Source organism: Cupriavidus taiwanensis (assembly GCF_900250075.1).
In the GTDB taxonomy this organism is placed as follows: domain Bacteria; phylum Pseudomonadota; class Gammaproteobacteria; order Burkholderiales; family Burkholderiaceae; genus Cupriavidus; species Cupriavidus taiwanensis_C.
Genome location: NZ_LT977070.1, coordinates 724839 through 1623470 on the forward strand (window position 1 = coordinate 724839; position 898632 = coordinate 1623470).

General features: G+C 67.7%; 824 protein-coding genes, 12 tRNA genes, 2 other RNA genes, 3 pseudogenes and 1 riboswitch (2 of these 842 running past the window's edge). Of the genes and pseudogenes, 473 read left to right on the forward strand and 368 right to left on the reverse strand.

The window, feature by feature from the left end; genetic code table 11:
- The 15 genes from CBM2588_RS03395 to CBM2588_RS03465 all read left to right on the forward strand — a co-directional run.
- Window positions 1–153, forward strand: partial view of an HIT family protein gene (locus CBM2588_RS03395; RefSeq protein ID WP_115679354.1) — the 3' portion only. Its footprint begins 285 nt before the window's first position; 153 of the gene's 438 nt are visible here — the last part of the coding sequence; its start codon lies off the left edge, out of view; it ends in the stop codon at window positions 151–153.
- 121 nt (window positions 154–274) lie between these two features.
- Complete coding sequence (locus CBM2588_RS03400) at window positions 275–2140, forward strand: ABC transporter ATP-binding protein/permease (RefSeq protein ID WP_115679355.1); 1866 nt, start codon at window positions 275–277, stop codon at window positions 2138–2140.
- 88 nt (window positions 2141–2228) lie between these two features.
- The gene (locus tag CBM2588_RS03405) at window positions 2229–2645 is read left to right on the forward strand and encodes a gamma-butyrobetaine hydroxylase-like domain-containing protein (protein WP_115679356.1); all 417 of its coding nucleotides are present in this window, start codon (window positions 2229–2231) and stop codon (window positions 2643–2645) included.
- Window positions 2646–2676: 31 nt separating this feature from the next.
- Complete coding sequence (gene ubiE, locus CBM2588_RS03410) at window positions 2677–3408, forward strand: bifunctional demethylmenaquinone methyltransferase/2-methoxy-6-polyprenyl-1,4-benzoquinol methylase UbiE (RefSeq protein ID WP_115679357.1); 732 nt, start codon at window positions 2677–2679, stop codon at window positions 3406–3408.
- 73 nt (window positions 3409–3481) lie between these two features.
- Window positions 3482–4465 (forward strand): Tim44 domain-containing protein, encoded by a 984-nt coding sequence (locus tag CBM2588_RS03415; RefSeq protein ID WP_115679358.1) that lies wholly within the window; start codon window positions 3482–3484, stop codon window positions 4463–4465.
- Window positions 4466–4592: 127 nt separating this feature from the next.
- Complete coding sequence (locus CBM2588_RS03420; protein ID WP_115679359.1) at window positions 4593–5282, forward strand: ubiquinone biosynthesis accessory factor UbiJ; 690 nt, start codon at window positions 4593–4595, stop codon at window positions 5280–5282.
- Between the two features lie 67 nt (window positions 5283–5349).
- Window positions 5350–6927 carry a ubiquinone biosynthesis regulatory protein kinase UbiB gene (gene ubiB / locus CBM2588_RS03425; RefSeq protein WP_115679360.1) on the forward strand — a complete coding sequence of 526 codons (1578 nt, stop codon included), beginning with the start codon at window positions 5350–5352 and terminating at the stop codon, window positions 6925–6927.
- Window positions 6928–6964: 37 nt separating this feature from the next.
- Complete coding sequence (locus CBM2588_RS03430) at window positions 6965–7585, forward strand: methyltransferase domain-containing protein (protein WP_115679361.1); 621 nt, start codon at window positions 6965–6967, stop codon at window positions 7583–7585.
- Between the two features lie 292 nt (window positions 7586–7877).
- The gene (locus CBM2588_RS03435; protein ID WP_115679362.1) at window positions 7878–9314 is read left to right on the forward strand and encodes a sodium:solute symporter family protein; all 1437 of its coding nucleotides are present in this window, start codon (window positions 7878–7880) and stop codon (window positions 9312–9314) included.
- 166 nt (window positions 9315–9480) lie between these two features.
- Window positions 9481–9819: an FmdB family zinc ribbon protein gene (locus CBM2588_RS03440; RefSeq protein ID WP_115679363.1), complete on the forward strand. Its 339-nt coding sequence runs from the start codon at window positions 9481–9483 to the stop codon at window positions 9817–9819.
- A 13-nt stretch (window positions 9820–9832) separates the two neighbouring features.
- Window positions 9833–10543: a DUF502 domain-containing protein gene (locus CBM2588_RS03445; RefSeq protein WP_115679364.1), complete on the forward strand. Its 711-nt coding sequence runs from the start codon at window positions 9833–9835 to the stop codon at window positions 10541–10543.
- 65 nt (window positions 10544–10608) lie between these two features.
- Entirely contained in the window at window positions 10609–12417 is a 1809-nt protein-coding gene (gene aspS / locus CBM2588_RS03450; RefSeq protein WP_115679365.1) for an aspartate--tRNA ligase, read from the forward strand.
- Window positions 12418–12626: 209 nt separating this feature from the next.
- Entirely contained in the window at window positions 12627–13538 is a 912-nt protein-coding gene (locus tag CBM2588_RS03455) for a hypothetical protein (RefSeq protein WP_115681378.1), read from the forward strand.
- Between the two features lie 103 nt (window positions 13539–13641).
- Window positions 13642–14151 (forward strand): dihydroneopterin triphosphate diphosphatase, encoded by a 510-nt coding sequence (gene nudB, locus CBM2588_RS03460; protein WP_115679366.1) that lies wholly within the window; start codon window positions 13642–13644, stop codon window positions 14149–14151.
- Window positions 14148–14930 carry an endonuclease/exonuclease/phosphatase family protein gene (locus CBM2588_RS03465; RefSeq protein WP_115679367.1) on the forward strand — a complete coding sequence of 261 codons (783 nt, stop codon included), beginning with the start codon at window positions 14148–14150 and terminating at the stop codon, window positions 14928–14930. The genes nudB and CBM2588_RS03465 overlap by 4 nt, the downstream gene beginning before the upstream one ends.
- 12 nt (window positions 14931–14942) lie before the next feature.
- On the opposite strand, the gene mobB is transcribed toward CBM2588_RS03465, so the two are convergent.
- Window positions 14943–15473 (reverse strand): molybdopterin-guanine dinucleotide biosynthesis protein B, encoded by a 531-nt coding sequence (gene mobB, locus CBM2588_RS03470; protein WP_115681379.1) that lies wholly within the window; start codon window positions 15471–15473, stop codon window positions 14943–14945.
- A gap of 92 nt (window positions 15474–15565) precedes the next feature.
- Between mobB and clsB the strand changes: the two genes are divergently transcribed.
- From clsB to CBM2588_RS03505, 7 genes are all read left to right on the forward strand, one after another.
- Window positions 15566–16912: a cardiolipin synthase ClsB gene (gene clsB, locus CBM2588_RS03475; RefSeq protein WP_115679368.1), complete on the forward strand. Its 1347-nt coding sequence runs from the start codon at window positions 15566–15568 to the stop codon at window positions 16910–16912.
- Between the two features lie 348 nt (window positions 16913–17260).
- Window positions 17261–17851, forward strand: a complete 591-nt coding sequence (locus tag CBM2588_RS03480) for a TetR/AcrR family transcriptional regulator (RefSeq protein ID WP_025583452.1) — start codon at window positions 17261–17263, stop codon at window positions 17849–17851.
- A 75-nt stretch (window positions 17852–17926) separates the two neighbouring features.
- Window positions 17927–19714 (forward strand): acyl-CoA dehydrogenase C-terminal domain-containing protein, encoded by a 1788-nt coding sequence (locus CBM2588_RS03485; RefSeq protein ID WP_115679369.1) that lies wholly within the window; start codon window positions 17927–17929, stop codon window positions 19712–19714.
- A 123-nt stretch (window positions 19715–19837) separates the two neighbouring features.
- On the forward strand, window positions 19838–22294 hold the full coding sequence (locus CBM2588_RS03490; RefSeq protein WP_115679370.1) for a 3-hydroxyacyl-CoA dehydrogenase/enoyl-CoA hydratase family protein: 2457 nt from the start codon (window positions 19838–19840) through the stop codon (window positions 22292–22294).
- A gap of 21 nt (window positions 22295–22315) precedes the next feature.
- Complete coding sequence (locus tag CBM2588_RS03495; protein ID WP_115679371.1) at window positions 22316–23515, forward strand: acetyl-CoA C-acyltransferase; 1200 nt, start codon at window positions 22316–22318, stop codon at window positions 23513–23515.
- Window positions 23516–23629: 114 nt separating this feature from the next.
- On the forward strand, window positions 23630–24586 hold the full coding sequence (locus CBM2588_RS03500) for a DegV family protein (RefSeq protein WP_115679372.1): 957 nt from the start codon (window positions 23630–23632) through the stop codon (window positions 24584–24586).
- A gap of 20 nt (window positions 24587–24606) precedes the next feature.
- Window positions 24607–25383 (forward strand): enoyl-CoA hydratase, encoded by a 777-nt coding sequence (locus tag CBM2588_RS03505; RefSeq protein ID WP_115679373.1) that lies wholly within the window; start codon window positions 24607–24609, stop codon window positions 25381–25383.
- A gap of 129 nt (window positions 25384–25512) precedes the next feature.
- Here CBM2588_RS03505 and CBM2588_RS03510 read toward each other — a convergent pair whose 3' ends face one another.
- Entirely contained in the window at window positions 25513–25917 is a 405-nt protein-coding gene (locus tag CBM2588_RS03510; protein ID WP_062796782.1) for an acyl-CoA thioesterase, read from the reverse strand.
- 116 nt (window positions 25918–26033) lie between these two features.
- Here CBM2588_RS03510 and CBM2588_RS03515 point away from each other — a divergent pair, with 116 nt between their 5' ends.
- The 10 genes from CBM2588_RS03515 to CBM2588_RS03560 all read left to right on the forward strand — a co-directional run bounded on the left by CBM2588_RS03515 (window position 26034) and on the right by CBM2588_RS03560 (window position 36704).
- The gene (locus CBM2588_RS03515) at window positions 26034–27932 is read left to right on the forward strand and encodes an ABCB family ABC transporter ATP-binding protein/permease (protein ID WP_115679374.1); all 1899 of its coding nucleotides are present in this window, start codon (window positions 26034–26036) and stop codon (window positions 27930–27932) included.
- A 200-nt stretch (window positions 27933–28132) separates the two neighbouring features.
- The gene (locus CBM2588_RS03520) at window positions 28133–29263 is read left to right on the forward strand and encodes an ABC transporter substrate-binding protein (protein ID WP_172583556.1); all 1131 of its coding nucleotides are present in this window, start codon (window positions 28133–28135) and stop codon (window positions 29261–29263) included.
- Entirely contained in the window at window positions 29260–30120 is an 861-nt protein-coding gene (locus tag CBM2588_RS03525; RefSeq protein ID WP_439897422.1) for an ABC transporter ATP-binding protein, read from the forward strand. Before CBM2588_RS03520 ends, CBM2588_RS03525 begins: the two co-directional genes overlap by 4 nt.
- A gap of 12 nt (window positions 30121–30132) precedes the next feature.
- On the forward strand, window positions 30133–30906 hold the full coding sequence (locus CBM2588_RS03530) for an ABC transporter permease (RefSeq protein ID WP_172583603.1): 774 nt from the start codon (window positions 30133–30135) through the stop codon (window positions 30904–30906).
- 45 nt (window positions 30907–30951) lie between these two features.
- On the forward strand, window positions 30952–31896 hold the full coding sequence (locus tag CBM2588_RS03535; RefSeq protein WP_115679376.1) for a LysR family transcriptional regulator: 945 nt from the start codon (window positions 30952–30954) through the stop codon (window positions 31894–31896).
- A gap of 117 nt (window positions 31897–32013) precedes the next feature.
- Entirely contained in the window at window positions 32014–33321 is a 1308-nt protein-coding gene (locus CBM2588_RS03540; RefSeq protein WP_115679377.1) for a Glu/Leu/Phe/Val family dehydrogenase, read from the forward strand.
- Window positions 33322–33588: 267 nt separating this feature from the next.
- On the forward strand, window positions 33589–34488 hold the full coding sequence (locus CBM2588_RS03545) for a glutamate/aspartate ABC transporter substrate-binding protein (RefSeq protein WP_115679378.1): 900 nt from the start codon (window positions 33589–33591) through the stop codon (window positions 34486–34488).
- 63 nt (window positions 34489–34551) lie between these two features.
- Window positions 34552–35280: an amino acid ABC transporter permease gene (locus tag CBM2588_RS03550; protein WP_115679379.1), complete on the forward strand. Its 729-nt coding sequence runs from the start codon at window positions 34552–34554 to the stop codon at window positions 35278–35280.
- 9 nt (window positions 35281–35289) lie between these two features.
- Window positions 35290–35973, forward strand: coding sequence for a glutamate/aspartate ABC transporter permease GltK (gltK, locus tag CBM2588_RS03555; RefSeq protein WP_115679380.1), 684 nt, complete (start codon window positions 35290–35292; stop codon window positions 35971–35973).
- Window positions 35970–36704, forward strand: a complete 735-nt coding sequence (locus CBM2588_RS03560) for an amino acid ABC transporter ATP-binding protein (protein ID WP_115663026.1) — start codon at window positions 35970–35972, stop codon at window positions 36702–36704. The genes gltK and CBM2588_RS03560 overlap by 4 nt, the downstream gene beginning before the upstream one ends.
- A gap of 64 nt (window positions 36705–36768) precedes the next feature.
- On the opposite strand, the gene CBM2588_RS03565 is transcribed toward CBM2588_RS03560, so the two are convergent.
- Window positions 36769–37599 carry a class II glutamine amidotransferase gene (locus tag CBM2588_RS03565; RefSeq protein WP_115679381.1) on the reverse strand — a complete coding sequence of 277 codons (831 nt, stop codon included), beginning with the start codon at window positions 37597–37599 and terminating at the stop codon, window positions 36769–36771.
- A 157-nt stretch (window positions 37600–37756) separates the two neighbouring features.
- On the opposite strand from CBM2588_RS03565, the gene CBM2588_RS03570 reads away from it, so the two are divergent.
- The 5 genes from CBM2588_RS03570 (at window position 37757) to rnpB (ending at window position 42427) form a co-directional block, all read left to right on the forward strand.
- The gene (locus tag CBM2588_RS03570; RefSeq protein WP_115679382.1) at window positions 37757–38830 is read left to right on the forward strand and encodes a tartrate dehydrogenase; all 1074 of its coding nucleotides are present in this window, start codon (window positions 37757–37759) and stop codon (window positions 38828–38830) included.
- On the forward strand, window positions 38827–40131 hold the full coding sequence (locus CBM2588_RS03575; protein WP_115679383.1) for a glycerate kinase type-2 family protein: 1305 nt from the start codon (window positions 38827–38829) through the stop codon (window positions 40129–40131). The genes CBM2588_RS03570 and CBM2588_RS03575 overlap by 4 nt, the downstream gene beginning before the upstream one ends.
- 46 nt (window positions 40132–40177) lie before the next feature.
- Window positions 40178–41212, forward strand: coding sequence for a dihydroorotase (pyrC, locus tag CBM2588_RS03580; RefSeq protein WP_115679384.1), 1035 nt, complete (start codon window positions 40178–40180; stop codon window positions 41210–41212).
- Between the two features lie 5 nt (window positions 41213–41217).
- On the forward strand, window positions 41218–42063 hold the full coding sequence (locus CBM2588_RS03585) for a DUF3025 domain-containing protein (RefSeq protein ID WP_439897423.1): 846 nt from the start codon (window positions 41218–41220) through the stop codon (window positions 42061–42063).
- Window positions 42064–42086: 23 nt separating this feature from the next.
- Window positions 42087–42427: RNase P RNA component class A (gene rnpB / locus CBM2588_RS03590), an RNA gene on the forward strand.
- Between the two features lie 55 nt (window positions 42428–42482).
- On the opposite strand, the gene CBM2588_RS03595 is transcribed toward rnpB, so the two are convergent.
- Window positions 42483–42905, reverse strand: a complete 423-nt coding sequence (locus tag CBM2588_RS03595) for an OsmC family protein (RefSeq protein ID WP_115679386.1) — start codon at window positions 42903–42905, stop codon at window positions 42483–42485.
- A 716-nt stretch (window positions 42906–43621) separates the two neighbouring features.
- Here CBM2588_RS03595 and rplM point away from each other — a divergent pair.
- From rplM to erpA, 4 genes are all read left to right on the forward strand, one after another.
- Window positions 43622–44050, forward strand: a complete 429-nt coding sequence (rplM, locus tag CBM2588_RS03600; protein ID WP_010813907.1) for a 50S ribosomal protein L13 — start codon at window positions 43622–43624, stop codon at window positions 44048–44050.
- Between the two features lie 12 nt (window positions 44051–44062).
- Window positions 44063–44455, forward strand: coding sequence for a 30S ribosomal protein S9 (gene rpsI, locus CBM2588_RS03605; RefSeq protein WP_012351769.1), 393 nt, complete (start codon window positions 44063–44065; stop codon window positions 44453–44455).
- A 259-nt stretch (window positions 44456–44714) separates the two neighbouring features.
- A complete protein-coding gene (locus CBM2588_RS03610) occupies window positions 44715–45191 on the forward strand; it encodes a bactofilin family protein (RefSeq protein ID WP_115679387.1) in 477 nt (158 codons plus the stop codon).
- Window positions 45192–45291: 100 nt separating this feature from the next.
- Window positions 45292–45660, forward strand: coding sequence for an iron-sulfur cluster insertion protein ErpA (gene erpA / locus CBM2588_RS03615; protein ID WP_010813904.1), 369 nt, complete (start codon window positions 45292–45294; stop codon window positions 45658–45660).
- 60 nt (window positions 45661–45720) lie between these two features.
- On the opposite strand, the gene CBM2588_RS03620 is transcribed toward erpA, so the two are convergent.
- Window positions 45721–46518, reverse strand: a complete 798-nt coding sequence (locus CBM2588_RS03620) for a phytanoyl-CoA dioxygenase family protein (RefSeq protein ID WP_115679388.1) — start codon at window positions 46516–46518, stop codon at window positions 45721–45723.
- Window positions 46519–46607: 89 nt separating this feature from the next.
- Here CBM2588_RS03620 and CBM2588_RS03625 point away from each other — a divergent pair, with 89 nt between their 5' ends.
- Entirely contained in the window at window positions 46608–47522 is a 915-nt protein-coding gene (locus tag CBM2588_RS03625; protein ID WP_115679389.1) for a LysR family transcriptional regulator, read from the forward strand.
- Here the strand turns inward: CBM2588_RS03625 and CBM2588_RS03630 are convergent.
- Together CBM2588_RS03630 and CBM2588_RS03635 are read right to left on the reverse strand one after the other, a co-directional pair.
- Window positions 47510–48598 carry an anhydro-N-acetylmuramic acid kinase gene (locus tag CBM2588_RS03630; protein WP_231942156.1) on the reverse strand — a complete coding sequence of 363 codons (1089 nt, stop codon included), beginning with the start codon at window positions 48596–48598 and terminating at the stop codon, window positions 47510–47512. The genes CBM2588_RS03625 and CBM2588_RS03630 overlap by 13 nt on opposite strands.
- A 49-nt stretch (window positions 48599–48647) precedes the next feature.
- Window positions 48648–50039, reverse strand: coding sequence for a M23 family metallopeptidase (locus CBM2588_RS03635; RefSeq protein WP_115679391.1), 1392 nt, complete (start codon window positions 50037–50039; stop codon window positions 48648–48650).
- A 262-nt stretch (window positions 50040–50301) separates the two neighbouring features.
- On the opposite strand from CBM2588_RS03635, the gene tyrS reads away from it, so the two are divergent.
- The 4 genes from tyrS to CBM2588_RS03655 all read left to right on the forward strand — a co-directional run bounded on the left by tyrS (window position 50302) and on the right by CBM2588_RS03655 (window position 53482).
- Entirely contained in the window at window positions 50302–51543 is a 1242-nt protein-coding gene (tyrS, locus tag CBM2588_RS03640; RefSeq protein ID WP_115679392.1) for a tyrosine--tRNA ligase, read from the forward strand.
- Between the two features lie 7 nt (window positions 51544–51550).
- Complete coding sequence (gene dtd / locus CBM2588_RS03645) at window positions 51551–52012, forward strand: D-aminoacyl-tRNA deacylase (protein WP_115679393.1); 462 nt, start codon at window positions 51551–51553, stop codon at window positions 52010–52012.
- Window positions 52013–52064: 52 nt separating this feature from the next.
- Entirely contained in the window at window positions 52065–52724 is a 660-nt protein-coding gene (locus CBM2588_RS03650) for a YbhB/YbcL family Raf kinase inhibitor-like protein (protein WP_115679394.1), read from the forward strand.
- Between the two features lie 83 nt (window positions 52725–52807).
- Window positions 52808–53482 carry a histidine phosphatase family protein gene (locus CBM2588_RS03655; protein ID WP_115679395.1) on the forward strand — a complete coding sequence of 225 codons (675 nt, stop codon included), beginning with the start codon at window positions 52808–52810 and terminating at the stop codon, window positions 53480–53482.
- A 7-nt stretch (window positions 53483–53489) separates the two neighbouring features.
- Here CBM2588_RS03655 and CBM2588_RS03660 read toward each other — a convergent pair whose 3' ends face one another.
- From CBM2588_RS03660 to CBM2588_RS03740, 17 genes are all read right to left on the reverse strand, one after another.
- Window positions 53490–54215 carry a queuosine precursor transporter gene (locus tag CBM2588_RS03660; protein ID WP_115679396.1) on the reverse strand — a complete coding sequence of 242 codons (726 nt, stop codon included), beginning with the start codon at window positions 54213–54215 and terminating at the stop codon, window positions 53490–53492.
- A gap of 188 nt (window positions 54216–54403) precedes the next feature.
- Window positions 54404–54988 (reverse strand): BPSL1445 family SYLF domain-containing lipoprotein, encoded by a 585-nt coding sequence (locus CBM2588_RS03665; RefSeq protein WP_115679397.1) that lies wholly within the window; start codon window positions 54986–54988, stop codon window positions 54404–54406.
- 44 nt (window positions 54989–55032) lie between these two features.
- Entirely contained in the window at window positions 55033–55626 is a 594-nt protein-coding gene (locus tag CBM2588_RS03670) for a hypothetical protein (RefSeq protein ID WP_115679398.1), read from the reverse strand.
- A 199-nt stretch (window positions 55627–55825) separates the two neighbouring features.
- Window positions 55826–56890 carry a Holliday junction branch migration DNA helicase RuvB gene (ruvB, locus tag CBM2588_RS03675; protein ID WP_115679399.1) on the reverse strand — a complete coding sequence of 355 codons (1065 nt, stop codon included), beginning with the start codon at window positions 56888–56890 and terminating at the stop codon, window positions 55826–55828.
- A 58-nt stretch (window positions 56891–56948) separates the two neighbouring features.
- Window positions 56949–57530 carry a Holliday junction branch migration protein RuvA gene (ruvA, locus tag CBM2588_RS03680; protein ID WP_018008807.1) on the reverse strand — a complete coding sequence of 194 codons (582 nt, stop codon included), beginning with the start codon at window positions 57528–57530 and terminating at the stop codon, window positions 56949–56951.
- Window positions 57531–57599: 69 nt separating this feature from the next.
- On the reverse strand, window positions 57600–58844 hold the full coding sequence (locus CBM2588_RS03685) for a glycerophosphodiester phosphodiesterase (RefSeq protein WP_115679400.1): 1245 nt from the start codon (window positions 58842–58844) through the stop codon (window positions 57600–57602).
- Window positions 58845–58930: 86 nt separating this feature from the next.
- Window positions 58931–59476: a crossover junction endodeoxyribonuclease RuvC gene (gene ruvC / locus CBM2588_RS03690; RefSeq protein WP_115663009.1), complete on the reverse strand. Its 546-nt coding sequence runs from the start codon at window positions 59474–59476 to the stop codon at window positions 58931–58933.
- 258 nt (window positions 59477–59734) lie between these two features.
- The gene (purH, locus tag CBM2588_RS03695) at window positions 59735–61309 is read right to left on the reverse strand and encodes a bifunctional phosphoribosylaminoimidazolecarboxamide formyltransferase/IMP cyclohydrolase (protein WP_115679402.1); all 1575 of its coding nucleotides are present in this window, start codon (window positions 61307–61309) and stop codon (window positions 59735–59737) included.
- Between the two features lie 22 nt (window positions 61310–61331).
- Window positions 61332–61565 carry a Fis family transcriptional regulator gene (locus CBM2588_RS03700; RefSeq protein ID WP_010813887.1) on the reverse strand — a complete coding sequence of 78 codons (234 nt, stop codon included), beginning with the start codon at window positions 61563–61565 and terminating at the stop codon, window positions 61332–61334.
- The gene (gene dusB, locus CBM2588_RS03705) at window positions 61562–62623 is read right to left on the reverse strand and encodes a tRNA dihydrouridine synthase DusB (protein WP_115681382.1); all 1062 of its coding nucleotides are present in this window, start codon (window positions 62621–62623) and stop codon (window positions 61562–61564) included. Before dusB ends, CBM2588_RS03700 begins: the two co-directional genes overlap by 4 nt.
- A 322-nt stretch (window positions 62624–62945) precedes the next feature.
- On the reverse strand, window positions 62946–64184 hold the full coding sequence (locus CBM2588_RS03710; RefSeq protein ID WP_115679403.1) for a UbiH/UbiF/VisC/COQ6 family ubiquinone biosynthesis hydroxylase: 1239 nt from the start codon (window positions 64182–64184) through the stop codon (window positions 62946–62948).
- Complete coding sequence (locus tag CBM2588_RS03715; RefSeq protein ID WP_115679404.1) at window positions 64165–64644, reverse strand: hypothetical protein; 480 nt, start codon at window positions 64642–64644, stop codon at window positions 64165–64167. The genes CBM2588_RS03710 and CBM2588_RS03715 overlap by 20 nt, the downstream gene beginning before the upstream one ends.
- A complete protein-coding gene (locus CBM2588_RS03720) occupies window positions 64641–66053 on the reverse strand; it encodes an aminopeptidase P N-terminal domain-containing protein (RefSeq protein ID WP_115679405.1) in 1413 nt (470 codons plus the stop codon). Before CBM2588_RS03720 ends, CBM2588_RS03715 begins: the two co-directional genes overlap by 4 nt.
- 83 nt (window positions 66054–66136) lie before the next feature.
- A complete protein-coding gene (gene murU / locus CBM2588_RS03725) occupies window positions 66137–66862 on the reverse strand; it encodes an N-acetylmuramate alpha-1-phosphate uridylyltransferase MurU (protein WP_115679406.1) in 726 nt (241 codons plus the stop codon).
- The gene (locus CBM2588_RS03730; RefSeq protein ID WP_012351792.1) at window positions 66859–67185 is read right to left on the reverse strand and encodes an AzlD domain-containing protein; all 327 of its coding nucleotides are present in this window, start codon (window positions 67183–67185) and stop codon (window positions 66859–66861) included. The genes murU and CBM2588_RS03730 overlap by 4 nt, the downstream gene beginning before the upstream one ends.
- On the reverse strand, window positions 67182–67985 hold the full coding sequence (locus tag CBM2588_RS03735; protein WP_115679407.1) for an AzlC family ABC transporter permease: 804 nt from the start codon (window positions 67983–67985) through the stop codon (window positions 67182–67184). Before CBM2588_RS03735 ends, CBM2588_RS03730 begins: the two co-directional genes overlap by 4 nt.
- Before the next feature lie 4 nt (window positions 67986–67989).
- Window positions 67990–69024, reverse strand: a complete 1035-nt coding sequence (locus CBM2588_RS03740) for an aminoglycoside phosphotransferase family protein (protein ID WP_115679408.1) — start codon at window positions 69022–69024, stop codon at window positions 67990–67992.
- Between the two features lie 249 nt (window positions 69025–69273).
- On the opposite strand from CBM2588_RS03740, the gene CBM2588_RS03745 reads away from it, so the two are divergent.
- The 5 genes from CBM2588_RS03745 to trpS all read left to right on the forward strand — a co-directional run bounded on the left by CBM2588_RS03745 (window position 69274) and on the right by trpS (window position 76305).
- Window positions 69274–71715, forward strand: a complete 2442-nt coding sequence (locus tag CBM2588_RS03745; protein WP_115679409.1) for an LPS-assembly protein LptD — start codon at window positions 69274–69276, stop codon at window positions 71713–71715.
- A 9-nt stretch (window positions 71716–71724) separates the two neighbouring features.
- Complete coding sequence (locus tag CBM2588_RS03750; RefSeq protein ID WP_115679410.1) at window positions 71725–73197, forward strand: peptidylprolyl isomerase; 1473 nt, start codon at window positions 71725–71727, stop codon at window positions 73195–73197.
- A 57-nt stretch (window positions 73198–73254) separates the two neighbouring features.
- Window positions 73255–74343 (forward strand): 4-hydroxythreonine-4-phosphate dehydrogenase PdxA, encoded by a 1089-nt coding sequence (pdxA, locus tag CBM2588_RS03755; protein ID WP_115679411.1) that lies wholly within the window; start codon window positions 73255–73257, stop codon window positions 74341–74343.
- 17 nt (window positions 74344–74360) lie between these two features.
- On the forward strand, window positions 74361–75194 hold the full coding sequence (gene rsmA, locus CBM2588_RS03760; protein ID WP_115679412.1) for a 16S rRNA (adenine(1518)-N(6)/adenine(1519)-N(6))-dimethyltransferase RsmA: 834 nt from the start codon (window positions 74361–74363) through the stop codon (window positions 75192–75194).
- 73 nt (window positions 75195–75267) lie between these two features.
- Window positions 75268–76305 carry a tryptophan--tRNA ligase gene (gene trpS / locus CBM2588_RS03765; RefSeq protein WP_115679413.1) on the forward strand — a complete coding sequence of 346 codons (1038 nt, stop codon included), beginning with the start codon at window positions 75268–75270 and terminating at the stop codon, window positions 76303–76305.
- Window positions 76306–76360: 55 nt separating this feature from the next.
- On the opposite strand, the gene CBM2588_RS03770 is transcribed toward trpS, so the two are convergent.
- From CBM2588_RS03770 to glyQ, 8 genes are all read right to left on the reverse strand, one after another.
- Entirely contained in the window at window positions 76361–77212 is an 852-nt protein-coding gene (locus CBM2588_RS03770) for a DMT family transporter (RefSeq protein ID WP_439897439.1), read from the reverse strand.
- Between the two features lie 65 nt (window positions 77213–77277).
- Window positions 77278–77685, reverse strand: a complete 408-nt coding sequence (gene gloA / locus CBM2588_RS03775) for a lactoylglutathione lyase (RefSeq protein WP_018008824.1) — start codon at window positions 77683–77685, stop codon at window positions 77278–77280.
- A 95-nt stretch (window positions 77686–77780) separates the two neighbouring features.
- Complete coding sequence (locus tag CBM2588_RS03780; RefSeq protein WP_115679415.1) at window positions 77781–78650, reverse strand: M48 family metallopeptidase; 870 nt, start codon at window positions 78648–78650, stop codon at window positions 77781–77783.
- On the reverse strand, window positions 78647–79411 hold the full coding sequence (locus CBM2588_RS03785; RefSeq protein ID WP_115679416.1) for a lysophospholipid acyltransferase family protein: 765 nt from the start codon (window positions 79409–79411) through the stop codon (window positions 78647–78649). The genes CBM2588_RS03780 and CBM2588_RS03785 overlap by 4 nt, the downstream gene beginning before the upstream one ends.
- 51 nt (window positions 79412–79462) lie before the next feature.
- On the reverse strand, window positions 79463–80107 hold the full coding sequence (gene gmhB, locus CBM2588_RS03790; protein ID WP_115679417.1) for a D-glycero-beta-D-manno-heptose 1,7-bisphosphate 7-phosphatase: 645 nt from the start codon (window positions 80105–80107) through the stop codon (window positions 79463–79465).
- Window positions 80108–80150: 43 nt separating this feature from the next.
- Entirely contained in the window at window positions 80151–82274 is a 2124-nt protein-coding gene (gene glyS, locus CBM2588_RS03795; protein WP_115679418.1) for a glycine--tRNA ligase subunit beta, read from the reverse strand.
- A gap of 38 nt (window positions 82275–82312) precedes the next feature.
- Entirely contained in the window at window positions 82313–82951 is a 639-nt protein-coding gene (locus CBM2588_RS03800; RefSeq protein ID WP_115679419.1) for a hypothetical protein, read from the reverse strand.
- Window positions 82948–83898 carry a glycine--tRNA ligase subunit alpha gene (gene glyQ, locus CBM2588_RS03805; RefSeq protein WP_115679420.1) on the reverse strand — a complete coding sequence of 317 codons (951 nt, stop codon included), beginning with the start codon at window positions 83896–83898 and terminating at the stop codon, window positions 82948–82950. Before glyQ ends, CBM2588_RS03800 begins: the two co-directional genes overlap by 4 nt.
- Window positions 83899–84184: 286 nt before the next feature.
- Between glyQ and CBM2588_RS03810 the strand changes: the two genes are divergently transcribed.
- Window positions 84185–84373, forward strand: a complete 189-nt coding sequence (locus CBM2588_RS03810) for a hypothetical protein (RefSeq protein WP_147298393.1) — start codon at window positions 84185–84187, stop codon at window positions 84371–84373.
- A gap of 82 nt (window positions 84374–84455) precedes the next feature.
- Here the strand turns inward: CBM2588_RS03810 and lnt are convergent, their stop codons facing one another.
- The 7 genes from lnt to CBM2588_RS03845 all read right to left on the reverse strand — a co-directional run bounded on the left by lnt (window position 84456) and on the right by CBM2588_RS03845 (window position 92542).
- Window positions 84456–86063 (reverse strand): apolipoprotein N-acyltransferase, encoded by a 1608-nt coding sequence (gene lnt, locus CBM2588_RS03815; protein WP_115679421.1) that lies wholly within the window; start codon window positions 86061–86063, stop codon window positions 84456–84458.
- A complete protein-coding gene (locus CBM2588_RS03820; protein WP_115679422.1) occupies window positions 86060–86947 on the reverse strand; it encodes an HlyC/CorC family transporter in 888 nt (295 codons plus the stop codon). The genes lnt and CBM2588_RS03820 overlap by 4 nt, the downstream gene beginning before the upstream one ends.
- A 132-nt stretch (window positions 86948–87079) precedes the next feature.
- Entirely contained in the window at window positions 87080–87835 is a 756-nt protein-coding gene (gene ybeY / locus CBM2588_RS03825; RefSeq protein ID WP_115679423.1) for an rRNA maturation RNase YbeY, read from the reverse strand.
- Window positions 87836–88843, reverse strand: coding sequence for a PhoH family protein (locus tag CBM2588_RS03830; RefSeq protein WP_115679424.1), 1008 nt, complete (start codon window positions 88841–88843; stop codon window positions 87836–87838).
- A 49-nt stretch (window positions 88844–88892) separates the two neighbouring features.
- The gene (gene miaB / locus CBM2588_RS03835) at window positions 88893–90245 is read right to left on the reverse strand and encodes a tRNA (N6-isopentenyl adenosine(37)-C2)-methylthiotransferase MiaB (RefSeq protein ID WP_115679425.1); all 1353 of its coding nucleotides are present in this window, start codon (window positions 90243–90245) and stop codon (window positions 88893–88895) included.
- 90 nt (window positions 90246–90335) lie between these two features.
- Window positions 90336–90731 (reverse strand): hypothetical protein, encoded by a 396-nt coding sequence (locus CBM2588_RS03840; protein ID WP_115679426.1) that lies wholly within the window; start codon window positions 90729–90731, stop codon window positions 90336–90338.
- Between the two features lie 131 nt (window positions 90732–90862).
- A complete protein-coding gene (locus CBM2588_RS03845) occupies window positions 90863–92542 on the reverse strand; it encodes a ClcB-like voltage-gated chloride channel protein (protein ID WP_115679427.1) in 1680 nt (559 codons plus the stop codon).
- 298 nt (window positions 92543–92840) lie between these two features.
- Here CBM2588_RS03845 and CBM2588_RS03850 point away from each other — a divergent pair, with 298 nt between their 5' ends.
- Together CBM2588_RS03850 and CBM2588_RS03855 are read left to right on the forward strand one after the other, a co-directional pair.
- Window positions 92841–94400: a DEAD/DEAH box helicase gene (locus CBM2588_RS03850; RefSeq protein WP_115679428.1), complete on the forward strand. Its 1560-nt coding sequence runs from the start codon at window positions 92841–92843 to the stop codon at window positions 94398–94400.
- Window positions 94401–94420: 20 nt separating this feature from the next.
- Window positions 94421–95467: a serine/threonine protein kinase gene (locus CBM2588_RS03855; protein ID WP_115679429.1), complete on the forward strand. Its 1047-nt coding sequence runs from the start codon at window positions 94421–94423 to the stop codon at window positions 95465–95467.
- 50 nt (window positions 95468–95517) lie between these two features.
- Here the strand turns inward: CBM2588_RS03855 and CBM2588_RS03860 are convergent, their stop codons facing one another.
- Window positions 95518–95958 (reverse strand): universal stress protein, encoded by a 441-nt coding sequence (locus CBM2588_RS03860; RefSeq protein ID WP_115679430.1) that lies wholly within the window; start codon window positions 95956–95958, stop codon window positions 95518–95520.
- Window positions 95959–96307: 349 nt separating this feature from the next.
- Between CBM2588_RS03860 and CBM2588_RS03865 the strand changes: the two genes are divergently transcribed.
- The 4 genes from CBM2588_RS03865 (at window position 96308) to CBM2588_RS03880 (ending at window position 100528) form a co-directional block, all read left to right on the forward strand.
- Window positions 96308–97375: a CaiB/BaiF CoA transferase family protein gene (locus CBM2588_RS03865; RefSeq protein ID WP_115679431.1), complete on the forward strand. Its 1068-nt coding sequence runs from the start codon at window positions 96308–96310 to the stop codon at window positions 97373–97375.
- A gap of 190 nt (window positions 97376–97565) precedes the next feature.
- Window positions 97566–98192: a response regulator transcription factor gene (locus CBM2588_RS03870; protein ID WP_062796919.1), complete on the forward strand. Its 627-nt coding sequence runs from the start codon at window positions 97566–97568 to the stop codon at window positions 98190–98192.
- A 113-nt stretch (window positions 98193–98305) separates the two neighbouring features.
- Window positions 98306–99895 carry a L,D-transpeptidase family protein gene (locus CBM2588_RS03875; RefSeq protein ID WP_115679432.1) on the forward strand — a complete coding sequence of 530 codons (1590 nt, stop codon included), beginning with the start codon at window positions 98306–98308 and terminating at the stop codon, window positions 99893–99895.
- 33 nt (window positions 99896–99928) lie between these two features.
- Entirely contained in the window at window positions 99929–100528 is a 600-nt protein-coding gene (locus CBM2588_RS03880; RefSeq protein WP_115679433.1) for a YcbK family protein, read from the forward strand.
- A 119-nt stretch (window positions 100529–100647) separates the two neighbouring features.
- On the opposite strand, the gene CBM2588_RS03885 is transcribed toward CBM2588_RS03880, so the two are convergent.
- The 5 genes from CBM2588_RS03885 to CBM2588_RS03905 all read right to left on the reverse strand — a co-directional run bounded on the left by CBM2588_RS03885 (window position 100648) and on the right by CBM2588_RS03905 (window position 105414).
- Window positions 100648–100724, reverse strand: a tRNA-Met gene (locus CBM2588_RS03885).
- Between the two features lie 133 nt (window positions 100725–100857).
- Window positions 100858–102555, reverse strand: coding sequence for an MFS transporter (locus CBM2588_RS03890; RefSeq protein ID WP_115679434.1), 1698 nt, complete (start codon window positions 102553–102555; stop codon window positions 100858–100860).
- A 247-nt stretch (window positions 102556–102802) separates the two neighbouring features.
- Window positions 102803–103135 carry a DUF4212 domain-containing protein gene (locus tag CBM2588_RS03895; protein WP_115679435.1) on the reverse strand — a complete coding sequence of 111 codons (333 nt, stop codon included), beginning with the start codon at window positions 103133–103135 and terminating at the stop codon, window positions 102803–102805.
- Window positions 103132–104676 carry a sensor histidine kinase gene (locus CBM2588_RS03900; RefSeq protein WP_115679436.1) on the reverse strand — a complete coding sequence of 515 codons (1545 nt, stop codon included), beginning with the start codon at window positions 104674–104676 and terminating at the stop codon, window positions 103132–103134. Before CBM2588_RS03900 ends, CBM2588_RS03895 begins: the two co-directional genes overlap by 4 nt.
- A 48-nt stretch (window positions 104677–104724) precedes the next feature.
- Window positions 104725–105414 carry a response regulator gene (locus CBM2588_RS03905; RefSeq protein ID WP_115679437.1) on the reverse strand — a complete coding sequence of 230 codons (690 nt, stop codon included), beginning with the start codon at window positions 105412–105414 and terminating at the stop codon, window positions 104725–104727.
- 236 nt (window positions 105415–105650) lie between these two features.
- Here CBM2588_RS03905 and recA point away from each other — a divergent pair, with 236 nt between their 5' ends.
- The 9 genes from recA to CBM2588_RS03950 all read left to right on the forward strand — a co-directional run bounded on the left by recA (window position 105651) and on the right by CBM2588_RS03950 (window position 114558).
- Window positions 105651–106715, forward strand: a complete 1065-nt coding sequence (gene recA / locus CBM2588_RS03910; RefSeq protein ID WP_115679438.1) for a recombinase RecA — start codon at window positions 105651–105653, stop codon at window positions 106713–106715.
- Window positions 106716–106829: 114 nt separating this feature from the next.
- Window positions 106830–107297 carry a recombination regulator RecX gene (recX, locus tag CBM2588_RS03915; protein ID WP_115679439.1) on the forward strand — a complete coding sequence of 156 codons (468 nt, stop codon included), beginning with the start codon at window positions 106830–106832 and terminating at the stop codon, window positions 107295–107297.
- A gap of 336 nt (window positions 107298–107633) precedes the next feature.
- On the forward strand, window positions 107634–108341 hold the full coding sequence (locus CBM2588_RS03920) for a DUF2889 domain-containing protein (RefSeq protein ID WP_115679440.1): 708 nt from the start codon (window positions 107634–107636) through the stop codon (window positions 108339–108341).
- Between the two features lie 89 nt (window positions 108342–108430).
- Complete coding sequence (gene sucC, locus CBM2588_RS03925; RefSeq protein WP_115679441.1) at window positions 108431–109597, forward strand: ADP-forming succinate--CoA ligase subunit beta; 1167 nt, start codon at window positions 108431–108433, stop codon at window positions 109595–109597.
- Window positions 109598–109660: 63 nt separating this feature from the next.
- The gene (locus CBM2588_RS03930) at window positions 109661–109954 is read left to right on the forward strand and encodes a GIY-YIG nuclease family protein (RefSeq protein WP_115679442.1); all 294 of its coding nucleotides are present in this window, start codon (window positions 109661–109663) and stop codon (window positions 109952–109954) included.
- Between the two features lie 48 nt (window positions 109955–110002).
- Window positions 110003–110884 (forward strand): succinate--CoA ligase subunit alpha, encoded by an 882-nt coding sequence (gene sucD / locus CBM2588_RS03935; RefSeq protein ID WP_115679443.1) that lies wholly within the window; start codon window positions 110003–110005, stop codon window positions 110882–110884.
- Window positions 110885–111120: 236 nt separating this feature from the next.
- On the forward strand, window positions 111121–111816 hold the full coding sequence (locus CBM2588_RS03940) for a TerC family protein (protein ID WP_115679444.1): 696 nt from the start codon (window positions 111121–111123) through the stop codon (window positions 111814–111816).
- A 317-nt stretch (window positions 111817–112133) separates the two neighbouring features.
- Window positions 112134–112649, forward strand: a complete 516-nt coding sequence (locus tag CBM2588_RS03945; protein ID WP_115679445.1) for a pilin — start codon at window positions 112134–112136, stop codon at window positions 112647–112649.
- A gap of 94 nt (window positions 112650–112743) precedes the next feature.
- Window positions 112744–114558: a PglL family O-oligosaccharyltransferase gene (locus CBM2588_RS03950; RefSeq protein WP_115679446.1), complete on the forward strand. Its 1815-nt coding sequence runs from the start codon at window positions 112744–112746 to the stop codon at window positions 114556–114558.
- A 1-nt stretch (window position 114559) separates the two neighbouring features.
- On the opposite strand, the gene CBM2588_RS03955 is transcribed toward CBM2588_RS03950, so the two are convergent.
- The 3 genes from CBM2588_RS03955 to moaC all read right to left on the reverse strand — a co-directional run bounded on the left by CBM2588_RS03955 (window position 114560) and on the right by moaC (window position 116237).
- Window positions 114560–115075 carry a hypothetical protein gene (locus CBM2588_RS03955; protein ID WP_115679447.1) on the reverse strand — a complete coding sequence of 172 codons (516 nt, stop codon included), beginning with the start codon at window positions 115073–115075 and terminating at the stop codon, window positions 114560–114562.
- Between the two features lie 14 nt (window positions 115076–115089).
- Window positions 115090–115524, reverse strand: coding sequence for a hypothetical protein (locus CBM2588_RS03960; RefSeq protein WP_115679448.1), 435 nt, complete (start codon window positions 115522–115524; stop codon window positions 115090–115092).
- 233 nt (window positions 115525–115757) lie between these two features.
- The gene (moaC, locus tag CBM2588_RS03965; protein WP_035816150.1) at window positions 115758–116237 is read right to left on the reverse strand and encodes a cyclic pyranopterin monophosphate synthase MoaC; all 480 of its coding nucleotides are present in this window, start codon (window positions 116235–116237) and stop codon (window positions 115758–115760) included.
- 118 nt (window positions 116238–116355) lie between these two features.
- On the opposite strand from moaC, the gene CBM2588_RS03970 reads away from it, so the two are divergent.
- Complete coding sequence (locus tag CBM2588_RS03970; protein WP_115679449.1) at window positions 116356–118179, forward strand: beta-barrel assembly-enhancing protease; 1824 nt, start codon at window positions 116356–116358, stop codon at window positions 118177–118179.
- A gap of 10 nt (window positions 118180–118189) precedes the next feature.
- Here the strand turns inward: CBM2588_RS03970 and CBM2588_RS03975 are convergent, their stop codons facing one another.
- The 6 genes from CBM2588_RS03975 to CBM2588_RS04000 form a co-directional block, all read right to left on the reverse strand.
- On the reverse strand, window positions 118190–118780 hold the full coding sequence (locus CBM2588_RS03975; RefSeq protein WP_115679450.1) for a DUF2946 family protein: 591 nt from the start codon (window positions 118778–118780) through the stop codon (window positions 118190–118192).
- A gap of 39 nt (window positions 118781–118819) precedes the next feature.
- On the reverse strand, window positions 118820–119899 hold the full coding sequence (locus CBM2588_RS03980; RefSeq protein WP_115679451.1) for a YheT family hydrolase: 1080 nt from the start codon (window positions 119897–119899) through the stop codon (window positions 118820–118822).
- A gap of 40 nt (window positions 119900–119939) precedes the next feature.
- Complete coding sequence (locus tag CBM2588_RS03985) at window positions 119940–120380, reverse strand: YybH family protein (RefSeq protein ID WP_012351840.1); 441 nt, start codon at window positions 120378–120380, stop codon at window positions 119940–119942.
- A gap of 31 nt (window positions 120381–120411) precedes the next feature.
- Window positions 120412–121434 (reverse strand): lipopolysaccharide heptosyltransferase II, encoded by a 1023-nt coding sequence (gene waaF, locus CBM2588_RS03990; protein WP_115679452.1) that lies wholly within the window; start codon window positions 121432–121434, stop codon window positions 120412–120414.
- 118 nt (window positions 121435–121552) lie between these two features.
- Window positions 121553–121747 (reverse strand): zinc-finger domain-containing protein, encoded by a 195-nt coding sequence (locus CBM2588_RS03995; RefSeq protein WP_010812205.1) that lies wholly within the window; start codon window positions 121745–121747, stop codon window positions 121553–121555.
- Between the two features lie 95 nt (window positions 121748–121842).
- A complete protein-coding gene (locus CBM2588_RS04000; protein ID WP_111518487.1) occupies window positions 121843–122763 on the reverse strand; it encodes a branched-chain amino acid transaminase in 921 nt (306 codons plus the stop codon).
- Between the two features lie 245 nt (window positions 122764–123008).
- Between CBM2588_RS04000 and CBM2588_RS04005 the strand changes: the two genes are divergently transcribed.
- Window positions 123009–126005, forward strand: a complete 2997-nt coding sequence (locus tag CBM2588_RS04005) for a DEAD/DEAH box helicase (protein WP_439897440.1) — start codon at window positions 123009–123011, stop codon at window positions 126003–126005.
- 184 nt (window positions 126006–126189) lie between these two features.
- Window positions 126190–127206, forward strand: a complete 1017-nt coding sequence (locus CBM2588_RS04010) for a Bug family tripartite tricarboxylate transporter substrate binding protein (protein ID WP_115679454.1) — start codon at window positions 126190–126192, stop codon at window positions 127204–127206.
- 28 nt (window positions 127207–127234) lie between these two features.
- Here the strand turns inward: CBM2588_RS04010 and CBM2588_RS04015 are convergent, their stop codons facing one another.
- Together CBM2588_RS04015 and CBM2588_RS04020 are read right to left on the reverse strand one after the other, a co-directional pair.
- A complete protein-coding gene (locus CBM2588_RS04015; protein WP_115679455.1) occupies window positions 127235–128371 on the reverse strand; it encodes a helix-turn-helix transcriptional regulator in 1137 nt (378 codons plus the stop codon).
- A gap of 101 nt (window positions 128372–128472) precedes the next feature.
- A complete protein-coding gene (locus CBM2588_RS04020) occupies window positions 128473–129576 on the reverse strand; it encodes a helix-turn-helix transcriptional regulator (RefSeq protein WP_115679456.1) in 1104 nt (367 codons plus the stop codon).
- 416 nt (window positions 129577–129992) lie between these two features.
- Between CBM2588_RS04020 and CBM2588_RS04025 the strand changes: the two genes are divergently transcribed.
- The 7 genes from CBM2588_RS04025 to CBM2588_RS04055 all read left to right on the forward strand — a co-directional run bounded on the left by CBM2588_RS04025 (window position 129993) and on the right by CBM2588_RS04055 (window position 137836).
- Entirely contained in the window at window positions 129993–131189 is a 1197-nt protein-coding gene (locus CBM2588_RS04025; protein WP_115679457.1) for a phosphoglycerate kinase, read from the forward strand.
- A gap of 91 nt (window positions 131190–131280) precedes the next feature.
- Entirely contained in the window at window positions 131281–132717 is a 1437-nt protein-coding gene (pyk, locus tag CBM2588_RS04030) for a pyruvate kinase (protein WP_115679458.1), read from the forward strand.
- Window positions 132718–132767: 50 nt separating this feature from the next.
- Window positions 132768–133832 (forward strand): class II fructose-bisphosphate aldolase, encoded by a 1065-nt coding sequence (gene fba, locus CBM2588_RS04035; protein ID WP_018008879.1) that lies wholly within the window; start codon window positions 132768–132770, stop codon window positions 133830–133832.
- Between the two features lie 163 nt (window positions 133833–133995).
- On the forward strand, window positions 133996–134904 hold the full coding sequence (locus CBM2588_RS04040) for a phosphoribosylaminoimidazolesuccinocarboxamide synthase (RefSeq protein WP_115679459.1): 909 nt from the start codon (window positions 133996–133998) through the stop codon (window positions 134902–134904).
- 118 nt (window positions 134905–135022) lie between these two features.
- Window positions 135023–135520 carry a 5-(carboxyamino)imidazole ribonucleotide mutase gene (purE, locus tag CBM2588_RS04045; protein ID WP_115679460.1) on the forward strand — a complete coding sequence of 166 codons (498 nt, stop codon included), beginning with the start codon at window positions 135023–135025 and terminating at the stop codon, window positions 135518–135520.
- 42 nt (window positions 135521–135562) lie between these two features.
- The gene (locus CBM2588_RS04050; protein ID WP_092307845.1) at window positions 135563–136807 is read left to right on the forward strand and encodes a 5-(carboxyamino)imidazole ribonucleotide synthase; all 1245 of its coding nucleotides are present in this window, start codon (window positions 135563–135565) and stop codon (window positions 136805–136807) included.
- Between the two features lie 39 nt (window positions 136808–136846).
- A complete protein-coding gene (locus CBM2588_RS04055; protein WP_115679461.1) occupies window positions 136847–137836 on the forward strand; it encodes an L-threonylcarbamoyladenylate synthase in 990 nt (329 codons plus the stop codon).
- A 48-nt stretch (window positions 137837–137884) separates the two neighbouring features.
- On the opposite strand, the gene CBM2588_RS04060 is transcribed toward CBM2588_RS04055, so the two are convergent.
- The 7 genes from CBM2588_RS04060 to CBM2588_RS04090 form a co-directional block, all read right to left on the reverse strand.
- Window positions 137885–138211, reverse strand: a complete 327-nt coding sequence (locus CBM2588_RS04060) for an AzlD domain-containing protein (protein ID WP_115679462.1) — start codon at window positions 138209–138211, stop codon at window positions 137885–137887.
- Window positions 138208–139056 carry an AzlC family ABC transporter permease gene (locus CBM2588_RS04065; protein WP_115679463.1) on the reverse strand — a complete coding sequence of 283 codons (849 nt, stop codon included), beginning with the start codon at window positions 139054–139056 and terminating at the stop codon, window positions 138208–138210. Before CBM2588_RS04065 ends, CBM2588_RS04060 begins: the two co-directional genes overlap by 4 nt.
- Before the next feature lie 186 nt (window positions 139057–139242).
- Window positions 139243–140868, reverse strand: coding sequence for a D-alanyl-D-alanine carboxypeptidase/D-alanyl-D-alanine endopeptidase (gene dacB, locus CBM2588_RS04070; protein WP_115679464.1), 1626 nt, complete (start codon window positions 140866–140868; stop codon window positions 139243–139245).
- 51 nt (window positions 140869–140919) lie between these two features.
- Window positions 140920–141507 (reverse strand): MarR family winged helix-turn-helix transcriptional regulator, encoded by a 588-nt coding sequence (locus CBM2588_RS04075; protein ID WP_115679465.1) that lies wholly within the window; start codon window positions 141505–141507, stop codon window positions 140920–140922.
- Window positions 141504–142655: an ABC transporter substrate-binding protein gene (locus CBM2588_RS04080; protein ID WP_115679466.1), complete on the reverse strand. Its 1152-nt coding sequence runs from the start codon at window positions 142653–142655 to the stop codon at window positions 141504–141506. Before CBM2588_RS04080 ends, CBM2588_RS04075 begins: the two co-directional genes overlap by 4 nt.
- 111 nt (window positions 142656–142766) lie before the next feature.
- The gene (locus CBM2588_RS04085; protein WP_115679467.1) at window positions 142767–144020 is read right to left on the reverse strand and encodes a flavin-dependent oxidoreductase; all 1254 of its coding nucleotides are present in this window, start codon (window positions 144018–144020) and stop codon (window positions 142767–142769) included.
- A gap of 278 nt (window positions 144021–144298) precedes the next feature.
- Window positions 144299–144763, reverse strand: a complete 465-nt coding sequence (locus CBM2588_RS04090) for a PACE efflux transporter (RefSeq protein ID WP_115679468.1) — start codon at window positions 144761–144763, stop codon at window positions 144299–144301.
- A gap of 108 nt (window positions 144764–144871) precedes the next feature.
- Here CBM2588_RS04090 and CBM2588_RS04095 point away from each other — a divergent pair, with 108 nt between their 5' ends.
- The gene (locus CBM2588_RS04095) at window positions 144872–145774 is read left to right on the forward strand and encodes a LysR family transcriptional regulator (RefSeq protein ID WP_115679469.1); all 903 of its coding nucleotides are present in this window, start codon (window positions 144872–144874) and stop codon (window positions 145772–145774) included.
- On the opposite strand, the gene CBM2588_RS04100 is transcribed toward CBM2588_RS04095, so the two are convergent.
- The 4 genes from CBM2588_RS04100 to CBM2588_RS04115 are packed head-to-tail and all read right to left on the reverse strand — an operon-like array spanning window position 145771 to window position 155197.
- Complete coding sequence (locus CBM2588_RS04100; RefSeq protein ID WP_115679470.1) at window positions 145771–147282, reverse strand: efflux transporter outer membrane subunit; 1512 nt, start codon at window positions 147280–147282, stop codon at window positions 145771–145773. The two genes, CBM2588_RS04095 and CBM2588_RS04100, sit on opposite strands and share 4 nt — an antisense overlap.
- Window positions 147283–147299: 17 nt before the next feature.
- Complete coding sequence (locus CBM2588_RS04105; RefSeq protein WP_115679471.1) at window positions 147300–150596, reverse strand: efflux RND transporter permease subunit; 3297 nt, start codon at window positions 150594–150596, stop codon at window positions 147300–147302.
- Between the two features lie 2 nt (window positions 150597–150598).
- Complete coding sequence (locus CBM2588_RS04110; protein WP_115679472.1) at window positions 150599–153721, reverse strand: MdtB/MuxB family multidrug efflux RND transporter permease subunit; 3123 nt, start codon at window positions 153719–153721, stop codon at window positions 150599–150601.
- A 9-nt stretch (window positions 153722–153730) separates the two neighbouring features.
- A complete protein-coding gene (locus tag CBM2588_RS04115; protein ID WP_115679473.1) occupies window positions 153731–155197 on the reverse strand; it encodes an MdtA/MuxA family multidrug efflux RND transporter periplasmic adaptor subunit in 1467 nt (488 codons plus the stop codon).
- 335 nt (window positions 155198–155532) lie between these two features.
- Between CBM2588_RS04115 and CBM2588_RS04120 the strand changes: the two genes are divergently transcribed.
- Window positions 155533–156276: a response regulator gene (locus tag CBM2588_RS04120; RefSeq protein ID WP_115679474.1), complete on the forward strand. Its 744-nt coding sequence runs from the start codon at window positions 155533–155535 to the stop codon at window positions 156274–156276.
- A 33-nt stretch (window positions 156277–156309) separates the two neighbouring features.
- Window positions 156310–157581 (forward strand): ATP-binding protein, encoded by a 1272-nt coding sequence (locus CBM2588_RS04125; RefSeq protein ID WP_115679475.1) that lies wholly within the window; start codon window positions 156310–156312, stop codon window positions 157579–157581.
- Between the two features lie 193 nt (window positions 157582–157774).
- On the opposite strand, the gene plsY is transcribed toward CBM2588_RS04125, so the two are convergent.
- From plsY to CBM2588_RS04155, 6 genes are all read right to left on the reverse strand, one after another.
- Window positions 157775–158383 (reverse strand): glycerol-3-phosphate 1-O-acyltransferase PlsY, encoded by a 609-nt coding sequence (plsY, locus tag CBM2588_RS04130; RefSeq protein ID WP_115679476.1) that lies wholly within the window; start codon window positions 158381–158383, stop codon window positions 157775–157777.
- A gap of 124 nt (window positions 158384–158507) precedes the next feature.
- Entirely contained in the window at window positions 158508–158999 is a 492-nt protein-coding gene (locus CBM2588_RS04135) for an aminoacyl-tRNA deacylase (RefSeq protein WP_115679477.1), read from the reverse strand.
- A 19-nt stretch (window positions 159000–159018) separates the two neighbouring features.
- Window positions 159019–159957, reverse strand: a complete 939-nt coding sequence (xerD, locus tag CBM2588_RS04140; RefSeq protein WP_115679478.1) for a site-specific tyrosine recombinase XerD — start codon at window positions 159955–159957, stop codon at window positions 159019–159021.
- Complete coding sequence (locus CBM2588_RS04145; RefSeq protein ID WP_115679479.1) at window positions 159954–160433, reverse strand: methylated-DNA--[protein]-cysteine S-methyltransferase; 480 nt, start codon at window positions 160431–160433, stop codon at window positions 159954–159956. The genes xerD and CBM2588_RS04145 overlap by 4 nt, the downstream gene beginning before the upstream one ends.
- Window positions 160434–160539: 106 nt before the next feature.
- The gene (locus CBM2588_RS04150) at window positions 160540–161508 is read right to left on the reverse strand and encodes a tripartite tricarboxylate transporter substrate binding protein BugE (RefSeq protein WP_115662932.1); all 969 of its coding nucleotides are present in this window, start codon (window positions 161506–161508) and stop codon (window positions 160540–160542) included.
- A gap of 103 nt (window positions 161509–161611) precedes the next feature.
- On the reverse strand, window positions 161612–162283 hold the full coding sequence (locus CBM2588_RS04155) for a chalcone isomerase family protein (protein ID WP_231942095.1): 672 nt from the start codon (window positions 162281–162283) through the stop codon (window positions 161612–161614).
- Between the two features lie 178 nt (window positions 162284–162461).
- Between CBM2588_RS04155 and CBM2588_RS04160 the strand changes: the two genes are divergently transcribed.
- Window positions 162462–163355: an AEC family transporter gene (locus CBM2588_RS04160; protein ID WP_115679481.1), complete on the forward strand. Its 894-nt coding sequence runs from the start codon at window positions 162462–162464 to the stop codon at window positions 163353–163355.
- Between the two features lie 21 nt (window positions 163356–163376).
- On the opposite strand, the gene queG is transcribed toward CBM2588_RS04160, so the two are convergent.
- Window positions 163377–164591, reverse strand: coding sequence for a tRNA epoxyqueuosine(34) reductase QueG (gene queG / locus CBM2588_RS04165; protein WP_115679482.1), 1215 nt, complete (start codon window positions 164589–164591; stop codon window positions 163377–163379).
- 16 nt (window positions 164592–164607) lie between these two features.
- Between queG and tsaE the strand changes: the two genes are divergently transcribed.
- The gene (tsaE, locus tag CBM2588_RS04170; protein ID WP_115679483.1) at window positions 164608–165120 is read left to right on the forward strand and encodes a tRNA (adenosine(37)-N6)-threonylcarbamoyltransferase complex ATPase subunit type 1 TsaE; all 513 of its coding nucleotides are present in this window, start codon (window positions 164608–164610) and stop codon (window positions 165118–165120) included.
- Window positions 165114–166634, forward strand: coding sequence for an N-acetylmuramoyl-L-alanine amidase (locus CBM2588_RS04175; RefSeq protein ID WP_115679484.1), 1521 nt, complete (start codon window positions 165114–165116; stop codon window positions 166632–166634). The genes tsaE and CBM2588_RS04175 overlap by 7 nt, the downstream gene beginning before the upstream one ends.
- A 78-nt stretch (window positions 166635–166712) precedes the next feature.
- Here the strand turns inward: CBM2588_RS04175 and CBM2588_RS04180 are convergent, their stop codons facing one another.
- A complete protein-coding gene (locus CBM2588_RS04180) occupies window positions 166713–167738 on the reverse strand; it encodes a bile acid:sodium symporter family protein (protein ID WP_115679485.1) in 1026 nt (341 codons plus the stop codon).
- 103 nt (window positions 167739–167841) lie between these two features.
- Here CBM2588_RS04180 and CBM2588_RS04185 point away from each other — a divergent pair, with 103 nt between their 5' ends.
- Complete coding sequence (locus CBM2588_RS04185) at window positions 167842–168759, forward strand: LysR family transcriptional regulator (protein WP_115679486.1); 918 nt, start codon at window positions 167842–167844, stop codon at window positions 168757–168759.
- A gap of 15 nt (window positions 168760–168774) precedes the next feature.
- Here the strand turns inward: CBM2588_RS04185 and CBM2588_RS04190 are convergent, their stop codons facing one another.
- Window positions 168775–169554, reverse strand: coding sequence for a class I SAM-dependent methyltransferase (locus tag CBM2588_RS04190; protein WP_115679487.1), 780 nt, complete (start codon window positions 169552–169554; stop codon window positions 168775–168777).
- Between the two features lie 159 nt (window positions 169555–169713).
- Here CBM2588_RS04190 and CBM2588_RS04195 point away from each other — a divergent pair, with 159 nt between their 5' ends.
- Window positions 169714–170523 (forward strand): helix-turn-helix transcriptional regulator, encoded by an 810-nt coding sequence (locus CBM2588_RS04195; protein WP_115679488.1) that lies wholly within the window; start codon window positions 169714–169716, stop codon window positions 170521–170523.
- An 18-nt stretch (window positions 170524–170541) separates the two neighbouring features.
- Here CBM2588_RS04195 and CBM2588_RS04200 read toward each other — a convergent pair whose 3' ends face one another.
- The 7 genes from CBM2588_RS04200 to CBM2588_RS04230 all read right to left on the reverse strand — a co-directional run bounded on the left by CBM2588_RS04200 (window position 170542) and on the right by CBM2588_RS04230 (window position 175894).
- Entirely contained in the window at window positions 170542–171300 is a 759-nt protein-coding gene (locus tag CBM2588_RS04200) for a 3-hydroxyacyl-CoA dehydrogenase (protein WP_115679489.1), read from the reverse strand.
- 209 nt (window positions 171301–171509) lie between these two features.
- Window positions 171510–172175 (reverse strand): adenylate kinase, encoded by a 666-nt coding sequence (gene adk, locus CBM2588_RS04205; RefSeq protein ID WP_115679490.1) that lies wholly within the window; start codon window positions 172173–172175, stop codon window positions 171510–171512.
- A 390-nt stretch (window positions 172176–172565) separates the two neighbouring features.
- Window positions 172566–173375: a 3-deoxy-manno-octulosonate cytidylyltransferase gene (gene kdsB, locus CBM2588_RS04210; protein ID WP_115679491.1), complete on the reverse strand. Its 810-nt coding sequence runs from the start codon at window positions 173373–173375 to the stop codon at window positions 172566–172568.
- Between the two features lie 11 nt (window positions 173376–173386).
- Window positions 173387–173590, reverse strand: a complete 204-nt coding sequence (locus tag CBM2588_RS04215; protein WP_012351886.1) for a Trm112 family protein — start codon at window positions 173588–173590, stop codon at window positions 173387–173389.
- Entirely contained in the window at window positions 173571–174674 is a 1104-nt protein-coding gene (gene lpxK / locus CBM2588_RS04220) for a tetraacyldisaccharide 4'-kinase (RefSeq protein ID WP_115679492.1), read from the reverse strand. Before lpxK ends, CBM2588_RS04215 begins: the two co-directional genes overlap by 20 nt.
- A gap of 149 nt (window positions 174675–174823) precedes the next feature.
- Entirely contained in the window at window positions 174824–175249 is a 426-nt protein-coding gene (locus CBM2588_RS04225) for an ExbD/TolR family protein (protein ID WP_115679493.1), read from the reverse strand.
- Window positions 175250–175273: 24 nt separating this feature from the next.
- Entirely contained in the window at window positions 175274–175894 is a 621-nt protein-coding gene (locus tag CBM2588_RS04230) for a MotA/TolQ/ExbB proton channel family protein (protein WP_026164567.1), read from the reverse strand.
- 1072 nt (window positions 175895–176966) lie between these two features.
- On the opposite strand from CBM2588_RS04230, the gene xseA reads away from it, so the two are divergent.
- The 5 genes from xseA (at window position 176967) to CBM2588_RS04255 (ending at window position 183496) form a co-directional block, all read left to right on the forward strand.
- On the forward strand, window positions 176967–178352 hold the full coding sequence (gene xseA / locus CBM2588_RS04235) for an exodeoxyribonuclease VII large subunit (RefSeq protein ID WP_115679494.1): 1386 nt from the start codon (window positions 176967–176969) through the stop codon (window positions 178350–178352).
- A 200-nt stretch (window positions 178353–178552) separates the two neighbouring features.
- Window positions 178553–179134 (forward strand): superoxide dismutase [Fe], encoded by a 582-nt coding sequence (gene sodB / locus CBM2588_RS04240; RefSeq protein WP_115679495.1) that lies wholly within the window; start codon window positions 178553–178555, stop codon window positions 179132–179134.
- 451 nt (window positions 179135–179585) lie between these two features.
- Window positions 179586–180680, forward strand: a complete 1095-nt coding sequence (locus tag CBM2588_RS04245; RefSeq protein WP_115679496.1) for a porin — start codon at window positions 179586–179588, stop codon at window positions 180678–180680.
- Between the two features lie 53 nt (window positions 180681–180733).
- The gene (locus CBM2588_RS04250; RefSeq protein ID WP_115679497.1) at window positions 180734–181714 is read left to right on the forward strand and encodes a tripartite tricarboxylate transporter substrate binding protein; all 981 of its coding nucleotides are present in this window, start codon (window positions 180734–180736) and stop codon (window positions 181712–181714) included.
- Window positions 181715–181780: 66 nt separating this feature from the next.
- Window positions 181781–183496 carry an amidohydrolase gene (locus CBM2588_RS04255; RefSeq protein ID WP_115679498.1) on the forward strand — a complete coding sequence of 572 codons (1716 nt, stop codon included), beginning with the start codon at window positions 181781–181783 and terminating at the stop codon, window positions 183494–183496.
- A gap of 42 nt (window positions 183497–183538) precedes the next feature.
- Here CBM2588_RS04255 and CBM2588_RS04260 read toward each other — a convergent pair whose 3' ends face one another.
- Both CBM2588_RS04260 and CBM2588_RS04265 read right to left on the reverse strand, forming a co-directional pair.
- Complete coding sequence (locus CBM2588_RS04260) at window positions 183539–184483, reverse strand: LysR family transcriptional regulator (protein WP_115679499.1); 945 nt, start codon at window positions 184481–184483, stop codon at window positions 183539–183541.
- Window positions 184484–184562: 79 nt separating this feature from the next.
- Window positions 184563–185576: a LacI family DNA-binding transcriptional regulator gene (locus tag CBM2588_RS04265; RefSeq protein WP_115679500.1), complete on the reverse strand. Its 1014-nt coding sequence runs from the start codon at window positions 185574–185576 to the stop codon at window positions 184563–184565.
- Window positions 185577–185788: 212 nt separating this feature from the next.
- Between CBM2588_RS04265 and CBM2588_RS04270 the strand changes: the two genes are divergently transcribed.
- Complete coding sequence (locus tag CBM2588_RS04270; protein WP_115679501.1) at window positions 185789–186730, forward strand: zinc-binding dehydrogenase; 942 nt, start codon at window positions 185789–185791, stop codon at window positions 186728–186730.
- 6 nt (window positions 186731–186736) lie between these two features.
- Here the strand turns inward: CBM2588_RS04270 and CBM2588_RS04275 are convergent, their stop codons facing one another.
- Window positions 186737–187120: a hypothetical protein gene (locus tag CBM2588_RS04275; protein ID WP_115679502.1), complete on the reverse strand. Its 384-nt coding sequence runs from the start codon at window positions 187118–187120 to the stop codon at window positions 186737–186739.
- A gap of 280 nt (window positions 187121–187400) precedes the next feature.
- Here CBM2588_RS04275 and CBM2588_RS04280 point away from each other — a divergent pair, with 280 nt between their 5' ends.
- Entirely contained in the window at window positions 187401–187682 is a 282-nt protein-coding gene (locus CBM2588_RS04280; RefSeq protein WP_115679503.1) for a hypothetical protein, read from the forward strand.
- A gap of 5 nt (window positions 187683–187687) precedes the next feature.
- On the opposite strand, the gene CBM2588_RS04285 is transcribed toward CBM2588_RS04280, so the two are convergent.
- Complete coding sequence (locus CBM2588_RS04285; protein WP_115708341.1) at window positions 187688–188296, reverse strand: UdgX family uracil-DNA binding protein; 609 nt, start codon at window positions 188294–188296, stop codon at window positions 187688–187690.
- 171 nt (window positions 188297–188467) lie between these two features.
- Here CBM2588_RS04285 and CBM2588_RS04290 point away from each other — a divergent pair, with 171 nt between their 5' ends.
- On the forward strand, window positions 188468–191170 hold the full coding sequence (locus tag CBM2588_RS04290; RefSeq protein ID WP_115681385.1) for an ABC transporter transmembrane domain-containing protein: 2703 nt from the start codon (window positions 188468–188470) through the stop codon (window positions 191168–191170).
- Between the two features lie 30 nt (window positions 191171–191200).
- Here CBM2588_RS04290 and CBM2588_RS04295 read toward each other — a convergent pair whose 3' ends face one another.
- From CBM2588_RS04295 to CBM2588_RS04310, 4 genes are read right to left on the reverse strand one after another with little or no spacing between them, the layout of a single operon-like run.
- Window positions 191201–192109 (reverse strand): glycosyltransferase family 2 protein, encoded by a 909-nt coding sequence (locus CBM2588_RS04295; protein ID WP_115679504.1) that lies wholly within the window; start codon window positions 192107–192109, stop codon window positions 191201–191203.
- Between the two features lie 37 nt (window positions 192110–192146).
- Window positions 192147–192905: a PIG-L deacetylase family protein gene (locus tag CBM2588_RS04300; protein WP_115679505.1), complete on the reverse strand. Its 759-nt coding sequence runs from the start codon at window positions 192903–192905 to the stop codon at window positions 192147–192149.
- A gap of 29 nt (window positions 192906–192934) precedes the next feature.
- Window positions 192935–193963 carry a UDP-glucuronic acid decarboxylase family protein gene (locus CBM2588_RS04305; protein WP_115679506.1) on the reverse strand — a complete coding sequence of 343 codons (1029 nt, stop codon included), beginning with the start codon at window positions 193961–193963 and terminating at the stop codon, window positions 192935–192937.
- Window positions 193964–194011: 48 nt separating this feature from the next.
- On the reverse strand, window positions 194012–195283 hold the full coding sequence (locus CBM2588_RS04310) for a glycosyltransferase (RefSeq protein ID WP_115679507.1): 1272 nt from the start codon (window positions 195281–195283) through the stop codon (window positions 194012–194014).
- A gap of 387 nt (window positions 195284–195670) precedes the next feature.
- Between CBM2588_RS04310 and CBM2588_RS04315 the strand changes: the two genes are divergently transcribed.
- From CBM2588_RS04315 to CBM2588_RS04350, 8 genes are all read left to right on the forward strand, one after another.
- The gene (locus tag CBM2588_RS04315; protein ID WP_115679508.1) at window positions 195671–196189 is read left to right on the forward strand and encodes a hypothetical protein; all 519 of its coding nucleotides are present in this window, start codon (window positions 195671–195673) and stop codon (window positions 196187–196189) included.
- A 198-nt stretch (window positions 196190–196387) separates the two neighbouring features.
- Window positions 196388–197158, forward strand: coding sequence for an SDR family oxidoreductase (locus tag CBM2588_RS04320; RefSeq protein WP_439897424.1), 771 nt, complete (start codon window positions 196388–196390; stop codon window positions 197156–197158).
- Window positions 197155–197796, forward strand: a complete 642-nt coding sequence (locus tag CBM2588_RS04325) for a D-glycero-alpha-D-manno-heptose-1,7-bisphosphate 7-phosphatase (RefSeq protein WP_115679510.1) — start codon at window positions 197155–197157, stop codon at window positions 197794–197796. Before CBM2588_RS04320 ends, CBM2588_RS04325 begins: the two co-directional genes overlap by 4 nt.
- Window positions 197793–199034, forward strand: coding sequence for a glycosyltransferase family 9 protein (locus tag CBM2588_RS04330; protein ID WP_115679511.1), 1242 nt, complete (start codon window positions 197793–197795; stop codon window positions 199032–199034). Before CBM2588_RS04325 ends, CBM2588_RS04330 begins: the two co-directional genes overlap by 4 nt.
- A complete protein-coding gene (locus CBM2588_RS04335) occupies window positions 199015–200772 on the forward strand; it encodes a carbamoyltransferase family protein (RefSeq protein WP_115679512.1) in 1758 nt (585 codons plus the stop codon). The genes CBM2588_RS04330 and CBM2588_RS04335 overlap by 20 nt, the downstream gene beginning before the upstream one ends.
- On the forward strand, window positions 200747–201745 hold the full coding sequence (locus CBM2588_RS04340; protein ID WP_172583604.1) for a glycosyltransferase family 2 protein: 999 nt from the start codon (window positions 200747–200749) through the stop codon (window positions 201743–201745). The genes CBM2588_RS04335 and CBM2588_RS04340 overlap by 26 nt, the downstream gene beginning before the upstream one ends.
- On the forward strand, window positions 201742–202872 hold the full coding sequence (locus tag CBM2588_RS04345; RefSeq protein WP_172583557.1) for a glycosyltransferase family 9 protein: 1131 nt from the start codon (window positions 201742–201744) through the stop codon (window positions 202870–202872). Before CBM2588_RS04340 ends, CBM2588_RS04345 begins: the two co-directional genes overlap by 4 nt.
- Complete coding sequence (locus CBM2588_RS04350; protein WP_115679514.1) at window positions 202865–203812, forward strand: glycosyltransferase family 4 protein; 948 nt, start codon at window positions 202865–202867, stop codon at window positions 203810–203812. The genes CBM2588_RS04345 and CBM2588_RS04350 overlap by 8 nt, the downstream gene beginning before the upstream one ends.
- Window positions 203813–203827: 15 nt before the next feature.
- Here the strand turns inward: CBM2588_RS04350 and CBM2588_RS04355 are convergent, their stop codons facing one another.
- Together CBM2588_RS04355 and CBM2588_RS04360 are read right to left on the reverse strand one after the other, a co-directional pair.
- Entirely contained in the window at window positions 203828–204241 is a 414-nt protein-coding gene (locus tag CBM2588_RS04355) for a hypothetical protein (protein WP_115681387.1), read from the reverse strand.
- 85 nt (window positions 204242–204326) lie between these two features.
- Complete coding sequence (locus CBM2588_RS04360; RefSeq protein ID WP_115679515.1) at window positions 204327–204974, reverse strand: recombinase family protein; 648 nt, start codon at window positions 204972–204974, stop codon at window positions 204327–204329.
- Window positions 204975–205334: 360 nt separating this feature from the next.
- Here CBM2588_RS04360 and CBM2588_RS04365 point away from each other — a divergent pair, with 360 nt between their 5' ends.
- Both CBM2588_RS04365 and fdxA read left to right on the forward strand, forming a co-directional pair.
- Window positions 205335–205802: a hemerythrin domain-containing protein gene (locus CBM2588_RS04365; RefSeq protein ID WP_115679516.1), complete on the forward strand. Its 468-nt coding sequence runs from the start codon at window positions 205335–205337 to the stop codon at window positions 205800–205802.
- Between the two features lie 135 nt (window positions 205803–205937).
- Entirely contained in the window at window positions 205938–206267 is a 330-nt protein-coding gene (gene fdxA, locus CBM2588_RS04370) for a ferredoxin FdxA (RefSeq protein WP_115679517.1), read from the forward strand.
- Here fdxA and CBM2588_RS04375 read toward each other — a convergent pair.
- The gene (locus tag CBM2588_RS04375; RefSeq protein WP_115679518.1) at window positions 206264–207364 is read right to left on the reverse strand and encodes a substrate-binding domain-containing protein; all 1101 of its coding nucleotides are present in this window, start codon (window positions 207362–207364) and stop codon (window positions 206264–206266) included. The two genes, fdxA and CBM2588_RS04375, sit on opposite strands and share 4 nt — an antisense overlap.
- 160 nt (window positions 207365–207524) lie before the next feature.
- Here CBM2588_RS04375 and CBM2588_RS04380 point away from each other — a divergent pair, with 160 nt between their 5' ends.
- Genes CBM2588_RS04380 through CBM2588_RS04400 form a run of 5 tightly spaced genes read left to right on the forward strand, consistent with a single transcriptional unit; the run spans window position 207525 to window position 213641 of the window.
- Window positions 207525–208064, forward strand: coding sequence for a formate dehydrogenase subunit gamma (locus CBM2588_RS04380; RefSeq protein WP_115679519.1), 540 nt, complete (start codon window positions 207525–207527; stop codon window positions 208062–208064).
- Window positions 208061–209623 (forward strand): formate dehydrogenase beta subunit, encoded by a 1563-nt coding sequence (locus CBM2588_RS04385; RefSeq protein WP_115679520.1) that lies wholly within the window; start codon window positions 208061–208063, stop codon window positions 209621–209623. Before CBM2588_RS04380 ends, CBM2588_RS04385 begins: the two co-directional genes overlap by 4 nt.
- A gap of 35 nt (window positions 209624–209658) precedes the next feature.
- Window positions 209659–212538: a formate dehydrogenase subunit alpha gene (gene fdhF / locus CBM2588_RS04390; RefSeq protein ID WP_115679521.1), complete on the forward strand. Its 2880-nt coding sequence runs from the start codon at window positions 209659–209661 to the stop codon at window positions 212536–212538.
- A 15-nt stretch (window positions 212539–212553) separates the two neighbouring features.
- Window positions 212554–213420 (forward strand): formate dehydrogenase accessory sulfurtransferase FdhD, encoded by an 867-nt coding sequence (fdhD, locus tag CBM2588_RS04395; protein ID WP_115679522.1) that lies wholly within the window; start codon window positions 212554–212556, stop codon window positions 213418–213420.
- Window positions 213417–213641 carry a formate dehydrogenase subunit delta gene (locus tag CBM2588_RS04400; RefSeq protein WP_115679523.1) on the forward strand — a complete coding sequence of 75 codons (225 nt, stop codon included), beginning with the start codon at window positions 213417–213419 and terminating at the stop codon, window positions 213639–213641. Before fdhD ends, CBM2588_RS04400 begins: the two co-directional genes overlap by 4 nt.
- Window positions 213642–213657: 16 nt before the next feature.
- On the opposite strand, the gene CBM2588_RS04405 is transcribed toward CBM2588_RS04400, so the two are convergent.
- From CBM2588_RS04405 to CBM2588_RS04425, 5 genes are all read right to left on the reverse strand, one after another.
- A complete protein-coding gene (locus tag CBM2588_RS04405) occupies window positions 213658–214728 on the reverse strand; it encodes an ImpA family type VI secretion system protein (protein ID WP_231942096.1) in 1071 nt (356 codons plus the stop codon).
- Window positions 214725–215720, reverse strand: coding sequence for a type VI secretion system baseplate subunit TssG (gene tssG, locus CBM2588_RS04410; protein ID WP_231942158.1), 996 nt, complete (start codon window positions 215718–215720; stop codon window positions 214725–214727). The genes CBM2588_RS04405 and tssG overlap by 4 nt, the downstream gene beginning before the upstream one ends.
- 44 nt (window positions 215721–215764) lie before the next feature.
- On the reverse strand, window positions 215765–217645 hold the full coding sequence (gene tssF, locus CBM2588_RS04415) for a type VI secretion system baseplate subunit TssF (RefSeq protein WP_115679526.1): 1881 nt from the start codon (window positions 217643–217645) through the stop codon (window positions 215765–215767).
- A 4-nt stretch (window positions 217646–217649) separates the two neighbouring features.
- Complete coding sequence (tssE, locus tag CBM2588_RS04420; protein WP_115679527.1) at window positions 217650–218171, reverse strand: type VI secretion system baseplate subunit TssE; 522 nt, start codon at window positions 218169–218171, stop codon at window positions 217650–217652.
- A gap of 89 nt (window positions 218172–218260) precedes the next feature.
- Window positions 218261–218869 carry a TagK domain-containing protein gene (locus CBM2588_RS04425; protein ID WP_115679528.1) on the reverse strand — a complete coding sequence of 203 codons (609 nt, stop codon included), beginning with the start codon at window positions 218867–218869 and terminating at the stop codon, window positions 218261–218263.
- Between the two features lie 457 nt (window positions 218870–219326).
- Between CBM2588_RS04425 and tssH the strand changes: the two genes are divergently transcribed.
- The 14 genes from tssH (at window position 219327) to CBM2588_RS04495 (ending at window position 239975) form a co-directional block, all read left to right on the forward strand.
- Window positions 219327–222041, forward strand: coding sequence for a type VI secretion system ATPase TssH (gene tssH, locus CBM2588_RS04430; RefSeq protein WP_115679529.1), 2715 nt, complete (start codon window positions 219327–219329; stop codon window positions 222039–222041).
- Window positions 222042–222080: 39 nt separating this feature from the next.
- Window positions 222081–222614 (forward strand): type VI secretion system contractile sheath small subunit, encoded by a 534-nt coding sequence (gene tssB / locus CBM2588_RS04435; protein WP_115679530.1) that lies wholly within the window; start codon window positions 222081–222083, stop codon window positions 222612–222614.
- 49 nt (window positions 222615–222663) lie between these two features.
- Window positions 222664–224157, forward strand: coding sequence for a type VI secretion system contractile sheath large subunit (tssC, locus tag CBM2588_RS04440; protein WP_115679531.1), 1494 nt, complete (start codon window positions 222664–222666; stop codon window positions 224155–224157).
- Window positions 224158–224283: 126 nt separating this feature from the next.
- Entirely contained in the window at window positions 224284–224769 is a 486-nt protein-coding gene (locus CBM2588_RS04445; protein WP_115679532.1) for an Hcp family type VI secretion system effector, read from the forward strand.
- A 130-nt stretch (window positions 224770–224899) separates the two neighbouring features.
- On the forward strand, window positions 224900–227506 hold the full coding sequence (locus CBM2588_RS04450; protein ID WP_115679533.1) for a type VI secretion system Vgr family protein: 2607 nt from the start codon (window positions 224900–224902) through the stop codon (window positions 227504–227506).
- Between the two features lie 33 nt (window positions 227507–227539).
- Window positions 227540–229882, forward strand: coding sequence for a T6SS effector phospholipase Tle3 domain-containing protein (locus CBM2588_RS04455; protein ID WP_115679534.1), 2343 nt, complete (start codon window positions 227540–227542; stop codon window positions 229880–229882).
- 91 nt (window positions 229883–229973) lie between these two features.
- Window positions 229974–231431 carry a hypothetical protein gene (locus tag CBM2588_RS04460; RefSeq protein ID WP_115679535.1) on the forward strand — a complete coding sequence of 486 codons (1458 nt, stop codon included), beginning with the start codon at window positions 229974–229976 and terminating at the stop codon, window positions 231429–231431.
- Window positions 231432–231435: 4 nt separating this feature from the next.
- Window positions 231436–231921: a hypothetical protein gene (locus CBM2588_RS04465; protein ID WP_147298394.1), complete on the forward strand. Its 486-nt coding sequence runs from the start codon at window positions 231436–231438 to the stop codon at window positions 231919–231921.
- Between the two features lie 70 nt (window positions 231922–231991).
- Window positions 231992–232252: a PAAR domain-containing protein gene (locus CBM2588_RS04470; RefSeq protein WP_115679537.1), complete on the forward strand. Its 261-nt coding sequence runs from the start codon at window positions 231992–231994 to the stop codon at window positions 232250–232252.
- Window positions 232249–232788, forward strand: coding sequence for a type VI secretion system lipoprotein TssJ (tssJ, locus tag CBM2588_RS04475; protein WP_115679538.1), 540 nt, complete (start codon window positions 232249–232251; stop codon window positions 232786–232788). Before CBM2588_RS04470 ends, tssJ begins: the two co-directional genes overlap by 4 nt.
- 4 nt (window positions 232789–232792) lie before the next feature.
- Window positions 232793–234136 carry a type VI secretion system baseplate subunit TssK gene (tssK, locus tag CBM2588_RS04480; protein WP_115679539.1) on the forward strand — a complete coding sequence of 448 codons (1344 nt, stop codon included), beginning with the start codon at window positions 232793–232795 and terminating at the stop codon, window positions 234134–234136.
- Window positions 234133–235410: a type VI secretion system protein TssL, long form gene (gene tssL, locus CBM2588_RS04485; protein WP_115679540.1), complete on the forward strand. Its 1278-nt coding sequence runs from the start codon at window positions 234133–234135 to the stop codon at window positions 235408–235410. Before tssK ends, tssL begins: the two co-directional genes overlap by 4 nt.
- A gap of 12 nt (window positions 235411–235422) precedes the next feature.
- The gene (gene tssM / locus CBM2588_RS04490; RefSeq protein WP_115679541.1) at window positions 235423–239247 is read left to right on the forward strand and encodes a type VI secretion system membrane subunit TssM; all 3825 of its coding nucleotides are present in this window, start codon (window positions 235423–235425) and stop codon (window positions 239245–239247) included.
- Window positions 239226–239975 (forward strand): TagF domain-containing protein, encoded by a 750-nt coding sequence (locus tag CBM2588_RS04495; RefSeq protein ID WP_115679542.1) that lies wholly within the window; start codon window positions 239226–239228, stop codon window positions 239973–239975. Before tssM ends, CBM2588_RS04495 begins: the two co-directional genes overlap by 22 nt.
- Window positions 239976–240022: 47 nt before the next feature.
- Here the strand turns inward: CBM2588_RS04495 and CBM2588_RS04500 are convergent, their stop codons facing one another.
- Together CBM2588_RS04500 and CBM2588_RS04505 are read right to left on the reverse strand one after the other, a co-directional pair.
- A complete protein-coding gene (locus CBM2588_RS04500; RefSeq protein ID WP_115679543.1) occupies window positions 240023–240718 on the reverse strand; it encodes a transglycosylase domain-containing protein in 696 nt (231 codons plus the stop codon).
- Window positions 240719–240777: 59 nt separating this feature from the next.
- Window positions 240778–242319 carry a DASS family sodium-coupled anion symporter gene (locus CBM2588_RS04505; RefSeq protein WP_115679544.1) on the reverse strand — a complete coding sequence of 514 codons (1542 nt, stop codon included), beginning with the start codon at window positions 242317–242319 and terminating at the stop codon, window positions 240778–240780.
- A 265-nt stretch (window positions 242320–242584) separates the two neighbouring features.
- Here CBM2588_RS04505 and CBM2588_RS04510 point away from each other — a divergent pair, with 265 nt between their 5' ends.
- The 5 genes from CBM2588_RS04510 (at window position 242585) to CBM2588_RS04530 (ending at window position 245813) form a co-directional block, all read left to right on the forward strand.
- Window positions 242585–242830 (forward strand): RNA-binding protein, encoded by a 246-nt coding sequence (locus CBM2588_RS04510; RefSeq protein WP_115679545.1) that lies wholly within the window; start codon window positions 242585–242587, stop codon window positions 242828–242830.
- Window positions 242831–242881: 51 nt separating this feature from the next.
- A complete protein-coding gene (locus tag CBM2588_RS04515; protein WP_115679546.1) occupies window positions 242882–243715 on the forward strand; it encodes a tyrosine-protein phosphatase in 834 nt (277 codons plus the stop codon).
- Between the two features lie 96 nt (window positions 243716–243811).
- Window positions 243812–244606: a TOBE domain-containing protein gene (locus tag CBM2588_RS04520; protein WP_115679547.1), complete on the forward strand. Its 795-nt coding sequence runs from the start codon at window positions 243812–243814 to the stop codon at window positions 244604–244606.
- Window positions 244607–244658: 52 nt separating this feature from the next.
- A complete protein-coding gene (locus CBM2588_RS04525) occupies window positions 244659–245258 on the forward strand; it encodes a LysE/ArgO family amino acid transporter (protein WP_115679548.1) in 600 nt (199 codons plus the stop codon).
- 15 nt (window positions 245259–245273) lie between these two features.
- On the forward strand, window positions 245274–245813 hold the full coding sequence (locus CBM2588_RS04530) for a class IV adenylate cyclase (protein ID WP_115679549.1): 540 nt from the start codon (window positions 245274–245276) through the stop codon (window positions 245811–245813).
- Here CBM2588_RS04530 and CBM2588_RS04535 read toward each other — a convergent pair.
- The 5 genes from CBM2588_RS04535 to CBM2588_RS04555 all read right to left on the reverse strand — a co-directional run bounded on the left by CBM2588_RS04535 (window position 245783) and on the right by CBM2588_RS04555 (window position 249469).
- Window positions 245783–246505, reverse strand: a complete 723-nt coding sequence (locus tag CBM2588_RS04535; RefSeq protein ID WP_115679550.1) for a sulfate/molybdate ABC transporter ATP-binding protein — start codon at window positions 246503–246505, stop codon at window positions 245783–245785. The two genes, CBM2588_RS04530 and CBM2588_RS04535, sit on opposite strands and share 31 nt — an antisense overlap.
- Before the next feature lie 22 nt (window positions 246506–246527).
- Entirely contained in the window at window positions 246528–247238 is a 711-nt protein-coding gene (gene modB, locus CBM2588_RS04540; RefSeq protein WP_115679551.1) for a molybdate ABC transporter permease subunit, read from the reverse strand.
- A gap of 18 nt (window positions 247239–247256) precedes the next feature.
- Window positions 247257–248027: a molybdate ABC transporter substrate-binding protein gene (gene modA, locus CBM2588_RS04545; RefSeq protein ID WP_115679552.1), complete on the reverse strand. Its 771-nt coding sequence runs from the start codon at window positions 248025–248027 to the stop codon at window positions 247257–247259.
- Window positions 248028–248252: 225 nt separating this feature from the next.
- On the reverse strand, window positions 248253–248447 hold the full coding sequence (locus CBM2588_RS04550) for a DUF1059 domain-containing protein (protein WP_115679553.1): 195 nt from the start codon (window positions 248445–248447) through the stop codon (window positions 248253–248255).
- Window positions 248448–248527: 80 nt separating this feature from the next.
- Window positions 248528–249469 (reverse strand): 2-hydroxyacid dehydrogenase, encoded by a 942-nt coding sequence (locus tag CBM2588_RS04555; RefSeq protein WP_115679554.1) that lies wholly within the window; start codon window positions 249467–249469, stop codon window positions 248528–248530.
- Between the two features lie 161 nt (window positions 249470–249630).
- Between CBM2588_RS04555 and CBM2588_RS04560 the strand changes: the two genes are divergently transcribed.
- Window positions 249631–250161, forward strand: coding sequence for a nucleoside 2-deoxyribosyltransferase (locus CBM2588_RS04560; protein ID WP_115681388.1), 531 nt, complete (start codon window positions 249631–249633; stop codon window positions 250159–250161).
- Here the strand turns inward: CBM2588_RS04560 and CBM2588_RS04565 are convergent.
- From CBM2588_RS04565 to CBM2588_RS04595, 7 genes are all read right to left on the reverse strand, one after another.
- The gene (locus CBM2588_RS04565; RefSeq protein WP_115679555.1) at window positions 250158–250775 is read right to left on the reverse strand and encodes a PqiC family protein; all 618 of its coding nucleotides are present in this window, start codon (window positions 250773–250775) and stop codon (window positions 250158–250160) included. The genes CBM2588_RS04560 and CBM2588_RS04565 overlap by 4 nt on opposite strands.
- The gene (locus tag CBM2588_RS04570) at window positions 250772–252445 is read right to left on the reverse strand and encodes a PqiB family protein (RefSeq protein WP_115679556.1); all 1674 of its coding nucleotides are present in this window, start codon (window positions 252443–252445) and stop codon (window positions 250772–250774) included. Before CBM2588_RS04570 ends, CBM2588_RS04565 begins: the two co-directional genes overlap by 4 nt.
- Window positions 252432–253169, reverse strand: coding sequence for a paraquat-inducible protein A (locus tag CBM2588_RS04575; RefSeq protein ID WP_115679557.1), 738 nt, complete (start codon window positions 253167–253169; stop codon window positions 252432–252434). The genes CBM2588_RS04570 and CBM2588_RS04575 overlap by 14 nt, the downstream gene beginning before the upstream one ends.
- Entirely contained in the window at window positions 253166–253864 is a 699-nt protein-coding gene (locus CBM2588_RS04580) for a paraquat-inducible protein A (RefSeq protein ID WP_115679559.1), read from the reverse strand. Before CBM2588_RS04580 ends, CBM2588_RS04575 begins: the two co-directional genes overlap by 4 nt.
- Window positions 253864–255048, reverse strand: coding sequence for an AI-2E family transporter (locus tag CBM2588_RS04585; protein WP_115679560.1), 1185 nt, complete (start codon window positions 255046–255048; stop codon window positions 253864–253866). The genes CBM2588_RS04580 and CBM2588_RS04585 overlap by 1 nt, the downstream gene beginning before the upstream one ends.
- Before the next feature lie 865 nt (window positions 255049–255913).
- Entirely contained in the window at window positions 255914–257050 is a 1137-nt protein-coding gene (locus CBM2588_RS04590) for an HPP family protein (RefSeq protein ID WP_115679561.1), read from the reverse strand.
- 159 nt (window positions 257051–257209) lie between these two features.
- The gene (locus CBM2588_RS04595; RefSeq protein WP_115679562.1) at window positions 257210–257629 is read right to left on the reverse strand and encodes an Lrp/AsnC family transcriptional regulator; all 420 of its coding nucleotides are present in this window, start codon (window positions 257627–257629) and stop codon (window positions 257210–257212) included.
- A gap of 176 nt (window positions 257630–257805) precedes the next feature.
- Here CBM2588_RS04595 and CBM2588_RS04600 point away from each other — a divergent pair, with 176 nt between their 5' ends.
- Window positions 257806–258684, forward strand: a complete 879-nt coding sequence (locus CBM2588_RS04600; RefSeq protein WP_115679563.1) for a dimethylarginine dimethylaminohydrolase family protein — start codon at window positions 257806–257808, stop codon at window positions 258682–258684.
- 16 nt (window positions 258685–258700) lie between these two features.
- On the forward strand, window positions 258701–259786 hold the full coding sequence (locus tag CBM2588_RS04605) for an ornithine cyclodeaminase (RefSeq protein WP_115679565.1): 1086 nt from the start codon (window positions 258701–258703) through the stop codon (window positions 259784–259786).
- Window positions 259787–259826: 40 nt separating this feature from the next.
- Here the strand turns inward: CBM2588_RS04605 and CBM2588_RS04610 are convergent, their stop codons facing one another.
- From CBM2588_RS04610 to CBM2588_RS04650, 9 genes are all read right to left on the reverse strand, one after another.
- Window positions 259827–260423, reverse strand: coding sequence for a helix-turn-helix domain-containing protein (locus CBM2588_RS04610; protein WP_115679566.1), 597 nt, complete (start codon window positions 260421–260423; stop codon window positions 259827–259829).
- A 415-nt stretch (window positions 260424–260838) separates the two neighbouring features.
- Window positions 260839–262158, reverse strand: coding sequence for a sigma-54-dependent transcriptional regulator (locus tag CBM2588_RS04615; RefSeq protein WP_115681389.1), 1320 nt, complete (start codon window positions 262156–262158; stop codon window positions 260839–260841).
- Window positions 262148–264121 carry a sensor histidine kinase gene (locus CBM2588_RS04620; RefSeq protein WP_115679567.1) on the reverse strand — a complete coding sequence of 658 codons (1974 nt, stop codon included), beginning with the start codon at window positions 264119–264121 and terminating at the stop codon, window positions 262148–262150. The genes CBM2588_RS04615 and CBM2588_RS04620 overlap by 11 nt, the downstream gene beginning before the upstream one ends.
- A gap of 166 nt (window positions 264122–264287) precedes the next feature.
- On the reverse strand, window positions 264288–265598 hold the full coding sequence (locus CBM2588_RS04625; protein ID WP_115679569.1) for a dicarboxylate/amino acid:cation symporter: 1311 nt from the start codon (window positions 265596–265598) through the stop codon (window positions 264288–264290).
- A 556-nt stretch (window positions 265599–266154) separates the two neighbouring features.
- The gene (hutG, locus tag CBM2588_RS04630; protein WP_115679570.1) at window positions 266155–267138 is read right to left on the reverse strand and encodes a formimidoylglutamase; all 984 of its coding nucleotides are present in this window, start codon (window positions 267136–267138) and stop codon (window positions 266155–266157) included.
- A complete protein-coding gene (locus CBM2588_RS04635; protein WP_115679571.1) occupies window positions 267135–268433 on the reverse strand; it encodes an MFS transporter in 1299 nt (432 codons plus the stop codon). The genes hutG and CBM2588_RS04635 overlap by 4 nt, the downstream gene beginning before the upstream one ends.
- Before the next feature lie 87 nt (window positions 268434–268520).
- Window positions 268521–270206, reverse strand: coding sequence for a urocanate hydratase (gene hutU / locus CBM2588_RS04640; protein WP_115679572.1), 1686 nt, complete (start codon window positions 270204–270206; stop codon window positions 268521–268523).
- 273 nt (window positions 270207–270479) lie between these two features.
- Window positions 270480–271181, reverse strand: a complete 702-nt coding sequence (hutC, locus tag CBM2588_RS04645; RefSeq protein ID WP_172583605.1) for a histidine utilization repressor — start codon at window positions 271179–271181, stop codon at window positions 270480–270482.
- 111 nt (window positions 271182–271292) lie between these two features.
- Window positions 271293–274679 carry a diguanylate cyclase gene (locus CBM2588_RS04650; protein ID WP_115681390.1) on the reverse strand — a complete coding sequence of 1129 codons (3387 nt, stop codon included), beginning with the start codon at window positions 274677–274679 and terminating at the stop codon, window positions 271293–271295.
- Between the two features lie 376 nt (window positions 274680–275055).
- On the opposite strand from CBM2588_RS04650, the gene CBM2588_RS04655 reads away from it, so the two are divergent.
- Both CBM2588_RS04655 and CBM2588_RS04660 read left to right on the forward strand, forming a co-directional pair.
- Window positions 275056–275484, forward strand: coding sequence for a nuclear transport factor 2 family protein (locus CBM2588_RS04655; protein WP_115679574.1), 429 nt, complete (start codon window positions 275056–275058; stop codon window positions 275482–275484).
- Between the two features lie 98 nt (window positions 275485–275582).
- Window positions 275583–276470: a c-type cytochrome gene (locus CBM2588_RS04660; RefSeq protein ID WP_115679575.1), complete on the forward strand. Its 888-nt coding sequence runs from the start codon at window positions 275583–275585 to the stop codon at window positions 276468–276470.
- Here CBM2588_RS04660 and CBM2588_RS04665 read toward each other — a convergent pair.
- Complete coding sequence (locus tag CBM2588_RS04665; RefSeq protein ID WP_115679576.1) at window positions 276467–277570, reverse strand: acyltransferase family protein; 1104 nt, start codon at window positions 277568–277570, stop codon at window positions 276467–276469. The genes CBM2588_RS04660 and CBM2588_RS04665 overlap by 4 nt on opposite strands.
- A 320-nt stretch (window positions 277571–277890) precedes the next feature.
- On the opposite strand from CBM2588_RS04665, the gene CBM2588_RS04670 reads away from it, so the two are divergent.
- The 3 genes from CBM2588_RS04670 to CBM2588_RS04680 all read left to right on the forward strand — a co-directional run bounded on the left by CBM2588_RS04670 (window position 277891) and on the right by CBM2588_RS04680 (window position 281117).
- Window positions 277891–278355, forward strand: a complete 465-nt coding sequence (locus CBM2588_RS04670; RefSeq protein WP_115679577.1) for a (2Fe-2S)-binding protein — start codon at window positions 277891–277893, stop codon at window positions 278353–278355.
- Between the two features lie 15 nt (window positions 278356–278370).
- Window positions 278371–280629, forward strand: a complete 2259-nt coding sequence (locus CBM2588_RS04675) for a xanthine dehydrogenase family protein molybdopterin-binding subunit (protein ID WP_115679578.1) — start codon at window positions 278371–278373, stop codon at window positions 280627–280629.
- A gap of 206 nt (window positions 280630–280835) precedes the next feature.
- On the forward strand, window positions 280836–281117 hold the full coding sequence (locus tag CBM2588_RS04680; RefSeq protein WP_115681392.1) for an ArsR family transcriptional regulator: 282 nt from the start codon (window positions 280836–280838) through the stop codon (window positions 281115–281117).
- A gap of 66 nt (window positions 281118–281183) precedes the next feature.
- Here CBM2588_RS04680 and CBM2588_RS04685 read toward each other — a convergent pair whose 3' ends face one another.
- On the reverse strand, window positions 281184–281615 hold the full coding sequence (locus CBM2588_RS04685; RefSeq protein ID WP_115679579.1) for a hypothetical protein: 432 nt from the start codon (window positions 281613–281615) through the stop codon (window positions 281184–281186).
- 408 nt (window positions 281616–282023) lie between these two features.
- On the opposite strand from CBM2588_RS04685, the gene CBM2588_RS04690 reads away from it, so the two are divergent.
- Window positions 282024–282983 carry a hypothetical protein gene (locus CBM2588_RS04690; RefSeq protein WP_439897425.1) on the forward strand — a complete coding sequence of 320 codons (960 nt, stop codon included), beginning with the start codon at window positions 282024–282026 and terminating at the stop codon, window positions 282981–282983.
- Here the strand turns inward: CBM2588_RS04690 and CBM2588_RS04695 are convergent.
- Window positions 282980–283699 (reverse strand): TetR/AcrR family transcriptional regulator, encoded by a 720-nt coding sequence (locus CBM2588_RS04695; RefSeq protein WP_115679580.1) that lies wholly within the window; start codon window positions 283697–283699, stop codon window positions 282980–282982. The two genes, CBM2588_RS04690 and CBM2588_RS04695, sit on opposite strands and share 4 nt — an antisense overlap.
- Before the next feature lie 185 nt (window positions 283700–283884).
- On the opposite strand from CBM2588_RS04695, the gene CBM2588_RS04700 reads away from it, so the two are divergent.
- From CBM2588_RS04700 to CBM2588_RS04715, 4 genes are all read left to right on the forward strand, one after another.
- Window positions 283885–284238 carry a hypothetical protein gene (locus CBM2588_RS04700; protein ID WP_306437236.1) on the forward strand — a complete coding sequence of 118 codons (354 nt, stop codon included), beginning with the start codon at window positions 283885–283887 and terminating at the stop codon, window positions 284236–284238.
- A gap of 151 nt (window positions 284239–284389) precedes the next feature.
- Window positions 284390–285187 (forward strand): citryl-CoA lyase, encoded by a 798-nt coding sequence (locus CBM2588_RS04705; protein WP_115679581.1) that lies wholly within the window; start codon window positions 284390–284392, stop codon window positions 285185–285187.
- Window positions 285184–286830: a class I adenylate-forming enzyme family protein gene (locus CBM2588_RS04710; RefSeq protein WP_115679582.1), complete on the forward strand. Its 1647-nt coding sequence runs from the start codon at window positions 285184–285186 to the stop codon at window positions 286828–286830. Before CBM2588_RS04705 ends, CBM2588_RS04710 begins: the two co-directional genes overlap by 4 nt.
- A 21-nt stretch (window positions 286831–286851) precedes the next feature.
- On the forward strand, window positions 286852–287700 hold the full coding sequence (locus CBM2588_RS04715; RefSeq protein WP_115679583.1) for a dioxygenase family protein: 849 nt from the start codon (window positions 286852–286854) through the stop codon (window positions 287698–287700).
- Window positions 287701–287712: 12 nt separating this feature from the next.
- Here CBM2588_RS04715 and CBM2588_RS04720 read toward each other — a convergent pair whose 3' ends face one another.
- The gene (locus tag CBM2588_RS04720) at window positions 287713–288567 is read right to left on the reverse strand and encodes an IclR family transcriptional regulator domain-containing protein (RefSeq protein ID WP_115679584.1); all 855 of its coding nucleotides are present in this window, start codon (window positions 288565–288567) and stop codon (window positions 287713–287715) included.
- Between the two features lie 88 nt (window positions 288568–288655).
- Between CBM2588_RS04720 and leuC the strand changes: the two genes are divergently transcribed.
- The 6 genes from leuC to CBM2588_RS04750 all read left to right on the forward strand — a co-directional run bounded on the left by leuC (window position 288656) and on the right by CBM2588_RS04750 (window position 293690).
- On the forward strand, window positions 288656–290071 hold the full coding sequence (leuC, locus tag CBM2588_RS04725; RefSeq protein ID WP_115679585.1) for a 3-isopropylmalate dehydratase large subunit: 1416 nt from the start codon (window positions 288656–288658) through the stop codon (window positions 290069–290071).
- Window positions 290072–290090: 19 nt separating this feature from the next.
- Window positions 290091–290729 (forward strand): 3-isopropylmalate dehydratase small subunit, encoded by a 639-nt coding sequence (leuD, locus tag CBM2588_RS04730; RefSeq protein ID WP_115679586.1) that lies wholly within the window; start codon window positions 290091–290093, stop codon window positions 290727–290729.
- Window positions 290730–290783: 54 nt separating this feature from the next.
- Window positions 290784–291776, forward strand: coding sequence for a Bug family tripartite tricarboxylate transporter substrate binding protein (locus CBM2588_RS04735; protein ID WP_231942098.1), 993 nt, complete (start codon window positions 290784–290786; stop codon window positions 291774–291776).
- A 145-nt stretch (window positions 291777–291921) separates the two neighbouring features.
- Complete coding sequence (gene ycaC, locus CBM2588_RS04740; protein WP_115679588.1) at window positions 291922–292548, forward strand: isochorismate family cysteine hydrolase YcaC; 627 nt, start codon at window positions 291922–291924, stop codon at window positions 292546–292548.
- A gap of 428 nt (window positions 292549–292976) precedes the next feature.
- A complete protein-coding gene (locus CBM2588_RS04745) occupies window positions 292977–293225 on the forward strand; it encodes a hypothetical protein (RefSeq protein WP_147298395.1) in 249 nt (82 codons plus the stop codon).
- Between the two features lie 156 nt (window positions 293226–293381).
- A complete protein-coding gene (locus CBM2588_RS04750; RefSeq protein WP_115679590.1) occupies window positions 293382–293690 on the forward strand; it encodes a hypothetical protein in 309 nt (102 codons plus the stop codon).
- 51 nt (window positions 293691–293741) lie between these two features.
- Here CBM2588_RS04750 and CBM2588_RS04755 read toward each other — a convergent pair whose 3' ends face one another.
- From CBM2588_RS04755 to CBM2588_RS04785, 8 genes and pseudogenes are all read right to left on the reverse strand, one after another.
- Window positions 293742–295745 (reverse strand): phage integrase family protein, encoded by a 2004-nt coding sequence (locus CBM2588_RS04755; protein ID WP_115679591.1) that lies wholly within the window; start codon window positions 295743–295745, stop codon window positions 293742–293744.
- A 51-nt stretch (window positions 295746–295796) separates the two neighbouring features.
- Window positions 295797–296363: a hypothetical protein gene (locus CBM2588_RS31000; RefSeq protein WP_231942099.1), complete on the reverse strand. Its 567-nt coding sequence runs from the start codon at window positions 296361–296363 to the stop codon at window positions 295797–295799.
- A gap of 144 nt (window positions 296364–296507) precedes the next feature.
- Window positions 296508–296909: pseudogene (locus tag CBM2588_RS31525) on the reverse strand (TniQ family protein); the annotation flags it as partial.
- On the reverse strand, window positions 296887–297861 hold the full coding sequence (locus tag CBM2588_RS04765; protein WP_115679593.1) for a TniQ family protein: 975 nt from the start codon (window positions 297859–297861) through the stop codon (window positions 296887–296889). The gene CBM2588_RS04765 and the pseudogene CBM2588_RS31525, both read right to left, overlap by 23 nt.
- A 14-nt stretch (window positions 297862–297875) precedes the next feature.
- A complete protein-coding gene (locus CBM2588_RS04770; protein ID WP_115679594.1) occupies window positions 297876–298736 on the reverse strand; it encodes a TniB family NTP-binding protein in 861 nt (286 codons plus the stop codon).
- Window positions 298733–300562: a Mu transposase C-terminal domain-containing protein gene (locus CBM2588_RS04775; RefSeq protein WP_231942100.1), complete on the reverse strand. Its 1830-nt coding sequence runs from the start codon at window positions 300560–300562 to the stop codon at window positions 298733–298735. The genes CBM2588_RS04770 and CBM2588_RS04775 overlap by 4 nt, the downstream gene beginning before the upstream one ends.
- A 106-nt stretch (window positions 300563–300668) precedes the next feature.
- On the reverse strand, window positions 300669–301301 hold the full coding sequence (locus CBM2588_RS04780) for a TnsA endonuclease N-terminal domain-containing protein (protein WP_147298396.1): 633 nt from the start codon (window positions 301299–301301) through the stop codon (window positions 300669–300671).
- A 161-nt stretch (window positions 301302–301462) separates the two neighbouring features.
- Window positions 301463–301879: a helix-turn-helix domain-containing protein gene (locus tag CBM2588_RS04785; protein ID WP_115679597.1), complete on the reverse strand. Its 417-nt coding sequence runs from the start codon at window positions 301877–301879 to the stop codon at window positions 301463–301465.
- A 1239-nt stretch (window positions 301880–303118) separates the two neighbouring features.
- Between CBM2588_RS04785 and CBM2588_RS04790 the strand changes: the two genes are divergently transcribed.
- Window positions 303119–304270: a CaiB/BaiF CoA transferase family protein gene (locus CBM2588_RS04790; protein WP_115679598.1), complete on the forward strand. Its 1152-nt coding sequence runs from the start codon at window positions 303119–303121 to the stop codon at window positions 304268–304270.
- 306 nt (window positions 304271–304576) lie between these two features.
- Here CBM2588_RS04790 and CBM2588_RS04795 read toward each other — a convergent pair whose 3' ends face one another.
- Together CBM2588_RS04795 and CBM2588_RS04800 are read right to left on the reverse strand one after the other, a co-directional pair.
- Entirely contained in the window at window positions 304577–305239 is a 663-nt protein-coding gene (locus CBM2588_RS04795; RefSeq protein WP_115679599.1) for a DUF2889 domain-containing protein, read from the reverse strand.
- A 29-nt stretch (window positions 305240–305268) separates the two neighbouring features.
- The gene (locus tag CBM2588_RS04800) at window positions 305269–305748 is read right to left on the reverse strand and encodes a YybH family protein (RefSeq protein ID WP_231942101.1); all 480 of its coding nucleotides are present in this window, start codon (window positions 305746–305748) and stop codon (window positions 305269–305271) included.
- A 385-nt stretch (window positions 305749–306133) separates the two neighbouring features.
- On the opposite strand from CBM2588_RS04800, the pseudogene CBM2588_RS04805 reads away from it, so the two are divergent.
- A pseudogene (locus tag CBM2588_RS04805) lies at window positions 306134–306413 on the forward strand (2-isopropylmalate synthase); the annotation flags it as partial.
- 69 nt (window positions 306414–306482) lie between these two features.
- Window positions 306483–306578, forward strand: coding sequence for a hypothetical protein (locus tag CBM2588_RS31340; protein WP_231942160.1), 96 nt, complete (start codon window positions 306483–306485; stop codon window positions 306576–306578).
- A 64-nt stretch (window positions 306579–306642) separates the two neighbouring features.
- Here CBM2588_RS31340 and CBM2588_RS04810 read toward each other — a convergent pair whose 3' ends face one another.
- Complete coding sequence (locus tag CBM2588_RS04810; protein WP_115679600.1) at window positions 306643–308070, reverse strand: MmgE/PrpD family protein; 1428 nt, start codon at window positions 308068–308070, stop codon at window positions 306643–306645.
- 87 nt (window positions 308071–308157) lie between these two features.
- Window positions 308158–309129, reverse strand: coding sequence for a Bug family tripartite tricarboxylate transporter substrate binding protein (locus CBM2588_RS04815; protein ID WP_115679601.1), 972 nt, complete (start codon window positions 309127–309129; stop codon window positions 308158–308160).
- Window positions 309130–309566: 437 nt separating this feature from the next.
- Here CBM2588_RS04815 and CBM2588_RS04820 point away from each other — a divergent pair, with 437 nt between their 5' ends.
- The 9 genes from CBM2588_RS04820 to CBM2588_RS04860 all read left to right on the forward strand — a co-directional run bounded on the left by CBM2588_RS04820 (window position 309567) and on the right by CBM2588_RS04860 (window position 318402).
- Window positions 309567–310313, forward strand: a complete 747-nt coding sequence (locus CBM2588_RS04820; protein WP_306437237.1) for an IclR family transcriptional regulator — start codon at window positions 309567–309569, stop codon at window positions 310311–310313.
- Between the two features lie 42 nt (window positions 310314–310355).
- The gene (locus CBM2588_RS04825; RefSeq protein WP_115681396.1) at window positions 310356–311297 is read left to right on the forward strand and encodes a LysR family transcriptional regulator; all 942 of its coding nucleotides are present in this window, start codon (window positions 310356–310358) and stop codon (window positions 311295–311297) included.
- 199 nt (window positions 311298–311496) lie between these two features.
- The gene (locus CBM2588_RS04830) at window positions 311497–312645 is read left to right on the forward strand and encodes an acyl-CoA dehydrogenase family protein (protein ID WP_231942102.1); all 1149 of its coding nucleotides are present in this window, start codon (window positions 311497–311499) and stop codon (window positions 312643–312645) included.
- Between the two features lie 29 nt (window positions 312646–312674).
- Complete coding sequence (locus CBM2588_RS04835; protein ID WP_115679603.1) at window positions 312675–313190, forward strand: MaoC family dehydratase; 516 nt, start codon at window positions 312675–312677, stop codon at window positions 313188–313190.
- Between the two features lie 12 nt (window positions 313191–313202).
- The gene (locus CBM2588_RS04840; RefSeq protein ID WP_115679604.1) at window positions 313203–314414 is read left to right on the forward strand and encodes a thiolase family protein; all 1212 of its coding nucleotides are present in this window, start codon (window positions 313203–313205) and stop codon (window positions 314412–314414) included.
- A gap of 18 nt (window positions 314415–314432) precedes the next feature.
- The gene (locus CBM2588_RS04845) at window positions 314433–314840 is read left to right on the forward strand and encodes a Zn-ribbon domain-containing OB-fold protein (RefSeq protein ID WP_115679605.1); all 408 of its coding nucleotides are present in this window, start codon (window positions 314433–314435) and stop codon (window positions 314838–314840) included.
- A gap of 166 nt (window positions 314841–315006) precedes the next feature.
- The gene (locus tag CBM2588_RS04850; RefSeq protein WP_231942103.1) at window positions 315007–315894 is read left to right on the forward strand and encodes a tripartite tricarboxylate transporter substrate binding protein; all 888 of its coding nucleotides are present in this window, start codon (window positions 315007–315009) and stop codon (window positions 315892–315894) included.
- Between the two features lie 2 nt (window positions 315895–315896).
- Complete coding sequence (locus CBM2588_RS04855) at window positions 315897–317123, forward strand: CaiB/BaiF CoA transferase family protein (RefSeq protein ID WP_115679607.1); 1227 nt, start codon at window positions 315897–315899, stop codon at window positions 317121–317123.
- A gap of 121 nt (window positions 317124–317244) precedes the next feature.
- Window positions 317245–318402 carry a CaiB/BaiF CoA transferase family protein gene (locus CBM2588_RS04860; protein ID WP_115679608.1) on the forward strand — a complete coding sequence of 386 codons (1158 nt, stop codon included), beginning with the start codon at window positions 317245–317247 and terminating at the stop codon, window positions 318400–318402.
- A gap of 173 nt (window positions 318403–318575) precedes the next feature.
- Here CBM2588_RS04860 and CBM2588_RS04865 read toward each other — a convergent pair whose 3' ends face one another.
- The gene (locus CBM2588_RS04865) at window positions 318576–319649 is read right to left on the reverse strand and encodes a porin (protein ID WP_115679609.1); all 1074 of its coding nucleotides are present in this window, start codon (window positions 319647–319649) and stop codon (window positions 318576–318578) included.
- A 234-nt stretch (window positions 319650–319883) separates the two neighbouring features.
- Here CBM2588_RS04865 and CBM2588_RS04870 point away from each other — a divergent pair, with 234 nt between their 5' ends.
- From CBM2588_RS04870 to CBM2588_RS04905, 8 genes are all read left to right on the forward strand, one after another.
- Complete coding sequence (locus CBM2588_RS04870) at window positions 319884–320663, forward strand: IclR family transcriptional regulator (protein WP_115679610.1); 780 nt, start codon at window positions 319884–319886, stop codon at window positions 320661–320663.
- A 295-nt stretch (window positions 320664–320958) separates the two neighbouring features.
- Window positions 320959–322899: an AMP-binding protein gene (locus CBM2588_RS04875; protein ID WP_115679611.1), complete on the forward strand. Its 1941-nt coding sequence runs from the start codon at window positions 320959–320961 to the stop codon at window positions 322897–322899.
- 87 nt (window positions 322900–322986) lie between these two features.
- Window positions 322987–323817, forward strand: a complete 831-nt coding sequence (locus CBM2588_RS04880; protein WP_115679612.1) for an enoyl-CoA hydratase/isomerase family protein — start codon at window positions 322987–322989, stop codon at window positions 323815–323817.
- A 463-nt stretch (window positions 323818–324280) separates the two neighbouring features.
- Entirely contained in the window at window positions 324281–325780 is a 1500-nt protein-coding gene (locus CBM2588_RS04885; protein ID WP_115679613.1) for an aldehyde dehydrogenase family protein, read from the forward strand.
- 83 nt (window positions 325781–325863) lie between these two features.
- Window positions 325864–327513 (forward strand): GMC family oxidoreductase, encoded by a 1650-nt coding sequence (locus tag CBM2588_RS04890; RefSeq protein ID WP_115679614.1) that lies wholly within the window; start codon window positions 325864–325866, stop codon window positions 327511–327513.
- 304 nt (window positions 327514–327817) lie between these two features.
- The gene (locus CBM2588_RS04895; protein ID WP_115679615.1) at window positions 327818–329002 is read left to right on the forward strand and encodes a CaiB/BaiF CoA transferase family protein; all 1185 of its coding nucleotides are present in this window, start codon (window positions 327818–327820) and stop codon (window positions 329000–329002) included.
- Between the two features lie 197 nt (window positions 329003–329199).
- Complete coding sequence (locus CBM2588_RS04900) at window positions 329200–330444, forward strand: CaiB/BaiF CoA transferase family protein (protein ID WP_231942104.1); 1245 nt, start codon at window positions 329200–329202, stop codon at window positions 330442–330444.
- A gap of 97 nt (window positions 330445–330541) precedes the next feature.
- Window positions 330542–331507, forward strand: coding sequence for a tripartite tricarboxylate transporter substrate binding protein (locus tag CBM2588_RS04905; protein WP_115679617.1), 966 nt, complete (start codon window positions 330542–330544; stop codon window positions 331505–331507).
- A 90-nt stretch (window positions 331508–331597) separates the two neighbouring features.
- On the opposite strand, the gene CBM2588_RS04910 is transcribed toward CBM2588_RS04905, so the two are convergent.
- The gene (locus tag CBM2588_RS04910; protein WP_115679618.1) at window positions 331598–332242 is read right to left on the reverse strand and encodes a TetR/AcrR family transcriptional regulator; all 645 of its coding nucleotides are present in this window, start codon (window positions 332240–332242) and stop codon (window positions 331598–331600) included.
- Window positions 332243–332489: 247 nt separating this feature from the next.
- Between CBM2588_RS04910 and CBM2588_RS04915 the strand changes: the two genes are divergently transcribed.
- Window positions 332490–333392 carry a LysR family transcriptional regulator gene (locus CBM2588_RS04915; RefSeq protein WP_115679619.1) on the forward strand — a complete coding sequence of 301 codons (903 nt, stop codon included), beginning with the start codon at window positions 332490–332492 and terminating at the stop codon, window positions 333390–333392.
- Between the two features lie 159 nt (window positions 333393–333551).
- On the opposite strand, the gene CBM2588_RS04920 is transcribed toward CBM2588_RS04915, so the two are convergent.
- Together CBM2588_RS04920 and CBM2588_RS04925 are read right to left on the reverse strand one after the other, a co-directional pair.
- A complete protein-coding gene (locus CBM2588_RS04920; RefSeq protein WP_115679620.1) occupies window positions 333552–333752 on the reverse strand; it encodes a hypothetical protein in 201 nt (66 codons plus the stop codon).
- A gap of 146 nt (window positions 333753–333898) precedes the next feature.
- Window positions 333899–334870, reverse strand: coding sequence for a Bug family tripartite tricarboxylate transporter substrate binding protein (locus tag CBM2588_RS04925; protein ID WP_172583559.1), 972 nt, complete (start codon window positions 334868–334870; stop codon window positions 333899–333901).
- Window positions 334871–335165: 295 nt separating this feature from the next.
- Here CBM2588_RS04925 and CBM2588_RS04930 point away from each other — a divergent pair, with 295 nt between their 5' ends.
- Entirely contained in the window at window positions 335166–336323 is a 1158-nt protein-coding gene (locus CBM2588_RS04930) for a CaiB/BaiF CoA transferase family protein (RefSeq protein WP_115679621.1), read from the forward strand.
- A complete protein-coding gene (locus CBM2588_RS04935; protein WP_115679622.1) occupies window positions 336320–337303 on the forward strand; it encodes a Bug family tripartite tricarboxylate transporter substrate binding protein in 984 nt (327 codons plus the stop codon). The genes CBM2588_RS04930 and CBM2588_RS04935 overlap by 4 nt, the downstream gene beginning before the upstream one ends.
- Before the next feature lie 70 nt (window positions 337304–337373).
- On the opposite strand, the gene CBM2588_RS04940 is transcribed toward CBM2588_RS04935, so the two are convergent.
- Window positions 337374–338849 carry an MmgE/PrpD family protein gene (locus CBM2588_RS04940; RefSeq protein ID WP_115679623.1) on the reverse strand — a complete coding sequence of 492 codons (1476 nt, stop codon included), beginning with the start codon at window positions 338847–338849 and terminating at the stop codon, window positions 337374–337376.
- Between the two features lie 224 nt (window positions 338850–339073).
- Here CBM2588_RS04940 and CBM2588_RS04945 point away from each other — a divergent pair, with 224 nt between their 5' ends.
- The 6 genes from CBM2588_RS04945 (at window position 339074) to CBM2588_RS04970 (ending at window position 344249) form a co-directional block, all read left to right on the forward strand.
- Window positions 339074–340009, forward strand: coding sequence for a LysR family transcriptional regulator (locus CBM2588_RS04945; protein ID WP_115679624.1), 936 nt, complete (start codon window positions 339074–339076; stop codon window positions 340007–340009).
- A 157-nt stretch (window positions 340010–340166) separates the two neighbouring features.
- On the forward strand, window positions 340167–340637 hold the full coding sequence (locus tag CBM2588_RS04950) for a MaoC family dehydratase (RefSeq protein ID WP_115679625.1): 471 nt from the start codon (window positions 340167–340169) through the stop codon (window positions 340635–340637).
- 181 nt (window positions 340638–340818) lie between these two features.
- Window positions 340819–341694, forward strand: a complete 876-nt coding sequence (locus CBM2588_RS04955) for an HpcH/HpaI aldolase/citrate lyase family protein (RefSeq protein WP_115679626.1) — start codon at window positions 340819–340821, stop codon at window positions 341692–341694.
- 26 nt (window positions 341695–341720) lie between these two features.
- Window positions 341721–342182 carry a MaoC family dehydratase gene (locus CBM2588_RS04960; protein WP_115679627.1) on the forward strand — a complete coding sequence of 154 codons (462 nt, stop codon included), beginning with the start codon at window positions 341721–341723 and terminating at the stop codon, window positions 342180–342182.
- Between the two features lie 24 nt (window positions 342183–342206).
- Window positions 342207–343373, forward strand: coding sequence for an acyl-CoA dehydrogenase family protein (locus CBM2588_RS04965; protein WP_115679628.1), 1167 nt, complete (start codon window positions 342207–342209; stop codon window positions 343371–343373).
- Between the two features lie 72 nt (window positions 343374–343445).
- Window positions 343446–344249 carry an IclR family transcriptional regulator gene (locus tag CBM2588_RS04970; RefSeq protein WP_231942105.1) on the forward strand — a complete coding sequence of 268 codons (804 nt, stop codon included), beginning with the start codon at window positions 343446–343448 and terminating at the stop codon, window positions 344247–344249.
- A gap of 39 nt (window positions 344250–344288) precedes the next feature.
- Here the strand turns inward: CBM2588_RS04970 and CBM2588_RS04975 are convergent, their stop codons facing one another.
- From CBM2588_RS04975 to CBM2588_RS05010, 8 genes are all read right to left on the reverse strand, one after another.
- Window positions 344289–345236, reverse strand: coding sequence for an IclR family transcriptional regulator (locus CBM2588_RS04975; RefSeq protein ID WP_439897426.1), 948 nt, complete (start codon window positions 345234–345236; stop codon window positions 344289–344291).
- 157 nt (window positions 345237–345393) lie between these two features.
- Complete coding sequence (locus CBM2588_RS04980) at window positions 345394–345633, reverse strand: hypothetical protein (protein WP_197717957.1); 240 nt, start codon at window positions 345631–345633, stop codon at window positions 345394–345396.
- Window positions 345634–346049: 416 nt separating this feature from the next.
- On the reverse strand, window positions 346050–347528 hold the full coding sequence (locus CBM2588_RS04985) for an aldehyde dehydrogenase (protein ID WP_115679630.1): 1479 nt from the start codon (window positions 347526–347528) through the stop codon (window positions 346050–346052).
- A gap of 26 nt (window positions 347529–347554) precedes the next feature.
- Window positions 347555–349177: a GMC family oxidoreductase gene (locus CBM2588_RS04990; protein WP_115679631.1), complete on the reverse strand. Its 1623-nt coding sequence runs from the start codon at window positions 349175–349177 to the stop codon at window positions 347555–347557.
- 13 nt (window positions 349178–349190) lie between these two features.
- A complete protein-coding gene (locus CBM2588_RS04995; protein ID WP_115679632.1) occupies window positions 349191–350477 on the reverse strand; it encodes an MFS transporter in 1287 nt (428 codons plus the stop codon).
- 161 nt (window positions 350478–350638) lie between these two features.
- Complete coding sequence (locus CBM2588_RS05000; RefSeq protein ID WP_115679633.1) at window positions 350639–350851, reverse strand: hypothetical protein; 213 nt, start codon at window positions 350849–350851, stop codon at window positions 350639–350641.
- Window positions 350852–350871: 20 nt separating this feature from the next.
- Entirely contained in the window at window positions 350872–352308 is a 1437-nt protein-coding gene (locus CBM2588_RS05005; protein ID WP_172583561.1) for an amidase, read from the reverse strand.
- A gap of 189 nt (window positions 352309–352497) precedes the next feature.
- A complete protein-coding gene (locus tag CBM2588_RS05010) occupies window positions 352498–353382 on the reverse strand; it encodes a LysR family transcriptional regulator (RefSeq protein ID WP_115679635.1) in 885 nt (294 codons plus the stop codon).
- Window positions 353383–353490: 108 nt separating this feature from the next.
- Between CBM2588_RS05010 and CBM2588_RS05015 the strand changes: the two genes are divergently transcribed.
- Window positions 353491–354414 (forward strand): alpha/beta hydrolase, encoded by a 924-nt coding sequence (locus CBM2588_RS05015; protein WP_115679636.1) that lies wholly within the window; start codon window positions 353491–353493, stop codon window positions 354412–354414.
- Window positions 354415–355468: 1054 nt separating this feature from the next.
- Here CBM2588_RS05015 and CBM2588_RS05020 read toward each other — a convergent pair.
- Complete coding sequence (locus CBM2588_RS05020) at window positions 355469–355903, reverse strand: transcriptional regulator (RefSeq protein ID WP_115681400.1); 435 nt, start codon at window positions 355901–355903, stop codon at window positions 355469–355471.
- Window positions 355890–358070 (reverse strand): GNAT family N-acetyltransferase, encoded by a 2181-nt coding sequence (locus CBM2588_RS05025; protein WP_115679637.1) that lies wholly within the window; start codon window positions 358068–358070, stop codon window positions 355890–355892. The genes CBM2588_RS05020 and CBM2588_RS05025 overlap by 14 nt, the downstream gene beginning before the upstream one ends.
- 545 nt (window positions 358071–358615) lie before the next feature.
- Between CBM2588_RS05025 and groES the strand changes: the two genes are divergently transcribed.
- Together groES and groL are read left to right on the forward strand one after the other, a co-directional pair.
- Complete coding sequence (gene groES, locus CBM2588_RS05030) at window positions 358616–358906, forward strand: co-chaperone GroES (protein WP_008644494.1); 291 nt, start codon at window positions 358616–358618, stop codon at window positions 358904–358906.
- 47 nt (window positions 358907–358953) lie between these two features.
- On the forward strand, window positions 358954–360597 hold the full coding sequence (groL, locus tag CBM2588_RS05035) for a chaperonin GroEL (RefSeq protein ID WP_115679638.1): 1644 nt from the start codon (window positions 358954–358956) through the stop codon (window positions 360595–360597).
- A gap of 85 nt (window positions 360598–360682) precedes the next feature.
- Here the strand turns inward: groL and CBM2588_RS05040 are convergent, their stop codons facing one another.
- The 18 genes from CBM2588_RS05040 to CBM2588_RS05125 form a co-directional block, all read right to left on the reverse strand.
- Entirely contained in the window at window positions 360683–360892 is a 210-nt protein-coding gene (locus tag CBM2588_RS05040; protein WP_115679639.1) for a hypothetical protein, read from the reverse strand.
- Window positions 360893–360918: 26 nt separating this feature from the next.
- The gene (locus CBM2588_RS05045) at window positions 360919–363162 is read right to left on the reverse strand and encodes a TonB-dependent receptor (protein ID WP_231942106.1); all 2244 of its coding nucleotides are present in this window, start codon (window positions 363160–363162) and stop codon (window positions 360919–360921) included.
- A gap of 218 nt (window positions 363163–363380) precedes the next feature.
- Window positions 363381–364154, reverse strand: coding sequence for a metallophosphoesterase (locus CBM2588_RS05050; protein ID WP_115679641.1), 774 nt, complete (start codon window positions 364152–364154; stop codon window positions 363381–363383).
- Between the two features lie 211 nt (window positions 364155–364365).
- Window positions 364366–365340, reverse strand: coding sequence for a type II secretion system F family protein (locus tag CBM2588_RS05055; RefSeq protein ID WP_115679642.1), 975 nt, complete (start codon window positions 365338–365340; stop codon window positions 364366–364368).
- A 76-nt stretch (window positions 365341–365416) separates the two neighbouring features.
- Window positions 365417–366394: a type II secretion system F family protein gene (locus CBM2588_RS05060; RefSeq protein WP_115679643.1), complete on the reverse strand. Its 978-nt coding sequence runs from the start codon at window positions 366392–366394 to the stop codon at window positions 365417–365419.
- Window positions 366395–366437: 43 nt separating this feature from the next.
- The gene (locus CBM2588_RS05065; protein WP_115679644.1) at window positions 366438–367808 is read right to left on the reverse strand and encodes a CpaF family protein; all 1371 of its coding nucleotides are present in this window, start codon (window positions 367806–367808) and stop codon (window positions 366438–366440) included.
- A 59-nt stretch (window positions 367809–367867) separates the two neighbouring features.
- A complete protein-coding gene (locus CBM2588_RS05070) occupies window positions 367868–369061 on the reverse strand; it encodes an AAA family ATPase (protein ID WP_115681401.1) in 1194 nt (397 codons plus the stop codon).
- 21 nt (window positions 369062–369082) lie between these two features.
- Window positions 369083–369541 carry a TadE/TadG family type IV pilus assembly protein gene (locus CBM2588_RS05075; protein ID WP_115679645.1) on the reverse strand — a complete coding sequence of 153 codons (459 nt, stop codon included), beginning with the start codon at window positions 369539–369541 and terminating at the stop codon, window positions 369083–369085.
- Window positions 369538–370047, reverse strand: coding sequence for a TadE/TadG family type IV pilus assembly protein (locus tag CBM2588_RS05080; protein ID WP_115679646.1), 510 nt, complete (start codon window positions 370045–370047; stop codon window positions 369538–369540). The genes CBM2588_RS05075 and CBM2588_RS05080 overlap by 4 nt, the downstream gene beginning before the upstream one ends.
- Window positions 370048–370056: 9 nt before the next feature.
- Window positions 370057–371313 (reverse strand): pilus assembly protein TadG-related protein, encoded by a 1257-nt coding sequence (locus tag CBM2588_RS05085; RefSeq protein WP_115679647.1) that lies wholly within the window; start codon window positions 371311–371313, stop codon window positions 370057–370059.
- 23 nt (window positions 371314–371336) lie between these two features.
- Window positions 371337–371672, reverse strand: a complete 336-nt coding sequence (locus CBM2588_RS05090) for a hypothetical protein (protein ID WP_115679648.1) — start codon at window positions 371670–371672, stop codon at window positions 371337–371339.
- A 34-nt stretch (window positions 371673–371706) separates the two neighbouring features.
- A complete protein-coding gene (locus CBM2588_RS05095; protein ID WP_115679649.1) occupies window positions 371707–373596 on the reverse strand; it encodes a type II and III secretion system protein family protein in 1890 nt (629 codons plus the stop codon).
- 66 nt (window positions 373597–373662) lie between these two features.
- Window positions 373663–374502, reverse strand: coding sequence for a Flp pilus assembly protein CpaB (gene cpaB, locus CBM2588_RS05100; RefSeq protein WP_115679650.1), 840 nt, complete (start codon window positions 374500–374502; stop codon window positions 373663–373665).
- Window positions 374503–374546: 44 nt separating this feature from the next.
- Window positions 374547–375968, reverse strand: a complete 1422-nt coding sequence (locus CBM2588_RS05105) for an ATP-binding protein (RefSeq protein ID WP_115679651.1) — start codon at window positions 375966–375968, stop codon at window positions 374547–374549.
- A 77-nt stretch (window positions 375969–376045) separates the two neighbouring features.
- Complete coding sequence (locus CBM2588_RS05110) at window positions 376046–376579, reverse strand: A24 family peptidase (protein ID WP_115679652.1); 534 nt, start codon at window positions 376577–376579, stop codon at window positions 376046–376048.
- A 58-nt stretch (window positions 376580–376637) separates the two neighbouring features.
- Window positions 376638–376811 carry a Flp family type IVb pilin gene (locus CBM2588_RS05115; protein WP_111518798.1) on the reverse strand — a complete coding sequence of 58 codons (174 nt, stop codon included), beginning with the start codon at window positions 376809–376811 and terminating at the stop codon, window positions 376638–376640.
- 93 nt (window positions 376812–376904) lie between these two features.
- Complete coding sequence (locus CBM2588_RS05120; RefSeq protein WP_111518802.1) at window positions 376905–377093, reverse strand: Flp family type IVb pilin; 189 nt, start codon at window positions 377091–377093, stop codon at window positions 376905–376907.
- 1378 nt (window positions 377094–378471) lie between these two features.
- Entirely contained in the window at window positions 378472–379941 is a 1470-nt protein-coding gene (locus tag CBM2588_RS05125) for a hypothetical protein (protein WP_115679653.1), read from the reverse strand.
- Window positions 379942–380707: 766 nt separating this feature from the next.
- On the opposite strand from CBM2588_RS05125, the gene CBM2588_RS05130 reads away from it, so the two are divergent.
- Window positions 380708–381730 carry a glycosyltransferase family 2 protein gene (locus tag CBM2588_RS05130; RefSeq protein ID WP_115679654.1) on the forward strand — a complete coding sequence of 341 codons (1023 nt, stop codon included), beginning with the start codon at window positions 380708–380710 and terminating at the stop codon, window positions 381728–381730.
- Window positions 381731–381759: 29 nt separating this feature from the next.
- On the opposite strand, the gene CBM2588_RS05135 is transcribed toward CBM2588_RS05130, so the two are convergent.
- The 4 genes from CBM2588_RS05135 to CBM2588_RS05150 form a co-directional block, all read right to left on the reverse strand.
- The gene (locus CBM2588_RS05135; RefSeq protein WP_115679655.1) at window positions 381760–382149 is read right to left on the reverse strand and encodes a GtrA family protein; all 390 of its coding nucleotides are present in this window, start codon (window positions 382147–382149) and stop codon (window positions 381760–381762) included.
- Window positions 382146–382880, reverse strand: a complete 735-nt coding sequence (locus tag CBM2588_RS05140) for a class I SAM-dependent methyltransferase (protein WP_115679656.1) — start codon at window positions 382878–382880, stop codon at window positions 382146–382148. Before CBM2588_RS05140 ends, CBM2588_RS05135 begins: the two co-directional genes overlap by 4 nt.
- 32 nt (window positions 382881–382912) lie before the next feature.
- Window positions 382913–384289, reverse strand: a complete 1377-nt coding sequence (locus tag CBM2588_RS05145; protein ID WP_115679657.1) for a sigma-54 dependent transcriptional regulator — start codon at window positions 384287–384289, stop codon at window positions 382913–382915.
- A gap of 1132 nt (window positions 384290–385421) precedes the next feature.
- On the reverse strand, window positions 385422–386402 hold the full coding sequence (locus tag CBM2588_RS05150; protein WP_115679658.1) for a LysR substrate-binding domain-containing protein: 981 nt from the start codon (window positions 386400–386402) through the stop codon (window positions 385422–385424).
- An 81-nt stretch (window positions 386403–386483) separates the two neighbouring features.
- Between CBM2588_RS05150 and CBM2588_RS05155 the strand changes: the two genes are divergently transcribed.
- Complete coding sequence (locus CBM2588_RS05155) at window positions 386484–387782, forward strand: MFS transporter (RefSeq protein ID WP_115681402.1); 1299 nt, start codon at window positions 386484–386486, stop codon at window positions 387780–387782.
- 24 nt (window positions 387783–387806) lie between these two features.
- Here the strand turns inward: CBM2588_RS05155 and CBM2588_RS05160 are convergent, their stop codons facing one another.
- From CBM2588_RS05160 to hemL, 4 genes are all read right to left on the reverse strand, one after another.
- On the reverse strand, window positions 387807–388310 hold the full coding sequence (locus CBM2588_RS05160) for a TPM domain-containing protein (RefSeq protein ID WP_115679659.1): 504 nt from the start codon (window positions 388308–388310) through the stop codon (window positions 387807–387809).
- 20 nt (window positions 388311–388330) lie between these two features.
- On the reverse strand, window positions 388331–389206 hold the full coding sequence (locus CBM2588_RS05165; protein WP_115681403.1) for a TPM domain-containing protein: 876 nt from the start codon (window positions 389204–389206) through the stop codon (window positions 388331–388333).
- Between the two features lie 13 nt (window positions 389207–389219).
- Window positions 389220–389846 (reverse strand): LemA family protein, encoded by a 627-nt coding sequence (locus CBM2588_RS05170; protein ID WP_115679660.1) that lies wholly within the window; start codon window positions 389844–389846, stop codon window positions 389220–389222.
- Window positions 389847–389947: 101 nt separating this feature from the next.
- On the reverse strand, window positions 389948–391240 hold the full coding sequence (gene hemL / locus CBM2588_RS05175) for a glutamate-1-semialdehyde 2,1-aminomutase (RefSeq protein ID WP_115679661.1): 1293 nt from the start codon (window positions 391238–391240) through the stop codon (window positions 389948–389950).
- A gap of 242 nt (window positions 391241–391482) precedes the next feature.
- Between hemL and CBM2588_RS05180 the strand changes: the two genes are divergently transcribed.
- From CBM2588_RS05180 to CBM2588_RS05205, 6 genes are all read left to right on the forward strand, one after another.
- Window positions 391483–391653 (forward strand): rubredoxin, encoded by a 171-nt coding sequence (locus tag CBM2588_RS05180; RefSeq protein ID WP_010813017.1) that lies wholly within the window; start codon window positions 391483–391485, stop codon window positions 391651–391653.
- 339 nt (window positions 391654–391992) lie between these two features.
- Window positions 391993–392520 (forward strand): response regulator, encoded by a 528-nt coding sequence (locus CBM2588_RS05185; protein WP_115679662.1) that lies wholly within the window; start codon window positions 391993–391995, stop codon window positions 392518–392520.
- Window positions 392521–392558: 38 nt separating this feature from the next.
- Window positions 392559–392930, forward strand: a complete 372-nt coding sequence (locus CBM2588_RS05190) for a response regulator (protein WP_012352035.1) — start codon at window positions 392559–392561, stop codon at window positions 392928–392930.
- Window positions 392931–393001: 71 nt separating this feature from the next.
- Window positions 393002–393565, forward strand: a complete 564-nt coding sequence (locus tag CBM2588_RS05195) for a chemotaxis protein CheW (protein ID WP_115679663.1) — start codon at window positions 393002–393004, stop codon at window positions 393563–393565.
- Window positions 393566–393674: 109 nt separating this feature from the next.
- Window positions 393675–395924 carry a methyl-accepting chemotaxis protein gene (locus tag CBM2588_RS05200; RefSeq protein WP_115679664.1) on the forward strand — a complete coding sequence of 750 codons (2250 nt, stop codon included), beginning with the start codon at window positions 393675–393677 and terminating at the stop codon, window positions 395922–395924.
- 127 nt (window positions 395925–396051) lie between these two features.
- The gene (locus tag CBM2588_RS05205) at window positions 396052–401988 is read left to right on the forward strand and encodes a hybrid sensor histidine kinase/response regulator (RefSeq protein ID WP_115679665.1); all 5937 of its coding nucleotides are present in this window, start codon (window positions 396052–396054) and stop codon (window positions 401986–401988) included.
- A 78-nt stretch (window positions 401989–402066) separates the two neighbouring features.
- Here the strand turns inward: CBM2588_RS05205 and CBM2588_RS05210 are convergent, their stop codons facing one another.
- The 5 genes from CBM2588_RS05210 to CBM2588_RS05230 all read right to left on the reverse strand — a co-directional run bounded on the left by CBM2588_RS05210 (window position 402067) and on the right by CBM2588_RS05230 (window position 406948).
- Window positions 402067–402903 (reverse strand): hypothetical protein, encoded by an 837-nt coding sequence (locus CBM2588_RS05210; protein WP_115679666.1) that lies wholly within the window; start codon window positions 402901–402903, stop codon window positions 402067–402069.
- Between the two features lie 172 nt (window positions 402904–403075).
- Window positions 403076–404383, reverse strand: coding sequence for an MFS transporter (locus CBM2588_RS05215; protein WP_115679667.1), 1308 nt, complete (start codon window positions 404381–404383; stop codon window positions 403076–403078).
- Between the two features lie 89 nt (window positions 404384–404472).
- Window positions 404473–405231, reverse strand: a complete 759-nt coding sequence (locus CBM2588_RS05220; protein WP_115679668.1) for an SDR family oxidoreductase — start codon at window positions 405229–405231, stop codon at window positions 404473–404475.
- Window positions 405232–405276: 45 nt separating this feature from the next.
- The gene (locus CBM2588_RS05225) at window positions 405277–405519 is read right to left on the reverse strand and encodes a hypothetical protein (RefSeq protein ID WP_010813008.1); all 243 of its coding nucleotides are present in this window, start codon (window positions 405517–405519) and stop codon (window positions 405277–405279) included.
- On the reverse strand, window positions 405512–406948 hold the full coding sequence (locus CBM2588_RS05230) for an aldehyde dehydrogenase family protein (RefSeq protein ID WP_115679669.1): 1437 nt from the start codon (window positions 406946–406948) through the stop codon (window positions 405512–405514). The genes CBM2588_RS05225 and CBM2588_RS05230 overlap by 8 nt, the downstream gene beginning before the upstream one ends.
- 225 nt (window positions 406949–407173) lie before the next feature.
- On the opposite strand from CBM2588_RS05230, the gene ppa reads away from it, so the two are divergent.
- Window positions 407174–407701, forward strand: coding sequence for an inorganic diphosphatase (gene ppa / locus CBM2588_RS05235; protein ID WP_012352043.1), 528 nt, complete (start codon window positions 407174–407176; stop codon window positions 407699–407701).
- A 124-nt stretch (window positions 407702–407825) separates the two neighbouring features.
- Window positions 407826–408398, forward strand: a complete 573-nt coding sequence (locus CBM2588_RS05240) for a cytochrome b (RefSeq protein WP_115679670.1) — start codon at window positions 407826–407828, stop codon at window positions 408396–408398.
- Window positions 408399–408410: 12 nt separating this feature from the next.
- On the opposite strand, the gene CBM2588_RS05245 is transcribed toward CBM2588_RS05240, so the two are convergent.
- On the reverse strand, window positions 408411–409652 hold the full coding sequence (locus tag CBM2588_RS05245) for a GNAT family N-acetyltransferase (protein WP_115679671.1): 1242 nt from the start codon (window positions 409650–409652) through the stop codon (window positions 408411–408413).
- A 182-nt stretch (window positions 409653–409834) separates the two neighbouring features.
- Between CBM2588_RS05245 and CBM2588_RS05250 the strand changes: the two genes are divergently transcribed.
- Complete coding sequence (locus CBM2588_RS05250) at window positions 409835–411883, forward strand: NAD(+) synthase (protein WP_115679672.1); 2049 nt, start codon at window positions 409835–409837, stop codon at window positions 411881–411883.
- Window positions 411884–412129: 246 nt separating this feature from the next.
- Window positions 412130–412468: a P-II family nitrogen regulator gene (gene glnK / locus CBM2588_RS05255; RefSeq protein ID WP_006162803.1), complete on the forward strand. Its 339-nt coding sequence runs from the start codon at window positions 412130–412132 to the stop codon at window positions 412466–412468.
- Between the two features lie 82 nt (window positions 412469–412550).
- Here the strand turns inward: glnK and CBM2588_RS05260 are convergent, their stop codons facing one another.
- From CBM2588_RS05260 to trxB, 3 genes are all read right to left on the reverse strand, one after another.
- Window positions 412551–413192 carry a trimeric intracellular cation channel family protein gene (locus CBM2588_RS05260; protein WP_115679673.1) on the reverse strand — a complete coding sequence of 214 codons (642 nt, stop codon included), beginning with the start codon at window positions 413190–413192 and terminating at the stop codon, window positions 412551–412553.
- 12 nt (window positions 413193–413204) lie between these two features.
- The gene (locus tag CBM2588_RS05265; RefSeq protein ID WP_115679674.1) at window positions 413205–413879 is read right to left on the reverse strand and encodes a Smr/MutS family protein; all 675 of its coding nucleotides are present in this window, start codon (window positions 413877–413879) and stop codon (window positions 413205–413207) included.
- 113 nt (window positions 413880–413992) lie between these two features.
- On the reverse strand, window positions 413993–414958 hold the full coding sequence (gene trxB / locus CBM2588_RS05270) for a thioredoxin-disulfide reductase (RefSeq protein ID WP_115681404.1): 966 nt from the start codon (window positions 414956–414958) through the stop codon (window positions 413993–413995).
- A gap of 234 nt (window positions 414959–415192) precedes the next feature.
- On the opposite strand from trxB, the gene CBM2588_RS05275 reads away from it, so the two are divergent.
- On the forward strand, window positions 415193–417529 hold the full coding sequence (locus CBM2588_RS05275) for a DNA translocase FtsK (RefSeq protein WP_115679675.1): 2337 nt from the start codon (window positions 415193–415195) through the stop codon (window positions 417527–417529).
- 49 nt (window positions 417530–417578) lie between these two features.
- On the opposite strand, the gene CBM2588_RS05280 is transcribed toward CBM2588_RS05275, so the two are convergent.
- On the reverse strand, window positions 417579–418088 hold the full coding sequence (locus CBM2588_RS05280) for a hypothetical protein (RefSeq protein ID WP_115679676.1): 510 nt from the start codon (window positions 418086–418088) through the stop codon (window positions 417579–417581).
- Window positions 418089–418426: 338 nt separating this feature from the next.
- Between CBM2588_RS05280 and lolA the strand changes: the two genes are divergently transcribed.
- The 4 genes from lolA (at window position 418427) to CBM2588_RS05300 (ending at window position 421175) form a co-directional block, all read left to right on the forward strand.
- Complete coding sequence (lolA, locus tag CBM2588_RS05285) at window positions 418427–419062, forward strand: outer membrane lipoprotein chaperone LolA (RefSeq protein ID WP_012352052.1); 636 nt, start codon at window positions 418427–418429, stop codon at window positions 419060–419062.
- Window positions 419063–419130: 68 nt separating this feature from the next.
- Window positions 419131–419508 (forward strand): hypothetical protein, encoded by a 378-nt coding sequence (locus CBM2588_RS05290; protein ID WP_231942162.1) that lies wholly within the window; start codon window positions 419131–419133, stop codon window positions 419506–419508.
- A gap of 91 nt (window positions 419509–419599) precedes the next feature.
- Window positions 419600–419953 (forward strand): hypothetical protein, encoded by a 354-nt coding sequence (locus CBM2588_RS05295; protein ID WP_115679678.1) that lies wholly within the window; start codon window positions 419600–419602, stop codon window positions 419951–419953.
- Window positions 419954–420137: 184 nt separating this feature from the next.
- Complete coding sequence (locus CBM2588_RS05300) at window positions 420138–421175, forward strand: Fe(3+) ABC transporter substrate-binding protein (protein WP_115679679.1); 1038 nt, start codon at window positions 420138–420140, stop codon at window positions 421173–421175.
- Between the two features lie 96 nt (window positions 421176–421271).
- Here CBM2588_RS05300 and CBM2588_RS05305 read toward each other — a convergent pair whose 3' ends face one another.
- On the reverse strand, window positions 421272–421943 hold the full coding sequence (locus CBM2588_RS05305) for a hypothetical protein (RefSeq protein WP_115679680.1): 672 nt from the start codon (window positions 421941–421943) through the stop codon (window positions 421272–421274).
- Window positions 421944–422048: 105 nt separating this feature from the next.
- On the reverse strand, window positions 422049–423692 hold the full coding sequence (locus tag CBM2588_RS05310; RefSeq protein ID WP_115679681.1) for an ABC transporter permease: 1644 nt from the start codon (window positions 423690–423692) through the stop codon (window positions 422049–422051).
- A 153-nt stretch (window positions 423693–423845) separates the two neighbouring features.
- Between CBM2588_RS05310 and CBM2588_RS05315 the strand changes: the two genes are divergently transcribed.
- From CBM2588_RS05315 to CBM2588_RS05340, 6 genes are all read left to right on the forward strand, one after another.
- Window positions 423846–424979, forward strand: a complete 1134-nt coding sequence (locus CBM2588_RS05315; RefSeq protein ID WP_115679682.1) for an ABC transporter ATP-binding protein — start codon at window positions 423846–423848, stop codon at window positions 424977–424979.
- A 79-nt stretch (window positions 424980–425058) separates the two neighbouring features.
- Window positions 425059–426423 carry a replication-associated recombination protein A gene (locus CBM2588_RS05320; protein WP_115679683.1) on the forward strand — a complete coding sequence of 455 codons (1365 nt, stop codon included), beginning with the start codon at window positions 425059–425061 and terminating at the stop codon, window positions 426421–426423.
- Between the two features lie 100 nt (window positions 426424–426523).
- Window positions 426524–427828, forward strand: a complete 1305-nt coding sequence (gene serS, locus CBM2588_RS05325; protein ID WP_115679684.1) for a serine--tRNA ligase — start codon at window positions 426524–426526, stop codon at window positions 427826–427828.
- A 101-nt stretch (window positions 427829–427929) separates the two neighbouring features.
- Window positions 427930–428019 (forward strand) — tRNA-Ser (locus tag CBM2588_RS05330).
- Between the two features lie 167 nt (window positions 428020–428186).
- On the forward strand, window positions 428187–429143 hold the full coding sequence (locus CBM2588_RS05335; protein WP_115679685.1) for a DUF1653 domain-containing protein: 957 nt from the start codon (window positions 428187–428189) through the stop codon (window positions 429141–429143).
- Window positions 429136–430266 (forward strand): phosphatase PAP2 family protein, encoded by a 1131-nt coding sequence (locus CBM2588_RS05340; protein WP_115679686.1) that lies wholly within the window; start codon window positions 429136–429138, stop codon window positions 430264–430266. Before CBM2588_RS05335 ends, CBM2588_RS05340 begins: the two co-directional genes overlap by 8 nt.
- On the opposite strand, the gene CBM2588_RS05345 is transcribed toward CBM2588_RS05340, so the two are convergent.
- Entirely contained in the window at window positions 430148–431467 is a 1320-nt protein-coding gene (locus CBM2588_RS05345) for a hemolysin family protein (RefSeq protein WP_115679687.1), read from the reverse strand. The genes CBM2588_RS05340 and CBM2588_RS05345 overlap by 119 nt on opposite strands.
- Window positions 431468–431550: 83 nt before the next feature.
- Window positions 431551–432516, reverse strand: a complete 966-nt coding sequence (locus tag CBM2588_RS05350) for a LysR family transcriptional regulator (protein ID WP_115679688.1) — start codon at window positions 432514–432516, stop codon at window positions 431551–431553.
- 142 nt (window positions 432517–432658) lie between these two features.
- Here CBM2588_RS05350 and CBM2588_RS05355 point away from each other — a divergent pair, with 142 nt between their 5' ends.
- From CBM2588_RS05355 to CBM2588_RS05370, 4 genes are all read left to right on the forward strand, one after another.
- Window positions 432659–433942 (forward strand): D-amino acid dehydrogenase, encoded by a 1284-nt coding sequence (locus tag CBM2588_RS05355; RefSeq protein ID WP_115679689.1) that lies wholly within the window; start codon window positions 432659–432661, stop codon window positions 433940–433942.
- Between the two features lie 105 nt (window positions 433943–434047).
- The gene (locus CBM2588_RS05360) at window positions 434048–434959 is read left to right on the forward strand and encodes a glutamate/aspartate ABC transporter substrate-binding protein (RefSeq protein WP_115681405.1); all 912 of its coding nucleotides are present in this window, start codon (window positions 434048–434050) and stop codon (window positions 434957–434959) included.
- Window positions 434960–435153: 194 nt separating this feature from the next.
- Window positions 435154–435975 carry a transporter substrate-binding domain-containing protein gene (locus CBM2588_RS05365; protein WP_115679690.1) on the forward strand — a complete coding sequence of 274 codons (822 nt, stop codon included), beginning with the start codon at window positions 435154–435156 and terminating at the stop codon, window positions 435973–435975.
- 107 nt (window positions 435976–436082) lie between these two features.
- The gene (locus CBM2588_RS05370; RefSeq protein WP_115679691.1) at window positions 436083–436742 is read left to right on the forward strand and encodes an amino acid ABC transporter permease; all 660 of its coding nucleotides are present in this window, start codon (window positions 436083–436085) and stop codon (window positions 436740–436742) included.
- A gap of 61 nt (window positions 436743–436803) precedes the next feature.
- Here CBM2588_RS05370 and cphA (CBM2588_RS05375) read toward each other — a convergent pair whose 3' ends face one another.
- Complete coding sequence (gene cphA, locus CBM2588_RS05375; RefSeq protein WP_115679692.1) at window positions 436804–439374, reverse strand: cyanophycin synthetase; 2571 nt, start codon at window positions 439372–439374, stop codon at window positions 436804–436806.
- Between the two features lie 43 nt (window positions 439375–439417).
- Complete coding sequence (gene cphA / locus CBM2588_RS05380; RefSeq protein WP_115679693.1) at window positions 439418–442051, reverse strand: cyanophycin synthetase; 2634 nt, start codon at window positions 442049–442051, stop codon at window positions 439418–439420.
- A 238-nt stretch (window positions 442052–442289) separates the two neighbouring features.
- On the opposite strand from cphA (CBM2588_RS05380), the gene CBM2588_RS05385 reads away from it, so the two are divergent.
- Window positions 442290–444584 (forward strand): cyanophycin metabolism-associated ABC transporter, encoded by a 2295-nt coding sequence (locus CBM2588_RS05385; RefSeq protein WP_115679694.1) that lies wholly within the window; start codon window positions 442290–442292, stop codon window positions 444582–444584.
- Window positions 444574–445068 (forward strand): cyanophycin metabolism-associated DUF1854 family protein, encoded by a 495-nt coding sequence (locus CBM2588_RS05390; protein WP_115679695.1) that lies wholly within the window; start codon window positions 444574–444576, stop codon window positions 445066–445068. Before CBM2588_RS05385 ends, CBM2588_RS05390 begins: the two co-directional genes overlap by 11 nt.
- Before the next feature lie 15 nt (window positions 445069–445083).
- On the opposite strand, the gene CBM2588_RS05395 is transcribed toward CBM2588_RS05390, so the two are convergent.
- From CBM2588_RS05395 to ompA, 6 genes are all read right to left on the reverse strand, one after another.
- Complete coding sequence (locus CBM2588_RS05395; protein WP_115681406.1) at window positions 445084–445485, reverse strand: hypothetical protein; 402 nt, start codon at window positions 445483–445485, stop codon at window positions 445084–445086.
- Window positions 445486–445584: 99 nt separating this feature from the next.
- Window positions 445585–446607 (reverse strand): fimbrial protein, encoded by a 1023-nt coding sequence (locus CBM2588_RS05400; RefSeq protein ID WP_231942107.1) that lies wholly within the window; start codon window positions 446605–446607, stop codon window positions 445585–445587.
- A 409-nt stretch (window positions 446608–447016) separates the two neighbouring features.
- Window positions 447017–447375: a transfer-messenger RNA gene (gene ssrA / locus CBM2588_RS05405) on the reverse strand.
- Between the two features lie 85 nt (window positions 447376–447460).
- The gene (gph, locus tag CBM2588_RS05410) at window positions 447461–448135 is read right to left on the reverse strand and encodes a phosphoglycolate phosphatase (protein ID WP_115679696.1); all 675 of its coding nucleotides are present in this window, start codon (window positions 448133–448135) and stop codon (window positions 447461–447463) included.
- On the reverse strand, window positions 448132–448890 hold the full coding sequence (gene ubiG / locus CBM2588_RS05415; RefSeq protein ID WP_115679697.1) for a bifunctional 2-polyprenyl-6-hydroxyphenol methylase/3-demethylubiquinol 3-O-methyltransferase UbiG: 759 nt from the start codon (window positions 448888–448890) through the stop codon (window positions 448132–448134). The genes gph and ubiG overlap by 4 nt, the downstream gene beginning before the upstream one ends.
- A gap of 116 nt (window positions 448891–449006) precedes the next feature.
- Window positions 449007–449660: an outer membrane protein OmpA gene (gene ompA, locus CBM2588_RS05420; RefSeq protein ID WP_012352078.1), complete on the reverse strand. Its 654-nt coding sequence runs from the start codon at window positions 449658–449660 to the stop codon at window positions 449007–449009.
- A 433-nt stretch (window positions 449661–450093) separates the two neighbouring features.
- Between ompA and gyrA the strand changes: the two genes are divergently transcribed.
- The 7 genes from gyrA to aroA all read left to right on the forward strand — a co-directional run bounded on the left by gyrA (window position 450094) and on the right by aroA (window position 459523).
- Complete coding sequence (gene gyrA / locus CBM2588_RS05425; protein WP_115679698.1) at window positions 450094–452781, forward strand: DNA gyrase subunit A; 2688 nt, start codon at window positions 450094–450096, stop codon at window positions 452779–452781.
- A gap of 94 nt (window positions 452782–452875) precedes the next feature.
- Window positions 452876–453439: a DUF2059 domain-containing protein gene (locus CBM2588_RS05430; RefSeq protein ID WP_092308167.1), complete on the forward strand. Its 564-nt coding sequence runs from the start codon at window positions 452876–452878 to the stop codon at window positions 453437–453439.
- Between the two features lie 159 nt (window positions 453440–453598).
- Window positions 453599–454756 (forward strand): 3-phosphoserine/phosphohydroxythreonine transaminase, encoded by a 1158-nt coding sequence (serC, locus tag CBM2588_RS05435; protein ID WP_115679699.1) that lies wholly within the window; start codon window positions 453599–453601, stop codon window positions 454754–454756.
- Between the two features lie 104 nt (window positions 454757–454860).
- Window positions 454861–456024 (forward strand): prephenate dehydratase, encoded by a 1164-nt coding sequence (gene pheA, locus CBM2588_RS05440; protein WP_115679700.1) that lies wholly within the window; start codon window positions 454861–454863, stop codon window positions 456022–456024.
- Between the two features lie 27 nt (window positions 456025–456051).
- Window positions 456052–457182: a histidinol-phosphate transaminase gene (hisC, locus tag CBM2588_RS05445; protein ID WP_115679701.1), complete on the forward strand. Its 1131-nt coding sequence runs from the start codon at window positions 456052–456054 to the stop codon at window positions 457180–457182.
- Window positions 457183–457269: 87 nt separating this feature from the next.
- Entirely contained in the window at window positions 457270–458169 is a 900-nt protein-coding gene (locus tag CBM2588_RS05450; RefSeq protein ID WP_115681408.1) for a prephenate dehydrogenase, read from the forward strand.
- Window positions 458170–458218: 49 nt separating this feature from the next.
- On the forward strand, window positions 458219–459523 hold the full coding sequence (gene aroA / locus CBM2588_RS05455; protein WP_115679702.1) for a 3-phosphoshikimate 1-carboxyvinyltransferase: 1305 nt from the start codon (window positions 458219–458221) through the stop codon (window positions 459521–459523).
- Here the strand turns inward: aroA and CBM2588_RS05460 are convergent.
- Window positions 459513–459758 (reverse strand): DUF2061 domain-containing protein, encoded by a 246-nt coding sequence (locus CBM2588_RS05460; protein ID WP_115679703.1) that lies wholly within the window; start codon window positions 459756–459758, stop codon window positions 459513–459515. The genes aroA and CBM2588_RS05460 overlap by 11 nt on opposite strands.
- A gap of 125 nt (window positions 459759–459883) precedes the next feature.
- Here CBM2588_RS05460 and cmk point away from each other — a divergent pair, with 125 nt between their 5' ends.
- The 11 genes from cmk to cysM all read left to right on the forward strand — a co-directional run bounded on the left by cmk (window position 459884) and on the right by cysM (window position 471330).
- The gene (gene cmk, locus CBM2588_RS05465; RefSeq protein WP_111518904.1) at window positions 459884–460552 is read left to right on the forward strand and encodes a (d)CMP kinase; all 669 of its coding nucleotides are present in this window, start codon (window positions 459884–459886) and stop codon (window positions 460550–460552) included.
- 165 nt (window positions 460553–460717) lie between these two features.
- Window positions 460718–462412, forward strand: coding sequence for a 30S ribosomal protein S1 (gene rpsA, locus CBM2588_RS05470; protein ID WP_012352088.1), 1695 nt, complete (start codon window positions 460718–460720; stop codon window positions 462410–462412).
- A 30-nt stretch (window positions 462413–462442) separates the two neighbouring features.
- Window positions 462443–462862 (forward strand): integration host factor subunit beta, encoded by a 420-nt coding sequence (locus tag CBM2588_RS05475; protein WP_115681409.1) that lies wholly within the window; start codon window positions 462443–462445, stop codon window positions 462860–462862.
- Between the two features lie 284 nt (window positions 462863–463146).
- Window positions 463147–463488, forward strand: coding sequence for a lipopolysaccharide assembly protein LapA domain-containing protein (locus CBM2588_RS05480; protein WP_115679704.1), 342 nt, complete (start codon window positions 463147–463149; stop codon window positions 463486–463488).
- Window positions 463489–463491: 3 nt separating this feature from the next.
- Window positions 463492–464721 carry a lipopolysaccharide assembly protein LapB gene (gene lapB / locus CBM2588_RS05485; RefSeq protein ID WP_115679705.1) on the forward strand — a complete coding sequence of 410 codons (1230 nt, stop codon included), beginning with the start codon at window positions 463492–463494 and terminating at the stop codon, window positions 464719–464721.
- Between the two features lie 36 nt (window positions 464722–464757).
- Window positions 464758–466149, forward strand: coding sequence for a UDP-glucose dehydrogenase family protein (locus tag CBM2588_RS05490; RefSeq protein WP_115679706.1), 1392 nt, complete (start codon window positions 464758–464760; stop codon window positions 466147–466149).
- Window positions 466150–466229: 80 nt separating this feature from the next.
- Window positions 466230–467177, forward strand: a complete 948-nt coding sequence (rfaE1, locus tag CBM2588_RS05495; protein WP_062797352.1) for a D-glycero-beta-D-manno-heptose-7-phosphate kinase — start codon at window positions 466230–466232, stop codon at window positions 467175–467177.
- A 26-nt stretch (window positions 467178–467203) separates the two neighbouring features.
- Window positions 467204–468199: an ADP-glyceromanno-heptose 6-epimerase gene (gene rfaD, locus CBM2588_RS05500; protein ID WP_115679707.1), complete on the forward strand. Its 996-nt coding sequence runs from the start codon at window positions 467204–467206 to the stop codon at window positions 468197–468199.
- Window positions 468200–468364: 165 nt separating this feature from the next.
- Entirely contained in the window at window positions 468365–468760 is a 396-nt protein-coding gene (locus tag CBM2588_RS05505) for a ComEA family DNA-binding protein (RefSeq protein WP_115679708.1), read from the forward strand.
- Window positions 468761–468997: 237 nt separating this feature from the next.
- Window positions 468998–470299 (forward strand): solute carrier family 23 protein, encoded by a 1302-nt coding sequence (locus CBM2588_RS05510; RefSeq protein ID WP_115679709.1) that lies wholly within the window; start codon window positions 468998–469000, stop codon window positions 470297–470299.
- A gap of 128 nt (window positions 470300–470427) precedes the next feature.
- Entirely contained in the window at window positions 470428–471330 is a 903-nt protein-coding gene (gene cysM / locus CBM2588_RS05515) for a cysteine synthase CysM (RefSeq protein ID WP_115679710.1), read from the forward strand.
- 67 nt (window positions 471331–471397) lie between these two features.
- Here the strand turns inward: cysM and mltB are convergent, their stop codons facing one another.
- Window positions 471398–472504, reverse strand: coding sequence for a lytic murein transglycosylase B (gene mltB / locus CBM2588_RS05520; RefSeq protein ID WP_115679711.1), 1107 nt, complete (start codon window positions 472502–472504; stop codon window positions 471398–471400).
- Between the two features lie 169 nt (window positions 472505–472673).
- Between mltB and CBM2588_RS05525 the strand changes: the two genes are divergently transcribed.
- From CBM2588_RS05525 to CBM2588_RS05560, 8 genes are all read left to right on the forward strand, one after another.
- On the forward strand, window positions 472674–473597 hold the full coding sequence (locus tag CBM2588_RS05525; RefSeq protein WP_115679712.1) for a histone deacetylase family protein: 924 nt from the start codon (window positions 472674–472676) through the stop codon (window positions 473595–473597).
- Window positions 473598–473609: 12 nt separating this feature from the next.
- Window positions 473610–474413: an enoyl-CoA hydratase gene (locus tag CBM2588_RS05530; RefSeq protein WP_115679713.1), complete on the forward strand. Its 804-nt coding sequence runs from the start codon at window positions 473610–473612 to the stop codon at window positions 474411–474413.
- 165 nt (window positions 474414–474578) lie between these two features.
- Window positions 474579–475613: a methionine ABC transporter ATP-binding protein gene (locus tag CBM2588_RS05535; RefSeq protein ID WP_115681410.1), complete on the forward strand. Its 1035-nt coding sequence runs from the start codon at window positions 474579–474581 to the stop codon at window positions 475611–475613.
- Complete coding sequence (locus CBM2588_RS05540) at window positions 475603–476256, forward strand: methionine ABC transporter permease (RefSeq protein WP_115679714.1); 654 nt, start codon at window positions 475603–475605, stop codon at window positions 476254–476256. The genes CBM2588_RS05535 and CBM2588_RS05540 overlap by 11 nt, the downstream gene beginning before the upstream one ends.
- A gap of 32 nt (window positions 476257–476288) precedes the next feature.
- Window positions 476289–477086: a MetQ/NlpA family ABC transporter substrate-binding protein gene (locus CBM2588_RS05545; protein ID WP_115679715.1), complete on the forward strand. Its 798-nt coding sequence runs from the start codon at window positions 476289–476291 to the stop codon at window positions 477084–477086.
- Between the two features lie 231 nt (window positions 477087–477317).
- A complete protein-coding gene (locus CBM2588_RS05550; RefSeq protein ID WP_115679716.1) occupies window positions 477318–478067 on the forward strand; it encodes an electron transfer flavoprotein subunit beta/FixA family protein in 750 nt (249 codons plus the stop codon).
- 18 nt (window positions 478068–478085) lie between these two features.
- On the forward strand, window positions 478086–479021 hold the full coding sequence (locus CBM2588_RS05555) for an electron transfer flavoprotein subunit alpha/FixB family protein (RefSeq protein ID WP_018007045.1): 936 nt from the start codon (window positions 478086–478088) through the stop codon (window positions 479019–479021).
- Window positions 479022–479139: 118 nt separating this feature from the next.
- Window positions 479140–480924: an acyl-CoA dehydrogenase gene (locus tag CBM2588_RS05560; RefSeq protein ID WP_115679717.1), complete on the forward strand. Its 1785-nt coding sequence runs from the start codon at window positions 479140–479142 to the stop codon at window positions 480922–480924.
- Between the two features lie 77 nt (window positions 480925–481001).
- On the opposite strand, the gene CBM2588_RS05565 is transcribed toward CBM2588_RS05560, so the two are convergent.
- Entirely contained in the window at window positions 481002–482306 is a 1305-nt protein-coding gene (locus CBM2588_RS05565) for a D-amino acid dehydrogenase (RefSeq protein WP_115679718.1), read from the reverse strand.
- Window positions 482307–482413: 107 nt separating this feature from the next.
- Here CBM2588_RS05565 and CBM2588_RS05570 point away from each other — a divergent pair, with 107 nt between their 5' ends.
- The gene (locus CBM2588_RS05570; RefSeq protein ID WP_115679719.1) at window positions 482414–482917 is read left to right on the forward strand and encodes an Lrp/AsnC ligand binding domain-containing protein; all 504 of its coding nucleotides are present in this window, start codon (window positions 482414–482416) and stop codon (window positions 482915–482917) included.
- Window positions 482918–482928: 11 nt separating this feature from the next.
- Window positions 482929–484152, forward strand: a complete 1224-nt coding sequence (locus CBM2588_RS05575) for a PA0069 family radical SAM protein (protein WP_231942108.1) — start codon at window positions 482929–482931, stop codon at window positions 484150–484152.
- A gap of 317 nt (window positions 484153–484469) precedes the next feature.
- Here the strand turns inward: CBM2588_RS05575 and CBM2588_RS05580 are convergent, their stop codons facing one another.
- The 4 genes from CBM2588_RS05580 to CBM2588_RS05595 all read right to left on the reverse strand — a co-directional run bounded on the left by CBM2588_RS05580 (window position 484470) and on the right by CBM2588_RS05595 (window position 487213).
- Entirely contained in the window at window positions 484470–484961 is a 492-nt protein-coding gene (locus tag CBM2588_RS05580) for an NINE protein (protein ID WP_115679721.1), read from the reverse strand.
- A 143-nt stretch (window positions 484962–485104) separates the two neighbouring features.
- Entirely contained in the window at window positions 485105–485263 is a 159-nt protein-coding gene (locus tag CBM2588_RS05585) for a hypothetical protein (RefSeq protein WP_018007039.1), read from the reverse strand.
- Window positions 485264–485539: 276 nt separating this feature from the next.
- The gene (locus CBM2588_RS05590) at window positions 485540–485935 is read right to left on the reverse strand and encodes a hypothetical protein (RefSeq protein ID WP_115679722.1); all 396 of its coding nucleotides are present in this window, start codon (window positions 485933–485935) and stop codon (window positions 485540–485542) included.
- 153 nt (window positions 485936–486088) lie between these two features.
- Window positions 486089–487213, reverse strand: a complete 1125-nt coding sequence (locus CBM2588_RS05595; protein WP_115679723.1) for a PQQ-dependent sugar dehydrogenase — start codon at window positions 487211–487213, stop codon at window positions 486089–486091.
- Between the two features lie 152 nt (window positions 487214–487365).
- Between CBM2588_RS05595 and rpsP the strand changes: the two genes are divergently transcribed.
- From rpsP to CBM2588_RS05620, 5 genes are all read left to right on the forward strand, one after another.
- On the forward strand, window positions 487366–487617 hold the full coding sequence (gene rpsP, locus CBM2588_RS05600; RefSeq protein ID WP_115679724.1) for a 30S ribosomal protein S16: 252 nt from the start codon (window positions 487366–487368) through the stop codon (window positions 487615–487617).
- Between the two features lie 122 nt (window positions 487618–487739).
- Window positions 487740–488363: a ribosome maturation factor RimM gene (gene rimM / locus CBM2588_RS05605; RefSeq protein WP_172583562.1), complete on the forward strand. Its 624-nt coding sequence runs from the start codon at window positions 487740–487742 to the stop codon at window positions 488361–488363.
- 42 nt (window positions 488364–488405) lie between these two features.
- Entirely contained in the window at window positions 488406–489188 is a 783-nt protein-coding gene (gene trmD / locus CBM2588_RS05610) for a tRNA (guanosine(37)-N1)-methyltransferase TrmD (protein ID WP_115679726.1), read from the forward strand.
- A 74-nt stretch (window positions 489189–489262) separates the two neighbouring features.
- Window positions 489263–489655 (forward strand): 50S ribosomal protein L19, encoded by a 393-nt coding sequence (gene rplS / locus CBM2588_RS05615; RefSeq protein ID WP_012352117.1) that lies wholly within the window; start codon window positions 489263–489265, stop codon window positions 489653–489655.
- Between the two features lie 143 nt (window positions 489656–489798).
- Window positions 489799–490479 carry a CoA pyrophosphatase gene (locus CBM2588_RS05620; protein WP_115679727.1) on the forward strand — a complete coding sequence of 227 codons (681 nt, stop codon included), beginning with the start codon at window positions 489799–489801 and terminating at the stop codon, window positions 490477–490479.
- 20 nt (window positions 490480–490499) lie between these two features.
- Here CBM2588_RS05620 and CBM2588_RS05625 read toward each other — a convergent pair whose 3' ends face one another.
- Window positions 490500–491348 (reverse strand): sulfurtransferase, encoded by an 849-nt coding sequence (locus tag CBM2588_RS05625; RefSeq protein WP_115679728.1) that lies wholly within the window; start codon window positions 491346–491348, stop codon window positions 490500–490502.
- Window positions 491349–491555: 207 nt separating this feature from the next.
- Here CBM2588_RS05625 and dnaE point away from each other — a divergent pair, with 207 nt between their 5' ends.
- Window positions 491556–495068, forward strand: a complete 3513-nt coding sequence (gene dnaE / locus CBM2588_RS05630) for a DNA polymerase III subunit alpha (protein ID WP_115679729.1) — start codon at window positions 491556–491558, stop codon at window positions 495066–495068.
- A gap of 30 nt (window positions 495069–495098) precedes the next feature.
- Here dnaE and CBM2588_RS05635 read toward each other — a convergent pair whose 3' ends face one another.
- Both CBM2588_RS05635 and CBM2588_RS05640 read right to left on the reverse strand, forming a co-directional pair.
- Window positions 495099–496172: a glycosyltransferase family 4 protein gene (locus CBM2588_RS05635; protein WP_115679730.1), complete on the reverse strand. Its 1074-nt coding sequence runs from the start codon at window positions 496170–496172 to the stop codon at window positions 495099–495101.
- A 47-nt stretch (window positions 496173–496219) separates the two neighbouring features.
- Window positions 496220–496984 carry a glycosyltransferase family 2 protein gene (locus CBM2588_RS05640; RefSeq protein ID WP_115679731.1) on the reverse strand — a complete coding sequence of 255 codons (765 nt, stop codon included), beginning with the start codon at window positions 496982–496984 and terminating at the stop codon, window positions 496220–496222.
- Between the two features lie 314 nt (window positions 496985–497298).
- Here CBM2588_RS05640 and CBM2588_RS05645 point away from each other — a divergent pair, with 314 nt between their 5' ends.
- Together CBM2588_RS05645 and msbA are read left to right on the forward strand one after the other, a co-directional pair.
- Entirely contained in the window at window positions 497299–498072 is a 774-nt protein-coding gene (locus CBM2588_RS05645; RefSeq protein ID WP_115681412.1) for a glycosyltransferase family 25 protein, read from the forward strand.
- Window positions 498073–498171: 99 nt separating this feature from the next.
- On the forward strand, window positions 498172–499896 hold the full coding sequence (gene msbA / locus CBM2588_RS05650) for a lipid A export permease/ATP-binding protein MsbA (protein WP_172583607.1): 1725 nt from the start codon (window positions 498172–498174) through the stop codon (window positions 499894–499896).
- A gap of 72 nt (window positions 499897–499968) precedes the next feature.
- Here the strand turns inward: msbA and waaC are convergent, their stop codons facing one another.
- On the reverse strand, window positions 499969–500946 hold the full coding sequence (gene waaC / locus CBM2588_RS05655) for a lipopolysaccharide heptosyltransferase I (RefSeq protein WP_115679733.1): 978 nt from the start codon (window positions 500944–500946) through the stop codon (window positions 499969–499971).
- Between the two features lie 179 nt (window positions 500947–501125).
- Between waaC and CBM2588_RS05660 the strand changes: the two genes are divergently transcribed.
- Window positions 501126–501716 (forward strand): peroxidase-related enzyme, encoded by a 591-nt coding sequence (locus CBM2588_RS05660; protein ID WP_115679734.1) that lies wholly within the window; start codon window positions 501126–501128, stop codon window positions 501714–501716.
- 44 nt (window positions 501717–501760) lie between these two features.
- Here the strand turns inward: CBM2588_RS05660 and CBM2588_RS05665 are convergent, their stop codons facing one another.
- On the reverse strand, window positions 501761–502270 hold the full coding sequence (locus CBM2588_RS05665; protein ID WP_115679735.1) for a hypothetical protein: 510 nt from the start codon (window positions 502268–502270) through the stop codon (window positions 501761–501763).
- 303 nt (window positions 502271–502573) lie between these two features.
- Here CBM2588_RS05665 and CBM2588_RS05670 point away from each other — a divergent pair, with 303 nt between their 5' ends.
- Window positions 502574–502903 carry a hypothetical protein gene (locus CBM2588_RS05670; protein ID WP_115679736.1) on the forward strand — a complete coding sequence of 110 codons (330 nt, stop codon included), beginning with the start codon at window positions 502574–502576 and terminating at the stop codon, window positions 502901–502903.
- Between the two features lie 60 nt (window positions 502904–502963).
- Here the strand turns inward: CBM2588_RS05670 and rng are convergent, their stop codons facing one another.
- The 8 genes from rng to CBM2588_RS05710 all read right to left on the reverse strand — a co-directional run bounded on the left by rng (window position 502964) and on the right by CBM2588_RS05710 (window position 510419).
- The gene (gene rng, locus CBM2588_RS05675) at window positions 502964–504430 is read right to left on the reverse strand and encodes a ribonuclease G (protein WP_115679737.1); all 1467 of its coding nucleotides are present in this window, start codon (window positions 504428–504430) and stop codon (window positions 502964–502966) included.
- An 86-nt stretch (window positions 504431–504516) separates the two neighbouring features.
- A complete protein-coding gene (locus tag CBM2588_RS05680; protein ID WP_115679738.1) occupies window positions 504517–505131 on the reverse strand; it encodes a Maf family protein in 615 nt (204 codons plus the stop codon).
- Between the two features lie 41 nt (window positions 505132–505172).
- Window positions 505173–505652, reverse strand: a complete 480-nt coding sequence (gene rlmH / locus CBM2588_RS05685; protein WP_115679739.1) for a 23S rRNA (pseudouridine(1915)-N(3))-methyltransferase RlmH — start codon at window positions 505650–505652, stop codon at window positions 505173–505175.
- A 61-nt stretch (window positions 505653–505713) separates the two neighbouring features.
- Window positions 505714–506472: a ribosome silencing factor gene (gene rsfS / locus CBM2588_RS05690; protein ID WP_115679740.1), complete on the reverse strand. Its 759-nt coding sequence runs from the start codon at window positions 506470–506472 to the stop codon at window positions 505714–505716.
- A gap of 63 nt (window positions 506473–506535) precedes the next feature.
- Window positions 506536–507273 carry a nicotinate-nucleotide adenylyltransferase gene (locus CBM2588_RS05695; protein ID WP_115679741.1) on the reverse strand — a complete coding sequence of 246 codons (738 nt, stop codon included), beginning with the start codon at window positions 507271–507273 and terminating at the stop codon, window positions 506536–506538.
- Between the two features lie 10 nt (window positions 507274–507283).
- Complete coding sequence (hemF, locus tag CBM2588_RS05700; RefSeq protein WP_115679742.1) at window positions 507284–508195, reverse strand: oxygen-dependent coproporphyrinogen oxidase; 912 nt, start codon at window positions 508193–508195, stop codon at window positions 507284–507286.
- 140 nt (window positions 508196–508335) lie between these two features.
- Entirely contained in the window at window positions 508336–509604 is a 1269-nt protein-coding gene (gene purD / locus CBM2588_RS05705; RefSeq protein WP_026164314.1) for a phosphoribosylamine--glycine ligase, read from the reverse strand.
- 89 nt (window positions 509605–509693) lie between these two features.
- A complete protein-coding gene (locus CBM2588_RS05710; protein ID WP_115679743.1) occupies window positions 509694–510419 on the reverse strand; it encodes a YebC/PmpR family DNA-binding transcriptional regulator in 726 nt (241 codons plus the stop codon).
- A 208-nt stretch (window positions 510420–510627) separates the two neighbouring features.
- On the opposite strand from CBM2588_RS05710, the gene CBM2588_RS05715 reads away from it, so the two are divergent.
- Window positions 510628–512151, forward strand: a complete 1524-nt coding sequence (locus tag CBM2588_RS05715) for a helicase HerA-like C-terminal domain-containing protein (RefSeq protein WP_115679744.1) — start codon at window positions 510628–510630, stop codon at window positions 512149–512151.
- Between the two features lie 70 nt (window positions 512152–512221).
- On the opposite strand, the gene CBM2588_RS05720 is transcribed toward CBM2588_RS05715, so the two are convergent.
- From CBM2588_RS05720 to CBM2588_RS05745, 6 genes are all read right to left on the reverse strand, one after another.
- The gene (locus CBM2588_RS05720; protein ID WP_115679745.1) at window positions 512222–512386 is read right to left on the reverse strand and encodes a DUF3149 domain-containing protein; all 165 of its coding nucleotides are present in this window, start codon (window positions 512384–512386) and stop codon (window positions 512222–512224) included.
- Window positions 512387–512523: 137 nt separating this feature from the next.
- Complete coding sequence (upp, locus tag CBM2588_RS05725; protein ID WP_012352165.1) at window positions 512524–513174, reverse strand: uracil phosphoribosyltransferase; 651 nt, start codon at window positions 513172–513174, stop codon at window positions 512524–512526.
- Window positions 513175–513344: 170 nt separating this feature from the next.
- Window positions 513345–514745 (reverse strand): MFS transporter, encoded by a 1401-nt coding sequence (locus CBM2588_RS05730; RefSeq protein ID WP_231942109.1) that lies wholly within the window; start codon window positions 514743–514745, stop codon window positions 513345–513347.
- A 552-nt stretch (window positions 514746–515297) separates the two neighbouring features.
- A complete protein-coding gene (locus CBM2588_RS05735; RefSeq protein ID WP_115679746.1) occupies window positions 515298–518249 on the reverse strand; it encodes a c-type cytochrome in 2952 nt (983 codons plus the stop codon).
- Complete coding sequence (locus CBM2588_RS05740; protein WP_115679747.1) at window positions 518246–518743, reverse strand: (2Fe-2S)-binding protein; 498 nt, start codon at window positions 518741–518743, stop codon at window positions 518246–518248. Before CBM2588_RS05740 ends, CBM2588_RS05735 begins: the two co-directional genes overlap by 4 nt.
- An 87-nt stretch (window positions 518744–518830) precedes the next feature.
- Complete coding sequence (locus CBM2588_RS05745) at window positions 518831–519991, reverse strand: FAD-dependent monooxygenase (protein WP_115679748.1); 1161 nt, start codon at window positions 519989–519991, stop codon at window positions 518831–518833.
- A 375-nt stretch (window positions 519992–520366) separates the two neighbouring features.
- Here CBM2588_RS05745 and CBM2588_RS05750 point away from each other — a divergent pair, with 375 nt between their 5' ends.
- The 4 genes from CBM2588_RS05750 to CBM2588_RS05765 are packed head-to-tail and all read left to right on the forward strand — an operon-like array spanning window position 520367 to window position 523697.
- Window positions 520367–521119: a maleate cis-trans isomerase family protein gene (locus CBM2588_RS05750; RefSeq protein WP_010812897.1), complete on the forward strand. Its 753-nt coding sequence runs from the start codon at window positions 520367–520369 to the stop codon at window positions 521117–521119.
- An 11-nt stretch (window positions 521120–521130) separates the two neighbouring features.
- Window positions 521131–521961: an alpha/beta fold hydrolase gene (locus tag CBM2588_RS05755; protein ID WP_115679749.1), complete on the forward strand. Its 831-nt coding sequence runs from the start codon at window positions 521131–521133 to the stop codon at window positions 521959–521961.
- Window positions 521962–521989: 28 nt separating this feature from the next.
- Window positions 521990–523069 (forward strand): 2,5-dihydroxypyridine 5,6-dioxygenase, encoded by a 1080-nt coding sequence (locus tag CBM2588_RS05760; RefSeq protein ID WP_115679750.1) that lies wholly within the window; start codon window positions 521990–521992, stop codon window positions 523067–523069.
- Entirely contained in the window at window positions 523062–523697 is a 636-nt protein-coding gene (locus CBM2588_RS05765) for an N-carbamoylsarcosine amidohydrolase (RefSeq protein ID WP_115679751.1), read from the forward strand. The genes CBM2588_RS05760 and CBM2588_RS05765 overlap by 8 nt, the downstream gene beginning before the upstream one ends.
- Before the next feature lie 27 nt (window positions 523698–523724).
- On the opposite strand, the gene CBM2588_RS05770 is transcribed toward CBM2588_RS05765, so the two are convergent.
- Complete coding sequence (locus tag CBM2588_RS05770; RefSeq protein WP_115679752.1) at window positions 523725–524480, reverse strand: TetR/AcrR family transcriptional regulator; 756 nt, start codon at window positions 524478–524480, stop codon at window positions 523725–523727.
- Between the two features lie 95 nt (window positions 524481–524575).
- Between CBM2588_RS05770 and CBM2588_RS05775 the strand changes: the two genes are divergently transcribed.
- Window positions 524576–526855 carry a xanthine dehydrogenase family protein molybdopterin-binding subunit gene (locus CBM2588_RS05775; RefSeq protein ID WP_115679753.1) on the forward strand — a complete coding sequence of 760 codons (2280 nt, stop codon included), beginning with the start codon at window positions 524576–524578 and terminating at the stop codon, window positions 526853–526855.
- A 71-nt stretch (window positions 526856–526926) separates the two neighbouring features.
- On the opposite strand, the gene CBM2588_RS05780 is transcribed toward CBM2588_RS05775, so the two are convergent.
- Entirely contained in the window at window positions 526927–527403 is a 477-nt protein-coding gene (locus tag CBM2588_RS05780; RefSeq protein WP_018007004.1) for a MarR family winged helix-turn-helix transcriptional regulator, read from the reverse strand.
- Window positions 527404–527608: 205 nt separating this feature from the next.
- On the opposite strand from CBM2588_RS05780, the gene CBM2588_RS05785 reads away from it, so the two are divergent.
- From CBM2588_RS05785 to CBM2588_RS05800, 4 genes are read left to right on the forward strand one after another with little or no spacing between them, the layout of a single operon-like run.
- Window positions 527609–528496, forward strand: coding sequence for a DMT family transporter (locus tag CBM2588_RS05785; RefSeq protein ID WP_115681414.1), 888 nt, complete (start codon window positions 527609–527611; stop codon window positions 528494–528496).
- Window positions 528497–528553: 57 nt separating this feature from the next.
- Entirely contained in the window at window positions 528554–529342 is a 789-nt protein-coding gene (locus CBM2588_RS05790; protein WP_115679754.1) for an SDR family oxidoreductase, read from the forward strand.
- Window positions 529343–529383: 41 nt separating this feature from the next.
- Complete coding sequence (locus tag CBM2588_RS05795) at window positions 529384–529785, forward strand: methylglyoxal synthase (RefSeq protein WP_172581773.1); 402 nt, start codon at window positions 529384–529386, stop codon at window positions 529783–529785.
- A 50-nt stretch (window positions 529786–529835) separates the two neighbouring features.
- Window positions 529836–530813, forward strand: coding sequence for a quinone oxidoreductase family protein (locus CBM2588_RS05800; protein WP_115679755.1), 978 nt, complete (start codon window positions 529836–529838; stop codon window positions 530811–530813).
- 69 nt (window positions 530814–530882) lie between these two features.
- On the opposite strand, the gene CBM2588_RS05805 is transcribed toward CBM2588_RS05800, so the two are convergent.
- The 6 genes from CBM2588_RS05805 to CBM2588_RS05830 form a co-directional block, all read right to left on the reverse strand.
- On the reverse strand, window positions 530883–531176 hold the full coding sequence (locus CBM2588_RS05805; protein WP_012352181.1) for a YkvA family protein: 294 nt from the start codon (window positions 531174–531176) through the stop codon (window positions 530883–530885).
- A 100-nt stretch (window positions 531177–531276) separates the two neighbouring features.
- On the reverse strand, window positions 531277–532422 hold the full coding sequence (locus CBM2588_RS05810; RefSeq protein WP_115679756.1) for a BMP family ABC transporter substrate-binding protein: 1146 nt from the start codon (window positions 532420–532422) through the stop codon (window positions 531277–531279).
- 54 nt (window positions 532423–532476) lie between these two features.
- Window positions 532477–533397: an ABC transporter permease gene (locus tag CBM2588_RS05815; RefSeq protein WP_115679757.1), complete on the reverse strand. Its 921-nt coding sequence runs from the start codon at window positions 533395–533397 to the stop codon at window positions 532477–532479.
- An 18-nt stretch (window positions 533398–533415) separates the two neighbouring features.
- Complete coding sequence (locus CBM2588_RS05820; protein WP_115679758.1) at window positions 533416–534525, reverse strand: ABC transporter permease; 1110 nt, start codon at window positions 534523–534525, stop codon at window positions 533416–533418.
- Window positions 534518–536080: an ABC transporter ATP-binding protein gene (locus CBM2588_RS05825; RefSeq protein ID WP_115679759.1), complete on the reverse strand. Its 1563-nt coding sequence runs from the start codon at window positions 536078–536080 to the stop codon at window positions 534518–534520. Before CBM2588_RS05825 ends, CBM2588_RS05820 begins: the two co-directional genes overlap by 8 nt.
- Window positions 536081–536377: 297 nt before the next feature.
- Complete coding sequence (locus tag CBM2588_RS05830; RefSeq protein WP_115679760.1) at window positions 536378–537295, reverse strand: pirin family protein; 918 nt, start codon at window positions 537293–537295, stop codon at window positions 536378–536380.
- Window positions 537296–537964: 669 nt separating this feature from the next.
- Here CBM2588_RS05830 and CBM2588_RS05835 point away from each other — a divergent pair.
- From CBM2588_RS05835 to CBM2588_RS05855, 5 genes are read left to right on the forward strand one after another with little or no spacing between them, the layout of a single operon-like run.
- Window positions 537965–538681, forward strand: a complete 717-nt coding sequence (locus tag CBM2588_RS05835; protein ID WP_115679761.1) for an ABC transporter permease — start codon at window positions 537965–537967, stop codon at window positions 538679–538681.
- A 27-nt stretch (window positions 538682–538708) separates the two neighbouring features.
- Window positions 538709–539644, forward strand: coding sequence for a glycine betaine ABC transporter substrate-binding protein (locus tag CBM2588_RS05840; RefSeq protein WP_115681415.1), 936 nt, complete (start codon window positions 538709–538711; stop codon window positions 539642–539644).
- Between the two features lie 10 nt (window positions 539645–539654).
- A complete protein-coding gene (locus CBM2588_RS05845; RefSeq protein ID WP_012352190.1) occupies window positions 539655–540305 on the forward strand; it encodes an ABC transporter permease in 651 nt (216 codons plus the stop codon).
- Entirely contained in the window at window positions 540302–541468 is a 1167-nt protein-coding gene (locus CBM2588_RS05850; RefSeq protein WP_115679762.1) for an osmoprotectant ABC transporter ATP-binding protein OsmV, read from the forward strand. Before CBM2588_RS05845 ends, CBM2588_RS05850 begins: the two co-directional genes overlap by 4 nt.
- 51 nt (window positions 541469–541519) lie before the next feature.
- The gene (locus CBM2588_RS05855) at window positions 541520–541894 is read left to right on the forward strand and encodes a hypothetical protein (protein WP_115679763.1); all 375 of its coding nucleotides are present in this window, start codon (window positions 541520–541522) and stop codon (window positions 541892–541894) included.
- A gap of 43 nt (window positions 541895–541937) precedes the next feature.
- Here the strand turns inward: CBM2588_RS05855 and CBM2588_RS05860 are convergent.
- Window positions 541938–542027 (reverse strand) — tRNA-Ser (locus CBM2588_RS05860).
- Between the two features lie 287 nt (window positions 542028–542314).
- Here CBM2588_RS05860 and CBM2588_RS05865 point away from each other — a divergent pair.
- Window positions 542315–542824 (forward strand): glycine zipper 2TM domain-containing protein, encoded by a 510-nt coding sequence (locus tag CBM2588_RS05865; RefSeq protein ID WP_115679764.1) that lies wholly within the window; start codon window positions 542315–542317, stop codon window positions 542822–542824.
- 81 nt (window positions 542825–542905) lie between these two features.
- On the opposite strand, the gene hemW is transcribed toward CBM2588_RS05865, so the two are convergent.
- The 5 genes from hemW to CBM2588_RS05890 form a co-directional block, all read right to left on the reverse strand.
- The gene (hemW, locus tag CBM2588_RS05870) at window positions 542906–544138 is read right to left on the reverse strand and encodes a radical SAM family heme chaperone HemW (RefSeq protein ID WP_115679765.1); all 1233 of its coding nucleotides are present in this window, start codon (window positions 544136–544138) and stop codon (window positions 542906–542908) included.
- Window positions 544135–544752, reverse strand: a complete 618-nt coding sequence (rdgB, locus tag CBM2588_RS05875) for an RdgB/HAM1 family non-canonical purine NTP pyrophosphatase (RefSeq protein ID WP_115679766.1) — start codon at window positions 544750–544752, stop codon at window positions 544135–544137. The genes hemW and rdgB overlap by 4 nt, the downstream gene beginning before the upstream one ends.
- Before the next feature lie 15 nt (window positions 544753–544767).
- Window positions 544768–545487: a ribonuclease PH gene (gene rph, locus CBM2588_RS05880; RefSeq protein ID WP_115679767.1), complete on the reverse strand. Its 720-nt coding sequence runs from the start codon at window positions 545485–545487 to the stop codon at window positions 544768–544770.
- Between the two features lie 103 nt (window positions 545488–545590).
- Window positions 545591–546505, reverse strand: coding sequence for a PP2C family protein-serine/threonine phosphatase (locus tag CBM2588_RS05885; RefSeq protein WP_115679768.1), 915 nt, complete (start codon window positions 546503–546505; stop codon window positions 545591–545593).
- Window positions 546506–546578: 73 nt separating this feature from the next.
- Window positions 546579–547631, reverse strand: a complete 1053-nt coding sequence (locus CBM2588_RS05890) for a serine/threonine protein kinase (protein ID WP_115679769.1) — start codon at window positions 547629–547631, stop codon at window positions 546579–546581.
- A gap of 213 nt (window positions 547632–547844) precedes the next feature.
- On the opposite strand from CBM2588_RS05890, the gene CBM2588_RS05895 reads away from it, so the two are divergent.
- The 4 genes from CBM2588_RS05895 (at window position 547845) to CBM2588_RS05910 (ending at window position 552402) form a co-directional block, all read left to right on the forward strand.
- Complete coding sequence (locus CBM2588_RS05895; protein ID WP_062797481.1) at window positions 547845–548780, forward strand: YicC/YloC family endoribonuclease; 936 nt, start codon at window positions 547845–547847, stop codon at window positions 548778–548780.
- 96 nt (window positions 548781–548876) lie between these two features.
- Window positions 548877–549473, forward strand: a complete 597-nt coding sequence (gmk, locus tag CBM2588_RS05900) for a guanylate kinase (protein ID WP_373429534.1) — start codon at window positions 548877–548879, stop codon at window positions 549471–549473.
- A 105-nt stretch (window positions 549474–549578) separates the two neighbouring features.
- Window positions 549579–549782 carry a DNA-directed RNA polymerase subunit omega gene (gene rpoZ, locus CBM2588_RS05905; RefSeq protein WP_006578656.1) on the forward strand — a complete coding sequence of 68 codons (204 nt, stop codon included), beginning with the start codon at window positions 549579–549581 and terminating at the stop codon, window positions 549780–549782.
- Between the two features lie 205 nt (window positions 549783–549987).
- The gene (locus CBM2588_RS05910; protein WP_115681416.1) at window positions 549988–552402 is read left to right on the forward strand and encodes a RelA/SpoT family protein; all 2415 of its coding nucleotides are present in this window, start codon (window positions 549988–549990) and stop codon (window positions 552400–552402) included.
- A 15-nt stretch (window positions 552403–552417) separates the two neighbouring features.
- Here the strand turns inward: CBM2588_RS05910 and greB are convergent, their stop codons facing one another.
- Window positions 552418–552981: a transcription elongation factor GreB gene (greB, locus tag CBM2588_RS05915; protein WP_115679771.1), complete on the reverse strand. Its 564-nt coding sequence runs from the start codon at window positions 552979–552981 to the stop codon at window positions 552418–552420.
- A 160-nt stretch (window positions 552982–553141) separates the two neighbouring features.
- Between greB and CBM2588_RS05920 the strand changes: the two genes are divergently transcribed.
- The 3 genes from CBM2588_RS05920 (at window position 553142) to CBM2588_RS05930 (ending at window position 553854) form a co-directional block, all read left to right on the forward strand.
- Window positions 553142–553218: transfer RNA gene (locus tag CBM2588_RS05920), tRNA-Arg, on the forward strand.
- A 158-nt stretch (window positions 553219–553376) separates the two neighbouring features.
- Complete coding sequence (locus tag CBM2588_RS05925) at window positions 553377–553637, forward strand: hypothetical protein (protein WP_115679772.1); 261 nt, start codon at window positions 553377–553379, stop codon at window positions 553635–553637.
- Window positions 553638–553778: 141 nt separating this feature from the next.
- A tRNA-Met gene (locus CBM2588_RS05930) sits at window positions 553779–553854 on the forward strand.
- Window positions 553855–553992: 138 nt separating this feature from the next.
- On the opposite strand, the gene CBM2588_RS05935 is transcribed toward CBM2588_RS05930, so the two are convergent.
- On the reverse strand, window positions 553993–554274 hold the full coding sequence (locus CBM2588_RS05935) for a hypothetical protein (RefSeq protein ID WP_115679773.1): 282 nt from the start codon (window positions 554272–554274) through the stop codon (window positions 553993–553995).
- A gap of 148 nt (window positions 554275–554422) precedes the next feature.
- Here CBM2588_RS05935 and CBM2588_RS05940 point away from each other — a divergent pair, with 148 nt between their 5' ends.
- On the forward strand, window positions 554423–555106 hold the full coding sequence (locus tag CBM2588_RS05940; RefSeq protein ID WP_115681417.1) for a Fe2+-dependent dioxygenase: 684 nt from the start codon (window positions 554423–554425) through the stop codon (window positions 555104–555106).
- Window positions 555107–555166: 60 nt separating this feature from the next.
- On the opposite strand, the gene CBM2588_RS05945 is transcribed toward CBM2588_RS05940, so the two are convergent.
- Window positions 555167–555475: a hypothetical protein gene (locus CBM2588_RS05945; RefSeq protein ID WP_018006974.1), complete on the reverse strand. Its 309-nt coding sequence runs from the start codon at window positions 555473–555475 to the stop codon at window positions 555167–555169.
- Between the two features lie 154 nt (window positions 555476–555629).
- The gene (locus CBM2588_RS05950; RefSeq protein ID WP_115679774.1) at window positions 555630–557078 is read right to left on the reverse strand and encodes a PLP-dependent aminotransferase family protein; all 1449 of its coding nucleotides are present in this window, start codon (window positions 557076–557078) and stop codon (window positions 555630–555632) included.
- A 152-nt stretch (window positions 557079–557230) separates the two neighbouring features.
- On the opposite strand from CBM2588_RS05950, the gene CBM2588_RS05955 reads away from it, so the two are divergent.
- The 4 genes from CBM2588_RS05955 to CBM2588_RS05970 all read left to right on the forward strand — a co-directional run bounded on the left by CBM2588_RS05955 (window position 557231) and on the right by CBM2588_RS05970 (window position 559474).
- Window positions 557231–557674 carry a carboxymuconolactone decarboxylase family protein gene (locus CBM2588_RS05955; RefSeq protein ID WP_115679775.1) on the forward strand — a complete coding sequence of 148 codons (444 nt, stop codon included), beginning with the start codon at window positions 557231–557233 and terminating at the stop codon, window positions 557672–557674.
- Window positions 557675–557787: 113 nt separating this feature from the next.
- Window positions 557788–558099, forward strand: coding sequence for a hypothetical protein (locus CBM2588_RS05960; RefSeq protein WP_111519011.1), 312 nt, complete (start codon window positions 557788–557790; stop codon window positions 558097–558099).
- A 145-nt stretch (window positions 558100–558244) separates the two neighbouring features.
- A complete protein-coding gene (lpxO, locus tag CBM2588_RS05965; RefSeq protein WP_092308330.1) occupies window positions 558245–559147 on the forward strand; it encodes a lipid A hydroxylase LpxO in 903 nt (300 codons plus the stop codon).
- Between the two features lie 69 nt (window positions 559148–559216).
- Window positions 559217–559474: a putative hemolysin gene (locus CBM2588_RS05970; protein WP_115679776.1), complete on the forward strand. Its 258-nt coding sequence runs from the start codon at window positions 559217–559219 to the stop codon at window positions 559472–559474.
- A 25-nt stretch (window positions 559475–559499) separates the two neighbouring features.
- On the opposite strand, the gene CBM2588_RS05975 is transcribed toward CBM2588_RS05970, so the two are convergent.
- Window positions 559500–561005 carry a sensor domain-containing diguanylate cyclase gene (locus tag CBM2588_RS05975; protein WP_115681418.1) on the reverse strand — a complete coding sequence of 502 codons (1506 nt, stop codon included), beginning with the start codon at window positions 561003–561005 and terminating at the stop codon, window positions 559500–559502.
- Window positions 561006–561186: 181 nt separating this feature from the next.
- Window positions 561187–562623, reverse strand: coding sequence for a PLP-dependent aminotransferase family protein (locus CBM2588_RS05980; protein WP_115679777.1), 1437 nt, complete (start codon window positions 562621–562623; stop codon window positions 561187–561189).
- A 175-nt stretch (window positions 562624–562798) separates the two neighbouring features.
- Here CBM2588_RS05980 and CBM2588_RS05985 point away from each other — a divergent pair, with 175 nt between their 5' ends.
- From CBM2588_RS05985 to CBM2588_RS06000, 4 genes are all read left to right on the forward strand, one after another.
- A complete protein-coding gene (locus CBM2588_RS05985) occupies window positions 562799–563158 on the forward strand; it encodes a hypothetical protein (RefSeq protein ID WP_115679778.1) in 360 nt (119 codons plus the stop codon).
- A gap of 67 nt (window positions 563159–563225) precedes the next feature.
- Window positions 563226–564860, forward strand: coding sequence for an NAD(P)/FAD-dependent oxidoreductase (locus CBM2588_RS05990; protein ID WP_115679779.1), 1635 nt, complete (start codon window positions 563226–563228; stop codon window positions 564858–564860).
- A gap of 358 nt (window positions 564861–565218) precedes the next feature.
- Window positions 565219–565695 (forward strand): hypothetical protein, encoded by a 477-nt coding sequence (locus CBM2588_RS05995; RefSeq protein WP_197717958.1) that lies wholly within the window; start codon window positions 565219–565221, stop codon window positions 565693–565695.
- Window positions 565696–565743: 48 nt separating this feature from the next.
- Window positions 565744–567072 (forward strand): S1 family peptidase, encoded by a 1329-nt coding sequence (locus CBM2588_RS06000; RefSeq protein ID WP_147298398.1) that lies wholly within the window; start codon window positions 565744–565746, stop codon window positions 567070–567072.
- Between the two features lie 85 nt (window positions 567073–567157).
- Here CBM2588_RS06000 and CBM2588_RS06005 read toward each other — a convergent pair whose 3' ends face one another.
- Window positions 567158–568438: a TIGR03862 family flavoprotein gene (locus CBM2588_RS06005; protein WP_115679781.1), complete on the reverse strand. Its 1281-nt coding sequence runs from the start codon at window positions 568436–568438 to the stop codon at window positions 567158–567160.
- A 102-nt stretch (window positions 568439–568540) separates the two neighbouring features.
- Here CBM2588_RS06005 and CBM2588_RS06010 point away from each other — a divergent pair, with 102 nt between their 5' ends.
- Complete coding sequence (locus CBM2588_RS06010; RefSeq protein ID WP_439897441.1) at window positions 568541–569140, forward strand: DUF1415 domain-containing protein; 600 nt, start codon at window positions 568541–568543, stop codon at window positions 569138–569140.
- Here the strand turns inward: CBM2588_RS06010 and CBM2588_RS06015 are convergent, their stop codons facing one another.
- Window positions 569141–569983, reverse strand: a complete 843-nt coding sequence (locus CBM2588_RS06015) for a class I SAM-dependent methyltransferase (protein WP_115679782.1) — start codon at window positions 569981–569983, stop codon at window positions 569141–569143.
- Between the two features lie 189 nt (window positions 569984–570172).
- On the opposite strand from CBM2588_RS06015, the gene CBM2588_RS06020 reads away from it, so the two are divergent.
- On the forward strand, window positions 570173–571786 hold the full coding sequence (locus CBM2588_RS06020; protein WP_115679783.1) for a DUF342 domain-containing protein: 1614 nt from the start codon (window positions 570173–570175) through the stop codon (window positions 571784–571786).
- A gap of 270 nt (window positions 571787–572056) precedes the next feature.
- Here CBM2588_RS06020 and CBM2588_RS06025 read toward each other — a convergent pair whose 3' ends face one another.
- Window positions 572057–573169 carry a CapA family protein gene (locus tag CBM2588_RS06025; protein ID WP_231942110.1) on the reverse strand — a complete coding sequence of 371 codons (1113 nt, stop codon included), beginning with the start codon at window positions 573167–573169 and terminating at the stop codon, window positions 572057–572059.
- A gap of 225 nt (window positions 573170–573394) precedes the next feature.
- Between CBM2588_RS06025 and CBM2588_RS06030 the strand changes: the two genes are divergently transcribed.
- The 3 genes from CBM2588_RS06030 (at window position 573395) to CBM2588_RS06040 (ending at window position 576158) form a co-directional block, all read left to right on the forward strand.
- A complete protein-coding gene (locus CBM2588_RS06030; RefSeq protein WP_115681420.1) occupies window positions 573395–574783 on the forward strand; it encodes an FAD-binding oxidoreductase in 1389 nt (462 codons plus the stop codon).
- 132 nt (window positions 574784–574915) lie between these two features.
- On the forward strand, window positions 574916–575833 hold the full coding sequence (gene ppk2, locus CBM2588_RS06035; RefSeq protein ID WP_115679785.1) for a polyphosphate kinase 2: 918 nt from the start codon (window positions 574916–574918) through the stop codon (window positions 575831–575833).
- 67 nt (window positions 575834–575900) lie between these two features.
- Window positions 575901–576158, forward strand: a complete 258-nt coding sequence (locus CBM2588_RS06040) for a hypothetical protein (RefSeq protein WP_115679786.1) — start codon at window positions 575901–575903, stop codon at window positions 576156–576158.
- A gap of 41 nt (window positions 576159–576199) precedes the next feature.
- On the opposite strand, the gene CBM2588_RS06045 is transcribed toward CBM2588_RS06040, so the two are convergent.
- The 3 genes from CBM2588_RS06045 to pepN all read right to left on the reverse strand — a co-directional run bounded on the left by CBM2588_RS06045 (window position 576200) and on the right by pepN (window position 580247).
- A tRNA-Thr gene (locus tag CBM2588_RS06045) sits at window positions 576200–576275 on the reverse strand.
- Between the two features lie 144 nt (window positions 576276–576419).
- On the reverse strand, window positions 576420–577436 hold the full coding sequence (locus CBM2588_RS06050; RefSeq protein WP_115679787.1) for a class 1 fructose-bisphosphatase: 1017 nt from the start codon (window positions 577434–577436) through the stop codon (window positions 576420–576422).
- A gap of 99 nt (window positions 577437–577535) precedes the next feature.
- Complete coding sequence (gene pepN / locus CBM2588_RS06055; protein ID WP_115679788.1) at window positions 577536–580247, reverse strand: aminopeptidase N; 2712 nt, start codon at window positions 580245–580247, stop codon at window positions 577536–577538.
- Window positions 580248–580521: 274 nt separating this feature from the next.
- Here pepN and CBM2588_RS06060 point away from each other — a divergent pair, with 274 nt between their 5' ends.
- Window positions 580522–581166, forward strand: a complete 645-nt coding sequence (locus CBM2588_RS06060; RefSeq protein ID WP_172583608.1) for a DUF4136 domain-containing protein — start codon at window positions 580522–580524, stop codon at window positions 581164–581166.
- Window positions 581167–581501: 335 nt separating this feature from the next.
- Window positions 581502–583823, forward strand: a complete 2322-nt coding sequence (locus tag CBM2588_RS06065; RefSeq protein ID WP_115679789.1) for an NADP-dependent malic enzyme — start codon at window positions 581502–581504, stop codon at window positions 583821–583823.
- A gap of 103 nt (window positions 583824–583926) precedes the next feature.
- Here the strand turns inward: CBM2588_RS06065 and CBM2588_RS06070 are convergent, their stop codons facing one another.
- From CBM2588_RS06070 to CBM2588_RS06100, 7 genes and pseudogenes are all read right to left on the reverse strand, one after another.
- Window positions 583927–584172: a hypothetical protein gene (locus CBM2588_RS06070; protein WP_012352285.1), complete on the reverse strand. Its 246-nt coding sequence runs from the start codon at window positions 584170–584172 to the stop codon at window positions 583927–583929.
- A 228-nt stretch (window positions 584173–584400) separates the two neighbouring features.
- Window positions 584401–584793, reverse strand: a pseudogene (locus CBM2588_RS06075) (porin); the annotation flags it as partial.
- Window positions 584794–584976: 183 nt separating this feature from the next.
- Window positions 584977–586044, reverse strand: coding sequence for a porin (locus tag CBM2588_RS06080; RefSeq protein ID WP_115679790.1), 1068 nt, complete (start codon window positions 586042–586044; stop codon window positions 584977–584979).
- A 179-nt stretch (window positions 586045–586223) separates the two neighbouring features.
- Window positions 586224–586742: a 2-oxo-4-hydroxy-4-carboxy-5-ureidoimidazoline decarboxylase gene (uraD, locus tag CBM2588_RS06085; protein ID WP_092308361.1), complete on the reverse strand. Its 519-nt coding sequence runs from the start codon at window positions 586740–586742 to the stop codon at window positions 586224–586226.
- Window positions 586739–587689, reverse strand: coding sequence for an allantoinase PuuE (gene puuE, locus CBM2588_RS06090; protein WP_115679791.1), 951 nt, complete (start codon window positions 587687–587689; stop codon window positions 586739–586741). The genes uraD and puuE overlap by 4 nt, the downstream gene beginning before the upstream one ends.
- Before the next feature lie 155 nt (window positions 587690–587844).
- Window positions 587845–589251, reverse strand: coding sequence for a nucleobase:cation symporter-2 family protein (locus CBM2588_RS06095; protein WP_115679792.1), 1407 nt, complete (start codon window positions 589249–589251; stop codon window positions 587845–587847).
- Between the two features lie 170 nt (window positions 589252–589421).
- Window positions 589422–590198, reverse strand: coding sequence for a GntR family transcriptional regulator (locus CBM2588_RS06100; RefSeq protein WP_115679793.1), 777 nt, complete (start codon window positions 590196–590198; stop codon window positions 589422–589424).
- Between the two features lie 299 nt (window positions 590199–590497).
- On the opposite strand from CBM2588_RS06100, the gene uraH reads away from it, so the two are divergent.
- Together uraH and CBM2588_RS06110 are read left to right on the forward strand one after the other, a co-directional pair.
- A complete protein-coding gene (gene uraH, locus CBM2588_RS06105; protein WP_012352291.1) occupies window positions 590498–590851 on the forward strand; it encodes a hydroxyisourate hydrolase in 354 nt (117 codons plus the stop codon).
- Between the two features lie 31 nt (window positions 590852–590882).
- A complete protein-coding gene (locus tag CBM2588_RS06110) occupies window positions 590883–592088 on the forward strand; it encodes a urate hydroxylase PuuD (protein ID WP_111519529.1) in 1206 nt (401 codons plus the stop codon).
- Window positions 592089–592258: 170 nt separating this feature from the next.
- On the opposite strand, the gene CBM2588_RS06115 is transcribed toward CBM2588_RS06110, so the two are convergent.
- From CBM2588_RS06115 to xdhA, 7 genes are all read right to left on the reverse strand, one after another.
- Complete coding sequence (locus tag CBM2588_RS06115) at window positions 592259–592834, reverse strand: TMEM165/GDT1 family protein (protein WP_115679794.1); 576 nt, start codon at window positions 592832–592834, stop codon at window positions 592259–592261.
- A 27-nt stretch (window positions 592835–592861) separates the two neighbouring features.
- A riboswitch (yybP-ykoY riboswitch) is annotated at window positions 592862–593098 on the reverse strand.
- A gap of 49 nt (window positions 593099–593147) precedes the next feature.
- A complete protein-coding gene (locus tag CBM2588_RS06120) occupies window positions 593148–594320 on the reverse strand; it encodes a fatty acid desaturase (RefSeq protein ID WP_115679795.1) in 1173 nt (390 codons plus the stop codon).
- Between the two features lie 189 nt (window positions 594321–594509).
- Window positions 594510–595832, reverse strand: a complete 1323-nt coding sequence (guaD, locus tag CBM2588_RS06125; protein WP_115679796.1) for a guanine deaminase — start codon at window positions 595830–595832, stop codon at window positions 594510–594512.
- A gap of 76 nt (window positions 595833–595908) precedes the next feature.
- A complete protein-coding gene (locus CBM2588_RS06130) occupies window positions 595909–596964 on the reverse strand; it encodes an adenosine deaminase (RefSeq protein WP_115679797.1) in 1056 nt (351 codons plus the stop codon).
- Between the two features lie 55 nt (window positions 596965–597019).
- On the reverse strand, window positions 597020–598009 hold the full coding sequence (xdhC, locus tag CBM2588_RS06135) for a xanthine dehydrogenase accessory protein XdhC (protein WP_115679798.1): 990 nt from the start codon (window positions 598007–598009) through the stop codon (window positions 597020–597022).
- 155 nt (window positions 598010–598164) lie between these two features.
- Window positions 598165–600537: a xanthine dehydrogenase molybdopterin binding subunit gene (gene xdhB, locus CBM2588_RS06140; protein ID WP_115679799.1), complete on the reverse strand. Its 2373-nt coding sequence runs from the start codon at window positions 600535–600537 to the stop codon at window positions 598165–598167.
- 27 nt (window positions 600538–600564) lie between these two features.
- On the reverse strand, window positions 600565–602067 hold the full coding sequence (xdhA, locus tag CBM2588_RS06145; RefSeq protein WP_115679800.1) for a xanthine dehydrogenase small subunit: 1503 nt from the start codon (window positions 602065–602067) through the stop codon (window positions 600565–600567).
- A 231-nt stretch (window positions 602068–602298) separates the two neighbouring features.
- On the opposite strand from xdhA, the gene CBM2588_RS06150 reads away from it, so the two are divergent.
- Window positions 602299–603246 (forward strand): LysR substrate-binding domain-containing protein, encoded by a 948-nt coding sequence (locus CBM2588_RS06150; RefSeq protein WP_010809162.1) that lies wholly within the window; start codon window positions 602299–602301, stop codon window positions 603244–603246.
- 3 nt (window positions 603247–603249) lie between these two features.
- Window positions 603250–603771 carry a GrpB family protein gene (locus CBM2588_RS06155; RefSeq protein ID WP_115679801.1) on the forward strand — a complete coding sequence of 174 codons (522 nt, stop codon included), beginning with the start codon at window positions 603250–603252 and terminating at the stop codon, window positions 603769–603771.
- A gap of 5 nt (window positions 603772–603776) precedes the next feature.
- Here CBM2588_RS06155 and CBM2588_RS06160 read toward each other — a convergent pair whose 3' ends face one another.
- Window positions 603777–604610, reverse strand: coding sequence for a substrate-binding domain-containing protein (locus tag CBM2588_RS06160; RefSeq protein WP_115679802.1), 834 nt, complete (start codon window positions 604608–604610; stop codon window positions 603777–603779).
- A 143-nt stretch (window positions 604611–604753) separates the two neighbouring features.
- On the opposite strand from CBM2588_RS06160, the gene CBM2588_RS06165 reads away from it, so the two are divergent.
- The 5 genes from CBM2588_RS06165 to CBM2588_RS06185 all read left to right on the forward strand — a co-directional run bounded on the left by CBM2588_RS06165 (window position 604754) and on the right by CBM2588_RS06185 (window position 610364).
- Entirely contained in the window at window positions 604754–605851 is a 1098-nt protein-coding gene (locus tag CBM2588_RS06165; RefSeq protein ID WP_115679803.1) for a substrate-binding domain-containing protein, read from the forward strand.
- Window positions 605852–605968: 117 nt separating this feature from the next.
- On the forward strand, window positions 605969–606568 hold the full coding sequence (locus CBM2588_RS06170) for a DUF4126 domain-containing protein (protein WP_115679804.1): 600 nt from the start codon (window positions 605969–605971) through the stop codon (window positions 606566–606568).
- An 87-nt stretch (window positions 606569–606655) separates the two neighbouring features.
- Entirely contained in the window at window positions 606656–609271 is a 2616-nt protein-coding gene (locus tag CBM2588_RS06175) for an ABC transporter permease (RefSeq protein WP_115679805.1), read from the forward strand.
- Window positions 609272–609306: 35 nt separating this feature from the next.
- Window positions 609307–609723 carry a group II truncated hemoglobin gene (locus tag CBM2588_RS06180; protein ID WP_115679806.1) on the forward strand — a complete coding sequence of 139 codons (417 nt, stop codon included), beginning with the start codon at window positions 609307–609309 and terminating at the stop codon, window positions 609721–609723.
- Between the two features lie 44 nt (window positions 609724–609767).
- Window positions 609768–610364, forward strand: coding sequence for a DUF924 family protein (locus tag CBM2588_RS06185; protein ID WP_115679807.1), 597 nt, complete (start codon window positions 609768–609770; stop codon window positions 610362–610364).
- 34 nt (window positions 610365–610398) lie between these two features.
- Here CBM2588_RS06185 and CBM2588_RS06190 read toward each other — a convergent pair whose 3' ends face one another.
- The 10 genes from CBM2588_RS06190 to CBM2588_RS06235 form a co-directional block, all read right to left on the reverse strand.
- On the reverse strand, window positions 610399–610983 hold the full coding sequence (locus CBM2588_RS06190) for a TIGR00730 family Rossman fold protein (RefSeq protein WP_115679808.1): 585 nt from the start codon (window positions 610981–610983) through the stop codon (window positions 610399–610401).
- Window positions 610980–611681, reverse strand: coding sequence for a TetR/AcrR family transcriptional regulator (locus tag CBM2588_RS06195; protein ID WP_012352307.1), 702 nt, complete (start codon window positions 611679–611681; stop codon window positions 610980–610982). The genes CBM2588_RS06190 and CBM2588_RS06195 overlap by 4 nt, the downstream gene beginning before the upstream one ends.
- Window positions 611682–611788: 107 nt before the next feature.
- Entirely contained in the window at window positions 611789–612274 is a 486-nt protein-coding gene (locus tag CBM2588_RS06200; protein ID WP_115679809.1) for a diacylglycerol kinase, read from the reverse strand.
- On the reverse strand, window positions 612201–613340 hold the full coding sequence (locus CBM2588_RS06205; protein ID WP_115679810.1) for a glycosyltransferase family 4 protein: 1140 nt from the start codon (window positions 613338–613340) through the stop codon (window positions 612201–612203). The genes CBM2588_RS06200 and CBM2588_RS06205 overlap by 74 nt, the downstream gene beginning before the upstream one ends.
- 83 nt (window positions 613341–613423) lie before the next feature.
- Window positions 613424–614401: a UDP-2,3-diacylglucosamine diphosphatase gene (locus tag CBM2588_RS06210; protein WP_115679811.1), complete on the reverse strand. Its 978-nt coding sequence runs from the start codon at window positions 614399–614401 to the stop codon at window positions 613424–613426.
- Window positions 614402–614530: 129 nt separating this feature from the next.
- Entirely contained in the window at window positions 614531–615511 is a 981-nt protein-coding gene (locus tag CBM2588_RS06215; protein WP_115679812.1) for an esterase/lipase family protein, read from the reverse strand.
- Window positions 615508–616041 carry an RDD family protein gene (locus CBM2588_RS06220; RefSeq protein ID WP_115681422.1) on the reverse strand — a complete coding sequence of 178 codons (534 nt, stop codon included), beginning with the start codon at window positions 616039–616041 and terminating at the stop codon, window positions 615508–615510. Before CBM2588_RS06220 ends, CBM2588_RS06215 begins: the two co-directional genes overlap by 4 nt.
- A gap of 119 nt (window positions 616042–616160) precedes the next feature.
- Window positions 616161–616958, reverse strand: a complete 798-nt coding sequence (locus CBM2588_RS06225; protein ID WP_115679813.1) for a DUF3106 domain-containing protein — start codon at window positions 616956–616958, stop codon at window positions 616161–616163.
- A 1-nt stretch (window position 616959) separates the two neighbouring features.
- Window positions 616960–617391 (reverse strand): DUF3619 family protein, encoded by a 432-nt coding sequence (locus CBM2588_RS06230; protein WP_115679814.1) that lies wholly within the window; start codon window positions 617389–617391, stop codon window positions 616960–616962.
- Window positions 617388–617957, reverse strand: a complete 570-nt coding sequence (locus tag CBM2588_RS06235; RefSeq protein WP_115679815.1) for an RNA polymerase sigma factor — start codon at window positions 617955–617957, stop codon at window positions 617388–617390. Before CBM2588_RS06235 ends, CBM2588_RS06230 begins: the two co-directional genes overlap by 4 nt.
- A 379-nt stretch (window positions 617958–618336) precedes the next feature.
- Between CBM2588_RS06235 and CBM2588_RS06240 the strand changes: the two genes are divergently transcribed.
- The 7 genes from CBM2588_RS06240 (at window position 618337) to CBM2588_RS06270 (ending at window position 626023) form a co-directional block, all read left to right on the forward strand.
- Window positions 618337–620100 carry an acetolactate synthase 3 catalytic subunit gene (locus CBM2588_RS06240; protein WP_111519551.1) on the forward strand — a complete coding sequence of 588 codons (1764 nt, stop codon included), beginning with the start codon at window positions 618337–618339 and terminating at the stop codon, window positions 620098–620100.
- Window positions 620101–620592 carry an acetolactate synthase small subunit gene (gene ilvN, locus CBM2588_RS06245; protein WP_012352317.1) on the forward strand — a complete coding sequence of 164 codons (492 nt, stop codon included), beginning with the start codon at window positions 620101–620103 and terminating at the stop codon, window positions 620590–620592.
- Window positions 620593–620709: 117 nt separating this feature from the next.
- Entirely contained in the window at window positions 620710–621726 is a 1017-nt protein-coding gene (gene ilvC, locus CBM2588_RS06250; RefSeq protein WP_012352318.1) for a ketol-acid reductoisomerase, read from the forward strand.
- Window positions 621727–621974: 248 nt separating this feature from the next.
- A complete protein-coding gene (locus CBM2588_RS06255; protein ID WP_092314072.1) occupies window positions 621975–622625 on the forward strand; it encodes a phosphatidylserine decarboxylase in 651 nt (216 codons plus the stop codon).
- Between the two features lie 25 nt (window positions 622626–622650).
- On the forward strand, window positions 622651–623532 hold the full coding sequence (gene pssA / locus CBM2588_RS06260) for a CDP-diacylglycerol--serine O-phosphatidyltransferase (protein ID WP_115679816.1): 882 nt from the start codon (window positions 622651–622653) through the stop codon (window positions 623530–623532).
- Window positions 623533–623650: 118 nt separating this feature from the next.
- On the forward strand, window positions 623651–624154 hold the full coding sequence (lysM, locus tag CBM2588_RS06265) for a peptidoglycan-binding protein LysM (protein WP_062797740.1): 504 nt from the start codon (window positions 623651–623653) through the stop codon (window positions 624152–624154).
- A gap of 327 nt (window positions 624155–624481) precedes the next feature.
- Window positions 624482–626023, forward strand: coding sequence for a 2-isopropylmalate synthase (locus tag CBM2588_RS06270; RefSeq protein WP_115679817.1), 1542 nt, complete (start codon window positions 624482–624484; stop codon window positions 626021–626023).
- A gap of 124 nt (window positions 626024–626147) precedes the next feature.
- On the opposite strand, the gene CBM2588_RS06275 is transcribed toward CBM2588_RS06270, so the two are convergent.
- A complete protein-coding gene (locus CBM2588_RS06275) occupies window positions 626148–626678 on the reverse strand; it encodes a hypothetical protein (RefSeq protein ID WP_115679818.1) in 531 nt (176 codons plus the stop codon).
- Window positions 626679–626884: 206 nt separating this feature from the next.
- On the opposite strand from CBM2588_RS06275, the gene CBM2588_RS06280 reads away from it, so the two are divergent.
- The 32 genes from CBM2588_RS06280 to cyoD all read left to right on the forward strand — a co-directional run bounded on the left by CBM2588_RS06280 (window position 626885) and on the right by cyoD (window position 658714).
- A complete protein-coding gene (locus CBM2588_RS06280; protein WP_115679819.1) occupies window positions 626885–628141 on the forward strand; it encodes a branched-chain amino acid ABC transporter substrate-binding protein in 1257 nt (418 codons plus the stop codon).
- Window positions 628142–628300: 159 nt separating this feature from the next.
- On the forward strand, window positions 628301–628570 hold the full coding sequence (gene rpsO, locus CBM2588_RS06285) for a 30S ribosomal protein S15 (protein WP_010809136.1): 270 nt from the start codon (window positions 628301–628303) through the stop codon (window positions 628568–628570).
- Window positions 628571–629009: 439 nt separating this feature from the next.
- Complete coding sequence (pnp, locus tag CBM2588_RS06290) at window positions 629010–631184, forward strand: polyribonucleotide nucleotidyltransferase (protein WP_115679820.1); 2175 nt, start codon at window positions 629010–629012, stop codon at window positions 631182–631184.
- A gap of 145 nt (window positions 631185–631329) precedes the next feature.
- Window positions 631330–632334, forward strand: coding sequence for an NAD(P)H-quinone oxidoreductase (locus CBM2588_RS06295; RefSeq protein ID WP_115679821.1), 1005 nt, complete (start codon window positions 631330–631332; stop codon window positions 632332–632334).
- 81 nt (window positions 632335–632415) lie between these two features.
- A complete protein-coding gene (tpiA, locus tag CBM2588_RS06300) occupies window positions 632416–633159 on the forward strand; it encodes a triose-phosphate isomerase (RefSeq protein ID WP_115679822.1) in 744 nt (247 codons plus the stop codon).
- Window positions 633160–633210: 51 nt separating this feature from the next.
- Complete coding sequence (secG, locus tag CBM2588_RS06305) at window positions 633211–633585, forward strand: preprotein translocase subunit SecG (RefSeq protein WP_111519561.1); 375 nt, start codon at window positions 633211–633213, stop codon at window positions 633583–633585.
- A 187-nt stretch (window positions 633586–633772) separates the two neighbouring features.
- Window positions 633773–633857: transfer RNA gene (locus tag CBM2588_RS06310), tRNA-Leu, on the forward strand.
- Window positions 633858–634023: 166 nt separating this feature from the next.
- On the forward strand, window positions 634024–634383 hold the full coding sequence (locus tag CBM2588_RS06315; RefSeq protein WP_010809131.1) for an NADH-quinone oxidoreductase subunit A: 360 nt from the start codon (window positions 634024–634026) through the stop codon (window positions 634381–634383).
- Between the two features lie 6 nt (window positions 634384–634389).
- Window positions 634390–634872, forward strand: a complete 483-nt coding sequence (locus tag CBM2588_RS06320; protein ID WP_011297145.1) for a NuoB/complex I 20 kDa subunit family protein — start codon at window positions 634390–634392, stop codon at window positions 634870–634872.
- A 1-nt stretch (window position 634873) separates the two neighbouring features.
- Entirely contained in the window at window positions 634874–635473 is a 600-nt protein-coding gene (locus CBM2588_RS06325) for an NADH-quinone oxidoreductase subunit C (protein ID WP_115679823.1), read from the forward strand.
- A 9-nt stretch (window positions 635474–635482) separates the two neighbouring features.
- Window positions 635483–636736 (forward strand): NADH-quinone oxidoreductase subunit D, encoded by a 1254-nt coding sequence (locus CBM2588_RS06330; RefSeq protein ID WP_115679824.1) that lies wholly within the window; start codon window positions 635483–635485, stop codon window positions 636734–636736.
- Between the two features lie 184 nt (window positions 636737–636920).
- Complete coding sequence (gene nuoE, locus CBM2588_RS06335; protein ID WP_115681423.1) at window positions 636921–637418, forward strand: NADH-quinone oxidoreductase subunit NuoE; 498 nt, start codon at window positions 636921–636923, stop codon at window positions 637416–637418.
- 1 nt (window position 637419) lies between these two features.
- A complete protein-coding gene (nuoF, locus tag CBM2588_RS06340) occupies window positions 637420–638715 on the forward strand; it encodes an NADH-quinone oxidoreductase subunit NuoF (protein WP_115679825.1) in 1296 nt (431 codons plus the stop codon).
- A 12-nt stretch (window positions 638716–638727) separates the two neighbouring features.
- Window positions 638728–641094, forward strand: coding sequence for an NADH-quinone oxidoreductase subunit NuoG (gene nuoG, locus CBM2588_RS06345; RefSeq protein ID WP_115679826.1), 2367 nt, complete (start codon window positions 638728–638730; stop codon window positions 641092–641094).
- A 21-nt stretch (window positions 641095–641115) separates the two neighbouring features.
- Window positions 641116–642180 (forward strand): NADH-quinone oxidoreductase subunit NuoH, encoded by a 1065-nt coding sequence (gene nuoH / locus CBM2588_RS06350; RefSeq protein ID WP_115679827.1) that lies wholly within the window; start codon window positions 641116–641118, stop codon window positions 642178–642180.
- 71 nt (window positions 642181–642251) lie between these two features.
- Complete coding sequence (gene nuoI, locus CBM2588_RS06355; RefSeq protein ID WP_022534067.1) at window positions 642252–642743, forward strand: NADH-quinone oxidoreductase subunit NuoI; 492 nt, start codon at window positions 642252–642254, stop codon at window positions 642741–642743.
- 175 nt (window positions 642744–642918) lie between these two features.
- Window positions 642919–643563 (forward strand): NADH-quinone oxidoreductase subunit J, encoded by a 645-nt coding sequence (locus CBM2588_RS06360; RefSeq protein ID WP_115679828.1) that lies wholly within the window; start codon window positions 642919–642921, stop codon window positions 643561–643563.
- 16 nt (window positions 643564–643579) lie between these two features.
- Window positions 643580–643885 (forward strand): NADH-quinone oxidoreductase subunit NuoK, encoded by a 306-nt coding sequence (nuoK, locus tag CBM2588_RS06365; protein ID WP_029044763.1) that lies wholly within the window; start codon window positions 643580–643582, stop codon window positions 643883–643885.
- A 58-nt stretch (window positions 643886–643943) separates the two neighbouring features.
- Complete coding sequence (nuoL, locus tag CBM2588_RS06370; RefSeq protein WP_115679829.1) at window positions 643944–646031, forward strand: NADH-quinone oxidoreductase subunit L; 2088 nt, start codon at window positions 643944–643946, stop codon at window positions 646029–646031.
- Window positions 646032–646058: 27 nt separating this feature from the next.
- Window positions 646059–647525, forward strand: coding sequence for an NADH-quinone oxidoreductase subunit M (locus CBM2588_RS06375; RefSeq protein ID WP_115679830.1), 1467 nt, complete (start codon window positions 646059–646061; stop codon window positions 647523–647525).
- Between the two features lie 18 nt (window positions 647526–647543).
- Window positions 647544–649019 (forward strand): NADH-quinone oxidoreductase subunit NuoN, encoded by a 1476-nt coding sequence (gene nuoN, locus CBM2588_RS06380; protein WP_018005453.1) that lies wholly within the window; start codon window positions 647544–647546, stop codon window positions 649017–649019.
- 13 nt (window positions 649020–649032) lie between these two features.
- A complete protein-coding gene (locus CBM2588_RS06385) occupies window positions 649033–649341 on the forward strand; it encodes a DUF2818 family protein (protein WP_062797778.1) in 309 nt (102 codons plus the stop codon).
- Window positions 649342–649385: 44 nt separating this feature from the next.
- Window positions 649386–650039 (forward strand): NUDIX domain-containing protein, encoded by a 654-nt coding sequence (locus tag CBM2588_RS06390; RefSeq protein WP_115679831.1) that lies wholly within the window; start codon window positions 649386–649388, stop codon window positions 650037–650039.
- Between the two features lie 117 nt (window positions 650040–650156).
- The gene (locus tag CBM2588_RS06395) at window positions 650157–650603 is read left to right on the forward strand and encodes a DUF1178 family protein (protein WP_115679832.1); all 447 of its coding nucleotides are present in this window, start codon (window positions 650157–650159) and stop codon (window positions 650601–650603) included.
- Between the two features lie 93 nt (window positions 650604–650696).
- Window positions 650697–651899 carry an acyl-CoA dehydrogenase family protein gene (locus CBM2588_RS06400; protein WP_092314032.1) on the forward strand — a complete coding sequence of 401 codons (1203 nt, stop codon included), beginning with the start codon at window positions 650697–650699 and terminating at the stop codon, window positions 651897–651899.
- Between the two features lie 13 nt (window positions 651900–651912).
- Window positions 651913–653031, forward strand: a complete 1119-nt coding sequence (locus CBM2588_RS06405) for an acyl-CoA dehydrogenase family protein (protein WP_115679833.1) — start codon at window positions 651913–651915, stop codon at window positions 653029–653031.
- A gap of 156 nt (window positions 653032–653187) precedes the next feature.
- A complete protein-coding gene (locus CBM2588_RS06410; RefSeq protein WP_012352347.1) occupies window positions 653188–653631 on the forward strand; it encodes a MaoC family dehydratase in 444 nt (147 codons plus the stop codon).
- A 32-nt stretch (window positions 653632–653663) separates the two neighbouring features.
- Window positions 653664–654140 carry a MaoC family dehydratase gene (locus CBM2588_RS06415; RefSeq protein WP_115679834.1) on the forward strand — a complete coding sequence of 159 codons (477 nt, stop codon included), beginning with the start codon at window positions 653664–653666 and terminating at the stop codon, window positions 654138–654140.
- Window positions 654141–654745: 605 nt separating this feature from the next.
- The gene (cyoA, locus tag CBM2588_RS06420) at window positions 654746–655708 is read left to right on the forward strand and encodes a ubiquinol oxidase subunit II (RefSeq protein WP_025582408.1); all 963 of its coding nucleotides are present in this window, start codon (window positions 654746–654748) and stop codon (window positions 655706–655708) included.
- Between the two features lie 14 nt (window positions 655709–655722).
- The gene (gene cyoB, locus CBM2588_RS06425; protein WP_012352350.1) at window positions 655723–657696 is read left to right on the forward strand and encodes a cytochrome o ubiquinol oxidase subunit I; all 1974 of its coding nucleotides are present in this window, start codon (window positions 655723–655725) and stop codon (window positions 657694–657696) included.
- 5 nt (window positions 657697–657701) lie between these two features.
- Window positions 657702–658346, forward strand: a complete 645-nt coding sequence (cyoC, locus tag CBM2588_RS06430) for a cytochrome o ubiquinol oxidase subunit III (protein ID WP_115679835.1) — start codon at window positions 657702–657704, stop codon at window positions 658344–658346.
- Complete coding sequence (gene cyoD, locus CBM2588_RS06435; RefSeq protein WP_012352352.1) at window positions 658346–658714, forward strand: cytochrome o ubiquinol oxidase subunit IV; 369 nt, start codon at window positions 658346–658348, stop codon at window positions 658712–658714. Before cyoC ends, cyoD begins: the two co-directional genes overlap by 1 nt.
- A 66-nt stretch (window positions 658715–658780) precedes the next feature.
- On the opposite strand, the gene CBM2588_RS06440 is transcribed toward cyoD, so the two are convergent.
- Complete coding sequence (locus tag CBM2588_RS06440) at window positions 658781–660838, reverse strand: gamma-glutamyltransferase family protein (RefSeq protein WP_115679836.1); 2058 nt, start codon at window positions 660836–660838, stop codon at window positions 658781–658783.
- A 453-nt stretch (window positions 660839–661291) separates the two neighbouring features.
- Between CBM2588_RS06440 and urtA the strand changes: the two genes are divergently transcribed.
- From urtA to ureG, 13 genes are all read left to right on the forward strand, one after another.
- Window positions 661292–662548 (forward strand): urea ABC transporter substrate-binding protein, encoded by a 1257-nt coding sequence (urtA, locus tag CBM2588_RS06445; RefSeq protein WP_115679837.1) that lies wholly within the window; start codon window positions 661292–661294, stop codon window positions 662546–662548.
- 94 nt (window positions 662549–662642) lie between these two features.
- On the forward strand, window positions 662643–664286 hold the full coding sequence (urtB, locus tag CBM2588_RS06450; RefSeq protein WP_115679838.1) for an urea ABC transporter permease subunit UrtB: 1644 nt from the start codon (window positions 662643–662645) through the stop codon (window positions 664284–664286).
- Window positions 664286–665494, forward strand: coding sequence for an urea ABC transporter permease subunit UrtC (gene urtC, locus CBM2588_RS06455; RefSeq protein WP_115679839.1), 1209 nt, complete (start codon window positions 664286–664288; stop codon window positions 665492–665494). The genes urtB and urtC overlap by 1 nt, the downstream gene beginning before the upstream one ends.
- Window positions 665491–666339 carry an urea ABC transporter ATP-binding protein UrtD gene (gene urtD / locus CBM2588_RS06460; RefSeq protein WP_115679840.1) on the forward strand — a complete coding sequence of 283 codons (849 nt, stop codon included), beginning with the start codon at window positions 665491–665493 and terminating at the stop codon, window positions 666337–666339. Before urtC ends, urtD begins: the two co-directional genes overlap by 4 nt.
- Window positions 666340–666341: 2 nt before the next feature.
- Window positions 666342–667034, forward strand: a complete 693-nt coding sequence (gene urtE, locus CBM2588_RS06465; RefSeq protein WP_115679841.1) for an urea ABC transporter ATP-binding subunit UrtE — start codon at window positions 666342–666344, stop codon at window positions 667032–667034.
- A 34-nt stretch (window positions 667035–667068) separates the two neighbouring features.
- Window positions 667069–667938 (forward strand): urease accessory protein UreD, encoded by an 870-nt coding sequence (locus CBM2588_RS06470; protein ID WP_115679842.1) that lies wholly within the window; start codon window positions 667069–667071, stop codon window positions 667936–667938.
- Between the two features lie 39 nt (window positions 667939–667977).
- Window positions 667978–668280, forward strand: coding sequence for an urease subunit gamma (locus tag CBM2588_RS06475; protein ID WP_018005472.1), 303 nt, complete (start codon window positions 667978–667980; stop codon window positions 668278–668280).
- A gap of 50 nt (window positions 668281–668330) precedes the next feature.
- Complete coding sequence (locus CBM2588_RS06480; RefSeq protein WP_115679843.1) at window positions 668331–668942, forward strand: HupE/UreJ family protein; 612 nt, start codon at window positions 668331–668333, stop codon at window positions 668940–668942.
- Window positions 668943–668953: 11 nt separating this feature from the next.
- Window positions 668954–669259, forward strand: coding sequence for an urease subunit beta (locus CBM2588_RS06485; protein ID WP_062797820.1), 306 nt, complete (start codon window positions 668954–668956; stop codon window positions 669257–669259).
- Window positions 669259–670974, forward strand: coding sequence for an urease subunit alpha (gene ureC, locus CBM2588_RS06490; RefSeq protein ID WP_115679844.1), 1716 nt, complete (start codon window positions 669259–669261; stop codon window positions 670972–670974). The genes CBM2588_RS06485 and ureC overlap by 1 nt, the downstream gene beginning before the upstream one ends.
- 30 nt (window positions 670975–671004) lie before the next feature.
- Entirely contained in the window at window positions 671005–671622 is a 618-nt protein-coding gene (ureE, locus tag CBM2588_RS06495) for an urease accessory protein UreE (protein WP_115679845.1), read from the forward strand.
- Entirely contained in the window at window positions 671622–672314 is a 693-nt protein-coding gene (locus CBM2588_RS06500; RefSeq protein WP_115679846.1) for an urease accessory protein UreF, read from the forward strand. Before ureE ends, CBM2588_RS06500 begins: the two co-directional genes overlap by 1 nt.
- Window positions 672315–672328: 14 nt before the next feature.
- Window positions 672329–672958, forward strand: a complete 630-nt coding sequence (gene ureG / locus CBM2588_RS06505; protein WP_115679847.1) for an urease accessory protein UreG — start codon at window positions 672329–672331, stop codon at window positions 672956–672958.
- On the opposite strand, the gene CBM2588_RS06510 is transcribed toward ureG, so the two are convergent.
- Window positions 672955–673374 (reverse strand): helix-turn-helix domain-containing protein, encoded by a 420-nt coding sequence (locus tag CBM2588_RS06510; protein WP_231942112.1) that lies wholly within the window; start codon window positions 673372–673374, stop codon window positions 672955–672957. The two genes, ureG and CBM2588_RS06510, sit on opposite strands and share 4 nt — an antisense overlap.
- Before the next feature lie 296 nt (window positions 673375–673670).
- Between CBM2588_RS06510 and CBM2588_RS06515 the strand changes: the two genes are divergently transcribed.
- Complete coding sequence (locus tag CBM2588_RS06515) at window positions 673671–674516, forward strand: hypothetical protein (RefSeq protein ID WP_115679849.1); 846 nt, start codon at window positions 673671–673673, stop codon at window positions 674514–674516.
- 35 nt (window positions 674517–674551) lie between these two features.
- Here the strand turns inward: CBM2588_RS06515 and CBM2588_RS06520 are convergent, their stop codons facing one another.
- Window positions 674552–675244, reverse strand: coding sequence for a glutathione binding-like protein (locus CBM2588_RS06520; protein ID WP_115679850.1), 693 nt, complete (start codon window positions 675242–675244; stop codon window positions 674552–674554).
- Between the two features lie 166 nt (window positions 675245–675410).
- Complete coding sequence (locus CBM2588_RS06525; protein WP_115679851.1) at window positions 675411–676673, reverse strand: acyl-CoA dehydrogenase family protein; 1263 nt, start codon at window positions 676671–676673, stop codon at window positions 675411–675413.
- A 178-nt stretch (window positions 676674–676851) separates the two neighbouring features.
- On the opposite strand from CBM2588_RS06525, the gene CBM2588_RS06530 reads away from it, so the two are divergent.
- Both CBM2588_RS06530 and CBM2588_RS06535 read left to right on the forward strand, forming a co-directional pair.
- Window positions 676852–677820 (forward strand): LysR family transcriptional regulator, encoded by a 969-nt coding sequence (locus CBM2588_RS06530; protein WP_115679852.1) that lies wholly within the window; start codon window positions 676852–676854, stop codon window positions 677818–677820.
- 224 nt (window positions 677821–678044) lie between these two features.
- Entirely contained in the window at window positions 678045–679253 is a 1209-nt protein-coding gene (locus tag CBM2588_RS06535) for a CAP domain-containing protein (RefSeq protein WP_115679853.1), read from the forward strand.
- 19 nt (window positions 679254–679272) lie between these two features.
- On the opposite strand, the gene CBM2588_RS06540 is transcribed toward CBM2588_RS06535, so the two are convergent.
- From CBM2588_RS06540 to CBM2588_RS06550, 3 genes are all read right to left on the reverse strand, one after another.
- Window positions 679273–680469, reverse strand: coding sequence for a hypothetical protein (locus CBM2588_RS06540; RefSeq protein ID WP_115679854.1), 1197 nt, complete (start codon window positions 680467–680469; stop codon window positions 679273–679275).
- Window positions 680466–681026 (reverse strand): sigma-70 family RNA polymerase sigma factor, encoded by a 561-nt coding sequence (locus tag CBM2588_RS06545; RefSeq protein ID WP_231942114.1) that lies wholly within the window; start codon window positions 681024–681026, stop codon window positions 680466–680468. The genes CBM2588_RS06540 and CBM2588_RS06545 overlap by 4 nt, the downstream gene beginning before the upstream one ends.
- A gap of 130 nt (window positions 681027–681156) precedes the next feature.
- Window positions 681157–682881, reverse strand: coding sequence for a vWA domain-containing protein (locus tag CBM2588_RS06550; protein ID WP_115679856.1), 1725 nt, complete (start codon window positions 682879–682881; stop codon window positions 681157–681159).
- A 206-nt stretch (window positions 682882–683087) separates the two neighbouring features.
- Here CBM2588_RS06550 and ggt point away from each other — a divergent pair, with 206 nt between their 5' ends.
- A complete protein-coding gene (gene ggt / locus CBM2588_RS06555) occupies window positions 683088–684968 on the forward strand; it encodes a gamma-glutamyltransferase (RefSeq protein WP_115679857.1) in 1881 nt (626 codons plus the stop codon).
- Window positions 684969–685194: 226 nt separating this feature from the next.
- On the opposite strand, the gene CBM2588_RS06560 is transcribed toward ggt, so the two are convergent.
- The 4 genes from CBM2588_RS06560 to CBM2588_RS06575 form a co-directional block, all read right to left on the reverse strand.
- Window positions 685195–686271, reverse strand: a complete 1077-nt coding sequence (locus CBM2588_RS06560) for a phosphotransferase (protein ID WP_115679858.1) — start codon at window positions 686269–686271, stop codon at window positions 685195–685197.
- A 60-nt stretch (window positions 686272–686331) separates the two neighbouring features.
- Complete coding sequence (locus tag CBM2588_RS06565) at window positions 686332–687060, reverse strand: histidine phosphatase family protein (protein WP_115679859.1); 729 nt, start codon at window positions 687058–687060, stop codon at window positions 686332–686334.
- 73 nt (window positions 687061–687133) lie between these two features.
- Window positions 687134–687913 (reverse strand): oxepin-CoA hydrolase, alternative type, encoded by a 780-nt coding sequence (locus CBM2588_RS06570; protein ID WP_115679860.1) that lies wholly within the window; start codon window positions 687911–687913, stop codon window positions 687134–687136.
- A 42-nt stretch (window positions 687914–687955) separates the two neighbouring features.
- Window positions 687956–689479 (reverse strand): 3-hydroxyacyl-CoA dehydrogenase, encoded by a 1524-nt coding sequence (locus tag CBM2588_RS06575; RefSeq protein ID WP_115679861.1) that lies wholly within the window; start codon window positions 689477–689479, stop codon window positions 687956–687958.
- A 187-nt stretch (window positions 689480–689666) separates the two neighbouring features.
- Here CBM2588_RS06575 and CBM2588_RS06580 point away from each other — a divergent pair, with 187 nt between their 5' ends.
- A complete protein-coding gene (locus CBM2588_RS06580; protein WP_115679862.1) occupies window positions 689667–690308 on the forward strand; it encodes a glutathione S-transferase in 642 nt (213 codons plus the stop codon).
- A gap of 109 nt (window positions 690309–690417) precedes the next feature.
- On the opposite strand, the gene CBM2588_RS06585 is transcribed toward CBM2588_RS06580, so the two are convergent.
- Entirely contained in the window at window positions 690418–691590 is a 1173-nt protein-coding gene (locus CBM2588_RS06585) for a pyridoxal phosphate-dependent aminotransferase (RefSeq protein WP_115679863.1), read from the reverse strand.
- Window positions 691591–691665: 75 nt separating this feature from the next.
- Window positions 691666–692214: a PIN domain-containing protein gene (locus CBM2588_RS06590; RefSeq protein ID WP_115679864.1), complete on the reverse strand. Its 549-nt coding sequence runs from the start codon at window positions 692212–692214 to the stop codon at window positions 691666–691668.
- A 49-nt stretch (window positions 692215–692263) separates the two neighbouring features.
- On the opposite strand from CBM2588_RS06590, the gene yaaA reads away from it, so the two are divergent.
- Together yaaA and CBM2588_RS06600 are read left to right on the forward strand one after the other, a co-directional pair.
- Window positions 692264–693049 (forward strand): peroxide stress protein YaaA, encoded by a 786-nt coding sequence (gene yaaA, locus CBM2588_RS06595; protein WP_115681424.1) that lies wholly within the window; start codon window positions 692264–692266, stop codon window positions 693047–693049.
- Between the two features lie 38 nt (window positions 693050–693087).
- On the forward strand, window positions 693088–694221 hold the full coding sequence (locus CBM2588_RS06600; protein WP_115679865.1) for a M14 family metallopeptidase: 1134 nt from the start codon (window positions 693088–693090) through the stop codon (window positions 694219–694221).
- Between the two features lie 82 nt (window positions 694222–694303).
- Here the strand turns inward: CBM2588_RS06600 and CBM2588_RS06605 are convergent, their stop codons facing one another.
- The 3 genes from CBM2588_RS06605 to CBM2588_RS06615 form a co-directional block, all read right to left on the reverse strand.
- Window positions 694304–695101: a BspC domain-containing protein gene (locus CBM2588_RS06605; RefSeq protein ID WP_439897427.1), complete on the reverse strand. Its 798-nt coding sequence runs from the start codon at window positions 695099–695101 to the stop codon at window positions 694304–694306.
- A 233-nt stretch (window positions 695102–695334) separates the two neighbouring features.
- Window positions 695335–696222, reverse strand: a complete 888-nt coding sequence (locus CBM2588_RS06610; protein WP_115679866.1) for an N-formylglutamate amidohydrolase — start codon at window positions 696220–696222, stop codon at window positions 695335–695337.
- A 14-nt stretch (window positions 696223–696236) separates the two neighbouring features.
- Window positions 696237–697223 (reverse strand): tripartite tricarboxylate transporter substrate binding protein BugE, encoded by a 987-nt coding sequence (locus tag CBM2588_RS06615; protein WP_115679867.1) that lies wholly within the window; start codon window positions 697221–697223, stop codon window positions 696237–696239.
- 130 nt (window positions 697224–697353) lie between these two features.
- Between CBM2588_RS06615 and CBM2588_RS06620 the strand changes: the two genes are divergently transcribed.
- The gene (locus CBM2588_RS06620; protein ID WP_115679868.1) at window positions 697354–698262 is read left to right on the forward strand and encodes a LysR substrate-binding domain-containing protein; all 909 of its coding nucleotides are present in this window, start codon (window positions 697354–697356) and stop codon (window positions 698260–698262) included.
- A gap of 62 nt (window positions 698263–698324) precedes the next feature.
- Here the strand turns inward: CBM2588_RS06620 and CBM2588_RS06625 are convergent, their stop codons facing one another.
- Genes CBM2588_RS06625 through CBM2588_RS06635 form a run of 3 tightly spaced genes read right to left on the reverse strand, consistent with a single transcriptional unit; the run spans window position 698325 to window position 701037 of the window.
- Window positions 698325–699500: a vWA domain-containing protein gene (locus tag CBM2588_RS06625; RefSeq protein WP_115679869.1), complete on the reverse strand. Its 1176-nt coding sequence runs from the start codon at window positions 699498–699500 to the stop codon at window positions 698325–698327.
- Window positions 699501–699529: 29 nt separating this feature from the next.
- Entirely contained in the window at window positions 699530–700132 is a 603-nt protein-coding gene (locus tag CBM2588_RS06630; RefSeq protein WP_115679870.1) for a GNAT family N-acetyltransferase, read from the reverse strand.
- Between the two features lie 17 nt (window positions 700133–700149).
- Complete coding sequence (locus CBM2588_RS06635) at window positions 700150–701037, reverse strand: AAA family ATPase (protein WP_012352393.1); 888 nt, start codon at window positions 701035–701037, stop codon at window positions 700150–700152.
- Between the two features lie 543 nt (window positions 701038–701580).
- Here CBM2588_RS06635 and CBM2588_RS06640 point away from each other — a divergent pair.
- Window positions 701581–701928 (forward strand): c-type cytochrome, encoded by a 348-nt coding sequence (locus CBM2588_RS06640; protein ID WP_115679871.1) that lies wholly within the window; start codon window positions 701581–701583, stop codon window positions 701926–701928.
- A gap of 10 nt (window positions 701929–701938) precedes the next feature.
- A complete protein-coding gene (locus tag CBM2588_RS06645) occupies window positions 701939–702337 on the forward strand; it encodes a c-type cytochrome (RefSeq protein ID WP_018005503.1) in 399 nt (132 codons plus the stop codon).
- Window positions 702338–702412: 75 nt separating this feature from the next.
- On the opposite strand, the gene CBM2588_RS06650 is transcribed toward CBM2588_RS06645, so the two are convergent.
- A complete protein-coding gene (locus CBM2588_RS06650) occupies window positions 702413–703363 on the reverse strand; it encodes an FAD:protein FMN transferase (RefSeq protein WP_231942164.1) in 951 nt (316 codons plus the stop codon).
- A 369-nt stretch (window positions 703364–703732) separates the two neighbouring features.
- Between CBM2588_RS06650 and nosZ the strand changes: the two genes are divergently transcribed.
- From nosZ to CBM2588_RS06680, 6 genes are read left to right on the forward strand one after another with little or no spacing between them, the layout of a single operon-like run.
- Entirely contained in the window at window positions 703733–705673 is a 1941-nt protein-coding gene (gene nosZ, locus CBM2588_RS06655; RefSeq protein ID WP_115679873.1) for a TAT-dependent nitrous-oxide reductase, read from the forward strand.
- Between the two features lie 29 nt (window positions 705674–705702).
- Window positions 705703–708309: a 4Fe-4S binding protein gene (locus tag CBM2588_RS06660; RefSeq protein ID WP_115681426.1), complete on the forward strand. Its 2607-nt coding sequence runs from the start codon at window positions 705703–705705 to the stop codon at window positions 708307–708309.
- Window positions 708306–709592, forward strand: coding sequence for a nitrous oxide reductase family maturation protein NosD (locus tag CBM2588_RS06665; RefSeq protein WP_115679874.1), 1287 nt, complete (start codon window positions 708306–708308; stop codon window positions 709590–709592). The genes CBM2588_RS06660 and CBM2588_RS06665 overlap by 4 nt, the downstream gene beginning before the upstream one ends.
- Complete coding sequence (locus CBM2588_RS06670; protein WP_115679875.1) at window positions 709567–710514, forward strand: ABC transporter ATP-binding protein; 948 nt, start codon at window positions 709567–709569, stop codon at window positions 710512–710514. The genes CBM2588_RS06665 and CBM2588_RS06670 overlap by 26 nt, the downstream gene beginning before the upstream one ends.
- A complete protein-coding gene (locus CBM2588_RS06675; protein WP_115679876.1) occupies window positions 710511–711347 on the forward strand; it encodes an ABC transporter permease in 837 nt (278 codons plus the stop codon). The genes CBM2588_RS06670 and CBM2588_RS06675 overlap by 4 nt, the downstream gene beginning before the upstream one ends.
- Window positions 711347–711892, forward strand: a complete 546-nt coding sequence (locus CBM2588_RS06680; RefSeq protein WP_115679877.1) for a nitrous oxide reductase accessory protein NosL — start codon at window positions 711347–711349, stop codon at window positions 711890–711892. The genes CBM2588_RS06675 and CBM2588_RS06680 overlap by 1 nt, the downstream gene beginning before the upstream one ends.
- A 54-nt stretch (window positions 711893–711946) precedes the next feature.
- Here the strand turns inward: CBM2588_RS06680 and aroG are convergent, their stop codons facing one another.
- The gene (gene aroG / locus CBM2588_RS06685) at window positions 711947–713026 is read right to left on the reverse strand and encodes a 3-deoxy-7-phosphoheptulonate synthase AroG (RefSeq protein WP_092313941.1); all 1080 of its coding nucleotides are present in this window, start codon (window positions 713024–713026) and stop codon (window positions 711947–711949) included.
- Window positions 713027–713190: 164 nt separating this feature from the next.
- On the reverse strand, window positions 713191–713352 hold the full coding sequence (locus CBM2588_RS06690; RefSeq protein WP_172583563.1) for a hypothetical protein: 162 nt from the start codon (window positions 713350–713352) through the stop codon (window positions 713191–713193).
- 185 nt (window positions 713353–713537) lie between these two features.
- Here CBM2588_RS06690 and CBM2588_RS06695 point away from each other — a divergent pair, with 185 nt between their 5' ends.
- Window positions 713538–714593: a class I SAM-dependent methyltransferase gene (locus tag CBM2588_RS06695; protein WP_115679878.1), complete on the forward strand. Its 1056-nt coding sequence runs from the start codon at window positions 713538–713540 to the stop codon at window positions 714591–714593.
- 68 nt (window positions 714594–714661) lie between these two features.
- Here CBM2588_RS06695 and tldD read toward each other — a convergent pair whose 3' ends face one another.
- From tldD to CBM2588_RS06710, 3 genes are all read right to left on the reverse strand, one after another.
- Window positions 714662–716122, reverse strand: coding sequence for a metalloprotease TldD (tldD, locus tag CBM2588_RS06700; RefSeq protein ID WP_018006948.1), 1461 nt, complete (start codon window positions 716120–716122; stop codon window positions 714662–714664).
- A gap of 96 nt (window positions 716123–716218) precedes the next feature.
- A complete protein-coding gene (locus tag CBM2588_RS06705) occupies window positions 716219–717055 on the reverse strand; it encodes a carbon-nitrogen hydrolase family protein (protein ID WP_115679879.1) in 837 nt (278 codons plus the stop codon).
- Window positions 717056–717072: 17 nt separating this feature from the next.
- On the reverse strand, window positions 717073–721395 hold the full coding sequence (locus tag CBM2588_RS06710) for a YhdP family protein (protein WP_172583564.1): 4323 nt from the start codon (window positions 721393–721395) through the stop codon (window positions 717073–717075).
- A 140-nt stretch (window positions 721396–721535) separates the two neighbouring features.
- Between CBM2588_RS06710 and glnE the strand changes: the two genes are divergently transcribed.
- The gene (glnE, locus tag CBM2588_RS06715; protein ID WP_115679880.1) at window positions 721536–724526 is read left to right on the forward strand and encodes a bifunctional [glutamate--ammonia ligase]-adenylyl-L-tyrosine phosphorylase/[glutamate--ammonia-ligase] adenylyltransferase; all 2991 of its coding nucleotides are present in this window, start codon (window positions 721536–721538) and stop codon (window positions 724524–724526) included.
- Window positions 724516–725160 carry a rhombosortase gene (rrtA, locus tag CBM2588_RS06720; RefSeq protein ID WP_115679881.1) on the forward strand — a complete coding sequence of 215 codons (645 nt, stop codon included), beginning with the start codon at window positions 724516–724518 and terminating at the stop codon, window positions 725158–725160. Before glnE ends, rrtA begins: the two co-directional genes overlap by 11 nt.
- A 15-nt stretch (window positions 725161–725175) precedes the next feature.
- Here the strand turns inward: rrtA and mprA are convergent, their stop codons facing one another.
- The 4 genes from mprA to CBM2588_RS06740 form a co-directional block, all read right to left on the reverse strand.
- On the reverse strand, window positions 725176–726816 hold the full coding sequence (gene mprA, locus CBM2588_RS06725; protein ID WP_115679882.1) for an MprA protease, GlyGly-CTERM protein-sorting domain-containing form: 1641 nt from the start codon (window positions 726814–726816) through the stop codon (window positions 725176–725178).
- 150 nt (window positions 726817–726966) lie between these two features.
- Window positions 726967–727413 (reverse strand): hypothetical protein, encoded by a 447-nt coding sequence (locus CBM2588_RS06730; protein WP_115679883.1) that lies wholly within the window; start codon window positions 727411–727413, stop codon window positions 726967–726969.
- A gap of 67 nt (window positions 727414–727480) precedes the next feature.
- Entirely contained in the window at window positions 727481–729232 is a 1752-nt protein-coding gene (gene recN, locus CBM2588_RS06735; protein WP_115679884.1) for a DNA repair protein RecN, read from the reverse strand.
- Between the two features lie 67 nt (window positions 729233–729299).
- Window positions 729300–730217: an NAD kinase gene (locus CBM2588_RS06740; protein WP_115681429.1), complete on the reverse strand. Its 918-nt coding sequence runs from the start codon at window positions 730215–730217 to the stop codon at window positions 729300–729302.
- A gap of 114 nt (window positions 730218–730331) precedes the next feature.
- On the opposite strand from CBM2588_RS06740, the gene hrcA reads away from it, so the two are divergent.
- From hrcA to CBM2588_RS06755, 3 genes are all read left to right on the forward strand, one after another.
- Window positions 730332–731366: a heat-inducible transcriptional repressor HrcA gene (gene hrcA / locus CBM2588_RS06745; protein WP_018006939.1), complete on the forward strand. Its 1035-nt coding sequence runs from the start codon at window positions 730332–730334 to the stop codon at window positions 731364–731366.
- Window positions 731367–731475: 109 nt separating this feature from the next.
- Window positions 731476–732591 (forward strand): ferrochelatase, encoded by a 1116-nt coding sequence (hemH, locus tag CBM2588_RS06750; protein WP_115679885.1) that lies wholly within the window; start codon window positions 731476–731478, stop codon window positions 732589–732591.
- A complete protein-coding gene (locus CBM2588_RS06755) occupies window positions 732588–732983 on the forward strand; it encodes an RNA-binding S4 domain-containing protein (protein ID WP_018006937.1) in 396 nt (131 codons plus the stop codon). The genes hemH and CBM2588_RS06755 overlap by 4 nt, the downstream gene beginning before the upstream one ends.
- 63 nt (window positions 732984–733046) lie before the next feature.
- On the opposite strand, the gene CBM2588_RS06760 is transcribed toward CBM2588_RS06755, so the two are convergent.
- The gene (locus CBM2588_RS06760) at window positions 733047–733220 is read right to left on the reverse strand and encodes a hypothetical protein (protein WP_172583565.1); all 174 of its coding nucleotides are present in this window, start codon (window positions 733218–733220) and stop codon (window positions 733047–733049) included.
- A gap of 275 nt (window positions 733221–733495) precedes the next feature.
- Here CBM2588_RS06760 and grpE point away from each other — a divergent pair, with 275 nt between their 5' ends.
- Both grpE and CBM2588_RS06770 read left to right on the forward strand, forming a co-directional pair.
- Window positions 733496–734071 (forward strand): nucleotide exchange factor GrpE, encoded by a 576-nt coding sequence (gene grpE, locus CBM2588_RS06765; protein ID WP_115679887.1) that lies wholly within the window; start codon window positions 733496–733498, stop codon window positions 734069–734071.
- Between the two features lie 109 nt (window positions 734072–734180).
- Complete coding sequence (locus CBM2588_RS06770; RefSeq protein WP_115679888.1) at window positions 734181–734612, forward strand: thioredoxin family protein; 432 nt, start codon at window positions 734181–734183, stop codon at window positions 734610–734612.
- 13 nt (window positions 734613–734625) lie between these two features.
- Here CBM2588_RS06770 and CBM2588_RS06775 read toward each other — a convergent pair whose 3' ends face one another.
- Together CBM2588_RS06775 and CBM2588_RS06780 are read right to left on the reverse strand one after the other, a co-directional pair.
- Window positions 734626–735924: a phospholipase A gene (locus tag CBM2588_RS06775; protein ID WP_115679889.1), complete on the reverse strand. Its 1299-nt coding sequence runs from the start codon at window positions 735922–735924 to the stop codon at window positions 734626–734628.
- Between the two features lie 132 nt (window positions 735925–736056).
- Entirely contained in the window at window positions 736057–736488 is a 432-nt protein-coding gene (locus CBM2588_RS06780) for a DUF1841 family protein (protein WP_115679890.1), read from the reverse strand.
- A gap of 112 nt (window positions 736489–736600) precedes the next feature.
- Here CBM2588_RS06780 and CBM2588_RS06785 point away from each other — a divergent pair, with 112 nt between their 5' ends.
- Window positions 736601–737548 carry a DMT family transporter gene (locus CBM2588_RS06785; RefSeq protein ID WP_115679891.1) on the forward strand — a complete coding sequence of 316 codons (948 nt, stop codon included), beginning with the start codon at window positions 736601–736603 and terminating at the stop codon, window positions 737546–737548.
- A gap of 87 nt (window positions 737549–737635) precedes the next feature.
- Window positions 737636–738223: a malonic semialdehyde reductase gene (locus CBM2588_RS06790; protein WP_092313907.1), complete on the forward strand. Its 588-nt coding sequence runs from the start codon at window positions 737636–737638 to the stop codon at window positions 738221–738223.
- Between the two features lie 210 nt (window positions 738224–738433).
- Here the strand turns inward: CBM2588_RS06790 and CBM2588_RS06795 are convergent, their stop codons facing one another.
- Genes CBM2588_RS06795 through CBM2588_RS06805 form a run of 3 tightly spaced genes read right to left on the reverse strand, consistent with a single transcriptional unit; the run spans window position 738434 to window position 741709 of the window.
- Complete coding sequence (locus tag CBM2588_RS06795) at window positions 738434–739159, reverse strand: Coq4 family protein (protein ID WP_115679892.1); 726 nt, start codon at window positions 739157–739159, stop codon at window positions 738434–738436.
- Window positions 739160–739175: 16 nt separating this feature from the next.
- On the reverse strand, window positions 739176–740159 hold the full coding sequence (locus CBM2588_RS06800; protein ID WP_115679893.1) for an alpha/beta fold hydrolase: 984 nt from the start codon (window positions 740157–740159) through the stop codon (window positions 739176–739178).
- A complete protein-coding gene (locus tag CBM2588_RS06805; RefSeq protein ID WP_115679894.1) occupies window positions 740156–741709 on the reverse strand; it encodes a flavin-containing monooxygenase in 1554 nt (517 codons plus the stop codon). The genes CBM2588_RS06800 and CBM2588_RS06805 overlap by 4 nt, the downstream gene beginning before the upstream one ends.
- Before the next feature lie 85 nt (window positions 741710–741794).
- Between CBM2588_RS06805 and CBM2588_RS06810 the strand changes: the two genes are divergently transcribed.
- Entirely contained in the window at window positions 741795–742472 is a 678-nt protein-coding gene (locus CBM2588_RS06810; RefSeq protein ID WP_115679895.1) for a TetR/AcrR family transcriptional regulator, read from the forward strand.
- On the opposite strand, the gene nth is transcribed toward CBM2588_RS06810, so the two are convergent.
- Together nth and rsxB are read right to left on the reverse strand one after the other, a co-directional pair.
- Window positions 742441–743085 carry an endonuclease III gene (gene nth / locus CBM2588_RS06815; RefSeq protein ID WP_115679896.1) on the reverse strand — a complete coding sequence of 215 codons (645 nt, stop codon included), beginning with the start codon at window positions 743083–743085 and terminating at the stop codon, window positions 742441–742443. The two genes, CBM2588_RS06810 and nth, sit on opposite strands and share 32 nt — an antisense overlap.
- Entirely contained in the window at window positions 743082–743903 is an 822-nt protein-coding gene (rsxB, locus tag CBM2588_RS06820) for an electron transport complex subunit RsxB (protein WP_115679897.1), read from the reverse strand. The genes nth and rsxB overlap by 4 nt, the downstream gene beginning before the upstream one ends.
- Before the next feature lie 328 nt (window positions 743904–744231).
- Here rsxB and CBM2588_RS06825 point away from each other — a divergent pair, with 328 nt between their 5' ends.
- Entirely contained in the window at window positions 744232–744867 is a 636-nt protein-coding gene (locus tag CBM2588_RS06825) for a TetR family transcriptional regulator (RefSeq protein ID WP_018006923.1), read from the forward strand.
- A gap of 46 nt (window positions 744868–744913) precedes the next feature.
- Here the strand turns inward: CBM2588_RS06825 and CBM2588_RS06830 are convergent, their stop codons facing one another.
- Both CBM2588_RS06830 and CBM2588_RS06835 read right to left on the reverse strand, forming a co-directional pair.
- Window positions 744914–746182, reverse strand: coding sequence for a polyhydroxyalkanoate depolymerase (locus CBM2588_RS06830; protein WP_115679898.1), 1269 nt, complete (start codon window positions 746180–746182; stop codon window positions 744914–744916).
- Between the two features lie 309 nt (window positions 746183–746491).
- Window positions 746492–747688 carry an amino acid aminotransferase gene (locus CBM2588_RS06835; RefSeq protein WP_115679899.1) on the reverse strand — a complete coding sequence of 399 codons (1197 nt, stop codon included), beginning with the start codon at window positions 747686–747688 and terminating at the stop codon, window positions 746492–746494.
- Window positions 747689–747860: 172 nt separating this feature from the next.
- On the opposite strand from CBM2588_RS06835, the gene uvrB reads away from it, so the two are divergent.
- The 14 genes from uvrB to iscX all read left to right on the forward strand — a co-directional run bounded on the left by uvrB (window position 747861) and on the right by iscX (window position 759497).
- A complete protein-coding gene (gene uvrB, locus CBM2588_RS06840; RefSeq protein ID WP_018006920.1) occupies window positions 747861–749945 on the forward strand; it encodes an excinuclease ABC subunit UvrB in 2085 nt (694 codons plus the stop codon).
- A gap of 92 nt (window positions 749946–750037) precedes the next feature.
- Window positions 750038–750259: a hypothetical protein gene (locus CBM2588_RS06845; protein WP_115679900.1), complete on the forward strand. Its 222-nt coding sequence runs from the start codon at window positions 750038–750040 to the stop codon at window positions 750257–750259.
- Between the two features lie 40 nt (window positions 750260–750299).
- Window positions 750300–750542: a hypothetical protein gene (locus CBM2588_RS06850; protein WP_062797958.1), complete on the forward strand. Its 243-nt coding sequence runs from the start codon at window positions 750300–750302 to the stop codon at window positions 750540–750542.
- A gap of 95 nt (window positions 750543–750637) precedes the next feature.
- Window positions 750638–751123: a low molecular weight protein-tyrosine-phosphatase gene (locus CBM2588_RS06855; protein ID WP_115679901.1), complete on the forward strand. Its 486-nt coding sequence runs from the start codon at window positions 750638–750640 to the stop codon at window positions 751121–751123.
- An 81-nt stretch (window positions 751124–751204) separates the two neighbouring features.
- Window positions 751205–753301: a site-specific recombinase gene (locus CBM2588_RS06860; protein ID WP_115679902.1), complete on the forward strand. Its 2097-nt coding sequence runs from the start codon at window positions 751205–751207 to the stop codon at window positions 753299–753301.
- Window positions 753302–753420: 119 nt separating this feature from the next.
- Window positions 753421–753972, forward strand: a complete 552-nt coding sequence (gene iscR, locus CBM2588_RS06865) for a Fe-S cluster assembly transcriptional regulator IscR (protein WP_012352431.1) — start codon at window positions 753421–753423, stop codon at window positions 753970–753972.
- Between the two features lie 52 nt (window positions 753973–754024).
- Complete coding sequence (locus tag CBM2588_RS06870) at window positions 754025–755248, forward strand: IscS subfamily cysteine desulfurase (protein WP_269462417.1); 1224 nt, start codon at window positions 754025–754027, stop codon at window positions 755246–755248.
- Between the two features lie 74 nt (window positions 755249–755322).
- A complete protein-coding gene (iscU, locus tag CBM2588_RS06875; RefSeq protein ID WP_010809025.1) occupies window positions 755323–755721 on the forward strand; it encodes a Fe-S cluster assembly scaffold IscU in 399 nt (132 codons plus the stop codon).
- Between the two features lie 40 nt (window positions 755722–755761).
- Window positions 755762–756082, forward strand: a complete 321-nt coding sequence (gene iscA / locus CBM2588_RS06880) for an iron-sulfur cluster assembly protein IscA (RefSeq protein ID WP_012352433.1) — start codon at window positions 755762–755764, stop codon at window positions 756080–756082.
- 34 nt (window positions 756083–756116) lie between these two features.
- The gene (locus CBM2588_RS06885) at window positions 756117–756341 is read left to right on the forward strand and encodes a DUF3565 domain-containing protein (RefSeq protein WP_115679904.1); all 225 of its coding nucleotides are present in this window, start codon (window positions 756117–756119) and stop codon (window positions 756339–756341) included.
- Window positions 756342–756396: 55 nt separating this feature from the next.
- Window positions 756397–756915 (forward strand): Fe-S protein assembly co-chaperone HscB, encoded by a 519-nt coding sequence (hscB, locus tag CBM2588_RS06890; RefSeq protein ID WP_115679905.1) that lies wholly within the window; start codon window positions 756397–756399, stop codon window positions 756913–756915.
- Between the two features lie 108 nt (window positions 756916–757023).
- Window positions 757024–758889 (forward strand): Fe-S protein assembly chaperone HscA, encoded by a 1866-nt coding sequence (gene hscA, locus CBM2588_RS06895; protein WP_115679906.1) that lies wholly within the window; start codon window positions 757024–757026, stop codon window positions 758887–758889.
- 40 nt (window positions 758890–758929) lie between these two features.
- Complete coding sequence (gene fdx / locus CBM2588_RS06900) at window positions 758930–759268, forward strand: ISC system 2Fe-2S type ferredoxin (RefSeq protein WP_115679907.1); 339 nt, start codon at window positions 758930–758932, stop codon at window positions 759266–759268.
- 34 nt (window positions 759269–759302) lie between these two features.
- A complete protein-coding gene (gene iscX, locus CBM2588_RS06905; protein WP_018006908.1) occupies window positions 759303–759497 on the forward strand; it encodes a Fe-S cluster assembly protein IscX in 195 nt (64 codons plus the stop codon).
- A 238-nt stretch (window positions 759498–759735) separates the two neighbouring features.
- On the opposite strand, the gene lysS is transcribed toward iscX, so the two are convergent.
- The 3 genes from lysS to prfB form a co-directional block, all read right to left on the reverse strand.
- Window positions 759736–761292 carry a lysine--tRNA ligase gene (gene lysS, locus CBM2588_RS06910; RefSeq protein WP_115679908.1) on the reverse strand — a complete coding sequence of 519 codons (1557 nt, stop codon included), beginning with the start codon at window positions 761290–761292 and terminating at the stop codon, window positions 759736–759738.
- A gap of 48 nt (window positions 761293–761340) precedes the next feature.
- The gene (locus CBM2588_RS06915; protein ID WP_115679909.1) at window positions 761341–762099 is read right to left on the reverse strand and encodes an SDR family oxidoreductase; all 759 of its coding nucleotides are present in this window, start codon (window positions 762097–762099) and stop codon (window positions 761341–761343) included.
- 100 nt (window positions 762100–762199) lie between these two features.
- Window positions 762200–763304, reverse strand: a protein-coding gene (gene prfB / locus CBM2588_RS06920; RefSeq protein WP_111519652.1) for a peptide chain release factor 2 whose coding sequence is annotated in 2 segments (ribosomal slippage) — window positions 762200–763222 and window positions 763224–763304 — 1104 coding nt in all. Because the reading frame shifts where the segments join, the coding sequence is not laid out codon by codon here.
- 191 nt (window positions 763305–763495) lie between these two features.
- Between prfB and CBM2588_RS06925 the strand changes: the two genes are divergently transcribed.
- The gene (locus CBM2588_RS06925) at window positions 763496–764221 is read left to right on the forward strand and encodes a peptidoglycan DD-metalloendopeptidase family protein (RefSeq protein WP_115679910.1); all 726 of its coding nucleotides are present in this window, start codon (window positions 763496–763498) and stop codon (window positions 764219–764221) included.
- A 26-nt stretch (window positions 764222–764247) separates the two neighbouring features.
- Here CBM2588_RS06925 and recJ read toward each other — a convergent pair whose 3' ends face one another.
- Window positions 764248–765951: a single-stranded-DNA-specific exonuclease RecJ gene (gene recJ, locus CBM2588_RS06930; RefSeq protein WP_115679911.1), complete on the reverse strand. Its 1704-nt coding sequence runs from the start codon at window positions 765949–765951 to the stop codon at window positions 764248–764250.
- Between the two features lie 36 nt (window positions 765952–765987).
- Entirely contained in the window at window positions 765988–767118 is a 1131-nt protein-coding gene (locus CBM2588_RS06935) for a hypothetical protein (RefSeq protein ID WP_115679912.1), read from the reverse strand.
- A 160-nt stretch (window positions 767119–767278) separates the two neighbouring features.
- On the opposite strand from CBM2588_RS06935, the gene CBM2588_RS06940 reads away from it, so the two are divergent.
- The 4 genes from CBM2588_RS06940 (at window position 767279) to CBM2588_RS06955 (ending at window position 772631) form a co-directional block, all read left to right on the forward strand.
- Complete coding sequence (locus tag CBM2588_RS06940) at window positions 767279–768529, forward strand: lipoprotein-releasing ABC transporter permease subunit (RefSeq protein WP_115679913.1); 1251 nt, start codon at window positions 767279–767281, stop codon at window positions 768527–768529.
- Window positions 768522–769262 (forward strand): lipoprotein-releasing ABC transporter ATP-binding protein LolD, encoded by a 741-nt coding sequence (lolD, locus tag CBM2588_RS06945; RefSeq protein ID WP_012352446.1) that lies wholly within the window; start codon window positions 768522–768524, stop codon window positions 769260–769262. Before CBM2588_RS06940 ends, lolD begins: the two co-directional genes overlap by 8 nt.
- Before the next feature lie 13 nt (window positions 769263–769275).
- Entirely contained in the window at window positions 769276–770136 is an 861-nt protein-coding gene (locus CBM2588_RS06950; protein ID WP_115679914.1) for a TatD family hydrolase, read from the forward strand.
- A 71-nt stretch (window positions 770137–770207) separates the two neighbouring features.
- Window positions 770208–772631, forward strand: a complete 2424-nt coding sequence (locus tag CBM2588_RS06955) for a DNA internalization-related competence protein ComEC/Rec2 (RefSeq protein WP_115679915.1) — start codon at window positions 770208–770210, stop codon at window positions 772629–772631.
- Between the two features lie 22 nt (window positions 772632–772653).
- Here the strand turns inward: CBM2588_RS06955 and CBM2588_RS06960 are convergent, their stop codons facing one another.
- Window positions 772654–773607: a MurR/RpiR family transcriptional regulator gene (locus CBM2588_RS06960; RefSeq protein WP_115679916.1), complete on the reverse strand. Its 954-nt coding sequence runs from the start codon at window positions 773605–773607 to the stop codon at window positions 772654–772656.
- Window positions 773608–773862: 255 nt separating this feature from the next.
- On the opposite strand from CBM2588_RS06960, the gene edd reads away from it, so the two are divergent.
- The 12 genes from edd (at window position 773863) to ftsB (ending at window position 786805) form a co-directional block, all read left to right on the forward strand.
- Window positions 773863–775755 carry a phosphogluconate dehydratase gene (edd, locus tag CBM2588_RS06965; RefSeq protein ID WP_115679917.1) on the forward strand — a complete coding sequence of 631 codons (1893 nt, stop codon included), beginning with the start codon at window positions 773863–773865 and terminating at the stop codon, window positions 775753–775755.
- Window positions 775756–775825: 70 nt separating this feature from the next.
- Complete coding sequence (locus CBM2588_RS06970; RefSeq protein ID WP_115679918.1) at window positions 775826–776332, forward strand: gluconokinase; 507 nt, start codon at window positions 775826–775828, stop codon at window positions 776330–776332.
- 340 nt (window positions 776333–776672) lie between these two features.
- Complete coding sequence (locus CBM2588_RS06975; RefSeq protein ID WP_115679919.1) at window positions 776673–778148, forward strand: circularly permuted type 2 ATP-grasp protein; 1476 nt, start codon at window positions 776673–776675, stop codon at window positions 778146–778148.
- A 55-nt stretch (window positions 778149–778203) separates the two neighbouring features.
- Window positions 778204–779169, forward strand: coding sequence for an alpha-E domain-containing protein (locus CBM2588_RS06980; protein WP_439897442.1), 966 nt, complete (start codon window positions 778204–778206; stop codon window positions 779167–779169).
- A gap of 43 nt (window positions 779170–779212) precedes the next feature.
- Window positions 779213–780052, forward strand: a complete 840-nt coding sequence (locus CBM2588_RS06985) for a transglutaminase family protein (RefSeq protein ID WP_172583566.1) — start codon at window positions 779213–779215, stop codon at window positions 780050–780052.
- A 114-nt stretch (window positions 780053–780166) separates the two neighbouring features.
- Window positions 780167–780988, forward strand: a complete 822-nt coding sequence (locus CBM2588_RS06990; RefSeq protein ID WP_018006891.1) for a hypothetical protein — start codon at window positions 780167–780169, stop codon at window positions 780986–780988.
- Window positions 780989–780999: 11 nt separating this feature from the next.
- Complete coding sequence (locus CBM2588_RS06995; protein WP_115679922.1) at window positions 781000–781806, forward strand: alpha/beta fold hydrolase; 807 nt, start codon at window positions 781000–781002, stop codon at window positions 781804–781806.
- A 150-nt stretch (window positions 781807–781956) separates the two neighbouring features.
- Window positions 781957–783609 (forward strand): CTP synthase, encoded by a 1653-nt coding sequence (locus CBM2588_RS07000; RefSeq protein ID WP_115679923.1) that lies wholly within the window; start codon window positions 781957–781959, stop codon window positions 783607–783609.
- A gap of 27 nt (window positions 783610–783636) precedes the next feature.
- The gene (kdsA, locus tag CBM2588_RS07005) at window positions 783637–784506 is read left to right on the forward strand and encodes a 3-deoxy-8-phosphooctulonate synthase (RefSeq protein WP_111519668.1); all 870 of its coding nucleotides are present in this window, start codon (window positions 783637–783639) and stop codon (window positions 784504–784506) included.
- Window positions 784507–784597: 91 nt separating this feature from the next.
- On the forward strand, window positions 784598–784891 hold the full coding sequence (locus CBM2588_RS07010; RefSeq protein ID WP_111519669.1) for a DUF1330 domain-containing protein: 294 nt from the start codon (window positions 784598–784600) through the stop codon (window positions 784889–784891).
- A gap of 115 nt (window positions 784892–785006) precedes the next feature.
- Window positions 785007–786296 (forward strand): phosphopyruvate hydratase, encoded by a 1290-nt coding sequence (gene eno, locus CBM2588_RS07015; RefSeq protein WP_115679924.1) that lies wholly within the window; start codon window positions 785007–785009, stop codon window positions 786294–786296.
- Window positions 786297–786463: 167 nt separating this feature from the next.
- Entirely contained in the window at window positions 786464–786805 is a 342-nt protein-coding gene (ftsB, locus tag CBM2588_RS07020) for a cell division protein FtsB (RefSeq protein ID WP_018006885.1), read from the forward strand.
- Between the two features lie 60 nt (window positions 786806–786865).
- Here the strand turns inward: ftsB and CBM2588_RS07025 are convergent, their stop codons facing one another.
- The 3 genes from CBM2588_RS07025 to CBM2588_RS07035 form a co-directional block, all read right to left on the reverse strand.
- Window positions 786866–787288, reverse strand: a complete 423-nt coding sequence (locus CBM2588_RS07025; RefSeq protein WP_115679925.1) for a hypothetical protein — start codon at window positions 787286–787288, stop codon at window positions 786866–786868.
- A 155-nt stretch (window positions 787289–787443) separates the two neighbouring features.
- On the reverse strand, window positions 787444–788445 hold the full coding sequence (locus tag CBM2588_RS07030) for an Hsp33 family molecular chaperone HslO (protein WP_115679926.1): 1002 nt from the start codon (window positions 788443–788445) through the stop codon (window positions 787444–787446).
- Window positions 788446–788482: 37 nt separating this feature from the next.
- Window positions 788483–789007 (reverse strand): gamma carbonic anhydrase family protein, encoded by a 525-nt coding sequence (locus CBM2588_RS07035; protein ID WP_115679927.1) that lies wholly within the window; start codon window positions 789005–789007, stop codon window positions 788483–788485.
- Between the two features lie 160 nt (window positions 789008–789167).
- Here CBM2588_RS07035 and CBM2588_RS07040 point away from each other — a divergent pair, with 160 nt between their 5' ends.
- On the forward strand, window positions 789168–790022 hold the full coding sequence (locus CBM2588_RS07040; RefSeq protein ID WP_172583567.1) for a ferritin-like domain-containing protein: 855 nt from the start codon (window positions 789168–789170) through the stop codon (window positions 790020–790022).
- 17 nt (window positions 790023–790039) lie between these two features.
- Here CBM2588_RS07040 and CBM2588_RS07045 read toward each other — a convergent pair whose 3' ends face one another.
- Entirely contained in the window at window positions 790040–791245 is a 1206-nt protein-coding gene (locus CBM2588_RS07045) for an MFS transporter (protein WP_115681430.1), read from the reverse strand.
- Between the two features lie 205 nt (window positions 791246–791450).
- On the opposite strand from CBM2588_RS07045, the gene CBM2588_RS07050 reads away from it, so the two are divergent.
- Window positions 791451–792353: a LysR family transcriptional regulator gene (locus CBM2588_RS07050; protein WP_115679929.1), complete on the forward strand. Its 903-nt coding sequence runs from the start codon at window positions 791451–791453 to the stop codon at window positions 792351–792353.
- A 3-nt stretch (window positions 792354–792356) separates the two neighbouring features.
- On the opposite strand, the gene CBM2588_RS07055 is transcribed toward CBM2588_RS07050, so the two are convergent.
- A complete protein-coding gene (locus CBM2588_RS07055; protein WP_115679930.1) occupies window positions 792357–794087 on the reverse strand; it encodes an acyl-CoA synthetase in 1731 nt (576 codons plus the stop codon).
- A gap of 156 nt (window positions 794088–794243) precedes the next feature.
- Here CBM2588_RS07055 and CBM2588_RS07060 point away from each other — a divergent pair, with 156 nt between their 5' ends.
- Window positions 794244–795143, forward strand: coding sequence for an alpha/beta fold hydrolase (locus CBM2588_RS07060; protein WP_115679931.1), 900 nt, complete (start codon window positions 794244–794246; stop codon window positions 795141–795143).
- A gap of 26 nt (window positions 795144–795169) precedes the next feature.
- Here CBM2588_RS07060 and CBM2588_RS07065 read toward each other — a convergent pair whose 3' ends face one another.
- Window positions 795170–796264: an NAD(P)/FAD-dependent oxidoreductase gene (locus CBM2588_RS07065; RefSeq protein ID WP_115679932.1), complete on the reverse strand. Its 1095-nt coding sequence runs from the start codon at window positions 796262–796264 to the stop codon at window positions 795170–795172.
- 169 nt (window positions 796265–796433) lie between these two features.
- Between CBM2588_RS07065 and CBM2588_RS07070 the strand changes: the two genes are divergently transcribed.
- From CBM2588_RS07070 to CBM2588_RS07100, 7 genes are all read left to right on the forward strand, one after another.
- Window positions 796434–797279 carry a 3',5'-nucleoside bisphosphate phosphatase gene (locus tag CBM2588_RS07070; protein ID WP_115679933.1) on the forward strand — a complete coding sequence of 282 codons (846 nt, stop codon included), beginning with the start codon at window positions 796434–796436 and terminating at the stop codon, window positions 797277–797279.
- A gap of 67 nt (window positions 797280–797346) precedes the next feature.
- Window positions 797347–797970 carry an L-threonylcarbamoyladenylate synthase gene (locus tag CBM2588_RS07075; protein WP_012352470.1) on the forward strand — a complete coding sequence of 208 codons (624 nt, stop codon included), beginning with the start codon at window positions 797347–797349 and terminating at the stop codon, window positions 797968–797970.
- A 76-nt stretch (window positions 797971–798046) separates the two neighbouring features.
- Window positions 798047–798712, forward strand: a complete 666-nt coding sequence (locus CBM2588_RS07080; protein WP_115679934.1) for a site-2 protease family protein — start codon at window positions 798047–798049, stop codon at window positions 798710–798712.
- A gap of 11 nt (window positions 798713–798723) precedes the next feature.
- Window positions 798724–799311 carry a class I SAM-dependent methyltransferase gene (locus CBM2588_RS07085; protein WP_115679935.1) on the forward strand — a complete coding sequence of 196 codons (588 nt, stop codon included), beginning with the start codon at window positions 798724–798726 and terminating at the stop codon, window positions 799309–799311.
- 137 nt (window positions 799312–799448) lie between these two features.
- On the forward strand, window positions 799449–800333 hold the full coding sequence (gene dapA, locus CBM2588_RS07090; protein WP_092313767.1) for a 4-hydroxy-tetrahydrodipicolinate synthase: 885 nt from the start codon (window positions 799449–799451) through the stop codon (window positions 800331–800333).
- Window positions 800334–800382: 49 nt separating this feature from the next.
- Window positions 800383–801621 (forward strand): outer membrane protein assembly factor BamC, encoded by a 1239-nt coding sequence (bamC, locus tag CBM2588_RS07095; protein WP_115679936.1) that lies wholly within the window; start codon window positions 800383–800385, stop codon window positions 801619–801621.
- Between the two features lie 67 nt (window positions 801622–801688).
- Entirely contained in the window at window positions 801689–802477 is a 789-nt protein-coding gene (locus CBM2588_RS07100; RefSeq protein ID WP_115679937.1) for an MBL fold metallo-hydrolase, read from the forward strand.
- A gap of 87 nt (window positions 802478–802564) precedes the next feature.
- Here CBM2588_RS07100 and CBM2588_RS31015 read toward each other — a convergent pair whose 3' ends face one another.
- Both CBM2588_RS31015 and CBM2588_RS07105 read right to left on the reverse strand, forming a co-directional pair.
- A complete protein-coding gene (locus tag CBM2588_RS31015; protein WP_092313758.1) occupies window positions 802565–802807 on the reverse strand; it encodes a hypothetical protein in 243 nt (80 codons plus the stop codon).
- Window positions 802808–803005: 198 nt separating this feature from the next.
- Entirely contained in the window at window positions 803006–804211 is a 1206-nt protein-coding gene (locus CBM2588_RS07105) for a cupin domain-containing protein (RefSeq protein WP_172583568.1), read from the reverse strand.
- Window positions 804212–804222: 11 nt separating this feature from the next.
- Here CBM2588_RS07105 and CBM2588_RS07110 point away from each other — a divergent pair, with 11 nt between their 5' ends.
- Complete coding sequence (locus tag CBM2588_RS07110; protein ID WP_025582242.1) at window positions 804223–804750, forward strand: FKBP-type peptidyl-prolyl cis-trans isomerase; 528 nt, start codon at window positions 804223–804225, stop codon at window positions 804748–804750.
- Window positions 804751–804830: 80 nt separating this feature from the next.
- On the opposite strand, the gene CBM2588_RS07115 is transcribed toward CBM2588_RS07110, so the two are convergent.
- The 6 genes from CBM2588_RS07115 to CBM2588_RS07140 form a co-directional block, all read right to left on the reverse strand.
- The gene (locus tag CBM2588_RS07115; RefSeq protein WP_115679939.1) at window positions 804831–805871 is read right to left on the reverse strand and encodes a hypothetical protein; all 1041 of its coding nucleotides are present in this window, start codon (window positions 805869–805871) and stop codon (window positions 804831–804833) included.
- Complete coding sequence (mutS, locus tag CBM2588_RS07120) at window positions 805868–808561, reverse strand: DNA mismatch repair protein MutS (RefSeq protein WP_115679940.1); 2694 nt, start codon at window positions 808559–808561, stop codon at window positions 805868–805870. Before mutS ends, CBM2588_RS07115 begins: the two co-directional genes overlap by 4 nt.
- A 216-nt stretch (window positions 808562–808777) precedes the next feature.
- Entirely contained in the window at window positions 808778–809212 is a 435-nt protein-coding gene (locus CBM2588_RS07125) for a universal stress protein (RefSeq protein WP_115679941.1), read from the reverse strand.
- 77 nt (window positions 809213–809289) lie between these two features.
- Entirely contained in the window at window positions 809290–810408 is a 1119-nt protein-coding gene (ppk2, locus tag CBM2588_RS07130) for a polyphosphate kinase 2 (protein ID WP_115679942.1), read from the reverse strand.
- Between the two features lie 14 nt (window positions 810409–810422).
- Window positions 810423–810638, reverse strand: coding sequence for a YdcH family protein (locus tag CBM2588_RS07135; protein WP_115679943.1), 216 nt, complete (start codon window positions 810636–810638; stop codon window positions 810423–810425).
- 216 nt (window positions 810639–810854) lie between these two features.
- Window positions 810855–811676 (reverse strand): inositol monophosphatase family protein, encoded by an 822-nt coding sequence (locus CBM2588_RS07140; protein ID WP_115679944.1) that lies wholly within the window; start codon window positions 811674–811676, stop codon window positions 810855–810857.
- Between the two features lie 203 nt (window positions 811677–811879).
- Between CBM2588_RS07140 and CBM2588_RS07145 the strand changes: the two genes are divergently transcribed.
- Window positions 811880–812698, forward strand: coding sequence for an RNA methyltransferase (locus CBM2588_RS07145; RefSeq protein ID WP_439897428.1), 819 nt, complete (start codon window positions 811880–811882; stop codon window positions 812696–812698).
- A gap of 303 nt (window positions 812699–813001) precedes the next feature.
- Entirely contained in the window at window positions 813002–813745 is a 744-nt protein-coding gene (gene cysE, locus CBM2588_RS07150) for a serine O-acetyltransferase (RefSeq protein ID WP_115681431.1), read from the forward strand.
- Window positions 813746–813787: 42 nt separating this feature from the next.
- Here cysE and CBM2588_RS07155 read toward each other — a convergent pair whose 3' ends face one another.
- The 4 genes from CBM2588_RS07155 to CBM2588_RS07170 all read right to left on the reverse strand — a co-directional run bounded on the left by CBM2588_RS07155 (window position 813788) and on the right by CBM2588_RS07170 (window position 816567).
- Window positions 813788–814585 (reverse strand): UDP-2,3-diacylglucosamine diphosphatase, encoded by a 798-nt coding sequence (locus tag CBM2588_RS07155; protein ID WP_115679946.1) that lies wholly within the window; start codon window positions 814583–814585, stop codon window positions 813788–813790.
- Window positions 814586–814663: 78 nt separating this feature from the next.
- A complete protein-coding gene (locus tag CBM2588_RS07160) occupies window positions 814664–815164 on the reverse strand; it encodes a peptidylprolyl isomerase (protein WP_012352488.1) in 501 nt (166 codons plus the stop codon).
- Window positions 815165–815186: 22 nt separating this feature from the next.
- A complete protein-coding gene (locus CBM2588_RS07165) occupies window positions 815187–815771 on the reverse strand; it encodes a peptidylprolyl isomerase (RefSeq protein WP_115679947.1) in 585 nt (194 codons plus the stop codon).
- Window positions 815772–815841: 70 nt separating this feature from the next.
- Window positions 815842–816567, reverse strand: coding sequence for a tetratricopeptide repeat protein (locus CBM2588_RS07170; RefSeq protein WP_115679948.1), 726 nt, complete (start codon window positions 816565–816567; stop codon window positions 815842–815844).
- A gap of 262 nt (window positions 816568–816829) precedes the next feature.
- Between CBM2588_RS07170 and cysS the strand changes: the two genes are divergently transcribed.
- The 10 genes from cysS to CBM2588_RS07220 all read left to right on the forward strand — a co-directional run bounded on the left by cysS (window position 816830) and on the right by CBM2588_RS07220 (window position 829982).
- The gene (cysS, locus tag CBM2588_RS07175; protein WP_115679949.1) at window positions 816830–818218 is read left to right on the forward strand and encodes a cysteine--tRNA ligase; all 1389 of its coding nucleotides are present in this window, start codon (window positions 816830–816832) and stop codon (window positions 818216–818218) included.
- Window positions 818215–819066, forward strand: a complete 852-nt coding sequence (locus tag CBM2588_RS07180) for a DNA-3-methyladenine glycosylase family protein (RefSeq protein ID WP_115679950.1) — start codon at window positions 818215–818217, stop codon at window positions 819064–819066. The genes cysS and CBM2588_RS07180 overlap by 4 nt, the downstream gene beginning before the upstream one ends.
- A gap of 115 nt (window positions 819067–819181) precedes the next feature.
- Window positions 819182–820153 carry an acetyl-CoA carboxylase carboxyltransferase subunit alpha gene (locus CBM2588_RS07185; RefSeq protein ID WP_025582220.1) on the forward strand — a complete coding sequence of 324 codons (972 nt, stop codon included), beginning with the start codon at window positions 819182–819184 and terminating at the stop codon, window positions 820151–820153.
- Window positions 820119–821573, forward strand: coding sequence for a tRNA lysidine(34) synthetase TilS (gene tilS / locus CBM2588_RS07190; protein ID WP_368666633.1), 1455 nt, complete (start codon window positions 820119–820121; stop codon window positions 821571–821573). The genes CBM2588_RS07185 and tilS overlap by 35 nt, the downstream gene beginning before the upstream one ends.
- A 144-nt stretch (window positions 821574–821717) precedes the next feature.
- Complete coding sequence (locus CBM2588_RS07195; protein ID WP_092313717.1) at window positions 821718–822971, forward strand: aspartate kinase; 1254 nt, start codon at window positions 821718–821720, stop codon at window positions 822969–822971.
- 129 nt (window positions 822972–823100) lie between these two features.
- Window positions 823101–823194: transfer RNA gene (locus CBM2588_RS07200), tRNA-Ser, on the forward strand.
- 282 nt (window positions 823195–823476) lie between these two features.
- Entirely contained in the window at window positions 823477–824406 is a 930-nt protein-coding gene (locus CBM2588_RS07205) for an adenylate/guanylate cyclase domain-containing protein (RefSeq protein WP_115679952.1), read from the forward strand.
- A 218-nt stretch (window positions 824407–824624) separates the two neighbouring features.
- Window positions 824625–828128 (forward strand): pyruvate carboxylase, encoded by a 3504-nt coding sequence (locus CBM2588_RS07210; protein ID WP_115679953.1) that lies wholly within the window; start codon window positions 824625–824627, stop codon window positions 828126–828128.
- A gap of 270 nt (window positions 828129–828398) precedes the next feature.
- A complete protein-coding gene (locus CBM2588_RS07215) occupies window positions 828399–828974 on the forward strand; it encodes an acyloxyacyl hydrolase (RefSeq protein WP_115679954.1) in 576 nt (191 codons plus the stop codon).
- A gap of 132 nt (window positions 828975–829106) precedes the next feature.
- Window positions 829107–829982: a pirin family protein gene (locus tag CBM2588_RS07220; RefSeq protein WP_115679955.1), complete on the forward strand. Its 876-nt coding sequence runs from the start codon at window positions 829107–829109 to the stop codon at window positions 829980–829982.
- Between the two features lie 63 nt (window positions 829983–830045).
- On the opposite strand, the gene CBM2588_RS07225 is transcribed toward CBM2588_RS07220, so the two are convergent.
- Both CBM2588_RS07225 and CBM2588_RS07230 read right to left on the reverse strand, forming a co-directional pair.
- Window positions 830046–830444: a Zn-ribbon domain-containing OB-fold protein gene (locus CBM2588_RS07225; protein ID WP_012352500.1), complete on the reverse strand. Its 399-nt coding sequence runs from the start codon at window positions 830442–830444 to the stop codon at window positions 830046–830048.
- Between the two features lie 17 nt (window positions 830445–830461).
- Window positions 830462–831628 (reverse strand): thiolase domain-containing protein, encoded by a 1167-nt coding sequence (locus CBM2588_RS07230; RefSeq protein ID WP_115679956.1) that lies wholly within the window; start codon window positions 831626–831628, stop codon window positions 830462–830464.
- Between the two features lie 243 nt (window positions 831629–831871).
- Here CBM2588_RS07230 and CBM2588_RS07235 point away from each other — a divergent pair, with 243 nt between their 5' ends.
- The 8 genes from CBM2588_RS07235 to CBM2588_RS07270 all read left to right on the forward strand — a co-directional run bounded on the left by CBM2588_RS07235 (window position 831872) and on the right by CBM2588_RS07270 (window position 840470).
- Complete coding sequence (locus CBM2588_RS07235) at window positions 831872–832630, forward strand: IclR family transcriptional regulator (RefSeq protein ID WP_115679957.1); 759 nt, start codon at window positions 831872–831874, stop codon at window positions 832628–832630.
- 186 nt (window positions 832631–832816) lie between these two features.
- A complete protein-coding gene (locus CBM2588_RS07240) occupies window positions 832817–834445 on the forward strand; it encodes an ABC transporter substrate-binding protein (RefSeq protein ID WP_115681432.1) in 1629 nt (542 codons plus the stop codon).
- Window positions 834446–834483: 38 nt separating this feature from the next.
- Complete coding sequence (locus CBM2588_RS07245; RefSeq protein ID WP_115679958.1) at window positions 834484–835455, forward strand: ABC transporter permease; 972 nt, start codon at window positions 834484–834486, stop codon at window positions 835453–835455.
- A 55-nt stretch (window positions 835456–835510) separates the two neighbouring features.
- Window positions 835511–836458 (forward strand): ABC transporter permease, encoded by a 948-nt coding sequence (locus tag CBM2588_RS07250; RefSeq protein ID WP_115679959.1) that lies wholly within the window; start codon window positions 835511–835513, stop codon window positions 836456–836458.
- A gap of 10 nt (window positions 836459–836468) precedes the next feature.
- Window positions 836469–837431 carry an ABC transporter ATP-binding protein gene (locus CBM2588_RS07255; RefSeq protein WP_115679960.1) on the forward strand — a complete coding sequence of 321 codons (963 nt, stop codon included), beginning with the start codon at window positions 836469–836471 and terminating at the stop codon, window positions 837429–837431.
- The gene (locus CBM2588_RS07260; protein WP_115679961.1) at window positions 837428–838387 is read left to right on the forward strand and encodes an ABC transporter ATP-binding protein; all 960 of its coding nucleotides are present in this window, start codon (window positions 837428–837430) and stop codon (window positions 838385–838387) included. Before CBM2588_RS07255 ends, CBM2588_RS07260 begins: the two co-directional genes overlap by 4 nt.
- Before the next feature lie 164 nt (window positions 838388–838551).
- Entirely contained in the window at window positions 838552–839589 is a 1038-nt protein-coding gene (locus tag CBM2588_RS07265; protein ID WP_115679962.1) for a porin, read from the forward strand.
- Window positions 839590–839591: 2 nt separating this feature from the next.
- Window positions 839592–840470, forward strand: coding sequence for an N-formylglutamate amidohydrolase (locus CBM2588_RS07270; protein ID WP_115679963.1), 879 nt, complete (start codon window positions 839592–839594; stop codon window positions 840468–840470).
- Window positions 840471–840482: 12 nt separating this feature from the next.
- On the opposite strand, the gene CBM2588_RS07275 is transcribed toward CBM2588_RS07270, so the two are convergent.
- Genes CBM2588_RS07275 through wrbA form a run of 3 tightly spaced genes read right to left on the reverse strand, consistent with a single transcriptional unit; the run spans window position 840483 to window position 842927 of the window.
- Window positions 840483–841895, reverse strand: a complete 1413-nt coding sequence (locus CBM2588_RS07275; protein ID WP_172583609.1) for an FAD-binding oxidoreductase — start codon at window positions 841893–841895, stop codon at window positions 840483–840485.
- Window positions 841896–841920: 25 nt separating this feature from the next.
- A complete protein-coding gene (locus CBM2588_RS07280; RefSeq protein ID WP_115679965.1) occupies window positions 841921–842328 on the reverse strand; it encodes a DUF2069 domain-containing protein in 408 nt (135 codons plus the stop codon).
- Complete coding sequence (wrbA, locus tag CBM2588_RS07285; protein WP_115679966.1) at window positions 842325–842927, reverse strand: NAD(P)H:quinone oxidoreductase; 603 nt, start codon at window positions 842925–842927, stop codon at window positions 842325–842327. The genes CBM2588_RS07280 and wrbA overlap by 4 nt, the downstream gene beginning before the upstream one ends.
- A gap of 185 nt (window positions 842928–843112) precedes the next feature.
- Between wrbA and CBM2588_RS07290 the strand changes: the two genes are divergently transcribed.
- Window positions 843113–844459, forward strand: a complete 1347-nt coding sequence (locus CBM2588_RS07290) for a YihY family inner membrane protein (RefSeq protein ID WP_115679967.1) — start codon at window positions 843113–843115, stop codon at window positions 844457–844459.
- A 95-nt stretch (window positions 844460–844554) separates the two neighbouring features.
- On the opposite strand, the gene CBM2588_RS07295 is transcribed toward CBM2588_RS07290, so the two are convergent.
- From CBM2588_RS07295 to CBM2588_RS07305, 3 genes are all read right to left on the reverse strand, one after another.
- Window positions 844555–844872 carry an Mpo1-like protein gene (locus CBM2588_RS07295; protein ID WP_115679968.1) on the reverse strand — a complete coding sequence of 106 codons (318 nt, stop codon included), beginning with the start codon at window positions 844870–844872 and terminating at the stop codon, window positions 844555–844557.
- A 98-nt stretch (window positions 844873–844970) separates the two neighbouring features.
- On the reverse strand, window positions 844971–845795 hold the full coding sequence (locus tag CBM2588_RS07300) for an alpha/beta fold hydrolase (RefSeq protein WP_115679969.1): 825 nt from the start codon (window positions 845793–845795) through the stop codon (window positions 844971–844973).
- Window positions 845795–847111 (reverse strand): O-acetylhomoserine aminocarboxypropyltransferase, encoded by a 1317-nt coding sequence (locus CBM2588_RS07305; protein ID WP_115679970.1) that lies wholly within the window; start codon window positions 847109–847111, stop codon window positions 845795–845797. Before CBM2588_RS07305 ends, CBM2588_RS07300 begins: the two co-directional genes overlap by 1 nt.
- 249 nt (window positions 847112–847360) lie before the next feature.
- Between CBM2588_RS07305 and CBM2588_RS07310 the strand changes: the two genes are divergently transcribed.
- From CBM2588_RS07310 to CBM2588_RS07330, 5 genes are all read left to right on the forward strand, one after another.
- Window positions 847361–847807 carry a CBS domain-containing protein gene (locus CBM2588_RS07310; RefSeq protein WP_012352517.1) on the forward strand — a complete coding sequence of 149 codons (447 nt, stop codon included), beginning with the start codon at window positions 847361–847363 and terminating at the stop codon, window positions 847805–847807.
- Window positions 847808–847957: 150 nt separating this feature from the next.
- Window positions 847958–849856 carry an MFS transporter gene (locus CBM2588_RS07315; RefSeq protein WP_115679971.1) on the forward strand — a complete coding sequence of 633 codons (1899 nt, stop codon included), beginning with the start codon at window positions 847958–847960 and terminating at the stop codon, window positions 849854–849856.
- Window positions 849857–849877: 21 nt separating this feature from the next.
- Window positions 849878–850612: a glutathione S-transferase C-terminal domain-containing protein gene (locus tag CBM2588_RS07320; protein ID WP_115679972.1), complete on the forward strand. Its 735-nt coding sequence runs from the start codon at window positions 849878–849880 to the stop codon at window positions 850610–850612.
- An 85-nt stretch (window positions 850613–850697) separates the two neighbouring features.
- Window positions 850698–851807, forward strand: a complete 1110-nt coding sequence (gene aroC, locus CBM2588_RS07325; RefSeq protein ID WP_115679973.1) for a chorismate synthase — start codon at window positions 850698–850700, stop codon at window positions 851805–851807.
- A gap of 1 nt (window position 851808) precedes the next feature.
- The gene (locus CBM2588_RS07330) at window positions 851809–853080 is read left to right on the forward strand and encodes an MFS transporter (RefSeq protein WP_115679974.1); all 1272 of its coding nucleotides are present in this window, start codon (window positions 851809–851811) and stop codon (window positions 853078–853080) included.
- Here CBM2588_RS07330 and CBM2588_RS07335 read toward each other — a convergent pair.
- Both CBM2588_RS07335 and CBM2588_RS07340 read right to left on the reverse strand, forming a co-directional pair.
- A complete protein-coding gene (locus tag CBM2588_RS07335; RefSeq protein ID WP_115679975.1) occupies window positions 853002–854108 on the reverse strand; it encodes an NAD(P)/FAD-dependent oxidoreductase in 1107 nt (368 codons plus the stop codon). The genes CBM2588_RS07330 and CBM2588_RS07335 overlap by 79 nt on opposite strands.
- A gap of 38 nt (window positions 854109–854146) precedes the next feature.
- Window positions 854147–854863, reverse strand: coding sequence for a FadR/GntR family transcriptional regulator (locus tag CBM2588_RS07340; protein ID WP_115679976.1), 717 nt, complete (start codon window positions 854861–854863; stop codon window positions 854147–854149).
- 243 nt (window positions 854864–855106) lie between these two features.
- Between CBM2588_RS07340 and CBM2588_RS07345 the strand changes: the two genes are divergently transcribed.
- From CBM2588_RS07345 to CBM2588_RS07355, 3 genes are all read left to right on the forward strand, one after another.
- Window positions 855107–855994: a flagellar brake protein gene (locus CBM2588_RS07345; RefSeq protein ID WP_115679977.1), complete on the forward strand. Its 888-nt coding sequence runs from the start codon at window positions 855107–855109 to the stop codon at window positions 855992–855994.
- Between the two features lie 89 nt (window positions 855995–856083).
- A complete protein-coding gene (locus CBM2588_RS07350) occupies window positions 856084–857205 on the forward strand; it encodes an esterase/lipase family protein (RefSeq protein ID WP_115679978.1) in 1122 nt (373 codons plus the stop codon).
- Window positions 857192–858238: a lipase secretion chaperone gene (locus CBM2588_RS07355; protein ID WP_231942115.1), complete on the forward strand. Its 1047-nt coding sequence runs from the start codon at window positions 857192–857194 to the stop codon at window positions 858236–858238. Before CBM2588_RS07350 ends, CBM2588_RS07355 begins: the two co-directional genes overlap by 14 nt.
- Before the next feature lie 82 nt (window positions 858239–858320).
- Here CBM2588_RS07355 and CBM2588_RS07360 read toward each other — a convergent pair whose 3' ends face one another.
- Window positions 858321–860009, reverse strand: a complete 1689-nt coding sequence (locus CBM2588_RS07360) for an electron transfer flavoprotein-ubiquinone oxidoreductase (RefSeq protein ID WP_115679980.1) — start codon at window positions 860007–860009, stop codon at window positions 858321–858323.
- Window positions 860010–860372: 363 nt separating this feature from the next.
- Between CBM2588_RS07360 and CBM2588_RS07365 the strand changes: the two genes are divergently transcribed.
- The 5 genes from CBM2588_RS07365 to CBM2588_RS07385 all read left to right on the forward strand — a co-directional run bounded on the left by CBM2588_RS07365 (window position 860373) and on the right by CBM2588_RS07385 (window position 864873).
- A complete protein-coding gene (locus CBM2588_RS07365; RefSeq protein WP_018006823.1) occupies window positions 860373–861158 on the forward strand; it encodes an SDR family oxidoreductase in 786 nt (261 codons plus the stop codon).
- Between the two features lie 264 nt (window positions 861159–861422).
- Window positions 861423–862025: a TRAP transporter small permease gene (locus CBM2588_RS07370; protein WP_115679981.1), complete on the forward strand. Its 603-nt coding sequence runs from the start codon at window positions 861423–861425 to the stop codon at window positions 862023–862025.
- Window positions 862022–863326, forward strand: a complete 1305-nt coding sequence (locus tag CBM2588_RS07375) for a TRAP transporter large permease (RefSeq protein ID WP_172581733.1) — start codon at window positions 862022–862024, stop codon at window positions 863324–863326. Before CBM2588_RS07370 ends, CBM2588_RS07375 begins: the two co-directional genes overlap by 4 nt.
- Before the next feature lie 64 nt (window positions 863327–863390).
- Complete coding sequence (locus tag CBM2588_RS07380) at window positions 863391–864419, forward strand: DctP family TRAP transporter solute-binding subunit (RefSeq protein WP_115679982.1); 1029 nt, start codon at window positions 863391–863393, stop codon at window positions 864417–864419.
- Window positions 864420–864471: 52 nt separating this feature from the next.
- A complete protein-coding gene (locus CBM2588_RS07385) occupies window positions 864472–864873 on the forward strand; it encodes an acyl-CoA thioesterase (protein WP_115679983.1) in 402 nt (133 codons plus the stop codon).
- A gap of 13 nt (window positions 864874–864886) precedes the next feature.
- Here the strand turns inward: CBM2588_RS07385 and CBM2588_RS07390 are convergent, their stop codons facing one another.
- Window positions 864887–865432 carry a PAS and helix-turn-helix domain-containing protein gene (locus CBM2588_RS07390; protein ID WP_018006818.1) on the reverse strand — a complete coding sequence of 182 codons (546 nt, stop codon included), beginning with the start codon at window positions 865430–865432 and terminating at the stop codon, window positions 864887–864889.
- A 181-nt stretch (window positions 865433–865613) separates the two neighbouring features.
- Between CBM2588_RS07390 and CBM2588_RS07395 the strand changes: the two genes are divergently transcribed.
- Window positions 865614–866315, forward strand: coding sequence for a CoA transferase subunit A (locus CBM2588_RS07395; protein ID WP_012352543.1), 702 nt, complete (start codon window positions 865614–865616; stop codon window positions 866313–866315).
- A gap of 11 nt (window positions 866316–866326) precedes the next feature.
- Window positions 866327–866965, forward strand: coding sequence for a CoA transferase subunit B (locus CBM2588_RS07400; RefSeq protein WP_018006816.1), 639 nt, complete (start codon window positions 866327–866329; stop codon window positions 866963–866965).
- A gap of 69 nt (window positions 866966–867034) precedes the next feature.
- On the opposite strand, the gene CBM2588_RS07405 is transcribed toward CBM2588_RS07400, so the two are convergent.
- Complete coding sequence (locus CBM2588_RS07405) at window positions 867035–867370, reverse strand: helix-turn-helix domain-containing protein (protein ID WP_115679984.1); 336 nt, start codon at window positions 867368–867370, stop codon at window positions 867035–867037.
- Window positions 867351–867728 carry a type II toxin-antitoxin system RelE/ParE family toxin gene (locus CBM2588_RS07410; RefSeq protein WP_115679985.1) on the reverse strand — a complete coding sequence of 126 codons (378 nt, stop codon included), beginning with the start codon at window positions 867726–867728 and terminating at the stop codon, window positions 867351–867353. Before CBM2588_RS07410 ends, CBM2588_RS07405 begins: the two co-directional genes overlap by 20 nt.
- 230 nt (window positions 867729–867958) lie before the next feature.
- On the opposite strand from CBM2588_RS07410, the gene CBM2588_RS07415 reads away from it, so the two are divergent.
- Window positions 867959–868339 carry a putative zinc-binding protein gene (locus tag CBM2588_RS07415; protein ID WP_115679986.1) on the forward strand — a complete coding sequence of 127 codons (381 nt, stop codon included), beginning with the start codon at window positions 867959–867961 and terminating at the stop codon, window positions 868337–868339.
- Window positions 868340–868381: 42 nt separating this feature from the next.
- Here the strand turns inward: CBM2588_RS07415 and CBM2588_RS07420 are convergent, their stop codons facing one another.
- Together CBM2588_RS07420 and CBM2588_RS07425 are read right to left on the reverse strand one after the other, a co-directional pair.
- Window positions 868382–868873: a DUF411 domain-containing protein gene (locus CBM2588_RS07420; RefSeq protein WP_115679987.1), complete on the reverse strand. Its 492-nt coding sequence runs from the start codon at window positions 868871–868873 to the stop codon at window positions 868382–868384.
- Between the two features lie 37 nt (window positions 868874–868910).
- Window positions 868911–869687, reverse strand: a complete 777-nt coding sequence (locus CBM2588_RS07425) for a 3-hydroxybutyrate dehydrogenase (RefSeq protein WP_115679988.1) — start codon at window positions 869685–869687, stop codon at window positions 868911–868913.
- A 204-nt stretch (window positions 869688–869891) separates the two neighbouring features.
- Between CBM2588_RS07425 and CBM2588_RS07430 the strand changes: the two genes are divergently transcribed.
- The 14 genes from CBM2588_RS07430 (at window position 869892) to CBM2588_RS07495 (ending at window position 882399) form a co-directional block, all read left to right on the forward strand.
- Window positions 869892–870773: an alpha/beta fold hydrolase gene (locus tag CBM2588_RS07430; RefSeq protein WP_115679989.1), complete on the forward strand. Its 882-nt coding sequence runs from the start codon at window positions 869892–869894 to the stop codon at window positions 870771–870773.
- 58 nt (window positions 870774–870831) lie between these two features.
- Window positions 870832–871194 carry a RidA family protein gene (locus tag CBM2588_RS07435; protein ID WP_012352549.1) on the forward strand — a complete coding sequence of 121 codons (363 nt, stop codon included), beginning with the start codon at window positions 870832–870834 and terminating at the stop codon, window positions 871192–871194.
- Window positions 871195–871209: 15 nt separating this feature from the next.
- A complete protein-coding gene (locus CBM2588_RS07440; RefSeq protein WP_115679990.1) occupies window positions 871210–873438 on the forward strand; it encodes a RelA/SpoT family protein in 2229 nt (742 codons plus the stop codon).
- 21 nt (window positions 873439–873459) lie between these two features.
- Window positions 873460–873536 (forward strand) — tRNA-Val (locus CBM2588_RS07445).
- A gap of 350 nt (window positions 873537–873886) precedes the next feature.
- Window positions 873887–875794: a threonine--tRNA ligase gene (gene thrS, locus CBM2588_RS07450; RefSeq protein ID WP_115679991.1), complete on the forward strand. Its 1908-nt coding sequence runs from the start codon at window positions 873887–873889 to the stop codon at window positions 875792–875794.
- 47 nt (window positions 875795–875841) lie between these two features.
- Entirely contained in the window at window positions 875842–876363 is a 522-nt protein-coding gene (gene infC, locus CBM2588_RS07455; protein ID WP_081479471.1) for a translation initiation factor IF-3, read from the forward strand.
- Window positions 876364–876530: 167 nt separating this feature from the next.
- Window positions 876531–876728 carry a 50S ribosomal protein L35 gene (gene rpmI / locus CBM2588_RS07460; protein ID WP_006575466.1) on the forward strand — a complete coding sequence of 66 codons (198 nt, stop codon included), beginning with the start codon at window positions 876531–876533 and terminating at the stop codon, window positions 876726–876728.
- Window positions 876729–876756: 28 nt separating this feature from the next.
- Window positions 876757–877113, forward strand: coding sequence for a 50S ribosomal protein L20 (rplT, locus tag CBM2588_RS07465; RefSeq protein WP_008650487.1), 357 nt, complete (start codon window positions 876757–876759; stop codon window positions 877111–877113).
- Window positions 877114–877363: 250 nt separating this feature from the next.
- The gene (gene pheS, locus CBM2588_RS07470) at window positions 877364–878395 is read left to right on the forward strand and encodes a phenylalanine--tRNA ligase subunit alpha (RefSeq protein WP_115679992.1); all 1032 of its coding nucleotides are present in this window, start codon (window positions 877364–877366) and stop codon (window positions 878393–878395) included.
- 59 nt (window positions 878396–878454) lie between these two features.
- Complete coding sequence (gene pheT / locus CBM2588_RS07475) at window positions 878455–880902, forward strand: phenylalanine--tRNA ligase subunit beta (RefSeq protein ID WP_115679993.1); 2448 nt, start codon at window positions 878455–878457, stop codon at window positions 880900–880902.
- Between the two features lie 88 nt (window positions 880903–880990).
- Window positions 880991–881395 (forward strand): integration host factor subunit alpha, encoded by a 405-nt coding sequence (locus CBM2588_RS07480; RefSeq protein WP_115679994.1) that lies wholly within the window; start codon window positions 880991–880993, stop codon window positions 881393–881395.
- 116 nt (window positions 881396–881511) lie between these two features.
- Entirely contained in the window at window positions 881512–881937 is a 426-nt protein-coding gene (locus CBM2588_RS07485) for a MerR family transcriptional regulator (RefSeq protein WP_115679995.1), read from the forward strand.
- Window positions 881938–881992: 55 nt separating this feature from the next.
- Window positions 881993–882069 (forward strand) — tRNA-Pro (locus CBM2588_RS07490).
- A gap of 189 nt (window positions 882070–882258) precedes the next feature.
- Window positions 882259–882399 carry a hypothetical protein gene (locus CBM2588_RS07495; RefSeq protein WP_154676077.1) on the forward strand — a complete coding sequence of 47 codons (141 nt, stop codon included), beginning with the start codon at window positions 882259–882261 and terminating at the stop codon, window positions 882397–882399.
- 15 nt (window positions 882400–882414) lie between these two features.
- Here the strand turns inward: CBM2588_RS07495 and CBM2588_RS07500 are convergent, their stop codons facing one another.
- The 3 genes from CBM2588_RS07500 to CBM2588_RS07510 form a co-directional block, all read right to left on the reverse strand.
- Window positions 882415–882639, reverse strand: a complete 225-nt coding sequence (locus CBM2588_RS07500; protein ID WP_092313567.1) for a DUF2188 domain-containing protein — start codon at window positions 882637–882639, stop codon at window positions 882415–882417.
- A gap of 268 nt (window positions 882640–882907) precedes the next feature.
- The gene (locus CBM2588_RS07505) at window positions 882908–883414 is read right to left on the reverse strand and encodes a cupin domain-containing protein (RefSeq protein ID WP_115679996.1); all 507 of its coding nucleotides are present in this window, start codon (window positions 883412–883414) and stop codon (window positions 882908–882910) included.
- Between the two features lie 44 nt (window positions 883415–883458).
- Window positions 883459–883719, reverse strand: a complete 261-nt coding sequence (locus tag CBM2588_RS07510; RefSeq protein WP_111519746.1) for a hypothetical protein — start codon at window positions 883717–883719, stop codon at window positions 883459–883461.
- Between the two features lie 184 nt (window positions 883720–883903).
- Here CBM2588_RS07510 and CBM2588_RS07515 point away from each other — a divergent pair, with 184 nt between their 5' ends.
- The 3 genes from CBM2588_RS07515 (at window position 883904) to CBM2588_RS07525 (ending at window position 885156) form a co-directional block, all read left to right on the forward strand.
- On the forward strand, window positions 883904–884299 hold the full coding sequence (locus tag CBM2588_RS07515) for a hypothetical protein (RefSeq protein WP_115679997.1): 396 nt from the start codon (window positions 883904–883906) through the stop codon (window positions 884297–884299).
- 121 nt (window positions 884300–884420) lie between these two features.
- Window positions 884421–884705, forward strand: a complete 285-nt coding sequence (locus CBM2588_RS07520) for a hypothetical protein (RefSeq protein WP_115679998.1) — start codon at window positions 884421–884423, stop codon at window positions 884703–884705.
- 97 nt (window positions 884706–884802) lie between these two features.
- Window positions 884803–885156 (forward strand): hypothetical protein, encoded by a 354-nt coding sequence (locus CBM2588_RS07525; RefSeq protein ID WP_115679999.1) that lies wholly within the window; start codon window positions 884803–884805, stop codon window positions 885154–885156.
- A gap of 21 nt (window positions 885157–885177) precedes the next feature.
- Here CBM2588_RS07525 and CBM2588_RS07530 read toward each other — a convergent pair whose 3' ends face one another.
- Window positions 885178–890031, reverse strand: a complete 4854-nt coding sequence (locus CBM2588_RS07530) for an NAD-glutamate dehydrogenase (RefSeq protein WP_115680000.1) — start codon at window positions 890029–890031, stop codon at window positions 885178–885180.
- A gap of 165 nt (window positions 890032–890196) precedes the next feature.
- A complete protein-coding gene (locus CBM2588_RS07535) occupies window positions 890197–890757 on the reverse strand; it encodes a MarR family transcriptional regulator (RefSeq protein ID WP_115680001.1) in 561 nt (186 codons plus the stop codon).
- Between the two features lie 388 nt (window positions 890758–891145).
- On the opposite strand from CBM2588_RS07535, the gene CBM2588_RS07540 reads away from it, so the two are divergent.
- The gene (locus CBM2588_RS07540) at window positions 891146–892663 is read left to right on the forward strand and encodes an acetyl-CoA hydrolase/transferase family protein (RefSeq protein ID WP_115680002.1); all 1518 of its coding nucleotides are present in this window, start codon (window positions 891146–891148) and stop codon (window positions 892661–892663) included.
- A 67-nt stretch (window positions 892664–892730) separates the two neighbouring features.
- Here the strand turns inward: CBM2588_RS07540 and CBM2588_RS07545 are convergent, their stop codons facing one another.
- The 3 genes from CBM2588_RS07545 to CBM2588_RS07555 all read right to left on the reverse strand — a co-directional run bounded on the left by CBM2588_RS07545 (window position 892731) and on the right by CBM2588_RS07555 (window position 894815).
- Complete coding sequence (locus CBM2588_RS07545; RefSeq protein ID WP_115680003.1) at window positions 892731–893081, reverse strand: hypothetical protein; 351 nt, start codon at window positions 893079–893081, stop codon at window positions 892731–892733.
- A 323-nt stretch (window positions 893082–893404) separates the two neighbouring features.
- On the reverse strand, window positions 893405–894385 hold the full coding sequence (locus CBM2588_RS07550; RefSeq protein ID WP_012352566.1) for a tripartite tricarboxylate transporter substrate binding protein BugE: 981 nt from the start codon (window positions 894383–894385) through the stop codon (window positions 893405–893407).
- A gap of 354 nt (window positions 894386–894739) precedes the next feature.
- Window positions 894740–894815, reverse strand: a tRNA-Lys gene (locus tag CBM2588_RS07555).
- Window positions 894816–894956: 141 nt separating this feature from the next.
- Here CBM2588_RS07555 and CBM2588_RS07560 point away from each other — a divergent pair.
- Both CBM2588_RS07560 and CBM2588_RS07565 read left to right on the forward strand, forming a co-directional pair.
- Window positions 894957–895865: a LysR substrate-binding domain-containing protein gene (locus CBM2588_RS07560; RefSeq protein WP_115680004.1), complete on the forward strand. Its 909-nt coding sequence runs from the start codon at window positions 894957–894959 to the stop codon at window positions 895863–895865.
- Window positions 895866–896005: 140 nt separating this feature from the next.
- The gene (locus CBM2588_RS07565) at window positions 896006–897394 is read left to right on the forward strand and encodes an 8-oxoguanine deaminase (RefSeq protein WP_115680005.1); all 1389 of its coding nucleotides are present in this window, start codon (window positions 896006–896008) and stop codon (window positions 897392–897394) included.
- 134 nt (window positions 897395–897528) lie between these two features.
- On the opposite strand, the gene CBM2588_RS07570 is transcribed toward CBM2588_RS07565, so the two are convergent.
- Window positions 897529–897604 (reverse strand) — tRNA-Lys (locus CBM2588_RS07570).
- Window positions 897605–897831: 227 nt separating this feature from the next.
- Between CBM2588_RS07570 and CBM2588_RS07575 the strand changes: the two genes are divergently transcribed.
- Complete coding sequence (locus tag CBM2588_RS07575; protein WP_018006788.1) at window positions 897832–898095, forward strand: DUF1488 domain-containing protein; 264 nt, start codon at window positions 897832–897834, stop codon at window positions 898093–898095.
- 179 nt (window positions 898096–898274) lie between these two features.
- Here the strand turns inward: CBM2588_RS07575 and CBM2588_RS07580 are convergent, their stop codons facing one another.
- Window positions 898275–898632, reverse strand: the final stretch of a protein-coding gene (locus tag CBM2588_RS07580; protein ID WP_172583569.1) for a SulP family inorganic anion transporter. Its footprint extends 1436 nt past the window's final position; 358 of the gene's 1794 nt are visible here — the last part of the coding sequence; its start codon lies off the right edge, out of view — the gene reads right to left on this strand; its stop codon occupies window positions 898275–898277.

Genomic DNA, 898632 nt, shown 5'->3' on the forward strand with positions numbered 1-898632 from the left:
ATCATTCCGCGCTACCGCTGGGACACGCATTTCCCCGAGGCCATCTGGGCCGCGCCGCAGCGCGCAGCGGATACCGTGCGCGTGCAGGAGCTGGCCAGCCGGCTGCCGGCGCTGCGCACGGCGCTTTCACTGCTCCAGGCCGACGACGCCTGAAGGGCGCGGAACCCGCGCGCGGCCCCGGCCGTCTGAATGCTGTTGACGCCGCGGCCCGTCGCCACGGTATCCAGAACAACAAGCCCGGCCGGCATCCGCTGGCGGGTCAAGCGCTGTCGCTATGTCCTCCACTCCGACCTCAGTCACCGTACCGGGCCCGGCCGTTCCTGCCAAGGCCCTCAAGATCCAGAGCCGGCTGCGCATGGCAGCGACCTGGGCGCTGATCAAGCCCTACTGGAAATCCGAAGACCGCGTGGCGGGCCTTGGCCTGCTTACCCTGGTGATCGCCCTGAACCTGGGCATCGTCTATATCAACGTGCTCCTCAACGAATGGAACCGCGTGTTCTACAACGCGCTGGAGCAGCGCGACTATGCCTCGTTCAAGGTGCTGCTGCTGCGCTTCTCGTGGATCGCGGCGTTCTTCATCGTCGCGGCGATTTCGCGCCAGTACTACACCATGATGCTGCAGATGCGCTGGCGTACCTGGATGACCGGCCGCTTCATGGGGCACTGGCTCGGGCACCAGGCCTACTACCGCATCGAACAGACCCACGCCACCGACAACCCCGACCAGCGGATTGCCGATGACCTGCGCCTGTTTACCGACGGCGCGCTGTCGCTGTCGCTGGGGCTGCTCAACTCGGTGGTGACGCTGCTGTCCTTCGTCGGCATCCTGTGGACCGTGTCCGGGCCGATCAGCTTCGCGCTGGGCGGCACCGAGTGGACCATCCCGGGCTATATGGTCTGGTTCGCGGCAGGCTATGCGGTGATCGGCTCGCTGGTGGCGCACGTGGTCGGCCGCCCGCTGATCGGGCTGAACTTCCAGCAGGAGCAATACGAAGCGGACTTCCGTTTCACGCTGGTGCGCCTGCGCGAGAACAGCGAGCCGGTGGCGCTGTACCGCGGCGAGCCGACCGAGCAGGCCGGCCTGCGCGCGCGCTTCGACCGCATCCGCGCCAACTGGAACCAGCTGATGCGCTATACGCGGCGGCTGACTTTCGTCAGTTCCGGCTATGCGCAGTTCGCCATCATCTTCCCGATCCTGGTCGCGGCGCCGCGCTACTTCGCCGGCAAGATGACGCTGGGCGGGCTGATGCAGACCAGTTCCGCGTTCGGCCAGGTGCAGGGCGCGCTGTCATGGTTTGTCGACAGCTATGCCACGCTGGTGGGCTGGAAGGCGGCGGCCAACCGCCTGATCGACTTCCACGAAGCCATCCGCGTGGCCGAGCGGCAGGACGCGTCGCAGGACGGCAGCCGCGATATCGAGGTGGCTTACCACGGCAAGCCGCAGGACGGCATCGCCATCGACAGCCTGGCGCTGGCCTTGCCGGTGCGTGCAGCGCGCGGCGCGGCGGTGGGCCAGCGGCCGCTGGTGGCGCCGTTCTCGCTGGCGGTGGCGCCGGGCGAGCGCTGGCTGGTCAGCGGCCCATCAGGCTGCGGCAAGAGCGTGCTGTTCCGCGCGCTCGCCGGAATCTGGCCGTACGGCAGCGGCACCGTGACCATGCCGGAGGGCGCGCGCCGGCTGTTCCTGCCACAGCGCAGCTACCTGCCGATCGGCACGCTGGCCGATGCGCTGGCCTACCCGGACGCGGGCACCGAGCACAGCAAGGAAGTCCTGCAGGCAGCCCTGCGCCAGACCCGCCTGGCCGCGCTGGCGGACCAGCTCGACGTGTTCGACAACTGGTCCCTGCGGCTGTCGCCGGGCGAGCAGCAGCGCCTGGCCTTTGCGCGCGCGCTGCTGCAGAAGCCCGATTACCTGTTCCTCGACGAAGCCACCAGCGCGCTGGACGAGGATACCGAGCGCGCCATGTACCAGCTGATGGTGGAGCAGTTGCCGCAAACGGCGATCGTCAGCATTGCGCACCGCAGCACCGTGGCGGCGTTCCACCAGCGCAGGCTGCGCTACGTGCCGCAGGACGCGGAAGCGGCCCGGGCTGCGCAAGCCGGCGAGCCTGGGGTAAGCTATCGGGTCGTATGCGAAGCGTGATGCGGGGCTGCCGCGGCAGCCGGCGCGGCCACGGCGGCATCATGCGGCAATCACCCTCACCGGCGCCCCTCAGCGGGCCGCGATCACCATGGCAGGCCTGGAAAAAGACACCCCCCATCCCACCGCGCTGACGGTGCACACGCAATCGCGCGTGCTCGAGATCGGCTTCGACAATGGCCGCAGCTTCCGGCTGCCGTTCGAGCTGCTGCGCGTGTATTCGCCCTCCGCCGAAGTCCAGGGCCATGGCCCGGGGCAGGAGGTGCTGCAGACCGGCAAGCGCGAGGTCGGCGTCGACGCGGTCGAGCCGGTCGGCAACTACGCCATCCAGATCCGCTTTTCCGACGGCCACGACACCGGCATCTATTCGTGGGACCTGCTGTACCGCCTGGGCGACAACCAGGACGCGTTGTGGCAGGACTACCTGCAGCGCCTGGCAGCGGCCGGGGCCGATCGCGACACCCCGATGCCCGCCGCCGGCGGCGGGCACGCCTGCGGCCATCACTGAGCCGCCCCCGACAATCCTGGAGTCTTGAAAGATGAGTGAAACCCACTTCGGGTTCGAAAAGGTCGACGAAACGGAAAAGGCCGGCAAGGTTGCCGGCGTGTTCCATTCGGTGGCCAGCAAGTACGACGTGATGAACGACCTGATGTCGGGCGGCATGCACCGGCTTTGGAAGATGTTCACCATCGCGCAGGCCGGGGTGCGCCCGGGTCACAAGGTGCTGGACATTGCCGGCGGCACCGGCGACCTGGCCAAGGCGTTCGCGAAGCAGGCCGGCCCGACCGGACAGGTCTGGCTGACCGACATCAACGAGTCGATGCTGCGCGTGGGCCGCGACCGGCTGCTCAACAAGGGCATCGTCACGCCGGTGGCACTGTGCGACGCGGAGAAGATTCCGTTCCCCGACAACTACTTCGACCTGGTCACGGTCGCCTTTGGCCTGCGCAACATGACGCACAAGGAAGCCGCCCTGGCCGAAATGCGCCGCGTGGTCAAGCCGGGCGGCAAGGTCATGGTGCTGGAGTTCTCCAAGGTCTGGAAGCCGCTGGAGAAGGCCTACGACGTCTATTCTTTCCAGGTGCTGCCGTGGCTGGGCCAGCGCGTGGCAGGGGATGCCCCCAGCTATCGCTATCTCGCGGAATCGATCAGAATGCATCCAGACCAGGTTTCGCTTGTACGCTTAATGGAACATGCAGGCCTGGAGAATGTCGAATACTTCAATCTGACGGCCGGAGTGGTGGCGCTCCACGTCGGGCGCAAGTATTGAGAACACTTGAAAGAACACTTGAAATCGCCATGCTCGCCCGTATATGGGTGAAACTGACAGGGGATAACAGCATATGTCGTCAATTCGTGGAAAATTCCTGGTGGGGTCGCTGGTCACGGCGCTGGCCGTCGGCATGGCGTTCGACGCCGAGGCCAAGCGCATGGGCGGCTCGCGCAGCATTGGCAAGCAGTCCGAGTCGGTGACCCAGCGCCAGCAGACCCAGCCCAGCTCGCCCACGCAGCAGGCGCAGCAACCCGCACAGCAGGCGGCACCGGCCACGGCTGGCGCAGCCGGCGCGGCCGCGGCCGCGGCGCCCAAGCGCAACTGGGGCGGCATCCTCGGCGGCATCGCCGCCGGCCTGGGCATCGGCTGGCTGCTGTCGCACTTCGGCCTGGGCGGCGCGGCGCTGACCTTCCTGTCCAACCTGATCTTGATCGCGCTGGTGGCCTTTGCCGCGATCTGGCTGATCCGCAAGTTCCGTGGCAGCAAGCGCACGGCTCAGCCGGCCTATGCCGGTGCCGGCGGCGCGCCGAACCTCGGCCGCAACGCGGAGCCGATGTTCCGCGGCGAGCCGACGCCGGTTTCGTCGGGCAATGTGTCGGGCAACGTGTCGGGCAGCCCGGTCCTGCCGGCATCCGCAGCGCCGGTCGCAGCGGGTGCCGTGGCGCAGCAGCCGTGGGGCGTGCCGGCCGACTTCGACGCCGAATCCTTCCTGCGCAATGCCAAGGTCCATTTCGTGCGCCTGCAGGCCGCCTGGGATGCCGGCAACCTGGACGATATCCGCGAGTTCACCACGCCGGAGATGTTCGCCGAGATCAAGATGGACCTGGCCGAGCGCGGCGCCGAGGTCAACAAGACCGACGTGGTCACGCTCGAAGCCCAGCTGCTCGGCATCGAGTCGTCGCCGGCCCAGCACCTGGCCAGCGTGCGTTTCTCGGGCATGATCCGCGAGAAGGCGGGCGAGGCGGCGCAGCCGTTCGGCGAGGTCTGGAACCTGTCCAAGCCGGTCTCCGGCAGCGGCGGCTGGCTGCTGGCCGGGATCCAGCAAGAGTCCTGATGCCGCACCCCGCGGCGATGATGCGCCGGGGGGAGTAGCTTAGAATGGAGGCCCACGCGAAAGCGTGGGCCTTTTTGTTTGCGACGCCGGTCCCGCGCGTCGCCGCCTGCCCGCCAACCGCGCTGTCATGAATACTCTGCCTTCCGCCCTGGCCACGCCTGCCGTTGCGGCACTGAACCACCTGCTCGAGCAGGAGCCGTGGGCCCGCAACCAGCTGGCGCCGTTTGCCGGACGCGTGATCCGTTTCGATGCCGCCGCCTTCGAGCTGTCGCTGAAGGTGACCGAGCACGGCTGCACGGAGCTGGCACCCGCGGCCGAGGCGCCCGCGGTGACGCTGCGCGTGCCGGTGCAGCAGTGGCCGCTGGTTGCCGCCGACGTGGCCGAAGGCGGCCAGGCCGCCGCCATGCGCCATGTGCGCATCGAGGGCGACGCCGAGCTGGCCAACACGGTGTCGACGCTGGCGCGCAACCTGCGCTGGGACGCCGCCGAGGACCTGTCGCGCGCGCTGCGCGGCATCCTGGGCGGGCCGGTCAGCGACAGCGTGGCGCAGCGCGTGGTCGACGGCGCGCGCCAGGTCCATGAGCAGGCCACGCGCGTGGGCCGGGCGCTGCTGGACAACGTCACCGACTACCTGCTCGACGAACAGCCGACCCTGGTGCGCCACGCCGCGCTGGATGACTTTGGCGCCGGCGTGGGCCAGGTGCGCGACCGCCTGGCGCGGCTGGAGAAGCGGCTGGAGCGCCTGGAGCGCGGCGGCACGCCGCCAGCGCCGGGCTCCTCCGGCCCGTCCGGCAAGCTGCCGTCGCCGCACCGCTGAGGCGGCCAAGCCGCGCTTCCCCCCGATCATCCACTGACTGCCTGCCCGGCCCCGTGAAGACTCCCGAATGACCCGCCTCCTGCGCCTTGGCAAGATCCTTTTCGTCATCCTCTACTACGGCCTGGACGAGCTGGTGCTCTCCGGCTTCAGCAGCCGCAGGATCCGTTTCCTGGTGCGGGTCATCACCATCGGCCGCAAGCTCGACATGCCGCGCGGCGTGCGGCTGCGGCTGGCGCTGACGCGGCTGGGCCCGATCTTCGTCAAGTTCGGCCAGGTGCTGTCGACCCGGCGCGACCTGATGCCGCCGGATATTGCCGACGAACTGGCCAAGCTGCAGGACCAGGTGCCGCCGTTCGATTCGGCGGTGGCGGTCAGGATCATCGAGCGCTCGCTCGGACGCCCGCTGGACCAGCTGTTCGAGACCTTCGAGCACCAACCGGTGGCCAGCGCCTCGATCGCGCAGGTCCACTTCGCCACGCTCAAGGGCGGCCCCTGCCATGGGCGCGAGGTCGCGGTGAAGGTGCTGCGCCCGGGCATGCTGCCGGTGATCGACAGCGACCTGGCGCTGATGCGCGACATGGCGACCTGGCTCGAGCGCTTCTGGGCCGACGGCAAGCGCCTGAAGCCGCGCGAGGTGGTGGCCGAGTTCGACAAGTACCTGCACGACGAGCTCGACCTGATGATCGAGGCGGCCAACGCCAGCCAGCTGCGCCGCAACTTTGCCGACACCAGCCTGCTGCTGGTGCCCGAGGTGTTCTGGGACTGGTGCAGCAGCACGGTGTTCGTGATGGAGCGCATGCACGGCATCCCGATCTCGCGCACCGAATCGCTCAAGGCCGCCGGCGTCGACATGCACCAGCTGGCGGAGGAGGGCGTCGAGATCTTCTTCACCCAGGTGTTCCGCGACGGCTTCTTCCATGCCGACATGCATCCGGGCAACATCCTGGTGTCGGTGCAGCCCGAGACCTTCGGCCGCTATATCGCGCTGGACTTCGGCATCGTCGGCGCGCTGTCGGAATTCGACAAGAACTACCTGGCGCAGAACTTCATCGCCTTCTTCCGCCGCGACTACCACCGCGTGGCGCTGCTGCACGTGGAATCCGGCTGGGTCCCGCCCGAGACCCGCGTCGAAGAACTGGAAAGCGCGGTGCGGGCCTGCTGCGAGCCCTACTTCGACAAGCCGCTGAAGGAAATCTCGCTGGGCATGGTGCTGATGCGGCTGTTCCAGACCTCGCGCCGCTTCAACGTCGAGATCCAGCCGCAGCTGGTGCTGCTGCAGAAGACCCTGCTCAATATCGAAGGGCTGGGCCGCCAGCTCGATCCGGACCTGGACCTGTGGAAGACCGCCAAGCCGTTCCTGGAGCGCTGGATGCACGAGCAGGTGGGCTGGCAGGGCGCCTGGGAGCGGATCAAGGTCGAGGCGCCGCTGTGGGCCAAGATGCTGCCCGACTTCCCGCGCCTGGCGCACCAGTTCCTGGAGCGGCGGGCGCTCACCACCAACGGCGAGCAGGACAAGCTGCTGGCGATGCTGGTGGTGGAGCAGCGCCGCACCAACCGGCTGCTCGGCACCGCGGTGCTGCTGGTGGGCGGCTTTGTCGCCGGCATCGTGCTGACCCACGTGCTGGGCTGGGCGGGCTACTGGTAGGCGCATGCCGCGATAACAACGGGACGGAGGCAGACCCATGGGCGATACCACCAGGCCGGTGCCCGGCTTTACCACGCGCAACGCCGGCGACCCGGCGTTCTGGGACGAGCGCTTCAAGGAAGGCTTCACGCCCTGGGACCTGGGCGGCGTGCCCGAGGAATTCCGCTGCTTTGTCGAAGGCCGCCAGCCGTGTCCCACGCTGGTGCCCGGCTGCGGCAACGGCTGGGAGGCGGCGTGGCTGTTCGAGCGCGGCTGGCCGGTGACGGCGATCGACTTCTCTGCGCAGGCGGTGGCGTCGGCGCGGCGCGCGCTAGGGCCGGCCGGGGCGGTGGTGCAGCAGGGCGATTTCTTCGCCTTCACGCCGCAGCCGGCGTGCGAGCTGATCTACGAGCGCGCCTTCCTGTGCGCGCTGCCGCCGGCGCTGCGCGCGGCCTATGGCGCTCGCGTGGCCGAGTTGCTGCCGCCGGGCGGGCTGCTGGCTGGCTACTTCTACCTGGGAGAGAACCGCGGCGGACCGCCGTTCGCGATGCCGGAAGCGGAGCTCGATGCGCTGCTCGGGCCGGCCTTCGAGCGCATCGAGGACCGCCCCTCGGCCGCGCCGCTGCCGGTGTTCCAGGGACAGGAGCGCTGGCAGGTATGGCGCCGGCGCGGCGGCTGAACCCGCCGCCGGGCATCCGGCTTGTGGCGCCGGCGGTGCCCCCGCGTGGCGCATTCGCGCCAGCGGGGAATTTTTTTCGCCCGCGCCGGTCTGCGTCGCTATAATCCGCGTTTTGATTCGGCTACGACCGCGGGCCCCCGCCGCGTTTCCCGCCTCGCCGGGACAGCGCCAGGCACCCCGATATGCGGCCCCGACCGATGAATTGGACTCCGGGCCCCGCGCGCGCACCCGCGCCCTGCCGCCCGGCATTCGGTTTTTCGCCACAAGGGCACCTTCTGCATAGGGCAGCGGCATGCTGATCTGGTTTGTCATCATCTACTGGGTAATCTCGGTCGGCATCGGCCTGTGGGCGGCGCTGCGCGTGCGCAACACCACCGATTTCGCCGTCGCCGGGCGCAGCCTGCCGTTCCATATCGTCACCGCCACCGTCTTCGCCACCTGGTTCGGCTCGGAGACGGTGCTGGGCATCCCCGCCGTGTTCCTGAAGGAAGGCCTGTCGGGCGTGGTGTCGGACCCGTTCGGGTCGTCGCTGTGCCTGATCCTGGTCGGACTGTTCTTTGCCCGGCCGCTGTACCGGATGAACCTGCTGACCATCGGCGACTACTACCACAACCGCTATGGCCGGCTGGCCGAGGTGCTTACCACGCTGTGCATCGTGGTCTCGTACCTGGGCTGGGTGGCGGCGCAGATCAAGGCGCTGGGGCTGGTGTTCTATACGGTGTCGGACGGTGCGCTGTCGCAGGAGGCCGGCATGATGATCGGCGCCGCCAGCGTGCTGGTCTATACGCTGTTCGGCGGCATGTGGTCGGTGGCGATCACCGACTTCATCCAGATGATCATCATCGTGATCGGCATGATGTATATCGGCTACGAGGTCAGTGGCCAGGCCGGCGGCGTCACGGCGGTGGTGTCGCACGCGGCCGCGGCGGGCAAGTTCGAGTTCCTGCCGGCACTGGATTTCGTGCAGATCATCGGCTTCGCCGCGGCGCTGTTCACCATGATGCTGGGCTCGATCCCGCAGCAGGACGTGTTCCAGCGCGTGACCTCGTCGCGCACCGAGCAGATCGCCGGGCGCGCCTCGGTGCTGGGCGGCGTGCTGTATTTCTGCTTCGCCTTTATCCCGATGTTCCTGGCGTATTCGGCCACGCTGATCGACCCGGGCATGGTGGCCAAGTACATCGACACCGACTCGCAGCTGATCCTGCCGCAGCTGATCCTGCAGCACGCGCCGATGTTCGCCCAGGTGATGTTCTTCGGCGCGCTGCTGTCGGCGATCAAGAGCTGCGCCTCGGCGACGCTGCTGGCGCCGTCGGTGACCTTTGCCGAGAACATCCTGCGCCCGTATTTCCGCCATCTCGACGACAAGCAGTTCCTGCGCGTGATGCAGACCGTGGTGCTGGTGTTCACCACGCTGGTGACGCTGTTCGCGCTGAACTCGCACCTGTCGATCTTCCATATGGTCGAAAATGCCTACAAGGTCACACTGGTGTCGTCGTTCGTGCCGCTGGCCTTCGGCATGTTCTGGAAGCACGCGACCCGCCAGGGCGGGCTGGCGGCGATCCTGCTGGGCCTGTCGTCGTGGCTGACCTGCGAGATCGCCTTTGCCGATGCCGTGGTGCCGCCGCAGATGGTGGGACTGCTGTTCTCGGTCAGCGGCATGGTGATCGGCTCGCTGCTGCCGCAGTGGATCGCAGATCACGCGCCGGTCAAGGAAGTCCATATCGCCTGACGGCGCGGGGGTGCCCACCCCCCTTATTTCCGCCGATCAGGCGGCCCCGGAACGGTTTATAATTCAAGGCTTTGCATCGCCGCGCGGGATGATTCCCGCGGCCGCCCCGGCTGGCGGCGATGCCCGTCCTGGTACCGATTCCCAAGTTTTCTCGCGAAATAACACCATGCCGATCTATGCCTACCGTTGCGACGCCTGCGGCCACGGGCGCGATGTGCTGCAGAAAATGAGCGATGCCCCGCTGACGGACTGCCCGTCCTGCGGCGCCGCCGGCGCGTTCAAGAAGCAGCTGACCGCTGCCGGCTTCCAGCTCAAGGGCTCGGGCTGGTACGTGACTGACTTCCGCGGCGGCAGCGGCGGCGCCAGCGCGCCCGCGGCCACCGGCGGCACTGCAGCGGCTGCGGCGAGCGCGCCGGCGGCGGCCGAATCGTCGTCGAGCGGCACGGCTGCAGCGAGCGCGGTGCCGGCTGCCGGCGGTTGCGGCAGCGCCTGCGCCTGCCACTGATCCGGATCGTCACGTGGTCGCCAAGAAGACTTCCGCCCTCAAGACCTGGTTCCTGACCGGGCTGCTGGTGCTGGTGCCGCTGGGCATCACGCTGTGGGTGCTCAGCCTGATCATCGGCACGATGGACCAGAGCCTGGCGCTGCTGCCGGAAGCCTGGCGTCCGGACCGGCTGATGTTCGGCAAGCGCGTGACCGGCCTGGGCGCGATCCTGACGCTGCTGTTCATCCTGCTGGTCGGGCTGCTCGCGCATAACTTCATCGGCCAGCGCCTGGTGCGCTGGTGGGAAGCGCTGCTGGGCCATATTCCGGTGGTCGGGCCGATCTACACCAGCGTCAAGCAGGTGTCCGACACGCTGCTGTCGTCGTCGGGCAACGCCTTCCGCAAGGCGCTGCTGGTGCAGTACCCGCGCGAGGGCTCGTGGACCATCGCCTTCCTGACCGGGCGCCCCGGCGGCGACGTGCAGAACCACCTGCAGGGCGAGTACGTCAGCGTCTACGTGCCGACCACCCCCAATCCGACCTCGGGCTTCTTCCTGATGATGCCCAAGGCCGACACCATCGAACTCGACATGACCGTCGACGCCGCGCTCAAGTACATCGTCTCGATGGGCGTGGTGGCACCGGCGGAATTGCCGCGCAAGAACGGCAGCGCGCCCCGGCCGGTATCCACGAGTCCGGCCGGCGGGTCCAGCAGCGAGGAACCGGTCCAGACTACCGATCCTTGAGCCTCCAAACTGATCACGGGCTGGCCGATGCTGTCGGGCAGCCGCGTTTTACCGGGAATCTCCTTATGTCCTCCATGCGTACTCACTACTGCGGTCTGGTGACCGAACAATTCTCGGGCCAGGAAGTGGCCCTGACCGGCTGGGTCCAGCGCCGCCGCGACCATGGCGGCGTGATCTTCATCGACCTGCGCGACCGCGAGGGCCTGGTGCAGGTGGTGTGCGACCCGGATCGCCCCGAGATGTTCAAGGCCGCGGAAGAGATCCGCAACGAGTTCTGCATCCGCGTCACTGGCAAGGTGCGCCCGCGCCCGGCCGGCACCGAGAACGCCAACCTGACCTCGGGCAAGATCGAGGTGCTGTGCCATGAGCTGACCGTGCTGAACCCGTCGGTCACGCCCCCGTTCCAGCTCGACGACGACAACCTGTCCGAAACCACGCGCCTGACGCACCGCGTGCTGGACCTGCGCCGCCCGCAGATGCAGTACAACCTGCGCCTGCGCTACAAGGTGGCGATGGAAGTGCGCAAGTACCTGGACGCGCAGGGCTTCATCGACATCGAGACGCCGATGCTGGGCAAGAGCACGCCCGAAGGCGCGCGCGACTACCTGGTGCCGTCGCGGGTGAACCCGGGCCACTTCTTCGCGCTGCCGCAATCGCCGCAGATCTTCAAGCAGATGCTGATGGTGTCGGGCTTCGACCGCTACTACCAGATCACCAAGTGCTTCCGCGACGAAGACCTGCGCGCCGACCGCCAGCCCGAATTCACGCAGATCGACTGCGAGACCTCGTTCCTGACCGAGCAGGAGATCCGCGACCTGTTCGAGGACATGATGCGCACGGTGTTCAAGAACGCCATCGACGTCGACCTGGACGCCAGGTTCCCTGTGATGGAGTTCCGCGAGGCCATGGCCCGCTTCGGCTCGGACAAGCCTGACCTGCGCGTCAAGCTGGAATTCACCGAGCTGACCGAGGTGATGAAGGACGTCGACTTCAAGGTGTTCTCGGGCCCGGCCAACAGCGACAACGGCCGCGTGGTCGGCCTGCGCGTGCCCGGCGGCGGCGCCATCTCGCGCGGCGAGATCGATGCCTACACCCAGTTCGTCGGCATCTATGGCGCCAAGGGCCTGGCCTGGATCAAGGTCAACGAAGTGGCCAAGGGCCGCGACGGCCTGCAGTCGCCGATCGTCAAGAACCTGCACGACGCCGCCATTGCCGAGATCCTGAAGCGCACCGGCGCGCAGGACGGCGACATCATCTTCTTCGGCGCCGACAAGGCCAAGGTGGTCAACGACTCGATCGGCGCGCTGCGCCTGAAGATCGGCCACTCGGACTTCGGCAAGGCCAATGGCCTGTTCGAGGACGCCTGGAAGCCGCTGTGGGTGGTGGACTTCCCGATGTTCGAGTACGACGAGGAAGACGCCCGCTGGGTGGCGATGCACCACCCGTTCACCAGCCCCAAGGACGAGCACCTGGAATACCTCGAGACCGATCCGGGCAAGTGCGTGGCCAAGGCCTACGACATGGTGCTGAACGGCTGGGAAATGGGCGGCGGCTCGGTCCGTATCTATCGCTCGGACATCCAGAGCAAGGTGTTCCGCGCGCTCAAGATCAACGACGAGGAAGCGCGTGCCAAGTTCGGCTACCTGCTCGACGCGCTGCAGTACGGCGCGCCCCCGCACGGCGGCCTGGCCTTCGGCCTGGACCGCATCGTCACGATGATGGCCGGCGCCGACTCGATCCGCGACGTGATCGCCTTCCCCAAGACCCAGCGCGCCCAGGACTTGCTTACGCAGGCGCCGAGCTCGGTCGACGAGAAGCAGCTGCGCGAGCTGCATATCCGCCTGCGCACCGCCGAACCGAAGCCCAACGCCTGACCGGCTCCGGATCGCATGATCTGCAAGAAAAGCCGCGCGATTGCGCGGCTTTTTTGCTTTTTGCGCAACATCGGCACCCGGCGCATTGGTTTCGATTTGTTACCGGTCGGAACGAAGCCGGCGGCGGGCCGGTCTCCTTCCTTTGACACGCAATTTGCCGAGGGGCCCTGTCATGAAGGTCCCCGGCACTCGGGAGGAAATTCGTGAACCTGAACCTGGATACCGAACTGATCCGCCAGTTCCTGCTGGCCCACCAGGAAACCATCCTGACCTGGCTGGCGGCCGGACTGATCATGATGCTGCTGGCCCGTTTCGAGCTGCGTCGCGCCCAGCGCCGCGCGGCGCAGGCCATGTCCGAATCGGTGGCGACCACGGTGGCCGCGTGCGTGCCCGATATCGCCCACGCGGTGCAGGCGGCGTCGCCCCAGGCGGCGGCCGAGCCGGTCGAGATGCAGCGCGCCGAAGCCCTGCGCCGGCTGGCACTGGACACCGTCGGCGTGGTGATGACGCGCGGACGCTGGCTGGACGAGCTGGGCAACCTGCGCGTGGCCGACGATGCGCTGCTTGCCGGACAGCGCGCCGATGGCGCCGATCCGCTGCTGGTGGTGGCGCCGCAACCGGTGGTGCAGGCCTACCTCGATGCGCAGCGCGTGTTCGAGGACGAGGCCGCGCAGGTGCAGGCGCTGCGCCGCGACGCCCAGCGCGTGCAGGAGGCGCTGCAGGCGCTGGATACCGAGGCCGCCCATATCGAACAGGAAACCGGCAGCATCGTGCTGCGCTTCGAGCAGGTCAACGCGCAGGCGGCGCAGGGCATGGATGGCGGCGATTACCAGCGCTTCCTGATCCAGAAGTACAACACGCTGGGCCAGCGCGAGAAGGAAATCGCGCAGGAACGGATGCGGCTGCAGGGCGAAGTGCGCCAGCGCGCCGACGCCCTGGCCACCCACGCGCATGCCGCCGCCAAGCGCTACCGCCAGGCGCTGGCGCCGCTGATGGAGCAGCTGCGCGCGGCCTGGGGCCACGGCGAATCGCCGCAGGTGTTCGACACCTGGCAGCGCCACGGCAGCTCCGAACCCTACCTGGCCCCGCACGGCATGCAGGGCGCGCGCAGCGCAGCCTGACACGGCCACAAGTTGCGGCGCCCGCGCACGGGCGCCGCAGCGCTTTCCCGTGGCAAGCGCGCGCGCCTGCGCTATCCTTGGGTTTGTCCTTTGGCCCAGACCCATGTCATACAAGATCCCGGAATCCGTGCTGGTGGTGATTTACACGCCAGATCTTCAAGTCTTGCTGCTGGAACGCGCCGATCGCCCGGGCTTCTGGCAGTCCGTCACCGGCAGCCTCGACACCCTGGACGAACCCCTGGCTCTGACCGCCGCGCGTGAAGTCGCCGAGGAAACCGGCATCATCGCCGGCGAACACCAGCTGACCGACTGGGGCCATGCCATCCAGTACGACATCTATCCGCAGTGGCGCCACCGCTACGCCGAAGGGGTGACGCGCAATACCGAGCACTGGTTCGGCCTGCGCGTGGCCGAGGCGCTGCCGGTGACGCTGGCGCCACGCGAACACCTGCAGTACAAGTGGCTGCCGTGGCAGCAGGCGGCGCAGCAGTGCTTTTCCAGCAGCAATGCCGATGCCATCCGCCAGCTGGGATGGCGCGCGGGCGGTGCCGGCGCGCCGGCCGCTGCGAGCGCCGATGCCAGCCGCGAGGCAGCCGTCGGAGGCCGGCCATGAAGCTGCGCGTGGTCACCTACAACATCCACAAAGGGGTGACCGGCCTGTCGCGGCGCCCGCGCATCCAGAACGTGCGGGCCGGCCTGCATGCCATGGATGCGGACATCGTCTTCCTGCAGGAAGTGCAGGACCGCAACGACCGCCTGGTGGCGGCGGCGCTGTTTGATCCCGACCATACCCAGCTCAACTACCTGGCAACCGATGCGTACCCGCATTCGGTCTACGGCCGCAATGCGGTCTACGACTACGGCCATCACGGCAACGCGATCCTGTCGCGCCATCCGATCCTGATGTCCGAAAACCTCGATATTTCCGACCACCGCTTCGAGCAGCGCGGGTTGCTGCACGCGGTGGCGGACGTGCACGGCGTCGAGACCCACCTGATCTGCGTGCATTTCGGCCTGTTCGCGCGCAGCCGTGCGCGCCAGGCCGAGGCCTTGGTGGAGCGCGTGCAGAACGTGGTGCCGGCGGGCGTGCCGCTGGTGATCGCCGGCGACTTCAACGACTGGAACCACCGGCTCGACGCGCAGATCTGCAATACGCTGGGCGCGGTCGAGGCCTCGCATGCGCGTGGGGCGCGGCTGCACACCTTTCCCAGCCATATGCCGTGGTGGCAGCTCGACCGCATCTATGTGCGCGGCTACGAGATCGAGCGCGCCCACGCGCTGACCGGGCGCGACTGGGCGCAACGCTCCGACCACGTGCCGCTGGTGGCGGAGCTGGGCCATCCGCTCGGCGGAATGGTGGAGCGGGACGCGCCCGCGGACAAGGCCGCCTGAGGCAGAGCCCGGTCAGCCCGCGCCGCCGTCGCGGCCGGGCAGGGGATAGTCGCGGATAAAGGCGAACACCGCGTGGGCATCGTTCAGGTCCAGCACTGGCAGCGTGGTCATGGCGGCGACGGCGGCGGGATCGTCGCTCGCGACCGCCACCACGCCCGGCACCTCGTCCCATAGCGGTGCACGGCCCAGCGCGGGGCGGAATACTTCGAGCTTGGGAAAATCGCTGCGCTTGTATCCTTCCACCAGCACCAGGTCGGTATCGGGCGGCAGCACCGCGAGCGCGTCGTCGAGCTCGGGCGACGGCACCGCCTCGGGGTAATGGCGCATCAGCGTCAGGTGGCGCGCGCCGACCAGCACGACGTTGGCGCAGCCGGCCGCGCGCATGCGCCACGAATCCTTGCCGGGCGTGTCGGGATCGAAGCCGTGGTGGGTGTGCTTGACGCCGGCCACGCGCAGGCCGGCGCCGACGAAGCAGGGGATGAGCTGGTCCAGCAGCGTGGTCTTGCCGCTGCCGGACGAACCGGTAATGCCGAATACCTTCACCATGGTTTCCGTAGGGGCGTCGGGAGTCTGCCTGGTCGCCGGTATCGGCGCGCAGCGCATCGGCATCGACGATAGCAGAGTTCGGCGCGCCAATGTGCAGGCGGCGCCTTGCCCACCGCAAACTGTCCGATAATCACGGCATGTCACGGATCTCACACTCCGCCCAGGCCGAGGACGCGCCGGTGCACGACACCGCCACCATTGTCGAGCCGACCTATCGCCACCACATGCTGCGCTGGGCGTGGCGCCGCGGCAAGCCCACCACCGGCAATACCGTGCGGCTGCTGCACGGCGGCCAGGACTTCTTTCCGGCGCTGATCGCCGCGATCGACCAGGCCGCGTTCCAGGTCATGCTGGAAACCTACATCTACGCCGACGACGAGGTCGGCCGCGCCGTCGCCGACGCGCTGATCCGGGCCGCCGCGCGCGGGGTGGCGGTGCGGGTGACGGTGGACGGTTTCGGCGCCGGCGACATGCCCGCCGAGCTGGCCGAGCGGCTGCGCGCGGGCGGCGTGCGCCTGCGCGTCTACCGCGCCTTGCGCGGCTTCCGCCTGGCGCGGCGCCACCTGCGCCGGCTGCATCGCAAAGTCGCCGTGATCGACCGCCATGTCGCCTTCGTCGGCGGCATCAACATCATCGACGACCACAACCACGGTCCCTTCGAAGGCGCCAACCTGGGGCCGCGCTATGACTTCGCGGTGCAGGTCAGCGGGCCGCTGGTGGACCGCATCGCGCTGTCGTCCGAGCGGCTGTGGTGGCGGCTGTCGCTGCGCGAGGCGCGCGGCAGCGAGCGCGCCGCGGCGGTCGCCGACTACCCGCTGGTGACCGACCTGCCGCCGCGCCCGGAAGCCACCGGCGGCATCCGCGCCACGCTGCTGCTGCGCGACAACCTGCGCAACCGCCGCACCATCGAGCGCGAATACCTGCGCGCGCTGGGCGCGGCGCGCCACGACGTGATCCTCGCCAACGCCTACTTCCTGCCCGGCCACAAGATGCGGCGCGCGCTGCTGGCCTGCCGCGAGCGCGGCGTGCGCGTGCGGCTGCTGCTGCAGGGCATGGTCGAATACCGGCTGCAGCACTACGCCACCCATGCGCTCTATGCCTCGTTGCTCGAGGCCGGGGTGGAGATCTACGAGTACGCCGAGAGCTTCCTGCATGCCAAGGTCGGGGTGGTCGACGAGGCCTGGGCCACGGTCGGGTCGAGCAACATGGACCCGTTCAGCCTGCTGCTCGCGCGCGAGGCCAACGTTGCCGTTTATGATGCGGCCTTCGCCGCTGAACTGCGCGAAGCGCTGGAGCGCGCCATTGCGCACCGCAGCGTGCGCGTGCTGCCCGACGTGCATGCGCGGCGCTCGCCGCTGCACCGGCTGGGCAACTGGGCGGCCTATATGCTGCTGCGACTGGGCGTGATCATCGCCGGCGTCACCGGCCGCTACTGAAACGGCGTGGCGGCCGGTGTGCGTTTGCTGCCATGCGGCAACGGCCGCGCTGAAACCGGTGGCAGCATCGCGGCTGGCGGACATGCTGCATTGCAGTCCGTTTAGAAACAGCGGTCTAATTAAAAGCTTGATGAGCAGGTGCCGCGCCAGAATAATCTGAACGACCGTTCTTTTTTGGCTTAGACTGCGTGCATTCGCGGTATGCACCGGCAAATCCGCCGGCCGCCCGCAAGCAATCAATGCAACGTCAGGGTCATACGCGGTGCCGCAGCAGGCGCCGCAGAACGGAGAAAAAACATGCGACACCAGTCAGCCCGTCTCGAATCCGCCGCCTCGTCGCCCTCTCCCATGCGCAAGGGCGAGATGACGCGCGTGGCGATTCTGGATGCCGCACTGGAATTGTCGTCCCGCGACGGGCTCGAAGGTCTGACCATCGGCCTGCTCGCGGAACGCATGCAGATGAGCAAGAGCGGCGTCTTCGCGCATTTCGGTTCGCGCGAGGACCTGCAGGTGGAGGTGGTGCGGGAGTATCACCGCCGGTTCGAGCAGGAGGTGTTCTATCCCTCGCTGCAGGAGCCGCGCGGCCTGCCCCGGCTGTGGTCGATGGTGCGGCGCTGGATGGAGAAGCGCATCCAGGAAGTGACGACGGGATGCATCTACATCAGCGGCGCGGTGGAGTACGACGACCGTGCCGGCAGCCTGGTGCGTGACGAGCTGGTCAAGAGCGTCACCATCTGGCGGGCAGCGCTGACCCGCGCCATCAACCAGGCCAAGGAAGAGGGGCATCTGCGCGCGGACTGCGATCCGCGCCTGATGCTGTTCGAGATGTACAGCCTTGAACTAGGCTTGCATCATGACGCCCGTTTCCTGCGCCTGCCTGACAGCGCCGAGCTTGCCATGGTCGCGCTCAACAAGCTGATTCAGTCTTACCGTACCTGAGGTCGCCCGGTCGGGCCGTCGCGCGCAAGCGGGACGGGCGGCGTGGCGGCATCGCACAACTCCAAGGAGTCTCTGATGGGCCAGTACACCGCACCGTTGCGCGACATGCAGTTCGTGCTCCATGAACTGCTCGGCGCCGAAGCCGAACTCAAGGCGATGCCGCCGCACGCGGACATCGACGCGGACACCATCAACCAGGTCATCGAGGAAGCCGGCAAGTTCTGCTCGGACGTGGTGTTCCCGCTCAACCAGGTGGGCGACCGCGAAGGCTGCACCTACGTCGGCGACGGCGTGGTCAAGGCGCCCACCGGCTTCAAGGAAGCCTACCAGCAGTATGTCGAGGCCGGCTGGCCGGCGCTGGCGTGCGATCCGGCCTTCGGCGGCCAGGGCCTGCCGATCGTGGTCAACAACATGGTCTACGAGATGCTCAACTCGGCCAACCAGGCCTGGACCATGTACCCGGGCCTGTCGCACGGGGCCTATGAGGCCCTGCATGCACACGGCACGCCCGAGCTGCAGCAGGCCTACCTGCCCAAGCTGGTGTCCGGCGTGTGGACCGGCACCATGTGCCTGACCGAGCCGCATTGCGGCACCGACCTGGGCATCCTGCGCAGCAAGGCCGAGCCCCAGGCCGACGGCTCCTACCTGATCACCGGCACCAAGATCTTCATCTCCGCCGGCGAGCACGACCTGGCCGAGAACATCATCCACCTGGTGCTGGCGCGCCTGCCTGACGCGCCGGGCGGCACCAAGGGCATCTCGCTGTTCGTGGTGCCCAAGTTCATCCCGGATGCCAGCGGCAACCCGGGCGAGCGCAACGGCATCCAGTGCGGCTCGATCGAGCACAAGATGGGCATCCACGGCAACGCCACCTGCGTGATGAACCTGGACGGCGCGCGCGGCTGGATGGTGGGCGAGCCGAACAAGGGCCTGAACGCCATGTTCGTGATGATGAACGCCGCGCGCCTGGGCGTGGGCGCGCAGGGCCTGGGCCTGACCGAGGTGGCGTACCAGAACTCGGTCGCCTACGCCAAGGACCGCCTGCAGATGCGATCGCTGACCGGCCCGAAGGCGCCCGAGAAGGCCGCCGATCCGATCATCGTGCACCCGGACGTGCGCCGCATGCTGCTGACCCAGCGCGCCTACGCCGAAGGCGGCCGCGCCTTCAGCTACTGGACCGCGCTGCAGATCGACCGCGAGCTGTCGCACCCGGACGAGGCCGTGCGCAAGCAGGCGGGCGACCTGGTCGCGCTGCTGACGCCGGTGATCAAGGCGTTCCTGACCGACAACGCCTTCACCGCCACCAACGAAGGCATGCAGGTGTTCGGCGGCCACGGCTACATCTCCGAATGGGGCATGGAGCAATACGTGCGCGACGCCCGCATCAACATGATCTACGAAGGCACCAACACCATCCAGGCGCTGGACCTGCTGGGCCGCAAGATCCTCGGCGACATGGGCGCGAAGATGAAGGCCTTCGGCAAGATCGTGCAGGAATTCGTCGAGGCCGAAGGCACCAATGAAGCCATGCAGGAGTTCGTCAACCCGCTGGCCGACCTGGGCGACAAGGTGCAGAAGCTGACCATGGAAATCGGCATGAAGGCGATGGGCAACGCCGACGAAGTGGGAGCCGCCGCGGTGCCGTACCTGCGCGTGGTGGGCCACCTGGTGTTCGCGTACTTCTGGGCGCGCATGGCCAGGATCGCGCTGGAGAAGCAGGGCAGCGGCGACAAGTTCTACACCGCCAAGCTGGCCACCGCGCGCTTCTACTTTGCCAAGCTGCTGCCGGAAACGGCGGCCGAGATCCGCAAGGCGCGCGCCGGTTCGGCGTCGCTGATGGCGCTGGACGCGGATCTGTTCTAAGTCCGTCGGTCCCGCGAAGGCGGGAACCCGGCGTCGTTTCAGGCGCTGACGGAACACCAAAGTCACTGGGTCCCCGCGTACGCGGGGACGACGATTTACAACGCTCATTGCTCAGGAGCGAGTATGTCCAATTTCATCGTCAAGAAAGTCGCCGTGCTGGGTGCCGGCGTCATGGGCGCGCAGATTGCCGCCCACCTGATCAACGCGCGCGTGCCAGTGGTGCTGTTCGACCTTCCCGCCAAGGACAAGGACGGGGGAGGGGCCCCGTCCGCTTCCCCGGTCGCGAAGAACGGCATCGCCCTGCGCGCCATCGACAACCTGAAGAAGCTGTCGCCCGCGCCGCTGGGCCTGAAGGACGAGGCCGGCCTGATCCAGGCGGCCAACTACGAGGACGATATCGCGCTGCTGAAAGAGTGCGACCTGGTGATCGAGGCGATCGCAGAGCGCATGGACTGGAAGCACGACCTGTACAAGAAGGTCGCGCCGCACCTGGCCGCGCACGCGATCTTCGCCACCAACACCTCGGGCCTGTCGATCACCGCGCTGTCCGACGGGTTTGAGGATGACCTGAAGTCGCGCTTCTGCGGCGTCCATTTCTTCAACCCGCCGCGCTACATGCACCTGGTCGAGCTGATCCCGACCGCGACCACGCAGCCGCAGATCCTCGACCAGCTGGAAGCCTTCCTGACCACCACGCTCGGCAAGGGTGTTGTGCGCGCCAAGGACACGCCCAACTTCATCGCCAACAGGGTCGGCATCTTCTCGATTCTGGCGGTGTTTGCCGAGGCCGAGAAGTTCGGCATCCCGTTCGACGTGGTCGACGACCTGACCGGCGCCAAGCTGGGCCGCGCCAAGTCCGCGACCTTCCGCACCGCGGACGTGGTCGGCCTGGACACCATGGCGCATGTGATCAAGACCATGCAGGACAACCTGCACGACGACCCGTTCGCGCCGGTGTACAAGACCCCGGCGGTGCTCAAGGGCCTGGTCGACGCGGGCGCGCTCGGGCAGAAGACCGGCGCCGGCTTCTACAAGAAGGAAGGCAAGGCCATCAAGGTGCTCGACGCCAAGACCGGCCAGTACGTCGAGTCGGGAAAGAAGGCCGACGAGATCGTGGTGCGCATGCTGAAGAAGGAGCCGGCCGAGCGCATCAGGCTGCTGCGCGAATCGACCAACCCGCAGGCGCAGTTCCTGTGGGCGGTGTTCCGCGACGTGTTCCACTACATCGCCGTGTACCTGGAGCAGATCGCCGGTTCCGCCGCCGATATCGACCTGGCGATCCGCTGGGGCTTCGGCTGGAACTCCGGTCCGTTCGAGGACTGGCAGTCGGCCGGCTGGAAGCAGGTGGCCGAGTGGGTGAAGGAAGATGTGGAAAGCGGCAAGGCGCTTTCGGCCGCGCCGCTGCCGGCCTGGGTCTTTGAAGGCCCCGTCGCCGAGCGGCAGGGCGTGCATGCCGCCGAAGGTTCGTGGTCGCCGGCGACGCAGTCGTTCGTCGCGCGCAGCACCTTGCCGGTGTACCAGCGCCAGGTGTTCCGTGCCGTGCTGAAGGGCAGCGAAGCGGTCGATCCGCGCAAGGCGGGCCGCACCGTCGAGGAAAACGACGCCGTGCGCATCTGGGTCAGCGAGGGCCAGGACGACGTGCTGGTGGTCTCGTTCAAGAGCAAGATGAACACCATCGGGCCGGACGTGATCGACGGCCTGACCCGCGCCATCGACCTGGCCGAGGCCGGCTACAAGGGCCTGGTGGTGTGGCAGCCGACCTCGCTGCAGCTCGGCGCGCCGGGCGGCCCGTTCTCGGCCGGCGCGAACCTGGAAGCGGCGATGCCGGCCTTCATGATGGGCGGCGCCAAGGGCATCGAGCCGTTCGTGAAGAAGTTCCAGGACGGCATGATGCGCGTGAAGTACGCCTCGGTGCCGGTGGTGTCGGCGGCGTCCGGCATTGCGCTGGGCGGCGGTTGCGAACTGATGCTGCATTCGGCGGCACGCGTGGCTGCGCTGGAAACATACGTGGGCCTGGTCGAAGTCGGCGTGGGCCTGGTGCCTGCCGGCGGTGGCCTGAAGGAAGCCGCGCTGGCCGCAGCACGCGCCGCGCAGGCAGCGGGCAGCACCAACACCCTGCAATTCGTGACCAGCCGCTTCCAGAGCGCGGCGATGGCCAAGGTCTCCGCATCGGCGCTGGAAGCGCGCCAGATGGGCTACCTGCAGCCGTCGGACAGGATCGTCTTCAACGTGCACGAGCTGCTCCACGTGGCGCAAAACGAAGTGCGCGCGCTGGCCGATGCCGGCTACCGCGCGCCGCTGCCGGCGCTGATCCCGGTGGCCGGCCGCTCGGGCATCGCCACCATCAAGGCGTCGCTGGTCAATATGCGCGACGGCGGCTTTATCTCCGCGCATGACTTCCTGATCGCCACCCGCATCGCCGAAGTGGTGTGCGGCGGCGACGTCGAGGCCGGCGCGCTGGTCAGCGAGGACTGGCTGCTGGCGCTGGAGCGCAAGGCCTTCGTCGACCTGCTGGGCACCGCCAAGACGCAGGAGCGCATCATGGGCATGCTGCAGACCGGCAAGCCGGTGCGTAACTAATCAGGCTAGCGAGGAACCGAGATCATGAAACAACTGCAAGACGCATACATCGTTGCGGCTACCCGCTCGCCGATCGGCAAGGCCCCCAAGGGCGCCTTCAAGCACACGCGCCCCGACGACCTGCTGGCCACTATCCTGAAGGCCGCGGTGGCCCAGGTGCCGAACCTGGACCCGAAGCTGATCGAGGACGCCATCGTCGGCTGCGCCATCCCGGAAGCCCAGCAGGGCCTGAACGTGGCCCGCATCGGCGCGCTGCTGTCGGGGCTGCCGAACACCGTCGGCGGCATCACCGTCAACCGCTTCTGTGCCTCCGGCCTGAGCGCGGTGGCGATGGCCGCCGACCGCATCCGCGTAGGCGAGTCCGACGTGATGATTGCCGCCGGCGTGGAATCGATGAGCATGGTGCCGATGATGGGCAACTCGCCGTCGATGTCGCCGGAGATCTTCGCCCGCGACGAGAACGTCGGCATTGCCTACGGCATGGGCCTGACCGCCGAGAAGGTGGCGCAGCAGTGGCAGGTCAGCCGCGAGGACCAGGACGCGTTCTCGCTGGCGTCGCACCAGAAGGCCATCGCCGCGCAACAGGCCGGCGAGTTCCGCGACGAGATCACGCCGGTCGAGACCGTCGAGCGCTTCCCCGATCTCGCCAGCGGCCAGGTCAGCGTGAAGACCCGCACCATCGCACTGGATGAAGGCCCGCGCCCGGATACCTCGCTCGAAGGCCTGGGCAAGCTGCGCCCGGTGTTTGCCAACAAGGGCAGCGTCACCGCCGGCAACAGCTCGCAGACCTCGGACGGCGCCGGCGCGCTGATCCTGGTCTCGGAGAAGATCCTGAAGCAGTTCAACCTGGTACCGCTGGCGCGCTTCGTCTCGTTCGCGGTGCGTGGCGTGCCGCCCGAGATCATGGGCATCGGCCCCAAGGAAGCGATCCCGGCGGCGCTGAAGGCGGCGGGCCTGACTCAGGACCAGCTCGACTGGATCGAGCTGAACGAAGCCTTCGCCGCGCAATCGCTGGCGGTGATGCGTGACCTGGACCTCGATCCCGCCCGGGTCAACCGCATGGGCGGCGCGATCGCGCTGGGCCACCCGCTGGGCGCCACTGGTGCGATCCGCTCGGCCACGGTGGTACATGCGCTGCGCCGCCACAACCTGAAGTACGGCATGGTCACCATGTGCGTCGGCACCGGCATGGGCGCCGCAGGTATCTTCGAGCGCGTATAAACGCGCCTGCGGGATGGCCCATGGCCATCCCGCCCTTCTGCATCAGGTGAAGAAAGCAGTACCGGGGGCTGCCGCCCGCGACGCGGGTCACCAGGTAGGGGAGGAGACAACAATATGCAGGAGACAGCCATCCTGGCCGATGCCGCGTGCGACTTGCCGCGCGACGTCATGGCCGCGCTGAAGGTCCACACCATTCCGTTCCGCATCCGCGCCGGCGAGCAGTTCGTCGCCGACACGCGCGATGAAGACGCATTGCCGCGGCTTTACCAGCAATACCTGGTCGGCCGCCAGGACCACTATGCCGAATCGGTGCCGATGGTCGAGCGCGAGCTGGAGGAACACCTGCTGCGCAACGTGGCGGCGCAGTGCGACCGCGCCATCCTGTTCACGATCGCCAGCACGCGCAGCAAGCTGTATGCGCATGCGAGCGGCGCGGTGATCGGCACGGTGGCGCGCAGCGTGCGGCTGCGCAAGCAAGCGGGACGCCCGGGGCTGTTCGACCTGACCGTGGTCGACACCGGGGCCATCGGCCCGGGCCAGGCGCTGATCGTGCGCGAAGCCGCGCGCATGGCGCTGGCCGGCGCCAGTCCGCAGGCCGTGCGCGAGGCCGTGGAAACACGGCTGCGCGATGCCGCCCACATGTTCCTGGTGCCCGACGAACTGCTCTACCTGTACACCCGCGCACGGCAGAAGGGCGAGGGCAGCATTACCTGGGGCCGCTACGTGATGGGGAGCGCGTTCAACCTCCGCCCCGTGGTGCATATGCACCGCGGCCAGACCGAAGCCATCGCCAGGGCGCGCGGCTCGGAAGAGGGCAGGCGCCGCGTGCTGCAGCATGCCGAGCAATGCCTGCGCGCCGGCAACCTGCTGGTGCCGGCGATCTCGGCCTGCTACGCAGGCCCGCTGGACGAAGTGCGCGCGATGCCGGCGTACCAGTCGCTGGCGAATACCGCACGCAGCCAGGGCGTCGAGCTGATGCTGGCGCCGATGAGCCTGACGGTGGCGCTGAATGTCGGCGCGCGGGCGTTCGGCCTGAGCTATCTTTCCGAGTCGCCGCCGCCTTTCGAATAACTCCCACAGACGAGGACACCATGAGCATCCGTACCAGCATCGAGCAGGGCATCCTGACGCTCGAATTCGACCGCATCGACAAGAAGAACGCCATCACCGCGGCGATGTACCAGGCGCTGGCCGACGCGCTGCGCGCGGCCGAAACCGACCACAATGTGCGCGTGATCCTGCTGCGCGGCAAGCCCGAGATTTTTACCGCCGGCAATGACCTGGAAGATTTCATGCAACGCCCGCCGACCGCAGGCGAGGGCGCGGAACAGGCGCCGGTGTTCCAGTTCCTGTACCAGATCAGCCATGCCAGCAAGCCCATCGTCGCGGCGGTCAGCGGTGCGGCGGTTGGCGTGGGCACCACCATGCTGCTGCATTGCGACTTCGTCTATGCGTCGGAGACAGCCAGGCTGTCGCTGCCGTTCGTGCAGCTCGGGCTGTGCCCCGAGGCAGCCTCCAGCCTGCTGCTGCCGCGCCTGGTCGGCTACCAGCGCGCGGCCGAGAAGCTGCTGCTGGGCGAGGCCTTCAGCGCGCAGGAAGCGCTGGAGATCGGGCTGGTGACACGGGTGCTGCCGGTGGCCGAGCTGCATGACTTTGCCCTGGCGCAGGCGCGCAAGCTGGCGGCCCTGCCGGCGTCTTCGCTGCGCGAGACCAAGCGCCTGATGAAGGCCGGCGCGATGGCCGAAGTGGAGAAGCAGATGGCCGACGAGGGCGCGGTGTTCCGGCGCATGCTGGTGGCGCCGGAGGCGAAGGAGGCGTTCAGCGCGTTCTTTGAAAAGCGGAAGCCGGATTTTACGAAGTTTGAATGAGGGAGTGCTCCGCGGGGCCAACGGTTTTTTCCAGCGCGATAGCTTTGGCCAGCGCCCGCCCTCACCCCAACCCTCTCCCGCAAGCGGGAGAGGGAGCACACCGACCGATGGGCAGGAGCCTTTTAGCCCTCAAGCCGTGGGCAACACCCGCGGCTGCCGCGACTCATCCGTCGCCACATACGTCAACGTCGCCTCGGTCACCTTGACGATCTCATTGCTGTGCCGCATGCGCTGCGCATAGACCTCGACCTCGACCGTGATCGAGGTGCGCCCGGTCTTGACGATGTCGGCATAGAAGCTGACCAGGTCGCCCACGAACACCGGGTGCTTGAACAGGAAGGAATTGACCGCGACGGTGGCCACGCGCCCCTGTGCGCGCTCGACCGCCGGGATCGAGCCGGCGATATCCACCTGCGACATGATCCAGCCGCCGAACACATCGCCGTGCACGTTGGCGTCGGCGGGCATCGGCACCACGCGCAGCGCGGGGTTCTTGCCGGCAGGCAGGGCGGGGACGGTGTGGGGAGCGTTCATGGCGGTATGCGGGTGGACTGCTGAGGAATGGGGATGGGGCGTGGCAGCGAAAGACCCTTCGCCAGCCGCGCAACGCGATCTCTGCGACAATCGCGCATTGGCCCGGATTCTAACGTATGCGCCGCTACTCCACGACCGCCGAGCAGGCCCCCGACACGGCCTCGGTGAAGCTCTTTCCCGGCCAGCGCGCCCCCCGCAGCGACTGGCAGACCGTGCGCAACCTGCTGCCCTATGTCTGGCACTACAAGTGGCGCGTGATGCTGGCGCTGGCCTGCCTGGTGGCGGCCAAGGTCGCCAACCTGGGCGTGCCGGTGCTGATGAAGCGGCTGATCGACAGCATGAACATCACCGCCGGCGACCCGCGCGCGCTGCTGGCGGTGCCGGTCGGGCTGATCGTCGCCTACGGCATGCTGCGCCTGTCCGCGACGCTGTTCACCGAGTTGCGGGAGATCCTCTTTTCCAAGGTCACGCAGAGCGCCGTGCGCGAAATCGCACTGCAGGTGTTCCGGCACCTGCATGCACTGTCGCTGCGCTTCCACCTGGACCGCCAGACCGGCGGCATGAGCCGGGACATCGAGCGCGGCACGCGCGGCATCCAGTCGCTGATCTCGTATTCGCTGTACAGCATCCTGCCCACGCTGGTGGAGATGGCGCTGGTGATCGGCTTCTTCGTCCTGCACTACGACATCTGGTTCGCCGCCATCACCGGCTGCGCGCTGGTGGGCTATATCGTCTTCACCATCGTGGTGACGGAATGGCGCACGCACTTCCGCCGCCGCATGAACGAGCTGGATTCGCGCGCCAACCAGAAGGCGATCGATTCGCTGCTGAACTTCGAGACCGTCAAGTACTTCGGCAATGAAGCCTACGAGGCGCAACGCTATGACGAGAACCTGCGCAAGTACCGCACCGCGGCAATCCGCTCGCAGAACTCGCTGTCGTTCCTCAACTTCGGCCAGCAGGCCATCATCGCCATCGGCCTGATCCTGATCCTGTGGCGCGCCACCGTGGGCGTGGTCGACGGCAAGCTGACGCTGGGCGACCTGGTGCTAGTCAATACGCTGATGATCCAACTCTATATCCCGCTGAACTTCCTCGGCGTGATCTACCGCGAGATCAAGCAGGCCACCACCGACATGGACCGCATGTTCGTGCTGCTGGGCACGCACCAGGAGGTGGCCGACGCGCCGGGCGCGCCGCCGCTGCGAGTCGGCGGGGCGCAGGTGCGCTTCCGCGACGTGCGTTTCGGCTACGAGCCGGACCGCACCATCCTGGACGGGGTCGACTTCACCATCGCCGCCGGCACCACCACCGCGGTGGTGGGCCACAGCGGCTCGGGCAAGTCGACGCTGGCGCGGCTGCTGTTCCGCTTCTACGACGTGGGCGGCGGCGCGATCGAGATCGACGGCCAGGACATCCGCGCCATCACCCAGGACAGCCTGCGCCGCGCCATCGGCATCGTGCCGCAGGACACCGTGCTGTTCAACGACAGCATCTACTACAACATCGCCTACGGCCGCCCGGACGCGACCCGCGACGAAGTCATCGCCGCGGCGCAGGCGGCGCAGATCGATGCCTTTATCCGCGAACTGCCGCAAGGCTACGACACGCCCGTGGGCGAGCGCGGCCTGAAGCTGTCCGGCGGCGAGAAGCAGCGCGTGGCGATCGCGCGCACGCTGCTGAAGAACCCGCCGGTGCTGGTGTTCGACGAGGCGACTTCCGCGCTGGATTCGCGCACCGAGCAGGCGATCCAGGCCGAGCTGATGCGCCTGGCGCAGAACCGCACCACGCTGCTGATCGCGCACCGGCTCTCCACCGTGGTTCATGCCGACCAGATCCTGGTGATGGACCACGGCCGCATCGTCGAGCGCGGCACCCATGCGCAGCTGATGCGCGCGGGCGGGCGCTATGCCGAGATGTGGGACATCCAGGCGCGCGCCGCCGCCAGGGGCGGCGATGCCATCGGCGCGGACGCGCTCGCGCTCGACGTGGGCGACGCCACCCAGGACGCCTGATCCGCTATCCGCTGCGCCGGCTTGCACCAGCGCGCGGCGCGGATTGTCGGCAATCGCTGCCGACGATGCTACTACGGCAATCGCCGCGCCCATTTCTGGTTCGACAATCACGCGCGGGCACGCCCTGAAACGGGGCCCGCAAGGCTGGCATGTCCCTTGCGGACGGATCCCTCCGAAATCACTATCCACGGAGAGATGCCATGGCCCCATCCCGCGCTGCGCAAGTGTCGTCCGCAGTTTTCACGGCCGTCAGCAAGAACGCCGGTAAGCCCGCTACACGTCCGGCACGCCGCCGGCTGCTGAAGCTGGGCGCCATGCTCGGCACCAGCCTGGTGCTGTCGACACAATTCGCCGGCGCCGCCCATGCGCAGGCCGCGGCCACCAAGGTCAGATTCCAGCTCGACTGGCGCTTCGAAGGGCCGGCGGCACTGTTCCTGCTCGGCGAGCAGAAGGGCTACTACAAGGCCGAAAAGCTCGAGGTCTCGATCGATGCGGGCAACGGCTCGGGCAACGTGGTCAACCGCGTGGCCTCGGGCACCTATGACATGGGCTTCGCCGACATGTCGTCGGTGATGGAGTTCTACGGCAACAATCCCGACGCGAAGAACAAGCCGGTGGCGGTGATGATGGTCTACAACAACACGCCCGCGGCCATCCTGGCGCTGAAGAAGTCGGGCATCCGCGCGCCGAAGGACCTGGCTGGCAAGCGTCTGGGCGCGCCGGTATTCGACGCCGGCCGGCGCGCCTTCCCGATCTTCGCCCGGGCCAACGGCCTGCAGGCATCGTCGTTCAACTGGCAGGCGATGGACCCGACGCTGCGCGAGACCATGCTGGTGCGCGGCGACCTCGACGCCATCACTGGCTTTTCGTTCACGTCGATCCTGAACCTGAATGCGCGCGGCGTGAAGGACGAGGACATCGTGGTGCTGCCATACCCGCAGTTCGGCGTGAAGCTGTACGGCAACGCCGTGATCGCTTCCGAGGAATTCATCAGGAAGAACCCGGAGGCGGTGAAGGCGTTCCTGCGCGCCTTCAGCAAGTCGGCGCGCGAAGTGATCGCCCGTCCGGAAGAGGGCATCCGGGCGCTCAAGGCGCGCGACGGCATCATCGACGAGAAGCTTGAAACGCGCCGCCTGAAGCTGGCGCTGGACAGCGTGGTCCAGTCGCCCGACGCCAGGGCCGAAGGCTTTGGCCGCATCAGCAAGCCGCGCCTGTCGCTGATGGCCTCGCAGGTGGCCGATGCCTTCGGCACCAAGGGCCGTATCAACCCCGATGCGCTGTGGACCGACGCGTACCTGCCGAGCGCGGCCGAACTGGATGTGCTGCGATGATGGCGCGCCTGGCTGAATCCATGCCGGCCCCCGCGACTGCCGCGGCGGCGGCGTCCGCGCCCGTCGAGCCCTTCGTCGATTTCAATCGGGTCTGGCTGGCCTATGACGACGCGCTCGCGCGCCAGGGCGAGTTCGCGGTGGAAGACCTGTCGCTGCAGGCCGCGCCGGGCGAGTTCATCGCCATCGTCGGCCCGTCCGGCTGCGGCAAGTCCACCTTCATGAAGCTGGCGACCGGACTGAGGCCAGCCACGCGCGGCACAGTCAGGATTGCCGGGGAGAAAGTGAGCGGGCCGCTCAAGCAGGTGGGCATGGCCTTCCAGGCGCCGACGCTGCTGCCATGGCGCACCACGCTCGACAACGTGATGCTGCCGCTGGAGATCGTCGAGCCCTACCGTTCGACCCTGCGTGCCAGGCGCGACGAATACGTCGACCGCGCCCGCCGGCTGCTGCATACCGTGGGCCTGGGCGGCTACGAGGACAAGTACCCGTGGCAGCTGTCCGGCGGCATGCAGCAGCGCGCCTCGATCTGCCGCGCGCTGGTCCACCAGCCGCGCATGCTGCTGCTCGACGAGCCCTTCGGCGCGCTCGATGCCTTCACCCGCGAAGAACTATGGTGCGTGCTGCGCGACCTGTGGCAGGCGCAGCGCTTCAACGTGATCCTGGTCACGCACGACCTGCGCGAAGCCGTGTTCCTCGCCGACACGGTCTACGTGATGAGCCAGCGCCCCGGCCGCATCGTGCTGCGCAAGGAGATCAGCCTGCCGCGCCCGCGCGATCTCGAGCTGACCTATACCGAGCCCTTCGCCGAACTGGTGCACACGCTGCGCGAGAAAATAGGCCATGTGCGCCAACACTGAGACCCGACGATGATGATGACTTTGACTTCCGCGCAAGAGCGCCGCGTGCAACGCGTGGCGCCGTGGCTGCTGCTGGCCGCGGTGCTGCTGCTATGGCAGGGCGCGTGCATGGCCTTCGATGTCTCCGACTTCATCCTGCCGACGCCGACCGCGATCGCGACCGCGCTGGTCGACTACGCGGACGTAATCGCTGGCCATGCGTGGCGCACCTTCTGGACCACCATGGCGGGTTTTGCCGTGGCCATAGGCGTGGGCGTGTTGCTCGGGCTGGCGATGGGCTCGTCGCGGCTGCTTTATGCCGCCAGCTACCCGCTGATGACCGCCTTCAACGCGCTGCCCAAGGCCGCCTTCGTGCCGATCCTGGTGGTGTGGTTCGGGCTGGGCGCCGGCCCGGCGATCCTGACCGCGTTCCTGATCTCGTTCTTCCCGATCATGGTCAATATCGCCACCGGCCTGGCCACGCTCGAGCCGGAACTGGAAGACGTGCTGCGCGTGCTGGGCGCCAAGCGGCGCGACGTGCTGTTCAAGGTCGGCCTGCCGCGCGCGCTGCCGTACTTCTTCGCCTCGCTGAAGGTCGCGATCACGCTGGCCTTTGTCGGCACCACGGTGTCGGAGATGAATGCCGCCAACGAGGGCATCGGCTACCTGCTGGTGTCGGCCGGCTCCGCCATGAAGATGCCGCTGGCCTTTGCCGGGCTGGTGGTGATCGCGGTGATGGCGATGGCGATGTACGAGCTGTTCGCGGTGGTGGAGAAGCGCATGACCGGCTGGGCCCACCGGGGTTGAGGCGGCGGCTGGCGAAGCGCCGCGCGCCGGTGGATAATCCGCGTCATGGAAATCAAATGGCTTGAAGACTTCGTCAGCCTGGCCGAGACGCACAGCTTCTCGCGCTCGGCCGAACTACGCCACGTCACGCAACCGGCGTTCTCACGCCGGATCCAGTCGCTGGAGGCGTGGGTCGGCACCGAGCTGATCGACCGCTCGAGCTATCCCACCAGCCTGACCCCGGCCGGCAAGGTGTTCTACGAGCAGGCGCTGGCGATGCTGGCGCAGGTCAGCGAAACCCGAGCGCTGATGCGCGGCCAGCGCTCGGCCAATGCGCAGGTGCTGGAATTCGCGGTGCCGCACACGCTGTCGCTGACCTTCTTCCCGGAATGGCTCAAGGCGCTGGAGCGCAAGCTCGGCACGCTGCCGTGCCGGCTGCGCGCGCTCAATGTCCATGACGCGGTGCTGATGCTGGTCGAGGGCGGCTGCGACCTGGTGATGGTCTACCACCACGCGCGCCAGGCCATCCAGCTGGATCCGGCGCGGTACGACATGCTGGTGCTCGGGACCGAACGGCTATCGCCCTACAGCGTTCCGGACCCCGCCGGCAAGCCCCTGTTCCGGCTGCCGGGCACCGACAAGAAGCCGGTGCCGTTCCTCAGCTATACGCCCAACGCCTTCCTCGGCCGCATGGTCGACCTGCTGCTGGCTGAAACCGCCGAGGCGCTCAAGCTGGACAAATGCTACGAGACCGATATGGCCGAGGCGCTCAAGGTGATGGCGCTGTCCGGCCACGGCATGGCCTTCCTGCCCGAAAGCGCGGTGCGCGACGACGTCGCGGCGGGCCGGCTGGTGCGGGCCGAGTCGGCGCGCGGCCTGCCGCTGTCGATCGACATGGAAATCCGCTTGTATCGGGAGAAGCCGGGCGAGAACGGCGGCGAGCGGCGCGCCGGGGCGCGGCGCAAGCGGCAGCTGGTGGACCAGGTGTGGGGGACCCTGACCTCGGCGTAGCGACGGTTTGCTCCAAGGTTATGCGCGTCCTGCATAACCCGATGAGCAAACGGCATTGGATTCGGGGCCGCCGCCAAGCCTAAGCTTGCGCCCATCTTCCACCCCGGAACCCACCCGATGTCTTCCGCAGCACCGACCAACACTGCTGGCCAAAAGCACGCACTCCCGTCCTACCTCAACGCCGACAACCTCGGCCCCTGGGGCATCTACCTGCAGCAAGTCGACCGCGTCACGCCCTACCTGGGTTCGCTGGCGCGCTGGGTCGAGACCCTCAAGCGTCCCAAGCGCGCCCTGATCGTCGATGTTCCGATCGAGCTCGACAACGGCACCATCGCCCATTTCGAGGGCTACCGGGTGCAGCACAACCTGTCGCGCGGCCCGGGCAAGGGCGGCGTGCGCTTCCACCAGGACGTGACGCTGTCCGAGGTGATGGCGCTGTCGGCCTGGATGTCGGTGAAGAACGCGGCGGTCAACGTGCCGTACGGCGGTGCCAAGGGCGGCATCCGCGTCGACCCGCGCACGCTGTCGCACGCGGAGCTGGAACGCCTGACGCGCCGCTACACCAGTGAAATAAACATCATCATCGGGCCGAGCAAGGACATCCCGGCGCCCGACGTCAACACCAACGCACAGGTGATGGCGTGGATGATGGACACCTATTCGATGAATTCGGGCAGCACCTCGACCGGCGTCGTGACCGGCAAGCCGATCTCGCTGGGCGGCTCGCTGGGCCGCCACGAGGCCACCGGCCGGGGCGTGTTCGTGGTCGGCTCCGAGGCCGCGCGCAATATCGGCCTCGAGGTCAAGGGCGCGCGCGTGGCGGTGCAGGGCTTCGGCAACGTCGGCGCGGTCGCCGCCAAGCTGTTCCATGAGGCCGGCGCCAAGGTGGTGGCGGTGCAGGACCACCGCACCACGCTGTTCGACCCGGCCGGCCTGGACGTGCCGGCGATGATGGAATACGCGTCGCACAGCGGCACCATCGACGGCTTCCGCGGCGAAGTCCTGCGGACCGAGCAGTTCTGGGAAGTCGACTGCGACATCCTGATCCCGGCCGCGCTGGAAGGCCAGATCACCGCCGAAAACGCGCCGAAGATCACGGCAAAGCTGGTGATCGAGGGCGCCAACGGCCCGACCACGCCGCAGGCCGATGACATCCTGCGCGAGCGCAATATCCTGGTCTGCCCGGACGTTATCGCCAACGCCGGCGGCGTGACCGTGTCCTACTTCGAATGGGTGCAGGATTTCTCCAGCTTCTTCTGGACCGAGGAAGAGATCAACCAGCGCCTGGTACGGATCATGCAAGAAGCCTTCCGGGCAATCTGGCAAGTGGCACAGGAAAACAAGGTGACGCTGCGCACGGCGGCGTTCATCGTGGCCTGTACGCGGATCCTGCAGGCGCGTGAGATGCGCGGCCTGTACCCCTGATCGGGGCAGGCAGGCCCGGGGCGAGGCACTCGCATGGTGCAGTGCAATAATCGTCCCCGGACCCCGGCTTCATGACCGCCAGACGCGGTCTCCGGCAAGCGCCGGAGGCCGCGTTGTCGTATCCGGACGCGCTGCGCACGGATTGCCCCGAAGTGAGGTTCTAGGAGAAAACCCAGTTGTATTGCGCCGGATGCTGCGCAATACTGTTTCACCAGTGGGGGTTTTATTCTTAGAATCCCGCTTTCTCTTCATGGTCAAGGAGATGTTATGAATTTCGCCAAGTTGGCTGCCCTGATGATTGCCGGGGGCGTAATGTGCGGGACGGCACAGGCAGCCGAACAACTGACGGGCACGCTGAAGAAAATCAAGGACACCAGCGTCATCACGCTCGGCGTGCGCGAATCGTCGATTCCGTTCAACTACAACCTGGGCGGCGTGCGCCAGGTCGGCTATTCCTACGATATCAACATGAAGATCGTGGAAGCCATCAAGGACCAGCTGAAGCTGCCGACCCTGCAGGTCAAGGAAATCCCGATCACCTCGCAGAACCGCATCACGCTGCTGCAGAACGGCACCATCGATATCGAGTGCGGCTCGACCACCAATAACCTGGAACGCCAGAAGCAGGTCGCCTTCACCAATTCCATCTTCATCATCGGCACACGCATCATGGTGAAGAAGGATGCCGGCATCAAGGACTGGGCCGACCTGAAGGGCAAGAACGTCGTCACCACCGCCGGCACCACGTCGGAGCGCCTGCTGCGCAAGATGAACGACGACCAGAAGCTGGGCGTCAACATCATCAGCACCAAGGACCACGGCCAGTCGTTCCTGACGCTGGAATCGGGCCGCGCGGTCGCCTTCATGATGGACGACGCGCTGCTGTACGGCGAACGCGCCAAGGCCAAGAACCCGGCCGACTGGATCGTCGTCGGCAAGCCGCAATCGCGCGAGTCCTATGGCTGCATGATCCGCAAGGACGACCCGCAGTTCAAGAAGCTGGCCGACAACGTCATCTCCGGCATGATGAAGGACGGCTCGATCAACACGCTGTACACCAAGTGGTTCATGCAACCGGTTCCGCCCAAGGGCCTGAACCTGGACTTCCCGCTGTCCGAAGACATGAAGACGCTGATCAAGGCGCCTAACGACAAGGCGCTGGACTGACCTGCCGTTGACAGCACTGCGAAACGGAAGGCTCGTCCTTCCGTTTCTTTTTGAGGACGCAACATGAACTACAACTGGCATTGGGGAGTTTTCCTCGAACAGGCCGCCCAGAACGAGACCTACCTGGACTGGATGATCTCAGGTCTCAAGGTCACGCTCGCGCTGGGGCTTTCGTCCTGGGTCATTGCCCTGGTCATCGGTTCGGTGCTCGGCGTGCTGCGCACGGTGCCGAACAAATGGCTGGCCGGCATTGCCGCCACCTATGTCGAGATTTTCCGCAACATCCCGCTGCTGGTGCAGCTGTTCATCTGGTACTTTGTCGCGCCCGAGCTGCTGCCCGGCGGCGAGGCGATCAAGCAGATGAACCCGTTCGCGCAGCAGTTCCTGGCCGCCATGCTGTGCCTGGGGACGTTTACCGCCGCGCGGGTGTGCGAGCAGGTGCGCTCGGGCATCAACTCGCTGGCGCGCGGTCAGAAGAACGCCGGCCTGGCGATGGGCTTCACGCTGCCGCAGACGTACCGCCACGTGCTGCTGCCGATGGCATTCCGCGTGATCGTGCCGCCGCTGACCTCCGAGTTCCTGAACATCTTCAAGAACTCGGCGGTGGCGTCGACCATCGGCCTGCTCGAGCTGGCCGCGCAGGGGCGCCAGCTGGTGGACTACACCGCGCGCCCGTATGAGTCGTTCATCGCGGTCACGCTGATGTACGCGCTGATCAACATCACGGTGATGCTGCTGATGCGCTGGGTCGAGGCCCGCACGCGCGTGCCCGGCTTCATCGGCGGCAAGTAAGGGGGCGCCATGGCTTATTCCTTCGATTTCACCTCGATCAACCCGGCCACGCTGCATGTGCTGGGCGAGGGCATGATGGTCTCGCTGAAGATCACCGTCACCGCGGTGGTGGTAGGCATCATCTGGGGCACCATCCTGGCGATGATGCGGCTGTCGTCGTTCCGGCTGCTGAACTGGTTCGCCCAGGGGTACGTGACCATCTTCCGCTCGATCCCGCTGGTGATGGTGCTGTTGTGGTTCTTCCTGATCATCCCGCAGGTGCTGCAGGGCCTCTTCAACCTGTCGCCGGCGACCGACCTGCGCATGACCTCGGCGCTGGTGGCGTTCGCGCTGTTCGAGGCGGCGTACTACTCCGAGATCATCCGCGCGGGGATCCAGAGCGTGTCGCGCGGGCAGATGTTCGCGGCGCAGGCGCTGGGCATGACCTACGGGCAGTCGATGCGGCTGGTGATCCTGCCGCAGGCGTTCCGCAACATGGTGCCGCTGCTGCTGACGCAGGGCATCATCCTGTTCCAGGATACGTCGCTGGTGTACGTGAGCGCGCTGGCGGACTTCTTCGGCCAGGCCTACGGCATCGGCGAGCGCGACGGCCGTATCGTCGAGATGCTGCTGTTCGCCGGCCTGGTGTACTTCATCATTTGTTTCTCCGCTTCGCTGCTGGTCAAGCGTTATCAGAAAAAGGTGGCCGTATGATCGAGATTAATAACGTTTCCAAGTGGTACGGCTCCTTCCAGGTGCTGACCGACTGCACCACCAAGGTTGCCAAGGGTGAAGTGGTGGTGGTGTGCGGCCCGTCGGGCTCGGGCAAATCGACGCTGATCAAGACCGTCAACGCGCTGGAGCCGTTCCAGAAGGGCGACATCCTGGTCGACGGCACCTCGGTGGGCAATCCCAAGACCAACCTGCCCAAGCTGCGCTCGCGCGTCGGCATGGTGTTCCAGAACTTCGAGCTGTTCCCGCACCTGTCGATCACCGAGAACCTGACCATCGCGCAGATGAAGGTGCTGGGCCGCTCCAAGGACGAGGCCATGGCCAAGGGCCTGAAGTACCTCGAGCGCGTGGGCCTGAAGAGCCAGGCGGAGAAGTACCCCGGCCAGCTGTCGGGCGGCCAGCAGCAGCGCGTGGCGATCGCGCGCGCGCTGTCGATGGACCCGATCTGCATGCTGTTCGACGAGCCCACCTCGGCGCTGGACCCGGAGATGGTCAACGAAGTGCTGGACGTGATGGTGCAGCTGGCGCAGGAAGGCATGACCATGATGTGCGTGACCCACGAGATGGGCTTCGCGCGCAAGGTGGCCAACCGCGTGATCTTCATGGACCAGGGCAAGATCGTCGAGGACGCCGACAAGGAAGAGTTCTTCGGCAATATCGACGCCCGTTCCGAGCGCGCGCGCCAGTTCCTGTCGAAGATCCTGCATCACTGAACGGCCTGCCAGCCTGATGAAAAAGGGACGCCTCGGCGTCCCTTTTTCCCTTGTGCCGGATGGCTCAGGTACAAGCCGTATTGGCGGCGTTCTTGGCCTGGACTTCGGGCGGGATCGGCACGGTCAGCGTCATGGTCGGGCGCCCGTCCTCAAACATGATCAGCTCGCCCGGGGCGAACTGGGTCCAGGTCTCGTTGTCGGTCAGCGGCGCGGTGGCGATCACGGCGACACGGTCGTCCGGCGTGGTGACCTGCGCGAAGTCGATCGACAGGTCGGCGTCGATCAGGTGCGCGGTCGAGAACGGCCATTGCCGCACGATGTAGTAGAGGCGGGTCGAGCAGTGCGCGAACAGCGCCTGCCCGTTGCACAGCAGGTAGTTGAACACGCCGTGCAGCGTGATGTCGCGGGTGATGTCGGCCAGCGCGTGGCCCAGTTCGTTCAGCGGCGGCTGCGAGCCCGGGAAGCGCTTGCGCAGGCCCTGCATCAGCGTGCAGAAGGCCAGTTCGCTGTCGGTGTCTCCCACCGGCTGGTAGACGCCGGACAGGAACGGGGTGAAGCCGTGCAGGTCGCCGTTGTGGGCGAAGATCCAGTGCCGGCCCCACAGCTCGCGCATGAAGGGGTGGCAGTTTTCCAGCAGCACGGTGCCCTGCGTGGCCTTGCGGATATGCGAGATGACGTTCTTGGACTTGATCGGATAGCGCTTGATCAGGTCCGCCACCGGCGAGGTGCCGGCGGACTGGTTGTCGATGAACAGGCGGCAGGCCTTGTCTTCGAAGAAGGCGACACCGAAGCCGTCGGCGTGGTGGTCGGTCAGGCCTCCGCGCGCGGCAAAGCCGGTGAAGGAGAACGTCACGTCGGTCGGCGTGGCGCAGTTCATGCCTAGCAGCTGGCACATGTCGGGGCACCGGACGGCAGGGGGCTGCCGCTTTGCAATAGAATGCAGGCATTATCCCGCGCGCCCGCGCCGCTGCCAAGCAACCGCGGACGCTCCCCCCGCGGTGCCAATGTCGCCAGCCATGGCGCCGACATACCTGCTAGCAATCCCGAGAACGATGAGCCAATACAAGATTGCCGTGATTCCCGGAGACGGAATCGGCACGGAAGTCATGCCCGAGGGCATCCGCGTGATGGACGCCGCGGCGCGCCGCTTCGGCATCGACTTCCAGTGGGATCACTTCGATTTTTCCAGCTGCGACTACTACGCCCGCCACGGCAAGATGCTGCCGGACGACTGGTTCGACACGCTGGTCAAGTACGACGCCATCTATTTCGGCGCGGTCGGCTGGCCGGACACGGTGCCCGACCATGTTTCGCTGTGGGGTTCGCTGCTGCAGTTCCGCCGTTCGTTCGACCAGTACGTGAACCTGCGCCCGGTGCGGCTGATGCCGGGCATCCGCAGCCCGCTGGCCGGCCGACAGCCCGGCGACATCGATTTCTACGTGGTGCGCGAGAACACCGAGGGCGAATACTCCAGCATTGGCGGCCGCATGTTCCCCGGCACCGAGCGCGAGATCGTGGTGCAGGAAACGGTGATGAGCCGCACCGGGGTCGACCGCATCCTGAAGTTCGCCTTTGAACTGGCCCAGAAGCGCCCCAAGAAGCACCTGACGTCGGCGACCAAGTCCAACGGCATTTCGATCACGATGCCGTACTGGGACGAGCGGGTCGAGGCGATGGCGGCGAACTACCCCGGCCTGAAGGTCGACAAGTACCACATCGACATCCTGACCGCGCATTTCGTCCAGCATCCGGACTGGTTCGACGTGGTGGTCGCCAGCAACCTGTTCGGCGACATCCTGTCCGATCTCGGCCCGGCCTGCACCGGCACCATCGGCATTGCGCCGTCGGGCAATATCAATCCGGACCGCACCTTCCCCAGCCTGTTCGAGCCGGTGCACGGCTCGGCCCCGGACATCGCCGGGCGTGGCGTGGCCAACCCGATCGGCCAGATCTGGTGCGGCGCCATGATGCTGGAGCACCTTGGCCATGACGAGGCCGGCGCCGCGGTGCTGGGCGCGATCGAGCGGGTGCTGGCGGCCGGGCCGGAGCACGCGCCGCTGACGCGCGACATCGGCGGCAAAGCCGGTACCGCCGACCTGGGCCGCGCCATCGCGGAGGCGCTGTGAGCGCCGCGTTCGCGGGGGACGCCCGCGCACTGCTGCTCGAAACCTTCCAGGCCGCGGTGGCGGCGGCCGATCCGCTGCGGATCGTCGCGCAGCACCTGCCGCCGCCGCACGCCGGTGGCCGCACGCTGGTGGTGGGCGCGGGCAAGGCCGCCGCCTCGATGGCCGCGGCGGTCGAGCGCGCCTACGCCGGCAAGGCCACGCTGGAGGGGCTGGTGGTCACGCGCTACGCGCATGGCATGCCGACCGACCATATCCGCGTGATCGAGGCCGGCCATCCGGTGCCCGACGAGTCGGGCGAGCAGGCCGCGGCCGAAATTCTTGCGGCGGTGCAATCGCTGACGCCGCAGGACCGGCTGCTGGTGCTGGTCTCGGGCGGCGGTTCGAGCCTGCTGTCGCTGCCGGCCGAGGGCATCCCGATGGCCGACCTGAAGGCGACCACCCGGGAATTGCTGCGCTGTGGCGCGCCGATCACCGACATGAACATCGTGCGCAAGCATATCTCGCGCATCCAGGGCGGCCGGCTGGCGCAGGCGAGCCAGGCGCCGGTGACCACGCTGATCGTCTCGGACGTGGCTGGCGACGATCCCAGCGCGATCGCGTCGGGCCCGACCGTGGCCGACCCCAGCACGTTCGATGACGCGCTGCAGATCCTGCGCCGCTATGGCGCGCAGGTGCCGGCCAGCGTGCAGTCGCACCTGGAACGCGGCGCGCGTGGCGAGGTGGCGGAGACGCCCAAGCCCGGCGACCCCTTGTTCGATCGGGTCGACAACATCATGATCGCCACCGCGCATGGCAGCCTCGAGGCTGCCGCCGCGCTGTTCCGCCAGCGCGGCATCAAGCCGGTGGTGCTGGGCGATACCGTGACCGGCGAGGCGCGCGAAGTGGCGCGGGTCTACGCGGCGCTGGTGCGCGAGATTCGCGCGTACAATGCGCCGTTCGCCCCGCCCGTGGCGCTGATTTCCGGAGGTGAGTGCACGGTCACTTTGCCGGCCGGCAGCGCCGGCAAGGCGCGCGGGGGGCGCTGCTCGGAGTTCCTGCTGTCGCTGGCGGTCGAACTGGCAGGCATGCCCGATGTGCACGCGATCGCCGCCGACACCGACGGCATCGACGGCTCGGAAGACAACGCCGGCGCGCTGGCCGACCCGACCACGCTGGCGCGTGCCGAGGCCGCCGGCCTGCCGGGCCAGCGCCAGTTGGACGCGCACGACGCCTGGGGCCTGTTCGATGCCATCGGCGACCTGGTGGTCACCGGCCCCACGCGCACCAACGTCAACGACTACCGCGCCATCCTGATTCTCTGATTTCGACGAACGCCGGCCGCCGCCCGCGGCCAGCCCCAAGCTAGCCATGACCCAGAAGCTCACCATCACCCGCCCGGACGACTGGCACCTGCACCTGCGCGACGGCGCGGCGCTGGCCGCCGTGCTGCCCGACACCGCCCGCCAGTTCGCCCGCGCCATCATCATGCCCAACCTGAAGCCGCCGGTAACCACGGTGGCGCAGGCGCAGGCGTATCGCGCCCGCATCCTGGCGGCGCTGCCGGCCGGCATGCAGTTCGAGCCGCTGATGACGCTGTACCTGACCGACAACACCAGCCCCGAGGAAATCGCGGCGGCCAAAGCCAGCGGCTTCGTGCACGGCGTCAAGCTGTACCCGGCGGGCGCCACCACCAACAGCGACGCCGGCGTGACCGATATCCGCCGCTGCTATCCGGCGCTGGAAGCGATGCAGCGCGAAGGCCTGCCGCTGCTGGTGCACGGCGAAGTGACCGACCCGGCCATCGATATCTTCGACCGCGAGGCCGTGTTCATCGATCGGGTGATGACGCCGCTGCGCCGTGACATGCCAGAACTGAAGGTGGTGTTCGAGCACATCACCACCAGGGATGCGGCACAGTACGTGCGCGACGCGAGCGGCCCGGTTGGCGCCACCATCACCGCGCACCACCTGCTCTACAACCGCAATGCCATCTTCACCGGCGGCATCCGCCCGCACTACTACTGCCTGCCGGTGCTCAAGCGCGAAATCCATCGCGAGGCGCTGGTGGCGGCCGCCACCTCGGGCAGCGAGCGCTTCTTCCTGGGTACCGACAGCGCGCCGCACGCGCGTGGCCTGAAGGAACATGCCTGCGGCTGCGCCGGCTGCTATACCGCGCTGCACGCGATGGAGCTGTATGCCGAAGCCTTCGACGCCGCCGGCGCACTGGACAAGCTGGAAGCCTTCGCCAGCTTCAACGGCCCGGCCTTCTACGGCCTGCCGCGCAACGCCGGCACGCTGACGCTGGAGCGGGAAGACTGGCAGCTGCCGGCCGAGCTGCCCTATGGCGACACCACCCTGGTGCCGCTGCGCGGCGGCGAGACGCTGCGCTGGAAGGCGCGCTGATCGACTTGACGTTGCAAGACGGGACGACCGCGGCGAGCGAATCCTTCGCCGCCGCACTGGCCGGGGTGGAGTGGTCCCGGCCATGGTTCCAGCCCTTTGCCCCGCGCGGCGCAGCCCTTGCCGCGGCAGTGCAGGGCGGGGCCGACCTGCGCGGACTGCTCGATGCCGAGTCCGTAGCGCTGGGCCTGCACAACGCGCGCGGCCTCCCGCTGCGCTTTGTCCCGCAACTGGCCCTGCCCGAGGGCCGCGCCTACGAAGCGCATATCGACGCCACGGGCGAGGTCCCGACGCGCGACAATCTCCATGATTTCTTCAACGCCCTGGTCTGGCTGCATTTCCCCCAGGCCAAGCGCGTGCTCAACCAGATCCAGGCCACGGTGATCGCGCGCGAAGGCGTGCGGACTGCGCGCGGCGGTGTACGCGACGCGGCCACGCTGTTCGACGAGAACGCGGTACTGTTCCTGAGCGAAGACGACGAACCTGCCCAAGCGCTGCGCGGGTTTGCCTGGCAGCGGCTCTTTGTCGGGCGCCGGCACGCGTGGGGCACCACCTGCAGGGTGGTGCCGTTCGGCCATGCTCTGCTGGAAAAGCTGGTGCGGCCGTACAAGGCCGTGACCGCACATGCGTGGACGCTGCCGCTGGTGGCGCAGGGCGAGCTGGACAAGGCGGTGGCGTTGTCGCTGCAAGAATCGGCGGCAGCCGGCAGGCTGCGCGGCGGCCGTTGCTTTGCGCCGCTGCCGCTCATGGGGATCCCGGGATGGTGTGGCGACAACGCATCCCCCGACTTCTATGCCGACACCGCGGTGTTCCGGCCCGGGCGCATGCGGGATTTACACCGGCAACCCGATTGAATCGGTGTTAGACTGCGGCCCGCAAAGCAGGCCAGGCAACCGCTGCCTGCACCGCAAGGTGCAGGGGGAGGAAAGTCCGGACTCCACAGGGCAGGGTGTTGGCTAACAGCCATCCACGGCAACGTGCGGAATAGGGCCACAGAGACGAGTCTTGCCGCCGGGTTCGCCCGGCGGGAAGGGTGAAACGCGGTAACCTCCACCTGGAGCAATCCCAAATAGGCAGGCGATGAAGCGGCCCGCTGAGTCTGCGGGTAGGGAGCTGGAGCCGGCTGGTAACAGCCGGCCTAGAGGAATGGTTGTCACGCGCCGCGCGCCGCAAGGCGGGCGGTGTGCACAGAATCCGGCTTATCGGCCTGCTTTGCTTCAGTCATCGGCACGACCCGGCGCCCGCGCGGCGCACCGGGCCGGCCAAACCTCCATCAGCCTTCGACGATTTCCAGCGTGTGCGTGATCTCGGCCGTCTTGGCCAGCATGATCGACGCCGAGCAGTACTTCTCGTGCGACAGCTTGATGGCGCGCTCGACCGTGGCGGGGTTGAGATTCTTGCCGGTCACCACAAAATGGAAGTTGATGCGGGTGAATACCTTGGGGTCTTCGCCGGCGCGCTCCGCCTGCAGCTGCACGCTGCAGCCGGTAACGTCCTGGCGGCCGCGCTTGAGGATCAGCACCACGTCATAGGCGGTGCAGCCGCCGGTGCCGAGCAGCACCATTTCCATGGGCCGCGGAGCCAGGTTATGGCCGCCACCTTCGGGGGCGCCGTCCATCGCAACGATGTGGCCGCTGCCGGTCTGGGCGACGAAGCTCATACCGTCGGTGCCCATCCATGTTACTTTGCATTCCATTTTGTTCGTTCCTGTGTTTTATCTTGTCGGTTTCCGATCACAAGCGCGTGATCTCGAATCTTGCTTTCCCAGTATATGGCAAGGTCAAGTTCGGGGCATCGATGCCGATAACCTTAGAAAACCTGAGGGTTTCCTCTAGTGTGTCGTTGCGATGACACCTTCCTTTGTTTGTTAAGTTATTGATTTTTAAGGTTTAGATTCCAGATGGGCAGGGCCTGGCAGCTTTTCGTAATACGAAATCACGTTTCGCACTGCAAATTTCCCTTGCATCCGGGCAAACCCTAGGTATAATTCCAATCATTGAACGACGGCGCAGACAGCGCGCCAGAGTGCGAAAGCGAAGCCCCCAGGCCAAGCCCGCCGCACCGCCCGCAGTCCCCTCCGTCGATCTCCAAGTGTCTCCTCCACCCTCCTCCTTTGGTGGATTCAAACCCAAGCTCAAAAGCTTGGGTTTTTTTTCGCCTGAACAAAGGCCGTTTGCACTCCAGGTGCATTGGGCGACCCAGAGCCACGGCGCTTGGCGTCGATCTTGACGAAAACTTCAGTCTTTGCTTGTGCGCTCGCGACGCGCGCCAGTATAATCGAAGGCTTTTCCGTCATGCCCGCGGAAGAACAGCAGCACCCGGTCACCCTCACAGGGGCCACAAGACTTGCAGGGGCGAGCACAAGCCTTCGCGAGTCGGATTACGGGCACGAACCAATAGTCAGGAAAAATCATGAAGACCTTTTCCGCCAAGCCTCATGAGGTAAAGCGCGACTGGTACGTGATTGACGCGACGGACAAAGTCCTCGGCCGTGTTGCCAGCGAAGTGGCACGCCGTCTGCGCGGCAAGCACAAGCCGGAATTCACTCCGCACGTCGACACCGGTGATTACATCATCATCGTCAACGCAGCCAAGCTGCGTGTCACGGGTACCAAGGAAACGGACAAGAAGTACTATCGCCATTCGGGCTACCCGGGCGGTATCTACGAAACGACGTTCGGCAAGATGCAGCAGCGTTTCCCGGGCCGTGCCCTGGAAAAGGCTGTGAAGGGCATGCTGCCGAAGGGTCCGCTGGGCTACGCGATGATCAAGAAGCTGAAGGTTTACGCCGAAGCCGAGCATCCGCACGAAGCGCAGCAGCCCAAGGCGCTGGAAATCTAAGGAGGCCAATCCATGATCGGTAACTGGAATTACGGTACTGGCCGCCGCAAGAGCGCTGTGGCACGTGTCTTCATCAAGTCGGGCAAGGGCGACATCGTCGTCAACGGCAAGCCCATCAAAGAGTATTTCGCTCGCGAAACCTCGCTGATGATCGTGCGCCAGCCGCTGGAACTGACCGCTCACGCTGAAACGTTCGACATCAAGGTCAACGTCACCGGCGGCGGCGAAACCGGCCAGGCCGGCGCAGTGCGCCACGGCATCACCCGCGCCCTGATCGACTACGACGCGACCCTGAAGTCGGCCCTGTCGAAGGCTGGCTATGTCACGCGCGATGCACGTGAAGTCGAGCGTAAGAAGGTCGGTTTCCACAAGGCGCGTCGTCGCAAGCAGTTCTCGAAGCGCTGATGCGTTGTCGCGGGTCCGGCGCTGCCGGATCTTGCGAGACCAGAAAAACCGCACGCTGGCCGTGCGGTTTTTTTTTCGCCCGCGGCCTACGGAACCGGCACGGTGTTGCCGTCATAGTGAGCAGGCCGCCATACTTTTGTGGGGTATGCGGCCGCACGCGGCTACAATCACGCCCTGTCGCCGAGGGCGAGTCCGGCTTCCCGGCGCGATGGCGCCACGGGGAGGCCAGCCTGGCACGAACGAGAGAGGAGCGAGAGTCATGCTGTTTTCCAAGAAGAAGGGCCTTTCGATCGATACGCTGATTGGCGAAGACACCGCCATCGATGGCGACCTGGTGTTTGCCGGCGGCCTGCGCCTGGACGGACGCGTGCGCGGGAACGTGACCGCGGCGCCGGGCAAGCCCAGCATGCTGGTGGTCAGCGAGAAGGGCATGGTCGAGGGCGAGATCAGCGTCGGCCACCTGGTGTTGAACGGCACCGTCAAGGGCCCGGTGCACGCCGGCGACCTGCTGGAGTTGCAGCCGCAGGCGCGGGTGCTGGGCGACGTGCGCTATGCCGCGCTCGAAATGCACCAGGGCGCGCTGGTCGAGGGCCGGCTGATGCCGCTGGTGCAGGCCGAGGTCAAGGCGTTGCCGAACCTGGTCGAGGCGGCGCCGGTGGCCGAAGTGACCGAAACGGCCGCTGCTGACGGCGAAACTCCGGCAGCCGAGGCCAGTCCCACTGAAAAGGCCGCGTAGCGGCGACGTCGATGCCGGGAACCCCTTGAAAACACAAGGTTTCGGCACGATTTCCCAGTAGCGCTTAGAATACAGGCGTATCTAAACAGGAGAACACCCCATGAACGCAGTCGCAGAGGCACCCGTTACCGAGGACGTGCCGGCACCGTTCGTCTTTACCGACAGCGCCGCCGACAAGGTCAAGCAGTTGATCGAGGAAGAGGGCAATGCCGAGCTGAAACTGCGCGTGTTCGTGCAGGGCGGCGGCTGCTCGGGCTTCCAGTACGGCTTCACCTTCGACGAGGAAGTCAACGAAGACGACACCACCATGGTCAAGAACGGCGTCACCCTGCTGATCGACTCGATGAGCTACCAGTACCTGGTCGGCGCCGAGATCGACTACAAGGAAGACATCAACGGCGCGCAGTTCGTGATCAAGAACCCGAATGCTTCGACCACCTGCGGTTGCGGCTCGTCGTTCTCGGTCTGAGCGATCCCGCTTGCACAAAAAAACGCACCTTCGGGTGCGTTTTTTCTTTGCCGTGCCGCCCTACTGCCGGGCGCGCCAGACCACCGGGAACCAGTCTTCGCGCAGGCGCTCGCCGGTCTGCTGGCCGATGCCGGGGAACGGCGGCGAGGTTCGCCCTGGGCGCTGCATGAAGCGCACGTCGTCGCCGAGGAAGCGGGCCGAGAACGCCCGCCGCCGCCCGGTGCCGGTGTTGCCCGCGGCACCGTGCACGGTGCGGAAGTCGAACACCACCGCATCGCCCGGCTCCAGTTCCGGCGCAAGCAGGGTGTGGCTGCCGTCCTCCACGTCCGGCATTTCCATGAAGGCATCGTCGCCGCCGTAGAAATTCTCGTTGCTGGCCCAGCGCTTGGGCCGCACCAGGCGTGGCCAGCGATGCGAGCCGGCCACCACGCGCAGCGTGTTGGCCTGGGTGACCGGGTCCAGCGGAATCCAGTAGCTCGCGGTCTGGGTGCCCTCGACGCAGTAGTAGGGCAGGTCCTGGTGCCATGGCGTGGGCTTGGCGGTGCCCGGCTCCTTGACCAGGATGTGCTCATGGAACACCTGCACCGCCTGCGACTGCATGATCCGCCCGGCGATGCCGGCCGCGGCCGACTCGCGGATAAACGCGGCGAACGGGGCGATGCGCTGCCAGTTGCAATAGTCCTCGAAGAAGCGGCCGCCCTCGCCGGCGCGCACGTTCTCGATGGCAAAGGGGCCGGGCTCGGCCAGGTTCTGCGCAAAGCCTTCGCGCAGGCGCTCCACCCAGTCGGTAAAGGCGCCGCGCAAGACCAGCACGCCGTCGCGCTGGTAGGTGTCGATCTGTTCGGGGGTGATGTCCATGGCGATAGGTGTGGGGGCGATGGACCCAGTATCACCAAGCGCGAGGGATAGGAAAAGCATATATTTCCTATGTTGCGATATAGGAAATCATGATCCCCTTCTCCTTCCGCCAGCTCGAGTACTTCGTCGCCGCCGCGGAGCACGGCAGCATCAGCGCCGCCGCGCGGGCGCGCCATGTGTCGCAGCCGTCGGTATCGACCGCGATCGCACAGCTGGAGGACACGCTGGGCGAGCCACTGTTCAGGCGGCAGGTCAGCCGCGGGCTGTCGCTGACCCCGGCCGGGCAGCGCCTGCTGGGCAAGGCGCGCGACGTGCTTGCGCTGGCCGCGGGGCTTGCCGCCGACGATGGCGCCGGCCGCGGCCTGAGCGGCCAGTTGTCGCTGACCTGCTTCCAGGACCTGGGCCCGTACTTCGTGCCGCGCCTGCTGGCGGGGCTGCGCGAGCGCCATCCCGGCATCTCGGTGACGCTGTTCGAGGCGGACCTCGCCACCGTCCACCGCACCTTGCAGGCCGGCAAGGCGGAGCTGGCGGTGACCTATGAACTGGGACTCGACGCCCGCACCGAGCGCCGCACGCTGGCGGAGCTGGCGCCCTACGCGCTGCTTCCGGCCGCGCATCCGCTGGCAGGCGGTGCCGATGTCAGCCTCGCCGACCTGGCCGCCGAGCGGTTGATCCTCGAGGACATCCCGCAGACCCGCGAATACTTCCTGTCATTGTTCTGGGCCCAAGGGCTGCGCCCGGCGCTGCACCAGTACACGCAGACCTTCGAGATGCAGCGCGGACTGGTGGCGCATGGCTATGGGGTGGCGCTGTCGTGCACCCGGCCCGCGGGCGATCACAGCTATGACGGCATGCCGATCGCCTGCCGGCCGCTGCGCGAGCCGGTGACGCCGCAGCGCGTGGTGCTGGCGCACTCGCCGGCCATGCGGGCGTCGCCGCTGGCGCAGGCGTTCATGGATTGGGTCGATGCAGGGGAGGGCGGCGCCGGGGTTCAGCGCGGGTAGATCGCGCCCAGCACGCGCGGCCCGGCGGCGCCGGTCACGGTGGGGACGTTGCCCGGCAGGCGCAACAGGCACTGGCGCGCCAGCCAGGCAAAGGCGATGGCTTCGACCTGCGACACCGGCACGCCGTAGTCGTCGGAGGTCTCGATCGCCACGCCCGGCAGGGCCTGCGCCAGCCGCGACATCACGAAGGCATTGCGGGCGCCGCCGCCGCAGACGATCAGCCGCCGTGCCGCGGGCGCGCTGGCGCGAACGTCGCGCGCGATGGCCTCGGCGGTCAGCGCCGCCAGGGTGGCCTGCACGTCGGCCGGCGCGAGCTGCGGGAATGCCGCCAGCCGCGTTTCAAGCCAGCCGGGATGGAACAGGTCGCGCCCGGTGCTCTTGGGCGGCGCCGCGCTGAAATAGGGCTCGGCCAGGCACTGCGCCAGCAGCGCGGCGTCGACCCGCCCGCTGGCGGCCCAGTCGCCGTTGTGGTCGAAGGCCAGGCCGCGGTGGCGGCCGATCCAGTAGTCGAGCAGCGCATTGCCCGGCCCGCAGTCGAAGCCGCTGATGGGGCCGCCTGCCGCCGTGAGGATGCTGATGTTGGAGATGCCGCCGATATTGCAGGCCACGCGGGTCTCGGCCTCGCTGCCGAACAGCGCGTGATGCAGCGCCGGCACCAGCGGCGCGCCCTGTCCGCCGGCGGCGAGGTCGCGGCTGCGGAAGTCCGCCACCACGTCGATGCCGGCCAGCTCCGCCAGCCGCGCCGGATGCTGGCTCTGGCGGGTATAGCCGATGCCGTCGTAGAGGCCGGGCCGGTGGCGGATGGTCTGCCCGTGTGCGCCGATGGCCGCGACCGAGGCGGCGTCGACGCGTGCCTCGCGCAGCAGCGCGCCGACGCAGTCCGCGTAGACCTGCGCCAGCGCGTTGGCGGCCAGGGCCTCGCGGTGGATCTCGTCCTCGCCCGGCTGCTGCAGGGCGCCGAACGCGGCGCGCAGCGTGTCGGGGAAGGGCTGGCTGGCGGCCGCCAGCACCGCCGGCCGCGCGCCGCTGAAATCGACCAGTACCGCATCGGCACCGTCCATGCTGGTGCCGGACATGATGCCGATATAGCGTTCGCTGCCGGGCGCGGGGATCACGATGGACGCGTCAGTTGGCGGCGGTCAGCACGTTATAGGTGCGCAGCGCGTTGATGCGGCTGAGCAGCCCGCTGGTGTAGGTCAGGAATTCCTGGCGCGACTTGCCGGTCAGCGGCGGCGATTCCATCAGCGTGACGGTCAGCGGGTTCTGCGGCACGTCGTTGAAGCGGAACTCGTAGTGCAGGTGCGGGCCGGTGGCCCAGCCGGTCGCGCCGACATAGCCGATCAGCTGGCCCTGGCGCACCACCTGCCCCTGGCGCATGCCGGCAAAGCCGGACAGGTGCGCGTAATAGGTGGAATAGCCGTTGGGGTGCGACAGGATGACGATGTTGCCGTAGCCGTTCTGCTGGCCGACGAACTCGACCACGCCGTCGCCGGTGGCCAGCACCTTGGTGCCGGTCGGGGCGGCGAAGTCCACGCCCTTGTGCTGGGCCCAGTCATGATGCAGCGGATGCTCGCGGCCGCCGAAGCCCGACGACACGCGCGAGAACTCCACCGGCGAACGCAGGAACGGCCGCTTCATGCTGCGCCCGTCGAAGGTGTAGTAGGCGCCGCCGTCCTTGCTGCCTTCGGGCGCGAACCACAGCGCCTGGTGCAGCTGGTTGCGGTTGATCAGCTCGAGCGCGACCACGCGGCCGTTGCGCACGAAGGTGCCGTCGCGGAAGCCCGCTTCATAGATGATGCGGAAGCGGTCGCCGGCGGCGATATCGTGGTGGAAGTCGATCACGCCGGAGAAGATCGACAGCATCTGCTGCACCACTTCGTCGGGCACGTTGGCCGCGTCCATGGCCTTGAAGAAGCCGCCGGAGGAAATCGCGCCCGAGGCCATCTCGTAGTGCACGTCGTTGTCGACGCGCTGCACCTTGGCCTTGTAGGCGGCGGCGCTGTCGCCGCTGGCGGCGCGCACGCGCTCGATCACCAGCTCGCGCGAGGCCGCGGCGTCGCCGCCGAGGTTGGCCTGCAGCGACACCAGCGTGTTGCTCTCGTCGATTTCCGCCTGCACCGCCTGGCCCGGGTTCAGGTTGAACAGGCCGCGCGCGGTGGGATTCTTGACGATGAACGCCTGCGCGTCGGCATCGTCCACGCCCAGGCGCTTGAGCAGGCTGGCAATGGTGTCGCCGCGCTGCATGCGCTCTTCGCGCACGTACACGGCCTGGCTGTCGGTGAGTTGTTCGAGCTGTTCGCGCACGTCGGGCATGCGCAGGGCCTGCTGGGTGCGAGGCGCGCGCGGATCGTCGTAGGCGCTGCGCGGCGCGACACCCATGGCCGCGGCCATGCCGAGCGTGAAGATCGCGCCGACCGAGGCCGTCAGTTGTTTGCGCCGCCGCGCATGCTGGGGGTTGGTCGGATCGACCAGCACCACCAGCTCACGCGCGAAAACTTCGCGGAGTCTGGACCACATCACGTAAAATTCAACCTTGGTCTGAGCCCGCTGCCGGGGACGATGTGTCTCGTCTGCCTTCCTCCCCCGAGGTGCGGCGCGTGCTGTCAGTATTCAGTAATTTTGGCCGCCTGCCTTGCTGTGCAAAAGTGCCGCGCAAAGTGACGGGTGGCGCACCGGAAAGGCTTCCGCTGGCGCCTGGAAACGCGGATTATACCAAAATCCGGCCCTGGCGGCTGTCGGCAGATTTCCTAAAATTTCAAGTATTTCAAAGACTTACGTGATGACTGAAGTTGCCTCGGCCGCACCGGCCAAATACCCCCTGACGCCCTCGGTGATGCAGGCCCTGGAGATCTCCAGGCGCGGCTGCGACGAGCTGCTGATCGAAGCGGAGTGGGCGCAGAAGCTGGCGCGCAGCGAGGCCACCGGCGTGCCGCTGCGCATCAAGCTGGGCCTGGACCCGACCGCGCCCGACATCCATATCGGCCACACCGTGGTGCTGAACAAGCTGCGCCAGCTGCAGGACCTCGGCCACCAGGTGATCTTCCTGATTGGCGACTTCACCTCGACCATCGGCGACCCGTCGGGCCGCAACAGCACGCGCCCGCCGCTCACGCGCGAGCAGATCGAGGCCAATGCCCAGACCTACTACCGCCAGGCCAGCCTGGTGCTCGACCCGGCCCGTACCGAGATCCGCTACAACAGCGAATGGTGCGATCCGCTCGGCGCGCGCGGCATGATCCAGCTGGCGGCCAAGTACACCGTGGCGCGCATGATGGAGCGTGACGACTTCACCAAGCGCTTCCGCTCCGGGATCCCGATTTCCGTGCACGAGTTCCTCTACCCGCTGATGCAGGGCTACGACTCGGTGGCGCTGAAGTCCGACCTGGAACTGGGCGGCACCGACCAGAAGTTCAACCTGCTGGTGGGGCGCGAGCTGCAGAAGGAATACGGCCAGGAGCCGCAATGCATCCTGACCATGCCGCTGCTGGTGGGCCTGGACGGGGTCGAGAAGATGTCCAAGTCCAAGGGCAACTACGTGGGCGTGACCGAGGCGCCCAACGAGATGTTCGGCAAGCTGATGAGCATCTCGGACGACCTGATGTGGCAGTACTTCGCGCTGCTGTCGTTCCGCCCGATGAGCGAGATCGACTTGATGAAGCAGGAGATCGCCGCGGGACGCAATCCGCGCGACTGCAAGGTGCTGCTGGCGCAGGAGATCGTGGCGCGCTTCCACAGCCAGGCCGATGCCGAGAAGGCGCTGGAAGACTTCAATCATCGCGCGCGGGGCGGCGTGCCGGACGATATCCCCGCGGTCAGCCTGGAAGGTGCGCCGCTGGGCATCGCGCAGCTGCTCAAGCAGGCCAACCTGGTGCCGTCGACCTCGGAGGCCAACCGCAATATCGAGCAGGGCGGCGTCAAGATCGACGGCGCCACGGTGAGCGACAAGGCTACCAAGGTGGCCGCGGGCACCTACGTCGTGCAGGTCGGCAAGCGCCGCTTCGCGCGCGTGACGCTGGCCTGAGGCGGCGATGATCGCGCTGATCCAGCGGGTGGCCCAGGCCCGCGTCACGGTTGCAGGCCGCACCACCGGCGAGATCGGCGCCGGCCTGCTGGCACTGGTCTGCGCCGAGCGTGGCGACACCGAGGCGCAGGCCGAGCGGCTGCTTGCCAAGATGTTGTCGTACCGGGTGTTTTCCGATGCGGACGGCAAGATGAACCTGCCGGTGCAGAACATGGACGGCAACGGCAATCCGGGCGGGCTGCTGGTGGTGTCGCAGTTCACGCTGGCGGCCGATACCAACAGCGGCACGCGGCCCAGCTTTACCCCCGCGGCCTCGCCCGAGGAGGGCCGGCGCCTGTACGAGCATTTCGTCGCGCGGGCGCGCGCTGCCCATCCGCAGGTGCAGACCGGCGAGTTCGGCGCGATGATGCAGGTCAGCCTGGTCAATGACGGTCCGGTCACGTTCTGGCTGCGCGTGGCGCCGGCCTGAACCGATTCGAAGCTGCCGCGTCCCCGGCGCGGCATCAAGACAGGAGAGACAAATGAAACTCTGGAGCAAGTCCTTCAACGACAACGCGCCGATCCCCGGCGAGTTCGCCTTCTGCGTGCCCGACGCCGCCGCCCACGTGGCCCTGTCGAACAACCGCAATCCCGACCTGCACTGGGAAGACGCGCCGGCCGAGACGCGCTCGTTCGTGCTGATCTGCCACGACCGCGACGTCCCCAGCAAGGGCGACGACGTCAACCAGGAAGGCCGTGAAGTGCCGGCCGCGCTGCCGCGCGTGGACTTCTTCCACTGGGTGCTGGTCGACATCCCCCCGGGGCTGACCTCGATCGCCGCGGGCTCGCACAGCGACGGCGTGATCGCGCGCGGCAAGCCGGGCCCGGAAGCCACCGGCGGCACCGCCGCCGCCGGCGGCCTGCGCCACGGCATCAACGACTACACCGGCTGGTTTGCCGGCGATGCCGACATGAAGGGCGACTACTACGGCTATGACGGCCCGTGCCCGCCGTGGAACGACGCGCTGCTGCACCACTACGTGTTCACGCTGTATGCGCTGGACCTCGACCGGCTGCCGCTGGAGGGCACCTTTACCGGCACCCAGGTGCGCGAAGCGATCCAGGGCCACGTGCTGGCGCAGGCCAGCCTTACCGGCACCTATACGCTGAACCCGAAGCTGGCCAAGTCATCGGCGGCCTGAAGCCGGACCGGTGCCGCGTCCCGCGCGGTGCCGGGCCCGCACGGCCCCAAGCAAGCACCCGCAGCAACCCCGAAGGAAACGGCATGTCGCAAAGCCCCGGGCCGCATTCGCTGGCCTTTACCCACCTGATCGTGATCCGCCATGGCGAAACGGCCTGGAACCGGGAGCGCCGGCTGCAGGGCCAGCTCGATATTCCGCTGAACGAGACCGGCCATGCCCAGGCCCGCGCGCTGGCCAATGCGCTGGCGGGCGAGCCGATCGATGCGGTGTATTCCAGCGACCTGTCGCGCGCGCTGGAAACCGCCGCGCCGCTGGCCGAGGCGCTGGGGCTGCAGGTGCGCGCCGATGCGCGCCTGCGCGAGCGCAGCTACGGCTCGCTGCAGGGCAAGACCTACGCCGAGGTGGCCGAGCACCTGCCGGAAGACTTTGCGCGCTGGCAGGCGCGCGTGCCCGATTACGCGCCGCCCGAGGGCGAGTCGCTGCTGGGTTTCCACGAACGCACCGTGGACGCGGTGCTGGCGCTGTCGCGCCGGCATCCGGGCGAGCGCATCGCGCTGGTCGCCCACGGCGGCGTGCTCGACTGCCTCTACCGCGAGGCCACCGGCATGACGCTGGAAGCGCCACGCCAGCACGAGCTGCTCAATGCCAGCGTCAACCGCCTGCGCAGCGACAGCACCCACCTGACGCTGGCCCAATGGGGCGACGTCAGCCACCTGGAAAACCTGGCGCTGGACGAGGTGGACCGGCGCGTGCCGTAGCGCGGCGCTAGACCCGGACGCGGAACGGCGTGAAGTTGGTATGCCGGTCGAAGTAGTCTTCGTTCTCGGCGCGCTTGAGGAAGCCCACCACCTTGTACGTGACCGGCGTCATCACCACTTCCCAGCCGGTCTTCAGCACGTACTGCGCCACCGCCACCTGGATCACCTGCTCCAGCGGCCAGATGCCGTAGAAGGCGATCACGTAGAACAGTGACGAGTCCACCAGCTCGCCCGCCAGCGTCGAGCCGATGGTGCGCGTCCACAGCCAGCGGCCAGCGGTCCACAGCTTCATCTTGGCCAGCACATAGCTGTTGGTAAAGCTGCCGCAGCAGAATGCGATCAGGGAACCGAGCGCGATGCGCCAGGTATTGCCGAACACGTCCTGCAGGCTCTGCTGGTAGTCCGCCATGAACGGCGCGACCGGCATGTTCAGCACCACCACGCTCATGAAGGTGGCGAAGGCCAGCGCGGCAAAACCCGCCCAGACCACGCGCCGGTCGCGGCCGTAGCCGTAGACCTCGGTCAGCACGTCGCCGAAGATGTATGAGATCGGGAAAAACAACACCCCCGCACCGAAAGTCACCGTGCCGATCAGTGGCAGCGTGACTTGCGCCGCCTTGGCCGCGCCGATCAGGTTCGAGCACAGCAGCACGGTGACGAAGGCCACCATGACGAAGTCGTAGTAGCGGTAGACGCGGCCGGCCTGGGGCGGGCTGGCGGTGGTGGCAGTCATTGGGGGCTCCCGGTCGCGTGCGCGCTGGCGCAGTGAGTTGGGCGCGATTATGCCAGCACGCGGCGCGTTCGCGCATGCAGCAAGGTCCGGCATGGCGCAGCCACGGGTGCCCAAAAAGCAAATTCCCGGCCTGGGCCGGGAACCGTGTCAGAGAGGGCGGCCGCTGCCGGAGCGGCATCGCCGTTAGGTCAGATATCCAGCTTGCTGATCTTGGACCCGTTCACCGAGACGTCGAACATCAGGCCGGCATTGGTCTGCACGAAGGCGATCACCGGCTGCTGGCTGGTGAGCGTGTCGAGCCTGCCGTCAGCGCCGATCTTGGCCACCGCCACGTTGGCGTCCGCGCCGGCGGTCCAGCCCTTGCTGGCCACGAACTTGTTGTAGGCCTCCGGCGTCATGAACATGATGATGACGGCCTTGGACTGCCCGCCGGCGGTCAGCCCGACCGAGGCCTGCGTCGTGCTGTAGTAGCCGACCGTCGCGCCCTTCGATCGCAACGCGCCTTCGCCGTATTCGGCGCCTACGATAAAGCCGCCTGCCAGTACGCGCGGGAACACCAGGATGCCCTGCGCGCGCTGGGCCAGCTCGCGGGAGCCGTTGGCCGAGGAGTACAGCCGGTTCAGCGCGCCATCGACTCCCGCATCGATCTCTTGCTTCTTGGCGACCGGGTCTTTGGACGCGCCGGTGCCGGTGGTGGTACAGCCCGCGGCCATCGCGGTCGCAACGAGCAGGCCCGATCCGGCAACCCGGGTAACAAAGTGGCGACGATTCATAGGTAACCTCCTGATGGGAAAAGTACCGCGCCTGATTCAGTGGCTCAGTTTGCTGCGGCTGCCGCTGGCGCCCTGACCGTAATGGCCACGACTTCACGGTAGACGATCTTGGCCATCTGGCCTTGCTTGATGCCATTCAGATCGATGGCGGGGTCCTGGACCTTGACCGTGCGCAGCGTCTCGCGCGGGCCGCGGAAGGTGAGCAGGCGCTTGGCCGGGTCGACCTTGGTGATCTGGGCGGTCACCGTGGTGGTGATCTCGCGCATGATGCCGGGCTTGCCGCCCTCGGCCGCGCGCGTGGTGCGGTCGACCGATTCGGCCAGTGCCGTCGCCTTGCTGTCGACCGGCTCCAGCGCCGCGACCAGCGCGGCGCCGCGCGCCACGGTCAGGATGTCGCCCTTGCGGATCTGGCCGAAATTGCGGACCTCGTCGCCGCCCACCAGCTCGACCACGTTGCCGCGCGGGCCCTGCACCAGCACCGCCTTGGTTTCTGGATCGATATCGACGATCTTGCCGCTGATGACCGCTTCTTCGGCCACGCCGACCGGCGCCGGCGGGCGCTGGGCGTTGGCACTGCCGGCGCTGAACGCGGCCACGGCGAGAAGTGCGGCTAGCAGGCTGGAACACTGGCGGATCATGGCTTTCCTTGACAGGTTTGCAAAGGCGCCGTGCCCCGGCGGACACAGCCGTCATGGCACCGGGCAGGGTGCCGATGAAGCCATTGTGGACAATCGGCCACCGGCCAGCAATCCACTTCGAAAAAATTTGGGGTGCGAATTTAAAACATTTAATTGAGCGCGACGTGTGCGCCATGGCACACGTCGCGTGGGCACCGGTTCAGGCGTCGCCGAACAGTTCGCCGCCTTCGCCGGCCATGCCTTGCGGGCTGGCCAGGCCGAAATGCCGGTAGGCGGCCGCGGTGGCGACGCGCCCGCGCGGGGTGCGCTGCAGGTAGCCCTGCTGGATCAGGTAGGGTTCGAGCACGTCCTCGATGGTGTCGCGCTCTTCGCCGATCGCGGCGGCGAGGTTGTCCACGCCGACCGGGCCGCCGCCGAACTTGTGCAGCACCGCCTCGAGCAGCTTGCGGTCCATCAGGTCGAAGCCGACGCGGTCGACGTCGAGCATGGCCAGTGCGGCATCCGCCATCTCGCGCGTGATGGTGCCGTCGCCCTTGACCTCGGCATAGTCGCGCACGCGGCGCAGCAGCCGGTTGGCGATGCGGGGCGTGCCGCGCGCGCGCCGGGCGATCTCCAGCGCGCCTTGCGGATCGATGCGGGCATGCAGCAGCTGGGCCGAGCGGCTGACGATGCGGGCCAGCTCCTCGGCGGTGTAGAACTCCAGCCGCGCGACGATGCCGAAGCGGTCGCGCAGCGGGTTGGTCAGCATGCCGGCGCGCGTGGTCGCGCCCACCAGCGTGAACGGCTGCAGGTCCAGCTTGACCGAGCGCGCCGCCGGGCCCTCGCCGATCATGATGTCGATCTGGTAGTCCTCGAGCGCCGGGTACAGGATTTCCTCGACCACCGGCGAGAGCCGGTGGATCTCGTCGATGAAGAGGACGTCGTTGGCTTCGAGGTTGGTCAGCAGCGCGGCGAGGTCGCCGGGTCGCTCCAGCACCGGACCGGAGGTCTGGCGCAGGTTGACCCCCATCTCGCGCGCGATGATGTGGGCCAGCGTGGTCTTGCCCAGCCCGGGCGGGCCGAACAGCAGCACGTGGTCGAGCGCCTCGCGGCGCTTGCGCGCCGCATGCATGAAGATGTCCAGCTGGCCGCGCACCTTTTCCTGGCCGACATACTCGTCCAGCAGCTTGGGCCGCAGCGCGCGCTCGAACGCCTCCTCCTGCGACGAGGCGGGGGTGGCGGCGATCACGCGGGAGGGAGCGGCAAGCTTGTCTGTTTCGATCATGGTGGTCAGGGGCCCGGACTGCGGCAACAAAGCGCCATTCTACGCGCCAATCCGAAGCTCAACCCTTAGACAGCGCCTTCAGCGCCAGCTTGATGCCCTCGGACACCCCGGTGCCGGCCGGAACCTGCTTGATCGCGGCAGCGGCTTCTTTTTCCGAGTAGCCCAGCGCCAGCAGCGCATTGAGCACGTCGACGGCACTGTCGGGCACCGCTGGCGCGCCGGGCGCGTGGCCCAGTTCCGCGCCCAGCTTGCCCTTGAGCTCCAGCAGCAGGCGCTCGGCGGTCTTCTTGCCGATGCCGGGGATGCGCGTCAGGCGCCCGGCTTCCTGCAGCGTGATCGCCTGCGCCAGCTCGGGCACGGACATGCCCGACAGCACCGCCAGCGCCATGCGCGCGCCGATGCCGGTGATCTTGATCAGCTCGCGAAAGGTGTTGCGCTCGGCCGCGCTGCCGAAGCCGTACAGCAGGTGCGCATCCTCGCGCACGATCAGCTGCGTCAGCAGGGTCACCGGCTGGCCCACCGCCGGCAGGTTGTAGAAGGTGCTCATCGGCACGTCGACCTCGTAGCCGACGCCGTGGCAGTCGACCAGCAGGTGCGGGGGATTCTTCTCGATAAGGGTGCCGGCGATGCGTCCGATCATGGTGCGGGAAAAAACAGGAGGTCAGGAAAGAGGCGGCCGCCAGTGTAGCGCGGCGGCCGCCCGGCCGGCTCAGCGTGCCGGTGTATCGACGGCGCGCCGGCCCAGCGCCGGGTCGTCGGTGAAGAAGCCATCGATGCCGGCCGCGACGAAGGCCTGCACCTCGCGCTCCATGCCGGCCGGGCTGCGCGTGGCCTCGTCGCCGCCGCTCTGCAGCGCCTTGGGCAGGAAGCTGTTTTCCGGGCGGAAGGTGTACGGATGCACGAACAGGCCGGCGGCATGGGCCTGCTGCACCACCGCGGTCGGCGCGCCCAGCGCACCCTGCGCATCGCGGGGCACCACGCTGCTTTTCTCGGGGCCGATGCCGTCGGCGTAGGCCGCGACTTCGCGCAGGCCGGTCGTACTCAGCATGTCGCCATAGGTGCGGCCGTCGCCGGCCAGCTTCCAGTCGGCCGGGCCCTTGCGCGGGTTGCCGATCAGCTGGACCAGCCTGACGTTGGGCAAGCCGTTGCCCAGCGTGCGCCGCAGCGTGCGCAGGCTGCCGCTCTCGAAACACTGGATGAACACCGGCGCATTGCGCAGGTACGGCTGCGCCCGCACCGCCGCGACGAGCTTGTCCTCGAGCGGCAGGCCGATGCCGCGGAAGTAGCTGGGGTGCTTCAGCTCGGCATAGATGCCGACGGGTTTGCCGGTGCGCAGCGCGGCCTGCTCGGCCAGGCGCACGATCTCGTCGAAGGTCGGTACCTCGAACTGGTCGTTCAGCCGTGCATTGGCCGGGCGCAGGCGCGGAATGCGCTCGCGCGCGCGCAGCGTCTTCAGCTCGGCCAGCGTGAAGTCCTCGGTGAACCAGCCGGTCAGGCGCTCGCCGTCGATCACCTTGGTGCGCTTGCGCTCGGCGAACTGCGGCAGTTCGGCGACGTTGGTGGTGCCGGTGATGTCGTTCTCGTGGCGCGCCACCAGCACGCCGTCGCGGGTCATGACAAGGTCCGGCTCGATCGCGTCGGCGCCGTCCTCGATCGCCTTGGCGTAGGCGGCCAGCGTATGTTCCGGGCGCAGCGCGCTGGCACCGCGGTGCGCGATCACCAGCGGCTTGGACGGCGGCGCCGCCACCGCGGCAGGAGCACTCGCGGCGGGCGCCGGCGCCGGCGCAGCCGGCGCTGCGGCGCGCTTGGGGCGCGGCGCGGTGGCGCAGCCTGCGGCCAGCACCGCGCACGTCGCGGCGGCAACGGTCGGCAACAGCCAGCGGCGGCAGGCGGCAACAACACGGGCAAGGCTGGCGCGCGGGCGCGGCGCGCGCAGTCGGGACTGGCTAGGCATGCAGCGTTCCTGAGGTGGGACCGAGCCCCGATTGTAAAAGACGCGCAAGCGTGAGGCGGCAGCGGCAAGCGCTGCGGCCGGCGTGTTCAGCCGACCAGGCGGCCGCGCCGCACGCGCATGCCCTTGCGCACCAGCTCGGGCGCCAGGCCGGCGAGCGTGCCCAGGGTATCGCCGCCATTGGCATGGCAGATCGCCACGCCCAGCGCATCGGCGGCGTCGCTGCCCGGCTGGCCGGGCAGCATCAGCAGCCGCGTCACCATTTCCTGCACCTGCGCCTTGTTGGCGCGGCCATAGCCGACCACCGCCACCTTGAGCTGCAGCGCGGTGTATTCGAACACCGGCAGGCCATAGCCGACCAGCCCGCAGATCGCTGCGCCGCGGGCCTGGCCGAGCAGCAGCGTGGACTGCGGGTTGACGTTGACGAAGACCTTCTCGATCGCCGCGCAGTCGGGCGCATAGGTGCGCGACACCTCGCTGATGCCGTCGTACAGCGTTTTCAGCCGTTCCGGCAGGGTCGAGTTGCCGTCGCTCTTGATCGTGCCCGAGGCCACGTAGGCAAGCTTGTTGCCGTGCTTCTCGATCACGCCGAAGCCGGTGGTGCGCAGGCCGGGGTCGATGCCTAGGATTCGCATTGGGTGGGTAGGGTGGATGCCGGTGCTAGTGTATTGCTTTTTGCGCGGGTGTTCGCGCTGTGGCCTGGGGAAAGGCCAGCGATGGCATGCAAGACCGCTTGTGTGCTCCCTCTCCCGCTTGCGGGAGAGGGTTGGGGAGAGGGCCGGAGCTTCAGCGAAGTGACGCGCGTCAGTATTGCCAGCGCCTGCCCTCTCCCCCGGCCCCTCTCCCGCAAGCGGGAGAGGGGAGCAAACAAGCGCGAGAGAGATTCATCTTGCTTAGTGGCGGAAGTGGCGCGTGCCGGTCAGCACCATGGCAATGCCGCGCTCGTCGGCGGCGGCGATCACTTCGTCGTCGCGCACCGAGCCGCCCGGCTGGATCACGCAGGTCGCGCCCGCGTCGACCACCACGTCGAGGCCGTCGCGGAACGGGAAGAACGCGTCCGATGCCACCGCCGAGCCGGCCAGGGTCAGGCCGGCGTTCTGCGCCTTGATACTGGCGATGCGGGCCGAATCGACGCGGCTCATCTGGCCGGCGCCCACGCCCAGCGTCATGCCGCCGCCGCAGAACACGATGGCGTTGGACTTGACGAACTTGGCCACGCGCCAGGCGAACATCAGGTCGTCCATTTCCTTCGGCGTCGGGTGGCGGCGCGTCACCACGCGCAGTTCGGACGGCTGCACGTTCTTGGCGTCCGGGCTCTGCACCAGCAGGCCGCCGCCGACGCGCTTGAAGTCGAACTGGTTGATGCCCTTGCCCAGCGGGATCTCGAGCAGGCGCACGTTCTGCTTGGCCGCGAACACCGCGCGCGCGGCGGCGCTGAACGACGGCGCGATCAGCACCTCGACGAACTGCCTGGCCACCGCCTGCGCGGCGGCTTCGTCCAGTTCCACGTTGAAGGCGATGATGCCGCCGAAGGCCGAGGTCGAGTCGGTCTTGAAGGCCTTGTCATACGCTTCCAGCGCGCTGGCGCCCAGCGCCACGCCGCACGGGTTGGCGTGCTTGATGATGACGCAGGCGGCGCCCGCGGCAGCGTCGAACGACTTTACGCACTCCCACGCGGCATCGGCGTCGGCGATGTTGTTGTACGACAGTTCCTTGCCCTGCAGCTGCACATAGTTGGCGAGCGCGCCGTCGACCGCCTTCAGGTCGCGGTAGAACGCCGCCGACTGGTGCGGGTTCTCGCCGTAGCGCATTTCCTGCACCTTGTCGAAGGCCAGGTTCAGGGTTTGCGGGTAGGCGCTGCGGCCCTGGTGCGACTTGTCGGCGCCGAGGCTGGTCAGGTAGTTGGTGATGGCGCCGTCGTATTGCGCGGTGTGCGCGAACACCTTGGTGGCCAGGCGGAAGTTGGTGTCGTAGCCGACGCTGTTGCCGTTGGCGCGCATTTCACCGAGCACCACGGCGTAGTCGGCCGGGTCGACGATCACGGTCACGTCGCGGTGGTTCTTGGCCGCCGAGCGCAGCATGGTCGGGCCGCCGATGTCGATGTTCTCTATCGCGTCCGGCAGCGTGCAGTCATCCTTGGCCACGGTCTGCTGGAACGGGTACAGGTTCACCACGAGCAGGTCGATGGTGGGGATGTTGTGCTCGGCCAGCGCGGCCATGTGCTCGGGCAGGTCACGGCGCGCCAGGATGCCGCCGTGGACCTTCGGGTGCAGCGTCTTGACGCGGCCGTCGAGCATTTCCGGGAAGCCGGTGTAGTCGGCCACCTCCGTCACGGGCAGGCCGCTGTCGGCCAGCAGCTTGGCGGTGCCGCCGGTGGAAAGCAGCGTGACGCCGAGCGCGTTCAGTTCGCGCGCGAATTCGACGATGCCGGTCTTGTCGGAAACGGAGAGTAGGGCTTGCTTGATCATGGCAGTGGGAAACGCTTCAAATTCAAAGTAAACCGTGCTGCTGCAGCTTCTTGCGCAGCGTATTGCGATTGATGCCCAGGTAGGCGGCCGCCAGCGACTGGTTGCGCTCGGCGCGCACCATCACGGCTTCCAGCAGCGGCCGTTCGACCGCCTCGAGCACCATGTTGTACATGTTCGACGGCTCTTCGCCGTCCAGGTCGCGAAAGTACGTATCCAGGCTTTCCCGGATGCACTGGTCGATAGCGTTGCGGCTCATGCGGCAAGCAACTCCCCGTTTTTGTTGTTGTTCGCTTCGTCTTTGTCTTGCGCCGCGTCGTCGACGTACACCAGCCGGTCCGAGAACTGCGCCTGCTCGTCGAAGAACGCATTGACCGCCGCCAGCTGCTCGGTGGTGGATTCCAGCGTGTTCATGCGATGGCGGAACAGGTTGGCGCCGCGCAGCCCGCGCGTGTACCAGGCAATGTGCTTGCGCGCGGTGCGCACGCCGGTGAACTCGCCGTAGAAGGCGTAGTGGTCTTCCAGGTGGGCGTTCATGATGGCGCGGATCTCGGCCACTTCCGGCGACGGCAGCATCTCGCCGGTCTTCAGGAAGTGCTCGATCTCGCGGAACAGCCAGGGCCGGCCCTGCGCCGCGCGGCCGATCATGAGCGCGTCGGCGCCGGTCAGCGCCAGCACCTGCCTGGCCTTCTGCGGCGTGGTGATGTCGCCGTTGGCGACCACCGGGATCGACAGCTCCGCCTTGACCGCGGCAATGGTCTCGTACTCGGCGTCGCCGTGGTACAGGTCGGCGCGGGTGCGGCCGTGGATGGTCAGCATGCTGATGCCGGCGTCCTCGACCATGCGCGCGATGCGCAGCGCATTGCGGTTCTCGCGGTTCCAGCCGGTTCGGATCTTCAGCGTCACCGGCACGCGCTCGCCGACCGCGGCGACCACCGCCTCGACGATGCGCACCACCAGCGGCTCGTTCTGCAGCAGGGCCGAGCCGGCGGCGACGTTGCACACCTTCTTGGCCGGGCAGCCCATGTTGATGTCGATGATCTGCGCGCCGCGGTCGACGTTGTAGCGCGCCGCCTCGGCCATCATCGACGGCTCGGCGCCGGCGATCTGCACGGCGATCGGCTCGACCTCGCCGGCGTGGTTGGCGCGGCGCATGGTCTTCTCGCTCTTCCACAGCTGCGCGTTGGAGGCGACCATTTCCGACACCGCGTAGCCCGCGCCCAGCTGCTTGCACAGCTGGCGGAAGGGCCGGTCCGTCACGCCCGCCATCGGGGCGACAAACAGGTTGTTGCGGAGTTGGTGAGGTCCGATCTGCACGGCGGTGGTGGCGGTTATGGCGGTGAAGCGGCGATTCTGGTGGCCCGTCCCGGTGGCCCCGGCGTCGCCGCACGACATGCGCCGCGACGGATCGGGACAGTCTGTGCGGGGCGGGAAGGAAACAGAGACGAAACGGAAAAACATGCCCCTGCCGAAACTGCTGCCGGCGGTGGATCGGGACATGTGCGAGGGCAGGATTCTACCGCCAATCGGTCGCGGTTGCCCAAGATTTGAGCATCCGCGGCGCAGCGCGGCGGGGGCCGTGGCGCCATGCCACATCGCCAGTGGCGCAAGCGCCACTGGCAGCGTCCGGCCAACCCTTTTAACGGCGCATGCCGAACATCATGTGGCGCGCCAGCGCGTGCCGCAGCGGCGGCAGGCATGCCAGCGCCGCCAGCGACGCGCCGCGGGCATGGGCCGCGAGCGGGTAGGCCACGCCGAACACGCGCGGCAGCAGGTCGGTCACGCCGATGGTGACGGCGCGGTCAAGGCGGTGGCGGGCGGCAAACGCCTGCAGCGCTTGCGGGCTGCAGGCGCCGCGCAGCGAGTCGGCCAGCGCAAACGCATCGCGCAGGCCCAGGTTCAGCCCCTGTCCGGCCACCGGATGGAGCGTCTGCGCGGCATTGCCGACCGCGACCACGCGCCCGTTGACCGTGACCGGCGCGGCGTTCAGCCCCAGCGGGAAGGCATGGCGCTTGCCCGCGAGCGTGAACTGGCCCATGCGGTCGCCGAAGGCCTGGCCCAGCTCCGCGGCAAACTGCGCCTCCGGCAGCGCGATGCGGCGCGCGGCCTGTTCCGGCGGGCAGCACCACACCAGCGCGTAGCCGGGGGTGCCGTGTTCCTCGTGCGGCAGCAGCGCCAGCGGGCCTTCCTCGGTGAAGCGCTCCCAGGCCCAGCCAGGCTGCGGGCGCGAGCAGGCCACATGGGCGATCACCGCGGTCTGGCGGTAGTCGCGCGTGCGTGCGCCGCGGCCCTGGTGCGCGGCCTGTTCATGGAACAGCCCGCCCTCGGCCTGGACCGCCAAGCGCGCGGCAAACCGTGCCGCCTGGCCGTCGTGGCCCGTTCCTTCCAGATGCACGATGCCGGCGTCCGCCACGTCGGCGGCGCGCGGCACCGGATCCTGCTCGATCCGCTCGATGCGGGTTTCGAAGACCCGCCGCAGCTGGCCTTCGCCGGCCGCCTGCGATGCCTGCGCCAGCGCCCGCTCCAGCACGTTGCACAGCTCGCCGTAGCGCACCACGTAGCCGAGCGCGGGCACGCCATAGTCGTCATGGTGCAGGCGGACATGACCGAAGCGGCCGCGCTGCGACACATGGATATGCTCGATCGGGCTGCCCGGCACCGGCCATGCGCCGATCTGCTCGAGCAGCTGGCGGCTGCCGTGCGACAGCGCGATCGCGCGCGGGTCGCGCGCCGCGCGCGCCGGCGTGGCGGCGTCGGCCAGCACGAGGCGCCAGCCGGTAGTGCGCAACAGCTGGCAGGCCAGCGCCAGCCCGACCGGGCCGCCGCCGACGATGGCGATATCGGCCGGGCCGTCGAAATCAGGCTGCGGGGCCGCCATGGTCGCTGTCTCCTGCCTGGTCTGCGCCGGTTCCGGGCTGGGCTTCGGCGCCGCGCTTCCAGCAGATTGCGTCCGAGCGCGACTTGCCGGCCGCGGCGTCGCGCAGCGCGTTGTCGAGCTTTTGCTGGTTGAAGCCCGGCAGCGCGCGCAGCTGCTCCAGCAGCGCGGCATGGTTGGCGGCATCGAACGGCACCACGCAGCCCTGGCCCGAGTCCGGCGCGCCGATCAGGATCAGCCAGGCCCGGCCGGCCCACGGCGCGCGCTCGGACACCCGCACCACCACGCGTTCGAGCACGTTCCAGGCGAGCTCCTCGCGCTGGCCGTCGGGGCGGTGCACCACCACGCGGTCGTCGTACAGGTTGACGATGAACGGTTCGGATGGATCGGGTCGCCGGGCACTGCCGGCCTGGTCGCGGGCGCCGCCCTGGCCCGGCAGGATCCTGCGCAGCCAGCTGATCATCGCTGGCCCCCGGCGCTGGCGCGGTCGCGCATCAGCGCTTCGATCTCGTCGGCCAGCACCGGCACGCCGCGCGTGATCAGCTCGCAGTCGCCCTCGGTGACCACGGCGTCATCCTCGATGCGGATGCCGATATGCCAGTAGCGCTCGGGCACGTCCTCGGCCGGGCGCACGTAGATGCCAGGCTCGATGGTCAGCACCATGCCGGGCTGCAGCGGCCGCCACGGCCGCTCGCCCTCGCCGCTGTGGCCGGTCACGCGGTACTCGCCCACGTCATGGACATCCATGCCGAGCCAGTGGCCGGTGCGGTGCATGTAGAAGCGGCGGTAGCTGCCGCTGGCCAGCACGTCGTCGAGCGTGCCTTCCTTGTTGCGGTCGAGCAGGCCGGTGTCGAGCATGCCCTGGGCCAGCACGCGCACGGCGGCGTCATGCGGCACGTTGTAGGGCACGCCGGCGCGGGTCTCGTCGATGGCGGCCTGCTGCGCGGCCACCACCAAGTCATACAGCTCGCGCTGCGCCGGCGAGAAGCGCCCCGAGACCGGGAAGGTGCGGGTGATGTCCGAGGCGTAGCCGTCGAGCTCGCAGCCGGCGTCGATCAGGCACAGGTCGCCGTCCTTCAGTTCGGCCGGGCCGGCGCGGTAGTGCAGCACGCAGGCGTTGGGGCCGGCGGCGACGATCGAGTTGTAGGCCACGCTCTGCGCGCCATGGCGGCGGAATTCATAGAGCAGCTCGGCCTCGAGGTGGTATTCGCGCAGGCCGGCGCGGGTGGCCTGCATCGCGCGCACATGGGCGCCGGCGGAAATCGCCGCGGCGCGGCGCATGATGGCGAGTTCGCCGGCATCCTTGAACAGCCGCATTTCGTCGAGCAGGGTGCGGATGTCGAGCGCCACCGACGGCGCGGCCACGCCGGCGCGGCCTTGCATGCGCACCGCGTCGAGCCAGCGGCGCATCTGCATGTCGGTGCGGATCGAATCGGCCAGCGGGTAGGCCACCTGCGCGCGGTTGGCCAGCAGCGACGGCAGCGTGGCGTCGATCTCTTCGACCGAATGCGCTTCGTCGAAGCCGAACGCGGCGCGCGCGCCTTCCGGGCCGAAGCGGAAGCCGTCCCAGATCTCGCGCTCTTCATGCTTGGGGCGGCAGAACAGGATGCTGCGATCGGCCTCGGCCGGCTCGCCGGGCGCGCCGGCCACCAGCACCAGCACCGCTTCGGGCTCGGTGAAGCCGCTCAGGTAATAGAAATAGCTGTCGTGCCGGTACGGATAGTCGCTGTCGCGGTTGCGCATGGCTTCCGGCGCCGTGGGCAGGATCGCCACGCCGCCGCCGCCGGCGCGCAGGTGCTGCAGCACTCGGGCGCGGCGTTCGCGGCAGGCGGCGAGGAGGGCGGCGAGGTGGGCGTGATCGGGTGCGGACATTGGTCTGGCCTGATAAGGAGGATCAGGCCGATTCTACCGCCGCTGGCGGCGCCGCTGCGCCAGTGGCGCCAAAGTCGCGCGCGCTAGCGCCCCGGTGCGGCCGACAGCATCGCGTCCAGCTCCGTCAGCTGCGCCGGCGTGCCGACGTTCTCCCAGCGACCGTCGAAGCGCTCGCCGGTGGCGGTGCCGGCGGCGATGCCGGCATGGTAGATCGGCGTCATCGCCAGCCGCGTGCCCGGCACGATATCGGTAAACAGCCGGGTGTCGTACAGCCCGATATTGCCGAAGGTGAGGCGCGCGCCGGTGGCCGGCTCGGCCTCGAGCGAGAGCCGGCCGTGGTCGTCCAGCGCGAAATCCCCGCGCGGATGGAACGGCGGGTTCGGCACCATCACCAGGTGCATGTGCGGCGCGGCCGCGCCCGCCAGCGCCTGCGCGCGCGGCAGCAGCGCGCGGAAATCGTAGTCGCAGAAGATGTCGCCGGACACCGCCAGGAAGATCTCGCCGCGGACCGGGTCGTGCGACAGCAGCGGCAGGGCCTTGGCGATGCCGCCGGCGGTTTCCAGCGCCTCGCCCTCAGCCGAATAGGCGATGCGCACGCCGAAGCGGCTGCCGTCGCCCAGCGCCGCTTCGATCTGCGCGCCCAGCCAGGCGTGGTTGATGACGATGTCGCGCAGCCCGGCGCGCGCCAGCGCTTCGATCTTCCAGACGATCAGCGGCTTGCCGCCCACCGCCAGCAGCGGCTTGGGGCAGGCATCGGTCAGCGGACGCATGCGGTCGCCGCGGCCGGCGGCAAAGATCATCACCTTCATCGGAACAGGGCCTCCAGGGCAAGCAGCGTGGCCATGCCGCCGGCAATGGTCCAGCCCACGCTGCGGGTACGTGCGGCAATCAGGATGGCGACCACGCCGGCCACCAGCCTGGCGTTGGTCGGGGTCAGGGCGAGCTCGCCCTGCTGCATCAGCAGGTCGGGTGCGATCAGCGCCGACAGCATCGCGGCCGGCACGAACTGCAGCGCGGTGCGAAACCACGACGGCAGCCGCACCCGGCCTTCGACGGCAATGAACGACAGGCGGATCAGGAAGGTGGCCAGGCCCGCGGCCAGGAACACCCACAGCAGCGTCAGCGCGCTCATGCGGCCTCCTTGCCGGCGGTGCCTGCGGTGCCGCCGTCGGCGGCGTGGCTGGCGGCACGGGGCCCGGGGCGGTTGCCGCGTCCCAGCACCAGCATGCCGACGGCGATGCCGCCCAGCGCCGCCACCATCAGCCCGAGCTTGTGCGGCAGGCTGTAGCAGGCCACCGCCAGCGCACTGGCCGCCAGCGCCGCGGCGACATGCGAGCGGTGCCTGAGGCCCGGCACGATGATGCCGATAAAGGTCAGCGGCAGGAAGAAATCCAGCGGCCAGTGGCGCGGCACCTGGGCGCCGACCAGCACCCCGGCCAGCGTCGACAGCTGCCAGCTGGCCCACAGCGCGAAGCCGCCGCCAAAGTAATACCAGTGGCGGTAGCGGGCGCGCGGGCCGGTGTCGCCCAGCCGGTGCGTCATCGCGGCAAAGGCCTCGTCGGTCAGCAGGTAGGCGATCAGCGCCTTCCAGCGCCGCGGCAGGTGGGCCAGCGTCGGCGCGATGGTGGCCGAGTACAGCGCGTGGCGCAGGTTGACCATGGCCACCGTCAGCGTGATCACCACCGCCGGGGTGCCGGCGGTCCACAGCTGGGTCAGGATCATCTGCGAGGCGCCGCCGAACACGATCGCGCTCATGGCGCAGGCGAGCCAGGCGGGCATGCCCGCGCCGACCGCCAGCACGCCGTAGATCAGCCCGAACGGCACCACGCCCAGCAGCATCGGCGCGAGCGCGCGCGCGCCGGCCAGCCATTCGCCGGCGGCGGTGATGGCGGGCGCGGCATTGTCGTCCGGACCGGTTGCGTCGGCGCGCATGGCGTCAGAACGTATAGCCGGCCGGGCTGGACACGCCTTCGAGCGCGTCCAGCAGGCGGATCAGCTTGCGCAATTCTGTATAGCGCCCGGCCACCTGGCGCGTGTACTTCATCACCAGCGGCAGGTTGGCGAGGTAGCCGTCCTTGCCGTCGCGGTGGTACAGGCGGGCAAAGATGCCCAGCACCTTGAGATGGCGCTGCAGCCCCATCCACTCGAAGTCGCGGTAGAACTCGCCGAAGTCGGGGTTGACCGGCAGCGCGGCCTTGCGCGCGCGCTCCCAGTAGCGGATCAGCCAGTCCAGCTGCTGCTCCTCATCCCATTCGATATAGGCATCGCGCCACAGCGACACCGCATCGTAGGTGATCGGGCCGGTCACCGCGTCCTGGAAGTCCAGCACGCCCGGGTTGGCGGTGCCCTCGAGCACCATCAGGTTGCGCGAGTGGAAATCGCGGTGCACGTACACCTGGGGCTGGGCGAGGTTATTGGCTAGCAGCGCTTCCGTCACTTCGTGCCAGTCGGCCTGCTGGGCCTCGGACAGCGTGGCGCCGAGGTGCCTGGCCACGTACCACTGCGGGAACAGGTCGAGTTCGCGCTGCAGCAGCGCGCGGTCGTAGGCGGGCAGCTCGCCGGGGCGCGTGGCGGCCTGGATGCGGACCAGCGCGGCGGCTGCGTCGGTGTAGAGGCCGTGCGCGGAGGAATCGTCCAGCTTCGACAGGTAGGTCTGGCTGCCAAGGTCGGCCAGCAGCAGGAAACCCTGTTCCAGATCCTGCGCCAGCACCGTCGGCACGGTCACGCCGGCGTCGCCGAACAGCCCGCACACGTGGATGAACGGGCGGCAGTCCTCGTGCGCCGGCGGGGCGTCCATCACGATCGCGGTGGGATGCGCGCGATGGCCGGTGCGGACGCGGAAATAGCGCCGGAAGCTGGCATCGGCCGAAGCCGGCACGCAGGAATCGGGATCGGCGGACCATGCCGGTCCGAGTCCGGCCACCCAGGCCTTGAGCTGGTCCAGGCGCGGGTCGTGGGAAAGAGCTGCCATACAGGTACTTGTCGGAGGCACGTGTGGGGATGGGGCGCGGGGCGGAACGAAAGTGAGAGCCCTCGATGACCGGAAATGAAACCGGAAGTAAGCGGCAAGAGCACCCCGGGTTGCCCCGTATAATACCCGACCAGACCGGGGCGCCGGTGGCCTCCGGCAGGGGCCGCGTTGCCCCGCAGCCTGCCCCGGCGGGGGCCTGGCGGCCTGCAGGCGAGCCGCTGCCCGTGCCGAGACTGACCACCCGTGCGAATGACCGAACCACAACGATCACCGAACAACAGGGCCTTGCCTTCGCCTGCTTTCCCCCGCGCCCCGGCCCGAGCCCGGCGCGGCGGCAGCCTGCACGCGGGCGCGCTGCGCCCGCTGGTGCTGGCCATGGCCGGCCTGTCGGCCGGCGCCCATGGGCAGATCACCGGCTCGGCGATCCCCGACCTCGACCAGGTCGAGCCGGTGTTCGAAGCCGCGCCGCCGGCGCCGCCGCTGCCGGTGGAGTCCGGCGAACTGGTGCCGCGCCTGGCCGAGCCCGCCGCCAGGGCCGAGTCCGATCCCGACGCCCCCACCTTCATCGAAGCCGACCGCATGACCGGCTACAGCGAGCGCGGCGTCGAACTCGAAGGCCATGCCGAACTGCGCCGCGACGGCGGCGTAATCAAGGGCGACAAGCTGACCTACGACCAGGACACCGACGAGGCCTTCGCGCAGGGCAATGTGCGCATGTCGCGCGGCGGCGCGCTGGCGGTGGGGCCGGAAGCGCGGCTCAAGGTCGAGGCCAACGAAGGCTACATGCTGTCGCCGGACTACTATTTCCAGCAGACCGGCGGCACCGGCAAGGCCGAGCGCATCGATTTCCTCGACCAGAACCGCAGCACGGCCCGGCAGGCGTCGTACACCACCTGCTCGCCCGACAATGCCGACTGGTATTTCAGCGCCAACCGGATCGACCTGGACAGCGACCGCCAGGTGGGCGTGGCCTACGGCGGCGTGCTGAACTTCTTCGGCGTGCCGATCGCGGCCGCGCCCGCGTTCAGCTTCCCGCTGAACGACGATCGCCGCAGCGGCTTCCTGCCGCCGCTGATGGGCTACAGCTCGAAGTCCGGTTTCGACGTCACCGCGCCGTACTACGTCAATATCGCGCCCAACCGCGACCTGACCATCTACCCACGGCTGATGACCGAGCGCGGGCTGCAGCTCGGCGGCGAATACCGCTATCTGAGCGAGACCTACTCCGGGCGCGTGCGCGCCGAGTTCCTGCCGGACGACAGGAAGACCAACTCGAACCGCTGGGCCTATTCGCTGCAGCATACCCAGCGGCTGGCGCCGGGACTGGCCGCGTACCTGAACCTGAACCGGGTGTCCGATGACCGCTACCCGGACGACTTCAACCGCAGCGTGTCGCAATCGACGCTGCGGCAGTACACGCAGGAGGGCGGCGTCACCTACAACTGGCAGGACTTCACCCTGCTGGCGCGGGTACAGAAGTTCCAGACGCTGCGCCCCAGCGAGCCCTCGTACGAGCGCGTGCCGCAGCTGAACGGCAAGTACATCCGCTATGACATGGGCGGCTTCGACGTGCAGATGGAAGCCGACTACACCCGCTTCCGCATCCCGCTGACGTCCACCGGCTTCCAGCAGCCGCAGGGCGAGCGCATGTATTTCCAGCCCAGCATCAGCTACCCAATCGTGCGCGCGGGCTGGTACGTCACGCCCAAGGTGTCGTTCAACGCCGCGCAGTACCAGATGGAAGCGGCCACCAACACGCCGACCGCGCAGAACAACCTGTCGCGCGCGATCCCGACCGTCAGCCTGGATTCGGGCATGACCTTCGAGCGCGACGCGCCGACCATCAGCCGCCTGTTCGGGGTCAACTACGTGCAGACGCTGGAGCCGCGCCTGTTCTACGTCTACACGCCGTTCCGCGACCAGAGCCAGTTCCCGCTGTTCGACACGGTGCAGTCCGACTTCGGCTACGGCCAGATCTTCAGCGAGAACCCGTTCACCGGCTACGACCGCATCGCCGACAACAACAAGCTGACCGGCGGCGTGACCACGCGCCTGATCGAGTCCGATACCGGCATCGAACGCTTCCGCGGCACCATTGCCCAGCGCTATGACTTCACCGGGCAGCGCGTGCAGCTCAACGGCACGCTGGCCGATCCCAAGTCGGGCTCGTCGGACCTGCTCGCCGCCACCACCATCCAGCTGTTCCGCGGCTACTATCTGGATGCGGGGGTGCAGTACAACCCCGATTCGGACCGGATCAGCTACGGCAATGTGGCGTTTACCTACCGCCCCGAGTCGCGCAAGGTGTTCAACGCCGGCTACCGCTACCGCCGGCCGACCTCGGTGACCGACAATACCGCGATCGACCAGTTCGAGCTGTCTAGCCAGTGGCCGATCACGCGCCGGGCCTACGGCATCGCGCGCTTCGCCTTCGACCTGACCGCCAGCCAGATGGTCGATGCGCTCGCCGGCGTCGAGTACGCCGCGGACTGCTGGGTCGGCCGCGTGGTCTACCAGCGTTTCCGCAACACCACCCAGGGCTACACCGGGCGGGTCTTCCTGCAGGTGGAGTTCCGTGGCCTTTCCAAGATCGGGTCCAACCCGTTGAACATCCTGCGCCTGAACGTGCCGGGCTACGAGCCGGTCTCGGCCAAGCCGGTGCCGACGACCCAGTTCGATCACTATGAATGACGGATTACGATGAAACGTCAAGAATTCGCCGTGTTTTCCTTTTTGCTGACGTCCTGGCACCGGCTGCTGTTGCCGGCCGTGCTGGCCGCGATGGCGATGCCCGCCGCCGCGCAACTGAAGGCGCCCGGGACGCCGCGCGCCAGCGGCATTTTCGTGCCGCAGGCGTCCGATGTCACCGCGCCGTCCAGCCAGCCCAAGCTGGGCGTGCCGCAGGCCGGCGGCCAGAAGCGCTCGCAGCTGATCGACGAAGTGGTGGCGGTGGTCAACAACAGCGTGATCACGCGGCGCGAACTGCTTGACCGCGCCGACGAGATCGAGAGCCAGCTGCGTGCCGGCGGCCGTCCGGTACCCGCGCGCGCCGACCTGCTGGGCGAGGTGCTCGAGCGCCTGGTGATGGAGCGCGTGCAGACCCAGGCCGCGCAGGACGCCGGCATCCGCGTCACCGACCAGGAAGTCGACCGCGCGATCGAATCGGTGGCCCAGCAGAACCAGATGAACGCGGCCGAGCTGCGCCGCCGGGTCGAGGGCAGCGGCATGACCTGGACCAAGTACCGCGACGAGCTGCGCAAGCAGGTGCAGGTGATCCGCCTGCGCGAGCGCGAGGTCGACTCCAAGGTGCAGGTCTACGACGGCGAGATCGACAACTACCTGGCGGCGCGCGGCGGCCAGGGCGCGGCCGGCGGCCCGACCGAATACAACATGGCGCAGATCCTCGTGCGCGTGCCCGAGAATGCCTCGGACGCGCAGAAGCAGGCGCTGCGCGCCAAGGCCGACGGGCTGCTCAAGCAGGCCCTGGAGGGCGCCGACTTCGCGCAGCTGGCGCAGGCCAGCTCCGAAGGGCCCGAAGCGGCCCAGGGCGGTGCCATGGGCTTCCGCGAAATCGGCCGCCTGCCGGCGCTGTTCGCCAATGCCGTGGTCGACCTGCAGCCGGGCGCGGTGGCGCCGCAGGTGGTCGAGAGCGCCGCCGGCTTCCACGTGATCAAGCTGGTGGCCAAGCGCGCGGCGCCGGCCTCGGGCCCGGCCGCGGCCGGCAAGATCACGCAGACCCAGGTGCGCCACATCCTGATCCGCACCGGCCCCAACATGCCCGAGGCCGAGGCGCGCCGCCAGCTCGGCACGCTGCGCGACCGCATCACCCATGGCGGCGACTTTGCCGATGCGGCCAGGCGCTTCTCGCAGGACGGCTCGGCGCAGAACGGCGGCGACCTGGGCTGGGTGTCGCCGGGCGAACTGGTGCCCGAGTTCGAGCAGGCCATGAGCCGGCTGCGCCCGAACGAGATCTCCGAGCCGGTGGTCACGCAGTTCGGCGTGCACCTGATCCAGGTGCTGAACCGCCGCGAGACCGAGCTGTCGCCGGAGAAGCAGCGCGACTTTGCCCGCGCCGAGGTCCGCGAGCAGAAGCTGCGCGCCGCCTATGATGACTGGGTGCGCCAGCTGCGTTCGCAGGCGTACGTGGAGTACCGGGTCAACCGGCAGCGCTGACGCGCCGGTGCCCGTCTGCCCGTCCGTCCATCAGCGCCGCCACCCGCGCCCACCGACATGCCCGACCCGCTAGCCCTGGCCATTTCCACCGGAGAACCCGCCGGCATCGGCCCCGATATCACTATCGGCGCGCTGCTGCAGCTGGCGGGCGCCAACCATGGCTTTGACGGCGCAGCCTACCGCTTCCATGTGCTGGGCGATGCCCGCCTGCTGGCCGAACGGGCCGAGGCGCTCGGCGTCACCCATGCCTGGGAGCGGCGCCTTGCCGACGGCGGCGTGGTGATCGAGGACATCGCGCTGGCGGTGGCGTGCGAGGCCGGACGGCTCGATGCGCGCAACGGCCGCTATGTGCTGAAGCTGCTCGATGCCGCCATCGACGGCTGCCGGCCGCACGGCGGCGCCGCGCCCCGGTATGCCGCGATGGTCACGGCGCCGGTGCAGAAGAGCACCATCAACGACGCCGGCGTGCCCTTCACCGGCCATACCGAATACCTTGCCGAAAGCGCCGGCGTGCCGCGCGTGGTGATGATGCTGGCCGGCCCGCAGCCGGCGCACGACGATGCCATGCTGCGCGTGGCGCTGGCCACCACCCACCTGCCGCTGCGCGCGGTGCCCGATGCGCTGTCGGTGGGGCTGCTGGTGCAGACGCTGGCGATCATCGATGCCGACCTGCGCCGCTGCTTCGGCATCGCGCGGCCGCGCATCCTGGTCACGGGTTTGAACCCGCACGCCGGCGAAAGCGGCCATATGGGCCGCGAAGAGATCGACATCATCGCGCCCGCGCTGGCGCAGGCCAAGGATGCCGGCATCGACGCGCGCGGGCCGTTCCCGGCCGACACGCTGTTCCAGCCGCGCCACCTGCGCGATGCCGACTGCGTGCTGGCGATGTACCATGACCAGGGGCTGGCGCCGCTCAAGTACGGCACCTTCGGCCACGGCGTGAACATCACGCTGGGGCTGCCCTTCATCCGCACGTCGGTGGACCACGGCACCGCGCTCGACCTCGCCGGCACCGGCCAGGCCGAGCACGGCAGCATGATCGAGGCCATTCGCACGGCGGTTATCATGTCTGGCCACGCCAACGGCCGACGGCCCGGCGGCGGTGCCCCGGGCCATATCCCTACCGGCACGCAGCCGCCATGCTGACGCCGGACTAATACATCATGCGTTCTAACGTGCACCAGGGCCATGTGGCCCGCAAACGATTCGGGCAGAACTTCCTGGTCGACGACACCATCATCCACGGCATCGTCAATGCCATCAGCCCGCAGGCCGGCGACGTGCTGGTCGAGATCGGGCCGGGGCTGGGCGCGCTGACCGACCCGCTGCTCGAGCGGATCGCGCAGATGCAGGTGGTCGAGCTGGACCGCGACCTGGTCGAGCGGCTGCGCCGCCGCTATGGCGAGCGCCTGCAGGTCCACGCCGGCGACGCGCTCGACTTCGACTTCGACAAGCTGGCCGTGCCCGGCCGACCGCTGCGCATCGTCGGCAACCTGCCGTACAACATTTCGAGCCCGCTGCTGTTCCACCTGATGGAGTTTGCCGACCACGTGCACGACCAGCACTTCATGCTGCAGAAGGAGGTGGTCGAGCGCATGGTCGCCGAGCCCGGCAGCAAGGCCTTCGGCCGGCTGTCGATCATGCTGCAGGTGCGCTACTACATGGAGCACGTGCTGGACGTGCCGCCGGGCGCCTTCAATCCGCCGCCCAAGGTCGACTCCGCCGTGGTCCGCATGATCCCGTGGCCGCGCCACGGCGATGGCCGGCTGCGTTCGCCGCATGCCGATTGCGACATCACCGTGCTCGGCGACGTGGTCACGGCGGCGTTCTCGCAGCGGCGCAAGGTGCTGCGCAACACGCTCTCGTTCCTGCGCGACCAGGTCGATTTCGATGCCATGGGCTTCGACCTGGGCCGGCGCGCCGAGGAAGTGCCGGTCGGCGAGTATGTCGAGCTGGCCCGGCGCCTGGGCGACAAGGCCTCGGGCCAGGCCGCCTGAGCGCGGCAGCCGAATTCCCGCATTCCCAAAGCATCCCGATTCTCCCGCGACTATTTCCGTGCAAGACCGTCCCATGACAGCCCAAACCAGCCCAACCAACCGGCGTCCCGTGATCCTGACCGGCGACCGTCCCACCGGCCCGCTGCACCTCGGCCACTTCGTCGGCTCGCTCAAGAGCCGCGTCGCGCTGCAGGATTCACACGAGCAATACCTGCTGCTGGCCGACACCCAGGCCATGACCGACAACGCGCACGATCCCGACAAGGTGCGCCGCAACGTGCTGGAGGTGGCGCTGGACTACCTGGCGGTCGGCATCGATCCGGCCAAGACCACCATCACGGTGCAGTCGCACCTGCCCGCGCTGGCCGAGCTGACGCTGATGTACCTGAATTTTGTCACGGTGGCGCGGCTGGAGCGCAACCCTACCATCAAGGAAGAGATCCAGGCACGCGGCTTTGGCCGGGACATCCCGGCCGGCTTCTTGTGCTACCCGGCCTCGCAGGCCGCCGACATCACCGGCTTCAAGGCCGAGGTGGTGCCGGTGGGCGAGGACCAGGCGCCGCTGATCGAGCAGACCAACGAAATCGTGCGCCGCATCAACCACCAGGTCGGCCGCGACGTGCTGCCCGAGTGCAAGGCGATGATTCCGCAGTTCGGCCGCCTGCCCGGCGTCGACGGCAAGGCCAAGATGAGCAAGTCGATGGGCAACGCGATCGCGCTGGGGGCCGCGCCCGAGCAGATCAAGGCCGCGGTGCACAGCATGTACACCGACCCGAACCACCTCAAGGTGTCGGATCCTGGCCAGGTCGAGGGCAACGTGGTGTTCACCTACCTCGATGCGTTCGACCCGAACACCGAGGAAGTCCAGGCCCTGAAGGAACACTACCAGCGCGGCGGTCTCGGCGACATGGTGCTAAAGCGCCGCATCGAGGGCGTGCTGCAGGACATGCTGGCCCCGATCCGCGAGCGCCGCGAAGCGCTGGCCAAGGATCCGGACTATGTCTTCGACATCCTGCGCCAGGGCACCGCGAAGGCGCGCGAACTGACCCAGCAGACGCTGGAGGAAGTGCGCGACGCGCTCGGCATGTTCTCGTTCGAGGCGCGCCGCTGAGCGCGCTGAGGGTTTGCTTCCTCTCCCGCGCGCGGGAGAGGAGAGCTCCAATCTCTCACCCCCGCCGGTTCACCAGCACGATCCCCGCCAGCACCAGCACCGCCGCCACCGCGAAGCGCGGGCCCACGGCGTCGTGCATCAGCACCACGCCGAAGGCGACCCCGAACAGCGGCGTCAGGAAGGAAAACACCGACAGCCGCGACGCCAGGTAGCGCTGCAGCAGCCAGAACCAGGCCAGGTAGCTGGCAAAGGCGATCAGCACCGACTGGTAGAACAGGCTCGCCAGCACCACGCCGTCGATCTGCACGGTGGCGGTCTGGCCGCCGGCGAGCGCCATGCCCAGCAGCATCACTGCGGACACCGCCAGCTGGTACAGCAGGGTCTTGCTGGCCGGTGCGCCCGCCAGCGGGCTGGCGCGCACCACCACGGTGGTGGCCGCCCACAGCGCGCCGGCCAGGATGCCGAGCGCATCGCCCAGCAGCGTGCTGCCCTGAGATGACGGCGCGGCGATGCCATCGGCAAAGGCCAGCGCCATGCCCGCGAACGCCAGCGCCACGCCCAGCCACTGGCCCGGATGCAGCCGTTCGCCGGGCACCACCAAATGCAGTCCCAGCGCGGTGAAGATCGGCGCGGTGTACAGGAACACCGCCATGCGCGAGGCCGTGGTGTGCCCGAGACCGACAAAGATGCAGAAGAACTCCGCCCCGAACAGCAGCCCGGCCAGCAGGCCGGCGTTGAGCGTGCCGTCGCGCCGCCACAGCGGGGTGCCGCGCCACGCCGCGAAGCCGAACACCAGCAGCGCCGCCACCGCCGAGCGCACCCCGGCCTGCAGCACCGCGCCCATCAGCGGCGCGGTCACCTTGATCACCACCTGCTGCAGTCCCCAGGCGGCGCACAGCACCACCATCAGGCCGATGGCGGTGGCGTCGAGCGGCTGGCGCGCGATACTCTGCGTGCTCACGGCGCAGGCCTTCAGGGACGGCTGGCGTCGCGGGTGGAATGGCGCTCGATCAGCTCGATCTTGTAGCCGTCCGGGTCTTCGACGAAGGCGATCACGGTGGTGCCGCCCTTGACCGGGCCGGCTTCGCGCGTGACCTTGCCGCCCGCGGCGCGGATGCGCTCGCAGGCCGCCGCGGCATCGTCGGTCTCCAGCGCGATGTGGCCGTAGGCGGTGCCGAGGTCGTAGCTGTCGACGCCGTAGTTGTAGGTCAGCTCCAGCACCGCGGTCTCGCTCTCGGGGCCGTAGCCGACGAAGGCGAGGCGGTACTTGTACTCGGGGTTGTCGCTCTGGCGCAGCAGCTGCATGCCGAGCACGCGGGTGTAGAAATCGATGGAGCGCTGCATGTCGCCGACGCGCAGCATGGTGTGGAGGAGTCGCATGGGAGGGCCTTCAACTGTTATCGGTATAGGAAGGCGCCATTTTAGTGCCTTTGGCCGAAACCCACCGGGCCCAGCCCCGGTAGCGGTAGCGGCCCTCAGAACGTCGGCAGCAGCTCGGGCGGGTGCGCGCGCAACTGCGCGCGGGCGTCGCGGAACTCGGGAAAGATCGACTCCACGGTTTCCCAGAAACGCGGGCCGTGGTTCATTTCCTTCAGGTGCGCGAGTTCGTGCGCGGCGACATAGTCGATCATCGACAGCGGGAAATGCATCAGGCGCCAGTTCAGCCGGATCTTGCCGTCGGCGGTGCAGCTGCCCCAGCGCGTCGCGGCCGAGGTCAGGGCGAAGCCGGTGTGGCGCACGCCCAGCCTGGCGGCATAGAGGTCCAGCCGCTCGGCCAGCAGGCGGCGTGCCTGCTGCTGCAGCCAGCCCTGCACGCGGTCCTTGATCTGCTGCTCGTCGGCATGGGCCGGCAGCGCCAGGTGCAGCACGCGGCGGTCGGCATCGAACAGCAGCGCGCCGATCGGCGACTCCAGCGCCAGCGTCAGCGGCTGGCCGAGGAAGGGCAGGGCGGCGCCTTCGCGCCATTGGACCGTCGGCAGCACGCGGCGCGCTTCGCGGTGGCGCCACTCGCCCAGCTTGTTGAAGATCCAGCGCTGTTTTTCCAGGATGGCCGCCTCGATATCGGCCAGCGTGACCCAGCGCGGCGCCGTGATCGACAGGCCGCGGTCGTCGATGGTGAAGCCGATGGTGCGGCGCGCGGAGCGCTTGAGGGTGTAGTGCAGCGGCCGCTCACCGATCTGCAGCAGGCGCGCATTGGGCTGCGGCACCGGCCACGCCGGTGCTTGCTGCGGATGCGGCGGCTCCGGTGCCAGCGGCGCCGCCGGCTGCGGCGCGTGGGCGGGTTCCGCCAGCGGCAGCTCCAGCTGCGCGCCGTCGGCGTCCGCGGCGGGGCGCAGCAGCTTCATGCGGTCGACTCGCTGCGCTGCGCAGCCTGGTAGCTTTCCGGGTCGATGCGGCGCATGTCGCGTTCGATCCAGTCGGCCACTTCCTGGTTGAGCTGGTCGGCGGTCTTGTTGGCCGATGCGATCGGCGGGCCGACCGAGATCGTCACCATGCCCGGATACTTCATGAACGAATTGCGCGGCCAGACCCGGCCCGAGTTGACCGCCATCGGCAGCACCCAGGCACCGGTTTCCACCGCCAGGCGCGCGCCGCCGCTCTTGTAGCGCGTCTTTACCAGGCCCGAAGGGGTGCGCGTGCCTTCCGGGAACATGATGATCCACGCGCCTTCGGCCAGCCGCTCGCGGCCCTGGCGCGCCGCCGAGGCAAACGCGCGCGTGCCTTCCTTGCGGTTGATATGGACCATCTTCAGCATGCCCAGCGCCCAGCCGAAGAACGGCACCAGCAGCAACTCGCGCTTGAACACGAAGCACAGCGGCTTGGGCATCAGCGCGACGTAGGCCACGGTTTCCCAGGCCGACTGGTGCTTGGACAGCAGCACCACCGGCTTGTCGAGCATGCCGTCCATGTGCTCTTGGCCTTCGATGCGGTACTGGATGCCGCAGATGAGGCGGGCGGCGCCGATCACCAGCCGCGGCCAGCCGCGCACGAAGCGGAAGCGCTGGTCGGCATTCATGAACGGGAACACCAGGAAGCAGGCGCAGGCGTAGGGCGGCGTCAGCACCAGCAGGTACAGCGCGAACAACAGGGAACGAAGGAACGTCATGCGGGGGGCGCAAAAAGGGAATGGGTGCGGACGCGTGGGCCGCAGGCTCGGTCAGCCGGCGGCGGCATGCCCGCCCTGGCCACTTGGGCCACTGGGGCCACTTGGGCCACTGGGGCCACCCTGGGCCGGCAGGCGCTGGCCGCCGTCGTTGCCGGTCAGCCAGCGGGCAAAGGCGCGCAGGTCGTCGTGCACCTGCGTGCCGGGCGGCAGCCCGCCCTTGTCGAGCGTCTTCAGGCCCTTGCCGCTGCGCACCAGGTGCGGCGCGCAGCCGACCGCCACGCCGGCTTCGAGGTCGCGCAGCGAATCGCCGACGATCGGCACGCCGCGCAGCTCGATGCCGAAGCGCTCGCTGATCTGCTCCAGCATGCCCGAGCGGGGCTTGCGGCATTCGCAGCCGTCCGCGGCGGTATGCGGGCAGAAGAACACCGCCTCGACGCGTCCGCCCAGCCGTGCCAGCGCCGTGTGCATCTTCTCGTGCATGGCGTTGAGCGCGCTCATCTCGAACAGCCCGCGGCCGATGCCGGACTGGTTGCTGGCGATGACCACGCGGTAGCCCGCCTGGTTGAGCGCGGCGATGGCTTCCAGGCTGCCGTCGATGGGCACCCATTCATCCGGGGTCTTGATGAACTGGTCGCTGTCGAGGTTGACCACCCCGTCGCGGTCCAGGATGACAAACTTGGGCGGTGTCTGCGGCATGTGCGGCTCCGGCGGTTGCTGGGGGCGTGGCTAAGGCAACCGCTCAGGCGGCCAGCTTGGAGATGTCGGCGACGCGGTTGGCCAGCGCATGCAGCGAGGCCAGCAGCGCCAGCCGGTTGGCGCGCAGCTGCGCGTCCTCGGCCATCACCATCACGTCGTTGAAGAACTGGTCGACGGCGTCGCGCAGCTGGGCCAGGTCGCGCAGCGCGGCGGTGAAGTCGCCGCTGGCGAAGGCGGCCTCGACGGCCGGGCGCACGCGCTCGATGGCGGCGTGCAGCGCGCCTTCGGCGCCTTCCTGGAACAGCCCCGCGTTCACCGCGCCGACCGGCTCGGTGTTCTTGCGCAGGATGTTGGTGATGCGCTTGTTGGCGGCGGCCAGGGCCTCGGCTTCGGGCAGCGCGGCGAAGGTGCGCACCGCTTCCATGCGGCCCAGGATGTCATGCAGCTGGTCCGGGCGCAGGCTGACCACGGCCTCGACTTCATTGGTGGTGTAGCCCTTGTCCTTCAGGTAGCCGCGCACGCGGTCGTACAGGAAGTCGAGGATGGCCTCGGGCGCCGGCTTGACCGCGGCGATGCCGGCGAAGGCCTGCTGCGTCAGCGCCAGCAGCGACGACAGCGACAGCGCCAGCGGCTTTTCGATCAGCATGCGCAGGATGCCCAGCGCATGGCGGCGCAGCGCGAACGGGTCCTTCTCGCCGGTGGGCTGCAGGCCGATGCCCCAGATCCCGACCAGGGTCTCGAGCTTGTCGGCCAGCGCCGCCGCGGTGCTGACCGCGCTTGCCGGCAACTCATCGCCGGCGAAGCGCGGGCGATAGTGTTCGGAGCAGGCCAGCGCCACGTCCTCGGCTTCATCGTCGTGGCGGGCGTAGTAGGTGCCCATGGTGCCTTGCAGCTCGGGGAACTCGCCCACCATGTCGGTCAGCAGGTCGGCCTTGGCCAGTTCCGCGCCGCGCATCGCCGCGGCCTTGTCGGTGGCCACGCCGGCGGCGTTGAGCGCATCGGCGACATGGCCGGCGATCTGCTGCAGGCGCTGCACGCGGTCCAGCTGCGTGCCGATCTTGTTGTGGTAGACCACGCTGGCCAGCTGCGGCACGCGCGAGGCCAGGGTCTTCTTGCGGTCCTGGTCGAAGAAGAACTTGGCGTCGGCCAGGCGCGGGCGCACCACGCGCTCGTTGCCGCTGATGATCGATTGCGGCGTCTCGGTGGCCAGGTTGGAGACGATCAGGAAGCGGTTGCGCAGGTGGCCGTCGGCATCGGTCAGCGCAAAGTACTTCTGGTTGGTCTGCATGGTCAGGATCAGGCATTCCTGCGGCACCGCCAGGAAGGCTTCCTCGAAATGGCAGGCGTACACCACCGGCCATTCCACCAGCGAGTTGACCTCATCGAGCAGCGCCTCGGGCATGATGACCTGGTCGGCGCCGGCCTCCTGCAGCAGCGCGCTGCGCATGCGCTCGCGGCGCTCGGCATAGCTCGCCACCACGCGGCCGGCGGACTCGAGCTGCTGCGCATAGTCGTTGGCATGGCGGATCTCGATCGCGCCATGCGACAGGAAGCGGTGGCCCTGGGTCAGGTTGCTGGCCTGCAGCCCCAGCAGCGTCACCGGCAGGATCTCGGCGCCGAACAGCGCGATCAGGCTGTGCGCCGGGCGCACGAAATGCACCGTGCTGCCGTCCGGGCGCTGGTAGCTCATCACCTTCGGGATCGGCAGCTTGGCCACGGTGTCTTCCAGCGTGGCCTGCAGCCCGGCGGCCAGCTCGGCGCCGCGCGCGGTATAGCGGTAGAAGAAGGCCTCGGCCTTGCCGTCGGAGGCGCGCTCCAGCGACTGCCAGTCGATCTCGGCAACGCCGATCGACTTGGCCAGCGCGGCCAGCTTCTTGGCCAGCGGGGCGGTCGGCTCGCCGTTGGCGTCCAGCGCCACCGACAGCGGCAGGACCTTCTCGCGCTGCTCGCGGTCCGGCGCGTTGCGGCGCACGCCGCTGACCAGCGCGGCCAGGCGGCGCGGGGTGGCGAACGGCGTCACGGTGGCGCCCGGCTCAAGCAGGTCGCGCTCGCCCAGGCCGGCGAACAGGCCCTGCGCGAAGGCGTCGCCCAGGCGCGCCAGCGCCTTGGGGGGCAGCTCTTCGGTGAACAGTTCGATCAGCAGCGAGTCGGTCATGGGTTGCGACATGAATCGTATCCAACAGGTTGTAGCGCGCGCAGCCTGGCTCAGCAGCGCGGCGAAAGATTAGGTTCGACTCCGGACAGCAGCCACAGGCCGTTCTGTTGCCGGAATTGCAGCGTGGTGTAGGCGCATTGCGCGGCTGCTGCTGCGGCGGCGGCGCTGGCGGCGCCATTGGTACCGCCGCGGCTGCCCGCCGCCGGGAAGCGCGCGTCGATGCGGCGCAGGCGCTTGTCGTAGCGGATCTCGTCGATGCGCCCGCCCACCCAGAAATCGATCTTCGGCGGCAGCTGCGAGGCCGAGTAGTAGGTCTTGACCTTGCGCCGGGTGCGGCCGTTGTGGGTCTCGGTTTCGACCCAGGTCAGCGGGTAGCGGATCGCGCTTTCATAGGCGCGCAGCGGCACCCGGTGCCAGCCCAGGTCGCGCTGGCCGGACAGGTCGCACGAGAACGAGCGCACCAGCTGCGTCCACTGGTCCAGCGCGTTCAGCGACGGCCGCCACTGGCGCGCCATCGCCAGCTGCAGCGCCTGCGCGTCGGCCTCGCACACATTGCTCAGTTCGGCCGGCAGCATCAGCACCTGCGCGCTGGGAGCGGCCTGCGCACGCGCGCCCGCGGCATTGCCCGCCGTGGCCAGCGTGGCGAGGGCCAGGGCGCAGCCCAGCGCGCTGCGCGCCAGCAGCCTCATGCCCGCGCTCCGTCGCGCTGGCCGCACATCGGGAAGCCGAGCGCCTCGCGCGAGTCGTAGTAGGCCTGCGCCACCTGGCGCGACAGGTTGCGGATGCGGCCGATATACGCCGCGCGCTCGGTGACCGAGATCGCGCCGCGCGCATCGAGCAGGTTGAAGGTGTGCGCGGCCTTGAGCACCTGTTCGTAGGCGGGCAGCGCCAGGCGCGTGCCGGTTTCCTGAGCGGCGTCGGCGCCGTCGCCATTGCCCATCAGCCGCTTGGCCTCGCTCTCGTGCTCGGCGAAATGACGGAACAGGATTTCGGTGTTGCTGTGCTCGAAGTTGTAGGTGGATTGCTCCACCTCGTTCTGGTGGTACACGTCGCCGTAGGTCAGGCGGCGGGTCTCGCCGTTCTCGACCCACTCGGTCCAGACCAGGTCGTAGACGTTCTCGACCTTCTGCAGGTACATCGCCAGGCGTTCGATGCCGTAGGTGATCTCGCCGGTGATGGGCTTGCAGTCGATACCGCCCACCTGCTGGAAGTAGGTGAACTGGGTCACCTCCATGCCGTTGAGCCAGACTTCCCAGCCCAGGCCCCAGGCGCCCAGCGTGGGGTTTTCCCAGTCGTCCTCGACGAAGCGGATGTCGTTCTGCTTCAGGTCCAGGCCGAGCGCCTCGAGCGAGCCCAGGTACAGCTCCAGGATGTTCTCCGGCGCGGGCTTGAGCACCACCTGGTATTGGTAGTAGTGCTGCAGCCGATTCGGGTTCTCGCCGTAGCGGCCGTCCTTGGGGCGCCGCGACGGCTGCACGTAGGCGGCACGCCACGGCTCGGGGCCGATCGCGCGCAGGAAGGTATGTACGTGGGAAGTGCCGGCGCCGACCTCCAGATCGATGGGTTGCAACAGCGCGCAGCCCTGCCGGTCCCAGTAGGCCTGCAGGGTCAGAATCATTTGTTGGAAGGTCAGCATAGGAAGACTAGGTAGAGGCAAGCGGAGGCAAGCCGAGGCCGCGCAGCGCGTGCCGGAGCCGCCGCATACGGATTTTGCCAAACCCTGAATTCTATCGGCTTTTTGGCGCGGCGCCCCGTTTGGCAGGGCCGCATGGGGCACGCATCGATGGCCGGACCGGTGCGCCGATGTCGGCCCAGCGCAACGCATCGGGAAAATACTGACGCCGATTTCAGGTTGCGGCGCTGCTTGCCGATAACGTTTTTGTATACAGTATGAGTAAGCAACCCGTTTCAGAGCGTTGCGATTGACAGTCCGTGCCGGTATGCAGGCACGGCGGCTGCCCGGTCTTGCCGCGGCAGCCGTATGTCAGGAACTGATTATTGATGGGGACATTCGGATCATGGCACTTCTTTCTCGCAAACCTTATCTGGTCGCAATCGCGGTCATGATCGCCGCGGCCACCGTGTCCGTGGTGACCGGGCTGCTGAACTGAACCTGCCCGCGCGCCGCTGACGCGCCTGCGGCACCGGGGCTGCGGCGGTGATCCGCCGCGCCCGGCGCCCAGCCTTGCGCCTTCAGCCGGTCGTGCGCGCCCTGCGCGCGCGCCAGGCCGCCATGCCCAGCACCAGCGCGATCAGCGCCAGCACCGGCGCGTTGCCCCAGCGGATATAGGGTGTCAGCCCCTGCATGCCCTGCACCTCGGCCGTCAGCGTGCCGACGGTGAAGGTCGGCAGGCGTTGCTGCACCGAGCCGTCCGGGCGCACCACCGCGGTCATGCCGGTATTGGTCGAGCGCAGCATCGGGCGGCGCGTTTCCAGCGCCCGCATGCGCGAGATCTGCAGGTGCTGGTCCAGCGCGATGGTGTCGCCGAACCACGCCAGGTTGGTCAGGTTGGCCAGCAGGTTGGCCGGCGCCGGCTGCTGGCGCAGCGTCTGCGCGATCTCTTCGCCAAACAAATCCTCGTAGCAGATGTTCGGCGCCACGCGCACGCCCCGCACCGGCAGCGAGGCCTGGTCCAGGCCACCCCTGCGGAAGTCGCCCAGCGGCATCTTCATCATGTCGACGAACCAGCGGAAGCCGAGCGGGATGAATTCGCCGAACGGCACCAGGTGGTGCTTGTTGTAGCGGTACAGGCGCTCGGTTTCAGGGCCCAGGCCGAACACGCTGTTGGTGAAATCGACCGGGGAATCGGCTCCGGCGGCGCCGAACAGCACCGTGGTGCCGCTTTCCAGCGCGAAGTCGCGCACGGTGACGGCGACGTCGACCGGCAGCTCCTGCAGGATCACCGGGAACGCGGTTTCGGGCGTCACCACCAGGTCGGCCGGCGCCGCGGTGATCATGTCGCGGTACAGCTCGATCGAGCGCTGGATGCCGGCGGGCTCGAACTTGATGTCCTGCGCCACGTTGCCTTGCAGCAGACGCACCGTCAGCGGCTTGCCCGCAGGCGTGGTCCACGCCAGCGGCGCCAGCGCCGCGCCGGCGGCGGGCACCAGCAGGGCCAGCGCCAGCGCGCCCAGCGCGCGGCGCCGTTCGCCCCGGCCGAGCCCGCGCACCGCGCCCGCCAGCAGCGCCGCCACCGCGGCGGCCAGCGCGCCGATGCCGTACACGCCCAGCACCGGCGCGAAACCCGCCAGCGGGCCGTCGGCGTGCGCATAACCGCCCGACAGCCACGGGAAGCCGGTGAACACCACGCCGCGCAGCCATTCGGTCAGGCCCCACGCCGCGCCGAACACCAGCGGCGCCAGCAGCGTGCCCGCGGGCAGGCGCGCCGTCAGCCGGTGCCAGAGCGCGCCGGCCAGCGCGGGGTAGAGCGACAGGAAGCCCGAGAACAGCACCACCGCCAGCGCGGCCATCCACGACGGCATCTCGCCGTACACGTGCATGCTGATATAGAGCCACCAGATGCCGGACAGGAACCAGCCCAGGCCGAAGGCATAGCCGATGGCGCCGGCCGCGCGCGTGCGCGGCGCCTCGGCGATCAGCGCGGCCAGGCCGGCCAGCGACAGGATCTGCAGCCACCACCAGTCATGCGGGGCGAAGGCCTGGGTATGGGCGATGCCCAGCACGCCGGCCAGCAGCAGGCGCGCCAGCACCGCGGCGCGCGATTGCGCGCGCGTGCCGGGCACGCCGGTGGCGCCGGCGTCGGCAGCGGCGCCGTTGGGGAGCGGGGCGGGCAGCTTCATGCGCTGGCCGCGCTGGCGCTGTCGGTGTTGGCTTCGCGGTGCACCTGCAGCAGGTGCACCTGGCGCGCGTCGGCGCGCAGCACCTCGAAGCGGATCGGCGGCAGCGTGATGACCTCGCCGCGATGGGGCACGTGGCCCACGTGGTTGGACAGCAGCCCGCCGACGGTGTCGACATCGTGGTCCGAGAAGCCCGTGCCGAAGGCCTCGTTGAACTGCGCGATCTCGGTCAGGCCGTGCACGCGCCAGCTGCCGTCGGGCATCGGCAGGATATTGTCCTGGTCTTCGTCCAGGTCGAATTCGTCCTCGATATCGCCAACGATCTGTTCCAGCACGTCCTCGATCGTCACCAGCCCGGCCACGCCGCCGTATTCGTCGACCACCATGGCGATATGGTTGCGGTTGATGCGGAACTCGCGCAGCAGGATGTTCAGGCGCTTGGATTCGGGAATGAACACCGCCGGACGCAGGGTCTCGCGCAGGTCGAAGGCGGGATCGGTGTAGTAGCGCAGCAGGTCCTTGGCCAGCAGGATGCCGATGATGTTGTCGCGGCTGCCTTCGTAGACCGGGAAGCGCGAGTGCGCGGTCTGCTGCATGAAGGGGATGAAGGTCTCCGGCGCGTCGGCGATATTGACCAGATCCATCTGCGCGCGCGGCACCATGATGTCGGCGGCGGTCAGTTCGGAAACCTGGAACACGCCCTCGATCATCGACAGGGAATCGGCATCGATCAGGCTGCGCTCATGCGCTTCCTGGAGCACTTCAAGCAATTCCGCGCGGGTGTCCGGCTCGGGGGAGATCAGGTCTGACAGGCGTTCGAGCAGCGATCTTGGCCGATCGGCCTGCTTCAGGTAAGCGGGCTTCGAACTGGGATAGGGGTCGTTCATTTCGCGGCGAGCGCGTGGTGGAGATCGTCTGAAGGATACACTAAAAGCCTGTCGGTCCCGTGACGGCGGGCCGCGGCCGTACTTCAGATGTGCCGCAGGAGACGCTCGTCGGCGCCGCCTGCGGCAGCCGCGTCACGCGGCCCGGTCGGCCTTCTCCGCCCGGTAGGGATCGGCATAGCCGAGCGCCTGCAGCGTCTCGGTCTCGATCGCTTCCATTTCCTCGGCCTCGGCGTCGTCCTCGTGCTCGTAGCCTTGCGCATGCAGCACGCCGTGCACCACCAGATGGGCGTAATGGGCCTCGAGCGGCTTGCGCTGCTCGCGCGCCTCGGCTTCCACCACCGGGCAGCACAGCACGATGTCGCCGGTGACCGGATCCTCCTCGCGCTCGGCATAGGCGAAGGTCAGGACATTGGTGGCGTAGTCCTTGCCGCGATAGGTGCGGTTCAGCGTGCGGCCTTCTTCCTCGCCCACGAAGCGGATGGTCAGCGCGGCGTCGGCGTACAGCGCCGACTTGACCCAGGTCTCGAGCTTGCGCCGCGCCGGCAGGCCGTTGCCCTTGGCGATGCCGTCGCCGTGCTGGACTTCCAGTTCCAGCGCCGGCGGCGTGGCGGGGGTGCCGGTGGTGGTGGTCAGCGGCGCGGCGGTCACCGCCACCGACAGCGCGTCATGGTTGTCCGGGCGCACCAGCAGGCCGGCCTGCTGGTTGGTATCGGTGTGCTCGGCCAGCAGCGCGACCACGCCATCGGCGGCCTGCGACAGGTCCAGCGTCAGGCTGCGGCCGTCGGGCAGCTGCACGCGCAGCGCATGCGCGGCGCTCTTGCGCGCGCGGCCTTCGTTATCGAACAGCGTCAGGCTGACGCCGGAAGACTTGGATTTCGGGGATTTCAATTACGCGTCCTTGTGCTGGGCGTGGTATTCGTCATAGGCATCGACGATGCGGGCCACCAGCGGATGGCGCACCACGTCGATGCTGGTAAAGCGGGTGCAGGCGATGCCGCGCACGTCGCGCAGCACGTGCTGCGCTTCCACCAGGCCGCTCTTCTGCCCCTTGGGCAGGTCGATCTGCGTGGTGTCGCCGGTGATCACCGCCTTGGAGCCGAAGCCGATGCGGGTCAGGAACATCTTCATCTGCTCGGGCGTGGTGTTCTGCGCCTCGTCCAGGATGATGAAGGCGTGGTTCAGCGTGCGCCCGCGCATATAAGCCAGCGGCGCGATCTCGATCATCTGGCGCTCGAACATCTTCTGCGTGCGGTCGAAGCCGAGCAGGTCGTACAGCGCGTCGTACAGCGGGCGCAGGTAGGGGTCGACCTTCTGCGCCAGGTCGCCGGGCAGGAAGCCCAGGCGCTCGCCGGCTTCTACCGCCGGGCGCGTCAGCACGATGCGCTTGACCGCGTCGCGCTCGAGCGCGTCGACCGCGCACGCCACCGCCAGGTAGGTCTTGCCAGTGCCGGCCGGGCCGATGCCCATGGTCAGGTCGTGCGACAGGATATTGCGCAGGTAGTCGCGCTGCGCCACGGTGCGGCCCTGCAGGCCGGTGCGGCGCGTATGCAGCACCGGCGATTCATCGCCTTCCTCGCGCTCGGCCTCGTCGTCATCGCCGTTGCCGTTGCCGGGCAGGTAGCTGCCATGCGCGCTGAGCTGGCGCGTCTCGACCAGGCCCAGCTGCACGTCGTCGATCGACAGCGGCGTGCGCGCCTGGTTGTAGAAGCGCTCGAGCGCCAGCGCGGCATCCTGCGCGTGGCCGCCGCGGATGGTCATGCGGTGGCCGCGGCGCTGGATGGTCACGTCCAGCGCTTGCTCGATCTGGCGCAGGTTCTCGTCGAGCGGGCCGCACAGGTTCTGCAGCCGGGTGTTGTCGTCCCGCGGGGCGACAAATTCTGCGGAAGGGACTTTCATCGGTGGGCGATGGCCTTGCTGGAAGCTGCTGGGTGGATGGGTCGGAGCGTTACTGCCGCACCACGATCTCGCCGCGCAGCGAGTGCGGGAATGCCTGCGTGATGCTGACATCGACCAGCTGGCCGACCAGCCGGTCGCGGCCCGCCTGCGGTACCCCCGGCAGGGCGAAGTTGACCACGCGATTGTTCTCGGTGCGGCCATGCAGCTCGGTCGGGTCCTTGCGCGCCGGGCCTTCGACCAGGATGCGCTGCACCGTGCCGACCATGTTCCGGCTGATGCGCTGCACGTTTTCCTCGATGGTGGCCTGCAGCCGCTGCAGGCGCTGCAGCTTGACCTCGCGCGGGGTGTCGTCGTGCAGGTTGGCAGCGGGCGTGCCCGGCCGCGGGCTGAAGATGAACGAGAACGAAGTGTCGTAGCCGATCTCCTCGATCATCGCCATCAGCTTGTCGAAATCGGCATCGGTCTCGCCGGGGAAGCCGACGATAAAGTCCGACGACATCGACATGTCCGGGCGCAGCACGCGCAGCTTGCGGATGATGCTCTTGTACTCCAGCACGCTGTAGCCGCGCTTCATCGCCATCAGGATGCGGTCGGATGCATGCTGCACCGGCAGGTGCAGGTGGTTGACCAGTTTGTCGCAGCGGCCGTACAGCTCGACCAGGCGCGAGGTGAATTCCTTGGGATGGCTGGTGGTGTAGCGGATGCGCTCGATGCCCGGGATCTCGGCCACGTATTCGATCAGCAGCGCGAAGTCGGCGATCTCGGCGGTATCGCCCATCTTGCCGCGGTAGGCGTTGACGTTCTGGCCCAGCAGCGTGACTTCGCGCACGCCCTGGTCGGCCAGGCCTGCGACCTCGGCCAGCACGTCCTCGAACGGGCGCGACACTTCCTCGCCGCGCGTGTACGGCACCACGCAATAGCTGCAGTACTTGGAGCAGCCTTCCATGATCGACACGAACGCGCTTGGCCCCTCGACGCGCGCGGGCGGCAGGTGGTCGAACTTCTCGATCTCGGGGAAGGAGATGTCCACCTGCGACTGGCCGGTGCGCTGCCGGCGCGCAATCAGGTCAGGCAGGCGGTGCAGCGTCTGCGGGCCGAACACCACGTCGACATAGGGCGCGCGCGAGACGATGCTGGCGCCTTCCTGGCTGGCCACGCAGCCGCCCACGCCGATCACCAGGTCGGGCTTGGCGGCCTTGAGCGCCTTCATCCGGCCCAGCTCCGAGAACACCTTCTCCTGCGCCTTCTCGCGCACCGAGCAGGTGTTGAACAGGATCACGTCGGCGTCTTCGACGTTGTCGGTGGCTTCCAGCCCCTGGCTGGCGTTGAGGACGTCGACCATCTTGTCCGAGTCGTACTCGTTCATCTGGCAGCCGTACGTCTTGACGAAAACTTTCTTCATATGCCGATCTCAGTGGTTGACCTGGGGGCATCAGGGTGTTGCAACAACACGGCCGGCGCGTGGGGCACGCCGGTCGCACTTCGGGGCTGGTTATTTCTTCAGCGCCTGCTGTTCGGCCTCGCTCAGCACCCATGCGGTCAGCAGCTGGCCGTAGAGGTCAAGCTTGTACCGCACCGGCAGCTTCTGGCCCGCCACCGCGGCGCTGGCCAGCAACTGGTTGTCGGTGCCGAACAGGCGCAGGCCCGGCGCCACGCCCACGCGCTTGCCGTCGAGCGTGGCAGTCTGCGGCGCGCCGGCCGACGGCGCGGCGATGACCAGCCTGGCCGCCACGGCATCGTCCGGAATCGCGCGCACCGGCTGGGCCGCCGCGACTGCCGCACCCAGCAGCAGCGCCGCGCCGCACGCCAGTCCTGCGCAATGCTTGCGCAGGCGGCTGGATGTCACGGACTCCGGCGCCTCGCGGCGCGTATCACGACCTGCTGGCATGGGGAACTCCGACAAATAGGGCAGTGCGGTGGGTGGATGACCCGCTGGCCGTGGCCGAAAGGCGGGCAACCGCGCATTTTACCTCGCCGGCGCCGGCTTGGTGTGGCAGGCAGCGTGGCAGGCAAGCGGCGTCAGAACAGGCAGGATGCCTCTTGCAGCACGCGTTGCTTGGAAACCGTCCCCATCAGTTCGCGCCCGGCCGGGTCGCGCACCAGCGGGATCCGGTTGATGCCGTGCTCGGCGAATACCGCGAGGGCGTCGCGCAGCCGCGAGTCCGGCGTCAGCGCCGGGAAGTCGCGCTCGGCCAGCGCCAGCACGTCGTCGGGCGCGCCTTCGCGCTGCGCGCGCTGCAAGGCATGGATCGACAGCGCGCCCAGCAGGCGGCCGTCGGGCTGCACCAGGTAAAGGTAGCGGGTGCCGGTCTCGGCGAACTTGTCGGCGGCCGCGGCCAGCGTGGCGTTGGGATCCAGCACGGTGTCGGTCGGGTCGCACAGGCCTGCCAGCGTCAGCGCGCGGGCATGCTCGGCGGCCGCCGACGCCTGCGCGCGCTCGGCGATCACGCTGTACAGCGACAGCGTCTGGCAACGCGACGCGGTGTAGTACGCCGCCACCGCGCCGATCATCGACGGCAGCAGCAGCGCCGGCGCCAGCGTCATCTCGAACACCATCAGCACCGACATCAGCGGCGCCTGGCTGGTGGCCGCCAGGAACGCGCTCATGCCCACCAGCGGCAGCAGCGGCGCCGCGCCCGGGCCCTGCATGCCGAGCGCCAGCAGCTGGCCCAGCGCCGCCCCCACGAATAGCGATGGCGTGAACACGCCGCCGACCGCGCCCGAGCCCATGCTGATCACCGTCGCCGCCAGCTTGGCCAGCAGCACGGCGGCCACCGGCACGCTCAGCGGCTGCTCCTGCAGCAGGGTCTGGATGGTGGAAAAGCCGTTGCCGACGACTTCCGGCACCGCCATCGCCAGCACGCCGACCAGCGCGCCGCCCAGCGTCAGCCGCGCCACCGGCCCGCCCGGCAGCGCCGCGAAGCGGCTGCGCGCGAAGCCGGCGGCGCGCAGGAACAGCGCGCCCGCGATGCCGGCGGCCACGCCCAGCGCCGCCGCCGCCAGCAGGATCTGCGGGCGCAGGTCCGGGGTGATATCGAGGCCGGGATAGAGCGGCTGCATGCCGCCGTGCCACTGGCTGACCATGGCGCCGGCGACCGAGGCCAGGAACAGCGGCATCAGGCGCTGCACCGCGAGCGCGCCGAACACGACTTCGGCGACAAAGACGGCGGCGGAAAAAGGGGTGTGGTAGACGGTGGCCAGGCCCGCCGCGGCGCCGCAGGCGGTCAGCATGCGGCGCATGTTGGAGCCGCCGCCGCGCTCGATCCGGGTCGACGGGAACAGCGACCCGCACAGCGCCGCCAGCTGGATCATCGCGCCTTCCTTGCCGACCGAGCTGCCGCTGACGATCGAGAAAAAGGAGGACAGCGCGCGCAGCAGCGTGATCCGCACCGGCAGCCGGCCGCTGCCGTTGGCGACCGCTTCCATATAGTCGGTGGCGCCGGGGTGGGTGCTGGCCAGCCGGTTGGCCAGCACCAGCAGGCCGCCCGCGAGCGCGCCGCCGACGGCCGGCACCACCACGCGCCATGCCAGCGCCAGCGTCGCGAACACCGTGACCACGTCGGCATGGCTGGAAAACAGCACGATGCCCGCGCCGTCCAGCGCCTCCTTGAACAGCGTGGTGGCAATGGCGGCGACGATCCCGACCGGGATGGCCGCGAGCAGTGTGACTTCCTGGTCTTCGAGGAAACGCAAGCGCATGGCGGCTTTCCGGGCAGGCGGGGCGACGTGCCGGCCCGTGGCGGCGGGGCGGACCGAGGCCGTCATGATAGCGCAGCGCCACCCGCGCGCAGCCCGTGTGCGCCGGCGCGCATGCGCGGCCGGATCCAGTGCAGAACCCGCCTGCGCCGGACTGGTACACTACCGCTCTTTCCTTCGCGGGCGGGCCGGTGCCCTGCCAGGCCGGCTTCCCGGCGTTCGCGTTCCGATCCGATCGATTACAAGGAGCCATCCGGCGTTTGGCGCACCGCGTGCGCAGCGATGGCCCAAGCAGCAATTCATGTCTTTTTCTGAACTCGGCTTGTCCGAAAAGATTGTGCGTGCCGTAGCCGAACAGGGCTACACCACCCCGACTCCCATCCAGGCCCAGGCAATTCCCGCCATCCTCAAGGGTGGCGACCTGCTCGCCGGCGCCCAGACCGGCACCGGCAAGACCGCCGGCTTTACCCTGCCGATGCTGCAGCTGCTGTCCGAAACCGCGGCTCGCCACGCCAGCGGTGCCCCGCGCGGCGCACGCGTGGCGGTGCGCGCGCTGGTGCTGACGCCCACGCGCGAGCTGGCGGCGCAGGTCGAGGAGAGCGTGCGCAACTACGGCAAGTACCTGCGCCTGCGCTCGATGGTGATGTTCGGCGGGGTCGGCATCAACCCGCAGATCGAGCAGCTCAAGCGCGGCGTGGAGATCGTCGTGGCCACGCCCGGCCGCCTGCTGGACCATGTGTCACAGCGCACCATCGACCTGTCGCAGGTGGAACTGCTGGTGCTCGATGAAGCCGACCGCATGCTCGACATGGGCTTCATCCACGATATCCGCAAGATCCTCAACGTGCTGCCGGCCAAGCGCCAGAACCTGCTGTTCTCGGCGACGTTCTCGGACGATATCCGCGCGCTGGCCGACCGCCTGCTGAACAATCCCGCGTCGATCGAAGTGGCGCGGCGCAACACCACCGCCGAGACCGTGGACCAGCGCGTCTACCCGGTCGACCGCGAACGCAAGCGCGAACTGCTGGCCCACCTGGTGCGCCAGCACGACTGGCACCAGGTGCTGGTGTTCACGCGCACCAAGCATGGCGCCAACCGGCTGGCCGAGCAGCTGACCAAGGACGGCCTGTCGGCGCTGGCGATCCACGGCAACAAGAGCCAGTCGGCGCGCACGCGCGCGCTGTCCGAGTTCAAGGCCGGCACGCTGCGGCTGCTGGTGGCGACCGATATCGCCGCGCGCGGCATCGACATCGACCAGCTGCCGCACGTGGTCAATTTCGACCTGCCCAACGTGCCCGAGGACTACGTCCACCGCATCGGCCGCACCGGCCGCGCCGGCGCCGAGGGCGAGGCGATCTCGCTGGTGTGCGTGGACGAGCTGGGCCTGCTGCGCGACATCGAACGCCTGATCAAGCGCAAGCTCGAACAGACCGTGCTGCCGGGCTTCGAAGTAGACCCGAGCATCGCCCCGGAGCCGATCCAGAAGGGCCGCCAGCAGCGCGGCGGTGGCGGCCAGGGCCAGGGCCAGGGCCGCGGACGCGCCGAGGCACGTCCGGCCGGCGACGGCGAAGGCGCGCAGCGCCAGCGTCCCGCGCGCCAGGGACAGGGCGCGCCGCGCCAGGGCCAGGGCCAGGGCCAGGCCCAGCGCGGCAACGGCGCCGCCAACGGCAACCGTGCCGCCCAGCCCGCCGGGGCGCGCACTCCCGCTCCGCGCCGCGACGGCCAGGACCCGGCACGCCCGCAACGCGCCGCGGCCCAGCCCGCGCGCCAGCCCAATGACGCCGCGCCGGCGCCGGCGCGCAACCGCCGTCCGGCGCCGCAGGCGGCGCTGCTGGGCGGCAACCGCAAGCCGGCGCGCTGACGCGGAGCCGGCCGGCAATCATGCACGCGTCCGACGCCCCCGCCGATTCCGGTGTTCCCTACGCCGGCCTGACGCCCGAACTGATGCTGGACGCGCTCGAGGGCGCCGGCCTGCGCCCCGACGGGCGCCTGCTGGCCCTCAACAGCTACGAGAACCGGGTCTGGCAGGCAGGCATCGAGGACGCCGCGCCGGTCATCGCCAAGTTCTATCGCCCGGGCCGCTGGACCGATGCGGCCATCCTGGAAGAACACGCCTTCGTGCAGCAGCTGGCCGACGCCGAGATTCCCGCCGTGCCGGCGATGGCGCTGGCGCCCGGCGAGGCCGGCACGCTGCTGCATCACGCGGGCTTCCGCTTTGCCGTCTTCCCCCGCTGCGGCGGGCGCGAACCGGCGCTGGACCGCGCCGATACGCTGACCTGGCTCGGCCGGTTCATCGGCCGCATCCATGCGCTGGGCGCGGCCCAGCCCTACCAGGCGCGTCCGGCGCTGGACCTGGACACCTTCGGCATTGCCCCGCGCGACTGGCTGCTCGCCAGCGGCTGCATTCCGGCCGATCTGCTGCCGGCCTGGCAGTCGGTGGCGCAGCTGGCGCTGGACGGCGTGCAGCGCTGCTATGAACGCGCCGGCGACGTGCGGCTGCTGCGCGTCCATGGCGACTGCCATCGCGGCAATGTGCTGTGGATCGACGAAGAAGATGCCCGCGGCGGCGCCCATGGCGAGCCGGGCCCGCACTTCGTCGACTTCGACGACAGCCGCATGGCCCCCGCGATCCAGGACATCTGGATGCTGCTCGAGGGCGACCGCGCGGCCATGCAAAGCCAGCTGGCGGACATCGTCGCAGGCTACGAGGATTTTGCGGAATTCCACACGCGCGAACTGTGGCTGGTCGAAGCGCTGCGCACGCTGCGGCTGCTGCACTACAGCGCCTGGCTGGCCAGCCGCTGGGCCGACCCGGCCTTTCCGGCCGCCTTCCCGTGGTTCGGCACCGCGCGCTACTGGCAGGACCGGATCCTGGAATTGCGCGAACAGGTCGCGCTGATGGACGAAGCGCCCCTGTGGGGCGCCTGAGGCCTGCCGCAAGGCGGCGCCATTTGCGGCACCGCCAGTCAGTTGGGGGCTCAGCCCTTCTTTTCCGGGGTCTTGACCAGCACCACCGGACACTCTGCCTGGGCCAGCACCCGGCCCGCCACCGAACCGATCACGGCATCGAAGAACGAGCCGCGCCCGTGCGTGCCCATCACGATGGCCGCCGCATCCACCGAGTTCGCATAGGCGACGATGCGTTCGGGCGCGAAGCCGTGCAACGGGTGCCGCTCGAACGGCACATTGGCCGCGGCGAGGATATCGCAGACCGCCGCCATCGCCTTGTCGCTGGCTTCCCTGTGCCAGTCGTCGATGGTTTCCTTGCTGACGAAGGCGCGCACCTGGCCGCTCACTTCGGGCGCGACATGGACGACATGCACGGTGAAGCCGTTCTGCAGCAGCTTGCCTTCGGCGATAAAGCGTGCCGCGGCGTCGCTGAAGGCCGAGCCGTCGGTGGCGAGGACGATATTGGTCATGGCGGGATCTCCTGGATGGGGGCTGTCGGAAGCGCCGCGGCCATGTGGCCGCAACGCCATCTGGAACCATCATGCCCCCTAGTGTCCCGCCAGGATGCGATTCAGATCAAGTCGGATCGGAATTGTCCGATTTCCTGGTGCGATAACCGGTCGGCCGGTCCGTTGATTTATTCCGTCATTCCGGCTGATGCATTTGGCCATTGCCCCGTCAACACGGCGGCGCGTAGCATGCTCCCGAGCCCCACGGCCTGCATGGCCCGCCCGTGCGGCAACGGGCAGACGATCCAACCACCAATACCAGCCGCCTCCCGCCACGGTGCGCGCAGGCGGCGAACCGGAGACAACCATCATGAGTGAGCGCGGCAACCTGCAGCCCCTGCGCGGTATCAAGGTCGTGGAATTCGAAGGCATCGGCCCCGGCCCGCTGTGCGGCGCCATGCTGGCCGGCCTCGGCGCCGAGGTTACGCTGGTGACCCGCCCGGTGGCTCCCGACGCGCGCCGCATCCTGCGCGGCCAGTCGGTTCCCGCCGAGATGGAGCTGGAGCACGGCAAGCGCGTGGTGCAGCTGAACCTGAAGGCGCCCGCGGACGTGGCCGCCGCACTCGACCTGGTCGCCGGCGCCGACGCGCTGATCGAGGGCCTGCGTCCCGGCGCGATGGAGCGCCTGGGGCTGGGCCCCAAGGCCTGCCATGCGCGCAATCCGCGCCTGGTCTACGGCCGCATGACCGGCTGGGGCCAGAGCGGCCCGCTGTCGCAGAGCGCCGGACATGACCTCAACTACATCGCGCTGACCGGCCTGCTGTCGATGGCCGCGCGCGAAGGCAGCCTGCCCATGGTGCCGCCGACCGTGATGGGCGATGCCACCGGCGCGCTCGGGCTGGCGTTCGGCATCACCAGCGCCATCCTCAGCGCGCGCGCCAGCGGCGAGGGCTGCGTGGTCGATGCCGCCATCACCGACATCGTTGCCATGCTCGGCTCGCTGGTGCAGGTGTCGCGCGCGGCCGGCACGCTGGGCGGCCCGCAACCGAGTCCGTTCCATGACTCGCCGTTCTATGATGTGTTCCCGTGCGCGGACGGGCGTGCCATCACCCTCGGCGCGCTCGAGCCACAGTTCTACCGCGAACTGCTCGAGCGACTGGAACTGACCGATATCGACCCGGCCGCGCAGTACGACCGCGCCCAGTGGCCGGCGGTCAAGGCACGCATCGCCGCGGCGATTGCCGCCAGGCCCAGCACGCATTGGGAGTCCGTGCTGGGCGGCACCGACGTGTGCTTCGCGCGCGTGCTGACGCTTGACGAGGCCGCACGCCATCCGCACAACCAGGCACGGGGCACGTATCGTCTCTATCAGCAGGGCGAGCGCGAGGTGCCGCGCTCCGCGCCCGCGCCGCGTTTCCTGCCGGCCGGGACGGAATGAGCGGGTCGGAATGGCCGGCGCTGCAGCCACTTGACGCCAGCCGCGTCATCGAAGGAAAAGCCTGACTCTTGTGCAGAATCTGCTGCGTCCGCGCAGTGAGGATTCGGCGCATCAAGGTTCCTCAGGGCCCTTAATCTTGGCATAGCCAGTTCCCTGGCCAATTCCCCGCCAGTTGTTAAGGAGCCCTGAATTGCCCCCAACGCTGATCGTCGACGAACCCTCGAGGTTCCGCACCTTGTTATGCGCCGAACTCGCCGCCGAGTTTGACACCGACGAGGTCCTGGAAACGGATGGAGTCCGCGAGGGCTACCGCCTCGCCCGCGAGCACCGGCCCGGCCTGGTGCTGGTCGACGTCGAACGCTTCGGCAATCCCGGCATCGACTTTGTCCGCAGGGTGGTCGCCACGCTGCCCGGCGTGCCGCTGCTGGTGCTGTCCGGCAACGACACCGCCCAGGCGCCGGTACGGGCACTGCGCGCCGGCGCGCACGGCTTCGTGGTCAAGCAGCGCGGCGTCGAGGAAGTGATGCAGGCCGTGCGCGGCGTGCTGAGCGGCTATCTGGTGTTTCCGCTGCAGACGCTGGAGACGGTGCGCCAGCTCGGCGAGCAGCAACAGGCGGGCCTGCCGCGCCTGAGCAACCGCGAGATCACCATCCTGCAATACCTGGCGCGCGGACATTCCAACAAGTCGATCGCCGCGCAGCTGCTGATCAGCAGCAAGACCGTCAGCACGCACAAGGCCAACATCATGGCCAAGCTGCACGTGGGCTCGCTGGTCGAGATGGTGGACTACGCGCGCCGGCACCAACTGGTGTGGTGAACGTTACCTGGCGGGTTTGCCCGCGGCATGCGCCTTCTGCCACGCCTTGCCGCGCCCATCCGCTATCGCGGGTAGACTGTTGGCATCTGTGACGAATCCGAGCTATCCGCCCGATGCCCCAGATCCTGAATGCTGCCGTGCGCCGCCTCGGCGCCGTCGCCATTGCCTGCGCCACGTGGCTCGCCGCTCCCGCCTTCGCCAACGAGCCGATGTGGTTCGTGCAGGGCCGGCCAGTGCCGGAGGCACGCCAGGCGGTGGACGCGCTGGCCGCCGTGGCCGCCGATGGCCTCGATCCGCGCGACTACGATGCCGAAGCCCTGCGCCAGGCCGTGACCCAGGCCACCCACGGCCCGGCGCTGCCCCCCGATGCCGCGGCCCGGCTCGATGCGGCGCTGAGCGCCGCCATGGAACGGATGCTGTCCGACCTGCACGGCGGCCGCATCAACCCGCGCGCGGTCCATGCCAATTTCGCGCCGCCGGCCGAACGGCCTTTCGATGCCGCCACCTGGCTGCGCGATGCCGTTGCCCAGCACCGCCTGCCCGATGCCATCCGCCAGGCGGCGCCGACGTTCCCGCTGTACGGTACGCTGCGCCAGGCCCTGGCCCGTTACCGCGACATCGGCCGGCAGCCGGTGTGGCAGCAGCCGCTGCCGCCGCTGCCGGCCAGCAAGCTGACGCCGGGCCAGCCGTGGGCCGGCACCGCCGCGCTGACCGCCCGCCTGGTGGCGCTGGGCGACCTGCCGGCCGGCACGCAGGCGCCGCCGCGCTACGAGGGCACGCTGGTCGAAGGCGTCAAGGCCTTCCAGTCGCGCCATGGGCTGCAGCCCGACGGCGTGATCGGCGCGGCCACGCTGGCGCAGCTGAACCTGCCCATCGCCGAGCGCGTGCGGCAGATCGAACTGACCATGGAGCGCCTGCGCTGGACCCCGCTGGACGGTCCGCGCATGATCGTGGTCAATGTGCCGGAGTTCATGCTGCGCGCCTATGAAATCCGCGACGGCAAGCTCGACATCAAGCTGGAGATGAAGGTGATCGTCGGCAAGGCGCTCGACACGCGCACGCCGCTGTTCGAGGAGGACATGCGCTATATCGAATTCAGCCCGTACTGGAACATCCCGCCGTCGATCGCGCGGCGCGAGACGGTGCCGCGGCTGCGGCGCGATCCGGGCTATTTCAACCGGCAGGGGCTGGAGTTCGTCGGCGGCGACGGCAAGGCCGTGACCAGCTTGTCCGAGGAGAACCTGGAGGCGGTGCTGAACGGCAGCCTGCGCATCCGCCAGCGGCCCGGCCCGCTCAACGCGCTGGGCGACATCAAGTTCGTGTTCCCCAACAACGAGAACATCTATTTGCACCACACGCCGTCGCCGCAGCTGTTCAAGCGCGACCGGCGCGACTTCAGCCACGGCTGCATCCGCGTGGAAGCCCCAGTAGCGCTGGCGCAATTCGTATTGCACGATATGCCGGACTGGAACGAGACCCGGATCCGCGAGGCGATGGCACGTGGCAAGTCGAACACGGTGCGCCTGCAGCAGCCGTTGCCGGTGGTGCTGGCTTACGGCACGGTCATCGCGCGCGCCGATGGTCGTGTATCCTTCCTGCCTGACATCTACGGTCACGACAAATTGCTGGACAAGGCGCTGCGGCAACGCAACGGTCGCCCCCAGCCGCGCGCTGTGGCAAGCGCCTCCGGCGTCATCCATTGAGGCGCCGCACCCCGCACATTCAGAGGAAGTACCATGACTGACGCGACGCGCAAGGCACGCCGCCGCTTTCTTCATACCACCGGAACCCTGGCGCTCGCCGCCGGACTGATGCCGCTGGCGCCGCGCCGCGCGCTGGCAAGCCTGCCCGCGAACCTGCCCGCCAACCAGGCGCTGGCCGGCCTGCCGGATGCCCGCACCCTGGCTTTCGATCACACCCACACCGGCGAGCGCGTGTCGCTGGTCTATGCCGTGGGCGACCGTTTCGTGCCCGACGCGCTGACCACGCTTAACGGTTTCCTGCGCGACCATTATTCCGGCAAGGTCGGCACCATCGATCCGCAACTGTTCGACATGTTGTTCCAGGTGCGTCGCGAACTCGGCACCGACAAGCCGTTCCAGGTCATTTCCGGCTACCGCAGCCCGGCCACCAATTCGCGCCTGCGCAACTCGCGCGGCGGCGGGGTGGCCAAGCACAGCCTGCATATGGACGGCAAGGCCATCGACATCCGGCTCGCCGGCGTGTCGCTGGCCGATGTGCGCGATGCCGCCAAGTCATTGCAGCGCGGCGGCGTCGGCTACTACGAGTCCGACCAGTTCGTGCATATCGACACCGGGCGCGTGCGCTACTGGTAAGCGATTGCCTGCTGGGCCGTCCGGCATGGGCGGCCTTATCTTGTTGCCACGAACGCCAGTCCTTGAGCACCAAAGCAAAAAGCCGCAAACCCTTGCGGGATCGCGGCTTTTCAAATAGATGGTGGCGAATCAGGGACTCGAACCCCGGACCTGCGGATTATGATTCCGTCGCTCTAACCGACTGAGCTAATTCGCCAACGAAGACTGAGATTATACCTGGGCTTTCTCGGCTGTCAACACCTTCCGGCGAAGATTTTGCACGGGGCTTCCGTGCATAAAAAAACGGCAGGCCCGTGGGCCTGCCGTTCTGCTTAATGCCGCACGACCGCTCAGTCGTTGGCGTAGATGTTCACGTCCTTGGTCTCGCGGATAAACAGCGCGCCGACCACGAAGGTGAGTGCGGCGATGATGATCGGGTACCAGAGGCCGTAGTAGATGTTGCCGTTCTGGGCCACCAGCGCGAACGAGATGGTGGGCAGCAGGCCGCCGAACCAGCCGTTGCCGATATGGTAGGGCAGCGACATCGAGGTGTAGCGGATGCGGGTCGGGAACAGCTCCACCAGCATGGCGGCGATCGGGCCGTACACCATGGTGACGTAGATCACCAGGATGACCAGGATCACCAGCACCATGATCGTGTTCATCTGCGCCGGGTCAGCCTTGGTCGGGTAACCGGCCGCGGCCATCGAGCTGCCCACCTCCTTCTTGAACGCCGCGATCTGCTGCTTGCTGGCGTCGTCGAAGCTGTGGCCGTTCACCAGCTTGGCATCGAAGGCCTTGATCTCCTTGTCGCCGATCTTGACGCTGGCCACGGTGCCGGCCGGTGCCTCGACCACTTCATAGCTGGCCGAAGCCTGCGCCAGGGTGCGCTTGACGATGTCGCACGAGCTGCGGAAGTCGATCTCGCGGGCGATCGGGCTGCCCTGGAACGAGCACTGCTTCGGATCCGCCGTCACCACGATCTGGGCGCTTTGCTGGGCGCGCTCCAGCGCCGGGTTGGCGTAGTGGGTCAGGGCCTTGAACAGCGGGAAGTAGGTCAGCACGGCCAGCGCGCAGCCCGCCATGATGATCCACTTGCGGCCGATCTTGTCCGACAGCGCGCCGAAGAAGATGAAGAACGGCGTGCCGATCACCAGTGCGCCGGCGATCAGCAGGTTGGCCGTCTTGGCATCGACCTTGAGCACCTGGGTCAGGAAGAACAGTGCGTAGAACTGGCCGGTGTACCAGACCACGGCCTGGCCGGCGGTCAGGCCCAGCAGCGCCAGGATCACGATCTTCAGGTTGCGCCACTGGCCGAACGATTCGGTCAGCGGTGCCTTGGAGGTCTTGCCCTCGGCCTTCATGCGCTGGAACGCCGGCGATTCGTTCATCGACAGCCGGATATAGACGGACACGCCCAGCAGCAGGATCGACAGCAGGAACGGGACGCGCCAGCCCCAGACCTCGAAGTTCGGACCGGTCGCCTCGCGGCACAGCAAGATCACGATCAGCGACAGGAACAGGCCGAGCGTGGCGGTGGTCTGGATCCACGAGGTGTACGCACCGCGCTTGCCGTGCGGGGCGTGTTCGGCCACGTAGGTGGCGGCGCCGCCGTACTCGCCGCCGAGCGCCAGGCCCTGCAGCATGCGCAGCGCGATCAGGATGATCGGCGCGGCCCAGCCGATGGTGGCGTAGCCGGGCAGCAGGCCGACGATGAAGGTCGACACGCCCATGATCAGGATCGTCACCAGGAAGGTGTACTTGCGCCCGATCATGTCGCCGAGCCGGCCGAACACCAGCGCGCCGAACGGCCGCACGATAAAGCCGGCGGCAAACGCGAGCAGCGCGAAGATGAAGGCCGAGGTCGGATCCAGCCCGGCAAAGAACTGCTTGGCGATGATCGCCGCCAGCGAGCCATACAGGTAAAAGTCGTACCACTCGAACACCGTGCCCAGCGACGAGGCAAAGATCACCTTGCGCTCTTCGGCAGTCATCGGTGCGTTCTGCGCGCCCCCTCCGGGCACCGCAACGTTTTGCACGTTTGCCATTTGTCTCCTCCGTCTGGAATGGATCCCGGGGCGGGCGTGGCGCGCGGAAAGCGCCGCGCGGCTGGCCGCTATGCCCAGAGTTGCAGAGGATTGTGGGTGGCGAAACTTACTGCGTTCTGACAGATTCCGGCGCGCCGCCAGCAAAAAACGTCGGGGTATACGCTAGGCGTGCACGGGGCTGTGGATGCTGCGCTGCGGGCCCTCGGCGCATGCGCTCCGCATGGTTATGCGCGTTGCGGGCGTGCGGCTATGCAGCATCCGCGCCCGCCCCGCGCGAGGCGCCTTGCGATGGCATTGCCGCCGGCGGCGGCTCGGCGCTGACGGCTTCGGCATCGTCATGGTTCATGCGCCAGGCATAGAGCGCGGCCATCAGCACATAGACCACCAGCGCGCCCTGTGCGCCGACCCAGAACGAGAACGGCCAGCCGAAGAAATCGAAGCGCAGGTCGCGTGCAAACCACGCCACCACGAAGGTGACCGTGAACCAGACCGCGAGCAGGCCGCAGATCCAGCGCAGGTTGCGATGCCAGGCAAGGCGATGGCGCGCGTCGGCGCCGCCGGGGGCAGGGGTGTCGTTCATGCGGACGGAAAGTTTTCGGGGCGGCGCAGCGTCACGCGGAAATGCGCGCCGGCCAGCCGTGGCGATTGCTGGTAGACGTGGTCCGAGATCTGGACGTCGCCGCCGTGCTGCTGCACGATCTCGCGGACGATCGCCAGGCCCAGGCCGCTGCCTTCGGTGTTGGTGCCGAGCACGCGGTAGAAGCGCTCCATCACGCGCTCGCGCTCCGACGGCGCAATGCCCGGGCCGGTGTCTTCCACGTCGAGGTAGGCGAACGGTTCGAAGGCGTCGGCGCTGACCCGCACCGTGGCGTGGCCGCCGCGCGGCGTGTAGCGGATGGCGTTGTCGAGCAGGTTGTTCAGCATCTCGGTCAGCATCAGGCGGTTGCCCTGGACCATCACCGGATGGTCGTCGGCATCGAGGCCCAGGTCGATGTCGCGCGCCCATGCCTGCGGCAGCCAGTCCTTGACCACCTCGCGCGCCAGCGCTGCCAGGTCCAGCGCGGCCATGCCGCCGGTGCCGGCCAGGTTTTCCATGCGCGCCAGCGACAGCAGCTGCGTGACCAGGTGCGCGGTGCGTTCCGAGCTGCCCGCGATCTGCGCCAGCGAGCGCCGCAGTTCTTCCGGCGACTGCTCGCGCTGCGCCAGCTCGGCCTGCATGCGCAGGCCCGCCAGCGGCGTCTTCATCTGGTGCGCGGCATCGGCGATAAAGCGCTTCTGGGTCTGCACCGACTGGTCCAGCCTCGCCAGCAGGTCGTTGAACGAGCCCACCAGCGGCGTGATCTCCTGCGGCGCGGCGCGTTCGTCGATGGGACTGGTATCGCCCGGATTGCGCGCGCGGATGCGCTGCTGGATCGCGGTCAGCGGCGCCAGTCCGCGCGACAGCCCGAACCACACCAGCACCACCGCCAGCGGCAGGATCACGAACTGCGGCAGGATCACGCCCTTGATGATCTCGTTGGCCAGCCGCGCGCGCTTGTCCAGGGTTTCGGCCACCTGCACCAGCACCGGCTGGGTGCCGCTGACCTGCTTCAGCTCGATATAGGTGTAGGCCACGCGCACGTCGTTGCCGGCGACGCGGTCATCGCGCAGCGACACCAGCCCGGCGTGGCCCTGGTCTTCCTCGGAAGGCAGCGGCAGGTCCTGGTCGCCGGCGATGTACTCGCCGCGCTTGCCGACCACCTGGTAGTAGATGTTGTCGGTCTCGTCGGCACGCAGGATCTCGCGCGCCGACAACGGCAGCTGCAGCGTGACCCGGCCATTGACCTCGCGCACCTGCTGCGACAGCACGATGGCGCTGGCTTCGAGCGCGCGGTCGAAGGGACCGTTGGCAATCGACTTGGCCACTAGGTAGGTCACCGCGATGCTCATCGGCCAGAGCAGCAGCAGCGGCGCCAGCATCCAGTCCAGGATCTCGCCGAACAGCGAGCGCGGCGCGGGATGGGCGGTGCTTTCCTCCAGGTGCGGCAGCGCGTCGGCCAGGTCCTGGTCGGTGGCGTCCGTGGCAGGAGGAGGGGGCGCGGCGCGCGGCACGCGCCGCCAGGGCAGTCGCAGCAGGCTCATGTGGGCGAGATTGCGCTCAGGTCGGTCACGCGGCCTGCGGTGATGGAATCAGTGCGGCGCGGCCACCGCCGGCTGGAATTTTTCCAGGCAGTAGCCCAGCCCGCGCACGGTGGCGATGCGGATGCCGCCGACCTCGATCTTCTTGCGCAGGCGGTGCACATAGACCTCGATGGCGTTGTTGCTGACTTCCTCGCCCCATTCGCACAGGTGGTCCACCAGCTGTTCCTTCGACACCAGGCGGCCGCTGCGCGTCAGCAGGATCTCCAGCAGGCCGATCTCGCGCGCGGACAGCTCCAGCATCTGGTCGTTGAGGTAGGCGATGCGCCCGACCTGGTCGTAGGCCAGCGGCCCGTGGCGCATCAGCGTGGCGCCGCCGCCGGCGCCGCGCCGAACCAGCGCGCGCACGCGCGCTTCCAGTTCGGACAGGGCGAAGGGCTTGGCCATGTAGTCGTCGGCGCCGAGGTCCAGGCCCTTGACGCGCTCGTCGACGCTGTCGGCGGCGGTCAGGATCAGCACCGGCAGCATCGCGCCGCGCGCGCGCAGCCGCTTGAGCACCTCCAGCCCGGACATGCGCGGCAGGCCCAGGTCGAGGATCAGCAGGTCGAAGGTCTGGGTCGACAGGGCCGAATCGGCTTCCAGGCCATTGGCGACATGGTCGACGGCGTAGCCAGAGTGGCGTAGCGAGCGTGTCAGGCCGTCGGCCAGCACGTCGTCGTCTTCGGCGATCAGAATGCGCATGGTTGTCTCCACCCTGGCCGGCATAGCCGGCACCGGTGCGCAACGGGCACGGGGGCGCGAAGGGGCTTGCCAAGCATACTGTTTTTTTATACAGTACCCGCACGTTCCGCTGGGGCCGCCCGGGGAGACCCCCTGGAGTGCAGCCGCGCAGACAGCCGGGCCGGCGCTGATGCCGGCAAATGCCGGTGCCGCGCCACATGCGGCCTATTTATACACCATTTGATTCAAGGACGACCATGGACGACAAGAAGGCAGGTGCCGGCGTGAGCGCCGAGAAGCAGAAGGCGCTTGCCGCCGCGCTCTCCCAGATCGAGAAGCAGTTCGGCAAGGGCTCGATCATGCGCCTGGGCGACGGCGAGGTCGAAAAGGACATCCAGGTGGTTTCCACCGGTTCGCTCGGCCTGGACATCGCACTTGGCGTCGGTGGCCTGCCGCGCGGCCGCGTGGTCGAGATCTACGGGCCGGAATCCTCGGGCAAGACCACGCTGACGCTGCAGGTCGTGGCCGAAATGCAGAAGCTGGGCGGCACCTGCGCCTTTATCGACGCCGAGCACGCGCTGGACGTCAACTACGCCTCCAAGCTCGGCGTCAATGTCGGCGACCTGCTGATCTCGCAGCCCGACACCGGCGAGCAGGCCCTGGAAATCACCGACGCGCTGGTGCGCTCGGGCTCGATCGACCTGATCATCATCGACTCGGTTGCCGCACTGGTGCCCAAGGCCGAAATCGAAGGCGAAATGGGCGATTCGCTGCCCGGCCTGCAGGCCCGCCTGATGAGCCAGGCGCTGCGCAAGCTGACCGGCACCATCAAGCGCACCAACTGCCTGGTGATCTTCATCAACCAGATCCGCATGAAGATCGGCGTGATGTTCGGCTCGCCCGAAACCACCACCGGCGGCAATGCGCTGAAGTTCTACGCCTCGGTGCGCCTGGACATCCGCCGCATCGGCTCGATCAAGAAGGGCGACGACGTGATCGGTAACGAGACCAAGGTCAAGGTGGTCAAGAACAAGGTATCGCCGCCGTTCCGCGAGGCCTTCTTCGACATCCTCTACGGCCAGGGCATCTCGCGCCAGGGCGAGATCATCGACCTGGGCGTGGATGCCAAGATCGTCGAAAAGTCCGGCGCCTGGTACAGCTACAACGGCGACAAGATCGGCCAGGGCAAGGACAACGCCCGCGAATACCTGCGCGAGAACCCCGACATTGCCGCCGAAATCGAAAACAAGGTGCGCGCGGCACTGGGCGTGGTGGCCATGAACCCCACCGCTGCAGCCGCCGCGGCAACGGTCGAAGACTGACCGCGGCCGGCGGTCGCTGCGCCATCCGGAAGGCCGGGGCATCGCCGATGCCCCGGCCTTTTTGCTTGGCCCGCGGCGCCCGTTCTTTCTGTTAACCGCTGATCCTGGTCACCCATGGCAACCCGTCCCCCGCTGTCGCTGAAGGCGCGCGCCGTCGGCTACCTGTCGCGCCGCGAGCACAGCCGCGCCGAGCTCGCGCGCAAGCTGGCGCCGCATGCCGAGTCGCCCGAGCAGCTGGAACAACTGCTGGACGCGCTGGAGCGCGAGAACTGGCTGTCGAACCAGCGCTTTGCCGACAGCCTGGTGCATCGCCGCGGCGCCCGCTACGGTACCGCGCGCGTGATGCAGGAAGCCAAGACCCACAAGCTCGGCAGCGAGCAGCTGGGCGAATTGCAGGAGCGTCTGCGCGCCACCGAGGTCGAGCGCGCGCGCGAGGTCTGGCGCAAGCGCTTCGGTACGCCGCCCGACACGCCCGAGGCGCGCGCCAAGCAGATCCGCTTCATGGTGGCACGCGGCTTTTCGCGCGCGGTGGTCGGCAAGATCATCCAGGGCGCGGACGAGGACTACGGCGACGCGGACTGAGCCGAGTGACGAGGCAGCCTCGGGAAGTACCTGCGCTGTCGTCATGTGTATTTCGCTGCGTTGCGTCATCGCGCCATGCCGGCCCCCCGTTCTTGTCGGGGCCGCGAGCCGGTGCCTGCTGGTGCATTGCGGCAAGGCCGCCGGCCCTGCCGCGGCGCCATGGTCGGCCGACAATCCGGGCGCGACAGTCGCCGCACAAGGATGTTCCCGGCCAACGCGGCATGGCATGTTAAACTCCCCGGGTTATTCGGTGCCGCGTCGGCACCGCGGCATCACGGTGCCCCAGCCCCCCGGATTCTCCGTAGCTTCCGTATCTTCCGTATTCCCAGCCTGGCCATGCCTCTGTCCCAGCCCGTCAACCGCTCCCTGCGCCACCGCCGTGCCATTGCGGCCGAGGCGTACCAGAGAGAGGACGGCCTGTGGGACATCGAGGTGCGCCTGACCGACACCAAGCCTCGCGACATCGAACTGGCCGGCGACCGCATCCGCCCGCAAGGCCAGCCGCTGCACGACCTGTGGCTGCGTATCACGATCGACGAGGAAATGACGGTGCTGGATGCCGAGGCCTGCTCGGACTGGGTGCCGTACCCGTCCCATTGCGACACGATCGGCCCGGCTTACCGCAAGCTGATCGGGCTGAACCTGCGCAAGGGCTTTCGCAAGGCGGTGCGCGAGCGCCTGGGCGGCATGCACGGCTGCTCGCACCTGACCGAAGCCGCCGGGGTGCTGCCGAGCACCGCGATCCAGGCCTTTGCCGGCGAGGTCATCAGTATCCGCGACAACGGCGAGGACGATCCGAATCCGGAGCCGCCCTATCAGTTGAACGGCTGCCACGCCCTGCGTTTCGACGGCGAGGTGGTTCGTCAGTTTTACCCGCGCTGGTATGGTCACCAGCCGACGCCCAAGGCAAGGGCCGAGGCCGCGCCTGCCGTCGCATCCGCGCCTCAGGCGCAGCAGGCCGCGGCCAATGGCGACCGCGGTGGTCACGCAATCGACGGCAACGACGCTGTCCCGGCCGACCGGCCGACCGGCACCTCCGGCTGATTCTCAGGATCGGCCAGCCCGACGAGAGAGTTCGTCTTCTTTCAGATTCTTCCCTTCTACCTTTTACGCCTACCCGAAAGGAAACACGCATGAATATCCATGAGTATCAAGGCAAGGAAATCCTGCGCAAATACAATGTGCCGGTTCCGCGCGGCATCCCCGCGTTCTCGGTTGACGAGGCCCTGAAGGCCGCAGAACAACTCGGCGGCCCGGTGTGGGTTGTCAAGGCGCAGATCCACGCGGGTGGCCGCGGCAAGGGCGGCGGCGTCAAGGTTGCCAAGAGCATGGACGAGGTCAAGACCTACGCGTCCAACATCCTGGGCATGCAGCTGGTCACGCACCAGACCGGTCCGGAAGGCAAGAAGGTCAACCGCCTGCTGATCGAAGAAGGCGCCGACATCAAGAAGGAACTGTACGTTTCGCTGGTGGTGGACCGCGTGTCGCAGAAGATCGCCCTGATGGCATCGAGCGAAGGCGGCATGGACATCGAGGAAGTCGCTGCCCACAGCCCGGAAAAGATCCACACCCTGATCGTCGAGCCGTCGACCGGCCTGACCGACGCCGACGCCGACGACATCGCCCGCAAGATCGGCGTGCCCGACGCGAGCGTGGCGCAAGCCCGCCAGGCCCTGCAAGGCCTGTACAAGGCGTTCTACGAAACCGACGCTTCGCTGGCCGAAATCAACCCGCTGATCCTGACCGGCGACGGCAAGGTGATCGCGCTCGACGCCAAGTTCAACTTCGACTCGAACGCGCTGTTCCGTCATCCGGAAATCGTCGCCTACCGCGACCTGGATGAAGAGGACGCCAACGAAATCGAAGCCTCGAAGTTCGACCTGGCCTATATCTCGCTGGACGGCAACATCGGCTGCCTGGTGAATGGCGCCGGCCTGGCCATGGCCACCATGGACACCATCAAGCTGTTCGGCGGCGAGCCGGCCAACTTCCTCGACGTGGGCGGCGGCGCCACCACCGAGAAGGTGACCGAAGCCTTCAAGCTGATGCTGAGCAACAAGAACGTGCAGGCCATCCTGGTCAACATCTTCGGCGGCATCATGCGTTGCGACGTGATCGCCGAAGGCGTGATCTCGGCCTCGAAGGCCGTGTCGCTGAACGTGCCGCTGGTCGTGCGCATGAAGGGCACCAACGAAGAGCTGGGCCGCAAGATGCTGGCTGACTCGGGCCTGCCGATCATCTCGGCCGACACGATGGAAGAAGCCGCCCAGAAGGTCGTGGCTGCCGCCGCCGGCAAGTAATAACGCTCGAAGGTAAGGAGATCGTCGTCCCCGCGCAAGCGGGGACCCAGCGTCTTAGACTCGATGACCCAACAATCCTACGTCTACATGTTGGCAAGCCAAAGAAATGGCACGCTTTACGTGGGCGTCACGTCAGACCTGTTGAGACGGGTATGGCAGCACAAGGAGGGGTTTGTCGAGGGGTTCACCAAGCAATATGGGGTGAAGCAATTGGTCTGGTATGAATCGCACGAATCGCTGGAAGCAGCAATCACGCGGGAAAAGCAGATCAAGAAGTGGAACCGGGCTTGGAAGATTGAACTAATTGAAGGCGCAAATCCTTACTGGAACGACTTGTACGCAGGCCTAACCGCCTAAAAGACACTGGGTCCCCGCGTACGCGGGGACGACGGAAAGGAAAAGCAAATGAGCATTCTGATCAACAAAGACACCAAAGTCATCACCCAGGGCATCACCGGCAAGACCGGCCAGTTCCACACCCGTGGCTGCCGTGACTACGCCAACGGCAAGAACGCGTTCGTCGCCGGCGTGAACCCGAAGAAGGCCGGCGAAGACTTCGAAGGCATTCCCATCTACGCCAGCGTCAAGGACGCCAAGGCCCAGACCGGCGCCACCGTTTCGGTCATCTACGTGCCGCCCGCAGGCGCCGCCGCCGCGATCTGGGAAGCCGTTGACGCCGACCTGGACCTGGTGGTCTGCATCACCGAAGGCATCCCCGTGCGCGACATGATGGAAGTCAAGGACCGCATGCGCCGCGAGAACAAGAAGACCCTGCTGCTGGGGCCGAATTGCCCGGGCCTGATCACGCCGGACGAAATCAAGATCGGCATCATGCCGGGCCACATCCACAAGAAGGGCCGCATCGGCGTGGTGTCGCGCTCGGGCACGCTGACGTACGAAGCCGTGGGCCAGCTGACCGCGCTGGGCCTGGGCCAGTCGTCGGCTGTCGGCATCGGTGGCGACCCCATCAACGGCCTGAAGCACATCGACGTGATGCAGATGTTCAACGACGATCCGGAAACGGACGCCGTGGTCATGATCGGTGAGATCGGCGGTCCGGACGAAGCCAATGCGGCCAACTGGATCAAGGACAACATGAAGAAGCCGGTGGTCGGCTTCATCGCTGGCGTGACCGCGCCTCCGGGCAAGCGCATGGGCCACGCCGGCGCGCTGATCTCGGGCGGTGCCGACACCGCCCAGGCCAAGCTGGAAATCATGGAAGCCTGCGGTATCAAGGTGACCAAGAACCCGTCGGAAATGGGCCGCCTGCTGAAGGCAATGCTGTAAGCCTGGCCGACTTTCCCGCGACAGCGGGATCGACCGTTCCCTCAATGCCCCCGCTTCGGCGGGGGCATTGTCTTTTCCGCGGACGTGATTCAGGCGCCTTGATGGCCCCGAACATTACAAGATTGAAATCTAATCGAAAGGTTGGTCGGGTAAACAGTCATGTCTGCGCCTTCAGACATCCGAAATCCCGTCAGATGACGAGGCGCGCCATCACATAGAACTCGAGGAGCCTCCCCGTGGAACTGCTGTCTTCCACCACTTTCTGGATTGCGTTGGGATCGATCATCCTGACCAATATCGTCCTGTCCGGCGACAACGCGGTGGTGATCGCGCTCGCCTCGCGCAACCTGCCGCCGGCCCAGCAGAAGAAGGCCATCTTCTGGGGCAGCGCCGCCGCCATCATCATGCGTGTGGTGCTGACCGTGGCCGCGGTCAAGCTGCTGAGCCTGCCGTACCTGAAGATCATCGGCGCCGTGCTGCTGGTCTATATCGGCGTGCAGCTGCTGACCGGCGAGGACGACGAAGACGGCCATGACGCCAAGGACAATATCTGGGCCGCGATCCGCACCATCCTGATCGCCGACCTGGTGATGTCGCTGGACAACGTGGTCGCCGTGGCCGCCGCCGCGCAAAAGGGCCCGGAAGGCAGCCAGCTGCTGCTGCTGATCGTCGGCCTGGGGCTGTCGATCCCGCTGATCGTGTTCGGCAGCACCATCCTGCTCAAGGTGATGGAGCGCTTCCCCGTCATCATCGTGCTGGGCGCCGCGCTGCTGGGGTACCTTGCCGGCGAAATGCTGGTCAGCGACCCGGTCGACGCCGCCTGGTTCGAAATCCACGTGCCGCACGCCCACCTGGTCTTCGGCGCCGCCGGCGCGATCCTTGTCGTGATCATCGGCAAGCTGCTGAGCCGCCGGTCGGCACAGGCGGCCTGACGGCAATCAGCGCATGTGCGAAGGGGCGGCCAGCTGGCCGCCCTTTTTCATTGGGGGCTGCGCCAGGTGTGTCGGTGCCCATGCCCACTAACTCATGTGAGTGATCGCACTTTTTGTCGCGCTTGCCTGTGGTAGCGGTCCCGGGTGACAATTTTTGGCGCAACCGGCAAGCATCACCCCGACGGGTGACGAAATTTGTCGTTTTTCACCCCCTACCGATGGGGGATGCGCCTGGCACACTTGCTGCTCAATCGTCCCCGCGTCACGAAACCGAAGACGTGCAACGCTTAACCAAAATCTCTTCGAGGGGTCAAATCATGCAACGGGTACAACAACTGAAGAAGCTGGGCCGCCGCGTCCAGAAGGGCTTTACGCTGATCGAACTGATGATCGTGGTGGCGATCATTGGTATCTTGGCGGCGATTGCGATTCCCGCTTACCAAGACTACGTGATTCGCGCTCGCGTTACCGAAGGTTTGACGCTGGCTGATTCAGCAAAGACTTCTGTTACCGAGAATGCCGCGAACGGTGTCGCACTTGCAAACGGTTGGGCTGCTCCTGCCGCCACGCAAAACGTTACGGGCATTGCAATTGCGGCGAACGGTCAAGTTACCATTACTTATGCTGCCCGTGCGGGCAACGGTACACTCGTACTGGTGCCGTCTTCCGGCGGCGCTGCGCTGGTAGCAGGTACTCCGCCGGCTGGCGGCTCTGTGGATTGGGAGTGCTTTTCGGCGGCAAAGGCGGCCTCTACTCTGCCCGCTCCTGGCCCGGCGCCCGCAGCAGCTGCGACTCTCCCGGGTAACGTCTCACCGGTTAGCTGCCGTACCTAATCGTCCTGCGAACGAATGAAAAAGCGCCTTTGGGCGCTTTTTCTTTGCCTGGCGCCCAAGCTATCATGCGCCTTTTCCCAACCCAGGCGCCGCAATGCCGCCTTCCCGGCCAAACTTCTCGTCGGCTGTTCTCGTCGCAGCAATCGTCATCCCGCTGCTGGTCTCCCGGCACACGCTGCCGCTTGCCACGTTCTATGGCGAATGGGCGGCCGCGCTGTGCGGCATGGTCGCGGTTGCTGCCGTCGTGGTTCAAGCGATTCGCCGGCTGGGGACCTCGACTGACGTTGCTTTCGCATCGCTGCCGCTCATCTCGCTGCTATTTCTCTGGCTTGTTGTCGTCAGCCTGATCTTTGCGATCCATGGCCACGCCGACGTTTCCGGCAGTCGCCTGATGACTGTCCTCACGTTGCTGCTCGGCGCCACTGTGGCATCTGCTGCATGGTGGTACCGCCGCACCCAAGGCAGCACGTCGGATTCTGCGGACGCCCTTGCGATTGCGGCGTTGATCGCCGGCCTGCTCGGGACCGTCACCCAATGGGTCCAGCTCTTCCACCTCGAACCCCGCTCCTTCGGCCTCGTCTCCACCTACTTCTACGACACCAACCGCCGCCTCTGGGGCAACCTGAACCAGCCCAACCACCAGGCCACCGTACACGGCCTGGCACTGGTCGCGTCAGTGTGGCTGGCCTCGCGCGGCCGCTTGCGTTTCCCGATGTGGCTGGCCGCGGTGGCCTTGCTGGAAAGCGGTATTGTGCTGTCCGGCTCGCGTACCGGCGTGCTGCATGTGGGCCTTGCCGCGTGCTACGCGTTGATTGCGGCATGGCTGGCGCGGGGCGAGCGACGCGGAGCGGATCCGATGCAGCGCCCGGTCGGGCTGGTCGTCGCCGCGGTTGCCATGGGGGCGATGCTTTTGATATTGCAACCCACGATCAAGGCGGCCGGGCAGGCCTTCGACTGGCGCCTGTTCGACACCGTCGCGCAGCTCGAAGCCGAAGACCAGATTTCAGCACGGGGCGCGCTGTGGGCGCATGCCATCGCCATGTTCCGCGCCCATCCGTGGTTCGGCGTCGGCTGGGGCGAGTTCGGCTGGGCGCAATTCCAGCAGCTCGATCAGGTTGGTGTGAAGGTCGAGATGTCCCTGCACGCCCACAACGCGATTCTCGATCTGCTGGCGAAGACCGGGATCGTTGGCACCGCCGGCGTGGGCGTGATCCTGCTGGCATGGCTGTGGCGGGTGGTGCGGGTGCGCTTGTGGCATGGCGATGCGGAAGAGCGCAGGCAGACGGTGCTGGTGCTGACCTGGCTGGCGATGCTGTGCGCGCATTCGATGCTGGAATACCCGCTGCATTACCTGTATTTCTTCCTGCCGTTCTGCTTCATGCTGGGGTGGCTGGAGCCGTCCGGCTTCGGGCGCTGGCGGGTGCCGTTGCCGGTGGCGCGGGGGCTGGCGCTGGCGTTTGTCGCGGTGGCCGCGGTGGTGCTGGGCACCATGTGGCAGGACTATCGCCGCGCAGAAGCGCGCGAGTATGCCAGCAATGAAGGCCGCCAGGCGCTGCCGATGCCGCGTTTCTGGTTCCGCCAGCATGCGCAGGCCGATGCGGCGGGGCAGGCCGCGATCACGCCGGAGAATGCCGCGTCACTGTTGCCTGCGCATGTCGCGGCGGTGCACCTGCTGCCGACCCCCACCATGATCGCGCGCACGGCATGGCTGCTGGCGCTGACGGGCGATGCCGCGCAAGGCCGGCAGTGGATGGAGCGCCTGCGCTGGTACTACCTTGGCGACGAGGCCGCGCAGTACGCGACGATCGCGCAGGCGTGCCGCGGCGTCAAGGCGGACCAGCGCCCGCAGGCGTTCTGCGGCTGGGTGCTCGACCGCTCGCGGCGGCTTGCGGAACTGGGCCGGGACTGACCTAGTAGTACGGGTACGGGCTGTAGTAGACCGGCGGCGGGGGCGGCGGATAGTAGTAGCGCGGGGCCGGCGCCGGGACGGCGGCCACGCGCCCCGGCACGGGCACGCGATTGCCGCTGGCGTACATGCACTGCACGTAGGCGGCGTCGTACTGCTGCTGCGTGCCATAGCCGGCGTATTGCGCATTGCCGGCGCCGACCGCGGCACCCGTGAGCAGGCCGAGGCCCGCGCCCACCGCCGCGCCCGATCCCCCGTCGAAGGCCGCCCCCGCAGCAGCGCCCAGCGCGGTGCCGACCACGGCGCTGCCGAGCGCGGCATTGTTGGCCGCCTGGGCCGAAGACACGCCGCCGACGCGCCCCAAGGCGAACTGCCGGCAGTTGTAGTCGTCGGCGCGGAACTGGTCGAAGTTCTTGCCGGTGCCGGGCAGTGCCATCACGCTGGGTCCGGAGGGCAGCACGGCGCAGGCGCCGAGGGCGAGGGTGGCCACGGCCAGCGTGGCGCGGGTCAGGGCATGCATGGTGTCACCCCGTGTCAGGAATTGGCGGGCGGCTGTGCCGGCACGCGTTGCCAGCCGCCCGGGCAGGATGCGACGTAAGGGTAGTAGCCTTCCGGCTGGGTGCAGTGGTACCACCAGCCCTGCTGCGGCATGACGCCGTCCGGGCCGGGGGCGGGCACCGGGCCGTGCGGGCCTTGCTCGATGTATTCTGGCGGCGCCGCGGGCACCGCGACCACGGCGGGCGGGTAGTAGTACGGCGCGGGGTAGCCGTAGGGATAACCGCCGTAGAACGCGCCGGGGCCGAGATAGATGCCCACGCCTACGCTGGTGCGCGTCTTCACCATGCCGTCGCGGAGATCGCCGCCATGCCAGGCGGCATCGTGGAGATCGGCCCGCCCGGCAAGGGCGGCGCCGCTGGCGGCCGTGGCCGCGAGTGCCAGGGCGATCTGGCAGAGCATGCGCCCGTTCATGGTGTCCACCTCATCCCCGCGCGCGTCGCGGACAGGGTCAGCCGGCCGCAATCCCTGGCGGCCCGCAATCATATTGAATACCAAATTGTCGCGCGCGGATGGTGGGGACGGCGCGTGTGGAAATGCGGCGTTACCTTTATTACCAGGGAAGGAATATGGCGTAAGACGAGGCAACGTCCGCCGTGGCCCGGCGTACTGCGCACGTCACGTAGGCTGTGTCGCGAGGATCGCGATCAACCTGCCGCCACCCAATCCCCGGACTTGCCGCCATGCTTTTCCAGCAGCTTCACGTTGCCGATCACCATGCCGCGATCCACCGCCTTGCACATGTCATAGATCGTCAGCAGCGCGACCTGCACGCCGGTCAGTGCCTCCATCTCCACGCCGGTCTGGCCGCGGGTCTCGGTGCGCACGGTGCAGGCGACGGTGGCGGTGGCCTCGTCCAGCGCGAACTCGACCGCCACCTTGGTCAGGCCGATCGGGTGGCATAGCGGGATCAGGTCGGCGGTGCGCTTGGTGGCCATGATCGCCGCCACGCGGGCGATGCCGATCACGTCCCCTTTCTTGGCGCTGCCGTCGCGCACCAGGGCGAAGGTGGCGGGCTGCATGGTGATGGTGCCGGTGGCCACCGCGACGCGATGGGTGCTGGCCTTGTCGCCGACGTCGACCATGTGGGCTTGTCCGGCGGTGTCGAAATGGGTGAGCTGGGTCATGATCGAAAGCTTCGGGCGAACTGCATGCATGGGGCCGCCGGTGCCGCCAGTGTCGCCCCGAAAGGTCCGACCGACGTGTCCGATGGGAACGGCCACGGGAGGCCGCTATCATAGCAACATGCCAAAACACCCATCGCTTCGCAGGTCTGCCGCATCTGGCCGTGGCGCCGTGGCGGATGCCGTTCCTGCCGGTTCCGCGTCACATCGCGAAGCCGGCCGCCGCCGCCGCGCCGGCGGCGCCTGGGCGCCATGGCGGCGGCCGCTGGCGGCGCTGCTGGCGCTGACGTTGGCGGCACCGGCCTGGCCACAGGGTACGCCGCGCCCGGCAGCGGCGCCAGCGACGCCGGTGGCTGCGCCCCGTGCGCCGGCGCCGGCCACCTCGGCCGAGGCGGCGGACCAGGTCTACGACAACCTGAACCGCAGCGTCAAGGCGGGCCAGAAGTCCGAGTTCGGCCTGCGCACCAACAATGCGGTGGTGGAGGCCGGCGGCGTGCAGCTGCCGGACCTCGGCGATCCGTCCACCGCGTCGCTGTCGCCCGACATGGAAAAACGCCTGGGCGACCGCATCATGCGCGATATCCGGCGCGATCCGCTGTACGTGCCCGATCCGCTGCTGTCCGACTACCTGAATGCGCTCGGCTACCGGCTGGTGCAGGCGGCGCGGCGCCAGAACATCTCCGGCTCGACCGGCGCCGGCACCTTTGCTACCGGCTTCGACCTGTTCGCCGTGCGCGACCGCAGCATCAACGCCTTTGCGCTGCCGGGCGGCTATATCGGCGTGCACACCGGGCTGCTGGTGCAGTCCGATACCGAGTCCGAGCTGGCCTCGGTGCTGGGCCATGAAATCGGTCACGTGATGCAGCGGCATATCGCGCGCGGCATCACCCAGCAGGACCAGTCGATGTGGATTGCGCTGGCGTCGATGGTGCTTGCCGGGCTGGCCGCGACGCGCAGCCCGGACGCGGCCGCGGCGCTGGCCATGGGCGGGCAGGGCGCTGCCATTGCCAACCAGCTGTCGTTCTCGCGCGGCGCGGAGCGCGAGGCCGACCGGGTCGGCTTCCAGATCCTGACCGCGGCGGGGTTCGATCCGCAGGGCATGCCCGATTTCTTCATGCGGCTGCAGCGCGCCGCGGGCACCGCCGAGAATTCGGTGCCGTCCTATGTGCGCACCCACCCGCTGACCTCCGAGCGCATCGCCGACATGCAGGACCGCGTCAGCCATGCCAGCCAGCGCAAGGTGCCCAACACACCCGAGTACGAATTCGCGCGCATGCGCGCCCGCGTGATCCAGGAAGCGTCGCCGAGCGAGCTGCAGAACCTGCGCGCGGCGCTGCGCACGCAACTGGCGGGTGCATCCGCACTGCGCGCGCCGGCGGTGCACTACGCGCTGGCGTTGGTCGAGCAGCGCCTGCGCCGCTATCCGGCGGCCGAACAGGAACTTGCCGAAGCCCGGCGCCTGTACGGCAACATCCCCGGCGCCAGCTCCGGCAGCCCGATGCTCGACGTGATGGCGGTGGAACTGGCGCGCGCGCAGGGCCGCGTGCCCGAGGCACTGTCGCAGGCCAGCGCTTCGATGAAGGCCTTCCCGCTGTCGCATGCGGTGGCGGTGGCCTACGCCGAGACCCTGATCGGCTCCGGCCGCCATGACGAAGCGGTGCGCTTCCTGCGCGAACGCACGCGCCAGGAGACCGGCCGCAGCGAATGGTGGGAGATGCTGGCGCGCGCGTACGCCGGCCAGGGCAAGCGGCTGCAGCAACATCAGGCACTGGCCGAGAAATATGCGATGGATGGCGCCTACCAGGCCGCCATCGAACAGTTGCAGATCGCGCGCAAGGCCGGCGACGGCGATTTCTATACGCTGTCGGAGGTCGATGCGCGCCTGCACCAGCTGGAGCGCCAGTACCGCGAGGACAAGCAGGACAACAAGGGCATGCCTAACTGATGCGGGCGGCTCAGCCGGCCGGCGCCGCCGGCTGACGCACGAACCCGAAGCGCTTCGGCACCTCGCTCTCGGCGATCGGCTCGATTGCCAGGTCGCGGCCATCGTGGTGGAACACGCCCAGGTCGGCGCCGCAGGCTTCGCCATGCCAGGTGCTGGCGCCGCTGAACTGCTCCAGGTCGTGGTCGTGCAGCAGCGCCGCCTGCAACGCCGGCGCGGTGCCCGGCGCCATGCCGGCGACGGTGCCTGCCAGCACCACGTTGCCGTGCTCGTCGGCAAAGCAGGCCTGCAGCGTGAAGGCCTGCCCCGTGGTGGTCTGCAGCGCGCCCTGGTGCAGCCGCACGATCCACGGCGCATAGCCCAGCGTCACGAACACCCGCTGCGGCCCGTTCTGGAAGTACCAGCAGCCGCGTTCGTCGCACTGGTAGTTGCGCTCGATAAAGCCGATCAGCGCTTCATGGCGGATCGGGTCGCCCGAAAGCCCGTGCTGCTGCGCATATTCATTGCGCAGGCGCCACTGCCCGCGGCGGTCCAGCGTGAGCCAGCCGTAGGCATTGGGCACGTTGGGCCAGCGTGCCATGGCCTGCCTGACGATGTCGTCCATCTCGGTCTCCCTGGCGGGCTGTCGGGACCGGTGCCCGCCTTACATCATGCTGTCGAAAAATCTCAGGATCCGTGCCGGCAGCCATTCGATATGACCGCCGAAGCGTCCGTCGGCCCGCAGCGGCAGGTGGCGGCGCCAGTCCGCGGGCGGGGTCATGAAGCCGACATGGCCGCCGTGCTCGGGCTGTTCCAGCCACACCTGCGGGCTGGCGTCGGCCGGGCCGGGCAGGTGCCGCGCGGGCAGGAAGGGATCGTTGCGCGCGTTGAGCACCAGCGTGGGCACGGCGATCTCGCGCAGCACGGGTTTGCTGGCGGCGCGGCGCCAGTAGTCGTCGGTATCGGCAAAGCCGTGCAGCGGCGCGGTGACGACATTGTCGAAGGCGTACAGGTCGCGGCTGGCCAGCATGGCGTCGCGGTCGAACAGGCCCGGGAACTGCTCCAGCTTGGCCAGCGACTTGCGCTTGAGCGTCTGCAGGAACATGCGCGTGTAGACCAGGTTGAAGCCGGCCGACAGCGCGGCGCCGCCGGCGGCCAGGTCCAGCGGCGCGGAAATCGCCGCGGCCGCATGCACGTGGCCGGCGGCGCTGCCGTCTTCGCCCAGCATGCGCAGCAAGGCGTTGCCGCCCAGCGAGATGCCCACCACCAGCAGCTTGCGGCCGCCGGCGCAGTGGTGCTGGCGCATGCGCTCCAGCACCCAGCGGATTTCGGCCGAATCGCCGGAGTGGTAGAAGCGCGGCGCCAGGTTGAGCTCGCCGGAACAGCCGCGGAAATGCGGGATCACGCCCTGCCAGCCGCGCAGCGACAGCGCATGCATCAGCGCCTGCGCGTAGTGGCTGCCGGAGTCGCCCTCGAGGCCGTGGAACATCACCACCAGCGGCGTGTCCGCCTGCACCGCATGTGTGGTCCAGTCGAGGTCGATGAAGTCCTGGTCGGGCGTGGCCCAGCGTTCGCGGCGAAAGCCCACGCGCGGCGGCCGGCGCGTGAAACGCGCAGGGATGATGGTCTGCGCGTGGCCGCCGCGCAGCCACCAGGGCATCGGTGTGCCATCGCCATAGCCATGCGCGCTGGCGGGATCTGCCTGGACCGCGTAGGGCAGTCGGTGGTGCGGAAGCTGCGTCATGCCGGCTTGTGTTGCAGCAGGCCGCTGCGCGGCCGCGGGTTCAGTGCAGCGCCTGGCCAGGCGTGGCGGCCACCGCGGCAACCTGCACCGCGTTGGCCGGGCTGCAGTGGATGTGGGCCAGGCGCCAGCCTTCGTGGTTCTGCATCAGCACGTAGGTGGTGTGCACGTACAGGTCGGCCTCGACGCGGTCGCTGCCGAAGCGCAGCGCCTCGGTCACGTCGAAGATCGACACGGCCATCGACGCATGGCTGCTGGTCTCGATGGCGTCGACCAGCACCGGTTGTTCTTCCAGCAGTTGGGAGAACGCCTGGCGCAGCTGTTCATGGCCGATCAGGCGCTGGCCGTCGGGCAGCACGCAGGTGATCGAGTCTTCGTCCAGCCACAGGCGCAGCGCGCCTTCGGCGTCGCGCAGCTTCAGCGCTTCGCGGAAAGCGTCGACGATGTCTTCGGCGGAATCGAACAGGCGGGCAAAGCGAGGCATGTTGGCAATGGACGTGGCTAGGGCGGGGAGGTCAGGGCCGGTGCAGCAGCTTGCGCAGCTCGACGAACACCATTTCCGGTTCGATCTCTTTCAGGCAGCGCAGGTGGCCCAGCGGGCACTCGCGCTTGAAGCACGGACTGCACTCCAGCTGCAGCCACATGATACTCGCTGCCTGTGACAGCGGCGGCGTGTGGCGCGGATCGCTCGAGCCGTACACCGCCACCTGGGGCCGGCCCAGCGCCGCGGTCACGTGCATCAGGCCCGAATCGTTGCAGACCGCGGCTTCGGACAGCGCCAGCAGGTCGACCGCGTCGTCGAGCGAGGTCTGGCCGCACAGGTTGCGCACGAACGGCGCCTCGCTGGTGATTTCGGCGGCGATCTCGGCATCCTTGGCCGAGCCCAGCGCGATCATCTGCGCGTACGGATACGAGCGCCGCAGCATCTGCGCCAGTTTGGCGAAATGGGCGGCGGGCCAGCGCTTGGCCGGGCCGAACTCGGCGCCCGGGCAGAACGCGATCACGCGCGTGTGCGGCGCCAGGCCGAAGCGCTCGGCGGTGGCGGCCACGCGCGCCGGGTCCACGCGCAGGCGCGGCTCGCTCAGGTTCTCGGGCAGGCGCGCCCCGGGCTTGAGCGCCAGGCGCGCGTAGTGCTCCACCATCGGCGGGCGGTGGTCGCGCGGCGGATTGGCGTGGCGCACGTTGAGCATGCCGAAGCGCGCTTCGCCGCGGTAGCCGATGCGTAGCGGAATGCCGGCCAGCCACGGGATCAGCGCCGACTTGAGCGAGTTCGGCAGCACGTAGGCGAGGTCATAGCCTTCGTTCTTCAGCTGCTGCGCGAACATCAGCCGCGCCGACAGCTGCAGCTTGCCGTGCGCGAGGTCCGACGGGAACACGCGGCCGATTTCCGGCATGCGCGCGAGCACCGGCGCGACCCACTTGGGCGCGAGGGCATCGATGACCAGGCGCGGATGGCGCGCCTTGAGCAGCGCGAACAGCGGCTGCGCCATCAGGGCGTCGCCGATCCAGTTGGGGGCGATGACGAGGGCTTTCTTCATGGAAGGGGCGCAAGGAGCCGGCACGGGCGCAGCGGCGCTGGCGCCGGCAACGCCAACGCTCCGGGGCGCCAGTGGGCGGCCCGGAGCGTCAGGGAGGTGCAATGGCAGGCGGCTCGGGTCAGTGGTGGCCCTTCAGCACGGTGCCCGGCTTGAGCTTGTACACGGTGCCGCAGTACGGGCACTTGGCTTCGCCGGTGTCGGCCACGTCGAGAAACACGCGCGGATGGTAGTTCCAGGCCGGGGTGTTGGCGGTCGGGCAGTGCAGCGGAATGTCTTCGGCGCCGATTTCGATGATGGTCGCGGTTTGCGTCATGGTGTTGCAGGGAATAAAACGTATTGTTTGTCAAAACAAGGCGCGTGCCGCGCCCGCGGGGGCGGGCGACTGGCACGCGGGCCGGCGGCCGGTGCTCACACCAGCGTCAGCCACTTCTTGTACTTTTCGTCGGTGCCGCCGACGGCGGCAAAGAAGGCGTCCTGGATCTGCTTGGTCACCGGGCCGCGGCGGCCTTCGCCGATGATGCGGTCGTCCAGCTCGCGGATCGGCGTGACTTCGGCGGCGGTGCCGGTGAAGAAGGCTTCGTCGGCGCAGTACATCTCGTCGCGGGTGATGCGCTTCTCGCGCACTTCGATGCCCAGGTCGCGCGCGATGGTCAGGGTGGCGTCGCGGGTGATGCCGTCCAGGCACGAGGCCAGGTCCGGGGTGTAGATCACGCCGTTGCGCACGATGAAGACGTTCTCGCCCGAGCCTTCGCTAACGTAGCCGTCGGTGTCGAGCAGCAGCGCTTCGTCGTAGCCCAGGCCGGTGGCTTCCTGGTTGGCCAGGATCGAGTTGATGTAGTAGCCGCTGGCCTTGGCGCGCACCAGCGACACGTTGACGTGGTGGCGGGTGAACGACGAGGTCTTCACGCGGATGCCGCGCTCCATGCCTTCCTCGCCCAGGTAGGCGCCCCACGGCCATGCGGCGATGGCGACGTGGATGGTGTTGCCCTTGGCCGAGACGCCCAGCTTTTCCGAGCCGATCCACACGATCGGGCGGATGTAGCAGGATTCCAGGTTGTTGGCGCGCACCACTTCGCGCGTGGCGGCTTCGAGCGTGGCCTCGTCGAACGGCATCGCCATCTGGAAGATCTTGGCGGAATTGAACAGGCGGCGGGTGTGCTCTTTCAGGCGGAAGATGGCAGTGCCGGCGGGGGTCTTGTAGGCGCGCACGCCCTCGAACACGCCCATGCCGTAGTGCAGCGTATGCGTCAGCACATGGATCTTGGCGTCGCGCCACTCGATCAGCTTGCCATCCATCCAAATCTTGCCGTCGCGATCCGCCATCGACATGTCCGTTCTCCCTGCGCCGTGGAAATAGCAAAAACGATATTGTAAGCCGCGGGGGCATGGGTCACAACGCGATGCCGGCGCTGCGGCGGTCTAGAATGCCTCTTTTTATGGCGATTCCGTTCAGTTAACCGCTCGTCGTTCCCGCGCAGGCGGGAACCCAGCGTCTTTATGAGTCACTGGATTCCCGCCTGCGCGGGAATGACGGTGGAGGTTGAATCCTCGTTCCATCGAATCATGCTGTGCCCCTGACTACACACGCCGCCTCCAAATCGCCGCCAGAGTCAGCAGCGTCCATTGAACCGCCGCTACCTGGCTGGCAGCAGGCGCTGGACGCGCTGCGCGCCCTTGCCGGCACCGATCCGGCCACCGCTCAAGGTGCGGCGGCACCGGCCCGGCGCCTGCTGTGGGCGCTGACGCTGGACGCCGACGGCGCGCCCGGCATGATCGAGCCGCTCGAGCAGGTGCGCGGCCCCAAGGGCTGGGGCAAGCCCCGGCCGGTGGCGCTGGCGCGCATCGCCGAGGACGACCGGCTCGAGCCCTGGGATGCGCGCGTGGCGCGCGCCATCCGCCGCGATGCCTCGCACAACCGCCGCTACGTGCTCGACCGCGCCGTGGCGCTGATGGCGCTGGCCGGGCATCCGGGCGTGGTGCTGGCCCACGCGCCCACGCAGACGCTGGACGTGGTCGAGGACGCGCCCGCGCTGGAGGCCGTGCGCAGCGCCGGCCGCTACGTGCTGCGCCTGTTCCCGCCGGTGCGCGAGGCACCGGCGCTGGAGGCACTGCTGCCCGCCGCCGCGCGGCAGGAGGCCGAGGCGCTGCGCCAGTTCACGCTGCTGCGCGACGGCCCGCACCGGCTGCGGCTGATCCGCTATACCCCGGCGCAGTTCGAGGCCGCGCGGCTGATCGGAGACGGCCTGGCGATTCCCGAGGAAGGCCACGCCCGGCTCGACCAGACCCTGCGCGCGCTGGCCGGCCAGTTCCAGATCCAGGCCGATGCCGCGGCGGGCTCGCGCGCGGTCGAGGCCGAGGCACGGCTGCGTGCCGAAGTGGCGCCGGTGGGGCGCGGCATCTCGCTGCGGCTGGTGGTGACGCCGCTGGGCCCGCTCGGGCCGCGGCTGGCGCCCGGTGCCGGACGCGCACGGCTGATGGCCACGGTGCGCGGCGAGACCCTGTCGACGCAGCGCAACCTCGACGTCGAGCTGGCCAGCGTGGCCGAAGTCTTCGCCGCCCTGCCGCAGCTGGTGGCGCTGTCGCCGCCGGGCGGCGAGTACACCTGGGCACTCGACGATCCCGAGGACGCACTCGCGGTGGTCGAGGCGCTGCCGAGGCTGCCCGCGGTGCAGGCGGTCGAATGGCCGCGCGGCAAGGAGCTGCGCGTACTGTCCGCCGACCTGCCGCAGCTGGGGGTGCAGGTCGAGAGCCGCGGCGCGTGGTACAAGTTGGCGGGCGAGCTGCGGGTGGCCGAGGGGCTGGTGCTGGAGCTGGGCAAGCTGATCGAGTGGACCGGCAGCCATGCCGGGCGCTTCGTGCCGATGGGGCAGGGGGTCTACGTGGCGCTGACGCAGGTGCTGCGCGGCCGGCTGCGCGACCTCGCCGGCGTGGCCGAACCCGTGCCCGACGGCATCCGCGTGCCGCAGATGGCCACGCCGTGGCTGGACGACGTGCTGGCCGGCGCCGGCGTCGATCCCGACGCGCATTTCCGCGCGCGCATCGCCCGGCTGCGCGCCGCGCGCGAGAGCGAGATCGCGCTGCCGGCCACGCTGGCGGCCGAGTTGCGCCCCTACCAGGAAGCCGGCTACCGCTGGGCCATGACGCTGGCCGCCTCCGGCCTGGGCGCCTGCCTGGCCGACGACATGGGCCTGGGCAAGACCCTGCAGGCGCTGGCCGTGCTGGTCGCGCGCGCCGGCGGCGGCGCGGCGCTGGTGATTGCGCCGACCTCGGTGTGCGGCAACTGGGCCGCCGAGGCGCGGCGCTTCGCGCCCACGCTCAACGTCCATGTCTATGCCGAGGGCGATCGCGACGCGTTGCTGGCGCAGGCGGGGCCGCATGACCTGGTGATCGCCTCGTACACGCTGCTGCAGCAGGCCGCCGGCGATTTCCGCGCGCGCGCCTGGCATACCGTGGTGGCCGACGAGGCCCAGGCCTTCAAGAACGCGGTCACGCGGCGGGCGCAGGCGATGTTCGCGCTGCCGTCGGACTTCCGCATGGCGCTGACCGGCACCCCGGTGGAGAACCGGCTGGCCGAGCTGTGGTCGGTGATGCGGTTTTGCAATCCGGGCCTGCTGGGCTCGCTGGCCCGCTTCAACGAGCATTTTGCCAACCCGATCGAACGCGCGGGCAGTCGCGAGGCGCGCCTGCGGCTGCGCCGCATGGTCGCGCCGTTCGTGCTGCGCCGGACCAAGGCGCAGGTGCTGGATGAGCTGCCGCCTCGGACTGAGCTGGTGATCCGGGTCGAGCCCGAGCCGGTCGAAGCCGCGCACTATGAGGCGCTGCGCCGCCAGGCCCAGACCGAAGCCGAGGCCGCGCTGGCACGCGTCGAAGCCGCGCGCAAGGCCTCCCGTGATGCGCCCGCCGGCGCCAGGGCACGGGCGCTGGCGCAGGCCCAGCACCAGGCGCAGGCGCGCCTGCACGTGCTGGCGCAGCTGATGCGGCTGCGCCGCGCCGCCTGCGATCCGCGCCTGGTCACGCCGGAAGTGAGCGGGCAACTGAGCCAAGGCGCCAAGGTGCGGGCCTTCGTCGAACTGGCCAGCGGGCTGGCCGCCAGCGGCCACAAGACCCTGGTGTTCAGCCAGTTCGTCGATTTCCTGCAGCTGCTGCGGCAGGGGCTGGAGCATGCCGGGCTGGCGCTGCAATACCTGGACGGCGCCACCCCCGCGGCCGAGCGCACGCGCCGCGTGGCCGCGTTCCAGGCGGGCGAGGGCGATGTCTTCCTGATCAGCCTGAAGGCCGGCGGCTTCGGCCTGAACCTGACCGCGGCCGATTACGTGATCATCGCCGACCCGTGGTGGAACCCCGCCGCCGAAGACCAGGCCATGGGCCGCGCGCACCGCATCGGACAGCAGCGCCCGGTCACGGTGTACCGGCTGATCAATGCGGGCACCATCGAGGAGCGCATCGTCGAGCTGCACCGCGACAAGCGCGCGCTCGCCGACGGCCTGCTGGAGGCCGACGACGACGGCGCCGCTGGCAGCGGCGCGCCGCTGCCGGATGTCGACGAACTGGTGGGGTTGCTGAGGCGCTGAAGCGCAGACCGCGCCGAGGTGGTTGCCATATGCCCGCACGGCATACCTTCAGGCAAACTCAGTCGTTTGGTTTTGGCAGGAACCTTGCTATCTTGTTGCGCTGGCCCGGGGCTCAGACCCCGGCCATCATGCAGGTCCGCCGCGCCGGGCCGCTTCCTTGTGACATTCACCCGACGGTGCCCCCATGCCCAACTCGTCCCGCCTGCTTCCGCGCTTGTCCTTCCGTTCCGCCTTCCGCGTGGCCGCGCTGTGCGCCGCCGTGGCCGGCACGGCCAGCCTGCCCGCCCACGCGCAGGGCGAATGGCCGACGCAGCCGGTAACGATCCTGATGGGCTTCACCGCGGGATCCGGCGTCGACATCGTCGGCCGTACGCTGCAGGAATCGCTGCAGAAGTCGCTGAAGACCACCATCGTCTATGACTACCGGCCGGGCGCCGGCGGCAACGTGGCCTCCGAGGTGGTGGCGCATGCCAAACCGGACGGCTACACGCTGCTGCTCGGCACCGCCGCGACGCACGGCATCAACCCGGCGCTGTACAAGACCCTGCCGTTCGATGCCGACGCCGATTTCACCCCGATCGCGCCGCTGGTCGAGGTCTCCAACGTGCTGACCGTCAACCCGGCGGTGCTCGACGTCAAGTCGGTCAAGGAGTTCATCGAGAAGGTCAAGGCCAATCCCGGCAAGTACAACTTTGCCTCCACCGGCAACGGCACCGGCACCCACCTGGCGTTTGCCGAGTTCAATGCGCGCGCCGGGCTGGACATGGTGCACGTGCCCTACAAGGGCGGCCCCGATGCGCTGCAGGCAGTGGTGAAGGGCGAGGTCTGCTGCATCTTCAACCAGGTGCAGAGCGTGCTGCCGCAGTTCCGCGCCGGCAAGGTGCGCCTGCTGGGCGTGACCACCAAACAGCGCGTGCAGGTGATCGGCGATGTGCCGACCATTGCCGAGAGCGGCCTGCCCGGCTTCAACAGCACCATCTGGTTCGGCCTGTTCGGGCCGAAGGGGCTGGACCCGAAGATTGCGCGCAAGGTCAATGACGCGGTCAAGGTGGCGCTGGAAACGCCGGCGATCCGCCAGAAGCTGGTCGACGCCGGCAACACGCCGCGGGTCGAGACCGTGGAGCAGTTCAAGGCCACGGTGAAGGCCGACCGCCAGAAGTGGGCGGGCGTGGTCAAGACCGTGGGCGCTTCGATCGACTGATGCGTCGCCGGCGGCAGCGCCCGCGGCGCTAGGGGCGCACGCCCAGCCGCGTGAGCAGGTGCGCCAGCTGCGCCTGCGTGCCGGTGCCGGTCTTGGTGAAGATCGCCTTGAGCTGGGTGCGCCCGGTCTCGCGCCGGATGCCGATCAGCTCGCAGGCCTCGGGCAGGCCGATGCCCGAAGACAATTGCAGCGCCAGCCGGATCTCCGCCGGCGTCAGGCCGTAGAGGTCGCGCAGCACGGTCGGCAGCGTCATCGGCGCGGCGCCCGGTTCGTGGATCGCCACCAGCACGCTGGGGCGCTGCCATTCCAGCGCGAGGTGATGTGCCGGGGGCAGCGGCATCAGGATTACCTGCGCCTGCCGCCCGGCGCCGTCGACGGCGCGCAGCGCCTGCGCCGGCTGCGCGCTGGCCGGGTTGCTCGCCGCGCGCAGCGCTTCCGCGAACGGGCGCGACAGGGTCCAGCCGCCATCCTCGCGCGCGGCCAGCGGCGCCGCGACGCTGGTCTCGATCGACACCGCCGGCAGCAGCCGGCGCACCCAGGCTTCGCCGATGCTGTTGGCCAGCAGCGCCTTGCCATCTTCGCGGAACACGATCACGCCGAACGGCAGCCGCTCCATCAACTGCGACGACGCATGCGCCAGCGCCGACACCTGGTGGGTGCGCTCGCGCAGCGCCATGGCCTGGCGCACGTGCGGGATGGCCCAGTCGAGCGCGCGCGCGTCCTCGGGCGAGTAATGGTCGTGGCCATGCGGGCGCTGCAGCGACAGGAACACGTCGTAATGCGGCTGGCGCTCGATCAGGCAGGCCATCACCGACGACTGTTCGATCGGCCGCAGGAACTCGCCGTAGAAGGGCGACTGCCGCATGACCTGCGGCCCCAGCTCGCGCGAATCGATATACCAGCTGCCCACCGCCATGCGCCGCGCGAACGGCAGCGCCGGGTCGATCGCGGCGAACTGGTCGCGATAGGCGGCGACGGCCTCCGGCATCGGGTTGACCTCCTGGTGTACCAGCACGCGCTGGTGCACGGTGTCGAGCACGAGCAGATGCGCGTGGCTGCTGCCGCTGGCCTGGCACAGCGCGCTCAGGCTGCGCTGCCAGGCATCGGCGTCGAAAATCCCCTCGTACAGCGCGCGAATGGTGTCGTGCATCTGTGTGTCGCTCATGGCTTCCCTTCTTTTTACTTCTTGTACTTTTGGGGTACTTTACCCGCGTGGCAGAGCGCGTGCCGCCGGCGCGGCGCCGGCCGGTGGCACGGCTTGCGGGTTCAGCCCTGTTCCAGCGCCGCGCCCAGGCGCGAGAGCAGGTGCGTGAGCTGGGCCTGGCTGTTGCAGCCGGTCTTGTGGAACACCGCCTTGAGCTGCGTGCGCGCGGTTTCATGACGGATGCCGAGCTGCTGGCTGGCTTCGGGCAGGCCCTGGCCGTGCGCCAGCTGCACGCTCAGCCGGGTCTCGGCTGGCGTCAGCCCGTAGAGGTCGCGCAGCACGGGACCGAGCAGCAGCGGGGCGCGGTCCTGCTCGTGCACGATCACCAGCGCGGCCGGTTCCTGCCACTGCGCGGCAAAGGCGTGCGACGGCGGCAGCGGCAGCACGATGACCTGCGCACTGGCGTCGCCGCTGGTGGCGCGCGCCGCCTGGGCGGCCACGGCGTGGCGCGGGTCGCAGGCGGCCTGGACCATGCCGGCGAACGGGCGCGACAGGGTCCAGTCCGACACCTTGCCCGCCGGGTCCAGGCGCCGCGCCCAGCGTTCGCCGGCGCGGTTGCACAACAGCACGTGGCGCTGCGGCGAAAACACCAGCAGGGCGAAATTGAGCCGCTCCACCAGCTGCGTCGACAGCCGCGCCAGCACCGTCAGCCCGAGGGTGCGGTCGCGCATCGCCATGGCGCTGCGCATATGCGGGATGATCCAGTCCAGGCCGCCGGTGTCGACGCTCGAGAACAGCGGCTGCCGGCGCGCGCGCTGCATCGAGAAATAGACTTCGTAATGGGGCTGCCGCTCGACCAGGCAGGCCACGTAGGAGCGCAGGCCATAGCGGTGGAAGAAATCGCGGTAGAACGGATGGCGCGCCATGGTGCCTTCGCCCAGCTCGCGCGCGTCGATATACCAGCCGCCCGGCTGCAGGGCCGGCGCGAACTGCTTGGCCGGGTCGATCGCCTGGTAATCCGATTCGTATTCGGTGAACAGCTCGACCACCGGATTGACGATCTCGTTGACGCTGATCTGGTCGCGCACCGTGTCCCAGACCATCATCGAGGCATGTGCCGCGCCCGCCAGCCCGGTCAGGGTGCGCAGGCTGTCCTGCCAGGCTCCCGGATCCAGAATGCCCTCGTACAAGCCGCGGATCGCTCCGTGAATGTCGGCTTCATTCATCTGACTTACCCCTTGCATTCGCGACAAAATAAATGCGCGGCGCCGGTGGTGCGTCCGCTTGCAACCCGGCATGCTTTGTTGTTCTGGCTGCTTGCGGCGGGCCGTATTGTCAGCCTCTTGTCGGTTGCCGCTTGTCCTGGCCGTTTGTAAACCGGCTCTGGCGTGATCGTGTGCCTGTTGTAGCAGACGTTGCGTACATTACCGCACTTGGGGGTCTCGCGGAAAACGCGCGCGCCCCTTCTTTGGTGGGGAGTCAGGGCGGCGGGGCGCGCGTCGGCACTGGCTGGTGGGTCGGTTTGTGCCTTGCGGGCCGCATCATGGCCGGCGCCAGTCCGGATTCGGCAAAGCCCCGATCGCGTTCAGGTAAAATGCCGGTTTCCCCGAGTCCGCAGCGAAATCTCGCGCCATCCACCGTCATGACCTCTGTCCTGCGTCTTTCCGATCTGATCTCCCAAGGCAAGCTTTCCGGCAAGCGTGTGTTCATCCGTGCCGACCTGAACGTGCCGCAGGATGACGCCGGCAACATCACCGAAGACACCCGCATCCGCGCCTCCGTGCCCGCCATCGAGGCCTGCCTGGGCGCCGGCGCCGCGGTGATGGTCACGTCCCACCTGGGCCGCCCCACCGAGGGCGAGTTCAAGCCCGAAGACTCGCTGGCGCCGATCGCCGCGCGCCTGTCCGAACTGCTTGGCAAGCCGGTCAAGCTGGTGCAGAACTGGGTCGACGGCGTCGAGGTGGCGCCTGGCCAGGTGGTGCTGCTGGAAAACTGCCGCGTCAACAAGGGCGAGAAGAAGAACAGCGACGAGCTGGCGCAGAAGATGGCCAAGCTCTGCGACGTCTACGTCAACGACGCCTTCGGCACCGCGCACCGCGCCGAAGCCACCACCCACGGCATCGCCAAATACGCGCCGATCGCCTGCGCCGGCCCGCTGCTGGCCGCCGAGATCGACGCGCTGGGCAAGGCCCTGGGCCAGCCGGCGCGCCCGCTGGTGGCGATCGTGGCCGGCTCCAAGGTCTCGACCAAGCTGACCATCCTGAAGTCGCTGGCCGACAAGGTCGACCAGTTGATCGTTGGCGGCGGCATCGCCAACACCTTCATGCTGGCCGCCGGCCTGAAGATCGGCAAATCGCTGGCCGAAGCCGACCTGGTCGGCGACGCCAAGGCCATCATCGACATCATGGCCAGGCGCGGCGCCTCGGTGCCCATCCCCGTCGACGTGGTCTGCGCCAAGGAATTCAGCGCCACCGCTACGGCCACCGTCAAGGACGTCAAGGACGTGGCCGACGACGACATGATCCTCGACATTGGCCCCAAGACCGCCGCGCTGCTGGCCGAGCAACTGAAGGCCGCCGGCACCATCGTCTGGAACGGCCCGGTGGGCGTGTTCGAGTTCGACCAGTTCGGCAACGGCACCAAGGTGCTGGCGCAGGCCATCGCCGAGTCGAAGGCGTTCTCGATCGCCGGCGGCGGCGACACGCTGGCCGCCATCGCCAAGTACGGCATTGCCGACCGCGTGGGCTATATCTCCACCGGCGGCGGCGCGTTCCTGGAATTCCTGGAAGGCAAGACGCTGCCCGCCTTCGAAGTGCTGGAGCAGCGCGCCGCAGGCTGACGCATCCGCCCCGCGCCCGGCGGAGCCGTGGGCCCGCCGGTCGCGCCAACCGGCCGTCGGGCCATCGAGCGCTGAAACCAGGAAACCCCGCATGACCCGTTCCACCAAGATCGTCGCCACCATCGGCCCCGCCTCCAGCTCGCTGGAAATCCTGACGCGCATGATCGCGGCTGGGGTCGACGTGGTGCGGCTGAACTTTTCGCACGGCACCGCCCAGGACCATCTCGACCGCGCCCGGCTGGTGCGCGAGGCGGCGCAGGCATGCGGGCGCGAGGTCGCCATCATGGCCGACCTGCAGGGTCCCAAGATCCGCGTGGGCAAGTTCGAGCACGGCAAGGTCCTGCTCAAGCCGGGCGAGCCCTTTATCCTCGATTCCAACTGCAAGCTCGGCAACGAAGAGCGCGCCGGCCTGGACTACCAGGACCTGCCGCGCGACGTCGGCCCGGGCGACCTGCTGCTGCTTAACGACGGCCTGATCGTGCTGGTGGTCGACCGCGTGTTGGGCAACGAGATCTTCACCACCGTGCGCGTCGGCGGCGAGCTGTCCAACAACAAGGGCATCAACCGCCAGGGCGGCGGGCTGTCGGCGCCGGCGCTGACCGCCAAGGACATGGAGGACATCAAGACCGCCATGGCGCTGGGCGCGGACTACCTCGCGGTGAGCTTTCCCAAGAACGCCACCGACATGGAAATGGCGCGCCAGCTGGCCGCCGTGGCCGGCCAGCCGCACGGCCACCGGGCCCGCATGATCGCCAAGATCGAGCGCGCCGAGGCCATCCATCCGGGCGTGCTGGAAGAAATCCTGCAGGCCTCCGACGGCATCATGGTGGCGCGCGGCGACCTTGCCGTGGAAGTCGGCAACGCCGCCGTGCCGGCGCTGCAGAAGCGCATGATCCGGCTGGCGCGCGAGGCCAACAAGCTCACCATCACCGCCACCCAGATGATGGAAAGCATGATCGTCAACCCGGTGCCGACGCGCGCCGAGGTCTCGGACGTGGCCAATGCCGTGCTGGACGGCACCGACGCCGTGATGCTGTCGGCTGAAACCGCCGCCGGCCGCTATCCGGTCGAGACCGTCGAGGCCATGGCCGCGGTCTGCATCGAGGCCGAGAAGTCCGAGGTGGTGCAGCTCGACACCGATTTCCTGAACCAGACCTTTTCGCGCATCGACCAGTCGGTGGCGATGGGGGCGCTGTTCACCGCCTATCATTTGCAGGTGAAGGCGATCGCGGCGCTGACCGATTCCGGCGCGACCGCGCTGTGGATGAGCCGGCACCGCATCCATGTACCGATTTACGCGATGACGCCCAACCTGGCGTCGCAGCGCAAGATGCAGCTGTACCGCAACGTGGTGCCGCTGCCGCTGCAGTCGAGCACCGACCGCGATACCGCGCTGGAGCAGGCCGAGGAGCTGCTGCTGGCGCAGGGCGTGGTGCAGCGGGGCGATTTCATCGTGCTGACCATCGGCGAGCCGATGGGACAGCCGGGCGGTACCAACACCCTGAAGATCGTCAGGGTGGGGCATTGAGCGCCGACAGAAGAATACCGAGACATCTCATTTTCATTTAGGAGTTAGACATGCCACTCGTTTCGATGCGCCAGCTGCTGGACCACGCAGCCGAGAACAGCTACGGCCTGCCGGCCTTCAACGTGAACAACCTCGAGCAAGTGCAGGCCATCATGCAGGCGGCCGACGAGGTCAACGCTCCGGTGATCATGCAAGCCTCGGCCGGCGCCCGCAAATATGCCGGCGAGCACTTCCTGCGCCACCTGATCGAAGCCGCGGTCGAAGCCTATCCCCATATCCCGGTGGTGATGCACCAGGACCACGGCCAGTCGCCGGCGATCTGCCAGGCCGCGATCGACCTGGGCTTCTCGTCGGTGATGATGGACGGCTCGCTGCGCGAAGACGGCAAGACCCCGGCCGACTACGAATACAACGTCGATGTGACCCGCAAGGTGGTGCAGCTGTCGCACGCCATCGGCGTGACCGTCGAGGGCGAGCTGGGCTGCCTGGGCTCGCTCGAAACCGGTGAAGCCGGCGAAGAAGACGGCATCGGCGCCGAAGGCAAGCTGGACCACTCGATGCTGCTGACCGACCCCGAACAGGCCGCCGACTTCGTCAAGGCCACCCAGCTCGACGCGCTGGCGATTGCCATCGGCACCTCGCACGGCGCCTACAAGTTCACCCGCAAGCCCACCGGCGACATCCTGGCGATCAACCGCATCAAGGAAATCCACGCCCGCATCCCCAACACCCACCTGGTGATGCACGGCTCGTCGTCGGTGCCGCAGGAACTGCTGGAAGAGATCCGCAAGTTCGGCGGCGACATGAAGGAAACCTACGGCGTACCGGTCGAGGAAATCCAGGAAGCGATCAAGTACGGCGTGCGCAAGATCAACATCGACACCGACATCCGCCTGGCCATGACCGGCGCGATCCGCCGCTTCTTCGTCGAGAACCCGAGCAAGTTCGACCCGCGTGAATACCTGAAGCCGGCCCGCGAAGCCGCCAAGCAGGTGTGCAAGGCGCGCTACCTCGCGTTCGGCTGCGAAGGCCAGGCCGGCAAGATCAAGCCGGTGGCGCTGAGCGAGATCGCGCAGCAGTACAAGTCGGGCAAGCTGGCGCAGGTCGTGCAGTAAGTTTCAATCGTCGTTCCCGCGCAGGCGGGAACCCAGCGTCTTTAACGCGGCGCTGACCAAAGGCAAAAGTCACTGGGTCCCCGCTTCCGCGGGGACGACGCATTTTTAAGCGTCAGTGTTTTTTGCAGACGCTGTGCTTTACCTCCGTTCGATCGGAACCATCATGACCAACGCTCTCTACCAGTCCTCCATCAACTCGCTGCCGCTGCTGGGCCACGGCAAGGTGCGCGACAACTACGCCGTCGGCAACGACAAGCTGCTGATCGTCACCACCGACCGCCTGTCGGCGTTCGACGTCATCATGGGCGAGCCGATCCCCGACAAGGGCCGCGTGCTGAACCAGATGGCGAACTTCTGGTTCCGCAAGCTCGCGCACATCGTGCCGAACCACGAGACCGGCATCGCACCCGAGACCGTGGTGGCCGCGGATGAAGTGGAGCAGGTCAGGGGCCGCGCGGTGGTGGTCAAGCGCCTGAAGCCGATCCTGGTCGAGGCCGTGGTGCGCGGCTACCTTGCCGGCAGCGGCTGGAAGGACTACCAGGCCACCGGCAAGGTGTGCGGCATCGAGCTGCCGCCGGGCCTGCAGAACGCGCAGAAGCTGCCCGAGCCGATCTTCACCCCGGCGGCCAAGGCCGAGATGGGCGAGCACGACGAGAACATCTCGTTCGCCGAGGTCGAGGGCCGCATCGGCATCGCGCTGGCGCGCCAGATGCGCGAGATCTCGATCCGCCTGTACAAGGAAGCGGCCGAGTTCGCCGCCACGCGCGGCATCATCATCGCCGATACCAAGTTCGAGTTCGGCCTGGACGACAACGGCGTGCTGACGCTGATGGATGAAGTGCTGACCGCCGACTCGTCGCGCTTCTGGCCGGCCGATTCGTACCAGGTCGGCACCAACCCGCCATCGTTCGACAAGCAGTTCGTGCGCGACTGGCTGGAAGCCGTGCGCATCGACGGCAAGCCCTGGCCCAAGACCGCGCCGGCGCCGCAGCTGCCGGACGACGTGATCCAGAAGACCGCGGCGAAGTACCGCGAGGCGCTGACGCGCCTGACGGGCGAAGAGTTGAAGTAAGACTACCTCGTCATTCCCGCGCAGGCGGGAATCCAGCGTCTTTTGCGAGCCTCGATGCATAACCTAAAGTCACTGGGTTCCCGCCTTCGCGGAAATGACAACCGAAGGAACAAAGAAAGTGAGCAAGCAAGATAAGCCATTGGTCGGCGTCGTCATGGGCAGCAGCTCGGACTGGGACGTGATGCAGCACGCCGTGGCGATGCTGAAGGATTTCGGCGTGCCGTTCGAAGCCCAGGTGGTGTCCGCGCACCGCATGGCCGACGACATGTTCCGCTATGCCGAGAGCGCGCGCAGCCGCGGCCTGCGCGCCATCATCGCCGGTGCCGGCGGGGCCGCGCACCTGCCCGGCATGATCGCCGCCAAGACCATCGTGCCGGTGTTCGGCGTGCCGGTGCCGTCGAAGTACCTGCGCGGCGAGGACTCGCTGCTGTCGATCGTGCAGATGCCCAAGGGCGTGCCGGTCGCCACCTTCGCCATCGGCGAGGCGGGTGCGGCCAACGCCGCGCTGCACGCCATCGCCACGCTGGCCACTACCGACGACGCGCTGGCCGCGGCGCTGGGAGCCTTCCGCGCCAAGCAGACCGAAGCCGCGCGCGCCATGACCTTGCCGCTGTAAATGCTGCCGCTGTAACCCTCCGGACCGACACGGAACCGAGCAATGCCTACCGATATCCATCCCCACCTCTCCGAAGCCCACACGCCGGAATCGCGCGCCGAGTTCGGCGTCGACCGTCCCGACGCGCCCATCCTGCCCGGCGCGTGGCTGGGCATGCTGGGCGGCGGCCAGCTCGGCCGCATGTTCACGCATGCGGCGCAGGCGATGGGCTATCGCGTATGCGTGCTCGACCCGGACCAGGACAGCCCGGCCGGCGTGGTCGCCGACAAGCATATCTGCGCGCAGTACACCGACGAGGCCGCGCTGGCCGAGATGGGCAAGCTGTGCCAGGCGGTCAGCACCGAGTTCGAGAACGTGCCGTCGCTGTCGCTGGACCGGCTCGAGCAGCTGGGCGCGTTCGTCGCGCCGCGCGGCTACTGCGTGTCGATCGCGCAGAACCGCATCGGCGAGAAGAAGTTCTTTGCCGCGTGCGCCGAGCGCACCGGCGTGCCGACGGCGCCGCACTGGGTGATCCAGCACGACGCCGACGTCGACCAGCTGCCCGACCACGTGCTGCCCGGCATCCTCAAGACCGCGCGCATGGGCTATGACGGCAAGGGCCAGGCGCGCGTGAAGACGCGCGACGACGTGCGCGCCGCGTGGAAGGCGATGCAGCATGTGCCGTGCGTGCTGGAGCAGATGCTGCCGCTGGCGTACGAGGTGTCGGTGCTGGCCGCGCGCGGCGCGGACGGCGCCACCGCCACCTGGCCGCTGGCCGAGAACGTGCACCGCGACGGCATCCTGTTTTCGACCGAGATGCCGTCGACCAGCGTCTCGCCCGAGATCGCCGAGCGCGCCCGCGCCGCCGCCGCCGCGATTGCCACCGAAATGGGCTATGTCGGCGTGCTGTGCATCGAGTTTTTCGTGCTGACCGATGGTTCGCTGGTCGCCAATGAAATGGCGCCGCGCCCGCACAATTCCGGCCATATCACCATGGACGCCTGCGAGACCAGCCAGTTCGAGCAGCAGGTGCGCGCCATGGCGCGGCTGCCGCTAGGCAGCACGCGCCAGCATTCGGCCGGCAAGATGCTGAACCTGCTGGGCGACGTGTGGTTCGAGTTCGGGCTGGAGCGCACCCCGGCCTGGGACGAGGTGGTGGCGCAACCCGGCGCCAAGCTGCACCTGTACGGCAAGAGCGATGCGCGCCCGTCGCGCAAGATGGGGCACGTCAACTGCATCGGCGAGCATGCCGAGGCCGCCGACGCCGCTTTCCAGGCGGCCGCGCAGGCGCTGCACATCCCGCTCTGAATTTCCGCCGACCGCCACGCCACCCTTTGAAGGAACACGATGTCGCCGCGCACGCCCACGGCCGCCGAACTGGATGAAGCCGTCCGCCTGCTCGAGGCCGGGCAACTGGTCGCCTTCCCGACCGAGACCGTCTACGGCCTTGGCGCCGACGCAGAAAACCCCGCGGCGGTCGGCCGCATCTTCGCGCTCAAGGGCCGGCCGTCGAACCATCCGGTGATCGTGCACGTAGTCGACGGTGCCGACATCGGCTACTGGACCGACGACGTGCCCGCGGCCGCGCAGCAGCTGATCGACGCCTTCTGGCCCGGCCCGCTGACGCTGATCCTGAAGCGCGCCGCGCATATCGATGCCGCCGTCGCCGGCGGGCAGGACAGCATCGGCCTGCGCTGCCCGTCGCATCCGGTGGCGCAGGCGCTGCTGTCGCGCTTCAAGCGCGGCCGCGGCGGCATTGCCGCGCCTTCCGCCAACAAGTTCGGCCAGGTCAGCCCGACCACCGCGCAGCATGTGCGCGAGGAATTCGGCGACGCGGTCTATGTGCTGGAAGGCGATGGCGTCGAGGTCGGCATTGAATCGACCATCGTCGACCTGTCGCGGCTGGACCAGGGCATCGGCCCGGTGCTGCTGCGCCCGGGCGCGGTCACGGTGGGGATGCTCGCGCAGGTGCTGGGCGAAGCCCCGCTGCCGCCGGACGCCGCCGCGCCGCGCGCGTCGGGAACCCTGAAGGCCCACTACGCCCCGCACACGCCGCTGCTGCTGGCCGATGCGCAGGCCGCCGCCGCGCGCCTGGAAGCGCTGCCGGCGGATGCCCGCGTGGCATGGGTCGGGCGCGCGCCGCTGGCGGACCAGCGCTGCACCTGGGTGCAGGCGCCTGCCGATGCCGCCGCCTATGCGCAGGAGCTGTACCGGCTGCTGCGCAAGCTCGACCGGCAGGGGTACACGCAGCTGGTGTTCGAGGTGTTGCCCGAAGGGCAGGACTGGGCCGGAGTGCGCGACCGGCTGGAGCGGGCGGCGGCGGCGTTTGGGGGCTAGGGCGGACAGGGGTTTGCCGCTGGCCTGACCTGGTCGATCCGCCGGCCCTTACCCCCCCAGCACCCGCAACGCCGTATAAACCGCCATCCCCACCACGATCATTCCCACCATCTTCCTGGTCAGCAGGTAGAACACCGTCGCGGCCACGCCCGCCATCAGCTTGTAGTTGGAAAACGCCACGGTGAAATGCCCCTGCCAGGTCATCAGGTCCGGCAGGATGATGGCGGCCAGCGCCGCCGCCGGCGCATAGCGCAGCGCGCGCTGGATGCGGTCGGGCACGGTGATGTGCTCGCCCGCCATCAGAAACAGCGCGCGCGTGACCACGGTGACGACCGCCATGCCGACCAGCGCGATCCAGACTTCGGTATGGCTCATGCGCGGTCTCCCGGTACGTCCGCCGGCTCGGGCGCTGGCTTGGAAGCGGGTTTGGAAGCGGGCTTCGACAGCGGTGCCTGCCTGCGCCGCTGGATGCCGCGCAGCGCGGCGCGCGCGGCCAGTTCGTCGCTGGCCATGCCGGCGGCGATCGCGCCCACCACGGCCACCACCAGCCCGAGCCGGTACGGCAGGTCGAAGCACAGCAGCGCCAGCACCGCGGAGATCACCACCGCCATCAGCGTCGAGCGCGAATTGATGGTGGCGATCATCACCGGGATCAGCGCCATGGTGCCGGCCAGCCCCAGGCCCCAGCTGTCCGGGAACAGGCTGGCCAGCACGATGCCGATGATCGACGACACCTGCCACATGCAGAAATTCGTCAGTGCCATGCCCCAGAAGTAGCCTTCCTTGCCGGGCTCGTAGCCCGGTGTGCTGTACTTCTGCAGGAAGTAGACGAAATGCAGGTCGCCGTTGAAGAAGCCCAGCACCGTGCGCCGCGCCAGCGTCAGGTAGCTGAAATGCGGCTGCATGCCGGCGCTGAAGATGACGAAGCGCAGGTTGACCATGGCCGCGGTCAGCCAGATGGTCCATAGCGGCAGCCCTGCTGCGAACAGCGGCAGCACCGCCAGCTGCGCCGAGCCGGCGTAGACCAGCAGCGACATGCCGATGGCCTCGGGCACGGTCAGCACGGATTTGCTCATGGCCACGCCCGTGACCAGGCCCCAGGAAAATACCGCGGGCAGCGACGGGGCAAAGCGGCGCGCGCCGTCGATAAAGCCGGCGCGTTCGGCGGGTGCGAAGCGATGCCAGAGGCGCAACCACACCGGGGGTTGTGGGGAAGTCATGTCAGAGGAAGCGGGGGCGATGCGGCCCGGGGCCGCAGGCCGGCCCGGAAGGCTGCCGCCGCAGGACGCGCCGGCACCCAGGCATTATAGGGTGGGATGGCGGGCTGGTAAGCGAGCGCTTAACAAAATGCCGCCGCGCGTTGGAGGCAGGCCACGGCCCCGCGCCCCAGCCCGCCCGGCGGGGCGTCAATGCGCCCCGCGGTACACCCACTGCAGCAGCGCGTCGTGCGCCTCCTGCGCCTGCGCGGCGTTGGCATGGTTGATCATGCTCACCACCACGTAGCGGCCGCCCTCGGCGGCATCGACGTAGCCGGCCAGCGCGCGCACATCGGCCAGCGTGCCGGTCTTCAGGTAGCCGCTGCCGGCCGCGCTGGCGCGGGTCAGGCGGTTGCGCAGCGTGCCGTCGACGCCCAGCACCGGCAGCGAGTCGATCAGCACCGGGCCGACCGGGCTGGCCGCGGCCTGCTGCAGCAGCCGCGCCATGTCATAGGCGCTGATTCGTTCCGCGCGCGACAGGCCCGAGCCGTTGTCAAGCACCAGGCCCGGCAGCTCCAGCCCCTGCCGCGCCAGCCAGCGCTGCACCACGCGGATCGAGCGGCCGGTGCTGGCGGGCCCGCCGCGGTCCATCTCGGCGCCGAGGGTCAGGAACAGCTGCCGCGCCATCACGTTGTTCGAGAACTTGTTGATGTCGCGCACGATGTCGGCCAGCGGCAGGCCGTAATGGCGCGCCAGCAGCACCGCGCCGCGCGGCACCTTGCCGCTGCGCAGCGCGGGCAGGCGGGCAAAGCGCCCGCCGGCGCGCTGCCACTCGGCGACAAAGCCGCCCCAGGTGAATTCCGCATGCGACAGCGTGGCGATATTGAGCACGTGCTCGCCGCAGTCGCTGGAATAGTCGCCCGAGAACGAGGCCAGCACGGTGCCGTCGGCCTGCGGCAGCACGGTCGGGCTGGCGCTGCTCTGCCAGTCGCCGCAGCGGCCGTTGGTCAGCGTGAGGCGGTTGTCCAGTTTCAGCTGCGCCAGCTCCGGCGTGACGCTGACCGCCACGGTCTGCGAGGCCGGGTCCGGCGTCAGCGTGAACGACAGCGTCTTGAAGGCGTACAGCAGCGCATCGGGGCCGACGTTGTAGGCGCGCTGCACCTCGCCGTCGATGGTGCCGTTGCTGTCGAGGCCATCGGCGAAGTAGCTGCGGTCCAGCACCAGGTCGCCGTTGATGGTGTTGGCGCCGGCGGCGCGCGCCCGCGCCACCAGCTTGGCCATTTCCTCGGGCACCAGCTTGGGATCGCCGTGGCCGCGCAGGTAGACGTTGCCGTTGACGGTGCCGTCGTTGCCCGGCTGCGCGTCGGCGTAGAGCGAGGTCTGCCAGCGATAGTCGGGCCCGAGCAGCTGCAGGCCGGCGAAGGTGGTGACCAGCTTCATGGTCGACGCCGGGTTCATCGGCAGCTGCGCGTTCCAGCTGGCGCGCGCGGTGCTGTCGCCCAGCCGCACCACATAGAAGCTGGCCGCTGCAGCCGGCACCCCGGCGCGGCGCAGCGCCGCGGCCACCGGCGCGGGCACGCCGGCGCTGACCAGCGCCGGATCGGTGGCGGCTTTGGTGGCCGCTTTGGCAGCGGCTTTGCCGGCTTTCGGCGCTTTGGCGGGCTTGGTCGCCTTGGCCGCCTTGGCGGGCGGCTTGGCGTAGGCCGGGGTCAGTGCCGGACCGCCGGCCAGCAGCACGGCGGCAAGGATGGACGAGAGCAATAGCGACAGGCGGCGCGGCAGCGCGCCGGGTCGCGCTGCGGTGGGCGCGGCGAGGGTTCTTGGCATGGCGGCCATGTTAACGCATGGCCGCCCGCAAGCGGATGACAGTTCCGCGGGGCCGGCGGTTCAGCCGGCGCGCGGCGGTGCCAGCCGTGCCAGCAGCGCTTTCAGCGTGGCCTGCTCGGCCTCGCTGAGCGCCGAGCTGACGTGGTCGTCGTGCGCCTGGACCGCCTGCGTGGCGGCTTCGAGCGTGCGGCGCCCGGCCGGGGTCAGCACCAGGCTGTAGGCGCGCCGGTCGCCCGCGGCGGGGCGGCGCGCCACCAGCTTCATGGCTTCGAGCGCATCCACCAGCAGCACCGCGCCCGACCGCGCGATGCCGAGGATCTGCGCCAGCTCGGTCAGCTTCAGGTGCGGGTTGCGCGAGATGATCACCAGCGCCGAGAAGCGCGGCGGGGTGATCTGCCATTGCGCCAGCGACTGCACGAAGTCTTCGTAGATGCGGATCTGCGCGCGGCGGATGGCGTAGCCGACCAGGTTGTCGAGCACGCCGTAGTCGATGTTCGGCACATGCGGGTCGAAGCCGCCATCGGCGCCGTCGCCGGCGGCCGGGTCGGGCGCCAGCGCATCGCGCGTCCTGCGCCGCGCGGGCGCTGCGGCGGTGCGGGCCCGCCGCGCGGGGGTGGCGGGCGGGGTGCCGGATGCGTCGGGAATCATTTGAGCAGTTTCCAGTTGCCGTTCTCTATTGTCACCATAACCCGACCACGCTGGTCAAAGCCATAGTGGTCTTGCGCACTGAAGTTCAGCACCCCGTGCGAGACCACGATGTCGCGCTCGGTTTCCAGTGCGTGGCGCAGCGCCTGGCGGAAGGCCGGCGTGCCGGGGCGGGCCTGCTTCAGCGCCACCGGCACGATGCGCTCGAGCACCAGCCCGGCATCGTAGGCATGGGCGCCGAACTGCGTGCGGGTCTCGGCCCCGTACTGCTTTTCATAGCGGGTGACGTAGTCCAGCCCTGGCTTGCGCACCGGATCGCCGGCGGGCAGCTGCTCCGGCACGATCACCGGGCCGGCGGGCAGGATCGCGCCGTTGACCAGGCGCCCGCCGATGCGGATCAGGTCCTTGGTGGCCGCGCCGTGGGTCTGGTAGAGGGTGCCGCCGTAGCCGCGCTCGCGCAGCGTGGTGTGCGGCAGCGCCGCGCCGGTGCCGGCGCCGGCGATCAGGATGGCGTCGGGCTTGGCGGCGATCAGCTTGAGCACCTGCGCGGTCACGCTGGTGTCGGCGCGGCCGTAGCGCTCGGTGGCGATCAGGCGGATGCCGTTGGCGGTGGCGGCGGCGGTGAAGTCCTTCAGCCAGGTTTCGCCGTAGGCATCGGCAAAGCCGATAAAGCCGATGGTCTTGACGCCCTGGTTCTTGGCGGTCGCCGCCACGGCATTGGCCATCAGCCGCACCGGCTGCGCCAGCCGGAAGGTCCATGCGCCGCGCCCGGGCTTGAGTTCGATCGGCGAGAACGCCAGCTGTACGGTCTGGGCTTCGTCGGCGACCTCGGCAATCGCGATCGACGGCGCCACCGCGGACGAGCCCAGGATGATGTCGACCTTGTCCTCGGCGACGAAGCGGCGCGCCGCCTTGGCGCCCTGGGTCGGATCGGAGGCATCGTCCAGCACGATGTAGCGCACCGGCTCGCCGCCGATCCGTTGCGGCAGGTAGGCCAGCGTATTTTTTTGCGGGATGCCGAGAGAAGCGGACGGGCCGGTGGTCGACAGGCTGACGCCGACGGTGATGTCGGCGAGGGCGGTGGTGGCGGTGAAGGCCAGCAGGGCGGCCAGCGCGAGGCGGGTGAGGTCGGTTGGGGTTCGGGGTGCCATGGTTGTCTCCTCGGTCTGAATGATCTTATGTGTTTTCCATCCCGCTGGATTGCTTCCCTCTCCCGCTTGCGGAAGAGGGAGTACACCCGCGGTAGTGATCAAGGCATCGCCTTACGCCTTGCCCTGCATCGACTGCCGGTCGAACCCCGCCAGCTGCTTGTACCGCAGCGAAATCGCTTCCAGCTCCGCGCGCGGAATCACCTGTTCGATATCGCTGAACCCCTGCGGCGCGCGCTCCTCGGCCAGCTGCATCACCTGCTCCGGCCCGTTCATGCGGTTGCGCAGCACGATGCCGGCGGTGCGCGGCAGGCGCTCGGCCTCGTATTCGCGCAGCGCGTAGCCAGTGTCGCGGGTGCCGAGCAGGCTGTCGACCAGGTAGCGCGCGTCGAGGATGGCCTGGGCGCTGCCGTTCGAGCCGATCGGATACATCGGGTGCGCGGCGTCGCCCAGCAGCGTGACGCGGTCGAAGGTCCAGCGCGGCAGCGGGTCCTTGTCGACCATCGGGAATTCGTAGATGGCCTCGGCGCCGTCGATCAGCGCGGGGATGTCGATCCAGTCCCACTGCCAGTTTGCAAACCGGGCGCGGAACACGGCCTTGTCGACCTGCTTGTTCCAGTCGCTGCGCGGCGGGGTGTCGGACACGCTGTCGGGCACGCGCAGCTCGGCAATCCAGTTGACCAGCGCGCGGCCCTGGCGGCGCAGCGGTTCGGAGATGGGGTAGGCGACGAACTTCTGGTCCTGGTGCCCGGCCATGAACATCGAGCGGCCGTCCAGGTAGGGCGGCGCCTCGGTGACCGCGCGCCACAGCAGCCGGCGCGAAAAGCGCGGCAGGTCGCCGGCGGGATAGAAATGGCGGCGCACCGCCGAATGGATGCCGTCGGCGCCGACCAGCACGTCGGCGCCGGACTCTACCACGGCGTTGTCGGCGCGGCGGCGCAGCACGAAGCGCGCCTGGCCGCGCGCGCCGGTATCCAGCACGGACTCGAAACTGTGGCCGGTATGGACCGCGCCGGCCCCCAGGCGCTCGACCACGGTGCGGTGCAGCAGCATCTGGAATTCGCCGCGATGGATCGAGAACTGCGGCCAGTCATAGCCGGCGGCCAGCCCGCGCGGCTCATGCCAGATGCGCTGGCCCAGCTTGTTGTAGTAAGACAGGGACGAGGTCTCGACCGCGATCGCGGCCAGCGCATCGCGCAGGCCCAGCTCGGACAGCACGCGCACGGCGTGCGGCAGCAGGTTGATGCCAACGCCCAGCGGGCGCAGCGTTTCGCTGGCTTCCCAGACCTCGGCCTCGATGCCGTGGCGGTGGCATAGCAGCGCCAGTGTCAGGCCGCCGATGCCGCCCCCGGCGATTGCGATTTTCATGGTGTCTCCCCGCGTGCAGGTCGCGCCGGGGCCGCGCACGCGGCGCCGCTCCCGGCGAATCGAATTTGTTATGGAGTATAACAATTCGGGCGAATCCCCTGCAGATAAGGAAAAACCCGCAGGAGCGGGTTTGATAGGAAGTACAGGTAGCGTGCCGATCACTACCGTCATTCCCGCGAAGGCGGGAATCCAGCGTCTTTCAAGTCCCCTTCGGGGATGAAGTCACTGGGTTCCCGCCTTCGCGGGAACGACGTGTCAGGGTAGTGAAAAACCCGCGCTCAGCCCAGCGCGGCGTTTTCCGGATTGGCCGGGGCCGCGGCCTGGGCCTTGAGCGCCGGCACCGGGAACACGATGTCGTACAGCCAGTTGTACACCAGCGCGTAGAGCATATAGAAGCCGGCCACGGCGATGTCCATGATGAGCGCGTCGAGCAGGCTGATGTCGAGGTACCACGCCAGCGACGGCAGGAACACCACCAGCAGGCCCAGTTCGAACAGCACCGCGTGCAGCACGCGCACCGGCACCGACTTGCGCAGCTGGCCGGTGAAACGCAGCATGCCCTTGTCGAACAGCACGTTGTAGAGGTAGTTCCAGCCTGTGGCGACCAGCGAGGCGACCGCGCCGATCAGCCCCATCTGGTGCAGTTCATAGCCGAAGGCCCAGCTCGCCAGCGGGGCGAAGATCAGCAGGCCGACCACCTCGAAGCCCACGGCATGGCGGATCCGGTCCCTGGTATTGCGCATGATTTCTCCTTGCGGGCAAATACGATGGTGCCTAGTCTATCTGCTGGGCAGGGATTGCCAAGTTGGATACTATCGCCAGAACAGATAGATGAAAGGGTTGGGTTACGTATGAGTCTCTCTCTGGAGCAATTGCAAGCCTTTGTCGCGGCGGCCGACACGGGCTCGTTCTCGGCCGCCGCGCGCCGGCTCGGCAAGGCCCAGTCGGTGGTCAGCGCGGCCGTGTCCAACCTCGAGATCGATGCCGGCAACGCGCTGTTCGACCGTACCGGCCGCTACCCGGTGCTGACCCCGGCAGGCGAACGGCTGCTGGCCGAGGCGCGCGTGATCCTGGAACGCTGCGAGCACTTCCGCGGCGTAGCCAAGAGCCTGGGCGAGGGTGTCGAGACGCGGCTGGTGCTGGCGGTCGACGAACTCTATCCGGAAGAAACGCTGGGCGCGCTGCTGGTGGAGTTTTCCGGGCGCTTCCCGGCGGTGGAGCTGGAACTGCTGTTCCCGCTGATGGAGGACGTCAGCCGGCTGGTGCTGGAGGGCGGCGCCGACCTCGGCATCATGTGGCGCCAGGAAGTGCTGCCGCCGGAGCTGGGCTTCCATGCGCTCGGCTGGATGCCGATGCAGATACTGTGCGCGCCCGACCACCCGCTGGCGTCGCAGCGGGTCGACTGGGAAGAGCTCAAGCGCTACCGCCAGCTGATGGTCGCGACCCGCACCGACAGCGAGGAAAAGATGCGCCTGCGCGTGGCCGCCGACGTGTGGTGGGTGGAAAGCCAGTGGGTGATCGTCGAGCTGGTCAAGCGCGGGCTGGGCTGGGCCTTCGTGCCGTGGCACGTGGTGGCCAATTCGCCGGCCGCGGCGCAGCTGGTGTCGCCGCCGCTGGCGTTCCAGCAGCAGGACTGGCCGGTGGCGATGGAGCTGGTGTGGCACAAGCAGCGGCCGCTGGGCAAGGCCGCCACCTGGCTGCGCGAGCGCATCTGCGCGCAGCCGCTGCCGAATGCCCCGCAGCGCGGAGCCTAGCGCTGGCCGACGGTGGCGGGAGCGGCGGCTGGCACGCTGGGACTCGCGCTGCCGCTACCACCCACCGGTTGCGCGTGCCAGCCGCCGCCCAGCGCCTTGATCAGCACCACCGCCGCGGTGTACTGGCGGCCGGCGATCGACAGCGCGGTGCGCTCGGCGGTGTAGGCGCTGGTCTGCGCCGTCAGCACATCCAGCAGGCCGGCGGTGCCGGCACGGTAGCGGTTGTTCACCAGGGCCAGCGCCTCGCGCGCCGAGCGCAGCGCGTCGTTCTGCACCACCGCCTCCTGTTCCAGCAGCCGCTGCGCGGCGAGGTTGTCCTCGACTTCCTGGAACGCCCCCAGCACGGTCTGGCGGTAGTTGGCCACGGTCTGGTCGTAGGCGGCCACCGCCTGTGCCTTGGCGGCGCGGCGCGCGCCGCCGTCGAACAGGGTGCCGGCCAGGCCGCCGCCGATCGACCAGATCCGGTCCGGCAGCGACATCCAGCGCGCCAGCGTGCTGGCGGTCAGCCCGCCGCTGGCCGACAGCGACAGGGTCGGGTAGTAGGCCGCCTGCGCCACGCCGATCTGCGCATTGGCCGACGCCATGCGCCGCTCGGCCGCGCCGATGTCGGGGCGGCGCTCCAGCAGCTGCGACGGCACCGCGGCCGGCACGCGCGGCGGCGCGGCGCGGAACTCGCCGGCGGCCAATGACAGCGCCGCAGGCGGCTTGCCCACCAGCACGGCGATGGCATGCTCCAGCTGCGCGCGCGTGATCTGGATGTCGATCTGCTGCGCCTGCGCGCTCTTGAGCTGGGTCTCGGACTGCAGCACGTCGGAGCGCTGCGCGGTGCCCGCCGCGTACTGGTTCTGCACCAGCTGCAGCGACTTCTGGTAGTCGGCCACGGTGCGGTCCAGCAGCGCCTTCTGCGCATCCGCCACGCGCAGCAGGAAGTAGCTCTGCGCCAGCGTGGCCTGCGTCGACAGCAGCGTCGACGCCAGGTCGGCCTCGCTCGCCTGCGCGCTGGCCTCGCTGCTTTCGACCTGGCGCCGCACGCGGCCCCAGACGTCGAGCTCCCAGGTCGCGCCCAGCGTGGCGCTCTGGCCGTTGAGCGTGTTGCCGGTGGCATTGCGCGCGCGTGAGGCGCCGGCCTGCGCATCGACCAGCGGGAAGAAGCCGGCGCGGGCCGCCTGCAGCGACGCCACCGCCTGGCGGTACTGGGCCTCGGCCGCCTTGATGTTCTGGTTCGAGATCTGCACCTCGGCCATCAGCGCATCGAGCTGCGCATCGCCGAATACGGTCCACCAGTCGGGGCGCGCCAGCGCATCCTGCGGCTCGGCGGGCTTCCAGGATGGCTTCCAATCGCCGGTCCACGCCGGGGTGGCAGTATCGGCCGCGGCTTCCTTGAACTCGGCCGACATCGGCGCATCGGGGCGCTGGTAGTCGGGGCCGACGGCGCAGCCGGCCAGCAGCAGCGCGCATGCCAGTGGTACCGGCAGGGCCTGGGACAGGAAACGGGTAAAAGCATTCATGTCGAGTCTTCGCAAATCTAGACGGCGGCCGGCTGGTCCGGCGTGCCGGCGCTGCGGCGGCGCTGGCGCCAGGCCTTCACCTTGAGGCGCCAGCGGTCCAGCGTCAGGTAGACCACCGGCGTGGTGTACAGCGTCAGCAGCTGGCTCACCACCAGCCCGCCGACAATGGAAATGCCCAGCGGCGCGCGCAGCTCGGCGCCGTCGCCGCGGCCCAGCGCCAGCGGCACCGCGCCCAGCAGCGCGGCCATGGTGGTCATCAGGATCGGGCGGAAGCGCAGCAGGCAGGCGCGGTAGATGGCGTCGCGCGGCGACAGCCCCTCGCGCCGCTCGGCGTCGATGGCGAAGTCGATCATCATGATCGCGTTCTTCTTGACGATGCCGATCAGCAGGATCACGCCGATCAGCGCGATGATGCTGAAGTCGGTCTTCGAGGCCAGCAGCGCCAGCAGCGCGCCCACGCCGGCCGACGGCAGCGTCGACAGGATCGTCAGCGGGTGGACATAGCTTTCATACAGCACGCCCAGCACGATGTAGATGGTGATCAACGCCGCCAGGATCAAAATGGGCTGGCTCTTGAGCGAGTCCTGGAACGCCTTGGCGCCGCCCTGGAAGTTGGCGCGCAGGGTCTCCGGAGCGCCGATGCGCGCCATCTCGCGGTTGATGGCGTCGGTCGCCTGCGACAGCGAAGTCCCTTCGGCCAGGTTGAACGAGATCGTCGAGGCCGCGAACTGGCCCTGGTGGTTCACGCCCAGCGGCGTGCTGCTCGGCGTCACGCGCGCGAATGCGGCCAGCGGCACGCGATTGCCGTTGCCGGTGACCACGTAGATATCCTTGAGCGCCTCGGGTCCCTGCAGGTATTCCTGGCTCAGCTCCATCACCACGCGGTACTGGTTCAGCGGATGGTAGATGGTCGACACCAGCCGCTGGCCGAAGGCATCGTTGAGCACCGCATCGACCTGCTGAGCGGTCACGCCCAGGCGCGAGGCCGCATCGCGGTCGATGATCACCGAGGTCTGCAGGCCCTTGTCGTTGGTGTCGGTGTCGATATCCTCCAGCCCCTTCAGGTTGGACAGCGCCGCGCGCACCTTGGGCTCCCACGCGCGCAGCACCTCCAGGTCGTCGGACTGCAGCGTGAACTGGTACTGCGAGCTGCTCTGGCGTCCGCCGACGCGGATGTCCTGCACCGATTGCAGGAAGAGCCTCGCGCCCGGCTCCTTGGCCAGCTTGTCGCGCAGCCGCGCAATGATGGTGTCGGCCGATTCGCGCTGCGCCAGTGGCTTGAGCGTGACAAACATCTGCCCGGTATTGCGCTGCGAGCCGCCGGTAAAGCCGGTCACGTTCTCCACCGCCGGGTCCGACTGCACGATCTTGATAAAGCTGTCGAGCTTGCCGCGCATGGCCTGGAACGAGGTGGCCTGGTCGGCGCGGATAAAGCCGATCAGCCGCCCGGTATCCTGCTGCGGGAAAAAGCCCTTGGGCACGATCACATACAGGTACACGTTGAGCGCGATGGTGGCGATCAGCACCAGCCACACCAGCGGGCTGAAGCGCAGCGCGGTGGACAGCGAGCGCGCATAGCCGTCATGCAGCCACTGGAACATGCGCTCGGTGGCGCGGAAGAAGCGTCCCTGTTTTTCCGGTTCCACCGGCCGCAGCATGCGCGCGCACATCATCGGCGTGGTGGTCAGCGATACCACCAGCGATACCAGGATCGCCACCGACAGCGTGATCGCGAATTCCTGGAACAGCCGGCCGACGATGCCGCCCATCATCAGCAGCGGGATGAACACCGCGATCAGCGACAGGCTCATCGACAGCACCGTGAAGCCGACTTCGCGCGCGCCGCGCAGCGCCGCTGCCAGCGGCTTCATGCCTTCCTCGATATGGCGCGAGATGTTCTCCAGCACCACGATGGCATCGTCGACGACGAAGCCGGTGGCGATGGTCAGCGCCATCAGCGACAGGTTGTTCAGCGAGAACCCGGCCAGGTACATCACCGAGAACGTGCCGATCAGCGACACCGGCACCGCCACGCTGGGAATCAGGGTGGCGCGCACGTTGCGCAGGAACACGAACACCACCATGATCACCAGCGCCACCGAGATCATCAGCGTGTGCTCGACCTCGCGCAGCGAGGCGCGGATGGTTGGCGTGCGGTCCATCATCACGTCCATCGAGATCGCCGCGGGGATCATCTTCTGCAGCTGCGGCAGCATCTCGTTGACGCGGTCGACGGTCTCGATGATGTTGGCGCCGGGCGAGCGGTTCAGCACCAGCAGCACCGACGGCTTGCCGTTGGCCGAGCCGGCGTTGCGGGTGTCCTGCACCGAATCGACCACGTTGGCGACGTCGCGCAGCCGCACCGGCACCGCGAACGAGTTGGGGCCGCTGGTGGCGCTGGTGCCGCCGGTGGCGCCGCTGGTGATGGTGGTGGTGCCGCTGCTGGTGGTCAGGGTGGTCACGGTGACGCCGTTGACCACCTTGGTGCTGACGCCGCCGCTGGCCGTCGCATTGGCGGTGCTGGCGATCAGCGCGCCAGCCGACGCCGAAGAGTACGTGCCCGGGGTGGCGTAGCGGATGATCAGCGGCAGGTAGTCTTCCGCCTTCATCGCCTGGTCGTTGGCGTAGACCTGCCAGTTGCTGGCGGCGTTCTCCAGCGTGCCCAGCGGCCGGTTGGCGTTGGTCGCGCTGATGGTGTTGCGCACATCCTCCAGCGAGATGCCGTAGTTGTTCAGCGCGGTCGGGTTCAGTTCGACCCGCACCGCCGGCAGCGAGGCGCCGCCGATGGTGACCTGGCCCACGCCCTCGACCTGCGACAGCTTCTGCGCCAGGATCGTCGAGGCCGCGTCGTAGAGCTGCCCGCGCGTCATGGTCGGCGAGGTCAGCGCGATGATCATGATCGGCGCGTCGGCGGGGTTGACCTTGCGGTAGGTCGGGTTGTTGGGCAGGCTGGTCGGCAGCGTCGCGCGCGAGGCGTTGATGGCGGCCTGCACGTCGCGCGCGGCGCCGTCGATATCGCGCGACAGGTCGAACTGCAGCGTCACGCGGGTCGAGCCGAGCGAGCTGCTGGAGGTGATTTCGGTCACGCCGGCGATGGTGCCGAGCGCGCGCTCCAGCGGCGTCGCCACGGTGGCGGCCATGGTTTCGGGGCTGGCGCCGGGCAGCGACGCCGACACCGAGATGGTCGGGAAGTCCACCTGCGGCAGCGGCGACACCGGCAGCAGCCGCAGCGCCGCGAGCCCCGCCAGCAAAATGCCGAGCGTGAGCAGCGCGGTCGCGACCGGGCGATGGATAAAGGCAGCCGAGAGATTCATGCTCAGACCGGCTCCTCGCCCGTGCCGCCTTCCTCCGGATCGCCGAAGCGGCGCTTGCGCCAGCCCTTCACGCGCGTCGCCACGCGGTCGAAGGCCAGGTAGATCACCGGCGTAGTGAACAGCGTCAGCACCTGGCTGAGCAGCAGGCCGCCGACCATGGTCACGCCCAGCGGGCGGCGCAGCTCGCTGCCGATGCCGGAGCCCAGCATCAGCGGCAGCGCCGCCAGCAGCGCCGCCATGGTGGTCATCAGGATCGGGCGGAAGCGCAGCAGGCAGGCCTGGAAGATCGCGTCGCGCGGCGACATGCCCTGCTCGCGCTCGGCCTCGAGCGCGAAGTCGATCATCATGATCGCGTTCTTCTTGACGATACCGATCAGCAGGATGATGCCGATGATGGCGATGATGCCCAGGTCCATCCCCGCCACCAGCAGCGCCAGCAGCGCGCCGACGCCGGCCGACGGCAGCGTCGACAGGATCGTGACCGGGTGGATGGTGCTTTCATACAGCACCCCCAGCACGATATACATCGTCACCACCGCGGCCAGGATCAGCCACAGCGTGTTCGACAGCGACGCGCGGAACGCCAGCGCCGCGCCCTGGAAGCTGGTCTGCATCGAGATCGGCAGCCCCAGCTCCTGCTCGACCCGGGTGATCTTGTCGACCGCCGCGCCCAGCGATGCGCCCGGCGCCAGGTTGAACGAGATCGTCGCCGCCGGGAACTGGCCCTGGTGGTTGATCACCAGCGGCCCGGTGCGCTCGGTGATGCGCGCGAACGCGCCCAGCGGCACCTGTCCGCCGGACGAGGAGGGCAGGCGCAGCTCGGCCAGCGATTGCGGGCTGGTGCGGAACTCCGGCATGGTCTCCAGCACCACGCGGTACTGGCTCGACTGCGTGAAGATGGTCGACACCAGCCGCTGGCCGAAGGCGCTGTACAGCGCGCTGTCGATCACCGCGGTGGTGATGCCGAAGCGCGCCGCGGCGTCGCGGTCGATATCGACATAGGCGCGCAGGCCGTTGTTCTGCTGGTCGCTGGTCACATCGCGCAGCTCCGGCTCCTGGCGCAGGCGCTCCACCAGCTTCGGCACCCACGTGGCCAGCGTCTGGGGATCGGGATCTTCGACCGTGAACTGGTACTGCGTGCGCGAGACCTTGTCCTCGATGGTCAGGTCCTGCACCGGCTGCGTGAACAGCGACACGCCGCCAAGGTCGTGCACCGCCTGCTGCAGCCGCTGCGTCACCACGCCGATCGGATCGCGCTCGTCCTTGGGCTTGAGGTTGATCAGCATGCGCCCGGCATTGAGCGTGGCGTTGGTGCCGTCCACGCCGATGAACGACGACAGGCTGGCCACCGCCGGATCCTGCATCACCACCTTGGCCACGGCTTCCTGCTTGCGCGCCATGGCGCCGAACGAGGTGGTCTGCGCGGCTTCGGTGATGCCCTGGATCACGCCGGTGTCCTGCACCGGGAAGAAGCCCTTGGGCACCAGCAGGTACAGCAGCACCGTCAGCGCCAGCGTGGCCACCGCGACCACCAGCGTTGCTTTCTGGCGATCGAGCACCCATTCCAGGCCGCGCCCGTAGCGCTCGATCACGTTGTCGAAGAAGCGGCCGGTGGCGCGGTGGAAGCGCGACAGCTTCTCTTCCGGCACATGATGCAGCAGCCGCGCGCACATCATCGGCGTGAGCGTCAGCGACACCACCGCCGAGATCAGGATCGACACCGCCAGCGTGATCGCGAACTCGCGGAACAGGCGCCCCACCACGTCGCCCATGAACAGCAGCGGGATCAGCACGGCCACCAGCGAGAAGGTCAGCGAGATGATGGTGAAGCCAATCTGCCTTGAGCCCTTCAGCGCCGCCTGCATCGGCGAATCGCCTTTCTCGATGTAGCGCATGATGTTCTCGATCATCACGATCGCATCGTCGACCACGAAGCCGGTGGCAATGGTCAGCGCCATCAGCGTCAGGTTGTTGATCGAGAACCCGGCCAGGTACATGACCCCGAACGTGCCCACCAGCGACAGCGGCACCGCCACGCCGGGGATGATGGTGGCGGGGATATTGCGCAGGAACAGGAAGATCACCAGCACCACCAGCGCGATCGCCAGCAGCAGCTCGAACTGCACGTCCTCGACCGAGGCGCGGATGGTGGTGGTGCGGTCGGTCAGCAGCTGCACGTGCACCGACGCCGGCAGCGCGTTCTGCAGCTGCGGCAGCAGCGCCTTGATGCGGTCGACCACCTCGATCACGTTGGCGCCGGGCTGGCGCTGGATATTCAGCACGATCGCGGGCTTGTCGTTGGCCCACGCGGCCAGGCGGCTGTTCTCGGGGCCGTCGACGATCTCGGCCACGTCGGTGATGCGGATCGGCGCGCCGTTCTTGTAGCCCAGGATGATCTGGCGGTATTCGTCGGCCGAGCGCAGCTGGTCGTTGGCGTCGATGGTCGAGGCGCGTTGCGGGCCGTCGAAGCTGCCCTTGGCGCCGTTGACGTTGGACGCGCCAATCGCGGTGCGCAGGTCGTCGATCGACATGCCCAGCGACGCCAGCGCGGCCGGGTTGGCCTGGATCCGCACCGCCGGACGCTGGCCGCCGCTGATGGTGACCAGGCCCACGCCCTGGATCTGCGAGATCTTCTGCGCCACGCGCGTATCGACCATGTCCTGAAGCTTGGGCAGCGGCATGGTGTCGGAGGTCATGGCGATGGTCATGATCGGCGCATCCGCCGGGTTGACCTTGCTGTAGACCGGCGGCATCGGCAGGTCCGACGGCAGCAGGTTGCTGCCGGCATTGATGGCGGCCTGCACCTCCTGCTCGGCCACGTCCAGCGGCAGCGTCAGCTCGAACTGCAGCGTGATCACCGACGCCCCCCCTGACGAGGACGACGACATCTGCTTCAGGCCCGGCATCTGGCCGAACTGGCGCTCCAGCGGCGCGGTGACCGACGAGGTCATCACGTCCGGACTGGCGCCGGGGTAGAGCGTGGTGACCTGGATGGTGGGATAGTCGACCTCGGGCAGCGCCGACAGCGGCAGCAGCCGGTAGGCCACCAGCCCGGACAGCAGGATGGCCAGCATCAGCAGCGCCGTGGCGACCGGGCGCTCGATGAAGAGGCGGGACGGGTTCATGCGGCGTCCTTACGGCTGCGGCGCGCGTGCGGTTGGTGCGCTGGCGCCGGCTTCGCGGTGGCGGCGGCGTTCGCCTTGCGGTGCCGAAGCGCCTGCCGCGCCGGCATCGGCCTGCGCGCCGCTGGCACCGCCCGCACCGCCCGCACCATCGCGATGGCGCCGTCCGCGCGCGCGCGGCTGGCTGGCCGGCACCACCGCGGCGGCGCGCGCGGCCGGGTCGACGGTCTCGACCGTCATGCCTTCCTTGAGCCGGTCGGCACCATCGACCACCACGCGCTGGCCGGGCTCGAGCCCCTTGAGCACCGCGCTACGGGTGCCGTCGCCGGGGCCCAGCTCGATCACCTGCACCTTGACCTGGCTGGCTTCGTCCACGGTATAGACGAAGGTGCCCTGCTGGCCGCGCTGGATCGCCGCCACCGGGATCACGGTGGCGTCCCTGAGCGTATCGACGCGCGTGCGCACGTTGACGAACTGGTTGGGGAACAGCATGCCGTCGGCATTGGGAAACACCGCCTTGAGCTTGACCGTGCCGGTGGTGGTGTCGATCTGGTTGTCGGTGGTCAGCAGCTCGCCTTCGCCCAGCTGGTTGCGCACCTGGCGGTCCCAGGCCTGCACCGGCAGCTTCTCGCCGGCGTTGAGCTTCTTCAGCACCGAAGGCAGGTTGTCCTCGGGGATGGTGTACATCACCGCGATCGGCTGGATCTGCGTGATCAGCGCGATGCCGTTGGTGTCGCTGGTATTGACGATATTGCCGGGATCGACCTGGCGCAGGCCGATGCGGCCCGACACCGGCGCCACGATCTTGGTGTAGCCCAGTTGCAGGCGCGCGTTGGCAACGTTGCCCTGGTCGGTCTTGACCACGCCCTCGTACTGGCGCACCAGCGCGTCCTGGGTATCGACCTGCTGCTTGGAAATCGAGTCCTGGCCCAGCAGCGTGCGGTAGCGCTGCTGGTCCAGCTTTGCGTTCTGCAGCAGCGCCTGATCGCGCGCCAGCTGGCCCACGGCCTGGTCGAGCGCGGCCTGGAACGGGCGCGGGTCGATCTCGGCCAGCACGTCGCCGGCCCTGACCATCTGGCCTTCCTTGAACAGCACCTTGAGCAGCGGCCCGGACACCTGCGCGCGCACGGTCACGTTGGAGACCGGGGTCACGTTGCCGAGCCCGTTCAGGACCACGTCCATGTCGCGCTGGGCCACGGTGGCGACCACCACCGGCGAGCGCGGCATGCCGGCCGGACCTCCTGGACCTCCCCGGCCTCCCGCCGCGGGTGCGCTGGCACCGCCGGGGCGCGCCGCGCTGCCCTGGGGGGCGTCGCCGCGGTGCGCATGCCAGTACCAGCCGGCCCCGGCCAGCAACAGCACCAGCAGCCCGGCATACAGCGGGCGCCGGTTCCGGCGCGGCGGTTTGCCGGACGGGCCGGGAGGGCGGGACGACGGGGAGGGGGAGGGGTGGGTTTGGCCTGGTTCGGGGTTGGACATGTCCGCAATCCTGGGAACGGCGCGCGCGGCGCACCGTCATGTGTTCTGCTGGCAAGTGACGATGCCGCAGTATGCCGCATCGCCATGGGTGCCGGCCGGCCTCGGGGGCAGCGGGCCCGCAAGCGCCGGCGTGCCGGCGAGTGCCGCGCGGCGCGCATGGGGCGGCACCGGCGGCAAGTCATGCGGCAAGGATAATGTGCGGGCACGGACGCCCGTATTTCGGCATCCGGCCGATTTATTACAGAGGATTACCAGGACCCCGCGTGTAACCTGCGGAAACAAAACCGTCCGGCCCCGCCGGCATATGTGGCGCCGGGGCTGACTATCATGTGCCTATGCGAACGAACCAGCCTACCCAGATCCTCGTCGTCGACGATGATCCCGAACTGCGCGACCTGCTGCGCGAGTACCTGACCCAGCAGGGCTTCGCCGTCTCGGTGATGCATGACGGCGACGGCCTGCAGGCGCGCCTGGAGCGCGAGCGGCCGGCGCTGATCGTGCTGGACCTGATGATGCCCAAGGTCGACGGCCTGACCGCGCTGCGCAACCTGCGCGCCCGCAACGACGATATCCCGGTGATTCTGCTGACCGCCCGCAGCGACGAGATCGACCGCATCGTCGGCCTCGAGATCGGCGCCGACGACTATCTCGGCAAGCCGTTCTCGCCGCGCGAGCTGCTGGCGCGCATCAACGCGGTGCTGCGCCGCAAGCTGGCGCGCCCGGCGGCGGCGCCCGAGGACCGCGAGTCGGTTGCGTTCGGGCCGTTCCGCGTCAACTTCCGCCAGCGCTCGCTGACGCGTGCCGGCCAGGCGCTGTCGATCAGCGATACCGAGTTCGCGCTGCTCAAGCTGCTGCTGATGCATCCGCTCGAAGTGCTGTCGCGCGAGCGCATCGTCGAGCTGATGTACGGCAGCGCCAGCGGCATCAGCGACCGCGGCATCGACGTGCAGATCTGGCGCCTGCGCCGGCTGCTGGATGAGGACGCGCAGCGCCCGCGCTACATCCAGACCGTGCGCGGCCGCGGCTACACCTTCGTGCCCGACGAAGCGGAAGAGATTCCCGCGGGCCTCCCCGAATAACCCGGCGCCGGCGCCACCAGGATCTGCTTGCCGATGAAGTTGCGACGTATCGATACCCTGTTCGGCCGCATTGCGCTGCTGATCGCCGCGGTGCTGGTGATCAGCCATTTCTCGTGGCTGGCCATCCTGCGCATGGACCGGCGCCAGCAGCAGGTCGACTATTCGGTGGAGCAGATGCTGTTCCAGCTCGACAGCATCGAGCGCGCGCTCGATGCGCGGCCCCCGGCGAAGCTGCCCAGCCTGGTGGAAACCGCCAACACCGCCGATGCCGACGAGCACGCCACCGCCCCCAAGGGCGGGCGCTCGCGCCGGCTGGTGGAGCAATTCATCAGCCGCCTGCCTCAAGGCACGGAGATCCGCCTGGAGGACGAGACCACGCCGCGCATCTGGATCAAGCTGCCGAGCCGCGCCGACTGGATCGCGATGCCGATCCTGTGGGTCCACAACCCGCCGCCGGACAACCGGCTGGTGCCGGGGGTGATGCTGGTGGTCGGCGTCGCCATCGTGTTCGCCGTGCTGATCGCATGGCAGATCCAGCGCCCGGTGCGCGACATGGCCAACGCGGCCGCGCTGCTGTCGCGCCAGCACGCCGTGCCGCCGCTGCGCGAGCGCGGCCCGCACGAGCTGCGCCAGCTGATCGAGCGCTTCAACCGCATGGTGGCCGACCTCGCGCGCATCGACCAGGAGCGCAACACCATGCTGGCCGGCATCGCCCACGACCTGAAGACGCCGCTGGCGCGGCTGCGCCTGCGCGCCGAGATGCTGGCCGATCCCAAGGCCGCGGCCGGGGTCACGCGCGATGTCGATTCGATGGCGGCCATCGTCGAGCAGTTCCTGAGCTTCGCGCAGACCAGTGAGTCGACCGCGCGGCCGGTGCCGGTGGACCGGCGCGTCAACGAGCTGGCCGCCTCGCTGGCCGAGCAGGAGCGCCAGGTGGTGCTGTCGCTGGGCGCGGGCGAGGGCTTCCGCATGATCGCCACGCAGCTGGACCGCATCGTCGGCAACCTGGTCGACAACGCCTACGCCTATGGCAAGCCGCCGGTCTGCATCGCGACCTCGCGCACGCCGGACGGCTACATGCTGGTGGTGGAAGACCGGGGCGTCGGCATTCCCGACGACGACAAGGAACGCGCCACGCTGCCGTTCGTGCGGCTGGATCCGGCGCGCGGCGGCAATGCGCATTCCGGGCTGGGGCTGGCGATCGTCGACCGGCTGGTGCGGCAGGCGGGGGGCAAGCTCAACCTGGTGAATGCCGACGGGGGCGGGCTGCGGGTGGAGATGCTGTTTGGGGCGGCTGGCGTGTGATGACCGCTGGTGTACTCCCTCTCCCGCTTGCGGGAGAGGGTTGGGGAGAGGACGGGAGCTTCAACGAAGTACGAGCCGTCGCAATTGCCAGCGCCTGCCCTCTCCCCCGGCCCCTCTCCCGCAAGCGGGAGAGGGGAGCAAACCGGCCGCCTGCTGACGCCCGCAGCCGTTTGCGGCAAAGCCATTCAAACCTTCAAACCTTCTTCTTCTCCCCGATCCGGCTTTCCTTCCCCGCCAGCAGCTTGGCAATGTTCTGCCGGTGCCGCGCAATCAGCAGCACGCTGATGACGAAGATCGCGCCGGCCATCACATCCACGCCGTTCATCAGCACATGGAAGAACGGCGCGAAGATCGCGGCCACCAGCGCGGCCAGCGACGAGTAGCGGAAAAAGAAGGCGATGATCAGCCAGGTGGCCAGCGTGCCGAGGCCCAGGATGGGGTTGATCGCCAGCAGGATGCCGGCCGCGGTGGCAACGCCCTTGCCGCCGGCGAAGCGGTGGAATACGGGGAACAGGTGGCCCAGGAACACGGCCAGCGCCACCATGGCCAGGCCGGTGTCGTTGAGGCCGTACGCCGGGCCGAAGCGCGCCGCCAGCCAGACCGCCAGCCAGCCCTTCAGGGCATCGCCGATCAGGGTCAGGATCGCCGCCTTCTTGTTGCCGGTGCGCAGCACGTTGGTGGCGCCGGGGTTGCCCGAGCCATAGGAGTGCGGATCCGGCAGCCCCATCAGCTTGCTGACGACCACAGCGAAGGAAATGGAGCCGATCAGGTAAGCGGCAAGGGCAAAAAGCAGATTGGCCATGTGGAGTGGGATGTTTTCAGGCTGGCGCGATTGTAGCGCGGCAGGGGCCTGGCCACGACCGTGACTACCCGGATTGGCGTGGAGGCTTGCTTCGGTCTGGAGCGGCGCCACGCGGCCGGCAAGTTCAGTCCGGCAGCGCGCACTGCACCGGCTGGGCCTCGAGCAGCGCGGGCAGCAGCTTCGGGTCCAGGCTGACCAGGTAGCCGCGGCGCCCGCCGTTGATATAGATGCGCGCCAGTTCCAGCACGGTCGCTTCCACATACACCGGCATGCGCTTCTTCGTGCCGAACGGCGAGGTGCCGCCCACCAGGTAGCCGCTGTGCCGCTGCGCCACCTCGGGCTTGCACGGCTGCACGCTCTTGCGCCCGGTCTGGCGCGCCAGGTTCTTGGTCGAGACCGAGCAGTCGCCGTGCATCAGCACCACCAGCGGCTGCGCGCGCTCGTCCTCCATGATCAGGGTCTTGACCACGTCATGCTCGGGTACGCCCAGCTGGCGCGCCGATTCGCCGGTGCCGCCGTGCTCGACATAGTCATAGGGGTGTTCGCCGAAGGCCACGCCGTGCTTGCGCAGGAACTGGGTGGCAGGGGTTTCGGAGACGTGCTTGGTCTTGCTCATGGCGATCGCTGTGTGCCGCTCAGCCGCGCGGATGGTGCTGCTGGTGCAGCTCGCGCAGGCGTTCGCGGGCGACGTGGGTATAGATCTGGGTGGTGGAAATATCAGCGTGGCCCAGCAGCAACTGCACCACGCGCAGGTCGGCGCCGTGGTTGAGCAGGTGCGTGGCAAAGGCATGGCGCAGCGTGTGCGGCGACAGCGGGGCATGCACGCCGGCATCGCGCGCATGGCGCTTGATCAGGTGCCAGAACGCCTGCCGCGTCATGCCTTCGCCGCGCTGCGTGACGAACAGCGCGTCGCAGGCGCGCCCGGCCAGCAGCGCCGGTCGCGCGCTCGCCAGGTAGCGCCGCAGCCAGTCGCCGGCCTGCTGGCCGAACGGCACCAGCCGCTCCTTGTCGCCCTTGCCGCCGACCACGCGCGCCACGCCCTCGTTCAGGCCGATCTCGACGGTCTTCATCTGGGTCAGCTCCGACACGCGCAGCCCGCTCGCGTACATCAGCTCGAGCATGGTGCGGTCGCGCAGGCCCAGCGGGGTGTCGGTGTCGGGCGCCTCCAGCAGCGCGTCGACCTGGGCCTCGGTCAGGGTCTTGGGGTAGCGCGGCGGCTGCTTGGCGGGGCGCAGCAGCAGGCAGGGATCGGCCTGCACCAGGTGCTCGCGCAGCGCCCACTGGTAGAAGCGGCGGAACACCGCCAGGCGCCGGTTGGCCGACGACGCGCGGGTCTGGGTATGGCGCGCGCTGAAGTACGCCGACAGCGCGCCGTCGTCGGCGCCGAGCAGCTCGCCGCGCTGCTCCTGCTGCAGCCAGCGCGCCAGCAGTGTCAGGTCGCGCCGGTAGGCGTCGATGGTGTTGCGCGAGAGCCCGTCCTCCAGCCACAGCGCATCGCAGAAGCGGCCGACCAGCGCCTCGTCGGCAGCGCTGGCGACGGCGCTGGGCTCGGCTGCCGCCGGGGCGCCGCTCATATCAGCATGGCGCCCTCATGGCGCAGCAGCCAGCGTTTGACGTCGAGGTAGAAGCCGTCTTCGGCATGGTGCGAGAAGCCGCCGATGCCGCGCGCCGAGACTACGCGATGGCAGGGGACGAGGATCGGGAACGGGTTCTGCCCGCAGGCCTGGCCGACCGCGCGCGGCATCGCGCCGATGGCTTCGGCGATGGTGCCGTAGGTGGTGGTGGCGCCGCGCGGCACCGCGCAGATGGCCTGCCACACGCGCTGCTGGAAGGCGCTGCCGGCGGCGGCCAGCGGCACGTCGAAGGCGCTGTCGGGATCGTCGTAATAGGCCGCGAGCTGCGCCGCGAGCCGCTGCGTCAGCGCATCGGCCGGGGCAAGGCCCTCGACGTGCCCGGGAAGGTACACGATGGCCCGGATGCGCGCGCCGTCCGTGCGCACGCCGATCTTGCCGAACGGGGCGGTAAGGATGGCGTCGTAGGGTGCGGGCATGGCGGTCAGGCTGGGGCGAATGCTGGATTCTAGTGCTTTTTGGCGCGGCCAAGAAAAAAGGGCCGCCTCGCGGCGGCCCCTTGCGGGTGGCGTCACACCGGCCGGATCATTGCTCCAGCTTGATGTTCTGCACCTTCACGAGATTCTTCATCTTGTCGAATTCCTTCTTGATCTCGGCCGCGTGCTGCGCCGGCGTGTTGCCCGACGGCTCGGCGCCGGCGGTGCGCAGGCGCTGCTGGAAGTCCTTGTCCTGCAGGGCCTTGACGGCGGCTTCGTTGAGCTTCTTGATGACCTCGTCAGGCGTGCCGGCCGGCGCCACCAGGCCGTACCAGGCCGGATCGTTCGGCTCTTTCAGGCCCATTTCGCCGAAGGTCGGCACATTGGGCAGCGACTCGAGGCGCTTGTTCCAGGCCACCACGATCGGACGCAGCTTGTTGGCCTTGATGTAGGGCATCGACGACGGCAGGTTGTCGACCATGATCGGCACCTGGCCGGCCAGCACGTCGTTCAGTGCCGGGCCCGCGCCGCGGTACGGGATATGGACCATGAAGGTCTTGGTCGAGACCTTGAACTGCTCGCCCAGCATGTGGCCGAAGCCGCAGGTGCCCGACGACGCGTACGAATACTTGCCAGGGTTGGCCTTCAGCACGGCCAGGAACTCCTTGTAGTCCTTGGCCGGGAAGTTGGGGTTCACCGCGATCACGTTGGCGACGTTGGCCAGGTTGGTGATGGGCTTGAAGTCCTTGATCGGGTCGTACGACAGCTTGGGGTTGCAGGCCGGGTTCACGGCCATGGTCGAGACCGTCGAGATGCCGATGGTATAGCCGTCCGGCGCGGCCTTGGCGATGGCGTCGGCGCCGATCGAACCGCCCCCGCCGGCGCGGTTTTCCACCACCACCGGCTGGCCCAGGATGCGGCTCATCTGGTCCGCCGCGCCGCGGCCGACGATGTCGGTGGTGCCGCCGGGTGCGAACGGAATGATCAGGCGGATCGGCTTGGTGGGGTAGCTCTGGGCTTGCGCCGCGGTGGCGGCGGCCGCCAGGGCCAGGGTCAGTGCGAGTTTGCCAGCTTGCATGAGATCATGTCTCCCGTCAGAAATCCGGGCAGGATGCCGCCCGGAAGCAAAAAAACCGTCGCAGTGCCACAGGTCGGGCGGTGCGCCGGCAGCGTAATCTGGGTCAGCCGCCCAGCAGGCCGCGCTTGACCCCGGCGTCGACCGGGTGTTCGCCCAGGAACACCCGCAGCAGGGCCTGGTAAAAGTCTTCGCCGGGAATCGGCCGGCCGCGCGGCGTGCCGTTGATGGCGACGACCGTCCCCGTTTGCGGGGAAAAATCCACGTTGATGACGTCGCCCTTGTGCGCGGTGCCGATCTCGCCCAGGGCGCGCTCGAACTGTACCAGCCGCGCCGCCAGCGCCTGCATCTGCGCCTCGCTGTGGTTGTCGCGCATGCCCTGGCGAATCGCGCGCACCACCGCCGGCGGCTCGGTCTCGCGCAGGATGCGTAACTGTAGCCGCTTGGCGCCGGACGTGCCCAGTACCACGGCCGCGTTGCGGGCCTTTTCCTCCAGGTACAGCGCGGCCACGTAACCCTTGGTCAGGAAGCCGGTGCGCAGCGCCGCGCCATTGAGCTGCAGCTCCTTGCCGCCCACGCGCGCCGCGTCGTCGAAACGCACGCCGGCGATCTCGAGCGCGCGCGCCGGCCCCGGTACGGCATGCACCACGGCCGCGGCGCCGAGCGCTGCCAGCACGACGGCCAGGCGCAGGCGGCGGCCCGGCCGGAAAGCAGGGCTGAGTCGGGAGCGGAGGAAGGTGTCCACGCGCAGGCGCGCGGAACGGATGCGGGACAACATGGCGGCAGGCGTACAACTTGGCATGTCATGCTGCCCGAAATCTGGAAAAATACCTATCCGTATCTGCCCTAGTCTGCACATTCCGGCGGTTTTGCCGTTATCTCTCCCCGCCGCGGTTTCTGTGCGACGGCTGCCCGGCAGTGCCGCGCCACTGCAATCACAACAACAACAACCCTGGATGTCTTCCGCCCTCCTGCTGGTCCCGGACTTCAGCCTGATCCTGATCGGCTGGCTGCTGGTGCGCTATTCCCCCTTCGACCGCGCCTTCTGGGGCGGGGTGGAGCGGCTGGTCTACTTCGTCCTGTTCCCGGCGCTGCTGCTGCAGTCGACCAATACCGCGGTGCTGGACTTCTCGTCGACCTCGGCCATGCTGGGGCTGGCGCTGCTGGTGCTGGCCACCGGCCTGGCCGGCGGCTATGCCGTCAAATGGGTGCTGCGGCCGGATCCGGTCAGCTTTGCCTCGGGAGTGCAGACCGCGTTCCGCTTCAATTCCTATATCGGGCTGGCGCTGGCCGCGCGGCTGGGCGGCTCTGAAGGGCTGGCGCTGATGGCGTTGATCGTCGGCTGCACCGTGCCGCTGTGCAACGTGCTGGCGGTGTGGGCGCTGGCCCGGCATGGGCAGGCCGCGCTGTGGAAGGAACTGGCGCGCAACCCGCTGATCCTGGCCACCGCCGGCGGGCTGGCGACCAACCTGATGGGGCTGCACGCGCCCGAGGTGCTGGGCATGACGCTGAACCGGCTGGGTTCGGCGTCGACCGCGCTGGGCCTGATGACGGTGGGCGCGGGGCTGCAGATCAGCGGCGCCACCGGCACCGCCGGGCCGGTGGCGTGGTGGACCGGGGTCAAGCTGCTGGCGATGCCGTGCGTGGCCTGGCTGGTGGGGCGGCACCTGCCGCTGACCGCGCTGCAATACCAGATCGTGGTGCTGTACGCCTCGCTGCCGACCGCCTCCAGCGCCTACATCCTGGCCGTGCGCATGGGCGGCAACGGGCCGATGGTGGCGGCGACGATCTCGCTGATGACGGTGGCGGCGATCGTCACCACGCCGCTGTGGCTGGCGCTGGTGAGCTGACCTGGCCGGGGAGATGGAAGGTCAGCCTGCCCGTTGCGCCGGCGGGCCGCCTTGCGCCAGGGCCCAGTCGATATGTTCCCGCACCATGGGGGTGGCGGTCTCGCGCCGCGCCAGCAGTGCGGCCCGAATGCGCGCGGCCAGGGCCGCGTCCTCGGCGCGCGAGCCCGACAGTGCCGTGCGCAGGCTGTTGCCCAGTCCCACCGCCAGGTTGCGCAGCCAGCGCTCGTGGCCGATGCGGCGGATCGGGCTGCCCTCGAGGCGCTGGTTGAATTCCGCTTCGGTCCATGCGAACAGCTCGACCATGTCGGGCGCGTCCAGGCCGTTGCGCACGTCGAAGTCCGGCACCGTGGCCACGTGCGCGAACTTGTTCCACGGGCACGCCAGCTGGCAGTCGTCGCACCCGTAGACGCGGTTGCCCATCGGTGCGCGGAATTCCACCGGGATCGCGCCCTTGTGCTCGATGGTGAGGTAGGAAATGCAGCGGCGCGCATCGAGCCGGTAGGGCGCGACGATGGCGCGCGTGGGGCAGATGTCCAGGCAGCGGTGGCAGCTGCCGCAATGGCCGGGTTCGGGCGGATCGGCCGGCAGCGGGATGTCGACCAGGATCTCGCCGAGGAAGAACATCGAGCCGCCGTCACGGTCCAGCAGCAGCGTATGCTTGCCGCGCCAGCCGAGTCCGCCCTGGCTGGCCAGCGCCACTTCCATCACCGGGGCCGAATCGGTAAAGACCCGATAGCCGAACTTGCCGATCTCGGCCTCGATCCGGCTGGCCAGCTGCTGCAGCCGGCTGCGCAGCACCTTGTGGTAGTCGCGCCCGCGTGCGTACAGCGACACCACCGCGGTGGCCGGGTCGTCCAGCCGCGCCAGTTCGTGGCGGCGCCAGTCGGCGGCCTGCGCATGCGCACCGGCGACCGGGACATAGGGCATGCGCGCCACGATCGCGCGCACCGTGCCGGGCACCAGTTCGGCCGGACGGGCGCGCCGCAGGCCGTGGTTGGCCATATAATCCATGTCGCCGTGGTAGCCCTGCGCCAGCCAGGCCAGCAGTCCGGGCTCGGCGTGCGCGAGGTCGACATCGGCGATGCGCACCGAGGCAAAGCCCAGCGCCGCGCCCCATGCGCGGATCGACGCGGCCAGCGCCGCAAGCTCCCCCGGGCCCGCGGCCGCATGGCCGCTGGTGTCTGGTGCTGGTGTGGGCGGCGCATCCGCCTGCCCGGGGGCGACTCGGTCGATCATTCCTGAATTGTACGCAATGCCCTTGCTCGAAGAACGCACCCTGACGCTGCCCGACGAAGCCGCCACCGCGCGCCTGGGCGCCGCGCTGGCCGCCGCCGTGCAGGCGATGCCGCCGCGCACGGTGCACGTGCAGCTTTCCGGTGACCTGGGCGCCGGCAAGACTACGCTGTCGCGTACCGTGCTGCGCGCCCTGGGCCACGCGGGCAAGGTCCGCAGCCCGACCTATACGCTGTGCGAGCCTTATGAAGTGGCTCGCGCCGACGGCTCGCCGCTGACGGTCTACCACTTCGACCTGTACCGCTTTGCCGATCCCGAAGAGTGGCTCGACGCGGGTTTTCGCGACTGCTTCGCCGAACCGGCCTTCAACCTGGTCGAGTGGCCGGAAAAGGCCGGACGGCTGCTGGGGGAACCCGACCTGCACGTGTTGCTCCAATCGGACATGGCCGGCGCCGATGACACCGGCGAGCGGCGGATCGCGAGGCTGCGCGCCTATACTCCCACTGGACTTACCTTGCTGAACGCATGCTGATCAAGCGACTTGCCACCGACCGCCCCGATGGACCCGACGGCCTGCTGCAGGCGCGCCGGAAATGGATGGCGCAGGCGCTGAAGCTGGGCGCCGGCACCGCCGTGCTGACGCTGGCCGGTCCGCAGATCGCGTTCGGCGCCGGCATCGTCGCGGTGCGCGTGTGGCCGGCGGAGGACTACACCCGGGTCACCATCGAATCCGATACGCCGCTGGCCGCGGTGCACCAGATGATCCGCGAGCCCGACCGGCTGGTGGTGGACATCGACGGCCTCGACCTGTCGCCCACGCTGCGCGAGCTGGTGGCCAAGATCACCCCGAACGACCCGTATATCCAGACCGTGCGCGTGGGGCAGAACCGTCCGCGCGTGGTCCGCATGGTGTTCGACCTGAAGGAAAACGTGGCGCCGCAGGTGTTCACGCTGGCGCCCATCGGCAGCTACCGCAACCGGCTGGTGTTCGACCTGTACCCGGTCAACCCGCCCGACCCGCTGTGGAAGCTGGTGCGCGACACCGAGGAAAAGCAGCGCCGCTTTGCCACCTCCGAGCCGGCGCCGGGCGCGGAAGGCATCGCCGGCGCCCCGGCCGGCGCCGAGGAAGACGCCATCGGCGCGCTGGTGCGCCGCTTCGACGAGAAGGGCGAGGTGCCGCCCACCACCGCGCCGCTGCCGCCGCCGGTGGCCGCCGCAAGGCCGCGGCCCTCGACGCCGTCCTCGGCGCCGGTGCCGCCGGTGCCGGCCCCGAACGCACCCGTGGTGCCGCCGGTCGCGCGCGACAATCCCACCGCCGAGCGTCCGTTCAAGATGCGCCGCCTGCTGACCGTGGCGATCGACCCCGGCCATGGCGGCGAAGACCCGGGCGCGATCGGCGCGGCCGGCTCGCGCGAAAAAGACGTGGTGCTGCAGATCGCGCACCGGCTGCGCGCCAAGATCGACGCCCAGCCCAATATGCGCGCGATGATGACGCGCGACGCCGATTTCTTCGTGCCGCTGAACGTGCGCGTGCAGAAGGCGCGCCGGGTGCAGGCGGACCTGTTCGTGTCGATCCACGCCGACGCCTTCCTGTCGCCCGAGGCGCGCGGCGCGTCGGTGTTCGCGCTGTCCGAGCGCGGCGCGTCCAGCACCGCCGCGCGCTGGCTGGCCAACAAGGAAAACGCCTCGGACCTGATCGGCGGCGCCAACATGGGCAACAAGGATGCGCAGGTGGCACGCGTGCTGCTGGACCTGTCGACCACCGCGCAGATCAACGACAGCCTGCTGGTGGGCAAGGCCGTGCTGGGCGAGATCGGCGGCATCAACAAGCTGCACAAGGCCCACGTCGAACAGGCGGGGTTTGCCGTGCTGAAGGCCCCGGACATCCCGTCGATCCTGATCGAGACCGCGTTTATCAGCAATCCGGAAGAGGAGCGCAAGCTCAACGACAACGCGCACCAGGAGCAGCTGGCCAATGCCATCCTGAAAGGCATCCGTTCGTACTTCGCGCGCAATCCGCCGCTGTCGAAGAATCCCTCGGTCTGAGCTGTCGCGCCGGCGGCGGGCACAGAAAAAACCGGACATGCCCCAGGGCATGTCCGGTTTTTTTTATGGTCGCGTGCTTCAGGCGCGCGCGGTGGCCTGGTCCTCCAGCAACGCATCGCGGTTGGCATAGCGCGACGCGATCACCGAGCAGACGATCAGCTGCAGCTGGTGATAGACCATCAGCGGCAGTACCAGCAGCCCCAGCGCCGGATGGCCGGCAAACAGGATCTTGGCCATCGGGATGCCGTTGGCCAGGCTCTTCTTCGAGCCGCAGAACACCGCGGTGATCTCGTCCTCGACGGCGAAGCCCAGGCGGCGCGCGGTCAGCGTGGTAAAGCCCAGCACCACGAACAGCAGCACCGCTGCGATGCCCATCACCGCGCCGATGGTCTGCCACTGGTACTGGTGCCACAGGCCTTCGGCGGTGGCGTCGCAGAAGGACGAATAGACGATCAGCACGATCACGCCGCGGTCGATCTTGTTGGTGATGTGCTTCTTCCTGGCGAGCCAGCTGCCGATCAGCGGGCGCAGCAGCTGCCCCAGCGCGAACGGCAGCAGCAGCTGCAGCGCCACGCCGGTCAGCGCCTTGCCCAGCGGCATCGACGCGCCGCTGGCGCTGATCACCAGCCCCATCAGCAGCGGCGTCACCAGCATGCCGATCAGGCCCGAAATGGTGGCGTTGAAGATCGCGCCCGAGACATTGCCGCGCGCCATCGAGGTCATGGCCACCGACGACGACACCGTCGACGGCAGCGCGCACAGGAAGAACACGCCCAGCAGCAGGTCGGCCGGCAGCGTATTGCGCAGCGACAGCATCAGCAGCGCGCCGACCACCGGGAACACCACATAGGTGAAGACCTGCACGAACACATGCAGGCGCCAGTGCTTGGCCCCCGCCACCAGCTTGTCGCGCGACAGCGCCGCGCCGTGCAGGAAGAACACCAGCGCCACGCCCAGGCTGGTCACCACGCCGAGGTGCAGCGGGCCGTCGCCGGTGCCGAGTTCGGGCGCGGCCAGCGCGATGGCGATGGCGGTCAGCATGACGAGCACAAAGCCGTCGATCAGGTCATAGAGCTTCTTGAGGTTGCGGACAATACGGGACATGACTGCGGGTGAATCCTGCGATGTTAGGGTTTTGCCTAGTATTGGACGCCAGCCGGGTCTAGAATGCAAATTCATTTATAGAATCTATTTATCCACTTGTTGCATGAATTACACATTGCGCCAGCTGCGTGTGTTCCTGGCGGTGGCCAGCAGCGGCGGCTTCAGCCGGGCCGCGGACGCGGTCGGACTGACCCAGCCGGCGGTCAGCCGCGGCGTTGCCGAGCTGGAAGAGGCGCTTGGCGTGCGCCTGCTGGACCGCACCACGCGCGAAGTGGTGCTGACCGAAGCCGGCCATGCGCTGGCACCGGCGCTGGAGCGCCTGCTCGGGCAACTGGACGACACCCTCGAAGAAACGCGGCAGCTGGGTGAGCGCTATCGCGGCCGCGTAGTGATAGCCGGCGCCCCGACCATCTCCGCCCGGCTGATGCCGCTCTACGTGGCCGCCTGCGCCGCGCAATATCCGGAAATCCGCCTGACCGTGCGCGACAACGTCCAGGCCGACGGGCTGGAGCAGGTGCGCGCGGGCGCGGTGGACTTCGGCGTGCTGATCGACCCGCTGGTGCGCGACGGGCTGCTGGTGGAGCCGGTCGCGACCGACCCGTTCTGCTTCGTTTGCCGGCGCGACCATCCGCTGGCGCAGGCGGAATCGGTGCCGTGGTCGGCGCTGCATGGGATGCGGCTGGTGCTGCTGGACTTTGCCTCGGGCAGCCGGCCGCTGATCGACCGCGTGTTCGGCCGCCATGGCGTGGTGCCGCAGGTGGTGCAGGAGCTGGGCCATTCGGCCAGTGTGTTCGGCATGGTCGAGGCCGGCATCGGCGCCTCGGTGCTGCCGTCGTTCTCGCTGCCGCTGCCGGCGGCGTCGCCGCTGGTGTGGCGCCCGCTGGTGCCGCGCGAGGAGCGCAGCATCGTCATGGTGCGGCGCGAGGACCGCTCGCTGTCGCCGGCCGCGGCGGCGGTGTGGGAACTGGTGCGGCGCCTGACCGTGCGGGCCGAGGCGCCGACCGTCAGCGCCGCGGCCTGAGCCGGCCGCGTCCCGTCAGCGCGCGGTGACCATCACCGCTTCCAGTGCAAAGCTGCCGTCGTCCTGCACGCGATAGTGCTCGCGCACCTCCGCGGGGGCCACGCGCCACAGGTGCCGGATCGCGTCCACCGCCACCGCCGGCGTGCGCATGCGCTGCACCCAGCTGTCGAACTCGATGCCGATGCGCCAGGTTTCTGATACGGCAATCGCATCCGCGGCAAAGCCCGCGGCTTCGAACATTGCGCGCCAGCCCGCCGGCGTGTAGTCGCGCACGTGCGAGGGGTCGCGCAGCAACTCGACCGATTGCAGCCAGGTATCGCGCAACGGGTCCGGCGCGCCGGCGATGTCGATCATCACCACCTTGCCGCCGGGCTTGAGCACGCGGCGAATTTCCGCCAGCGCGGCCGGCACGTCGCGCCAGTGGTGCGCGCTCATGCGCGACACCACCGCGCAGAAGCTGGCATCGCCGAACGGCAGTTGCTCGGCCGCGCCCTGGCGGGTGCGAACGTTGGCCAGCCCGCGTTCGCGCGCGGCGGCCTCGACCACGGCCAGCATGTCGGCCGACAGGTCGTATGCGGTTACCTCGCCCGCCACCGCCGCGGCGGCAAAGCTGGCATGGCCGGCGCCGCAGCCCAGGTCGAGTACGCGGCTGCGCGGGCGGTTGGCCGCGGGGATCAGCGCAGCCAGTTCGTCCTTCAGTTGCTGCAGGTCCGCGCCGCTGGCGTGGACCGCGCTGGTGAGATAGGCGCTGGCGGTGGCGCCGAACTGGGCGGCGACGAGTTCCTGTTGCTGCATGGTGCTGGGCTCCTGGGCCGCGGGCGAGCCAGGGGCCGGCGGCGCTGTTGTTGTTCGGGGAGGGGACTTGCCCGCGAGGCGGGTCCGGCATACTGTAGGCCGGTCGTTTTCCCGGTACAAGTCACCGCTTTATCCTGGTATAAGTGCCACCAGCCTGCCATGCCGCCACACGCCCAACCTTCCGCTTCCCCCGCCCCGCCAGCCTCGCGCGAAGCCGTGCTCGGCGCTTTCCTGCGCGCGCACCGGGAGCGCCTGGCGCCGGCGGACGTGGGCCTGGCGCCCGGCCAGCGCCGCCGCACGCCGGGCCTGCGCCGCGAGGAAGTGGCGCAGCTGGCGGGACTGAGCACGACCTGGGTGACGTGGCTGGAGCAGGGCCGGCCGGTGTCGCTGTCGGCGCGCGCGCTGGCCAGCCTGGCCGCGGCTCTGCGGCTGTCGCGCGCCGAGCGCGCCTACCTGTTCGAGCTGGCCGGGCGGCGCGACCCGCAACACGCCGGGGGCGAGCCGGTGCCGCCCGCGGTGCTGGCGAGCGTGCATGCCATCGACGGGCCGGCCTACCTGCTCGACCGGCAATGGACCGCGCTGGCCTGGAACGCCGCGGCCGCGGACCTGTTCACCGGCTGGCTCGACGCCGCCGGCACCGAGCGCAACCTGCTGCGCGCGATGTTCCTGTCGCCGGCGCTGCAGGCACTGGTGCAGGACTGGCCGCATCGCGCCGCCCGGCTGGTGGCGGAGTTCCGCGCGCACAGCATCCGCCATGCCGACGCGGCGCCGACGCGTGCATTGATCGAGGGACTGATGGCAGAGAGCGCGGACTTCCGCGCCGCCTGGCTGTCGCAGGACGTGGAAGACCGGGAAGGCGGGCGCCGCGGCTTTCGCCATCCGCGCCAGGGTGCGCTGCAGTTCGAGCAGCTGACGCTGGTGCCCGCGGCGGCGCCGGGGCTGATGCTGGTGATGCTGCTGCCCGGCTGAGCGGGCAGCGCGCGGCGCTTACTTGGGCTGCATCCGGATCGCGCCGTCCAGGCGGATCACCTCGCCGTTGAGCATGGGGTTCTCGATGATCGAGCGCGCCAGCTTCGCGAATTCGGCGGGCCGGCCCAGCCGCGACGGGAACGGCACCATTTTGCCCAGCGCGTCCTGCACCTCCTGCGGCATGCCCAGCAGCATCGGGGTCTCGAACAGGCCCGGGGCGATGGTCATGCAGCGCACGCCGTCGCGCGCGAGGTCGCGCGCGATCGCCAGCGTCATGCCGACCACGCCGCCCTTGGACGCGGCATAGGCGGCCTGCCCGATCTGCCCGTCGAAGGCCGCCACCGAGGCGGTATTGATGATCACGCCGCGCTCGCCCTCGCTGTCCGGCGCGTTCTGCACCATCGCCGCGGCGGCCAGGCGGATCATGTTGAAGGTGCCGATCAGGTTGATGCGGATGGTCTTGTCGAAGGCATCGAGCGGATGCGGACCATTCTTGCCGACCGTCTTGTTGGCGGTGGCAATGCCGGCGCAGTTGACCAGGCCGGCAAGGCGGCCAAGCGACTGCGCCGCCGCGACCACGGCCTGGCCATCGGCTTCCGAGGTGACGTCGCAGCGCACGAACCGGCCTCCGGTCTCGGCCGCCAGCGCCTGGCCGGCAGCCTCGTTCAGGTCGGCAATGACAACCCTGGCGCCGGCTTCGGCGAGCAGCCGGGCGGTGCCGGCGCCAAGGCCGGAGGCGCCGCCGGTGATGATGAAGACGTTGTCCTTGATTTCCACGATGGTGTCTCCTCGGTATGGTTTCCGTTTACGTAAACGTTAAGCATTGTACGGAGGCGGAACTGATGTGCAAGGGGGGGCGATTAATTTCCGGTCAGGATGATGCTTAGCGGGAATCGCCTGCAGATCGGGTGCCGATCACTCCGATATTCAATAAAAAAAGCGGCCCGAAAGCCGCTTTCATCTTCCTGCAGTGTCCAGCGAGACAATTACTTCAGCGCCTCGAACACCCGCGCCGTGATCTCGTCGACGCTGCCGACGCCCAGGATCTTGCGGTACTTCGGCGGCGCCACCTTGGCCGCGGCGTCGCCGTTGGCCGCCCAGGCCGAGTAGTAGTCGACCAGCGGGCGGGTCTGCTGCGAGTAGACGTCGAGGCGCTTCTTGACGGTTTCTTCCTTGTCGTCGTCGCGCTGGATCAGCGGCTCGCCGGTCTCGTCGTCCACGCCTTCCGCCTTGGGCGGGTTGTACTTGAGGTGGTAGGTGCGCCCCGATGCCACGTGCACGCGGCGCCCGCTCATGCGTTCGATGATGGCGTCGAACGGCACGTCGATCTCGAGCACGTAGTCGATCGCCACGCCCGCGTCCTTCATCGCCTCGGCTTGCGGAATGGTGCGCGGGAAGCCGTCGAACAGGTAGCCGCTCTTGCAGTCGTCCTGCTTCAGGCGGTCCTTCACCAGGCCGATGATGATGTCGTCCGACACCAGTCCGCCCGCGTCCATGACCTTCTTGGCTTCCACGCCCAGCGGCGTGCCGGCCTTCACCGCGGCGCGCAGCATGTCGCCGGTGGAGATTTGCGGAATGCCGAACTTCTCGCAGATGAACTTGGCTTGCGTGCCTTTGCCGGCGCCAGGCGCGCCCAACAGGATCAAACGCATTTACGGGTCCTCAGAGTTTTTAATCCGGTATGGCGGGAGATCAGAAGGAGGGTAACGCCGTAACTTGACGCGAGACTGACTGCGGTCCCGGGGCGCGCTGACTGCGTTCAGCGCGGGCACGGCTCAGGCGTACCCACGCGTACGGCCGGCGGCGGCTGCCAGGGGGATGGCGGCGCGGCGCACCGGACGGGCTCTATCTTTATCTCCCCACCGAGCCTTGGCCGGCGGCGCGACTGCTCGCGCCGGCGGGGCGGCTCTGTATCGGCAAGCATTATGCCATGAGGCAGCCGGGATTCGGCCCGAAATCGGCCCCCCGGTTCGGTTGCAGCAGAATCGACCTGAGCGGGCAGGCGCCGCAAGCGCTGGCGGCGATGCCCTGGGGGATGCCGGTCAGGGCCCTTCCTGGGCCATCGACTGCGCCCACAGCGCGCGCACCCGCTCGAGGTCGGCCTGGGTGTCGACGCCGGGCGCGGGCGCGCCGGCGGTCTGCATCACGGCGATGCGCTCGCCGTGCCACATCGCGCGCAGCTGCTCCAGCGCCTCGGCCTGCTCGAGCGGCGCTGCCGCCAGCGTCGGGAAGCGGCGCAGGAAGCCGGCGCGATAGGCGTACAGGCCGATATGGCGCAGCACCGGCATGTCGGGCAGCGGCACCCGGGCCGATTCGGCGGGCATGGCCGGCACGCCGGACCATGCGTCGCGCGCCCACGGAATCGGCGCGCGCGAGAAATACAGCGCGCGCCCGGCGGCGTCGCACACCACCTTGACCACGTTGGGGTTGAACACCTCGGCGCTGTCGTGCAGCGGATGGGCCGCGGTGGCGATGGCGCAATCGGCGTGGTGCGCCAGGTGCAGCGCGACTTCGTCGATCAGCGCCGGCTCGATCAGCGGCTCGTCGCCCTGCACGTTGACGACGATGGCGTCATCGGCCAGGCCCAGTTGCGCGGCGACCTCGGACAGGCGGTCGGTGCCGGAAGGGTGGTCGGCGCGGGTCAGCACCGCTTCGATGCCGTGCGCGGCGCAGGCCTGCGCCACCGCGGGCGCGTCGGTGGCGACCACGGTGCGCTGCGCCGACGACGCATGCGCGCGCTCGGCCACGCGCACCACCATCGGGCGCCCGCCGATATCGGCCAGGGGCTTGTCGGGCAGGCGGGTCGAAGCCAGCCGTGCGGGAATGACGACGGTAAACGCGGGCAGGGTCATGGCCGCGCTGCTCAGTTGCCCGCCGGCGCGTCCGGCTCGATCACGCGGCCCGGCACCGACTGGCGGGCCTCGTCGGCCAGCATCACGGGAATGCCATCGCGGATCGGGTAGGCCAGCTTGTCGGCGTGGCAGATCAGCTCCTGCGCGGCGCGGTCGTATTCCAGCTTGCCCTTGCATAGCGGGCAGACCAGGATTTCAAGCAGCCGGTTGTCCATCTCGGTGTTCCTCGTTGCGCCCGGCGGCGCCGCTTGCGGCGGCCGGCGCGGTCGGCGCGGGTTGGATTTGCGCCTGCACGGCGCGGCGGATTTTATCGATCAGGCCCGCGTCGATCACGGGCCGGGTGGGCACGACCCAGATGCGCGGGTCGTCGAAGCGCTCGCATTTTACGGCATCCTTCTCGGTGATCAGGATCACGTCGGCATCGAGCGCATCGGGATGGTCGACGAACGGGTCGACCACGAAGTCATAGTGGTCCGGCAGCGGCAGTGTCTTCGGCGCCAGGCCGGCGCCGCGCAGGCTGGCGAAGAAGCGCTCGGGATTGCCGATGCCGGCCGCGGCCAGCACGCGCCGCCCGGCAAAGGCGCTGAGCGGCCGCGCCATGGTGGGGTCGGCGAGCTGCCAGGCGTCATCCAGTTCCAGCCGCATGCCGTACACGCCGGGGCGGTCGGGCGTGGCGCGGAAGTGGGGGTCGTTGATCAGGGTGGCGTCGCGCGGGCGCGAGAGCGGCTCGCGCAGCGGGCCCGCCGGCAGCATCAGGCCGTTGCCGCCCATGCGCGCGTCGAACATCACGATCTCGAAGTCGCGCTGCAGCTTGTAGTGCTGCAGGCCGTCGTCGAGCAGCAGGACGTTGATGCCGGGGTGCGACACCAGCATGGCCTGCGCGCACAGCGCGCGGTCGGGGTAGACCCAGACCGGCACGTCGGTGGCGCGCGCGATCAGCAGCGGTTCGTCGCCGACGTCGCCGGCCTGCGAGGTCGGCTTGACCCGGCGCGGGTGCTTGAGTTGCACGCCGTAGCCGCGCGAGACCACGCCCGGCCGCAGCCCGGCCTCGGTCAGTGCATGCGCCAGCGCGATCACCGCCGGGGTCTTGCCGGTGCCGCCGACGGTGACGTTGCCCACCACCACCACCGGCATCGGCAGCCGCGTCGACCTGAACCAGCCGCGCTGGTAGCCATGGCGACGCACCCGCGCGACCAGGCCGAACAGCAGCGAGAACGGCAGCATCAGCCACGCGAACCAGCCGCGGCGTTGCCACTGGGCGGTCACGAAGTCGGCAAGGGCATGGCGGGGAACGGGCATGGACGCGGCGGGCGAGAGTCGATGGTCGGGATGCGATTGTAGTGCGCTCGCGGCTTCGCCCCTGGGGGCGGCCCAACCATTATGGGCATTGCCGTGCGCATGGGGCAAGCCCGCGGACCGCGCGCGGCAGGCGCGGCCCGGCCCCGGGGTCAGCGCGGCTGCGCGCTCTGCGTGGCGAAGGTCAGGCGCGACAGCCCGGCCAGCCGCGCGGCCTCCATCACGTTGACCACGGCCTGGTGCGTGGCCTGGGCGTCGGCGTTGACGATCACCACCGGCGGCTGGCCGCCGGTGCCCGCGGCGGTGCGCAGCTGGTCGGCCAGGCTGGTGACGTCCTTCTGCTCCATCACCTGCTTGTTGACCGAGTAAACCCCGCGCGAGGACACCGACACCACGATCTCCTGCGGCTGCTGCCGGGCGCGCTCGGCGTCGGCGGTGGGCAGCTGGATCTGCAGCTCGGTAAAGCGCGAGTACGTGGTCGTGATCATCAGGAAGATCAGGATCACGAGCAGCACGTCGATCAGCGGGATCAGGTTGATCTCCGGCTCTTCGCGCCGCTGGCGGGAACGGAAGTGCATGGCGTTCGGGTGGGCGTGCCGCGCTCAGGCGCGGCGCTGCGGCAGGATGGCGTCGAGGAACGAGGTGGCGCGGAATTCCAGCTCGGCCACGTAGTCGTCCACGCGGCGGCGGAAGTAGCGCCAGAAGATCAGCGCCGGGATCGCCACGATCAGGCCGAAGGCGGTGTTGTACAGCGCCACCGAGATGCCGTGCGCCAGCTGCTCCGGGCTGGTGCCGGTGCCGCCCTGGCTGCCGAAGATCTCGATCATGCCGATCACCGTGCCCAGCAGCCCCATCAGCGGAGCCACCGAGGCGATCGTGCCGAGTGCGTTCAGGTAGCGCTCGAGCTCGTGCGCGACCACGCGGCCGGCTTCCTCGACCACGTCCTTGGCGGCGTCGCGCGAGGTATGCGGCTGCAGCACCACGTGGCGCAGCCCGGCGGCCAGCACGCGGCCCAGCGGTGAATTCTGCTCCAGCGTGTTGACCACTTCCGGCGTGGCACGGCGCTGCTGCGCGGCCGCCAGCGCCTCTTCATAGAGCTTCGCCGGCAGCACCTTGCTGCGCTTGAGCGACAGGAAGCGTTCGACGATCAGCGCCAGCGCGATGACCGAGGCGAGCAACAGCGGCCAGATCGGCCAGCCGGCCGCTTGAATGATGGAAAACAATTGGACCCCCGGGATCGACAACCGAATTACGAAACCCCAAACCACCAACCGGCATGCCTTGAGGCGCGTGGGCATGATGCCTTGCTGCGCGCTCCGGCATTGCTCTGAAAAAACAGGCGCCACTCTAACCCGCGGCCTGGCGCGCGGCAAGGGACGATGGGCGCCTGTCTCCGCCGCGCATCGTGTCCTTGCCGCGCTGGCGGCCGCTTTCCACAGCCGGCAGGGACAGTGTTGTGGATCGATTGTGGAAAGCCGCCGGACAAGATGGCTAACTCCTTGATCGGAAAGGGCGAAACAGATGTTGCTTAAATTTTGTGCAACGGCGCTCCGCAGCGTCTGCGGCGCATCCGGCACGTGCCGCGGCGACCGCTGCCACGGTTTCAGGCCCGGCTTCTGTGCGCAAGCGCACGACTTTCCACAAAGCAGCGGGACAGTACTGTGGAGGGCTTGTGGAAAGGTGCCTGAGAGTTTCCATAAACCGTTGATTCCAAAGGGACTCCAACTCCCTGCTTAAAAAACGGGCAGACAGGCTTATTCGCCTTGGGCCGGCGCTGCAGCGGGCGGGCGTGGTCAAAAGCAGGGCTTGTCCACAGCGAGGAGGGAGAGCGCTGTGGATGGCTTGTGGACAAATCCGGGAGAAGATACGCAAGCATTTGAATATCAAAGGTTTTTTTAGTACTGCCGAGAAAATGTGCAAATGCAGCAGAAGCGTTCCATGACGGGGCGGCCTTCAGGCACCTGTTGGCCGGGCGCAGGGCGAGGCGCTTGGCGCATCCACTAAGCGGGCTACCCGCCACGCAAGCTCAAAAGTGTTCTATGCACCGCATTTTATCCAGAAAAGCTGTGGATAACTTTGTGAACAAGCCCTTGGCCCGGCATGTAAGTGGTTGATGCAAAAGAGAAATGGTTATATTGCCTAATTTTTGTTGCGCTCATAAACCGCATAAGAATCAAAGGCTTGCACGAATTCATGCGGCTTTCAGGGTAGCGCGCGCGCATCAGCGCTACCCCCTTGACATTGCAGTTATGCTGTGGACATGTCTGATCCCCGCCGCATGTCCGCGGCTTCGCCATGTCTGACCTGCCGAATTTTTCGCGTGACCCTTCCGCCACCACGCCGCGCAGCGGCCGCGAGGTGATCCCCGTCGGCGAACTCAACCACGCCATCGCGCGCGTGCTCGAACGCAGTTTCCCGCTCGCCTGGGTACGGGGCGAAATCTCAAACTTCACGCGTGCCGCCAGTGGCCACTGGTATTTCTCGCTGAAGGACGCGCGCGCGCAGATCCGCTGCGTGATGTTCCGCGGGCGCAACCAGCATGTCGACTTCCAGCCGCGCGAGGGGGAGGCGGTCGAGGTGCGCGCCGTGGTCTCGATGTACGAGGCGCGCGGCGAGCTGCAGCTGGGGGTCGAGGCCATGCGCCGCGCCGGCCTCGGCAACCTCTATGAAGCCTTCCTGCGGCTCAAGGAAAAGCTGTCGCAGGCCGGGCTGTTCGCGCCGGAGCGCAAGCGCCCGCTGCCGGCACAGCCGCGCACCATCGGCGTGGTCACGTCATTGCAGGCCGCGGCGCTGCGCGATGTGCTCACCACGCTGCGGCGGCGCGCGCCGCATGTGCCGGTGGTGGTCTATCCGGTACCGGTGCAGGGCGCGGGCGCGGCGCAGAAGATCGCGGACATGCTCGACGCCGCGGCCGCGCGCGCCGAGTGCGACGTGCTGATCCTGTGCCGCGGCGGCGGCAGCATCGAAGACCTGTGGTCGTTCAATGAAGAGGTGGTGGCGCAGGCGATCGCGCGCTGCACGCTGCCGGTGGTCTCCGGCGTCGGCCACGAGACCGATTTCACCATTGCCGATTTTGTCGCCGACGTGCGCGCGCCGACCCCCACCGGCGCGGCCGAGCTGGTCAGCCCGGATCGCGCGCACCTGCTCGCGCAGACCCTGCGCGCGCGCGATGCGCTGAGGCAATGCCTGCGCCGCGGGCTGGACCTGCGCGCGCAGCACCTGGACTGGCTGGCGCGGCGCGTGCGCAGCCCGCAGGCGCAACTGCAGGAGCGCCGCGCGCAGGTCGACAATCTGGCGCGACATTTGCGGTCGGCATTGCGTGACACCGTAGTGTCGCAGCGCCATCGCCACCAGTTGCTGGCGATGCGCTGGCGCGCATGCCGACCCGACGCCGCCGCGGCCCACGCCGACGTGGCGCGCCTGTGGCAGCGGCTGCAGGCTGCCGCGCTGCGCCAGCACGAGCGCGCCGGCCAGCGCCTGGCGCGCAGCGCCGGCGCGCTCGAGCTGCTGGCGCCGCAGCGCACGCTCGAACGCGGCTATGCGGTGCTGCTCGACCAGCGCGGACGCGCGCTGCGCGCCCCCGCCGAGATCCGCGCGGGCAGCGTGGTCGAAGCGCACCTGGCCGAGGGCGTGGCCGACCTGGCGATCGCCGGCGTGCAGGCCAAGCTGCCGGAATTCTGAGCCGCCGCGCGGCGCCGGGAACGCCTCCCATTCGCGTGCGGCACAGGCCCGAAAGGCTGCGCCGAAATCTCCCGGAAAGCCGCGCGCGGACAAACTAACATCGGAGCAGGGGGCTTTGCGCCGCGGTTTGCGTGGGTCTTGCAAGTCCCCTACAATCGGCAATTCCGGACCCAACAACCCCAACCCACAGAGACAGAACAATGGAACACAAGCTCCCCCCGCTTCCGTACGCGCATGATGCCCTGGCTCCGCACATCTCCAAGGAGACGCTGGAGTTTCATCATGACAAGCACCACCAGACCTACGTCACCAACCTGAACAACCTCATCAAGGGCACCGAGTTCGAGAACGCGACCCTGGAAGAGATCGTCAAGAAGTCGTCGGGCGGCATCTTCAACAACGCCGCACAGGTGTGGAACCACACCTTCTACTGGGATTCGCTGAAGCCCAACGGCGGCGGCCAGCCGAGCGGCGCACTGGCCGATGCCATCAACGCCAAGTGGGGCTCGTTCGACAAGTTCAAGGAAGAGTTCACCAAGGTTGCCGTCGGCACCTTCGGTTCGGGCTGGGCCTGGCTGGTCAAGAAGGCCGACGGCTCGCTGGACCTGGTGTCCACCTCCAACGCCGCCACGCCGCTGACCACCGATGCCAAGCCGCTGCTGACCTGCGACGTGTGGGAGCACGCCTACTACATCGACTACCGCAATGCCCGCCCCAAGTATGTCGAGGCATTCTGGAATGTCGTGAACTGGGACTTCGCCGGCAAGAACTTCGCTGGCTGATCCACCGATCGTCCGCACCGCAGAAAACAGAAAAGGGCCGCCAGGCCCTTTTTTGTTGCCCCGCGATTCCATCGTTCCGCACCCTCCGCACTTCCTGTGTTCACGCCGTCCCATGGCTGGAACACAGCGACACACTACCGCCCACTACCGGGTCCCGCACCCGCGCCCTATGCTGCGGATGTCCGTGCCAGCGTGGTCCGCCATCACGATAACAAATCGATATGGTGACCAAAAGAAAATGCGAATGGACGCTGCGATACCCGATTTCTAGAATCCCCTCACGCTGCATCGCCGCGTACATCCGCCGCATGAGATAGCGCAATCAAGAATCCACAAATTGCTGATGCCGTAGTCCGGGCAGGGGTTGCTGCTGCCCGCGATTTCGTGCACGGGGCGGGGCAGGCATCCCCGTATCGATTCGGACAGGCGCAAGACCGACACTGGAGACAACATGAACAACCCCCTTGCGGGCGCCACCTTTGCTGCGCTCGCGGCCTGCTGCACCGTCGCTTCGGCGCAGAACCACGTCACGCTGTACGGCAGGCTGAATACGTCGATGGAATACTCGGATGCGTCGACGGCATCCGATGGCACCAGGCTCGGCGGCACCGGCCGGCTGACCAACAACCGCTCGGTGTTCGGCATGCGTGGCGAAGAGGCGCTGTATGGCAGTCTGAAGGCGATCTGGCAGATCGAAAGCAATATCTCCTTGGATACGGGCAGCGGGCAACTGGCCAGCCGCAATACCCGTGTCGGGCTGGCCGGGTCGGCCGGCAGCTTTTTCATGGGGAACTGGACCACGCCCTACCTGGAAGCCACTTCCGCCTACGATCCGTTCTATCCGACCACGGCCGGCTATATGGCGCTGATCGGCAATGGCTCGACCCCGACTTCCGACAACATCCAGGACACCACCTCCTTCGACCGCCGCCAGAAGAACAGCGTGCACTACCGCAGCCCCAAATGGAACGGCTTCAGCGGCGGCGTAACGTGGGGCGTCAATGAAGAGCGCGCCACGGTGCCGCGCAACCCGAGCCTGTGGTCGTTTGCCGGGGCCTATGACAACGGCCCGCTGAACGTGGTGCTGGCCTACGAGCGCCACAACAACTACCAGACCGCGGGCCGCGACGACGAAGGCATGAAGATCGGCCTGTCGTACCAGTTCCCCACCACCAGGGTATCCGCGATCTACGAGCGGCTGCACTACCGCACTGCCACCGGCGACCTGAAGCGCGATGCGTACTACGCCTCGGTGGTGCAGAAGCTGTGGACCGGCAGCCTGCGTGCCGGCGTCGGCTACGCCGGCAACGGCCGCGGCAACGCCACCGAGACCGTCGGCTTCTTCCGCAGCGGCCCGGACACCGGCGCCATGCAGGCCACCGTCGGCTACGAATACCCGCTGTCCAAGCGCACCTCGGTGTTCGGCTTCTACAGCCGCATCTTCAACAAGAAGAACGCCATCTACGACTTTGCCATCAACGAGCTCGGCATCTCCGCCGGCGCCGATCCGCAGACCTTTGCGCTGGGCATGCGCCACGTGTTCTGAAGGCGCTTCGCCGCAGGCCATTACCAAGACACCAACGATCCGGGAGACCCCACATGAGATTCCGCCACATGCTGCGCGCCACGCTGGCCGCCGCCTTGTGCCTGCCGCTGCTGCATGGCGCCGCGCGCGCCGACAGCTATCCCGACAAGCCGATCCGCATGGTGGTGCCGTTTGCCGCCGGCAGCGCCACCGACCTGCTCGCGCGCATCGTCAGCGCCGAGATGAGCGCCTCGTCGAACATGCAGATCGTCGTCGACAACCGGCTCGGCGCCGGCGGCACCATCGGCACCGCGGTGGTGGCCAAGGCTCCCGCTGACGGCTACACCCTGCTACTGACCTCCGCCGGCCATGCGGTCAATCCCACGCTCTATCCGAAGCTGCCGTATGACACCACGCGCGACCTGAAGGGCATCTCCACGGTGGCGACCATGCCCTACCTGCTGGTGGTCAGCGCCTCCAGCCCGTACCGCACGCTCAAGGACCTGCTGGCCGCCGCGCGCGCCAGGCCGGACTCGGTCACCTACAGCTCGGCGGGCAGCGGCAGCTCTTCGCACCTGAGCGGCGAGCTGCTCAACGTGAGCGCCGGCGTGCAGACCCGGCATATCCCGTACAAGGGCGCGCCGGCGGCCATCACCGATGTGATGAGCGGACGCGTCGACATGTTCTTCGCCCCGTCGATCACCGCGCTGCAGTTCGTCAAGGACGGCAAGCTGCGCATCCTGGGCGTGGCCACGGCGGCGCGGGTGCCGTCGCTGCCGGACGTGCCCACCATCGCCGAGGCGGGCGTGCCGGGCTATGTGTTCGATGCCTGGTTCGGCGTGCTGGCGCCGGCGGGCACGCCCAGGGAGATCGTGGCGCGCCTGAACACGGCGATGCAGCAGGCGCTGGGCGCGCCGGCAACGCGCGACAAGCTGATGGCGCAAGGCGCCGAAGCCAAGCCGTCGACGCCGGCCGCGTTCGACAAGCTGATCGCCGCCGACATCGCCAAGCTCGAGCCCATCGTCAAGCGCTCGGGTGCGCAGCCGGGCCAGTAACGCCGCGGCACTGGCGCCCGGCGCATCATCCGGGCGCCGCCTCTTTCAAACCTAGGGAACATCGATATGCGTTGGATTGCACGGGGCCTGGCGCATGCCATGGCGGCGGCTTGCGTGATGATCGCGGCCGGAGGAGCACAGGCGCAGGCCGCCGCCGCGCCCGCGGACCGGATCCTGGTCAACGGCACGGTGCTTACCATGGACGGCGCGGATACGGTGGCGCAGGCCATTGCCATCCGTGGCGAGCGCATCGTTGCAGTGGGCACCAACCCGAACATCCGCCGCCTGGCCGGACCGGCCACCGAGGTGATCGACCTGGGCGGGCGCACGGTGATCCCCGGGCTGATCGACACCCATATCCACGCCATTCGCGGCGGCCAGAGCTATGCCTTCGAAACCTACTGGTACGAGGGCGAAACCACCAGCCTGGCTGCGGGCCTGGAACAGCTGCGCAAGACCGCGCTGGCGCGCGGCCCCGGCAAATGGGTGGCCGTGACCGGTTCCTGGCACCCCGACCAGTTCACCGAGAAGCGCGCGCCGACCCCGGCCGAGCTGACCGCGCTGCTCCCCGGCAATCCGGCCTACGTGCAGTACCTGTACGACTACGCGCTGGTCAACGCCAAGGCGATCGAAGTGCTCGAACTCGATCAGCCCGATGCGCTGCCGCCCGGCATCCGCATGGAGCGCGACCGCGACGGCCGTCTCACCGGGCGGGTCTTCGGCGCGATCCGGCCGCTGTCGGCGCTGTTCGGGCGCATCCTGGCGCAGAGCCAGGTCGACCCCAAGGCCAGCCTGCAAGCCTTCTTCGGCCGCCTCAACAGCCTGGGCGTGACCGCGCTGATCGACCCCACCGCCGGACCGGGCCCCGCGTACGATCCGCTGTTCGCTCTGTGGCGCGAAGACAGCCTGTCGCTGCGGGTCGGCTACCGCATCCCGACCATGGTCGCGGGCAACGAGGCCGAGTGGTTCCGCAACACGCTGGCCTACCTGCCGCCGCGCCTGGGCGACGGCAAGCTGCGCTTCCTGGGACCGGGCGAAATGCTGGTGTTCGGCATGGACGACGGCGTGAAGATGGGGCCCGGATTCCAGCCGTCGGCGAAGGACCGCGAGGAACTGCTGAAGGTTGCCACCTTCGCCGCCAGCCGCGGCTATCCGGTCGAGATCCACGCCTATACCGACGATGCCGCCAACGCCATCCTCGACGTGTTCGAGGAAGTGTCAAAACACCATGACCTGGGCAAGCTGCGCTGGGCCATGGCCCACCTGAACACCGGCAAGCCCGAGACCTTCCGCCGCATGAAGGCGCTAGGGCTGGCCTACACGGTGCAGATGGGGCCGTACTTCGAGGCCGGCGCCATCGGCCACGCCAATGGCCATCATGTGGCCGAGGCCGCGCCGCCGGTGCGGCTGGCCCTGCAGCACGGGCTGAAAGTGGCAGGGGGCACGGATGCCACGCGCATCGGTATCCCGGGCGTCTGGCGTGCGCTGGAGTTCCATGTCGGGGGCTATTCGATCGGCCGGGAAGTCCGGCGCAAGGATGAGTTCCGGCTGTCGAGGCTGGAGGCGTTGCGGCTCTATACCGCCAACGCGGCGTGGATTTCGTTCGACGAGGCTTCGCGCGGCACGCTGGAGGCGGGCAAGCTCGCCGATCTGGCGGTGCTCGACAAGCCCTACCTGACCGTTCCGGTTGAAGACATCCATCGCATCCGTTCGGTGCTGACGATGGTGGGTGGCAGGGTGGTGCATGGCGATGGGGGCTTCGCTGCGCGCAAGGAGCGATAGGAGCAGCGGAAGGGAAGACGTGCTTAACCGCGCCAACGCCCACTAAGAACCACCCCCGATCTCCCCCAACACCCTGCAATTCGGCCAGCTCCCAGCCATCGCCAACTCCGTCGCCACCCGCCTCAGCGTTTCCATCACAGCCAGCGTCGCCCGCGACGGCGGCCGTGCCGCGGCATAGCCGATCAGCCGATGCAGTTCGAGCCCTTGCACCGGCACGGCCTGCAGGTGTCCGGCCTCCAGTTCGTCCCGTATCGCCGCGGCAAAATGCACGGTCCACCCGAACCCGCGCGCTACCAGTCGCCGGGCTACCTCGATCGATTCCACCTCCATCGTCACCTGCAGCTCCAGGCCCTGGCGCGCCGCCAGCGCTTCCAGCGCCAGCCGCACGCCTGACTTGGGCACGCCGGTCAGGATCAATGGGAGGCCCTGCAGCTGTTCGATCGCCACCGGCGCATCGCCCAGCGCGGCATCGCCCCGCGGGCCGATCGCGCACAGGCTCTCCGCCACCAGCGGCACCGCCGAGACCCCGGGGCTCGACACCGGCCCGCTCAGCAGCGCGACGTCGAGCGTGCCTTGCAGCAGCGCATCCTGCAGCGCGGGAGCGAAATTCTCCACCAGGCGCAGGCGGATCTCCGGATACTGCTCGCGCAGTGTTTCGGCCAGCGGGATGAACAGCAGCGGCGCCAGCGCAGGCGTCAGCCCCACCGCAACCAGCCCGCGCGGCGACGCGGCGAGGTCGGCGATGTCCACCTTGACCTGGTCGGCGTAGCGCAGCAGGAAGGAGGCGCGGTCCAGCAGCACCAGGCCCTCCGGCGTGGGCGTGGCGCCGCGCACGTGGCGCTCCAGCAGGCGGACGCCCAGTTCTTCCTCGAGCAGCCGGATCTGGCGGCTGAGCGCAGGCTGCGCGATATGCAGCGCTGCCGAGGCGCGGCCGAAGTGCTGCAGCGTGGCCAGCACCTTGAAGTAGCGAAGCTGTCGGAGATCCATGTCGTAGCTCTACTGCCCAGATTTGTGCAATCGATTGCGCAAATCGTCGAAAAAAACGGCGCCCTTGCGAGCGCCAGCGTTACAGCGGCCGGGTCGAGCCCCGCACCACCAGTTCCGGTGCCAGCAGGGTCCGCGCCGTGGTGGTGATGCTGCCGTCCAGCGCGCCCAGCATCAACGCGGCGGCGCGCGTGCCCATCTCGTAGAACGGCACGCGGATGGTGGTCAGCGCCGGGGCCACCGCATGCATCAGCAGCATGTCGTTGTGCCCGACCACCGAGAGGTCCGACGGGCAGCTGCCGCCCGCGGCGTTGACGGCCGCATAGCAGCCCAGCGCCAGGAAATCATTGGCGGCCACCACCGCGGTGACGCGACGGCGCTGCGCCAGCAGTTGCGCGCACGCGGCCTGGCCGGCCGCTTCCGTGTAGGCCGGCGCGCGCACCACCGGGCAGTGGGAGACCGCCATACCCAGCTCCGCCACCGCCTGCAGGAAGCCCGCTTCGCGTTCGTGGCCGGTCGAGAGATTGCCCGGTCCGGCCACATGGCCGATGCGCCGGTGGCCCAGCGCGTGCAGGTGACCGACGGCGAGCGCCATCGCCTGCCGGTGGTCGCCGACAATGCTGGACACGCGCCCGGCATCGTCGCTGCGGTTGACCATCACCAGTGGCACGCCCTGCGCCAGGCAATGGTCCACCACCGGGTCGTTGCGCTCGGCGGTGGCCAGGATCAGGCCGTCGACCTGCCGCGCCAGCAGCTGGTCGACGATAAAGGTCTGGCGCGCCTTGTCGCCGCCGGCATTGGCGACGATAGGGATATAGCGGTGGCGGGACAAGGCGTTCTCGATGCCGAGCACGATCGGCGGAAACACCGGGCTGCCGATGTCCGGCACCACCACGCCGATGGTGCCGGAGCGCCGCGTGCGCAGCGCCGCGGCGATGCGGTTGGGCGAGTAGTGCAGGTCCTGCGCCGCCTTCAGCACGCGCGCCACCAGTTCGTCGCCAATGCGGTGCCGGGTCTGCGGGTTGAGCACGCGCGACACGGTCGACGGATGCACGTCGAGTGCTTCGGCAATCTGCTTGATGGTGGGCTTGCTCATCGCTATGTGCTACGTGCGGCAAATGGCGCGCCATACCGCCTGGTTATCGGGATACCGGCAAAAAGTGGATTGGACGCAAGATACCGGCGCTTCCTAGAATCGGCCCGGATGCGTGCAAGCTCGCGCTTGTTCGTGCAATCGATTGCATTGTAATCTGCCCGGCGCGGTCATGCCAGGCCATGGCCGGCCGGGCGTAGCAAAAGGAGACGGACATGAAGGCAGCGGTTTCGCTCGCCGGCCAGGCGCCGGTGTACCAGGAGTTCGACGAGCCGGCCGCAGGGCCGGGCAAGGTCGTGGTCGAGGTTGCGGCGGCGGCGCTGACGCGGCTCGACATGGCGATTGCCGAAGGCCGCCATTACCTCAAGCCAGGCGCGGGCCGCTTCGTGGTGGGGCGCGAGGGCGTGGGGCGCCTCGCCGATGGGCGGCGCGTCTACTTCAACGTCAATGCGCCGCGCGCGCCGTACGGGTCGATGGCGCAGCGCGCGCTGGTGGACCCGGCGCTCACCTTCCCGGTGCCGGACGGCATCGACGATGCGCGCGCGGCCGCGCTCGGCAACGCCGGCCTGGCGGCATGGCTGCCGCTGTCGTGGCGCGCCCGCATGCAGCCCGGCGAAACCGTGCTGGTGCTTGGGGCAACCGGCGTTTCAGGGCTGCTGGCCGTGGCCGCGGCAAGGCTGCTCGGCGCCGGCCGCGTCATCGCCGCCGGGCGCGATGTGCACGCGCTGCAGCGTGCGCGCCGGCTGGGCGCCGATGCGGTTGTGCCGCTCGACCAGCCCGGCGACCTGCTCGACGCCTACCGCAATGCGGCCGACGGCAGCGTCGATATCGTGCTGGACTACCTGTGCGGCGCGCCCGCCGAAGCCGCGTTGCTGGCGCTGGGCCACGGCGGCCGGCTGGTCCATATCGGCACCACGGTCGCGCCGACCATCACCTTTGCCGGCGCCGCCGCGCGCCAGGCGTGCTTCGACATCATGGGCTTTGCCTACTACCACTCGCCGATCGCGGCGCAGGCGCAGGCCTATGCCGAACTGTGCCGGCATACCGCCGCGGGGCGCATGGAGATAGATATCGTCGCCGAGCCGCTGGAAGCGATCGGGCGCGTGTGGGCGGCGCAGGCCCGCGGCGCGCGCCAGCGCTGCGTGCTGATGCCCTGAATAAAATCAGCGCGCCTTGGAGTCCGGCACGCGGGTCTGGTCGATCGAGGCCCCGCCGGTGCCCGTGCGCGGCTTGCCGTGCAGGCCGTCGCGGTCGACCTTGCCAGCGCTTTCCGAGGCCGGCTTGGGCTTGTCGCGGCCGGGCAGGCCGCCCGCGGTGTGCGGCTCCTTGGGCACGTCGCCGAGATCCCTGGCCAGCCCGCCCGGGTTGGTGGGCGTGGCGCCCGGCGTGCTGCCCGGCGCCACGCTGGCACCGGGCGGCGGTATGGTCTGGCTGCCCTTGGGACCCTTGTCGGTGCGCACGCCGGTTTCGGGCGGCTGCGCCAGGGTGCCGCCGGCGAGCGCGCACAGCAGCGCGACGGCCGCGGCGCGGGGGATGGTGGATCGCATCTGGATTCTCCTGTTGAACGCTGGCGTGCTGTCAAGCGGGGCATGCTGGTACTGCAAAAGCATTTGCCGGGCCATCTCGCATACCGCCGAGCGGGGCCGGGCGGAGCACCGGCGCAACGCACTTTCTACAAGCGCCGGCGGTTGTTACAAGGACGCGGCGACGACGTGCGCTGCGGTGCCGGCAGGCGCCGGCAGCGGCCGGGGCCAGAGCCGCGGGAACGGAAGTTGCGCGCACTTCAGCGTTGGCCCGCGATTGCGGCCCACCCTAAGCGGAGGCGTCATGAAACACAGCAAGCACGACACGTCGAACGATCCGGCGCTGGACCGGCGCCAGGGCCTGGATGACCGTGAACTGAAGGAAAACGCCGCGGACAACCAGCGCGCGCGCGAGCGCGCCCGTGCCGATTGGGAGCATGCGGCATCACACCGCAAGGATGACCAGCCGGCGCGCAAGCCGGACAAGGGCGGCAAGGGCGAGATGCCGCCGGGGGTCGGCGCGCGTGACCTGCACGATCCCGGCAGCCGCGATCCCGACGCGCCGCCGACAGTGAACCGGTCCTGACCCGGTCATTGCCTGGCCCCGCGCGCCAGCCGCGCGGCAGCCTGCAGACTGCGCACGATGCGGTCGAAGGCCGCGGCACGCGCCTCGTCGCTGCGCTGGCGCAGGGCAAACGAGGGGTGGTAGGTGGCGATCACCAGCCGCCCCTCGTGCTCGACCGGCGTCTCCATCATGCCCGCCAGCGTCACGCTCTTGCGGCCCAGCACCGCGCGCGCCGCGGTGGCGCCGAGCGCCACCACCACCGCTGGGTGCACTTTCTCCAACTCCCGTTCCAGCCACAGGTTGCAGGCCTCGATCTCCTGCTGCGCCGGCGATTTGTGCAGGCGGCGCTTGCCGCGCCACTCGAACTTGAAATGCTTGACCGCGTTGGTCATAAAAAGCTTGTCGCGGTCCAGGCCGGCGGCCTGCAGCGCTTCATCCAGCAGGTGCCCGGCCGGCCCGACAAAAGGCGAGCCTTGCAGGTCTTCCTGCGAACCCGGCTGTTCGCCCACCAGCATGATCCGCGCGTGCGCCGCGCCGGCGCCGGGCACGCCCTGGGTGGCGTTGCGCCACAACGGGCAGCGCCGGCATTGGTTCAGTTCGCCGCGGCTGACAGGGGGCTTGTTGCGCTCGGGCATGGCGGATGGCGGTGACGCAGCGCGCGAGCGCTGCTGCCGATGCGCTGCAGGTTTCGCGCCATGGTGCCGCGTTGCGATCGGTATGGAACTTGCCTTCTCCGAGGATCGCGCGCCGGCCACGCCATGCGTGCCTTGCCATGCCGCACCGAACGCCTGACGCCTGAACCGCGCATGCCCCAGACCAACCGTCCCGCCTCCCGCCGCCGCATCGCCGCCGAACTGTTCCGCGCGATCTGGCGCTTCCGCGCGCGCGTGCTGGTCGCGGTGACGCTGCTGCTGCTGGCCAAGGCCTGTGCCGTGGCGGTGCCGCTGATGCTGAAGCTGGTGGTCGACGAGGTCACGCCCGCCGCGGCCGGCACCGATGCAGCGCGCCTGGGGTTGGTGGCGATGCCGGTGTTCCTGGTGCTGGCCTATGCCATCCTGCGGCTGCTGGGCAACGCCTTCAGCGAACTGCGCGACGTGGTCTTTGCCTACGTCACGCAGAGCACGGTGGCGGGCTTCATGGAACGCGCCTTCGCGCACCTGCATGCGCTGGGCGCGCGCTTCCACGCGCAGCGCGCCACCGGCAGCGTGATCCGCGACCTGGAGAAGGGCACCGCGGCGATCGGCTTCCTGCTGGGCGTGGCGGTCTTCACCATCGTGCCGACGCTGATGGAGATCGTGTCGGTACTGGCCATCATGATCGGCGCCTATGGCGCGGCCTTCGCCGCCATCATCCTGGGCGTGTTCGTGCTGTACGCCGGCTTTACCTATGTCTTCACGCAGCGGCGCATGCGCGTGCAGCGCCAGGTCAACGCGGTCGAGGCCACCACCAACAGCAAGGTGGTGGACAGCCTGCTCAACTACGACACCGTCAAGTTCTTCGCACGCGAGTCGTTCGAGACCCGGCGCCTGTCCGAGATGCTGCAGCGCTGGATCGGCATCAGCGTGGAAAACCAGTATGCGCTGTCGGCCCTGCATATCGGGCAGAGCGTTTGCATTGCGGTGGGGGTAGGCGCGGTGATGCTGCTGGCCACGCAGCGGGTGATCCAGGGCTCGCTGTCGGTGGGCGACCTGGTGCTGATCAATGCCTACATCATCCAGGTGGTGCTGCCGCTCAACACGCTCGGCTTCATCTTCCGCGAGTCGAACGACGCCATGACCAACGTCGAGCGGCTGTTCGCGCTGCTCGACGCGCACGGCAAGCCCGGCGAGGACAGCGACGCCCCGGCCGCGCGCCCGCTGCGCGTGAGCCGCGGCGAGATCGTGTTCGACCGCGTCAACTTCAGCTATGACCCCAGCCACCAGACCCTGTGGGACGTCAGCTTCCGTGCCGGCGCCGGCCAGACCGTGGCGGTGGTCGGCGGCAGCGGCTCGGGCAAGTCGACCCTGGCGCGGCTGCTGTTCCGGCTGTACCAGCCCGACAGCGGCAGCATCAGCATCGATGGCCAGGACCTGCGTCTGGTGACCCAGCGCAGCCTGCGCGAACTGATCGGCATCGTGCCGCAGGACACCATCCTGTTCAACGACACCATCGCCTACAACATCGGCTATGGCCGCGAAGGCGCCACCCGCGCCGACATCGTCGCCGCGGCGCGCGCGGCGCAGCTCGACGCGTTTATCGACCGCCTGCCCGACGGCTACGAAACCCAGGTGGGCGAGCGCGGCGTGCGCCTGTCCGGCGGCGAGCGCCAGCGCGTGGCGATTGCGCGCGCGATGCTCAAGCGCCCGCCCATCGTGGTCTTCGACGAGGCCACCTCGGCGCTGGACACGCGCTCCGAACGCGCGATCCAGCAGGAGCTTTCCGCAGTCGCGCGCGGACGCACCGCGCTGATCATCGCGCACCGGCTCTCGACCATCGTCGATGCCGACCGCATCCTGGTGATGGAGCACGGCCGCATCGTCGAAGACGGCAATCACGCCACGCTGCTCGAGCGTGGCGGCATCTACACCCAGATGTGGCAGTTGCAGCAGCAGCAGCGCGAGCTGGAACGCGCCGAACGGCGCCTGGCGCTGCAGCCGGTGCGCCTCGAGATCCTGCTGGCCAGCGTGGTCGACGGGCTGCGCGAGCTGATCGCCGAGCGCCATGTCAACCTGTTCACGGTGCAGAGCGAGTCGGAGCTGCGCGTCACCGGCGATCCGGGCGTGCTGCAGAAGGCGATCTGGGAGCTGTGCCAGCACATGATCGCCACCATCGAGCCGGGCGGGCGGCTGGAACTGCGGCTCGAGCGGCTGGACGGCCAGGCCGGCCTGCGGCTGTCCGCCACGCCGGGCGATTTGCCGCTGCCGGACGTGCAGGGCCTGCACGAATGGCTGGCCGAGCACGGCGTCACGCTGACTGCCGACGGGCCCGCGCACGCCTACCAGCTGCTGATGCCGATGCGCGCCGTGCAGGAGGCCGAGCCGCGCCGCGCGCTGGACGCCACGCCGCACGCCGAGCCCGCACCCGAGGCGCCCGATGCACAGGCGCTCAAGGGCCTGCGCGTGCTGCTGCTGGACGACGACGAGCCCACGCGCGAGGTGCTGAGCGCCTCGCTGGAAGACTACGGTGCCCATGCGATTGCGCAGCAGCGTGGCGATGACGTGGTCGCGCTGCTGGCGGGCACGCATCCCGGCCAATGGCCACAGGTGCTGCTGTGCGACCTCGCGCTCGACGAGGAAGACGGCTACACCGTGCTGCGCCGGGTGCGACGGCTCGAGGCGCAGATGCAGGTGCCGCTGGGCAAGCGCATGACCGCGATCGCGCTGTCCGGGCACGCCGAGCCGCAGGACCGCATGCGCGCGCTGATGGCAGGGTTCCAGCTGCACCTGTCCAAGCCGGTGCGGGTGGGCGAGCTGGTGGCGGCGATCCGTTCGCTGGCGATGCGCTCCGCGCAGGACGCGCAGCAAGCGTAGCGCGGCCACATTGACCGCAGCGGCCGCGCCTCAGGCGGGCGGCTCGCGCAAGCGGCTGCGCAGCTTCAGCACTTCCGCCGGGATCACGCGGCGCTCCTGCCATACCCACGGCATGCCGCCGAGCACCTCGGCCAGGCCGCGCCATCCCTGGCAGCGCCACAGCTGCGGCAATGCCGCCGCGGTCTCGCCCAGCGCCACCTGCCAGGGCAGCCGCAGCCACGCGGACCAGATCGCATTGCGCGCCAGCAGCGAGCGGCGCTGCGCGGGGTTGCGCAGCGGGCTGGGATGGTGGTGCACCACCAGCTGCGGCGCATACACCAGCTGCCAGCCATGCGCGGCCAGGTCCAGCGCCAGCAGCGTTTCCTCGCCGCCCAGGAAGAAGCGCGGGTGATAGCCGCCGGCCTGGCGGAAGGCATCGGTGCGGAACGCGGTGGCGCCCGCCATCAGGCCCAGGATCGCGCGGCCCGGCAGCATCGCCGAGGGCAGCGGGCTGGCCGCCATGCGCGCGCAGGTCGGGTCTTCGCCGCGGTGTTCGCCCACCAGGATGCGCGCCGTCAGCGCGGCCACGCGCGGATGGCGCTCGAACATGGCGCAGGCCGCCGACAGCGATCCGGGCGCCCACCAGCAGTCGTCGTCGCAGAAGGCGACATAGCGGGTGCGGGCCCAGTCCGCGCCCAGGTTGCGGCCCGCGGCGCCGAGGTTGCGCGCGCTGCGCAGCAGCGCGGCGTGCGGGAATTCGTTGCGCACCATGGCGGCGGTGCCGTCGTCCGAGGCGTTGTCGACCACGGCGATGGGCGGGCGTTCCGGCAGCGCGCTCAGGCGCGCCAGCGCGGTGCGCACCGAATCGCGCCGGTTGTGCGTCAGCACCACCACGCTGATATCGCAAGCGCGGGTGCGCGGAGAAGCGCGGGAAGCGGAAGCGGTGGCTGGTATCGGCATGGCTGTTGGCAGAACTCAGGCAGAACTCAGGCAAGCCTCAGGCGGGGGCGGCGCCGGCCGGCTGCAGCATCCAGTAGCGCTCGGGTGCGCACAGGTCGCACAGCCGGTCTTCGCTGAACAGCTGCAGCTGGCTCTGGTAGGCGTTGAGCGCGTAGCTCTTCTGCGTCAGGTACTGCGCCACCGGCAGGTTGACGGGCGTGGCGCACAGGCCGCTGTCCCGGCATTGCACCAGCCGCTGCTGCAGCAGGCCCGGCATGCGGCGGTAGATCGCGTCCTCGTAATAGAGCCACTGCACGGGCGGCGGCGCGGCGGCGGGTGCGGCGGCCGGCCCGTTCCATGCCGGGCCGCGCGCGTGCGCGGCCAGCATCAGCAGCCGGCAGGCGTCATGCACCAGGGCATGGTCGGAATGGAACAGCCCGAGCGGAGCCACCACCACGCCCTCGGTCTGCGTCAGCAGCACGGTGTGCAGCGCGTCGGCAAGCTGTTGCGCGGTATAGCGGCGCCCGTACTGGCTGTCCCAGAACTCCAGCCACACCGCGTGCGCGCCCAGCATGGTCAGCGCGTGGTTGTCTTCGCGGCGGCGCGACAGCACCGCCTGCTCGGCGCTGGCGAAGCCGGCGGCCTGGTCCCAGTCGGGCGACGCCATGTCCGCCGGCGGCACGCCCGCGAACACCGTCACCACGCGCGCCGCGCGCGCGGCCGCGATCAGCCCGCCACAACTGAACACGGCATCGTCCAGATGCGGCGAGATCACGGTCACCGCAGCGGCGAGATCGACCACCATCGCCGTGCCCATGCCGCCCCCTCGCGCGCCCCGGTACGCCGTCAACTGAGCGCGGCACGCGCTTCGCGCGCGGTGGCGGACACCGGCACCACGTTGCCGGGCGCACCCTCGGCATGCGCCTGCGCGGCCAGCCGCGCGGCAAAGTAATCGACGGTGCGGCGCAGGCCGTCTTCCAGCGCGGTGTGCGGCTCCCAGCCCAACAGCTGGCGCGCCAGCGTGATGTCGGGGCAGCGCTGGTGCGGGTCGTCGGCCGGCAGCGGCCGCATCTCGATGCGCGACGGCGAGCCGGTGGCGCGCAGCACCGCCTGCGCAATCTCCAGCATGGTGCTTTCGCGCGGGTTGCCCAGGTTGACCGGCGTGCCGCTGGCGGGGGCTTCCATCAGCCGGACCAGCGCGTCAACCATGTCGTCGACATAGCAGAAGGCACGCGTCTGCGCGCCGTCGCCGTAAACCGTCAGCGGCTGCCCCGCCAGCGCCTGGGTGATGAAGTTCGAGACCACGCGGCCGTCGGCCGGATGCATGCGCGGCCCGTAAGTATTGAAGATGCGCGCGATGCGCACGTCCAGCCCGTGCTGGCGGTGGTAGTCCATGAACAGGGTCTCGGCGCAGCGCTTGCCTTCGTCGTAGCAGGAGCGGATGCCCACCGGATTGACGTGGCCCCAGTACCCTTCCTGCTGCGGATGATGCTCGGGGTCGCCATAGACTTCGCTGGTGGAGGCCTGCAGGATGCGCGCCCTGAGCCGCTTGGCCAGTCCCAGCATGTTGATGGCGCCGTTGACGCTGGTCTTGGTGGTCTGCACCGGGTCGTGCTGGTAGTGCACCGGCGAGGCCGGGCACGCGAGGTTGTAGATCTCGTCGACCTCCACATACAGCGGGAAGGTGACGTCGTGCCGCAGCAGCTCGAAATTGGTCCGGCCCAGCAAATGCGCGATGTTCTCCTTGGTGCCGGTGTAGAAGTTGTCCACGCACAGCACGTCCTGCCCGGCACGCACCAGCCGCTCGCACAAGTGCGAGCCGAGAAATCCCGCGCCGCCGGTAACCAGGATGCGCTTGCGATCGCTTTCCTTCATTTCCGTTCTCCTTGCATTGCTTGCTCGTGCCGGCCGGTCGAGTCCGCATCAGGCCGCGACACGGCGGGCCCCGGCCTGCAGTGCCGGCTCCCCGGCGCAGACGTGCGCATAGACCGCCTCCATCTGCCTGGCCACGCCGGCCCAGGTGAAATGCGCCTGCGCGCGGCGCCGGCCCGCTTCGCCCAGCTTGCGCGCCAGCGCAGGGTTGGCGGCCAGCTGCGCCAGCCGCGCCGCCAGCGCCGCCGGCGCCTTGGGCGGCACCAGGAAGCCGGTGTGCCCATCCACCACGGTGGAGCGGATGCCACCGACGTCGGCGCCGATCACCGGCGCGCCGCACGCCATCGCCTCCACCGGCGTGATGCCGAAGGGCTCGTACCACGGCGTGGTCACGAAGACATCGGCGGCGCTGTAGAACAGGCGCAGGGTGTCGCGCCCGCGCCGGCCGGTAAACACCACGCGTTCGGCCACGCCCTCGGCGCTGGCCACGTCCTGCAGCCGGCCGATTTCCGGCGTGGCCTGCACGCTCGGCTGCTCGGCGTTGCCGCCGACCACGTACAGGGTGGCGTCGAGGCCGGTGTCGCGGCGCAGGCAGCCCAGCGCGCGGATCACGTTGTCGATGCCCTTGCGCGGCACCAGCCGCCCCAGCTGCAGCACGCGGAAGCCATGCAGCGGCCAGCCCAGTGCGCGCCGCGCCGCGTCGCGCGGCACCGGCGCGAACTCGGCCGCATCGAAGCCGCACGGCACGGTCTGCACGCGCGCGGGATCGGCGCTGTAAAGATTGACGAGGTCGTCGCGGTCCTGCGGACATTCCGCCACCACGCAGTCGGCCTCGCGCACCAGCGTGTCCTCGATGCCGAAGCGGTCGTCGGGAAAGCCGTCGGTGCTGCCCTGGTGCAGCCTGCGCACCTTGCCCAGCGCATGGAAGGTCATCACCAGCGGGATGCCGAGCGTGTGGCGCGCGCGCAGCGCGGCCAGCCCGGACATGAAGAAGTTGGCATGGAGCACGTCGTAGCCGGTGGCATCGCCGCGCACGAAGTCGGCCAGGAACGCGCCGAAGTCTTCCATATAGGGCAGCAGCTGTTCTTTCGGGATCTGCACCGGCGGCCCCGCCGTGACGTGGATCACGCGCACGTTGGGCGCGAACGCCACCACCTCTGGCAACAGCGCCTTGTCGCGCCGCGTGAAGACATCGACCTGGTAGCCGCGGCTGCCAAGCTGTCTTGCAAGATGCGCCACATAGATGTTCTGACCGCCGCAGTCGGTGCTGCCAACGCTGGCGAGTGGCGAGGCATGTTCGCTGATAAGCGCGATCTTGCGCATGGTTGGCTCCGGTGGTTTGCCGCCGTGACCGCGAACGCGGGCGGTATGGAGGTGGTGGCCCTTGCAGCTAGCGTGCCATCGCCCCTGTGCAAATATTCCGGCGATAAACACCTCGGGCGGGGAACCGAAGCAGAAGCGATATAGCGGTTCTCGAGGGGCCAGGCTCACCGCATTGCGAAGAAGACGCACGACAGCCTGTGCACGCGCGCTTTAGTCATTCTTACGCCGCCGCTTTGTAATTTGCGCTTACCGATCCTGGCGGTTGGACGCTAGCCAGAGCAGGGTTGCAACCGGCCCGATGTTTGCTGTGTCGATGACTCCGATGCAAGCCGCGCTGCACGCGATGCCGGCGCGGCGTGCCTTCCCAAACCATCGATGGAGCTGCCCATGGCACCCAACCCGGATGCGGGCCAGGCGCCCCGCGCCTCCCATGCCGGCGCCAGCCGGTTCAGCGATCCCGCCGCGGCGCGGCGTGCGGTCGAGCTGGCGCTGCCAATGCTGCAGGCCTCGCTGCGCGACAAGGCCGTCGGCGAAAGCGGCTGCATGCATGTGGTCGTGATGGATCCGACGCTGCAGCCCGGCGATTGTGCCTTCGAGGAAGCGATCCTCTATGAGCATTCGCTGCCGTCGCGCGAGTCCTGGGATGCCGACTACAGCCGCTACGCGCGTGCCAAGGCCAGCCTGAGCTGGCGCACCGGCATGGCTAGCGGGCAGGTGGTCCACTGCAGCCCGCACCGGCTGCGCAGCGACGACACCCTGCTCGGCGGCGCCGCCGTGGTGGATGGCATCGTGGTCGCCGTCAGCGGGGCCAACGCGTGGTACGACGAGGCCTTTGCCGGCTGCGTGGCGATGCTGCTGCGGGCGGTGGCGCAAGGGGCCTGCATGCACGCGCAGCCGGCTGGCTGATCCGGCAGCCGCGTATCGCCCGACTGTTGGCACACATTTCGCACTGGCAGCAAGCCTGCGCACCTGGCCATGCCTGTCCTGATCGCGGCATGGGGCAGCCGACAAGGTGCCAGGACCGATGTCCGATTCGTTGTCCGATTCGGTCCGATTCGTGGTCCGAATCACAGTCCACCACATACCCATCGCCAGGGAACCACCATGCCAACTTCGCAATCGCCACGACCCGCCGCGCACACCGAGGCCGCCATGCCGCTGCAGGACCGCACCTATCTCGTCAGCGGCGCGGGCCGCGGCCTGGGCGCCGCCATCTGCCGCACGCTGAGCGCGGCCGGCGCTGCCGTGATCGTGGCCGATATCGACGACAAGCTCGCGCGCGACAGCGCCGGCGGGCTGGCCGAGGCCGGCGCGCAGGCGTGGCCGCTGCACCTGGATGTCTCCGACCCCGCGTCCGTGCGCGCCGCCTTCGAAGCCGTGCGCGCGCGCGGCGGGCGCCTCGACGGCATCGTCAACAACGCCGCCATCGACATCACCCTGCCGGTGGATGAGGTCGATGCCGAGACCTGGCGCAAAGTGCTGATGGTCAACCTGTACGGCCCCTACCTGATGGCGCATGCCGCCGTGCCGGTACTGAAGGCGCAGGGCGGGGGGCATATCGTCAACATTGCCTCGACCGCGTCCAAGCGCGCGTGGCCCAATGCCTCGGCCTACCACGCGACCAAATGGGGGTTGCTGGGCTTCTCGCACGCGCTGCATGCGGAGCTGCGGCCGCACGGGATCAAGGTCTCGGCGATCGTCGCGGGCGGCATGCGCACGCCGTTCCTGCTGGACCGCTTTCCCGACATCGACCAGGGCAACCTGCAGGACCCGGCCAATGTCGCCAACGCGGTGCGCTTCGTGCTGACGCAGCCGGAAGAAACCGTGATCCCCGAGGTGATGGTGCTGCCCATGAAGGAGACCTCGTGGCCATGAGCCTCGCCGCCCCGCTACGCGCGGCCGTGCTGCTGGACAAGGACGGCACGGTACTGGACGACGTCCCTTACAACGTCGATCCGGCGCGCATGCGGTTTGCGCCAGGCGCCGCCGCCGCGCTGCGGCTGCTGGGCGGCCTGGGTCTGCCGCTGGTGGTGGTGACGAACCAGCCCGGCGTGGCCCATGGCCTGCATACCGAGGCCGAGCTGGTGCCAGTGCGTGAACGGCTGGCGGCCATGTTTGCCGAGCATGGCGCGGCGCTGAGCGGCTTCCTGTATTGCCCGCATCATCCCGAAGGGCAGGTGGCGCCCTACGCGCGCGCGTGCCTGTGTCGCAAGCCCATGCCCGGGCTGCTGCTGCAGGCGGCCGCGGCATGGCGGCTCGACCTGGCGCGGTCCTGGATGATCGGCGACATCCTCAATGACGTCGAGGCCGGCAACCGTGCCGGCTGCGCCACCGTGCTGGTCGACTGCGGCAACGAGACCGAATGGCAGCTTTCGCCCGCGCGCCAGGCCGACTACGTGGTGCCGACGCTCGACGCCGCCGCGCGCCTGGTGGTTGCGCGCACCCGGGCAGCGGATTCTGCCGGCGCTGCCGCATCGAGGGCCGCGTCACCATGCCGTGCGGAGGCGCCATGAAGTGGCAATCCGCGCGCAGCGTGCTGTGCGTGCGCCTCGACAATATGGGCGACGTGCTGATGAGCACGCCGGCGATGCAGGCCCTGGCCGATGCGCTGCCGGCCCGCCGGCTGACGCTGCTGACCTCGCACAGCGCGGCGGCCCTGGCGCCGCACCTGCCGATGGTCGGCCGCGTGCTGGCCTGGGACGCGCCCTGGGCCAGGCATGCCGAGGCCCGGGCGGCACCGGCGCCGGGGCCGGAGATTGCCGCCTGCGCGCGCTGGCTGGCGCGCTTTCGCTTCGACGCGGCCGTGATCTTTACCGTCTACAGCCAGAGCCCCTTGCCCGCCGCGGTACTGTGCGCGCTGGCGGGCATTCCGCTGCGGCTGGCCTGCTGCCGCGAAAACCCCTACACGCTGCTGAGCGACTGGGTCCCCGACACCGAGCCGGGCACGCAGCCGGGCCAGCGTCCGCGCCACGAGGCGCAGCGGCAGCTCGACCTGGTGGCGCAGGTAGGGGCCGTCGCACGCGAGACGCGCCTGCGCTTTCGCGTGCTGGCGGCGGACCGCACCGCGCTCGCCGGGCGCCTCGCCGCGATCCGCGGCGGCCGCAGCGGGCCGGTGGTGGTGGTGCATCCCGGCGCCAGCGCGCCGTCGCGGCGCTGGCCGCCGGCGCGCTTTGCCCAGGTGGCGCACGCGCTGGCGGTGAAGGCCGGCGCGCACGTGCTGGTGACGGGCGATGCCGCCGAGCACGACATCGTGCGCGCGGTCTGCGCCGCCGCCGGCCACGCGCGCGTGGTGCCGCTCGCCGGCGCCTTGCGCCTGGGCGAAATGGGCGCGTTGCTGGAAGCCGCCGACCTGCTGGTGTCGAACAACACCGGGCCGGTCCACCTGGCCGCCGCGCTGGGCACGCCGGTGGTGGACCTGTACGCGCTGACCAATCCGCAGCACACGCCGTGGCAGGTGCCGCACCGCACGCTGTTTGCCGATGTGCCGTGCCGCTATTGCTACAAGAGCATGTGCCCGCAGGGACACCATCGCTGCCTGGAAGACGTGCCGGCCGCGCACGCGGTGCAGGCCGCGCTGGCGCTGCTGGGCGGCAATCCCGACAGCATGCCCGCGGTCGAACTGCCGTGGCCGGGCGTGGGCGCGGCCGCAGCGGCGCCTGCCGAGTTCGATGCCGCGCCCGCGATGCCGGACGACAGTGCATCCCGCCACCTTCCACATGACGAGGCCGACCATGTACACCCTTGGCATTAACGCCGCCTACCATGACTCCGCCGCCTGCCTGGTGCGCGATGGCGAGGTCGTCGCCGCGGCGGAAGACGAGCGCTTCACCCATGTCAAGCACGGCAAGCGCCCGGTGCCGTTCACGGCGTGGGAGCTGCCGTTCCACGCCATCGACTATTGCCTGGGCGAGGCCGGCATCGCGCTGCGCGAGGTCGACCACGTCGCGTACGCGTTCGACCCCGCGCTGATGCTGGGCGCGCGCCGGCATGACGCCACCGTGACGCTGCCGCTGGAGCCGTCGGCGCACGGTGCTGCCAGCGGGCACGAGTCGCCGTGGGATCCGCTGTTCCTGTCGTACGTGGTCAACGCACCGCGGCAACTGGCGGGCGGCGCACCGCACCACCTCGCCGCGCGCTTTCGCGGCGTGCGCCACGATGGGCCGTTCCGCTGGCATTTCGTCGAGCACCACATGGGGCATGAAGCCAGCGCCTTCCTGGCGGCGCCGTTCGCGCGCTGCGCGGTGCTGACCATGGACGGCCGCGGCGAACGCGCCACCACCAGCTACGGCGTGTTCGACGGCAAGGAGTACCGGCGCATCAAGCAGATCGACCTGCCGGACTCGCTCGGCCTGCTGTACGAACGCGTCACGCGCCACCTGGGCTTCCTGCATTCGTCGGACGAGTACAAGGTGATGGCGCTGGCCTCCTACGGCAAGCCTGCGCACCTTGGGGTGTTCCGCGACATGGTCCGGCGCGATGCCGAAGGCGGTTACCGCGTGGCGCAGCCCGACCTGGAAGCGTTGCTGGGGCCGCCGCGCCAGCGCGGCGAGGACTTCGGCGCCGCGCATTTCGATATCGCGCGCTCGCTGCAGGAGGTGCTGGAGGAAACCGTGGTCGGCATGACCACCTGGCTGGCCGAGGCCACCGGCGAACGGCAGCTGGCCATGGCCGGCGGGGTGGCGCTGAACTGCGTGATGAATGCGCGCGTGCGCGACCGGAGCCCGTTCGACGAGGTCTGGGTGCAGCCCGCCGCCGGCGATGCCGGCACCGCGCTGGGCGCGGCGCTGTGGATCGACTTCCTGCAACGCGGACGCCCGGCGCGGCAATGGTCCATGGAACACGCCTACCTGGGCCCGGCGTATGGCGAGGACGAGATCGCGGCCTTCCTCGACTGGGCCAGGCTGCCTTACCGCCGGCTCGATGACCTGGCCGGGCAGACCGCCGAGTTGCTGGCGCAGAACAAGATCATCGGCTGGTTCCAGGGCCGCATGGAGTTCGGCCCGCGCGCGCTGGGCGCGCGCTCGATCCTGGCCTCGCCGATCGATCCGGGCATGCAGCAGCGGCTGAACCAGATCAAGGACCGCGAAGACTTCCGCCCGGTGGCGCCGGTGGTGATGCAGGAGCGCGCGCCCGAGTGGTTCAGCGCGGCCAAGCCCGGCCGCGGCGAAGCGCCGTTCATGCTGTTCATCTACGACGTGCGTCCCGAGCAGGCGGCGCGCATCCCGGCGGTCTGCCACGTCGACGGCACCGCGCGCGTGCAGACCGTGCGCCGCGAGCAGAACCCGGCCTATTACGATTTGCTGGCCGCGTTCGAGCGCCGCACCGGCGTGCCGATCCTGGTCAACACCTCGTTCAACACGCGCGGCGAGCCCATCGTGTGCACCCCCCGCGATGCGGTCGAGTGCTTCTGGACTTCGCCGCTGGACGCCCTGGTGATCGGCCCGTTCCTGCTGGAAAAGCCCGCTGGAGGCGCCCATGGACAGGCCTGAGCCAAGGGTCGCGGTGGTGGTGCCCACCTGGCGCCGGCCGGCGCTGCTGGCGCGCTGCCTGCAGGCGCTGTGCGCGCAGCGCCTGCCCGCGCACGCGTACGAGATCATCGTTGCCGACGATGGCTGCGAGGCCCGTATCGAACGGCTGGTGGCGCTGATGGCGGCGCAACATCCGCACCATGCGCTGCGCTATGTGCCGGTGCCGGGCACGCAGGGGCCGTCGGGTGCGCGCAATGCCGGCTGGCGCCGCGCGCGCGCGTCCGTGATTGCGTTTACCGACGACGACACCGTGCCGGACCCGGGCTGGCTCGAAGCGGGCTGCGCGGCGCTGGCGAAGCAGCCGGAGTGCTGCGCCGTGGCAGGCACCGTGCACGTGCCGCTGCCGGCGCGGCCGACCGACCACGAGCGCGATACCGGCGGCCTTGCGCACGCCGAGTTCGTCACCGCCAATTGCTTCGTCCGGCGCGACGCGCTGTTGCGCATCGGCGGCTTCGACGAGCGCTTCACGCGCGCGTGGCGCGAGGATTCGGACCTGCAGTTCCGGCTGATCGAGCAGGTCTGCCCGGTGGGGCGAGCGCCCGCGGCCGTGGTGGCGCATCCGGTGCGTCCGGCCGCATGGGGCAGCAGCGTGGCGGCGCAGGCCAAGGTGTATTTCGACGCGCTGCTGTACAAGAAGCATCCGCGCCTGTACCGGCAGCGCATTCGCCGCGTGCCGCCCTGGCATTACTACGTGACGGTGCTGGCGCTGCTGGCCGCGCCGAGCGCATGGCTGGCGGGCGCGCCGGCCGTGGCCGCGGCGGCGGGCCTGCTGTGGCTCGGATTTACCGCGGCATTCTGCGCGCGGCGCCTGCGCGGCGCGGCGCTGACGCCGGCCCATGTGGCCGAGATGGCGTTCACCTCCATGCTGATACCGCCGCTGTCGCTTTACTGGCGGCTGCGCGGCGCGCTGGCCTTCCGGGTGGTGTTCCTATGAACGCACGCGTGGAGCCGGTCACGGCCTTGCCCCTCGCACGGCATCCGCAGCAGGCGGCGCGGCGCGGCGCGGCGCCGGCGCGCGCGCGGCGCATCGCGGTGTTCCGCGCGCTCCAGCTGGGCGACATGCTGTGCGCGGTGCCGGCGCTGCGGGCGCTGCGCGCGGGCGAGCCCGAGGCCCGCATCACGCTGATCGGCCTGCCGTGGGCACAGGAGTTCGTGTCGCGCTTCAGTGCGCTGGTGGATGACCTGATGGTGTTTCCCGGCGCACCGGGGATGCCGGAACAGCCTTGCGCCGAGGCCGCCGCCGGCCCGTTCTACGCGGCCGCGCACGCCGCGCGCTTCGACTTGGCGATCCAGCTGCACGGCAGCGGCGCGCTCACCAACGCCGTGGTGCAGCGCCTGGGCGCCCGGCGCATGGCCGGCTTCTGTCCGGACCCCGCCGCGGCGCGCTGCAGCCGCGCCGGCGTGCTGGTGCCGTGGCCGCAGGGCAACGAGGTCGAGCGGCTGCTGGCGCTGATGCAGGCGCTGGGCTATCCGTGCGCGGACCGCAGCCTGGCGTTTCCGCTGCGTCCGCTCGACCGCGCCAGCTGGCGGCTGCTGGCCGCCGAGCATGGGCTGGTTGCCGGCGAATACGTCTGCCTGCACGCGGGCGCGCGCATGCTGTCGCGGCGCTGGCCGGTGGAGCGCTTTGCCGAGGCCGGGCGCGCGCTGCGGCGCCACTGGAAGGTGGTGCTGACCGGCAGCCGCGACGAGGCCGCGCTGGTGGCGCAGCTGGCGCGGCGCCTGGGCAAGCCGGTGGTCAACCTGTGCGGGCAGACCGCGCTGGGCACGCTGGCCGCGCTGATCCGCGATGCACGCCTGCTGCTGTGCAATGACACCGGCGCTTCGCATATCGCCGCGGCAGTGGGCACGCCCAGCGTGGTGGTGTCCTGCGGCAGCGACAGCGCGCGCTGGGCGCCGCTCGACACCACGCTGCACCGCGTGCTGGCGGACCAGCCCGCATGCCGCCCATGCATGCACCAGCGCTGCCCGCTCGCGGGGCACCCGTGTGCGTCGAACATCAGCGTGGCCAGCGTGGTGGAAGCCGCGCTGGCGCTGGCGTCCCGGGAGCGCGGCCATGGCTAGGCGGCTGCGCATCCTGACCTGGCACGTGCACGGTAACTACCTGTATTACCTGTCGCAGATCCCGCACGAGCTGTACCTGGTCACGCGCGATGACGGCACGCCCGGCTATGCCGGCGCCGGCGGCGCGCTGCCGTGGGGGGCCAACGTGCACGAGGTGCCTTACGATGCGGTCCCGGCCGGCCGCTTCGACTGCGTGCTGTACCAGCACCGCCACCATTACGAGCATGACCGCGCGGACCTGCTCAGCGCCGCGCAGCGCGCGCTGCCGGCGATCTACCTGGAACACGATCCGCCGCAGGAACACCCGACCAACACGCGCCATCCGGTGCAGGACCCGTCGATGCTGCTGGTGCACGTGACGCCGTTCAACGCGCTGATGTGGAACAGCGGCGTCACGCCGTGCCGCGTGATCGAGCACGGCGTGCTGGTCGACGAGGCGGTGCGCTACAGCGGCGAACTGGCGCGCGGCATCAGCGTGGTCAACCACCTGTCGCGGCGCGGCCGCCGCCTCGGCGCCGACCTGTTCGCGCGCGTGCGCGAGCAGGTGCCGCTGGACCTGGTCGGGATGGCGGCGCAGGAGGCGGGGGGACTGGGCGAGATACCGAACCCGGAACTGGCGGCGTTTGTCGCGCGCTACCGCTTCTTCTTCAACCCGATCCGCTACACCAGCCTGGGGCTGGCGGTGGTGGAGGCGATGATGCTTGGGGTGCCGGTGGTGGGCCTGGCCACCACCGAGCTGGCCACGGTGATCCAGAGCGGCAACAACGGCTATGTCGATACCCGCGTCGAGGTGCTGGTCAGAGTGATGCGCGAACTGCTGGACGATCCGGAACTGGCGCGCGCCTGGGGCGAGCGCGGCTGCCGGCTGGCGCGCGAGCGCTTCGGCATCGGCCGCTTCGTGGCGGAGTGGGACGAGACGCTGCGCGCGGTCTGCGCGTGACCTCGCCCCGTGCCGTCAGGCCGGACCGCCGTGGCCGTGGAGCCTCGCGCGGCTGCCCGACGACGCCGTGCAGCACACCAGGTAGTAGGCGCGCTTGAACTGCAGCGCGGCTTCCAGCCGGCGTCCGGCGGCCGCTTCGGCGAACGCCGCCTGCAGGCAGCGTTCGATGCTGTCGGCGGTGCCATCCTGCTCGAACAGTCCCGGTGCGCGCTGCTCCCATAGCCGCATCAGCACGGCGCGGCGCTGCGCCAGGGTGTGCGGCGGCCAGCCGTGGTCGCGGCTGAGCAGTTCTACCCGCGTCGCCAGCAGCGTTTCCAGCAGCAGGGTAGGCCTTGCCAGGCGCGCGCGCAGGGGCGTGGCCGCGGCCGGCACGGTGGCATCGACCAGTGCCGCGGGCAGGTCCATGGCGTTGGGGGGGAGGTCGGTCATGGCAGCCAGCCAAATGAAGCCGGGCAAGCGGCCGGGCATGCAGCGGAGCGCGACACCAGCGTGCCGCGCGTTGTGGCGGCGGGTTTCATTCCGTCGCCGTTTCGGTGGCGGATTCTTCGGCGTCGGCCAGTGCGATGGCCGCCGCGCGCTGCGCCAGCGGCTCGGCCGCCCGGATGCGCAGCACGGTCTGGCGCGAGGTGCTGAAGCGCCGCGCGGTCTCGCTGACCGAATAGCCTGCCGACAGCGCGCTCAGGATCGCGTGGCGCTGCTCGGGCGTGTGCTTGGGCGGACGGCCCACCTGGCGCCCCATGGCCTTGGCCGCGGCCAGGCTTTCGCGCACGCGCACGCTGCGGGTCGCGCCTTCGAGCGCCGCGACCGCACGCAAGACCTCGACCGCGTCGGGCGGCGTCGCGCTGGCGAGGTCATCGCGCGACAGCTGCACGCAGTACAGCGCCACGCCCAGCAGGCGGAAGCGCCGGACCGTGGCCAGCACTTCGGGCACGCTCCAGCCCAGGCTGCACAGGCGCAGCGCAACCACCGCGTCGCCCGGCTGCACCTGGTGCTGCAGCGCGCGCAGGCGCGAGCGCTGCAGTGCCGGCACCGAGGCGGGCGCGGCCTCCCAGAACACGTGTTGCGGGTCGACGCCATAGCCGGCGGCGCTAGCGGCCTGCAGTTCATCCTGGATCGCCGACGCTGCATCGGCGCAATTGGAGTAGAGGAAGGTGGTCGGCATGATGGTGTCGGACGGCGCGCGCGCCGCACGCTGGTGAGAGCGGTCCGGGCAGAGGATTCTGTTCCGGCTGGTTGCGGGATAACGCAACGGTTGCCATAGCTGCCGCAACTTTCATGCCGCGCGTCACGCCTCTCCTCAAAGCGGTGCAACGCCATACCCGTGGGCAAAGACGATGCGGACATGCCATGCGCGGCCCCACGCGCCGTCGCGGGCACAATTACAAGGCTTCGCGCAGGAATTGCAATGACACGCAGGCCGGCCCGCCATGCGCGCGCCGCGGCGCCTGATGCGGCGCGGGCACGGAATCTGCCTTCCTTGCGGGGCGAAGCCGGAGTGCCGGCTCCCCACCAGGAGAGAACCGTGGACAAGTCGAAGATCCCCGCAGACCAGGCCGAGGCACTCGGTGCCTTGATGGACGACCACCGTGCGGTCAAGAAGCAGTTCAAGGCGTTCAAGGACACCGACGACCGCGACGAGAAGGAATCGATCGCGCTCGACGTGTGCCACCAGCTCACGGTGCACGCCACCATCGAGGAAGAAATTTTCTACCCGGCGTTGCGGGGCGTCAGCGAAGAAATCGATGACATGCTGGACGAGGCCCAGGTCGAGCACCAGGTCGCCAAGGACCTGATCGCCGCGATCGAGGAGGACCCCGCCGGCGACATGCTCGAGGCCAGCTTCACGGTGCTGTCGGAATATGTTTCCCACCACGTCGAGGAAGAGGAAGGCGAGCTGTTCAAGAACGTGATCAAGGAAAAGGTCGACCTGCGCGAGGTGGCGCAGACCATGGCCGCGCGCAAGGAAGAGCTGATGCGCGAGACCGCCTGACGCGGCGGTGCCGGGCGGGCGCGGCGCCCGGCCGCTTCAGCGGATTTGAAGAAGTCGCACAAGCCGGGGTGCTCCACGCGCCCCGGCCGGCCGTTACCATCACGCACTGTTTCCATGCCGTGCCGTAACTGCCCAATGACCTTTGTCGTGACGGATGCCTGCATCCAGTGCCGCCATACCGACTGCGTCGAAGTCTGCCCGATGTCGTGCTTCCACGAAGGGCCGAACTTCCTTGCCATCGATCCCGACCAATGCATTGACTGCTCGATGTGCGTGCCGTTGTGCCCCGTCGGCGCGATCTATTCCGAGCATGACCTGCCGGAAGCCCAGCGCCATTTCCTGGCGCTCAACGCCGAGCTGTCGCGACGGCCCGACTGGCTGCCGCTGATGAAGGCGAAGGGACCGCTGCCCGACCACGAGCAATGGGCCGGCCATCCTGACCGCCTGTCGTTGCTGCGGCGCTAGCGCTGCGGCGTGTCGCGGTAGTCCGGGAAGGCTTCCGGCAAGGTCTGCACGGTGCCGGTCAGGGTGCCGTCATAGCCGGGCAGCGCGTTGACGCGCTGGCGGAAGGCCTCGCTGGTCAGCGCCCCGACCGCGCCGGCCAGCGCCGCGCTGCGCAGCTTGGCGCGCTCGATCGCAAAGAAGTAGCGCTCCTTGATCACCGGCACGAAGGCCATCCCGAAGCGCCGCGCCGCGGTCTCCACGCCGAAGCCCACGTCGGCCATGCCACTGCCGATGTACGCCGCCACCGCGGCGTGGGTGAATTCGCCATTGCTGTAGCCCTCGATGCGCGCGCCGTCGATGCCGCGCGCCGCCAGCATCAGGTCCAGCAGCAGCCGCGTGCCGGAGCCGACCTGCCGGTTGACGAAGCGCACCTCGCGCCGGGTCAGGTCCTCGAGCGTGTGGATGCCGAGCGGGTTGCCCGGCCGCACGAACAGTCCCTGGCTGCGCACCGCCAGGTGCACCAGGCAGTGGGTTTCGGGCTTGAGCCAGGTGGTGAAGTGGCGCCACATGCCGTGCTCGAACTCGCCCACCGGCACATGGAAGCCGGCGATGTCGCAGGCGCCCTCGGCCAGCGCGGCCACGGCCTCGACGCTGCCGCAGTACTTCAGGTCGTGCCGCACCTGCTGCTCGTCGAGGAAGTCGCGCAGCGCCGCCACCGCGAAGCCGTGGCTGGCATGCAGCCGTGCCGTCGCCTCCGGCTGCGCCATCAGCTTCTTCAGCTCGATCTCCAGTTCGGACGCCAGGCTGTCCAGCGTCGGCGACAGCCGCGCCCCGATCCGCTTGCTGGCCCACACCAGCTGCTGCGCCAGCGGCGTCAGCGCGCTGCCGCGCCCGCGCGTCTTGTCGATCAGCGGGCCGCCGAACAGCGCCTCGGCATCGCGCAGGATGCCCCAGGCATAGCGGTACGACAGCGACACCGCCTGGGCCGACTGGCTGATGCTGCCGGATTCGCCGATATGGCCGAGCAGGGCCACCAGCCGGGACACGTCCAGCGGCTCGGCGCCCGGCCGGGCGTCGTCCCGGATCTGCAGGTGGGGTTGGATCGAGATGCGGATCATATGTAGAAAATAGCTTATTGAAGGGCCGCTGTCACTCTCATATAGTCCGCCTAACGGGCGAAACGGCGATCCGGTAGCCCGGAAATAGGAAAAAAATAGCATATAAGCGGGATCCGGCAGGCACTTTGGCCGGTCCTGGCGAGCCCTCACAGGAGACGCCATGCCAGACATCGCCCCCCACGCACCCCGTGCCCCCGGTGCCCCGGCATCCGCCGATGCCGCGCACATTGCCGCCATCGTCGCGGCACGCCAGCACATGCCGGGCGCCCTGCTGCCGATCCTGCACGAGATCCAGGACACCCAGGGCTTTATTCCCGACACCGCCGTGCCCGTGATCGCGCGCGCGCTGAACCTGTCGCGCGCCGAGGTGCACGGTGTGATCACCTTCTACCATCACTTCCGCCAGCAGCCCGCCGGTCGCCACGTGGTGCAGGTGTGCCGGGCCGAGGCGTGCCAGGCCGTGGGCGCCGAGGCGCTGGCCGAGCACGCGCAGCGCGCGCTGGGCTGCGGCTTCCACGAAACCAGCGCGGACGGGCAGGTGACGCTGGAGCCGGTCTATTGCCTGGGCCAGTGCGCCTGCGGCCCGGCAGTGATGGTGGGCGAACAGTTGCACGGCTATGTCGATGCGGCGCGCTTCGACGCGCTGGTGCGCGCGCTGCGCGCGCCGTCGACTCCGGCAGAAACGGAGGCGCAGGCATGAGCAAGGTCACCACTCTCTTCGTGCCGCGCGACTCGACCGCGCTGGCGCTGGGCGCCGACGAGGTCGCGCGCGCCATCGCCAGCGAAGCCGCCGCGCGCGGCGAGGCCGTGCGCATCGTGCGCAACGGCTCGCGCGGCATGTTCTGGCTCGAGCCGCTGGTCGAGGTGCAGACCGATGCCGGCCGCGTGGCCTACGGCCCGGTCGGCGTGGCCGACGTGCCGGGGCTGTTCGATGCCGGCCTGCTGCAGGGCGGCGCGCACGCGCTGGCACACGGCCCGACCGAGCAGATCCCGTTCCTGCAACGGCAGGAGCGCCTGACCTTCGCCCGCGTCGGCATCACCGATCCGCTGTCGCTGGACGACTACCGTGCGCACGAGGGCTACGCCGGCCTGGAACGCGCGCTGGCGATGCAGCCCGCCGAGATCGTGCAGGAAGTCACCGACTCCGGCCTGCGCGGCCGTGGCGGCGCCGCGTTCCCGACCGGCATCAAGTGGAAGACGGTGCTCGGCGCCCAGTCCGCCATCAAGTACATCGTCTGCAATGCCGACGAAGGCGATTCAGGCACCTTCTCCGACCGCATGGTGATGGAAGACGACCCCTTCATGCTGATCGAAGGCATGACCATCGCCGGCCTGGCGGTGGGCGCGGAGCAGGGCTACATCTACTGCCGTTCCGAATACCCGCACGCGATCGCCGTGCTGGAAAGCGCGATCGGCATCGCCCTCGCCGCGGGCTGGCTCGGCGACGACATCCGCGGCAGCGGCAGGCGCTTCCATCTCGAAGTGCGCAAGGGCGCCGGCGCCTATGTCTGCGGCGAGGAAACCGCGCTGCTGGAAAGCCTGGAAGGCCGGCGCGGCGTGGTGCGCGCCAAGCCCCCGCTGCCGGCGCTGAAGGGGCTGTTCGGCCAGCCCACGGTGATCAACAACGTGATTTCGCTGGCCACGGTGCCGGTGATCCTGGCGCGCGGCGCGCAGTTCTACCGCGACTTCGGCATGGGGCGCTCGCGCGGCACGCTGCCGTTCCAGCTGGCCGGCAACATCCGGCACGGCGGGCTGGTGGAGAAGGCGTTCGGCGTCACGCTGCGCGAGCTGCTGGTCGATTACGGCGGCGGCACCCGCAGCGGCCGCGCGATCCGCGCGGTGCAGGTGGGCGGGCCGCTGGGCGCCTACCTGCCCGAGTCGCGCTTCGACGTGCCGCTGGACTATGAAGCCTATGCCGCGTTCGGCGGGGTGGTCGGCCACGGCGGCATCGTGGTGTTCGACGAGACCGTCGACATGGCCAGGCAGGCGCGCTACGCGATGGAGTTCTGCGCGATCGAATCGTGCGGCAAATGCACGCCGTGCCGGATCGGCTCGACCCGCGGCGTCGAAGTGATGGACCGCATCATTGCCGGCGAGCAGCCGGTGCGGCATGTGCAGCTGGTGCGCGACCTGTGCGACACCATGCTCAACGGCTCGCTGTGCGCGATGGGCGGCATGACGCCGTACCCGGTGCTGTCCGCGCTGAACGAATTCCCCGAGGACTTCGGCCTCGCATCCAATCCGGCCAGGGCCGCCTGAGCCAGGTCCGGCAGAGACACGGGAGACCAACCGCCATGAACGCCCGCAACGAGATTGATTTCGGCACACCCGCCAGCCCCTCGACCGACATGGTCACCCTGGAGGTCGACGGCGTCAGCGTCACCGTGCCGGCCGGCACGTCGGTGATGCGCGCCGCAATGGAGGCGCAGATCGCCGTGCCCAAGCTGTGCGCCACCGACAGCCTCGAAGCCTTCGGCTCGTGCCGGCTGTGCCTGGTCGAGATCGAGGGGCGGCGCGGCTATCCGGCCTCGTGCACCACGCCGGTGGAAGCCGGCATGAAGGTGAAGACCCAGAGCGACAAGCTTGCCGACCTGCGCCGCGGGGTGATGGAACTGTATATCTCCGACCACCCGCTCGATTGCCTGACCTGCCCCACCAACGGCAACTGCGAGCTGCAGGACATGGCCGGCGTGGTCGGCCTGCGCGAGGTGCGCTACAACGACGGCGGGCCGGAATCGGCCCCGATCGCCACGCACACGCAGATGAAGAAGGACGAGTCCAATCCCTACTTCACCTACGACCCGTCCAAGTGCATCGTCTGCAACCGCTGCGTGCGTGCCTGCGAAGAAACCCAGGGCACGTTCGCGCTGACCATCAGCGGCCGCGGCTTCGATTCCCGCGTCTCGCCCGGCACCAGCCAGCCGTTCATGGAGTCGGACTGCGTCTCGTGCGGCGCCTGCGTGCAGGCGTGCCCGACCGCGACGCTGACCGAGACTTCCATCATCAAGCTGGGCCAGCCTTCGCACAGCACCGTGACCACCTGCGCCTATTGCGGCGTGGGCTGTTCGTTCAAGGCCGAGATGAAAGGCAATGAAGTGGTGCGCATGGTGCCGTACAAGGACGGCAAGGCCAACGAGGGCCACGCCTGCGTCAAGGGCCGCTTTGCCTGGGGCTACGCCACCCACAAGGACCGCATCCTCAAGCCAATGATCCGGGCGAAAATTACCGACCCGTGGCGCGAGGTGTCGTGGGAAGAGGCGATCGACTATGCCGCGTCCGAGTTCAAGCGGATCCAGGCAAAGCACGGCAAGGACTCGATCGGCGGCATCGTGTCGTCGCGCTGCACCAACGAAGAGGGCTACCTGGTGCAGAAGCTGGTGCGCGCCGCGTTCGGCAACAACAACGTCGACACCTGCGCGCGCGTATGCCATTCGCCGACCGGCTACGGCCTGAAGCAGACCCTGGGCGAATCGGCGGGCACGCAGACCTTCAAGTCGGTCGAGAAGGCCGACGTGATCATGGTGATCGGCGCCAACCCGACCGATGGCCACCCCGTGTTCGCCTCGCGCATGAAGAAGCGCCTGCGCGCCGGCGCGAAGCTGATCGTGGTCGATCCGCGCCGCATCGACCTGGTCGATTCGCCGCATATCCGCGCCGACTTCCACCTGCAGCTGCGCCCGGGCACCAACGTCGCGCTGGTGACCTCGCTGGCGCACGTGATCGTCACCGAAGGCCTGCTCAACGAAGCCTTTATCGCCGAGCGCTGCGAGGATCGCGCGTTCGGGCAGTGGCGCGACTTTGTCGCGCTGCCGGAGAACTCGCCCGAAGCCATGGAAAGCGTCACCGGCATCCCCGCGGACCAGCTGCGCGGCGCGGCGCGCCTGTACGCCACCGGCGGCAACGCCGCGATCTACTACGGCCTGGGCGTGACCGAGCATGCGCAAGGCTCCACCACCGTGATGGGCATCGCCAACCTCGCCATGGCCACCGGCAATATCGGCCGCGAAGGCGTGGGCGTGAACCCGCTGCGCGGGCAGAACAACGTGCAGGGTTCGTGCGATATCGGCTCGTTCCCGCATGAACTGCCGGGCTATCGCCACGTGTCGGACTCGACCGTGCGCGGCCTGTTCGAAGACGCCTGGAACGTCGAGATCAGCCCCGAGCCAGGCCTGCGCATCCCCAATATGTTCGAGGCCGCGCTGGCGGGCAGCTTCAAGGGCCTGTACTGCCAGGGCGAGGACATCGTGCAGTCCGACCCGAACACGCAGCACGTGTCCGAGGCGCTGTCGTCGATGGAATGCATCGTGGTGCAGGACATATTCCTCAACGAGACCGCCAAGTACGCGCACGTGTTCCTGCCGGGCTCGTCGTTCCTGGAAAAGGACGGCACCTTCACCAATGCCGAGCGCCGCATCTCGCGCGTGCGCAAGGTGATGCCGCCCAAGGCGCGCTATGCCGACTGGGAGGCCACCATGCTGCTGGCCAATGCGCTCGGCTATCCAATGGACTACCAGCATCCGTCCGAGATCATGGACGAGATCGCGCGGCTGACGCCGACCTTCGCCGGCGTCAGCTACCAGCGGCTGGAACAGCTGGGCAGCATCCAGTGGCCGTGCAATGCCGACGCGCCGGAAGGCACGCCGACCATGCATATCGATGCCTTCGTGCGCGGCAAGGGCAAGTTCATCATCACCAAGTACGTGCCCACCACCGAGAAGATCACGCGCGCCTTCCCGCTGATCCTGACCACCGGGCGCATCCTGTCGCAATACAACGTCGGCGCGCAGACGCGGCGCACCGACAACGTCTACTGGCATGCCGAGGACCGGCTGGAGATCCATCCGCACGATGCCGAGGAGCGCGGCATCAAGGACGGCGACTGGGTCGGCGTGCAGAGCCGTGCCGGCGATACGGTGTTGCGCGCCATCGTCAGCGAGCGCATGCAGCCGGGCGTGGTCTACACCACCTTCCACTTCCCGGAATCCGGCGCCAACGTGATCACTACCGACAACTCCGACTGGGCCACCAACTGCCCGGAGTACAAGGTGACCGCGGTGCAGGTGCTGCCGGTGGCGCAGCCGTCGGCGTGGCAGCGGGAGTATCAGCAGTTCAACACCCAGCAGCTGCAACTGCTGGAAGCCGCCAGCGCCGACCCGGCGCAGGCCGCGGGCTGAGCGGAGGGCCGCGCCATGATGCGCTGCATGCAGTCGCCGGAAGTTGATCCGGCCGCGGCGGAAGACGCCGTGCCCGCCACTCACAGCACCTTTGCGGTCAGCCGCTGGCGCCGCGGCGAGCTGATGCTGAGCCCCGATGAAGTGGCCGAGGAAGTGCCGGTCGCGCTGGTGTACAACGGCATCTCGCACGCGGTGATGCTGGCGACGCCGGCCGACCTTGAGGACTTTGCGCTCGGGTTCAGCCTTGGCGAAGGCATCGTTACCCGTGCCGCCGATGTCTATGACATCGAAATCGACACGCGCGAGGAAGGCATCGCGGTGCAGCTGGAGATCGCATCGGAAGCCTTCATGCGGCTCAAGGACCGGCGCCGCACGCTGGCCGGACGCACCGGCTGCGGGCTATGCGGCACCGAATCGCTGGAACAGGTGATGCGCCTGCCGGCACCGGTGCGCAGCGATGCCAGCTTCCATACCGACGTGATCCAGGCCGCCTTCGTGCAACTGCAACTGCGGCAGGAGCTGCAGCAACACACGGGTGCGACCCACGCTGCCGCATGGCTGCGTGCCGATGGCCATGTATCACTGGTGCGCGAAGACGTGGGCCGCCACAACGCGCTGGACAAGCTCGCGGGCGCGCTCGCCCGCAGCGGCGAGGACATCTCCAGCGGCGCCGTGCTGGTGACCAGCCGCGCAAGCTATGAAATGGTACTGAAGACCGCCGCCATCGGCGCCGGCGTGCTGGCAGCAGTGTCCGCACCGACGGCGCTGGCCGTGCGGCTTGCCGAACAAGCCGAGATCACCCTGGCCGGCTTCGTGCGCGCCGGCGCGCACGTGGTGTACGCCCATCCCCAACGCCTGCAGCACGAAGTGAGTCTGGCATGAAGATCGATAACCTTGTCACCATGGCCAACCAGATCGGCAGCTTCTTCGAAGCCATGCCCGATCGCGAGGAGGCGGTCGCGGATATTGCCGGGCACATCAAGCGCTTCTGGGAACCGCGCATGCGCCGGGCCTTGCTCGGGCATGTCGATGCCGATGCCGGCCGCGGGCTGCTGGAGATCGTGCAAGAAGCACTGGGCCGGCACCGGGCCATGCTGGAGTAGCGGGCGCCGGTCCCCGCTATATGTCCTGCGTCCAGCGCGCCACCAGATCGGCGGGAATCGCCTGGAACACCTCATCGAAGCGCTTGCCGGCCAGCCGTTCCGCCTGCCTGAGCAGCAGTGCCACGGGACTGCTGGGCTCGTGGAGCTCGAACCATTGGCGCGCGGAGCGGATGCCGGCCAGTGCGGCATCGCGTTCGCGCGGTTTGCAGGGGCCTGCGTGCACAGCGTCTGCCGCAGGGAAAGCGCCACCGGCAGTCTCATCACAGGAAGGCAAAGCGGCTGCCAAGTCGGGCCGTGGCGCGGCCGTTGGTGCCGCGACGGAAGGTGCAGGGGCGGGCGCGGCGGTGGTGGTCATCATGCCAAGCAGCTTGAGCAGCGGGCTCAAGTCGGGGGCGTCCTCCCGCAGGTTGGCTTTTGCCCAACCGTCAATGGCCGTTGCCTCGCCCACGGCCTGGTCCAGTGCCGCGAGGGCGGGACTGTTGTGCCGGCGCAGATCCTGCATTTGCAGCCGAACCGATTCCGGTGCCAGCGCGTCCGCGGGGCGCGGTACGCCGAGCGAGCGCTCGACATCCCGGATCTGCAGCCGCAGCGCCGCGTTGCCCGTGATCGTCAGTTCCCGCACTTCCCGCATCAGCCCTTCCGGGTCGGTCAACGCGGCCAGTGCATTGGCGCGCATCGCGGGATCGGCCTCGCCATCAACGAACAACTGCGGATGGATCTCATCCGGCCATTTCGCCAGCAGGCGCGCCATGGTCGCGAGTCCGTCGCGCAGGCCGCTTGCCATGCCTAGCCGGGTACGGCAGCGCAGCCACAGCACCAGGATGCGGAGGTCGCGCGTGCGCAGCAGCAGGCGCCGGCAGTCGCGCTCCAGATCCGCCCAGTTGACGGCTTCGGGCTCGCTGACGAAGTTGCCGTACTGCGCCTCCGCCTTCGGTGCCGCCCTGGCCATCAGCAGCACGAACTCAGGGTCGTACTCCAGGTCGTCGCCGCATGGCCGCTCGCGTGCGACCGGCTCCAGCAGTTCGGGGAAGGGCAGGTCGGGGCCTGGCACCGAGGCGGCCTTGGTCTTAGTGTTCCTGGTCATCATGTTGCGTAGTGTTCGGGCTCGAATACCATCCCGGTGATGGCGCGGCTGCGATCCGGTTCGCCCAGCCAGGTAGACCAGCCCAGGCGTTCCGGCGCGCCGAGAACCGCGGCAGGGGCCGAATCCGGGATCACCTGCAACTCGGCTTCCCACACGAACTCGAAGCCGACGAAGGCGCGCACCCATTCGATGAGCGTCGGAAGATCCCTGCCGTCGGGCGTAAAGTTCAGGTACTGTTGCAGCCCGAGTGGACCGATCACCAGGCGGAACTTGTGTTGGCGGTCCGGCACCATTTCGCCCAGCATGGCGCCCAGCCCCATGACGCCTGCGGTGCCCGCGTGCCCCAGGCGGCAGTGCTCGGCCGGATCGATGGCTATCCAGTGCAATACGTACTCTTCAAGCCTGACCGGCACCCCAAAAAAGTCTGAGAGCGTGGCCGCAATGCCGTCGGGGTTGCGCGCTTCGCGCACCTGGTGTGCGCTCGCAGCGAGCCGGGCGTGAGGCGGCAGCGCGCTGTGCGCAATTTCTTCGGTCTCGTTCCCCGCCAGCCAGCCGATATAGCGGGAGAACACCTCATCGTCGCGCCGGTCGAGGCCAGCGGCGGCTTGCGCGCCTGCCCACGCGTGATAGAACTGAATGAAGGCGCGATGGTGAAACAGGTCCAGAAAGTCCGCGGTGGCGCTGTCCCGGTGGGCCTCGCTGCGCTCGCGTACGATTTCCGTCAGGTGGATCGGCAGCGGCCCGTTGGGCCCCAGCATGCCCAAGCCAAACAACTGCACCTTGAACCGGCCGGACAGCAGCTGTACCCGTGCGATCTCACGAGGCGCGAAGGTGAGCGCGGCCTGCTGGCCGGCCCGGAAGGGCTCGTCGCATGGCAGGCTGGCCCGCCCGATCGGGGGCAATGCAGGGTGGGTGGCGGACAAATGCCGCAGGAGGCCCAGAAAACTCAGCTTCCATGGTGCCTGGCCGGCATAGTGTTCCGGTGCGGCCGCCATCAGGGGCGCGGGCGGCGCATTGTCGCGGTTGTCCTTGAACATGGTTACACGGCGCCGCGGCCGCCCATGCGCACGGGCCAACGATGCACCAGGCCACGTTGCATGGAGTGCAGTTCGGTTTGGGTGAAGACATTGACCGAGACGTGGCGCGCCAGAAAATGCTCCAGCACTACGCCGAACAGGTATGGGCTGATGCCGGAGAAGCCGCCTTCGTCCACGGTGAGCTGGCACTGGATACCGCGGCCGTAGATCAAGGGGCCATCGCCGGGGAGCCGGCGCATGACCGGCTTCACGTTCGCGCCGATCAGGCTCTGAATCTGCCCCTGGTGCGCGAGGTCGTCGTTCGCCACGAACAGCCGCAGCATGTCGCGCAGGCCCTGGCCGCCTGAGCGATGCTCCAGATCGGTCAGGGACAAGTAGTTGAAGCCCAGCAACCGTATCAACCGCCAGGCCATTTCGCCGTCGGCGTACGGTGGCCGGGGCGCCGACGGCGGCCGAATCAGACCGATGCCATCCACGGGGATGGAAGCGGCAGGGGTCAGGTCGTGCCGGCCATTGCGCGGTACCAGATTGGGCAAGTCGCGATTGGTGACCAGTGACTCCACCGACAGGTAGCGCAAGGCATCCGGGTAAGGAGCCTCATTCTGGTCCACCAGCGATACGAACAGCTCGGTGCCGACGTATGCCGTGCGCGTGCCGTACTTGCGTGCCTGCTCGGAGATCAGCCGACGCTCACGCCGCAGGGAAAAGTACCGGCCGTGATTGCCCTCGTCACTGTTCAGCGTGGCAAAGAGCGGCTGGAAATCGAGTCCTGCACTGTGCTGGGACTTCTGTCCGGAAAGCTGCCTGACGGCATAGATCTCGTAGTCCAGTGGATGCTGGCGATCGGCAACCAGATGAAACTCGGCGCGCCCAGGCGTGACCTCGATGCGATCGGTGCGCTTTGGAAACAGATTGACCACCGGTGTGCAATACAGCGCGAATTGTCCGCGGTCGACCTTGCCGGTCAGATCCCGGGGCGGCTTTGACAGCAGAACCACGATCTCGGCTTCCTTGCCGCGGATCCGGCTCAGGCCCTGGGCGAGCTTGTTGAGGCCGAAGAAATAGAAGCGTTGCGGGCAAGCGAAGTACTCATGCAACAGGTTGTGCCCGTGGAAGCTGTTCCACTGCAAAGGCAGCGCGCCTTCGCCCGGTCCCATTCCCACGTAACTGACCGCATCCTGCGCCACTGCGCAGGGGCGTTCGCTCATGGTCCCGGGCTCTCCGATCAGCGTCGCCACGCCGGCGCTGTGCAACAGTTCGAACAGTTGTGAGGCGATCAGGTCGTCGCCGCGCAGATAGACCGGCAGGTGGTCCAGGCCGGGCAGCTGGTCGAAGCTGGCGTCTCGCGTACAGCGCAGGCGCAAGCGCAGGGCCCCCTGGACCGTCACATGGGCGGGCACATAGCGCTCCGGACCCCTGACATCGGGCGGAATGCCGGTGAGCCGCGCTTCGGTGATCTCAACCGGCCACAGTATCAACGGCTGCGTGGTCCTGAACTGGCAGGCCGTTTTCTCTCCAGGCGCCGCCGCCGCGTTGACCTCCGTGCCGCGCGGAACCTCCACGCCATGCGCAAAATCGCCCTCGCTCTGGCTGGGACGGAACTGCGCGACCGCTATCGATGGCGTCGGCGCCACATAGTTGGGGTAGATCACCTCCAGCAGACGCTGCGTGAAGCGCGGAAACTCTGCGTCCAGCTTGATCTCGGTACGCGCTGACAGGAAGCAGAACGCCTCGATCAGGCGCTCCACGTAGGGGTCGGCCACCTCGATGCCCTGCATGCCCAGCCGTCTTGCAACCTTCGGGTGCTGTTTGGCGAATTCACCGGCCAGCTCGCGCATGTAGACGAGCTCGCGATTGTAGTAATCGAGCAGTTGCGGATCCATGGCGTCAGCTGGCGTGGATTGATTGGACACTCATCCGGCTAGTCTCCAGGTCGAGCGAGCTTTGGGCGGTGAACGCCATCGGATACGGATTCATATGGATCAGGCCTTTGATCTCGAACACCAGGGTGTTGTAGCGTCGTGGCGCATCTTCTTTCAGCAGCGGCTTCACTTCCAGCGAGCCGGGGATGAGCCGGGGTTCGAAGTCCAGGATCGCACGCCTGACGATGGTGACGATATCGCTCCACTTGTGTTCGGCCAGATAACTGCCGGCGACCGGGGACACGCCGTAGTTGATGGTCGATGCGGCAGCAGCGGGATAGCGCTTGCGATCGAATTCATCCTCGCGATTGGTGGTGTTGAGCAGATAGGTGAGGTCGCGCTGGATGATCTCGCGCACCTGGGCACGCGTGACGGTGTATTCGTCCGCGCTTTCCTTCTGTCGCTGGGGCGCGTCGTCGCGCAGCCGGTCCAGCAACGTCGGCAGCAGCTGCGAATGCGGGCGGCGCGGCGGGCGGTGTTCAGCCATGCTCCGTGTCCAGGGTGAGCGTTGTCACATCCAGCATGGCGACATCCCCTGTGTCTGTCATCCAGAAAGCCTGACGAGGGGAGTGCGATTCAAGCGTCATGGTCAGGATCAGGCTTCAGCGCCGGCGCGGGACGGAAAGCGCTGTCGATCGAGACCAGATGGTGTTCGCGACGGGTAAGCTGGGCCGTGACATCGCGGCGCCGCGTGGGCGCGATGTCGCCAGCGAACTGCCACAGCACGTCCGGCGCAGCCGGCGTTGCAAAGAGTTCGTGCTCGTCCAGGGACTCCCGGGAGCCGATCAGCGAATCAATATGATCAGCCGTGTCCAGCATGTCCATCAAGCTATCGGCATGGTTCGCTTCCTGCGCGAGCGTTTGCAGCGGCTTCGGGTTGCCCTCCGCCGGGATCCGAGCGGTCGACGTTGCGTTGGCGTTGGCATAGGCACTGACGTAGTTCGGGTCCCGTAGCGCCACCTCGGCCTCGCGTTTGAGCTGATCGAGCACGTCGGCCGGGTCAGGGGCAGCCGCCGCCGCCGTCGTTTTCCCCGCACCCCCGGCTGGCTTCACCAGCGAGAAGGGATCGGCACCGTCTGGCTGCGACCCGCCAAGCGCGTCCCAAGGCCAGGGTGTATTGCCGCCGCCACCGAGTCCTACGTTGACGCCGTGGATTACTGCAGTGCGGATCTGCCAGTCGCTCATTGGCCCAGCCACCTGAGGTTATTGGTTTTCGAAAGTGTCCGATGATAATCGCAAATCCGGGCGTAACGAATTCTAAATCGAATGGAATTTTCCTATTAAATATCATGAAAATCACAACTAAAAATTGGTTCCAGAAATTTAAGGGTGATCCTATGTACATCGGATAAATATGATGCATGTCGCGTGAATGAATTATCATAAATTGTAATATTCCATGCGGACAGGGGTTTGGGTCATTGTCGGCGCGAAGAAATTGTGATAACCGCGCGACGATGTGAATAATTCATTAAAAATCAATGGGTTGAATAACTTTATGGTGCCGCCGAGCCGGAGGGTTTATCGCGGATGAGGAGTTTGCCGGCGTATTGTTTTGGCCATATCCTGAAAAAAGCCGATAAAAAACCTCTGTGCAATGGCAGCCCTCTCATTCAAGGGTGGCGAACGGTAAAGGCATCGAATGGATATTTCGCGTCAGGCGTTATTTGGCCGACTCAATCTCACGCTATTCAAGGCAATCGAAAGTGCGACGGCCTTTTGCAAGCTCCGCGGCAACCCATACGTGGAGCTTGTGCATTGGCTCCACCAACTGCTGCAAGCCCCGGATGGCGACCTGCAGCGGCTGCTGCGCCATGCCGGTGCCGACCTGTCCGTGCTGGACGCCGACCTGACCCGCGCGCTGGCCGCGTTGCCGGCCGGCGCCACCTCGATCAGCGACTTCTCGTTCCAGCTCGAGTCGGCGATCGAGCGGGCCTGGGTTTATGCGACGCTTGCTTTTTCCGATGACCGCGTCCGCGGCGCCTACCTGCTCGCTGCGCTGCTCAAGACGCCGGAGTTGCGCCGTACGGTGCTGGGCATCTCAAACCAGTTCGCGAAACTGCGGCCCGATGACCTGGTGGACACGGCACCGGCGCTCATCGCCCAATCGCCCGAGAGCCGTGAAGCGGCCTATGACGGCAGTGGTCTGGTATCCGCCACACCGGGTGAGACCAGTGGCGCGATGGCATCTGCCAGCGAGGGCAAGTCCGCCCTGGGCAGGTACTGTCGCGACCTGACCGAGGAGGCTCGCGCGGGCCGGCTGGATCCGGTGATCGGCCGCGAGCATGAGATCCGTACCATGACGGACATCCTGCTGCGCCGCCGTCAGAACAATCCGCTTCTGACCGGTGAAGCCGGTGTCGGCAAGACCGCCGTCATCGAGGGGCTGGCACAGGCAGTTGCCGCGGGTGAGGTGCCGCCCAGCCTGAAGGACATCAGGCTGCTGAGCCTCGACGTGGGTGCGCTGCTGGCGGGCGCCAGCATGAAGGGCGAGTTCGAGGCGCGGCTGAAGGGCGTGCTCGAGGAAGCCGCCAAATCCGCGGCGCCCGTGATCCTGTTCGTCGACGAAGTCCACACGCTGGTTGGCGCCGGTGGCCAGGCGGGCACCGGCGATGCCGCGAACCTGCTCAAACCGGCGCTGGCGCGTGGGGTACTGCGCACGATCGGCGCCACCACCTGGAGCGAATACAAGCGCCACATCGAGAAGGACCCGGCGCTTGCCCGCCGCTTCCAGGTCCTGCAGGTCATGGAACCGGACGAAGCCACGGCCGTCGCCATGGTGCGGGGCGTGGTCCGGACGTTCGAGGCGCATCACCGGGTACTGATCCGCGACGAGGCGGTGCGCGCCGCCGTCAGGCTATCGCATCGCTTTATCCCGTCGCGGCAGTTGCCCGACAAGGCGATCAGCCTGCTCGACACCGCCTGTGCACGCGTAGCGCTGTCATTGCATGCACCGCCGGCAGAAGTCGAACATCTCCGCCATGAACTCGCCGCGGCCGACGCCGAGTGCATGCTATTGGCCCGGGAAGCCGGCCTTGGCCGGCCGGACGCTGCGCGGATCGAGCCCGCCCGAGCTCGGCGCGAGCAGCGCGAAGCCGACCTGGCTTTGGCCACGGCGCGCTGGGACCGGGTGCGCGGTCTGGCAGCCGACCTGGTCACCCGCCGACACGCACTGGTGCAGTCCGCGACGGATGAATCGACGCTCGCGGCCCCGGCGCAACGCATCCTGGCTGAGCTCGAGGACCAACTTCATGCCGCGCAGGCTGATGCGCCGCTGGTGTACACGGAAGTGGATGAACGCGTGGTCGCTGCAATCGTCGCCGACTGGACCGGTATCCCGGTTGGGCGCATGGTCGCGGACGAGGTGGCGACCGTGATGCAGTTGCCGCAGATACTTGGCGAACGCGTGATCGGGCAAGGCCATGCGCTGCTCCAGCTCGGGGAGCGCGTCACGACCGCTCGCGCACAACTGGCTGACCCCGACAAACCAGTTGGGGTCTTCCTGCTGGCAGGGCCGTCGGGCGTCGGCAAGACCGAGACTGCGCTGGCACTCGCCGACACCCTGTACGGCGGCGAGCAGAACCTGATCACCATCAACCTCTCTGAATTCCAGGAGCCGCATACCGTCTCGACGCTCAAGGGCGCGCCGCCGGGCTATGTCGGCTACGGCGAAGGGGGCGTACTGACCGAAGCGGTACGCCGCCGGCCTTACAGCGTGGTGTTGCTCGACGAGGTCGAGAAGGCCCATGCAGATATCCACGAAGTCTTCTACCAGGTCTTCGACAAGGGCTACATGGAGGATGGCGAGGGGCGCCATATCGACTTCAGAAACACCATCCTGCTGCTCACCAGCAATGCCGGTTCCGAACTGCTGGCGAATCTCTGTGAGGATCCGGCGCTGATGCCGGAGCCCGCCGCACTGCGCGACGCACTGATGCCAGAGCTGCGCAAGGTGTTTCCGGCGGCGTTCCTTGGGCGGCTGGTAGTCGTGCCATATCTGCCGCTGGCGGCCGACAACCTTGGCCGCATCGTGCGCCTGCATCTCGATCGCGTGGTGGCGCGCATGCAGCATCAGCACGGCATTGTGCTGACTTACGACGACCCGGTGGTCGAGTTCATCGTGGCGCGCTGTCCGGTCGGCGAGACCGGCGCCCGGCAGCTGATCGGCTTCATTGAGCAGGTCATCCAGCCGCAATTGGCGCGCCTGTGGCTGGCGGCCCTGTCCGAGAAGCGCCAGCTCGCGACGATCGCGATCCGCGTTGCCGACAGCGCTCCTGCCGGGCTCGCCTACCTCACCGAATCCCGCGCTGGCCACGATGCCGTTGTGCCGGAGTGTCCCGAGGCCGGATCGGCTTGACGCCGACCGGCATGTCCATGTAACCCGCAGGGGAGATCTATGTCTGTTGTGAACAGTTCGCAGAAATTCATCGCGCGCAACCGCGCGCCGCGCGTGCAGATCGAGTACGACGTCGAAGTTTATGGCTCGGAGAAACGTATCGAGCTGCCCTTCGTGATGGGCGTGCTGGCCGACCTGTCGGGCAAGCCGGCCGAGCCGCTGCCGGGGGTTGCCGATCGCAAGTTCCTTGAGATCGATATCGACAACTTCGACGAGCGCATGAAGGCCATGAAGCCGCGCGTGGCGTTTGCGGTGCCCAATACGCTCTCCGGCGAGGGCCAACTCATGGTCGACATGACATTCGAGAGCATCGAAGATTTTTCGCCCGCGGCGGTAGCCGGAAAGGTCGATGCCCTCAGGCAATTGCTCGAAGCGCGCACCCAGCTCGCCAACCTGCAGACCTACATGGATGGAAAGTCGGGCGCCGAGTCGCTGATCAACCAGTTGCTGCAGGATCCCGCGCTGCTGCAGTCGCTCGCCAAGGCGCCCAAGCCCAAGGCCGGCGACGACGAACCTCAGTCGCCGCAGTCCTGAATGGATCGGCTGCTTGCCTACCTGAACCACCTCATCGAGCAAGGATTCCATGGCCTCCGCCCAACAAGCACAACAGCAAGCGCTCGCGAGCGCTGACCATTCCGACTTCGCCGCGCTGATCAGCCGCGAATTTTCGCCCAAGACCGACCAGGCCCGCGAGGCTGTGGATCTCGCCGTCAAGACCCTGGCCGAGCAGGCGCTCGCCAGCTCGTTCACCATCAGCGATGATGCATACAAGAGCATCGAAGCCATCATCGGCGCCATCGACAAGAAGCTCTCCGAGCAGATCAACCTGATCCTGCACCATGAGGACTTCCAGAAGCTGGAGTCCGCCTGGCGCGGCCTGCACCACCTGGTCTCAAACACCGAAACCGACGACAAGCTGCGCATCCGCATGATGGACGTGTCCAAGGAAGAGCTGCGCCGGACCCTGCGCCGCTACAAGGGCATCGGCTGGGACCAAAGCCCGTTCTTCAAGCGCGTCTATGAAGAAGAGTACGGACAGCTTGGCGGCGAGCCATACGGCTGCCTGGTGGCCGACTACTACTTCGACCACACGCCGCCCGACGTCGAACTCCTGGGCTCGCTCGCCAAGATCTCGGCAGCGGCTCACGCCCCGTTCATTGCCGGCGCCTCGCCATCTGTGCTGCAGATGGATTCGTGGCAAGAACTGGCCAATCCGCGCGATCTGTCCAAGATATTCCAGAACCTGGAATACGCGCCGTGGAACAGCCTGCGCAACTCGGAAGATGCCCGCTATGTCGGCCTCGCCATGCCGCGTTTCCTGTCGCGCCTTCCCTACGGCATCAAGACCAATCCGGTCGATGAATTCGACTTCGAGGAAGACACCGACGGTGCGGATCACCGCAAGTACGTGTGGAGCAATGCCGCCTACGCCATGGCGGTCAACATCAACCGCTCGTTCAAGCTCTATGGCTGGTGCACGCTGATCCGAGGCGTCGAAAGCGGCGGCGTGGTGGAGAACCTGCCGTGCCACACCTTCCCGACCGACGATGGTGGCATCGACATAAAGTGCCCGACCGAAATCGCCATCTCGGACCGCCGTGAAGCCGAACTGTCGAAGAACGGATTTATCTCGCTGGTGCACCGCAAGAACACCGACTACGCAGCTTTTATCGGTGCCCAGTCGATGCAGAAGCCGGCCGAGTACTACGACGCCGATGCGACCGCCAACGCCAACCTGTCGGCACGCCTGCCGTATCTGTTCGCCTGCTCTCGCTTTGCCCATTACCTGAAGTGCATCGTGCGCGACAAGATCGGCGCCTTCAAGGAGCGCGAGGACATGCAGCGCTGGCTCAACGAATGGATCATGAACTACGTTGATGCCGACCCGGCCAACTCGTCGCAAGAGACCAAGGCACGCCGGCCGCTGGCGGCAGCCGAGGTGGTCGTCGAGGAAATGGAAGGCAACCCCGGCTACTACAGCGCCAAGTTCTTCCTGCGTCCGCACTTCCAGCTCGAGGGGCTGACGGTCTCGCTGCGGCTGGTGGCGCGCCTGCCGTCGGTCAAGGACGCCGCCTGAGCGTCGCTCACGCGTTCAAACGTACCGGTAGTTCCACGCCGAGGTGTCGCGCCCCAGACCTGATTGGGGCGTGGCACTGGCGGTGGCTCTTGTCTGCAGTTCCGTCTTAACGTCAAGGAGTTTGCAATGGCACAGGACATTTTCCTGAAGATCAACGGCATCGATGGCGAGTCGCAGGATTCGTCGCACAAGAACGAGGTCGAAGTACTGGCCTGGGACTGGAGCATCGAGCAACAGTCCACCATGCACGCGGGCAGCGGCGGCGGCGCCGGCAAGGCGACCGTGTCGGACGTGTCCTTCGAGCACTTCATCGATCGCGCTTCGCCCAACCTGATGAAGTACTGCCTGACCGGCAAGCACATCAACGAGGCGGTGCTGGTGGTGCGCAAGGCTGGCGGCAACCCGCTCGAATACCTGAAGCTCACCATGACCGACGTGATCGTCACCAGGGTGAGCCCGAAGGGCTCGGTGGATGACGAAGTGCGCATGCGCGAGACGGTGGCGCTGTCGTTTTCCAGGGTGAAGCAGGAGTATGTGGTGCAGAACGCCCAGGGCGGCAGCGGTGGCGCGGTGACCGCGGGGTACGACATCAAGGGCAACAAGGAAGCCTGATCGTCATGACCAGCCTCGCTCGCTACAGGTGCTGGAGCTGGCGAGGCCGAGGAGCCTGGCGCCGACCGAGTGCGGAAGCCATGCGGATGACAACGGCCCGACTCCGATCGGCCGTTAAAGAGATGACCTCATGAGTGCGCTAAACCATCTGAAGAACCTGGCCGTTGGGCGGAATCGCACCGTCAGCGTCTCCAGCGCGGCGATTCCCGACCTGTTGGGGCAGCCCCAACTGGAATTCGTGCGGCTCTCAGGCCATGAGGGATTGAGCGAACTCTTCACCTACACGGTAGACCTGCGTGCGGTCTCGCCTGCCGCGGAACAATATCTTGCCGAGGCAGATCCCGATGCGATGATCGGCCGCGAGATGACCGTCACCATCCAGCTCGATGGCATGGGCACCTGCCTGCTGGGTGGGGTGGGGACTGGGCATCGCGAGATCACCGGCGTCATTTCCGACATCGAGCATGTCGGCGGCGTTGCGGAGAATCGCATATACCGGTTCACGCTACGCCCCTGGCTGTGGCTCGCGACGCAGACGTCGGACTTCAAGCCCTTCCAGAAGAAGACGGTGATTGAGATTCTTGACGAGGTGCTTGCGGACTACCCGTTCTCGGTGGAGAAGCGCCTCGACACCTCGGTGTACCCGAAGCTCGCCTGGGAGGTGCAGCATGGCGAGACCGATGCGCGTTTCATCCAGCGCCTGACCGAGGAGTATGGCATTACATACTTCTTCGAGCATGACGGCGGACACCATCGGCTGATCCTGGCCGCCGAATCGGGGGCGTATCGCCCGTTCCCGAGCGAGGCCTATCGCACGCTGCCGCTCTATCCGCGTGGCTTCAGGATCGACCAGGAGCATCTGGTCCGCTTCGATCCGGTCAACCGGCTGCGCACGGGCAAGGTGACGCTGAACGACTACGATCCGCGCAAGCCGCGCGCGGACCTGACCACCGACAACAGCCAGCCGCGCGACACCAGCTTTGCCGATTTTGAACGCTACGAATACCCGGGCGACTACATCGACCCGGCGGTGGGCGAGATGCGCGCGCGGATTCGTATGGAAGAGCGCCGCTCACGCGGCCGGCGCGCACGTGGCGCGGGTGCGCTGCGCGGGGTGGCGGCGGGCTGCACCTACCTGGTGAGCAATCACGGCAACCCGGCGATGAACCGCGAGTATCTGGTGACCGGTGCGACGCTGGACCTGGAGGATGTCGGCGGCGAATCCGGCAGCGGGCAACAGTTCTCGTTCCGCGTTGCCTTTGAAGCGCACCCCACTGATGAAGTCTTTCGCCCCCCGCGCACGGTCGGCAAGCCATACGTGGCCGGCGTGCAGCGGGCGGTGGTGACCGGTCCGAAGAACCAGGAGATCTGGTGCAACGATCACGGCAACGTGGTCATCCAATTCGAATGGGACCGCTACGGGAAGTACGACGAGAACTCGTCGCCATGGATTCGGGTGGTCAACGGCTGGTCGGGCGACCAGTTCGGCGCGATGCATATTCCGCGGATCGGGCAGGAGGTCATCGTTGCGTTCATCAACGGCGATCCGGACTGTCCGGTGATTGTCGGGCGGGCGCCGAACCAGCTCAATCTGCCGCCGTGGGCGCTGCCGGGGCAGCATGCCTTGTCGGGGATCCGCAGCAAGGAGCTGTTTGGCGGGCGCCACAACCACCTGTTGATGGACGACACGCAGGACCAGATCCAGGCGCAGCTGTCCTCGGACCACCAGGCATCGCAACTGAACCTGGGCTATCTGACCGGGGTGCCGGACCACGTCGGCCGCAAGGACCGGCGCGGCGAGGGCTTTGATTTGCGTACCGATGGGCAGGGTGCGATACGCGGTGCGAAGGGGTTGTTCGTCACGGCCGAAGGGCAGGTCGGCGCCATGGGCGGGCACCTGTCGCGCGACGAGTTTATCCGCTGCATGGAGGCGGCGCTGGAGGCGGCGAAGTCGTTGGGCGACTATGGCCATGCCCATGAAGGGCTGGCTGCTGATACGGACCCGCAGGCCGAACTCGTGCGGGCAGTGAGGGAGTGGGACGCTGGCGCCAACAACCATCCGGACGCGCCGGGCCAGGGCGGCCAGCCGTTGCTCGGCGCGTATGCGCCGGCGGGCATGGCGCTGGCGACGCCCAAGATATTGACGACGTATGCCGGCAAGCATATCGACACCGTCTCACGGTTGAACCAGCAGATGACCGCAGGGCAGCAGTTCGTTGTCAATGCGGGGCAGGGAATCGGGTTCTTTGCACACAGCGGTGAGCTGCGCGGCATCGCGCATCAGGGCAATCTGGTTCTGCAGGCGCAGAAATCCAGCATCGAAGCGAATGCCAGGCAGAACGTCGTGGTGACCGCAACCGACGGCAACATCGTTCTCAATGCGGGCAAGAGCCTGAGCCTGATGGCAGCGGACGGCGCCGGCATCCGCATCGGCGGAGGCAAGGTGGAAACCTATGGTCCTGGCGGGATCCTGCTGCATACGTCGGATTTCGACATCGTGGGGCCGTCCAGCCTGAGCGGACCGTTGCCGCAGTTTAGCCAGGGTGACGCGGGCCGGAAATTCCTGCTGAAGGTCGGCGAGCTTGACCGACCGGTCGCCAACGCCCCCTACCAGATCGTCAAGGCAGACGGCAGTGTGGTGGAAGGTGTAACCAATGCTGCTGGCGAAACCGCGCAGTCGGCTTCGAATCTGATCGAGGCGGTGAGCGTAAAGATATTTGCGCCCAAGCTGTACTGAGCCTGCTTCGCATTGATTGTCACGGAATCAGAAATGAATGCACCCGTAGAAACCAGACAAGGCGCCAATTCGATTGCCAGCGCCGACGACATTCACGTCCCAAGCAAGGCGCCCCGGAAGCTCGACCTGAAGACGCTACCCGGCATCATCATCTTCGTGCACGGTGTGAACACGAACGGCGAATGGTTCGCCAGCGCTGAAGAGGGGCTGTGCAAAGGCTTGAATCAGCGCCAGCAGCGCGGCGAGGCGGGCGACGCGTACCAGGGCGGGGTGCTACGTCCAGCGCGGTATCTGCCGGAGCTGACACCAAAGGGCTATTTGTCCCGGGAGGTCAAGGCGACGAACTTCGTTGCCGATGGCGACCAAAGCCCCATTATCCGATTCCGTTGGGGCTATAAAGCTGCCAAGGAAGACGTGGCGCGAGTTGGGCCAAACATCTTGCTTGACGAAGAGGATGCCTGGGGCGGCGGTCCCTTCGCGAACGGATGCTCTGCCCTGCCGGATCTGTGGACCACCGGCACGGTCACCGACCTGTTTGCGGGGTTGCAGGCGCAGGACCTGAATACGGAGACAAGCCGGCTGATCTACGCCTGCCCCCCACGCCACTATGGCGCGCATGCCGCGCGGCGCCTGGCCGCGCTGGTGGCGCAAGTCCGAGTCAAGCATATTGACGCCTATGGCAAGGTGTGTCCGGTCACGGTGGTCTGTCACAGCCAGGGCAATATGGTCGGCATGGCCTCGGCATTCATTGGCAAGCATGATTTCGATGGGGATGGCGTCGCGGACACCTATGTACTCGCCAATCCGCCATACAGCGTGCTGCCAAACTTCTTCGATAACTACGGGCAGTACAACGCTGACACGGACCTGGGACGGGTCACGGTTATCGCGCGGCGCAAGACGCTGGATCGCTTCTTTGAGATTGTTGGTAGCTCTACCTTTGATCATGCCTGCGACGACTGCGTCAACGCTCTGACGCCAACGCGGCGTCCCAGGCAAGGGGAAATTTCCTGGACGGCCGGGGAGGACAGCAAGGAACGTCAGACGCGCAAGCATGTTTTTCTCTATAGCAATCCCCACGATCAAGTAATTTCAGTGAGCACCGTGCAGGGCATGGGGTGGCTGGGCCTGTCGAAGGAGGTGCTCGCCGGCACCGATCACGACATGCTGGAGTCGGCCAAGGCGCGCGGCGATGGCCCCTATGCGTTTGCCCATCATGCCGATGTCTTGTTCCAGCGTGTGTGGGCCCAGGGCAATCCGGGCAAGTATGGCCAGATGCCATTCGAAGTGGGCGCCAAGCCAAGCCACTTCGTCTATTACGACAAGAGTAACCCGTCGAGGGTTGATCCAATCCAGGGCGATGGGAATGCATTCTGGTACCGCAAGCCATTGCCACTGCGCTTTCATCTGACGCGGGTATGGCAGGACGACCAGCGCGGTTTCGGAGAAAAGCTCGGTGCGACCGTGCTCGGTGGCATCTATGAATTGGCCTTCGGCCTGCTACGGGTGACGACCTTCGGGCATGTCAGCTATGTACCCGTGAACGCCGATCCGCCGAGCGGCTGGACCGTGCCGATCAATGCCCCGGCGGTGAAAGAGCCCATCGCCCCGCGGGCGATCCACCTGTATCACGCAGACAAGCGGGCGCCTGACGATGGCGGGCAAAGCGCGCAAGCCGGCAAAGTGGAAGGGATTTTCAACCAGGGACCGGAGTCGCACACGGATGCACTCAATCCGGCGGGCAGGAGCGACGACGTCTACGACAAGTACCGGGGCGCGGGGCAAGGCGCGGCGGACTACAGCGATGAAGCGGCGCTGCGCTATGAACACAATGCCAGCGCGCGTCAGCTGGCCCGGCGCAAGGCCGGGAACCCCTATGAGGCGGCCATCGAGCAGATGAAGGATGGTGGGGATCTTACGGGGGACAAGTATGCGGAATTCCGCGAGTTCGATACCGAAAAGCGGGAGTACTTCCTGAAGTACGCGGTGGACCTGAATGCCACGAACCACTCGACCATTCTGAACAATCCGGTGCACTGCGAGAAGGTGCTCGCCTATGACGTGGATGTAGGCATCTGCATGATGCCGGAGGCTGAGATGAAGTGGCTTCGGCAGTTAGCGGACTGGCGCTATTCCAAACAGAAGGGCATGGAGGACTGGGGTGCCTACTACGGCTCCGGTCGCATTGAAGATGAAACCTTGGAAAGTCGCAGTGAGTACGATTCCGGTGTGCCCAGCATTCTTGGCATGGATGACGAGCGATCGGACAGCCGTATTTCCCAAGCGCCTTCTGCGGCAAAGCATCGGCGACCCACCGAGCATGACCCCGCCTTCGGGGGGCAGATCTTGCAGGGAGGGCACGGTGAACACTACTGATCGACTCTCGCTACCCATCAATCGTCTTGCCATCGTCGTGGCCGGAGTCGCCATCGCCGTGCTCCTGTCGGCCTGCTCATCGGGAAAGCCTATGTCCAACTATCACCGAGATCCGTCGCCGTATCCACTGTCTGCGCGCACACCCGCGAGTGGTCCCAACGCGCCGGCCGCGTATGTACTGGGCGTGCAGTGGATGAATCCGCTGATGTGGAAGGACTACCCCACCCATTGGAACCTGTTGTGGGCGCAGGGACTGGCCGATCGCAATCCGTCCGATACGGACAGTCCGCATCTGAAGCTCGGCGACGCGCCGGGGCTGCTCGTGCAAGGTGTCAACCCGGTCTGGAAGGATGACAATCCCAATCCGGTCTACTGGGAGGCGCTGGAAGACCTGATCAAGGAGCCGCTTTATTCACTGGGCTACCACACCGCGGCCAACGCGAATTACTTCTATTCCATCCGGAATGGCACGCGACGGCCGGACTTTGCCGACATCCGGGTGTTCGCCGGCATGCCGCAGGCGTGGATCAATACACCGACCTATATCAAAGAGTCCAATCGATACAGGAATGGTCTCGACAGATTGGCGAAGCATGCTCGACTTGGTATGCCAGCCCCTTCAATATTGGCGGAAAACGAGGAACACGCCGAAGTGCGCATGAATGACTTATTTGTGAAGGTCTATAGCGATCGCGGAAGTACGCAACGAGGCCTGGCTCACGGTCCAGACATAGTGATTGGCCTGCCCACCTTCACCCTCAATGCCGCACGCCGGCTGTTCTTCATGGAGATCTATAGCGCCGCCGAGGCGATGAGCCTGAAGATCTTCCCCGAACCAAAGCTGGCCAATGTCACGGTGATGGCTGGTGTGGAAACGGTGGGCTTCTATGACCTTCAGGCGGCGATTGCCTACCTGAACGCCAACCCGAAGAAGACGGTGTGGGTGTACACCATGGACGCCCCCAACTACCCGAAGGGCGAGCAGACCAATGAAAACTCGGTGCTGCTGATCCTGGGCCATCCCAGCGCGGATTGGGGCTATGCGCCGCTGGCGGCGTTGTACACCCCGCGGCAGCACGAGGGCGGCATCGGAGCGAAGGCAGCTGTCCCTGGCGGCGCGTGGCAAGGCCTATTGCAAGCCGTGCAAGCGCAAGCACCGCAGGACCATCCGGTTGACCGGGTGTACCACGACATGGACCGGCGTGCGCCCAATGTGACTACGGCACTCGCGCCGCTGCGCGCGGCGGTGCATCAGCAGTGGCCGGACCTAGACCAGTTGAAAAACTTCCGCAGCGTCTCGGAACATATGGTGGGCCCGGCTCGCGCGGCCAGCGCGGGGCTGAACATTGCCTATGCGGTCGCGTACGCGGACCAGACCGGGCATAGCGCAGTCGTCACCAGCGTGGCGGATCCCAGCGATGCATGGACGGTGCTGGTGGCGCCGCCGCCAGGCTGGACCAAGCACGAACCGCCCAAGGAATGGCCGCGGGCGCGGGGCAGGACCACTGCCTATTACCCGTGGTTCGGCAAGCAGACGGCCGCGCGTTAAGCAGATGAAAGTCGTGGTCAATCAAATGAACACTCGTGCCAAAGGCCACCAACAAGGAGAAGCGCCTGCCATGATGAATCCCATTCGGCTCACTACGGTCGTTGTTGCTGCGACTACCTGCCTGCTGTCTGCTCTTGCCAGGGCAGATATCACGCCTGGTCAACTGACTGAACTGCAAAGCCAGGCAGCGATGCAACAAGCGATGGCGATGGCCACCATGATTGCCATTATCGAAGGCTGCGCCCAGACCTATCCAGCGCTGCGTGCGGCGGTCCACGGAGCATATGTCGAGCTCGGAGTGGACCGTGGGGAGGATAGGTTTTCCAAGGCGATCGGCGCGTGCGTGGATAAGGACAGCGCACCGAAAGAGAGTGAGTGCGATGGTCTTGTTCGGCTGGCCGGGCCACCACAAAACCATCGGGGCCTGCAATCCTTCTTTGATGCGGCAAGCCAGACCTCCGCCGGGAAGATGATTGCGTCATGCAAGTGATTACGGCGCAGGCGAAGTTCGCGCCTGCCATTGCGGTCATTACGTCCATTACCTGGGAGCAAAGAAATCAATGGCAGATTCCATTGTTGTGATTGGCGATGGCCACACGCATGGTGGCTTCGTTCTGGCTGGCTCGCCCAGCCACAAGATCAATGGCCGCCCCATCGCACGCATGGGGGATGCCGTCAGTTGTCCCTTGCACGGGATAAACCGAATTTCGCAGGTAAGGGGCCTGTACAAGGTTGATGGCGTGCCGGGTGCGGCCAGCGGTGATATGACGGAATGCGGTGCGGTGTTGACTGGCTCGGTGTCGGCGCGGGTGGGCTCATGAATCGCAAGGCGTTTTCGACAGGGCACAGGACGGCGAGAACCGTGTTGCTGCTTGGCCTGGTCGCGGCATCGGCCCTCGGCTCGGCATGTTCCAGCGCGCCCGCGCAGCGAGAGCAGATGAAGCTGGACCTGGCCGTAACCGCCAAAGACACCGTCAACCCCGACGACAAGGGCAGGCCATCTCCAGTCCTGGTTCGCGTCTATGAACTCAAGACCGCCAGCGCCTTTGAAAATGCGGACTACCACTCGCTGGAAACCGCGGACAAGACACTGCTGATGCAGGATCTGTTGGCACGCGACGAGTTCATCCTTCGTCCCGGCGAGTCGCGTGAGATCGAGCGCAAGCTGAATGCGGATACGCAGGCCATCGGCTTCCTGGTCGGGTACCGGGAGCTGGGCAAAGCCACCTGGAGATCCGTCTACAAACTGCCGCCAGCCCCTGAAGCTGCGTGGTATCGCATGGCAATGCCGGCACGCAAGGTCAAGCTGCAAGTCTCGTTGGACCAGCAGACCACTACCATTTCCAAACCTGATTGAATCCATGAGCTGGTACAACAAGGTCGTCTGGAGCGAGGGCCTGTTCCTGCGCCCGCAACTCTTTCAGCAACAGGAGCGCTATCTGGAACACTACGCACACAAGCGTAGCGCCGCGCTCAGCCCGTTCTTCTGGGGCTTTCACCAATTCTCGATCGATGCCGAAGCGCTCTCGCTCGGCAAGCTGGTGGTAGCAAGCGCCGCCGGGATCTTCCAGGACGGCACGCCCTTTGATGCCCCTGCTCATACGGCAGTGCCGGCACCACTTGCGCTGCTGCCCGAGCACCTGAATCAGACCATCTATCTTGCGGTGCCGATTCGCACGCCAAACGCGGAAGAGATGAACTTCGGCGATGCCACGGACTCCCTGGCGCGTTACCGTGCCTTTGAGCACGAGTTGCTGGATGCCAATTCGATCGCGCAGGGACCGAAGCTGGTGCAGTTGGCAGACTTGCGTCTTCGGCTATTGCCAGAGAAAGAACTTTCTGAATCCTGGCTCGGCCTACCGTTGACAAGCGTGGCGGAAATTCGCGCCGATGGCAGTGCGCGACTGGACGCAGCACTGATTCCGCCGGTCAATGTCTACACCGCCAGCGCATTGCTTCAGACGTGGCTTACGGAGATCCACGGTCTCGTGCATCTCAGGGCCGATGCGATGGCGGAGCGTCTGTCTGCTGCCTCAATGCGGGGCGGGGATGCCGCCGAGGTATCGGAATACCTGATTCTCCAATTGCTGAACCGGTATGAGCCGATTCTGACCCACCTGCTGCATGCCAAGGCCGCGTCGCCAGAGGTGTTGTACATGCACCTGGCGGCGTTGTCCGGGGAACTGTCGACGTTCGTGCGCACCCAGACCCGTCGTCCGGCGGGGCATGCGGCCTATCGGCACGATGCGCCGCATCTTTGCCTGAAGCCATTGGTAGACGATCTGCGCTTGCTGCTCAATGTGGTGCTGGAGCGCGCCGCGCAGCGGATTGACATCACGGAGCAGTCTCACGGGATTCGGCTGGCAGTGCTGGATCCGAGCGAGATCGGCCGCTTCCCGACCTTTGTGCTGGCAGTCACTGCGCAGATTCCCGCGGATCTGTTGCAGCAGCAGTTCCCGGCCCAGACCAAGGTGGGGCCATCCGGGCGGCTGGCGGAACTGGTTCGCTCCCATCTTCCTGGCATTCCGTTGCAGCCCTTGCCGGTGCCGCCCCGTCAGATCCCGTTCAATGCTGGCCATGTCTATTTTGAGCTGTCGCAGCAGCATCCCCTCTGGGATCAGGTGGCACAGTTCGGCGGGCTGGCGTTGCACGTCGCGGGGACCTTCCCTGAATTGCGCATGGAACTGTGGGGAGTGCGGCAATGAGCCAGCCACTTGTGTCGAGTGAGCTGCCGCTGGAACAGCAGGCAGCCCCGCATGCCAGAACGCGAGATCGTGCAAGCCCGCGCGCCGCGGCGGGGGTGGTCAATCCGGACGGCGCCCGAAGGGCTGTTGAGCAGCGGGTTGATGAGATCCGCAGCAAGGCAAATCCGTTGCTCGCCGCGGCACGGCCGCTATTGCGGGCTCTGGCCGATATGCCGGCGTCGCTGCGACAAGACGAGGTGGCTGCGTTGAAGCGCATCCTGGTGCGGGAAGCGAAGGATTTCCAGTCGGTCTGCGATCGCGCCAATATTCGGCGCGAGCACGTTCTGGCTGCGCAGTACTGCCTGTGCACAGCACTGGATGAAGCTGCCAACGGCATGTCCTGGGGACGCCATACCTGGGCGAACAATAGCTTGCTGATCCAGCTGCACGGCGAGAACGACGGCGGCGAGAAGGTGTTCCAGTTGCTGGGACGGCTGCTGAACACCCAGTCGGAAAACATCGATGTCATCGAGTTGATCTATCACATCCTTTCACTCGGCTTTCTTGGCCGGTATGCCGGCCACGCTGATGGTCACCGTCAACTCGACGCGATCCGGCAACGCTTGCTGCACTTGATCAGCGGAACGCGTGAAAGCGTGCCGCGGGACCTGTCGCCGCACTGGCGGGGCGCGGACGCGGGGCGGCTGAGGCTGCTGCGTACGGTTCCGGTGTGGGTCACGGTGTCGGTGCTGGCACTGGCAGTCTTTGGCCTGCTCGCCTGGTACAAGTACCAGCTGTTGTTCCGCACCCACGACCTCGAACAGCAGATCCTCGCCATTGGCAAGGCAACGCCACCGGAACCGCCCAAGGCGCTGCGCCTTGCCGGGTTGCTCAAGGACGAGATCGCGCGTGGGGTCGTCAGCGTGCAGGAGGATGCGACGCGCAGCGCCATCACGTTCCGCGGGGATGACATGTTCGGCGGCGGCCGCGCGGACGTCAGCGACAAGATCCTGCCGGTGCTGGACAAGGTTGCGGCAGAGATCAGCAAGGTAAGCGGCAAGGTGACGGTGATCGGGCACAGCGACAACGTTCCCATCAAGACGGCGAAGTACCCCTCGAACCAGGCGCTGTCGGAAGAGCGCGCGGCAACCGTGGCAGAGTACCTGGCGAGCAAGGGCGTCGCAAAGAACCGGCTCGAAGCGATTGGCAAGGGCGATTCGCAGCCGCTTGCCGATAACAAGGCGCCAGTCGGCCGGGCAAGGAATCGCCGGGTCGAGATCGTAGTCACGCAGTAACCGGGGTCAGGCATGGAATTTCTGAAACGCATTGGCGCAGTGCTGTTCTCCCGGCAGACACTGGCCCTCATTACCGTGCTCGTGGTCGCGGCAGCCATCTGGTTTATCGGTCCGCTGCTCGGCTTCAATGGCATGCATCCGCTGGCGGGCACCGGAGCGCGCGCAGCGCTCATCGTGCTGTTGCTAGCGCTGGCGCTGTTCTGGCTGCTTGGCTGGCCTATCTCCACCATCGGGGCTGCTGCCCTGTGCCTCCTGATCTGGCATGCAGGTTCGTTACTGGCCATTGGCGCCATGCATCCGCTGGAACCGGTTTCCGTCCGTATTCTGCTGATCGCGGCCATTGTCTTTGTATTTGCCGCATACCTGTTGTTCCTGCTTTGGCAGCGTGCGCGCACGGACAAGACCTTTGTCGAGAGTTTGTTGAACTTTGGCAGCAAGCGCCAGGAAGTCGTGGCCAAGGAGGAAATTGCCCGGCTGAACGCGGCGGTCCAGACTGCGCTGCGGCAACTCAAGAGCATGCGCACCGGCGGCAGGGTTGCTCGCCTCTTCGAGGGCCGACGCTATCTCTACGAGCTGCCCTGGTACATGATGGTCGGCGTGCCGGGAGCCGGCAAGACGACAGCGTTGCTGAACGCCGGGCTGCAGTTCCCCATCGCCGAGCAGATGAGTGCGGCGGCGCGCGCGCGGCATGGTACCGAGCAGACGGACTGGTGGTTCACCAATGAGGCGGTGCTGATCGACACGGCCGGCCGCTATACCGCGCAGGAGTCGGGTTCGGCGACCGACCCGGCTGAATGGAGGGGCTTCCTTGGCCTGCTTCGCAAGTACCGCGCCAGGGCCCCGATCAATGGCGCGCTGGTGACGATCAGCGTGCAGGACCTGCTTCGACACTCCAACGAGCAGCGGGTGGTCGAAGCGGCAAGCATCCGCGCACGCCTGGCCGAACTGCGCGACGAGTTGGGCATCCAGTTTCCCATCTACGTGCTGGTGACCAAGCTCGACCAGCTTGCGGGCTTCGCCGATTACTTCCAGTACCTGACCAGCGAGGGACGGGCCCAGCCTTGGGGCTTCACCTTGCCAGCCATGGCGAAGCGGCGGCGGGGACAGCCCGCCGTTGATGCTTGCGCGCTGTGCCGTGAGGAGATGCGATCTCTGGTGACGCGGTTGGAGGCGGGGCTGGACGGCCGGCTGTATGAGGAGTTTGATCTGAGCCGGCGCAAGGCACTCTACGCCCTGAGTGATGAGCTTGCGAGCGTAACGGAGCCGCTGGTCGCGATGCTGGAGCAGATATTCCTGGACTCGCGGTACGACGACACCGAGCGCAGCGCCATGCTGCGGGGCGTGTACTTCACCAGCGCTGCGCAGACCGGCGCGGCAGCGGTAGCGGATGCCGGCACCGTCATCAGGCAGGTGCGTGGCATCGGGCCGTCCGACACCGACGCTGCCGGCGCGGCCACGGACCAGGCCACCGGCAACCGCAGCTACTTCCTGCAGGACGTCTTCAAGCGCATCATCGTGCCCGAAGCCCACCTGGTGAAGCCAAACCTGCGCTGGGAATTCCGCTTCCGCCTGTTGCGGCTGCTCGGGCATGTGCTGGCGCTGGTGGTCTTCCTGTGGCTGGCCGGGGCGCTGTATGCCAGCTTTGGCCATAACCGCAGCTATCTGGACCTGGTGCAGGAGAAAGCCAAGGCACTGGCAGCGACCGTGACGTCCTTCTACAAGAAGCCGGCACCGGATGCGATGCCCGAAGTGCTGGCGGCCGCGCGCGACCTGCCTGGCTATGCCGGCCTGAACCTGGCTGATCCGTCGGCCGACTGGCGTTATGGCCTATACAGCGTGCCGCCGGTGCTGGGCGCCGCCACCATGACCCATGCCAGGCTGCAGGACAATCTGCTGGTGCCGTACCTGGTGCGCCGGGTCGAGTCGGTGCTGTCGGCTGCGGTCAGCCAGCGCGACGCCAAGGCGACCTACGATACCCTGCGGGTCTACCTGATGCTGCACGACGCGGACAAGTTCAATGCGTCCGACGTGCGTAGCTGGGTGCAGAGCGATTGGGCCACGGGAAGCGGGGCGGACGCCTTTGGTGGCAGGGTGGCCGTACTGGAGCACCTGGACAGCCTGCTGGACGGCGAGCGTCCGGTGCAGTCACCGTACGCCAGGAACGAGGCGCTGATCCGTTCGGCGCGCGACTTCCTGGATGGCAACACCTCGACGGAGCGTGTGTACGACCGTGCCAAGGCGGCCATGACCGAGGAGGCGCCACAGGATTTCACGCTGGTGCGCGCGGTCGGTCCCCAGGCCGGCACGGTCTTCACCCGCGCCAGCGGTGAGCCGCTGGAGCGCGGCATCCCGGGCCTTTTCACCTACGCCGGCTACCATGACGTGTTTAATGCCCGCCTGCCAGAGTTCGTCGCCAGGGCCCAGGCCATGGATGCATGGGTGATGGGGCGTGCAGAGGGGCGCGGGGCTCAAAAAAAAACGGTTGACAGTGCCGTGGGCGGGCTTGCCGGCAACGATCCGCTCACGCGCGAGATCCGCCGTCTCTACCTGAATGAATATGCTCGACATTGGGAAAAGTTCCTCGGTGACATCCGGACGGTAACGGGCAATAACCTGGCGTTTGATCTGGAAATCCTGCGCAATTTTGCCGCGCCGGATTCCCCGCTTGCACGGCTCGGCAGGGCGGCGGTTCAGGAGATCACGCTCAGCCGCCAGGTTGACCCCGAAGACAAGTCGCTTGCGGAGAAGGCGCTGTCCGCGTTGGACAAGAAGACCGGCAAGGTCAGTGCATTGAGCGTGCGCGCCGAGGCTCGCCAGGAACGTGAACTGGTCGACAACCGCTTCGCCGTGCTGCGCGAAGTGGTGACCGGCCAGGCTGACCTGTCGGCGCAGGACGCGCGCGCTACCGCCGGCAAGCCGCAACTGGATGGAATTGCCGGCATGGTCAACGCTTACTACACCAGCCTGGTCGTCGCCAACAATGCGCTCAACACCCGGAACCTGCCGCCGCCGGCGGACGCGGGGGAGCAGCTGCGCATGGAGGCGGCCAAGCTGCCCGCACCCTTCAACGCGGTGCTGGCCGACCTGGTGGTGCAGGGGGCCAGGGATGTCAACAAGGGCGTGGGCGATATCCTGATCGCGCAGATGGACGCCGTTATCGGCGAGAGCTGCCGCAGTGCCATCGATGGCAAGTATCCGTTCACGCCGACATCGATGCAGGACGTGGACCCGGAGGACTTTGCCCGGGTCTTCGGCGCAGGCGGTGTGCTGGACGATTTCTTCCAGAAGGTATTGGCGCCGCACGTCGATACCACCATCTCGCCGTGGCGCTACAAACTGGCCGCGCCCGACGTGCCACCCGTGGCCGGCCCCAGCCTGGTGCCTTTCCAGCGTGCCAGGGAGATCCGGGAAGTCTTCTTTCGGGATCCCGGGGCGAAGAAGATGGCTTGGCGGGTCGACCTGAAGGTCGTGGAGCTCGATCCCGAAATCGTCGAGCTGAACCTGGATTTTGACGGGCAGAACCAGCGTTACGTGCACGGGCCGGTTGTCCCGCTCAAGGTGACATGGCCGGGCCCCCGAGGCGGGCAAGGCGCCGAAATCACTGCCAGCCCCCGCATTCGCCCTGATACTTCAACGCTGACCGCCAATGGCCCGTGGGCGCTGATGCGGGTGATTGCCAGGGGCAGACTCGCCGGTTCGGCTACCGCCAGCCACTTCATGGCCGAGTATGACTTCGACGGCCGCAAGGCGAAGCTCGACATCAATACCGGCAGCCTCGCCAACCCCTGGACCACCGGGCTGCTGCAGGGCTTCCAGTGTCCCGGGAGATCCGGGTGATCACGGCGCCGTCGATTTTCGGCAAGTTGCCCGGGCTGGGGGATTTTGTCCGGCACAATGCCCCGCTGGACCAGGTCCAGGTATGGCGCAGCTGGTTCGATTGCCGGAATGACGATTTCCCGGCGAGGGCCGCGCCGCAGGCCCCGGGCGGCCAGGTCCGGCACTGGCTGCACCTGACCCCGCCCAGCCTGTCAGGCCATTGCCGGTTGCGCCCGTCTGAACCCTGCCTTTTCATTCTGCGGCCGGGCGGCCTGCAGTTCCCGTGCGAGAGCAGTTACCTGCTCGGTGTCGTTGCCGCATCGCACGACCGGGTTGGTCGCCGCTATCCGCTGGTGGTCTGGCAGACCGCCAGTGCCCAATGGGCCGGCCATATCCTGGCCGCGCCCGCACAATGGCTTACCGAGCTGGCGCAGCTCGTGCACGACCACACGCGCCAGGCGGACCGAACCAGCCTGGCCGCGGCAGTCGACGCGCTCTGGGATCGCCACCGGCCCGGCTGGCGCGATCGTATCCAGCTTTCGCTCAAGCGCCTGTCGGCTGCGTCCCGCCTTGCCGGCGCGCGTGAAGCGCCGGACTGCAGCGTCGTTGGGCCCAGGTCAATGCGCGACGACTGGCCCGCTGGCCTGTTGTGTCGTGGCAGCCTCGGCAGCGTTTGGCAGTCCGCTGCCCGCTGCGCTTTCGAGATTGACGGCGTGCCTTCCATTCGACGGATGGTGGCGGGGCTCTGATACTTTTCCAAAAGCGGCATACTCTCTGCCAGCGTTATCACACGCCATCATTTCAACCGCAACGGCTCCAGCAACGCCCCGTCATACTCTCCCCGCGAAATCCGCCCCAGCTCCAGCATCCGCTGCAGGATATAAACCTGCCGCTGCCGCGCCCGCCGCGGATTCGCCACCGGGTTGTTCGCCGAAGGCGCCTTCGGCAGGCCCGCCAGCATCGCGCACTCAGCCAGCGTCAGCTGGTCCAGCCGCTTGCCGAAGTAGGTCCGCGCGGCATCGGCAAAGCCATACGCGCCCTGTCCAAGGTAGATCTTGTTCAGGTACAGCTCGAGGATCTCATCCTTGCTGAGGGCCTTTTCGATCCGGTACGACAGCAGCACCTCATACAGCTTGCGCGTGTAGGTCTTTTCCCGCGACAGGTAGAAATTGCGCGCGACCTGCATGGTGATGGTCGACGCCCCCTGCGACAGCTCGTCCGACAGGTTGGCGACGCCCGCGCGGATCACGCCGACGTAGTCGATGCCGTCATGCAGGTAGAAGCGTTCGTCCTCGATCGCCACCACCGCCTCGGTCAGCGCGCGCGGCATCTTGCCGATGGGCACGTAGTCCGGCGTCTCGCGGAAGGCGGTGAGCGCGTCGAGCGAGGGCAGCTGCCGGTTGGCGGCGAGGAGGGCGATGGCGGCCAGCAGCGCGCCGCCGATCGCGGCGAGCAATAGCAGCTTGAGCAGGGCGGAGCAGAGGCTTTTCATGGCGCGTATTGTGCCAGCCGCCGCGCGCCCCGCGCGAGCCCGCGGGTTTGCGGATTTACTTATACCCAGCCCAGCCAGCGCCAGTAGGTCGCGGCGAACAGCAGCATCATGGCGTAGCCGATGATCGTGACCGGGATGCCGATGCGCGCGAACTGGCGGCCGTTGAAGGTCTCGGTGCCCAGGCACACCATGTTCTGCGGCGCGTTGATCGGCAGGATAAAGCCGAAGCTGACGGTAAAGCCCAGCAGCATGGTGATGCCGACGCGGTTGATGTCGCCGGGCAGGGTCTGCAGCACCGAGATCAGGATCGGCAGCAGCGCCGCGGTCAGCGCGGTGGCGCTGGCAAAGCCCAGGTGGATCAGGATCAGGAAGGCCGACAGGATCGCAAACACCAGCAGCGCGCCATGCGCCGCCAGCCCCGAATGCGTGACCACGAACTGGCCCAGCCACTGCCCGGCCTGGGTCGACAGCAGCGCGGTGCCCAGGCTGATGCCGACCCCGAACACGATCAGCGTGCCCCAAGGCGTGCGCTGCTGCATGGTCTTCCAGTCCATCACGCCGATGCGCGGCAGCATCAGGATCACCAGCCCGACGAAGGTCACGGTGGCGGTGTCGAAGCTGTGCAGCTTGCCCTCGGTGGCCCAGAACAGCAGCAGGCCCAGCGACACCGCGGCCAGCCGCTTCTGCGCGCCGCTCATCGGGCCGAGCGCGGACAGTTCGCGCTGCACCGCCTCCTTGCCGCCGGGAATGGCCTCGGTCTCGGCCGGCAGCAACCAGCGCACCAGCACATAGAGCACCACCGACATCGCCACTGCCCACGGCGCGCCCGCGATCAGCCATTGCAGCCAGGTGACGCGCTCGCCCAGCAGCTTGTCCATGAAGCCGACCGTCAGCAGGTTCTGCGCGGCGGCGGTCTGGATGCCGACGTTCCAGATGCTGGTGGCCTGCGCCACCGTAATCATGATGCCGGCGGCGATATTGGATTTCTTGTCGACCCCGAACGCGGCGATCACGCCCATCATGATCGGCACCACGCAGGCGCTGCGCGCGGTGGCGCTGGGCACCACCAGGCTCAGCGCGATGGTGACGGCGATGGTGCCGATCAGGATGCGGCGCGTGCTGGTGCCGATTGCCGACAGCGTCACCAGTGCGATGCGCCGGTCGAGCCCGGTCACCGTCATCGCCGCGGAAATGAACAGCGCCGCCGCGACCAGCGCCAGCGCGGTATTGGAGAACCCGGCCAGCGCCATGCCGAGCGCCTTCGAGGTCCCGTATTGCACCGAGGGGTCGTTCACGGTCGGCGCAAAGCCGATCAGCCCGGCCATCAGCGAGGTGATCATGATGGCGCTGGCCTCGTACGACACCGCCTCGGTGATCCATACCACGATGGCGAACGCCAGGATCGCCAGCATGCGCTGGCCGGCAATGGTGAGCCCGTCGGGCTGCGGGATCGCCAGCACCGCGAGCAGCGCGGCGGCGGCTGCGAACAGGCCCCAGTGCAGGGTCGGCCTGGGTGTGGCTGCGGGTGCTGGGGTGGCTGCTGGCGCGGCCACGGCGGGGGTATCAGGGGCAGGCGGCTGGGAGGCGGGAAGTTCTGGCATTGCCGACATTCCTTGTAGTTCGACCTGATTGAAATTTTCCGGCGCGCAGCGGGCGATGTCGAGGACCGAGGCGGGATAGTTAGGCCCGTCATGCGCAAGATCAAGGCGATGGCAGATCGCCGGATTCCCCGGCCGCCGCGCGCGTCATACCAGTGAGAGGCTCGCCACACAAGGCCTGCGCGGCAGTCCGCATGATCCGATACCGGCGCCGTGCCGGGTTCCGCGAGACACGAGCCGGAGTGATCTGAAATAATTGGAGCCGACCATGAAGGTTTTAGTACGCGGTCTCAAGGCCGGGCTGGACCCGGCGGCGCTGCGCAAGGCGCTGGCGCGGTATGCGAAGATCCGTTCGGTGGAACTGGTGCAGGAAGGCGACCCCAGGCATCCCTGGGCCTGGGTCGATATCGACGCCGGCGCGCTGACGGTCTGGAAGCTGGTGGCGCGGCTGGACCGGCGCTATATCGCCGGCTGCCACCTGCGCTGGCACGTGCCGGCGTACCGCGAGCGCTGAAGCGACGCACCGGCACCGGCGCGCCCCGGCAACGACAAACTGGAAAGAACAATGCTCAAGTGGCTTCAACGCGCGGCATGCCCGCATGCCTTCGCGGCCATGCCGCCAACACCGGCGGCGAGCGGCGCCGTGCCGCACATGCCGGAGGTGCCGGACCTGGTATTCGAGCGCATCAGCAACGCGCGCGACCTGGGCGGACTGGTGGGCGCGCAAGGACGCCGCGTGCGCCACGGCCGGCTCTTCCGCAGCGGCAACCCGGCGCTGGCGAGCGATGCCGACCTGGAGCGGCTGCAGGCGCTCGGGCTCGACATGGTGGTGGACTTCCGCTCGCCCGGCGAGAAGTCGCCGGGCGAAGCGGCCTTCGGCCAGCGCTTCCGCTGGCAGGCGGTGCCGGTGCTGGAAGGCAGCATGGCGATGGATGTGCTGATGCCGCGGCTGCGCGCCAGCACGCCGGCGCAGATGGATGCCTTCATGCTCGAGGTGTACCGCGATTTCCCGGTGCGCTACCGCGCTGCCTTCGCCGGCTTCATGCAGACCGTGCAGGGCGGCCAGACGCTGCTGTTCCACTGCACCGCGGGCAAGGACCGCACCGGCTTCGCCGCGCTGCTGTTGCTGGCCGCGCTGGGTGTCGGCCAGGACGACATCCTGGCCAACTACCTGGAATCGAACCAGCGCAACGCGCAGTTCAATGCGGCCGCGCTGGCGCAGATGGGCGGGCTCGGCATCGATGCCGCGGTGATGATGCCGCTGCTGGAAGTCCGGGCCAGCTATCTCGAGGCGTCGATGCAGGCCATCGACGCGGGCTGGGGCAGCGTCGGCAACTACCTGCGCGACGCGCTGCAGGTCGACGTCGCGCAGCTGCGCGCGCACTACCTGGCCGGCTGAATCACCGGCTCGCTGGCGGGGCGGATCCCGAAATCGGATTACCATAACCGCGTTACCGACTTCATTGCGGTGCCGGCCAGCGGCGCCCGACCCCCAATGCTTGAACTCCAGGGAGCCATCTGGTTCCGCTCCGGCTCGCAGGACTGGGGCGGCAAGGACCGCATCGCGCTGCTCGCCGCCATCGGCGCGCACGGCTCGATCACGGCCGCCGCGCGCGCCGTCGGCATCAGCTACAAGGCGGCGTGGGACGCCATCGACGCGATGAACAACAGCGCCGGCGAGCCGCTGGTGGTGCGCGCCGCGGGCGGCAAGGGCGGCGGCGGCACGCGCCTGACCGCGCGCGGCGAACAGCTGATCCGCACCTATCGCGCGCTCGAGGACGAGCACCGGCGCTTTGTCGCGCAGCTGTCGCGGCTGGGCGAGGGCGCGGCCGACGATATCCACCTGATGAGGCGAATGATGATCAAGACCAGTGCGCGCAACAAGCTGTTCGGGCGCGTGGCCAGCGTCAAGGGCGGCGCGGTCAACGACGAGGTGGTGCTGGAGCTGCCCGGCGGGCAGCGCATCGTCGCCACCATCACGCACGAGAGCGTCGAGACCCTGGAACTTGCCGAAGGCGTCGAGGCGTTTGCGCTGATCAAGGCATCGTCGGTGCTGGTGGGGCTGCCCGACCCGGGGCTGCGGCTGTCGGCGCGCAACCAGCTGGCGGGCGTGGTGGCGCGGGTGATGCCCGGCGCTGTGAACGCCGAGGTGGTGATCGAACTCGACGGCGGCGGCACGGTGGCCGCGATCGTCACCAACGGCAGCGTCGAGGCGCTGGGGCTGCAGGCCGGCGTGGCCGCGGTGGCGATCTTCAAGGCCTCGAGCGTGATCCTCGGCGTAATGGGATGAGTTCCGGGGCGTGCAATAATAGCCGCCCCCAAAGCATGTCGTTTCCCTCGCAATGCACGCCGCGCTGGCTGGCTTTTCCCTCGGTCTTTCCCTGATTCTTGCCATCGGTTCCCAGAATGCCTTCGTGCTGCGGCAGGGCCTGCGGCGCGAGCACGTGTTCTGGGTCTGCCTGGTGTGCGCGCTGTCGGATGCGCTGCTGATCCTGCTGGGCGTGTCCGGCTTTGCCGTGATGATCCGCGCGTTGCCCTGGCTGGGCGAGGCCATGCGCTATGGCGGCGCGGCCTTCCTCGCCTGGTATGGCGCGCGCAGCTTCATCGCGGCGTGGCGCTCGAACGCGGTGCTGGATCCCAGCGATGCCGCGCCGCGGCCGCTGGCGCCGACGCTGGCCGTGTGCCTGGCCTTCACCTGGCTCAATCCGCATGTGTATCTCGACACGGTGACGCTGATCGGTTCGGTGTCGACCCAGTTCGCGGGCCACGCGCGCGAATTCGCCGCAGGCGCCATGACTGCCTCGTTCCTGTTCTTCTTCGCGCTGGGCTATGGCGCGGCGCTGCTGCGGCCGGTGTTTGCGCGGCCGCGGGCATGGCAGGTGCTGGAGGTGGTGATCGGCATCACCATGTGGGTGATTGCCGCGCGTTTGCTGATCGGTTGAACGGAAGGAGCACGGATGCCAAGAAACGTCGAGATCAAGGCGCGCATAGACAGCGTCGAGGCGCTGTTGCCGCGCGCCGCCGCACTGGCCGACCACGGACCCGAATACATCTGCCAGGACGATACCTTCTTCCGCTGCGCCAACGGGCGGCTCAAGCTGCGCGAGTTCGCGCCGGACCGCGGCGAACTGATCTTCTACGCGCGCGCCGACGAGGCTGGGCCGAAGGAGAGCTTCTACATCCTGTCGCCGACGCCATCGCCCGGCACGCTGCGCGCCGCCTTGGCCGCCGCGCACGGTGAGGGCGGGCGCGTGCGCAAGCTGCGCACGCTGTACCTGGCGGGACGCACGCGCGTGCACCTGGACCGGGTCGAGGCGCTCGGCGATTTCCTGGAGCTCGAAGTGGTGCTGGCCGATGCGGAAAGCGTGGCTGACGGCGTGGCCGAGGCCCACGCCCTGCTGGCCCGCCTGGGCGTTCCCGCGTCCGCCTTGATCGAAGGCGCGTACGTGGACCTGCTGCGCGCGGCTCAGGCCACGCGCGCCGGCACCGGCGCGTAGACCGGCGGGTGGTGGCGGCTGGTGCCGCTGCCGAAGATGCGGCCTTCGCGGATTTCGAGCACGTGGTCGCCCAGCGCCTCGACATCGGCCGGGTCGTGCGAGATCACCAGCATCGGCACGTCCAGGCTGGCCTGCAGCGTGCGCAGCTCCGCCCGCATGCGCGCGCGCAGCGCGGGATCCAGCGCCGAGAACGGTTCATCGAGCAGGACGATGTCGGGCTGCGCCACCAGCGCGCGCGCCAGCGCCACGCGCTGCTTCTGGCCGCCGGAGATCTCCGCCGGGTAGTTGCCGGCGATGTCGGCCAGGCCGAAGGCATCGATCCAGCGCTGCGCCTGCGGATGCGCGGCGCCGCGGCGCGGATTGCGCCAGCCGCGCGCCAGGCCGAAGCCGATGTTCTGGCCCACGGTCAGGTGCGGGAACAGCGCATATTCCTGGAACAGGTAGGCCACGCGGCGCTCCTGCGGACGCACGTCGATGCCGGCGTCGGCGTCGAACAGGGTGCGGCCGTTGAGCACGATGCGGCCGCTGTCCGGCGTCAGCAGCCCGGCGATGGCGCGCAGCGTCAGGCTCTTGCCGGCGCCCGAAGGGCCGAACAGCGCAATGCGCCGGCTGGCCGAATCGAATTCGATATCGAGCCCGAAGTGGCGGTCGGCCGAGACCATCTGCTTGCGGATGCTGACGTGCATGCTCATGGCGATATGCGTGGCCCTAACGTTAGCGGACGCGCGGGCGCAGGCGCCGGCGTTCGTAGAGTTCAGCGGGATGGCGCGCGGCCGCTGGCACCAGGCGTCCGGCAATCACCAGCAGCAGCACGCAGGTGACGGAGGTGACCAGCACCAGCAGGTTGGCGGTGTTGTCGTCGCCGGCCTGGACCGCCTCATAGATGGCCACCGACAGGGTCTGGGTGCGCCCGGGCAGGTTGCCCGCGATCATCAGCGTGGCGCCGAATTCGCCCAGCGCGCGCGCAAACGCCAGCAGCACGCCGGCGATGATGCCGCGCGCCGCCAGCGGCAGCGTGACGCGAAAGAAGATGCCGGCTTCGGGCACGCCCAGCACGCGCGCGGCGTTCTCCAGCTGGTGGTCGACGCCTTCGAAGGCGGCGCGCGCGGACTTCAGCACCAGCGGGAAGGCGACGATGGTCGACGCCAGCACCGCGCCCTGCCAGGTGAAGACCAGCTCGATGCCGAGCCGCGCCAGCCACTCGCCGAACACGCCACGGCGCCCCACCAGCACCAGCAGGTAATAGCCCAGCACCGTCGGCGGCAGCACCAGCGGCAGCGTCAGCACCGCGTCGACCACGTCGCGCAGCGGCGAGCGCCAGCGCGCCAGCGCCCAGGCCGCGCCGACGCCGAGCACGGCGTTCAGCGCGGTGGCCCAGCCCGCCACCTTCAGCGACAGCAGCAGCGGTACCCAGACGGCATCCATGGCGTGCGCGCCGCGGCGTCAGGGCTTGTGGAAGCCGAAGCGCGACAGGATGGCCTGGCCTTCCGGCGAGGCGACATAGTCGACGAACTGCCCGGCTTCCTTCGGCTGGCGTGCCTGGCTGGTGACGGCGATCGGGTAGGTGACCGGCGTGCGGCTGGGCACGCGCACCGCCACTTTGACCTTGTCGGGCATCACGGTGGCGTCGGTGGCAAAGACGAAGCCGGCCTCGACCTCGCCGCGCGCCACGTAGTCCAGGCTCTGGCGCACGTTCTGCGCGGGCACGCCCTTGGCGGCGACCGCGTCCCACAGCCCGGCTGCTTCCAGCGCGCCGCGGGTGTAGCGGCCCACCGGCACCGAGGCCGGGTTGCCGTAGGCGATGCGCCGGACTTCCGGGCGCGTCAGGTCCTGCAGCGAGGCGATTGCCAGCTTGCTGTCGGCCGGCACGATCAGCACCACCTGATTGGCGGCGAAGTTGCGGCGCGAGGCCGGCGCGATCACCTTTTCGGCCTCGGCCTTGTTCATCGCCTCCTGGTCGGCCGAGGCGAACACATCGGCCGGCGCGCCCCTGACGATCTGCTGCATCAGCACGTCGGAGGCGCCGAAGTTCAGCACCACGTGCGTGCCGGGGTGGGCGCGCTCGTAGGACTCGGCCAGCGCTTTGAAGGCGTTGGTCAGGCTGGCTGCGGCGGACACCACCAGGTCGGCGGCGAAGGCAGGCGGGGCGGCCAGCGCCAGCATCGCGGCGGCGGCCAGCAGCAGCCCGCGGCGGCGGGAACGGAAGGCAGGCATCGGAATCCTCGGGAAGCGGCCACCGGCATGCATGGGCATGCGCGGCAAGGCCGGAGCGGGGTGGACTGTCAGGCGCAATATACGTCTGTATATAGCGAGGCGTCAATGATGCGCCATGACGGGTGTCAGGGGTATTCAAAGCGGCATAAGTGCGGTATCAGGGGCTGCGAATGAACCCCGGGCGAGGGAACGGCTGGCGCCTGCCCGGCGCCAGCCCTGCCGGCTTCAGGCCGGCGGCGTGCCTTCCTTGAACATGGATCTCAGCTGGCTGCGCAGCTCAGGCGTGTCCTGATGCTGGTGCACCGCCACCGCATGCTGGACCGCGGCTTCGAGCAGTTCGTCCTCGCTGTCGGCGCTCAGCGCGACCGTGCAGTGGGTGTCGCTCGGATACTCGCGGCAATCGATAAACTTGCGTGCCATGATGCCTCCTGACGCCGGCCCGCAGGGTGGGCTGAGCCGGTGCCTCCAGTATAGGCACGCGGTCCTTGCCGGTTGGTGCCCTAGAGCACCGGCGTCAGCACCTTGCCGCCGGCCAGGAAGGCGTCGAGGTTCTGCAGCGTCAGCGCGGTCATGGCGGCGCGCGTCTCGTGCGTGCCGCTGGCCATGTGCGGCGCCAGCACGACATGGTCCATCGCCAGCAGCGCCGGTGGCACGTTGGGCTCGTCCTGGAACACATCGAGCCCCGCGCCGCCGAGCCGGCCTTCGGCCAGCGCCGCGACCAGCGCCGCCTCGTCGACCACGCTGCCGCGCGAGACGTTGACCAGGATGCCGCGCGGGCCGAGCGCATCGAGGATCTCGCGCGAGACCAGCCCCGCGGTCGAAGGCCCGCCGACGGTGGCGACCACCAGGAAGTCGGCCCACGTTGCCAGCGCCTTCAGGTCCGCTTCGAAGCGCCACGGCGCGCCTGGGCGCGGGCGGCGGTTGTGGTAGGCGATCTCCATGTCGAAGCCCTGCGCGCGTCGCGCGACGATCTCGCCGATGCGGCCCAGGCCCAGGATGCCCAGCTTCTTGCCGGAGACGCGCGTGGTCAGCGGGAAGCCGCCCTGCGGCCAGCGCCCGGCGCGCACGAAGCGGTCGCCATGGGCGATGCCGCGCGCCGCGTCGAGCAGCAGCCCGAAGGCGAGGTCGGCGACGCAGTCGTTGAGCACGTCGGGCGTGTTGCTGACCTGGATGCCGCGCGCACGCGCTGCGTCGAGCGCGATCGCGTCATAGCCGACGCCGAAGCTGATGATGGCTTCCAGCCTCGGCAGCGCATCGATCAGCGCGGCACTGCAGCCGTGGCGCGCCGAGGTCACCACCACGCGCACCTGCTGCCCCTCGCTGCGCGCCCAGGCCAGCGGATCGGCCTGCTGCCACAGCGCCGCGGCGCCGTACTGTTGTTGCAGGGTGGCATTGGCCGGCGGCGCGAGCGGGCCGACCTGGAGGATCTGGGGAGCGGGCATGGGGAGGAGGAGGTCGAGGCGTGACCGGCAATGTTAGCGCAAGGGCCGGCCCCGCGCCGGCGCCCGGCCGGGCGTGGGCGCGCAAGCTGTGCGATGTCCGGGCGGCGGGTTATGCTGCAAGCCTCGCGGCCAAGCGCCGCGCCACGCTGCTTCCACGTGCCATGACCACCATCTACCTCGCCGGCTTTGACGTGTTCCGCAAGGACGCGCGCGCCTGGGGCGAGCATCTCAAGGCGCTGTGCGCGACGCACGGCTTCACCGGCCTGTATCCGCTCGACCAGTCCGCGCCCGAAGGACTGTCCGGGCCCGACACCGCACGCTGGATCTATGACGCCAATATCGCGCTGCTGCGGCGCGCCGACCTGGTGATGGCCAACCTGGATGACTTCCGCGGCCCGGGCGAGGCGGATTCCGGCACGGCGTTCGAAGTCGGCTTCGCGGTGGCGCTGGGCAAGCCCGTGTGGGCCTACAGCGCCGATGCCGGCACGCTGCGCGAGCGCGTCACGGTGGCCACCGATGCCGACGGCACGCCGCTGGATGCGCGCGGCTTTACCGTCGAGGACTTCGGGCTGGGCAAGAACCTGATGCTGGCTTGTCCGGTCCGGCTGGTGCAGGGCGGAGCGGCCGAGTGCCTGGCGGCCATGGCCGCGGCCCGGCACGACCTCGACGCGGCCCTCCGCAGCGGCGGCTAGCGCCGCAGCGCCTGCACGCCGGCCGCGATATCGTTGGCGGTGCTCGCGACGATCTCGCGATACGCCGCCACCACGCCGTCGACCGCGCCCGGCGCGGGCAGCTCGGCCTGGGTCCTGCCGCTGACCACCTTGCCATCGGGCAGCCGGCGCACGGTCCAGTTGATGGTGGCGCCGGCACGCTGGCCCACGTCGGCGTCCAGGCGCAGCACTTCGGTGGTGATGCGGTACAGCGGCTGCACGTCGGACAGCCCCTGCTGGTAGGTGTCGACCGCGCCCAGCGTGGCCTGCAGGCGCTGCGACAGCGCATCGCGCAGCTCGTCCGGCAGCGGCGCGGACCAGCGCGACAGGTCCAGCAGCCGCACGCCGGCATCGCCGCTACCGTTCTGGCCATCGCGCACCACCAGTTGCGGCCGGTTGAGGCGCTCCGGCACGCGCACCGGCGCCACTTCCAGCCACAGCGTGTCCGTCGACGGTGCGGCTGCCGGTGCTGGCGCCGCCACCGCGGCGGGGCCTTGCGACAACGTGTAGTAGCGCGGCTCGGGCGAGGCGCAGCCTGCCAGTACCGCCGCGGCGAAGCTGGCGCAGGCCAGCGTGAGCGGAAGGCGCTTCATCATTCTTTCTCCGGCTTGCCGCGCAGCAGCGCTTCAGGGTGGCGTTCCAGGTAATCGGTCAGGGTGCGCAGCGACGTGGCGGTGCGCGTCAGCTCCTGCAGCATGCGGCGCGTATCCTGCTGCAGCGGCGCATCCGACGCCAGCGTGCCGTTGGCCGCGGTCAGGGTCTTGCGCGCGTCCTGCAGCGCGGCCAGCACCTGCGGCGCGACATCGCCGTTGAGCTGCTGCACCAGCTTGTCGGCGGTGGCCAGGGTCTTGTTCAGGCTCGTCACCGTGGTGCGCAGGTCCTGGCCGATCTGGTCGAACGGCACCTTGTCGATGCGGTTGACGATGTCGCCCACCTGCGCCTGCAGCTGGTCGAAGGCGCCGGGGGTGGTGGGGAACTCCGGGATCGGCGCGTCCAGGTCGACCTTGACCGGCGCCGCCTTCGGGAAGAAGTCGAGCGCCACGTACAGCTGGCCGGTGAGCAGGTTGCCGGTGCGCAGCTGCGCGCGCATGCCGCGCTGCATCAGCCCCTGGATGATCTTGCGCGCGCGCTCGCGGTCTTCCACGTCGCGTTCGCGGAAGCCCATGCGCGACGGGTACAGCTCGACCACCACCGGCATGCGGAAGGCACGCTTCTCGCGCTGGAATTCGATGCCGATCGAGCGTACCTGGCCCACTATCACGCCGCGGAAGTCCACCGGCGCACCCGGCGACAAGCCGCGCACGGACTGGTCGAAATTGAGCACCGCCAGCGTCGGCGCCAGTTCTTCCGGCTCCTTCATCGCCTCGGCCTGGTCGCCGGCCAGCAGGAACTGGGTGTTCTCGGCGGCGGCGTCGGTGGCGGTGGTGTGGTCAGGGGCCTGGAAGGCGACGCCGCCCAGCAGCACCGTTACCAGCGATTGCGTCGACAGCTTGAGCCCGCCGGCATCGAGCTTCAGGTCGACCCCGCTGGCATGCCAGAAGCGCGTGTCGGCGGTGACCAGCTTGTCATAGGGCTTGTTGACGAACACGCGCAGCGTGATGTCGCGACCATTGGGGTCGAGCTGGTAGGCCACCACCTGCCCGACCAGCACGCGCCGGTAGTAGACCGGCGAGCCGATGTCGAGCGAGCCCAGCTCGGACGCGCGCAGCACGAACTGCTTGCCGGAAGCGTCGGTGGTCACCACCGGCGGCACTTCCAGGCCCTTGAAGTCGCGCGCGGATTCGTTCGACTTGCCCGCGTCGACGCCGATATAGGCACCGGACAGCAGCGTCTCCAGCCCCGACACGCCACTGGCGGCGAAGCGCGGGCGCACCACCCAGAAGCGGGTGTCGGCGACGGCGAAGTTCTCGGCGTCCTTGGTCAGGTCGATCGACGCCACCACGTGCGAGCGGTCGCGCGCCAGGCGCACCGACTTGACCAGGCCGATGTCGACGTCCTTGTAGCGCACCGCGGTCTTGCCCGGGATCAGGCCTTCGGCGGTGCGGAAGCTGACGGTGATTTCGGGCCCGCGCGAAGCCAGCGTGTGTATCAGCAGCGAGACTCCGACCACCGCGGCGACGATCGGGATCAGCCACACCAGCGAGGGCAGCCAGCGCGCGCGGCGCCGCCGTTCGGGCCGGGGCAGGCCGGACGGGGGTGGCGAAGGCGGAGAGGGCGGAGAGGGCGGCATGGCACCCGCCGGGGCTTGGTTGTCAGTGTCGGGCATTGTCAGGTTCCAGCGAATCCCACAGCAGGCGCGGATCGAAGCTGAGCGAGGCCAGCATGGTCAGTACCACGACCGCGCCAAAGGCGAGCGCGCCGCCGCCGGGGATGATGGTGGCCAGCGCCCCGGCCCGCACCAGCGAGGCCAGCAGCGCCACCACGAAAATATCGAGCATCGACCAGCGGCCGATCACCTCCACCAGGCCGTACAGCCGGGTCTGCTGCCGGATCCGCCAGCTCGAGCGGAAATGCACCGACAGCAGCAGGAAGGTCAGGATCACCATCTTCAGCAGCGGCACCACGATGCTGGCGATCAGCACCAGCACGGCCAGCATGTGCGAGCCGGACAGCCACAGGTAGATCACGCCCGACAGGATGGTGTCCTGCTGCGTGCCGAGGATGGACTGGGTCACCATCACCGGCAGCATGTTGGCAGGAATATAGAGGATGTACGCGGCCAGCAGGAGGGCCCAGGTGCGCGCCAGGCTGTCGGGCTTGCGATGGTGCAGGGTGGCGCCGCAGCGCGGGCAGGGCGAGCCTTCCAGCGCGCGCGGGCTGACCAGGTCGCATGCATGGCACGACACCAGCCCGAGCCGGCTGGCGGTGGGCACCTGCGGCAGCGGAGTGTTCTCGTCGTCGTCGGTCAGTTCCGCCACCACCTCGCGCGCGAGCTGGCGCGGACGGGCCAGGCGGCCGGCGCGCGGCGGCGGTCGCTGCGGCTGCGTCATCGGCGCTCCCGGTCGGCCGCCGCGGCCTTGTCGTCGGGCGTTTCCAGGTGGCGCCACAGGTCGCGCGGATCGAACGACAGCATCGCCGCCAGCACGATCACCAGCGCGGCGAACGACCACAGCGCAATGCCGGGCAGCACGCGCGCCATGGTCGAGAGCTTCACCAGCGTCACCAGCACGCCGATCATGAAGACCTCGATCATGCCCCACGGCCGGGTCTGGCGGATGCCGCGCACGATGCGGTCGAAGCCGGCCGGCATGCGGTGCTGTGCCATCGGCACCAGCAGGTAAGTCATCATCAGCAGCTCGGACAGCGGAAACAGGATGGTGGTGGCGAACACCAGTGCCGCCACCAGCGCCATCTGGTCCGCATACAGCGCCTGCACCGCGCCCAGCAGCGTGGTCTGGGTGCGCACCCCTTTCAGGTCCATCTCGACGATGGGGTAGGCGTTGGAGATCAGGAACAGGATCAGCGCGGTGATCACCAGCGGCAGCAGGCGGTGGTAGTGGCGCCGGCTCTCGCGGTAGAGCTGGCCGCCGCAGCGCAGGCACAGCGCGCGCTCGCCCGGGGCGATCGGCGTGCGCTCGTAGACGGCGTCGCAGTATTCGCACGCCACCAGCCGGTGCAGCGCGGCCGGCGAGGTGTCAGGCAGTGCGGTCTCGGGCGGGGCCGGGGGTACGTCGTGTGCCGCCATCAGCCGGACCGCTTGCCGGTGGTGGCCGGCGGCACATCGGGGTTGTCGACCACGGCCGGGGCCGATGCCGGGGCGGACGCAGCGGCCGGTGCCGGCGCGGATGCCAGCGCCGCGCCCTGCTGCAGGTCGCGCTGCAGCTCGCCCTGCGAGCCGATGGTCCAGTCGCGCAGCAGGGCATAGGCCACCGCCAGCAGGGTCGGGCCGATGAACACGCCCAGGAAGCCGAACGCCAGCGCGCCGCCGAGCACGCCCAGCATGATCCAGATCAGCGGCATGCCGGTGCCCTTGCTGATCAGCAGCGGCTTGACGATGTTGTCGGCCATGCTGACCACGCCCACGCCCCACACCACCAGGAAGATGGCCCAGCCGGTGGCGCCGGTGTGGTACAGCCACAGCGCGGCCGGCAGCCACACCAGCGGCGGCCCGACCGGCACCACCGACAGGAAGAAGGTCACGAAGCCAAGGATGGCGGCGCCCGGCACGCCCGCGATCCACAGGCCGATGCCGGCCAGCACGGCCTGGATGAAGGCGGTGCCCAGCACGCCATAGACCACGCCCTTGACAGTGCTGCCCGCCAGTTCCAGCAGGTGGTCGGCGCGCTCGCCGGCGATGCGGCGCATGCCGGCGCGCAGCCAGGCAATGGCGAACTCGCCGCCGGTGTAGAAGAAGAATGCCAGGATGATCGACAGCGCCAGCTGCCCCAGCCCGGCCCCGATCGACAGGCCCGCGCCCAGCAGCACGTGCCCGACCGGCGCGATCAGCTTGCGCAGGTTGGCGACCATCTCGGAATCGGCATTGATCAGGCTGTCCCAGGAGTTTTGCAGGTAGCTGCCGACATAGGGCAGGCTGCTCAGCCACAGCGGCAGCTGCGGCAGCCCCTGCTCCATATAGCGGTCGACCAGCGCGGCGAGGTCGTCCAGGTGCGCGGAGAAGCTGGCGCCGGCATAGACGAACGGGCCCAGCACGATCACCGTGGCCAGCAGCACGCAGATCAGCGCGGCCAGGCCGCGGCGGTTGCCGAGCCAGCGCGACAGCACGGTGTAGGGGTGCCAGGAGCTGAACGCCAGGATCGCGCCCCACAGCAGCGCGGTGGTAAACGGCGCCAGGACCAGCAGCGAGCCGCCGATCAGCACGATCAGCGCGAAGACGGCGGCGATTTTTTCGATTAACTGGCCGGAACTCATGGTTGGGGTCTCTGTTTGTCCCTGGGGGTTGGGTGTGACGGGGACGGCGTAAATATAGCTTATGGGGGGTGGGGGGATGGGAAAGGGGGTGGTGCTGGTGGTGACATGCTGTCGGCTTTTGGACCGCCTGGTTCCGCCCCGCTGGGCGGGTCACTTTTTGGCCGAGCGCCAAAACGTAACCAAAAAGCGCGTTTACTGCCCTGCGGGCGGCATGTCTTATCGTAGTGTGCGCAGGGTTTTCGTACGGGGCTTGGCTTCCTCATATAGCGGGACTGCCTGCCGCGGTGGTGCGCGACGGTGGGAGGGGCCTTGGAATGATGGTTGAACGAGCCCAGAGCGCGGAGTGGTCCCTGCTGCCGGCCTTACCTTAGGAACGCCTACGGCTGCGCTGCGCGCCGGCCCTATCGCGCGGCGTGTGCCCTGGCACGGGACGCATCGCTGCGCTCGCTTGGCGCTGCCGGTGCGACTCGGGCCGGCGGATCGCACAACGCATTTGGCTGCATTCGCGCAAACACCCAATGCCCGCCAGCGCAATCGAGCCTGCGCAGCAGCCGCAGGCGTCCCCGCGATACGGCCGGCAGCAGGCTGCCTACACCCTCATTGGGATCGTCCAATAGTGGGTGATCGAAGGCACCGCCCCTGACTCACATAGCGTAGCAGGGCCGAACGGGCAACCACGCCCAAGCGGAAAGCACCACCGCCCGAGCCACCAACACCGTGAAATTGATTGCCAGCCGCACAGGCGACGCGTTTTTTGGTCCCTTTTTGGCGCTCGGCCAAAAAGGGACTCGCCGGCTACGCCGGCGAAACAGCAGCGCCCGCCAAGCACGACGCCCAACCGCAAGCCAAAAGGCCGCCCCACCCCTCAATCCGGTACCGCCATCACCCCACTCTTCAACAACGCCGCCACCAGGTCCGACTGCGTCACCATCCCCACCACGCGCCGCTGATCATCGATCACCGGCGCATGATGCAGCCCGCCGTCGGAGAACGCCTGCGCCAGTTCCACCATCGGCTGCTCCGGCCGCGCCGTGACCACGGCATGCGTCATCAGGTTGCGCACGGTGCCGGCCAGACGCCTCGCGCCGGTATCGCGCTGCGCCGCAAAGAAATCGCTCTGCGTGATGATCCCCACCAGCTTGCGCGTCGCATCCACCACCGGCAGGGCCTTGATGCGATGCCGCGACAGGAGATGCCCGGCTTCATGCGCGGGCTGGTCCGGCGTCACCGTGATCACGTCGCGCGACATGATTTCGCCGCACAGCACGTTGCCGAAATGACGGCGGTAGGCGCGCAGCTGCGCCGCCACCAGGATCTGCTCGAGGTCGTCTTCCTCGATATCCAGGAATTCGCCGCGCACCTTCAGCGCCGCATCCAGGTCCGCGCGGGTCACGCCGACGCGCTGGGTGGGCGGTAAGTCCCGGGTGCCATGTTGAACCGCGGGTTCGGGCGGACGATGCGGGTAGCGCCGGCGCGACAGGTTGTTGAAGGCCAGCGCCATCATCAGCATCAGCATCGAATTGAACAGCACCGGCACGGCCACGAAGCCGAAGCCCAGCGCACTGACCGCCGGTCCGCCGAAGACGGCGGTGATGGCCACCGCGCCGCTTGGCGGATGCACGCAATGGAACTGGAACATCAGGGCAATGGCGACGGCGACCGCGACGGCGGCGGCCAGGCCGGGATCGGGGATCCAGCGCGCGCAGGCCACGCCGACCACCCCCGCGATCAGGTTGCCGCCGATGATCGACCACGGCTGCGCCAGCGGTGAGGCCGGCACCGCGAACAGCAGCACCGCCGAGGCGCCCATCGGCGCGACAAACCAGGAGTTGAAGCCGCCCAGGGTCTGGTGGCTGATCCATTCGGTGCAGAGCAGGCCCAGCAGCGCGCCGAAGCAACTTTTGAGGCGCTCCTTGCGGCTCGCAGCGACCGGCAAGGGAACGAATGTGCGCAGCCAGGCACGGGCAGTATGCGCAAGGGCGGAGACGGGGGCGGTTGGCATTCTTGTAACGGGGGGCGCTTTGGAATGGTGCACGTAATATATCACGGGGTGATATATCGGGTTGCCCTTGGTGCAGTGCATCCCGCTGATGGGGCATGCCGCACCGCACAAGGGCACGGCGGGGGCGAGCCGCCCTCGAGAGGCAGCGCCGCGGCGGCCCTATTTATAGGTCGACAGCAGGATGCTGGTCTCGGTGGCGCTGATGCCGTCGATCAGCCGGATCCGGTCGAGCGCGCGGTCGAAGGCCTCGAGCGTGTCGGCGCGCAGCTCGGCGATGATGTCCCAGCGGCCGTTGGTGGTGTGGAGCGCCTGCACGTTGGGCTCGCCGCGCAGCGCCTGCAGCACCGCGCGGGTCTTGTTCCCCTCGACGGCGACTGTCATCCAGGCACGGATCCGGTGCGACTCGGCCTCCGGCCGCAGGCGCACGGTGTAGCCCACGATCAGCCCTTCCTGCTCCAGCTTGTCCAGGCGGTTCTGCACGGTCGCGCGCGACACGCGCAGCGCCTGCGCCAGTGCCGTCACCGGCGTGCGTGCGTTGTCGCGCAGGAGGGAAATCAGCTGCTGGTCGGTGGCATCCATGGGGCGGGGCGGGGGCGATTGGCAAAGCGCCAGTGACACCTGGCATTTCGCTTAATGGTAGGCGCAAACTGGGCAGTTTGCTGGCTTTTGGCTAACGCGGGCTTGCACCAGAATTCAATCGGGCGATGGATTTCCCTACGCAACCCACCGCCCCGCCACGCCAACCAGGAGCCGCCGTGATCCAGACCCCGACCATCTTGCTAGTCGAGCCCACCTTCTACGACGTGTCTTACAGCATCAACCCGTGGATGGACCCGGCCGCGTGGGCGCGCGATCCGCACGGCATGCACCGCAATGCGATGCAGTCGTTCCACGCGCTGCGCGACGCGCTCGGGCGCGCGGGCTTCGCGGTGGAGGTGGCGCCCGGCGCGCCGGGGCTGCCCGACATGGTGTTCCCGGCCAACGCCGCCGTGGTGCTGGACGGGCGCGCGTTGCTGGCGCGCTTCCGCTATACGCAGCGCCGCGGCGAGGAAGCGCCGTTTGCCGACATCTTCGGCAAGCTGCGCGAGCGCGGCCTGCTCGACGAAGTCACGCTGCTGCCGGAAGGGTGCTACCAGGAAGGGGCCGGCGATTGCATCTGGGACGCGGGGCGCGGCCATTTCTGGGCCGGCTTCGGGCCGCGTTCGTCGCACGAGGCGGCGCAGGTGGTGTCGCGCTATTTCGGCAAGGACGTGGTGGCGCTGGAGCTGGCCACCGAGCAGAGCTATCACCTCGACGTGTGCTTCTGCCCGCTGTCGGGCGGCGAGGTGCTGTACTACCCGCCGGCGTTCAGCGCAGCGGCGCTGCGCGAATTGCGCGCGCGCGTGCCGGCGCGGCTGCGCATCGAGGCCAGCGCCGACGACCTGCGCCATTTCAGCGTCAATGCGGTCAACCTGGACGACCAGGTGGTGATGACCCGTACCACGCCGCACCTGCGCACCGAGCTGGGACGGCGCGGCTACCAGTTGCACGAGGTCGACCTGTCGCCGTTCATGCTGTCGGGCGGCGGCGCCTATTGCATGACCTTGCGGCTGGACCGCAGCAGCGGTCGCGGCGTCGCCGCGGCGGCCGCCTGAGCGCAGGGAGAGGGTCATGAAGAACACCGTCCGATCATTGTTTCTCGACGCCACCGACGTCGCCCGGCTGGTGGCCGCGATCGGCCCGCAGGCCGCCATCGTCGACCTGGCCGTACAGGTGCGCCAGGCGTTCGCGCGCTGGGCCGATTTCGACAAGTCCGCGCGGCTGGCCAGCCATTCGGCGCGCGGCGTGATCGAGCTGATGCCGGTCAGCGACGGCAGCCAGTATGCGTTCAAGTACGTCAACGGCCATCCGCGCAATGCCCAGCACGGCATGCCCACGGTGATGGCGTGCGGCCTGCTGGCCGAGGTGGAAACCGGCTTCCCGCTGATGCTGGCGGACCTGACGCTGGCCACTGCGCTTCGTACCGCGGCCACCTCGGCGCTGGCGGCGCGCGCCATGGCGCGGCCGGGCGCTGCCACCATGGCGCTGATCGGCAATGGCGCGCAGGCGGAGTTCCAGGTGCTGGCCTTCCATGCGATGCTGGGCGTGCGCGAGATCGCCGCCTATGACATCGACCCCGCTGCCAGCGTGCGGCTGATGCGCAATCTTGCCGCCGTGCCCGGCCTGGCGATCCGGCGTGCCGATTCGATCGAGGCCGCGCTGGCCGGGGCCGACATCGTCTCCACCGTCACCGCCGACAAGACCCGCGCCACCATCCTGACGCCGGACCTGGTGCGGCCCGGCATGCACCTGAACGCGGTCGGCGGCGATTGCCCTGGCAAGACCGAGCTGCATGCCGATATCCTGCGCCGCGCCCGCATCGTGGTGGAGTACGAACCGCAGACCCGCATCGAGGGCGAGATCCAGCAACTGCCCGCCGACGCGCCCGTGACGGAGCTGTGGCAGGTGCTGGCGGGCCAGGCCCCGGGCCGCGCGGCGGCGGACGAGGTGACCGTATTCGATTCGGTGGGGTTTGCGCTGGAAGACTATGCCGCGCTGCGCTGGCTCTACGCCGCGGCGCAGGCGCATCGCGCCGGCACCGCGGTGGAACTTGTGGCGATGCCGCCCGATCCGCGCAACCTGTACGGCTGGATGCTGGCGCAGGCGGAAGGCAGCGGCGCCGGCCGGCCAGTGCCACGGCCGGCGGCCGTGGCCTGAAGCGTGGCCTGAAGCGTGATCCGAGGCGTGCCCCGGGGCTTCAGGCGGCGCGGCCCATCATCAGCTGCGCGCGCAGGAAGCCCTTGACCTCTTCGAGCGAGGGCGTCTTCAGGAACACCATGATGCCCCAGTGCTGCAGGGCATCGGCCACGCCGTCATAGGCCTGGCGGTTGGTGATGACGGCAAAGATGACGTGCTGGCTGGCAAAGAAGTTCTGCAGCTTCTCGACGGTGGCCGACTCGGCATCGTTGAGCTCGTCGACGTAGTAGAGCACCACGCGTGGATGCTCGCTGACCGAGGTGATGACGGTGTCGAGCACATCGTCCACCACCACGCTCTTGAGCGGAAGGCCCCATTTGGCGAGCTGGCCGTGGATGCGCTGCGCCTCCTGGTGGTTGGGGTGGAACACCACCAGGTCGAGCCCGTGCGGCGACGCCGACTCGGGCCCGATGCGCGTCGCCAGCAGGCGATGCACGGTTTCCTTGTGGATGCGCCGATGGCCGCCGTTGGTCTTCCAGGCCCCCAGTTCGCCGCGCTCGACCATCTTCTGGACGGTGCCCAGTGAGACGTTGAGCAGTTTTGCCGCTGTCCGCGTGCTGTAGTAAGGCTTTTCAGCCAGTGCCGGATCAAGTTTCATCCCATCACCCGTAGTCCATAGGCAGTCGCGCCCTCATGGCGCACGCGGCCCCTGGCACTGGCGCCGCGCGTTTGTCACTGCCAACAGTTGACTGACCCTGTGTGCCCGGCCCGCTCCCCCGCCGGCCAGGCTGCTTTTTGTGGTTGTTTTGATCTTTTGTGCATTTCCAGCAAGCGCAGCGCGATCCCAATGTATTGGATGTGTCGATGCTGGATTTGCTGGAAGCTAATAATATGCCGCAAACGACAAAGTATCTGTAGGAAAAAACATAAATCTGCGGGGCTTTTGTTTTTTAACGCACATTGAGTGCGTTGTGATGACAACAGGTTGTCAGTGCAGACCTGCCAGCATCGTCATGGTTCCCATGACTGCAATGTCTGCAGCGCTTGCTGAATTCAGCGGGTGCTTCACAGCTTCACAATCCGTGCTTGCGCACCTTGTCGAACAGCGTGGTCTTGGCCACGCCCAGCGCTTCGCTGGCGCGGCTAAGGTTGCCGTCGTGGCGGCGCATGGCGTCGGCAATCAGCGCGCGCTCGAACTGCTCGACGGCCTGCGCGAGCGGCATGGCCTCGGGTGCGGTGGCGCCCTGGCCGGGGTTGCAGCCGAGGCCCAGCACATGGCGCTCGGCGAGGTTGCGCAGCTCGCGCACATTGCCCGGCCACGGGTAGGCCACCAGCGCCGACAGTTCCGCGGGCGTGGCCGGCACCGCATCGCGCTCGAAGCGCAGCGCGGCCTGCGCGACGAAATGTTCAAACAATGCCGGCACGTCCTCGCGCCGCTCGCGCAGCGGCGGCAGTTCCAGCGTGATCACGTTCAGTCGGTAGTACAGGTCGGCGCGGAACTGGCCGGCATCGGACAGCGCGCGCAGGTCGGCCTTGGTGGCGGCCACCACGCGGGTGTTGACCGGCACCGGCTGGTTCGAGCCCAGCCGTTCCACCACGCGTTCCTGCAGCACCCGCAGCAGCTTGATCTGCAGCGGCATCGGCATGCTCTCGATCTCGTCGAGAAACAGCGTGCCGCCTTCGGCATGCTCGACCTTGCCGATGCGGCGGCGCGCGGCGCCGGTGAAGGAGCCGGCCTCGTGGCCGAAGATCTCGCTTTCGAACAGCTGCTCGGGCAGGCCGCCGCAGTTGATCGCGACAAAGTTGCGCGCATGGCGCTGGCTGGCCTCGTGCAGGCAGCGCGCGACCAGCTCCTTGCCGGTGCCGGTCTCGCCGTGGATCAGCACGTTGGCGTCGGTGCCGGCCAGGTCGGCGATCAGGCGCCGCAGCCGCTCGACCGCGGGCGAATGGCCGATCAGGCGGGTTTCGAGCTTCTCGCGGCCGGCGAGCCGTTCTCGCAGTTCTGATACTTCCAGCGCGAGCCGGCGCTGCTCGAGCGCGCGGCGGGTGGCATCCACCAGTTGCTCGGGCGAGAACGGCTTTTCCAGGAAGTCGTAGGCGCCTTGCTTCATCGCCTGCACCGCCAGCCCGACGTCGCCGTGGCCGGTGATCATGATCACCGGCAGTGCGGGGTCGCGTGCGCGCAGTTGCGCCAGCAGCGCCATGCCGTCCTGCCCGGGCAGGCGGATGTCGCTGACCACCACGCCGGCGTAGCCGGGACCGGCCTCGCGCAGCGCGGCCTCGGCGCTGCCGACGCCGCGCGTGGCGATGCCTTCCAGGCGCAGTGCCTGCTCGCAGCCCAGGCGCACGTCGGCATCGTCCTCGACGACCAGTACGGTCAAATCAGCCGGCATGTTCGGCATCCTGTGAATGGGATTCCAGCGCCAGCGGCAGCACCAGCGTGAAGCAGGCGCCGCCGTCCGGATGGTTGGTGGCGGACAGGCTGCCGCCGTTCTCGTTGAGGATGCCGGCCGACAGCGTCAGCCCCAGCCCCAGCCCCTGGCCCGCGGGCTTGGTGGTGAAGAACGGTTCGAACAGCCGCGCGAAGGCTTCCTCGGACAGGCCGGCGCCGTTGTCGCGCACGGTCAGGTGGACCATGCCCCCGGCCACGTGCGCATGCAGCGCGATGCGCGGGCCGGGCCTGCCGGCGACCGCGTCGAGCGCGTTGCCGAGCAGGTTGACCAGCACCTGTTCCAGCCGGTTGGGGTCGCAGACTACCGTTAGCGCCGGGTCGACATCGCGCTGCAGCGCCGGCTGCACCGCCTCGACGCGGGTCTGCAGCAGGAACAGCGCGTTGTCCACCGCCTCGGCCAGTTGCGCCTGGCGCCTGCCGTGGCCGGGTTTGCGCGCGAACGACTTGAGCGCGCCGGTGATGCGGCCCATGCGCTCGACCAGGCCGATGATGGTGTCGAGGTTGGCACGCACCGTGGCGTAGTCGCCGCGCTCGAGGAACTTGCCGGTATTGCCGGAGATGGTGCGCAGCGCCGCCAGCGGCTGGTTCAGCTCGTGCGCGATGCCGGTCGACATCTGCCCGACCGCGGCCAGCTTGCCGGCCTGCAGCAGCCCGTCCTGGGCCTGGCGCAGCACGGTCTCGGCGCGGATGCGCTCGGTGACTTCGGCCTGCAGGCGCTGGTTGGTGGTGGACAGGTCGGCGGTGCGCTCGGCCACCTTGCGTTCGAGTTCGCTGTTGGCCGCCTCCAGCGCCGCGCGCGCCGCCAGGCGTTCGTTGATGATGCGCCGGCGCACGTTCCAGGCCGCGCCCAGCAGCAACACGAATGCGGTCAGCACGCCGGCCAGCGCCGCGGTGTTGAGCGCGGCCACGCGCGCCTGCGAGGTATTGGTCAGCAGCGTCAACTGCCAGTCGGTGCCGGGCAGCGCGGCATGCTGGGCCAGCATCGGCGGGCCGCGGCGCAGGCGCACCAGCTCGTCGCTGCTGCTGCCGTTGCCGTTGTCGAGCTTGCGCACCAGGGCCAGCGGCAGCTGCGGCAGCGGGGCCCGGTTGTACTGCAGGCTGCGCGCCAGGCGCTCGCGCGCCTCGGCCGACAGCGGGCGCAGCGCGGCCAGCTTCCACGACGGGTCCGAGGCCAGGATCACCACGCCGTTCTCGTCGGTCAGCAGCATCTGGCTGTCGGCGCCCTGCCAGCGGTTTTCCAGCGGCTCCAGGCCGATCTTGACCACCGCCACGCCCACCGGGTTGTCGCGCTCGCCCAGCGGCGCCGACAGGTAGTAGCCGGACTCGCTGCGCGTGGTGCCGACGCCGTAGAAGCGGCCCAGCTGGCCCTCCATGGCCGAGCGGAAATACGGGCGGAAGCCCAGGTCTTCGCCGAGGTAGCTGTCCGGGCGCTGCCAGTTGCTGGTGGCCAGCACCTTGCCGTGCGCATCCAGCACATAGATCACGCGCGTGCCGGCGCGGGCGTTGAGGGCGGCCAGGTATTCATTGGCGCGCGCGGTGCGCGCGGCGTCGTCGGGGCGCAGCAGCAGCGCGGCGATGCGCTCGTCCAGCGACAGCAGGCCGGGCACGTAGTCGTAGTGGGCCAGCTCGCTTTCCAGTGCCTGCGTGTACAGGCGCAGCTGCACCTGGCCGCGTTCGGCCTGGCGCGCCAGCGCGCCGTCATAGGTGTAGCGGTAGCCGAGCGCGCCCGCCAGTCCGACCAGCACGGCCAGCGCCAGCAGCGCCAGCAGCGGCGCGGCGCCGCGCAGGCCGTGCGGCAGGCGCGCGCCGTTGGCCGCGCCAGGGGCAGCGCAGGCCGCCGAGGCAGCGGGGCTGGCGGCGGGGGCGCGGGAGGTATCGCCGGGAGGGTGTAACGGGCCAGTCATCAGGTGTTGGGCGAGGCAGGTGGCATAGCCGCCGCGCCGGCAATGGCTGGAGCCGGGCGCGGGAGCCTACTTTTACCACACCAATGGGGGGTGCCGGCCGCCGCAATGCAAAAAGGCCCGGTTGCCTGATCGGCAACCGGGCCCCTGGCACGCCAGGCGGACGGTGTTACTTGGCCGCCAGGGCCTGGGCAGGTGCCAGGCCGGTGGTGGTATCCGCGGCGGGTTCATCCTCCTCGGACGTTACCGGCGCGCCGATGGCGCCTTCGCTTTTGGCGACGACGGCGGTGGCAATCGCATTGCCGAGCACATTGGTCACGGTGCGACCCATGTCGAGTACGTGGTCGATGCCCAGCACCAGCAGGATGCCGGCCTCGGGCAGGCCGAACATCGGCAGCACGGCGGCGACCACCACCAGCGAGGCGCGCGGCACGCCGGCGATGCCCTTGCTGGTGACAAGCAGGACCAGCAGCATGGTGATCTGCTGGCTCAGCGACAGCTCGATGCCATACACCTGCGCCACGAACAGCGCGGCAAACGAGGTGTACATGATCGAGCCGTCCAGGTTGAACGAGTAGCCCAGCGGCAGCACGAAGTTGGTGATGCGCTCCTTGACGCCGAAACGGGTCAGCTGGTCGATCACCTTCGGGTAGGCCGATTCGCTGCTGGCGGTGGCGAAGCCGATCATCAGCGGCGCGCGCATCTGCTTGAGCAGGCGGAACACGTCACGGCCCAGGAAGAAGTAGCCGCCGGCGATCAGCGCCACCCACAGCAGCGCCAGCGCCAGGTACAGGCTGCCCAGCAGCTTGGCGTACACCACCAGCACGCCCAGGCCCTGCGCGGTGATCACCGCCGCGATCGCGCCGAACACGCCCACCGGGGCAAATGCCATCACGTAGTTGGTGACCTTCAGCATCACCGTGGCGAGGCCTTCGATGCCTTGCAGCACCGGCTTGCCGACGCCGTCCTTGACGGTGCCCAGCGCAAAGCCGAAGAACAGCGAGAACACCACGATCTGCAGGATCTCGTTGTTCGCCATCGCCTCGACGAAGCTCTTGGGGAACATGTGCGCGATGAAGTCGCGCAGGTTCAGCGCCCCGGTCTTCAGGTTCGAGCTGGCGTCCGCGGCCGGCAGCGCCAGGTTCATGCCGTGGCCGGGCTGCAGCAGGTTGGCCATGACCAGGCCGAGCAGCAGCGAGGTGACCGAGGCGCCGATGAACCACATCATCGCCTTCATGCCGATGCGGCCGACGGCGCGGCCATCGCCCATGCTGGCGATGCCGGCCACCAGCGTCGCGAACACCAGCGGGCCGATGATCATCTTGATCATCCGCAGGAAGATGTCGGTCAGGATGGACAGGTGGTTGGCAATCGATTTGGCGGTGGCAGCATCCGGCGCCAGGTTGTGCGCGGCGGTGCCGGCCAGCACGCCTAGCAGCATCGCAATGAAGATCAGGGTGGGCAGTCGATTCAGTTTCATCGTGGATCAGGCCTGTGCGACCGTTCCCGGGACCGGGACGGGCGACTGTGTATTGCAGGAAGGCTGGGCGACGTCGGGGCGCCGGGCCGGCCGTGTCAGGGTTCAGCGCGGCAACAGGTGCCGGGGGTGCGCCGGGATGGCGATGGGGGTGGGCAAGGCGGGGTCGGTCATGGGTGTGTCCTCCTTTGTTTTTTCGGCATCGGCCGGGACGCTGGGGGCGTGCCGGCGTACCTGTCTGGCGCTGTGAGCGGCGGCCTATATTGCACGCGCCGTGCCAGCACAAAGGTCTCGCAGGAGCACTGCAAGCCATTGAATGCAAAGGAGAAAATAAAGTGATTCCGGCGCACGGTTCGGGAAACCGGATCTTCTGGCGGAGGCGCCGTTCGGGAATCCGAACGGCGATCTAGGTGTAAACCCGGGGGTTTTGGGGGTGGAGGGGATGGTCTGCCGCAGGTTTGCTCCCCTCCCCCGCAGCGCGGGAGAGGGGCCGGGGGGAGGGGCCGGTGGGGAGGGAAGAGAGAGTAAGCCGTCGCGGGACGAGGACCGTGCCGCTTGTTCAGCCGCCCAGCAGCCGGTAGCACAGTCTTGCCGCTACCCGCGCGCCGCAGCCGTCGCGGTCGTACAGCGGGTTGAACTCGGCAAGGTCCGCCACGCGCAGCTTGCCGCTGTCGCGCAGCAGCGTGGCGATGGCCTCGACCACCGCCAGCGGCACGCCGTAGGCGGCCGGGGCCGAGACGCCGGGCATGGTCGCGGCGGGCAGCACGTCGAGGTCGATGCTCAGGTAGACGTGGTCGGCATCGGCGACCCAGCGCTCCAGTTCGGCCAGGCGCGCGTCGAGGTGGCGCTCCTGCAGGTCGGTGTCCTCGACCTGGCGCACCCCCAGCGCGTGCGCGCGCGCAAACAGCGCGGCGGTATTGGCCAGCCGGCTGACGCCCAGGCAGGCGTAGTCGAACGGCAGGCCGCGTTGCCGGCAGTCGTCGGCGATCTGGTCGAACGGCGTGCCCGAGCTGCCGGGGCGGCTGCCGCGCAGGTCGAAATGCGCGTCGAGGTTGACGATCAGCACGCGGCCGCGGTCGCCGCGCGCATCCAGGTGCAGGCGCAGGCCCTGCCACGTGCCCCAGGCCACTTCATGCCCGCCGCCCAGCACCAGCGGCCAGGCGCCGACCGCCAGTTCGGCGGCCACGGCGCGGCCCAGGCGTTGCTGCGCGGGCTCCAGCGCATCGCCTTCGCAGTGGATGTCGCCGCCGTCGATCAGGCGGCCGATGCCGTGCGCCGGCACGCCGGCCAGCGCGCGGCGGATCTCGCGCGGGCCGGCGGCGGCGCCGGGCCGGCCCTGGTTGCGCACCACGCCGGCGTCGCAGCAGAAGCCCAGCAGCACCGGCACGCCGGGCGTGCGCGGCGTGGCGGGGCCGGCGACGACCTCGAACAGGCGGCGGGTGTCGCCGGCCTCGCCGGTATCGCGGCGGCCGCGCCAGACCGTGTCGTGGCCGGTGGCAATCGTCGCCTCGGTTGCCGGCGCGAAGTCTGCCAGGTCGCTCATTTCAGCCGGCGCCCCAGGGTTTCGGGCACCATCAGGAGGCCAAGCAGCGACACCAGGCCGCAGCCGATCACGTACAGCGCCGGGGCGTTGGCGTCGCCGGTGGCCTGGATCAGCTGGGTCGAGAAGTACTGCGCGAAGCCGCCGAAGATGGCGATGGCGACGCAATAGGCGATCGACAGGCCGGTGGCGCGCAGGCGCTTGGGCAGCACCTCGCTGACCAGCACCATCGACGCCGGCGCGGTCATCGACATCGGCACCGACAGGCATGCCACCACCACCAGCAGCCGCGCCAGGGAGGGTTCGGCATTGATCAGCACGAAGGCCGGGTACACCATCGCCAGCAGCGCCACGCGCGACCACAGCACCACCGGCTTGCGGCCGACGCGGTCGGCCAGCCAGCCGGCGAACGGCGACAGCGCCACCTGCACCGCCGCGGCGACGCAGCCCGCCCAGATGCCCAGCGACAGCGGCATCTTCAGCACGCTCACGGCGTAGTTGCTGAGGTAGTAGACGACGATATAGGTGGAAGAGGCCAGGCCGATCATCAGCAGGATGCTGGCAAAGACCTCGCGCGCATGCTGGCGCAGCAGCGGCCATTGCGCGGCGTGCTCGCCGTGGTGCGCGGGCGTGGCGGTCTCTTCCAGGCGGCGGCGGATCAGCAGGCCGACCGGGATCACCAGGATGCCGATCAGGAAGGCCAGGCGCCAGCCCCAGGATTCCAGCTCGGCCGGCGCCAGCAGGTTGCTCAGCACCAGCCCGGTGACGGCGCCCAGCAGCGCCGCCAGGCCCTGGCTGAACGGCTGCCAGGCGGTATAGAAGCCGCGCGTGCGGTCGTCGGCGTATTCCAGCAGCAGCGCGGTCGACGCGCCCATCTCGCCGCCGATGGCGAAGCCCTGCACCAGCCGCGCGATCACCACCATGATCGGCGCCAGGATGCCGATCTGCGCGTACGGCGGCGTGACCACGAAGATCAGCGAGCTCAGGCCCATCAGCCACAGCGTCAGCGCCACCGCGGGCTTGCGCCCGGCGCGGTCGGCGTACATGCCGATCAGCAGGCCGCCGAGCGGACGCATCAGGAAGCCGACGCCGAAGGTGGCGAACGACATCAGCAGCTGGCCGGTAGGGTTGTCGACGGGAAAGTAGAGGCGGCCGATCAGCGTGGCGAAGAAGCTGTAGACCACGAAATCGTAGAACTCGAGGCCGTTGCCGATGGTGATGGCGGCAATGGCGCGGGTGCGCGACAGCTGCGGTTGCGGCGCCGCGACCGCCATGCCGGCGGTGGTGTCGATGGACATGGGTGTCTCCGTAGGAATATGGCCGCGTCCGGGCGCGCGTGGCGCGGCCCGGACGGGTTGGCAATTGCCAGGCTCTTGCCGGCCCGATCAGCCGCGCAGCATCGGCAGGTCCAGGCCCTGCTCGCGCGCGCAGTCGACGGCGATCTGGTAGCCGGCGTCGGCATGGCGCATCACGCCGGTGGCGGGGTCGTTGTGCAGCACGCGGGCGATGCGCGCGGCGGCTTCATCGGTGCCGTCGCAGACGATCACCACGCCGGAATGCTGCGAGAAGCCCATGCCCACGCCGCCGCCGTGGTGCAGCGAGACCCAGGTCGCGCCGCTGGCGGTGTTCAGCAGCGCGTTCAGCAGCGGCCAGTCGGAGACGGCATCCGAGCCGTCCTGCATGGCCTCGGTCTCGCGGTTGGGGCTGGCGACCGAGCCCGAGTCCAGGTGGTCGCGGCCGATCACGACCGGCGCCGACAGCTCGCCGCTGCGGACCATCTCGTTGAACGCCAGGCCCAGCTTGGCGCGCAGGCCCAGGCCGACCCAGCAGATGCGCGCCGGCAGGCCCTGGAAGCTGATGCGCTCGCGCGCCATGTCGAGCCAGCGGTGCAGGTGCTCGTCATCGGGGATCAGTTCCTTGACCTTGGCGTCGGTCTTGTAGATGTCCTGCGGATCGCCCGACAGCGCGGCCCAGCGGAACGGGCCGATGCCGCGGCAGAACAGCGGGCGGATATACGCGGGCACGAAGCCGGGGAAGTCGAAGGCATTGGCCACGCCTTCTTCCTTGGCCATCTGGCGGATGTTGTTGCCGTAGTCGAAGGTCGGCACGCCCAGCTTCTGGAAATCCAGCATGGCTTGCACATGCGCGGCCATCGAGGCCTTGGCGGCCTTCACCACCACGGCCGGCTCGCGCTGGGCGCGCTCGCGGTATTCGTCCCAGCTCCAGCCGGCGGGCAGGTAGCCGTTGAGCGGGTCGTGCGCGCTGGTCTGGTCGGTGACCATGTCGGGGCGCACGCCGCGGCGCACCAGTTCGGGCAGCACTTCGGCGGCGTTGGCGCACAGCGCGATCGAGATCGCCTTGCCTTGCGAGGTGTAGCGGTCGATGCGGGCCAGCGCGTCGTCCAGGTCAGTGGCCTGTTCGTCGACGTAGCGGGTCTTCAGGCGGAAATCGATGCGGCTCTGCTGGCATTCGATATTGAGCGAGCAGGCGCCGGCCAGCGTCGCGGCCAGCGGCTGCGCGCCGCCCATGCCGCCCAGGCCCGCGGTCAGCACCCAGCGGCCCTTCAGGTCGCCGTGGTAGTGCTGGCGGCCGGCTTCGACGAAAGTCTCATACGTGCCCTGCACGATGCCCTGGCTGCCGATGTAGATCCAGCTGCCGGCGGTCATCTGGCCGTACATGGCCAGGCCCTTGGCGTCGAGCTCGTTGAAGTGTTCCCAGTTGGCCCAGTGGGGAACCAGGTTGGAGTTGGCGATCAGCACGCGGGGGGCGTCGCGGTGGGTGCGGAACACGCCGACCGGCTTGCCCGATTGCACCAGCAGGGTCTGGTCGTCTTCCAGGCGGGTCAGGGCTTCGACGATGCGGTCATAGCATTCCCAGTTGCGCGCGGCGCGGCCGATGCCGCCGTAGACCACCAGTTCCTTCGGGTTCTCCGCGACCTCGGGATCGAGGTTGTTCATCAGCATGCGCAGCGGCGCTTCGGTCAGCCAGCTTTTCGCCGTCAGCGTGGTGCCGCGCGGGGCGCGGATTTCGGTGTCGCGGAAACGCGTGGATTGGGTGGGGGTCTGGGTCACGGGAAACTCCTTCGGTCTTGCGGGTCTGGAACGCGCGCTTCGGTCAACGCATAGGCATGTATATTCCTGTATATACAAGTTGGGTTGAATCGGGGTATTCCCGAGGGGCGTTCGTTGCAATTGTGCTGTTTGGGGCGCTTATGCGCGCCCGACCGGCCGCAGTCGGCGTACAACCGCCTGCTCGATTACCTGGAGCCGAGAGGCAGCGCGGCGACGGTAGTCGTGATCACGATCCGCGCAGCGTAAGGGCCAGCGCGCCGGCCGCTGCAAGGATCAGGACGTGAACCGGCCTTCCAGCCGATGCAGCGAACCGGGATGCACCAGCCGCACCGACGTCACCACCCGGCCGGCGGACCAGGTGCGGCGGCGGATCAGCAGGCACGGCTCGCCGCGTTCGATGGCGAGCAGTTCGCACTCTTCCGCCAGCGCCAGCACGGCCTCGACCACGTGCTCGCCCTCGGTCAGCGGGGCGATGCGCGACAGGTACTGGTAAGGGGTTTCGCTGGTGAAATCCTGCGCCAGGTAGTCCGGGGCGACCACGGCGTTGACATAGCGGTCTTCCAGCTGGATCGCCACGTCGTCCTCGTAGTGGACGATCACCGAATGGAACACCCGCGCCTCCAGTGCGACCTCCAGTGCCGCGGCCTGCGCCGGACCGGCGCGCTCGGCCGCCAGGCTGACCACGCGGGCGCGATGGCGGTGCCCGCGCGCGGCGATGTCGTCGGCGATATTGTTGACCGCATACAGCGCGGTGCGCCGCTTGGGTTCGGCAACGAAGGTGCCGACGCCCTGCAGCCGCACCAGCATGCCCTCGGCGGTCAGCTCGCGCAGCGCGCGGTGCACGGTCATGCGGCTGACGCCGAGCGCCTCGACCAGCTCGGTCTCGGACGGCACGCGGTGATGGGGCGGCCAGCTGCCGTCAGCAATCCGGCTGCTGATGTGCTGCTTGACGCGCGCATAAAGCGGCGCCGGCATCGGGTCGGACACGAGCGACAACGGGTTCCCCTTGGTTTCGGCCAGGCGGCCAGGTGGCCACGCGGACAGGCGCCGAATGTATCACGGCCGCTGCGTGGGCAGTCCGGCGGGCTATGAGGCCTGCGCGTTGCGCTGCGCGTATCCGGCCAGGAATACGTCCAGCGCCACCGGCCGCCCGATCGCATAGCCCTGCGCGTAATCCACGCCGATCGCGCGCAGCGCATCGAGGGTGCGTTCGTCCTCGACCCATTCCGCCACCGTGCGCACGCCCAGCCGGTGCCCGATGTCGTTGATCGAGCTGACGATCTCGCGGTCCACCGCGTTGTCGGCGAGCTGCCGGATAAAGCTGCCGTCGATCTTGAGGAAGTCCACCGGGAACTGCTTCAGGTAGGCGAACGACGACAGGCCCGAGCCGAAGTCGTCCAGCGACACCGTGCAGCCGGCGCGCCGCATCTCGGCCACCAGGCGGTTGGCCGCGGCCATGTTGTTGATCAGCGCGGTTTCGGTGATCTCCAGACGGATGCGATCGGCGGGCAGCGCGCTGGCTTCGAGCTCGGCATGCAGGAACGGCAGCAGGAAGGGCTCGCCCAGCGAGTTGGCCGACAGGTTGATCGATACCGACAGCCCCGGCACCGCGCGCAGCCGCTCGCCGTAGCCGCGCAGCACGTTGCGGATGACCCAGCGGTCGACATGGCCCATCAGGTCGTAGCGCTCGGCGGCGGGAATGAAGGCGCCGGGCAGGATCAGTTCGCCGTGCTCGTCGACCATGCGCACCAGGATCTCGATATGGCGATGGCCGCTGCCGTCTTCGCCCGGTTCCGGCTGCAGCGCGCGGATCTCCTGCGCGAACAGGCGGAAACGGTTGGCTTCCAGCGCCGAATGGATGCCGGCGGCGACTTCCAGCTCGCGGTGGTGGCGGCGCGCGTCGCTCTCGTCGCGGCGGTAGACCGAGACCCGGCTGCGGCCCGCCGCCTTGGCCGCATAACAGGCCACGTCGGCACGGCTCATCAGCTCGCTGACCGGCGGCACGTCGAGGTCGATGGCGGCAATGCCGATGCTGGCGCCGACGTCGTACACGCGCCCCTCCCACGGGAAGCGGCGCCCGCGGATGGCGTCGATCACGCCCTGGCAGACCTGCTCGGCCTGGTCGACGGTGCAGTCCTTGAGCAGCAGCGCGAACTCGTCGCCGCCCAGGCGCGCCAGCACGTCGTCCGGTCGCACATGGTTGCGGATCATGTAGCCCAGCTCGCGCAGCAGCACGTCGCCGGCGCCGTGGCCGGCGGTGTCGTTGACGATCTTGAAGCGGTCCAGGTCGATAAAGCACAGCGCCGCGCGATGGCCATGCAGCCGCGCCGCGTCGCACGACTCGCGCAGGCGCTTCTCGAACCAGGTGCGGTTGGGCAGGCCGGTCAGCGCATCGTGCATGGCCGAGCGCGCCAGCTCGCGCTGCAGCGCGCGCGCTGCGGTGATGTCCTGGAACACCAGCACCGCCCCCAGCACCTCGCCGCGCGCGGTCAGCACCGGCGCGGCCGAATCCTGCACGTCGTGGCGCTCGCCGGTCAGGCTCTGCAGCACCGCGCCTTCCTGCAGGTAGGCCGGCGTCAGCGTGCGCAGGCAGGCCTCGACCGGGCTCGGGATGGGCTCGCCGGTGCCTTCGTCGACGATGCGGAAGACCCGTTCCAGCGGCAGCCCGGTGGCGGCGGCCATGGTCCAGCCGGTCAGCTGTTCCGCGATCGGATTCATGAAGGTCACGTGCATGGTGGCGTCGGTGCAGATCACCGCATCGCCGATCGAGCGCAGCGTGATATGCAGGCGCTCCTTCTCCTCGAACAGCGCCTCGGTCAGCCGGCGCTGCTCGGTGATGTCCCAGTTGGTGCCGACCAGCGCCTGGGCGGTGCCGTCGGCGCCGCGGGTCGCCATCGCCATGGCGCGCACGTGGCGCACCTCGCCGCCCGGGCGCACGATGCGGTATTCGGTGTCGAAGGCGGCCTCGCCGCGGATGGCGCGGCGCATCTCGCCACGCACGCGGCTGGCATCGTCGGGGTGCAGCAGCGCGATCCATTGCTCCGACAGCGGCGCGCCGCCGGCCGGGTCGGTGCCGTGCAGCGCATGCATGCGCGCATCCCAGGTGATGCCGGCGCTGGCCAGGTCCCATTCCCAGATGCCCACGCCGCCGGCCTCGACCGCCAGCTGGATGCGCCGCGACAGCCGTTCCAGCTCGTGCTGTGCCAGCTTGCGCGCGTGGATGTCTTCCACCTGCGTGATGAAGTGCTGCGGCTCGCCGGTCTGCTCGTCGCGCACCAGCGAGACCGCCAGCAGCACCCAGCGGTAGTGGCCGTCCTTGTGGCGGTAGCGCTTCTCCAGGCGATAGGCCTCGACCTTGCCCGACAACAGGTTGGCCACCTGGCGCAGGTCGCCGGTCAGGTCGTCGGGGTGGGTCAGCTGCTGGTAGCTCAGCTCGCGCAGCTCGGCCGCGCTGTAGCCGAGCAGCTCCGTCATGGCGCGGTTGACGGTCTGCCAGCGGCCGTCCATGTCGACCAGCGCCATGCCGATGGCCGAATGCTCCATGGCCTGGCGAAAGCGCTTGTCGCTGCTGCGCAGGCTGGCGCGGCCGTGCCGGTTCTGCTCGGTCAGGTAGGCGATGCAGACCGGCAGCACCATGATCACCGCGGCGGACAGCGGCACCGCTTCATGGCGGTGCGACAGCAGCATCAGCGCCTGCAGGCACAGCGTGGCCACCAGCGCCAGCAGCGCGGTGGCAAAAGGGTTGCCGGCCAGCGCCAGCAGCACCAGCGGCAGCGACATCGCGGCGAACGGGTCGTGCCCCTGCCATTGCGCCAGGGAGCCGATGGCCAGGCTCAGCGCCAGCGCGCCCGCCTGCGGCGCCAGCATCGGCCGCGCCGCGGCGGCGCGCACGCGCACCGCGGTCATCGACAGCATCAGCGGCAGCAGCAGCGCCATACCCAGCGCGCTGGCCTGCCACCAGGTCCACCACACCGGCGCGAAGCGGCTGCCCGCGACCGCGGCGATGGCCGCCGCGCCGGCGGTGGCCCCCACCGTCGGCGCCAGGATACCGCCAACCGCCAGCATCACCGCGAACGCGGCCAGCGGGCCGTGGCGTCCGGTCACGCCATGCCGGTCCAGCAGGCGCAACAGCAGCAGCGCGGACAGTATCTCCGCCAGATTGGCGCCGGTCAGCAGCAGCGCCGTGCCGGCGCTGTCGCCGGCGCCGTGGTTGGCCAGCACGCTGGCCACCAGCATGCCGGCCAGCAGCCACGGCGCCTCCGCGCGCGGCCGCTGCAGCAGCAGGCCCAGCCCGAACGCGTTGGGCAGCCACACCGAGGCCACGGTACCGGGCAGCCGCGCCAGCCAAAGCGCCGCCGCCGCCAGCACGAAATAGCAGGCGCCGGCCAGCAGCAAGGGCAGCCATCGGCGCGGCGCGGCGGAAGGGGCTGGAGCGGCCGGGTGCTGGCTCGGCGGGGCCGTATCGGGCGTCATGGACGAGATCGAGGCAAAGGCGGTGCGATGCGGTGGGAGGGAGGCGGCATGCCCGGCGCGGCCCGGCGGCATGCCCCCGGGAACGCCCGGACAGACTGCCGCCCAGCGTAGGGGCAATGTAGCGAGGATAAGCGCGTGGCCATCGGCAGGACAGGGGGCAGGTTGGGGGTTACTTGCCTCTGGTGTTGGGGGCGATTTTTTGGTAGGGGATGCAATTCCGGCGCGAGCCGGCCGGTCCGGGCTGCCGCATGCCTCGCCGATCTGCCTTGCGATAACCTCCCCGGTAATCGCGCCGCCGCGCCCGCGCGCCGATCATGCAGCCATGGCCTGACGCCAGGCCCCGAGAGCCTGACCACCAACCCCCAAGGAGAATGCCATGTCCGCTGCCACCCAGTCCCACCAGGCTGAACACGCCGCCACCCAGTCCCACCAGGCTGAACACGCCGCCACCCTTGCCGACCGCTACCTCGCCGCCTGGAACGAGACCGATGCCGCGCGCCGGCGCGAGCTGATCGCGGCGGCGTGGACGGAAACGGCTTGCTATGTCGATCCGCTGATGCGGGGCGACGGCCATGCCGGCATCGACGCGATGATCGCCGCGGTGCAGGCCAAGTTTCCCGGTTTTCGCTTCACCCGCGTCAGCCCGGTCGATGCGCACGGGGAGCACCTGCGCTTTACCTGGGAACTGGGCCCCGCCGGCGAAGCGGCGCTGGTGGTCGGCACCGACTTTGCCACGGTGTCGGCCGACGGCCGGCTGGCGCGCATGACCGGATTTATCGACCGCGCCCCGGCCGGGCTGGCCTGAATGCCGCCGGCGCTGCGCTATGTTGCCTTTCCCACCGACAGCCCCCGGGGCACTGGCCGCAAGCTGCGGCATCCAGTGCGGCGGACAGGGGAAGGCAAATGGCGCGGGTTCTGCGGATGGCGGCATGGGGGCTTGCCGGCACGGCCGTCGTGGTGGCCGCGGCGGCGTACGGCGCGGCATGGGTCGGGGAGCGCAAGGCACAGCGCGTGGTGGAAGTCCCGGTCGCCCCCGTTGCCATCCGCGAGGATCCCGCCGCGATCGCCCACGGCAAGTACCTGTATGAATCGCGCGGCTGCATGGAATGCCATGGCGCCGGCGGGGGCGGCAAGCAGGTGATCGACGACCCCGGCGGCCTGCGTGTGCGCGCGCCGGACCTGACCCGCGCCAACCCGGCCATCGCCGCCTACCAGCCGGTGGACTGGGTGCGCAGCATCCGCCATGGCGTGGCGCCCTCGCTGCGCCCGCTGCAGGTCATGCCCAGCGAAGACTACAACCGCCTCAGCGACGAGGACCTCGGCGCGCTGATCGGCTACCTGCGCAGCCTGCCCGCGGCGATGGGCGCGCCCGCCGAGATCACCATGCCATGGCTGGTGCGCGCGCTGTATGGCGTGGGGGTGGTGCAGGACGCGGCTTCGAAGATCGACCACAGCCTGCCGGCGCAGGCGGCGATGGCGCCCGAGCCGACGCCGCGCTATGGCGCCTACGTGGCCAATGTCTGCCTGGGATGCCACGGGCCGGCGTTCCGGGGCGGCAAGATCCCTGGGGCGCCGCCCGACTGGCCCGCGGCCGCCGACCTGCGCCCGGTGCCCGGCGGCGCCATGGCGCGCTACCGCGAGCCTGCGGCGTTCATCGAGATGATGCGCAGCGGCAAGCGGCCCGACGGCACCGCGCTCAGCCGGGTGATGCCGTTCGATTCCTTCGGGCGCATGAACGATACCGAACTGACCGCCTTGTACCTGTTCCTGGCCGGTCTGCCGCAACGCTAGCCGCGTGCCAGCCGGCGCCCGGCCGCGATGCCGGGCAGCTCGACCCAGCGGTGCAGCAGCCAGGCCAGCGCCAGCGCCAGGCCGGCGTCGATGGCAAAGCGCAGCAACTGCATGGCGGTCTGGTCCGCGCCCAGCTCGGGCATCAGGCGCTTGACCGCTTCGATCACGGTGGGATGGGTCAGGTAGAGGGCGTAGGACAGCTCGCCCAGCCAGATAAGTGCGCGCGGCACGCGCAGCATGCCGGTGTGCTCGGCGGCGACCACCCCGGCCACCAGCAGCGCCGCCGGCAGGCCGCGTCCCGCCAGGCTGAAATCCGGTCCCACCAGAGGCAGCGACAGCGCGAACGCCGCGCTGCCGATTGCCAGCATTGCCAGCGCGGACGCCGGCGTCAGCAAGTGGCGCCAGCGCGCGTAGGTCCATGCCAGCCCGCAGCCCAGCAGGAATTCGAGCACCAGCGGATTGCTGACCATGGCCAGCCACGGTGAAGCGAACGCATAGCCCTGGGCGGGATCGGCCACCAGCGTGCCGAAGCGCCACCACGGCAGCACCAGCGTGAACAGCGCGAACACCCCCAGCACCACCAGCAGCGCGCGCCGCCCGGCCACCAGCAGCCCGAGCGCAAACACCGCGTAGAACGCCAGTTCGTAGTTGAGCGACCAGCCCACGTACAGCGCCGGATAGCCATAGTAGGGCGCATGGCTGGTGGATGTCGGCAGGAACGCCAGCGACGCGGCGAACAGGGCCGGCGTGACCGGGTTGAGCAGCAGCGCGTGGATGGCCGACATGGTCCAGTACGGCGGCGCCAGCCGGCACAGGCGCCGGACCATGAAGCTGAGCGGACGCTCCGGCCTGGGCCGCGCCAGCACCGCGACCCAGGCGATGATGAAGCCGCTGATGACGAAGAACACATCGACGCCCACATGGCCGCGCTTGATCACGTTGTGGGTCAGCCAGTTCAGCACCGGCGCGTTGGCGCCGCCCAGCGTGAGCCCGGAGTGGTAGAGCAGCACCATGGCGGCGGCCAGTCCGCGCAGGGCCTGGATGCTGTCGAGCCGCGCTATCGAAGGTGACGATGCGGTGCGAGTGCGGGCCGCTGGCAAGGCGGTCGTGCCGGGCGCGGCAGCGGTGTTCGGAGCCGAGGCCGTGCCGGCTGCGGGAAACGAATTTTCTGGAATAGTCGATGGCACTGTTTCAGCGGCGGGAATCCGATCACACCGGAATCCCGTCGGGATGGCAAGGCAATCCATGAGGGACAGCCGTTCGTTGCACAAAGTTCGTGCAACCGGCGATGACGGGCACGTTAGTGCGCAAAGCGCCCGGCAAGGTGCCGCAAATTGCACTATCCTCACTTGTCCGTTGCGCCAGGCTGCGGCGCACAGGCAATGACCAGCGGGCAACGTACCCAAGGAGTGTCCCCCAAATGACCACCCTCTCCATCAACGTCAACGGCAAGACCCGTGAAGTCGACGTGGACCCGTCCACGCCGCTGCTGTGGGCGCTGCGCGACAACCTCGAAATGACCGGCACCAAGTTCGGCTGCGGCATGGCCGCGTGCGGTGCCTGCACCGTGCACGTCAACGGCCAGGCCACGCGCAGCTGCGTGACGCCGGCCTCGGCGGTCGCCGGGGCACGCATCACCACCATCGAAGGCATCGGCGCCGACCGCGTCGGGCGCGCCGTGATCGACGCCTGGCTCAAGCACGATGTCGCGCAGTGCGGCTACTGCCAGAACGGCCAGGTAATGAGCGCCGTCGGCCTGCTGCGCAGCAAGCCGCGGCCCACCGACGCCGACATCGACCAGGCCATGGCCGGCAACCTGTGCCGCTGCGGCACGTACCAGCGCATTCGCGCGGCGATCAAAGACGCCGCCCGTGCACTGGCCTGAGCGGGAGGAACCGATATGCGTATCCGAGGCATCGAAGCCCTGGCTGGCGGCCAGGCAGGCAACAGCGGCGAAGCGCGTGCCGACGCCGGCGTGGCGACGCTGGACCGCCGCAGTTTCTTGAAGCTGACGGGCCTGGCCGGCGGCGGGCTGGCGCTGGGCGTGGCACCGCTGGCGCAGGCCCAGGAGGGCGCCAAGCCCAAGGCGCCGCCGGCAGCGCCGCAGGCGTTCCTGATCATCGCACCCGACAACACCGTGACCGTAGCGGTGAACCGGCTCGAATTCGGCCAGGGCGTGCATACCGCGCTGCCGATGGCGCTGGCCGAAGAGCTGGATGCCGACTGGCGCAACGTGCGCGCGGCACTGGCCCCGGCGGGCGATCCGTACAAGGACCCCGGCTTCGGCATGCAGATGACCGGCGGTTCCACCGCGCTGAACCACTCGTTCCAGCAGTACCGCGAACTCGGCGCGCGCGCCCGCGCGATGCTGGTTGCGGCCGCGGCGCAGCGCTGGAAGGTCGACCCGTCCAGCTGCAAGGTGGAGCAGGGCGTGATCACGTCCGGCAGCCAGCGCGCCACCTTTGGCGAATTGGCGCCGGCGGCGATGGCGCTGCCGGTGCCCCAGCAGGTCACGCTGAAGGATCCGGCGCAGTTCCGCATCGTCGGCAAGCCCACGCCGCGGCTGGATGCGCGCGGCAAGATGGAAGCGACCACGCCGTTCGGCATCGACACGCAGCTCAAGGGCATGGTGGTTGCGGTGGTGGCGCGGCCGCCGCGCTTCGGCGGCAAGGTCAAAAGCTTCAGCGCCGACAAGGCCCGTGCGGTGCCGGGCGTGCGCGGCGTGCTGCAGGTGCCGGTCGACCGCGGCGGCAGCGGCGTGGCCGTGATCGCCAGCGGCTACTGGCCCGCCAAGATGGGCCGCGATGCGCTCGAGGTCCAGTGGGAGGACGCCGGCTCCAAAGTATCGTCGCAGGCCTTGTTCGATGAATACGCGAAGCTGGCCGGCCAGCCTGGCACGGTCGCGCGCGCGGGTGAGGGCGATATTGCCGCGGCGATCCAGCGTGCGCCGCGCAAGATCGAGGCCGACTTCCGCTTCCCGTACCTGGCGCACGCGCCGATGGAGCCGCTGAACTGCACGCTGCAGCCGGAGGTGGCCGGCGGCAAGGTGCAGTCGGTCAAGGTCTGGGTGGGCTCGCAGTTCCAGACCGTCGACCAGGCCGCGGTGGCCCGCACGCTGGGGCTGGCGCCGGACAAGGTGGTGCTCAACACCATGATGGCCGGCGGCGGCTTCGGCCGGCGCGCGGTGCCGACCTCCGACTACATCGTCGAAGCGGCCAACGTGCTCAAGGCCTGGGTCGCCGCGGGGCACACCGAGCCGCTCAAGGTGGTGTGGAGCCGCGAGGACGATATCCGCGGCGGCTACTACCGCCCGCTGCACCTGCACCGCGCCCGCATCGGCCTGGACGCGCAGGGCAAGGTGATGGGCTGGCAGCACACCATCGTCGGCCAGTCGATCCTGAAGGGCACGCCGTTCGAGCCCTTCATGGTCAAGAACGGCGTCGATGCGACCATGACCGAGGGCATTGTCGAGAACGACTACGACCTGCCGCTGGAGATGTCGGTGCACCACCCGCAGGTGGACGTGCCGGTGCTGTGGTGGCGCTCGGTCGGCAATACGCATACCGCCTTCGTCAAGGAAACGCTGGCCGACGAGATGGCCGCCGCCGCCAAGCAAGACCCGGTGGCATTCCGCCTGGCGCGGCTCGACGAAAAGAAGCACGCGCGCCATCGCGCCGCGTTGCAACTGGCGGTGGACAAGTCCGGCTACGGCAAGCGCAAGCTGCCCAAGGGACATGCCTGGGGCGTGGCGGTGCATGAGTCGTTCAGCACCGTGGTGGCCTATGTGGTCGACGTCTCGCTGGTGAAGGGCGAGCCGCGCGTGCATCGCGTCACCGCCGGCGTGCATGCCAACCGCGTGGTCAATCCGTTGTCGGCGGAAGCCCAGATCCAGGGTGCCTGCGTGTTCGGGCTGGCCATGACCCGGCCCGGGTTTGCCATCGAGATCGAGAACGGTGCGGTGAAGAACAGCAACTTCCCCGACTATCCGCCGCCGCGCATCACCGACGCGCCGGTGGTGGACGTGTTCTTCGTGCCGTCGCAGGACAACCCCACCGGTCTGGGCGAACCCGGCGTGCCGCCGATCGCGCCGGCGGTGGCCAATGCGCTGTTCACGCTGACCGGCAAGCGCCAGCGGCAATTGCCGTTTGTGATGGCCTGAGCGCGGCCAGGCGGTGCACTGGCGCTGTTGTAATCGCGCCCGTGCCCGCCCGGCCGTGGCAGCACCCTATTGCCTTTGCGGGGCGAGCCGCGTAGAACGGGGAAAACCGCGCGCGCCAGGCTGCGCGGCAAGAGTGACCCCCGCATCGCCCCCGACGCCGCGTATCGCGCTGCCCGGGCGCCGTGCCCGGAGACCGAGGTGTGATCATGGAGACCCAGGAAAGTACGCTGACGCTGGCGCTGATGACCCAGCCCGCGCGCATCTGCCGCGCGCTGCTCGATGCAGGCGAGGCCGGCCTGCCGGCCGCCGATCTGGCGCAGGTGGCGCAACTGAGCCTGGGGCGCGCCGGCCATGTGTTCTCGGAGCTGGTGCAGGCCGACGTGCTGGCGCTGTCGATTCAGGAGCGGCGGGTCTGCTACGTGCTGAAGGCGCGGCGCGCCGTTACCGAAGCGCTGGGCTATATCGACGCCAGCGGACTGGCCGACTGATACGGTAAAACGGGCCCCGCAGGGCCCGTTTGCATTGGCGCGGCGGCGTTCGCCGCGACCGCTGCGTCACTGCTTCGGCGCAGCCATCTCCTGCTTGGCCGCTGCATCCGCTGCCTTGTTCTCGACCTTGCGTTCCTGCTTGGCCGCGCCGACTTCGTCCTTGTATTCGCCCTTGGCCGCCTTTTTCTTCGCCTTGTATTCGGCGGCAGCCTCGCGGCGTGCCTCGCGGCGCTCGACCAGCGGGTCCTTCGGCGGCTGGATCTGGGTCACGCCGGGGGCGGTGCCCTGGCCCGCGGGGCTGGCCGCGGTGGCCGGCGCGGCAGGCGTTGCCGGGGTTGCGGGGGTTGCCGGCAGGCCCTGCGCGGCTGGGGTTGCCGGCGTGGCCGGGGTGGCAGGCGTGGCGGTCTGCGCGATGGCCGCGGCGCAGCTGAGGCCTGCCAGGCCTGCCGCAATCACGCTGGCGATTCGGGTATGGCGAGCGGGTTGTTTCGGATCCATGGAATACCTCCAGGGTTAGGGTCGGAAGCGCCGGCCCGGTCGGGGCCCGGCGCGACGTATGCCGCACATGCTGGCCTGGGCGGGCTTGCGGCGACAAGGCCAGTCTAGGCAGCGGCCAGGCATGGCGCTGTCGGGCAGGCGCCGATGCGACGCCGGAATTGCTCCTACAAGCGCACCGTCGCGGCCGCGCACACCGGTTTCAGGCGTCTTCCATTTCCTTTAATTCCGCGGCAAGAAGATTCACTTCTGCAGACGCGGCACTTCCGCCACCATGGCCCCCAGAAAGCGTGACGCGCGGTCCGCCAGCCTGGACCCGCTGCCGATGACGCTGTTGTCACGATGCTGATGTGGCGTGTGATGTAGCGTGTGATGTAGCGTGCAATGGCCCAGGACCGGATGAGGGAATCGATGCGAGCGCAAGGCCCCCTGGTGTTGATGTTGCTGGCCGGCCTTGCGGCCGCGCCGGTGCCCGCGCTGGCGCAGACCGAGCCGGCGTTCCGCGTGGTCGGCACCAATGTGCAGAAGCACGCCAGTGCGGTGCTGACGCTGATGTCGTTTGCGGTCGTACCGGACCTGGCGTCCAGCTCGCTTTCCATCAGCAGTGCCAGCACCGACAACCCTGACCTGACCCTGTGGCAGCTCGGCGGGGGCTTTACGCTGAGCCAGTCGTTTCCGCTCTATCTGGAAGGGTCGATCGCCTACAACCGCTACGACCCCGCCTTTGTCGCCTCCAACGGGCTGGAATCCCGCAAGCTGCCGGCCAAGTGGAACACCTTCGCCGGCACCGTTGGCGTCGGCTGGGATTTTCCGCTGATCCCAAGCAAGGAGCTGGTGTTCCGCCCCATCTTCAACGCTTCGCTCGGCCGCGTCGCCAGCGACCTGTCCATCGCCCAGTTCGCGGTCGAGCACAAGACCGATCGCGACATCGCCTTCCTCGAAGACGGCGTCATGAATGCCTATGGCCTGGGCGGATCGGTGATGCTCGACTGGGAAAGCCACCGCGACAACCGCGATATCGACGTGGAACTGCGCTATACCAACATCTACCTGCGCAGCTTCGGCGACTCGTCCGGCCTGGAGGCCTCGTCCGTGGCGCAGACCGCCAGCCTGTACGCGCGCTGGCGCGCGCCAACCGGGTTGCGCGCGCTCGACCGGCCGGTGCGCTACGTGCTGGAACTGTCGCACTCGCATTACCTCGGCAACCAGGCGGGTGCGCTGGGGTTCAACTACCTCACCACGCTGGGCACCGGCCTGGAACTCGACACCAGCGCCCACGAAGTGTTCGTGACCCGGATCCGCGCGGTGGTGCGCTATGTCTTCGGGAACAACGTCTCGGGGGTGTCGTTCGGGCTTGCCGCGAGCTTCTAGCCCTGCGCGCCTGTCCCGGCAGCGCCGGGGCTGCCGCTTCCGGGCACAGCCGACGGCGCGCCGGCATCGGCGGCCGGCACGATCACCGCAATGGCGTCACGCACCAGCGCATCGATCTCTGCGTCGTCCGGACGGATGCCGGTGGCCAGCGTACGGTGCAGCACGCTGGCCAGCACCATGCCATGGAACAGCCTGGCGCTGACCTCCGGGCTGGCCGAGAGCCGCGTGCCTGTGGCCTGCTGGCTGCCAAGGAAGGCCGCCACATAGGCGCAGGTCGCCGCCGGGCCGCGCGTATACCAGGCGTTCCCCAACGCGGGAAAGCGCCGCGATTCCGCGAAGATCAGCCGCAGGAACGCCAGGTGGCGTTCCTCCAGCAATGACCGCAGGAAGCTGTGGGCGATCTTGTCGAGCCCCTGCGCCGCATCGCAGTGCGACACATCCACGCCTTTCTCGGTCTTTTCCAGGAAGCGGTCGCACAGCCGCTCCACCACCGCCACGAACAAGCCGTCCTTGCCGCCGAAAAAACTGTAGACGTTGGTCTTGGAGCCCCCGCACGCCTTGACGATGTCGTCCAGGCTGACGCCGTCGTAGCCGTGTTCGAGAAACATATCGGCGGCGGTGCTCAGGATCAGCGCGCGCTTCTCTTCGCCACGGCGCGTCATGCGCTGGGGCGGGCGATGCGCAGAGTTGTCGGTAACGCTTTCGGGTGATGCCATCGGGTAGCCGGGAGTGACAAGGGACGGGCGCTGGGGCCTCGCGCAGTCTACCAAATGCCTGTGCGATCCCAGGGGCCGCCAAGCCGTCGCTCCTTTCTTCAAAAACTTTGATTGATACCTTCTGATTAATTTAGTACCGTACGGTACGGTTTTACTATATTCAGGCCGTGGGAGGCGCGCGGCAAGTGTCCCGCCTGACACAAGTTCTTCCTCAAATGGAAAAGGAGTATGTGATGAAAAAAGCATCGATTGGCGCAGCCCTGATGGTAGTGATGGCGGCCGGGGCGCAAGCCGCCGTGCGTGCCCCCGAGGTCTACACGAACGGTGGGCATTTCGCCCAGGCATTGCAGCGTTCGCAGTCGGGCCGCCTGGCTGACGAGCAGTTTCGCCGGATTGCCGTACGCAAGGCGGATCCGTTCACGGATGGCGCGCGGCAAATGGATCCGTTCACCGACGGCGCAGTGCGCCAGGTGGATTTGTTCACCGACGGCGCCCTCGCAAGCATCGGCAACACAGACCCGTTCACGGATGGCGCCTGACTGGCGAGCCGGGCCTGCACGCCGAAGGGCAGTGCCGGCCGCAAGTGACGACGGTGGGTGCGGGTTTACCGTTCTTGCGGAGCCTCGCACCTCCACCTAAAATAATTCGCATATCGCATTAGATTGCGCGTAGCGCAAAAATGGAGACGACGTGGCGGAGACGAAACACCCCCGGGCAGCCGGGCAGACCAGCATCGCGCAGGTGGATATCCACGGCGTGTCGGTACATGGCAAAGACCTGAGCGAGGCCCTGATCGGCAAGACCGGCTTCACTGCCTACTTCCTGTTCCTGCTCACCGGCCGCGAGCCCGACGCAAAGCTGGTGGCGATCACCGATGCCTGCCTCGTCGCGATCGCCGAGCATGGCCTGGTCCCCTCGGTGCAGGCCGCGCGCATGACGCTGGCCGCGGCGCCGGATGCGTTGCAGGGCGCAGTGGCGGCCGGCGTGCTGGGTTGCGGCTCGGTGATCCTGGGCGCATCGGAAAGCGCGGGCCAGCTGCTCGCGGAAGTGATTGCCGGCCGGGAACACGGCACGCTGGCCGAAAGCGCCAACTCGGTGGTCCGGGCCGTGCGCCAGGCGCGCAAGCCGCTGCCCGGCTTTGGCCATCCGACGCACAAGCTAGGGGATCCGCGCGCGCACCGGCTGCTGGCCATCGCGCGTGAGCTGGGCATCGCGGGCGACCACGTGGCCGCGCTGGAAGCGGTAGCCGCCGCCGTGCCCGAGCACTACAGCAAGCCCCTCCCGCTCAATGTTTCGGGCGCGATCCCCGCGGTCCTGCTGGACGCCGGCTATCCCGCCACCGCGCTCAAGGGCGTGCCGCTGCTGGCGCGCGTGGCCAGCCTGATCGCCCACCTGCAGGAGGAGCGCCGCCAGCCCATCGGCTTTATCCTGGCCGAGGCCGCCGAACACGCCATTGCCTACAGCGCCGCGCCGGCGCAAGCATCATGAACGCGCCCGCCAGCCACATCGGCACGATGGCGCCGCTCGACGTGCTCCGGCAGTACCCGGCGCACGACTTCACGCTGACTGGTTTCCTCGCGGCTCGCGTGGCGGCGCATCCGGACAAGCCGGCGTTGCTGTTCGAGGGCCAGGCCTGGAGCTATCGCGAGCTCGATGCGCGGATCGCAGGGACCGCGCAATGGCTGGCGCACGCCATGCATGTGCGCCGCGGCGACCGCGTCGGCGTGCTGTCCGCCAACCATCCGTCCACGGTCGTGCTGATGTTCGCGCTGGCGCGCCTGGGCGCGACCATGGTGCCGGCCAACCCGGAATACCGCCTGGACGAGGCGCTGTACGTGTTCGGGCATGCGCAGGTGTGCGGGCTGGTGTGCGCGCCGGCCACGCTGGCAACCGGCGCGGCCATTGCCCGCGCGCTCGGCGGCGAAGTCTGGCTGTGCGCCAACGAGCCCGGCGACCATGGCGTGCCGACGCTGGCGCAGTCGATGGCGGCGAACGCCGGTGAGTTTGCCGACGAACTTGCCGACCACGGCAGCGAGCGGGACACCGCGCTGATCATCTATACCTCCGGCACCACGGGCTTTCCCAAGGGTGCGATGCACAGCCACCGCGGCTATGTGCTGACCGCCGAAGCCTTCGTCGGCCGGCTGCAGCTGCAGCCCGACGAGCGCGTGATGTGCGTGATGCCGCTGTTCCATATCAATGCGCTGATGTACTCGGTGGGCGGGGCGCTGGCATGCGGCGGCTGCCTGGTGCTGATGCGCAGGTTCTCGGCGTCGTCGTTCTGGCGCTTTGCCGCCGAGACCGGCGCGACGGAGGTGAACCTGGTGGCGGCGGCCGGCAGCATCCTGGCCCGGCGCCCGCGGACCGAGTTCGTGCCCGCTCACCGTATCACCAAGATGTTTATCGCGCCGCAGACCGAGGAAATGGTGCGCGTGATGAAGCAGGAGTTCCACGTGCCGCGCCTGATCGAATGCTATGGCATGACGGAAATCCCGGGGGTGATCGCCAATCCGTTCGACGGCCCGCACAAGCTCGGCACCATGGGCCTGATCTCGCCGCATCCGGATCCGGCGGTGCCGCTGCCGCAGGCCCGCATCGTCGACGACGAGGGCGGCGAGGTGGCTCCCGGCGCCGAGGGCGAACTGCTGATCCGCACGCCCACGCTGATGCAAGGCTACTACCGCGACCCGGCGCAGACCGAGGCGGCGTTCCGCGACGGCTGGTTCGCCACCGGCGACCTGGTGCGCCAGGACGAGGACGGCTACTACGTCTTTGTCGCGCGCAAGAAGGATGTGATCCGGCGCAAGGGCGAGAACGTGTCGGGCGCCGAGCTCGACCGCATCTTCGGCGAACACCCGGCGGTGGAAGAGGCGGCGGCCATCGGCGTGCCGGCGGAGCTTGGCGAGGAAGAGATCCTGCTGGCGGTGCAGTTCCGCCCGGGCCAGTCGGCCGATGCGGCTGAACTGCTCGACTGGGCGCGCGGCCGCCTGGCCGTGCACAAGCTGCCGCGTTATATCGCCAGCGTCGAGGCGATCCCCCACACGCCAACGCACAAGCCCGCCAAGCACAAGCTGAAGGCCGACCGGACACTGCTGGCGCGCGCGGTGGATCTGTCAGCCACGGGCCAATAGGCGCGAACCAAGGAGACAACCATGAGCACCCAGGACAACTACACCCTGCAGCGCGCGCTGGCCGCCATGTGCACCGGCGCGCCAGGCTCGGACCCTGCCCTGCAGGCGCAATTCGGCGTGGCGCTGCGGCATTTCCACGCCATGCTCGACGAGCTGCAGCTGACCGATGCACAGCTCTACCGCATTGCCGCCTGGCTGGGCCGGGTGGCCGCGCAGGATGAGCTGATCATGCTGTGCGACATGATGGGCCTGACCATGCGCGCGCTGGACCTGGCGCGCACCGGCGCGCAAGCCACGCCGCAGAACGTGACCGGCCCGTTCCCCAAGGACCAGGTCGCCGAAGGCAGTAACCCCTGCCACCTGGCGACGGCGGAGGAGCCCGGGCAGCGGCTCGAGGTGCGCGGCCGCGTGCTGGATGCGCGCACGGGCCAGCCGGTGCCGGGGGCGACGCTGATCGTGTGGCAGCCCAACCAGTTTGGGCGCTACGAAAACGAAGACGACTCGCAGTCCGAAGACAACCTGCGCGGCAAGCTGCGTTGCGATGCCGAAGGCGGCTTCCGGATCTTCACGGTGCGGCCGGGCGGCTACATCATCGGGCGCGAGGACACCGAGGTCGGCGTGCTGATGCGGCGCCTGGGCCGCAACCGCCAGCGCGCGCCGCATATCCACTACCGGGTGGTGCAGCCGGGATACCGCACGCTGACCTCGCAGATCTATTTCAAGGGCGACCCCGCCAACCCGGTGGACTGCATCTTTTCGACCATCGACGACCATATCGTCGAGGTCGGACCCCATCCGGAGCGAGACGGCTACCAGCTGTTGATGCTGGAGGTGTTGATCGAGCCCGAGATCGCGCCAGTGGCGGTCTGAGTCGTGCGCAGCTCAGGAGGCCGCCAGGATCGAATGCGCCAGCGTGGGCGCGCGGCGGATGGCGGCCTCGATCATCGCGGCCGCCTCGCGCAGTGCCGGCAGCCGTGTCGCGACCAGCTCGTCGGGGCTGGTGCGCTCGGTCTCGGTGGAGCAGTTGATGGCGGCGATCACGCGCTGCTGGGGGTCGCGCACGGGCACGGCGATCGACAGGACGTTGAGCTCGAGCTGGCCTTCCTGGACCGCATAGCCCTGTTCCAGCGTGCGTGCCAGCGCCGCGCGCAGCGCATCCGCATCGCTGAGCGTCTTCGGCGTGAATTTCTGGAACGGTGCCTGGTCCAGGACCTTGTTCTGCTGGGCCTTGGGCGCATGGGCCAGCAAGGCAAGGCCGAGCGAGGTGCAATGCACCGGCAGCCGGTAGCCGACCGAGGCGCGGAACGCGATGCGGCGCTGGCTGGGCACATGCGCCAAGTAGACCACGCTGTCGCCGTCGAGGATGGCGAGCGAGACCGAGTCGCGGAAGCGCTCGGCCACTTCCTGCAGGAAGGGCTGGACGATGTCGCGCAGGTTCATCGAGCTGAGGAAGGCGGCGCCCAGCGACAGCACCTTGGGCAGCAGCACGAAGCGCCGCCCGTTGGCGCCGATGTAGCCCAGTGCCTGCAGCGTCAGCAAGGCACGGCGCGCGCTGGCGGGCGTCATGCCGGTGGCCTGGGCGACTTCGCTCAGTGTCATTTCCGGCGTGGTGTCGGTAAATGCCTGGATCACCGCCAGGCCGCGCGCCAGCGCCGCGACGTAGTCGCGGTGGCCTTCTTCGAGCTTGCGCGGGGTGTCCTGGTCGGCGGGGGCGGTGGGTTTGGCGGCGGACGTCATGCACGCATTCTATCCGCAACGTCCAGGCCGGAACAAAAGGCGGGCCGGCGTGCCGCGGCACTGAATTGAGGACAAGCAAGGAGACATCATGACCGAACCCAACCGCCCCGCAAGCCTGCTCGACAAGCTCTGGGCCAGCCACGTGATCCACCAGGAAGCCGGCGGCCCCGCACTGGTCTATATCGACCGCCATCTCGTCAACGAGGTGACCAGCCCGCAGGCCTTCGAAGGGCTGCGCCTGAACGGGCGCAAGGTGTGGCGCGCCGCCTCGGTGCTGGCCACCGCCGACCACAACGTGCCCACCACCGCGCGCAGCCAGGGCATCGCCGATCCGGTGAGCCGCGCGCAGGTTGACGCGCTCGACCGCAACTGCGAGGAGAACGGCATCGTCAACTTCGGCATGGACGATCCGCGCCAGGGCATCCTGCACGTGGTGGGGCCGGAGCGGGGCGCGACCTTGCCCGGCATGACCATCGCCTGCGGCGATTCGCATACGTCCACGCACGGCGCGTTCGCGGCGTTCGCGTTCGGCATCGGCACCTCGGAAGTGGAGCAGGTGCTGGCGGCGCAATGCCTGTGGATGAAGCAGCCGAAGTCGATGCTGGTGCACGTCGAGGGCGAGCTGGGCAAGGGTGTTGCCGCCAAGGACATCGCGCTCGCGCTGATCGGTCGCATCGGCACGGCCGGCGCGACCGGCCATGTGATCGAATTCGCCGGCAGCACCATCCGCGGCCTGAGCATGGAAGCGCGCATGACGGTGTGCAACATGGCGATCGAGGCCGGCGCGCGCACCGGCATGGTAGCCGTGGACGAGACCACGCTGGAGTACCTGCGCGGACGGCCGCAGGCCCCGCAGGGCCGGATGTGGGACGCGGCCGTCGAATACTGGCGCACGCTGCGCAGCGACCCCGGTGCGACCTTCGATGCCGTGGTGGAGCTCGACGCCGCCACCATCCGCCCGCATGTGACCTGGGGGACGTCGCCGGAGATGGTGGTGCCCGTCGGCGAGCGTATTCCCGATCCGCGCGACGAGCGCGACCCGGTGCGGCGCAAGGGCATCGAGGCGGCGCTTCGCTACATGGGCCTGCTGCCGAATACGCCGATCGAAGCGGTCGCGGTGGACAAAGTCTTTATCGGGTCGTGCACCAACGCGCGTATCGAAGACCTGCGCGCCGCGGCGGAAGTCGTGCGCGGCCGGCATGTGTCGCCGCGCATCCGGCAGGCGCTGGTGGTGCCGGGCTCGGGGCTGGTCAAGTCCCAGGCCGAGGCCGAGGGGCTCGATCAGGTCTTTGTCGCGGCGGGCTTTGAATGGCGCGAGCCGGGCTGCTCGATGTGCCTGGGCATGAACGACGACCGCCTTGCCGCGGGCGAACGCTGCGCATCGACGTCGAACCGCAATTTCGAAGGCAGGCAGGGACCGGGCGGGCGCACCCACCTGGTGAGCCCGCAGATGGCGGCCGCGGCCGCCGTCGCGGGCCACTTCGTCGATGTCCGCGCGTTGTAACAGCAGAGGAAGCCGAGCAATGAAAGCCTTTACCACCCTCGATGGTCTGGTCGCGCCGCTGGACCGCGCCAATGTCGATACCGATGCCATCCTGCCCAAGCAGTTCCTGAAATCCGTCCGGCGCAGCGGCTTTGGGCCCTACCTGTTCGACGAATGGCGCTACCTCGACCACGGCGAGCCCGGGCAGGACTGCAGCACGCGGCCGCTGAACCCGGATTTCGTGCTGAACCAGCCGCGCTATCGCGGCGCGTCGATCCTGCTGGCGCGCGAGAACTTCGGCTGCGGCTCCTCGCGCGAGCATGCGCCGTGGGCGCTGGAAGACTTCGGCCTGCGCGCGCTGATCGCGCCCAGCTTTGCCGACATCTTCCACAACAACTGCCTGAAGAACGGCCTGCTGCCGATCGTGGCGGCGCCAGAGGTGGTCGACCGCCTGTTTGCCGAAGTGGCTGCCACGCCGGGCTACCGGCTGAAGGTAGACCTGGCCACGCAGCAAGTCATCACGCCGGCCGGTGACGTGGTCCCTTTCATGCTCGACCCGTTCAAGCAGCATTGCCTGCTCAACGGGCTGGACGATATCGCCCTCGCGCTGCGCCATGCCGCGCAGATCGACGCGTACGAACAAGCGCGGCGGCAGCGCGAACCCTGGTTGTTCAACTGAACGGAGATCCGGCCGCACGAGCCGGAGCGCCTCACAACGACAGATGGAGACATGATGGACCGGAACACCCACATCCCTCGCGCACTGTGCGCCGCCGTGCTCGGCCTGGCCTGCTGCGCCGGCGCAGGCACCGCCGTGGCACAGGCCTATCCCGCACAGCCGATCCGCATGGTGGTGCCCTACGCGCCCGGCGGCACGACCGACATCATCGCCAGGCAACTGGCCCAGCGCATGTCCGAAAAGCTGCGCCAGCCAGTGGTGGTGGAGAACAAGAGCGGCGCCAACACCGTGATCGGCGCCGACGCGGTCGCCAGGGCGCAGCCCGACGGCTACACGCTGCTGCTGACCAACGACGCCACCTTCGTGCTCAATCCGGTGGTGCTGCCATCGGTGTCCTACAACGTCGCGCGCGATTTCGCGCCGGTGGCGGCGATCGGCTACGTGCCGCTGGTGATGGCGGTATCGGGCAGCCTGCCGGTGGACAGCGTGAAGGAGCTGGCGGCTTATGCCAAGGCCCGCCCGCAGGCGCTCAGCTACGGCTCGTTCGGTGCCGGCAGCCAGCCGCACCTGATGGGCGCGCTGTTCAACAAGCTGGCCGGCACGGACCTCGTGCACGTGCCGTACAAGGGCTCGGCGCCCGCGGTCGCCGATGTCGTTGGCGGACAGATCCTGATGACGTTCCCGGCGCTGCCGACGATCCAGAGCTTCGTCGCGGCGAAGAAGCTCAAGGTGCTGGCGGTCAGCGGCGACAAGCGCACGCGCGCATTGCCGCAGGTCCCCACCTTCGAAGAGGCCGGCTACAAGGAGATGAATATCTCCGCGGTCTATGGCGTGCTGGCGCCGGCCAAGGTGCCGCGCGCGGTGGTCGACAAGCTCAATGCCACCATCGGCGAAATCCTCGACGAACAGGATTTCGTGGAGAAGCACTTCGCGGCGCAGGGGATGGTGCCGATGAAGCTGACCCCGGAACAGTTTGCGCGCTACATCGAAACGCAGACGCAGCAGACGCGCAAGGTGGTGGCGTTGTCGGGGATCAGGGTCGAGTAGGCGAGGCCGCGCCGCATGGCGCGCCACAGTCCATGCCGGTTCGCTCTTTCCCGCTCGCGGGGCGGCAATGGATGGCAACGCCAGTTGCGCAAGATTTTCACACGCGTGTCCGACCGAACCGGACGCGCATTCAAAGGAGCGAAAGATGAGCAAGACCTACAAGCGTCTGGACAAGAGCCAGGCAGCGGTACTGATGGTGGATCACCAGGCCGGCCTGCTGTCGCTGGTGCGCGACATCGAACCGGACAAGTTCAAGAACAACGTTCTCGCCATGGCGGATCTGGCCAGATATTTCAAGCTGCCGACGATCCTGACCACCAGCTTCGAGGACGGGCCCAACGGGCCGCTGGTGCCGGAACTGAAGGCGATGTTCCCCGATGCGCCGTTTATTCCGCGCCCCGGGCAGATCAACGCGTGGGACAACGAGGACTTCGTCAAGGCGGTGAAGGCAACCGGCAAGAAGCAGCTGCTGATCGCCGGGGTGGTGACCGAAGTCTGCGTGGCGTTTCCGGCATTGTCGGCGATCGAAGAAGGCTACGATGTGTTCGTCGTGACCGATGCATCCGGGACCTTCAATGAGGTGACGCGCGAATCGGCGTGGCGCCGCATGGCCGAGGCCGGCGCCCAACTGATGACGTGGTTCGGCGTTGCCTGCGAGCTTCATCGCGACTGGCGCAACGACATCGAGGGGCTGGGGACCTTGTTCTCCAACCATATTCCCGACTATCGGAACCTGATTACGGCGTACACCACCGTGAAGGGCGGCAAATAACATCACGCCAGCCATCGGCTAAAGCACGCGAAAGGTGGTGCCGGGCAGGCCAGCAAGCTGGCGCGCGCAGCCCCGGCGTGCGCTGGCCGATGGCAAGGCAGTAAGGCATTATTCTCTGGCGATGCGGCGCGATTCCGATTCGCGTCGCATCGTCTGATATAGCGCGATGATCGACAGCATCGCCCGGGGCGGCATCCTCCGCCCCAGATCTCCAAGTGCGCTGCTGTCGAGATTCATCCAATGCTGAACTGCCGTGCACGCGGATACGCCGTTTCCGGGCGATTGACTCATTGAGTCTCGTACCGTTCCTTCACACAACTTTGGATTTTACGGTGTGTGCTTCATTCAATCCTGAACTTTCCGGCCAAGAGGCAAGGAGTCGTGGTGGCCCTTCGCCAATGTACAAAGCAATGTACACTGGAGCAGCCATGATTGATCCAAATACGTTGGATGCTGCCTCGCCTGCCGAGGAGGAACAATTCTTTGCCGTCTTTGAGCATATGCTTGCCAACGACGATGGAGCAGAGGCCGCGCGCCACCTGAGGGAAGGTCGTGCCATCTTCATATCGGATCCGCGCTACCCTGGCCGCGCGGTACGCGAGCATCCAGACGGCAGGCGCGAGCTAATGCGACTTGAGATAGCCAGCGGCCACTTGGTGGTAGAGAGAGCCATCTGATATTGTCGCGGTTTGCTTTGCTAATTTATTGTAAGGGCAGTGTCGCGCACACTGGTAGGCCCGATGCCTGCCGGCCTCGCGTCTAGTTGACGCCGCCGCTGATCCTAATGGGAATGAAGTTGTCTTTGTGGCACTTACGGGTTGTGAAATCAGACCATGACTAAGTCCAATAAGAAGCGGCCCTCAGAGAAGCTTTCGCCATTTGCCCAAGCGCGCGCGCAGGCCGACTTCCTTTTGGGCATTGCCGCTTCGAAGGAAGAGCCCAGTCTCAAGATGGTCCGCATTGGGCGCCGCAAGAAGCGACTGGACGACGTAAAAGCCGAATTGAACGAGGCGCGTGCCCGCGTCGAGGCGCATTTTGCTCGGCTGAACACGGAGACAGACGCTATCCGCAAGCGCATTGACTCAGCCCCGCAGCAAGACGTGGAACTGCCATTCAGCGTAATGGCAGGGGAGCGTCGGTAAGTTCCAGCACTGTCTTCGGCAGCCCTCCAACTCGGCATTCCCTCCTCACCTCTACGTGAGCAGCGCCTCATCAGTCTCATAATCGGAGAGAAGTTTTTCGACTTCCTTCAACTGGCGTCTATAGTCGGCGTGGAGGTAAGCCGCTGTAGAGGCCAGACTGGCATGCCCAAGATTGGCCCCTATGAATTCGGCCGGCGTTTCCGCTTCGGCCGCGTGGCAGCCGTGTGTATGGCGCAACCAGTGCACGCTGGCCCGGCGCAGTTGCGGGCTACCGCTGGTGCCCTCTTTTGTGCGTGCATCAAACGCCCGCGTAAAGATGCTCTTATAGAGCGCAGCCACTGCGCCGTGGGTAAGCGGAGTCTCGCCTGAAAGCGACGCCAGTAGCGGCGCTTCGGCCGGCCATGACGCAGGCGCGGCGCTTAGCCCCCGACTGGCCAGATATACGACCAACGCGTCGAAGAGCGCCGGAGGGAACGGCTCATACCGTACTCTTTGTCGCCTGCCCACTACCTTAAGCATCCAGGCACCCTGCTGAGTATCATCAAATGCGCAGTGCTGTAGGTCGCCCAGGCGAGCGCACGTGAGCTCGGCGAGGCGTAGGCCGGTACCATAGGCGAGCCATAGCGCGAATCTCGCCCGTGGGCGAGCTTCCTCCGGAACTGCAGGCAGGCCGTGGTTCAGAAGATCGCTCCACTGCTGGCGGCTCAAACTACGCTGCCGCGGGTCCTTCACTGCGGCTTGAGGTTTCGGGGCCCCATCAAACGGGTTGGTGTAGAGGTAGCGCTGACGCGCGAGCCAGGTGCACATACTGCTGAGTATCGCAAATGACGTAGCTTGGCTGGCCGTTGAAAGCGGCCCATCAAAGGGACGCCAGTCAGCGTGCCAGCGCGGTATCCGTCGCGTGGCGACCCAGCGCTCGGACGGCTGCGGATCAGCGAGGAATTTGACATAGGCGGCCACATCGCCGGTCGTTAGTGATGACAGGGGCTTTCCTTGCTCGATGATTGCCCACTGCAGGAAGCGCTCCGCTTCTTTACGCCGCGCACGCTGGGTGTGGGCGCTGGTTCCTTCGAGGCCTGCCCAGAGCCGGATAGCGTCGTAGTCGTTGCTGGCGCCAATTCGGTTCAGTTCTGCTGGCGCGCGGTTGGAGCCGGCGGTGCCATCGAGCGCGGCCGGAGGCCGGTAGAATTCTAGTGGTGCCACCCCGGTGTTAGGGGTACGTTGTGCGGCTAATTCCGTGGGCCCAAGGCTACGCAGAGGCCGACGCCCGACGAGTGTGAGGGAGCGCTCAATGGTGTCAGCATGCCGGTCTAGCCAGCAGACGAGGCGCTGAGCGGTTTTCTCGCCTAACCGTGGCACCCGCTTGAACCAGAGATACCCGTGCATATTGATGTAGTCGACCAGCTCGCCCACCGTATTGAGGGAAGCTTTCGCAAGTCGCTCCGCCACGCGTGGACCAATCCATTCGACCCAGCCAGCCAGTTGATGCCGTGTCAACGGTGACTCGGCGAGAACCTTGGCCAATTCATTTAAAGCGGTAAACTGACGCCGTCGTATGTCCGATTGTCGGCGTGTGCGGCGTACAGCGTCGTCATCTTGTGAAATGGGGTCATACGCTTCGCGATAGCTGATAAGCAAATCCATTTCGCCCAGTGCCCCATCCGGATCAAAGCGCGCGCGGAATTCCTCCAACGTTGGTAGCCCTTTTGCCCCTGCCGGGACGGCATGCGAACTATGAAGCGACCCTCGCAGTAGCTTTACCGCCTTGTGTCGCCCCAAGCGCGCAGCCGCCATGGAAATTTCGTCACGAATGGCGCGCAGTGCCTCGCGGGGAGACACGACCTCCGCCGGCTCTAAGTATCGGTCGACAAGCTCTTCTATTGGCAAGCCTTCTAGGTACCCGCGATAGACTGCGAAATGCTGCTGACACAGCCTTCGCCGGACGCCATCCGATACGATGCTCGGTGGGGTCTCGTGGTCGCTCTGGCATTCGACCGGCTGTTGCCTGTTACCATCATCCGATTCCATTGGAGCGAGAAGCGTTTGAGGGGACATGTGGCCTCCATCTCAGACGTTGGGTAGTCGGTGTTAGATGAGCGAAGGAAGTCAAAGACGATCTTTGAACTTTCTTGCAGGGCTTTCTTGGCGAAGCGAACTGGCATTCCAGCATGCCTCCCGAAACTGCGAGCTGCTTCGCTTTCTCCCCTTTCTCCCCACCCTGCAAAGACTTGAGAATGTCACCTTCTTATTTCCTAGGAAATGGTAAGCGGATACCAGGCGTGACATGAAGTAACTAAATCGATTCTGCTCGACGTATTCGCTACAAGCGTCCACCGTTGCAGCGGAGTCGGCGAGATACGATTTATAAAAAGTGATATACGACTCGACCGTATAGTTACCGTTGAATCTATTTTTTCGTTCGAGGTCGTAAGCCTCTGTGACTCTTTTTTCCAATTCCGCAGCGGTATAAGAACGCTTTTGAGAAGTCCACATGGCGAGCCAGTGTGTTTTATATTCGTTGATCGATGAATTATTTTCTCGTAGCCATATAAGAAACTCCAGTGGCACCTGCACGTGAAGGCCGCTAAGAGTTAAGGATCCGCTGCGTACGGCAGATAATATCGCATACTGCAGGCTGATTTGATTCTTGTTGATTCCGATGGTGGAATTCACCTGCCTCGATTCAGCCACCATTGACGACTTACACTCGGGACACTGGCCGATCGCTGGAAGCCTCTTCCCCGCGCGGCCACGCGATGAAGTAGCGCAGCGAAGGGGTGCTCCGCAATGGGGGCATCCGTGGAGCAAAGGTGTCAGGTGAGCGGGGCAGACCATCCAGTCCCTGAGCCGCCAACCGTTCCGCAGGTATGGAATAGGATCGCTAGCAAGACACTCGGGACAGTATCGATATGACGGCGCCTTGGCATTGTCGAAAGTCAGCAGCTTCTTTAACGATGGTTGCAATTGAACGGCGTGAAATGCATCGGACAGTTCCCGTAGGCGCTTCGGAGAAACACACGTACCAGATCCGATTCGGCATATATGATCCCGATCCGACGTGATATCTGGGTCGCGAACTGGATTCATCCCGAGAGAGGTCGTGAGAGCTTTGTAGCTTATGTCGTGAAACTGGCAGACACGTGCAATCCAGGAGGAAGCGGACTCGTCGGGGAAGGGGTACGGGACACAAAGAATGCTACGGAATCGGGTCATGATCATCCTCGAATAAGGAAAACTGTCGATTCTTCTTGACCAATCTAGGTATGGACGGCGAAGCGGAGAGTACTTGTAGGCGGGAACCGAGAGAAGAGATCAGCGTTGCGTCGGCTGGTGTAGTGACGTCATCGTAAAGATTGCAAAGGGCCTTGCCGACAAGCCGCATTCGCCGCGCAGGGTACGAACTCGAGATTGCCGCCGACAGTCGCTCGTAAGCCAGGCACGCGACGACACTCGCGTCGACGGTCTGTAGTCTTCGATTAGTGCTTTTCGGGTGCTCATCAATTTGCATGTCGTCTACGATTCCGAAGATCCAGATCAATCGGACAAACGTGTCGATACTCACGTTGCAAAAGCCCTCCGGGAACGTGTTGATAGACGGCGCGGACACATCAACGTGACCAGATCCAAGCAAGTACTCGATTTGACCGCTCACCGACAACTCGCGAGTATCTGCTGGTCTCGCGCCTTGGTGTTCGTCAGTCAGTCGTAGTCCGCATTCGCAAAGATCGATGCTTGGTCGCCTCCATAGGATTGGTCGCGAGCACACGCACCGATCAATGAGGCGAACCCCATGAAAGACGCATGCGGTCAAGAGCGAAACGGACCACGCAGCGCGAGCTCGACCATGAAGTCGCACGCAAACTGGACAAAGTTGCGGGCGGGCCTGTCGCAGCAGATAGGTTTTCAAGAACAGGTGGCCAAGGAAGTACGCGGCTTGGCTCCCACCGCGGAAATGACGAACTACAAAGGCATTTCGCAGCGGTTCAGGTGGACAGCCAAACATGAAGGCGATGGCGTTGATTGAGCTCGCGGGAAGTGAAAGATGACCTGGCGATGCAAGATGTCGTGCCAGGTCATGAAACGTGAGCCCATTCATGGTCGCCATCCGCAAGGCGTATCCCATTCCATCTTCGCCGAGTGCAATTTCTTCTTGCTTAGGAAACGGACTCATATGCGTTCGGAGGCTCAGTCAAAGGGATTGTCCTTGGTAGAGCCGTTGCCGAATAAGCGTTGGAAGGCAAGTTGAAGATGTTGTCGTTCCACCGCGCTACGCTGAGCGTCAATGGCGATCATTGCACTTTCCATGATCAACGACTTCAACGTGCGCATAACACCCTGCGTGGCTTTGAAGACCAAGTTTGCGTGCGTCGTCAAGACGGTCAGATCCACCAGGTCTCTTGTGGCGGATGCAAAGCCACCTAACACACCTCGCCAGTTCTCATCGTTCTTGAGATCTGGCATGGTGAAAATGGACGCGATTCGAGTCGTCAGTTGCGGATCGGCCCGTTCTATGGAACGCAGCACCTCCGTCCCAGAAAGGAGTACGGGACGTTGAGTTACGGACATCAGTCGCTTGACCCAATCGACGATGGCGGCGCGCACCTCATCCTTTCGCGAGAGAAAGACGTGCTGAAATTCGTCAATGACAATGAGTAGGATGTCGTGCTGCTCGATCGCAGCCACCAGGACGTTGAAGAGCACTGCATTAGTCTTTCGTCCAGTACGAGGAGAAATGACATAGTCAAAGCTTGCCAGAAGATCCTCCTGGATTTGAGCCACCGTGGGAGCTTCCTTAAGCGAAACAACCAGCACGCTTTGCGGCCGTAGGTATGGCCAACCGCATTCATTTCTCTGAACAGATTCGATGAGCAGAGTTTTTCCGGCTCCAGAGGGCGCGATGATGCAGGCACCGAATGGATGACGTAGGTTGTTTCCCAGCTGAATGATCCGGCCAACACCCTCTAGAGCACCTTTGAACGCTGGATGATGGATGCGAATGTCGCTGATGCTGACACCGACCTGTATGGCTTTTGCGCTGTAGCTCATGGCTGAACTCCGGTGAAGACTTCAAAACTCGGGATTGCCGCTTCTGCTACCGCTGGGTCATCGTCGGTGACGACATGCATTGGCGCTTGATTTCCGGGATGGTGTGGCCACGAAACAGAACTTAGGCCCTGAAGGAGGCCTAAGTCGCGTGAGCTCTTCTTGAGCCTCTTTCCACCACGGATAGCGTTCGCCCAGTGGTCTTGGAGTTCCAGCCGCGCCTTTCTTAGGGCTGTCTCCGCGTTACGTAATGTGAGCTTATTGCCCGCAGCCCTTCGAATAAGCTTATGCTGTGTGAGCGTCAGGCCAGAGGCGTACTCTTCATCCCGCGCTCCCACGGTGATCCAGCTGCCGGTACGGGGATCTTGGAGATAGACGTGCCCCAGATTGTATGGGTCATACTTGACGTTGGCCTTGAAATTCACCCCGATTTCCCTTCGAAGGGATACCAGCTCGTCGTTTGTGTATCGCAGGTATTGGCGCACGATTCCACCATGATCCACCGTTGCGGTCGTGCCTACGCCGGCCATAACATCAAGACACGTCGTGTTGTCTAGCAATGTTGGCGGCGGGCAACTATCAAGACCCTCCAGGAAGAGGTCGATTGGCCGCGCCAACTTCCGTTCGTTTATTTCGAACGGATGTACGTCAACGATCCACTTGAGGATGCCGTAGCAGAGATCGCTGAATGTTATGCACGCATCCTCATTGGGATTGAACGGGTCCGGTCCCAATCCAGGCTTCCTTGGACGACCGTTTGCGGGTAATTGACGGGTCAGTTCTCCAAGGCACCGCTCAACACTAGGTTTGAACCAAGGCATACGGACTGGACAGTACTCAAGGTCCATTCCGAGGTCCATTGCTATGTGCTGAAAAGGCGAAGTATGACCTGCGAGGCTGTTGTCCAAGCAAAGGGTTTCCCACCCGCCCATAGCGTGCCATGCGTTAGACAGTGAATGTACTGCTGTAATCTTGTCTTTGGGTTGTATGGCGATCTTGATGCACTGGACCATTCGCCCGACAGTCTCGCCTTCAAAGGAAATGAAAAATCCAAGGATGTAGCCGCTATATGTACATACGATCAATGTAATAACTGGCCGGCCTAGCGGTAGAATGAATCTATCGTCAATGACGGTCGCGTCCATCAACGTGTGATCTATCTCGACCCGTTCAAGTGGGCGCGTTGAGGCCTGGCCGGGCTTTGAATACCGCCATTTGGCCCGAGCCCTTGCCGCTCCCAAGCGGATTCTGTCTCGGTCGAATGGGGATGTCTCGAGAATGATACGGCGGACAGTAGACAGGCTGACTTCGGGATCGGCAGGCGTTTGCGATTCGGCATTGGCCTGACTAAGCGCTTCGATGACTCGATCATGAGCTGTTCGCATGGAGCAACCATTCTTAACGAAGTAGTGCTTCGTAAGAATTTGCTCGACAACGAGTCTGATGTCGCGGCGAAGCCTTTTCGACGTGCGGCGTTTTACATTTTTTGAAACCAAACTAGCCGGATTTTCTCCGCTCATCTCGTAGTCGCGCATCCATTGCATAACCACTGAATCTTTTGGCGGATCGTCGTCATTAAGTAGGATGGAGCACGAGATAATGGCGTCCGAGATGCGAGAACGTTGCCCTTTTGTAAGGCCGATTTTTCGCATGTGTCTTACATAAGCGTATTTGCGCTCGAGATCTGCCTTATACCGCTCCGGTAGGGTCGAACTGCACATCAGTGCCCGGTCAGGCCGACGTTGCATGCTCATCATCGGCGTATCGGCGTCTCGAACGACCGTCAGCTTCCCCTCCAGGATATCCGCCGAAAGCTTGGAGATCTTCATTCGACGAATCGCTCGCGTGGCTTGGTTCTCGAGTTGAACGACTCCGCCATCAAGGAGTCGGTGAACCCGCCATTGCGCCTGCCCATTCTGGACGATCAGTCCGCAATCAAGTCTGTACACGGACATGGTCGTCTCCGAGTGGATATACAGGGTCGGACTCACCCATACCTAGCATCGCATTCAATCGAAGGCGCCGGCGGCCAACTAGGTGAAGGATTGCGTGCAGCGGCACGTCGGCTGTCTTTGCCAAATTGCCAATGCCAATGCCGTCAGGGTGGCCGGTCGCGACTTCCTCAATTCGAGCCAAGGTCGCGGCTGTAATCTGACCGCGCGCATGTCGTAAGAGGATGCTGGCACGTTGGTGACGGCCGTTCTTGTGAATGTGCTTGTCCGTTGCGAGGGCGAAGGAGTATCCACGATCAAGCAAGATTTCCTTGGCTCGTGCCAGCCGTGGCTTGTTCCTGGCACTGGCCGCATAGACTTCTGGCTTTACCTCAACGACAAGCTTCTGATGTGGACCGATGAGCAGGAAGTCGGGAACGTATTTGCCCAGATCTCCAAGGTCAACGAAGAACGGCTGATGGGAAATCGACGAGACTCGCAGATCCAAGAGGGCGAGTCGAACGAAATCGCGCTCCAAGAGGCTTTCGTACTCGATCGCTGTTGGCTGGAACCATGAACACGCAATACGCCCGACTCGCCGATGCGGCGAGCGCGTGACTACCTTTCTGGCAGGCATTTGTCCTCTCCGGGGAATAGGCTTCCCTCCTTCCAGGCGGGGAAGCAGGATGAGGACTTGACAGGTGGGAGAACGCGTTCGATACTGACTGTGCCACCAGAGGTATCGAAAGATATCTCCACGCCGCCTAGTCCTCCGGGGTTAGGTGGCGTTTTTATTTTCTACATTGGAGTCTCCTTGACAGCTTCCGGCGCCCGGTTGACGCAGGCGATTGTTTGTCTGTTGCGTTGGAACACTTCCAACATTGCCGACAGGGCTTTCGCGTCGGCCGGAGAGAGCGTGGGTAGTACCTCGGAGAATTGAGCGCACAAGCGATACGCTGCTGCAGGCGCACCGCGTGGTGGAAGGTTGAAGTGCCGCGACATTTCAAAGGCTTCGCGAAGGCTAGCTTCTTCCTCGGGGCCTAGATTCAAGACCTGGACGATTCTGTCTACTAGGTCCACTTCCTTCGGAAGCTTGGAGCCGCATTCGAGAGCCGAGACGTACGCCTGGCGGTAGCCCAATCGTGCTGCGAACTCGCCCTGCGCCAGTTCGAACCTCGCACGCAACGTTCGTAGAGCTATGGAGAATGGGCTCATTGGAAAGAAGCTGAATTGATCTCCGCTAAGACTAAGAAATCAACACGCCATTTTCAAGAATATTTTTCTTTGGCGGCTGGCTGGGGTGAGATCGATTGCGCGTATTTTTTTTGCATGCGTACATAAATCGTATGCAATGAAAAAATATATTGGCGATGATGAAATGTAAAGTAAAAACAAGGGGTTGGGCTTTAAATGGGTATAGTGTGTGCTATACATTTTTCCACGCCAGCCGTTGGTGAGGCATTTCGGTTAATTTTATATCATAAGTTCACGGAACTTCGCTGATTGATTGATTGTGCCGGAGTGGACGGAAAAATCTAGCTTTGCAGAGCTGGAATGGGCGCATGTAGTGCACTGACCTTGGTGGGGGACCCGCGTGGCTCAGTTTCCCGGAAAGTGCATGGTGCCGATAGCAGCACATTTTCTGGTCGAGGGACAAGAGCTGCGGCAAACCGGTAGTTCAGGCTAGTGTGGGCGAACTGTTGCGTCATAAGCGCGGGCCATACGCCTGTACGCTTCGTATGGCAGGTCGTTGAATCGCGCCGCGGCGAACTCTAGAGCGATATTGCAGCGGGTGCCGTCGCCTGCATGATCAAGGGCGGCTTGCGACCCGTGTGAGACCTCCAACTTCCGCGAGACGAACGGCGCCTTTGGCACTAGATTCGGCCGTCGGACAGGGACCGAGCAACTTAAGAATGGCCGACTTCAGGCGGCCAAGCGGTGAGCGCCGGAAGGCGCTACCAATCTCGACCATTCGGAAATGGATGTATTGGGTCGAGGCACGATCGCGCGTTGTCTCAATGGCACGCGACACGTGCTTTATGTGCGCGCGTGTGCAAGGGCGTGCTGCGGCTGCTTAGGTGAAGGACGGAAACTGTTGCCCACGCTCAATAGACAATTCAAGTTCCTGAACTCATTGCGATAGACCTCCACGCAGATTCTCTTCTTCACCCGAGGGGATTACATCCGGCGACCACGTCGTGATTCCTGCAAGCCTTCCATTTCAACGGAGTCGGTAGCGGAGTAGGAAAAAAAGAGGGGAAAGCTGCACTCTGGTCAATCGCCCACGGTGTAGTTCCTGCCGAGATGACGCAACTAGAGGTGTACTCGACGATGCTCTCGTTTCGATCCACGCGAATCGCGGTTTCGGAAAAGATCAGTTGGCGAGACAGCCTCACACCCCTACGATCCAAGCAGATGCAACACAGAACTATCAAAAGAAGGAACGTATCAGCAATGCATGATTTGCCTCTCGATGGTGTGGTCGTGGTTGAACTGAGCGACAGCGCCTCTGCGCCGTTTGCCGGCCAGATCCTTGCAGCCCTCGGTGCGGACGTCTGGAAGATCGAGCGGCCGACGGGCGATTCTGCGCGCGGCTGGGGGCCGAGCAAATGGAAGGGCAGCGGCGCGGCCTTCCATGCCATCAACCGCGGCAAGCGCTTCATCAGCCTTGACATCAAGGATCCCGGCGACCTGGCCAAGCTGCACCAACTGATCGCGGAGCGCGCCGACGTTTTCTTCCACAACCTGCGGCCGGGCTCGGCGGCGCAGTACGGGCTCGATGCCGACAGCCTGCGCGTGACCAAGCCAGAGCTGATCTGCTGCGAAGTCGGCGCCTTCGGCCACAAGGGCCCGCTGAACACCGCGCCGGGCTATGACCCCCTAATGCAGGCGTTCGCAGGAATCATGAGCATCACCGGCGAGGAGGGACAGTCGCCGGTGCGTGCTGGGGTGTCCATTGTCGACTTTGGCACAGGTATGTGGGCCGTGATCGGCATTCTTGCGGCACTGATGCGCCGGCAGAAGAAGCACGTCGGCGCGACCGTCAGCAGCTCTCTGCTGGAAACCGCGATTGCCTGGATGTCGATCGGCGTGGCCAACTACAACGCGAACGGCGAGCCGGGCTCGCGCCATGGGTCTGGCGTCGCGTTCATCGTGCCGCATCGCGCCTACCGGACCGCCGACGGCGACTTGATCGTCAGCTGTGCCAACGATGCGCTGTTCGTCCGGCTTTGCGAGACCCTGGAGCGGCCCGAATGGGCGCGTGACGAGCGCTTTGCCACCAATGCGGGGCGCCTGTGTAACCGCGCGCTGATTGACCGACTCATCGGCGAGCGCCTGGCCGAGCATCCGCGAGCCTACTGGCAGGAGCGGCTAGGCGCCGCCGGGCTACCGTGCGCCCCGATCCAGACGACGGAGGAACTAGTGCACCACGCGCAGACGGAAGCGCTGGGCATCATCGGGAAGCCGTCAGACGATGAGCTTGCTGTCGTCGGCTTGCCGCTGTCGTTCAACGGCAAGCGTCCGCCGCCATTGTCGGCAGCGCGGGAAATCGGCCACGACAACGCAGACCTTGAGGTCCTGATCAAGCGGCCCTCCCAGGCTTGATGACTACGACGACATATAACAACGGAGAGAGAAGCATGCCCAGTCCCGATCGAGGCAATCCGAGAGATGTCGGATGCTTCGAGCCGGGGGCTGATCTGCCGCCCCGGCCAGGTCAGCATACCGATAGCGTGCTGGGCGACGGGCTGCATATGAAGGCGCAGCAACTCGGCGCACTGTACTCGTCGGAGTTCACGTGACCAGCCACTGGCCATCTGCCTCGATGCAATCAACCGCTAGGGTAGACGTTCTCCGCATTGGCAAGTATTGAAGGGGAGGTCCCCCTTGCACGACCGCCCGCGTCGGTGCTCACTCGGCATCGGCTGGGCTGGTGCTTGCCGGAGCCTTGCCGGAGGCGCGGTAAAAATCCGGTGCCCACCGCCTGATCACTTCCCCGTCTAGGCGCCAACCGACGCACTTGTCCCAGTGCGGCTTGGGCGATGTCGCCACCGGAGGCCTGACGCGGGGTTCGGGCAGGGCGTCCCATTCCTGGCGCCGCGCTTCGCCGCCCACGGTCTGGTAGGCCACGGTACCGAGATTCATCAGCAGTTCGCGCAGATGCGTGCAGCCCTTGATGCCGCCCAACGTACTTTCGAGCGTCTTGCGCCAGCCGCGCGCAATGCTCGCGCCAACCAGGCCTTGCAGCGGCGGCATGCCCGCGGTGCATTCGGCAAAAGGGATGGAAGGCAGTGCTGCTGCGACGGCCCGGACGGTATAGGTGTCGTCCAGCGTGAGGCGGACCTGCATGTGGTGTATCGGCACGTCGGGCGGTTGCTCACCGCGTTCCCAACTGGGCCAGGGCGTGGTCTTGCAGTCCTTCATCTCGCCTTCGATGTCCCACAAGCCGTCGTCACGGCGAAAGCCTTGCATGATGACGTCGCGGGTATGCAGGTGGCGTCGTGATGCCGGTGGCGGCAATTCGCAGGCAGGCGTTGGCGCGGTGCGGGCGGCGTGCGTTTGGTCTTCGTGCATCGGGCCTTCTCGATGAAAGGGAGCGCCGGCTATTGGATAGGCGGTGCTTCCGGTGTCGGGGAAAAATGGTGCTGCAGAATCTGCCACACCCCCAGGCGCCTGACCAGCACCCACGTCGTCCGCAGTGCCAAGGCGGTCTCGCTCCCGTCGGCGAGCACAAAGCGGAAGTTTGCGTGCCCCTGCGCCAGCAGCGTATCCTTGCCAAGCTCAACCAAGGTCTGGTCGACCAGCGACATGGATGCCGAGCGCAGCGTCTCGGCATACGAGGCAAAGTACCCTAGGATCGCCGCCTGGCCCACGGCGTGGCCCGGGCGGCCCCCGAAAAACAGGGCTTCGGGCGCGTACAGCGCGGCAAGCGCGTCGGCGTCCCACGTCAGCGCGGCGGCGTTCCAGCGGCGCTCAAGGTCTTGCAGGGCGGCATGCACGCGCGAGGCGCTCGTGCTAGTGGCGTGGTGTTCGATCATGGTTGCCATGTCATTGCCTGGCGCGGCCCGGGCGATCCCGGTCATGCCTTTCTTGCGGCGTTGCGGGCAATGCTACGACGATGACGCCCGCCAGCTCAACCGAAAAGGAGAGGAAGTTCCGTACCTTGGAATGCCACGGCGCACCCCCTCGCAGCATGGGTCGGGGTGCGACCGGCTCCGGCGGTCGCCCCGCTGCGGCTGCAGCGCTAAGGGGCACGTGTTTGCCGAGATGTTTCAAAGTACGGGAGAGTTCGCGCAACACCATTGGTTATCCGCCGCCGCTGCAGCATAGTGAAGCCGTGCATGCCGGAAACGGTAGCTGTTGTCTCCATGCTCGCCTCCGAGCGAGCTTATGCCCCGACTGGCTTGCCGCGGGGCTCCTTTTTTTGTTCGCGCCGTTGGCGCCACCGTCGACCAAAGGCCTTCCTTCATGCTGAGGCAACCTGCCACCAAGTACCGTCTCTTTGCCCCGGTCCACTTTGCTCGACCGTACCTGGCCGGACGCAGTGCTGATCCGCCCGCCGGCCTGGTGCAGCTTGGATCTGCGCAATGACAACCAGGCGTTGATCGAACCGATGGACATCGAACGCAAGCTGCGCATGTTCAGGATGCTGGTGCAGACGGGCGTCAAGGAGATCGAAGTCGGCTTCCCGTCTTCGTCGCAGGTCGAGTTCGATTTCGTGCGCAAGCTGATCACCGGCGAGAGCATCCGCGTGTTGGACTTGGCGCCGGCGCAGGCGTACCTCAAGCTTCGCATTGGCGACTCTACACTGTGCGGCGTGGGCATCGACTCTGACATCCTGTCGGCGTCGTTGAAGGCGATTCTCTCGGGCCTGCAGCGCGCCATCGCTGGCGCCGCAGCCCGAACGCGCTAACCGCTGAAGGCCGCGCGGGCGCCATGCCTTGCACATGGCGCCCGCTGCAAAGCGAAGCCGGACCTTAGCGTTTCCCGGGCCGCACGTCAGCCAGAATCGACGCGATGTTCCGAACGTTCTCCAGGTCCAGCACCGCATCGATGACGCGAGCGATGTTGGTCTCGGGAATGACGTCTCGCGCGTTGTCGCGGAATTTCTGTATCAGTTCTTCCGTGCTCATATAGCTGGCCGGATCGGGGGAGGGGCTCCCCTTCGGATAGCGCCGCTCGCCGGCAAAGATTTGGCCGCGCGCCGACACCTCGATTTTCGCCGGCCGGCTGGCCGCGTGGCCGGTCAGCAGTGCCACATAGTCGGGGTGCACCGCGTGCTCGACCTTGTCCATCAGGCGTATCACGGATTCGCCGAAGACCAGTTCCGGATGCTGCCAGGCCTTGCCCGGCGGCACGCGATGCGCACCCAAGGCGATGCCGTGCGCGATGCTGAACTGTGCGTCGTGCACATGCTGGATATCTCGGTTAAGCCATACCGGCTGCTCGACGAAGCCCTCGACCCAGACCTTGATGCCGTCGATCTCGTCCGGCCGCAGTTCGTTCTGGTCGACAATCTCGTTGAGGCTGTCCAGCAGGGCATGCAGGATGCGGCAGTGCGGGTAGGGCTTGTAGGCCTGCTCGGTGGGGAACTGCCAGTCGGTGCCCAGTGCCGCGAGGATGCGGTCCGGCTCCCAGCGCGTGGTGCCGATAAAACGCGGGAAACCGTATTCCCGGTCATCGAGGATCTGCAGGTCCCCGCGGTGGCCAAACTCGGCCATGTGAGCGGCGGCCATGGCGGCCTGCGTCAGCGCGCCGGCAAGCAGGTACTTGATGGTGGAGCTGGGCGCATGCTGGAACCAGGCGACCTGCGAGTTCACCGGGCTGATGCTGCCGGCAATCCCCAGCGCGTGCCCTGTCGTCTCGGCGTCCAGTCCCTTCAGCTTGGCGATGGCGGCCGTCGCGCCAAACACGGTGCTGCTGTAGCCGTAGATCTTCGGCGGCGAAACCTTGCCGTCCTTGGTGTCGCGCAGGTAGTCCATCGCCTTGCCGAGCCGGTACGACATCTCGTGCGAGACGGCCAGCGCGGCAATCAGGTCCTGGCCGGACCGGCCCATGGCTTCGCCGATCGCCAGCGCGCCGGGCAGGACATAGGGCGTCACATGGCCCGGCGGCACTACCGCATCCATGTCGAGGGCGTTGATCAGTTCGCCGTTGGCAAAGGCTGCGCCGACGACCGACACCCGCTGGTCGGTGCCAATGATGGTGGCGTCGTCCGCGGCGCCGCCCATCAGTGCGCCGTAGTCGATCCCGATCCTGCCCTTGGGCTGGTCGACAGCGGCCAGCGCGCATCCCAGCGAATCGAGAACGATGCGCTTGCATTCGTCCACGACGGTCGGGGGCAGCGTGTCGTAGGCGCTTTGTTGTGTAAAGCCGGCAAGTTGCTCGACGATGGTTGTTGCCATGGCATTCTCTCCAGGTAATATGTCGCGCCCCTGGGGCAGGGGCTGGCAGGCGAGTTCGGCTTGTCGTTCGGCTTACTCTCGTTCGGCTTACTCTTTCGGAATGCCGAGGTCCGCCACGACCTTGATATTGCGCTGAAGATCCTGGCGCAAGAACTCGGTGAATTCCTCCGGGGACAGGTTGCCGGCTTCGGCGCTGTCCTTGCGGAACCGCTCGCGCACGGCCTCGTTCGCCTGCGCCGCCTTCAGTGCCTTCGTCAGCCGCATGACGACAGGTGTTGGCGTGCCGGCCGGCGCCGCCAGGCCCATGTAGACATAGAAGCTATAGTTGGGCAGGCCCTGTTCGGCCAGTGTCGGAATATCGGGAAACGCCGGCAGGCGCTTGGGTGACGAGACCGCGAACGCGCGCAGCTTGCCGTCCTGCACGTATGGGCCCGACGAGTTGGCGCCGTCAAAGATCATGTTGACGCGGCCGCCAAGCACGTCCGGCATGGCGCCGGCGTTGCCCTTGTAGGGCACGTGAAGCATTCTGATGCCGGCCTGGTGCACGAACAGCGCGGCGGCCATATGGGTACTGGTGCCGACGCCTGCGGTGGCATAGGACATCGTGCCCGGGCTGGCTTTCGCATGCGCGATCAACTGGGACAGGGTTTTGTCCGGCTGGGCGGAGAAGCCCACCATGATCAGCGGGGCCTTGTTCATCATGCCGATGCCGGTGAAGTCACGCGCCAGGTCATAGCCTGGCTCCAGCTTGGTGGCTTGGGCCAGCGCCAAGGTGTTGGCGGTGGCGAGGATGGTGTAGCCATCCGGCTTCTGGGCTTTCACATAACGGATGCCTAGCAGCCCGGCAGCCCCCGCCATGTTTTCCACGACCACGGGCTGGCCGAGGTTCGCGGCCATCTGCTGCGCCACGGCGCGAGTCGTGACGTCGAGAAGCGCGCCCGGCGCGGAGTTGACGACGATCCGCACAGGCCGGGCCGGATAGGCGTCCGCAGCGAATGTCGTGCCTGCGGCCAGCGCCATGATGATTGCGCCGCACAAGCGCTGAAGGGGATAGGTCATTGCTGCGGTCTCCTGTCTCGATACTTTATTGACCGCCCTGCATGCAGGGTGGCTTGCGCATGTATGGTCGGAACGGAGGGTAGGCGAGGTCAATGCGTGCCTTGCCGACGTTCCGTGCAATGAGCGGACAAAGGCAGGGCGGGCCGCGTGGGCGCCGCGGTGTGGCGTCCGCGGCGCGTTGACGCAACGCAAAAGAAGGGGTTAACACCCATGGAGCTCCATTGAACCGGCCCTCAAACTTTACCTAACGTTCGTCAGGGGGGAGCGCGCCGCTATAAGCCGCATGCTCAAGGGTATCGGGCGCAAGCGCATCCATGGATACGGAGAGGCCCATGTTGCAGCAACCAGGCGCGAGGACGCGAGGCCATCAACCCGGGATCAGCGCGATCTGGCCCAAGCCGGGCCGGTCGGCTACGGCGGAAAGTCGGGTGCGGGTAGTGCCGCTGGCCCGCGGCCTGGCCGTGCTGGCCGCCTTCGGCCCGCAGCAACCCTGGCTGGGCAACCAGGAAATCTCACTGGAAACCGGCATCCCCGCGCCGACGGTCACGCGGCTGCTGCAGTCGCTGGTCGCACTGGGCTACCTGCACCACGACGAGGTTCGGCGCAAATACCGGCTCGCGGCCGCCTCGCTGGCGCTCGGCTATGCGGCCATCGCCGATCCTGCCGTGCAGCGGGAGGGCAGCATCGAGATGCGCAAGTTCGCCGAAGCCACTGATACCTACGTGGTGCTCGGCACGCGCGACCGGCTCGATGTGATCGTACTGGACAGCCGCGTTGGCAGCCAGGCCGTGCTGGACCTGCGCCTGACGCCAGGAACGCGCCTGCATATTGCGTCGTCGCTGATGGGATCGGCACTGCTTGCAGCGATCCCGGAATTGGAGCGCTGCTACCTGCAGGGCAATGTGGAGCGCAAGGCCGGCCGCGACTGGCCCTTGCTGCGGCGGCGAATGGCCGCGAAGATCTCGCAGGTCCATGAATTGGGCTTCTGCATGTCGCTCGGCGAGTGGGAGCCTGAGTTGGCCTCCGTCGCCGTGCCGGTCTGCGTGCCGGAGCAGCCTCCGCTGGTGCTGGCCTGTATCGGTCGCACTGCGCGCATGGCGCGCGCCCGCGTCGAACGCGAGCTGGGGCCGCGCCTGCTGGCGATGGCGCAGGTGCTGCAGGAACGGCTGGCATCGCGCGATTAGGGCGAGCAGAATAGGTTGGCCCTCACGTTCCACCAGCCTTTCATGACCGAATTCAACCGCCTGCATCTGATCCGCCAAGTCGACCTATTTACCTTGCGACTGTTCCTGTCCGCTGTCGAAGAGCAGCAGATCGGGCGCGCCGCGAGCCGTGAGAACATTGCCGCTTCGACGGCGACCAAGCGAATCCAGGACCTCGAGGATATCGCCGGCGTCAAGCTGCTCGAACGTGGGCCCAAGGGCGTCGTGCCGAGTCCCGCGGGCGCGGTGCTGGTGCGCTACGCTCGCCAGATCCTGGACAGCATCGAGAATCTGCGTTCCGAGATTTCTGCCTTCACCGAAGGCATGCGCGGCAAGGTGGTGGTGGCTTCGGCTCGGTCAATCATCGCGCCATTTCTTGCCCGCGAGTTGGGTGACTACGCGCGCGATTTCCCACTGGTGGAGCTGGTGGTGCGCGAAGTCGAGAACGCCGCGATCATCGAGGCGGTGTCTCGCGGCGATGCCGACGTAGGCGTGTTTGCCATGGCCCACAAGCTTGAGCTTGGGGGCGTCGACGTGACGCCGTACCGCCGCGACCGACTGGTCGCCGTGGTGCCCAACACACACGCGCTCAGTGCGCGCGGAACGGTCAGGTTCGAAGATCTGCTGCCTGAAAGGCTGATTCCGGTGGAATCGATGCTGGGTATGTTCCGCGCCGCAGCGAAACGCCTGGACGCCGAGTTCGCCCCACCGTTCCACGTAGTGAGTGCAGGGGTGGCGATCAGCCTGGTACAGGCCGGGCTCGGCGTGACCGTTCTGCCCGAATGCCTGCTAAGCCACGATATGTTCGACCAGGTAACTAGCATTGCCATCGACGAATCATGGGCTGTGCGCACCACCCACATCGCCACGGCCCGTGGGCGTGTTCTGAGCCCGCCTGCCGCCGCGCTGATGAAGCAGTTGCTCGACCGTCCGCGCGGAGAGTCCGCCGGGTTAGGGCAGGGCTGAGCGCCCACGCCCCACTGCGCAACAATGCGCGCCGTTCAGTCCGGGCGCCTCCTCCGCTCACTTCGATCCTACCGAATCGCCGCTTCGGAAAAGGCCAGTTGGCTTGCCTGCTGCACACCACTACGCTTCCAACACGCATCGCAGCAGGGGCTCGCTGCAATGCAGGCAGATGCCAACGCAAACCAATGGAGGCAATACAGTGCAACCGAATTTCCTGAATGAATCGCAGGCCCTGTGGCTGGATACCGTGAACCGTTTCATGGACAACGAGGTCACGGTCGAGTATGTGCGCAAGTGCGACCAGAATCGTGACTATCCCTACGAGGCCTACGACAAGATTGCCAAGCAGGGCTGGCTGGGGCTGCTGTTCAGTGAGGAAGAGGGCGGCGCCGGAGGCGACATCTTCGACTATACGCTGATGGCCGAAGGCCTTGGCAAATTCGGCTTCGATTTCGCGGCAGCGGTTCTGGTGCCGACCTTCACGGCGATGAACATCGCGAAGTACGGCACGGCCGCGCAGAAGGACAAGTACATCAAGCCGTTCATCGAGGGCAAAATCCGCTTCTCCGTGTCGATCTCCGAGCCCGACGCCGGCTCCGATGCCTCCAACACGAAGACCCGCGCCCGTCGCGACGCGAACGGCGACTGGATCGTTTCCGGACAGAAGCTGTGGTGCAGCGGCGCAGCGGCCAAGGACACAGTCATCGCCATGCTGGTGCGTACGGATGCTGACAACAAGCACGGCGGCCTTTCTGTTCTCCTGATCCCGAACACGACGCCGGGCCTAGTGATCAACAAGCTTCCGACCCTTTCGCGCCATGCGACCGGCACCACCGAGATTTTCCTGGATGAAGTGCGCGTGCCGGGCGACGCGATTCTCGGCGAAGAAGGCCAAGGCTGGGAAATCATCACCAAGCACCTGGAACTGGAACGTTGCTCGGTGGCTGCGGCCTATGTCGGCAATGCGCAAACGGCGGTGTCGAAGGCGGTGCAGTACGCCCACGAACGTATCCAGTTCGGCAAACAGTTGTGGGACTTCCAGGTGCTCAAGCATATGCTGGCCGACCGCCAGACCGAGGTGGATGCTGCGCGCCTGCTTTGCTACCGTGCGGCGCAAATGGCAGCTGCTGACGTGCCGTGCAGCCGAGAAGTGTCGATGGCAAAGCTGTATGGATCCGAAACACTCAAGCAGTGCGCGCTGACCGGCATGCAGGTGCTGGGCGGCTACGCCAATCTGCCGGAAGCCGACATGGAGCGCTACCTGCGCGAAAGCGTCCAGTCCACCATCGGCGGCGGCACCTCGCAGATCCAGAAGACCATCATCGCCAAGTCCATGCGCTTGGGCTGATTGCGCAACCACATCAAGGAACCAGAGAAATGACCGACACGACCAAGCGCGTTATCAATAACCGGCTCGACCAGACCTTTGACGAGCTGCAGGTGGGTCAGGTATTCCGCTCGGGCGGGCGCACCGTCACCGAAGCGGACGTGGTCAACTATTGCGCACTGACTGGCAACTGGATCGAGATCCACTCCAACACGCACTACGCGTCCAAGACCCGTTTTGGCCAGCGCCTGGTGCAGGGTTCGCTGACCTATTCGATCGTCACCGGCCTGATCCAGTTCGGCCTGGGCATCCAGGCAAACTACGGCATCGACAATATGCGCTTCCGCAGCCCGGTGTACATCAACGACACCATCTATGCGGTGTGCGAGGTGATCGGCAAGAAGGAGAAGGACGACAAGTACGGCGTGATCAAGTTCCGCATTAGCGCGATCAACCAGAACGGCGACCTGCTGCAGCAAGGCGAATGGAGCCTGCTGATGCTGCGCAAGCGAGAAGACCTCGATGCGCTGATCGCGTCGTCGCTGCCCGAACTCAAGGCGGCCTGAGGAGTGGCGGCCATGTCGACCAAGCCAGTGGCGGCCATTATCGGAATGGGCGATGCCTATGCATCCCGGACGAACCGCAAGGATCCGCTGCAGCTTGCCGCCGAAGCCACGCGGCTTGCGCTGCAGGACGCGGGCATCAGCAAGGACCAGATCGATGCCGTCTACACGGGACGGTCGCCCTGGGCGGACAAGCGCTCGCAGTGGAGCAACATCTTCATCTCACACATGCAGATGCCGGTGAAGCGCACCAGCGAGATCACCATGCACGGCGCCGGGCTCACTGCCACGCTTGCGGTGGCCGCGGAGATGATCGCCGCGGGCCAGGCAGAGTACGTACTCTGCCTGCAGAGTGACGCGACCGAGCTCTTTGTCGATGCCGTGGCAATGGGTGCCGAGGCCGATGCCGATCCGCAGTTCGAGGTGCCGTATGGCCCGATCATCCCGGCGCTGTATGGCCAGGCCGCGTGCCGCTACCTCCATGAGTTCGGCCTGAGCGAAGCCGACCTCGCCGAGGTCGCAGTGGCCAACCAGCGCTGGGGCGTGCATCACCCGCATGCTGCCAAGGCGCGCTTCGGCGAGATTGACCGCGAGACCGTGCTTGCGTCGCCCTATGTCGCCACGCCGCTACGGCGCTGGATGTGCTCCACCTGGGGCGGCGGCACCGGCGGCGCGCTGGTGATTACCTCGCCGGAACGGGCAAAGGCGGCGCGCAACCCGGTTTACCTGATGGGCTACGGGTCAGCCACGACGCATGAGTACCTGGGCGATCGCATGAACATGCGGGCGTGCAAGTACCCCGAGCTCGGCCCGATGCCTAACCTGACCTACACGGCGACAGCGGCGGCGGCGAGCCAGGCCTATGCCATGTCGGGGCTGTCCCCGGCGGACATCGACATGGCGCAGATCTCGGTGAACTTCGCGCACATGGGGCCGATCGTCATGGAAGACCTGGGCTTCGCGAAGAAGGGCGGGGGTATCGACCTGTACCGCGAAGGACGCACCGGCCTGGGCGGCGACCTGCCCACCGACACTAACGGCGGCTGGCTGTCGTTCGGCCAGCCGGGCATCTCCTGCAACATGGACAGCATGGTAGAGGCCGTGCGCCAGTTGCGCGGCGAAGCGCTCGGACTGGCGCCGGCGCGCCGGCCAAAGACAGTGCTGGTGCAGGGTGCCGGGGGCATGCTGGCCGCCGGCAGCGTGCTGCTGCTGTCTTCCTCCACCTGAACCTCATTGGAGCATGTGATGATCCAAACGCAAGAAGGCTGGCCGCAGCCATACCAGCTTCTTGATGCCAGGCCCTACTGGGAAGGCCTCGGCGCGGGACTGCTGAAATACCAGCGTTGCGGCGGATGCGGCCAGGCGGTCTGGCCGGCCCATTCCTTCTGTCCGCACTGCAGCGCCGACCAGCTCGCCTGGGAAGTCTCCGCCGGCTGCGGCAAGCTTTATTCGTTCAGCACCGTGATGCGGGGGCCGACGCCGGCCTTTGCCGCGATCGCGCCGTACACCGTCGGCTTTGTCGAGATGGACGAAGGCTATTTCCTGTTCACGCAGATCGAAGGTACGCCCGAGTCGATGCAGATTGGCAACCGCGTGCAGGCGCACATGATCGAACGCGGCGGGCAGGCGCTACCGGTGTTCACCCAAGCCTGACGCAGCGCAAGACAAAACAGATAGAACGGAGAGAGACATGACAGTACGACTATCAGCCCCCTGCCGCCGGCGCTGGCTACGGCTGGCGGGCGCCGTCGGCCTGGCGGCCTGCGCAGCGCTATCGCTACCCAGGCCCGCCGCGGCAGCGGAATGGCCGACCCGGCCCGTGAGAATCGTGATCGCGGTCGCAGCGGGCTCCACCGGCGATATCCTGGCCCGGAGCCTGGCGCAGCGGCTCGAAGGCATCTGGAAGCAGCCGGTGATCGTCGAGAACAAGCCCGGAGCGGGCGGCGTCATCGGCACGGAATATGTGGTCAACGCCACGGACGGCCATACCCTCCTGCTGGGCACGCAAAGTTCGATCCTGCCCAAGTTCACCACCAAGAACCTCAAGTTCGACCCGATGACCGACCTGGTGCCGGTGTACAAGGTCATCAACTACCAGCTCGTGGTCGCGGTGAACGCTGAGACGGCTGCCAAGGCGCAGACCCTGCGCGAACTGGTGGAGTTGAGCAAGGTCAGCCCCAACGGGCTCTTCTTCGCCGGCACTGGCCAGACTTCGGTCTTCAACTTGACCATGGCCTTGCTCAACAAGTCGTTGGGCATGAAGTACACGCCGCTGGACTTCAACAGCGTCGGCACCATGAACCTGGCCGCCATGCGCAACGACGCGCAGTTCCTCGTCAATACGCCCAGCTCGATGAAGTCGCAGATCGACTCGGGCAAGCTCAAGCCGCTGGCTGCCATCAGCGCCGAGCGTTACGCCAGCTTCCCTGAACTGCCGACACTGGCCGAGGCGGTGGGCTACAAGGGCTACTTGCCACTGCTGTGGGCTGGCATCTTTGTGCCGAAGGGAACGCCGGCAGCGGTGGTGGACCGCATTGCGCACGATTTCAGCACGCTGGAGGCGGACAAGGCATTCCGCGGCAGCATCGAGTCGAAGCTGAGCGGCCGCATGGTGGCGTCGTCGCCGTCGGCGTTCGCGAAGCAAGTTGCTGAAGAGGCCAACGTCTGGAAGAACCTCTTTGCTGAAATGAACTACAAGCCGGAGTAGCCATGTCAGGACCGCTGGAGGGCGTACGTATCCTGGATCTTACGTCCAATTTCATGGGGCCGTACGCGTCGCTGCTGCTCGCCGACATGGGCGCGGACGTGTGCAAGATCGAGTCGCCCGAAGGTGATACCACCCGCAAGGTGGGCCCGAGCCGCACCCCCGGCATGGGCGCGATCTTCCTGCACCTGAATCGCAACAAGCGCAGCCTGGTGCTGGACCTGAAGAAGCCGAGCGGGATTGCTGCGCTCAGGCGCATGTTGCGCTCGGCCGATGTGCTGTTGTACAGCCTGCGCCCGCAGGCGATGGCCAGGCTGGGACTGTCATACGAAGACGTGCGAGCGAAGAATCCGCGCATCCTCTACTGTGGCGCGTTCGGCTTCGGCCAGAACGGGCCGTATGCTTCGCGGCCGGCCTACGATGACCTGATCCAGGCCGCCGTGGGCCTGCCGGTACTGCAAAGCCGCAAGGCCGGTCCGCCAGCCTATGTGGCCACCGCCATCGCCGATCGCGTGGTCGGCATGGCGACCAGCAATGCGGTGGCCATGGCGCTGTACCGGCGCGAGCGCACCGGGCGGGGTCAGGCCGTGGAGGTGCCGATGTTCGAGACGTTCGCGCACTTCGTGATGGGCGACCACCTCTATGGCCATACCTTCGTGCCGCCGATCGGCGACTGGGGTTACGCGCGGATGATGACGGCTGAACGGCGCCCCTATCGTACGCAGGATGGTTACGTCGGCGTGCAGATCTACACCGATCGCCACTGGCAGCGCTTCTTCGAGATCTGCGGCGATGCGGCCATGGCTTTGGATGCGCGTTTTGCCGATATCCATGGTCGCACGCAGCATATCCAGGAGCTTTACGCGTTCCTGGGGCGTACCTTTGAAACCAGGCCAACGGCGGAGTGGATCCGGCTAATGTGGGCGGCGGACATTCCCATCATCGAAATGAATACGCCGGAGACGCTGCTGGAAGATCCCCATATGACCACGCTGGGCTTCTTCGCGGAGGAGGATCACCCGTCCGAAGGCCGCATCCGCACCATCGGCATTCCCCAGCAGTGGAGCGAAAGCCCGCCGTCACTGCGCCATCCGGCGCCCCGCCTCGGCGAGCATTCTGCGGCGCTGCTGGCCGAGTATGGCTTCTCCGTCGCGGAGGTGCGGGATATGCTGGCATGCGGCGCTGCGCGCGAACCCGCTCCGGACCGAGCGGATTCCACGAACGGAGAATGAAAGCGGGACGGCGCGCCGGGTAGTGGCCAGCCCTCATGACGTGCCGTCCCCTGTGCAGACTGACAGAGGCCCGGTCCGCCGGGCCTGGAGCAGGCCATTGAATTCCCAGGAGACCAACGCCATGGCGCAAAAGCCAACCGGGCCCCTCGCGGGCATCAAGATCGTGGAACTGGGCGGCATCGGCCCGGGGCCGTTCTGCTGCATGTTGTTGTCCGACTTGGGCGCCGACATCATCCGCATCGACCGTCCGTCGCCCTCCGACGGCGGCGTGCCGGTCGAGGCACGCTTCGAACTGCTCAATCGCGGCCGCCGCAGCGCGGCCATGGACCTCAAGCAGCCGGAGGCGGTCGCGACGGTGCTGCGGCTGGCCAGCCAGGCCGACGCCGTGATCGAGGGTTTCCGCCCCGGCGTGGCGGAACGGCTCGGGCTGGGCCCGGACGACTGCCACAAGGTCAACCCGCGACTGGTCTACGGCCGCATGACCGGCTGGGGGCAGGACGGGCCGCTGGCCCAGGAGCCGGGGCACGACATCAACTACATCGCGCTGACAGGCGTGCTGCATTCCGTCGGCAAGGCCGGCGAGGCGCCGTCGATCCCGCTCAATCTCGCGGGCGATTTCGGCGGCGGCTCGCTTTACCTGGCGCTGGGCGTGGTAAGCGCCATCCTTGAGAGCCGCATGTCGGGGCGCGGACAGGTGGTGGATTCCGCGATGGTGGACGGATCGGCATCGCTGATGACGTTGATCTACGGCCTGCGTGCAGGAGGGTACTGGACTGACGAGCGCGGCACCAACCGGCTCGATTCGGGCGCGCCCTGGTACAACGTGTACGAGACGAAGGACGGCAAGCATGTCGGTATCGGCGCCAACGAGACGCGCTTCTACCGCAACGCCGTAAAGCTCCTCGGGCTCGACGTCGACAAGTTGCCCGGCCAGCACGAACGCGCCGGCTGGCCGGCGATGCGCGAGCAGTTTGCCGCCGCGTTCCGGAGGCGCACGCGTGACGAGTGGGCAGTGCTCGCGGCCGGCGCCGAGACTTGCATCACGCCCATCCTGTCGATGGGAGAGGCGCCGCACTGCACTCACCTGCAGGCGCGCAAGACTTTCGTTGAAGTCGATGGCGTGGTACAGCCCGCGCCGGCGCCGCGCTTCAGCCGCACGCCGGGAAGCATCCAGCGGCCACCGGCCCGCCCCGGACAGCACACCGACGAGGTGCTGGGCGATTGGGGGTTCTCCGCGCAGGAGCTCGCGGCGCTGCACGACGCAGGGGCGATCCGCTAACGTGTGCTCCGGCAGCGGCCGCTTTCGAGGCCGCTCGCCACGCCCAAAAAAACGCGCCTGGTCGCGCTTTGACACGCGAGCAGGCGCCAGTTCCCTTTACCTCTTCCCTTTTCTACTTCTTGTCTTGCTGTCCGGCGGCACCGCATTGAAGCGACACGGCCGGAGTCAATCAGTCAGAACTTATGGCGAATATTGACCATGACCCCCGTCTGGTTTTCGCCCGGCGTGATCGTGCTGCCGAAGCCGTTCAGGCCAAGGTTGGAGTTGCCTTTGTTGTGCACGTACCCCACGTTCAGGAAGGCGTCGGTACGCTTGGACAACGCGTAATTGGCGGATGCGACCAGCATCCACGGATCCTGCCCGTTACGCCGGTTGTTCAGGTAATAGCCGGCGCCGGTCAGGGTGAAAGCAGGCGTGGCCTGGAAACGGTATCCCAGCCAGAACAGGTCGTTGCGGCGCGCGACACCGATATCGCCGTTGAACCAGCGATAGCCGGCCAAAACCGTCGAGCTGCCGAAGCTGACGTTGGCCGCCGCCGCGATGCGCCGGTCGGTCTGGCCCGAGTTCTGTCCGGTGATGCCACGCGTGCCTTGCTGCTGGTCATAGATCACGGTAGCGCCGAAGTTGCCGCCGGCATACTCCAGGCCGCCGCCAAGGGCACGGTCGCTCTTGACGTCGCCGGGTACCTCGGTGCCGAGCGACGTAGTGCCGCCGCTGGTGATGCTGGTACCGCGCGCAAAGCTGTACAGGGCGGTTGCCGTGACGGGGCCGAACTTGCCGGTGTACTTGGCAGTGTTGTCGTAGCGGCCAGCAAGGTTGGGGTCGATCGACAGCGCCGAATAGCGTGCCGCCAGCACCATCGGCTCATAGTTGATCAGCAAGTCAAACAGGGCGTTCTGCTGCCGGCCGAGCGTGACGCGGCCCCATTTGTGGTCCAGGCCCACGAACGCCTGGCGACCGAACAGACGGCCGCCCTGGCTGGATACACCGCTGTCGAGATCGAAGCCGCTTTCCAGGGCATAGACCGCCTTCACGCCGCTGCCCAGGTCCTCCACGCCGCGCAAGCCCCAGCGCGAACCCGACACGTTGCCGGACGTCATCCGAAACAGCTTGTCGCCGGCGGCATTGGCGTTGTTCAGGTATTCCATCCCGATGTCCGCGACGCCATAGAGCGTGACGGACGATTGCGCGGCGGCAAATGGTGCAGTCAGGGACAACAGCACTGCGGCGTAATACCGACTCTTCATAGGGCTCCTCCGTTGTGGTCTTGTATATGTGCGGAGTCTGTGAGATGTCGCGCAATGGCGTCAAAGCCAATGCGACAGCTGTGCCGTGCAATGAAAATTGAAGACAAAGGGGGAGTCCGCCGGTGCGGGTAAACCTCATGGAAGCCCGCAGCTCTTGCTGCCAGAATGTACCTAACAATCGTAAGGGATACGGAAGAGCGATGTGTTCCCTTCTGCAAGCTTTGCGGAGTCGCAATGAGCCCTTCGTCACCAGTCACCATGACGCTGGCGCGTGGCCTGCAGGTACTGCGGGCCTTTCGCGCGGAGCGTGTGCCCCTGACCAACGGCGAACTGGTGCGCCGGACGGGACTGTCCAAATCCACGGTGTCGCGGCTGACCATGACGCTGGTCAGCATGGGCTTCCTGCGCCGCGTGGCGGGGGGGCCGCAATTCGAGCTCGCCAGCGGACCACTCGGCATAGGCCACGCCTACCTGGAAACCAGCGCGGTCACGCGGCTGGCCCATCCGTTCATGCAACATCTGGCCGACCGACTCAACGTTTCGGTGGCGCTGGCGGTGCCCGACCAGCTCGAGATGCTTTACGTTGCGTATCGCACCAGCACGCGCATCGCCACGCTGCGGCTGGGCGTGGGATCGCTGCTGCCGATGGGGCTGACGGCGATCGGGCGGGCGTGGCTGTGGGGATTGCCCGAGGACACACGGGCGGGCTACGTTGCCTCGGTGGTAGAGGCCGCAGGGCAGCAGGCCGAAGAGGTGCAGAAGAACATCGAGGCGGCGTTCGAGGACCTGCGCACGAGCGGCGTGTGCATGTCGCTCGGCGAATACCAGCGCAATGCCTACGGCATCGCCCTGCCGCTCAGAGTAGGGCGCACGGACACGCTGATGGCGCTGAACTGTGGGGCGGTCGAACTGCGCCCGGATGTCGACGCGATTCGGGCGCGCATCGTGCCGGACCTGAGGGCCGCCGCGGTGGAGTTGATGGTGCTGCTGCGCGATGTTGGCAGCGAGGCGTAGTGTGCCGAGCCGGGGTTGCGTTCCGTACTCCGGAAGCCACAGTCCGGGCCGCGGACCTCACGCGGGGAGCGCCCGCGCGCGCCGTTGCGCCCAGGCTCCCGATGCACACGGCCAGGCCCGGCGCTCCGGACCGCGACCACGGCATTCCAAAGTACGGCACAACTCCGCTGCCTTGATTGACTAGCTTCGGTGTGTCGCGCACGCTGGACTTATGCGATGGCGCTCCTGATGCGGCATGAACTGCCTTGACCCCATCGCACCGCGGCAACCGTACAACCAATACGCTGGATTTTCGATGAGTGACACTCTGCACAATGATTGGATCCCTACGGGAGACGATATCGCCACCGCGAACGTGTCGGCGCTGGTCACGCGCCTGGGCCTGAAGGACTACGACGAATTGCTGGCCTTCTCCAACGAGAAGCCTGACGTCTACTGGGACGCCGTCATCGACTTCTGCGGGATGGTTTGGGACGTGCCGTACACGCAGTATGTGGATGCCTCCAAGGGCAAGCCGTTCGCGAAGTGGTTCCCTGGCGGGCAGCTCAACTGGGTCAAGTCCGCGCTGCGGTGGGCGGACGATCCCGCGATGGCGTCGCACACCGCCGTGGTGGCGGAAAAAGAGGGCGGCGCGGTCGAGCAGCTGAGCTATGCCGAACTCGCGTGCAAGGTAGCCGGCTTTGCCGGCGGCCTGAAGGCGCTCGGCGTCAAGCGCGGCGACCGTGTTGGCCTGCTGATGGAAAACGGCGTCGAGGCGACCGTAACTTCGCTGGCCGTCGCCTGGATCGGCGCGGTGACGGTGCCGCTGTTCAGCGGCTTCGGCGTCGATGCGATCGTGTCGCGCCTGTCGTCGTGCTCGGCCAGCGCGCTCGTGGCCACGACCGGATTCTCGCGCCGCGGCAAGTGGGTCGATACGCGCAGCCTGGTCGACGAGGCGCTGTCGCGCCTGCCGGACATCGGCACCACGGTCTGGAAAGATGCGGGCGAGGCGATCGCCGTCGGCGACACAGTGCTCGACTGGCAGCAGGTAGCCAGCGCGCAGCCGGATCCCGCACCCGAGCGGATGTCGCCGGACGATCCCTTCATGATCATCTATACCTCCGGCACCACCGGGAAGCCCAAGGGCACCGTGCATACCCACGGCAGCTTCCCGATGAAGATCGCGCACGATTCGGCCATCCATTTCAATGTCAGCCCGAAGGATGTCTTCTGCTGGCCGGCGGACATGGGTTGGGTCGCCGGCACACTGGTGATGTCGTGCGCGCTGCTGCGCGGCGCGACGCTGGTCTGCTACGACGGTGCCCCGGATTACCCGGACTGGTCCCGCATGTCGCGCATTGTCGAACGCTACGGCGTGACGCATTTTGGCTCGGCACCGACGCTGATCCGGGGTCTGGCGGCCAACGAGGCCACCGCCACGCAAGGCGATACGTCGACGGTCAGGCTCCTGATCACGGCCGGGGAGGCTATCGATCCCGAACACTTCCTGTGGTTCCAGAAGGCCTTCGGCGGTGGCCGCAGCCCGGTGATCAACTACACCGGCGGCACCGAGGTGTCTGGCGCACTGCTGTCCAGCGTGATTGTCAAGCCGATCAGCCCGGCCGGGTTCAATACGGCCTCGCCGTCGGTGGCTGCCGACGTGGTAGATGCGGACGGCAAGTCGCTGACCAACACCGTGGGCGAGCTGGCGATCCGCCGGCCGTTCGTCGGCATGACGCAGTCGTTCTGGCAGGACGACGAGCGCTATCTCGACACCTACTGGAACACCGTGCCGGGCATCTGGGTGCACGGCGACCTGGCGCTGCGCCGTGAAGACGGCACCTGGTTCATGATGGGCCGCTCCGACGACACCATTAAGCTGGCGGGCAAGCGGCTTGGCCCGGCCGAGATCGAAGACGTGCTGCTGGAGTTGCCCGAGATCGCCGAAGCCGCGGCGATCGGCGTGGAAGATCCGCTGAAGGGCCAGAAGCTCGTAGTCTTCCTGGTGCCGTCCGCCGCCATGACGCTGACGAACGAGGGGTTGGCGGCCGCTGTCGGCAAGCATGTCGACGGCCGGCTGGGCCGTCCGTTCCGTCCGTCGGTGGTCCACGTGGTGGCGCAACTGCCCAGGACGCGCAGCTCGAAGATCATGCGGCGCGTTATCCGCAGCGTCTACACCGGCGCGCCTGCCGGCGACCTGTCGGCGCTGGACAACCCGCCAGCCCTCGAAGAGATTCGCGCCGCTGCCGCGCATTGACGTCACCGTGACGGCGCATTGATTGACGGGGGCGTGTGTATTTCTTGTTCGCTGCACACGCCACCGCACTTTTGTTCAGGAGATTCCATGTCGAAAAGCAATGCCGCCGCGGGCGCGGCCTATGAGAACTATTCAAGCCTGGCGTTTGACCGCCCGAGCGAGGGCGTCCTGCGCATCACTCTGAACCGTCCCGAGCGCCTGAATGCGCTGGATGCACGCGGCCACGACGAGATCGCCCGCGTTTGGCGCGATATTGACGCCGACCCCACGGTCAGCGCCGTGGTGCTGTGCGGCGCAGGCAAGGCCTTCTCCGCCGGCGGCGACTTCGAGATGGTCGAAGAGATGATCGACTCCTTCGAGGCGCGCGCCCGCGTCTGGCGCGAGTCGAAAGACCTGGTCTATAACATCATCAACTGCTCCAAGCCGATCGTCTCGGCGATCCACGGCTCCGCGGTGGGCGCCGGACTGGTTGCCGCGCTGCTCGCGGATATCTCCGTGGCGGCCCGCACCGCGCGCCTGGTGGATGGCCATACGCGCCTCGGCGTCGCGGCCGGCGACCACGCTGCGATCGTGTGGCCGCTGCTGTGCGGCATGGCCAAGGCGAAGTACCACCTGATGCTGTGCGAGCCGGTGAGCGGCGAGAAGGCGGAGCAGTTGGGGCTGGTATCGCTCGCCGTGGACGAGGCGGAGTTGCAGGACACGGCGGTATCGATCGCCACGCGGCTGGCCAATGGCGCGCCGTCGGCGATCCGCTGGACCAAGTATTCGCTGAACAACTGGCTGCGCCAGGCCGGCCCGACCTTCGATGCCTCGCTGGCGTTGGAAATGTTCGGCTTCGGCGGCCCCGAGGTCAAGGAGGGCGTGGCCTCGTTCCGTGAGAAGCGTGGTCCAGTGTTTCCGCGTACGACCACGGCCTGAGATTGCGCCTGACCACCGCGGCTCGTTACCGCGGAGGATCATTCAGCGGCGGACCAGCCAACTGGCGGCCTTGTGAACGATGGTTTCACTTGGCCGGCCGCTGCCCGTCCGCGGCGTTGCGCTGCATGCCGCCCGCCGGACAGCAGCGTAACCAGATGTCGATACACCGGCCTTGGATACAGCCGGCCCAGCGCCGGGGCGCGCGACGCGCGCAGTCTCCCGCAAACGGACGGGCGCCGATGCGTGGCGACGAGCCCGCGTTCCATGGCTAGATACCGGCGCTGCACAACTTGATGCTGGTCCAGGTGCCGGCACCGATCAATAAGCACCACGACAGTGTTCCGTGCATCGAAATCCGCGCCTCGGCAGGTTGAAGTACGGAACGCTGATGGCTCCGGCGTTGACCGCCACGCAACGCCGCCTTAACGTGGTCAGAGACAAAACCAGAAATAGAGACAACGGCATGCCGATCAGCCTGATTCCCATCCGCGAAGCCCTACATGTCCGCCCCGGCCGCCTTTTTATAAACGGCAATTGGCATGACTGGGACGGGGAACGCTTTGAGCAGATCCAACCGGCAACCAACGAGATAATGACGAGCTTCGCCGAGGCTGGCTCGGAGGGCGTCGGCCTGGCAGTGGCTGCCGCGCGGCGTGCCTTCGACGACGGCCCGTGGCCGGGCATGCGCGCGCAGGATCGCAAGCGGATGCTGCAACCGATTGTCGAGCGCATCTATGCGGCAGAGCAGGAGATCGCACAGCTCCAGACGCTCGACAACGGCATTCCGTTCACGTACAGCCGCAATTCGCGCGTCTCTGCCAAGGCGGCGGCGGACATCTTCGACCACTTCTTCGGATGGATCGACAAGATCAACGGCGAGACCTACCCGCTGTACTCGATGGCATCGAATATGCAGTACATGACGTTCCGTGAGCCGGTCGGCGTGGTGGCGGCGATCCTGCCTTATAACGGTCCGGTGATGACGTTCGCGATGAAGGTTGCGCCCGCCCTGGCATGCGGCTGCACGGTGGTGGTCAAGCCGTCCGAATACACGAATCTCGCGGTGCTCAAGCTTGCGGAGATCATCGCGGAAAGCGACTTGCCGCCGGGCGTGTTTAATATCGTCACAGGCGGCGCGGAAACTGGCACAGCGCTTTCGTCACATCCAGGCATCGACAAGGTGACGTTCACTGGCAGCCCCATCGTCGGGGAGAAGATAACGATCGCGAGCGTTCCCAACATGAAGCGCCTGTCCCTCGAGCTCGGTGGCAAGAGCGCCGCGATCGTATTTCCGGATGCCGACAGCGTTGCGGTTGCGGCAACCAGGCTGATGGGCCTGTGCTCTACCTTTCTGTCTGGGCAAGTGTGCACGACGCCAACGCGCGCGATCGTGCACCGGTCCATCATGGACGAGTTCCTGCATCACGCGGCCGAGCAGGTCAAGACAGTGCGTTTCGGCGATCCGTTCGATCCGGCGACGACGTCGGCGCCGATCATTTCGAAGCGGCAGAAAGAGAAGATCCTGGCCTATATCGAACAAGGCAAACGCGAAGGCGCGGATCTGAGGTTTGGCGGCGGGACACCGGGCGGCGAACTTGCCAACGGCAACTGGATCAATCCGGTGCTGTTCGCGAACGTGCGCAACGACATGACGATTGCGCGCGAGGAGATCTTTGGGCCGGTACTGTCCGTGATCCCGTTTGACACGGAAGACGAGGCTATCCGGATCGCGAACGACAGTGAATACGGTCTGGCGGGCTGCGTATACACGTCGAACGTCAATCGCGCGTTCCGTGTTGCGCGGGCCATGCGCAGCGGCTCGATCGGCGTGAACGGTTACGCGAGCATTCCGAATGCCCCGATGGGGGGCATCAAGCGCTCCGGGGTCGGCCGCGAAGGCGGGTGGCCGACCATCGAGGCGTTCACCGAGCTCAAGACGATCAACTTCAACCTCGACGGCTAAGCCGTCCGTAAGCAACAGCCCGATGCACGCGCCGCACGCGCCGATTCATTGAAGTCCGATCTTCCTCCGCGGATGCGACAACCATGAGAGATACGTTCGATTACGTGATCGTCGGCGCCGGCAGCGCCGGCTGCGCAGTGGCCATGCGACTGGCCGAGGCTGGCCATTTGGTTTGCGTGCTCGAGGCGGGCCCGAAGGACAGTAGCCCGTACATACACATTCCGGCCGGCTACATAAAGAATCTGTTCAACCCCAGGCTCACCTGGGATTTCAAAAGCGAGCCAAATCTCGCGACCGGCAACCGTAAGCTGACCCTCACGCAGGGAAGGGTGCTTGGCGGGTCGGGATCGATCAACGGGATGGTCTACAACCGCGGCCAGCATGCCGATTTCGACGGGTGGGCCGAGCGCGGCAATCCGGGTTGGCGCTACGACGAGGTGCTCCCGTACTTCAAGAAGGCAGAGACGCGCATCGGCGTCGGCGACGATCGGTATCGCGGCCGCAGCGGCCCATTGCCGGTGACCGATCCCGTGCGCTCGAGCCCGCTCTGCGACATCTTCATCGAAGCGGTCAAGAGCCTCGGCTATCCGTACATACAGGATCACAACGCCGAGATGCAGGACGGCGTCGGCCCGTGGCAGTTCACGATTGATTCGCGCGGCCACACGATGCGCCGCATGAGCGCCGCGCAGGCGTACCTGCGTCCTGCCGTGAAGACCGGGCGCGTCGACGTGCGCACCGACAGCCCGGCGACATGCGTGCTGCTCGAGGGTCGGCGCACGGTCGGCGTGCGCTATCGCGCGGGCGGCACTGGCGCGCCGGAACGCGAGGTTCGCGCGCGGCGCGAGGTGATCGTGTCGGCCGGCGCGCTGAACACGCCGCGCCTGCTGCAGATCTCTGGCATTGGGCCGGGCGAGCACCTGCAGTCGATTGGCGTCGACGTCATCGTGAATCTGCCGGGCGTCGGCGCGAATCTGTGTGACCACTACAACCTGCGCGTCGCGGCCAAGGTCAAGAGGATCACGACGATCAACGAGCGCGGCCGCGGTCTACCATTGGTGTGGGAAATCACCAAGTACTTTGCCGGACGGCCGAGCATCCTGAGCATGGGACCCGTGCCGATGCGCTTCTTCTTCCGCTCAGATCCCTCGCTGCCAACGCCCGACCTGCAGGTGTCGTTCACGCCCGGCAGTTATCAGGAGGGCTTGCCCGGGCTGCTTGACCACTATCCCGGCATGACGCTCGGTGGGCACAAGCAGCGCCCGGAAAGCCGCGGCTATGTAAAGGCGCGGTCAACCAACATCAACATCGATCCGGTGATCCAGCCGAACTATCTGGCCACCGAATCGGATCAGAAGGCAATTGTGGACGTCGTCAAGATGGCTCGCGCGGTGCTCCAGGCGCGTCCGTTTGCCGCGTACTACGTCAACGAGGTGTTCCCCGGTAACGATGTCCGCACCGACGACGAGATCCTCGATTTCGCGCGGCAGCGCGGTGGCACCGTGTATCACCACAACGGCACCGCGCGAATGGGGCCGGACAGCGATCCGCTAGCGGTCGTCGATGCGCGGCTGCGCGTGCGGGGCGTCGAAGGGCTGCGGGTCGCGGACGCGTCGATCATGCCGGCGCCGATCTCCGGGCCCACCAATGCGTCAACGATCATGATCGGCGAAAAGGTGGCGGACATGATCCTGCAGGACGCCGAATTGCCACGTTTTCAGGTGGTGGAATAGTGGCGCCCTGCCGTGGCGGTAAGCGGGTGTTAGGAAATTGCATAGGCAGGATCTGCCTGGCGGCGATGATACTCATCGTCCCCGGCCGCTTTCCGAGCCACCGCTCGTCCGACCGGCGGCTCTCGGTCGCCTGAGCCGGGCGACGTGGTGCGCCGGTCTCCGGCGCCGGTCCGGTCATGCAATTTCGATGCACGGAACGTCTTGGGAGCGTTCATTGACCAGCGAAGGGCAGGCGGTCAGGATCGATTCCATCAGCCGTCGTCTCGCCCGGACGACGCAACCAGTGAGATGGAAGCTAAAGAAGATGTCCAAGGTTCTTGAAGGTATCCGCGTCCTCGATTTCGGACGCTTCATTGCCGGCCCGTTCTGCGCAGCGCTGCTCGCCGATTACGGTGCCGACGTCATCCGGATCGACCGGGTAGGTGGCAGCGAAGACCGGTTCATCGTGCCGGTCACGGATTCAGGGGAGGGCGCGCTTTTCCTGCAGTGCAACCGCAACAAACGCTCGATCACGCTGGACATCGACAGCGAGGAGGGCCGCGAGGTGGTGCGTCGCCTGGTGGAGAAGGCTGACGTGGTGGTGGCGAACATGCCGCCGAAAACGCTGGCGAACCTGGGGCTGGATTACGCGACGCTGAGCGCGATCAATCCCGGCATCATCCTGACCGCTTCGACGGCCTTCGGCTCGCATGAAGGCGCTGGCCACCGGCTCGGCTTCGACGGGGTGGGGCAGGCGATGAGCGGCGCTGTCTATATGTCGGGCACACCCGACAGCCCCACCAAGGCGATGGTGCCGGTGGTCGATTTCTCGACCGCCTTGTCGTGCGCGCTCGGCACAGTGATGGCGCTCTACGAGCGGCGCAACAGCGGGCGCGGGCAATGCGTCGAGGCGTCACTGCTGCAGACAGCGCTGAACCTGTCCAGCGGGGCGCTGATCGAGGAAGCGGCGCTTGCCATTGACCGGCAGGCGATGGGCAACCGCAGCCCCTCCTATGGGCCCTCGGACATCTTCCGCGTGGCCGATGGCTGGATCATCGCCCAGGTGATCGGGCAGCCGCTGTTCCGGCGCTGGGCCAACCTGATCGGCGCGCCGGAACTGGTGGACGATCCCCGCTTCAGCGACGACCTGCGGCGCGGCGAACACGGTGAGCTACTGAGCGACCTGATGGGCAAATGGTGCGTCACGCGCACTCGCGATGACGCGCTGTGGGAACTAGAGAAGGCTAGGATCCCCGCGGCGCCGGTCTATTCCCCGCGCGAGGCGCTGGACGATGCGTCGATCCAGGAGTCCGGCGCCTACATCTGGCTCAATTACCCCGGATTGCCGCGCAAGGCGCCGATCGTGGCGCCGCCGGCAGTCCTGTCGCGTACCCCGCCCGATGTTGCGCGGCGGCCGCCCACAGTTGGCGAACATACCGAAGAAGTGCTGGCTGAGGTGGGTTACGAACGCTCGCAGGTGCAAGCCATGCGCAAGGCCGGCGTCGTCTGACAGCACCCGCACCACGAGCAATTCGCACAATGCGAACGGGTGGTTCGCCAGTGACTACTTGAGCGCAACCGGCCTGCACCACTAGCATTGAATCAAAGCAAAGTGCGCGGCGCCGCCGGATCGCTAACAGTTGTAAGGCAATGGAAGTGACAAGGGCCCGGACGCATGACGGCGGGCCTACAAGAAAGGAGACAGTAGTGCCAGCAAATCAATCACGGCCGCTCGAAGGCATCCGTGTACTGGACCTGACCGTGGCGCTTGCCGGGCCATATGGCTCGTTGCTGCTTGGCGGGATGGGCGCGGAGGTGATCCGCGTGGAAGCGCCCGGCGGCGGTGACATTGCACGCACTAACCCGCCGTTCGTGGGCAGCCATGGCATCCACTTCGGCCAGCGTGAGGACAACGAGGTATCGCTGACGGTCCTTAACCGGGCGCGCAACAAGAAGAGCATCACGCTGGACCTGAAATCGGAGCAGGGCCGTGAGCTGTTCATGCGGCTGGCCGAGGAGTGCGACGTGGTGCTGGAGAACTTCAGCGAGGGTACCACGGCCAAGCTCGGCATAGACTACGAGCCAGTCAGCCAGCGCAACCCGCGCATCGTCTACGCGTCGATCAAAGCCATGGGCGAGCCTAGTGCATTCCCCGGCCTCAAGGGCATGGACATCATCGTCCAGGCGCTCAGCGGCCTGATGGAGGTCACTGGCTACGCCGATGGCCCGCCGACGCGTTGCGGCCTGCCGATCGCTGACCTGGTCGCGCCGATGTATGTCGTCAACGGCATCCTGGCCGCGCTGATCCACCGGGGCCGAACCGGCGAGGGCCAGCGCGTGCAGGTGTCGATGCTGGATTGCCTGGCATCGTGGGTGTCCGAAGAGCACTTTGACGTCATGGGACGGGAAGGCTATCCCTCGCGCACTGGCAATTACCACGACCGGCTCGCGCCGTTCGGGGTCTATCCGACGCTGGACGGGCACGTGGCGATTGTCGCGTTCCAGCCGGACTGGATGCGCGGGCTGCTGGAATCGATCGGCCAGCCGGAGCTGCTCGAAGATCCTCGTTTCAGCGGCCGCGGGCCGCGCATGCGCAATGCCGCGGCACTCAACGAGGTAATCGCGGGCTGGACCCGCGCGCACAGCACGGCCGACGTTGTGGGCGAATTGCTGGAAAAGCGCGGCGTGCCCTGCGCGCCGGTGCGCAAGCCCGACGAAGTGCTGCACGACCGCCGGCTGCATGAAAGCGGCGCGCTGATGCACCTGGCCCACCCCGAGTTCGGGCCGGTGGACGCGGTGGGCATGGGCCTGCCGATCCGGTTCTCGGCGACACCTTCGCAGTTCGACCAGCCTGCCATGGCGCTGGGGGAGGCCAACGAGGAGATCTACGGCAGGCTGCTCAAACTCAGCCCGAAAGAAATCCAGGCATTGCGCGAAACGGGAATCGTCTAACCATTGCCTCGCCGGTTGATCGTTTGCTCCTCTCTCCCCCGAAGTGGAGAGAGGAGCAAACCGCGGTCACCGGCCTGATTCAACAGGAGATAACGCAATGATTTCACGCCGTACCTGCCTGCAGTTGCTACCCGCGCTGGCAACGCTACCACTGTCGGCACTTGCGCAGGCCTACCCGTCCCGCCCGGTCCGCTTTATCGTGCCTTTGAGCCCGGGCTCCGGCACCGACGTCGTTGCGCGCTACATGAGCGCGGAATTGGCGAAGACGATGGGCGGGTCGTTCGTCGTCGAGAACCGCATGGGGGCCAGCGGGATCATCGGCACAGATTTCGTAGCAAAGGCGCCTGCCGACGGCTATACGATCCTGTTCAACTACGCGGCGCACTACTCGAACCAGTTCGTGGAGAAGACGCCGTATGACGCGGTCGCCGACTTCGAGCCGATTGCCCGCTTGGCGACCTCGGCGATGGTGCTGGTCACTGCGGCGAACTCACCGCTGCATACGGTGCGAGACCTCATTACCGCCGCGAAGCGCAAGCCGGACGGGCTGTCCTACGGCTCACCCGGCAATGGCACCACACCGCAGATGGCGGCGGCGCTGATGAGCAATATGGCCGGAATCCGGATGAACCACATTGCATACAAGGCGCCGGCGCAGGTCGTAATTGATGTGGCGGGCGGACAGTTGGATGCCGGCTTCGGCGGCGTGGCAACGTCGCTGCCGCTGGTGAAGGCGGGGCGCTTGCGAGTGCTGGCCGTGACGAGCAGGCAGCGGTCGACCTATTTCCCCGACGCGCCCACCCTCGACGAGGCCGGCTTGAAGGGCTATGAACTGGTCACCCCGATCTGGGCATTTGTCCGCCGCGGCACGCCGCAGGCAATCATCTCTCAGTTGTCCGACGCCATGACTAAAGCCGCCGCGGCGCCGGCCTTCAAGGCGTTCTGCACCAGCCAGGGGCTGGAGGTCGACATCCAGGACGCTGCCAAGGCCCGCTCCAATGCGGCGGCCGAACTTGAGCGCTGGAAGAACCTGGTGGCGCTGTCTCAGGCGAAGGCAGGATGACAACGCCTGCATGCTGAGGGCTATTTCACCTCGCTGAATGCCGGGGAGAGGAACCGGTTCGCGGTCGGGAGGTGCTGCTGCAGCATTGGTTCACGAAGCCACGGCCTGCGCCCTTCCCGGCTTGCGCACCTGCTTGGGCCGGACGCCTTCAAACAGGATCGCGCAGAGTTCGTCGATCACCTTTTCGGGCGAACCCTTCTTCGGGTTGAACCAGGTCTGCACGGAAGTAATCGTGCTCAGGATGAACACGCGGCACAGGGCGATGTCGATGTCCTCGCGCAGATGCCCTTCGGTGCGCAGGTCTTCCAGCATGCCGCTCCAGAACGTCTGATGCTGGGCCCGTCGCCTGAGATGGCGCTCGCGCACCTTGTCCGGCAACTCGGCCAGCTGGCGCCCATGCGCCAGGGTGTAGTCGCCGTACTTGATCATCGCGCTGAAGAGGCCCAGCAGGCCGGCGCGGAAGCGCTGCTCGGCGTCGGCGCCTGGCGGAAGCGCCGCGATGCGCGCCTGTGTGTGCGCAAAGATGCTTTGCGCGCCGTGTTCCATCACCGCATCCAGCAACTCTTCCTTCGAGGAGAAGTGATAGTAGATGCTGGCCGCTTCAATGCCGGCCTGGTCGGCGATCCCGCGCATGGTCGTGGCGGCATAGCCTTGCGTGCCAAAGGCGCGCGCCGCCAGGCGCATCAGCTTCTCGCGGGTGTCCACAGTGGTGGCGTTGGCTTGGCGTTTTGTCATGATTCGTGAGGGCTGGAGCCGGGTTCCTGGCAGAGTTGCGGAGATTACTCCCCATGGAAGTTACTTCATCGGGCATGCAGAATCTACCTAACGTTCGTGAGAGCACTCCCGCGCGGGCGGACTGTAACACGGTTAGACCTGGAAGCGGGCGGCAATTCACGCCCGGGGGGTCCGGAGAATTCGCACGGTAACGTGTGCTGCGCGCTGCATTAGGAAATAATCCGGTAAGACGCTTGGGAAGGATGTGATGCGCTTTGATCTGGTCGATCTGAAACTGTTCACCCATATCGCGGAAGCGCAGAGCCTGACTGGCGGAGCACAACGCTCACACCTGTCCCTGGCCGCAGCCAGTACCCGCATCAAGAACCTGGAGGAACACGTCGGCGTCAAGCTGCTGAGCCGCAGCAGCCAGGGCGCGAAAGTGACCGGGGCGGGGGAGACGCTGGTCGGCCACGCGCGCCGCGTTCTCCGCCAGCTGGAGCAGTTGAGCGGCGATCTCCAGGAGTATGCGGCAGGCGTGAAAGGACATGTGCGCGTCTTTGCCAACACCACGGCGATGAGCGAGTTCCTGCCAGCCGTGCTGCGCACCTACCTGGTCAATCACCCGGACGTAACCGTCGACATGCACGAACGGCTGAGCCCGGATATCGGGCGCGCGGTGCAGGACAGAATCGTGGACATCGGCATCGTCGCCGGCAACGTGCGTACCGAAGGGCTCGAAGTCATGCCATACCGGAACGACCGTCTGGTGCTTTCCACTGCGCTGAGCCATCCGCTGGCCGAGCGCAGCAGTGTGAATTTCGTCGAAGCGCTCGATTACGACTTCATCGGCTTGCCGGAAGAGAGTGCGATTCACAATTTCCTCAAGCGTGCCGCCGCGGACTTGCAGCGCGTGTTGCGCTGGCGCCTCCAGGTTAGCAACTTCGAGACCGCCTGCCGGATGATCGAGGCGAATGTCGGTGTCGGCGTGCTGCCGGAGATCACCGCCCGCCGCCATGCGAATACGATGGCGCTGCGGATCGTTCAGCTCAACGACGAGTGGGCCGAGCGCAAACTGCAGATCTGCGTTGCGGATCTGGGCGCATTGCCGCTGTTTGCGCGCAAGCTGGTGGACCTTCTGGTCGAGGATGGCCTCGGGCGCCGGGACTGAAGGCGCCCACGAACACTTGATTCTACTACTTATGAGCCGCGAGCATCTGACGGAGCTGGTGCATGAGCGGCTTGCTGCTGGCCGTCGTCTGAATCGCGGCCACGCGCAGTATCTACTTCGGTGCTTGTATGGCGACAGGCGATCGATCAGGTAGGCGTGCTACGCCGCCGCATCGAGCTTCTCTCTACTTTTAATTTCGACGAAGGCGATCACTTCCTCGTTGCCGTCCGCGGCGGCCTGCCCGAACGCAGTCAACAGGCATATGGACCGATGCGTGTTGACGTCCAATTCGACTTCATTCGGATAGACGTTGAAGCCGGTGCGTGTGATCAGCCCCCTGGTGCGTCGGAAGATGAACAAGTCTCACGCTTCGTTTCACGCGTGGCGTAGCCGCACACGTCGAATAAGTTGCCGAAGCCATTTCACATGAGGGCCGCACGGCCGCGCCAAGCGAGTAAGTCGGCTTGTGCAGTACCTGGGTTTCGGGAAGGCAGAATTCAGCGAACTCAGGATTCCTTAGACAGCTGCGCGATGCGCTTCCAGTGCGCGTCCTCCTTCGGCAAGTCAGCCTGGAACTGGCGGCGATCGGCGATATCGACGTACATCGACTGATGAGCGCAGAACTCCTTGAACGCGGGCGATCGGGCGATCCGCACCAGTTCTTCGGACAGGCGCTCGACGATAGGGGCCGGTGTCGCAACGGGTGCCAGAGCGCCAATCCACGACGCGACCTGGTAGCCCGCAACCCCGGCTTGCGCCGATGTCGGGACGTGCGGGATCTCACCCCAGCGCCCGGCGCTGGTGACGGCGAGGCCGCGCAGCTTGCCTGCCTTGATCATCGGCACCACGCTCGGCGCGCCCTGGCAGGTGAAGTCCACCTGGCCGGCCATGACGTCCGTCACAGCGGGCCCATTGCCCTTGTAAGGGATATGCTTGGCCCGCGTCTTCGTCAAGTCATTCAGCATCACCGAGCAGAGATGAGAAGTACTGCCCGCCCCGCCGGACGAATACGTGATCCCGCCCGGCGTGCGCTTCATGGCTGCGATCAGGTCGCCCAGGGTCTTGTAAGGCGAGTCGGCCTTGACCACGATGCCCAGCGCGGAACTGCTCACCTTGGCAATCGGCATGAAGTCCTTGACCGGATCGAACGTGACCGGACCTTCGGCAAACCACCGCGTGGTCAGGTGTGGAACACCGGCGAACAGCAGCGTGTAGCCGTCCCCGGGAGCCTTGGCGACTGCGTCCGTGCCGATGAGCCCGCCAGCGCCGGCACGGTTGTCCACCATGACCGGGATCTTCAGGTTCTTTGCCAGTGCCTCGGCAACAAAGCGTGCAGTAATGTCGAGCGCCGTGCCTGGGGAGGCCGGCACGACAATTCGGATCGGCCGCGATGGATATTGCTGCGCAAAAGCCGACGGTGCGCAGGCAACAGCCCCTAGTGACGCCAGTGATTTCAGGAAATGCCTTCTGCTGAACATAATGTCTCCTCTCTTATGCCTCGAAGATAGGCGCGGCCGGTGGGCTGGGCAATGGTCGCCGGTGCACCGTTCCGTGCTTTGAGCGCTGGCGCAGGCCGCCTCTCAAAGCACGGAACGGCATGGGCTGGTGAGTTGAGTTCCCGGGGGAGGGCGCGCACGATCGGTAGGTGGCGGAAGTACGCGCGGGTGGCGTTGCCGAGCCTGAGTCAGGCGGGTCGAACCCCGCGGCAACGTGGGCCGCTCTCGCGCCGATTGCAGGCGCGCGGACACCGGGCATAGCTATCAGGAGACAATCGTGGGACCACTTGCTGGAGTGCGCATCGTGGAGCTGGCGGGCATTGGGCCGGCTCCCTTTTGCGCCATGTTGCTTGCAGACCTCGGCGCGACGATCATCCGCGTCGACCGGAAAGAGCCATCGGGGCTGGGCCTGTCACGGCCGCTGCAGTTTGATCTGGTGTTGCGCAACCGAAAGTCGATCCAGGTCGATTTGAAGGATCCGGCCGAGCTGGAGCTGGTTCGCACGCTGATCGACAAGGCGGACGCTCTGATCGAGGGATTCCGCCCCGGGGTCACCGAGCGGCTCGGATTGGGGCCTGATGCATGCCTCGCGCGCAATCCGAGACTGGTGTACGGCAGGCTGACCGGCTGGGGTCAGGATGGCCCGCTGGCCCAGACGGCCGGGCACGATATCAACTACATCGCGATCACCGGACTGCTCAATGCGATCGGGCGTGAGGGCGAGCCGCCGACGGTACCGCTCAATGTCGTCGGCGACTATGCCGGCGGCTCGGTCTATGCCGCACTTGGCATCGTGAGCGCCATCCTCGAGGCGCGTACCTCCGGCAAGGGGCAGGTCGTCGATGCGGCAATTGTCGATGGCGTGGCGTCGCTGCTGACGGTACATACCGGGCTGCGCGCGGCCGGCCTGACCGGACCTGTGCGAGGCACCAACCTGCTGGATTCCGGGGCGCCATTCTACGATGTCTACGAATGCGCCGATGGCAAGTACATATCGATTGGCCCGATCGAGGCCAAGTTCTACCAGCAACTGCTGGAACGACTGGAGCTGGACCCGTCCGCCCTAGGTAAGCAGGCAGACCGCGCTGACTGGCCGGCCGCTCGCCGCTTGTTTGCTGCGCAGTTCAAGACGCGGACCCGTGCACAGTGGACGGCGTTGCTTGAAGGCAGCGACGTATGCTTTGCGCCCGTGCTCGACCAGGAAGAAGCGTTCGAACATCCGCACCTGAAGGCGCGCGGCACCTTTGTCGAGGTGGATGGCGTGATGCAGCCGCGCCCGGCGCCGCGCTTTTCGCGTACGCGCGCCGCCGATCCGGTGCCTCCGGCCGCGGCCACCCCGGAGAATGCCGCCCTGGCACTGGCTGAATGGCTGTCCAGGGAGGAGCTTGACAACCTGGCGGCCGCAGGCCGCATCCAGAATGGAGCAACGCAATGATGAAGCGCCGCACCTTCCTTCAGTCGCTGCCGGCGCTGGCGGCTATGCCGGCATCGTTCCCGGCTTCGGTGCTCGCCCAGGCTTATCCTTCCCATCCGGTGCGAATCATCGTACCCGTCAGCCCTGGCTCGGGCAGTGATGTTGTGGCGCGCTATATGAGCGCCGAGCTGACGAAGGCCACGGGCTCTGCGTTTGTCGTGGAGAACCGCCTTGGCGCGAGCGGGATCATCGGCACGGATTTCGTGGCCAAGGCGGCACCGGACGGCTACACGCTGTTGTGCACGTACGCCGCGCACTATTCGAACCAGTGGGTCGAGAAGACGCCATACGATGCGGTCACGGACTTCGCACCGGTCGCGCGGCTGGGCATGTCGGCGCTGCTGCTGACTACCGCGGCCAATTCGCGGTTCCGCACGGTCCAGGAGGTTATCGCGGCGGGGAAGCGCAAGCCCGGGAGCGTGTCCTTCGGGTCTTCGGGAAATGGCACCACGTCGCACATGGCGGCGGCGCTGATGAGCAGCATGGCCGGCCTTGAGATGACCCACGTCCCGTACAAGGGGCCGGCGCAGGTCGCGGTCGATACGGCGAGCGGCCAGGTCGATGTCGGCTTCGGGGGCGTGGCCTCGTCGCTTGCTCTGGTCAAGGCGGGACGATTGCGCGTGCTGGCAGTCACCAGCCTGCAGCGTTCGAGCCAGCTTCCGGGTGTCGTGACGATGGACGAGGCCGGCCTGAACGGCTTTGAGCTAATCTCGCCGATCTGGGTCATGGCGCCGCGGGGCACGTCGCCTGCCATCGTCACGCAACTGTCCAGGGCAATGACCGCGGCGGCTGCGACGCCCGCGTTCAAGTCTTACTGCATCGGGCAGGGCCTGGAGGTCGATGTCGCGGATGCCGCTGCGGTTCGCGCCAGTGCGCCGGCCGAACTGGAACGGTGGAAAAAGCTGGTGGCTCTGACACAGGCCAAGACAAAGGCCGGCTGAAAGCCGGCCGATAAGTCTCCGACAAGGAGAGCGAGCCGAGCCCGGTCGGCTCGCTTGCTCTATCCGAAACTCAGTGCGTCAAGGCCATCAGGTCTGCGGCTTTGATTCGCGGATCCATCTTCCTGAGCGTCGCCAGCAACGTCTGCGCCCGGTCTTCGCCAAGCACGTCAACCGTCAGCTCCATGAACTTCGCGTCCTGCTCGGCTTCCGACATGGGATTCGCCTGGGAACCGATCGGATCTTCCACGAATACGTGCTCGGAGGTGCCATCGCGGAAGGTCACGGTGACATCGGCGACGAACTTCCCGGGGTAGCGTTGTTCGAGTTTCGGCGCCTCGGTAATGCCGATGCCGCGCGCCACTTCCTTCACTGGGCCCATGTCGAGTTTGCCGGCCAGGTAGTCGCGATGCACCTTGTAGCCATTGCCCATGCCGAGCACGGCGAATGCCATCTGCGTTGGCAGGCTGAACTGGACGTGCTCGATATTCTTCGGTTCGTACGCGTTGGCATTGGCGGTGCCGACCACCACGTTGAAGGCGGGATGGATGCGGGCCTGGATGTCAGCAATGTCGGCGCGGCGCGCCGCGAACGGGCGGATTGCGTCGATATACGCATGGGTGCAATAGCAGGCGCAGTACGCTTTGAGCCAGACCGTGCCGATCTCGAACGGCTGGCCGAGGCGGAACCGCTCCTCGGCCCGGTCGTCCGGGCCACGCTGCAGGAAGGTTCGGAAGAAGCCCTTGTTGCCGCTCAGGAAGGCGCGCGGCCCCGTGATGCCGGCCTGCGCCATGTCGGCCGAGACCATGCCGCTGCGCGTCCCGATGCCGGCGTGCACCCGCTTCACCGAGCCACCGGTGGAGGTGTATTCGGTAGTGCCGGCCGCATGGCTCAGCGCGATGGAGAGCGCGTGCAGGGTGGTTTCCGCATCGAACTTGCGCAGCTTGGCCGAGACTGCCGCGGCGCCAAAGCTGGACAGTACGGCATGCGGGTGATAGCCGCGCTTGAGCAGGTCTGGCGCCGCCAGCACGCCGATACGGGTGTAGACCTCGTAGCCGGTCACCATCGCAGTGATGACCTCCTCCAGGGTCGAGCCCAATTCCTCGCCGAGCGCGAGCGCCGCGGGAATCACGCAGCTGCCGGGATGGCTGGCGCTGGCTCCGTGCGCATCGTCGTATTCGAAGCCATGGCCATAGGCACCGTTGACGAAGGCGGCGTCCGCGGCACTCATGGTGGCTGTGCTGGCGGCGACGTGGCTGCGGCCGGGGTGTTGCTGGGCGGTGGCAAACGCGAGTACCTGGTGCGACCATGGCATCTGCGAGGTGCCGATCTGCAGGGCGAGTTGGTCGCGCATGAGCCGGCTCACCCCTGCATGGGCCGGCGCGTCGAGCTTGTCGAAGGTCAGGTCCCGGATCAGGTTAACCACAGCCTGCTCGAGAGGTGGGCAATTGACCGCCGAACTGGAATCGGATTGGTTTGTAGTCACAGGTGCGTTCCCGGGGAAAGTGTCATTGATGCGTGCCGCGTCGATGGCGACATGCACTGGCATGGCGACCAGATTCCTCGCACGCATTGGGGCTGTCAATCCAAGGCGGGCCCCGGTTCCGTACAGTGAGCGCAAGCGTGCCCCCGCCCGGCCGCGGCAGCTGTGCATGCTCGCAAGGCATGACGGTATACTCGCGGTGAGATTCGCGGGCACGCAGCACGATGCTGCTACGCAACATGCGAAGCCTGACCCGGCCACAGACCGGTTCCAGCACTGAAGGAGACACCATGAGCACGCTGAGCGTGCATGGCCTGACCCGGCGGGTCGACCTGTTCACCCTGCGGCTGTTCCTGACGGTGGTGGAAGAGCGCCAGATCCGCCGCGCTGCCATTCGCGAGAACATTGCCGCCTCCGCGGCAACCAAGCGCATCCAGGATCTGGAAGACCTTGCAGGCGTGCAGTTGTTCGAGCGCAATCCCAGCGGCGTCGCGCCGAGCGCTGCGGGCGAAGTCCTGGCGCGCCATCTGCGCCTGCTGTTCGAGAACCTCGAGGACATGCGCCGGGAACTCGGCGAATTCTCCGAAGGCGTTCGTGGCCATGTCACCGTGGGCACCACGGGCGCCGTCATCATCCAGTACCTGGCACGCGAGATCGGCGAATTTTCCCGCAACTTCCCGCTGGTCGAGCTCGAGCTGAAACAGGACGCCAATACCAACCTGGTGCGTTCGGTGGTGGCAGGGGATGTCGACCTCGCGGTGTATATCGTCAGCCCGGATATCGACGATGAGCCGCTGGACAGCCTGCCGTATCGCGTCGACCGCCTGGTCGCGCTGGTGCCGCATGGCCACCCGCTGGGCGACCAGCCCGAGGTGGCCTTCGCCGACCTGATCCGCGAGTCGTTCATTGCCATGCATCCGAACACCACGCTGATGTCCGATGTCAACCGCGCCGCGCGCGAGATCGGCCGGGTGGTGCATCCCAAGTTCACGATCAATGGTCCCGAGGCGGCGCGCAGCCTGGTTGAGGCGGGCCTTGGCGTGACCATCCTGCCGGAGTGCATGGTCTCGCTTGAGGCCAGCACGCGCTCGACTGTGCTACGGATCCCCGAACCATGGACGACTCGCAGCGTGCGCATCGGCACGCGCCGCGGCAAGGCGGTCACGGCGGCGACCCGCGCGCTGATCCGCCAGCTGACCGAGCAGCCTGAGCCGGGGTCATCCTGAGCCGAGCGGCATACCGGATGCCGGATCGCGGTTGGCGAATCGCCGTGTCGCGGAACAAAACTTGGCGCCTCGCCGCCTGCTGATTACCCTTGAGGCGTGACGGGATGCTGCGTCGTGGCATGCACATGCAAGTCCCGTCTTTCAAGGGAATGCACCCATGTCAGACGCCGCGACCGGCCGCTACTTCGAGGATTTCGTCATCGGCAGCGCCTGCCGGCATGCCATCCGCAAGACCATCTCGGAGGCCGATAGCCTCCTGTTCAGCACGCTGACCTATGGCATGGAGCCATTGCACGTGGACCAGGCGTATGCCGAAGCCGCGCCATATGGCATGCGTGCCGTCAACAGCATCCTCCTGCTGGGGTTGGCATGCGGAGTCGGTGCGGCCGGACTGGCACGGGGCCTGGTGCCGGGCACCGTTGCCTTCAGCGACGTGCGCTTCACGCGGCCCGTCTTCATCGGCGACACCATCCATGTTGAGAGCGAGGTGCTGGACAAGCGCGACGACCCTGCGCGCCCCGACGCCGGCCTGATCGAACTGGAGCGTCGTGCCTATAACCAGCGCAACGAGGTGGTAGCCAAGTTTCGCTGCCTGCAACGATTGCCGAGACGCCACCCGGCGGGCTGAAGCCGTCGGTGCATCGCCGGTTCGCGCAATGCGAATCGGTGGTTCGTCAGTCACTACTTGAGTCAAACCATCTGGCCCATCTAGCATCAAGGCCACGGGATCTCCCAAAAATTTTTTGCCGTTTATCTAACGGGTGTAAGGCAGTAATCGTTACCAGGAGACGAGGATGAGTGTAAGTGCCATGAAACCGATACGATCCATGATGTTCGTGCCGGGCAACAAGCCAGACTGGATCGTGAAATCGGTGGCAGCCAAAGCGGATGCGCTGATCCTGGACCTGGAGGACAGCGTGCCGCCGGCCCAGAAGGTCGAGGCGCGTGAGATCGTCAAGTCCAAGCTGGACTGGCTAGCCGGGCAGAAACCGCGCATCTGGGTGCGCATTAACCGCAGCGCGCATCTATACGACTACGAAGACATCCTGGCCATCGTCAGTCCGGTGGTAGAGGGCATCGTGATCTCCAAGCCTTGCGGCCCCGAGGACATTCATACCGTCTCGTCCATGCTGGCCGAGGCCGAATACCGCGCCGGTGTACCGGTGGGCCACACCCGGGTGATCCCGCTGCTGGAGACCGCTCGCTCGCTGCAATACGCCTACGAGATTGCCCAGCACGAGCGCGTGCCCGCCATCGTCGGCGCCACGGCCAAGAACGCCGATGTGGCCCGTGCCCTCAAGACCGTCTGGTCGCTCGAAGGGCGCGAGACCTTGTACCTGAAGTCGCGCATCGTCATGGCCGCACGTGCGGCGGGCAAGCTGCCCATCGGCGGAGTCTGGCAGCAGGTGCATGACCTCGAAGGGCTCAAGGTCTCATCCGCCAATGACCGCCAGCTTGGCATGAGCGGCGAGCTGGTGCTGCATCCCTCCAACGTCGACATCGTCAACACGACCTACAGTCCCACCGAGGAGGAAGTGGCGTTCTACAAGGGAATGATCGACGCGCTGGAAAAGGCCCAGGCCGAGGGTCGCGCCTCGTGCATCTATGACGGCGAGCACATCGACATCGCGCATGTGAAGACGGCGCGCGAAATCATCGAGCTCGCACGATCGTTCGACAACTGATAGTGACCATCCAAGGAGGTAGAAAAATGGCAGGCCTTTACTTCGAAGAATTCAAGCCCGGCATGGTGATCGAGCACGCCATCCGCCGCACCGTCACCGAGACCGACAACGTCCTGTTCTCGGCCATGACCTACAACTGCGCACCGCTGCACATCGACGCCGAATACAGCAAGAATACGTTCTATGGGCAGCGCCTGGTCAACAGCATGTTCCTGCTGGCGTTGGTGGCCGGCATCACGGTGTACGAGACCACGCTGGGCACCACGCTGGGAAACCTCGGCTTTGGCGAGATTGCTTTTCCCAAGCCCACCTTCCACGGCGACACCATCCGCGTCGAGACTGAGATCATCGAAACTCGCATCTCCAAGAGCCGCACGGACTCCGGCATCGTTACCTTCCGGCATGTTGCCAGGAATCAGCGCGATGAAATCGTCTGCACTGCCGTGCGCACCGGCCTGATGATGCTGCGCCCCGCCGACAAGGCCTGACCTGACACCTGCTGGAGTAAAGCGATGGATTACCAACTCAGCGCCGATCAGCTCGCCATTATTGATGCGGCAGAAAAGATCTGTGCGGATTTTCCGCTCGAGTACTGGCGGAACAAGGACAAGAACCACGAGTTTCCGCACGAATTCTTCGAGGCTGTTGCCAGTGGCGGCTGGCTCGGAATCTGCATGCCAGAGGAGTTTGGCGGCGCGAACCTTGGCGTGACCGAAGCCGCGCTCTTCTTGCGTACCGTGGCCCAGTGCGGCGGGCAGGCCGGAGCTTCCACGATCCACATGAACATCTTCGGCTTGCAGCCGGTCGTGCATTTCGGCACGGATGCGCAGAAGAAGGCCTGGCTGCCGCCCTTTGTTCGTGGCGAACACAAGGCGTGTTTCGCGGTCACCGAGCCGGACACGGGCCTTGATACCACCAAGCTCAAGGTCGTGGCGAAGAAGCAGCCCGATGGCAACTACCTGATCTCGGGCAAGAAGGTCTTCATTTCGACCGCGCAGGTCGCTGACCACATGCTGATTCTCGCGCGCACCACGCCGGTCGAGGAGGTCAAGAAGCACGGCGAAGGGTTGAGCCTGTTCTACACCAAGCTCGACCGCAAATATGTGGAGATTCGGGAGATCGACAAGCTTGGCCGTGCCGCTGTCGACACCAACGAGTTGTTCATCGACGATCTGCCGGTTTCCAAAGACTCGCTGATCGGTGAAGAGGGCAAGGGGCTGAAGTATATCTTCCACGGCATGAATGCGGAGCGCGTTTTCGTTGCCGCAGAGCAGGTCGGTATCGGCCGCGCGGTGCTCAAGCTTGCCACGCAATACGCGAGGGACCGTGTCGTCTTCGGTCGCCAGATCGGCAAGAACCAGGGTGTCCAGCATCCGCTGGCCCGCAACTGGGCGGAGCTCGAGGCTGCCAACCACATGCTGCTGGCGGCGGCCGGTCTTTACGACAAAGGGATCTCCTGCGGCTCGGAGGCAAACGCGGCCAAGCTGCTGGCCTCCGAGGCCTGCTTGAACGCTTGCCAGACCTCCATCCTCACGCATGGCGGCTTCGGCTACGCGAAGGAATATCACGTCGAACGATTTATGCGCGAAGCCTGGATCGGCTACATTGCGCCGGTCACCCCCCAGCTTATCCTGTCGAACATCGCCGAGCGCAAACTCGGGCTGCCGAAGTCTTATTGACGAGCTGCGGCAGGCAGCCGGGAATAACGGCTCGGTCCAACGAAGGCCGGGCCGAAGAAAATGGAGACAGTCATGGCAACCGTTCAAGTCTTGAAGCCATCGACCCGTAATCTCGACAAGGGTGACGTGCGGGTGGTGCCGCTGGCCCGCGGCCTGGCCGTGCTGGCTGCATTCAGCGCTGACCATCCGTGGATGGGCAACCACGAGATTGCCGTGGAGACTGGCATTCCGGCGCCTACCGTGTCCCGGATGCTGCATTCCCTGGCAGCACTCGGCTATGTGTGCTACGACGAGAGCCGGCGCAAGTACCGGCTTGCGTCGGCCGCATTGACGCTGGGCTACGCGGGCGTCTCGGGCGGCGGCGTGCAACGCGCCGCCCGCATCGAGATGCAGAAATTTGCCGACGCCAGCGATACCCATGTCATCCTGGGTGCGCGCGACCGGCTCGATGTCATCGTCAATGCATCGCAGGTTGGCAAGAACGTCTATCTCGACACGCATCTTACCGCCGGGATCCGCGTGCCGATTGCTTCGTCCCCAATGGGCTGGGCGCTGCTCGCCGCATTGCCGGAAGGGGAGCGCTTCTACCTCCAGAGCAACGTCGAGCGCAAGAGCGGCCGTGACTGGCCGTCGCTGCGCAGGCAGATGGCGGAAGGCATGTCACAGCTCCACCAGTACGGCTTCTGCATGTCGCCTTGCGGGCGCGAGCTGGCTTCGGTCGCGGTACCTGTCAACGTGCCGGGACATCCCTCAGTGGTGCTGGCTAGCGTTGGACGCAGCGCGAGCATGAATCGCGCCAGGATGGAGAGGGAGTTGGGCCCGAGGCTCGCTGCGACGGCGCATGCCTTGGAGGAGCGCTTGAGCACGCGTCACTGATGCCGCAGTGACGCCCGGGAAGGCGCCGCGGCATGACCGTCAGATCCGCGTATCGACATCCCGCAGCAGTTCGACGAGGTCGGCTGCCGCGGCCTTCAGCACAGGCGCGAAGCGTTCTGTGATGGCTGCCATGTCCGGCTCCAGCTCAACCGCGCCGCAGCTCAGCGACATCAGTGTGGCCGCACGTCCCACTGTGACAGGCAGGGCGATCCCGTAAGCGTTGCGCTGATACTTGCCCAGGGAAGTACAGACTCCAACGGTCTGCAGGTCCTGGAAGGCTGCGGCGATGCCGCGTTCGAGTTCGGCGATGCGCGCGCCATTCGCGCGCTTGAGGGTTTCCAGATATTCATGCCGGGCATCGGGGTGCAAGCCCCACAGCCAGGCACGGCCGGTTGCCGTCCAACCCATCGGCAGCAGCGAGCCCACGCCGAGGCGCAGAGTCGCAATGCGCGAACTGGTTCGATGTGCAATATAGAGCATGTCGAGCCGATCGGGCACGGCAAGGGCGACCGACACATTGAGCCGGTCCGCCAGTTCCTGCAGGAAGGAATGCACGCGATCGGTGACCGGGTTGGTTTCCAGGTAGGTGTCGCCGATGTGGAGCGACGCCGGGGCGAGTTCGAATTGCGTGCTGCCGACAACGCGGCGCAGGAAGCCCAGTGCGACCAGGGTGGTGGTCAGGCGCGACACCGTTGCTTTCGGCAGGCCGGTACGCTTGACGATCTCGCTGTTTGTAAGCGGGGTGCGCTCGGCACGGAAGGCACGGAGCACATGAAGGCCCCGCTCCAGGGTCATCGTGATCTGTGCGGGACGTGTCATGAATGGGTTCGCATTGGCGCGCGATGTGTTTTCCATACCATTGGAACCGATAGTAGAGGCGGCAGCCGCGCGGCTCAAATGCCTATTCGCGATCTGGCGATTGCCGAAACGCGATCCGGGCCGGCAGGTGTTCGCGGGGCGGCGAACCACGATTTCGTTGATTGCCAATTGATGCGGCGCGGAACCACCTATACGGTTCACGCCAACCGCCTCTGCAGCCTTCTCACTTGTAATCCCTGTGGCGCTTTGCTCCCCAAAACCTAGTGATTCCGGTATCCGCGCCATGTGATGGCGCGCATTGGCCGGATGGATGACGTAACCGTGTTCAGAAGAGGAATATGCCCTTGCCCCCAGCCTGGCCGTCGAAGCGACGATACGCCTCGTCGGCTTGTTCGAGTCGCCAGTGGTCAGTGAGCAGCTTGTCCACGTCCACGCCATGACGGGCGATGAAACGGGCGCATTCCTTCATATCGACCACCGAAAATGTGTATGAGCCCATCACCGTCCGTTGCTTGCCGATCAAGTCCTTCATCGCGTCGACGTTGAGATTCCCGCCGACCGCCATTAGAGCGATCCTCCCCCATGTCCGAGTGCAGCGCAGGCCTGCTGTCTGGGCGCTTCACCGCCCGCGCAGTCCATTGCACAGCTCACGCCCTTGCCACCGGTGAGTCGGAGGATTTCCGCCACGCATCCCATGAGTCAGACAATATCAAATGCGCAGATGCCGGCGTTCGTCGGCGGCACCGTCTTGCCCGATAGGGGTGGCACCCACTCGCCGCCAATCAGCAACCGTTTGGTATGTTTCCCGGCTGTTGTTGTCATAAGACGGAATTGCCGCCTGCGATCTCGTGCCCGTGTGACATCGCGTGTCCAAACCGCCGCTGAGAAGGATGTCGTTTCGCTCGAACACGATGTCGTACTACTCGAGAAGCCGGATGATCAACGAAGCAGCCGCAAAACGATCGTTGCCGGACGCAGCAGTCAACCAAGCAACTGGTCAAGCACGATCGTCTTGGACTCCAGGAAGGCGTTGAGTCCTTCAACTCCGCCTTCACGCCCGATCCCGGACTGCTTGAAGCCGCCGAAACCAATCGAGAAATCCGTGCGCGATGCGTTGTGTCCTACGGTGCCGGCTCGCAACCGTCGCGCGACATCCTGCGCGCGTTGCGTATCATGCGTGAACACCACGGCGTTCAGGCCAAAGATGGTGTCGTTGGCGAGCTCGACCGCCTGCGCCTCGCTGTCCGCCGGAATCACGGACAGCACGGGACCAAAGATCTCTTCCTGTGCAATGGTCGAACGGTTGTCGACGTTGCCGAACACCGTGGGCTCGAAGAAGAAGCCGCGCTCGAGGTGACGGGGGCGGGAGCCGCCCGCAGCCAGGGTAGCGCCCTCGCCAATGCCCCTGGCCACATAGCGCTCTACGGTCTCGCGCTGGCGCGCCGTCGCCAGCGGACCGACGGTCGTTGCGTCGTCGAACGGGTCGCCCAGCACCATGGCGCGCGCCATCTCGCTCAGGGCCGCGACCATGGCGTTGTGCCTGGCACGCGGGACGATGATGCGGGTCAGGCTGTGGCAAACTTGTCCGGTGAGGTAACCGAAGCAGGCGCCGCCGATGGTCCTGGCCGCCGCGTCGATGTCGTAATCATCCAGAATCACCGCCGGTGATTTACCTCCCAGTTCCAGCGTGACCCGTGCCACCCGTTCAGCCGCCGCCGCGCCAATGCTGCGCCCCGCCGCCGTCGAGCCGGTGAAGGTGATCTTGTCCACGCCCGGGTGGCGGACCAGGGCTTCGGAAACGTTGCGGTCGGCGGTCACCATGTTGACCACGCCGGGCGGCAGGCCGACCTCCTCGCATACCTGGGCGAAGAGATAGGCGGAGGTTGGGGCCTCGGGCGACGGCTTGATGATGACCGTGCAGCCCGCCAGCAGCGCGGGTGCAACCTTGTACGCGGTCAGTGCCGCGGGGCCATTCCAAGGGACAATGGCCAGCACTACGCCCACGGGTTCCTTGAAGCTGTAGGCCTGGTGTCCGGTCGCCGACCGATGCGGCTCGACAAAGGGGTAGGTCAGCGCCATGTCGGCGTACTGGCGGAACGCCCCGCCGACAAACTGGCCGATACGGGGCCGGGCTATTTTGTGCAGGATGCCTGATTCGATGGTCCAGCCGCGCGCGAAATCGTCATTCAATGCCTCCAGGCGTTGCGCGATCTTCTGGAGGTAAGCTGCTCGCTCCTGTGGCGTCAGTCGCGGCCATGGGCCCTTGTCGAACGCCTGGCGTGCAGCCTCGACAGCCCGCACAGCGTCTGCGGTGTCGGCCATGGCAATGGATGCGGCCACGGCTTCGGTGCTGCAATCGAGGACCTCGAACGCCTCGGTGTTGCCGGAAGGGACCCATTGGCCGTCGATAAAGAAGCAGCCGGGATGCGTCAGCGGGATGGTGCGCTCGGTGTTCTTCATGGTTTAGCGTTTTGTTATGTGCGGAATCAGGAGATGACGGCGCGCGCAGGCACCGCATCGGCACGGATCATGTCCGCGGCTTTCTCGCCGATCATGATGCATGGCGCATTGGTGTTGCCTGCGACGATCCTGGGCATAATCGATGCGTCGACGACCCGCAGCCCTTGCACCCCTCGCACGCACAGCCGCGCGTCCACCACGGCGAGTGGATCGCTACCCATCTTGCAGGTGCCGACCTGATGCCAGCCGCTGTTGCCGCTGGTCTTAAGGTGCTCTAGCAACTGCTCGTCCGTATCGGTCGATGCCCCCGGTATTATCTCGGCGACCACGCGCGATGCCAGCGGCTGCGCCTGGACGATCTTTCGCATGATCCGCATGCCAGCGATGGTGCGACGAATGTCGCCGGGGTCGCTCAGGTAGTTGGGATGAAACGCGGGCGCTTGCAGCGGATCTCGCGAGGCCAGTTCCATATGACCGCGCGAGTCCGGCGTCAGTAGCACCACCGAAGCGCCGATGGCCGCAAAATCGTCGACCACCGGCTTACCGGACGGCGTGAACCTGAATGTCATCGGGCTGACGGTCAGTTGGAGGTCGGCTTCCGGACGGCTGGCCTCGCTGCGCGCATAGGCTGTCACCGGCGCTGCCCCCAGCGCGAGGTAGCCACCATGCGTGAGCAGGTAGCGTGCGCCCTCCAGGTACTTGTGCACGCCGCGCAACCGGTGGTTGTAAGAGCTTTTCGGCGTGACCCGCCATGAGAGCGACCCGAACCAGTGGTCCTGCAGGTTGCGCCCCACGCCGGGCGACTCGACGGCAGGCGCGATGCCATGCCGGTGCAAGGCCGCGCCATCACCAATGCCCGATAACATCAGCAGATGCGGTGAGGCGAGGGCACCTCCAGACAGTATTACCTCGCGCGCGGCGGCGATCCTGCGCGACTGGCCGTTCTCCAGCACCTCGACGCCGGTTGCCTGGCCGCATTCCAGCACCACCCGCGTCACCCGCACACCGGTGCGCACGGTCAGGTTGTGCCGGTGGCGTACCGGTTCAATAAAGGCGTTGTACGAGGTGTGGCGGCGGCCGTTGCGAATGGTGTATTGCCGGTAGCCGACGCCCTCGTGGGGCGGTCCGTTGAGGTCGTTGCTGCGCGGGATGCCAACGCTCTGCGCGGCGATGATAAAGTCATCCGCCGTCGGATGCCTGACCGCGGGGTCGCTCACATGCAACGGGCCATCGGCGCCGTGGTATGCATTGGCGCCGCGCTGGTTCGCTTCCGAGCGGACGAAATAGGGCAGGACGTCGGCCCAGCCCCATCCTTCATTGCCCAGAGCCGCCCAGTGGTCGAAATCGCCCGGCTGGCCGCGCATGTAGATCATGCCGTTGATCGAGCTGCTGCCCCCAAGGCCCTTGCCGCGCGGCCAGTACACCTTGCGCCCGCCCAGCGTTGGCACGGACTCGGTATTGAAGGCCCAGTTGAACTGCTTGTCCATGAACAGCTTGCCGGCGCCCGCCGGGGTGCGCACCCAGAAGTTGTCCATTTCCGCGCCAGCCTCCAGCAGCAGCACGCGCACGGAGGGGTCCGCCGACAGGCGGCTTGCCACCACGCATCCGGACGAGCCGGCACCCACCACGATGTAGTCGTAGATTTCCATGGGGCAAGACGCTTTACCGGGTCTTCGGGATCAGCGGCACGAACACTGCCGCCATCACCGCCGGGATGATGAACGCATAGAAATTCCAGTGCATCCCCAGGTTCGAGCCGACGATCCATCCGCCGATCAGCGGCCCGAGGACAGAGCCGAACCGGCCGAGCGCTTGCGAAGCCCCGAGCGCCGAGCCCCGGCAGGAAGTGGGGAAGTGCGTAGCGATGTAGCCGTAGACGAGCGAGCTGGTGCCGATCGAGCCGATCCCGGCGCCGAATACCGCCAGCATCAGCCATTCGAACTCCAGCTTCTGGCTGAGCGCAACCAGTGACAGCACGCCGATGGCGAAGAACGGAATGATCACGCGCTTCGAGCCCAGCCGGTCGGCGAGCCAGGAGCCACCGAGCATCCCCACCACGGCGCCAAGCTGCATCACCAGCAGGAACTGCAGCGAAGAGCCAAGCGGATAGCCCGCTTTGCGCATCAGCTGCGGCAGCCACGCATTCAGCCCATAGACGATCAGCTGCACACAGAAAGTCACGAACGCGAACAGCATCGCGGAAGCGCGGAAATCGGCCGACAGCAGCAGGCGGTATCCACGCGCGCCTGCGACCTTGTCCTGCGACCGGCGCTGCGCCTCCTGCTCGCGCACGATCTGGTCGAAATCGAGCGAATAGCGCGTGGCCAGCTTGCGCGCCTCATCCATGCGGCCGCGGTCGACCAGGAAGTTGACCGACTCGGGCAGGGCCACGTACATCACCGGCAGGATCAGCGCATAGAAGCCGCCCAGCGCATAGAGCGTGCGCCAGCCATGCGACTGCAGTAGGGCAATGGCGACGAAGGCACAGATGATGCCGCCCACCGAATAGCCAGTCAGCGTCAGCGCGTTGTACCACTGGCGCCGGTTGCGCGGCGCATATTCGACCGTGAGCGCCACGGCTGAGGGCACCACGCCACCCAGCCCGATGCCGGTAAGGAAGCGGGCCGTTCCCAGGAACAGCGGGGAAGTCGCCAGCGCGCAGACGACCGAGCCGAGCGAGAACCACAGCACGCCGATCATGATCAGCTTGCGCCTGCCGACGCGATCGGTCAGGGGGCCGGCCGCCGCCAGGCCAACCATCATGCCCACCAGGGTCCAGCTTCCGATCATGCCTGCCGCGGCGGGGCTCAGGCCCCAGCCGGGCTCTTCCAGCAGGCGCGGAATGGTGGCGCCGTAGACGATGAGGTCATAGCCATCGGCCACGAGCGTCAGGAAACATAGAATGACGACGGACAGACTGCTTCGGGTTGGCAGCGTTGCTTGATGCATGGTGTCTCCTCTTTGCCGTGTTATGGGTGCTACGTTGAGCGATGCCAGCACGCCCCGATGCGGGACCTGGAACGCCCGCAGCAAGGGTAGTGAGGGGTCGCTGTCGCGCCAACTGGCCGTTTTCGAAACAGCGATTCGTATCGGTCGAAGCCGGCGGTCCCTCAGTCGCGAGAGGGGGCTGGCATGAAGTTCCTGGGGTCGTAGACGTGTGCCGGCTCGTCGGCACGCGGCCGGTTGCGGCGCAGGCGCGCCAGCGCCGGTTCGATGGCCTGATATGCCTCGACCAGTTCGTCGAAGCATCCGGGGTCAAGATGAAGCCCGGCGGCTTTGGCGAGGACGGCAATCTCGTCACGGGTCAGCAGATCGTGGGTCATATTCGCAGGCGGCAGGCCGTTCAGAGGGTTGGGGGAGTAAAGCCGCGCAAGCCGTGGTGACGCTCGAAGGCATCGCCTGCGCGAAGCAGGGTGGCTTCGTCAAACGGCCTGGCCGACAGCTGCAATCCCAGCGGCAGCCCGCCAGCGGTGTAGCCGCAGGGAACGCTCAGCACCGGATTGCCAGCCAGGCTGAACGGCATGGTGATGGGTGGCCGGTGTGCGAAGCGGCCGCCTGCCGCAGGGTCGTACGGCTCGGCTTCCTGCATCCAGCCGGCTGTCAGCAGCAGCTCTACCTGCCGGAACTCGGCGAACATGCGCGTGACCAGCTCGGTGCGCCAGCGCAGAGCCTGGACGTAGTCTTCAGCGCGCAGCAGTGCGCCGGCGATGATGCTTTTGCGGAACGGGCGGCCGAACAGATATGGATAGCGTTTCAGGGCGCCCTCGTGTACGGCGTAGAGCTCGCTCAGGCCAATGATCGTCTTGCAGTCGATGTAGTCCTGCAGCGCATCGAGCCGCACCTCTTCGACGTGCGCGCCCAGGCGCTCGAGCGTCCGGACCGCGCCATGCATGGCCGCCTCAACCTCGAGCGTGGCCACGCCGGCATACCACTGGCGCACGAGACCGATGCGCAATCCGCTGATATCACCGGTCAGTGCGCCGCGATAGTCCGACACCGGCTCGTCGATGCTGGCAGGATCGCGCGGGTCGTGGCCGGCCATGGCACCGAGCATCAGGGCGCAGTCTTCCACGGTGCGCGCCATCGGACCGCAGTGATCGAGCGAAAACGTGTTGGGATGCAATCCGCGCCGGCTGATGCGACCGTAGGTGGGCTTGAGCGCCACGATGCCGCAGACCGCGGCGGGATAGCGCAGCGAGCCGCCTGTGTCCGTACCTACCGCCGCGGGGACTTGGCGTGCAGCCACGGCCGCGCCCCCGCCCGCCGACGAACCACCCGCTAGGTACGCAACGTCCCACGGATTGCGCGGGGGAGGCCAAGGCAGGTCCCAGCAGGGGCCGCCTTGCGCGAACTCCCATGTTGCCACCTTGCCGATGACGATGGCGCCTGCCTGTTCCAGCAGGGAGACCACGTGGGCGTTCTCTTGTGGCACATGGTCCTGCAGCAGCCGCGAATTCGATGTCGTGCGGATCCCTGCGGTATCGATGTTGTCCTTGATGGCGAAGGGGATGCCGTCCATGCCACCGCGATAGCCGCCGTTGCGGATGCGAACCTCAGCGGCGCGCGCGGCGGCGCGGGCCTGGTCGGCCGTCACGGTGACAAAGGCGTGCAGTCGTGTGTCGAGTGCCTCGATCCGATCGAGACAGGCTTCGACGATCGCGACCGGAGACAGGGTGCCTCGCCGCAGCCGTGCGCCCAGCTCGGCGATGGTCAGGGCAGTGAGGTCGCCCTGGTCGACGTGATCGGCGTGGTCAGCGCAGACTTCGAGTGGATCAGCCAAGTCCTTCCTCCCCGGGGCAAGGTGAATGTACCGCCGTGCGCGCCGATGACAGCCACGACTGGCGCTACAGGTGACGATGGGCAGTTTTGGCATCGGCCGCTCATCCGTCAATTCAGCCTCACAGAGCGTCCCGTACATCGAAAGGGACGGCTCCGACCTGCCCCCCGGCGGGAGCGTCGCCTACGTCTTTCAGTACCGCAGCGCCTCGACCAGCAGCGAGAATGCCGACGAGGCGTGGCGCCGGTTGGCGTAGTACAGGTGGTAGCCCTCAAATGTCTTGCGCCACTCGCCCAGGACCTGGATGAGATGTCCCGATGCGATCTGTTCGCTGACGTATGCCTCCGGCAGGAAGGCCAGCCCTAGGCCTGCCACGGCGACATCGCGTATCGGCGCGATGCTGTTGAACACCATCGGCCCGTCAACCTTGACGCGATGCTCCTTGCCCGCCTTCATGAACGTCCAGGGAAACTCCCCGTGCGTGGGCAGCCGCAGGTTAAGACAGGCGTGCGTAACCAGGTCAGGCGGGCGCTTCGGTGCCGCATGCCTGAGGAAATAGGACGGTGCACCGACCACGGCCATGGGAACGTCCGGGCCGATGCGCACCGCGATCATGTCTTTTTGCACCAGCCGGCCGCGCCGTACTCCGGCGTCAAAGCGGCCGCTAACGATGTCCGTCAGGCCATAGTCCGTGGTGATCTCGACCCGGATCTCGGGATAGTCCGGCAGGAAGCGCGCGATGGCTGGCTGCAGCACGCTCTGCACCGCATATTCGTCTGCCGTCAGCCGGATGGTCCCCGCGGGCTTCCCGGCCAGTTCCCCCATCTCCGCGAGGCCGGCATCGATCTCGCCCATCGCAGGACCGATCCGGTTCAGCAGCCGTTCACCGGCTTCGGTCAGCGACACGCTGCGTGTCGTGCGCGAGAATAGTCGCAGGCCCAGGCGCGCCTCCAGCCCTCGGATGGTCTGGCTGAGCGCCGATTGCGACACACCAAGCCGGGCCGCTGCGCGGGTAAAGCTGGAGGCTTCGGCTACCATCAGGAAGGCTGACAGGTCCTTGAGATTGTTGATGTTCATTAAGAATCCCTCCTTATAGCGGTAAGCGGATTCTGCTGGATTATCACAAGGCGTTCCGGCCTCTACCATCCATCGTGTTTCCCCTTCTCACGACTCTGGAGCGATGCCATGTCGAAAGCAGTCAAATTCAGCAACAAGTACTGGGCCGTGGCGGCCGACCTGTACCACCCGGCCGGCTTCGACGCACAGAAGCAATACCCCGCCATCCTGTGCGCCCACCCGATCAGCAGTTGCAAGGAGCAGACCGCCGCGATCTATGCCGAAAAGCTGGCCGCGCTGGGTTACGTTGTGCTGGCATTCGACGCCTCGCACCAGGGCGCGAGTGGCGGCGAGCCTCGCTACCTCGAAGACCCGGCCTCCCGTGTCGAGGATTTCCGCTGCGCGGTGGACTACCTGGTGACGCTGGGCTATGTGGATGAAGCGCGCATCGGCGTGCTGGGGATCTGCGGCGGAGGCGGGTACGCCGTCAATGCCGCGATGACCGAGCGTCGGATCAAGGCGGTGGGCACAGTGGTGGCGGCCAACTACGGCCGCATCATGCGCGAAGGCGACCAGTCCCCGGATGCGGCACTGAAGACGCTTGAAGCGATTGGCAGGCAACGCACTGCCGAGGCCCGCGGCGCGGAGCCGGCGATCGTCACCTATATCCCCGCCTCGGTGGCGGAAAGGGAGAAGGCCGGGATCACCGACATCGATATCGTCGAGGCGGTCGAGTACTACACCACGCCGCGCGGGCAGCAGCCGGGCTCTCCCAACAAGCTGCGCTTCTCCGGGCTACAGGCGGCGGTGGGTTTCGATGCCTTCCACCTGGCTGAACACCTGCTGACCCAGCCGCTGCAGATCGTGGTGGGCAGCAAGCCCGGGGCTTTCGGCTCGCTGCGTGATGGCTACGAACTGTTCAGCCGTGCGCGTTCCGAGCGGAAGAACCTGTTTGTGGTGGAAGGGGCAAGCCATTATGACCTGTACGACCAACCGGAATATGTTGAACAGGCCATGGCAAAGCTCGGGCCGTTCTACCAGGAGAACCTCTGAGATGCCGGCCGCATTCCGACAGGCGGGAGCCTTTGACCGGTTGCATTGACTTGCACCGGTTCCGGGACCACGCTGGCATCCACTGACCCGTCCGAAGGAGACAGATGATGCAGCCTCACAGTGGTTCCGAAGACGGTGTGCCGACCAATCTGCCAGCAGAAGCCACTGCCACCATCGCCTGGCATGTCGCCCGCGTGCGAATGCGCGGGTTGATACAGCGGACACGGAAGCGCTACGCCGCTTGGCCATGCAAGAACCTAGCGGATCCGGTTCGGCAGGGTAGCGGAACACTGTCGATACCTATAGCTGTATCGCGAAATGGGCGGCGGCAAGACGCAGGCAACCTGATCACTATGCCGTACTCGCATCGGCTCAGTACGTTTTTGCCTGACTAAAGGGGAATGCTTACGATCCCTCTGAGCTGGCAAGTTTGCAGCGCGGCCAGTTCGTTAGTTGGGGTGCAGCGAGAACGAAGAACCGACATCACGCCGCTTATGTCGTCCTCTCCGGATGTGGGAGTGAACGGATTTGGTCGTGCAAAAAGGCATCGGCTTCAATTGTTCCTTCGCCCGCAGATTGCCGCGATTGTCGTCGGATCAGCGATGAGCGACCGCCTTTAACTATGGAGCGGCCATTGGAGTGTCTGTCGGCGCAGGCAGGCGAGTGGCGGAAGATGGCCGTTCTCGGCCGTCAGCCCACAGGAAAGCCGCATCTCCGTGACCTTGGGCCAACCCTAGAAGCACGAGTTGGCTGGTGCCGGGAGCAAGAGCTTCCTTTGAATAAGGCTGCACGGCGTTTCAATAGAGGCGGGGACTGCTGCTCCGCTGCGGCCACAATATTGAACCCGCAAGGGCCGCAGTGCGTCGTGTAACGGTTTGCCGCGCGCGTCCTTTCCCAGCGAACGTGCTCCCCGTCGCGGCTAATGGTGATGGGCTAGCTAGGCTGGTCACGGCTAAAAGAAGAACTACGTCACTAGCGGAGTCGACTCGCTTGTCAGGCGGGCAGGCACTAATGCAGAAGCTTGCTGCCGGCTGTAGGCATGGGTTCATTGCACCTACATTCTCGACGCCATAACGCGGGTCAAGGAACTCGTCGCGTCTATTCGGGTGAAGAACTGAGGCGGATGGAATCTGGAAGAGGCGTCTCGAAGGGCATCAAGTGGGACAGGGTCCTGCATTCGTCGCACATCTTTCAGTTCAAGGACAAAAGCTGTTTCTAGGCCTTCCACATAGTCGAAGAACTCAGCCTTCTTCAGGCCAGAGCATTGACCAAACCGTCGCCAGATCTGGCTCGGAGTCAGCGTATGAGTTGCCGCAACCACAGCGCGGCCCACTACGCTACCTACTGGTTGTTTGACATAGAGCCAGACAACGGTCCCGCTGACAACATGCATAGTTCGTCTTCGCAACTCAACGCGCTTTGTTCCAGCCAGGATATTGTTTGCATGCCGCTCGTCGAGCGAAATCAGGACATGGTCATTCGTGCTCATATCCATAAGCCTTTGCAAGAATACTTAGAACTTGATTGCTATCGATAGCTTGAGTGCTGAGTAGCTTAACGGGGGTGCCGCAGTTTAGTTGTCGCAGTGTTTCGCCGTAGACAGGGCGCGGAAGAATATTCAGATTGTCGAACACGGTGACTGTACGAGTGTCTGTCTTTCCGATGGATTCGAGTTGATCTGGCTCGAATACAGACGCGTCCAACTCTGCATGCCCCATAGCATCTCGATCCTGCAGGTAGGAGCGTACTACTCGACCTACGGCAACAATTCCTCCCAACCCTCCTTTTGTCTGGGACTCATAGAAGAACATCAGTGTCCCAACCGCAAATTTCGAGAGCGTCTTTGGGTGGCTGAGGTAGTGGCGCTGCTGATACATCTGCACTCGTGGCTGAGGGAGCAGAGATCCTTGGGGCAGATGCTGGAGAAGGTGTTCGGCAAACTGTCTGCGAACCGGTGTAATGACCCCTTGGCGCCCGCGCAGGCAGAACAAGCCGGGTGCAAGCATGCTTTCGAGCTTCAGGAGTGGAACGTGAGTCCTATTGCCATTCGCAGTGTAGACCTCAATGTGTTGATTGACGCTTCTAAACGCGGGCGAGTCTTGTGGCAAGCGAACTCCTGAGGCTGCGAGTAACGCTTCTCGTTTCTGCTGCCAATTCTTGTCGGTCACTAGCCCATTAATGACAATCTTTTGTAACTGAGCTTGATAGCCGTCGCTGGCAGTAAATCCGAGGGAGTGGGCTTCGGCGCGCATAAGCGATTGCGAAGCTGGAAACCCCAAGCGGATGAGCACGATGGCATCGGAAGGAATTTGTTCATTAAGTTTACTCAACATCAGCCGCGCGCAGTCAGTTGCAGCCGCGGATCGTTCCTCAATGGCCACCATCGCAATGATAGTTTTCTGGTCAATCGTGTGGCGCCAAGTCAAGTAGCCGACAATGCCGTCGTCACTTCGTGCAACGTAGCGGCGGATCGTCTGCGGGGAACTGTCTACCGTTGCCCATTCCGCCAATTGTTGTGACGGGGGGACGTTCCACTTAGACAGCATGGCTCTGATGTCTGCGTCGTCAGTGCTCTGGGCTTCGTTAAACGTTAAGACCCGATCAGGTTTGGTTCCAAACGCTGTGATTTCGACGGGGTGTGGCTCCTGAAGAGTGAACGCCGAAGGAGATAGAACATCAATTCCATACCTGTCTCGAAGATCGCCTGCGGCGCCCAAGATGGTTGCGTCACTCGTTACCAGACCCTCCAGTCCATGGGAGATTGCGGTTGCTAGATGCTTTAGATCGGATCTATCGTTAGGGGTAAGTGCGTTGCGTTGGCTTCTTTCGCGAAATACGAGCGCTTCAAGTTCTGTGGTGAGCTGTTCGGATCCATCCTCGAGTACCGGGTATGCGGGCAGGATCGATGCGAAGTCTTGCATAGGGTCGGTCTTGCCCGGAGGGCAGGACCTTGCCAGTTCGTTGCGAATTTCGGAGCTGATCGCAAGGCTACATACTTGCATTCGCTCCGCGCGAAACAGGTTGACGACATCGTTGCGTCGCTGTCTTCGAGGTCCCAGATCGAACAAGACGTTCATATCCAGGAGATACGTTGGCTTGCCAGTTCCTGCAACGAAATCGAGACCAAGTGGATTCATTGAGCTGATTCCGCTTACACCGAAGAGTTGTGGTGAGGCAAGTTCATGGTTCCGTACCACGATCATGCGCCTCCGCTTACCGCGGCTGCCTCCTCCGGGCTCAACGCGCTGAACATAGAAATTCTGTGCTTCCCAAAACAGATTCGATTCGGATAAATCTTCCGCCACACGCGCTTCAATCGAGACGTACTGGAGATCTGTCAGATGTCGTTTGAGTCTTTCAACAAGCCTTTCACCTAACCCTAATCCGCGGAAGCTTGGGGCGACAAAAACCTGGAGTATCTTTGCCCTTGGCTGTCTAAGGTCAAAGAGTAGATGTCCCGCATATTGACGCTCGTCGCCATTCTCGTTTGCCGCGACAAAGAGGTTTCCTTTGGTCGCGTACTCTAGATAGACCGAACTTGGGAAAAAACCGAGCGCGTCCTTGGCTGAATCGGCCGCGCTTCTAACACGCTCAACGAATGGAACGACATCCTGTCGTTGAGTCAGTATCGATACACCCCTCTGCAAGTTGTCCATGACTCTGCTGTTTGAGTTGTCGCCGATGGAGTGTATCCGGAAGATCACAATTACTAAGCAGGGAACAGTTCCTCGATCGAGCCGTCGGAGCCCTCACCAAATGTGAGTGGACGACACACCTGCATTCATACTGTACATATATACAGCATGAATGCAGGTGTGTCTTCTTTCCAGATGGGTTAGCAGTAAGAGTGCCGGCCTGAGGGCGGCGTGACTGCGGTCGGTTCTTGTCGAGTTGTAGCCCCGCGGGGGGGGGTACCTAACCCATTGAAAAATAAAGGGATACAAGCCAAGTGACGATCAGGGCAGTTCAGAGTTGAGCGAACGAAGTTCAAAGTTGAGTGAATCTCGACAGCTGCGCCCGTCCTCCGGGAAAACCCGCATCCAGCGCCTGTCTTGAAATGCCCCTACCCCGTCCCTATAATTAGCACTCGTCAGGGGTGAGTGCTAACAGCCCTCTGCGACACCTGAACATTTCTGACGGCCGTCGCCTCGGTAGCCGGCCGATTTGTGATCAAAAACTCACTTTGTATCTAGGAGTCCGTATGAATCTGCGTCCTCTGCACGACCGCGTGATCGTGAAGCGTCTGGACAACGAAACCAAGACCGCGTCCGGTATCGTGATTCCCGACAACGCTGCCGAGAAGCCCGATCAAGGCGAAGTGCTGGCAATCGGTCCCGGCAAGAAGGATGACAAGGGCAACAACATCGCCCTGGACGTCAAGGTCGGCGATCGCGTGCTGTTCGGCAAGTATGCCGGCCAGGGCGTGAAGGTGGATGGCCAGGAACTGCTGGTCATGCGCGAAGAAGACATCATGGCCGTGGTCAACAAGTAATCCGTTACTTGTAGCCCCACCCGTACAGATTTCAGGAGATTCAGAACATGGCAGCAAAAGACGTAGTGTTTGGCGACGCCGCCCGTGCCAAGATGGTCGAAGGCGTGAACATCCTCGCCAACGCAGTCAAGGTGACCCTGGGCCCGAAGGGCCGCAACGTGGTGCTGGAGCGCAGCTTCGGCGGCCCGACCGTGACCAAGGACGGCGTGTCCGTGGCCAAGGAAATCGAGCTGAAGGACAAGCTGCAGAACATGGGCGCCCAGATGGTCAAGGAAGTGGCTTCCAAGACCAGCGACAACGCCGGTGACGGTACCACCACCGCAACCGTGCTGGCCCAGTCGATCGTGCGCGAAGGCATGAAGTTCGTCGCCGCCGGCATGAACCCGATGGACCTGAAGCGCGGCATCGACAAGGCTGTCGGCGCCGCCGTGGAAGAGCTGAAGAAGATCAGCAAGCCCACCACCACCAGCAAGGAAATCGCCCAGGTTGGCGCGATCTCGGCCAACAGCGACGCCTCGATCGGCGAGCGCATCGCCGAAGCCATGGACAAGGTCGGCAAGGAAGGCGTGATCACCGTCGAAGACGGCAAGTCGCTGGCCGACGAGCTGGAAGTCGTGGAAGGCATGCAGTTCGACCGCGGCTACCTGTCGCCGTACTTCATCAACAACCCGGAAAAGCAGGTTGTCGCCCTGGACAACCCGTTCGTGCTGCTGTTCGACAAGAAGATCAGCAACATCCGCGACCTGCTGCCGGTGCTGGAGCAAGTGGCCAAGGCTGGCCGCCCGCTGCTGATCATCGCTGAAGACGTCGAAGGCGAAGCCCTGGCGACCCTGGTGGTCAACAACATCCGGGGCATCCTGAAGACCGCCGCCGTCAAGGCCCCGGGCTTCGGCGACCGCCGCAAGGCCATGCTGGAAGACATCGCCATCCTGACCGGCGGCACTGTCATCGCCGAGGAAGTCGGCCTGACGCTGGAAAAGGCGACCCTGAACGACCTGGGCCAGGCCAAGCGCATCGAGATCGGCAAGGAAAACACCATCATCATCGATGGCGCCGGTGACGCTGCTGGCATCGAAGGCCGCGTGAAGCAGATCCGCGCCCAGATCGAAGAAGCGACCTCGGACTACGACCGTGAGAAGCTGCAAGAGCGCGTGGCCAAGCTGGCCGGCGGTGTTGCCGTGATCAAGGTTGGCGCTGCCACCGAAGTCGAAATGAAGGAAAAGAAGGCCCGTGTGGAAGACGCCCTGCACGCCACCCGCGCTGCGGTGGAAGAAGGCATCGTCCCCGGCGGTGGTGTGGCCCTGCTGCGCGCCCGCGCCGCGATCTCGGCACTGACCGGCGACAACGCCGACCAGAACGCCGGTATCAAGATCGTGCTGCGCGCGATGGAAGAGCCGCTGCGCCAGATCGTGCTGAACGCCGGTGAAGAAGCTTCGGTGGTCGTTGCCAAGGTGATCGAAGGCAAGGGCAACTACGGCTACAACGCCGCCTCGGGCGAGTACGGCGACCTGGTCGAAATGGGCGTGCTGGACCCGACCAAGGTCACCCGCACCGCACTGCAGAACGCCGCTTCGGTGGCTTCGCTGATGCTGACCACCGACTGCGCCGTGGCCGAAACGCCGAAGGAAGAGTCGGCTCCGGCAATGCCGGGCGGCATGGGCGGCATGGGCGGCATGGAAGGCATGATGTAATCCATCCCCGGCCAACTGCCCGCGAGGGCAGGCTGCGATGAAAAAACCCCCGCGGGCGCGAGTCCGCGGGGGTTTTTGTTTGGGTCTAGCCGCGCTGCGCTGGATGCCCCGGCACAACCCGCGCCGGCACATGCATGCGCGCGGCCAGCATCGGTACCACCGCCACGGCGTAGGCCGCGGCAACGAGGAAGTAGGTGGATTGCAGGCCGAGCGCCTGCGTACCCCAGCCCCCCAGCGCGATACCAGCCACCTGCGACAGCTGGGTGACGCGGATCTGGGAGTCCTGGTCGTGCATGCCGTGTCTCGCGCAGTCGCCGCCGTTCAGAAATCCACCGTGGCCGACAGCAGCACCGTGCGCGGCGCCGCCAGCGAAAAGCCACCCCATGAGGTCACGCCTGCCCAGTAGTCGCGATCGAACACGTTGAGCACGTTGGCGCGGAACGTGGTGGCCTTGCCGCCGATCCTGGTGGTGTAGCGCGCGCCGACGTCAAAGCGCGTCCAGGCCGGCAGGCTGGCGGTGTTGGCCTGGTTCACGTACTGCCGGCCAGTGTAGAGCATGGCGCCGGTCAGCGTCAGGCCCGGTACCCACGGCAGGTCCCACTCGGCACCGAGGTTGGCCTGCACTTCCGGCACGCCGATCGCGGTCTTGCCGACACTGGCCGCGGTCGGGGATCTGGTGATCTCGCCGTCGATCAGCGTGACGCCGCCAAGCAGGCGCACGCGCGGCACCACTTCACCGAACACGTTGAACTCGAGCCCGCGGTTGCGCTGCTCGCCATTGACGGAGAACACGTTGTTATCGAGCTGCCCGGTGGGCTTGGCGATCTGGAAGGCCGCCAGCGTTGTGGTGAAGCGGCCGATGTCAAATTTGGTGCCGATCTCGTACTGGTCCGCCTTGTATGGCGCAAAGGCTTCGCCGGCGTTGCTGGCCGTGGGCGGCGCCACGTCGCCGCGGCTCAGGCCCTGAATGTAGTTGGCGTAGACCGACCAGTGCTGCGTTGGCTGCACCACCAGGCCCACCATCGGCGTGGTGGCGCTTTCGTCGTAGTAGGTCGAGACCGCGCCGGTGGCCTGGTTGTAGTTGCGTGTCCTGACGCGTTGCTGGCGCAGGCCCAGCGTCAGCAGCACGCGTTCGTCGAGGAAGGACATGGTGTCGGACAGCGCCACGCCGCTCAGGTCGGTGGCGGTGAAGCGCGGCACCGTCGAAGGCGCCTGCAGGTTCTGCGCGGGCTGCGTCACCGGATCGTAGATGTTGGAGGCCACCGGCGTGCCCGAGGTGAACGCGCGGTCGAAGCGCTCGGTATAGGCGCTGGCCTGCAGCGTGACCGCATGCTTGACCGCACCCGTGGCGAAGCGTGCGCGCAAGCCGCCGTCGAAGGTGCCGCGGTCGACCTTGAATTTGTAGAAGGTGGGTGTGCTCAGGGTATCGCCCTGCGCATTGGTGATCATCGGCGTGGTGCCGAAGACCCGGTCGACGCGGCTCCACCCGCCGCCGGCGCTGGCGAACGCCGTCAGTGAATCGTTGATGTCGTACTCGGCATGGAACAGCACCGCTTCCTCGCGGCCCTTGGAGTACTCCCACGGCTGCGTGACATTGCGCCGGCCGTCAGGCGCTCCCGGAACCGCCAGCCCGGGCGAAATCATCAGCGGCCGCCCCGGCGCATCGATGCGCTCCTCCTGCGCCAGCACGTCCAGCGACGCGCGCAGCTGCTTGCCGCGATAGTCCAGCGCGAGGGCCCCCACCGGCGCCTTGCGCGACTGGTTGTCGGCGGTGGTGTCGCCGTTGTAGTAGCTGCCGTTGGCACGGATGCCCCATTCGCGGTCCTCGCCGAAGCGGCGTGCCACGTCCAGGTGACCGCCGAATTGCGTGTCCGACGCGTAGCTGGCGGTGAACCGGGTCAGGTCATCGCCGGCGCGCTTTGGCACGATGTTGATCACGCCGCCGACGCCGCTGTTGGGCGACATGCCGTACAGCAGCGCGGCGGGACCCTTCAGCACCTCGACGCGTTCGGCGTAGTCGGTGAATACGCGGTAGCTGGGTGCAATGCCATACAGGCCGTTGAAGGCGATTTCCCCCGAGTTGGATTCATTGATCGGAAAGCCGCGGATGTAGAACGTGTCGATATTGGCCCCCGCCAGTCCGGTGGCGCGCACCGAGGGGTCCTTGCTGAGCGCCTCGGCCACGGTGGCGGACTGCTGGTTCTGGATCAGTTCGGCGGTGTAGCTGGTCAGGTTGAAGGGCGCCTTCATGATGGTGGTGTCGCCGAGCATGCCGAGCCTGCCGCCGCGGGCGACCTGGCCGCCGGCATACGGCGGCGGGACCTGGTCTGGCTCGGCGCTGGCGCTGACGGTCACCTGCGGCAGGGTCGGCGCTGCCGGCCGGGGTGCGGTGACACCGCCGGACGTGCCAGCCTCCTGCGCGCTGACCGCTTGTAGCTGGAACGTGACCAGCACACCCATCAGCAAATGCGACAGCGCGAGCGGCGGGCACCTGCGCGGGCAGCGCGGCGCAGCAAGACGAGCAAGGCTGGCGCGCACGCGCCCCCGGTGGTTCGTGACTGACATGACAAAACCTCTTTTTGCTACTGATGGAAGTCGGGGAGGGGGCGACGAGCGCAGCTTCGGGGTGCGCCGCAAAAAAGATGGTATTGCAAATGCGAATCGTTATCAACTAAATTGAGTGGAATCCGACCCGATCTGCTGACCCATCAGTGCCGCTGGCGCAGCCGAGGGGAGGGCGCCGCGTGCGCAGGCACCCATGACGACACAAAGGCGCGGCCGCGTCAGACTTCGACCACGCAGCACCAGTCGAAGGACTTGTTCTCCAGCTCGCCGGTACGGCGGCTGACATAGCCGCGCGGGTTGCACACCACGCGCGAGTTGTCGACGCAGTAGTCGAAGCTGGTGTGGGTATGGCCGTGGATCCACAGGTCTGCCTGCGCCACCAGGTCAGGCCGGCGTGACAGGAAGCCGCCGGAGACCAGGTCGTGCGAGAAGCGCGGATCCAGGCTGCCGAGGTCCGGGCCGTGGTGCGTGACCACCACCGTCTTGCCGGCGTAGGGCAGCGCCAGCTGCGCCGACAGCCAGTCGGAGGCGGCCAGGTGGCGTGCCAGTGCGTCCTGCGGCGTGAACTGGCGCATGTGGCCATCGTCGCCGCGGATCTCGATCAGCCGGTGGTCGTACATCGCTTTCGCGCACGCCTGCATCGCCTCGTCGCGCCGGTCGGTGCCGAACAGCGTGTAGTCCGTCCACCACGTCGTGCCGATGACGCGTACGCCGTCGAATTCCGCGACGTCGCCATTGAGCAGGCGCACCTGCGGATGCGCTGCCGCGGCCTCGGCCATCTGCTGGTCGACGGTGTCGAAATTGCTCTCGTAGTACTCGTGGTTGCCCGGCACATAGACCACCGGCTGGCTGAACGTGCCGATGGCCCAGTCGATGCCGTCGCGGCCGTTCGCGATGTCGCCGGCCAGTATCACGAGGTCGGCATCGCACGCGGGCACGGACTGCGGCAGGTTGTGTTCGATGTGGAGGTCGCTCAGGATGCGTAGCTTCATCGGGACTCCAGGCGGGTAGGGCGCGCGCTGCGTGGCCTCGGCGCCGCAGGGGGATTGCCTGCATTCTTCAGAAGCCAGACCGTCCGGTCAAGCCCCGGGATTCGCCCGGCAAAGCAAAAAAGCCCGGAACCTGGGTTCCGGGCAAGTGACTGTCTTGCCGGCATTGCACCGGGAGACAGCCGGGGGAAACTGTCGCGGTTTCCCGGAGGGCTCAACCTGCTTGTCCCGCCATGGTTGGCAGCAGCACGCGATAGATCTGGATGAAGGCCGGCCCCAGCAACACCAGCAGCAAGGACGGAAAGATGGTGAAGATCAGCGGGAACAGCAGCTTCAGCGCAATCTTGGCGGCCTGCTCCTCGGCGCGCATGCGGCGCTTGGTGCGCAGCATGTCAGACAGCACGCGCAGCGACTCGCCCAGGCTGGTGCCGAAGCGGTCGGCCTGGACCAGCATCGACGCAAACTTGTCCACGTCCTCCACGCCGGTGCGCAGCGACAGGTTGGTCAGCGCCTTTTCCTTCGAAAAACCCGAGCGCAGTTCCAGCAGCATCAGCTGCAGTTCATCGGCCAGCACCGGACAGCGCAGCGCCAGCTCGTCGGCCACGCGCATCAGCGCCGCATCCAGGCCGAGGCCGGCTTCGACGCAGACGGTCAGCAGGTCGATCACGTCGGGGAATTCTTCGAAGACGGTGCGCTGGCGTTGGGAGACCTTGCGGGCGAGGACAAGATTCGGCAGGTAATAGCCAATCGCGCCCAGCACCGCCAGCAGCACGAACATCAGCTGCTGGCTTTGCTGGCCGGGCTGGCTGCTGACAGCCAGCAGTCCGAGCATCGGCAGGCCGACCGCCAGTACCGTCTTGGCGCCGAAGTACAGCGGCGCGGCGTTGGCATTGCGCCAGCCGGCATTCATGAAACGCACGCGCAGCTGCGAGTTCTCCCAGCCCTCCTTGGGCAGCGACAGACGCGATACCGGCTGCGCCCACTTCACCAGTTTTTCGATCAGCGCCTGTTGACGACCCTGGTCCGGCTGGAATGTCCCCGCCTGGCCGGCGATCTGTTCGGCCCGGCCGCGGAGCCGGTGGGGCGAGAACACATGGAGCACGCCGAACACCGTGCCGAACGCGGCCACGAAGATCAGCGCGAGCACGATCATCTGGTCGCTCTGGAACCCCTGGAAAATCTCTTGCATGATGGACTCCCCGTCAGTATGGCTGTCCAAGCCCTGCTTCTTCTTGCTACTGCCCCGAGCAACCGCAGCCGGCGCTTCAGACCCGGATGCGGATGATCTTGCGCATCCACAGCACGCCGAAGCTCATCGACACCAGCGCCCCGCCGATCATGCGCAGGCCCAGCGGGTCTTCCCACAGCACGTTCATGAAGCCGGGGTTGACCACCAGGATCAGGCCGGCCGTGCAGAACGGCAGCAGTCCCAGCACCCATGCCGACATCTTGCCTTCGGCCGACAGCACGCGGATCTTGTCGAACAGCTTCAGGCGTTCGCGCACCATGGTGCCGATGGTGTCGAGGATCTCGGCAAGGTTGCCGCCGCTTTCGCGCTGGATCAGTACCGCGATGACAAAGTAGCGCAGGTCGGCCACCGGCACGCGCATGGCCAGGTTGGTCATGGCTTCGTCCAGCGCCACGCCGTAGTTGATCTCTTCGAAGGTGGTGCGGAACTCCGGCCCGATCGGCGCCTTCATCTCCTGCCCGACCATGCTGAGCGCTCCGCTGAACGAGTGCCCGGCGCGCAGGGCGCGGCTGATCATGTCGACCGCATCGGGCAGTTGCGCCTCGAGTTGCTTGAGCCGCTTGGCGCGCAGGCGCACCACATGGAGCACCGGCAGCATCGCAGCCAGCGCCGCGCCAAGCAGAACCAGTGAAGCCGGCACGGGCAAGAGTGGAATCAGTGCAACCGTGCACAGCACCACCATGGCGCAGTATCCGAGCAACTGTGCCACCGACCAGCTGCTTCCCGACTGCTCGAGCCAGCGGTCGAGCGCTCCGATGCGCGGCACGCGCATCAGCCACTGCTGCATGCGCGGCGAGTCGGCCAGCATGCGCTTCTTCAGGATCGACAAGTGTTCGGCGCTGACATGTCCGCCGGCGGACAGCGCCCGCAGCCGTGCTTCGATCCGCTTGGCCGCGGGGCCATGGGCATTGTTCCACCACAGGTAGATGCCCTCGACGCAAAGCACCACGGCGACGAACACCAGGATGCCGAAGGCGTAGAAGATCGTGCTCATGTGTAGTCCCCCCGGAAGGATCGTATTGGTATGTCCTGGCTAATCAGACTTCGTAGCGCTTGGCCGGGTCGTAGGTATCGTCAGGCAGCCCCACGCCGAACACGCGCAGCCGCTCGGCAAACTTGGGATAGACCCCGGTGGCGCGGAAGTTGCCGCGCACGGTGCCGTCCTTGTCCACCCCGGTGCGCTGGAACGTGAAGATCTCCTGCATATTGATGATGTCGCCCTCCATGCCGGTGATCTCCTGGATGCTGATGATCTTGCGGCGCCCATCCGTCATGCGCGCGGCCTGCACGATCACGGTGATGGCCGACGCGATCTGCTGCCGCATGGCCTTGGCCGGCATGGTCAGGCCCGCCATGCTGACCATGTTTTCCAGGCGCGTCAGCGCATCGCGGGGAGTGTTGGCATGGATAGTGGTGAGCGAGCCTTCGTGGCCGGTGTTCATCGCGTTGAGCATGTCCAGTGCCTCGCCGCCGCGCACTTCGCCCAGGATGATGCGGTCCGGGCGCATGCGCAGCGCGTTGCGCACCAGCGCGCGCTGCGTGATCTCGCCCTTGCCTTCGATATTGGGCGGGCGCGTTTCCAGGCGCAGCACGTGGGGCTGGCGCAGTTGCAGTTCCGCGGCGTCTTCGATCGTGACCACACGCTCGTCTTCCGGGATAAAGCCGGACAGGATATTCAGCAGCGTGGTCTTGCCGCTGCCGGTGCCGCCGGACACCAGCACGTTGACCTTGGCTTGCGACAGCGCCTGCAGCAGCTGCGCCATCGGCGGCGTCAGGCTGCGCAGGTTGACCAGGTCGGCCACCTGCAGCGGATTCACGGAAAAGCGCCGGATCGACAGCAGCGGCCCGTCGATGGCCGAAGGCGGAATGATGGCGTTGACGCGCGAGCCGTCGGGCAGGCGCGCGTCGACCATTGGGCTGGTTTCGTCGATGCGGCGCCCGACGCGCGAGACGATCTTTTCGATCACCTTCATCAGGTGCGCGTCGTCGTAGAACAGGACGTCGGTCAGTTCCAGCTTGCCGCGTCGTTCCACGTAGGTCTGGCGCGCGGTGTTGACCAGGATGTCCGACACCGTCGGATCCTTCAGCAGCGGCTCGAGCGGGCCGAAGCCGAACATCTCGTCGTAGATCTCGACGGTCAGCTGGCGGCGCTCGTTGTCGTTGAGCAGCACCTTCTGTTCGTCGACGATCAGGTTGACCAGCGCGGTGATTTCCTGGCGCACCTGTTCCTGCGGAAAGCGCGCCAGCCGCTCCAGCTCGACGCGGTCGAGCACCGTTTCGTGCACGTCGCGCTTGAGCTGATGGTAGCCGCCCGATACGGACGCTGCCGAGGTCGCAAACTGGATCGCAGCGTGACCGTTGACGGTGAAAGCAGGCTCGGCATTGGCCAGTTGTTCTCGGATCGACATGATGGACTCCTCGTTAGCGGATGCGGATGACCGTGGCCGGTCGGCTGCAAGCGGTGAATTCAGGTGCTCTTCGCGCGCAGCATCAGGCGGCGCAGCGGCGATGCGGTTTCGGTGCGGCTGCGCCGCTCGGCCTCGGCCGGCGTGCAGAGCTGCGTGGCCATCGCCTGCAGCGCGCGCGTCATGGCGCTGCGCCGGCTCAGCTTGGCCACCGGCTCGCCGTGGCTGATGGCCTCATCCACCGCGGCCGGGTCGTCGGGCAGCGTGAACGCGGCCTTCATGCCGAAGATCTCTTCCATGGTCGCGCGCGGCATCTCGTGCTTGCGGCCGGTGCGGTTGAGCACCAGGCGGACCTTGTCGGCGGGGTAGTGCAGGGCGCTCAGGATATCGAGCAGCCTGCGTCCCGGACGGCCGAAAGAGATCGCGGGTTCGGCCACCACGCAGATGCGGTCGCTGTGGTCCAGCACCCCGATCGACAGCGGATCGATGCTCTGGCCCAGGTCGAAGATCACGAAGTCGTAGGCCGGCTGCACCACCGACAGGATCCACTCGAGCTTGTCCTTCTGGATCTGGCTGGCCTTGACCGGGTCTGACGCGCCGGCCAGCATGTCGAAGCCGTTGTCGACGTGCACCAGGCAGGCCTCGAGGAAGGCGCTGTCCATGCGGTCGATCTGGCTGCAGATCTCGGGCAGCGTCGACGGCGGGAGCTTGTCGCTGACGATATAGGTCAGGTCGCCGAAGTGCCGGTTCAGGTCGACCACCAGCACGCGCTTGCCCAGATGTCGCGCCAGCGCGTCGCCCAGGTTGGCCGCGATGAAGCTGGTCCCGGCACCGCCCTTGCACGAGATCACCGAAATCAGCTGCCCGTTGTCCTGTGCGCGCGGCACGTGGTTGGCTTCCACGCGCCTGAGCGCCTCGGCCAGCTGGCCCTTGTCCAGCGGCCACGGCAGTACATCGCGGATGCCGGCACGCATCGCCTTGATCAGCACGTCCGGGCTCGGCGCCGGCGTCACCAGGATGCACGGCAGTTCGGGATGCTGCTGGCGCAGCATCTCGATCGCATGCATCTGCTGCGCGCTGATCGCGGGCAGCTCGAGGATCAGCAGGTCTGCCATGCGCAGGCGGCTGGCGTGCAGCGGCAGACGCCCGAGGCCATCCTGCAGCGTCATGGCCTGGAAGTTGCCCACCCCGGCGCTGATCCGGTGGATCTCCGCCAGCCGGTCGGCATCTTCGGAAACGATCAGAATTCTGAGCATGATGTGCTCCTGGTGCATGCGCTAGTTGCAGATCTTGCCGCCGGTGGAAGAGTCGAGGCTTTCCCGCGGCAACGTGGTCGAGAACGGGGGCAGCGACACCGTGATCGGCACCACCGGAATAAAGGTCTTGACCGTGACGTTGGCCACGCTGACGGTGACGGAGCGGCAGGTACTGCGCGCCATGTCGTCGTCGGCGTTGCAGCCGCTGGGCTCGAAGCCGACCTCGATATTGCTGGACTTCAGCAAGGGCATCAGATGCGTCATCCGGTCCTTGATGGCGGTGTCGGTGACATCGCACACCACGGCGATGCGTGCGCCCAGCCGGGTGGCTTCGCCGGCGGTGTTCCAGTAGAACAGCACGCGCGAAAACTCGGCAATGCCGATCAGCAGCATGAAGAAGATGCTGGCGACCAGCGCGAACTCGATGGCGGCTGCGCCGCTCTGGCGCGAACGCGGGCGCGGGGCGCGGATCGGAGTCATAGCACCTGCCTCATTACCGTTGCGATATCGGAGAACGCCAGTGCACCCACGTTGAGGTAGCTCTGCATCGGCGAGTAGGTGAAGCCCGAGATCTTGACTTCGACCAGGTTGATGGTCCCCGCCGGCGTGCCGGAACTGCCGCCGCCTTCGTAGATGGCAACGTTGGCAAACTGCTTGCCGGCGCAGCCGGATGAGTCGACGCGGTCGCAGACGACAATCATCGACGTGCTCAGTCCCTTTACCAGCGCTGTGCCGCCGCAGGTGGTCTTGCCATAGACGGCGATGCACTTGGCCTGGTCCACCGGGTAATTCGGCTCGGTGGGCGCGTATTGCGACAGGAAGCGCGCCGCGTCGCGCGTGGCCTTGGCCAGCGCGTTGTACTGGTAGATGGCGCGCCCGAACTCCGCCACCCCGGTCACCAGCATCAGCAGGGGCACCAGGACCAGCGCGAACTCCACCGCTACCGCGCCGCGGCGGTTGCGCCTGCTCTGCCAGCATCGCTTCATGATCGGCTCCTATTGCACCAGCACCGGCACGCGCGGGCCATTGCCCGTACTGGAACCGGGCACGCCCTGGGTCGCGCACGGGCTGGTGGGATCCTTCGAATCGCCGAGGTACTCGATATAGGTCACGTCCTTCACGCTGGGTGCCTGCATCGGCTGCACCATCAGCATGCAGGCCCAGGAGTCCACCGTGGCTTGCTTCGTCGAAGCGAGGTCATTGCAATTCACCACGGGAACCTGCACCAGCCTGCGGTCGGCGCCTGCCTGATGGACCGCCTTGGCGGACGGCGTGCCCTGGGTCGTCAGTCCGCTGTTGGGGTCGGTCTGGTACGGCTCGTTGGCGCCGCGCTTCTGGATGAAGTCCGGGTAGGCGTTGCCGCCGTTCGGGGGATTCCATTTCGTAATGCTGTAGGCATAGCCGGTGAAGTCCGGTGTGCCTTGCTCCGGGCCCTTGTAAGAGCCGGTATAGATTCCGAAGCGGGTGTTCCACGCCGGTATCAGCGACGAGATGCTGCCCGGCTGGCCGACCTTGGAGCCCACTACCGACAGGTCGCATTGTCCGGAGCCGGCCAGCAGCTCGGCCAGCTCGGAAGCACCGCCTCCGGGGGGCGTCAGGTCAGCCCAGCCAAAGCTGCCAGGACCGTAGGGGTCCTTCTCGTCCTTGGACCGGATCCAGTCGCCGCGGTTGTACGCGGTCCTGACCGGATTCGCGGTTTGCGGCGTGCAGATATAGACCGGGATGGCGCAGGCGGTCTGCGCGCTGGTGGTGGTGGCGACGGCCATGGCATTGACGGTGCTGGGCTGGATGTTCATCCCGGGCAGCGCGTTCAGGACCTGGATGAACCAGTGGGCAATCCCGGTGCGCTCGGCCGTGCATTTGACGTACTTGATCTTGTCGAGCGAGTACGGGACCTTGTCCTTGGTATAGAAGGTGTTGTCAGGACTATCGCTGTACGAGACGTTGAGGTTCTCGAACATTTCCACGGCCTTGCCCTGGAACAAGGCAGCGTTGCTCGTGCCGGTGGTGAGGCCGGCCGCCTCGGACACCAGCAGCGGGGTGGCCCCCGTGACGTCGCGCGCGGCCGCCAGCGCGCAGGCATCGACGCTGTTCTGCAGCTCGCTCTTGGTCACATAGAGCTTGCCGAGGTCGAGCGCCAGACCGACAAAGCCGATCAGCACGGCCAGGGACAGCCCGACGATGATGGCCACTGCGCCACGCTGGCGCCTGCGCCGCGTCAGCGTGGGTCGTGCGAAGCGCGATGTAGACATGATCGCCTCCCCGGTTCCGGTGCTCAGCGGCCGCCGCCACCCATGCCAATGCCGCCATAGCCGCCGGCGCCGAAGTCGATGGTCATGGAAGGCGCCCCGCCTTGCTGACCCTTCGACAGCGAACGGTCGAAGTTCTTCATCGCCGCCACGGCGGTCTTGCCGTCGGTGCCGGTGACGGTAGGCAGGCCTGCCGGCGCGTCGGGATTGATGATCTGCATCTGCGTGACGGTGGCCAGTGCCACGCCGCGCTGCCCGTCCCATACGGGCGTAGTCGTCATGCAGCCCGACAGGCCCAGGCAGGCAAGGCCGCCCAGTACCACGACGGTGGCGCCGCGCGAAAGCTTCAGGGTCTTGTTCATGGTCGTTCTCCGGTTCTGCGGTTGGCGCGGCGGGTCAGTTGCCGCCCGATGCGGTGCGGCCAGTAGTGGCCGCCGCCGCGGCCCTGGCTTGCGCCAGCCGGGCTGCGGTCGCCTCGATGCGGGCAATGCGCGCGGCGGTATCTTCGGCAGGTGCAGGGGCCACCGTGCTGCTGTGCGCAGGGGCCGCTGGCGCGGGCAGTGACGGACGCGGATTGGCTGTCGCCGCGGGCCGCGGCGCGGACGGGGCCGGCTCGTCCAGCGGCCTGCCAGTCGGCACCGCCGAAACCGCGGTGGCCGGCGCGCCTTCGCTGCGCGGTGCCGCTGGCGGTGCGGCAGGGACCGCGGCCGGCGCGGCGGGCTGCGACGGTGCCGGGGCCGGCTGCGTCGGACGCTTGCCTTCGCCTTCCATATTGCCCATGAAGTACAGCGACAGCGGGTTGGGCGTGGAGAAGCTGTCGGTCGGCAGCGGGTAGTTGCTGGTCTGCATCGGCTTGACCAGGCGCGGCGTGATGATGAACACCAGCTCGGACAGGTCCTGCTGGTATTGCGTGCTGCGGAACAGCGTGCCCAGCACCGGCACTTCGCCGGCACCCGGCAGCGCCTTGAGCGAACCGCGCGCGCTGTCGGTCAGCAGGCCGCCGATGGCGAAGCTCTCGCCGTCGCGCATCTGCACCGTGGTGGAGGCGCGGCGGGTGGTGATCACCGGCAGGATGGTCTGGCCGGCCAGCGTGCCGCCGCGGATGGTGGCGCCGGTCGGCGACAGTTCGGACACCTCCGGTGCCACCTTCAGGTGGATGCGGCCATTGGCCAGCACCGTGGGCGTGAACTTCAGGCCCACGCCGAACTCTTCTTCCTGCAGCGTGACGGTGCCAGCGCCGTTCAGCACGTTGGCCTGCGCCACCGGGATATAGATCTTGCCGCCCGCCAGGAAGCTGGCTTCCTGGCCGCTGATGGTGACCAGGTTTGGCTCGGCCAGGATTTTGACCAGGCTGTCGTTCTTCTGTGCATCGATGGCGAACTCGAACGGCAGGTTGTTGGCCTTGCTGCCGAAAAAGGCCGCCGACGCGCCAGTCAGCAGCGAGGTCACCAGGCCACCGGTCCAGGAGCCGAAGCCGCCCTGCAGGTTCACTGCGGAGCCAAGCTGGTTCAGCAGCGTCTTGGAGACCTCGGCCACCTTCACTTCGAGCATCACCTGCTGCGGGGTATCGACCGACAACATGTTCAGCACGTTGCCCTTCCGGTTGCCGCCGTTGCCGTTGCCGTTGCCATCGCCATTGTGCGCAGCGTTGGCGTAAGCCTGGGCAATTTCCATCGCCTGCTGTGCGGCCTGCGCGTTGGTGACACTGCCGGTCAGCACCAGGTTGTCCGCGGCGGTGGTCACGCGGATGCCCGGCTCGCCGGGCAGCAACTGGCCGAGCGAGGTCTGCAGCCCGCCGGCATCGGCATTGACCACCACGTTGATGATGCTGCAGCTGCCGCTGCGGCCCTGCACGATCATGTTGGTGGTTCCCACGGTGCGGCCCAGCACATAGAGCGTCTGCGGCGACACCATGGTGGCCTGCACCACGCCCGGGTTGCCCAGGGTACGGTTGCGTACCGGCTCCTGCAGCGTGATCAGCTGCGACTTGCCGACCGCCACGACCACGCTCGATTCACTGCGGATGGCGCCGGTGCAGTTGGGGCCGCGCGCCTCCGCCGAAGTCGCGGCCGGCGCCTGCGCGGCCGGCGCGGCGGCGCCGGGCGTCATGCTGATGGTCATCTGCATCGGGCCCTGCGGCGCCTTGGCGGCGGCCGGCGCGGTGGCCCGGGTCACGTTGCCTGCCTCGACGGCGGCCTGCGCCGCGGCGGCCAGAGGCGTGCAGAGGAAGGCGGCCAGCACCAGGATGCGGGTGCGGCCTGCGGCGTCGGATCGTGTCTGGTTCATTTTGAATCTCCCCCCGGAGAGGCTGTGTTGCAGCTCAGGATTCGTTGGATGCGACGGTCCCGGTGCTCAGAAGCACTCGACGCCGCCCTGCATGCCTGACAGCACGCCGACGCAGTTACCGCGTGCGGGGGCTGCAGCCACCGTGCGCGTCTTCACCACGGTGCGGGTCTCGGTCTTGGTCACGACTTTGGCCGGCGTCTCCGGTGCCTTGCCCAGCAGCGTGCCCTTGGTGGCGCCGCCGGTGTTGATGTCGGCCGCGTCCATCTGGTTGCGCAGCACCAGCGAGAGCGTGCCCACGCTGCGCGCCACGTCGAGCTTCTCGGCCTGGTCGGGCGTGACTTCGAGCGTCACGGCGTTGACCACCTTGGGCTGGGTTTCGTCGCGGCTGACCTGCTGCGCCACTGCCAGCACCAGGATCTTCTCGAGCACGATCTTCGAGATGCTGCTGTTCTGGTTGGACTTCGCCTCTTCATTGGTGTTGACGATCACGTCGACGTAGTTGCCCGGCAGCGCGAAGCCGGCCACGCCGACCACGTCGTTGACGCGGACCGTGATGGCGCGCTTGCCGTCGTTGATCACTGCCGACAGGCCGCCCTTGGTGCCGATCGGTGCCAGCTTGGCGTCGAGGATGGGCTCGCCGCGCTGCAGGCTGGTGCGGACCACGCGTCCTTCCAGTGCCTTCAGGTCAGTAAATGCGCCGGGCGGCACGCTGCCCGCCGGCCAGCTGACCATGCGCAGCTGGCCGCCGTTGAGCGGCTGGCCCAGATTGAGGTCATTGGCCGCGACCACGACCTGCTTGACGGAGCCTGACGACTGCTGGACCAGCCATCGCGACGCCGACACCACCGCCGCCGCTCCCGCGACGAGGGCGATCAGCAGCATCAGGATTGCACGTGTGTTCTTCATGATGACTCTCCCCTACAGTTGTCCCGAATCCTCGGTGGTGCAGTTCAGCTGGCGGCGCGATGGTCGTCCGCCCATCGATGGGTTGCGGCGCCCGGGTGCGGCGTCGGGTCGGCCGAGGTGCGCAGCCCGTAGTAGTTCTGCCAGGCGGACAGCAGGCCGGCCTCGGTCACGTGAGTGGCATGCCCGTGGTAACGCACGCCGGAATCCACCAGGCGCAGCAGGTCCCGTGGGATGCAGGCCAGCAGCGGCGTATCGCTGGCGTAGTGCAGGCTGCCCACCAGGAAGTCGAAGACCGCGTCAGTGCTGGTCAGCCCGAAATCGGCGGCGGTGCGGTGAAACACCTCGCGGTAGTCGTCCACCGACAGCGGGCCCACATAGAGCTTGCTGCCAAGCCGGCGCAGGAAGGCATCGTCGCCCAGTGCCGCCGGCTCGAGATTGCTCGAGAACACCGGCCAGACATCGAACGGCACCGAGAAGCGCACGCCGTTGTGCAGCGAGAACATGTCGACGGACCGGTCAAGCGGCACGATCCACCGGTTGAGCAGGTCGGCGACTCCCACCAGCTGCCGGCCCAGGTCATCGATGATGTAGATGCCGTTGTTGGCCTTCATGTGGGGGGGCGCCTGGTAGAAGCCGGAGGTGCGGTCATAGCGCAGGTCCAGCATCGACAGCGTCAGCTCGCCGCCGGACAGCACGACCGGGCGGTGGCACAGCGTCCAGCGGCGGTCCAGCGAGCGGTGCGCCAGCGAGGCCTCGCCGTCGTTGCAGGGCACATGGACCAGCGGGTCGAACACCTGGATGATCTCGCCGGCCACGGTAATGGCGTGCGGCACCGGCACCGCGCCGGGCAGCAGCGTGCCCAGCCGTTGCGCCAGGTAGGTCTTGCCGCTGCCGGCGGGGCCGTAGATCATCAGCGCGCGGCAGGTGTTCAGCGCCATGCCGATCGAATCCAGCAAGTGAACCGGGATCACCAGATCGTGGAAGGCCGCGGTGACGTCCGCCTTGGTCACGCTGGCGTGGCTGACGGAGTGGTGCTTGACGGCATCGAGGTAGGCGTCCAGCGTGACCGGCGCGGTGCCGACATAGCTGCAGCGCGCCGCGGCTTCGGCCGCGCGGGCATAACCGGCATCGGTCAGGCGGAAACGCACATCGAGGTCGCTGGCGCCGCGATGCGCGATCTCTAGCAGGCGCTCGCGCACGGCGACGGCCGCGATCTCATTGACCACCAGTGCCGGCAGCTTGAGCGTGTCGGTCAGTACCGCCAGCGTGACGGTGCGGTGCTGGTAGGCGGCCTTCATCAGCAGCCCGAGCAATTGCGCGACTTCCAGCCCGGTATCGGCGATCGTGCGCGGCAGCACGTGCCACGGCGGCAGCGGCGGCGTGCCATGCTCGGCATGGACCTTCCTGCCGGTCGCCACGGGTTCTAGGAGCCGTGGTACGTGACCTGTGTCGTGATGCTCGTTCATTGCGTCCCCCGTTCCCTGGTCAGTGTGTTCTCAATCCCGAAGGCTCCCGTTGCTGGCGGTGCGCCGCGTCGCTGGCGTCATGTGCCGGCAAAGAGCACGGTCAGCGTTCCCGCGGCAATCGCCACGCCGTAGGGCATGGAGCCGGCGGACCCCGTGGCCTGGGGCGGTGCGGACCCGGAACCAGGCGCCACGGCGGCTTTGAGCATGTGTCCCACGCGGCCGAGGGTGGCGCGTCCCTGTCCGGTCGCAAACACCTGGATCAGTGCCCACAGCCCGCCGATCACGAAGGTGGCCAGCGCGATTTTCAGCGCCATGCCGGCGCCCAGCCAGGCGCCCACGGCAGCCATCAGCTTGACGTCGCCGGCGGCCATGCCGCGCAGCAGGTAGAAGGGCAGGAACAGCACCAGGCCGACCATCCAGCCCGACAGCCACGCCAGCGTGCCTGCACCCAGGCCTTGCATGGCTGCCATCACCGGCAGCGCGGCGATCCACGCGCCGAAGGTCAGCCAGTTGGGAATGCGCCGCCGGTTCAGGTCGATCGCCGCAGCGGTAAGCACGATGCCGATCGTGGCGGGACCGATGAAGGGCGCGAGGGCGGTGGCGGCTTGCATGGTGGTGGGCGCTGGCAGCTTGGTTGTGTTCGTGTATGGACGGATCGGATCCGGCTACTCAGGGCATCCTGGCGGCAATCTGCTCGTACATGCCTTGCACGGTTTCGCCGAGCGCGGACACGGAGCCGACGATTGCCATGGCGATCAGGCTGCCAAGCAACGCGTATTCGATGGACGTGACACCGCGGTCGTCGCGCAGAAAGCCGGTTGAGCTGGCGAGGAGCTTCGACATTTGGCGTCTCCGGTGTCAGTGTTGTGGGGGTCGCTTTGGAAGTTCTGCCGCATGGCCGCCCGGAACCAGACAGCCACGCGGGCCCGCCAGCTATCAGGCGGGCAGGGCGTTGGTCAGCGTGTCGCCAATGAAGTCGAAGATGATGTTCAGGTTCGTGCCGATCAGGCGGACCGAAACGATGATCACAACGGCGATGAGCGCGGCAATCAGACCGTATTCGATGGCGGTCACGCCGTCTTCGTCACGAATGAATTGCTTGAACATGGTGGTCAGGTTTTGCATGACAGACTCCTTTGGTTGGGAACAAGCACTGCAGGACTACGGAACTGCGATACAGCTTGGGATGGCACCGGATATCAGCGCCGGGAAACCCGGCAGCAGGGCGGGGCGCAGATCGCGCAGGCATGGAACGGCCACCGTCCGGGACCGCCGTGCTCGATGCGCGGGTTGCGTGCCTGCAGCCGGCGTAGTGCCGACGCATGCGTGCAACGCGCGGCGCGCTGTACGTGGCCCGAGCGCGCCATGCAACGGAACGGCGCGCTGCCGGTGCCCCTGGCAGCAGCAGCGTGGGCGGCATTCCGGTGTGACATCGCAGGTTGGCGCACGACAGGCATGGTGAAGCTCCCCGTATCGTTCTGGTTTGATGCCGGCGATCGTTGCGTCGGCATTGCGGCTATCAGGACTGCGATGCCGCATGCCTGGCATAGGCAAGCGGCGGGCCAGGCCAGCGCAAATCGTTGTGCCACAAGGGTTTGCGGGTAGCGCCCCGCAGCCGTCGCGGCCCTGGCAGGCGTGCCGGCGGCATTCCGGCGGGGCTTCGTTGCTGGGTGGAAACGCGGCGCTGGCAAGCCATTCCCAAGGGCGCTGCGAACGCCCTAGATCGCGCAACGTGTCCGCATGCGCCGGACTAATGCGAGCGGCTCGGCAACGTCATCCAAAAGCATGAGGCGGCGACCGCGCCGGGGGGCGGCATGCGTCACAAGTTTTAGTCTTCCTGCCTGGCCTGGTCCCATGCGTCGGTGCCGGCCAGACTGACGGATGAGGACGTCTCTTGAAGGGGCCGCGTTTCCGGATCGAAACGTTGCGAATCGGAGCCGGGGTGAGAGAGAGCTGGCGGAGTTCCCGGGCATGTCCTCGAAGCCCTTGTGCGGCAAGGCTTCAAGCCTTGCGCGGCCGCGTGATTCAGCTTGGAAACACGGGGCGCGGGACGGTGCTTCCGTGCTGCAATGCCGAGCCTGCACGCACGCGGCTGCCATCACCCGCACGGGAGACGCAGCGGAAAAAGCAGCACGGCAAGACGCACGTGCATGCAGCCTTCGCGCCTTGGAGAGATGTGCCGGAAGCCGATGGAGTGGGGGTTTTCCCAGGCGTCGCGATGGTTATCCGCGACAAGGGCAAACGGGGAACGCGGAGAGGCGCGCGGGCGGCGGCGCACAGCTGTGGCGCTGCAGGACGGTCGGGATTGCAAGATGCAGATGGCGGCGCACGTACCCCGCGGATGGCACGGGGCCTGACATGCGTGCGTGTTGCTGGCAGAGATGCCCGTCGTGCGCGGCAAGGCATGGGGGGCGGTACGCGGGGGCCCTGCGGGCGCCGGCCGAGCCGCAGCGGGCGGCGCGTAACCGGCTAGCCGGATACGCGCGCGAGCGTGCTGGTGGCGCTATCGTGCGCGGATATAGGCGACGGCCACGTCATCCTCGTGGACTTTCCGCCAGCCCGGCAAGGCATCTATCCACTTCAATGCAGGACTGCCTGGTTCCAGAACCGCCCAGCGGATCTCGAATTCCTCGAACATGTCCTGCAGCGCGCTGGCATCGCCGGAATGGGCTTTCATATACCGGCGCACGAAGTCGTCGCCGTAGAGGTCGGCGCGGCCGTCGATAAGCGGCGCAATGCCAGAGAAGATCAGGTAGCCGCCGAAGTTGTAGCTGTTGAAGACCGGCCCGCCGCCGCCTGCCGCGATAGCCGCATGGACGGCCTCGCGGGGCTGTATGCGCCGATGGTCGTGCTGGATGCCTTTGGCAAGCAGGAGGATGCTGGTCATGAACAGTGCCAGGCACAACGAGGTCAGGGTCCGAAGCAGCGGTGGCGACAGCTGCAGCTTGATCTCCGGACGGATCGCCGCGCGCAGCTGGGGTCCCATACTTGGCATCAGCAACAGCGGGGCCAGCAGACCGAGCAATTCGGCATAGCGGGCCGCGGTCAGGGTAAGGTGGACCAGCCCGAAGCACAGCACGATCCGCATCGGCGGCAGGCGAAAGCCGAAGTAGAGCGCGCCGAAGAGCACCATGCCAAGCCATAGCTCGACCGGCTGGACCAGGCGGAAATCTGGCGGCTTCCATTCGCCGATCACGCTGAGCGTATAGCTCATGCCGGAAACTTGGAAAGGAAAGAGCAGGCCATCCACGCCGTGCGGCGTGAGCAGGCCCGCCACGACCGTCAGTGCGAGGAAGGGGGCCCACGCCCTGGCGCTGCGGACCGGCTGCTTTTCGGTGAGGACCGCCTCGGCGGCCAGCGCTGCCGCCAGCCCGATGCCGAGCAGGAAACTGCCATGCAGGTTGGCCCAGGCCAGCATGACGACCAGCAGCCACAGGCTCGGCCGCTTGCTTTGCTGGCGCGCCAGCACCAGCTGCGCGGTCCAGATCACCATCAGCGGCCAGGCCATGACATGGGGGCGGGCGACCAGGTGCTGCGCCAGCGTCAGGAACGTAAGCAGGGTGGCGCTGAACGCGTGCAGGGGTTCGATATAGCGCAGCAGGAACCGCAACAGTACGGTCAGCGTAATGGCGGTCGCCAGCGCGGTGACCAGTACCGGCCCGGCCCAGCCTAGCCAGGCATGGGAGGCGGCAAGGATGACTTCGGCCAGCCATTCATGGGGCACCCACTTGGCGCCATGGAAAGAGAACGAGAACGGATCGGTGGCCGGCACGGCCCGGTTGGCAAGGATCCATTTACCGGCGGCGATGTGCCAGAACGTATCGGCATCCACCAGCAGGCGCGCACCGGCGAACGAGAGGATCGAGAACACGCTGATTCCGTACAGCACCGGCCAGAACCAGCGCTGCCTGGCGCACTGCTGGAGCAGGCTGTCCGTGCCGGTTGCCCCGACCCATGTGGTATTGGTTTTCATGGCATCTCGCTATGGCTTCGATGATGGCCCTGTCTCTCGGTCCGGCGCGCACTTCCCCAATGCGCCCGCGGGCGCGTGGCCTGCTTGCAAGGAATGCGCCATTGCCGGAGATGCCTTGTTTTTCAGGGTTTTTCAGACCTGGCGTGCGGGGCCGGCCCAGCTTGCCGGCGATGGATCGGGGGCGTCGTTTCCGCTTCGAATCGTGCTTAATTTCCTGTTGTGCGACAGCCTGTGAACGGAGACGGTGAGGTGGCGCCGGCTCTGCGCCGTAAGGATGAGCCGGAGCGCGCCGTACACCGTGCCTTTGGTGGATCCGGCCACGAAAAGATGCGCCTTCGCCATGGCCCATCGGGCTTCGCCCGGCCCGGGTCGGCGGGCGCACGGCGTTTCAGTGGAGAAACGCCGGCAAATGGCGATGCAATGGGAGGCTTCGCTCGAGACCCACGGGAAGCCAAACGCCAGGCGGGCGCGCAGCCGAAGCGGGTGGTGATTCAACCCGGAAACGCTTGCGCGGGGCAGATTTGCGCGCCTGGCCACGGACCTCCGCGGTGCTTGTATATCGCTGGTGGCCTGACCAGAATGAAGCCAGTGCGTCGCTGCGTTGCCGCTGCATTTCCAGCAGCAACGCAACCGACAGCAGGCCACGGCAGGACAGCATCGCACGACTCGCAATGCCATCCGCCGGTCGCGCCGATAACAAGACCATGCGCAGGGCCGCGCAAGCACGACGGCGGCCACCTGCGCCACGCCGTCCGGGGAGCGCATCATGTCAGATCGATACGAAGTCAGGCTGCTGTCTCTGGTGGTGCCCTGCTACAACGAAGCAGAAAGCATCAGCAAGTTCTTCGACAGCGTGCTCCCGGTGCTGGAGTCGATCGACGCCCTCCGCTTCGAGATCGTGCTGGTGAACGACGGCAGCACCGACGACACGCTGGACCAACTGATCGCTTATTCGCACCGCGACCCGCGCGTGCGCGTGCTGGACCTGACACGCAATTTCGGCAAGGAGGCGGCGCTGACCGCCGGCCTGGACGAGGCCCTGGGCGATGCGGTGATTCCCATCGACGTCGATCTGCAGGATCCGCCCGCGCTGATTCCAGAACTGGTCAGGCGCTGGCGCGAGGGAGCAGAGGTGGTGCTGGCCCAGCGCAGCAGCCGAGCGTGTGACTCCTGGCTCAAGCGCGTGACGGCAGGCGCCTACTATCGCATCCATAACCGGCTGTCGGACCAGAAGCTGCCGGTCAATGTAGGCGATTTCCGGCTGATGGACCGGGTCGTGGTCAACGCCCTCAAGCAGATGCCGGAGCGCCGGCGCTTCATGAAAGGCCTGTTCGCCTGGGTAGGCTACCGCACCGTGATCGTGCCGTACGAGCGCGAGGCGCGCAGCGCCGGGCATTCCAAGTTCTCGGGCTGGCGCCTGTGGAACTTCGCGCTCGAGGGCATCACCAGCTTCAGCACCATGCCGCTGCGCAGCTGGACCTATATCGGCGTGGCGATCGCGCTGGGGGCGTTCGGCTACGGCGCCTTTATCGTGGCGCGCACGCTGGTGCTGGGCATCGATGTGCCGGGCTATGCGTCGCTGCTGTCGGTGCTGCTGTTTCTCGGCGGCATCCAGCTGATCGGCCTCGGCGTGGTGGGCGAGTATGTCGGCCGCATCTACGACGAGGCCAAGGGCCGGCCGATCTACCTGGTGCGGCGCCGCTACCAGGAGACGGGGCAAAGCCGGAACATGGCGTCGGGACGGCGCGTGATCCGCATCGATCGCGGCCAGGTCAGCAACGGCCGCTGAAGCTCAATGCCGCCGGGCCCTGCCGCGAATCAATCGCGGTAAGTCCAGGCCCGGTGCAGCAGGTAGGTGAACACCGGCACGGTCAGCACCACACCCGCCAGCCCGGCCCAATAGCTGGCGCCGAGCCGTTGCGCGGTCCACGAGATACCCACGGTCAGCGCCAGGCCCAGCAGCGAGACGCCGGCAAAGCGTCGCAGGGTGCGGTGGCGCAAGCGCGACGAAAAGCTCCACAGGGTATTGAGCAGGTACGAGCACGCCGTCGCGCATACGAAGGCGACGCAGTTGGCCGCCACCGGCGAGGCATCGAGCGCGTTGATCAGCGTGGCCGTGATGGCGACATGCACGCCGGTCGAGGTGGCGCCGGAGAATAGAAAACGCGTGAATTGGCGCAGCCCGGGCGCGGTGCCGCTGGCGTTCACGATGCGCGCAGCACGGCCATCAGCGAAATGCCGAACGGCAGCGAGCCGCGCGCAAGCCAGTGGCGCTCCGCGCGGAACACGCGGTGCAGCACGTGGTTGACCGGCGCGGCCGGCAGGGCGGCGCCGGTCGCGTGGCGGCTGCCACGCAGGCGGTCGCCCATGCGCGCGGCGACGGCCAGCGGGAACAGCATCGTGTTGAAATACGACATCCGCTCCACGTGCAGGCCACAGCGGCTGGCCAGCTTGTGCAGCGAACGCTTGCTGTAGCGGCGCTGGTGATGCAGGAAGTCGTCGTGCGCGCTCCATAGCCACTGGTAGGCGGGCACGGTGATGAAGACCGCGCCGTCCGACTTCAGCAGCCTGGCCGCGCAGTCGAGCGAGCCGGCATCGTCGGCGATGTGCTCGAGGCAATCGAGCAGGCAGACCAGGTCGAAGCTGCTCTCGGCGAACGGCATCTGGTCGGGGCACTTGCCCTGGCGCAGGTCGTAGGCGTCGCGGGTCTTCTCTCGTGCCAGGCGCAGCGCGGTGCCGTCCATTTCCACCGCGCTGACCCTGCCGAACTGCGACAGCATCGCCAGGTTGCCGCCGGTGCCAGCGCCGATCTCGAGGATGGCCGCGTGGCGCGGCAAGGCCAGGCCGGAAAGGATGGTGGCGACGATCTCGCGCCGGCCACGGAACCACCAATGGCTGGCTTCGGTGTCGGCCATTTCAAGGTACGCGTCAGGGGACATGGATCCGATCCTTCAATGGGAGCGTCGCGGTGCTAGCCCTGCACGCAGATCAACCCCAGGTCTCCCTTCTTCACCTGCAGCTTGTAGTCGCGCATCAGCCGGAACAGCGTCACCCGCGAAATCCCGAGCTCGGCGGCCACGTCGATCAGCCGCTCATGGTGGCGCTGCAGCGCTTCGACGATGGCGTTCTGCTCGGCGGCCTCGCGGATCGCGGCCAGCGTTTGCGGGCGGTCGTCGGCGGGCGCGGCCAGTTCCAGGTCTTCGGGCTGGATCACGCCGTCTTCGCACATGGCCGCGGCGTGGCGGATGCGGTTGATCAGCTCGCGCACGTTGCCGGGCCAGTTGTGCAGCTGGATCGCGCGCAGCGCCAGCGGCGAGAAGCCGCGGATGCGCGCCGGCGACTGCTTGCGCACGGTGTCGAGCACGTGTTCGGCGATCAGCAGGATGTCGCTGCCGCGCTCGCGCAGCGGGGGCTGGCGCACGCGCAGCACGCACAGCCGGTGGTACAGGTCGCCGCGGAAGCGCTCGGCTGCGATCGCGGCCTCCAGGTCGACGTGGGTGGCGGAGATGATGCGCACATCGACCTCGACCGACTCGGTGCCGCCGAGGCGCTCGATGCGCCCGGTCTCGAGAAAGCGCAGCAGGCTGGTCTGGCTTTCGATCGGCATGTCGCCGATTTCATCGAGGAACAGCGTGCCGCCCTGGGCCATCTCGATGCGGCCCGGCTTGCGCTTGGTGGCGCCGGTGAAGGCGCCGCGCTCGTAGCCGAACAGTTCGGACATCAGCAGCGTGGGCGGGATCGCCGCGCAGTTGACCGCGATGAAGGGGCGCGAGGCCCGCGCCGAGGCGCGGTGGATGGCCTGCGCGGCGAGTTCCTTGCCGGTGCCGGACTCGCCCGAGATCAGCACCGGCGTGTCCCAGCGCGAGACCTTCTCGATGCCGCGGAACAGCGACTGCATCGCCGGGCAGCTGCCGATCATGCCGTCGGGGCGCGCCGTGCGCGGGCTGTCATGCTGCGCGCCGGGCCGCAGGCTGGCCATGCCGAGCGCATGGCCCAGGGCCTCGGCCAGGCGCGGGTGGTCGAGCGGCGCGGTGTGGTAGTCGACGAAATACAGGCCGAGCAACCGGCGCGCGGTTTCGCTCAACGCGTGCTGGCCGGCGACGATGCCGATCCAGCCGATATGCCGCTGCGCCAGCCAGGGCTCGAAGGCTTCCAGTTCGGCATCGCCGAAACCGCCCTGCAGGTCCAGCAGCGCGGCCAGCGGCTGGTTACCGGGAGGCAGGCCCTGCAGGTCCTGAAGGTTCGACGCGAAGCTGATTTTCCAGCCGCGCTGGGCAAACAGCCGGCACAGCGTGGCGTCATGGTGTTGCGACAGGTACAGCAGCGGGCGGTTGGCGTACGCGCTCATGAGATTTCCCCGGATTCTTGTTTTTTGCGGAACTGGCGGCCGGCAAGGCCGGCCGCTCGCTCCGTTGGCTCTAAGGCTTGCGCCGGCGCATCGTGGCGATGCGGCGCGGCGCGCTCCCCAATTTCTGTTGTTCACCCCGTTCTTGTCCGGGCGCACCGGCATGCCGGCTTGCCGCGGGATTCAGGTGGCACGGACCGCTTGCTTGCGCTTGCGGCCCGTGCGCCTGAATGACCTCCGCTTTTTCTTGTCGACGCCCATGTCATGGCGGGTGCCGATGCGGGCCAGTTCCTGCCGCGTGGCCCCCGCTTACAGCGCCAGTCCAATTCCCGCCCTGGGTTGCGGGGGTCGTCCTGAAACTGATCCTCGGCGAACGCGTGCCAGTGTGTTTGCCGCTTTCGTTTCAGACTTCCCCTTTGTTCCGGGCTTCTGTTCGCGGCGACATATCTGCGACGAATGTGCCAGAGCTAGCTAAGTCATTGAAAAGAAAGGTAATGCGCTAATTTGGCGAAGGCATCGCCGGCGCGGCGCGATCCAAAACGTTCCGCTCTTGTTACGCCGCGCGGCCATTTCATGTTGCAACGCAAAAAATCCATCCATGACAAAGCAACGTATCGGGCACGAAATCACCGGATGCGGTGCAGAAGGAGGCATTTCCAGCTCGCCGGCCCCACCTAAACGTGGGAGTGCAAAATTTGAAACACGCGCGGCGGAGGGCTCCGATACTGCACCTCACCGCCCCGCAAAACAGTTTCATTTCCGTTACAAGGATTTGAAGGGCATACATCTTCCGCCGACACGGGGCGACCGCGCCGACCTCAGCCTTTTGGTGTCGCGCACTCGCCGGCAGCGCGCACGGGATGGAGAAAACCCGCGCGTTGACACGCCTTAGGACGAATCGCGGCCGGGCGACTCAGTCGCTTCTCATCTGTTTGGATGGGCAGGGCAAGATTTCCACGCAGGCTGGCACGTGGAGCCAAATGGTTGCATCCGTGAAACTCGGAGCCCGTGCCGACGACGCGGCTCGGGCCTGGCGCGGTACGGGGCGGGTTGGACCAGGCAGGCGCCCAGCCCTTGATTTAGCGGGCCTAGACGAAAATGATTCGTATTGCCAACATCGCGGCGCCAAACAATTTCATGGATGAAACTGCCCGGCATTGCCGGAGACAACCGCGGCCGCCTGCGCGCCTTCCTGACGCACCTGTTCCTGCAGCCAGGCATGAAACTGCTGGATGGCCTTCTCGCGCGGGTTGCCTTCGCGCCAGGTCACCCAGTAGTGCAGGCTCGACGGAATCCGCGTGGGGCCAATCTGCACCAGCTCGCCGCTGGCCAGGTAGTCGTGCGCCAGCTGCGCGCGCGCCGTCGCCACGCCCAGGCCGGCCACGGCGGACTGCAGCATCAGGCCGGCATCCTGGAAAATCGGGCCACGCTCCGGTTCGTCGCCGGGCAGGCCGGCGGCCTCGAGCCAGTCGCGCCAGGGGCGCAGGGCAAAGCGCAGCATCGGCAAGCGCGGCACGTCGGCCAGCGTAAAGCCCGGGTAGCGCGCCAGCAGCGCCGGGCTGGCCACCGCGATCACATGGTCTTCGATCAGGTTGTGGCACTCGAAGCCGGGCAGGTCGATGCGCTGGTGCCAGATGCCTACATCAACGCTGTACGGGTCCGGCGGCGTGATCTCAGCGTGCAGCCGCAGGTGCAGGTCCAGCGACGGCACCTGGGCGTGCAGGCTGGGCAGGCGACGGATCAGCCAGGCATTGGCCAGGTCCGCCATCACGCTGACCTGCAGCCGGATCACCGGCGGCGCGGCGCTGTTGCCGGCCTCGCGCAACGCGCTTTCGATGTCGTCGAGCGCGGCGCGCACCTGTTCGGCCAGTCGCGCGCCCACGCTGGTGGGCGCCATCTGGCTGCCGCTGCGCTGGAACAGCTTGGTGCCGAGGCTGGTTTCGAGCGCGCGGACATGGTGGCTGATGGCGCTGTGGGTCAGCGCCAGCTCCTCGGCCGCGCGCGAGAAGCTGCGGTGGCGCGCGGCGGCCTCCAGTGCACGCAGCGCTTGCAGCGGCGGCAGGTGGACGGGGTGTCGGGCGTGACGTTGGGCGGGTCTGGCGGGGGCTTTGGCCATGGCCGTCAAATTCTACTCACAATTGCCGCGGGTATCTTTCGTTGGCTTTGCACCGGGATGGCGAAGACAATGCATGCCATCATGACCACTTCGACTTCAAACTTGTCTTCCGTGCCTTCGCAGCCCTCGCATTCGCAAACGGCCGCCGGTGCGGCGGCCAGCGCGCGCTGGCGCGTGCTGGCGGTGTTTTCGCTGGGCTTCCTGGTGTCCTATGTGTTTCGCGGCGTCAACCTGGGCTTCGTGCCCCACCTGACGCGCGAGCTCGGCCTCAATGCCGGCGACCTGGGCCTGCTCACCAGCTTCTATTTCCTTGGCTTTGCCTGCGCCCAGCTGCCGGCGGGCATCCTGCTGGACCGCTACGGCCCGCGCCGCACCGAGGCGGCGATGCTGCTGGTGGCGGTGGCCGGCTCGCTGGTGTTCGCGCTCGCGCCGGGCATGGCCGGTCTGGCCGCCGGCCGGCTGCTGATCGGCGTGGGCGTGTCGGTGTGCCTGGGCGCCGCCATCCAGGCGCTGTCGATGTGGTTCCCGCTGTCGCGCATGCCCTTGCTCAACGGCGTGGTGATGGCGATCGGCGGACTGGGCGCGGTGCTGGTCGGCACGCCGCTGTCGTGGCTGCTGTCGCTGACCGACTGGCGCACCGTCAGCATCGGCCTGGCCGGCGTGTCGCTGGCGATGGCGGCGCTGCTGTGGTTCAGTGCGCCCGACAAGCCCCGCGTCGGCAAGGAAAGCCTGCGCGAGCAGCTGCGCGGCACGCGCCAGATCCTGGGCAGCGAGCGCTTCTGGCGCGTGGTGCCGCTGACGCTGCTCAACCAGGGCGTTTTCCTGGCGGTGCAGACGCTGTGGGTAGGCGCTTTCCTGCGCGATGTGTCCGGCTACGACGCGGGCACCAGCGCGCAGCTGGTGTCGGTGATCGGCTTTGCCATGATGGCCGGCTGCGTCGGCTCGGGCTGGGCCGCGCGCCACCTGGAACGCCTGGGCGTAAGCCTCTATGCCTTTGCCGGCGCCGGCATGACGGGCTTTATCGTGATCCAGCTGCTGCTGATGGCGCAGGTGCCATTGCCGGCGGTGCTGTTGTGGGCCGCCTATGGCGTGTTCGGCTCCAGCGGCATCCTGACCTATGCGGTGCTGGCGCGCAGCTTTCCCGATGCACTGATCGGCCGGGCCACCACGGCGCTGACACTGACGGTGTTCCTGTCGACCTTTGCCTGCCAGGTGGGCGTCGGCTTCGTGCTCGACCTGTGGCCGGCCACCGGTGGCCATTACCCGAAGGCGGCGCACCTGGCAGCGTGGGCGGGGCTGGTGGGGCTGCAGGCGCTGGCAGCGATTTGGTATGCGCTGGGCGGGCGGCGCGCGCGCCGCGAGGCGGCTGCCGCCCGCTGAGCCGGGGCAGGGACGGCCGGGCGGCTACAGAAACACCGGCCGATCGTCCAGCTCGTTCGGGTTATGCCCGCCGTCCGACGGGAAGTGCGTGGCCAGCAGGGCATGGATGCGCGCCACCGTGACCAGCACCGGCCGCACCGACAGGTCCTGCCTGAGCCCTTGCGCCAGTTCATCGCACAGTTCGCGCCAGGTGGCGGGCCCCACGCTGGCGTCGATGCCGCGGTCGGCCAGCAGTTCGACGGCGTGGTCGGCCAGGTTGATGTAGAGCAGTACGCCGGTCTTGTCCGCGGTGTTCCAGACCTCGAGCGCGCCGAACAGGAAGCGCGCGCGCTCGCGCGGCGTGACCCCGGCCCAGGCGTCGCCGACCGGCAGGCTGGCCTCGATCACCACGCGGATCTCGCCGCGGTGGCTGGATTCGCCGGCGTGCACGGCGTGGTGCAGCTGCTGCTGCGCCTCCGGCGGAAAGTGCCTGCGCGCGGTGCCGGCGGTGGTGGCGATATGGTGCAGGGCGCGTTTGAGATGCGGCATGGTTGTCGTTCCTCGTGCTGTCACCAGTTGCCGGACGCGCCGCCGCCGTCGAAGCCGCCACCGCCGCCGCCGCCAAAGCCACCAAAGCCCCCGCCGCTGTCACCGCCGCCGCCGCCCCACCCGCCCCGGCCGCCCCAGCCGCCGCTGCGCCGGCCCCAGTCGTGTCCGATGGTGTAGCCCCCCAGGCCGCCGAGGCCGCCGGCGATCACGTCGCGGCCGCGCCGGGTGGTGACGATCTGCGGCCCGCGCCGGCGCAGGATGGCGCTCAGGAAAAAGAACACGATGATCGCCAGCGGCAGCAGCGCCGGCAGCCACTGGTCCAGTGCCGCGGCCTGCTGCGCCTTGCGCTGCGGCGCGGCCAGGCCTTCCTTGTCGATGGTGGCCTGGATTGCCGAGATGCCGGCGGCCAGCCCGCCGTAGAAGTCGTTCTGGCGGAAGTGGGGCGCCATCACGTCCTGCAGGATGCGCTTGGACATGGCGTCGGTCAGCGAGCCCTGCACGCCGCGGCCCACCTCCAGCCGCATCTTGCGCAGGCCGGGCGGATTGTCCTTGGCGATCAGCACGATCACGCCGTCGTCGATGCCCTGGCGTCCGGCGCGCCAGGCATCGGCCACGCGGATGCTGTAGGCGTCGATCGGTTCCGGATCGGTGGTGGGCACCATCAGCACGAAGATCTGGCTGCCGCGCTGCTGCTCGTATTCGGCCAGCACGTTTTCCAGCGCGCCGCGCTGCTGCGGCGTCAGCGTGCCGGTCAGGTCGGTGACGCGCTGGGTCAGCGGCGGCACCGCGACGAAGCCGTCGGCCGCCAGTGCCGGACCGCCCAGCAGGGCCGCCAGCCACAGCAGGGCCGCGGCGAGCCAGCCGTGCAGGTGGAACCAACGCCGGGGGTGGCGCATCGCTGCCATCCCGTCAGAACTTGACCGCGGGCGGCGTCGAGATGGCCTTCTCGTTTTCCACGGTGAACGAAGGCTTGACCGGATACTTGAAGATCATCGCCGTCAGGTTGGTCGGGAAGCTGCGCGCCAGCACGTTGTACTGCTGCACGGCGGCGATATAGCGCTGGCGTGCCACGGTGATGCGGTTCTCGGTGCCCTCGAGCTGCGATTGCAGGTCGCGGAACGAGGCATCGGCCTTGAGCTGCGGATAGTTCTCGGACACCGCCAACAGGCGCGAGAGCGCGCCGGACAGTTCGCCCTGCGCCTGCTGGAAGCGCTTGAAGGCTTCGGGGTCGTTAAGGGTTTCGGGCGAGACCTGGATGCTGGTGGCGGCGGCGCGCGCCCTGGTCACGGCTTCCAGTGTCTCGCGCTCGTGCGAGGCGTAGCCCTTGACGGTGTTGACCAGGTTGGGGATCAGGTCGGCGCGGCGCTGGTACTGGTTGATGACTTCGCCCCAGGCCGCCTTGACCGCCTCGTCCTTGGCCTGGAAGTCGTTGTAGCCGCAGGCCGACAGCAGGCTGGCCAGGACCGCCAGCACCAGCCAGCGCAACCCGTACAGCGGCGAGCGGGTGGACAGCGAAGGGGACGAGGATGCGCGCATCGGAGGCTCCGGCGATTGGACGAACTCCAAGTGTAGCGCACCGCCTTTGTCGTCACGCGTGGGCCGCCGGCGCAACCTGGCGCCGGGCGGCACGCGTGCGCTCAGGCTGCCGCGAAGGCCTTGCGCGCGGCCTCGAAGGTGGCGCCAAGGATGGCGTCGTCGTGCTGTGCCGAGACAAAGCCGGCTTCGAATGCCGAGGGCGCCAGGTAGACGCCGTGGTCCAGCATGGCGTGGAAGAAGCGGTTGAAGCGGGCGGTGTCGCTCTGGGTGACTTCGGCGAAGCTGCCGGGCACGCCGTCGCGGAAATAGAGCCCGAACATGCCGCCGACGGCATCGGCGGCGAACGGCACGCCGGCCGCCCGGGCGGCTTCGGCCAGGCCATCGGCCAGCTTGCGCGTTTGCGTGGCCAGGCGGTCATAGAAGCCGGGCGCCTGGATCAGCCTGAGCGTGGCCAGGCCTGCCGCGACCGCCAGCGGGTTGCCCGACAGCGTGCCGGCCTGGTATACGCCGCCCAGCGGCGCCAGGCTGGCCATGATGTCGCGTCGTCCGCCGAACGCCGCCGCCGGCATGCCGCCGCCGATGACCTTGCCCAGGCAGGTCATGTCGGGGCGGATGCCGTAGTGCGCCTGCGCGCCGCCCAGCGCCACGCGGAAGCCGGTCATGACTTCGTCGAAGATCAGCACCGCGCCATCGCGGCTGCACAGTTCGCGCATCGCCTGCAGGAAGGCATCGCTGGCGCGCACCAGGTTCATGTTGCCGGCCACCGGCTCGACGATGACCGCGGCGATCTCGCCGGCATGCTTGGCGAAGGCCTGTTCCAGCTGCTCGACGTTGTTGTACTCCAGCACCATGGTGTGGCGCGTCACGTCGGCCGGCACGCCGGCCGACGACGGCGCGTTGCGGGTGGTGTCGGCAAAGGTCAGCAGGCCGGAACCGGCCTTGACCAGCAGGCTGTCGGCATGGCCGTGGTAGCAGCCTTCGAACTTGATGATCAGGTCGCGGCCGGTAAAGCCGCGCGCCAGGCGCAGCGCGCTCATGGTGGCTTCGGTGCCGGAGGAGACCAGGCGCACCTGCTCGATCGACGGCACCAGCTTGCAGATTTCCTCGGCCATGGTGATCTCGGCCTCGGTCGGGGCGCCGAACGAGAAGCTGTGCGCGGCGGTTTCCTGGACTGCGCGCACTACCTCCGGATGGGCATGGCCGACGATCATCGGGCCCCACGAGCCGATGTAGTCGATATAGCGCTGGCCGTCCGCGTCCCACATATACGCGCCCTCGGCGCGCGTGATGAAGCGCGGCGTGCCCCCTACCGAACGGAAGGCGCGCACGGGCGAATTGACGCCCCCGGGAATGGTCTGCTGGGCGCGGTCGAAAAGCTGCTGATTACGGGACATGGCGTTGAGGTGAGGACAGGACTGCAGGGATCGTGCTCGGCGGGCCTCCGGGCCTGGCGTTGACATGCGGCAAAAACAGCGGAAGTTCGCTGCAATTGCCCGCCAATCGTGCGCTAACAAGGCGCTAACGGGTGCGAACACGGCGGAACTGGCCCGATTCCGGCCCTCGCGCGGCTGGCGCCGGCGGCACGGTTTCGGTACCATCTGCGCTGGATTTTAATGGAGAGTGGCCAGAGCCTGTTATGGAATACAAGACTTGGATGTGCCTGATCTGCGGCTGGATCTACGACGAAGCCGCAGGCGCGCCGGAAGACGGCATCGCCCCCGGCACCCGCTGGGAAGACGTGCCGATCAACTGGACCTGCCCGGAATGCGGCGCGCGCAAGGAAGATTTCGAGATGGTCGCGATCTGAGCGGCCACTATCTAGAAGAACAACAATACAGCGGGCGCGCCCGTCGCGCCGATGCGACAGAACGCTGCCGGGGGCTGGCCGCACCGGATTGACGGCCCCCCGGCGTCTTGTCACACTCTGTTGCAAAAATGACTGGCTGTCCCTCCGCCCGCGCGGCGGGGAGGACGGCGGGCAGATGCGGGGATCACGCATCGCCACTGCCGGGCTCAGCCCGGCCTTGGAAGGGAAATAAAAAGATTTCGGGGGTCCGTCGGGGCGCGCATGGGTCGCGCTGCTCCGCACGGGTGTTCTCTGGTGCTTGCCGGCGCTCCGCCAGGAGCCGCTGGTCGCGGGAACAACATGCGGGTCGCTCATTTAGAAGAAAACCAGCGGGTCAATACCGCCGGCGCCTACGGTGTGGCGCCTGGCGTTCCTGTTCCGGCTGCCGCGCCGGACATCAAGCAGGACTTCAAGTCCGCGATCGCTTCGCAGCCGCGCCGCAAGGTGCTGGTCATCGACGATTCCAGCACCATCCGCCGTACCGCGGAAATCTTCCTGGCGCAGGCCGGCTACCAGGTGATGCTGGCCGAGGACGGCTTCGAGGCGCTGGCCAAGGTGGGCGAGCTGCACCCCGACCTGGTCTTCTGCGACATCCTGATGCCCCGGCTGGACGGCTACCAGACCTGTTCGCTGATCAAGAAGAGTCCGCGTTTCCACGCCATCCCCGTGATCATGCTGTCCTCGCGCGACGGCGTGTTCGACCGCTCGCGCGGCCGCCTGGTCGGCGCGCATGACCACCTTGCCAAGCCATTTACCCGCGACGCGCTGCTGCAGGCCGTGCAGGCCTGCCTGCCATGCCAGCCCGCGGGCGAGGCGTTGCCGGCCTGAACGGCAGGCGCGCCTTGTACGAATCGAAGGAAAACCTCATGACCGCCATTCACAAGATCCTGATCGTCGACGACTCCCCGACCGAAGCCCTGTTCATGTCCGACCTGCTCGGCAAGCGCGGCTTCAAGGTCGCGGTCGCCAGCAACAGCGAGCAGGCCTTCGCCCGCCTGCAGGCCGAAGCCTTCGACCTGATCCTGATGGACGTGGTGATGCCCGGCCAGAACGGCTACCAGGCCACGCGCGCGATCAAGCGCGACGACCGCTTCAAGGACATCCCCGTGATCATGTGCACCAGCAAGGGCCTGGATACCGACCGCATCTGGGGCATGCGCCAGGGCGCGTCGGACTACATCGTCAAGCCCGTCGACGGCGAAGAGCTGCTGGGCAAGATCGCCGCGCTGGCGCACTGATCCCGCCCGCGCCGCCCCGCCGCCCGCGCCGCCCGCACGGCAAGCCAATGCCACCTGTTCCGGGGACCGCCATGAACGCGCCACGCCAAGACCTCCGCGCCCGCCACACCCGCCTGCAGGACTACCAGGCCATGCTGGCCCGGCGCCTGCGCGAGGCGCGCAGCCTGCCGGCCGCCGACAGCTACCTGGCGCTGCAGGTGGGCGCGCGCCACTGGCTGCTGCCGCTGGCCGATGCCGGCGAGGTGCTGGATATGCGCCAGCCCAGCCCGGTGCCGCTGACGCAGCCGTGGTACAGCGGCCTGGTCAACGCGCGCGGCAGCCTGCTGGGGGTGATCGACTTCAGCCTGTTCTGCGGCGGCGCGCCGACGCCGCTGCAGCCGGGCAGCAAGATCGTGGTGCTGTCGCGCGACGCCGAGCGCGCCTGCGCGATCCTGGCCACGCGCGTGGCCGGGCTGCGCCATGCCGCCGACCTGGGTTTGCCGCACGGCGACGCCGCTGCCGCCGGCCCCGAGCCCGCGCCGGCCTGGGAAGGGCAGCGCTATGCCGACCGGGATGGGCGCGACTGGCAGGTGCTGGACGTGCGCGCGCTGCTGGACGCCCCCGCCTTTCTGCAGGCGGGCCGGGCCGCCGCCTGACGCGCGCGGCCGCTCACACCGGGCACGGACAATGACGGCGCGCAGGCCATAGCCTGCAGCACCCGGCACGAGCCGCCGGGATGACAACGATAAAACGGAAGAGGGTGCCATGGGTTTCAAGAACTTCAGCCTGGGCCGGCGCACGCCGGCAGCCGACGCCGCCACCGGCCTCGCAGGTGGTCCGGACGGTCCGGACGGTCCGGATTTTGTGGACGGGCCCGACATGGCCTTTGCCGGGAGACCCGAACCCGCGCCCGTGCCGCCCGCCGCCGCGGGGCTGGGCGCGACGCCGCTGGAGCACGTCGGCCGCTGGCTGGGCCGCATGCCGTTCGCCTCGCAGCAGCGGCTGCTGACCGTGGGCGTGGTGGTGTCGCTGGTGGCGCTGCTGGGCTCGGTGTACCTGGATAACCGCATCGCCAACAATGCCGCCGCGCAGATCGAGGTGGCCGGCGACATGCTGATGCACTCGCAGCGCCTGGGCAAGGCGGTGCCGGTGGCGCTGCTGGGCAATGCACAGGCCTTCACCCAGCTGCGCCAGTCCCGGGATGCGCTGTCGGGCGACCTGACGGCGCTGCGGCAGGGCAGCGACGAAAAGCGCGTGCGCGCCACCACCGGCGCGGCCGAGCCGCTGCTGCAGACCGCCATGCAGTCCTGGCAGCGCTCCGAGAAAAGCGCCGCCGACGTGCTGGCGCAGCAGCCGGTGCTGACCACCATCGGCCAGACCCTGCAGATCTTCAACGCCTCCAACCCCGAACTGCTCGAAGCGGCCGAGCAGGTGGCGGCGATCAAGCTGCAGTCCGGCGCCAATGCGCGCGAGGTGGCGGCCTCGGCGCAGCTGGTGATGCTGACCCAGCGCCTGGGCAAGAACCTGAACGAGTTCCTGGCCGGCGAGGGCGTCAACCCCGAGACCGCGTTCCTGCTGGGCAAGGACACCAACACCTTCCGCGAGACCCTGGACGGCCTGCTCAACGGCAGCGAGGCGCTGCGGCTGTCCGCCGCCACCGACGAGGAAACTCGCGGCTACCTGCAGCAGCTGTCGCAGCGCTTCGAGGCGGTGCAGAAGACCACCCAGACCATCCTGCAGAACCTGCCCGGGCTGATCGCCGCCAAGCGCGCGCAGCAGCAGATCTTCAACGACAACGAGGCGCTGCGCGCGGAACTGTCGGCGCTGCAGCGCGCGTATGCGGAGTCGGCGCGCAGCCGCCCGGTGACGCTGGGCGCGACCGTGGTGTCGGCGGCGCTGACGCTGCTGTGCCTGGTCGGCCTGGCCGCGCTGTACCTGCGCGATTCGCGCATGCGCGCGCTCGAAGCCGAGGCGCGCGAGCGCGAGGCCGAAGCCCGCCGGCTCGACGAAAAGCGCAACAACGACAACACCCAGAAGGCCATTCTGCAGCTGATGAACGAGCTGCAGGACATCGCCGACGGCGACCTGACGCGCCAGGCCACCGTGACCGAGGACATCACCGGCGCCATCGCCGACTCGGTCAACTACACCGTGGAAGAACTGCGCGAGCTGGTCGGCCGGGTGCAGCAGACCGCCGGCGAGGTGACGCAGGCCTCGGGGCAGGTGCAGGCCACTTCGACCCAGCTGGTGTCGACCACCGAAGAGCAGTCGCGCCAGATCCGCCAGACCGGCGAATCGGTAGTGGAGATGGCCGACCGCATCACGCAGGTGTCGCGCGGCGCGGCCGAATCCGCCAACGTGGCGCGCGCCTCGCTGTCCGCCGCGGAACAGGGCCAGCAGGCGGTGCAGAACGCGATTGCCGGCATGAACGACATCCGCGAGCAGATCCAGGAAACCTCCAAGCGCATCAAGCGGCTGGGCGAGTCGTCGCAGGAGATCGGCGAGATCGTCGAACTGATCTCGGACATTACCGAGCAGACCAACGTGCTGGCGCTCAACGCCGCCATCCAGGCGGCATCGGCGGGCGAGGCCGGGCGCGGCTTCTCGGTGGTGGCGGAAGAAGTGCAGCGGCTGGCCGAACGCTCCGGCGAGGCTACCAAGCAGATCGGCGCGCTGATCCGCACCATCCAAACCGATACCCAGGACGCGGTGCACGCGATGGAGCGCAGCACCCAGGGCGTGGTCGAAGGCGCGCGCCTGTCGGACCACGCCGGTGCCGCGCTGGTCGAGATCGGGCGCGTGTCGCGCCAGCTGGCCGAGCTGATCGAGCAGATCTCGCAGTCGACCTCGCACGAGGCCGACCTGGCCACCACCGTGGCGCGCCATATCGAACGCATCCTGCAGGTCACCGAGCAGACCACCACCGGCACGCGCCAGACCGCGCAGTCGGTGCGCCAGCTGACGCTGCTGAGCGAGGAGCTGCGCAACTCGGTGTCGCGCTTCAAGATCGCCTGAGTGGCCGGATGACGCCTGCGACCGCTTCCGCGCACCGCGGCCCCGCGCCTTATGCCAACTCCGCGCCCGCCGCCCGTTGCGGTGGGCGGATTGCGGCTGCCGTGCCGGCGCCGCACTGGAAGCCGTCATGTCCCTGAATTCCCCCATCCCGCGCGACGCTGCCGCATCCGGTATGCCGGCCGGCCCCGACGCCCTGCCTGAACCCGAACCCGCACCGTTGCCGGCCAGCGCGCGGCCGGCGCCCGCCGGCGGCGCCGCGCGCGACCTGTCCGGCCTGGCGTGGCTGGCGCCCAGCCTGCGCAGCGCGCTCGAAGACGCCGCCGCGGAGCTTGGCCACTATGTCGATGAAGTGCGCCAGGCGCCCGAGGCGCTGGGCGCGCGCGATACCACTTCGCTGCGTCTGGCCGGGCAGCATCTGCACCAGGCCGCCGGCGCCGTGCATATCGTCGGGCTGCGCGGGACCGATCCGTATTGCCAGGCGCTGCGCCGCCTGCTCGATGCCATCGACGCCGGCACCGTTGCCGCCGGCCCGGAGGCGCTGGCGGTATTCCGCGCCGGCGTGCAGGCGCTGGCCGAATATGTCGACGACCTGATGGCGGGCGACGACGAGGCCCCGCTGCGCCTGTTCCAGCCCTATGCCGCCGTGCTTGCCAGGCTGGGCGAGGAACGCGTGCATCCCGCCGACCTGTGGCTCGACGAGCTGCAGATGCTGCCGGGCATGCTGCTGCCGCCGAAGGGGCCGGCCGCGGTCACGCGCGCGCGCCAGCAGTTCGAATCGGCGCTGCTCAAGGCGCTGCGCCTGCCCACGCCATGCGCCGACGCGGCGCTGCTGCGCGAAGCCTGGCTGCCGCTGCACGCGGCGCTGGATGAACTGCGTGCCAACGAGCAGGAAGCGCGCCGCGCCGCCGACCATCCCGACCGCGGCGTCTGGCACGTGCTCGGGCTGGTGTGCCGCGCGCTGGCGCTGGACCTGCTGCCGTCGGACCTGGTGGCCAAGCGCTTTGCCGGCCGCGCCAACCTGCTGCTGCGCCAGTACCAGCAGGGCCATGTGCGCGTGCCGCAGGCGCTGCTGAACGACGCGGTGTTCCTGCTGGTCTGCACCGGGCCGGGCGAGCGCGGCAACGGCGGCAACGGCGGCAACGACGACGCGGCGGCGCTGCGCGCCGACATCGCGCGCACGCTGGCGGCGTTCCGTCTCGATGCCGCCCATGCGCAGGCAAATGCCGATTTCCGGCTGCGCTACTACGGCTGGCTCGACCCGATCGACACGCGCAACCTGCAGCAGGCCGCGACCGGGCTGGAACGCGCCGCCGCCGCCGACCAGGCCGCGTGGGAGATCGCGCTGGCCGCGCTGGCCGAGGCAGCGCAGCCGCTGGCGCAGCCGGCGCTGCAGCGTTGCCTGGCGCAGGCCGCGATGCCCGGGCGCGAGCGCGATGTCGGCGATGCGCTCGGCGCCGCCGGCATCGCGCTGTTCCTGTCGCGTGCGCTGGCGCTGCCGTGGCGCGTGCACGGACAATCCGCCCATCCGGCCGCGGCGCACTTTGCCGCGCAGTGCGACGCGCTGGCCGCCTGCCTGGCGGACCCTGCCGCTGCCGCGCCGGCCTGGCTGGCGCGCATGGTCGACGAGGCGCGCGCCCAGGCGCAGCGCAGCGAAGCCGTGGCGCAACTGCGCGCGCAACTCGACAGCGGTGAATCCTGGCTCGACAGCTATGACCGCAATGCGGCGCGCCCCGACGGCGCCGCGCACCTGCGCGACGCACGCCAGGCCTTTGCCGCGCTGGCGGGAACGCTGGCGCAGCTGCGGGCTTCGCCGGCGCTGCCGGGCGCGCTGGCCGGCGAGGCCGCGCAGGCCGGCGCGGCCGTCGAGGCCGTCAAGACCCGCCTTGCCGATGAGGCCGAGCTTGCCGACGCCAGCGCGCGCGCGGCGCTGTTGCGCACGGTAGCGGCGGAACTGGGCGTGGTCCACGCGTTCGCCGATGCGCTCGAATTCGGCCGTGCCCGCCACGCCGAGGCCTTGTCCGATGTTGCTGCCGAGGGTGATGCGCACGCGCCGCAGGATCCGCTCGAGGCGGCGCGCGCCGCCGCCGACGAGGCTCTGCGTGCCGGCGCCGTTTCCGACGCGCCGGCGGTGCAGCGGCTGCGGGCCGCGCTGCAGGCGCTGGCCGACCAGGCCGCGATCGACGACGACGCCGCGCTGCGCCGCCAGGCCGCCGATGCCGTCACGCAGTGCAACGCCTGGCTTGCCGGCAGCGACGACGCCGGCGCGCGCATGGTGATGGCGCTCGCCGCGATCCCCGCGGAGCACGCGCCGGTGCCGGCCGGCTCGGCCATGCCGTCCCCGCCGTCCATGCCCGCGGCCGGCGACCATGCCGCCATCGATGCCGAGCTGCTCGACATCTTCCTGAACGAGGCCGACGAGGTGCTGGGCGGCATCGCCGGCGACCTTGGCGCCGGCGTCGAGGCGCTGCGCGATGCCGACATGCTCAGCCGGCTGCGGCGCGCCTTCCATACGCTCAAGGGCTCCAGCCGCATGGTCGGCCTGCATCGCTACGGCGAGGCCGCATGGGCGGTGGAACAGGTGATGAACCTGTGGCTGGCCGAGGCGCGCGAGCCGGCGCCGGCGCTGCTGGCACTGCTGCGTCGCGCGCATGCCGAGCTGTCGGCGTGGGTGGCGCGGCTGCACGGCGACGCCGCGGCGTGGCACGACATCGCGCCGCTGGTGGCAGCCGCCGAGGCGGTGCGCGATGCCGGCACCGCCGCGGAGACGGCGCAGGCCGCGCCCGACGTGGTGGTAGAGGATGCGCCGAACGAGTATCCGGACGCAGCGGCAACGCACGTCGATACTGATGCGCCAGCCGACACCGGTACGCCCGACCACAACGTAATCCCGTTCCGCCTGGCCGGCGGCCTGTCGGACGAAGACGACCACTACAAGGTCATCGGCCCGGTGCGCATCGGCCTGGCGCTGTACAACGTCTACCTGCAGGAGGCCGATGGCCTGCTGCGCCAGTTCGCCACCGATATCTCCGAATGGCGGCACGAAGCCCACCCGTGCCCGAGCGAGCTGGCGCTGCGCGTCGCCCACACGCTGCAGGGCAGTGCGTCGACCGTGGGCCTGGAGCCGGTGCGCGAAATCGCCGAGGCGCTGGAAGCGTTGCTGCTGCAGCTGGGCGCGCATCCGGTGGCAATGCATGCGGGCGATTTCCGGCTGCTGGAGCAGGCCGCCGAGCGCATGCGCGGCATGCTGCACCAGTTTGCCGCCGGCATCTGGCCGCAGGCCGATGCCGCGTTGCGCCGCAGCCTGGTCGAGTTCGGCGAGCGCGCGTTGCTGCGGCCGCGCGTGGCGCTGCCCGCGCCGCCGCCGGCCGAGGCCGAAGATGCGATGGCGCAGGTATTCGGCCGGCTGCCACCCGCGGCACAGTCCGCACCCGACGTGCCGCCGGTAGCCGAAGCCGGGGCAGTCGCTAAAGCCCCCGCCGTGCCGCCCGTCACCGCGCAGGATGCGGTGGTGATCGCGCTGCCGACGGCGCCGCGCGCGTCCGAGGCGCCGGCCGTCGGCGCCGGCATCGCGCCCGACCCGGCACTGGTGCAGATCTTCCTGGAAGAGGCGCAGGGCTCGCTGCCCGAGCTGGGCAGGCTGTTGCGCGGCTGGGAAGCCGCGCCCGACGACGCGCGCCATGGCGGGCTGGTGCTGCGCGCGCTGCATACACTCAAGGGCAGCGCGCGCATGGCCGGCGCGATGGCGCTGGGGCAGGCCGCGCACGAAATGGAGACGCTGCTCGACGGCACGCTGCGCGGACAGGGGCAGCAGCCGGTTGCGCCGAAGGTGTTCGAGCGGCTCTACGCCTGGTACGACCGCATCCTGGCGCACGCCGAGGCCTTGCAGGCCGGCCGGCTGCTGCCGGCCGACGACCCTGATGTGGTCAGCGGCCTGGCAGAAGCGCAGCAGCCGTCCGGCGCCGCCGTGCCTCGGCCCGAAGACGCCGAAGCTCCCGGCGCCTGCGCCGCAGAGGCGCTTGCGCCCGAACTGCCCGCGGTGCCGGGGCCGTCCGACGTGATGGTGCCGATGCCGCCGGCCGCGCCGCTGGCCGCGCTTGCACCGCTGGCATCGGCGGAGCCGCAGCGCGCGCTGGTGCGCGTGCAGGCGCGCGCGCTCGACACGCTGATCAACGAGGCCGGCGAGGTCGGCGCCACGCGCGCGCGCCTGGACAGCGAGCTGGAGTCGATGCGCGCCTACCTGGGCGAACTGAACGACAACGTCGCGCGCCTGCGCGGACAGCTGCGCGAGATCGAGATCCAGGCCGAATCGCAGATGGCGTCGCGCATTGCCGATGCGCAGCACAAGCAGGAATTCGATCCGCTCGAGTTCGACCGCTTTACGCGTTTCCAGGAACTGACGCGGATGATGGCCGAGTCGGTCAACGACGTGGCCACCGTCGAGCAGAACCTGCAGCGCGGCTTCGACCGCGCCGCCGGCGACCTGGCCGCGCAGGCGCGGCTCACGCGCGGGCTGCAGCGCGGCCTGATGCAGGCGCGCATGGTGCAGTTCGACGCGCTGGCCGAGCGGCTCTACCGCGTGGCGCGGCAGGCCGCGGCCGAGACCGGCAAGGAAGTGCGGCTGCTGATCAAGGGGGGAACGGTGGAGATCGACCGCTCGGTGCTGGACCGCATGGCGGGCCCGATCGAGCACCTGATCCGCAACGCGGTGGCGCACGGCATCGAGCCCGCCGCGCAGCGCCGCGCCGCGGGCAAGCCCGCCACCGGCGCGCTCACGCTGGAAGTGCAGCAGGAAGGCAACGAGGTGGTGCTGCATTTCATCGACGACGGCGGCGGGCTGGACCTGGCGCGCATCCGCGCGCGCGCGGTCGAGCGCCGGCTGCTGGCGCCGGACGACGATGCCGGCGAGGCGCGCCTGACCGAGCTGATCTTCACCCCCGGCTTTTCCACCGCGGAAGCGGTGTCCGAACTGGCCGGCCGCGGCGTGGGCATGGACGTGGTGCGCGCCGAAACCGTGGCGCTCGGCGGGCGCATCACGCTGGCATCGCAGCCGGGGCAGGGCACCACCTTCACCGTGCACCTGCCGCTGACCACCGCCATCACGCAGGTGCTGGTGATCGCACTGGGCGCGCGCCGCTTTGCGGTGCCCAGCGGCATGATCGACCAGGTGCAGCAGCTGCGCGCGCCGGCGCTGCTGGATGCGTACAACCACGGCCGCCTGGCGGTGGCCGGCGCCGAGGTGCCGTTCTTCTACTTCGGCGCGCTGCTGGAACAGGGCGAGGCCGCGCCCGCGGGGCGCAAGTATTCGCCGGTGGTGGTGGTGCGCAGCGGCGCCGAGCGCGTCGCCGTGCATGTCGACGACGTGGTCGGCAACCGCGAAGTGGTGGTCAAGCACATCGGTCCGCACCTGGCGCGGCTGGAGGGCATCGCCGGCGCGACCACGCTCGGCGACGGCGAGATCGTGCTGATCTACAACCCGGTGGTGCTGGCGCAGCGCTTCGTGCGCGAGCGCGGCCGCTCGCTGCCGCTCGATCCGCCGGCACTGCCGCCATCGACGCAGCAGCCGGCGGTCGCGCCGCAACCAGGCGCAGTCGCGGAACTGGCGCGCGACGGCACCGCCGAGCCAGTGGCCGGCCTGGCGGCCCAGCCTACCGTGATGGTGGTCGACGATTCACTGACCGTGCGCAAGGCCACCCAGCGCCTGCTGGGCCGCGCCGGCTACCACGTGGTGCTGGCGCGCGACGGCGTCGACGCGCTCAAGCAGCTGCAGGACGTGATGCCGGACGCGATGCTGGTCGATATCGAGATGCCGCACATGGACGGCTTCGATCTGACCCGCAACGTGCGCTCCGACGCGCGCACCGCGCACCTGCCGCTGGTGATGATCACCTCGCGCACCGCCGAAAAGCACCGCCGCTACGCGGAGGAAATCGGCGTCAACGTGTACCTGGGCAAGCCGTATAACGAGGATGAACTGCTGGGGACGCTGCACCGTTTGCTGGGTGAACGGGCGGCGGGAACGGCGGGGTCGGTGGCGCAGATGCTGGGGGACGGGCCACCAGGCTGAGGGTTTGCGCCCCTCTCCCGCTAGCGGGAGAGGGAGTACCCAAGCGGTCATGCAAAGCGCATCAGTGCTTCAGCCCCACTACCACCGCATCTGCGCATTCTTGCTGTTGGTGCTGACCGTCATGTTCTTGGTCCGGCCCTGATAGGTCGCACGCACGTTGTAGGTGCCGGACGGCGCCTTCAGCAGGCAGCGCGGCCCGTCGGCGACAAAGCTCGCCACTTCCTTGCCGCCACGCAAAAGCTTGACGTCGACATCCGACAGGAACTCGCCGCGCTCGCCCTGTGTGAACAGCAGGCTCATGTTGTACTTGCGCGCCTGCGATTGCAGCGCGGCCTGCTCGTCCTCGGCCACGCCGCCGCAGATATAGGCGACCGGGCCGGCCTGGCGCTGCACCATCGCGTCACGCGGCGGCGGCGGGGGCGGCGCGGTCAGGGGCGGCCGTGGCTGCGACGGGGCTGCCACCGGCGGCGGCGCCGGCACCGCGGGCGGCGTGCCGGTAGGTGCGGGCATCGGTGAAGCGGTTGGCGGCGGCGCCGCCGTGGCCGGCGCCGTCATGCCGGGCGCGGGCTGGGTGGCAGGCGGCATGGTGGCCGCTGGCGGCACTGTGGTGGCGGGCGGCACGGTGGCGGCCGGGGGCATGGTCGTGGCGGGCGGCGTGGCGACGCCCGGCGTCGGTGCCATGGTGCCTGACGCAGGGGCCGGTGCGGCAGTCGCTGGCGCGGCCGGGGTTGCCGGCGCGGGGTTGGCATCGACCACGGGTGCCTGCGCATGGCTGGCGGCGGGCACCAGGGCCAGCAGCGCGACCACGCCGGCGCTGAGCGCGAGCACCAGGCGCTTCACGCGCGAGCGGCGCGCCAGGCGCGCTTCGATGATCTTCAGCGAACGGGTAGGGGCAAACGGGAGCAATTGCGGCATCGTGGCCTCCTTGGCAAGCTTGGGAATCAGATGCCCGGAGGACCCCGTCGGGATCACTCCGGGTGTCTCTTTTCCATGCTAGGGCCCAGGAATAGGCGACACTGCCGGGCGTGGTCCTACATCCGCGTCAGCCGACGGCGCATTCGGGCCGGCAAGCGGCGCGTGCGCGACTTCACTTCCGGCTTACCAGGCGCTTCGGTACCGACAGCGTCAGCGCCGCGCCGACCACCAGGCACGCGGCCAGCAGGTACATGCCGGAATCGGTGCTGTGGGTCAGGTCCTTGAGCCAGCCCACCGCATACGGGCTGAGAAAGCCGGCGAGGTTGCCGAGCGAATTGATCAGCGCAATACCCGCGGCCGCGCCGGTGCCGGCCAGGAACGCCGTGGGCAGGCTCCAGAACAGCGGCAGCGTGGTCAGGATGCCGATCGTCGCCAGCGTCAGCGCCACCATCGCCAGCGTGGTGTCGCCGTGCCATTGCACCGACAGCAGCAGCCCGACAGCGCCGGCCAGCGCCGGCACCGCGATATGCCAGCGGCGCTCGCCGCTGCGGTCGGCGCTGTAGGCCACCAGCACCATGCCGATCACCGCGCAGCCATAGGGGATCGCGGTCAGCAGGCCGATATCGAGCGCGCCCTTGACCCCGGTCTGCTTGATGATGGTCGGCAGCCAGAAGCTGACGCCGTACAGGCCCATGACGAAGCAGAAGTAGATCGCGCTCATCAGCCAGACGCGCGGGCTGGCAAACACGGTGCGGATCGGCGGGTCTTCCTTGTGCGCGTTCTCGCTGGCGATATTGCGCTCCAGCAGCGCCTTCTCGTCGGCCGACAGCCATTTGGCGTGGGCGATGCGGTCATCCAGGTAGGCCAGCACCCACAGGCCCACCAGGATCGATGGAATGCCTTCCAGCAGGAACATCCACTGCCAGCCGGCCCAGCCGTTGTGGCCGTCGAAGGACTGCATGATCCAGCCCGACAGCGGCCCGCCGATCACGCCTGACAGCGCGATCGCGGTCATGAAGAAGGTGGTGGTGCGGCCGCGCCGGTTGGCCGGGTACCAGTAGGTCAGGTACAGGATGATGCCGGGGAAGAAGCCGGCCTCGGCAATGCCGAGCAGGAAGCGCAGCACGTAGAACATGGTCGGCGTGGTGACGAACATCATCGCCGCCGAGATCGCGCCCCAGGTGATCATGATGCGCGCGATCCAGATGCGCGCGCCCACCTTGTGCAGGATCACGTTGCTCGGCACTTCGAACAGGAAGTAGCCGATGAAGAAGATGCCGGCGCCCAGGCCGTAGACGGTCTCGCTGAACTTCAGGTCGTTCAGCATCTGCAGCTTGGCGAAGCCCACGTTGACGCGGTCCAGGTAGGCCACCACGTAGCACAGCAGCAGGAAGGGCACCAGGCGCCAGCTGACCTTGCGGTAGGTGGCGTCTTCGAAAGCGGCGTCGCTGACGCCGGGGTTCACTGCGGTCGTTGTCATGCTGTCTCCTGAGGAAATGCGTTTCTGTGTGACGCGTTCTTACAGCTACGGTACGACTGGGCCAGCAGAAAGACGCCAGCGGCGTGGCGTCAGACGCAGCGGCCGCCGTCCACTTCGATGCAGGTGCCGGTGATGAAGGCAGCTTCGTCCGAGGCCAGGTACAGGCAGGCGTTGGCCACGTCCTGCGGCGTCGACATGCGGCCCATCGGGATGGTGGCGAGGAACCTGGCGCGGTTCTCGGGCGTGTCGGGCATGCCCATGAATTCCTCGAGCAGCGCGGTGGCGCCGATCACCGGGTTGACGCAGTTGACGCGGATATTGTCCGGGCCCAGCTCCGCGGCCATGGCCTTGCTGGCGGTGATCACCGCGCCCTTGCTGCCGTTGTACCAGACCAGCCCCGGCCGCGGCCGGATGCCGGCGGTGGAAGCGATATTGACGAACACGCCGCCGCCGCGCCGGCGGAAATGCGGCACGAACGCGCGCGCCGACCAGTAGATGCTCTTGACGTTGACGGCGTAGACGCGGTCGAACTCGTCTTCGGTGACTTCCAGGATCGGCTTGTTGCGATGCGTGGTGCCGGCGTTGTTGACCACGATATGCACATCGCCGAAGACGGCAAGGGCGGCGTCGCGCATGGCCTCGGTATCGGCTTCGCGCGAGACATCGGCGCGTACCGCGCGGGCGCGCCCGCCGGCGTCGCGGATCGCCGCGGCGACGCGCTCGGCGGCTTCCTCGCGCAGGTCGGCCACCACCACGTTGGCGCCTTCGCGCGCAAAGGTATGGGCAATGCCTTCGCCGAAGCCGGAACCGCCGCCGGTGACGATCGCTACCTTGTTGGCCAGTCTCATGGCTTGTCTCCTCAGTGTTTTGGTGATGTTCGGTGCAGGGCGGGACTAGTGCGAAAACGGCCCGCGCCCCCTCAGGGCATTCGCCACCATCATCAGCGCCAGCAGGAACGGCAGCGCGACATACAGGCACCAGTGCACGCGGTCGCCGACCACGTCGCCCCACTTGCGCTTGAACACCTGCAGCCGCGGCATGCCGGAAGGATTGGTGGCGCGCTTGTTCCGCACATGCCAGGCCATCCAGAAAAAGAAGATGGCGAAGGCGACCGACAGGAAATTGATGTTACCCATGTTGAATGGCGATGGTTTTCAGGGTGGTGAATCCGTACAGGGCCTCGAAGCCCTTTTCGCGGCCGTAGCCGGACTGGCCGCTGCCGCCGAAGGGCAGCTCCACGCCGCCGCCGGCGCCGTAGTTGTTGATGAAGACCTGGCCCGCGCGCAGCTTGTGCGCGAGGCGCAGCTGGCGCCCGCCGTCGCGGGTCCAGACCCCCGCGACCAGCCCGTAGGGCGTGCCGTTGGCCAGCGCGATGGCTTCGGCCTCGGTGTCGAACGGCATCGCCGCCAGCAGCGGGCCGAACACCTCTTCCTGTGCCAGCCGGTGCGCGGGCGGCACGTCGCGGAACAGCATCGGTACCTGGTAGTAGCCGGCCTCCGGGGCCTCGGCCACGATCTGCCCCTGCGCCATCACCGCCACGCCGGCGTGCTGCGCATCCGAGACGAAGTCCCACACGCGCTGCTGCTGCTTGCGGCTGATCAGCGGGCCGCATTCCAGGTCGAGCTCGGACGGGCCCACGCGCAGCGATTCGAACACCGATGCGAGCCGGTCCAGCAGCAGGTCGTAGACCGGGCGCTCCACCAGCAGGCGGCTGCCGGCCGAGCAGGTCTGGCCGGCGTTCTGCACGATGCCGTTGACCACCACCGGCACCACCGCGTCGAGGTCGGCATCGGCGAACACGATCTGCGGCGACTTGCCGCCCAGTTCCAGCGTGACCGGCACGTGGTTCTCGGCGGCAAGCTGCGACACCAGCTTGCCGGTCTGCGGCGAGCCGGTGAACGAGATGTGGTTGATGCCCGGATGGCGCGCCAGCGCGGCGCCGGCCTCGTGGCCGTAGCCGGTGATGAGGTTGAGCGCGCCTTCGGGCAGGCCGGCCTCGGCGGCGATCTCGGCCACGCGCAGCAGCGACAGGCAGGCGTCCTCGGCCGGCTTGACCACGCAGGCGTTGCCGGCGGCTAGCGCCGCGCCCACGCTGCGCCCGAAGATCTGCAGCGGGTAGTTCCACGGGATGATGTGGCCGGTCACGCCGTGCGGCTCGCGCACCGTCAGCACGGTGTAGCCGGGGTTGTAGGGAATGGTCTGGCCGTGCAGCTTGTCGACCGCGCCGGCGTAGAACTCGAAGTAGCGCGCCACCGCGCGCGCGTCGGCGCGGGCCTGGCGCAGCGGCTTGCCGGTGTCGCGGGCCTCGAGCGCGGCCAGTTCTTCTTCATGCGCGATCAGCGCCACGGCGACGCGGTTGAGCAGGCGCACCCGCTCGGCCGGGGCCATCTGGCCCCAGGCGCCGTCGGTGGCCTGGCGTGCCGCATGGACGGCGACGTTGATATCGGTGGCGTTGCCGCGCGCAATCTCGGCGAAGGGCTCGCCGTTGGAGGGATCGAAAACCTTGATGCGCAGGCCGTTGTCGGGCGCGATCAGGCGGTTGGCGACGAAGTGCTGGGCGTGCATGGGTGGCTCCGGGGCAGCATAGGGGCAGCGTTAGGCAGCGCAGGGGCTGCGGCTATTCAGTGTCGGCTGAAGAATGCGCCATTATCGCCGACGCCGGCGTCGCTGCAACGCGTTGCAGCGGGCTGGCGAAGCCAGGACCGGCGACGGCTTGTCAGCAACCGGTCAGGCGCGAGCCGCTATAATGCCCGCCATCCGACAACACAGCGCAGGCATCTGGAGAACCGCATGAGCTTCAACCTCGTATCCCCGGGCAAGGACATCCCCAACGATTTCAACGTCATCATCGAGATCTCGGCCCAGAGCGATCCGGTGAAGTACGAGGCCGACAAGGAAACCGGCCTGCTGTTCGTCGACCGCTTCATCGGCACCGGCATGCGTTACCCGGCCAACTATGGCTACATCCCGCAGACCCTGTCGGGCGATGGCGACCCGGTCGACGTGCTGGTGCTGTCGCCGTTCCCGATCCTGGCCGGCGCCGTGGTGCGCTGCCGCGCACTCGGCATGCTGAAGATGACCGACGAGTCCGGCGTCGACGCCAAGCTGGTCGCCGTGCCGGTCGACAAGCTGTCGCCGGCCACCGCCTACATGAAGGGCCTGTCCGACGTGCCGCAAAACCTGCTGGACCAGATCAAGCACTTCTTTGAGCACTACAAGGCACTGGAAGCCGGCAAGTGGGTCAAGGTGGAAGGCTGGGCCGGCATCGAGGAAGCCCACAAGGAAATCACCGACGGCGTGGCCAACTACAAGAAGTAAGCTGAACGCCCGCTGAACAGACCCCGCTCCGGCGGGGTTTTTTATTGCCGAGCGCTTGATGCGCGTTAGCACCCGGCAAAGTGGCCTGGGCTACGCTAGGCGGGTACTGACAAGAGGAGTCCCCATGCACCCCATCACCGAAATCCAGCCGTTGCCGCAGACCCTGCCATCGTCGCGCCGCTATGACCGGCTGGCGGTGTCCTTCCATTGGGCGGTGTTCGTGCTGGTGGCACTGGCCTATGCCGCGATCGAGCTGAAGGGCAGCTTCGCCAGGGGCACGCCGCCGCGCGCGCTGGCCATGGCGGTGCATGAATGGGCCGGCGCGCTGGTGCTGGTGCTGGCCGTGCCGCGCCTGCTATGGCGCCTGGTGCGCGGCGCCCCGGCGCCGGAGCCGGGCGCGCGCTGGATGCAGCTGGCCGGCGCGGCCATGCACTGGCTGCTGTACCTGTTCATCCTGGCCCAGCCGCTGCTTGGCCTGCTGGCGATGAATGCCGGCGGCCATCTGCTGGCGCTGCCTGCGCTCGGCATCGAAGTGCCGGCACTGGTCGCGCCCGACCCGGCGCTGAAGGACAGCGTCAAAGAGCTCCACGAAACCCTCGGCACCGCGTTCTACCTGGTCATCGGCCTGCATGCGATGGCATCGCTGTTCCATCACTACATGCTGGGCGACGACACGCTGCGGCGCATGTGGCGCTGAGCGACGCAGGCGTCAGGCACGCGCGAACGGGTTGCGCTCGCCGAGCTCGTCCAGGTAGGCGTCGATGCCCTGGCGCTCGCGCGCGAGGAAGCGCTCGACGGCATCGGCGAAGGCCGGGTGCGCCAGCCAGTGGGCCGAGCGCGTGGCCACCGGCAGGAAGCCGCGCGCCATCTTGTGTTCGCCCTGCGCGCCGCCTTCGAAGGTGCCGATGCCGTGTTCGATGCAGAACTCGAGCGGCTGGTAATACGCGGTCTCGAAATGCAGGCACGGGTGATATTCCAGCGCGCCCCAGTAGCGCCCGTAGAGCGTGCTGACTTCCGGCGCGGCGTCATAGACCAGCAGCGAGCTGGCGATGGGCTGGCCCGCGCGCTCGGCGATCACCAGCAGCAGGTGCTGCGGCATCGCGGCGCCGATGCGGCGGAAGAAATCCAGGTTCAGGTAGGGCGTGGAATGGTGCTCGCGGTAGGTCTGGCGATAGCAGCGGTTGAAGAACTTCCACGCCTCGTCGTCGATCTCCGCGCCGCGCAGCCAGCGGAAGCTGATGCCCGCCTGGGCCACCTGCCGGCGCTCGGCGCGGATGTTCTTGCGCTTCTTCTGCGACAGCGTGGCGAGGAAGTCGTCGAAGCCGCCGTAGTTTTCATTGGTCCAGTGGAACTGCACGCCGTGCCGCATCAGCATGCCGGCCTGCGCCATCAGCGCGGCTTCGGTCTCGTCCGGAAACAGGATGTGCAGCGACGACATCTGGCTGTCGGCGGCCAGCGCCAGCGCCACCTGCAGCAGCAGCCGGCGCGCCTCGGCGTCTTCGGCCAGCAGCCGCGCGCCGCGCACCGGCGTGAACGGAATCGCCGCCAGCCACTTGGGGTAGTACTCGATGCCGTTGCGCGCATAGGCGTCGGCCCAGGCCCAGTCAAAGACATACTCGCCATAGGAATGCGCCTTGGCGTACAGCGGCATGGCGGCGGCCAGCCGTTGCGGACGGCCCGCCGCGGGCGGCGCCCATAACGTCAGGTAGCGCGGATGCCATCCGGTATCCGGGCAGGCGCTGCCGCTGGCGTGCAGCGCGTGCAGGAAGGCATGCTTGAGGAAGGGCGTGGCGTCAGCATGACGGGCCACCAGGGCGTCCCAGGCGGCGGCATCGACCTGGCCCAGGTCGGAGACGATCTCGGTACGGTATTCCGGGGCGGCGTCGCTCGCTTCGCTGCGCGCTTGCCGTGCCGGCTGGCCCTGTCCGGGCACGCATGATTCAGACTGCATTGCACCAGTTCCCTCTGTGGACCGGTCGAGTCTACCGGAAACCCCGCCCCAGGGCCGGCGTCGTAAAATGGAGTCTCCTGGTCAATAGTGCTTTCCCAGGCATCCACGGATGCTGCGGACGACCCGCACGCTTGCGGCTGGTTCAACGGCCCACCGCACGACTCCCAACACCAAGGCCCGATATGAAAAACCTGTTTTTCAACCTGTATTCGCACGGCTTTGCGCGCGTCGCGGTGGGCGTGCCGGTCTGCCGCGTGGCCGACCCGGCCTTCAACGCCAACGAGACCATTGCCCTGGCGACGCAGGCGGCGCAGCGCGGCGCCGTACTGGTCGCGTTCCCGGAACTGGGGCTGTCGGCCTACACCTGCGACGACCTGTTCCACCAGCGCGCGCTGCTGGATGCCTGCCAGGCGGCGCTGGCCACCATCGTCGAGGCCTCGCGCAAGCTGCCCGCGGCAATGGTGGTGGGGATGCCGCTGCGGGTCGAGCACCAGCTGTTCAACTGCGCCGTGGTGGTGGCGCGCGGGCGCATCCAGGGCGTGGTGCCCAAGACCTACCTGCCCAACTACTGGGAGTTCTACGAGGCACGCCAGTTCAGCGCCGCCGACAACGCCGCCGTCGATTCGATCGAGCTGCTCGGCCAGCAGGTGCCGTTCGGCGCCGGCCTGCTGTTCGAGCTCGAGGACATCCCAGATTTCCGTTTCCACGCCGAGATCTGCGAGGACGTATGGGTGCCGATCCCGCCGTCGTCGTTCGCGGCGCTGGCCGGGGCCACGGTGCTGGTCAACCTGTCGGCATCGAATATCGTGGTGGGCAAGTCGGGCTACCGGCACCAGCTGGTGTCGCAGCAATCGGCGCGCTGCCTGGCGGCCTACCTGTACACCTCGGCCGGCAAGGGCGAGTCGTCCACCGACCTGGCCTGGGACGGCCAGGCGCTGATCTGCGAGAACGGCGAGCTGCTGGCCGAGTCCGAGCGCTTTGCCGACACCTCGCACCTGCTGTTCGCCGATATCGATGTCGAGCGGCTGTCGCGCGAGCGCATGCACCAGGTGACCTTCGGCCATTCGGTGCGGCGGCACAAGGCCGAGGTGGAGCGCTTCCGCGTGGTGCGCTTCCCGCTCGACCTGACCCTGGAAAAGTCGCTGCCGCTGGAGCGCAACGTGGCGCGTTTCCCGTACGTGCCGGCCGATCCGCGCCAGCGCGACGAACGCTGCATGGAGGTCTACAACATCCAGGTGCAGGCGCTGGTGCAGCGGCTGTCGGCGAGCAAGATCAGCAAGGTGGTGATCGGCGTCTCGGGCGGGCTCGATTCCACCCACGCGCTGCTGGTGTGCGCCAAGGCGATGGACCGGCTGGGCCTGCCGCGCGCCAATATCCTCGCGTACACCATGCCCGGCTTTGCCACCAGCGGGCGCACGCTGCAGCAGGCGCGCCAGCTGATGCAGGTGGTGGGCTGCAGCGCGACCGAGATCGATATCCGGCCTTCGTGCCTGGCAATGCTGAAGGACCTGGGCCACCCCTATGCCGCCGGCGAGAAGGTCTACGACGTGACCTTCGAGAACGTGCAGGCGGGCGAGCGCACCAACCACCTGTTCCGGCTGGCCAACCACAACCATGCCATCGTGATCGGCACCGGCGACCTGAGCGAGCTGGCGCTGGGCTGGTGCACCTATGGCGTGGGCGACCACATGTCGCACTACAACGTCAACGCCAGCGTGCCCAAGACGCTGATCTCGCACCTGGTGCGCTGGGTCGCAGAGACCGGGCAGGTGGGCGAGGGCGGCTCGGACGTGCTGCTGGCGGTGCTCGACACCGACATCAGCCCCGAGCTGATCCCCGGCGACAGCAACCACGGTCCGGAACAGAAGACCGAGAGCACCATCGGCCCGTACGAGCTGCAGGACTTCAACCTCTACTACACGCTGCGCTTCGGCTTTGCCCCGTCCAAGATCGCCTTCCTGGCGCAGCATGCCTGGGGCGACCGCGAGCGCGGCATCTGGCCCAACGGCCCGCACGTCGTGCGCAACCAGTATGGCCTGCCCGACATCAAGCGCAACCTGGCGATCTTCCTGGACCGCTTCTTCCGCACCAGCCAGTTCAAGCGATCATGCGTGCCGAATGCGCCCAAGGTGGGCTCGGGTGGCTCACTGTCGCCGCGCGGCGACTGGCGCGCGCCCAGCGACTCGGAGTCGGTGGTGTGGCTGGCGGATCTGGAGAAGGTGCCGGACTGATGGCCTGGCCCGAGGGACATGGCGCTGGAGTGCCGGTTTGTGCACAGGTTCTCCAGTGGCTGTCCACAAGGTTATCCACAGACGCGGACGACGGCGGATGCGCGCCACCCCACGCAGCAGCGGCGCCGGCCGCGGGCGTGGCGGAAATGCAAGCGCCCAAGGACTGTTAAAATGCCCTCCGGAGAGCGCCGCGTCCGCGGCGATGCGCCGCCAGGCGCGTGAACAAACGATAAACAGGGGCCAGTCATGAAGCAGATTACCGCCATCATCAAACCGTTCAAGCTCGACGAGGTGCGTGAAGCCCTGGCTGACGTCGGCGTGACCGGGCTGACGGTGACCGAAGTAAAGGGATTTGGCCGCCAGAAAGGGCATACCGAGCTGTACCGCGGCGCCGAGTACGTGGTCGACTTCCTGCCCAAGATCAAGATCGAAGTGGTGGTGGCCGAGAACCAGCTGGATACCGTGCTGGACGCCATCGTAAAGGCCGCCCACACCGGCAAGATCGGCGACGGCAAGATCTTCGTCACCGAGATCGAGCGCGTGATCCGCATCCGCACCGGCGAGCAGGACGAAGCCGCGGTCTGAGCCATCGGCTGGATCGGCCAGCGCAGCGACACGCCGCCCTGCAGGGCGGCGTTTTCATTGGTGGGTCCGCCTTAGCCGCCGCTCAGCTGGGCAGCTTCCAGCCATAGCGCACCGACGCCAGGCGCATGGCGATGATCGCCAGCGCGCCGGTCAGCAGCGCCGCCTCCTGCTGCACCTCGACCCAGGTCAGGCCGATATAGATCCAGCAGCCGATGAACGAGCAGGTGGCATAGGGCGAGCGGTCGCGCAGGATCATCGGCACTTCATTGCACAGCACGTCGCGCACCACGCCGCCGAACACCGCCGAGATGATGCCCATCATGACCGCCACGGTCGGCGTCATCTGCGCCACCAGCGCCAGCGAGGCGCCGGTCACCGAGAACAGCCCCAGCCCGATGGCATCTGCCACGATCATGGCCCGGTCCGAAGCCACCCGGCTGACCACGCGCAGCACGAACGACGCGCCGAACGACATCACGAAGATCAGCAGCACATAGCCTTCATGGTCGACCCAGTAGAACGGGCGCCGGTCGAGCAGCACGTCGCGCACGGTGCCGCCGCCGAAGGCGGTGGCAAAGGCCACCACGAAGGTGCCGACCACGTCCAGGCGCTGCTTGCGGGCATCGACCACCCCCGAGACCGCGAAGGCGAGCACGCCGATCACCTCCATGATGTGGAGGATCAGGGGCAGGCGCCCCATCAGCAATTCGAGCGGAACGTGCATCCGGGCGCGGCGTCAGGCGCGCCGCTGGCGCAGCAGCACCATCAGCGCGCCGGCGCCGCCTTCGGCTTCGCGCGCCTGCACGAAGGCCAGCACTTCCTCCTTCTGCACCAGCCAGCTGCGCACCTTGCCCTTGAGCACCGGCAGCTTGTCGGGCGAGCCCAGGCCCTTGCCGTGAATCACGCGCACGCAGCGCACGCCGTTGCGCACCGAGCGGCGCAGGAACTCGGCCAGCGCCTCGCGCGCCTCGTCGCTGCGCAGTCCGTGCAGGTCGACCTTGTCCTGCGGCACCCATTCGCCGCGGCGCAGCTTGCGCACCACGTCCATGCCGATGCCGGGCCGGCGGAACGACAGCGTCTCGTCGGTCTCGAGCAGGCTTTCGACATCGAACTCGTCCGACAGCGACGCCTGCAGCACGGCCTGGTCGTTGCGCTGCGACTGCACCGGCACGGGTGCGGGCTTGCTGGGGGGATGGTGGGCGCGGTTGCGGTCGCGCAGCTGGCTGACCTGGCCCACGCTGGCGCGGAACACATCGGCTTCGGCGCGGGCGCGCTCGGCTGCCTGCTCGGCGGCGACGCGCTCGGCTTCGCGGCGCTCGGTGTCGGCCTTGAGGGTGTCGCGCAGCCTGGCAAGGTCGTTCAGGCCGAGGCGTTGGGGCGGTCGGTCGGGTTTGCGGGCGCCGTGCGTCATTGAAAAAAATCTCCGGAGGCTCGGCGCCGATTATATCGACTGGCGGGGCCGCGGGCGGGCCCGCGCCCGTGTGACGCGCCGGCGGCGTGATGAGCCGCCGGCGCAGGGGTTGCTTACTTCAGGGCTTCGACGAAGCGTTGGGCGTCCAGCGCGGCCATGCAGCCGGTGCCGGCGCTGGTGATGGCCTGGCGGTAGACGTGGTCCTGCACGTCGCCCGCGGCGAACACGCCCGGCACGCTGGTGGCGGTGGCATCGCCCTGCAGGCCCGACTTGGTCACCAGGTAGCCGTTTTCCATGGCCAGCTGGCCGGTGAACAGGTCGGTGTTGGGCTTGTGGCCGATGGCGATGAACACGCCGGCCAGCTTCAGGTCTTCGGTCTGGCCGGTCTTGGTGCCGCGCACGCGGATGCCGGTCACGCCGGAGTCGTCGCCCAGCACTTCGTCCAGCACGCTGTCGTAGCGGATCACCACGCGGCCTTCCTTTTCACGCTGCAGCAGGCGGTCAACCAGGATCGGCTCGGCGCGGAAGCTGTCGCGGCGGTGGATCACGGTGACCTTGCTGGCGATATGCGACAGGTACAGCGCTTCTTCCACGGCGGTATTGCCGCCGCCGACCACGGCCACTTCCTGGTTCTTGTAGAAGAAGCCGTCGCAGGTGGCGCAGGCCGACACGCCGCGGCCCATGAACGATTCTTCCGACGGCAGGCCCAGGTACTGTGCCGAGGCGCCGGTGGCGATGATCAGCGCGTCGCAGGTGTACTCGCCGGCGTCGCCGATCAGCGTGAAGGGGCGGGCCGGCTGGCCCTTGTCGTCCACCAGCTTCGCGGTATGGATGTGATCGAAGATGATTTCGGTCTTGAATTCCTCGGCATGCGCCAGCAGGCGCTGCATCAGCTCGGGGCCCTGGACGCCCTTGGCATCGCCCGGCCAGTTCTCGACGTCGGTGGTCGTCATCAGCTGGCCGCCCTGTGCCAGGCCGGTGATCAGCACCGGCTCCAGGTTGGCGCGGGCCGCGTAGACCGCGGCGGTGTAGCCGGCGGGACCGGAACCGAGAATCAGCACTTTTGCGTGTTTTGCCATGATGCGTTCCTGTGGCCGGTGCGGCATGATGCCCACCGGCATTGCTCGAAAGCGACATTATAAGAGGAGCCGCATTTGCTCACTGTTGCAAATTCCAATGGGTGCGATAGTCTCGGGCCACGTTAAAATGGCCGCCACGATGCCTGTCCGTCACCCGGCGAAAGAACGCCGGCCGCCGGCGGCATCGGTCCGAAACCGATCCGGAATCCCCTAACACGCGAGTTTCAACCAGGCATGGCCCGAGCTACCACGACCACCCGCACCGATCCCTCAGCCTTGCCATCCCGCATCGGCAAACTGCTGGGCGAAGTCCGCTGGTTCCTGCTGCTGGCCGTCACGCTGGGTTTCCTGTGCGTGCTGGCCAGCTACAGCAAGACCGATCCCGGCTGGTCCCATGCCAACCAGGTGGCCGATATCCATAACCTGGGCGGCCGCGTCGGCGCCTGGGTGGCGGATGTGCTGTTCTTCATCTTCGGCTTTTCCGCCTACTGGCTGGCGGTGCTGCTGGTGCGCCGCTGCTGGCGCGGCTGGCGCACGCTGACCGCCGAGCTGCCCGAACGCACCGACCACGGCCTGCACCGCCAGGGCGTGACCGTCAGCTGGATCGGCTTCGTGCTGACCCTGTTCTCCAGCATGGGCCTGGAGGCGATCCGCATGTACCCGCTGCGCGCCGCGCTGCCGCGCGCGCCCGGCGGGGTGCTGGGCGACCTGCTCGGCGGCTGGCTGCAGGTGGCGCTGGGCTTCACCGGCGCTACCCTGCTGCTGTTGCTGCTGCTGGCGATCGGGCTGTCGCTGTTCTTCCATTTCTCGTGGCTGACCGTGGCCGAGCAGATCGGCGGCTTTGTCGAGACCCTGTTCCTGGGCTTCAAGGCCCGCCGCGAGAGCAAGCAGGACCGCATCATCGGCGAGGCCGCCAAGACCGAGCGCAAGGAAACCGTCGAGGTGCAGCGCGTGCGCATCGAAGAGGCGGCGCCGGTGCAGATTGTGCGCCCGCAGGCCGTGCCCAAGCACGAGCGCGTCGAGCGCGAGAAGCAGCAGCCGCTGTTCGCCGATATCCAGGATTCGGACCTGCCGCCGCTGTCGCTGCTGGATCCGATCCCGCCGCACCAGGAAACCGTCAGCGCCGAGACGCTGGAGTTCACGTCGCGCCTGATCGAGAAAAAGCTCAAGGACTTCGGCGTCGAGGTCAAGGTGGTGGCGGCCTACCCGGGCCCGGTCATCACCCGCTACGAGATCGAGCCCGCCACCGGGGTCAAGGGCAGCCAGGTGGTGAACCTGGCGCGCGACCTGGCGCGTTCGCTGTCGCTGGTGTCGATCCGCGTGGTCGAGACCATCCCGGGCAAGAACTACATGGGGTTGGAGCTGCCCAACCCGAAACGCCAGACCGTGCGCCTGTCGGAAATCCTGGGCTCGCAGGTCTACAACGAGAGCGCCTCCAGCCTGACCATGGCGCTGGGCAAGGACATTGCCGGCAAGCCGATGGTGGCCGACCTGGCGCGCATGCCGCACTGCATGGTGGCGGGCACCACCGGCTCGGGCAAGTCGGTGGGCATCAATGCGATGATCCTGTCGCTGCTGTACAAGGCCAAGCCCGAAAGCGTGCGCCTGATCCTGATCGACCCGAAGATGCTTGAAATGAGCGTCTACGAGGGCATTCCGCACCTGCTGTGCCCGGTGGTGACCGACATGCGCCAGGCCGGCAACGCGCTGAACTGGGCCGTCGGCGAGATGGAGCGCCGCTACAAGCTGATGAGCAAGCTGGGCGTGCGCAACCTGGCCGGCTACAACAAGAAGATCGACGAGGCCGCGGCGAAGGAAGAGAAGATCCCGAACCCGTTCAGCCTGACCCCGGACGCACCGGAGCCGCTGGAAAAGCTGCCTACCATCGTCATCGTCATCGACGAGCTGGCCGACCTGATGATGGTGGTCGGCAAGAAGGTGGAAGAACTGATCGCGCGGATCGCCCAGAAGGCGCGTGCCGCTGGCCTGCACCTGGTGCTGGCCACGCAGCGCCCGTCGGTGGACGTGATCACCGGCCTGATCAAGGCCAACGTGCCGACCCGGATCGCGTTCCAGGTCAGCAGCAAGATCGATTCGCGCACCATCCTCGACCAGCAGGGCGCCGAGACGCTGCTGGGCATGGGCGACATGCTCTATCTCGCGCCGGGCACTGGCCTGCCGGTGCGCGTGCACGGCGCCTTCGTCTCGGACGACGAAGTCCACCGGGTGGTGGAAAAGCTCAAGGAGTCGGGAGAGGCCAACTACATCGAGGGCATCCTCGAAGGCGGGCTGACCGATGACGGCGGCGGTGGCGACGGTTTTGGCGGCGGCGCCGGCATCGGCGGTGGTGGCGGCGAAGCCGATCCGCTGTACGACCAGGCGGTCGAGGTGGTGCTGAAGAACCGGCGCGCATCGATCTCGCTGGTGCAGCGCCACCTGCGCATCGGCTACAACCGCGCCGCGCGGCTGCTCGAGGACATGGAAAAGGCCGGGCTGGTCTCGGCCATGTCGGGCAACGGCAACCGCGACATCCTGGTGCAGGGCGGTGCTGCCGCGCGGGATGATGAGTGACTAGCAGAGGCGGGCATCCCGGCTAGCCGTAGATTGCCCAGCCTGTGTGCTAGCGGCGCTTGAGCACCAAATCGAGCTTCGCGTTGATGTTCTCGACCTTCGCGTTTACGTTGTCGACCTTTGCGTTGACGTTGTCGACCTTCGCATTGACGTTGTCGACCTTCGCGTTGACGCTCCCTAGTTTGGCGTTGACGTTTTCAAACTCCTTTTCGACCCGCACCTCCAGGCGGTCGATACGTGCATCGACAGCATCGAGGCGACCCGTGAGGCGGCGATCCATCTCCGTTATCCCGGAGGCGAGCGGACCAGTGGCCTTGTCGATCTTGTCCTGGGTGCTCTCATTCAGCCACGACATCACGGAAAAGACGAACGCTACACCGGCCAGAATGCCCGTGACTACCATGGCAGGATTTACTGGCTTGGCAGCGTTCTTTTCCTGCCGGGCCTCGAGTTCAATCCTGACCTGGCGCGTCGCGATCCTCTTCATCTCGTCGCGGTCAAGGCGCCGGGCGTCGTGCCGGAATGGCTGACGCCCGGCCGTAGGTTTGGTGGTGGTCATATTGCCGGCCCAGTGTGTTTGGCCGCCTCCCGGCGAAGCAACAGGCAAGAGGCAGCGTGGCGAGTGCTCTACGTGCATGCTTGGCATTGTCTTCCACGGCAGGTAAGGATGTGTTTCGTCTCGATACGAATTTCGCCCGACTCGCCGTTTACCGCAAATTGAGAGTTTTCGTGCCCGAACCGGCGCAGTTCGCGCACCATCTGCCGTAATATCCGGTTACCCGCGGCGCGGAATCCTGCACCAGTTGCCTGCTCTAACCAGACGTTGACCATACAGCGGGCTGCCTGAGCAGGCGCCGCACCGTGGCAACGCATTCGATAACAACCAGGATCCAGATCATGCGCAACCGCATCCTCGTGTCGGCCTGCGCCGCGCTGGCGATGTTCGCCATGCAGGCGCCGGCCCATGCCGCCGCCACCGACCAGCTGCAGAGCTTCGTCACCGGCGTGAAGAGCGCGCGCGGCGAATTCACGCAGCGCCAGGTCAAGGGGCAGGGCGCCAACGTCAAGGTGACCGGCACCTCCAGCGGCACCTTCGTGTTCTCGCGTCCGGGCAAGTTCACCTGGCGCTATACCAAGCCCTACGAGCAGCTGCTGCAGGCCGACGGCCAGACCCTGTACATCTATGACAAGGACCTGAACCAGGTCACCGAGCGCAAGCTCGACGGCGCGCTGGGTTCCAGCCCGGCGGCGATCCTGTTCGGCAGCAACGACCTCGACAAGAACTTCGTGGTCAGGAACGGGCCGACGCGCGACGGCGTGGAATGGCTGGAGCTGACGCCCAAGGCCAAGGACACGCAGTTCGAGCGCATCGGCATCGGCTTCAAGGCCGGCAATCTCGAAGCCATGGAACTGCGCGACGCGTTCGGCAACACCACGCTGCTGACCTTCACCGGCATGCAGAAAAACCCGCCGCTGGCGGCCGATGCGTTCCGGTTCACGGTGCCCAAGGGCGCCGACGTGATGAAGCAATGAGGGCCGCCATGATCGATGCGCGCGAAGGGTCGGCCCCCGCTGACGCAACCTATCGTCGTCCTGGCCGGATGGTGCTGGCCTGCGCCGGCGTGCTGGCGCTGGCGGCATGCGCCAGCAGCGGCGGCGGCGCCAGCAAGTTCGATGTCGACGCCTTCCTGCGCGCGCCGGACTCGGCGTTGCCGGAGGTGGTCGGCAATCCGGCCTTTCTCTCGGCCACCCGCGTGCCCGCCACCGAATGCGCGGTGATGCTGCAATCGGCCAGCACCGGCGTGCTGGAAGACCTGCCGCCGAGCAGCAACGCGCGCGGCCCGGCCTGGCTGCTGCACCCGAAGGACCAGCCAGGCCAGGTATGGCTGGTGGTCAGCGAGGCCGGCGGCGAGCGCACCTGCCACGGCCCGTTGCCGGCCGATGCGATGAAGACCCTGGCCAAGCGCGCCAGGGGCTAAGGCATCGCCGGCGCCGCTCAGTGCGGCCTGAACCCTATATGGGCCATGTGTCCCAGAATCCTCTGACTCGCCAACCCTGACAGGAGCCCCCATGATCGCGATGCTTGCCACCATGCGCAGCCGCACCCATCAACTGCTGTGGCTGGCCGCGGGCGGCGCGTTGCTGGCCGGCTGCGCGGCCGCGCCGACTGAGCCGGCAGCGCCGGCACCGGCGCCGGCCCCGCAAGGCTCGCTCGGCACGACGGCCGGCTGCGCCGCGGACAAGCTGGCCGACGACGCACTGGTCGGCAAGCCCGAGGCCGAAGCCATCGGCCTGCTGCAAGGCTGCACGTGGCGCCTGGGCGAACGCGACGGCCAGCAGTTCCCTGGCACCATGGACTACAACCCGCAGCGGCGCACGCTGGGGGTCAAGGCCGGCAAGGTGGTGTGGGTGCGGCGCGGCTGAGGCCGCGTTCATCCCGGAGTTGACGGGTCACCTTGACCCGGCGCAAGGGGCGTCAAACATGACAGAAATGTAATTTGACCGCCTGAACAAGAATCAATATTGTTTTCCGCTAACCGGAATCCAAACACCGGGCGGCCTTGGGGGTGCCCGGCGGCTGCCCAAACCATGCTGGGGAGCCAACCGCGTGAAAACCACCATCCGAACCTTGCTGCCGCGCGCCGCGGCACTGGCCCTGCTGACGCTGCCGCTTGCCGCGGCGGCCCAGGAAAAGGTGCTCAACCTCTACACCGCACGGCACTACCAGACCGACGAGGCGCTGTACGCCAACTTCACCAAGCAGACCGGCATCAAGATCAACCGCATCGAAGGCCAGGAAGATCCGCTGCTGGAGCGCATCCGCAACGAAGGGGCCAACAGCCCGGCGGACGTGTTCATCACGGTGGATATCGGGCGCCTGTGGCGCGCCCAGCAGGCCGGCGTGTTCGCGCCGGTGAAGTCCAAGGTGCTGGAGTCGCGCATCCCGGCCAACTACCGCGATCCCAATGGCGAGTGGTTCGGCTTCTCGGCCCGCGGCCGCGTGATCGCCTACAACAAGGCCGCGGTCAAGGCCGGCGACATCGCCAGCTATGAAGACCTGGCCGATCCCAAGTGGAAGGGCAAGGTCTGCACGCGTTCCAGCGGCCATGTCTACAACCTGTCGCTGATTTCCAGCCTGATCGCCCACGACGGCGAGGCCCGTACCGAGCAATGGGCGCGCGGCGTGGCCGCCAACCTGGCGCGCGTGCCCAAGGGCGGCGACACCGACCAGCTCAAGGCCGTTGCCGCGGGCGAGTGCGACGTGGCCATCGCCAACACCTACTACATCGCGCGGCTGCTGAAGTCGACCAAGCCCGAAGACAAGGCCGTGGCCGACAAGCTGGGCGTGGTGTGGCCCAACCAGTCGAGCCAGGGCGTACACATGAACGTCTCCGGCGGCGGCATGCTCAAGCACGCGCCCAACAAGGATGCGGCGGTCAAGTTCCTGGAGTACCTGGCCAGCGACGAGGCGCAGCGCTACTTTGCCGACGGCAACAACGAATGGCCGGTGGTGAAGGGCGTGAAGGTCAGCAACCCCGTGCTCGAGGCGCTGGGCGAGTTCAAGTCCGACACCATCAACGTGGCCGAGCTGGGCAAGTACCAGCCGCAGGCGCAGAAGCTGGTGGATCGGGCGGGGTTCAAGTAAAGCCGAAGGATGGCTTGGCGCTGGTTTTCTCACCTCTCCCGCAAGCGGGAGAGGGAGCACACAAGCGGTTGCTGAGGTGTCAGCAGCCAGACGCGGTCACAGCAAGAACCGCTTGTTCCCCGTCACCTGCGTCGGTTCGACCTTGCGGAACGTCAGCTTGACACTGCTGTTGAGCCGCCGCCCCGCCTGCCGCCGCACCAGCGCCCGATGCAGCAGTCCCTTGTGGCCGACCGTGCCTTCGGCATAGGGCTGGTCCGAGGTCGAGCCCAGCGCCATTGCCGCCAGCGCCTGGTTGCGCTCCGCGGCGCTCTTCTCCAGCAGCTTGTCCAGCGCCATGCGCGCCCGCACCTGTGCCGCCAGCGCGGTATCGGCCGGGTTGGCGCGGGCGCGCTCGGCATCCCATGGCAGTTGCACCTTGCCGGCCAGCCGGCGCAGCGCGGCGCGCAGTTCGGCGCCGTCCATGCGGGTTTCCTGCACGATCCACACGGCATCGTGGCGCACCGTCGCCTCGGCATCGGCCATGCGGCGCACCAGCGCCGGCTGCAGCGCCGGCGCCGAGAATTGCCGCGCGCGGCGGATCGCATTGAGGGCGATGCGGCGTACCTGCGGGTTGGCATGGTCGAACAGGTCGTCGATCACGCGCGCGGCGGCGTCGGCCGCGCCGATCATCTCGGCCAGCTGTCCGGCCAGCGAGACTTCTTCCACGCCGCTCAGCCTGTTGCGGCTGAGCCGGTTCAACTTGAACAGCAGGATGTGATATCGCAGCATAGGCTCTTGCGCGGCGGGCATGCCGCGGGTCGCGCCCGGGCGGATGCCGGGCCATAAGAGGCTATCGGCGCGGGGCGGGCGCGACTTGAGCGAGACCGGGGCGGCTCAGTGCTGCGCCTGGCGGCGGATCGTGCGCGACAGCACGATCACCGGCAGCAGCCCGACCGCGACGATCACCAGCGAGGCGGTGGCGGCCTCGGTCAGGCGTTCGTCGGCGGCCAGGTTGTAGGCCTGCACCGCCAGCGTGTCGAAATTGAACGGCCGCATCACGAAGGTCGCCGGCAATTCCTTCATTACGTCGACAAAGACGATCAGCGCGGCGGTCAGCAGGCTGCCGCGCAGCATCGGCAAATGCACGCGCCGCAGCGTGGCGCCGGGGCCGTGGCCCAGGCTGCGCGCGGCGGCGTCCATGCTGGGCGTGATCTTGCCCAGCCCGGCATTGACGGTCTGCAGCGCCACGCCCAGGAAGCGCACCAGCAGCGCGTAGACCAGCGCGGCGATGCCGCCGGTCAGCAGCAGCCCCACCGAGACCCCGAACTGCTGCTGCAGCCAGGCCGACAGCGCATTGTCGAGTCGCGCCACCGGCACCAGCACGCCCACCGCGATGACGGAGCCCGGCAGCGCATAGCCCATGCCGCAGACCCGGGTCAGGCCGCGCATCAGCCAGCTGCGCTTGCCGTTGACGGCGCGCGCGGCATAGCCAACCGCCAGCGCGACCGCCACCGCCGCCAGCGCGGTGGCGCTGGCCAGCAGGAAGCTGTTGCGCACCAGGCCGACAAAGCGCGGGCCGAACTGTGCGTCGCCATCGGTAAAGGCCATGCGGCACAGCATCAGCGCGGGCACCACGAAGCCCAGCAGCACCGGCACCAGGCACGCCGCCAGCGCCAGCCAGCCGCGTGCGCCGTCCAGGGTCCAGGCCGCGGCGCGGCGCTGGTTGCCGAACACCTGCGCGCGGCCGCGGCTGGCGCGCTCCATCAGCAGGATCGCGGCGACGAACAGCAGCATGCAGGCCGACAGCTGCGCCGCGGCGTTCTTGTCGCCCAGCGAGAACCAGGCGCGGTAGATGCCGGTGGAGAAAGTCGGGATGGCGAAATAGGCGACGGTGCCGAAGTCCGCCAGCGTTTCCATCATCGCCAGCGCGGTGCCGGCGACGATGCCCGGTCGCGCCAGCGGCAGCACCACGCGCCAGAGCCGGCTCCAGGCGCCATGGCCGAGCAGGCGCGCGGCCTCGAGCGTGTTCTGGGTCTGCTGCAGGAAGGCGGCGCGCGCGGTCAGGTAGACGTACGGGTACAGCACCAGCGAGAACAGCGCGATCGCGCCGCCGAGCGAGCGGATTTCGGGAAACCAGTAGTCGCGGGCGCGCCAGCCGGTCAGCTCCCGCAGCCAGCCTTGCACCGGGCCGGCGAACTGCAGCGCGTCGGTGTAGGCGTAGGCGATCACGTAGGCCGGCATCGCCATCGGCAGCACCAGCGCCCATTCCATCACGGCATGGCCGGGAAAGCGGTAGGTCGAGACCAGCCACGCGGTGGTCACGCCCAGCAGCAGCACCCCCGTGGCCACGCCGCATAGCAGCCAGACGGTATTGAGCACGTATTCGGCCAGCACCGTGTCGAGCAGGTGGCGCCAGGTGTCGCCGGCGGGCAGGAGCACGGCCGAGGCGATCACCAGAACCGGCACGGCAATCAGCAGCGCCATCGCCACGGTGGCCAGGGTCAGGGGATGGAAGCGGCGGCGGCTGGACAGGAGCATGCGCGGGAACGGTGAGCAAAGTGCCGCCCGCCGAACCTTTGCCTGGCGGCGCGGTGTGCGGGCTGACGCATTCTAGCAATGCCGGCGACGTAGGCGCGCCGGACGAAGCTGGGACACCGGCCGCACGGGCCGGCACGTCCCTATAATGCGCACATGCGAACCGATTCCTATTCACGCCTGCCCGGCACCCAGGCCCGCACTCGGCCGGCTACCCGTGCCGATGCTCCGGATGCGTCCGTCCCGGCTCCGGCTGTCATCGAGGTGGAGCGTATCCGTCATGCCTTCGGCCGCCATGCCGTGGTCAAGGGCCTGTCTTTCTCGGTGGCGCGCGGCCATATCGCCTGCCTGCTGGGGCCCAGCGGCTGCGGCAAGACTACGGTGCTGCGCGCGATCGCGGGCTTCGAGCCGCTGCAGGACGGACGCATCTTGCTGGACGGGCAGACCGTGTCCTCTTCCGGGACGCTGCTGGCGCCGGAGCAGCGCCGCATCGGCATGGTGTTCCAGGACTACGCGCTGTTTCCGCATCTGGACGTGGCTGCCAACGTCGGCTTCGGCCTGATCCGCGCCAGCCGCGCCGAGCGCACGGCGCGGGTGGACGAGGTGTTGCGGCTGGTGGGCCTGGCCGGTGCCGGCCGCCAGTACCCGCACGAACTGTCAGGCGGCCAGCAGCAGCGCGTCGCGCTGGCACGCGCGCTGGCGCCGCGCCCGGAGCTGCTGCTGCTCGACGAGCCGTTCTCCAACCTCGACGTCGACCTGCGCGAACGCCTGAGCCTGGAAGTGCGCGCGATCCTGAAGGCGCAGGGCACCACCGCCATCCTGGTCACGCATGACCAGCACGAGGCTTTCGCCATGGCCGACGAGATCGGCGTGATGCACGACGGCGTGATCGAGCAATGGGGCAGCGCGCACGACCTGTATCACCGTCCGGCGTCGCGCTTTGTCGCCGGCTTTATCGGCCAGGGCGTGCTGATGGCGGGGCGCGTGCGCGATACCGCTCAGATCGAACTGGAACTGGGCCTGCTGCGCCCCGCCGTGCCGCTGGACCTGCCGGCCGGCGCGGCAGTCGACGTGCTGGTGCGCCCCGACGACATCATCCACGACGACGCCAGCCCGATGCGTGCCGAGGTGGTGCACAAGGCCTTCCGCGGCGCCGAGATCCTGTACACGCTGCGCCTGGCCAGCGGCGGCCGCGTGCTGGCGCTGGTGCCCTCGCACCACAACCACGCGGTGGGCGAGCGCATCGGCATCCGCGTCGAGATCGAGGACGTGGTGGCGTTTGCCGCCTGAGCGCGCGCGCAATCGCGCCGGTGCCGATGGTCTACACTGTGGCGTTCTGCATCTTGCGCACTGACAGGGCCTGACTACCGTGGCGGACACGCTGTTTTCCGAATCTCCCGACCGTTCCCGGCAACCGCTGGCGGAGCGCCTGCGCCCGCGCACCATCGACGAGGTGATCGGGCAGCAGCACCTGCTCGGCGCGGGCAAGCCGCTGCGCGTGGCGTTCGAGTCTGGCGAGCCGCATTCGATGATCCTGTGGGGACCGCCCGGGGTGGGCAAGACCACGCTGGCGCGGCTGATGGCCGACGCGTTCGACGCCGAATTCATCGCGCTGTCGGCGGTGCTGTCGGGGGTCAAGGACATCCGCGAGGCGGTCGAGCGCGCCGAGCAGTTCCGCGCCCATGGCCGCCGCACGCTGGTGTTCGTCGACGAGGTGCACCGCTTCAACAAGAGCCAGCAGGACGCGTTCCTGCCGCATGTGGAAAGCGGGCTGTTCACGTTTATCGGTGCCACCACCGAGAACCCGTCGTTCGAGGTCAACGGCGCCTTGCTGTCGCGCGCGGCGGTCTACGTGCTCAAGAGCCTGGACGATGCCGAGCTGACCCAGCTGGCGCTGCGCGCCTCCGAGGAACTGGGCGGCATCGGCTGGCAGGATGAGGCGCTGCAGCTGATCGTCGCCTCCGCCGACGGCGACGGGCGCAAGCTGCTGAACAACATCGAGATCGTCGCGCGCGCCGCGCGCACGGCCGGCGCCGCGCAGATCGACACCGCGCTGCTGGGCAGTGCGCTGTCGGAGAACCTGCGTCGCTTCGACAAGGGCGGCGATGCCTTCTACGACCAGATCAGCGCGCTGCACAAGTCGGTGCGTGGCTCGGATCCCGACGCCGCGCTGTACTGGTTCTGCCGCATGATCGACGGCGGCGCCGACCCGCGCTACCTGGCGCGCCGCATCGTGCGCATGGCGTGGGAGGATATCGGCCTGGCCGATCCGCGCGCCGCGCGCATCACGCTGGACGCGGCCGAGACCTATGAACGGCTGGGCTCGCCCGAGGGCGAGCTGGCGCTGGGCCAGGCGCTGATCTACCTGGCGGTCGCGCCCAAGTCCAACGCCGGCTACAACGCCTACAACGCGGCGCGCGCCTTCGTTGCCAAGGACAAGTCGCGCGCGGTGCCGGTGCACCTGCGCAATGCGCCGACCCGGCTGATGAAGGAGCTGGGTTACGGCCACGCCTACCGCTACGCGCACGACGAGCCCGAGGCTTACGCCGCCGGCGAGCATTACTTCCCGGACGACCTCAAGGCGCAGGGCTGGTACCAGCCGGTGCCGCGCGGGCTGGAAGGCAAGATCGCCGACAAGCTGCGCCACCTGCGCGAGCTGGACGACGCCTGGCATCGCGAACAGCGCGCCGCGAAGGCGAAGGACGGTGGCAAGGGCGGCAAGTCCGGGGAGTAGGCAGGCGGTCGGGCACAGTTCGCTCGTGCCGCGCCATGCGGGTGCAGTAAAATGGCGGGTCCGCCGGCATGTCGCTGGCCCTGCACTTCACCCTAGCAACATGCTCGACATCCAGCTGTTCCGCAAAGACATCGACGCCGTGGCCCAACGCCTTGCCACGCGCGGCTTCCAACTCGACGTGGCGGCGTTCCAGGCACTCGAGGCCGAACGCAAGCAACTGCAGACCCAGACCGAGGAACTGCAGGCGCGCCGCAACAGCCTGTCCAAGCAGATCGGCATGCTCAAGGGCAAGGGCGAGGATGCCTCGGCCGTGATGGCGGAAGTGGGCGGCATCGGCGACGCGCTCAAGGCCTCGGCCGCGCGGCTGGACGAGATCCAGGCGCACCTGGGCGAGCTGATGCTGTCGATTCCCAACCTGCCGCACGAGAGCGTGCCGGTGGGCAATGACGAGACCCAGAACGTCGAGGTGCGCCGCGTCGGCGAGGTGCGCCAGTTCGACTTCGCCGTGCGCGACCATGTCGACGTGGGCGAGAAGCTGGGGCTGGATTTCGACACCGCGGTAAAGGTCACCGGGTCGCGCTTCTCGATGCTGCGCGGCGGCATGGCGCGCCTGCACCGCGCGCTGGTGCAGCTGATGCTCGACACCCATACGCAGGAGCATGGCTACACCGAGATGTACGTGCCGTACATCGTCAACGCCGCGTCGATGCGCGGCACCGGCCAGCTGCCCAAGTTCGAGGAAGACCTGTTCAAGGTGCCACGCAAGGTCGGTAGCGAGGAAGGCGAACGTATCGAGAACTTCTACCTGATCCCCACCGCCGAGGTGCCGCTGACCAACATCGTGCGCGACGCCATCGTCGCCGGCGAGAAGCTGCCGCTGCGCTTCGTCGCGCATACGCCGTGCTTCCGCTCCGAGGCGGGTTCGTACGGCAAGGACACCCGCGGCATGATCCGCCAGCACCAGTTCGACAAGGTCGAGCTGGTCCAGGTGGTGCCCGCCGACCAGTCCTTCGACGCACTCGAGCAGCTGACCGGCCACGCCGAGGCGATCCTGAAGAAGCTGGAGCTGCCGTTCCGCACCATCGTGCTGTGCACCGGCGACATGGGCTTCGGCAGCACCAAGACCTACGACCTGGAAGTCTGGATTCCCGCGCAGAACACCTACCGCGAGATCAGCTCGTGCTCCAACATGGGCGATTTCCAGGCGCGACGGATGCAGGCGCGCATGCGCACCGGGCAGGGCAAGCCGGAACTGGTGCACACGCTGAACGGTTCGGGCCTGGCCGTCGGCCGCACGCTGGTGGCGATCCTGGAGAACTACCAGAACGCCGACGGCTCGGTCACGGTGCCGGCCGCGCTGCAGCCGTACATGGGCGGCACCACCCGCCTGGAGCCGGAACTCTAAGGCGCGGCAATAAGGCGCCAAAAAAATCTGCCGCCAGCCTCTTGCATCGGCTGGCGGAGCATGGCTATAATCTCGGTTTCGCCACACGGCAACAAGTTACCGGAGAGGTGGCAGAGTGGTCGAATGTACCTGACTCGAAATCAGGCGTACCGGCGACGGTACCGTGGGTTCGAATCCCACCCTCTCCGCCAAAACAAGAAGCTGTCGGCATCGACCACCGGCAGGCAACAACAGCGTAGTAAAACTCAGGCCGACGCCCACGAAAGTGCGCGTCGGTTTTGTTTTTTTCCGCGGCCGGTTTTGTGCTGCGGCCACGGGTGGCGACAGGGTGGCGGCGCGCGCCGGCCGGTGCACTATCATGGCGATCCGCAACGCAGGATGCCGCACCATGACCCAGCCCACCGACAAAGCAGCCGCCTCACCGGCCTCACCGGCCTCCCAGGTCTTTCATGGCGATCCGTCCGAACTGCCGGCCGATCCCGGCCTGGTCTACGGCATGCCGTACCGGCACTACAAGGGCGGCGCCTATACGGCGGTAGGCGTCGGGCGCTTCGAGGCCGACCTGGCGCCGGTGGTGGTCTACCGCGCCATGCGCGATCCGTCCTTGCTGTGGGTGCGCCGCGCCGATGTGTTCAGCGAGCCGGTGGCGACGCCGCAGGGCGAGGTGCCGCGCTTCGCGCCCGACTGGCCCGCGGCGCTGGCCTGCCTGGATTTCCTGCCGCGCCAGGCGGTGCTCGACGTGCTGGCGCTGCACGACACGCCGTACCGCCGCTACCACGACCGCCGCCATATCCTGGAGATGTTTGAGGCCGCCCATGTGCGCGGCGTGACGCTGGACCGCGCGCAGGCGCTGGCGGTGCTGTGCCACGACGCGGTCTATGTGCCGGGCTGCGAGTACAACGAGGCTGCCTCGGCCGCCATGATCGAATCCGTTGCGCCAGGTGAAGCACGCGCGGTGCTGGAACGTGCCGCGCGGATCGTGCTCGATACGCGCGACCATCGACCCAGCTGCGCGGGCGCGGACACCGTGCTCGATCTCGACCTGCTCAGGCTGGCCGCGCCGCCGGACGTGTTCGACGGCCACAGCCTCGACGTCTTCGCCGAAAACCGCGCCTTGCTGGCCGCGCGCACCGGCTTGCAGGGCGATGCGCTGTGGGCCGAGTTCATGCGCCGCCGCGCGGCATTCCTGGGCCACCTGGCGCAGCGCCCGCGACTGTTCCTGACCGCGGCGTTCGCCGATTGCGAGCGCCCGGCCCGAGCCAATCTCGCCAGGATCGGCGCCAGCGCCGGCACCGCGGAGGCCGCCGGTGGCTGACGCGCCGGCGCGCGCGGTCGCCCTGGTGCAGGCCTGGCTTACGCCGGGCACGGCGCTGGGTCTGCTTGCGCTGTTCGCGCTGGTGACGCTGCTGCTGCTGGGCCTGGTGCCGCTGCTGGTGGCGCTGTTGCGGCCCGTGGTGCGCTGGCTGGACCGCTGGCGCGTGTGGGGCGCGGGCGCACTGTCGGCGCGCGTGGCGGCGCGGCCGCGGCGGCTGGACGCGCTTACGCTGCGCGTGCTGGAGCGCGACGTGGCCGAGCTGCTGCTGGTGCTGCTCGCCGGCGCCGTGCTGCTGGCGTGCGGCAGCGCGCTGTTCTGGCTGGCCGGCGAGGTCGCGGAAAACGCGGACGTGGTGCGCCTCGACCAGCAGGTGTACGCGGGCCTGCGCGCCTTGCGCAGCGACTGGCTCGACCTGGCAATGGTGGCCGTGACCGAGCTCGGCGGCGGGCGCATTTCGGTGGCGGTGGGCGTGGCGGTGTTCGCGTGGCTGTGCTGGCGCCGGGCCTGGATCGTGGCGCTGTACTGGGCGGCCGCGCTGCTCGGCGCGCGCGCCTGCGTGATGGCGCTCAAGCTCGGCATGGCGCGGGTGCGTCCGGCCAGCATCTACAGCGGCCTCGAGTCGTATTCCTTCCCCAGCGGCCACGCCACCAGCAGCATGGTCACCTACGGCTTCCTGGCCTTCCTGATGTGCCTGCGCCAGCCGTGGCGCGTGCGCATTCCGGTGCTGGCGCTGACCGTGGTGGCGGTGGCGGCGATCGGCGTGTCGCGGCTGTACCTGGGCATGCACTGGCTGTCCGACGTGGCCGCGGGCTATGCGCTCGGGCTGGCGTGGATCGCGCTGCTGGGCACGGCCTACCGCACGCTGCACGGACCGGCGCCGCGGGGCTCGGTGGCGCCGTCGCGGCTCGGTGTGGTGGCGGCGGTTGCAGTGGTGGCGGCGTTCGGCTACGTGGCGTGGTTCCGGCTGCCGGACACGCTCGAGCGCTATCGCCAGGCCGGCGCGGCTACGCTGGCGTCGCCGCCGCTTCCGCCTCGGGTGCTGGCGGCAGGCGCGACACCAGCAACTGGTCGATCTTGTGATGGTCGATGTCCAGCACTTCGAAGCGATAGCCCGCCACGGTGATCGACTCAGACTTCTTCGGGATGCGCTTGAGCGCATAGATCACCAGCCCGGCCGCGGTATCGACGTAGTCTTCGCCTGGCAGCGTATCCAGCTCCAGCGCCTTCTTCAGGTCGACCAGCGGCGTCAGGCCATCGACCAGCCACGAGCTGTCGTCGCGCCGCACGATCTGCTCGTCTTCGCTGGAATAGAGGATGTCGCCCATCAGCGCGCCGACGATGTCGTCCAGCGTGACGATGCCCACCACCAGCCCGTATTCGTTCATGACCACGGCAAAGCTCTGGTGCATCTCGCGAAAGCGCGTCAGCGATTCGGACAGGGTCAGCGTGTCGGGGATCACCAGCACGTTCTTGTCGTGGTGGCGGCCGATGTTGCCCATCACCGCGGCGCTTTCATCGGCCAGCAGCAGCTGCAGGATGTCCTTGGAATCGATATAGCCCTGCACGTCGTCGAGGTCGTGCCCGCACACCGGATATTGCGCGTGCGGCTGGTTGACCAGCTTGCGGCGCACGCTGTCGGCGGGTTCGTCCAGGCTCAGGTAGACCACCTCGTCGCGCGGCGTCATGATCGCGGTGATGCCCTTGAAGTCGAGCTCGAACACGTTCTCGATCAGATGCAGCTCATGCTTGTGCAGCACGCCGGCCTCGGCGCCGGCATCGACCATCGCGGCGATGTCCTCGGTGGTGATCTGGTCGACCGGCTTGGTCGGCAGCCGCAGCAGGCGCAGCATGGCATCGGCGGCGGCGTTGAAGACCCACACCAGCGGCCTGAGCACGCGCAGCAGCGTCAGCATCGGGTCGATCACCGCCAGCGCGCAGGCCTCGGGAAAGGTCATGGCGATGCGCTTGGGGATCAGGTCGGCGAACTGGATGAACAGCAGCGTCACGATCAGGAACGAGCCGATATTGGCGACGCGCTGCGCGTGCACCACCTGCATGTAGGGCGACAGCGTTTCCAGCAGCAGGTCGGACACATGCTTCTCGCCCAGGATACCGGCCAGGATGGCGACGCTGTTCACGCCGATCTGCACGATGGTGAAGAAATTCCCGGGCTCTTCCTTGAGCAGCAGCACGCGCGTGGCGCGGCCGTCGCCGCGTTCGGACAGCACTTGCAGCTTGGTGCGGCGGGCAGCGGTCAGCGCGATCTCGGAGATCGAGAAAAAGGCGCTGACAAGGACGAGCACGATCAGGGTCAGGACGAACATGGGCAGGATTGCGCTGGCAGGTTGTGCCTGCAGGCGGCTTGATGATGGTGCACGGCGCGCGCGGCTGTCAATCTGTGTTCCGCTTAGTCGCGGCGCCTGGCGGGGGCGGCGTCGAAGCTTGCCGTCGGCGCTTCCAGCCGTTGCGGCAGCGTTGCCGCCAGCGCCGCGGCGGCCTGCGCGAACTGCGCGTGCAGGTCGTCGGCCAGGCTGGAGCCGGCGCGGTGGCTGGCGCGCAGCATCTGGATCTCGAACGGCAGCACCGGCGCCACGTCATGCAGCGCGACGCGCTCCGGGCTGGCGCTGAGCGCGGTGTACTGGTCCAGCAGCGTCAGGCCCAGGCCGGCGTCGACCAGCGCCAGCGCCAGCGAGTAGGTCTGAACCTCCAGCGTCGAGCGCGGCTCCAGCGCGTGCCGCGCCAGGGTCTGGCGCACCAGCAGGCCCAGCGAACTGTTGTCGTCATAGCCGATAAAGGGGCGTTCCATCAGCCGCTGCATCGGCACCACGCGGCGGCGCCCGCCGGCGGGCAGCGGCTGCGCGCGCGGCACCGCCAGCAGCATGCGGCCGCTCGCCACCGGCTCGCTCGAGATGGCTTCGTGGCGGGGCGGGGCGAAGGCAAAGCCGAGGTCGATCTGGTTGGCCAGCAGTGCATCGACGATCTCGTCGGTATGGTGCGTCAGCACCTGCACCTGGGTGTCGGGGTGGCGCGCGCAGAAGCTGCGCACCGCCGGCACCAGCAGCGGGTTGGCCAGGCTCGGCGTGGCGGCCACGCGCAGCCGGCCCGTGCCCTTGTGGCGCAGGCTTTCCGAGACCCGGCGCACGCGTTCGATCTCGCCATATAGCCTTTCGACATCCCCATACAGCGCGTTGGCCTCGGGCGTGGCCTGCAGCCGTCCGCGCACGCGCTCGAACAGGCGGAAGCCGAGCGAGGTCTCGGCATGCTGCAGCACACGCGTGACCACCGGCTGCGATACGTGCAGCAGGCGCGCGGCCTCGCTGACGGTGCCGGTCAGCATCACGGCGCGGAACACTTCGATCTGGCGCAGGCGCATGGCATCGCGGGGTAGTGGAGAGGGGGCGCAAGGCTGCGGGGGCAGCCATAGCCTGAAGACATATTCTGGCACGTATTCGCATTGGGCAAGCCGGCGCGCTTGCACTACGCTCTGCCTGATGGACGCAAGCAAGGGAAAGGCAATGCAGGTGGTGATCGTGGGCGCGGGCGTGGTGGGGATGACGACGGCATGGCGCCTGGCCGAGGATGGCCACCAGGTGACGGTGCTCGAGCGCCACGACGGCCCCGGAGAGGAAACCAGCTTTGCCAACGGCGGGCAGCTCAGCTACAGCTACGTGGCGCCGCTGGCGGGACCGGGTGTCATGGCCAAGGTGCCGGGCTGGCTGCTGCGGCGCGATTCGCCGATGCGATTTCGCCCGGCGGCGGACCCGGCGCAGTGGCGCTGGCTGGCCGCCTTCATGTCCGCCTGCAACGCCGCCACCAGCGAGGCGACCACGCGCAAGCTGCTGCGGCTGGGCTTCTATTCGCGCGACCTGATGCAGGCCTTCGTGGCCCGGCACCAGCGTGACGACGGCGGCGCCGGTTTCAATTTTGCGCGGCGCGGCAAGCTGGTGGTGCACCGCGACGCGGCGGCGTTCGAGTCGGCCTGCCGGCTGCTGGACTACCAGGCCAGCCTGGGCTGCGAGCAGCAGGCGCTGGACCGCGATGCCTGCGTGGCGCTGGAACCGGCGCTGGCCGGCATCCGCGACGACATCGCCGGCGCCATCCATACCCCGAGCGAGGAGGTGGGCGACTGCCATCGCTTCTGCCTGTCGCTGGCACGCTTGCTGCAAGATGGCGCGTACGCGGGCGTGTCGCTGCGCTTTGGCACCGTGGTGCAAGGGCTGGTGCAGCAGGGCGGCCGCGTCACCGGCGTGCGCACGCCGGCCGGGGTCGTGCCCGCCGACGTGGTGATCATGTCGGGCGGCATCGGCAGCGTGCCACTGCTGCGTCCGCTCGGGGTACGGCCGATGCTGTGGCCGCTCAAGGGCTACAGCATCACGGTGCCGCTGGCAGGCGGCGCGTCCGCGCCGCATGTCAGCGTGACGGATTTTGCCAACAAGATCGTTTATGCCCGGATCGGCAATACACTGCGGGTGGCGGGCATGGCCGACCTGGTGCGCGGCGGCACCCGCATCGACCCGGAACGGGTCGGCACGCTGGTGGCGCAGACCCGCGCGCTGTTTCCCGGCATCGTGCCGGACCAGCCGCTGGCGCAGCTGCAGCCGTGGGCCGGGCTGCGACCGGCCACACCGGACGGCCTGCCGCTGGTGGGGCCGTCGCGGGTGTCGGGGCTGTGGCTCAACCTGGGCCACGGCGCGCTGGGCTTCACGCTGGCGATGGGCAGTGCCGGCCTGCTGGCCGACCGCCTGGCGGGGCGCCGTCCCGCCATCGACGCAGAAGATTTCGACGCCGCCCGCGCCTAGCGCTGCGGCCGAGCATGGGTTGTTGCCGTACCGGTAACTCTGCAGTACCTGAAGCTGTCCATGAAGCATGCCTCAATGACCAAGCCCCACTACAAGGAGCGCCACATGCAAACGCTGCACCCCCACCGATCCGCCACCCGCCGCGCGCTTGCGGCAGCCACGCTGCTGCTGGCCGCCGGCGCGGCCCATGCCGCCGACGGCGACACGCTGAAGAAGATCAAGGACAGCGGGGTGATCTCGCTTGGCTACCGCGAATCGTCGATCCCGTTCTCGTACACCGACGGCAAGGAGGTCATGGGCTACTCGCACGAGATCCTGCTGCAGATCGTCGACAAGGTGAAGAGCGAGCTGAAGATGCCCAACCTGCAGGTGCGCCTGACGCCGATCACCTCGCAGAACCGGATCCCGCTGGTTCAGAACGGCACCATCGACATCGAATGCGGCAGCACCACCAACAACCTCGAGCGGCAGAAGCAGGTGGCGTTCTCCAACAGCCTGTTCGTCTACGGCATCAAGATGCTGACCAAGAAGGATTCGGGCGTGAAGGAGTTTGCCGACCTGAAGGACCGCAACGTGGTCACCACCGCCGGCACCACCGGCGAGCGCCTGCTGGTCAAGATGAACGGCGAGAAGGCCATGAACATGAACCTGATCAGCACCAAGGACCACGGCCAGTCCTTCCTGATCCTGGAAACCGGCCGTGCCGCCGCGTTCGTGATGGATGAGCCGCTGCTGTACGGGGAGCGCACCAAGGCCAAGAACGCCGCCGACTGGGTGGTGGTGGGCGCGCCGCTGCAGACCGAGAACTACGCCTGCATGTTCCGCAAGGACGATCCCTCGTTCAAGAAGCTGGCCGATGGCGTGATCGCCGACCTGCAGACCAGCGGCCGCGCCGAGAAGCTGTACAACAAGTGGTTCATGGCGCCGATCCCGCCGCGCGGCATCAATATGAACTACCCGCTGTCGGCCGACATGAAGGCGCTGTTCGCGGCGCCCAACGACAAGGCCTACCAGTAGGGCGGGGCGGGCCGCGGGGGCGGAACCGGGCCCCGCGGTTATTTAGCCATGATGAATCGATATTTAGCATTCGATAGTGTTTGCGGTAGTGTTGAGCCCGATATAGGCTCATAGCAGCACAACAGCCGGCGGCGCTCCAAAAGAGGCGGGCCGGCGCTGCCCCACACTGCTTATCCGCATCGACTGGAGAACATATGCGATCGCTTCGTACTGGCTGGTTCAAATCCCTGCTGGCCGCTTCCCTGGTGGCCGGCGCCGGCCTGGCGGCCACCGCGGCCCATGCCGCCGACCTGCTCGACACCGTCAAGCAGGCCGGTGTGCTGAAGATCGGGCTGGAGGGCACCTATCCCCCGTTCGGCTTCCGTGGCGCAAAGAACGAGCTGGAAGGCTTCGACGTCGACGTGGCGCGGGCGGTGGCGGGCAAGCTCGGCGTCAAGCCGGAGTTCGTCACCACCGAATGGAGCGGCATCATCGCCGGCCTGCAGGCGGGCAAGTTCGATGTCATCGTCAACCAGGTCAACGTCACGCCGCAGCGCCAGCAGGTGCTGGATTTTTCCACGCCCTACGTCTACTCGGATGCGCAGCTGATCCAGCGCAAGGATGACAAGCGCCAGTTCAAGTCGCTGGAAGACCTGAAAGGCCACAAGCTTGGCGTCAGCCTGGGCAGCAACTACAACGACCTGGCCAAGTCCGTGGCCGGCATCGACGTCAAGACCTATCCCGGCGCGCCCGAGTACCTGCGCGACCTGGCGGCACAGCGCGTCGACGCCGCACTGAACGACCGGCTGATGGTCGCGTACCTGGTCAAGACCGCAAACCTGCCGCTGCGCCCTGGCGCGATCGTGGCGGGTGCCACCACGCAGGTGGCGATCCCGTTCCGCAAGGACAACCCCAAGTTTGCGCAGGCGATCAACCATGCGCTGGATGAACTGGCCAAGGACGGCACGCTCGGCAAGCTGTCGGTGAAGTGGTTCGGCACCGATGTAACCAAGCCCGCCGGCAAGCCGATCAAGTAAGCCGACCGGCAGGGCGTTATCATGTCGCGGCGCGGCGGCCTGCATGGCTGCCGCGCCGCTTTGCTTTTGTGCCCTTTTATTGCTGATCCTTTTCGCGCCGCCACGCCATGCCCGCTCTCCAGCTCGTCATCGACTCCCTGCCCGTGTTGCTGCAGGGCACGCTGCTGACCATCAAGTTCGCGCTGTGGTCGATGGTGTTCGGGCTGATGCTGGGCACGGTGGTGGCGCTGATGGGCATCAGCCATAGCCGGATGCTCAAGGCGGTGGCGCGCGGCTACGTCAGCATCATGCGCGGCACGCCGCTGCTGGTGCAGATCTTCGTGGTCTACTACGGGCTTCCCGGCATCGGCATCGCGCTGGAGCCGACCCCCGCGGGCGTGCTGACGCTCAGCCTGAACGTCGGCGCCTATTTGTCCGAGAGCATGCGCGGCGCCATCCTGGGCGTGGCGCGCGGGCAGTGGCTGGCGGCCTACAGCCTGGGCCTGACGCCGGCGCAGGCGCTGCGCTACGTGGTGGGCCCGCAGGCGCTGCGGCTGGCGGTGCCAAGCCTGTCGAACAGCCTGATCAGCCTGATCAAGGATACGTCGCTGGTATCGGTCATTACCGTCACCGAGCTGCTGCGCACCGCGCAGGAGGTGATTGCCGCCACCTACCAGCCGTTGCCGCTGTATCTGGCGGTGGCGGCGATCTATTGGATATTGAGCACGGGCTTGTCAGGGCTGCAGCACCGGCTGGAGCGGAGGTTGTCGCTGCCGGGGCGGCATTGAGACCCGCGCCAAAGCAAAAGGCCAGCTCCACGGAGCTGGCCTTTGTGCATCAGCGGACCGTTCAGCCCTGCGCGATGCGCCCGGCGATATGCCCCAGCGCCTCTTCCACCTGGTCCACCAGGATCAGGCACAGGTCGCCCGGCTGCAGGTGCGACAGCGCGGTATCGATGGCGAGGAACTCGCCGCGGATTTCCTCGACCTGGCTGGCGCGTTGCGCGCCCTGCAGGCCTTCGCGCAGCAGCGCCAGCACTTCGCCGTCGGCGCGGCCGCGCTGGCACTGGTCCTGGTACAGCACGACCTCGTCGAACACGCCGCCCAGGATCTGGGTCTGGCGGCGGATGTCGTCGTCGCGGCGGTCGCCCGCGCCGCTGATCACCACCACGCGCCGCCTGGCCGGGATGGATTCGATCGCATTGCACAGCGCCAGGATTGCATCCGGGTTGTGGCCGTAGTCGGCGATCAGCGTGGCGCCGCGGTAATCGAACACATTGAAGCGTCCGGGCGCGGTCTGCGCATCGTTGACAAAGGTGGCCAGCCCGCGGCGGATCACCGCCCAGTCGATGCCGAGCGCCCACGCCGCCGCGATCGACGACATCGCATTCTCGACCTGGAAGCCGATGGTGCCGTTGCGCGTCAGCGGGATCTCCGCCAGCGCGATGCGCACTTCGGCATCGCCTTCGGCGGCGACGATGTCGGCGCCGTCGACGAACACCACGCGCTTGCCCTGCGCGCGGTGCGTGGCCATGGCGGGCTGGTCGGGATCGTGCGCGAAGAAGGTGACGCTGCCCGGGCAGGCGTCGGCCATGCGCACCACCATCGGATCGGCGGCGTTGAGCACGGCCATGCCGTGCGGCGCGACGTTCTGCACGATCACGCTCTTGAGCACCGCCAGGTCTTCCACCGAGTTGATGTAGGACAGGCCCAGGTGGTCGCCTTCGCCGACGTTGGTCACCACCGCCACGTCGCAGCGGTCGAAGGCCAGGCCTTCGCGCAGCAGGCCGCCACGCGCGGTCTCGAACACGGCGGCGTCCACGTCCGGGTGCAGCAGCACGTTGCGCGCGCTGCGCGGGCCGCTGCAGTCGCCGGTGTCGATGCGCTCGCCCTGGATATAGACGCCGTCGGTGCCGGTCATGCCCATGCGCAGGCCGCTGCTGGCCATGATGTGGGTGATCAGGCGGACCGTGGTGGTCTTGCCATTGGTGCCCGATACCGCCACCACCGGGATGCGGCCATCGTCGCCGTCGGCAAACATGGTCGAGACGATGGCTTCGCCGACCGCGCGGCCCTTGCCGTACGACGGCTGCAGGTGCATGCGCAGGCCCGGCGCGGCGTTGACCTCGACAATGCCGCCGGCCTGTTCCTCGAACGGCTTGAGCATGGTCTCGCACACCGCGTCGACGCCGGCGATGTCGAGGCCCACCATTTGCGCCGCGGCCACGGCGCGCGCGGCGATGTCCGGGTGGACGTCGTCGGTCACGTCGGTGGCGCTGCCGCCGGTGGACAGGTTGGCGTTGTTGCGCAGCACCACGCGGGTACCGGCGGCCGGCACGGAATCGGCGGTCAGGTTCTGCTTGGCCAGCGTGGCCAGCGCGATATCGTCGAAGCGGATCTTGGTCAGCGAGGTGGCGTGGCCTTCGCCACGGCGCGGGTCGCGGTTCACTTCCTCGACCAGCTGGCGCACGGTGTGCACGCCGTCGCCGATCACCTGCGGCGGATCGCGGCGCGCGGCCGCGACCAGCTGCTTGCCGACCACCAGCAGGCGGAAATCATGGCCCGGAATATAGCGCTCGACGATCACGTCGGAGCTGATGTCCGAGGCGACCTCGTAGGCCGTCATCACTTCCTCGCGGGTGCGGATGCGCACCGCCACGCCCTTGCCCTGGTTGCCGTCACGCGGCTTGACCACCACCGGCGCGTCGATTTCCTGCGCCGCGGCCCAGGCTTCGTCGGCGCTGCGCACCGAGCGGCCCAGCGGCACCGGCACCCCGGCGGCGTGCAGCAGGCTCTTGGTCAGTTCCTTGTCCTGCGCGATCGACTCGGCCACGGCGCTGGTGCGGTCGGTCTCGGCCGCCTGGATGCGGCGCTGCTTGCTGCCCCAGCCGAACTGCACCATCGAACCCTGCGTCAGGCGCCGGTACGGAATCCCGCGTGCGACCGCGGCGTAGACGATCGAGCCGGTGCTCGGCCCCAGGCGCACGTCCTCGTCCAGCTCGCGCAGGCGGTGCAGCGCGTCGGCAAGGTCGAAGGGAGTGTCGTGACGGGCGGCCTGGCACAGCGCCTCGGCCAGTTCGAAGGCGAGCCGGCCGACTTCTTCCTCGCTGTATTGCACGATCACCTGGTAGATGCCGGGCTCGACCGTCTGCGCGGTGCGGCTGAACGTGACCGGGCAGCCGGCAGCCGCCTGCAGGCGCAGCGCCGTCACTTCCAGTACGTGGGCCAGCGACAGCTCGACCGATTCCTCGTCCGGGCGCAGCGGCCCGATCTCGGGGAAGCGGGCGCGCAGCCGGTCTTCAAAGCCGGGCAGGGCCGACAGCATGTTGGCGGTGTCCTGGCATGCCACGATCGCCTCGATGGCGGTGTGGCGGCACCACAGGTTCGGGCCCCGCAGGGCCCGGATTCGGGAGACTTCCATAGAACGGTTTCCGTGTCTTCTATGCGCGGTTGGGCTGGGGGCGTCAGGCGCGGCGGGCGGGCTGGCCCATCCAGTGGTGCACCAGGTCGACTGTGGCGCCGGTGGCGGCCTCGTCGCACTGCAGGACCAGCAGGTCGCCCGGCACCAGTTGGCTCAGGGCGGCTTCGATGGCGCTGGCGCGGGTGCCTTCGTCGATGATCTTGGTCACGCGCCGGCCTTCGTACAGGCCCTGCTTGAGCAGCGCGCGCGCCTCGGCGTCGGGCAGGGCGCGCTTGACGCTGCGATCCTCGCACAGGAACACGCGGTCGAAATGCTGGCCCAGGACCTTGCCCTGGCGCACCAGGTCGTCGTCGCGGCGCTGCACGCCGGCGCCGTAGACCACCATGCGGCGCTCGGTCGGGAAGCGCTCCAGCGCGGCCGCCAGCGCTTCCAGCGCGGGGGCGTTGTGGGCGTCGTCGACCACCACCGTGGCGCCGTTGCGCTCGAACAGCGTGAAGCGGCCCGGCACGTCGACCTGGCCCACATCGAAGGTCACCACGCCGGCGCGGATCAGGTCATTGGAGATGCCCAGCGCCCAGCCGGCGGCGACCGCGGCCAGCACGTTCTCGATCTGGAACGCGACGCGGCCGGCGTAGGTCAGCGGCACCGCGGCCACGTCGACCAGTGCGGTCTCGCTGTTGCCGGTGGCCAGCACGATCTTGCCTTCGCGCACGTACACCGCACGCTTGCCGGCGGCGCGGTGCGAGATGATCGCAGGCAGTTCCGGGGTCAGGCCGAAGAAGATCACGTCGCCGTCGCACAGTTCGGCCATCTCGACCAGGCGCGCGTCGCGCGCGTTGAGCACGGCGGCACCGTTCTGCAGCACCACGTCGACCTGCGTGCGCAGCACGTTGTACATGCGGTCTTCGTCTTCGACGTAATAGTCGCCGAGATGGTCGGGCTGGTCGAAATTGGTGACCACGCCGACCTGGCAGCGGTCATAGGCCAGGCCCTCGGACAGGATGCTGCCGCTGTCGTTCTCGAACACGGCGGCCTCGACCGCGCGGTTCATCAGGATGCGGTGGCCGGCTTCCCAGTTGGCGCGGTCGCCGCTTTCGACCTGGCGGCGGTCCAGGAACAGGCCGTCGCTGCAGGCCAGGCCGGTATGCTTGCCCGACAGCTGCAGCAGCCGCGCCACCAGCCGTGCCACCACGGTCTTGCCGTTGGTGCCGGTCACGCCCACAACCGGGATGCGGCCCTGGTCGTCTTCCGACTCGGGGAACAGGTGGTTGACGATGGCGCGGCCCACCGGGCGCGGCGTGCCCTCGGCGGGCTTGATATGCATCAGCAGGCCGGGGCCGGCGTTGACTTCGACGATGGCGCCGCGCTGTTCATGCAGCGGGCGCGAGATGTCCTCGGCCACCAGGTCCACGCCGGCAATGTCCAGGCCCACCACGCGCGCGGCCAGCGCGGCATGCGCGGCCACGCTGGGGTGCACGCGGTCGGTGACGTCGAAGGCGACGTTGCCGTTGCGCTGGATCAGCACGGTGCGGCCTTCCGGCGGCACCGAACTGCCGTCCATGCCCTGGCGCTTCAGCTCCAGCCGCGCGGCGGAGTCGAGGCGCACGCGGTTGAGCGGGTGGTCCTCGGTGCTGCCGCGGCGCGGATCGGAGTTGATCTGCAGCTCGATCAGCTCGTCGATGGTGGACTTGCCGTCGCCGACCACGCTGGCGGTCTCGCCCATGGCAGCGGCCACCAGGCGGCCACCCACCACCAGCAGGCGGTGCTCGTTGCCCGGGATAAAGCGCTCGACGATGACCCCGCTGCCTTCGTCGATGGCCACCCCATAGGCGGTTTCCACTTCCTCGCGGGTCATCAGGTTGGTGAACACGCCGCGGCCATGGTTGCCGTCATAGGGCTTCACCACCACCGGCACGCCGATGTCCTCGGCGGCGTCCCAGGCGTCTTCCGGCGATTCGACCAGGCGGCCCTCCGGCACCGGCACGCCGCAGGATTCCAGCAGGCTCTTGGTCAGGTCCTTGTCGCGCGAGATGCTTTCGGCGATGGCGCTGGTGCGGTCGGTCTCGGCGGTCCAGATGCGGCGCTGGCGCGCGCCATAGCCCAGCTGCACCAGGTTGCCGTCCGACAGGCGGATCGCCGGGATGTCGCGGTCGTCCGCGGCATCGACGATGCAGGCGGTGCTGGGGCCCAGGCAATGCTTGTCGACCAGGCGGCGCAGATGCTCCACCGTGGCCGCGACGTCGTAGGGGCGGTCCTCGATCGCGGCCATGACCAGGTCGCGCGCGCCGAACAGGGCGGCGCGGGTGACTTCCTCGTGCCAGGCACGCACGATCACCTTGTAGACGCCGCGCACCGGCGTTTCGCGCGCCTTGCCGAAGCCGCCCGGCATCCCCGCCAGGTTTTGCAGCTCAAGCGTCACGTGTTCCAGGATATGGCCCGGCCAGGTGCCTTCCTTCAGCCGCTGCAGGAAGCCGCCGCGCTCGCCAATGCTGCAGCGATGCTCGATCAGCGACGGCAGCCAGGCCGACAGGCGCTCGTAGAACCCCGGAATCGTGTTGGAGGGAAAGTCCTCCAGTTCCCCGATATCGACCCATGCCTCCAGAACGGGCCGATATGTCCACATATTCGGGCCGCGCAGCGACATGACATCGAAAATCTCAATGTCCTTCTTTTTCATTGAATTAGCTTGAGGCAGTGGGCGGAACGCCCGAGAAATGGAAGCCTAACCTTTCAGTAACGTTACAGCACGGAGCGGGTTGACTTTCTTGGTGTAAAAGTGATTGTGCAATGCATCAGGGCTACCCGCGCGTTCGTCGTTATGTATACTGCGGGCGAATTCGCGGGCCGCCAGCGCGTGCCCGGTCTAAATTGTTTCAAGTTATGTCCGCAATCCCTGGACGCACGCCGCGCCATCCATGACCCAGTCCTCCCTGCCTGTCCCTACCGCCACCGCCGCCGATGAACCCTGGCGGACTGAAGCCGGATCGTGGCTCCGACCCGGCGAGACTGTCCTGGCCGGACTGGCGCTGGACCTCGACGCGAGGCTGCATTTTACCCAAGGGTGGCTGGTTGTGACCGACCAGCGCATCGTTGCCCGCGCCCCCGGCGAAAAAAATGTGCGGGAATGGAACATCGCCCCGGCGCTGCGCCTGTCGCATACCGACCACGCGGGGGTGGGCACGCTGGAACTGACCGGCCCGGCCGGCCGGCTCGCCACCTGGCGATATACGCTTGGTTACAATCCCGCCGCTCTGCGGCTGGCGGACCAGTTCGAGGCCCAGCGCGACGCCGCCGCCTCGCGTCCGGTCACTGTGGCCGGCGAGGTGTTGTGCCCGACCTGCAAGGCGCCGCTGCCGCCGGACGAGGAACAGTGTCCGCAATGCAGCCGCGAGCTGGAAACGCCGCCGTCGACCTGGGCGCTGCTGCGGCTATGGCGCTTCGCCCAGCCATACCGCTGGCAACTGCTGGGCGGCTTTCTCCTGACGCTGTTGTCGACCGCCGCCACGCTGGTGCCGCCATACCTGACCATGCCGCTGATGGACAAGGTGCTGATCCCGTTCCAGAACGGCGTGCCGATCGACTATGGGCTGGTGCGGCTTTACCTGGCGGGGCTGCTCGGCGCCGCGCTGGTGGCGTGGTCGCTGGGATGGGCGCGAACTTACCTGCTGGCGCGGGTATCGGAGCGCATCGGCGCGGATCTGCGCACGACCACGTATGAACATTTGCTAAAGCTGTCCCTGGAGTATTTCGGCGGCAAACGCACCGGCGACCTGATGGCGCGCATCGGTTCGGAAAGCGACCGCATCTGCGTGTTCCTGTCACTCCATCTGCTGGACTTCGCCACCGACGTGCTGATGATCCTGATGACGGCAGTGATCCTGGTCTCGATCAACCCGTGGCTCGCGCTGGTGACGCTGGTGCCGTTGCCGTTTATCGCCTGGATGATCCACCTGGTGCGCGACCGCCTGCGCCACGGGTTCGAGAAGATCGACCGGATCTGGTCGGAGATCACCAACGTGCTCGCCGACACCATCCCCGGCATCCGCGTGGTCAAGGCGTTCGCCCAAGAAAAGCGCGAAGTCACGCGCTTCCGCGAGGCCAACAAGCACAACCTGGCGATCAACGACCGCGTCAACGCGGTGTGGTCGCTGTTCACGCCGACGGTGACGCTGCTGACCGAGATCGGTCTACTGATCGTGTGGGTGTTCGGCATCTGGCAGGTGTCGCACAGCGCCATCACGGTGGGCGTTCTGCTGGCGTTCCTGACCTATATCAGCCGCTTCTATACGCGGCTGGATTCGATGAGCCGCATCGTCTCGGTGACGCAGAAGGCCGCTGCCGGCGCCAAGCGCATCTTCGACATCCTCGACCATGTGTCGAGCGTGCCGGAGCCGGTGCGCCCGGCAAAGCTGGACCAGGTCGAAGGCGCCATCGACATGAGCGACCTGGGCTTCCGCTACGGCAACCGCGCGGTGATCCGCGGGCTGAACCTGTCGATCGCGCCGGGCGAGATGATTGGCCTGGTGGGGCACAGTGGCTCGGGCAAGAGCACGCTGGTCAACCTGATCTGCCGCTTCTACGACGTATCGGAGGGCGCGATCCGGGTGGACGGCGTCGATATCCGCTCGCTGCCGGTATCGGAGTACCGCCGCCATATCGGCCTGGTGCTGCAGGAGCCGTTCCTGTTCTTCGGCACGATCGCCGACAACATCGCCTACGGCAAGCCAGACGCCACGCGCGAGGAGATCATCGCCGCCGCGCGCGCCGCGCATGCGCACGAGTTCATCCTGCGCCTGCCGCACGGCTATGACTCGCTGGTGGGTGAGCGTGGCCAGGCGCTGTCGGGCGGTGAGCGCCAGCGCATCTCGATTGCGCGCGCGCTGCTGATCAACCCGCGCATCCTGATCATGGACGAGGCCACCTCGTCGGTCGACACCGCCACCGAGAAGGAAATCCAGAAGGCGCTCGACAACCTGGTGCAGGGCCGCACCACCATTGCCATCGCGCACCGCCTGTCGACGCTGCGCAAGGCCGACCGGCTGGTGGTGATGGACCGCGGCCAGATCGTCGAAGTGGGCAGCCACGACGAGCTGCTGTTGCGCGAAGGCGCGTACTACAAGCTTTACCAGGCGCAGGCGCGCAATGTCGATACCGAAGACGACGACGCCGAAGAGCCGATCCAGATCCCCGAGACCGCCCATGCCCAATGACATTGCCGCCGCCGCGCCGACCCCCGTGTTCACGCTGGACCGCAACCCGTTCGGCCGCCTGGTGCTGATCGCCGAGGACGGCACTGTCCATGAAGGCGTGGTGCCGGTGCGCGCCTTCCCGATCTCGGCGCCGCAGGGCGGCATCGGCATGATGAGCGCCGACGGGCACGAGGTGGTATGGATTCCGCGGCTGGAAGACCTGCCGATCGCCGAGCGCGACATGATCGAGGCGGAGCTGGCCTCGCGCGAGTTCATGCCGGAAATCGAGCGCATCGTCAGTGTGTCGACCTACGCCACCCCCAGTGTGTGGACGGTCAAGACCGACCGCGGCCAGACCGACCTGGTGCTGCGCGGCGAAGAGGCGATCCGGCGCCTGGCCGGCAGCACCCTGCTGATCTCGGACACGCACGGCATCCACTACCTGATCCGCGACCTGACGGCGCTGGACAAGCACAGCCGCAAGATACTTGACCGCTTCCTTTGAAGGGCGGCCGGGAGGTCAGTGCAGCAGCTCGGACGAATCGTCCTCGTCGTCCCAGTCGTCGTGCATCACCGGCACGTCGGGTGCCATGTCGAACACCATCGAGTGATAGCGCACGCTGAACCACTCGCGAAACATCTTCAGCGACAGTTCCTCGGGCCAGGCCGAGTCGTCGAACCATTCGCCGAGCATGAATTCGAAGAATTCCTGCCAGCGCTTCTCGACCCAGCGGACGGCGTTCTCGTGCGTGTCAGCCAGTTCCTCGGGCAGCAGGAACACGCTCTGGTCTTCGCGCACCTGCTCCAGCGTGAGGCCGGCCACAGGCTGGGGATCGACCGCCTGGATCCAGTCCAGGAACGGTTGTTCCGGAACCAGGGCGATCATGGAGCGGTTGATGGTGAAGCGGGGATGGTCGGACATCGCGAAAGCCTTGAAGGACTGCAGCGGGCTATTGTAGTCCTTCGGTTCCGGGATGTAGCGATGAACCATGCCTCCGGTACGTCACTGCCGCGATAGCGCTTACTGGTAGTCCAGCGTAAACACCATCGAACTGCTGACGTTACCCGGCGAAGGGGTGCCGCCGAGGCTGGCATAGCGGGCGCCGAAGCGATAGGTGGCGGGTACGTTGGCCTGGATGCTCCCCATGGCATTGCGCACCTGCAGCGGTACCGGCGCGGTGCCGCTGGCATTCATGATCTGCACGCCCGCGCCGCCCGCCGCGCCGGGGGTCCCGGCATTGCTGAGGCCGAGGATGCCGGACGCGGTCGACAGCACCGGCGTGCCGGCGGCGGCGTCCAGCGTCATGCCGACGATGGCCGCACTGTTGCAGCTCAACTGGATGGCGAATGGCGTGTTGCCACCGGAGCCTTGCGTCGCAAGCGTCCTGGCGCTGATCGCGGGCAGGTTCACCGTGGTGGGCGCGACGACATTGCAGGCGATTTCGCGCGTGGCGATGGTGCCGGAAAAGCCGATGTAGTTGTCGCGGTTACCCGTGCCGCCCAGCGCGCCTTCCACCGACCCGTTATAGACCCCGAAGCCGAAGCGGGTCTGGGCGGGGTCGAGGTTGCCGGTCGAAATCGGCCCGGTCTTGACGAACTCGATGGTCACCGATACGGAATAGGTCAGGTCGGCATTGAGGTTGCCCAGGTTGGCCAAGCGGGTGTCGCACCAGACCCCCGAAGCATTGGTCATCGGCTGGCCAGCGGCATTGCGCAGGCGGATGCCAACGCCCGGGACACCGGTGGAATAGACGCCTGGCCTTACTTCGGTACCGGACCCGTAGTAGCACGAGACGATCGGGGCGCCAGGCACCACCCAGGGCAGCACGTTGGTGCAGCTGCCGCTGAACTGGTAGCTGCGTACCGTTCCGGGAATCGTGCTGCCCTCGGCAAGGTTGACCGCGATCGCCATGCTGTCGAGGGTCTGGTCATAAGGCAACGATGGCGTGGCAGTGCACTTCGCATGGGCCAGGTGCGGTGCCCCGAAGCTCGCCACTATGACCAGCCAGCGGCGCAGGAAATGGAAGAGTTGGGATCGGTTCATAGCAGGGTCAGGAATGCGGCTTGCCCCGCGCAGCTCCCGCGGCGAGTGCGAGGCAGGCCAATGACAACCAGCGACATGCCGGTCAAAGTTCCTTGCTACGATAGGATCGGCACACTCGTGAAGCGATAAGGCTTGGCCTATTTTGGGGTCGGAAATTTTCCCGTCCCTGGCCGTCGCACCAAAAGAAAAAGCCCTCGGCCGGGTGGACGAGGGCTCGAAGTGGCAGCGGGCGAGTCGCGGATCGCCCGCATCGCATCATGGGCCTGCATGGCGGGCCCGGCATCCCCAAATCTGGGGATGTTGTTTTTTCCCGGCGCATGCCAGCGGCGGCGCCGGGCAAAGAAAAAACCCGCGCAGCCTGAGCTGTCGCGGGTTTCTGGTCCTGCTGGTACTGCGTCGGACTGAATACTGGTGGAGCCGGCGGGAATCGAACCCGCGTCCGCAAGCCCTCCACAGAGAGTTCTACATACTTAGTTCTGTCATTTGATTTAACCGGCGCATCGCGGACGAACACGCTCTACGACGGCGAGTCACTAGGTTTTCGTCCCCGGCTTCGTGACCCTTCCGGAGCTTATCTGACGTAAATGACCTCGCGTGGTCTTGCGACCCTAGCCCGTCAGCGAGCCAGTGCGAGGACGGCGGCCCTTAGGCTGCCAGTGCGTAACGTTCGTCGTTAGCAGTTATTGCATTCCCATTGATTAACGAGGTGACGGGTCCTCGGTATGCCCTCCACTGCTTTGTAACCCACGTCGAAACCAGGTCGGCCCCAGTGAGGAAGCTGGATTGTACCCGGTTGGACGCAAGCTGTCTTGGGGAGTTCCAGGCCCGGTGCCTGGATACTGCCAGCGCACTTTCAGGCGATCGCGGCGGGCACCAGCAGCGGAATCAGCTCGGCCGGGTGGCGGATCAGGTGGTCCGCGCCCCAGGCCTCGGGCGGGTCGCCGTCGCCGCAGTAGCCGTAGGCGGCGGTCACTGTGATCATGCCCGCGGCCTTGCCGGCCTGGATGTCGCGCAGGTCGTCGCCCACGTAGACGCAGCGGCTCGGGTCGACGCCGGCACTCGCGGCGGCATGCAGCAGCGGGGCGGGGTGGGGCTTGGCGTGCGGCGTGGTGTCGCCGCTGACCACGGCGCTGGCGCGGGGCGCCAGGCCGATCGCGGCGACCAGCGGCACCGTGAAGCGCGCGATCTTGTTGGTCACGATGCCCCACGGGATCCCCGCCGCCTCGAGCGCGGCCAGCACCTGCGGCATGCCGTCGAACAGGCGCGTATGCACCGCGATGTCGGCCTCGTAGTAATCCAGGAAGGTATCGCGCAGGGCCGGAAATTCGGCGTCCTCCGGGCGCAAGCCGAACGCCGCGCCCAGCAGTCCGCGCGCGCCGTGCGAGGCCACGGGGCGCAGCTTGTCATAGGCCACCGGTGGGCGGCCGCGTTCGACCACCAGCCGGTTCGCCGCCGCAGCCAGGTCCGGCGCGGTGTCGGCGAGGGTGCCGTCGAGATCGAAGAAGACCCCTGCGATCGCCGCGGTCATGCCGCCACCCGGCGGAATGCCATCAGGTAGTTCACGTCCGTGTCGCGGCCCAGGCTATAGACCTGCGACAGCGGGTTGTAGGTCATGCCGCGCATCTCGACCAGGTCCAGGCCGGCCTGGCGCGCGAAGCGGGCCAGCTCTGAGGGTGTGATGAACTTTTCGTAGTCGTGGGTGCCGCGCGGCAGCATGTTGAGCACGTATTCGGCGCCGACGATGGCCAGCAGGTAGGCCTTCAGGTTTCGGTTGATGGTCGAGAAGAACACATGGCCGCCCGGACGGACCAGCGTCGCGCATGCCTGCACGATCGAAGCCGGATCCGGCACGTGTTCGAGCATCTCCATGCAAGTGACCACATCCACGCTGGCCGGCTCGCGCGCGGCCAGCGCTTCGGCGGCGATCTCCTCGTAGGTCACGGCAACGCCCGACTCCAGGCTGTGCAGGTCCGCCACCTTGAGCGCCTTGCTGGACAGGTCGATGCCGCGCACGGTGGCACCGAGGCGTGCCATGCTCTCGGACAGGATGCCGCCACCACAGCCCACGTCGACCACCCGCTTGCCCGCCAGTGCGGCGATGCCATCGATCCAGCCCAGGCGCAGCGGGTTCAGCTCGTGCAGCGGCTTGAACTCGCTTTGCGGATCCCACCAGCGGTGGGCCAGCTCGCTGAATTTATCGATTTCCTTGGGGTCGGCATTCCGGCGCGGCGGGTGCTGGCTGGCGGCGTCGGCTGCGGGGAGGGTTTGCGATTGCAACGTCATCGTATGCGGGTCCGGCGGCACTGGCCGCGGCGGGTGGAGGAAGGGGACAGTCCGGGCAACTGTACCAAAAAAAAAGCCCAGCTTGCGCTGGGCTTCTTGGATCGGAAGGGTTCCGATTAACGTGCGCTGCGGGTGCCGACCACTTCGACTTCCACGCGGCGGTTCGGCTGCTGGCAGGCGATCTGCGACTTGCGGTTACCCTTGCACGACTTCGGATCGACCTTCAGCTGGCGCTTGCCCTTGCCTTCGGTGTAGACGCGGTTGGCTTCAACGCCCTTGCTCACCAGGTAAGCCTTGACCGATTCAGCGCGGCGGATCGACAGGCGATCGTTGTACTTGTCCGAGCCGAACGAGTCGGTGTGGCCAACGGCGATGATGACTTCCAGGGTGATGCCTTGCAGCTTCGAGACCAGGTCGTCCAGCTTGGCCTTGCCTTCGGGCTTCAGCACAGCCTTGTCGAAGTCGAACAGGGTGTCAGCAGCGAAAGTGACCTTCTCGCTCGAAACCACCGGAGGAGCCACCGGAGCCGGAGCCGGAGCGGCCACAGCCGGAGCCAGGGCGCCGTCGCACAGCGCGTTGGCCGTGGCCGGGGTCCAGGAGCTGTCGCGCCAGCAGAGCTCGTTCGTGCCATTCTTCCACACGTACTCGCTCGTACCGTTGCCCCAGTTGTCGTTCACTGCCTTCTTTTCATAAGGGACGGACTGAGCTTGAGCGGATGCAGCCATTACTGCGGTAGCTGCAACGAGCGCGAGCTTGGCAAATTTTTTCATATTTCTCCTCTCAGGATGAGATCACCGCAGGGTTACTGCGAGCAAATGGACGAAAACAAGTCATACATTCTTCGGAGTATAACATTCTCGATGTGGTGGATGCTCCACTTCGAACAATGTCTGGCTCTTCGCTGGGGAATTGTGCCACAAGGGTCGTTTCCTAAGAAGTAAATATATTCGATTCGCCGCACGGGTTTTGGGCCTGTGGTGTTTGTGCAACATGGGTCTTGTATCGCCCGCAAAGCCTTGTGGCATCAGGGATTCCGGGTTTCAGCAGCGGCCTCCGCGGGCCGCTGCGGGGCCTGTCCGGAGAGCGCCGGGGAGGGGGTGCCGGCATGTTAGAATGGCACGTTGCCCAGCCGTCAGGCGCCCACCGGCGCCGCGTGCCAAAGGCCTGTCATTTGCTTAAACCTGCCGCATAAACCACGCCGCAATGGATCCATTCGCAAAAGAAACCCTTCCGGTCTCCCTAGAAGAGGAAATGCGCCGCTCCTACCTGGATTACGCCATGAGCGTGATCGTCGGGCGCGCGCTTCCCGATGTCAGGGATGGCCTGAAACCGGTGCACCGGCGCGTGCTGTATGCGATGCACGAGCTCAACAACGACTGGAACCGCGCCTACAAGAAGTCGGCCCGTATCGTCGGGGATGTGATCGGTAAGTACCACCCGCACGGCGATACCGCGGTCTACGACACCATCGTGCGCATGGCGCAGGACTTCTCGCTGCGCTACATGCTGGTCGATGGCCAGGGGAATTTCGGCTCCGTGGACGGTGATAACGCCGCGGCCATGCGTTATACCGAAATCCGCCTGTCGAAAATCGCCCACGAGATGCTGCATGACATCGACAAGGAAACCGTCGATTTCGACAGCAACTACGACGGCTCTGAAAAAGAGCCCTCGATTCTCCCGGCGCGTATTCCCAATCTGCTAATCAACGGTTCGTCGGGTATTGCAGTGGGCATGGCCACCAATATCCCACCGCATAACCTGAATGAAATCGTCGACGGCTGCCTGCATCTGCTGCGCAACCCGCAGGCGACGGTGGACGAGCTGATTGAATTGATTCCGGCTCCGGATTTTCCGACCGCCGGCATTATCTATGGCATTCAGGGCGTCCGCGAAGGCTACCGCACCGGCCGCGGCCGCGTGGTGATGCGCGCCAAGACGCACTTCGAGGATATCGACCGGGGCCAGCGCCAAGCCATCATCGTCGACGAGCTGCCGTACCAGGTCAACAAGCGCACCCTGCTGGAGCGCATTGCCGAGCTGGTCACCGAGAAAAAGATCGAAGGCATCTCGGATATCCGCGACGAGTCGGACAAGTCCGGCATGCGGGTGGTGATCGAGCTCAAGCGCAACGAGGTGCCCGAGGTCGTTCTCAACAACCTATATAAGAACACCCAGCTGCAGGACACCTTCGGCATGAACATGGTGGCGCTGGTCGACCGCCAGCCGCGCCTGCTGAACCTGCGCCAGATGCTGGAGTACTTCCTGGCGCATCGCCGCGAGGTCGTTACCCGCCGCACGGTGTTCGAACTGCGCAAGGCGCGCGAGCGCGGCCATGTGCTGGAAGGCCTGGCGGTCGCGCTGGCCAATATCGACGAGTTCATCGCCATCATCAAGGCCGCCCCGACGCCGCCGATCGCCAAGCAGGAACTGATGAGCAAGGCGTGGGATTCGGCCCTGGTCCGCGAAATGCTGGCACGGGCGGAAGGCGAAACCCCGGGCGGGCGCGCGTCGTACCGGCCCGATGGGCTGCCAGCGGTGTTCGGCATGCAGGCCGACGGCCTGTACAGGCTGTCGGACGGCCAGGCGCAGGAAATCCTCCAAATGCGCCTGCAACGCCTCACTGGCCTCGAACAAGACAAGATCGTCCAGGAATACCGCGACATCATGGCGGAAATCGCCGACCTGCTCGATATCCTGGCGCGCCCCGAACGCATTACCACCATCATCATCGACGAACTCACGGCCATCCGCGCCGAATTTGGTGATGAGCGGCGCTCGCAGATCGAGCTCAACGCAACCGAACTGGATACCGAGGACCTGATCACCCCGCAGGACATGGTGGTCACGCTGTCGCACAGCGGCTATATGAAGAGCCAGCCGATTTCTGAATACCGCGCGCAAAAGCGTGGCGGCCGGGGCAAGCTGGCGACCGCGACCAAGGAAGACGACTGGATCGATACGTTGTTCGTGGCCAATACCCACGACTACATCCTGTGCTTCTCCAATCGCGGCCGGCTGTACTGGCTGAAGGTCTACGAGGTGCCGCAAGGGTCGCGCAACTCGCGCGGGCGGCCGATCGTCAACATGTTCCCGCTGTCGGAAGGCGAGAAGATCAATGTGATCCTGCCGGTTCGGCAGTTCGACGCCGAGCACTTCATCTTCATGGCGACCGCGCGCGGCACGGTCAAGAAAACCGCACTGACCGAGTTCTCCAACCCGCGCAAGGCCGGCATCATCGCGGTCGACCTCGATGAAGGCGACTACCTGATCGGTGCGGCCGTGACCGACGGCCAGCACGACGTGATGCTGTTCTCGGACGCCGGCAAGGCCGTGCGCTTCGACGAGAACGACGTGCGTCCGATGGGCCGCCAGGCGCGCGGCGTGCGCGGCATGAACCTGGAAGATGGCCAGGCCGTGATCGCGATGCTGGTGGCGCCGGCCGAGACCGCTGAAGAAGCGGCCGATGCGGGCGTGCGCGGCAGCGTGCTGACCGCAACCGAGAACGGCTACGGCAAGCGTACCCCGATCGCCGAGTACACTCGACATGGCCGTGGCACCAAGGGCATGATTGCGATCCAGACGAGCGAGCGCAACGGCCGTGTGGTGGCTGCTGCACTGGTTTCGCCCGAGGACGAGATCATGCTGATCACCACCGGCGGCGTGCTGATCCGTACCCGTGTGGCGGAAATCCGCGAAATGGGTCGCGCCACCCAAGGTGTCACGCTGATCAACGTGGACGAGGGCACCAAGCTGTCCGGATTGCAGCGCATCGTTGAAAGCGATGCCGACAACGGCGGCAATGGCGAGGAGCCGGACGAGGCCGAGGGCGCGGAAGGCGCCGAGGGCACCGAAGGTGCCGCAGGTGCAGACGCCGACGCGAATCCTTAAGACCAAACGTAAATTGTTGCAACAATAGGACGCCAGCCGGAACTCGCCTCGCGGCTGTCCGGACTAAAACGGACGTATTTACCAGGGAGTCACAATGCTCAAAACCTATCGACGTATCGCTGTTCTGGCTGCTTTTGTTCCGACCTTCATGATGGCGCAGCATGCCCACGCACAGGACGCGGAAAAGACGGCAGCCATCAAGGAACTGCTTTCCGTCATGCAGGCAGACCAGGCTGTGAAGGGCCAGGCAGAGAACTGGCAGCAAGGCGCCAAGCAGGAAGCGCCGCTGGTCCTCGAGCAGGTGCTGGTCGAAAACAAGACCCTGAGCGACAAGCAGAAGCAGGCCGCGGTTGAAAAGCTGAAGAAGAACGGCGCGGTGCAGCGCGTCGTGGACGGCGCCGGCACGGCGTTTACCACCGACGGCTTCCGCAAGGATGCCATCCAGGCGCACTACGATGCCTTCGGCAAGTACTACACCACGCAGGAACTGAAGGACCTGACCACCTTCCTGAAGTCGCCGACCGGCCAGAAGTTCATGGCCAACCAGGGCAAGGCGACCCAGGAGATCTGGGGCTCGATGATGCAGAAGTACGGCCCGCAGGTTGGCAAGTCGATGCGCGACGCCGCCGAGAAGGAAATCACCGCCGCTTCGAAGTGATGCCGGCGTGATCCGCAACGGATCCGCCCGCTGCCCGTCCGATCGCGTTCGGGCCGGCGCGCAAACCGGGGGCTAACCCCCGGCGCCCTACGGGGCGCGGGTTTGAGGGATAATGGCTGCTTGGGTAACACCGGCAGCCATTTTTCCATCCCCCGTCTCATGAACGATCCCCAGAATCCCGCTCTTGCCGGCATGATGCAGCGTGCATTGGCCGAACGCGTCTACAACTTCTCGCCCGGCCCGGCAGCGCTGCCTGCCGAAGTGCTGCAACAGGCCGCCGAGGAGATGCTGTCCTGGCGCGGGACCGGGGTGTCGGTGATGGAGATGAGCCACCGCAGCCGCGAGTTCGAAGGCATCCACAACCAGGCCATCGCCGACCTGCGCGAACTGCTGCATATTCCCGCCAACTACCGCGTGCTGTTCCTGCAGGGGGGCGCCATCGGCGAAAACGGCATCGTGCCGCTGAACCTGATGCGCCTGCGCCATGCCGACGCGCCCAAGGCCGACTTCGTCGTCACCGGCACCTGGTCGGTCAAGACCGAGCAGGAAGCCCGCCGCTACGGCGCGGTCAATATCGCCGCCAGCAGCGAGGCGCAGAAATACCACCGCATTCCGGACGTGGCCGACTGGAAGCTGTCGGACGACGCCGGCTACGTGCACCTGTGCACCAACGAGACCATCGTCGGCGTGGAGTTCCAGGACATCCCCGATATCGGCCAGGTCAAGGGCGACCGCGTGGTGGTGGCGGATGCCTCCAGCCACATCCTGTCGCGCCCGATCGACTGGTCGCGCGTGCAAGTGGTCTACGGCGGCGCGCAGAAGAACATCGGCCCGGCCGGCGTCACGATCGTGATCGTGCGCGAAGACCTGATCGGCCATGCCCATCCGCTGTGCCCGTCGGCGTTCAACTGGCGCCTGGTGGCCGAGCACAACTCGATGTACAACACCCCGCCGACCTATGCGATCTATATCGCCGGCCTGGTGTTCCAGTGGCTCAAGCGCCAGGGCGGCGTGCCCGCGATCGAACAGCGCAATATCGCCAAGGCGTCGGCGCTGTACGACTACCTCGACCAGAGCGATTTCTATCGCAACGAAATCCATCCCAGCTGCCGCTCGCGCATGAACGTACCGTTCTTCCTGGGCGACGAATCGCGCAACGAGGCCTTCCTGCAGCAGGCCCGGGCCAACGGCCTGGTGCAACTGAAAGGGCACAAGACCGTGGGCGGCATGCGCGCCAGCATCTACAACGCCATGCCGCTGGAAGGCGTGATGGCGCTGATCGAATTCATGCGCGAGTTCGAGCGGACCTCCGCCTGACGCGCATTCCCGCTGCGGGTCCACGCATGCCAGCCACGGCATGCCGGTCCGCGCGGGCAGTTTTCCTGGCCGCCGCGCCCGGCGGCCCACCGGATTAATACAACATGACAAGCCAAGACCGCACCCCCGCGCGCGAGGAGACGCCGCCCAATGCGCCGCAGAACGGCGACAGCCACCTGAGTGATGCCGAGCGCCAGCTGTCGGTCGAGCTGGGGCCGCTGCGCGAGCAGATCGATACCGTGGACCGCGAGCTGCTGGCGATGCTGAACCGCCGCGCCAAGCTGGCGCTCGAGGTGGGCGAGGTCAAGAAGAAGTATGGCGCGCCGGTGTTCCGTCCGGAGCGCGAGCTGCAGGTCATCCGCAAGGTGCAGGGCGCCAACCCGGGCCCGCTGCTGGGCGAAAGCGTGGCGGCAATCTGGCGCGAGGTGATGTCCGCCTGCCGCGGCCTGGAGAAGCCGCTGGAAGTGGCGTTCCTGGGCCCGGCCGGCACCTTCTCGGAGCAGGCGCTGTACGCGCATTTCGGCCACGAGGTGTCGGGCGTGCCTTGCCCCAGCATCGACGAGGTGTTCCGCGCGGTCGAGGCGGGCACGGTCGAGTACGGCGTGGTGCCGGTCGAGAATTCCACCGAGGGCGCGGTGTCGCGCACGCTCGATCTGTTCCTGCAGACCTCGCTGAAGATCAGTGGCGAGATCGCGCTCAATGTGCACCACAACCTGATGGCGTCGACCCCCGACATGAAGGGCGTCACGGTGGTGCGCGCGCATGCGCAGGCGCTGGCGCAGTGCCAGCACTGGCTGACCGCCAACTATCCGCACCTCGAGCGCCAGGCGGTGTCGAGCAATGCCGAAGCGGCGCGCATGGCCAGCGAAGACCCGACCGTGGCCGCGATCGCTGGTGAATCGGCCGCCAACCGCTACCACCTGCACCTGGTGCGCACGCATATCCAGGACGATCCGCACAACCGCACGCGTTTTGCCGTGATCGGCCGCTATGAGACCGAGCCCTCGGGCAGCGACCAGACCTCGCTGATCCTGTCGGTGCCCAACAAGGCCGGCGCGGTGTACCAGCTGCTGGCGCCGCTGGCCGCGAACGGCGTGTCGATGTGCCGCTTCGAGTCGCGTCCGGCGCGCAGCGGCGCGTGGGAATACTACTTCTACGTCGACGTGGAAGGGCACCAGCATGAGCCGGCGGTGGCGCGCGCGATCGAAGAGCTGCGCCGCAACGCGGCCTACCTGAAGGTGCTGGGCTCGTATCCGTCGAGCAAGTAAGGCAGCCGGATCGCACAAGGAGACAAGATGGCAGAGCAGGGCAAGCAGGGCGGCGCAACGGGTTTCGGGCCGGATTATGTGCGGGCGATTTCGCCCTACGTGGCGGGCAAGCCGATTGCGGAAGTCGCGCGCGAGTTCGGCCTGGACGAGGCCGCCATCGTCAAGCTCGCCTCCAACGAGAATCCGCTGGGCATGCCGGAATCGGCGCGCACTGCGGTGGCCGCGGCGGTGGCGGACCTGGGCCGCTATCCCGATGCCAACGGCTTTGCGCTGAAGGGTGCGCTGTCGGCGCGCCTCGGCGTGCCCGCCGACTGGCTGACGCTGGGCAACGGCAGCAACGACATCCTGGAGTTGGCCGCGCACGCGCTGGTGGAGCCGGGCCAGTCGATCGTCTATGCCGAGTACTCGTTCGCGGTGTACGCGCTGGCCACGCAGGAGGTCGGCGCCCGTGCCATCGAAGTGCCCGCGCGCGATTACGGCCATGACCTCGACGCGATGGCGGCGGCGATTGCGCCGGATACGCGCCTGGTCTTTATCGCCAACCCGAACAACCCGACCGGCACCTTCCTGCCGGCGGCGCAGATCGAGGCGTTCCTGCAGCGGGTGCCGCGCCATGTCGTGGTGGTACTGGACGAGGCCTACAACGAGTACCTCGATGCCGGCCAGCAATACGACGCGATTGCCTGGGTGCGCCGCCATCCCAACCTGATGGTGTCGCGCACGTTCTCCAAGGCCTATGGCCTGGCGGGCCTGCGCATCGGCTATGCGGTGGCGCAGCCGGAACTGACCGACCTGCTGAACCGCATCCGCCAGCCGTTCAATGTCAACAGCGTGGCGCAGGCCGCCGCCATCGCCGCGCTGGCCGATACCGCCTTCCTGCGCCGCAGTGCAGAGCTGAACCGCGACGGCAAGCGGCAACTGACCGAAGCATTCGACCGGCTCGGCCTGGAATACGTGCCGTCGTCCGGCAATTTCGTGCTGGTGCGCGTGGGCGACGATGACGGCGCCGGCGCGCGCGTGAACCTGGCGTTGCTACGGCAGGGCGTGATCGTGCGCCCGGTGGGCAACTACAACCTGCCGCGCTGGCTGCGCGTGACCATCGGCTTGCCGGAAGAGAACGCGGCGTTTATCGCGGCGCTGGAGCGGGCGCTGGCCTGAGGCCGGCCGCCGCAGAAGCCAATGGTTGTGCCGCCCCTTGATTGACCTCGGTCTGAACCGAACTACCGCCGCTTGCGGCCTGTGATTGTGAGTGCATTGCATTTTTCCCGTGTTGTCATTGTCGGCGTCGGCCTGATCGGCGGCTCGCTCGCGCTGGCGCTCAAGCGCGCCGGCGTGGTGGGCACGGTGGTCGGGGTGGGGCGCTCGGCCGCGTCGCTGCAGAAGGCGCTGGACCTGGGCGTGATCGACGAGGCCGCGACGCTGGCCGATGCCGCGCGCGGCGCCAGCGTGATCGTGCTGTGCGCGCCGGTGGCGCAGAACTTCGCGCTGCTGCATGCGCTCGAGCCGTACCTGCAGCCCGGTACCATCGTCACCGATGCCGGCAGCACCAAGTCCGACGTGATCATCGCCGCCAAGACCGCGCTGGGCGACAAGGCCGCGCAGTTCGTGCCCGCGCACCCGATCGCCGGACGCGAGCTCAACGGCGTCGAGGCCGCGCTGCCGGACCTGTACGACGGCAAGAAGACCGTGCTGTGTCCGCTGCAGGAAAACGCGCGCGCCGATGTTGCCGCCGTGCGCGCCATGTGGGAAAGCGCCGGCGCGCATTGCCACGTGATGTCGGCGGTGCAGCACGACGCCGTGTTTGCCGCGGTCAGCCATCTGCCTCACGTGCTGTCGTACGCGCTGGTGGCGCAGGTGGCCAACGCCGAAGATGCGGCGCTGAAGCTGGACTTTGCCGGCGGCGGCTTCCGCGACTTCACGCGGATCGCAGCCTCGTCCCCTGAGATGTGGCGCGACATCTGCGTGGCCAACCGCGACGCGCTGCTGCGCGAGCTGAATACCTACCAGTCGGTGCTGGCGCACCTGAAGACGCTGATCGAGAAGGGCGACGGCGACGCGCTCGAGCGCATCTTCACGCGTGCCAGCAAGACCCGCCTGGCCTGGGGCGCCGAGCGTGCCGCGGGCAACAACCATATCGAACCCTGATGGCCCTGGCCCATCGCCTGAACGCGGCGCCCCGGCGCCCACGACATCCATGGAACACCTGACGCTAGGCCCCCTGACCCGCGCCCACGGCACCGTCCGGCTGCCGGGCTCGAAGAGCATCTCCAACCGCGTGCTGCTGCTGGCCGCGCTGGCCAACGGCGAGACCCGCGTGCGCGACCTGCTCGATTCCGACGACACCCGCGTGATGCTGCAGGCGCTGCGCACGCTGGGCGTGGCCTGGCGGCAGGAAGGGGCCGACTACATCGTCACCGGCGCCGGCGGCAACTTCCCCAACAAGTCGGCCGAGCTGTTCATGGGCAACGCAGGCACCGCGATCCGTCCGCTGACCGCCGCGCTGGCGCTGCAGGGCGGCAACTACAAGCTGTCCGGCGTGCCGCGCATGCACGAGCGCCCGATCGGCGATCTCGTCGATGGCCTGCGCCAGGTCGGCGCGGTGATCGACTACCTTGGCAACGAAGGTTTCCCGCCGCTGCATATCCAGCCGGCCAGCCTGCGCATCGACGCGCCGATCCGCGTGCGTGGCGATGTCTCGAGCCAGTTCCTGACCGCGCTGCTGATGAGCCTGCCGCTGGCGCAGTCGGCCAGCGGGCGCATCGAGATCGAAGTGGTGGGCGAGCTGATCTCGAAGCCGTATATCGAGATCACGCTGAACCTGCTGGCGCGCTTCGGCATCGATGTGGAGCGGCAGGGCTGGGAGCGCTTCATCCTGCCCGCAGGGGCGGCTTACCGCTCGCCGGGCGAGATCTTTGTCGAGGGCGACGCATCGTCGGCTTCGTATTTCCTGGCCGCCGGCGCGATCGGCGGTGGTCCGGTGCGCGTGGAAGGCGTCGGCATGGCCAGCATCCAGGGCGATGTGCGCTTTGCCGATGCGCTCAACCGCATGGGCGCCAATGTGATGGCGGGCGACAACTGGATCGAGGTGCGCGGGACCGAGCGCGACGACGGGCGCCTGCATGGCATCGAGCTGGACTGCAACCATATCCCCGATGCCGCCATGACGCTGGCGGTGGCAGCGCTGTTTGCCGAAGGCACCACCACGCTGACCAATATCGCCAGCTGGCGCGTCAAGGAAACCGACCGCATCGCCGCGATGGCGACGGAACTGCGCAAGCTGGGCGCCGTGGTCGAGGAGGGCGCCGACTTCTTGCGCGTGACGCCGCCGCAGCCGTGGCAGACCCCGGCCGACGGCATTGGCACCTATGATGACCATCGCATGGCGATGTGTTTCTCGCTGGCGGCGTTCGGCCCGTTGCCGGTGCGGATCAACGAGCCGGGCTGCGTGGCGAAGACCTTCCCGGACTATTTCAGCGTATTCGCCGGCGTCACGCGCTGACCAGACCGGCGTCGGTGCTGTTGCCGGCCGGCGCTGCGGCGCTGTCGCGGGTGGCCGGCGCGTGACGGTGCTGGCGCTTGTCCCAGTACTTGTCGAAGAAGTAGTGGGCCACGGTATTGATGGCCGGTTCGATAAAAGTGACGGCACCGCTCACGGCCAGGCTGCCGGTCAGCGCATAGGTCACGCTGAACGCGATGCCGAGGTGCATGATGCCGAACGTCAGGGTTTTTGCCATGGTAGATTGCCTCGCGACCAATACTGAGGGATGCGCCGCGCTCGCCGCGGCGCGATGCCATGGATCAAATGATAATGATTCTCAATAGAATTAACAATCAATCGTTTCACTGGATGCCATAAGCAATGACTATCGTCAACGTCATCACCATTGACGGACCGACCGCCTCCGGCAAGGGCACGGTGGCGCACAAGGTTGCCGACGCGGTGGGCTTCCACCTGCTCGACAGCGGTGCGCTGTACCGGCTGGTAGCGCTGGCCAGCGACCGCGCGGGTGTTGACCTGGCCGACATGGACGCCCTGGCGCGGATCGCTTCGCGCCTCGATGTGAAGTTCGGGCCCGACCGCGTCTGGCTGCAAGGCGAGGAAGTGAGCCTGGCCATCCGCGCCGAGGCGATCGGCAACCGCGCCTCGGCCATCGCCGTGCACCAGCCGGTGCGCGACGCGCTGACCCAGCTGCAGCGCAGCTTTCGCAAGCTGCCCGGGCTGGTGGCGGACGGCCGCGACATGGGCACCGTGATCTTCCCGGACGCCCAGCTCAAGGTGTTCCTGACCGCGAGTGTCGAGGCGCGCGCGCGCAGGCGCTATAAACAATTGATTGATAAGGGAATTTCTGCTAATATCGAAGACCTTTTGCGTGACCTCGAGGCGCGCGACGCGCGGGATCGCACCCGTGCCGCCGCGCCGCTGCGTCCCGCCGAGGATGCAAAGCTGCTCGATACCTCCGACATGACGGTGGATCAGGCAGTGGCGCAGGTGCTGGAGTGGTTTGCCGCTGTGCGGCCCGATGCATGACATGCAGCGGGCGCATCCGTAAAAGCGGCGCATCCCTTCCGTACCCGATGGCGTCAGTCCGGGCCCGTGCCCTGGCTGGCTTTTGTCAAACCTGACCCCGCTGCCCTGGCAGACTGAGCGCGATCGTCGCGCCGGCCAGCGTATTGCGGATTTCACCTTACGTTTATGTCCGACCTGCAAACTAACGAATCCTTTGCCGCACTGTTCGAGGAATCGATCGCCCGCTCCAATATGAAGGCTGGCGAAGTGATCTCCGCTGAAGTCGTGCGCATCGACCACAATTTCGTGGTCGTCAACGCCGGCCTCAAGTCCGAGGCATTTGTGCCGGTGGAGGAGTTCCTGAACGACCAGGGCGAACTCGAAGTGCAGGCCGGCGACTACGTCTCCGTGGCCATCGACGCACTCGAGAACGGCTATGGCGACACCATCCTCTCGCGCGACAAGGCCAAGCGCCTGGCCTCGTGGCTGAACCTCGAGAAGGCACTGGAAGACGGCGAAATCATCTCGGGTACCGTGACCGGCAAGGTCAAGGGCGGCCTGACGGTGATGGTCAACGGCATCCGCGCGTTCCTGCCGGGCTCGCTGGTTGACGTGCGTCCGATCAAGGACACCACCCCGTACGAAGGCAAGACCCTGGAATTCAAGGTCATCAAGCTGGACCGCAAGCGCAACAACGTTGTGCTGTCGCGCCGCGCCGTGGTCGAAGCCACGCTGGGCGAAGAGCGCCAGAAGCTGATGGAAACCCTGAAGGAAGGCGCCATCGTCAACGGTATCGTCAAGAACATCACCGACTACGGTGCGTTCGTTGACCTGGGCGGCATCGACGGCCTGCTGCACATCACCGACCTGGCCTGGCGCCGTGTCCGCCACCCGAGCGAAGTGCTGTCGGTTGGCCAGGAAATCACCGCCAAGATCCTCAAGTTCGACCAGGAAAAGAACCGCGTCTCGCTGGGCGTGAAGCAGCTAGGCGAAGATCCGTGGGTCGGCATCTCGCGCCGCTACCCGCAAGGCACCCGCCTGTTCGGCAAGGTCACCAACCTGACCGACTACGGCGCGTTCGTCGAGATCGAAGCCGGCATCGAAGGCCTGGTGCACGTGTCGGAAATGGACTGGACCAACAAGAACGTTGCTCCGTCCAAGGTGGTCCAGCTGGGCGACGAAGTCGAAGTCATGGTGCTGGATATCGACGAAGACAAGCGTCGTATCAGCCTGGGCATGAAGCAGTGCAAGGCCAACCCGTGGGACGATTTCTCGCGCAACCACAAGAAGGGCGACAAGCTGAGCGGCCAGATCAAGTCGATCACCGACTTCGGCGTGTTCATCGGCCTGCCTGGCGGCATCGACGGCCTGGTGCACCTGTCCGACCTGTCCTGGCAAGAGTCCGGCGAAGAGGCCGTGCGCAAGTACAAGAAGGGCGACGAAGTCGAAGCCGTGGTACTGGGCATCGACGTCGACAAGGAACGCATCTCGCTGGGCATCAAGCAGCTGTCGGGCGATCCGTTCAACAACTTCATCTCGGCCAACGACAAGGGTTCGCTGGTTCAGGGCACGATCAAGGCCGTTGACGCCAAGGGTGCCGTGGTCCAGCTGGCCGACGACGTCGAAGGCTACCTGCGCGCTTCGGAAATCTCCGCCGACCGCGTGGAAGACGCCCGCAACGTGCTGAAGGAAGGCGAGCAGATCACCGCGCTGGTGGTGAACGTCGACCGCAAGTCGCGCAACATCAACCTGTCGATCAAGGCCAAGGACAGCGCAGAGCAGCAGGAAGCGATGCAGAAGTTCCAGGCCGACACCGGCACGGCTGGCACGACCAACCTCGGCGCCCTGCTGAAGGCCAAGCTCGGCCAGGACAACCAGTAATCGCAGGCCCCCGCGCTTGCGCGTATGCCCATGACCAAGTCGGAGCTCGTCGAAAAACTGGCTGCCCGCTTCCCCCAGCTGCTGCTGCGGGATGCGGACATCTCGGTGAAAACGATACTCGACGCGATGTCCGAAGCGTTGGCCGACGGCCACCGCATCGAGATCCGCGGATTCGGCAGTTTTGGTCTGAACCGGCGTCCGCCTCGCGTGGGGCGCAATCCCAAGTCCGGCGAGCGGGTGCTGGTACCTGAAAAACGGGTGCCGCACTTCAAGGCGGGCAAGGAATTGCGCGAACGGGTTGACCGCAGCCAGCCGGCGCCCGCGGGCGCCAACGGCAACGGCCATTCCGGCGGCACGGCGCAAGCCCTGCCGGGCAAGGCAGGCCAGGGCGCGGCATCCGCCGCACAGACGGGGTTGCACGAGAGCGGACTGGATTTCATTCGCTCGTGACTTCGACTGGCACTGCCTGCTACTGATTTGTCAAAAAAAGCGCCCCTTGGGGCGCTTTTTTTTATGCTCGATGCTGGCGGAACGGCATGCGGCAGCGTCTGCAAGCCGCAGCGCCGACACCTGTGAGACGCGCGCCGGCAGGCCGTTACCGCCACGTTACCGAATCCGTGAAGTGATTCCGTTACAATGCCGGGGTCTTTGCCGGGCCTTGCACAGGACGCCCTGCCAGCCGCAGGCTTTGTGCTTGCCCGCCTCAACGCCATGCCGCTTCGCCGCCTACCCGCATGAAACTGTTTGCCTGGATCGTTCGCATCGTCGTATTCGTGCTGCTGTTCGTGCTGGCCCTGCGCAATACCGCAGAAGCCTCGCTGCAGCTGTTCTTCAATGCCGTCTGGCATGCGCCGCTGATCCTGATCCTGTTTGCCGCCTTCGCGCTGGGCGCGGTGGCGGCGCTGGCCTCGGTGGCGCCGGGGCTGATGCGCCAGCGCGTGGAACTGGCCAGGCTGCGGCGCGCGGCCGCGGACGCACGGGCGTCGACGGCGGCGCCGTCGGCGGCAGCGGCGAGCGCCGCCCCGGTGCCCCGCGACGGCAAGTCTCCCTATAACGTAGTCGGCCCGAAAGTCTGATCCATGATGTTCGAAACCTGGTGGCTGTTGGTGCTGCCACTTGTCTTTGGCCTTGGCTGGATGGCGGCGCGCTTCGACGTGCGCCAGATGATCAGCGAGCAGGGGGCCTTGCCGCGCTCCTACTTCAAGGGACTCAATTTCCTGCTCAACGAGCAGCCCGACAAGGCCATCGACGCCTTTGTCGAAGTCGCCCGGCTGGACCCGGAAACCACCGAGCTGCACTTTGCGCTGGGCGCGCTGTTCCGGCGCCGCGGCGAAACCGAGCGCGCCATCCGCGTGCACCAGAACCTGGCCACGCGGCCCGACCTGCCCGAGCCCGAACGCGAGCACGCGCTGTTCGAGCTGGGCGAAGACTACCTGCGCGCGGGCCTGCTCGACCGTGCCGAGGAATCGCTGCGCCGGCTGATGTCCGGGCCTTACGCGGCGTCGGCCAAGCGCGTGCTGCTCGAGCTCTACGAGGTCGAAAAGGAGTGGCAGAAGGCGATCGATGCCGCGCGTGAGCTGCAGACGCTGGAGCAGAAGAGCTACAGCCTGCAGATCGCGCAGTTCTGCTGCGAGCTGGCGCAGGACGCGCTGCAGCGCAAGCGCCCCGAAGACGCGGTGAAATGGCTGCACCAGGCCGTGGCCGAGAATCCCGCCAACGTGCGGGCGCCGATCCTGCTCGGCGACGTCGCCGCGGCGGCGGGCGATGCGCGCGCGGCGCTGGGCCACTGGCTCGGCATCGAGCAGCAGGACGCTGCCTTCCTGCCGCTGGTGGCCGAGCGCGTGGTCAAAGCCTATGCCGCCCTGAACGAGCAAGGCGTGGCACTGGAATGGCTGCGCGGCCTGCTCAAGGGCAAGCTCGCGCCCGAGGTGCTCGACACCGCCTACAAGGCCGAGCTGGAAGTGAACGGCCCCGAAGCCGCGGCACGCCTGATGCGCGACCAGTTGCGCCGCCAGCCCACGCTGCTGGCGCTGACCAAGTACTTCGAGGCGCAGGCGGCAGTGGCCGCCGCGCCCGCCGCACAGGCCGCCGTGGTCGAGGCCGCGACTGGCCAGGACGAAGGCGCCGAGGACGGCGACGAGGCCAGGGAAACCACTGCCATCCGCGACCTGCTGCAACTGCGAACGCGCAACCTGGCGCGCTATACCTGCCGCGAATGCGGTTTCCGTGCGCGGCTGTTCTATTGGCAGTGCCCTGGTTGCAACCGCTGGGAGACCTATGCCCCGCGGCGTTCCGAAACGCTGGGCTGATTCCCGGTGGCCGTGCAACGGATGTGAATTGAAGCTATGAAAGTCACCATTATCGGCAGCGGCTACGTCGGTCTAGTCACCGGCGCCTGCCTGGCGGAGCAGGGCAACGACGTGTTCTGCCTGGACCTGGACGAGCAGAAGATCGCGCTGCTCAACGCGGGCGGCGTGCCGATCTACGAGCCCGGCCTGCAGGAACTGATCCAGCGCAACCGCGAGGCCGGCCGCCTGACCTTTTCCACCGACGTGGCGGCCAGCGTCGAGCATGCCGACGTGCAGTTCATCGCGGTGGGCACGCCGCCGGACGAGGACGGCTCGGCCGACCTCAAGTACGTGCTGGCGGCGGCCCGCAACATCGGCCGCCACATGACCGGCTTCAAGGTGGTGGTCGACAAGTCGACCGTGCCGGTGGGCACCGGCGACCGCGTCACCGCCGCGATCCGCGAGGAGCTGGCCGCGCGCGGACTGGAAGACCTGCAGTTCTCGGTGGTGTCGAACCCGGAATTCCTGAAGGAGGGCGCCGCGGTCGAAGACTTCATGCGCCCCGACCGCATCGTGCTGGGCTGCAATGCCGACGCCGCCGGCCGCCACGCGCAGGCCACCATGCGGCAGCTGTATGCGCCGTTCAACCGCCATCATGAGCGCACCTTCTACATGGACGTGCGCTCGGCCGAGTTCACCAAGTACGCGGCCAATTCGATGCTGGCCACGCGCATCTCGTTCATGAACGAGCTCGCCAACCTGGCTGACGAGGTCGGCGCCGATATCGAGCTGGTGCGCATGGGCATCGGCTCGGACCCGCGCATCGGCTACAGTTTCCTGTATGCCGGCGCCGGCTATGGCGGATCGTGCTTTCCCAAGGACGTGCAGGCGCTGATGCGCACCGCCGCCGACCACGGCAAGCCATTGCGCGTGCTGGAGGCGGTGGAAGCCGTCAACGGCGCGCAGAAGCGCGTGCTCGGCGAGAAGATCGTGCGCCGCTTCGGCGACGACCTGAGCGGCCGCGTGTTCGCCGTCTGGGGCCTGGCCTTCAAGCCCAATACCGACGACATGCGCGAGGCGCCGTCGCGCGTGCTGGCGCGCGAGCTGGTGTCGCGCGGCGCGTCGCTGCGGGTGCATGACCCGGTCTCGATGGCCGAGGCGCGCCGGGTGCTGGAGGCCGACCTGGCCGACGTGCCGGGCGGCGCCGCGCGCGTGAGCTTCCACCAGCACCAGATGGATGCGCTCGACGGCGCCGACGCGCTGGCGATCGTGACCGAATGGAAGGTGTTCCGCAGCCCGGACTTCGGCCAGATCAAGCGGCGGCTGAAGTCGCCGGTGATCTTCGATGGACGCAATCTGTATGAGCCCGAGGCGATGCGCGAGACCGGCGTGGAATACCACGCCATCGGCCGCCCGACCCGCAAGGCTGCGCCGCCGGCGAACGAATAAGGCGTACGCGGGTCAACGGACTCATCAACCGATAAGCTAACGCGGCGGCCGCTGCCGCCGCGATATTGCCAAGGATCTTCATGAACAAGACCGTCATTCCGCAGGAGCAGATCCGGCAGTCCCATATCCTGGTGGTCGGCGACATGATGCTGGACCGGTATTGGTTCGGCGATGTCGAGCGCATTTCGCCGGAAGCGCCGGTGCCGGTGGTGCAGGTCAAGCGCAGCGACGAGCGCCTGGGCGGTGCCGCCAACGTGGCCCGCAACGCCGCGGCGCTGGGCGCGCGCGTCGGCATGCTGGGCGTGGTCGGCGACGACGAGCCGGCGCGCACGCTCGAGGCGCTGCTGGCCGAAAGCCACGTGCAGCCCTACCTGCACCGCGATGCCAAGATCAACACCACCATCAAGCTGCGTGTGGTGGCACACCAGCAGCAACTGCTGCGCGTGGATTTCGAGAACACGCCGGCGCATGAAGTGCTGCTCGCGGTACAGGACAAGTTCCAGGGCCTGGTCAACGATTACCAGGTGCTGGTGCTGTCCGACTACGGCAAGGGCGGCCTGACCCACGTCACGCGCATGATCGACGCCGGCCGCGCGGCCGGCCGCAAGGTGCTGGTCGACCCCAAGGGCGACGACTACTCGCGCTACCGCGGCGCCACGCTGATCACCCCCAACCGCGCCGAAATGCGTGCCGTGGTCGGCGCCTGGAAGACCGAGGCTGACCTGACCATCCGCGCGCAGAACCTGCGCCGCGCGCTGCAGCTCGAAGCGCTGCTGCTGACGCGCTCGGAAGAGGGCATGACGCTCTATACCGAAGCCGAAGTGCTGCACGTCTCCGCGCAGGCCCGCGAGGTCTATGATGTATCCGGTGCCGGCGACACCGTGATCGCCACGCTCGCCACCATGATGGGTGCGGGCGTGCCGCTCAAGGAAGCCGTGCAGCATGCCAATCGCGCCGGCGGCATCGTGGTCGGCAAGCTGGGCACCGCCGTCGTCACTTATCCCGAATTGTTCGGCGCCGCTGCCTGAGGCGCGCGCCCCATCCTGATCCGACCATGACCATCATCGTCACCGGCGCCGCGGGTTTTATCGGCAGCAATCTCGTCAAGGGCCTGAACGAACGCGGCGAGACCAACGTCATCGCCGTCGACAACCTGACCCGCGCCGACAAGTTCCACAACCTGGTCGACTGCGAGATCTCCGATTACCTGGACAAGCAGGACTTCCTCGCGCGCTTTGCCCGCGGCGAGTTCGGCAAGGTGCGCGCGGTGTTCCATGAAGGCGCCTGCTCCGACACCATGGAGACCGACGGCCGCTATATGATGGAGAACAACTACCGCTACACGCTGTCGCTGATGGAGAGCTGCCTGGAGCAGGGCACGCAGTTCCTCTACGCATCGTCGGCGGCGACCTACGGCGCCTCGCAGGTGTTCCGCGAAGACCGCGAGTTCGAGCGTCCGCTCAACGTGTACGGCTACTCCAAGTTCCTGTTCGACCAGATCGTGCGGCGCCGGCTGCCGTCGGCGCTGTCGCAGATCGTCGGCTTCCGTTACTTCAACGTGTACGGGCCGCGCGAAACGCACAAGGGCCGCATGGCCTCGGTGGCATTCCATAACTTCAACCAGTTCCGTGCCGACGGCACGGTGAAGCTGTTCGGCGACTACGGCGGCTATGGTCCCGGCATGCAGAGCCGCGATTTCATCTCGGTCGAGGACGTGGTCAAGGTCAACCTGTTCTTCTTCGACCATCCGGAGAAGTCCGGCATCTTCAACCTGGGCACCGGCCGTGCCCAGCCGTTCAACGACATCGCCGCGACCGTGGTCAACACGCTGCGCGAGGCCGAAGGCAAGCCGCCGCTGTCGCTGGACGACCTGGTGCAGGAAGGGCTGGTCGAGTACGTCAAGTTTCCCGACGCGCTGCGCGGCAAGTACCAGTGCTTCACGCAGTCGGATGTGTCCAAGCTGCGCGGCGCCGGCTACGGCGAGCGCTTCCTGACCGTCGAGGAAGGCGTGGCGCGCTACTGCCGCTGGCTGCTCGAGCGCAACGGCTGAACCCCGCATCGTCTCTGCCTCGCGCCGGCTGACACGCTTCCGTGCGGCCGGTGTCAACTTTTGTTGCCGCATGCGCCGCCATCATGGCGCGCCCCTATCCTGACCTGACCTCGCCGCCCTGGCGGGGGTGGTACCTCAGACCATCCACAGGAAAGGAGAGCCTTCATGGCCATGCACTGGATCCGGCAGCTTGCCCGGCGTTTTTCCCTGATCTCCCTCGCGGCAGCCTTGTGCCTGCTTGCCGGCGGCACCGCGCGTGCCGCGGTCGACGTCAACACCGCCGACGAGGCGGCGCTGACCTCGGTCAAGGGCGTGGGCCCGGCCACGGCCCGCCACATCGTCGAAGAGCGCAACAAGCGCGGGCCGTACAAGGACGCCGCCGACCTGGCCGAGCGCGTCAGCGGCATCGGGCCCAAGTCCGTGGCCAAGCTGCAGGACGCCGGCCTAACCATTGCTGGCAAGGGGTCGTCCCCCGCCACGCCATCTGCTGCACCGGCGGCCACGCCGGCGCCTGCCAAGGGGGCAAAGGCAACGCCTGCACCGGCAAAGCCGGCCCGCTAGCACCGCCACTGCTGCCCTGTGCCCGGTCGTGCTGCGGCCGGGCGCGTTGTGGCTGGTATGCGTTGTGCTAAAGCCTGTCGGCTTCGCAGCCCCCGTGGCGGCGGAGTATCATGCGGACGCCGCGCAGGCAGGACCTGCCGCGCGGCTGCCGACCGGCATTCCACAACCTAACAAGCAGGCACAAGCGCGGCGGCCGCCGATCTGGTGGCCAGCCCGGACCACAGGGAGCAAGACAATATGGCGAATGGCGAGGACGCGGGATTCCTGCCGCAATGGCGGCTCAAGACCGAGGGCGTGATCGGCCCCGATGAGCGGCTGCCCGCGGGGCAGACACTGCTGGCCGGGATCCAGCACGTGGTGGCGATGTTCGGCTCGACCGCCATCGCGCCGATCCTGATGGGCTTCAACCCGAATATCGCCATCCTGTTTTCCGGCATCGGCACGCTGATCTTCTTCCTGTGCGTGCGCGGCCGGGTCCCCAGTTACCTGGGCTCCAGCTTTGCCTTCATTGCGGTGGTGATCGCCGCCACCGGCTATGCCGGCAGCGGCCCCAACCTCAATATCCCGGTGGCGCTGGGCGGCATCATTGCCGCCGGTGCGCTGTACACCGTGATCGGCCTGGTGGTGCAGGCGGCGGGCTACGCCTGGGTGGAAAAGCTGATGCCGCCGGTGGTGACCGGCGCCATCGTCGCGGCGATCGGGCTGAACCTGGCCCCGGTGGCGGTGAAGGCGGTCAGCGGCGCGGCGCTCGATACCTGGGTGGGGTTGCTGACGGTGGTCGCGGTGGGACTGGTCGCGGTGCGCGCGCCCGGCATGATCGGGCGCCTGCCGGTGCTGATCGGCGGCCTGGCCGGCTACGTTGCCTACTACCTGGGCACCAACGTGATGGGGCTGGGCAAGCCGATCGATTTCTCCGGCGTGGCCGCCGCCAGCTGGTTCGGCCTGCCGGCGTTCACCGCGCCGACGTTCGAGCTGGGCGCGATGCTGCTGATCGCGCCGGTGGCGATCGTGCTGGTGGCCGAGAACCTCGGCCATATCAAGGCCATCGGCGTGATGACCGGCCGCAACCTGGATCCGTACATCGGCCGCGCCTTTATCGGCGATGGCATTGCCACCATGCTGTCGGCCAGCGGCGGCGGCACCGGCGTGACCACCTATGCCGAGAACATGGGGGTGATGGCGGTCACCAAGATCTATTCGACGCTGATCTTCGTGGTGGCGGCCGCGGTGGCCATCCTGCTGGGCTTTTCGCCCAAGTTCGGCGCCCTGATCCTGACCATCCCGGGGCCGGTGATCGGCGGCCTGACCATCGTCGTGTTCGGACTGATCGCCGCTACCGCGGGCCGGATCTGGGTGCAGAACCATGTGGATTTCTCCAGCTCGCGCAACCTGATCACGGTGGGCGCGACGCTGACGGTGGCGGCCGGCGACCTGACGCTGAAGCTGGGCGGCATGACGCTGGGCGGCATCGGCACCGCCACCTTCGGCTGCATCCTGCTGTACCACCTGCTGGGCGAAGGCAACCGCGAAGAAGACTGAGGCACGGCGGGCGCAGGCAGGCGATTGCGGCCGGTGCGGCGCAATTCCCGCCTGCCGGCGGGGGATAGGGGTCTGGATTACAATGGCCGGCGAATTGGATTCCCCCGTTTGCGACCTTCCTTCGCCCCATGGCCTACAAGACAATTGAAGACACCATCGGCAACACGCCGCTGGTCAGACTGCAGCGCATCCCCGGCGCCGCCAACGACGCGCGCGGCAATGTGATCCTCGGCAAGCTCGAAGGCAACAATCCGGCCGGTTCGGTCAAGGACCGCCCGGCGGTGTCGATGATCGCGCGGGCCGAAGCGCGCGGGCGCATCAAGCCGGGCGATACGCTGATCGAAGCGACCTCGGGCAATACCGGCATCGCGCTGGCGATGGCAGCCGCCATCCGCGGCTACAAGATGGTGCTGATCATGCCCGAGGACCTCAGCCTCGAGCGCCGCCAGAGCATGGCGGCCTACGGCGCCGAGATCATCCTGACGCCGGTCAAGGGCGGCATGGAATATGCGCGCGACCTGGCCGATTCAATGGAGCGCGACGGAAAGGGCGTGATCCTCGACCAGTTTGCCAACCCGGACAACCCGCAGGCGCACTACGAGGGCACCGGCCCCGAAATCTGGCGCGATACCGACGGCCGCATCACCCATTTCGTTTCGGCGATGGGCACCACCGGCACCATCACCGGCGTGTCGCGCTACCTCAAGGAGCAGAATCCCGCGATCCAGATCGTCGGTGCGCAGCCGGCCGAAGGCTCGCGCATTCCGGGCATCCGCAAGTGGCCGGAAGCGTATCTGCCGAAGATCTACGATCCCAAGTTCATCGACCGCACCGAGCCAGTGAGCCAGGGCGATGCCGAGCACATGGCGCGCCGCATGGCATCGGAAGAGGGCATTTTCTGCGGCATTTCCGCCGCCGGTGCGCTGTGCGTGGCCTTGCGCGTCGCCGAGGAAGTCGAGAACGCCACCATCGTCTTCGTGGTGTGCGACCGCGGCGACCGCTATCTGTCGACCGGCGTGTTCCCGGCCTGATCCGCAGCGCCGCAAACAAAAAAGGCCTCGCTGGTGCGAGGCCTTTTTTTGCTTTGGCCGTGCCGGCTCAGCCCATTGCCGCCTTGACCGCCTCGCCCAGCTGGTACACCGCCAGCGCATAGAAGAAGCTGCGGTTGTACCGCGTCAGCACATAGAAGTTGCGCAGGCCCAGCAGGTACTCGGTAGGCTGGTCGGGCGTGGGCAGGTCCACCACCAGCACCCCGGTTTCGCCTTCGCGCGCCAGGTTGATGGGTTCGTCCACGCGCAGCCCGGCGCAGGTCAGCTGGTTGAGGGTGCGGGTCGGCCACGGCTCGCCATCGGCAGCCGCGGTGGCGATGCCCAGGCTGCCGGTGTCGGGGGCGATGCGCCACACCACCGGACGGCCCGGCTCCCAGCCGTGCAGCTGCAGGAAGCGCGCCACGCTGCCGATGGCATCGGTGGGGCTGTTGCGCAAGTCGATGTGGCCGTTGTTGTCGTAGTCGAGGGCGTATTCGCGCAGGCTGGTCGGCATGAACTGCGGAATGCCGATGGCGCCGGCATACGAGCCCAGCACCGAGTAGACGTCGGTGCGGGTGTCGCGGCACCACAGCAGGTAGTCGGCCAGCTGGTTGCGGAACAGCGTGCTGCGGGCTTCGCGGTTGGGCGTGGCCGGGTAGTCGAACGCCAGCGTCGACAGCGAGTCGAGCACGCGAAACGAGCCCATGTCGCGCCCATAGATGGTTTCGACGCCGATGATGCCGACGATGACCGAGGCCGGCACGCCGAATTCGGCCTCGGCGCGGCGCAGCGTGTCGCGGTTGTCCTGCCAGAAGCGCACGCCGGCATTGATGCGGATCGGCTCGATAAAGCGCGAGCGGTAGGTGCGCCAGCTTTTGCGCCCGGTGGTGGCGGGCGGCATGATCAGCCGTACCACGGTGGCCGAGTAGACCGCCTGCCCGAACCATTCCTGCAGCATGCCGCGGTCAAAGCCGTGGCGCGCCACCATCTCGTCGATAAAGGCACGTGCTTGCGGGTTGTCGCGGTAGCGGCCGGGCTCGATTTCCTCCTCGCGCACGCTGACGCGGCGTTTGCCGGCGGCGAGCAGGCTGGGAGAGAGGCCGCAGAGTCCGAGTGCGGCAGCGGAAAGCGCGGCGCCCAGCAGGGGGCGTCGCAGTGAGCGCTGGGTGTCGGTCATGGTGTCCTTTGCAAGTCGCACCGAGTATAGCGGATGCCACCGCGGCATCCGTGGCGCGGCGGGTGCGGCATGGAGCGCCGGCGCTGCTGGGTACCCTGGCGTGGCCTGTGCTAACGTAACGTTTGGAGACAACATGGCGACGCACTGCAACCCATTGCGACGATAAGAGATGCCGACCGGCTATTACACGCACCCCGAGTTCCAGCGGCACGAGATGGGGCACTTCCACCCCGAGTGTCCGGAGCGCCTGCAGGCGATCGAGGATCACCTGATTTCGCATGGCCTGGACGGGCTGCTGGAGCGCCGCGAGGCGCCGCCCGCCACGCGCGAGCAGCTCGAGCGCGTGCACCGGCCCGAGCACGTCGACGCGCTCGCAAGCGCCAGCCCGTCGAGCGGCTACCACGCGATCGACCCGGACACCTCGATGAACGCTCACACGCTCGCCGCCGCGACGCTGGCCGCGGGCGCGGCGGTGGCGGCCACCGATGCGGTGATCGCCGGCGAGTTCGAGAACGCGTTCTGCTGCGTGCGCCCGCCCGGCCACCACGCCGAGCCCGGCCGCGCCATGGGCTTCTGCTTCTACAACAACGTGGCCATCGCCGCGCGCCATGCGCTGCAGGCGCACGGGCTGGAGCGCGTGGCGATCATCGACTTCGACGTCCATCACGGCAACGGCACCGAGGCGGCGTTCCGCGGCGACGAGCGCGTGATGATGTGCAGCATCTTCCAGCACCCGTTCTACCCCTACAGCGGCACCGAGCACCTGGCGCCGAACATGGTCAACATCCCGCTGCCGGCCTACAGCAACGGCATGGCGGTGCGCGAGGTGGTCGAGACCATCTGGCTGCCGCGCCTCAATGAATTCCGTCCGCAGATGCTGTTCATTTCGGCCGGCTTCGACGCGCACCGCGAGGACGACCTGGGCCAGATGGGCCTGGTGGAGCAGGACTACGCCTGGATCACCGGCCAGCTGGTCGACGTCGCGCGCACCCATGCGCAGGGCCGCATCGTCAGCTGCCTGGAGGGGGGCTACAACCTCAGCGCGCTGGGCCGCAGCGTGCTGGCCCACCTGAAGGTGCTGCTGGAGCACTAGGAGACCGCCACCATGGCCGAGAACGATGCGCGCGTCGACGCGCCGCTGCTGACCGAATCGCGCGATGCCCCGGGCGTGGCGCGCCTGACCATGAACCGGCCGCAGGCGTTCAACGCCTTGTCCGAAGGGCTGCTCGATGCGCTCACCGAAGCGCTGCGCCGGCTCGCCGCCGACCCCAGCGTGCGCGTGGTGGTGCTGGCGGGCGCCGGCAAGGCCTTTTGCGCCGGCCACGACCTGCGCGAGATGCGCGCGGCGCCGTCGCACGATTACTACCGGCGCCTGTTCGACCGTTGCACGCGCATGATGATGGCGATCCAGCAGATGCCGCAGCCGGTGATCGCGCGGGTCCACGGCATTGCCACCGCGGCCGGCTGCCAGCTGGTGGCGATGTGCGACCTGGCGGTGGCCGCGGACGATGCGCGCTTTGCCGTGTCGGGCGTCAACCTGGGCCTGTTCTGCTCGACCCCGGGCGTGGCGCTGTCACGCAACCTGCACCGCAAGCAGGCCATGGAGATGCTGCTGACCGGCGACATGATCGACGCCGCCGGTGCGCGCGAACGCGGACTGGTCAACCGGGTGGTGCCGGCCGGCGAACTGGACGCCGAGGTGGCGCGGCTGGCCGCCAGCATCTGCGCCAAGCCGGCCGCCGCCGTCGCCGCCGGCAAGGGGCTGTTCTACCGCCAGCTCGAGATGGGCATCGAGGCGGCCTACCAGCTTGCCGGCCAGACCATGGCGTGCAACATGATGGACGAGTCGGCGCTGGAAGGGGTACAAGCCTTCATCGACAAGCGGCCGCCGTCGTGGCGTGCCTCCTGATCGACTTTGTGGGTCTTTATATGCCGGGAACGTATAAAGACATCGGCAAAAAGTCGTTTAAGGTATGAAGCGAATCGCATAAAATACGCGCTTCAGAAAAATAACGAGCGGCAACAGCGCTGGAGATCCCTCGCCTGTTGCCGTTTTCTTTTGGTCACCTTTTCCATGATCGAACTGCAAGGACTGTCGCAGCGCTTCCCGGGCGCGTCTGGCGACGTGCATGCATTGCGGGACGTCAGCCTGTCGATTGCGGCGGGCGAAGTCTTCGGCATCATCGGGCGCAGCGGCGCTGGCAAGAGCACGCTGGTCCGCGCCATTAACCTGCTGAACCGGCCTACCAGCGGCCGCGTCGTCGTCGCCGGCCAGGACCTGACCGCGCTGGACAACGGCGCGCTGCGCCTGGCGCGGCGCGAGATCGGCATGATCTTCCAGCACTTCAACCTGCTGTCGTCGCGCACCGTTTATGACAACGTGGCGCTGCCACTGGAACTGGCCGGCAAGCCCAGGGCTGAAATTGCCGCCACCGTGCTGCCGCTGCTGGAGCTGGTCGGGCTGTCGGCGCTGAAGGACCGCTACCCGGCGCAGATCAGCGGCGGGCAGAAGCAGCGCGTGGGCATTGCGCGCGCGCTGGCAAGCAAGCCCAAGGTGCTGCTGTCGGACGAAGCCACTTCCGCGCTGGACCCGGAAACCACGCGTTCCATCCTGGACCTGCTCAAGCAGATCAACCGCGAGCTGGGCCTGACCATCGTGATGATCACGCACCAGATGGAAGTCATCAAGCAGGTCTGCGACCGCGTCGCCGTGCTCGAGGCCGGCCAGGTGGTGGAGAGCGGCCGCGTGATCGACGTCTTCCTGCGGCCGCAGCACGAGGTCACGCGCGCCATGATCGGCGACGTCATCTCGCAGGAGTTGCCGGCGAGCGTGCTCAAGCGTGTCGAAAGCCGGCTCGGCAACGGGCGCGACCACGTCTATCGCCTCGCCTTCACCGGCGAGGGTGTCGACCAGCCGGTGCTGGCGCAGGCGATCCGCCGCTACGGGCTGGATTTCAACATCCTGCACGGCCATATCGACGAGATCCAGGGCCAGGCCTTCGGCTCGCTGGCGATCATGGCCACCGGCGAACTGGCCGATGTGAAGGCGGCAATGGAATACCTGCAGGCGCAAGGCGTCGTGGTGGAGGAGTTCGAGCATGTGGTCTGAAATGTTTGACCTGTTCCTGACGTCGTTCAACGAGACCCTGCTGATGGTGGTGATCTCGGGCGTGGTCGGCGCGCTGCTGGGCGTGCCGCTGGGCGTGCTGCTGCACCTGACCAACCGCGGCGGCGTGCTGTCGCACCCGCTGTTCAACCGCACCATCGGCGTGGTGGTCAACGCGGTGCGCTCGATCCCGTTCATCATCCTGCTGGTGGTGGTGATCCCGTTCACGCGCTTTATCGTCGGCTCGTCGATCGGCACCACCGCGGCGATCGTGCCGCTGACCATCGCGGCGATCCCGTTTATCGCGCGCCTGGTCGAAAGCGCGCTGCGCGAGGTCGACAAGGGCCTGGTCGAGGCGGCGCAGTCGATGGGCGCCACCACGCGCCAGATCGTATGGAAGGTGCTGCTGCCCGAGGCCATGCCCGGCATCGTCGCCGGCCTGACCATCACCTTTGTCAGCCTGGTCGGCTATTCGGCCATGGCCGGCGCGATCGGCGGCGGCGGCCTGGGCGACCTGGGCATCCGCTATGGCTACCAGCGCTACATCACCGAGGTGATGGTGGCGGTGGTGGTGATCCTGATCGTGTTCGTGCAGGCGGTGCAGAGCTTTGGCGACTGGCTGGTCCGCCGCATCAGCCACCGTTGAACCCAGACTTTTTCGAGATAGGAACGTACATCATGCAACGTCGCAACCTGCTGCAATGGATGCTCGGCGCCGCCCTCGGCGCCTCGCTGGCCACCGGCGCGATCGCCCAGGACAAGCCGATCAAGATCGGCGTCACCGGCGGCCCGCACGCCCAGATCATGGAACAGGTGAAAAAGGTCGCCGCCAAGGACGGCCTCAATATCCAGGTGGTCGAGTTCAGCGACTACATCCAGCCCAACGCCGCGCTCGCCGCCGGCGACCTGGATGCCAACAGCTACCAGCACCTGCCTTACCTGGAAGCCCAGATCAAGGACCGCGGCTACAAGTTCACGCATATCGCGTACACGGTGACCTTCCCGATGGGCGTGTACTCGAAAAAGATCAAGTCGCTCGACCAGCTCAAGCAGGGCGCGCGCGTGGGCGTGCCCAACGACCCCACCAATGGTGGCCGCGGGCTGTTGCTGCTGCAGAGCAAGGGCGTGATCAAGCTCAAGCCCAACGCGGGCCTGAAGGCGACGCCGCTGGACATCGTCGAGAACCCGAAGAAGATCCGCATCGTCGAACTGGACGCCGCGCAGCTGCCGCGCTCGCTGGATGATCTGGATGCCGCCGCGATCAACGGCAACTACGCGGAATCGGCGGGCCTCTCGCCGACCAAGGATGCGATTGCCATCGAGGGTCCGAAGGGTCCGTATGCCAACCTGATCGCGATCCGCGAGGCCGACAAGGGCAAGCCCTGGGTGGCCAAGCTGGTGAAGGCCTACCATTCGCCGGAAATCAAGCAATACGTCACATCGACCTTCAAGGAATCGGTCATCACCGCCTGGTAATTTCCTGGTAAGCCTGCGTCACTCGAGGGTTTCATCCAATCGGACGAGGCCTGCCGGCGTGGCTTTGCGGCACAATCGCCTGACCGGTAAAAAAGGTGCCGGGCCTATGCCCGGCATCATTTTGCCGATAAAATAGTACGATCGTTCGAAAAATAGGAGAGCCGCCAACCCGGTGGTTATAATGACGAGCGAACAAAATTTCTGACTATCAGCTATCAGTGGAGTGAGCGCATGAAAGTACTCGTCGCAGTCAAGCGGGTGGTGGATTACAACGTCAAGGTCCGCGTCAAGGCGGACGGTTCGGGCGTCGATCTGGCCAACGTCAAGATGAGCATGAACCCCTTCGACGAAATCGCCGTGGAAGAGGCCGTGCGCCTGAAGGAAGCCGGCGTTGCCACCGAAGTGGTCGCCGTGTCGTGCGGTGTCACGCAGTGCCAGGAAACCCTGCGCACCGCGATGGCCATCGGTGCCGACCGCGGCATCCTGGTGGAATCGAACGAAGACCTGCAACCGCTGGCCGTGGCCAAGCTGCTGAAGGCGCTGATCGACAAGGAACAGCCGCAACTGGTGATCCTGGGCAAGCAGGCCATCGACGACGACTCCAACCAGACCGGCCAGATGGTCGCCGCGCTGGCCAACCTGCCGCAAGCCACGTTCGCCTCGAAGGTGGTGGTGGCCGACGGCAAGGCCTCGGTCACGCGTGAAGTCGACGGCGGCCTGGAAACGCTGTCGCTGACCCTGCCGGCGGTGGTGACCACCGACCTGCGCCTGAACGAGCCGCGCTACGTCACGCTGCCGAATATCATGAAGGCGAAGAAGAAGCCGCTCGACACCGTCAAGCCGGAAGACCTCGGCGTCGACGTCAAGCCGCGCCTGTCGACCCTGAAAGTGGTCGAGCCGCCCAAGCGCAGCGCGGGTGTGATGGTGCCGGACGTCGCGACGCTGGTGCAGAAGCTGAAGAACGAAGCCAAGGTTATCTGAGCGCGGGGGAGAGAGAACATGACTGCACTCGTCATTGCTGAACACGACAATCAATCGATCAAGGGCGCCACGCTCAACACCGTAACCGCCGCAGCCCAGTGCGGCGGCGACGTGCACGTGCTGGTGGCCGGTTCCAACGCCAAGGCCGCGGCCGATGCCGCCGCCAAGATCGCGGGCGTGACCAAGGTCCTGCTGGCCGATGCCGCCTACTTCGGCGACGGCCTGGCCGAGAACGTCGCCGAGCAGGCGCTGGCCATCGCCAACGACTACTCGCACATCCTGGCCCCGGCCACCCCGTACGGCAAGAACATCCTGCCGCGCGTGGCCGCCAAGCTGGACGTGGCCCAGATCTCGGAAATCTCCAAGGTCGACGCCCCGGACACCTTCGAGCGTCCGATCTACGCCGGCAATGCCATCGCCACGGTCAAGTCGGAAGACAAGATCAAGGTCATCACCGTGCGCGGCACCGCCTTCGACGCCGCCGCTGCCGAAGGTGGCTCGGCCGCCGTCGAGACCCTGCCGGCCGTGGCCGACGCGGGCGTTTCGCAATTCGTTTCGCGCGAAGTGGCCAAGAGCGACCGTCCGGAACTGACCGCCGCCAAGATCATCGTCTCGGGTGGCCGTGGCGTGGGTTCGGGCGAGAACTACACCAAGGTGCTGACGCCGCTGGCCGACAAGCTGAACGCCGCGCTGGGCGCCTCGCGCGCCGCGGTGGACGCCGGCTTCGTGCCGAACGACTACCAGGTCGGCCAGACCGGCAAGATCGTCGCGCCGCAGCTGTATATCGCCGTCGGCATCTCGGGCGCGATCCAGCACCTGGCCGGCATGAAGGACTCCAAGGTGATCGTCGCGATCAACAAGGATGCCGAGGCCCCGATCTTCTCCGTGGCCGACTACGGCCTGGTGGGCGACCTGAACACCGTGGTGCCGGAGCTGGTGGCGGCACTGGGCTGATGCCGCGCCGGCCGTGCCGACCGCCGTGCGGCCGGCACGGATAGCAGCAGGCAGCAAGTATCGAGCCGTTCCGGGGGCGACCCGCGAACGGCTTTTTCATACATGTTGGGAGACATCGATGACCTACCGTGCGCCGATCAAGGACATGCTGTTCGTCATGAACGAGCTGGCCGGACTTGAAGCCGTCAGCCAGCTGCCCGGCTTCGAGGAAGCCACCCCCGAGACGGCCGAGGCCGTGCTCGACGAGGCCGCCAAGTTCAACGAGCAGGTGGTGGCGCCGCTGAACCGCGCCGGCGACCTCGAGCCGAGCAGCTGGAAGGACGGCGTGGTTACCACCACGCCCGGCTTCAGGGAAGCCTTCCGCCAGTTCGGCGAGGGTGGCTGGCAGGGCGTGCTGCATCCGCAGAAATTCGGCGGCCAGGGCCTGCCCAAGCTGATCGCCACGGCGTGCAACGAGATGCTGAACAGCGCGAACCTGTCGTTCGCGCTGTGCCCGCTGCTGACCGACGGCGCCATCGAAGCGCTGCTGACGGCAGGTTCCGACGCGCAGAAGGCTACCTTCCTGCCCAAGCTGATCTCGGGCGAGTGGACCGGCACCATGAACCTGACCGAGCCGCAGGCGGGCTCGGACCTGGCCGCGGTGCGCACCCGCGCCGAGCCGCAGGGCGACGGCACCTACAAGGTGTTCGGCACCAAGATCTTCATCACCTACGGCGAGCACGACATGGCGCAGAACATCGTCCATCTCGTGCTGGCCCGCACCCCTGACGCCCCCGAGGGCGTGAAGGGCATCTCGCTGTTCATCGTGCCCAAGTTCCTGGTCAATGACGATGGCAGCACCGGGGCGCGCAACGACGTGCATTGCGTCTCGATCGAACACAAGCTGGGCATCAAGGCCAGCCCCACGGCGGTGCTGCAGTTCGGCGACCATGGCGGCGCGATCGGCACGCTGGTGGGCGAAGAAAACCGCGGCCTCGAGTACATGTTCATCATGATGAACTCGGCGCGTTTCTCGGTCGGCATGCAGGGCATCGCGGTGTCCGAGCGCGCCTACCAGCAGGCGGTGGCGTATGCGCGCGAGCGCGTGCAGAGCCGCCCCGTGGATGGCTCGGCGCGCGAGGCGGTGACCATCATCCACCATCCGGACGTCAAGCGCATGCTGATGACCATGCGCGCGCTGACCGAAGGCGCGCGCGCGGTGGCGTACGTGGCCGCGGCCGCCAGCGATGCGGCGCACCAGCATCCCGACGAAGCCGTGCGCCGGCAGAACCAGGCGTTCTACGAGTTCATGGTGCCGGTGGTGAAGGGCTGGAGCACCGAGCTGTCGATCGATGTCACCAGCCTCGGCGTGCAGGTGCACGGCGGCATGGGCTTTATCGAGGAAACCGGCGCGGCGCAGCACTACCGCGACGCACGCATCCTGCCGATCTACGAGGGCACCACGGCAATCCAGGCCAACGACCTGGTTGGGCGCAAGACCGTGCGCGACGGCGGCGCCGTGGCACGCGAGATCTGCGCGCAGATTGCCGAGACCGAGGCCGCGCTCGGCCGGCACGGCGGCGCGGCCTTCACCGCGGTGCAGGCGCAGCTGGCCAGGGGCCGCGCCGCGCTGGAGGCCGTGGTCGAGTTCGTCGTCTCCAACGCCAAGTCGGACCCGAACGCGGTCTTCGCCGGCAGCGTGCCTTACCTGAAGCTGTGCGGCATCGTGTTCTCCGGCTGGCAGTTCGGCCGCGCCATGCTGGCCGCCGATGCAAAACGGGCCGACAATCCTGCCTTCCACGAGGCCAAGATCGCCACCGCGCATTTCTTTGCCGAGCACATCCTGTCGCAGGCACCGGCGCTGCGCGATGCCGTGGTCGGCGGCGGGGCGCCGGCCAATGCCTTGAGCGCCGAGCAGTTCTGAGCGTTGCGCGCGGCGCGCGGATAAAAAAGGGCGACCTGCAAGGTCGCCCTTTTTTGCTTGGGAAAACCGGCCTTGTATCAGGCGGCTGCCGGACGCGGCGCCAGGTGATGGCGCGCCGGCTTCAGGTAACGGCTGACCGACAGGTCGTCGGCACGGATCGCCGGCGACTTGCCCGAGACCAGGTCCGACAGCAGCTTGCCGGAGCCGCAGGCCATGGTCCAGCCGAGCGTGCCGTGGCCGGTGTTCAGCCACAGGCCGCGCACCTGGGTCGGGCCGACGATGGGCGTGCCGTCCGGCGTCATCGGGCGCAGGCCGGTCCAGAAGGTGGCCTGGCTGACATCGCCGGCGCCCGGGAACAGGTCGGTCACCACATGCTCGAGCGTGCGGCGCTTGGCCGGGTCGAGGCTGCGGTCATAGCCGACGATCTGCGCCATGCCGCCGACACGGATGCGGTCGTCGAAACGGGTCAGCGCCACCTTGTAGGTCTCGTCGAGCACCGTCGAGACCGGCGCGCGCGAGGCATCGCTGAGCGGCACGGTGATCGAGAAGCCCTTGAGCGGATACACCGGCAGGTTGGACATGCCGCGCAGGAAGGGCTTGACCAGCTGCGTCGACCAGCTGCCCAGCGCCACCACCACCAGGTCGGCCGCCATCGGCTCGCCATCGACCACGGCGCCGGTGACGGCGTCGCCGTGGCTCATCAGGCCGTCGATCGAGCGGTTGTACAGGAAGCGGACGCCCAGCGTGCCGGCCATGCCGGCCAGGCGTTGCGTGAACAGCGCGCAGTCGCCGGTTTCGTCATTGGGAAGGCGCAGGCCGCCGGCCAGCTTGTGGCGGACGGCGGCCAGCGCCGGTTCGCTCGCGGCGAGTTCTTCGCGCGAAAGCAACTGGTAGGGAACCCCGGCCTGTTCCAGCACCGCGATATCCTTGGCCGCGCCCTGCAGCTGTTCGTCGGTGCGGAACACCTGCAGCGTGCCTTGCTGGCGGCCTTCGTAGGCAATGCCGGTTTCCGCGCGCAGCGCGCGGATGCAGTCGCGGCTGTATTCGGCCAGCCGCACCATGCGCTCCTTGTTGACGGCATAGCGCCCGGCGCTGCAGTTCAGCAGCATCTGCCACATCCATTGCAGCTGGAACAGCGTGCCGTCCGGGCGGATGCTGAGCGGCGCGTGTTCCTGGAACATCCACTTGATCGCCTTCAGCGGCACGCCGGGCGCGGCCCACGGCGACGCATAGCCGGGCGAGATCTGGCCCGCATTGGCAAAGCTGGTGCCGAGCGCGGGGCCGGCCTCGCGGTCGACCACGGTCACTTCATGGCCGGCCTTGGCCAGGTACCACGCACTGGTGACGCCAATCACGCCACTGCCAAGTACGAGAACGCGCATTTCGGGGGCTCCAACTGCGATGACTACGGTATAGAGGATTTGTCTCTATACTATTGAATGCATTCCAGTCATAGTTACCGAATTTCTCAGGAAAACAGGAAAAACTCATGAGAACGAGTCGCCAGCCCCAGCGCACGCTCGACCGGCTCGACCGCAGGATCCTGAGCGCGCTGCAGAGCGACGGCAGGATGTCGATGAAAGACCTGGCCGAGGCGGTCGGGCTGACCATCACGCCGTGCATCGAGCGCGTCAAGCGCCTGGAGCGCGATGGTGTCATCATGGGCTACTACGCACGGCTCAACCCGGCGCTGCTGGGCAGCGCGCTGCTGGTGTTCGTCGAGATCTCGCTGGGCAACAAATCGGGCAATATGTTCGAGCAGTTCCGCCGCGAGGTGCTGCGGATTCCGGAAGTGCTGGAATGCCACCTGGTGTCGGGCGATTTCGACTACCTGATCAAGGCGCGCATCCGTGAGATCGGCGAATACCGCCGGCTGCTGGGCGACATCCTGCTGCAGCTGCCGGGCGCGGCACAGTCGAAGAGCTATGTGGTGATGGAAGAGATCAAGGAGACACTGGCCATCTCGGTAGAGGAGAAGAGCCAGGCCGCGTAACGAAGGCCAGCATGGAGCGCCCCCCGCCAAAACCCAAATCCCCCGCAAGGCCGCTCGCCGGCGCGGCGCGGCGCGAGGCCGATGCCGACGCGCAGGCGCCGCAGGCCGGCGCGCGGCCGCCCGTGGCGCGCAAGGGCCGCGGCGCCGTCAGCAACCTGCAGGGGCGTTTCGAGCGCGACCAGCGCGAGGCGTTCGACGATGGCTGGGGCCCGGTGCCGGAAGACACCGCTGCGGCGCCCATCGCGAGCGCGGACGACGCGCCGCTGCCGCCGCTGCGGACCGAGGTCCATTTCGAGCGCGCCCGCTCGGTGCTAACGCGCAATGCGTCGCCGGATGTCCCGTTCGACGTTTCGCTCAATCCCTACCGCGGCTGCGAGCATGGCTGCATCTATTGCTTCGCCCGGCCAACGCACGCCTACCTGGACCTGTCGCCGGGGCTGGACTTCGAAACCCAGCTCTATGCCAAGACCAATGCCGCCGAGCGCCTGCGCGAAACGCTGGCGCGGCCGTCATACCGTTGCGAGACCATCGCGCTGGGCGTCAACACCGACGCCTACCAGCCGATCGAGCGTGAACAGCGCATCACCCGCAGCCTGCTCGAAGTGCTGCACGAATGCGACCACCCGGTGGCGCTGATCACCAAGTCGTCGCTGATCGAGCGCGATATCGACCTGCTCGCGCCGATGGCGGCCAAGCGGCTGGCGGTGGCGGCACTGACCATCACCACGCTCGACGCCGGCATTGCGCGCACGCTGGAGCCGCGCGCGGCGACGCCGTCGCGCCGGCTGCGCACCATCCGCACGCTGACCGACGCCGGTATCCCGGTGGGGGTCAGCATCGCCCCGGTGATCCCCTTCATCACCGAGCCTGACCTGGAGCGCGTGCTGGAAGCGGCGCGCGAGGCGGGCGCCGTCTATGCGAATTACATCGTGCTGAGGTTGCCGTGGGAAGTGCGGCCGCTGTTCGAGGAGTGGCTGCAGGCGCACTTCCCTGATCGTGCCGAACGCGTCATGAACCGCGTGCGTGACATGCGCGAAGGCAAAGCCTACGATGCGAGCTTTGCCACGCGCATGCGCGGAACCGGCGTGTGGGCGGACTTGCTGCGCCAGCGCTTCTACAAGGCCGCCGAACGGCTCGGCTTCCGCTACAACCGGTTTGAACTGGATACTTCGCGTTTTCGCCCGCCAATGGCGGGCCCCAGCGGCAAGGACGATCCGCAGGGTTCGCTGTTCTGAGCCTTCAGAGCGGCTGCGGTGGCCTGCTGGTCGCCGATCATGCTGCTGGCGAGTTCCAGCGCGGCCTTGGCGCTCGATGGCGGCAGTCCCGAGGACAGCGCCAGCCGGACGGCGATCGCCGCCAGGCGTCCTTCCTCATAGCTTGGCATGTCGATTCTTGCTCCTTTGCGCTGCCGGGGCATGGCCTCGCCGCGCGTCGCGCCGCCAGGATCGGACGGCTCTACCAGTATGGGCGAATTGGCCGAAAGGGAAACCGGCGATTGCGGCCGCATTGACCGCGCACAAAAGATGATCGAGGGAGACGATGCGCTGGGAGCCTACTGCGACAGTTCGCGCGCGGCCTCGACCTGCGACTCGAAGAAGGTCTGGAAGCTGATCGCCAGCCCCGCCATCAGCAGGCCGGTACCGATCAGCAGCGACAGGATCACCAGGATCACCACCGGCCAGCCCGAGCGCGTGGGTTTGCCGTGCGGGTTGAAGCGGGCATCCCATTTGTCGTCCGGGCGCAACCCGTAGACGATGGCAGCCAGGAAGGCGCTGATGACGGAAATGCCGCCGGCCACGGCAAAGGTCCAGTTCAGTGCCGGGCTGCCCGCGCCGGTGGCCATCGAGGCCACGCCGATGGCGCCGGCCAGCAGCGCCAGCAGGTGCATCCAGCCATACAGGTCGCGCATGCCGCCCAGGTAGAAGCGGTGCGCGCCCAGGCTGCCGAACAGGAACGCCAGCACCACGGTCAGCAGCTTCGATTTGCCACGCGCGGACGGCGCGGCGAGCGGAGAGGCGTGGCGGGCTGGCGTGGCTGCGGGCATGGTCGGGAAGAGAGTTTCAGGCCTGGGGTGCAGGCCGGCGTTGCGCCGGCATGGAAATGGCGGCACAAGGGTACCGGCCGGCCCACATTGTACGCCGGCAGTCAGCGCAAGGAAGAGAAGTGCGTCAGAAGGCGCCAGCGGCGCTAATGCCAGCCGCCGGCGATCAGCCCGCGGATAAGGGCGGAGGCGTGCTCGCTGATATGGGTTTCGCTGTAAAGAACCAGGGTCAGGATGCCCATGAACAGGATCGACAGCGATAACTGGCCCGCATGTTCGGCCAGGTCGCTAAGCAGGGGTGACATGACAAACCTCACAGAATTATTGTCATTCTGGAGGCTGCGCCCGGGCCGTCTTGGTCGGGTCCCGGCAGGAGGTGTCGGGCAGAGGCAGGTCAGTTCGATTGCCGTCCGCACATGACGGCACGCTGTGAGCCCCGGACAGCGCCGGGCGGCAGCCTGTGTGCGCGCCCGGAATCGGGGCACACACTTAAGTAGAGACAGGCCGGGCGGGGGCGGAGTTCCGCAGCGAGCGACGGGCGCCGCGGTATTCAGCCGCCAGGGAAGCGGCGTCGGCTGCGATCACCGGCCGTTGTCGCGGCCGCGCGCTTGCCAGCCGGGGCCGACCTGGCCCTGGCGCGGCTCGTTGCGGGCGTCACTGGGGGGATTGCGTTCCGGACCGCGGCCACGGTTGTCGTCGCGGGCACCGGCGAGCGCGGCGCGGCGGCCGCTGAGGCGGTCGTCGGCGCGGGCGCGCGCCTCCATCCGGTCGATCTGCGCCTGCACGTGTTCACGGCTTTCGGCGCGCACGCTGGCCATCTGCCAGCCATCGCCGGACTGGATCCGGGCGGGCCGGCCATCGGAACGGACTTGTTGCCAGAACGCGACCTGGGCATGGCTGGCGCCTACCGCGCCGACCAGGCCCGAGGCCACCAGGATGCCAGCCACCAGGTCGCGCAGGAGAGAGCGGGTGAGCATGCGGATTCCCAGGGTCCTGTCGCGCTGTGTTGCTGTTGGAAGATGGGTTCATGGTACGCATGGGGCATCGGGGCGCCTATGCCAATCCCGTTACCGGTGTAACGGATTGTTTCGCCCGCACAAAGCCGCGCGGGGCGGGGCTTTCAGCCGGATTCAGGGCTGGTAGCGGATGCGGTAAATCGCCCCTGCGTGGTCGTCGCTGACCAGCAGCGAACCGTCAGGCGCGACCAGGACATCGGCGGGCCGGCCCCAGGCCCTGCCGCCGCGCAGCCAGCCCTGCGCGAACACCTCCTGGCGCACGGCCTTGCCGGCGCCGTCCAGCACCACGCGGACCACGCGGTAGCCGGAGGGCTCGCTGCGGTCCCAACTGCCGTGTTCGGCAATCAGGACGTTGTTGCGGTAGTCCGGCGGGAACTGCGTGCCGGTGTAGAAGCGCATGCCCAGCGCGGCGACGTGCGCGCCCAGGCGCGCCACCGGCGGCACGAATTCGGAGCACGGGCGCTTGCCGCCGAATTCCGGGTCGGCGACGTTGCCGGCATGGCAGTAGGGGTAGCCGAAATGCTGGCCGGGCGCGGTGACGCGGTTCAGTTCGTCGTCGGGCACGTCGTCGCCCATGCGGTCGCGGCCGTTGTCGGTGAACCACAGTTCGCGCGTGGCGGGGTGCCAGTCGAAGCCGACGGTGTTGCGCACGCCGCGCGCGACCACCTGCAGGCCGCTGCCGTCGGGCTTCATCCTGACGATGTTGGCATAGCGGGTTTCGTCGGGCTCGCACACGTTGCAGGGGGCGCCGGTGGCGACGTACAGGTAGCCGTCCGGGCCGAAGCCGATGTATTTGCCGCCGTGGTGCCCGTCCGACGGAAAGCGGTCGCTCACCACCCGGGGCGCGGGCGGCTGGTCCAGGCGGGACTCGATCTGGTCGAGCCGCACGATCCTGGAGACCGAGGACGCGTACAGGCTGCCGTCATGGAAGGCCACGCCGAGCGGGTTGCGCAAGCCGGTGGCGACAGTGCGCACCCGCGGGCGGGCGCCGAGCGCATCGCTGACCGCATAGAGCTTGCCTTCGCTGCGCGATCCCACGAACAGCGTGCCGGACGGCGACATCGCCATGGCGCGCGCGCCGGGCACGTCGTCGGTCAGCACCTCGATGCGGAAGCCGGGCGGCAGGCGCAGCTGGTCCAGCGGCAGCGCGGCCAGCGCGGACTGGCTCGTTGCCAGTACCATCAGCGCCAGCAGCGTACGCGGTACCATGCCGACCATGAAGTGCAGAGCGGGACGCATGTATGGCCTCCTGTCGCGGTTTTTGCCACGATGCCCGCGCCGCGTTCACGCGTCAACCACCTAAGTGTTTGTTTGGCCTCGGGAATTGGGCTATACTCTTGCGTTTCGTGTTCGAACGCCCTTGAACACCCCGTTTTCTGAGGAATCATTCCATGGTCGTTATCCGTCTGGCTCGCGGCGGCAGCAAGAAGCGCCCGTTCTTCAACATCGTCGCCACCGACTCGCGCAACCGTCGCGATGGTCGTTTCATTGAGCGCGTTGGTTTCTACAACCCGCTGGCAGCCGAAGGTGAAGAAGGCCTGCGCCTGGCGCAAGACCGCCTGGCCTACTGGCAAGGCGTCGGCGCCCAGCTGTCGCCGACCGTTGCCCGCCTGGTCAAGCAAGGCGCCAAGGCTGCTGCCTGATTGCCGTCTGCAACGCGCCCTGCCGTATCCGGCGGGGCGCGTTTGCATTAAGACCACGCGCACCCGTGACTGAGCCAAAGCAGGACGCCGGGCGGCCGACGCGGCCGCCGCTGAACCGGTCCATGAACCGGCCGCAGGGCGAGCCCGCCAAGGCACTCAGGTTGCCCGCGGCGCTGCTGTATGCCGATCCGCTGCCCGAAGACCTGGTGGAAGTCGGCTATGTCAGCGCTGCCTATGGCATCCGTGGCTGGATCAAGGTCCAGCCGCATGCCGACGATGCGTCGGCGCTGCTGCACGCCCGCCGCTGGTGGCTGCTGAGCCCGCCTCAGGCGGGGCTGGTGGTGGCCGAGGGGGCGCGGGCCGAGCCCGTCTGCGTGAAGATCGCGCATTCGCGCGAGCACAGCGGCACGGTGGTGGCGCAGGCTGCCGGCGTAGCCGACCGCAATCTTGCGGAAGCGCTGCGTGGCCGTCGCGTGTGGATCCGGCGCGCGGATTTTCCGGCGCCGGAAGAAGATGAGTTCTACTGGGTCGACCTGATCGGCTGCAGCGTCAGCAACGAGCAAGGCGAGTTGCTGGGCGAGGTGTCCGGGCTGATCGACAACGGTGCCCACCAGATCCTGCAGGTTGCCTTCGTGCAGCCCGACGGCAAGGCCGGCGAACGGCTGATTCCATTTGTCGACGCGTTCCTGCGCACGGTGGATACCGCGGGCAAGCGCATCGTGGTGGACTGGGGGCTCGATTACTGAGCAGTGCCTGCGTGGATGCGGGATAAGGAAGGGAGAGAGCGGATGCAGTTCGACGTGATCACGCTGTTTCCCGAAATGTTTCGCGCGCTGACCGACTGGGGCATTACCAGCCGGGCAGCCAAGCAGCAGCGGTATGCGTTGCGCAGCTGGAATCCGCGTGATTTCACCGTCGACAACTACCGCACCATCGACGACCGGCCCTATGGCGGCGGTCCCGGCATGGTGATGCTGGCCAAGCCGCTGGACGATGCCATCGATGCCGCGGTGGCGGCGCAGGCGCAAGCCGGCGTGGCGAAGCCGCATGTGGTGCTGATGTCGCCGCAGGGCCAGACGCTGACGCATGCCAAGGTCATGGAGCTGGCGCAGCGGCCGGGCCTGGTGTTGCTGTGCGGCAGGTACGAGGCGATCGACCAGCGGCTGATCGACCGCCGCGTGGACGAGGAAATCAGCCTCGGCGATTTCGTGCTGTCGGGCGGCGAACTGCCGGCGATGGCGCTGATCGACGCGGTGGTGCGCCACCTGCCCGGCGTGCTGGGCGACGCGCAGTCGGCGGTGCAGGACAGCTTTGTCAACGGCCTGCTCGATTGTCCGCACTACACCCGGCCGGAAGAATATGAAGGCGTGCGGGTTCCCGACATCCTGCTCGGGGGCCATCATGCCGAGATTGAAAAATGGCGGCGCCAGCAGGCGCTGGCCAATACCGCGCGCAAGCGTCCCGACCTGATCGAGGCAGCCCGCGCGCAAGGTTTGCTGACCCGTGCCGACGAGAAATACCTGTCGGAATGGGTGGCGAAGGAAGGGCGGGGGGAAACTCCCGCCAGGTAAAACCCCATCCTCTGCCGGGGCCCGGGAAGTCCTGGGGCATACAACGCCGGCACGATGGTTACGGAGAAGAAACGATGAACCTCATCGAACAGATCGAGAAGGAAGAGATCGCGCGCCTGACCGCGAACAAGACCATCCCCGCATTCGCGCCCGGCGACACCGTCGTCGTCAGCGTCAATGTGGTCGAAGGTAACCGCAAGCGCGTGCAGGCCTACGAAGGCGTCGTGATTGCCAAGCGCAACCGCGGCCTGAACTCGTCCTTCATCGTGCGCAAGATCTCGTCGGGTGAAGGCGTGGAGCGTACGTTCCAGCTGTACTCGCCGCTGATCGCCGGCATCGAAGTGAAGCGCCGCGGCGACGTGCGTCGCGCGAAGCTGTACTACCTGCGCCAGCGTTCGGGCAAGTCCGCACGTATCAAGGAAAAGCTGGTGTCGAAGGCTGCCGCCGCTGCCAAGGCCGCGGAGTAAGCCGGACGTGCCGGCCGGGGCGACCCGGCCAGCGTTTCCTCAGGAAGGGCACCCCAGGGTGCCCTTTTTGCATGGTGGCGCGGGGCCACTGCCGCGCTTTGCTGCGGCGCCAGATGGCGCGCTTCTGTCATACTTGCGATGTTATGCGTCCCGCCTTCGATCCCGAATCCCTTCCCGTCATCGATACCGACCTGCGCAACGGCGCGTTGAGCGCGCCGCGCCTGCAGGTCGACTTTATCCGGCACCGCTTTCGCGCGCCGCCGGCGTGGGCGCCGGAGCTGACCGACGAGTCGCGGGTCTACGATCGCAGCCGCGGGCTGCGCGATGCCGCGGTGCTGGTGCCGCTGGTCGAGCGCAGCGATGGCCTGACGGTGCTGCTGACGCAGCGCAATGCCAATCTCAGCGCGCATGCCGGTCAGATCAGCTTTCCCGGCGGGCGGCAGGAGTCGTGGGACGTCAACCGCATCGACACCGCGCTGCGCGAGACGGAAGAAGAAGTCGGGCTGGAGCGCGACTATGTCGAGGTGCTGGGCGCGCTGCCGGATTACATCACCGGCACCGGCTTCCATGTGAGCCCGGTGGTGGGCCTGGTGCGCGATGGCTTCACGCTGCGGCCGGACGCCTCGGAAGTGGCCGATGTCTTTGAAGTGCCGCTGGCCTTTCTGATGGATCCGTCGCACCATGAGCGGCGCCTGTTCCGCTGGGTCGACGGCGAACGCATGTTCTACGCCATGCCCTATCCGCGCGAGAACGGCGGCCAGCGCTTTATCTGGGGCGCCACCGCCGGCATGCTGCGCAACCTCTACCACCTGCTCGCGGCCTGAGCCGCGTACGCGGGCAGCCCTCAGGCGGCGGCCCGGTCCTTGCCGCCGATGCAGTGCGGGCAGCTCTTGCCGACCACATAGTGCGGGCTTTGCTGCTGTTCGGGCGTGACCACGGCGCGGCAGGCAAAGCACTGCTTCGGCCCGGCCGGTTCCAGGCTGGGGTTCAGCGCGGTGCGGTAGTCGAAGACGAAGCAGTCGCCGCGATAGTGGCTGCCGCCGACTTCCTCGAAGTACTTCAGGATGCCGCCTTCGAGCTGGTAGACGCGCTCGATGCCGACCTCCTGCATGTGGATCGCGGCCTTCTCGCAGCGGATGCCGCCGGTGCAGAACGAGACCACGGTCTTGCCTGCCAGGTCTGCCTTGTGCGCGGCGACGGCGTCGGGAAATTCGCTGAACTTGGCGATGTCGTACTCGACCGCGTCCTCGAAGGTGCCGACCGCCACCTCGAAATCATTGCGGGTATCGAGCATCACCACCGGACGGCCTTCATCGTCGTGCCCCTGGTCCAGCCAGCGCTTCAGGTCCACCGGCCGCACCGACGGCGCGCGGCCCGCCTCGGGGCGGATCAGCGGCATCTTCATGGTGATGATTTCCTTCTTGGCGCGCACCAGCATGCGCTTGAAGGGCTGGTGGTCCGACAGGCTTTCCTTGGGCGCGATATCGGCAAAGCGCGCATCGGCATGCAGCCACGCCATGAAGCCGTCGATCGCTGCGCGCGGACCGGCCAGGAACATGTTGATGCCTTCCGGCGCGAGCAGGATGGTGCCCTTCAGGCCCGCCGCCTCGCAGCGCTCGCGCATGGCCGGACGCAGGGTCTCGATGTCGTCCAGCGAGACAAACTTGTAAGCGGAAATATTGACGATCTGCATGGGACCCTGCGCCGCCGCGGCGGCGTCCCGAGGGGCGCCGACAGCCTGCGATAACTGCCTGATTGGAAAGGCGAAATTATAGCGTGCGCGGACCCTGCGCGTGGCGCATTCCCAAGCACGCCACTCCGCTATGCGCGCGCGCTGCCCGCTCCGGTGGCGCGCAACATTGGCGGCATGCGGGCGGGCCGAGCCGGTACAATGTCGCCCATGTCCGCACCCCGCTTCGTCCACCTCCGCCTGCATTCCGAATACTCCGTCGTGGACGGCATTGTCCGCCTCGATGATGCCGTCAAGGCCGCCGCCGCCGATGGCATGGGCGCGCTCGCCCTGACCGACCTTGCCAACGCCTTCGGGCTGATCCGCTACTACAAGGAAGCGCGCGGCAAGGGCGTGAAGCCGGTGGTCGGCGCCGATGTGTGGCTGACCAACGCCGAGGACCGCGACAAGCCCGCGCGCCTGCTGCTGCTGGTGCAGGACCGGCGCGGCTACCTGAACCTGTGCATGCTGCTGTCGCGCGCGTGGCTGGGCAACCAGCATCGCGGCCGCGCCGAGATCGATCCGTCGTGGTTCCTGGAGCCGGGCGAGGACGACCTGCCGCTGGCCACCGGCCTGATTGCGCTGTCGGGCGCGATGGGCGGCGATATCGGCATGGCGCTGGCCAACGGCAATGCCGACGGCGCGCGCCGTGCCGCGCAGCACTGGGCCTCGGTGTTCCCGCAGCGCTTCTATATCGAACTGCAGCGCGCCGGCCACGCCGGCACCGATGCCTATGTGCAGCAGGCCGTGCAGCTTGCGGCCGAGCTGCAATTGCCGGTGGTTGCCACGCATCCGGTGCAGTTCATGACGCCGGACGACTACACCGCGCATGAAGCGCGCGTCTGCATCGCCGAGGGCGAACTGCTGGCCAACCCGCGCCGCACGCGGCGCTTCACCACCGACCAGTACTTCAAGACCCAGGACGAGATGTGCGCGCTGTTCGCGGACATTCCGTCGGCGCTGGAGAACGCGGTCGAGATCGCGCGCCGCTGCAACCTGACGCTGGAGCTGGGCAAGCCGCGCCTGCCGCTGTTCCCGACGCCGGACGGCATGTCGCTCGACGACTACCTCGTGTTCATGGCCAAGGACGGCCTCGAGAAGCGCCTCGCGGTGCTGTTCCCGGACGAGGCGGTGCGCGAGGCCAAGCGCCCGGAATACTACGCGCGGCTGGAGTTCGAGACCGGCACCATCATCAAGATGGGCTTCCCCGGCTACTTCCTGATCGTGGCGGACTTTATCAACTGGGCCAAGAACAACGGGGTGCCGGTGGGCCCGGGCCGCGGCTCGGGTGCAGGCTCGCTGGTCGCCTATGCGCTGGGCATTACCGATCTGGACCCGCTCAAGTACGCGCTGCTGTTCGAGCGTTTCCTGAACCCGGAACGGGTCTCGATGCCCGACTTCGACATCGACTTCTGCCAGCACGGCCGCGATCGCGTGATCACGTACGTGAAGGAAAAGTACGGCAAGGACGCGGTGTCGCAGATCGCCACCTTCGGCACCATGGCAGCCAAGGCCGCGGTGCGCGACGTGGGCCGCGTGCTCGACCTCGGCTACGGCTTCGTCGACGGCATCGCCAAGCTGATCCCGTTCAAGCCGGGCAAGCTGGTCACCATCGAAGAAGCCAAGAAGGAAGAGCCGCTGCTGACCGAGCGCGAGCGCAACGAGGAAGAAGTGCGCCAGCTGCTGGAGCTGGCGCAGCGCGTCGAGGGCATGACCCGCAACGTCGGCATGCACGCCGGCGGCGTGCTGATCGCGCCCGGCAGGCTGACCGACTTCTGTCCGCTGTACACGCAGGGCGGGCAGAACGACGGCATGAGCGGCGTGGTCAGCCAGTACGACAAGGACGACGTCGAGGCCGCCGGCCTGGTCAAGTTCGACTTTCTGGGCCTGACCACGCTGACCATCCTGGACTGGGCCGAGCGCTATATCCGCCGCCTGGACCCGAGCAAGGCCGACTGGAACTGCAGCCATATCCCGCTCGACGACGGCCCCGCCTTCGACATCCTCAAGACCGCCAACACGGTCGCCGTGTTCCAGCTGGAAAGCCGCGGCATGCAGGGCATGCTGAAGGATGCCAAGCCCGACCGCTTCGAGGACATCATCGCGCTGGTGGCGCTGTACCGGCCCGGCCCGATGGACCTGATTCCCAGCTTCTGTGCGCGCAAGCACGGCCGCGAGAAGGTGGAGTATCCCGATCCGCGCGTCGAACCCGTCCTGAAAGAGACCTACGGCATCATGGTCTACCAGGAGCAGGTGATGCAGATGGCGCAGATCATCGGCGGTTACTCGCTGGGCGGCGCCGACCTGCTGCGCCGCGCCATGGGCAAGAAGAAGCCCGAGGAAATGGCGCAGCACCGCGTCATGTTCCGCGAGGGCGCCGACAAGAACGGGCTGTCCGCGCAGCAGGCCGACGATATCTTCGACCTGATGGAGAAGTTCGCGGGCTACGGCTTCAACAAGTCGCACGCGGCCGCCTATGCACTGCTGGCGTACTACACCGCGTGGCTCAAGGCCCACCATCCGGCCGAATTCATGGCAGCCAACATGTCGCTGGCCATGGACGACACCGACAAGGTCAAGATCCTCTACGAGGACTGCAAGCTCAACAAGATCGCGGTGCTGCCGCCCGACGTCAACGCCAGCGAGTACCGCTTCGCGCCGACCGATCCGAAGACCATCCGCTACGGCCTCGGCGGCATCAAGGGCAGCGGGCAGGGCGCGATCGAGGACATCCTGCGCGCGCGCGAGGAGCGGCCCTTCACCGACCTGTTCGATTTCTGCGAGCGGGTCGACCGCCGCCAGGTCAACCGACGCACCATCGAGGCGCTGATCCGCGCCGGCGCCTTCGACAGCCTCAACGACAACCGCGCGCAGCTGCTCGCGTCGGTGCCGATTGCGATGGAAGCCGCCGAGCAGAAGGCAGAATCCGCCAACCAGGTGTCGCTGTTCGACCTGATGGGCGACGCCGGCGAGGCGCACCGCCCGGAGCTGCTCGACGAGCCGCGCTGGAGCCCCAAGCGCACGCTGCAGGAAGAGAAGCAGGCGCTCGGTTACTACTTCTCGGGCCACCTGTTCGACGCCTACCGCGACGAGGTACGCCGCTTCAACAAGGGCACGCTGGCCGGGCTGGAAAAGGAAGTGCAGGGCAACGGCGGCGGCTTCGGCCGCGACGTGCGCGGCAAGACCATCGCCGGCGTGATCAGCGGCATGCGCACACAGATGACCCAGCGCGGCAAGATGCTGATCGTCACGCTCGACGACGGCACCGGCCTGGTCGAGATGACCGTGTTCAACGAGGTCTTCGACGCCAACCGGCAGATGTTTCGCGAGGACGAACTGCTGATCGCCACGGGGAATGCGCGGCACGATACCTTCACCGGCGGCGTGCGCTTCACCGCCGAATCGGTGATGGACCTGGTCGCCGCGCGGGTGCGCTTTGCCAGCGCGGTGCGGCTGTCGATGAACGGCAATTCCTCGACCGGCATGCTGCGCGAGCTGCTGATGCCTCACCTGGCCCGTGCCAGCGGCGTGCAGGGCCTGCCGGTGCGGATCCGCTACGAGGCGAAGTCCGCCAGCTGCGAGGCCATGCTCGGTCCCGACTGGCAGGTAGTGCCGTCGGACGAGGCGCTGACCGCGCTGCGCCAGGTGCTGTCGGCGGATGCCGTCAGCACGGTCTACGAATAAGCGCGGCCTGAATTTGTTGCCGACGCCGCTTCAGGCGGCGTGCCGGGCGGCGCGCGCGTCGGCGGCGAGCCGCAGCAGGGTGTCGACATGGACCTCGATGCCCGGATCGTAGTCGAGCAGCGCCAGCGGGTTCGCCAGCCGCGCCTGGCCGCTGCGCACCGACGCCACCGCGGCGCGGATGGCATGGTCCAGGGTCTCGCTGCGCTCGCGCGAGAACGCATGCACCGCCTGCGGCCGGATCACTTCCAGGCAGGCGATATTGTCGGCAAACACCAGCGGCGTGCCGCACAGCACCGATTCCACCCCCACCAGCCCGAACGGCTCATAGCCCGACGCCAGGATGGTGAAGTCGGCGGCGCGGTACAGTGCGTCGATGCGGCTGCTGTAGCCCAGCTCGCGCACGCGCGGGATGGTGCGCCCGACCGGGCGGCCGGCCACGGCCAGCGTGATCGGCAGGTCCGAGCGGGAGAAATAATCGGCGAGCAGGTCGAAGCCCTTGCGCGCATGGCCCGATGACGGGAACAGGAACACGATCTCGTCGTCGCCGAAGCCGAATTCGCGCCGCAGCGCCGCGCGCGCCGCGGCATCGACCGGGGTGAAGCGCTGCGTGTCGACCGGCGGGTAGACAAGCTCGACGCGCTCGGGCGCGATGCCGTACAGCTCGGTCACTTCGCGCCGCATCAGCGCGGAATGCGCCACCACGCGGTGCGCGCCGGCATATTGCGCGCTTTCGAGGTCGATCTGCCACTGGTCCGAGCGCCGCGCCGGCGTGCCGCGCGCGGCGAGGTAGCCGCGATGCGTGCCGCCGCAGATGGCGATATCGGAACCGCGCACGCGGTTGCAGCCGATCAGCGCTTCGCCGGCATCGCGCAGCCCCTGCAGCCGCCACGAGAAATAGCGGTCGCGCAGCTTGCCGGGCAGCCACGACACCACGATCCGATGCGCCGCAACCCCGGCGGACGCCGCCACGCCGGCGTCGAAGCGGCGCGCGTAGACCGAGACTTCGGTATCGGCGCGCTTCGCCATGGCCCGGCTGATGTCGAGCGCGTAGCGCTCCAGGCCGCCGCCGGCGCCGAAGCGATTGCAGGAGATGCCAACTTTCATCGATCGAGAAGGTAAGGGTGGGGCGCCGCGCGGCCGCGTCGGGCGCTTCAGCCGGCGGCCTTGTTTTCGGCCGCGGCGTGCAGTTGCGCCAGCTTGGCGTACTTGTAGTAGCTGGCCTGCGCATTCATCAACGCGACGCCGAAGCCTGCGCTGCCGTCGAGGAAGCCGCGCTTGAGCAGGTAGGTGCGCACGAACGCCCACAGGCCGTGGCCCGCCGCCGATGCAACCGAGCTGCGCTTGCCGCGCGCGTAGGCCTGCTGCGCGCCGGCGCTGGAATAGCTGTCGATCTTGCGCAGCACGTCCGACAGCGAGCGGTAGCTGTAGTGCACCAGCGGCTCGCGCAGCCGCGTGACCGGGTCGTCCACCTTGAGGTGCTCGTGCACCAGATCGTCGGTGAAGCGGCCGCGGCCCTTGCGGAAGACGCGGGTGACGTAGTCCGGATACCAGCCGGCGTGGCGCACGAAGGTGCCGCAGAAAGCGGACAGGCGCGGCAGCGCCAGCGCGCGTGCGTCTGCCTGCTGCAAGTGCTTCAGGATTTCATCGCGCAGCGCCGGCGGGACGCGTTCATCGGCGTCCAGGCTGAGGATCCAGTCGCCGCTGGCGGCCTGGACCGCGCGGTTTTTCTGCGGGCCGAAACCTGGCCAGTCGTCGGTCTGGATCACGGTGGCGCCGGCGGCACGCGCGATCGCCACCGTGTCGTCCGTGCTGGCCCAATCCACTATAATCGCCTCTTCGCACCAGGACACGCTTTCAAGGCATGGCCCGATATTGTGAGCTTCATTCCTGGTAATGATGACGGCGGAGACTTTCATGGAACGTAGGGACGCGCCCCGTCCGGGCCAGGCCGGCCAGCCGCCGGCGTCGCCGCCAGCCGGGCGCTGATGGAAGAGCGCGTATTCTACCGCACCGACGCAGTGGCCCCGCAGCCGCCTGCCCGCGATTGCCGGTGCGCACCGGCGCGCGCCGAAGCCCAGATCTCAGTTGCCAAATTGATGACACGAGCACATTGGTCCCGATTCGCAGGGATGGAAACGGTTTTATCCCTGGTGGCATGTGCCGCATCGATCGCCGCCGCATCGATCTCCCTTTCACGCCGGACCGGCCAGCACGCACGGGCGGTGGCGGCATGATCGGCGCCTATGTGATCAACCTCGAAACCGCGCAGGCGCGCCGCGAGCGCATTGCCGGCCAGCTGACGCGCCTGGGCGTGCCGTTCCAGGTGTTTGCCGCCGTGAATGGACGCGCGCTGGCCGAGGACGAGGTCGCGCGCCGCTATGATGCGCAGGCCGCCAGCACCAGCTACCGCCCGATGAGCCGCGGAGAGATCGGCTGCGCGCTGAGCCATCTCGGGGTCTACCGCAAGATGCTAGAGGACGGCGCCAGCCTGGCGCTGGTGCTGGAAGACGATGCACTGCTGGGCGATGACGTGCCGGCGGTGCTCGAGGCGCTGGCGTCGCAGCTGGACCCTGCCCGACCGGAGGTCGTGCTGCTGTCGCATGTCGACAAATTCACCCGCTGGGGCACCAGGCCGCTCGGCCAACGACGCAAGCTGGTGCGCCGCTATGGCGAATGGTGGCGCGCGCATGGCTACGTCGTCACCCGCGCGGCCGCAGAGCGGCTGCTTGCCGGGCTGCAGCCGACCTGGTGCGCGGCCGACTACTGGTCCGCGTTCGAGCGGCGCGGACTAGTCACGGTGCGCGCCGTGGTCCCGTATTGCATCGGCCTGACCGAACTGGCCGAGGCCTCGTCGCTGGAAACGCATCGCGCCGACCTCGACGCCACCGACAAGGCGCGCCGCAGTGTCGGCTATTATCTGCGCCGCTATGTCTACCAGCGCTTCCTGTTCCAGGTCTTCGTCAGGCCCTTCCTGCGCGTCGCGCGCCAGAAGCGGCCGGGCTAGCGCCGCGCCCTGGTGCCGCAACGCCGCCATCACCCAGAAGAAAACTCAGTGACCACATCCAAACCGCCCATCTCGCCAGGTGCCGCCGTGCCGTCCAGCATGGCCAGCCGGCTCTGGTCTTACCTGCGCCCCGAGCTGCGCATCTTCATCGGCGCCATCCTCGCGATGGCGGTGGTGGCCGCCAGCGAAGGGGTGATCCCCAAGGTCGTCAACGACCTGCTCGACAAGGGCTTCGGCGGCGACTATGCCGGCACGCTGTGGCATGTGCCGGCGATCCTGACCGGCGTGGCGCTGATCCGCGGCGTGGCGCAGTTTGCCTCGGGCTACCTGCTCAACCTGATCTCGAACCGCGTGCTGCTGAAGATGCGGCTGCAGATGTTCGAGCGCCTGCTGCAGGCGCCGGCGTCGTTCTACCACCGCAATACCGCGGCGTCGCTGATCAACGCGGTGATCTTCGAGGTCAACCAGGTGCTGCAGATCCTGACCAGCGTGTTCATCACGCTGGTGCGCGATTCGCTGACCGTGGTCGCGCTGCTGATCTACCTGTTCTACACCAACTGGCGCCTGACGCTGATCGTCGCGGTGATCCTGCCGGTGATCGGCTACCTGATGTCGAAGATCAACCGCCGGCTGCGCAAGCTCAACCGCGATCACCAGACCTATACCAACAACGCCGCCTACGTGGTCGAAGAGGCCGTGGGCGGCTACAAGGTGGTCAAGCTGCATGGCGGCGAGGCCTATGAACTGCGGCGCTTCCGCACCGTGGCCGAGCGGCTCAAGAATTACTCGATGCGGATGGCGGTGGCGGGCGGGCTGAACCAGCCGGTCACGGCGTTCCTGGCGGCGCTGGCGCTGTCGGTGATCATCACCATCGCCATGGTGCAGGCGCAGGCCAACCAGACCACGGTGGGCGGCTTTACCGGCTTCGTGATGGCGATGCTGCTGCTGATCTCGCCGCTCAAGCACCTGACCGACATCAACCAGCCGCTGACGCGCGGCATCACCGCCGCCGAGATGATCTTCCGGCTGATCGACGAACCGGTGGAGCCGCAGGACGGCGGCAAGCCGCTTGCCCGCGCCCGCGGCGAACTGGCCTTCGAGCAGGTCGGCTTCCGCTATGGCGAGGCGCCGCGCGCCGCGCTGGAAGGCATCGACCTGCGCGTCAGCCCGGGCGAGGTGGTGGCGCTGGTGGGCCCGTCGGGCAGCGGCAAGACCACGCTGGTCAACCTGGTGCCGCGCTTCTTCGATCCCACCTCGGGGCGCATCCTGCTCGACGGCGTGCCGCTGACCGAGCTGGCGCTCAAGGACCTGCGCAACCAGATCGCCTTTGTCAGCCAGGACGTGGTGCTGTTCAACGACACGGTCGCGGCCAATGTGGCCTATGGCGCGCAGCCCGGCAGCGAGATCGACATGGCCCGTGTCGAGCGCGCGCTGGCGGCAGCCTACCTGACCGACACCGTCAAGGGCCTGCCCGAGGGCGTGCAGACCAATATCGGCGACAACGGCATGAAGCTGTCCGGCGGCCAGCGCCAGCGCCTGGCGATCGCGCGCGCGCTGTACAAGGATGCGCCGATCCTGATCCTGGACGAGGCCACCTCGGCGCTGGACTCGGAATCGGAGCGGCAGGTGCAGGCGGCACTGGAGGAGCTGATGAAGGGCCGCACCACGCTGGTGATCGCGCACCGGCTGTCGACCATCGAGAATGCCGATCGCATCGCCGTGCTTGACCATGGCCGCGTCGCCGAGACCGGCAGCCACGCGCAGCTGCTGGCGGCCAATGGCCTGTACGCCGGCCTGCACCGGATCCAGTTCGCCAGCCAGTAGGCGGCGGGGAACCATCAAGAAAAAGGGCCGGCGCATTTGCGCCGGCCCTTTTTTATTCCCGTGCCTCGGGCATCAATGGGTCGAAGTGACCTGGGGCATCACTTCGTCGATGGCCGCCAGCACTTCGGCCCGTTGCGGCACCACGCCGCCGCCGCCCAGCGACACCGCGCGGCCGGGCGCATCGACGCCATACAGGTGGCGCGAGGTCGTGGTGAACAGGATCACCGTGGGCCGGCGCAGCGCGTCGGCAATATGCACGAAGCCGGTGTCCATGCCGACCACCAGCGACGCCTTGCCCACCATCTGCGCCACGCCGGTGATGCTCAGGCGCGGCATCACCTCGGCGCCGGGCACGCTGGCGGCGATGGTCTCGGCTTCCAGGCGCTCGGCGTCATTGCCCCAGGGCACCAGCACGCGCAGGCCGCGCGCCGAGATGGCGCTGCCGACGCTGATCCAGTCGGCCACCGGCCACTTCTTTTCCTCGCTGGAAGTGGCGTGGAACAGCATCGCATAGGGACCCTTGCCGGCGGCAGCGGGCGTGTCGGCCGGCATTTTCAGGCCGTAATCCATCTCGCGGGTCATTTCGTAGCCGAGCGCGCGGCTGACGGCGCGGCGCATGCGGTTGCGCGCGCAGTCCTCTTCCACGAACGGCTGGAACACATGGTTGTAGGCGAAGCGCGCGCCGCTCTCGCCCAGTTCCTGGACCGGCAGGCCGTAACGACGGCGGGTGCGGGCGAGGAAGGTGACGATGGCGCTCTTGTAGACGCCGTGAACGTCCAGCACCGCATCGTACTTCTCGCGGCGCAACGCGCGCAGGGCAGTGAAGATCTCGCGCAGGCCGGCCCAGCTGCGCGCCTTCTTGAAGCCGCGCAGCGGTGCGGCGATCACGCGATCGATGTTGGGGTTCCAGCGCGGCACGTCGGCGCAGTAGGAGTCGGCGATCCAGTCGATCTTGACGCCGGGAAAGGCGCGCTGCAGGTCAGCCACCAGCGGCTGGGTGAACACCATGTCGCCGAGCGAAGTCAGCTTGACGATGAGAATGCGTTTCATCGGGAACAGTCGTGCGGTCAGGGGCCCGCCTGGTTCGGAAGGTGCGTAGTATGCCTGATCCGGCCGGCATCTGTCCGTGCGACCGATGGTCGACATGCGGCGCGCCGGCTTGCGCGCGATCCGTTAGTATTGGTGCAGAAGCCTCACGACGATGACGCCAATCCCAACCGGAGACCACCATGTCTGACACGGCATTCCCGATCAGCCGCTACGCCATCCCGGCGCTGGCCGACCTCCCCGACGATATCCGCGCGCGCATCCTGGAAGTCCAGGAAAAAGCCGGCTTCGTTCCCAATGTGTTTTTGGCGCTGGCGCACCGTCCCGACGAGTTCCGCGCCTTCTTTGCCTATCACGATGCGCTGATGCTCAAGGACGGCGGCCTGACCAAGGGCGAGCGCGAAATGATCGTGGTGGCCACCTCCGGGGTTAACCAATGCCTGTACTGCGTGGTGGCGCATGGCGCGATCCTGCGCATCTACGAGAAGAAGCCGCTGGTCGCGGACCAGGTCGCGGTGAATTACCTGAAGGCCGACATCCCGCCGCGCCAGCGCGCCATGCTCGACTTTGCCATGAAGGTCTGCACGGCCTCGCATGAAATCGAGGAGGCCGATTTCGACGCGCTGCGCGCACATGGCTTTTCCGACGAGGACGCCTGGGATATCGCCGCGATCACGGCGTTCTTCGGCCTGTCCAACCGCATGGCCAATACCATCGGCATGCGCCCGAACGACGAGTTCTACCTGATGGGCCGGGTGCCGAAGGCGAAGTAGCGGCGCCGCGGTGCCGCGGCGCCGGGTGGCTCAGGGTCCCTTGCTCAGCGCACTTCGGCGCAGGCACCGCTCTTGGGATCGAACAGCACCGGCCACGCCTGCTCGTAGATGCCAGGCGTGCAGTACTTCTCGCAGCGGTTATGCGCCAGCGTGACGCGGCGCGGGTCCTGCCAGACCAGCAGCTTGCACTGGCTGCCGTCGATCGCCTGCAGCTCGATGTGCGGCGTCGCGCGGACCTGGCGGAACTGTACCAGGTTGAATTCGCAACTGCCGCGCCGCGATACCCACAGCTTCCATTTCAGCGCGCGCACCTCGTTGGCCTGGACGTCCATCAGTGCGTCTTCGCGGAAGCCGTCGTCCTCGGTGCGCTTGCATGCCGCGGCAATGTTGATGACCTTGGGCGCGATCGGCGTGGCGCGCTCCTTGGGCGCCTGGGGGACTTCGACCCTGGCCTGCGGCGGCGGCGCCGGCGCGCGCCTGGCGATCGGCAATGGCGCGCACGCGACCGATAACAGGAGGGCCAGCACACAGGCCCCATGGTTCGTGGCGTTCATGCCGGACTCCTCGCTTGCCAACCGGCGGTGCCGCGGCAGAACGACTCGCGCGGACAGCCGGGCGCAGCCTCCGTGCAAAGGCCGCTGACTACCTTCGTTTAGTTATAGCGGATGGCAAACGGAAATGGGCTAGGGCCATTACCGAGTCCGAAATCCCGCGTGCGCCAGCCAGCGGACGAGCGCCGTCGATGCGTCGCGCTAAAGTTCGCGGTACGTTCGCGGTTACGTAATTAAACAGCTTGAAACACTGCGGTGCGCGCGCGCGTGCTAGCCTCGCCCCAACCTGTTCTTGCCCGTTCCGACATGAAGCCCCGTCTCCTGTTATCCCTCGTGGTCCTGCCCGTGCTCCTCGGCGCCTTCGGTGCCACCGCCCATGCCGATGACGACTGGGACGACGATGACCGTTACTACGGGCGACACCATGGCCGCTATCACAAAGGCGACGACTACAAGGAAGAGTTCTGGGTCGGCAACTGCAAGATCAAGCGCAAGTGGAAGGACAACGGCGAGTACAAGGAAGAGCGCAAGTGCAAGGACCGCCCGGTGGTGTACCAGCCGCCGCCACCGCCGCCGGTGTATTACCAGCCCGAACCGGCGCTGGTGATCAGCCCGCACGTGGTGATCCGGCCGTAAAGCAAGACAGCCCGCCAGTTGGCCGGCTGTTTCGCTATGGCGGTGGGCGCGCCGGTGGCTTCACATCAGGATAATGTCGTACTGCTCCTGGTGGAAGGTCGATTCCACCTGCAGCGAAATCGGCTTGCCGATGAAATCGCCCAGCATCGCCAGGTGCTGGCTTTCTTCTTCCAGGAACAGGTCGATCACTTCCTGCGAGGCCAGGATGCGGAACTCGCGCGGGTTGAACTGACGCGATTCGCGCATGATCTCGCGCAGGATGTCGTAGCAGACCGTGCGCGGGGTCTTGACCTGGCCCTTGCCCTGGCACACCGGGCATTGTTCGCACAGCACATGCGCCAGCGACTCGCGCGTGCGCTTGCGCGTCATCTCCACCAGGCCCAGCTGCGAGAAGCTGTTGACGGTGATGCGGGTGCGGTCGCGCGACAGCGCGCGCTTGAGTTCGGACAGCACCGCGTCGCGGTGCTCGGCGTTCTCCATGTCGATGAAGTCGATGATGATGATGCCGCCGAGGTTGCGCAGCCGCAGCTGGCGCGCGATGGTGTGGGCCGCCTCCAGGTTGGTCTTGAAGATGGTGTCGTCGAAGTTGCGCGCGCCCACGTAGCCGCCGGTGTTGACGTCGATGGTGGTCATCGCCTCGGTCTGGTCGATCATCAGGTAGCCGCCCGACTTCAGGTCGACCCGGCGCGACAGCGCCTTCTCGATCTCGGCGTCGATATTGAACAGGTCGAAGATCGGCCGCTCGCCGGTGTAGTGCGACAGCCGCGGCAGCACCGCCGGCGTGTATTCCTTGGCGAACTCCAGCAGCATCTGGTAGTTCTCGCGCGAGTCGATCTGGATCACGCCGGTGGCGTCGTTGATGAAGTCGCGCAGCACGCGCTGGGCCAGGTTCAGGTCCTGGTAGAGCAGGCTGGGCGCGGGCAGGGTGGTGGCGTTCTGGCGGATCGCGCCCCAGATCTTGCGCAGGTAGGCGATATCGTTGCCGAGTTCCTCGTCGGTCGCTTCCTCGGCGATGGTGCGCACGATAAAGCCGCCGCGCTCGTCGGCCGGCACCAGCCCCTGCACGCGGCTGCGCAGCGCCTCGCGGTCGACCTCGCCTTCGATGCGCTGCGAGATGCCGATATGCGGGTCCTGCGGCAGGTACACCAGGGTGCGCCCGGCGATGCTGACCTGGGTCGACAGCCGCGCCCCCTTGGTGCCGATCGGGTCCTTGATCACCTGCACCATCAGCGCCTGGCCCTCGAACAGGGTCTTCTCGATGGCGAGCTGCGGGGTGGAGTTGGTGCGGTCCGGGTCGCGCGGATGCCAGATGTCGGCGACATGCAGGAAGGCGGCGCGCTCCAGGCCGATGTCGATAAAGGCCGACTGCATGCCTGGCAGCACGCGCACCACCTTGCCCAGGTAGATGTTGCCGACCAGCCCGCGCGTGAGCGTGCGCTCGACATGCAGTTCCTGGACCGCGGCCTGCTGCACGATGGCGACGCGGGTCTCTTGGGGCGTGATGTTGACGAGTATGTCTTCAGTCATAGCGGGTGAAACGCGTCGCCGGTGGCCCGGCTGTAGAGGGTGGCCCGGCGCGGGGCCGGGTCTTGTCCGGGCACGGAGGCCGCGGCTCAGAACCGCAGCCGGGCCTGGCGAAGTAACGCCGCCGTCTCAAACAAGGGCAAGCCCATGATACCTGAATAGCTGCCTGCAATCCGCGCCACGAACTCGGCCGCGCGGCCCTGGATGCCGTAGGCGCCGGCCTTGCCCAGCGGCTCGCCGCTGGCGACGTAGCGCTCGATCTCGGCGGGCTGCAGCGGGCGGAAGGTGACTTCGGAAACCGACAGTGCATGGCGCATGCCGGTGGTCGATACCACCGTCACCGCGGTCAGCACGCGATGGGTGGTGCCCGCCAGCGCGCCCAGCATGGCCGCGGCGTCGGCGCCGTCGGCGGGTTTGCCGAGGATGCGGCCGCCGAGGCAGACCGTGGTGTCCGAGGTCAGCACCGGCGCATCCGGCAGCGCGCGGCGTTCGCGCCGGCGCAGCGCGGCCTCGGCCTTGAGCGCGCACACGCGCTGGACATAGTCGTCGGGGGTCTCGCCCGGCAGCACGGCTTCGAGCGCTTCGGCGTCTTCGTCGTCGTCGGCCAGCAGCAGTTCGTAGCGCACGCCGAGCTGGGTCAGCAGCTCGCGCCGGCGCGGGCTTTGCGAGGCGAGGTAGAGGTAGTCGTGCAGGGTGTCGGGCATCGCGGCTGGGGCCTTCCGGCGACGGCCGGAGATCAGTGGAATCAGGCCCGATGGTAGGGGTGGTTCTGCGTGACGGACCACGCGCGGTACAGCTGCTCGGCCAGCAGCACCCGCACCATGCCGTGCGGCAGGGTCAGGCTGGAGAGCCGGATCAGCGTGCTGGCGCGGGCCTTGAGCGCGGGATCGAGCCCGTCGGCGCCGCCGATCAGGAAGGCCACGTCGCCGCCCTCGCGCTGCCAGTCGGTCAGCTGCGCGGCCAGCTGCACCGTGGTGAAGTCGCGGCCGCGCTCGTCCAGCGCGACGATGCGGCATTGCTTCGACAGGCTGCTCAGCACCGTCTCGATGCGCGCGGCTTCGCGCTGCATCACGGTGGCGGCGTTATTGCTGGAAGAGCGGGTTTCGGGCTTGACCTCGCGCAGCTCGATGCGCAGCTCGGGCGGCATGCGCTTGGCGTACTCGCTGAAGCCGGTTTCGATCCAGCCGGGCATCTTGTGGCCGACGGCCACGATAACCAGTTGCATGGGTCAGACGATGCGGTGATGCGGAGCGGCCGCCGGACTTGGCGAGCGGCCGCGCACGGGCTCAGGCCGAGCGGGTGGCGCGCTTGCGCGCGGCCGGCTTGGCTGCGGAAGTCTTGGCGGGTGCCTTCTTGGCGGGAGCCTTCTTCGCCGCGGTCTTGGTGGCCGTCTTGGTCGCGGTCTTGCGCGCGGTGGTGCCGGCGGCGGTCTTGCGCGGCGCGGCGGCGCGGGTGCCGGCGGCCTTGCTGGCCGGGGTCTTGGCGGCGGTCTTGCGGGCCGGCTTGCGGATGGTGGCGATGGCGTCCGCGTCGGTGTCCTCGTGGCCCATCGGCGGCGACGGCTCCTTCATGCCTTCGGGCAGGCGCGCCAGCGCCGGGCGCAGGTTGCTGGCACGGCGCACGGTGCGCACCGGGGCCTCGTCCTCGCGCTCGTCCTGGTCCTCGTCGATCGGCTCGCTGGCCTTGGCCAGGCGGGCGCCGGTGGCCAGCTTCATGCGCACCGGCTTGTCGCCCCAGATCTCTTCCAGGTTGTAGTACAGGCGCAGTTGCGGCTGCAGGATGTGGACCACGGCATCGCCGCAGTCGACCAGCACCCATTCGCCGGTTTCCAGGCCCTCGACCGCCACGATATGGCCGCCCGCTTCCTTCACCGTATCCCGCACCGACGCTGCCAGCGCCTTGGTCTGGCGGTTGGATGTCCCGCTGGCAATCACCACCCGGTCGAACAGTTCCGTCAGGTGGCTGGTGTCGTACACCTTGATGTCCTGCGCTTTGACATCCTCGAGGCCGTCGACGATGGCGCGTTGCAGTTTACGAATATCCATGGGTGTCTTCTTGTTCAGCTCAGATCGGTTTGGGGGTGGGCGCCGGGGTCGATGCGACCCTGGTCATGCCCGGGCCGGGGCGTTGCGGTACAGCCCGTGGCTGGCAATGTAGTGTGCCACGCCGGGCGGCAGTTGGTCATCTGCCGGCTGGCCGGCCGCCAGCCGCTGGCGCAGATGGGTGGAAGAGAGGTCGACGGCGAGCGTCTGGTCGATCCACATCCGGCCGGAGGGCGTGCATTGTATCAGTTGCGTGTCGGCCTGGCGCTCGGCCAGCGCGGCCAGCACCGGACCCTCCAGCGCCGACAGGGCAAAGCGCGGCCGTGTCGCGGTGCACAAGTGCACGTGCGCGAACAGCTCCTGCCAGCCGTGCCAGGTATGCAGGCGCAGCAGCTGGTCGGCGCCCATCAGCCAGCACAGCGAGGCCTCGGGACCGTATTCGTCGCGCAGCTGGCGTACCGTGTCGATGGTGTAGCTGGGGCCGGCGCGATCCACTTCCATGCGGCTGACACGGACCGTGGCGCCGCTGTTGCCGAGCGCCGCCGCGGCCAGCTCGGTCATCGCCAGGCGGTCGGCGGCCGGGGTCACGTCGTCGCCCTTTTGCCAGGACTGGCCGGTGGGAATCCACACCAGCTCGTCCAGGCCGAGGTGGTCGATGCAAAGCCGCGCCAGCGCGAGGTGGCCGACGTGGGGCGGATCGAAGGTGCCGCCCAGGATACCCAGGCGATAGGGGCGGGCGGCGCCAGCCTGTGGCGCGGCGCCCGCGTCGGTGGCGGGCTTGCGGGGGTGCTCGGGATGGGCCATGGGTCAGCCGTCAGGCCCAGTCGCGCGCCGGCAGGAAATCGGTGTACAGCGCCGCTTCGGGGCTGCCCGGTTCCGGTTGCCAGTCATAGCGCCAGGTTACCAGCGGCGGCATCGACATCAGGATGGATTCGGCTCGTCCGCCCGATTGCAGGCCGAACAGCGTGCCGCGGTCGAACACCAGGTTGAACTCGACGTAGCGCCCGCGCCGATAGGCCTGGAAATCGCGCTCGCGCTCGCCGAAGGGCGTGTCCTTGCGGCCCTGCAGGATGGGCAGGTAGGCGTCCAGGAAGGCGTCGCCGACCGCCTGCATCATGGCGAAGCTGCGCTCGAAGCCGAGCGCCGAGAAGTCGTCGAAGAAGATCCCGCCGATGCCGCGTGCCTCGTTGCGGTGCTTCAGGAAGAAATACTCGTCGCACCACTGCTTGAAGCGCGGATACAGCTCGTCGCCGAACGGCGCCAGCGCCTGCTGGCAGGTGCGGTGGAAGTGGGTGCAGTCGCCCGCGTTGCCGTAGTAGGGCGTCAGGTCCATGCCGCCGCCGAACCACCAGACCGGCTCGGCGCCCGGCTTTACTGCCAGGAAGCAGCGCACGTTCATATGCACCGTCGGCACATGGGGGTTGCGCGGATGGAACACCAGCGACACGCCCATGGCCTCGAAGCTGCGCCCCGCCAGTTCCGGCCGGTTGGCCGTGGCCGACGGCGGCAGGGTGTCGCCGCTGACGTGCGAGAAGCCCACGCCCGCGCGCTCCATCACCGCGCCGCCTTCGAGGATGCGGGTGCGGCCGCTGCCGCGCAGGCGTTCGGTGGGCGGTTTCTCCCAGGCGTCGGTCAGGAACGGCTGGCCGTCGATGGCACCGATGGCATCGGTGATGCGGTCTTGCAGACCGAGCAGATAGGCACGGACTGCCTGGGAATCGATCATGGTGGGCTGAATCGGATAAACCGACGAAGGGACCGGCCGGATGGCACTCCGGCAGCCAGTCGGCTGCCGGTTGCGTCACAGCATTGTCACGATTGTACCGGCTGGGCGGCCTGTTAGTCGCCAGGGGCCGCCGGCGCCGGTCAGCGCTTGATGGCGCGGTAGCCGATGTCGGTGCGGTACTGCATGCCGTCGAAGCGGATCTGCTCGACCGCGGCATAGGCGGCGCGCTGCGCGGCCTTGACGGTATCGGCCAGGCCGACCACGCACAGCACGCGCCCGCCCGAGGTCAGCAGGGTGCCGTCCTTGAGCGTGGTGCCGGCGTGGAAGGTCACGCTGTCGTCGGTCTCGGCCGGGATGCCGGTGATGGCATCGCCCTTGCGGGGGGCGTCCGGGTAGCCATGGGCGGCCATCACCACGCCCAGCGCGGTGCGGCGGTCCCAGTCCAGCTCGATGCTGTCGAGCTTGCCGGAGACGGCGGCTTCCATCACGTCGACCAGGTCGGTCTTCAGGCGCGCCAGGATCGGCTGGGTTTCCGGATCGCCCATGCGGCAGTTGAATTCCAGCGTCTTCGGGTTGCCGTCCTGGTCGATCATCAGGCCGGCGTAGAGGAAGCCGGTGTACGGGATGCCGTCCTTTTCCATGCCGCGCACCGTCGGCAGGATGATCTCGCGCAGCGCCCGCGCGTGCAGCGCGGGCGTGACCACCGGCGCCGGCGAGTACGCGCCCATGCCGCCGGTGTTGGGGCCGGCGTCGGCGTCGAGCAGGCGCTTGTGGTCCTGGCTGGTGGCCAGCGCCAGCACGTTCTTGCCGTCGACCAGCACGATAAAGCTGGCTTCCTCGCCTTCCAGGAACTCTTCGATCACCACGCGTGCGCCGGCGTCGCCCAGCTTGTTGCCGTCGAGCATCATGTCGACCGCCTGGTGCGCTTCCTCCAGCGTCATCGCCACCACCACGCCCTTGCCCGCGGCCAGGCCGTCGGCCTTGATCACGATCGGCGCGCCCTGCGCGTCGATGTAGGCGTGCGCCTGGGCGGCGTCGGCAAAGGTCTGGTAGGCGGCGGTGGGGATGCCGTGGCGCTGCATGAACGCCTTGGCGAAATCCTTGGACGATTCCAGCTGCGCGGCGGCCTGGGTGGGGCCGAAGATGCGCAGGCCCTTGGCGCGGAAGATATCGACGATGCCCGCCGCCAGCGGGGCCTCGGGGCCGACCACGGTGAAGGCCACGCCTTCCCGCTCGGCAAAGGCCGCGATGACCTCGGGGTCGGTCAGCGGAACATTCTGCAGGCGCTTGTCGAGCGCGGTTCCGCCGTTGCCCGGCGCGACGTACACCACCTGCACCTTGGGCGACTGGGCCAATTTCCAGGCCAGCGCGTGTTCACGTCCACCCGAGCCGACAACCAATACTTTCATGATCCACTGCCAGAAAAGAAACGCATGCAAAAAGGCGGCAGCTGGGTCTTGAAAGCCGGGCTGCCGCCGTTGGGGAGCTTGTTACCGTTTTAGTCTTCGATCACCGCGTTGGTGAAGACTTCCTGCACGTCGTCCAGGTTTTCCAGGGCGTCGAGCAGTTTCTGCATCTTGACCGCGTCGTCGCCGCTGAAGCTGACTTCGTTCTGCGGCTTCATCACCACGTCGGCAACTTCGGCCTTGAAGCCGGCGGCTTCCAGCGCCGCCTTGACCGCCGAAAAATCGTTGGGCGGGCAGGTGACTTCGATCGAGCCGTCATCGTTGGTGACGACATCGTCGGCGCCGGCTTCCAGCGCGGCGTCCATCAGCTTGTCTTCGGGCGTGCCGGGGGCAAACAGGAACTGGCCGCAGTGCGTGAACATGAACGCCACCGAACCCTCGGTGCCCATGTTGCCGCCGTGCTTGGAAAACGCGTGGCGCACTTCGGCCACGGTGCGGGTGCGGTTGTCGGTCAGGCAGTCGACGATGATCGCGGCGCCGCTCAGGCCGTAGCCTTCGTAGCGGATTTCCTCGTAGTTCACGCCTTCCAGGCCACCCACGCCGCGCTGGATCGCGCGCTGGATGTTGTCCTTGGGCATGTTGGCGTCCATGGCCTTGTCCATGGACAGGCGCAGGCGCGGGTTGGAGTCGGGATCACCGCCGCCGAGCTTGGCGGCCACGGTGATTTCCTTGATCAGGCGGGTCCAGATCTTGCCGCGCTTGGCGTCGGCGGCGGCTTTCTTGTGTTTGATATTGGCCCATTTCGAGTGACCGGCCATGATTCTCTCCGAAGCGGAATGCGGTGATCTGCGGTGATGTTGTGCGGGGTAGCCAGGCGCGCCGCGGCGGCATCGGCAAGGCGGGCGGGCGGCGCGCGCCAGGTGACGGATATGCCTGGCGGCTGGCTATAATCAGCCCAGGATTTTATCACGCGGGCCTGCCTGCGCCGTCCAGACCCAACCGACCCTCACGGAATCCAGGAACATCATGGCCGACCCCATCCTCATCGCCAAGAATGCCGAACATGAACTGGTGCTGCTGCCGCAGATGGGCAACCGGCACGGGCTGATCACCGGCGCCACCGGCACCGGCAAGACGGTCACGCTGCAGACGCTGGCGCAGGGCTTCTCCCGCCTGGGGGTGCCGGTGTTCATGGCGGATGTCAAAGGTGACCTGACCGGCATTTCGCAGCCCGGCCAGCCGTCGGCCAAGCTCAAGCAGCGGCTGGCCGACCTGAACCTGCCCGAGCCGGTCTGGGGCGGCTGCCCCACCGCGCTGTGGGATGTGTTCGGCGAGAAGGGGCACCCGGTGCGCGCCACGGTCTCGCACATGGGGCCGCTGCTGCTGTCGCGCATGCTCGAGCTCAATGACACGCAGCAGGGCGTGCTGAACCTGGTGTTCCGCATTGCCGACGCCAACGGCCTGCTGCTGCTCGACGCCAAGGACCTGCGCGCGATGCTGCAATATGTCGGCGACAACGCCGGGCAGTTCACCACCGAATACGGCAATATCTCGGCCGCCTCGGTCGGCGCGATCCAGCGCGGGCTGATCGCGCTGGAATCGCAGGGCGGCGACGTCTTCTTCGGCGAGCCCATGCTGAACCTGGAAGACTTTATCCAGACCGACAAGGGCCAGGGCGTGGTCAATATCCTGGCCGCCGACAAGCTGATGAACTCGCCGCGGCTGTACGCGACCTTCCTGCTGTGGATGCTGTCCGAACTGTTCGAGAAGCTGCCCGAGGCCGGCGACCTCGACCAGCCGAAGCTGGTTTTCTTCTTCGACGAGGCCCACCTGCTGTTCAACGATGCGCCCAAGGCGCTGCTCGACAAGATCGAGCAGGTGGTGCGCCTGGTGCGTTCCAAGGGCGTGGGCGTGTACTTCGTTACGCAGAACCCGGTCGATATCCCCGATACCGTGCTGGGGCAGCTGGGCAATCGCGTCCAGCATGCGCTGCGCGCCTTCACCCCGCGCGACCAGAAGGCGGTCAAGGTGGCGGCCACCACCATGCGCGCCAATCCGAAGCTGGACCTGGAAACCGCCATCGGCGAACTGGGCGTGGGCGAGGCGCTGGTGTCGTTCCTGGACGCCAAGGGCACGCCGTGCGTGACCGAGCGCGCCTGGGTACTGGCGCCCGGCAGCCGCATCGGCCCGGCATCCGAAGACGAGCGCAAGCAGCTGATCGCCAACTCGCTGGTGGCGGGCACCTATGAGAAGACCGTCGACCGCGAGTCCGCCTATGAAAAGCTGCGCGGCAGCGTGCCGACCGTGGCGAATGGCGGCAAGGGCGCGGGCGGCACGGCCGCCGGGCAGCCGGCGGGCGAACAGGACAGCGGCTGGCTCGGCACCGCCGGCGAGATTTTCGGCACGCTGACCAAGGGCACCGGCAAGAGCGGCCGCGGCGATTCGATCCTGGAATCGATGGCCAAGTCGGCCGCGCGCACGGTGGGCTCGCAGGTCGGGCGCGAGCTGATCCGGGGGGTGCTGGGGAGTTTGCTGGGGAAGAAGAAGTAAGAGAGTTGTGCCGGCTTGTTCCGCTCTCCCTCCGGTGGGAGCGGAAGTACACCGGCGGTCATTCACGCGGTCAGCGCTGCTGCGTCGCGTCGCGCGCCTTCGCCGCATCGGCATCCTCGCGCATCTTGCGCGCGAACAGGCGGGCGAAGAACCAGCCCATGCCGATGATGAAGACGATCACGCCCAGGCTCATCAGCCCGGTGCTGGTACTGAACAGGATCTTGAAGGCTTCCATGCGTCGCTCCCTTGGTGTGGATGGTGGCGCGCGGCGTGGTTGCGCCGGCGCTTGCCGCCAGTGTAGGGAGCCGCATCAGGCTGGCTATTGAGGCCGGTCAAGCGCCGGCCAGCCCGCCCGGGCATTGCCAGTGCCCGTCAGTTCTTGGTGCCGAACAGCCGGTCGCCCGCATCGCCCAGGCCAGGGACGATATAGGCATCGGCATCGAGGTGGCTGTCGAGCGAGGCGACGAACAGCTTTACCCCCGGATGCGCCTTCTGGAACACTTCCACGCCCTCGGGGGCGGCCACCAGCGCGACGAAGGTGATGGCCTCGTCCTTGACGCCGCGGCGCTTGAGCACTTCCACCGCGTGCGCGGCCGAATAGCCGGTGGCGACCATCGGATCGCACAGGATGAAGCTGCGGTCTTCCAGCGCCGGCAGGCGCACCAGGTATTCCACCGGGCGGTGCTGCTCGTCGCGGTACACGCCGATATGGCCGATGCGCGCCGACGGGATCAGCTCGACCAGGCCATCGCTCATGCCCACGCCCGCGCGCAGCACCGGCACGATGGTCAGCTTCTTGCCGGCGATCACCGGGGCGTCCAGCTCGACCAGCGGGGTTTCGATGCGGCGCGTGGTCAGCGGCAGGTTGCGGGTGATCTCGTAGCCCATCAGCAGCGTGATCTCGCGCAGCAGCTCGCGGAACGTGCGTGTCGACGTTTCCTTGTCGCGCATGTGCGAGAGCTTGTGCTGGATCAGCGGGTGGTCGAGGATAAAGAGGTTGGGAAAGCGCGGATCTTGTTTCATGGCTGGCGGCGAGGGCTCGGCGGGATGGCGAGTGAAGCGGGCGCGCGAGGCCGGTTGGGGCTCGCGCGCCGCGCCGTTGCAGCCGGATTGTAATGGAAGCGGGCCGCCGCGCCGCAGCCGCATGACCGCGGCCCCGCGGTTGCCCTGCCGTTGCCCCGTGGCGCCTTCGGCTAGTCGAGAGCGCGGTCCTTCGACTCGATATCGACCAGGAAGATGGCGAGCGCCGCCACGGCCAGGAACGAAGACAGCAGCGCCAGTGCCAGCGTGAACTGGCTGGCCATGATCGGCGCGACGATGGACGGGGCAAACAGGCCGCCGAAACGCGCCATCGCGCCCGCGGTGCCCATGCCGCTGGCGCGCAGGTCGGTCGGATACACCTCGGGCGTGAAGGCGTACAGCGCGCCCCAGGTGCCGAGCAGCGAGAAGCTCATCAGCAGGGTCGAGCCGATCACCAGCGCGGGGGACTGGCCCAGGCTGTACAGCATGCAGCCAGCCGCGCTCAGCAGCAGGAAGCCGATCAGGGTCGGCTTGCGGCCCCAGCGCTCGACGCCGTGCGCGGCCAGCGCGAAGCCGGGCAGCTGCACCAGTGCCAGCACGATCAGGAATACCTGGCCGCGCATGAAGCCGAAGCCCTGGCCCGCCAGCTTCACCGGCAGGTAGACGAAGACCCCGTAGTAGGCGATCGAGATCAGCATCCACGCCGCCAGCAGGCAGATGGTGCGGCGCCGGCAGCCGGCCGCGAACAGCGCGAACACGGATTTGCGCTCCATCTTCTGCGGCTGCAGCGCGCCGATCTCCACCGGCACGCGGTTGGCCGCGGCCACCCGCTGCAGCACCGCGCGGGCCTCGTCCGAGCGCCCGGATTTATTGAGGTAGAGCGGCGACTCGGGCACGAAGAAGCGGAACACCACGCCAACCAGCGCCGGGATGCCGGTGACCAGGAAGATCAGCCGCCACGCGTCATTGCCGCGCGACACCGCGATCAGCGCCAGGATCGCCAGCAGGATGGTGCCGACCGCCCAGAACGACTCCAGCAGCACCAGCCAGCGGCCGCGCCGGTCCGATGGCAGGAATTCGGCCATCATGGTGTAGTCGACCGGCAGGGTGCCGCCGACGCCGATGCCGGTCAGGAAGCGCAGCAGCAGCAGCCACTGGAAGTCCGGCGCGAAGGCCGAGGCCACGCCGCAGATGGCATCGATGACCACCGCCATCATCAGCACCGGGCGGCGGCCGATGCGGTCGGCCAGCCGGCCGAACACGAACGCGCCGATCAGCATGCCGACGAAGAACATGGTGCCGGTCTGCAGCGCGGTCGGCACCGGGATGCCGAAGGTCGCCGCGATCGACGGCGCGGTGAAGCCGATCGACAGTACCTGCATCGCGTCGGCGAGCCAGACCAGGCCGAATATGACGAACAGCCGATACTGGAAGCGGCCGACGCCGGCGGCGCGGATGCCTTGCTCGATCGTGATCGGTTGCGACGACGCTGCGCGCGCGCTGGGCTGGGGGGGCGAGCCTAGCGCGGCCTCCGGGATGGTCGTGGTGGCCATGGATGAAATGGATGACGACATGTTTGTCTACCTGTCTCGTTATAGGCTGGTTCTGGAACTCGGAAGCACGCGCGGCGCGACGCAGGCTGGCACGTGATGCGGGCTGCTGCGGGATCCGGCGGGGACGATGGCTTCCGCCTGGCGAGGCTGGAACTAGCCCGGTAGCACGCCTGCAACTGCTTGCTTGGTCTGATACGACATAGTCACTCCTGGTTGTCTACCCTTGGTTTGGTCAGGCCCGGTGTCCCGGTGGTCTGGCGGAACCATGCAAGCCCCGCGCCAGCGTGACCGGTGATCTATCGGGCCGGTTTTATGGTTTTGTGTTCTTGTCCGCCGCTTGCGGCGCGCCGTCCTTGTGCGGGGAGGCACCGCTGCGCGCCCGCTTGGCACTCATGTAGTGCGCACTACATGATCGTTCAGCGTAAGCTACATGAAACTGGCGGGCAAGGCCGAATTGCGTTTCTCTCCTCGGGGTTTTCCCGCGCGCAGGGCCGGCTGGCGCAGGGTCGGTCACGCCAGCGCGCCGCGCCGCTGCGCAAGGCCCGCCAGCGTGGCGCACGGTGCTACGGTGGTTCAGTGGGCAGGCCCCGCGCGCAGCCGCGCGACGGTGTTCTCCAGGTCCTGCCAGGCGGGTTTGTCGGGCGCAAAGCGCGCACGCAGGTACTGCGCCAGTTGCGCGATCTGCTGGTCGTCGAGCGTGTCGGCATAGGCAGGCATCGCGCCCAGTTCGCTGTTGGGCGGGGCCGGCATGCCGCGCAGCAGCACCTGGATCACGTTGTCCGGCAGCTTGCTGTGCAGGTTGGTATTGAGCGCCAGCGACGGCTTCACGCCGAATTGCGCAATGCCCTGGTCCGACTGATGGCAGACCGCGCAGGCACTCTGGTACAGCCGCTCGGCGGGACCGCCCAGGGTGCGCGCGGCCTGCTGGCTGCGTTGCTCGACCTGCGCCGCCTGCGCGGCCAGCACCGTCGGCGCCGGCGCGGGCGCGCCGAACGAGGCCACGTAATGCGCGATCGCGCGCACGTCGTCCTCGGGCAGTTGCGCGAGCTCTTCCACCACGGGCGCCATCGGTCCCGCCGCCGCGCCGTGGTGCGGCGCATAGCCGCCGCGCAGGTAGGTGAACAGCGCCGCCTCGGTCCACGGCACCGGCGCCTGCGACAGCGCGGTCAGCGCCGGCGCTTCCCAGCCTTCGGCGCTGCCGCCGGTCAGGTAGCGGCGCCCGCCTTGCTCGGCGCCGAGCGCATTGCGCGGCGAATGGCAGGCACTGCAGTGGCCCAGTCCCTCGGCCAGGTACGCGCCGCGATTCCATTGCGCCGAGCGCGACGGGTCCGGCGTAAAGCGTTCATTGCGATGGAACAGCAGGTTCCAGCCGGCCAGCAGCGGCCGCATGTTGAATGGGAAGGCGAGCTGCGTCTGCGGCACCGCGGATGTCACCGGCTCGGCTGACATCAGGTAGCCGTACAGCGCCTGCATGTCGCCGTCGCTGATTTTGGCGAAGGCGGTGTACGGGAACGCCGGATACAGGCGCCGCCCGTCGCGGTGGATGCCTTCGCGCATGGCGCGCTCGAACGCGGCGAAGGACCAGTTGCCGATGCCGGTCTGCACATCCGGCGTGATGTTGGTGCTGTAGACCGTGCCGAAGGGCGTTTCCAGCGGCAGGCCGCCCGCGTTCTTCACGCCGCCCGGCGCGGTATGGCAGACCGCGCAGTCGCCGGCAGCGGCGACCAGCCGGCCGCGCTCGAGCGTGGCGGCGGAATAGAAGCCGGCCTCGGGCGGCGCCACCGGCGCGATCGGTGCGCGCCACGGCAACAGCGTGGCGCACACGCCGGCAGCGGCGGCGGCCGCCGCGGCGATCCAGCCGCGCTTCTTGCGTTGGTTGCCGGGACTTGCCTCGGCCAATGCCAGGCGAATGCGTTCGGCGCTGAATGGGGGCTTGCGCAGGCGCACCCCGGTGGCGTCGAAGATGGCATTGGCCACTGCGGCGGCGGCCGGCAGCGCATCGGTGGGCCCGGCAGCCAGCGCGTCGTGCGTGGCCAGCGTGCCGGCCAGCCGCACTTCCGGCAGGGCCTGTGCCGGCATGGCCGGCAAGTGTTCGCCGGCAGCACGCGCGTCCGCCGGCCAGGTGTCGAACGCCGGCGTGGCGGCGGTCAGCTGCAGCGCTGCGGCTGCGACGTCCCGCTCGATCGAGCGCGGCATCGATCGCGTCATCGCGGCGGCTTGCGGTGGCGGCAGCGATTCGCTGTCGTGGCCAACCGTGACGCGCGTGACCGCCAGCTCGCCGGTGCTGCCGTCGACCTCGACTTCAGCGACCCACGCCGACCAGCTCTGGCCGGCATCGTGGTCGATGGTGTGGGCGTAGGCAAAGCCGCGGCCGCGCCGCACGTTGCCCGCCGCAGAGCTGCCGCGTGGCGCGGCGGCATTGGCGTCCAGGTCCCAGCCGGCGCGCTCGGCCACCTGCCGCACCAGCGCGGCGCCGCGCGGGTCGTCCAGATGCGCGAGGCGCAGCGCCACCGGGTCGGCGTCGCTGGCGGCGGCAAGCTCGTCGAGATGGGATTCGCGCGCGAACACCTGCGCGCGGGCTGCCGTCAGCGGCGCGGCGGCGAATGCCGCCGGGTCGCCGGACACGGCCAGCTCGATATGCGGGATGCCATACGGCGGGAGCGCCGCGTCGCCGCCATGGTTCGCATCGATGCGATCGGCCACCGGCGCCGGCGTGTGCGTGAGCCACAGCGCCAGAGGCGTTGCCGGCGGCGGCGTACCCGCCAGCGTGGCGGTGTAGGCGTCGACGGTGGCGCCGCTGCGCGCAGTCTCGACGCGGATAGCGAGCGCGGCATCGGCCAGGCCCACCTCGGCGGCGCGCAGCCGGCGCACCACCGGTTGCCCGCTGGCATGCGCCAGCAGCGCCGCGTCGGCGGCGGCGTGCGGCGCCAGCAGCGCGGGGTCGGCGCGGTCGTCGCGTGCTTGCCAGCAGACCAGTTGTACTTGCGTGGGCGCGATGCCCAGCAGTGCAGCGAGTTCGGCGCGCAGGGCGCCGGGCCGCGTGGCGGGCAGCCATACGGTCAGCGTGCCGTCGCGCCAGTCGGCGACAACGGTGCAGCAGGCATCGTCGCGGGTGCCTGCCAGTGGCCATTGATAGTGCTGCGTGTGGGATGCGCGGGCGTGTTCGAGCGCATCTGCGGCATCGCCGCGTTGCGCCACTGTGTGGCGCGGCGCAGGGGTGGCGTCGGCGCGCGGCGGGCCAGACCAGCGCGCCCGCAGGGCTCGCGCCGCCTCGGCGGCCTGGTCGGAAGAAACCGCGGCCACGCCGGCAAAGTTGTTGCGGACCACCACCGCGCGGATGCCGGGCAGCGCCAGCGCGGCGTCGCGCTCGGCGTGCAGCAGGCGCGCCGCGAGCGGCTCGCCGCCGAACCAGCGCAGGCCCGGCGGTGTCAGCACATGAGCCACCAGGCAATCGGCGCCGTGCGGCGGCAGGCCGGCGGCCAGTGCCGTCGCTTGCGTGGCGGCTTGCACGATTCCCGCGCTCACGACGCCGCCCCTTGCGCGGCCTGCCGCTGCAGCACCGCGGCCCGCCTGACCGCGCGCACGATTTCCACATGCGTGCCGCAACGGCACAGGTTGAAGCGCAAGGCTTCGCGGATCTGCGCTTCGTCGGGATCGGGGTTCTGCGCCAGCAGCGCCTTGGCGGTCATGATCATGCCGTTCAGGCAGTAGCCGCATTGCGCGGCCTGTTCTTCGATAAACGCCTGCTGCACGGGGTCCGGATGCTGTGCCGTGCCCAGGCCCTCGAGCGTGGTCACCGCGTGGCCGACCACGGCCTTGACCGGCAGCACGCATGAACGCGCCGGCAGGCCGTCCACCAGCACCGTGCAGGCGCCGCACTGGCCCAGGCCGCAACCGTACTTGGGCCCGTTGCAGCACAGGTCGTTGCGCAGGATGTAGAGCAGCGGCGTGTCAGGCGCCACGTCCAGCGTGTGCTCGGCGTGGTTGACCTGCAGGGTCAGGGGGCGGGGCGTGTTCATCGGGGGCTGGGGCGGTTTGAACATCACGCATCGCAGCGCCGCGCCCCATTCTGGCGAGGGGCGGCGGCGGGCAGGGCGGTCAGGCGATCAGGCGGCTTCGGACAGCGGCTTGCTCCCGGCCGACACCAGCGGCACGTTGAACACATCGTAGCCGAAACACCAGTCCGGGTTCTCGTTGCTGCGCAGCCAGGTGTTGTTGTGCGAAACCAGCTGGACCTTGCCGGCGCGCTCGGCGCGGTTGGCTTCATACAGCGCGAAGGCGCTGGCGTAGTCGTCGGTGCCGGCTTCGGTGAAGCAGCGCGTCAGCATGGCGGCATCCTCGATCGCCATCGCGGCGCCCTGCGCCATGTGTGGCTTCATCGGGTGGCAGGCATCGCCCAGCAGCACCAGGCGGCCCCGGCTCCACAGCGGTAGCGGGTCGCGCTCCAGCAGCGGCCACTTGGTCACTTCGACCGTGCCTTCAATCAGTGATTGCACGCCTTCGTGCCAGCCGTCGAAGGCCGCGCGCATCTCTTCGATGCTGCTCGGCACCCAGCTCTTGCTCATGTCCCATTCGGGCTCGGGCACGCCGGTGACGTAGTAGATCTCGTCGAGCTTGCTGGTGTCGAAGTAGACCATCATGTGGCGGTCATCGGTCCACCACTTGGTGCAGCGCTCGTGCGTGAAGCCCTTGACGCGAGAGATCGGGAATACCGCGCGATGCGCCACGTAGCCGGTGTACTTGGGCGGCTCGGCGCCGAGCAGGGTCTCGCGGATGCGCGAGTTGACGCCGTCGGCGCCGATCACGATGTCGGCTTCCTCGACGGTGCCGTCGGTGAAGCGCAGCTGCACCACATCGCCCTGGTCGGTGACGCTTTCCAGCTTCTTGTTGAAGAACAGCGTGCCGGGCGCGACGGCGTCGGTCAGCAGCTTGTGGAAATCGCCGCGATGCACGGTCAGGTAGCTGGCGCCGTAATGGCGCACCGCATAGTCGCCCAGCGGGATCTGCGCGATCACCTCGCCGGTGAGGCCGTCGCGGCTGTACCAGTAGTCGGGGTGGCAGCCCATGTCGTTGAGCGCGTCCTCGATGCCGATGCGCCGCATGATCTTCATCACGTTGGGCCCGACATGGATGCCCGCGCCCAGGCGCGAGAACGCCGGTGCCTGCTCATACAGCCTGACTTGGAAGCCGGCTCGCTGCAGCAGGGCGGCCGCGGCCGTTCCTCCGAGTCCGGCGCCGACAACTGCGATTCGCGGTTTGCCTTGCACGTTATTTCTCCTGGCAATGACACAAGGTCGATGGGGGCTGGGGCGGCCATGTGGCCGACCGTTAAAACGAGTGTACACACTCAAAATATCAAGGTAAAGGCGAAACTTTGCGATCCTATGGAAAACCCTGATGTCGATGTGACCTCGTCGCAATGATGCGCTGCAATGGCGAAAATATGCGACAAAACAGGGATTCATGGATTCAGTGTGCACTGAACGAGTGAATCGCGGCCGGTGCAGAATCTGTTTGCCTATATAAAGTGTGTACACTACAATCGATCGCAGCATGCAGGCCCATGGGCCGCTGCAGGCAGCCAGACCGACAGCGCGACCAAAGCGCAACCAAGGGCAGACAAACAGATGACGGAGTCGACAGTGCAGAAAGTTTTCCGAATCGGCCAGATCGTGCCGAGCTCCAACACCACCATGGAAACCGAGATCCCGGCGATGCTGGCCGCGCGCCAGCTGGTGCGCCCGGAGCGCTTCACCTTCCACTCGAGCCGGATGCGGATGAAGAAAGTGGTCAAGGAAGAACTGGCCGCGATGGACGCGGAATCCGACCGCTGCGCGGTGGAACTGAGCGACGCCCGCGTCGACGTGCTCGGCTACGCCTGCCTGGTGGCGATCATGGCGATGGGCCACGGCTACCACCGCGTCTCCGAGCAGCGCCTGCAGGCGCATACCGCCGAGAACGGCGGCGACGCGCCGGTGATCACCAGCGCCGGCGCGCTGGTCGATGCGCTCAAGGTGATGGGCGCGAAGCGCATCGCGGTGGTGGCGCCGTACATGAAGCCGCTGACCGAACTGGTGGTGGACTACATCCGCAATGAAGGCTATGAGGTGGTTGACTACCGCGCGCTGGAGATCCCCGACAACCTGGAGGTCGGCCGCCATGATCCGGCCAGGCTGCCGGAGATCGTCGCGCAGATGAACACCGCCGATGCCGACGTGATCGTGCTGTCGGCCTGCGTGCAGATGCCGTCGCTGCCTGCGGTAGCGAAGGTCGAGGCCATGACCGGCAAGCCGGTCGTGACCGCCGCCGTTGCCACCACCTATGCGTTGCTCAAGCGCCTGGGGCTGGAGCCGGTGGTGCCGGGCGCCGGCGCGCTGCTGTCGGGCGCGTACTGAAGGGGCGGGCCATGGCAGACAGTACCTTTCTCTACGGCGCCAACGTCCACGCCAACGGCATCCGCCAGCACTATCTGCGCTATGGCGGGCAGGCGGGCGCGCGCGCGCAGCGCGATGCCGTCATCATCGTGCCGGGCATCACCAGCCCGGCGGTGACCTGGGGCTTTGTCGGCGAACGCTTCGGGCAGCAGTTCGATACCTATGTGCTCGACGTGCGCGGCCGCGGCCTGTCGCAGGCCGGCCCCGAGCTGGACTACAGCCTCGATGCGCAGGCCGCCGACGTGGTCGCCTTTGCCGCGGCGCTGGGACTGCGGCGCTATGCCGTGGTTGGCCATTCGATGGGCGCGCGCATCGGCATCCGCGCCGCGCGCGCCAAGCCCGCGGGCCTGACGCGGCTGGTGCTGGTCGATCCGCCGGTGTCGGGTCCGGGGCGCCGCGCCTATCCGTCGCAACTGCCGTGGTACATCGATTCGATCCGGCTGGCGCAGCAGGGCATCGACGCCGAAGGCATGCGCCGCTTCTGCCCGACCTGGACCGAAGACCAGCTGCGCCTGCGCGCGCAATGGCTGCATACCTGCGACGAGCGCGCGATCCTGGCCAGCTTCAACGGTTTCCACGAGGACGACATCCACGCCGACCTGCCGCAGCTCGCCGTGCCGGCGCTGCTGATGACCGCCGGCCGCGGCGACGTGATCCGCGCGGAAGACGTGCAGGAAATGCGCACGCTGCTGCCGGCCTTGCTGGTCGCGCACGTCGCCAATGCCGGCCACATGATCCCGTGGGACGACGAGGCCGGCTTCTACCGCGCCTTCGGCGATTTCCTCGGCGCGCCGTTGAATTGAGCGCTGAATTGATGGATAGGGAGCGAACATGCCCGTAAGCGATTACGACCTGACGGCAGCGTGGAAGCAGGTGCTGACGCTGTCGAAGCTGCAGCCGGGACAGACCGTCACCGTGCTCACCGGCGCCGCCACGCATCCGCAGACGCTGCGCACGGCCATGGTGGCGGCGCAGTCGATGGGCGCCATCGTCAACCGGCTCGACCTGCCGCCCGTCAACGGCGAGAAGGCGCTCAGCCGCGATGCGCTGGCCTACCTTGGGACCACGCCGCTGACCGGCAATCCGGCGGCGATCGCCGCGCTCAAGGCGAGCGACCTGGTGCTGGACCTGATGACGCTGCTGTTCTCGCCCGAGCAGCACGAGATCCTGTCCGGCGGCACCAAGATCCTGCTGGCGGTGGAGCCGCCGGAAGTGCTGGCGCGGCTGGTGCCGAGCGAGGCCGACCGCGCCCGCGTCAAAGCCGCCACGCAGCGGCTGGGCCGCGCGCGCGAGATGCATATCGTGTCCGACGCCGGCATGGACCTGCGCTGCCGCCTGGGCGAATTCCCCGCGATCAGCGAGTATGGCTTTGTCGACGAGCCCGGGCGCTGGGACCACTGGCCGAGCGGCTTCGTGCTGACCTGGCCCGACGAGGGCGGCACCGACGGCACCATCGTGCTGGACCGCGGCGACATCCTGCTGCCGATGAAGTCCTACCTGCAGGCGCCGATCCGCATCACGGTCGAGGCCGGCTACGTGCGTCGCATCGAAGGCGGCGTCGATGCCGAGCTGCTGGCCGACTACATGGCCTCGTTCAACGATCCGGAAGCGTATGCCATGTCGCATATCGGCTGGGGCCTGCAGCCGCGCGCGAGCTGGTCGGCGCTGGCGATGTACGACCGCGAGGCCACCATCGGCATGGACGCGCGCGCCTACGAGGGCAATTTCCTGTGCTCGTTCGGCCCCAACAATGAAGCAGGCGGCAGCCGCACCACCGCCTGCCATATCGATATTCCCGTGCGCCACTGCACCGTCAGCCTCGACGGCGAGCCGGTGGTGGTGCGCGGCAAGGTGATGGACGGGCACCACGCTGCCGCCGCATCGATCTACAAGGATTCGCGCCATGGATGACGCAGTGCAGACCTACCAGCGCCAGGGCTTCGGCGCTTCGATGGAGCTCAAGGCGCCTTACGGCCTGCTGATCATCGACTTCGTCAACGGCTTTGCCGATCCGGCGGTGTTCGGCGGCGGCAATATCCCCGAAGCCATCCGCAACACGCAGCCGCTGCTGCGCGCCGCGCGCGAGCACGGCTGGCCGGTTGCGCACAGCCGCATCGTGTTCGCCGACGACGACAGCGACCACAACATCTTCACGCTGAAGGTGCCGGGCATGCTGACGCTGAAGGAAGATGGCCACAACAGCCAGATCGTGCCCGAGCTGGCGCCCGCGGCGGGCGAGCTGGTGGTGCGCAAGACGGTGCCGTCGGCGTTCTTCGGCACCTCGCTGGCGGCATGGCTGACGCAGCGCGGCGTGCAGACGCTGCTGGTGGCGGGCTGCGTCACCAGCGGCTGCGTGCGCGCCAGCGTGGTCGATGCGATGTCGCTGGGGTTCCGCCCGCTGGTGGTGTCGGATTGCGTGGGCGACCGCGCGCTCGGGCCGCATGATGCCAACCTGTTCGACATGGCGCAGAAGTACGCCACGGTGCTGACGCGCGACGAGGCGCTGGCGCAGGTGGCGGGCGTGCGCGCCGCCGCCTGAGCCTGAGCGATGGCGCCCGTGCCGGTCTCAGCCCGCCGCCGCGCGCCTGGCGCGTGCCGCCTTGCGCGGCGCGGCGGCGGGTGGCACATGCGCCTCCGGCACGGCGCCGGGCACGGCCACCGTGCGCAGCACGGTCTGCTGGATCACATCGCGCCAGTGCGCCAGCGCGGGCGGGCTCATCATGGGCTCGCCCAGGAAGGCGCTGAGCGTATGATGGTTGGAGTTATAGAAGTAGCCAAGCGAAGCGATCACCATATACACGTCGCGCGCGCCTGCGTCCGCGCGGAACAGCCCGGCGGCCTTGCCGCGCGCGAGGATGCCGTCGAGCACCGACAGCGCATAGCTGGAGATCTCGCGCAGCCGCACCGACTTCTTCGCATGCTTGCCCTGGCTCATGTTCTCGCTCGTCAGGATGGCGACGAACTCGGGATGGTCCAGGTAGTACTGCCAGACGAAGTCGATCAGTTGCGACAGCGCGCGCACGGGGTCGGCGGCGTCGAGCTCATGCTCCAGCTGCTGCTCGGCCTGGTTGAGCTGCAGGTAGATGGTCTCCAGCACTTCGACGAACAGCTTCTCCTTGCTGCCGAAGTAGTAGTAGATCATCCGGTCGTAGGTCTTGGCCAGCGACGAGATGCGTTCGATGCGGCCGCCGTCGTAGCCGCGCTGGGCGAACACCTTGATGGCGGCTTTGAGGATGCGCTCGCGGCTGTCCTGCGCTTGCCGGGCCCGGGTGCCGGCTGCCGCCCGACGGGTGGCGGGCGCTGCCGCAGTCTTGGTGGTCATGGTGGGTGTTCTTGCCGTGTGCCTGTTGGCTGGCAGTATAACGTTGACATGCGCGGGGGCCCCGCGCGGCGGCCGATGATGAAGAGAGTAGAACGATGACGGCAACCCAGCTGCAACCCCCGGCGCAGGCCGACGCCGCCACGCCGCGCGCACTGCGCCTGGCGCTGCTGCAGGCCACCGGCGTGCTGCTGGTGACGCGCGCCCCGCAGCCGGCCGCGCGCCCGGCACCTGGCCAGCCCGGCGCGGCGTCGGACTATGTGCCGGCGCTGCCGGACCTGTTTATCGCCGTGCGCGACAGCGGCGAGGTGCTCGCCTTCAACGGCCACGTCGACCTGGGCACCGGCATCCGCACCGCGCTGGCCCAGATCGTCGCCGAAGAACTCGACGTGCCGCTCGCGCAAGTGCGCATGGTGCTGGGCCATACCGAGGCCACGCCCAACCAGGGCCCGACCATCGCCAGCGCCTCGATCCAGATCTCGGCGCTGCCGCTGCGCCGCGCGGCGGCACAGGCGCGCGCGTGGCTGCAGGCGCGCGCGGCGCTGCAGCTCGGCGTCGATGCCTCCACGCTGGAAGCGGAGAACGGCGTATTCCGCGTGCGCGGCACGCAGGCCAGCATCGGTTACGCCGCGCTGGTCGCCGGCGAGCACGTGGAGCTGCCGCTGGCCGACGACGTGCCGGTCAAGCCGGTCGAGTCCTACCGCATCGTCGGCCGCGCGGCGGCGCGCGTCGATATCCCCGACAAGGCGCGCGGGGCGCTGACCTTCGTCCACGACGTGCGCGTGCCCGGCATGCTGCACGGCCGCGTGGTGCGCCCGCCGTATGCGGGGCGCGACAGCGGTGCCTTCGTCGGCAACAGCCTGCTCGCCATCGACCGCGATTCGGTGCGCGACGTGCCTGGCCTGGTCGAGGTGGTGGTGCAGGGCGATTTCGTCGGCGTGGTGGCCGAGCGCGAGGAATATGCGGTGCAGGCCGCGCGCCGGCTGTGCGTGCGCTGGAAGCCGGTGCCGCCGTTGCCCGCGCTGAACGATCCGGAGCCGGCGCTGCGCGCCAACCCCGCCACGCGGCGCGAGCTGCTGACAGAGGGCGAGCTGCCCGCCGGCGGCGCCGGCACGGTACTGCAGCGGCGCTACGTGTGGCCGTACCAGATGCACGGCTCCATCGGCCCGTCCTGCGCCGTGGCCGACTGGCACGAAGAGGGCCTGACGGTGTGGTCCGGCACGCAGAACCCGCACATGCTGCGCATCGACCTGTCCCGGCTGAGCGGTCTGGGCGAGGACCGCATCGAGATCGTGCGCATGGAAGCCGCCGGCTGCTACGGGCGCAATTGCGCCGACGACGTCTGCGCCGACGCGGCGCTGCTGTCGCGCGCCGTGGGGCGGCCGGTGCGCGTGCAGCTGTCGCGCGAGCAGGAGCACCTGTGGGAGCCCAAGGGCGCGGCGCAACTGATGGATGTCAGCGCCACGCTTGGCGCCGATGGCGCGCTGCTCGGCTATGACTTCACCAGCCGCTATCCGTCCAACGACGCGCCCACGCTGGCGCTGGTGCTGACCGGCGCCGTGTCCAATGCCCCGCGCACGCTGGAGATGGGCGACCGCACCGCGGTGCCGCCCTACGCGTATGCCGCGCGCCGCATCGGCTGCGACGACACGCCGGCAATCGTGCGCGCGTCGTGGCTGCGCGGCGTGTCGGCGCTGCCCAATGCGTTCGCGCACGAGTGCGTGATCGACGAGCTGGCGATGGAGGCTGGCGCCGATCCGGTGGAATTCCGCTTGCGCCACCTGCCGGATGAACGCGCCGCGGATTTGCTGCGGGCCGTCGCCGATGCGGCCGGCTGGCAGCGCGGCGCAGCCGGAGCGCGCGGCGTGCCGGATGCCGACGGACGGCTGCGCGGCCGGGGCGTGGCCTATGCGCGCTATATCCACAGCCGTTTTCCCGGCTTCGGCGCGGCCTGGGCCGCGTGGGTGGTGGACCTGTCCGTGGACGCGGGCACCGGCCACATCGCCATCGACAAGGTGGTGGTGGGGCAGGACACCGGCATGGTCGTCAATCCCGACGGCGTGCGCCACCAGGTCCACGGCAATGTGGTGCAGACCCTCAGCCGCGTGCTGAAGGAGCAGGTCCGCTTCGATGCCGACGGCGTCGCCAGCCGCGAGTGGGGCAGCTATCCGCTGCTGACCTTCCCGGAAATCCCGCCGATCGAGGTGTTGCTGATGCCGCGCCAGTCAGAGCCGCCGCTGGGCGCGGGCGAATCCGCCTCGCTGCCGGGCGCGCCGGCGATCGCCAACGCGCTGTTCGATGCGCTGGGGGTGCGCCTGCGCCGGCCGCCATTCGTGCCGGAGACAGTGCTGGCGGCGATGGCCGCAACCAAAGGCTGATTGTGTGCTCCCTCTCCCGCTTGCGGGAGCGGGGAGAAAGCCGCGCGCGTCAGTGAGCCTGCAGCGCCGCGCTAGCCGCCATTCCCCTCGTCGATCTCGCTCATCTTGCGCAGCAGGTAAGTCACGGCCACGCGCTCGGCCGGATTCAGGCTGCCGAAGGTCTGCTCCGAAATCTCCTTCGCGAACGGCACGGTCTCGTCGATCAGCGCCAGCCCGGCGGGCGTGACCGTCACCACCACCTTGCGCCGGTCGTTGGGATCATGCGAGACCGCGATCAGCTTGCGCGACTTGAGCCGGTCGATGATGCCGCGCACCGTGGCCTGGTCGATCGCGGTCGCGCGCACCACCTCGTTCATCGAACACGGCTGCCGGTCGCGCACCGCGCACAGCACCACGAACTGCGCCGCGGTCAGCTGCGAATCGGGGATGGTCTGCTGGAAGATCGCCACATGGCGCTGGTAGGCGCGCCGCAGCAGATGGCCCACCTGCTCGGTGAAGTCATAGTCGGCGGCGGGCTTGCCGGAAGGCGTGTCGGCGGGCTGGGGCACGAAGCAGGCGCGGTGGCTGAAGGTGACCCCGAGTATACCGAGGAAGGGCCCGGAACAGGGCAGCCGCCGGCCGGGGCGGCGTCCGATGCCCTCGCGGCTTTTCGAATACAATCGTCGGGTCGTTTCGCGGGGCCGCCGTGCCGGCCCGCTTTCCCCCGTATCCCTCGTGCCCGCCTCCCAGAAGTCTCTCGCCGTGCCCGCCGCGCTGCCCTCGCCGCAGCGCTCGGGTCTTGTCATCGCCGCCGTGGGCGCGGTGCTGTTCTCGGCCAAGGCCATCGTCGCCAAGCTGATGTACCGCTACAACGTCGATGCGGTGATGGTGATCACGCTGCGCATGCTGTTCGCGGTGCCGCTGTTCATGGCCATCGGCTGGTGGCAGTCGCGCCGGCTGGCGCCGCTGTCGTGGGCGGACCGGGGCCGGGTGGTGTTCCTCGGCTTTATCGGCTACTACCTGTCCAGCTTCCTTGACTTCATCGGCCTGCAGTACATCACTGCCGGGCTGGAGCGGCTGATCCTGTTCCTGACGCCGTCGTTCGTGCTGCTGGTCACCGCGCTGGTATTCCGGCGGCCCATCGGCACGCGCCAGTGGATGTCGCTGCTGCTGGCCTATGCCGGCATCGTGCTGGTGTTCGCGCATGACCTCGATGTCAGCGGCAGCCAGGTGTGGCTGGGCGGCGCGCTGGTGCTGGGCAGCGCCATCACCTATGGTATCTACCTGATCCTGAGCGGCGAGCTGGTGCGGCGCATCGGCTCGCTGCGGCTGGTGGCTTATGCCATGTGCGTGTCGACCGCCTGCTGCGTGATCCAGTACCTGGTGCTGGGCCGGCCCGTGGCGGAGCTGGCGCAGCCGGCGCCGGTGATGTGGCTGTCGCTCGTCAACGCGGTGTTCTGCACCGTGCTGCCGGTGTCGCTGACCATGGTGGCGGTGTCTCGCATCGGCGCACCGATGGCATCGCAGGCCGGCATGATCGGGCCGGTGTCGACGCTGTTGCTGGCCTTCTGGCTGCTCGGCGAGCCCGTCAGCGGCGTGCAGCTGGCCGGCAGCGCACTTGTGATGGGCGGCATGTACTTGCTGTCGGCAAGGAAAAACTGATTCTGGCGGACCCGCCCGGCGCGGGTTCGTCGCAGACAACAAACTAGGGAGAATCACATGGATCTGGGACTGCGCGGCAAGCATGCGCTGGTATGCGGCGCCAGCAAGGGCCTGGGCTTTGCCTGCGCCGATGCGCTGGCGGCCGAGGGCGTCGACGTGGTGATCGTGGCGCGCGGCGCCGAGGCGCTGGAAAAGGCCGCGGCCGACCTGCGCGCGCGCCATGGCCGCCGCGTGATCGCGGTGGCGACCGACATCACCACGCCCGAGGGCCGCAAGGCGGCGCTGGATGCCGCCGCCAAGCTCGGCGACCTCGACATCCTGGTCAACAACGCCGGCGGCCCGCCGCCGGGCAATTTCCGCGACTGGGAGCGCAGCGACTGGCTGGCCGCGCTGGACGCCAACATGCTGACCCCGATCGAGCTGATCAAGGCCACCGTCGACGGCATGATCGCGCGCAAGTGGGGCCGCATCATCAATATCACCAGCGGCGCGGTCAAGGCGCCGATCGATGTGCTGGGCCTGTCCAACGGCGCGCGCTCCGGCCTGACCGGCTTCGTTGCCGGCGTCGCGCGCGAAGTGGCGCAGCACGGCGTCACCATCAACAACCTGCTGCCCGGTCCGTTCAATACCGACCGGCTGTTCAAGACCATGGAAGGCGGCGCGAAGAAGGCCGGCCTCAGCGTCGAGGAAGTGGCGCAGCGCCGCGCCGCGGCCAACCCGTCGCGCCGCTTCGGCGACCCGGCCGAGTTCGGCGCCACCTGCGCCTTCCTGTGCAGCCGCCATGCCGGCTACATCACCGGCCAGAACATCCTGCTCGACGGCGGCGCCTTCCCTGGCACGTTCTGATCCGCAGTGTCCTGACTTACCCGTACCCCGCAAAGGAAGCCCTGATGACCCGGCCTCGTATCGCGCTGATCGCCCATGACCACAAGAAGGACGACATCGTCGCCTTCGCCGCACGCCATCGCGACTTCCTGTCGCAGTGCGAACTGCTTGCCACCGGCACCACCGGCGGGCGCCTGATCGACGAAGTCGGGCTGGACGTCACGCGCATGCTGTCGGGCCCGTGGGGCGGCGACCTGCAGATTGGCGCGCAGCTGGCCGAAGGCCGCGTCAGCGCGGTGGTGTTCCTGCGCGACCCGATGACGCCGCAGCCGCACGAACCCGATATCAACGCGCTGGTGCGCGCCTGCGACGTGCACAACGTGCCGTGCGCGACCAACGTGGCCAGCGCCGAGCTGCTGCTGGCAGGGCTTGCGCGCGAGAACGGCGCGGCGCAGGCCGGCTGAAGTACTCCGCATTCCCGATCGATGCCTCACCAAGACAAGGAGCGACGCAGATGAGCAAAGCCATCCGGATCGAGCAGACCGGCGGTCCCGAAGTCATGCAGTGGGTCGATGTACAGGTGGGCGACCCCGGCCCCGGCGAAGTGCGCGTGCGCCACGAGGCGGTGGGCCTGAACTACATCGATGTGTATTTCCGCACCGGGCTGTACAAGCAGCCGCTGCCGGGGGGGCTGGGCATGGAAGGCGCCGGCGTGGTCGAGGCGGTGGGCGAGGGCGTGCGCCACGTGGCCGTGGGCGACCGCGTGGCCTATGCCGGCCGTCCTACCGGTGCCTATGCGCAGGTGCGGGTGATGCCGGCCGACATCGTGGTGCGGCTGCCCGATGCGATCCCGTTCGATACCGCCGCGGCGATGATGCTGCAGGGGCTGACGGCACAGTACCTGATCCGCGACAGCTACAAGGTGCAGCCGGGCGACACCGTGCTGCTGCACGCGGCCGCGGGCGGCGTGGGCCTGATCGCGTGCCAGTGGCTGAAGGCGCTCGGCGTGACCGTGATCGGCACCGTCGGCAGCGACGAAAAGGCCGAGCTGGCGCGCGCCAACGGCTGCACCCACACCATCGTCTATACGCGCGAGTCGTTCGTCGAGCGGGTCCGGGAGATCACCAACGGCAAGGGCGTGCCGGCGGTCTATGACTCGATCGGCGCCGATACCTTCCGCGGCTCGCTCGACTGCCTGGCGCCGCGCGGCACCATGGTGAGCTTCGGCAACGCCTCGGGTCCGGTGCCGCCGTTCGACCTGTCGGTGCTGGGCAACAAGGGCTCGCTGCGGCTGACGCGGCCGACGCTGATGACCTACGTGGTGCACCGCGAACTGCTCGAGCCGATGGTGGCGGACCTGTTCGATGCCGTCACCACCGGCAAGGTGAAGGTCGACATCCGCCAGCGCTACGCGCTGTCTGAAGTGGCGCAGGCGCACCGCGACCTGGAATCGCGCAAGACCACCGGCTCGACCATCCTGCTGCCGCACTGAAAGCGGTTCTGCGCGGGCAAGAAAAAATCCCCGGGGCACTCGGTGTCCCGGGGATTTTTTTTGGTGGCGTCAGTGCGGCCGCACCGTGGTCGCAGTCGCGCGCGCCTGCGCCTGGCGCAGGATATGCGGCGGCAGGCGCTTGAGGATCAGGTGGACTGCGAGCGGGATCAGCACCACGTCGTCGATGATGCCGAGGCCCGCGACCACGTCAGGTACCAGGTCGATCGGCGAAATCGCATACAGCAACAGGCCGAGCGCAGCCGGCTTCAGCCATGCCGGGGCATCCGGGTGGCGCAGCGCATACCAGAACAGGCGCCCGTCGCGGCGAACCAGCGTCCACAGGGCCGAAAAACGCTTCAACATGAGAGGCCTCCTTCACATGGCGGGCGCCAGACCCTGGCGCATACGCAGAGAGGTTGGGCCGGTCTCGCGGGCTTCAAGTTCCGGAGGTGCGGGAAGGTGCTCAACCCGGAATTTTCCCTTCCACCCCCTCGACATAGAACTTCACGCCGTGCAGGAATTTGTCGTCCGCGACCTGGTCCTTGGCCAGCTGTTCCTTGCCGGTGTTGTCCTTGATCGGGCCCTTCCAGATCGGCGCGGTGCCGTCGATGATGCCCTTCTTGCGCTCGTCGACGAGCGCCTTGACGTCGGCCGGCACGTCGGCGTTGTAGCTCTTCAGGTCGATCATGCCTTCCTTCAGGCCCCACCACGTGGTGCTGTTCTTCCACTGGTTGTTGAGCACGTCCTCGACCACCTTGTTGTAGTAGACGCCCCACGAGATCACCGACGCGGCCAGGTGGGCCTTGTCGCCGAACTTGGTCATGTCGCTGTCCCAGCCGAAGGCATGGACGCCCTTCTCCTGCGCGGTCTGCACCACGGCGGCGGAGTCGGTGTTCTGCATCAGCATGTCGACGCCCTGGCCGATCAGCGTGGTCGCGGCTTCGCGTTCCTTGCCCGGATCGAACCACTTGTTGACCCACACCACCTTGACCGTGGCGTTCGGGTTGACGCTGCGCGCGCCCAGCGTGAACGAGTCGATATTGCGGATCACTTCGGGGATGGGCACCGAGGCCACCACGCCCATCTTGCCGGTCTTGCTCATCTTGCCGGCGACCACGCCCGCGAGGTAGGCGCCTTCATAGGTGCGCACGTCGTACTGGGCCAGGTTGTCGGCGGTCTTGAAGCCGGTGGCATGCTCGAACTTCACGTCCGGGAATTCCTTCGCCACCTTGAGCATCGACTCCATGTAGCCGAAGGTGGTGCCGAAGATCAGCTTGTTGCCCTGGCTGGCCAGGTCGCGGAACACGCGCTCGGCGTCGGCGGCGGATTCCGGCACGTTCTCGACGAAGGTGGTCTTGACCTTGCTGCCGAACTTTTCTTCCACGGCCTTGCGGCCGTTGTCATGCGCGAAGGTCCAGCCGGCATCGCCGACCGGGCCGATATAGACGAACGCAACCTTGAGCGGCTCGGCTGCCTGCCCGGCAGCGGGCGCGGAAGCGGCGCCGGCGGGCTCGGCGGGCTTGTCGGCTTCTTTCTTGCCGCAGCCGGCCAGGGCCAGCACGGCGGTGGCGGCCAGCGCCGCCAGGGTCTTCCTGCGCGTGACGATCATGATTTCTCCTTGTGTGAATGGTTGTAGCTCGGGGGATTTCCGTCAGAAAAACGATCAGGCGTTGCCGGGGCGGAACGGCTTGCCCAGCGACGCCGGCATGTTCAGGCGTATCCACGCGGGATTGCGCGAAATCAGCGCCAGCACCACGATGGTGGCGGCGTACGGCAGCATCGACAGGAACTGCGGTGGCGCTGCTACGCCGATCCCCTGCAGGTAGAACTGCAGGATGGTCACGGCGCCGAACAGCCACGCACCCACCAGCACGCGGCCCGGGCGCCAGGTGGCAAAGGTGGTCAGCGCCAGCGCGATCCAGCCGCGGCCCGCCACCAGGTTCTCGACCCACATCGGGGTATAGACCAGCGACAGGTAGGCGCCCGCCAGCCCGCAGCAGGCGCCGCCGAACAGCAGCGCGCCGAAGCGGATGGTGCGCACCGGGTAGCCCAGCGCATGCGCCGACTCCGGCGATTCGCCGATCGCGCGCAGCGTCAGCCCGGCGCGCGTGCGGAACAGGAACCACATGATGGCGAAGCACAGCAGCAGGCTGAAATACACCATCCAGTGATGCTGGAACAAGGCCGGCCCGACAAAGGGCAGCTCGGCAAGGCCCGGCACGGCCTTGGCCTGCGCCGGCATGGCGTAGCCGACGAAGCGCTGGCCCATGAAGGCCGACAGGCCGGTGCCGAAGATCGACAGCGCCAGCCCGGTGGCGACCTGGTTGGTGGCCAGCACCAGCGCCAGCCACGAGAACAGGGTGGCCATCAGCATGCCGGCCAGCGCGCCGGCGGCAAAGCCGAGCATGGGCGACTGGGTCTGGTAGCCGACCATGAAGCCGGCCACCGCGGCCACCAGCATCATGCCTTCGGCGCCCAGGTTGAGCACGCCCGAGCGTTCGTTGATCAGCAGGCCCAGCGCGGCCAGCAGCAGCGGCGTGCCGGCGTTGATGGCGGTGGCGATGAGGGGGGCGAGTTGTTCCATGGTCTTGGTGTGCTCCGCTCAGGCCGTGTTGGCGCGCCAGCGCAGGCGGTTGTCGATCAGCGTGTCGCACGCCAGCAGGAAGAACAGCAGCATGCCCTGGAACACCCAGCCGATCGCCGATGGCAGGCCCAGCCGGGACTGCGCCATCTCGCCGCCGATATAGAACAGCGACATCATGATGCCGCCGAACACGGTGCCGACCGGATGCAGCCGCCCGATAAAGGCGACGATGATGGCGGTAAAGCCGTAGCCCGGCGAGATCGACGGCAGCAGTTGTCCGATCGGACCGACCACCTCGAACGCGCCCGCCAGGCCGGCGGTGGCGCCCGAGATCAGCAGCGCGCTCCACAGCGCGCTGCGCGCCGAGAAGCCCGCATAGCGCGCCGCCGCCGGCGCGGTCCCGCCGACCTGCAGCCGGTAGCCGGCGAAACTGCGGAACACGAACACGGTCATCACCGCCACCAGCACCAGCATCACGACAAAGCCGGCGTGCAGCCGTGAACCCGACATCAGGTTGGGCAGCAGGTACTCGGACGAGAACACCTTTGATTGCGGGAAGTTCATGCCGTTGGGGTCCTTCAGCGGCCCGTTGACCACCCACAGCAGCAACTGCTGCGCGATATAGGTCAGCATCAGCGATACCAGGATCTCGTTGGCGTTGAAGCGGTCCTTGAGCAGCGCGGTGAGCGAGGCCCACGCCATGCCGCCGGCGATGCCGGCGAGCGACGCCAGCACCAGCACCACGGTGCCGTTCATGGTCTGCCCCGGCACATCGAAATAGAGCACCGCCGCGCCGGCGCAGATGCCGCCGGCAACCAGCTGGCCGTCGGCGCCGATATTCCACACGTTGGCGCGGTAGCACACCGACAGGCCGAGCGCGCACAGCACCAGCGGCACGGTCTTGAGCAGCACCTCGCCAATCGCGCGCTGGTCGCGCAGCGGATCGGCCAGGAACACCTTGAGCGCCGCCACCGGATCCTTGCCGAGCGCCAGGAACAGCAGCGCCCCGAACAGCAGCGTCAGCGCCAGCGCCAGCACCGGCGAGGCATAGGCCATCGCGCGCGAGGGCACGCCGCGCGGCGCCAGCATGAGAGGGGAACGGGGCAGCAGGGTGCGCACATCAGCCATGGCTTGCCACCTCCCCTCCGGCATGGGCCTGGGCCGGTCCGCCTGGCCACAAGCCGCTCATCCACAGCCCGACCTGCTCGCGCGTGGCGGTCTCGGTCGCCACCGAGGGCGACAGCCGGCCCTTGGCGATCACATGCAGCCGGTCGCAGATCGCGAACAGCTCGTCGAGCTCTTCCGATACCACCAGGATGGCGCAGCCGGTGGCCTTCAGCGCCAGGATCTCGTTGTGGATCTGCGCCGCGGCGCCCACGTCCACGCCCCAGGTGGGTTGCGCCACGATCAGTACCCTCGGGCCGCTTTCGATCTCGCGGCCGACAATGAATTTCTGCAGGTTGCCGCCCGACAGGCTGCGCGCCAGCGCCTGCGGACCGCTGGCCTTGACGCGGAAGCGGTTGATCACCGCCGACGCCAGCCCGCTGGCGGCGCCGGGCGAGATCATGCCTTGCCGGACATAGGGCGGGGTCTGGTGCGACAACAGGATGTTGGTGGCCAGGCTCATGCCTGGCACCGCGCCGCGGCCCAGGCGCTCTTCCGGCACGAAGGCCAGCCCGGCGCGGCGGCGCTGGCGCGCATCGAGGCGGCCCGCCGCCTTGCCATCGATCTGCACCGAGGTGGCATCGGCGCGCGTGTCTTCGCCGGACAGCGCGGCCAGCAGCTCCTGCTGGCCGTTGCCCGACACCCCGGCGATGCCGACGATCTCGCCCGCGTGGACGTCAAGCGCAACCTGGCTCAGCTCGGTCGCGAACGCATGCGCGCGCGGCAGCGACAGGCCCCGCACGCTCAGGCGCACCGGGCCGCGCTGCGCGGCCACGCGCGTCTCGCGCGGCGGTTCGCCGCCGATCATCAGGCGCGACAGCGACGCCGCGGTCTCCTGGCGCGGATCGCAGACGCCGGTGACCTTGCCCATGCGCATCACGGTGGCGTGATGGCACAGCGCACGGATCTCGTCGAGTTTGTGGCTGATATAGAGGATGCTGGTGCCTTCGGCGGCCAGCTGGCGCAGCGTGACGAACAGCGTTTCCACGGCCTGGGGCGTCAGCACCGAGGTGGGCTCGTCCAGGATCAGCAGTTGCGGGCTGGCCAGCAGCGCCCGCACGATCTCGACGCGCTGGCGCTCGCCCACCGACAGCGTGTGCACATGGCGGTTCGGCTCCAGCGGCAGGCCGTAGCGCTCGGCGGTGGCGCGGATGCGCTCGGCCAGCTGCTTCATGTTGCCTTGCTGCGCGGCCGGCAGGCCCAGCGCAATGTTCTCCGCCACGGTCAGCGTGTCGAACAGCGAGAAATGCTGGAACACCATGGCGATGCCCAGGTTGCGGGCGTCGTGCGGGCTGCCGATGCTGACCGGCGCCCCGTTGAAGTGCATCTCGCCGGCATCCGGACGGACCGCGCCGAAAATGATCTTCATCAGGGTGGACTTGCCGGCGCCGTTTTCGCCGAGCACGGCATGGATCTCGCCGGGGGCAACGCTGAGGCTGACGTCGTCGTTGGCGACGACGCCCGGGTAGCGCTTGCTGATATGGGCCAGCGCCAGCCGGGGAGGGAGTTGTGGTGTCACTGAGGCGGCTCGGGTTGTTGTTGTGGCAGCAACGGCGAATGCGTCAAAGCGCGGCAGTGCGTGGCGCAGCATCGCCGCGACGCATTGCAGCATTCATCATGGGTTCGTGATGCCGGATATTGGTGAAGAATTATATAAGTGTGCGCGGGCTGGAAGGCCTGAATCGGGCTCGTGTCCAGTCTGTGCAACGGTTGGCGGGTGGTTGCAAATCGCATGCCGGCGCAAGCACAAAAAAACCGCCGCCTCCTTGCCGGAGGCGGCGGTCTTGTAACGCCCGCGAGCAGATCGGGCGACGGGTTACGCGCTCGTCGCCGTCGCAAACCTTCCATCCCGGAAATCCGCCAGGGTCTGGTAGATCTGCTCCTGCGTGTTCATCACGAACGGGCCGTACTGCGCGATCGGCTCGTTCAGCGGCCGGCCGGCGATCAGCAGAAAGCGTGCGTCGGTCTCGGCCCTGACGATGACGCCATCAGCCTGGCCGGCGTTGTCCAGCACGCCCATGCGCTGCGCCTCGACCACGGCGCGGTCGTCGCCCGCGCCGACCGAGACTTCGCCCCGGTACACGTAGATAAAGGCGTTATGCCCGGCCGGCAGGGCCTGCGCAAAGTCCTGTCCAGCCGGCAGCTCGACGTCCAGGTAGACCGGCTCGGTCACCGGCCGCGTGATCGCGCCGGCCACGCCATGGCTGGCGCCGGCCAGCACGCGCACCGTGGCGCCATGCTCCAGCGCCACCGTCGGGATCTCGGCAGCGGGCAGGTCGCGGTACCACGGCGCCGTCATCTTGTCGGCGGCCGGCAGGTTCAGCCACAGCTGGAAGCCTTCCATGCGGCCGTCTTCCTGCTCGGGCATTTCCGAGTGGACCACGCCGGCGCCGGCCACCATCCATTGCGCACCGCCGTTCTGCAGCAGGCCCTCGTTGCCGGCGCTGTCGCGATGGCGCATGCGCCCGGCCAGCATGTAGGTGATGGTCTCGAAGCCGCGGTGCGGATGATCGGGGAAGCCGCCGATGTAGTCGTCCTTGCTGTCGGTGCCGAAGGCATCGAGCATCAGGAACGGATCGAGCCGGCGCTGCAGGTTCTGCGTCAGCACGCGGGTCAGCTTGACGCCGGCGCCGTCCGAGGTGGCGATGCCGCGCACCACGCGGTCGACGGTGCGCGAGCGCGTCACGCTTTCGGCGGCGGCGGCGGGAATGGTGGCGAGGGTACGGGTGTCCATGTCTTGCTCCTGTGGGGCGGTCCGCGGCCGCGATGGCGGCGGTCCGTCGTTTCAGCTACCCCGTCAATTTAGTGGTTTGGCGGGGAAAGAGTAGAGGGCGCACGGGCAACAGATTGTTCTGCCGGCGCATCAAATCGATCAAGGTGCTGTATTGATTTCGGAACGATAGGAGCGCGGCGGGTGCGGTGTCCGGACCTCCGCCAACAGCAGCCGTGAAGGCCGAAGATCGGTGCCAGATGGCCCCGGGAAACGGCAAAGATGACAAGATCGATGAAGATCGCTATAATAGCGCTCTCTTTGTCATCCGTTGATGCGAGAAGCAAGGTGGGAGAAGACCCGCCAGCCCTTGCCAGTCAACGGCCGATGGACCGGCGGCGCGTCGGAAAACTTCAATACTTGCGCTGCCACTGGCCAACCGCTCGCGCTGTGCCTGCACCGCCGGTTGCGCCGCTTCAGGGACTGCCGTCCAACGGCATCCCGTCAATCGCGATTCCCCGCCCCTGGCGGACGAATCCACAGACCGTCCGCCGGCAATCGTGCCGGTCATGGCGGCAATGCAATCTGAACCGGGACTGGTGGCGCCCCATCTCCGCACGCACCAGCCCATATTGTTTTCCGTCGCCGGAAAGTGGCGTGCTGCGCGCTTTTCGACCCGGAGAAGGGGAGAGTATGTCAAAGCAATCGGCACGGGCGCTGGCCTGGGCGGGACTGACGCTTGCCGCGCTGGCCGCCCTGGTGGCGTGGATCGGCGTCGACGTGATCCGCCAGTACCAGGAGCGCCTGCTCTACGACGTTGCCGACCACCTGCGCCTGGTGGTGCTGTCGATGGCGCTGGCGCTGGCCACCGGCATCCCGGCCGGCATCGCGCTGAGCCGGCCGTGCATGCGCCGCTGGGCCGACCGGCTGATGCAGGTCTTCAACGTCGGCAATACGGTGCCGTCGCTGGCGGTGCTGGCGCTGGCACTGGCCGTGCTCGGCATCGGCGAGCGGCCTGCCGTGCTGGCGCTGTGGCTGGCCTCGCTGCTGCCGATCGTGCGCAACACCTACGAGGGCCTGCGCAATGTCTCGCCCACGCTGCTGGAGGCGGCGCGCGGCATCGGCATGACCCCGGCCCAGCGCCTGGTGCGCGTGGAACTGCCCAACGCGCTGCCGGTGATGCTGGCCGGCATCCGCATCGCGCTGGTGATCAACGTCGGCACCGTGCCGCTGTCGTTTCTGATCGGCGCCAACAGCCTGGGCGAGCTGATCTTCCCGGGCATCTACCTGAACAACCAGCCGCTGCTGCTGCTGGGCGCCGCCGCCACGGCGCTGCTGGCGCTGGCGCTCGATGCGCTGTTCGCCGCCGCCGGCCAGCTGTACCTGCGCCGCCGCGGCCTGGCGCGCTGAACTGGGGAGACCGAAATGGAAAAGCAGATGCAATACCTCCGCCGCCGCGCCCGCCGGGCGGTGCTGCTGGTGGCGGCGGTCACCGCCTTCGCCGCCGGCCTGGCGCTGGCCACCGCGCCCGAGGCCCGGGCCGCGGGCGCCGCCATCCGCGTGGGCGGCAAGAACTTCACCGAACAGCTGCTGCTGTCGTCGATGACCACCAGGTACCTGCGCGCCAAGGGCTTCGACGCCGAGTTGACCGCCGGCCTGGGCAGCACGCTGATGCGCCAGGCCATCGAGAACGACCAGCTCGACGTGGTGTGGGACTACACCGGCACCGCGCTGATCGTGTTCAACAAGGTCGAAGAAAAGCTCGATGCCCGCGAAAGCTATGCGCGCGTCAAGCAGATGGACGGCGCGCGCGGCCTGGTGTGGCTCGATGCCTCGGGCATCAACAATACCTACGCGCTGGCCATGCCGAAGGAGCGCGCGGCCGCCAGCGGCGCGACTACGCTGTCGGCCTTTGCCGAGCAGATGCGCAAGGCCGGCGCCGACGCCAGCCACCCGTTCGCGGTCGACATGGAATTCGCCGCGCGACCGGACGGGCTGGAGCCGCTCAAGGCGCTGTACCAGCTGCCGTTCTCGCGCCGCGACGTAATCCAGCTCGATCCGGGCCTGGTCTACACCGCGCTGAAGAACAACCAGGTGGAACTGGGGCTGGTGTACGCCACCGACGGCCGCGTCAAGGGCTTCGACCTGGTGCTGCTCGAGGATGACCAGCACTTCTTCCCGCCGTACAACGCGGTGCCGGTGGTGCGCAAGCCCGTGCTGGACAAGCATCCGGAACTGGCGGGCCTGCTCAATGCCCTCGCGGCGAAGCTCGACAACCAGAGCATGACCGAGATGAACTACAAGGTGGACATCGGCCAGCAGCCGGTGGACAAGGTGGCGGAGGACTTCCTGCGCGGCCACGGACTGATCTGAGGAAGGCCGCATGGACTTGTTCGCATACCTGCAACACAGCTGGCCCACGCTGCTGAAACTGACCGGCGAGCACCTCGCGCTGGTGGGCTCGGCGGTGGGGCTGGCGATCCTGATCGGGGTGCCGCTGGGCATCCTGATCACGCGCTTCCGCGCGCTGGCCACGCCGCTGCTGGCGCTGGCGACGATCGTGCTGACGCTGCCGTCGATCGCGCTGTTCGGGCTGATGATCCCCATCTTCGCGCGCTTCGGCCATGCGCTCGGCTACGTGCCCGCGGTGACGGCGGTGTTCCTGTACTCGCTGCTGCCGATCATGCGCAACACCTACACCGCGCTGGCCAACGTCGACCCCGGCATCCAGGAAGCGGGCCGCGGCATCGGCATGACCACCTGGCAACGGATGCGGCTGGTGGACCTGCCCCTGGCGGTGCCGGTGATCCTCGGCGGGGTGCGCACCGCCGTGGTGATGAATATCGGGGTTGCCACCATTGCCGCCATCATCGGCGCGGGTGGCCTTGGGGTGCTGATCCTGCAGGCGATCAGCCAGAGCAACATGAGCAAGCTGGCGGTGGGCGCGGTCCTGGTCAGCCTGCTCGCCATCGTGGCGGATGCCTTCCTGCAGTGGTTGCAGCGGGCGCTGACGCCGAAGGGGATCCGTCTATGATCGAACTCGACCAACTCACCAAGTCCTTCCCGCAGAAAGACGGCACCGAGATGCGCGCCGTCGACGCCGTGTCGCTGACGGTGCCGCGCGGCGAGATCTGCGTCTTCCTGGGCCCGTCGGGCTGCGGCAAGACCACCACGCTGAAGATGATCAACCGGCTGATCGAGCCGACCTCGGGCACGGTGCGCATCGAAGGCGAGGATACGCGCGGCCTCGACGGCGTGACGCTGCGCCGCAAGATCGGCTACGTGATCCAGCAGATCGGCCTGTTTCCCAACATGACCATCGAAGAGAACATCATGGTGGTGCCGCGCCTGCTGGGCTGGGACAAGAAGCAGTGCCGCGAACGCGCGCGCGAGCTGATGGCGATGGTGCAGCTCGATCCGAACCGGTTGCTGTCGCGCTATCCGCGCGAGCTGTCCGGCGGCCAGCAGCAGCGCATCGGCGTGATCCGCGCGCTGGCGGCCGACGCGCCGCTGCTGCTGATGGACGAGCCCTTCGGCGCGGTCGACCCGATCAACCGCGAGAGCATCCAGAACGAATTCCTGCAGATGCAGCGCCAGCTCGGCAAGACCGTGATCATGGTCTCGCACGATATCGACGAGGCGATCAAGCTGGCCGACAAGGTCGCGGTGTTCCGCCGTGGCAAGCTGGTGCAGTTCGACCACCCCGACGCGCTGCTGGCGCACCCGGCCGACGAGTTCGTGCAGGCCTTCGTCGGCCACGACAACACGCTCAAGCGCCTGCTGCTGGTGCGCGCCGGCGACGCCGCCACCATGCCGCCGAGCTGCCGCCCGGACATGCCGCTGGCCGAGGCACTGGGCGTGATGGACGATGCCGACGTGCGCCACCTGCCGGTGGTGGACGACGCGCAGCGCGCGCTGGGCTATGTCACGCGCCGCGACGCGCGCGCGGGCAAGGGCCTGTGCAGCGAGGTGATGCGCCCGTTCGCGGTGACCGCGGCGTTCGACGAGCACCTGCGCATCGTGCTGTCGCGCATGTACCAGCACAACACCAGCTGGCTGCCGGTGATGGGCGCGGACGGCGCCTACCTGGGCGAGGTCACGCAGGAATCGATCGCAGGCTACCTGAGTTCCGGCCGTTCGCGCGGCCAGGCCGGCGCGCCGGCGACCCCGGCCGCGCCGCTGCGCGCAGCCGCCTGATCGCGTCACCACGCCACGGCGCGAGCGCGGCCGGCGCGCTATGCTAGAAGCATGCTCCGCTGCTGCCGCTCACCCCTGTGCCTGGTCATCGAAACCCGCTGGCTGATCCCGCGCGGGTTTGACGGCTTCACGCCCGGCCCGCTGATCCTGCTGCGCCCCGGCGCCAGCCAGGCGCTGATCGAACATGAGAAGGTCCACGTGCGCCAGTTCTGGCGCAGCTGGGGCCTGATGGGCGTGCTCTACCTGGCCAGCCGGCGCTGGCGCCTGCGCTATGAGGTCGAGGCCTACCGCGAGCAGCTGCGCCACAGCCCTCCGGGCGCGGCGCGCGGGCTGGCGCGTGTGCTGGCCACCAAGTACCGGCTCCGGATATCGGAGGCCGAGGCCTACCGGCTGCTGAAGCAAGGCCTGCACGACGAGGCCGAATGAAAACGGCCCGCACCAGTCGCCGGTGCGGGCCGTTTTCGTTGTCTGGCGGAAGCGGTGAGATTCGAACTCACGGATGGGTCACCCCATCGGCAGTTTTCAAGACTGCTGCCTTAAACCACTCGGCCACGCTTCCGGAAAGTGCGGGCATTGTAGCGCGAAAGGGGCGGGGCCTCCGGCGCAGTGCCGCATGCAGACGCAACGGTCTGGCCGCGCATTATACAAGCCCCACGCTCCCCGATGGGGACTTGCCTCGCGGCATGGGCGCAGCCGCAAATTTCCGGCCACATCTTGCGCTGTGCTGTCGGGCTCTGTCTGACATGGCGGAACCTTCATATCGCGCCATCGCTCATATGGTCGTACCGGGCACTGCGGTGTGTGCCGCATCCCCGGCTTTTGCCTGGCAACAGAGGAGAACTCAAAATGCGAATCCCAAGCAAGACATGGCTGATCGTTCCGGTGGCCGCGGCGGCTGCGCTGGCCGGTTGTGCGGCGCCGTACAACAGCGGCTACGACCAGGGCTACAACACCGGCTACAACGCGCCGCCCCCGGGTTACCAGAACCCCCACACCTCGCAGGCACCGGCCGGCGCGGTCTACTACGGCCGCGTGGAATCGATCGAGCCGGTCACCACCACGCAGGGCAGCTCGGGCCTGCTGGGCACCGTGATCGGCGGCGCGGCAGGCGGCCTGCTGGGCCACCAGATCGGTGGCGGGCGCGGCCAGACCGCGGCGACCATCGGCGGTGCCGTGGTCGGCGCCGTGGCCGGCAATCAGATCGAGAAGCGCGCGGGCAGCAATACGCAAACGGTCTATCGCGTCAACGTGCGGCTCGATGACGGCCGCCTCGCCACGGTGACGCAGTCCAACCTGGGCAGCCTGCAAGTGGGCATGCGCGCGCGCGTGGCCAACGACACGGCCACGCCGTACTGACCTGCCAGCCTGACGTTTGCCAGAAGCCACAGGCCACGCGCTAGCGTGGCCTTTTTTTATCGTTGCCGGCGTGCGGGCCGCTCAGTCCTTCAGGAACATCTCCTGCAGGTCGTTGAGGAAGCGCCGGCCCAGTTCGGTGGGGCGGATCGTGGTCAGGTCGGCTTCCAGCAAGCCTTTTTTCTCGGCCTCGGCCAGCTGCTTGCTGATGGTGTGCAGCGGCAGCCCGGTGTAGTCGTGGAAGCTCGAGGCCGGCACGCCGTCGGTCAGGCGCAGCGCGTTGAGCATGAACTCGAACGGCAGCTCGTCGGCGCCGACGTCGCGCGCTTCCTGCACCGCGTTGCCAGCCATGGCCTGCGCCATGTAGGTGGCCGGGTGCTTGTGCCGCATCTGGCGCAGCACGCGCTGCGGGAACGACAGCTTGCCGTGCGCGCCGGCGCCGATGCCGAGATAGTCGCCGAAGCGCCAGTAGTTGAGGTTATGGCGCGCCTCGCAGTGCGGCTTTGCATAGGCCGAAGTCTCGTAGTGCCGATAGCCCGCCGCGGCCGTGCGCGCTTCGATCCAGTCCTGCATCTCGTACGCCGTGTCGTCGTCGGGCAATGCCGGCGGATACTTCGCGAACAGCGTGTTCGGCTCCAGCGTCAGGTGGTACAGCGACAGGTGCGTGGTGCCGCAGGCCAGCGCGGCTTCGACGTCCGCCTGGCACTCCTGCAGGGTCTGGCCGGGCAGGGCGTACATCAGGTCCAGGTTGATATTGTCGAAGCTGGCCTGGGCGATGTCGATGGCGCGGCGCGCTTCGGTGCCGCCGTGGATGCGGCCCAGTGCCTGCAGGTGCCGGTCGTTGAAGCTCTGGATGCCGATCGACAGCCGGTTGATGCCGCTGGCGCGGTAGCTGGCGAACTTGTCGGCTTCGAAGGTGCCGGGATTGGCCTCCATCGTGATCTCGGCATCGGCGTCGAGCGGCAGCAGCGCGCGGATATCCGACAGCAGCCGGTCCATGCCCGCCGCCGACAGCAGGCTCGGGGTGCCGCCGCCGATGAAGACGGTATGCACCGGGCGTCCCCATACCAGCGGCAGCGACTGCTCCAGGTCCGCGCGCAGCGCGTCGAGGTAGAGGTCTTCCGGAATCTCGTGGTTGTCGGCGCCGGGTGCGGCATGCGAGTTGAAATCGCAATACGGGCACTTGCGCACGCACCACGGGATATGCACGTACAGCGACAGCGGCGGCGATCCGGGCAGGCTGATCTGCCCGGGCTTGAGCCACAGTTGCTTGCTGTCGACAGGCACGGACGCGGAGGCCGGTACGATCGGAATCATCGCGTGCCAGTCTCCGCGGCCTCGGCCTGCAGCCGGGCCACCAGTGCGCGCAGCGCCTGGGCGCGGTGGCTGACGCGGTTCTTCTCTTCCGGCGGCAGCTCGGCTGCGGTCTTGCCCAGCGCCGGCAGCAGGAAGTGCGGGTCGTAGCCGAAGCCGCCCGCGCCGCGCGGCGCGTCGACAACTTCGCCATGCCACACGCCTTCGGCGATGATCGGGCACGGGTCTTCGGCGTGGCGCACGAACACCAGCACGCAGTAGTAATACGCGTGCCGGTTCAGCTTGCCCGCCAGTTGCGAGACCAGGTAGGCGTTGTTGGCCGAGTCCGACTTGGCCTGTCCGGCCATTTGCGCATAGCGCGCGGAATAGACCCCGGGCGCGCCGTCCAGCGCCTGCACGCAGATGCCGGAGTCGTCGGCCAGCGCGGGCAGCCCGGCCAGCCGGCTGGCGTGGCGGGCCTTGGCCAGCGCGTTCTCGACAAAGGTGGCGAAGGGTTCTTCGGCCTCGGGGATGCCGAGCTCGCCCTGCGTCACCACGTCAAAGCCGAGCGGGGCCAGCAGCGCGCCGAATTCGCGCAGCTTGCCGGGATTGTTGGAGGCCAGTACCAGGCGTCGCATCGCGGGCTCCGGGGCTCAGGCCAGGCCCAGCGCTTCGCGCTGGTACTGCACCAGCCGGGCGATGCCGGCTTCGGCCAGGCGCGTCATGGCGTCGAGCTCGGCGCGGCTGAAGGGCGCGCCTTCGGCGGTGCCCTGCACTTCGACAAAGCCGCCGCTGCCGGTCATGACCACGTTCATGTCGGTGTCGCAGTTGCTGTCCTCGGCGTAGTCCAGGTCCAGCACCGGCACGCCGTCGACCATGCCGACCGAGACTGCCGCGACATGGTCGCGGATCGGGCTGGCGGCGATCAGGCCGTCGCGCAGCATGGTCGAGACCGCGTCGTGGGCGGCGACGAAAGCGCCGGTGATGGCCGCGGTGCGGGTGCCGCCGTCGGCCTGCAGCACGTCGCAGTCGAGGTGGAGGGTGTATTCGCCCAGCGCCGCCAGGTCGAACACCGAGCGCATGGCGCGGCCGATCAGGCGCTGGATTTCCTGGGTGCGGCCGGTCTGCTTGCCGCGCGCGGCCTCGCGGTCGGAACGCGTATGCGTGGCGCGCGGCAGCATGCCGTATTCGGCCGTGACCCAGCCTTCGCCGCTGCCCTTCTTGTGCGGCGGCACCTTGGCCAGCACGCTGGCGGTGCACAGCACCTTGGTATCGCCAAAGGCGCACAGGACGGAGCCTTCGGCGTGGCGGGTGTAGTGGCGGGTAAGGCTGATGGAACGCAGCGCATCGGCTGCGCGGCCGCTGGGTCGCATGAGATGGTTTGTCCGCAAGGGGTAGAGGAGGAGAGACCGCGATTCTACCGCTGCCGGACCTTGCGCGCTGCCCGCCGCCGCGGGCCGGACCCCCGCGGGGCCATCACCGCATCAGGTTGCTGGTCTTGTCGATGGCGGCGCGGATCTCGGCGATCGAGCGCTCGATCTCTTCCTCGGACAGCAGGTCGCTGTCGGTGCCGTTGCGCTCCAGGATCGACGTGGTGAAGGCATTGAGTGGCAGCGTGTCGGTCATCACCGCGTCCTGGCTGGCAGTGTTGTTGTCCAGCTCCCACATCATGGCGATGCCGGTGGTGTTGTCGGCACCTTCGCCGGCCTGCTGCAGCGCCTGGTCGATCAACGCCGGCACCGCCTGCACCACCGACAGCCGCGACAGCTTGTCCACCAGTACCGGCTCGTCCAGCGGGCCCCACAGGCCGTCGGAGCAGAGCAGGGCGACGTCGCCCGGTTCCAGCCGCACCGGCCCGCCCAGGTCGATCAGCGGCAGGTTGGGCGAGCCCAGGCAGTTGTAGAGCTTGTTGCGCTCGGGGTGGTTGGCCACCTCCATCGGCAGCACGCGCTCCTGCTGCAGCAGGTTCTCGATCTTGGAGTGGTCGCGCGTGCGCGTCAGCAGCCGGCCCTTGCGCAGCAGGTAATAGCGCGAATCGCCGGCATGGGCCCAGTGGATCTGGCCGTGCTGCACCAGGCAGCAGACCACCGTGGTGCGGGGCACGTCGGCCATCTGGTTGGCCTCGGCATAGCGGTGGATCTCGCGGTGCGCCAGCATGATGGTGTCCTGCAGGAACTCGGCCGGGTTGCGCACCGCGGGCCGCGCCTGCAGCTGGAACTGGCGCGCCAGCGTCTGCAGCGCCTGCTGCGCGGCGACTTCGCCGTGGGCGTGGCCGCCCAGGCCGTCGGCCAGCACCATCAGCAGCGCATCGCGGGTGAAGCAATAGCCCATGCGGTCCTGGTTGACGCGGCGGCCGCCTTTCCTGCTTTCCTGGTAGACAGAGAATCGCATGTTGGCTGGTTGGCTTTCTTGGGGTTCGATGGCCCGGCCGCGCGCACGGGGGCGTCGCAGCCGGGTTTGTGATTCAGTCGACGCTCGCGCCGGGTGCCTGCTCGTCACGCCGGCGCAGCAGCGTCAGAAAGCGCGAGGTCGCGGGCGCTTTTTCCGGCGGCATGGGGGCGGGTGCCGGCGCCTGGGTCGCAGGCGCCAGCGCCTGCTCGCCCAGCGCGTTGGTCTGCTCGCGCAATTCCTTCTGCAGCCGGAATACGCTCTGCGGGCGGCCCGATGGCTCCAGCCGCAGGCACCACTCGACCAGGTCGACCAGGCCGTTGGTATAGCTGCTGCGCAGCCGCATCAGCGCCTCGCCCATGCGGTCATCCTTCTCGCGCTGGTTGGCTTCCTGCGGCGGCAGTCCGGCCATGCAGGCGTAGAGCGTCGCGCCAAGGCTGTAGATGTCGGTCCACGGGCCCAGGTCAGTGTGCTTGCCGTACAGTTCCGGCGCGGCGAAGCCGGGCGTGTACATCGGCTGGAAGCGCGCGGCCTCCATGGTCAGGGTCTGCCGCGCGGCGCCGAAATCCAGCAGGATGGGGGACTCGTCCTCGCGCAGGTAGATGTTGCCGGGCTTGATGTCCAGGTGCAGCAGCTTGTGGATATGCACTTCGCGCAGGCCGCTCATCAGGTCGTGGAAGACCTTGCGGATGAAATGCTCGCGCAGCACCTTGGCGCGCCCCTGCTGCCGGGCCGCCAGCACATGTTCCTGCAGCGTCTTGCCCAGCTCGTAGTTCATCACCATGTAGACGGTGGCGTTCTCGCGGAAGAAGTTCACCACGCGCACCACGCTGGGATGGGAAATGCGGGCCAGCGAGCGGCCCTCTTCGAAGAAGTACTTCAGGCCCAGCCGGAACGCCGCGGCGTTTTCCTCGGGCACCACGGGGATCAGTTCGCCCGGGTTGCGCCGCGCCAGCGACGACGGCAGGTACTCCTTGATGGCGACCGGCGCGCCGGTTTCGTCGGTGGCCAGGTAGACGAAACTGAACCCCCCGCTGGCCAACTTCTTTACAATACGATAGTTGGACAGCAGCGTGCCGACGGGCAGCGGTGCACTCTTCGGTTGGGGCGTGCCCTTTGGCTCTGTCATGGGAATAGGACCGGAGTTGCCCCCGCGAATTTGCCTCAGGATTGTCCGGGCTAATCGGTCACTTGTAAAGAACACAAATACGGGCGTTATTGCCCGCCTTTCAACGTTTTGAGGGCGCCCCCCGCAGGCTGCGCCGCGCGCCGGCCGGGCGGGCGTCCGCCGGCAGGCCGCGGCCGCTTCGCGACGGTGCGGCGCCAATCACGAGAACAACCAATGATCCACAGCATGACAGGCTACGGCCTGGCGACGCGCCAGGCGCCATTGACCAACGCGCAGGGCGAGCCCAGCGGGCGCACCGCGTCTGTTTCGGTGGAATTCCGCACTGTCAATTCGCGTTTCCTCGACCTGTTGTTCCGGGCCCCCGAGGAGTGCCGCGCGTTCGAGCCGGCCTTGCGCGAGATGCTGATGGCCGAGCTGTCGCGCGGGAAGCTGGAATGCCGCATCAACCTGCAGCGCACCGATGCCGGCGGCGCCACGCTGGCGCTCAACGACGGGCTGCTGGCGCAGATCCGCGCGCTCGAAACCACCGTGGCCGCCACCTTCAGCAGCGCCGGCACCCTGCGCATGGGTGAGATCCTGCGCTGGCCCGGCGTGCTGGTCGAGCCGGAGCTGTCGCAGGAGTCGCTGCGCGAGGCCGTGCTCGGCGCCGCGCGCGAGGCGCTCGACCAGCTGCTGGAAGCGCGCCGCCGCGAGGGCGACGCGCTCAAGGCCACGCTGACCGAGCGCATCGACGCCATGCTGGCGATCGTCGAGCGCCTGACCCCGACCATCCCGCAACTGATCGCGCACCACCAGGAAAAGCTGACCGAGCGCCTGCAGGAAGCCTTCAACCTGGCCGCGCCCAACGGCATGCCGGCGATGAGCCGCGACGAGATCGCCGAGCGCATCCGCCAGGAAGCCACCGTCTACGGCATCCGCATCGACATCGCCGAAGAGCTGTCGCGGCTGCAGGCGCACCTGAACGAAACCCGCCATATCCTGAAGAAGGGCGGCCAGGTGGGCAAGCGCCTCGACTTCATGATGCAGGAGCTCAACCGCGAGGCCAACACGCTGGGCTCCAAGGCCGCCGCCAAGGAACTGGCCGATGCCTCGATGGAGCTCAAGCTGCTGATCGAGCAGATGCGCGAGCAGGTCCAGAATCTAGAGTAAGACAGTCACCGAAACATCATGAGCCCAACTTCTCCATCGGCCTCCGCTCCGACCTCGCACACCGCCATCGACACCGTCTACCCCGGCAACCTCTTCATGGTGGTGGCGCCCTCGGGCGCGGGCAAGTCGACGCTGGTCAACGCGCTGCTGGCGCAGGACCCGGCCATCCGCCTGTCGATCTCGCACACCACGCGCGCACCGCGCCCGGGCGAGGAGGACGGCCGCGAGTACCACTTCGTTACCGTGGATGCCTTCCGCAGCGCGCGCGATCGCGGCGATTTCCTGGAATGGGCCGAGGTGCACGGCAACTACTACGCGACCTCGCGCGTGTGGATCGAGCAGCAAATGGCGCAAGGCAACGACGTGCTGCTGGAGATCGACTGGCAGGGCGCGCAGCAGGTGCACCAGCGCTTTTCCAACGCGGTGGAGATCTTCATCCTGCCGCCGTCGCTGACCGCGCTGGAAGAGCGCCTGAAAAAGCGCGGCCAGGACGAGCCCAACGTGATCGTGCGCCGCCTGCTGGCCGCGGGCAGCGAAATGGCCCACGCCTCGGAGTCGGACTACGTCATCATCAACGAGGTCTTCGACGACGCGCTGGAGCAGTTGCGCAACGTCATCAGCGCCACGCGGCTGCGCTTTTCCTCGCAGAAGGCGCGGCATGCGGAGCTGTTCATCGAGCTTGGCATCCACTGAAACGATGCCTGCCGATGACAGCCGCGCGGGGCGCCGCCGGCGTTTCCCGCCGCGTGCTGTAAAATAGCAACCCAACGTAAGGTTTTGTCCCAAGGTGGATTTGATATGGCGCGTATTACCGTCGAAGATTGTCTGAAACACATTCCGAATCGTTTCGAGCTCGCGCTGGCGGCCACGTACCGTGCGCGCCAGCTGGTGCAGGGCCACACGCCCAAGGTCGAAGCGAAGGACAAGCCGACCGTGGTGGCACTGCGCGAGATCGCGTCGGGCCAGGTCGGCATCGAGATGCTGAAAAAGGTCCCGACCTGATCGACCAGGCGGCCCATGGCTCATCCCTGCATCGTGCCAGCACTGTTCCAGGCTCCCCAGCCGGATTCCCCGGGCCGCCGCCATGCCATCGCCGCATCCGCCCTCCAAGCCTCCATCCCAGCCGTCGCCGACCGCGGTCGTGCCGGCGCCTGGCGATGCGGCCCCGCCCGCGGCGCGTAAGCGCACCATTCCGGGCCAGTCTTCCGTGAACGCGCGCACCGGCGCTCCCAATCTTCCCGATCCGCTCGGCGACGATGTCGTCGGCGAGCGCGCCGTCGCGCCCGCGCTGGCGCCCGGCAAGACCCGGGGCGCCCCCGTGCAGGACGAACTGGTCGCGGCGCAGCAAGTGGCGCCGCCGGCAGCCGACAGCCTGTTTATCGATGCAGTGCTGGCGCAGTCATACCGGCACTTCTTCGGCCCGACCTCGCAGCCGGCGGTGCCGCCGCGCCAGCAGGTCATCTCCATCACCCGGCTGATGGAAAAGCTCGCGTACCTGAAGGCGCCGGACCTGGCGCGGGTACGCGAGGCCTTCCAGTTTTCCGACGAGGCCCACCTGGGCCAGTACCGCCAGAGCGGCGAGCCCTACATCACCCATCCGGTGGCGGTGGCCGAGCTGTGCGCGGACTGGAAGCTGGACGTGCAGTCCATCATGGCGGCGCTGCTGCACGACGTGATGGAAGACCAGGGCATCACCAAGAGCGAGCTGGCCGAGAAATTCGGTCCCAAGGTCGCCGAACTGGTCGATGGCCTGACCAAGCTGGACAAGCTCGAATTCCAGAGCCGCGAGCAGGCGCAGGCGGAAAGCTTCCGCAAGATGCTGCTGGCGATGGCGCGCGACGTGCGCGTGATCCTGGTGAAGCTGGCCGACCGTACGCACAACATGCGCACGCTCGACTTCGTGCCGCCGGAGAAACGCCGCCGCATCGCGCTCGAGACCATGGAGATCTATGCGCCGATCGCGCACCGTCTCGGTCTCAACACGATCTACCGCGAGCTGCAGGAACTGTCGTTCAAGGTCGGCTCGCCATTCCGCTACGCCACGCTCGAAAAAGCCGTCAAGGCTGCGCGCGGCAACCGGCGCGAGGTGGTCAAGCGCATCCTCGAGGCCGCGCAGAAGGCGCTGGCCGATGCCGGCATCGTGGCTGAACTGTCCGGGCGCGAGAAGACGCTGTACAGCATCTACCGCAAGATGCACGACAAGCAGCTGTCGTTCTCGCAGGTGCTGGACGTGTACGGTTTCCGCGTGGTGGTGGAAACGCAGATGCACTGCTACATGGCGATGGGGGCGCTGCACGGCCTGTACAAGCCGATGCCCGGCAAGTTCAAGGACTACATCGCGATCCCCAAGATCAACGGCTACCAGTCGCTGCACACCACGCTGGTGGGTCCGTTCGGCACGCCGGTGGAGTTCCAGATCCGCACGCGCGACATGCACCAGATCGCCGAGGCCGGCGTGGCCGCGCACTGGATGTACAAGCACCAGGCCGACCACGCCAACGATATCCAGCAGCAGGCGCACCAGTGGCTGCAGTCGCTGCTCGATATCCAGAGCCAGACCGGCGATTCGCAGGAATTCCTCGAGCACGTCAAGATCGACCTGTTCCCCGACGCGGTCTACGTGTTCACGCCCAAGGGCCATATCCGCGCGCTGCCGCGCGGTGCCACCGCGCTGGACTTTGCCTACGCGGTGCACAGCGACCTGGGCAACCAGTGCGTCGCGGTCAAGATCAACAACGAGATGCTGCCGTTGCGCACCGAGCTCAAGAGCGGCGATATCGTCGAGGTGGTGACGGCGCCGTATTCCAAACCCAACCCCGCATGGCTGTCGTTCGTGCGCACCGGCAAGGCGCGCGCGGCGATCCGCCACTACCTCAAGACCACCAAGCTGGACGAGGCGATCCAGCTGGGCGAGCGCCTGCTGGAGCAGTCGGCGCGCCAGCTCGGCATCGAGCTGAAGGCGGTGCCGCAGTCGGTGTGGGACCGCATGATCCAGTGGACCGGCAACAAGCAGCGCGAAGACATCTTCGCCGACCTGGCGCTGGGCCGGCGCGTGCCGGCGGTGGTGGCCAAGCGCATGGAGATCCTGCTGCAGGAGCTGTCCGGCGATGTCGACAGCGCGCTGCTGGCGGCGGTGCAGACCTTTGCCGGCGAGGAAGCGCCCGCGGTGCCGATCACCGGCGACGAAGGCATGTCGATGATCTTCTCGGCATGCTGCCGCCCCATCCCCGGCGATTCAATCGTCGGCTACCTGGGCAAGGGCGAGGGGCTGCAGATCCACGTGCAGGACTGCAAGATCGCCAAGCGCCTGCACAGCAAGGATCCGGAGCACTGGATCGATGTGATGTGGGCCAAGAAGACCACGCGCGCCTTCGACGTGTCGATCAAGGTGATGGTGCGCAACGTCAAGGGCATCGTCGCGCGCGTGGCGGCGGACCTGACCGCGGCCGATGCCAACGTTGCCCACGTGGCGATGGAGCAGCAGGACGCCGGCCAGCAGGAAGCCACCTACATGCAGTTCATCATCCAGGTGCAGAACCGCCTGCACCTGGCCAACGTGATGCGCGGGCTGCGCCGCAACCCCGACGTCATCCGCATCTTCCGCGACCGCAACGACAATTGAAGCGCCGGCGCCGGCTTACTGCTTGCGCGCCGGGTAGCGGACTTCCAGGATATCGATCTGCTCGACGCCGGCCGGCGTGCGCAACGCCACGGTGTCGCCTTCGCGCGCCTTGAGCAGCGCCTTGGCAATCGGCGAGATCCAGCTGACGTGGTTGTGGTCGAGATCGACCTCGTCCATGCCGACGATGGTGATGGTGGTCTCTTCGCCCGACGCATGCGCGTAGGTAACGGTGGCGCCAAAGAAGATCTGGTCGTTGTCGCCCTGCAGGGACGGGTCGACCACTTCGGCCTTGTCGAGGCGGCGCGTCAGGAAACGGATGCGGCGGTCGATCTCGCGCAGGCGCTTCTTGCCATAGAGATAGTCGCCGTTCTCGGAGCGGTCGCCGTTGGACGCGGCCCACGAGACGATCTGTACCACGTCGGGCCGCTCCACATCGATCAGCTGCATCAGCTCGTTGCGCAGGCGCGCATAGCCTTCAGCGGTGATGTAGTTCTTGGTGCCGGGAGGCAGCGGTGCTGCGCCTTCGGGGAGATCGTCGTCCTCGTCGCCGGAGGACTCTTTGACAAATGCCTTGTTCATGGTCCGGATCACTTCTCTTCAGTCTGCCATTATAGGAAAAGCCCGCTGCCGGGCCGCCCCGGTGGCGGGGCGGCGTCGACCCACTCCAATAAAGATCGCAAAAAAGTTGGAGGGGGGGCTTCACAAAAACGAAAACTGGGTTATAATCTTTTTCTCGCGTGCGGCTGTAGCTCAGTTGGATAGAGTACTTGGCTACGAACCAAGGGGTCGTGGGTTCGAATCCTGCCAGCCGCGCCACCTATGCAGAAAGAAGAGGGCTTCCGGAAACGGAAGCCCTTTTTCTTTGCCGCTCGGTTTGCCTGTGCCGTCTTGCCGCGCGCCCGCGTTATGCCTTGCGGTCGCGCGTGTCGCCTCCTAGTCTCGAAGAACCATTCACGGATCCGGGAGTCGCTCGCATGGACAACGCTGACTGGCGCGTCGAGGCATATCGCGGCATGGACGTCTACGTCCTGGTGTCTCCGCAGGGGCCGGGCAGCATCGGCCGTTGGGGTTACGAGGTGCGCGTGTCGCAGGAAGGTGCCGATCCGGCCGATGCCGGTGATACCGAACTGCTGGCCAGCGGGCCGCAGCAGTTCGCCACGCGCCATGCGGCCGAGGTGGCTGCGTTCGGCGCCGGCTATGCGCTGGTCGACCGCCTGCTGGGACCTGCCGAGTAAGCGCGGCAAGCCGTTGCGCGCGCAGCGGTTTATGTCACGTTGTGATGTATCGACTTGCCCGCGGGGCAAACGATTTGGTGTGCCGACGCAAATAGTGCTTGCCATGCGCCGTCGGATCACCCATAATCCATCTCCTTCAGACGCGGGGTGGAGCAGTTGGCAGCTCGTCGGGCTCATAACCCGAAGGTCGCAGGTTCAAGTCCTGCCCCCGCAACCAACACCCTGGCATTCGCCATCCGCGGCAACCGCCGCAATCTTTCCAGCGTTGTTTCTCAGGCCGACCGGCCAAATCCCCAAGTGTTTCGACATCGGTGCCAATGCGTCCTGTGCGCGCACGGACTCGCACGCATCAATGTCATGCCGGCACGCGTTCCGCCGCAAGCCTGAAGGTATCGCGCACCAGCGGCTGGTCTTCGCGATCGGCTGCCTCGGCGCGATCGCGCAAGCGCGCGGCGAGCACCGTCAGCGTTCCCTGTGCCTGCGGTCCGCCGGCGGCCTGGCACTTGGTCACGGCTTCGCGCATCACCGCATCGAGTTCGACGCTGACGTCGGCACCATCGAAGGCGCTGACCGAAAGGGCCGAGATGCGTTCCAGGTAGAGATTGACCAGCGCTTCGTCGTGTAGCGGTTCGGACATGTCTGCTCCTTGTCGATGACGGCATACCCAACCATTGTAGTGAAGGCGCCGCCTGCCCGGGATCAAACAATAATGATTCTTGTTCTGGCGCTGCGCGGGCTTCCCATACAATGGGCGCCTGCCGATTTATCCAGAAGTAGAAGCCATCATGATGCTGCAGATTCCCGACGTACTGTCCAAGGCCCAGGTCGCGCAGGTGCGCGAGATCATCGACTCGGGGCCCTGGGCCGACGGCAACGAAACCTCGGGCTACCAGTCGGCGCTGGCCAAGCGCAACCTGCAGCTGCCCGAGGGTTCGCCGGCGGCGCGGCAGGTCGGCGACCTGATCCAGGACGCACTGGGCAACCATGCACTGTTCTTCTCGGCGGCGCTGCCGCTGAAGGTCTACCCGCCGCTGTTCAACCGCTACGAGGGCGGGCAGACCTTTGGCAACCATGTCGACAACGCGATCCGCTACCTGCGCGGCACCAGCTTCCGCATCCGCAGCGACCTGTCGGCGACGCTGTTCCTGACCGAACCTGAAGACTACGACGGCGGCGAGCTGGTGGTCGAGGACACCTACGGGCAGCAGCGCGTGAAACTGCCGGCCGGGCACATGGTGCTGTACCCGGCCACCAGCATCCACCACGTGACGCCGGTCACGCGCGGGGCGCGGGTGTCGTCGTTCTTCTGGATCCAGAGCATGGTTCGCGACGACGGCCAGCGCGCGATGCTGTTCGAGCTGGACGGGCGCATCCGCCAGGTGGCGCGGGAACTCGGCCAGGCGCACGAATCGGTGATCGGCCTGACCGGCGTCTATCACAATCTGCTGCGGCGCTGGGCCGACGCCTGAGCGCTGCCGGCGCGCCCTGGCGGGCGCGCGGCGCTGGATCGGCGGGGATGGACAGGGCGACTAGTCGTCGCGCCGTCGCTGGTTCTGCAGCAGTTCGATGGGAGAGGGCTGGATGCGCCGCCGCGCCGGACGCAGCGCCCGGTTAGGCCACAGCACATAGTTGGTGTGCGGGTCCAGCGGCTTGCCGAAGTACGAGACCCAGACCTGTACGCCCTGCTCGGTTTCGGCAACGATGGCCGCGACGGCGCGCGCCGCGGCGGATGGGGACTTGAGCAGCTCGGCCAGGGCTTCGACGCCCTGCACGACATGGTGCTTCACCCCTGCAAACCATGCGTACTGACGCATGGCGGACAACAAACGCTTGGTCATGAACGCGACTCGGGTTGGTTGGAAGTGCGGATGAGACTTTCGTACATCCGTTTTGTTCACAGCAATTTCGCCCGGCAAGTATGACTGAGGCGCCATGTCGCAGGTATGTCACCCGCTTGCCGTGTGTGGCTGGCGTCTCCCGGTGCCGGCCGCATCACGCGGGGCGCGACGGGGCGGGAGCCAAGGCAGAGAGTACCATCGCGAGCCGGTCCAGGGCAGGGTCGATATCCAGCAGGTCGATCGCGCCGAAGCCCAGCAGCAGCCCGGCGCAACTGGGTGGCGGACTGGCATAGCAGGGGTCCAGCGTCGCCACTTCCAGGTCCGCGAGCCGCGCCATCGACACCAGCGCCTCGGTGGCCACCGGCACCCGCAGCCGCGCCGCCAGGTGGAAGCCGGCCACCGCCGGCAGCGGCTCCAGCCACGGCGACAGGTCACCCTGCAGCCGCGCCAGCAGGCGCGCGCGGCGCTGGGCATGGCGCGCATGCGAACGCCGGATATGGCGCAGCAGGTGGCCTTCAGACAGGAAGCGCGCCAGCGCCTGCTGCAGCAGCGTCGGCGTGTACCAGTCCATCAGGTGCTTGACCTTGCGCGCCGCCGGCATCAGCCAGGGCGGCAGCACCAGGTAGCCGCCGCGCAGGTTGGCTGCCAGGGTCTTGGAGAACGTGCCGAGGTAGGCCACGCGGCCATGCCGGTCGAGCGTCTGCAGCGCATCCAGTGCCTGGCCGCCGTAGCGGAATTCGCTGTCGTAGTCGTCTTCCAGGATGACCGCATGGCGGCGCGCGGCCCAGTCGAGCAGGGCCTGGCGCCGCGCCAGGCTCATCGGCACACCCAGCGGCGACTGGTGCGACGGCGTGACATAGACCAGGGTGGCGTCGCTGGGCAGCGCCGCCACCACCAGGCCTTCGTTGTCGACCGGTACCGGCACGACCCGCGCGCCCAGGCCCTGGAACAAGGCGCGTGCCATCGGATAGCCGGGATCTTCCATCGCCACCACCGCGCCCGGACCGAGCAGCAGGCGCGCCAGCAGGTCGATGCCTTGCTGCGCGCCGCTGGTGACGAGGATGTCGGTCGGTGCGCTCTGCACGCCGCGGGTAAAGGCGATATGGCGCGCAATGGCCTGGCGCAGCGGCATCTCGCCGGCGGCGTCGGGCGGACCGGGTGCGCGCGTGCGTTCGGCCGCCAGCGCCGCGCGCACGCAGCGCGACCAGGCCTCATGCGGAAAGCGGGTGGTATCGGCCTGCCCGGGCTGGAAGGCATAGCGGGCGCCGCCTGTCGTGGCCAGGAACGGCGTGGGCACGGCCAGCCAGCGCTGCACCGCCGGCGGCAGCACCGGCGCCGCGGCGATGCGCACCGCCGGGCGCGCCAGCCCTTGCGCCACATAGGTGCCGTCGCCGACCCGCGCGTGCAGCCAGCCTTCGGCCACCAGCCGCTCATAGGCCGTGGTCACGGTCTTGCGCGCCACCCCCAGTTGCGTGCCGAGCAGGCGCGAGGGCGGCATGCGCGCACCGGCTTCGAGGCGGCCGCCCTGGATCGCGTCGCGGATGTGGTGGACGATCTGCGCGGTCAGGTCGCCGGCATGGTCGAGGGCCAGATGCAGTTCCATGGTAGGTGGCGTCGATCTCGATTGGTCTACTGATTCTGCCGGAAATTGGCAGTGTACGGGGCCAATGTGGGGATCTATCTTTCATTCCGTCGGGCGCCATCCCAGCGCCCGCTGCAATCGAACCTGAATCCAACTGTCTACGGAGATCGATCATGGAAGAACGGATGAACTGGCAGGACGTGGCCCCCGACGCCTACAAGGCAATGATCGGCGTCGAGGTCTACCTGGCGCGCTGCTCGCTGGAAACCACGCTGAAGGAACTGGTCAAGATCCGCGCCTCGCAGATCAACGGCTGCGCCTTCTGCCTGGACATGCACGTGACCGACGCGCGCAAGCACGGCGAAAGCGAGCGCCGCCTGAACCTGCTGCCGGCCTGGCGCGAAGTCAGCTGGTTCACCCCGCGCGAGCGCGCCGCGCTGGCGTGGACCGAGGCGCTGACCCTGCTGCCGCAAAGCCAGGCGCCGGATGCGGACTACCAGGCGCTGCGCGAGCAATTCTCGGAAAAAGAGATGGCCGACCTGACGCTGCTGATCTCGGCGATCAACGCGTGGAACCGCTTTGGCGTCGGCTTCCGCCGCCAGCCGCCGGCGCTCTGACGCCCGCACTCCTGGCTGCCTGAGCAGCGCGCGCCGGCTTGTCGATTGACAAGCCGGCGCGCGCTGCTTTAGCTTTGTTTCGAGTGTGACGTCCCCTCGCCAGGAGTCTGCCCATGACCGAAGACACCCTGCTGCAACTGATGACGGAAGTCGAGAAGGAAGACCCGATCGACTACGCCGACCTGCCGTTCGACGACGCCGCGCTGCGCCGGCTGGCCTGCCGCCTGATCGCCGAGCGCTCCAGCGAGCTGGAAGCGTCCGGCCTGCCGGTGGAGGCGCTGCTGGCCACGATGTGGGCCTCGACCGCCAAGCTGGTGCTGGAGAACCTGGTGCTCAACGCGCGCCTGCTGACGCTGCAGGGCCAGCCCGACGACGCGCGCGCGCTGATCGAGCGCATCGCCCGCCAGTCGCGCGGCGACGCCTGATTCGCCGCTGGCCGGCACGTGCGCCGGCCCCAACATGTGCCGCAGCCGGCGCAAGCTGCGGTGCCCCCGCCGTTTCGCTAAAATACGGGTTTTCGCCCAGCCGGGCCGCGCCATGCGGCACAGACGGCTGACCAGGAGGATTTCGGTGATCAAGTGGATAATCGTCGCGGGCTACCTCGGTGCCATCCTGTATGTGCACTTCCGCGGCAAGGTGCGCCTGCGCCTGTGGCGCCAGCTGCTGGACCATTCGGCCCTGGTGGCGCCGATCAACTGCTTCATGTACGCGTTCTCGGGCGTGCCGCGGACCCCGTATATCCCGGTCGACAATTTCCCCGACCTCGAAAAGCTGCGCGCCGCCTGGCCGGAGATCCGCGATGAAGGCCTGGCCCTGGCGGCGATGCGCAAGATCAAGGCTGCCGACAAGAACGACGACGCCGGCTTCAATTCCTTCTTCAAGTACGGCTGGAAGCGCTTCTACCTGAAGTGGTATGAGGCCCAGCATCCGTCGGCCGAGCAGCTGTGCCCCAAGACCGTGGCGCTGCTGCGCGAGCTGCCCACGGTCAAGGCGGCGATGTTCGCCGAGCTGCCGCCCGGCGGCAAGCTCAATCCGCACCGCGACCCGTTTGCCGGCTCGCTGCGCTATCACCTGGGCCTGGCCACGCCCAACGACGATCGCTGCTTTATCGAGGTCGACGGCGAGCGCCACAGCTGGCGCGACGGCGAGGGCGTGGTGTTCGACGAGACCTACCTGCACTGGGCCGAGAACCGCAGCGACGCCAACCGGCTGATCCTGTTCTGCGATATCGAGCGCCCGATGCGCTACGGCTGGGCCGCAAAATTCAACCACTGGATGGGCCGCAAGGTCATGACCGCGGCCAGCTCGCCCAACGACGAACACGACCAGACCGGCATGATCAACCGGCTGTTCCGCTTTGTCTGGCTGGGCGGCCAGTATCGCCGCCGCTTCAAGGCCTGGAACCGCCAGCTCTACTACGTGGCCAAGTTCGGCCTGATCGTGCTGGGCGTGGGTTTGATCGTCTACCTGTAAGCAGCAAGAGAGCCGGCGCCAGCCGGCTCTTTCGTTTTGCGGACCTGTTTGCTCCTGCCGGAGATGCCGATGCGCTTTGTTCCCGTAGCCCTCGGGCTGGCCGCCAGCCTTGCCGCGACCGCCTGCACCACCACGCCCGCCGAGCGCCCCGCCAGCACTGGTGCCGCCATCGGCATGGCCAACCCCGCCTCGGTCAACTGCGCGCAGCGCGGCGGCAAGCTGCAGATCGTGTCGACGCCGGCGGGCCAGACCGGCATCTGCACTTTCCCGTCGGGCAGGCAGTGCGAGGAATGGGCACTGCTGCGCGGCGAGTGCACGCCGGGCTGAAGCGTCGTGCCGTAGCGCCTGCCCTTCAGTCGCGGCGGCGTTCGTTGGCGAGCGCGGCGTAGTGGTCGCGCTTGGCCTGGTACATGCGGCTGTCGGCCAGCTTGACGATGTCGCCGAGGCGTTCGCCTGCCTGGCAGGTGGCGTGGCCGATGGAGAAGCTGAGCCGCGTGCCGGGGTAGAACGTGTTGTTCAGCTCCACCACCTTGCCGATCTGCTCGACCACGGTGGCGGCGCCGCGCTCGTCGCGGCCGGGCAGCAACACCATGAACTCGTCGCCGCCGGTGCGCGCCACGCAGGCCTGATCGCCCACCGCTTTCTTCAGCACCTCGCCGGTGCGGCGCAGCAGGCTGTCGCCGTCGGCGTGGCCGAACTGGTCGTTGACCACCTTTAGCCCGTTCAGGTCGACCGCCACCACGCTGACCGGCCACGGGCCCTTGCGGCCCAGCCGCGCCAGTTCGTCCTCATAGTAGGCGCGGTTGTAGAGCTTGGTCAGCACGTCGTGCTTGCCGAGGAACTCGACATAGGCCTCGGCCTTCTTGCGCGCCGTGATATCGGTCAGCGACACCAGCACCTGGTCCCAATCTGCTTCCCGCCCGGGAAACACCGACCATTGCATGAACACGTCGACGGCGCGGCCGTCGAGCGCGTAGTTGATGACTTCGCGCTGCTGCCACAGCCGGCCGTGCCACAGGTCGATCAGCTGCTCGGCAAAGTGGATGCGCATGTCGTCGCGGAACACGTCGCCGAGCCGCGACAGCAGCGTGGCCTTGCTGTCCGCGCCGAACATCAGCAGGGTCTGCTGGTTGACGTCGAGCACGCGGATTTCCTGCATGCAGCGCGAGACAAAGTCAGGGTGGACGTTGAGGAAGGTGCGGAAGTCAGTGATGCCGGCGGCGCGCACCTCGTCGATCAGCACCTTGACCGCGCTGAAGTCCTCGACCCACAGCGACACCGGCGAATGCTCGAACAGGCCCAGCGCATACTGCTCGCTGCGGCGCAGCTCGCGCTCGCTGCGCAGGCGCGGGGTGATGTCCTTGATCGACAGCAGCACGCGCTCCCAGGTCTGTTCGTGCCCCGGCATCACCGTGGCCTCGAGCTGGATGTCGAGCCGCGTGCCGTCCAGCGCGTAGTTGACGGTCTGGCTGGCAAAGCCGTTGGCGCCGTCCCACAGCTGGCCGAGTTCTTCGACATGCTGCTCGAACATGTCGTCGCGGAACACGGTGTCGAGGTTGGCCACCAGGTCGTCGAGGTCGGCCGCGCGGAACAGTTCCAGCGTGCGCCGGTTCACCGCGATCACGCGGATCAGCGCGGAACACTGCGCCACCCGGCGCGGATCGTCGCGCAGGTGCGCGCGCACGTCGGTGATGCCCTGCTGCCGCCATTGCGCGAAGCACTCGCGCACCGCGCTGAAGTCTTCCAGCCATAGCGAGACGGGTGCCAGCTGGAACAGGGCCTGGTAATCGTCGGGAAGGGTGTGGGTGGGGTCGCCGCTGCCTTTGCCGGCGGATGGCGCCACGGATGTACTGGTCAAGGCCATTCTCCTTGTTCTTGTTGCAGGCGCGCGGCGGCCGTGGGCAACCGATGCGAGCGGGGCCGCCGGGGACCAGCCGGGCAGCCGCGTGCGCGCCAGCGCACTAGGATAGGCGAGCGGCCGATAAAAGGGGAAGGGTTGTTGCAAAACGGCGCCGGCCCGGGCGCCGGCCAACTCGGCTTCAGCCCGCCAGCCGCTGCACGATCGTGGCAAGCGTGCCGAGCGCGCGCTCGATCTGCGCCGAGCGCGGCGCGCCGCAGTTGATGCGCAGGCAGTGGTCGAAGCGCCCGGCGTTGGAAAACATCACGCCCGGCATCACGCGGATGCCCGCCTGCAGCGCCTGGTCGAACACCGCCTCGGACGAGACCTGCGCGGGCAGCTCCACCCACAGGTGCATGCCGCCGCGCGGCGCGCCCAGCCGCGTGCCGGTGGGAAAGCCGGCGGCGATGGTTTGCGTGAACCATTCGCGCTGCGCGCGCAGCCGCGTGCGCAGCCGGCGCAAGTGGCGGTCATGCGCGCCCGACGCCAGGAAATCGGCGGCGGCCATCTGCGACAGCATCTCGTTGGGCCGCGACAGCCCGAACTTCAGCATCTCGACGCGCGCCTGCCACTTGCCCGCGGCGATCCAGCCCAGCCGCATGCCGGGCGCCAGCACCTTGTGCAGCGACGCGCAGTGGATCACGTTGCCGCTGCCATCCCATGCCTTGGCCGCGGCCGGCGGCGCCTCGCTGTCGGCGGTGGCCGAGAAGCAGTCGTCCTCGATCAGCGCGATGCCGCGCGTCTCGCACCATTGCACCAGCCGCGCCTTGTGCGCGTCGGGCATGATGCAGCCGAGCGGGTTCTGCAGGTTCGGCACCACCGCGACCGCGCGGATGTTGTCGTAGTGCTGCGCCGCCAGCTCCAGCGCCTCGAGCGAGAGGCCGGTCTGCGGGCTGCACGGGATTTCCAGCGCGCGCATGCCCAGGCTTTCCAGGATCTGCAGCAGGCCGTAGTAGGTGGGGGACTCCACCGCGATCACGTCGCCGGGGCCCGCCACGGCGCGCAGGGCCAGGTTCAGTGCCTCGGTGCAGCCGTTGGTGATGACGATCTCTTCCGGGGCCAGCTGCACGCGGTTGCGCAGCGCCTGCCGTGCGATCGCGGCGCGCAGCGGCTGGTAGCCGTCGGGCTCGACGCCCTCGCCGAACAGTTGCGGATGCCGGCGCAGCGCGCGCGCCGCGGCGCCGCGCAGGGCCTCGGTCGGGTACAGCGAGGGCGCGCAGTAGGCGCCGCCCAGGTTGGTGTGCACGTGCTCGTGCTGGCCGCGCGCGAGCAGGCCGGAAATGCGCTGGTGGATGCCGACATACTGGGCCGGGTCGGGCAGCGCGGCGGCGGGCTCGGACAGCGCGGCCAGCGTTGCGCGCCGCGGCGCGGCCACGAAGTAGCCCGAGCGCGGCCGCGCTTCGAGCAGGCCATCGCTTTCCAGTTGCCGACAGGCCTGCAGCGCGGTCGACAGGCTTACGCCGTGCAGCGCCATCAGCGCGCGCACCGACGGCATGCGGTCGCCGGCGGCGAGCGTGCCGGAGTCGATGGCGCGGCGGTAATGGCCGGCAAGCTGGCGATAGAGCGGGGTGGTGTCCATGGCGGCATGGTGGCGTGTCGGGCCGCATCGATACAGATACAGAGGCGGGGGCGCTGTATCGTAACAGGCGGAAATCCTGGCTGCTGTTTCGGTCGCCGCGATGCGGCCTTGTGCCTGCCGCGCGCGCTAGGCGGTCGATAGGCTGGAGTCCTGTGCCAGCTACCGGAGTCCTGCCATGCCAAGCGATCTCGACTACACCCCGACGGTGATGCCACTGCCGGCCGGCCAGGCCCTGCGGCTGCATGTGGCGGCCGGCACCGTGCTGCATGCCACCATCGGCGAAATGGTGCTGGCCGGGCCGATGCAATGGCTCGCCGGCCACTGCCACATGCCGCAGCGGCGCCTGCGCGCGGGCGACACCTGGATCGTTCCAGCGCGCGGCTGGCTGACGGTGTCGGCGAGCCGGGGCGGAGCGTTATCGGTCACGGTGCCGCCGGGTTGGCTGGCTCGGTTGCGGGCGTGCCTGGTATTGCCCTGGCACCGTCCGCGCCCGGCTCCGCTGCGGATTCCCGACCCGGCGCGCCAAAGACGATAAAATTGCGCTCCGGCCGGCCTGGCACATCGGTGTGCCCAACCCCCCGGCCGCAGTTCCCGGGTTCCCCATGCTACGTCTAAGTGAAGTCAAACTCCCGCTCGACCATACCGAAAGCGACCTCGACGCCGCCGTGCGCGCCGGTGCCGCGCAGATCGGCGTCAAGGGAGACGGCCTGATCGGCTATACCGTATTCCGCCGTGCCCACGATGCGCGCAAGCGCTCGGATATCAAGCTGACCTACATCATCGATATCGAAGTGAGCGACGAGGCCGCGGCCATCCGCCGCATGGCCGGCAAGCCGAACTGGAGCGTGACGCCCGACATGGCGTACCACTTCGTCGCGCGCGCGCCGCAGGGCGGCACGCATCCGCGCCCGGTGGTGATCGGCATGGGCCCGTGCGGGCTGCTGGCCGGCCTGATCCTGGCGCAGTCGGGCTTCCGCCCCATCATCCTGGAGCGCGGCAAGGAAGTGCGCGAGCGCACCAAGGACACCTTCGGCCTGTGGCGCAAGAGCGTGCTCAATCCCGAGTCGAACGTACAGTTCGGCGAAGGCGGCGCCGGCACGTTCTCGGACGGCAAGCTGTACAGCCAGATCAAGGACCCCAAGCACTATGGCCGCAAGGTGCTGAACGAGTTCGTGCGCGCCGGCGCGCCGGAAGACATCCTGTTCAAGGCGCGCCCGCATATCGGCACCTTCCGGCTGGTCAGCATGGTCGAGAAGATGCGCGCCGAGATCATCGAGCTGGGCGGCGAGATCCGCTTCGAGACCCGCGTCGACGACATCGATATCGATGGCGGCCAGGTGCGCGGCCTGAAGCTGTCCAACGGCGAGTATCTCGAGGCCGACCACGTCATCATGGCGGTGGGCCACAGCGCGCGCGATACCTTCCAGATGCTGCACGAGCGCGGCGTGTTCATGGAGGCCAAGCCGTTCTCGCTGGGCTTCCGCATCGAGCATCCGCAGGGGCTGATCAACCGCAGCCGCTTTGGCAAGTTCGCGGGCAACAAGCTGCTGGGCGCGGCCGACTACAAGGTGGTGCACCACTGCAGCAACGGCCGTTCGGTGTACAGCTTCTGCATGTGCCCGGGCGGCACGGTGGTGGCGGCGGCATCGGAACCCGGCCGCGTGGTGACCAACGGCATGAGCCAGTACAAGCGCGCCGAGCGCAATGCCAACGCCGGCATCGTGGTCGGCATCACGCCGGAAGACTACCCGGGCGGCCCGCTGGCCGGCATCGAGTTCCAGCGCAAGTGGGAAGAGCGCGCGTTCGAGCTGGGCGGCGGCAACTACAATGCGCCGGGCCAGCTGGTGGGCGACTTCATCGCCGGCCGCGCGTCGACCTCGCTGGGCTCGGTCGAGCCTTCGTACAAGCCGGGCGTGACCCCGACCGACCTGAGCACGTCATTGCCCGACTACGTGATCGAGGCGATCCGCGAAGGCATTCCCGAGATCGACAAGAAGCTGCCGGGCTTCGCGCTGCATGACGCGGTGCTGACCGGGGTGGAGACGCGCACCTCGTCGCCGCTGCGCATCCGCCGCAACCACGACGACTACCAGAGCATCAACGTCAAGGGCTTGTACCCGGCGGGCGAGGGCGCGGGCTATGCGGGCGGCATCTATTCCGCGGCGATCGACGGCATCGAAGTGGCCGAGGCGGTGGCGCTCAGTATAGTCGGCGGCGCCGGGGGCGTCGGGGGCTAAAGGCGCATCACGCTGCGTCGATAACCAGCCGGTGGGCTGCGGCGTGTCCACCGGCGGCGCGCTCACGGCCGGCCGCGTAGCGAGCGGCATTGCGAGGCGGCTACCCCACCAAAGCAGGGGGAGCCCGACAGAGATGGCCGCGCTACATTAGCGGCGCCCTGCGTCCTGCAGGACGTCAGGCACAAGAACAAGACGCCCAAAAAACAAAATTCACGGGAACATGCGGTCATCTTTGTCGTTGGTCCTCGTCAGCACTTGCCTGGCGAGCGGTTGTGCGTCGATTGTCGACGGCACGACCCAGGTAGTCTCCGTCGAAACCCACCAGTCCCAAAGCCCTGTCACCGGCGCACGATGCGAGATGGTGAACAGCAAAGGCACCTTCCATGTGACCACTCCCGGCACCGTCACGGTCAGCCGGGCCTACGGCGACCTGATGGTTCGCTGCGACAAGGATGGCATGGAAACCGGACAGGCCACGGTGGTATCGGCCACCAAGGCGATGGCGTTCGGCAATATCATTTTTGGCGGCGCGATCGGCGTGGCGGTGGACGTTTCGTCCGGCGCGGCCTATGACTATCCGGAACTGATCCGCGTGGGGATGGGCGAGACCGTGGTGATCAATTCGCGCGACGTGGCCCCGGCCACGTTGGACGCGGCCAATGCCGAAAAGCCCGCCACGGTGGTGGCTGGTTCCGGCGCGCCGCAGAGTCCGTCTGGCGCTGAGGCCAAGGCATCGGCCGCGCCAGCGGCGCCGCTCGCCGCCACGCCGGCCGGGGCGCGCAGCGCGCAGCCGGTGGCCATGGACGACCTGCGCCATCTGTTGCCGCCGCGCTGAGGTTCGTGGTGCCAGGGTTGCCCTGGTAGTCGTCCTCCGTCACCTTCATTGCTGTTTCGTTTCCCCGCCATATCCATGCGCCTACGTTGTCTGCCTGCTGCCATCGGCCTGCTTTGTATCGTTGCCACGCCTGCCATCGCGGTGGGGGCCGAGCCATCGCTCTCAACCGTTTCCCAGAGCATCTTTGCCGTGCGCACCTATGGCCCGCAGGAAGCGCCGCTGGGCGCGGGCCTGGGCGTGGTGATTGCGCCGGGACAGGTGGTGACCGCATGCCAGGTGCTGGCCGGCGCGCGCTCGATCGCGGTGCGGCGCGAGAACGTCAGCTACGGCGCCTCGCTGGAAGCGCCCGATGTCGAGCGCGGCCTGTGCCTGCTCAAGGTACCCAACCTGGGTGCGCCTGCGGCGCAGATCGCGTCCGGGGCAGCGCCAGGATTCGGTCAGAAGGTATTCGCTGCCTCTGTCGCCGGCACCACGGTGAGTTTGCGCCAGGCGACGGTGGCGGGCCTGCAAGCTGCCGCCAACGGCAAGCTCGATCGCATCGAGGCATCCGTTGCGCCCGAGGACGGCGCGACCGGCGGCGGCCTGTTCGATGAGGCCGGGCGCCTGGTCGGCATCCTGGTTGGCGCGCCCGGGCCGGCCACCGCACGCGCTCAACTGCGCCAGGCGGCAGTGCCTGCATCGTGGGTTCCGGAGATCCGCGCGCGCGGCGCCGCAGCGCTGGCGGGCTACCGGCCCGCGGCGCAGCCCCCGGCGCTTGCGACGGCACTGACTTCGGCATCCGCCGCGGCGCAACCGTCCGCTGCGGTGGGCGTGCCGGTCGGCGCCCACGCGGGCTCGCCGCGCGTTGGCGAGGAATGGCGTTACCAGCTTACCGATAACCTGACCGGCACACGCCAGGACGTGCGGTATCGCGTGGATCGGATCGAAAACGATCGCGTGATCTTCAATCAGGGCGGGCGGATCGAGCTGATGGATGGCCGCGTCGATCGCATTGCCACGCCGGCAGGCGGCGAGTTTGACTCGGCCGCGCCGCCGGGCGGGTGGGTGCCGGCCAATGTGAAGGTGGGCAACCGTTGGCGGGTGTCGTATCGTCAGGCCGGTACCGGTTTCGAGACCCAGCTCGATGGCGTGGCCACTGGTGAGTCGACGGTACGCGTCGCCGCCGGTGCCTACCGCGCTATTCGAATTACCTACGACGGTCACGTGCAGCGTCCCTTCTATGGCTTTGGCACAATCGGAACCGGCTCCGTCTCATACAAGGCGGTCGTCTGGTATGCGCCTGAGCTGAGTCGCGTGGTGCTGTTTACGGCAGAATTCACGTCGCGCTATGAGCGGACCAACGAAAGGTTGGAGTTGGCAGCACACCGGCTCGACTGAGGGCGGCCGGCGCCGGACCAGTGCCTGTCGGGATGATCGCGCGGGCGCTATGGCCACGCCGGGGTCCGCTTCCGCGCTTTTGTAGTCAGACCTGCTTCAGGTAAGCCGCCGCCCCCAGCGCCGCGGTGCGGCCGCTGGCGAAGCAGGCCGTCAGCAGGTAGCCGCCGGTGGGCGCTTCCCAGTCCAGCATCTCGCCCGCGCAGAACACGCCGGGCACGGCGCGCAGCATCAGGCCGGCATCCATCGCTTCGAAGCGCACGCCGCCGGCGCTGCTGATGACTTCGTCGATCGGGCGCGGGCGCAGCACGCGCAATGGCAGCGCCTTCAGTGACAGGGCCAGCGTGCCGGGATCGAGCATGGCGTCGCGGGACAGGCATTCGCGCAGCAGGCCGGCCTTGACGCCGGTGATGCCGAGCCGGCTCTGCAGGTGGCTCGACAACGAACGCGAGCCGCGTGGATGCTCGACCTGCGAACTGACCTGTTCGGCGCTGTGCGACGGCAGCAGGTCGAGATGGATGGTGGCCTCGCCATCGGCTTCGATGCGGTCGCGGATCGGTGCCGACAGTGCATAGACCAGGCTGCCTTCGATACCGTCGCGGCTGATGACGAATTCGCCCTGGCGGTAGTGCGCGTGTCCGTCACGGTCATTCAGAGCGATTGCCACCGGCTTGACCGGCGCGCCGGCAAAGCGCGCGGCAAAGTCCTCGCTCCATGCCACGTCGAACCCGCAGTTTGCGGGACGCAGCGGCGCGATCTCGACGCCGCGCCCGGACAGGCGCGGCACCCATGCGCCATCGGACCCCAGCCTGGCCCAGCTGGCGCCACCCAGCGCCAGCACCACGGCGCGCGCGCGCACGACCGTGTCGCCGTGCGGCGTGGCAAAGCGCAGCGCATGCGCGGCGCCGTCATCGCCGTCTCCATCGTCCCAGCCCAGCCAGCGATGCCGCATATGGAACTGCACGCCCGACTCGCGCAGCCGGTGCAGCCACGCGCGCAGCATCGGCGCGGCTTTCATGTCGGTTGGGAAGACGCGGCCGGAACTGCCGACGAAGGTCTCGATGCCAAGCCCGTGCACCCAGTCGCGCAGCGCCTGCGCGCTGAAGTCCGCCAGCATCGGCGCCAGCTGCGCGGTGCGCGCGCCGTAGCGGCCCAGGAAGGCCGGCTCCGGCTCGGCATGGGTCAGGTTCATGCCGCCCTTGCCGGCCATCAGGAACTTGCGCCCGACCGACGGCATCGCGTCATAGAGGGCCACGCTGGCACCCTGCGCCGCCAGCACTTCGGCGGCCATCAGGCCGGCCGGGCCGCCGCCGATGACGGCAACGTCGGGAGTGGCATGGTCAGGGGCGGGCGTGGCGGCAGAGGGCATCGGCGGGGCTGGGCAGGACAGGGATGTTTCCGCCGCGGATTATAGAGCCTGCGGCAGCGCTAGAATGACGGTTTGCCGCACCTTGCCATCATGTCTTCCGCCATGCACTCCGCCAGCCAGTCCGACGATGCCGTCATTGCCGCCACCCGCCATTGGCTGGAACGCGCGGTGATCGGGCTCAACCTGTGCCCGTTCGCCAAGAGCGTGTACGTGAAGGAGCAGGTGCGCTATGTGGTCAGCGCTGTCACCGAGGCACCCGATGTGATGGATGAACTCGAGCGCGAACTGCGCCTGCTGGCCGATGCCGATCCGGCGCAGATCGACACCACCCTGCTGATCCTGCCGCACGCGGTGGCCGATTTCCTCGACTTCAACGACCTGCTGTACTTCGCCGAGCGCCTGCTCGCCAGCCTGGGGCTGGAAGGCACGCTGCAGATCGCCAGCTTCCATCCGCACTACCAGTTTGCCGGGACCGAGCCGGACGATATCGAGAACTACACCAACCGCGCGCCGTACCCCATCCTGCACCTGCTGCGCGAGGATTCGATCGAGCGCGCGGCGGCGGCGTTTCCCGATGCGGCGGACATCTACGAGCGCAACCAGGCGGTCATGCGGCGCCTTGGGCACGAGGGCTGGCGACGCTGGATGGCGGGCGAGGTTGAACCCGGGACCGAGTCAGGTTCCGAGTCCGGGAAGCCGTAGTTACGCCACCGCTGCCGGCTCGGTGAAGAAGCGCTCGCGCAGCTCTTCCAGTCCCAGCCGCCCCAGCACCTCTTCCAGCCGCTCGGCCGGACGCCGGCGCGGCAGGTCCTTGTACTGCGCGATGATCAGCTCGTTCTTCATCGAGTGTTCCCAGCCGACCAGCTCGGTCACGCTGACCTGGTAGCCGTGCGCTTCCAGCTGCAGGCAACGCAGCACGTTGGTCACCTGGCTGCCGAACTCGCGCGTATGCAGCGGGTGGCGCCAGATCTCCGTGAGCGGATTGCCCGCCAGCAGCTTGCCCTTGTGCTTGCGCAGCACGCTCGCCACCTCGGCCTGGCAGCACGGCACCAGCACGATGTGCTGCGCGCGCTTGGCCAGCGCGAAGCGGATGGCGTCGTCGGTGGCGGTATTGCACGCATGCAGCGCGGTGACCACGTCGACGGTGGGCGGCAGCTGCGGCGAGGTGATCGAGTCCGCCACCGACAGGTTCAGGAACGACATCCCCGGAAAACCCAGCCGCGCCGCCAGCGCCTGCGAGGTCTTCACCAGCTCTTCGCGGGTTTCGATGCCATAGATGTGCGAGTCGTCCTGCAGGGCCTTGAAGAACAGGTCGAACAGGATGAAGCCCAGGTACGACTTGCCGGCGCCGTGGTCTACCAGCGTGACGCGGCCGCGCGCGGCCTTGACTTCCTGCAGCAGCGGTTCGATGAACTGGAACAGGTGGTAGACCTGCTTGAGCTTGCGCCGGCTGTCCTGGTTCATCTTGCCGTCGCGCGTCAGGATATGGAGTTCCTTGAGCAGCTCGATGGACTGGCCGGGGCGGATTTCGTGGGTGTTTGACATGGAGGGGGACTGCAAGGCTGCGGGGCGCGGCGCGCCCCCGGAATGGCGACAGTTTACCGAAAAGTCGCCCGGCGGCCGCCGGGGCTTGCCGTGTGCGCTAAAGTTCCCGGCGCGCCTGCCGTTGGTGATGAATCGATAACAAGCAGAGCGCCGGCTTGCGCCGTCGCCGCCAGACGATTCAGGGGACGCATGACGCATGAATCGGGACTGCGCCTGGAGCTTGCCGAGCCGGGCGAACAGGTGCATGCACGCTACACGCCGCAGCCGGGCCGGCTGCCGCCGGACCCGGCCAGCCTGCAGCAATGCCTGGCCGACCTGGGCTGGTCCGGCGCGCGGCTGGATGCGCGCGCGGTGGCGCAGTTCCTGGCGCAATGCCAGCGGGCCGAGCATGAGATCGACGCGACCATCGGCGCGCTGGTCGACGGCGCGTTCGAGCTCGACATCAGCGCCGACGGCCTGGCGGTGCGGCTGACGCTGATGCCGCCGGAGGGCGGCCGGCCGGTCAGCGCGGACGAAATCCGCCGCGCCATCGCGGAGCGCGGCGTGGTGGCGCCGATCCAATCCCTCGCGCTGGACGCGGCACTGGCCGAAGGCGGCTGCGAGCTGCGCACCATCGCCGCCGGCATGGCGCCGCGGCAGGGCGAGCCGGCGCGCTTCATCAACCTGCTGGAGCCGCGCAAGCCGGTGCACAGCGACGACGACGCCGGCAAGGTGGACCTGCGCGAGCTGGGCAACCTGCTGCTGGTCAGTCCCGGCACGCCGCTGATGCGGCGCATTGCGGCGGTGCCGGGCCATGCCGGCGTCGACGTGTTCGGCCAGCCGATTGCCGCCGATGCGGTCGACGACCCGCCGTTTGCCGAGGGCCTGACCGGCGCGGCAGCGGATGCCGACGACCCCGGCCTGCTGCGCGCAGTGATTGCCGGATCGCCGGTGGTCGGCGTCTACGGCATCTCGGTCAGTCCCGTGGTGCAGGTGGAATCGGTGGACCTGCACTCCGGCAACGTGGCGTTCGATGGCACGCTGCGCGTGTCGGGCGACATCCGCACCGGCATGTCGGTCAACGTCAGCGGCGACGTGGTGGTCGAAGGCACCATCGAAGCCGCCAGCATCGAGGCCGGCGGCAATGTCATCGTCAAGGGCGGCATTATCGGCAAGTCGGAAAGCGCCCATGCCGAAGGCGGCATCAGCCGCGCCAGCGTGCGCTGCAAGGGCGCGGTGAAGGCGCGCTTCATCGAGAATGCGGTGGTCGAGGCCGGCACCGAGGTCACTGTCGACAGCGGCATCCGCCAGAGCGATGTCGCCGCCGGCCAGCGCATCGTGGTGGGCGGCACCGGCGTGCAGGGCAGCATCAGCGGCGGCCGCAGCCGGGCCATGCTGGCGGTGCGCGCCGCGGTGCTGGGCGCGCCGGCCGGCACCGCCACCAGCATCCAGGTTGGCCTCAATCCCTATGCCGACGCCCAGCGCGCCGCGCACGAGGCCGAGCGCCGGCGCATGCTGGAAGAGCAGAACAAGGTCAGGCAACTGGTGGACTTCTTTGCCAAGCATCCGGAGCGCGCCATCGGCGACGTGCGCGAAAAGGCGCGCGCGACGCTGTTCAAGCTGTCGCGCGACCTGTTCGAGCTGGAGGCGCGCCTGGCCGAACTGGGGCAGCAGATGCAGCCCGCCGCCGAGGCCGTCATCGACGCCCCGCGGCGCATCCATGGCGGGGTTACGCTGCAGGTGGGCAGCCGCGTGCTCAAAGTGATGGAAGACAAGCCCGGCGGCCAAATCCGGCTGGTCGACGACCGCATCATGGTCGGCTGAAGCGCGCGCTTGGTTGATCCCGCTTTGATCGGCGGGGATTTGTACTATCCTGCAGGTATGTCCTGGGGTGCCGCAGGATGGGCGACCGAGCTAGCGTTGGGCAATGAATGCAGAAGCGGATCAGCACTCTGTGGAAGCGTTACACCGAACCGACACACGTGGCACTTGAATGAACGGGAAGGCCAGCCATCGCGCTGGCCTTTCTGTTTTTGCCCGGCCCTTTTGCAAGTGCCCGCAAGTACCGTAATCGGAGCAGGGAAGGCTTGCGGCTCATGCCGCCCATAGCCGCAACTCGTGCAGTCCGCTGCGCGCCACGCGTGTGCCAAGCGCGCGTCCCTGTGCCTCGAACATGTCTTGCAGCCATGCCATGTCGACTTCGCGCGCATACGCCAGCCGGAAGTGGCTGCGCCGCAAGGGCACCAGCCGCAGGTCCGCACTGCCGCCGCCATCGAAGCTGACGAATGCCATCAGCGCCAGATCGGGGCGGTAGCTATCGTATCCGCCAATGCCCTCGTAATCGTTGATGAAGTCGCCGCAGCCATACAGGATAGGCTTGCCGGCATGCAGCTCGATGCCGAGCGGATGGTGCGAGGAATGCCCGTGCACGATGTCGATGCCGGCATGCTCGACCACCGCGCGGGCGAAGGCGCGTTGCGCGGGGTCGATGTGGTAGCCCCAGTTAGGGCCCCAGTGGATCGACAGCACAACGACATCGCCGGGGCGCCGCAGTTGGCGCGCCCGCGCGGCAATGTGTTGCTGCGAGGCCGCGGACCAGTCGTCCAGCAGGTTCACGCCCGAGTGCCCGGCGGTGGCGCGCCACGCCGCCGGCGTGCCGGCGTTAGTCATGGCGAAGGCGAGCACCACCACGCGACCGCCGCCGGGCCGAGGCAGCACTGCGGCGCATGCCGCGCTGGCCTCGTCGGCACCGGCCCCGGCGTGCGCGATGTGCGCGCCGTCCAGCGCGTCCAGCGTATCGGCCAGGCCCGCGCGGCCCCAGTCCAGCACATGGTTGTTGGCGAGGACCGCGCAGTCGATGCCGGCGGCCTGCAGGCAATCGACGTTGCGCGGATGCATGCGGTAGTGCACGGACTTGCCGGGCCAGGCATCGTCGCTGGTGGTGATGGCGGTTTCCAGGTTGACGATGCGCGGCCGCGCGGCGCGGCTTGCCAGTTCCGCCAGCGCATCGCCCCACGGATAGTCCGGCCCCACGGGGCGCGCGATCGGACCGGCCTTGCGTTCCGCCAGGCGCACGTAGTCGAGCGCGCAATGCACATACGATTCATGCAGCAGCGGCTGGCTGGGATGCGCCAGGATCTGGTCGATGCCGCGACCGGTCATCACGTCGCCGCACAGGAACAGGGGAGGTTGGCTGGCAGGGTCCATCGTGCAGGCGCACGGCGCGCGGGCACCGTGCCGCCGTGCCTCCATGATAGGCCGCGCGGCCACGGCTGGATCGGGGCCCCACCCGCGGAATGCGCCGCGCGCAGCGCGCATTTACATTCGCGCGGTGCCTGCCTTAAATGATGAAGTCATCGGTCCTCGTGGCCATTTTTTGCTCCTGACGCCGCGTGTCGTCCGATGTTTGCAATCAGCATCGGGAGGCAGATCATGGCCCAGCCATCGCAGGAACATATTGAAGCACTCAAGGCGCAGCTGCGCGGACGCTTGCTGCAGCCGGGCGACGGCGGCTATGACGACGCGCGCCGGATCTGGAACGCGATGATCGACCGCCATCCGCAGTGGATCGTGCAGGCCGCGGGCGCCGCCGACGTTGCAGCGGCGGTGAACTTTGCGCGCGAGCACGGGGTGCTGCTGTCGGTACGCGGCGGCGGCCACAACATCGGCGGGCTGGCGATCTGCGAGGGCGGCATGGTGCTGGACCTGTCGACGATGCGCTCGGTGCGCGTCGATCCCCACGCGCAACGCGCGTGGGTGGAGCCGGGCGCCACGCTGCGCGACTTCGACCATGAAGCGCAGGCGCAGGGCCTGGCCACGCCGCTCGGCATCAATTCCACCACCGGCGTGGCCGGGCTGACGCTGGGCGGCGGCTTCGGCTGGCTCAGCCGCAAGTTCGGCACCACGGTCGACAACCTGGTGTCGGCGCAGGTCGTTACCGCCGACGGCAAGCTGGTGCGCGCCAGCAGCGACGAGAACGCCGACCTGTTCTGGGCGCTGCGCGGCGGCGGCGGCAACTTCGGCGTGGTGACGATGTTCGAGTTCCGCCTGCATCCGGTCGGGCCGCAGGTCTATGGCGGACTGATCGTCTATCCGCTGGAGCAGGCCGCCAGCGTGCTGCCGGCCTATCGCGAGCTCTATGAATCGATGCCCGACGAGCTGACCGTGTGGGTAGTGCTGCGCCAGGCGCCGCCCCTGCCGTTCCTGCCGCCCGAGGCGCACGGCAAGCCGGTGGCGGCGCTGGCGATCTGCTATATCGGTCCGCCGGAGCAGGGGCCGAAACTGGTGGAGCCGCTGCGCCAACTTGGCACCCCGTATGGCGAGCACCTGGGACCGATGCCGCTCACCGCGTGGCAGCAGGCTTTCGATCCGCTGCTGACGCCCGGTGCGCGCAACTACTGGAAGTCGCATAACTTCGCCGGGCTGGACGACGGGCTGATCGCGATGCTGATCGAGCAGATCGGCAAGCTGCCGTCGCCGCAATGCGAGGTCTTTATCGGCGCCATGGGCGGGCAGACCAACCGCGTCGCGCCCGACGCCACCGCCTACGCCAACCGCGATGCCAAATTCATCATGAACCTGCACGGGCGCTGGGACAGTCCTGCGGACGACGACCGCTGCATCGGCTGGGCGCGCGAGGTGTTCCGCGCGGCCGCGCCGTTCGCGCTCGGCAGCGTCTATGTCAACTTCCTCACGCAGGAGGAGGTGGACCGCGTCGGCGCTGCCTATGGGCCGAACTACGAGCGGCTGGTGGCGGTGAAGCGGCGCTACGATCCCGACAACCTGTTCCGCCATAACCACAACATCAATCCCGCGGGCTGAAGGCGTATCGCGTGGCGGGCCGCATGGGGCAGGGGACAGGGGGCAGGGCAGCCTGCCCCGCCTTCACGCGGCTGCAATACGGCCATGCCAGCATCGCCGCGACCGCGTTGTATCCACAGGGAGAGCAAGCAGATGAGACCGGGTGAAGCAGAGCTGGTGCGGCGCATCCACAACGAGGTGGCCGACTACTACGACGAAGAGATCGAACTGGAACTGGACGACCGCGAGGCCAGCGAGGCCTTTGGCGATCCCGTGCACCTGGACGACCAGGCCGAGCAGGACAGCCGCCGGAAATATTTCCGCGAGCTGTTCCGGCTGCAGGGCGAGCTGGTGCGGCTGCAAAGCTGGGTCGCCGCCACCGGGCACAAGGTCGTGATCCTGTTCGAGGGGCGCGACGCCGCCGGCAAGGGCGGCGTGATCAAGCGCATCACCCAGCGGCTGAACCCGCGGGTCTGCCGCGTGGCCGCGCTGCCCGCGCCCAACGACCGCGAACGCACCCAGTGGTATTTCCAGCGCTACGTCGCGCACCTGCCCGCCGCCGGCGAGATCGTGCTGTTCGACCGCAGCTGGTACAACCGCGCCGGCGTCGAGCGCGTGATGGGCTTCTGTACCGACGACCAGTACGAAGAGTTCTTCCGCTCCGTGCCCGAATTCGAAAAGATGCTGGTGCGTTCCGGCATCCAGGTAATCAAGTACTGGTTCTCGATCACGCACGACGAGCAGCGCCTGCGCTTTCTCAGCCGCATCCATGATCCCCTCAAGCAGTGGAAGCTCAGCCCGATGGACCTGGAATCGCAGCGTCGCTGGGAAGACTACACGCGGGCCAAGGAGATCATGCTCGAGCGCACCCACATCGCCGAGGCGCCGTGGTGGGTGGTGCAGGCCGACGACAAGAAGCGCGCGCGGCTGAACTGCATCCATCACCTGCTGAGCCTGGTGCCGTATGCCGAAGTCGAGTCCCCCACGGTGGTGCTGCCCGGCCGTGAACGCCACGAGGATTACGTGCGCCAGCCGGTGCCGAAGGAGATGATCGTGCCGGAGGTGTACTGAGCGGCGCAGCGCGCTAAGGGTATCCACGGGTGCACCATCGGCCCCATGCCGGAGGCGGCTACCTATAATGAAAGCGGCCACCCCGACATCCGCGGCGGCCGTGATCGTGGAACTGCTAGCTTTCTGGGCGGCCATGCTTGCCGCCTATCTCCTGATGAAGCGTGCCGGCTGCTTCAGCCAGCCGGTGCTCTATCCCGATCTGGAACACCCCTTCCGCTACTGGTGGGCGCAACGGCTGGGGCGCCAGCCAGTGGCATTGCCGCTGCCCCCCTGTACGCCGCCGCCATCGCAAGAACGCAGGCAACAAAAAACCCGGAGAGCGTGACGCTGTCCGGGTTTGTGCGGGGCTGGGCCCTGGAATTCTGGTGGTGCCGAAGAGAGGAATCGAACCCCCGACCTTCTCATTACGAATGAGCTGCTCTACCGACTGAGCTACTTCGGCAACATGTTCCGGCGATCTGGAACAGCCCGCAATAGTAGCAGCGTTTTCCGGCCTTGTGAAGCCCTTTTGTGTCGCCGGTGCCATCCGGCGCCGGCATGAAAAACGGGGCGCGGCGCGCCCCGTTTCAGGCAAGTCCGGCCGCGATCAGGCCTGGGCCTGCGCTTCCTGGTGGTAGCGCGTGACGCGCTCCACCTCGTTCTTCGAGCCCAGGATCACCGAGACGCGCTGGTGCAGTTTGGTCGGCTGCACGTCGAGGATGCGCTGCTCGCCGTTGGTGGCGGCGCCGCCGGCCTGCTCGACCAGCATCGCCATCGGGTTGGCTTCGTACATCAGCCGCAGCTTGCCGGGCTTTTCCGGCTCGCGCTTGTCCCACGGGTACATGAAGATGCCGCCGCGGGTCAGGATGCGGTGCACGTCGGCGACCATCGAGGCCACCCAGCGCATGTTGAAGTTCTTGCCGCGCGGGCCTTCGTCGCCGGCCAGGCACTCGTCGATGTACTTGCGCACCGGCGGGGCCCAGTGGCGCATATTCGACATGTTGATGGCGAATTCCTTGGTATCTTCCGGGATCGTGACGTTGGACTGCGTCAGCACGAAGCTGCCGGCCTCGCGGTCCAGCGTGAACATGTGCACGCCGTTGCCGACCGTCAGCACCAGCGTGGTTTGCGGGCCGTACACGGCGTAGCCGGCCGCGACCTGGTGCGTGCCGGGCTGCAGGAAGTCGGCCTCGGTCACGGTCTGGCCGGGCTTGGGCATGTGCAGCACCGAGAAGATGGTGCCGATGGAGACGTTGACGTCAATGTTCGACGAGCCGTCGAGCGGGTCGAACATCAGCAGGTATTCGCCCTTCGGGTAGCGGTTGGGAATCTCGTAGAACGATTCCATTTCTTCCGACGCCATCGCGGCCAGGTGGCCGCCCCATTCGTTGGCGTCGAGCAGCACTTCGTTGGCGATCACGTCCAGCTTCTGCTGGGTTTCGCCCTGGACGTTGCCGGTGCCGGCCGAGCCCAGCACGCCGGCGAGGGCGCCCTTGCTGACGGCGTTGGAAATGGCCTTGCAGGCTCGCGCGACCACTTCGATCAGCAGCCGCAGTTCGGGCTGGATGGTGTTGTGCTTGCGCTGTTCCTCGACCAGGTAGCGGGTCAGGCTGATGCGAGTCATGGTTGGTTCTCCTTGGATGGCCGCAATTCTACATGCCCGGCCGCGCGGGGCCGGGCATCGGGGGCGTGGGCCGGGCTGCCTGTCCCGTCGCCGGCGCGCTCAGCCGGCCAGCGCCTTGCCAACGATCTCGCGCACGTCGCGCGACAGCGTGCTGCAGGCGGCAACGCGTTCCAGCTCGGCGCGCATGCGGTCGCGCAACGCCAGTTCGTACTTCTGCCAGCGGTCCATCACCCGCGCCAGGCGCGCCGCCACCTGCGGGTTGATGGCGTCCAGCGCCAGCACCTGGTCGGCCCAGAAGCGGTAGCCCGAGCCGTCCTCGGCGTGGAACTGCGCGGGGTTGCCGGAACAGAAGCTGAAGATCAGCGAGCGCGCGCGGTTGGGGTTGCGCAGGTTGAAGGCGGGGTGCTCCATCAGCGCGCGCACGGTGTCGATGGTGCGCTTGCCGGCGTGCGGGCCACCGGCCTGCGGGCCGACGCTGCCGCGCTGCATGCCCTGCAGCGAGAACCACTTGTCGATCACCAGCGGGTCGTCTTCGAAGCGCTGGTAGAAGTCCGCCAGCGCGTGCTCGCGGCCGGGGGCGAAGCTGTTGACCAGCGCCGACAGCGCGGCGAAGCGGTCGGTCATGTTGTCGGCGTGCTGGTACTGCTGGTCGGCCAGCGCCTGCATCGCGGCGTCGCCGCTGTCGGCCAGGTAGCCGAGCGCGAGGTTGCGCAGCGCGCGCTTCGCCGCCGAGGCGGCATCGGGCGAATAGGGGCCCGGCGTGGCATTGGCTTCATAGGCGGCCAGCCAGTCGGCCTGCAGCGCGAGCGCCAGGCCTTCGCGCATGAACTGGCGGGCGCGGTGGATGGCGGCGGGATCGGCCACGCCCATGCGCTCGGCCAGGTAGGCCTCCGCCGGCAGCACCAGGGCCTGCTCGCGGAAGGCGGGGTTGAGCGTGTCGTCGGTCAGCACCGCGCGCATGGCGCGCACCAGTGCGGGATCGAGCCTGAGCTCGCGCCCGGCCTGCACGTCGGCCACCAGCTGCAGCAGTGCGCGCGTGGCCAGGCGCTGGCCGGCTTCCCAGCGGTTGAAGGCATCGCTGTCGTGCGACAGCTGGAAGGTCAGCTGCGCGTCGGTGTACTCGGCATCGACGATCACCGGCGCGGAGAAATTGCGCAGCAGCGACGGCAGCGGGGCCTGCGCGCCGCGCGGCAGGTTGATGAAGCGGAAGCTCTGCTCGGCCTGCGTGAAGTCGAGCACGCGCGTGGTGCCGGCGGGCGCGCTCTCGCCCTCGAGCTGCAGCGGCAGGTCCTTGCCGTCCGCGCCCAGCAGGCCGAGCGCGAACGGGATATGGAACGGCTGCTTCTCGGGCGTGCCGGCGCGGGTCTCGATGCCGACCTTGGGACAGCGCTGCGACAGCGTCAGCGTCAGGCTGCCGTCGTCGCCGTTCCACGCGGTGCGCGCGGTCACCACCGGCGTGCCGGCCTGGCTGTACCACAGCCCGAACTGGGTCAGGTCGCGGCCGTTGGCATCGGCCATGGCGGCGCGGAAATCGTCGCAGGTCACGGCCTGGCCGTCGTGGCGCTGGAAGTACAGGTCCATGCCCTTGCGGAAGCCTTCGCGGCCGAGCAGGGTCTGGTACATGCGCACGACCTCGGCGCCTTTCTCGTACACCGTGACCGTGTAGAAGTTGTTGATCTCTTCGTAGCTGTCGGGGCGCACCGGATGCGCCATGGGGCCGGCGTCCTCGGGGAACTGCACCTGGCGCAGCACGCGCACGTCCTCGATGCGCTTGACCGCGCGGCCCGATTCCGAGCCCATCATGTCGGCCGAGAACTCCTGGTCGCGGAACACCGTCAGGCCTTCCTTCAGCGACAGCTGGAACCAGTCGCGGCAGGTCACGCGGTTGCCGGTCCAGTTGTGGAAGTACTCATGGCCGACCACCGCTTCGATATTGGCAAAGTCGGTGTCGGTGGCGGTTTCCGCGTTGGCCAGCACGTACTTGGTGTTGAAGATGTTCAGGCCCTTGTTCTCCATTGCGCCCATGTTGAAGTCGCCGACGGCGACGATCATGAAGCGGTCGAGATCGAGCTCCAGGCCGAAGCGCTGCTCGTCCCAGCGGATCGAATGGACCAGCGAATCCATCGCGTGGCGGGTCTTGTCGAGGTCGCGCGGCTCGACCCATACCTGCAGCAGCTTGTCCTTGCCGGAGGCCGACTGGATCCGTTGCTCGATGCATTCGAGCTTGCCCGCGACCAGCGCGAACAGGTACGACGGCTTGGGGAACGGGTCTTCCCACACGGCCTCGTGGCGGCCATCGGGCAGTTCGCGCTGGCTCACCAGGTTGCCGTTGGACAGCAGCACGGGATAGGCGGCGCGGTCGGCGCGCAGCGTGACGCGATAGGTCGCCATCACGTCGGGGCGGTCGAGGAAATAGGTGATGCGGCGGAAGCCCTCGGCCTCGCACTGGGTGAAGAAGTTGCCGTTGGACACATAGAGTCCCGACAGCGTGGTGTTGGCCGCGGGCTGGCAGGCGGTGGTGATTTCCAGCGTGCCTTGCGCCGGCAGGCCGGGCAGCGTCAGCGTGCCGCCGTCCTGGGTGGCGTTGGCCACCGGTTTGCCGTCCAGGCTGACGCCGATCAGTTCGAGTTCTTCGCCGGCCAGCACCAGCGGCGCGTCGGGCGCGCCCGCCGTGCGCGCGAAGCGCAGCGTGCTGGTGACCACGGTGCGCTGGGGATCGAGTTCCAGCACCAGTGCAGCGTGGTCGATGGCGAACGGTGGCGGGGTATAGTCCTTGCGATAGACGGTAACGGGCGTGTCGGTGCGCAGCATGGAAGGATCCTGTCTTCGGAAGACCGTTAGGAAAAGGGGGGCGGCCACGCGCGTGCAAGCAAAGCATGGCGCTGAAGTCCTCATTGTAGCCAAGGGGTCGGGGCGCGGTCTGGCGGGCGCCGCACCAAGCGGTGCAGGGAATTCCCCGGCGCCGGCGTGGTCTCAGAGACACGCAGGGTTTCAGTAGATAGAAGAGCGAGGTAGCACTATGTGGCAGCGCGCAGGCGGTGTCGGCAATCAAGGGACAGCGGGCCGGTGGCCCGGGCTGCGCAGGATGTGGGGCGCGCTGGCGCTGCTGACGGCGCTGCTGCTGACGGGGTGCGCCAGCACCGTGACCACCGATGTCACGTCGTTCCGCCAGCCCGGCTGGCAGAACGACGCGCCGCGCACCTACAGTTTCGAGCATAGCGCCGAGCAGGCGGCCCAGCTCGACCGGCAGACCTATGAGCAGTGGCTGGCGGCCGCGCTGGCGGACGTCGGCTTCGAGCAGGTGCCGGCCAGGCAGGCGCGCTACCTGGTCAGCATGGATTACGACTCGGTGCCGGGGCTGGTGCGCGTGGCCGAGACGGTCTACCCGGACCCGTGGTACGGCCCCTGGGGTCCGTACTGGGGCCCGTACTGGGGACCGGGCTACTACCGGCCATGGGGTCCCTGGGGGCCATGGGGCCCGTGGGGACCGGGCTACTGGCCGCAGACGGTGGTGCGCGACGTGCCGGTGACGTTCTCGAGCCTGCGGGTGTATTTCAAGGATGCGGCCAGCGGCAAGCGGGTCTGGCAGGTCACCGCGCAGAACCAGGCCGAGAACAGCAGCCTGCCGGCGATGATGCCCTACCTGATCCGCAGTGCCTTCACCGACTTCCCGTCCGACAGCGGCCGTCCGCGTCGGGTGACGCTGGAGGTGGGGAAGGACGCCCACTAGGGCGGCCGCCGTCAGCTACCACCCGCCGCCGCAGGCCTCGCGGCGCCATGCGTGCGGATGCATGCAGGAGCATGCTTCTGCACCGCCATTGCATACCCAATGGTAAAAGCTGTTTAACGGCCAGAATCCGCGCAAAATGCGGCCTGCGGGCGTGCCGCGGTGGTACTTTGCGCGGGCGCGTGGGCTAGAATAGCTGCTCGATTTTTCCGGCCTGGCTGCCGGAGTCGTCAGTTTCGCTGCCAGAGCTTGTCCTTCGCTGCCGGCTTGTCGCTTGAGCCGGCCGAACCATGGCGGGAGAGGGGCGCTTCGGTCCGGGCCATTTTCCGGACGAGCCAATGAGCAGCAAGAACGGCGGTGATGCACCGCAACATGCCCCGAACAGTCCTGAAGCGCAGCTGCGCCTCGCCGCGCTGGAATACCACCGCAGCCCGACCAAGGGCAAGATCCAGGTCACCGCGACCAAGGCGCTGTCCAACCAGCGCGACCTGTCGCTGGCCTATTCGCCGGGCGTAGCGTACGCCTGCGAGGAAATCGCCAAGGATCCCGCCACCGCCGCCGAGTACACCTCGCGCGCCAACCTGGTGGCCGTGGTCACCAACGGCACCGCCGTGCTGGGGCTGGGCGACATCGGCCCGCTCGCCGGCAAGCCGGTGATGGAGGGCAAGGGCTGCCTGTTCAAGAAGTTCGCCGGCATCGACGTGTTCGACATCGAGCTCGATGCGCGCGATCCGGACAAGATCGTCGAAATCGTCGCCGCGCTGGAGCCCACGCTGGGCGGCGTCAACCTGGAAGACATCAAGGCGCCCGAGTGCTTCTACATCGAGCAGAAGCTGCGCGAGCGCATGAACATCCCCGTCTTCCATGACGACCAGCACGGCACCGCGATCATCTCGGCGGCGGCGCTGCTGAACGGCCTGAAGGTGGTCGGCAAGGACATCGCCAAGGTGAAGATGGCGGTGTCGGGCGCCGGCGCCGCCGCGATCGCCTGCCTCGACACCATGGTCAGCCTCGGCGTGAAGCGCGAGAACGTCTCGGTGGTCGATTCCAAGGGCGTGATCTATGTCGGCCGCGACGCCAACATGGAAGCCAACAAGGCCCGCTACGCGCAGGACACCTCGGCGCGCACGCTGGCCGACATCGTCAAGGGCGCCGACGTCTTCCTGGGCTGCTCGACCGCCGGCGTGCTGACCGCCGAGATGGTCAAGACCATGGCCGAGCGGCCCATCATCCTGGCGCTGGCCAACCCCGAGCCCGAGATCCGCCCGGAAGTGGCCAAGGCCGCGCGCCCGGACTGCATCATCGCCACCGGCCGTTCGGACTACCCGAACCAGGTCAACAACGTGCTGTGCTTCCCGTACATCTTCCGCGGCGCGCTCGATTGCGGCGCCACCAAGATCACGGAAGCGATGAAGCTGGCCTGCGTCAAGGCTATCGCCGAGCTGGCCGAGGCCGAGCTGAACGACGCCGTGGCCGCGGCCTACGGCGGCCGTGAGCTGAAGTTCGGCCCGGACTACATCATCCCGACGCCGTTCGACCAGCGCCTGATCGAGAAGATCGCGCCGGCGGTGGCCAAGGCGGCCGAAGAGTCCGGCGTGGCCACGCGCCCGATCAAGGACCTGGAAGCCTATCGCCAGCAGCTGTCGACCTACGTCTACCACACCGGCCTGATCATGAAGCCGGTGTTCTCGGCCGCCAAGGCCGCGCCCAAGCGCGTGGCCTATGCCGAGGGCGAGGAAGAGCGCGTGCTGCGCGCGGTGCAGTCGGTGGTCGACGAAGGCCTGGCACGCCCGATCCTGATCGGCCGCCCGCACGTGATCCAGATGCGCATCGACAAGGCTGGCCTGCGCCTGAAGCCGGGCGTGGACTTCGAGCTGATCAACCCCGAGGACGACCCGCGCTACCGCGCATACCACGAGGCCTACCACGCGCTGCGCGGCCGCGACGGCGTGACCCCGGACATGGCCAAGGTGGCGCTGCGCCGCTCCAACACGCTGATCGGCACCATGCTGATGCACATGGGCGACGCCGACGCGCTGCTATGCGGCACGGTGGGCCGCTTCGAGGCGCACCTCGAGCACGTGCGCGACGTGATCGGCCTGGCGCCGGGCGCGCATGTGTTCGCGGCGATGAACGCGCTGATGCTGGAGAAGTACACGCTGTTCATCACCGACACCTTCGTCAACGACGACCCCAGCGCGGAACAGCTGGCGGCCATCACCCAGCTGGCCGCGGAAGAAATCGCCCGCTTCGGCCTGCAGCCCAAGGTGGCGCTGATGTCGCACTCGATGTTCGGCTCGTCGACGCGCCCGTCGGCGCGCAAGATGCGCGAGGCCGCGCAGATCCTCGCGCGCGAGGCGCCTCACCTGGAGGTGGAAGGCGAGATGCAGGGCGATGCCGCGCTGGTCGAGGACGTGCGCCGCCACTTCCTGCCGTCGACCAAGCTGGCCGGCAGCGCCAACCTGCTGGTGATGCCGACGCTGGACGCCGCCAACATTGCCTTCAACCTGCTCAAGATCACGGGCGGGCAGGGCGTGACGGTGGGCCCGATCCTGCTGGGCGCGGCCAAGCCGGTGCACATCCTCAACCCGCAGGCCACCACGCGCCGGATCGTCAATATGACGGCCGTCGCCGTGGCCGAGTGCAACGCGGTGCGCTGATCCGCCGCGAAGCCTTCGCCATGCAAAAGGCCGGGTCCATGACCCGGCCTTTTTGTTTGTTGCCCCGCCGCATCCGTGCGGCCAGGGACGGTTGGGGTGATGGCTATTGCAGCACGTTGTACTGCTCGCGCATGACCACGATGATCGATTTTGCCGCCGCGAGCTGGTGGCCCAGGTTGTCGACGGACTCCTGCGGGAAATCGACTTCCGCGCTCCAGTTGCAACCGGTATGGTCAGGCTGGTGCATTCGCACCGCGTGCAGCTCGCATTCGCCGCACTCGGGGTTGTTGTCGAGGCACTGGTTCAGGATGGCCATCAGTTCCGAACGGGTCTTCGCGTATCGCCGCATGTGTCACCTCGCTGTCATGGTTTTTGAGGCCTGGAACACCAATCTAGGAAGCGCGCCGGGGCCAATCCAATTGAATCCGCCTATGGAGCGGCAGCTTCTCATGTGGCACTGCGTGGCGCAGTGCAGCATTGCGCGGCAACGGCGGGTGGCGCGCGCGCCGCCCCGCGGGCCATGAAAAAAGCCCGCCGAAAGGCGGGCTCCAGTGCTGCCGGTGACGCGCTCAGCGCATCAGAACTTGTGGCGCACGCCCACGCCGAAGGTATCGCCGTGCTCGATGCCGGTGATCTTGTCGTAGTAGTAGGCGGCGTACACGTCGGTGCGCTTGGACAGGTTGTAGTCGTAGGCGACGGCAAAGGTATTGCGCTTGAAATCGCCCAGCGAGTTGTCGACCTTGCCGTAGGCATACGAAGCCAGCAGGTTGCCGGCGCCGATGGGCACCGAGGCGCCGAACTGGCCGTCGATGTGCTTGATGTCGCCGGACGGCGCGGTGGTGGCGCGGGTCTTGATGTACTGGCCCTGCGCGAACAGCTTGACCAACTTGAAGTCATAGGACAGGCCGATCTGTGCGGCGTCCTGGCGCGACAGGCCGATGTCGGACATGTCGGTCGGCACGCTGTTGAATNGAAGCGCGCCGGGGCCAATCCAATTGAATCCGCCTATGGAGCGGCAGCTTCTCATGTGGCACTGCGTGGCGCAGTGCAGCATTGCGCGGCAACGGCGGGTGGCGCGCGCGCCGCCCCGCGGGCCATGAAAAAAGCCCGCCGAAAGGCGGGCTCCAGTGCTGCCGGTGACGCGCTCAGCGCATCAGAACTTGTGGCGCACGCCCACGCCGAAGGTATCGCCGTGCTCGATGCCGGTGATCTTGTCGTAGTAGTAGGCGGCGTACACGTCGGTGCGCTTGGACAGGTTGTAGTCGTAGGCGACGGCAAAGGTATTGCGCTTGAAATCGCCCAGCGAGTTGTCGACCTTGCCGTAGGCATACGAAGCCAGCAGGTTGCCGGCGCCGATGGGCACCGAGGCGCCGAACTGGCCGTCGATGTGCTTGATGTCGCCGGACGGCGCGGTGGTGGCGCGGGTCTTGATGTACTGGCCCTGCGCGAACAGCTTGACCAACTTGAAGTCATAGGACAGGCCGATCTGTGCGGCGTCCTGGCGCGACAGGCCGATGTCGGACATGTCGGTCGGCACGCTGTTGAATCGCACCTGCTGGTAGGCCACGGTCGCGGCGAACGGGCCGTTGAAGTACAGGACGTTGCCGCCGAACTTCTGCTTGCCCGCGGCGCCCGGCTGCTCGCCGAAGCCGTAGATGAAGTTGGCGGTCAGGCCGCCGAAGTTTGGCGTGCTGTACACCACGGAGTTGTTCCAGCCCGAGTCGCCGATGATGCCGGGATCGGCGACGGCGCCGCTGACCGCGCCGAAGTAGGTGTGGAAGATCGCCGGCGAGAACACGTACGAGTCGACCAGCGGGTTGAACAGGATGGTCGAAATGAAGTACGGCGTGGTGTTGCGGCCCAGCTTGATGGTGCCGGCCTTGTCGTTCTGCAGGCCGACATAGGCATTGCGGCTGAACATCGAGTCGCCGTTGAAGCGGCCGCTGTTGCCGCTGTCGGTACGGAAGAAGCCGTTCAGGTCGAAGATGGCCTTGGTGCCGCCGCCCAGGTCTTCGGTGCCCTTGATGCCCCAGTAAGACGTCTGCATCCCGCCCGAATTGGCCACCCAAGCGCGCTCGCCCGAGCCCGGGCTCTTCACGGCGCCGACGAACATGTCAGCCTGGCCGTACAGCGTGACGCTGGACTGCGCCATCGCCGCGCCGGAAAAAAGGGTAGCCGCTACCGCCGCCAGCTTTAGCGCCGGCTTGTACTGCTTCTGCATTGTTAGACCTCCGTGGTTTTGATCCTGCTTGGAACGTTGTGTACTGGGTCCCTGACGGGTTCTTGTAATGTCTTTGTGCTTTTATTCGTGCCGCCTGGCGTGGGCTCGGTGTGGTGTTGCATTGGGGGCCGGCGGCATCGGGGTACAGCGTTTTTGTTATACAGGTGACGCTTTTTTTCTCAGGCGGATACTAAGTCGTCGAGGCGGAACTGTGCAATGCGATGGATCTGGTTGATGCAAGTTTGCAACTCTTGCTGCGGCGTGTTTTCAATGCGGCGCGCGAACTCCGCGATGATGCCGTGGCGGTCGTAGCCGCGCACCGCCAGGATGAACGGGAAGCCGAACTTCTGGTTGTACGCCGCGTTGAGCGACTGCAGGCGGTCGAACTCCTCGGGCGTGCACTGGTTCAGGCCGGCGCCGCTTTGCTCGCGCGTCGACTCGGCGGTCAGTTCGCCGCGCACGGCAGCCTTGCCGGCCAGTTCCGGGTGGGCGCGCACCAGCTTCAGCTGCGCCGCTTCGCCAGCTTCATCGACGGCCTGGCGCAGCGCCTGCGCCAGCGCGGCGCCATCGGCGAAGGGCCGTTGCGCGGCGGCGGTCTCGGCAAACCAGGGGGAGTGTTCGTAGATGCCGCCCAGCACCTGCACGAATTCGGCGACCGGCATGGTGTTGAGTTGGGCGATGGTGTAGGTCTGGCTCATGCTTGATTCCGGGGAGTGTAGGGGTGGGTGGCGGCCCAGTGCCGGGCGATATCGACACGGCGGCAGATCCACACCTTGTCGTGTCCCTGCACGTAATCGAGGAAACGCTGCAGCGCGCGGAAGCGGCCCGGGCGGCCGAGCAGGCGGCAGTGCATGCCGACTGACAGCATCTTGGGGCTGTCCTGTCCCGCGGGATCGCCTTCTTCATACAGCACGTCGAACGCATCCTTCAGGTACTGGAAGAACTGCTCGCCGGTGTTGAAGCCCTGCGGCGTGGCGAAGCGCATGTCGTTCGAATCCAGCGTGTACGGCACCACCAGGTGCGGCTTCCTCTCGCCGCCGCTGACTTCGACCTCGGTCCAGAACGGCAGGTCGTCGCCGTAGTAGTCCGAGTCGTACAGGAAGCCGCCATGCTCGACCACCAGCCGGCGCGTGTTGGGGCTGTCGCGCCCGGTGTACCAGCCCAGCGGCATCGAGCCGGTCAGGTCCTTGATGATCTGCATGCCGATGCGCATGTGCTCGCGCTCGGTGGCTTCGTCGATGTTCTGGTAGTGGATCCAGCGCCAGCCGTGGCAGGCGATCTCGTGGCCCAGTTCGACGAAGGCCCGGGTCAGTTCCGGATGGCGCTGCAGCGCCATCGACACGCCGAAGATGGTCAGCGGCAGGCCGCGTTTTTCGAATTCGCGCAGGATGCGCCAGACGCCGGCGCGCGAGCCGTATTCATAGATGCCCTCCATGCTCATGTGGCGGTCCGGGTAGGCCGCGGCGCCGACGATCTCGGAGAGGAACTGCTCGGAGGCGGCGTCGCCGTGCAGCACGCAGTTCTCGCCGCCTTCTTCGTAGTTGAGGACGAACTGCAGCGCGACGCGCGCGCCGCCCGGCCAGCGGGCGTGCGGCGGGCGGGCGCCGTAACCGATGAGATCGCGTGGATAGTTATCGTTTGTCATGTGTCGTTGCTTGCTTCAGGAAACCACCCGGCACCGCCGTCCCGCCGCAGGCGCCGACCGTCATGCAATGAGCATGCCAGTGGTGCCGGCGGCGGCGCCGGTACTGCTTCGGGGCCGGGTCCCTGCGGGCCGGCCCAGCCTTGCCGGTACTTCGATTACTCGGTGCCGTGCGAATTGGCCGCGGCGTTGCGCATGGCCTCTTCGCGCGACTGGATGCCGTTGTAGAACAGGTTCAGCGCCACTGCCACGATGGTGCCGAGCACGATGCCGCTGTGCGTGAACGGGTCGGTCCACTTGGGCAGGTACTGGAAGAACGTCGGCGCCAGCGTCGGGATCATGCCGAAGCCGATCGAGATGGCGACGATGAACAGGTTATGGCGGTTGCGGTTGAAATCGCACGAACCCAGGATGCGGATGCCGGTCGCGGCGACCATGCCGAACATCACGATGCCGGCGCCGCCCAGCACGAACTGCGGCACCGAGGCCACCACGTGTGCCATCTTGGGAAACAGGCCGAAGGCGATCAGGATGATGCCGCCCGCTGCCGCGACGTAGCGCGAGCGCACGCCGGTCACCGTCACCAGGCCCACGTTCTGCGAGAACGAGGTGTAGGGGAAGGTGTTGAAGATGCCGCCGATCACCGTGCCCAGGCCGTCGGCGCGCAGGCCGCGGGTCAGGTCCTCGTTGCTCAGCTTCTTGCCGGTGATGTCCGACAGCGCCAGGAACATGCCGGTCGACTCCACCAGCGTGATCAGCATGACGATGCACATCGACAGGATCGCGGTCACTTCGAAGGTCGGCATGCCGAAATGCAGCGGCGTGATGACGGCGACGAAGCTGGCTTCATCCAGGCCGTCGAACGACACCTTGCCCAGGCCCATCGCCACCAGCGTGCCGATGATGATGCCGAGCAGCACCGCGCAGTTGGCGACCAGGCCACGGCCGTACTTGGTCAGCAGCAGGATGGTGATCAGCGTCAGGCCGGCGATGCCAAGGTTGGCCAGGTCGCCATAGGCCAGGTTCGGCACTTCCTTGACGACGCCGTCGATGACGGCGCGCGTGGTGGGCTGGCCACCGGCCGACCAGTTGATGGCCACGCGCATCAGCGACACGCCGATCAGCGTGATCACGGTGCCGGTCACCACCGGCGGGAACAATCCCAGCATGCGCCCCATCATCGGCGAGATCAGGATGCCGAAGATCCCGGATGCGATCACCGCGCCGTAGATGCCGAGCAGGCCGACATTGGGATCGGTGCCGATGGCGATCATCGGCGCCACCGAGGCGAAGGTCACGCCCATCATCACCGGCAGGCGGATGCCGAACTTCCAGAAGCCGATGGCCTGGATCAGCGTGGCCAGGCCGGCGGCGAACAGGTCGGCGTTGATCAGGAAGGCCAGCTGGTCCTTGGGCAGCTTGAGCGCGCCACCCACGATCAGTGGCACGGCAACCGTGCCGGCGTACATCACCAGAACGTGCTGCAACCCGAGCGCGAGCAGGCGCCCGGAAGGCAAACGCTCGTTGGTGAGGTCCGTCGGGACCGTGGTGCTTGCGGAATTCATTGGTGCGTCTCCTCTCCTTTGGTTTGATGGGAACGCCACGTCCGTGCCGGCAGTTTGGTCGGTGTTGTTATGGGCCTGCCGTCGCCGCGCTCTCGTTTGCACTGCCTGGGCGCGGTACTGACGACTGGCCTGCTGCCTTCTTCTTGCGGGGGCGTGACGGGAACACCGTGCTAGGTGGAGCGGCCCAGCACGCTGCGAAGATCGAAGCTGCCCGGTTCGTCCGGCTGCACGCGGTCGGCGCAGGCGCCGAGGTGGTGCGCCATGCGCGACTGGGCCAGTGCGGCGTTGCCCTGTTCCAGGGCGTCGAGGATTTCTTCGTGCTCGTCGAACGAGCAGGCGTTGTTGCCCGGTGCTTCCACGCTGGCAATCATCAGCGTGGTGCGCGACACCAGGCGGCGCATCATGTTGACCAGCAGCGCATTGCCCGACAGTTCCGCCAGCGCGGTGTGGAATTCGGCGGACAGGCGGATCCACTTGGGACGGTCGTGCGTCAGGAAGGCCTGCCGCTCGCTGGCCACCATCTGCCGCAGCGGCGCGATCACGGCCTTGACGTCAGGCATGGCGGCCAGCTTTTCCAGCACCGCGCGCTCCAGCATCTGGCGCAGCTCGAACATGTCGTGCGCCTCGTCGGTCGACGGGCTGGCGATAAAGGCGCCGCGATTGGGCTCGAGGTCGACCATGCCGTCGGCCGCCAGGTGCGACAGCACCTTGCGCACGGTGTGGCGCGCGGTGGCATAGATCTCGCAAAGCGAATGCTCGGTGAGCTTGGTGCGCGGCGGCAGCCGGTGCTCCATGATCGCGTCGTAGATCTCGTGGTACATGCGCTCCTCGACCGAGCCCTTGCGCGCAGGCTTGGCGGGCTTGCCCGGGATCTCGGTCGGCTCGCCGGCCTCGGCTTGGGCCTTGGATTCGGCGTTGGCGGCAATCAGCTTCAGGCTCTTGGACATCGTGGCACCGGCAGGTCAGGCATGGCACCGTAAATCCTGCGTATCAGGGTACGGTGATCCAAAAATTGTTGACAATTATTTGGTTACGGCCTCAATATTGTCAACAAAACCAACTCAGGTTTTCGACAACTCAGGGAAATCCCTGAATTGCCAACGGGGAAGTGCAGGCGCATTGTCGCCACGCACCAACCCAGCGCCGGGATGCGTTACCAGACGTACCGAGCGGGCACCATTCCCACATATGGTGCTAGTGAAGGCAGCGGCGCCCCTCACAACCCAATCGCAAAAGGACAAATACGATGGGACGCTTGACCACCCATGTTCTCGACACCGCTGCGGGCACGCCCGGGCAGGGCATGTCGATTACTCTCCATAAAATTGTCGACAATCGTCGCGAAACCCTCAAGACCGTGGTCACCAACCACGACGGCCGCTGCGACCAGCCCCTGCTGGAGGGGGCCGATCTCGCCGCGGGCGTGTACGAGCTGGAATTCGCCGCCGGCGACTATTTCCGCGCCCAGGGCGTGAAACTGCCCGAGCCGGCCTTCCTGGACGTGGTGCCGCTGCGCTTCGGCATTGCCGATGTCAACGCGCACTATCACGTGCCCCTCCTGGTTTCGCCCTGGTCGTACTCGACCTACCGCGGCAGCTGACGCGGTGGCATAGGGAAACAGGAGACAAGACATGGAAGGCTATATCCTCGACTGGGCCAATATGCTGCTGCGGTGGGTGCACGTCATCACCGCCATCGCATGGATCGGCTCTTCGTTCTATTTCGTGTGGCTGGACAACAGCCTGACCAAGCCCACCGCGCCGGACCTGAAGGAGAAGGGTGTCGACGGCGAGCTGTGGGCGGTGCACGGCGGCGGCTTCTACAACCCGCAGAAGTACCTGACCGCGCCCAAGCAGTTGCCGGAGAACCTGCACTGGTTCTACTGGGAGTCGTATTCCACCTGGATGAGCGGCTTTGCGCTGCTGGTGGTGCTGTACCTGTTCAACGCCAGCACGTTCCTGATCGACAAGAACGTGTTCGACATGTCGCCCGGCGCGGCGGTCGGCTTTGCGGTGTCGTACCTGCTGATCGGCTGGATCGTCTATGACAGCATCTGCCGCCTGTTCAACAAGAACGACCGCCTGGTCGGCATCCTGGTGGCGATCTACATCGCTGCCGCCGCCTACGTCGCCTGCCATATCTTCTCGGGCCGCGCGGCGTTCCTGCTGACCGGCGCGATGATCGCGACCATCATGAGCGCGAACGTGCTGGCGTGGATCATCCCGGGCCAGCGCAAGGTGGTCGCGGCACTGAAGGCCGGCCAGCCGGTGGACCCGATCCACGGCAAGCGCGGCAAGCAGCGCAGCGTGCACAACACCTACTTCACGCTGCCGGTGCTGTTCGCGATGCTGTCGAACCACTACAGCATGACCTACGCGCACAAGTACAACTGGGTGGTGCTGATCCTGATCATGCTGTCGGGCGTGCTGATCCGCCAGTTCTTCATCCTGAAGCACAAGGGCAAGATCAACGTGCTGTGGCCTGCAGCCGGCGTCGCCGCGCTGGGGGTTGTCGCCGTGATGATCGCGCCGCAGCCGCGCCCGGCCGTGGCCAAGGCCGATGGCGAGGCCGCCGCGGCGGTCAGCTTCGCCAAGGTGCAGGAAGTGATGAACGCGCGCTGCGTGCAGTGCCATGCCGAGCAGCCGAAGATGATGCCGACCGCGGCCAAGGGCATCAAGCTCGAGACGCCCGAGGACATCAAGGCCCACGCCCAGCTGATCTACCAGCAGGCGGTGCAGCAGAAGGCGATGCCGCTGGGCAACGTGACGCAGATCACCGACGACGAGCGCGCGCTGCTGGGGCAGTGGTTCGAAGGCGGTGCCAAGACTACGAATTAACGTGTTTCTGAACTGAGAAACAGTGGGGCTGGCTCTTGCGGAGCCGGCCCGAGAAATCCGAGCATCGGTGATCGACGGTCCGGAGGGTTGAGCGGTTGGCAGCCGTCAGTACCGGACCGGCGAGGGTTTGAACGGGGCCTTGTGCCCCGTTTTTTTTTTATGCCTGACGCTTATCCTCCGATATTCAACAACGCCAGCACCCCCAACACCAGAAAGATCCCCGCTGCAATCTTGTGCACCAATCCGATCGGCATCTTGTTGGCGAACCTGTCCCCCAGCAACACAGCCGGCGCATTGGCGACCATCATGCCGAAGGTCGTCCCCATGACCACCGCCAGCACCGCATCGCTGAAGCGCGCCGCCAGCGCCACCGTGGCGATCTGGGTCTTGTCACCCATCTCGGCAAAGAAGAAGGCGACGAGGGTGGTGCCGAGGATGCCGATGAAGCCCTTGACCGGTTTGGCCTGCTCGGCGTCGTCGAACTTGTCGGGGATCAGCATCCATGCGGCCATCGCGATAAAGCCCAGGCCGAGGATCCAGCGCAGCAGGCTTTCGCCCACCACGTGCGTGATCCAGCCGCCGAGCGCGCCGGCGAAGCCGTGGTTGAACAGGGTGGCGATCAGGATGCCGAGGATGATGGGCGCCGGCTTGCGGTAGCGCGCGGCCAGCACCAGCGACAGCAATTGCGTCTTGTCGCCCATTTCTGCGAGAGCGACGATGCCTGTGGAGACGAGGAAGGCTTCCATATTGGTCTTGTGGGGTAACCGGGCCGCAATGCATCGCGAGATGCCAATGACGCAACCCTTTCCCGGCCCGGCCAGAAAAGGATGGTCATCGGTCTCGCCAGGCATGGACGCTGCCTGGGCCGGTCTGGCCAGGCGGGTCCGGAGCTGCGCACGCCATAACCGCAAGCGGTCAAGTCTGTTGACGTACGCCCCTGTCTGCCGGAGTCCGCATTGCGCGGCGCGGCGAGAGCAGGGCGGCTACTCCCCAATGGAAGCGGCGATTATAACCGCGACGGCGGTGGATCGTCCACCGCCGTCGCGGCCGGCAAGGCGATCAGGCCGGTACCGGCGCGTTCTCGCTGGTCTGGCGGCCGCGGAAATCGGTCCAGCACAGCGCCTTGAAGTCATAGAGCTTGCAGCGGCGCGCCGTGTCGAAATACCAGCGCCACGAGAAGTTCTCGATGATGATGCGGCCCGGCAGCGCATGCTCCAGCAGCGCCTGCGCGCGCTTGAGGCGGTACAGCGGCACGCTCATGTCGACGTGGTGCGCGGTGTGTTCCATGATGTGGTGCAGCGCCGCGCCGATGCCATGGCGAAAGCGCAGGTGCACGGTGGTCGAGACGAACGGCTGGGCCCTGGCCCACATCGCCTTGGTGTCGTACCAGGCGACGCTGGTGTGGGTATGGTGCACGTACAGCACGAAGCCGACGGTTACGTTCCACACCAGGAAGGGCAGCACGAAGCCGGCGCCGACCAGCATCCAGACGGACTGCTGCGTGGCCAGCGCCAGGCCGACCAGCGCGCCGATCCAGGCCAGCCCGAACGCCGCCACCAGCACGCAGTCGCCGGTGAAGATCGACCGGCGCGTGGCCATCTGGCGCTTGCTGGGGAAGAACAGCTTGCACCACCAGATCTCGACCAGGTAATACAGGCCCGGACCGAAGCCGGTGCGGTAGATGCGCTCCATCACGCGGCGCCAGCGCGGCAGCGCGTTGAATTCGTCGAGCGAATACGGCGCCCAGACGAAGTCGAAGCCCTTCAGGTTGGTGTAGCCATGATGGACCACGTTATGGCCGACTTCCCACAGGCTGTACGGCGTCAGCGACGGCAGGAAGGTCAGCCGGCCCAGCCACTTGTTCAGCCCGCGGCGCGGAGTCAGGCTCTGGTGGCAGGCATCGTGGCCGATGATAAACAGGCGCGCGATCACCAGCCCGGCCAGCACGCCCAGCGCCAGCTTGGCGGCCCAGTGCGGTGCCAGCACCACGCCGGCCAGCACGGCGCCGAACAGCAGGTAATCGAAGGCGAACAGCATCAGTGCGCGCGGCGTGCTGCGCTGGCCCAGCGGGATCAGCCAGCCGCGGATGATCTTGCGCGACGGCAGCGGCGCGTCCGGCGCGATCGGTTCAGGCAGCGGAGCCTGGTGCGGGGCATGGGCGCGCGCGCCGGGATGCGCCTGGGCGTGCCCGGGGGCGGGCTCGACGGATTGAGCGGATTGATATGCGGTCATGCAGAACCTTCTGATTGCGGTCGATCGGTATTTAGTGCGCGGCAAGGCAGAGTGACCGCGGCGGAACCGCAAGGTTAGAAGGCTTTGTCGAAGGCAGTCTTGACGGTCGTCAAGCCGGTGGGACGGCGGAAGCGGTAGAGGCGTGCCCGCCGCGGGTGCGGCGGGCCAGGGATGTTGAAGTGTGGCGGATCAGGCTGCCGGGACGGTGGCCGCCTCGCCCATCACGTAGACGCTGTCGATCACGCGGTCGTCGCCCAGCATGGCGAAGGCAAACAGCTCTTCTTCCAGCGTTTCCGAGCGGTTGCTGCGGCGTGCGATCAGCGGCGTGGCCTTGGGGTCGAGCACGATGAAGTCAGCCTCGCAGCCCTCGCTGAAGCTGCCGACGCGGCCGGTCCAGCCCAGCGCCTCGGCCGCGGCGCGGGTGGCGAGGTAGAACATGCGCAGCGCGGTCAGGTAGTAGCCGCCCATGCGTGCCACCTTGTGCGCGGCGTTCATGGTGCGGAACATCGAGAACGAGGTGCCGCCGCCGACGTCGGTGGCCAGCGTCACGTTCAGGCGGTTGGCATCGGATTGGTGGAAGTCATAGAAGCCGCTGCCCAGGAACAGGTTGGAAGTCGGGCAGTGCGCCACCGCGGCGCCGCTGTCGGCCAGCCGGCGGCGGTCGTCCTGGTCCAGGTAGATGGCGTGGCCGTACATGGCGCCGGGACGCAGCAGGCCATAGCGGTCGTAGACGTCCAGGTAGCTGCGCGCGTCCGGGAACAGCTCGGCCACCCATTTGACCTCGTCACGGTTCTCCGCCACGTGGGTCTGGATAAACGCGTCCGGATAGGCGCGCGCGAGTTCGCCGCAGGCGGCCAGCTGCGCCTCGGTCGAGGTTGGCGCGAAGCGCGGCGTGATCGCGTACGACAGGCGGCCCTTGTTATGCCAGCGCGACAGCAGGTCGGCGGAATCCCGGGCGCCGCTTTCGGCGGTGTCGCGCAGGAATTCGGGGCAGTTGCGGTCCATCATCACCTTGCCGGTGACCATGCGCAGGTTGCGCGCCTCGCTTTCGGCAAAGAGGGCGTCGGCCGAGGCCTTGTGCACCGTGCTCCAGACCACCGCGCTGGTGGTGCCGTTGCGCAGCAGTTCCTCGGTAAAGAAGCCGGCCACGCCGCGCGCGTAGTCGGGATCGGCGAAGCGGCGCTCTTCCGGGAAGGTGTAGGTGTCGAGCCAGTGCAGCAGCCCCGGCGACGGCGACGCGATCATGTCGGTCTGCGGGTAGTGCACGTGGGTGTCGATAAAGCCCGGCACGATCAGCTTGCCGCGGTGGTCGATGACCTCGGCGCCGGCAGGGATGCGCGCGGCCAGCTGGGCGTAGTCGCCGGCGGCGGCGATGCGCCCGTCGGTGACGATCAGCACCCCGTCGTCCCAATACTGATACGCGTCCTCATGGAATTGCGGGTCGCGCAGGAAATGCAGCACGCGGCCGCGGATGGCGCGGGTACGGGAGTCAGTGGTGGGGCGGGTCGTCATGGTTTGTCTCTCGTGGCCGGCCCGCGCGGCACCGCATGGTGCAAGCTGCAGGCCGGTCTATTGGCATGCGCCGGGATCAGGCCGCGGGGGCCGTCGCGGGCGGGGACTTGGGCGGAGCGGACCAGAAGTGGTCGACCTCCGCCAGGAACTCGGCCTTCTGCATGGCAGGCAGGAAGGCCGCTTCAAAACTGTTGCGGGCCAGCTTGTGCGCGTCGGCCGCGTCCAGCGGCAGCGCGTCGAAGGTGGCTTCCCAGTTCGCATTCATATAGCCGCCGAAGTAGGCCGGGTCGTCCGAATGCAGGGTGATCGCCACGCCCGCGTCCAGCATGCGCTTGAGCGGGTGGTCGCGCAGGTCGGGGTAGACCTTGAGCTTGACGTTCGACAGCGGGCACACCGTCAGCGCCACGCGCTCGCGCGCCAGGCGCTCGACCAGCGCGGCATCGTCGATGGCGCGCACGCCGTGGTCGATGCGCTCGGCCTTGAGGATGTCGAGCGCATCGGTCACGTATTGCGCCGGACCTTCCTCGCCCGCGTGCGCCACCAGGTGCAGGCCGAGCTCGCGCGCCCGGGCGAACACGCGCGCGAATTTTTCGGGCGGGTTGCCTTTTTCCGACGAGTCGAGCCCGACGCCGACGAAGCGGTCGCGATACGGCAGCGCCGCTTCCAGCGTGGCGAATGCGTCTTCCTCCGACAGATGGCGCAGGAAGCACAGGATCAGGCTGCTCGAGAAGTCGTACTCGGTGCGGGCCTGCGCCAGGGCATCGGCAATGCCGTCGATCACCACGCCGATCGGCACGCCGCGCGCGGTATGGGTCTGCGGATCGAAGAAGATCTCGGCGTGGCGGACGTTGTCGGCGACGGCGCGCTTGACGTAGTCCATGGTCATGTCGAAGAAATCTTCCTCGGTCAGCAGCACGCTGGCGCCGGCGTAGTAGATGTCCAGGAACGACTGCAGGTCGGTGAAGGCGTAGGCGGCGCGCAGTGCTTCGACGCTGGGGTAGGGCAGCGCCACCTGGTTGCGCTGCGCCAGCCGGAAGATCAGTTCCGGCTCAAGCGTGCCTTCGATATGCACATGCAGTTCGGCCTTGGGGGTGCGGCGGATCTGTTCCGCGAGCGCGGCATCGATGGTCATGGGGGCCTCGTTTCTGGGCTTTTCTGTGCCGGCCGGCAGCACCGGCGGCACGGGTTCAGGGATGCACCGCCTCCGTGCGGCCCGCACGCAGCGCGGCAAGGCGCTGTTCGCGGACCTGGAGCAGCTGGGCGACGATGGCAACCGCAATCATAGCCGGAGCCTTGTCGGTGATCCCGGGAACCCCCATGGGGCATGTCATTTCCGCAAACCTGGCCGGGTCGATGCCGTGCTCGGCCATGCGGTGTTCAAAGCGCGCGCGCTTGGTCTTGGAACCGATCAGCCCGAAGTAGGCAAAGTCGGTGCGCTTGAGGATTTCCTCGCACAGGGTCTGGTCCAGCGCATGGCTGTGGGTCATCACCAGGAAGTAGCTGCCCGCCGGCGCCTGCGCCACCACCGCCTCGGGCGTGTCGCTGGCCTCGGCCTCGACGTTGTCGGGCAGGCCGCCGGGGAACAGCGTGTCGCGCTCGTCGACCCAGTGCACGCGGCACGGCAGCGTGGCCAGCACCTTGACCAGCGCATGGCCGACGTGGCCGGCGCCGAACAGCACCACGTGCATGGTGTCGGGCACCAGCGTGTCGGTCCAGCTGCCGTCCGCTTGCAGCTCCACGCCGGCGAGCACCGCGCGGCTGTCGCAAAAGGTCACCGCGCCGCGGGCCGGTACCTGCCGCTGCAGCGCACGCTGCGCGGCGAAATTGCGCTCGACCGCATCGAGCCAGGCCAGGTCGGCCTGGCCCAGCACTTCGAAGGCAAGCTGCACCACGCCGCCGCAGCACTGCCCCAGCGCGGGCCCCAGCGGAATGCGCTCGATCCGGCGCGGCTCGCCGCGCACCAGCATCTCGCGGGCGATGTCCATGCCGCGCCATTCCAGATGGCCGCCGCCGATGGTGCCGACCAGGTCGTCGGCGCTCACCAGCATGCGGATGCCGGCCTCGCGCGGCGCCGAGCCCTTGACCTCGACGATGGTGACCATCGCCACCGGCACCCCGGCACGCACCATGCGGGCGGCGTCGGCGAAGCGGAAGGGTTTGAGCGGTGAGTCCTGCATGGTCGGGGGCCTTGTGGTGATGCGTGGTATCGCTGGTGGTATCGCTTGTGTCAGTGGTGGCGCGCGCCTGCTTCTTCCGCCGGCCCCTCGCCTGTCAACGCAGTCGAGAGGGGAAAGTCCGGGGCCTCCGCAGGCGCGCGCTTCCTTGCCACCGTTCAGGCTGCGGGAGCAGCCACCCGAGCAGCCCCTTGCCCCGCCGCCGCACGCACGGCATCGACGGCATCGAGGATCGCCTCGCTGGTGGCTGGCGCCTTCAGCGGCGGGTTGATGCGGTAGTCGCCCAGCGCGGCCACGGCGTCGCGAATCGCGAAGAACACCGAGAACGGCAGCAGCAGCGGCGGCTCGCCCACCGCCTTGGAGCGGTGGATGCTGTCCTCGACGTTGCGGTTCTGGAACAGGCGCACGTTGAATTCCTCGGGGCAGTCGTTGACCGTCGGGATCTTGTACGTGGACGGGGCGTGCGTCATCAGCTTGCCGTCCTTGTTCCACCACAGTTCCTCGGTGGTCAGCCAGCCCATGCCCTGGATGAAGGCGCCTTCGACCTGGCCGATATCGATCGCCGGGTTCAGCGAGCGGCCGGCGTCGTGCAGCGCGTCGGCGCGCAGCAGTTTCCATTCGCCGGTGAGCGTGTCCACCAGCACCTCGGAGCATGCGGCGCCGTAGGCAAAGTAGTAGAACGGGCGGCCCTGCAGCGTCTTCTGGTCCCAGTGCAGCTTGGGCGTGGTGTAGAAGCCGTCGGACCACAGCTGCACGCGCGCCACGTAGGCTTCGCGCGCCAGGCCGCCGAACGACAGGCGCAGTTCGCCGGCGCTGACCAGGTCGTCGTTGAAGCGCACCTCGGACGGCTCCACGCCGGCCTTGCGCGCGGCAAACGCGGCCAGGCGCTCGCGGATCTGGCGCGCGGCGTCCTGTGCGGCCTTGCCGTTCAGGTCGGCGCCGGTCGATGCCGCGGTGGCCGAGGTATTGGCCACCTTGCTGGTGTCGGTCGCGGTCACGCGCACCCGTTCCATGCGGATGCCCAGTTCGTGCGCCACCACCATCGCCACCTTGGTGTTCAGGCCCTGGCCCATTTCGGTGCCGCCATGGTTGACCAGCACCGAGCCGTCGTTGTAGACGTGCACCAGCGCGCCGGCCTGGTTGAAGTGGGCCACGTTGAACGAGATGCCGAACTTAACCGGGGTGATGGCAATGCCCTTCTTCAGCACCGGGCTGCTGGCGTTGAACGCGCGCGTGGCCTCGCGGCGGGCGCGGTATTCGCTGCTGGCCACCAGTTCGTCGATCAGCTCGTGGATGACGTTGTCTTCCACGGTCTGGCCGTAGGGCGTGACGTTGTTGCCGGTCTTGCCGTAGAAGTTGGCGCGGCGCACGTCGAGCGAATCCTTGCCGACCGTGCGGGCGATATTGTCCAGGATGTACTCGACCGCGAACGCGCCCTGCGGGCCGCCGAAGCCGCGGAAGGCGGTGTTGCTCTGCGTGTTGGTCTTGCCGCAGTAGCCGTCGATCTGCACGTTCGGCAGCCAGTAGGCGTTGTCGAAGTGGCAGATGGCACGGGTCATCACCGGGCCCGACAGGTCGGCCGAGAAGCCCGCGCGCGACACCATCTCTACCTTGACGCCTTCGATATGGCCTTCGTCGTCGTGGCCGACGCTGTAGTCGAACACGAAGTCATGGCGCTTGCCGGTGATCATCATGTCGTCGTCGCGGTCCGGGCGCAGCTTGACCGGGCACATCAGCTTCCAGGCCGCCAGCGCGGCGCAGCAGGCGAACAGCGCCGACTGCGATTCCTTGCCGCCGAAGCCGCCGCCCATGCGGCGGCATTCCACCAGCACCTGGTGCGCCTGCCAGCCCAGCATATGGCACACGGCGTGTTGCATTTCGGTGGGGTGCTGGGTCGAGCACCACACTTGCATGCTGTCGTTCTCGCGCGGGGCCGCGTACGAGATCTGGCCTTCGAGATAGAACTGCTCCTGGCCGCCCAGGTGGATCGTGCCGCTGTCCTGGTGGGCCGCGCCGGCAATGCGCGCGGCGGGTTCGCCGCGTGTCAGGTGCATCGGCGGCAGCACATAGCTGCCGGCCTCGTGCGCGGCCTGCGGCGACAGGACCGGCGGCAGGTCTTCGTAGTCGATCACGCCGAGGCGGGCGGCGCGGCGGGCGGCGTCATGCGAGGTCGCCACCACGATAAAGACCGGCTGGCCGACGAACTGCACCACGCCGCGCGCCAGAATCGGGTCGTCATGGATGATCGGGCCGCAGTCATTGGTGCCGGGGATGTCGTCCACCGTCAGCACGTCGACCACGCCCGGCGCGGCGCGCACCTTGTCGAGCGAGACCGACTTGATGCGCGCGTGCGCGCGGGTGCTCATGCCGAGCGCGGCGTGCAGCGTGCCGGCCAGCTCGGGAATATCGTCGGTGTAGGTCGCGGTGCCGGCCACGTGCAGGTGGGCGGATTCGTGCGGACGCGAGATGCCGACCTGCGGTACCTGTTCGGCGGCGGCGTCGAGCAGGAAGGGTTCGGTTTGCTTGTTCATGCCGATGCTTTCCTTGTTCTCTCTGGCTCAGGCCGTGGCGGTTTCGGTGGCGCCGGCGCCGAGCGCGCGGACATTGACGGCTGCGGCGGGCAGCGCGTTGGCGCTGGTTTCGAGCCAGAACCGGTACAGCAGGTTGGCGGCACCGCGGCTGCGGTACGAAGCGGTCGCGCGCATGTCAGACAGCGGCGTGTAGTCCTGCGCCAGCGCGGCCATGCCGGCGCGCGCGGTGGCTTCGTTCCACGGCTGGCCGGTCAGCGCCGCCTCGGTCGCGGCGGCACGCTTGGGCGTTGCCGCCATGCCGCCGAAGGCGATGCGGGCCTGCGTGACGATGCCGTCCTGCACGGTGATGCCGAACGCGGCGCACACGGCGGAAATGTCCTCGTCAAAGCGTTTGGACAGCTTGTAGGTGCGGAAGTGCTGCGGGCCGGCCACCGGCACGCGCAGCGCGGCGACGAACTCGCCCGGCTGCATCGCGGTCTTCTGGTACGCCAGGTACAGGTCTTCCAGCGGCAGCGTGCGGCGCGTCTCGCCGTGCTGCAGCACCACTTCCGCGCCCAGCGCGATCAGCGCCGGCATCGAGTCGCCGATGGGCGAGCCGTTGGCGATATTGCCGCCCAGCGTGCCGGCATTGCGGATCGGCAGCGAGGCGAAGCGCTTCCACAGTTCTTCGAGCTCGGGATGCGCGGCGTTCAGTGCGGCGTAGGCCTTTTCCAGCGTTACTGCCGCGCCGATCTCGATCATGCCGTCGCGTTGTTCGATCCGGTTCAGGTCTTCCACCTGACCCACGTAGAGCAGGTTGCCCAGCTCGCGGAACTGCTTGGTGACCCACAGGCCCACGTCGGTGCTGCCGGCCAGGATGCGGATATCGGGCTGCGCTGCCTTGATCGCGCCGAATTCGGCCGCGGTGCGCGGGGCAAGGAACTCCTGCCCCTGGGCGCGGTAGCGGAAGGTCTCGCCGCGCTTGAGGTTGCGCAGGGTGTCGGCGATCTGCTTCGGGTTGAGCTTGTCCGCGGTGGGGGCGGGCAGGGCCATCATGCGCTCGCCGGCGTCGATGATCGGGCGGTAGCCGGTGCAGCGGCACAGGTTGCCGGTCAGTGCGTCGCAGATGGTCTGGCGCGACGGGGCCGCGCCGCCCGGCGTGTGCTGCTGGTACAGCGCCCACAGCGACATCACGAAGCCGGGAGTGCAGAAGCCGCACTGCGAGCCGTGGCATTCGACCATGGCTTCCTGCACCGGGTGCAGGTTGCCGTCGGCCTGGCGCAGGTCTTCGACCGTGATCAGGGCCTTGCCGTCGAGCGTGGGCAGGAACTGGATGCAGGCGTTGACGGCCTTGAATTCGACGTCACCGCCGTCCTGCAGCTCGCCGATCACGACGGTGCAGGCGCCGCAGTCGCCTTCGGCACAGCCTTCCTTGGTGCCGGTGCAGCGCGCGTCCTCGCGCAGGTACTGCAGCACGGTGCGGTTAATGGGGGCTTCGGATACTTCCTTGACCTGGCCGCGATGGAAAAAGCGGATGGTTTGCGTCTCCATGGTCTTCTCTCTCTTGGTGATGGCGGAAACATAGCACCCAGGCCTTTCATGCAATATTCGGCCCAGGTGATATGCCCCATCAGCGGGCACCTCGGACGGTGCGCCGCCGCACCAGGCGGCGTCCCCCGAGGGAGGGGTGATTTGACCGTTTGTGGGGTGCCTGTCATACACTATGCGCCGTTCCCATCCCCCACGCCACCCATCCGGCTCCGCCGGCGGGCCGCCATCGCCATGCACGGACGCGACCATCTCGATACTTATTTGCTGCGGGTGCTCCACACCCTGCTCACCGAGCAGAGCGTGACCCGCACCGCCGTGCGTCTGGGCCAGTCGCAGCCCGCCATCAGCAATACCCTGAAGCGCTTGCGCGAGATCACCGGCGACGCCATTCTGGTGCGGGGCAAAAACGGCATGGTGCCGACCGAGCGCGGCCGCGAGCTGCTGGCGCTGGCCGAGCAGAGCCTGGCGGCGATGGACCGCATCGCGCGGCCGCCGCAGCAGTTCGACCCGGCCACCACCACGCGCACCTTCCACCTCGGCGCGCCCGACTACCTGGATGCCTTCTTCCTGCCCAATATCGTCGAGCGCGTGCGCCGGCTGGCGCCGGGCGCCAAGCTGTTCGTGCACCCGATGACGTCGTCGTCGGACTTCCTCGACGACCTCGAGCAGGGACAGCTGGATATCGTGGTCGGCAACTGGCTGTCGCCGCCGGAACACCTGCATATCTCGCCGCTGTTCGACGACGAGGTGGTCTGCATGCTGGGCGCGCAGCACCCGCTGGCGCGCAAGGGGCTGACGCTCAAGCACTACCTGGAGATGCCCCACCTGGCGCCGGCGCCCTACGCGTCGATGCAGCGCAGCATGATCGACCAGGCGCTCGCCGAGCAAGGCTACAAGCGCAATATCCAGGTCACGCTGCCGTACTTCGGGCTGGTGCCCTATGTGCTGATGAAGACCGACATGGTCTTCACCACCGGCCGGCAGTTTGCCGCGCACTACGCGCAATACCTGCCGATCCGCATGGTGCCGTCACCGGTGTCGTTCCCGCGCATGCGCTTCTACCAGCTGTGGCACGAGCGCTGCCATGCGGCGCCGGATGTGATGTGGATCCGGCGGATGATTGCGGAGGTGGCGGCGGATCTGCCGCAATTGCCGCGGCTGGAGGCCGAGGCGGGTTGAGTCATGGGAGATGAGAGCGCTGAACGCTTGAGGCTGGATCCGGATGCGGCAGGATCTGTGGCTGCGGAGACCCTGTACCAGTCGCTCCGGCTTCGCCTTGCAGCAGTTCTGCCGGCCGATGCCGTCATCGAGCATGTTGGTGCCACGGCGGTCCAGGGCTGTCTGACGAAGGGGGACCTCGATATCTCGGTCCAGGTCAGCCGGGACTCGTTTGCCGCGGCGGACGAGGCGCTGTCAGTCCTGTGCGAGCGCAACCTGGGCTCGGTGCGCACCGACACATTTTCGGCGTTTCAGCGTCATGACCTGCGGCCATCCGTCGGCATCCAGCTGGTCGTCCGCGGTGCGCCGCTGGATGTATTCGTTCACTTCCGAGACAGGCTGCGGGCAAATCCGGAACTGGTCGAGCGCTATAACGCGCTCAAGCGTTCGCATGAAGGTGTGGGGATGGACGCCTATCGGGCCGTCAAATCAGCCTTTATTGCGTCGGTCCTGAACGCGCCCGACCGGGTGGCGGGCGCCGGCTAAGGCCTCTACCCGGCCTTGTAGCTCGGGAAGAAGAGCTGCTCCCCACCCACCTTGTACCCCGCAATCGCGTCCTGTCCTTCACGTGACGTGATCCACTCCACCAGCTTCATCGCATCCTTGTAGTTGGTGCCCGGATGCCTGGCCGGGTTGACCGCGATGATCCCGTAAGGGTTGAACATCTTCGGATCGCCTTCGATGGCGATGGCCAGGCCGGTCTTGGCGCGATATGCGCCATAGGTGGCGCGGTCCGACAGCGTATAGGCCGGCATCTGCGCCGCCATGGTCAGCACCTCGCCCATGCCCAGGCCGGCGTTGACGTACCACGGCTGGCCCTTGGGCTCGATGCCGAGTTGCTTCCAGTAGTCCTTTTCCATCACGTCGGTGCCGGAATTGTCGCCGCGCGAGATGAACTTGCTGCCGCTGGCGGCAAGCTTGCGGAAGCCGGCCAGCACGTCCTTGCCGCCCTTGACCCCGGCCGGGTCGCTGGCCGGCCCGACCACGATGAAATCGTTGTACATGACGTCGCGCCGGTTGACGCCGTAGCCGGCGGCGACGAAGGCATCCTCCATCTTGCGCGCGTGCACCAGCAGCACGTCGACGTCGCCCATCTCGCCCATCTTCATGGCCTTGCCCGAGCCGACGGCGATGACTTTCACCGTGACGCCTGATTTCTGCTCGAAACGCGGCAGCAGGTGCTTCAGCAGACCAGAGTTCTCGGTGCTGGTGGTGGTGGCGAGCTTGATCTCGCCGGCCTGCGCGGCCGACAGCAGGCCGAGGCACAGCAGCGGCACGGCGACGTGGCGCGCGCGGTGGCGCAAGGGTTCGGCAGGGCGGGGCATCGGCGACTCCTCGTTGTTATGTTCTTGCAGACATAATTGATTTTGCCTTCGGACCTCAGGGAGAATTCGGCAAAACAACATAAGAATGGGGTATTCATTGTGGTCCAGCCGAGATCGACAAGTAAATATGTAGCGGGGAACCTATGACCTTCCGCTTCGACCTGTTTCCGGTGATCGCCTCCGACGACAATCCGCGCGCCAATGCCAAGGTGTTCCAGCTGCTCAAGGCGGTGCGCGAAACCGGATCGCTGCACCGTGCCGCGCGCGAGATCGGGCTGTCGTACCGCCACGCCTGGGGCGTGATGCGGTCGTGGGAAGAGATGCTCGGCCGCAGCATGCTGGATATGGAGCGCGGGCGCGGCGCCTCGCTGACGCGCTTCGGCGAGCGCCTGCTGCGCGCCGAGCTGCGCCTGCGCGAGTCGATCGAGCCGGCGGTGCAGCGCGCCATGGCGGAGTTCATCGCCGACCTGGACGACGCCCAGCAGCCGCAGTCGTGCGTGCATTTCACCGGCAGCCATGACCCGGCGGTGGAAGTGCTCGCCGCCGCGCTGGGCACGGCCGGCAGTCCGCTGCAGCTCGACACGGTGTTCTGCGGCAGCGTGGAAGGGTTGATCTGCCTGCAGGAGCGCCAGTCGGAGCTGGCCGGGTTCTATGTCTCGCCGGTGCAGACCGCGGGCTCGGTGGCGCATGTGACCCTGCGCAAGTGGCTGCGGCCCGGCGCCGTGCGGCTGCTGCGGCTGGCGTGGCGCGAGCAGGGCCTGATCCTGGCGCCCGAGCTGGCGCCCGAGGTGCACGACCTGCGCGGCCTGGCGCGCAGCCAGGCGCGCTTCGTCAACCGGCAGCGCAGTTCGGGCACGCGCATGCTGTTCGACCAGCTGCTGGCGGCCGAGGGCCTGTATCCCGACCTGGTCAATGGCTACGACGAGACCGAGTTCAGCAATGAAAAAGTGGCGGAAGCGGTGCACAGCGGCCGCGCCCAGGCGGGTTTCGGGCTGCGCATGAACGCCGAGGCCCACGGCCTGGCGTTCGTGCCACTGACGCGCGAGGCCTATTATCTGGCGCTGCGCAAGAACGACCAGACCGCCGGCTGGATGGCCGCGCTGCTGGCCTTGCTGGCCGATCCGGCCTTCGCCCGGCGCATCGAGGCGCTGCCCGGCTATACCATGGCCGAGCCGGCGGGGATCCTGACCCCGCAGGAGGCGCTGCCGTGGTTTGGCCCGGACGGCAAGGAAGGCAGCTGAGCCAGGGCCGGGCCTGTCTCGGCCCGGTCGGCCCGGTCGGGCCGGTCCGTATTACACTCCCTGCCAGGGCGCGCCGGTCTCTGCGCCGGCCCGCGCCGGACCCTTGCAAGGAGCGCCATGCTGGAAACCGCCGCGCTGGCCGCGGGCATGTCCTGGGCCAGCGGATTTCGCCTTTATCTTGCCGTGCTGGCCGCCGGGGTGCTGGCGCGGCTGGGCTGGCTGGAACTGCCGCCGGGGCTGCAGCCGCTCGAGTCCTGGTGGGTGATCGGCGTGGCCGCGGTGCTGGCCGTGGCCGAGTTCGTCGCCGACAAGGTGCCGGCCTTCGACACCGTCTGGGACGGCATCCATACCTTCATCCGCATTCCGGCCGGGGCGATCCTGGCGGCCGCCGCGTTCGGCCAGCTGGATCCGCAGTGGGTGGTGGCGGCCGGCCTGATCGGCGGCACGCTGGCCGGCACCGCGCATGCGGTCAAGGCCGGCACGCGCGCGCTGATCAACGTCTCGCCGGAACCGTTTTCCAACTGGACGGCCTCATTCACTGAGGACCTGACCGCCACCGGCATCCTGCTGCTGGCCTTCTTCGTGCCGGTGCTGTTCCTGGTCCTGCTGGCGGTGTTCCTGCTGGGCTCGGTGTGGCTGCTGCCGAAGTTGTGGCGTGGGGTGCGCCGCCTTCATGCCAGCCTGCGCGGCGGAGCCCGGCATGACGCGCCGCGCTAGCGGCGCGGCCGTTCCTGGCAGCTTTTTTGCCTTGCCCGACTGACCCGAGGCGCACCGGCGCCAGCACAACCAAGAACCAACCAACCGATGCCCTCCGAGTCCGCCATCGACGTCCCGGCCACTGCGGCCCAACCCGCCGGATTGCACGCCGCCACCGGCGGCAAATTTTCCGCCTGGCGCCAGGCGCTGCGCATGGCCCGGCGCGACTGGCTGGCGGGCGAGCTCTACCTGCTGCTGTTTGCGCTGGTGCTGGCCGTGGCCGCGCTGAGCAGCGTGGGCTTCATGGCCGACCGCATGCGGCTGGGTCTGGAGCGCGACGCGCGTCAGATGATCGCGTCCGACGTGCTGCTGGTCGCCGACCAGCCTTTCGATGCCGCCTTCGCGCGGCGGGCGCAAGCGGCGGGGCTGGCCGTGGCCCAGACCGTCACCTTCCCGAGCATGGCTACCGCCAACGGCAAGGCGCCGGCCGGCGGCGACGCCCCCAGCCAGCTGGCCGCGCTCAAGGCAGTGACCGACGGCTACCCGCTGCGCGGCAAGCTCAAGGTGGCCAGCGCGGCGGGGGCGCCGGATGCGCCCGCCGAAGGCATTCCCGCGCCGGGCACCGTATGGGTCGACGAGGCGCTGCTGGGCGCCCTGGGGGTTGCCGTGGGCGACACGTTGCAGCTGGGCAGCCGCAGCTTCCGCATCGACCGCATCATCACGCAGGAACTCGACCGCGGCACTGGCTTCATGAACTTTGCGCCGCGCGTGCTGATGCCGCTGGCGGACCTGGACAGCACCGGGCTGATCGGCTGGGGCAGCCGCGTGACCTACCGGCTGCTGGTGGCCGGTCCCGACGCTGCCGGCGCGGCCTTCCAGAAATGGGCGCAGGACGAGATCGAACGCCGCAAGCTGCGCAACACGCGGGTCGAGTCGCTGGAATCCGGCCAGCCCCAGATGCGCGCCACGCTGGACCGCGCCGAGCGCTTCCTGTCGCTGGTGGCGGTGCTGTCGTCGATGATCGCGGCGGTGGCGATTGCCATGTCGGCGCGCCGCTATATGCAGCGCCACACCGATGCCTGCGCGGTCTACAAGTGCCTGGGGCTGTCGCGCGGGCAGATCCTGCGGGCCTTCGGACTGGAATTCCTGCTGGTCGGCGCGGCCGGCGCGCTGGCCGGCGTGCTGCTCGGCTACCTGGCGCACTATGGGCTGCTGCTGTCGCTGGGCGGGCTGCTCAAGGTGTCGCTGCCGCAGCCGTCGCTGCTGCCTGCGCTGGTGGGCGTGCTGGCGGGCCTGGTGCTGCTGGCCGGGTTTGCGCTGCCGCCGCTGCTGGCGCTGACGCGGGTGGCGCCGCTGCGGGTGCTGCGGCGCGATATCGGGCTGCCGCCGGTGTCGGCCTGGGTGGCCTATGCGCTGGGGCTGGGCGCCTTTGTCGCGCTGCTGCTGGTGGCGGCGCGCGACCTGCGGCTGGGGCTGACCACCGCTGGCGGCTTTGTCGCCGCGGGCGTGGTGTTCGGCGTGCTGGCGCTGGGCCTGCTGACGCTGCTGTCGCGGCTGCTGCGGGGCCGCCTGCGCGGGCGCGCGGCGATGGGATGGCGCTTCGCACTGGCGGTGCTGGAGCGCCGCCGCGCGGTCACGGTGCTGCAGACCGTGGCGCTGGCGGTGGGGCTGATGGCGCTGCTGCTGCTCGGCATGACCCGCAACGACCTGGTCGATTCGTGGCGCCAGGCCACGCCGGCCGACGCGCCCAACCGCTTCATCATCAATATCCAGCCGGACCAGCGCGAGCCGCTGCGCCAGATGCTGGCCGGCGCCGGCATCACCGACCTGCTTTATCCGATGGTGCGCGGGCGCCTGACCCATATCGGCGAGCGCACCATCCGCGGCGACAGCTTCGAGGACGGGCGCGCGCGCAACCTGGTCGAGCGCGAATTCAACCTGTCCTATACCGATGCGCTGCCGGAGGGCAACCGCGTCATCGCCGGCCGCTGGTCGAACGGGTCCGACGGTGCGGAGGCGGGCGCATCGGTGGAAGAGGGCATCGCCAAGACCCTGGGGATCCGGCTGGGCGACACGCTGCGCTTCGACGTGGCCGGGCAGCCGGTGCAGGCGCGCGTGACCTCGCTGCGCAAGCTCGACTGGGGCTCGATGCGGGTCAACTTCTTCGTGATCCTGCCGCCGCGGGCGATGCAGGGCATGCCCGAGACCTACATCACCTCGTTCCACCTGCCGCCCGCCAGCGCCGCGCTGGGCAACCGGCTGATCGCCGCCTTTCCCAATATCACCGTGGTCAACACCGACATGATCCTGCGCCAGATCCAGGACATCCTGGACCAGGTGATCGCGGCGGTGGAGTTCCTGTTCGTGTTCACGCTGGCCGCGGGGGTGACGGTGCTGTACGCGGCGTTGTCCGGCGCGCGCGACGAGCGCATGCGCGACGCGGGCCTGCTCAAGGCGCTGGGCGCTTCCGCGGCGCTGGTGCGGCAGACGCAATATGCCGAGTTCCTGGTGGTGGGCGGCCTCGCCGGCCTGCTGGCCAGCCTCGGCGCGATCGCGGTGGGTTGGGGGCTGTCGCAGTTCGTGTTCGACTTCCCTTACCGCTTCAATGCGTGGATCGTGCCGGTCGGCGTGGTTTCTGGCATGCTGTGCGCTTTTGCCGGCGGCTGGCTGGGCCTGCGCGAAGTGCTGCGCCAGCCTGCGCTGGCGACCTTGCGCGATGCCTGAGCCAGCGTGCCGGCGCCGCGCAGACCGAGTGTGTGATGAGTACTGAATCCGATGACAAGCCCGGCAATGCCGAGGTCACTGCCTTTGAACTGGTGGGCGGCGAGGCGCGCGTGCGCGAACTGGTCGACCGCTTCTACGACCTGATGGACCTGGAGCCGCAGTTCGCGGGGCTGCGCGCGCTGCACCCGCCGTCGCTCGACGGCTCGCGCGACAAGCTGTTCTGGTTCCTGTGCGGCTGGCTGGGCGGCCCCAACCACTTTATCGAGCGCTTCGGCCATCCGCGCCTGCGCGCGCGGCATATGCCGTTCGAGATCGGCGTCAGCGAGCGCGACCAGTGGATGCGCTGCATGGCGCTGGCGATGCAGGACATCGGCCTGTCCGAAGACCTGCAGCTGCGTCTGATGCAGGCCTTCTTCCAGACTGCCGACTGGATGCGCAACGTGGCGCGCTAGGGCGCCAAGGCTCCCGTTTCTACACCGAGAGGTTTCCCCTGCCGATGACAGCCCAACTGCCTGAAGACGCCGTGCGTGTGCTGGATTTCTGGTTCGACCGCCCCGGCTCGGCCGCCTGGAATACCGCGCGGCCGCAATGGTTCACCAAGTCGGATGCGTTCGACGCGCAGATTCGCGCAAACTTCCTGTCCGACTGGCAGGTCGCCTGCGACGGGGCGCCTGACGACTGGTCGGTCACGCCCGAGGGCGCGTGCGCGCGCGTGGTGCTGCTGGACCAGTTCCCGCGCAACATGTTCCGCAACGATCCGCGCAGCTTCGGCACCGATGCGCAGGCGCTGGCACTGGCCCGGCGCATCGTCGCCTCCGGCATGGACCGCGCGCTGCCCACCGACTATCACCGCATGTTCTGCTACATGCCGTTCGAGCATTCGGAGGCGCTGGAAGACCAGGACGAGGCGGTGCGACTGATGACGCAGCTGCGCGAGGCCAGCGGTGGCGCGGTCGACGTGGTGGAATGGGCCGACAAGCATCGCGCGATCATCGCGCGCTTTGGCCGCTTCCCGCATCGAAACGCGGTACTGGGCCGGCCCGGCACGGCCGAGGAACAGGCGTTCCTGCAGCAGCCGGGCTCGTCGTTCTGAGCCGGGCCGGGAGGCTCGGCCCGATGGGGCGCGCTCAGGTCTTGTCGCGCGCCTCCTGCCACTTGTCGACGCGCACGCGCGGCGCGGCGGCCAGTTGCGCCAGCAGGCCCGCGGGCGTGTCGCCGACGTGCAGCAGGTCGGCGTGCACCTGCTTCAGGAAGCCTTCGCGCACCGCGTGCGACAGGAAGCCCAGCATGCCGTCGTAGAACCCGGCCAGGTTCAGCAGGCCCACCGGCTTGGCGTGGTAGCCCAGCTGCAGCCAGGTGAAGGTCTCGAACAGTTCCTCGAAGGTGCCCACGCCGCCGGGCATGGCGACAAAGGCATCGGCGCGGTCGGCCATCATCTGCTTGCGTTCGTGCATGTTGCGCACCACGTGCAGCTCGGTCAGGCCGCGGTGGCCGACTTCCTTCTGCATCAGCGCTTCGGGGATGATGCCGACGGCCCTGCCGCCATGTTCGAGCACGGCATCGGCGACGATGCCCATCAGGCCCACCTTGCCGCCGCCGTACACCAGCGTCAGGTCGTTTTCGGCCAGGGTGCGGCCGAGCAGGCGCGCGCCCTCGGCGTATTCGGGACGGTTGCCGGGGCTGGACCCGCAATACACGCAGACGGATTTCACTTGGCTTCCTTTGCCGCGCCGGCGGCGGCCTTGGCTGCGGCGTAGTCGCGCGCCAGCTGGTCGAATGCCTCCCGCGCCCGGCCGCGCAGATACGGGGCCAGGATCGAGAAGATGTGGTAGCTCGAGCCGTGCAGGTAGCCGCGGATCTGCTCGGGGTCGTTGTACTGGCGCGGATGCTGCACGAACTGGAAGGACAGCCAGTAGGTGGCGACCACCACCATGTTGGTGCAGATGGCCTCGACCTGTTCGGGCGTGGCTTCCATCTCGCCGTCCTCGATGAACTGGCGGCAGATCTCGTGCGCAAATCGCTGCTTCTGCTCGACGATGCGCTTGAAGTTGGTCTCCAGCATCCGGTTGCGCGCCAGCAGGTCGTTGATGTCGCGGTACAGGAAGCGGTAGTTCCACAGGAACTCGGACATGTACTGCAGGTAGCCCCAGCTTTCGTCGAGCGTGGCCTTGTGGTCGTCCGGCATCTTCAGGCGGCGCTCCATCTCCTGCTCGAAGCGCACGAAGATCGAGTTGATGATGTCGTCCTTGTTGCGGAAGTGGTAGTAGAGATTGCCGGGGCTGATCTCCATCGCTTCCGCGATCGTGGTGGTGGTGACGTTGGGCTCGCCGACTTCGTTGAACAGGCGCAGCGAGACGTCGAGGATGCGGTCCCTGGTGCGGCGGGGTCCGGTTTGCGGTTTCGGTTCCATGGGCGTCCGGGCGATCGGTGCGATCGGTAAGTCGGGGGCAGGGTTGCGATTATAAGCAATCGGCCTGCCTTGCCCATCCTGTGCCCCTCGGTCCGCCGCGGGCCGGCTCAGCCCGCCAGCGCCTGCACCCACCGCACCACGTGCGGTCCGGCAATGGTGATCCAGGTGCCGCCGCACAGCACCAGCGCCAGCATCACCGCGGCGCTGCCGAAGTCCTTGGCGCGCTTGGATAGGCTGTGCCGCTCCAGCGAGATGCGGTCGACCGCGGCCTCGACGCTGGAGTTGAGCAGTTCGACGATCAGCACTACCAGCAGCGTGCCCAGCAGCAGGATGCGCTCGACCGCCGTCACCGGCACCAGGAAGGCGCACGGCGTCAGCAACACCACCAGGGTCAGCTCCTGGCGGAACGCGCTCTCCTCCAGCACCGCATAGCGCAGCCCCGACAGCGAATTGATGGCGGCATGCCAGGCGCGCGCCAGGCCCCGGTTGCCCTTGTGCGGATTCTGGTCGACGGAGTAGTCAGCGCTCTGCATGGCGGGCGGCGGCCTCTGCATTGGCGGGTCGGACGGCAGTTCCGGATGCGGTTTCGGCATGGGTTTGCGGGGCGGAAGGCTGGGCTGTGGCTGGTTGGGCCGCTGCGCCGCCCCGGCCTGGCCTGGCGGCGGCGAACGGCCGCAGGTGGGCCAGGAACTGCTCGGACGCGGCGCGCCACGAGAAACGCTCGGCGTGGGCCCGGGCCGTGGCGCGGTCGATGCGCAGCGCTTCCAGGCAGGCCTCGCGCAGGTCTTCGTGCATCACGCCGGCGGGGCTGTCGCCGAGCACGTCGATCGGGCCGGTGACCGGATACGCGGCCACCGGCAGGCCGCTGGCCAGCGCTTCCAGCAGCACCAGCCCGAAGGTGTCGGTGCGGCTCGGGAACACGAACACGTCAGCGGAAGCATACACCCGCGCCAGCTCGGGCTGGCTCAGCACGCCCAGGTAGTTGGCGCCGGGATAGCGCGCGCGCAGCGCCGGCAGAGCCGGGCCGTCGCCGACCACCCATTTGGAGCCGGGCAGGTCCAGCGCCAGGAATGCCTCGACGTTCTTCTCCACCGCCACGCGGCCCACGTACAGGAAGATCGGGTGGGCGGTGTTGAGCACATTGGCGCGCTGCGGCGTGAACACGTCGAGGTCCACGCCACGCGTCCACAGCACGGCGTTGGTAATGCGGTAGCGCCGCAGGTCGTCCAGCACCACCGGCGTCGGCGCCATCACCGCTTGGGCGGGGCCATGGAACCAGCCGAGGAAACGGTAGGTCCACGCCAGCGGAATGCCGAAGCGGGCCTGCACATATTCCGGAAAGCGCGTGTGGTAGGCGGTGGTGAAGGGCAGCTTGCGGCGCAGCGCATGGCTGCGCGCGGCCAGTCCCAGCGGGCCCTCGGTGGCGATGTGCAGGGCGTCTGGGCCGAAGGCCTCGATGCGCCGCCGCACGCGCGCGCCCGGCAGCAGCGACAGCCGGATCTCGGGGTAGGTCGGGCAGGGCACCGTGCGGAATTCCAGCGGCGTGATCATGTCGACCGTGTGGCCCATCGCCTCCAGTTCGCGGCGCGTCGACTTGAGCGTGCGCACCACGCCATTGACCTGCGGTTCCCAGGCATCGGTGACGATCAGGATCTTCATGCAGCCTCCTTGGGCGCGGTGGAAGGGCAGTGCGGATGGCGCCGGGCAGATGGCGCCACGCGGAAAAACGTTACCGGCGCGGCTCAACCGGCCACGGCAGCGCGGCGCCGGCGGCGCATGGCGGGCGCGGGCGCGTCGAGCAGCCTGGTCCAGTAGACGATCTTCAGTTCGCCTTCGAGGGTTTCGACCAGTGCCGACAGGCTTTCAACCCAGTCGCCGTCGTTGCAGTAGAGCTGGCCGTTGACCTCGCGGATCTCGGCCTTGTGGATATGGCCGCAGACCACGCCGTCGCAGCCGCGGCGGCGCGCCTCGTCGACCATCGCGCTCTCGAACGCGCCGATGTAGTTGACTGCGTTCTTGACCTGGTGCTTCAGGTACTGCGACAGCGACCAGTACGGAAAGCCCAGGCGCGCGCGCAGCCGGTTGAAGTGCCGGTTGAGCGCCAGGATCATGGTGTAGAGCGAATCGCCCAGATAGGCCAGCCAGCGCGCGTGCTGCACCACGCCGTCGAACAGGTCGCCGTGCACCACCCACAGGCGGCGCCCGGTGGCGGTGACGTGGATCGCCTCCTCGCGCACGGTGATGTCGCCGAAGGCCATGCCGTCGAACTGGCGCGCGGCCTCGTCGTGGTTGCCGGGCACATAGATCACCTCGGTCCCCTTGCGCGCCTTGCGCAGCAGCTTCTGCACCACGTCGTTGTGGCTTTGCGGCCAGTACCAGCCGCGGCGCAGCTGCCAGCCGTCGATGATGTCGCCGACCAGGTAGAGCTGGTCGGATTCGTTGTGCTTGAGGAAATCCAGCAGGTAGTCGGCCTGGCAGCCGGGCGTCCCGAGGTGGATGTCAGACAGCCAGATGGCGCGGTAGCGCTGGATCGGGTGCGGCTCGGGGGGATAGGTTTCCTGCGCTTCGCGCGGCGGCGCCAGCGCGGCGCCATCGAGTGCCGGCGCCATGAAGGCGCTCACCGGCGCGGCGGGGCCGCTGTCAGCGCTGCGGCGCAGCCATGGCGCCAGTTGCGAGGCCTTCGACAGATACCCGCGGGCAGATCGGATTGCTTGCACCATGCCAGTCCCGGTTGCGGCGATGGCTGCATTCAGCCATTAAGCAATGACGCGACGGTGACGAAAACATGACTGACATGTGAATCGTTGCGGCTGCGGGACAGCCGCTGCATGGGCCGACTCGCGGCCAGCTCAGAGGCCGCGCGCGGACAGCTCTGCCAGTGCGTCGAGCACGGCACGCTCGGCGGCGGGATGGCGCAGCAGCGACACATGGCCGATGCCGGACAGCGGGATATGGCCGGCGCCGTCGAGCCAGCCGGTGCAGGGCGGGCCCGCGATCGAATCATGCCAGCTGAAGATCGAGATCATGCGCGCGCGCAGCCGCGGCGTTTCGGCGGCCGCGAGCGCGCGCAGCCAGGGGCTGCCGCAGCGCATCTGGCGCGCATTGTGGCCGCCGCCAAAGCGCGCCAGCGCACTGCCGTGGTGCGGGCTGCCCAGCGTCACGATGCCGGCGCAGAGGTCCTCGTCGCCGGCCAGTTGCAGCGCGGCGCGCGCGGCCAGGCCGCCCATGCTGTGGCACAGCAGCAGCGGCGCGCGCCCGCTTTCGGCGCGGATGCGCCGCATCGCGGCCAGCAGCGCGCGGGCGTAGTCGTCGATGTCGCCGAACACGGGCTCCAGGTCGATCCCGTGGCAGCGGTAGCCGGCGGCGGCCAGCGCCGGCTGCATGTCGAGCCAGATCGCCTGGCCGCAGGCATAGCCATGGACCAGCAGCACCGGCGGGGCATCGCGGCCGGGCCGGGCAGGATCGGCCGGCGCAAACGGTGCCCGTGCGCGGAAGGGCTGCAGCCAGTCGAACATGCGCAGCACCGCCAGGCATTCGGTTGCGTAGCAGCGCAACGCCTCCGCCGGTCGCAGCGGCCGGCGGGTGGCGGCAAGTTCGGCGGGCGGCGCGGGCGGGTGGTCGCCGCGTGCGACCCACAGGCCGCGCCCGCTCAGCGCGAAGGCGATGGCAATGCCGGCGGCGAAGCCGCCCAGGATCAGCCCCGCGCCGGCGGCGAGCGCACCGGGCCACGGCCAGGCGGCGGTGCGAACCAGCGCCGCGGCAATGCCCAGCGCCGCGGCCGCCTGCGCGGTCACGGCGACGCGGCGGATGCCGGCGGCGCCGAGGCTCATGGCCTGGTGCGCAGGTCGGTCAGGCGCGTGCCGGCCAGGCGGTCGTGCAGGAACTGGCGGCGCGGATCCAGCCAGGCCAGCAGGATCCAGACCAGCAGGCCGGCGCACAGCACGCCGACGAAGGGGCCCTTGACCAGCCCGAGCAGATGGCCGACGGCAGCCGACGGCGGCAGCCACAGCCACGCCAGCACGTAGCGCAGCGCCGCCTGCGGCCAGCGCGGCGGCAACCCGGCGGCGTTTTCGACGCGCATGCGCCAGGTCTGCATCGCCAGGGTCTGGCCGTTGCGCTGCCAGAACCAGGTGAAATACAGCCCCATCACCAGGAAGCTCCACAGCTGGATCACCAGCGGCCCGTCCGCGCCCAGCTTCTGCAGCAGCGGCCGCACCAGCAGGTAGGCGGCGGTCGAGGCGCTCAGCACGCCGAACAGCAGCACGCCTTCATAAAGCATGCAGGCGATGCGGCGGCGCAGCGGCGGTGCGGCCGGCGCGGACGCGGCAGGGGGTACGGGGTCGAGGGTGGCAGCGGGCATCGATGGCGGTCTGAACAGGGCGCCGGCGCGCGGCATGCGGGTGCCGGTGCGGGCCTGGCGAAGCTGGCCCGCGTGCGCTGGCCGGCCTCAAACGGCCATTATGCCAAATGGCCTGCGAATTACTGGCGCACGGTCGCGTCGGACGCCGCGGCCGTCGCTTCGGTGGTGGCCTGGGCTGCCGCGGTGGCCGGCGCGCTGGCCGCGGGAAGCGCGGCGCTTGCGGGCGTTGCCGGAGTGGCAGCGGCGGGGGCGGACGCCGCGGCCACGGCAGTTGCCGCGGCTGCGGGCAGCGCCGCACCCTCGCTGGCCGGGTGGGCAGCGTGGCCCGCCCCCGCCTTGTGTTCATGGCGCAGCTGGCGGCTGGTGTCGCTGGGCAGGCGCTTGCCGCTGGGCAGCGCGCTGACGGCGCCGGGGCGGCGCGGCACGTGGTCGGCGGCGGCCAGCTTCTTCTTCTGCTCTTCAGGCAACTGCTGGTACTTGTCCCAGGCCTCGGCCTTCTTCTCGGTCGGCAGCGAGCGGGTGATCTGGTAGTTTTCGCGCGCCAGCCGGCGTTGCTGCGGAGTCATCCTGACCCACTCCGCCATGCGCGCCTCCAGCCGGGCCTGCTCGGCCGGCGAATATTTCGGATAGCGCGCGGCGATGCGCAGCCACTTGTGGCGGTTCAGCTCCGGCAGGCTGTCCCACAGCGGCTGCAGCGGCGCCAGGATGCGCTGGTTGACGGGGCTCAGGTCGGCCCAGGCGGGCTTGGCGCCGACCGGCTGGGCCGGGTGGGGGGCGGTGGCTCCGACTGCCGCGGAAGCGCCCTGTGCCTGGGCCGGCGCGGGAAGCAGCCCCCAACACGCGGCCGCGCCGACGCCGGCCAGCAGGGCGGCCAGCCGGCGGCGCAGGACGTCGGGGCGGGGAAGCGGGGGCGCCATGCTATTGCCCGTGCTTCAGGAACACGTGGAAGCCCTCGTCGGCATAGGCCGTGGGCGGCAGGTCATCGAGCAGCATGGCGGCGTCGATATCGGCCAGCTCCTCGATGCGCTTCTGCTCCTGCCAGTGGTAGATGCCCACCAGGCCGGCGCCCAGCGCGGCCAGCGTCCAGACCAGCCCCAGCCGGCGCAGCCAGGCGCCGGCGCGATGCAGCGGCGAGGCGTCGTCGTCGAACAGCGGCGCGTGCGCGCCCGGCATGGCAAGCTGCGGCACCAGCACGGGCGCCTCGGCCTTCTTGCGGGCGACCGCCATCCGGCGCGCGGCGGCGAGCCGTTCGGAAATGTCGGCCGGCAAGGCCTCGGCGCCGGCGTCGAGTGCCGCGCGAACCTCATGCGCAAACCGGCGCTCGCGGATTTCTTTGTCGTTTCGGCTCATAGTCGGACCCCCCGTGCGCGCAGGGCCTGCGCAAGTGTATGCGTGGCACGGGAACAGTGCGTCTTGACGCTGCCTTCGGAACAGCCCATCACGGCCGCGGTTTCGGCGACGTCCATATCTTCCCAGTAACGCATCAGGAATGCCTGGCGTTGACGCGTGGGCAGGCGCTGGATCTCCTGCTCGATGATGTGCATGACCTGGGCGCGCTCGACCTTGTCGGCGCTGCTTTCGGCCGATTCCGAGCCGACCTGCGCCTCGAGCGTCTCCAGCAGGTCGCTGTCGTCGCCGCCGTCGCGGTCGTCGCGCAGGCTGGAAAACAGCGAGACCCAGGTATTGCGCACCTTCTGGCGTCGGAACCAGTCATGGATGGTGTTCTGCAGGATGCGCTGGAACAGCGGTGCGAGTTCCGCGGCGCCCTTGTCGCCATATTTTTCGGCCAGCTTGATCATGGCATCCTGGACGATGTCCAGCGCCGCCTCGTCGTCGCGGACGGCGAATACGGCCTGCTTGAAGGCGCGCCGCTCGACGCTGGCAAGAAAGGCGGACAGTTCCTGGTCGGTGGCCATTCAGGCGGTTGGGGCTTGTTGCGCCGGGACCAAGTGCCCGGTTCTGGTGAATGTGCTGCCGGGGGCGCGCGGCGCCCCAATGTGCTGGGATGCTAGCAAAATTTCGCCGCGCTGTACCGTTTTGTATGGCGGGACATACATGGCGCGGGGTCAAAAGTTTTTGCAAATCCGGGGAACTTGCCGATGCCGGCGGCGTAAACAACCGTAGACCGCGCTGGTGCATTGCAGTATCATCGACGGTTCACACGACATCAGTGGTTGTCTCATCCGGCCGCTTATGAGGCGGTCTTCCATGCAGACGCGCACCGCTTGAACCCGAGCCACAAGTTCGGCAGAGAGCATCCAAACAATTTTTTGCCGAAAATTGCAAAGGACTGAAATGAACATGCCCAGCGCGGAATTCTCCCACGCCGATAGCAATTCATCTGCCGCACCCGAAATGATCGGGGCGGAAATTCTCGTTCACGCACTTGCCGAAGAAGGCGTCGAGTACGTCTGGGGCTATCCCGGCGGCGCAGTGCTGTATATCTACGACGAGCTCCACAAGCAAACCAAGTTCGAGCACATCCTGGTGCGCCACGAGCAGGCCGCGGTCCATGCCGCGGATGGCTACGCACGCGCAACCGGCAAGGTGGGCGTCGCCCTGGTGACCTCGGGTCCCGGCGTGACCAATGCCGTCACCGGCATCGCCACCGCGTACCTCGACTCGATCCCGATGGTGGTGATCACCGGCAACGTGCCGACCCACGCCATCGGCCAGGACGCCTTCCAGGAGTGCGACACCGTCGGCATCACGCGCCCGATCGTCAAGCACAACTTCCTGGTGAAGGACGTGCGCGACCTCGCCGCGACCATCAAGAAGGCGTTCTTCATTGCCTCGACCGGCCGTCCCGGCCCGGTGGTGGTCGACATCCCCAAGGATGTCTCGCGCAATGCCTGCAAGTACGAGTACCCCAAGTCGATCGACATGCGCTCGTACAACCCGGTCAACAAGGGCCACTCGGGCCAGATCCGCAAGGCCGTGGCGCTGCTGCAGAACGCCGAGCGCCCGTACATCTACAGCGGCGGCGGCGTGGTGCTGGCCAATGCCAGCGACGAGCTGCGCCAGCTGGCGGCGCTGACCGGCCACCCGGTGACCAACACCCTGATGGGCCTGGGCGCGTTCCCCGGCACCCACAAGCAGTTCGTCGGCATGCTCGGCATGCACGGCACGTATGAAGCCAACATGGCCATGCAGAACTGCGACGTGCTGATCGCCATCGGGGCCCGCTTCGACGACCGCGTGATCGGCAACCCGTCGCACTTCACCTCGCAGGCGCGCAAGATCATCCATATCGACATCGATCCGTCGTCGATTTCCAAGCGCGTCAAGGTCGATATCCCCATCGTCGGCAACGTCAAGGACGTGCTGCAGGAACTGATCGCCCAGATCAAGGCCAGCGACGTCAAGCCCAAGCGCGAGGCGCTGGCCAGGTGGTGGGAGCAGATCGAGCAATGGCGTTCGGTCGACTGCCTCAAGTACGACCGCAGCTCCGAGATCATCAAGCCGCAGTACGTGGTGGAAAAGATCTGGGAACTGACCCACGGCGACGCCTTCATCTGCTCCGACGTCGGCCAGCACCAGATGTGGGCGGCGCAGTTCTACAAGTTCAACGAGCCGCGCCGCTGGATCAACTCCGGCGGCCTGGGCACGATGGGCGTGGGCCTGCCGTACGCGATGGGCATCAAGAAGGCGTTCCCGGAGAAGGAAGTCGTCACCATCACCGGTGAAGGCTCGATCCAGATGTGCATCCAGGAACTGTCGACCTGCCTGCAGTACGACACCCCGGTGAAGATCTGTTCGCTCAACAACGGCTACCTCGGGATGGTTCGCCAGTGGCAGGAGATCGAGTACGACAACCGCTACTCCCATTCCTACATGGATGCGCTGCCTGATTTCGTCAAGCTGGCCGAGGCCTATGGCCACGTCGGCATGCGCGTCGAAAAGAGCTCCGACGTCGAGCCGGCGCTGCGCGAGGCGTTCCGCCTGAAGGACCGTACCGTGTTCCTGGACTTCCAGACCGATCCCACCGAAAACGTCTGGCCGATGGTCCAGGCCGGCAAGGGCATTTCCGAAATGCTGCTCGGCGCGGAGGACCTGTAAATGCGACACATCATTTCGGTCCTGCTGGAAAACGAAGCTGGTGCGCTGTCGCGCGTGGTGGGCCTGTTCTCGGCCCGCGGCTACAACATCGAGACGCTGACCGTGGCGCCGACCGAGGACTCCTCGCTGTCGCGCATGACCATCGTCACCACTGGTTCGGATGACGTGATTGAGCAGATCACCAAGCACCTGAACCGCCTGGTCGAAGTGGTCAAGGTGGTCGACCTGACCGAAGGCGCGCACATCGAGCGCGAGCTGATGCTCGTCAAGGTGCGCGCGGTCGGCAAGGAGCGCGAGGAAATGAAGCGCACCGCCGACATCTTCCGCGGCCGCATCATCGATGTCACCGAGAAGACCTACACCATCGAGCTGACCGGCAACGGCGTCAAGCTCGATGCGTTCCTGGACGCGATCGACCGTACCGCCATCCTCGAGACCGTCCGCACCGGCGGCTCGGGCATCGGCCGCGGCGAGCGCATCCTGAAGGTCTGATCCGGCGCCGACCGCACAGGTTCAAGCAGTATCCCCGGGCGGCGCGATCCGTGCGCACACAATGCGCGCGAGGATGCCGCCCCCCTCATATAAAAGACAGAGATTGAAGGATTTATCATGAAAGTGTTTTACGACAAGGACGCCGACCTCTCGCTGATCAAGGGCAAGAACGTCACCATCATCGGCTACGGCTCGCAGGGCCATGCCCACGCGCTGAACCTGAAGGATTCGGGCGTCAACGTGACCGTCGGCCTGCGCAAGAGCGGCGCGTCGTGGAACAAGGCCGTCAACGCCGGCCTGCAGGTCAAGGAAGTGGCCGAGGCTGTCAAGAACGCCGACGTGGTCATGATCCTGCTGCCGGACGAGCAGATCGCCGACGTGTACAAGAACGAAGTGCACGCCAACATCAAGGAAGGCGCCGCGCTGGCCTTCGCCCACGGCTTCAACGTGCACTACGGTGCGGTGATCCCGCGCGCCGACCTGGACGTGATCATGATCGCGCCGAAGGCCCCGGGCCACACCGTGCGCGCCACCTACACCCAAGGTGGCGGCGTGCCGCACCTGATCGCCGTGCACCAGAACAAGTCCGGCGCCGCCCGTGACATCGCGCTGTCGTACGCCACCGCCAACGGCGGCGGCCGTGCCGGCATCATCGAGACCAACTTCCGCGAAGAAACCGAAACCGACCTGTTCGGCGAGCAGGCCGTGCTGTGCGGCGGCACCGTCGAGCTGATCAAGGCTGGCTTCGAGACCCTGGTGGAAGCCGGCTACGCGCCGGAAATGGCCTACTTCGAGTGCCTGCACGAACTGAAGCTGATCGTCGACCTGATCTACGAAGGCGGCATCGCCAACATGAACTACTCGATCTCCAACAACGCCGAATATGGCGAATACGTCACCGGTCCGCGCGTGGTGACCGAGGAGACCAAGAAGGCGATGAAGCAGTGCCTGAAGGACATCCAGACCGGCGAATACGCCAAGAGCTTCCTGCTCGAGAACAAGGCCGGCGCCCCGACGCTGATCTCGCGCCGCCGCCTGAACGCCGAGCACGAAATCGAAGTGGTGGGCGAGAAGCTGCGCGCGATGATGCCGTGGATCGCCAAGAACAAGATGGTCGACCAGTCGAAGAACTGATCGCCAGCGCTGCCTGATGGCCCGCGCCGCACGGCGGCGGGCCGAAGCCGTTCAGCGTTCCGTGCCTTGCCCTTCTATCATCGGAAGGGGATTGCCGGGACCTGAACGGCTTTTTGTTATCCTTGTCGAACTTTTCGGGCAAGGCGTGCCGGATGCTGCTCCCCGCGGCGGCCGGCAGGGGGCGCGGCACGTGCGTGCCGCGGCCGGGCCGCCTTGCTCTGGCCTGTATCCACCGAAACACGTACTGCATGAACTATCCTCATCCGCTGATCGCCCGTGAAGGCTGGCCATTCCTGGCCGGCGCCTTTGTCATCTCGCTGCTGGTGCACGCCAGCGCGGGCTTCTGGTGGGCGCTGCCGCTGTGGATCATCACGGTGTTCGTGCTGCAGTTCTTCCGCGATCCGCCGCGTCCGATCCCGTCGCAGCCCAACGCCGTGCTGGCCCCGGCCGACGGCCGCATCGTCGTGGTCGAGAAGACCATGGACCCGTACGCCAAGCGCGAGGCGCTGAAGATCAGCGTCTTCATGAACGTCTTCAACGTGCACTCGAACCGCGTCTCGGTCGACGGCGCGGTGGAGAAGGTCGAGTACTTTCCCGGCAAGTTCGTCAATGCCGACCTCGACAAGGCCTCGACCGAAAACGAGCGCAACGCGGTGCTGATCCGGCGCGCGGCCGACGGCCAGCTGGTGACGCTGGTGCAGGTGGCGGGCCTGGTGGCGCGCCGCATCCTGTGCTACACCAAGGCCGGCGACAACCTCTCGCGCGGCCAGCGCTACGGCTTTATCCGCTTCGGCTCGCGCGTCGACGTGTACCTGCCGCTCGACGCACGCCCGCGCGTGACCATCGGCGAGAAGGTGTCGGCCTCGTCGACCATCCTTGCCGAACTCGACGTGCAGTGAGCGGCGGCCTGACCGGAGGACAGTGATGGTTGCCTTCCATCGACGTAACAAGCGCAGCGGCAGCGGCAACGTGACCCACCTGCGGCCGTTCCGCCACAACCAGCTGCGCGGCGCCGACGACGACTTCGACGACGAAGCCGTCGACGACCACGATATCGCCTACCAGCGCCCGCGCCGGCGCGGCATCTACCTGCTGCCCAACGCCTTCACCACGGCGGCGCTGTTCGCCGGCTTCTTCGCCATCGTGCAGGCGATGAACATGCGCTTCGACGCTGCCGCCATCGCCATCTTCGCGGCCATGGTGCTCGATGGCATGGACGGGCGCGTGGCGCGCATCACCAATACGCAAAGCGCGTTCGGCGAGCAGTATGACTCGCTCTCGGACATGACCTCGTTCGGCGTCGCGCCGGCGCTGGTGATGTACGAATGGATCCTGCATGACCTGGGCAAGTGGGGCTGGATAGCAGCCTTTGTCTACTGCACCTGTGCGGCACTGCGCCTGGCGCGTTTCAATGCCAATATCGGCGTCATCGACAAGCGCTTCTTCCAGGGTTTGCCGAGCCCGGCCGCGGCGGCGCTGGTGGCCGGCTTCGTCTGGCTGGTGATCGACAACAAGCTGCCGGTCAAGGAGCTGTGGATGCCGTGGGTGGCGTTCGGCATCACGCTGTACGCGGGGCTGTCAATGGTGTCAAACGCGCCGTTCTACAGCGGCAAGGCCCTCGACGTGCGCTACCGCGTGCCGTTCGGCATGATGGTGCTGGTCCTGGTGCTGTTCGTGGTGGTCTCGACCGATCCGCCGGTGGCGCTGTTCGGGCTGTTCGTGGCCTACGCGATTTCGGGCTATGTGCTGTGGGCCTGGCGGGCCATGCATGGCAAGCCGGCGCTCGAGAAGAAGCCGCGGGAATAAATCGCAGAAGGGCGCTCAGGCGCCCTTCATGCTTTGCGGGATTCACCATTGTTTTCATGCCGCGGCCATCCGGGCGTGGCACTCTGCAGTGTTTTCCACCCACCGTCAGGAGGATGTCATGGGCATGTTCGACTTCATCAAGGAAGCGGGAGAAAAGCTGTTCGGCACCGGCGAGGCCAAGGCCGCGCAGGCAGCGGCCGCGGCGGATGCATCGGCGGAGAAGGTCGATGCCGCCAATCGCGCCGCGGGCGACGCGATCGAGGCCTATATCAGGAAGATGGGGCTGGACGCGACCGGGCTGATGGTGCAGGTCGACGGCTCGCAGGGCCTCGTCACGGTGTTCGGCGTGGCGCCCGACCAGGCCACGCGCGAGAAGATCATCCTGTGCGCCGGCAATGTCGAGGGCGTGGACAAGGTCGAGGACAAGATGTCGGTCAACGTCGAGTCGGCCGAGTCGCAATGGCATACCGTGGTCAAGGGCGACACGCTGTGGGCGATCGCGCAGGCCGCCTACGGCAACGGCGCCGAGTACAACAAGATCTTCGAGGCCAACAAGCCGATGCTGAGCCACCCGGACAAGATCTATCCGGGCCAGAAGCTGCGCATCCCGCCCAAGGGCTGAAGCCTTCGCCGGCGGCGCGTGCGGCAAAACCCTGTGTTGCGCGTGCGCGCCAAGTCGGCTATAGTCGCTGCCATGATTTCGCGCCAAGTCCTAATCGCCCGCACCACCCTAGGTGGCCTACTAGGCTATCAGGTCGGGACGCGCGCGCGCTAAGGACGGACTTACCCCTTAGCGCGGAATCCGCAAGGAATTTTCCAACGCCCCGGCCTGCTCCATGCACGCCGGGGCGTTTTGCATTCCACAGCCGTGGAGCGCGGAACAGGCGGTAAAGCCCCGGACGCAGCATGCCGGGGACAGCACACCATAAGCAATCAGGAGCTCCACACCATGTCTGACAAACTCATCATTTTCGACACCACCTTGCGTGACGGCGAGCAGTCGCCCGGCGCATCGATGACGCGCGAGGAAAAGATCCGCATCGCGCGCCAGCTGGAGCGCCTGAAGGTCGATGTGATCGAGGCCGGTTTCGCCGCGAGCTCCAACGGCGACTTCGAGGCGATCCGCTCGATCGCACAGGTGGTCAAGGACTCCACCATCTGCTCGCTGGCCCGCGCCAACGACAAGGACATCGCCCGTGCCGCCGAGGCGCTGAAGCCGGCCAACTCGTTCCGTATCCACACCTTCATCGCCACCTCCGCGCTGCACATGGAGAAGAAGCTGCGCATGACGCCGGACCAGGTGTACGAGCAGGCGCGCCTGGCGGTGCGCTTTGCGCGTCAGTTCACCGACGATATCGAGTTCTCGCCGGAAGACGGGAGCCGCTCGGACATGGATTTCCTTTGCCGCGTGCTCGAAGGCGTGATCGCAGAAGGCGCGACCACCATCAACCTGCCCGATACGGTGGGCTACGCCGTGCCGGAAGGCTATGCCGGGCTGATCCGCTCGGTACGCGAGCGCATTCCCAACTCGGACAAGGCGGTCTGGTCGGTGCACTGCCATAACGACCTCGGCATGGCCGTGGCCAATTCGCTGGCGGCGGTCAAGCTCGGCGGCGCGCGCCAGATCGAATGCACCATCAATGGCCTGGGCGAGCGGGCCGGCAACACTAGCCTGGAAGAAGTGGTGATGGCGGTGAAGACGCGCCGCGACTATTTCGACCTCGACGTCGGCGTCGACACCACGCAGATCGTGCCGGCTTCGAAGCTGGTGTCGCAGATCACCGGTTTCGTGGTGCAGCCGAACAAGGCCGTGGTCGGCGCCAACGCCTTCGCGCATGCCTCGGGCATCCACCAGGATGGCGTGCTCAAGGCGCGCGACACCTACGAGATCATGCGCGCGGAGGACGTGGGCTGGACCGCCAACAAGATCGTGCTGGGCAAGCTGTCGGGCCGCAATGCCTTCAAGCAGCGACTGCAGGAGCTGGGCATCGAGCTCGACAGCGAGAGCGAGGTCAACGCCGCCTTCGCGCGCTTCAAGGAGCTGGCCGACCAGAAGGCCGAGATCTTCGACGAGGACATCGTCGCCATCGTCTCGAACGAGGCCCAGCATGACGCCAACGAACACTTCCGCTTTATCTCGCTGTCGCAGCGCTCCGAGACCGGCGAGCGTCCGCATGCGCGCGTGGTGTTCAGCATGGACGGCCAGGAGCAGAGCGGCGAGGGCGAGGGCAACGGCCCGGTCGACGCCACCCTGCATGCGATCGAATCGCGCGTGGCCAGCGGCGCCGAGATGGTGCTGTATTCGGTGAACGCCATCACCGGCGGCACCGAGGCCCAGGGCGAAGTCACGGTGCGCCTGTCCAAGGCCGGCCGCATCGTCAACGGCGTGGGTACCGACCCGGATATCGTCGCGGCCTCGGCCAAGGCCTACCTGGCCGCGCTGAACAAGCTGCACGACAAGGCCGTGCAGAAGATCAACCCGCAGATCTGACCCTGACTCCTGCGCAGACGGCGGAAGGCCTACCCGGCCTGAACGTACGGACCAGGCCCGCCATTCCCGACCCGGGGATGGCGGGCTTTTTCATGGGCACGCAGCGGGCTACCCCGCGTGCGCATCAGAAAAAGCGGCGCTCGTCGGGGTCGTAGAGCGGATCGGGCGTGATCTGGGTCCGGCGCAGCACGCCGGCATCGTCGAAATAGAAGTGGAACAGCGACGGCCAGACGTCTTCGTGGAGGAAGCGGTAGGACCAGACCTCGTTGCGCATGCGCGGGAAATAGCTGACCGGCAGCCGCGTCACGCCAAAGTGCTCGGCCACGTCGCGCTTGGTCCAGGTGTTGACCTGCGCCTTGTACAGCTCGGGCGTCGACAGCATGTTGCGGAACACGGTCAGGTTGCCGTTGCGGTCGAAGTCGGCGCCGTAGGCATACTGGCCCATCGGCTGCTTCGAGTAGATCCAGCGCGTGGTGCCGTCGCGCAGCGGGAACACATCGGTGGGCGGCCCGAACATGGCCTGCACCGCGGCCTGGGGCTGGCCCACCAGCCGGCTGCCTTCCTGCACCGGCATCAGCGTGGCACAGGCCGACAGCATGGCGATGCCCAGCGCCAGCACGAGACGGCGCACACCCTTGGCGATGATGGAATGCATGGCTGGACCTCGATCGATGTATGGGGTGTTGATACCGCCAGTGTAGTGCGGCGGCGGCTAGTGTGTGCGTTCGGCGCTGCTTTTGTGCGGATCAGCCGATAACGCAGCCGGTTCACCATGGAACTGGCGGTGTGGGTGCGGTCCGCGCCGGTATTTGCCCGCAACCGGACGCTGCCTTACTATCCTGCGCTTTCCAGGAGAGACGAATGACGGTTGCAGCGCGGTGGCGGGGATGGCTGGGCGGGTTGTTGCTGGCGGCAGCGGCGGGCGCCTCGGCGCAGGAGCCGATCCGGCTGGGGATGATCGATGGACTGTCCGGCCCGTTCGCCAATGCCGGCGAAGCGGTGGCGCGCAACCTGCGCCTGGCGATCGAGCGCATCAACGCGCGTGGCGGCGTCAAGACCGCAGAGGGCGTGCGGCCGCTCGAGCTGGTCACCTTCGACAGCAAGGGCAATGTCGATGAAAGCCTGATCCAGCTGCGCGCGCTGACCGACAAGCGCATCCCGTTCGTGCTGCAGGGCAACAGCTCGGCGGTGGCGGGGGCGCTGGTGTCGGCCATCAACCGCCATAACGCGCGCCAGCCCGACGCGCGCGTGCTGTTCCTGAACTATTCGGCGGTCGATCCCAGCCTGACCAACGAGAACTGCAGTTTCTGGCATTTTCGCTTCGATGCCAGCGCCGACATGCGCATGCAGGCGCTGACCGAGGTCATCCGCCAGGACCAGGCGGTGCGCCGCGTGTACCTGATCGACCAGGACTACAGCTTCGGCCACCAGGTGGCGCGTTCGGCGCGCGAGATGCTGGCGGCGCGCCGGCCCGATATCCAGATCGTCGGCGACGAGTTCCACCCGATCGGCAAGATCAAGGACTTCGCGCCCTATATCGCCAAGATCAAGGCCAGCGGCGCGGACGCCGTCATTACCGGCAACTGGGGCAACGACCTGACGCTGATGGTCAAGGCCGCGCGCGAGGGCGGGCTGCGGGCCAAGTTCTATACCTTCTACGGCAACGGACTGGGCGCGCCGGCGGCCATGGGCGATGCCGGCGTGGGGCGCGTACTGGCGGTGGCGGAGTGGCATCCCAATGTGGGCGGGGCGGCGTCCGACGCGTTCTACCAGGAATTCCGCGCGCGCTATCCCGAACCGAAGGACGACTACGTGCACCTGCGCATGCAGGTGATGGTCGAGATGCTGGCGCGGGCGATCACGCAGGCCGGCTCCACCGACGCGGTCAAGGTGGCGCGCGCGCTCGAGCACATGCGCTACGTCAACGACTTCCACGAGGCCACGGTGCGGGCCGACGACCACCAGGTGCTGCAGCCGCTGTACGTGTCGGTGATGGAGCGCCAGGGCGGAGCGGTGCGCTTCGACAACGAGGGCTCGGGCTATGGCTTCCGCACCGTGCGCAAGCTCAAGGCCGCGCAGACCACGCTGCCGACCACCTGCAGGATGGAGCGTCCGTGAGCGGCGGGGCGCCGGGTACTCCTGCGCCGGCTTTTCGGCTATAATCCGCGGCTGTCGTTGCCGGGCCCCGGTCCGGTGGCGGTAGCAGCCAGACATTACATGGCACGACGCATGCGGCGCATCCCGCGCTGTGGCGTTCGCAAGTGAAAGGAAATCATCATGGCAGTCGCCGATATCAACAAGTCCGAAGTCATCAAGCAGTTCGCCCGTGGCGCCAACGACACTGGCAGCCCCGAAGTGCAAGTGGCCCTGCTGACCACCCGCATCAACGAACTGACCCCGCACTTCAAGGCCAACATGAAGGACCACCACAGCCGCCGCGGCCTGCTGCGCATGGTGAGCCGCCGTCGCCGCCTGCTGGACTACCTCAAGTCCAACGACGCCGACCGTTACCGCGCCCTGATCGAAAAGCTGGGTCTGCGCAAGTAAGGTTGCGTCCGATGGCAGCGCGATTCCAGGGTTTGCACGGTTTCGCGTGAGGCCTCGATGCCTGCTTCAGCATTGCTGGGCAGGCATTTTGCATTTCTGGCGGGGCAAATCCGTGCCGCCGGAGTGCAGGCTGTGAATGGAGTGATTTTCGCTTCACGCCGTCCGGCCATGTCGATGGCGCGGGCGCCGTTGCGGCAAGCCGCGCAACGGAGTAAGTTGTTCTTTTTATCCAACACCCGGATCGGGCAAGGAAACAGGGCTTTGTGTCATTCCAGCACGGCATCGGCAACGCTGGTGCCGCGCTGGAATGGCATAGCACTTCCCTGCGACCGCGACCGGCAACCCGGCAGTTTGCCTGCGGCTGAGAACGCAGGCGTCGCCGGCCGCGCGCGTGTCATTGCGTAGATCGCGCGGCCAGCACGCAAGTCAAGGAATGCATATGTCCATGTTCAACAAGGTCGTCAAGGAATTCCAGTGGGGCCAGCACACGGTCCGCATGGAAACCGGCGAAATCGCCCGCCAGGCCGGCGGTGCCGTGCTGGTCGATGTGGAAGACACCGTGGTGCTGGCGACCGTGGTCGCCGCCAAGAACCCGAAGCCGGGCCAGGACTTCTTCCCGCTGACCGTCGACTACATCGAGAAGACCTACGCCGCCGGCAAGATCCCCGGCGGCTTCTTCAAGCGTGAAGGCCGTCCGTCGGAAAACGAGACCCTGACCTCGCGCCTGATCGATCGTCCGCTGCGTCCGCTGTTCCCCGAAGGCTTCTACAACGAAGTGCAGGTGGTGGTGCACGTGGTGTCGCTGAACCCGGAAGTGCCGGCCGACATCCCCGCGCTGATCGGCGCGTCGGCTGCGCTGGCCGTGTCGGGCATCCCGTTCAGCGGCCCGGTGGGCGCCGCGCGCGTGGGCTACAAGGATGGCCAGTACCTGCTGAACCCGACCCGCTCGCAGATCGCCACCTCGGACCTGGACCTGGTGGTCGCCGGTACCGAGCGCGCCGTGCTGATGGTCGAATCGGAAGCCAACCAGCTGTCCGAAGACGTGATGCTGGGCGCCGTGGTCTATGGCCACGAGCAGATGCAGACCGCCATCAACGCCATCCATGAACTGGTGCGCGAAGGCGGCAAGCCCGAGTGGGACTGGGCCCCGGCGGCCAAGAACGAGCCGCTGATCGCCAAGGTCACCGAAGTCGCGCTGCCGCTGCTGCAGGAAGCCTACCAGCTGCGCCAGAAGTCGGCCCGCAGCCAGAAGCTGAAGGAAGTGTCGGCCAACGTGGCCGCCGCGCTGGCCGAGGCCGGCGTCGAAGCCGACAAGGTGGAAGTCGGCAACATCATGTTCGACCTGGAAGCCAAGATCGTGCGCGGCCAGATCCTGAACGGCGAGCCGCGCATCGACGGCCGCGACACCCGCACCGTGCGCCCGATCGAGATCCGTTCGTCGGTGCTGCCGCGCGCGCACGGCTCGGCGCTGTTCACCCGCGGCGAGACCCAGGCGCTGGTGGTGGCCACGCTGGGCACCAAGAGCGACGAGCAGATCATCGACGCGCTCGCCGGCGAGTACCGCGACCGCTTCATGCTCCACTACAACATGCCCCCGTTCGCCACCGGTGAAACCGGCCGCGTGGGCAGCCCCAAGCGCCGCGAAATCGGCCATGGCCGCCTGGCCAAGCGCGCACTGATCCCGGTGCTGCCGAAGGACGATGAGTTCGCGTACACCATCCGCCTGGTGTCGGAAATCACCGAATCCAATGGTTCGTCGTCGATGGCTTCGGTCTGCGGCGGCTGCCTGGCGCTGATGGACGCCGGCGTTCCGGTCAAGGCGCACGTGGCCGGCGTGGCCATGGGCCTGATCCTGGAAGGCAACAAGTTTGCCGTGCTGACCGACATCCTGGGCGATGAAGATCACCTGGGCGACATGGACTTCAAGGTGGCGGGTACCGACAACGGCATCACCGCGCTGCAGATGGACATCAAGGTCCAGGGCATCACCAAGGAGATCATGCAGGTCGCGCTGGCGCAGGCCAAGGAAGGCCGCCTGCACATCCTGTCGAACATGCAGGAAGCCATGGGCCATGCTCGCACCGAGCTGTCGGCGCACGCGCCGCGCATGATCACCATGAAGATCCATCCGGACAAGATCCGCGAAGTGATCGGCAAGGGCGGCTCGACCATCCAGGCGCTGACCAAGGAAACCGGCACCACCATCGACATCCAGGAAGACGGCACCATCACCATCGCCTCGACCTCGACCGAAGGCATGGCCGAAGCCAAGCGCCGCATCGAGGGCATCACCGCGGAAGCCGAAGTGGGCAAGATCTACGCCGGCACCGTGCTGAAGCTGCTGGACTTCGGCGCCATCGTCAACATCCTGCCGGGCAAGGATGGCCTGCTGCACATCTCGGAAATCGTCAACGAGCGTGTGAAGGACATCAAGGACTGGCTGAAGGAAGGCCAGCAGGTCCGCGTCAAGCTGATCCAGGCCGACGAGAAGGGCCGCCTGCGCCTGTCGCTGAAGGCCGCGCTGGCGGAAGAGGGTGGCAGCATCAGCCCGATCAACGCTGGCGAAGGCGCTGCCCCGGCGGCACCGGCCGGTGGCTCGGAGCAGCAGCAATAAGCGGGACAACGTGTCCCGGCGGCGCCGCCGGAAGGCGGCGGCGCGCAAAAAACGGCCGGGCGATGCCCGGCCGTTTTTTTGTTTACACTGCGGCAACCCATCGAGCCAAGGCTCACACCGAGCAAATGACAAGGAGCAAAGCAGCATGCAAGCCATCGAGATCCGCGAATACGGTGCCCCCGAAGTCCTCCAGCTGACCGAGCGGCCAGATCCGGTGCCCGCCGCGGGCGAGGTGCTGATCCGCGTGGCGGCCGCCGGCGTGAACCGGCCGGACGTGTTCCAGCGCACCGGCAACTATCCGGTGCCGCCGGGCGCGTCGGACCTGCCTGGCCTGGAAGTGGCGGGCGTGGTGGTCGGCGGCGACCTGGCGCATGCCGACAACCGCTTCGGCCTCAAGGCGGGCGACCGCGTCTGCGCGCTGGTGCAGGGCGGCGGCTACGCACAGCTGTGCACCGCGCCGCTGGCGCAGGTGTTGCCGGCCCCGGATGGCCTGAGCGACATCGAGGCTGCGGCGCTGCCGGAAACCTTCTTCACGGTGTGGAGCAATGTGTTCGACCGCGGCTACCTGGGCCAGGGTCCGCGCGGCAAGGATGAAACGCTGCTGATCCAGGGCGGCTCCAGCGGCATCGGCACCACCGCGATCCAGATCGCCAAGGCGCTGGGTTTCAAGGTGTTCGTCACCGCCGGCACCGATGAAAAGTGCAAGGCCTGCGAAGACCTCGGCGCCGATCGCGCCATCAACTACAAGACCCAGGACTTTGTCGCCGAAGTGGCCGCGCTGACCGGCGGCAAGGGCGTCGACGTGATCCTCGACATGGTTGCCGGCCCCTACCTGGCGCGCGAGCTCAAGTGCATTGCCGACGACGGCCGCATCGTCATCATCGCGCTGCTGGGCGGCGCCAAGGCCGAGATTCCGCTGGGCGACATCTTGCGCCGGCGCATCACCGTGACCGGCTCGACGCTGCGTCCGCGCCCGGCGTCGTTCAAGGGCAAGATCGCCGCGGCACTGCACGAGCAGGTGTGGCCGCTGCTGGCGGGCGGCAAGATCAAGCCGGTGATCCACCAGGTGTTCCCGGCCGCGCAAGCCGCCGACGCGCACCGCCTGATGGAGTCAAGCGAACATATCGGCAAGATCGTGCTGACCTGGTAAATCGGCGGGCATACCGGCGGGCGTAGCGCCTTGCCCCTGCCACACGCTACAATAGCGGGTTTGATTTGGGAGGGGCACCTCGTGAGACAAAAGCTCGTCATCGGCAATTGGAAGATGCACGGCAGCCTGGCTGCCAACGCGGCACTGCTGGAAGGCATCCAGGCTGGCGCCGGTGTGACCGGCGCGACGCTGGCGGTCTGCGCGCCGTTCCCCTATCTTGCACAATGCCAGGCGCTGCTGAATGGCTCCAAGGTGGCCTGGGGTGCACAGGACGTGTCGGCGGAGGCGCGCGGCGCCTATACCGGCGAAGTGGCGGCGTCCATGCTGGGCGAGTTCGGCTGCAGCTATGTGCTGGTGGGTCACTCCGAGCGCCGCACCTACCATGGCGAGACCGACCAGGCCGTCGCGGCCAAGGCGCTGCGGGCGCTCGAGTTCGGCATCGTCCCGGTGGTGTGCGTGGGCGAGACCCTGGCCCAGCGCGAGGCGGGCGAGACCGAGGCCGTGGTCGGCCGGCAGCTGCAGGCGGTGCTGGAAGCGCTGACCGTGGAGCAGCTGGGCCGCGTGGTGCTGGCCTATGAGCCGGTGTGGGCCATCGGCACCGGCAAGACCGCCACCAGCGCGCAGGCGCAGGCGGTGCATGCCTTCCTGCGCGGCCAGGTTGCCGCGCGCGATGCGGGCGTGGCCGGGCGCATGGCAATCTTGTACGGCGGCAGCGTCAAGCCCGACAATGCGGCCGAACTGTTTTCGATGACCGATATCGACGGGGGCCTGATCGGCGGCGCCTCGCTCAAGTCGGAAGATTTTCTCGCGATCGGCAACGCCTGAATGCCGGCCGTTCCGATCGACCGATCAGGCAAGTAAGCTTATTTAAATCAAATGGCAATCTTCAAGACTTTGTTGGTGGTGCTGCAGGTGTTGTCGGCGCTGGGCGTAATCGGCCTGGTGCTGATCCAGCATGGCAAGGGCGCCGATGTGGGCGCGGCCTTCGGCTCGGGCGCCTCCGGCAGCCTGTTCGGCGCCACCGGCTCGGCAAACTTCCTGTCGCGCACCACCGCCGTGCTGGCCACGCTGTTCTTCGTCTGCACGCTGGCACTGACGCTGCTGGGCAACTACAAGCCCGCTGCGTCGCTGGGTGTGATGGGCGCCGCCCCGGCCTCGGCGCCCGCCACGGCAGGCGCATCGGCCCCGGCCGCAGCCCCTGCTGCTGCTGCAGACGCTTCTGCGCCCGCAGCTCCCGCTGTACCGAAATAATCCGTTTGCCTTGCGGCGGATTCCTGAGTTTTTTTGCAGTTGTGCGTTGAACAAAGCAAGAAATTTGGGTTAGAATGCAAGGCTTGAAACGATTCCCCAGCGATGGGTTCCGCGCAAAGACGAAAGTCTTTGTAACGGACCTGAAGGGCCTCAAAACCCGGCGCCAGGCAATATTGTTTCTCCCCCAGCCGACGTGGTGAAATTGGTAGACACGCTATCTTGAGGGGGTAGTGGCGAAAGCTGTGCGAGTTCGAGTCTCGCCGTCGGCACCAAACAACTTGATCGGAGTCCCTGGCCGGGCAATGCACCCGCGCATGGGGCTCCGGCAGTCCGCAAGGCGGCGCGCCGTGATTCTCATGGCTTAGCGCCTGGGGTGGGCAACAGGACGCCGCTTCAGCTGGTGCTGTTGACAACATTCCAGATAAGGCTGGCCGTACCTTGAATCTCGAAGCCTACTTCCCCGTTCTCATCTTCATCATCTTCGGTGTCGTGCTTGGCGTGGCACTGATGTCGATCGGTCGGATCCTCGGTCCGAACAAGCCCGATCCCGCGAAGCTGTCTCCGTACGAGTGCGGCTTCGAAGCGTTCGAGGACGCGCGCATGAAGTTCGACGTGCGCTACTACCTCATCGCCATCCTGTTTATCCTGTTCGATCTCGAAACCGCCTTCCTGTTTCCGTGGGGTGTTGCCCTGAGGGATATCGGCTGGCCGGGTTTCATCGCCATGGGCGTGTTTCTGCTGGAATTCATCGTGGGCTTCGTCTACATCTGGAAAAAGGGCGCGCTCGATTGGGAGTGATGTGAAATGGCAATCGAAGGCGTTCTCAACGAAGGCTTCGTCACGACTACCGCTGACAAGCTGATCAATTGGACCCGCACCGGGTCGCTGTGGCCGATGACCTTCGGCCTGGCCTGCTGTGCCGTGGAAATGATGCATGCCGGCGCCGCGCGCTATGACCTGGACCGCTTCGGCGTGGTGTTCCGCCCGTCGCCGCGCCAGTCGGACGTGATGATCGTGGCCGGCACGCTGTGCAACAAGATGGCCCCCGCGCTGCGCAAGGTCTACGACCAGATGGCGGAACCGCGCTGGGTGATCTCGATGGGCTCGTGCGCCAACGGTGGCGGCTACTACCACTATTCGTACTCGGTGGTGCGTGGCTGCGACCGTATCGTGCCGGTGGATATCTACGTGCCGGGCTGCCCGCCGACGGCCGAGGCGCTGATCTACGGCGTGATCCAGCTGCAGAACAAGATCAAGCGTACCAACACCATCGCGCGCAAGGGCTGAAATGGCGAAGCTCGACATCCTGAAGGCCGCGCTCGAGAAGGCTCTCGGCAAGCGCGTGCAGAAACTGATCGAGGCGACCGGCGAACTGACGCTGATCGTCAAGGCCGGCGACTACCTGGAAGCCGCCCGCATCCTGCGCGACGATCCCTCGCTGCGCTTCGAGCAGCTGATCGACCTGTGCGGCGTCGACTATTCCGAATACGGCGACGGCGCCTGGGACGGCCCGCGCTTTGCCGCCGTCTCGCATCTGCTGTCGGTTACCCACAACTGGCGCCTGCGCCTGCGCGTGTTCGCTCCGGAAGATGATTTCCCGGTGGTGGCCAGCCTGATCGACGTGTGGAACTCGGTGAACTGGTTCGAGCGCGAAGCCTTCGATTTCTACGGCATCGTGTTTGACGGCCATCCGGACCTGCGCCGCATCCTGACCGACTACGGTTTCGTCGGCCATCCGTTCCGCAAGGATTTCCCGGTCTCCGGCTACGTCGAGATGCGCTACGACCCCGAACAGAAGCGGGTCATCTACCAGCCGGTCACGATCGAGCCGCGCGAAATCACGCCGCGCGTGATCCGCGAGGACAAGTACGGCGGTTTGGAGCACTGAGAACGCGCCATGGCAGACATCAAGAATTACACCCTGAACTTCGGCCCGCAGCATCCGGCCGCGCACGGCGTGCTGCGCCTGGTGCTGGAACTGGACGGCGAAGTCATCCAGCGCGCCGACCCGCATATCGGCCTGCTGCACCGTGCCACCGAGAAGCTGGCCGAACAGAAGTCCTGGATCCAGAGCGTGCCCTACATGGACCGTCTCGACTACGTGTCGATGATGTCCAACGAGCACGCCTACGTGATGGCGATCGAACGTCTGATCGGTCTCGAAGTACCGGTCCGCGCGCAGTACATCCGCGTGATGTTCGACGAGATCACCCGCATCATGAACCACTTGATGTGGATCGGTGCGCACGCTCTCGACGTGGGCGCGATGGCGGTGTTCCTGTACGCCTTCCGCGAGCGCGAAGACCTGTTCGACATGTACGAGGCGGTGTCGGGCGCGCGCATGCACGCGGCCTACTATCGTCCGGGCGGCGTCTACCGCGACCTGCCTGACACGATGCCGCAATATCGTGCCTCGAAGATCCACAACGAGCGTGCCATCAAGGTCATGAACGAAGCGCGTTCGGGCTCGCTGCTGGACTTCATCGAGGACTTCACCAACCGCTTCCCGAAGTACGTCGACGAATACGAGACGCTGCTGACCGACAACCGGATCTGGAAGCAGCGCCTGGTGGACATCGGCGTGGTCAGCCCGGAACGCGCGCTGCAGATGGGCTTTACCGGCCCGATGCTGCGCGGCTCGGGCATCGAGTGGGACCTGCGCAAGAAGCAGCCGTACGAGGTGTACGACAAGCTGGACTTCGACATCCCGGTGGGCGTGGGCGGCGATTGCTACGCGCGTTACCTGGTGCGCGTGGAAGAGATGCGCCAGTCCAACCGCATCATCAGGCAGTGCATCGAATGGCTGCGCCGCAATCCGGGCCCGGTGATCACCGATAACCACAAGGTGGCGCCGCCCTCGCGCGTGGACATGAAGTCCAACATGGAAGAACTGATCCACCACTTCAAGCTGTTCACCGAAGGCATGCACGTGCCCGAAGGCGAGGCATACGCAGCGGTGGAACACCCGAAGGGCGAGTTCGGCATCTACGCGATCTCGGACGGCGCGAACAAGCCGTACCGCCTGAAGATCCGTGCGCCTGGCTTCCCGCACCTGGCCGCGCTGGACGAAATGGCCAAGGGACACATGATTGCTGACGCGGTAACGATCATCGGCACGCAAGACATCGTCTTCGGCGAGATCGACCGCTAATCACGGACCGCCGGCCCGGACGACGATCCGGGCGCTTTCCGAGGGGCTCCGCCGGGCGGAGCGGCCCGGAAGACCCGCGGCGGACCGGCAAGGCCTAAGGCCCGCCGGCGGAACGGCAGCGACGGCTGCAAACCTGCGGATGGACGCCCAGTGGCGCTGCCTCCGCCGTTTTACTGCAATGACCATGCTATCAGCAGAAGCTCTCAAGGAAATCGATCGCGCGATCGCGAAGTATCCGGCCGACCAGAAGCAGTCGGCCGTGATGGCGGCGCTTGCCGTGGCACAGGGCGAGGTGGGCTGGGTTTCCCCCGAAGTCATGCAGTTCGTCGCCAGCTACCTCGAGATGCCGCCCGTGTGGGTGGAAGAGGTGGCGACCTTCTACAACATGTACGACACCAAGCCGGTGGGCAAATTCAAGCTCGCCGTCTGCACCAACCTGCCGTGCGCGCTGTCGGGTGGCGAGCGGGCTGGCGAGTACCTGAAGCGCAAGCTCGGGATCGACTACAACGAGACCACCGCTGACGGCTGCTTCACCCTGAAAGAGGGCGAGTGCATGGGCGCTTGCGGCGACGCGCCGGTGATGATCGTCAACAACACCCGCATGTGCAGCTTCATGAGCGACGACAAGCTCGACGCGCTTGTCGACGAGCTCAAGAGCGAAGCGGCCAAGGGGGGCAAGTAACATGACCAGTCTGCACGACCGCCATATCCAGCCGCTGATCCTGGCCGGCCTGGACGGCAAGAATTGGCACCTGGAAGACTACGTCAAGCGTGGCGGCTACCAGCAACTGAAGCGCATCCTGACCGAGAAGATCCCGCCCGAGCAGGTGATCGCCGACGTCAAGGCCTCGGGCCTGCGTGGCCGCGGCGGCGCGGGCTTCCCGACCGGCCTGAAGTGGAGCTTCATGCCGCGCACGTTCCCGGGTCAGAAATACCTGGTCTGCAATACCGATGAAGGCGAGCCCGGCACGTTCAAGGACCGCGACATCATCCGCTACAACCCGCACTCGCTGATCGAGGGCATGGCCATCGGCGCGTATGCGATGGGCATCACCGTGGGCTACAACTACATCCACGGCGAGATCTGGAACGAGTACAAGATCTTCGAGGAAGCCCTCGAAGAGGCGCGTGCGGCCGGCTTCCTGGGCGACAACATCCTGGGCTCGGGCTTCAGCTTCCAGCTGCACGCCCACCACGGCTATGGCGCCTACATCTGCGGCGAGGAAACCGCGCTGCTCGAATCGCTGGAAGGCAAGAAGGGCCAGCCGCGCTTCAAGCCGCCGTTCCCGGCCAGCTTCGGCCTGTACGGCAAGCCGACCACCATCAACAACACCGAGACCTTCGCCGCGGTGCCGTTCCTGCTGGCCGTCGGCCCCGAGAACTACCTGAAGATGGGCAAGCCGAACAACGGCGGCACCAAGATCTTCTCGGTCTCGGGCGACGTCGAGCGCCCCGGCAACTACGAGATCCCGCTGGGCACGCCGTTCGCCAAGCTGCTGGAACTCGCCGGCGGCATGCGCGGCGGCAAGCGCATCAAGGCGGTGATCCCGGGTGGTTCGTCGGCGCCGGTGGTGCCGGGCGACCTGATGATGGCGTCCGACATGGACTACGACTCGATCGCCAAGGCCGGCTCGATGCTGGGCTCGGGCGCGGTGATCGTGATGGACGAGACGCGCTGCATGGTCCGCTCGCTGCTGCGCCTGTCGTACTTCTACTTTGAGGAATCGTGCGGCCAGTGCACGCCGTGCCGCGAAGGCACCGGCTGGCTGTACCGCATGGTCAATCGCATCGAACACGGAGAAGGGCGCCAGGAAGACCTGGACCTGCTCAACAACGTCGCGGAAAACATCATGGGCCGCACCATCTGCGCGCTCGGCGATGCCGCGGCGATGCCGGTCCGCGGCATGCTCAAGCACTACTGGAAAGAGTTCGAATATCACGTCGAACACAAGCAGTGCATGGTTCCGGCCTACATCTAAGCGTGGCAGAACATGGTTGAACTAGAGATCGACGGCAAGAAGGTTGAGGTTGCTGAGGGCAGCCTGGTGATGGAAGCGGCCCGCAAGCTGGGCACCTACATCCCGCACTTCTGCTACCACCGCAAACTGTCCATCGCGGCCAACTGCCGCATGTGCCTGGTCGAGGTCGAGAAGGCCCCGAAGGCGCTGCCTGCCTGCGCCACGCCGGTGACTCCCGGCATGAAGGTCTTCACCAACTCGGAGAAGGCGGTCAAGGCGCAGAAGTCAGTGATGGAATTCCTGCTGATCAACCACCCGCTGGATTGCCCGATCTGCGATCAGGGCGGCGAGTGCCAGCTGCAGGACCTGGCCGTGGGCTACGGTGCCTCGGAGTCGCGCTACAAGGAAGAAAAGCGCGTGGTGTTCCACAAGAACGTGGGCCCGCTGATCTCCATGGAGGAGATGACCCGCTGCATCCATTGCACCCGCTGCGTGCGCTTCGGCCAGGAAGTGGCCGGCGTGATGGAGCTGGGCATGCTCAACCGCGGCGAGCACTCGGAGATCACCACCTTCGTCGGCAAGACCGTCGACTCGGAACTGTCGGGCAACATGATCGACCTGTGCCCGGTCGGCGCGCTGACCAGCAAGCCGTTCCGCTACTCGGCCCGGACCTGGGAACTGGCCCGCCGCAAGTCGGTGTCGCCGCACGACGGCCTGGGCGCGAACCTGGTGGTGCAGACCAAGAACCAGCGCGTGATGCGCGTGCTGCCACTGGAAAACGAAGACATCAACGAGTGCTGGATCTCCGACAAGGACCGCTTCTCGTATGAAGGCCTGAACAGCGCCGACCGCCTGACCCGCCCGCTGCTCAAGCAAGGCGGCGAATGGATGGAAACCGACTGGCAGACCGCGCTGGAATACGTGGCCAATGGCCTGGCCGGCATCAAGCGCGAGCATGGCGCCGACCAGATCGCCGCGCTGGCCAGCCCGCACAGCACGCTGGAAGAACTGTTCCTGCTGGGCAAGCTGGTGCGCGGCCTGGGCAGCGACAACGTCGACTTCCGCCTGCGCCAGTCCGACTTCTCGGCCGCGCTGAAGGGCGCGCCGTGGCTGGGCCTGCCGGTGGCCGACGTCACCGCGCTGCAACGCGTGCTGGTGATCGGCTCGTCGCTGCGCAAGGACCATCCGCTGCTGGCCTCGCGCCTGCGCCAGGCGACCAAGAAGGGCGCCCGCGTGGCCGTGCTGGGTGCTGGCGGTGAAGACCTGCTGATGCCCGCGACCCGCATCGACGTGGCGCCGTCCGGCTGGACCGCCGCACTGGCGGGTGTTGCCCGTGCCGTGGCCGCCGCCAAGGGCGTCGCCGCCCCGGCCGGCACCGATGGCTTCGATGGTGGCGAGGTTGCCGCCAAGACGGCAGAAGCGCTGCTGCAAGGCGAGCGCCGTGCCGTGTTCCTCGGCAACGAGGCGGTGCGTCATCCGCAGTTCTCGGCGCTGCATGCGCTGGCACAGTGGATCGCCACCGAAACGGGCGCGACGTTGGGCTTCCTGACCGAAGCGGCCAACACCGTCGGCGGCTACATCGCCGGCGCGCTGCCGAAGCAAGGCGGCGCCAACGCGCAGGCAATGCTGGACACGCCGCGCAAGGCCTACATCCTGCTGAACACCGAGCCGGAATTCGACACCGCCGATCCGGGCAAGGCCCTGGCTGCGCTGTCGCAGGCCAACACGGTGGTGGTGCTGTCGCCGTTCCGTTCGGAAGCTGCCATGCAGTACGCCGACGTGATCCTGCCGGTAGCACCGTTCACCGAAACTTCGGGCACCTTCGTCAACTGCGAAGGCAAGGCACAGAGCTTCAACGGCGTGGTTCGCGCACTGGGCGAGTCGCGCCCGGGCTGGAAGGTGCTGCGCGTGCTGGGCAACCTGCTGGACGTCGCCGGCTTCGACTACGAAACCGCCGAGTCGGTCCGTGCCGAAGCGCTGTCGGCCCCGGTCGAGGGACAGCTGGATAACGCCACCGATGCGCCTATCCGCGTTGCCGCCGCTGCCGCCAACGGCATCGAACGCATCGCCGACGTGCCGATCTACCACGCCGACCCGATCGTGCGCCGCGCCGACTCGCTGCAGCTGACCGCCGCCGCGCGCCGCGCCATGCAGATCGCGCTGCCGGCCGAGCTGTTTGCCCGCCTGGGCATCCAGTCGGGCGACCCGGTCCGCGTCACGCAAGGGCAGGGCAGCGTGGTGCTGCCGGCCGTGCTCGAAGCCACGCTGCCGGCCAACACCGTGCGCGTGCCGGCGGCAACGCCGGCGGCCATTGGCCTGGGCGGCATGTTCGGCACGGTCACCGTAGAGAAGGCCATCGACCTGGCTCCGGCCAACACCGGCGCCGCCGTCACGGCGTAAGAACAAGAGCGAGAAGAAGACATGATTGACTGGATTACCTCGCAAGGGCAGGGCGTACTGGGCGCGTACTGGACGCCGCTGTGGATCCTGATCCGCGCCGTGCTGATCGTGGTGCCGCTGCTGCTGTGCGTGGCTTACCTGATCCTGTGGGAGCGCAAGCTGATCGGCTGGATGCACGTGCGTCTGGGCCCGAACCGCGTCGGCCCGCTGGGCCTGCTGCAGCCGATCGCCGACGTGCTGAAGCTGCTGCTCAAGGAAGTCATGATGCCGACGCAGGTCAGCCGCGGCATGTACCTGATCGCGCCGCTGATGGTGCTGATGCCTGCCGTCGCGGTCTGGGCCGTGATTCCGTTCCAGGCCGAAGTGGTGATGGCGGACGTCAACGCCGGCCTGCTGTACGTGATGGCGATCAGCTCGGTCGGCGTCTACGGCGTGATCCTGGCCGGCTGGGCCTCGAACTCCAAGTACGCCTTTATCGGCGCCATGCGTGCCGCGGCACAGATGGTGTCGTATGAAATCGCCATGGGCTTTGCGCTGGTGACGGTGCTGATGGTTGCCGGCAGCCTGAACCTGTCGGCCATCGTCAACGGCCAGAACACGGGCTACTTCGCCGACATGGGCATCAACATCCTGTCGTGGAACTGGCTGCCGCTGCTGCCGATGTTCGGCGTCTACTTCATCTCGGGCGTGGCCGAAACCAATCGCCACCCGTTCGACGTGGTGGAAGGCGAATCGGAAATCGTGGCCGGCCACATGATCGAATATTCGGGCATGGGCTTCGCGCTGTTCTTCCTGGCCGAGTACATCAACATGATCATCATCTCGGCCATGACCGCGCTGATGTTCCTGGGCGGCTGGGCGCCTCCGTTCTCGAGCGTGGTCACCAACGCGGTCCCCGGCTTCTTCTGGCTGCTGGTCAAGGTTTTCCTGCTGCTGTCGGTCTTTATCTGGATCCGTGCCTCGTTCCCGCGCTACCGCTATGACCAGATCATGCGCCTGGGCTGGAAGGTGTTCATTCCGCTGACCGTGGTGTGGCTGATCATCGTGGCGATCTGGATCAAGTCGCCGTGGAACATCTGGCACTGAACAGCCAAGCGACGGTGCGGCGCTGCAATGCGGCAGCGCGCACCGCGCGGAAATACTAGGAAGCAATCGTCATGCTGCTCGCCATCAAGGACTTCTTCAACAGCCTGCTCCTGAAGGAACTCTTCAAGGGCATGGCGCTGACCGGCCGCTATCTCTTCGCGCGCAAGGTCACCGTCCAGTTCCCGGAAGAGAAAACGCCGATCTCGCCGCGCTTCCGTGGCCTGCACGCGCTGCGCCGCTATCCGAACGGCGAAGAGCGCTGCATTGCCTGCAAGCTGTGCGAGGCGGTGTGCCCGGCGCTGGCCATCACCATCGAGTCGGACGTGCGCAACGACGGCACGCGCCGTACCACCCGCTACGACATCGACCTGACCAAGTGCATCTTCTGCGGTTTCTGCGAAGAGGCCTGCCCGGTCGACGCCATCGTGGAAACGCAGATCCTGGAATACCACGGCGAGAAGCGCGGCGACCTGTACTTCACCAAGGACATGCTGCTGGCAGTGGGCGACCGCTACGAGCCGCAGATCGCGGCGGCCAAGGCTGCCGACGCCAAGTATCGCTGACCGGCGCACGCGCCAAACGGCAGGGCGGCCACCCGTAACTCACCTGGCCGCTTCTGCCACCGAATTTGAATACGGTCCCTTCAATGCGAGGGGCCAAAGCAAGGATGCCGCGGGAGCGGGCCACCCGAAGGGGAAGGCCTGTGCCGGACGGCCCTGAGAGGATCCGATAGGAACCATGGAACTCACGACCACCATCTTCTATGTCTTTGCGCTGGTGCTGGTGCTCTCCGCACTGAAAGTCATCACTGCGAAGAACCCGGTGCATTCCGCACTGTTCCTCGTGCTGTCGTTCTTCACGGCCGCCGCGATCTGGATGCTGCTCAAGGCGGAATTCCTCGCCATCCTGCTGGTGCTGGTCTATGTCGGCGCGGTGATGGTGCTGTTCCTGTTCGTGGTGATGATGATCGATATCGACATCGAGCACCTGCGCCGCGACTTCTGGACCTACGTGCCGATGGCCTCGATCGTGGGCGCGCTGATCATCGCCGAGATGGCGATCGTGCTGGTGCGCAACTTCATCGGCACCACCGCGCCGGTGGTGGCCAGCGGTTCGCAGGAACCGGGGTACTCGAACACCGCCGCGCTCGGCAAGCTGATCTACACCGACTACATCTACGCCTTCGAAGTGGCCGGCATCATCCTGCTGGTGGCGATCATCGCCGCGGTCGCGCTGACCCTGCGCCGCCGCAAGGACACCAAGGCCCAGGACGTGTCGGCGCAGCTGCGCACCCGCCGCGACGAACGCGTGCGCCTGGTGCCGATGCAGGCCGAAGCCCAGAACCAGCAGACGGAAGCCGCGGCTGCCGCCAATAAGAACTAAAGCCCGGAGAAACGCTGTGCTCTCTCTCGCCCACTTCCTCGTGCTCGGTGCGATCCTGTTTGCGATCAGCATCGTCGGCATCTTCCTGAACCGCAAGAACGTGATCGTGCTGCTGATGGCGATCGAACTGATGCTGCTCGCGGTGAATATCAACTTCGTCGCCTTCTCGCATTACCTGGGCGACCTGGCTGGTCAGGTTTTCGTTTTCTTCATCCTTACGGTGGCCGCCGCCGAGTCGGCAATCGGTCTGGCAATCCTGGTGGTGCTGTTCCGCAACCTGGATACGATCAACGTGGACGACATGGACACCCTCAAGTACTGATCCGTGCCGTACTACGCAGATAACCAAGACTCTCCGACCGCACACCACTAAGCGTCCTATGGCAACCACGCTCAACCCCAACCTGCTGCTTGCGATTCCGCTGGCGCCGCTAGTCGGCTCCGCGATCGCCGGCCTGTTCGGTACCAAGTTCTTTGGCCTGTTTTCCTCGGAGTCGCGCGGCGGCCGGATGTTGGCCCACACCTCGACCATCCTGGGCGTGGCCATTGCCTGCGTGCTGTCGGTGATGGTGCTGCTCGACGTGATGAACGGCGCGGGCTACAACGGCACCGTCTACGAGTGGATGGCCATCGGCAGCCTGAAGATGGAGGTCGGCTTCCTGGTCGACTCGCTGACCGCGATGATGATGGTCGTGGTGACCTTCGTCTCGCTGATGGTGCATATCTACACCGTCGGCTACATGGACGGGGATCCCGGCTACAACCGCTTCTTCGCGTACATCTCGCTGTTCACCTTCTCGATGCTGATGCTGGTGATGAGCAACAACTTCCTGCAGCTGTTCTTCGGCTGGGAAGCGGTGGGCCTGGTGTCGTACCTGCTGATTGGCTTCTGGTACACGCGCCCGACCGCGATCTTCGCCAACCTGAAGGCGTTCCTGGTCAACCGTGTCGGTGACTTCGGCTTTATCCTGGGCATCGGCCTGCTGCTGGCCTACAGCGGCAGCATGAACTACACCGAAGTATTCGCCGCGCGCGACCAGCTGGCTACCGTGGTTTTCCCGGGCACCGACTGGATGATGATCACGGTCGCGTGCATCTGCCTGTTCATCGGCGCGATGGGCAAGTCGGCGCAGTTCCCGCTGCATGTCTGGCTGCCTGACTCGATGGAAGGCCCGACCCCGATCTCGGCGCTGATCCACGCGGCCACCATGGTGACCGCCGGCATCTTCATGGTCGCGCGCATGTCGCCGCTGTTCGAGCTGTCGGACGCCGCGCTGTCGTTCGTGCTGGTGATTGGCGCCATCACGGCGCTGTTCATGGGCTTCCTGGGCATCATCCAGAACGACATCAAGCGCGTGGTCGCGTACTCGACGCTGTCGCAGCTGGGCTACATGACCGTCGCGCTGGGCGCCTCGGCCTACTCGGTCGCCGTGTTCCACCTGATGACTCACGCCTTCTTCAAGGCACTGCTGTTCCTGGGCGCGGGCTCGGTCATCATCGGCATGCACCACGACCAGGACATCCGCAACATGGGCGGCCTGCGCAAGTACATGCCGATCACCTGGATCACCTCGCTGGTGGGTTCGCTGGCGCTGATCGGCACGCCGTTCTTCGCGGGCTTCTACTCCAAGGACTCGATCATCGAGGCCGTGGCCGAGTCGCATATCGCCGGTTCGGGCTTTGCCTACTTCGCCGTGCTGGCCGGCGTGTTCGTGACCGCGTTCTACTCGTTCCGCATGTACTTCCTGGTCTTCCACGGCAAGGAGCGCTGGGGCCAGAACCATGCGCACCAGCACCATGAGGGCGACCACGAGGACGAGGAAGTCTCGCACGACCATCACCATGGCCTGGCCGCCGGCGAGAAGCCGCACGAGTCGCCGTGGGTGGTGACGCTGCCGCTGGTGCTGCTGGCGATTCCGTCGGTGATCATCGGCGCCATCGCGATCGAGCCGATGCTGTTCGGCAACTTCTTCAAGAACGGCATCGCCTTCAAGGAAGTGATCTTCGTCGGCGAGAACCACCACGCCATGGCCGAGCTGAAGGAAGCGTTCCACGGCTGGGTGGCGATGGCGCAGCACTCGCTGACCACGCCCGTGCTGTGGCTGGCCATCGCCGGCGTGGTGCTGTCCTGGTTCTTCTACATGAAGCGCCCGGATATCCCCGAAGCCATCGCCAATCGCTTCTCGGGCCTGTACAAGCTGCTGGACAACAAGTACTACATGGACGCCATCAACCAGGCCGTGTTCGCCCGCGGCGCACGCCTGCTCGGTACCGGCCTGTGGAAGGGCGGCGACCAGAGCCTGATCGACGGCCTGTTCGTCAACGGCGCGGCGCGCGTGGTGGCATCGTTTGCTTCGGCCAGCCGCTACCTGCAGTCGGGCTATATCTACCACTACGCGTTCGCGATGATCGTCGGCATGCTGGTGCTGCTGACGCTGACGATCACGGGCGTGATCGGCACCAAGTGATAGGCACCAAGTAAGGAAAACATAGAAATGGTTCTGTCTTTCTCAATCTGGCTGCCTGTCTTTTTCGGCCTGCTGATCCTCGCCTTCGGCTCGGACCGCAGCCCCGGCTTCGTGCGTTGGATGTCGCTGTTCGGCTCGATCGCCAGCTTCGTGGTCACGCTGCCGCTGGTGTTCAACTTCGACCGCGCCACCGCGGCGATGCAGTTCGTCGAAAAGGCGAGCTGGATCGAACGCTTCAACATCCACTACCTGCTGGGCGTCGACGGCCTGTCGATGTGGTTCGTGGTGCTGACCGCCTTCATCACGGTGATCGTGGTGATCTCGGCCTGGGAAGTGATCACCGAGCGCGTGGCCGAGTACATGGCCTCGTTCCTGATCCTGTCGGGCCTGATGGTGGGCGTGTTCTGCGCGCTCGACGGCATGCTGTTCTACGTGTTCTTCGAGGCCACGCTGATCCCGATGTACATCATCATCGGCGTCTGGGGCGGTCCGAACCGCGTCTACGCGGCCTTCAAGTTCTTCCTGTACACGCTGCTGGGCTCGCTGCTGACGCTGGTCGCGCTGCTGTACCTGTACAACAAGACCGGCACGTTCGACATCCTGCAGTGGCACCAGGCCAAGCTGTCGATGAACGAGCAGATCGCGATCTTCATTGCCTTCTTCGTCGCCTTTGCGGTCAAGGTGCCGATGTGGCCGGTGCATACCTGGCTGCCCGACGCCCACGTGGAAGCGCCGACCGGCGGCTCGGTGGTGCTGGCCGCGATCATGCTGAAGCTGGGCGCCTACGGCTTCCTGCGCTTCTCGCTGCCGATCGCGCCTGACGCGAGCCACTATCTGGCCCCGTTTATCATCACCATCTCGCTGATCGCGGTGATCTACATCGGCCTGGTGGCGCTGGTGCAGGCCGACATGAAGAAGCTGGTGGCGTACTCGTCGATCGCGCACATGGGCTTCGTCACCCTGGGCTTCTTCATCTTCAGCGACATCGGCGTCGAAGGCGGCATCATCCAGATGATCTCGCACGGCTTTATCTCGGGCGCCATGTTCCTTTGCATCGGCGTGCTGTATGACCGTGTGCACTCGCGCCAGATCGCCGACTACGGCGGCGTGGTCAACACCATGCCCAAGTTCGCCGCGCTGTCGGTGTTCTTCGCGATGGCCAACTGCGGCCTGCCGGCCACCTCGGGCTTCGTCGGTGAATTCATGGTGATCCTGGGCGCCGTCAAGTTCAACTTCTGGATCGGCCTGCTGGCTGCTACCGCCCTGATCTTCGGCGCTGCCTATTCGCTGTGGATGGTCAAGCGCGTGATCTTCGGCGACGTCGTGCACCAGCACGTGCGCGAGCTGGCCGACCTGAACCAGCGTGAGTTCGTCATGCTCGGCCTGCTGGCCCTGATGACGCTGTACATGGGCCTGCACCCGAAGCCCTTTACCGACGTGATGCACCCGTCCGTGGTCAACCTGCTGCAGCACGCGGCTCAGTCGAAGCTGTAATCGGGGAGAGATATCAACATGCAACCGTCCTCGACACTCGCCCCCGTGGCGCCGATCATCTTCCTGGCGATCGCCATCGCCGCGATCAACTGGATCGACCTGGCCCGGGGCAAGGGCAAGCAGAGCGTGGCCTATCCGCTGTCGCTGCTGACCACGCTGGTGCTGACCGCCTGGTTCGGCATGAACGCCGCCACCGGCGAGACGCACTACGCGTTCGCCAACCTGGTCGTGATCGACCCGATGGCCAACGTGCTGTCGGCGTTCTGCGCCGCTGGCCTGTTCGTCACGCTGGTCTATACGCGCCGCTACCTGGCCGAGCGCGACATGTTCGCCGGCGAGTTCTACATGCTGGCGCTGTTCACGCTGGGCGGCCAGATCGTGATGATCACCGGCAACAACTTCCTGACCCTGTACCTGGGCCTGGAACTGCTGTCGCTGTCGTCGTACGCGCTGGTGGCCCTGCGCCGCGAGTCGCGCGTGACATCCGAGTCCGCGATGAAGTACTTCGTGCTGGGCGCGCTGGCTTCGGGCTTCCTGCTGTACGGCATCTCGATGATGTACGGCGCCACCGGTTCGCTGAACCTGGGCGAGGTGTTCCGCGCGGTCGAATCGGGCCGCATCAACACCACCATGCTGGCCTTTGGCGTGGTCTTCATCGTCGCCGGCCTGTCGTTCAAGCTGGGCGCCGCGCCGTTCCACATGTGGATCCCGGACATCTACCAGGGCTCGCCGACCGCGGTGACGCTGCTGATCGCCGGCGGCCCGAAGGTGGCGGCGTTCGCGCTGTTCATCCGCGTGCTGGTGGAAGGCCTGCTGCCGCTGGCCAGCGACTGGCAGATGATGCTGGTGGTGCTGTCGATCATCTCGCTGGCGATCGGCAACCTGACCGCGATCGTGCAGAGCAACCTGAAGCGGATGCTGGCGTACTCGACCATCTCGCACATGGGCTTCGTGCTGCTGGGCCTGCTCTCGGGCGTGGTCGCCAACAAGGCCGACGGTGCCGCCGATGCCTACAGCTCGGCGATGTTCTACTCGGTGACCTACCTGCTGACCACGCTGGGCACCTTCGGCATCATCCTGCTGCGCACCAGCAAGGGCTTCGAGGCCGAGACCCTGGAAGACCTGAAGGGCATGTCGCGCCGCAACCCGTGGTTTGCCTTCCTGATGCTGGTGATGATGTTCTCGCTGGCGGGCATCCCGCCGACGGTGGGCTTCTATGCCAAGCTGGCTGTGCTGGACGCGGTGGTCAAGGCCGGCATGACCTGGCTGGCGGTGGTGGCGGTGCTGTTCTCGCTGATCGGCGCGTTCTACTACCTGCGCATCGTCAAGCTGATGTACTTCGATGCCCCCGCCGGCGAAGAGCAGCTGGAAGCCACCTTTGGCCTGCGCTCGATGCTGAGCGTGAACGGCGCCGCGGTGATCCTGCTGGGCCTGTTCCCGGCCGCGCTGATGAACCTGTGCTACCAGGCCATCCGCTCGACCCTGGGCTCCTGACCCGCCACGCAACATGAGCGCCTCCGCAAGCGGCTGGTTTGTCATCCTGCTGGCACTGGTCTGTGCGAACCTGCCGTTCGTGAACCAGCGCCTGTTCGTGGTGATCCCGCTGCGGCAGGCGCGCAAGCCGCTGTGGCTGCGCCTGCTGGAACTGATCGTCTGGTTCGGGGTGGCGGGCGCCGCCGGCTTCGCGGTGGAAGCCAACCTCGGCGGCACTTTTACGCAGGGCTGGCAGTTCTACGCCATCACCGCCTGCATGATGCTGGTGTTTGCCTTCCCGGGCTTCACCTGGCAATACCTCGTCAAACACCGCACGGCCTGAAGCCGGTCTTGTCGGCGCCGGGCCCTGCCTGATCCGGAGCGTCCATGACCGACAAGATCCAACGCGGCACCCCACTTCCCGCCGGCCTGTCCGCGAACCACGAGAGCGACGACGCACTGAAGGAAGTGTGCGTGGCGTCGGCCACGGTCCATCGCGGCAAGTTCCTTACCCTCAAGCAGGACATCGTCAGGCTGCCCGACGGCAAGCAGACCGGGCGCGAGTACGTGGTCCATCCCGGCGCGGTGATGATGATCCCGCTGTTCGATGACGGCAGCGTGCTGATGGAACGCCAGTTCCGCTACCCGGTGGGCGAGGTGATGCTGGAATTTCCCGCGGGCAAGCTCGACCCCGAAGAGGGCGCGCAGCGCTGCGGCGAACGCGAACTGCTGGAGGAAACCGGCTATCGCGCCGCGCGCTGGGACTACCTGACGCGCATCCATCCCGTCATTTCGTATTCGACCGAGTTCATCGACATCCTGCTCGCGCGCGACCTGACGCATGGCGAGGCGCAACTCGATGACGGCGAATTCCTGGAAACCTTCATCGCGCCTGCCGGCCAGGTTATAGACTGGGTGCGCAGCGGCCGCATCACCGACGTAAAGACCATCATCGGGGCGTTCTGGCTCGAAAAAGTGATCTCTGGTGCGTGGCAGCCAGGCGAACAGCCCATGCCGGTGTACGGCTCGGCACAACGGTGACCCGGCGCGGCGAGGCGCCGCAGGGTGGTTCCGAACGGTCGTTCTAAAAAATTTAGCACGACCGTTCACAAAATTTGGATTCGCGGATAATATAGCTTTTGACGGGCTGGAAAGATCATGAAGGTGCTCGACCTGCGCTGCGCGCATGACCATCGTTTCGAGGGCTGGTTTGCCTCGGAGGAAGAGGCGCAGTCGCAAATTTCGCGTGACCTGGTCCAATGCCCGGTCTGTGGCGACCACGCCGTGACCCGGCTGCCGAGCGCGCCGCGCCTGAACCTGTCGGGCGCGACCGCGCGCGAGGGCAAGGCCAGGCCGGCGCCGCCGTCTGCCGCACCGGTGACACTGCAAGCGCTCTATATGAAGGCAGTGAAGCAGGTGCTGGCGCAGACCGAGGACGTTGGCGACCGCTTTGCCGAGGAGGCAAGGCGCATGCACTATGACGAGGCGCCGGAACGCGGCATCCGCGGTTCGGCCTCGCCGGAGGAGGTGCACGCGCTGGCCGACGAGGGCATCGAGACTTTTCCGCTCGTGGTGCCGGATGCGCTGAAGCAGACGGCTCACTGAATTGCGTCCTGTGCCCGTTGCTGTCGGCGCATGACGCGCAGGCAGAACAAACCGCCGGCGGCCCGCGCCATGCCGGCACCACTGGAGACGGGCATGGATCTCAACTACTCGGCGTCCGACGATGCCTTCCGCGAGGAAGTGCGTAGCTGGCTCGAAGCCAACTTGCCGGCGGACATCCGCAGCAAGATTCTCAACCACCGCCGTCCGAACCGCGATGACCTGGTGCGCTGGCACAAGCTGCTCGCCGGCAAGGGCTGGTCGGCGCCGCACTGGCCGGTGCAGTACGGCGGCACCGGCTGGAACGCCACCCAGCGCCATATCTGGGACGAGGAGAATGCCCGCGTCGGTGCGCCCGGCGTGCTGCCGTTCGGCGTGGCCATGGTCGCGCCGGTGATCATGAAGTACGGCAACGAGCAGCAGAAGTCGTACTACCTGCCGCGCATCCTGGACTGCACCGACTGGTGGTGCCAGGGCTATTCGGAGCCGGGCTCGGGTTCGGACCTGGCCTCGCTGAAGACCCGCGCGGAACTGACGTCCGACGGCAAGCACTACATCGTCAACGGCCAGAAGACCTGGACCACGCTCGGCCAGCACGCCGACATGATCTTCTGCCTGGTCCGCACCGACCCCGAGGCCAAGAAGCAGGAGGGCATCTCGTTCCTGCTGATCGACATGAAGACCCCGGGCATCACCGTGCGCCCGATCATCATGCTCGACGAAGAGCACGAGGTGAACGAAGTCTTCTTCGACAACGTCAAGGTGCCGGTCGAGAACCGCGTCGGCGAAGAGAACAAGGGCTGGACCTACGCCAAGTACCTGCTCGGCCATGAGCGCACCGGCATCGCCCGCGTCGGCAATTCCAAGCGCGAGCTGGGCTTCCTCAAGCGCGTGGCGCGCCAGCAGCAGAAGAACGGCAAGCCGCTGCTGGAAGATCCGGTGTTCGGCGCCAAGGTCGCCGCGCTCGAGATCGAGCTGATGGCACTGGAGATCACCGTGCTGCGCGTGGTGTCGAGCGAAGCCGCGGGCAAGGGCCCCGGCCCCGAGGCCTCGATGCTGAAGATCAAGGGCACCGAGATCCAGCAGTTGCTGACCGAGCTGATGGTCGAGGCCGTCGGCCCGTACGCGCAGCCGTTCGACACCGCCTACCTGGAGTGCGAGACCGAGCACGCCGTGACCGGCTACGACGACGCCGCGCCGCTGGCCGCGTACTACTTCAACTATCGCAAGACCTCCATCTACGGCGGGTCCAACGAAATTCAGAAGAACATCATCAGCCAGATGATTCTGGGGCTGTGAGGAGACACGCATCATGAACTTCAATCTCAGCGACGAACAGAAGCAGCTGGCCGACGCCGTCCGCCGTTTCATCGACAAGGACTACGGTTTCGAAGAGCGCAAGAAGCGCTATGAGAGCGCCGCCGGCTACGGCGAGACCGCATGGGGCGCACTGGCCGAACTGGGCCTGACCGCGCTGCCGGTGCCGGAAGCGCAGGGCGGCTTTGCCGGCAAGGCCCTGGACATGATGGTGGTGCAGCAGGAACTGGGCCGCGGCCTGATCGTCGAGCCTTACCTGGCCACCGTGGTGGGCGCCTACGCCCTCGGCCTGGCGGGCGGCCAGGATGCGCTGCTGGAGCAGGTGGCGGGCGGCGAGCTGAAGCTGGCGGTGGCGTTCAACGAGCCGCAGGCGCGCTATGAGCTGAACCACGTGCGCGTCACCGCCCGCGACGGCAAGCTCACCGGCCGCAAGACCGTGGTGGTGCACGGCGGCCAGGCCGACCGGCTGGTCGTGTCGGCGCGCAGCAGCGGCGCCGAGGCCGACCAGGATGGCATCTCGCTGTTCCTGGTCGATGCCAAGGGCGCGGGCGTCAGCATCCGGGACTACCGCACCATCGACAACCTGCGCGCCGCCGATATCACCTTCCAGGATGCGCCCGCGCAATTGCTGGGCGAAGCCGGGAAGGGCTTCGCGCTGGTCGAGCAGGTGGCCGACTACGCCGCGGTGCTGCTGTGCGCCGAGGCCGTGGGCGTGATGGACACGCTTAACGCCGCGACGCTGGAATACGCCAAGACGCGCCAGCAGTTCGGCCAGCCGATCGCGCGCTTCCAGGCGTTGCAGCACCGCATGGTCGAGATGTTCATCCACGCCGAGCAGTCGCGCTCGATCACGCTGCTGGCCGCGGCGCGCTTCGAGGAGGCGACGCCGGAAGAGCGCCGCCGCTACGTGTCCGCCGCCAAGGCGCGCGTGGGGCAGGCCGCCCGCACGGTGGGCCAGGAGGCGGTGCAGATCCACGGCGGCATGGGCGTGACCAACGAACTGCCGGCCACGCACATGTTCAAGCGGCTGACGATGATCAACACTACCTTCGGCGACGTGGATCATCACCTGGGCAGGTTTGCCGCCCAGCCGGGGTTCCAGGAAGCTGCCTGATCCCGTCGGCCCAGTCAAAACCGCGCTGCAGTCCTGGCGCGGTTTTTTTCTTTGCGCGCTGTTAGGGGCGGGTTCGGCAAATACGGACGCGCGCGCCGGCCTGCCATGCGATCATCGTGCGGACAAGTCAACCGCATTCACAACGGAGACACCCCCATGCTGTATTTCGAGGATTTTGAAGTCGGCAGCCGCCGCGAGCTGGGCTCCTACCTCGTTACCGAGGAAGAGATCCTGAACTTCGCGCGCCAGTACGATCCGCAGCCGTTCCATATCGACAAGGAAGCCGCCGCCAACAGCATCTACGGCGGGCTGATCTCGAGCGGCTGGATGACGTGCTCGATCATGATGCGCCTGCTGGTGCTGAGCACCACCGGCAAGTCGGCCAGCATGGGCTCGCCCGGCGTCGACGAGATCCGCTGGCTCAAGCCGGTCTATGCCGGCGACACGCTGACGGTGGTGCTGAACGTGCTGGACAGCCGGCCGTCGCAGTCCAAGCCGGACCGCGGCGTGGTCCATACCCAGTGGGAAGCCACCAACCAGCGCGGCGAACTGGTGTGCACCGTCAAGGGCATGGGCATGTACGGCCGCCGGCCCGCCTAACCACACTTAACCGTCACGAGGAGACGATCGACATGCGTACCATCGCAACGCTGGAAGAACTGGAAGGGCTGCAGGGCCAGGAAGTCGCGGTCAGCGAATGGATCGAGGTAACCCAGCAACAGGTCAACCAGTTTGCCGAGGCCACCGGCGACCACCAGTGGATCCACATCGATGTGGAGCGCGCGAAAAAGGAATCGCCCTATGGCGGCCCGATCGCGCACGGCTTCCTGACGCTGTCGCTGCTGCCCAGGTTCATGCACAGCGCGCTCAGCATGCCGTCCAAGATCGGCGTCAACTACGGGCTGAACCGGGTGCGCTTTACCGCACCGGTGCCGGTCGGCAGCAAGCTGCGCGCGCGCATCAAGCTGCTGAAGGTCGAGCGCCTGGATCCGCTTCCCAAGTCGCCCGAACTGGTCGGCGCGCAATCCACCTGGGAGGTCACCGTGGAGCGCGAAGGCAGCGAGCGGCCGGTGTGCATCGCCGAGTCCATCACGCGCCGCTACGGCTGAGCCGCGGCGTCGCATGCGGCACTGCGACAATATGCCACAGCGCAGTGCCGCACCCCGGAGAGCCGCCTGAAGCGCGGCTTTCTGCATATTTACCCGCGTTTTTGTGGTGTTGACGTGGATCAAGGACAACGCGGTGCACCAATGTGCGGATTGTCCGTTTAAATGAACAGTGTGTTCCGTGGCGTTGGGTTTACCCCTAATGTTGCGTTGCGGTACAGTCGCGCCCACGATGTTTTACGTGTTGCGCTCCCCGGCCGAAAACCGCGCCTGCCCTGACGGCAGGTCTGCCGGGAGGTGCAAAAGCCTCGTATTCCAACGCTACCCGGCCGCAGTACTGAGCCGGGACCGTTCGCGGTTTCGGCCACCAGGTGCCGCAGCGCCGGCAAGGTCCCACAGGGCCTGCAGCGCGCGCAGTCAGTTGTCCTTCCGTGTTCATGGCGTTGCAAGGCCGCATGGTCCTCCGGCGTTAGATCCGCCGCCCGACCGCAACGCCAGCTAAGGACACGTCCTTCCGGTTTTCCCATAGCCCCACGCCTCTTGCGCGAGCATCAGGCGGTTTAGCCACGCTTTTGCCCAAAGCGCGGTGTAACCAAACCAGTCGTGACATGAAGAAACCCATACTGCCGCGTTGGACGCGGTTCCTGCCCTGCCTCGGCCTGCTTCTGCTGGCCGGCTGCAACATGACGCTGCTCGACCCGAAAGGGCAGGTCGGCGTCGATATCAAGAACATCATCCTGATCGCCACCTGGCTCATGCTGCTGGTGGTGGTGCCGGTGATCGTGCTCACGCTGGTGTTCGCCTGGAAGTACCGCGCGTCCAATACCAAGGCGCGATACGAGCCGGACTGGTCGCACTCGACCGCGATCGAAGTGGTGGTGTGGCTGATCCCGTGCCTGATCATCATCGCGCTGGGCATCATCACCTGGAAGTCCTCGCACGACCTGGACCCGTACAAGCCGCTGGAATCGAACAAGAAGCCGGTCACCATCGAGGTGGTCGCGCTGAACTGGAAGTGGCTGTTCATCTATCCGGAACTGAAGATCGCCACCGTCAACCAGATCGCGTTCCCGGTCGACACCCCGGTGAACTTCAAGATCACCTCGGATTCGATCATGAATTCGTTCTTCATCCCGCAACTGGGCAGCCAGGTGTACGCCATGGCGGGGATGGAGACCAAGCTGCACCTGATCGCCAACCATGCCGGCTCGTATGACGGCGTGTCCGCCAACTACAGCGGCGGCGGCTTCTCGGGCATGAAGTTCAAGGCCGACGCCATGTCGAACTACGAGTTCGACCAGTGGGTGGCCAAGGTTCGCGCTTCGTCGACCGAACTGGGCGTCGAAGGCTACAAGACGCTGGCACAACCCAGCGAGAAGGAGCCGGTCACGTACTACGGCAAGGTGGAAGACCAGCTCTTCCACAACATCCTGCACAAGTACATGGGCCACGGCGGCGCCGCACTGGCCGCCGACGGGTTCAAGGGCGGCCCGATCTGCACGTCGCGCAACACCCTCGGTGAAGAGCAGCTGTCCTTGACCACGCCGGCTGCGCTGCCGGCGGGCGCGTAATCCTGGGAGCAATGATGTTTGGCAAGTTGAGTTTGTCGGCGATTCCGTTTCATGAGCCGATCATCATGGTCGTGCTGGCCGGTGTCGCCCTGGGCGGTGCCGCGCTGCTGGGCGCGATCACCTATTTCAAGAAGTGGGGCTATCTCTGGAACGAGTGGTTCACCTCGGTCGATCACAAGAAGATCGGCGTGATGTACTGCCTGGTGGCGCTGATCATGCTGCTGCGCGGCTTCGCCGACGCGGTCATGATGCGCACCCAGCTGGCGCTCGCCACCAATGGCGCCACCGGCGTGCTGCCGCCCGAGCACTACGACCAGATCTTCACCGCCCATGGCGTGATCATGATCTTCTTCGTGGCCATGCCGCTGATGACCGGCCTGATGAACCTGGTCGTGCCGCTGCAGATCGGCGCGCGCGACGTGGCCTTCCCGTTCCTGAACACGCTGTCGTTCTGGCTGTTCGTGGCGGGCGCCATGCTGGTCAACATCTCGCTGGGCGTCGGTGAATTCGCCAAGACCGGCTGGCTGGCCTACCCGCCGCTGTCGGGGCTGGACTACAGCCCGGGCGTAGGGGTGGACTATTACCTCTGGAGCTTGCAGATCTCGGGCCTGGGCACCTTGCTGACCGGCGTGAACTTCCTGGTGACGATCCTGCGCATGCGCGCGCCTGGCATGACGCTGATGCGCATGCCGGTGTTCACCTGGACCGCGCTGTGCACCAACGTGCTGATCGTCGCCGCCTTCCCGGTGCTGACCGTGACCCTGGCGCTGCTGGGCCTGGACCGCTACCTCGGCATGCATTTCTTCACGAACGACGGTGGCGGCAACGCCATGATGTACGTGAACCTGATCTGGATCTGGGGCCACCCCGAGGTGTACATCCTGATCCTGCCGGCGTTCGGCATCTTCTCTGAAGTCATCGCCACGTTCTCGGGCAAGAAGCTGTTCGGCTACAAGGGCATGGTGTACGCGACCGCCGCGATCATGGTGCTGTCGTTCATCGTGTGGCTGCACCACTTCTTCACGATGGGCTCGGGCGCCAACGTCAACGCGTTCTTCGGCATCACCACCATGATCATCTCCATCCCGACCGGGGTGAAGATCTTCAACTGGCTGTTCACCATGTACCGCGGCCGCGTGCAGATGACCTCGCCGGTGCTGTGGACGCTGGGCTTCATGATCACCTTCGTGATCGGCGGCATGACCGGCGTGCTGATGGCCGTGCCGGCGGCCGACTTCGTGCTGCACAACAGCCTGTTCCTGATCGCCCACTTCCACAACGTGATCATCGGCGGCGTGCTGTTCGGCTACCTGGCCGGCATCACCTACTGGTGGCCGAAGGCGTTCGGCTTCAAGCTGAACGAGCGCCTGGGCAAGGCTTCGTTCTGGTGCTGGCTGGTGGGCTTCTACTTCGCCTTCATGCCGCTGTACGTGCTGGGCCTGATGGGCATGACCCGCCGCCTGAACCACACCGACAACCCGGCCTGGACGCCGTGGCTGTACCTGGCCGTGGTGGGCGTGGTGTTCGTCGCGCTGGGCATCTTCTTCCAGGTGCTGCAGATCGTGGTGTCGATCCGCGACCGCAAGAAGCTGGCCGACGTGACCGGCGACCCGTGGGGCGGCCGCACGCTGGAGTGGGCCACCTCGTCGCCGCCGCCGTTCTACAACTTCGCGCACACCCCGGTGGTGCGTGACCTGGACGCGTTCGCCGACATGAAGGCGCGCGGCGAGACCCTGCCGACCGAAGGCTACGAGAAGATCCACATGCCCAAGAACACGGGCGCGGGCTTCATCATCGGCGCCTTCAGCCTGGTGTTCGGCTTCGCCCTGACTTGGCATATCTGGTGGCTGGCCATCGTTGGCCTGGTGGGCATGATCTGGGCGTTCATCCACCGCAGCAACGACGACCACATCGACTACTACGTGCCGGCCACCGAGGTCGAGCAGATCGAAACGCGCCATCTGCAGCGCATTGCTTCGCAAGCCTGAGAACCATGTCGACTCAAGTCCTAGACCGCATCCCCGCGCAGGCAGGCGCCCCGGCTCACGCCGGCGCGCACGGCCATGACCATGCGCACCACGATACCAGTGCCAATACCGTGTATGGCTTCTGGATCTACCTGATGAGCGACTGCATCATCTTCGCCGGACTGTTCGCGGCCTTCGCCGTGCTGCGCGGCGAACTGGCAGGCGGCCCGTCGGCGAAGGAGCTGTTCGAGCTCAACTACGTGCTGGTGGAGACCTTCATCCTGCTGTTCTCCTCGATCACGTACGGCATGGCGATGATCTCGCTGCAGAACCGCAGCCTCAAGCACGTGCAGACCTGGCTCGGCATCACCTTCCTGCTGGGCCTGGCGTTCATGGCGATGGAAATCAACGAATTCCACCACCTGATCGCGGAAGGCGCGGGCCCCGGCCGCAGCGCGTTCCTGTCGTCGTTCTTCACGCTGGTCGGCACCCACGGCCTGCACGTCGCCAGCGGCATGCTGTGGATGATCGTGCTGATGTGGCAGCTGGGCAAGAAGGGCATCACCCCGACGCTCACCAAGCGCCTGATGTGCCTGTCGCTGTTCTGGCACTTCCTGGACGTGGTCTGGATCGGCGTGTTTACCGTGGTCTACCTGATGGGACATCTGTGATGGCACAACACAACGCACCGGCGGCGCACGGCGCCCACGACTCGCACGCGCACGACAGCCACGCTGGCGGCCATGCCAGCTTCAAGGGCTACGCGATCGGCTTCATCCTGGCCGTGATCCTGACGGTGATCCCGTTCAAGATCGTGATGGACGGCACCATGGACAAGGGCACCATCCTGTGGACCATCCTCGGCATGGCCGTGGTCCAGATGATCGTGCACCTGAAGTACTTCCTGCACCTGGACTCGTCGTCCGAACAGCGCAGCAACGTGATCGCGCTGCTGTTCACGGCGCTGATCCTGGTGATCGTGGTGGCGGGTTCGCTGTGGATCATGCACAACCTGAACGCCAACATGATGGTGATGTAAGGACCGGCGTCCTGGCATCGAAAAGAAGGGGCCCCGCGGGGCCCCTTCTTCTTTTCGGCTAGCACATCAGGGCTTGAACGTGTCCCCCAGCACCACGCCCTCGCGCCGCGGGTCGGCGCCGCCGACCAGTACCGCCGAGCCGCCGATGGTGGTGCGGATGATGGCGCTCAGCCCGCTCGACTGCGCCGCGGTGTTGACGGTGTGGCCGAGGTTGCGCAGGCCCTTGACCAGCGGGTCGTTGTCGCCCGGCAGGCCGCCGGCCGGCGTGCTGGTGTCGACGTTGGGATGCTCGCCGCCGACGATCATGGGCGAGCCCGCGCTCGCGTTATTGCCGCCGAAGTCGATCATCGACACCGCCTGCTGCGCATCCAGCCCCCAGTCCAGCGACGCCACCAGGGTCTTGGCCACGAACTGGATGATGGTGGCGCCGCCCGGCGAGCCGGTGGTCATGTAGAAGTCGCCGCGCGAGCCGTCGCTGTTGCGCCGGAACACCACCGTGGGCGCCATCGAGCTGCGCGGGCGCTTGCCGGGCTGCAGCCGGTTGGCCACCGGCACGCCGCCCGGCGCCGGATCGGCATTGAAGTCGGTCAGCTCGTTGTTGAGCAGGAAGCCGTTGGTCATGTGGTACGAGCCCAGGCCGGCCTCGATGGTGGTGGTCATCGCCACCACGTTGCCGTACTTGTCATGCAGCGACAGGTGCGTGGTGCCGCGCTCCTCCACCATCGACGGCGCCAGCGGCACGTCGCCGAGGTTGCCCGCCGCCACCGGCGTGACCATCGAGCCGGTGGTGCTGATCAGGCTGGCGCGCTGGCTCAGGTAGGGCTTGTTCAGCATGGTGTCCGGGGTGCCGCCGGGCAACGGGATGAAGTCGGTGTCGGCCACGTACTTGTTGCGGTCGGCATAGGCCAGGTGGCCGGCTTCGCCCATCAGGTGGGCGCCCAGCACGCTGGGCCGCCCGCCGTTCTGGTCGACCAGCGTGGGCTTGTGCGCCGCCATGTCGAAGTTCTCGACGATGCCCAGGATCTGCGCCACCGCGATCCCGCCCGACGACGGCGGCGGCATGCCGCACACCTCGTACTGCCGGTAGGTGGTGCACACCGGCGTGCGCTTCTTGGCCTGGTAGTTGGCGAGGTCGTCGAGCGTGGTCACGCCCGGCGTGGTATTGCCGTCGTAGGTGGTCTGGATCTTGGCGACGATGGCCTGCGCGATCGGCCCGTTCTTGTAGAAGGCGTCGGCGCCGTCCGCGGCGACGGCGCTGAAGACCGCCGCCAGCGCGGGATTGCGCAGCACGGTGTTGACCGCGCGCGGGGTGCCGTCGGGATTGAGGAAGTAGGCGGCCATCTCCGGATCGCGCTTGATATTGGCGACGGTGGCGCTGTCGGATATCGCGGCGGCCATGCGCGGCGGGATCGCGAAGCCGTCGGTGGCCAGCTTGATCGCCGGCGCGAACAGTTCCTTCCAGGCGGTCTTGCCGTAGTCGCGGTGGGCCAGCTCGAGCACGCGCAGCGTGCCGGGGGTGCCGATCGAGCGGCCGCTGCGCTGGGCATTGGGCAGGGGCATGGTCTGGTCGGCCGCGGACTTCCAGCGCAGGTAGTTCTCGTCTGCGGCGGCCGGCGCGGTCTCGCGGCCGTCGTAGGCGGTGAGCTGCCGGGTCGTCGCGTCGTAATGCAGGATGAAGGCACCGCCGCCGATGCCGGACGATTGCGGCTCGACCAGGTTCAGCACCATCTGCGCCGCCACCGCGGCGTCGATCGCGGTGCCGCCGGCCTTCAGCACGTCGCACGCCGCCTTGGTCGAGACCGGGTTGTTGGTCACCGCCATATAGGTCTTGCTGTAGACCGTGACCTTGGGCGCATAACCGGTCGCCTGCTCCGGCGCGTTGGGGTCGCCCGGCAGGACTACCGCCTGGCCGCCGGTACTGCCATCGAGTTCGCAGCCGGCAGTGGGCGTGACCGGCGGTGGCGGGGGCGGAGGCGGGGGATCGTCGCCGCCGCCGCAGGCGCCCAGGGTCAGCGCCAGCGCCGCCAGGGCCAGCTTGCCGCGACGCGGGCGCCAGTACGGGGTGGCGCGCGGCTGCGGCTGCGGCTCGGCGGGGGATGCGTGGGGGTCGGCAGCGTACGGCATGGTTTCTCCTTCCTTTTATGTGGGTCCGGGAAATGCCACGGCCGGGTCGTCAGGCGGGACCGCGGCCATCTTTCACCGTAGTGCCGCGGCGCGCCTGCCTTAATCATTGAATGTACGGATTTACATGCATTCGAATCCGGGTTTAAGCGCCCGCTTAATCAACGCCGGCGAGTGCGCTGGCACGCCGGCGCTTGCCAATGGCGCCACGGTGGCGCAAGCCGGTTCCGGCAATGTGCGCCATGCACCGGGATCGGCCGCGCCGGCCGGCACGCACTGTCGCAGTGCGCTGATTCGCTGCACGGTGATGGTGCGGACGCGCCAGGCGGGCGGCGCCTGGGCCCCCGCACCGCCTGCGGCCGCGCCGCGCGGGCGATATCGCCGTGGCACGCTAGTTGCAGATGCATCACCCCGGGGAGCGTAGTCCCTGACCAACACCACAAACGGGAGCTGCAAATGCAACGACGTGACATGCTGAAGCTGTCGGCGATAGCCGCCGCGGCGATGATCGGTACCAGCCCGCTGGCGCTGGCGCAGTCCAAGGAGCCGATCAAGGTCGGCATCCTGCATTCGCTGTCCGGCACCATGGCGATCTCCGAAACGTCGCTGAAGGACGTGGCGCTGATGACCATCGACGAAATCAACAAGAGCGGCGGCGTGCTCGGCCGCAAGCTCGAGCCGGTGGTGGTGGACCCGGCCTCGAACTGGCCGCTGTTCGCCGAGAAGGCGCGCCAGCTGGTCAGCAAGGACAAGGTCGCGGTCACCTTCGGCTGCTGGACCTCGGTGTCGCGCAAGTCGGTGCTGCCGGTCTACGAAGAGCTCAACTCGCTGCTGTTCTATCCGGTGCAGTATGAAGGCGAGGAGATGTCGAAGAACGTCTTCTACACCGGCGCGGCGCCCAACCAGCAGGCCATCCCCGCGGTGGAATACCTGATGAGCAAGGAGGGCGGCGGCGCCAAACGGTTCTTCCTGCTCGGCACCGACTATGTCTACCCGCGCACCACCAACAAGATCCTGCGCGCCTTCCTGAAGAGCAAGGGCGTGGCCGACAAGGACATCGAAGAGGTCTACACCCCGTTCGGCCACAGCGACTACCAGACCATCGTCGCCAATATCAAGAAGTTCTCGCAGGGCGGCAAGACCGCGGTGATCTCCACCATCAACGGCGATTCCAACGTGCCGTTCTACAAGGAGCTGGGCAACGCCGGGCTCAAGGCCAAGGACGTGCCGGTGGTGGCGTTCTCGGTCGGCGAAGAAGAGCTGCGCGGCATCGACACCAAGCCGCTGGTGGGCCACCTGGCCGCGTGGAACTACTTCATGTCGGTCAAGAACCCCGAGAACGACGCCTTCCGCAAGCAGTGGGCCGCCTGGGTCAAGGCCAACAACCTGCCCGGCGGCGACAAGCGCGTGACCAACGACCCGATGGAAGCCACCTACGTCGGCATCCACATGTGGGCGCAGGCGGTGAAGAAGGCCGGCAGCACCGACACCAACAAGGTGCGCGCCGCGATGTACGGCCAGACCTTCAAGGCGCCGGACGGCTTCACCCTGACCATGGGCGAGAACCACCACCTGTACAAGCCGGTGATGATCGGCGAGGTCAAGGGCGACGGCCAGTTCGCGGTGGTGTGGAAGACGCCGAAGGCGGTGCGCGCGCAGCCGTGGAGCCCGTTTATCGCGGGCAATGAAGGCAAGCCGGACAAGGTGATGTAAGCCAGCCAACCGCCGCTGGTTTTTTCCCCTCTCCCGCTTGCGCGGGAGGGGAGTATTCCCCAGTCCGCCAACACCATCGCACTTGCCAGCTTCCATGCGCAATCCCCTCTCCGTTCCCGCCATGTCCTGGCTGCGCGCCCTGCTGGCAGCGCTGCTGCTGGCCTCGGCGCCGTGGGCCGTCGCGCTGACGCAGGCCGACCTGAAGCCGCTGGCCGAAGACGACTTCGACGCCAAGACCGCCGCGCTGTCCGCGCTGGCCAACGCATCGCCCGATGAGGCCGGACCGATTTTGAAAGCCTTGCAGGACGACGCCCTGCAATACGCGCCGTCGGCCGGCATGGTGCGCCAGGATGGCGACAAGCTGGTCGATGCGATCACCGGCAAGCCGGTCACGGTCAAGGCCGACGAGCTCGAGTCGCTGACCCTGAACAACAGCCTGCGCGCACTAGTCGACAGCGCCGCCAGCAGCCTGCTGCTGCAGTCGCCGGACATTGCCGTGCGCGCCCAGGCGGTGGCCACCCTGCGTGACCAGCCGGAAAGCGCGTCGCTGGCGGCGGTCGAAGCCGCGCGCAAGACCGAGGCCGATGCCGGCCTGCGCGCCAGCCTGGACGTGATCTGGGCCAACCTGGTGCTGGCCGCCACGCCCGGGCCCGCCGCGCGCGACGCGCGCCTCGAAGCCATCCGCATCCTGGGTCGCGACAGCAACCCGCAGAGCCGCCAGAAGCTGGCGCCGCTGGTCGAGCGCGACAGCGCCGGCCGCTACCGCGAGCCCGACGGCAGCGTGCGCCTGGCCGCGCAGCAGGCGCTGGACACGCTGCAGGGCGACCAGCGCCGCGCCGAAGTGATCGGCAACCTGTTCGCCGGCCTGAGCCTGGGCAGCGTGCTGCTGCTGGCCGCGCTTGGCCTGGCCATCACCTATGGCCTGATCGGCGTGATCAACATGGCGCACGGCGAATTCCTGATGATCGGCGCCTATGCCACCTACGTGGTGCAGTCGCTGTTCCGCGCCTACGCGCCGGGCGCGCTGGACTGGTATCTGCCCGCGGCGCTGCCGGCTTCGTTCCTGGCAGCCGCGGTGGTGGGCTTCGTGCTGGAACGGCTGGTGCTGCGCCACCTGTACGGGCGCCCGCTGGAAACGCTGCTGGCCACCTTCGGCGTGAGCCTGCTGCTGATGCAGGCGGTGCGCACGCTGTTCGGCGCGCAGAACGTCGAAGTGTCCAATCCCGCCTGGATGAGCGGCGGCTTCGAATGGCTGCCGGGGCTGGTGATCCCGTATAACCGCGTGGTCATCATCCTGTTCGCGCTGGCGGTGGTGGCGGTGGCGTGGGCGGTGCTCAACCGCACGCGGCTGGGGCTGTTCGTGCGCGCCACCACGCAGAACCGGACCATGGCCGCGTGCGTGGGCGTGCGCACCTGGAAGGTCGACAGCTACGCCTTTGCCTTCGGCGCCGGCATCGCTGGCCTCGGCGGCTGCGCGCTGTCGCAGATCGGCAATGTCGGCCCCGACCTGGGCCAGGCCTACATCATCGATTCGTTCATGGTGGTGGTGCTGGGCGGGGTGGGGCAGCTGGCCGGCACCATCGTCGGCGCCTTCGGGCTGGGCATTCTCAACAAGTTCATCGAACCCTTCTATGGCGCGGTACTGGCCAAGATCCTGGTCCTGGTGCTGATCGTGCTGTTTATCCAGAAGCGGCCGCAGGGACTGTTCGCGCTCAAGGGGCGCAGCGCGGAGGCATGATGCAGCGATACCAACCTGATTCTTCCGCCGCACCGTTCCGGCTGGCCGTGCCGGAACGCCAGTCGCTGTTCTCGCCGCGCGGCTGGATGGCGCTGGCGGCGCTGACCGTGATCGTCGGCATCGGCGTGCCGGTGTGCGCGCTGCTCGTGCCGGAGGGCCACCCGCTGCACCTGTCGGCGTATGCGCTGACGCTGGTCGGCAAGATCATGTGCTTTGCGCTGGCGGCGATCGCGCTCGACCTGGTGTGGGGCTACTGCGGCATCCTCAGTCTCGGTCATGGCCTGTTCTTCGCGCTGGGCGGCTATGCCATGGGCATGTACCTGATGCGTTCGATCGGGCGCGAAGGCGTGTACCAGAGCGACCTGCCGGACTTCATGGTGTTCCTCGACTGGAAGGAACTGCCGTGGTTCTGGCACGGCACCGACCACCTTGGCTATGCGCTGCTGCTGGTGGTGCTGGTGCCGGGCGTGCTGGCGTGGCTGTTCGGCTTCTTCGCCTTCCGCTCGCGCATCAAGGGCGTGTACCTGTCGATCATCACGCAGGCCATGACGTATGCGGCGATGCTGCTGTTCTTCCGCAACGAGACCGGCTTCGGCGGGAACAACGGCTTCACCGACTTCAAGCGCATCGCCGGCTTTGCCATCGCGGCGCCGCAGACGCGCACGGCGCTGTTCGTGCTGACCTTCCTGGCGCTGCTGGCCGGCTTCATCGCCTGCCGCTACATCGTCACCTCGAAGCTCGGCCGCGTGGTCACGGCGGTGCGCGACGCCGAGATGCGCGTGATGTTCTCGGGCTACAACCCGCTCGGCTACAAGCTGTTCGTGTGGACCTTCTCGGCGGTGCTGTGCGGCATCGCCGGCGCGCTGTACGTGCCGCAGGTCGGCATCATCAACCCGGGCGAGATGTCGCCCGGCAATTCGATCGAGATGGCGGTGTGGGTGGCCGTGGGCGGGCGCGGCACGCTGGTCGGGCCGGTGATCGGCGCGTTCGTGGTCAATGGCGCCAAGACGCTGTTCACCGCGCACTTCGCCGAATACTGGCTGTTCCTGCTGGGCGCGATGTTCGTGCTGGTGACGCTGTACCTGCCTGATGGCGTGACCGGCTTGTGGAAGCGCCTGCGCGAGCGCCGCACGCCGGCAGCGGCGCCGACCGCGCCGGAACCCGTTTCCACGCCCGCGGTAGCGGGCCGCACCGGAGGTGAAGCATGAACGCCGCACTCGGACACGGCCAGGCCGAAAGCGGCGATGCCACCGGGCTCGGCCGTGTGCTGGAGCCAGGCACCATCGATGTGTCGCACGGGCCGATCCTGTATCTGGAAGACGTTACCGTGCGGTTCGACGGCTTCCGCGCGCTGAACCAGCTGAACCTGTCGATCGACCACGGCGAGCTGCGCTGCGTGATCGGTCCCAACGGCGCGGGCAAGACCACGATGATGGATGTCATCACCGGCAAGACCGGGCCGCGCAATGCCAACGTCAGCGGGCGCGTGTTCCTCGGGCAGACCATCGACCTGATGCGCATGACCGAGCCGCGCATCGCGCAGGTGGGCATCGGCCGCAAGTTCCAGAAGCCGACCGTGTTCGAGCAGCACGCGGTGTGGGAAAACCTGGAGCTGGCGATGCAGGCCGACAAGCGCTGGTGGTCGTCGCTGCGCGCGCGGCTGACCGCGGCGGGGCATCGCCGCATCGAGGAGACGCTGGCGCTGACCGGCCTCGAGGCCGAGGCCTACCGGCCCGCCGGGCTGCTGTCGCACGGGCAGAAGCAGCGGCTGGAGATCGGCATGCTGCTGATGCAACAGCCGCAACTGCTGCTGCTCGACGAACCCGTCGCCGGCATGACCGATGAAGAGACCATGCAGCTCGCCAGCCTGCTCAATGGCCTGCGCGGCAGCTGCTCGATGATGGTGGTGGAACACGACATGGAGTTTGTCGCCGCGCTGGCCGGCGAGGCCGGCAAGGTCACGGTGCTGGCCGAGGGCAGCGTGCTGGCCGAAGGCACGCTCGACAGCGTCAAGCGCGACGAACGCGTGATCGAATCCTACCTGGGGAGATAGGCATGCTGCAGGTCAACGCACTGAACCAGTTCTACGGCGGCAGCCATATCCTGCGCAACGTTTCCTTCGAGGTGCCGGCGGGCAAGCTGACCACGCTGCTCGGCCGCAACGGCGTCGGCAAGAGCACGCTGCTGAAATGCCTGATGGGCGTGGTGCCGACGCGCAGCGGCAGCATCCACTGGGACGGCAAGCCGCTGGAGAAGAAGGCGCCGTACGAGCGCGTCGCCGCCGGACTGGCCTATGTGCCGCAGGGGCGCGAGATCTTCCCGCGGCTGACGGTCGAAGAGAACCTGCTGATCGGCGCCGCCAGCCGCGCGCGGCCGGCGGGCGTGCCGGAGCGCATCTACCAGTTGTTTCCGGTGCTGCGCACCATGCGCCTGCGCCGGGGCGGCGACCTGTCCGGCGGCCAGCAGCAGCAACTGGCGATCGGTCGCGCGCTGATGAGCGAGCCGGGCCTGCTGATCCTGGACGAACCGACCGAAGGCATCCAGCCCTCGATCATCCAGGACATCGGCCGCGCGTTGCGGCTGCTGGTCGACGAATTCGGCATGACGGTGCTGCTGGTCGAGCAGTACTACGAGTTCGCGCGGCACCTTGCCGACCACTATGTGGTGATGAGCCGCGGCGAAGTGGTGGCACGCGGCGCCGGCGCCAGCATGGAGCAGGACGGCGTGCGCGAGCTGATCGCCGTGTAGGGCGCGCGCAAGTTTGCCAGTTCATTCGTCCGCGATGCGCCATCCCGATTTTCCTTCGTCCCTCGCCATGCCGGCGGCCTGGCAGGCCACGCTGCAGCTGCGCTTTGCGCGGCGCGGCGAGCGCACCGTGCTGACCGGGCGGCGGCACCGCGGCCCGCTGCTGGTGCAGAAGGCGCTGTACCCGGAAGGGGGCATCTGCCACGCGGTGATCCTGCATCCCCCCGCCGGCGTGGCCGGCGGCGACAGCCTGGAGATCGACGTGGCGGTGGAGGCTGGCGCGCATGCGGTGCTGGCCACGCCGGGCGCCACCAAGTGGTACAAGTCGCTCGGCCGCGACGCGGCCCAGCGGGTGCGGCTGGCGGTGGGCGAGGGCGCGCGGCTGGACTGGCTGCCGCAGGAGAACATCGTCTTCGACGACGCGCGCGCGCGGATATCCACCGTGCTCGACGTCGCGCCGGGCGGCAGCGCGATCGGCTGGGATGCCGTGGTGCTCGGCAGGCAAGCATCGGGCGAGCAGTGGGCGCGCGGCGCGCTGTGGCTGGATACCCGCATCGGCGCCGGCGAGCGTGCGTTATGGATCGAACAATCGCAGATCGAGGCGGCATCGCCGCTGCGCCAGGCGGTGCCCGCGCTGGACGGGCTGAACGTGCTGGGCACGCTGTGGGCCGTGGGGGCAGGCGCCACGCAAGACCTTGCCGAAACGCTGGCCGGGCGGCTGCCTTATACGCCGGCGGTGCGCGCCGGCGTGACCTGCCTCGCCGCCAACGGCCAGTCGATGCTGCTGCTGCGCGTGCTGGGGCGGCACATGGAAGCGGTGCGCCACGTCATGACCGAGGCCTGGCAGGCGCTGCGCCTGCCGGTCCATGGCGTCGCGGCGCGCCCGCTGCGGCTGTGGGCGACGTAATCGCCCGGCACGCAATCGAACACGAAACAGGAACGAGAGATGGAACTGACGCCGCGCGAGAAAGACAAGCTGCTGATCTTCACCGCCGCGCTGCTGGCCGAGCGGCGCAAGGCCCGCGGGCTGAAGCTGAACTACCCGGAAGCGGTGGCGCTGATCACCGCCGCCATCATGGAGGGCGCGCGCGACGGCCGCACCGTGGCGGAGTTGATGCACGAAGGCACTACGGTACTGACGCGCGACGACGTGATGGACGGTATCGCCGAGATGATCCCGGAAATCCAGGTCGAAGCGACGTTTCCCGACGGCACCAAGCTGGTGACCGTGCACCATCCCATCGTCTGAGCCTTCGCCGCGACCAACGCTTCGAACAACTTATGCAACCGAGAGCCGACATGACCCGTATCGCCTGCCTGCGCCTTGCCCTTGGCGCCACCCTGACCGTTGCCGCCACCGCCGCGCTGGCGCACCCCGGCCACGATGCCGCCACCGTCGGCGCCAGCCTGTGGGCCGGCCTGGCGCATCCGTTCACCGGGGCCGACCACCTGCTGGCGATGGCCGCGGTGGGCGTATGGAGCGCACTGGTGGCGCGCTCCGCCGCCGATACGCTGCGTCTGCCGCTGGCCTTCGTGGGCTTGATGCTGGTGGGCGCCGCGCTCGGGCTCGCCGGCATGGCGCTGCCCGCGGTGGAGCCGATGATCGCGGCTTCGCTGCTGGTGATCGGGCTGCTGCTGGCGCTGCGCGCCAGTCTGCCGGCGTGGGCCGGCACGCTGCTGGTGGGCGGCTTTGCCGTGTTCCATGGCTATGCGCATGGGGCGGAATTGCCCGCCAGCGCCGGCGCGCTGGCGGCGGTGCTGGCCTATGTGGGCGGGTTTGCCGCGGCCACCATGGCGCTGCACCTGCTGGGCCTCGGCGCCGGCACGCTGCTGCGCCGCCGCGCCGGGTGGCTGGCGCGCGCGGCCGGAGCCGGCGTGGCGCTGTACGGCGCCGGCCTGCTGGTGGCCTGAGGAGGACCGCCATGATCCCCGGTGAACTGATGCCCGCCGACGGCGAGATCGCACTCAACGTCGGCCGCGCCACCGTGAGCGTGACGGTGGCCAATACCGGCGACCGGCCGATCCAGGTCGGCTCGCATTTCCACTTCTACGAAACCAATGCCGCGCTCGCGTTCGAGCGCGAGGCCGCGCGCGGCTTCCGCCTTAACATCGCCGCGGGCACCGCGGTGCGGTTCGAGCCCGGGCAGACCCGCACCGTGGAACTGGTGGCGCTGGCGGGCGACCGCATCGTCTACGGCTTCAACGGCAAGATCATGGGAGCGCTGTGATGGCATCGATCTCCAGGCAGGCCTATGCCGAGATGTTCGGCCCCACCACCGGCGACCGCCTGCGGCTGGCCGATACCGGCCTGATCATCGAAGTCGAGAAGGACTTCACCGTCTATGGCGAGGAAGTGAAGTTCGGCGGCGGCAAGGTGATCCGCGACGGCATGGGGCAGAGCCAGCGCATGGCCGGCGACTGCGTCGATACCGTGATCACCAATGCGCTGATCGTCGACCACTGGGGCATCGTCAAGGCCGATATCGGGCTCAAGCACGGGCGCATCGCGGCGATCGGCAAGGCCGGCAATCCCGACATCCAGCCCGGCGTCACCATCGTGGTCGGGCCCGGTACCGAGGTGATCGCGGCCGAGGGCATGATCGTCACCGCCGGGGGCATCGACAGCCATATCCACTTTATCTGCCCGCAGCAGATCGACGAGGCGCTGATGAGCGGCGTCACCACCATGATCGGCGGCGGCACCGGGCCCGCCACCGGCACCTTCGCCACCACCGTGACGCCGGGGCCGTGGTACATGGAGCGCATGCTGCAGGCGGCCGATGCCTACCCGATGAATATCGGGCTGCTGGGCAAGGGCAACGCCAGCCAGCCGGGGCCGATCCTGGAGCAGGTCGAAGCCGGCGCCATCGGCCTGAAGCTGCATGAAGACTGGGGCACCACGCCCGCGGCGATCGATACCTGCCTGTCGGTGGCCGACGCGACCGACACCCAGGTGGCGATCCACACCGATACGCTGAACGAGGCCGGCTTCGTCGAGACCACCATCGCCGCGTTCAAGGGCCGCACCATCCATACCTACCACACCGAGGGCGCGGGCGGCGGCCATGCGCCGGACATCATCAAGGTCTGCGGCGAGGCCAACGTGCTGCCCTCGTCGACCAACCCGACGCGCCCGTACACCATCAACACGCTGGACGAGCATCTCGACATGCTGATGGTGTGCCACCACCTGGACCCGGCGATCGCCGAGGACATTGCCTTCGCCGAAAGCCGCATCCGCCGCGAGACCATCGCCGCCGAGGACATCCTGCACGACCTCGGCGCGTTCTCGATGATCTCGAGCGATTCCCAGGCGATGGGGCGCGTCGGCGAAGTCATCCTGCGTACCTGGCAGACCGCGCACAAGATGGCGGCGCAGCGCGGCAAGCTGCCGGGCGACCCGCACGATGCGCGCGGCGGGCACGACAACTTCCGCGTCCGGCGCTATGTCGCCAAGTACACCATCAATCCGGCGCTGACCCATGGCATCGCGCACGAAGTGGGTTCGGTCGAAGTCGGCAAGTGGGCCGACCTGGTGCTGTGGCGGCCCGCGTTCTTCGGCGTCAAGCCCAGCCTGATCCTGAAGGGCGGCATGATCGCCGCGGCCGCAATGGGCGACCCCAATGCCTCGATCCCGACGCCGCAGCCGGTGCACTACCGGCCCATGTTCGCCGCGGCCGGCGGCGCGCTGCATCGGTCCTCGCTGACCTTCGTCTCGCAGGCGGCGCTGGCGGCCGGCATCGGCGAACGCTACGGACTGGCCAAGACCCTGGCCGCCGTGCGCGGCACCCGCACCGTCAGCAAGCGCGACATGGTCCACAACGACTGGCAGCCGCATGTCACGGTCGACCCGGAGACCTACCAGGTCGTCGCCGACGGCCAGCTGCTGACCTGCGAGCCCGCAACCGAGCTGCCGATGGCGCAGCGCTACTTCCTGTTCTGAACGGCCGCGGCCCGTGCCGCGGATATGCCCATGCTGAAGATCGATAAAGTCCTGGCCGCTCCGCACGGCATTGCCAGCGTGCTGGTGCGCCGCGCCCCCAAGCTGGTGCTGCCGTTCGCTGACCGCAGCAAGAGCCGCCTGCGCGCGGTGCTGGACAACGGCGCCGACGCCGCACTGTTCCTGCCGCGCGGCACCGTGCTGCGCGGCGGCGACCTGCTGGTGGCCGAAGACGGCAGCTTCGTCGAAGTCCAGGCCGCGGCCGAGTCCGTGCTGGAAGTGCGCGCGCAAGACCCGCACGCGCTGATGCGCGCGGCTTACCACCTCGGCAACCGCCACACGCCGGTGGAGATCGGGCGCGACTACCTGCGGCTCGAATACGACGCGGTGCTGGCCGACATGCTGCGGCGGCTGGGCATGCTTGCGGAGCGCGCCGAATTGCCGTTCGAGCCCGAAGCGGGCGCTTATGGCGGCGGGCACAAGCATGGGCATGACGCTACGTTCGCGGAGGATTATGCGGCGGCGCAGGCGGTGTTTGAAGAGCATCATGGGCACTCGCACTCGCACTCGCACTCGCACTCGCACTCGCATGCTCATGATGGCGAGCATGTCCATGGGGAGGGATCCATCGCGAAGCGAGGCGTCGTATGATGACCCACCTCCACCAACTCATCTCCCTCCTGCACCTCGCATCCCCCGCCTTGCCCATCGGCGGCTTCAGCTATTCGCAAGGTCTCGAAGCCGCGATCGAATGCGGCGTTGTGCATGACGCCACGACTGCCGAGCGCTGGATTCACGACAACCTGCGGCATGTCCAGGCGCAATGCGAGGCGCCGCTGTGGCTGCTGTTGCACCGCCACTGGCAGGCGGGCGACACCGCGCAGGTGCGGACCTGGAACGACTGGTTCCACGCCACCCGCGAGACCTCCGAGTTGCGGCTGGAGACCGAGCAGATGGGCTGGTCGCTGGCCCGCCTGATCGCGCAGATGGAGTGGGGCACGCCGACGATGCGCGACACGCTGGCCACGCTGTCGCCCGTATGCCTGCCGACCGCGTTCACCGCCGCCTGCGTGGCGCTGCAGATCGGTGCGCGCGATGGCCTGGCGGCCTACTGCTTCAACTGGGCCGAGAACCAGGTGGCCGCGGCGATCAAGGCGGTGCCGCTGGGGCAGGTGGCGGGGCAGCACATGCTGCGTCGACTGCATGGCGCCGTGCTCGATGCCGTCGATGAAGCCTGCCGCCGCGCCGAAGCCACGCCGCCGCAACTGTCGACGTTTTCACCGATGCTGGGACTGCTGTGCGCACGCCACGAAACGCAGTACTCCCGGCTGTTCCGATCCTGAACCGAAACCGCACCATGACCCACGCCCGTACCAAGAAGAACCCTCCGCTGCGCGTCGGCGTCGGCGGCCCCGTCGGCTCCGGCAAGACCACGTTGCTGGAAATGCTGTGCAAGGCGATGCGCGACCGTTATGACCTGGTCGCGATCACCAACGACATCTACACCAAGGAAGACCAGCGCCTGCTGACCATCTCCGGCGCGCTGCTGGCCGAGCGCATCCTGGGCGTGGAAACCGGCGGCTGCCCGCACACCGCGATACGCGAGGACGCATCGATCAATCTGGAAGCGGTGGATCGCATGCTGGCGCGCTTCCCGGATGCCGACGTGGTCTTCATCGAGTCCGGCGGCGACAACCTGGCTGCGACCTTCAGCCCGGAACTTTCTGATCTTACGATCTACGTGATCGACGTCGCCGGGGGCGAGAAGATTCCTAGGAAGGGGGGCCCCGGCATCACCAAGTCCGACCTGCTGGTGATCAACAAGACCGACCTGGCGCCGTATGTGGGCGCATCGCTGCCGGTGATGGAAAGCGATGCGCGCAAGATGCGTGGCAGCCGGCCGTTCGTGATGGGCAGCGTCAAGTCCGGACAGGGGCTGGACCAGGTGATCGGCTTCATCGAACGGCAGGGCATGCTGGGGCTCTAGCCTTCCGGGGTCGCGTCGGCATCGGGTGCCGGCCTGGTGCCGGAGCTGCCGTGCCCGAGCGACGGGCGGAAGCTGCCCTTGCCCGCCAGCGCCCGCGCCACCGCGGCCACCAGGTTCAGCTCGGGCTCGGTCAGCTCGGCCATGTGGTGCATGGTGGCCTCGATTGCCGCGCGCTGGCGGTTGCCGAACGGCGCGCGCGCTTGCTCGACCTGCAGCTGGCTGGCGTCGTGGCGGCTGAAGTCGAGCATCTCGGCGGTGGGCACGGCGAGGGTCTCGGCGAGCCTGCAGATGTTGGCCAGCGCCAGGTTGCGCTTGCCGCTTTCAATGCCGCTGAGGTACGAGCGCGACAGTCCGCTTTCGAGCGAAAGCGTCTCCTGGGACCAGCCTCGTTGCTTGCGTAGCCAGGCGAGATGCAATCCGAAAAGTCTGAGATTTCGAGAGGTCATGGGTTCAACAAAAGTTCGGAGTGGTCTGAGGCTAAGGGTTTGACCTTGAGCCCACGACAACTTATCCTCATCCTCACTATCGGTGTCCGATCCGCAAACTGAGGGGCGCGCCAGGCAATGGCGCGGCACGATGGCATCAACCGGACGGCCTGCCTCGCAGCGCCGCGCCAGACGGGTTATTGCGCAAGACCGCGCGTCACGCCGCCATGCGTGCGCCGGCTGCGCGGACAGGCGCAGCGCGCCTGTCGCCCTGCAGGGGGATTGCCATGCAGATCTTCTCGCTGTTCGAGGCGCGCATGCGCGCCATCGATGCCGACCGTCACGCGCCGTCGGATTTCCTTCCCGGATTCCAGCCTCGCCTGCTTGCCGCCGCTGCCGGTCTCGGCTGCACCTGCGACTACATCTTCCTCTGCGCCGGCGAGCGCCAGCCCGAATTTTCAGCGGATTGCCATGAATGGTGGGGTTGCCTGCGCGGTGGCCTGCGGCTGTCTTCGCCCGGCCGCGGCAGCTTGCTGGTGGGCGGCGGCGAACTGTTCGCGCCCGCGCACCGTGTGCCGATGCAGGTGCAGGCGGTCGCCGACACCATCCTTGTGCGCGCGGTGCCGCAAGCCCCGGTCGAGGCCTCGCGCCCCGTGGCGATGCCCGCGGGCGCATGGCAGTGCGGGCTGGGCGCCATTGCGCCCGTCGGTGCCGGGGCCGATGCCGATGGCGTGGCCGCGCCGCATGCGCTGGCGGATGTGTTGGAAGCGGATGACTGGCAGGCGCAGCAGGGCATGCGCCCGGAGTTTGTGCAGCTGGATGGCTCGGTGGATGACTGGGGCCGGCACCTGCAGGCGCGCGGCCTGCGCTGGGCGCTGTGCTACCGGGGCGCGCTCGCCCTGCACTGGCATGGCGCGCTGGTGCGCAGCGGCGGTGACATGGCCTTCCTGCAGCCCGGCGCGCTCTACGCGCCGGACGCGCACGAGTCATGCCGGCTCGACGTGCTGGTGCCGGGCACTGGCCTGCTGTGCTGCTTCGGCGCTGGCGCTGCGCCGCATGATGGGGTGGACGCCCGCGGCGGCCGGCGCGCGGATGGCCACGCCGTGGCGCGCGCGGCGCTGGCGCTGGCCTGATGAGCGCGGCGGCCGCGGTGGCCGCCGCTTGCCTTTCAGTGGCGCTTGTACTGCGTGGCGCCGAACAGCACTTCGCGCGCCTTGTCGTCCTGCAGCGCCTTGCGCGCGCTGGCCAGCACCTCGACGCCGCGCTTGACCGCCGGACGCTCGGCGATCTGGTTGAACCAGCGCTTCAGGTGCGGGTAGTCGTCCAGCTCCACGCCCTGGTTCTGCCAGCTGCGCAGCCACGGGAAGGTGGCGATGTCGGCGATGGTGTACTGGTCGCCGGCCAGCCATTCGTGTTTCGACAACTGCGTGTCGATCACGCCGTACAGGCGCTTCGCCTCATTGGTGTAGCGGTTGACCGCGTACTCGATCTGCTCGGGCGCATAGATGCGGAAGTGGTGCGCCTGGCCCAGCATCGGGCCCACGCCGCCCATCTGGAACATCAGCCACTGCAGCGTCTCGTACTTGCCGCGCACGTCCTCGGGCAGGAACTTGCCAGTCTTGCCGGCCAGGTAGAGCAGGATGGCGCCCGATTCGAACAGCGAGATCGGCTTGCCGTCGGGACCGTCCGGGTCGACGATGGCGGGAATCTTGTTGTTGGGGCTGATCTTCAGGAAGTCTTCGCCGAACTGGTCGCCGGCGCCGATGTTGATCGGATGGACCCGGTACTCCAGTCCGCACTCCTCCAGCATGATGTGGACTTTGTGGCCATTGGGCGTGGCCCAGGTGTAGACGTCGATCATTGCAGGGATCTCCTGGCTGCTTTCATGGGAACGGCCACATCGACCACCGACGTGGCGAACCGCGCGATTTAAGCACAGAAGAAAAAAACGCGCAGGCCGGCTGCGCGTTTTCCACAATGCCGGCAGGGGCGGGCCCCCGCCGGCGCTTCCGGGTGCTCCGGGGCGCTCAGAAACCGCGCGCCACCGGCATCTTGATGGTGTCCGGGTTGACGTTCATGTGCTTGGCCAGTTCCAGCTTGGCGATGGCGTTGCGGTGCACCTCGTCCGGACCGTCGGCCAGGCGCAGCGTACGCTGGTGCGCCCACCAGTTGGCCAGCGGGAAGTCGCTGGAAACGCCGGCGGCGCCGTGGACCTGGATGGCCCAGTCGATGACCTTCAGCGCGACGTTGGGGGCCACCACCTTGATCATGGCGATCTCGGCCTTGGCCACCTTGTTGCCGACCGTGTCCATCATGTACGCGGCCTTGAGCGTCAGCAGGCGCGCCATCTCGATCTCGCAGCGGGCCTCGGCGATGCGCTCCTGGGTCACGCCCTGGGCCGACACCGGCTTGCCGAACGCCACCCGCGACAGCGCGCGCTTGCACAGCAGTTCCAGCGCGCGCTCGGCCACGCCGATGCTGCGCATGCAGTGGTGGATGCGCCCCGGGCCGAGGCGGCCCTGCGCGATCTCGAAGCCGCGGCCTTCTCCCAGCAGGATGTTCGAGACCGGCACGCGCACGTTCTTCAGCTCGATCTCCATGTGGCCGTGCGGCGCGTCATCGTAGCCGAATACCGGCAGGAAGCGCTTGATGGTGATGCCCGGGGTATCGGCCGGCACCACGACCATCGACTGCTGCTCATGGCGGCCGGCCTCGGGATCGGTCTTGCCCATCACGATATAGACCTTGCAGCGCGGGTCGCCGGCGCCCGACGACCACCACTTGGTGCCGTTGATCACGTAGTGGTCGCCATCGCGCTCGATGCGGCATTCGATATTGGTCGCGTCCGACGAGGCCACCGCCGGCTCGGTCATCAGGAAGGCCGAGCGGATCTCGCCGGCCAGCAGCGGCTCCAGCCACTTGTCCTTCAGTTCCTCGGAGGCATAGCGCTCCAGCGTCTCCATGTTGCCGGTGTCGGGCGCGGCGCAGTTGAACACCTCGGCCGACCAGGGCACCCGGCCCATGATCTCGCACAGCGTGGCGTATTCCAGGTTCGACAGGCCTTGCGGGGCGCGCGGCGAACGCGGCAGGAACAGGTTCCACAGGCCGGCCTCGCGCGCCAGCGGCTTCAGTTCCTCGATCACCTTGGTTGGGATCCAGGCGTTGCCGGCGCGGCGGTTGGCGTCGATCTCCTCGGCGAAGCGCTTTTCGTTCGGATAGATGTGCTGGTCGAAGAAGGCCAGCAGCTTGGCCTGCATCTCCTTGACCTTCGGGCTGTACTCGAAATCCATGTGGTCTCCTCGCTACGGGATCGGTGGGCGCGGGCGGCCGCCGGCGCCGGTTGGCTGGGTCTTCGGGCAATAAACCTTGCCGATGCAATGCACTCTATCTGAAAGCCGGTAATTAGAAAAATGAATTTTCTGGATTTGCCAGTATCAATTCCCTGCATTCCGTGCCAGAATCACCAGCATGCAGCTCTCCCGCATCGACCTCAACCTCTTCGTCGTGTTCGACGCCATCTACAGCGAAGGCAGCATCACCGCGGCCGCGCGCCAGCTCAACCTGACGCAGCCGGCGGTCAGCCACGCGCTGGGGCGGCTGCGCACGCTGTTCGACGATCCGCTGTTCGAGCGGCGCGGGCAGGGCATGGCGCCCACGCCGCTGGCCCGCTCGCTGGCGGCCGAGGTGCGCAGCGCGCTGCAATCGTTCGCGCGCACGCTGCAGGACACGCCGCACTTCGATCCCACCAACACCGTGCGCCGCTTCACCATCGGCATGCGCGACGCGCTCGAGTCGACGCTGCTGCCGCCGCTGATGAGCCGCGTCACCGCGGTGGCGCCGCAGGTGGAAATTGCCGCAATCCGCTTCGACCGCCGCGAGATGGAATCGGAACTGCTGGCCGGCACGCTCGACGCCGCGCTCGACATCCTGCTGCCGGTGTCGCCGGCGATCCACCATGCGCCGTTCATGGCCGACCCGATGGTGGTGCTGGCACGGCGCGATCATCCGCTGGTGAGGAAGGAACTGACGCTGGAGCGCTACCTCGCGGCCGAGCACGTCCATGTGTCGTCGCGCCGCCGCGGCGCCGGCCTGGAGGACCAGGCCTTGCATCGCATGGGCCTGACGCGGCGCGTGCGGCTGCGCTGCCAGCACTACGCCGCGGCGTGCCGCGTGGTCAGCTGCACCGACCTGCTCGCCACGCTGCCGTTGCGCTATGCCCGCATCGCCAACGAGCCCTATGCCAACCGGCTGCTGTCGCTGCCGTTCAAGGTGCCGTCGCTGGAGCTGCACCTGTACTGGCACGCGGGCGGCGAGAACGACGGCGCCAACCGCTGGCTGCGCGAGCAGCTGATGGCGGTGATGGCCTCGCTCGGCAGCGGCATGGCGGACGTGGCTGCAGCGGGCGGACCCGCGCCCGACGGGACCGCAGCTGCCTGAAATTCAGGTTAGGTGCGGCGCGCGCGGGTCACACGTAAGCAATTGTTCGCGCGCTAGACCCTCGCGGTCTCGGCCCATACCATCGTCCGGTCTTTCTGCCCCCGGCAGAGCCATCGCACGCCAGTGCTACCCGGCGCCCGCGATGGTTGTCACGCCGGCTGTCCGCGCTCGCGGGTCCCCCGGGCAGACCAATTCGCCGAACTCCACCACGACGACTCAGACCGATGATTGGGAAACGCTTGCCTGCCGATTGCCCTTCCATGCCCGCGCGCCGCGCGCGGCACACCACGCTGGTCCTGACTACGCTCTGTACCGCCGCAGCGCTGGCGCTGGCCGCATGCGGCGGCGATGGCGGCGACGGTGGCACCACAGCCAGTGCCGCGCCTGGCGGATCTACCCCGGCCGGCGCGCAGGCCAGCGCGCCCGCTGGCGGCCAGAGCGCAGCCACGTCGCCGTCGCCGACCTCCCCGACTGGTTCTACCACTACCACGGCCGGGGCCTGCTACACCGTCAGCGGTTCCGCCCCCGCCGCCGCACCGGGCAGCGGCATCTCGCTGCTGCCGGCGCGCGGCAGCGCGGTCAGCAACTACCGCGTGCTCGAAGAGCCGCGCACCGCCGGGCTGTGCTACGCCAACTATCGCCGCGAGCAGGTGGGCCTGCCGCCGCTGGCCGCGCGCGATCCGCTCAATGCCGCCGCGCAGGCGCATACGGACTACATGCTGGCCAACGCCACGCTGACGCACGACGAAAGCAGCGGCAATCCGGGCTACACCGGGGCCACCGCCCACGAGCGCATCCAGGCCGCGTATCCGACCGATGCCACCGCCGAAGTGGTGGCCGGCGCCAACCGCTGGACCTCGGTGGCCAATGCGCAGCTGTCGATGTCGCCCAAGGACGCACTGGTGTCGGACCTGGTCGACGCGCCGTTCCACCGCGCCGCGCTGCTGGGCAGCTATGGCTCGGCCGGCAGCGGCTTTGCCGAGCGCGTGGGCGCCAACGGCAGCGGCACCTCGGCCAGCTACTACCAGACCGTAGACCTCGCCGACCGGGTCAAGGGCGGCAGCGACAGCCAGATGGTGGCCTATCCGTTCGATGGCCAGAACGACGTGCCGGCCAACTGGGTCAACACCGAAAGCCCCAATCCGGCACCGGGCTATGAAAACCGCACCATGGGCTACCCGGTGTCGCTGCAGGCGATCAATACCTCGCTGCAGTTCGATGCCGACAACTTCGTCATCACCGATGCGCAAGGCAGCAACGTCGACTGCGTCAAGGTCGACAGCCGTTCCTCTGGCCTGAGCAGCGCCGCGCGCGGCCTGGCGGTGTGCACGCCGATGGCGCCGCTGGCCAGCCAGCAGCGCTATACCGTGCGCGTCACGGGCCGGCTCGGCGCGCAGCCGGTGGACCTGAGCTGGTCATTCACCACGCGCTGACCCCCACGCCGCGGCGCGCTCATTGCGGCGCGCCGGGCGGAAACTCTCCACGCAGCTCGATCCGCACCTGGCCTGCCGCCAGCGCGGGGTCGGCCTGCACCGCAACCGGCACGGCCGGGCGCTGTCCCGCCGGCATCGCCTGCCACAGCCGTTGCGTCCATTCCCGGATCTCCACATGGTCGGGCTCGGCTGCCCACAGCCTGAGCGGCGCTGCCGTGCCCAGGCGCGCCGCGATGGCCGCGGGATCGTCCTGGGTCGAGACGGTCAGGGCGGACGCAGCCGCCGGTGCGCGCGAAGCCATCGCGGGGACAGCCTTGCGCGCATAGGCGGACGGTGCGGCAGGCGCGGGCGCCGATGGTGCGGCTTCCGCGATGGCTGCGTCAGCGGATGCCTGCGGCGCGGCAGCGATCGCCGGCGCGGGCGGCGCAGGCGGGTTCGCTTGTGCCGGGGCCTCGCTATCCAGCGCGGGTTCGCGCGGAACGCTTCGGGTGGCCTCCGTGTCAGGCGCTGCGCGGGGTGCCGGGCGGGCAGCAGGTGCAACTGCCTTGGCGGCCGGGGCTGCGGGTTTGGGGGGCGGTGCTGCCGCGGTTTCCGGCAAGGGCGGCGATGGTGCAGCCGTCGCTGCCGGCGTTGGCGCGGGCGCGGCCATCTCGGTCGCCGCCATCTCGGCCGTCTCCGCCGGCATTAGCGCGCCATCGTCGATCTGCCGCAGCACGATGCTGGTGGTCAGCCCGGCCACCGCCGCAACGCTGGCGACCAGTCCGAGCGAACGCCACCACCGGCGCGCGCGCGCGGCATGCGTGGACTGCTCCATCGTGGCGGGTCGTGCGGCGTTTCGTGTCGAATCCGCAGCCTGTGCCCGCAGCCACGCCGCCGCATCCGGACCGAGGCGCGCGCCGAGCACGTCCTCCGCGGCGGCGCCGGCGGCCACCCGTGCCAGCACCGCATCGCGCCGCGCCGACTGGGCCGCCTGCAGGCGCGCGGCTTCTTCCAGCACGGCCGCGGCCAGCGCCGGCGGCGCGGCAAAGGGCAGTGCCGCGGCGTCGGCCTGGTGGCGCCCGGCTTGCTCCTGCGCGGCGCGCGCGGCAGCAAGCACGGCGGCTTCCAGTGCCGCCGGCGGCGGGTAGGGCGGGAGTGCTTTCAGCAGGGCCGCGAGCCGGTCCTCGCCCGCGATGAAACGTTCGGCCGCCTGCGATGCGGCATTGCCCGCGCTCATGGCCCCGACTCCGGCACGCTGCCGGCCAGGTCCGCGCGCAGGCGCGCGAACGCATAGCGCAGCCGGCTCTTCACGGTCTCGAACTTCTCGCCCAGCATCGCGGCAATCTCTTCGACGCTCATATTGCTGAAGAAGCGCAGCACCACCACTTCGCGCTGCGTGACCGGCAACTGCAGCAGCGCGCGGTGGACGTGCTGCGCATGCTGCCGCAGCTGCAGTTCGGCTTCCGGCGAGAGGTCGTCGGCGGGCAGTTCGGGCAGGTGGTCGTCGAGCGCGTCGCGCTGGCGCGCATCGGCGCTGCGCAACTGGTCGAGCCAGGCATTGCGCGCGATCTGGAACAGGAAGGTGCGGAACGCCGCGCTCGGCTGGTAGTCGCCGCAGCGGGTCATCAGCTTGACCCAGGTCTTCTGCGCGAGGTCCTCGGCTTCGCCGGTATTGCCCTGGCACAGCCAGGCCAGGTAGTTGTAGAGGCCGGCGTTATGCCGGCGGAACAGCTCGGTGACCGGCTGCTCGATGATGCCGCCCGCGACCAGCAGCATCAGGTCGTGGTCGGGCATTGCCGCCAGTGCGGCACCGGGGGCGGAGGAAGGAGCGGGGTCGGAAGCCTGCATGCGCCCGAGTATAGGAGAGTGCCAGGCGGCGCGACAATCCGCACCGCCCTGCGCTGCGTGGCGGCTTATGCGGGGCTCAACGGGCCGCACGCGTGGCCGGGTCGATGCCACCGGAGGCAGCCGGCGTGATCGTGGCCAGGCTCTGCGCCAGGTCCACCAGCTTGACGAATTCCCCGCGGTAGCCGAAGCGGTCGGCGCCGCGCGCGCCTTGCGCCAGTGCGCGCGCGTCGGCGTAGCGCCAGTCGCCGGTGAACCTGCCGCCGCGCAGCACCTGGCCGAAGCCGGCCACCGCCGCGGCGAAGCGGAAGTCGTCGTCGCCCTGGGCCAGCGGGCGCAGCGCCTGCCGCGCCACGGTAACATCGAGCGACTGGCTGGTGCTGGCCGCCGGCAGCTTGTAGCGCAGCCGCACATGCGCCAGTTCGCCAGCGCGCCCCGACGCCGGCGCCGGCGCCGCGCGCTGGTAGCGCAGCGGGTCGACCAGCCCGGGCTGCCCCGCCAGCGTCAGCTCGTACAGCGCGGTCACGGTATGGCCCGCGCCGATATCGCCGGCGTCGACCTTGTCGTTGTTGAAATCCTCTCGCGCCAGCATGCGGTTCTCATAGCCGATCAGCCGGTACTCGGTGACCGTGGCCGGGTTGAACTCGACCTGTATCTTCACGTCGCGCGCAATCGTCGCCAGCGTCGAGCTGATCTCGCTGACCAGCACCTTGTTGCCCTCCATCAGGTTGTCGATGTAGGAGTAGGCGCCGTCGCCGGCATCGGCCAGCTGCTCCATCAGCTGCTCGTTGTAGTTGCCGGTGCCGAAGCCCAGCGTCGACAGCGACACCCCCGACTTGCGCTTGTCCTCGACCATGCTCTTGAGCTGGCGGAAGTCGGTCACGCCCACGTTGAAGTCGCCGTCGGTGGCCAGCAGCACGCGGTTGATGCCGCCGGCGATATAGCTTTGCTGCGCGGCCTGGTAGGCCAGCGCAATGCCGCTGGCGCCGGCGGTGCTGCCGCCCGCCACCAGCTGGTCGATGGCGGCGCCAATCGCGGCCTTGTCGCTGCCCGGCGTGGGCGGCAACGCCACGCGCGTGCTGCCGGCGTAGGTGACCAGCGTGATGCGGTCCTGCGCGCGCAACTGGTTCACCAGCAGCTTGAGCGAGGACTTCAGCAGCGGCAGCTTGTCCGGCGAGTTCATCGAGCCCGACACGTCGACCAGGAACACCAGGTTGGCTGCGGGCAGCGCGCCGCTGGCCACGTCCTTGCCCTTGATGCCGATGCGCAGCAGCACATTGGACGGGTGCCAGGGTGCCGGCGCCAGCGCGGTGTGGACGGCGAACGGGCGGCCGTCGGCGGGCTGGGCATAGTCGTAGGGGAAGTAGTTCAGCAGTTCTTCCACGCGCACCGCATCGGCCGGCGGCACGCGGCCGGCATTGAGCAGGCGCCGCACGTTGCTGTAGCTGCCGGTATCGACATCGATGCTGAAAGTGGACACCGGCGCCTGGGCCACCAGCCGGACGCCGTTCTCGTCGATGGCGCCGTAGCGTTCGCGCTCTTCCGGGGCGGGTGCGGGCAACGGGTAAGGGTGCGGCATTGCCAGCGTGGCGTGCGGTTCGATGCTGTGCATTTCCGCGATGGGTTTGGACTGGGCTGCCCTGGCGGCGTGGTCATGGTCGGGGCGCGGCGCCGGGGCCATCGCCGGCGACGCCGGCTGGGAAGTCTGCTCTGGCAGCGGCCGCGAGGGGCCCCCGCAAGCGGCCAGCACAAGCGCCAGGGCGGCAGGAAGGCTGGCAAGAAGGACCGGTGCGCGTGGTTGCATGTTGTTCTCCTGGAAGGCCGCGGGCAGGGCGTTGGCGTGAAGGCTTGTCGATGTAACGGGCCACGCGGACGAGTGGGGTTGAGGCGGGCGAAATATTTTTTCGTGCCCGCTGCCAGGGGGCGGATGTGTCTGGCGCCAGACTTCCGTCCTCGCGGGATGCTCCGATCGACACTACAATCGTTGGATCTTTCTGCCGGAGATATCGCATGGCTCACCCAGACCTCACTTCGATGGCGTGGCGCGGCGCGCTGGCGCTGGCCCTGTCGGCGCTGCTCGGTGCCTGTGGTACCCCGGGCGAAGGCCCTGCCACCCCGGCGGCCTCCACTGCGCCGGCAGCGGCGACTCCGCCGGCGGCGATGCCCCCTGCGCCGGAGGTGGCCTCCGGCTACCGCCCCGGCATGACCACCGTCTACGCGCAGCGCCATATGGCAGCCGCGGCCAATCCGCTCGCCACCGAGGCCGGGCGCGCCATGCTGCGCCAGGGCGGCTCGGCCATCGATGCCGCCATTGCCATGCAGGCGGTGCTGACGCTGGTCGAGCCGCAGGCCACCGGCATCGGCGGCGGCGCCTTCATCATGTACTGGGACGGCAAGAACGTGCAGGCCTTCGACGGCCGCGAGACCGCTCCCGCCGGCGCCACCGAAAACCTGTTCATGCGCCCGGACGGCAAGCCCATGTCGTTCAGCGAGGCCCAGATCGGCGGGCGCTCGGTCGGCACGCCCGGCGTGATGCGCGCGCTGGAGATGGTCCACCGCAAGCACGGCCGCCTGCCCTGGGCCAGGCTGTTCCAGCCCGCCATCGAGCTGGCGGAGAAGGGCTTCCCGATCTCGCAGCGGCTCTACACGCAGGTCGCGGCGGACAAGTTCCTGGCCGGTTCGCCGGAGATGGCCGCCTATTTCCTCGATGCCCAGGGCAAGCCCAAGCCGGCCGGCACGGTGCTGAAGAACCCGAAGCTGGCGCAGACGCTGCGCGACATAGCCCGGCGCGGCGCGGGCGTGCTCTACGGCGGCCCGATCGCGCGCGACATCGTCGCCAAGGTCAACAACGGCAGCAATGCCGGCTCGCTGTCGCTGGCCGACCTGGGCAGCTACCGCGCCAAGCAGCGCGTGCCGGTATGCACCGACTACAAGCGCTATAAGGTCTGCGGCATGCCGCCGCCGTCGTCGGGCGGCATCGCCATCGCGCAGATCCTCGGCACGCTGCAGGCGCTGGAAACCAAGAATCCCAAATACGCGCTGGCGTCGCTAAAGCCGCAGGCCGTGAACACGCCGGCGCAGCTGGAAGCCCATCCCGATGCCGTCCATGCGATTGCCGAGGCCGACCGCCTGGCTTATGCCGACCGCGGCCTGTACGTCGCCGATGCGGATTTCGTGCCGGTCGACGTGAGCGGCATGGTCAACCCTTCCTACCTTGCCGCGCGCGCCGATCTGATCGGCGAGCAGAGCATGGGCAAGGCCCAGCCGGGCACGCCGCCGGGCGCCACGCTGGCCTACGCGCCGGACCGCTCGCCGCCGCGCGTTTCGACCTCGCAGATCGTCGCGGTCGACGACCGCGGCGGCGCCATCTCGATGACCACCACGATCGAGTCGTACTTCGGCTCGCATCTGATGGTGCGCGGCTTCATGCTCAATAACCAGCTCACCGACTTCTCCTTCGTGCCCAGCGAAAACGGCAAGCCGGTGGCCAACCGCGTGCAGCCGGGCAAGCGCCCGCGCTCGTCGATGGCGCCGACGCTGGTGTTCGACCGCCAGAGCGGCCAGCTGGTGGCAACGGTCGGTTCGCCGGGCGGCTCGCAGATCATCGAGTACGTATCCAAGGCCCTGGTCGGCATGCTCGACTGGAACCTGGACCCGCAGGCGGCGATCGGCATGGGCAACTTCGGCAGCCGCAACGGCCCGACCGAAGTGGAGCAAGGTCTGGTGTCGCCGGGGCTGGTGCAGGCACTGCAGGCGCGCGGCCACCAGGTGACGCAGATCGAAATGACCAGCGGCACGCAGGCGATCGTGCGCCGCCAGGAGCCGGATGGGAAGACGGTGTGGGCAGGCGGGGCGGATCCGCGGCGTGAGGGGGTGGCGTTGGGGGATTGAGACTGGCGGCGTGCTACGTGCTGCACAGTCTGCCAGATGCCGACTGTGTACTCCCTCTCCCGCTTGCGGAAGAGGGTTGGGGAGAGGGCGGGAGTAGCGACGAAGTGAGACGTGCCGGTATGCCAGTGCCTGCCCTCTCCCCCAGCCCCTCTCGCGCAAGCGGGAGAGGGGGGCAAATCATCGGCAAGGCCTTACTCTATTCGGCTCAGCCCTCAGCCCTCAGCCCTCAGCCCTTCGCCTTCTTCGCATACTCCCACCCCATCTCGGCCATCGGCCGCGCGCGCTTGCCGGCGTCGGTGGCCTGTGCCGACGAGGCGGTGCCGTCGACCACGCGCTTCATGATGCCCTGCAGGATGCCGGCGATGCGGAACATGCTGAAGGCCAGGTAGAAGTTCCAGTCGCCGGTGATGGGACGGCCGGTGCGCTGCTCGTACAGGCGGCGGTAGCTGGCTTCGTCGGGGATGCCGAGCGCGGCGAAGTCGAGGCCGGCGATGCCGCGGAACTGGCCCGGGGCGATATGCCAGCTCATGCAGTGGTAGCTGAAGTCGGCCATCGGGTGGCCCAGCGTGGACAATTCCCAGTCCAGCACCGCCAGCACGCGCGGCTCGGTCGGGTGGAACATCAGGTTGTCGAGGCGGTAGTCGCCATGCACGATCGAGGTCAGGTCGGCGTCTTCCTGCGGGATATGCTGCGGCAGCCAGTCCATCAGCGCGTCCATGGCCGGAATCGATTCGGTCTCGGACAGCTTGTACTGCTTGGTCCAGCGCTCGATCTGGCGCTGGAAGTAGTTGCCGGGCTTGCCGTAGTCGCCCAGGCCGATGGCGTTGTAGTCGACCGAGTGCAGCGCGGCGATGACGCGGTTCATCTCGTCGTAGATGGCGCTGCGCTCGGCCGTGCCCATGCCCGGCAGCGACTGGTCCCACAGCACGCGTCCGGCGACGAATTCCATGATGTAGAAGGCGCGCCCGATCACGGATTCGTCCTCGCACAGCGCATACATGCGCGCCACCGGCACATCGGTGCCGGCCAGCGCGGCCATCACGCGGTACTCGCGTTCGATCGCGTGCGCCGACGGCAGCAGCTTGCTCTTGGGGCCGGGCTTGGCGCGCATCACGTAGGTCTGCCCCGGCGTCACCAGCTTGAAGGTCGGGTTGGACTGGCCGCCCTTGAACTGCTCCACGGTCAGCGGGCCGGCAAAGCCCTCCACGTGCTGGCGCATCCAGGCTTCCAGCGCGGCGGTGTCGAAACGCTGCTGCTCGGCCACCGGGCGCGTGCCTTCGAAGTGCGATACGTTGCTGGTCATGCTGTCTCCGTTGGGTGTTTTCTGTTCGGGTTCGATGAGGAAATTCGGGGGCGGGGAAGCTCAGCCGGGCGGCTGGCGTCCGCGCAAATACTGGTGCAGCAGCACTTCCATGGTGGTGTGGCGCGAGCCGCTGTGCACGGGCGTGGGCGGCGAATAGTTGGTCATGCGCACCACCCAGTCGAGCGGGCCGTCGCCCATGTCGAGCACATTGATGCAGCCGGCGGTCTGCAGCAGCGAGCCGAAGAACACGCGCCGCCCGCAGGTGATGGCCTGCGACAGGATGGCGCGGTTGGTGCCGCCATGCAGCACCATCAGCACGGTATCCCAGTCGGGGTCGTCGCGCAGTCGCGCCAGCGCGGGCAGCACGCGGTCCAGGAAGGCACCGATGGTCTCGCCGTTGAGAAAGCGCTTGTGTTCCGGCACCTCGCCTTCGAAGGCGCCGACGAAGGCATCGCGCAGGTCCTCGCTGGCGATCGCGGCCAGGTCGCCACCGCGGATTTCCTGCAGTTCCGGCCAGACTTCGGGGGCGATGCCGTCCATCTCCGGCAGCTCGGCCAGCACGCGCTGTGCGGTCTCGACCGTGCGCGGCAGGCCGCTGACGATGACGCGGTCGAAGCGGATCTGCTCCGCCGCAAAGGCGCGGCCGGCGGCGGTGGCCTGCATGCGGCCGGTTTCGTTCAGCGGCACCAGCTCGGGCAGGGCGGTGCGGCGGCCGGCGTCGTCGAAGTAAGACACGGCACCATGCCGCATCAGGTAGATGCGGCGACGCGAGGACGGCGGCAATTCCATGCGTGGTCTCCTTGCATTGTGCCGGCATGCCCGTCTGCGCGGGCTCGCCGTGTGGATGATCCGCCCGCGCGGATCAGCGGTATTGCGGCTTGCGCTTCTCCAGGAAGGCGCTGATGCCTTCGCCGCCGTCGGGGTGGTGCAGCGCGGCCACGAAGCTGTCGCGCTCGGCCAGCAGATGCTCGGCGCGCGACGCGGTGGCGGCATGGTTGATCAGCGCCTTGATGCGGCCCACCGCATGCGGCGACTGCCGCGCCAGGCCCGATGCCAGGCGCAGCGCTTCGTCCAGCGCCTGGCCCGGCTCGGTGACGCGGTTGACCAGCCCGAACTGCGCCAGCCGGGCGGCGTCGACCGGCTTGCCTTCCATCATCAGCTCGCTGGCCAGTGGCCGCGGCAGTGCGCGTGCGATCTCGTACGAGCCGCCGCCGTCCGGCGTCAGGCCCACCGAGACGTAGGCCATCACGAACTTGGCATCGCGCGCCGCCACCACGAAGTCGCAAGCCAGCACCACCGAGAAGCCCGCGCCGGCGGCAGCGCCTTCCACCGCCGCGATGATCGGCTTGGGAAAGGCGTGCAGCGACTCGATCCAGCCGTTCAGCAGCGCGATGCTGGCGGCCTGCACCTCGGGCGGCTGGCTGCGGTTGCCCAGCAGCCGGTTCAGGTTGCCGCCGGCGCAGAAGATGCCGTCGGCGCCGGTGATGATGACCGCGCGCAGCGAGTCATCCGCCGCGGCCTGTTCCAGCGCCTGTTGCGAGGCCGCGTAGATGTCCGGGTGCAGCGCATTGCGCGCCTCCGGGTTCGAGATGGTCAGCACCAGCGTCGAATCGACGCGGTGGGAAAGCAGCTGTGCGGGCATGGGCGGGGGGCTCGGTGAGGGCGGAGGCGGACGACGGGCCGGTTACTGCTCTTCGGCCAGCAGCGACAGGCCCAGGCCGGCACGGCGCCACAGCCACGGGCTCGGGCGATAGCGCATGTCGCCGGTCAGCGCTTCCATGTTGCGCAGCGTTTCCAGCACCAGTTGCGGACCGACCGCGTCGCCGAGCGCCAGCGGGCCCTTCGGGTAACCCAGGCCCAGGTTCACGGCCAGGTCGATGTCGGCCGGCGTGGCGATGCGCTGCTGCGCGATGTCGCTGGCGATATTGATGATGCAGCAGAGCACGCGCTGGGCAACGAAGCCGGCGGAGTCGCGGATCACCGTGACCGGCACGCCGTCGCTGGCGAACAGGCCGTGCGCGGCGTCGCGCGCGGCGGCGCTGGTGGCCGGCGTGGTCATCAGCGTGCGGCGTTTAGTGGCCTCGAACGGCAGCAGCGTGTCGATGGCCACGGTGCGGGCCGGGTCCAGGCCTTGCTGCAGCGCGCTGGTGGTGGCGTCCAGGCCCAGCGGCGTGACGATGATCAGCGCGTCGGCCGAGGGCTGGTTGCCGCCTTCCGGGGTCACGCCGAGCGTGCCCAGCAGCTTGGTGACCATGGCGTGGCCGCGCTCGCTGGCGTGGCTGACCCACACGCTCGACGGGCGCGCGCCTGGCGCCGCGGCGGCGGCCGGCACCTGCTTCTGGCCATCGGCGTAGGCGTAGAAGCCGGCGCCGGCCTTGCGCCCGATCAGCCCGCCGACCGCGCGGATCGCGGTGATCGGCGACGGACGGTAGCGCGGCTCCTGGTAGAACTGGTTGTAGATCGATTCCATCACCGGGTGCGACACGTCCAGCCCGGTCAGGTCCATCAGCTCGAACGGCCCCATGCGGAAGCCGGCCTGCTCGCGCATGATGTTGTCGATGTCGGCGAATCCGGCCACGCCTTCCTGCGCCGCCTTCAGGCCTTCGATATTCATGCCGCGGCCGGCATGGTTGACGATAAAGCCCGGCATGTCCTTGCAGCGCACCGGCGTATGGCCCATGCGGCGCGACAGCGCCATCAGCGCGTCGCCCACCGCGGGGTTGCCGGACAGGCCGTCGATGACCTCGACCACCTTCATCAGCGGCACCGGGTTGAAGAAGTGATAGCCGGCGATGCGGCCGGGGTGCTTCGAACCGACCGCGATCGCGGTGATCGACAGCGACGAGGTGTTCGACGCGATGATGGCGTCTTCGCGCAGGATGGCTTCGAGTTTGGCCACCAGGTCACGCTTGACCTCCAGCTTCTCGACGATGGCTTCGAGCACCATGTCGCAGCCGGCCAGGTCTTCCAGGGCGCCGCAGGGCTTGACGCGGGCCAGCGCGGCCTCGGCGTCGGCGGCGCTGAGCTTGCCCTTGTCGGCGAGCTTGGCCAGCGTGTCCTGCAGGTACTTGCGCGCGGCTTCCACCGCCTGCGGGTTGGCGTCGTACAGGTTGACGGTCAGGCCTGCCTGCGCGGCGATCTGCGCGATGCCCCGGCCCATGGCGCCGGTGCCGACGATACCCAGCGTATCGATGGTGAAAGTGCTCATCATTCGTCCCAAAAGTTGTGGTTAAATTAGCACGATCGTACGTTTTTTGCACCTTCCGCGACAGACCGGCGGGGCAGGCCGCGTGCGCTGATCGGCCAGCCGGTTCACTGCAGACGCCGGATGGTCCACAATCCCCCGTTCCGCGCGATTCGATGCGGGAACCCATCCCATAACGGAGACAGACGACATGCTGAAGCTCTGCGGATTTGCCGCCAGCAACTACTACAACAAAGTGAAGCTGGCGCTGCTGGAAAAGAACGTGCCGTTCGAAGAGGTGCTGGCCTGGATCGGCGAGACCGACCCGGCGGCCTCGCCGGCGGGCAAGGTGCCCTACATCATCACCGAATCCGGCCCGCTGTGCGAGTCCGAGGCCATCGCCGAATACGTCGAAGCGGCGTATCCGCAGACGCCGCTGCTGCCGGCCGACCCGTACCAGGCCGCCAAGGTGCGCGAGATCATCGTGTTCCTGGAGCTCTACCTGGAGCTGACCGCGCGCGAGCTGTACCCGGAGGCCTTCTTCGGCGGCAAGGTCAGCGACGGTGTCAAGGAGCGCCAGCACAAGCTGCTGAGCCGCTATATCCCCGCCTTCGCCAGCCTGGCGAAGTTTTCGCCGTACATCGCCGGCGACCGCTTCACGCTGGCCGATTGCGCCGCCGCGGTGCACCTGCCGCTGGTGTCGTCATGCACCAAGATCATCTACGGCACCGACATGCTGGCGGAACTGCCGGTCAAGGACTACCTGAAGACGCTGTCACAGCGCGAGTCGGTGCAGAAGGTCAATGCGGACCGCAAGGCGAATACCGAGCTGATGTTGAGCCGGAGGAAGTAAGGGGTTCGGCTTGCCGCTTGTGTACTCCCTCGCCCGCTTGCGGGAAAGGCGAGAAACACCGCTCTCAGATGCAAATACGCCCGCGATCCGCGGGCGTTTTCGACTCACTTCAAAGCTTCCCCAGCCGCTCCAGCGCCAGCGCCAGCGTCTCTTCCTTCTTCGCGAAGCAGAAGCGCACCACGCCCGATTCGCGCGGCTGCGAATAGAAGGCAGAGACCGGAATCGCGGCCACGCCGATCTCGCGCGTCAGCCACATGGCGAAGTCGGCCTCGCTCAGGTCCGAGATGGCGGAATAGTCGACGCACTGGAAATACGTGCCGTCCGACGGCAGCAGCTTGAAGCGCGAGCCCGCCAGACCCGCGCGGAAAAAATCGCGCTTGGCCTGGTAGAACGCCGACAGCTGCAGGTAAGGCGCGGCATCGGCCATGTAGCCGGCGAGGCCGTGCTGCACCGGCGTGTTCACCGTGAACACGTTGAACTGGTGCACCTTGCGGAACTCCGCCATCAGTGCGGCCGGTGCCGCCACGTAACCGACCTTCCAGCCGGTCACGTGATAGGTCTTGCCGAAGCTGGAGATGACGAAGCTGCGGCGCGCCAGTTCGGGATGGCGCGACACCGATTCATGCTGCTGGCCATCGTAAACCATGTGTTCGTAGACCTCGTCCGACAGCAGCAGGATGTCGGTGCCGGCCAGGATCTGCGCCAGCTGGTCCATGTCGCCCGCGCGCCAGATCGTGCCGGTGGGGTTGTGCGGCGTGTTGATGAGGATCATGCGCGTGCGCGGCGTGATCGCGGCGGCGAGCTTGTCGAAGGGCACGCGGAACGCGGGAGCTTCCAGCGCGACCGGCACCGCGGTGGCGCCGGCCAGTTCGATCGCCGGCAGGTAGCTGTCGTAGCACGGCTCCAGCACGATCACCTCGTCGCCCGGATGCACCGCGCACAGGATCGCGGTCAGGATGCCTTGCGTGGCGCCCGCGGTGACCGTGATCTCGCTGTCCCAGCTGTACTGGTGGCCATACAGGCTGGCGATCTTGGCGGCGATGGCCTGGCGCAGGCGCGGCACGCCCGCCATCGGCGGGTACTGGTTATGGCCGGCGCGCATGGCACCGGCCACGGCATCGACGATGCTCGGGTCGCAGTCGAAGTCGGGGAAGCCCTGGCCCAGGTTGACCGCGTTCTTTTCGGCGGCGAGCGCCGACATCACGGTGAAGATGGTGGTGCCGACGTTGGGCAGGCGCGACGGCGGCGGCGTCAGTGGGGCGAACGTGGTGTCTGCGGACATAGGGCAGGGTGTCGATGCGATGGGAACGGGAGGCGCGCGGGCACGTGCGGCACGGCGGCGGCGCGAGCCGCCATTCTAAAGCGGATCGGCCGCCGTGGCCGGGCCCAGCGCGGCCAGCCAGGCGCCGAATGCCGGCGGCGTCATCACTTCCACGCCGCTGCTGCGGCGCAGGCGGCTGCGCAGCTTGAGCACGGCCTTGTCCTTCGACACCAGGCAGGCGGCGCCGGCAAAGTGGGCCAGCTCGACGAACTTCTGGTCGTCGGTGTCCTTGCAGCGCGGCAGGCGCAGCGCGTCGCAGTCGGCCTGGGGCGGCAGCGCCTCCAGGCTGGCGAGGCGGTCGACGGTGGCGAGCGCGGCGCCGATATCGATTTCAAAACGGGCAAATTGCGGATAGGCCAGCACCCGGCGCAGCTCCTCGCGGCAGTCGGCTCGGATCACCGGGGCGATGGTGCCGGCTTCCAGCGCGGCGCGGATCGGCTCGACATGCGGGTCCTGGAAGACCAGCAGGTCCACCCAGATATTGGAATCCAGCACCACGCGCGGCGCGGATGTGATGCCGGCGGGGCGGCCGGCGTCCCCGGCAGTGCCGGCGGGCGGGGTGGTTGCGGTGGTGTCGAGGCGCATTCGCTACAATCTGGGCTTGTTTGTCCTTGGCTACTGCCGCGATTTTGCCATGCTCATCGTTTTGTCTCCCGCCAAGTCGCTGGACTACGAGACTCCCGCCCGCATCAAGACCCACACGCTGCCGCGCTTCATCGACCGTTCCGCCGCGCTGATCGAACGCCTGCGCCGGCTGGCGCCGCAGGACGTGGGCGCGCTGATGGACATCTCGGACAAGCTCGCGGTGCTCAACGTGACGCGCTACGCCGACTGGTCGCCGACCTTCACCGCGGCCAACAGCAAGCAGGCGGTGCTGGCCTTCAACGGCGATGTCTACGACGGCCTCGACGCGAAATCGCTGTCGGCCGACGAGCTTGGCTTTGCGCAGAAACACCTGCGCATCCTGTCCGGTCTGTACGGCGTGCTGCGCCCGCTGGACTGGATGCAGCCGTACCGGCTCGAAATGGGCACGCGCCTGGACAATGCCGCCGGCAAGGACCTGTACGCGTTCTGGGGCGACGACGTCACGCAGCTGCTTAACGCCGACATGGCGCAGCTCAAGCAGGAGGGCGCGCCGGTGCTGGTCAACCTGGCCTCGGAAGAGTATTTCAAGGTGGTGCGGCCCAAGGTGCTGCAGGCGCGCATCGTCACGCCGGTGTTCGAGGACTGGAAGGGCGGCCGCTACAAGATCATTTCGTTCCACGCCAAGCGCGCGCGCGGCACCATGGCGCGCTACGCCGTGACGCACCGCGTGACCGAGCCGGAGAAGCTCAAGCGCTTCGCCGAAGACGGCTATGCCTTCGACCAGACGGCCTCGGACGCGACCCGCTGGGTGTTCCGCCGTCGCCTCGAAGACTGACCACGCGTCCTGAACCCATCGCCACGAGACCGCCAGCCATGCTGCATATCTCTTCGCATTTCGATTCCGGTGCCATCGAGGTCGAGGCGCTCGACCGCGCCGACGATATCCGCCTGCGCATCCGTGCCGACTCGCACGCCGACTTCCGCCAGTGGTTCCATTTCCGGCTGCAGGGCGCGGCCGGGCAGGCCTGCCGCATGCATTTCCTGAACGCGGGCGACTGCACCTATCCGGACGGCTGGCGCGACTACCGCGCGGTGGCGTCGTACGACCGCGCCAACTGGTTCCGCGTGCCGACGCGTTTCGACGGTCAGGTGATGACGGTGGAAGTCACGCCCGAGCACGACAGCATCTGGTTCGCGTATTTCGAGCCTTATCCGGACGAGCGCCACCTGTCGCTGCTGGCGAGCTGCCAGCGCTCGCCCCTGGCGCGGCTGTCGCACCTGGGCAGCACCGTCGACGGGCGCGACATGACGCGCGTCACCATCGGCGAGCCGGGACCGGGCAAGTCCACCATCTGGATGATCGCGCGCCAGCACCCGGGCGAGAGCATGGCCGAGTGGTTCGTCGAGGGCGTGCTGCAGCGGCTGACCGGCACCGGCGTGTGGGCGGGCGACCCGGTCGCGCGCAAGCTGCTCGAGCGCGCGGTGTTCCATATCGTGCCGAACATGAATCCCGACGGCTCGGCACGCGGCAACCTGCGCACCAACGCCGCGGGTGCCAACCTGAACCGCGAATGGATGGCGCCGAGCCCGGAGACCAGCCCCGAGGTCTATCACGTGCGCCGCGCGATCGAAGCCAGCGGCTGCGACATGTTCTTCGATATCCATGGCGACGAGGGCCTGCCGTACAACTTCGTCGCCGGCAGCGAGATGCTGCCGGGCTTTACCGAAGCGCGCCGACGCGAGCAGCAGCGCTTTATCGAGGCCTTCAAGCGGGCCTCGCCGGACTTCCAGGACGTGCACGGCTACGCCGCCAGCAAGTACAACGCCGACGCGCTCAAGCTGGCGTCCAAGTACATCGGCCATACCTTCGGCTGCCTGGCGCTGACGCTGGAGATGCCGTTCAAGGACAACGCCGACCTGCCGGATCCGGCGGTCGGCTGGAACGGGGCGCGCAGCGCGCTGCTGGGAACGGCGATGCTGCAGGCGATATTGGATTATCTGGGCTGAGCCGGGGCATCGGCACGCTGGTGGTTTTCTCGCCTCTCCCGCAAGCGGAAGAGGCGAGAACACAAGCGCTCGAACGGAGGGCCTACTGCTTCTTCTTGCTCTTGCTGGTCGCCTTGGCCGACGTCGACTTGGCCGAGCTCGACTTTACCGACTTCGATGCCGAGGCCTTGCCGGACTTCGACGCCGTGCTCTTGCCCTTGGCCCCCTTGCGGCTCTTGCTGGCCGACGTGCGCGTGGCGGTGGGCACCGCCGGCGCGGCCGCGGGTTCGCTGATGGTGGCGCCGCTGCTGTCGAGCAGCTCGTACGCCAGCATCATGCCGTCGTCATAGCCGCAGCGCACCTTCACCGGCTGCCAGTCGTCGCTGCCCGTGCGCTTGTGCGCGGTGGCGGCGAAGGTGACCACCGAGCTGACCGGCACCGCCTGCTTGCCCGGCGAGAAGCGCCCGCTCCAGGGTTCGGTGGTGGCCTGCCCCGCTGCGAGCGCGCCGGTGGGGATCTTCAGCGCATCGTAGGTGGCCGAGCGCGGCACCACCCAGCTGGCGTGCGCGGCGCAGTCGGCCACGTCGCTGCTGGCGTTCTCGGTCTTCATCAGCTGCTCGCGCATGCGCGCGCGGTACTCGGACAGGCTGACGCGGCCGCGGTCGGGCAGGTTGATGGTCTTGATGGGAGGCGAAGTGGAAGCGGCCGGGGCGGGGAGAGCTGCGGGGCGGGCGGGTACCGGGGCGGGTGCGGCGGTTGCAGGGGACGGCGCCGGGCTGGCAGCGGTGCCGGCGGCTTCGTCCGGCAGGTTGGCGCAGCCTGCCAGCGCGATCGCACCGGCTACGGCGGCGGCCACCATGCGCAGCCGGCTGCCGAGCATTGCGGAGATTCGTCGGATCACGGTGTTAGCGTTGTGAGCGTGTGTGCCTGGGATTGCCTGCCGGCGCCAGGGGCCGGCGGCCAGGATGGGTTCGCAAAGGATTGCCATGATAGAGGAAACCCATCTGCCAAAGTTCCTAAATCTTGTTACCCATTCTTCTAAAGCCTGGCCGACACGCTAACACCCGCGCCAAGTGACCCCGGCGCGGGCTCGCAGTTTCCGAAGCTGGCCCCGGCGGCGGGGCACAGGGTTTTTCAGGCCACGCGCGACGGCATCGCGCGCGTAAAGCGCAGCAGTTCGTCGAGCAGGCTGTTCAGGTCGTGCCGCAGCTTGGCAAAGCCGGCGGTATGCGTGAGGCCGGCCTCGTCCATGTAGAGCTTGCGGTTGACCTCCAGCTGCAGGCTGTGGCGGCCGGCCTGCGGCTGTCCGACCACACGCACGATCTCGACGCCCTTGTACGGGTGGTTGCGCCAGACCTCGTAACCCATCTCCTTGAGCAGCCCCTCGACCCGGTCGGTGAAGCGCTTGTCGCAGGTGGTGCCGTCGCGGTCGCCGACGACGAAATCCGGATGCTCCAGTCCGGGGAATTCAGTCGCGAACGGCGCGGCATGGCTGGGCATCGAATGGCAGTTGATATGCCAGGCGCTGCCATGGCTGGCGACGGCGCGCTCGGCCAGCTTCTGCAGCTGCGCGTAGTAGGGCAGGTAGCAGCGTTCGATGCGCGCCTGCACCTCGGCCACGCTCAGCTTGCGGTCGTAGATGGCTTCGCCGGTGTCCAGCACGCGCCAGACCAGGCCCTTGCCCAGACGGGTCTTGGCGGTCTCCTGCTTCGCGCCGGGCCAGGGCGCGTCGAGCAAAGCTTCGTCGATTTCCTCGAGCGCGCGGTTGGCGTCGAGGTAGCTGCGCGGAAAACCCGCGCACAGCAGCGGGATGCCGCGCGCCGGGGCACCGGCGTAGAGCTCGTCGACAAAGGTGTCCTCGGCCTGGCGCAGCAGCGGCAGCGGCAGCGCGGGATCGGGGCGGAAGTCCGTCGGGTAGGTGGTCGCGCTGTGCGGCGAGTCCAGGAACAGCGCCGCGGGCTCGCCCTCGGGCTGGTACAGGCAGAACGGACTGTCCGCGATGGTTCGGTCGGTGTCGGTCATGGTGTGCGTTGCGTTCAGTCGAGCGAGATCTTGGCGGCGGCGGCGACGCGCTTGTTCTTGGCCACTTCGGTCTTGATCTGCGCGGCAAAGTGCGCCGGGGTGTCGCCTACCGGGGTGGCGCCGAGCTTCTCCAGCTTGGCCTTGACTTCCGGCAGTGCCAGCACCTTGACCGCGGCGGCATGCAGCTTGGTCTGCAGGTCGGCCGGCAGGTTGGCCGGCGCGATCAGGCCGAACCAGGCGGCGTCGTTGACTTCGCCCAGGCCGAGTTCGGCGAAGGTCGGCACATTGGGCAGCGCGGCCACGCGCTTGGGTGCCGCCACCGCGAGCGCGCGCAGCTTGCCGCCTTCGATAAACGGCAGCGACGACGGCAGATTGTCGAACAGCACCTGCACCTGGCCGGCCAGCGCGTCGTTCAGCGCCGGGCCCACGCCCTTGTACGGCACGTGCAGCAGTTCGGTCTTGCTGCTCAGCTTGAACAGTTCTCCCATCATGTGCGAGACGCTGCCGTTGCCGGCCGAGCCATAGGCCAGCTTGCCGGGCTGCGCCTGCGCTAGCGCGATGAACGACTTCATGTCGGTGGCCTTGACCGACGGATGGATGCTCATCACGTTCGGCACCGAGGCCAGGTTGGTGATGGGGGTGAAGTCCTTGGTGGCATCGTAGGACAGTCGCGGGTAGACCGCCGGATTGATGCCGTGGGTCGAGGCCGTGGCGATGCCCAGCGTATAGCCGTCCGGCGCGGCCTTGGACAGGAAGGTGGTGCCGATGCTGCCGCCGGCACCGCCGCGGTTGTCGACCACCACGGCCTGGCCCAGCTGCTGGCCGAGCTTGTCGGCGACGATGCGCGCGACGATGTCGGTGGTGCCGCCTGCGGGGAACGGCACCACCAGCGTGATCGGCTTGGTGGGGTAGCCGGACTGGGCGGCGGCGCTGAACGACAGGCCGGTGGCGAGGGCGGCCGAGGTGGCGGCCAGGACGCGGAGCAGGTGGCGACGTTGCATGATCTTTGTGGCGAAAGGTATCAAGGAAGAGACAAAGGCGTCTTCACGATTCTGCTCGTGCAAGCAGAACCCTCGCAAACGAAATAAAATCCCTAGCTCATTCCATTTGGTCGTGAAGTAGAGGTGATTTATGCGACGCCTATGTCCGTCGCTGACCGAGTTGCACGCCTTCGAGGCGGCAGCGCGCCATAACAGCTTTACCGTAGCCGCCCGCGAACTGCATGTCACGCAAGGCGCGGTCAGCAAGCAGGTGCGCAGCCTCGAGGCCTACCTCGGCGTCGAGCTGTTCGAGCGGGTGCGCCAGCGGCTGGTGCTAACCCCCGCGGGCGAGCGCTACCTCGAGCGCATCGCGCCCAGCCTGAACGAGCTGGAAGCCGCCACGGTGGAATTGATGGCGGGGCAGGGGCGGGGCGGCGTGCTGCATATCGCCAGCATGCCGACGCTGGGCGCCAAGTGGCTGATCCCGCGCCTGCCGCAGTTTTTCGCGCGGCATCCGGAGGTGACGCTGGAGTTCGTGCCGCATGCGCAGGGCTACGATTTTTCCGAACCGGACCTCGACGCCGCGATCCGCTTCGGCGATGGCGTCTGGCCCGGCAGCCTGGCCGACTACATGACCGGCCGCGAGGTCTTGCCGGTATGCCGGCCGGGCCTGCTGGCGTCCGAGCCCGATGGCGTCGCGCCGACGCCGGCGGCCTTGCTGCGCTATCCGCTGCTGCACCACACCACCGTGCCCGAGGCCTGGCCCGACTGGTTCGCCACGCTGGGCCTGCCCACGCGCGACGCCTGGAGCGGAGCGCGCTTCGACCAGTTTTCGCTGCTGACGCAGGCGGCGCTGTCGGGACTGGGCATCGCGCTGATCCCGCGCTGCCTGATCGAGGCAGAGCTGGCCAGCGGCGCGCTGGTGGTGGCGCACCCCGCGCAGGTGCTGGCCAAGAAGGGCTATTACCTGTGCTATCCGGAGCAGAAGCAGCACCTGCCGGCGCTGCGCACGTTCAGGGCGTGGGTGATGGAGGGGGCGGACCTGGCGCGGCCCGGGTGAGGCGCGACAGAAACCAGTGAATGGTCCCAGTTGTGGGCGGGAGAGGGAGCAAACCGCAGTTCTTATTTCGACAGCACCTTCATCGCCTGCTCCAGCCCCGCCAGCGTCACCGGATACATCCGTCCCTTCATCAGCTGGTTGATCACCGTGATCGACTGCCGGTACTGCCACAGCCCTTCGGGTTCGGGGTTGAGCCAGACAAAGTGCGGGAACTGCTCGGTCATGCGGTTCAGCCACACCGCGCCGGCCTCGGCATTGTTGTACTCGACCGAGCCGCCCGGCTGCAGGATCTCATACGGGCTCATGGTGGCGTCGCCGACGAAGATGATCTTGTAGTCGGGCGTGTACTTGTGCAGCAGGTCCCACGTCGCCAGCTTCTCGGCGTGGCGGCGGCGGTTGTTCTTCCACACGTAGTCGTACAGGCAGTTGTGGAAGTAGTAGTACTCGAGGTGCTTGAACTCGGTCTTGGTGGCCGAGAACAACTCCTCGACGCGCTTGATGTGGTCGTCCATCGAGCCGCCCACGTCCATCAGCATCAGCACCTTGACCTTGTTGTGCCGCTCGGGCCGCAGCTTGATGTCGAGCAGCCCGGCGTTGGCCGCGGTGGAGTGGATGGTGTCGTCGAGGTCCAGCTCGGTGTCGGCGCCTTCGCGGGCGAAGCGGCGCAGCCGGCGCAGCGCGACCTTGATGTTGCGCGTGCCCAGCTCGACCTGGTCGTCATAGTCCTTGTAGCTGCGCGCCTCCCACACCTTGATCGCGGTGCGGTTGCCCTTGGACGGGCCGCCGATGCGGATGCCCTCGGGGTTGTAGCCGCCATGGCCGAACGGCGAGGTGCCGCCGGTGCCGATCCACTTGTTGCCGCCTTCGTGCTTTTCCTTCTGCTCCTCGAGCAGCTGCTTGAGGCGCTCCATCAGCTTTTCGAGGCCGCCCATGGCCTCGATCTTGGCCTTTTCCTCGGGCGACAGCTCGCGCTCCAGCGTCTTCTGCAGCCAGTCGAGCGGGATGTCGGACTTCCAGTCGACCAGGCTGTCCACGCCCTTGAAGTAGGCGGCGAAGGCCTGGTCGAACTTGTCGAAGTGCTTCTCGTCCTTCACCAGCGTCATCCGCGACAGGTAGTAGAACTCGTCGATGGAGGGCGTGATGACCTGCGCCTTGAGCGCTTCCAGCATGGTCAGGTATTCCTTGACCGAAACCGGCAGCTTGGCGTGGCGCAGCGAGAAGAAGAAATCGATCAGCATGGTGCCTCGCTTTCAGTCGGCGCGGCGCGTCAGCGCGGGCGCTCGAGCTGGAATTGCAGGTGTTGCCGCACCGCCGGCCATTCGCTGGCGATGATCGAGAACACCACGGTGTCGCGCAGCGTGCCGTCCGGCATGCGCATGTGGTTGCGCAGCACGCCGTCCTGCCTGGCGCCCAGGCGGGCAATCGCGGCGCGGCTTTGCTGGTTCATCCAGTGCGTGCGGAATTCCACCGCGATGCAGTCGAGATGGTCGAAGGCATGGCCCAGCAGCATCAACTTGCACTCGGTGTTCAGCGGCGTGCGCTGGACCCGGCGCGCATACCAGGTCGAGCCGATCTCCACGCGCCGGTTAGCCGCGTCGATATTCATGTAGGTGGTCATGCCGGCCAGCGCGCCGGCCGCGTCGCGCACCGCGAACGGCAGCATGGTGCCGCGCTGCTGCAGCTCCAGGCGCCGCGCGATCTCGGCCTCCATGCGCTCGGGCGCCGGCACGCTGGTGTACCAGAGCTTCCACAGCTCGCCGTCGGCGCAGGCGGCGCGCAGGCCGTCGGCGTGCTCGGGCCGCAGCGGTTCCAGCGTGGCATGCCGGCCCGCCAGGACCACGGGTTTGGCAAAAACGGTCGTGTCGTTCATCGGGCTTGGCCGCGCGCTCAGCGGTTGGCGCGGTTCATGAATACCAGGCGCTCGAACAGGTGCACGTCCTGCTCGTTCTTCAGCAGCGCGCCGTGCAGCGGCGGGATCGCGGCCTTCTTGTCGGGGCTCTTCAGTGCCTCGGGCGGGATGTCCTCGGCCATCAGCAGCTTGAGCCAGTCGATCAGCTCGGACGTCGACGGCTTCTTCTTCAGGCCCGGCAGGTTGCGCATCTCGTAGAACGATTCCAGCGCCGCGGCGACCAGCTCGCGCTTGATGCCGGGGTAGTGCACGTCGACGATCTGCTGCATCGTCTCGGCATCGGGGAACTTGATGTAGTGGAAGAAGCAGCGGCGCAGGAAGGCGTCGGGCAGCTCCTTCTCGTTGTTCGAGGTGATGATCACCAGCGGGCGGTGCTTCGCCTTGACCAGCTCGCGCGTCTCGTAGACATAGAACTCCATGCGGTCGAGTTCGCGCAGCAGGTCGTTGGGGAATTCGATGTCGGCCTTGTCGATCTCGTCGATCAGCAGCACCACCTGCTGGTCGGCCTCGAAGGCCTGCCACAGCACGCCCTTGACGATGTAGTTGCGGATGTCGTGGACGCGGTCGTCGCCCAGCTGCGAGTCGCGCAGGCGCGACACGGCGTCGTACTCGTACAGGCCCTGCTGCGCCTTGGTGGTCGACTTGATATGCCATTGCAGCAGCGGCATGCCCAGCGCGGCGGCCACTTCCTCGGCCAGCATGGTCTTGCCGGTGCCGGGCTCGCCCTTGATCAGCAGCGGGCGCTGCAGCGTGCGCGCGGCATTGACGGCCAGCTTGAGGTCGTCGGTGGCAACGTACTGGTCGCTGCCTTCGAAGCGGACCGGCTGGGAGGAGGCTTGGGCGGAAGCGTTGGCGGTGTTTGACATGAGGCAACCTGAGGTGGCGGCCGCTCGCGGGCGAGGGCCGGGTTGGCGTGCTGGGCGCGGTCTCTTCGCGCTGTGATGCGCGCTTTCGTTATGGAAACAACAGGGTCCGTGGCGGGCGCCCGCGTGCCGTTGGCGGAGCGTGGGCGAACGGTCGTGCGGATTCCCGGGATGGGCCAGTATAAAAGACCTTTGCGGTTCGTGTTGGCGCGCGCCGACAGGGTTCCGCCGATGCCGGCCGCTGGCTGGACTGGCAGGTGCCGGCTGCGGTACAATGCGGCGGTTTGACGCGCCCCCACGTCCAGTTCTCCAGTATCCGGCAGTCCGCGTTCAGAAGTCCCTGCGGCCCTTCCGGGTCGCGGCGATTGCGCGAGGTGGTTCCAGAATGGTGTTCCACACCCCGGCAAACCGACCGGATGCGACATCTCTGGCGGGTTGCACCCCGGCCAACCGACTGGCTGCCCTGGTTGCTCCGCAGAAGCATTCTGAAACCGTCTCCGCCCGGCAGGGCAGGTCACACGGTTTAACTTCCAATCCGCAAAGACAATGAAAAAGCTCCTCACGATGGTGGTGCTGGGCGCGGCTGCAACGGCCGTGCAGGCACAGGAAGTCAAGGGCAATGGAGACGCTGCCAAGGACAAGGTTGCAATGTGCATCGGGTGCCACGGCATTCCGGGCTACCGCGCGTCCTTCCCCGAGATCTATGAAGTGCCGCTGCTGGGCGGCCAGAGCGCCAAGTACATCGAGAACGCGCTGAAGGCCTACCAGAAGGGCGAGCGCAAGCACCCCACCATGCGCAGCATCGCCGCGACGCTGACCGAGCAGGACATCGCCAATGTGGCGGCCTACTACTCGCAGCAGAAGGCCGATACGCAGAACAATTCCCTCAGGTAAGAGACCCCACATGAAGACGCTCAAGACGCTTTCGTTCGCGCTCGGCGCACTCGTGCTGGGTGCTGCCGCCATGCCGGCCTCGGCCGCAGACCTTGCCAACGGCAAGACCCTGGTCGAAAAAGGCAACTGCGTGGCCTGCCATGGCGCCGGCATGAACAAGCCGATTTCGCCCGACTACCCCAAGCTGGCCGGCCAGCATGCCGACTACCTGTATCACGCGCTGATGTCCTACCAGGTGTCGGGCAATGCGCTGGTGGGCCGTTCCAACGCGATCATGGCCGGCCAGGTCAATGCCAACCCGGCGGTCACCGGCAAGGACGGCAAGCCGCGCCCGTTCACGCGCAAGGAACTGAAGGACATGGCCGCCTACATCGAGTCGCTGCCGGGCGACCTGGTGCTGAAGAAGTAACGGCCGGCGGCGCTGGCCGCAGGCAAGCAAGCCGCTTCGCTGGAAGCGGCTTTTTTTTCGTCCGCGGCAAGGGGTTCAGGCCAGCCGCAACCTTTGCGCCATGCCGGCGGACATCCATCGGCCGCCGTCGCCCACGATCAGCCCGTCGACGGCGGCGTTGTCGCCAGTAAGACGTGCCCAGGCCGCCCGGCCGGCCACCATCAGCGCGGCGCCGAGCCCGTTGACCGCCGCCACGGTCGGCGCCACCAGCGTCACCCCGTGCGGCCCGGCCGACGGCAGGCCGGTGGCGGGATCGAGTACATGGTGATAGCGCCGGCCGCCGGCGACAAAGCAGCGCTCGTAGTCGCCCGACGACGCCACCACGGCGTCGCTCACCTGCAGTACGCCCATCAGCCGTGCCGGCGCGAGCGGGTCGCGCAGGCCGATGCGCCAGTCCCGCCCCTGCAACTGGCCCATGGCCAGCACATCGCCGCCGCCGTTGATCATCGCATTGGCCAGTCCGTGGCGCCGCAGCACCTGCATGCCCGCATCGAGTATCGGCAGCTTGGCGATGCCGCCCAGGTCCAGGCGCATGCCGGGGCGGGCCAGCATGGCCTTGCCGCGGCGGGCGTCGAGCCGCACTTGCCGGTAGTCCACCAGCGGGCGCTCGCGCGCCAGTTCGGCGGCATCGGGCAAGCGGTTGCCATCCGCGCCGAAGCGCCAGCCGGCGAACGCTCCGACGGTGATATCGAAGGCACCACGCGATCGTGCCGAAACGGCCGCGGCGGCCTGCAGCACCGTCATCAATTCCGGCGAGACGTGCACTGAGTGGCGCCCGGCCGCGCGCTGCAGTGCGTTGACCTGGCTGTCAGGGCGATAGCGGCTCATCAACTGCTCCAGCCGCGCCATCTCGCCAAAGGCCGCGGCGAGGGCGGCCTGCGCCGCGCCGTGGCAGTTGTCCTGCACCACGATGTCGACGCGCGTGCCCAGCAAGCGGCGTGATGCACGCGTGACCGAGGGATCGGCCAGCGCCGGCCGCACGAACATCGCGGTGGCGAGCAGCGGCACGCTCGCGGCGCCGCGGACGAGGGCGCGGCGCCGGCGGTCGATGTGGTCGGCGTGGTCAAAGTGAGGGAGGGAAGGCTGTGCTGGCAGTAGGGTCTTGAAGCGCATGACGAGGTGGTATCGATCGCGAAAGCGGCGGCGAGCCTTGCCGTGCCGCCATTCTGTCCGCGCTGCCGGAGAAAAACATGCATCGATAATGAATATTCAAGAGAACCATGACGATCATCAAGCTCGATCGCGCCAACTGCTTCGACCATCTGTAGCCGGCAGCAGCAAGCCACCACAAGACAACACAAGCAGCAAGCCGGCGGAGCGGACTCCGCCTTTGCCATGACGGTTCGAGGAACGAAGATGACCAGGCATACGCAGCATCCCCTGCCGACCCACGATGCACCGGCTGCGCCCGGACGGCGGCGCTTCATCAATACCGCGGCGCTCGCCGGCCTTGCCGGCGTGGCCGCGTGCACCGACAACGGCGGTGCGCCGGTCTCGACCACGCCCGCGAGCGGCGCCGGTGCCCATGCCGGCCATGCCGGCAACACCGCTACCGCGGTGCACCTGAAGCCCGGCGAGCTGGACACCTATTACGGGCTGTGGAGCGGCGGCCATGCCGGCGACATGCGCGTGCTGGGCCTGCCCTCCGGGCGCGAGCTGCACCGGATTCCGTGCTTCGTGCCGGACGCGCTGACGGGGTGGGGCATCACCAACGAGTCGAAGCACGTGATGGGCACGCGCGCCGACGGCAGCCTGCAGTACACCGTCGGCGATACCCATCACGTGCATGCCTCGTACAAGGATGGCAACTACGACGGCCGCTATGCCTGGATCAACGACAAGATCAATGCCCGGCTGGCGCGTATCCGGCTCGACTACTTCATCTGCGACAAGATCACCGAGCTGCCCAATGTGCAGGGCTTCCACGGCATCTTCCCGGACAAGCGCGATCCCGTCGACGCCAGCATCAACTACACCACGCGCGTGTTCTGCGGCGCCGAGTTCGGCGTGCCGCTGCCCAATGCGCCGACCGAGGACGGCAGCAAGTACCGCTCGCTGTTTACCTGCGTCGATGCCGAGTCGATGGCGGTGCGCTGGCAGGTGCTGATCGACGGCAACTGCGACCTGGTGGCGACCTCGTACGACGGCAAGCTGGCCGCGACCAACCAGTACAACGTGGAGATGGGCGTGCGCTTCGAGGACATGATGTCGGCCGAGCGCGATGCCTGCCTGTTCTTCAACATTGCCCGCATCGAAGCAGCGGTGAAGGCTGGCAAGTTCAGGACCATCGGCGATTCCAGGGTGCCGGTGGTCGACGGCACGCATGCCGCCAACCAGGACCCGGCCACGGCGCTGACCGCCTATGTGTCGGTGCCCAAGAACCCGCACGGTGTCAACGCCAGCCCCGACCAGAAGTACTTCGTCTGCGCCGGCAAGCTGTCGCCGACCGGCACGGTGATCGAACTGGCCCGGGTGCTGGATTGGTTCGACGGCAAGCTGGCCAAGCTGGACGACGCCATCGTTGCTGAAGTCGAGCTGGGGCTGGGGCCGCTGCATACCGCCTTCGACGGCCGTGGCAACGCCTACACCACGCTGTTTCTGGACAGCCAGGTGGTCAAGTGGAACCTCGACGCGGCGATCCGCTTCCACCGGGGCGACAAGAGCGCCAAATACGTGGTCGACCGGCTGGATGTGCAATACCAGCCCGGCCACCTCAATGCCTCGCAATCCGAGACCGTCGCCGCCGACGGCAGATTGCTGGCGGTAGGTTGCAAGTTTTCCAAGGACCGCTTCCTGCCGGTGGGTCCGCTGCACGCCGAGAACGAGCAGCTGATCGACATCTCCGGCGACAAGATGGTGCTGCTGGCGGACCACCCCGTGCACAGCGAGCCGCACGATTTCATCATCTTCCGGCGCGAGCTGCTGCGGCCGAAGCAGGTCTACGCGCTCGACGATTTCCCGCTGGCGATCAAGGATGCGCAGCAGTCCGGCGTGTTCCGCAACGGCCGCAAGGTCACGGTGAAGCTCACCTCGCAGGCGCCGGTGTTCAGCCTGCGCGAGATCAGGCTGAAGCGGGGCGACGAGGTCACGCTGATCCTGACCAACCTCGACAAGATCGAGGACCTGACGCACGGCTTCGCCATCCCGAAGTACAACATCAACTTCATCGTCAATCCGCAGGAGACGGCGTCGGTGACCTTCGTCGCCGACAAGCCCGGTGTGTTCTGGTGCTATTGCACCCACTTCTGCCACGCGCTGCATCTGGAGATGCGCAGCCGCATGATCGTCGAGGCCTGAGCCGGCTGGCGTAGCGCCCCTTTTCCATGATGCACGCAATCTTCAAAGGACTGGTCGCGGCCCTGGTCGCGTGGCTGCTCTCGCTTGGCCTGCTCTCGCCGGCGCATGCGGGCGCCTACGAGGCCGAGCTGCCGCCGCAGCTGGCCACGGCTGCCGACCTGTGCGCACTGGTGCCGTGCGCGCAGGTGCTGCCCGGCGCCACCGAGTTCTCGCAGCGCATGGGCCAGCCGCCCTATGTCGAAGGCTATCGCACCGGCCCCGGCGGCACGCGCGAGCGGCTCGGCTACGTCATGCTGTCCACCGACATCACCGATACCCCGGCGTACTCGGGCAAGCCGGTGGTGACGCTGATCGGCATGGACACGCAGGGCCGCTATGCCGGCGTCAAGGTGCTGAAGCATTCGGAGCCGATCCTGCTGCTAGGCATCCCGGAATCGGCGCTGCTGGATTTCAACCGGCAGTACGTCGGCAAGTCGGTCGCCGACAAGATCGAAGTGGGGCAGTCGCGTCCCGACGAAGGCGTGGTCGGCGTCGATGCGATTTCGGGCGCCACGGTGACGGTGATCGCGCAGAACCAGGTGCTGACCACGGCGGGCGCGGCGGTGGCGCGGCAGGTCGGCATCCTGTCGCCGACACAACGCGTCCCGGCGCGCTTCGTTGAAAGCGGCACGCACTACAGCTGGCCGCAGCTGGTGGCGATGGGGGCGGTGCAGCGCCTGCTGGTGCAGCCCGCGCAGGTCGGCCTGCCGGGCGGCGAGGGGCCATTTATCGAGCTGTGGTTTGGCGACCTCAACCATCCCGATATCGCGCGCAGCGTGCTGGGTGATGCCGGCTGGCAGGGGCTGCGCGCGCAGCTGCGGCCGGGCGAACACGCCATCTTCGTGATCCGCACCGCGGGCACCGAGTCGTTCAAGGGTTCCGGCTTCGTGCGTGGCGGCATCTATGACCGGGTGCAGGTGCGCCAGGACGCCGACGCCTTCACCTTCCGCGACCTCGACTACCTGAACCTCTATGGCGTGGCCGCGCCGGGGGCGCCGGCGCCGACCGAGTCGGCGATCTTCGTGATCCGTTCGCCGGCGTTCTCGGCGGCGTATCCCTGGAAGCTGTCGTTCCTCGGCAACCGGGTCGATCGCGCCACCGGCACGCGCAGCTTTGCCAGCTTCGACGCGCCGTACTGGTTGCCAGCGGCGCTGCTGCAGGGCGGGCGCCCTCGCATCGACGTGCCGCAGGCGCCGTGGCGCAAGGTCTGGGGGCGGCAAGCCGGCGCCATCGCGCTGTTCGTGGCGCTGCTGGGCGCGGTCACGCTGGTCTACGCACTGCGCGACCGCCTGACGCGGCGCGCCACCCACAAGCACAAGTGGCCGGTGAATGCGTTCAAGTACACGGCGTGGGCCATCAGCATCGTCTTCGTGGGGTTTGGCGCGATGGCGCAGCCTTCGGTGACGCAGGTGCTGACTTGGTTCCATGCGCTGCTGCTGCGCTGGGACTGGGCCTTGTTCCTGAGCGATCCCTTTATCTTCTGCTTCTGGATCTTCATCATCGTCACGGTGCTGCTGTTCGGGCGCGGGCTGTTCTGCGGCTGGCTGTGCCCGTTCGGCTCGCTGTCCGAGGCGCTCTACAAGCTCGGCCGTTTGCTCGGGCTGAAGCGCTGGCAGCGGCAGCTGCCACGGCGCTGGCACGACCGGCTCAAGTGGGTCAAGTACGGCGTGTTCTTCGCGCTGCTGGCGGTGTCGGTGTTCTCGATGGGACTGGCCGAGCGGCTGGCGGAGATCGAGCCGTTCAAGACCATCTTCCTGGTCGGCATCGCCAATCGCGCGTGGCCCTACGGGCTGTTCGCGTGCGCGCTGCTGGAGCTGTCGCTGTTGATCGAACGTCCCTACTGCAAGTACCTGTGCCCGCTCGGCGGGGCGCTGGCAATGCCGAGCACGTTCCGCTGGTTCGGCCTGCGGCGCAAGCCGGACTGCAACCATTGCAAGGCGTGTGCGGCGGGCTGCGGCGCACAGGCGATCGATGCCGATGGCCGCATCGACCAGCGCGAGTGCCTGCATTGCCTCGACTGCATGGTGCTCTATACCGATACGCATGGCTGCCCGCCGCTGGCGCGCGAGCGCAAGCGGCGCGAGCGCGACGGGCTGCCGCTGACGCCGGTGGGCCGCGACGGGTATTTCATTCCGCTGGTGCCGGTAACGGCCGCCGCGGCACAACCGTCGGACCCCGATCCGCGCATGCCGACCGAGCCCGTAGCGCCGCACTACGCCGCCACCAAGGGCGCCGCGCGCCTCTTCGCCGAGCTGTGGGACCACCTGTGGCCCTGGAGCGGGCAGGGCTGGCGCTCCGCCGCGGCGTTGCAGCTGGCGGGCGTGGCGGTCGCGCTGGCGGCAACCGTGGCGTGGGCGCTGGCGGCCAGCGGACAACTGCGCGCCGGCGCGGTGATCGGCTGGTGGCTGGGCTGGAGCCTCTACGAGGTGCTGATCCGCCTGTCGGCAAAGCGCTATGTCAAGGATGGCCGGTGGTGGCGCGGCCGCCATCGTCGCGCCACCGTGATGGACATGCTCAGCTATGTCGGCTTCAAGAACCTGCTCGTTGGTGCCGTGTTATTCCTGGCGCTGAAGGCGATGGGGATGCTGGCCGCATGAAGCTGCTGTCCGGTATCGCCTTCCTGTGGCTTGCGTGCGAGGCAGGCTGCGTGCAGTCAGCGACCTGGCGCGTGCAGCCCGGCCAGTCGCTGCAGGCGGCGATCGATGCCGCGGCTGCGGGCGACACCATCGAGATCGCGCGCGGCCACTACACCGGCAACTTCACCGTCGCCAGGCCGCTGGTGCTGCGCGGCATCGCGCGGCCGACGCTCAGCGGCGCGCTGCGCGGCGATACGCTGCGCATCGCCGCGCCCGACGTGACGGTCGAGGGGCTGATCGTGCGCGACTCCGGCGACAGCCTGAAGGACCAGAACGCCGGCATCTACATCCAGCCCGGCGCGCACCGCGCGGTAGTGCGGCACTGCGAGCTGACCTACAACCTGTTCGGCCTGTGGATCGAAAAGGCCGACGAGGTCCGCGTCGAAGCCAACACCATCACCGGCAAGCGCGACTACAACTCGGCGCAGCGCGGCAACGGCGTGCAGCTCTACAACACGCGCGGCGCGCGCATTCTCGACAACCACATCAGCTTCGTGCGCGACGCGCTCTACGTCGACGTCTCGCACCATGCCGTGTTTCGCGGCAACCGGCTGCACCATAGCCGCTACGGCACCCATTACATGAACTCGTACCACAACCTGTGGGAGAACAACGACAGCTACCGCAACCGCGGCGGACTGGCGCTGATGGAAGTACGCGACCAGGTGGTGCGCAACAACCGCACCTGGGCCAATGCCGACCACGGCATCATGCTGCGCACGCTGCAGGACTCGGTGATCGAAGGCAACGTGGTCGCGCACAACCAGCGCGGGTTCTTTATCTACGATGTCGAGTATGCGCAGCTGCGCGGCAACCTGGTGCTCGGCAACGCCATCGGCGTGCACCTGTCGGCGGGATCGACGCGCAACGTGGTGCAGGGCAACGACTTCATCGGCAACCGCGAGCCGGTGCGCTATGTCGGCGCGCGCGACGAGGCCTGGGGCGGACGCGACCGGTCCGAGCGCGCGCAAGGCAACTACTGGAGCAACTACCTGGGCTGGGACCGCGATGCCGATGGCGTGGGCGATATCCCGTACCGGGTCAATGACGTGGTCGACCGGCTCAGCTGGCGTTATCCGGGCGTGGCGCTGCTGTTGGGCAGTCCGGCGCTGCAGGCGCTGCGGCTGGCGGGGCGCCAGTTTCCGGTGATCCGGGCGCCGGGAGTGGTCGATCAATATCCGCGCATGCGTCCGGCCCGCGCCGACTGGAGGCAATGGCATGAGCCGGCCGACGCCCGCCGCTGAACCGGCCCTGGATGCCATCGTGTTGTCCAACGTCAGCAAGCACTTCGGCGCGCTGCGCGCCGTCGACGATGTCAGCCTGAGCGTGGGGCAGGGCGAGCTGCTCGGGCTGATCGGCCATAACGGCGCGGGCAAGAGCACGCTGTTCCGGATGATGCTGGGCTTGTTGCCGCCGACGCATGGCACCTTGCGCGTGGCCGGTGCCAACGTGGGCAGCCGCGCATTTCGTGCGGCACGCCGCGGCATCGGCTACCTGCCCGAACATCTGGTGCTCCATGACAACCTGAGCGGCCTTGAGACCCTGCGCTTCTTCGCGCGGCTGAAGGGCGTGAAGGCGGAAGCCTGCGCGCCGATGCTCGACCAGGTGGGCCTGTCCTCCGCGGCCGCGCGTCCGGTGCGCGAATACTCGAAGGGCATGCGCCAGCGCCTGGGCTTTGCGCAGGCGCTGCTGGGCGCGCCGCGCGTGCTGTTCCTGGACGAGCCGACCAACGGCCTGGACCCCGCCGCGATCCGCGACTGCTACGCCATGCTGAACGCGCTGCGCGGGCGCGGGGTGACCATCGTCATCACCTCGCACATCCTGGCCGAACTGCAGCAGCGCATCGACCGCTTCGCCATCCTGTCCGCGGGCCGGCTGCAGGCCGCGGGCAGCCTCGAGGCGCTGCGCGCCCGGGCCGGCCTGCCGCTGACGCTGGTGCTGCGGATAGAGGCGGGCGCGCGCGACGAGGCGCTGCGGCGGCTAAGCGCGCTGCCTGCGCTGGAGATCGACAGTGCGCTGCCCGACGCACTGACGGTGCGTTGTGCGCCCGCCGCCAAGATGACGGTGCTGGCGGCGCTGCAACCGCTCGCCGGCCGGCTGCTGGACCTGCAGATCCGCGAGCCGTCGCTCGAGGATCTTTTTCTCGGAATGAAGGGGCAAGCATGAGCGAGTGGTTCGACGCCCGGCAGGTGGCCACGCTGGCCGGCAGGGAATTCCGCGACCGCATGCGCAATCGCTGGGTGCTGGCGGTGGCGGCGGTGTTCACGGCGCTGTCGCTGGCGATCGGCTACTTCGGTGGCGCGGAGCAGGGGGTGCTGGGCCCGCGCTCGCTGGAGCTCGTCATCACCAGCCTGGCCAGCCTGGTGATCTACCTGGTGCCGATGATCGCGCTGCTGCTCGGCTTCGACGCCGTGGTGGGCGAGCGCGAGCGCGGCTCGCTGGACCTGCTGCTGTCGCTGCCGCTGACGCGCGGCGAGCTGCTGCTGGGCAAGTACCTCGGCCTGGCCGCCGCGCTGGTGCTGGCCACGGCCGGCGGCTTTGCGCTGATGGCGCTGCTGCTGGCGCGCCAGTTCGGCTGGGCGGGGCTGTATCACACCCTCGGCTTCGTCGCCAGTGCGGTGCTGTTGGGGCTGGCGTTCCTGAGCCTGGCGCTGTGGCTGTCGGTGCTGAGCCGCGACCGCGCGCAGGCGTCGGGGCTGGCGATCGGGCTGTGGTTCTTCTTCGTGCTGGTGTTCGACCTGCTGCTGCTCGGCATGCTGGTCGCCGGCAGCGGCGCGGACGCACAGCATGCCGCCACCGACTGGATCGCGTGGCTGCTGTTGCTCAACCCCGCCGACCTGTTTCGCATCGTCAATGCCTTTTCACTTGACCAGCTGCGCAGCGCCGGGGGCGTTGCCAGCATCGTGCCGCCCGCGCTGGCCAGCCCGTGGCCGACCGGCGCGGCGCTGCTGGCGTGGATCGCCGTGCCGCTGGCCCTTGCCGCCAGGAGTTTCCGCTGATGTGTACCCCGCTGTGTACCCCGTTCTCATGGCCTCGCCGCCACCTGTTGCTGACGCTTGCCGGCAGCGCCGTGCTGCTCGCCGGCTGCGGCCGCAAGCCGCAAGCCCCGGCTCGGCCGCAAGAGTTCGACGCCGCCACCGCCTGCGCGCTGGACGGCATGCTGCTGGCCGATTACGCCGGGCCCAAGGCGCAGGTGTTCTATGCGGGCGAGGCGCGCCCGCACTGGTTCTGCGATACGGTGGAGATGTTCCACGCGCTGCTGCGGCCGGAACAGGTGCGGCCGGTGCAGGCGGCCTTCGTGCAGGACATGGCCCGCGCCGACTGGGAGCGGCCGCGCGGCCACTGGTTCGATGCCACCACCGGCGTCTACGTGGCCGGCAGCCGGCGCCACGGATCGATGGGACCGACGCTGGCAAGCTTCAGCACGGAACGCGATGCGGCCGCCTTCGCTGCCCGTCATGGTGGGAAACTGCTGCGCTACGCCGAGGTGACGCCGGACCTGGCCGACCTCAGCGGCGGCGCCATGCACGACAGCCGGATGTAGCACGGCGGGCTGAGTGCCCGCCGTGTTGCTTCAGTCGTTGCTTGCGTCTGCGCTTCAGTTGCCGCTGCCCGACACCAGCCGGCGCTGGCGCACCGACTCGGCCAGGCCCTCGAGCACCTTGACCGAGTCGTCCCAGCCGATGCAGGCATCGGTGACGGACTGGCCATAGGTCAGCTCGTCGACCGGCTGGCCCTGGACGTGGTCCTGGCGGCCGGCCACCAGGTGCGATTCGACCATCACGCCGATGATGCGCTGATCGCCGGCGGCAATCTGGCGGCCGATCTCGGCGCACACCGGGATCTGGTTCTCGTGCTTCTTGCTGCTGTTGGCATGCGAGGCGTCGATCATCAGGCGCGAGGCCAGGCCGGCCTTGGCGATGGCGTCGCAGGCTTCCTGCACGCTGGCGGCGTCGTAGTTGGGCGCCTTGCCGCCGCGCAGGATCACGTGGCAGTCCTCGTTGCCCGAGGTCGACACGATTGCCGAATGTCCGCCCTTGGTCACCGACAGGAAATGGTGCGGCTGCGATGCGGCCTTGATCGCGTCGACCGCGATCTTGACGTTGCCGTCGGTGCCGTTCTTGAAGCCGACCGGGCACGACAGTCCCGACGCCAGCTCGCGGTGCACCTGCGACTCGGTGGTGCGCGCGCCGATCGCGCCCCAGCTGACCAGGTCGGCGATATATTGCGGGCTGATCATGTCGAGGTACTCGGTGCCGGTCGGCACGCCCATTTCGCTGATGGTCAGCAGCAGCTCGCGCGCGGTGCGCAGGCCGTCGTTGATCTTGAAGCTGCCGTCCATGTGCGGGTCGTTGATCAGGCCCTTCCAGCCCACCGTGGTGCGCGGCTTCTCGAAATACACCCGCATCACCACCTCGAGCTCGCCGGCGAAGCGCTCGCGCTGCACCTTGAGCAGCTTGGCGTATTCCAGCGCGGCGCGGGTATCGTGGATCGAGCACGGGCCGATGATGACGATCAGCCGGTCATCCATGCCGTGCAGGATGCGGTGCATGGCCTGGCGCGCGCCGTAGATCACGTCCGAAGCCTGTTCGGAGCAGCCGAACTCGCGGATCAGGTGCGCGGGCGGCAGCAGCTCCTTGAGTTCGCGGATGCGCAGGTCGTCGGTGTTCTTCAGCATGATGGCTCCAGGATTCTTGTGAGGTCGTGAGTGTGTGGGAAAACAAGGGGTATAAAAAAACCGCCAGGGTCGCTGGCGGTTTTTTTTGTATTCGGGGCGCTGCTTACAGCCATCCCTCCCTATCCGCCAGCGGTGTGAGATCGCCAAAAAAGTAAAAGTAAAACTTAGCGGACATGGCGGGAAAAGGCGTTGGCTTGGGTCAGCTTGAAACGATTTTCTTCGCGGGCGCCGGATTTATGCTGCACTGCGTGGCAGAAAGGCAGGAAATTGCGCGCCGCTTCGGTAATTTTCGTTGCGCATTGGCTGCTCGCCGCGCGACGAAGCATCTTTATAGCGCCTTTTGCGGGGGTTGGCAAGTGTCGCCGCAGCCATGCCGTGCGCTGGCGCACCCACCCGCCTTGCATTTCGGCGATGGCTTGCGAGGTTGCTGCTGCCGTCGCTTTTCGGCTTTTCCGGGCATAGCCGATGGCTATATTGGAAGCGGGGAGCAGTGGGCACGGGGAGGTGCATCATGAGCGTCGATGAAGCGAGGCTGAATGCCTTCATGGAAAAATTCGTCGGCGATATCGGCGCGGTGATGCATGCCGCGACCGTGGTCGTCGGCGATGAACTCGGCCTGTACAAGGCGCTGGCGGAAAAACCGATGAGCGTCGCCATGCTGGCGGCCAAGACCCATACCGACGAGCGCTACCTGCGCGAATGGCTGTCGGCGCAGGCGGCCAGCGGTTATGTCGACTATGACGCGGGTTCGGGGCAGTTCAGCCTGAACGAGGAACAGGCCTATGCGCTGGCGCAGGAAGGCAGCCCGGCCTTTATCCCGGGCGCGTTCCAGATCGCGGTGGCGCAGTTCCGCGCGATTCCGAAGATGATCGACATCTTCCGCAATGGCCGCGGGCTGGGCTGGCACGAGCACGACCCCGCGCTGTACCACGGCACTGAACGCTTCTTCCGGCCCGGCTATGCGGCGCACCTGGTGTCGGAATGGATCCCGGCGCTCGACGGCATCGCGGCGCGGCTCAAGGCCGGGGCCATGGTGGCCGACGTGGGCTGCGGCCATGGGGCGTCGACCATCATCATGGCGCAGGCGTTTCCGGCGTCGCGCTTCGTCGGCTTCGACTACCATGAGCCTTCGGTGCGCCATGCGGCCGAGGCCGCGCGCCGCGCCGGCGTGTCCGAGCGCGTGCGCTTCGAAGTGGCCAGCGCCAAGGACTACGACGGCAAGGACTATGACCTGGTGGCGGTGTTCGACTGCCTGCACGACATGGGCGATCCCGTGGGCGCGGCGCGCCACGTGCGCGAGACCCTGCGCGCCGACGGCGCCTGGATGATCGTCGAACCCTTTGCCAACGACGCGCTGGAGCAGAACCTGAACCCGGTGGGCCGGGTGTTCTATTCCGCGTCGACCTTCATCTGCACGCCGGCATCGCGCTCGCAGGAAGTCGGCCTGTGCCTGGGCGCGCAGGCGGGCGAGACGCGCATGCGCGCGCTGGCGGAGCAGGCGGGCTTCCGCAGCTTCCGGCGGGCGGCGCAGACGCCATTCAATCTGGTGTATGAGGTGCGGCCGTGAGAGGGCCGTCTGGCTAGCTGATTGGGTACTCCTCTCCCGCAAGCGGGAGAGGGAGCAAACCAGCGGCCTCAGGCGGTCCCACCCACCGTCATGTTCTCGATGCGCAGCGTCGGCTGGCCCACGCCCACCGGAACGCTCTGGCCTTCCTTGCCGCACACGCCCACGCCCGAATCCAGCCGCATGTCGTTGCCGATCATGGTCACGTCCTTGAGCGATTCCGGGCCGTTGCCGACCAGGGTCGCGCCCTTGACCGGGTAGGTGATCTTGCCGTCCTCGATCATGTAGGCCTCGCTGGCCGAGAACACGAACTTGCCGTTGGTGATGTCGACCTGGCCGCCGCCGAAATTGACCGCATACAGGCCGCGCTTGACGCTCGCGATGATCTCCTGCGGGTCCTTGTCGCCGTTGAGCATGTAGGTGTTGGTCATGCGCGGCATCGGCAGCGCGGCATAGCTTTCGCGGCGCGCGTTGCCGGTGACCGGCATCTTCATCAGGCGCGCGTTGAGCGTGTCCTGGATATAGCCGCGCAGGATGCCGTCCTCGATCAGCGTGGTGCACTGGGTCGGATTGCCTTCGTCGTCGAGGTTGAGCGAGCCGCGGCGGTTGGCCAGCGTGCCGTCGTCGACCACGGTCACGCCCTTGGCCGCGACGCGTTCGCCCATGCGGCCGGCAAACGCCGACGAGCCCTTGCGGTTGAAGTCGCCTTCGAGGCCGTGACCGACCGCCTCGTGCAGCAGCACGCCGGGCCAGCCCGGCCCCAGCACCACGGTCATGGCGCCGGCCGGGGCCGGGCGCGCGTCCAGGTTGACCAGCGCCGACGACACCGCTTCGTCCACGTACTGCTGCAGCAGGTCGTCGGTGAAATAGCCGTAGGCATAGCGGCCGCCGCCGCCGGACGAGCCGATCTCGCGGCGCCCGCCCTGTTCGGCGATCACCGTGACCGAGACCCGCACCAGCGGGCGCACGTCGGCGGCAATCACGCCGTCGCTGCGCGCCACCAGCACCACGTCGTATTCGCCGGCCAGCCCTGCCATGACCTGCACCACGCGCGGGTCCTTGGCGCGTGCCATGCGCTCGATGCGCTCCAGCAGCGCCACCTTTTCCGCCGCGCTCATGGAGTCGAGCGGATCGTTGGGGGTGTACAGGTTGCGCCCCGCGTGCGTGGCCAGCTCCCCGGCGACCTTGACGCGGCCGCTGCCGGCCTTGCCGATGGTGCGCGTGGCGGCTGCCGCCTGCGACAGCGCGGGCAGGCTGATTTCATCCGAGTAGGCGAAGGCGGTGCGGTCGCCCGAGACGGCGCGTACGCCCACGCCCTGGTCGATGCTGAAGCTGCCCGACTTGACGATGCCTTCTTCCAGGCTCCAGGCCTCGTTGCGGGTGTACTGGAAGTACAGGTCGGCGTAGTCGACCTTGTGCGTGAAGATATCGGCCAGCACGCGCTGGAGCCTGGCTTCGTCCAGGCCGTACGGCGCCAGCAGCAGTTGCTGCGCGGTGGCCAGGTTGCGGATTCCGAGATCGCCGGCGTTCATGAGAGGTCCTTTTTTTCCTTGGGCCGCGCGGGCTGGCCGGCGCGGCAGACAATCCTGTGGGCGAGGGCGCTATCGGCCCCCGCGCTTGCGTACATGCTACAGCACCCGGTGCCGCAATGCCGGCAGGTTCTGCCGGACTTCCTCCAGCCGCGCCGGGTCGATCACGCCGCCGACCACGCCTTCGCCCTCGGGAAGCATCGCCAGGACTTCGCCCCACGGGTCGACCAGCATCGAATGGCCCCAGGTGCGCCGGCCGTTCTCGTGTTTGCCCCCTTGCGCCGCCGCCAGCACATAGCACTGGTTCTCGATGGCGCGGGCGCGCAGCAGGATTTCCCAGTGCGCCTGCCCGGTGGTGTAGGTGAAGGCGGCCGGCATCAGGATCAGGCTGGTGCCGCCATCGGCGGCCAGGCCGCGGTACAGCTCCGGGAAGCGCAGGTCATAGCACACCGACATCGCCACCCGGCCGCAGGGCGCATCGAAGCTGACCGGCGTGCGCCCGGCCAGGATGGTGCGCGATTCGTCATAGCTTTCGGTGCCGCGGGTGAAGCCGAACAGGTGGATCTTGTCGTAGCGCGCGATGCGCTCGCCGCGCGGGTTGAAGGCGAGCGAGGTGTTGTACACGCGCTGCGGGTCGTCGCACCACATCGGCAGCGTGCCGCCGACCAGCCAGATGCCATGGCGGCGCGCCGCGTCGGCCAGGAACTGCTGCACCGGGCCGTCGCCGTCGTGCTCGCGCACGGCCACCTTGTCGGATTCGGCGCGGCCCATGATGCAGAAGTACTCGGGCAGCAGCACCAGCTCGGCACCGCCGGCGGCGGCCTCGGCGATGCGCGCCTCGGCGCGCGCCAGGTTGGCGTCGAGCGAGGTGCCGGTCACGGTCTGGACGGCGGCAACGCGGAACGGGGCAGGGCTGGCTGGATTGGCTGGGCTCATGGGGGCGGCATCTTCTTCTAGCGCGGGAAGGCCGGGTCCGCGCGGTTGTCGAAGGTCGGGCCTTGCGCCTTATTGTCCTCCACTTTGCCGACCTGTGGGTTGGCCCAGCTGCCCGAGATCCGGTAGTGCTGGGTGAACATCTTGGAGAACTCGTCGGCGAACAGCAACTGCGCGGCGAGCGTGCCGATGCCCAGCGCCGGATTGATAAAGGCCGCCGCGATCGATGTGGTGGTGGCGTTGATGCGCGGCACTACCTCCACGCGCAGGTCCTGGGTCTCGCGCAGCAGGTTGGCGGTGCCGCTCATGCTGGCGATGATCTGCGGGCTGCGCAGACGGAAGTCCTGGATGGTGCCGACGCCGTTCTCGATGGTGCCGCTGCCGGTGATGCGGTCGAACAGCAGCCCGCGCCCCGAGAGCGTGCGGAAGTCCAGCGTGGCAAAGCGCAGCAGGCCCTGCAGGCTTAGCACGCCCAGCAGGCGCGCCGCGCCCGGCTCGACGCTGAGGATCTGGCCGTTCTCCAGGTCCAGCGACAACTTGCCGGTCAGCGTCGGATAGTCGATCGACAGCGGCGAGCCGCGCCACGCCACGCGCCCCTCGAGCTTGCCCTTGCCGTCGCTGAGGGTATGCGGCAGCCCCAGCCGGTCCAGCGTCGCGCCGGCATCGCGCACGTCGATGGCGAACGACAGCAGCGTGCGGCGCTCGGCGCTGGCGTCGGCGCGCAGGCGGCGCGGCACGCGCCAGCTGCCGTTGCCGGTCAGGGTGGCGCCGGGCTGCTCGATCTGCAGCTTGTCCAGGGTCCAGACCGGATCGGTGCCGCCGGTACCGGTCTCGGTATGCGCCTTGACCTCGAGCTTGCCGAAGTCGTGGCCGCGCAGCATGAACTGGTCGGCGACCAGGTCGATCGCGGGCAAGGTGTCGATGCTGCTGGCCAGTGCATCGACCACGTTGTGCTCGTCGCTGGCATCGGGCACGTTCAGGCGTGCCAGGCGCAAGCGCAGCGAGCCGGCGGCAGGCGATCCGCCCGGGCGCCACTGCACCGCGCCGGCAATCTGGCGGGAATCGATCCGCGCGTTCCAGCCCTCGGCTTCGCGGCTCGCGTCGAGGGCGACCTCGTCGAGCGTGCGGCCCATGCCGTGCAGCGTGCGCGCGCGCAGCGCGATGCGGTGCGGCAGGAACGGCGAGGGCGGCTCGCCGGCACCCGCGCCGTCGGCGCCTGCGCCGAAGGCAGCGCGCCAGGCATCGATATCGAGCTGGTCGAAGGTGGCGGCGGCGCTGACCCCGGCCGCCGGCAGCGGCGCCGCCTGCTGCACGCCGATGCCGCCCGCCAGCACCTCGAAGCCGCTGCCGCCGTCGCGGCGCAGCAGGTAGCGGGCGTTGAGCACATTGCCCAGCTGCAACGACAGTTCGTCGGTGCCGGCGCGCGCGGCATTGGCCGCAGGCGCGGCCGGGCGCAGCTCGACGCGCAGCGGCAATGCGGGCGCGGCGGCCTTTGCCAGCGGCGCCGGCAGCTGCAGCGCCATGCCGTTGAGCTCGGAGTTCAGCTGGACCTGCATCTGCCGTTCGCGCACGCCGATCACCGCGCCGTAGCCGGTGGCGCCTTCCAGCCGCGCCGCCAGCGGCGCCAGCGCCGTGCCCGCGGCGGCCTCGCGCAGTCCGGCGGCCGAGGCCTGGCCGCTGGCGTTCACGCGCGTGGCGCCGTCCGGCTGGGTGCCGCCGGCAAGGCGCAGCTCGCCGCCAAGAAAGCGCGCGCGAATGTTCTCCAGCCCGAAGCCATGCTCGTTGAAGGTAATGACGCCGCTGGCATTGCCCAGCAGCGGCAGTTGCGGGCTGAGCGCGACATCGTTGCCGGGAAAGCGGAAGCGGCCATCGACCCTGGCCGCGTCGGCGTGTTCCAGTGGCATCTCGAGCTTGAGCTTCAGCTCGCCATTGCCGCCGGCCCGGGCCGCATCGGCCACGTGTCCGGTCCACTCGCGCACCGGCGAGGCGTTGATGTAGCGTACGAAGCCTTGCACCGGCCCGGTGGCGCTGCCGTCGATGGCGAGCTTCCCGCGCGGGCTCAGGTCGTCGATGCGGCCGCTGACATCGTGCAGCGTGACGCCGGCAATGTCCTGCACCGTGGCCTTGCGCGCCAGGAAGGTCATGCCGCCGCGGTCGAACACCACGCGCCCGGCGATGTCGGTGAACACCGGCCATGACGATGCGCCGGGGGTGCCGTGCGCCGGCCCGTGGCTCGCGTCATGCGGCGCGATCTGGTAGCTGACGTGTTCGATCGGCACCTCGACGCGGAACTCGCCCGCCTTCTCGTGCGGTGCGTGGAACGGGAAGTGCGCCAGGTCGCCGCGCAGCACGAAGCTGACCCCGGTTGCCTCGCCGCCGGTGAGCGCGCCGGACAAGTAGTGGCGGGTCGCGGCGGGGATGCTCAGCGGCAGGTAGCGCGGCACCCTCGCGACTTTCGCGCGGGTCATCTCGCCGGCCAGGTCGGCGATGCCCGAGACGCCATCGCCGCCTTCGCGCCAGGTGCCGCGCACCGAGCCGGCGGCGTCGGCATTGGCAAAGCGCACGCCGTCCAGCGTCACCGCCAGCTTGCCGTCGCGGCGCTGCCAGCGCACGTCGCCGGCGATCTGGTCGAACGGCAGGCGCGGGTCTTCGAACAGCCCTGGCAGCGCCAGCGCCGCGTCGGTGCCCTCGAAGCGCGCGCTGCCCTGCTGGTCGTCGAGGGTGAAGGTGCCGGACAGGCGCGAGAAGCCCGGCGTGCCCAGGCGCGGATGCCCGCCGGCGTCGAGCGCCGGCACCGCCGGCTGCCCGTTGATCGAGACCTCGCGCAGCGTGCCCTGGATGCTGTAGTGCGGCTTGCCGCCGCCGCGCTCGAGCATGCCGGTGCGCGCGCGGGTCCAGCTGACGTTGAGGTTGTCGATATGCCCCGCTGGCTGCAGCGCGCGCAACTGGCGCAGCACCGCGGTATCGATCGGCATCGAGGTGGCCAGCGCGCGCACCGTGTTCAGGTCCAGCGAGGGCGCCTTCAGCGAGAACCGGTTCAGCGTGCCGTCCTTGGCCCGGGCCCAGCCGATGGCGACCTTGCGCATGCCTTCGCGCCAAGTGCCGTCGACCACCGCGGGCGCGTTGCCGGCGTCGGGCGCCGCTGGCTGCTGGGGCTGCAGCGGCTGCCATAGCAGCGTGTCGACGGTCAGCAAATTGCTGCCGTCGCGCTCGGTCCGGTGCAGCAGCAGGGCCTGCGCGTTGGCCAGCCGCAGCGGCGCGGCGGCGCCGGCCAGCTGCAGGTCGACGCCGCTGGCGCGCAGCCGGGTCTGGCTGCGCACGATGCGCCCCTGACGGAATTCGATGCTGCCGTCGGTACTGAAGGTGCCGCTGGCGACGCGCTCGAACATCGCCAGGTAGCGCTGCAGCACCGGCAGCTGCAACTGGCCGAGGTCCCAGGTGGCCTGGCCGGTCCAGTGGCGCCAGTTGCCGGCGCTGTGCAGGTAGTCGTCGCGGAAGGTCGAGCGCACCTCGAGCGGGCGCGGGCCCAGCGCCGGCGAGCGCGCTTCCAGGTGGAAGGTGTGGCGCGCGCCGTCGCGGCGTGTGTCGAGGCGGATCTCGCCGATGTCGAGCCGGGGCAGGCGCGCCTTTTCGTCGAGCCAGCGCAGCTTGCCGTCGGACAGCGCCACGCGGCCCTGCGACATCAGCCAGCCCAGGAAGCGGTCGTCGTCCTGCTGGCCGCCGGTGGCGTCGACCACCATGCCGGCGACCAGCAGCCGGCCCTCGGGGGTGCGGCGCACCAGGATGTCGGTGCCGCTGGCGCTCAGGCTGACGAACTGCAGGTTCATGCTGACCAGCGAGCGCCACGCCAGCTTGCCGTCGAGCGTGGCCGCCGACAGCAGCGCGCGCTGCTGGCCGTCCACCGCGCTCAGGCCGCGCGCGCGGAAGGCGGGGTGCCAGCCGTCCCAATAGGTATCGAGCGAGCCGATCCTGACCTGCGCCGACAGCGCCTGCGAGCCGCGCTGTTCCAGCCACTCGCGCGCGGCCGAGGCCTGCGGCCACAGCACGAAGCGGATCAGCAGCCCGGCCGCCAGCGCCAGCACGGCCAGCACCAGCGCCACGCGTACCAGGCCGCGGCCCAGGGCGCGCCAGAACGGATGGCGCACGGCCGCCGCGACCGCTCGCGCACTGGCGCGGGCCAGTGCCCCGGCGCGCGCCCACGTGGAACTCCGCCGGGGGGCGTCGGGGGCGTCAATGACAAGGGAACCGGTGGGCGTAGCGGGCAGCGTGGTGGCGGCCTCGTGCCCGCCCGCGCCGCCATTGGGGGGAGAACCGTCAGCGGGTTGTGGGGCGCGGCTGGACATGCGCAGATTATCCGACAATACTAGCCGCTCTCCAATCTGGTGCCCGGCCGGCTAAAACAAGAAATGCGCAAGCTGCGCGCACCGCGGCGGGTACCCCTGGCCGCACCTTTCGCACCTTTGCTTGCATTTCAAATACTGGAATGACTGCCTCTGATCCGACGAGTTCCGCCGCTGGCGACGCTGCCGGCCAACATGGCCCGCGCGCCACACCGGAACCCGCCCATGCGGCGTCCGTCGCACCGGGGCAGGGCCCGGGCACCATGGCCGCCGGCGCCTTTGCCGTCACCGCGGCGCAGGCGCCGCAGCCGGATGGCGAAGGCGCCCGGGCAGGCGGCGACGTATTGTACTCGGCCGCGTACTCGCACTACGCGCGGCGCGTGCTGCAGGCCCGCCCGGACCTGCCGGAAATCCTCGCCGCCGCGGTGGCGCAGCCGCTCACGCGCGCCTGGATGGCAGCGCGGCTGCAGGCGTTGCACACGCCCTCGGCCGATGCCGAAGATGCCGCCAAGCGCGCGCTGCGCCGGCTGCGTGCCGAGGTCATGTGCGCGGTGATCGAGCGCGACCTGCGCGGCCTGGCGACGCTGGGCGAGGTCACCGGCGCCATGACCGACCTGGCCGAACTGGCGATCCAGCACGGCCTGGCGGTGCTGGGCGACGATCTTGCCGCCACCTTCGGCCGCCCGGTCGGCGCGCACAGCGGCGAGGTGCAGGAGCTGGTGGTGGTGGGCATGGGCAAGCTGGGCGGGCGCGAGCTCAATGTCTCGTCCGATATCGACCTGATCTTCCTCTACGACGAGGACGGCGAGACCCAGGGCGGCCAGCGCACCCTGTCCAACCACGAGTACTTCATCCGCCTGGGCCGCCGCCTGATCAACCTGCTCGCCGACGTGACCGCCGACGGCTACGTCTTCCGTGTCGACATGCGGCTGCGTCCCAATGGCGATGCCGGGCCGCTGGCCTGCAGCCTGGGCATGCTGGAGGAATACCTGGTGGTGCAGGGGCGCGAGTGGGAGCGCTACGCCTGGATCAAGGGCCGCGTGGTGTCGGCGCTGGACTCGCCCCATGCGCAGCGTACCGCCGGCCTGCTGGCGCGGCTGACGTCGCCGTTCGTGTTCCGGCGCTACCTCGACTACGGCGTGATCGCGGCGATCCGCTCGCTGCATGCGCAGATCCGCAGCGAGGCCGCCAAGCGCAGCGGCGGCCTGCCCGGGCACGGTGTCAACCAGCGCTCGTTCAATATCAAGCTGGGCCGCGGCGGTATCCGCGAGATCGAATTCATGGCGCAGGTATTCCAGCTGATCCGCGGCGGCCAGGATCCCGCGCTGCGGATCCGGCCGACGCTGGAGGTGCTGGCGGTGGCGGTCGAGCGCGGCCTGCTGCCCGCCGGCCAGGCCGCACAGCTGGGCGATGCCTATCGCTTCCTGCGCCAGCTCGAACACCGGCTGCAATACCGCGACGACGCGCAGACCCACCACCTGCCCACTGCACCGGACGAGCAGCAGGCCGTGGCGCGGATGATGGGCTGCGCCGACTGGCCGGCGTTGCTGGCGCGGCTGGCCGAGCTGCAGGAACCGGTCGCGCAGCAGTTCGAGGCCACCTTTTCCGACCCCGACGCCGGCCCGTGCGAGGCCCTGTGGCCCGACATCGTCATGGAAGACAGCGCCGCGCGCGCGCAGGACACCCCGCGCCAGGACGCGTCGCAGGCCGAAGCCGACAGCGCGGTGCCGTGCCAGCGTCTGCAGGCCGCCGGCTTTACCGACTGCAATGCGCTGCTGGACCGGCTGCGCGCGATCGCCGCCTCGCTGCGCTATCGCGCGCTGTCCGAAGCCAGCCGCGCGCGCTTCGACCAGCTGGTCAACCGCGCGCTCGACCTGGCCGCGCGCCAGGACGATCCAGACAGCACCATCGGACGCTTTATCGACTTCCTCGAGGCGATCAGCCGGCGCGCCTCCTACCTGTCGCTGCTGTCCGAATACCCGCAGGCGATGGACCGGGTCGCGCAGACCCTGCATGCCTCGCGCTGGGCCGCGGCCTACCTGACGCGCCATCCGCAACTGCTCGACGAACTGCTCGACAGCGACGCGCTGGCCGGCGCGCCCGACTGGGCCGCGTTCCGCAAGCGCCTGCATGAACGGCTGCTGGCCGCGGAAGGGCAGGTCGAGCAGCAGATGGACATCCTGCGCCGCGAGCACCATGCCGAGACCTTCCGCGTGCTGCTGCAGGACCTGCAGGGCATGCTGACGGTCGAGCAGGTGGCCGACCGCCTGTCGGACCTGGCCGATGCCATGCTCGACGCGACCCTGGAAACGGTGTGGCGCCAGCTCGCCACGCGCCATCGCGAGGTGCCGCGCTTCGCCGTGATCGCGTATGGACGGCTGGGCGGCAAGGAACTGGGCTATGCCTCGGACCTCGACATCATCTTCCTGTACGACGACGAGCACGAGCGCGCGCCCGAGGTCTATGCCGCCTATGCGCGCCGCCTGATCACCTGGCTCACCAGCCATACCGCGGCCGGCGCGCTGTTCGACGTCGACACGCGGCTGCGCCCCAATGGCGCGGCCGGCCTGCTGGTGACCAGCTTCGACGCGTTCCGCCGCTACCAGCTGCGCGAGGGCGACAACACCGCCTGGGTGTGGGAACACCAGGCGCTGACGCGCGCACGCTTCTGCGCCGGCGACGCCGCCATCGGCGCGCGCTTCGAGGCGTTGCGCGACGAGGTGCTGTGCCAGGAGCGCGACGCCGCGGCGCTGCGCGGCGAGATCGCGCAGATGCGCCGCAAGGTTGCCGAAGGGCATCCCAACCCCACCGAGCTGTTCGACCTGAAGCACGATCGCGGCGGCATGGTCGATATCGAATTCACGGTGCAGTACCTGGTGCTGCTGCATAGCCGCGCCCATCCGCAGCTGACGCGCAATGCCGGCAATATCGCGCTGCTGCGCGAAGCCGGCGAGCTGGGCCTGATCGATGCCAGGCTGGCGCTGGCGGTGGGCGACGCCTACCGGCTGTTCCGCGCGCGCCAGCACCAGCTGCGCCTCGACGGCCAGGTCCATGCGCGCGTGGCGCCGGCGTCGATGGCCGCGCAGGTCGCGGCGGTGGGCACGCTGTGGCGGGCCGTGTTCGGTGAGGGCTGACGCCGCGCGGCCGCCGGCACCGCCCGGCGCATCGTGGCCGGGGCTGCTGGCGGGGGTGGCGCTGGTATGGGCGCTGTCGGCGGCGTTCACCTTCCTGCCGTGGTGGCACGCGCATGGCCTGTACCTGCGCGATGCGGTGCGGGTGGACGGGCAGTGGTGGCGCCTGGCCACGGCGATGTGGGTGCACCTGGACGGCCATCACTGGCTGGCCGACATGCTCGCCGCCACCGGCGTGCTGGCGATCTGCGCGCGCGTGGCGCGGGTGCGCAGCCTGTTGCTGGTGCTGGTGGCGTGCGGCATCGCGGTGCAGCTGGTGCTGCTGCGCGTGCCGGCGATTGCCTGGTACGGCGGGCTCTCGGGCGCGCTGCACGGGCTGGCGCTGTGGGGCGCGCTGGGGCTGCTGCGCGCGCCCGGACTGGCGCGCATCACCGGCGTGCTGCTGTGCCTGGGTGTGCTGGCCAAGGTCTGGGTGGAACAGTCGTGGCTGGCGCCGGTGGTGTTCGATCCGGCGTGGGGCTTCGGCGTGGTGCGCGTGGCGCATGCGGCCGGCGCCGTGGCCGGCCTGCTGTGCTGGGTGTTGCAGGAGTGGTGGCTGGCGCGGCGGCCGGCGGGCGATAGCGGCGCCGCCGCCTGAGTACCACCGCTGCCGCTAGACGCGGCGGCGCAGCGCGAATCCGGTCAGTCCCGCCAGGGCGAGCAGCAGCGCGCTCCACAGCGGCACCGCGCCGCCGCCACCGCCGCCATCCGCGGCCGGTGCCGGCGCGGCCTGCGCCGGCGGCATGCCCAGCGCGGCCAGCAGCGCGCCGTCGGCATCGAGCAGCCCCGCGCCGCACACACCCGGGTTGGTGGTGCAGAACGTGCCGGAGGGATGCGGGCGCGCCGAACTCTTCAGCGCCGCGGTGACCTGCGCCGGTGTCAGCGAGCCGTTGAGCGTGAACATCATCGACACCACGCCCGAGACCATCGGCGCGGCGAAACTGGTGCCCGCCGACGACGCCACCACGTAGTTGCCCAGCGTCGTCTTGCCGTCGTTGCTGAGCGTGCGGATCACCGAAGGCGTGACCGTGCAGCGGCCGTCGACCACCTGCGAGTTGCCGCAGCCGCCGCCCGGCGCGCTGATCGCCACCTGCGGGCCGACGTTGGCATAGCTGGCGTTCTCGCCGCCGTTGGCGTGCGCGGTGACCGCGATCACGCCGCTGCAGTCGGCCGGCGCCTCGACCGCGCCGCGGTTGTTGCCGGCCGCAGCCACCACCACCACGCCGCGCGCATTCAGGTCGTTGACGGCCTGCTGTTCGATGCTGCTGCAGGTGCCGCCGCCGAGGCTGATATTGACCACGCGCGCCGGGTTCGGGTTGTCCGGCACGTTCGGCACCGGCAGGCCGCCGGCCCAGCGCATGCCCTCGACGGTGTCGGACAGCAGCGCGCCGCAGCGTCCCGACACCCGCACCGGCAGGATGCGCGCATTCCAGTCGACGCCCGCGATATCGCGCGAGTTATTGGTCAGCGCCCCCAGCACGCCGGCCACGCGCGTGCCATGCCAACTATTGTTGGTCGGCTCCGGCGTGGGCGTGCTGCTGCCCGGGCAGGTGAAGCCGGCCGGCAGGCCGTCGCCGGCATCGGTCGGATCGCCGTCGCGGCCGTCGCCGTCATTGGAAACCGTGGTGGTGCTGATGAAGTCGAAGCCGGACAGCAGCCGTCCCTGCAGATCGGGATGGGGCAGGATGCCGGTGTCCACCACCGCCACCACCATGCCGCTGCTGCCGCCGGTGCGGTCCCACGCGCGCGGCAGGTTGACGCCGCCGACTGCGGTGCCGGTGCCCTTCAGGTACGGCTGGTTGACCTGGAATTCGGGATCGTCGGGCAGGGTGTCGTGCAGCCGCAGCCAGCGGTCGGGCACGGCGTCGGCCACGCGCGGGTCCTGGCGCAGCCGCGCCGCCGCCGCTTCGGGATCGGCGGCATGGGCGTCGGCCACCTGCAGCAGCTGCAGGTTGCCGCCCATGGCCCGGCGTGCCGACAGCGCGATGCCGGTGCGTTCGCTCAGCTGCTTGAGGGCTTCGGCGGCAGCCGGCGACTTGGCGGCGCCGCTGCCATCGACCGCGGTGGTGCCGTCGCGCCAGCGCACGATGATGTGGCCGGTGTAGGCCGGCGCGGACTGCGCGCCGGCTGCCAGCGCCGTGCCGGTCGGGAGCGCGCCGCATGCTGCGGCGGCGGCCAGGGCGATGGCCCGCCAGCGGCGGGCCGCGAAGCTGCGGCAAGGAACGGACAACGCGGACAGCGCGGAATGCGGCATGGATTTCTCCTCCCTGGGGCGTAGCGCGCTCGGGCCGGGCCGGCGCGTGGGCATGTTATGTAGCGAATACGATCCCGCCGAGTTGTGCAAGGCCGGCTTTGGGATCGTCCGCGTTCGTTAATGCGGCGTTCCGTACAGATTCGGCACGTGCTAGCGCGCCGGCATGTCGCGGCTGGTGGGCATATTGCGGCTGGGCTTGAGCAGCCGGTCCGGTTCGGCGGTCTCGATGCGCGGCGTGGCGCGCAGCGTGTCGACGGCCTGGTCGAGGGTGGCGTCCGCCGACGGCGAGATCGCCGTCACCAGCCACACTCCGCCCGACATCGGCCGCTTGACCACGTAGCGGATCGGGCCCTTGATCTCGGCCAGCAGCTTGCCGGCGTCTTCGGACAAGTCCACCGCGGGCGGCTTGAAGCGGACCATGATGTCGCCAAGCGCGCGGTCGTCGCTGATGCTGCCCGGCGGCGGCGCCGAAGCCTTGTGCTGGGCCTGGCAGGCGGACAGCGCCAGCAGTGCGGCCGAAGCGGCGGTGGCAATGGCCAGCACCGCGCGCAGCGAGGCGCGCGGGCGGTGGCCGGTGGGCGGCGCTGGGCGGGTCATGGGGAAGCTCCTGTCGATAAATAAATTGGCGCGGTGCCACGCAAGGCCGCGCAATGTGGCGCGAACCTTAGCCGGCGGCGGCGCGGCGGCCGCGCTTGCCGTCCTTGCCCGCGCGCGCGGGCTGGCCGGCGCCGCTGTCGGCCATGCCCTGCGCCAGCATCTCCTCGGCATGTTGCAGCGTCGTGGCGGTGACGGTGGCGCCGCCCAGCATGCGCGCGGTCTCGACCACGCGTCCGGCCGGGTCGAGCACGCGGATGCGCGAGCGCGTCACCGACGCGTCGGCTTCGGCCGTGGTTTCCTTGCTGACCAGCAGATGGGTCCCGGCCTGCGCCGCCACTTGCGGCAGGTGGGTCACGCACAGCACCTGGCGCGCGCGGCCGAGTTCCTGCAGGCGCCGGCCGACCACCTCGGCGACCGCGCCGCCGATGCCGGTGTCGACCTCGTCGAAGATCAGCGTGGGCGTGGGCGAGGCTTCGCTGGTGATCACCGAGATCGCCAGGCTGATGCGCGCGAGTTCGCCGCCTGAGGCGACCCGGGCGAGCGGGCGCGCGCTGACGCCGGCGTGGCCGGCCACCAGGAACTCGACCTGCTCCAGGCCGTAGCTCTGGCCTTCGTCGAGCGCGTTGAGCGCCGCGACAAAGCTGCCGCCGGCCATCGACAGGCCCTGCATGGCGTCGGTGACCGCGCCGGACAGCGCCTGCGCGGCTTGCTTGCGGGCATGGCTGAGATGCTGCGCCAGCGTCAGGTAGGCGGCCTTGGCCGCGGCCTCGCGCGCCATCACCTTGTTCAGGTCCTGCGCGGCCTGCAGGTCGTCGAGCTGCTGGCGGCGCGCGACCAGTTCATCGGCGAGCTGCTCGGGCGGCAGGCGGTACTTGCGCGCGGTGGCGTGCAGCGCCTGCATGCGCTCTTCCACCGCCTGCAGCCGCTCGGGATCGAGCTCGAGCCGGTCGACATAGCGCGTGAGCGAATGCGCGGCTTCCTCGGCCTGCAGCTGCGCCGGCTCCAGCGCGGCCAGCACGTCGCGCAGCGCGGCGTCGACATCGGCCAGCTGCTGCAGCCGGTGCACGATGCCGTTGAGCGCCGACAGCACCGAGCCGTCGGCCTCGGACAGTGCATCGAGCGCGGCGCGGCTGCCATCGATCAGGCCGGCGGCGTGCGAGAGCCGGTTGTACTCCGACTGGATCTCGTCCCATTCGCCCGGCTGCGGGTTGAGCTTGTCGAGCTCGCCGACCTGCCATTCGAGCCGCTCGCGCTCGAGCTGCATCTCGCGCGACTGGTGCTCGACCGCTTCGCGCTGGCGCACGCAGGCACGCCAGGCGCGCCAGGCCTCGGCCACCGCGGCGGCCTGCTGGGTCAGGCCGGCGTGGGCGTCGAACAGCAGCCGCTGCGCATCCGGGCGCAGCAGTTGCTGATGCGCGTGCTGGCCATGGATGTCGACCAGCTGGTCGCCCACTTCGCGCAGCTGTGCCAGGGTCGCGGCGGCGCCGTTGATAAAGGCCTTGCTGCGGCCGCCGGCATCGACGGTGCGGCGCAGCAGCACGGTCGGCACGCCGCCGTCTTCTTCGCTGTTGAGCTCGCGCTCGGCCAGCCACGCATCGAGCGCGGGATGGGTCGAGAAGGTGGCGCTGACGCTGGCGCGCGGCGCGCCTTCGCGCACCACGCCGGCATCGGCGCGCTCGCCCAGCACCAGCGCCAGGGCATCGATCAGGATCGACTTGCCGGCGCCGGTCTCGCCGGTGAACACGGTAAAGCCGGAGGCGAAGTCCAGGTCGAGGGTGTCGACGATGACGAAATCACGGATGGACAGGCTGCGCAGCATCGTGGCGGGGAAGGATGGTCGGTCCGATGACGGGTCGGGCTCGGGCTGAGGGGCGGCTGGATGGCGCTCAGAGGCGGTTGTCTTCGGACGGGTATTCGTGCCAGTGCAGCTTCTTGCGCAGCGTGGCGTAGTAGTTGTAGCCCACCGGGTGCAGCAGGTTGATGGTCTTCTGCGAGCGCCGCACCACGATGCGGTCGCCCGGCAGCAGCGAGGTCAGCGACTGCATGTCGAAGTTGACGCTGGCGTCGCGCGCGCTCGCCACCTCGATCGTGACCTCGGCGTCGTGCGGCAACACGATCGGCCGGTTCGACAGCGCGTGCGGGGCGATCGGCACCAGCACCACGCCCGACAGCGTGGGATGCAGGATCGGGCCGCCGGCCGACAGCGCGTAGGCGGTGGAGCCGGTGGCGGTCGACACGATCAGGCCGTCGGAACGCTGGTTGTACATGAAGTGGCCGTCGACCGAAACCGCCAGCTCGACCATGCCGGAGATGCCGGAGCGGTTCACCACCACATCGTTCAGCGCCAGCGCGGAGAAGATGTCCATGTCGTCGCGCACCACGCGCGAGGCCAGCAGCAGCCGGGTCTCGGACTCGTAGCGGCCATCGAGCATATCGGGCAGCACGGTGTGCGCGTCTTCCAGCGCAATATCGGTCATGAAGCCGAGCCGCCCGTGGTTCACGCCGATCAGGGGCACGTCATAGCCGGCGAGCTGGCGGGCGATGCCCAGCAGCGTGCCGTCGCCGCCCAGCACCACGGCCACGTCGGCCTGCGTGCCGATCTCTTCGGCGGACAGGGCGGGGTAGGCGGTCAGCCCGGTGGCCAGCGCGGTCTCGCGCTCGAACACCACATCCTGGCCGTTGCGCAGGATATAGGAGGCGATCTCTTCCAGCGGCCCTTCGATGCCGGCGGTGGAGTACCTGCCCACCAGGGCGACGGTCTTGAATGGAGTGCGCACGGCGCTGGCTTTGGGTGGGGCGGACATGCCGGGATTAGACCATACCGCCGTGACGGTTGTCAGCAGGCGCTGGCGGCCCATCCCGCGGCACATCGGGCCGGTCCGCCAGAAGGTCCAAAACTTGCGTAAAATCGGGGCATCATGGATGAACGTTCCAAAACGCTGCTCAAGACCCTGATCGAGCGCTACATTGCCGAGGGCCAGCCGGTCGGTTCCCGCACCCTGTCCAAGTACTCGGGGCTGGACCTGTCGCCGGCGACGATACGCAATGTGATGTCCGATCTCGAGGAAATGGGTTTTATCGCCAGCCCGCATACGTCGGCCGGCCGCATCCCGACGCCGCGCGGCTACCGGCTGTTCGTCGATTCGATGCTGACCGCCAAGCCGCTCGAGCGCAACGCGGACCTGGCCGAGCTGACCGGGCAGATCCAGGACCAGCTGGGCGGCCAGCAGCTGGGGCCGCAGCGCATGATCACGGCGGCGGCGCGCACGCTGTCCAACCTGTCGCACTTTGCCGGCGTGGTGATGACGCCGCGCCGCGCGCAGGCGTTCCGGCAGATCGAGTTCATGCGGCTGTCGGACAAGCGCATCCTGCTGATCATCGTCAGCCCCGAGGGCGACGTGCAGAACCGCATCATCCAGACCGAACTCCCCTACACGCCGGCGCAATTGATCGAGGCGGCCAATTTCTTCAACTCGCACTATGCCGGCATGAGCTTCGACACCGTGCGCAGCCACCTGCGGCTCGAGCTGCAGGACCTGCGCCGCGACATGTCGCAGCTGATGCAGGCCGCGGTCGAGGCCGGCAGCGCCGCCGAGGACGAGGACGACGACCACGTCTATATCAGCGGCGAGCGCAAGCTGCTCGAAGTCGACGACCTGGCCTCGAGCATGGACAAGCTGCGGCGCCTGTTCGATGTGTTCGAGCACAAGACCAGCCTGCTGCAGCTGCTGGACGTGTCCAGCCATGCGCAGGGCGTGCAGATCTTTATCGGCGGCGAAAGCCAGCTGGTGCCGATCGAAGACATGGCGGTCATCACCGCGCCGTACGAGGTCGACGGGCAGATCGTCGGCACGCTGGGGGTGATCGGCCCCACGCGCATGGCCTACGAGCGCGTGATCCCGATCGTCGACATTACCGCGCGGTTGCTGTCGAGCGCGCTGAGCCAGAACTAGTGGTCCGGCGTTCCGGTCTGACCCGCGGCTCTTCCATTCCCGCCGCGCGGGCCCGGCGCCGGTGCGCCGCGCCCGCCTCATCCCGGCATCGCGCCAATCCGGAAGCGACATGACGTTTTCTCCCGAACCGGCCTACCAGCACGGCCAGGCGCCGCGCACGGCGATCCTGCTGGTCAACCTGGGCACCCCCGATGCCCCCACGCCCAAGGCGGTGGGGCGCTACCTGAAGCAATTCCTGTCCGATCCGCGCGTGGTCGAGATCCCGCGCGCGGCCTGGCTGCCGCTGCTGTACGGCGTGATCCTGCCGCTGCGCTCGCGCGCGTCGGCGCTCAAGTACGAATCGATCTGGCTGCGCGAGGCCCATATGACGGGCTCGCCGCTGCTGGTCTACAGCGAGCGCCAGGCGCACGCGCTGCAGCGGCTGCTGCACCAGAACGGCCACGACGTGACGGTGGCGTGCGCGATGCGCTACGGCAACCCGTCGATCGCCTCGGTGATGGAAGCGCTGCGCCGCCAGGGCTGCGAGCAGGTGCTGGTGCTGCCGATGTATCCGCAATACTCGGGCACCACCACCGCCACCGCCTTCGACGAGGTGTTCCGGGTGCTGGGCCAGTGGCGCAACCAGCCGGAACTGCGGCTGATCAAGCATTTCCATGACCATCCCGCGTATATCTCCGCGCTGCAGCAGCAGGTCGCCGCCTACTGGAGCCGACACGGCATGCCGGATTTCGGCCAGGGCGACAAGCTGATCCTGTCGTTCCACGGCGTGCCGCGGCGCACGCTGGAACTGGGCGATCCCTACCACTGCGAGTGCCTGAAGACCGGCCGCCTGCTGGGCGAGGCGCTGGGCCTGCAAGCGGGGCAGTACCAGGTGACGTTCCAGTCGCGCTTCGGCAAGGCCGAGTGGCTGCAGCCCTATACGGCGCCGACGCTGGCGGAGCTGGGCAAGGTCGGCGCCGGGCGCGTCGACGTGTTCTGCCCGGGCTTTCCGGCGGACTGCATCGAAACGCTGGAAGAAATCGCCATGGAAGGCCAGACTGAGTTCAAGGTCGCGGGCGGCAAGGACTTCCATTTCATTCCATGCATGAACGATGCCGCGCCGTGGGTCGCGGCGATGGCGGAGATCGCGCTGCAGCACCTGCAGGGCTGGCCGCTGGCCACGCCGCATGCGCATGAACTGGAGGCGCGGCGCACGCGTGCGCAGGCGCGGGGAGCGTCGGCATGAACGTGGACTTCGAGGCGGATGCGCGCCAGCGCATCGACAAATGGCTGTGGTGCGCGCGTTTCTTCAAGACCCGCTCGCTCGCGGCCGAAGCGGTGGAGCGCGGCAAGGTGACGGTCAACGGCCAGCTGTGCAAGAACTCGCGCGAGGTCAAGCCCGGCGACAAGGTTGCGCTGGAGGCACACCAGCAGCGCTGGGAGCTCGAAGTGAAGGGCATCGCCGCGGCGCGCGGTCCGGCGCCGGTGGCGCAGACGCTGTACCAGGAAAGTGCCGAAAGCCAGTCGCGCCGGGCCGCCGACGCCGAGCGCCGGCGCCTGCAGCCCGAACCCTCCGCGCAGATCCAGGGGCGCCCGACCAAGCGCGACCGCCGCCGCATCGACGACTTCAACGGCTGAGATGGCAGCGCGGCGGCACCGTTGCCGGTGCCGCCGCGCGATGGATCGCCAGGTGGGGCGGGGTTATTCCTGCGCGACGTCCTGGCTGACGAAGGGAACGATGTAGTGCTTGAACACCGCCTTGCCGCTGCCATACTCCGTATCGCGCGGAGTAAAGGCGCCGGACAGGCAGATAAAGGCGGTCATGACCGCCAGTGCGGCCACGAGGCACACCGTCACGACTGGGAGCTTATGCATGGCCAACCTTTCGGAAGCGGCACAAAAATGAACCATCTCCTGGGCCCTCGACATTTTTGTCATTTTTCTTACTAGGAATCTTAGTGAGGGCATTGGCGCAAAGCAATAAGGCGTCGATTGCAACGGGCCGGGCTTTGTAACCGTGTGTTTCGGCGTCGCGCCGGCGCCACTCTTGAAATGCGGCGAGCTGCCACCACCTGCATCGGGCACACGCCGATTTACCACCCGCGGCCAGCCCCACGGCGGGCCGCGACACTGCATTGATACGGATCGACATGGAAGACCAGAAGCAGACGCCATCCAACCAGACTGCGACGCCTGCGTGCGATGAGGCGGCCAGCACCGCCACCGCCAGCCCGGAGACCGGCGCGCCCGACACTGCGGCTGCCGCCGCGGACGACGTGGCGGCCCAGCTGGCCGCCCTGGAAGCCAAGGCCAGCGAGAATTACGACCTGTACATGCGCGCCGTGGCCGAAGGCGAGAACATCCGCCGCCGGGCCCAGGAAGATGTCGCCAAGGCGCACAAGTTCGCCATCGAGAACTTTGCCGACAACCTGCTGCCGGTGATGGACAGCCTGCAGGCCGCGCTGGCCGACGGCTCGGGCGATATCGCCAAGCTGCGCGAAGGTGTGGAACTGACCGCGCGCCAGCTGGCAGCCGCCTTCGAGCGCGGCAAGATCGTCGAGCTCAACCCGGTAGGCGAGAAGTTCGACCCGCACCGCCACCAGGCCATCTCGATGGTGCCGGCGGAGCAGGAGCCCAATACCGTGGTGACCGTGCTCCAGCGCGGCTACACCATTGCCGACCGCGTGCTGCGCCCGGCGCTGGTCACGGTGGCGGCGCCGAAGTAAGCCGCCGCCCCTGCCGTCCTGTCACGGCCCGACGCCCGGTGCCTGCCGGCCCGGGCGTTCGTCATTGGCAGCGCGCCTCATCCGGGGCGAGCCGCATCAGGAGCGAACCATGAGCACCGAACCGCAAGCCGGCGCGCCGGATCCGTCCGCGGCCCCGCATCTGGACCACCGCGCCTTTGACGCCTTTGCCATGCGCGAGGTCGACGATGGCACCATCGACGGCGCCATCGCCGCGGCCGGCGACGCGCTGGTGTGCGTGTTCTTCTGGGGCGTGGACTGCTTCAACTGCGAAATGGCCAAGAAGGCGATGCTGGCCAATCCCGGGCCGGTGCGCGCGCTGGAACTGCACTGGCTGCACGCCAACGTCTATGCGCACCCTGAACTGGGGCGGCGTTTCGGCCTGCACGGCATCCCGGTGTTCATGTTCTTCCAGAACGGCAAGAAGCTGGGCCGGGCCACCGGCTGGCACGGCCACGGGCAGTTTGCCGCGGCCGTGGCCAATGCGCGCCTGAAGGCCAGCGGCAAGCCGCTGGCGGGCTAGCGCAGTCCCGGCTTCAGCGCGTCAGCGCATAGCCGATGCGGAACTGCCACGGCAGCTTGTGGTTGTAGTCGAGCAGGCTCTCGCCATAGCCGACGAAATATCCCGCCATCAGGTAGCCGGCCGTGCCGGGGATCAGCCGCGCCATCGGGTAGGTCAGCTGCGCGTCGACGCTGCCGTACCACTTGCGCGTGCCCTTGCGCAGCGTCGCCGAGAACTCCCATGAGTCCGGCCGCCCATAGGCGATGCCCAGGTCCATGTAGCCGCGGTAGTGGGCGATGTCCGGGTTGTCGGCCTTTTCCACATAGGCGTAGAGCTTGGGCGCCACGCGCCAGTGCCAGTCGTTCTGGTCGCCGAAATAGAAGGTGGGCTTGACGAACACCGTATTGATGCTGCGCGAGTCCGCGCCGTTGCGGCCGTTGGATTCATGCTCCAGGCCGGCGGCCAGCGACAGCCGGCTGATCACGTTGTTGCGCACGCCGGTATCCGACAGGTAGTAGAACACGCTGGGCCGGTAGTTGGTGTCGCGGAACGGCGCCGAATCTTCGCTCAGGTCCCACAGCGAGAATTGGGTGTAGCTGAAGTAGAGGTTGTCGAACAGGCGCTTCGAGGCCGGATCCTCGCCCTCGAAAATGCGGTACTTGAAGCTGAACTGGAACTTGGCGTTGGCGCCATCGTTCGCCCCGACCATGAAGTACATCGGGTCGTGGAACGACAGCCGGGCGCTGTCGCGCAGGTCGGCCGGAGCGGGCGCCGCGGCCTGGGCCGTGGTGACTCCGGTCACCGGCACGGGCGCGCCGTCCGCGGAGTCGGGGCTGTCGGCAACCGCGGCCGGCGCCTGGCTGGCCACCGGCGGCGTCGAGGTGGCCGCCTCGCCCGGCTGCGGCAGCCGGTTCAGCGTGACCAGCACCGGCGCGGCGTCGATGCCGGTGGCATCCAGCCGCACCTGGCCGCGCAGCACCGGCGGCAGCGCCACCGTGTAATGGATGGCGCGATGCTCGCCACGGCGCAGGTTGACCACGGCGGGGCCGGAGACTTCGCGCCACAGCACCAGCCGCACCGGCGCCTGCATCTCGCCGGAGGCGGTCACTTCGAGTGTGTCGGGAATACGGTAGCGGCGCGTGGTGTTGTCGGCCGACACCACCAGGGTCAGCGTCAGCGGCTGGTTGCCGTCGATCACGCGCGGCGGCTGCAGCAGCGCCACGCCGGCATGGCCGGCCAACGGCCAGGCCAGCATCAGCGACAGGCAGAGGGGGGCGACGGCACGGCTGGCTGGCGCCAGACGCTGCCGCGAGAAAAGGGCAGTAGGGGGCATGAAGATGCGCGACGTTGCCGGGTGATGGCAACGTAACTAGGGGAAATACGGAGCCCAAAGCCTACCACGGCCGCCCGCAACGGCTTGTGAGGAATTGTACGCTGCACTTTTTGCGCGTACCGGCGCGCGCTGTCAGCGGCTGGCGCGGCGCCTGACGCAGTCGACGTAGTGGTCGCCGTCCGGCGGCTGGCCGGTGCGCTGGGCCTGCCACAGCATCTCGCCCAGGCATTCCATCAGCTGGTGCTGGGCTTGGTGCGGGGAATCGAGCCGGCGCGCCAGCGCCTCGTAGGCCTGGCGGATGCCGCGCGGCTGGTCGACCGAGACCTGCTCCGAAATCGACAGGTGCATCGCCAGGTGCAGGAAGGGATTGGTCTGGCCTTGCTCGGGGGTGTAGTCCTGCGCCAGCGCGCCTTCGGTGTCGCGCAGCAGGTCCTGGTATTCCGGGTGCTCGCCGATCCAGTCGACGGCAATGGCTTCCAGCGGGGTCAGCACGCCGCCTGCGATCTGCTTCTGCCAGGCATCGCAGAAGAACCGGCGGACTTCTTCTCGTGAGGGATTGAACATGGTGGCGCCATTGTAGACGACGGGGGCGACCCTTGCCGGCGGCCCGACGGTGGTCGAAATGGCGGCGATGGTCCCAAGTAGAATGCGGGATCGCCGACTTCCTGCCTGCCCGATGAGCCCTGCCGCCCCCAGCGCCCCCACCGCCCCGACCGCAGCCCGCGACAAGCTGGCCGGCGTGCTGCTGATCGCGGTCTCGGCCAGCGCCTTTGGCGCCATGGCCATCTTCGCGCGTTTCGCCTACGCCGCTGGCGCGGACGTGTACGGCCTGCTGCTGGTGCGCTTCATACTGGCCGCGGCGGCGCTGGCGTGGGTGATGCGCACGCGCGGCATCGCGCTGCCGCCGTGGCGGCGCGTGCTGGCGCTGGCGGCGATGGGGGGCATCGGCTATGTCGGCCAGTCGTTCTGCTTCTTCAGCGCGCTCAACCATGCGCAGGCCAGTCTGGTGGCGCTGCTGCTGTACCTGTATCCGCTGTTCGTGACCATCCTCGCGGCCATCTTCCTGAAGGAGCGGCTGACCACCGCCGCGGTGGTGGCGCTGGTGCTGTGCTCGGTGGGCGCCGGGCTGACCGTCGGCGGCGGCGCGGGCTCGCCGCTGGGAATCGCGCTGGGGCTGGCGGCGGCGGTGATCTACTCCGTCTACATCATCGTCGGCGCGCGCCTGACCGTCGGCGTCAACCCGATCGCCACCACCACCGTGATCTGCACCGCGGCGGCGCTGGTCTACGGCGCGGTCGGCGTGCTGCGCGCGGGCGCGGGCACGCCGCCGCAGTTTCCGGCCGATTCCGGCGGCTGGCTGGCGCTGGCGGGGATCGCGCTGCTGTCGACCGTGCTGGCGATCCTGACCTTCTTTGCCGGGCTGCAGCGGCTGGGCGCGGCGCAGGCGTCGATGCTGTCGACGCTGGAGCCGGTGGTCACCGTGGTGCTGGCGGCCCTGCTGCTGGGCGAGCAGATCGGCGCGGCGCAGGCGCTGGGCGGCGGCCTGATCCTGGCGGGCGTGCTGTGGCTGACCCGCCGCGGCAGCGCACCCGCCCCGGCGCGCGCCGACATCCAAGGGAATTGAACGGGTTGCTCAAAGGCGATGTCGCGAGGCGCGCCGGCGCTTGGGTACAATCGCGCTTTCTCTTACCTCCGTACAGAAAGGACGCGCATGTCCCAGATCGACCACGCCGCCCTGGCCCAACTGTTCACCGAAGCCCGCACGCACAACGTGTGGCAGGACCGCCATGTGGACGACGCCGTGCTGCACCAGATCTATGAAGCGATGAAGTTCGGCCCGACCGCTGCCAACAGCAGCCCCGCGCGCATCGTGTTCGTCAAGAGCGCCGCCGAGAAGGCGCGCCTGGTGGACTGCGTGTCGGCCGGCAACGTCGACAAGACGCGCTCGGCGCCGGTGACCGCGATCATCGCCTTCGACACCGCCTTCCACGACCAGCTGCCCAAGCTGTTCCCGCACGCCGACGCCCGCTCCTGGTACGCCGGCAACGATGCCAAGATCGCCCGCGACGCGCTGATGAACAGCTCGCTGCAGGGCGGCTACTTCATTCTCGCGGCGCGCGCGCTGGGCCTGGACTGCGGCCCGATGGGCGGCTTCGACGCCGACAAGGTCAACGCGGCGTTCTTCCCGGACGGCAAGTGGCAGGTCAACTTCCTGTGCAACCTGGGCTATGGCGTGGCCGACAAGCTGTATCCGCGCGGCCCGCGCCTGTCGTTCGACGAAGCTTGCCGCATCGTCTGAACCCGCCCGTTACCGGCAAACAAAAAAGCGACCCGCGTGGTCTAATGCCGTTCAGTTAACCACTGTCGTTCCCGCGTAGGCGGGAACCCAGCGACTTCAAAAGACGCTGGATTCCCGCCTACGCGGGAACGACGGTAGTGTTTGATGACTTAACTGAACGGCATTAACCCGCGTGGTCGCTTTTTTTTCAGGCCTTGCCTGGCGCGTGGATCAGGCGGTCCATTGCTGCATCGGATTGCAGGCCAGGTAGCGCGGCGCCTGGCCGATCCCAAGCCGTGCGCGCGCCGCGTCGATCGGTTCGTGCAGCAGCTTCTCGTAATCCTCGCCCAGCAGCCAGCCGGCGCGGCGGCCCAGCCGGTAGCCCTCCAGCACGGCGCGCGCAAAGGCGAGGCTGCCGGTGACTCGCAAGCTCTTGAGCGACGCCGCGATGGCGATGAGGGCCCAGCCCTTGCCGCCGGTCTGCGCATAGCTGAACGCCACCAGCGCGGCTTCGCCCAGGCTTTCGTCGGCGCGGTAGCCGGTCAGCACATGCCAGATATCGTGGATGTCGCGCGTGCGCCGGCCGAACCACAGGTAGGCGTCTTCGAGCACCGGTTCCTGGTCGAGGTTCGACACCTTGGCAAGCCCGTCCGCACTGTATCCCGTCTGTTCTAGGAAGGCGCGATAGGCGGCGCCGACCGTGCCCGGCGCGAAGCCGGCCACGTAGGCGGGATCGGACAGGCGCTCGGCCAGCTCGATGCGCTGGTAGACCATGCGGCGCCCGTCGTGCGTGGCCAGCAGGCGGCGGAAGTTGCGCGGCATCGACGGGCCGTTGAGCGCGCGCATGATGCGGAATACCTGCTCGGTGTCGTTGCCGTCCGCCATCAGCTTGCGCACCGCGCGGAACGCGGCGAAGGCATCTTGCTTGTAAGGGTTGGAAGCCGTCGTGGTAGCCATGGGCGCTCTCCTGGGATCAAGCGAACTGTGCCGGCCGCGGCGCGGTGCCCTGCATCCGCGCCGCGGCGGCGCGCACGAAATCGACGCTGGTGTCGATGGCGGTCACCGGCAGCATATGCCCGCCGCTGACCAGGGTCAGCGTGGCGCCCGGCACCTTGGCCACCAGCGCCTCGCCGTGTTCGGCGAAGTCGAGGATGCGGTCGTCGCGGCCGTACAGCACGCTGACCGGCACACGCAGCGTGCCGTAGTGGCGCAGCAGCGCTGGCAGGCTGTGCGCGGCGCCGATCAGGTCTTCCGACGCCGCCAGGAAATGGCACGGGCGCAACGCCAGCAGGCCGCCGCCGCGGGTCGGAAAGTCGTCCGGCACCGGGTCGGGGCCGAACACGATGTCCATGACCTCGGCGCGATGGCGGATCGACATCGGCACCACCAGAGTCCACGCCAGTAGCCGGCGCTGCCACGCGCGAGGCACGGTCATGGCCCGGAACACCGGCGAGATCTCCCTGGGCGGATGCGTCAGCGGCGCGATCAGGGCCAGGCCGCCGACGCGTTCCGGATGCCGAATCGCCAGCGCCAGCGCAATCGCGCCGCCCAGCGAATGGCCCACCACCAGCGGACGTTGCAGGCCCAGCTTGTCGCACAGCGCGGCGAGCGCGTCGGCCTGCGCGGGCAGGTCGGCGGCGCTGCCGGGCGTACGGGTGGAATGGCCGGCGCCGGGGCGGTCGACGGCGATGACGCGGAAGCTCTGGGCCAGCGGCGCGATCATGCCGTAGCCGAAGTTCTCGAGCTGGCCCGACAGGCCATGCACCAGCAGCAGTGCCGGGCCTTGCCCGCGTTCCACCACATGCAGCCGCGCCCCGGGCACGTCGACAAAGCGGCCCGGCGGCGGCATCGCCGCTTCGATGCGCCGGGCGGTGCGCCAGGTGTACAGCCATAGCGCGATGCCGGACAGCACCAGCAAGGCCAGCAGCACCGCCAGGGCGATAAGGGCTACGGTCATGGCTGCACCTCGCTGGCGGCGACGGCCGCGACGGTGTTGGCGCCGGTTGCCTCCTGCGCGTTGCGCGGCTCGCGCAGCGCCGGTGGCGCGCCGAACTGAAGCACGCCATCGGCGATGCGCCCGTGCCGTATCGTCAGCAGGTCTTTCAGGTAGTTCTGGTGCACGCGCCACGGCTTGCGGTCGCCCTGGCGCGGCAGCACGCCGGCGGCGCGCTGCACATAGCCCGAGGTGAAGTCCAGGAACGGCGTCGGCTGCACCGCGGCGGGCGCGCGCGGCACGGCAATGCGGTGGCCATGGCGGTCCATGTGGCGCAGCAGGCGGCAGACGTACTCCGCGGTCAGGTCGGCCTTGAGCGTCCACGAGGCATTGGTGTAGCCGAATGCCAGCACCAGGTTGGGCACGTCGCTGAGCATCATGCCCTTGTAGGCCAGGCATTCGGCGGGGCGGCGCGGCTGGCCGTCGACCGTGAGCGCAATGTCGCCCAGCATGTTCAGCTTCAGCCCGGTGGCCGTCACCACGATATCGGCGTCGAGCGACTTGCCGCTGGCCAGCTCGATACCATGTTCGGTGAAGCGCTTGATGGTGTCGGTCACCACCGAGGCGCGGCCCTCGCGCAGGGCGCGGAACAAGTCGCCGTCGGGTACCAGGCACAGGCGCTGGTCCCATGGGTTGTAGCGCGGCGTGAAATGCGTCGCCACGTCGAAGCCCGGCGGCAACTGCGCCGCGGCCATGTCGACCAGGCGCGCCTTGACGCGTTCCGGCCGGCGCCGTGCCAGCTGGAAGAAGGTCATGCCGAGCAGCACGTTCTTCCAGCGCGTGGCGGTGTAGGCCAGCCGCTCCGGCAGCACGCGCCGCAGGGTGCGCGCGATGGCGTCCTCGCCGGGGCGCGACACGATATAGGTGGGTGAGCGCTGCAGCATGGTCACGTGCGCCGCGCTGGCGGCCATCGCCGGCACCAGCGTGACCGCGGTGGCGCCGCTGCCGATCACCACCACGCGCTTGCCGGCGTAGTCGAGCGACTCGTCCCAGAACTGCGGATGCACGATGCGGCCGCGAAAACGGTCCTCGCCGTCGAACGCGGGACGATGGCCCTCGGCATAGCTGTAGTAGCCGGCGCAGACATAGAGCAGGCGCGCGCGCAGCCGCACCCGGCCGCCGTCGGCGCCGCGTTCGGCTGCGACGGTCCAGCACGCGTCGGCGCTGTCCCACGCCGCGCTCACCACGCGGTGGCCGAAGCGGATCTGGCGCGTGATGCCGGCTTCCGCGGCGGTCTCGCGGATATAGGCGCGGATCGACGGGCCGTCGGCGATGGCCCTGGCGCCGCGCCAGGGCTTGAAGCGGTAGCCCAGCGTGTACATGTCCGAGTCCGAGCGGATGCCGGGGTAGCGGAACAGGTCCCAGGTGCCGCCGATGGCGCCGCGCGCCTCGAGGATGGCGTAGCGCTTGCCGGGGCAGCGCCGTTGCAGCTGGCGCGCCGCGCCGATGCCGGACAGGCCGGCGCCCACGATCAGCACATCGAGCACTGCGTCATCGGAACTGGCATCGCGCATGAGAGGCATCCGTCGAGTGACACTTCTGACAACATAGATTGTCAGAAGCCATCCGGCAAGTTTTCTGACCATAGGGAATGTCATAATGGCGCGCATGACCCCCGAGCTGACTCCCGCGCGCCGCTATCGCGGCGCCGAAGCCGAAGAGCGCCGTGCCCAGCGCCGCGCGCAACTGATTGCCGCGGCCGTGCAGGTCTACGGCGAGCGCGGTTACCAGAACGCCACCGTCAAGGCGGTGTGCGAGGCCGCGGGCCTGACCGAGCGCTATTTCTACGAGTCATTCGCCAACAGCGAGGCCTTGCTGCTGGCATCGTTTCAAACGGTGACCCATCGCTTGCTGCACACCCTGGTGCAGGCGGGCGAGGCCGCCGGCCACGACGGCGCGCAACGGGCGCTGGCGATGTTGCGCGCCTATTTCGGCGCGCTGCAGCGCGAACCGCGCTCGGCGCGGGTGTTCCTGGTGGAAATCCGTGGCGTCAGCAAGCTGGTTGACGGCGCGCTGGCCGATTCGCTGGATGAATTTGGCGGGCTGCTGGCGCAGGCGCTGCTGCCGCCGGGGCGCGAGCGCGATCCACTGCTGACGGCGGGCGTCGCGGGCGGCGTGGTCCACCTTGCGGTGCGCTGGATCCGCCACGGCTACAGTCCCGAAGTCGACGTGGTCGCGCGCACCGCGCTGCAGCTGGCGCTGGTGCTGGCGCACGAGCCCAAGCCTGCGCCCGAGCCGGCCGCGGCTACAGCTGTGGCGCCGGGGTTTTCTCCCTGAACTCGCACAGCGTTTCGATCGCGCAGTGCCAGCATTCCGGCTTGCGCGCCTTGCACACGTAGCGGCCGTGCAGGATCAGCCAGTGATGGGCGTCGTGCAGGAATTCATGCGGCACGCACTTGAGCAGCTTCTGCTCGACGATGTCGACGTTCTTGCCCGGCGCCAGGCCGGTGCGGTTGGAGACGCGGAAGATATGCGTGTCGACCGCGATGGTGGGCTGGCCGAACGCGGTGTTGAGCACCACGTTGGCGGTCTTGCGGCCCACGCCCGGCAGCGCTTCCAGCGCTTCACGCTCTGCCGGCACCTTGCCGCCATGGCGTTCGACCAGGATGCTGCAGGTCTCGATCACATGCCTGGCCTTGGTCTTGTACAGGCCGATGGTCTTGATGTATTCGCTCAGGCCGGCCTCGCCCAGCTCCAGCATCTGCCGCGGCGTATGCGCGACCGGGAACAGACGGCGCGTGGCCTTGTTCACGCCAACGTCGGTGGCCTGCGCCGACAGCAGCACGGCGATCAGCAGCTCGAACGGCGAGCTGTACTCCAGCTCCGTGGTCGGAGCCGGATTCACTTCGCGCAGCGTCTCGAAGATGGCACGGCACTTGGCAGCGTTCATGATTCTTTCTTCGGGTCGTTGGCCGGGTCGTGCGCGGGATGGGGATCTTCCTGCCGCGGTGTCAGCCCGGCGCGCGCGCGCCGCGCTTCGGCGGCATCGATCTGCGCCTGCACCGCGGCCGATACGTTGTCGGTATTGCGCGGCCGCGCGGCCTGCTGCTTCTGGCGCGCGCGTTCGATCGCGGCCTGGATGATGGCGCGCTTGCGTTCCTGCGCGGCGCGCTCGGCGTCGTTCTCGGGCGCTTCGGCCTGCACCGCGGCGAGCTTGGCGGCGGCCTTGGCGGCCAGGCGCGCATCGTTTTCCTCGCGCTCGCGCACCAGCCGCGCGTTGCGCGCCAGGTAGCGCGCCTGCGCGGCATCGGCCTGCGCCTGCGACCACGCGTCCCAGCCGGTGCGCGTGCCGGTGACGGGGACCATGTCGATGCAGTCGACCGGGCAGGGCGGCACGCACAGGTCGCAACCGGTGCACAGCTCGGGGATCACGGTATGCATCTGCTTGGCGGCGCCGGCGATGGCGTCGACCGGGCAGGCCTGGATGCAAAGGGTGCAGCCGATGCACAGGCTCTCGTCGATGCGGGCGACGGCGCGCGGCTGCTCGGTGCCGCGTTCGGGATCGAGCGGCAGGGGCTCGGTGCCCAGCAGCGCGGCCAGGCGCGCGATCCCCTGCGCGCCGCCCGGCGGGCAACGGTTGCAGGCAGCCTCGCCGCTGGCCATGGCCTCGGCGTAGGGGCGGCAGCCGCTGAAGCCGCACTTGGTGCACTGGGTCTGCGGCAGCAGCGCCTCGAGACGGTCGGCGAGGGACTTGACGGCGGGATTCACGACAACGGACAGCAATTCAGGGGACAAGAGCAGGGTCAAAATAGCGCGCCAGCAGCCACACCGGCAGCCGCACCAGCGCGGCCACGGGCAAAGCACGATATTTGCGCGATGCTGTGAGCGGTTGGCGACATAACGTCAGCCCTTCCGGGGCGGACAATGTGCTGGCGGCCCCTATGGCACCGGGGTCTCTGCGGACCCTGCGGTTTTCGCGCCGCAAGGATTATCCCCGATTTCGCCGGCGGACAGAAACGGCGATGATGCGCGTCGCGCGGCCGGATTGCCGCAATCCGGCCTGTGCCATAATCCGCGCAACGATCGACCACACCCCATGTCAACAGAGCCCAAGACCAAACGCGACCCGGAAGGGACGCGCCGACGCATCCTCGCTGCGGCCACCGAGGAATTCGCCAAGGGCGGTCTGGCCGGCGCCCGCGTCGACCAGATTGCCCGGCGCGCGGAGACCAACGAGCGCATGCTGTATTACTACTACGGCAGCAAGGAGGGCCTGTTCCTGGCGGTGCTCGAGAAGCAATACGCAAACTTCCGCGCCGCCGAAGAGCAACTGCACCTGGTCGACGAAGACCCCGTCGAGGGCGTGCGCACGCTGGCCCGCTTCGTCTGGGACTGGTACTACGAGCACCCCGAGTTCATCCGCCTGGTCAACAGCGAGAACCTGCACGAGGCGCGCCACCTGAAGAAGTCCGCGCAGCTGCAGCAGCTGATCAACCCGGTGGTCGACGTGCTTGCCGACGTGATCCGGCGCGGCCAGCAGCAGGGATTGTTCCGCGACCATATCGACGTGCCGCAGTTCTACCTGACGATTTCCGCGCTGGGCTACTACGTGCTGTCGAACCGCTACACCATCAGTGCCGTGATCGGCCGCGACGTGGCATCGCAGCAGGAGCACGAGCGCTTTGCCGAACTGCACACGGACATGCTGCTGAGCTACCTGAAGAAGCCCTGAGGCGCCGGCGGCGCAGACAGTAACGCCCGCTTGCGCGGGCGTTTTTTTACTTGCTGGCCACGGCCACCGGGGCCTGGTGGTACTTGCGGATAAAGTCGCGCAGCTGCGGGTAGATGTCCTCGCGCCAGCGCCGGCCCGAGAAGATCCCGTAGTGGCCGCAACGCTCGGCGTTCAGGTGCTGCTTGCGGTTTTTCGGGATGCCGGCGCACAGGTCGTGCGCGGCGGCGGTCTGGCCCGCGCCGGAGATGTCGTCGAGCTCGCCCTCGATGGTCATCAGCGCCGTGCTCTTGATGTCCTGCGGGCGCACGGGCTTGCCGTCGATGGCCCAGGTGCCGTTGGCCAGGCGGAATTCCTGGAACACCTCGCGGATGGTGTCGAGGTAATACTCGGCGGCCATGTCGAGCACCGCGTTGTATTCGTCGTAGAAGCGCACGTGCGCCTCGGCGTCGTCGGCATCGCCCTCGACCAGGCTCAGGTAGTAGTCATAGTGCGACGACAGGTGCCGGTCCGGGTTCATCGCGACAAAGCCGGCATGCTGCAGGAAGCCCGGGTAGACGCGGCGGCCGTGGCCGGGGTAGTTGGCCGGCACGGTGTAGATGACGTTGTTCTCGAACCACTCGTAGGACTTGTTGGTCGCCAGCGAGTTGACCGCGGTCGGGCTTTTGCGGGCGTCGATCGGGCCGCCCATCATGGTCATGGTGCGCGGCGTCTTCTCGCCGGCGGACGCCATCAGCGAAATCGCCGCCAGCACCGGTACCGTGGGCTGGCATACCGAGATCACGTGCAGGTTCTCGGCGCCGATATGGCGGATGAATTCCTGGATGTAGTAGATGTAGTCCGACAGGTGGAAGGCGCCTTCCTCGACCGGCACCATGCGCGCGTCGATCCAGTCGGTGACGTAGACCTTGTGGTCCTGCAGCAGCGTGCGCACCGTGTCGCGCAGCAGCGTGGCATGGTGGCCCGACAGCGGCGCGGCCACCAGCACCACGGGCTCGTCCTTGAGCAGCTTGATGGTTTCCGGATCGTCGGCATAGCGCTTGAAGCGCAGCAGCTTGCAGAAGGGCTTTTCCAGCACGGTCTGTTCGACGATGGGGATGTCGCGCCCGTTGGAGCGCACCGACTTGATATCGAACGCCGGTTTTTCGTATTCCTTGCCAAGCCGGTACAGCAGTTCGTAGCCGGCGGCCAGGCGGGGCGCGCCAGGTACCAGCGACATCGGGCTGAGGGGGTTGGTGAAGGTCTTGGCGGTCGCCTGGGCCCACGCGGTCAGCGGGTGCAGGATCGAGCGCTGGAACTCATGCAATTGATAGAGCATGCCGTTTCTGCCTGGTCTTACTGAGGATGCGTACCACCAAGTAACAATGTACTGACAATACACCTGGGATCGTGTGGCGCCGATTATGCCTGAATCGAACGACCGTGCTAACGATCTTGCTTTGCAGCATATACCTTAAAGTACTTCCCTATGCGGGGAACACAATAAGGCATTGGCCTGATTTTTCGGTGTCAACCTCCTACAACATCGCAAACAAATGAAAAAAGCGGCCGAAGCCGCTTTTTTTCCATGGTTTTGTGATGCCCACGCCAGTTGCCTTCCGTTGCGGCGCGGCAACTGGCAACGGTGTTACATCACGGCCGCGATCGCGTCGACCACCGCATCGATGTTGCGGCTGTTCAGCGCCGCAACGCAGATGCGGCCGGTGCTGACGGCGTAGATGCCGTGCTCGTTGCGCAGGCGGTCGACCTGGTCCGAGGTCAGGCCCGAGTACGAGAACATGCCGCGCTGGGCCTTGACGAAGGAGAAGTCGCCCGGCACGCCCTTGGCGGCCAGCTTGTCGACCAGCGCATGGCGCATCAGCTTGATGCGGTCGCGCATTTCGGCCAGTTCTTCTTCCCACATGGCGCGCAGTTCCGGGCTGTTCAGCACGGTCGCGACCACGGTGCCGCCGTGGGTCGGCGGGTTGGAATAGTTGGTGCGGATCACGCGCTTGACCTGCGACATCACGCGCTGCGCTTCTTCCTTGCCGGTGGTGACGATCGACAGCGCGCCGACGCGTTCGCCGTACAGCGAGAAGCTCTTCGAGAACGAGCTCGACACGAAGAACGGCAGGCCGGAGTCCGCGAACAGGCGCACCGCGGCGCCATCGGCATCGATGCCGTCGGCAAAGCCCTGGTAGGCCATGTCCAGGAAGGGGATCAGGTTGCGTTCCTTGACCAGTTCCACCACCTGCTGCCACTGCTCGGGCGACAGGTCGACGCCGGTGGGGTTGTGGCAGCAGGCGTGCAGCACGACGATGGTGTTGGCGGGGAACGACTTCAGCGATTCCACCATGCCGGCGAAGTTCAGGCCGTGGCTCGGGGCGTCGTAGTAGGCGTAGTTGACCACCGGGAAGCCGGCGGATTCGAACAGCGCGCGGTGGTTTTCCCAGCTCGGGTCGCTGATGGCGACCTTGGCGTCCGGGTACAGGCGTTTCAGGAAGTCGGCGCCGATCTTCAGCGCGCCGGTGCCGCCAAGTGCCTGGGCCGTCACCACGCGGCCTTCCGTGATCAGCGGCGATTCCTTGCCGAACAGCAGCGTCTGCACCGCCTGGTCATAGGCCGCGATGCCTTCGATCGGCAGGTATCCGCGCGGGGTGGCGGTGGTCAGACGGGCTTTTTCTGCCTCCTGGACGGCGCGCAGCAGGGGGATTTTCCCTTCGTCGGTGAAGTACACGCCAACGCCCAGGTTGACCTTGGTCGCGCGGGTGTCGGCATTGAAGGCTTCGTTGAGGCCCAGGATCGGGTCGCGCGGGGCCATCTCGACGGCAGAAAACAAACTCATTTGGAATCTCGTGGTCGGCTATGTGAAAAACGGAAGGCGTAGAATGCTCCGTACTGCGCTGGAGGCTGGCAGGCCCGGCCGCGCTCTTCTTGGCTTGAAGCGGGGGCTGACAACCCCAAGATTCTAGCGTAATCCGCCCGTTTTCCTCAGGTATTTCCCTAGTCACGCCCCTATGACGAACCTTGCCGAAGCCGCGCCGGCCCTGGACGAAGACAAATTCGTCACATTTCCCGGTTCCCCGTTCCAGCTGTACCAGCCGTTCCCGCCCGCCGGCGACCAGCCCGAGGCAATCCGGCAGTTGGTGGAGGGGGTGGAAGACGGCCTGTCGTTCCAGACCCTGCTGGGCGTCACCGGTTCGGGCAAGACCTTCACCATGGCCAACGTGATCGCGCGCATGGGACGGCCGGCCATCGTGTTCGCGCCCAACAAGACGCTGGCGGCGCAGCTCTACGCGGAATTCCGCGAGTTCTTCCCGCGCAATGCCGTCGAGTACTTCGTCAGCTACTACGACTACTACCAGCCCGAGGCCTACGTCCCGCAGCGCGACCTGTTTATCGAGAAGGACTCGTCGATCAACGAGCATATCGAGCAGATGCGGCTGTCGGCGACGAAGAGCCTGCTGGAGCGCCGCGACACCGTCATCGTCGCGACCGTGTCGGCGATCTACGGTATCGGCAATCCGACCGAATACCACCAGATGATCCTGACGCTGCGGGCCGGCGACAAGATCAGCCAGCGCGACGTGATCGCGCGCCTGATCGCGATGCAGTACACCCGCAACGAGACCGACTTCCAGCGCGGCACCTTCCGCGTGCGCGGCGACACCATCGACATCTTCCCGGCGGAGCATGCCGAAATGGCGGTGCGGCTGGAGATGTTCGACGACGAAGTCGAGTCGCTGCATTTCTTCGACCCGCTCACGGGGCGGGTGCGGCAGAAGATCCCGCGCTTCACGGTCTACCCGTCGAGCCACTACGTCACCCCGCGCGAGACCGTGCTGCGCGCGATCGAGGCGATCAAGGACGAACTGCGCGAGCGGCTCGAGTTCTTCCACAAGGAAAACCGCCTGGTGGAAGCGCAGCGGCTCGAGCAGCGCACCCGCTTCGACCTCGAGATGCTGTCCGAGCTGGGGTTCTGCAAGGGCATCGAGAACTATTCGCGGCACCTCTCCGGCGCGCGTCCCGGCGACCCGCCGCCGACGCTGGTCGACTACCTGCCGCCCGACGCGCTGATGTTCCTGGACGAATCGCATGTGCTGATCGGCCAGCTCAACGGCATGTACAACGGCGACCGCGCGCGCAAGACCACGCTGGTGGAGTACGGCTTCCGGCTGCCGTCGGCGCTGGACAACCGGCCGCTCAAGTTCGACGAGTTCGAGCGCAAGATGCGGCAGGTGATGTTCGTCTCCGCGACGCCGGCGCAGTTCGAGCAGGAGCACGCCGGCCAGGTGGTGGAGCAGGTGGTGCGCCCGACCGGCCTGGTCGACCCGGTCATCATGGTGCGCCCCGCGACCACGCAGGTGGATGACCTGCTGTCCGAGATCCATGTCCGGGTCGAGGCCGGCGAACGCGTGCTGGTGACCACGCTGACCAAGCGCATGGCCGAGCAGCTGACCGAGTTCCTGACCGAGAACGGCGTCAAGGTGCGCTACCTGCACTCGGACATCGACACCGTCGAGCGCGTCGAGATCATCCGCGACCTGCGCCTGGGCACCTTCGACGTGCTGGTGGGCATCAACCTGCTGCGCGAGGGGCTGGACATCCCCGAGGTCTCGCTGGTGGCGATCCTCGACGCGGACAAGGAGGGCTTCCTGCGCGCCGAGCGCTCGCTGATCCAGACCATTGGCCGCGCCGCGCGCAATGTCAACGGCACCGCCATCCTGTACGCGGACCGCATGACCGATTCGATGAAGAAGGCCATCGACGAAACCGAGCGCCGCCGCGCCAAGCAGATCGCCTTCAACGAAGCCAACGGCATCACGCCGCGCGGCGTGGTCAAGCGCATCAAGGACATCATCGACGGCGTCTACAACGTCAGCGACGCCAGGGCCGAGCTGCAGGCGGCGCAGGAGCAGGCGCGCTACGAGGAGATGAGCGAAAAGCAGGTCTCCAAGGAGATCAAGCGGCTGGAGAAGCTCATGCTCGAGCATGCGCGCAACCTGGAGTTCGAACAGGCGGCGCAGGTGCGCGACCAGCTGGCCAAGCTCAAGGCGCAGGTGTTCGGCGCCAGCGGCGAGGGCGCGCTGCCGCCTGCCTGATACGCCGCAACGCCGGGCGCGCTTCGCCTATAGTGAAATCCTCGGCGGCGCCAGCGCGGGGTAGGGCCACAGACCGCTGCGAAGGAGGCACGATGGAACGCCAGTTTGAATACGGCGGCTACGCGGTGGTGGTCACGGCGGTCCCGAATGCCGCCGGCGGCTTTGCCGCGCAGATGCGCATCGCCGACGCGTTCGGCGAACCGACCGGCCCGAGCTTCGAGGCAATCGCCGGCGACGCGCCCACCCCTGAAGCCGCCATCGCCATGGCGGAGGCCGGCGCCATGCGTGCGATCGACGCGGGCGAGGTCAGCTAGCGCGCCGGCGGGTACCCCCATTTCCCGTGGAGAAACCACAATGACCGACATCGGCGAATGGAAGAAGAAGGTCTATGAGACCCACGAAGTGCAAGTGCAGGTCAGGCAGCGTTCACAGAGCGAATGGTCGTACACGGTGCGCGTCTGCCGCCCCGGCACCAACATCCGGGCCGCCGGCACGCTGACCGACAGCTCGCGCATCACCGACCACTACAAGTCGGCCGAGGCCGCGCAAGTGGCCGGGTTTGCGCACGGGGAACGGCTGGCCAAGCAGCTCGCCTAGCGCCGCGCGCCGCCCAGCGCTGCGACACGCCGGGCCGGCGGCAAGGGCGGCAGGTAGAATCGCGCCTCCATGCCATCTTGCCAAGCCTTGATCCGATGAAGCCATATGCCATCCTGATGTGTTGCATGGGGAATATCTGCCGTTCCCCAACGGCGGAGGGCGTGCTGCGCGCCAAGCTCGACGCCGCCGGGCTGGCGCCGCTGGTGGAGCTGGATTCGGCGGGCACGCATGAATACCACCTCGGCCGCGCCCCCGATCCCCGCACCCAGCGCCATGCGCTGCAGCGCGGCTATGACCTGTCGGCGCTGCGCGCGCGCAAGGTCGGCGTGCCGGACTTCGACCGCTTCGACCTGATCCTGGCGATGGACCGCGAGAACCTGGCCGGCCTGCTGCGGCTGCGCCCGGATGCCGGCGACAAGGTGCGGCTGCTGATGAGCTTCGCCACCCGCCACGATGCCGACGAGGTGCCGGACCCGTATTACGGCGAAGGCGATGGCTTCGAGCGCGTGCTCGACTATATCGAAGATGCCTGCGACGGCCTGGTGGCCGAGCTGCGCCAGCGCCTGCAGCCGGCCGGCTGAGCCGGCCCGCTGCGCAGTCTTTCCCGGCCCCGCCGCGGCGTCCTGCGCCCGCGGCCGGCGGCCCGCTCCCGACGAGAATCCATGCTTCGCAAACTGTTTCGCAAATGGCGCGAGTCGCGCAATGCCAGCCTGCAGCTCGACGCCATCCTGAGTGCGGCCGATCCGCAGGCGCCGCTGGCCGAGCGCAACGGCTGGCTGATCGAACTGGCCTTCTGGATCCGTCGCGACGGCGGCCTTGGCGCCGATGCCGACAGCCAGGAAGACGGCGCGCCGCGCCGCCATCCCGAGCACGTGCGCCTGCGCTACCTGCTGCAGGTGCTGGAGCGGCATCCGGACTGGGCCGCGCGCTTTGCGCAGACGGTGCGCAGCCTGCTGCGCGAGAACGACCCCACTGGCCTATTCTGCGATACCGGCGTGGCGCAGCATCCCGGCTTCGTCAGCGAGATGGTGAGCCGGCTCCAGAGCCGCTTCTTGCCGCCGCCGCCGAACCGCAGCGACATGGCGGCGCTGTTTGCGCTGGTGTTCGTCGGCGACGAGGATGCCGACTGGGTCGAGGCCATCGACGATGCGCTGACGGCGCGGCTGGCGCGCGTGCTCGAAAGCGGCCGCGCCGACGGCGAAGAAGCGGCCCTGGCGCGCTATCGCGAGGCGTTGGGCCAGACCCTGGCCACCAGCATCGCGGTGCTGGTCAGCCAGGTGCGCGCCACCGGGCTGAGCCAGGCGATCCGCTCGCGGCTGGCGGGCCGTGTCGAGGACACCCCGTTTTTTCGCCTGGACGAGGCCATCCAGGCCTTGCGCGAGGACGGCCTGCGCCGCGACGACAACAGCTTCGGCCATCGCCTGAACTACTTGCGCGCGCTGCTCGACGGCTGCCACGCCGCCGCCCGCCAGGTGTACGAGGACCTGGAGGAAAACGGCGTGTCGGTCGAGGTGGTGTTCCAGATCGAGCGCATGAAGGTGCAGCTCAGCCGCATCGAGCTGCTGCTGGCGGCGTGGGTCGAGCCCGGCCGACCCGGCATGCCGGCGCACCTGGTGGCCGAACTGATCCGCTCGACCCAGGCGCGGCGCAGCATTGCGCATCTGGCGGGGACCTCGTTCGCGCAGCTGGCGCGCAAGGTGGTGGAGCGCTCGGCCGAGACCGGCGAGCACTACATCACGCGCGACCGCCGCGAATATGCCGAACTGGTGCGCGCCGCGGCGGGCGGCGGCCTGGTCTCGGTGGCCACGGTGTACCTCAAGTTCCTGATCTACGGGCTGCACCTGGACAAGTTCAGCGAAGGCGTGCTGGCCTCGCTCAACTATGCCGGCAGCTTCCTCGCCATCCATTTCGCCCACTTCACGCTGGCGACCAAGCAGCCGGCCATGACCGGGCCCGCGCTGGCGCACCGGCTCGATAACGCGGGGCGGCCGGAGGGGCGTGAGATCTTTGTCGACGACACCGTCGCCATGATCCGCTCCAACGCGGCGGCCATTGCCGGCAACCTGGCGGTGGTGTTCCCGGTGGCGCTGGGCGTGCAGTGGCTGGCGCACAGGTTGCTGGGCGCCAACCTGATCACGCCGGCCAAGGCGATCGCCACCATCGAGTCCTTTTCGATCCTGGGACCGACGCCGCTGTATGCGGCCTTCACCGGCGTGCTGCTGTGGCTGTCGAGCCTGTTCGCGGGCTGGGCGGACAACTGGTTCGCGCTGCACCGCGTGCACGACGTGATGGCTTACCACCGGCGCCTGCAGTATGTGCTCGGCGCACGCGGCGCCACCCGGGTGGCGGACTTCTGGAAACGCAACCTGTCGGGCATCGTCGCCAACGTGTCGCTGGGGCTGCTGCTGGGGCTGGGGCCGGAGATCCTTAGCTTCTTCGGCCCGCATATGGAAGTGCGCCATGTGACGCTGTCGACCGGGTCGGTGGGCGCGGCGATCGGCGTGCTGGGGTGGGATGCGCTGCGCATGCCGGCGCTGTGGCTGGCGGTGGCGGGCATTGCGCTGATGGGCATGCTGAACGTGGCGGTCAGCTTTGCGCTCGCATTCAATATGGCGCTGCGGTCACGCAATTTGCGGCGCATCGATCGCGCCGAGCTGAGCGCGGCCGTGCGGCGGCGCATCCTGAAACATCCGCTGTCGCTGCTGGTGCCGCCGCGCGCGGCACCCGCGCACGCGGCTGCAGGCGGGCGCCAGGCCTGAGGGCGGAAGTGGTGCGGTGCGGCAGGGGTAGTTGACTGAATTAGTCGGGTACCTTTATACTTGACGGAAACGATCAAGTATTAGCTTCACCCCCACGCTTCACCCCAGAGCCCTGCACCATGAGACTGACCACCAAAGGCCGCTTCGCGGTCACTGCGATGATCGACCTGGCCATGCGCCAGGACCAGGGACCGGTCACGCTCGCCGGCATCAGCCAGCGGCAGAAGATCTCGCTGTCGTACCTGGAGCAGCTGTTCGGCAAGCTGCGCCGGCACGAGATCGTCGAAAGCGTGCGCGGCCCGGGCGGCGGCTACAGCCTGGCGCGCAAGGCCGAGGACGTCACCGTGGCGGACATCATCATCGCCGTGGACGAGCCCCTGGATGCCACCCAGTGCGGCGGCAAGGGCAATTGTAACGGAGATGACGGCTCGGGGCGCTGCATGACCCACGAACTGTGGGCCACGCTGAACCAGAAGATGGTCGAGTACCTCGACTCGGTTTCCCTCAAGAACCTGGTGGACCAGCAGCGCGAGCGGCAGCCCGCCGTGCTGCACGACATGCGCGAAGACGCCGCGCAGCCGGTCGCCGCAGCGCGCGGCAAGGCCGACAAGCAGGAAAAGCCGGTCCGGGCCAGAATGGTGAATTCAGTTTTCAGCCTGGCGCAGTCCTGAACGCGCCGGCAAGACAGCAACACAGCGATCAGCGGTCCCTTACAAGGCAGTCATAACGATGAGCACCCCACATTTCCCCATCTACATGGATTACTCGGCCACCACGCCGGTGGACCCGCGCGTGGCGGACAAGATGATTCCGTACCTGCGCGAGCAGTTCGGCAATCCCGCGTCGCGCAGCCATGCGTACGGCTGGGACGCGGAGCGCGCGGTGGAAGAGGCGCGCGAGCAGGTGGCCGCACTGGTCGGCGCCGACCCGCGCGAGATCGTGTGGACCTCGGGGGCGACCGAATCGGACAACTTGGCGATCAAGGGTGCCGCGAACTTCTATTCGGGCAAGGGCAAGCACATCATCACCGTGAAGACCGAGCACAAGGCCGTGCTCGACACCACGCGCGAGCTGGAGCGCCAGGGCTTTGAAGTGACCTACCTGGACGTGAAGGACAACGGCCTGCTCGACATGGAGGTGTTCAAGCAGGCGCTGCGCCCGGACACCATCCTGGTGTCGGTGATGCTGGTCAACAACGAGATCGGCGTGATCCAGGATGTGGAGCAGATCGGCGAGATCTGCCGCGAGAAGGGCATCATCTTCCATTGCGACGCCGCGCAGGCGACCGGCAAGGTGGTGATCGACCTGAACCAGCTGAAGTGCGATTTGATGTCGTTCTCGGCCCACAAGACCTACGGCCCCAAGGGCATCGGCGCGCTCTACGTGCGCCGCAAGCCGCGCGTGCGCATCGAGGCGCAGATGCACGGCGGCGGCCACGAGCGCGGCATGCGCTCGGGCACGCTGGCCACGCACCAGATCGTCGGCATGGGCGAAGCCTTCCGCATCGCCCGCGAAGAGATGGCAACCGAAAACGAGCGCATCCGCATGCTGCGCGACCGCCTGTGGAACGGCCTGTCGGACATGGAAGAGGTCTACCTGAACGGTGACCTGGAGCACCGCGTGCCGCACAACCTGAACGTCAGCTTCAACTTCGTCGAAGGCGAGTCGCTGATCATGGCGATCAAGGACGTGGCGGTGTCGTCGGGCTCGGCCTGCACCTCGGCCTCGCTGGAGCCGTCGTATGTGCTGCGCGCGCTGGGCCGCAATGACGAGCTGGCGCACAGCTCGATCCGTTTCACGGTCGGCCGCTTCACCACCGAGCAGGAAATCGACTACACCGTCGAGCTGCTCAAGAGCAAGATCGGCAAGCTGCGCGACCTGTCGCCGCTGTGGGAAATGTTCAAGGACGGCGTCGACCTGAATTCGATCCAGTGGGCCGCGCACTGAGCGCCTGAGCACCCGCGGGATCCCGCCAAAATAACAGCAAGACCCCCGTAAAAGATACGCAAGAGGTAAGCCAAATGTCATACAGCACGAAGGTTCTCGACCACTATGAAAACCCCCGCAACGTCGGCTCGTTCGACAAGAACGACGACGCGGTCGGCACCGGCATGGTCGGCGCCCCGGCTTGCGGCGACGTGATGAAGCTGCAGATCAAGGTCAACGAAGCGGGCGTGATCGAAGACGCCAAGTTCAAGACCTATGGCTGCGGCTCGGCCATCGCCTCGTCGTCGCTGGTGACCGAGTGGGTCAAGGGCAAGACCGTGGACCAGGCGCTGGAGATCAAGAACACCCAGATCGCCGAGGAACTGGCGCTGCCGCCGGTGAAGATCCACTGCTCGATCCTGGCTGAAGACGCGATCAAGGCCGCCGTCGAAGACTACAAGAAGAAGCACGGCGCCGAGCAGAAGGCCGCCTGACCTGTCGCACTGAGCACGGCACCGACGAAGGAACGCAACGATGATCACCATGACCGAGAAGGCCGCCAAGCATGTGGCGCGCTACCTGGAACGCCGCGGCAAGGGCGTGGGCCTGCGCCTGGGCGTGAAGACCACCGGCTGCTCGGGCCTGGCCTACAAGCTGGAATACGTCGACGAACTGCTGCCGGAAGACAACGTGTTCGAATCGCACGGGATCAAGGTCATCGTCGACGCCAAGAGCCTGCCGTATATCGACGGCACCGAACTCGACTACGCGCGCGAAGGGTTGAACGAAGGCTTCCGCTTCAACAATCCCAACGTCAAGGACGAGTGCGGCTGCGGCGAGTCGTTTACGGTCTGACCTGCGCCAGCGCAGACTGATTCGGGCGGGTCCGGTGGAGCGCAGCATCGTCGGCTTGCGCCGGGACGAGGAAGGCCACTGGGTGGCCGAACTCGACTGCGGCCATGGCCAGCATGTGCGGCATGACCCGCCGTGGCAGTCGCGGCCGTGGACGCAGAGCGAGGCGGGCCGCGCCGCCATGATCGGCACGCGGGTGAACTGCCTGAAGTGCGACCGCAACGAGCCGCCGGCCGAGTGGGCCAGCCAGCCCGCGCGGTAGCGGCGGCAGTACGGACGAAGGGCGGCGCGGCCGCTCTTTTTTCTTGGGGAAGCAGTTGAAAGACGATTTTTTTGCGCTGTTCGGCCTGCCGGTGCAGTACGGCGTCGACGAGGCCGCGCTGGACGCGGCCTACCGCACCGTACAGTCGCAGGCGCATCCGGACCGCTTCGCCAAGGCCGGCGATGCCGAGCGCCGCGTGGCGATGCAGTGGGCCGCGCATGCCAACGAAGCCTACCGCACCCTGCGCCAGCCGCTGCGGCGCGCGACCTACCTGCTCAAGCTGCGCGGCATCGACGTGCAGGCGGAGAACAACACCGCCATGTCGCCCGCGTTCCTGATGCAGCAGATGGAATGGCGCGAAGCGCTGCAGGACGCGGTGGAAGCGCGCGACGTGGACCGCCTCGATGCATTGCTGCGCGAGCTGCGCCAGGAGAAGCGCGAGCGCCACGCGGCATTGGGCGCGCTGCTCGATGCCGGCGACAACGACTCGGCCGGCGGCGCGGTGCGGCAACTGATGTTTATCGAGAAGATCGAGCACGATACCAGCGAGGCCATCGACCGGCTGGAAGACTGACCGGCAAGATCGCCGGGGCCATGACACAATGGCGCCCGGCCTGAAAACCGCACGCATGCCGCCCCGCATGGCGGTTTCCCCTGCCGTACAAGACAGCGAAGAATTACCATGGCACTGCTCCAGATTTCCGAACCCGGCATGTCGCCGGCGCCCCATCAACGCCGCCTCGCGGTCGGCATCGACCTCGGCACCACCAACTCGCTGGTGGCCGCGGTGCGCAGCAGCATTCCCGAAGTGCTGGCCGACGAGCGCGGCCGCGCGCTGCTGCCCTCGGTGGTGCGCTACCTGCCAGACCGTACCGCGCATATCGGCTACCGGGCCCAGGACGAAGCGGTGCGCGACCCCAAGAACACTATCGTCTCGGTCAAGCGCTTCATGGGCCGCGGCCTGCGCGACGTCGCCAATATCGAGCACAGCCCGTACGACTTCGTCGATGCGCCCGGCATGGTGCAGATCAAGACCGCGGCCGGCGTGAAGAGCCCGGTCGAGATCTCGGCCGAGATCCTGGCCACGCTGCGCCAGCGCGCCGAAGACAGCCTGGGCGACGACCTGGTCGGCGCCGTCATCACGGTGCCGGCGTATTTCGACGAGGCCCAGCGCCAGGCGACCAAGGACGCCGCGCGCCTGGCCGGCCTGGAAGTGCTGCGCCTGCTCAACGAGCCCACTGCCGCGGCCATTGCCTACGGCCTCGACAATGCCGCCGAAGGCATCTATGCCGTGTATGACCTGGGCGGCGGCACCTTCGATATCTCGGTGCTCAAGCTCACCCAGGGCGTGTTCGAAGTGCTGGCCACCGGCGGCGATTCGGCGCTGGGCGGCGACGACTTCGACCAGCGCCTGCTGTGCTGGATCGTCGAGCAGGCCAACCTGCAGCCGCTGTCGGCGCAGGACATGCGCCTGCTGATGGTGCGCGCGCGTGCCGCCAAGGAGGCGCTGTCGGAAGCCGACAGCACGGTGATCGACGCGGTGCTGGAGTCCGGCGAGATCGTGCACCTGACGCTGACCGACGAAACCTTCGAGCAGATCACCGCCCACCTGGTGCAGAAGACGCTGGCGCCGGTGCGCAAGGCGCTGCGCGATGCCGGCGTCGGCGCCGACGAGGTCAAGGGCGTGGTGCTGGTCGGCGGCGCCACGCGCATGCCGTCGATCCGCAAGGCGGTCGGCGACTTCTTCGGCCAGACTCCGCTCACCAACCTCGATCCGGACCGCGTGGTGGCGCTGGGCGCCGCCATGCAGGCCAACCTGCTGGCCGGCAACCATGCCCCGGGCGAAGACTGGCTGCTGCTCGACGTGATCCCGCTGTCGCTGGGCGTCGAGACCATGGGCGGCCTGGTCGAGAAGATCATCCCCCGCAACAGCACCATCCCGGTGGCGCGTGCGCAGGAATTCACCACCTTCAAGGACGGCCAGACCGCGATGGCGATCCACGTGCTGCAGGGCGAGCGCGAGCTGGCCAGCGACTGCCGTTCGCTGGCGCGCTTCGAGCTGCGCGGCATCCCGCCGATGGTCGCGGGCGCGGCGCGCATCCGCGTGACCTACCAGGTCGACGCCGACGGGCTGCTGTCGGTGACCGCGCGCGAGACGCACTCGGGCGTGGAAGCGTCGGTCACGGTCAAGCCGTCTTACGGGCTGGCCGACGACGATATCGCGCGCATGCTGCAGGACAGCTTCCGCGAGGCCGAGCACGACATGAAGAGCCGTGCGCTGGCGGAGGAACGTGTCGAGGCCGAACGCCTGGTCGAGGCCACCGAGCGTGCGCTGCAGACCGATGGCGACCTGCTGTCGGCCGAGGAGCGCGCACAGGTCGAAGCGCTGATCGCCGGCGTGCGCGAGATTGCCAGGGGAGAAGACCACCTGGCGATCCGCGCCACGGTGGAAAAACTGTCGCACGGCACCGACGAATTCGCCGCCCGCCGCATGGACCGCTCGATCAAGAGCGCACTGGCGGGGCGCAAGGTACAGGAGCTGGGCTGATCACCGCGCCTGCACCGCACTACAGAACCCAGGAAACGACATGCCACAGATCATTGTTTTGCCCCACGTCGAATACTGCCCGGAAGGGAAGGTGATCGAAGCCGAGAAGGGCGTCAGCGTCCTCGACTCCCTGCTCTCCAACGGTATCGATCTCGAGCACGCGTGCGAGAAGTCCTGTGCCTGCACCACGTGCCACGTGATCGTGCGCGAGGGCTTCGACTCGCTCAACGAGGCTGAGGAAAAGGAAGAGGATTTGCTCGACAAGGCCTGGGGCCTGGAGCCGAATTCGCGCCTGTCGTGCCAGGCCATCGTCGACGAGGAAGACCTGACCGTCGAGATTCCCAAGTACACCATCAACCACGCCAAGGAAGGCCACTGAGCGGCCGGCACAGACCCCAGCGGAGAACAAGCCCATGAAGTGGACCGATACCTACGCTATCGCCGAAGCCCTGTACGACAAGTTCCCGGATGTCGACCCGGCGGGCGTGCGCTTTACCGACCTGCGCCGCTGGGTGCTGGAACTCGACGGCTTCGCCGACGATCCGGCGCGCTCGGGCGAGAAGATCCTGGAGGCGATCCAGCAGGCGTGGATCGAGGAAGCGGAATGACTTCCTGATGTCAGGAATAAGCAAAAAGGCCGGCTTGATGCCGGCCTTTTTGCTTTGATGCTGCTACACGGCCCTGATTACCTGCTGGTTTGCTCCCTCTCCCGCTTGCGGGAGAGGGTTGGGGTGAGGGCGGGAGTATCCACGAAGCGAAGGCCATCGGTATGCCAGCGCCTGCCCTCTCCCCCGGCCCCTCTCCCGCAAGCGGGAGAGGGGAGCAAACCGGCGGTTTTGCAATGCCTCAGTCTTCCCGCCGCAGGTGCGGGAACAAAATCACGTCACGGATATTCGGGCTGTCCGTCAGCAGCATCACCAGGCGGTCGATGCCGATGCCGCAGCCGCCCGTCGGGGGCATGCCGTATTCCAGCGCGCGGATATAGTCGGCGTCGAAGTACATTGCTTCCTCGTCGCCGGCATCCTTCTGCTCGACCTGCTTGCGGAAGCGGTCGGCCTGGTCCTCGGCGTCGTTCAGCTCCGAGAAGCCATTGGCAATCTCGCGGCCGGTGATGAAGAGCTCGAAGCGCTCGGTGATGCCCGGCACCGTGTCCGAGGCACGCGCCAGCGGCGAGACCTCGACCGGGTAGTCGACGATAAAGGTCGGCTCCCACAGCTGGCTCTCGGCGGTTTCCTCGAACAGCACCAGCTGCAGCGTGCCCAGCCCGGCATTGAGGAACTGCGGCGCGTTGGTGTTGACGCCGAACTTCTTCAGTTCGGTGCGCAGGAATTCGGCATCGCCGAGCTGCGCGTCGGTGTACTGCGGCGCGAACTTCTGGATCGCCTGGCAGATGGTCAGGCGGTGGAACGGCTTGGACAGGTCCAGCTCGCGCTCCTGGTAGGTCAGCACGGCGCTGCCGCGCGCATCGATCGCGGCCTTGCGGATCAGGTCTTCGGTGAAGTCCATCAGCCAGCGGTAGTCCGTGTAGGCCGCGTAGAACTCCATCATGGTGAACTCGGGGTTGTGGCGCGGGCTCACCCCCTCGTTGCGGAAGTTGCGGTTGATCTCGAACACGCGCTCGAAGCCGCCGACGATCAGGCGCTTCAGGTACAGCTCGGGCGCGATGCGCAGGAACATCTGCATGTCCAGCGCGTTGTGGTGCGTGATGAACGGCTTGGCCGCGGCGCCGCCCGGGATCGGGTGCAGCATCGGCGTTTCCACTTCCATGAAGCCGGCGTCGGCCATGTGGCGGCGCAGCGACGAGATCGCGTCGGTACGGGCGCGGAAGGTGTTGCGCGTTTCCGGCGACACGATCAGGTCGACATAGCGCTGGCGGTACTTCATTTCCTGGTCGGCCAGGCCGTGGAACTTGTCCGGCAGCGGGCGCAGCGACTTGGACAGCAGGCGCAGCTCGCGCACCTGCACCGACAGCTCGCCCTTGTTGGTGCGGAACAGCTCGCCGCGGGCGCTGATGATGTCGCCCAGGTCCCAGTGCTTGAACGCGGCGTAGACCTCTTCGCCGACCTTGTCGCGGGTGATGTAGAACTGGATCTGGCCGCTGCCGTCCTGCACGGTGGCGAAGCTGGCCTTGCCCATCACGCGCTTGAGCATCATGCGGCCGGCGATGGCAACCTCGACCGGCGCGGCCTCGAGCGTGGCCTGTTCGGTGTCGGCGTACTGCGCCTGCAGCGCGGCGGCCTGGTGGGTGGGGCGGAAATCGTTGGGGAAGGCCACGCCTTGCTGGCGCAGCGCGGCCAGTTTCTCGCGCCGCTCCGCGATGATCTTGTTTTCGTCGACGGCGGGCGTGTCGGCGGCGGCGGCCTTGTTCTGCGCCGGGGCCTGGGCGCGGTTCGGTTCGGTCATGATGTCGTGTCGGTCGCGCGCGGTGCCGCGCGCGGGTTCAGTATGGCTTCAGTAGTTGCGGAGATCGTCCAGCTCGGTGCTGCCGAAATCCGGGCGGTGCAGGTAGGCGACGATGCGGCCCGCGGTTTCCTCGGCCGAGGCGAGCTGCTGGTTGGCCTTGAGCTCGCGGAAGCGCTGCACCTGGGCAAAATCGGCATTGCGGATGGTGGCCTGCATGCCGGTATCGATCACGCCCGGCGCCAGCGCCACCGCGCGCACGGTGCGCGGCGCCTCGGCCTGTGCGTATTCGGCGTTGACCGAGCGCATGAACATGTCGAGCCCGGCCTTGCCGGCGCAATAGGCGCTCCAGCCTTCGATCGGGCGCCGTGCCGCGCCGGAGGAGATCGCCAGCACCTTGCGCGGGCAGCCGAACTTCTCGGTGCGCTCCAGGAACGCCGCGGTCATGGTCATCGGCGCCGCCAGGTTGGTCAGCAGGTGCGGCACCAGCGATTTTTCCTGAAGCGCCGCGACCGGACCGATCGGCTCGACCACGCCGGCATTCAGGATCAGCGTGGCGCTGGTCGGCGGCAGGTCGAGCGTGTCGAGCACGCTGGCGAGCCAGGTGGCGGCAGGGCCGGCCTGCGACAGGTCCTGCAGGTGCCAGGCCACCGGCACGCCGCTGAGCGTGGCGATGCGCTCCAGCTCGGTGTTGCGGCTGCGCGCGACGCAGATCAGGCGGTTGCCCGGCACGAGCAGGGCGTTGGTCAGTGCCGCGCCCAGCCCGCGCGAGGCGCCGGTGATGATGTACAGGTGATTGGCTTCGCTCATGGTGCCCCGGTCGGAAAGGCCGTCGTGCCGGCAAGGCGCGGGCGGCGGTACAGCGATGGATGGGTTGCTGTGCCGCCGCCGGCCGGCGGCGGGTACGGTCTCAGAGTCCCTGCTTGAGGCTGGCCTCGATGAACGGGTCCAGGTCGCCGTCCAGCACCTTCTGGGTGTTGGACATTTCCACGTTGGTGCGCAGGTCCTTGATGCGGCTCTGGTCCAGCACGTAGGAGCGGATCTGGTGGCCCCAGCCCACGTCGGTCTTGCCGGCCTCGAGCTTGTCGGCCTCGGCCTGGCGCTTGCGCATTTCGTGCTCGTACAGGCGCGACTTCAGCATCGACATGGCTTCGGCGCGGTTGCGGTGCTGCGAGCGGTCGTTCTGGCACTGCACCACGATCCCGGTCGGAATGTGCGTGATCCGCACGGCCGAATCGGTCTTGTTGATGTGCTGGCCGCCCGCGCCCGAGGCGCGGTAGGTATCCACGCGCAGGTCCGCCGGGTTGATCTCGACCTCGAACGAATCGTCCACCTCCGGGTAGACGAACACCGACGAGAACGAGGTATGGCGCCCGCCCGACGAATCGAACGGCGACTTGCGCACCAGGCGGTGCACGCCGGTCTCGGTACGCAGGTAGCCGAAGGCGTACTCGCCCTCGATCTTGATGGTCGCGCTCTTGATGCCGGCCACGTCGCCTTCGGACTCTTCCAGCACCTCGGCCTTGAAGCCCTTGCGCTCGCAGTACTTCAGGTACTGGCGCAGCAGCATCGAGGCCCAGTCGCACGCTTCGGTGCCGCCGGCGCCGGCCTGGATGTCGATGAAGGCGTTGGCCTGGTCCATCTCGCCGGCGAACATGCGGCGGAATTCCATGTCGGCCACCACCGCCTCGAAGCCCTTGACGTCGGTCTCGATCGATTCGAGGGTGTCGTCGTCGCCTTCTTCCTTGGCGAGTTCGAACAGTTCTTCCGCACCGACGAGGTCATCGGTGAGCTTGCCCAGGACGCCGACCACGCCCTCGAGCATCTTCTTTTCCTTGCCGAGGTCCTGGGCCCGCTTGGGGTTGTTCCAGACGTCGGGGTCTTCCAGCAGGCCGTTGACTTCGTCCAGCCTTCCTACTTTGACATCGTAGTCAAAGATACCCCCGTAGATCTTCCGTCCGGGAACGGAGATCGGAGATGGCACCGGAGATGGCGTTGAGGCGTTCTGCTTCCATGATGTTCCTGCGCTTCGAAAACCTCGAATTATAGCGGATCGGCGCGGCAGATCGGGGCTTGCGGGGCGTCATGGCGGCGCCCCGAACCGAACGCAACGGCGCCGGCGCGGTCTATCCGGCGGTGCCGGGCGGCGCGCGCGGCGATAATACGGGTCGCAAGCCGCCCCCGGCACAGACCAAGAACAGGACGCATGACGAAAACCAGACATGACATCGAGCCAGGCCGGCGCCGTACGCTGGGCCTGCTGCTGGCGGCCGCGACGGCGGCGATCACGGCCGGCTGCGGCACCACGGGCGGGCCCGTGCCGGACGGCTACTACCGCGTCGAGCGCGGCGACACGCTGTATTCGATCGCGCGCAAGCACCACCGCAGCGTGCGCGACCTGACCCGCTGGAACAGCGATATCACCAGCCCCAGCCAGATCGAGGTGGGCCAGCTGATCCGCGTGCGTCCGCCGGGCGCCGCTGCCGGCAGCGCCACCGCGTCGACCGGCACCGGGCAGTCCGTGACCGATACGCCGCGCGCCGACAGTGCCGCGGCATCCCGGCCGCCGGCCAGCAGCATCCGCCTGCAATGGCCGGCCGACGGTCGCGTCACGGCGGGCTTCTCCCCACCCGCCAGCAAGGGCCTGAGCATTGCCGTGCCGGCCAACGGCACGGTGCGCGCCGCCGCCGCCGGCCGCGCCATCCACGTCGGCAACCTGCGCGGCTACGGCATGCTGGTGATCGTCAAGCACAACGACGACTGGCTTACCGTCTACGGCAACCTGGACCAGCCGCTGGTCAGCGAAGGCGCGCAGGTGTCGGCCGGGCAGGACGTGGGCCGCATGGGCGCGAGCCCGAGCGAGCTGCACTTCGAGGTGCGCGGCAACGGCAAGCCGGTGAATCCGGCCAGCTACCTGCCGTCGCGCGGCTGAGCAGGGCGCGCCGCGCTCCGGGCACGCTACTGCGCGTGCTCGATCACCAGCTGCACGCGGGTGACGCCGTTGAAGGTGTTGTTGTCGAGCCGGTACGCCACCTGCGCGCTGGCGCCGAGCGAGTCGGCATGGTTGAACCAGATCGCGTCGAAGCGCTGGCTGCCCCGGCCCAGCTGCAGCTTCAGGTGCTTGCCCTTGAGCACGCTCTGGCGCAGCACGTCGAACTCGCCGCAGAAGGTCGGCGCCGGGAAGCCCTGGCCCCACACCTGCTGTTCCAGCAGGGTGACGAACTCCGGGCTGAAGCACTGGTCCTCGATATCGCCGTCGGTCTCGATCACGCGCGCCAGCTGGTCGTCGGTCAGCCATTCGCGCCCGACCGCCTCGAAGGCTTCCTGGAACTCGGCAAAGCGCTCGGCCCGCACGGTCAGTCCCGCCGCCATGGCGTGGCCGCCGAACTTGAGCAGCATGCCGGGATGGCGCTTGGACACCAGGTCGAGCGCATCGCGCAGGTGGAAGCCCGGGATCGAACGGCCCGAACCCTTGACGGTGGTGTCGTCGCCCGGCGCGAAGGTAATGGTGGGGCGGTGGAACTTGTCCTTCAGCCGCGACGCCACGATGCCGATCACGCCCTGGTGCCAGGTATCGTTGAACACGCTGACAGTAAAGCGCGAGGCATCCGCGCCGGCCAGTCCGGCCATGGGCTGCTCCAGGATCCGCAGCGCTTCCTGCTGCATGCCGGCCTCGATGTCGCGCCGCTCGCGGTTCATGCTGTCCAGCTCCTGGGCGATTTCCCAGGCGCGGTTGGCATCGTCGGTCAGCAGGCACTCGATGCCCAGCGACATGTCGGCCAGCCGGCCGGCCGCATTCAGGCGCGGCCCCAGGCCGAAGCCAAGATCGAAGGTATTGGCGCGCGCGGCCTCGCGGCCGGCGGCGCGGAACAGCGCGGCCACGCCGGGCTGCATGCGGCCGGCGCGCATGCGGCGCAGGCCCTGCGCCACCAGGATGCGGTTGTTGGTGTCCAGCTTGACCACGTCGGCCACGGTGCCCAGCGCCACCAGGTCCAGCAGCGTCTGCAGCGGCGGCTGGGTCTGTGGGGTGTAGACGCCGCGGCGGCGCAGCTCGGCGCGCAGCGCCAGCAGCACGTAGAACATCACGCCCACGCCCGCCAGGTTCTTGCTGGGGAATTCGCAGCCCGGCTGGTTCGGGTTGACGATCACCGCGGCCTGCGGCAACTCCGAGCCGGGCAGGTGGTGGTCAGTCACCACCACGTCGATGCCCAGCGCATTGGCCGCGGCGACGCCGTCGACGCTGGCGATGCCGTTGTCGACCGTGACGATCACATCCGGATTCTGCCTGGCCGCCAGCGCCACGATCTCCGGCGTCAGGCCATAGCCGTACTCGAAGCGGTTGGGCACGATGTACTCCACCCGCGCGCCCAGCATGCGCAGCCCGCGCACGCCCACCGCGCAGGCGGTGGCGCCGTCGCAGTCATAGTCGGCGACGATCAGCAGGCGCTTGCCGGCGGCGATGGCGTCGGCCAGGTAGGCCGCGGCGTGGTCGATGCCCTTCATGGTCGCGGGCGGCACCAGTTCGGGCAGGTCGGTGGCCAGTTCCGTGGCGCGGGCCACGCCGCGCGCGGCCAGGATGCGCGCCAGGGTCGGGTGCAGGCCGGTGGCGGCCAGCGCGCTGGCGTGTTCGGGGGAATATTGGCGGATGGCGATCCGGGTCATGGGCGGGGCGGCAGTGGGGTGTCGGGAGCGATGGCTTCAGGCGGCAAGGGCAAGGTCGGACAGCAGCGCGCGCCAGTCGCCGCGCTGGCCCATGCCGCGCCAGAACTTGCGCAGGTCGGCGCGCCGCACGGTGAACTCGGCGAAGTGGTTCTCGCCGCCCAGCACCAGCGTGATGGCGCCGATATTGCCGGCCGCCAGCGCCTCCAGCGCCGGACCGAACCAGTCGGCATCGAGCGCGTGCATGCGGTCCAGCCACAGGCCCCAGTCCTCGGCGATATGCGCTTCGGTGGCGCTGTCAAGCATCGCCAGCACCGTGCCTTCGAGCGCGGCCGCGCCGGCCAGGCCTGCCGGCACCGGCAGCACGCGGCTGCCGCCTGCAAGCGCCAGGCCGCTCAGGAACGGGTCGCCGCTCAGCACCGTATCGGCCAGCCGCGGCACCGGCCGCAGCGCGCCGCCGCCGTACAGCCAGACCGAGTTGACCGGCACCTCGCCGGCGGCTTCGCGCGCCTGGTTGACGCGGTGGTCGAACCAAGTCATCTGGATTTCGTTCTGCAGCCGGCGCCAGTCGCGCGCGCGCTCGCCAGCCTGCATCCAGATGTCGATATTGCGGCCCGCGGCGCGCAGCGGCGTGGTGGCCTCGAGCGGGCCGAACACGGCCTCGGGCAGGTACCAGCGCTGCGGGCAGGGCGTCTCCAGCGCGATGCCGGACTCCTGCAGCAGCGCGTCGATGGCCTCGCGCAGCGCGCTGGCTTCCTGCGGCCGCAGGCAGAGCTGGCCCGGCGGCATCAGCACCAGGTGATCGCGCGCGGCATGGATGTGCACCGGCTGCAGGCAGGCCCACGACTGGCCGTCGGCCGCGGCCGGGGTGCCCGCAGGGGTGCCGGTGGCGGCGCCGCCGTTGTCGGCCAGCCGCATATAGGGCGCCAGCGGCACCCGCCCCGTATCCAGTCCGGTCTTGCCGGCCAGCCAGCGTTCCTGCGGCAGGCTGCGCAGGAAGGGGTCGTCGTGCCGCTCGCGCGGACCGGGCGCGGCCCGGGTCAGCAACTTTCCGAGCGCCGGCAGCTCCAATTGCCGCAGCAGCGCGCCGGGGACAACATCGTCGCGGCCGTCGTCGCCGGCGCCGGGCGGGACGGAAAAGGGCACAATCAGGGTCAGGTGCGTCATCATGGTGGCGAGATTGTAAACTCCCGGCTGGCTCGCGCCAGTCCCGGAGCCGACCGCGACCCGACCGCGGCGTGACTGCGGCGTCGCCCGCCACGGCCCCCGTGCGTGCCGCCGGCGGCGCCCCGACGGGCACTGGCGCTTTTCCGAAACAACAGGAATCCTCTTGAAATTTCCCTACGAGTGGCAGATCGGCTGGCGATACACCCGCGCAAGCAAGCGCGCCAGCCGCAACACCTTCATTTCGTTTATCTCGATGATCTCGATGCTGGGCATCGCGCTCGGCGTGGCCGCGCTGATCGTGGTGCTGTCGGTGATGAACGGGTTCCAGAAGGAAGTGCGCGACCGCATGCTGTCGGTGCTGGCGCATATCGAGGTGATCGGCCCGTCGGCGCTGCCGGACTGGCAGAAGACCGCGGCCGAGGCGCTGCAGAACAAGGAGGTGGTCGGTGCCGCCCCCTATGTGGCGGCGCAGGCCATGCTGACCCGCGACGATGCCGTGCGCGGCGTGCTGCTGCGCGGCGTGGAGCCGTCGCAGGAACCCAAGGTGTCTGAGATCGGCAGCCAGTTCCGCGCCGGCAGCATGGCGGCGCTGGTGCCGGGCAGCTTCGGCATCGCGCTGGGCAACGAGCTGGCCAATGCCATGGGCGTCCAGGTCGGCGACAAGGTCACGCTGCTGGCGCCGCAGGGCACCATCACGCCGGCGGGCGTGCTGCCGCGGCTCAAGCAGTTCACCGTGGTGGGCGTGTTTTCATCCGGACATTTCGAGTTCGACAGCGCGCTGGCGCTGATCAACCTGCGGGACGCCGAGACCCTGTTCCGCCTGAGCGGTCCCACCGGGGTGCGCCTGAAGCTGCAGGACATGCAGCGCGCGCCGCTGGTCGCGCAGCAGCTGGCCGGCACCATGTCGGGCGAGCTTTACCTGCGCGACTGGTCGAAGCAGAACCGCAACTGGTTTGCCGCGGTGCAGACCGAGAAGCGGATGATGTTCATCATCCTGACGCTGATCATCGCGGTGGCCGCGTTCAACCTGGTGTCGACGCTGGTGATGACCGTCACCGACAAGCAGGCCGATATCGCCATCCTGCGCACCATGGGCGCGCAGCCGGGCTCGATCATGAAGATCTTCATCGTGCAGGGCGTGGCCATCGGCTTTATCGGCACGCTGCTGGGCGTGGCCGGCGGCACGCTGATCGCCACCAATATCGACGTGATCGTGCCCTTCATCGAGCGGCTGCTGCACGTGCAGTTCCTGCCGCGCGACATCTATTTCATCAGCCAACTGCCTTCCGATCCCCGCGTGAACGACATCGCCACCATCGGCATCATCTCTTTCGTGCTGGCCACGCTGGCCACGCTCTATCCCAGCTGGCGCGCCGCCCGCGTCAACCCGGCGGAGGCGCTGCGCTATGAGTGAAGCCGTGCTGCAAGCCGATACTTCCACGCCCGCCCCGGGCCTGCCGCGCACCGGCGCGCCGGTGCTGGTGGCCGAGGGCCTGACCAAGCGCTTCCGCCAGGGCGAGCTCGATGTCGACGTGCTGCGCGGTGTCGACGTGCGCGTCAACGCCGGCGAGAAGGTGGCCATCGTGGGCGCCTCGGGCTCGGGCAAGAGCACGCTGCTGCATGTGCTGGGCGGGCTCGACGAGCCCGATTCGGGCCGCGTCGCGCTGCTCGGCAAGCCCTTCACGGCGCTGCGCGAGCGCGAGCGCAACGTGGTGCGCAACCGCTCGCTGGGCTTTGTCTACCAGTTCCACCACCTGCTGCCGGAATTCACCGCGCTCGACAACGTGGCGATGCCGCTGCGCATCCGCGGCCTGACCCAGTCCGCCGCGCGCGAAGTTGCCCAGGCGATGCTGGAGCGCGTCGGGCTGGGCGGGCGCTCGCGGCACCGGCCGGGCGAGCTGTCCGGCGGCGAGCGCCAGCGCGTCGCCATTGCGCGCGCGCTGGTGGGCCAGCCGGCCTGCGTGCTGGCCGACGAGCCCACCGGCAATCTCGACGACCACACCGCCGGCGGCGTCTACGACCTGATGCTGGAACTGTCGCGCACGCTCGGTACCAGCTTCGTCATCGTTACCCACGACCTGGACCTGGCCGGGCGCTGCGACCGCGTGCTGCGGCTGCGCGACGGCCACCTGCACCAGGAACGCTGAAGCGGCCGCGCCCATGTGGATCGACACCCATTGCCACCTCGACGCCGGCGAGTTCGACCCGGACCGCGAGCAGGTCGCCGACGCGGCCGAGGCCGCCGGCGTGCGCGGCATCGTGGTGCCGGCGGTGGCCGCGTGGAACTTCGATGCCGTGCGCGCGCTGGCGCATCGCGATGCGCGCTGCGTCTACGCGCTGGGCATCCACCCGCTGTGCTCGCCCGGCGCGGGCCAGCCCGAGCTGGACACGCTGCGGCGCCAGGTGGCCGCCAGCATGGACGACCCGCGCTTCGTCGGCATCGGCGAGATCGGGCTCGACTTCTTCGTCGCGGGGCTGGATGCGGATCACCAGACCTGGCTCTACGCCGAACAGCTGAAGATCGCGCGCGAGTTCGACCTGCCGGTGCTGCTGCACGTGCGCAAGTCGCAGGACCAGGTCGGCGCGCAGCTGCGCAAGCTCGGCGTCAAACGCGGCATCGCCCACGCCTTCAACGGCAGCCACGAACAGGCGCGGCGCTTCGTCGAGCAGGGCCTGAAGCTGGGCTTCGGCGGCAATGTCACCTTCAGTCGCGCGCGGCAGATCCGCCGGCTGGCGACGGAGCTGCCGCTGGAGGCGCTGGTGCTGGAAACCGATGCGCCGGACATCGCGCCGGCGTGGCTGTCGGACGACCAGTTCGGGGAGCAGCACAAGGCGCGCAACACGCCGGCGGAGGTCGCCGGCGTGGCGCGCGTGATGGCGGAACTGCGCGGCATCGACGCCCTGACGCTGGCGCAGGCGACCTGGCGCAATGCCGTGGCGGCGCTGCCGCGGCTGGCGGCGTTTGCCGACACCATGGCGCCTCCGCTTGCTGGCGGTCACACAACTTCCACGCCTTCTTGACAGGCTGACAAGCTCGCCGCGCCTGCGCGCGGGTACAACTCCGGTAAGGCAAGATCATCGGAGGAGGTGCCGTGCGTCGCTTCGTGGGGGCATTCGTGGCCGGGTGCTGGGCCCTGCAGCAGCAGTCGACGCTGCCGCAGCCGCACGGCCTGCGCCTGGGCGCCGCGCTGCTGGCCTTGTGCGCCATCGGCATGGCCCTGTGGGGCAGGCGCCTGCCTGCCATGCTGCAAGGCCTGGCGCTGGCCGCGCTGGCCTTTGCCATGGCGTACTGCTGGGCCGCCTGGCGCGCCGAACTGCGCCTGCGCGAATGGCTGCCCGTGGGGCTGGAGGCGCGCGACCTTAACGTGCGCGGGGTGGTCTCGGGGCTTCCCACTCGATCTCCCACCGGCACACGCTTCGCGTTCAACGTCGAGCAGTCCGCGGGGCCGGACCAGCCGCTGCCGGGCCGGGTCATCCTCAACTGGCGCGACGCGCCGCTCGAGTTAAGCCCGGGACAACGCTTTACGCTGACCCTGCGCCTGCGGCGGCCGCGCGGGCTCGCCAATCCGTTTGGCTTCGATTACGCCTACTGGCTGCTGGCGCAGGGCTATGGCGCGACCGGCTACGTGCGCCGGGCCCAGGGTGCGCCGCAGGATGCCGCCTCGGAGCGGCTGGCCTGGCGCATCGAAGCCTGGCGTGCCGCCGTGCGCGAGCACCTGCGCGCCGCGCTGCCGGCCGGGGCGCGCTTCGGCGCGGTGCTGGTCGCGCTGGTGATCGGCGACCAGCGCGGCATCGAGGCGGACGACTGGCAGCTGTTCCGGCGCACGGGCGTGAGCCACCTGGTGGCCATTTCGGGACTGCATATCACCATGGTGGCCGGCATGGCGGCGTCGCTCACCGGACTGCTGTGGCGCCGTTCGTTCGGCTGCGGCCGCTGGCTGCGCCGGCCACTGCCATTGTGGCTGCCGGCCCGGCAAGCCGCGCTGGTGGTCGCGGTGGCCACCGCGCTGGGTTACGGCATGCTGGCCGGCATGCAGATCCCGGCGCTGCGCACCGTCGCCATGCTTTGTGTCGCGGCGGCCGCGGTGTGGGGGGCACGGGCGCCGCCGGCGTCGATCGTGCTGGCGTGGGCGGCGCTGGTGGCGTTGCTGCTGGATCCGTGGGCGGTGATGCTGCCGGGCTTCTGGCTGTCCTTCGGTGCCGTCGCGGTGATCTTCTTCGCTGCGCGGCCGGGACGGGACGCCGCGACCGCAGGGCGCTGGCAACGGCTGCGGGCCGCGCTTGCTGCGGGCGCGCGCACGCAATGGGCCGTGACCATCGGGCTGGTGCCGCTGACGCTGTTGCTGTTCGGCCAGGTCTCGGTGGTGTCGCCGTTTGCCAATGCGGTGGCGATCCCGGTGGTCAGCCTGCTGGTCACGCCGCTGGCGCTGCTGGGCGCCGCGCTGCCGCTGTGGCTGGCCGTGCCGGTGATGGCGGCCGCCCACTTTGCCATGCAGGGACTGGCTGCCGTGCTGCAATGGTTTTCCATGCTGCCCGGGGCGATGTGGGAGGCGGCCAGCGCGGGGCCGGTGGCGCTGCTGCTGGCTGCGCTTGGCGTGGCGCTGCTGGTGGCGCCCGTGGCTGCGGCGCGCCTGCGCTGGCATGGCGCGCTGCTGATGCTGCCGCTGCTGCTGGCGCGCGGTCCGCCGGTTGCCGACGGCCAGTTCCGTGCGGTGATGTTCGACGTCGGGCAGGGCACCGCGGTGCTGGTGCGCACGCGCTCGCACGTGCTGCTGTACGACACCGGGCCGGGCTACGCCTCGGGCTCCAGCGCGGGCGCGCAGGTGGTGGTGCCGGTACTGCGCGCCGAGGGCGTGTCGCAACTCGATCACCTGATGGTCAGCCATGAAGACCTCGATCATGCCGGCGGCGTGGCGGACATTGCGGGGACAGTGGCCGTGGTGGCGCGCAGCACCGGTGCGCCTGCCGGCCACCCGCTGCTGGAGGCGCCGCATTATGGAGCCCAATGGCGCCCCTGCGCCGCGGGACAGCAATGGGAGTGGGACGGGGTGCGCTTTGCCGTGCTGCACCCGTTGCCTGAACAGTCGCAGCAGGCCGCCATCGCCAGCAACGCGCGCAGTTGCGTGCTGCGCGTGGACACCGCCGCGCACAGCCTGCTGCTGACCGGCGATATCGGCCTCGCGCAGGAGCGTGCGCTGATCGGGCGCATGCCGGCCGAAGCGTTGCGCGCCGACGTTCTGGTGGTGGCGCATCACGGCAGCGGCACGTCTTCGGGCACGGACTGGATCGAGGCGGTCGGGCCCGCGGCCGCGGTGTTCCAGCTGGGCTATGGCAACCGCTATCGCCATCCGAACGCCGAAGTCTGGGAGCGCTTTGGCCGCGCGGGCATCCTGCGCTATCGCACCGACGAAACCGGCGCGGTGACCATGAACACGGCACGCGCGGGTTACACGCTGTCGATGTTCCGGCACGCGGAGCCGCGCTACTGGCGGGAACGGCCGCCGGCGCCGCGCTAGGGTGCGCGGGTGTCGCGGGCGGTCAGCCGGCCTTACGGCGGCTGGGGGGTGCGGCGGGCGGTGCGGGCTTGGTTGACGCAGACGGCGTGGCCAGCTCTGCCGCCACGGCGCGGCCCCGGCTGCGTGCCGGCGCCGGCTCGGCCCCGGCGATGCGCCGCTCGCGCAGATGCGCCTTGGCGCGCTGCAGGCGCGGCGCGACGGTGTCCGCGCGCGCCAGCGCGACGCCGGCGGCGAGCACGTCGCCCAGCACCAGGTGGCTGATGCGCGAGGTCATCGGCGTGTAGACCTCGCTGTCCTCCTCGACGTCGGAGAACACGCAGACATCGGCCAGCCGGGCCAGCGGCGAGCCGCTGTGGGTCAGCGCCAGCACGCCGGCGCCGCTGCTGCGTGCCAGCGTGGCGGCGGTCAGCATGTCCCAGGTGCGGCCGCTGTTGGAGACCAGCACGGCCACGTCGCCGGGGCCCAGCAGCGCCGCCGACATGCTGAACACGTGCGGGTCGGCATAGGCGACGGTCGGCATGCCCAGGCGGAAGAACTTGTGCTGCAAGTCGAGCGCGACGATGCCGGAGTTGCCGCAGCCGTAGAACTCGATGCGGCGCGCGCCGGCGAGCAGCCGGATGCCATGCTCGATCTGGTCGGCCGACAGGGCGTTGCGCACGCTCATCAGCGTGGCAATGGTGCGGTCGAACACCTTGCCCGCGATGTCCGCCGGACGGTCGTCGGCGGCCACATCCTGGTGCACGAAGGGCGTGCCGCCACCGACGTTCTGCGCGAACTGCAGCTTGAATTCGCGGAAGCCATCGTAGCCCAGCGCCGCGCAGAAGCGCGCGATGGTGGGTTGCGACACGCCGGCGCGCTCGGCCAGTTCCGGCATCGACAGCCGGATCACGGCGGCGCCGTGGCGGGCGACATAGTCGGCCAGGCGGCGTTCTGAAGGACGAAGGGTGTCGTAGACGGCAAGGATGCGGTCGCGCATGAAGGCAGTGTCGGTGGAAAGGATATGTAGAGATTCTACAATGATTGGCGCCGCATCTTGCCCGAAATGCGGCCGGGCTGGCGCTTGGGGTTTGCCCTGACTCCGGCATTTTCTGAGCGATTTTTCTGCGTGGTCGTAATGACGAGCGGCGGGCGCTGGGTATAATGGCGCCCGAATTGTAGAAAATCTACAGGTTTCGGCGCCATAGCGCGCCGAATCGCCATGCCTCATTCCGCCCACAAGGACCGAAACGCCATGCCTTCTGCCGTCCATGCCGAGCTTCAGGCCGTTACCGACCGCATCGTTGCGCGCAGCCGCGCCAGCCGTGCCGCCTACCTTGCGCGCTGCGAGCGCGCGCAGGCGGAACTGGGGCCGCTGCGCGGCATGTCCTGCGCCAACCTGGCGCACGGCTTTGCCGCGCTGCCGGCCAGCGACAAGCTGAAGCTGCGCGTCGAGCATGCGCCCAACCTGGGCATCGTCACCGCGTACAACGACATGCTGTCGGCGCACCAGCCCTACGAGCGCTATCCCGCCGTAATCCGTGAGGCCGCGCGCGCGGTCGGCGCGGTGGCGCAGGTGGCGGGCGGCGTGCCGGCGATGTGCGACGGCATCACGCAAGGCAACGCCGGCATGGAGCTGTCGCTGTTCTCGCGCGATGCGATTGCCATGGGCACCGCGGTGGCGCTGTCGCACAACACCTTCGATGCGGCGCTGATGCTGGGGGTGTGCGACAAGATCGTGCCGGGGCTGCTGATGGGCGCGCTGCAATTCGGCCACCTGCCGATGGTGTTCGTGCCCGCGGGCCCGATGGCCAGCGGGCTGCCCAACAAGGAGAAGGCGCGCGTGCGCCAGCTCTACGCCACCGGCCAGGTGGGGCGCGAGGCCTTGCTGGAGGCCGAATGCCAGGCCTATCACGGCGCCGGCACCTGCACCTTCTACGGCACCGCCAACAGCAACCAGCTTCTGATGGAAGTGATGGGCCTGCACCTGCCGGGCGCGGCCTTCGTCCATCCGGACAGCGGCCTGCGCGATGCGCTGACGGCCGCGGCGGCACAGCGCGCGATTGCGCTGCGCGCGCGCGGCGACAGCTACCTGCCGCTGGCGCGCATCGTCGACGAACGCGCCATCGCCAATGCCATGGTCGGCCTGCTGGCCACCGGCGGCTCGACCAACCACACCATCCACCTGGTGGCGATGGCGCGCGCCGCCGGCATCGTCATCGACTGGAACGATTTCGACATGCTGTCGCGCATCACGCCGCTGCTGGCGCGGGTCTATCCCAATGGCTCGGCCGATGTGAACCATTTCCATGCCGCCGGCGGCGCCGGCTTCGTGATCCGCGAGCTGCTGCAGGCCGGGCTGCTGCACGAGGACGTGCAGACCGTGGCCGGCCCGGGCCTGGCCCGTTACGCGCAGGAGCCGGTGATGACGGACGGCGTGCTGCACTGGCGCGACGGCGCCGCAAAGAGCGGCGACCCGCAGGTGCTGGCGACTGCGGGCGCGCCGTTCTCCGCCGAGGGCGGCCTGCGGCTGATGCAGGGCAACCTGGGCCGCGGCGTGATCAAGGTCTCGGCCGTGGCGCCCGAGCACCGCGTGGTCGAAGCCCCGGTGCGGGTGTTCGATTCGCAGGAGGCGCTGCAGGCGGCGTTCGACGCTGGCGAACTGGGCGGCGACCTGGTGGCGGTGGTGCGTTTCCAGGGGCCGAATGCCAACGGCATGCCGGAACTGCACCGGCTGACCCCGGTGCTGGGCGCGCTGCAGGACGCCGGCCACAAGGTGGCGCTGGTGACCGACGGGCGCATGTCCGGTGCTTCGGGCAAGGTGCCGGCGGTGATCCACGTCGGCCCCGAAGCGCTGGCCGGCGGAGCGCTGGCGCGCGTGCGTGACGGAGACCGCATCCGGGTCGACGCTGTCGCCGGCACGCTGCAATGGCTGGGCGACGAGGCCGAATTCGCGGCGCGGGCGCCGGTACGCGCGCCTGCCGACCGGTTCGCGCAGTTCAGCCTGGGGCGCGGCCTGTTCGGCCTGTTCCGGCGCCACGCCCGGATCGCGGAAGAGGGCGGCAGCGCACTGGACCTGTCCGAACTGGATGCCGGCGCCGCCGGCGCCGACGGCCGTACCGCCGAGCTGCGATCCGTCGCACAATAGCCGGACCAGGACAGGCAGGCAACCGACAAGGATGGCAACACCATCCGATACCAAGACCGACGGAGCAGACATGATCTATATCCTGATGGGCGTTTCCGGCAGCGGCAAGACCACGGTCGGCCAGTTGCTGGCGCAGCGGCTGGGCTGCGGCTTCCATGACGCCGACGACTTCCACAGCGACGCCAACAAGGCCAAGATGCACGCCGGCATCCCGCTGACCGACGATGACCGCTGGCCCTGGCTGGCGGCAATGCGCGCGGCCATCGACACTGCCCGGGCCGAAGGCCGCACCCATGTGTTCACCTGCTCGGCGCTGCGCCAGGCTTACCGCGACCGGCTGACCCCGCCCGATGGCGGCGTGACCTTCGTGTTCATGAAGGGGGATGCCGCGCTGATCGGCCAGCGCCTGTCCGCGCGCACCGAGCATTTCTTCAATCCGGAGCTGCTGCAAAGCCAGTTCGATACGCTGGAAGTGCCCGGCGACGCGCTGGCCCTCGACATCCGCCAGCCACCGGAGGCGCTGGTCGACACCATCCTGCGCGCCACCGTGCGGCAGGACGCCAGCGCGCCGCGCTGAGCGCTGCCCCCGTGCCCGGAGGGGCATGGTCCCGGGCGGACTTCCCGACTTTCCATGGATCGCAACCACGGCCGCCGGCCTCACCGGCGGCCGTTTTTTTGCGTGCGCTGGCAGGCATCTTGCTAGCTTCGCTTCGGTGTCCGTGCGGCGCGGCTGCGGTGGCACGGGCGGCCCGCCGGCCGCCTTGCGGCTTTCGCCGGCACGGGTATGCTGGAAGGGCCAGTGACTCGACGGCATCACCGCGGCTTGCGCCAACTTGCGCGGCCGCGCGGCAGGGCAGGACAGCCAGGGCAACCAGGGCGGCCGGCAGCGGCGCCCGCGACATGGAGGAGCGGCCATCATGGCGGCGCGGTATTTCGACGAGATGCTGGACTTGCGCAACGACAGTGCGCCAGCGCTGATCCACGCGGGACAGGCCTTGCCTGAGGGGGTGGTCCGGCCGCACTACCGGCATTTCGCCGAATGGCTGGCGCGCCAGACCGAAAGCACCATGGCCAACAAGCGCGCCGAGGCCGACCTGGTGTTCCGGCGCGTGGGCATCACCTTCGCCGTCTACGGCGACAAGGACGAAGCCAACAGCGGTACCGAGCGCACCATTCCGTTCGACGTGGTCCCGCGCATTTTCCCCGCGAGCGAATGGGCGCTGCTGGAAAAAGGCCTGCGCCAGCGCGTGGCCGCGCTGAATCGCTTCATCCATGACATCTACCACGGCCAGGACATCATCCGCGCCGGCGTGATCCCGCCCGACCAGATCTACAACAACGCCCAGTACCGGCCCGAGATGCTCGGCGTCAGCGTGCCGCACGACGTCTATGCGCATGTCGCCGGCATCGACGTGGTGCGTGCCGGCGAAGGCGAGTTCTACGTGCTGGAAGACAACCTGCGCGTGCCGTCGGGCGTGTCGTACATGCTCGAGAACCGCAAGATGATGATGCGCCTGTTCCCGGACCTGTTCGCGCGCAACCGCGTGGCGCCGGTGGCGCACTATCCCGACCTGCTGCTCGACATGCTGCGCGGGGTCTCGCCGCAGGCGATCGCCGATCCCACCGTGGTGGTGCTGACGCCGGGCATGTACAACTCGGCGTACTTCGAGCACGCCTTCCTTGCGCAGCAGATGGGGGTGGAGCTGGTCGAAGGCAGCGATCTCTTCGTCGAGGACAACCACCTGTTCATGCGCACCACGCAGGGCCCGCAACGCATCGACGTGATCTACCGGCGCGTCGACGACGATTTCCTCGACCCGCTTGTGTTCCGCCCCGATTCCGCGCTCGGCGCCGCGGGGCTGCTGTCGGTCTACCGCGCCGGCAACGTGACCATCTGCAATGCGATCGGCACCGGCGTGGCCGACGACAAGTCGATCTATCCTTATGTGCCGGACATGATCCGCTTCTACCTGGGCGAAGAGGCCATCCTGAGCAACGTGCCGACCTACATGTGCCGTCGCGCCGAGGACCTGCAGTACGTGCTGGACCATATGGCCGAACTGGTGGTCAAGGAAACCCACGGGGCCGGTGGCTACGGCATGCTGGTCGGCCCGGCGGCGACGCGCGCCGAGATCGATGCCTTCCGCGAGGTGGTCAGGGCCAGGCCGGAGCAGTACATCGCACAGCCCACGCTCGCGCTGTCGACCTGCCCGACCTATGTCGAGTCCGGCATTGCCCCGCGCCATATCGACCTGCGCCCGTTCGTGCTGTCGGGCAAGGAGGTGCGGATGGTGCCGGGCGGGCTGACGCGCGTGGCGCTGCGGGAGGGGTCGCTGGTGGTGAATTCCTCGCAGGGGGGCGGCACCAAGGACACCTGGGTGCTGGAACGATGAACGCCGATTCGGGAGAGCCCGCATGCTGAGCCGCACCGCCGACCACCTGTTCTGGATGGCCCGCTACACCGAGCGCGCGGAGAACACCGCGCGCATGCTCGACGTCAACTACCAGACCTCGCTGCTGCCGCAATCGGCCGAGGTGGCCGAGCAGGGCTGGTGGGCCATGCTCGATATCTCGGAGCTGACCGACGTCTTCGACCACAAGTACGGCCTGCTGTCGCGCGACGACGTGATCGATTTCATGGTGCGCGACATGACCAATGCCTCGTCGATCATGAGCTGCCTGCGCGCGGCGCGCGAGAACGCGCGCGCGGTGCGCGGCTCGCTCACCACCGAGGTCTGGGAGACCGTCAACACCACCTGGCTGGAGGTGCAGCGCCTGATCGCCGATGGTGTGCTCAAGGAAGATCCGGCGCGCTTCTTCGAATGGGTCAAGTTCCGCTCGCACCTGGCGCGCGGGGTGCAGTTCGGCACCATGCTCAAGGATGATGCCTTCCATTTCATGCGGCTGGGCACTTTCCTGGAGCGCGCCGACAATACCGCGCGCATCCTCGACGTCAAGTTCCAGGCGTCGTCCGGCGCGGAGGGCGCAGAGGGGGGGAATGGCGGGAATGGCGGGCAGGCCCAGGCCAATCCCGACCCGGGCGCCCACAACGATTTCTACCACTGGGCGGCGATCCTGCGCTCGGTGTCGGGCTTCGAGGTCTACCGCAAGGTCTACCGCGCGGTCATCACGCCGCAGCGCGTGGCCGAACTGCTGATCCTGCGCCCCGACATGCCGCGTTCGCTGGTGTCGAGCATGGACGAGGTGGTGGCCATCCTGCATACGGTGCGCAACCAGCATTCGGCGGAAACCGAGCGCCAGGCTGGTAAACTCCACGCCGACCTGAAGTACGCGCGCATCGACGACATCTTTGCCGTCGGCCTGCATGCGTACCTGACCAGCTTCCTGGAGCGCATCGGCGACCTCGGCAACGGCATCAGCCGGGACTTCCTGGTGCCGCTACAGGCGGCCTGAGCCGGGCAGCCGGCAAGCCCCCGTGCCGCCGCGCCCTGATACCGTGAAATACAAGATCCACCACCATACCGTCTACCGCTACACCGAACCGGTGCGGCGCAGCGTGCACGAAGTGCGGCTGCAGCCGCGCTCGGGTCCGCTGCAGACCGTTGACTACTGGCAGCTGTCGACGCCCGGCAACCCGTCGGCGGCGCGCGACGGCTTCGGCAACATCGTGCACAACTTCACGGTGTCCGGGCCCGCCAGCACCATCGCCATCGAGGCCAGCGGCGAGGTCGAAGTGCTGCCGCCGCATGGAGACCTGGACCGCGACGGGCACCACGCGTTTTGCGATGCGCCGCCTGACGGCGAGGCGCGGGTCTCGCCGCTGTACTTCCTCGGCAGCACGCCGCTGACCACGGCGCCGGCGCCGATGCGGGCGTTTGCCGCGCCGTTCCTGGCCGCGGGGCACGACATCGATGCGCTGCTGGCGCTGGCGCTTGGCATCGGCGAGCGCGTGCGCTACAAGCCCAATACCACCGATGTCGGCACTTCAGCGGCGGAGGCGTTCGCCCTCGGCAGCGGGGTGTGCCAGGACCAGGCGCAGGTGATGGTGGCGGCGTGCCGGGCGCTGGGCATTCCGGCGCGCTATGTCAGCGGATATTTCTACGACCCGGCTGCCACCGAACTGGCCAGTCACGCCTGGGCCGACGTGTGCCTGGACCCGGCCGGCGAAATCTGGTGCAGCATCGACATCACGCACGGCTGCCTGACCGACGAGCGCCATATCCGCCTGGCGGTGGGGCGCGATTACGCGTCGGCGGCACCAGTGCGGGGCATCGTGGATGGCGGCGCCGGCGAGACGCTGGAAGTAAATGTAACGATCACGCCACTTTCGAACTGATTAGGTGCTTGCTTCCAGACGCGGCGCCGTGCCGGTGCACGGGCGCTAGAATCCAGAGTGATGCAGGCCACTGCCGGTCCATGCCGGCCGCCACCAAGAACACCAAGACAAACCATGACGTATTGTGTAGCCATGCGGCTGGATGCCGGCCTGGTATTCCTGTCCGATTCCCGCACCAATGCAGGGGTAGACGCCATTTCCACCGCGCGCAAGATGACGGTGTTCGAGGAGCCCGGCGACCGGGTGATGGTGCTGATGACCGCCGGCAACCTGGCCATCAGCCAGTCGGTGCGCCAGATCCTGATCGAGGACCATGACGAGAAGCGTTCGCTGTGGACCGCGCGCGACATGTTCGAGGCCGCCTCGATCGTCGGCGAGGCGGTGCGCCAGGTGCACCGGCGCGACGCCCATGCGCTGCGCGACGCCGGCATCGAGTTCAATGTCAGCCTGATCTTCGGCGGCCAGGTGCGCGGCGAGCGGGCGCGGCTGTTCAATGTCTACGCGGCCGGCAACTTCGTCGAGGCCACGCCCGAGAACTGCTACTTCCAGATCGGCGAGGCCAAGTACGGCAAGCCCATCGTCGACCGCGTCGTGCACCCGTCGCTGCCGCTGGCGGAAGGGGCCAAGTGCGCGCTGATCTCGATGGATTCGACGCTGAAGTCGAATATCTCGGTGGGCCTGCCGCTGGACCTGCTGGTCTATGAAGCCGATTCGCTGCAGGTGAACCACTTCGTCAATATCGACGAGCGCAACGCTTACTTCCGCATGATCCGCGACACCTGGGGCCATCGCCTGCGCCAGGTCTTCGGCGAGATCCACAACCCGGAATGGGATCCGGCCGCGCCCGCGGAATTCTCGCTGGCGCGCTCCGGCGAGGCCGACCGCTGGGCCCAGCCGGTGCGGGCCAGGCGCGTGCATCCGCGCAAGCCGGACTGAGGGCGGCAGGCATGCGCGACATCATCCATTTTTCCCACGCCAACGGCTTTCCGGTGACCACCTACCGCAAGCTGTTCGGCGAACTCGACGGCGAGTTCGAGTTCCGCGCCGTGGACCGCTACGGGCACAAGCCGGAATTCCCGGTGACGCGCGGCTGGCCGCACCTGGTGGAAGAGTTGCTCGGCGACATCGACCTCCAGTACCGTGAGCCGGTGTGGCTGGTGGGCCATTCGCTGGGCGGCTTCCTGTCGCTGATGGCGGCGCTGCGCCGGCCGGACCGGGTGCGCGGCGTGGTCATGCTGGACTCGCCGATCATCGCCGGCTGGCGCGCGTCCCTGCTGAAGACCGCCCAGATGCTGGGCATCGATGAGAAGCCCGGCCCGGCGGCGGTGACCCGGAACCGGCGCACGCACTGGCCGGACGCCGAGGCGGTGTGGGAACACTTCCGCGCCAAGCCCAACTTCGCCGTGTGGGACCAGGAAGTGCTGCGCGACTATGCCATCCACGGCACCGAGCCCACCGGCAAGGACAGCGAGCGCCGGCTGCGCTTCGACCGCGAGGTCGAATACTGGATCTACCGCACGCTGCCGACCAGCCTCGGGCGCAAGGTCGCGCGCGGCGCGCCGGTGCCGGTCGGCTTTGTCGCCGGCACGCGCTCGCGCGAGGTGCGGCAGTGCGGCCTGGGGGCGACGCGCCGGCTGGTCGGGCCCAACCTGCGCTTTATCGAGGGTGGCCACCTGTACCCGATGGAGCGCCCGCAGCAGACCGCGCAACTGGTGCGCGAACTGATCGGCGCGATGCGGGAGCAGGGGCGCTGAGCTAGCGTGCGGCGCATGCGCCGCAGCGCGCCGGCAACGCGGCCGCGCCTTGGCGATCGGCACGCCGGAGGCGGGCTGCTGTCACAATTTCCGGGTCGGCGGGGGACGGGCTCTCATGTATAATCCCGATTTCCCCGGCAAGCTCGGTTTATGACCAAATTCGTCTTCGTCACCGGTGGCGTCGTCTCTTCTCTCGGCAAGGGCATCGCTGCTGCCTCGCTCGCGGCCATTCTTGAGTCGCGCGGCCTCAAAGTCACCCTCCTCAAGCTCGATCCCTACATCAACGTCGATCCCGGCACGATGAGCCCTTTCCAGCATGGCGAGGTGTTTGTCACGGAAGACGGTGCGGAAACCGACCTCGATCTCGGCCACTACGAGCGTTTCGTCTCGGCCAAGATGCGCAAGTCGAACAACTTCACCACCGGCCAGATCTACGAATCGGTGATCCGCAAGGAGCGCCGCGGCGAATACCTGGGCAAGACCGTGCAGGTGATCCCGCATATCACCAACGAGATCCAGGCCTTCGTCGAGAAGGGCGCGGCCGCGTCGCACGACGGCAAGGCCGACGTGGCGCTGGTGGAAATCGGCGGCACCGTGGGTGACATCGAGTCGCTGCCGTTCCTGGAAGCCGCGCGCCAGATGAGCCTGCGCATGGGCCGCAACCACTGCGCCTTCGTGCACCTGACGCTGGTGCCGTTCATTGCCAGCGCCGGCGAGCTGAAGACCAAGCCGACCCAGCACTCGGTGCAGAAGCTGCGCGAAATCGGCATCTCGCCGACCGCGCTGCTGTGCCGCGCCGACCGCCCGATCCCGGACGACGAGCGCGCCAAGATCTCGCTGTTCGCCAATATCCCGCAGGACGCCGTGATCTCGGTGTGGGATGCGGACAGCATCTACAAGATCCCGCAGATGCTCAACGAGCAGGGCCTGGACCGCCTGATCTGCGAAGAACTGCGCCTGGATCCGAAGCCGGCCGACCTGTCGATGTGGCAGAAGCTGGTCAACGCCCAGGAAAATCCCGAGCACGAAATCACCATCGGCATGGTCGGCAAGTACGTCGACCTGACCGAGTCGTACAAGTCGCTGATCGAGGCGCTGCGCCACGCCGGCATGCACACCGCCACGCGCGTCAACATCGAGTACATCGATTCCGAGGAACTGGAATCGGGCCACCTCGAAGTGCTGGCCCCGCTCGACGCGATCTTGGTGCCGGGCGGCTTCGGCAAGCGCGGCACCGAAGGCAAGATCCGCGCGATCCAGTACGCCCGCGAGAACAAGGTCCCTTACCTGGGCATCTGCCTGGGCATGCAGCTGGCGGTGATCGAGTTTGCGCGCCACCTGGCCGGCATGGCCGATGCCAACTCGACCGAGTTCAACCTGGAAACCGAGCACCCGGTGGTCGCGCTGATCACCGAGTGGGTCGACCGCGAAGGTAAGGTCGAGCAGCGCTCGGCCGATTCCGACCTGGGCGGCACCATGCGCCTGGGCGCGCAGCGCGTGCCGGTCAAGGCAGGCACCAAGGCCCACGCCATCTACGGCGCCGAGGTCAACGAGCGCCACCGCCACCGCTACGAGGTCAACAACCACTACGTGCCGACGCTGGAAAAAGCCGGCATGGTGATCTCGGCGCGCACGCCGACCGAGAACCTGCCGGAAATGATGGAACTGCCCGAGTCGATGCACCCGTGGTTCGTCGGCGTGCAGTTCCACCCGGAATTCACCTCGACCCCGCGCGACGGCCATCCGCTGTTCAAGGCCTACGTCGAAGCCGCGCTGGCCAGCCAGCAGCGCAAGGGCGCGTAAGGCCAGGCGCAAGCAGGAGAGACAGTCATGAAACTCTGTGGATTCGAGGCCGGCCTCGACCAGCCGTTCTTCCTGATCGCCGGTCCGTGCGTGATCGAGTCCGAGCAGATGGCGCTGGATACCGCGGGCGAGCTCAAGGCCATCACCACGGAACTGGGCATCCCGTTCATCTACAAGTCGTCGTTCGACAAGGCCAACCGCTCGTCGGGCAAGTCGTTCCGCGGCCTTGGCATGGAGAAGGGCCTGGAGATCCTGGCCCACGTCAAGCGTGAGATCGGCGTGCCGGTGCTGACCGACATCCATGAGATCGACGAGATCAAGCCCGTCGCTGCCGTGGTCGACGTGCTGCAGACGCCCGCGTTCCTGTGCCGCCAGACCGATTTCATCCGTGCCTGCGCGCAGAGCGGCAAGCCGGTGAATATCAAGAAGGGCCAGTTCCTGGCGCCACACGACATGAAGAACGTGATCGACAAGGCGCGCGATGCCGCGCGCGAAGCCGGTCTGCCCGACGATGTCTTCATGGCCTGCGAGCGTGGCGTCTCGTTCGGCTACAACAATCTTGTGTCCGACATGCGCTCGCTGGCGATCATGCGCGAGACCGGCGCCCCGGTGGTGTTCGACGCCACCCACTCGGTGCAGCTGCCGGGCGGCCAGGGCACCAGCTCGGGCGGCCAGCGCGAGTTCGTGCCGGTGCTGTCGCGCGCGGCGGTCGCCACCGGCGTGGCTGGCCTGTTCATGGAGACGCATCCGGACCCGAGCAAGGCCATGTCCGATGGCCCCAACGCGGTGCCGCTGTCGCGCATGAAGGAACTGCTGTCCGTGCTCAAGGAACTCGACACGCTGGTCAAGCGCGCCGGCTTCCTGGAAGACAACTTCGGCTGGCCGGCCTGCGCCTGAGCCCGCACCGTTTGTCGCCGCCGCGCCGGTCGCGGATGCCGGCGGTGACAAACCATATCGAAAGACAATACAAAAAATCGGGAGATTCCCCATGGCCGCGGGCTTTATCATCGCCTACGTCGACGTGACCGACCCCCAGCAGTACGAGCAATACAAGGTGCTTTCGAGCAAGGCCATGCAGATCCATGGCGCCGAGGTGCTGGTGCGCGGCGGCAAGACCGAGCCGCTCGAGGGCGACTGGGCGCCGACGCGCGTGGTGGTGCTGAAATTCCCCAGCTATGACGCCGCCAAGGCCTTCCACGATGGCGAGGCCTACCGCGCCGCGCGCAAGTCGCGCGAGCATGCGGCGAAGATGAATATGATCGTGGTCGAAGGCGCCGCCTGAGCCGGCAGGCGCCAGGCAGCCGTCATGCGCGTAGCGCTTGCGCCCATGACACGCGCCTGACACGCGCACAGGTTGAAGTGATCAGCAGCAAGAATCAACAGTCAGAGAGGAATTCATGAGTGCAATCGTAGATATCATCGGTCGCGAGGTTCTCGACTCGCGCGGCAATCCCACCGTCGAGTGCGACGTGCTGCTGGAATCCGGCGTGATGGGCCGCGCCGCGGTGCCGTCGGGCGCGTCTACCGGTTCGCGCGAAGCCATCGAGCTGCGCGACGGCGACAAGGGCCGCTACCTGGGCAAGGGCGTGCTGAAGGCGGTCGAGCATATCAACACCGAGATCTCCGAAGCCATCATGGGCCTGGACGCCTCCGAGCAGGCCTTCCTGGACCGCACCCTGATCGACCTCGACGGCACCGAGAACAAGGGCCGCCTGGGCGCCAACGCCATGCTGGCGGTGTCGATGGCTGTCGCCAAGGCAGCCGCTGAAGAAGCCGGCCTGCCGCTGTACCGCTACTTCGGCGGTTCGGGCGCAATGCAGCTGCCGGTGCCGATGATGAACATCGTCAACGGCGGCGCGCATGCCAACAACAGCCTGGACATCCAGGAATTCATGGTCATGCCGGTGTCGCAGACCAGCTTCCGCGAAGCGCTGCGCTGCGGCGCCGAGATCTTCCATGCGCTGAAGAAGATCCTGGCCGACAAGGGCATGTCCACCGCGGTGGGCGACGAAGGCGGCTTCGCCCCGAACTTCTCGTCCAACGAGGAGTGCCTGAACACCATCGTGCAGGCCATCGAGAAGGCCGGCTACCGTGCCGGCGAGGACGTGCTGCTGGCGCTGGACTGCGCCGCCAGCGAGTTCTACCACGAAGGCGAAGCCGTGTACCAGCTGGAAGGCGAAGGCCTGAAGCTGAGCTCGACGCAGTTCGCCGACTACCTGGCCAACCTGTGCGACAAGTTCCCGATCGTGTCGATCGAGGACGGCATGGCCGAAGGCGACTGGGACGGCTGGAAGACCCTGACCGACAAGCTCGGCTCGCGCGTGCAGCTGGTCGGCGACGACCTGTTCGTCACCAACACCAAGATCCTGAAGGAAGGCATCGAGAAGGGCATCGGCAACTCGATCCTGATCAAGATCAACCAGATCGGCACCCTGACCGAGACCTTCGCCGCCATCGAGATGGCCAAGCGCGCCGGCTACACCGCCGTGATCTCGCACCGCTCGGGCGAAACCGAGGACAGCACCATCGCCGACATCGCGGTGGGCACCAACGCCGGCCAGATCAAGACCGGCTCGCTGTCGCGCTCGGACCGCATGGCCAAGTACAACCAGCTGCTGCGGATCGAGGAAGACCTGGGCGATATCGCCAGCTACCCGGGCAAGGGCGCGTTCTACAACCTGCGCTGAGGTTTGCCGCGTCGTTCCCGCGCCAGCGGGAGCGGCCGCGGGCGAATGGCATGGCGGCGGCCGGGACTACCCGGCCGCCGCCGTTTTTGTATCGAAATCTGCCTGGCAATTGCCTTCCAGGCGGAGTTCGCAGATCATTGTGCGGAAATTCCTGTCCGCCACCTTTCATGCGCCTGATTTCGCTGCTGTTGTTCGTGCTGCTGCTTGCCATCCAGTATCCGCTCTGGCTTGGCAAGGGCGGCTGGCTGCGCGTGTGGGACCTGAACCGCCAGCTGACCGAGCAGGGTACCCGCAACCAGACGCTCAAGCTGCGCAACGCCAAGCTGGAAGGGGAAGTGGCCGACCTGCAGGACGGCACCGGCGCCATCGAGGAACGCGCCCGCTATGAACTGGGCATGGTGCGCGAAGGCGAGGTCTTCGTGCAGTTCGTCGCGCCGGCGCCCAAGGTCAGCGCCACGCCGCCGTTGCCGCCGCCGCCGAATTCGGTCGCCGGCCGGGGCGGCCACTAAGCCGTTCACCGTGACTGCCGGCGGCTTGCTGCAACTTGCCTCAAGCCAGCCGCAGCTCCTTCACCACCAGCCGTACGGATAGCCGCCCCAGCCCCAGCCGGGCATGCCGACACTGACGCCGCCGCCCCAGTGGCCGCCACCCCATCCGCCGTAAAACAGGTTCCAGCTGGTGTTGGGATAGGCATAGGCCGCGCGCGCGGCCGCGGCCTGCTGGTCCAGCGCGATCGCGGCCGCCTGGTCGCGCAGCACCTGCTGGTTCAGCTCGTCGAGTTTCTGCCTGTCTTCGGCGCTCAGCGGTGCCGGCGGTAACGCGTTGGGTGCCAGCCGCGCGGTAGGCGGTGAACCATTGGCATCGCGCGGGATCTGCACGCAACCGGCAGCCAGCAGCAGCGCGCCGAGCGCGGCGCAGGCGGCTGCGCCCCGCCGCGGATGACGGGTACGCGATGCAGGGACAGGCAGGGGAGGGTTGGCTCGGGCGGACATGGCGGTTCTCGGGCTCGCGGTTCGGCAGCGGCATGCTGCCATCGTACAGCCGTTGGACCCGGCGCCAGGGCCTATGTTTCCGCGGCGCCGCCCGCCTGGTGGCCCGTATCGCCCGCTCGGTGCGGCAGCACACGCAGGCGCTGCCCGGGGGAGGATCAGTGGTGCTGGCTTGCGCCGGCACCGGCACCGGTGGCGACCGGCGTGGGCGAGAACAGCTGCGCGCAGTCGACGGGGTCGAATTCATAGCGCTGGCCGCAGAAGTCGCAGTGGATCTCGACATGGCCGCGCTCGGCGATGATGCTTTCGATCTCGGCCTGGCCCAGCGACTGCAGCATGCCAGCCACCTTCGGGCGCGAGCAGCTGCAGTAAAAATGCGGCGTCAGCGGCTCAAACACGCGCAGGCCGGCGTCCTGCAGGTCTTCCCAGAACAGGCGGCGCAGCAGCGTGTCGGGCGTCTCGGCCAGCAGTTCCTCGGCCTTCAGCGTGGTGCCGAGCTGCACCGCGCGGTCCCAGGTGTCGAGGTCCTGCGCCCTGGCATGGCCGGCCAGCGGCGCGCCGGTCTCGCCGACTTCGGCGGTGCCGCCGTAGGCCGGCAGCTTCTGCAGCAGCATGCCGGCGGCAACATGGTCGTCGGCGGCCAGCCACAGGCGCGTGTCGAGCTGCTCGGAGGCCTGCATGTAGTGCTCCAGCACGGCACTGATCGAGCCCAGCGGGCCGTGGGCGTCGGCCAGCGGCACGATGCCCTGGTAGGGCTGCTGGCCCGGCAGCTTGTCCTTCGGGTCCAGCGTGATGGCGAAGCGGCCGTGGCCGTGGGCATTGACCATCTGCGCCAGCGTGGCATCGTCGGCCAGCTGCGCGCCCTCGGCCAGCTTGGCGGTGGCGCGCATCGACAGATCGGACAGGCATTCCACCACCAGCATGCGCACCGGGCCGTCGCCGTGCAGCTGCATCACCAGCGCCCCGTTGAACTTCAGGTTGGCCGACAGCAGCGCCGCGGCGGCCATCATCTCGCCCAGCAGCCGGCGCACCGGGGCAGGGTAGCTGTGGCGGCCGAGCACTTCTTGCCAGGTGGCTTCCATGCGCACCAGCTCGCCGCGCACGGGGGCCGCGTCGAACAGGAACTTCTGCAGGGTGTCGGGGGTGGTGGTATCGGTCACAATAATCGGTCGGGTTTCGGTAGAGGCTCGGCGGTCGTCAGCCGATCCGCTTGAGCTGTTGCTTGTACAGGGCCTGCCGCGTGGCGTAGGTCTCGGCGTTGCGATACAGGTTGGCGACGTCGGCATCGGTGAGCTGGCGCACCACCTTGGCCGGCGCGCCCAGGATCAGCGAGCGGTCCGGGAACACCTTGCCCTCGGTAACCACGGCGCCGGCGCCCACCAGGCATTCCTTGCCGATCACGGCACGGTTCAGCACCACGGCCTGGATCCCGATCAGCGAGCCTTCGCCCACGGTGCAGCCGTGCAGCATGGCCTGGTGGCCGATCGAGACCTTGTCGCCCAGCGTCAGCGGGCAGCCGGGGTCGGTATGCAGTACCGAACCTTCCTGGATATTGGTGTCCGCGCCGACCACGATCGGCTCGTTGTCGCCGCGGATCACGACACCGGGCCAGGCGCTGGCGCGGGACTTGAGGGTCACGTTGCCGATGATGGTGGCTTCGGGGGCCACGTAGGCATCGCTGTCGATACTGGGCTTGACGTCGCCGAGCTGGTAAAGCGCCATGAGGTCTCCTGCACGAATGGCTTTTGTTGAAGTGGGGGTTGCCGCCGGACTTTAAAGGGCCGGCGCCGGGAAACGGAGCGGCGCCCTGGGCTTCGCCGCTGGTGCGGGAGGCGGGCGCCGGCAAGGCCCTACAATGGCGGCAGACCCGGATTTTACGCCCATGCCAGAAAAAACACCCGACACCGCGCCGCCTGACCCGTCTTCTTCGCCACGCCGGCAAGCTCTGGCGGTGCTGTGCCTGACGGATCCGCGCGACAAGGCCGTGGCGGCGCGCGCACTTTATCGCCATGTGATGACGTTGCCCGATGCCGCCCTGGAAGCGAGCGAGGCGATCCATGCCGGGGCCACCCACGCGATCCCTGGCCGACCGGCGCGGCCGGCCCTGGTGGCGCCCCAGCACGTCGAGCGGCGCCGCTCGCTGCAGACCCCGGCCGGACGCGCGGCGATGATCCACGCGCTGTGCCATATCGAGTTCAATGCCATCAACCTGGCGCTGGACGCGGCCTGGCGCTTTGCCGGCATGCCGCCCGCGTATTACCGCGACTGGCTGCGCGTGGCCGATGAAGAGGCGTACCACTTCACGCTGCTGGCCGACCATCTCGCCACGCTCGGCGCCGCCTACGGCGATTTCCCGGCCCACAACAGCCTGTGGGAGATGACCGACAAGACCGCCGGCGACGTACTGGCGCGCATGGCGCTGGTGCCGCGCACGCTCGAGGCGCGCGGGCTCGACGCGTCGCCGCCGGTGCGCGCGCGGCTGGCCGGCGCCGGCGACCATGACGCCGCGGCCATCATCGACATCATCCTGCGCGACGAGGTCGGCCACGTCGCCATCGGCAACCATTGGTACCGCTGGCTGTGCGCGCAGCGCGGGCTGGATCCCGTTGCCACCTACGCGCGGCTGGCCGAACAGTACCGCGCGCCGAAGCTGCGCGGGCCCTTCAACCTCGAGGCGCGCCGCGCCGCGGGCTTCGACGAGGACGAGCTGGCGTGGCTGGAGGCATCGGCCGGCTAGGGCTGCCGCCCACCAATTCAGCGGTGCGACGGGAAGCCATGCTTGCGCGCCGACCAGACCGTCAGCCATGCTGCCGCGAGCAGGGCCACCAGCACGGCCGGGAATGCGCCGATGCCGAAGCCATCGAGCAGCAGCCCCCCGATGACACCGCCGCCGGCGATGGCGATGTTCCAGGCCGTGACCAGCATCGACTGCGCCACGTCGGCGGATTTGCCGGCGGTCGCCGCCAGCGCCGTCTGGAACAGCGTGGAGACGCCGCCGAAGCCCAGGCCCCAGGTAGCCGCCGCGGCATAGACCACCGCAGGGTGCGCGCCCGCGGCCGCAAGCGCCAGCACTGACAGCCCGAACAGCAGCGTGCTGGCCAGCGTCAGCCGCCGCAGCCACTTGTCGATCAGCACGCCGGTGATCCAGATGCCGCCGAGCGAGGCCACGCCGAACACGAACAAGACAAGATCCAGCCGTGCCCCGGCGTTTGCCGCGCGCAGGAACGGCGCGATATAGGTGTAGAGGACGTTGTGCGCCAGCACGAAGCTGAGCGTCACGAACAGCACGGGACGTACCCCCGGCAGCGTGAACACGCGCCGGAGCGGCAGCCGCTGGCCGGCAGGCTGGCCGGCAAAATCCGGCACGCTGGCCAGCACCCAGGCAATCAGGCCCAACGTCATCGCGCTGATGATGCCGAAGCATGCCCGCCAGCCCATGATGGCACCGAGGAAGGTCCCGGATGGCACACCCAGCGACAAGGCCAGGGGTATGCCAACCATGGCGACGGCAATGGCGCGGCCCTTCATGTGATCGGGAACCATGCGCGCGGCATAGCCGGCCAGCAGCGCCCACAGCAGGCCGGCCGAGACCCCCGCAAGAAAGCGCGCAGCCATCGTCAGGACATAGTTGCCGGACCAGGCAGTCACGGCGTTGGCGACGGCAAAGCCCGCGATCGCAAGCAGCAGCAGCGGCCGTCGCCGCAGCCCCTGCGTGGCCGCCGTCAGTGGCAGGGCGGCCACCAGCGACCCGAATGCGTAGATCGTGACGAACTGGCCGGCAAGCGGCTCGGAGATGGCAAGGCCCGCGCCGATCTGCGGCAGCAGCCCTGCCGGCAAGGCCTCGGTCAGGACGGTGATGAAGCCTGCGACGGCAAGCGCAAGCAGTGCCGGAAGCGGTAGCGGAACAGGTTGCGCGCCCTGGTGGGCATCGCCGGCAAGCGGGTTGGTGGCTGTGGTCATGTTGGGGCCCTGGCGGAAGGTGATGAAGGGGTCGACGGCTGCGACGCAGCCGGGAGAGGCCATGGACGGCGTCACGCAGGTCGGCGGCAAATTGGCCTGACGTGCGCTCGTACCGACCCGCCCACGATAAGGAAGCCGCCATTAAAGAAAAAGTGGGCTACAGTTCCTTTTTCTCCGGAACTTTGTGTCCGCAATCGGGGGCATCATGGACAGCCTCAGTGGCTTCGCAGTGTTTGTGCAGGTGGCCGAGACCCGCAGTTTTGTCGCGGCGGGGCGCCTGCTTGGAGTGTCGGCCTCTGCCGTCGGCAAGAGCGTCGCGCGGCTGGAACAACGGCTCGGCGTACGGCTGTTCCACCGCAGCACGCGCAGTGTCGCGCTGACCGCCGAAGGCGCGCTGTTCCTGGAGCGCAGCCGCCGCGTGCTCGCCGAGATCGAAGCGGCGGAGCTGGAGTTGGCCGAAGCCACCGCGGCGCCGCGGGGCCGCCTGCGGGTGAGCTTGCCGCTGGTCAGTTCGCTGGTCCTGCCCGTGTTGGGCGATTTCATGCGCGCGTATCCGGACATCGAGCTGGACCTGGATTTCACCGACCAACTGGTCGATGTCATCGAGGAGGGCTTCGATGCCGTGGTCCGGACCGGCGAGCCCGCCGACTCGCGCCTGTCGGCGCGCAGGCTCGGAGCGTTCCAGGCGATGCTGGTGGCGTCGCCCGAGTACCTGGCGCAGCGTGGCACGCCGAAGGTGCCTGCCGACCTGGCCAGCCATGCCTGCCTGCATTACCGCTTTCCCCACACCGGCAAGCTCGAGGCATGGCCGCTGCGGCGCGCGCCGGGCGAGCCCGAGCTGGCGCTGCCGGCATCGATGATCTGCAACAACATCGAGACGCGCCTGTGTTTTGCGCTGCGCGGCCTGGGCATTGCTTGCCTGCCGGATTTCGCCATCCGCGAGCAACTGGCCGATGGCAGCCTGTGCCAGGTACTGGCTGGCCATGTGGGGCCGGCCAAGCCCTTTCATGTGCTCTGGCCGGCGAGCAGGCATGCCTCGCCCAAGGTGCGGACGCTGGTCGATTTTCTGTGTGCGCGACTCTTTCCTGCTGACCAGGGCAGCCCCTAGCGGCTAGGCGCGCTTGCCCGCGCGCTCCTCTTCCAGCAGCCGCAACACCCGCCGCTGGATCTTGCCCGTGGTGGTCATCGGCAGCTGGTCGATGAATTCGATCGCCTTGGGGTATTCGTACGGCGCCAGCTGGCCGCGCACATGGGCCTGCAGTTCCGCAACCAGCGCCGCGTCCCCGTCGAACGAACGCGCCACCGATGGCGTGAGGACCACAAAGGCCTTGACCACCGCGCCGCGCTCCGGATCGGGCGACGGCACCACGGCGCAGTTCGACACCGCGGGATGCTTGAGCAGGCAGTTCTCGATCTCGCTCGGGCCGATGCGGTAGCCCGACGACTTGAACACATCGTCGGCGCGCCCCTGGTACCACAGGTAGCCGTCGGCATCGACGCGCGCCAGGTCGCCGGTGCGGCACCAGCGCAGGCCGTCGCGCTCGGTGTACTTGGCCGCGGTGGCGGCGTCGTTCTTCCAGTAGCCGAGGAAAAACACCGGGTCCGGATGTCCGGCGCTGTCGGTGGCGCACACCGCGACCTCGCCGTCCTCGTCCGGCGCGCAGGGACGGCCTTCGTCGTCGATCACCTGCACGCGGTGGCCGGGGTAGGGCCGTCCCATCGAACCCGGGCGGGCCGGCCAGCCCAGCCGTTCGTCGTCGTTCTGCGCGGTGCAGTTGCCGACGATGTAGTTGATCTCGGTCTGGCCGAACATCTCGTTGACGAGCACGCCGAGCGCGTCGCGGCACCAGCCGAACACGGTCTCGCCCACGGCCTCGCCGGCGCTCATCAGCGCGCGCAGCCGGATGTCGTAGTGCCGGCGCGGCTCGGGGCAGGCCTTCATCATCTGCTTGAGCGCGGTCGGGAACAGGAAGGTATTGGTGACGGCATAGCGCTCCAGCAGTTCGAAGGCGCGCTCGGCGGAGAAGCGGCCCTGGTAGCCGACGATCGGCTTGCCGAAATACAGCGCCGGCATCAGCGCGTCCCACAGGCCGCCGGTCCAGGCCCAGTCGGCCGGACTCCAGAACACGTCGTCGTGCTGCGGATACCAGTTCTGCGAGCAGACAAAGCCGGTCAGGTTGCCGATCAGCGCGCGGTGCGGGATCAGCGCGCCCTTGGGCGGCCCGGTGGTGCCGCTGGTGTAGATCAGTACCGCGGCTTCGTCGGCCTTGGTCTGCTCGGCGACGAAGGTCGGCAGCTGCGCCGCGAGCAGCAGGTCCCAGTCGTGGTCGCCGCGGCCGCGGGCGTCGCCGGCGGCGATCACGGTGGCCAGCGTCGGGCACTCCGGACGCGCCGCCAGCAGGTTGTCGATCGAGGTCTCGTCGGCGATGGCCACGCCGGCTTCGCTGTGCGCGATGCGGTAGGCCAGCGCCTCCGGCCCGAACAGCATCGACAGCGGCATGGCGATGGCGCCGAGCTGGTAGATCGCCATATGCGCGATCACGGTCTCGATGCGCTGCGGCATCACGATCGCCACGCGGTCGCCGCGCGCCACGCCCAGCGCGCGCAGCGCCGCCGACAGCCGGTTGGCCTCGGCCTGGATATAGGCAAAGCTGTGTGCGTTGCGGCGGCCGTCTTCGTGTTCGGTATAGACCGCGATGCGGTCCATGGTGGCCGGGTCGCGGGCCCAGCGGCCGCAGCAGGCTTCGGCGATGTTGAACTGCGCCGGAATCTCCCAGCGGAACGATTCGTACAGGGCGCGGTAATCGTCGCGCCGGCTTGCCGGCAAGGCAGCTGCGGCCATTCATGGTCTCCGTTGGGGTCCGCCTCGCGGCCAACGGCGAGCGGCGCTGGCGGCCGCTGCCGCTATAATGCGCACAAGCGAACGATCGTTCTATTTTGTCGTGGCTTCCCCGCCAACCCCCGCGGCGGGCAAGATCCCGACGCAAGGGTGGAGACAATGACAATCAAGGAAACCTCGCGGTCTGAATTTATCACGGTGCGCGGGCTGCGCTACCACGTGCGCCACTGGGGCACGCCGGGCGCGCGCAAGCTGTTCATGCTGCATGGGTGGATGGACGTGGCCGCGTCGTTCCAGTTCCTGGTCGACCACCTGCGCGGCGACTGGCACGTGATCGCACCCGACTGGCGCGGCTTCGGCGCGACCGACTGGCCCACGCGCTATCCCGGCACGCAGTCGTACTGGTTTGCGGACTACCTCGCCGACCTGGAGGCACTGCTCGACCACTATGCGCCGGAGGGACAGGTCGACCTGGTCGGCCACAGCATGGGCGCCAACGTGATTTGCCTGTATGCCGGCATCCGCCCGCAGCGCGTGCGCCGCGTGGTGGACCTGGAGGGCTTCGGCATGACCGCGACGCGGCCCGAGCATGCGCCGCGGCGCTACGCGCGCTGGCTCGACGAAGTGCGCGCCGGCGCCGAGCTGAAGACCTATGACAGCCTCGACGGCGTGGCCGCGCGCCTGCAGAAGACCAACCCGCGCCTGCCGGACGAGCGCGCCGCGTTCCTGGCCGCGCACTGGTCGCGCCGCAACGCCGAGGGCCGCTGGGAGATCCTGGGCGATCCCGCGCACAAGCTGGTCAACCCGATGCTGTACCGGCTCGATGAAGTGATGGCGGTATGGGAGCAGGTCGCCGCGCCGGTGCTGCACGTGGAGGCGCGCGATTCGGAGACGCTGCGCCATATTGCCCACAAGCAGGCCATCGATGATTTCAAGCAGCGCTTCCGCGCCTTCCGCGACTTCCGCGAGGCGGTGGTGGAGGACGCCGGCCACATGCTGCACCACGACCAGCCCGCGGCCGTGGCGGAACTGGTGGAATCGTTCTGTGTGGGCCGGTGATACCCGCGCCCGCGGCAGTGCAGGCTTCAGGCGTGGGTGAGCTTTTCCTTCAGCGCGGCGTTGTTGCTGGTGTGCACGTGCACCAGCGCCTTTTCCGGGAACGCGTAGTGGTAAGCCTTGCGTAGCGCCAGCGCGGCCTCGTGGAATCCCGACAGGATCAGCTTCTGCTTGTTGGGATAGAACGCGATATCGCCGGCGGCGAAGATGCCGCGGCGCGAGCTTTCGTAAGTGGTGGTGTCGACCAGGACGCGGCCGGCGCGCATATCCATATCCCACTGCGCGATCGGGCCGGGCTCGGACACCAGCCCGTACAGCGCCACCAGTTCCTCGGCGGGCAGCACGGTGCTGCCGTCGCGGGTACGGATTTCGACTTCGCTGAGGCCGCCGTCCGCACCTTCGGTGCGCAATGCGCCCAGCATGCCGACCACGAAGTCCATCTCGCCCTCGGCCACCGCGCGGCGCATCTCGGCGACGGTGCCGTCGGCGGCGCGGAAGCCCTCGCGCCGGTGCAGCAGCGTCACGCGCGCGGCGACCTTGCGCAGCGCCAGCGCCCAGTCCAGCGCCGAGTCGCCGCCGCCGGCGACGATCACGCGCTTGCCGGCGAAGTGCGAGACATCGCGCACGGCGTAGTGCACGTGGCGGCCCTCCAGCGCCGGCGCCTCGGGCAGCGACACGCGCTGCGGCGCGAACGCGCCCGCGCCGGCGCAGACCAGCACCGCGGCCACATCGAAGCGCTTGCCGCCGTCGGTCGTCACCAGCAGGCGCTCGTGCCCGGCATGGCCTTCCGGCGCTACTGGCGCCGGGATTTCGGCGACGCTTTCGGCGCGCTGGCCGAAGTGCATCGGGAAGTCGAACGGGGCGCATTGCTCCAGCAGCCGGTCCACCAGGTCCTGTGCCAGGCATCCGGGCACGGCGGGAATGTCGTAGATCGGTTTTTCCGGATACAGCTCGGTGCACTGGCCGCCGGCGCGGTCGAGCACATCGATCAGTTCACATTTAAGGCCGAGCACGCCGGCCTGGAACGCGGCGAACAGGCCGACCGGGCCGGCACCGACGATCAGGACATCGGTGCTGGTGACCGGGGCGGTGGCGGGAGCGGTGGCTGGAGTAGCGGTGGACATGGGGCATGGCAGGCACGCCAGGTGCCCGCGAATCGACGATGCAAAGCCCGACTATACCCCGCAGCCGCCGCCTTTCCGCCGACGCCAGCGTTGCCGGCATGGCTTTGCCTGGCCGGCCCGGGGGCGGTGCCGCCGCGCAGCCCAGGGGCGACGGGAGTAGAATTGCCACATGCAAAACGCCCACGCCATCAATGCCGACCTGCATTGCCATTCCACCGTTTCCGACGGCACGCTTGCGCCGCGCGCCGTGGCGCAGATCGCCCGCGACGCGGGGGTTGCGTTCTGGGCGCTGACCGACCACGACGAGCTGGGCGGGCAGGCCGAGGCACGCGCCGCCGCGGAGGAATTCGGCATGCGCTATGTGCCGGGCGTCGAGATCTCGGTGACCTGGGCCGGGCAGACCGTGCATATCGTCGGGCTGCAGATCGACCCGTTCTGCCCGGAACTGATCGATGGCCTGACCGAGACCCGCTCGGGTCGCGCACGCCGCGCGCGCGATATCGCCGATGCGCTGGCCAGGGTGGGCATCGACGGTGCCTATGAAGGGGCCCTGCAGTACGTGGGCAACCCGGACCTGATCTCGCGCACGCATTTCGCGCGCTGGCTGGTCGACCAGGGCCGCTGCGCCAGCATCGGCGATGTCTTCAGCGAGTACCTGTCGGAAGGGCGTCCGGGCTATGTCGGCCACCGCTGGGCCAGCCTGGCCGAGGCGGTGGGCTGGATCCGCACCGCCGGCGGCATCGCGGTGATGGCGCACCCGGGCCGCTACCACTACACCGACACCCAGCACGACGCGCTGTTCGATGAATTCACGGCACTGGGCGGCGGCGCGGTCGAGGTGGTGACCGGCAGCCATACGCCCGACCAGTACCGCCGCTACGCCGAGGTGGCGCGGCACTACGGCTTGCTCGCTTCGCGCGGCACGGACTTCCACGGGCCCGGCGAGGGCCGGGTGGAACTCGGCACGCTGCCGCCGCTGCCGCCCACGGTCACGCCGGTCTGGCACGACTGGTAGGCGCCCCGCCTGGCCGGGGCCAGCCCCCGGATGCCGCTCCATTCCATCCGACTCCGCTCCCTGGCCCATGTCCCAGTACTTCGAGATCCATCCGCTCAACCCGCAGTCGCGCCTGCTCAAGCAGGCCGCCCAGATCCTGCAGAAGGGCGGGCTGGTGGCGCTGCCGACCGACTCCAGCTATGCGCTGGCGTGCCGGCTCGACGACAAGGCCGCGGTCGAGCGCCTGCGCCGGCTGCGCGGCATCGACGACCGCCACCACCTGACGCTGATGTGCCGCGACCTGTCCGAGCTCGGCAACTTTGCCCGCGTCGACAACCGCCAGTACCGCTGGCTCAAGGGCGCCACGCCGGGCCCGTACGTGTTCATCCTGGAGGCGACCAAAGAGGTGCCACGGCGGCTGTCGCACCCGGCGCGCAAGACCATCGGCGTGCGCGTGCCCGAGCATGCCATCCCGCTGGCGCTGCTGGGCGAGACCGGCGAGCCGCTGATCTCGGCGACGCTGCAGCTGCCGGGCGACGAAGCACCGCTCAACGATCCGGCGCAGATCCGGGCGCGGCTGGAAAAACAGCTCGACCTGGTGGTGGACGGCGGGCCGGCCCCCGCGCAGCCGACCACGGTGATCGACCTGACTGGCGGCGAGCCCGAACTGGTCCGCGCCGGCCGCGGCGACATCGCCCGCTTCGGCCTCTGACCCGCGGCGCCGCCGCGCCTTCGGTCGGGTGCATCAGCGTGCGCCCGGGCGCCGGCGGGCCGCTACAATAGCGCTCATGGATTCCTCCCTTATCCAGACCTTCGCGGTCTATGCCCTGCCGGTGCTGTTCGCCATCACGCTGCATGAGGCTTCGCACGGCTACGTGGCCAAGCTGTTCGGCGACAGCACCGCCTATGCCCTCGGGCGCGTCAGCCTGAACCCGATTCGCCATATCGACCCGATCGGCACCATTGCCGTGCCGCTGCTGCTGTACATCATGACCAGCGGCCAGTTCGTGTTCGGCTACGCCAAGCCGGTGCCGGTGGTGTTCGAGCGCCTGCGCAACCCGCGCTGGCATGGCATGTGGGTAGCGCTGGCGGGCCCGGCCAGCAACGTGGTGCAGGCCTTCGTGTGGGTGCTGCTGGCGATCGGGCTGACCTGGGGCGGCGTGCGCGAGCCGTTTTTCGGCGAGATGGCGCTGGCCGGCGTGCGCGTCAACCTGGTGGTGGCGGCCTTCAACCTGTTCCCGGTGCCGCCGCTGGATGGCGGCCGGGTGCTGACCGCGCTGCTGCCGCAGGGCATTGCGCGCGCGGTGTCGCGCATCGAGCCGTACGGCATTTTCGTGGTGCTGGCGCTGGTGGCCGCGGGGGTGATCACCACCATCTGGATGACGCCGGTGGTCAATGTGCTGATGTCCCTGATCGAGCTGCTGCTGCGCCCGATCGTGATGCTGCTCAATTGACGGGGGCTGCCATGACACTGTTGTCGCACGCCGGCATTGCCGCGCCCTCCGCCTGGGTCACGCGCTGGGCCCATCTGCTGCGCCCGGGCGCGCGGGTGCTGGACCTGGCCTGCGGCGGCGGCCGCCATGCCGCCTGGCTGGCCGCGCGCGGCCACCGGGTGCTGGCGGTCGACCGCGATGCCGACGCCATCGCCGGCCTGCACGGCCGGCCCGGCGTGATCGGGCGCGTGGCCGACCTGGAGCAGGGCGGCTGGCCGCTGGCCGGCGAGGCGCCGTTCGACGCCATCGTCGTCGCCAACTACCTGCACCGGCCGCTGTGGCCGCACCTGGCGGCCGCGCTGGCGCCGGGCGGGTACTGGATCTACGAAACCTTCGCCGCCGGCAACGAGACCGTGGGCAAACCGTCGCGGCCGGATTTCCTGCTGCGCCCGGGCGAGCTGCTCGAGGTCGCGCACGCGCATGGGTTGCGCGTGGTGGCGTACGAGGATGGCGTGGTCGAAGTGCCGAAAACAGCCTTCGTGCAGCGCCTATGTGCGGTGCGCGAGGCGGCGCCTGCGGCTGGTGCGGCCGCGCCGCCACGCTACCGGCTCGATCCCTGAGCGGCGCGTCGCGCTGTCGGCGCAAACGGCGCCGCATGCGTTGAAACAGTTGGTATCAACCCCTGTCCGGGCAGCGGTCGAAGCGGCCTGCGGTTCCGGTACAATCCCGTTATTCGCATCCCGAATTCCCTAACGTTATGACACAGATTACCGGCAGCATCGTTGCCATCGTCACCCCGATGCAAGAGGACGGCAGCCTGGACTTCCCGGCCCTGCGCGCACTGGTCGACTGGCACGTTGCCGAAGGCACCGACGCCATCGTGATCGTGGGCACCACCGGCGAGTCCCCGACGGTGACCGTCGAGGAGCACTGCGAACTGATCCGCGTTGCCGTCGAACAGGCCGGCAAGCGCATCCCGATCATCGCGGGGACCGGCGGCAATTCCACCAAGGAAGCCATCGAGCTGACCGCCTTCGCCAAGAAGGTGGGGGCCGATGCCTCGCTGCAGGTCGTGCCGTACTACAACAAGCCGACCCAGGAAGGCATGTACCGGCATTTCCGCACCATCGCCGAGGCGGTGGACCTGCCGGTGCTGCTGTACAACGTCCCCGGCCGCACGGTCGCGGACATGAACAACGAGACCATCCTGCGCCTGGCGCAGGTGCCGGGCATCGTCGGCGTCAAGGAAGCGACCGGCAATATCGACCGTGCCGCGCAGCTGATCAAGGGCGCACCGGAAGGCTTCGCCATCTACAGCGGCGACGATCCCACCGCGGTGGCGCTGATCCTGCTGGGCGGCCACGGCAATATCTCGGTGACCGCGAACGTGGCGCCGCGCAAGATGCACGAGATGTGCGCGGCGGCACTGAAGGGCGACGTCGTGACCGCGCGCCGCCTGCATATGGAACTGATCGGGCTGAACCAGGCCATGTTCATCGAAGCCAATCCGATCCCGGTGAAGTGGGCGCTCCAGCAGATGGGCAAGATGGCAGGCGGTATCCGCCTGCCGCTGACCCCGCTGTCCGAGGGCAACCACGACTACGTACGCAAGGCACTGGCCGCCGCCGGCCTGCTGGCCTGATTTTCCGCGGCGTCCTGCTGTCCGCCTTATCTACTAGGATTGCGTGTCAATGAAACTGAAGCTTAACCGCCGCGGCGCGACGCAAGTCCGCCGCGCCGCCCTGGTTGTGCCCGTGCTTGCTGCCGGTGTGCTGACCGGCTGCAGCAGCCTCAACGAGGCCATGCAGCCCGACAAGATCGACTACAAGTCGTCGGCCTCGAAGCGCACGCCCACGCTAGACGTGCCGCCCGACCTGACCAAGCTGGAAGGCGACCGGCGCTATTCGGTGCCCGATGCCAACGGCACCTCGACGCTGTCGACCTACAGCCAGGCCACCAAGGTGCGCGAGCAATCGCCGACCGAGAACGTACTGCCGTCGGCGCAGGGCATCCGCATGGAGCGCGACGGCAACCAGCGCTGGCTGGTGATCAGCAACGGCATGCGCGGCGACCAGCTGTGGCAGCAACTGCGCGGCTTCTGGCAGGAAAGCGGTTTCCTGCTGGTGCAGGACTCGCCCGAGACCGGCATCATGGAAACCGACTGGGCCGAGAACCGCGCCAAGATCCCGCAGGACATCATCCGCAATACCATCGGCAAGGTGTTCGACGGCCTGTACTCCACCTCCGAGCGCGACAAGTTCCGTACCCGCGTTGAGCGCGCGCAGAACGGCACGCTGGAAGTCTTCATCAGCCACCGTGGCGCGCAGGAACAGCTGACCGGCATCGACAAGTCGAGCACGGTGTGGACCCCGCGCCCGGCCGATCCCGAGCTGGAAGCCGAGTTCCTGTCGCGCCTGGCCCAGCGCCTGGGCGTGCAGAAGGAGCAGGCCGACCGCATGGCCAAGAACCCGACGCCGGCCGGCAATACCGCCGCGGCGGCGGGCGCTGCCGCCGGCACCACGGCCGCCGCGGGGGCCGCTGCCGGCGCCGACGGTGCCACGCCGAACAAGTCGTACCTGGCCCAGGTCAATGGCGCCCCGGCGCTGCAGCTGCCCGAGCCGTTCGACCGCGCCTGGCGCTCGGTGGGGCTGTCGCTGGACCGCGTCAACTTCACCGTCGAAGATCGCGATCGCGCGCAAGGGCTGTATTACGTGCGCTATGTCGACCCGCGCAACACGGTCGACAACCGCGGCTTCTTCTCCAAGCTGTTCACCAAGCCGGACGATCCCAAGACCGCCAAGAAGTACCGCGTCTCGCTCAAGGGCACGGGCAGCGGCACGCTGGTGACAGTGCTCAACGATGCCGGCCAGCCGGAGAACGGCGAAGTCGGCAAGCGCATCCTGTCGCTGCTCGACGAGCAACTGCACTGAGCCGGCGCATGAGTGCTGGCTTGCCAGCCGGCCGTCCTGGCCGGTGCCTGGCGGGGAGGGCGCGGCCATGATGCGCTTCGCCTTCCTCGGCAGCGGCAGCGAGGGCAACTCGCTGCTGATCGAATCCCGCGAAGACACCACCACTACGCGCGTGCTGCTGGACTGCGGCTTCGGCATCCGCGAGACCGCCCGGCGCCTGGAGCGCCTGGGCGTCACGCCGGACCAGCTCGACGCCGTGCTGGTCACGCACGAGCATGGCGACCATGTCGGTTCGGCCTATGCCTTTGCCGCGCGCCATCGCCTGACGGTCTATGCCAGCCACGGCACCTGGCTGGCCACCTCGCACCTGCGCGGCGCCGACGTGGCCGACGTGCGGGTCTGCTGTGCCGACCATGGCTTCGCCATCGGCGGCCTGCAGGTGCTGCCCTACACCGTGCCGCACGACGCGCGCGAGCCGGTGCAGTTCGTGCTGTCGGACGGGCAGGCACGGCTGGGTGTGCTAACCGATACGGGCATGGAAACGCCTTACGTGACCGCGCGCCTGGCGGGCGTCGATGCGCTGGTGCTCGAATGCAATCATGACCGCGAGATGCTGCGCAATTCGGTCTACCCGGCCTCGCTCAAGCGGCGCATCGGCGGCGACTTCGGCCACCTGGCCAATGAAGTCGCGGCCAGCATCCTGGCGCAGGTAGCCCATGATGGCCTGAACCGCGTGGTGGCGGCCCACCTGAGCAAGCAGAACAATACGCGTGAACTGGCCACCGGGGCGCTGGCGGCGGCGCTGGGCGCAAGGCCGAGCGAAGTGCTGGTGGCGGACCAGGACGAAGGCCTGGCGTGGCAGGCGGTGCGGGCCTGAGGCCCGTGGCTGCAGGGACCGCGCGAGGGCGCGCCCCAAAAACAAAAACCGGCCCGAAGGCCGGTTTTTTTATCGGTCAGAAACCGATTACTGCTTGGCGGCCGGAGCCGAAGCGTCAGCAGCCGGAGCCGAGGCGTCAGCAGCCGGGGCCGAAGCGTCAGCAGCCGGAGCGACCGGGGCTTCAGCAGCCGGAGCCGAAGCTTCAGCAGCAGGAGCGGTAGCAGCCGGAGCAGCCGTGTCAGCGGCCGGGGCGGCAGCTTCTTCCTTCTTGCCGCAAGCAGCGAGAGCAACAGCGGCCAGCAGCGATGCGATCAGGAGAGACTTCTTCATTGTTCGTCCTTTAACTTGTAATAACGAAAAACAGGCGATGAATAATTACCGGTAATTATCGCTCTTGAACTGCAAAATTAGGCCCTCCCGGGTGCCGACATATGCAGTGGTCCACAGTACTAGCCAGCCAACGATTATATCCGCGTTTTCCCGGCTTGTGTAGCGCCGAAATTTGCTGATTCGCAATGTTACGCATTATTACAGCCGCGGCCCCAATTGCAACCATCCTTCCAGGGTCCAGTGATGGAAGGTTTCCATCAAATCGGGCAGATCGGCACAGTTCTCGACCTCCTGCGCACTAAGCTGCCGATTATCGGCCAACTTCTTCAGCCACGGCATCAATTCGGCCGGCGGCTCGTAGGCTTCTCCGTTCAGGAAGAAATTGGCCCGGTCGTAAAGCGCAATCGATGCCGGTGCCAGCACCACCCCATGCCGGGACGCCAGTGTCGCATAACGGCGCAACGGCATGTCAGCGATCTCTGCAAATTCAACGCCAGGTTTGGGCTCGGACAGATGGCTGCCGAGGAATTCCGAGACCATCTGGCTGTTCCATTGCAGTGCCTTGAGCCGTTCCGCCACCGCTTTGGCCATGCCCGCCGGCAATTGCGCGGGACGCGTCGCGGCGCGCTCGCCGGCATCGGCATAACGGCCGCCGAGATCCTCGTTGTCTTCCACAGTTTCTGACAGCCATGCCAGGAAGTGTCCGGCCAATTCGCGATAGGCGGGCGCGCGGAAACCGATCGAGCAGGTCATGCATTCGCCTTCGGCAATACCATCGTGCGCATATTGCGGCGGCAGGTACAGCATGTCGCCCGGTTCCAGCACCCATTCCTGTTCAGCGCTGAAGTCGGCAAGAATCTTCAGCGGCATCTCAGGGATCAGCTCGAGGCTGGTCTGTGACGAAATGCGCCAGCGGCGTCGGCCCGAGACTTGCAGCAGGAACACGTCGTACGAGTCGAAGTGCGGGCCCACGCCGCCGCCATCGGTGGCGTAGCTGACCATCACGTCGTCGAGGCGCGCATCGGGCACAAAGCGGAAGCGGCCCATCAGTTCCGCCGCGGCGGCATCGTGCAGGTTGACGCCCTGCACCAGCAGCGTCCACTGGCGGGTCTTGACGCCGGGGAGGTTTTCGCGCGCAAATGGACCATGCGCGAGCTTCCAGCGGTTGCGGAAGTGCGTCACCAGGCGCGATTCGACATCGTCGCGATCGGCGAGATCGAAAAGCGCATCGCGCGACACCGGCGGCACAATTCCCGGCACCGCCTGTCGAATGAGCAAGGGCTTGCGATGCCAGACATCCCGCATGAATGCAGCAGGCGTCATGCCACCAAGCAGGTCGAGCGGAGTGTCTGGATCGACGGGGCCAGGGGGCAGGGCCTGCGCGTATAATGCGGAATCGTTCATGGAGTCAAGAATTGAAAATCGCTAAGAACACGGTGGTGTCCGTGATGTACAAGCTATCGGACGCGCAAGGCAATCTGATCGAGGAGTCAGATGAAGCCATGGTCTATTTGCACGGCGGCTATGATGGCACGTTCCCCAAGATCGAGGAAGCGCTCGACGGCCATGACACCGGCTTCGAGACCCAGTTGCAGCTGGAGCCGGAAGACGCGTTCGGCGACTACGATGCCGACCTGGTAAAGGTCGAGCCGCGCAACCGCTTCCCCGAGCCGCTCGAAGTCGGCATGCAGTTCGAAGGCATGCCCGAGGACGGCGACGAAGAAGACTCCGTCATCTACACCGTGACCGACGTGGCCGAGGACAAGGTCGTGCTGGACGGCAACCATCCGCTGGCCGGCATGGCGCTGCGCTTCTGGCTGAAGGTTTCGGAAGTGCGCGAAGCCACCGCCGAGGAAGTCGAGCATGGCCACGCCCACGGCGCCTCGGGCGTCGAAGTGGTGGACGAAGACGAGGACGACGATACCCCGCGCACGCTGCACTGAGCGTTCGCCTGCAGTGCTGTCACCAGGAAGCCGGCCGTTGCCGGCTTCTTTGCTTTGGGTGCGTTGCTTTGGCGCGCGCGTCAGTTCGGTGCCGGGGCGTCCTTCAGCACCACCGCGAACGGCGACGCCGCGGCGGGCGTGATTACCAACTCGGCCCATTGCGAAATCGAGCTGGCCGGCAGCGACACGCGCGTGAAGTTCTGCAGCACCTTTCCGGCCGCGTCGCGCAGCGGCTTGTCGATGCCGAAGCCGCTGTCGGCGCCGCTGCCGGCGGCGTGCACAAGCAACACCTGGCCGTTGAAGCGCGCGCTCAGGTCGCGCAGCTGCCGCTTGAATTCCAGGTAGCCATCGCGCGTGCGATGGCGCATGAAGCCGTCGAGCAGCGTGGGCCGTCCTTTCTTCTCCCAGCCGTTGGCGAAATGCGGATCGGCATGGGCCACCACCACGATGCCGTTCAGGTCGCGCTGGCGCGCCACCGAGAACGCCCGCGCGAGCCACTGCCGGTTGGCTTCGCGCCGGTCCTCGAATTCGCTGTTGCGGCCGCCTTCGTCGCGGTAGTGGTTGTTGTCGCCCGGCACGTTGAGGCCGACGATCAGCACGTCGCCGACACTGATGCGCATGTTCTCGCGGAAGCTGCGGAACAGCGCCTGGTCCGATTGCCGCACCAGCGGCCGCGTCTGCCGTCCGAGCGTGGCGTCTTCCGGAAAGAACAGTTCGCGCAGCCGGCTCAGCCGCTCGACCGGGTCGAAGCTGCCGTTGACCGGCAGCCGGCACTCGGACCAGTCGGTTTCGCCCGGCACGTAGATCAGCGGCAGCGGCGACTGGTTCAGCAACTGCTGGCGGCTGCCGAGCACGGCGTCGCTGCATGACTCCGTATCGCCCTTGATGCCGCCGGCGTGGATCACAAGGTTCAGCTTGCGCTCGGCGAAGTGGTCGAGCAGCGTCGCCAGGCTGGCTTCCGCGGCTGGCCATTGCGGCAGGTCGGCGATCAGCGCGACTCGCACCACCTGCGGCTTGGCCGGCGCCCGCGCCGCCAGCGCGTGCGGTGCGGCCGCCGCCATGGCGGCCAGGCACAGCCATGGCAGCAGCAGGCTCGGCAGGGCCCGGGGCAGCGCCTTCATGCCGTATCGACCGCCTCGCCCGCCAGCGCCTTGAGCCGGTATAGCGCCTCCAGCGCCGCGCGCGGCGTCAGCGTGTCCGGATCCATATCGGCCAGCGCGTCGATCACGGCTGCCTGCTCGGGCGCCGACGCGGGGGCGGAGGCGGCGGTGGCGGCAGCGTCGTCATCCCAGGCGTCGTCGCCGTCCGGCGTCGGCGGCGCGGCGAACAGGTCAAGCTGCGGCGTAGGCGTAGCGTCGGCGGATTGCTGCTCCAGCCAGGCCAGGTGCTTGCGCGCGGCGCGGATTACCGGCTGCGGCACGCCCGCCAGTTGCGCCACCTGCAGGCCGTAGCTCTGGCTGGCCGGGCCGTCCTGCACCGCGTGCAGGAACACGATGCCATCGCCATGCTCGACCGCCGACAGGTGCACGTTGGCCGCCTGCGGAAACTCCTGCGGCAGCTGCGTCAGTTCGAAGTAGTGCGTGGCGAACAGGGTATGGCTGCGGTTGTGCGACAGCAGGTGGCGCGCAATCGCCCACGCCAGCGCCAGGCCGTCGAAGGTCGAGGTGCCGCGGCCGATCTCGTCCATCAGCACCAGCGATGCCGGAGTGGCGTGATGCAGGATGCCGGCGGCCTCGGTCATCTCGACCATGAAGGTCGAGCGCCCGCCGGCCAGGTCGTCGGCGGCGCCGATGCGGGTAAAGATGCGGTCGATCGGTCCGATCACCGCGCGCCGCGCCGGCACATAGGCGCCGACGCAGGCCAGCAGCACGATCAGCGCGGTCTGGCGCATGAAGGTCGATTTACCGCCCATGTTCGGGCCGGTGATCAGCAACAGCTTGCGCGCCTCGTTGAGCTGGCAGTCGTTGGCGATGAACGCCACCGACTCCGCCGCGAGCTGGCCCTCGACCACCGGATGGCGGCCCTGCACGATATCGACCACGTTCTCGGCGACGCGCTCCGGCGCCGACCAGTCCAGTGTCTGTGCGCGCTCTGCCAGGGCCGCCAGCACGTCCAGCCGCGCCAGCGCGGCGGCCACGCGCTGCAGCTCGGCGATATGCGGCAGCAGTGCCTGCAGCAGGCCTTCGTACAGCTGCTTTTCGCGCGCCAGCGCCCGGTCCTGCGCCGACAAGGCCTTGTCCTCGAAGGCCTTCAGCTCGGGAGTGATGTAGCGCTCGGCGTTCTTCAGGGTCTGGCGGCGCCGGTAGTCGTCGGGCACCTTGTCGGCCTGGCCGTTGGTGACCTCGATGTAGAAGCCATGCACGCGGTTGAATTCGACGCGCAGGTTGGCAATGCCGGTGCGCGCGCGCTCGCGCGCTTCCAGGTCGATCAGGAACTGGCCGCAGTTTTCGGAGATATCGCGCAGCTCGTCGAGCTCGGCATCGAAGCCGCGCGCGATCACGCCGCCGTCGCGCACCACGGTGGCGGGCTCTTCGGCCACGGCGCGCACCAGCAGGTCCAGGCAGTCCTGCGGCACGGCCAGGTCCTGCAGGGTCTGCGCCAGCAGCATGCTGCCCTGGTCGTCGCGCAGGCAGGCCTGCACCTCGGGCAGCGCGCGCAGCGTGTCGCGCAGCGACGACAGGTCGCGCGGGCGCGCATTGAGCAGCGCCAGCCGCGAGGTGATGCGCTCGACGTCGGCCAGCCGGCGCAGCGCCCCGCGCAGCGCGTCGGTGCCCTGGTCGATCAGCACGCCGATGGCCTGCTGGCGTGCCTGCGGCACGGCCGGGTCGCGCAGCGGGTGGTGCAGCCAGTGGCGCAGCGCGCGGCTGCCCATGGCGGTGCAGCAGGTGTCCAGCAGCGAGAACAGCGTCGGCGACTCGCCGCCGCGCAGCGTTTCGGTCAGTTCCAGGTTACGCCGGGTGGCGGAATCCAGTCCGACGTACTCCGATTCGCGCTCGACCTTCACGCCCTGCACATGGCGCAGCGACTGCCCTTGGGTGGTGGCGGCGTAGTTCAGCAGCGCGCCCGCCGCGCCCAGCGCGGCCCCCAGGCCGGCACAGCCGAACGGTTCCAGGCTGGCCACGCCCAACTGCTCGCGCAGCCGGCGCGTGCCGGCGTCCTGGTCGAAATGCCATTCCGGCAGGCGGGTTCGTGCGCAAGCCAGCGCGGGCAGGTCAATGCCATCCGCATACAAAAGCTCGGCCGGGCGAATGCGCTCCAGCTCGCGGCCCAGCAGCGCCGCTTCGCATTCCATCAGGCGCAGCTCGCCGCTGGCCAGGTTCAGCCACGCCAGGCCGGTCTTGCTGACGCCGCGGCGCGTGGTCTGCTGGTGCACGGCCATCAGGAAGGTATCGGCCTTGTCCGGCAGCAGCGCGGCATCGGTCAGCGTGCCGGGGGTGACGATGCGCACCACCTTGCGCTCCACCGGCCCCTTGCTGGTGGCGGGGTCGCCGATCTGCTCGCAGATCGCCACCGACTCGCCAAGCTTTACCAACCGTGCCAGATACTGGTCGGCCGAATGGAAGGGGATACCGGCCATGCGGATCGGCACGCCATTCGACGCGCCGCGCGCGGTCAGCGTGATGTCGAGCAGGCGCGCGGCCTTCTCGGCATCGTCATGGAAAAGTTCATAGAAGTCACCCATGCGGTAGAACAGCAGGGTTTCGGGGTGGTCCCCCTTGATGCGCAAATATTGCTGCATCATGGGCGTGTGGCGGCTGCCTGCGGCGTCTGCCTGTGCCTGTTCAGGGTCGGTTTTCTTCTGCAATCCCATTGCCATTTAGCCTGTCTGGCGGTGGGCCTGCGTCGTGCCGCCCGATCCGCGCCGAACGCACCTTGCGTGCCAAGAAAAGCGCCCCCGCGGGGGCGGGCCGGGCGCTGCTCCGGCGGCCTGTGGCCGCGGCACGAAGGGGCGTTTTCGAATATGGGCGATATGGTACAGCACGGTGCTGCCGCCGAAGCGGCGCAGCCGCGCTGCGCGGGTGCTGGATCAGCGGAACACCAGCACCGGGATGTTGCTATGGGTCAGCACTTTCTGCGTTTCGCTGCCGAGCAGCAGGCCGCTGAGTCCGCGCCGGCCGTGCGAGGCCATGAAGATGACATCGCAGCCCAGGTCCCGGGCGGCATGGATGATGCCCTGGTACGGCGCCGAAGCGCTGGAGACGTGGCCGCTGCATGGCACGCCGGCCAGCGCGGCCGCGGACTCGACCTTGGCCAGTTCCTGGCGCGCCTCGGCTTCGACGCGCTGCTGGTAGGCGTCCCGCTTTTCGTGCGAGCTGTCGCTGGTAAGCACATAGGGATAGCTCTCCACGCACATGTAGGGCGTGAGCCGTGCCCCGGCGGTGCGGGCGAACTGGATGCCGGCGGAGACGGCCTGGTGCGACAGCTCCGAGCCGTCGACGGGGAGCAGGATGTGCTTGAACATGGGGTCCTTTTTCAGTTGTTGTGTGAAGCGAATGGCGCGAGCCGGGCACACGAGGGCGGAGCCCGGTCTTGCCACGCTCAGTTGGCCAGCGCGCGCCCGACGATCAGCGGATCCGGCTGGCCGATGGCGGTGGTGTCGCGGTTGGCATAGGGAAAGCGCGACAGGATGTAGCGCAGCGCATTGAGCCGCGCGCGCTTCTTGCAATCGGAGCGGATCACCGTCCATGGCGCATCGGCGGTATCGGTATGCGCGAACATGGCTTCCTTGGCACGGGTGTAGTCGTCCCATTTGTCGAGCGAGGCGACGTCGACCGGGCTGAGCTTCCATTGCTTGAGTGGATGGATCTCGCGCTCGCGGAAGCGCCGGCGCTGCTCCTTCTGGCTGACCGAGAACCAGAACTTGAACAGGTGGATGCCGCTGCGCACCAGGTGCCGCTCGAAGTCGGGCGCCTGCTGCAGGAAGTCCTGGTATTCGCGGGTCGAGCAGAAGCCCATCACGTGTTCGACGCCGGCGCGGTTGTACCAGGAACGGTCGAACAGCACGATCTCGCCAGCGGACGGCAGGTGCTGCACGTAGCGCTGGAAATACCATTGCCCGCGCTCGGCCTCGGTGGGCTTTTCCAGGGCCACCACACGGGCGCCGCGCGGGTTCATGTGTTCCATGAAGCGTTTGATGGTGCCGCCCTTGCCGGCGGCGTCGCGGCCTTCGAACAGGATCACCACGCGCTGGCCGGTCTCGCGCACCCAGGCCTGGAACTTGAGCAGTTCGACCTGCAGGCGGTACTTCTGCTTCTCGTAATTGCGCCGCGACATCAGGTTCTGGTACGGGTACGCGCCTTCGCGCCAGCCGGCGGACAGCTCATCGTCCGGGTGGCGCTGGCGGCCGGCCTGCCAGGCGGCGGGGTCGCCCTCGAGAATCAGGCTGCGCAGTTGCGCGGCCTCGTCCGGCGCCAGGCCGTCGAGCAGGGTGCGGACGGCGCCCAGCATGCCGGCGCCATCGCCGGCCTGGCAGGCGAGGATGTCCTGCATGCCGCTTGCCGCGAGTTGCACCGCGGCTTCGACGGCGCTGTCGACTTCATTGCGCTGCGCCGACAGCGCCGAACGGGTGGGCAGCACATCGCCCCTGGCGGTGGCGCGCGGCCGTGTGGTGGTGGTACGGGTGGGGATGCGGGTGGGGAGGGTGTCGCGATCGGTCATCTGCGCGCCTCCGGTCAGGCGGTGGCGCGGCGCAGGATCTGGTAGAGCTGGTCCTTGAGCAGCAGCTTCTCCTTTTTCAGCCGCTCGATCTCGAAGGTGGACGCCGGCACCAGGCCCGCCTCCATGTTATGGATTTCCTGGTCGAGCGTATTGTGGCGGTGGAACAGCCGCGCAAAGCGGGCGTCCTGCGTTTTGAGGGCGGTGATCTGTTCGCGGTACTCGGGAAACATGCTGGCTCTCCTGTGGCTGGATCCGCGCGCACATGGCGTGGCGCATGGATTCATTCTGGTGAGCGCAGGGCGGCGCGGCCTTGACCAGGATCATGGCTCGCCGGGGTATGAGACGAAGCCGCACGCGGGGCGCACCGGCGTGCGGCCGGGAAAAAACAAACGCCCGCCGGGGTGCGGCGGGCGTGCTTGCATGGCCGCTCAGGCCATCTGCCGGGGTCAGGCGGCGGTGGGCTTGGCGTTGTCCAGCGAGTACGGCGACAGCAGGCGCACCATCTGGGCAAAGGCCTTGGGGTTGCCCGCCAGCACTTCGCCTTGTTCCAGCTGGCGCGGCTCGCCGGCGTAGTTGCCAACCAGGCCGCCCGACTCGGTGATCAGCAGCATGCCGGCGGCCATGTCCCACGGCTGCAGGCCGCGCTCGAAGAAGCCGTCGAGGCGGCCGCAGGCGACGTAGGCCAGGTCCAGTGCGGCGGCGCCCGGGCGGCGCAGGCCGGCGCAGCTGCGCGTCATCAGCGCGAAGATCTCGAGGTATTCCTCCACGCCCTCCAGGTCGCGGAAGGGGAAGCCGGTGCCGATCAGGCAGTCGGCCAGCTTGTCGCGGCGGGTGACGCGGATGCGGCGGTTGTTGAGGAAGGCGCCGGCACCCTTGGAAGCGGTGAACAGCTCGTCGCGGGTCGGGTCGTAGACCACCGCCTGCACCGGCGTGCCGCGGTGCAGCTGGGCGATCGAGACCGCGTATTGCGGGAAGCCGTGGATGAAGTTGGTGGTGCCGTCGAGCGGGTCGATGACCCAGGTGTACTCATGGGTGGCTTCTTCCTCGGTCCAGGACTGGCCGGATTCTTCCGCTAGAATGCCGTGTTCCGGGTAGGCCGTGCGCAGGACCTCGATGATCGCGGCTTCGGCGGCGCGGTCGACCTCGGTAACGAAATCGTTGTGTTGCTTGCGCGAGACGCGCACCAGATCGACGTCGAGCGACGCGCGGTTGATGATGGATCCCGCCTTGCGGGCCGCCTTGATGGCGATATTGAGCATCGGATGCATGAATCTCTCCAGGCCGGCCACGACCGCGCGGCGGGGCGCCAAAGCGCCGCTCGCCCGCTCATGGGCAGCTGACAACACAACGGATTGTAGAAGAACGTGAGGCGTCGCCGGCCTTGCTGCAGGACCCTTCGCAAATGTGTCGCGAACGTCTCGCGCGCATGCATAAACCTGGCGCCGCGCCAAAGAAGAACCCCGAATTGTATATGAACCCGGCAATTGATACGAGCCAGCCCGCCACCCCCACGTCAGGCGGGGATGCCTTCGGCCGCGTGCGCTTCGTGCTGGTCGAAACCAGCCATCCCGGCAACGTCGGCTCGGTGGCGCGGGCGATCAAGACCATGGGCTTCGGCAGCCTGGTGCTGGTCTCGCCGCGCGAGCCCGAGGTGCTGCGGCATCCCGATGCCGTGGCCATGGCCAGTGGCGCCGACGACGTGCTGGCCGCCGCCGTGATCGTCGACCACGTCGATGCGGCCCTGGCCGGGGCCGCGTTGACCGTCGCCATGACCGCGCGCCAACGCGAGTTCGGACCGCCGCGGCAGCTGCCGCGCGCCGCCGCCGCGCGTGCGCGCCAGACCCTGTCCGGCAGCGGCGACGTGGCGTTCGTGTTCGGCAACGAGCGCTATGGCCTGCCCAACGCGGTGGTGGAGCGCTGCAACGCCGTGACCCATATCCCCGCCAATCCCGCCTATGCCTCGCTGAACCTGGCGCAGGCGGTGCAGCTGGTCGCCTACGAGATGCGGCTGACGCTGCTGGAGGCGGCCCCGGACGCGGGCGCCAATATCGGCTATGCTGGCGAGCCGGCCACGGCGGAGCAGGTCGAGGCCATGTTCGGCCACCTGCAGACCGGGCTGGAGGCGATCGGATTTCTCGATCCGTCCAACCCGCGCAAGCTGATGACCCGGCTGCGCCGCCTGCTGGCGCGCAGCGGCCTCGAGCGCGAGGAAGTGAACATCCTGCGCGGCATCGCCAAGCACATGCTGATTGCCGCGCAGAACCAGTCCGGCCCGCAGGCCGACCGGTGACAGGAGCAAAGGACTGTGGCAGCAACCCGTAGCGATGTGATGTGGGACCAGGCCGGTGCATGCCGAGGCGGCGTGGCCGGGCGTCCTGCCGCCGCGGGTGGGCGCAGGCCCGGTCGATGTTGATCGCAGCATCGCAGCAATGTCCCTGGCGGATCAGGGGCCAAACGCCGGCGCCGCAAGGCGGGCCGGCAAATCCCTTACACTCCTGATCCTCTTCACCGGCCCCCGACCGCGCCGGCGACCCCGCCCCGGGCCCTGGCCCGCGTGTCGTGGCGCACGGCGCGGCACCACGACACGACCAAGATGTTCTCTCGCCTGAAGGAAGATATCGACACCATCATGCTGCGCGATCCCGCCGCGCGCAGCCGCCTGGAAGTCCTGACCTGCTATCCGGGCCTGCACGCGGTGCTGCTGCACCGGCTGGCGCATGCGTGCTGGCGCGCGGGCTGGCACTGGCTGGGCCGCTGGATTTCGCACTGGTCGCGCTTTTTCACCGGCATCGAGATCCATCCGGCGGCGACGCTGGGCCGGCGCGTGTTCATCGACCACGGCATGGGCGTGGTCATCGGCGAGACCGCGCAGATCGGCGACGACTGCACCATCTACCAGGGCGTGACGCTGGGCGGCACGTCGCTGTACAAGGGCCAGAAGCGGCATCCGACCCTCGGTGTCGGCGTGGTGGTCAGCGCGGGCGCCAAGGTGCTGGGCGGATTCGTGGTCGGCGACGGCGCGCGCGTGGGCTCCAATGCGGTGGTGCTCAAGCCGGTGCCGCCAGGGGCGACCGCGGTGGGCATTCCGGCCCGCATCATCCTGCCGGATGCGCCGTCGGTGCAGCAGGGCGCGAGGCAGGAGTTTTCGGCCTACGGCATCACGCCCAACGCGGACGACCCGGTGTCGCTGGCGCTCAAGAGCCTGATCGACAATGCCGCGCTCCAGCATGACCGCATCGAGGCCGTGCTGGCCGCGCTCGACCGGCTTGGCGAACACCTGGAGAACACCCCGAACGACCCGTTCGATGCCAGCGAACTGCGCAAGCTGATGAAGTAACGGCGTGCAGGCATGGGCGGCGCTGTTCGCCCGCGGCGCCGCTCAGTCGGTCTGCGGCAGCAGCCGGAAACCGTCACGGTCCAGCTGCAGCACCGCCGCGCGCGGATGCGCGCCATCCAGGTCCCAGTCGGTCAGCACCCAGCGCACGCCTGCGCCGTCTTCATGGCGTGCCGGGCGATGGGTGTGGCCATGGACCAGCAGCGACGCGCCGGCGGCGCCGAGCAACTGGGCCGCCGCCGCGGGGGCCACATCGCCATAGACCACCGGCACCGCCGCGCCGGCGCTGCGCTGCCTGGCGCGGTTGCCTTCGCTGTCCGCGCGCAGCTTGCGGGCCACCGCCAGGCGCGCGCGCAGCGGCAGCGCCAGGAACACGCGCTGCACCCAGCGCTTGCGGGTCCAGCGGCGAAAGCGGTTGTAGCGTTCGTCGTCGATGCACAGCATGTCGCCGTGGCTCAGCACGACGCGCTGGCCGGCGCAATCGATCATGGTGGGGTCGGGCAGCAGCGTGGCGCCAGCGGCGCCGGCGAAGCGCCGGCCCAGCAGGAAGTCGCGGTTGCCGTGCATCAGGTACACCGCGACGCCGCGCGCGGCCAGCGCGCGCAGCGCCAGCGCCACGCGTTGCGCGAACGGCGCCTCGGTTTCTTCGTCGCCGACCCAGAATTCAAAGAAGTCGCCCAGGATGAACAGCGCGCGCGCCTGCGCGGCGGCGCGCTCGAGCGTGCGCTCGAAGGCTGCCAGCGTGCGGGGCATGCCGGGCGTCAGATGCAGGTCTGAAATGAACCACGCCGGCGCCTGTACCTCGAGGGGACCGGCCACCGGCGTGTTGGAGATTGCGGTCATGCGTGGTGTCGGGAGAAAAAGGCCGGCACGCAGGCCGGCACGCGCGCGCGCACGGTACCGCAATCGGCAGGCATCGGCTTACTCGACGACGACGGCCTTCTCGATCACGACGTCTTCCAGCGGCACGTCCTGGTGGAAGCCCGAGCTGCCGGTGCGCACGCCCTTGATCTGCTCGACCACGTCGGTGCCGTCGACGACCTTGCCGAACACGGCATAGCCGAAGCCCTGCGGGGTGGGCGACGAGAAGTTGAGGAAGTCGTTGTCGACCACGTTGATGAAGAACTGCGCGGTGGCCGAGTGCGGCGCATTGGTGCGCGCCATGGCCACGGTGTAGCGGTCGTTCTTCAGGCCGTTGCCGGCTTCATTCTCGATCGGGGCGTCGGTGTCCTTCTGCTTCATGCCGGGCTCGAAGCCGCCGCCCTGGATCATGAAGTTCTTGATCACGCGGTGGAAGATGGTGTTGTCGTAGTGGCCCTTGCGGACATACGACAGGAAGTTCTCAACCGTTTTCGGGGCCTTTTCGGCGTCGAGTTCCAGGGTGATCACACCCTTGTTGGTCTGCAGCTGTACCTTGGACATGGCGGTTTCCTCTGTTCGGTAATTATTTGACGACGGTGGCCGACTCGATCACGATCGGCGCGGCCGGCACATTGCGCATCGGGCCGTAGGCCGTGGTCGGCACGGCCTTGATCTTGTCGATCGTGTCCATGCCTTCCACCACCTTGCCGAAGACGGCATAGCCATTGCCGTCCGGCTGCGGGTAGTCGAGATTCGGATTATCCACCACATTGACGAAGAACTGCGCGGTGGCCGAATCCGGGTTGCTGGTGCGCGCCATGGCAACCGTGCCGGCCTTGTTCTTCAGGCCGCTGCGGGCTTCCAGCGGGATCGGCGCACGCGTGGGCTTTTCCTTCATGTCGCGGTCGAAGCCGCCGCCCTGCACCATGAAGCCGTTGATCACGCGGTGGAAGATGGTGCCACTGTAGAAGCCGCTCTTCACATATTCCAGGAAGTTCGCGACGGTCTTGGGCGCGGCCTCGGGATAGAGCTCGACCGTGAACTTGCCGGCACTGGTGACGAACTGGACGCGCTCGGCGGCCTTCTGCTGGGCCAGCGCGCTGAACGAAGACAGCGCGAGGGCGCCTGCGGCCAGGCCGGCAATGACGATGCGACGGGAACGGATCATGAAGGGAACTCCGGTAAGTCGGGATGGACACGGCCCGGGCATGCCGCGCCGGGCCTGCGGATGAATGCTGTCAGTTGGCCACGGGGGCGCTGGCCGGCGACTGGCGCCCTCCCGGCGCCGCCTTGCGGCCGGTGGCCGCGGGTGCGGCCGGCTTCGGTGGCGCTGCCACGGCGGAAGCCGGCGCCAGCTGGCGCAGGCCTGCACTGGCGCGGGCATCGCCGGGATTGCGGCGCAGCGCTTCGGTGTAGGCCTGCTCGGCCAGGCGGCGGTAGACGTCGCCCAGGTTGGTGTAGCCGACCGCGAAGGCGGGCTTGACCTCGGTGGCCAGCAGCAATTCGGCTTCGGCGCGCTTCAGGTCGCCGCGCTTGGCATAGAGCAGCGCGAGGTTGTTGTGCGGCTCGGGCAGTTCGGGAAAGTCCTGCGCCATCTCGCTGAAGGCCTGGATCGCCTCGTCTTCGCGGCCCGCCTGGGCCAGCGCCCAGGCGCGCTGGAAGCGGGCCTGCGCATTGCGCGGGTTGGTGGCCAGCACGCGGTCGAAGCCTTTGATGGCGTCCTCGTAGCGGCGCGCGTTGGCGGCTTGCTGGGCCTCGCCCATGCCAGGGTCGGTCGACTGGATGCCGCCGACCGGCGAGGTCGGCACCGCCAGCGACAACGGGCCATTCTGCGCGGACGCGGGGCCTGCCAGCGCCGCGGCCAGGGCCAGCAGCGGCAGGACGGTGCGGGATCCGCGCCGGCGCGTGCGCGTAGCGGAGACGGCAGGGGCAGCGGAAAGCGGGGAGGGCAGCGGCAGGCTCATTGAGGACGGGTCCGTTATACTCCGCGGCATTCTAGCAAAGCGGCAAGTGCGGCACGAAGGCGATGCCGCGGCGGCCAGCCGTGCGGTGTTCATGCACGACGTGCGTGCGCACGTGCATGCGCGCCGGCCGGCCGGGCCGCGGGTCCGACTCGCGCACCGCCTTCCGGTAAGATATGGGGCGCGACGGCATTGCGCCAGCAGCGGCGTTCGCGCTGCCTGCCGTGTGGAACCGGCAGACTCCTCTCACCACTCACTTCGTTTCATGCAGCCCCTCAACATCTACAACACGCTCGCGCGTGAGAAGCAGCCATTCGTGCCAATCGAACCCGGCAAGGTCCGCATGTATGTGTGCGGCATGACCGTGTACGACTATTGTCACGTCGGCCACGCGCGCGTGATGGTGGTGTTTGACATGGTGCACCGGTGGCTGCGCGCCGCCGGCTACGAGGTGACGTATGTGCAGAACATCACCGATATCGACGACAAGATCATCCGCCGCGCGGTCGAGAACGGCGAGACCATCGGCGAGCTGACCACGCGCTTCATCCAGTACATGCACGAGGATGCCGCCGCGCTGGGCGTGATCCGTCCCGACTACGAGCCGCGCGCCACCGACTACGTGCCGCAGATGCTCGACATGATCGGCAAGCTCGAGGCGAAGGGCCTGGCCTACCAGGCCAGCGACGGCGACGTGAATTACTCGGTGCGCAAGTTCGACGGCTACGGCAAGCTGTCCGGCAAGTCGCTGGAAGACCTGCGCGCCGGCGAGCGTGTCAGCGCCAACGATGCCAAGCAGGACCCGCTCGACTTCGTGCTGTGGAAATCCGCCAAGGCCAGCGAGCCGCCCGAGAGCAAGTGGGATTCGAAGTGGGGCGCCGGCCGCCCGGGCTGGCACATTGAATGCTCTGCGATGAGCTGCGCGCTGCTGGGCGAGCATTTCGACATCCATGGCGGCGGGGCCGACCTGCAGTTCCCGCACCACGAGAACGAGATCGCGCAGTCCGAAGGCGCCAGCGGCAAGCCCTTCGTCAACCTGTGGATGCACAACGGCTTCGTGCGCATCAACGACGAGAAAATGTCCAAGTCGCTTGGCAATTTTTTCACCATCCGCGAGGTGCTGAAGGCGTACGACGCCGAGGTCGTGCGCTTCTTCATCCTGCGCGCGCACTACCGCAGCCCGCTGAACTACAGCGACGCGCACCTGGACGATGCGCGCCACGCGCTGACGCGCCTGTACACGGCGCTCAAGGACAGCCAGCCGGGCGGCTGCGCGGTGGACTGGGACGAGCCGCACGCGAAGCGCTTTGCCGAGGCCATGGGCGACGACTTCAACACGCCGATCGCGATGTCGGTGCTGTTCGACCTGGCCAGCGAGATCAACCGCACCGGCTCCACCGCGGCCGCGCGCCAGCTCAAGGGGCTGGCCGGCACGCTGGGGCTGCTCGAGCGCGATCCGCACACCTTCCTGCAGGGCGGCAAGTCCGCCGACGGCCCGTCGCCGGACGAGATCGAAACGCTGATCGCGGCGCGCAAGGCCGCCAAGGCCGAGCGCAACTTCGCCGAGGCGGACCGCATCCGCGCCCAGCTGCTGGAAGCGGGCATCGTGCTGGAAGACAAGCCGGGCGGTGCCACCGAGTGGAGGCGTGCTTGAACGCTGCCGCGCGCAAGCCCGCTACTGCCACGCCGCCCGCCACCGCGGGCCGGGCGAAGCCGGCCGGGCCGCGCCCGGGCAAGGCCGGCGCCAGGGAGGCGCCGCTGCCGGATGGCAAGGACACCAGCAAGGACGCCACGCGCGCCGCGGCAAAGGCCGCGCGCAGCGCCAAGGCCGTGCTGCCGGAAGCCCAGGCGGTGCCGCTGCCGGTCGAGACCGTCGACGATGCCGTGCGCCCTGCATACTGGGACGAGGCCTGCGCGGACCTGATGAAGCGCGACCGCATCCTGCGCAAGATGATTCCGACCTACGGCCCGGCGCACCTGGTCTCGCGCGGCGACCCGTTCGTCACGCTGGCGCGCGCGGTGGTGGGCCAGCAGATCTCGGTGAAGGCGGCGCAGTCGGTGTGGGAACGGCTGCATGCGGTGTGCCCGCGGCTGGCGCCGGCGCAGTTCCTGCGCGCCGGCACCGAGAAGCTGGCGGGCTGCGGCGTGTCCAAGCGCAAGGCGGAATACCTGATCGACCTGGCCGGGCACTTCAAGGGCGGCACGGTGCATGTCGCGCAGTGGGCGCAGATGGACGACGAGGCCGTCATCGCCGAGTTGACTCAGATCCGCGGCATCGGCCGCTGGACCGCCGAGATGTTCCTGATGTTCAACCTGATGCGGCCCAATGTGCTGCCGCTCGACGACGTCGGCTTGATCAACGCCATCTCCGCCAACTATTTCAGCGGCGAGCCGGTGACCCGCAGCGAGGCGCGCGAGGTGGCGGCCAACTGGGAACCGTGGCGCACCGTGGCCACATGGTATATGTGGCGCAGCCTCGACCCCTTGCCAGTGACGTATTAGGCATTGCCACAATAAAAATTAACTCCAGGTGCATTGCAGGCTATCCGGCAGGCGCTAAGATAGCGGCCAATTTCCGGTAGAATGCGCCCCTTCACAGACAGGTACGTGTGATTTTATGAAAACCACCTTCCTGGATTTTGAGCAGCCCATTGCCGAACTCGAGGCAAAGATCGAAGAACTGCGCTTCGTGCAGGACGATTCGGCTGTCGATATTTCCGAAGAGATTTCGCGGCTGGCCGGCAAGAGCCAGCAGCTAACCAAGGACATCTATGCCAACCTGACCCCGTGGCAGGTTGCGCAAATCGCCCGCCACCCCCAGCGCCCCTATACGCTGGACTACGTGCGCGAGATCTTTACCGATTTCCACGAACTGCACGGCGACCGCACCTTCGCCGACGACCTGTCGATCATCGGCGGCCTGGCGCGCTTCAATGGCCAGTCGTGCATGGTGATCGGGCACCAGAAGGGCCGCGACACGAAAGAGCGCGCCATGCGCAATTTCGGCATGCCCAAGCCCGAGGGCTACCGCAAGGCCAAGCGCCTGATGGAGCTGGCCGACAAGTTCGGGCTGCCGATCTTCACCTTCGTCGACACCCCGGGCGCATTCCCCGGCATCGACGCCGAAGAGCGCGGCCAGTCCGAGGCCATCGGCCATAACCTGTACGTGATGGCAGGCCTGAAGGTGCCGCTGATCGCCACCATCATCGGCGAGGGCGGTTCGGGCGGCGCGCTGGCGATTGCCGTGGGTGACGTGGTGCAGATGCTGCAGTTCGCCACCTACGCGGTGATCTCGCCGGAAGGCTGCGCCTCGATCCTGTGGAAGACCGCCGAGAAGGCTCCTGAAGCCGCCGAGGCGCTGGGCCTGACCGCGCACCGCCTGAAGGCGCTGGGCCTGATCGACAAGATCGTGAGCGAGCCGCTGGGCGGCGCGCACCGCGACTACAAGGGCATGGCGGCGCTGCTCAAGCGCTCGCTGGCGGAGTCGCTGCGCCAGTTCCAGGGCATGAGCGTGAAGGAATTGCAGGCGCGCCGCTACGAGCGCCTGCTGGCCTATGGCAAGTTCAAGGAAACCGGCGCCCAGGACTGACCCGTCCGCCCGGCTGACCGACAAGGTCGCACAGGCCCTGCAGGCCGGTGCGGCCTTTGTTGTTTCTGGCGGTGCCACCGCGGCGCCGCCGACGGTCGCGGTGGCGCTGTCGGGCGGGCGCGACTCGGTCGCACTGCTGCATGCCGCGCGCGCTGCGGTGGCGCAGGCGGGCGATGGCGCGCGCGTGGTGGCGCTGCATGTCCATCACGGCCTGCAGGCCGAGGCCGACGACTGGGACCGCTTCTGCGCCGCGCTGTGCGCGCAGTGGCAGGTCGGCTATTTCGTGCGGCGCGTGTCGGTGCGGCCGGCGGCGGGCGAGGGCGTGGAAGCCGCCGCGCGCCGCGCGCGCTATGCCGCGCTGGCGGCGATGTGCGCCGACAGCGGCGCGCGCCTGCTGCTGTTTGCCCACCACCAGGACGACCAGGTCGAGACCGTGCTGCTGCGGCTGTTCCGCGGCGCCGGCGTGGCCGGCATGGCCGGAATGCCGGCAATGCGCCCGCTGGATCCGCGCAGCGGCGTGATGCTGCTGCGTCCGTGGCTGGACGTGCCGCGCGCCGGCATCGAGCAATACTGTGCCGCCAACGCGCTGCGGTGGATCGACGACCCGTCCAATGCCGACGGCCGCTATACGCGCAACGCCTTGCGCCAGCAACTGCCGGCGCTGCAGGCGGCGTTTCCGGCGCTGGCGGTCAACGTGGTGCAGGCCGCCGCGCATTTTGCCCAGGCCGGCGCGCTGATCGACCAGATGGCTGCCGCCACGCTGGCCACGCTGGTGCGGTCTGGCCGCGACGCCGACACGCTGTCTGAACTCGACCTGCCGGGCCTGCGCGCGTTGCCCGGCGCGCAGGCCGATGCGGTACTGCGCCTGTGGCTGCGCGACCTCGGCGTGCGCGCCCCGTCCACCGCACGGCTGGCGGCGATGCGCGAGCAACTGGTCGCGCACGCCGGCGGCGAGCCCGCCATCGCGCATGAGGGCCTGGTGCTGCGCCGTTTCCGTGAGCGCGTGCTGGCCTGCGTGCCGCCGCCGGCGATGGCGCCGGCACCGGTGACGCTGGACTGGCGCGGCGAAGCCCGCATCGTCGTGCCCGCCTGGCGCGGCGAACTCCATTTCTTCCGCGACGACACCTTCGGCGTGCCCGAAGCGGTGCTGCGCCAGCCCTTGCGCCTGGCCGCGCGGCGCGGCGGCGAGCGTATCGTGCTGCGCCCCGGCGGCCCCGCCCGGGCGCTGAAGCAGGCCTGCCAGGAGGCCGGCATCCCGGCCTGGCGCAGGGCCTGGCTGCCGCTGCTGTGGGCCGGCGACACGCTGGTGCTGGCCGCCGGGCTGGGCATGCATCGCCGCTGGCCCGAGGCTGCGCCGGCGCCGCGCTGGCGCGTGGCGTGGCATCCGCAGGCGCCGACGCTGGCAATGCCACCGCGCTGACCTTGCCGAACGGCGGTTCGATGGCGTTCGCCAGCCGTCGGCATCACATCCGGCCTGGCGCAGATAGTCCCCGTGCGCCTTGCCTGACCGGGCCGCTTCGTGTATTTTCAAGGGCTTTGCACAATCGCTGGCGTCGACAAGAAGATGGCTCTCATCGTTCACAAATACGGCGGCACTTCGATGGGTTCCACGGAACGCATCAAGAATGTCGCCAAGCGCGTTGCCAAGTGGCACCGCGCCGGTCACCGCGTAGTCGTGGTGCCTTCGGCCATGTCGGGCGAGACCAATCGCCTGCTGGGACTCGCCAAGGAAATTTCGCCCCAGCCCAATCCGCGTGAACTGGACATGCTCGCCTCCACCGGCGAACAGGCCAGCGTGGCGCTGCTGGCGATCGCCCTGCACGGCGAGGACATCGACGCCGTCAGCTACACCGGCTGGCAGGTTCCGGTGAAGACCGATTCGTCGTACACCAAGGCCCGCATCGAATCGATCGACGACGAGCGCATCCTGGCCGACCTCGACGCCGGCCGCGTGGTCGTGATCACCGGCTTCCAGGGCATCGACGACGACGGCAACATCACCACGCTCGGCCGCGGCGGCTCGGACACCTCGGCCGTGGCCATCGCCGCCGCGATCGAGGCCGACGAGTGCCTGATCTACACCGACGTCGACGGCGTCTACACCACCGATCCGCGCGTGGTCGAGGACGCCCGCCGCCTGGACCAGATCACCTTCGAGGAAATGCTGGAAATGGCCAGCCTGGGCTCCAAGGTGCTGCAGATCCGCTCGGTGGAGTTCGCCGGCAAGTACCGCGTCAAGACCCGCGTGCTGTCGTCGCTGACCGACCCGCTTATGCCGCTCGAGCAGGAAATGCACTCGGGCACGCTGATCACTTTTGAGGAAGAAGACTCCACCATGGAAGCCGCTGTCATCTCCGGCATCGCCTTTGCCCGCGACGAAGCCAAGATCACCGTCCTGGGCGTGCCCGACAAGCCCGGCATCGCCTACCAGATCCTGGGCCCGGTCGCCGACGCCAACATCGACGTCGACATGATCATCCAGAACCAGTCCGTCGACGGCAAGACCGACTTCACCTTCACCGTGCCGCGCGGCGAGTACCAGCGCGCGCTGGCCATCCTGAACGATGGCGTGAAGGCGCACATCGGCGCCGGCAGCGTGTCGGGCGACCCCAAGGTGTCGAAGGTGTCGGTGGTGGGCGTGGGCATGCGCTCGCACGTCGGCATCGCCAGCAAGATGTTCCGCACGCTGTCGGAAGAGGGCATCAACATCCAGATGATCTCCACCTCGGAAATCAAGATCTCGGTGCTGATCGACGAGAAGTACATGGAGCTGGCCGTGCGCGCGCTGCACAAGGCCTTCGAACTGGAACAGGCGTGATCCGTTCGTAAGCTTTTCTGGCGAGGCCGCAAAATTTGTGTTGAGTCATCGATTTTTCATTGACCAACCCCGGCGGCATCGCTAGAATACGCGCTTCGTTGTGTGGCTCCCTCACACAACGCAAGTTTGGGAGACGTGGCCGAGAGGTCGAAGGCACTCCCCTGCTAAGGGAGCATCCGGGCCAAAACCTGGATCGAGGGTTCGAATCCCTCCGTCTCCGCCAATGATAACCGTCCTTGGCGGCGGAACCCCGGAAGATCGCGGTCTTCCGGGGTTTTGTTTTTTTGGCGCCCCGCAGGGCGCATCCCACCCCATCGGCAATCCGTTCGCGTTGCCTTGCGCCGCTCCCCCGATGCGTGCGCCGATTCTCCTTTACTTCCTCTTTCCGGCGTGCTCCAGATTCATATTGAGCATCGGCTTTGCCGGTGCCAGAATTCCCTGCATGCGGAGGCGTGGCGCCGGCAGCTGGCCGGATCGCCTCACCGCGATGGCGGGACGGATCGGGATGCACATGGACCGGGAACTGCTGCACCAGGCGTCGGAGGGTTCGGTACTGTTCGCGGATGTCAGCGGCAGTACGCGGCTCTATGAGCGCGCGGGCAACGCCGCCGCCCTTGCCGCGGTCGGCCGTTGCATCGCTGCGATGAAATCCTGTTCCGAGGCCTCGCAAGGCCGGCTCATCAAGACCATCGGCGACGAGGTCATGGTGCTGTTCCCCTGCGCCGAGCAGGCGTTGCAGGCGGCATTGGACATACAGCGGGCGGTTGCCGAGCTGCCGCCCGTGGCCGGCTTCACCATGTCGTCGCACATCGGCTTCCATCATGGTCCGATCCTGTCCGATGCGTCCGGCGATGTCTTCGGCGATGCCGTGAACCTTGCCGCGCGGCTGTCCGGGCTCGCCGCGCGCGGCCAGATCATCACCAGCAAGGACGCGGTGGCGGACCTGCCCGCGCCGCTGCGCCAGATGACGCGCTACCTGTACCCGATCCACGTGCGCGGCAGGGCGCAGCCGGTCGAGTTGTACGAGGCGATCTGGCAGCAGGCCACCGACCTGACCCTGATCGCGGGATTCAAGGAGCCGCCGGCGCATGCCGCTTTCCTCACCTTGCGCTACCGGGACACCGTGGTCGAGATGAACGCGGTCTCGGCGCCGGTCACCATCGGGCGTGACGCCGGCATGACCATCGTGGTGTCGGACCGCCTGGCGTCGCGGTTCCAGGCCATGGCCGAGCCGCGCGCCGGCCGCTATGTACTGATCGACAGGAGCTCGAACGGCACCCACGTCAGCATGGACGGCGCCGAGCCATTCATTTTGCGCCGCGACGAGGTCACGCTGAGGGGGCACGGCTGGATCGGGTTTGGCCAGTGGACGGGGCCGAGCGCGGAGTGCATCGAATTCGCCCTGCAGGTGGACAAGACCAGCGCGGGGCGATAGCTGCAATTCGCATGAAAACGGCGTGGGAATTTCAGTTTTGAATTCCAGGCCGGCGTGGCGGCGCTGAAAATCCTTTTGTAAATCAACAAGAGCGTCGGTGGCTCGTTTCTTGCGCCCACCAGGATGCAGGCGCATGCTGGTTGCCGCCTGTGATCCGCCATTCCCCATCACCCGACTTTCCGTGGCCACCGCGCACGGAGGGCTATTTTCTTACCGCCATGGACTACCGCCCGATCCAATCCCTGCTGATTGCCAACCGCTCCGAGATCGCGATCCGCGTGATGCGCGCGGCCGCCGAGATGAATGTGCGCACGGTGGCGATCTATTCGAAGGAAGACCGCCTCGCGCTGCATCGCTTCAAGGCCGACGAGAGCTATCTGGTCGGCGAGGGCAAGAAGCCGCTGGCGGCTTATCTCGATATCGGCGACATCCTGCGCATTGCGCGCCAGGCCGGGGTCGACGCGATCCATCCGGGCTATGGCTTCCTGTCGGAGAACCCGGAGTTCGCGCAGGCCGTGATCGATGCCGGCATCCGCTGGATCGGCCCGTTGCCGGAGGTGATGCGCAAGCTCGGCAACAAGGTCGCGGCGCGCAACGCGGCGATCGCCGCGGGCGTGCCGGTAATGCCGGCAACCGATCCCTTGCCGCATGACCTGGAGGCGTGCAAGCGCCTGGCCGCCGACATCGGCTATCCGCTGATGCTGAAGGCGAGCTGGGGCGGCGGCGGGCGCGGCATGCGCGTGCTCGAAAGCGAGCAGGACCTGGAGGGCGCGCTCGCCGCGGCGCGGCGCGAGGCGCTGGCGGCATTCGGCAACGACGAGGTCTATGTCGAGAAGCTGGTGCGCAATGCGCGCCACGTCGAAGTGCAGGTGCTGGGCGACACGCATGGCAACCTGGTGCACCTGTACGAGCGCGACTGCACCGTGCAGCGGCGCAACCAGAAGGTGGTCGAGCGCGCGCCGGCGCCGTATCTCGACGCTGCCGGCCGCAGCGCGCTATGCGAGTCGGCGCTGCGGCTGATGCGCGCGGTCGGCTATACCCACGCCGGCACGGTCGAGTTTTTGATGGATGCCGACTCCGGCCAGTTCTACTTCATCGAAGTCAATCCACGAATCCAGGTCGAACACACCGTTACCGAGATGGTTACGGGCATCGATATCGTCAAGGCGCAGATCCGCATCACTGAGGGCGGCCATATCGGCATGACCGAGAACACCCGCGATGCCGAGGGCAGGATCGTGGTGCGCGCCGCGGGCGTGCCGGTCCAGCAGGACATCGCGCTGAACGGCCATGCGCTGCAGTGCCGGATCACCACCGAGGACCCGGAAAACGGTTTCCTGCCGGACTACGGCCGCCTCACCGCGTATCGCAGCGCCGCGGGCTTCGGCGTGCGGCTCGATGCGGGCACCGCCTATGGCGGCGCGGTGATCACGCCGTACTACGATTCGCTGCTGGTCAAGGTCACCACCTGGGCGCCGACCGCGCCGGAATCGATGCGGCGCATGGACCGCGCGCTGCGCGAGTTCCGCATCCGCGGCGTCGCGTCCAACCTGCAGTTCCTCGAGAACGTCATCAACCATCCCGCGTTCCGCTCGGGCGACGTCACCACGCGCTTTATCGACAAGACTCCGGAACTGCTGGCTTTTGCCAAACGCCAGGACCGCGCCACCAAGCTGCTGCGCTACCTGGGCGAAGTCTGTGTCAACGGACACCCGGAGCTGAGCGGGCGCGCGCTGCCGTCGCTGCCTCTGCCCGCGCCGGTGCTGCCGGCGATCGACACCAGCGCCGCGCTGCCGTACGGCACGCGCGACCGGCTGCGCGAGCTGGGCGCGGAGAAGTTCTCGCGCTGGATGCTGGAGCAGAAGCGGGTGCTGCTGACCGACACCACCATGCGCGATGCACACCAGTCGCTGTTCGCCACGCGCATGCGCAGCGCCGACATGCTGCCGATCGCGCCGTTCTATGCGCGCGAGCTGTCGCAGCTGTTCTCGCTGGAGTGCTGGGGCGGCGCCACCTTCGACGTGGCGCTGCGCTTCCTCAAGGAAGACCCGTGGCAGCGCCTGGAGCAGTTGCGTGAGCGCGTGCCCAACGTGCTGTTCCAGATGCTGCTGCGCGGCTCCAATGCGGTCGGCTACACCAACTATGCCGACAACGTGGTGCGCTTCTTCGTGCGCCAGGCGGCCAGCGCCGGCGTGGACGTGTTCCGCGTGTTCGATTCGCTCAACTGGGTGCGCAATATGCGCGTGGCGATCGATGCCGTCGGTGAAAGCGGCGCGCTGTGCGAGGGCGCGATCTGCTATACCGGCGACCTGTTCGACCCGAAGCGTTCCAAGTACGACCTGAAGTACTACGTCGGCATCGCGCGCGAGCTGCAGCAGGCCGGCGTGCATGTGCTGGGCATCAAGGACATGGCCGGGATCTGCCGGCCGCAGGCGGCCGCGGCGCTGGTCAGGGCGCTCAAGGAAGAGACCGGGTTGCCGGTGCACTTCCACACGCACGACACCAGCGGCATCTCGGCCGCGTCGGCGCTGGCCGCGATCGAGGCCGGCTGCGATGCGGTCGACGGCGCGCTCGACGCGATGAGCGGGCTGACCTCGCAGCCCAACCTGTCGAGCATCGCCGCGGCACTGGCCGGCAGCGAGCGCGATCCGGGCCTGAACCTGGAGCGCCTGCACGAGGCATCGATGTATTGGGAGGGGGTGCGCCGCTACTACGCGCCGTTCGAATCCGAGATCCGCGCCGGCACCGCCGACGTCTATCGCCACGAGATGCCGGGCGGGCAGTACACCAACCTGCGCGAGCAGGCGCGCTCGCTTGGCATCGAGCACCGCTGGACCGAGGTCTCGCGCGCCTACGCCGAGGTCAACCAGATGTTCGGCGATATCGTCAAGGTCACGCCGACCTCCAAGGTGGTTGGCGACCTGGCGCTGATGATGGTGGCCAACGACCTGAGCGCGGCGGACGTGTGCGACCCGGGCAAGGAGATCGCCTTCCCGGAATCGGTGGTGTCGCTGTTCCGGGGCGAGCTGGGATTCCCGCCCGACGGCTTCCCGGCGGCGCTGTCGCGCAAGGTGCTGCGCGGCGAGCCGCCGGCGCCGTACCGGCCCGGCGACCAGATCGCGCCGGTCGACCTCGACGCGGCCCGCGCCGCGGGCGCGGCGGCGTGCGAGCAGCCGCTCGACGACCGCCAGCTGGCCTCGTACCTGATGTATCCCAAGCAGGCCGCCGAGTACCACGCGCATGTGCGCCAGTACAGCGATACCTCGGTGGTGCCCACGCCGGCCTACCTGTACGGCCTGCAGCCGCAGGAAGAGGTGGCGATCGACATCGAGCCCGGCAAGACCCTGCTGGTGTCGCTGCAGGGCACCCATCCCGATGCCGACGAAGGCAAGATCAAGGTCCAGTTCGAGCTGAACGGGCAGTCGCGCACCACGCTGGTCGAACAGCGCAGCACCGCGCAGGCCGCGGCCGCGCGCCAGGGCCGGGCGGTGGCCGAGCCGGACAATCCGCTGCATGTTGCCGCGCCCATGCCGGGCTCGATCGTGACGGTGGCGGTGCAGCCCGGCCAGCGCGTGGCCGCGGGCACCACGCTGCTGGCGCTGGAGGCGATGAAGATGGAGACCCATATCGCCGCGGAGCGGGACTGCGAGATCGCGGCGGTGCATGTGAAGGCGGGCGATCGGGTGGCGGCGAAGGATTTGCTGGTGGAACTGAAGGACTGACGGCCGGCTGCGCCCGCCGCGCCTGTGCGGGCCATCCATGGAACCCCGGAAGACCTCGGTCCTGCCGGGGTTTTTTTTGTCTGGATGACGCTGCAGCCGGGCGGCCATGCCTCGCCTTCGTAGCGCGTCCCGCCACATTGTTCCGGCTTTGGAACACTGTGTTTGCCTGAAACGGGCTTCTGCAATCTCTAAGCGCTGCTATCGTGTCGAGCCGTGATCAAAACAAAGTGGTGGCGTGCCAGTCTCGCAGGCGCTGCCCGACATGGACGGATGTCAGTGAAGAAAAACACATTGTCAGGGGGGCTGCCGCGCGCGGCCGTGGTGTCATTGGCGGCTTGCCTGCTGGCGCTGCCGTCCGCCGCCGGCGCGGCGGCATTCTCGATGCAGGCGGGCTATGGGCGCGACAACCGGCACGGCGTGGAGAAATACGAAGTGTCGGCGCGCTGGGACGAGATCGTGCAGTGGCAGCTGTCGAACCGGCTGGCGCTGGCGCTGGACGGCGAGGTCAATGTTGCCAACTGGCGCGCGCTGTCGTCGCGGCCGTCGAGCCAGTTGATGGAGTTCGGGGTGTCGCCGATCTTCCGGCTCAGCTATGCGGGTGACCATGTTACGCCGTTCGTCGAGGCCTCGGTGGGCCTGCGCGTGCTGAGCCACACCGAAATCGCCGGCGGCCATCGCATGGGCTCGGCTTTTCAGTTTTCCGACATGATCGGCGTGGGCGTCGCCTTCGGCAAGGCACAGCGGCTGACGATCGGCTATCGGTTCCAGCATCTGTCCAACGGCGGCATCCAGGACCCCAATCCCGGCACCAACTTCAGCATGGGCTACGTGCGCTACCGCTTCTGACCGCCGGCGGCATCGTTCCAGCGGCAGGACGCTGCATCGCAATCCTGCCGCCTACCGCGCGCCGGCCGCGGCACCTATCATCGCTTCATGGATCATTGCCGGCCCGCGTGGCCGGCATTCTCGGAGATCGACATGAAGCGCATTCTGGGTGTCTACAGCGCACCGCGTCCGCACTGGGTCGGGGATGGTTTCCCGGTGCGCTCGATGTTCTCGTACACCAGCCACGGCAAGCAGCTGAGCCCGTTCCTGCTCTTGGACTACGCCGGCCCGGCCGATTTCACGCCGACGCAGCGTCCGCGCGGCGTGGGCCAGCATCCGCACCGCGGCTTCGAGACCGTGACCATCGTCTACAAGGGCGAGGTCGCGCACCGCGACTCGACCGGGCAGGGCGGGGTCATCGGTCCGGGCGACGTGCAATGGATGACGGCGGGCGCCGGCATCCTGCATGAAGAGTTCCACTCGCCCGCGTTTACCCAAAGCGGCGGCGCGCTGGAGATGGTGCAGCTGTGGGTCAACCTGCCAGCGCGCGACAAGATGGCCGCGCCGGGCTACCAGGCCATCGTCGACCGCGATATCCCGGCGGTGCCGATGCCGGACGGCGCCGGCACGGTACGCGTGATCGCCGGCGAGTACGAAGGCAAGCGCGGCCCGGCGCGCACCTTTACGCCGATGCATGTGTGGGACATGCGCCTGAACCAGGGCGCCAGCCCGCGCCTGGCGCTGCCCGAGGGCTGGCATACCGCGGTGGTGGTGCTGCGCGGCAAGGTCACGGTCAACGCCGAGGCCACCGTGCGCGATGCCGAGATGGTGGTGCTGGATGGCGCCGGCGATGCGGTCAGCATCGAGGCCGGCACCGATGCCATGGTGCTGCTGCTCAGCGGCGAGCCGATCGACGAGCCCATCGTCGGCCACGGCCCGTTCGTGATGAACACCGAGGCGGAGATCGCCGAGGCGTTCCGCGACTTCAGCAGCGGCCGCTTCGGCAGCATGGCCGCGGGGCGGCAGTAGAAATTCGCAGCAAGCGGGCTGTGGCAGGTGGCGGGCGCAATGCCCGCTACCGGCCACGCCGGCTCAGGCGAGCGTGAAGGTCGGCACCGGCGCGCCGCCGTCGCTGGGCGAGAATTTGACCTGCACCTTCTGGCCGATCCGCACCGTGTCGAGATCGCAGTCGACGATATGGGTCATCATGGTCACGCCTTCGTCCAGCTTGACGTAGGCGATGCAGAACGGGTTGGGGCCGGCGCGGCGCGTCACGCTGTAGGTGTAGATGGTGCCGCGGCCGCTGGCCGGCTTCCACGAGGTGGTGCCCATGCAGAACGGGCACAGCACGCGCGGATACCAGTGGGGCTTGCCGCAGTCGTCGCAGACCTTGACCAGCAGCTGGCCTTCGCGCGCGGCCTGCCAGAACGGCAGGTTGTCGGGCTGTTCGTCGGGCGCCTTGTAGACGGCGGGGATGTGGGGGGTCGTCATGTCAGTGCTCCCGCGCTTTATTCACGTTCGAGGATCAGGGTGGCGCTGCCGTGGCGCGAGCCCAGGTAGCCGCCGGTGCCCTGCGCCAGCGCGAGGTCGCAATTGGCGACCTGCACCGCGGGGTGGGCCTCGCCGCGCAGCTGGCGCACGGCCTCGATCACCTTGGTGATGCCGCCGCGGTTGGCCGGATGGTTGTTGCACAGGCCGCCGCCATCGGTATTGAACGGCAGCTTGCCGACGCCCGAGATCAGGTTGCCGTCGGCGACGAACCTGCCGCCTTCGCCCTTGTTGCAGAAGCCCAGGTCTTCCAGCTGCATCAGCACGGTGATGGTGAAGCTGTCGTAGATCGACGCGTACTTGATGTCGGCCGGCGTCACGCCGGCTTCGGCAAACGCAGTGGCGCCCGAGAAGCGCGCGCCCGACCAGGTCAGGTCGACTTCGCCGCCGAGCTGGCCCTTGATGTATTCGCCGGCGCCGCGGATCTTCACCCTGGGCCGCCGCAGCGTGGCGGCGATCTCCGGTCGCGCCACCACCAGTGCGCCGCCGCCGTCCGAGACCACGCAGCAGTCCAGCTTGTGCAGCGGATCCGAGATCATCGGCGAATTCAGCACGTCTTCGACCGTGACCACGTCGCGCAGCATGGCGTGGGGGTTGTGCTGCGCGTGGTGCGACGCCGCCACCTTGACCCAGGCCAGCTGCTCGGCGGTGGTGCCGTACTCGTGCATATGGCGCATCGCCGCCATCGCGTACAGGTTGACGGTGACCGGGCTGAACGGGCTTTCGAACGGCAGGTCGGGCAGGTTGGCGCCCCAGTTGCGCGCCTGCGTGCCGGTGGAGCCTTCCGAACGCGGGCGGCCCGCCAGCGTGATCAGCGCGACGTTGCACTTGCCGGCGGCGATCGCCTGCGCGGCGTGCGAGACATGGACCAGGTATGCCGAACCGCCGGTATCGGTGGAATCGACATGGCGCACCTTCAGGCCGAGGTAGTCGACCATGTTGACCGCGCCCAGCCCGGGCGCGTCGCCGGCGCAGAAATAGCCGTCGACGTCGGCCAGCGTCAGGCCGGCGTCCTGCAGCGCGCCCTTGGCGCTCTCGGCATGCAGTTGCGCCACGGTCTTGTCAGGTGCCTTGCGGGTCGGGTGCTCGTAGGCCCCGACGATGTAGGCCTTGCCGTTGATGCTCATCTGTTCTCCTTCGGTGCGTCAGGTGGTGCCAGCGGGGGCGGTGCGGGCGCAATGCTGGCACGGCGATCCCGAGAGTATTGCGTAGCTTGCCCGCTGCCTTGTATTCGGAAGTGCCGAAGGGTGTATTCGGTGCGGGCGGGGACGCGGCCATCCAAGCCTGGCGCGACGCACTTGGCGCGCGAACGATTGCGGCGACCGCTACAATCTGCGCTGGATATTTCTGAGTCTGAACCAAAAGGATCGATGACCTACATCGTTGAAGCGGTGGATGAGGCCCTGGGCCTGCTGATGCTGGTGGCCGAGCACCCATCGCTGGGCGTGACCGAACTGGCACGGCGCGCCGGACTGACCAAGGCGCGCGCGTTCCGCTTGCTGACCACGCTCGAGCACCGCGGCCTGATCGCGCGCGAGTCGCCGGCGGCGGTCTACAAGCTCAGCTACAACGCGCTGCTGGTCGGCAATGCCGCGCGCGAACAGTTCGACCTGGTCAAGCTGGTGGGCCCGCGGCTGGCGGCGATCGGCGCGGCCTGCGGCGAAAACGTGATCGTGCGCGTGCGCGACGGGCTCGAGTCGGTCTGCGTGGCGCGGCACGAGTCGACGCAATCGGTGCGCGTGCATACCGAGATCGGCAACCGGCGGCCGCTGCATGTGGGGGCGTCCGGCAAGCTGCTGCTGGCCTTCGCCGCCCCCGAAGTGGTGGAGGCGGTGCTGGCGCAACAGCTGGAGCGCTTCACCGCCAAGACCATCATCGAGCCGCAGGCGCTGCGCGAGGAACTGGCGGCGATCCGTGCCGCCGGCTATGCGGTCTCGGTGGGCGAGCGCGATGCCGACGCCGTCTCTGCCGCGGCGCCGCTGCGCGACCACAGCGGCGCCGCGGTGGCGTCGCTGAGCATTGCCAGCCCGGCTAGCCGCACCACGCAGCAGGCGCTGGACAGCCATGTGGCGATGGTGGTGGCGGAGGCCGCCAACCTGTCGCGGGCGCTTGGCTACGGGGGCGGCTGAACCCGGTACCGCGCGGCCACGTCCCGCGCACTTCCCGTCCCAAACGGCGCTTCGGCGCCGTTTTTTTTGGGCCCGATGCACGGCTCGGGGGTAAACCCTGCTTATCGGGACCCATGTCGATGTCTTATCCTTCGATACACGGTATCACTGAATGAAACAATGTATCGGGAAGCGAACCACCCCACCATGCCCAACCCAGCTGTTTCCTTGCGGTCGCGCCTTGCCGCCGCCGCACTGGCCGCCACGGCGCTGATCGCTGGCGCGAACACCGCGCGGGCCGCCGACCTGCGCATCGGCTACAAGGCCGAGATCAGCGCTGCCGATCCCCATGTGCTCGACGCCGCCGGACGCAACCTGTGGGGCCATGTCTACGAAACCCTGGTCGGGCTGGACAACGCGCTGCGCCCGGTGCCGCAGCTGGCCACTGGCTGGCGCCAGCTGGACGACCGCACCTGGGAGTTCCAGCTGCGCCCCGATGTGCGCTTCAGCAATGGCGAACCATTTACCGCCGACGATGCGCGCTACTCGATCGAGCGCGCGATGAAGCTGCCGGGCGCGCGCACCTTCCGCACCTACCTGAAGTCGGTGGCGGCGGTCGAGGTCACCGGGCCGCTGACGTTGCGCGTGCGCACGCGCTCGCCCAACCCGGTGCTGCCGCAGAACGTGGGCATGGTGGCGATGCTGCCGCGCTCGCTGGGTGCGGGCGTGCGCGAGGCAGATTTCGCCCACGGCAGCGCCGCCATCGGCACCGGCCCGTACCGGCTGGTAGCGTGGGAGCATGGCCAGCAGCTGACGCTGTCGCGCAATCCGGGCTACTGGGGCGGGCCGCAGCCGTGGCAGCGGGTGGTATTCCAGTTCATCCCGAAGGAGCCGGCGCGGGCCTCGGCGCTGCTGTCGGGGCTGGTGGACGTGATCGACGCCTCGTCGGCCAGCATTGCCGACGCCTTTGCGCGCACCAACGGCCGCATCCGCGTCGTCTCCGCCACCTCGTACATGCTGAATTACCTGCAACTGGACCAGGCCCGCGCAGTCTCGCCCTATGTGCAGGACCACGCGGGCCAGCCGCTGGCGGCCAACCCGTTGCGCGACGTGCGGGTGCGGCAGGCGATCAGCCTGGCGATCGACCGCGACCTGATCGCGGCGCGCGTGACCAAGGGCGATTCCGTGCCGGCCGGGCAGATGGTGCCGCAGGGCTTCTTCGGCTTCGCCCCGGCGGTGCCGGCGCCGCGCGCCGACGTGGAGCGGGCGCGCTGGCTGCTGGCGCAGGCCGGCTATCCGCAGGGCTTCCGCCTGACGCTGCATTGCCCCAACGACCGCTACCTGAACGACGCCAAGACCTGCGAGGCGGTCGGGCAGATGCTGACCCGCGCCGGCATCCGCACCGAGGTGCGCACGCTGCCGTATTCGGTCTATATCACCCGCGCCACCTCGGGCGGCGCCGGCGGCAAGCCGGAGTTCAGCGCCTTCCTGCTCGGCATCGGCGCGGTCAGCGGCGATTCGCTCGAGCCGCTGGTGGCGGTGGCGCATGCGCAGGACAAGGCCGCCGGCCTGGGCGCCAACAACCGCAGCGGCTATGCCAACGCCGCCGTCGACGAACTGATCGCGCAGGCCATGCGCACCATGGCGCCGGCGCCGCGCGAACTGGCGCAGCAGGGCGCGGCGGAGCGCCTGGCGGCCGACGCGGGCATTGTCCCGCTGCATCACCTGCGCGCCGCCTGGGCCTATCGCGACGGGCTTGTGGTGCAGCCGCGCAGCGACGGCTTCACCTATGCCGGCAATATCCGCCCGGCACCGCCGGCCGTGCCGCAACGCTGACGTGCCACTACGTATCCGCCTACCACCGGCTTCCTACCATGCTTGAAACCCTACTCAAACGGCTGCTGCAGAGCATCGCGGTGCTCTGGATCATGTCGGTGCTGACGTTCTGCGCGGTCAATCTGATCGGCGACCCGGTGCACCTGCTGGTCAGCCCCACCGCCACCGAGCAGGAGATCACCGAGGCGCGCCATGCGCTCGGCCTGGACCTGCCCGTGCCGCAGCAGTACCTGCGCTTCCTCAAGGGCGCGCTGCACGGCGACCTCGGCGACTCGTTCGTCTACAACCGGCCCGCGATCGAGTTGATCGTCAGCCGCGTGCCGGCCACGCTGGAACTGGCGGTGACGGCGCTGCTGCTGTCGCTCGGCATCGGCATCCCGATGGGCGTCTACGCCGGCCTGAAGCCGCACAGCCGGCTGGCGCGGATGCTGATGGCGGCCTCGCTCGGCGGCGTGATCATGCCCACTTTCTGGATCGGCATGATCGGCATCCTGCTGTTCTCGGTGAACCTGGGCTGGCTGCCGTCGGGCGGGCGCGGGCCGGTCAGCACGGTGCTGGGCGTGCCGCTGTCGGTGACCAGCTGGGAGGGCATCCGCTTCCTGCTGCTGCCGGCGCTGACCCTGTCGCTGTTCAAGATCTCGCTGGTGGCGCGGCTGACCGAGGCCGGCACGCGCGAGGTGGCGGGGCAGGAGTACATCAAGTTCGCCCGCGCCAAGGGCGTGGGCGGCGCGCGGCTGGTGCTGCGCCACGTGGTGCCCAATGTGCTGATCCCGATCGTGACCGTGGTCGGGCTGGAGTTCGGCCACCTGATCGCCTTCTCGGTGGTGACCGAGTCGGTGTTCTCGTGGCCCGGCATGGGCAAGCTGATCATCGATTCCGTGCTGGCGCTGGATCGCCCGGTGGTGGTGGCGTACCTGCTGGTGACGCTGCTGCTGTTCGTGGTGCTGAACCTGGTGGTCGACCTGCTGTACGTGGTGCTCGACCCGCGCCTGCGGCACAAGGCCGCCTAGCCGCGCGGCCGCATTCTTTCCCCGCAATCGAAGATCGAACAACGAGACCGAACCGATGTCCCTGCCTCTATCCGAAAACGATGAAGCCGTGCCCGCGCTCCCCACGCTCGCGCCGGCGCCAGCCGCCGCGCCGCCGGCACGCCCTTCGCTGCTGCGGCGCTTCTGCGCCAACCGCGTCTGCGCCGCCGCGCTGGCCTTGCTGCTGGTGCTGCTGCTGGTGGCCGTGCTGGCCCATGCGCTCAGCCCGCAGAACCCCTATGACCTCGCCACGGTGTCGGTGATCGATTCCGAGCTGCCGCCTGGCAGCACGGGTTATGAAGGCCGGGCGCACTACTGGCTCGGCACCGACGGCGCCGGGCGCGACCTGCTCAGCGCCATCTTCTACGGCATCCGCATCAGCGTGGGCGTGGGCGTGATCAGCGCGGTGGTGGCGCTGATGGTGGGCAGCGCAGTCGGGCTGGCCGCGGCCTACTTCGGCGGCGTGGTCGATGCCGCCATCATGCGCGTGGTCGACCTGCAGCTGAGCCTGCCGGCGGTGCTGGTGGCGCTGATCCTGCTGGCGGTGCTGGGGCAGGGCGTCGACAAGACCCTGCTGGCGCTGGTGATCGTGCAATGGGCCTATTTTGCCCGCACCGTGCGCGGCGCGGCGCAGGTGGAGCGGCGCAAGGAATATGTCGAGGCCGCGCTGGGCCAGGGGCTGCCGGCGCTGCGCGTGATGTTCCGCCATATCCTGCCCAACTGCATGGCGCCGCTGGTGGTGACCGGCACGCTGCAGATCGCGCATGCGATCACGCTCGAGGCCACCATGAGCTTCCTCGGCATCGGGCTGCCGCGCACGCAGCCGTCGCTGGGCATGCTGATCGCCAACGGCTTCGAATACATGCTGTCCAACAAGTACTGGATCAGCGTGTTCCCGGGCGTGGCGCTGGTGCTGCTGATCGGCTCGATCAACCTGGTGGGCGACCGCCTGCGCCGCGTGCTCAACCCGCGGCTGGAAGCGTAAGGAGCCCGGCATGGCACTACTGGAAGTTTCCGGCCTGAGCACCAGCTTCGCGTTCGCGCACGGGGCGGTGAAGGCGGTCGACGGCGTGTCTTTCACGCTGGAACCGGGCGAGATCCTGGGCATCGTGGGCGAGTCCGGCTCGGGCAAGTCGGTGACGGCGTTCTCGCTGATGAACCTGCTGGACCCGCCCGGTCGCGTCACCGGCGGCTCGGTCCGCTTCAAGGGGCAGGAGCTGCTGGCGTGCTCGCCGCGCCAGTGGCAGGCCCTGCGCGGCGACCGCATCGCGATGGTGTTCCAGGACCCGATGATGTCGCTCAATCCGGTGATGCGCGTGGGCGACCAGCTCGCCGAGACCGTGCTGGTGCATCACCGCCGCACCCGCGCGCAGGCCCATGCGCAGGCGGTCGATGCGCTGGCGCGGGTCGGCATCCCGGCGCCGCGGGAGCGCATGCGTGCCTATCCGCACGAATTGTCCGGCGGCATGCGCCAGCGCGTGGCGATCGCCAACGCGCTGATCAACCGGCCCGACCTGATCATCGCCGACGAGCCCACCACCGCGCTCGACGTCACCATCCAGGCGCAGATCCTCTACGAGATGAAGCAGCTGGTGCGCGAGACCGGCGCCGCGGCGATCTGGATCAGCCACGACCTTGCCGTGGTCAAGGACCTGGTCGACCGGGTCTGCGTGATGTACGCGGGCCGCGTGGTGGAGCAGGGGCCGGTCGACGAACTGATCAAACGGCCGCTGCATCCGTACACGCGCGGCCTGCTCGATTCGCTGCCGACGCCGGCGATGCGCGGCGCCACCCTGCGCGCGATCCCGGGCGCGGCGCCGGCACTGGCTGCGCTGCCGCCGGGCTGCGCCTTCGCGCCGCGTTGTCCGCGCGCGCGCCCGGCGTGCGCCCAGGTCCCTGTCGAAACCAATGTGCGCGGCCGCACGCTGCGCTGCTTTTATCCCCTGGAGGCGGCATGACGGTCATGCTCGAAGCGCACAACCTGCAGAAACGCTTTCTGCTCAAGCCCGGCCTGCTCGCGCGCATGGCCGGCAAGCCGGCGCAGGCGGTGCATGCCGTCAACGATGTCTCGCTGCAGGTGCGCCAGGGCGAGGTGCTCGGCGTGGTGGGCGAGTCCGGCTGCGGCAAGTCCACGCTCGGGCGCATGCTGGCCGGCCTGCTGCCGCGGACCGGCGGCGAGATCGCATGGCAAGGCCAGCGCGCCGACCTCGCTTCGGCCGCCTATCACCGCGCGGTGCAGATGGTGTTCCAGAATCCCTATGCGTCGCTGAACCCGCGCCTGCGCATCGGCCAGGCCATTACCGAAGGCTCGGTCTACCACGGCCTGGTCAAGCGCTCGCGCGCCGCCGCGGCCGCCGGCGAGCTGCTGCAGCAGGTGGGGCTCGATCGCGGCTATGCCGAGCGCTATCCGCACGAGTTCTCCGGCGGCCAGCGCCAGCGCGTGGCGATCGCGCGCGCGCTGGCGCTGCGTCCGCGCCTGCTGATCTGCGACGAGGCCGTGTCGGCGCTCGATGTCTCGGTGCAGGCGCAGATCATCAACCTGTTCATGCAGCTGCGGCGCGAGCACGCGCTGACCTATGTCTTCATCAGCCACAACCTGGCGGTGGTGGAACATATGTCGGATCGCGTGGTGATCATGTACCTGGGCCGCATCGTCGAAAGCGGCCCCGCGCGCGAGGTGTTCGCCGCGCCCAACCATCCCTATACGCGCGCGTTGCTGGCCGACGCGCCGCGCCTGGGCGCCAGTCCGCCCGCGCACCAGCCCATCCGCGGCGAACTGCCCAGCCCGCTGGCGCCGCCCGGTGGCTGCGCCTTCCATCCGCGCTGCCCGCACGCGAGCGCGCGCTGCACGACGCAGGTGCCGCTGTTGCGCGATATCGGCGGACGCCTGTCCGCCTGTCACCTGAATGACTAGATAGCCGCCGCCCGGCGCGGCCCGCTTACGTTCCCGATCGAATGGTTCCATCCCGCCCGCGCGGGATGGGCGGGTGCGTGCGCGCTGCGCGGGCGCAACACGCGGCAGTTGGACCACAAAGGGGGGATTTCTTGCATGACAGACCACGACAGGGGAGCAACAGCATGAACGGTATCCACACCCGGCGCGCACTCGCACGCGCCTGCCTCGGCGGCGCGCTGGCGCTGCTGTCGGCCGCGGCCGACGCAACGGTGACGCTGTACGGCCGCATCGACACCGACATCGAATACCAGAAGGGGCCCGAGGGCCGGGCCGCGCAGATGGCGGACAACGCCTCGCGCTGGGGCCTGCGCGGCAGCGAAGAGCTGGGCGGCGGCCTGCGCGCGGCGTTCGGCCTGGAGCAGGGTTTCGGCGCCGACGACGGCGTCGCCACCAACCCGCAGTTCCGCCATGCCTTCGTCGGCCTGCAGGGCGGCTTCGGCGCGATCGCGCTGGGCCGGCTGGATTCGGCGACGATCGTGGGTTCGCCGATCTATTCGCAGGTGACGCAGAACGTCGACTTCGCCATCCACGATGCGGGCGCCACAGCGATCGGCACCAAGGTGCTGAACGCGCGCAACCGCGTGTCGAATGCGCTGGGGTATATGACGCCGAGCTTCGGTGGCTTCTCGCTGCGGGCGCGCATGAACCTGGCGGGGCCGGATTCGACCACGCCCAATACCCGGCCGCCGGTGCAGGCGGAGGACGATTTCCGCCAGTTCGACCTGGGCCTGAACTACGCCGCCGGCAAGTTCTCCGCAGGCCTGGGCTATTCGCGCGATGCCAAGAGCGGCGGCCTGGTGGCCAACGATTTCCGCGACAAGGTGCAGGCGGTGGCTTCGTACGACTTCACCGTGGTCAACCTCTACGGCATCGTCGGGCGCGACCGCTACGCCGGCACCGCGACCACGCGTACCGACGTGCCGTACTGGCTGGTCGGCTTCTCCGTGCCGTACGGCGCGCACAAGCTCACCGTCAACTACATGCAGCGCGCGGTGCAGCGCGACCCGCAGGGCCGGCTCAGCAAGGTGCAGGCCGGCTACGGCTATAGCCTGAGCAAGCGCACCATGCCCTATGTCTTCTTTGATCGCGAGGATCCCAACTCGCACAAGTCCGGCGACACCGTGACCACGGTGGGCGTCGGCATCCAGCACAAATTCTGACCATGACGCTTCCGTATTCGCTGACTGAACCGGCCGGGCCGGCGCTGCCGCTGGTGGTGGATTCCCCGCACAGCGGCTTGCTGCATGCCGAGAACCTGCCGCTGGCGGCGCCGCCCGAAGCCTTGCTGACGGGCTGGGACGCCTATGTCGACCAGCTTTTCGCGCATGCGCCGCGGGTGGGCGGCACCTTGCTGTGCGCGGACTTCCCGCGCTGGCTGGTCGACGTCAACCGCGCCCGCGACGATATCGATCCCGACCTGATCGACGGCGCCATGCCTTATGACGTGCGCCCCAGCGACAAGTCCGGCCGCGGCATGGGCGTGCTGCGCCGGCTGGCGCTGCCCGGCGTGCCGGTCTATGCCGCGGCCCTGTCGCCGCATATGGCGGAATACCTGCTCAAGACCTACTACGACCCGTACCACGCGGCACTGTCCGGACTGCTGGCGCAGCACCATGCGCGCTGCGGCGCGGTGTGGCATCTCGACTGCCATTCGATGAAGTCGCGCGGCAATGCGATGAACGTCGACAACGGCGCCGCGCGGCCGGATTTCGTCGTCAGCAACGGCGACGGCGCGACTTGCTCGGCGGCGTTCATCGAACTGGTTGCGGAGTGCCTGCGCAGCCTGGGCTACCAGGTGGCCATCAACTGGCCGTACAAGGGCGCGCAGCTGATCCGCGCCTATGCCGATCCGGCGCAGCGGCGCCACAGCCTGCAGATCGAGATCAACCGGGCGCTGTACATGGATGAGGCCACGCTGGCGCAGCATGCGGGCTTTGCCGTGCTGCGCGGGCATCTCGACGAGCTGCTCGAGCACGTTGCGGCCTATATCCAGACCGAACTGCGCCAGACCGAACTGGGCCACACCGAGCTGCGCCGCTGAGCGCAGGCGCGCTCACACCACCTTGCCGGGGTTCATCAGCCCGAGCGGATCGAGCGCGCCCTTGATCGCCCGCATCATGGCGAGCTCGACCTCGCTCTTGTAATGCCGGTTCTCCTCGCGCTTGAGCTGGCCCAGGCCGTGCTCGGCCGAGATCGACCCGTTATGCGAGCGCACGCTGTCGTGCACGATGCGGTTGACCTGGTCCTGGTGCGCCAGGAAGTCATCGTGGTCGACACCTTCGGGCGGCGCCACGTTGTAGTGCAGGTTGCCGTCGCCGAGATGGCCGAAGGTGACCATGCGCGCGCCGGGAAAGGCATTCTGCAGCAGTGCGTCGGTGCACTCGATAAAGTCCGCGACGCGCGAGACCGGCACGGCGATGTCGTGCTTGATGTTCTTGCCGTCTTCCACCTGCGCCAGCGGAATATGCTCGCGCAGGTTCCAGAAGTCGCGCGACTGCTGCACCGACTCCGCCACCACCGCGTCGGCGACCACGCCGGCGTCGAACGCGGCCGACATCATGGTCTCGAAGATACCGCGCGCATGGGCTTCGCTTTCGCTGTCGGACAGCTCCAGCAGCACCAGCTGCGGATGCATGTCGGCGAACGGATAGCGCAGCTGCGGGAAGTGCCGCGTCACCAGCGTCATGCTGAGCGCCGACATCAGCTCGAAGCCGGTCAGCATGGCGCCGGCGTGCGACTGGGCGATGGCCAGCAGCGCCAGCGCGGCGCGCGGGCTCTGCACCGCGGCCAGCGCCGTGACCGACGCGCGCGGCAGCGGGAACAGCTTCATTACCGCGGCGGTGATGATGCCGAGCGTGCCTTCGGCGCCGATGAACAGGTCGCGCAGGTCATAGCCGGTGTTGTCCTTGCGCAGGCCGCGCAGCCCGTGCCAGGTTTCGCCGGAGGGCGTCACCACTTCCAGCCCCAGGCACAGTTCGCGCGTGTTGCCGTAGCGCAGCACCGCGGTGCCGCCGGCATTGGTCGACAGGTTGCCGCCGATGGTGCAGCTGCCCTCGGCCGCCAGGCTTAGCGGAAACAGCCGGCCGTGCTCGCGCGCCACCTCCTGCAGCTGCTGCAGCACCACGCCGGCCTCGACCGTGATGGTGTTGTTGAGCGGATCGACCTGGCGGATGCGGTTGAGCCGCTGCAGCGAAATCACCACCTGCGGCGCGCCCGCCACCGGGGTGGCGCCGCCGCACAGGCCGGTGTTGCCGCCCTGCGGCACCACGGCGATCCGGTGCGCATGGCAGGCATGGACCACCTCGGCGACTTCCGCGGTGGTGCCGGGGCGCAGCACTGCCAGCGCCTCGCCGCGATAGCGCTTGCGCCAGTCGGTCAGGTACGGCGCCTGGTCGGCCGCGTCGGTCAGCACGTGCTGCGGGCCCAGCGCGGCGCGGCACAGTGCCAGGAAGGAGTCTTGAGGCAAGGTCATGGCGATGGGTGGACGCGATTCAGGACTTGCGCCCCGCGGCCCTGGCGGCGGCGCGGGCGCGGCGTTTGTACGGGCGCAGGTAGAGGATGGTGCTGGTGAAGAACACCAGCGTCAGCGCCACCTCGACCCACGCCAGCGTGGACGAGGGCGCGCGGTCGCTGGTGGCGCGCACGATGCCCTCGGTGAAGAACAGCAGGATCAGCATCGACGACCACTGCATGGTGTAGCGGTTGCGCGAGAGCACGCCGCGCAGCGGCAGCAGCAGCGGCAGGAACTTGAGAATCAGCCACGAGCCGCCGGGCCGCAGCGGTGCCAGCAACCATTCCCAGGCAATGCACAGCACCAGCAGCGCCAGCAGGCTGCCCACGCTGAGCCGGTACAGCCACGGGCTGTGCAGGGCCTGGTCGCTGTTCGCGGCGGCGGTCATGCCTGCGCTCCGGCCAGGCGCAGCGCGGTCTGCGCCAGCCGGCGGCCCATGGCCATGGCCAGCGCCGATTCGTCATCGGTGACGGGGCCGCGGTTGTCGCCGTGGGCATGGTGGCTGGGGCCATAAGGTGTGCCGCCCGAGGCCGTCGTCATCAGGCCCTTCTCGGAATAGGGCAGGCCCAGGATCAGCATGCCGTGGTGCAGCAGCGGCAGCATCATCGACAGCAGCGTGGTCTCCTGCCCGCCATGCAGGCTGCCGGTGGCGGTGAACACGCAGGCGGGCTTGCCGGCGAGCGCGCCCGACAGCCACTGGGCCACGGTGCCGTCGAGGAAGTACTTCACCGGCGCGGCCATGTTGCCGAAGCGGGTGGGACTGCCCAGCGCCAGCCCGGCGCATTCCTCCAGGTCGCGCAGCTCGGCATAGGGCGGGCCGTCGGCGGGAATGTCCGGCGCGGTGGCCTCGCACACGGTGGAAACCGGCGGCACCGTGCGCAGGCGGGCCTGGGCGCCGGGGACGCTGTCGATGCCGGTGGCGATCAGTTCGGCAAGCTTGCGGGTGCTGCCGTGGCGGCTGTAGTACAGGACGAGGATCTCGGTCATGGAGCGGGACGGCCGGCGGTGAAGGGACCGCGAAGGGGGGATGCGCGAGGATGCCGGCAACAATGCGCGTATTATAGATGCGCCCCCCGCGCCATCTCCCGAAGGCCACGCGCCGCACGCGCAACGGGGCCATCCTTGAATTCGACAGACGATCCGACACACCAGATCCAGGAGGTTGCTTGCGCATGATTGGAGCCCGCGTCGCCCGCCTGCGCCGGGAATGGAACCTGCAAAAGGTGCGTGCCCTGGCGCGCTATGCGCTGCGCCGCGCCGCCGAAGACCGGCTGCCGCAGGTCTCGGCCAGCCTGACCTTCACCACCGTGCTGGCGGTGGTGCCGGTGCTGACCGTGGCCTTCGCGCTGCTGGCCGCGTTCCCGGTGTTCCGCGACTTCCGCAACGCCATCGAGGCGTTCCTGTTCCAGAACCTGATCCCGGGCAACGTCAGCGAATCGATCCAGCGCTATCTCGGCATGTTCGCCAAGAGCGCGCGCGGGCTGACCGCGATGGGCCTGGGCGGGCTGATGGTCACCTCGGTGCTGACCATGCTGACCGTGGAAGACGCGCTCAACGCGATCTGGCGCGTCAAGCAGCGCCGCCCGCTGGCGCAGCGGGTGCTGGTGTTCTGGGCGGTGCTGACCTTCGGCCCGGTGCTGATCGGCGCGAGCCTGTCGATCAGTTCCTATCTGATCTCGATCTCGGCCGGCTATGTCGGCACCATGCCGGTGGGGCTGGGGCTGCTGGTGGGCGCGGCGCCGGTGCTGCTGTCGGCGCTGGCCTTTGCCTTCCTGTACACGGCGGTGCCCAACGCCTATGTCGAGTGGCGCGATGCCATCGTGGCAGGGCTGGTCGCGGCGGTGGCGTTCGAGTTCGCCAAGCGCGGCTTCGGCTATTTCATCACCGAGATCCCGGCCTACACCGCGGTCTACGGCACCTTCGCCGCGCTGCCGCTGTTCCTGCTATGGATCTACCTGAGCTGGCTGGTGACCCTGCTGGGCGCGACCATCGCCGCCAACCTGCCGGTGATCCGGCAGGGCTACTGGCGCCGCCGCAGCTTTGCCGGCAGCGAGTTCTTCGACGCGCTGGGCGTGCTGCTGCTGCTCTACCGCGCGCGCGACGAAGTGCCGCGCAGCGTCGGCGAACTGGACCTGAGCCGCAAGCTGCGGGTCGAGGCCGACTACCTGTCCAGTCTGCTGGACAAGCTCAAGGCCATGCACCTGGTCGGCCGCCTGCAGCAGGAGCGCGGCCAGGCCCACTGGGCGCTGCTGTGCGACCCGTCGCAGGTGACGCTGCGCACGCTGCACGACCGGCTGGTGCTGAACCTGCCGCGGCTGCCGCGTACGGCGCTGGCGCAGCATCTGCGCGGGGCGGATGCGCTCAAGTCGATCCTGGATAATCCGCAGCTGGATCAGACGCTGGAGGCGGTGTTCCGGCAGCAGCCGGTGGATTTGCCGCCGACGGCCGGCGATGGCGACGGGCAGCGCCCGCGGCGTGCGCTGGAGGTGGTGCCGCCGGGGTGGCATGGGCAGGTTTGATTTTTGGTTAGCTGGCTATCTGGGGTGGTCGTTGTTGGTGACAGCATGTCACCACCGGCGACCACCTCACATAAGCGCCAAGCCCCGTCGCCCTTTCAAAACGGAATCCTCCCCCGCCAGACATCAAAATACATCACCCAATCCCCCATCAGGCTATAGATAGGATGCCGAAACGTAGCCGGCCGATTCTTCTCGAAGCCAAAGTGCCCGACCCAGGCGAACGCATAGCCCGCCACCACCGCGGCGAGCAGCCACCACAAATTGCCGGTCACGACCAGCGCCACCAGGCACAGCAGCGCCACCGTCGACCCGGCAAAATGCAGCCGCCGGCAGGTACGGTTCTGGTGTTCGCTCAGGTAGTAGGGATAGAAGGCCGCGAAATTCTCGAACTCGCGTGCGCGGGCGTGGGCCATGGCTGTCTCCGGCAGGTCTTGTTTGCTGCAGTGTAGACCTTCCGCGCCGCGATGCAGGGGGGACGGCCGCCGGCGTGGCCGGCCGTCCGGGACCAGCGTCAGCCCGCCGCCACCACCTTGCGCGCAAACGCCGCCAGCGCATCCAGCACTTCATCCGGACGCTCGCCCATCAGCGCATGGCCGCACGGCACCGTCACCACGCTCGCGCTGCGCATCTTGCCGGCCAGTGCCTGGGCCGCCTTGGGCGAGGTCATCATGTCCTTGCTGCCGGTGATGAACAGCGCCGGGCAGGTCGCCGCCGCGGCGGCTTCCTCGCCATGGGCATAGGCGTTGCAGGCCGAGAAGTCGTTGTGGAACACATGCGCCTGCGGGTTGTTGCGCGACACCCGTTCCATCAGCCGCTGGCTGCCGCCATGCATCCACGCGCCGGGTCCCGGCGACGACGGCTTGTTGGCGAGGCTCGAATGCGACCAGGTGTTGACCATGGCGATGGCATCGCCCTCGCGGTTGAGCGAGGCGTCCAGCAGCGCGTCCGAGACCTTCATCGGATACGCCGTGGCCAGCAGGCCGATGCCGCGCACCGCCTGCGGATGCCGCGCCGCGCATTCCAGCGCGATCAGCGAGCCCATGCTGTGGCCGAACACGAAGGCCGGCGCCGTAACGCCGGCGGCGGCCACCAGCGCCATGACCCAGTCCGCCATGGCTTCGACCGTGGCCAGCGGCGCGCCCTTGCTGCGGTTGTGGCCGGGCAGGTCCACCGCCAGCACCGAGAAGCCATGGTTGGCGAACCAGCGCGTCTGCAGCGCCCAGACGCTGTGGTCGTTCTGCGCGCCGTGGACGAAGACCGCGCAGGGCAGGGCGGGGTCGAAGGGTTTGCCGCCGGTATAGGCGTAGGCCGGCTGGCCGGCAAGGTTCAGTTCCATCAGGCTTGCCCTCCCTTGTTGCCGGCGCCCATGGCCTTCTCGGCCGCCTTCAGGCCGCGCTTGAGATCGTCGATCAGGTCATCGGCATCTTCCAGGCCGACCGACAGCCGGATCGTGCCTTCGGTGATGCCGGCCGACTGCAGCGCGGCCGCGTCCATGCGGAAGTGCGTGGTCGACGCGGGGTGGATAACCAGCGAGCGCGCGTCGCCGACATTGGCCAGATGCGAGAACAGCGACAGGCTTTCGATAAAGCGCTGGCCGGCCAGGCGGTTGCCCTTCAGGTTGAAGCTGAACACCGCGCCGCAGCCACGCGGCAGCAGGCGCTTGGCCAGTTCGTAGTCGGGGTGCGATTCCAGTTCCGGGTAAGACACCGACTCGACCATCGGGTGCGAGACCAGGAACTGCACCACCTTGCGCGTGTTGTCGACATGGCGGCTCATGCGCAGCGGCAGCGTCTCCACGCCCTGCAGCAGCTGCCATGCCGCCATCGGGTTCATGCAGGCGCCGAAATCGCGCAGGCCCTCGCGGCGCGCGCGCAGCAGGAACGGCGCGACCGTGCTTTCCTCGGTGAACACCATGTTGTGGAAGCCCTCGTAGGGCTCGGACAGCTCCGGGAAGCGCCCCGAGGCCTCGAAATCGAAGGTGCCGCCCTCGGCAAGCACGCCGCCGATGGTGGTGCCGTGGCCGCCCAGGAACTTCGTCGCCGAGTGGTAGAGCAGGCCGGCCCCATGATCGAACGGGCGCAGCAGGTAGGGCGTGGTGAAGGTGGAATCCACCAGCAGCGGGATGCCGTGGTCCTGGCCCAGTTGCGCCAGCGTCGGGATGTCGAGCACGTCCAGCCCGGGGTTGCCCAGCGTCTCGCCGAACAGCAGCCGGGTCTCGGGGCGGATGGCAGCGCGCCAGGCGTCGATGTCGCGCGCCTTGACGAAGGTGGTCTCGATGCCGAAGCGGCGCAGCGTGTAGTGCAGCAGGTTGTGCGAGCCGCCGTACAGCGCCGACGAAGCCACGATATGCGAGCCCGCGCCCATCAGCGTGGCTACCGCCAGGTGCAGCGCGGCCTGGCCCGAGGCCGTGGCGATGGCGCCGGCGCCGTTCTCGAGCGCGGCGATGCGTTCCTCGAGCACCGCCACGGTGGGGTTGGAAATGCGCGAGTAGACGTGCCCCGCGCGTTCCATGTTGAACAGCGACGCGGCGTGCTCGCTATCCCGGAACACGAAGGACGTGGTCAGGTGGATGGGGGTGGCGCGGGCCCCGGTGGCGGGGTCGGGCGCGGCGCCGGCGTGCAGCGCCAGCGTGTCGAAGCGGGTTCCGGACATGGTCGGTCGGCCTTGAGTTGTCTCCGGCCAGCATCGTAGCATCGTGCGCCCGCCCACGCGCGCCGGCGGCCCGGAAACCGGCCTCCCGCTTTACTTTGGCGGCGGGTTTGGGCTAGCATCGGCCAACGGGCACACGGTGCCCGCACACCCGTAGACAGATAACAATGCGACCGGTATCGCCCCCGGTGCCACGGCCGGCGCGATACCCTCAGTTTCAGCTCAGTGTGAGCGCAGGCAGCGGAGACCACCATGAAAGTCAGCGACATCCTCCAGATCAAGGGCAATACGCTCTACACCGTGACGCCTGACACCTCCTTGCTGGTCGCCGTGCACACCATGGCCGAGCACGATATCGGCTCGCTGGTGGTGATGGAGTACGGCGACCTGGTCGGCATGCTGACCTTCCGCGAGATCATCGAGACGCTGGCCCGCAACAATGGCAACGTCGGTACCAGCAGCATCCGCAAGGTGATGGACGATGCGCCGCTGACCTGCACCATGGAAACCGACGTCAACGAGGTTCGTCGGATGATGCTGGAGCGTCACACCCGCTACCTGCCCGTGCTCGACAACCGCACGCTGATGGGCGTGATCTCGTTCTACGACGTCGCCAAGGCCGTGGTCGAGGACCAGAGTTTCGAGAACAAGATGCTCAAGGCGTATATCCGCGACTGGCCGGAGGAGCGCGCCGAGTGATGGCGCCCGGCCGCGCCGGCTGACCCCGCCTGCGAAAATGCCGTCGGTGGGCGCCGCCGGACCGCGGCAAGGTGGCGGACAGGCCGCGGCTGCGGCACACTAGCCGGCGTCCCCACTCCGTTGGCGGTCGCCCGACCGACCGGCCCATCCATGAGCCAACACAGCCAGTTCCGACTGCTCGGCCTGCGCCGTTTCGCGCCGTTCTTCTGGACCCAGTTCCTGGGGGCGATGAACGATAACGTGTTCAAGGTCGCCTTCACCTCGCTGGTGACCTACCACACGGCGCTGTTCGAGGGCGTCGACGCGCGCAGCGCGGCGTTCCTGATCTCGGCCATCTTTATCGCGCCGTTCGTGCTGTTCTCGGCCACCAGCGGGCAGATCGCCGACAAGCTGGAGAAGTCGCGGCTGATCCGGCTGGTCAAGTCGCTGGAAATCGCCATCATGGTGCTGGGCCTGGCCGGCTTTGCCTGGCACAGCGCGCCGCTGCTGTACGCCGGCACCTTCCTGATGGGGCTGCATTCCACGCTGTTCGGGCCGGTCAAGTTTGCCTACCTGCCGCAGCACCTGGACGAGAGCGAACTGGTCGGCGGCAACGGGCTGGTCGAGATGGGTACCTTCGTCGCGATCCTGATCGGCACGCTGATCGGCGGCGAGCTGGCCGGGCTGCAACAGGGCGGTGCCATGGTCGGGCCGCTGTACGTGGGCGCGGCCTGCGTGATCATCGCCGTGGCCGGGCGGCTGGTGGCTGGCCGCATCCCGGCGTCGCCGGCGCCGCAGCCGGACCTGCGCATCAACTGGAACCCGTTTTCCGAAACCTGGCGCAACCTGGTGCTGGCGCGCGGCAACCGCACCGTGTTCCTGAGCCTGCTCGGCATTTCGTGGCTGTGGTTCCTCGGCGCGACCTTCCTGACCTCGTTCTTCAGCTATGCCAAGGATGTGCTGGGCGGCGACCAGAACGTGGTGACGCTGCTGCTGGCGGTGTTCTCGCTGGGCATCGGCACCGGTTCGCTGCTGTGCGAGCGCCTGTCGGGGCGCCATGTCGAGATCGGTCTGGTGCCGTTCGGCTCGATCGGCATGACCGTGTTCGCGGTCGATCTGTACTTTGCCAGCCAGGGGCAGGCGCCGGCCGCGCTGAGCGGCATCGGCGCCTTCCTGGCCGCGCCGCACCACTGGCGCGTGCTGGCCGACCTGTTTTTGCTGGCGATGTTCGGCGGGTTCTACAGCGTGCCGCTGTACGCGCTGATCCAGAGCCGCAGCGCGCCCACGCACCGCGCCCGCATCATCGCCGCCAACAACATCCTGAACAGCTTCTTCATGATCGCGGCCTCGTTGCTGGGCGTGGCGCTGACCCAGGCGGGCTACACCATCCCGCAGCTGTTCCTGGTGGTGGGGCTGCTCAATGCGGTGGTGGCGGTCTACATCTATTCGCTGGTGCCGGAATTCCTGCTGCGCTTTATCGCGTGGATCCTGGTCCATACCCTCTATCGCCTGCGCCGCATCAATGCCGAGCGCATCCCCGCGGACGGTCCGGCGGTGCTGGTGTGCAACCACGTCAGCTTTGCCGATGCGGTGGTGCTGATGGCGTGCAGCCCGCGCCCGGTGCGCTTCCTGATGGACCACAACATCTTCAAGGTGCCGCTGCTGTCGTGGTTCTTCCGCCAGGCGCGGGCGATCCCGATCGCGCCGGCGCACCAGGATCCCGAGATGCTGCGGCGTGCCTACGACAGCGTGGCCCAGGCGCTGGAAGACGGCGACCTGGTCTGCATCTTCCCCGAAGGCAAGATCACCGCCACCGGCGACATCAATCCGTTCAAGCAGGGCGTGCAGCAGATCATCCGCCGCACCCCGGTGCCGGTGGTGCCAATGGCGCTGCGCGGGCTGTGGGGCAGCTTTTTCTCGCGCAAGGGCGCGCCGGCGATGTCGCGGCCGTTCCGGCGCGGCATCCTGAACCGGCTCGAGCTGGTGGTGGGCGAGCCGGTGCCGCCCGAGTCGGCCACCCCGGAAGGCCTGCAGCAGATGGTGCAGGCCTTGCGCGGCGACTGGCGCTAGCTGACGCAAAGGCGATCCCCGATGATCACGCTCTACACCTTCGGCCCCGCCTTCGGGCTGCCCGATGCCAGCCCCTTCGTTACCAAGGCCGAGATGCTGCTCAAGCTGGCCGGCCTGCCATACCACGCGCGCCCCGGCAGCCTGCGGCGCGCGCCCAAGGGCAAGCTGCCGTACCTGGACGACATGGGCCGGATCGTGGCCGATTCCACCATGATCCGCTGGCATATCGAGAAGACCTACCACATCGATTTCGACGAGGGCCTGAGCCCGGCCGAGCGCGGCATTGCCTGGGCCGCCGAGAAGCTGATGGAGGACCATCTCTACTGGGCGGTGGCGCGGGTGCGCTGGCTGGACCAGGCCAATTTCGACAAGGGCCCGGCCCAGTTCTTCCGCAGCGTGCCGGCGCCGGTGCGCGGCCTGGCCGAGCGGCTGGTGCGCTACAAGGTGCGCAAGACGCTGTGGGGGCAGGGCCTGGGCCGGCATAGCGAGGAAGAGCTGGTGGCGCTGGCCAGCAAGGGCGTGGCCTCGATCGCCGACATCCTGGGCGACAAGCGCTACCTGATGGGCGACCGGCCGTGCGGGGCGGATGCGACGCTCTTTGCCTTTGCCGGCAGCCTGCTGTGCCCCGTATTCGACACCCCCATCCGCACCGCGGCCGAGGGGCATGCCAACCTGGTGGCCTATATGGACCGGATGCGCGCCGAGTTCTATCCGGAGCTGGCCGCCGGACCGGTGCCGCAGGGCGTAGCCGCCTGAGCGTTTCCGCACCGCCAGGGGCCGCCCGGGCATCGCCATTGGCCTTACAATGGAGGCCGTCCCCAATTCCTGTGCGGTTTCCATCATGTCCGGCAACACCCTTGGCCTGCTTTTCACTGTCACCACGTTCGGAGAATCGCACGGGCCCGCCATCGGCGCGGTGGTGGACGGCTGCCCGCCGGGCCTGGCGCTGACCGAGGCCGACATCCAGGGCGACCTGGACCGCCGCAAGCCCGGCACCTCGCGCCACGTCACCCAGCGCAAGGAACCGGACCAGGTCGAGATCCTGTCCGGCGTGTTCGAGGGCAAGACCACCGGCACCCCGATCTGCCTGCTGATCCGCAACACCGACCAGCGCAGCAAGGACTACGGCAATATCGTCGAGACCTTCCGCCCGGGCCATGCCGATTACACCTACTGGCAGAAATACGGCATCCGCGACCATCGCGGCGGCGGCCGCTCGTCTGCGCGCCTGACCGCGCCGGTGGTGGCGGCGGGCGCGGTGGCCAAGAAATGGCTGCGCGAGCAGTACGGCACCGAGATCCGGGGCTATATGTCGCAGCTGGGCGAAATCGCGGTGCCGTTCACCGACTGGTCGCACGTGCCGGAGAACCCGTTCTTCGCCGCCAACGCCGACATCATCCCTGAGCTGGAAACGTATATGGACGCGCTGCGCCGCGACGGCGACTCGGTCGGCGCGCGCATCGAGGTGGTGGCCAGCAACGTGCCCGTGGGGCTGGGCGAGCCGCTGTTCGACAAGCTCGATGCCGATATCGCGCACGCCATGATGGGCATCAACGCGGTCAAGGGCGTCGAGATCGGCGCTGGCTTCGACAGCGTCGCGCAGCGCGGCAGCGTGCATGGCGACGAGCTGACCGCCGCGGGCTTCCGCACCAACAACGCCGGCGGCGTGCTGGGCGGCATCTCCACCGGGCAGGACATCACCGTGTCGCTGGCGATCAAGCCGACGTCTTCTATCCGCACCCCGCGCGAATCGATCGACAAGGCCGGCAACGCCGCCACCGTCGAGACCTTCGGCCGCCACGACCCGTGCGTGGGCATCCGCGCCACGCCGATCGCCGAGGCCATGCTGGCGCTGGTGCTGGTCGACCACGCGCTGCGCCACCGCGCGCAGTGCGGCGACGTTCGCGTCGAAACGCCGCGCATCCCCGCGCAGGCCGGCCAGACCCGCTGACTTGACGCCGCAGCGCGCGGGCGGCCAAAGCGGGGCCGACGGCCCCGACCATGCCCGCTTCGGGCTCTTTTACCTGGGCTATTACGGCTACGTCGGCCTGATCTCGCCCTACGTCAGCCTGTACTTCGCCGACCGCGGCTTCGACCCGGTGCAGATCGGCGTGCTGATGGCAAGCTTCCAGGTCAGCCGCATCGCCGGGCCCTACCTGTGGGGCTGGCTCTCCGACATGATGCACACGCGCGTGCGCATCCTGCGCGTCAGCGCGTTCACTTCGCTGCTGGCGTTCCTGCTGCTGCCTGGCGTCGGCAGCTACGGCGGCATGATGGCGATGATGCTGACGCTGAGCCTCCTGACCAGCGCGATGTCGCCGCTGGGCGATGCGCTGACCATTTCCACGCTGCGCCGTTACGGCGCCTTCGACCACAGCTACGGCCGCATCCGCATGTTCGGCTCGCTCGGCTTTATCGGCGCGGTGCTGGCCGGCGGGGCGCTGTTCGAGGCGGTCGGCATGCGCGCGTTCCCGTGGGTGGCGAGCGCGCTGCTGGCAATCCTGGCCGGGGTGGTCCTGACCATGCGCGACGCGGCGGACGAGGGCCCGCGCACGACGCCACCGCGCGCCTTGCCGCTGCTGCGCCGCCCGGACGTGGCCTGGTTCCTGGCGTCGGCCTTCCTGATGATGTTCGCGCACGCGGCGCTCTACGTGTTCTACTCGCTGTGGCTGGAGACGCTGGGCTACAGCAAGTTCGCCATCGGCGTGATGTGGACCATCGGCGTGGTCGCCGAAATCGTCTTCTTCTACTACCAGGGCGTGCTGTTCGCGCGCTACGCGCTGCGCACCATCCTGGCGGGCACCTTCGTGCTGGCGGCGCTGCGCTTCGGGCTGACCGGCTACCTGGCGCAGTTCGCGTGGCTGATGGCGGTGGTGCAGGTGCTGCACGCGGCCACCTTCGCCGCCCACCACAGCGCCAGCCTGAAGCGACTGCAGGCGTGGTTTGCCGGACCGCTGCAGGGGCGCGGGCAGGCGCTGTACACCGGCATCTCCTACGGCGTGGGCGGCACGCTGGGTGGGCTGGCGATGGGCTGGACCTGGAACGCGCTGGCGCCGGCGCATACCTTCGGACTCGCCGCCGTGGCCGCGGCGGCGGGGGCCTTCTGCGCGGTGATGAGCTTTCGCGCGGAAGGCGACGGCGCGCTTCAGTCCAGCGCCGCGCAGACCCGCTCGGCAATCGCCAGCGACGAGGTCAGCCCCGGCGATTCGATGCCGAACAGGTGAACCAGCCCCGGCACGCCGTGCACGGCGGGGCCGTCGATGCGGAAGTCCGCCGCGGCTTCATGCGGGCCGCTGATCTTGGGGCGAATGCCGGCATAGCCGGGCTGCAGCGCGCCGTCGGCCAGGCCCGGCCAGTAGCGGCGCACCTCGTCATAGAACGCGTCGGCGTCCGCCGCGTCGACGCCGTATTCGATTTCGTCGATCCAGCGCACATTGGGGCCGAAGCGCGCCTGGCCGCCCAGGTCGATGGTCAGGTGCACGCCAAGTCCTGCAGCTTCGGGCACGGGGTAGATCAGCCGTGAGAACGGCGCGCGGCCGGCCAGCGTGAAATAGCAGCCCTTGGCATAGTACTGTGGCGGGATGTGGGCTGCGGGCATGCCGTCGATGCGGCGTGCCAGTTCCGGTGCCGTCAGCCCGGCCGAATTCACCACCGTGCGCGCCAGCAGCGTGGTGGCGCTGCCGTCTTCCGCGCCGACCTCCAGCCGGATGCCGTCCGGCGTGACCGCGCCGCCCAGCACCGGCGACTGTACCGCCAGCATCGCGCCCGCGTTTTCCGCATCGCCCAGCAGCGCCGTCATCAGGCCATGGCTGTCGACGATCCCGGTCGATGGCGACAGCAGCGCCGCATGGCACTGCAGCTGCGGCTCCAGCGCCTGCGCCTCGCTACGATCGATCAGGCGCAGGTCGTCCACGCCATTGGCGGCCGCCCTGGCACGGATGCCTTCGAGCGTCGCCACCTGGGCCGCGCTGGTGGCGACGATCAGCTTGCCGCAGCGCTGGTGCGGCACGTGGCGGCTGGCGCAATAGTCGTACAGCATGGCCTTGCCGCGCACGCACAGCTGCGCCTTGAGCGAGCCGGCCGGATAGTAGATGCCGGCATGGATGACCTCGCTGTTGCGCGCGCTGGTAATGGTGCCGAAGGCGTTCTCGGCTTCCAGGATGATCACTTCGCGGCCTTGCAGCGCCAGCGCGCGCGCGACCGCCAGTCCCACCACGCCGGCGCCGATCACGACGCAATCCACTGTGTCCATGGTTGTTCCTTGCTTCAGGGGTCTCGATATATCTGGCTTCAGGCGGGCAGGCCCAGGCGCGCGGCGGCGGCCGCCAGGTGCTGCTGCGCGGCTTTGCGCGCGGCCGTGGCGTCGCCGGCGGCAATGGCTTTGGCCAGCGCGGCATGCTCATGGTCGGCCGCGCGCGGCGCGCCAGTGGCGCTGCTCAGCCGCGCGGTGTTCTCCCACGCGCGCTGGCGAGCGGCCAGCATCTGCTGGCCGACGAAATCCGTCAGGCCGGTAAAGCAGGGGTTGTGCGCGGCTTCGGCAATGGCGTGGTGGAACGCCATGTCGGCCGCGGCGGCGCTGGCCATGTCGCCGCGACCGTCGGCCTGCGCCTGCATCGCCGCCAGTGCGGCCCGGATGGCCTCGACGTCGGCCGCGGTGCGCCGCTGCGCCGCCATTTCCGCGCAGGCGGTTTCCACCACCCGGCGCAGCTCGAACAGCTGTGCCAGCGTGGGGCCGCCATCGGGCGCGCCGGCCACGCGCCAGGCCTGGCCGCCCGGGGTCTCGGAGACATAGGCGCCGGAGCCCTTGCGCGTCACCAGCACGCCGTCGGCCTTCAGCTGGGCAATGGCCTCGCGCACGATCGGGCGGCTGACGCCGAAGGCATCGGCCAGCGCGGACTCGGCCGGCAGGCGCGCGCCCGCGCCGTAGCGGCCGGCAAGGATGTCGTCATGCAGGGTCTGCGCGATACGGGTGGCAAGCGAAGCCGGGCGGGGCAGGAGGGTAGTCATGTCGCTCGATGTGTCAGGCTGTCTGACAGCTTTCCGGGATTCTGGCCGCAACTTTGCGGCGCGTCAAGCCTGCCGGAGGTAACCGATGCTACACATGCGACCTCGACCTCCATCGCCCCGGACTAAATTTCGCCGCGCTGGCGCCGATAGAAGCCCAATACAGGTGGCGGAGTCCGTGCGTCAGTTCCGCCCAGGGCTCGTCGCGTCCCAGCACGCCCACGCCGGGGCCAACTGCAAACCGCCATGATCCAGCTCACCCCTAACGATCTCCCCGTCGGCCACCCGCTGCCCTGGTCATTGCTCGATGGCGAAGGCAACCTGGTGCTCGGCAGCGGCAACATCATTCCCGATGCGCGCGACCTGGCGCTGGTGTTCCACCATGGCACGGTCTGCCGCGACGATGCCGGCGACGAGGCCGCAGACGAACAGCGCCCCGCCAGCGGGCCGCTCGGCCTGCAGGTCGGCACGCTGCTGCATGTCAAGCTCGACGGCGAGGCCGCGCGCCCGGCCGCGAGCCGACTGATCGGCTTTATCGAGCAGGGCCTCTTCATCACCTGGCCGCAGCTGGGAGGGCGCGACCTGCCATTGCAGGCCGGCGATGGCGTAGTGCTGCGCGGCTTCTCCGGGCAGGCCATCCACAGCTTTACCTCGACCATCACCGCCGTGTGCCGCAGCCCGTTCCGCTACCTGGTGCTGTCCGCGCCAGTGCAGCAGCACGCGACGCCGGTGCGCAAGGCGGCGCGCGTACCGACCCGCCTGGCCGCTTACCTGACCGAACCAGCCGATGACGACGGCATCGACCGCGGTGTGGCGCGCCTGTCGCTGTTGTCCGACCTCAGCACCGGTGGCGCATTGGTGCAGACCACGGCGCCGGCTCCGGCGCCAGGCAGCCGGGTGCGCCTGCGCTTCAACCTGCGTACCGCGTCGCTGGACAGCGAGGTGGTGATCGATGGCTGGGTCCGCATGGCGCCAGCCGGGGCCGCCGGCGACGATGCCGACTTTCCCGCCTTCGGCGTGGCCTTCGACGTGCTGGCCGAGCGCGAACTGACGCTGCTGCAGTGCTACATCTACGAACAGCTGCTTTCGAGCACCCGCATGCCGGTGCAACCCGCCGCGGTAGCAGCCGTTTAGAGGGAATCCGCTAATGTTTTGATTGTCTCCACGGATCGGGCCGCCTTTACTGCTTCCAGCATAAAAAGACCCACCACCGAGGAGACCAGATGGAGCACGGCGAACACCACGCGTGCGGGCAACGCACGCCCGTAGCGCGCACGCAGCAGCAGTCCCGCAAATCCCGGCGCAGGCTGGCAGGCACCGCCGCGGCGCTGGCCGCCGCAGCCATGCTGGCGCAGCCGGCACCCGTCGCCGCGGTCACCGTCAATGGCGACTACGCGAAGACGCGCTACCCGATCGTGCTGGTCCACGGCCTGACCGGTGCGGCGAAAATGGCCGGCGTGCTCGACTACTGGTATGGCATCCCCGAAGTGCTGCGTTCCCATGGCGCGCAGGTCTATGTGGCGACGGTGCCGTCGTTCAACAGCGATGCCGAGCGCGCGCTGGCGCTGCAGGCCTATGTACGCGCGGTCAAGCTGGAGAGCGGCGCCGACAAGGTCAACCTGATCGGACATAGCCAGGGTGGGCCCACCTCGCGCATGCTGGCGGCGATGTCGCCGCAGGACGTGGCGTCGGCCACCACCATCGGCAGCCCGCACCGCGGCAGCGAAGTGGCCGACACCGTGCTCGACCTGATCAACGGCATTGGCGCCATTCCCATCGCTGGCCCGGTGCTGGTCAGCCTGATCCAGGGCGTGTTCGACACGGTCGGCTGGTTCAACGGCATCAGCAACGGGCAGGCGCTGGACCAGGATGCGCTGGCCTCGCTCAAGAGCCTGACCACGCGCGGCGCCGCCGAACAGAATGCGCGGCTCGATGCCACGCTGGTGCCGGGCACGCAATCCGCGCTGGGCGCGGACTGCGACAGCCCCGGCGCCGTGTCCGAGCAGCGCCAGGCGCGCGACGCCGCCGGCAACCTCGTCACCCATACCCAGGCCGCGTATTCCTGGACCGGGCAGGGCGGCCCGCTCAGCCTGCTGCGTTCCAACCTGCTGGACCCGTCCACGGTCATGATGTCGACCTCGGCGGGGCTGATGGCGCTGAAGGGCGCGGGCGCCAATGACGGCCTGGTCTCGGTGTGCAGCAGCAAGTGGGGCAGGGTGCTGGCCACCGGCTACTACTGGAACCATCTCGACGAGGTCAACCAGATGGCCGGCCTGTACCAGGATGCCGATCCGCGCGCGGTCATCCTGAACCACGCCAACCGCCTGCGCAATGACCAGCTCTGAGCGTGCGCCGCGGTTATGGCTGGCCTTGCTGCCGGCCGGTGCCGCGGCCGCTGCAGTGTACTGGCTGACCATGCCGCCGGCTCAGGTGCCGGTGCCGCGGCAGGCGGCGGTGGCAATCGCCGCGGGTCCGCTTGCGCCATCGGCGGATGCGGCGCCCGCTGGCGCCGCCACCTGGGCATCGCTCGCCGGCGTGGAGATGCCCGCAGGCCCCGAGGCCGATGGCGCGGGCACGCTGCGGCTGACGCGCGCGCTGCGCACCTATTTCGATTATTTCCTGAGCGCGCGCCACGACGCCGGCGGCATCGATGCGCTCGATGCGCTGGTGCATGACGATATCCGCCGCCATGTGCCGCAGCCCGCGGCCGGGCAGGCGTGGCAGCTGTGGCGCCGCTATGTGGCCTGCCTGGCCGAGATCCAGCCCGAGGCCGCGCACAAGCCGCTGGCGGATGCGGACGGCAAGCTGGATGCACAGCAGGTGCAGCAGCTGCGCGCGCTGCTGGCGCAGCGCAACGCGGCGCGCCAGCGCTGGCTGCCCGAGGTGGCGCAGGCCTGGTTCGGCGACGAGCAGGCCTATGACGAGGCCATGCTGGCCCGGCTGGAGATCATGTCGCAGGCCAGCCTGGACGACGCGCAGCGGCGGCAGCGGCTGGCCGAGCTCGACGCCAAGCTGCCAGAGCCCTTGCGTGCCGCGCGTGAAGCCAGCGCGCGCCCGCAGGCCATCAGCCACACTATCGCCGACCTGCAGGCGGCCGGACGCAGCACACAGGACATCAGCGCCGCGCTGGCACAGGCCTACGGCGCAGGGGTGGCGCAGCGCTACCAGCAGCAGGCGCAGGCCGAGCAGTCATGGCAGCAGCGCTACCACGACTACGCCGCGCGCCGCGCGCAGATCGAGGCGTTTTCGGGGCTGTCGGAGCAGGATCGGCGGCAGCAACTGGACACGCTGCGCAGGCAGGCCTTCGACAATCCGAGCGAGGCGCTGCAGGCGGAGGTAGTCGACCAGGCGATGGCAGCGCGGCGGCAGGCACGCTAACGCCTCCGCGGTCGCATAAAAAGAAAACGGCACCGGAAAATACGGTGCCGTTTTCGATTGCCAGCGCGCTTGCGCGGCCGGCTTACATGCCGACGTAGTTCGGACCGCCGCCACCTTCCGGCGTCACCCAGACGATGTTCTGGGTCGGGTCCTTGATATCGCAGGTCTTGCAGTGCACGCAGTTCTGCGCGTTGATCTGCAGGCGCTCCTTGCCCGAGGTTTCGTCCTGCACGAACTCATACACGCCCGCCGGGCAGTAGCGCGACTCGGGGCCGGCGTACTTGTCCAAGTTGATGCTGACCGGCACGCTGGCGTCCTTCAGCGTCAGGTGCGCCGGCTGGTTTTCCTCATGGTTGGTGTTGCTGATGAACACCGAGCTGAGGCGGTCGAAGGTCAGCTTGCCGTCCGGCTTCGGATACTCGATCCTCTGGCATTCGGCCGCCGGCTTCAGGTACACGTGGTCCGGCTTGGCGCGGTGGATGGTCCAGGGCGGGTTGCGGATGCCCAGCTTGGGCAGCAGCCATTGCTCGATCCCGGTCATCAGCGTCGCGGTGGTGCGGCCCTTCTTGAACCACTGCTTGAAGTTCTTGGCCTGCAGCAGTTCCTTGTACAGCCAGCTCTGCTCGAACGCGGCCGGGTAGGCGCTCAGCTCGTCGTGCTGGCGGCCGGCCTGCAGCGCGTCGTAGGCGGCCTCGGCGGCGAGCATGCCGGTCTTGATCGCGGCATGGCTGCCCTTGATGCGCGAGGCGTTCAGGTAGCCAGCATCGCAGCCGACCAGCGCGCCGCCCGGGAACACGGTCTTGGGCAGCGACAGCAGGCCGCCCGCGGTGATGGCGCGCGCGCCGTACGACAGGCGCTTGCCGCCTTCGAAGTACTGGCGGATTTCCGGATGGGTCTTGAAGCGCTGGAATTCCTCGAACGGCGACAGCCACGGGTTGGTGTAGTCCAGCCCGACCACGAAGCCAACCGCAACCTTGTTGTCTTCCATGTGGTACAGGAACGAGCCGCCGTAGGTGGCAGAGTCCAGCGGCCAGCCGGCGGTGTGCACCACCAGGCCGGGCTTGTGCCTGGCGGGGTCGATCTCCCACAGCTCCTTCAGGCCGATGCCGTAGCTCTGCGGATCCTTGCCGGTGTCGAGGCCGAATTTCTCGATCAGCTGCTTGCCCAGGTGGCCGCGCGCGCCTTCGGCGAAGATCGTGTACTTGGCATGCAGCTCCATGCCCAGCTGGAAGTTCTCGGTCGGCTCGCCTTCCTTGTTGATGCCCATGTTGCCGGTGGCCACGCCCTTGACCGAGCCGTCTTCGTTGTACAGCACCTCGGCGGCGGCGAAGCCCGGGAAGATCTCCACGCCCAGCGCCTCGGCCTGCTGGCCCAGCCAGCGCACGAAGTTCGACAGGCTGATGATGTAGTTGCCTTCGTTGTGGAAGCACTCGGGCAGCAGCGCTGGCGGCGTGCCCCTGGAGCCGGTCTCGTTCAGGAACAGGAACTTGTCCTCGGTCACGGCCTGGTTCAGCGGCGCGCCCAGCTCCTTCCAGTTCGGAATCAGCTCGTTCAGGGCGCGCGGGTCCATGATGGCGCCCGACAGGATGTGGGCGCCGGGCTCGGAGCCCTTTTCCAGCACGCACACGTTGACGTCGGCGCCTTTCTCCTGCGCGAGTTGCTTCAGGCGGATGGCCGTGGCCAGGCCGGCGGGGCCGCCGCCGACGATGACCACGTCGTATTCCATGGCTTCGCGCGGGCCGAACTGCTCCAGGAGCTGTTGCTGATCCATTTGTCTCTAACCCTCTGTTTCTTTGCTGCTAGCTGGCAATTGTGGGAAATGCGGTGATCGTTGTGCTGAGAACCGGGCCCCGGCGCGGCGCGGGGCTGCCAGGGGGAGCCGCGCGGACGCGGCGGTGAATCGGCGCCATTTCGCCATCGAACGGCGATCAGACTGCGCTGGAACGGCGTCCGAAGGTGGCCGGATCGCGCGTTTTCCCTCTTTCCCTTTGCGGGCCAAGTTCTTAGAATCTCCGGCATTGTCCGGGACTCGCCACCCACAGGCAAGGATTTTTTTGGAACGGTCGTTCTTTTTTTTGATATGCTGCCTTCTGCTCCTGATGAGGGCTGAGGGGCTCCCGCACAAGAGGTAATCATGGGTTTGTCGATCAATCTGGAAGGCAAGGTGGCGCTGGTGACCGGCGCCTCGAGCGGGCTGGGCTCGCGGTTCGCCACGGTGCTCGCCGCCGCCGGCGCCAAGGTGGTGCTGGCCTCGCGCCGCACCGAGCGGCTCAAGGAACTGCGCGCCGCGATCGAGGCCGAGGGCGGCAGCGCGCATGTGGTGCGCCTGGACGTGACCGACCCGGACAGCATCCGCGCCGCGGTAGCGCACGCCGAGACCGAAGCCGGCGCCATCGATATCCTGGTCAACAATTCCGGCGTGTCGACCACGCAGAAGCTGACCGAGGTGGCCCCGGAGGATTTCGACTTCGTCTTCGACACCAATACCCGCGGCGCGTTTTTCGTCGCGCAGGAAGTCGCCAAGCGCATGATCGCGCGCGCCAAGGGCGCCGAGCGCAACGGCAGCCCGCTGCCGCAGGCGCGCATCGTCAATATCGCGTCGGTGGCCGGACTGAAGGTGCTGTCGCAGATCGGCGTCTATTGCATGAGCAAGGCGGCGGTGGTGCACATGACCAAGGCCATGGCGCTGGAATGGGCGCGCCATGGCATTAATTCCAACGCCATCTGCCCGGGCTATATCGACACCGATATCAACCACCACCATTGGGATTCCGACGCCGGGCAGAAGCTGATCCAGATGCTGCCGCGCAAGCGCCTGGGCAAGCCGGAAGACCTCGACGGCCTGTTGCTGCTGCTGGCCTCGGACCAGTCGCAATTCATCAACGGCGCCGTCATCACCGCCGACGACGGCATGGTCTGAGCGCCCGCGCTGACACCGGGGGCGCAAGTCCCCGCATCCCGCCCACGCGCCAAAAGCGCCGCGAGATGCCCGAGCGCCAACCCTGGGCTTATCCGGTCCCCTTGGGCGCGCCGTCGTCAGTACGCGTCAAACTTCAGAAATTTCGTGCGTGGCAGGCCAGTCTTGGCATAATCCGCCATGTCTGCAGATTAAGTCTTTACATACAAAGCGAGAACGCCGCGGTGGCCGCATGGCCCGAGCGGCCCTGGACCGGAGGCCGGGGAGATGGAGCAACAGCCAGAGGCACGGCGCAACGCCGTGCCGCAACACGTCGTCGATTCCGCGGTGATCCCGCAGGCCGCCGACGAAGCGCAGGACGCTGAATTCCGGGTATCGCCCCGCATCGAGGACTGGATTGGCGTGATCGTGATGGTGCTGCTGGTCGGCATCACCTTCGCCAACGTGGTGGTCCGCTATTTCACCGACGAGTCGTTCGCCTGGACCGAGGAATTCTCGGTGTTCCTGATGATCGTGCTGGCGCTGGTGGCCGGCAGCGCCGCGGTGGCGCGCGACCGCAATATCCGTATCGAGTTCTTCTTCGAGCGCGGCAGCGCGGCACGGCAGCGCAGGCTGGCGATCCTGTCGGCGCTGGCGGTGGCGGTGATGTTTATCGCGCTGGCCGTGCTGGGGGCGCGCATCACCTGGGACGAATACACCTTCGGCGAGACCTCGCCCGGCATCGGCGTGCCGAGCTGGTGGTACTCGATCTGGCTGCCGGTGCTGTCCGCGGGCATTGCGCTGCGCGCGCTGGCGCTGATGGCGCGCAACGTGCGCGCGCTCAAGGCGCTGCATGAACTGAGCCGGTCGGCGACGGAGCGTGCGAAATGACGCTGGTTGCCATCATCCTGTTTGTGGTCTTTATCGGCCTGATGCTGCTGGGCGTGCCCATCGGCGTGTCGCTGGGCCTGGGCGGCCTGGTCGCGATCGGCCTGTCCAATCTCGACACGCAGATGTTCGGCCTGCTGGCCGTGCCGCAGAACTTCTATGCGGGGCTGGCCAAGTATCCGCTGCTGGCGATCCCGATGTTCGTGCTGGTGGGCTCGATCTTCGACCGCTCCGGCGTGGCTCAGCGGCTGGTGACCTTTGCCATCGCCGTGGTCGGCCGCGGTCCGGGCATGCTGCCGCTGGTGGCGATCCTGGTGGCGATGTTCCTCGGCGGCATTTCCGGTTCGGGCCCGGCCAACGCGGCCGCGGTCGGCGGCGTGATGATCGCGGCGATGTCGCGCGCGGGCTATCCCGGCTCGTACAGCGCCGCGGTGGTCGGCGCGGCGGCCGCGACCGACATCCTGATCCCGCCGTCGGTGGCGTTCATCATCTACAGCGTGCTGGTGCCGGGCGCATCGGTGCCGGCGCTGTTCGCGGCCGGCATGATCCCGGGCGTGCTCGCGGGCATCGCGCTGATCGTGCCGGCGGTGTGGCTGGCGCGCAAGCACAATATGGGCGCCGCCGAAGCCGCGTTGCCGCGCCCGCCGTTCTGGAAGAGCCTGCGCGAGGCCGCGTGGGGCCTGGTGGCGCCGTTCCTGATCCTGGGCGGCATGCGCGCCGGCTGGTTCACGCCGACCGAAGCCGCTGTGGTGGCTGTGGTCTATGGCCTGTTCGTCGGCATGGTGGTGTACCGCAGCATCGGCATGCGCGACCTGTTCACCATCTTCCAGGAAGCGGCCGAAACCTCGGCGGTGATCCTGCTGGTGGTGGCGCTGGCCGGCATCTTTGCCTATGCGCTGTCGACGCTGGGGGTAATCGATCCGCTGGCGCAGGCGATCGCTACCTCCGGGCTGGGCGAATACGGCGTGCTCGCGCTGATCGTGCTGCTGCTGATGACGGTGGGCATGTTCCTCGACGGCATCTCGATCTTCCTGATCTTCGTGCCGCTGCTGCTGCCGATCGCCAATGCCTTCCAGTGGAACCCGGTGTGGTTCGGCGTGGTGCTGACGCTGAAGGTGGCGCTGGGCCAGTTCACGCCGCCGCTGGCCGTGAACCTGATGGTGTCGTGCCGGATCGCGCGCGTGCGCATGGAGGAAACCGTGCCGTGGGTGATCTGGATGCTGCTGGCGATGTTTGTCGCCATGCTGATGGTGCTGGCCTATCCGCCGCTGGCGACGTGGCTGCCGGAGTACCTTGGCTATTGATCGCTGTTGTCTTGATTTTGCATTCACCAACAAGAACCTGACGCTTTCCCCCTGAGGAGATGAAATGAAACGTCGTGCCCTGATGCTCGCCACGGCCGCCGCCCTGGCCGCTTCCGCCTTCGCGCCCGCCGGTGCGATGGCCCAGACCTACAAGTCCGAGTACAAGATGTCGCTGGTGCTCGGCCCGGCCTTCCCGTGGGGCAAGGGCGGCGAGATCTGGGCCGACCTGGTCAAGCAGCGCACCAACGGCCGCATCAACATCAAGCTGTACCCGGGCACCTCGCTGGTGGCCGGCGACCAGACCCGCGAGTTCTCGGCGATCCGCCAGGGCGTGATCGACATGGCGGTGGGCTCGACCATCAACTGGTCGCCGCAGGTCAAGGAACTGAACCTGTTCTCGCTGCCGTTCCTGATGCCCGACTACAAGGCGCTGGACGCGCTGACGCAGGGCGAAGTCGGCAAGTCGATCTTCGCCACGCTGGAGAAGGCCGGCGTGGTGCCGCTGGCCTGGGGCGAGAACGGCTTCCGCGAGGTGTCGAACTCCAAGCGCGAAATCCGCAAGCCGGAAGACCTCAAGGGCCTGAAGCTGCGCGTGGTGGGCTCGCCGCTCTACATCGAGACCTTCAACGCGCTGGGCGCCAACCCGACCCAGATGAGCTGGGCCGACGCGCAGCCGGCGATGGCCTCGGGCGCGGTCGACGGGCAGGAGAACCCGCAATCGGTGTTCGCCGCTGCCAAGCTGTACACGGTGGGCCAGAAGTTTGTGACCACCTGGGGCTACGTGGCTGACCCGCTGATCTTCGTGGTCAACAAGCAGATCTGGGAAAGCTGGACCCCGGCCGACCGCGAGATCGTCAAGCAGGCCGCCATCGACGCCGGCAAGCAGGAAATCGCGCTGGCCCGCAAGGGCCTGGCCGAGGCCGGTGCGCCCGCGTGGAAGGACATGGAGGCCCACGGCGTCAAGGTCACGCACCTGAGCCCGGCCGAGCATGACGCCTTCCGCAAGGCCACCGCCAAGGTCTACGACAAGTGGAAGAAGCAGATCGGCGCCGACCTTGTCACCAAGGCCGAAGGCGCGATTGCCAAGCGCTGAGTCATGAAGCAGGCCCGCCGGCATCGGCGGGCCTGTTGCATTGGAGGCTGAGATGAAACACGTCTACACGGTGGTCATGCCGATCCGGTGGGGCGACATGGATGCCATGGGCCATGTCAACAACACCGTCTATTTCCAGTACCTGGAGCAGGCGCGCATCGAGTGGTTCGCGTCGCTGGGCCGCGGCGGCAAGGATGCGAACGGGCAGGGGCCGGTCATCATTAACGCGCATATGACCTTCCTAAAGCAGCTGCGCTATCCGGGCCAGATCGAATGCCGCGTGTATGCGGGACAGCTGGGGCGCACCAGCTTCGAGACGCGCATGGAAATCCGGCGCACCGACCTGCCGGAGGTGGTGTGGGCCGAGGGCGGCGCCAAGGTGGTGTGGTGCGATTATGCGGCGGAGAAATCGGTGCCGGTGCCGGCGGAGATTCGGGCGATCATCGAAGGGTGATTGTTTTTCAGTGTCAGTGAGCCACCAGCCGCTGCACCAGATCCACCGACGTACTTGCTCCATACTTCTTCATCAGCCGCGCCCGATAGATATCGACCGTGCGCGGGCTGATCGCCAGCAGCTTGCCGATCTGCTTGCTGGTCTTGCCTTCCACCAGCTGCGCCGCGATCTCGCGTTCGCGCGCGGTCAGTTCGGCGGTGACCTGGCGCTTCTGCGACAAGTCCTCGAAAGTCCAGATGCCGGCGCCGAGCGGCTGGCTCCGGTCCAGCGCGCGGCCGGTGACGTGGCACCAGAACAATTCGCCGCCGGCGCGCTTCATGATGCGCTCGTCCGAATACATGCCGCGCTTGCCCATGATCGGCGCGATGCGCGCGCCGGTACGCTCGAACTCGTCGGCGGTGGGGTAGAGCACCTGGAACGACTGGCCCAGCAGGGCCTCGCGCGTGGTGCCGAAGATGCGGCAGACCTCTTCGTTGCAATCCTCGATCACGCGCTCGCGTGACAGCACCAGGCCCACGGGGGCGAGCTGGAAGGCGGTCTGGTAGTCGATGGCGGGCATCTGCTTATGTATTTTTACGTAATGGCGTAGCCGGCTGTGCTTGCGTATGCTGTCGGTCGGACGCGTTACGGCGACGGCCGATCGCCCGTTGCCGATTGTACCGTTACAATTTCCTTGCGTCGCCCGCCGCACTACCCGCCGGCGGGGAGATCGACAGGGACTACCGAGGAAGGAGCGAAGCATGAACAAGGTCTACGCCAGCGCCGCAGAAGCGCTTGCAGGCGTCGTCCGCGACGGCCAGACGATCGCTGTGGGCGGTTTCGGCCTGTGCGGCATCCCCGAGGCGCTGATCGGCGCGCTGCGCGACAGCGGCGCCAAGCAGCTGACCTGCATCTCCAACAATGCCGGCGTCGACGGCTTCGGCCTGGGCCTGCTGCTGGCCACGCGCCAGATCAAGAAGATGATTTCGTCCTACGTGGGCGAGAACAAGGAGTTCGAGCGCCAGTACCTGGCCGGCGAACTGGAGCTGGAATTCACCCCGCAGGGCACGCTGGCCGAAAAGCTGCGCGCCGGCGGCTCGGGCATCCCGGCCTTCTTCACCAAGACCGGGGTCGGCACCATCGTCGCGGAAGGCAAGGAAATCCGCGAATTCGACGGCGAAAAGTACGTGATGGAGCGTTCGCTGACCGCCGACGTCGCGCTGGTCAAGGCCTGGAAGGCCGACAAGGCCGGCAACCTGGTGTTCCGCCGCACCGCGCGCAACTTCAACCCGATGTGCGCCATGGCGGGCAAGGTCACCGTGGCCGAGGTCGAGCAGATCGTCGAGACCGGCGAGCTTGATCCGGACGAGATCCACCTGGCCGGCATCTTCGTGCAGCGCCTGGTGCTCAACGCCAACCCCGAGAAACGCATCGAGCAGCGCACCGTGCGCGCGGCCAGCTAAGGAGACCCATCATGGCATGGACACGTGACGAAATGGCCGCGCGCGCCGCGGCCGAGCTGCAGGACGGTTTCTACGTCAACCTGGGCATCGGGCTGCCGACGCTGGTGGCAAACTGGGTGCCCGAAGGCATGGAAGTCTGGCTGCAATCCGAGAACGGCCTGCTCGGCATCGGCCCGTTCCCGACCGAGGCCGAGGTCGACGCCGACATGATCAACGCCGGCAAGCAGACCGTGACCACGCTGCCGGGCTCGTCGATCTTCTCGTCGGCCGACTCGTTCGCGATGATCCGCGGCGGCCACATCAACCTGGCCATCCTGGGCGCGATGCAGGTCAGCGAGAAGGGCGACCTGGCGAACTGGATGATCCCCGGCAAGATGGTCAAGGGCATGGGCGGCGCGATGGACCTGGTCGCCGGCGTCGGCCGCGTGGTGGTGCTGATGGAACACACCGCCAAGAAGAAGGACGGCACCGAGGATCTCAAGATCCTGAAGCAGTGCAACCTGCCGCTGACCGGCGTGGGCGTGGTCAACCGCATCATCACCGACCTGGGCGTGATCGACGTGACCGCGGACGGCCTCAAGCTGGTGGAGACCGCGCCGGGCGTCAGCCGCGAGGAAATCCAGGCGAAGACGGGGGCGCCGCTGCTGTAAGCAGGTTCGGGCGGCACGCCGACATCAGCAACCCCCTGCAAGCTATGCGCTTGCAGGGGGTTCTTGTTTTCAGGCTACCTTGAGCGTGAGGTGACCGATCGGCTCCGGCGCGGGGCTGACCGTGATTTCGATGTCGTACCCAAGCCGGTTCAGGCAGTCCATCAGCTTGCGCTCCGACAGGTTGGCGAAGTCGCCGCGAAGCAGTCCGGAGACCTTCGGTTGCGGGATGCCCATGCGGTGGGCCGCTTCTTCCTGGGTCAGGCCAAGGCTGCGTACGGCTCGCGTGATCTCGATGGCCAGTCCGGACTTGATCCGGAGCTTGTCGGCCTCGGGGACGCCCAGGTCGGCAAACACGTTGCCGGAGCTGGCCTCGACCTCGATGCCGTCAATCCTGCGTTTTGCCATGTCGTAACTCCCATGCCAGCGCTTCGGCGACCTTCAGCCTGGCGCCAATGATTTCGATGTCTGCCTTCGGCGTGGCAATGCCGCGTTTGCTCTTCTTCTGGAAGCAGTGAAGGACGAACACCGCTTCAGCAAATTTCACGGTATAGACGGCGCGGTACGTGCCGGCAGCGTCGTCCTCGAGTATTTCGAGCACCCCGGCGCTGCCAAAACCTTTTAGAGTCTTCGCCGCATCATGTCGCTCTCCACGCTGGGCAAAATGCAGGGCATGGCCGAAAAACCTCCGCACGTCGAGCGGAAGCGCCGTCAGGTCCTTCTTGCTGCTCCCGATCCAGAAGAGTGGTTTTTCCTTGGCTGGCATCCAGGCAATATACCTGAACTGGTATAAACCAGCGCCGCCGGAAACGCAAGGCTTGATTTGAGTCAGGTTTCAGTCCGTCACAGGGGCGGGTGGTGCTTCGACCTATGTCGTATGGACGACGCTGCTAGCTCTTTCGGCGAATGGCCGGGCTCCTGGCCTTGCCACTAAGCTGGCCGCTTTCCGTAGGGGCGTTGCCCCCTGCGATGAACCGATTTGATGGAAGGTGCGCGATGCCCGCTTCCCCCACCCGATCCCTGCCACTGGTCTACGCCTGCTCCGGCTGCTCCAGCGTGGCGCAGCTGGCCAATGCCTGCGCGGTGCGGCTGGACCGCGGCGGCCGCGCGGAGATGTCGTGCATCAGCGGGGTGGGCGGCGGCGTGCCGGCGCTGACGCGGGTGGCGCGATCGGGCCGGCCGATCCTGGCGCTGGACGGGTGCTCGCTGGCTTGCGTGCAGGCGTGCCTGGCCAACGCGGGCGTGGTGCCGGACCAGCACCTGGTGCTGAACCGGCTGGGCGCGGTCAAGCGCCAGCACGGTGAATGCACCGAGGGCGAGACCGAGGCGGTGTGGCGGGAGGTTGAGTCGGCGCTGCAGCGCCTGGCAGGGGAGTAGGGCATTGCCGGATGCGCCGCGGCGCATCCGGCGCGGGGCACGTCAGGCCGCCGGCTTGTTGTGGCGGCTGAACACCGAGGCGGCGCCGTCGGCCTTGACCAGCATAACGTCGAAGGGATCCTTGCGCGGTCCCTGTTCCATGCCCGGCGAGCCGACCGGCATGCCCGGCACCGCCAGCCCGACCGCCCTGGGTTTGGCGGCCAGCAGTTTGCGGATATCGGCGGCGGGCACGTGGCCCTCGATCGCATAGCCGGCGATATGGCCGGTGTGGCAGGAGCTGAAGCGCTCCGGCATGCCGAAGCGCTTGCGGTATTCGCCGGTATCCTCGACGTCGTGCACTGTCACGGTGAAGCCGTTGGCGCGCAGGTGCTTGACCCATTCCTCGCAGCAGCCGCACAGCGGGCTCTTGTAGACGTCGATGGCCAGCGGCTTCGCCTGCGCGAACGCATCCGCCGCGGGTCCAAGCACGCCCACGGCGAGCGTGCCGAGCGCGAGCGCGCCCAGGGTCCCGAGGAAACGTCGTCGTTGCACCATGGCTTTTTGCTCCTTTGTGGCGCCCGGACGTGGCACCTTACTGCGCCACCCAGCCGCCATCCATGTTCCAGATCGCGCCGCGCACCTGGCGGGCGGCTTCGGACGACAGGAACACGGCCAGCGCGCCCAGCTCGTCGGGGGTCACGAACTGACCCGAGGGCTGTTTCTCCAGCACCAGCTCGCGCTTGGCCTGCTCGACCGGGATGCCTTCCTTCTGCGCGCGGGCTTCGACCTGCTTCTGCACCAACGGCGTCAGCACCCAGCCCGGGCAGATCGCGTTGGCGGTCACGCCGGTCTGCGCGGTTTCCAGCGCTGTGACCTTGGTGAAGCCGACGATGCCGTGCTTGGCCGCCACATAGGCCGATTTCTGCGCCGAGGCCACCAGCCCGTGGGTCGAGGCGACATTGATGATGCGCCCCCAGTTCTTCTGCTTCATGCCGGGCAGCGCCAGGCGCGTGGTATGGAAGGCCGAGGTCAGGTTGATGGCGATGATCGCGTCCCAGCGCTCGGGCGGGAAGTCCTCGATGGCCGCGACGTGCTGGATGCCGGCATTGTTGACCAGGATGTCGGCGCCGCCGAAGTCGGCCTGGGCATAGCGCATCATGTCTTCGATCTCGGCCGCCTTGCTCATGTCGGCGCCGTGATAGCCGACGCGGATCCCCTGGCCGGCCTGCGCGATCTCGCTCTTTGCGGCGTCCGCGTCACCGAAGCCGTTGACGATGATGTGGGCGCCCTGCGCCGCCAGCGCCTTTGCGATGCCGAGCCCGATGCCGCTGGTCGAGCCAGTCACCAGTGCGGTCTTGCCGTTGAGCATGTAAGCCTCCGTCGAGAGAAAGGGAATGCCACGACAGGACAGCCGCCGGATGGGCGGCGCGCGCCGTGGCGGTGCGCGCCCCGCGCGCGGGGCGCGGACACTGTGCTGTGGCATTGTACCCGCTGCGGCGTACAATCCAGCTTTGCTCAACTTCCGGCGGCGGCGCCTGCTGGCGCCTTGCGTCCGGTTTGCCAGGGAGTCCAGATGTCTGCCAGTCCGCGTCTCGGTTTCGTCCAGTGCATCAGTCCGGGGGGCCTGCACCGCATGGCCTACCACGAGTGGGGCGACCCCGCCAATCCGCGCGTGCTGGTGTGCGCGCACGGCCTGACTCGCACCGGGCGCGACTTCGACGCCGTCGCCAGCGCGCTGTGCGGTGACTATCGCGTGGTATGCCCGGACGTGGCCGGACGCGGCCGCTCGGAATGGCTGGCCAATCCGGACAGCTACATCGTGCCGCAGTACGTGTCCGACATGGTCACGCTGATCGCGCGGCTCAACGTCGAGCAGGTGGACTGGTTCGGCACCTCGATGGGCGGGCTGATCGGCATGGGCCTGGCCGGCCTGCCGAAGTCGCCGGTGCGCAAGCTGCTGCTCAATGACGTCGGTCCCCGCATCGCTCCCTCGGCGGTCGAGCGCATCGGTGCCTACCTGGGCCTGCCGGTGCGCTTCAAGACCTTCGAGGAAGGGCTGGCGTACCTGCAGACCATCAGCGCCTCGTTCGGGCGCCACAGCGCCGAGCAGTGGCGCGAGCTGAACGCCGCCATCCTGAAGCCGGTGCAGGGCGCCGATGGCCTGGAATGGGGCTTGCATTACGATCCGCAGCTGGCGGTTCCGTTCCGCAAATCCACGCCCGAGGCCATCGCCGCCGGCGAAGCCGCGCTGTGGCGCAGCTTCGAAGCCATCGAGGCCCCGGTGCTGGTGGTGCGCGGCGCGCAGTCCGACCTGCTGCTGCGCGAGACGGTGGCCGAGATGGTGGCGCGCGGCAAGCATGTGAGTTCGGTGGAAGTGCCCGACGTGGGCCACGCCCCCACCTTTGTCGATCCGGCGCAGATCGCGATCGTGCGCCAGTTCTTTACCGGCGCCTGAGCGCGCCCGTTGCGGCCACTTTGCCATCCGGCTGTTTTTTATCGAGTTACGCATTGCCATGAGTCTTCCTGAACTGAAGCGCGCCCACGTGGGCAAGCGCTTGTCCGAATATGCGGTCTACAACGGTGTGGTCTATCTGGCCGGCCAGGTGCCCGAGGTCGATCCCAAGGCTGATATCCGCGGCCAGACGCGCGAGGTGCTGGGCCATATCGACCGCCTGCTGGCCGAGGCCGGCAGCGACAAGACCCGCATCCTGTCGTGCCAGATCTTCCTGACCAACATCGATTTGATCGGCGAGATGAACGAGGTCTGGGATGCCTGGGTGCCGCAAGGCAACACGCCGCCGCGCGCCACCGTCGAAGCCCGCCTGGCCAATCCCGATTACCTGATCGAAGTGGTGGTGACCGCTGCGCTCAACTGATGCAGGCGCTGTGACATGGTGACGTCGACCGACCTGGCTGGCCGGGTCGCGGGCATTCCGGATACCGAGCTGGTCGAGCGCGCACTGGCGTACGTGCGCGAGCACGGCGCCGGCGTGGCGCTGCCCACCGGCGAGAACGTGCAGTCGCACGCGGAGGGGATGCTGCGCATCCTCGACGGCCTCCGCGTGGACGATTCCGCGCGCGCGGCAGCGTGCCTGTTCGGGCTGGCGGCATTCGTGCCCGAGACCGAGGCCGAGATCGAGCCGCGCTTCGGCGAGGAAGTGGCACGGCTGGTCAACGGCGTGCGGCAGCTGCTGCGCATCGGCGCCATCGCCGGCAATCGCCCTGAGGTGGAGTCGGCCGCGCCGTCGAAGAATGAAGCCCAGGCGCGCCACGAGCAGGTCGAGGCGCTGCGCAAGATGCTGCTGGCGTTTGCGCAGGACATCCGCGTGGTGCTGGTGCGGCTGGCCTCGCGGCTGCAGACGCTGCGCTGGCTGGCTGAAACCAAGCAGTCGCCGCTGCCCGGCGTGGCGCGCGAAACGCTCGACATCTACGCGCCGCTGGCCAACCGCCTGGGCATCTGGCAGATGAAGTGGGAGCTGGAAGACCTGGCGTTCCGCTTCGAGCAGCCCGATACCTACAAGCGCATCGCCAGGCTGCTGGATGAAAAGCGCATCGAGCGCGAAGGCTATATCGCCGGCGCGATCGCGCGGCTGCAGTCCGAACTGGCCACCGCCGGCATCCGCGCCGAGGTGAGCGGCCGGCCCAAGCATATCTACAGCATCTGGAAGAAGATGCGCGGCAAGGAGCTGGATTTTGCCGACCTGTACGATGTGCGCGCCTTCCGCGTGATCGTCGACGATATCAAGGACTGCTACACGGTGCTCGGCATCGTCCACCATATCTGGCAGCCGATCCCGCGCGAGTTCGACGACTACATCTCGCGGCCCAAGGCCAACGGCTACAAGTCGCTGCACACGGTGGTGATCGGCGACGACGGGCGCGCCTTCGAGGTGCAGATCCGCACCCACGAGATGCACCACTTCGCCGAATACGGCGTGGCGGCGCACTGGCGCTACAAGGAGGCGGGCAGCCGCGGTTATGCCGGGCAGTTCTCCGCCAGCGAGCGCTACGACGAAAAGATCGCCTGGCTGCGCCAGCTGCTGGCGTGGAAGGACGATGCCGACCACAGCGTGGCGCACGACGAATCGTGGGAGCAGATCAAGCACGCCGCGATCGACGACCACATCTACGTGCTGACGCCGCAGGCGCGCGTGGTGGCGCTGCCGCAGGGTGCGACCGCGGTGGATTTCGCCTACTACCTGCACAGCGACCTCGGTCACCGCTGCCGCGGCGCGCGCGTGGACGGCACCATGGTGCCGCTGAACACGCCGCTCAAGAACGGCCAGACCGTCGAGATCATCGCGGTCAAGCAAGGCGGGCCGTCGCGCGACTGGCTCAATGCCGACCTCGGCTACCTCGCCAGCAGCCGCGCGCGCGCCAAGGTGCGCGCGTGGTTCAACGCGTTGGACTCGCAGGAAACCATCGCCCAGGGCCGTGCGCTGATCGACAAGACGCTGCAGCGCGAAGGCAAGACCGCGGTCAAGCTGGAAGACCTGGCGACGCGGCTGGGCTTCAAGACCCCCGACGAACTGTTCGCCGCGGTGGCCAAGGACGAGTTCAGCCTGCGCCATGTGGAGCACGCGCTGCGCCACCCCGAGGGTGAGGTGCAGGCGCCGCTGAGCGAGGAAGACGCCGTCACCAAGAAGAGCCGCGCCACCAGCGTGGCGCGCGGCGCCAAGAGCGGCGTGCTGGTGGTAGGCGTCGATTCGCTGATGACGCAGATGTCGCGCTGCTGCAAGCCGGCGCCGCCAGACGAAATCGTCGGCTTCGTCACGCGCGGGCGCGGGGTGTCGATCCATCGCCGCAACTGCCATACCTTCCAGCAGCTGTCGGCGCGCGCGCCGGAGCGGGTGATCCAGACCGAGTGGGGCAAGAAGAGCCACGCCGCGGTCTATCCGGTCGATATCCAGGTCGAGGCCATCGACCGGCAAGGCTTGCTGCGCGACATCTCCGAAGTGCTGTCGCGCGAGAAGATCAACGTCACCGGGGTCAAGACGCTATCCAGCAAGGGCGTGGCGCGCATGCAGTTCACCGCCGAGGTCTCCGAGGCCACGCAGCTGCAGCGGGCGCTGCTGCTGATCGAGGAAGTCCAGGGGGTGTTGCAGGCGAAAAGAAAGTGATGCTATACTTGCGCCTTCGCTAGGCTCGTAGCTCAGCTGGTTAGAGCACCACCTTGACATGGTGGGGGTCGTTGGTTCGAGTCCAATCGAGCCTACCAACGAATTGCAGTAGAAAGAAGTAAAGCAAGTCCGATTCAACCCCATACGGAACGGAAGCGCATCATGGTTATGACACCGCGAACTACTACCGCTGGCAAGCGACAGTAGTCGAGGTGCGCCTTCGGCCCGGTTGGATCGGGTTTGACAAAGAGAAACGCGGCCTTGGCCGCGTTTTTTTTCGTCCGTCGCTTGCCAGCAGCCCTGATAAGCTGCCGCCTTCCCGCGCGGCAGGGCGGGGCAGCCAAGAACACATCGCCAGCGCGCAGGCATGCGGGCCGGTGCCACAAGATGCAGTTTGATCCGCTCAGGCCAGGTGCAAGGCGCCGCCGGCGGAACCTGGAGAGTCGAAATGATCGCAATCACGCTGCCGGACGGGTCCCGCCGCGAGTTTCCCGGCCCGGTGACGGTTGCCGAAGTGGCGCAGAGCATCGGCGCCGGCCTGGCCAAGGCCGCGCTGGCCGGCAAGGTGGATGGCCAGTTGGTCGACACCAGCTACAGGATCGAGCGCGATGCGGAACTGGCCATCGTCACGGACAAGGATGCCGACGGCGTCGATGTGATCCGCCACTCCACGGCACACTTGCTGGCCTATGCCGTCAAGGAGCTGTACCCGGACGCGCAGGTGACGATCGGGCCGGTGATCGAGAACGGCTTCTACTACGACTTCGCCTACAAGCGCCCCTTCACGCCGGAAGACCTCGCCGCCATCGAGAAGAAGATGACGGAACTGACCCGCAAGGACGAAAAAGTCACGCGCGAAGTGTGGAACCGTGATGAGGCGGTGGCGCTGTTCGAGTCGATGGGCGAGAAGTACAAGGCCGAGATCATCGGCTCGATCCCGGCCGACCAGGAAATCGGCCTGTACCGCGAAGGCAATTTCGTCGACCTGTGCCGCGGGCCGCACGTGCCGTCGACGGGCAAGCTCAAGGTCTTCAAGCTGATGAAGGTGGCCGGCGCCTACTGGCGCGGCGATGCCAACAACGAGATGCTCCAGCGCATCTACGGCACGGCATGGGCGAAGAAGGAAGACCAGGAAGCCTACCTGCACATGCTGGAAGAGGCCGAGAAGCGCGACCACCGCAAGCTGGGCAAGACGCTGGACCTGTTCCACCTGCAGGAAGAGGCGCCCGGCATGGTCTTCTGGCATCCCAAGGGCTGGCAGGTGTGGCAGGCCGTCGAACAGTACATGCGCGGCCGCCTGACGGAAGCCGGCTATGACGAGGTGCGCACGCCGCAGGTGATGGATCGTTCGCTGTGGGAGAAGTCAGGCCACTGGCAGAACTACAAGGAGAACATGTTCGTCACGGAGTCGGAGAAGCGCGACTACGCGATCAAGCCGATGAACTGCCCTGGCCATGTGCAGATCTTCAACCACGGCCTGCGCTCGTACCGCGACCTGCCACTGCGCCTGGCCGAGTTCGGCGCCTGCCATCGCAACGAGCCTTCCGGCGCGCTGCACGGGCTGATGCGCGTGCGCGGCTTTGTGCAGGACGATGCGCATATCTTCTGCACGGAAGAACAGATCGTCGCCGAGGCCAAAGCCTTCAACGAACTGGCGTTCTCGGTCTATGACGACTTCGGCTTCAAGGATGTGAAGGTCAAGCTGTCGCTGCGCCCGGACCAGCGCGCCGGTTCGGACGAGATCTGGGACCATGCCGAGGAAGGCCTGCGCCTGGCGCTGCGCGCCTGCGGCGTGGATTGGGAGGAGCTGCCCGGCGAGGGCGCCTTCTACGGCCCCAAGGTGGAATACCACATCAAGGACGCGATCGGCCGCTCGTGGCAGTGCGGCACGCTGCAGCTGGACCTGGTGCTGCCCGAGCGCCTGGATGCCGAGTACGTCTCCGAGGACAACTCGCGCAAACGCCCGGTGATGCTCCATCGTGCCATCCTGGGCTCGTTCGAGCGCTTCCTGGGCATCTTGCTGGAAAACCACGCCGGTGCGCTGCCGGCCTGGCTGGCCCCGGACCAGGTGGTGGTGATGAATATTGCGGATTCGCAGGCAGAATACGCCGAAAGCGTCGTGCAATTGCTGCAAAAACAAGGGTTTAGGGCCAAGGCCGATTTGCGTAACGAGAAAATTACGTATAAAATCCGCGAGCATTCGCTTCAAAAGGTCCCCTACCTGCTGGTAGTGGGTGACAAGGAGCGGGATGCCAATCAAGTGGCCGTGCGTGCCCGTGGCAACGTGGATCTGGGTGTGATGCCCGTCTCCGCGTTTGCTGAGCGTCTGCAACACGACGTCGCCAGCAAAGCCTGAGGGTGGTGAGCACGGCTTGTTTTTTTGTCTTCTTGAGGTAACGCAACATCGCTACGGACAAAGGTCATCGCATCAACCGGGAAATCAGCGCGCCTGAACTGCGCCTGGTAGGGGTTGATAACGAGCAGCTCGGCATCGTCAAGTTCATGGACGCTCTGCGGCTGGCTGAGGACAAGGACTTGGACCTGGTGGAGATCGCCCCGAACGCGACTCCGCCCGTCGCCCGGATCATGGATTACGGGAAGTTCAAGTACGAGGAAGCCAAGCGCGCCCACGAGGCCAAGCTGAAGCAGAAGATCATCCAGGTCAAGGAAGTCAAGTTCCGGCCGGGTACGGATGATGGCGACTACAACGTCAAGCTGCGCAACCTGAAGCGCTTCCTGGAAGATGGCGACAAGACCAAGATCACGCTGCGGTTCCGTGGTCGCGAGATGGCCCACCAGGAAATCGGCGCGCGCATGCTCGAACGCCTGAAGGCGGACCTGGAAGAGATCGGCCAGGTCGAGCAGATGCCGAAGATGGAAGGGCGCCAAATGGTAATGGTGCTCGCCCCCAAGAAGAAGAAGTAATTCCTGCGCGGTGCGGCGGCCGGGATGCCAGTCATCCCGGCGCTGCTTCGTGCGGAAGTCGCGCGGGGTCCGCCAGGACCATCGTGCAACAACAAGTGGATGCGGGTCTTGCAAGCGTCGGCGTGAGCCGTCCACCTGCATGCATGTCATATGAGCTGGAGTTTTTCATGCCGAAGATGAAGACGAAGAAAAGCGCTTCCAAGCGCTTTACTGCCCGTCCGAACGGTTCGTTCAAGCGTGGCCAGGCCTTCAAGCGTCACATCCTGACCAAGAAGACCACCAAGAACAAGCGTCAACTGCGCGGTACTCAGGACGTCCATGAGACGAACCTGAAGTCGGTGCGCGCGATGATGCCTTACGCATAACCCCTGACGACAACGAAAGGAGAATTACATGCCTCGAGTAAAGCGTGGGGTCACTGCACGGGCCCGTCACAAGAAGGTTATCGACGCTGCCAAGGGTTACCGCGGCCGTCGCAATAATGTCTATCGCATCGCCAAGCAGGCGGTCATGCGTGCTGGCCAGTACGCGTACCGCGATCGCCGCAACAAGAAGCGCGTGTTCCGCGCTCTGTGGATTGCGCGTATCAATGCCGCGACGCGTGAGCATGGCATGACCTACAGCGTGTTCATGAACGGTCTGAAGAAGGCCTCGATTGAACTGGACCGCAAGGTGCTGTCGGACATGGCTATTCACGACAAGCCTGCCTTTGCCGCCATCGTCAACCAGGTGAAAGCCACCGTTGCCTGATGCCGGCTCCGGTAGCGCGCAAGCGCTGCCGGGCAAGCACCGACCGCAAGGTCGACCGCTGACCGCAAGGTCTGCTGAAACGGGGCTCCTCACCGAGCCCCGTTTTTATTTGCGGTTCCGGATGCCGTTTTGCGTTGCTTGACGAGACTGCATCCGGAAACGCATACCGCACGAAGTGCCAACCCACGTCGGGCCGGCCTTGTTTCGCGACAGGGTTCCGCCGACGCCAGAACACTCCACGACCGCCGCCATGTCTCAGGATCTGGACCAAATCGTCGCCGACGCCCAGGCCGCTTTCGCCGCCGCCAATGACAACGCCACGCTGGAAAACGAAAAGGCCCGCTTCCTGGGCAAGACCGGCGCGCTGACCGAACTGCTCAAGGGCCTCGGCAAGCTCGACCCGGAGACCCGCAAGAGCGAGGGCGCGCGCATCAACCAGGTCAAGCAGCAGGTGGAAGCCGCGCTGCAGGCGCGCCGCCAGGCGCTGGCCGATGCGCTGATGAACGCGCGCCTGGCCGCCGAGGCCATCGACGTCACGCTGCCGGGCCGCGCGGTGGCGCGCGGCAGCCAGCATCCGGTGATGCGCACCTGGGAGCGCGTCGAGCAGATCTTCGGCTCGATCGGCTTCGACGTGGCCGACGGCCCCGAGATCGAAACCGACTGGATGAACTTCACCGCGCTGAACAACCCGGACAACCATCCGGCGCGTTCGATGCAGGACACGTTCTACGTCGACGGCCGCGACAGCGACGACAAGCTCCTGCTGCTGCGCACGCACACCAGCCCGATGCAGGTGCGCTACGCCAAGATGCACGTGGAAAAGTACGCGGGCAAGGCTATGCCGCCGATCAAGGTGATCTGCCCGGGCCGTACCTACCGCGTCGACAGCGACGCCACGCACTCGCCGATGTTCAACCAGGTCGAAGGCCTGTGGATCGGCGAGGACGTCAGCTTTGCCGACCTGAAGGGCGTGTACACCGATTTCCTGCGCAAGTTCTTCGAGCGCGATGACATCCAGGTGCGCTTCCGTCCGTCGTATTTCCCGTTCACCGAGCCGTCGGCGGAGATCGACATGGCCTTCGGCAACGGCAAGTGGCTGGAAATCTCCGGTTCGGGCCAGGTGCATCCGAACGTGCTGCGCAACATGGGCCTCGATCCCGAGCGCTATATCGGTTTCGCGTTCGGCTCCGGCCTCGAGCGCCTGACCATGCTGCGCTACGGCATCAACGACCTGCGCCTGTTTTTCGAGGGCGATGTGCGCTTCCTGCGCCAGTTCGCCTGAACGGCGCACCGTCAAACTCGTCACCGACTACACAGAATACTTACCGGATCAGAAGCGCCATGCAATTCTCGGAATCCTGGCTTCGCACCTTCGCCAACCCTGAAAAGATCTCCACCGACGCACTGTCGCACAGCCTGACCATGGCCGGCCTGGAAGTGGAAGAGGTGGGCCCGGTCGCGCCGCCGTTCGACAAGGTGGTGGTCGCGCACGTGCTGTCGACCGAGCGCCATCCCAACGCCGACCGCCTCAACGTGTGCCAGGTCGATGCCGGCACCGGCGAGACCCTGCAGATCGTCTGCGGCGCGCCCAACGTCAGGCCCGGCATCAAGGTGCCGTGCGCGCTGGTCGGCGCGGTGCTGCCGCCGGCAGAGGAGAACGGCAAGCCGTTCGAGATCAAGGTCGGCAAGCTGCGTGGCGTGGACAGCTACGGCATGCTGTGCTCGGCGCGCGAACTGAAGCTGTCGGAAGACCACGGCGGCCTGATGGTGCTGCCGGAAGACGCACCGGTCGGCCAGAACATTCGCCAGTACCTGGACCTGGACGACCAGGTCTTCGTCATCAAGCTGACGCCGAACAAGGCCGACTGCCTGTCGATCCACGGCGTGGCGCGCGAGGTGTCGGCGCTGACCGGCGCCGCGCTGAACCTGCCCGACATGCAGCCGGTGCCGGTGACGATCCAGGACAAGCTGCCGGTCAAGGTATCGGCCCCCGACCTGTGCGGCCGCTTTTCCGGGCGCATCATCCGCGGCGTCAACGCGCGTGCCGCCACGCCGCTGTGGATGGTGCAGCGGCTGGAGCGCTCGGGCCAGCGCAGCGTGTCGGCGCTGGTCGATATCTCCAACTACGTGATGCTGGAGCTGGGCCGTCCGTCGCACGTGTTCGACTTGCACAAGATCCATGGCGGCCTGGACGTGCGCTGGGGGCGCAAGGGCGAGCAGATCAAGCTGCTGAACGGCAACACCATCGAGGTCGACGAGCAGGTCGGCGTGATCGCCGACGACAAGGAGATCGAGAGCCTGGCCGGCATCATGGGCGGCGACAGCACCGCGGTCACGCTGGACACCACCGACATCTATCTTGAAGCCGCGTTCTGGTGGCCGGCTGCGATCCAGGGCCGCAGCCGCCGCTACAACTTCTCGACCGACGCCGGACATCGTTTCGAGCGCGGCGTTGACTACGCCACCACGGTCGAGCATATCGAGCGCATCACCGCGCTGATCCTCGCGATCTGCGGCGGGCAGGCCGGCCCGGTGGACGACCACGTGGTCAACCTACCGGTGCGCAAGCCGGTCAGCCTGCGCGTGGCGCGCGCCGAGCGCGTGCTCGGCATCGAGCTGTCGCCGGCGGCCATCGCCGATGTGTTCCAGCGCCTGCAGCTGCCGTTCACGCGTGCGCAGGGCGCCGAAGGCGAGGTGTTCGAGGTCACGCCGCCGAGCTACCGCTTCGACATCGAGATCGAAGAAGACCTGATCGAGGAAGTCGCGCGCATCTATGGCTTCGAGCGCATCCCGGCGCGCCCGCCGGTCGCCGAAAGCGAAATGCGCCCGACCAACGAAGCCAGCCGCTCGACCCACGTGGTGCGCCACGCCGTGGCGGCGCGCGACTACCAGGAAGTGATCAACTTCGCCTTCGTCGAAGAGAAGTGGGAGCGCGACTTCGCCGCCAACGATCAGCCGATCCGCCTGCTCAACCCGATCGCCAGCCAGCTGGCGGTGATGCGCTCGACGCTGATCGGCGGGCTGGTCGACAAGGTGCGCTACAACCTCAATCGCAAGGCCGCGCGCGTGCGCCTGTTCGAGGTCGGCCGCGTGTTCCATCGCGACGCCGAGGTCAAGGATGGCGGGCTGACCGTGGCCGGCTATGACCAGCCGATGATGGCCGCGGGCATCGCCTACGGCCCGGCGTTCGAAGAGCAGTGGGGCGTCGCCACGCGCAATGTCGACTTCTTCGACATCAAGGGCGATGTCGAGGCGCTGTTCCATCCGCGCGTGCCGCGCTTCGAGCCGGTCTCGCACCCGGCGCTGCATCCGGGCCGCGCCGCGCGCGTGCTGCTCGACGGCGAGCCGGTGGGCGTGGTCGGCGAACTGCATCCGCGCTGGCTGCAGGAATATGAGCTGGCGCATGCGCCGGTGCTGTTCGAGCTGCGGCTCGACGCGCTGCGCGCTACCGGCCTGCCGGCGTACACCGAGATCTCCAAGTTCCCCGCGGCCGTGCGTGACCTGGCCGTGGTCGTGAAGCAATCGGTACGCGTGCAGGACCTGCTCGACACCATGCGCGCGGCCCTGGAAAAACAGGGTTACGGCCGCTTCTGCCAGGGCCTGGCGCTGTTCGACGAGTTCCGTCCCAAGGGCGCTTCCACGGCCATTGGCGCGGACGAGAAAAGCCTTGCGTTCCGGGTGACCTTGCAAGATACTGGGTCGACCCTACAGGACGAAACCGTCGACAGCGCGGTGCGCTGCATGGTCGACGCGGTGGCCGAAGCCTTCCAGGCGCGGTTGCGCGGCTGATTCGTCGGCAGCACCGACGGAGCACCATAAAAAAGGGCGCCCGGGCTTGCCCCGGGCGGATCGCCAGACAGACACTCGAGCGATCGACATGAATGATCGAGACGCGAATTCCATGACCGCTGCAGCACTGGGTGAGATGAGCGACCGGCAGGCATCCTCCCTTGACGAGGCAATGCCGGACGCCCGCGCGACCGAAGTTCCCACGCTGACCAAGGCCGAGCTTGCCGAGATGCTGTTCGACCAGGTGGGCCTGAACAAGCGTGAGTCGAAGGACATGGTCGAGGCCTTCTTCGATGTCATCCGCGAAGCGCTGGAGCAGGGCGACAGCGTCAAGCTTTCCGGTTTCGGCAACTTCCAGTTGCGCGACAAGCCGCAGCGGCCCGGCCGCAATCCCAAGACCGGCGAAGTCATTCCCATCACCGCGCGCCGCGTGGTGACGTTCCACGCCAGCCAGAAGCTCAAGGGCCTGGTCGAAGAACGCGCCGGCGGCTGACCCGTCACCCGAACGGCGGATTGCTTCCCGAGGCCGGCATCGGTATTCTTCTGGGCGCGCGCGTGACGCGCGCCAACCACCTGGCCGGCATGGCCTGACGCTCGTCTACACACTGCATGTCGGACAAACCCAGCGACCGCATCGCGTTGCCGCCGATCCCGGCCAAGCGCTACTTCACCATCGGTGAGGTGAGCGAGCTTTGCGCCGTCAAGCCGCATGTGCTGCGCTACTGGGAACAGGAGTTCACGCAGCTCAAGCCGGTCAAGCGCCGCGGCAACCGCCGCTACTACCAGCATCATGAAGTCCTGCTGATCCGCCGCATCCGCGAGCTGCTCTACGAGCAGGGCTTTACCATCAACGGCGCGCGCAACCGCCTCGACGAAGGTCGTCATCACAGCGCGGCCACGGCAACGCAGGAATCAATGGAAGCCGGCGGGGAAAAAGCGCCGGCATTGTCGGTCGACATCGCCGGTCTGCGCAATGCGCTGGTCGACGTGCAGCACCTGCTGGCGCAGCTGCGGGAGATCGCGAAGCACGGATAATTTCCACGTCAGGAGCTAGTCATACGAGAAATGCTTCTGTTATAATCTTTTGCTTCGGGGCGTAGCGCAGCCTGGTAGCGTACCTGCATGGGGTGCAGGTGGTCGGAGGTTCAAATCCTCTCGCCCCGACCAGACAAAAAAAACCCGCTTGGTAAATCGCCAAGCGGGTTTTTTTATTTCCGTGTCCCGGTGGCAAACGCGTGCTACTTCGCGCCTGCAACGAGTGTGGTCTCTGCGTGAGCGCAGCCATGGCCGTTTTTCGATTCGGCCCGTTGCACCTATAGTGGTGGCACAGTGGACTTCATCGCGACGGAGGCAGCAATGAGCGACAAGGGCAACGGGATCGTCGGCACCACATGCATCGCCTTGGCAGTCGCCGGCCTGGCGCTGACTGCATCGCTGGTGCTTGCTTATTACGCGACGCGCGCGCGCGTGGAAGGGCAGCGCGCCAGCGGCGGCTGACGCGCTGTGGACTGTTCAGCCCTGGATATCGCGAGGGTCGTTGCCAAAGCTGTTGCGCATCCGGATGCGGCCGTCACGGCCGTGGACGAGCAGTTCTGCATGGAGTTGCCGGGCTTTCTCGGTGCCCGCGGCGATCGCGTCTTCTTGCGTCGCGTAGAGTTGGCGCCCGCCCGCGCCGTCTTCGGATTCAATGGCCCAGCCGTTGTCGAGCGGTACGACGTGGATGTTCTTGGCCGGCATGGCGCACCTCCGTGGTGGAAGATGCCCTAGTCTCCACGCTGCTTCCCGCGGACGGTATCGGTGACCGTCTGACAGCGCCGGTGTCTTTTGCGGCGCAGTTGTCGGGAGCGGCGTCAGCCATGTGACCCCTCGGGCCGGAAATCAGAAAAAGCGCCCGGATACCGGGATGCTCGGGGCATGGTGCCGACGCAGGTGCACATAGACTGGTTAAGCTGTACTCACCAGCCCGCCCGCACTCCGCCGCGGCGGGCTGTTTTTTTGTGCGGCGCTATCGGAGCAGCCGCTGCCACCGCATGTCATGTCCGCGCACGAGTCCGGCAAGCGTCGCCGCGCTGGCCAGTTCGAATTCGCTGAACTGGAAGGCCGGCGCGACGGTGCAGCCGACCAGCGCAAAGTCCTCGGGGTCGCCAGCGTCCGCGCGTTCGGCGGCAAACCACTGGCCACCCGGCACCAGCGCCTGGAACGCGGCGCCGGGATGCCGCAGCGGGTCGCCCAGGCGCTGCGTGACGATGGTGCCGTCGACGATACGGTGCAGGTCCAGCGGGGAGCCGGCGTGGTAGTGCCACAGTTCGTCGGAGCGGATGCGATGCCAGGCCGAATAGTCGTTGCCGCAAAGCATGTACTGGATGGCGGTGCAGGCCTCGCGCGTGCGTCCGTTCTGGCATGCGACGCGCTCCTCGCTGCGATAGGTTTCGCGGTAGTAGCCGCCTTCCGGATGCGGCCGCAGGTCGAGTGCGTGGATCAGCTGGCGGGCGGTCGGGCTCAGTTCTGGCATGGGGACATGGCGCGCGGCGCATCGGTGGAATTGGAAGGCGTAGCTTAGAGCAGGGCGAAGCGCGCCTGCGCGGGACCGACCAGCGCCGGGCGGCTCACCGGGTAGCGGTGGCGCATGCCTTGCGACTCGAACGACAGGAAGTCCGGCGTCCAGCGCAGCGATTGCAGCTGGCGCGGCTCGATGCCGTCGACCACGATGGCGCCAGCGTTGACGCAAACGCTGCCGCAGCGCAGGCGCACGGATTCGGTGTCGTCGCCGAAGTAATGGGCTTCGAGCAGAATGGAATCGGACTGGTACAAGGGCATGGCAGTGTCCTGATACTGTATGAATGTACAGTATAGCTGCGGCATGCCGTTCGGTCATCCTCCTGATTCTCAATTTCGGGCGATGGGGCGGCGGTGCGTTGGCGCTGCCTGGTATAACCTGAAACCGGTGACAGCCTTCACGACGCTGTCTTGCCGCGACCGCCGGGTCGCTACAGGAGATGCCATGGCTGGAAGCGGAAGCAAAGCCTGCTGGTTCGGCCTTGGCGTGCTGCTTGGCGCCGCGGCCGGGGGCGCGTTGGCGCGGTCGGCGCAGTCGGCGCGCACGGCCGCTGGTCAGCGCGAACCGCGTCAGTCCGATGCGCCACTGCTGCCTGCCGATGTCACCGCGGACCAGGTGCTGACCGATGCCGCCACTGACGTGGTCGAGTACCGCGGCTTCGTCATCCACGTGTTCTGCCATGCGCTCGGCATGGGGCGGTTCAAGGCGCTGTGCGATATCTGGGAATCGGGCGCGGTGGTGCTGGAAGGCGGGGCGCCGCCGACCACCCATGCCACGCCGGACGAGGCGCGGGCCGCGGCGATTGCGTGGGCGCAGCAATGGGTGCAGCGCAATGGCTGAAGCGCGGGGCCATCCCGGGCCGACCGGCACAATCGGCGACAAATCGACCCGCTGGCGCGCGACAGGCCTGATAATCGCGTCCGTGCCAACAGTCGATCGGCACGATCCTCAAGGAGAATTCATGTTTGTTTGTGGGAACCAGGCTTGTGGCGCCAGCTGGGAGCCGGACGAGGTGCAGATCCGCGATGAAGGGCAGGGACTGGTGTTCCGCTGCCCGCAGTGTGGCGCCCGCAACCATGTCGTGGCGCGCACGGCCAAGGATGGCAGCACGACCTATCGCCAGGTACCCGCAGGCGCCGCGCAAAAGGCACCGGCGCAGCGGCCCGCCGAAGCACGGCCGAAGGCGCCGGCGAAGGTAGCGCGGAAGGCACCGGGCCAGGGCCGCGCCAAGCCCGCGTCGCGCTGACCGGCAGCGGCGGCAGGCCATGTCACCCCACCTGTGTGGGGTCAAATTCACATCGTTGACGGCTTAAGCTAGTTTAGGCAGGACCGTTAAACACAACATGGACTTTGCCGACCTTCCCAACGACCCCGCTTCCAATGCCGAGCGCATGGGCTGGGCCAACGCTTCGCCCGAAGTTATCGCGAAGGTGTTGAACTCGGCGCTGGCGGCGCAGGACCTGTCCGGCTTTGCCGCGCTGCTGTCGGACATCGCGCGCGACCGTGGCCTGAAGGGCGAGCGCGCGGCGCATCAGTCGATCTACGACATGCCGTACGCCAGCCTGTTGCCGCGGCAGAAACACCTGCTGTCCGATGCCTTCGAGCTGCTGATCCTGCTCGGGCTCGAGCTGCGCCCGCGCAGCGCCGACGCCGATGCGGACCTCGGCGCTGATCCTGACCCTGATACCGACGAGTAAGCCGGCAGGCAGCCGGGGCGGCTAGCTTCGCTCCAGCATGCCGATCTCGCGCACCGCGACCGACAGCATCGACAGTCCCGCCGCGCCGGAGGCGCGCTGGTCCGCCAGCATGCGCGTAAAGCGTTCGAGCGCGCCATGGCGGCTGGCGCGCCAGGCGTCGATCATCGCTTCCGGCGAGGCCTGATCTCCCGCTTGAGACAGCACGCTGACCGTCAGCGCGCGCTTGAGCCGTCCCAGATCATCGAGCGTGGTAGTGCGTGCCAGCAAGTCCCAGTGGGTGTCCGATGGCAGCGCCAGCGCGCGGTCGCGCAGCCAGCTGAAGCTCAGGTGGCTGTCCAGCGCGAAGTAGACCCCGGCCACCAGCTCCAGGCTGCGCTCGCACGCCGCGGCCACTTCGGCGATGTCGAGCGCCGCGGCCGAGATCTCGCTGCCGGCCACGCGCGCGGCCAGCGTCTCGCCCACCCCCGCCTCGATCAGCGCACGCGTATGCTCGGTCAACGCCGTGGCATCGGCCTGCGGCAATAGTTGCGGCAAGCGGGGCCCCAGCCACTGTGCCGCTTGCGCAAAGCGCGCCAGGTCTTCGGTGGCGCTGCTGCCGCTGCGCAGATAGCGGATGAACCACAGGCAAGCGCGCTCCAGCAGCAGCGCCACCGACCCGAACATGCGAGCCTGTTCGGCGTCGGCGACGCGATTGTCGAGCGCGTCGATCTCCTGCCACAGCGCGGTCAGGCCGAACACGTCGCGCGCGATCAGGCAGGCGCGCACGATATCGGCGGGTCGCGCATCGGTTTCTTCCATGATCCGGTGCACGAAGGTGGCGCCGATGCGGTTGACCAGCATATTGGTCAGGTGTGTGGACAGGATCTCGCGCCGCAGCGGATGGCGCTGCATGGCTTCGCCGTAGCGCTGGCGCAGCGGCACCGGGAAGTAATCCGCGAGCATGCCGGCAACCAGGGCGTCTTCGGGAACGTCCGAGCCCAGCAGTTCGTCGTACAGCCACATCTTGCTGTAGGCGAGCAGCACGGCGCGCTCGGGCGAGGTCAGGCCTTCGCCGGCCAGCTTGCGCTCGGCAATGTCCTCGTCCGACGGCAGGAATTCGAGCGCGCGGTTCAGCCGCCCGGCGCGTTCCAGCCAGCGCACCAGACGCGCCTCGCCGTCGAGCAGCGCGCCGCTGCTGCGGCCGGCGACCGATAGCGCCTGGGTCTGGTAGTAGTTGTCCTGCAGCACCAGCAGGCCGACTTCGTCGGTCATCTCGGCCAGCAGCTTGTTGCGCTGCTTTTCGGTCATCTCGCCGTCGGCGACCACCAGTCCCAGCAGGATCTTGATGTTGACCTCGTGGTCGGAGCAGTCGACGCCGGCAGAGTTGTCGATGGCATCGGTGTTGATGCGGCCGCCCTTGCGCGCGAACTCGATGCGGCCCAGTTGCGTAAAGCCGAGGTTGCCGCCTTCGCCGACCACCTTGCAGCGCAGTTCGTTGCCATTGACGCGCACCGAATCGTTGGTGCGATCGCCAGCCTGCAGGTGTGTTTCCTGGCTCGACTTGACGTAGGTGCCGATGCCGCCGATGTAGAGCAGGTCCACCGGCGCCATCAGGATGGCGTGGATCAACTCGGCCGGCGACAGCGCGCTCGCGGTGATGCCGAGCACCGCCTGCACCTGCGGCGATAGCGGGATGGTCTTGGCCGTGCGCGGATAGATGCCGCCGCCTGCGGAAATCAGCGTGGCGTCGTAGTCGGCCCAGCTAGAGCGCGGCAGCCCGAACAGCCGCGCGCGTTCCTGCAGGCTGCGCGCCGGGTCCGGATCCGGGTCGAGGAAGACGTGGCGGTGGTCGAACGCGGCCACCAGCCGGATATGCGGCGACAGCAGCATGCCGTTGCCGAACACGTCGCCCGACATGTCGCCGATGCCGGCCACAGTGAATTCCGTGGACTGGATGTCGATGCCCATCTCGCGGAAATGCCGCTTGACCGATTCCCAGGCGCCGCGCGCGGTGATCCCCATCTTCTTGTGGTCGTAGCCGACCGAGCCGCCGGAGGCGAAGGCATCGCCCAGCCAGAACCCGTACTCGGCCGAGATCGCATTGGCGAAGTCCGAGAACGTGGCCGTGCCCTTGTCCGCGGCCACCACCAGGTAGGGGTCGTTGTCGTCGTGGCGCACCACGTCGGGTGGCGGCACCAGCTCGCTGCCGACGAGGTTGTCGGTCAGATCCAGCAGGCCGCGCAGGAAGGTCTGGTAGCAGGCGATGCCTTCGCGCAGGAAGGCGTCGCGGTCGGTGGGCGGCGGCGGGCGCTTGACCACGAAGCCGCCCTTGGAGCCGACCGGCACGATCACCGTGTTTTTGACCATCTGCGCCTTCATCAGGCCCAGCACTTCGGTGCGGAAGTCCTCGCGCCGGTCCGACCAGCGCAGGCCGCCGCGGGCCACGCGTCCGCCGCGCAGGTGCACCCCCTCCACGCGCGGCGAGTAGACCCAGATCTCGAACATCGGGCGCGGCTCCGGCAAGCCTGGCACCAGCGCGGGATTGAACTTGAACGACAGGTACGGGCGCGGCTGGCCGTCCTCGCCACGGTGGAAATAGTTGGTGCGCACGGTGGCGTTGATCACGCCGAGGAAGAGCCGCAGGATACGGTCTTCATCGAGGTTGGGGACCTTGTCCAGCGCCGTGCCGATATCGGCCAGCAGCTTGTCGCAGCGCGCCTGGCGCGCGGTGTCGGTGGCGACCTGGCTGAAGGTGTCGAAGCGCGCCACGAACAGCGCCACCAGCATTGCGGCAATGGCGGCGTTGCCGGTCAGCGCGCGTTCGATATAGGCATCGCTGAAGGTGGAGCCCACCTGCCGCAGGTAGCGCGCGTAGGCGCGCAGGATGGTGACGTCGCGCGCGGCGAGTTCGGCGCGCAGCACCAGGCGGTTGAGGTCGTCGTTCTCGATCTCGCCGTGCCATGCGCGCGCAAAGGCATCCTCGAACAGCGCCTTGACGCGCGCGATGTCGAACTCCGCGGCGCTGCTGCCATCGGCGATCTCGAGCCCGAAGTCGTGCACCCATAGCGGCGCGCCGCTGTCGGGCTCGATCAGGTAGGGGCGCTCTTCATCGACGCGCACGCCCAGGTGCTCCAGCATCGGCAGGCTCAGCGACAGCGCGATCGGTTCGCCGGCGCGGTACACCTTGAAACGGAACGCACCCGGCGCGGCCTCGATCGGGCGGTACAGGTTCATCGCCATGCCGTTGCCGCGCACCGCGTGCTCCATCAGCTCGATATCGCGCACCGCGGTGCGCGCCGGATAGTCTTCGCGATAGCCGGCGGGAAACGAGCCGCCATAGCGCTGCAGCAGCCTGTTGCCTTGCTCTTCGCCGTGGCTTTCGTGCAGCGCTTCGGCGAGGTCGTCCTGCCAGCGGCGGCTGGCATGCACGATGCGCGCTTCCAGCTCCTGTGTGTCGACCTTGGGCATGGTGCCGGGCTCGCCGCGCACGGTCAGCTGGATGCGCGCCAGCGGCGATTCCGACAGCAGCGGCGTGAACTCGCAGCTGGTGCCGTGGAAGGCCGCGGTCAGCAGCTTCTGGATTTTCTGGCGCAGGTCGGTGTTGTACTTGTCGCGCGGCACGAACACCAGGCACGAGACAAAGCGATCGAAGCGGTCGCGCCGCACGAACAGCCGCGTGCGCTGGTGCTCCTGCAGCCGCAGGATGCCGGTGGTGATGTCGAACAATTCGTCCTCGGTCGCCTGGAACAGTTCGTCGCGCGGATATTGCTCCAGGATCGTGACCAGCGACTTGTACAGGTGGCCCTTGGCGAGGAAGCCGGCGCGTGCCAGGATGTTGGCGCACTTGCGCCGCACCAGCGGGATGTCGGCGATCGGCGCCATGTAGGCGGTCGAAGTGTAGAGGCCGACGAAGCGCCGCTCGCCGAACAGCTGTCCGTTTTCGTCGAGCAGCTTGACGCCGACGTAGTCGAGATAGCCGGGCCGGTGCACGGTGGCGCGCGAATTGGCCTTGGTCAGGAAGATCGGCGAGCTGCCTTCGATGATCGCGGTGGCCGCCGCGGGCAGCGGGGTCAGGTCTTCGGCATCGGGTTCGCGCAGGCTTTCGCGCAGGATGCCGGCGCCCGAGCCCGCCACGCCGCGCAGGAAGTAGCGTCCGTCGCGCGCCACCAGCTGGTAGTCGCGCTGTCCCAGGAAGGAGAAATGGTCGTCCATCATCCATTCCAGGAAGGCGCGCGCCTCGACGCTCTCCGCTGAAGCCGCGTCCGGTGCCTGCGCCATCACGCCGATGGTGGCGCGCGTGATGTCGCACATCTTCGGCCAGTCTTCCACCGCGGCGCGCACGTCGACCAGCACTTGCGAGATGCCGTTGCGCAAGGCGTCGAGGCGCGATGCCTCGCCGGTGCGGTCGATCTCGAAATGGATGAAGGACTCCAGGCGCGAATTGTCGCCACCCTCGCCGGCGCCGGCAGGGGCGATCCGCTCGATGCCGGCGCCGCCGCGCCAGACCCGGAACACCGGATGGATGGCCGAATGCAGCGCCAGGCCCTGGCGGTTGATCTCCATGGTCACGGAGTCGACCAGGAACGGCATGTCGTCGTTGACGATCTCGACCACGGTGTGGTCGGAGTGCCAGCCGTGCTCTTCGAGGTTGGGGTTGTAGACGCGGATGCGGGCGCTGCCGGGGGTGAACTTCTGCGCCGTCTGCCAGTGCGCCATCACGGCGCCGTACAGGTCGGCCACTTCGCGCCGCAACAGGTCTTCGGCATCGGCCTGGTCGTAGTAATGCAGCAGGAAGGGCTCGACCACGCTGAACATCGCCGCCGGCAGCCGCCCGCGCGCGAAGTTGGCCAGTTGGTCCAGCAGGTGCGCGACCTTGTCTTCGTTCTCCTGCGGCATGTTCCCCTCCTCGCGGTGTCGATGGGCCGCCGGGGCATGTGCCGGGGCATGCTCATACTTTAGGAAAAATCCGAGTACCCGGCGCAACAAAGTGGCGGGTACTGGCGATGGCGAGGGAGGGGCCCCGACGGGTCCCGGCGGCGCGCCGCGGGACCCGGGCAGCGCTCAGAAGCGCGTGGCGAGGCTGGGGCAGGAAGACGGACGGTGCGCGACCGGCGGCAGGCCGGGGCAGGGCAGCGGCTGGCTATGCTGGCTGTGCCGTTCCTGCCGGGGGGCCTCGGAGGCGGCCCTGGCCTGGCGTGAAGTGTGGCCGTCCAGCGTGGATTTCATCCGGTCCAGCAGGCTGCCCAGCGCGGCACGCTCCTGCGAATTGAAGGCCGCGACCGAGACGCTGTGCAGCGCGCTCAGCGCCTGCGCGGTACGTTGCACCCGCGCCGTGGCGCCTTCGGCGATGCGGGGTGCCATCGTGGCGGTGTATTCGATCCAGCCGTCGCGGCGCAGTTCGTCGAGCATGGTCTCCGATTGTGCGGCTTCGAGCGGCATCGGACCGGTCAGCGGCAATCCGCGCTTGAAGGCACCCTGGCGGATGGCCCGCAGCAGCAGCCACTGGGAATAGCTAAGGCCCGAGGCGCGCAGGGTCTGGTCCAACGCACCTTGCCAGGCGGTGACTGCGTCAATCAGGGCAAGGACAACCGGCTCGCTGGGTTCGAGGGGTCTTGGCTGCATGAATGGCGTCTCCTGTTGTGTTTTGCCGCCACCGCAATGCACAGGCACCCGCAAGGGGTGCAAGGGGCCGGAGCATGGCCGGCCCGGGCGGCACGGCCGCCGCAGCCTCTGGGGCGGGCTGGGTCGACCGAACGGCGAGACTAACAGAAACTTTTGCCGGATTTGTGACAACTGCGGGAATGTCCTGAGCCGGTACCGCGCACTAGTGCCGACTGCTGCGCGTCATTTGCAAGATTATGAAAAAAGCGACTTGAATGAATGACTTTAAATCATCGCTGGAATAAGCATGGCTGGCTACACTGCCTGCCGGAGACCCCGCAACCAGCCGCCAGGCCAGCACGGGGCAAACGGCGCAGGCACGGGCCGGCCGTCAGAACGGAGATCAAGGATGTACAAGGAACGCATTCGCCTGGCCAGGCTGCATGACAAGGTGGTCTCGGCCGACGAAGCCGCCGCGCTGATCCGCGACGGCATGACGGTAGGCATGAGCGGATTCACGCGCGCGGGCGACTGCAAGGAAGTGCCGTTCGCGCTCGCCCGTCGCGCCGCCACCGAGCCGCTGCGCATCACGCTGATGACCGGCGCCTCGCTCGGCAACGACATCGACCGGGTGCTGGCGGAGGCCGACGTGATCGCGCGCCGCCTGCCGTTCCAGTCCGATCCCACGCTGCGCCGCAAGATCAATGCGGGCGAAGTCATGTTCATCGACCAGCATCTGTCTGAGACCGTCGAGCAGTTGCGCTCGGGCCAGATTGCGCCGGTGGACGTCGCGGTGGTGGAAGCGGTGGCCATCACCGAGCAGGGCGGCATTATCCCCAGCACCTCGGTGGGCAACTCGGCCAGTTTCGCCATGCTGGCGCGCAAGGTGATCGTCGAGATCAACCTGAACATGCCGCTGGAGCTGGAAGGACTGCACGACATCTATTTCCCGGTGCAGCGTCCGTACCGCCAGCCGATCCCGCTGATCGCGCCCGCGCAGCGCATCGGCCTGCCGTATATCCCGATCGATCCCGAGAAGATCGCGGCCATTGTCATCACCGCCAAGGACGACAGCCCGTCCAACGCGCTGCCGCCGGATGCCGGCACCAGCCAGATCGCCGGCCATCTCAATGAATTCCTGCTGCGCGAAGTGCGCGCCGGCCGGCTGTCGCCGTCGCTGCAGCCGTTGCAGGCCGGCATTGGCACCATTGCCAACGCGGTGCTGCACGGGATGGTCGAGTCGCCGTTCCGCGACCTGCAGATGTATTCCGAAGTGCTGCAGGACAGCACCATCGAGCTGCTGGATGCGGGGCGCCTGGCCTTTGCCTCGGCCTCGTCGGTGACGCTGACGCGCGCGGTGTACCAGCGCTTCCTGTCGAACCTGGACCGTTACCGCTCGCGCCTGCTGCTGCGGCCGCAGGAAATCAGCAACCATCCGGAGATCCTGCGCCGGCTGGGGCTGATCACCATCAACACGGCGCTCGAGTGCGATATCTACGGCAACGTCAACTCGACCCATGTGGGCGGCACGCACATGATGAACGGCATCGGCGGCTCGGGTGACTTTGCCCGCAATGCGCACCTGTCGGTGTTCGTGACCAAGTCGGTGGCCAAGGGTGGCGATATCTCCAGCATCGTGCCGATGGTGGCGCACGTCGACCATACCGAGCACGATGTCGACATCATCGTCACCGAGCACGGCCTGGCCGATCTGCGCGGCCTGGCGCCGCGCGAACGCGCCCGCACCATCATCGCCAACTGCGCCGACCCGCAATACCGCGACCTGCTGGGCGATTACTTCCGCCGCGCCTGCGCGCATGGCGGCCAGACCCCGCACCTGGTGGAAGAGGCGCTGTCCTGGCATGTCGCCTTCCGCGACCGCGGCACCATGCAGCCGGCGCGGCCGGCGCAGGCGCTGGCTGCTTGAGGCACGGGCGACACCCAAAAAGAAAACAGCCCGCGCAAGCGGGCTGTGTGAGCGGGCGAGGGCGGTGTTACTGCGCCTTGGTGCCCTGGCTGGCGGGCGCCTTGGCGCCGTCGGTGTAGGGATCGGCCTTGCCCGCCTTGGCGCCGTCGGTGTACGGGTCGTACTTGCCGGTCTTGGCGCCATCGGTGTTCGGATCGAACTTCTTGCCGGAGCTGTTCAGCTCCGACTTGGTCGATTGTTTGGCGCCGTCGGTGTACGGGTCGAACTTGCCGGACTTGGCCGCACTCTGGTTCGGCCCGGCCTTCTTGGTGTGGCTGCCGCTGTAGAGATCGCCGCCTTCGGTGTAGTTTTTCTGCGCATACGCCTGGGTCGCGCCGAGCGCGGCCAGGGCTGCAACGATCAGGGTCTTCTTCAGCATCTTGCTATCCTCGCGAATGACGGTCGCGCAGCGCCTGCGCGAAACCGGTTTGGGGCCGGACGTTGGCCGGTCGAATGCCGGCGCGGTGTTGCGGAGCACCCGGTAAATGTACCGAGTCGGCGCGTGTCCGCAAAGTGAAAGTTTCTTCTACACGTATTGAACGTTACCGGCGGGACGGGCGTGCTGTGCGGGATCAAATGCCGCGGAAATAGGAAGACTCTGAGTGGTGCGCGGCGCATTTTCGGGCGCCGCCCATAAAAAAAACCGGCTGCCGTGGCAGCCGGTTTTCACGGTCCGGAGGCGGCTGATGCCGCCAGGCCGGCTTATTCCAGCGTGATGTTCTGGTCGCGCGCGATCTTTTTGCGCAGGTCCAGTTCGCGCTTGATCTGGGCGGCGTACTGCGCCGGGGTGTTGCCATCGGTGTAGGCGCCGCTGTCAGCCAGGCGGCGCTTGACGTTGGGGTCTTGCAGCGCCTTGACCGCCGCGTCATGCACGCGGGTGATGATCGCCGCCGGCGTGCCGGCCGGCGCCACCAGGCCGTACCAGGCCATGTTGTTCATGTCCTTCATGCCGGCTTCGGCAAAGGTCGGCACGTCGGGCAGGCCCTCGACGCGCTTGGGCGCTGCCACCGCCAGTGCGCGCAGCTTGCCGGCCTGGATATGCGGCATCGACGACGGCAGGTTGTCGAATTGCGCGTTGACCTGGCCCGCCAGCGTGTCGTTCAGCGCCGGGCCCGATCCCCGGTAGGGGATGTGAACCATGTCGGTCTGGGTGATGTCCTTGAACAGTTCCCCGTCCAGGTGGGAGATACTGCCCTTGCCGGCCGAGGCGTAGCTGTACTTGCCCGGGTTGGCCTTCAGCATCGCCACGAATTCCTTCAGGGTCTTGGCCGGGACCTTCGGATTCACCGTCAGCACGTTGGGCACGTTGACCAGGTTGGTGATCGGCGCGAAGTCCTTGAGCGGATCGTACGGATTCTTCGGGTTGGTGGCCGGGTTGGTTGCCATGGTGCTGACCGTGGCGATGCCCAGCGTGTAGCCGTCCGGCGCGGACTTGGCGAGCGCGTCGGCACCGATGGCGCCGCCGCCGCCGCCGCGGTTTTCCACCACCACCGGCTGGCCCAGTTCACGGCCCAGGCCGTCGGACACCGCGCGCGCCACGATATCGGTGGTGCCGCCGGCCGCGAACGGCACGATCAGGCGGATCGGCTTGGCAGGGTAGGACTGGGCGTGCGCCAGGCCGGCGTGGGCCAGGCCGAGGGCCGCGATGCATGCGGCTGCGCCGGCGTTAAGGACTGCTTTCAAGGAGGGCCTCCAATTCTTCTTTCACTGATGCGCCAGCCGGGCTGCAGGCGGGTCGGCGGATCGGCTACGGATCCGGGGTCCGCGCGGTCAGGTTTTTCCGGGCTGGCATGACCGGGCCGTGCCGGGATGCGGTACGGCCGGCGCTTGCGATAGTTCCGCGATACGGAACTATGTTCCACAATGGCGCCGGAGCGATTCAACCGGGAAAGCGTCTGCAGGGGAATTGGTGAGAACCCGCGTATCAAGAATCGGGCCGTGTTGCCGATCGCGCGCGAGGCCGGATCGAGCGGCAAGCGTTAAAGAAGCGCCAAAGCAAAAAGCCGGAAGCAAGGCTTCCGGCTTTTCTGAATTCGCTGGTGGGGCGTGAGTGACTCGAACACTCGACCTACGGATTAAGAGTCCGCTGCTCTACCAACTGAGCTAACGCCCCAACGAAGAAAAAGATTGTAGCAAGGTATCGGATGCGGCGCAATAGCCTTTACGGGATTTTTTGCGAAGCCTGACCGCTACAATGCCAGGCCGCCGTCATGCGCCTCCGCGCCGGCACCGCATCCACCTGTTTGCCAGATCCATGCACGCCAGAGTCCTACGCTATCTCGACGAGGTCGTTCGCCGCGGTTCCATCCGCAAGGCGGCCGAGCACCTGCATGTGGCGCCGACCGCGGTCAACCGGCAGATCCTGGATCTGGAGGCCGAACTGGGCGCGCCGTTGTTCGAGCGCATCAACAAGCGCCTGCGGCTGACGCCGCTGGGCGAGATGGTGCTGGCCCACGTCCGCCAGACGCTGCGCGAGCACGACGCGCTGCGCGAGCGCATCGAGGAGTTCAAGGGCGCGCGCCGGGGCGAGGTCACGCTGGCGGTGACGGCAGGCCTGGCGGGCTCGCTGATGCCGTCGCTGGTGCATGACTTCCGCCAGCGCTATCCGGGCATCGTGGTGCGCGTCAATGACCTGCCGGTGGCTGATATCGTGGCGGCGGTGGAGCAGGGCGATGCCGACCTGGGCCTGGGCTATGACCTGCCGGAACTGCCGGCCTTTCGTGCGCTGGCCAGCAGCGACTGGCAGATCGGTGCGGTGGTGCCGCCCGGCCATGCGCTGGCGGCGCGGCCATCGGTGCTGCTAAGCGAATGTGTCGGCTATCCGCTGATCCTGCCGGCGCCGTCGTTGTCGATCCGCGCCATCCTCGATGCGGCCTTTGCGCGCAATGCAATCGAAGTGTCGCCGGTGGCGGAGTCGACCTCGACCGTGCTGATCCGCCAGCTGGTGCTGCTGGGGACCGGCATTGCCCTGCTGAACCCGCTCGACGTGATGGAGGAGCGCGCGCGCCAGGCGCTGGTGTACGTGCCCTTGCGCGACCGCCACCTGCAGGGCCAGACGCTGACACTGGTGGCGCGCGCCGGCGGCCCACTCAACGCCGCGGCGGCGCTGATGGCCGAGCGCATCGGCGACGCGCTGGCGACGCTGTTCGCGCAGGCCCGCTGAGCCGGGCTTCTGGCGGATGTACACTTTTTGTGGACAGGCTGCTCGGAATTCTGTGCTTGGGAAGAGGCAACGCGCCGCCGTAGACTGGCGGCGATCGTATCTGCCCTCAATCCCATCCGCTTCACAGAAGGAGTTCCGCCATGACCCTGATCGCCCTCAATGCCGACGTCCTGGTGACCATGGACGCGCAGCGCCGCGAGATCCGCGACGGTGCGCTGGTCGCCGAAGGCCCCGCGGTGCAATGGGTCGGCCCGACCGCTGAGCTGCCGCCGCAATACCGGCGCATGGTCGACGACGGCAGCGCGCAGGTGCTGGATATGCGCGGCCGCGTGGTCACGCCCGGGCTGGTCAACACGCACCACCACATGTACCAGAGCCTGACGCGCGCGGTGCCGGCGGCGCAGGATGCCGAGCTGTTCTCGTGGCTGACCAACCTGTACATGCTGTGGTCGCACCTGACGCCGGAAATGATCGCGGTGTCGACCAAGACTGCGATGGCCGAGCTGATGCTGTCGGGCTGCACCACCACCAGCGACCACCTTTATCTGTTTCCCAATGGCTCGCGCCTGGACGACTCGATCGCCGCGGCGCAGGAGATGGGCATGCGCTTCCATGCCGCGCGCGGCTCGATGAGCGTGGGCCGCAGCAAGGGCGGCCTGCCGCCGGACGTGGTGGTGGAAGAGGAGGCCGCCATCTTGCGCGACAGCCAGCGGCTGGTGGAGCAGTACCACGACAGCGCGCGCCACGCGATGCTGCGCGTGGTGCTGGCACCGTGCTCGCCGTTCTCGGTATCGCGCGACCTGATGCGGGAATCGGCGGTGATGGCGCGCCACTACGGCGTGTCGCTGCATACGCACCTGGCCGAGAACGACAACGACATTGCCTATTCGCGCAAGAAATTCGGCCTGACGCCGGCGCAGTATGCCGAGGACCTGGGCTGGGTCGGCCACGATGTCTGGCACGCGCACTGCGTCAAGCTGGACGACGAGGGCATCGCGCTGTTCGCCCGCACCGGCACTGGGGTGGCGCATTGCCCGTGCTCGAACATGCGGCTGGCGTCGGGCATTGCGCCGGTGCGTGCCATGCGCGATGCGGGCGTGCCGGTGGGGCTGGGCGTGGACGGCAGCGCGTCGAACGACGGCGCGCATATGCTTGGCGAGGCGCGCCAGGCGATGCTGCTGCAGCGGGTCGGCTACGGTCCGGCCGCGATGAGCGCGCGCGAGGCGCTGGAAATCGCCACGCTGGGTGGCGCGCGCGTGCTCAACCGCGACGATATCGGCGCGCTGGCGCCGGGCATGTCGGCGGACTTCGTCGCCTTCGACCTGGCGTCGGTCGGGTTTGCCGGCGCCGGCCATGACCCGGTGGCGGCGCTGGTGTTCTGCACGCCGGCCAATGTCGCGGCCAGTGTGATCAATGGCAGGGAAGTAGTGCGCGACGGCGAGCTGCTGACGGCCGACCTGCCCGCGGTGCTGCTGCGCCATCGCGCGCTGGCGCGCACGCTGTTCGAGCGGGCCAGCGTTGGCGCGTGACACAGTGCCGTTGCGGCGGGGGCGGTGGCCTCTGCCGCAACGGATCGGTGCGGTCCGGGCCGCCCAGGGCAAAAGGCCGTTGCCAAAAGCAAAAGGCCGGAAGCATTGCTGCTTCCGGCCTTTTTTGTATTCGCTGGTGGGGCGTGAGTGACTCGAACACTCGACCTACGGATTAAGAGTCCGCTGCTCTACCAACTGAGCTAACGCCCCAACGAAGAACGAGATTCTAGCATGATTTCCGGCGCTGTCAATTGCCTGACGCAATTGCCATGGCAAGCTACGCGCACGCGCCCTGCGTGCGAAGGGGGTGTGCGACGGAACCGAACGGCGGTCGCGGTGGTCTTCCGAATGAACCCTATCGCATGGGGTTCTACCCATACGATTTTGCCGGAGCCATGTTAGGATGTTTCTCCACTTGCATATGGAGGGCTGCACCGATGGATATCAAATTCCAAGAGCAAGAGCGCTACGACATCAATAACGAAGGCTTGTTGTTCCAGGCACTTGTCAATGGCGAGAAGGTGACTTGCGTGGTGACACGCGAAGCACTGTGGGAAGGTTTCAGCGCCGACCAGGTGCTGTCACTTGAAGAAGCATTCCGCGCCGGCCGCGAAACCATCGAACGCGCCGCCGTGGTGCTGATCGAGCAGGGTGCGCCGCAGCCTATCGTCGTCAAGCGCGCCCACGTGGCGCCGATCTGATGCAGATGGATGCCCCGGCCCGCCCCAGGCAAGCCGCGGGCGCCCATCTTGCATCAGGGTTCAGAGCATAGGCCGTCCGGCCTTGCTTGCCAGCCGGCACCGCCGGCGCAGGCAATCCCCAGTTTCTTCCGTTTTTTTCCGCCGTGACGTGGCGAAGCGCGCCTGTGCGGGCGCTGCGCTCATGGCTGCGCGGACGCGGCCGTCGCTGCGGTGGCGCCAGGCCGCGACGCGCATTCCTCGAAGATGCGCACGGTGCAGCGGGCGCAGACTTCCGGCGACAGTTGTCCGATGATGGTGTGCAGCGCCTGCCGCTTGGTCGGGAACACATGGTCGGCGCCGAGCTTGTCGGTAAAGCCGGTCTGCGCCCAGGTCTGCAGCACCTGCGTGCGCGGCCGGTGGAAGTACAGGTCGCCGCCGAGCGCGCGCCGCTCGCTCAGCTCGTATTCCCACATTTCCGCCCCGGCGAGGTCGATGAAATTCATGCTCTTGGTCATCGCCAGCAGGTGGGTCTGGCCGGGATTGACGGTGCGCAGCCAG

Excerpts from the sequence above, each read along its gene's own strand:
- CBM2588_RS03400 (WP_115679355.1), top strand. The coding sequence starts at position 275 with ATGTCCTCCACTCCGACCTCAGTCACCGTACCGGGCCCGGCCGTTCCT.
- CBM2588_RS03405 (WP_115679356.1), top strand. The coding sequence starts at position 2,229 with ATGGCAGGCCTGGAAAAAGACACCCCCCATCCCACCGCGCTGACGGTG.
- ubiE (WP_115679357.1), top strand. The coding sequence starts at position 2,677 with ATGAGTGAAACCCACTTCGGGTTCGAAAAGGTCGACGAAACGGAAAAG.
- CBM2588_RS03415 (WP_115679358.1), top strand. The coding sequence starts at position 3,482 with ATGTCGTCAATTCGTGGAAAATTCCTGGTGGGGTCGCTGGTCACGGCG.
- CBM2588_RS03420 (WP_115679359.1), top strand. The coding sequence starts at position 4,593 with ATGAATACTCTGCCTTCCGCCCTGGCCACGCCTGCCGTTGCGGCACTG.
- ubiB (WP_115679360.1), top strand. The coding sequence starts at position 5,350 with ATGACCCGCCTCCTGCGCCTTGGCAAGATCCTTTTCGTCATCCTCTAC.
- CBM2588_RS03430 (WP_115679361.1), top strand. The coding sequence starts at position 6,965 with ATGGGCGATACCACCAGGCCGGTGCCCGGCTTTACCACGCGCAACGCC.
- CBM2588_RS03435 (WP_115679362.1), top strand. The coding sequence starts at position 7,878 with ATGCTGATCTGGTTTGTCATCATCTACTGGGTAATCTCGGTCGGCATC.
- CBM2588_RS03440 (WP_115679363.1), top strand. The coding sequence starts at position 9,481 with ATGCCGATCTATGCCTACCGTTGCGACGCCTGCGGCCACGGGCGCGAT.
- aspS (WP_115679365.1), top strand. The coding sequence starts at position 10,609 with ATGTCCTCCATGCGTACTCACTACTGCGGTCTGGTGACCGAACAATTC.
- nudB (WP_115679366.1), top strand. The coding sequence starts at position 13,642 with ATGTCATACAAGATCCCGGAATCCGTGCTGGTGGTGATTTACACGCCA.
- CBM2588_RS03465 (WP_115679367.1), top strand. The coding sequence starts at position 14,148 with ATGAAGCTGCGCGTGGTCACCTACAACATCCACAAAGGGGTGACCGGC.
- clsB (WP_115679368.1), top strand. The coding sequence starts at position 15,566 with ATGTGCAGGCGGCGCCTTGCCCACCGCAAACTGTCCGATAATCACGGC.
- CBM2588_RS03480 (WP_025583452.1), top strand. The coding sequence starts at position 17,261 with ATGCGCAAGGGCGAGATGACGCGCGTGGCGATTCTGGATGCCGCACTG.
- CBM2588_RS03485 (WP_115679369.1), top strand. The coding sequence starts at position 17,927 with ATGGGCCAGTACACCGCACCGTTGCGCGACATGCAGTTCGTGCTCCAT.
- CBM2588_RS03490 (WP_115679370.1), top strand. The coding sequence starts at position 19,838 with ATGTCCAATTTCATCGTCAAGAAAGTCGCCGTGCTGGGTGCCGGCGTC.
- CBM2588_RS03500 (WP_115679372.1), top strand. The coding sequence starts at position 23,630 with ATGCAGGAGACAGCCATCCTGGCCGATGCCGCGTGCGACTTGCCGCGC.
- CBM2588_RS03505 (WP_115679373.1), top strand. The coding sequence starts at position 24,607 with ATGAGCATCCGTACCAGCATCGAGCAGGGCATCCTGACGCTCGAATTC.
- CBM2588_RS03510 (WP_062796782.1), bottom strand. The coding sequence starts at position 25,917 with ATGAACGCTCCCCACACCGTCCCCGCCCTGCCTGCCGGCAAGAACCCC.
- CBM2588_RS03515 (WP_115679374.1), top strand. The coding sequence starts at position 26,034 with ATGCGCCGCTACTCCACGACCGCCGAGCAGGCCCCCGACACGGCCTCG.
- CBM2588_RS03520 (WP_172583556.1), top strand. The coding sequence starts at position 28,133 with ATGGCCCCATCCCGCGCTGCGCAAGTGTCGTCCGCAGTTTTCACGGCC.
- CBM2588_RS03525 (WP_439897422.1), top strand. The coding sequence starts at position 29,260 with ATGATGGCGCGCCTGGCTGAATCCATGCCGGCCCCCGCGACTGCCGCG.
- CBM2588_RS03530 (WP_172583603.1), top strand. The coding sequence starts at position 30,133 with ATGATGACTTTGACTTCCGCGCAAGAGCGCCGCGTGCAACGCGTGGCG.
- CBM2588_RS03535 (WP_115679376.1), top strand. The coding sequence starts at position 30,952 with ATGGAAATCAAATGGCTTGAAGACTTCGTCAGCCTGGCCGAGACGCAC.
- CBM2588_RS03540 (WP_115679377.1), top strand. The coding sequence starts at position 32,014 with ATGTCTTCCGCAGCACCGACCAACACTGCTGGCCAAAAGCACGCACTC.
- CBM2588_RS03545 (WP_115679378.1), top strand. The coding sequence starts at position 33,589 with ATGAATTTCGCCAAGTTGGCTGCCCTGATGATTGCCGGGGGCGTAATG.
- CBM2588_RS03550 (WP_115679379.1), top strand. The coding sequence starts at position 34,552 with ATGAACTACAACTGGCATTGGGGAGTTTTCCTCGAACAGGCCGCCCAG.
- gltK (WP_115679380.1), top strand. The coding sequence starts at position 35,290 with ATGGCTTATTCCTTCGATTTCACCTCGATCAACCCGGCCACGCTGCAT.
- CBM2588_RS03560 (WP_115663026.1), top strand. The coding sequence starts at position 35,970 with ATGATCGAGATTAATAACGTTTCCAAGTGGTACGGCTCCTTCCAGGTG.
- CBM2588_RS03565 (WP_115679381.1), bottom strand. The coding sequence starts at position 37,599 with ATGTGCCAGCTGCTAGGCATGAACTGCGCCACGCCGACCGACGTGACG.
- CBM2588_RS03570 (WP_115679382.1), top strand. The coding sequence starts at position 37,757 with ATGAGCCAATACAAGATTGCCGTGATTCCCGGAGACGGAATCGGCACG.
- pyrC (WP_115679384.1), top strand. The coding sequence starts at position 40,178 with ATGACCCAGAAGCTCACCATCACCCGCCCGGACGACTGGCACCTGCAC.
- CBM2588_RS03595 (WP_115679386.1), bottom strand. The coding sequence starts at position 42,905 with ATGGAATGCAAAGTAACATGGATGGGCACCGACGGTATGAGCTTCGTC.
- rplM (WP_010813907.1), top strand. The coding sequence starts at position 43,622 with ATGAAGACCTTTTCCGCCAAGCCTCATGAGGTAAAGCGCGACTGGTAC.
- rpsI (WP_012351769.1), top strand. The coding sequence starts at position 44,063 with ATGATCGGTAACTGGAATTACGGTACTGGCCGCCGCAAGAGCGCTGTG.
- CBM2588_RS03610 (WP_115679387.1), top strand. The coding sequence starts at position 44,715 with ATGCTGTTTTCCAAGAAGAAGGGCCTTTCGATCGATACGCTGATTGGC.
- erpA (WP_010813904.1), top strand. The coding sequence starts at position 45,292 with ATGAACGCAGTCGCAGAGGCACCCGTTACCGAGGACGTGCCGGCACCG.
- CBM2588_RS03620 (WP_115679388.1), bottom strand. The coding sequence starts at position 46,518 with ATGGACATCACCCCCGAACAGATCGACACCTACCAGCGCGACGGCGTG.
- CBM2588_RS03625 (WP_115679389.1), top strand. The coding sequence starts at position 46,608 with ATGATCCCCTTCTCCTTCCGCCAGCTCGAGTACTTCGTCGCCGCCGCG.
- CBM2588_RS03630 (WP_231942156.1), bottom strand. The coding sequence starts at position 48,598 with ATGTCCGGCACCAGCATGGACGGTGCCGATGCGGTACTGGTCGATTTC.
- CBM2588_RS03635 (WP_115679391.1), bottom strand. The coding sequence starts at position 50,039 with ATGTGGTCCAGACTCCGCGAAGTTTTCGCGCGTGAGCTGGTGGTGCTG.
- tyrS (WP_115679392.1), top strand. The coding sequence starts at position 50,302 with ATGACTGAAGTTGCCTCGGCCGCACCGGCCAAATACCCCCTGACGCCC.
- dtd (WP_115679393.1), top strand. The coding sequence starts at position 51,551 with ATGATCGCGCTGATCCAGCGGGTGGCCCAGGCCCGCGTCACGGTTGCA.
- CBM2588_RS03650 (WP_115679394.1), top strand. The coding sequence starts at position 52,065 with ATGAAACTCTGGAGCAAGTCCTTCAACGACAACGCGCCGATCCCCGGC.
- CBM2588_RS03655 (WP_115679395.1), top strand. The coding sequence starts at position 52,808 with ATGTCGCAAAGCCCCGGGCCGCATTCGCTGGCCTTTACCCACCTGATC.
- CBM2588_RS03660 (WP_115679396.1), bottom strand. The coding sequence starts at position 54,215 with ATGACTGCCACCACCGCCAGCCCGCCCCAGGCCGGCCGCGTCTACCGC.
- CBM2588_RS03665 (WP_115679397.1), bottom strand. The coding sequence starts at position 54,988 with ATGAATCGTCGCCACTTTGTTACCCGGGTTGCCGGATCGGGCCTGCTC.
- CBM2588_RS03670 (WP_115679398.1), bottom strand. The coding sequence starts at position 55,626 with ATGATCCGCCAGTGTTCCAGCCTGCTAGCCGCACTTCTCGCCGTGGCC.
- ruvB (WP_115679399.1), bottom strand. The coding sequence starts at position 56,890 with ATGATCGAAACAGACAAGCTTGCCGCTCCCTCCCGCGTGATCGCCGCC.
- ruvA (WP_018008807.1), bottom strand. The coding sequence starts at position 57,530 with ATGATCGGACGCATCGCCGGCACCCTTATCGAGAAGAATCCCCCGCAC.
- CBM2588_RS03685 (WP_115679400.1), bottom strand. The coding sequence starts at position 58,844 with ATGCCTAGCCAGTCCCGACTGCGCGCGCCGCGCCCGCGCGCCAGCCTT.
- ruvC (WP_115663009.1), bottom strand. The coding sequence starts at position 59,476 with ATGCGAATCCTAGGCATCGACCCCGGCCTGCGCACCACCGGCTTCGGC.
- purH (WP_115679402.1), bottom strand. The coding sequence starts at position 61,309 with ATGATCAAGCAAGCCCTACTCTCCGTTTCCGACAAGACCGGCATCGTC.
- CBM2588_RS03700 (WP_010813887.1), bottom strand. The coding sequence starts at position 61,565 with ATGAGCCGCAACGCTATCGACCAGTGCATCCGGGAAAGCCTGGATACG.
- CBM2588_RS03710 (WP_115679403.1), bottom strand. The coding sequence starts at position 64,184 with ATGGCGGCCCCGCAGCCTGATTTCGACGGCCCGGCCGATATCGCCATC.
- CBM2588_RS03715 (WP_115679404.1), bottom strand. The coding sequence starts at position 64,644 with ATGATCAGCTGGCTGCGCAGGATCCTGCCGGGCCAGGGCGGCGCCCGC.
- CBM2588_RS03720 (WP_115679405.1), bottom strand. The coding sequence starts at position 66,053 with ATGTCCGCACCCGATCACGCCCACCTCGCCGCCCTCCTCGCCGCCTGC.
- murU (WP_115679406.1), bottom strand. The coding sequence starts at position 66,862 with ATGAAGGTGATGATCTTTGCCGCCGGCCGCGGCGACCGCATGCGTCCG.
- CBM2588_RS03730 (WP_012351792.1), bottom strand. The coding sequence starts at position 67,185 with ATGAGCGCGCTGACGCTGCTGTGGGTGTTCCTGGCCGCGGGCCTGGCC.
- CBM2588_RS03735 (WP_115679407.1), bottom strand. The coding sequence starts at position 67,985 with ATGCGCGCCGACGCAACCGGTCCGGACGACAATGCCGCGCCCGCCATC.
- CBM2588_RS03740 (WP_115679408.1), bottom strand. The coding sequence starts at position 69,024 with ATGGCAGCTCTTTCCCACGACCCGCGCCTGGACCAGCTCAAGGCCTGG.
- CBM2588_RS03745 (WP_115679409.1), top strand. The coding sequence starts at position 69,274 with ATGACCGAACCACAACGATCACCGAACAACAGGGCCTTGCCTTCGCCT.
- CBM2588_RS03750 (WP_115679410.1), top strand. The coding sequence starts at position 71,725 with ATGAAACGTCAAGAATTCGCCGTGTTTTCCTTTTTGCTGACGTCCTGG.
- pdxA (WP_115679411.1), top strand. The coding sequence starts at position 73,255 with ATGCCCGACCCGCTAGCCCTGGCCATTTCCACCGGAGAACCCGCCGGC.
- rsmA (WP_115679412.1), top strand. The coding sequence starts at position 74,361 with ATGCGTTCTAACGTGCACCAGGGCCATGTGGCCCGCAAACGATTCGGG.
- trpS (WP_115679413.1), top strand. The coding sequence starts at position 75,268 with ATGACAGCCCAAACCAGCCCAACCAACCGGCGTCCCGTGATCCTGACC.
- CBM2588_RS03770 (WP_439897439.1), bottom strand. The coding sequence starts at position 77,212 with ATGGTGGTGCTGTGCGCCGCCTGGGGACTGCAGCAGGTGGTGATCAAG.
- gloA (WP_018008824.1), bottom strand. The coding sequence starts at position 77,685 with ATGCGACTCCTCCACACCATGCTGCGCGTCGGCGACATGCAGCGCTCC.
- CBM2588_RS03780 (WP_115679415.1), bottom strand. The coding sequence starts at position 78,650 with ATGAAGCTGCTGCGCCCCGCCGCGGACGCCGACGGCGCGCAGCTGGAG.
- CBM2588_RS03785 (WP_115679416.1), bottom strand. The coding sequence starts at position 79,411 with ATGACGTTCCTTCGTTCCCTGTTGTTCGCGCTGTACCTGCTGGTGCTG.
- gmhB (WP_115679417.1), bottom strand. The coding sequence starts at position 80,107 with ATGCCGCAGACACCGCCCAAGTTTGTCATCCTGGACCGCGACGGGGTG.
- glyS (WP_115679418.1), bottom strand. The coding sequence starts at position 82,274 with ATGTCGCAACCCATGACCGACTCGCTGCTGATCGAACTGTTCACCGAA.
- CBM2588_RS03800 (WP_115679419.1), bottom strand. The coding sequence starts at position 82,951 with ATGAGGCTGCTGGCGCGCAGCGCGCTGGGCTGCGCCCTGGCCCTCGCC.
- glyQ (WP_115679420.1), bottom strand. The coding sequence starts at position 83,898 with ATGCTGACCTTCCAACAAATGATTCTGACCCTGCAGGCCTACTGGGAC.
- lnt (WP_115679421.1), bottom strand. The coding sequence starts at position 86,063 with ATGAAGCTGCCCGCCCCGCTCCCCAACGGCGCCGCTGCCGACGCCGGC.
- CBM2588_RS03820 (WP_115679422.1), bottom strand. The coding sequence starts at position 86,947 with ATGAACGACCCCTATCCCAGTTCGAAGCCCGCTTACCTGAAGCAGGCC.
- CBM2588_RS03830 (WP_115679424.1), bottom strand. The coding sequence starts at position 88,843 with ATGAAAGTCCCTTCCGCAGAATTTGTCGCCCCGCGGGACGACAACACC.
- miaB (WP_115679425.1), bottom strand. The coding sequence starts at position 90,245 with ATGAAGAAAGTTTTCGTCAAGACGTACGGCTGCCAGATGAACGAGTAC.
- CBM2588_RS03840 (WP_115679426.1), bottom strand. The coding sequence starts at position 90,731 with ATGCCAGCAGGTCGTGATACGCGCCGCGAGGCGCCGGAGTCCGTGACA.
- CBM2588_RS03845 (WP_115679427.1), bottom strand. The coding sequence starts at position 92,542 with ATGCGCTTGCGTTTCCTCGAAGACCAGGAAGTCACACTGCTCGCGGCC.
- CBM2588_RS03850 (WP_115679428.1), top strand. The coding sequence starts at position 92,841 with ATGTCTTTTTCTGAACTCGGCTTGTCCGAAAAGATTGTGCGTGCCGTA.
- CBM2588_RS03855 (WP_115679429.1), top strand. The coding sequence starts at position 94,421 with ATGCACGCGTCCGACGCCCCCGCCGATTCCGGTGTTCCCTACGCCGGC.
- CBM2588_RS03860 (WP_115679430.1), bottom strand. The coding sequence starts at position 95,958 with ATGACCAATATCGTCCTCGCCACCGACGGCTCGGCCTTCAGCGACGCC.
- CBM2588_RS03865 (WP_115679431.1), top strand. The coding sequence starts at position 96,308 with ATGAGTGAGCGCGGCAACCTGCAGCCCCTGCGCGGTATCAAGGTCGTG.
- CBM2588_RS03875 (WP_115679432.1), top strand. The coding sequence starts at position 98,306 with ATGCCCCAGATCCTGAATGCTGCCGTGCGCCGCCTCGGCGCCGTCGCC.
- CBM2588_RS03880 (WP_115679433.1), top strand. The coding sequence starts at position 99,929 with ATGACTGACGCGACGCGCAAGGCACGCCGCCGCTTTCTTCATACCACC.
- CBM2588_RS03890 (WP_115679434.1), bottom strand. The coding sequence starts at position 102,555 with ATGGCAAACGTGCAAAACGTTGCGGTGCCCGGAGGGGGCGCGCAGAAC.
- CBM2588_RS03895 (WP_115679435.1), bottom strand. The coding sequence starts at position 103,135 with ATGAACGACACCCCTGCCCCCGGCGGCGCCGACGCGCGCCATCGCCTT.
- CBM2588_RS03900 (WP_115679436.1), bottom strand. The coding sequence starts at position 104,676 with ATGAGCCTGCTGCGACTGCCCTGGCGGCGCGTGCCGCGCGCCGCGCCC.
- CBM2588_RS03905 (WP_115679437.1), bottom strand. The coding sequence starts at position 105,414 with ATGCGCATTCTGATCGCCGAAGACGACGACGTGCTGGCCGACGGCCTG.
- recA (WP_115679438.1), top strand. The coding sequence starts at position 105,651 with ATGGACGACAAGAAGGCAGGTGCCGGCGTGAGCGCCGAGAAGCAGAAG.
- recX (WP_115679439.1), top strand. The coding sequence starts at position 106,830 with ATGGCAACCCGTCCCCCGCTGTCGCTGAAGGCGCGCGCCGTCGGCTAC.
- CBM2588_RS03920 (WP_115679440.1), top strand. The coding sequence starts at position 107,634 with ATGCCTCTGTCCCAGCCCGTCAACCGCTCCCTGCGCCACCGCCGTGCC.
- sucC (WP_115679441.1), top strand. The coding sequence starts at position 108,431 with ATGAATATCCATGAGTATCAAGGCAAGGAAATCCTGCGCAAATACAAT.
- CBM2588_RS03930 (WP_115679442.1), top strand. The coding sequence starts at position 109,661 with ATGACCCAACAATCCTACGTCTACATGTTGGCAAGCCAAAGAAATGGC.
- sucD (WP_115679443.1), top strand. The coding sequence starts at position 110,003 with ATGAGCATTCTGATCAACAAAGACACCAAAGTCATCACCCAGGGCATC.
- CBM2588_RS03945 (WP_115679445.1), top strand. The coding sequence starts at position 112,134 with ATGCAACGGGTACAACAACTGAAGAAGCTGGGCCGCCGCGTCCAGAAG.
- CBM2588_RS03950 (WP_115679446.1), top strand. The coding sequence starts at position 112,744 with ATGCCGCCTTCCCGGCCAAACTTCTCGTCGGCTGTTCTCGTCGCAGCA.
- CBM2588_RS03955 (WP_115679447.1), bottom strand. The coding sequence starts at position 115,075 with ATGCATGCCCTGACCCGCGCCACGCTGGCCGTGGCCACCCTCGCCCTC.
- CBM2588_RS03960 (WP_115679448.1), bottom strand. The coding sequence starts at position 115,524 with ATGAACGGGCGCATGCTCTGCCAGATCGCCCTGGCACTCGCGGCCACG.
- moaC (WP_035816150.1), bottom strand. The coding sequence starts at position 116,237 with ATGACCCAGCTCACCCATTTCGACACCGCCGGACAAGCCCACATGGTC.
- CBM2588_RS03970 (WP_115679449.1), top strand. The coding sequence starts at position 116,356 with ATGCCAAAACACCCATCGCTTCGCAGGTCTGCCGCATCTGGCCGTGGC.
- CBM2588_RS03975 (WP_115679450.1), bottom strand. The coding sequence starts at position 118,780 with ATGGACGACATCGTCAGGCAGGCCATGGCACGCTGGCCCAACGTGCCC.
- CBM2588_RS03980 (WP_115679451.1), bottom strand. The coding sequence starts at position 119,899 with ATGACGCAGCTTCCGCACCACCGACTGCCCTACGCGGTCCAGGCAGAT.
- CBM2588_RS03985 (WP_012351840.1), bottom strand. The coding sequence starts at position 120,380 with ATGCCTCGCTTTGCCCGCCTGTTCGATTCCGCCGAAGACATCGTCGAC.
- waaF (WP_115679452.1), bottom strand. The coding sequence starts at position 121,434 with ATGAAGAAAGCCCTCGTCATCGCCCCCAACTGGATCGGCGACGCCCTG.
- CBM2588_RS03995 (WP_010812205.1), bottom strand. The coding sequence starts at position 121,747 with ATGACGCAAACCGCGACCATCATCGAAATCGGCGCCGAAGACATTCCG.
- CBM2588_RS04000 (WP_111518487.1), bottom strand. The coding sequence starts at position 122,763 with ATGTCGATGGCGGATCGCGACGGCAAGATTTGGATGGATGGCAAGCTG.
- CBM2588_RS04010 (WP_115679454.1), top strand. The coding sequence starts at position 126,190 with ATGCCCAACTCGTCCCGCCTGCTTCCGCGCTTGTCCTTCCGTTCCGCC.
- CBM2588_RS04015 (WP_115679455.1), bottom strand. The coding sequence starts at position 128,371 with ATGAGCGACACACAGATGCACGACACCATTCGCGCGCTGTACGAGGGG.
- CBM2588_RS04020 (WP_115679456.1), bottom strand. The coding sequence starts at position 129,576 with ATGAATGAAGCCGACATTCACGGAGCGATCCGCGGCTTGTACGAGGGC.
- CBM2588_RS04025 (WP_115679457.1), top strand. The coding sequence starts at position 129,993 with ATGACCTCTGTCCTGCGTCTTTCCGATCTGATCTCCCAAGGCAAGCTT.
- pyk (WP_115679458.1), top strand. The coding sequence starts at position 131,281 with ATGACCCGTTCCACCAAGATCGTCGCCACCATCGGCCCCGCCTCCAGC.
- fba (WP_018008879.1), top strand. The coding sequence starts at position 132,768 with ATGCCACTCGTTTCGATGCGCCAGCTGCTGGACCACGCAGCCGAGAAC.
- CBM2588_RS04040 (WP_115679459.1), top strand. The coding sequence starts at position 133,996 with ATGACCAACGCTCTCTACCAGTCCTCCATCAACTCGCTGCCGCTGCTG.
- CBM2588_RS04050 (WP_092307845.1), top strand. The coding sequence starts at position 135,563 with ATGCCTACCGATATCCATCCCCACCTCTCCGAAGCCCACACGCCGGAA.
- CBM2588_RS04055 (WP_115679461.1), top strand. The coding sequence starts at position 136,847 with ATGTCGCCGCGCACGCCCACGGCCGCCGAACTGGATGAAGCCGTCCGC.
- CBM2588_RS04060 (WP_115679462.1), bottom strand. The coding sequence starts at position 138,211 with ATGAGCCATACCGAAGTCTGGATCGCGCTGGTCGGCATGGCGGTCGTC.
- CBM2588_RS04065 (WP_115679463.1), bottom strand. The coding sequence starts at position 139,056 with ATGACTTCCCCACAACCCCCGGTGTGGTTGCGCCTCTGGCATCGCTTC.
- dacB (WP_115679464.1), bottom strand. The coding sequence starts at position 140,868 with ATGGCCGCCATGCCAAGAACCCTCGCCGCGCCCACCGCAGCGCGACCC.
- CBM2588_RS04075 (WP_115679465.1), bottom strand. The coding sequence starts at position 141,507 with ATGATTCCCGACGCATCCGGCACCCCGCCCGCCACCCCCGCGCGGCGG.
- CBM2588_RS04080 (WP_115679466.1), bottom strand. The coding sequence starts at position 142,655 with ATGGCACCCCGAACCCCAACCGACCTCACCCGCCTCGCGCTGGCCGCC.
- CBM2588_RS04085 (WP_115679467.1), bottom strand. The coding sequence starts at position 144,020 with ATGAAAATCGCAATCGCCGGGGGCGGCATCGGCGGCCTGACACTGGCG.
- CBM2588_RS04090 (WP_115679468.1), bottom strand. The coding sequence starts at position 144,763 with ATGCGCAATACCAGGGACCGGATCCGCCATGCCGTGGGCTTCGAGGTG.
- CBM2588_RS04095 (WP_115679469.1), top strand. The coding sequence starts at position 144,872 with ATGAGTCTCTCTCTGGAGCAATTGCAAGCCTTTGTCGCGGCGGCCGAC.
- CBM2588_RS04100 (WP_115679470.1), bottom strand. The coding sequence starts at position 147,282 with ATGAATGCTTTTACCCGTTTCCTGTCCCAGGCCCTGCCGGTACCACTG.
- CBM2588_RS04105 (WP_115679471.1), bottom strand. The coding sequence starts at position 150,596 with ATGAATCTCTCGGCTGCCTTTATCCATCGCCCGGTCGCGACCGCGCTG.
- CBM2588_RS04110 (WP_115679472.1), bottom strand. The coding sequence starts at position 153,721 with ATGAACCCGTCCCGCCTCTTCATCGAGCGCCCGGTCGCCACGGCGCTG.
- CBM2588_RS04115 (WP_115679473.1), bottom strand. The coding sequence starts at position 155,197 with ATGTCCAACCCCGAACCAGGCCAAACCCACCCCTCCCCCTCCCCGTCG.
- CBM2588_RS04120 (WP_115679474.1), top strand. The coding sequence starts at position 155,533 with ATGCGAACGAACCAGCCTACCCAGATCCTCGTCGTCGACGATGATCCC.
- CBM2588_RS04125 (WP_115679475.1), top strand. The coding sequence starts at position 156,310 with ATGAAGTTGCGACGTATCGATACCCTGTTCGGCCGCATTGCGCTGCTG.
- plsY (WP_115679476.1), bottom strand. The coding sequence starts at position 158,383 with ATGGCCAATCTGCTTTTTGCCCTTGCCGCTTACCTGATCGGCTCCATT.
- CBM2588_RS04135 (WP_115679477.1), bottom strand. The coding sequence starts at position 158,999 with ATGAGCAAGACCAAGCACGTCTCCGAAACCCCTGCCACCCAGTTCCTG.
- xerD (WP_115679478.1), bottom strand. The coding sequence starts at position 159,957 with ATGAGCGGCGCCCCGGCGGCAGCCGAGCCCAGCGCCGTCGCCAGCGCT.
- CBM2588_RS04145 (WP_115679479.1), bottom strand. The coding sequence starts at position 160,433 with ATGCCCGCACCCTACGACGCCATCCTTACCGCCCCGTTCGGCAAGATC.
- CBM2588_RS04150 (WP_115662932.1), bottom strand. The coding sequence starts at position 161,508 with ATGCAAGCTGGCAAACTCGCACTGACCCTGGCCCTGGCGGCCGCCGCC.
- CBM2588_RS04155 (WP_231942095.1), bottom strand. The coding sequence starts at position 162,283 with ATGTTGTCCCGCATCCGTTCCGCGCGCCTGCGCGTGGACACCTTCCTC.
- CBM2588_RS04160 (WP_115679481.1), top strand. The coding sequence starts at position 162,462 with ATGTCTTCCGCCCTCCTGCTGGTCCCGGACTTCAGCCTGATCCTGATC.
- queG (WP_115679482.1), bottom strand. The coding sequence starts at position 164,591 with ATGATCGACCGAGTCGCCCCCGGGCAGGCGGATGCGCCGCCCACACCA.
- tsaE (WP_115679483.1), top strand. The coding sequence starts at position 164,608 with ATGCCCTTGCTCGAAGAACGCACCCTGACGCTGCCCGACGAAGCCGCC.
- CBM2588_RS04175 (WP_115679484.1), top strand. The coding sequence starts at position 165,114 with ATGCTGATCAAGCGACTTGCCACCGACCGCCCCGATGGACCCGACGGC.
- CBM2588_RS04180 (WP_115679485.1), bottom strand. The coding sequence starts at position 167,738 with ATGTCCCGTATTGTCCGCAACCTCAAGAAGCTCTATGACCTGATCGAC.
- CBM2588_RS04185 (WP_115679486.1), top strand. The coding sequence starts at position 167,842 with ATGAATTACACATTGCGCCAGCTGCGTGTGTTCCTGGCGGTGGCCAGC.
- CBM2588_RS04190 (WP_115679487.1), bottom strand. The coding sequence starts at position 169,554 with ATGCAGCAACAGGAACTCGTCGCCGCCCAGTTCGGCGCCACCGCCAGC.
- CBM2588_RS04195 (WP_115679488.1), top strand. The coding sequence starts at position 169,714 with ATGCCGCCACACGCCCAACCTTCCGCTTCCCCCGCCCCGCCAGCCTCG.
- adk (WP_115679490.1), bottom strand. The coding sequence starts at position 172,175 with ATGCGTTTGATCCTGTTGGGCGCGCCTGGCGCCGGCAAAGGCACGCAA.
- kdsB (WP_115679491.1), bottom strand. The coding sequence starts at position 173,375 with ATGACCCTGCCCGCGTTTACCGTCGTCATTCCCGCACGGCTGGCTTCG.
- CBM2588_RS04215 (WP_012351886.1), bottom strand. The coding sequence starts at position 173,590 with ATGGACAACCGGCTGCTTGAAATCCTGGTCTGCCCGCTATGCAAGGGC.
- lpxK (WP_115679492.1), bottom strand. The coding sequence starts at position 174,674 with ATGCCCGTTCCCCGCCATGCCCTTGCCGACTTCGTGACCGCCCAGTGG.
- CBM2588_RS04225 (WP_115679493.1), bottom strand. The coding sequence starts at position 175,249 with ATGCACTTCCGTTCCCGCCAGCGGCGCGAAGAGCCGGAGATCAACCTG.
- xseA (WP_115679494.1), top strand. The coding sequence starts at position 176,967 with ATGTCTGACCTGCCGAATTTTTCGCGTGACCCTTCCGCCACCACGCCG.
- sodB (WP_115679495.1), top strand. The coding sequence starts at position 178,553 with ATGGAACACAAGCTCCCCCCGCTTCCGTACGCGCATGATGCCCTGGCT.
- CBM2588_RS04245 (WP_115679496.1), top strand. The coding sequence starts at position 179,586 with ATGAACAACCCCCTTGCGGGCGCCACCTTTGCTGCGCTCGCGGCCTGC.
- CBM2588_RS04250 (WP_115679497.1), top strand. The coding sequence starts at position 180,734 with ATGAGATTCCGCCACATGCTGCGCGCCACGCTGGCCGCCGCCTTGTGC.
- CBM2588_RS04255 (WP_115679498.1), top strand. The coding sequence starts at position 181,781 with ATGCGTTGGATTGCACGGGGCCTGGCGCATGCCATGGCGGCGGCTTGC.
- CBM2588_RS04260 (WP_115679499.1), bottom strand. The coding sequence starts at position 184,483 with ATGGATCTCCGACAGCTTCGCTACTTCAAGGTGCTGGCCACGCTGCAG.
- CBM2588_RS04265 (WP_115679500.1), bottom strand. The coding sequence starts at position 185,576 with ATGAGCAAGCCCACCATCAAGCAGATTGCCGAAGCACTCGACGTGCAT.
- CBM2588_RS04270 (WP_115679501.1), top strand. The coding sequence starts at position 185,789 with ATGAAGGCAGCGGTTTCGCTCGCCGGCCAGGCGCCGGTGTACCAGGAG.
- CBM2588_RS04275 (WP_115679502.1), bottom strand. The coding sequence starts at position 187,120 with ATGCGATCCACCATCCCCCGCGCCGCGGCCGTCGCGCTGCTGTGCGCG.
- CBM2588_RS04280 (WP_115679503.1), top strand. The coding sequence starts at position 187,401 with ATGAAACACAGCAAGCACGACACGTCGAACGATCCGGCGCTGGACCGG.
- CBM2588_RS04285 (WP_115708341.1), bottom strand. The coding sequence starts at position 188,296 with ATGCCCGAGCGCAACAAGCCCCCTGTCAGCCGCGGCGAACTGAACCAA.
- CBM2588_RS04290 (WP_115681385.1), top strand. The coding sequence starts at position 188,468 with ATGCCCCAGACCAACCGTCCCGCCTCCCGCCGCCGCATCGCCGCCGAA.
- CBM2588_RS04295 (WP_115679504.1), bottom strand. The coding sequence starts at position 192,109 with ATGCCGATACCAGCCACCGCTTCCGCTTCCCGCGCTTCTCCGCGCACC.
- CBM2588_RS04300 (WP_115679505.1), bottom strand. The coding sequence starts at position 192,905 with ATGGGCACGGCGATGGTGGTCGATCTCGCCGCTGCGGTGACCGTGATC.
- CBM2588_RS04305 (WP_115679506.1), bottom strand. The coding sequence starts at position 193,963 with ATGAAGGAAAGCGATCGCAAGCGCATCCTGGTTACCGGCGGCGCGGGA.
- CBM2588_RS04310 (WP_115679507.1), bottom strand. The coding sequence starts at position 195,283 with ATGCGCAAGATCGCGCTTATCAGCGAACATGCCTCGCCACTCGCCAGC.
- CBM2588_RS04315 (WP_115679508.1), top strand. The coding sequence starts at position 195,671 with ATGGCACCCAACCCGGATGCGGGCCAGGCGCCCCGCGCCTCCCATGCC.
- CBM2588_RS04320 (WP_439897424.1), top strand. The coding sequence starts at position 196,388 with ATGCCAACTTCGCAATCGCCACGACCCGCCGCGCACACCGAGGCCGCC.
- CBM2588_RS04325 (WP_115679510.1), top strand. The coding sequence starts at position 197,155 with ATGAGCCTCGCCGCCCCGCTACGCGCGGCCGTGCTGCTGGACAAGGAC.
- CBM2588_RS04330 (WP_115679511.1), top strand. The coding sequence starts at position 197,793 with ATGAAGTGGCAATCCGCGCGCAGCGTGCTGTGCGTGCGCCTCGACAAT.
- CBM2588_RS04335 (WP_115679512.1), top strand. The coding sequence starts at position 199,015 with ATGTACACCCTTGGCATTAACGCCGCCTACCATGACTCCGCCGCCTGC.
- CBM2588_RS04345 (WP_172583557.1), top strand. The coding sequence starts at position 201,742 with ATGAACGCACGCGTGGAGCCGGTCACGGCCTTGCCCCTCGCACGGCAT.
- CBM2588_RS04350 (WP_115679514.1), top strand. The coding sequence starts at position 202,865 with ATGGCTAGGCGGCTGCGCATCCTGACCTGGCACGTGCACGGTAACTAC.
- CBM2588_RS04355 (WP_115681387.1), bottom strand. The coding sequence starts at position 204,241 with ATGACCGACCTCCCCCCCAACGCCATGGACCTGCCCGCGGCACTGGTC.
- CBM2588_RS04360 (WP_115679515.1), bottom strand. The coding sequence starts at position 204,974 with ATGCCGACCACCTTCCTCTACTCCAATTGCGCCGATGCAGCGTCGGCG.
- fdxA (WP_115679517.1), top strand. The coding sequence starts at position 205,938 with ATGACCTTTGTCGTGACGGATGCCTGCATCCAGTGCCGCCATACCGAC.
- CBM2588_RS04375 (WP_115679518.1), bottom strand. The coding sequence starts at position 207,364 with ATGATCCGCATCTCGATCCAACCCCACCTGCAGATCCGGGACGACGCC.
- CBM2588_RS04380 (WP_115679519.1), top strand. The coding sequence starts at position 207,525 with ATGCCAGACATCGCCCCCCACGCACCCCGTGCCCCCGGTGCCCCGGCA.
- CBM2588_RS04385 (WP_115679520.1), top strand. The coding sequence starts at position 208,061 with ATGAGCAAGGTCACCACTCTCTTCGTGCCGCGCGACTCGACCGCGCTG.
- fdhF (WP_115679521.1), top strand. The coding sequence starts at position 209,659 with ATGAACGCCCGCAACGAGATTGATTTCGGCACACCCGCCAGCCCCTCG.
- fdhD (WP_115679522.1), top strand. The coding sequence starts at position 212,554 with ATGATGCGCTGCATGCAGTCGCCGGAAGTTGATCCGGCCGCGGCGGAA.
- CBM2588_RS04400 (WP_115679523.1), top strand. The coding sequence starts at position 213,417 with ATGAAGATCGATAACCTTGTCACCATGGCCAACCAGATCGGCAGCTTC.
- CBM2588_RS04405 (WP_231942096.1), bottom strand. The coding sequence starts at position 214,728 with ATGATGACCAGGAACACTAAGACCAAGGCCGCCTCGGTGCCAGGCCCC.
- tssG (WP_231942158.1), bottom strand. The coding sequence starts at position 215,720 with ATGGCGGCCGCACCGGAACACTATGCCGGCCAGGCACCATGGAAGCTG.
- tssF (WP_115679526.1), bottom strand. The coding sequence starts at position 217,645 with ATGGATCCGCAACTGCTCGATTACTACAATCGCGAGCTCGTCTACATG.
- tssE (WP_115679527.1), bottom strand. The coding sequence starts at position 218,171 with ATGGCTGAACACCGCCCGCCGCGCCGCCCGCATTCGCAGCTGCTGCCG.
- CBM2588_RS04425 (WP_115679528.1), bottom strand. The coding sequence starts at position 218,869 with ATGAGCGACTGGCAGATCCGCACTGCAGTAATCCACGGCGTCAACGTA.
- tssH (WP_115679529.1), top strand. The coding sequence starts at position 219,327 with ATGGATATTTCGCGTCAGGCGTTATTTGGCCGACTCAATCTCACGCTA.
- tssB (WP_115679530.1), top strand. The coding sequence starts at position 222,081 with ATGTCTGTTGTGAACAGTTCGCAGAAATTCATCGCGCGCAACCGCGCG.
- tssC (WP_115679531.1), top strand. The coding sequence starts at position 222,664 with ATGGCCTCCGCCCAACAAGCACAACAGCAAGCGCTCGCGAGCGCTGAC.
- CBM2588_RS04445 (WP_115679532.1), top strand. The coding sequence starts at position 224,284 with ATGGCACAGGACATTTTCCTGAAGATCAACGGCATCGATGGCGAGTCG.
- CBM2588_RS04450 (WP_115679533.1), top strand. The coding sequence starts at position 224,900 with ATGAGTGCGCTAAACCATCTGAAGAACCTGGCCGTTGGGCGGAATCGC.
- CBM2588_RS04455 (WP_115679534.1), top strand. The coding sequence starts at position 227,540 with ATGAATGCACCCGTAGAAACCAGACAAGGCGCCAATTCGATTGCCAGC.
- CBM2588_RS04460 (WP_115679535.1), top strand. The coding sequence starts at position 229,974 with ATGTCCAACTATCACCGAGATCCGTCGCCGTATCCACTGTCTGCGCGC.
- CBM2588_RS04465 (WP_147298394.1), top strand. The coding sequence starts at position 231,436 with ATGAAAGTCGTGGTCAATCAAATGAACACTCGTGCCAAAGGCCACCAA.
- CBM2588_RS04470 (WP_115679537.1), top strand. The coding sequence starts at position 231,992 with ATGGCAGATTCCATTGTTGTGATTGGCGATGGCCACACGCATGGTGGC.
- tssJ (WP_115679538.1), top strand. The coding sequence starts at position 232,249 with ATGAATCGCAAGGCGTTTTCGACAGGGCACAGGACGGCGAGAACCGTG.
- tssK (WP_115679539.1), top strand. The coding sequence starts at position 232,793 with ATGAGCTGGTACAACAAGGTCGTCTGGAGCGAGGGCCTGTTCCTGCGC.
- tssL (WP_115679540.1), top strand. The coding sequence starts at position 234,133 with ATGAGCCAGCCACTTGTGTCGAGTGAGCTGCCGCTGGAACAGCAGGCA.
- tssM (WP_115679541.1), top strand. The coding sequence starts at position 235,423 with ATGGAATTTCTGAAACGCATTGGCGCAGTGCTGTTCTCCCGGCAGACA.
- CBM2588_RS04500 (WP_115679543.1), bottom strand. The coding sequence starts at position 240,718 with ATGAAAAGCCTCTGCTCCGCCCTGCTCAAGCTGCTATTGCTCGCCGCG.
- CBM2588_RS04505 (WP_115679544.1), bottom strand. The coding sequence starts at position 242,319 with ATGCCAGAACTTCCCGCCTCCCAGCCGCCTGCCCCTGATACCCCCGCC.
- CBM2588_RS04510 (WP_115679545.1), top strand. The coding sequence starts at position 242,585 with ATGAAGGTTTTAGTACGCGGTCTCAAGGCCGGGCTGGACCCGGCGGCG.
- CBM2588_RS04515 (WP_115679546.1), top strand. The coding sequence starts at position 242,882 with ATGCTCAAGTGGCTTCAACGCGCGGCATGCCCGCATGCCTTCGCGGCC.
- CBM2588_RS04520 (WP_115679547.1), top strand. The coding sequence starts at position 243,812 with ATGCTTGAACTCCAGGGAGCCATCTGGTTCCGCTCCGGCTCGCAGGAC.
- CBM2588_RS04525 (WP_115679548.1), top strand. The coding sequence starts at position 244,659 with ATGCACGCCGCGCTGGCTGGCTTTTCCCTCGGTCTTTCCCTGATTCTT.
- CBM2588_RS04530 (WP_115679549.1), top strand. The coding sequence starts at position 245,274 with ATGCCAAGAAACGTCGAGATCAAGGCGCGCATAGACAGCGTCGAGGCG.
- CBM2588_RS04535 (WP_115679550.1), bottom strand. The coding sequence starts at position 246,505 with ATGAGCATGCACGTCAGCATCCGCAAGCAGATGGTCTCGGCCGACCGC.
- modB (WP_115679551.1), bottom strand. The coding sequence starts at position 247,238 with ATGGATGCCGTCTGGGTACCGCTGCTGCTGTCGCTGAAGGTGGCGGGC.
- modA (WP_115679552.1), bottom strand. The coding sequence starts at position 248,027 with ATGCCTGCCTTCCGTTCCCGCCGCCGCGGGCTGCTGCTGGCCGCCGCC.
- CBM2588_RS04550 (WP_115679553.1), bottom strand. The coding sequence starts at position 248,447 with ATGGCACGCAAGTTTATCGATTGCCGCGAGTATCCGAGCGACACCCAC.
- CBM2588_RS04555 (WP_115679554.1), bottom strand. The coding sequence starts at position 249,469 with ATGCCCGCTCCCCAGATCCTCCAGGTCGGCCCGCTCGCGCCGCCGGCC.
- CBM2588_RS04560 (WP_115681388.1), top strand. The coding sequence starts at position 249,631 with ATGACCACCATCTACCTCGCCGGCTTTGACGTGTTCCGCAAGGACGCG.
- CBM2588_RS04565 (WP_115679555.1), bottom strand. The coding sequence starts at position 250,775 with ATGATGAAGCGCCTTCCGCTCACGCTGGCCTGCGCCAGCTTCGCCGCG.
- CBM2588_RS04570 (WP_115679556.1), bottom strand. The coding sequence starts at position 252,445 with ATGCCCGACACTGACAACCAAGCCCCGGCGGGTGCCATGCCGCCCTCT.
- CBM2588_RS04575 (WP_115679557.1), bottom strand. The coding sequence starts at position 253,169 with ATGACGCAGCCGCAGCGACCGCCGCCGCGCGCCGGCCGCCTGGCCCGT.
- CBM2588_RS04580 (WP_115679559.1), bottom strand. The coding sequence starts at position 253,864 with ATGGCGGCACACGACGTACCCCCGGCCCCGCCCGAGACCGCACTGCCT.
- CBM2588_RS04585 (WP_115679560.1), bottom strand. The coding sequence starts at position 255,048 with ATGAGTTCCGGCCAGTTAATCGAAAAAATCGCCGCCGTCTTCGCGCTG.
- CBM2588_RS04590 (WP_115679561.1), bottom strand. The coding sequence starts at position 257,050 with ATGCCAACCGCCCCCGTCTCCGCCCTTGCGCATACTGCCCGTGCCTGG.
- CBM2588_RS04595 (WP_115679562.1), bottom strand. The coding sequence starts at position 257,629 with ATGGATGCCACCGACCAGCAGCTGATTTCCCTCCTGCGCGACAACGCA.
- CBM2588_RS04605 (WP_115679565.1), top strand. The coding sequence starts at position 258,701 with ATGAAGAACACCGTCCGATCATTGTTTCTCGACGCCACCGACGTCGCC.
- CBM2588_RS04610 (WP_115679566.1), bottom strand. The coding sequence starts at position 260,423 with ATGAAACTTGATCCGGCACTGGCTGAAAAGCCTTACTACAGCACGCGG.
- CBM2588_RS04615 (WP_115681389.1), bottom strand. The coding sequence starts at position 262,158 with ATGCCGGCTGATTTGACCGTACTGGTCGTCGAGGACGATGCCGACGTG.
- CBM2588_RS04620 (WP_115679567.1), bottom strand. The coding sequence starts at position 264,121 with ATGACTGGCCCGTTACACCCTCCCGGCGATACCTCCCGCGCCCCCGCC.
- CBM2588_RS04625 (WP_115679569.1), bottom strand. The coding sequence starts at position 265,598 with ATGAAACTGAATCGACTGCCCACCCTGATCTTCATTGCGATGCTGCTA.
- hutG (WP_115679570.1), bottom strand. The coding sequence starts at position 267,138 with ATGAGCGACCTGGCAGACTTCGCGCCGGCAACCGAGGCGACGATTGCC.
- CBM2588_RS04635 (WP_115679571.1), bottom strand. The coding sequence starts at position 268,433 with ATGTCCATCGACACCACCGCCGGCATGGCGGTCGCGGCGCCGCAACCG.
- hutC (WP_172583605.1), bottom strand. The coding sequence starts at position 271,181 with ATGCCGGCGCCGCTTTATGCGCGCGTCAAGCAGCACATCAGCAGCCGG.
- CBM2588_RS04650 (WP_115681390.1), bottom strand. The coding sequence starts at position 274,679 with ATGACGCCCGATACGGCCCCGCCGAGCCAGCACCCGGCCGCTCCAGCC.
- CBM2588_RS04655 (WP_115679574.1), top strand. The coding sequence starts at position 275,056 with ATGTCCGCTGCCACCCAGTCCCACCAGGCTGAACACGCCGCCACCCAG.
- CBM2588_RS04660 (WP_115679575.1), top strand. The coding sequence starts at position 275,583 with ATGGCGCGGGTTCTGCGGATGGCGGCATGGGGGCTTGCCGGCACGGCC.
- CBM2588_RS04670 (WP_115679577.1), top strand. The coding sequence starts at position 277,891 with ATGACCACCCTCTCCATCAACGTCAACGGCAAGACCCGTGAAGTCGAC.
- CBM2588_RS04675 (WP_115679578.1), top strand. The coding sequence starts at position 278,371 with ATGCGTATCCGAGGCATCGAAGCCCTGGCTGGCGGCCAGGCAGGCAAC.
- CBM2588_RS04680 (WP_115681392.1), top strand. The coding sequence starts at position 280,836 with ATGGAGACCCAGGAAAGTACGCTGACGCTGGCGCTGATGACCCAGCCC.
- CBM2588_RS04685 (WP_115679579.1), bottom strand. The coding sequence starts at position 281,615 with ATGGATCCGAAACAACCCGCTCGCCATACCCGAATCGCCAGCGTGATT.
- CBM2588_RS04690 (WP_439897425.1), top strand. The coding sequence starts at position 282,024 with ATGCGAGCGCAAGGCCCCCTGGTGTTGATGTTGCTGGCCGGCCTTGCG.
- CBM2588_RS04695 (WP_115679580.1), bottom strand. The coding sequence starts at position 283,699 with ATGGCATCACCCGAAAGCGTTACCGACAACTCTGCGCATCGCCCGCCC.
- CBM2588_RS04710 (WP_115679582.1), top strand. The coding sequence starts at position 285,184 with ATGAACGCGCCCGCCAGCCACATCGGCACGATGGCGCCGCTCGACGTG.
- CBM2588_RS04715 (WP_115679583.1), top strand. The coding sequence starts at position 286,852 with ATGAGCACCCAGGACAACTACACCCTGCAGCGCGCGCTGGCCGCCATG.
- CBM2588_RS04720 (WP_115679584.1), bottom strand. The coding sequence starts at position 288,567 with ATGACGTCCGCCGCCAAACCCACCGCCCCCGCCGACCAGGACACCCCG.
- leuC (WP_115679585.1), top strand. The coding sequence starts at position 288,656 with ATGACCGAACCCAACCGCCCCGCAAGCCTGCTCGACAAGCTCTGGGCC.
- leuD (WP_115679586.1), top strand. The coding sequence starts at position 290,091 with ATGAAAGCCTTTACCACCCTCGATGGTCTGGTCGCGCCGCTGGACCGC.
- CBM2588_RS04735 (WP_231942098.1), top strand. The coding sequence starts at position 290,784 with ATGGACCGGAACACCCACATCCCTCGCGCACTGTGCGCCGCCGTGCTC.
- ycaC (WP_115679588.1), top strand. The coding sequence starts at position 291,922 with ATGAGCAAGACCTACAAGCGTCTGGACAAGAGCCAGGCAGCGGTACTG.
- CBM2588_RS04745 (WP_147298395.1), top strand. The coding sequence starts at position 292,977 with ATGATTGATCCAAATACGTTGGATGCTGCCTCGCCTGCCGAGGAGGAA.
- CBM2588_RS04750 (WP_115679590.1), top strand. The coding sequence starts at position 293,382 with ATGACTAAGTCCAATAAGAAGCGGCCCTCAGAGAAGCTTTCGCCATTT.
- CBM2588_RS04755 (WP_115679591.1), bottom strand. The coding sequence starts at position 295,745 with ATGTCCCCTCAAACGCTTCTCGCTCCAATGGAATCGGATGATGGTAAC.
- CBM2588_RS04765 (WP_115679593.1), bottom strand. The coding sequence starts at position 297,861 with ATGAGTCCGTTTCCTAAGCAAGAAGAAATTGCACTCGGCGAAGATGGA.
- CBM2588_RS04770 (WP_115679594.1), bottom strand. The coding sequence starts at position 298,736 with ATGAGCTACAGCGCAAAAGCCATACAGGTCGGTGTCAGCATCAGCGAC.
- CBM2588_RS04775 (WP_231942100.1), bottom strand. The coding sequence starts at position 300,562 with ATGAAGATCTCCAAGCTTTCGGCGGATATCCTGGAGGGGAAGCTGACG.
- CBM2588_RS04780 (WP_147298396.1), bottom strand. The coding sequence starts at position 301,301 with ATGCCTGCCAGAAAGGTAGTCACGCGCTCGCCGCATCGGCGAGTCGGG.
- CBM2588_RS04785 (WP_115679597.1), bottom strand. The coding sequence starts at position 301,879 with ATGAGCCCATTCTCCATAGCTCTACGAACGTTGCGTGCGAGGTTCGAA.
- CBM2588_RS04790 (WP_115679598.1), top strand. The coding sequence starts at position 303,119 with ATGCATGATTTGCCTCTCGATGGTGTGGTCGTGGTTGAACTGAGCGAC.
- CBM2588_RS04795 (WP_115679599.1), bottom strand. The coding sequence starts at position 305,239 with ATGCACGAAGACCAAACGCACGCCGCCCGCACCGCGCCAACGCCTGCC.
- CBM2588_RS04800 (WP_231942101.1), bottom strand. The coding sequence starts at position 305,748 with ATGACCGGGATCGCCCGGGCCGCGCCAGGCAATGACATGGCAACCATG.
- CBM2588_RS04810 (WP_115679600.1), bottom strand. The coding sequence starts at position 308,070 with ATGGCAACAACCATCGTCGAGCAACTTGCCGGCTTTACACAACAAAGC.
- CBM2588_RS04815 (WP_115679601.1), bottom strand. The coding sequence starts at position 309,129 with ATGACCTATCCCCTTCAGCGCTTGTGCGGCGCAATCATCATGGCGCTG.
- CBM2588_RS04825 (WP_115681396.1), top strand. The coding sequence starts at position 310,356 with ATGACCGAATTCAACCGCCTGCATCTGATCCGCCAAGTCGACCTATTT.
- CBM2588_RS04835 (WP_115679603.1), top strand. The coding sequence starts at position 312,675 with ATGACCGACACGACCAAGCGCGTTATCAATAACCGGCTCGACCAGACC.
- CBM2588_RS04840 (WP_115679604.1), top strand. The coding sequence starts at position 313,203 with ATGTCGACCAAGCCAGTGGCGGCCATTATCGGAATGGGCGATGCCTAT.
- CBM2588_RS04845 (WP_115679605.1), top strand. The coding sequence starts at position 314,433 with ATGATCCAAACGCAAGAAGGCTGGCCGCAGCCATACCAGCTTCTTGAT.
- CBM2588_RS04855 (WP_115679607.1), top strand. The coding sequence starts at position 315,897 with ATGTCAGGACCGCTGGAGGGCGTACGTATCCTGGATCTTACGTCCAAT.
- CBM2588_RS04860 (WP_115679608.1), top strand. The coding sequence starts at position 317,245 with ATGGCGCAAAAGCCAACCGGGCCCCTCGCGGGCATCAAGATCGTGGAA.
- CBM2588_RS04865 (WP_115679609.1), bottom strand. The coding sequence starts at position 319,649 with ATGAAGAGTCGGTATTACGCCGCAGTGCTGTTGTCCCTGACTGCACCA.
- CBM2588_RS04870 (WP_115679610.1), top strand. The coding sequence starts at position 319,884 with ATGAGCCCTTCGTCACCAGTCACCATGACGCTGGCGCGTGGCCTGCAG.
- CBM2588_RS04875 (WP_115679611.1), top strand. The coding sequence starts at position 320,959 with ATGAGTGACACTCTGCACAATGATTGGATCCCTACGGGAGACGATATC.
- CBM2588_RS04880 (WP_115679612.1), top strand. The coding sequence starts at position 322,987 with ATGTCGAAAAGCAATGCCGCCGCGGGCGCGGCCTATGAGAACTATTCA.
- CBM2588_RS04885 (WP_115679613.1), top strand. The coding sequence starts at position 324,281 with ATGCCGATCAGCCTGATTCCCATCCGCGAAGCCCTACATGTCCGCCCC.
- CBM2588_RS04890 (WP_115679614.1), top strand. The coding sequence starts at position 325,864 with ATGAGAGATACGTTCGATTACGTGATCGTCGGCGCCGGCAGCGCCGGC.
- CBM2588_RS04895 (WP_115679615.1), top strand. The coding sequence starts at position 327,818 with ATGTCCAAGGTTCTTGAAGGTATCCGCGTCCTCGATTTCGGACGCTTC.
- CBM2588_RS04905 (WP_115679617.1), top strand. The coding sequence starts at position 330,542 with ATGATTTCACGCCGTACCTGCCTGCAGTTGCTACCCGCGCTGGCAACG.
- CBM2588_RS04910 (WP_115679618.1), bottom strand. The coding sequence starts at position 332,242 with ATGACAAAACGCCAAGCCAACGCCACCACTGTGGACACCCGCGAGAAG.
- CBM2588_RS04915 (WP_115679619.1), top strand. The coding sequence starts at position 332,490 with ATGCGCTTTGATCTGGTCGATCTGAAACTGTTCACCCATATCGCGGAA.
- CBM2588_RS04925 (WP_172583559.1), bottom strand. The coding sequence starts at position 334,870 with ATGTTCAGCAGAAGGCATTTCCTGAAATCACTGGCGTCACTAGGGGCT.
- CBM2588_RS04935 (WP_115679622.1), top strand. The coding sequence starts at position 336,320 with ATGATGAAGCGCCGCACCTTCCTTCAGTCGCTGCCGGCGCTGGCGGCT.
- CBM2588_RS04940 (WP_115679623.1), bottom strand. The coding sequence starts at position 338,849 with ATGCCAGTGCATGTCGCCATCGACGCGGCACGCATCAATGACACTTTC.
- CBM2588_RS04945 (WP_115679624.1), top strand. The coding sequence starts at position 339,074 with ATGAGCACGCTGAGCGTGCATGGCCTGACCCGGCGGGTCGACCTGTTC.
- CBM2588_RS04950 (WP_115679625.1), top strand. The coding sequence starts at position 340,167 with ATGTCAGACGCCGCGACCGGCCGCTACTTCGAGGATTTCGTCATCGGC.
- CBM2588_RS04955 (WP_115679626.1), top strand. The coding sequence starts at position 340,819 with ATGAAACCGATACGATCCATGATGTTCGTGCCGGGCAACAAGCCAGAC.
- CBM2588_RS04960 (WP_115679627.1), top strand. The coding sequence starts at position 341,721 with ATGGCAGGCCTTTACTTCGAAGAATTCAAGCCCGGCATGGTGATCGAG.
- CBM2588_RS04965 (WP_115679628.1), top strand. The coding sequence starts at position 342,207 with ATGGATTACCAACTCAGCGCCGATCAGCTCGCCATTATTGATGCGGCA.
- CBM2588_RS04970 (WP_231942105.1), top strand. The coding sequence starts at position 343,446 with ATGGCAACCGTTCAAGTCTTGAAGCCATCGACCCGTAATCTCGACAAG.
- CBM2588_RS04980 (WP_197717957.1), bottom strand. The coding sequence starts at position 345,633 with ATGGCGGTCGGCGGGAATCTCAACGTCGACGCGATGAAGGACTTGATC.
- CBM2588_RS04985 (WP_115679630.1), bottom strand. The coding sequence starts at position 347,528 with ATGAAGAACACCGAGCGCACCATCCCGCTGACGCATCCCGGCTGCTTC.
- CBM2588_RS04990 (WP_115679631.1), bottom strand. The coding sequence starts at position 349,177 with ATGGAAATCTACGACTACATCGTGGTGGGTGCCGGCTCGTCCGGATGC.
- CBM2588_RS04995 (WP_115679632.1), bottom strand. The coding sequence starts at position 350,477 with ATGCATCAAGCAACGCTGCCAACCCGAAGCAGTCTGTCCGTCGTCATT.
- CBM2588_RS05000 (WP_115679633.1), bottom strand. The coding sequence starts at position 350,851 with ATGACCCACGATCTGCTGACCCGTGACGAGATTGCCGTCCTCGCCAAA.
- CBM2588_RS05010 (WP_115679635.1), bottom strand. The coding sequence starts at position 353,382 with ATGAACATCAACAATCTCAAGGACCTGTCAGCCTTCCTGATGGTAGCC.
- CBM2588_RS05015 (WP_115679636.1), top strand. The coding sequence starts at position 353,491 with ATGTCGAAAGCAGTCAAATTCAGCAACAAGTACTGGGCCGTGGCGGCC.
- CBM2588_RS05020 (WP_115681400.1), bottom strand. The coding sequence starts at position 355,903 with ATGAGCACGAATGACCATGTCCTGATTTCGCTCGACGAGCGGCATGCA.
- CBM2588_RS05025 (WP_115679637.1), bottom strand. The coding sequence starts at position 358,070 with ATGGACAACTTGCAGAGGGGTGTATCGATACTGACTCAACGACAGGAT.
- groES (WP_008644494.1), top strand. The coding sequence starts at position 358,616 with ATGAATCTGCGTCCTCTGCACGACCGCGTGATCGTGAAGCGTCTGGAC.
- groL (WP_115679638.1), top strand. The coding sequence starts at position 358,954 with ATGGCAGCAAAAGACGTAGTGTTTGGCGACGCCGCCCGTGCCAAGATG.
- CBM2588_RS05040 (WP_115679639.1), bottom strand. The coding sequence starts at position 360,892 with ATGCACGACCAGGACTCCCAGATCCGCGTCACCCAGCTGTCGCAGGTG.
- CBM2588_RS05045 (WP_231942106.1), bottom strand. The coding sequence starts at position 363,162 with ATGTCAGTCACGAACCACCGGGGGCGCGTGCGCGCCAGCCTTGCTCGT.
- CBM2588_RS05050 (WP_115679641.1), bottom strand. The coding sequence starts at position 364,154 with ATGAAGCTACGCATCCTGAGCGACCTCCACATCGAACACAACCTGCCG.
- CBM2588_RS05055 (WP_115679642.1), bottom strand. The coding sequence starts at position 365,340 with ATGCAAGAGATTTTCCAGGGGTTCCAGAGCGACCAGATGATCGTGCTC.
- CBM2588_RS05060 (WP_115679643.1), bottom strand. The coding sequence starts at position 366,394 with ATGAGCACGATCTTCTACGCCTTCGGCATCCTGGTGTTCGTCGCCGTG.
- CBM2588_RS05065 (WP_115679644.1), bottom strand. The coding sequence starts at position 367,808 with ATGTCGATCCGAGAACAACTGGCCAATGCCGAGCCTGCTTTCACCGTC.
- CBM2588_RS05070 (WP_115681401.1), bottom strand. The coding sequence starts at position 369,061 with ATGCTCAGAATTCTGATCGTTTCCGAAGATGCCGACCGGCTGGCGGAG.
- CBM2588_RS05075 (WP_115679645.1), bottom strand. The coding sequence starts at position 369,541 with ATGACTCCGATCCGCGCCCCGCGCCCGCGTTCGCGCCAGAGCGGCGCA.
- CBM2588_RS05080 (WP_115679646.1), bottom strand. The coding sequence starts at position 370,047 with ATGAAGCGATGCTGGCAGAGCAGGCGCAACCGCCGCGGCGCGGTAGCG.
- CBM2588_RS05085 (WP_115679647.1), bottom strand. The coding sequence starts at position 371,313 with ATGTCTACATCGCGCTTCGCACGACCCACGCTGACGCGGCGCAGGCGC.
- CBM2588_RS05090 (WP_115679648.1), bottom strand. The coding sequence starts at position 371,672 with ATGAACAAGACCCTGAAGCTTTCGCGCGGCGCCACCGTCGTGGTACTG.
- CBM2588_RS05095 (WP_115679649.1), bottom strand. The coding sequence starts at position 373,596 with ATGAACCAGACACGATCCGACGCCGCAGGCCGCACCCGCATCCTGGTG.
- cpaB (WP_115679650.1), bottom strand. The coding sequence starts at position 374,502 with ATGAAGAACACACGTGCAATCCTGATGCTGCTGATCGCCCTCGTCGCG.
- CBM2588_RS05105 (WP_115679651.1), bottom strand. The coding sequence starts at position 375,968 with ATGAACGAGCATCACGACACAGGTCACGTACCACGGCTCCTAGAACCC.
- CBM2588_RS05110 (WP_115679652.1), bottom strand. The coding sequence starts at position 376,579 with ATGCAAGCCGCCACCGCCCTCGCGCCCTTCATCGGTCCCGCCACGATC.
- CBM2588_RS05115 (WP_111518798.1), bottom strand. The coding sequence starts at position 376,811 with ATGTCGAAGCTCCTCGCCAGCTCAACCGGCTTTCTGCGCGACGACCGC.
- CBM2588_RS05120 (WP_111518802.1), bottom strand. The coding sequence starts at position 377,093 with ATGCAAAACCTGACCACCATGTTCAAGCAATTCATTCGTGACGAAGAC.
- CBM2588_RS05125 (WP_115679653.1), bottom strand. The coding sequence starts at position 379,941 with ATGAAAACCAATACCACATGGGTCGGGGCAACCGGCACGGACAGCCTG.
- CBM2588_RS05130 (WP_115679654.1), top strand. The coding sequence starts at position 380,708 with ATGTCAGATCGATACGAAGTCAGGCTGCTGTCTCTGGTGGTGCCCTGC.
- CBM2588_RS05140 (WP_115679656.1), bottom strand. The coding sequence starts at position 382,880 with ATGTCCCCTGACGCGTACCTTGAAATGGCCGACACCGAAGCCAGCCAT.
- CBM2588_RS05145 (WP_115679657.1), bottom strand. The coding sequence starts at position 384,289 with ATGAGCGCGTACGCCAACCGCCCGCTGCTGTACCTGTCGCAACACCAT.
- CBM2588_RS05150 (WP_115679658.1), bottom strand. The coding sequence starts at position 386,402 with ATGGCCAAAGCCCCCGCCAGACCCGCCCAACGTCACGCCCGACACCCC.
- CBM2588_RS05155 (WP_115681402.1), top strand. The coding sequence starts at position 386,484 with ATGACCACTTCGACTTCAAACTTGTCTTCCGTGCCTTCGCAGCCCTCG.
- CBM2588_RS05160 (WP_115679659.1), bottom strand. The coding sequence starts at position 388,310 with ATGCCGCATCTCAAACGCGCCCTGCACCATATCGCCACCACCGCCGGC.
- CBM2588_RS05165 (WP_115681403.1), bottom strand. The coding sequence starts at position 389,206 with ATGCGCCACCCCCGGCGTTGGTTCCACCTGCACGGCTGGCTCGCCGCG.
- CBM2588_RS05170 (WP_115679660.1), bottom strand. The coding sequence starts at position 389,846 with ATGCGCGCATCCTCGTCCCCTTCGCTGTCCACCCGCTCGCCGCTGTAC.
- hemL (WP_115679661.1), bottom strand. The coding sequence starts at position 391,240 with ATGTCCCGTAATCAGCAGCTTTTCGACCGCGCCCAGCAGACCATTCCC.
- CBM2588_RS05180 (WP_010813017.1), top strand. The coding sequence starts at position 391,483 with ATGGAATACAAGACTTGGATGTGCCTGATCTGCGGCTGGATCTACGAC.
- CBM2588_RS05185 (WP_115679662.1), top strand. The coding sequence starts at position 391,993 with ATGCGGGTCGCTCATTTAGAAGAAAACCAGCGGGTCAATACCGCCGGC.
- CBM2588_RS05190 (WP_012352035.1), top strand. The coding sequence starts at position 392,559 with ATGACCGCCATTCACAAGATCCTGATCGTCGACGACTCCCCGACCGAA.
- CBM2588_RS05195 (WP_115679663.1), top strand. The coding sequence starts at position 393,002 with ATGAACGCGCCACGCCAAGACCTCCGCGCCCGCCACACCCGCCTGCAG.
- CBM2588_RS05200 (WP_115679664.1), top strand. The coding sequence starts at position 393,675 with ATGGGTTTCAAGAACTTCAGCCTGGGCCGGCGCACGCCGGCAGCCGAC.
- CBM2588_RS05205 (WP_115679665.1), top strand. The coding sequence starts at position 396,052 with ATGTCCCTGAATTCCCCCATCCCGCGCGACGCTGCCGCATCCGGTATG.
- CBM2588_RS05210 (WP_115679666.1), bottom strand. The coding sequence starts at position 402,903 with ATGCCGCAATTGCTCCCGTTTGCCCCTACCCGTTCGCTGAAGATCATC.
- CBM2588_RS05215 (WP_115679667.1), bottom strand. The coding sequence starts at position 404,383 with ATGACAACGACCGCAGTGAACCCCGGCGTCAGCGACGCCGCTTTCGAA.
- CBM2588_RS05220 (WP_115679668.1), bottom strand. The coding sequence starts at position 405,231 with ATGAGACTGGCCAACAAGGTAGCGATCGTCACCGGCGGCGGTTCCGGC.
- CBM2588_RS05225 (WP_010813008.1), bottom strand. The coding sequence starts at position 405,519 with ATGGGTAACATCAATTTCCTGTCGGTCGCCTTCGCCATCTTCTTTTTC.
- CBM2588_RS05230 (WP_115679669.1), bottom strand. The coding sequence starts at position 406,948 with ATGCACGCCCAGCACTTCGTCGCCAACCGCCTGATCGCGCCCGACAAC.
- ppa (WP_012352043.1), top strand. The coding sequence starts at position 407,174 with ATGAGCTTCAACCTCGTATCCCCGGGCAAGGACATCCCCAACGATTTC.
- CBM2588_RS05240 (WP_115679670.1), top strand. The coding sequence starts at position 407,826 with ATGCACCCCATCACCGAAATCCAGCCGTTGCCGCAGACCCTGCCATCG.
- CBM2588_RS05245 (WP_115679671.1), bottom strand. The coding sequence starts at position 409,652 with ATGCAGTCTGAATCATGCGTGCCCGGACAGGGCCAGCCGGCACGGCAA.
- CBM2588_RS05250 (WP_115679672.1), top strand. The coding sequence starts at position 409,835 with ATGAAAAACCTGTTTTTCAACCTGTATTCGCACGGCTTTGCGCGCGTC.
- glnK (WP_006162803.1), top strand. The coding sequence starts at position 412,130 with ATGAAGCAGATTACCGCCATCATCAAACCGTTCAAGCTCGACGAGGTG.
- CBM2588_RS05260 (WP_115679673.1), bottom strand. The coding sequence starts at position 413,192 with ATGCACGTTCCGCTCGAATTGCTGATGGGGCGCCTGCCCCTGATCCTC.
- CBM2588_RS05265 (WP_115679674.1), bottom strand. The coding sequence starts at position 413,879 with ATGACGCACGGCGCCCGCAAACCCGACCGACCGCCCCAACGCCTCGGC.
- trxB (WP_115681404.1), bottom strand. The coding sequence starts at position 414,958 with ATGGCAAAACACGCAAAAGTGCTGATTCTCGGTTCCGGTCCCGCCGGC.
- CBM2588_RS05275 (WP_115679675.1), top strand. The coding sequence starts at position 415,193 with ATGGCCCGAGCTACCACGACCACCCGCACCGATCCCTCAGCCTTGCCA.
- CBM2588_RS05280 (WP_115679676.1), bottom strand. The coding sequence starts at position 418,088 with ATGACCACCACCAAACCTACGGCCGGGCGTCAGCCATTCCGGCACGAC.
- lolA (WP_012352052.1), top strand. The coding sequence starts at position 418,427 with ATGCGCAACCGCATCCTCGTGTCGGCCTGCGCCGCGCTGGCGATGTTC.
- CBM2588_RS05290 (WP_231942162.1), top strand. The coding sequence starts at position 419,131 with ATGGTGCTGGCCTGCGCCGGCGTGCTGGCGCTGGCGGCATGCGCCAGC.
- CBM2588_RS05295 (WP_115679678.1), top strand. The coding sequence starts at position 419,600 with ATGATCGCGATGCTTGCCACCATGCGCAGCCGCACCCATCAACTGCTG.
- CBM2588_RS05305 (WP_115679680.1), bottom strand. The coding sequence starts at position 421,943 with ATGCTGCGATATCACATCCTGCTGTTCAAGTTGAACCGGCTCAGCCGC.
- CBM2588_RS05310 (WP_115679681.1), bottom strand. The coding sequence starts at position 423,692 with ATGCTCCTGTCCAGCCGCCGCCGCTTCCATCCCCTGACCCTGGCCACC.
- CBM2588_RS05315 (WP_115679682.1), top strand. The coding sequence starts at position 423,846 with ATGCGAACCGATTCCTATTCACGCCTGCCCGGCACCCAGGCCCGCACT.
- serS (WP_115679684.1), top strand. The coding sequence starts at position 426,524 with ATGCTCGACATCCAGCTGTTCCGCAAAGACATCGACGCCGTGGCCCAA.
- CBM2588_RS05335 (WP_115679685.1), top strand. The coding sequence starts at position 428,187 with ATGGCGATCCGCAACGCAGGATGCCGCACCATGACCCAGCCCACCGAC.
- CBM2588_RS05345 (WP_115679687.1), bottom strand. The coding sequence starts at position 431,467 with ATGTTCGTCCTGACCCTGATCGTGCTCGTCCTTGTCAGCGCCTTTTTC.
- CBM2588_RS05350 (WP_115679688.1), bottom strand. The coding sequence starts at position 432,516 with ATGCGCCTGCGCCAGATCGAAGTGTTCCGCGCCGTGATGCTGACCGGC.
- CBM2588_RS05355 (WP_115679689.1), top strand. The coding sequence starts at position 432,659 with ATGCAGGTGGTGATCGTGGGCGCGGGCGTGGTGGGGATGACGACGGCA.
- CBM2588_RS05360 (WP_115681405.1), top strand. The coding sequence starts at position 434,048 with ATGCAAACGCTGCACCCCCACCGATCCGCCACCCGCCGCGCGCTTGCG.
- CBM2588_RS05365 (WP_115679690.1), top strand. The coding sequence starts at position 435,154 with ATGCGATCGCTTCGTACTGGCTGGTTCAAATCCCTGCTGGCCGCTTCC.
- CBM2588_RS05370 (WP_115679691.1), top strand. The coding sequence starts at position 436,083 with ATGCCCGCTCTCCAGCTCGTCATCGACTCCCTGCCCGTGTTGCTGCAG.
- cphA (WP_115679692.1), bottom strand. The coding sequence starts at position 439,374 with ATGGAAGTCTCCCGAATCCGGGCCCTGCGGGGCCCGAACCTGTGGTGC.
- cphA (WP_115679693.1), bottom strand. The coding sequence starts at position 442,051 with ATGAAAAAGAAGGACATTGAGATTTTCGATGTCATGTCGCTGCGCGGC.
- CBM2588_RS05385 (WP_115679694.1), top strand. The coding sequence starts at position 442,290 with ATGACCCAGTCCTCCCTGCCTGTCCCTACCGCCACCGCCGCCGATGAA.
- CBM2588_RS05390 (WP_115679695.1), top strand. The coding sequence starts at position 444,574 with ATGCCCAATGACATTGCCGCCGCCGCGCCGACCCCCGTGTTCACGCTG.
- CBM2588_RS05395 (WP_115681406.1), bottom strand. The coding sequence starts at position 445,485 with ATGTCCGACCATCCCCGCTTCACCATCAACCGCTCCATGATCGCCCTG.
- CBM2588_RS05400 (WP_231942107.1), bottom strand. The coding sequence starts at position 446,607 with ATGAACCGATCCCAACTCTTCCATTTCCTGCGCCGCTGGCTGGTCATA.
- gph (WP_115679696.1), bottom strand. The coding sequence starts at position 448,135 with ATGACCGCGGCGATCGCAGGGGTCTTCTTCGATCTCGACGGCACCCTC.
- ubiG (WP_115679697.1), bottom strand. The coding sequence starts at position 448,890 with ATGACGTTGCAATCGCAAACCCTCCCCGCAGCCGACGCCGCCAGCCAG.
- ompA (WP_012352078.1), bottom strand. The coding sequence starts at position 449,660 with ATGAAAAAATTTGCCAAGCTCGCGCTCGTTGCAGCTACCGCAGTAATG.
- gyrA (WP_115679698.1), top strand. The coding sequence starts at position 450,094 with ATGGATCCATTCGCAAAAGAAACCCTTCCGGTCTCCCTAGAAGAGGAA.
- CBM2588_RS05430 (WP_092308167.1), top strand. The coding sequence starts at position 452,876 with ATGCTCAAAACCTATCGACGTATCGCTGTTCTGGCTGCTTTTGTTCCG.
- serC (WP_115679699.1), top strand. The coding sequence starts at position 453,599 with ATGAACGATCCCCAGAATCCCGCTCTTGCCGGCATGATGCAGCGTGCA.
- pheA (WP_115679700.1), top strand. The coding sequence starts at position 454,861 with ATGACAAGCCAAGACCGCACCCCCGCGCGCGAGGAGACGCCGCCCAAT.
- hisC (WP_115679701.1), top strand. The coding sequence starts at position 456,052 with ATGGCAGAGCAGGGCAAGCAGGGCGGCGCAACGGGTTTCGGGCCGGAT.
- aroA (WP_115679702.1), top strand. The coding sequence starts at position 458,219 with ATGGAACACCTGACGCTAGGCCCCCTGACCCGCGCCCACGGCACCGTC.
- CBM2588_RS05460 (WP_115679703.1), bottom strand. The coding sequence starts at position 459,758 with ATGGCAAAAACCCTGACGTTCGGCATCATGCACCTCGGCATCGCGTTC.
- cmk (WP_111518904.1), top strand. The coding sequence starts at position 459,884 with ATGACTATCGTCAACGTCATCACCATTGACGGACCGACCGCCTCCGGC.
- rpsA (WP_012352088.1), top strand. The coding sequence starts at position 460,718 with ATGTCCGACCTGCAAACTAACGAATCCTTTGCCGCACTGTTCGAGGAA.
- CBM2588_RS05475 (WP_115681409.1), top strand. The coding sequence starts at position 462,443 with ATGACCAAGTCGGAGCTCGTCGAAAAACTGGCTGCCCGCTTCCCCCAG.
- CBM2588_RS05480 (WP_115679704.1), top strand. The coding sequence starts at position 463,147 with ATGAAACTGTTTGCCTGGATCGTTCGCATCGTCGTATTCGTGCTGCTG.
- lapB (WP_115679705.1), top strand. The coding sequence starts at position 463,492 with ATGATGTTCGAAACCTGGTGGCTGTTGGTGCTGCCACTTGTCTTTGGC.
- CBM2588_RS05490 (WP_115679706.1), top strand. The coding sequence starts at position 464,758 with ATGAAAGTCACCATTATCGGCAGCGGCTACGTCGGTCTAGTCACCGGC.
- rfaE1 (WP_062797352.1), top strand. The coding sequence starts at position 466,230 with ATGAACAAGACCGTCATTCCGCAGGAGCAGATCCGGCAGTCCCATATC.
- rfaD (WP_115679707.1), top strand. The coding sequence starts at position 467,204 with ATGACCATCATCGTCACCGGCGCCGCGGGTTTTATCGGCAGCAATCTC.
- CBM2588_RS05505 (WP_115679708.1), top strand. The coding sequence starts at position 468,365 with ATGGCCATGCACTGGATCCGGCAGCTTGCCCGGCGTTTTTCCCTGATC.
- CBM2588_RS05510 (WP_115679709.1), top strand. The coding sequence starts at position 468,998 with ATGGCGAATGGCGAGGACGCGGGATTCCTGCCGCAATGGCGGCTCAAG.
- cysM (WP_115679710.1), top strand. The coding sequence starts at position 470,428 with ATGGCCTACAAGACAATTGAAGACACCATCGGCAACACGCCGCTGGTC.
- mltB (WP_115679711.1), bottom strand. The coding sequence starts at position 472,504 with ATGACCGACACCCAGCGCTCACTGCGACGCCCCCTGCTGGGCGCCGCG.
- CBM2588_RS05525 (WP_115679712.1), top strand. The coding sequence starts at position 472,674 with ATGCCGACCGGCTATTACACGCACCCCGAGTTCCAGCGGCACGAGATG.
- CBM2588_RS05530 (WP_115679713.1), top strand. The coding sequence starts at position 473,610 with ATGGCCGAGAACGATGCGCGCGTCGACGCGCCGCTGCTGACCGAATCG.
- CBM2588_RS05535 (WP_115681410.1), top strand. The coding sequence starts at position 474,579 with ATGATCGAACTGCAAGGACTGTCGCAGCGCTTCCCGGGCGCGTCTGGC.
- CBM2588_RS05540 (WP_115679714.1), top strand. The coding sequence starts at position 475,603 with ATGTGGTCTGAAATGTTTGACCTGTTCCTGACGTCGTTCAACGAGACC.
- CBM2588_RS05545 (WP_115679715.1), top strand. The coding sequence starts at position 476,289 with ATGCAACGTCGCAACCTGCTGCAATGGATGCTCGGCGCCGCCCTCGGC.
- CBM2588_RS05550 (WP_115679716.1), top strand. The coding sequence starts at position 477,318 with ATGAAAGTACTCGTCGCAGTCAAGCGGGTGGTGGATTACAACGTCAAG.
- CBM2588_RS05555 (WP_018007045.1), top strand. The coding sequence starts at position 478,086 with ATGACTGCACTCGTCATTGCTGAACACGACAATCAATCGATCAAGGGC.
- CBM2588_RS05560 (WP_115679717.1), top strand. The coding sequence starts at position 479,140 with ATGACCTACCGTGCGCCGATCAAGGACATGCTGTTCGTCATGAACGAG.
- CBM2588_RS05565 (WP_115679718.1), bottom strand. The coding sequence starts at position 482,306 with ATGCGCGTTCTCGTACTTGGCAGTGGCGTGATTGGCGTCACCAGTGCG.
- CBM2588_RS05570 (WP_115679719.1), top strand. The coding sequence starts at position 482,414 with ATGAGAACGAGTCGCCAGCCCCAGCGCACGCTCGACCGGCTCGACCGC.
- CBM2588_RS05575 (WP_231942108.1), top strand. The coding sequence starts at position 482,929 with ATGGAGCGCCCCCCGCCAAAACCCAAATCCCCCGCAAGGCCGCTCGCC.
- CBM2588_RS05580 (WP_115679721.1), bottom strand. The coding sequence starts at position 484,961 with ATGCCCGCAGCCACGCCAGCCCGCCACGCCTCTCCGCTCGCCGCGCCG.
- CBM2588_RS05585 (WP_018007039.1), bottom strand. The coding sequence starts at position 485,263 with ATGTCACCCCTGCTTAGCGACCTGGCCGAACATGCGGGCCAGTTATCG.
- CBM2588_RS05590 (WP_115679722.1), bottom strand. The coding sequence starts at position 485,935 with ATGCTCACCCGCTCTCTCCTGCGCGACCTGGTGGCTGGCATCCTGGTG.
- CBM2588_RS05595 (WP_115679723.1), bottom strand. The coding sequence starts at position 487,213 with ATGCGTCCCGCTCTGCACTTCATGGTCGGCATGGTACCGCGTACGCTG.
- rpsP (WP_115679724.1), top strand. The coding sequence starts at position 487,366 with ATGGTCGTTATCCGTCTGGCTCGCGGCGGCAGCAAGAAGCGCCCGTTC.
- rimM (WP_172583562.1), top strand. The coding sequence starts at position 487,740 with ATGAACCGGCCGCAGGGCGAGCCCGCCAAGGCACTCAGGTTGCCCGCG.
- trmD (WP_115679726.1), top strand. The coding sequence starts at position 488,406 with ATGCAGTTCGACGTGATCACGCTGTTTCCCGAAATGTTTCGCGCGCTG.
- rplS (WP_012352117.1), top strand. The coding sequence starts at position 489,263 with ATGAACCTCATCGAACAGATCGAGAAGGAAGAGATCGCGCGCCTGACC.
- CBM2588_RS05620 (WP_115679727.1), top strand. The coding sequence starts at position 489,799 with ATGCGTCCCGCCTTCGATCCCGAATCCCTTCCCGTCATCGATACCGAC.
- CBM2588_RS05625 (WP_115679728.1), bottom strand. The coding sequence starts at position 491,348 with ATGCAGATCGTCAATATTTCCGCTTACAAGTTTGTCTCGCTGGACGAC.
- dnaE (WP_115679729.1), top strand. The coding sequence starts at position 491,556 with ATGTCCGCACCCCGCTTCGTCCACCTCCGCCTGCATTCCGAATACTCC.
- CBM2588_RS05635 (WP_115679730.1), bottom strand. The coding sequence starts at position 496,172 with ATGAAAGTTGGCATCTCCTGCAATCGCTTCGGCGCCGGCGGCGGCCTG.
- CBM2588_RS05640 (WP_115679731.1), bottom strand. The coding sequence starts at position 496,984 with ATGAAAGTCTCCGCCGTCATCATTACCAGGAATGAAGCTCACAATATC.
- CBM2588_RS05645 (WP_115681412.1), top strand. The coding sequence starts at position 497,299 with ATGATCGGCGCCTATGTGATCAACCTCGAAACCGCGCAGGCGCGCCGC.
- msbA (WP_172583607.1), top strand. The coding sequence starts at position 498,172 with ATGGCCAGCCGGCTCTGGTCTTACCTGCGCCCCGAGCTGCGCATCTTC.
- waaC (WP_115679733.1), bottom strand. The coding sequence starts at position 500,946 with ATGAAACGCATTCTCATCGTCAAGCTGACTTCGCTCGGCGACATGGTG.
- CBM2588_RS05660 (WP_115679734.1), top strand. The coding sequence starts at position 501,126 with ATGTCTGACACGGCATTCCCGATCAGCCGCTACGCCATCCCGGCGCTG.
- CBM2588_RS05665 (WP_115679735.1), bottom strand. The coding sequence starts at position 502,270 with ATGAACGCCACGAACCATGGGGCCTGTGTGCTGGCCCTCCTGTTATCG.
- CBM2588_RS05670 (WP_115679736.1), top strand. The coding sequence starts at position 502,574 with ATGAAGCCCCGTCTCCTGTTATCCCTCGTGGTCCTGCCCGTGCTCCTC.
- rng (WP_115679737.1), bottom strand. The coding sequence starts at position 504,430 with ATGACTGAAGACATACTCGTCAACATCACGCCCCAAGAGACCCGCGTC.
- CBM2588_RS05680 (WP_115679738.1), bottom strand. The coding sequence starts at position 505,131 with ATGCCCGACACCCTGCACGACTACCTCTACCTCGCCTCGCAAAGCCCG.
- rlmH (WP_115679739.1), bottom strand. The coding sequence starts at position 505,652 with ATGCAACTGGTTATCGTGGCCGTCGGCCACAAGATGCCCGGCTGGATC.
- rsfS (WP_115679740.1), bottom strand. The coding sequence starts at position 506,472 with ATGGATATTCGTAAACTGCAACGCGCCATCGTCGACGGCCTCGAGGAT.
- CBM2588_RS05695 (WP_115679741.1), bottom strand. The coding sequence starts at position 507,273 with ATGGCCCATCCCGAGCACCCCCGCAAGCCCGCCACCGACGCGGGCGCC.
- hemF (WP_115679742.1), bottom strand. The coding sequence starts at position 508,195 with ATGATCGATTCCCAGGCAGTCCGTGCCTATCTGCTCGGTCTGCAAGAC.
- purD (WP_026164314.1), bottom strand. The coding sequence starts at position 509,604 with ATGAAAGTATTGGTTGTCGGCTCGGGTGGACGTGAACACGCGCTGGCC.
- CBM2588_RS05710 (WP_115679743.1), bottom strand. The coding sequence starts at position 510,419 with ATGGCCGGTCACTCGAAATGGGCCAATATCAAACACAAGAAAGCCGCC.
- CBM2588_RS05715 (WP_115679744.1), top strand. The coding sequence starts at position 510,628 with ATGGCCGACCCCATCCTCATCGCCAAGAATGCCGAACATGAACTGGTG.
- CBM2588_RS05720 (WP_115679745.1), bottom strand. The coding sequence starts at position 512,386 with ATGGAAGCCTTCAAGATCCTGTTCAGTACCAGCACCGGGCTGATGAGC.
- upp (WP_012352165.1), bottom strand. The coding sequence starts at position 513,174 with ATGAAACAAGATCCGCGCTTTCCCAACCTCTTTATCCTCGACCACCCG.
- CBM2588_RS05730 (WP_231942109.1), bottom strand. The coding sequence starts at position 514,745 with ATGTCGTCATCCATTTCATCCATGGCCACCACGACCATCCCGGAGGCC.
- CBM2588_RS05740 (WP_115679747.1), bottom strand. The coding sequence starts at position 518,743 with ATGAACACGCCCCGCCCCCTGACCCTGCAGGTCAACCACGCCGAGCAC.
- CBM2588_RS05755 (WP_115679749.1), top strand. The coding sequence starts at position 521,131 with ATGGCAGACAGTACCTTTCTCTACGGCGCCAACGTCCACGCCAACGGC.
- CBM2588_RS05760 (WP_115679750.1), top strand. The coding sequence starts at position 521,990 with ATGCCCGTAAGCGATTACGACCTGACGGCAGCGTGGAAGCAGGTGCTG.
- CBM2588_RS05765 (WP_115679751.1), top strand. The coding sequence starts at position 523,062 with ATGGATGACGCAGTGCAGACCTACCAGCGCCAGGGCTTCGGCGCTTCG.
- CBM2588_RS05770 (WP_115679752.1), bottom strand. The coding sequence starts at position 524,480 with ATGACCACCAAGACTGCGGCAGCGCCCGCCACCCGTCGGGCGGCAGCC.
- CBM2588_RS05775 (WP_115679753.1), top strand. The coding sequence starts at position 524,576 with ATGACGGCAACCCAGCTGCAACCCCCGGCGCAGGCCGACGCCGCCACG.
- CBM2588_RS05790 (WP_115679754.1), top strand. The coding sequence starts at position 528,554 with ATGGATCTGGGACTGCGCGGCAAGCATGCGCTGGTATGCGGCGCCAGC.
- CBM2588_RS05800 (WP_115679755.1), top strand. The coding sequence starts at position 529,836 with ATGAGCAAAGCCATCCGGATCGAGCAGACCGGCGGTCCCGAAGTCATG.
- CBM2588_RS05805 (WP_012352181.1), bottom strand. The coding sequence starts at position 531,176 with ATGTTGAAGCGTTTTTCGGCCCTGTGGACGCTGGTTCGCCGCGACGGG.
- CBM2588_RS05810 (WP_115679756.1), bottom strand. The coding sequence starts at position 532,422 with ATGATCGTCACGCGCAGGAAGACCCTGGCGGCGCTGGCCGCCACCGCC.
- CBM2588_RS05815 (WP_115679757.1), bottom strand. The coding sequence starts at position 533,397 with ATGGAACAACTCGCCCCCCTCATCGCCACCGCCATCAACGCCGGCACG.
- CBM2588_RS05820 (WP_115679758.1), bottom strand. The coding sequence starts at position 534,525 with ATGGCTGATGTGCGCACCCTGCTGCCCCGTTCCCCTCTCATGCTGGCG.
- CBM2588_RS05830 (WP_115679760.1), bottom strand. The coding sequence starts at position 537,295 with ATGGACACCCGTACCCTCGCCACCATTCCCGCCGCCGCCGCCGAAAGC.
- CBM2588_RS05835 (WP_115679761.1), top strand. The coding sequence starts at position 537,965 with ATGTCAAAGCAATCGGCACGGGCGCTGGCCTGGGCGGGACTGACGCTT.
- CBM2588_RS05840 (WP_115681415.1), top strand. The coding sequence starts at position 538,709 with ATGCAATACCTCCGCCGCCGCGCCCGCCGGGCGGTGCTGCTGGTGGCG.
- CBM2588_RS05845 (WP_012352190.1), top strand. The coding sequence starts at position 539,655 with ATGGACTTGTTCGCATACCTGCAACACAGCTGGCCCACGCTGCTGAAA.
- CBM2588_RS05850 (WP_115679762.1), top strand. The coding sequence starts at position 540,302 with ATGATCGAACTCGACCAACTCACCAAGTCCTTCCCGCAGAAAGACGGC.
- CBM2588_RS05855 (WP_115679763.1), top strand. The coding sequence starts at position 541,520 with ATGCTCCGCTGCTGCCGCTCACCCCTGTGCCTGGTCATCGAAACCCGC.
- CBM2588_RS05865 (WP_115679764.1), top strand. The coding sequence starts at position 542,315 with ATGCGAATCCCAAGCAAGACATGGCTGATCGTTCCGGTGGCCGCGGCG.
- hemW (WP_115679765.1), bottom strand. The coding sequence starts at position 544,138 with ATGATTCCGATCGTACCGGCCTCCGCGTCCGTGCCTGTCGACAGCAAG.
- rdgB (WP_115679766.1), bottom strand. The coding sequence starts at position 544,752 with ATGCGACGCCTGGTACTGGCCTCCAACAATCCCGGCAAGCTGCGCGAA.
- rph (WP_115679767.1), bottom strand. The coding sequence starts at position 545,487 with ATGCGACCCAGCGGCCGCGCAGCCGATGCGCTGCGTTCCATCAGCCTT.
- CBM2588_RS05885 (WP_115679768.1), bottom strand. The coding sequence starts at position 546,505 with ATGCGATTCTCTGTCTACCAGGAAAGCAGGAAAGGCGGCCGCCGCGTC.
- CBM2588_RS05890 (WP_115679769.1), bottom strand. The coding sequence starts at position 547,631 with ATGACAGAGCCAAAGGGCACGCCCCAACCGAAGAGTGCACCGCTGCCC.
- CBM2588_RS05895 (WP_062797481.1), top strand. The coding sequence starts at position 547,845 with ATGATCCACAGCATGACAGGCTACGGCCTGGCGACGCGCCAGGCGCCA.
- gmk (WP_373429534.1), top strand. The coding sequence starts at position 548,877 with ATGGTGGTGGCGCCCTCGGGCGCGGGCAAGTCGACGCTGGTCAACGCG.
- rpoZ (WP_006578656.1), top strand. The coding sequence starts at position 549,579 with ATGGCGCGTATTACCGTCGAAGATTGTCTGAAACACATTCCGAATCGT.
- greB (WP_115679771.1), bottom strand. The coding sequence starts at position 552,981 with ATGAACAAGGCATTTGTCAAAGAGTCCTCCGGCGACGAGGACGACGAT.
- CBM2588_RS05925 (WP_115679772.1), top strand. The coding sequence starts at position 553,377 with ATGGACAACGCTGACTGGCGCGTCGAGGCATATCGCGGCATGGACGTC.
- CBM2588_RS05935 (WP_115679773.1), bottom strand. The coding sequence starts at position 554,274 with ATGTCCGAACCGCTACACGACGAAGCGCTGGTCAATCTCTACCTGGAA.
- CBM2588_RS05940 (WP_115681417.1), top strand. The coding sequence starts at position 554,423 with ATGATGCTGCAGATTCCCGACGTACTGTCCAAGGCCCAGGTCGCGCAG.
- CBM2588_RS05945 (WP_018006974.1), bottom strand. The coding sequence starts at position 555,475 with ATGACCAAGCGTTTGTTGTCCGCCATGCGTCAGTACGCATGGTTTGCA.
- CBM2588_RS05950 (WP_115679774.1), bottom strand. The coding sequence starts at position 557,078 with ATGGAACTGCATCTGGCCCTCGACCATGCCGGCGACCTGACCGCGCAG.
- CBM2588_RS05955 (WP_115679775.1), top strand. The coding sequence starts at position 557,231 with ATGGAAGAACGGATGAACTGGCAGGACGTGGCCCCCGACGCCTACAAG.
- CBM2588_RS05960 (WP_111519011.1), top strand. The coding sequence starts at position 557,788 with ATGACCGAAGACACCCTGCTGCAACTGATGACGGAAGTCGAGAAGGAA.
- CBM2588_RS05970 (WP_115679776.1), top strand. The coding sequence starts at position 559,217 with ATGCGCTTTGTTCCCGTAGCCCTCGGGCTGGCCGCCAGCCTTGCCGCG.
- CBM2588_RS05980 (WP_115679777.1), bottom strand. The coding sequence starts at position 562,623 with ATGGACACCACCCCGCTCTATCGCCAGCTTGCCGGCCATTACCGCCGC.
- CBM2588_RS05985 (WP_115679778.1), top strand. The coding sequence starts at position 562,799 with ATGCCAAGCGATCTCGACTACACCCCGACGGTGATGCCACTGCCGGCC.
- CBM2588_RS05990 (WP_115679779.1), top strand. The coding sequence starts at position 563,226 with ATGCTACGTCTAAGTGAAGTCAAACTCCCGCTCGACCATACCGAAAGC.
- CBM2588_RS05995 (WP_197717958.1), top strand. The coding sequence starts at position 565,219 with ATGGTGAACAGCAAAGGCACCTTCCATGTGACCACTCCCGGCACCGTC.
- CBM2588_RS06005 (WP_115679781.1), bottom strand. The coding sequence starts at position 568,438 with ATGCCCTCTGCCGCCACGCCCGCCCCTGACCATGCCACTCCCGACGTT.
- CBM2588_RS06010 (WP_439897441.1), top strand. The coding sequence starts at position 568,541 with ATGCACTCCGCCAGCCAGTCCGACGATGCCGTCATTGCCGCCACCCGC.
- CBM2588_RS06015 (WP_115679782.1), bottom strand. The coding sequence starts at position 569,983 with ATGTCAAACACCCACGAAATCCGCCCCGGCCAGTCCATCGAGCTGCTC.
- CBM2588_RS06020 (WP_115679783.1), top strand. The coding sequence starts at position 570,173 with ATGACGCATGAATCGGGACTGCGCCTGGAGCTTGCCGAGCCGGGCGAA.
- CBM2588_RS06025 (WP_231942110.1), bottom strand. The coding sequence starts at position 573,169 with ATGGACCCTGCCAGCCAACCTCCCCTGTTCCTGTGCGGCGACGTGATG.
- CBM2588_RS06030 (WP_115681420.1), top strand. The coding sequence starts at position 573,395 with ATGGCCCAGCCATCGCAGGAACATATTGAAGCACTCAAGGCGCAGCTG.
- ppk2 (WP_115679785.1), top strand. The coding sequence starts at position 574,916 with ATGAGACCGGGTGAAGCAGAGCTGGTGCGGCGCATCCACAACGAGGTG.
- CBM2588_RS06040 (WP_115679786.1), top strand. The coding sequence starts at position 575,901 with ATGAAAGCGGCCACCCCGACATCCGCGGCGGCCGTGATCGTGGAACTG.
- CBM2588_RS06050 (WP_115679787.1), bottom strand. The coding sequence starts at position 577,436 with ATGACTCGCATCAGCCTGACCCGCTACCTGGTCGAGGAACAGCGCAAG.
- pepN (WP_115679788.1), bottom strand. The coding sequence starts at position 580,247 with ATGCTGCGCACCGACACGCCCGTTACCGTCTATCGCAAGGACTATACC.
- CBM2588_RS06060 (WP_172583608.1), top strand. The coding sequence starts at position 580,522 with ATGTGGGGCGCGCTGGCGCTGCTGACGGCGCTGCTGCTGACGGGGTGC.
- CBM2588_RS06065 (WP_115679789.1), top strand. The coding sequence starts at position 581,502 with ATGAGCAGCAAGAACGGCGGTGATGCACCGCAACATGCCCCGAACAGT.
- CBM2588_RS06070 (WP_012352285.1), bottom strand. The coding sequence starts at position 584,172 with ATGCGGCGATACGCGAAGACCCGTTCGGAACTGATGGCCATCCTGAAC.
- CBM2588_RS06080 (WP_115679790.1), bottom strand. The coding sequence starts at position 586,044 with ATGCAGAAGCAGTACAAGCCGGCGCTAAAGCTGGCGGCGGTAGCGGCT.
- uraD (WP_092308361.1), bottom strand. The coding sequence starts at position 586,742 with ATGAGCCAGACCTACACCATCGCCCAACTCAACACCATGCCGGTCGCC.
- puuE (WP_115679791.1), bottom strand. The coding sequence starts at position 587,689 with ATGACAAACGATAACTATCCACGCGATCTCATCGGTTACGGCGCCCGC.
- CBM2588_RS06095 (WP_115679792.1), bottom strand. The coding sequence starts at position 589,251 with ATGAATTCCGCAAGCACCACGGTCCCGACGGACCTCACCAACGAGCGT.
- CBM2588_RS06100 (WP_115679793.1), bottom strand. The coding sequence starts at position 590,198 with ATGTCCAAGAGCCTGAAGCTGATTGCCGCCAACGCCGAATCCAAGGCC.
- uraH (WP_012352291.1), top strand. The coding sequence starts at position 590,498 with ATGGGACGCTTGACCACCCATGTTCTCGACACCGCTGCGGGCACGCCC.
- CBM2588_RS06110 (WP_111519529.1), top strand. The coding sequence starts at position 590,883 with ATGGAAGGCTATATCCTCGACTGGGCCAATATGCTGCTGCGGTGGGTG.
- CBM2588_RS06115 (WP_115679794.1), bottom strand. The coding sequence starts at position 592,834 with ATGGAAGCCTTCCTCGTCTCCACAGGCATCGTCGCTCTCGCAGAAATG.
- CBM2588_RS06120 (WP_115679795.1), bottom strand. The coding sequence starts at position 594,320 with ATGACCGCATATCAATCCGCTCAATCCGTCGAGCCCGCCCCCGGGCAC.
- guaD (WP_115679796.1), bottom strand. The coding sequence starts at position 595,832 with ATGACGACCCGCCCCACCACTGACTCCCGTACCCGCGCCATCCGCGGC.
- CBM2588_RS06130 (WP_115679797.1), bottom strand. The coding sequence starts at position 596,964 with ATGACCATCGATGCCGCGCTCGCGGAACAGATCCGCCGCACCCCCAAG.
- xdhC (WP_115679798.1), bottom strand. The coding sequence starts at position 598,009 with ATGCAGGACTCACCGCTCAAACCCTTCCGCTTCGCCGACGCCGCCCGC.
- xdhB (WP_115679799.1), bottom strand. The coding sequence starts at position 600,537 with ATGAACAAGCAAACCGAACCCTTCCTGCTCGACGCCGCCGCCGAACAG.
- xdhA (WP_115679800.1), bottom strand. The coding sequence starts at position 602,067 with ATGGAGACGCAAACCATCCGCTTTTTCCATCGCGGCCAGGTCAAGGAA.
- CBM2588_RS06150 (WP_010809162.1), top strand. The coding sequence starts at position 602,299 with ATGCACGGACGCGACCATCTCGATACTTATTTGCTGCGGGTGCTCCAC.
- CBM2588_RS06155 (WP_115679801.1), top strand. The coding sequence starts at position 603,250 with ATGGGAGATGAGAGCGCTGAACGCTTGAGGCTGGATCCGGATGCGGCA.
- CBM2588_RS06160 (WP_115679802.1), bottom strand. The coding sequence starts at position 604,610 with ATGCCCCGCCCTGCCGAACCCTTGCGCCACCGCGCGCGCCACGTCGCC.
- CBM2588_RS06165 (WP_115679803.1), top strand. The coding sequence starts at position 604,754 with ATGACCTTCCGCTTCGACCTGTTTCCGGTGATCGCCTCCGACGACAAT.
- CBM2588_RS06170 (WP_115679804.1), top strand. The coding sequence starts at position 605,969 with ATGCTGGAAACCGCCGCGCTGGCCGCGGGCATGTCCTGGGCCAGCGGA.
- CBM2588_RS06175 (WP_115679805.1), top strand. The coding sequence starts at position 606,656 with ATGCCCTCCGAGTCCGCCATCGACGTCCCGGCCACTGCGGCCCAACCC.
- CBM2588_RS06180 (WP_115679806.1), top strand. The coding sequence starts at position 609,307 with ATGAGTACTGAATCCGATGACAAGCCCGGCAATGCCGAGGTCACTGCC.
- CBM2588_RS06185 (WP_115679807.1), top strand. The coding sequence starts at position 609,768 with ATGACAGCCCAACTGCCTGAAGACGCCGTGCGTGTGCTGGATTTCTGG.
- CBM2588_RS06195 (WP_012352307.1), bottom strand. The coding sequence starts at position 611,681 with ATGGAACCGAAACCGCAAACCGGACCCCGCCGCACCAGGGACCGCATC.
- CBM2588_RS06200 (WP_115679809.1), bottom strand. The coding sequence starts at position 612,274 with ATGCCGAAACCGCATCCGGAACTGCCGTCCGACCCGCCAATGCAGAGG.
- CBM2588_RS06205 (WP_115679810.1), bottom strand. The coding sequence starts at position 613,340 with ATGAAGATCCTGATCGTCACCGATGCCTGGGAACCGCAGGTCAATGGC.
- CBM2588_RS06210 (WP_115679811.1), bottom strand. The coding sequence starts at position 614,401 with ATGGTGCAAGCAATCCGATCTGCCCGCGGGTATCTGTCGAAGGCCTCG.
- CBM2588_RS06215 (WP_115679812.1), bottom strand. The coding sequence starts at position 615,511 with ATGAGCCTCGGCGCCGCCGGCATCCGCCGCGTCGCCGTGACCGCGCAG.
- CBM2588_RS06220 (WP_115681422.1), bottom strand. The coding sequence starts at position 616,041 with ATGCCCGCTGCCACCCTCGACCCCGTACCCCCTGCCGCGTCCGCGCCG.
- CBM2588_RS06225 (WP_115679813.1), bottom strand. The coding sequence starts at position 616,958 with ATGGCGCCCCCGCTTCCCCGCCCCGACGTCCTGCGCCGCCGGCTGGCC.
- CBM2588_RS06230 (WP_115679814.1), bottom strand. The coding sequence starts at position 617,391 with ATGAGCCGAAACGACAAAGAAATCCGCGAGCGCCGGTTTGCGCATGAG.
- CBM2588_RS06235 (WP_115679815.1), bottom strand. The coding sequence starts at position 617,957 with ATGGCCACCGACCAGGAACTGTCCGCCTTTCTTGCCAGCGTCGAGCGG.
- CBM2588_RS06240 (WP_111519551.1), top strand. The coding sequence starts at position 618,337 with ATGAACATGCCCAGCGCGGAATTCTCCCACGCCGATAGCAATTCATCT.
- ilvN (WP_012352317.1), top strand. The coding sequence starts at position 620,101 with ATGCGACACATCATTTCGGTCCTGCTGGAAAACGAAGCTGGTGCGCTG.
- ilvC (WP_012352318.1), top strand. The coding sequence starts at position 620,710 with ATGAAAGTGTTTTACGACAAGGACGCCGACCTCTCGCTGATCAAGGGC.
- CBM2588_RS06255 (WP_092314072.1), top strand. The coding sequence starts at position 621,975 with ATGAACTATCCTCATCCGCTGATCGCCCGTGAAGGCTGGCCATTCCTG.
- pssA (WP_115679816.1), top strand. The coding sequence starts at position 622,651 with ATGGTTGCCTTCCATCGACGTAACAAGCGCAGCGGCAGCGGCAACGTG.
- lysM (WP_062797740.1), top strand. The coding sequence starts at position 623,651 with ATGGGCATGTTCGACTTCATCAAGGAAGCGGGAGAAAAGCTGTTCGGC.
- CBM2588_RS06270 (WP_115679817.1), top strand. The coding sequence starts at position 624,482 with ATGTCTGACAAACTCATCATTTTCGACACCACCTTGCGTGACGGCGAG.
- CBM2588_RS06275 (WP_115679818.1), bottom strand. The coding sequence starts at position 626,678 with ATGCATTCCATCATCGCCAAGGGTGTGCGCCGTCTCGTGCTGGCGCTG.
- CBM2588_RS06280 (WP_115679819.1), top strand. The coding sequence starts at position 626,885 with ATGACGGTTGCAGCGCGGTGGCGGGGATGGCTGGGCGGGTTGTTGCTG.
- rpsO (WP_010809136.1), top strand. The coding sequence starts at position 628,301 with ATGGCAGTCGCCGATATCAACAAGTCCGAAGTCATCAAGCAGTTCGCC.
- pnp (WP_115679820.1), top strand. The coding sequence starts at position 629,010 with ATGTCCATGTTCAACAAGGTCGTCAAGGAATTCCAGTGGGGCCAGCAC.
- CBM2588_RS06295 (WP_115679821.1), top strand. The coding sequence starts at position 631,330 with ATGCAAGCCATCGAGATCCGCGAATACGGTGCCCCCGAAGTCCTCCAG.
- secG (WP_111519561.1), top strand. The coding sequence starts at position 633,211 with ATGGCAATCTTCAAGACTTTGTTGGTGGTGCTGCAGGTGTTGTCGGCG.
- CBM2588_RS06320 (WP_011297145.1), top strand. The coding sequence starts at position 634,390 with ATGGCAATCGAAGGCGTTCTCAACGAAGGCTTCGTCACGACTACCGCT.
- CBM2588_RS06325 (WP_115679823.1), top strand. The coding sequence starts at position 634,874 with ATGGCGAAGCTCGACATCCTGAAGGCCGCGCTCGAGAAGGCTCTCGGC.
- CBM2588_RS06330 (WP_115679824.1), top strand. The coding sequence starts at position 635,483 with ATGGCAGACATCAAGAATTACACCCTGAACTTCGGCCCGCAGCATCCG.
- nuoE (WP_115681423.1), top strand. The coding sequence starts at position 636,921 with ATGCTATCAGCAGAAGCTCTCAAGGAAATCGATCGCGCGATCGCGAAG.
- nuoF (WP_115679825.1), top strand. The coding sequence starts at position 637,420 with ATGACCAGTCTGCACGACCGCCATATCCAGCCGCTGATCCTGGCCGGC.
- nuoG (WP_115679826.1), top strand. The coding sequence starts at position 638,728 with ATGGTTGAACTAGAGATCGACGGCAAGAAGGTTGAGGTTGCTGAGGGC.
- nuoH (WP_115679827.1), top strand. The coding sequence starts at position 641,116 with ATGATTGACTGGATTACCTCGCAAGGGCAGGGCGTACTGGGCGCGTAC.
- nuoI (WP_022534067.1), top strand. The coding sequence starts at position 642,252 with ATGCTGCTCGCCATCAAGGACTTCTTCAACAGCCTGCTCCTGAAGGAA.
- CBM2588_RS06360 (WP_115679828.1), top strand. The coding sequence starts at position 642,919 with ATGGAACTCACGACCACCATCTTCTATGTCTTTGCGCTGGTGCTGGTG.
- nuoL (WP_115679829.1), top strand. The coding sequence starts at position 643,944 with ATGGCAACCACGCTCAACCCCAACCTGCTGCTTGCGATTCCGCTGGCG.
- CBM2588_RS06375 (WP_115679830.1), top strand. The coding sequence starts at position 646,059 with ATGGTTCTGTCTTTCTCAATCTGGCTGCCTGTCTTTTTCGGCCTGCTG.
- nuoN (WP_018005453.1), top strand. The coding sequence starts at position 647,544 with ATGCAACCGTCCTCGACACTCGCCCCCGTGGCGCCGATCATCTTCCTG.
- CBM2588_RS06385 (WP_062797778.1), top strand. The coding sequence starts at position 649,033 with ATGAGCGCCTCCGCAAGCGGCTGGTTTGTCATCCTGCTGGCACTGGTC.
- CBM2588_RS06390 (WP_115679831.1), top strand. The coding sequence starts at position 649,386 with ATGACCGACAAGATCCAACGCGGCACCCCACTTCCCGCCGGCCTGTCC.
- CBM2588_RS06395 (WP_115679832.1), top strand. The coding sequence starts at position 650,157 with ATGAAGGTGCTCGACCTGCGCTGCGCGCATGACCATCGTTTCGAGGGC.
- CBM2588_RS06400 (WP_092314032.1), top strand. The coding sequence starts at position 650,697 with ATGGATCTCAACTACTCGGCGTCCGACGATGCCTTCCGCGAGGAAGTG.
- CBM2588_RS06405 (WP_115679833.1), top strand. The coding sequence starts at position 651,913 with ATGAACTTCAATCTCAGCGACGAACAGAAGCAGCTGGCCGACGCCGTC.
- CBM2588_RS06410 (WP_012352347.1), top strand. The coding sequence starts at position 653,188 with ATGCTGTATTTCGAGGATTTTGAAGTCGGCAGCCGCCGCGAGCTGGGC.
- CBM2588_RS06415 (WP_115679834.1), top strand. The coding sequence starts at position 653,664 with ATGCGTACCATCGCAACGCTGGAAGAACTGGAAGGGCTGCAGGGCCAG.
- cyoA (WP_025582408.1), top strand. The coding sequence starts at position 654,746 with ATGAAGAAACCCATACTGCCGCGTTGGACGCGGTTCCTGCCCTGCCTC.
- cyoB (WP_012352350.1), top strand. The coding sequence starts at position 655,723 with ATGTTTGGCAAGTTGAGTTTGTCGGCGATTCCGTTTCATGAGCCGATC.
- cyoC (WP_115679835.1), top strand. The coding sequence starts at position 657,702 with ATGTCGACTCAAGTCCTAGACCGCATCCCCGCGCAGGCAGGCGCCCCG.
- cyoD (WP_012352352.1), top strand. The coding sequence starts at position 658,346 with ATGGCACAACACAACGCACCGGCGGCGCACGGCGCCCACGACTCGCAC.
- CBM2588_RS06440 (WP_115679836.1), bottom strand. The coding sequence starts at position 660,838 with ATGCCGTACGCTGCCGACCCCCACGCATCCCCCGCCGAGCCGCAGCCG.
- urtA (WP_115679837.1), top strand. The coding sequence starts at position 661,292 with ATGCAACGACGTGACATGCTGAAGCTGTCGGCGATAGCCGCCGCGGCG.
- urtB (WP_115679838.1), top strand. The coding sequence starts at position 662,643 with ATGCGCAATCCCCTCTCCGTTCCCGCCATGTCCTGGCTGCGCGCCCTG.
- urtC (WP_115679839.1), top strand. The coding sequence starts at position 664,286 with ATGCAGCGATACCAACCTGATTCTTCCGCCGCACCGTTCCGGCTGGCC.
- urtD (WP_115679840.1), top strand. The coding sequence starts at position 665,491 with ATGAACGCCGCACTCGGACACGGCCAGGCCGAAAGCGGCGATGCCACC.
- urtE (WP_115679841.1), top strand. The coding sequence starts at position 666,342 with ATGCTGCAGGTCAACGCACTGAACCAGTTCTACGGCGGCAGCCATATC.
- CBM2588_RS06470 (WP_115679842.1), top strand. The coding sequence starts at position 667,069 with ATGCGCCATCCCGATTTTCCTTCGTCCCTCGCCATGCCGGCGGCCTGG.
- CBM2588_RS06475 (WP_018005472.1), top strand. The coding sequence starts at position 667,978 with ATGGAACTGACGCCGCGCGAGAAAGACAAGCTGCTGATCTTCACCGCC.
- CBM2588_RS06480 (WP_115679843.1), top strand. The coding sequence starts at position 668,331 with ATGACCCGTATCGCCTGCCTGCGCCTTGCCCTTGGCGCCACCCTGACC.
- CBM2588_RS06485 (WP_062797820.1), top strand. The coding sequence starts at position 668,954 with ATGATCCCCGGTGAACTGATGCCCGCCGACGGCGAGATCGCACTCAAC.
- ureC (WP_115679844.1), top strand. The coding sequence starts at position 669,259 with ATGGCATCGATCTCCAGGCAGGCCTATGCCGAGATGTTCGGCCCCACC.
- ureE (WP_115679845.1), top strand. The coding sequence starts at position 671,005 with ATGCTGAAGATCGATAAAGTCCTGGCCGCTCCGCACGGCATTGCCAGC.
- CBM2588_RS06500 (WP_115679846.1), top strand. The coding sequence starts at position 671,622 with ATGACCCACCTCCACCAACTCATCTCCCTCCTGCACCTCGCATCCCCC.
- ureG (WP_115679847.1), top strand. The coding sequence starts at position 672,329 with ATGACCCACGCCCGTACCAAGAAGAACCCTCCGCTGCGCGTCGGCGTC.
- CBM2588_RS06515 (WP_115679849.1), top strand. The coding sequence starts at position 673,671 with ATGCAGATCTTCTCGCTGTTCGAGGCGCGCATGCGCGCCATCGATGCC.
- CBM2588_RS06520 (WP_115679850.1), bottom strand. The coding sequence starts at position 675,244 with ATGATCGACGTCTACACCTGGGCCACGCCCAATGGCCACAAAGTCCAC.
- CBM2588_RS06525 (WP_115679851.1), bottom strand. The coding sequence starts at position 676,673 with ATGGATTTCGAGTACAGCCCGAAGGTCAAGGAGATGCAGGCCAAGCTG.
- CBM2588_RS06530 (WP_115679852.1), top strand. The coding sequence starts at position 676,852 with ATGCAGCTCTCCCGCATCGACCTCAACCTCTTCGTCGTGTTCGACGCC.
- CBM2588_RS06535 (WP_115679853.1), top strand. The coding sequence starts at position 678,045 with ATGATTGGGAAACGCTTGCCTGCCGATTGCCCTTCCATGCCCGCGCGC.
- CBM2588_RS06540 (WP_115679854.1), bottom strand. The coding sequence starts at position 680,469 with ATGAGCGCGGGCAATGCCGCATCGCAGGCGGCCGAACGTTTCATCGCG.
- CBM2588_RS06545 (WP_231942114.1), bottom strand. The coding sequence starts at position 681,026 with ATGCCCGACCACGACCTGATGCTGCTGGTCGCGGGCGGCATCATCGAG.
- CBM2588_RS06550 (WP_115679856.1), bottom strand. The coding sequence starts at position 682,881 with ATGCAACCACGCGCACCGGTCCTTCTTGCCAGCCTTCCTGCCGCCCTG.
- ggt (WP_115679857.1), top strand. The coding sequence starts at position 683,088 with ATGGCTCACCCAGACCTCACTTCGATGGCGTGGCGCGGCGCGCTGGCG.
- CBM2588_RS06560 (WP_115679858.1), bottom strand. The coding sequence starts at position 686,271 with ATGACCAGCAACGTATCGCACTTCGAAGGCACGCGCCCGGTGGCCGAG.
- CBM2588_RS06565 (WP_115679859.1), bottom strand. The coding sequence starts at position 687,060 with ATGGAATTGCCGCCGTCCTCGCGTCGCCGCATCTACCTGATGCGGCAT.
- CBM2588_RS06570 (WP_115679860.1), bottom strand. The coding sequence starts at position 687,913 with ATGCCCGCACAGCTGCTTTCCCACCGCGTCGATTCGACGCTGGTGCTG.
- CBM2588_RS06575 (WP_115679861.1), bottom strand. The coding sequence starts at position 689,479 with ATGAGCACTTTCACCATCGATACGCTGGGTATCGTCGGCACCGGCGCC.
- CBM2588_RS06580 (WP_115679862.1), top strand. The coding sequence starts at position 689,667 with ATGCTGAAGCTCTGCGGATTTGCCGCCAGCAACTACTACAACAAAGTG.
- CBM2588_RS06585 (WP_115679863.1), bottom strand. The coding sequence starts at position 691,590 with ATGTCCGCAGACACCACGTTCGCCCCACTGACGCCGCCGCCGTCGCGC.
- CBM2588_RS06590 (WP_115679864.1), bottom strand. The coding sequence starts at position 692,214 with ATGCGCCTCGACACCACCGCAACCACCCCGCCCGCCGGCACTGCCGGG.
- yaaA (WP_115681424.1), top strand. The coding sequence starts at position 692,264 with ATGCTCATCGTTTTGTCTCCCGCCAAGTCGCTGGACTACGAGACTCCC.
- CBM2588_RS06600 (WP_115679865.1), top strand. The coding sequence starts at position 693,088 with ATGCTGCATATCTCTTCGCATTTCGATTCCGGTGCCATCGAGGTCGAG.
- CBM2588_RS06610 (WP_115679866.1), bottom strand. The coding sequence starts at position 696,222 with ATGACCGACACCGACCGAACCATCGCGGACAGTCCGTTCTGCCTGTAC.
- CBM2588_RS06615 (WP_115679867.1), bottom strand. The coding sequence starts at position 697,223 with ATGCAACGTCGCCACCTGCTCCGCGTCCTGGCCGCCACCTCGGCCGCC.
- CBM2588_RS06620 (WP_115679868.1), top strand. The coding sequence starts at position 697,354 with ATGCGACGCCTATGTCCGTCGCTGACCGAGTTGCACGCCTTCGAGGCG.
- CBM2588_RS06625 (WP_115679869.1), bottom strand. The coding sequence starts at position 699,500 with ATGCTGATCGATTTCTTCTTCTCGCTGCGCCACGCCAAGCTGCCGGTT.
- CBM2588_RS06630 (WP_115679870.1), bottom strand. The coding sequence starts at position 700,132 with ATGAACGACACGACCGTTTTTGCCAAACCCGTGGTCCTGGCGGGCCGG.
- CBM2588_RS06635 (WP_012352393.1), bottom strand. The coding sequence starts at position 701,037 with ATGTCAAACACCGCCAACGCTTCCGCCCAAGCCTCCTCCCAGCCGGTC.
- CBM2588_RS06640 (WP_115679871.1), top strand. The coding sequence starts at position 701,581 with ATGAAAAAGCTCCTCACGATGGTGGTGCTGGGCGCGGCTGCAACGGCC.
- CBM2588_RS06645 (WP_018005503.1), top strand. The coding sequence starts at position 701,939 with ATGAAGACGCTCAAGACGCTTTCGTTCGCGCTCGGCGCACTCGTGCTG.
- CBM2588_RS06650 (WP_231942164.1), bottom strand. The coding sequence starts at position 703,363 with ATGTTCGTGCGGCCGGCGCTGGCCGATCCCTCGGTCACGCGTGCATCA.
- nosZ (WP_115679873.1), top strand. The coding sequence starts at position 703,733 with ATGACCAGGCATACGCAGCATCCCCTGCCGACCCACGATGCACCGGCT.
- CBM2588_RS06660 (WP_115681426.1), top strand. The coding sequence starts at position 705,703 with ATGCACGCAATCTTCAAAGGACTGGTCGCGGCCCTGGTCGCGTGGCTG.
- CBM2588_RS06665 (WP_115679874.1), top strand. The coding sequence starts at position 708,306 with ATGAAGCTGCTGTCCGGTATCGCCTTCCTGTGGCTTGCGTGCGAGGCA.
- CBM2588_RS06670 (WP_115679875.1), top strand. The coding sequence starts at position 709,567 with ATGAGCCGGCCGACGCCCGCCGCTGAACCGGCCCTGGATGCCATCGTG.
- CBM2588_RS06675 (WP_115679876.1), top strand. The coding sequence starts at position 710,511 with ATGAGCGAGTGGTTCGACGCCCGGCAGGTGGCCACGCTGGCCGGCAGG.
- CBM2588_RS06680 (WP_115679877.1), top strand. The coding sequence starts at position 711,347 with ATGTGTACCCCGCTGTGTACCCCGTTCTCATGGCCTCGCCGCCACCTG.
- aroG (WP_092313941.1), bottom strand. The coding sequence starts at position 713,026 with ATGCTGAAGAACACCGACGACCTGCGCATCCGCGAACTCAAGGAGCTG.
- CBM2588_RS06690 (WP_172583563.1), bottom strand. The coding sequence starts at position 713,352 with ATGCTTCGTCGCGCGGCGAGCAGCCAATGCGCAACGAAAATTACCGAA.
- CBM2588_RS06695 (WP_115679878.1), top strand. The coding sequence starts at position 713,538 with ATGAGCGTCGATGAAGCGAGGCTGAATGCCTTCATGGAAAAATTCGTC.
- tldD (WP_018006948.1), bottom strand. The coding sequence starts at position 716,122 with ATGAACGCCGGCGATCTCGGAATCCGCAACCTGGCCACCGCGCAGCAA.
- CBM2588_RS06705 (WP_115679879.1), bottom strand. The coding sequence starts at position 717,055 with ATGAGCCCAGCCAATCCAGCCAGCCCTGCCCCGTTCCGCGTTGCCGCC.
- CBM2588_RS06710 (WP_172583564.1), bottom strand. The coding sequence starts at position 721,395 with ATGTCCAGCCGCGCCCCACAACCCGCTGACGGTTCTCCCCCCAATGGC.
- glnE (WP_115679880.1), top strand. The coding sequence starts at position 721,536 with ATGACTGCCTCTGATCCGACGAGTTCCGCCGCTGGCGACGCTGCCGGC.
- mprA (WP_115679882.1), bottom strand. The coding sequence starts at position 726,816 with ATGCCGCATTCCGCGCTGTCCGCGTTGTCCGTTCCTTGCCGCAGCTTC.
- CBM2588_RS06730 (WP_115679883.1), bottom strand. The coding sequence starts at position 727,413 with ATGACCCGCCCAGCGCCGCCCACCGGCCACCGCCCGCGCGCCTCGCTG.
- recN (WP_115679884.1), bottom strand. The coding sequence starts at position 729,232 with ATGCTGCGCAGCCTGTCCATCCGTGATTTCGTCATCGTCGACACCCTC.
- CBM2588_RS06740 (WP_115681429.1), bottom strand. The coding sequence starts at position 730,217 with ATGTCCGCCCCACCCAAAGCCAGCGCCGTGCGCACTCCATTCAAGACC.
- hrcA (WP_018006939.1), top strand. The coding sequence starts at position 730,332 with ATGGATGAACGTTCCAAAACGCTGCTCAAGACCCTGATCGAGCGCTAC.
- hemH (WP_115679885.1), top strand. The coding sequence starts at position 731,476 with ATGACGTTTTCTCCCGAACCGGCCTACCAGCACGGCCAGGCGCCGCGC.
- CBM2588_RS06755 (WP_018006937.1), top strand. The coding sequence starts at position 732,588 with ATGAACGTGGACTTCGAGGCGGATGCGCGCCAGCGCATCGACAAATGG.
- CBM2588_RS06760 (WP_172583565.1), bottom strand. The coding sequence starts at position 733,220 with ATGCATAAGCTCCCAGTCGTGACGGTGTGCCTCGTGGCCGCACTGGCG.
- grpE (WP_115679887.1), top strand. The coding sequence starts at position 733,496 with ATGGAAGACCAGAAGCAGACGCCATCCAACCAGACTGCGACGCCTGCG.
- CBM2588_RS06770 (WP_115679888.1), top strand. The coding sequence starts at position 734,181 with ATGAGCACCGAACCGCAAGCCGGCGCGCCGGATCCGTCCGCGGCCCCG.
- CBM2588_RS06775 (WP_115679889.1), bottom strand. The coding sequence starts at position 735,924 with ATGCCCCCTACTGCCCTTTTCTCGCGGCAGCGTCTGGCGCCAGCCAGC.
- CBM2588_RS06780 (WP_115679890.1), bottom strand. The coding sequence starts at position 736,488 with ATGTTCAATCCCTCACGAGAAGAAGTCCGCCGGTTCTTCTGCGATGCC.
- CBM2588_RS06785 (WP_115679891.1), top strand. The coding sequence starts at position 736,601 with ATGAGCCCTGCCGCCCCCAGCGCCCCCACCGCCCCGACCGCAGCCCGC.
- CBM2588_RS06790 (WP_092313907.1), top strand. The coding sequence starts at position 737,636 with ATGTCCCAGATCGACCACGCCGCCCTGGCCCAACTGTTCACCGAAGCC.
- CBM2588_RS06795 (WP_115679892.1), bottom strand. The coding sequence starts at position 739,159 with ATGGCTACCACGACGGCTTCCAACCCTTACAAGCAAGATGCCTTCGCC.
- CBM2588_RS06800 (WP_115679893.1), bottom strand. The coding sequence starts at position 740,159 with ATGACCGTAGCCCTTATCGCCCTGGCGGTGCTGCTGGCCTTGCTGGTG.
- CBM2588_RS06805 (WP_115679894.1), bottom strand. The coding sequence starts at position 741,709 with ATGCGCGATGCCAGTTCCGATGACGCAGTGCTCGATGTGCTGATCGTG.
- CBM2588_RS06810 (WP_115679895.1), top strand. The coding sequence starts at position 741,795 with ATGGCGCGCATGACCCCCGAGCTGACTCCCGCGCGCCGCTATCGCGGC.
- nth (WP_115679896.1), bottom strand. The coding sequence starts at position 743,085 with ATGAACGCTGCCAAGTGCCGTGCCATCTTCGAGACGCTGCGCGAAGTG.
- CBM2588_RS06825 (WP_018006923.1), top strand. The coding sequence starts at position 744,232 with ATGTCAACAGAGCCCAAGACCAAACGCGACCCGGAAGGGACGCGCCGA.
- CBM2588_RS06830 (WP_115679898.1), bottom strand. The coding sequence starts at position 746,182 with ATGCTCTATCAATTGCATGAGTTCCAGCGCTCGATCCTGCACCCGCTG.
- CBM2588_RS06835 (WP_115679899.1), bottom strand. The coding sequence starts at position 747,688 with ATGAGTTTGTTTTCTGCCGTCGAGATGGCCCCGCGCGACCCGATCCTG.
- uvrB (WP_018006920.1), top strand. The coding sequence starts at position 747,861 with ATGACGAACCTTGCCGAAGCCGCGCCGGCCCTGGACGAAGACAAATTC.
- CBM2588_RS06845 (WP_115679900.1), top strand. The coding sequence starts at position 750,038 with ATGGAACGCCAGTTTGAATACGGCGGCTACGCGGTGGTGGTCACGGCG.
- CBM2588_RS06850 (WP_062797958.1), top strand. The coding sequence starts at position 750,300 with ATGACCGACATCGGCGAATGGAAGAAGAAGGTCTATGAGACCCACGAA.
- CBM2588_RS06855 (WP_115679901.1), top strand. The coding sequence starts at position 750,638 with ATGAAGCCATATGCCATCCTGATGTGTTGCATGGGGAATATCTGCCGT.
- CBM2588_RS06860 (WP_115679902.1), top strand. The coding sequence starts at position 751,205 with ATGCTTCGCAAACTGTTTCGCAAATGGCGCGAGTCGCGCAATGCCAGC.
- iscR (WP_012352431.1), top strand. The coding sequence starts at position 753,421 with ATGAGACTGACCACCAAAGGCCGCTTCGCGGTCACTGCGATGATCGAC.
- iscU (WP_010809025.1), top strand. The coding sequence starts at position 755,323 with ATGTCATACAGCACGAAGGTTCTCGACCACTATGAAAACCCCCGCAAC.
- iscA (WP_012352433.1), top strand. The coding sequence starts at position 755,762 with ATGATCACCATGACCGAGAAGGCCGCCAAGCATGTGGCGCGCTACCTG.
- hscA (WP_115679906.1), top strand. The coding sequence starts at position 757,024 with ATGGCACTGCTCCAGATTTCCGAACCCGGCATGTCGCCGGCGCCCCAT.
- fdx (WP_115679907.1), top strand. The coding sequence starts at position 758,930 with ATGCCACAGATCATTGTTTTGCCCCACGTCGAATACTGCCCGGAAGGG.
- iscX (WP_018006908.1), top strand. The coding sequence starts at position 759,303 with ATGAAGTGGACCGATACCTACGCTATCGCCGAAGCCCTGTACGACAAG.
- lysS (WP_115679908.1), bottom strand. The coding sequence starts at position 761,292 with ATGACCGAACCGAACCGCGCCCAGGCCCCGGCGCAGAACAAGGCCGCC.
- CBM2588_RS06915 (WP_115679909.1), bottom strand. The coding sequence starts at position 762,099 with ATGAGCGAAGCCAATCACCTGTACATCATCACCGGCGCCTCGCGCGGG.
- CBM2588_RS06925 (WP_115679910.1), top strand. The coding sequence starts at position 763,496 with ATGACGAAAACCAGACATGACATCGAGCCAGGCCGGCGCCGTACGCTG.
- recJ (WP_115679911.1), bottom strand. The coding sequence starts at position 765,951 with ATGACCCGGATCGCCATCCGCCAATATTCCCCCGAACACGCCAGCGCG.
- CBM2588_RS06935 (WP_115679912.1), bottom strand. The coding sequence starts at position 767,118 with ATGATGACGCACCTGACCCTGATTGTGCCCTTTTCCGTCCCGCCCGGC.
- lolD (WP_012352446.1), top strand. The coding sequence starts at position 768,522 with ATGAGTGAAGCCGTGCTGCAAGCCGATACTTCCACGCCCGCCCCGGGC.
- CBM2588_RS06950 (WP_115679914.1), top strand. The coding sequence starts at position 769,276 with ATGTGGATCGACACCCATTGCCACCTCGACGCCGGCGAGTTCGACCCG.
- CBM2588_RS06960 (WP_115679916.1), bottom strand. The coding sequence starts at position 773,607 with ATGCGCGACCGCATCCTTGCCGTCTACGACACCCTTCGTCCTTCAGAA.
- edd (WP_115679917.1), top strand. The coding sequence starts at position 773,863 with ATGCCTTCTGCCGTCCATGCCGAGCTTCAGGCCGTTACCGACCGCATC.
- CBM2588_RS06970 (WP_115679918.1), top strand. The coding sequence starts at position 775,826 with ATGATCTATATCCTGATGGGCGTTTCCGGCAGCGGCAAGACCACGGTC.
- CBM2588_RS06975 (WP_115679919.1), top strand. The coding sequence starts at position 776,673 with ATGGCGGCGCGGTATTTCGACGAGATGCTGGACTTGCGCAACGACAGT.
- CBM2588_RS06980 (WP_439897442.1), top strand. The coding sequence starts at position 778,204 with ATGGCCCGCTACACCGAGCGCGCGGAGAACACCGCGCGCATGCTCGAC.
- CBM2588_RS06990 (WP_018006891.1), top strand. The coding sequence starts at position 780,167 with ATGACGTATTGTGTAGCCATGCGGCTGGATGCCGGCCTGGTATTCCTG.
- CBM2588_RS06995 (WP_115679922.1), top strand. The coding sequence starts at position 781,000 with ATGCGCGACATCATCCATTTTTCCCACGCCAACGGCTTTCCGGTGACC.
- CBM2588_RS07000 (WP_115679923.1), top strand. The coding sequence starts at position 781,957 with ATGACCAAATTCGTCTTCGTCACCGGTGGCGTCGTCTCTTCTCTCGGC.
- kdsA (WP_111519668.1), top strand. The coding sequence starts at position 783,637 with ATGAAACTCTGTGGATTCGAGGCCGGCCTCGACCAGCCGTTCTTCCTG.
- CBM2588_RS07010 (WP_111519669.1), top strand. The coding sequence starts at position 784,598 with ATGGCCGCGGGCTTTATCATCGCCTACGTCGACGTGACCGACCCCCAG.
- eno (WP_115679924.1), top strand. The coding sequence starts at position 785,007 with ATGAGTGCAATCGTAGATATCATCGGTCGCGAGGTTCTCGACTCGCGC.
- ftsB (WP_018006885.1), top strand. The coding sequence starts at position 786,464 with ATGCGCCTGATTTCGCTGCTGTTGTTCGTGCTGCTGCTTGCCATCCAG.
- CBM2588_RS07025 (WP_115679925.1), bottom strand. The coding sequence starts at position 787,288 with ATGTCCGCCCGAGCCAACCCTCCCCTGCCTGTCCCTGCATCGCGTACC.
- CBM2588_RS07035 (WP_115679927.1), bottom strand. The coding sequence starts at position 789,007 with ATGGCGCTTTACCAGCTCGGCGACGTCAAGCCCAGTATCGACAGCGAT.
- CBM2588_RS07040 (WP_172583567.1), top strand. The coding sequence starts at position 789,168 with ATGCCAGAAAAAACACCCGACACCGCGCCGCCTGACCCGTCTTCTTCG.
- CBM2588_RS07045 (WP_115681430.1), bottom strand. The coding sequence starts at position 791,245 with ATGACCACAGCCACCAACCCGCTTGCCGGCGATGCCCACCAGGGCGCG.
- CBM2588_RS07050 (WP_115679929.1), top strand. The coding sequence starts at position 791,451 with ATGGACAGCCTCAGTGGCTTCGCAGTGTTTGTGCAGGTGGCCGAGACC.
- CBM2588_RS07055 (WP_115679930.1), bottom strand. The coding sequence starts at position 794,087 with ATGGCCGCAGCTGCCTTGCCGGCAAGCCGGCGCGACGATTACCGCGCC.
- CBM2588_RS07060 (WP_115679931.1), top strand. The coding sequence starts at position 794,244 with ATGACAATCAAGGAAACCTCGCGGTCTGAATTTATCACGGTGCGCGGG.
- CBM2588_RS07065 (WP_115679932.1), bottom strand. The coding sequence starts at position 796,264 with ATGTCCACCGCTACTCCAGCCACCGCTCCCGCCACCGCCCCGGTCACC.
- CBM2588_RS07070 (WP_115679933.1), top strand. The coding sequence starts at position 796,434 with ATGCAAAACGCCCACGCCATCAATGCCGACCTGCATTGCCATTCCACC.
- CBM2588_RS07075 (WP_012352470.1), top strand. The coding sequence starts at position 797,347 with ATGTCCCAGTACTTCGAGATCCATCCGCTCAACCCGCAGTCGCGCCTG.
- CBM2588_RS07080 (WP_115679934.1), top strand. The coding sequence starts at position 798,047 with ATGGATTCCTCCCTTATCCAGACCTTCGCGGTCTATGCCCTGCCGGTG.
- CBM2588_RS07085 (WP_115679935.1), top strand. The coding sequence starts at position 798,724 with ATGACACTGTTGTCGCACGCCGGCATTGCCGCGCCCTCCGCCTGGGTC.
- dapA (WP_092313767.1), top strand. The coding sequence starts at position 799,449 with ATGACACAGATTACCGGCAGCATCGTTGCCATCGTCACCCCGATGCAA.
- bamC (WP_115679936.1), top strand. The coding sequence starts at position 800,383 with ATGAAACTGAAGCTTAACCGCCGCGGCGCGACGCAAGTCCGCCGCGCC.
- CBM2588_RS07100 (WP_115679937.1), top strand. The coding sequence starts at position 801,689 with ATGATGCGCTTCGCCTTCCTCGGCAGCGGCAGCGAGGGCAACTCGCTG.
- CBM2588_RS31015 (WP_092313758.1), bottom strand. The coding sequence starts at position 802,807 with ATGAAGAAGTCTCTCCTGATCGCATCGCTGCTGGCCGCTGTTGCTCTC.
- CBM2588_RS07105 (WP_172583568.1), bottom strand. The coding sequence starts at position 804,211 with ATGAACGATTCCGCATTATACGCGCAGGCCCTGCCCCCTGGCCCCGTC.
- CBM2588_RS07115 (WP_115679939.1), bottom strand. The coding sequence starts at position 805,871 with ATGAAGGCGCTGCCCCGGGCCCTGCCGAGCCTGCTGCTGCCATGGCTG.
- mutS (WP_115679940.1), bottom strand. The coding sequence starts at position 808,561 with ATGGGATTGCAGAAGAAAACCGACCCTGAACAGGCACAGGCAGACGCC.
- CBM2588_RS07125 (WP_115679941.1), bottom strand. The coding sequence starts at position 809,212 with ATGTTCAAGCACATCCTGCTCCCCGTCGACGGCTCGGAGCTGTCGCAC.
- ppk2 (WP_115679942.1), bottom strand. The coding sequence starts at position 810,408 with ATGACCGATCGCGACACCCTCCCCACCCGCATCCCCACCCGTACCACC.
- CBM2588_RS07135 (WP_115679943.1), bottom strand. The coding sequence starts at position 810,638 with ATGTTTCCCGAGTACCGCGAACAGATCACCGCCCTCAAAACGCAGGAC.
- CBM2588_RS07140 (WP_115679944.1), bottom strand. The coding sequence starts at position 811,676 with ATGCATCCGATGCTCAATATCGCCATCAAGGCGGCCCGCAAGGCGGGA.
- CBM2588_RS07145 (WP_439897428.1), top strand. The coding sequence starts at position 811,880 with ATGAACCCGGCAATTGATACGAGCCAGCCCGCCACCCCCACGTCAGGC.
- cysE (WP_115681431.1), top strand. The coding sequence starts at position 813,002 with ATGTTCTCTCGCCTGAAGGAAGATATCGACACCATCATGCTGCGCGAT.
- CBM2588_RS07155 (WP_115679946.1), bottom strand. The coding sequence starts at position 814,585 with ATGACCGCAATCTCCAACACGCCGGTGGCCGGTCCCCTCGAGGTACAG.
- CBM2588_RS07160 (WP_012352488.1), bottom strand. The coding sequence starts at position 815,164 with ATGTCCAAGGTACAGCTGCAGACCAACAAGGGTGTGATCACCCTGGAA.
- CBM2588_RS07165 (WP_115679947.1), bottom strand. The coding sequence starts at position 815,771 with ATGATCCGTTCCCGTCGCATCGTCATTGCCGGCCTGGCCGCAGGCGCC.
- CBM2588_RS07170 (WP_115679948.1), bottom strand. The coding sequence starts at position 816,567 with ATGAGCCTGCCGCTGCCCTCCCCGCTTTCCGCTGCCCCTGCCGTCTCC.
- cysS (WP_115679949.1), top strand. The coding sequence starts at position 816,830 with ATGCAGCCCCTCAACATCTACAACACGCTCGCGCGTGAGAAGCAGCCA.
- CBM2588_RS07185 (WP_025582220.1), top strand. The coding sequence starts at position 819,182 with ATGAAAACCACCTTCCTGGATTTTGAGCAGCCCATTGCCGAACTCGAG.
- tilS (WP_368666633.1), top strand. The coding sequence starts at position 820,119 with ATGGCAAGTTCAAGGAAACCGGCGCCCAGGACTGACCCGTCCGCCCGG.
- CBM2588_RS07195 (WP_092313717.1), top strand. The coding sequence starts at position 821,718 with ATGGCTCTCATCGTTCACAAATACGGCGGCACTTCGATGGGTTCCACG.
- CBM2588_RS07205 (WP_115679952.1), top strand. The coding sequence starts at position 823,477 with ATGCACATGGACCGGGAACTGCTGCACCAGGCGTCGGAGGGTTCGGTA.
- CBM2588_RS07210 (WP_115679953.1), top strand. The coding sequence starts at position 824,625 with ATGGACTACCGCCCGATCCAATCCCTGCTGATTGCCAACCGCTCCGAG.
- CBM2588_RS07215 (WP_115679954.1), top strand. The coding sequence starts at position 828,399 with ATGTCAGTGAAGAAAAACACATTGTCAGGGGGGCTGCCGCGCGCGGCC.
- CBM2588_RS07220 (WP_115679955.1), top strand. The coding sequence starts at position 829,107 with ATGAAGCGCATTCTGGGTGTCTACAGCGCACCGCGTCCGCACTGGGTC.
- CBM2588_RS07225 (WP_012352500.1), bottom strand. The coding sequence starts at position 830,444 with ATGACGACCCCCCACATCCCCGCCGTCTACAAGGCGCCCGACGAACAG.
- CBM2588_RS07230 (WP_115679956.1), bottom strand. The coding sequence starts at position 831,628 with ATGAGCATCAACGGCAAGGCCTACATCGTCGGGGCCTACGAGCACCCG.
- CBM2588_RS07235 (WP_115679957.1), top strand. The coding sequence starts at position 831,872 with ATGACCTACATCGTTGAAGCGGTGGATGAGGCCCTGGGCCTGCTGATG.
- CBM2588_RS07240 (WP_115681432.1), top strand. The coding sequence starts at position 832,817 with ATGCCCAACCCAGCTGTTTCCTTGCGGTCGCGCCTTGCCGCCGCCGCA.
- CBM2588_RS07245 (WP_115679958.1), top strand. The coding sequence starts at position 834,484 with ATGCTTGAAACCCTACTCAAACGGCTGCTGCAGAGCATCGCGGTGCTC.
- CBM2588_RS07250 (WP_115679959.1), top strand. The coding sequence starts at position 835,511 with ATGTCCCTGCCTCTATCCGAAAACGATGAAGCCGTGCCCGCGCTCCCC.
- CBM2588_RS07255 (WP_115679960.1), top strand. The coding sequence starts at position 836,469 with ATGGCACTACTGGAAGTTTCCGGCCTGAGCACCAGCTTCGCGTTCGCG.
- CBM2588_RS07260 (WP_115679961.1), top strand. The coding sequence starts at position 837,428 with ATGACGGTCATGCTCGAAGCGCACAACCTGCAGAAACGCTTTCTGCTC.
- CBM2588_RS07265 (WP_115679962.1), top strand. The coding sequence starts at position 838,552 with ATGAACGGTATCCACACCCGGCGCGCACTCGCACGCGCCTGCCTCGGC.
- CBM2588_RS07270 (WP_115679963.1), top strand. The coding sequence starts at position 839,592 with ATGACGCTTCCGTATTCGCTGACTGAACCGGCCGGGCCGGCGCTGCCG.
- CBM2588_RS07280 (WP_115679965.1), bottom strand. The coding sequence starts at position 842,328 with ATGACCGCCGCCGCGAACAGCGACCAGGCCCTGCACAGCCCGTGGCTG.
- wrbA (WP_115679966.1), bottom strand. The coding sequence starts at position 842,927 with ATGACCGAGATCCTCGTCCTGTACTACAGCCGCCACGGCAGCACCCGC.
- CBM2588_RS07290 (WP_115679967.1), top strand. The coding sequence starts at position 843,113 with ATGATTGGAGCCCGCGTCGCCCGCCTGCGCCGGGAATGGAACCTGCAA.
- CBM2588_RS07295 (WP_115679968.1), bottom strand. The coding sequence starts at position 844,872 with ATGGCCCACGCCCGCGCACGCGAGTTCGAGAATTTCGCGGCCTTCTAT.
- CBM2588_RS07300 (WP_115679969.1), bottom strand. The coding sequence starts at position 845,795 with ATGGAACTGAACCTTGCCGGCCAGCCGGCCTACGCCTATACCGGCGGC.
- CBM2588_RS07305 (WP_115679970.1), bottom strand. The coding sequence starts at position 847,111 with ATGTCCGGAACCCGCTTCGACACGCTGGCGCTGCACGCCGGCGCCGCG.
- CBM2588_RS07310 (WP_012352517.1), top strand. The coding sequence starts at position 847,361 with ATGAAAGTCAGCGACATCCTCCAGATCAAGGGCAATACGCTCTACACC.
- CBM2588_RS07315 (WP_115679971.1), top strand. The coding sequence starts at position 847,958 with ATGAGCCAACACAGCCAGTTCCGACTGCTCGGCCTGCGCCGTTTCGCG.
- CBM2588_RS07320 (WP_115679972.1), top strand. The coding sequence starts at position 849,878 with ATGATCACGCTCTACACCTTCGGCCCCGCCTTCGGGCTGCCCGATGCC.
- aroC (WP_115679973.1), top strand. The coding sequence starts at position 850,698 with ATGTCCGGCAACACCCTTGGCCTGCTTTTCACTGTCACCACGTTCGGA.
- CBM2588_RS07335 (WP_115679975.1), bottom strand. The coding sequence starts at position 854,108 with ATGGACACAGTGGATTGCGTCGTGATCGGCGCCGGCGTGGTGGGACTG.
- CBM2588_RS07340 (WP_115679976.1), bottom strand. The coding sequence starts at position 854,863 with ATGACTACCCTCCTGCCCCGCCCGGCTTCGCTTGCCACCCGTATCGCG.
- CBM2588_RS07345 (WP_115679977.1), top strand. The coding sequence starts at position 855,107 with ATGATCCAGCTCACCCCTAACGATCTCCCCGTCGGCCACCCGCTGCCC.
- CBM2588_RS07350 (WP_115679978.1), top strand. The coding sequence starts at position 856,084 with ATGGAGCACGGCGAACACCACGCGTGCGGGCAACGCACGCCCGTAGCG.
- CBM2588_RS07355 (WP_231942115.1), top strand. The coding sequence starts at position 857,192 with ATGACCAGCTCTGAGCGTGCGCCGCGGTTATGGCTGGCCTTGCTGCCG.
- CBM2588_RS07360 (WP_115679980.1), bottom strand. The coding sequence starts at position 860,009 with ATGGATCAGCAACAGCTCCTGGAGCAGTTCGGCCCGCGCGAAGCCATG.
- CBM2588_RS07365 (WP_018006823.1), top strand. The coding sequence starts at position 860,373 with ATGGGTTTGTCGATCAATCTGGAAGGCAAGGTGGCGCTGGTGACCGGC.
- CBM2588_RS07370 (WP_115679981.1), top strand. The coding sequence starts at position 861,423 with ATGGAGCAACAGCCAGAGGCACGGCGCAACGCCGTGCCGCAACACGTC.
- CBM2588_RS07375 (WP_172581733.1), top strand. The coding sequence starts at position 862,022 with ATGACGCTGGTTGCCATCATCCTGTTTGTGGTCTTTATCGGCCTGATG.
- CBM2588_RS07380 (WP_115679982.1), top strand. The coding sequence starts at position 863,391 with ATGAAACGTCGTGCCCTGATGCTCGCCACGGCCGCCGCCCTGGCCGCT.
- CBM2588_RS07385 (WP_115679983.1), top strand. The coding sequence starts at position 864,472 with ATGAAACACGTCTACACGGTGGTCATGCCGATCCGGTGGGGCGACATG.
- CBM2588_RS07390 (WP_018006818.1), bottom strand. The coding sequence starts at position 865,432 with ATGCCCGCCATCGACTACCAGACCGCCTTCCAGCTCGCCCCCGTGGGC.
- CBM2588_RS07395 (WP_012352543.1), top strand. The coding sequence starts at position 865,614 with ATGAACAAGGTCTACGCCAGCGCCGCAGAAGCGCTTGCAGGCGTCGTC.
- CBM2588_RS07400 (WP_018006816.1), top strand. The coding sequence starts at position 866,327 with ATGGCATGGACACGTGACGAAATGGCCGCGCGCGCCGCGGCCGAGCTG.
- CBM2588_RS07405 (WP_115679984.1), bottom strand. The coding sequence starts at position 867,370 with ATGGCAAAACGCAGGATTGACGGCATCGAGGTCGAGGCCAGCTCCGGC.
- CBM2588_RS07410 (WP_115679985.1), bottom strand. The coding sequence starts at position 867,728 with ATGCCAGCCAAGGAAAAACCACTCTTCTGGATCGGGAGCAGCAAGAAG.
- CBM2588_RS07415 (WP_115679986.1), top strand. The coding sequence starts at position 867,959 with ATGCCCGCTTCCCCCACCCGATCCCTGCCACTGGTCTACGCCTGCTCC.
- CBM2588_RS07420 (WP_115679987.1), bottom strand. The coding sequence starts at position 868,873 with ATGGTGCAACGACGACGTTTCCTCGGGACCCTGGGCGCGCTCGCGCTC.
- CBM2588_RS07425 (WP_115679988.1), bottom strand. The coding sequence starts at position 869,687 with ATGCTCAACGGCAAGACCGCACTGGTGACTGGCTCGACCAGCGGCATC.
- CBM2588_RS07430 (WP_115679989.1), top strand. The coding sequence starts at position 869,892 with ATGTCTGCCAGTCCGCGTCTCGGTTTCGTCCAGTGCATCAGTCCGGGG.
- CBM2588_RS07435 (WP_012352549.1), top strand. The coding sequence starts at position 870,832 with ATGAGTCTTCCTGAACTGAAGCGCGCCCACGTGGGCAAGCGCTTGTCC.
- CBM2588_RS07440 (WP_115679990.1), top strand. The coding sequence starts at position 871,210 with ATGGTGACGTCGACCGACCTGGCTGGCCGGGTCGCGGGCATTCCGGAT.
- thrS (WP_115679991.1), top strand. The coding sequence starts at position 873,887 with ATGATCGCAATCACGCTGCCGGACGGGTCCCGCCGCGAGTTTCCCGGC.
- rpmI (WP_006575466.1), top strand. The coding sequence starts at position 876,531 with ATGCCGAAGATGAAGACGAAGAAAAGCGCTTCCAAGCGCTTTACTGCC.
- rplT (WP_008650487.1), top strand. The coding sequence starts at position 876,757 with ATGCCTCGAGTAAAGCGTGGGGTCACTGCACGGGCCCGTCACAAGAAG.
- pheS (WP_115679992.1), top strand. The coding sequence starts at position 877,364 with ATGTCTCAGGATCTGGACCAAATCGTCGCCGACGCCCAGGCCGCTTTC.
- pheT (WP_115679993.1), top strand. The coding sequence starts at position 878,455 with ATGCAATTCTCGGAATCCTGGCTTCGCACCTTCGCCAACCCTGAAAAG.
- CBM2588_RS07480 (WP_115679994.1), top strand. The coding sequence starts at position 880,991 with ATGAATGATCGAGACGCGAATTCCATGACCGCTGCAGCACTGGGTGAG.
- CBM2588_RS07485 (WP_115679995.1), top strand. The coding sequence starts at position 881,512 with ATGTCGGACAAACCCAGCGACCGCATCGCGTTGCCGCCGATCCCGGCC.
- CBM2588_RS07495 (WP_154676077.1), top strand. The coding sequence starts at position 882,259 with ATGAGCGACAAGGGCAACGGGATCGTCGGCACCACATGCATCGCCTTG.
- CBM2588_RS07500 (WP_092313567.1), bottom strand. The coding sequence starts at position 882,639 with ATGCCGGCCAAGAACATCCACGTCGTACCGCTCGACAACGGCTGGGCC.
- CBM2588_RS07505 (WP_115679996.1), bottom strand. The coding sequence starts at position 883,414 with ATGCCAGAACTGAGCCCGACCGCCCGCCAGCTGATCCACGCACTCGAC.
- CBM2588_RS07510 (WP_111519746.1), bottom strand. The coding sequence starts at position 883,719 with ATGCCCTTGTACCAGTCCGATTCCATTCTGCTCGAAGCCCATTACTTC.
- CBM2588_RS07515 (WP_115679997.1), top strand. The coding sequence starts at position 883,904 with ATGGCTGGAAGCGGAAGCAAAGCCTGCTGGTTCGGCCTTGGCGTGCTG.
- CBM2588_RS07520 (WP_115679998.1), top strand. The coding sequence starts at position 884,421 with ATGTTTGTTTGTGGGAACCAGGCTTGTGGCGCCAGCTGGGAGCCGGAC.
- CBM2588_RS07525 (WP_115679999.1), top strand. The coding sequence starts at position 884,803 with ATGGACTTTGCCGACCTTCCCAACGACCCCGCTTCCAATGCCGAGCGC.
- CBM2588_RS07530 (WP_115680000.1), bottom strand. The coding sequence starts at position 890,031 with ATGCCGCAGGAGAACGAAGACAAGGTCGCGCACCTGCTGGACCAACTG.
- CBM2588_RS07535 (WP_115680001.1), bottom strand. The coding sequence starts at position 890,757 with ATGCAGCCAAGACCCCTCGAACCCAGCGAGCCGGTTGTCCTTGCCCTG.
- CBM2588_RS07540 (WP_115680002.1), top strand. The coding sequence starts at position 891,146 with ATGTACAAGGAACGCATTCGCCTGGCCAGGCTGCATGACAAGGTGGTC.
- CBM2588_RS07545 (WP_115680003.1), bottom strand. The coding sequence starts at position 893,081 with ATGCTGAAGAAGACCCTGATCGTTGCAGCCCTGGCCGCGCTCGGCGCG.
- CBM2588_RS07560 (WP_115680004.1), top strand. The coding sequence starts at position 894,957 with ATGCACGCCAGAGTCCTACGCTATCTCGACGAGGTCGTTCGCCGCGGT.
- CBM2588_RS07565 (WP_115680005.1), top strand. The coding sequence starts at position 896,006 with ATGACCCTGATCGCCCTCAATGCCGACGTCCTGGTGACCATGGACGCG.
- CBM2588_RS07575 (WP_018006788.1), top strand. The coding sequence starts at position 897,832 with ATGGATATCAAATTCCAAGAGCAAGAGCGCTACGACATCAATAACGAA.